Annotated in this window: 632 protein-coding genes, 5 tRNA genes and 4 pseudogenes; 351 read left to right on the forward strand and 290 right to left on the reverse strand. The window is 63.2% G+C overall.

The genetic code is table 11. The annotated features are described in order from the left end of the window. From JAO73_RS00005 to JAO73_RS00035, 7 genes are all read right to left on the reverse strand, one after another. The coding region (locus tag JAO73_RS00005) for a murein hydrolase activator EnvC family protein (protein ID WP_410504744.1) at positions 1 to 961 on the reverse strand (961 nt) is incomplete at its 3' end. Positions 962 to 997: 36 nt separating this feature from the next. After that, positions 998 to 1,777, reverse strand: coding sequence for a lipoprotein insertase outer membrane protein LolB1 (gene lolB1 / locus JAO73_RS00010; protein ID WP_198975158.1), 780 nt, complete (start codon positions 1,775 to 1,777; stop codon positions 998 to 1,000). Then, on the reverse strand, positions 1,770 to 3,590 hold the full coding sequence (locus JAO73_RS00015) for a tetratricopeptide repeat protein (protein WP_198975159.1): 1,821 nt from the start codon (positions 3,588 to 3,590) through the stop codon (positions 1,770 to 1,772). Before JAO73_RS00015 ends, lolB1 begins: the two co-directional genes overlap by 8 nt. Positions 3,591 to 3,704: 114 nt before the next feature. Continuing rightward, positions 3,705 to 4,715: a sugar phosphate nucleotidyltransferase gene (locus JAO73_RS00020; protein WP_198975160.1), complete on the reverse strand. Its 1,011-nt coding sequence runs from the start codon at positions 4,713 to 4,715 to the stop codon at positions 3,705 to 3,707. A gap of 60 nt (positions 4,716 to 4,775) precedes the next feature. Beyond that, on the reverse strand, positions 4,776 to 5,213 hold the full coding sequence (gene dut, locus JAO73_RS00025) for a dUTP diphosphatase (protein ID WP_190925998.1): 438 nt from the start codon (positions 5,211 to 5,213) through the stop codon (positions 4,776 to 4,778). A gap of 66 nt (positions 5,214 to 5,279) precedes the next feature. Beyond that, entirely contained in the window at positions 5,280 to 6,791 is a 1,512-nt protein-coding gene (locus tag JAO73_RS00030) for an oligosaccharide flippase family protein (protein ID WP_198975161.1), read from the reverse strand. Positions 6,792 to 6,907: 116 nt separating this feature from the next. Further along, positions 6,908 to 7,699 (reverse strand): enoyl-CoA hydratase/isomerase family protein, encoded by a 792-nt coding sequence (locus JAO73_RS00035; RefSeq protein WP_198975162.1) that lies wholly within the window; start codon positions 7,697 to 7,699, stop codon positions 6,908 to 6,910. A 232-nt stretch (positions 7,700 to 7,931) separates the two neighbouring features. Between JAO73_RS00035 and mscL the strand changes: the two genes are divergently transcribed. Together mscL and JAO73_RS00045 are read left to right on the forward strand one after the other, a co-directional pair. Further along, positions 7,932 to 8,369: a large conductance mechanosensitive channel protein MscL gene (gene mscL / locus JAO73_RS00040; protein ID WP_198975163.1), complete on the forward strand. Its 438-nt coding sequence runs from the start codon at positions 7,932 to 7,934 to the stop codon at positions 8,367 to 8,369. A gap of 238 nt (positions 8,370 to 8,607) precedes the next feature. Next, the gene (locus JAO73_RS00045) at positions 8,608 to 9,054 is read left to right on the forward strand and encodes a hypothetical protein (protein WP_198975164.1); all 447 of its coding nucleotides are present in this window, start codon (positions 8,608 to 8,610) and stop codon (positions 9,052 to 9,054) included. 74 nt (positions 9,055 to 9,128) lie between these two features. Here JAO73_RS00045 and infB read toward each other — a convergent pair whose 3' ends face one another. From infB to rimP, 3 genes and pseudogenes are all read right to left on the reverse strand, one after another. Beyond that, on the reverse strand, positions 9,129 to 12,161 hold the full coding sequence (infB, locus tag JAO73_RS00050) for a translation initiation factor IF-2 (RefSeq protein ID WP_198975165.1): 3,033 nt from the start codon (positions 12,159 to 12,161) through the stop codon (positions 9,129 to 9,131). A gap of 335 nt (positions 12,162 to 12,496) precedes the next feature. After that, positions 12,497 to 13,729 (reverse strand): annotated as a pseudogene (nusA, locus tag JAO73_RS00055) (transcription termination factor NusA); the annotation flags it as partial. A gap of 16 nt (positions 13,730 to 13,745) precedes the next feature. Continuing rightward, positions 13,746 to 14,216 (reverse strand): ribosome maturation factor RimP, encoded by a 471-nt coding sequence (gene rimP, locus JAO73_RS00060; RefSeq protein WP_223827706.1) that lies wholly within the window; start codon positions 14,214 to 14,216, stop codon positions 13,746 to 13,748. 322 nt (positions 14,217 to 14,538) lie between these two features. On the opposite strand from rimP, the gene JAO73_RS00065 reads away from it, so the two are divergent. From JAO73_RS00065 to JAO73_RS00075, 3 genes are all read left to right on the forward strand, one after another. Further along, positions 14,539 to 15,048 carry a DUF2911 domain-containing protein gene (locus JAO73_RS00065; protein ID WP_317191176.1) on the forward strand — a complete coding sequence of 170 codons (510 nt, stop codon included), beginning with the start codon at positions 14,539 to 14,541 and terminating at the stop codon, positions 15,046 to 15,048. Positions 15,049 to 15,227: 179 nt separating this feature from the next. After that, positions 15,228 to 16,265 (forward strand): selenide, water dikinase SelD, encoded by a 1,038-nt coding sequence (gene selD / locus JAO73_RS00070; RefSeq protein ID WP_198975167.1) that lies wholly within the window; start codon positions 15,228 to 15,230, stop codon positions 16,263 to 16,265. An 18-nt stretch (positions 16,266 to 16,283) separates the two neighbouring features. Then, the gene (locus JAO73_RS00075; protein WP_198975168.1) at positions 16,284 to 16,877 is read left to right on the forward strand and encodes a PH domain-containing protein; all 594 of its coding nucleotides are present in this window, start codon (positions 16,284 to 16,286) and stop codon (positions 16,875 to 16,877) included. A gap of 6 nt (positions 16,878 to 16,883) precedes the next feature. Here the strand turns inward: JAO73_RS00075 and JAO73_RS00080 are convergent, their stop codons facing one another. Beyond that, on the reverse strand, positions 16,884 to 18,302 hold the full coding sequence (locus tag JAO73_RS00080; protein ID WP_198975169.1) for a hypothetical protein: 1,419 nt from the start codon (positions 18,300 to 18,302) through the stop codon (positions 16,884 to 16,886). Positions 18,303 to 18,402: 100 nt separating this feature from the next. On the opposite strand from JAO73_RS00080, the gene JAO73_RS00085 reads away from it, so the two are divergent. The 13 genes from JAO73_RS00085 to JAO73_RS00145 all read left to right on the forward strand — a co-directional run bounded on the left by JAO73_RS00085 (position 18,403) and on the right by JAO73_RS00145 (position 33,823). Then, positions 18,403 to 18,825, forward strand: a complete 423-nt coding sequence (locus tag JAO73_RS00085; protein WP_198975170.1) for a ribosome-binding factor A — start codon at positions 18,403 to 18,405, stop codon at positions 18,823 to 18,825. Between the two features lie 90 nt (positions 18,826 to 18,915). Beyond that, positions 18,916 to 19,725 (forward strand): class I SAM-dependent methyltransferase, encoded by an 810-nt coding sequence (locus JAO73_RS00090; protein WP_190926019.1) that lies wholly within the window; start codon positions 18,916 to 18,918, stop codon positions 19,723 to 19,725. A 104-nt stretch (positions 19,726 to 19,829) separates the two neighbouring features. Further along, the gene (locus JAO73_RS00095) at positions 19,830 to 21,062 is read left to right on the forward strand and encodes an ABC transporter permease (RefSeq protein ID WP_198975171.1); all 1,233 of its coding nucleotides are present in this window, start codon (positions 19,830 to 19,832) and stop codon (positions 21,060 to 21,062) included. 119 nt (positions 21,063 to 21,181) lie between these two features. After that, positions 21,182 to 24,160: a DEAD/DEAH box helicase gene (locus tag JAO73_RS00100; RefSeq protein ID WP_198975172.1), complete on the forward strand. Its 2,979-nt coding sequence runs from the start codon at positions 21,182 to 21,184 to the stop codon at positions 24,158 to 24,160. A 288-nt stretch (positions 24,161 to 24,448) separates the two neighbouring features. Then, positions 24,449 to 25,021 (forward strand): CsgE family curli-type amyloid fiber assembly protein, encoded by a 573-nt coding sequence (locus JAO73_RS00105; RefSeq protein ID WP_198975173.1) that lies wholly within the window; start codon positions 24,449 to 24,451, stop codon positions 25,019 to 25,021. Between the two features lie 32 nt (positions 25,022 to 25,053). After that, complete coding sequence (locus tag JAO73_RS00110; RefSeq protein ID WP_198975174.1) at positions 25,054 to 25,476, forward strand: curli production assembly/transport component CsgF; 423 nt, start codon at positions 25,054 to 25,056, stop codon at positions 25,474 to 25,476. Positions 25,477 to 25,624: 148 nt separating this feature from the next. Next, complete coding sequence (locus JAO73_RS00115) at positions 25,625 to 26,944, forward strand: CsgG/HfaB family protein (protein WP_233168609.1); 1,320 nt, start codon at positions 25,625 to 25,627, stop codon at positions 26,942 to 26,944. Positions 26,945 to 27,197: 253 nt separating this feature from the next. Beyond that, positions 27,198 to 28,202, forward strand: coding sequence for a hypothetical protein (locus tag JAO73_RS00120; protein ID WP_198975176.1), 1,005 nt, complete (start codon positions 27,198 to 27,200; stop codon positions 28,200 to 28,202). Positions 28,203 to 28,331: 129 nt separating this feature from the next. Then, the gene (locus JAO73_RS00125) at positions 28,332 to 28,985 is read left to right on the forward strand and encodes a hypothetical protein (protein WP_198975177.1); all 654 of its coding nucleotides are present in this window, start codon (positions 28,332 to 28,334) and stop codon (positions 28,983 to 28,985) included. 129 nt (positions 28,986 to 29,114) lie between these two features. Further along, entirely contained in the window at positions 29,115 to 29,477 is a 363-nt protein-coding gene (gene csgH / locus JAO73_RS00130) for a curli-like amyloid fiber formation chaperone CsgH (protein WP_198975178.1), read from the forward strand. Between the two features lie 21 nt (positions 29,478 to 29,498). Continuing rightward, positions 29,499 to 31,028, forward strand: coding sequence for a carboxypeptidase regulatory-like domain-containing protein (locus JAO73_RS00135; RefSeq protein WP_262896038.1), 1,530 nt, complete (start codon positions 29,499 to 29,501; stop codon positions 31,026 to 31,028). 209 nt (positions 31,029 to 31,237) lie between these two features. After that, positions 31,238 to 33,238 carry an OmpA family protein gene (locus JAO73_RS00140; RefSeq protein ID WP_198975180.1) on the forward strand — a complete coding sequence of 667 codons (2,001 nt, stop codon included), beginning with the start codon at positions 31,238 to 31,240 and terminating at the stop codon, positions 33,236 to 33,238. 144 nt (positions 33,239 to 33,382) lie between these two features. Beyond that, positions 33,383 to 33,823, forward strand: a complete 441-nt coding sequence (locus JAO73_RS00145) for an SRPBCC family protein (protein WP_198975181.1) — start codon at positions 33,383 to 33,385, stop codon at positions 33,821 to 33,823. Positions 33,824 to 33,831: 8 nt separating this feature from the next. Here JAO73_RS00145 and JAO73_RS00150 read toward each other — a convergent pair whose 3' ends face one another. Then, entirely contained in the window at positions 33,832 to 34,302 is a 471-nt protein-coding gene (locus tag JAO73_RS00150; protein ID WP_198975182.1) for a GNAT family N-acetyltransferase, read from the reverse strand. Positions 34,303 to 34,380: 78 nt separating this feature from the next. Here JAO73_RS00150 and JAO73_RS00155 point away from each other — a divergent pair, with 78 nt between their 5' ends. Then, complete coding sequence (locus JAO73_RS00155; protein ID WP_198975183.1) at positions 34,381 to 35,580, forward strand: class I SAM-dependent rRNA methyltransferase; 1,200 nt, start codon at positions 34,381 to 34,383, stop codon at positions 35,578 to 35,580. A 123-nt stretch (positions 35,581 to 35,703) separates the two neighbouring features. Here JAO73_RS00155 and JAO73_RS00160 read toward each other — a convergent pair whose 3' ends face one another. Both JAO73_RS00160 and JAO73_RS00165 read right to left on the reverse strand, forming a co-directional pair. After that, the gene (locus JAO73_RS00160; RefSeq protein WP_190926033.1) at positions 35,704 to 36,597 is read right to left on the reverse strand and encodes a prohibitin family protein; all 894 of its coding nucleotides are present in this window, start codon (positions 36,595 to 36,597) and stop codon (positions 35,704 to 35,706) included. Between the two features lie 39 nt (positions 36,598 to 36,636). After that, positions 36,637 to 36,846, reverse strand: a complete 210-nt coding sequence (locus JAO73_RS00165) for a hypothetical protein (RefSeq protein WP_190926035.1) — start codon at positions 36,844 to 36,846, stop codon at positions 36,637 to 36,639. A gap of 129 nt (positions 36,847 to 36,975) precedes the next feature. Here JAO73_RS00165 and crtD point away from each other — a divergent pair, with 129 nt between their 5' ends. From crtD to JAO73_RS00185, 4 genes are all read left to right on the forward strand, one after another. Beyond that, complete coding sequence (gene crtD / locus JAO73_RS00170) at positions 36,976 to 38,475, forward strand: 1-hydroxycarotenoid 3,4-desaturase CrtD (protein WP_317191177.1); 1,500 nt, start codon at positions 36,976 to 36,978, stop codon at positions 38,473 to 38,475. Positions 38,476 to 38,557: 82 nt separating this feature from the next. Beyond that, a complete protein-coding gene (locus JAO73_RS00175) occupies positions 38,558 to 39,238 on the forward strand; it encodes a carotenoid biosynthesis protein (protein WP_190926039.1) in 681 nt (226 codons plus the stop codon). A gap of 93 nt (positions 39,239 to 39,331) precedes the next feature. After that, positions 39,332 to 39,946 carry a TetR/AcrR family transcriptional regulator gene (locus JAO73_RS00180; RefSeq protein ID WP_198975185.1) on the forward strand — a complete coding sequence of 205 codons (615 nt, stop codon included), beginning with the start codon at positions 39,332 to 39,334 and terminating at the stop codon, positions 39,944 to 39,946. 36 nt (positions 39,947 to 39,982) lie between these two features. After that, the gene (locus tag JAO73_RS00185) at positions 39,983 to 41,701 is read left to right on the forward strand and encodes a M28 family metallopeptidase (RefSeq protein WP_198975186.1); all 1,719 of its coding nucleotides are present in this window, start codon (positions 39,983 to 39,985) and stop codon (positions 41,699 to 41,701) included. Positions 41,702 to 41,783: 82 nt separating this feature from the next. On the opposite strand, the gene JAO73_RS00190 is transcribed toward JAO73_RS00185, so the two are convergent. Further along, entirely contained in the window at positions 41,784 to 43,256 is a 1,473-nt protein-coding gene (locus JAO73_RS00190) for a hypothetical protein (protein ID WP_198975187.1), read from the reverse strand. 24 nt (positions 43,257 to 43,280) lie between these two features. Then, complete coding sequence (locus JAO73_RS00195; RefSeq protein ID WP_198975188.1) at positions 43,281 to 43,718, reverse strand: hypothetical protein; 438 nt, start codon at positions 43,716 to 43,718, stop codon at positions 43,281 to 43,283. A gap of 163 nt (positions 43,719 to 43,881) precedes the next feature. Between JAO73_RS00195 and JAO73_RS00200 the strand changes: the two genes are divergently transcribed. Together JAO73_RS00200 and JAO73_RS00205 are read left to right on the forward strand one after the other, a co-directional pair. Further along, positions 43,882 to 45,516: an NADP-dependent glyceraldehyde-3-phosphate dehydrogenase gene (locus tag JAO73_RS00200; RefSeq protein WP_198975189.1), complete on the forward strand. Its 1,635-nt coding sequence runs from the start codon at positions 43,882 to 43,884 to the stop codon at positions 45,514 to 45,516. 161 nt (positions 45,517 to 45,677) lie between these two features. Continuing rightward, positions 45,678 to 47,726 carry a M13 family metallopeptidase gene (locus JAO73_RS00205; protein WP_198975190.1) on the forward strand — a complete coding sequence of 683 codons (2,049 nt, stop codon included), beginning with the start codon at positions 45,678 to 45,680 and terminating at the stop codon, positions 47,724 to 47,726. 185 nt (positions 47,727 to 47,911) lie between these two features. Here the strand turns inward: JAO73_RS00205 and JAO73_RS00210 are convergent, their stop codons facing one another. From JAO73_RS00210 to glyA, 4 genes are all read right to left on the reverse strand, one after another. Next, on the reverse strand, positions 47,912 to 49,852 hold the full coding sequence (locus JAO73_RS00210; RefSeq protein ID WP_198975191.1) for a tetratricopeptide repeat-containing sensor histidine kinase: 1,941 nt from the start codon (positions 49,850 to 49,852) through the stop codon (positions 47,912 to 47,914). Between the two features lie 129 nt (positions 49,853 to 49,981). Continuing rightward, complete coding sequence (gene rpiB / locus JAO73_RS00215; RefSeq protein WP_198975192.1) at positions 49,982 to 50,410, reverse strand: ribose 5-phosphate isomerase B; 429 nt, start codon at positions 50,408 to 50,410, stop codon at positions 49,982 to 49,984. Positions 50,411 to 50,468: 58 nt separating this feature from the next. After that, positions 50,469 to 51,338 carry a twin-arginine translocase subunit TatC gene (gene tatC, locus JAO73_RS00220; protein WP_317191178.1) on the reverse strand — a complete coding sequence of 290 codons (870 nt, stop codon included), beginning with the start codon at positions 51,336 to 51,338 and terminating at the stop codon, positions 50,469 to 50,471. 146 nt (positions 51,339 to 51,484) lie between these two features. Next, positions 51,485 to 52,777, reverse strand: coding sequence for a serine hydroxymethyltransferase (gene glyA, locus JAO73_RS00225; protein WP_198975193.1), 1,293 nt, complete (start codon positions 52,775 to 52,777; stop codon positions 51,485 to 51,487). A gap of 267 nt (positions 52,778 to 53,044) precedes the next feature. On the opposite strand from glyA, the gene JAO73_RS00230 reads away from it, so the two are divergent. After that, positions 53,045 to 53,533 carry an RNA polymerase sigma factor gene (locus tag JAO73_RS00230; protein ID WP_198975194.1) on the forward strand — a complete coding sequence of 163 codons (489 nt, stop codon included), beginning with the start codon at positions 53,045 to 53,047 and terminating at the stop codon, positions 53,531 to 53,533. Beyond that, positions 53,530 to 54,348, forward strand: coding sequence for an anti-sigma factor (locus tag JAO73_RS00235; RefSeq protein ID WP_198975195.1), 819 nt, complete (start codon positions 53,530 to 53,532; stop codon positions 54,346 to 54,348). The genes JAO73_RS00230 and JAO73_RS00235 overlap by 4 nt, the downstream gene beginning before the upstream one ends. A 387-nt stretch (positions 54,349 to 54,735) precedes the next feature. Here JAO73_RS00235 and JAO73_RS00240 read toward each other — a convergent pair whose 3' ends face one another. The 4 genes from JAO73_RS00240 to JAO73_RS00255 all read right to left on the reverse strand — a co-directional run bounded on the left by JAO73_RS00240 (position 54,736) and on the right by JAO73_RS00255 (position 59,497). Beyond that, entirely contained in the window at positions 54,736 to 57,291 is a 2,556-nt protein-coding gene (locus JAO73_RS00240) for an autotransporter outer membrane beta-barrel domain-containing protein (protein WP_198975196.1), read from the reverse strand. Positions 57,292 to 57,835: 544 nt separating this feature from the next. Continuing rightward, positions 57,836 to 58,534, reverse strand: coding sequence for a metallophosphoesterase family protein (locus JAO73_RS00245; RefSeq protein ID WP_198975197.1), 699 nt, complete (start codon positions 58,532 to 58,534; stop codon positions 57,836 to 57,838). Between the two features lie 166 nt (positions 58,535 to 58,700). Continuing rightward, positions 58,701 to 58,925, reverse strand: coding sequence for a hypothetical protein (locus JAO73_RS00250; protein WP_198975198.1), 225 nt, complete (start codon positions 58,923 to 58,925; stop codon positions 58,701 to 58,703). 71 nt (positions 58,926 to 58,996) lie between these two features. Then, positions 58,997 to 59,497, reverse strand: coding sequence for a hypothetical protein (locus JAO73_RS00255; RefSeq protein WP_198975199.1), 501 nt, complete (start codon positions 59,495 to 59,497; stop codon positions 58,997 to 58,999). 126 nt (positions 59,498 to 59,623) lie between these two features. Here JAO73_RS00255 and JAO73_RS00260 point away from each other — a divergent pair, with 126 nt between their 5' ends. From JAO73_RS00260 to JAO73_RS00295, 8 genes are all read left to right on the forward strand, one after another. Continuing rightward, positions 59,624 to 59,872 carry a 4a-hydroxytetrahydrobiopterin dehydratase gene (locus JAO73_RS00260; protein WP_198975200.1) on the forward strand — a complete coding sequence of 83 codons (249 nt, stop codon included), beginning with the start codon at positions 59,624 to 59,626 and terminating at the stop codon, positions 59,870 to 59,872. Positions 59,873 to 59,919: 47 nt separating this feature from the next. Beyond that, entirely contained in the window at positions 59,920 to 60,072 is a 153-nt protein-coding gene (locus tag JAO73_RS00265) for a hypothetical protein (protein ID WP_198975201.1), read from the forward strand. Continuing rightward, positions 60,062 to 60,547, forward strand: a complete 486-nt coding sequence (locus tag JAO73_RS00270) for a TlpA family protein disulfide reductase (RefSeq protein ID WP_198975202.1) — start codon at positions 60,062 to 60,064, stop codon at positions 60,545 to 60,547. Before JAO73_RS00265 ends, JAO73_RS00270 begins: the two co-directional genes overlap by 11 nt. Before the next feature lie 24 nt (positions 60,548 to 60,571). Beyond that, entirely contained in the window at positions 60,572 to 61,342 is a 771-nt protein-coding gene (rsmI, locus tag JAO73_RS00275; RefSeq protein WP_198975203.1) for a 16S rRNA (cytidine(1402)-2'-O)-methyltransferase, read from the forward strand. Further along, on the forward strand, positions 61,311 to 63,023 hold the full coding sequence (gene lnt / locus JAO73_RS00280) for an apolipoprotein N-acyltransferase (protein ID WP_198975204.1): 1,713 nt from the start codon (positions 61,311 to 61,313) through the stop codon (positions 63,021 to 63,023). The genes rsmI and lnt overlap by 32 nt, the downstream gene beginning before the upstream one ends. A 133-nt stretch (positions 63,024 to 63,156) precedes the next feature. After that, positions 63,157 to 63,963, forward strand: coding sequence for an inositol monophosphatase family protein (locus tag JAO73_RS00285; protein ID WP_198975205.1), 807 nt, complete (start codon positions 63,157 to 63,159; stop codon positions 63,961 to 63,963). A gap of 53 nt (positions 63,964 to 64,016) precedes the next feature. Then, entirely contained in the window at positions 64,017 to 64,235 is a 219-nt protein-coding gene (locus tag JAO73_RS00290; protein ID WP_190926092.1) for a FeoB-associated Cys-rich membrane protein, read from the forward strand. 135 nt (positions 64,236 to 64,370) lie between these two features. Then, entirely contained in the window at positions 64,371 to 64,712 is a 342-nt protein-coding gene (locus JAO73_RS00295) for a hypothetical protein (RefSeq protein ID WP_190926094.1), read from the forward strand. An 85-nt stretch (positions 64,713 to 64,797) separates the two neighbouring features. Here JAO73_RS00295 and JAO73_RS00300 read toward each other — a convergent pair whose 3' ends face one another. From JAO73_RS00300 to radA, 3 genes are all read right to left on the reverse strand, one after another. Next, positions 64,798 to 65,817, reverse strand: a complete 1,020-nt coding sequence (locus tag JAO73_RS00300; protein ID WP_198975206.1) for an SPASM domain-containing protein — start codon at positions 65,815 to 65,817, stop codon at positions 64,798 to 64,800. A gap of 149 nt (positions 65,818 to 65,966) precedes the next feature. Then, positions 65,967 to 67,586 carry a TlpA family protein disulfide reductase gene (locus tag JAO73_RS00305; protein ID WP_198975207.1) on the reverse strand — a complete coding sequence of 540 codons (1,620 nt, stop codon included), beginning with the start codon at positions 67,584 to 67,586 and terminating at the stop codon, positions 65,967 to 65,969. Positions 67,587 to 67,830: 244 nt separating this feature from the next. Beyond that, on the reverse strand, positions 67,831 to 69,228 hold the full coding sequence (gene radA / locus JAO73_RS00310; RefSeq protein ID WP_198975208.1) for a DNA repair protein RadA: 1,398 nt from the start codon (positions 69,226 to 69,228) through the stop codon (positions 67,831 to 67,833). Positions 69,229 to 69,402: 174 nt separating this feature from the next. Here radA and JAO73_RS00315 point away from each other — a divergent pair, with 174 nt between their 5' ends. Beyond that, on the forward strand, positions 69,403 to 70,809 hold the full coding sequence (locus JAO73_RS00315) for a sensor histidine kinase (protein ID WP_198975209.1): 1,407 nt from the start codon (positions 69,403 to 69,405) through the stop codon (positions 70,807 to 70,809). A gap of 155 nt (positions 70,810 to 70,964) precedes the next feature. Continuing rightward, a complete protein-coding gene (locus JAO73_RS00320) occupies positions 70,965 to 72,623 on the forward strand; it encodes an NAD(P)/FAD-dependent oxidoreductase (protein ID WP_198975210.1) in 1,659 nt (552 codons plus the stop codon). Between the two features lie 174 nt (positions 72,624 to 72,797). Here the strand turns inward: JAO73_RS00320 and rfbA are convergent, their stop codons facing one another. From rfbA to JAO73_RS00365, 9 genes are all read right to left on the reverse strand, one after another. After that, on the reverse strand, positions 72,798 to 73,676 hold the full coding sequence (gene rfbA / locus JAO73_RS00325; RefSeq protein ID WP_198975211.1) for a glucose-1-phosphate thymidylyltransferase RfbA: 879 nt from the start codon (positions 73,674 to 73,676) through the stop codon (positions 72,798 to 72,800). Positions 73,677 to 73,762: 86 nt separating this feature from the next. Next, a complete protein-coding gene (locus JAO73_RS00330; RefSeq protein ID WP_190926110.1) occupies positions 73,763 to 74,770 on the reverse strand; it encodes an SDR family oxidoreductase in 1,008 nt (335 codons plus the stop codon). A gap of 101 nt (positions 74,771 to 74,871) precedes the next feature. Beyond that, positions 74,872 to 75,927, reverse strand: coding sequence for a dTDP-glucose 4,6-dehydratase (rfbB, locus tag JAO73_RS00335; protein WP_198975212.1), 1,056 nt, complete (start codon positions 75,925 to 75,927; stop codon positions 74,872 to 74,874). A 117-nt stretch (positions 75,928 to 76,044) separates the two neighbouring features. Further along, on the reverse strand, positions 76,045 to 77,064 hold the full coding sequence (gene galE / locus JAO73_RS00340; protein WP_198975213.1) for a UDP-glucose 4-epimerase GalE: 1,020 nt from the start codon (positions 77,062 to 77,064) through the stop codon (positions 76,045 to 76,047). A gap of 81 nt (positions 77,065 to 77,145) precedes the next feature. Beyond that, entirely contained in the window at positions 77,146 to 78,441 is a 1,296-nt protein-coding gene (locus JAO73_RS00345) for a nucleotide sugar dehydrogenase (RefSeq protein ID WP_190926116.1), read from the reverse strand. 4 nt (positions 78,442 to 78,445) lie between these two features. After that, entirely contained in the window at positions 78,446 to 79,072 is a 627-nt protein-coding gene (locus tag JAO73_RS00350; protein ID WP_198975214.1) for an acyltransferase, read from the reverse strand. A gap of 135 nt (positions 79,073 to 79,207) precedes the next feature. After that, positions 79,208 to 80,650, reverse strand: coding sequence for an aldehyde dehydrogenase (locus JAO73_RS00355; RefSeq protein ID WP_198975215.1), 1,443 nt, complete (start codon positions 80,648 to 80,650; stop codon positions 79,208 to 79,210). 55 nt (positions 80,651 to 80,705) lie between these two features. Then, a complete protein-coding gene (locus tag JAO73_RS00360; RefSeq protein ID WP_198975216.1) occupies positions 80,706 to 81,656 on the reverse strand; it encodes a glycosyltransferase family 2 protein in 951 nt (316 codons plus the stop codon). A 28-nt stretch (positions 81,657 to 81,684) separates the two neighbouring features. Then, complete coding sequence (locus JAO73_RS00365; protein WP_198975217.1) at positions 81,685 to 82,443, reverse strand: class I SAM-dependent methyltransferase; 759 nt, start codon at positions 82,441 to 82,443, stop codon at positions 81,685 to 81,687. A 323-nt stretch (positions 82,444 to 82,766) separates the two neighbouring features. On the opposite strand from JAO73_RS00365, the gene JAO73_RS23460 reads away from it, so the two are divergent. Then, positions 82,767 to 83,297, forward strand: a complete 531-nt coding sequence (locus tag JAO73_RS23460) for a carbohydrate binding domain-containing protein (RefSeq protein ID WP_198975218.1) — start codon at positions 82,767 to 82,769, stop codon at positions 83,295 to 83,297. Between the two features lie 1,101 nt (positions 83,298 to 84,398). On the opposite strand, the pseudogene JAO73_RS23525 reads toward JAO73_RS23460, so the two are convergent. Both JAO73_RS23525 and JAO73_RS00375 read right to left on the reverse strand, forming a co-directional pair. Next, a pseudogene (locus JAO73_RS23525) lies at positions 84,399 to 85,670 on the reverse strand (DUF6311 domain-containing protein); the annotation flags it as partial. A gap of 33 nt (positions 85,671 to 85,703) precedes the next feature. Next, positions 85,704 to 86,654: a glycosyltransferase family 2 protein gene (locus tag JAO73_RS00375; RefSeq protein WP_198975219.1), complete on the reverse strand. Its 951-nt coding sequence runs from the start codon at positions 86,652 to 86,654 to the stop codon at positions 85,704 to 85,706. Between the two features lie 157 nt (positions 86,655 to 86,811). Here JAO73_RS00375 and JAO73_RS00380 point away from each other — a divergent pair, with 157 nt between their 5' ends. From JAO73_RS00380 to JAO73_RS00390, 3 genes are all read left to right on the forward strand, one after another. After that, entirely contained in the window at positions 86,812 to 87,333 is a 522-nt protein-coding gene (locus JAO73_RS00380; protein WP_198975220.1) for a carbohydrate binding domain-containing protein, read from the forward strand. A 60-nt stretch (positions 87,334 to 87,393) separates the two neighbouring features. Beyond that, complete coding sequence (locus tag JAO73_RS00385) at positions 87,394 to 87,942, forward strand: hypothetical protein (protein ID WP_198975221.1); 549 nt, start codon at positions 87,394 to 87,396, stop codon at positions 87,940 to 87,942. A 77-nt stretch (positions 87,943 to 88,019) separates the two neighbouring features. Then, positions 88,020 to 89,873, forward strand: a complete 1,854-nt coding sequence (locus JAO73_RS00390; RefSeq protein ID WP_198975222.1) for a hypothetical protein — start codon at positions 88,020 to 88,022, stop codon at positions 89,871 to 89,873. 46 nt (positions 89,874 to 89,919) lie between these two features. On the opposite strand, the gene JAO73_RS00395 is transcribed toward JAO73_RS00390, so the two are convergent. From JAO73_RS00395 to JAO73_RS00405, 3 genes are all read right to left on the reverse strand, one after another. Beyond that, positions 89,920 to 90,645: a glycosyltransferase family 2 protein gene (locus JAO73_RS00395; protein WP_198975223.1), complete on the reverse strand. Its 726-nt coding sequence runs from the start codon at positions 90,643 to 90,645 to the stop codon at positions 89,920 to 89,922. Between the two features lie 131 nt (positions 90,646 to 90,776). Next, the gene (locus JAO73_RS00400; protein WP_198975224.1) at positions 90,777 to 91,568 is read right to left on the reverse strand and encodes an SDR family oxidoreductase; all 792 of its coding nucleotides are present in this window, start codon (positions 91,566 to 91,568) and stop codon (positions 90,777 to 90,779) included. Between the two features lie 35 nt (positions 91,569 to 91,603). Continuing rightward, positions 91,604 to 93,361 (reverse strand): DUF6311 domain-containing protein, encoded by a 1,758-nt coding sequence (locus tag JAO73_RS00405; RefSeq protein ID WP_198975225.1) that lies wholly within the window; start codon positions 93,359 to 93,361, stop codon positions 91,604 to 91,606. A 167-nt stretch (positions 93,362 to 93,528) separates the two neighbouring features. On the opposite strand from JAO73_RS00405, the gene JAO73_RS00410 reads away from it, so the two are divergent. The 8 genes from JAO73_RS00410 (at position 93,529) to JAO73_RS00445 (ending at position 101,837) form a co-directional block, all read left to right on the forward strand. Then, positions 93,529 to 94,059 carry a 3-hydroxyanthranilate 3,4-dioxygenase gene (locus JAO73_RS00410; RefSeq protein ID WP_198975226.1) on the forward strand — a complete coding sequence of 177 codons (531 nt, stop codon included), beginning with the start codon at positions 93,529 to 93,531 and terminating at the stop codon, positions 94,057 to 94,059. Between the two features lie 8 nt (positions 94,060 to 94,067). Next, a complete protein-coding gene (locus JAO73_RS00415) occupies positions 94,068 to 95,090 on the forward strand; it encodes an amidohydrolase family protein (RefSeq protein ID WP_198975227.1) in 1,023 nt (340 codons plus the stop codon). 63 nt (positions 95,091 to 95,153) lie between these two features. After that, complete coding sequence (locus tag JAO73_RS00420) at positions 95,154 to 95,705, forward strand: hypothetical protein (protein ID WP_198975228.1); 552 nt, start codon at positions 95,154 to 95,156, stop codon at positions 95,703 to 95,705. Positions 95,706 to 95,713: 8 nt separating this feature from the next. Further along, positions 95,714 to 97,045 carry a hypothetical protein gene (locus JAO73_RS00425; RefSeq protein ID WP_198975229.1) on the forward strand — a complete coding sequence of 444 codons (1,332 nt, stop codon included), beginning with the start codon at positions 95,714 to 95,716 and terminating at the stop codon, positions 97,043 to 97,045. Between the two features lie 36 nt (positions 97,046 to 97,081). After that, positions 97,082 to 98,356, forward strand: coding sequence for a kynureninase (gene kynU, locus JAO73_RS00430; protein ID WP_198975230.1), 1,275 nt, complete (start codon positions 97,082 to 97,084; stop codon positions 98,354 to 98,356). A 78-nt stretch (positions 98,357 to 98,434) separates the two neighbouring features. Further along, a complete protein-coding gene (locus JAO73_RS00435; protein WP_198975231.1) occupies positions 98,435 to 99,106 on the forward strand; it encodes a hypothetical protein in 672 nt (223 codons plus the stop codon). A 35-nt stretch (positions 99,107 to 99,141) separates the two neighbouring features. Further along, positions 99,142 to 99,735 (forward strand): alpha-ketoglutarate-dependent dioxygenase AlkB family protein, encoded by a 594-nt coding sequence (locus JAO73_RS00440; protein WP_198975232.1) that lies wholly within the window; start codon positions 99,142 to 99,144, stop codon positions 99,733 to 99,735. Positions 99,736 to 100,460: 725 nt separating this feature from the next. Beyond that, entirely contained in the window at positions 100,461 to 101,837 is a 1,377-nt protein-coding gene (locus JAO73_RS00445) for an FAD-dependent oxidoreductase (protein WP_198975233.1), read from the forward strand. 7 nt (positions 101,838 to 101,844) lie between these two features. On the opposite strand, the gene JAO73_RS00450 is transcribed toward JAO73_RS00445, so the two are convergent. Further along, positions 101,845 to 102,171, reverse strand: a complete 327-nt coding sequence (locus JAO73_RS00450) for a hypothetical protein (protein ID WP_190926171.1) — start codon at positions 102,169 to 102,171, stop codon at positions 101,845 to 101,847. Positions 102,172 to 102,469: 298 nt separating this feature from the next. Here JAO73_RS00450 and JAO73_RS00455 point away from each other — a divergent pair, with 298 nt between their 5' ends. Beyond that, positions 102,470 to 103,183, forward strand: coding sequence for a LytR/AlgR family response regulator transcription factor (locus JAO73_RS00455; protein WP_190926173.1), 714 nt, complete (start codon positions 102,470 to 102,472; stop codon positions 103,181 to 103,183). On the opposite strand, the gene JAO73_RS00460 is transcribed toward JAO73_RS00455, so the two are convergent. Next, positions 103,180 to 103,800, reverse strand: coding sequence for a 3'-5' exonuclease family protein (locus JAO73_RS00460; RefSeq protein WP_198975234.1), 621 nt, complete (start codon positions 103,798 to 103,800; stop codon positions 103,180 to 103,182). The two genes, JAO73_RS00455 and JAO73_RS00460, sit on opposite strands and share 4 nt — an antisense overlap. A gap of 208 nt (positions 103,801 to 104,008) precedes the next feature. Between JAO73_RS00460 and JAO73_RS00465 the strand changes: the two genes are divergently transcribed. The 6 genes from JAO73_RS00465 to polA all read left to right on the forward strand — a co-directional run bounded on the left by JAO73_RS00465 (position 104,009) and on the right by polA (position 115,415). Further along, positions 104,009 to 104,761 carry a hypothetical protein gene (locus JAO73_RS00465; protein ID WP_198975235.1) on the forward strand — a complete coding sequence of 251 codons (753 nt, stop codon included), beginning with the start codon at positions 104,009 to 104,011 and terminating at the stop codon, positions 104,759 to 104,761. 54 nt (positions 104,762 to 104,815) lie between these two features. After that, positions 104,816 to 107,584 carry a TonB-dependent receptor gene (locus JAO73_RS00470; protein WP_198975236.1) on the forward strand — a complete coding sequence of 923 codons (2,769 nt, stop codon included), beginning with the start codon at positions 104,816 to 104,818 and terminating at the stop codon, positions 107,582 to 107,584. Position 107,585: 1 nt separating this feature from the next. Continuing rightward, positions 107,586 to 108,734 (forward strand): DUF4249 domain-containing protein, encoded by a 1,149-nt coding sequence (locus JAO73_RS00475; RefSeq protein ID WP_198975237.1) that lies wholly within the window; start codon positions 107,586 to 107,588, stop codon positions 108,732 to 108,734. Between the two features lie 63 nt (positions 108,735 to 108,797). Continuing rightward, on the forward strand, positions 108,798 to 109,949 hold the full coding sequence (locus JAO73_RS00480; protein ID WP_198975238.1) for a DUF4249 domain-containing protein: 1,152 nt from the start codon (positions 108,798 to 108,800) through the stop codon (positions 109,947 to 109,949). Between the two features lie 58 nt (positions 109,950 to 110,007). Beyond that, positions 110,008 to 112,428 carry an MG2 domain-containing protein gene (locus JAO73_RS00485; protein WP_198975239.1) on the forward strand — a complete coding sequence of 807 codons (2,421 nt, stop codon included), beginning with the start codon at positions 110,008 to 110,010 and terminating at the stop codon, positions 112,426 to 112,428. A gap of 92 nt (positions 112,429 to 112,520) precedes the next feature. Further along, positions 112,521 to 115,415 carry a DNA polymerase I gene (gene polA, locus JAO73_RS00490; protein ID WP_198975240.1) on the forward strand — a complete coding sequence of 965 codons (2,895 nt, stop codon included), beginning with the start codon at positions 112,521 to 112,523 and terminating at the stop codon, positions 115,413 to 115,415. Between the two features lie 84 nt (positions 115,416 to 115,499). Here polA and JAO73_RS00495 read toward each other — a convergent pair whose 3' ends face one another. Beyond that, positions 115,500 to 116,030 (reverse strand): hypothetical protein, encoded by a 531-nt coding sequence (locus JAO73_RS00495; RefSeq protein ID WP_198975241.1) that lies wholly within the window; start codon positions 116,028 to 116,030, stop codon positions 115,500 to 115,502. Between the two features lie 219 nt (positions 116,031 to 116,249). Between JAO73_RS00495 and JAO73_RS00500 the strand changes: the two genes are divergently transcribed. After that, complete coding sequence (locus tag JAO73_RS00500) at positions 116,250 to 116,714, forward strand: DoxX family protein (RefSeq protein WP_198975242.1); 465 nt, start codon at positions 116,250 to 116,252, stop codon at positions 116,712 to 116,714. Positions 116,715 to 116,727: 13 nt separating this feature from the next. Next, positions 116,728 to 117,234: a DinB family protein gene (locus tag JAO73_RS00505; RefSeq protein ID WP_198975243.1), complete on the forward strand. Its 507-nt coding sequence runs from the start codon at positions 116,728 to 116,730 to the stop codon at positions 117,232 to 117,234. 14 nt (positions 117,235 to 117,248) lie between these two features. On the opposite strand, the gene JAO73_RS00510 is transcribed toward JAO73_RS00505, so the two are convergent. Beyond that, positions 117,249 to 117,563, reverse strand: a complete 315-nt coding sequence (locus JAO73_RS00510; protein ID WP_198975244.1) for a DUF3060 domain-containing protein — start codon at positions 117,561 to 117,563, stop codon at positions 117,249 to 117,251. A 189-nt stretch (positions 117,564 to 117,752) separates the two neighbouring features. After that, entirely contained in the window at positions 117,753 to 119,882 is a 2,130-nt protein-coding gene (locus JAO73_RS00515) for a sigma-54-dependent Fis family transcriptional regulator (protein WP_198975245.1), read from the reverse strand. A 310-nt stretch (positions 119,883 to 120,192) separates the two neighbouring features. Between JAO73_RS00515 and JAO73_RS00520 the strand changes: the two genes are divergently transcribed. The 6 genes from JAO73_RS00520 (at position 120,193) to JAO73_RS00545 (ending at position 128,814) form a co-directional block, all read left to right on the forward strand. Then, positions 120,193 to 121,554, forward strand: coding sequence for a TolC family protein (locus JAO73_RS00520; protein ID WP_198975246.1), 1,362 nt, complete (start codon positions 120,193 to 120,195; stop codon positions 121,552 to 121,554). Between the two features lie 120 nt (positions 121,555 to 121,674). Beyond that, positions 121,675 to 122,124: a universal stress protein gene (locus tag JAO73_RS00525; protein ID WP_190926204.1), complete on the forward strand. Its 450-nt coding sequence runs from the start codon at positions 121,675 to 121,677 to the stop codon at positions 122,122 to 122,124. Positions 122,125 to 122,189: 65 nt separating this feature from the next. Next, a complete protein-coding gene (locus JAO73_RS00530; RefSeq protein WP_198975247.1) occupies positions 122,190 to 123,302 on the forward strand; it encodes an HlyD family secretion protein in 1,113 nt (370 codons plus the stop codon). Positions 123,303 to 123,447: 145 nt separating this feature from the next. Then, positions 123,448 to 125,016: a DHA2 family efflux MFS transporter permease subunit gene (locus tag JAO73_RS00535; RefSeq protein ID WP_198975248.1), complete on the forward strand. Its 1,569-nt coding sequence runs from the start codon at positions 123,448 to 123,450 to the stop codon at positions 125,014 to 125,016. A gap of 193 nt (positions 125,017 to 125,209) precedes the next feature. Next, entirely contained in the window at positions 125,210 to 126,493 is a 1,284-nt protein-coding gene (locus tag JAO73_RS00540; protein WP_198975249.1) for a sugar MFS transporter, read from the forward strand. Positions 126,494 to 126,528: 35 nt separating this feature from the next. Continuing rightward, positions 126,529 to 128,814, forward strand: a complete 2,286-nt coding sequence (locus JAO73_RS00545) for a GH92 family glycosyl hydrolase (RefSeq protein ID WP_198975250.1) — start codon at positions 126,529 to 126,531, stop codon at positions 128,812 to 128,814. A gap of 193 nt (positions 128,815 to 129,007) precedes the next feature. Here the strand turns inward: JAO73_RS00545 and JAO73_RS00550 are convergent, their stop codons facing one another. From JAO73_RS00550 to JAO73_RS00560, 3 genes are all read right to left on the reverse strand, one after another. Continuing rightward, entirely contained in the window at positions 129,008 to 130,048 is a 1,041-nt protein-coding gene (locus tag JAO73_RS00550) for a hypothetical protein (RefSeq protein WP_317191179.1), read from the reverse strand. A gap of 153 nt (positions 130,049 to 130,201) precedes the next feature. After that, positions 130,202 to 131,602, reverse strand: a complete 1,401-nt coding sequence (locus tag JAO73_RS00555; protein WP_198975251.1) for a M56 family metallopeptidase — start codon at positions 131,600 to 131,602, stop codon at positions 130,202 to 130,204. Then, the gene (locus JAO73_RS00560) at positions 131,580 to 131,987 is read right to left on the reverse strand and encodes a BlaI/MecI/CopY family transcriptional regulator (RefSeq protein ID WP_198975252.1); all 408 of its coding nucleotides are present in this window, start codon (positions 131,985 to 131,987) and stop codon (positions 131,580 to 131,582) included. The genes JAO73_RS00555 and JAO73_RS00560 overlap by 23 nt, the downstream gene beginning before the upstream one ends. A gap of 199 nt (positions 131,988 to 132,186) precedes the next feature. On the opposite strand from JAO73_RS00560, the gene treF reads away from it, so the two are divergent. The 5 genes from treF to JAO73_RS00585 all read left to right on the forward strand — a co-directional run bounded on the left by treF (position 132,187) and on the right by JAO73_RS00585 (position 140,431). Next, positions 132,187 to 133,824 carry an alpha,alpha-trehalase TreF gene (treF, locus tag JAO73_RS00565; RefSeq protein WP_233168611.1) on the forward strand — a complete coding sequence of 546 codons (1,638 nt, stop codon included), beginning with the start codon at positions 132,187 to 132,189 and terminating at the stop codon, positions 133,822 to 133,824. Between the two features lie 139 nt (positions 133,825 to 133,963). After that, a complete protein-coding gene (locus JAO73_RS00570; RefSeq protein WP_190926216.1) occupies positions 133,964 to 134,521 on the forward strand; it encodes an RNA polymerase sigma factor in 558 nt (185 codons plus the stop codon). Beyond that, positions 134,518 to 136,323, forward strand: coding sequence for a hypothetical protein (locus tag JAO73_RS00575; RefSeq protein ID WP_198975253.1), 1,806 nt, complete (start codon positions 134,518 to 134,520; stop codon positions 136,321 to 136,323). Before JAO73_RS00570 ends, JAO73_RS00575 begins: the two co-directional genes overlap by 4 nt. Positions 136,324 to 136,463: 140 nt before the next feature. Then, a complete protein-coding gene (locus JAO73_RS00580; RefSeq protein ID WP_198975254.1) occupies positions 136,464 to 139,325 on the forward strand; it encodes a T9SS type A sorting domain-containing protein in 2,862 nt (953 codons plus the stop codon). Positions 139,326 to 139,603: 278 nt separating this feature from the next. Then, complete coding sequence (locus tag JAO73_RS00585; RefSeq protein WP_233168612.1) at positions 139,604 to 140,431, forward strand: porin family protein; 828 nt, start codon at positions 139,604 to 139,606, stop codon at positions 140,429 to 140,431. A gap of 235 nt (positions 140,432 to 140,666) precedes the next feature. On the opposite strand, the gene JAO73_RS00590 is transcribed toward JAO73_RS00585, so the two are convergent. Next, positions 140,667 to 142,679, reverse strand: a complete 2,013-nt coding sequence (locus tag JAO73_RS00590) for a vWA domain-containing protein (RefSeq protein WP_198975255.1) — start codon at positions 142,677 to 142,679, stop codon at positions 140,667 to 140,669. A gap of 207 nt (positions 142,680 to 142,886) precedes the next feature. Between JAO73_RS00590 and JAO73_RS00595 the strand changes: the two genes are divergently transcribed. Both JAO73_RS00595 and JAO73_RS00600 read left to right on the forward strand, forming a co-directional pair. Next, positions 142,887 to 143,576 (forward strand): RNA polymerase sigma factor, encoded by a 690-nt coding sequence (locus JAO73_RS00595; protein ID WP_198975256.1) that lies wholly within the window; start codon positions 142,887 to 142,889, stop codon positions 143,574 to 143,576. Further along, the gene (locus tag JAO73_RS00600) at positions 143,563 to 144,720 is read left to right on the forward strand and encodes a zf-HC2 domain-containing protein (protein WP_198975257.1); all 1,158 of its coding nucleotides are present in this window, start codon (positions 143,563 to 143,565) and stop codon (positions 144,718 to 144,720) included. The genes JAO73_RS00595 and JAO73_RS00600 overlap by 14 nt, the downstream gene beginning before the upstream one ends. Before the next feature lie 26 nt (positions 144,721 to 144,746). Here JAO73_RS00600 and JAO73_RS00605 read toward each other — a convergent pair whose 3' ends face one another. Together JAO73_RS00605 and JAO73_RS00610 are read right to left on the reverse strand one after the other, a co-directional pair. Next, positions 144,747 to 145,811, reverse strand: coding sequence for a proline iminopeptidase-family hydrolase (locus tag JAO73_RS00605; RefSeq protein WP_233168613.1), 1,065 nt, complete (start codon positions 145,809 to 145,811; stop codon positions 144,747 to 144,749). 235 nt (positions 145,812 to 146,046) lie between these two features. Beyond that, positions 146,047 to 146,421 carry a dodecin family protein gene (locus tag JAO73_RS00610; RefSeq protein ID WP_190926230.1) on the reverse strand — a complete coding sequence of 125 codons (375 nt, stop codon included), beginning with the start codon at positions 146,419 to 146,421 and terminating at the stop codon, positions 146,047 to 146,049. Positions 146,422 to 146,635: 214 nt separating this feature from the next. Here JAO73_RS00610 and fumC point away from each other — a divergent pair, with 214 nt between their 5' ends. The 6 genes from fumC (at position 146,636) to JAO73_RS00640 (ending at position 150,982) form a co-directional block, all read left to right on the forward strand. After that, the gene (gene fumC, locus JAO73_RS00615; protein WP_198975259.1) at positions 146,636 to 148,030 is read left to right on the forward strand and encodes a class II fumarate hydratase; all 1,395 of its coding nucleotides are present in this window, start codon (positions 146,636 to 146,638) and stop codon (positions 148,028 to 148,030) included. 110 nt (positions 148,031 to 148,140) lie between these two features. Continuing rightward, entirely contained in the window at positions 148,141 to 148,734 is a 594-nt protein-coding gene (locus JAO73_RS00620) for a GNAT family N-acetyltransferase (RefSeq protein ID WP_190926235.1), read from the forward strand. Continuing rightward, entirely contained in the window at positions 148,727 to 149,134 is a 408-nt protein-coding gene (locus JAO73_RS00625; RefSeq protein WP_317191192.1) for a diacylglycerol kinase family protein, read from the forward strand. Before JAO73_RS00620 ends, JAO73_RS00625 begins: the two co-directional genes overlap by 8 nt. Before the next feature lie 88 nt (positions 149,135 to 149,222). Next, complete coding sequence (locus JAO73_RS22870; RefSeq protein WP_233168615.1) at positions 149,223 to 149,681, forward strand: DUF6970 domain-containing protein; 459 nt, start codon at positions 149,223 to 149,225, stop codon at positions 149,679 to 149,681. Positions 149,682 to 149,766: 85 nt separating this feature from the next. Continuing rightward, on the forward strand, positions 149,767 to 150,264 hold the full coding sequence (locus JAO73_RS00635) for a DinB family protein (RefSeq protein ID WP_198975260.1): 498 nt from the start codon (positions 149,767 to 149,769) through the stop codon (positions 150,262 to 150,264). 94 nt (positions 150,265 to 150,358) lie between these two features. Then, on the forward strand, positions 150,359 to 150,982 hold the full coding sequence (locus JAO73_RS00640; RefSeq protein ID WP_190926239.1) for a thioredoxin family protein: 624 nt from the start codon (positions 150,359 to 150,361) through the stop codon (positions 150,980 to 150,982). Between the two features lie 77 nt (positions 150,983 to 151,059). On the opposite strand, the gene JAO73_RS00645 is transcribed toward JAO73_RS00640, so the two are convergent. Continuing rightward, a complete protein-coding gene (locus JAO73_RS00645; RefSeq protein ID WP_190926241.1) occupies positions 151,060 to 151,896 on the reverse strand; it encodes a DUF4382 domain-containing protein in 837 nt (278 codons plus the stop codon). A 216-nt stretch (positions 151,897 to 152,112) separates the two neighbouring features. Further along, on the reverse strand, positions 152,113 to 155,151 hold the full coding sequence (locus JAO73_RS00650; protein WP_198975261.1) for an AsmA family protein: 3,039 nt from the start codon (positions 155,149 to 155,151) through the stop codon (positions 152,113 to 152,115). Positions 155,152 to 155,602: 451 nt separating this feature from the next. Here JAO73_RS00650 and JAO73_RS00655 point away from each other — a divergent pair, with 451 nt between their 5' ends. The 3 genes from JAO73_RS00655 to JAO73_RS00665 all read left to right on the forward strand — a co-directional run bounded on the left by JAO73_RS00655 (position 155,603) and on the right by JAO73_RS00665 (position 159,184). Further along, positions 155,603 to 156,697 (forward strand): OmpA family protein, encoded by a 1,095-nt coding sequence (locus JAO73_RS00655; protein WP_233168653.1) that lies wholly within the window; start codon positions 155,603 to 155,605, stop codon positions 156,695 to 156,697. 91 nt (positions 156,698 to 156,788) lie between these two features. After that, positions 156,789 to 157,832 carry a PorP/SprF family type IX secretion system membrane protein gene (locus tag JAO73_RS00660; protein WP_198975263.1) on the forward strand — a complete coding sequence of 348 codons (1,044 nt, stop codon included), beginning with the start codon at positions 156,789 to 156,791 and terminating at the stop codon, positions 157,830 to 157,832. Between the two features lie 68 nt (positions 157,833 to 157,900). Continuing rightward, a complete protein-coding gene (locus JAO73_RS00665) occupies positions 157,901 to 159,184 on the forward strand; it encodes an SUMF1/EgtB/PvdO family nonheme iron enzyme (RefSeq protein WP_198975264.1) in 1,284 nt (427 codons plus the stop codon). Positions 159,185 to 159,264: 80 nt separating this feature from the next. Here JAO73_RS00665 and JAO73_RS00670 read toward each other — a convergent pair whose 3' ends face one another. Further along, a complete protein-coding gene (locus tag JAO73_RS00670) occupies positions 159,265 to 159,966 on the reverse strand; it encodes a ComF family protein (protein ID WP_198975265.1) in 702 nt (233 codons plus the stop codon). A 222-nt stretch (positions 159,967 to 160,188) separates the two neighbouring features. On the opposite strand from JAO73_RS00670, the gene JAO73_RS00675 reads away from it, so the two are divergent. The 13 genes from JAO73_RS00675 to JAO73_RS00735 all read left to right on the forward strand — a co-directional run bounded on the left by JAO73_RS00675 (position 160,189) and on the right by JAO73_RS00735 (position 174,617). Then, entirely contained in the window at positions 160,189 to 160,608 is a 420-nt protein-coding gene (locus JAO73_RS00675; protein WP_198975266.1) for a carboxymuconolactone decarboxylase family protein, read from the forward strand. Then, a complete protein-coding gene (locus JAO73_RS00680) occupies positions 160,605 to 160,988 on the forward strand; it encodes a hypothetical protein (protein ID WP_190926264.1) in 384 nt (127 codons plus the stop codon). Before JAO73_RS00675 ends, JAO73_RS00680 begins: the two co-directional genes overlap by 4 nt. Positions 160,989 to 161,086: 98 nt before the next feature. Next, entirely contained in the window at positions 161,087 to 161,890 is an 804-nt protein-coding gene (locus JAO73_RS00685; RefSeq protein ID WP_317191180.1) for an exodeoxyribonuclease III, read from the forward strand. Between the two features lie 80 nt (positions 161,891 to 161,970). Then, on the forward strand, positions 161,971 to 165,510 hold the full coding sequence (locus tag JAO73_RS00690; protein WP_233168616.1) for a DUF4175 family protein: 3,540 nt from the start codon (positions 161,971 to 161,973) through the stop codon (positions 165,508 to 165,510). A gap of 166 nt (positions 165,511 to 165,676) precedes the next feature. Further along, entirely contained in the window at positions 165,677 to 166,123 is a 447-nt protein-coding gene (locus tag JAO73_RS00695) for an ATP-binding protein (RefSeq protein ID WP_190926268.1), read from the forward strand. A 16-nt stretch (positions 166,124 to 166,139) separates the two neighbouring features. After that, positions 166,140 to 166,637 carry an rRNA maturation RNase YbeY gene (ybeY, locus tag JAO73_RS00700; RefSeq protein WP_317191181.1) on the forward strand — a complete coding sequence of 166 codons (498 nt, stop codon included), beginning with the start codon at positions 166,140 to 166,142 and terminating at the stop codon, positions 166,635 to 166,637. A gap of 115 nt (positions 166,638 to 166,752) precedes the next feature. After that, positions 166,753 to 167,478, forward strand: coding sequence for a GNAT family N-acetyltransferase (locus JAO73_RS00705; protein ID WP_233168617.1), 726 nt, complete (start codon positions 166,753 to 166,755; stop codon positions 167,476 to 167,478). Positions 167,479 to 167,675: 197 nt separating this feature from the next. Beyond that, positions 167,676 to 169,544, forward strand: a complete 1,869-nt coding sequence (gene mnmG / locus JAO73_RS00710; RefSeq protein ID WP_198975267.1) for a tRNA uridine-5-carboxymethylaminomethyl(34) synthesis enzyme MnmG — start codon at positions 167,676 to 167,678, stop codon at positions 169,542 to 169,544. Positions 169,545 to 169,703: 159 nt separating this feature from the next. Next, positions 169,704 to 170,609 carry a class I SAM-dependent methyltransferase gene (locus JAO73_RS00715; protein WP_198975268.1) on the forward strand — a complete coding sequence of 302 codons (906 nt, stop codon included), beginning with the start codon at positions 169,704 to 169,706 and terminating at the stop codon, positions 170,607 to 170,609. Between the two features lie 77 nt (positions 170,610 to 170,686). Next, a complete protein-coding gene (locus JAO73_RS00720; protein WP_198975269.1) occupies positions 170,687 to 170,890 on the forward strand; it encodes a hypothetical protein in 204 nt (67 codons plus the stop codon). Then, positions 170,874 to 172,508, forward strand: coding sequence for an Ig-like domain-containing protein (locus JAO73_RS00725; RefSeq protein WP_198975270.1), 1,635 nt, complete (start codon positions 170,874 to 170,876; stop codon positions 172,506 to 172,508). Before JAO73_RS00720 ends, JAO73_RS00725 begins: the two co-directional genes overlap by 17 nt. A 1,012-nt stretch (positions 172,509 to 173,520) precedes the next feature. After that, entirely contained in the window at positions 173,521 to 174,015 is a 495-nt protein-coding gene (locus tag JAO73_RS00730) for a DUF4385 domain-containing protein (RefSeq protein WP_198975271.1), read from the forward strand. 116 nt (positions 174,016 to 174,131) lie between these two features. After that, positions 174,132 to 174,617, forward strand: a complete 486-nt coding sequence (locus JAO73_RS00735; RefSeq protein ID WP_233168618.1) for a hypothetical protein — start codon at positions 174,132 to 174,134, stop codon at positions 174,615 to 174,617. Positions 174,618 to 174,803: 186 nt separating this feature from the next. Here the strand turns inward: JAO73_RS00735 and JAO73_RS00740 are convergent, their stop codons facing one another. Continuing rightward, positions 174,804 to 176,213, reverse strand: coding sequence for an inorganic phosphate transporter (locus tag JAO73_RS00740; RefSeq protein WP_198975272.1), 1,410 nt, complete (start codon positions 176,211 to 176,213; stop codon positions 174,804 to 174,806). A 291-nt stretch (positions 176,214 to 176,504) separates the two neighbouring features. Between JAO73_RS00740 and JAO73_RS00745 the strand changes: the two genes are divergently transcribed. From JAO73_RS00745 to rnr, 8 genes are all read left to right on the forward strand, one after another. Continuing rightward, a complete protein-coding gene (locus JAO73_RS00745; RefSeq protein WP_198975273.1) occupies positions 176,505 to 178,007 on the forward strand; it encodes a glycine--tRNA ligase in 1,503 nt (500 codons plus the stop codon). Between the two features lie 238 nt (positions 178,008 to 178,245). Continuing rightward, positions 178,246 to 180,693, forward strand: a complete 2,448-nt coding sequence (locus tag JAO73_RS00750) for an efflux RND transporter permease subunit (RefSeq protein WP_198975274.1) — start codon at positions 178,246 to 178,248, stop codon at positions 180,691 to 180,693. A gap of 134 nt (positions 180,694 to 180,827) precedes the next feature. Next, on the forward strand, positions 180,828 to 184,232 hold the full coding sequence (ileS, locus tag JAO73_RS00755; RefSeq protein WP_198975275.1) for an isoleucine--tRNA ligase: 3,405 nt from the start codon (positions 180,828 to 180,830) through the stop codon (positions 184,230 to 184,232). Positions 184,233 to 184,399: 167 nt separating this feature from the next. Continuing rightward, positions 184,400 to 185,071 carry a lipoprotein signal peptidase gene (locus JAO73_RS00760; protein ID WP_198975276.1) on the forward strand — a complete coding sequence of 224 codons (672 nt, stop codon included), beginning with the start codon at positions 184,400 to 184,402 and terminating at the stop codon, positions 185,069 to 185,071. A 175-nt stretch (positions 185,072 to 185,246) separates the two neighbouring features. Beyond that, positions 185,247 to 185,915: a lipoprotein signal peptidase gene (locus JAO73_RS00765; RefSeq protein WP_198975277.1), complete on the forward strand. Its 669-nt coding sequence runs from the start codon at positions 185,247 to 185,249 to the stop codon at positions 185,913 to 185,915. Between the two features lie 137 nt (positions 185,916 to 186,052). After that, positions 186,053 to 186,376 carry a hypothetical protein gene (locus JAO73_RS00770; protein ID WP_198975278.1) on the forward strand — a complete coding sequence of 108 codons (324 nt, stop codon included), beginning with the start codon at positions 186,053 to 186,055 and terminating at the stop codon, positions 186,374 to 186,376. Positions 186,377 to 186,493: 117 nt separating this feature from the next. After that, entirely contained in the window at positions 186,494 to 188,578 is a 2,085-nt protein-coding gene (locus JAO73_RS00775; protein WP_198975279.1) for an ABC transporter ATP-binding protein, read from the forward strand. A gap of 336 nt (positions 188,579 to 188,914) precedes the next feature. Continuing rightward, entirely contained in the window at positions 188,915 to 191,398 is a 2,484-nt protein-coding gene (gene rnr, locus JAO73_RS00780; protein WP_198975280.1) for a ribonuclease R, read from the forward strand. A gap of 231 nt (positions 191,399 to 191,629) precedes the next feature. Here rnr and JAO73_RS00785 read toward each other — a convergent pair whose 3' ends face one another. Then, the gene (locus tag JAO73_RS00785) at positions 191,630 to 191,866 is read right to left on the reverse strand and encodes a hypothetical protein (RefSeq protein ID WP_198975281.1); all 237 of its coding nucleotides are present in this window, start codon (positions 191,864 to 191,866) and stop codon (positions 191,630 to 191,632) included. 153 nt (positions 191,867 to 192,019) lie between these two features. Here JAO73_RS00785 and JAO73_RS00790 point away from each other — a divergent pair, with 153 nt between their 5' ends. The 3 genes from JAO73_RS00790 (at position 192,020) to JAO73_RS00800 (ending at position 194,019) form a co-directional block, all read left to right on the forward strand. After that, entirely contained in the window at positions 192,020 to 192,991 is a 972-nt protein-coding gene (locus JAO73_RS00790) for a polyprenyl synthetase family protein (RefSeq protein WP_198975282.1), read from the forward strand. 6 nt (positions 192,992 to 192,997) lie between these two features. Next, positions 192,998 to 193,648, forward strand: a complete 651-nt coding sequence (locus JAO73_RS00795) for a rhomboid family intramembrane serine protease (RefSeq protein WP_317191182.1) — start codon at positions 192,998 to 193,000, stop codon at positions 193,646 to 193,648. Positions 193,649 to 193,749: 101 nt separating this feature from the next. Continuing rightward, positions 193,750 to 194,019 carry a PLD nuclease N-terminal domain-containing protein gene (locus tag JAO73_RS00800; protein WP_190926304.1) on the forward strand — a complete coding sequence of 90 codons (270 nt, stop codon included), beginning with the start codon at positions 193,750 to 193,752 and terminating at the stop codon, positions 194,017 to 194,019. Positions 194,020 to 194,106: 87 nt separating this feature from the next. Here JAO73_RS00800 and JAO73_RS00805 read toward each other — a convergent pair whose 3' ends face one another. After that, the gene (locus JAO73_RS00805; RefSeq protein WP_190926306.1) at positions 194,107 to 194,730 is read right to left on the reverse strand and encodes a hypothetical protein; all 624 of its coding nucleotides are present in this window, start codon (positions 194,728 to 194,730) and stop codon (positions 194,107 to 194,109) included. Between the two features lie 139 nt (positions 194,731 to 194,869). Here JAO73_RS00805 and JAO73_RS00810 point away from each other — a divergent pair, with 139 nt between their 5' ends. Beyond that, complete coding sequence (locus JAO73_RS00810) at positions 194,870 to 195,724, forward strand: glycerophosphodiester phosphodiesterase family protein (RefSeq protein WP_198975283.1); 855 nt, start codon at positions 194,870 to 194,872, stop codon at positions 195,722 to 195,724. 205 nt (positions 195,725 to 195,929) lie between these two features. Next, positions 195,930 to 196,373, forward strand: coding sequence for a helix-turn-helix domain-containing protein (locus JAO73_RS00815; protein ID WP_198975284.1), 444 nt, complete (start codon positions 195,930 to 195,932; stop codon positions 196,371 to 196,373). Positions 196,374 to 196,656: 283 nt separating this feature from the next. Here the strand turns inward: JAO73_RS00815 and JAO73_RS00820 are convergent, their stop codons facing one another. After that, on the reverse strand, positions 196,657 to 196,965 hold the full coding sequence (locus JAO73_RS00820; RefSeq protein WP_198975285.1) for a DciA family protein: 309 nt from the start codon (positions 196,963 to 196,965) through the stop codon (positions 196,657 to 196,659). A 70-nt stretch (positions 196,966 to 197,035) separates the two neighbouring features. After that, complete coding sequence (gene recF / locus JAO73_RS00825) at positions 197,036 to 198,151, reverse strand: DNA replication/repair protein RecF (protein ID WP_198975286.1); 1,116 nt, start codon at positions 198,149 to 198,151, stop codon at positions 197,036 to 197,038. A 212-nt stretch (positions 198,152 to 198,363) separates the two neighbouring features. On the opposite strand from recF, the gene pdhA reads away from it, so the two are divergent. The 12 genes from pdhA (at position 198,364) to recJ (ending at position 212,916) form a co-directional block, all read left to right on the forward strand. Then, entirely contained in the window at positions 198,364 to 199,395 is a 1,032-nt protein-coding gene (gene pdhA / locus JAO73_RS00830; RefSeq protein WP_198975708.1) for a pyruvate dehydrogenase (acetyl-transferring) E1 component subunit alpha, read from the forward strand. Positions 199,396 to 199,510: 115 nt separating this feature from the next. Then, the gene (locus tag JAO73_RS00835) at positions 199,511 to 200,278 is read left to right on the forward strand and encodes a tetratricopeptide repeat protein (RefSeq protein ID WP_198975287.1); all 768 of its coding nucleotides are present in this window, start codon (positions 199,511 to 199,513) and stop codon (positions 200,276 to 200,278) included. 123 nt (positions 200,279 to 200,401) lie between these two features. Beyond that, positions 200,402 to 200,878 carry a 6,7-dimethyl-8-ribityllumazine synthase gene (ribH, locus tag JAO73_RS00840; protein WP_190926316.1) on the forward strand — a complete coding sequence of 159 codons (477 nt, stop codon included), beginning with the start codon at positions 200,402 to 200,404 and terminating at the stop codon, positions 200,876 to 200,878. A gap of 183 nt (positions 200,879 to 201,061) precedes the next feature. Then, positions 201,062 to 201,445: a TraR/DksA family transcriptional regulator gene (locus tag JAO73_RS00845; protein ID WP_190926318.1), complete on the forward strand. Its 384-nt coding sequence runs from the start codon at positions 201,062 to 201,064 to the stop codon at positions 201,443 to 201,445. Positions 201,446 to 201,599: 154 nt separating this feature from the next. Continuing rightward, a complete protein-coding gene (locus JAO73_RS00850; RefSeq protein ID WP_198975288.1) occupies positions 201,600 to 203,534 on the forward strand; it encodes a pseudouridine synthase in 1,935 nt (644 codons plus the stop codon). Between the two features lie 139 nt (positions 203,535 to 203,673). Further along, positions 203,674 to 204,414: a type III pantothenate kinase gene (locus JAO73_RS00855; RefSeq protein WP_198975289.1), complete on the forward strand. Its 741-nt coding sequence runs from the start codon at positions 203,674 to 203,676 to the stop codon at positions 204,412 to 204,414. Continuing rightward, positions 204,401 to 205,744, forward strand: coding sequence for a BamG family beta-barrel-assembly machinery protein (bamG, locus tag JAO73_RS00860; protein WP_198975290.1), 1,344 nt, complete (start codon positions 204,401 to 204,403; stop codon positions 205,742 to 205,744). Before JAO73_RS00855 ends, bamG begins: the two co-directional genes overlap by 14 nt. A 27-nt stretch (positions 205,745 to 205,771) precedes the next feature. Then, positions 205,772 to 206,341, forward strand: coding sequence for an LPS export ABC transporter periplasmic protein LptC (gene lptC / locus JAO73_RS00865; RefSeq protein WP_198975291.1), 570 nt, complete (start codon positions 205,772 to 205,774; stop codon positions 206,339 to 206,341). Between the two features lie 24 nt (positions 206,342 to 206,365). Further along, positions 206,366 to 206,629, forward strand: a complete 264-nt coding sequence (locus JAO73_RS00870; RefSeq protein ID WP_198975292.1) for a hypothetical protein — start codon at positions 206,366 to 206,368, stop codon at positions 206,627 to 206,629. Positions 206,630 to 206,805: 176 nt separating this feature from the next. Next, positions 206,806 to 208,929, forward strand: coding sequence for a peptidylprolyl isomerase (locus JAO73_RS00875; protein ID WP_198975293.1), 2,124 nt, complete (start codon positions 206,806 to 206,808; stop codon positions 208,927 to 208,929). Between the two features lie 189 nt (positions 208,930 to 209,118). Continuing rightward, on the forward strand, positions 209,119 to 210,942 hold the full coding sequence (locus JAO73_RS00880; protein ID WP_198975294.1) for a tetratricopeptide repeat protein: 1,824 nt from the start codon (positions 209,119 to 209,121) through the stop codon (positions 210,940 to 210,942). A 234-nt stretch (positions 210,943 to 211,176) separates the two neighbouring features. Then, positions 211,177 to 212,916 carry a single-stranded-DNA-specific exonuclease RecJ gene (gene recJ / locus JAO73_RS00885; protein WP_198975295.1) on the forward strand — a complete coding sequence of 580 codons (1,740 nt, stop codon included), beginning with the start codon at positions 211,177 to 211,179 and terminating at the stop codon, positions 212,914 to 212,916. Between the two features lie 14 nt (positions 212,917 to 212,930). Here recJ and JAO73_RS00890 read toward each other — a convergent pair whose 3' ends face one another. After that, positions 212,931 to 213,509, reverse strand: coding sequence for a hypothetical protein (locus tag JAO73_RS00890; RefSeq protein ID WP_198975296.1), 579 nt, complete (start codon positions 213,507 to 213,509; stop codon positions 212,931 to 212,933). 45 nt (positions 213,510 to 213,554) lie between these two features. Next, positions 213,555 to 213,911: a DoxX family protein gene (locus tag JAO73_RS00895; RefSeq protein WP_198975297.1), complete on the reverse strand. Its 357-nt coding sequence runs from the start codon at positions 213,909 to 213,911 to the stop codon at positions 213,555 to 213,557. Positions 213,912 to 214,104: 193 nt separating this feature from the next. On the opposite strand from JAO73_RS00895, the gene JAO73_RS00900 reads away from it, so the two are divergent. Then, complete coding sequence (locus JAO73_RS00900; protein ID WP_190926338.1) at positions 214,105 to 215,265, forward strand: acyl-CoA dehydrogenase; 1,161 nt, start codon at positions 214,105 to 214,107, stop codon at positions 215,263 to 215,265. 158 nt (positions 215,266 to 215,423) lie between these two features. Beyond that, the gene (locus tag JAO73_RS00905) at positions 215,424 to 216,350 is read left to right on the forward strand and encodes a helix-turn-helix domain-containing protein (protein WP_190926340.1); all 927 of its coding nucleotides are present in this window, start codon (positions 215,424 to 215,426) and stop codon (positions 216,348 to 216,350) included. An 88-nt stretch (positions 216,351 to 216,438) separates the two neighbouring features. On the opposite strand, the gene JAO73_RS00910 is transcribed toward JAO73_RS00905, so the two are convergent. Then, the gene (locus JAO73_RS00910) at positions 216,439 to 217,299 is read right to left on the reverse strand and encodes a hypothetical protein (protein WP_198975298.1); all 861 of its coding nucleotides are present in this window, start codon (positions 217,297 to 217,299) and stop codon (positions 216,439 to 216,441) included. A gap of 167 nt (positions 217,300 to 217,466) precedes the next feature. Continuing rightward, entirely contained in the window at positions 217,467 to 217,817 is a 351-nt protein-coding gene (locus tag JAO73_RS00915) for a DUF4157 domain-containing protein (RefSeq protein WP_198975299.1), read from the reverse strand. A 335-nt stretch (positions 217,818 to 218,152) separates the two neighbouring features. On the opposite strand from JAO73_RS00915, the gene JAO73_RS00920 reads away from it, so the two are divergent. The 4 genes from JAO73_RS00920 to JAO73_RS00935 all read left to right on the forward strand — a co-directional run bounded on the left by JAO73_RS00920 (position 218,153) and on the right by JAO73_RS00935 (position 222,917). Then, the gene (locus JAO73_RS00920) at positions 218,153 to 218,836 is read left to right on the forward strand and encodes a C40 family peptidase (RefSeq protein ID WP_198975300.1); all 684 of its coding nucleotides are present in this window, start codon (positions 218,153 to 218,155) and stop codon (positions 218,834 to 218,836) included. Positions 218,837 to 219,155: 319 nt separating this feature from the next. Next, positions 219,156 to 220,811: a DUF1800 domain-containing protein gene (locus JAO73_RS00925; protein ID WP_198975301.1), complete on the forward strand. Its 1,656-nt coding sequence runs from the start codon at positions 219,156 to 219,158 to the stop codon at positions 220,809 to 220,811. Between the two features lie 18 nt (positions 220,812 to 220,829). Continuing rightward, the gene (locus tag JAO73_RS00930; RefSeq protein WP_198975302.1) at positions 220,830 to 222,407 is read left to right on the forward strand and encodes a DUF1501 domain-containing protein; all 1,578 of its coding nucleotides are present in this window, start codon (positions 220,830 to 220,832) and stop codon (positions 222,405 to 222,407) included. 189 nt (positions 222,408 to 222,596) lie between these two features. Then, positions 222,597 to 222,917 carry a hypothetical protein gene (locus JAO73_RS00935; protein WP_190926352.1) on the forward strand — a complete coding sequence of 107 codons (321 nt, stop codon included), beginning with the start codon at positions 222,597 to 222,599 and terminating at the stop codon, positions 222,915 to 222,917. Positions 222,918 to 222,988: 71 nt separating this feature from the next. Here JAO73_RS00935 and JAO73_RS00940 read toward each other — a convergent pair whose 3' ends face one another. The 4 genes from JAO73_RS00940 to JAO73_RS00955 all read right to left on the reverse strand — a co-directional run bounded on the left by JAO73_RS00940 (position 222,989) and on the right by JAO73_RS00955 (position 228,235). Continuing rightward, positions 222,989 to 224,056 (reverse strand): TonB family protein, encoded by a 1,068-nt coding sequence (locus tag JAO73_RS00940; protein ID WP_198975303.1) that lies wholly within the window; start codon positions 224,054 to 224,056, stop codon positions 222,989 to 222,991. Between the two features lie 122 nt (positions 224,057 to 224,178). Beyond that, positions 224,179 to 224,673, reverse strand: coding sequence for an energy transducer TonB (locus JAO73_RS00945; protein ID WP_198975304.1), 495 nt, complete (start codon positions 224,671 to 224,673; stop codon positions 224,179 to 224,181). A 46-nt stretch (positions 224,674 to 224,719) separates the two neighbouring features. Beyond that, on the reverse strand, positions 224,720 to 227,185 hold the full coding sequence (locus JAO73_RS00950; protein WP_198975305.1) for a penicillin acylase family protein: 2,466 nt from the start codon (positions 227,183 to 227,185) through the stop codon (positions 224,720 to 224,722). Between the two features lie 168 nt (positions 227,186 to 227,353). After that, complete coding sequence (locus JAO73_RS00955; protein WP_198975306.1) at positions 227,354 to 228,235, reverse strand: septal ring lytic transglycosylase RlpA family protein; 882 nt, start codon at positions 228,233 to 228,235, stop codon at positions 227,354 to 227,356. A 347-nt stretch (positions 228,236 to 228,582) separates the two neighbouring features. Here JAO73_RS00955 and JAO73_RS00960 point away from each other — a divergent pair, with 347 nt between their 5' ends. Further along, positions 228,583 to 229,503: a DUF72 domain-containing protein gene (locus JAO73_RS00960; RefSeq protein WP_190926363.1), complete on the forward strand. Its 921-nt coding sequence runs from the start codon at positions 228,583 to 228,585 to the stop codon at positions 229,501 to 229,503. 118 nt (positions 229,504 to 229,621) lie between these two features. Here JAO73_RS00960 and JAO73_RS00965 read toward each other — a convergent pair whose 3' ends face one another. From JAO73_RS00965 to JAO73_RS01015, 11 genes are all read right to left on the reverse strand, one after another. After that, positions 229,622 to 230,209 carry an arylesterase gene (locus JAO73_RS00965; RefSeq protein ID WP_190926365.1) on the reverse strand — a complete coding sequence of 196 codons (588 nt, stop codon included), beginning with the start codon at positions 230,207 to 230,209 and terminating at the stop codon, positions 229,622 to 229,624. Between the two features lie 63 nt (positions 230,210 to 230,272). Further along, complete coding sequence (locus JAO73_RS00970) at positions 230,273 to 230,575, reverse strand: DUF4286 family protein (protein WP_190926367.1); 303 nt, start codon at positions 230,573 to 230,575, stop codon at positions 230,273 to 230,275. Between the two features lie 113 nt (positions 230,576 to 230,688). After that, on the reverse strand, positions 230,689 to 231,135 hold the full coding sequence (locus JAO73_RS00975; protein ID WP_198975307.1) for a DUF6526 family protein: 447 nt from the start codon (positions 231,133 to 231,135) through the stop codon (positions 230,689 to 230,691). 115 nt (positions 231,136 to 231,250) lie between these two features. Continuing rightward, the gene (locus JAO73_RS00980; protein WP_190926372.1) at positions 231,251 to 231,655 is read right to left on the reverse strand and encodes a hypothetical protein; all 405 of its coding nucleotides are present in this window, start codon (positions 231,653 to 231,655) and stop codon (positions 231,251 to 231,253) included. Positions 231,656 to 231,744: 89 nt separating this feature from the next. Then, positions 231,745 to 232,986, reverse strand: coding sequence for an MFS transporter (locus tag JAO73_RS00985; RefSeq protein WP_190926374.1), 1,242 nt, complete (start codon positions 232,984 to 232,986; stop codon positions 231,745 to 231,747). Between the two features lie 59 nt (positions 232,987 to 233,045). Beyond that, positions 233,046 to 233,999 (reverse strand): cation diffusion facilitator family transporter, encoded by a 954-nt coding sequence (locus JAO73_RS00990; protein ID WP_198975308.1) that lies wholly within the window; start codon positions 233,997 to 233,999, stop codon positions 233,046 to 233,048. A gap of 75 nt (positions 234,000 to 234,074) precedes the next feature. Next, complete coding sequence (locus JAO73_RS00995) at positions 234,075 to 234,767, reverse strand: ClpP family protease (protein WP_198975309.1); 693 nt, start codon at positions 234,765 to 234,767, stop codon at positions 234,075 to 234,077. Between the two features lie 180 nt (positions 234,768 to 234,947). Then, entirely contained in the window at positions 234,948 to 235,202 is a 255-nt protein-coding gene (locus tag JAO73_RS01000) for a hypothetical protein (RefSeq protein WP_190926381.1), read from the reverse strand. A gap of 3 nt (positions 235,203 to 235,205) precedes the next feature. Continuing rightward, complete coding sequence (locus tag JAO73_RS01005) at positions 235,206 to 235,781, reverse strand: RNA polymerase sigma factor (RefSeq protein ID WP_198975310.1); 576 nt, start codon at positions 235,779 to 235,781, stop codon at positions 235,206 to 235,208. A 152-nt stretch (positions 235,782 to 235,933) separates the two neighbouring features. Beyond that, on the reverse strand, positions 235,934 to 238,414 hold the full coding sequence (locus JAO73_RS01010; RefSeq protein WP_198975311.1) for a TonB-dependent receptor: 2,481 nt from the start codon (positions 238,412 to 238,414) through the stop codon (positions 235,934 to 235,936). Between the two features lie 91 nt (positions 238,415 to 238,505). Continuing rightward, a complete protein-coding gene (locus JAO73_RS01015) occupies positions 238,506 to 238,856 on the reverse strand; it encodes a hypothetical protein (RefSeq protein ID WP_198975312.1) in 351 nt (116 codons plus the stop codon). Between the two features lie 135 nt (positions 238,857 to 238,991). Here JAO73_RS01015 and JAO73_RS01020 point away from each other — a divergent pair, with 135 nt between their 5' ends. Both JAO73_RS01020 and htpG read left to right on the forward strand, forming a co-directional pair. Further along, on the forward strand, positions 238,992 to 239,501 hold the full coding sequence (locus JAO73_RS01020; RefSeq protein ID WP_198975313.1) for a hypothetical protein: 510 nt from the start codon (positions 238,992 to 238,994) through the stop codon (positions 239,499 to 239,501). A gap of 135 nt (positions 239,502 to 239,636) precedes the next feature. After that, positions 239,637 to 241,466, forward strand: a complete 1,830-nt coding sequence (htpG, locus tag JAO73_RS01025; RefSeq protein WP_198975314.1) for a molecular chaperone HtpG — start codon at positions 239,637 to 239,639, stop codon at positions 241,464 to 241,466. A 136-nt stretch (positions 241,467 to 241,602) separates the two neighbouring features. On the opposite strand, the gene JAO73_RS01030 is transcribed toward htpG, so the two are convergent. Then, positions 241,603 to 242,517 carry a class I SAM-dependent methyltransferase gene (locus tag JAO73_RS01030; protein WP_198975315.1) on the reverse strand — a complete coding sequence of 305 codons (915 nt, stop codon included), beginning with the start codon at positions 242,515 to 242,517 and terminating at the stop codon, positions 241,603 to 241,605. A gap of 114 nt (positions 242,518 to 242,631) precedes the next feature. On the opposite strand from JAO73_RS01030, the gene JAO73_RS01035 reads away from it, so the two are divergent. Further along, positions 242,632 to 243,603 carry a YpdA family putative bacillithiol disulfide reductase gene (locus tag JAO73_RS01035; protein ID WP_198975316.1) on the forward strand — a complete coding sequence of 324 codons (972 nt, stop codon included), beginning with the start codon at positions 242,632 to 242,634 and terminating at the stop codon, positions 243,601 to 243,603. A gap of 70 nt (positions 243,604 to 243,673) precedes the next feature. On the opposite strand, the gene JAO73_RS01040 is transcribed toward JAO73_RS01035, so the two are convergent. From JAO73_RS01040 to JAO73_RS01050, 3 genes are all read right to left on the reverse strand, one after another. Further along, on the reverse strand, positions 243,674 to 244,186 hold the full coding sequence (locus JAO73_RS01040; protein WP_198975317.1) for a hypothetical protein: 513 nt from the start codon (positions 244,184 to 244,186) through the stop codon (positions 243,674 to 243,676). Positions 244,187 to 244,375: 189 nt separating this feature from the next. Further along, positions 244,376 to 245,806: an SGNH/GDSL hydrolase family protein gene (locus tag JAO73_RS01045; protein ID WP_198975318.1), complete on the reverse strand. Its 1,431-nt coding sequence runs from the start codon at positions 245,804 to 245,806 to the stop codon at positions 244,376 to 244,378. A gap of 30 nt (positions 245,807 to 245,836) precedes the next feature. Continuing rightward, entirely contained in the window at positions 245,837 to 247,123 is a 1,287-nt protein-coding gene (locus JAO73_RS01050) for an OmpP1/FadL family transporter (protein ID WP_198975319.1), read from the reverse strand. 149 nt (positions 247,124 to 247,272) lie between these two features. Between JAO73_RS01050 and lptB the strand changes: the two genes are divergently transcribed. From lptB to JAO73_RS01065, 3 genes are all read left to right on the forward strand, one after another. Continuing rightward, entirely contained in the window at positions 247,273 to 248,004 is a 732-nt protein-coding gene (gene lptB, locus JAO73_RS01055; RefSeq protein ID WP_198975320.1) for an LPS export ABC transporter ATP-binding protein, read from the forward strand. A gap of 62 nt (positions 248,005 to 248,066) precedes the next feature. Beyond that, a complete protein-coding gene (locus JAO73_RS01060) occupies positions 248,067 to 249,620 on the forward strand; it encodes a GH3 auxin-responsive promoter family protein (RefSeq protein WP_198975321.1) in 1,554 nt (517 codons plus the stop codon). A 145-nt stretch (positions 249,621 to 249,765) separates the two neighbouring features. Continuing rightward, the gene (locus JAO73_RS01065) at positions 249,766 to 250,023 is read left to right on the forward strand and encodes a hypothetical protein (protein WP_198975322.1); all 258 of its coding nucleotides are present in this window, start codon (positions 249,766 to 249,768) and stop codon (positions 250,021 to 250,023) included. Between the two features lie 17 nt (positions 250,024 to 250,040). Here the strand turns inward: JAO73_RS01065 and JAO73_RS01070 are convergent, their stop codons facing one another. Then, the gene (locus JAO73_RS01070; RefSeq protein ID WP_198975323.1) at positions 250,041 to 250,823 is read right to left on the reverse strand and encodes a TIGR00266 family protein; all 783 of its coding nucleotides are present in this window, start codon (positions 250,821 to 250,823) and stop codon (positions 250,041 to 250,043) included. A 153-nt stretch (positions 250,824 to 250,976) separates the two neighbouring features. On the opposite strand from JAO73_RS01070, the gene JAO73_RS01075 reads away from it, so the two are divergent. Then, positions 250,977 to 251,561 (forward strand): toxin-antitoxin system YwqK family antitoxin, encoded by a 585-nt coding sequence (locus tag JAO73_RS01075; RefSeq protein ID WP_198975324.1) that lies wholly within the window; start codon positions 250,977 to 250,979, stop codon positions 251,559 to 251,561. Between the two features lie 9 nt (positions 251,562 to 251,570). Here JAO73_RS01075 and JAO73_RS01080 read toward each other — a convergent pair whose 3' ends face one another. The 7 genes from JAO73_RS01080 to JAO73_RS01110 form a co-directional block, all read right to left on the reverse strand. Beyond that, complete coding sequence (locus JAO73_RS01080; protein WP_190926419.1) at positions 251,571 to 251,963, reverse strand: hypothetical protein; 393 nt, start codon at positions 251,961 to 251,963, stop codon at positions 251,571 to 251,573. 120 nt (positions 251,964 to 252,083) lie between these two features. After that, complete coding sequence (gene gltX / locus JAO73_RS01085; RefSeq protein ID WP_198975325.1) at positions 252,084 to 253,640, reverse strand: glutamate--tRNA ligase; 1,557 nt, start codon at positions 253,638 to 253,640, stop codon at positions 252,084 to 252,086. A 142-nt stretch (positions 253,641 to 253,782) separates the two neighbouring features. Further along, complete coding sequence (locus tag JAO73_RS01090) at positions 253,783 to 253,974, reverse strand: hypothetical protein (RefSeq protein ID WP_198975326.1); 192 nt, start codon at positions 253,972 to 253,974, stop codon at positions 253,783 to 253,785. Positions 253,975 to 254,031: 57 nt separating this feature from the next. Then, positions 254,032 to 254,415, reverse strand: a complete 384-nt coding sequence (locus JAO73_RS01095) for a Rid family detoxifying hydrolase (RefSeq protein WP_198975327.1) — start codon at positions 254,413 to 254,415, stop codon at positions 254,032 to 254,034. 126 nt (positions 254,416 to 254,541) lie between these two features. Beyond that, the gene (glmS, locus tag JAO73_RS01100) at positions 254,542 to 256,377 is read right to left on the reverse strand and encodes a glutamine--fructose-6-phosphate transaminase (isomerizing) (protein WP_198975328.1); all 1,836 of its coding nucleotides are present in this window, start codon (positions 256,375 to 256,377) and stop codon (positions 254,542 to 254,544) included. Positions 256,378 to 256,440: 63 nt separating this feature from the next. Beyond that, a complete protein-coding gene (locus tag JAO73_RS01105) occupies positions 256,441 to 257,988 on the reverse strand; it encodes a DUF4270 family protein (RefSeq protein ID WP_198975329.1) in 1,548 nt (515 codons plus the stop codon). Further along, on the reverse strand, positions 257,972 to 258,784 hold the full coding sequence (locus JAO73_RS01110) for a glycogen/starch synthase (protein WP_198975330.1): 813 nt from the start codon (positions 258,782 to 258,784) through the stop codon (positions 257,972 to 257,974). The genes JAO73_RS01105 and JAO73_RS01110 overlap by 17 nt, the downstream gene beginning before the upstream one ends. A 118-nt stretch (positions 258,785 to 258,902) precedes the next feature. Between JAO73_RS01110 and panC the strand changes: the two genes are divergently transcribed. The 9 genes from panC to JAO73_RS01155 all read left to right on the forward strand — a co-directional run bounded on the left by panC (position 258,903) and on the right by JAO73_RS01155 (position 268,070). Beyond that, entirely contained in the window at positions 258,903 to 259,748 is an 846-nt protein-coding gene (gene panC / locus JAO73_RS01115; protein ID WP_198975331.1) for a pantoate--beta-alanine ligase, read from the forward strand. 85 nt (positions 259,749 to 259,833) lie between these two features. Further along, entirely contained in the window at positions 259,834 to 260,880 is a 1,047-nt protein-coding gene (locus JAO73_RS01120; protein ID WP_198975332.1) for a lysylphosphatidylglycerol synthase transmembrane domain-containing protein, read from the forward strand. Positions 260,881 to 260,966: 86 nt separating this feature from the next. Further along, entirely contained in the window at positions 260,967 to 261,446 is a 480-nt protein-coding gene (rfaE2, locus tag JAO73_RS01125; protein ID WP_190926438.1) for a D-glycero-beta-D-manno-heptose 1-phosphate adenylyltransferase, read from the forward strand. 27 nt (positions 261,447 to 261,473) lie between these two features. After that, a complete protein-coding gene (locus JAO73_RS01130) occupies positions 261,474 to 262,151 on the forward strand; it encodes a zinc metallopeptidase (RefSeq protein ID WP_198975333.1) in 678 nt (225 codons plus the stop codon). A 251-nt stretch (positions 262,152 to 262,402) separates the two neighbouring features. Continuing rightward, positions 262,403 to 263,026: a helix-turn-helix transcriptional regulator gene (locus JAO73_RS01135; protein WP_198975334.1), complete on the forward strand. Its 624-nt coding sequence runs from the start codon at positions 262,403 to 262,405 to the stop codon at positions 263,024 to 263,026. A gap of 225 nt (positions 263,027 to 263,251) precedes the next feature. Next, positions 263,252 to 264,631, forward strand: coding sequence for a hypothetical protein (locus JAO73_RS01140; RefSeq protein WP_198975335.1), 1,380 nt, complete (start codon positions 263,252 to 263,254; stop codon positions 264,629 to 264,631). Between the two features lie 32 nt (positions 264,632 to 264,663). Continuing rightward, positions 264,664 to 265,476, forward strand: coding sequence for a peptidoglycan recognition protein family protein (locus JAO73_RS01145; RefSeq protein WP_198975336.1), 813 nt, complete (start codon positions 264,664 to 264,666; stop codon positions 265,474 to 265,476). Positions 265,477 to 265,566: 90 nt separating this feature from the next. Then, positions 265,567 to 266,664 (forward strand): chymotrypsin family serine protease, encoded by a 1,098-nt coding sequence (locus tag JAO73_RS01150; protein WP_198975337.1) that lies wholly within the window; start codon positions 265,567 to 265,569, stop codon positions 266,662 to 266,664. A gap of 14 nt (positions 266,665 to 266,678) precedes the next feature. Continuing rightward, complete coding sequence (locus tag JAO73_RS01155) at positions 266,679 to 268,070, forward strand: hypothetical protein (RefSeq protein ID WP_198975338.1); 1,392 nt, start codon at positions 266,679 to 266,681, stop codon at positions 268,068 to 268,070. Positions 268,071 to 268,178: 108 nt separating this feature from the next. On the opposite strand, the gene ettA is transcribed toward JAO73_RS01155, so the two are convergent. After that, the gene (gene ettA, locus JAO73_RS01160; RefSeq protein ID WP_198975339.1) at positions 268,179 to 269,843 is read right to left on the reverse strand and encodes an energy-dependent translational throttle protein EttA; all 1,665 of its coding nucleotides are present in this window, start codon (positions 269,841 to 269,843) and stop codon (positions 268,179 to 268,181) included. A 276-nt stretch (positions 269,844 to 270,119) separates the two neighbouring features. On the opposite strand from ettA, the gene JAO73_RS01165 reads away from it, so the two are divergent. From JAO73_RS01165 to JAO73_RS01175, 3 genes are all read left to right on the forward strand, one after another. Next, entirely contained in the window at positions 270,120 to 271,436 is a 1,317-nt protein-coding gene (locus JAO73_RS01165) for a DUF349 domain-containing protein (protein ID WP_198975340.1), read from the forward strand. A gap of 113 nt (positions 271,437 to 271,549) precedes the next feature. Continuing rightward, positions 271,550 to 271,771: a DUF2795 domain-containing protein gene (locus JAO73_RS01170; protein ID WP_035561220.1), complete on the forward strand. Its 222-nt coding sequence runs from the start codon at positions 271,550 to 271,552 to the stop codon at positions 271,769 to 271,771. Between the two features lie 100 nt (positions 271,772 to 271,871). Next, positions 271,872 to 272,579, forward strand: a complete 708-nt coding sequence (locus JAO73_RS01175; RefSeq protein ID WP_233168619.1) for an ABC transporter ATP-binding protein — start codon at positions 271,872 to 271,874, stop codon at positions 272,577 to 272,579. Between the two features lie 7 nt (positions 272,580 to 272,586). Here JAO73_RS01175 and JAO73_RS01180 read toward each other — a convergent pair whose 3' ends face one another. From JAO73_RS01180 to JAO73_RS01190, 3 genes are all read right to left on the reverse strand, one after another. Further along, positions 272,587 to 273,777 carry a lycopene cyclase family protein gene (locus JAO73_RS01180; RefSeq protein WP_198975342.1) on the reverse strand — a complete coding sequence of 397 codons (1,191 nt, stop codon included), beginning with the start codon at positions 273,775 to 273,777 and terminating at the stop codon, positions 272,587 to 272,589. Between the two features lie 90 nt (positions 273,778 to 273,867). Then, positions 273,868 to 274,611 (reverse strand): LOG family protein, encoded by a 744-nt coding sequence (locus JAO73_RS01185; protein ID WP_233168659.1) that lies wholly within the window; start codon positions 274,609 to 274,611, stop codon positions 273,868 to 273,870. A 366-nt stretch (positions 274,612 to 274,977) separates the two neighbouring features. Continuing rightward, a complete protein-coding gene (locus tag JAO73_RS01190; protein ID WP_198975344.1) occupies positions 274,978 to 276,207 on the reverse strand; it encodes a Glu/Leu/Phe/Val dehydrogenase dimerization domain-containing protein in 1,230 nt (409 codons plus the stop codon). Positions 276,208 to 276,501: 294 nt separating this feature from the next. Here JAO73_RS01190 and JAO73_RS01195 point away from each other — a divergent pair, with 294 nt between their 5' ends. Then, complete coding sequence (locus tag JAO73_RS01195; protein WP_223827754.1) at positions 276,502 to 276,768, forward strand: ArsR/SmtB family transcription factor; 267 nt, start codon at positions 276,502 to 276,504, stop codon at positions 276,766 to 276,768. A gap of 50 nt (positions 276,769 to 276,818) precedes the next feature. Here the strand turns inward: JAO73_RS01195 and coaE are convergent, their stop codons facing one another. From coaE to JAO73_RS01235, 8 genes are all read right to left on the reverse strand, one after another. Beyond that, complete coding sequence (coaE, locus tag JAO73_RS01200; protein WP_198975345.1) at positions 276,819 to 277,424, reverse strand: dephospho-CoA kinase; 606 nt, start codon at positions 277,422 to 277,424, stop codon at positions 276,819 to 276,821. Positions 277,425 to 277,426: 2 nt separating this feature from the next. Further along, a complete protein-coding gene (locus tag JAO73_RS01205; RefSeq protein ID WP_198975346.1) occupies positions 277,427 to 278,158 on the reverse strand; it encodes a YbbR-like domain-containing protein in 732 nt (243 codons plus the stop codon). Between the two features lie 2 nt (positions 278,159 to 278,160). Then, on the reverse strand, positions 278,161 to 278,454 hold the full coding sequence (gene yajC / locus JAO73_RS01210; protein WP_223827717.1) for a preprotein translocase subunit YajC: 294 nt from the start codon (positions 278,452 to 278,454) through the stop codon (positions 278,161 to 278,163). 60 nt (positions 278,455 to 278,514) lie between these two features. After that, positions 278,515 to 279,024, reverse strand: a complete 510-nt coding sequence (locus JAO73_RS01215) for a DUF1573 domain-containing protein (RefSeq protein WP_198975347.1) — start codon at positions 279,022 to 279,024, stop codon at positions 278,515 to 278,517. Positions 279,025 to 279,154: 130 nt separating this feature from the next. Next, positions 279,155 to 280,153: an isocitrate/isopropylmalate dehydrogenase family protein gene (locus JAO73_RS01220; protein ID WP_198975348.1), complete on the reverse strand. Its 999-nt coding sequence runs from the start codon at positions 280,151 to 280,153 to the stop codon at positions 279,155 to 279,157. Between the two features lie 109 nt (positions 280,154 to 280,262). Next, entirely contained in the window at positions 280,263 to 280,574 is a 312-nt protein-coding gene (locus tag JAO73_RS01225) for a YtxH domain-containing protein (protein WP_190926480.1), read from the reverse strand. Between the two features lie 106 nt (positions 280,575 to 280,680). Next, positions 280,681 to 281,877, reverse strand: coding sequence for a transcription antitermination factor NusB (nusB, locus tag JAO73_RS01230; RefSeq protein WP_198975349.1), 1,197 nt, complete (start codon positions 281,875 to 281,877; stop codon positions 280,681 to 280,683). Positions 281,878 to 281,968: 91 nt separating this feature from the next. After that, positions 281,969 to 283,060 carry a Glu/Leu/Phe/Val dehydrogenase dimerization domain-containing protein gene (locus JAO73_RS01235; RefSeq protein ID WP_198975350.1) on the reverse strand — a complete coding sequence of 364 codons (1,092 nt, stop codon included), beginning with the start codon at positions 283,058 to 283,060 and terminating at the stop codon, positions 281,969 to 281,971. Positions 283,061 to 283,325: 265 nt separating this feature from the next. Between JAO73_RS01235 and JAO73_RS01240 the strand changes: the two genes are divergently transcribed. Next, positions 283,326 to 285,110 (forward strand): ABC transporter ATP-binding protein, encoded by a 1,785-nt coding sequence (locus JAO73_RS01240; protein ID WP_198975351.1) that lies wholly within the window; start codon positions 283,326 to 283,328, stop codon positions 285,108 to 285,110. 93 nt (positions 285,111 to 285,203) lie between these two features. Continuing rightward, positions 285,204 to 285,629 carry a VOC family protein gene (locus JAO73_RS01245; RefSeq protein ID WP_198975352.1) on the forward strand — a complete coding sequence of 142 codons (426 nt, stop codon included), beginning with the start codon at positions 285,204 to 285,206 and terminating at the stop codon, positions 285,627 to 285,629. On the opposite strand, the gene JAO73_RS01250 is transcribed toward JAO73_RS01245, so the two are convergent. Further along, the gene (locus tag JAO73_RS01250; protein ID WP_198975353.1) at positions 285,613 to 286,065 is read right to left on the reverse strand and encodes a T9SS type A sorting domain-containing protein; all 453 of its coding nucleotides are present in this window, start codon (positions 286,063 to 286,065) and stop codon (positions 285,613 to 285,615) included. The two genes, JAO73_RS01245 and JAO73_RS01250, sit on opposite strands and share 17 nt — an antisense overlap. Before the next feature lie 190 nt (positions 286,066 to 286,255). Here JAO73_RS01250 and JAO73_RS01255 point away from each other — a divergent pair. Both JAO73_RS01255 and JAO73_RS01260 read left to right on the forward strand, forming a co-directional pair. Then, positions 286,256 to 286,329 (forward strand) — tRNA-Pro (locus tag JAO73_RS01255). A 103-nt stretch (positions 286,330 to 286,432) separates the two neighbouring features. Beyond that, a tRNA-Pro gene (locus tag JAO73_RS01260) sits at positions 286,433 to 286,506 on the forward strand. A 200-nt stretch (positions 286,507 to 286,706) separates the two neighbouring features. Here the strand turns inward: JAO73_RS01260 and JAO73_RS01265 are convergent. Both JAO73_RS01265 and JAO73_RS01270 read right to left on the reverse strand, forming a co-directional pair. After that, positions 286,707 to 287,240, reverse strand: coding sequence for a hypothetical protein (locus JAO73_RS01265; protein ID WP_198975354.1), 534 nt, complete (start codon positions 287,238 to 287,240; stop codon positions 286,707 to 286,709). Between the two features lie 11 nt (positions 287,241 to 287,251). Further along, on the reverse strand, positions 287,252 to 288,409 hold the full coding sequence (locus JAO73_RS01270; RefSeq protein WP_198975355.1) for a zinc-dependent alcohol dehydrogenase: 1,158 nt from the start codon (positions 288,407 to 288,409) through the stop codon (positions 287,252 to 287,254). Positions 288,410 to 288,677: 268 nt separating this feature from the next. Between JAO73_RS01270 and JAO73_RS01275 the strand changes: the two genes are divergently transcribed. Next, positions 288,678 to 289,481: a hypothetical protein gene (locus tag JAO73_RS01275; protein ID WP_198975356.1), complete on the forward strand. Its 804-nt coding sequence runs from the start codon at positions 288,678 to 288,680 to the stop codon at positions 289,479 to 289,481. A gap of 6 nt (positions 289,482 to 289,487) precedes the next feature. Here the strand turns inward: JAO73_RS01275 and JAO73_RS01280 are convergent, their stop codons facing one another. The 7 genes and pseudogenes from JAO73_RS01280 to JAO73_RS01305 form a co-directional block, all read right to left on the reverse strand. Continuing rightward, positions 289,488 to 290,009: a GyrI-like domain-containing protein gene (locus JAO73_RS01280; RefSeq protein ID WP_198975357.1), complete on the reverse strand. Its 522-nt coding sequence runs from the start codon at positions 290,007 to 290,009 to the stop codon at positions 289,488 to 289,490. A 16-nt stretch (positions 290,010 to 290,025) separates the two neighbouring features. Beyond that, complete coding sequence (locus JAO73_RS01285; RefSeq protein WP_198975358.1) at positions 290,026 to 291,798, reverse strand: ABC transporter ATP-binding protein; 1,773 nt, start codon at positions 291,796 to 291,798, stop codon at positions 290,026 to 290,028. A gap of 90 nt (positions 291,799 to 291,888) precedes the next feature. After that, positions 291,889 to 296,346, reverse strand: a complete 4,458-nt coding sequence (locus JAO73_RS01290) for a T9SS type B sorting domain-containing protein (RefSeq protein ID WP_198975359.1) — start codon at positions 296,344 to 296,346, stop codon at positions 291,889 to 291,891. A 108-nt stretch (positions 296,347 to 296,454) separates the two neighbouring features. Then, a complete protein-coding gene (gene truA, locus JAO73_RS01295) occupies positions 296,455 to 297,213 on the reverse strand; it encodes a tRNA pseudouridine(38-40) synthase TruA (protein ID WP_198975360.1) in 759 nt (252 codons plus the stop codon). 35 nt (positions 297,214 to 297,248) lie between these two features. Then, positions 297,249 to 297,533 carry a T9SS type A sorting domain-containing protein gene (locus JAO73_RS22875; RefSeq protein ID WP_233168621.1) on the reverse strand — a complete coding sequence of 95 codons (285 nt, stop codon included), beginning with the start codon at positions 297,531 to 297,533 and terminating at the stop codon, positions 297,249 to 297,251. A gap of 45 nt (positions 297,534 to 297,578) precedes the next feature. Next, positions 297,579 to 298,724, reverse strand: a pseudogene (locus tag JAO73_RS23465) (FG-GAP repeat domain-containing protein); the annotation flags it as partial. A 128-nt stretch (positions 298,725 to 298,852) separates the two neighbouring features. Then, positions 298,853 to 300,058, reverse strand: coding sequence for a thiolase family protein (locus JAO73_RS01305; protein WP_198975362.1), 1,206 nt, complete (start codon positions 300,056 to 300,058; stop codon positions 298,853 to 298,855). Between the two features lie 89 nt (positions 300,059 to 300,147). On the opposite strand from JAO73_RS01305, the gene JAO73_RS01310 reads away from it, so the two are divergent. After that, entirely contained in the window at positions 300,148 to 300,621 is a 474-nt protein-coding gene (locus tag JAO73_RS01310) for a DUF4293 family protein (protein ID WP_198975363.1), read from the forward strand. A gap of 72 nt (positions 300,622 to 300,693) precedes the next feature. Here JAO73_RS01310 and JAO73_RS01315 read toward each other — a convergent pair whose 3' ends face one another. The 5 genes from JAO73_RS01315 to JAO73_RS01335 form a co-directional block, all read right to left on the reverse strand. After that, on the reverse strand, positions 300,694 to 301,599 hold the full coding sequence (locus tag JAO73_RS01315; RefSeq protein ID WP_198975364.1) for a proline and serine-rich protein 1 family protein: 906 nt from the start codon (positions 301,597 to 301,599) through the stop codon (positions 300,694 to 300,696). 206 nt (positions 301,600 to 301,805) lie between these two features. Then, positions 301,806 to 303,728, reverse strand: coding sequence for a CHU_0125 family OmpA-like outer membrane integrity protein (locus tag JAO73_RS01320; protein WP_502213693.1), 1,923 nt, complete (start codon positions 303,726 to 303,728; stop codon positions 301,806 to 301,808). 124 nt (positions 303,729 to 303,852) lie between these two features. Beyond that, a complete protein-coding gene (locus tag JAO73_RS01325) occupies positions 303,853 to 304,338 on the reverse strand; it encodes a hypothetical protein (protein ID WP_198975365.1) in 486 nt (161 codons plus the stop codon). Between the two features lie 125 nt (positions 304,339 to 304,463). Continuing rightward, entirely contained in the window at positions 304,464 to 305,315 is an 852-nt protein-coding gene (locus JAO73_RS01330; protein WP_190927139.1) for a (Fe-S)-binding protein, read from the reverse strand. Between the two features lie 209 nt (positions 305,316 to 305,524). After that, complete coding sequence (locus JAO73_RS01335) at positions 305,525 to 306,928, reverse strand: 4Fe-4S dicluster domain-containing protein (RefSeq protein ID WP_198975366.1); 1,404 nt, start codon at positions 306,926 to 306,928, stop codon at positions 305,525 to 305,527. A 173-nt stretch (positions 306,929 to 307,101) separates the two neighbouring features. Between JAO73_RS01335 and JAO73_RS01340 the strand changes: the two genes are divergently transcribed. Beyond that, positions 307,102 to 307,174, forward strand: a tRNA-Phe gene (locus JAO73_RS01340). A gap of 301 nt (positions 307,175 to 307,475) precedes the next feature. On the opposite strand, the gene JAO73_RS01345 is transcribed toward JAO73_RS01340, so the two are convergent. Next, complete coding sequence (locus JAO73_RS01345; protein ID WP_198975367.1) at positions 307,476 to 307,679, reverse strand: hypothetical protein; 204 nt, start codon at positions 307,677 to 307,679, stop codon at positions 307,476 to 307,478. Positions 307,680 to 307,776: 97 nt separating this feature from the next. On the opposite strand from JAO73_RS01345, the gene JAO73_RS01350 reads away from it, so the two are divergent. The 3 genes from JAO73_RS01350 (at position 307,777) to JAO73_RS01360 (ending at position 309,644) form a co-directional block, all read left to right on the forward strand. Next, positions 307,777 to 308,355: a thermonuclease family protein gene (locus JAO73_RS01350; RefSeq protein ID WP_317191183.1), complete on the forward strand. Its 579-nt coding sequence runs from the start codon at positions 307,777 to 307,779 to the stop codon at positions 308,353 to 308,355. A gap of 59 nt (positions 308,356 to 308,414) precedes the next feature. Beyond that, positions 308,415 to 309,161 (forward strand): hypothetical protein, encoded by a 747-nt coding sequence (locus tag JAO73_RS01355; protein ID WP_198975368.1) that lies wholly within the window; start codon positions 308,415 to 308,417, stop codon positions 309,159 to 309,161. An 81-nt stretch (positions 309,162 to 309,242) separates the two neighbouring features. Then, positions 309,243 to 309,644: a hypothetical protein gene (locus JAO73_RS01360; RefSeq protein ID WP_198975369.1), complete on the forward strand. Its 402-nt coding sequence runs from the start codon at positions 309,243 to 309,245 to the stop codon at positions 309,642 to 309,644. Between the two features lie 73 nt (positions 309,645 to 309,717). Here JAO73_RS01360 and JAO73_RS01365 read toward each other — a convergent pair whose 3' ends face one another. The 8 genes from JAO73_RS01365 to JAO73_RS01400 all read right to left on the reverse strand — a co-directional run bounded on the left by JAO73_RS01365 (position 309,718) and on the right by JAO73_RS01400 (position 313,845). Next, positions 309,718 to 310,581 (reverse strand): hypothetical protein, encoded by an 864-nt coding sequence (locus JAO73_RS01365; RefSeq protein WP_198975370.1) that lies wholly within the window; start codon positions 310,579 to 310,581, stop codon positions 309,718 to 309,720. 113 nt (positions 310,582 to 310,694) lie between these two features. After that, positions 310,695 to 311,342: a PD-(D/E)XK nuclease-like domain-containing protein gene (locus JAO73_RS01370; RefSeq protein ID WP_198975371.1), complete on the reverse strand. Its 648-nt coding sequence runs from the start codon at positions 311,340 to 311,342 to the stop codon at positions 310,695 to 310,697. Between the two features lie 15 nt (positions 311,343 to 311,357). Next, positions 311,358 to 311,606 (reverse strand): hypothetical protein, encoded by a 249-nt coding sequence (locus tag JAO73_RS01375; protein ID WP_198975372.1) that lies wholly within the window; start codon positions 311,604 to 311,606, stop codon positions 311,358 to 311,360. A 64-nt stretch (positions 311,607 to 311,670) separates the two neighbouring features. Further along, complete coding sequence (locus JAO73_RS01380; RefSeq protein ID WP_198975373.1) at positions 311,671 to 312,381, reverse strand: hypothetical protein; 711 nt, start codon at positions 312,379 to 312,381, stop codon at positions 311,671 to 311,673. A 96-nt stretch (positions 312,382 to 312,477) separates the two neighbouring features. Further along, positions 312,478 to 312,795, reverse strand: a complete 318-nt coding sequence (locus JAO73_RS01385; protein ID WP_198975374.1) for a DUF3846 domain-containing protein — start codon at positions 312,793 to 312,795, stop codon at positions 312,478 to 312,480. 17 nt (positions 312,796 to 312,812) lie between these two features. Continuing rightward, positions 312,813 to 313,058 (reverse strand): hypothetical protein, encoded by a 246-nt coding sequence (locus tag JAO73_RS01390; RefSeq protein WP_198975375.1) that lies wholly within the window; start codon positions 313,056 to 313,058, stop codon positions 312,813 to 312,815. A gap of 15 nt (positions 313,059 to 313,073) precedes the next feature. Beyond that, the gene (locus JAO73_RS01395; RefSeq protein WP_198975376.1) at positions 313,074 to 313,397 is read right to left on the reverse strand and encodes a hypothetical protein; all 324 of its coding nucleotides are present in this window, start codon (positions 313,395 to 313,397) and stop codon (positions 313,074 to 313,076) included. Next, entirely contained in the window at positions 313,387 to 313,845 is a 459-nt protein-coding gene (locus tag JAO73_RS01400) for a hypothetical protein (protein WP_198975377.1), read from the reverse strand. The genes JAO73_RS01395 and JAO73_RS01400 overlap by 11 nt, the downstream gene beginning before the upstream one ends. Positions 313,846 to 313,997: 152 nt before the next feature. Between JAO73_RS01400 and JAO73_RS01405 the strand changes: the two genes are divergently transcribed. The 3 genes from JAO73_RS01405 to JAO73_RS01415 all read left to right on the forward strand — a co-directional run bounded on the left by JAO73_RS01405 (position 313,998) and on the right by JAO73_RS01415 (position 316,065). Then, positions 313,998 to 314,390 (forward strand): SLOG family protein, encoded by a 393-nt coding sequence (locus JAO73_RS01405; RefSeq protein ID WP_198975378.1) that lies wholly within the window; start codon positions 313,998 to 314,000, stop codon positions 314,388 to 314,390. Positions 314,391 to 315,437: 1,047 nt separating this feature from the next. Continuing rightward, positions 315,438 to 315,614, forward strand: a complete 177-nt coding sequence (locus JAO73_RS01410; RefSeq protein WP_198975379.1) for a hypothetical protein — start codon at positions 315,438 to 315,440, stop codon at positions 315,612 to 315,614. Next, positions 315,601 to 316,065, forward strand: coding sequence for a M15 family metallopeptidase (locus JAO73_RS01415; protein ID WP_198975380.1), 465 nt, complete (start codon positions 315,601 to 315,603; stop codon positions 316,063 to 316,065). Before JAO73_RS01410 ends, JAO73_RS01415 begins: the two co-directional genes overlap by 14 nt. 84 nt (positions 316,066 to 316,149) lie before the next feature. Here JAO73_RS01415 and JAO73_RS01420 read toward each other — a convergent pair whose 3' ends face one another. From JAO73_RS01420 to JAO73_RS01445, 6 genes are all read right to left on the reverse strand, one after another. Further along, positions 316,150 to 318,540 (reverse strand): S8 family peptidase, encoded by a 2,391-nt coding sequence (locus JAO73_RS01420; protein WP_198975381.1) that lies wholly within the window; start codon positions 318,538 to 318,540, stop codon positions 316,150 to 316,152. A gap of 116 nt (positions 318,541 to 318,656) precedes the next feature. Continuing rightward, the gene (locus tag JAO73_RS01425; protein WP_198975382.1) at positions 318,657 to 319,673 is read right to left on the reverse strand and encodes an AAA family ATPase; all 1,017 of its coding nucleotides are present in this window, start codon (positions 319,671 to 319,673) and stop codon (positions 318,657 to 318,659) included. Positions 319,674 to 319,793: 120 nt separating this feature from the next. Continuing rightward, positions 319,794 to 320,174, reverse strand: a complete 381-nt coding sequence (locus JAO73_RS01430; RefSeq protein ID WP_198975383.1) for a VRR-NUC domain-containing protein — start codon at positions 320,172 to 320,174, stop codon at positions 319,794 to 319,796. A 5-nt stretch (positions 320,175 to 320,179) separates the two neighbouring features. Beyond that, the gene (locus JAO73_RS01435) at positions 320,180 to 321,031 is read right to left on the reverse strand and encodes a hypothetical protein (RefSeq protein WP_233168623.1); all 852 of its coding nucleotides are present in this window, start codon (positions 321,029 to 321,031) and stop codon (positions 320,180 to 320,182) included. Next, the gene (locus tag JAO73_RS01440; RefSeq protein ID WP_198975384.1) at positions 320,916 to 321,845 is read right to left on the reverse strand and encodes a hypothetical protein; all 930 of its coding nucleotides are present in this window, start codon (positions 321,843 to 321,845) and stop codon (positions 320,916 to 320,918) included. The genes JAO73_RS01435 and JAO73_RS01440 overlap by 116 nt, the downstream gene beginning before the upstream one ends. 25 nt (positions 321,846 to 321,870) lie before the next feature. After that, positions 321,871 to 322,158 carry a hypothetical protein gene (locus JAO73_RS01445; protein ID WP_198975385.1) on the reverse strand — a complete coding sequence of 96 codons (288 nt, stop codon included), beginning with the start codon at positions 322,156 to 322,158 and terminating at the stop codon, positions 321,871 to 321,873. Between the two features lie 99 nt (positions 322,159 to 322,257). Here JAO73_RS01445 and JAO73_RS01450 point away from each other — a divergent pair, with 99 nt between their 5' ends. Next, positions 322,258 to 323,157, forward strand: coding sequence for a S24 family peptidase (locus tag JAO73_RS01450; protein WP_198975386.1), 900 nt, complete (start codon positions 322,258 to 322,260; stop codon positions 323,155 to 323,157). Between the two features lie 21 nt (positions 323,158 to 323,178). Here JAO73_RS01450 and JAO73_RS01455 read toward each other — a convergent pair whose 3' ends face one another. Further along, positions 323,179 to 323,493 (reverse strand): helix-turn-helix domain-containing protein, encoded by a 315-nt coding sequence (locus JAO73_RS01455; RefSeq protein ID WP_198975387.1) that lies wholly within the window; start codon positions 323,491 to 323,493, stop codon positions 323,179 to 323,181. A gap of 340 nt (positions 323,494 to 323,833) precedes the next feature. On the opposite strand from JAO73_RS01455, the gene JAO73_RS01460 reads away from it, so the two are divergent. The 4 genes from JAO73_RS01460 to JAO73_RS01475 are packed head-to-tail and all read left to right on the forward strand — an operon-like array spanning position 323,834 to position 327,891. Next, positions 323,834 to 325,069: a cation:proton antiporter gene (locus JAO73_RS01460; RefSeq protein ID WP_198975388.1), complete on the forward strand. Its 1,236-nt coding sequence runs from the start codon at positions 323,834 to 323,836 to the stop codon at positions 325,067 to 325,069. Between the two features lie 45 nt (positions 325,070 to 325,114). Further along, the gene (locus tag JAO73_RS01465; RefSeq protein ID WP_198975389.1) at positions 325,115 to 325,558 is read left to right on the forward strand and encodes a hypothetical protein; all 444 of its coding nucleotides are present in this window, start codon (positions 325,115 to 325,117) and stop codon (positions 325,556 to 325,558) included. A gap of 11 nt (positions 325,559 to 325,569) precedes the next feature. After that, entirely contained in the window at positions 325,570 to 326,493 is a 924-nt protein-coding gene (locus JAO73_RS01470; protein WP_198975390.1) for a mechanosensitive ion channel family protein, read from the forward strand. A gap of 9 nt (positions 326,494 to 326,502) precedes the next feature. Next, complete coding sequence (locus tag JAO73_RS01475; RefSeq protein ID WP_198975391.1) at positions 326,503 to 327,891, forward strand: DUF389 domain-containing protein; 1,389 nt, start codon at positions 326,503 to 326,505, stop codon at positions 327,889 to 327,891. A 1-nt stretch (position 327,892) separates the two neighbouring features. Here the strand turns inward: JAO73_RS01475 and JAO73_RS01480 are convergent, their stop codons facing one another. The 6 genes from JAO73_RS01480 to JAO73_RS01505 form a co-directional block, all read right to left on the reverse strand. Beyond that, on the reverse strand, positions 327,893 to 328,423 hold the full coding sequence (locus JAO73_RS01480) for an RNA polymerase sigma factor (RefSeq protein ID WP_198975392.1): 531 nt from the start codon (positions 328,421 to 328,423) through the stop codon (positions 327,893 to 327,895). Positions 328,424 to 328,659: 236 nt separating this feature from the next. Next, positions 328,660 to 329,073: a response regulator gene (locus JAO73_RS01485; protein WP_198975393.1), complete on the reverse strand. Its 414-nt coding sequence runs from the start codon at positions 329,071 to 329,073 to the stop codon at positions 328,660 to 328,662. After that, complete coding sequence (locus tag JAO73_RS01490) at positions 329,070 to 332,036, reverse strand: PAS domain-containing sensor histidine kinase (RefSeq protein ID WP_198975394.1); 2,967 nt, start codon at positions 332,034 to 332,036, stop codon at positions 329,070 to 329,072. The genes JAO73_RS01485 and JAO73_RS01490 overlap by 4 nt, the downstream gene beginning before the upstream one ends. 144 nt (positions 332,037 to 332,180) lie before the next feature. Beyond that, entirely contained in the window at positions 332,181 to 332,900 is a 720-nt protein-coding gene (locus tag JAO73_RS01495; RefSeq protein ID WP_198975395.1) for a GAF domain-containing protein, read from the reverse strand. 201 nt (positions 332,901 to 333,101) lie between these two features. After that, positions 333,102 to 333,845, reverse strand: coding sequence for a hypothetical protein (locus tag JAO73_RS01500; RefSeq protein WP_198975396.1), 744 nt, complete (start codon positions 333,843 to 333,845; stop codon positions 333,102 to 333,104). Between the two features lie 8 nt (positions 333,846 to 333,853). Further along, complete coding sequence (locus tag JAO73_RS01505; RefSeq protein WP_233168624.1) at positions 333,854 to 335,569, reverse strand: mechanosensitive ion channel family protein; 1,716 nt, start codon at positions 335,567 to 335,569, stop codon at positions 333,854 to 333,856. 159 nt (positions 335,570 to 335,728) lie between these two features. Between JAO73_RS01505 and JAO73_RS01510 the strand changes: the two genes are divergently transcribed. Beyond that, the gene (locus JAO73_RS01510; protein ID WP_198975398.1) at positions 335,729 to 337,150 is read left to right on the forward strand and encodes a chloride channel protein; all 1,422 of its coding nucleotides are present in this window, start codon (positions 335,729 to 335,731) and stop codon (positions 337,148 to 337,150) included. 431 nt (positions 337,151 to 337,581) lie between these two features. Here the strand turns inward: JAO73_RS01510 and JAO73_RS01515 are convergent, their stop codons facing one another. Beyond that, on the reverse strand, positions 337,582 to 338,580 hold the full coding sequence (locus JAO73_RS01515; RefSeq protein ID WP_198975399.1) for a hypothetical protein: 999 nt from the start codon (positions 338,578 to 338,580) through the stop codon (positions 337,582 to 337,584). Positions 338,581 to 338,601: 21 nt separating this feature from the next. Continuing rightward, positions 338,602 to 339,834: a site-specific integrase gene (locus tag JAO73_RS01520; RefSeq protein WP_198975400.1), complete on the reverse strand. Its 1,233-nt coding sequence runs from the start codon at positions 339,832 to 339,834 to the stop codon at positions 338,602 to 338,604. 473 nt (positions 339,835 to 340,307) lie between these two features. Here JAO73_RS01520 and JAO73_RS01525 point away from each other — a divergent pair, with 473 nt between their 5' ends. From JAO73_RS01525 to JAO73_RS01535, 3 genes are read left to right on the forward strand one after another with little or no spacing between them, the layout of a single operon-like run. Continuing rightward, positions 340,308 to 341,660 (forward strand): glycoside hydrolase family 88/105 protein, encoded by a 1,353-nt coding sequence (locus JAO73_RS01525; protein ID WP_198975401.1) that lies wholly within the window; start codon positions 340,308 to 340,310, stop codon positions 341,658 to 341,660. Between the two features lie 34 nt (positions 341,661 to 341,694). Continuing rightward, positions 341,695 to 342,135, forward strand: coding sequence for a hypothetical protein (locus JAO73_RS01530; RefSeq protein ID WP_198975402.1), 441 nt, complete (start codon positions 341,695 to 341,697; stop codon positions 342,133 to 342,135). Between the two features lie 35 nt (positions 342,136 to 342,170). Further along, on the forward strand, positions 342,171 to 342,854 hold the full coding sequence (locus JAO73_RS01535) for an SGNH/GDSL hydrolase family protein (protein WP_198975403.1): 684 nt from the start codon (positions 342,171 to 342,173) through the stop codon (positions 342,852 to 342,854). Positions 342,855 to 342,952: 98 nt separating this feature from the next. Here JAO73_RS01535 and JAO73_RS01540 read toward each other — a convergent pair whose 3' ends face one another. From JAO73_RS01540 to JAO73_RS01560, 5 genes are all read right to left on the reverse strand, one after another. Beyond that, positions 342,953 to 344,014: a PKD domain-containing protein gene (locus tag JAO73_RS01540; RefSeq protein ID WP_198975404.1), complete on the reverse strand. Its 1,062-nt coding sequence runs from the start codon at positions 344,012 to 344,014 to the stop codon at positions 342,953 to 342,955. Between the two features lie 131 nt (positions 344,015 to 344,145). Beyond that, positions 344,146 to 346,242, reverse strand: coding sequence for a beta-galactosidase (locus JAO73_RS01545; RefSeq protein WP_198975405.1), 2,097 nt, complete (start codon positions 346,240 to 346,242; stop codon positions 344,146 to 344,148). Positions 346,243 to 346,415: 173 nt separating this feature from the next. Then, positions 346,416 to 347,759, reverse strand: coding sequence for a TolB-like translocation protein (locus JAO73_RS01550; protein WP_198975406.1), 1,344 nt, complete (start codon positions 347,757 to 347,759; stop codon positions 346,416 to 346,418). Positions 347,760 to 347,903: 144 nt separating this feature from the next. After that, positions 347,904 to 349,382 (reverse strand): rhamnogalacturonidase, encoded by a 1,479-nt coding sequence (locus JAO73_RS01555; protein WP_233168625.1) that lies wholly within the window; start codon positions 349,380 to 349,382, stop codon positions 347,904 to 347,906. Positions 349,383 to 349,568: 186 nt separating this feature from the next. Then, the gene (locus JAO73_RS01560) at positions 349,569 to 352,010 is read right to left on the reverse strand and encodes a TonB-dependent receptor (protein WP_198975408.1); all 2,442 of its coding nucleotides are present in this window, start codon (positions 352,008 to 352,010) and stop codon (positions 349,569 to 349,571) included. 250 nt (positions 352,011 to 352,260) lie between these two features. On the opposite strand from JAO73_RS01560, the gene JAO73_RS01565 reads away from it, so the two are divergent. Then, the gene (locus JAO73_RS01565) at positions 352,261 to 352,824 is read left to right on the forward strand and encodes a fasciclin domain-containing protein (RefSeq protein WP_198975409.1); all 564 of its coding nucleotides are present in this window, start codon (positions 352,261 to 352,263) and stop codon (positions 352,822 to 352,824) included. Between the two features lie 360 nt (positions 352,825 to 353,184). Here JAO73_RS01565 and JAO73_RS01570 read toward each other — a convergent pair whose 3' ends face one another. Next, on the reverse strand, positions 353,185 to 354,324 hold the full coding sequence (locus JAO73_RS01570) for a J domain-containing protein (protein WP_198975410.1): 1,140 nt from the start codon (positions 354,322 to 354,324) through the stop codon (positions 353,185 to 353,187). Positions 354,325 to 354,472: 148 nt separating this feature from the next. On the opposite strand from JAO73_RS01570, the gene JAO73_RS01575 reads away from it, so the two are divergent. Genes JAO73_RS01575 through JAO73_RS01585 form a run of 3 tightly spaced genes read left to right on the forward strand, consistent with a single transcriptional unit; the run spans position 354,473 to position 356,516 of the window. After that, the gene (locus JAO73_RS01575) at positions 354,473 to 354,850 is read left to right on the forward strand and encodes a phage holin family protein (protein ID WP_190926545.1); all 378 of its coding nucleotides are present in this window, start codon (positions 354,473 to 354,475) and stop codon (positions 354,848 to 354,850) included. Positions 354,851 to 354,856: 6 nt separating this feature from the next. Beyond that, on the forward strand, positions 354,857 to 355,771 hold the full coding sequence (locus JAO73_RS01580) for a hypothetical protein (protein WP_198975411.1): 915 nt from the start codon (positions 354,857 to 354,859) through the stop codon (positions 355,769 to 355,771). Beyond that, positions 355,743 to 356,516: a geranylgeranylglyceryl/heptaprenylglyceryl phosphate synthase gene (locus tag JAO73_RS01585; protein WP_198975412.1), complete on the forward strand. Its 774-nt coding sequence runs from the start codon at positions 355,743 to 355,745 to the stop codon at positions 356,514 to 356,516. The genes JAO73_RS01580 and JAO73_RS01585 overlap by 29 nt, the downstream gene beginning before the upstream one ends. Before the next feature lie 26 nt (positions 356,517 to 356,542). Here JAO73_RS01585 and JAO73_RS01590 read toward each other — a convergent pair whose 3' ends face one another. Further along, entirely contained in the window at positions 356,543 to 357,115 is a 573-nt protein-coding gene (locus JAO73_RS01590; protein ID WP_198975413.1) for an RNA polymerase sigma factor, read from the reverse strand. A gap of 301 nt (positions 357,116 to 357,416) precedes the next feature. On the opposite strand from JAO73_RS01590, the gene JAO73_RS01595 reads away from it, so the two are divergent. Further along, positions 357,417 to 358,118: a GAF domain-containing protein gene (locus JAO73_RS01595; RefSeq protein WP_198975414.1), complete on the forward strand. Its 702-nt coding sequence runs from the start codon at positions 357,417 to 357,419 to the stop codon at positions 358,116 to 358,118. Here JAO73_RS01595 and JAO73_RS01600 read toward each other — a convergent pair whose 3' ends face one another. The 6 genes from JAO73_RS01600 to JAO73_RS01625 form a co-directional block, all read right to left on the reverse strand. Next, positions 358,119 to 358,487: a hypothetical protein gene (locus JAO73_RS01600; protein ID WP_198975415.1), complete on the reverse strand. Its 369-nt coding sequence runs from the start codon at positions 358,485 to 358,487 to the stop codon at positions 358,119 to 358,121. A gap of 111 nt (positions 358,488 to 358,598) precedes the next feature. Then, positions 358,599 to 360,002 (reverse strand): outer membrane beta-barrel protein, encoded by a 1,404-nt coding sequence (locus JAO73_RS01605; RefSeq protein WP_198975416.1) that lies wholly within the window; start codon positions 360,000 to 360,002, stop codon positions 358,599 to 358,601. Positions 360,003 to 360,053: 51 nt separating this feature from the next. Further along, a complete protein-coding gene (locus JAO73_RS01610) occupies positions 360,054 to 362,087 on the reverse strand; it encodes a KUP/HAK/KT family potassium transporter (protein ID WP_198975417.1) in 2,034 nt (677 codons plus the stop codon). Positions 362,088 to 362,111: 24 nt separating this feature from the next. Next, positions 362,112 to 363,884, reverse strand: a complete 1,773-nt coding sequence (locus JAO73_RS01615; protein WP_198975418.1) for a HAMP domain-containing sensor histidine kinase — start codon at positions 363,882 to 363,884, stop codon at positions 362,112 to 362,114. 197 nt (positions 363,885 to 364,081) lie between these two features. Beyond that, on the reverse strand, positions 364,082 to 365,428 hold the full coding sequence (locus tag JAO73_RS01620) for a sigma-54-dependent transcriptional regulator (RefSeq protein WP_198975419.1): 1,347 nt from the start codon (positions 365,426 to 365,428) through the stop codon (positions 364,082 to 364,084). Positions 365,429 to 365,702: 274 nt separating this feature from the next. Continuing rightward, positions 365,703 to 366,584, reverse strand: coding sequence for a S24 family peptidase (locus JAO73_RS01625; protein ID WP_198975420.1), 882 nt, complete (start codon positions 366,582 to 366,584; stop codon positions 365,703 to 365,705). A 99-nt stretch (positions 366,585 to 366,683) separates the two neighbouring features. Between JAO73_RS01625 and JAO73_RS01630 the strand changes: the two genes are divergently transcribed. The 9 genes from JAO73_RS01630 (at position 366,684) to JAO73_RS23305 (ending at position 375,435) form a co-directional block, all read left to right on the forward strand. Next, positions 366,684 to 366,965, forward strand: a complete 282-nt coding sequence (locus JAO73_RS01630; RefSeq protein ID WP_198975421.1) for a hypothetical protein — start codon at positions 366,684 to 366,686, stop codon at positions 366,963 to 366,965. A 3-nt stretch (positions 366,966 to 366,968) separates the two neighbouring features. Then, the gene (locus JAO73_RS01635) at positions 366,969 to 367,262 is read left to right on the forward strand and encodes a DNA-binding protein (RefSeq protein WP_198975422.1); all 294 of its coding nucleotides are present in this window, start codon (positions 366,969 to 366,971) and stop codon (positions 367,260 to 367,262) included. 11 nt (positions 367,263 to 367,273) lie between these two features. Beyond that, a complete protein-coding gene (locus tag JAO73_RS01640) occupies positions 367,274 to 368,290 on the forward strand; it encodes a hypothetical protein (RefSeq protein ID WP_198975423.1) in 1,017 nt (338 codons plus the stop codon). After that, complete coding sequence (locus JAO73_RS01645; RefSeq protein WP_198975424.1) at positions 368,283 to 369,023, forward strand: hypothetical protein; 741 nt, start codon at positions 368,283 to 368,285, stop codon at positions 369,021 to 369,023. The genes JAO73_RS01640 and JAO73_RS01645 overlap by 8 nt, the downstream gene beginning before the upstream one ends. A 6-nt stretch (positions 369,024 to 369,029) precedes the next feature. Further along, positions 369,030 to 369,425: a VRR-NUC domain-containing protein gene (locus tag JAO73_RS01650; protein ID WP_198975425.1), complete on the forward strand. Its 396-nt coding sequence runs from the start codon at positions 369,030 to 369,032 to the stop codon at positions 369,423 to 369,425. Next, positions 369,418 to 370,146 carry a DNA adenine methylase gene (locus tag JAO73_RS01655; protein WP_198975426.1) on the forward strand — a complete coding sequence of 243 codons (729 nt, stop codon included), beginning with the start codon at positions 369,418 to 369,420 and terminating at the stop codon, positions 370,144 to 370,146. The genes JAO73_RS01650 and JAO73_RS01655 overlap by 8 nt, the downstream gene beginning before the upstream one ends. A 160-nt stretch (positions 370,147 to 370,306) precedes the next feature. After that, positions 370,307 to 372,289 (forward strand): site-specific DNA-methyltransferase, encoded by a 1,983-nt coding sequence (locus tag JAO73_RS01660; protein WP_198975427.1) that lies wholly within the window; start codon positions 370,307 to 370,309, stop codon positions 372,287 to 372,289. A gap of 9 nt (positions 372,290 to 372,298) precedes the next feature. After that, positions 372,299 to 374,653: a DEAD/DEAH box helicase family protein gene (locus JAO73_RS01665; RefSeq protein ID WP_198975428.1), complete on the forward strand. Its 2,355-nt coding sequence runs from the start codon at positions 372,299 to 372,301 to the stop codon at positions 374,651 to 374,653. A 425-nt stretch (positions 374,654 to 375,078) separates the two neighbouring features. Continuing rightward, complete coding sequence (locus tag JAO73_RS23305; RefSeq protein ID WP_317191193.1) at positions 375,079 to 375,435, forward strand: type IIL restriction-modification enzyme MmeI; 357 nt, start codon at positions 375,079 to 375,081, stop codon at positions 375,433 to 375,435. 419 nt (positions 375,436 to 375,854) lie between these two features. On the opposite strand, the gene JAO73_RS01680 is transcribed toward JAO73_RS23305, so the two are convergent. Then, positions 375,855 to 376,274 carry a hypothetical protein gene (locus JAO73_RS01680; protein WP_198975430.1) on the reverse strand — a complete coding sequence of 140 codons (420 nt, stop codon included), beginning with the start codon at positions 376,272 to 376,274 and terminating at the stop codon, positions 375,855 to 375,857. Positions 376,275 to 376,433: 159 nt separating this feature from the next. Between JAO73_RS01680 and JAO73_RS01685 the strand changes: the two genes are divergently transcribed. From JAO73_RS01685 to JAO73_RS01700, 4 genes are all read left to right on the forward strand, one after another. Continuing rightward, complete coding sequence (locus tag JAO73_RS01685) at positions 376,434 to 377,729, forward strand: PAS domain-containing protein (protein ID WP_198975431.1); 1,296 nt, start codon at positions 376,434 to 376,436, stop codon at positions 377,727 to 377,729. A gap of 60 nt (positions 377,730 to 377,789) precedes the next feature. Then, positions 377,790 to 378,146 carry a hypothetical protein gene (locus JAO73_RS01690; protein ID WP_198975432.1) on the forward strand — a complete coding sequence of 119 codons (357 nt, stop codon included), beginning with the start codon at positions 377,790 to 377,792 and terminating at the stop codon, positions 378,144 to 378,146. Positions 378,147 to 378,278: 132 nt separating this feature from the next. Then, positions 378,279 to 380,765, forward strand: a complete 2,487-nt coding sequence (locus JAO73_RS01695) for a PAS domain-containing sensor histidine kinase (protein ID WP_198975434.1) — start codon at positions 378,279 to 378,281, stop codon at positions 380,763 to 380,765. Positions 380,766 to 380,796: 31 nt separating this feature from the next. After that, positions 380,797 to 381,201 carry a response regulator gene (locus JAO73_RS01700; protein WP_198975436.1) on the forward strand — a complete coding sequence of 135 codons (405 nt, stop codon included), beginning with the start codon at positions 380,797 to 380,799 and terminating at the stop codon, positions 381,199 to 381,201. A gap of 89 nt (positions 381,202 to 381,290) precedes the next feature. Here the strand turns inward: JAO73_RS01700 and JAO73_RS01705 are convergent, their stop codons facing one another. The 3 genes from JAO73_RS01705 to JAO73_RS01715 form a co-directional block, all read right to left on the reverse strand. Then, entirely contained in the window at positions 381,291 to 381,767 is a 477-nt protein-coding gene (locus JAO73_RS01705) for a M15 family metallopeptidase (RefSeq protein ID WP_198975438.1), read from the reverse strand. After that, positions 381,754 to 382,056, reverse strand: a complete 303-nt coding sequence (locus tag JAO73_RS01710; RefSeq protein WP_198975439.1) for a hypothetical protein — start codon at positions 382,054 to 382,056, stop codon at positions 381,754 to 381,756. Before JAO73_RS01710 ends, JAO73_RS01705 begins: the two co-directional genes overlap by 14 nt. Before the next feature lie 1,256 nt (positions 382,057 to 383,312). Then, positions 383,313 to 383,729 carry an SLOG family protein gene (locus tag JAO73_RS01715; RefSeq protein WP_233168628.1) on the reverse strand — a complete coding sequence of 139 codons (417 nt, stop codon included), beginning with the start codon at positions 383,727 to 383,729 and terminating at the stop codon, positions 383,313 to 383,315. A 197-nt stretch (positions 383,730 to 383,926) separates the two neighbouring features. Between JAO73_RS01715 and JAO73_RS01720 the strand changes: the two genes are divergently transcribed. From JAO73_RS01720 to JAO73_RS01755, 8 genes are all read left to right on the forward strand, one after another. Then, positions 383,927 to 384,379, forward strand: a complete 453-nt coding sequence (locus JAO73_RS01720) for a hypothetical protein (RefSeq protein WP_198975440.1) — start codon at positions 383,927 to 383,929, stop codon at positions 384,377 to 384,379. Further along, entirely contained in the window at positions 384,369 to 384,689 is a 321-nt protein-coding gene (locus JAO73_RS01725) for a hypothetical protein (RefSeq protein ID WP_198975441.1), read from the forward strand. Before JAO73_RS01720 ends, JAO73_RS01725 begins: the two co-directional genes overlap by 11 nt. Before the next feature lie 44 nt (positions 384,690 to 384,733). Next, positions 384,734 to 384,991, forward strand: coding sequence for a hypothetical protein (locus tag JAO73_RS01730; RefSeq protein ID WP_198975442.1), 258 nt, complete (start codon positions 384,734 to 384,736; stop codon positions 384,989 to 384,991). A gap of 31 nt (positions 384,992 to 385,022) precedes the next feature. Next, complete coding sequence (locus JAO73_RS01735; protein WP_198975443.1) at positions 385,023 to 385,337, forward strand: DUF3846 domain-containing protein; 315 nt, start codon at positions 385,023 to 385,025, stop codon at positions 385,335 to 385,337. Between the two features lie 65 nt (positions 385,338 to 385,402). Next, entirely contained in the window at positions 385,403 to 386,110 is a 708-nt protein-coding gene (locus JAO73_RS01740; RefSeq protein ID WP_233168629.1) for a hypothetical protein, read from the forward strand. 124 nt (positions 386,111 to 386,234) lie between these two features. Then, the gene (locus JAO73_RS01745; RefSeq protein WP_198975444.1) at positions 386,235 to 386,483 is read left to right on the forward strand and encodes a hypothetical protein; all 249 of its coding nucleotides are present in this window, start codon (positions 386,235 to 386,237) and stop codon (positions 386,481 to 386,483) included. A 34-nt stretch (positions 386,484 to 386,517) separates the two neighbouring features. Next, positions 386,518 to 387,159 carry a PD-(D/E)XK nuclease-like domain-containing protein gene (locus JAO73_RS01750; protein ID WP_198975445.1) on the forward strand — a complete coding sequence of 214 codons (642 nt, stop codon included), beginning with the start codon at positions 386,518 to 386,520 and terminating at the stop codon, positions 387,157 to 387,159. Between the two features lie 67 nt (positions 387,160 to 387,226). Continuing rightward, positions 387,227 to 387,685, forward strand: a complete 459-nt coding sequence (locus JAO73_RS01755; protein ID WP_198975446.1) for an NUDIX domain-containing protein — start codon at positions 387,227 to 387,229, stop codon at positions 387,683 to 387,685. An 18-nt stretch (positions 387,686 to 387,703) separates the two neighbouring features. Here JAO73_RS01755 and JAO73_RS01760 read toward each other — a convergent pair whose 3' ends face one another. The 3 genes from JAO73_RS01760 to JAO73_RS01770 are packed head-to-tail and all read right to left on the reverse strand — an operon-like array spanning position 387,704 to position 389,817. Further along, positions 387,704 to 387,964, reverse strand: coding sequence for a hypothetical protein (locus JAO73_RS01760; RefSeq protein WP_198975447.1), 261 nt, complete (start codon positions 387,962 to 387,964; stop codon positions 387,704 to 387,706). A gap of 57 nt (positions 387,965 to 388,021) precedes the next feature. After that, positions 388,022 to 389,347, reverse strand: coding sequence for a Y-family DNA polymerase (locus JAO73_RS01765; protein ID WP_198975449.1), 1,326 nt, complete (start codon positions 389,345 to 389,347; stop codon positions 388,022 to 388,024). A gap of 2 nt (positions 389,348 to 389,349) precedes the next feature. Beyond that, positions 389,350 to 389,817, reverse strand: a complete 468-nt coding sequence (locus tag JAO73_RS01770; RefSeq protein WP_198975451.1) for a LexA family protein — start codon at positions 389,815 to 389,817, stop codon at positions 389,350 to 389,352. A 269-nt stretch (positions 389,818 to 390,086) separates the two neighbouring features. Here JAO73_RS01770 and JAO73_RS01775 point away from each other — a divergent pair, with 269 nt between their 5' ends. After that, positions 390,087 to 390,512 (forward strand): hypothetical protein, encoded by a 426-nt coding sequence (locus tag JAO73_RS01775; RefSeq protein ID WP_198975452.1) that lies wholly within the window; start codon positions 390,087 to 390,089, stop codon positions 390,510 to 390,512. 38 nt (positions 390,513 to 390,550) lie between these two features. On the opposite strand, the gene JAO73_RS01780 is transcribed toward JAO73_RS01775, so the two are convergent. Next, complete coding sequence (locus JAO73_RS01780; protein WP_198975454.1) at positions 390,551 to 390,787, reverse strand: hypothetical protein; 237 nt, start codon at positions 390,785 to 390,787, stop codon at positions 390,551 to 390,553. A gap of 289 nt (positions 390,788 to 391,076) precedes the next feature. Between JAO73_RS01780 and JAO73_RS01785 the strand changes: the two genes are divergently transcribed. Beyond that, positions 391,077 to 391,559: a hypothetical protein gene (locus tag JAO73_RS01785; protein WP_198975455.1), complete on the forward strand. Its 483-nt coding sequence runs from the start codon at positions 391,077 to 391,079 to the stop codon at positions 391,557 to 391,559. 105 nt (positions 391,560 to 391,664) lie between these two features. Here JAO73_RS01785 and JAO73_RS01790 read toward each other — a convergent pair whose 3' ends face one another. From JAO73_RS01790 to JAO73_RS01800, 3 genes are all read right to left on the reverse strand, one after another. Beyond that, the gene (locus JAO73_RS01790; RefSeq protein ID WP_198975456.1) at positions 391,665 to 392,087 is read right to left on the reverse strand and encodes a hypothetical protein; all 423 of its coding nucleotides are present in this window, start codon (positions 392,085 to 392,087) and stop codon (positions 391,665 to 391,667) included. A 79-nt stretch (positions 392,088 to 392,166) separates the two neighbouring features. After that, on the reverse strand, positions 392,167 to 392,913 hold the full coding sequence (locus JAO73_RS01795) for a hypothetical protein (RefSeq protein WP_198975459.1): 747 nt from the start codon (positions 392,911 to 392,913) through the stop codon (positions 392,167 to 392,169). A gap of 59 nt (positions 392,914 to 392,972) precedes the next feature. Continuing rightward, a complete protein-coding gene (locus JAO73_RS01800; RefSeq protein ID WP_317191184.1) occupies positions 392,973 to 393,551 on the reverse strand; it encodes a thermonuclease family protein in 579 nt (192 codons plus the stop codon). Between the two features lie 97 nt (positions 393,552 to 393,648). On the opposite strand from JAO73_RS01800, the gene JAO73_RS01805 reads away from it, so the two are divergent. Further along, complete coding sequence (locus tag JAO73_RS01805; protein WP_198975462.1) at positions 393,649 to 393,843, forward strand: hypothetical protein; 195 nt, start codon at positions 393,649 to 393,651, stop codon at positions 393,841 to 393,843. 359 nt (positions 393,844 to 394,202) lie between these two features. Here the strand turns inward: JAO73_RS01805 and JAO73_RS01810 are convergent, their stop codons facing one another. Next, a complete protein-coding gene (locus JAO73_RS01810; RefSeq protein WP_198975468.1) occupies positions 394,203 to 395,513 on the reverse strand; it encodes a site-specific integrase in 1,311 nt (436 codons plus the stop codon). Positions 395,514 to 395,664: 151 nt separating this feature from the next. Next, positions 395,665 to 395,737, reverse strand: a tRNA-Thr gene (locus JAO73_RS01815). Positions 395,738 to 395,875: 138 nt separating this feature from the next. Here JAO73_RS01815 and JAO73_RS01820 point away from each other — a divergent pair. From JAO73_RS01820 to JAO73_RS01840, 5 genes are all read left to right on the forward strand, one after another. Next, positions 395,876 to 396,313, forward strand: a complete 438-nt coding sequence (locus tag JAO73_RS01820; RefSeq protein WP_198975470.1) for a hypothetical protein — start codon at positions 395,876 to 395,878, stop codon at positions 396,311 to 396,313. Positions 396,314 to 396,407: 94 nt separating this feature from the next. Continuing rightward, a complete protein-coding gene (locus JAO73_RS01825) occupies positions 396,408 to 396,665 on the forward strand; it encodes a DUF4834 family protein (protein WP_198975471.1) in 258 nt (85 codons plus the stop codon). Between the two features lie 197 nt (positions 396,666 to 396,862). Then, positions 396,863 to 399,397: a YfhO family protein gene (locus tag JAO73_RS01830; RefSeq protein ID WP_198975472.1), complete on the forward strand. Its 2,535-nt coding sequence runs from the start codon at positions 396,863 to 396,865 to the stop codon at positions 399,395 to 399,397. A 79-nt stretch (positions 399,398 to 399,476) separates the two neighbouring features. Further along, on the forward strand, positions 399,477 to 400,397 hold the full coding sequence (locus tag JAO73_RS01835) for a 1-aminocyclopropane-1-carboxylate deaminase/D-cysteine desulfhydrase (RefSeq protein WP_198975473.1): 921 nt from the start codon (positions 399,477 to 399,479) through the stop codon (positions 400,395 to 400,397). Between the two features lie 1,237 nt (positions 400,398 to 401,634). Beyond that, complete coding sequence (locus JAO73_RS01840; RefSeq protein ID WP_198975474.1) at positions 401,635 to 402,270, forward strand: DUF4230 domain-containing protein; 636 nt, start codon at positions 401,635 to 401,637, stop codon at positions 402,268 to 402,270. Between the two features lie 97 nt (positions 402,271 to 402,367). Here the strand turns inward: JAO73_RS01840 and JAO73_RS01845 are convergent, their stop codons facing one another. Beyond that, on the reverse strand, positions 402,368 to 402,874 hold the full coding sequence (locus tag JAO73_RS01845; protein ID WP_198975475.1) for a regulatory protein RecX: 507 nt from the start codon (positions 402,872 to 402,874) through the stop codon (positions 402,368 to 402,370). 152 nt (positions 402,875 to 403,026) lie between these two features. Here JAO73_RS01845 and JAO73_RS01850 point away from each other — a divergent pair, with 152 nt between their 5' ends. From JAO73_RS01850 to JAO73_RS01870, 5 genes are all read left to right on the forward strand, one after another. Then, complete coding sequence (locus JAO73_RS01850) at positions 403,027 to 403,914, forward strand: DMT family transporter (RefSeq protein WP_198975476.1); 888 nt, start codon at positions 403,027 to 403,029, stop codon at positions 403,912 to 403,914. Between the two features lie 162 nt (positions 403,915 to 404,076). Further along, complete coding sequence (locus JAO73_RS01855) at positions 404,077 to 404,871, forward strand: ferritin-like domain-containing protein (RefSeq protein ID WP_198975477.1); 795 nt, start codon at positions 404,077 to 404,079, stop codon at positions 404,869 to 404,871. A 41-nt stretch (positions 404,872 to 404,912) separates the two neighbouring features. Continuing rightward, positions 404,913 to 405,884 (forward strand): ferritin-like domain-containing protein, encoded by a 972-nt coding sequence (locus tag JAO73_RS01860; RefSeq protein WP_198975478.1) that lies wholly within the window; start codon positions 404,913 to 404,915, stop codon positions 405,882 to 405,884. A gap of 150 nt (positions 405,885 to 406,034) precedes the next feature. Then, on the forward strand, positions 406,035 to 408,680 hold the full coding sequence (locus JAO73_RS01865) for a DUF5686 and carboxypeptidase regulatory-like domain-containing protein (protein ID WP_198975479.1): 2,646 nt from the start codon (positions 406,035 to 406,037) through the stop codon (positions 408,678 to 408,680). An 88-nt stretch (positions 408,681 to 408,768) separates the two neighbouring features. Then, on the forward strand, positions 408,769 to 409,482 hold the full coding sequence (locus JAO73_RS01870) for a GAF domain-containing protein (RefSeq protein WP_198975480.1): 714 nt from the start codon (positions 408,769 to 408,771) through the stop codon (positions 409,480 to 409,482). Positions 409,483 to 409,576: 94 nt separating this feature from the next. On the opposite strand, the gene JAO73_RS01875 is transcribed toward JAO73_RS01870, so the two are convergent. From JAO73_RS01875 to JAO73_RS01910, 8 genes are all read right to left on the reverse strand, one after another. Continuing rightward, a complete protein-coding gene (locus tag JAO73_RS01875) occupies positions 409,577 to 409,807 on the reverse strand; it encodes a PID-CTERM protein-sorting domain-containing protein (protein WP_233168630.1) in 231 nt (76 codons plus the stop codon). A gap of 96 nt (positions 409,808 to 409,903) precedes the next feature. Continuing rightward, positions 409,904 to 413,539 carry a DUF4394 domain-containing protein gene (locus tag JAO73_RS01880; RefSeq protein WP_198975481.1) on the reverse strand — a complete coding sequence of 1,212 codons (3,636 nt, stop codon included), beginning with the start codon at positions 413,537 to 413,539 and terminating at the stop codon, positions 409,904 to 409,906. 153 nt (positions 413,540 to 413,692) lie between these two features. Continuing rightward, positions 413,693 to 415,132 (reverse strand): amidohydrolase family protein, encoded by a 1,440-nt coding sequence (locus tag JAO73_RS01885; RefSeq protein ID WP_198975482.1) that lies wholly within the window; start codon positions 415,130 to 415,132, stop codon positions 413,693 to 413,695. A gap of 30 nt (positions 415,133 to 415,162) precedes the next feature. Then, entirely contained in the window at positions 415,163 to 417,160 is a 1,998-nt protein-coding gene (locus JAO73_RS01890) for an ATP-binding protein (RefSeq protein WP_198975483.1), read from the reverse strand. A 135-nt stretch (positions 417,161 to 417,295) separates the two neighbouring features. Then, positions 417,296 to 418,222, reverse strand: coding sequence for a hydrogen peroxide-inducible genes activator (locus JAO73_RS01895; protein WP_198975484.1), 927 nt, complete (start codon positions 418,220 to 418,222; stop codon positions 417,296 to 417,298). Between the two features lie 181 nt (positions 418,223 to 418,403). After that, positions 418,404 to 419,000, reverse strand: coding sequence for a hypothetical protein (locus tag JAO73_RS01900; protein ID WP_198975485.1), 597 nt, complete (start codon positions 418,998 to 419,000; stop codon positions 418,404 to 418,406). Between the two features lie 147 nt (positions 419,001 to 419,147). Beyond that, a complete protein-coding gene (locus JAO73_RS01905) occupies positions 419,148 to 420,641 on the reverse strand; it encodes a M16 family metallopeptidase (protein WP_233168631.1) in 1,494 nt (497 codons plus the stop codon). Positions 420,642 to 420,659: 18 nt separating this feature from the next. After that, positions 420,660 to 422,111 (reverse strand): M16 family metallopeptidase, encoded by a 1,452-nt coding sequence (locus JAO73_RS01910; protein ID WP_198975486.1) that lies wholly within the window; start codon positions 422,109 to 422,111, stop codon positions 420,660 to 420,662. 176 nt (positions 422,112 to 422,287) lie between these two features. Here JAO73_RS01910 and JAO73_RS01915 point away from each other — a divergent pair, with 176 nt between their 5' ends. From JAO73_RS01915 to JAO73_RS01930, 4 genes are all read left to right on the forward strand, one after another. Continuing rightward, the gene (locus tag JAO73_RS01915) at positions 422,288 to 424,843 is read left to right on the forward strand and encodes a bifunctional UDP-N-acetylmuramoyl-tripeptide:D-alanyl-D-alanine ligase/alanine racemase (protein ID WP_198975487.1); all 2,556 of its coding nucleotides are present in this window, start codon (positions 422,288 to 422,290) and stop codon (positions 424,841 to 424,843) included. A gap of 254 nt (positions 424,844 to 425,097) precedes the next feature. After that, complete coding sequence (locus JAO73_RS01920) at positions 425,098 to 427,866, forward strand: TonB-dependent receptor (RefSeq protein ID WP_198975488.1); 2,769 nt, start codon at positions 425,098 to 425,100, stop codon at positions 427,864 to 427,866. 60 nt (positions 427,867 to 427,926) lie between these two features. Beyond that, positions 427,927 to 429,624, forward strand: a complete 1,698-nt coding sequence (locus JAO73_RS01925; protein WP_198975489.1) for an NAD(P)/FAD-dependent oxidoreductase — start codon at positions 427,927 to 427,929, stop codon at positions 429,622 to 429,624. 182 nt (positions 429,625 to 429,806) lie between these two features. Then, entirely contained in the window at positions 429,807 to 431,222 is a 1,416-nt protein-coding gene (locus JAO73_RS01930; RefSeq protein ID WP_198975490.1) for an alpha/beta hydrolase family protein, read from the forward strand. 172 nt (positions 431,223 to 431,394) lie between these two features. Here the strand turns inward: JAO73_RS01930 and JAO73_RS01935 are convergent, their stop codons facing one another. After that, positions 431,395 to 432,294 (reverse strand): carboxypeptidase-like regulatory domain-containing protein, encoded by a 900-nt coding sequence (locus JAO73_RS01935; RefSeq protein WP_190926616.1) that lies wholly within the window; start codon positions 432,292 to 432,294, stop codon positions 431,395 to 431,397. Positions 432,295 to 432,684: 390 nt separating this feature from the next. Between JAO73_RS01935 and JAO73_RS01940 the strand changes: the two genes are divergently transcribed. Then, positions 432,685 to 433,176, forward strand: a complete 492-nt coding sequence (locus JAO73_RS01940; RefSeq protein WP_233168665.1) for an OmpA family protein — start codon at positions 432,685 to 432,687, stop codon at positions 433,174 to 433,176. Positions 433,177 to 433,445: 269 nt separating this feature from the next. Then, positions 433,446 to 434,840 (forward strand): alpha/beta hydrolase family protein, encoded by a 1,395-nt coding sequence (locus tag JAO73_RS01945; RefSeq protein ID WP_198975492.1) that lies wholly within the window; start codon positions 433,446 to 433,448, stop codon positions 434,838 to 434,840. Between the two features lie 131 nt (positions 434,841 to 434,971). Here the strand turns inward: JAO73_RS01945 and JAO73_RS01950 are convergent, their stop codons facing one another. After that, positions 434,972 to 435,871 (reverse strand): carboxypeptidase-like regulatory domain-containing protein, encoded by a 900-nt coding sequence (locus tag JAO73_RS01950; RefSeq protein WP_198975493.1) that lies wholly within the window; start codon positions 435,869 to 435,871, stop codon positions 434,972 to 434,974. 225 nt (positions 435,872 to 436,096) lie between these two features. Here JAO73_RS01950 and JAO73_RS01955 point away from each other — a divergent pair, with 225 nt between their 5' ends. From JAO73_RS01955 to JAO73_RS02005, 11 genes are all read left to right on the forward strand, one after another. Then, positions 436,097 to 436,375, forward strand: coding sequence for a FeoA family protein (locus tag JAO73_RS01955; RefSeq protein WP_190926625.1), 279 nt, complete (start codon positions 436,097 to 436,099; stop codon positions 436,373 to 436,375). 22 nt (positions 436,376 to 436,397) lie between these two features. After that, positions 436,398 to 438,554, forward strand: a complete 2,157-nt coding sequence (gene feoB / locus JAO73_RS01960) for a ferrous iron transport protein B (RefSeq protein WP_410504796.1) — start codon at positions 436,398 to 436,400, stop codon at positions 438,552 to 438,554. Between the two features lie 176 nt (positions 438,555 to 438,730). Beyond that, on the forward strand, positions 438,731 to 439,978 hold the full coding sequence (locus tag JAO73_RS01965; RefSeq protein WP_198975494.1) for an efflux RND transporter periplasmic adaptor subunit: 1,248 nt from the start codon (positions 438,731 to 438,733) through the stop codon (positions 439,976 to 439,978). A 34-nt stretch (positions 439,979 to 440,012) separates the two neighbouring features. After that, complete coding sequence (locus JAO73_RS01970) at positions 440,013 to 441,455, forward strand: TolC family protein (RefSeq protein WP_233168632.1); 1,443 nt, start codon at positions 440,013 to 440,015, stop codon at positions 441,453 to 441,455. Between the two features lie 114 nt (positions 441,456 to 441,569). Next, positions 441,570 to 442,238, forward strand: coding sequence for an ABC transporter ATP-binding protein (locus tag JAO73_RS01975; RefSeq protein WP_198975718.1), 669 nt, complete (start codon positions 441,570 to 441,572; stop codon positions 442,236 to 442,238). A gap of 93 nt (positions 442,239 to 442,331) precedes the next feature. Then, on the forward strand, positions 442,332 to 443,594 hold the full coding sequence (locus JAO73_RS01980; protein ID WP_198975495.1) for an ABC transporter permease: 1,263 nt from the start codon (positions 442,332 to 442,334) through the stop codon (positions 443,592 to 443,594). A gap of 153 nt (positions 443,595 to 443,747) precedes the next feature. After that, positions 443,748 to 444,947, forward strand: coding sequence for an ABC transporter permease (locus JAO73_RS01985; protein ID WP_198975496.1), 1,200 nt, complete (start codon positions 443,748 to 443,750; stop codon positions 444,945 to 444,947). A 143-nt stretch (positions 444,948 to 445,090) separates the two neighbouring features. Beyond that, positions 445,091 to 445,798: a head GIN domain-containing protein gene (locus JAO73_RS01990; protein WP_198975497.1), complete on the forward strand. Its 708-nt coding sequence runs from the start codon at positions 445,091 to 445,093 to the stop codon at positions 445,796 to 445,798. Between the two features lie 43 nt (positions 445,799 to 445,841). Beyond that, complete coding sequence (locus tag JAO73_RS01995; protein ID WP_198975498.1) at positions 445,842 to 447,224, forward strand: sigma-54-dependent transcriptional regulator; 1,383 nt, start codon at positions 445,842 to 445,844, stop codon at positions 447,222 to 447,224. 21 nt (positions 447,225 to 447,245) lie between these two features. Further along, positions 447,246 to 448,550, forward strand: a complete 1,305-nt coding sequence (locus JAO73_RS02000) for a sensor histidine kinase (RefSeq protein WP_198975499.1) — start codon at positions 447,246 to 447,248, stop codon at positions 448,548 to 448,550. A 118-nt stretch (positions 448,551 to 448,668) separates the two neighbouring features. Next, on the forward strand, positions 448,669 to 450,036 hold the full coding sequence (locus JAO73_RS02005) for an ammonium transporter (RefSeq protein WP_198975500.1): 1,368 nt from the start codon (positions 448,669 to 448,671) through the stop codon (positions 450,034 to 450,036). 53 nt (positions 450,037 to 450,089) lie between these two features. On the opposite strand, the gene JAO73_RS02010 is transcribed toward JAO73_RS02005, so the two are convergent. The 3 genes from JAO73_RS02010 to JAO73_RS02020 all read right to left on the reverse strand — a co-directional run bounded on the left by JAO73_RS02010 (position 450,090) and on the right by JAO73_RS02020 (position 452,647). Further along, positions 450,090 to 450,800 (reverse strand): SAM-dependent methyltransferase, encoded by a 711-nt coding sequence (locus JAO73_RS02010; RefSeq protein WP_198975501.1) that lies wholly within the window; start codon positions 450,798 to 450,800, stop codon positions 450,090 to 450,092. Positions 450,801 to 450,872: 72 nt separating this feature from the next. Continuing rightward, positions 450,873 to 451,655: an alpha/beta fold hydrolase gene (locus tag JAO73_RS02015; RefSeq protein ID WP_198975502.1), complete on the reverse strand. Its 783-nt coding sequence runs from the start codon at positions 451,653 to 451,655 to the stop codon at positions 450,873 to 450,875. 68 nt (positions 451,656 to 451,723) lie between these two features. Beyond that, positions 451,724 to 452,647, reverse strand: coding sequence for an NmrA family NAD(P)-binding protein (locus JAO73_RS02020; protein ID WP_198975503.1), 924 nt, complete (start codon positions 452,645 to 452,647; stop codon positions 451,724 to 451,726). Positions 452,648 to 452,790: 143 nt separating this feature from the next. Here JAO73_RS02020 and JAO73_RS02025 point away from each other — a divergent pair, with 143 nt between their 5' ends. From JAO73_RS02025 to arfB, 4 genes are all read left to right on the forward strand, one after another. Next, a complete protein-coding gene (locus JAO73_RS02025; RefSeq protein WP_198975504.1) occupies positions 452,791 to 453,195 on the forward strand; it encodes a winged helix-turn-helix transcriptional regulator in 405 nt (134 codons plus the stop codon). 61 nt (positions 453,196 to 453,256) lie between these two features. Continuing rightward, positions 453,257 to 454,711, forward strand: coding sequence for a carbohydrate porin (locus tag JAO73_RS02030; protein WP_233168666.1), 1,455 nt, complete (start codon positions 453,257 to 453,259; stop codon positions 454,709 to 454,711). 128 nt (positions 454,712 to 454,839) lie between these two features. Further along, positions 454,840 to 455,787, forward strand: coding sequence for a 3-oxoacyl-ACP synthase III family protein (locus JAO73_RS02035; protein WP_198975506.1), 948 nt, complete (start codon positions 454,840 to 454,842; stop codon positions 455,785 to 455,787). 5 nt (positions 455,788 to 455,792) lie between these two features. Continuing rightward, complete coding sequence (gene arfB / locus JAO73_RS02040; protein WP_198975507.1) at positions 455,793 to 456,197, forward strand: alternative ribosome rescue aminoacyl-tRNA hydrolase ArfB; 405 nt, start codon at positions 455,793 to 455,795, stop codon at positions 456,195 to 456,197. Positions 456,198 to 456,284: 87 nt separating this feature from the next. Here the strand turns inward: arfB and JAO73_RS02045 are convergent, their stop codons facing one another. Both JAO73_RS02045 and mgtE read right to left on the reverse strand, forming a co-directional pair. Then, positions 456,285 to 456,614 carry a hypothetical protein gene (locus tag JAO73_RS02045; protein ID WP_190926660.1) on the reverse strand — a complete coding sequence of 110 codons (330 nt, stop codon included), beginning with the start codon at positions 456,612 to 456,614 and terminating at the stop codon, positions 456,285 to 456,287. Positions 456,615 to 456,901: 287 nt separating this feature from the next. Continuing rightward, complete coding sequence (gene mgtE, locus JAO73_RS02050; protein WP_198975508.1) at positions 456,902 to 458,278, reverse strand: magnesium transporter; 1,377 nt, start codon at positions 458,276 to 458,278, stop codon at positions 456,902 to 456,904. 261 nt (positions 458,279 to 458,539) lie between these two features. Here mgtE and JAO73_RS02055 point away from each other — a divergent pair, with 261 nt between their 5' ends. Next, positions 458,540 to 459,364: a cyanophycinase gene (locus JAO73_RS02055; RefSeq protein ID WP_198975509.1), complete on the forward strand. Its 825-nt coding sequence runs from the start codon at positions 458,540 to 458,542 to the stop codon at positions 459,362 to 459,364. A 224-nt stretch (positions 459,365 to 459,588) separates the two neighbouring features. After that, positions 459,589 to 460,641: a toxin-antitoxin system YwqK family antitoxin gene (locus JAO73_RS02060; RefSeq protein WP_198975510.1), complete on the forward strand. Its 1,053-nt coding sequence runs from the start codon at positions 459,589 to 459,591 to the stop codon at positions 460,639 to 460,641. 9 nt (positions 460,642 to 460,650) lie between these two features. Here JAO73_RS02060 and JAO73_RS02065 read toward each other — a convergent pair whose 3' ends face one another. After that, positions 460,651 to 461,010, reverse strand: coding sequence for a YraN family protein (locus JAO73_RS02065; RefSeq protein ID WP_198975511.1), 360 nt, complete (start codon positions 461,008 to 461,010; stop codon positions 460,651 to 460,653). A 131-nt stretch (positions 461,011 to 461,141) separates the two neighbouring features. On the opposite strand from JAO73_RS02065, the gene lipB reads away from it, so the two are divergent. From lipB to porN, 10 genes are all read left to right on the forward strand, one after another. After that, the gene (gene lipB / locus JAO73_RS02070) at positions 461,142 to 461,972 is read left to right on the forward strand and encodes a lipoyl(octanoyl) transferase LipB (RefSeq protein WP_198975512.1); all 831 of its coding nucleotides are present in this window, start codon (positions 461,142 to 461,144) and stop codon (positions 461,970 to 461,972) included. Next, complete coding sequence (locus tag JAO73_RS02075; protein ID WP_198975513.1) at positions 461,969 to 462,385, forward strand: hypothetical protein; 417 nt, start codon at positions 461,969 to 461,971, stop codon at positions 462,383 to 462,385. Before lipB ends, JAO73_RS02075 begins: the two co-directional genes overlap by 4 nt. Before the next feature lie 47 nt (positions 462,386 to 462,432). Continuing rightward, positions 462,433 to 463,515, forward strand: coding sequence for an MraY family glycosyltransferase (locus tag JAO73_RS02080; RefSeq protein ID WP_233168635.1), 1,083 nt, complete (start codon positions 462,433 to 462,435; stop codon positions 463,513 to 463,515). 10 nt (positions 463,516 to 463,525) lie between these two features. Next, a complete protein-coding gene (locus tag JAO73_RS02085; RefSeq protein WP_198975514.1) occupies positions 463,526 to 464,710 on the forward strand; it encodes a DUF4271 domain-containing protein in 1,185 nt (394 codons plus the stop codon). 76 nt (positions 464,711 to 464,786) lie between these two features. Beyond that, positions 464,787 to 465,617: a uroporphyrinogen-III synthase gene (locus JAO73_RS02090; RefSeq protein ID WP_190926677.1), complete on the forward strand. Its 831-nt coding sequence runs from the start codon at positions 464,787 to 464,789 to the stop codon at positions 465,615 to 465,617. 165 nt (positions 465,618 to 465,782) lie between these two features. Beyond that, complete coding sequence (locus JAO73_RS02095; RefSeq protein WP_198975515.1) at positions 465,783 to 466,778, forward strand: PorP/SprF family type IX secretion system membrane protein; 996 nt, start codon at positions 465,783 to 465,785, stop codon at positions 466,776 to 466,778. A gap of 248 nt (positions 466,779 to 467,026) precedes the next feature. Next, a complete protein-coding gene (gene porK, locus JAO73_RS02100) occupies positions 467,027 to 468,043 on the forward strand; it encodes a T9SS ring complex lipoprotein PorK/GldK (protein WP_190926681.1) in 1,017 nt (338 codons plus the stop codon). A gap of 107 nt (positions 468,044 to 468,150) precedes the next feature. After that, positions 468,151 to 468,924 carry a type IX secretion system motor protein PorL/GldL gene (gene porL / locus JAO73_RS02105; protein ID WP_198975516.1) on the forward strand — a complete coding sequence of 258 codons (774 nt, stop codon included), beginning with the start codon at positions 468,151 to 468,153 and terminating at the stop codon, positions 468,922 to 468,924. Between the two features lie 44 nt (positions 468,925 to 468,968). Further along, positions 468,969 to 470,555: a type IX secretion system motor protein PorM/GldM gene (porM, locus tag JAO73_RS02110; RefSeq protein ID WP_198975517.1), complete on the forward strand. Its 1,587-nt coding sequence runs from the start codon at positions 468,969 to 468,971 to the stop codon at positions 470,553 to 470,555. 58 nt (positions 470,556 to 470,613) lie between these two features. Continuing rightward, positions 470,614 to 471,597 carry a type IX secretion system ring subunit PorN/GldN gene (gene porN, locus JAO73_RS02115; protein ID WP_190926689.1) on the forward strand — a complete coding sequence of 328 codons (984 nt, stop codon included), beginning with the start codon at positions 470,614 to 470,616 and terminating at the stop codon, positions 471,595 to 471,597. A gap of 72 nt (positions 471,598 to 471,669) precedes the next feature. Here porN and uvrC read toward each other — a convergent pair whose 3' ends face one another. The 3 genes from uvrC to porW all read right to left on the reverse strand — a co-directional run bounded on the left by uvrC (position 471,670) and on the right by porW (position 479,263). Then, on the reverse strand, positions 471,670 to 473,505 hold the full coding sequence (gene uvrC, locus JAO73_RS02120; protein ID WP_198975518.1) for an excinuclease ABC subunit UvrC: 1,836 nt from the start codon (positions 473,503 to 473,505) through the stop codon (positions 471,670 to 471,672). 124 nt (positions 473,506 to 473,629) lie between these two features. Next, positions 473,630 to 475,972, reverse strand: a complete 2,343-nt coding sequence (locus JAO73_RS02125; protein ID WP_317191185.1) for a penicillin-binding protein 1A — start codon at positions 475,970 to 475,972, stop codon at positions 473,630 to 473,632. Between the two features lie 189 nt (positions 475,973 to 476,161). After that, positions 476,162 to 479,263 carry a type IX secretion system periplasmic lipoprotein PorW/SprE gene (porW, locus tag JAO73_RS02130; RefSeq protein WP_198975519.1) on the reverse strand — a complete coding sequence of 1,034 codons (3,102 nt, stop codon included), beginning with the start codon at positions 479,261 to 479,263 and terminating at the stop codon, positions 476,162 to 476,164. 172 nt (positions 479,264 to 479,435) lie between these two features. On the opposite strand from porW, the gene JAO73_RS02135 reads away from it, so the two are divergent. The 10 genes from JAO73_RS02135 to JAO73_RS02180 all read left to right on the forward strand — a co-directional run bounded on the left by JAO73_RS02135 (position 479,436) and on the right by JAO73_RS02180 (position 492,093). Beyond that, positions 479,436 to 479,672, forward strand: a complete 237-nt coding sequence (locus tag JAO73_RS02135; RefSeq protein ID WP_190926695.1) for an AtpZ/AtpI family protein — start codon at positions 479,436 to 479,438, stop codon at positions 479,670 to 479,672. A 40-nt stretch (positions 479,673 to 479,712) separates the two neighbouring features. Next, the gene (locus JAO73_RS02140; RefSeq protein WP_198975520.1) at positions 479,713 to 480,117 is read left to right on the forward strand and encodes a hypothetical protein; all 405 of its coding nucleotides are present in this window, start codon (positions 479,713 to 479,715) and stop codon (positions 480,115 to 480,117) included. 36 nt (positions 480,118 to 480,153) lie between these two features. After that, on the forward strand, positions 480,154 to 481,218 hold the full coding sequence (gene atpB / locus JAO73_RS02145; protein ID WP_198975521.1) for a F0F1 ATP synthase subunit A: 1,065 nt from the start codon (positions 480,154 to 480,156) through the stop codon (positions 481,216 to 481,218). 121 nt (positions 481,219 to 481,339) lie between these two features. Beyond that, on the forward strand, positions 481,340 to 481,615 hold the full coding sequence (gene atpE, locus JAO73_RS02150; RefSeq protein WP_046243983.1) for an ATP synthase F0 subunit C: 276 nt from the start codon (positions 481,340 to 481,342) through the stop codon (positions 481,613 to 481,615). Positions 481,616 to 481,765: 150 nt separating this feature from the next. Next, positions 481,766 to 482,263, forward strand: a complete 498-nt coding sequence (locus JAO73_RS02155) for a F0F1 ATP synthase subunit B (RefSeq protein WP_198975522.1) — start codon at positions 481,766 to 481,768, stop codon at positions 482,261 to 482,263. A 99-nt stretch (positions 482,264 to 482,362) separates the two neighbouring features. Continuing rightward, positions 482,363 to 482,923, forward strand: a complete 561-nt coding sequence (gene atpH / locus JAO73_RS02160; protein ID WP_190926704.1) for an ATP synthase F1 subunit delta — start codon at positions 482,363 to 482,365, stop codon at positions 482,921 to 482,923. A gap of 9 nt (positions 482,924 to 482,932) precedes the next feature. Further along, on the forward strand, positions 482,933 to 484,513 hold the full coding sequence (gene atpA, locus JAO73_RS02165; protein ID WP_190926706.1) for a F0F1 ATP synthase subunit alpha: 1,581 nt from the start codon (positions 482,933 to 482,935) through the stop codon (positions 484,511 to 484,513). Between the two features lie 129 nt (positions 484,514 to 484,642). After that, the gene (gene atpG, locus JAO73_RS02170; RefSeq protein WP_198975523.1) at positions 484,643 to 485,527 is read left to right on the forward strand and encodes an ATP synthase F1 subunit gamma; all 885 of its coding nucleotides are present in this window, start codon (positions 484,643 to 484,645) and stop codon (positions 485,525 to 485,527) included. Positions 485,528 to 485,756: 229 nt separating this feature from the next. After that, positions 485,757 to 486,128 carry a T9SS type A sorting domain-containing protein gene (locus JAO73_RS02175; RefSeq protein WP_198975524.1) on the forward strand — a complete coding sequence of 124 codons (372 nt, stop codon included), beginning with the start codon at positions 485,757 to 485,759 and terminating at the stop codon, positions 486,126 to 486,128. A gap of 556 nt (positions 486,129 to 486,684) precedes the next feature. Then, positions 486,685 to 492,093, forward strand: coding sequence for a M36 family metallopeptidase (locus JAO73_RS02180; protein WP_198975525.1), 5,409 nt, complete (start codon positions 486,685 to 486,687; stop codon positions 492,091 to 492,093). 65 nt (positions 492,094 to 492,158) lie between these two features. Here JAO73_RS02180 and JAO73_RS02185 read toward each other — a convergent pair whose 3' ends face one another. Further along, positions 492,159 to 492,875, reverse strand: a complete 717-nt coding sequence (locus JAO73_RS02185; RefSeq protein ID WP_198975526.1) for an HAD family hydrolase — start codon at positions 492,873 to 492,875, stop codon at positions 492,159 to 492,161. Positions 492,876 to 492,991: 116 nt separating this feature from the next. On the opposite strand from JAO73_RS02185, the gene pafA reads away from it, so the two are divergent. After that, positions 492,992 to 494,707, forward strand: a complete 1,716-nt coding sequence (pafA, locus tag JAO73_RS02190; protein WP_233168636.1) for an alkaline phosphatase PafA — start codon at positions 492,992 to 492,994, stop codon at positions 494,705 to 494,707. Between the two features lie 43 nt (positions 494,708 to 494,750). Here the strand turns inward: pafA and JAO73_RS02195 are convergent, their stop codons facing one another. Beyond that, positions 494,751 to 495,116: a four helix bundle protein gene (locus tag JAO73_RS02195; protein WP_317191186.1), complete on the reverse strand. Its 366-nt coding sequence runs from the start codon at positions 495,114 to 495,116 to the stop codon at positions 494,751 to 494,753. 126 nt (positions 495,117 to 495,242) lie between these two features. On the opposite strand from JAO73_RS02195, the gene JAO73_RS02200 reads away from it, so the two are divergent. Genes JAO73_RS02200 through JAO73_RS02210 form a run of 3 tightly spaced genes read left to right on the forward strand, consistent with a single transcriptional unit; the run spans position 495,243 to position 497,443 of the window. Next, a complete protein-coding gene (locus JAO73_RS02200; RefSeq protein ID WP_190926720.1) occupies positions 495,243 to 495,809 on the forward strand; it encodes an inorganic diphosphatase in 567 nt (188 codons plus the stop codon). A gap of 42 nt (positions 495,810 to 495,851) precedes the next feature. After that, positions 495,852 to 496,535, forward strand: coding sequence for a DUF6766 family protein (locus tag JAO73_RS02205; protein WP_198975527.1), 684 nt, complete (start codon positions 495,852 to 495,854; stop codon positions 496,533 to 496,535). A gap of 20 nt (positions 496,536 to 496,555) precedes the next feature. Beyond that, positions 496,556 to 497,443, forward strand: coding sequence for a UbiA prenyltransferase family protein (locus tag JAO73_RS02210; RefSeq protein ID WP_198975528.1), 888 nt, complete (start codon positions 496,556 to 496,558; stop codon positions 497,441 to 497,443). A 7-nt stretch (positions 497,444 to 497,450) separates the two neighbouring features. Here JAO73_RS02210 and JAO73_RS02215 read toward each other — a convergent pair whose 3' ends face one another. After that, entirely contained in the window at positions 497,451 to 498,986 is a 1,536-nt protein-coding gene (locus JAO73_RS02215) for an NAD(P)H-hydrate dehydratase (RefSeq protein WP_198975529.1), read from the reverse strand. 35 nt (positions 498,987 to 499,021) lie between these two features. Here JAO73_RS02215 and JAO73_RS02220 point away from each other — a divergent pair, with 35 nt between their 5' ends. The 4 genes from JAO73_RS02220 (at position 499,022) to sdaAA (ending at position 502,615) form a co-directional block, all read left to right on the forward strand. Further along, on the forward strand, positions 499,022 to 499,561 hold the full coding sequence (locus JAO73_RS02220; RefSeq protein WP_198975530.1) for an RBBP9/YdeN family alpha/beta hydrolase: 540 nt from the start codon (positions 499,022 to 499,024) through the stop codon (positions 499,559 to 499,561). A gap of 102 nt (positions 499,562 to 499,663) precedes the next feature. Continuing rightward, a complete protein-coding gene (msrB, locus tag JAO73_RS02225) occupies positions 499,664 to 500,125 on the forward strand; it encodes a peptide-methionine (R)-S-oxide reductase MsrB (protein WP_198975531.1) in 462 nt (153 codons plus the stop codon). Between the two features lie 96 nt (positions 500,126 to 500,221). Continuing rightward, positions 500,222 to 501,487 (forward strand): T9SS type A sorting domain-containing protein, encoded by a 1,266-nt coding sequence (locus tag JAO73_RS02230; RefSeq protein WP_198975532.1) that lies wholly within the window; start codon positions 500,222 to 500,224, stop codon positions 501,485 to 501,487. 222 nt (positions 501,488 to 501,709) lie between these two features. After that, complete coding sequence (sdaAA, locus tag JAO73_RS02235; protein ID WP_198975533.1) at positions 501,710 to 502,615, forward strand: L-serine ammonia-lyase, iron-sulfur-dependent, subunit alpha; 906 nt, start codon at positions 501,710 to 501,712, stop codon at positions 502,613 to 502,615. Between the two features lie 94 nt (positions 502,616 to 502,709). On the opposite strand, the gene JAO73_RS02240 is transcribed toward sdaAA, so the two are convergent. From JAO73_RS02240 to ispF, 7 genes are all read right to left on the reverse strand, one after another. Beyond that, positions 502,710 to 510,878, reverse strand: a complete 8,169-nt coding sequence (locus JAO73_RS02240) for a DUF8696 domain-containing protein (RefSeq protein WP_198975534.1) — start codon at positions 510,876 to 510,878, stop codon at positions 502,710 to 502,712. A 222-nt stretch (positions 510,879 to 511,100) separates the two neighbouring features. Next, positions 511,101 to 514,856, reverse strand: coding sequence for a beta strand repeat-containing protein (locus JAO73_RS02245; RefSeq protein WP_198975535.1), 3,756 nt, complete (start codon positions 514,854 to 514,856; stop codon positions 511,101 to 511,103). A 332-nt stretch (positions 514,857 to 515,188) separates the two neighbouring features. Next, positions 515,189 to 516,247 carry a hypothetical protein gene (locus JAO73_RS02250; protein WP_198975536.1) on the reverse strand — a complete coding sequence of 353 codons (1,059 nt, stop codon included), beginning with the start codon at positions 516,245 to 516,247 and terminating at the stop codon, positions 515,189 to 515,191. 67 nt (positions 516,248 to 516,314) lie between these two features. Further along, positions 516,315 to 517,712, reverse strand: coding sequence for a LutB/LldF family L-lactate oxidation iron-sulfur protein (locus JAO73_RS02255; RefSeq protein ID WP_198975537.1), 1,398 nt, complete (start codon positions 517,710 to 517,712; stop codon positions 516,315 to 516,317). Further along, the gene (locus JAO73_RS02260; RefSeq protein WP_198975538.1) at positions 517,709 to 519,397 is read right to left on the reverse strand and encodes a M28 family peptidase; all 1,689 of its coding nucleotides are present in this window, start codon (positions 519,395 to 519,397) and stop codon (positions 517,709 to 517,711) included. The genes JAO73_RS02255 and JAO73_RS02260 overlap by 4 nt, the downstream gene beginning before the upstream one ends. Positions 519,398 to 519,493: 96 nt before the next feature. Beyond that, positions 519,494 to 521,158, reverse strand: a complete 1,665-nt coding sequence (locus tag JAO73_RS02265; RefSeq protein ID WP_198975539.1) for a M28 family peptidase — start codon at positions 521,156 to 521,158, stop codon at positions 519,494 to 519,496. A gap of 75 nt (positions 521,159 to 521,233) precedes the next feature. Continuing rightward, on the reverse strand, positions 521,234 to 521,713 hold the full coding sequence (gene ispF, locus JAO73_RS02270) for a 2-C-methyl-D-erythritol 2,4-cyclodiphosphate synthase (protein WP_190926754.1): 480 nt from the start codon (positions 521,711 to 521,713) through the stop codon (positions 521,234 to 521,236). A gap of 332 nt (positions 521,714 to 522,045) precedes the next feature. Here ispF and JAO73_RS02275 point away from each other — a divergent pair, with 332 nt between their 5' ends. The 5 genes from JAO73_RS02275 to JAO73_RS02295 all read left to right on the forward strand — a co-directional run bounded on the left by JAO73_RS02275 (position 522,046) and on the right by JAO73_RS02295 (position 529,523). Continuing rightward, a complete protein-coding gene (locus tag JAO73_RS02275; protein WP_190926756.1) occupies positions 522,046 to 522,660 on the forward strand; it encodes a TetR/AcrR family transcriptional regulator in 615 nt (204 codons plus the stop codon). 52 nt (positions 522,661 to 522,712) lie between these two features. After that, on the forward strand, positions 522,713 to 524,386 hold the full coding sequence (locus JAO73_RS02280; RefSeq protein WP_198975540.1) for a TolC family protein: 1,674 nt from the start codon (positions 522,713 to 522,715) through the stop codon (positions 524,384 to 524,386). Positions 524,387 to 524,440: 54 nt separating this feature from the next. Continuing rightward, positions 524,441 to 525,583 (forward strand): efflux RND transporter periplasmic adaptor subunit, encoded by a 1,143-nt coding sequence (locus JAO73_RS02285; protein ID WP_198975541.1) that lies wholly within the window; start codon positions 524,441 to 524,443, stop codon positions 525,581 to 525,583. 56 nt (positions 525,584 to 525,639) lie between these two features. Further along, positions 525,640 to 529,128, forward strand: a complete 3,489-nt coding sequence (locus JAO73_RS02290; protein ID WP_198975542.1) for an efflux RND transporter permease subunit — start codon at positions 525,640 to 525,642, stop codon at positions 529,126 to 529,128. A gap of 128 nt (positions 529,129 to 529,256) precedes the next feature. Further along, positions 529,257 to 529,523, forward strand: coding sequence for an acyl carrier protein (locus JAO73_RS02295; RefSeq protein WP_190926765.1), 267 nt, complete (start codon positions 529,257 to 529,259; stop codon positions 529,521 to 529,523). Positions 529,524 to 530,030: 507 nt separating this feature from the next. On the opposite strand, the pseudogene JAO73_RS23470 reads toward JAO73_RS02295, so the two are convergent. The 3 genes and pseudogenes from JAO73_RS23470 to JAO73_RS02310 all read right to left on the reverse strand — a co-directional run. Then, positions 530,031 to 530,285 (reverse strand): annotated as a pseudogene (locus JAO73_RS23470) (YkvA family protein); the annotation flags it as partial. A 354-nt stretch (positions 530,286 to 530,639) separates the two neighbouring features. Continuing rightward, positions 530,640 to 531,815 (reverse strand): S1 family peptidase, encoded by a 1,176-nt coding sequence (locus JAO73_RS02305; RefSeq protein ID WP_198975543.1) that lies wholly within the window; start codon positions 531,813 to 531,815, stop codon positions 530,640 to 530,642. 78 nt (positions 531,816 to 531,893) lie between these two features. Next, entirely contained in the window at positions 531,894 to 532,502 is a 609-nt protein-coding gene (locus JAO73_RS02310; protein ID WP_198975544.1) for an RNA polymerase sigma factor, read from the reverse strand. 134 nt (positions 532,503 to 532,636) lie between these two features. Between JAO73_RS02310 and JAO73_RS02315 the strand changes: the two genes are divergently transcribed. Then, positions 532,637 to 532,921 (forward strand): hypothetical protein, encoded by a 285-nt coding sequence (locus tag JAO73_RS02315; RefSeq protein ID WP_198975545.1) that lies wholly within the window; start codon positions 532,637 to 532,639, stop codon positions 532,919 to 532,921. 132 nt (positions 532,922 to 533,053) lie between these two features. Here the strand turns inward: JAO73_RS02315 and JAO73_RS02320 are convergent, their stop codons facing one another. Next, on the reverse strand, positions 533,054 to 534,094 hold the full coding sequence (locus JAO73_RS02320) for a 5-methylcytosine restriction system specificity protein McrC (protein ID WP_198975546.1): 1,041 nt from the start codon (positions 534,092 to 534,094) through the stop codon (positions 533,054 to 533,056). A gap of 285 nt (positions 534,095 to 534,379) precedes the next feature. On the opposite strand from JAO73_RS02320, the gene JAO73_RS02325 reads away from it, so the two are divergent. Then, positions 534,380 to 534,817, forward strand: coding sequence for a carboxypeptidase-like regulatory domain-containing protein (locus JAO73_RS02325; protein ID WP_198975547.1), 438 nt, complete (start codon positions 534,380 to 534,382; stop codon positions 534,815 to 534,817). 72 nt (positions 534,818 to 534,889) lie between these two features. Here the strand turns inward: JAO73_RS02325 and JAO73_RS02330 are convergent, their stop codons facing one another. Next, the gene (locus JAO73_RS02330) at positions 534,890 to 536,203 is read right to left on the reverse strand and encodes an AAA family ATPase (RefSeq protein WP_198975548.1); all 1,314 of its coding nucleotides are present in this window, start codon (positions 536,201 to 536,203) and stop codon (positions 534,890 to 534,892) included. Positions 536,204 to 536,322: 119 nt separating this feature from the next. Continuing rightward, positions 536,323 to 537,165: a hypothetical protein gene (locus JAO73_RS02335; protein ID WP_190926781.1), complete on the reverse strand. Its 843-nt coding sequence runs from the start codon at positions 537,163 to 537,165 to the stop codon at positions 536,323 to 536,325. Between the two features lie 161 nt (positions 537,166 to 537,326). Here JAO73_RS02335 and JAO73_RS02340 point away from each other — a divergent pair, with 161 nt between their 5' ends. The 4 genes from JAO73_RS02340 (at position 537,327) to JAO73_RS02355 (ending at position 543,201) form a co-directional block, all read left to right on the forward strand. Next, the gene (locus tag JAO73_RS02340) at positions 537,327 to 538,301 is read left to right on the forward strand and encodes an isopenicillin N synthase family dioxygenase (protein WP_198975549.1); all 975 of its coding nucleotides are present in this window, start codon (positions 537,327 to 537,329) and stop codon (positions 538,299 to 538,301) included. 64 nt (positions 538,302 to 538,365) lie between these two features. Beyond that, positions 538,366 to 539,661, forward strand: coding sequence for a chromate transporter (locus JAO73_RS02345; protein ID WP_198975550.1), 1,296 nt, complete (start codon positions 538,366 to 538,368; stop codon positions 539,659 to 539,661). A 109-nt stretch (positions 539,662 to 539,770) separates the two neighbouring features. Further along, the gene (locus JAO73_RS02350) at positions 539,771 to 541,213 is read left to right on the forward strand and encodes a T9SS type A sorting domain-containing protein (protein WP_198975551.1); all 1,443 of its coding nucleotides are present in this window, start codon (positions 539,771 to 539,773) and stop codon (positions 541,211 to 541,213) included. Positions 541,214 to 541,440: 227 nt separating this feature from the next. Continuing rightward, positions 541,441 to 543,201: a hypothetical protein gene (locus JAO73_RS02355; RefSeq protein ID WP_198975552.1), complete on the forward strand. Its 1,761-nt coding sequence runs from the start codon at positions 541,441 to 541,443 to the stop codon at positions 543,199 to 543,201. Between the two features lie 91 nt (positions 543,202 to 543,292). Here the strand turns inward: JAO73_RS02355 and JAO73_RS02360 are convergent, their stop codons facing one another. From JAO73_RS02360 to JAO73_RS02375, 4 genes are all read right to left on the reverse strand, one after another. Then, positions 543,293 to 544,660, reverse strand: coding sequence for a lysophospholipid acyltransferase family protein (locus JAO73_RS02360; protein WP_198975553.1), 1,368 nt, complete (start codon positions 544,658 to 544,660; stop codon positions 543,293 to 543,295). Between the two features lie 68 nt (positions 544,661 to 544,728). Then, the gene (locus JAO73_RS02365) at positions 544,729 to 545,649 is read right to left on the reverse strand and encodes a helix-turn-helix domain-containing protein (protein WP_198975554.1); all 921 of its coding nucleotides are present in this window, start codon (positions 545,647 to 545,649) and stop codon (positions 544,729 to 544,731) included. Between the two features lie 178 nt (positions 545,650 to 545,827). Beyond that, positions 545,828 to 546,823 (reverse strand): aldo/keto reductase, encoded by a 996-nt coding sequence (locus tag JAO73_RS02370; RefSeq protein WP_198975724.1) that lies wholly within the window; start codon positions 546,821 to 546,823, stop codon positions 545,828 to 545,830. Between the two features lie 180 nt (positions 546,824 to 547,003). Further along, entirely contained in the window at positions 547,004 to 547,516 is a 513-nt protein-coding gene (locus JAO73_RS02375; RefSeq protein WP_190926794.1) for a DUF6799 domain-containing protein, read from the reverse strand. Positions 547,517 to 547,826: 310 nt separating this feature from the next. Here JAO73_RS02375 and JAO73_RS02380 point away from each other — a divergent pair, with 310 nt between their 5' ends. From JAO73_RS02380 to JAO73_RS02390, 3 genes are all read left to right on the forward strand, one after another. Then, positions 547,827 to 548,756 (forward strand): DnaJ C-terminal domain-containing protein, encoded by a 930-nt coding sequence (locus tag JAO73_RS02380; protein WP_198975555.1) that lies wholly within the window; start codon positions 547,827 to 547,829, stop codon positions 548,754 to 548,756. 12 nt (positions 548,757 to 548,768) lie between these two features. Next, a complete protein-coding gene (locus JAO73_RS02385; protein WP_198975556.1) occupies positions 548,769 to 549,092 on the forward strand; it encodes a chaperone modulator CbpM in 324 nt (107 codons plus the stop codon). A 340-nt stretch (positions 549,093 to 549,432) separates the two neighbouring features. After that, on the forward strand, positions 549,433 to 549,990 hold the full coding sequence (locus tag JAO73_RS02390) for a hypothetical protein (protein WP_198975557.1): 558 nt from the start codon (positions 549,433 to 549,435) through the stop codon (positions 549,988 to 549,990). A 57-nt stretch (positions 549,991 to 550,047) separates the two neighbouring features. Here JAO73_RS02390 and JAO73_RS02395 read toward each other — a convergent pair whose 3' ends face one another. Further along, positions 550,048 to 550,188 (reverse strand): hypothetical protein, encoded by a 141-nt coding sequence (locus tag JAO73_RS02395; protein ID WP_198975558.1) that lies wholly within the window; start codon positions 550,186 to 550,188, stop codon positions 550,048 to 550,050. A 319-nt stretch (positions 550,189 to 550,507) separates the two neighbouring features. Here JAO73_RS02395 and JAO73_RS02400 point away from each other — a divergent pair, with 319 nt between their 5' ends. After that, positions 550,508 to 551,116, forward strand: a complete 609-nt coding sequence (locus JAO73_RS02400) for a LuxR C-terminal-related transcriptional regulator (RefSeq protein WP_198975559.1) — start codon at positions 550,508 to 550,510, stop codon at positions 551,114 to 551,116. 11 nt (positions 551,117 to 551,127) lie between these two features. Here the strand turns inward: JAO73_RS02400 and JAO73_RS02405 are convergent, their stop codons facing one another. Beyond that, complete coding sequence (locus JAO73_RS02405) at positions 551,128 to 551,979, reverse strand: alpha/beta fold hydrolase (RefSeq protein ID WP_198975560.1); 852 nt, start codon at positions 551,977 to 551,979, stop codon at positions 551,128 to 551,130. Between the two features lie 599 nt (positions 551,980 to 552,578). Between JAO73_RS02405 and JAO73_RS02410 the strand changes: the two genes are divergently transcribed. Next, on the forward strand, positions 552,579 to 560,813 hold the full coding sequence (locus JAO73_RS02410; RefSeq protein ID WP_198975561.1) for an FG-GAP-like repeat-containing protein: 8,235 nt from the start codon (positions 552,579 to 552,581) through the stop codon (positions 560,811 to 560,813). Positions 560,814 to 561,024: 211 nt separating this feature from the next. Here the strand turns inward: JAO73_RS02410 and JAO73_RS02415 are convergent, their stop codons facing one another. The 5 genes from JAO73_RS02415 to JAO73_RS02435 all read right to left on the reverse strand — a co-directional run bounded on the left by JAO73_RS02415 (position 561,025) and on the right by JAO73_RS02435 (position 564,434). After that, the gene (locus tag JAO73_RS02415) at positions 561,025 to 561,774 is read right to left on the reverse strand and encodes a ZIP family metal transporter (RefSeq protein WP_198975562.1); all 750 of its coding nucleotides are present in this window, start codon (positions 561,772 to 561,774) and stop codon (positions 561,025 to 561,027) included. Between the two features lie 167 nt (positions 561,775 to 561,941). Continuing rightward, positions 561,942 to 562,307: a hypothetical protein gene (locus tag JAO73_RS02420; RefSeq protein WP_198975563.1), complete on the reverse strand. Its 366-nt coding sequence runs from the start codon at positions 562,305 to 562,307 to the stop codon at positions 561,942 to 561,944. A gap of 82 nt (positions 562,308 to 562,389) precedes the next feature. Further along, complete coding sequence (locus JAO73_RS02425) at positions 562,390 to 563,022, reverse strand: hypothetical protein (protein ID WP_190926817.1); 633 nt, start codon at positions 563,020 to 563,022, stop codon at positions 562,390 to 562,392. 65 nt (positions 563,023 to 563,087) lie between these two features. After that, the gene (nadC, locus tag JAO73_RS02430; RefSeq protein WP_198975564.1) at positions 563,088 to 563,954 is read right to left on the reverse strand and encodes a carboxylating nicotinate-nucleotide diphosphorylase; all 867 of its coding nucleotides are present in this window, start codon (positions 563,952 to 563,954) and stop codon (positions 563,088 to 563,090) included. Positions 563,955 to 564,032: 78 nt separating this feature from the next. After that, complete coding sequence (locus tag JAO73_RS02435; RefSeq protein ID WP_190926821.1) at positions 564,033 to 564,434, reverse strand: DUF4783 domain-containing protein; 402 nt, start codon at positions 564,432 to 564,434, stop codon at positions 564,033 to 564,035. Positions 564,435 to 564,619: 185 nt separating this feature from the next. On the opposite strand from JAO73_RS02435, the gene gpmI reads away from it, so the two are divergent. Together gpmI and JAO73_RS02445 are read left to right on the forward strand one after the other, a co-directional pair. Then, positions 564,620 to 566,161, forward strand: a complete 1,542-nt coding sequence (gene gpmI / locus JAO73_RS02440) for a 2,3-bisphosphoglycerate-independent phosphoglycerate mutase (RefSeq protein WP_198975565.1) — start codon at positions 564,620 to 564,622, stop codon at positions 566,159 to 566,161. After that, positions 566,154 to 566,744 carry a hypothetical protein gene (locus JAO73_RS02445; protein ID WP_198975566.1) on the forward strand — a complete coding sequence of 197 codons (591 nt, stop codon included), beginning with the start codon at positions 566,154 to 566,156 and terminating at the stop codon, positions 566,742 to 566,744. The genes gpmI and JAO73_RS02445 overlap by 8 nt, the downstream gene beginning before the upstream one ends. Positions 566,745 to 566,768: 24 nt before the next feature. Here JAO73_RS02445 and JAO73_RS02450 read toward each other — a convergent pair whose 3' ends face one another. Together JAO73_RS02450 and prfA are read right to left on the reverse strand one after the other, a co-directional pair. Beyond that, the gene (locus tag JAO73_RS02450; protein ID WP_198975567.1) at positions 566,769 to 568,313 is read right to left on the reverse strand and encodes a hypothetical protein; all 1,545 of its coding nucleotides are present in this window, start codon (positions 568,311 to 568,313) and stop codon (positions 566,769 to 566,771) included. 105 nt (positions 568,314 to 568,418) lie between these two features. After that, entirely contained in the window at positions 568,419 to 569,492 is a 1,074-nt protein-coding gene (prfA, locus tag JAO73_RS02455; RefSeq protein ID WP_198975568.1) for a peptide chain release factor 1, read from the reverse strand. A gap of 114 nt (positions 569,493 to 569,606) precedes the next feature. On the opposite strand from prfA, the gene thrA reads away from it, so the two are divergent. The 6 genes from thrA (at position 569,607) to JAO73_RS02485 (ending at position 577,774) form a co-directional block, all read left to right on the forward strand. Beyond that, positions 569,607 to 572,051 carry a bifunctional aspartate kinase/homoserine dehydrogenase I gene (gene thrA / locus JAO73_RS02460; protein WP_198975569.1) on the forward strand — a complete coding sequence of 815 codons (2,445 nt, stop codon included), beginning with the start codon at positions 569,607 to 569,609 and terminating at the stop codon, positions 572,049 to 572,051. Between the two features lie 82 nt (positions 572,052 to 572,133). Then, on the forward strand, positions 572,134 to 573,063 hold the full coding sequence (locus tag JAO73_RS02465; RefSeq protein WP_198975570.1) for a homoserine kinase: 930 nt from the start codon (positions 572,134 to 572,136) through the stop codon (positions 573,061 to 573,063). Positions 573,064 to 573,073: 10 nt separating this feature from the next. Further along, positions 573,074 to 574,369 carry a threonine synthase gene (thrC, locus tag JAO73_RS02470; protein ID WP_198975571.1) on the forward strand — a complete coding sequence of 432 codons (1,296 nt, stop codon included), beginning with the start codon at positions 573,074 to 573,076 and terminating at the stop codon, positions 574,367 to 574,369. 68 nt (positions 574,370 to 574,437) lie between these two features. After that, the gene (locus JAO73_RS02475) at positions 574,438 to 575,121 is read left to right on the forward strand and encodes a c-type heme family protein (protein WP_198975572.1); all 684 of its coding nucleotides are present in this window, start codon (positions 574,438 to 574,440) and stop codon (positions 575,119 to 575,121) included. 79 nt (positions 575,122 to 575,200) lie between these two features. Continuing rightward, entirely contained in the window at positions 575,201 to 576,433 is a 1,233-nt protein-coding gene (locus JAO73_RS02480) for a toxin-antitoxin system YwqK family antitoxin (RefSeq protein WP_198975573.1), read from the forward strand. A 39-nt stretch (positions 576,434 to 576,472) separates the two neighbouring features. Continuing rightward, the gene (locus tag JAO73_RS02485; RefSeq protein ID WP_198975574.1) at positions 576,473 to 577,774 is read left to right on the forward strand and encodes a protoporphyrinogen/coproporphyrinogen oxidase; all 1,302 of its coding nucleotides are present in this window, start codon (positions 576,473 to 576,475) and stop codon (positions 577,772 to 577,774) included. Positions 577,775 to 577,845: 71 nt separating this feature from the next. Here JAO73_RS02485 and JAO73_RS02490 read toward each other — a convergent pair whose 3' ends face one another. From JAO73_RS02490 to JAO73_RS02505, 4 genes are all read right to left on the reverse strand, one after another. Then, the gene (locus tag JAO73_RS02490; protein ID WP_198975575.1) at positions 577,846 to 579,258 is read right to left on the reverse strand and encodes an MFS transporter; all 1,413 of its coding nucleotides are present in this window, start codon (positions 579,256 to 579,258) and stop codon (positions 577,846 to 577,848) included. Positions 579,259 to 579,364: 106 nt separating this feature from the next. Then, complete coding sequence (locus JAO73_RS02495; protein ID WP_198975576.1) at positions 579,365 to 581,185, reverse strand: alpha-amylase family glycosyl hydrolase; 1,821 nt, start codon at positions 581,183 to 581,185, stop codon at positions 579,365 to 579,367. Positions 581,186 to 581,282: 97 nt separating this feature from the next. Continuing rightward, positions 581,283 to 581,990 (reverse strand): SDR family oxidoreductase, encoded by a 708-nt coding sequence (locus JAO73_RS02500; protein ID WP_198975577.1) that lies wholly within the window; start codon positions 581,988 to 581,990, stop codon positions 581,283 to 581,285. Between the two features lie 112 nt (positions 581,991 to 582,102). Further along, positions 582,103 to 583,980, reverse strand: a complete 1,878-nt coding sequence (locus JAO73_RS02505) for an alpha-amylase family glycosyl hydrolase (RefSeq protein ID WP_198975578.1) — start codon at positions 583,978 to 583,980, stop codon at positions 582,103 to 582,105. Between the two features lie 307 nt (positions 583,981 to 584,287). On the opposite strand from JAO73_RS02505, the gene JAO73_RS02510 reads away from it, so the two are divergent. The 4 genes from JAO73_RS02510 to JAO73_RS02525 all read left to right on the forward strand — a co-directional run bounded on the left by JAO73_RS02510 (position 584,288) and on the right by JAO73_RS02525 (position 587,898). Further along, positions 584,288 to 584,743: a PA2169 family four-helix-bundle protein gene (locus tag JAO73_RS02510; RefSeq protein ID WP_198975579.1), complete on the forward strand. Its 456-nt coding sequence runs from the start codon at positions 584,288 to 584,290 to the stop codon at positions 584,741 to 584,743. Positions 584,744 to 584,974: 231 nt separating this feature from the next. Then, on the forward strand, positions 584,975 to 586,627 hold the full coding sequence (glgP, locus tag JAO73_RS02515; RefSeq protein WP_198975580.1) for an alpha-glucan family phosphorylase: 1,653 nt from the start codon (positions 584,975 to 584,977) through the stop codon (positions 586,625 to 586,627). A 169-nt stretch (positions 586,628 to 586,796) separates the two neighbouring features. Continuing rightward, on the forward strand, positions 586,797 to 587,459 hold the full coding sequence (locus tag JAO73_RS02520) for an SOS response-associated peptidase (protein ID WP_198975581.1): 663 nt from the start codon (positions 586,797 to 586,799) through the stop codon (positions 587,457 to 587,459). 64 nt (positions 587,460 to 587,523) lie between these two features. Further along, on the forward strand, positions 587,524 to 587,898 hold the full coding sequence (locus tag JAO73_RS02525; RefSeq protein WP_198975582.1) for a hypothetical protein: 375 nt from the start codon (positions 587,524 to 587,526) through the stop codon (positions 587,896 to 587,898). Positions 587,899 to 587,918: 20 nt separating this feature from the next. On the opposite strand, the gene JAO73_RS02530 is transcribed toward JAO73_RS02525, so the two are convergent. The 3 genes from JAO73_RS02530 to JAO73_RS02540 form a co-directional block, all read right to left on the reverse strand. After that, positions 587,919 to 588,113 carry a hypothetical protein gene (locus JAO73_RS02530; protein WP_190926858.1) on the reverse strand — a complete coding sequence of 65 codons (195 nt, stop codon included), beginning with the start codon at positions 588,111 to 588,113 and terminating at the stop codon, positions 587,919 to 587,921. A 46-nt stretch (positions 588,114 to 588,159) separates the two neighbouring features. Beyond that, entirely contained in the window at positions 588,160 to 588,597 is a 438-nt protein-coding gene (locus JAO73_RS02535) for a septal ring lytic transglycosylase RlpA family protein (RefSeq protein ID WP_198975583.1), read from the reverse strand. 96 nt (positions 588,598 to 588,693) lie between these two features. Next, positions 588,694 to 589,581, reverse strand: coding sequence for a glycoside hydrolase family 25 protein (locus tag JAO73_RS02540; RefSeq protein WP_198975584.1), 888 nt, complete (start codon positions 589,579 to 589,581; stop codon positions 588,694 to 588,696). Between the two features lie 97 nt (positions 589,582 to 589,678). On the opposite strand from JAO73_RS02540, the gene JAO73_RS02545 reads away from it, so the two are divergent. Beyond that, positions 589,679 to 589,954 (forward strand): VF530 family protein, encoded by a 276-nt coding sequence (locus JAO73_RS02545; RefSeq protein WP_190926863.1) that lies wholly within the window; start codon positions 589,679 to 589,681, stop codon positions 589,952 to 589,954. Between the two features lie 5 nt (positions 589,955 to 589,959). Continuing rightward, positions 589,960 to 590,283, forward strand: a complete 324-nt coding sequence (locus JAO73_RS02550) for a hypothetical protein (RefSeq protein ID WP_190926865.1) — start codon at positions 589,960 to 589,962, stop codon at positions 590,281 to 590,283. A gap of 176 nt (positions 590,284 to 590,459) precedes the next feature. On the opposite strand, the gene JAO73_RS02555 is transcribed toward JAO73_RS02550, so the two are convergent. The 3 genes from JAO73_RS02555 to JAO73_RS23310 all read right to left on the reverse strand — a co-directional run bounded on the left by JAO73_RS02555 (position 590,460) and on the right by JAO73_RS23310 (position 594,324). After that, positions 590,460 to 590,843, reverse strand: coding sequence for an Hsp20/alpha crystallin family protein (locus JAO73_RS02555; RefSeq protein ID WP_190926867.1), 384 nt, complete (start codon positions 590,841 to 590,843; stop codon positions 590,460 to 590,462). Positions 590,844 to 591,048: 205 nt separating this feature from the next. Then, on the reverse strand, positions 591,049 to 592,914 hold the full coding sequence (locus tag JAO73_RS02560) for a BamA/TamA family outer membrane protein (RefSeq protein WP_198975585.1): 1,866 nt from the start codon (positions 592,912 to 592,914) through the stop codon (positions 591,049 to 591,051). Between the two features lie 90 nt (positions 592,915 to 593,004). Then, positions 593,005 to 594,324, reverse strand: a complete 1,320-nt coding sequence (locus JAO73_RS23310) for an O-antigen ligase family protein (RefSeq protein ID WP_198975586.1) — start codon at positions 594,322 to 594,324, stop codon at positions 593,005 to 593,007. Positions 594,325 to 594,529: 205 nt separating this feature from the next. On the opposite strand from JAO73_RS23310, the gene hemW reads away from it, so the two are divergent. From hemW to JAO73_RS02590, 5 genes are all read left to right on the forward strand, one after another. Then, positions 594,530 to 595,678 carry a radical SAM family heme chaperone HemW gene (gene hemW, locus JAO73_RS02570; RefSeq protein ID WP_198975587.1) on the forward strand — a complete coding sequence of 383 codons (1,149 nt, stop codon included), beginning with the start codon at positions 594,530 to 594,532 and terminating at the stop codon, positions 595,676 to 595,678. Beyond that, positions 595,675 to 596,109, forward strand: a complete 435-nt coding sequence (locus tag JAO73_RS02575) for a hypothetical protein (RefSeq protein ID WP_198975588.1) — start codon at positions 595,675 to 595,677, stop codon at positions 596,107 to 596,109. Before hemW ends, JAO73_RS02575 begins: the two co-directional genes overlap by 4 nt. Before the next feature lie 7 nt (positions 596,110 to 596,116). Then, on the forward strand, positions 596,117 to 596,764 hold the full coding sequence (locus tag JAO73_RS02580; protein ID WP_198975589.1) for an alpha/beta hydrolase: 648 nt from the start codon (positions 596,117 to 596,119) through the stop codon (positions 596,762 to 596,764). Between the two features lie 165 nt (positions 596,765 to 596,929). Then, positions 596,930 to 597,721: a cyclase family protein gene (locus tag JAO73_RS02585; protein WP_233168639.1), complete on the forward strand. Its 792-nt coding sequence runs from the start codon at positions 596,930 to 596,932 to the stop codon at positions 597,719 to 597,721. Between the two features lie 70 nt (positions 597,722 to 597,791). Then, on the forward strand, positions 597,792 to 598,487 hold the full coding sequence (locus JAO73_RS02590) for a hypothetical protein (RefSeq protein ID WP_198975591.1): 696 nt from the start codon (positions 597,792 to 597,794) through the stop codon (positions 598,485 to 598,487). Between the two features lie 66 nt (positions 598,488 to 598,553). On the opposite strand, the gene rpmA is transcribed toward JAO73_RS02590, so the two are convergent. Both rpmA and rplU read right to left on the reverse strand, forming a co-directional pair. Then, entirely contained in the window at positions 598,554 to 598,829 is a 276-nt protein-coding gene (rpmA, locus tag JAO73_RS02595) for a 50S ribosomal protein L27 (protein WP_190926883.1), read from the reverse strand. Between the two features lie 81 nt (positions 598,830 to 598,910). Then, positions 598,911 to 599,216 (reverse strand): 50S ribosomal protein L21, encoded by a 306-nt coding sequence (gene rplU, locus JAO73_RS02600; protein WP_198975592.1) that lies wholly within the window; start codon positions 599,214 to 599,216, stop codon positions 598,911 to 598,913. 511 nt (positions 599,217 to 599,727) lie between these two features. On the opposite strand from rplU, the gene JAO73_RS02605 reads away from it, so the two are divergent. The 9 genes from JAO73_RS02605 (at position 599,728) to JAO73_RS02645 (ending at position 610,029) form a co-directional block, all read left to right on the forward strand. After that, complete coding sequence (locus tag JAO73_RS02605; protein ID WP_190926887.1) at positions 599,728 to 600,687, forward strand: ribonucleoside-diphosphate reductase small subunit; 960 nt, start codon at positions 599,728 to 599,730, stop codon at positions 600,685 to 600,687. Between the two features lie 586 nt (positions 600,688 to 601,273). Further along, complete coding sequence (locus JAO73_RS02610; protein ID WP_198975593.1) at positions 601,274 to 601,891, forward strand: YceI family protein; 618 nt, start codon at positions 601,274 to 601,276, stop codon at positions 601,889 to 601,891. Positions 601,892 to 602,171: 280 nt separating this feature from the next. Beyond that, positions 602,172 to 604,553, forward strand: coding sequence for a ribonucleoside-diphosphate reductase subunit alpha (locus tag JAO73_RS02615; protein WP_198975594.1), 2,382 nt, complete (start codon positions 602,172 to 602,174; stop codon positions 604,551 to 604,553). A 64-nt stretch (positions 604,554 to 604,617) separates the two neighbouring features. Continuing rightward, positions 604,618 to 605,367 carry a DUF3800 domain-containing protein gene (locus JAO73_RS02620; RefSeq protein ID WP_198975595.1) on the forward strand — a complete coding sequence of 250 codons (750 nt, stop codon included), beginning with the start codon at positions 604,618 to 604,620 and terminating at the stop codon, positions 605,365 to 605,367. Beyond that, positions 605,349 to 605,888, forward strand: coding sequence for a hypothetical protein (locus JAO73_RS02625; RefSeq protein ID WP_198975596.1), 540 nt, complete (start codon positions 605,349 to 605,351; stop codon positions 605,886 to 605,888). The genes JAO73_RS02620 and JAO73_RS02625 overlap by 19 nt, the downstream gene beginning before the upstream one ends. A 358-nt stretch (positions 605,889 to 606,246) precedes the next feature. After that, a complete protein-coding gene (locus JAO73_RS02630) occupies positions 606,247 to 606,666 on the forward strand; it encodes a hypothetical protein (RefSeq protein WP_198975597.1) in 420 nt (139 codons plus the stop codon). Positions 606,667 to 607,075: 409 nt separating this feature from the next. Further along, on the forward strand, positions 607,076 to 607,978 hold the full coding sequence (locus tag JAO73_RS02635; protein WP_198975598.1) for a helix-turn-helix domain-containing protein: 903 nt from the start codon (positions 607,076 to 607,078) through the stop codon (positions 607,976 to 607,978). Between the two features lie 91 nt (positions 607,979 to 608,069). Next, positions 608,070 to 608,927: an oxidoreductase gene (locus JAO73_RS02640; protein ID WP_198975599.1), complete on the forward strand. Its 858-nt coding sequence runs from the start codon at positions 608,070 to 608,072 to the stop codon at positions 608,925 to 608,927. A 277-nt stretch (positions 608,928 to 609,204) separates the two neighbouring features. Further along, on the forward strand, positions 609,205 to 610,029 hold the full coding sequence (locus JAO73_RS02645) for a gluzincin family metallopeptidase (protein WP_198975600.1): 825 nt from the start codon (positions 609,205 to 609,207) through the stop codon (positions 610,027 to 610,029). A gap of 157 nt (positions 610,030 to 610,186) precedes the next feature. Here JAO73_RS02645 and JAO73_RS02650 read toward each other — a convergent pair whose 3' ends face one another. After that, on the reverse strand, positions 610,187 to 610,549 hold the full coding sequence (locus JAO73_RS02650; RefSeq protein WP_198975601.1) for a winged helix-turn-helix transcriptional regulator: 363 nt from the start codon (positions 610,547 to 610,549) through the stop codon (positions 610,187 to 610,189). Between the two features lie 233 nt (positions 610,550 to 610,782). Here JAO73_RS02650 and JAO73_RS02655 point away from each other — a divergent pair, with 233 nt between their 5' ends. Then, positions 610,783 to 611,379 carry an FMN-dependent NADH-azoreductase gene (locus tag JAO73_RS02655; protein WP_198975602.1) on the forward strand — a complete coding sequence of 199 codons (597 nt, stop codon included), beginning with the start codon at positions 610,783 to 610,785 and terminating at the stop codon, positions 611,377 to 611,379. Positions 611,380 to 611,720: 341 nt separating this feature from the next. On the opposite strand, the gene JAO73_RS02660 is transcribed toward JAO73_RS02655, so the two are convergent. Then, positions 611,721 to 612,629, reverse strand: coding sequence for a helix-turn-helix domain-containing protein (locus JAO73_RS02660; protein WP_198975603.1), 909 nt, complete (start codon positions 612,627 to 612,629; stop codon positions 611,721 to 611,723). 9 nt (positions 612,630 to 612,638) lie between these two features. After that, positions 612,639 to 613,607, reverse strand: coding sequence for an NADP-dependent oxidoreductase (locus JAO73_RS02665; RefSeq protein WP_198975604.1), 969 nt, complete (start codon positions 613,605 to 613,607; stop codon positions 612,639 to 612,641). Between the two features lie 67 nt (positions 613,608 to 613,674). Between JAO73_RS02665 and JAO73_RS02670 the strand changes: the two genes are divergently transcribed. The 3 genes from JAO73_RS02670 (at position 613,675) to JAO73_RS02680 (ending at position 614,879) form a co-directional block, all read left to right on the forward strand. Continuing rightward, the gene (locus JAO73_RS02670; protein ID WP_198975605.1) at positions 613,675 to 613,980 is read left to right on the forward strand and encodes a glycosyl-4,4'-diaponeurosporenoate acyltransferase CrtO family protein; all 306 of its coding nucleotides are present in this window, start codon (positions 613,675 to 613,677) and stop codon (positions 613,978 to 613,980) included. 31 nt (positions 613,981 to 614,011) lie between these two features. Next, a complete protein-coding gene (locus JAO73_RS02675; protein ID WP_198975606.1) occupies positions 614,012 to 614,236 on the forward strand; it encodes a hypothetical protein in 225 nt (74 codons plus the stop codon). A gap of 331 nt (positions 614,237 to 614,567) precedes the next feature. Further along, positions 614,568 to 614,879, forward strand: a complete 312-nt coding sequence (locus JAO73_RS02680; RefSeq protein WP_198975607.1) for a hypothetical protein — start codon at positions 614,568 to 614,570, stop codon at positions 614,877 to 614,879. Positions 614,880 to 615,098: 219 nt separating this feature from the next. Here the strand turns inward: JAO73_RS02680 and JAO73_RS02685 are convergent, their stop codons facing one another. Both JAO73_RS02685 and JAO73_RS02690 read right to left on the reverse strand, forming a co-directional pair. Further along, on the reverse strand, positions 615,099 to 615,980 hold the full coding sequence (locus JAO73_RS02685) for an SDR family oxidoreductase (RefSeq protein ID WP_198975608.1): 882 nt from the start codon (positions 615,978 to 615,980) through the stop codon (positions 615,099 to 615,101). A 97-nt stretch (positions 615,981 to 616,077) separates the two neighbouring features. Next, positions 616,078 to 616,989 carry a helix-turn-helix domain-containing protein gene (locus JAO73_RS02690; protein WP_198975609.1) on the reverse strand — a complete coding sequence of 304 codons (912 nt, stop codon included), beginning with the start codon at positions 616,987 to 616,989 and terminating at the stop codon, positions 616,078 to 616,080. A gap of 81 nt (positions 616,990 to 617,070) precedes the next feature. On the opposite strand from JAO73_RS02690, the gene JAO73_RS23190 reads away from it, so the two are divergent. Together JAO73_RS23190 and JAO73_RS02700 are read left to right on the forward strand one after the other, a co-directional pair. Next, positions 617,071 to 617,283 carry a DUF3826 domain-containing protein gene (locus JAO73_RS23190; RefSeq protein WP_198975610.1) on the forward strand — a complete coding sequence of 71 codons (213 nt, stop codon included), beginning with the start codon at positions 617,071 to 617,073 and terminating at the stop codon, positions 617,281 to 617,283. 105 nt (positions 617,284 to 617,388) lie between these two features. After that, positions 617,389 to 618,669 (forward strand): cation:proton antiporter, encoded by a 1,281-nt coding sequence (locus JAO73_RS02700; protein WP_198975611.1) that lies wholly within the window; start codon positions 617,389 to 617,391, stop codon positions 618,667 to 618,669. Between the two features lie 9 nt (positions 618,670 to 618,678). Here the strand turns inward: JAO73_RS02700 and JAO73_RS02705 are convergent, their stop codons facing one another. Continuing rightward, complete coding sequence (locus tag JAO73_RS02705; RefSeq protein ID WP_198975612.1) at positions 618,679 to 620,703, reverse strand: ExeM/NucH family extracellular endonuclease; 2,025 nt, start codon at positions 620,701 to 620,703, stop codon at positions 618,679 to 618,681. 222 nt (positions 620,704 to 620,925) lie between these two features. Between JAO73_RS02705 and JAO73_RS02710 the strand changes: the two genes are divergently transcribed. Further along, complete coding sequence (locus JAO73_RS02710; RefSeq protein ID WP_198975613.1) at positions 620,926 to 621,840, forward strand: DUF5694 domain-containing protein; 915 nt, start codon at positions 620,926 to 620,928, stop codon at positions 621,838 to 621,840. Positions 621,841 to 621,843: 3 nt separating this feature from the next. Here the strand turns inward: JAO73_RS02710 and JAO73_RS02715 are convergent, their stop codons facing one another. The 4 genes from JAO73_RS02715 to JAO73_RS02730 form a co-directional block, all read right to left on the reverse strand. Further along, the gene (locus JAO73_RS02715) at positions 621,844 to 622,821 is read right to left on the reverse strand and encodes a hypothetical protein (RefSeq protein WP_198975614.1); all 978 of its coding nucleotides are present in this window, start codon (positions 622,819 to 622,821) and stop codon (positions 621,844 to 621,846) included. 139 nt (positions 622,822 to 622,960) lie between these two features. Next, entirely contained in the window at positions 622,961 to 623,611 is a 651-nt protein-coding gene (locus tag JAO73_RS02720) for a helix-turn-helix domain-containing protein (protein ID WP_198975615.1), read from the reverse strand. A 234-nt stretch (positions 623,612 to 623,845) separates the two neighbouring features. Continuing rightward, complete coding sequence (locus JAO73_RS02725; RefSeq protein WP_190926923.1) at positions 623,846 to 624,265, reverse strand: hypothetical protein; 420 nt, start codon at positions 624,263 to 624,265, stop codon at positions 623,846 to 623,848. A gap of 47 nt (positions 624,266 to 624,312) precedes the next feature. Further along, on the reverse strand, positions 624,313 to 624,744 hold the full coding sequence (locus tag JAO73_RS02730) for a hypothetical protein (protein ID WP_198975616.1): 432 nt from the start codon (positions 624,742 to 624,744) through the stop codon (positions 624,313 to 624,315). Positions 624,745 to 624,866: 122 nt separating this feature from the next. Between JAO73_RS02730 and JAO73_RS02735 the strand changes: the two genes are divergently transcribed. The 10 genes from JAO73_RS02735 (at position 624,867) to JAO73_RS02780 (ending at position 632,766) form a co-directional block, all read left to right on the forward strand. Next, the gene (locus tag JAO73_RS02735; protein ID WP_198975617.1) at positions 624,867 to 625,442 is read left to right on the forward strand and encodes a GNAT family N-acetyltransferase; all 576 of its coding nucleotides are present in this window, start codon (positions 624,867 to 624,869) and stop codon (positions 625,440 to 625,442) included. A 52-nt stretch (positions 625,443 to 625,494) separates the two neighbouring features. Beyond that, a complete protein-coding gene (locus JAO73_RS02740) occupies positions 625,495 to 626,124 on the forward strand; it encodes a NanQ anomerase/TabA/YiaL family protein (protein ID WP_198975618.1) in 630 nt (209 codons plus the stop codon). 83 nt (positions 626,125 to 626,207) lie between these two features. Then, positions 626,208 to 627,506, forward strand: a complete 1,299-nt coding sequence (locus tag JAO73_RS02745; protein ID WP_198975619.1) for a TPM domain-containing protein — start codon at positions 626,208 to 626,210, stop codon at positions 627,504 to 627,506. 166 nt (positions 627,507 to 627,672) lie between these two features. Then, the gene (locus tag JAO73_RS02750) at positions 627,673 to 628,035 is read left to right on the forward strand and encodes a VOC family protein (RefSeq protein ID WP_198975620.1); all 363 of its coding nucleotides are present in this window, start codon (positions 627,673 to 627,675) and stop codon (positions 628,033 to 628,035) included. Between the two features lie 202 nt (positions 628,036 to 628,237). Further along, positions 628,238 to 628,789, forward strand: coding sequence for a GNAT family N-acetyltransferase (locus JAO73_RS02755; RefSeq protein WP_198975621.1), 552 nt, complete (start codon positions 628,238 to 628,240; stop codon positions 628,787 to 628,789). A 216-nt stretch (positions 628,790 to 629,005) separates the two neighbouring features. Further along, a complete protein-coding gene (locus JAO73_RS02760; RefSeq protein ID WP_198975622.1) occupies positions 629,006 to 630,286 on the forward strand; it encodes a M48 family metallopeptidase in 1,281 nt (426 codons plus the stop codon). A gap of 72 nt (positions 630,287 to 630,358) precedes the next feature. Further along, positions 630,359 to 631,126 (forward strand): creatininase family protein, encoded by a 768-nt coding sequence (locus JAO73_RS02765; protein WP_198975623.1) that lies wholly within the window; start codon positions 630,359 to 630,361, stop codon positions 631,124 to 631,126. Between the two features lie 91 nt (positions 631,127 to 631,217). Continuing rightward, positions 631,218 to 631,856 carry an HAD family hydrolase gene (locus tag JAO73_RS02770; RefSeq protein WP_198975624.1) on the forward strand — a complete coding sequence of 213 codons (639 nt, stop codon included), beginning with the start codon at positions 631,218 to 631,220 and terminating at the stop codon, positions 631,854 to 631,856. Positions 631,857 to 631,894: 38 nt separating this feature from the next. Next, positions 631,895 to 632,269 carry a DUF433 domain-containing protein gene (locus JAO73_RS23315; protein WP_198975625.1) on the forward strand — a complete coding sequence of 125 codons (375 nt, stop codon included), beginning with the start codon at positions 631,895 to 631,897 and terminating at the stop codon, positions 632,267 to 632,269. A gap of 68 nt (positions 632,270 to 632,337) precedes the next feature. Then, entirely contained in the window at positions 632,338 to 632,766 is a 429-nt protein-coding gene (locus JAO73_RS02780; RefSeq protein ID WP_198975626.1) for a hypothetical protein, read from the forward strand. A gap of 35 nt (positions 632,767 to 632,801) precedes the next feature. Here the strand turns inward: JAO73_RS02780 and JAO73_RS02785 are convergent, their stop codons facing one another. From JAO73_RS02785 to JAO73_RS02800, 4 genes are all read right to left on the reverse strand, one after another. After that, entirely contained in the window at positions 632,802 to 634,454 is a 1,653-nt protein-coding gene (locus JAO73_RS02785; RefSeq protein ID WP_198975627.1) for an MFS transporter, read from the reverse strand. 169 nt (positions 634,455 to 634,623) lie between these two features. Next, complete coding sequence (locus tag JAO73_RS02790) at positions 634,624 to 635,658, reverse strand: LacI family DNA-binding transcriptional regulator (protein ID WP_198975628.1); 1,035 nt, start codon at positions 635,656 to 635,658, stop codon at positions 634,624 to 634,626. A gap of 305 nt (positions 635,659 to 635,963) precedes the next feature. Next, on the reverse strand, positions 635,964 to 636,569 hold the full coding sequence (locus JAO73_RS02795; protein ID WP_198975629.1) for a pentapeptide repeat-containing protein: 606 nt from the start codon (positions 636,567 to 636,569) through the stop codon (positions 635,964 to 635,966). A 13-nt stretch (positions 636,570 to 636,582) separates the two neighbouring features. Continuing rightward, the gene (locus JAO73_RS02800; RefSeq protein ID WP_198975630.1) at positions 636,583 to 638,658 is read right to left on the reverse strand and encodes an ExeM/NucH family extracellular endonuclease; all 2,076 of its coding nucleotides are present in this window, start codon (positions 638,656 to 638,658) and stop codon (positions 636,583 to 636,585) included. Between the two features lie 184 nt (positions 638,659 to 638,842). Between JAO73_RS02800 and JAO73_RS02805 the strand changes: the two genes are divergently transcribed. The 3 genes from JAO73_RS02805 (at position 638,843) to JAO73_RS02815 (ending at position 641,736) form a co-directional block, all read left to right on the forward strand. Further along, entirely contained in the window at positions 638,843 to 640,180 is a 1,338-nt protein-coding gene (locus JAO73_RS02805) for a Gfo/Idh/MocA family protein (RefSeq protein WP_198975631.1), read from the forward strand. A gap of 165 nt (positions 640,181 to 640,345) precedes the next feature. Beyond that, entirely contained in the window at positions 640,346 to 641,197 is an 852-nt protein-coding gene (locus tag JAO73_RS02810; RefSeq protein ID WP_198975632.1) for a pirin family protein, read from the forward strand. A gap of 116 nt (positions 641,198 to 641,313) precedes the next feature. Further along, the gene (locus JAO73_RS02815; RefSeq protein ID WP_198975633.1) at positions 641,314 to 641,736 is read left to right on the forward strand and encodes a SpoIIAA family protein; all 423 of its coding nucleotides are present in this window, start codon (positions 641,314 to 641,316) and stop codon (positions 641,734 to 641,736) included. Positions 641,737 to 641,837: 101 nt separating this feature from the next. On the opposite strand, the gene lysA is transcribed toward JAO73_RS02815, so the two are convergent. Continuing rightward, a complete protein-coding gene (gene lysA / locus JAO73_RS02820) occupies positions 641,838 to 643,070 on the reverse strand; it encodes a diaminopimelate decarboxylase (protein ID WP_198975634.1) in 1,233 nt (410 codons plus the stop codon). A gap of 142 nt (positions 643,071 to 643,212) precedes the next feature. Here lysA and JAO73_RS02825 point away from each other — a divergent pair, with 142 nt between their 5' ends. Further along, the gene (locus JAO73_RS02825; RefSeq protein ID WP_198975635.1) at positions 643,213 to 643,728 is read left to right on the forward strand and encodes a DinB family protein; all 516 of its coding nucleotides are present in this window, start codon (positions 643,213 to 643,215) and stop codon (positions 643,726 to 643,728) included. A 57-nt stretch (positions 643,729 to 643,785) separates the two neighbouring features. Here the strand turns inward: JAO73_RS02825 and JAO73_RS02830 are convergent, their stop codons facing one another. The 6 genes from JAO73_RS02830 to JAO73_RS02855 form a co-directional block, all read right to left on the reverse strand. Continuing rightward, positions 643,786 to 644,877, reverse strand: a complete 1,092-nt coding sequence (locus JAO73_RS02830) for an NADH:flavin oxidoreductase/NADH oxidase (RefSeq protein ID WP_198975636.1) — start codon at positions 644,875 to 644,877, stop codon at positions 643,786 to 643,788. Positions 644,878 to 645,083: 206 nt separating this feature from the next. After that, on the reverse strand, positions 645,084 to 646,202 hold the full coding sequence (gene leuB, locus JAO73_RS02835) for a 3-isopropylmalate dehydrogenase (RefSeq protein WP_198975637.1): 1,119 nt from the start codon (positions 646,200 to 646,202) through the stop codon (positions 645,084 to 645,086). Beyond that, positions 646,196 to 646,792 (reverse strand): 3-isopropylmalate dehydratase small subunit, encoded by a 597-nt coding sequence (gene leuD / locus JAO73_RS02840; protein ID WP_198975638.1) that lies wholly within the window; start codon positions 646,790 to 646,792, stop codon positions 646,196 to 646,198. Before leuD ends, leuB begins: the two co-directional genes overlap by 7 nt. A gap of 131 nt (positions 646,793 to 646,923) precedes the next feature. After that, positions 646,924 to 648,318 (reverse strand): 3-isopropylmalate dehydratase large subunit, encoded by a 1,395-nt coding sequence (leuC, locus tag JAO73_RS02845; RefSeq protein WP_198975639.1) that lies wholly within the window; start codon positions 648,316 to 648,318, stop codon positions 646,924 to 646,926. Between the two features lie 111 nt (positions 648,319 to 648,429). Further along, positions 648,430 to 648,606: a hypothetical protein gene (locus JAO73_RS02850; RefSeq protein WP_198975640.1), complete on the reverse strand. Its 177-nt coding sequence runs from the start codon at positions 648,604 to 648,606 to the stop codon at positions 648,430 to 648,432. A gap of 3 nt (positions 648,607 to 648,609) precedes the next feature. After that, positions 648,610 to 649,776: a 2-isopropylmalate synthase gene (locus JAO73_RS02855; protein ID WP_198975641.1), complete on the reverse strand. Its 1,167-nt coding sequence runs from the start codon at positions 649,774 to 649,776 to the stop codon at positions 648,610 to 648,612. A 212-nt stretch (positions 649,777 to 649,988) separates the two neighbouring features. On the opposite strand from JAO73_RS02855, the gene JAO73_RS02860 reads away from it, so the two are divergent. The 7 genes from JAO73_RS02860 (at position 649,989) to JAO73_RS02890 (ending at position 657,555) form a co-directional block, all read left to right on the forward strand. Next, positions 649,989 to 651,488, forward strand: coding sequence for a hypothetical protein (locus JAO73_RS02860; protein ID WP_198975642.1), 1,500 nt, complete (start codon positions 649,989 to 649,991; stop codon positions 651,486 to 651,488). Positions 651,489 to 651,596: 108 nt separating this feature from the next. Continuing rightward, complete coding sequence (locus JAO73_RS02865) at positions 651,597 to 652,133, forward strand: DUF4833 domain-containing protein (protein WP_198975643.1); 537 nt, start codon at positions 651,597 to 651,599, stop codon at positions 652,131 to 652,133. Between the two features lie 458 nt (positions 652,134 to 652,591). After that, on the forward strand, positions 652,592 to 653,482 hold the full coding sequence (locus tag JAO73_RS02870) for a prephenate dehydratase (protein WP_198975644.1): 891 nt from the start codon (positions 652,592 to 652,594) through the stop codon (positions 653,480 to 653,482). Next, positions 653,479 to 654,681: a pyridoxal phosphate-dependent aminotransferase gene (locus JAO73_RS02875; protein WP_198975645.1), complete on the forward strand. Its 1,203-nt coding sequence runs from the start codon at positions 653,479 to 653,481 to the stop codon at positions 654,679 to 654,681. The genes JAO73_RS02870 and JAO73_RS02875 overlap by 4 nt, the downstream gene beginning before the upstream one ends. Next, the gene (locus JAO73_RS02880; protein ID WP_198975646.1) at positions 654,678 to 655,523 is read left to right on the forward strand and encodes a prephenate dehydrogenase; all 846 of its coding nucleotides are present in this window, start codon (positions 654,678 to 654,680) and stop codon (positions 655,521 to 655,523) included. Before JAO73_RS02875 ends, JAO73_RS02880 begins: the two co-directional genes overlap by 4 nt. An 81-nt stretch (positions 655,524 to 655,604) precedes the next feature. Then, positions 655,605 to 656,699: a chorismate mutase gene (locus JAO73_RS02885; RefSeq protein ID WP_233168640.1), complete on the forward strand. Its 1,095-nt coding sequence runs from the start codon at positions 655,605 to 655,607 to the stop codon at positions 656,697 to 656,699. Between the two features lie 259 nt (positions 656,700 to 656,958). Then, on the forward strand, positions 656,959 to 657,555 hold the full coding sequence (locus JAO73_RS02890; RefSeq protein WP_198975647.1) for an Hsp20/alpha crystallin family protein: 597 nt from the start codon (positions 656,959 to 656,961) through the stop codon (positions 657,553 to 657,555). Positions 657,556 to 657,654: 99 nt separating this feature from the next. Here the strand turns inward: JAO73_RS02890 and JAO73_RS02895 are convergent, their stop codons facing one another. The 8 genes from JAO73_RS02895 to JAO73_RS02930 form a co-directional block, all read right to left on the reverse strand. Beyond that, positions 657,655 to 657,873: a PID-CTERM protein-sorting domain-containing protein gene (locus JAO73_RS02895; protein WP_233168641.1), complete on the reverse strand. Its 219-nt coding sequence runs from the start codon at positions 657,871 to 657,873 to the stop codon at positions 657,655 to 657,657. 103 nt (positions 657,874 to 657,976) lie between these two features. Further along, positions 657,977 to 661,558 (reverse strand): endo-1,4-beta-xylanase, encoded by a 3,582-nt coding sequence (locus tag JAO73_RS02900; protein WP_198975648.1) that lies wholly within the window; start codon positions 661,556 to 661,558, stop codon positions 657,977 to 657,979. 300 nt (positions 661,559 to 661,858) lie between these two features. Next, positions 661,859 to 663,535: a T9SS type A sorting domain-containing protein gene (locus JAO73_RS02905; RefSeq protein WP_198975649.1), complete on the reverse strand. Its 1,677-nt coding sequence runs from the start codon at positions 663,533 to 663,535 to the stop codon at positions 661,859 to 661,861. A gap of 141 nt (positions 663,536 to 663,676) precedes the next feature. Continuing rightward, on the reverse strand, positions 663,677 to 665,773 hold the full coding sequence (locus tag JAO73_RS02910; RefSeq protein WP_198975650.1) for a M13 family metallopeptidase: 2,097 nt from the start codon (positions 665,771 to 665,773) through the stop codon (positions 663,677 to 663,679). Between the two features lie 153 nt (positions 665,774 to 665,926). Continuing rightward, on the reverse strand, positions 665,927 to 667,687 hold the full coding sequence (locus JAO73_RS02915; RefSeq protein ID WP_198975651.1) for a M56 family metallopeptidase: 1,761 nt from the start codon (positions 667,685 to 667,687) through the stop codon (positions 665,927 to 665,929). A 2-nt stretch (positions 667,688 to 667,689) separates the two neighbouring features. Then, positions 667,690 to 668,058 (reverse strand): BlaI/MecI/CopY family transcriptional regulator, encoded by a 369-nt coding sequence (locus tag JAO73_RS02920; RefSeq protein ID WP_190927005.1) that lies wholly within the window; start codon positions 668,056 to 668,058, stop codon positions 667,690 to 667,692. A gap of 175 nt (positions 668,059 to 668,233) precedes the next feature. Further along, positions 668,234 to 668,665: a hypothetical protein gene (locus tag JAO73_RS02925; RefSeq protein ID WP_198975652.1), complete on the reverse strand. Its 432-nt coding sequence runs from the start codon at positions 668,663 to 668,665 to the stop codon at positions 668,234 to 668,236. 66 nt (positions 668,666 to 668,731) lie between these two features. Beyond that, the gene (locus tag JAO73_RS02930; RefSeq protein WP_198975653.1) at positions 668,732 to 669,988 is read right to left on the reverse strand and encodes a TCR/Tet family MFS transporter; all 1,257 of its coding nucleotides are present in this window, start codon (positions 669,986 to 669,988) and stop codon (positions 668,732 to 668,734) included. A 204-nt stretch (positions 669,989 to 670,192) separates the two neighbouring features. On the opposite strand from JAO73_RS02930, the gene JAO73_RS02935 reads away from it, so the two are divergent. Both JAO73_RS02935 and JAO73_RS02940 read left to right on the forward strand, forming a co-directional pair. Next, a complete protein-coding gene (locus tag JAO73_RS02935; protein ID WP_190927011.1) occupies positions 670,193 to 670,387 on the forward strand; it encodes a hypothetical protein in 195 nt (64 codons plus the stop codon). 121 nt (positions 670,388 to 670,508) lie between these two features. Next, a tRNA-Met gene (locus JAO73_RS02940) sits at positions 670,509 to 670,581 on the forward strand. 467 nt (positions 670,582 to 671,048) lie between these two features. Here the strand turns inward: JAO73_RS02940 and JAO73_RS02945 are convergent. From JAO73_RS02945 to uvrA, 6 genes are all read right to left on the reverse strand, one after another. Next, positions 671,049 to 671,519: a hypothetical protein gene (locus tag JAO73_RS02945; RefSeq protein WP_198975654.1), complete on the reverse strand. Its 471-nt coding sequence runs from the start codon at positions 671,517 to 671,519 to the stop codon at positions 671,049 to 671,051. After that, positions 671,516 to 672,970 (reverse strand): phytoene desaturase family protein, encoded by a 1,455-nt coding sequence (locus JAO73_RS02950; RefSeq protein WP_198975655.1) that lies wholly within the window; start codon positions 672,968 to 672,970, stop codon positions 671,516 to 671,518. The genes JAO73_RS02945 and JAO73_RS02950 overlap by 4 nt, the downstream gene beginning before the upstream one ends. A 174-nt stretch (positions 672,971 to 673,144) precedes the next feature. After that, a complete protein-coding gene (locus JAO73_RS02955; RefSeq protein WP_198975656.1) occupies positions 673,145 to 674,731 on the reverse strand; it encodes a DUF6770 family protein in 1,587 nt (528 codons plus the stop codon). Between the two features lie 35 nt (positions 674,732 to 674,766). Next, complete coding sequence (locus JAO73_RS02960) at positions 674,767 to 676,245, reverse strand: M48 family metallopeptidase (RefSeq protein ID WP_198975657.1); 1,479 nt, start codon at positions 676,243 to 676,245, stop codon at positions 674,767 to 674,769. 165 nt (positions 676,246 to 676,410) lie between these two features. Beyond that, entirely contained in the window at positions 676,411 to 677,049 is a 639-nt protein-coding gene (locus tag JAO73_RS02965) for a methyltransferase domain-containing protein (protein ID WP_198975658.1), read from the reverse strand. A gap of 125 nt (positions 677,050 to 677,174) precedes the next feature. Beyond that, entirely contained in the window at positions 677,175 to 679,691 is a 2,517-nt protein-coding gene (gene uvrA / locus JAO73_RS02970) for an excinuclease ABC subunit UvrA (protein WP_198975659.1), read from the reverse strand. Between the two features lie 198 nt (positions 679,692 to 679,889). Here uvrA and JAO73_RS02975 point away from each other — a divergent pair, with 198 nt between their 5' ends. After that, a complete protein-coding gene (locus JAO73_RS02975; RefSeq protein WP_198975660.1) occupies positions 679,890 to 681,302 on the forward strand; it encodes a hypothetical protein in 1,413 nt (470 codons plus the stop codon). Between the two features lie 7 nt (positions 681,303 to 681,309). Here the strand turns inward: JAO73_RS02975 and msrB (JAO73_RS02980) are convergent, their stop codons facing one another. The 8 genes from msrB (JAO73_RS02980) to pxpB all read right to left on the reverse strand — a co-directional run bounded on the left by msrB (JAO73_RS02980) (position 681,310) and on the right by pxpB (position 688,109). After that, positions 681,310 to 681,756, reverse strand: coding sequence for a peptide-methionine (R)-S-oxide reductase MsrB (gene msrB / locus JAO73_RS02980; RefSeq protein WP_198975661.1), 447 nt, complete (start codon positions 681,754 to 681,756; stop codon positions 681,310 to 681,312). Between the two features lie 28 nt (positions 681,757 to 681,784). Continuing rightward, a complete protein-coding gene (locus JAO73_RS02985; protein WP_198975662.1) occupies positions 681,785 to 682,144 on the reverse strand; it encodes a hypothetical protein in 360 nt (119 codons plus the stop codon). An 8-nt stretch (positions 682,145 to 682,152) separates the two neighbouring features. Then, complete coding sequence (locus tag JAO73_RS02990) at positions 682,153 to 683,673, reverse strand: NCS1 family nucleobase:cation symporter-1 (protein ID WP_198975663.1); 1,521 nt, start codon at positions 683,671 to 683,673, stop codon at positions 682,153 to 682,155. Positions 683,674 to 683,713: 40 nt separating this feature from the next. After that, a complete protein-coding gene (locus JAO73_RS02995; protein WP_198975664.1) occupies positions 683,714 to 684,175 on the reverse strand; it encodes a hypothetical protein in 462 nt (153 codons plus the stop codon). 81 nt (positions 684,176 to 684,256) lie between these two features. Continuing rightward, complete coding sequence (locus tag JAO73_RS03000) at positions 684,257 to 685,399, reverse strand: NRAMP family divalent metal transporter (protein ID WP_233168642.1); 1,143 nt, start codon at positions 685,397 to 685,399, stop codon at positions 684,257 to 684,259. A 56-nt stretch (positions 685,400 to 685,455) separates the two neighbouring features. Then, complete coding sequence (locus tag JAO73_RS03005) at positions 685,456 to 686,238, reverse strand: LamB/YcsF family protein (protein WP_198975666.1); 783 nt, start codon at positions 686,236 to 686,238, stop codon at positions 685,456 to 685,458. A gap of 130 nt (positions 686,239 to 686,368) precedes the next feature. Then, complete coding sequence (locus JAO73_RS03010; protein WP_198975667.1) at positions 686,369 to 687,373, reverse strand: 5-oxoprolinase subunit C family protein; 1,005 nt, start codon at positions 687,371 to 687,373, stop codon at positions 686,369 to 686,371. After that, positions 687,363 to 688,109: a 5-oxoprolinase subunit PxpB gene (pxpB, locus tag JAO73_RS03015; RefSeq protein WP_198975668.1), complete on the reverse strand. Its 747-nt coding sequence runs from the start codon at positions 688,107 to 688,109 to the stop codon at positions 687,363 to 687,365. Before pxpB ends, JAO73_RS03010 begins: the two co-directional genes overlap by 11 nt. A 16-nt stretch (positions 688,110 to 688,125) precedes the next feature. On the opposite strand from pxpB, the gene JAO73_RS03020 reads away from it, so the two are divergent. The 3 genes from JAO73_RS03020 to JAO73_RS03030 all read left to right on the forward strand — a co-directional run bounded on the left by JAO73_RS03020 (position 688,126) and on the right by JAO73_RS03030 (position 693,438). Beyond that, positions 688,126 to 690,771, forward strand: coding sequence for a M1 family metallopeptidase (locus JAO73_RS03020; protein WP_317191189.1), 2,646 nt, complete (start codon positions 688,126 to 688,128; stop codon positions 690,769 to 690,771). A 153-nt stretch (positions 690,772 to 690,924) separates the two neighbouring features. Next, positions 690,925 to 691,974, forward strand: coding sequence for a hypothetical protein (locus tag JAO73_RS03025; protein ID WP_198975669.1), 1,050 nt, complete (start codon positions 690,925 to 690,927; stop codon positions 691,972 to 691,974). 24 nt (positions 691,975 to 691,998) lie between these two features. After that, a complete protein-coding gene (locus JAO73_RS03030) occupies positions 691,999 to 693,438 on the forward strand; it encodes an amidohydrolase (RefSeq protein WP_198975670.1) in 1,440 nt (479 codons plus the stop codon). 9 nt (positions 693,439 to 693,447) lie between these two features. Here the strand turns inward: JAO73_RS03030 and JAO73_RS03035 are convergent, their stop codons facing one another. From JAO73_RS03035 to JAO73_RS03060, 6 genes are all read right to left on the reverse strand, one after another. Then, a complete protein-coding gene (locus JAO73_RS03035) occupies positions 693,448 to 693,933 on the reverse strand; it encodes a peptide deformylase (RefSeq protein WP_190927044.1) in 486 nt (161 codons plus the stop codon). A gap of 26 nt (positions 693,934 to 693,959) precedes the next feature. Further along, the gene (locus JAO73_RS03040) at positions 693,960 to 694,472 is read right to left on the reverse strand and encodes a GNAT family N-acetyltransferase (protein WP_198975671.1); all 513 of its coding nucleotides are present in this window, start codon (positions 694,470 to 694,472) and stop codon (positions 693,960 to 693,962) included. Positions 694,473 to 694,509: 37 nt separating this feature from the next. Then, positions 694,510 to 696,081, reverse strand: coding sequence for an ABC transporter permease/substrate-binding protein (locus tag JAO73_RS03045; RefSeq protein WP_198975672.1), 1,572 nt, complete (start codon positions 696,079 to 696,081; stop codon positions 694,510 to 694,512). Continuing rightward, positions 696,069 to 697,025 (reverse strand): ABC transporter ATP-binding protein, encoded by a 957-nt coding sequence (locus JAO73_RS03050; RefSeq protein WP_198975673.1) that lies wholly within the window; start codon positions 697,023 to 697,025, stop codon positions 696,069 to 696,071. Before JAO73_RS03050 ends, JAO73_RS03045 begins: the two co-directional genes overlap by 13 nt. 69 nt (positions 697,026 to 697,094) lie before the next feature. Beyond that, entirely contained in the window at positions 697,095 to 697,448 is a 354-nt protein-coding gene (locus JAO73_RS03055) for an ASCH/PUA domain-containing protein (protein ID WP_198975674.1), read from the reverse strand. Between the two features lie 395 nt (positions 697,449 to 697,843). Beyond that, positions 697,844 to 699,280 carry an amidohydrolase family protein gene (locus tag JAO73_RS03060; protein ID WP_198975675.1) on the reverse strand — a complete coding sequence of 479 codons (1,437 nt, stop codon included), beginning with the start codon at positions 699,278 to 699,280 and terminating at the stop codon, positions 697,844 to 697,846. Between the two features lie 144 nt (positions 699,281 to 699,424). Between JAO73_RS03060 and JAO73_RS03065 the strand changes: the two genes are divergently transcribed. Beyond that, positions 699,425 to 700,417 (forward strand): DUF1028 domain-containing protein, encoded by a 993-nt coding sequence (locus JAO73_RS03065; protein WP_198975676.1) that lies wholly within the window; start codon positions 699,425 to 699,427, stop codon positions 700,415 to 700,417. Positions 700,418 to 700,578: 161 nt separating this feature from the next. Continuing rightward, positions 700,579 to 702,231 carry a M28 family peptidase gene (locus JAO73_RS03070; RefSeq protein ID WP_198975677.1) on the forward strand — a complete coding sequence of 551 codons (1,653 nt, stop codon included), beginning with the start codon at positions 700,579 to 700,581 and terminating at the stop codon, positions 702,229 to 702,231. Between the two features lie 144 nt (positions 702,232 to 702,375). Here JAO73_RS03070 and JAO73_RS03075 read toward each other — a convergent pair whose 3' ends face one another. Further along, positions 702,376 to 703,266, reverse strand: coding sequence for a pirin family protein (locus JAO73_RS03075; protein ID WP_198975678.1), 891 nt, complete (start codon positions 703,264 to 703,266; stop codon positions 702,376 to 702,378). 301 nt (positions 703,267 to 703,567) lie between these two features. On the opposite strand from JAO73_RS03075, the gene JAO73_RS03080 reads away from it, so the two are divergent. Then, entirely contained in the window at positions 703,568 to 704,686 is a 1,119-nt protein-coding gene (locus JAO73_RS03080) for a glycoside hydrolase family 43 protein (protein ID WP_198975679.1), read from the forward strand. A gap of 242 nt (positions 704,687 to 704,928) precedes the next feature. Continuing rightward, on the forward strand, positions 704,929 to 705,351 hold the full coding sequence (locus JAO73_RS03085; protein ID WP_190927064.1) for a BrxA/BrxB family bacilliredoxin: 423 nt from the start codon (positions 704,929 to 704,931) through the stop codon (positions 705,349 to 705,351). A gap of 8 nt (positions 705,352 to 705,359) precedes the next feature. Here the strand turns inward: JAO73_RS03085 and JAO73_RS03090 are convergent, their stop codons facing one another. The 3 genes from JAO73_RS03090 to recQ form a co-directional block, all read right to left on the reverse strand. Beyond that, positions 705,360 to 705,863, reverse strand: a complete 504-nt coding sequence (locus tag JAO73_RS03090) for an EamA family transporter (protein ID WP_198975680.1) — start codon at positions 705,861 to 705,863, stop codon at positions 705,360 to 705,362. 153 nt (positions 705,864 to 706,016) lie between these two features. Further along, a complete protein-coding gene (locus JAO73_RS03095) occupies positions 706,017 to 708,113 on the reverse strand; it encodes a M3 family metallopeptidase (RefSeq protein WP_198975681.1) in 2,097 nt (698 codons plus the stop codon). Positions 708,114 to 708,376: 263 nt separating this feature from the next. Next, positions 708,377 to 710,581: a DNA helicase RecQ gene (gene recQ, locus JAO73_RS03100; protein ID WP_198975682.1), complete on the reverse strand. Its 2,205-nt coding sequence runs from the start codon at positions 710,579 to 710,581 to the stop codon at positions 708,377 to 708,379. A 374-nt stretch (positions 710,582 to 710,955) separates the two neighbouring features. Between recQ and JAO73_RS03105 the strand changes: the two genes are divergently transcribed. Beyond that, positions 710,956 to 711,912 carry a KpsF/GutQ family sugar-phosphate isomerase gene (locus JAO73_RS03105; protein WP_198975728.1) on the forward strand — a complete coding sequence of 319 codons (957 nt, stop codon included), beginning with the start codon at positions 710,956 to 710,958 and terminating at the stop codon, positions 711,910 to 711,912. Between the two features lie 54 nt (positions 711,913 to 711,966). After that, positions 711,967 to 713,049 carry a mannose-1-phosphate guanylyltransferase gene (locus JAO73_RS03110; protein WP_198975683.1) on the forward strand — a complete coding sequence of 361 codons (1,083 nt, stop codon included), beginning with the start codon at positions 711,967 to 711,969 and terminating at the stop codon, positions 713,047 to 713,049. A gap of 149 nt (positions 713,050 to 713,198) precedes the next feature. Here JAO73_RS03110 and rlmB read toward each other — a convergent pair whose 3' ends face one another. The 5 genes from rlmB to JAO73_RS03135 all read right to left on the reverse strand — a co-directional run bounded on the left by rlmB (position 713,199) and on the right by JAO73_RS03135 (position 720,513). Further along, the gene (gene rlmB, locus JAO73_RS03115) at positions 713,199 to 714,269 is read right to left on the reverse strand and encodes a 23S rRNA (guanosine(2251)-2'-O)-methyltransferase RlmB (protein ID WP_233168643.1); all 1,071 of its coding nucleotides are present in this window, start codon (positions 714,267 to 714,269) and stop codon (positions 713,199 to 713,201) included. Further along, complete coding sequence (locus JAO73_RS03120; protein WP_198975684.1) at positions 714,206 to 715,495, reverse strand: GWxTD domain-containing protein; 1,290 nt, start codon at positions 715,493 to 715,495, stop codon at positions 714,206 to 714,208. The genes rlmB and JAO73_RS03120 overlap by 64 nt, the downstream gene beginning before the upstream one ends. Before the next feature lie 169 nt (positions 715,496 to 715,664). Then, entirely contained in the window at positions 715,665 to 718,673 is a 3,009-nt protein-coding gene (locus JAO73_RS03125) for a glycosyltransferase family 117 protein (RefSeq protein WP_198975685.1), read from the reverse strand. Between the two features lie 193 nt (positions 718,674 to 718,866). Then, positions 718,867 to 719,499: a T9SS type A sorting domain-containing protein gene (locus JAO73_RS03130; protein WP_198975686.1), complete on the reverse strand. Its 633-nt coding sequence runs from the start codon at positions 719,497 to 719,499 to the stop codon at positions 718,867 to 718,869. A 255-nt stretch (positions 719,500 to 719,754) separates the two neighbouring features. Further along, positions 719,755 to 720,513, reverse strand: coding sequence for a biotin--[acetyl-CoA-carboxylase] ligase (locus JAO73_RS03135; RefSeq protein WP_317191190.1), 759 nt, complete (start codon positions 720,511 to 720,513; stop codon positions 719,755 to 719,757). A gap of 67 nt (positions 720,514 to 720,580) precedes the next feature. Here JAO73_RS03135 and rsfS point away from each other — a divergent pair, with 67 nt between their 5' ends. Together rsfS and ftsH are read left to right on the forward strand one after the other, a co-directional pair. Beyond that, positions 720,581 to 720,961, forward strand: coding sequence for a ribosome silencing factor (rsfS, locus tag JAO73_RS03140; RefSeq protein WP_190927081.1), 381 nt, complete (start codon positions 720,581 to 720,583; stop codon positions 720,959 to 720,961). Positions 720,962 to 721,196: 235 nt separating this feature from the next. Beyond that, positions 721,197 to 723,323: an ATP-dependent zinc metalloprotease FtsH gene (gene ftsH / locus JAO73_RS03145; protein ID WP_198975687.1), complete on the forward strand. Its 2,127-nt coding sequence runs from the start codon at positions 721,197 to 721,199 to the stop codon at positions 723,321 to 723,323. 75 nt (positions 723,324 to 723,398) lie between these two features. On the opposite strand, the gene JAO73_RS03150 is transcribed toward ftsH, so the two are convergent. Then, positions 723,399 to 724,283: a carboxypeptidase-like regulatory domain-containing protein gene (locus JAO73_RS03150; protein ID WP_198975688.1), complete on the reverse strand. Its 885-nt coding sequence runs from the start codon at positions 724,281 to 724,283 to the stop codon at positions 723,399 to 723,401. Between the two features lie 164 nt (positions 724,284 to 724,447). Here JAO73_RS03150 and JAO73_RS03155 point away from each other — a divergent pair, with 164 nt between their 5' ends. From JAO73_RS03155 to JAO73_RS03185, 7 genes are all read left to right on the forward strand, one after another. Then, positions 724,448 to 725,125 carry a LutC/YkgG family protein gene (locus JAO73_RS03155; protein WP_198975689.1) on the forward strand — a complete coding sequence of 226 codons (678 nt, stop codon included), beginning with the start codon at positions 724,448 to 724,450 and terminating at the stop codon, positions 725,123 to 725,125. Further along, on the forward strand, positions 725,122 to 725,904 hold the full coding sequence (locus JAO73_RS03160; protein ID WP_198975690.1) for a UDP-2,3-diacylglucosamine diphosphatase: 783 nt from the start codon (positions 725,122 to 725,124) through the stop codon (positions 725,902 to 725,904). Before JAO73_RS03155 ends, JAO73_RS03160 begins: the two co-directional genes overlap by 4 nt. A 148-nt stretch (positions 725,905 to 726,052) precedes the next feature. Next, the gene (locus JAO73_RS03165; protein ID WP_198975691.1) at positions 726,053 to 726,943 is read left to right on the forward strand and encodes a hypothetical protein; all 891 of its coding nucleotides are present in this window, start codon (positions 726,053 to 726,055) and stop codon (positions 726,941 to 726,943) included. Positions 726,944 to 727,053: 110 nt separating this feature from the next. Then, a complete protein-coding gene (locus JAO73_RS03170; protein WP_198975692.1) occupies positions 727,054 to 728,220 on the forward strand; it encodes a zinc-dependent alcohol dehydrogenase in 1,167 nt (388 codons plus the stop codon). Between the two features lie 167 nt (positions 728,221 to 728,387). Further along, positions 728,388 to 729,623 carry an NHL repeat-containing protein gene (locus JAO73_RS03175; protein WP_198975693.1) on the forward strand — a complete coding sequence of 412 codons (1,236 nt, stop codon included), beginning with the start codon at positions 728,388 to 728,390 and terminating at the stop codon, positions 729,621 to 729,623. A 137-nt stretch (positions 729,624 to 729,760) separates the two neighbouring features. After that, positions 729,761 to 729,919: a hypothetical protein gene (locus JAO73_RS03180; RefSeq protein ID WP_198975694.1), complete on the forward strand. Its 159-nt coding sequence runs from the start codon at positions 729,761 to 729,763 to the stop codon at positions 729,917 to 729,919. Positions 729,920 to 730,033: 114 nt separating this feature from the next. Beyond that, positions 730,034 to 732,736: a S8 family serine peptidase gene (locus JAO73_RS03185; protein WP_198975695.1), complete on the forward strand. Its 2,703-nt coding sequence runs from the start codon at positions 730,034 to 730,036 to the stop codon at positions 732,734 to 732,736. Between the two features lie 90 nt (positions 732,737 to 732,826). Here the strand turns inward: JAO73_RS03185 and JAO73_RS03190 are convergent, their stop codons facing one another. Together JAO73_RS03190 and JAO73_RS03195 are read right to left on the reverse strand one after the other, a co-directional pair. Continuing rightward, entirely contained in the window at positions 732,827 to 733,591 is a 765-nt protein-coding gene (locus JAO73_RS03190; protein ID WP_233168645.1) for a M57 family metalloprotease, read from the reverse strand. Positions 733,592 to 733,811: 220 nt separating this feature from the next. Continuing rightward, positions 733,812 to 734,573 carry a M57 family metalloprotease gene (locus JAO73_RS03195; protein ID WP_233168646.1) on the reverse strand — a complete coding sequence of 254 codons (762 nt, stop codon included), beginning with the start codon at positions 734,571 to 734,573 and terminating at the stop codon, positions 733,812 to 733,814. Between the two features lie 426 nt (positions 734,574 to 734,999). Between JAO73_RS03195 and ricT the strand changes: the two genes are divergently transcribed. Next, positions 735,000 to 736,531: regulatory iron-sulfur-containing complex subunit RicT (gene ricT, locus JAO73_RS03200; RefSeq protein ID WP_317191191.1), on the forward strand; the 1,532-nt coding region annotated here is incomplete at its 3' end.

The following is a 736,531-nucleotide window of genomic DNA, read 5'->3' on the forward strand; positions in this document are numbered from 1 at the left end:
CCGCGGCCCGGCGCGCCTCGCGGGCGGCGGCCAGCGCGGCTTCGCGGCGGGCGGCTAAGCGGGCGGCGCGGGCGGCGCGGGCTATTTCCTCACGCACCCGCTCGGCAATGAGGTTGTCGAGGCGGTTCACGGCCTGGCGGCGCTCTTCCAGCTCCTGGCGCAGGCCCTGCTCCTGCTGGCTGAGCTGCTGCACCATCTCGTCTTCCTTCGACTTCAGGCTGAGCAGGTTGCGGTTTTCGTTCAGCTGGCTGTTCAGCAGGCTGCTCTTGCGTTTCTGCTGCTGCGTGAGGCCCGAGAGCTGCTGGTGCAACCGGTACTGCGTGCCCATGATGCGGGCCGCCTGGCGCTGGCGCTCCTCGGTGTATTGGCGGATGTAGCGCAGCCGCAACGTGAACTGGTTGAACGACTCCGACGCAAACAAAAACATAAGCCGGTTGAAGCCGTTGGCCGTTTTCGAGGCCGTATAGAGCAGGCGAGCGTATTCGGCCTTGAGCTCACGCAGGGTTTGCTGGGTTTTGAGCACCTCCGTAGCCGTTTGGTGCACGTTGGTTTCGATGCCGTGCAGCTGGGTCGAAATGCCCTGGATAACCTGCTTCTTCACCGTCAGCTTCTCCTTGATGACGTTGAGTTGGCCGAGGCTTACTTTCTTCTTTTCCTGGGTTTGGTTCAGGGCCTGGCTGGTGGCCTGAATCTGGCGCAGATTGGCCTGGCGCTCGCGCTCCAGCTGGGCCTTGGTCTTGAGGCGGGCCGGGCGGGCGGCCGCAGCTTTGCGTGGCGCCGGGCGCGCGGTGGCCGCCCGGGAGGATTTTGCCGTTCTGGTGGTTTTGGGCGCCTGCTTCTTTTTGCGCTGTTGGGCCGCGGCGGGCGCCGCCAGCCACAAGCTCAGCAGGCACAGCCACAGCCACCGCCCGCCCCCAAGACGGGCGCCGGCGCAAGCAATTCGCTTAAGGGGATGTAACAAGACGTTATTCACCAGATTCCAGTCCAAAGCCACTGCCTACTTCTGCCGCTTGTAGCCTTTGGGCACGGCGAACGGAAAGGCCAGCCGTTCGCGCCCCACGTTCACCTTGCTGTAGTTGATGGCCGCCGTCACCGCTCCCGCCGAAGGTTGCTGGGCCTGAATGAACGTGGCGTGCGCAAAGGGCAGGTTGCCCTGGTCTTCCAGCGGTTTAAAGTCGGTGTAGTCCACGGTCAGGTTGCGCTGGGTGGCGTCGTCCTTCACTTTCAACTGCTGCACGCGGCCGGTTTCGGCCTGCAGCAGCCGCTCGATGAGCACGCCGGCCAAGGGGTAGCTCACGCGCTGGCGGCCGGCTTCTTCGACGGCAATGGTGGGCGTGGTGCCGGCCGGCGCGGGCAGGTAGTCGCCCAGCAGCAGGGCCTGCATCTGAGCAAAGCTGATGGGCACGTTCAGCAGCTTGCTGAGGTAGTCGTAGCCGCCCGAGAAGTACGTTTTTTCCAAGCGGTTCAGCACATGCACCGAGTCGCGCGTGAGCACCGCCCGCACGCCCTCAATGCCGACCAGCGAAGCCGATACCCAGATGATGCTGTCGCGGCGCATGCGCAGGGCAATGTTGGCGCCCTGTTTCTCGCCCTTCAAGTTGATTTGGGCCTTGCCCTTGGCGTTCAGAAACACAAACGTGGTGTTGGTGGCGCGCACCGATGGCTCGGCGGCCGATACCGACGTGCCGGGGCCCGTGGTGGAGGCCGTGGGCACGGCCTTGCGGGCGCAGCCGCCCGCCAACAAGCCCAGCGCCAACAGCAAAGAAATTTTATTCATACAGTTTTCGGTCTTTCAATTTGCGTTCCAGCAGGTTGGAAGCCACACCGGCTTTGCGGGCGCGCTGCCATTCGGCCACGGCTTTGTCTTTGTCGCCGAGTTGGAACAGGACGTCGCCGTAGTGTTCAATCACGGAAGCGTCTTTGGTGGTTTGCATGGCTTTTTCCAGCGCCGCTTTCGCGCCGGCGTAGTCCTTCATCTTGTAGAGCACCCAGGCGTAGGTGTCGAGGTAGGTGTCGTTGTCGGGAAACTGCTTCACCACTTTGCCCGACATCTGCTTGGCCTTGTCCAGCTTTTCGCCCCTGAGCGACAGGAAATAGCTGTAATTGTTGAGCACCTGTACGTTGTTGGGGTCGCTGGCCAGGGCGGCCTCGTAGGCCTCGTCCGACTTTTCGTAGAGGTGCATCTCGTGATAGGCGTCGCCCAGTTGGGCATCAAACTGCCCCAGCAGTTCGGGGTTGTTCACCACCAGTTTGCGGCCGTGCTCCAAGGCTTTCACGCCCTTTTGCGGCTGCTTTTTCAGCAAATGCGCCACGCCGTTGTAGAACCACAGCGACGACTGGTTCGGAAACAGCTCCAATGCCCGGTCGGTGTGCGCCAGCAGCGAATCGGTCTGGTTCAGCTCGGCATCGATGAGCACCACCTGCTGCCAGATTTGAAACTTGGAGTTGTCGTAGCGCAGCGCCTTCAGGTAGGTGTCGCGGGCGTCCTTTTTGTGGTCGGTCAGGGTCTGGATGTCGCCGGCCACGGCGTACGATTTCGCGTCCTTCGGGTAAGCTTTAATAGTGGCCGTGGCCAGGTCGCGCGCCAGCTGGTTCACCGATTCGGTGGGGCTGGGCAACTGCTTGATGTAGCCCACCAGCACCCGCACCCGGTCGTCGATGTCCAGGGCCGGGCTGGCAAAAGCCAGCTTCAGCTGCTGGGCCGACTCTTCGGGCTGTTTTTGCTGGCGGTACACCTCGGCCAGAACCATGTGGGCCTGCGGGTTGTCGGGGTCGAGGCGCAGGGCCTGCTGGGCCACGCGCAGGGCGTCGGGCAGGCGGTTGTTGCTGGCGTACATCTCGGCCTGGGCCAGCACGTAGCGGCTTTCGGTGGGGTTGGCCTTGATGAGCTTTTCGCCTTCGGCCAGGGCTAGGTCCAGCTTGTTCTGCTTGAGGTAAATCTGCTGCTTCTTGAACGAAATCTCGTCTACCTGCCCAAACTCCTTCTCGGCCTGGTCCAAGGTCGTCAGCGCCTCGGGCAGCTTGTTTTGGGCGAGGTACAGGTCGGCCAGATTGAAGAGGTAGTTGCCCGAGTTCGGCACCTGCTTGATGAGCGCCGCGTAGGTTTTGGTCGCGTTGTCGTACTGCTTCTGGCTGGCCTGAATTTGGGCCAGCAGCAAGTAGTAATAGGCGTTTTTCGGGTCGAGGCGAATGGACGCTTCGGCGTAGTTGTTGGCGTCGCGCAGGTTGCCGCTCAGCAGGTTGGCCTCCGCTATTTTGTAGTTGAGGGCGGCGTTGTCGGGGCTCAGGGTGTAGGCTTTCAGCAGCTGTTCGAGGCCTTTGGTGTAGTCCTCCAGCATCACGTACTTCACCCCGTCCACAAACAGCGCCTCGCTCATCTCGCGCTCGCGCTCCGACAGCGGCGGCGCGGCGGCGCGCTTGGTTTTGGCTTCGGCCAGCTTCTTGTCGATTTCGCGCTGCTCTTTTTCAAGGGCGCGCTGCTCCTTACGGCTCAGTTTGGCCGGCGGCTTGGGGGCGCCCTCCGTGGGCTGGGCGGAGCCAACGGCCACCATCCCCAACCAAAGCAACAGACTTAGAGCAACTTGACGCATATACAACAAAACCGGACCTCGGGCCCGGCTCACGAATTTACGGGGATTACGAACGAACGACGCGGCCCTCCGCAGAAGGCCGCGTCGCTACTAACGCAAATCCGAGTTAAAATGTCACACGCGCAGCTGGTTATAATCGCCCAGGCTCAAGTCGTCGGGCGTGCCGGTCACGCCGGCGTGGTTGCCAATCATCGAATTAGTGATAACCGCGTTCAGCACCGAAGCCGACTGCTGCACAATGGAGTTTGACAGGCGCGAGTCGCGCACGTTGGCGTGGTCGCCCAGGCTCACGTGCGGGCCCACCACCGAGTCGGTCACGATGGCGTTTTCGCCGATGTACACCGGCTCAATCAGCACCGAATTGGTGATTTTGGCCGACTGCGCCACCAGCGACTCGCCGCGCTCCTTGAGGTATTCCAGGTAACGCTGGTTCGTGTATACCGTGGCGTCCTTGTTGCCGCAGTCGAGCCACTCGGTCACGCGGCCGGGCACGAAGACGGTGCCCTTGTTTTTCATGTTTTCGAGGGCGTTGGTGAGCTGGTACTCGCCCTTGTCCTTGATGTCGTTGTCGAGCAGGTACTGCAGCTCATCGCGCAGGTACTCGCCGTCCTGGAAATAGTAAATGCCGATGATGGCCAAATCCGACACGAACTCCTGCGGCTTCTCCACAAACTCCGTAATCTGGCCCTGCTCGTTCAGCTTCACCACGCCGAAGGGGCGCGGGTCGTCCACTTTCTGCACCCAGATGGTGCCGGGCACGCTGGAATCAAGCGTGAAGTCGGCCTTAAACAGGGTGTCGGCAAAAGCCACTACCACGGGGCCGGTCAGGGCCTCTTTGGCGCAGAGAATGGCGTGGGCCGTGCCCAGCGGCTCGTCCTGGTACACGATGGTGCCCTTGGCGCCCACCGACTCGGCAATTTTCACGAGGTTTTTCTCCACCTCGGCGCCGAAGCGGCCGATGATGAAGGCGACTTCGTCCACCGGCTCGCCGCACACTTTGGCAATGTCCTCCACGAGGCGCTGCACAATGGGCTTGCCCGCAATCGGAATCAGGGGTTTGGGAACGGTGAGGGTGTGGGGGCGCATGCGCTTGCCCATGCCGGCCATCGGGACGATGATTTTCACAGGGTAAAGGTTGATTGTGGGGAATGAAAAAGAGAAGTTGCGGGAGCCGCTGCGAAGATGCTACCCAACGCCCGTACTCCCATACCCGCCCGCGCCGCGTTGGGTTGCGCTCAGCTCCTGCACGGGCTGCCAGCTGATGGTTTCGTGCTTGGCAACCACCAGCTGGGCAATGCGTTCGCCGTCGTTCACCACAAACGGCTCGTTAGACAAATTCACCAGCAGCACCCGGATTTCGCCCCGGTAGTCGGCGTCAATCGTGCCCGGGCTGTTCACGATGCCGATGCCGTGCTTCACGGCCAGCCCGCTGCGGGGCCGCACCTGGGCCTCGTAGCCCACCGGTATTTCCAGGCTCAGGCCCGTCGGAATCAGCTGCCGCTCCAACGGGCCCAGCGTGACGGGGCCTTCGGGCAGGTGGGCCCGCAAATCGAGGCCGGCGGCGTGGGGGGTCTGGTATTCGGGCAGCGGATGGCCGGAGTGGTTGATGACGGGGATACGCATGAAGAAATAACCGTTGAGAAGAAGCAGGCGGCGCTGCAAAGATAGCCGCAAGGCTATATTGACCGTCTAAGTCGCTTTGGTGGCAAACGCCGCCTGCGGCCGTTCCACCACCCACAGCGCCACCAAGAACAATACCGTGAGCCCCGCGTGCCAGGCGTGGCGCACCCACCAATCGGCCGGCTGCACCCACCAGCCCAGCGCCACCAGCGCCGAGGCAAACAGCAGCCACAGCCCCAGCCGCAGCGCGGGGTAGGGCACCGGGAAATGCCGCTCGCCCAGCCGCCAGCACAGCACCGCCATCATAAAATAGCAGGCCAGCGTGGCCAGGGCCGAGCCCAGGTAGCCCAGCAGCGGAATCAGCAGAAAGTTAAGCGCAATGGTGAGCACGGCCCCGCCCGCGCCGATGTAGGTGCCGAAATACGTCTTGTCGGTCAGCTTAAACCACACCGACAGGTTGTAGTACACGCCCAGGAACAGGTTGGCCAGCAGCAGAATGGGCACCACCACCAGCCCCTGCAGGTACTCCGGCCGCTTAAGGAAAAGCCGCCCGAAATCCTCCACGTTCAGGCTGACGCCCACGAATATCACGGCGCAGCACAGCGTAAACCACTTCATCACCAGGGCAAACGTGGCGGGCGAGTTCTTCTCCGTAGCCTGCGAGAAAAAGAAGGGGTCGGCGGCGTAGCGAAACGCCTGGTTCACGAGCTGCATGAAGATGCTCAGCTTGTAGCAGGCCCCGTAGATGCCCACCGCCGTCAGGCTGCTTTGGCCGGGGTAGAAGTTCTTGGGCAGCCACATGGGCAGCATGATGCGGTCCAAAGTCTCGTTCACCATGCCGGCCAGGCCCATCAGCATCAGCGGATACGTGTAGCCCAGCAGCGGCCGCAGAAAAGCCAGGTTCAGGCGGAAGCGGAAATCCAGCACCTCGCGCCACAGCAGCAGCAGCGTGAGCCCGCTGGCAAACAGGTTCGACAGAAACACATAGCTCACCCCAATGGTGGGGTCGAACACCCGCGCCACCAGCGGCTGCAGGCCCGGCAGCCACTTGCCGCTGGCCACGGCCGGGCAAAACACCAGAAAAAACAGGTTCAGGCCCACGTTCACCACAATGTTGACCAGCCGGATGGTGGCAAATTTGCGGGCCTTGTTCTCCAGCCGCAGCCGGGCAAAGGGAATGGCAGCCAGCGCGTCCAGGCCCAGAATCAGGGCCATCCACACGCCGTACTGCTCGTGGCCCGGCGGAATGCCCAGCATGCCCAGCAGCGGCTTGGCCAGCAGTATCAGCACCGTAGTCAGCACCACGGTGCTCACCAGCAGCAGGCTCAGCACCCGGTCGTACAGGTCGCGGCGGTCGGTGCCCGGCCGGTTGGCAAAGCGGAAGTAAGTCGTTTCCATGCCGTAGGTAAACAGCACGTTCAGAAACGACACGTAGGCGTACACCCCCGTCACCACCCCAAACTCGGCCGCCGCAAACGCGGCCGTGTACACCGGCGTGAGCAGATACGAGAGCACCCGGCCCACGATGCTGCTCACGCCATACACGGCCGTCTGCGAGGCCAGTCTTTTCGCTACATTCATTCGTCGTTGGTGAAATCCAGCTGTCATCCTGAGCGCAGCGAAGGACCTTCTCACGTCAGCAACTGTTGCAAGCGTGAGAAGGTCCTTCGCTGCGCTCAGGATGACAGATTATAGTTCTATTTACCGGTGAATACCGCCGGACGCTTTTCCACGAATGCCGTGGTGCCCTCCTTGAAGTCCTCACTATCGAAGGCCCGACCAAAGGCTTCCACCTCGGCCTTATAGCCGTCGGTGCCCTTGGCGTAATGCGCGTTCACGCATTCCAGCACCATGCCCACGGCCAGCGGCGCCTTGCCCAGAATCTTGCCCAGCAGCTGCTGGCAAAAGGGCAGCAGCTCGGCCTGCGGCACCACGTGGTTCACCAGGCCCAGGCGCAGGGCCTCGTCGGCCTTCACCATGTCGGCCGTTAGCAGTAATTCAATGGCCTTGCCCTTGCCGATGAGTTGGGGCAGGCGCTGCGTGCCGCCGTAGCCGGGCAGCAGGCCCAAGTTCACCTCGGGCTGGCCGAAGCGGGCGTTGTCGGAAGCCACGCGCATGTGGCAGGCCATGGCCAGTTCGCAGCCGCCGCCCAGCGCAAAGCCGTTCACGGCCGCCACCACGGGCTTGGTGCTTTCCTCGATGCGGCAGAAGGCTTCCTGGCCGCGCTCGGCGGCGCGGGCGGCCTGCGCGGGCGTGAGGGCGGCCAGTTCGGCAATGTCGGCCCCGGCCACAAAGGCCTTTTCGCCGCTGCCCGTGACGATGATGCCGCGCACGGCCGGCTCGTTGAGCGCCTGCTGCACGGCCGCGTCGATGTCGGCAATGGTGGCCGCGTTCAGGGCGTTGAGCTTGCTGGGGCGGTTGATGGTGAGGGTGAGGATGCCGCTGGCGGCGTCCAGGTCGTAGAGCAGGTTTTCGAACGAAGCAGACATAACGAAAAGAAGGCGGAAATGACTTAGCCCCGCCAAAGATAGCGCCCCAAGCTACTGGGCTTGGTCGGGCCCACACCTGAGTTGGACGCCATATCACTCCGCTCCACCGAAAGCACCACTCCGCACGCCTCCACAACCCCCACCTTTACTACTATATAAGACGCTTTGCATTTGTTTTTAAATAAGTAGCTTTAGCGCAAATTCTTTTTTCACCCTTCAATACTGTTTGCTTATGGGCTTCGTCTCCGAATTCAAAGAATTTATTGCCAAAGGCAATGTGCTCGACCTTGCCGTGGGTGTCATCATCGGTGCGGCCTTTGGCAAAATCGTCACCTCGCTCACCGACGACATCATCATGCCCATCGTGGGCCTCGCCCTTGGCAAAGTCGATTTTGCCAACCTGTTCGTGGCCATGAACGGCCAGCACTACGCCACTATTGAAGAAGCTAAAAAGGCCGGCGTGGGCACGCTCAACTACGGCCTGTTCATCAACGCCATCATCGATTTTCTCATCATTGCCTTCATCGTCTTCCTGATTGTGAAAGGCGCCAACAGCATCCGGAAGAAGCCGGTGGAGGTAGTGGCCGTGCCCGCTACCCCGCCGCCGCCCACCACCGACCAGCAGCTGCTCATGGAAATCCGCGACGCGCTGCGCACCGGCCGGGCCTAGCCAGTCGGTTTCCGTTCAGCCAGCAAAAACCGCTGTCCGCCGAGGCGTGGGCAGCGGTTTTGTGGTTTTTGGCTCAAGTGTCGGTTGTAGATGAACGCACTAATTGGCCGAATCAAAATAAGTTGCGAACTTAGGGGCGACCTAATGCCCGGCGGCCCCGAATTGGGACCTCCGGTGAACCACCCGCTTCGCACATCCGTTAGGTTGCATCCTCCCCTTTCCACCCTTTTTGCCAGACATGAAATTTCTTTGCGCTGCCGTTCTGCTGAGCGGCCTGAGTTTCGGCCTTGCTTCGGCCGCCCACGCCCAAACCGGGCCTGCTTTCCCCACCCCTGGCCAAGGCAGCAGCGAGGCCAACGCCCGCAGTACGTCCGGCAACAACGCCATGGAACTGGCCCGCAACCAGCGCCGCGCTGCCATGACGCCCGAGGAAGTGAAGCGCGACCAGCAGCTCGAGCTCCTCGAGGCCCGCACCGGCAACACCAGCTTTGGTGGCCGCAACGGCAGCCCCGAGCGGCAGTTCGACCGCAGCGGTGGCGGCTTTATGGTAAGGAAGTTCAAATCGAAGTCCGGCACCATGGAGCAGAAGCGCGGCCAAAGCCACCCCATCGGCGGCGCCAACCCCGCCGGCAAGCCGCTGGTGCACAAGCACAAGAACGCCAGGAAGCGCTTCTTGCTGTTTTAATCCCGTTCACTTAATAATGAAAAAGCCCCCGCTGCATCGGCAGCGGGGGCTTTTTGGTTGAACCAGCTTCGGCCTTACAGCGTCCGCTTGATTTCCTTTTCTTCGAAGCCTTCGATGTTATCGCCTTCCTGCAGCTCGTTGAAGCCTTTGATGGAAATACCGCACTCGTAGCCTTGGCGCACCTCGCTCACGTCGTCTTTGAAACGCTTGAGGTCCTGAATGTCGCCGGTGTGCAGCACAATGCCGTCGCGCACCACGCGCACCTTGGTTTTGCGGGTCATGGTGCCTTCCGTCATCATACAGCCGGCAATAGTGCCCACTTTGGTGATGTTGAACACTTGGCGTACTTCGGCGTTGGCCACCACCACTTCCTGCACCGTCGGGGCCAGCATGCCTTCCATGGCATCCTTCACCTCGTTGATGGCGTTGTAAATGATGGAGTACAGGCGGATGTCAATCTGCTCGTTCTCGGCCAGCTTGCGGGCACTCTGCGAGGGCCGCACCTGGAAGCCGATGATGATGGCGTCGGAAGCCGATGCCAGCAGCACGTCGCTTTCCGAGATGGCACCCACCCCTTTCGAGAGGATGTTCACCTTCACTTCCGGCGTGCTCAGTTTAAGCAACGAGTCGGAGAGGGCTTCCACCGAGCCGTCCACGTCGCCCTTCACCAAGATGTTGAGCTCCTTAAACGAACCAATAGCCAGGCGGCGACCAATTTCGTCGAGCGTGATGTGCTTCTTGGTCCGGATGGTTTGCTCGCGGGCCAATTGCAGGCGTTGGGTGGCGATTTCGCGGGCTTCGCGCTCCGTCTCCATCACCTGGAGGCGGTCGCCGGCCTGCGGGGCACCCGTGAGGCCGAGCACCTGCACCGGGGTAGCAGGAGGCGCAGTCTTCATCTTCTTGCCGCGGTGGTCGGTCATGGCCTTCACGCGACCGAAGTGCGGGCCGGCCAGAATCACGTCGCCCACGTTCAGCGTGCCGGTTTGCACCAGCACAGTGGTTACGTAGCCACGGCCTTTGTCCAGCGAGGCTTCAATAACGGTACCGATGGCGTTGCGGTCGGGGTTGGCTTTCAGGTCGAGTAGCTCGGCCTCCAGCAGCACCTTTTCCAGCAGGTCGTCAATACCGATGCCCGACTTGGCCGAAACCTCCTGGCTTTGGTACTTGCCGCCCCATTCTTCCACCAGAATGTTAATCTGGGAAAGCTCTTCGCGGATTTTCTCGGGGTTGGCCGCCGGCTTATCAATTTTGTTGAGGGCGATGATAATCGGCACGCCCGCCGCTTGCGCGTGGTTGATGGCTTCCTTCGTTTGCGGCATCACCGAGTCGTCGGCAGCTACCACGATGATGGCGATGTCCGTCACCTTGGCACCACGGGCACGCATGGCTGTGAAGGCTTCGTGACCAGGCGTATCAAGGAAGGTAATGGGCTGACCCGATTTGGTGCGCACCTCGTAGGCACCGATGTGCTGCGTGATGCCGCCGGCTTCGCCCTTGGCCACACTCGCGTCGCGGATGTAGTCAAGCAGCGAGGTTTTGCCGTGGTCGACGTGGCCCATGATGGTCACGATGGGGGCGCGAGGACGCAAATCCTCTTCGGCATCACCGGCATCCACATCGATTTCCTCCTCTTCGGCCGACAGGAATTCCACGTCAAAGCCGAACTCATCGGCAATCACGGTAATGGCTTCGGCGTCGAGGCGCTGGTTGATGGACACGAACATACCCATGCCCAAGCACACCTTGATAACCTCGTTCACGTTCACGTCCATCAGCGAAGCCAGGTCATTGGCCGAGATGAATTCGGTGAGCTTGAGGGTCTTGGCGTCGAGCTCGTTCTGCGCGCGCAGGGCCTCGCGGTCTTCCGCCAGCATGCTGCGCTTGTCGCGGCGATACTTGGCGCGGTTGGCCTGGCCGGTGGCTTTGTTGCCGCCGAGCTTGGCCAGCGTGGCCTTAATCTGCTCCTGAATCTGCTTTTCAGCCTGCTCAGGAGTAAGTGCGGGAGCATTCGGCTTCGGGCCGGGCTGGCCGGGCCGTTGGCCGGGGCCGCCGGGACGGTTGCCACCCTGGCCACCGCCGGGGCGGTTGCCCTGGTAGCCGCCACCCTGGCCGGGGCCGCCCGCCGGGCGGTTGCCCTGGTAGCCGGGGCTGGGCGGCGAGGTAGTGCTGCCGGGAGGGCCGGGCAGGCGCGTACGCTTCTTCTGGCCGGGGCCAGCAGGCAAGCCGCGCTTGCTCACATCCGACGAGGCAATGGGACGGGGGCCACGGCCACCCGGCCCACGCCGGTCGTTGTTGATAGAGGACAGGTCGATTTTGCCGAGCACCGTGAGGCCCTTCAGCGTGTCCGACTTGGCCACAATGGTGCTGGTATCTTCGGGGGCTGCGCCTTCAGCAGGTGCAGCCGGAGCCACAGCGGCCGGAGCCGGAGCAGCGGGCGCCGCGGCTACAGGAGCAGGAGCGGGTGCTGCCGGGGGCGTAGCGGCCGGGGCCGGCGTAGGCTCGGCTTTTGCCACGGGCTGCGGCGCGGCGGGCGCAACTGGAGCAGGAGCCGGTGCCTCCGCCTTGGGCGGGGCGGGGGCTTCTACTTTCGGGGCGGCCGGGGTCGGCGCGGGAGCCGCGGCGGGAGCCGGAGCAGCGGGCTTGGGAGCCACCACGCGGCCTTTGCTGTCCAGTTCGATTTTGCCCAACACCTTAAGCCCAGGCGCGGCTGGCGCTTGGGGAGCGGGCGTAGGAGCAGGGGCCGCAGCGGCCGGAGCCGCAGGCGCGGGCGCCGGGGCTGCCGCTACCGGAGCCACGGGCGCTGCCGGCTTGGGAGTCGGCGCGGGAGCAGCCACGGGAGCCGGACGCGGGGGAGCCGGAGCGGGCTTGGGGGCCGCTTCAAGGTCGCTCTGACGCTTCGCCTGGATGACCTTTTGGGCTTCCTGACGGTCGTGAGCGGAGGCTGCAAATTCCTTTTCAAGCGAGGCCACTTGCTCGGCTGTGAGCTTCGTGGTCGGCTTGTTTTCTACTTGTATGCCTTTTTTGGCCAGGGCCTCGACCACCCTGTCCATTCCAATGTTCAGGTCTTTGGCCGCCTGTTGTAGCCGTTTCGGGGTTGCTTCCGCCATTCTATCTGTTACTCGCGTACGATACGCTTCTAAGTGCAAAGGTATTACATTAAATCTTGCCAGCAGGGCGTAAACCGCGCCTGCTGGCCCGATTTATTACCTCTGCCGTACCGGCCGCGCGGCCGTCATTGGGCTGGCTCGGCGGGAGAGCTGGCGCCCGCTTCCTCAGTCGTGGCCTCGTTTTCCGTGTCCAGCACGGCGTGTTCGGCGGCTACGGCGGTGGCCGAAGCGTGCGTTACGGCGGCTTCTTCGGCGGCGCCATCGTCGGTTTTAGCGGCGGCTACGCGGTTTTTAGCGGCTTCTAGGGTGCTGTCGTCCAGGTCCTCGTCGTCGGCAAATTCCTGGCGGATAATGCGGTACACATCGTCCACCATTTCTTCTTCGAGCTCCGTGCGGCGCACGATGTCGTCTTTCTTCACCGCCAATACGGCGCGGCCGGTGTCGAGGCCAATTTTCTTGAGCTCGGCCAGTACCCAGGGCTCGATTTCGTCCTGGAACTCGTCCAGCGAGATGTCTTCCTCGTAGTCGGTGGCTTCGCGGAATACGTCGATTTCCATGCCCACCAAGCGGCTGGCCAGCTTGATGTTGGCGCCGCCGCGGCCGATGGCTAGGCTCACCTGGTCGGGCTTCATGAACACGGAAACCCGGCCGTTTTCCTGGTTTATCTTCATAGAACCCACCTTGGCCGGCGATAGTGCCCGCGCAATATAGAGTTCGAGGTTGTCGGTGTAGTTGATGATGTCGATGTTCTCGTTTTCGAGCTCGCGCACCACCGGATGAATGCGGCTGCCCTTCATGCCCACGCAAGCGCCCACGGGGTCAATTCGCTCGTCGTAGCTCTCTACGGCCACTTTGGCGCGCTCGCCGGGCTCACGCACCACATTCTTGATGGTGATGAGGCCGTCGTAAATCTCGGGCACTTCCAGCTCAAACAAACGCTCCAAAAAAGCCGGCGCGGCACGGGAAAGGATGATTTTTGGCGTGCCGTTGATGACTTCCACGCGGTGCACCACGGCGCGCACGGTGTCGCCCTTGCGGAAACGGTCCTTGGGGATTTGCTCGCCCTTGGGCATCACCAGCTCGTTGTCGTCTTTGTCCATGATGAGGGCTTCGCGGCTCCACACCTGGTAGACTTCGCCGGTCACGATTTCGCCGACCTGGTCTTTGTATTTCTGGTACAGGTTGTCGCGCTCCAGGTCTTTTACGCGCTGAATCAGCGTTTGGCGGGCCATGAGCACGGCGCGGCGGCCGAAGTCCTCGAGCTTCACGGCTTCGGCCACGGACTCGCCGATTTCGAAGTCGGGCTCAATTTTCTGGGCCTCGGCCAACGGAATTTTATCGAAGTCCCAGATATCCTCGGAGTTGTCGTCCACAATTTCGCGGTTGCGCCAAATTTCCAAGTCGCCGTTGTCGGGGTTGATGATAACGTCGAAATTTTCGTCCTGGTCGTACTTCTTGCGAATCATCGTGCGAAACACGTCGTCCAGGATGCTCATCATCGTGGGACGGTCGATGTTTTTGCTCCGGGCAAATTCGCTGAAGGACTCAATTAGTTCGTGGCTGTTCATAGAGGCAGAACTGTATTTATTTGAATGAGATAACAACCTTGGCCTCCTTTATGTCCCCGAAGGAATAAAAAGCGGCGGGCAGGGTGGTTTTCTTGGTTTTTTGCTTGATGACTTCTTCGATTTCCACGCCCTCGGGGGTGGCCGCGGTGAGGACGCCGGTTTTCTCGGTGCCGTCGGCGAGCTTCAGGGCCAGCGAGCGGCCGATGTGGCGCGTGTACTGGCGCGGGTCGGTGAGGGGCTGGTCGGCGCCGGGGCTGGTGACTTCAAGCGAGTACACCGAGTCCTCGCCGTAGCGCTCTTCGATGCGGCGGTTGAGGCGGCGGCTAATCATGGCGCACTCGTTGATGCCCAGACCGGTGGGACCGTCAAGGATGACGGTAATCTTGGGCATCACCGAATCGGACACGGTGAGGCCCACGATGAACAGCTCCAGGTCGCCGATGGCGTCGCGGAGCATTTCCAGCAGCAGGGTACGGTCGTAAGACATGGGAGGAATCTGGGCAAAAAAAGAGGGGACTCTGCGTCCCCTCTTTGCGAAAGCGAATACCAACTTCGGGGGCAAAGGTACGACAATGGGAGGCGGAAAGCAAGACGGGGCCCAAGCGGAGGCGCCAGGGCCTGATTCGTGGTGTCGACGTGCCGGGAGCGCATTCGTGGGCAACCACGGCGGCGTTCTGTTGCCTTTTGCAAACATGCTGCGGCACGCGGAGGTTTCGCCCGCAGCATGCACATTTGTGCGCACAGTCTCACCTTTTTACTTTACACTCATGCAAACCAGTCAACTGCTTCGCCACGTTGTTTTTGGTGTTGTGACGGTCTTTGCCGCCAGCGCCGCCTCGGCCCAAACCACGCCCGCAACGCCCGCTGCCCCCGCTCAAGCGGCGAAGCCAAGCCCGGCCGCCACGGCCACCGGCAAAATCGGCGCGACGGACGTGACCGTGAACTACAGCAGCCCGGGCGTGAAGGGCCGCAAGATTTTCGGCGGCCTGGAGCCCTACGGCAAGGTGTGGCGCGCCGGTGCCAACGAGGCCACCACCGTAGAGTTCAGCAAAGATGTGACGGTGGAAGGCAAGCCCCTGCCCGCCGGCAAGTATGGCTTCTTCGTGATTCCGGCCGAAAAAGACAAGTGGACGGTGATTTTTAACAAAGTGCCCAACCAATGGGGCGCCTTCAAATACGACGACAAGCAGGATGCCCTGCGCGTGATGGTAACGCCCCGCAAAAGCGCCAGCGTGACCGAGCGACTGGTGTATGAGGTGAAAGCTCCGGGCCTGGTGCTGCGCTGGGAAAACGTGGAAGTGCCGGTGGCTATTAAGTAACGTTGTGAAACACCGTCATGCAGAGCGCAGCGAAGCATCTCGCTTGTGATACTAATTAATTGAAGCACGCGAGATGCTTCGCTGCGCTCTGCATGACGTTCTGTTTTGCCTTTGCAATGGCGGGCGGCCTAAGGTGGGCCGCCCGCTTACTTTTGTGGCCCTCCGACTGTTGAACCCTCATGGAATATAAACTCACCCAATACAGCCACGGCGCGGGCTGCGGCTGCAAAATCGCGCCGGCCGTGCTCGACCAGATGCTACACACCAGCATTGCCCAGCCGCACCACGATAAGCTGCTGGTGGGCAATGCCAGCCGCGACGACGCGGCCGTGTACGACATCGGCGGGGGCCAGGCCGTGATTTCGACCACCGACTTCTTTATGCCCATCGTCGACGACGCCTATGATTTCGGGCGCATCGCCTCGGCCAATGCCATTTCGGACGTGTACGCCATGGGCGGGCGGCCGCTGCTGGCCATTGCCGTGCTGGGCTGGCCCGTGGATAAGCTGCCGCCCGAAGTAGCCCGCCGCGTGCTGGAAGGCGCCCGCAGCATCTGCGCCGAGGCGGGCATTCCGCTGGCCGGCGGCCACAGCATCGACTCGCCGGAGCCGATTTTCGGCCTGGCCGTGACGGGCATGGTCGACATCGTGGACCTGAAGCAGAACGACACGGCCACGGCCGGCTCGGAGCTTTTCCTGACCAAGCCGCTGGGCGTGGGCATCCTGACCACGGCGCAGAAAAAAGGCATATTGCGGGATGAGGACGCCGCCCTGGCGCCGGCCCAGATGATGCAGCTGAATAAGATTGGCGCGGAGTTGAGCAAGCTGCCGGCGGTGACGGCCCTGACCGACGTCACCGGCTTCGGCCTGCTGGGCCACTTGGCCGAAGTGTGCGAAGGCAGCGGACTGACGGCCGAAATCGACTTCAACAAAGTGCCCCGCATTGCGGCGGCCGAGTCGTACCTCAAGCAGGGCAGCGTGCCCGGCGGCACCAACCGCAACTGGGCCAGCTACGGCCACAAAGTCGGCACCATCTCCGATGAGCAGCGCGCCTGGCTCTGCGACCCGCAGACTTCCGGCGGCCTGCTGGTGTGCGTGGAGCCGGCGGGCCGCGCGGCCGTGGAGACGGTGTTTGAAAAGCACGGGCTGGCGCTGGAAAGCTTCGGGCACTTGCGCCAGCACGCCGAGGGCGAGGCCTGGGTGCAGGTGAGCGCCTAGGGTGGCCGCACGGCTTTTATGAAATCATCTTTTATTCGTCCGCTGCTGGAAGTGGCGGTGGTGCTGCTGGTGGTGCTGGGCGCGGCGCGTTGGGTGACCGGGCTATTCTCAAAACGCACGCAGGTGTACCAGGCCACGGCCGCCCGCCAGATGCGCCTGCTGTTTTGGCCGCTGCTGGCCCTGGGGGCCGGCCTGAGCGTGCTGCCCGCGGTGGCCATGGGCGAAACGCCAGCCAGTACGTTTGAGTGGGCGTTGACGGGCGGCTTTCTGCTGTTTACGCTGCTGCTGAGTGGCCCGGCGCTGCTGCTGCACCTGCGCTACTGGATGCTCAACCACGAAACCACGCTGGTTTTTCAGCCGAACGATAACCGGTTTGAGTTGTATGAGGCCGGGCTGCGGCTGCCGTTTGCGCGGCGCGATTTGGCGCAGGTCGAGCGGGTGACTTGCCGGGCTCGTCGCACCTTTTGGGCGCGCTACGACTACTTGCGCCTGCACCTGGCCGATGGCCGCGTCATCGTGCTCACGTCGTTGCTCACTGAGCTGGAGCCCGTGACGGCATTCCTGCGGAGTGTGCCCACCGAGCGCCGCAGCACGTACTGGTGCTGGGCATAAGGGTGCTTACGGGCGGGCCTTGCGCTGGTACAGGCCGGGCGTGCCGGCCGGCTCGTAAGGACCGAAAATATTGGGGAGCAGCTTTTTCAGCCGTGGCACGTGGTTGCCCTGGTCGAGCAGGTAAGCGGGCGGGTTGCTGCCCATTTTCTCGGCTACGCGCACCACTGCGGCGTACTCGTTGAGGTGGCCGAAATCGGCCTGCGAGAGGGCCCAGTCCAGGTAAGGCGTGGCGGGGTGGTTGTGGAAGTAGGCGCGGTCGTCGGGGCCAAGGATAAGCAAGCTTTGGCCGCGCAGGGCGGCGAAGCGCGGGTCGGGCTCGAGGCCGAAACGGCTTTCGGCGGGCATGTGCAGCAGCCCTTCGAGGCGGGGCACGTGGGCCCGGTAGCGCAGCACCACCGCCGCGTTGATGATGAGCAGCAACAGCAGCTCCAGCAGCAACGGCTGCCGGTAGCGCTGCCACAAAAACAGGCTGAAATACGCCAGCGGCGCCAGCAGCAGCACCAGCACGCCCGGCGCTGCGCCGCGCTCCACGGCTGCCGTGGCAATGGCCACCACCAGCCACACCAGCATCAGCTGCCGAAACTTGGCCTGGAACACCAAGCCCAGCGAGGTTCCCAACGAGCGTAGTAGCGCCAACGCCAGCACCACGCCCGGCACGATGAGCAGCCGCAATTGCAGGCCCGCCGGCAGGCCGCTGGCAATCAGGTCCGTTAAGCCGGGCTGCAGGTGGAACTGCACGAACCCCGGCAGCGCCCCGGTGTAGAAGAAAAACGTGGCCACCAACGCATACGGGAAGAAAAACCCGCACAGCAGCAGCAGCGAGCTACGGAAGGAATTGGCCGCAAAAATGACCACCGCAAACAGGCCCACGATGAGAAACAGCGCCAGCGGCAAGTAGCACAGCGCCCCCAGGCCAATGAGGAAACCGGCCCGGAACAGGCGGCGGTTGTCGTAGCCTTCGCGGGAGGTAGGCAGCAGCGCGCTCAGCGAAAAGACAATGAACGTGTTGCCCAGCAGCAGCGGCGACAGCGCGTCCAAATCGGTGCTGATGCTGCCCACCAGCAGGTAGGTCAGGGCCGCCACATAGCCGCGCTCGGGGTGCACGTCGTAGCGGTTGAACACCACGTTGAGCCGCAGCGCCTGCACAAACAGCAGGAATAGCGCCACGATGCGGTAGAGCCACACCGGCCGCGCCAGCACGGCATCGAGCGCGCCAAAAAAGGCCGCGGCCAGCGGGGCGGTGCCGTCGTAGAGGTCGCGGTAGGGCAAGGCGCCGCCGTGCAGCCGCTCGCCCACCAGCAAGGCGCGCAGCTCGGCGGCCGTCACGGGCAGGCCTGCCCACAGCAGCGGCAGGCGCAGGGCCAGCACCAGCACCAACAGGGCCAGCAGCTGCGCCGGCAATGAGCTTTTGAAAAAGCGAAGCACCTCTTAGGGAATAAGGAAGCAGCAAAGGTATTGGCTGCGGGAACTCCCTTTTTGCCGGCGGTATTCCCTTGCCGAGGGAATTGTACCTTTGCCCTTTAGTATGGAAAGCAAACGACAACAAAAAATGGCCAGCCTGCTGCAGCAGGAATTGGCCGCCGTGCTGCAGCGCGACCTGCCGCACCTCTTCGGGGGCGGCCTGGCACCGGCCATCAGCGCCGTGAAGGTGACGCCCGACCTGGGCCAGGCCCGCGTGTACCTGAGCCTGCTGCTGGGCAATAACGCCGCCGACCGCCTCGACATCATCAAGGACAACGCCAAGGAAATCCGGCACGCCCTGGCCAAGCGCATCCGCCAGACGGCCCGCGTGGTGCCGGAGCTGATTTTCTTTCACGACGACAGCGCCGCCTACGCCGCCCACATGGACCAGGTGCTCGGCACCCTCGACATTCCGCCCGCGCCGAAAGACGACGAAGGCGACGCCGACGACAAACCCAGCCGGCCGCGCCTCTTTAAAGGTGAGTAATTTTTTAGGGTATGAGGGTAAGAGTTAATAGAACTCTGCTCTTGCCCTAGCCCTTCTCACCCTCCTACCCTCATACCCTCCTGCCCTCCCTTGTACTACGACCCGATTAAGAAGACGCTCGGCCAGGTGTTCAACCGTACGCCGTGGCTGCGCCGGCTGTTTTACCACCTGCTCGACCTGTTGCTGCTGCGCACCTGGCACGTGCACCGCGAGCTGCGCCGCTGGGCCAAAGGCCGCACCCAGGAGCCGCTGAATATCCTCGACGCTGGTTCGGGCTACGGCCAGTACACGTACTGGATGAGCGGGCTGAGCGACAAATGGCACATTCTGGCCGTGGACGTGAAGGAGGAGCAAGTGGCCGATTCCAACGCCTTTTTCCGCCAGATTGGGCGCCGCAACGTGCAATTTGCGGTGCAGGATTTAGTGCTCTACCAAGAGCCCAACTCGTTTGATTTGGCCCTGTCGGTGGACGTGATGGAGCACATTCTGGAGGACGTGGAGGTGTTTCGCAACATCCACGCTTCGCTGAAAGACGGCGGCATGCTGCTGATTTCCACACCCAGCGACCAAGGCGGCTCCGACGTGCACGACGACGGCGAAACCAGTTTCATCGAGGAGCACGTGCGCGACGGCTACAACATCCGCGAAATCCAGCAGAAGCTCACCACGGCCGGTTTCGAGCGCGTGGAAGCCCGCTACGCCTACGGGGAGCCCGGCCAGATTTCCTGGCGCCTGAGCATGAAATACCCCATATTGATGCTCGGCAAGTCGCGCCTGTTTTTCATCCTGCTGCCCTTCTACTATCTCATCACGTTCCCTTTTTGCCTGTTGCTCAACTGGCTCGATGCCCGCACGGTGCACGACTCGGGCACTGGCCTCATTGTGAAAGCCTGGAAGTAGGGCACAACGCACAGCCGCGGGCACGCGTTGATGCGCATTCGGTAGCTTTACCCGAAATTGCTTCCTTCTAACCTGCCCGCACTTCTGCCCGCTAACTCGTATTTGTGAGAGTCCCCCTCCTCATTGCCCGGCGCTACTTCCGCTCGAAGAACAAGCGCAACATCATCACCATCATTTCCAACATTTCGATGATTGGGGTGGCGGTGGGCACCATGGCGCTGATTATTGTGCTGTCGGTGTTCAACGGGCTGGAGGATTTGGTGCGCACGCTCTACGGCAAGTCGGACCCCAACCTGGTGATTTCGGCCACCAAAGGCAAGGCCTTCGACGTGGACCGCACCTTTTTGATGAAGCTGGAAAACACGCCGGGCGTGGCCCTGCTCACCGAAGTCATTGAGGACAACGCCCTGTTGCAATACCACGACCGCCAGATGGTGGTGAAAATGCGCGGCCTTTCGGACAACTATTTCGGCCAGAGCCAGATTGACGCCAACATCCGCGAGGGCGACCACCGCCTGCGCCGCGACAGCCTGGAGCTGGCCCTGGTGGGCGCCGGCGTGCAGCACGAGCTTAGCATTACCCTGAACAACCGCTTGGCGCCCATGCGCCTGCTCTACCCGCGCAACACGCCCGGCAAAAAAACCTTGCAGATTGACCCCGACAAGGCCTTCAACGAGCAGGACCTGATAGCCGGCGGCGTGTTCCTCATCGAGCAGCACATCGACGACAGCTACATTTTCGTGCCCCTCGAATTTGCCCAGCGCTTGCTCAACTACGGCACGCGCCGCACCGCGCTCTACGTGAAGGTGGGCCAGAGCTTCGAGATTGAACAGGTGAAGGAGCAGCTGCGCAAGCAGCTCGGGCCCGATTTCAAAGTGCAGGATTCCGACGAGCAGCACGTGAGCTTGTTCAAGGCCATTAAGGTGGAGAAGCTGTTCGTGTTCATCACCTTCACGCTCATTCTGCTCATTGCCTCGCTCAACATCTTTTTCTCGCTCTCGATGCTGGTCATCGACAAGAAAAAAGACATTGCGGTGCTGCTGGCCATGGGCGCCAACCAGAAAACGGTGCGCCGCACGTTCCTCTATGTGGGCGCCATTGTGGCGCTGGTGGGCGCGGCCACGGGCCTCGTGCTGGGCGTGACGCTGTGCTGGCTGCAGCAGCGCTTCGGCTTCGTGAGTATGGGCATGGCCACGAGCGTGGTGGATGCTTACCCGGTAAAAATGCAGGCCTCCGACATCATTTTTACCTGCATGTCCATCATTCTCATCACGCTGGCCGTGAGCATCCGGCCCGCGCTGAATGCCAGCCGCCTGGACGTGCGCGAGAATTTGTAAGCCCGGCGGCATCCTGCCGCGCTGCCAGCCGTAAGGGCTAAGCCCGCTCCTGGGCCGCCAAGCTCCGCCGTGCATATTTCCGCTTTCGGCCCTACCTTGCGCCTTCCGCGTGCCCGGCTATGAAAGTATCTACCGCAGAACCGTTTCAAATCGTTTACTCGCTCTTCGAGCACGAGTTCCTCGGCCACTTGTTTGCGGCTTATGTGGTACAGCTCGGCCCGCGGGGCCAGCTCACGCTGCAGCACCAGACCGTATCGGGCAAAAATGCCCACGAGTTTGCCGCCGGCCTCGACGCCACCGATTTCGAGTTGGTGGAGCTGTGTGACCAGATTCAGCAGGAGGCGGTGGTGAAAGAATTCTGGCCCCGCAAAATCGCGACGGCCGAGTTTTTCCTCAAAACCTACAACGCCGAAAAGGGCGACAAGCCGCTACAGGAAGCCATTTCCAAGCACGTGCAGGCGCGCATGGCGGGCATTCTGGCCCGGCTGGCGGGCAAGCAGGTGTTCATCATGGGCCGCGACGGCGAGCCGACTTGGAAGGAAATCGGCATGGCGCCCGCCAAGGCGTCCATCCTCTTCCACTTCCGTCGCAATGAGGAAGGCACGCACTATTTCCCCACCATCCAGTACCAGGGCCAGAAGCTCGATTTCCAGTACAAGGACGCCGTGCTGGTGTGCCTACAGCCTGCCTGGTTGCTGCTGAACGACCTGCTCTACACCTTCCGCACCGAAGTGGACGGCAAGAAGCTGCTGCCGTTTCTGAAAAAGAAATTCATTGTGGTGCCCCGCAACGTGGAGGAAAGCTACTTCCAGAAGTTTGTGGCGCCGCTCATGGAGTCGTTTGAGGTGCACGCCCGTGGCTTCGACATTCGCTCGGAGCGCTACGTGGCGCGGCCGCGGCTCACGTTCAGCGACACCATTCCGGCACCGCCCGCGCCCGAAGCGCCCGTGCGCCCGCCGGGCCCGCCGCGCCGGGGCCGCATTCCACTGCCCAAGCCGGTGGCGCCCCTGCTCACCGGCGCCGAAACCGAGCAGATTCATTTCGAGCTCAGCTTCCGCTACGGCCCGCACCTGATGCCCTTGGGCACCAACAAGCCCGTGAGCGTGCACCTGGAAAAAACAGCCGACAGCTACGTGTTCCACCGTCTGCTGCGCAACCCCGAGCAGGAACAGGCCACCGTGGAAGAACTGCGCGCCCGCCAGCTCACCGTGGAAAATGGCCACGCCACCCTGCCCAAGGCCGATGCCTTCAAGTGGCTGCACGACAATACTCCAGCCCTGGCCGAGCTGGGCTACACCGTAGAAGCCGCCGACTCGGCCACCAAAAGCTACTTCATCGGGCCCACCAGCGTGCACGTGGGCATTCAGGAGGCCGGCGACTGGTTTGACGTGCGCGGCACGGTGCGTTTTGGCGACATTGAGGTGCCGTTTATTCGGCTACGCGGGCACATTCTGCAGCGCCGCCGCGAGTTCAAGCTGCCCAACGGCCAGATTGCCATCATTCCCGAGGAATGGTTTACCGATTACCTGGAGCTGTTTGCCTTCGGCGAAGAAACCGAAGACGGCCTGAACCTGCGCCGCCACCACTTGGCGCTGGTAGCCGACCTGCAGAGCAACGAGCTGGCCACCGTGCGCATGGGCCGCAAGCTGGAAAAGCTGCGCGACTTTGCCGAGGTGGAAGACCACCCGCTGCCGCTGGGCTTCCAGGGCGAACTGCGCCCTTATCAGAAGGCCGGCTACAACTGGCTGCGCTTCGTGCAGGACTTCCATTTCGGCGGCTGCCTGGCCGACGACATGGGCCTAGGCAAGACCATTCAGACGCTGGCCATGCTGCAGCACCGCCACGAAAGCGGTGAAAACCAAGGCGCGGCCTCGCTGCTGGTGCTGCCCACGTCACTGGTGTTTAACTGGCTGACCGAGGCGGAGAAGTTTACGCCCGACCTGCGCATTCTGGCCTACACCGGCACCTACCGCGACAAAAACCCCGACCGGTTTGCTGACTACGACGTGGTGCTCACCAGCTACGGCATCGTGCGCCTCGATACAGAGCTGCTGGCCAGCTACAAGTTTGATTACGTGATTCTGGACGAGTCGCAGGCCATCAAGAATCCATCGAGCACCACCTCGCAGGCGGTGCGGCAGCTGCGCTCCAAGCACCGGCTCATTCTTACCGGCACGCCGGTAGAAAACAGCACCATGGATTTGTGGTCGCAGATGTCGTTCATCAACCCGGGCTTGCTGGGCACGCAGGCGTTTTTCCGCAAGGAATTCCTCAAGCCCATCGAGAAGCACCAGGACGAAGGGCGCACCCGGCGCCTGCACGCGCTTATCAAGCCATTCATTCTCCGTCGGCACAAGGCCCAGGTAGCCAAAGAATTGCCTGAGAAAACCGAGCAGCTCAGCTACTGCCCCATGACGGAGGAGCAGGCCCACGCCTACGAGGAAACCAAGAGCTTCTACCGCAACAAGATTCTGCAGAACCTAGACGAGCACGGCCCGGCCAGCACGCAGTTTCTGCTGCTGCAGGGCCTCACGCGCCTGCGCCAGATTGCCAACCACCCGCGACTCGCTGACGAAAACTACACCGGTGAATCGGGCAAGCTGCGCGAAGTGCTGCGCATGATTCGCAACGTAGTGGCAGAGGGACACAAAGTACTGGTGTTTAGCCAGTTTGTGCAGCACTTGGCGCTGGTGCGCGCGGCGCTCGATGAGCGGCAGCTGGAGTACGCTTACCTCGACGGCGCCACCCGCGACCGGCCGGCCGAGGTAGCCCGTTTCCAGGAAACCGAAGACCTGCGCATCTTCCTCATCAGCCTCAAAGCCGGCGGCGTGGGCCTCAACCTCACCGCCGCCGACTACGTCTTCATCCTCGACCCCTGGTGGAACCCCGCCGTGGAAGCCCAGGCCGTGGACCGCGCCCACCGCATTGGCCAGCAGCGGCCGGTGTTCACCTATAAGTTCATCTCGCAGGGCACGGTGGAAGAAAAAATCTTGGCCTTGCAGCGGCGCAAGCTGGCGCTGGTGAGTGAGCTCATTGCCACCGACGAGGCTGTCATCAAGCACCTCACGCGCGCCGATATCGAGGAATTGCTGGGATAAAACCAACCTGCTAGCGTATCGACCATGCTGTGCGATTTCGTGTCGCCACTGCTCGCTTATGGGCTTAGCCAATGCGCTACCCTATGCCAGCAGGGTAAAGTCTGTTGACCTAGCCCTGTGGTGAAGCATGACCTTTTCTTATTGACCCATTGAAGCAGCTATAGATAGCGGTAAACTATTCGGGCAACATCGTGCCATCGTGTTTGCTTTTGCCATAATTTACCTTACGTTTGTACACCTTTTTCTTCTTATAAGCCGATTTTTCTCTCACATCATTAGCCTTTGGTCATGCGCTACCCCAGCTGTCAAGTTTTCCAGTCCTTCTGGGGATGGGCAGTGGCTGGAGTGCTGATGGCAACGCCATGGGAGGTGGCTAAAGCGCAAACGGTGGGCCGGCCGGTGCGGGAGAAATCGCAGGCACCGCTGCCCAGTCAGGCCGCGCCGCTGGCGCCACAAAAAATGGAAGAAGCCTTGCGCCTACTGCTCAGGGCCGACTCCATTCAATCGTTGCGGCAACGAGCAACCGCGGGGCCAGAGTCCAGCGGGCTTGTGGTAGACCAAACCATTAGCAAAATTGGCCACGATTTTTATGACCAGTTTTTTGCGCGTTGGGAAGCCCCACCGGGCAACGATGACTTCACCATCATCATCAGCGAACGGCTTGGCCGCGGCAATAACGTCTTGGTTGCGTTGTCGGTAAACGAAAACGAACTGCTCGAATTTCCGCTGCAAGCGAAGTACGACCTCATCGAAGAAGCCGCTCAACAAGCTATTGAAATTGCTTCGGGCTTTTTGCAGCAATCCTACAACATTAGTCGGCAGCTTGAGAAAGGCAACAAGCAGCCGTTGGATACCTACTAACACCTGTTTTCCACGCTCACCTGTTTTCTCATATGAAGCTAACTTTTACGCTGGCCCTGCTATTCCTGTTGTTTGCGTCGGGCCAATCGGCGCGGGCGCAAGACTTTGTATATGAGCCCAAAAATCCCTCGTTTGGCGGGGGCAACACGTTCAACTACGCGTGGCTGCTTAGTTCGGCTCAGGCACAAAACACCATTCCTGACCCGGCCGCGAACAGCGCCGCGGCGCAAGACCCCTTAGCCAGCTTTGCCAGCAACCTCAACCAGCAGGTGCTGGCCCAGCTCAGCAACCGACTTATTGCCTCGCAGTTTGGGCAAGGCGCCATTCGGCCGGGCAGCTACACGGTGGGCAATTATCAGATTCAGGTCACGCCCGGCGCCAACGGCATTTCGGTGCAGGTAACCGATAATTCCACCGGCAACCAGACCACCATCACCATTCCCAACACGCCCTGACGCCCCCCGCCACCGGCTGCGTCTTCTGTTGGTTTATTGGAAATCCCTCATTCTCTTTCTCATGCTTCTGCGTCGCACGTTGGCTGCCGTGGTGCTCTTGCTCATGGCAGGGCTCGCTGGCTGCGCCCCCTATCTCCACCAAACGTTCATGAATACCGAGCCCGCGCGGCTCGGAGCCGAGGTTAGCGGCAACGACATGTGGCGCACCCTTCCCGCAGCGCGGCAGCGCGTGGTGGTAGCGGTGTATAAGTTCCGGGACCAAACGGGCCAGTATAAGCCTCAGCAAAACGGCTCCAGCTTTTCGACGGCCGTTACACAGGGCGCCACCAGCGTCCTGTTGCGTGCGTTGGAAGAGTCGAAATGGTTCGACCCCATTGAGCGCGAGAACTTGGGCAACCTACTGAACGAGCGCAAGATTATACGTTCTACCCGTTCGGAATATTCCGAGCAAACGGGACAGCCACAGCCCGTGCTGCCGCCCCTTCTCTTTGCGGGCATTATTCTAGAAGGCGGCATCATTTCCTATGATTCCAACATCATCACCGGGGGGGCGGGCGTGCGCTACTTCGGCGCCGGCTCGTCGGGCCAATACCGCCAGGACCGGGTTACGGTTTATTTGCGCGCCATTAGCACCAACTCGGGTAAAATCTTAAAAACGGTTTACACCTCCAAAACCATTCTTTCGCAGCAGGTCGACGCGAGCCTGTTTCAGTTTGTGTCCTTCAAGCGGCTGTTGGAGACCGAAACTGGCTTCACTTACAACGAGCCCAGCGAAATGGCAGTGAAAGAAGCCATCGAGAAATCGGTCCAGGCGCTCATTTACGAGGGCATGATGCAGCGCATTTGGGTGCCGGCCGACACGGCCGCCAATCACGGCCTGAGCATGCAGCAGTACCTGCGCGAAAAACAGGAAAACCTTGCCATCGACGTTTTGGGTCGCAAAACTGGCTACCAGCGCCGCCCGGTAGGCTTGGGAGCATCAGGGGGCGTGCAACTGTACCAAGGCGATTACGCGCTGCCTCAATACAGCCCCGTGGGCGAACTCAATGTGCGCTACCGCTTTGGCGACGGCTACTTTATGGGCTTGCTTAACGCGGGCCAAGGCGCCCTTGCTGCCGGGCCCCGGGGTCAGTTTTTTAACCGCCGGTTTACGTACGCCGAAGCCGGCATACAAGCCAATTTGTTCCCGTATGACCGATTTACGCCCTACTTGCTGGCTGGCGTGGGCGCTACACGAGCAACCACATCTGATGCCCAAGGCCGCAACACGGTGCTGCCGCACCTTGTGTTTGGAGTAGGGGGCGAGTACTTGGTCAAACCCAAAATCGGCATTACCCTGGGGGTAGACAACCACTTCTTCCTGAGTGACAGGCTTGACCAAGTGACCCAGGGCCGCTACAACGACTTCTATTGGGGCGGAAGAGCCGGGGTCATTTTCTACTTAGGCAGAAACAAAAATCCCCAGTAATCTAAATTTTTTTAGATTTAATATAATTTTTTAACTGCCTGATTTTCATTAACTGAAGTTTTGGCTACTTCAGGATGAATATAGGATATATCCTACATTTATGCAAATAGTATAATTTTGCTTACATTTATTTAAATTATTTTTATTAACAGATTTTGAAATCTGTTTTTTCTAATAATATATTTGTCACGTTCTCCAGAGAACACAAACAAATCATCAATTATTAACCTTTTTTCAAAAAACCCACACCACCATGAAAGCACTTTTGCTACTTGCCGCCGCCATGGGTGTTGCCGCCGTCGCCAACGCCCAAGCTCCCACCAACACCTTCAGCCGTTCTACCCGCTCGCTCTTTACTCCGCTGACGCCCGCTGGCCCCAATACGCTGGGTCCCGGCGCTGCCCAAGGAAGCTTCAATACTTCTTACGGCGCTTACAGCCAAGATTCGTACATCGAGCAAACGGGCTCTAATAACTACAGCAATGTAGACCAGACCGATAATCGCTCAGGGTCGCTCGCCGCTAACAGCGGTAGCACGGCGAATTTGGTGCAGTCGGGCAACAGCAACAATGCTTCCCAAACCCAGTCGCTGAACGCCAGCAGCAACGTGGCCGGCGGCCGTAATTATATGGGTGCCACCCAGGCCGGCTCTTTTAGCACTTCTACCCAGACGCAAAACAACGGCTACAACAACGCCGCCTTGGTTGAACAAGGTGCTGCCACCAGCGGCAACGTTGCCTCGCAAACCCAATCGGGCGACAACAACGGCCTGCGCATCACGCAAACTCGCTTCACGGGCTACCCCACGAGCAGCACTGGCAACCGCGCTACCCAGACCCAAACCGGTAGCATGAACTTGGGCATCATTGAACAGCAAGGCCGCGACAGCCACGCCGCGCAGTCGCAAGCCGGCTACTTCAACGACGCTTACATTGGCCAGGGTTCGGACGGCGTTGGCAACACTGCCCTGCAAACCCAAACTGCTGGCTCGCAGCAGAACAATGCCCGCATCCGCCAGTCGGTAGCCACGGCTTCGGGTGCTTCTAACAACAACTTCGCTCGCCAGACTCAGTCGGGCTACGGCGACCAGGCTGACATCGAGCAGCGCAGCTCCAACAACTACGCCGAGCAAATGCAGTCGGGCCCCGGCTCGTTCTACCAGAACAACAACTCGGACATCCTGCAAGAGCGCGTGTCGTCGGCTGCCTACACCACGCAGAGCGGCAACCGCAACACGGCCATCGTGCACCAGCACTAAGCCGGCCCGGAGGCTTGGCACGCCAAGCTCGCCCATATGCGCCAAGTTCTGAGTTTCTTTTCGAAGAAATTCGGGGCTTGGCCCATTTGGCTCCTGCCCTTTTCTATATTTGAACGTACGCTCTTGACTATGAAACCGCTTCCTTTCCTTTTGCTTACCAGCGCTCTGGCACTGGCCGCCGCCAAGGGGCACGCCCAACGCACGCCCAGCGAAGCCGCCACGGCCGAGCAACGACTGGTGGAAGACCTCGGGACGGACCAAGTACCCGCTACAGCGGTGCCAGCTGCGGGCGATTTTCGCAACGTGTCGACGCTGACCCAGAATGGCAATGGCAACAATGCCACCATTGACCAACGAAGCCTGTCGACGCTGGGCAACCAAGCGTACATTACGCAAGCCGGTGCCCTAAACGTGCTGGGCTTGGCCCAGAACGGGGGCGGCAATCAGGTTTATATGACGCAGCAGGGCAACGGGAACCGGGCCGACTTTTCGCAGGAAGGTCAGAACAACTCGTCGACGCTGAACCAACGCGGCGCTAATAATCAGCTTCAGGGCGTGGTAAGTGGCAACGAAAACGAATTGAACATTCGCCAAGACGGCTCTTACAACCGAGTGCAGAGCGAAATCCGACAAAACGACCGCACCTACAACATCAGCCAAATTGGCTACGGGAATACCCTCACGCAGCGCGAAACCACGGCACAATCGCCGCAGGGCTACAGCGTTGAGATGCGGGGTGCTGGCATCAACATCACCATCGAGCAAGGCCGAGTTGTCCGTTGAGGCGCCGGGCCGCCCGCGGGCACGCTGTATCATGTGCATAGAGGCCGGTTGTGCTTACGCCTTCCGGCCTCTTTCTGCGCCTGCCCCCACCCGACACTTGTGGTTTCACTTACTTCATGTTTAAACACCATGCTGTTCTTCCTCCTTTTGCAGGCCTTCTGGCAAGGCCCTAACGGCACAGTTCCTTGTCAGGCCCGCCTCGAACTGCACCAAGCAGACGGCTTGCTCACGGTGACCGGTCATTGCCGCAACCTCCAGCCCACGGCCGCACGCTACCGCTACGAGATGGCCCTGCGCCGGGAGGGGGCCGGCGGCCGCTCGCAAAACACGCAACGCGGCGAGGTCAGCGTGGCGCCGCAGCAGGAGGTTTCCCTGTCGCAAACCCGAGTAAACGTCGGCGGCCAAGACACTTACCGCATTCTCTTGCGGGTATTTGACGCCGACGGCCATACCTTAGCACAAGATTCCGTCGTTCAACATCCCACCCGTTAGCTAACGGTTTTCACTTACTGCATGCTCCTTTCACTACCCAGTTTTTGGCTCCGGCAAGCGGGTCTTTTTGTTATTATCTGTTGCTTGGGGCTACTCGGTGCCTGCCAGGAAGAGCTAGTGGAGCCGGTCTACTTTGGTTCGGTAACGGGCACTGTGCTTGATGCTCGCACGAACTTGCCCATCGCCAACGCCTCGGTTACGACCAACCCGGCCACGAGTTCGTTTGTGACTTCGGCCACGGGCAAATTTCAGATAGACAACGTACCCACGGGGCGGCTGGCCATCACGGTGACTAAAACCGACTACCAACAGGTGGTGGCAAACGTGACGGTCTCGGAGGGCCAAACCGCCGACGTGACGGTCGTGCTCAGCAAGTCGACCGCCGCCGCGCCGTCGCCACCCAATCGGCCTACGCCGGCGAACCAAGCCACGGGCCAGCCCACAGACGTCACGCTTAAATGGCGGCCGGTGAACGCCACCGCGAGCGACTCGTTGCGCTACGACGTGGTGCTCTACGAGAGTAATTCCACTTCTCAACGCGCGCTACTGACAAACTCCCGCGATACCACGGTGGTCGCAACTGGGCTGAAATTCAACACCACTTACTTTTGGCAAGTGACCGTGCGCAACCCGGCCGGGGCCTCTGCCAAAACCGATATCTGGAGCTTTCAGACCCGGGCCCTGCCTAATAACCGCTTCTTGTATGCGCGCACCGTGGCGGGCAACACGGACATTTACTCGTCCGACAACCTTGGCGGCGATTTAATTCGGCTCACCACGGCAACGACCGTTGAAACGGCGCCCCAGCTAAGCCCCAATCGGGACGTAATAGCATACGCTTCCAACGCCAGCGGCCAGTACCAACTCTATACCATGAACCGCGACGGCTCGAACCAGCGTCAGATTACCACGCTGGCAGCGGAGGGCTACAACAATGCCGGCATCGGGTATCGGTGGTCGCCGGATGGCGCCCAACTCATTTACGCTCATTACGACCAGCTATACCGCATCAACCGCGACGGCACGGGCCTGACCTTGCTGGCCACTGCGCCGGCGGGCCGGCATTTTCGCGAATGCGACTGGACGGCAGAAAACGGTGGCCGATTGGTGGTGCAAACCGTGGGCGCGAATGTATACGACGCCGAATTGTACCTCTACAACGTTGACGGCACCAACCCCGTGTTGTTCGTCAGTAATTTACCCGGCCGGCTCGACTCGCCAAGTTTCAGCGTGAATGGGCTCTCGGTGCTGTACTCGCGCGACGTGGCCGGATTCAACTCTCCCACTGGTCGGCAACTCGACGGCCACCTGTTTCTGCAAAGAATTGACGGGTCTGCCACCGTGGACGTGACCGCCGGCACCACCGGAACTTCGGGCAAACCAATTGGAACCAACGACATACAAGGCCGAATTTCGCCTGATGGTTTTCGAGTGATTTTTGTAAATCGACTGAATGATGACCTGAGTGCCCCCGAAGTGTGGACGATGGACCTCGATGGTCGCAACCGCGGCAAGCTCTTTTCCAACGCCTTCCTACCCGACTGGAAATAGCCCCGACCCCGTTTTCGCCCCACGCCGGGGCGCCGTGACAACCGGACAACGGCGGGCCACCCGCCACCAGATACTCCACGCACGGCTCCTACCCCAGCAGGCCGGGAGCCTAGGCGAGCGCACAAAACCAGAAGCCAGAAACGCAGCGTGTTTCGTGCAAAAGGCCTTACTTTACAGGAAATGGGATTTTTGCTTCCTTTTTTCCTGAGGTGTTGACGACCGAGCTGCTGCGTATGAAGGCCTTTTGGGCACTGGTGCTGGTCATCTTTCCACTTGTGCTGCGCGCGCAGCCTTCAGCAGCCGTGCCCACGGCCACTTACACCGACGCGGACGGCCGCTTCACGCTCACGTATCCGCGCAGCTGGCAACTGCGGCCCAATGCTTCGGGGGCGGAAGCGGCGTTTTACGCCCCCGCCGCGGGCCAGCCCGTGCCGGCCGTGGTGACGGTGACGGCCCGCCCCCTGCCCGATGACCTGAAAGACCGGCCCCTGACCGGTCCCGGCAGCCAGGATTCGCTCTGGCGCACGCTGCTGCGCCTGCCCAACGTATATGTGGTGCGCCTAGAGCAGAAAAACTACGGCCGCTACGAAGAGGTGCGCTACGACTATACCTACGCGCCCGTGGCGGGGCTGCCCGGACGCCTGCACGTGGCCGGCCGGCGCTTCTGGCGCGTGGGCTACGAGTTTCAGGTAGAATACCGGGCGGCCACCACCGAGGACGGCCGCTGCCTGGCCGAAGGCCTGCAGCTACTTGATTCCTTTGGCTTTACCAGCAAGTCCATCACCAGCCGGCGCTACGTGGACCAGGTGTGCGACGGCAAAATGTACGGCATCGCGGCCATGACCCACCGCACGGGCCAGTGGGAAGACGATTGCCGCTCCATCCACGAATTCTCGACCGAAGATGTGTCCGACCCCGCTGTGGTGCACCGCAATGTGCTGCCTTTCCAGTCGTATGCGCTGGCCAAGGGCTTCGACAATTGCCTGTATTCGGTCACGAAATCGCCCACCGACCGGCCCGAGCTGGTGTACCGCTACGACCCCACCACCCGGCGCGGCGCCTTCACTACCTGGCAGCTGCCCGCGCAGGGCGCCACCAACGTTTGGATTTCGGCCGCCACCGACGAACGCGGCGACCTGTACTTTCTCACCTCCGACGCCAACCAACTGGTGAAGGTGAGCCCCGCCGAGGGCGGCACCGTGACCGTGCTCTGGAAAAAAGACCCCACCCAGCAAGCCGACTACTACCCCAGCATTGCCTTCGACGGCGCGGGCACGCACGGCAACTTCTGCCTCGACGACGCCAACACCGTGTACATGGTGTATAGCACCGACGGCTCATTGGTGCGCGTGGACGTGAACACCCAGCGCCCCGCGCCCGAGCTGCTGGCCCTCACGGGCTTGCCCAAGCGCGGCGGCTACAGCGATGTGCTGCTGCAAAACGACGAGTCGGGCCGGCGGCGCATGTACCTGGCCGGCCCGCACGCCCTCTACAAGGTGGACCTGGCGCGACGCAAGGCCAGCCCGGCGCGGCGCGGCACCTATACCGACCTAGCGGGCTGCAACCTGTTTCGGGTAGCCTACCGGGCGGCCCCGCCGCTGCCCAGCGCCACCGTGCCCTGGCGCGGGCGCGTGCTGAACGCCGCCACCTACCAGCCCCTGACCGCGGCCGAGCTGCACATTGGCCGCGAAAGCGCGTCGGCGGTGGTGTCGCTTTCCACCGATGGCCGCTTTTCGTACGGCGCGGCCCCGGGCAAGCCGTATTTCTACAAAGCGCAGCTGGCCGGTTTCGTCGACGCCGACAGCAGCTGGACGGTGGGCGCCGGCCCCACCGTGCACGACATTCTGCTGCAGCCCCTGGCCGTGGGCACCACCCTGCCGCTGGCCAACGTGCAGTTTGAGCAGGGCCAGGCCGTGCTGCTGCCGGGCTCGGCCCGCGCCCTCGACCAGCTGGTGGCGATGATGACCGACAACCCGCGCCTGACCATTGAGCTGCGCGGCCACACCGACAACGTGGGCGAGCCTGCCAAAAACGTGGTGCTCAGCGAAGAGCGGGTGGCGGCGGTGAAGGCCTACCTGGTGGCCCACGGCGTGGCCGAAGGCCGCATCGCCGGCATTGGCTTCGGCGGGGCCAAACCCGCCGCCAGCAACGCCCAGGAAGCCACCCGCAAGCTGAACCGGCGGGTCGAATTTCGGGTGACGGGGATATAAGCCAGCAGTCGACTACATACTGTCATGCAGAGCGCCGCGAAGCATCTCGCGGGTTCGCACAAATCAATACCGCGGCAAATTGGGTTACCACCGAGCGAGATGCTTCGCGGCGCTCTGCATGACGTTATTTCTTCTCGTTGCTCTATGCTGATAACTCTTCGAACTGCCGTGCCCCAATCGCCGGCCCGGGTGATGGCGGGCTTCACGCGGGCGCTGTTTGAGGCGCTGGCGCCGCCGTTTCCCAAGCTGCGGGTGCTGCGCTTCGACGGCTGCCGCACCGGCGCCCAGGTTGAAATCGAGCTGAATACCGGCGTAAAAAAGCTGCGCTGGACGTCGCTGATTGTGGACGACGGCGTGCAGCCCGACGGCACGCATTTCTTCGTCGACGAAGGCCAGATACTGCCGCCGCCGCTGCGCTACTGGCGCCACCGCCACCTCATCCAGCCCGGCCCCCACGGCGGCAGCGTGATTGTGGATGCGCTGGAATACCGCACGGCTTCGCCTTGGCTCGACCGCCTGCTCTACCCCGCCATGTGGGCGCAGTTTGCGTGGCGGCGGCCCATCTACCGGCGTTGGTTTACATAGCGCCCGCGCTACAGGTCCAGCACCATGCGTACGTCGCCGGGATGGCCCGGGATGAGGGAAGCTGGCCGGAAGCCCAGCTTGTCGTACAGCTTCAGGGCCGGCAGCAGCGTCGAGATGGAAAGAACTTCCACGCGGCGCGCACCCAGCTGCCGGGCTTTGCCCAACATGCCCTGCCCCAGCGCCCAGCCAATGCCGCGGCGCTGCGCGGCCGGGGCCACGGCCAGCCGGGCCAGCTCGTACACGCCGTCGTGCTCTTTCACCAGGGCGCAGGTGCCCACGATTTCGCCTTCGCACACGGCCATGAGGATGTGGCCGCCGCGTTCCACAATGTACTGCTGGGGGTTTTCTACCGGCTGGCGGTCGGGCCCTTCAATGTAGAAATAGCGCGTAATCCACTCATAATCGAGCTCGTGGTTGAGGGCTTCGAAAGCCGGGCGGTGCGCGGGCTCAAAATCGATGATGGAAACGCCGGTGGGCATGGGTGGGAGCGGGAAGGGAAGGACGAAGGAACCGAAGCTGCAAAGTTCGCACACAGCGGGCCGTACCTTTGCAGGCCTATGCTGAATCCTGCCACCATCGTCCTCAAAAACGGAAAAGACCACTCCTTGCGCCGCCGCCACCCGTGGGTGTTTTCCGGCGCCATTGCCCGCGTGAAGGGCGACACCGAAGAAGGCGCGCCCGTGCGCGTCGAGGCCGCCGACGGCGAGCTACTGGGCGTGGGCCATTTTTCGGGCGGGGGCTCCATTGCCGTGCGCATGCTGGACTTTGGCCAAAATGCCCAGTTGCCGACGGCCGCGTTCTGGGAAGAGCGGCTGGGCAACGCCTACCGCCTGCGCCAGCGCCTGGGCCTGACCGGCACCGCCGACACCAACGTCTTCCGGCTGGTGCACGCCGAGGGCGACGGCCTGCCCGGCCTCATCATCGACGTGTACGGCGACGTGGCCGTGGTGCAGGCCCACAGCATTGGCATGTACCGCGCCCGGCCCGCAATAGCCGCCGCCCTGCGCGCGGTGTTTGGCGACAAGCTGCGCGCCATCTACGACAAGAGCGCCGAAACCATTCCCGGCAACGCCGTGCCCGACGCCAAAAACGGCTACCTCTTCGGCCAGAGCAGCGGCACCGAGCACGTGGTGCAGGAAAACGGCCACCGCTTTGCCGTGGATTGGGAAACCGGTCAGAAAACCGGCTTCTTCATCGACCAGCGCGACAACCGCGACCTGCTGGCCCGCTACTCGCCCGGCCGCCGCGTGCTCAACACGTTTTGCTACACCGGCGGCTTCTCGGTGTATGCCCTGGAGGCCGGCGCCGAGCTGGTGCACTCCGTGGATAGCAGCAAAAAAGCCATTGCCCTCACCGAGCGCAACGCCGAGCTATCGAACCACGCCGACCGCCACGCCGCCTACCCCGACGACGTGCTGGGCTTCCTCAAAAACCACTCGGCCGAGTACGACCTGCTGGTGCTCGACCCGCCCGCGTTTGCCAAACACATGGGCGCCCGCCACGCCGCCCTCATGGGCTACAAGCGCCTGAACGCGGCCGGCATTGCCCACCTGGCGCCGGGCGGGCTGCTGTTCACGTTCTCTTGCAGCCAAGTGGTTAGCCCCGAGCTGTTCGAGGGCGCGGTGCTGGCCGCCGCCATCGAGGCCGGCCGGCCGGCGCGCATTCTGCACCGCCTTACCCAGCCCGCCGACCACCCGGTGAGCCTGTTCCACCCCGAGGGCGCCTACCTGAAAGGGCTGGTGCTGGCGGTGGAGTAAGGGGCCGTTGCGCCTCACCCCCAGCCCCTCTCCGCAAAGGAGAGGGAAGCCTGACATCTTCACGAGCCGGTGCCCCCTCTCCCTTCGGAGAGGGGTTCAGGGGGTGAGGCGCCCCGTTCAGAACTACTTATTCCCCGCTGCGCCCGGCGCGGGCATCTGCATCAGAAACTGGCCACCGGCCCCGCCGCTGTAAGTGGGCACGTTGCTGCCGCCTTTTTCCCAAGCCTCAATCCAGCGCATCTGCACCAGAAGCGGCGTGAGCGACTGCTGCTGCTTTTCGTTGGCGTAGGCCTGGGCGTCGGCGGCGATGCGGATGGCCTTGGCGCGGCCCTCGGCTTCGGCGATGTTGATGCGGGCCTGGGCTTCGGCCTGGCGGATGCGGTTTTCGGTTTGCAGGCCGGTTTGCACGGCCGTGTTTTTGGCGTCGATGGCGGCTTTGAGGCTGGCGGGCGGCTCCAGCTTGGTGGTGATTTGCTGCACGATGAAGCCCAGCGTCTGCAGCTGGCTCACGAGGTTGGCCTTCACCTGGGCCTCGTAGGTGCCGCGGTTGCTGATGAGGCTGTCGGCGGTGTAGCGGTTGGTGGCCACGCGGTAGGCCTCGTACACGGCGGTTTTCAGGAAACCGTCTTCGATGGCGGGCAGTGGCCGGCGGTACTGCCGGAAAATGTCGTCCACCTTATCGGACTGGATGTAGTAGTTGAGGCTGGGCGCCACGCCGAAGCTGGAGCCGTCCTTGCTCTGCACCTCAAACTCTTCGTATTCCTTGTGCTGGGTGTAGATGGGAAATTCGTGCACGGCCGTGCTCAGGGGGCTGTAGAACACCCAACCCGTGGTGTAGGTAATGTCGTCGACGCCCCGGCTGGCCCCGGCCAGGTTGACCTTGATGCCCACGTTGCCGGCGTCGATGCGCTCGACTTTAATTAGGCTGCAGCCGCCGACAAGGACGAGCAGGAACAGGCCCAGGAAAAGAAGGGGTTTCAGCCAGCTTCGCCCGGGGTTGAATTGGTATTCGGCCATTTAGGTAGTGCAGGTAAAAAGGTGAAAGCAAGCGAAAAATCAGTAGCGTCCCAGCGTGCGGCCCGCTTGGCACAGCGAAAGAACAACACCGGCGGCTAATAGCAACAGCCCCAGCAAGCCGCAGCCCAGCAGCCAGTCGGAAGGCCGGCTCATCCAGTCCAGGCACCGGGTGCCGGCCCAGGGCAGCAGGCCAAGGTAAAACAGCAGCCAGAACACGGGCCGCAAGGCAGAGGCAGGTTTGGCGGACATGGTGCGGACGGTTGACGTGGCGGAAGCGGTTTCGGAGAGATGTATCGCTCGTTGCCGGCGCTCATTACAGGCCGCGCTATTTTGCGGGGCTTCAAAACATCTGCCCACCCGTTGCGCGTTATGCCCCCAGTGTTTCGTAAAAAAACTTTCTCTGCGCCCCGCCAGCCCGTGGCCGTCATCGGGGCGGGCATTGCCGGCATTGCGGCGGCGGCGCGGCTGGCCGTGGCGGGCCACGCCGTCACGGTGTTTGAGGCGGCGCCCACGTTTGGGGGCAAAATGCACCAGTTTGCCCTGCCCGGCGGCTACCGTTTCGACGCCGGCCCGTCGCTCTTCACGCTGCCTCAGTTGGTAGACGACATCTTCCGGCTGGCCGGCCGCACGCCGGCCGATTATTTCCGTTACGAGCGGCTCGACCCCATCACCCACTACTTCTTCGCCGACGGCACCCGCCTGCGCGCCTGGGCCGATGCCGACCAATTCGCGAAGGAAGTGGAAGCCAAGCTGGGCACGCCCGCGGCGGCCGTGGCCACGTTTCTGAAGCGCGCCGGCCGGACGTACGACGCCACGGCCGGCACCTTTCTGCACAAGTCATTGCACAAGGCCGGCACCTACCTCAGCCCCGAAACCCTGAAAGCCGTGGCGGCGCTGCCGCAGCTGGGCCTGCTGGGCACCATGCACCAGCGCCACGCCAGCGCCTTCGGCGCCGACCCGCGCCTGGTGCAGCTCTTCGACCGCTACGCCACCTACAACGGCTCCGACCCCTACCAGGCGCCGGCCACGCTGAGCATGATTCCGCACCTGGAGCACGGCATCGGCGCTTTTTACCCCGAGGGCGGCATCTACGCCATTGCCGAAAGCCTGATGAAGCTGGCCCTGGAGTTCGGCGTGAAATTCCGCTACAACGAGCCCGTGGAGGAAATCATCGTGGCCGAAAACCGGGTAACCGGGCTGCGCACCTCGCAGGACGTGTACGACTTCGCCCAGGTGGTGAGCAACATGGACGTGGTGCCCACCTACCGGCGCCTGCTGCCGCGCCAGCCCGCGCCCGAGCGCACGCTGGCCCAGCCCCGCTCCTCGTCGGCGCTCATCTTTTATTGGGGCATTGCCCGCGAGTTTCCGGAGCTCGACCTGCACAACATCTTTTTCTCGGCCGACTACCAGCGCGAGTTCCAGGCCATTTTTCAGGAGAAAACCGTGGCCGACGACGTGACCGTCTACGTCAACATCACCTCCAAAAAGACGCCCACCGATGCCCCGGCCGGCCACGAAAACTGGTTTGTGATGGTGAACGTGCCCCACGACCAGGGCCAGGACTGGGACGCCCTCACGCGCCAAACCCGCGCCGTCGTGCTCCGTAAGCTGCACCAGGCGCTGGGCACCGACGTGGAGCCGCTCATCGCCGCCGAAAAAGTGTGGACGCCCCCGGGCATTGCCGCCGACACGTCCTCATTTGGGGGCGCGCTCTACGGCAGCTCCAGCAACAACGCGCTGGCCGCCTTCCTGCGCCACCCCAATTTTTCGGGGCGGCTCGAAGGGCTGTACTTTTGCGGCGGGTCGGTGCACCCGGGGGGCGGCATTCCGCTGTGCCTGCTGTCGGCCAAAATCGTTGCTTCTCTTATTGATAGTTAATAGTTGAGAGTTAAAACCAGTGCGTAAAACGAGAGGGCCCTTGCCCCTCAACTTTTAACTTTTAACTGCTTGACTCCACCGAATGGAGTATTCTGAATCCCTCAATCCGACCACCAACACCCGCCGCTTGCGCATCGCCCAGGGCTTGGTGCTGCTGTTTCACGTCACGGGTTTTGTGGGCCTGGCCTTCTCCAAAGACCCCGATTTTTACCTGCGCTTCACGCCGCTCACGCTGCTGCTCACGGCGGGGCTGCTGCTGGCGTTTCAGCCGCAGCGCGGGTTCGGCTTCTGGGGGTTTTGCGTTTCGGTGATGGTGCTGGGGTTTGCCGTCGAGTTTATTGGCGTGAACACGGGCAAGATATTTGGGCACTACACCTACGGCGACACGCTGGGCTTCAAGCTGTTCAACGCGCCGCCGTTTGTGGGCGTGCCGCCGATGATTGGCCTCAACTGGCTGGTGCTCACGTACGTGTGCGGCGTGCTGGCGCGCTACCTGCCGCTGGGCGAGCTGCCGCGCATTCTGCTGGCGGCCTTGCTCATGGTGGGGCTCGACGTGTGCCTGGAGCCCGTGGCGGGCCGTTACGATTTCTGGCACTGGTCGGCCGAAATCATTCCGCTGCAAAATTTCCGCGACTGGTTCATCGTGGCCTGCGTGCTGCAGATGCTGTTCAACCGCGCCAACTTTCCCAAGGTCAACGCCCTGGCCCCGATGGTGTACCTCACGCAGCTGCTGTTTTTCTTTTTCCTCGGGGCCTTGCAGTAAGAACGGGCGGCTTCCGTAACCTCAACCATAAGGAATTGCGGGCTAACCGGCGCTAGTTTTGAGCCGTAGTTGTCTTTCCTCCCCCGCTTCCTCATGCCCGACTTTACCCTGCCGGCGGCTTCATTGGAAGCTGCCATGCCCGTGTTTCACCGCTACGGCCTGCACACCGCCACCGACGAGGTGCTGGCCGCCGCCCTGCACACCAGCGCGGCCGAGCTCACGGCACAGTTTCCGAGCCGGGAGCTGCTGGTGCACCACGCCATCCTGGCCGACATGGAGCGCCAGAAACGGGAGCACCAAGAGCTATATGCCCAGTTCCCGACGGCCGTGGAGCGGCTCTACGGCCTGCTGCAGCTGGGCTTGCGCGACCTGGCCACCGTGCCGGGCCAATTCTACGTCGACCTGCAAACCGGCTTTCCCCAAACCTGGGAGGCCGTGATGGACCACCTCAACAGCTACTCGGCGCCGCAGCTACAACAGCTGCTCAACGACGGCATTCGCAGCCGCCTGTTTCGCTCCGACATTAACATTCAGCTCGTTACTAAAATCCTGATTGAGCAGCTCAACCTGCTGCTCAACCCGCAGGTGTTTCCGCCCGACCGCTACAACATGCGCGAGGTGTTCCGCAGCATCTTCCTGTACTACATTCGCGGCATCTGCACCGATGAAGGGGCGCGGATTGCGGCCGAGCATTTTGCCCGGCTGTAGGCAGCCCGGCCCGGCCGGGCCTAACTACTTGTACGGATGCGCTTATCATCGTTGCGCGGTTGGCTGCTGCCGGCCGCGGCGGGCCTGCTGTTAGCCGGCTGCCAGTCCAATACCTCTACGTCGGAAACGGCCTCAACCGAAGCAAAAACCGAAGCCGCGCCTACCGACACCGCCAGCGTGCCCGCGCCGAAAGACGGCATCACGGCGGCGCTCATCGGGCAGCACATCAAGGTGCTGGCCTCGGATGAGTTTCAGGGGCGGCGGCCGTTTACGCCGGGCGAGGAAAAGGCCACGAACTACCTGGCGGCGGAGTTCAAGAAGCTGGGGCTGCAGCCCGGGGCCAATGGCAGCTATTTCCAGGCGGTGCCGCTGGTGGAGATTGCGGGCAAGCCCGATTCCATTGCCACCGTAGCGGGCAACGGCAAGAGCCTCCGCCTGAAGTACCGGCAGGACTTCATGTTCCTCACGGAGCGCGAGGTGCCCACGGTCGACATCAAGAATTCGCCGCTGGTGTTTGCCGGCTACGGCGTGACGGCGCCCGAGTACGGCTGGGACGACTACGCCGGCCTCGACGTGAAGGGCAAAACCGTGGTGGTGCTCATCAACGACCCCGGCAACGCGGGCAACGACACCACCCTGTTCAAGGGCAAGGCCATGACGTACTACGGCCGCTGGGGCTACAAGTACGAAGAAGCCGCCCGCCACGGCGCCACCGGCCTGCTCATCATTCACGACACCAAGCCCGCCTCCTACCCCTGGACGGTGGTGCAAAGCAGCAACGGCGGCGCCAAGCTGCACCCCCAAACGCCCGACCACGGCGCCAGCAAAGTGGCCCTGGAGGGCTGGATGACCCTCGATGCGGCCAAGCGCCTCTTCGCCATGGCCGGCCAGAGCTACGACGAGGCTTACGCGGCCGCCAACAAGAAAGGCTTCCGCGGCAAAGCCTTCGGCCTGAACCTGACCACGACGCTGCGCAACACCATCACGCGCAAAACCTCGAAAAACGTGGTGGCCGTGCTGCCTGGCACCACCCGGCCCAAGGAGTACATCATCTATTCGGCGCACTGGGACCACCTTGGCATCGGCCCGGCCATTGCCGGCGATTCGATTTACAACGGCGCGCTGGACAACGCCAGCGGCTGCGCCGGCCTGCTGGCCATTGCCAACGGCTTTGTGCAAGCCAAGGAGAAACCCGCCCGCAGCATCGTGTTTCTGGCCGTGACCGGCGAGGAGCAGGGCCTGCTGGGCTCCGACTACTACGCCCAGCACCCCATTTTCCCGGTGGCCAGCACCGTGGCCGACATCAACATGGACGAGCTGCTGGCCTTTGGCCCGATGCGCGACCTGACCATCACGGGCTACGGCCAATCGGAGCTGGACGACTACGCCCGCGCCGCCGCCAAGGAACAGAACCGCTACGTCATCCCCTACCAGCACCCCGAAACGGGCAGCTTCTACCGCTCCGACCATTTCAGCTTTGCCAAAGTGGGCATTCCGGCGCTCTACGCCAGCGGCTCCTTCGACAGCCGCCTGCACGGCAAGGACTTCGCCGAAAAGCAGCGCAAGGACTTTGAAGAAATTGCCTACCACCAGCCCGCCGACCAATACGACCCCAAATGGGACCTGCGCGGCGCCGAGCAGGATGCCCGCCTGCTGTTCCGCGTGGGCCAGAAGCTGGACAGTGAAACCACCTTCCCGAAGTGGAAAGACGGCTCCGAGTTCAAGGCCACGCGGGAGAAAAGCCGCCCGATGTAGAGACGCATACTTGCGTCTCGTCGTCCATATCGTTTGGGTATTTTGTTCAACGCCGAGACGCAAGTATGCGTCTCTACATCGTTCATTTTAGCAGCACCAGCGGCTTTTTCACGTCGATGTGCCCCTGCTGCTCCAGCAGCTTGGCGGCGGCGGCAAACTGCGCCGGGTCGTGGGCATTCACCAGAATAATGGGGCCGTTGGGACCCATGATGCTTAGGAGAAAGCTCTTTTCGGGACGCAGCCGCTGCCCACGGAGCGCCGGCAGGTTTTTGCGCAGATAGTCAAGCGTGGCCTTGTGGTCCTGCGCGACGAGGATGACCGGAAAGTACTCGCTGCTCTGGGCCTGGGCCAGGGGTTTGGCTTCGTTCAGAATGGGCGTCGACGTGTAGGTAAACGAGCTGCGGAACCGGTCCTGAAACGGCAGAATGGCCGCCCGAAAATCCTCGGCATTGGACCAATACAGGACTTTGCGAAACAGGTTCACGTAGTCGGTGGCGGCCTGTGGGAAAGTGCGGTCGAAAAGGCCAATGGCCTGGCTCACGAAGAGGCTGTCGATGGTCTGGCTGCGCTCCACGTAGCCGGTCATGAGCGGGTAGAGGGCTTTGGCGTAGCGGTTGATGTAGTCGTCGTTGTACCATTCGCCGGGCTCGGGCTGGCCCTTTTGCTGCGCGTAAATCCATTCGCCGGCCACGGTGGCCAGGGCCTCTTCCATGAGGTTGTAGGCCGAGCGGCGATTGGGCGAAGGGTGGCGCAGGTACCAGCCTTCCAGCTGCTGCTGCAGGCGCAGGCGCTGCTGCGCCGAGAGCGAATGGCTCATCTCGTGAAAGACGACGCCCGTGCCGTCCGCAAAACTGCGCGATTTGGGGTGGCAATCCAGCAGCACCACGTTGCCGCTCACCCAGGCGTGGTTGGTGAAGGTCAGGTTGCCGACGCTTTGATTGCCGTCGAGCTGCGGATTGAGCTCGATGCGGTACGGCAGGTCGTCGGGCCACACGCTGCCGTAGAACGTGCGCAGCTGGCCAAACTTCTGCATGAGGCGGCTTTGGGCCAGAAACTCCGCGTAGGCCGGACGCAGGCGGGCCAGCTCATCGGCGTGCGGCAGCCAGGCCAGGGTATCGAAAGCCGGCGTGAAAAAGCGGTACACGCTGTCGAGGCTGGCCAGCACTTCGTTGGTGAGCAGGCCCACGGTGCGGCGCTGCAGGTCGGCCAGGTCGCGGGCGTCGGCGCTGGCAGCCATGTAGGCCGGGTTGGTGTTGCCCTGGCTGCCCAGGCGGCCCACGGGGTAGCCTTCGCGGTCGAAGCCCGGCTCGCGGTCCAGGTTTTGGTAGCGGCGCAGCCAGCGGCGGGCGGCGGGCGTGTTGAAACGGCTTTGCTCGAAGGCCCGGCGGCTGCCGCGGTACCCGCCGCTGCTGCCCGCCAGCGTTTCCACAAACCGCACCAAACAGTGTACCCGGCTGACTTCGACCGTCACGGCCGGGCCCGGGCTGGCGACCGGCGTTTGTGCCCAAACGGGGGAGCTACTCAGCAGAATGAACAGGAACAGTAGTCGCTTCATGCGGCTAAAAATAGCGCGGGCACGTCAGGCCGGGCGTGCCAGCAGCCCGCCCAGTAGCAGGGCCCGCGCCGTCCAGGCTAGGGTGCGCAGCCAGTTGGTGCGGGTGAGGCCGTCGATGGCAATGTAATCGAAGCTGCCTTCGAGCCGATTGTGGAAGGGCACGGAGATAAAGAATGTAACGGCCCAAATCAGCAGCACCAGGGCCAGGCTCCACCAACCGGCGCCGCCGGGTAGGGCCGCGCGTCCGGCCCAGGCCAGCCACACGGCCAGGGCCAGCTCCAGCACCATGGGGGCCAGCACCACGTAGCCCATGCGGCGGGTGTGGGCCGCGTGGAAGGCCACCCAGGCATCTTTGGGCACCAGCCCGAAGCTGGGGTAGTGCACCACCTGAATGGTCCAGATGAGGCCGGTGAGGTAGGCGGCCGCGGCAAAATTGAGCAGAAGCAGAATGCGAAGCGGCATGTGTAGTAAAAATAATTTTGGCCTGAACATACGGCTTTCCGGCTTGCCCGCGGCACGCAAACGTTCCCGTAAATCGGGCCCGGCGGTCCCGCCAGGGCCGAATATTTCCGTGGGCCTGCGCTGGTGCGTAGGTTCGCACCGCAACTTTTCTGCACCCCCAACCATGCCCGTAACCACCGAAAGCCTGACCCATCTGTTCCCGCTCGACGAGCGGGCCATTCCCGAAGCCTGGCGCCGGCCCGAGCCCCTGCACCAGCGCCAGTACCTGCTCGACGGCGAGCTGCGCGAGTGGCACGGCCCCACCCAGGAGGTGCGCACGCCCATCCAAACGCGCCTCACCGACGGCACGCTGGCGCCGCGCGTCATCGGCTCCTACCCGCTGCTCGACGAGGCCGAGAGCCTCAAAGCCCTCGATGCCGCCGTGCGCGCCTACGACCACGGCCGCGGCGAGTGGCCCACCATGAGCGTGGCCGACCGCATTGCGGCCGTCGAGAAATTCACCCGCCTCATCGTGGCCCGCAAGGCCGAAATCGTGCAGCTGCTGCTGTGGGAAATCGGCAAGTCGGCCGCCGACTCGGAAAAGGAGTTCGACCGCACCATCGACTACATCCGCAACACCATCGACGCCCTCAAGGACATGGACCGCGACTCGTCGCGCTTCACCATCGAGGAAGGCATCATCGGCCAGATTCGGCGCTCGCCGCTGGGCGTGGTGCTTTGCATGGGACCCTTCAACTACCCGCTGAACGAGACGTTCTGCATGCTCATTCCGGCCCTCATCATGGGCAACACCGTGCTGTTTAAGCCGCCGAAACACGGCGCGCTGCTGCACTACCCGCTGCTGCAGGCCTTCACCGAAGCTTTCCCCAAAGGCGTGGTGAACACCGTGTACGGCCGCGGCAACGCGGTGGTCCCGGCCCTCATGGCATCGGGTAAAATCGACGTGCTGGCCCTCATCGGCAGCAGCCGGGTGGCCGACTCGCTCAAGAAGCTGCACCCCAAGTCGAACCGCCTGCGGGCCGTGTTCGGGCTCGACGCCAAGAACGTGGCCATCGTGATGCCCGACGCCGACCTGGACGTGGCCATCAAGGAATCGGTGCTGGGCGCGCTGAGCTTCAACGGGCAGCGCTGCACGGCGCTCAAGCTGTTTATGGTGCACGAGAGCATTGCCGAGGACTTCGTGCAGCGCCTGGCCGCCGAAATCAACAAGCTGAAGCCCGGCATGCCCTGGGACGCCGGCGTGAACATCACGCCGCTCCCCGAGCCGCAAAAGCCGGACTACCTGGCCGAAGTCATTGCCGACGCCCAGGCCAAGGGCGCCCGCATCGTGAACGAAGGCGGCGGCACGGCGGCCGGCCCGTTGGTGTTTCCGGCGCTGCTGTTTCCGGTGCAGGAAGGCATGAAGGTGTGGCGCGAAGAGCAGTTTGGGCCGGTGGTGCCGGTGGCGTCTTTCAGCAAAGTCGACGAAGCCATTCAGTACATCATCGACTCCGACCACGGCCAGCAGGTGAGCATCTTCGGCAGTGAATCGAAGGAAGTGGCCGACCTAATCGACCAGCTCGTGAACCAGGTGAGCCGCGTCAACATCAACGCCCAGTGCCAGCGCGGGCCCGATACCTTCCCCTTCACCGGCCGCAAAGACTCGGCCGAGGGCACGCTGTCGGTGTACGACGCGCTGCGCTCGTTCAGCATCCGCACGGTGGTGGCCACCAAAATGACCGACGCCAACAAGCACATCCTGAACGAAATCGTAGACGGCCAGGAAAGCAGCTTCCTGAGCACGCGGTTTATTCTGTAGGCATCTTCGAACGAGGCTGGGAACGTCATGCTGAGCGAAGTCGAAGCATCTCTACCGCGCAACTAATCCATTGTTTGGGTTACTATCGCAGTAGAGATGCTTCGGCTGCGCTCAGCATGACGTTCTTTCGTTTCCAAAAGACTCCCATCCCTTAATCTTTCATGAAAAGACCCTTGTTCTTGCTGCCGCTGCTGGCCGCGGCCGTGACCGGCTGCCCACCGAACTCCCTGAAAACGGCCAGCTCCAGCGACAAGCCCGACCTGCTTTACGCCGCCCTGGACACGACCGTGGCGCCCGGCGACGACTTCTTTAGCTACGCCAACGGCACCTGGATTAAGAACAACCCCATTCCGGCGTCGGAAAGCAACATGGGCATCGGCAAGAAGGTGCAGGACGAGGTGTATGCGCGGCTGCGCGAAACCAGCGTGGAAGCGGCCAAAGCCAACGCCGCCGCGGGCAGCAACCAGCAAAAAATCGGCGACTTCTGGGCCGTGGGCATGGATTCGGTGAAGGCCGATAAGCTGGGCGCGGCCCCGCTCAAGCCGGAGCTCGACCGCATCGCGGCCATGAGAACCGTGGCCGAAGTGCCCGGCGTCATCGCCCACGAGATTCCGCTGGGCGTGCGGGCCCTCATCGGCCCCAACGTGGGCCAGGACGACAAAAACAGCGACAAGATGGCGCTGTACCTGCGCCAGTCGGGCCTGGGCCTGCCCAACCGCGACTACTACTTCAACACCGACTCGCGCACCAAGAACATTCGGGCCGAATACCTGAAGCACCTGGCCAATACCTTCCGGCTGCTGGGCCAGGACCAGGCCACCGCTCAGGCCAACGCCGACCGCGTGATGGCGCTGGAAACGGCCCTGGCCAAGTCCTCGCGCAAGCTCGAAGCCCTGCGCGACCCCTACGCCAATTACCACAAAATGAGCATCGCGCAGCTCAACCAGCTCACGCCCGGCCTCGACTGGAAAACCTGGCTGGCACAGATGGAATTCACGAACGTGGACACGGTGATTGTGGGCCAGCCCGAGTTTTACCAGACGGCGGGCCAGCTGCTGAAAAGCAAACCGCTGGACGACTGGAAAGCCTACCTCTCCTGGCAGCTGGCCCGCACGTATGCGCCCACGCTCAGCAGCCGGTTTGTGAACGAGAACTTCCATTTTTACGGCACGGTGCTGCGCGGCGCCAAGGAAATCCGGCCCCGCTGGAAGCGCGTGCTCGACATGCAGGAAGACGCCCTCGGCGACGCCCTGGGCCAGCTGTTCGTGAAGGAATACTTCAAGCCCGAAGCCAAAGCCCGCTACGACACGCTGGTTCAACACGTGACCACCGCCTTTGCCGAGCACATTCAAAAGCTGGATTGGATGAGCGCGCCCACCAAAGTGGTGGCCCTCGACAAGCTGCACAAAATCACGCCCAAGGTGGGCTACCCCGATAAATGGAAAGACTATTCGAGCCTGAAAATTGACCGCAGCTCGCTGGCCGAAAACGTGATGCGCGCCAACTTTTGGCAGCACCGCTACGAACTTAACAAGCTGGGCAAGCCCGTGGACCGCACCGAATGGGGCATGACGCCTCAGACCTACAATGCTTACTATAACAGCTCGAACAACGAGATTGTGCTGCCGGCTGCGGCCTTCGCCATTCCCGGTCTGCTCGATGCCGACGCCGACGACGCCCTGGTGTACGGCTACGCCGGCGCCAGCACCATCGGCCACGAGCTCACCCACGGCTTCGATGACGAGGGCAGCCAGTACGACGCCCACGGCAACCTGCACGAATGGTGGAGCAAGGAAGACCGCAAGCGCTTCAACCAGCGCGTGGCCGGCATCGTGAAGCAGTTCAACGGCTACACCCTGCTCGACTCGCTGCACATCAACGGCAAGGCCACGGCCGGCGAGAACATCGCCGACCTCGGTGGCATCGTCATCGGCCTCGACGCCTTCAAAAAAACCAAGCAGTACAAGGAAGGCAAGAAAATCAACGGCCTCACGCCCGTGCAGCGCTATTTCCTGGGCTACGCGCTGGGCTGGCAAATGCACGTGCTCGACGAAAGCCTGGCCTCGCAGCTGCTCACCGACGTGCACTCGCCCGCCCAATACCGCGTGAACGGCCCCATGGCCGACGTGCCCGCCTTCTACGACGCCTTCGGCATCAAGCCCGGCCAAAAGCTCTACCGCCCCGATTCGACCCGGGTGGTGATTTGGTAAACCGACGCCTGTCATTGCGAGGCTGTAGGCCGTGGCAATCCTTCCTCTCTAAGCGACTAGCATACTACTGTGAAAAGCCCCGGCTCTACTACAGAGCCGGGGCTTTTTATGAGGTTGTCACGCCCCCGAGTTGGTCGCTGCGAACAGGACGGATTGCCGCGTTGCGCCCGCAATGACAGACGAAGCTACTTCGCCACCGGCAGGCTCACGGTCACATTGGTACCAGCGCCGGGGCGGCTCTGAATCACGAGCGTGCCGCCGTGCCGGTGCACGAAGGCCCGGCACAGCGCTAGGCCCAGCCCCAGGCCGGTGGCGCGCGGCTTGGGCGTGGGCGTGGGCTCGGGCAGAGCGGGGCCGCTCATGAGTGAGGCCACGGTGGCCGCGCTCATGCCCGGCCCGGTGTCGGTGCAGCTGATGAGCACCATCTGCGGGTCGTCGGGGTCGGGGGCGGCTTCGAGGTGCACGTGGCCGCCGGCGGGCATGAACTTGAGGGCGTTGCCCACCAGGTTGCGCAGGATGGTGCGGGCCATGTTGCGGTCAGCCATCAGCTTCAGGCCATCGGGGGCGGCCATGGTGATGTGCTGCCAGCTGGCCGCCGCCGTGGTCTGGTACAGGGCCTGGCACTCGGCAAACAGCTCCGACACGAGCACCGGCGCCGGGCGGCACTCCAGCTCGCCGGTCTGGCTCACGGCCCAGTTCAGCACGTTGTCGAGCAGGTGGTTGAGGCTGTCGGCGGCTTGGCGCACCAGAGCAGGTAGGCGGGCCAGGCCGTCCTGGTCGTTCTGGGCAATGTAGGAGTCAATTAAACTCGTGACGCCGGCAAAGGCCGTGACCGGCCCGCGCAGGTCGTGGGCCACAATGGCGTAGAGCTTGTCCTTGAACGACGCCACGCTGCGCAGCTCTACCGATACTTTTTCCAGCGCCCGGTTGTTGGCGGCCAGCTCGGAGCGGCTGCGGCGCAAGTTGCGGTAGAAATAGACGGCCACCAGCAGGGCCAGCGTGAGCACGGCCACGGCGCCTATCAGCACGCGGCTGTGCCAGGCCTGCTCGTCGCGCTGCTGCGTGAGCAGACGCAGGCGGCGGGCGCGCTCCTGGGCCTCGCTGCTCACCTGGGCGGCGGCCAGGGTTTGTATGGTTTGGCGGTTGTTCAGCGTGTCGTTGAGCTCCACGTAGCGCTGGTTCCACTCGTAGGCCTGGCGGTAGTTTTCGCGCTCGGCGGCTTCGGCCGACAGGATGCTGTAGGCGTCGAGCACGCATTCAAGGTAGTCGCTCTGGCGGGCCAGCTTCAGGGCTTCGCGGGTGGCGGCGTCAGCGCGCGCGGGCTCGTCGGTCTGGATGTAATACATCGCAAACATGATGAGCTGCCGGGCCTGGCTGCGCACGGCGCGCTGCCGTCGGCTAATGGCCAGCGCCTGGGTGAGCAGGCGCTTCACCCGGCCCAGGTTGCCGGCCTGCATCTGGTAGTTGGCCAGGCTGGAGAGGTAGTTGGCTTCGGCCGTGGAGTCGCTCTGGCGGCGGGCCAGCGCCAGGGCCAGCGAGTCGTAGTGCAGGGCCTGGGGCAATTGATGCCGGAAGAAAAACAGCCCGCCCACGTTGCCCAGCAGCTTCATGCGGGCGGTGGGCGTCACGCCAGGCTGGTTCATCAGGCGCAGGGCGCGGCGGTAGTGGCGCCAGGCCGAGGTGGAGTCGCGCCGCTCGTGGTAGATGCTGCCCTGCGAAGTGTAGGCGCGCACCAGCCCGTCCACGTTTTTCAGCTTCAGGGCCAGCGTCTGGGCTTCGTTGAGGAGCTGCAGGGCCTCCGGGCCGTTGGAAAGGTTACCGTAGCAACTGGCCAGGTACAGCAGGCTGCGGAGCAGGCCGGGGCCCTGCTCGTCGGCGGGCAGGGTGCGGGCCAGGGCCAGGGCGGCCTCGCCGTAGGGCAGGGCGCGGGCGGGCTGCTCGTTGTGCAAGGCGTAGCACATGGCGTTCAGCAGCCGCAGGCGGGTGGTATCGGGCAGGGGCGTGGCCAGCTTCTGCCGAATGGCCTCGGTGCTGTTTGGCAATGCCCCGCCGGCCACGGCCCGCCCAGGAGCCAGTAGCGCGCCGAAAGCGAGCAGCCAAATAAGCAAAATTCCGGGCCGGGTCATAAGTGGCTGCGTAATGCTAGCCAAAGATACGCACAGTCCGGGCAAACTTCACGCTTTAATGCTATTTCAAAATATTCAAGGGTGCAATTTTTTCAGCAGGCCAATTTTCAAAAGCGGGGCAGCATTGCCTCAGCCCTTTATTTTCGCCACTCGGAGCTGATGACGACCACCTTCGAAATTTGTTTTTAGAAAAGTTGATACAATTTCTTGGGTTTGCTCCTCGCTCACGTAGCGGGCCGGCACGCACAGCACGTTGGCGTCGTTGTGCTGCCGGGCCAGGGCGGCCAGTTCGGGCAGCCAGGCAATGGCGGCGCGCACGCCGGCGTGCTTGTTGGCCGTAATGCACACCCCGTTGGCCGAGCCACACAGCAGCAGCCCGAGCGCAAACTCGCCGCTTTCCACCGCTGCCGAAAGCGGGTGCGCCACATCGGGGTAGTCCATCGAATCGGCCGAGTACGTGCCAAAATCACGCACGTCGTGGCCTTCGGCCGCCAGCCAAGTGCGCAGCATTTCTTTATGAGTGAAACCGGCGTGGTCGGAGCCGAGAGCAATTTTCATGGGACGTGGAAGAGGTTGCGTTGGTAGTGCGAGCGTTACATGCCGGAGCCGGGCGGCACTAGCTGCCCATGGCTTGCTCCCGGGCCAGCTTGGCGTTGAGGCGGGCGGCATCGCCGCGCCGCACCACGCGGGCAATGTGAATGCTCAGCTCGTAGAGCAGCAAAATGGGGATGGTGACGATGATTTGGGCCGAGATGTCGGGCGGAGTGATGATGGCCGCGATGATGAGGATGACCACAATGGCGTGCTTGCGGTACACCTGCATGATTTCGGGCGACACAATGCCGGCCTTGGCCAGGAAAAACACTATCATGGGCAGCTCAAACACGAAGGCGCACGAGAGGCTCATGGTGCTCAGCGTGCTCAGGTAGCTCTGCATGTCAATCTGGTTTTCGATGGTGGGGTCCACCACGTAGCCGGCCAGGAAGTTGATGCTCAGCGGCGCGGCGATGTAGTAGCCAAACAGCAGCCCCAGCGCAAACAGCACCGACACAAAAAACACGGCTCCCTGCGAGTTGGCCCGCTCGTGCGGGTAGAGGCCGGGCTTCACGAAACGCCAGATTTCCCAGAACAGGTACGGAAACGTGAGGCAGATGCCCGCCATAAACGAAGTGCTGATGTGCATGGTGAGCTGCCCGCTCATCTGCCGGTTCTGAATCACGAACCCGATTTTGTCGATGCACAAGTCCGGCGCGTGCACCCAGTTGCCGAACTTGCAGAACATGCGGTAGGTCCAGAAATCGGGCCGCGACGGGCCCAAAATCACGTCGTGAAACAGGAAATCCTTCGCGAAAAACGCGCCGGTGGTGAACACCACCACCGCAATGGCCGACCGGATGATGTGCCAGCGCAACGCCTCCAGGTGGTCGATGAAGGACATTTCGTGCGTTTCGCCCGAGGGGTTAGGTTGTTGCGGTTGAGGTTGCACGGAGAAAATAGAGAAATAGGAAGAGGAATAAACCGTCTGTCATCCTGAGCGCAGCGAAGGACCTTATCACGTCAGGATGCGCTAACGTGATAAGGTCCTTCGCTGCGCTCAGGATGACAGACGAACGTCACCCCACACGTAAAACGCTACGCAAACAGCGGGTAGTCCTGCAGCCAGGCATTCACGCGCTGGCGGACCTGCCCGATGCGGGTATCGTTGTCGTGGTGGGTCAGGGTTTCGTCTATGAGCTCCACGATGCGGGCCATGTCTGACTCGCCCAAACCGCGGGTAGTTACGGCGGCCGAGCCAATGCGGATGCCGCTGGTCACGAAAGGCGACTTGTCGTCGAAGGGCACCATGTTTTTGTTGATGGTGATGTCGGCGCGCACCAGCGTGTTTTCGGCCAGCTTGCCGCTCAGGCCTTTCGAGCGCAGGTCAATCAGCATGAGGTGGTTGTCGGTGCCGCCCGAGATGAGGTCGTAGCCCAGCGCGGTGAATCCGCTGGCCAACGCCTGGGCGTTGCGGGCCACTTGCTGGGTGTAGGTTTTGAAGTCGTCGGTCAGCGCCTCGCCGAAGGCCACGGCTTTGGCCGCAATGACGTGCTCTAGCGGCCCGCCCTGGGTGCCGGGAAACACGGCGCCGTCGAGCACGGCCGACATGGGCCGGATTTCGCCCTTGGGCGTGGTCAGGCCGAAGGGGTTTTCGAAGTCCTTGCCCAGCATGATGAGGCCGCCGCGGGGGCCGCGCAGGGTTTTGTGCGTGGTGGTGGTCACGATGTGGCAGTGCTCGAAGGGCGAGTTCAGCAGGCCTTTGGCGATGAGGGCCGAAGGGTGCGAGATGTCGGCTAGCAGCAGGGCGCCCACTTCGTCGGCGGCTTCGCGCAGGGCTTTGTAGTCCCAGTCGCGCGAGTAGGCCGAGGCGCCGCAGATAATCATCTTGGGGCGCTCGCGGCGGGCGGTTTCCTTCACCTTGGCCCAGTCGATGAGGCCGGTTTCGCGCTCCACGCCGTAGAAGCTGGGCACGAAGTACTTGCCCGAGAAGTTCACCGGCGAGCCGTGGGTGAGGTGGCCGCCGTGGCTGAGGTCGAACCCTAGGATTTTATCGCCGGGCTTGAGGCAGGCCAGGAACACGGCCGCGTTGGCCTGGGCGCCGGAGTGCGGCTGCACGTTGGCCCACTGCACGCCGAAGAGCTCCTTCACGCGGTCGATGGCCAGCTGCTCCACCTGGTCCACGATTTCGCAACCGCCGTAGTAGCGCTTGCCGGGCAGGCCCTCGGCGTACTTGTTGGTGAGCACGGAGCCCTGGGCGGCCATCACCTGTTCCGAAACGTAGTTTTCGGAGGCAATGAGCTCAATGCCGTGGGTTTGGCGGGCTTTTTCCTGGGCGATGAGGTCGAACACGGCGGTGTCGAGCAGGCGAGCGGGGGCGACGGTTTGCATGGGCGTAAAGGTAAGTATCAGTTATCAGTGAGTAGTTATCAGTGAACAGTTGGGGTGGCCCTTCTCGCGAGCGGGCTTTTTGAAAAAAAGAGCATTCAACCCGTTTTCTTTCAGAAACTCGGCGGCTTCAAGCACTTATCCGGCCAGTTAAGCGCCTCATGCGAGGTCGCTTCGCCGCCCTTCGCCCCTCAACTGCTAACTGCACACTGATAACTGTTCACTGATAAGCGTTTCCGTTGTTACTTGCTACTGCCTTTGCTCCCTGCCATGTCCGCGCCCCTTGCCGAAACCCTTACCCAGCTGCGCGTCGGCAATCAGAAGTTTCTGATTGACTTTTACCAACGCAGCCGGCACCTGTTTTCCCGCTGGGCCCAGCGCCAGCACCGCCTGGCCCCGGCCCAGGCCCACGGCCTGCTGCAAGACACCCTGCTCGACTTCTACGACCAGGTGGCCGACGGCCGCATCACCAAAATGCCCGACGACCTGCGGGCCTTCATCTACGGCATGGCCCAGCAGCGCCTGGCCGCCCAGGTGCCCGCCCACGTGCCCCTGCCCGCCGCCGAAGCCAGCCGCCGGCAGCGCCTGCTGGCCCAGTTCAACCAGCTCGGGGCCGACTGCCAGCAGGTGCTGACCTACTTTTACTTTCGCGGCTATCATTTTGAGAAGATGGGCGGCAAGATGGGCTTCCCCAACGCCACCGTGGCCCGCCTCCAGAAAAGCGCCTGCCTGCGCAAACTTTACGAGCTGCTGAAATGAGTCCTCAGACTCCGCCCCGCCCCGACCTCCGCCCCTACTTCGACGAACTCGAACGCTTTGCCGACGGCCAGATGACTCCGGCCGAGCAGGAAGCCTTCGAGCTGCGCCTGGAGCAGGAGGAAGACTTGGCCGACGCCCACGCCGCCTACGAGCAGCTCACCGCCGACCTGCGCTGGGCCGCCGGCCACGACACCCTGCGCCAGCGCCTGCAAGCCCTCGACGAGCGCATGAACGAGCGCGGCACCGCCCTGGCCCGCGTGGAGCAGCTGAACCAGCGCCGCCAGCGCCGCTGGGCCGTGCTGGGCACCCTGGGCGCCTTCCTGCTGCTGGCCACCGGCGTGGCCGCCTGGTACCTCAGCCGCCCCGACCCCGCCCGCCCGGCCCGCAGCTGGGAAGCCTACTACCAGCCCGACCCCGGCCCCGTGGTGACGCCCGCCCTGCTGCACGCCCGCCCCCTGCTCTCCGAAGCCCTCGACCAGTATCAGTCGGGCCACTACCCGGCGGCGCTGCACTCGCTGGGCCGGGTGAGCCCCACCAGCGTGGGCAATGACACCCTGCTCTACCTGCGCGGCCTCATCCTGCTGCGCCAGGGCCAGGGCAACGCCGCCCAGCTGTACCTGCGCCGCGTGAGCGACGAAAACGCCGCCAGCGAGCTAACCCGCCGCGCCCGCTACCACCTCGGCATGGCCTACTGGCAAGCCAAGGAGCTGGCCCCCGCCCTGACCGAGCTGCGCGCCGTGGCCGCCGACTCGCTCAACCCCTACCGCGCCTCGGCCCGGCGGGCGGTGGCGGCGGGTGTGCTGGAAGGGAAGTAGCCTAAGCTGGCGAGACACATGTTTAACGCGTGCTGAATGGTGTCGCGGCTGCAGTTTGGGCCGGCAACCGGCTGACTGGTACAGTCACAGGCTCGATGACAATCAGCACACGCTGAACACGCGCGTCAGCAGGTGAAGAGAATTAGGAAAGTGGTTTGTCATGCGGAGCACAGCGGCAGCATGTATGCCGCAGGAGTACACATCAATTCGAAATTACGATTGCGGGAGAGAGACTTCGGCAGCGCTCCGCATGGCGGAATGTGTTGGAACCATCGCCTTCCTACGTGGCGCTATCGCCGGCTCGCCTGCCATAACGAAAAGCCCCAGCCACTATCGTAGCTGGGGCTTCGGAAAAGGCGGAACGGCGCTGGAGCGCGGCTCTCAGCCTCAGTCTTTCACCACGCGCTGGCGCAGCACCTGGCCGGCCACCGTGGCGGTGAGTACGTAGGCCCCGGCGGCCCCGGCGGGCTGCACGTGCAGCGGTGCCGAGCCGGGCGTCACGTCCTGGTGCCACACCTCGCGGCCCAGGCCGTCGAATAGGCGCAGGGTGGCGGTGGTGGCGCCGGGGTGGCGCAGCTCAACGGTCAGGTCCTGGCTGAATTGCGTGGGGTAGGCGGCAAACACGGGGGCCTCGGCCTCGAAGGTCAGCTCGCGGGGGCCGTAGTAGGTGGCCTCGCCAGCGGTGCGGTCTTGCTGGCGCAGGCGGTAGTAGCGGCGGCCGGCTTTGCCCTCGCTGGCGTCCACGAAGCGGTAGCTGCGGGCGCTGCTGCTGGTGCCGCTGCCCTCGGCCGCCACGAAACCAATTTCTTTAAACGTCTTGCCATCGAGCGAGACTTCGATGCCGAAGCCGCGGTTGTTCTGCTCGGTGGCCGTGGCCCAGGTCAGGACGGCGTTGCGGCCATGGCGCTCGGCCACGAACTCGGTGAGGCTAACGGGAAGCGGGTTGATGAGGTCGCCGAGGGTCCAGCGCGAGAAGCCGTCCACGTTGTTGAGGGTGGCGTAGCCGCTGCTGGCCACGGGGCCGGTGCCGGCACTGCTCACGCCTTTGTTGGCCCAGGTGGCACCGGCGTTGGTCGACTTAAAGAAGCGCAGGTTGGCGCGGCTGATGCCGTTGAGCTCGTGGTCGAGGTAGCGCAGGGTCAGGCTCAGGTTGAGGCCGGTGAGCACGTCGGCGTCGATGTCGTAATAGCGCAGGATGCCCTGGCGGCCGCCCACGCCCACCGGGGCCGTGCCCGTGATGCGCGTCACGAAAGTGGCGCCGGGCAGCGTCGAGCCGGTGGCGGGCGTCATTTCCAGGCCCACGCCGCCGAAGTCTTCCAGCACGCCCTCGGTGGGGGTGCGGTTCACCTCCACGCGGCCCAGCACGTAGCTGGCGTCGGTTTCCACGAGGTTGGCCAGGCGGTCGAGGGTGAGGGCGTAGCGGCTGCCGGTGGCCAGCACGCCGGTCAGCATCTGCACGCCGTTGTACACGGTGGCGTTGCCGGTGAGGGTTTTGGTGCCGGTGCCGTTCACTTCCAGGTTGAAGTAGAGGCCGCCGCTCACGGTTTGGGGGCCGGTACCGGTCAGCTTCACCTTGCCGGTGGAGCAGGTGAACTGGCCCGTGTTGGTCATGTTGCCCTTGATTTCAATGTCGCCCAGCGTCTGGGCAAAAGTGCCGGAGTTGACGAAATTGCCGGTGACGAGCATGTCGCCGCCGGTGTGGTTCAGGATGCCCGCGTTGGTGAGGTTGCCCTGCACCACGGTCAGGCCGTTTTCCACCACCATCAGCTGGCCGCTGGCCACCGAGAAAGAGCCCAGCACCGTGATGGCGCGGCTCACGAGGCTGTTCACGCCGCTGGTGCCGGTGTTGCTCACGCTGGCCACTGTGTTGCTCGAAAGCTCGTTGCGGCCGCCGTCGATGCCGATGGCCGTGAGCGCGGCCGAGCCCGTGCCCGTGAGGCTCACGTTGCTCACCAGGTTGCCGGTCACTTCGTTGGTGAGGGCGGTGCTGCCGCCGCAGCTCATCACAATGCCGCGGAAGCTCTGCCCGCCGGTGTTTACCCAGGCGCCGCCGGTGGCGCCGGCCGCCTGTCCGCCAATGGAGTTGTTGGCCACGGTGGCGTCGTTGGCCCCGGTGCCGGGGGCAAAATCAATACCCGTCTGGGCCGTGGTGGGCGTCGACGACGCGTTGTAGAAGATGCTGTTGCTGCTGATGTTCCAGGCGTCGCCGTTGCCGCTGCCTACCTGCACACCGGTGCGGGTGAAGTTGTAGAGCTGATTGCCCGTGAGGGCGAAGCCGTCGTTGGTGCCGGTGCCGGAGTTCACGGCGTACACCAGGTTGGCCGGCAGTTGCGAGGGGTTGGCGTTGAAGATGTAGCTTTGGGTCAGGGCATTGTAGTCGTTGCCGGTGGCGCTGCTGTTGCCTATTACCACTACGCCGCTGGTCCAGGAGGTGGCGGCGCCGCGCACCTGCACTTCGCTCACGGTGTTGTGCGAGGCGTCGTTGCTGAACACCAGCGTGGGCGCCAGCTGGTCGGTTTGGCGCAGGGTGAGGGCGCGGGCGCTGCCGTTGTTGCCGCTCAAAATGGTGTAGGCGCTGCCGGCCCCAAACGTGAACGTGCCCGTGATGATGGGCGAAACCCCGGCTGCTGGCTTGATGGTGAGCGTGTTGGTGGCAGTGCCGGTTTTGGTGAGTAGCACGTTTTCGGAGTAGCTGTTGGCGGTCAGCTGCAGCTCATACGGCTCGGTCAGCGTAGAAGGCACCGACGCCAGCGCCTGCGTAATGGTGGGGTAGTTGGCTTGACCGTTGCCCACGGTGATGATGACCGTGGCGTGGACGCGGCTGCCGAGCAGCAGCAACACCGCCAGCAGCACGGCCACTAGCTGCCCACGCCAGCGCTCCCACCACGGGAGTGTGGGCAAGGGGCCAAAAGAATGCGAGGCCGAGGGTAGGGAATGTTTCATATACAGGGTAAAAAAGTTTGAAATGGTAAGCCGCCCCGGTAGAAGCCTTCGGGCCGTTACTACTTTCTAGATGGCGCAAAAATCCATAACCAGGCAAAATTCAATTCGCACGCTCAGGCGCTGGCTTGACTTTTTCCGATTTTCGGACTCAACTCACCATGCAGAAATAGTATTTATCAAACGTATAGCCCCGCACACTCCTTCGCAACAGGCCAGTCAAGACCCCGCCGGTATAATACAATTTGCAACTTATTTTATTGCAAGCATCCTATGCTTTTCAAATAATACTTCAATTATTTTTTCAAATTGGCAGCCAATAACCCAAATTATTATTCCATTATTAAAGCTCCATCCATTCGGAATAATGCACGTTTGTGTGTAAGCCCACGCCACAATCCGCTCAACAGCCGCTGCTCGCAACTGGCCAGCAATCGATGGCGGCACGCGCTACCTTTCCCCAAGAAACCGAACGGATATAATACAAAAGCACCTAGCGCCCACAGCGAAATTATCGCACCAAGAAAGCGGCATTCTGAAAAGCATTTTACCGCTTTCCTATTGGGTAAGGCGGTTCGCAGTTGGGCACCAGCAGCAACTCCCAGCTGTCCAAATTCAGGGCCGCCAAATGAGCCAGCTCAGGGTTGTGGCGATACACGCAGCCCGTGTCGAGGCCCAGGGCACCGGGGTGGCCAGCGGCTTTGGCGCGCACGTGCGCGGTGGGCGTGGGCACGTGGCCGTGTAGCAAGCGCCGCCCGCCCAGCCGCGTGGGGTCGTACACGAACTTTTTGGTGTTGAGCATGGTGTCGTGGTCCTGGCGCATGGCCACGGGCGGCAGGGCAAAGTTGTAGCCCGCGTGCACCAGCACGAAATCGGGCAGTTCTATCTCGTAGGGCAGCGTGGCCAGCCAGTTGAGGTAATGCGCCGGAATGTCGGACAGCCGCCTCACGCCGAAGCTGCGCAGGGTAGGCTGGCGGCCGCGCGGCCCCAGCCAGTCCCAGCGCCAGCGGTGGCGCGCGGCGTCGAGCAGGGCCTGGTCGTGGTTGCCGCGCAGGCAGTGCACGCGGTAGCCGCCAGCCTGCAGCTGCATCAGGTAGTCGAGTACGCCGCGGCTGTCGGGGCCCTTGTTCACGTAGTCGCCCAGCAGGTACAGCTCGTCGCGAGAGGTCAGGCGCAGCTCTTCTTCCACCAAGCGGCGAAACGTGTGCAGGCAGCCGTGCAGGTCGGTGGTGGCAAAGCGGCGCATGGAATATGTTGATGGGTAAAGACACAAAAAAGAACGTCATGCTGAGCGCAGCCGAAGCATCTCTCCCGCGTAACCCATCCAATCAACTGGAATGGTAGTGCGGGAGAAATGCTTCGGCTGCGCTCAGCATGACGTCAGGACCCAAATCTTAGATTAGGTCCGGCCTTTAGTGGCCGCCGCCATACGCGGGCTTGTCCAGCCCGGGCTTGTCGAGATTACGATTGGGGTGGCGCTGGCCAGCGTCGAGGGCTTCTTGCGCGAGGCGGGCTTCGGTGGCCTCGTCGAGGTCGTTTACGGGCAGGTCGCCGGTGCCTTGGGGCAGGCCTTCGCCGGCGGGTGCACCGTGGTTTTCACCGGATTGCTGGTTGGTGTTATTGCTTTTGTACGGCATGATGAAGGAAGTTAGAAAGTGGAAATGGGAAGGTTTCTTACTGTCGCTCCGGGCTGCCGACGGGCGCGGCCTTACTGGTCGATGGCCGTGTCGGTGGCGTTGGGGTCGTTTAGCTCGGCGTTGGTGTCGGTGCCGGTGATGGGCTGGATGGGACGGGGCTCCATCTGGCCCATGCCCACGCGGGAGTTGGGGTTCAGCATTTCGTCTACGCCGGGGCGGCGGTCGTGCACGTCCAGCTCATCGACGGGGCGGCCCGAGGGGGCGATGGAGTCGAGGCCGTCGTCATCGGGCAGGTCCTGGTTTTCGCGGCCGGCGCGGCCCTCGTCGTTCGAGCGCATGTTGTCGGGCGGCGGTGCCATGGCGTCGGCGGTTTCGTTCACGCCCAGGGCGGTTTCGCCGCCGGCCGTGTCGGAGCCGTAGCCTTCTTTGCCTTCGCGGTTGCCAAAGCCGCCGCGGGCCGCTTCGTTCTTGGGCGGGTCGGCGTTGGGGATGTGGTGGCCGGCCTCCATTTCTTCGTTGGTGGTGTCGTCGTTGATGACGCGGATGGGGCGGTTGTTGGGGTCGATGGCCATGTGGTTAAAGGGCTGGGGTACGAGGAAAGAAATAGCTCGGAAAAGGTGTACTTTGGATTTCCCGTTTGGGTTTTGCCTGCGCGCCCTCGGTACACCTGAACCGTGCTGTTAAATATAGCAAAAACTATGTGGACCAAAATCGATAACAGCCTGTGCCGCAGCTTCCGTTTTGCCGACTTCCGCACGGCCTTCGCCTTCCTCACCGAAGTGGCCGCTGAGGCCGAGCGCCTCGACCATCACCCGTGGTTCAGCAACGAGTACAACGCGGTCGAGTTCCGCCTGCGCACCCACGACGCCGGCAACACCGTGACCCGGCGCGACCACCGGCTGGCCGCGGCCATCGATGCCGTAGCGGCGCGGTATGAAGCGGCCTAGCGCTTCGCCGTGTATATTGTTGATTCATTGGCTACAGCAAAACCAAAATGAGTAAATTCTGGAGTTTCTTCCTCGGCTTGCTGGCCGGCTTGCTGACGGGCCTGCTCCTGGCCGTTCTGGTCTTTGTGCTTTCCAACCGCTGGACGGTTACCCAGGAAGCGGCTTTTCATTCTGCTCCCGCCACCGTTTATGAAGCATAAGAAGACTTTCTGGTGGGGCTATGCGGCCGGGCTGGTGCCGGTTCTGGCACTGGGCGGCACGTTCTATGTGATGTTCCTGCACCAGCCCAATATCAGCCTGGCGGAAATGCAGCTGCTTGACTTGAACGGGGCGCCGGTGCCCACCGCGCAACTCGCCAACCGGGCCGTGGTGGTGAACTACTGGGCCACGTGGTGCGCGCCCTGCGTGGCTGAGTTTCCGATGTTTGAGCAGGTGCGGCAGCAAGCCGGGCCGGGCGTGACGTTCCTGATGGTTTCGGACGAGCCGGCCGCCAAAATCCGGGCTTTCATGCGCAAGCACCCCTATGGATTCACATTTCTGCGGGTGCGGCAGCCGCTGCCGGGCGTCAACGTGCGGCCCATGACGTACACCTTCGACAAAGCGGGCGCACTGGTGGCCAAAGAATCGGGCAGTCTGAGCGCGGCGGAATTGAAGGCGCTCATTCCCGCTCCCTAGCGCAGTCGGGCTACCTTTGTACCTATGCCCAACACGGTTCTGTACCTCGTGCCCACGCCCATCGGCAATTTGGAAGACATTACCCTGCGCGCCATCCGCGTGCTGGGCGAGGTGGGCACCGTGCTCTGCGAAGACACCCGCACCAGCGGCCGCCTCATGCAGCACCTGGGCCTGAAAAAGCCGCTCCTCTCCTACCACTTGCACAACGAGCACCAACAGGTGCCGCGCCTGCTGGCACGCCTGGAGCAGGGCGAAACCATGGCCCTGGTTTCGGACGCCGGCACGCCCGGAATTTCCGACCCTGGCTTCTTGTTGGTGCGCGAGTGCCTGGCCAAAGGCCTGGGAGTGGAGTGCCTGCCCGGCCCCACGGCGTTTGTGCCGGCCCTGCTGAAGTCGGGCTTTGGGGCCGAGCGGTTTACGTTCGAAGGCTTTTTGCCGGTGAAGAAAGGCCGGCAGACGCGCCTGCAGCAGCTCGCCGCCGAAACCCGCACCATGATTTTTTACGAGTCGCCGCACCGCATCGTCAAAACCCTGGGCCAACTGGCCGAGGTGCTGGGCCCCGAGCGGCCGGCGTCGGTTAGCCGCGAATTGACCAAATTGTTTGAAGAAACCGTGACCGGCACGCTGGCCAGCCTGGAGGCTGACTTCGCGGCCCGGCCCAGCATTAAAGGAGAAATTGTCGTTGTCGTCGAAGGAAATCTTGCCCCGCCCGCCCGCGAGCCCCGCCCCGGCCGCGAAGACCGAACCCGCCGCCCCGACGACGATGCCGACGACGACATCGACGGCCAGGACTAGCGGCCTGTTCCGCCTGCGCACGCCGGTGCTCGCCGTGTTGGGCGCCCTGCTGCTGAGCGGCGGCTGGGCGCCGTGGCCCACCGCCTGGCTGGTGCCGCTGCTGTTCGTTGGCTGGCTGCCTTACCTCGTCATGGAGCGCAAGCTCACGCTGGAAGGCGCCCGCAAAGGCCGCGTGTTTGCCAGCACCTACCTGATGCTGGTGCTCTGGAACGCCCTTACCACCTGGTGGGTAAGCTACGCGCAACTGGCCGCCGGCATCGCGGCCGTGGTGCTGAATGCGATGCTCATGTGCCTGCCCCTCATGGCCTTCCGCCAAACCAAGAAGCGTTTGGGTAACCGCTGGGGCTACCTTTCGCTGCCCGTTTACTGGATTGCCTTTGAGCAGCTGCACCTGCACTGGGACATCACCTGGCCCTGGCTCACGCTGGGCAACGGCTTTGCCGCCGCGCCCGGCTGGGTGCAGTGGTACGAGTACACGGGCTTCCTGGGCGGCTCGGTGTGGGTGTGGGCGGTGAATCTGCTGTTCTTTACCTGGCTATTATCGGGCAGGTCGAAATCCAACAACGATGCGTTAGCAGCGGGCATAACGACTGCGCATGTTTCCGGCGCCAGAATCTCAACTATTAGCGCTTCGCTTTTCACGCCTCTGCTTGCCATCGTCCTACCCATCGGGTTGTCTTACCTCATCGGTGCTACCTATCAGGAAAAAGGCCCCACGGCCGAAGTTATCGTGGTGCAGCCCAACCTCGACCCCTACGTGGAGAAGTTCGAAGGCGGCCCTGAGTTCGTGCCCTACGACGAGCAGCTGACGCGCCTGCTGAACCTCTCGGAACAGAAGCTGACGTCCGAAACCAAGCTCATTCTCTGGCCCGAAACGGCGCTGGAGGAAGCATACTGGGAAAACACCATAGAAAGCCACCCCAAAATCCGGCGCGTGCGTGCTTGGCTGGCGCGGCACCCCGGCGTAGCATTGCTCACGGGCATCACCACCGTCACCTCCTACCCTAGCCAGGCCGCGGCCAGCGAAACCGCTCGCTACCGCGACGACTTGGGCTACTACGACTACAACAACGCCGCCGCTTACTTCGCCGACGCCGCCGCGCCGGTTGCCCTCTACCATAAGTCGCGGCTGGTACCCGGCGTAGAAAAGATTCCGCCCATCCTCAGCAGCGTGCTCAAGAACATTGATTTGGGCGGTTTTGTGGGTTCTTATGGCAGCCAGACCGAGCGCACCGTGTTTGCGGCGCCGGCCAACGCGCCGGCGCTGCGGGTGGCGCCGGTCATTTGCTACGAGTCCATCTACGGCGACTTTCTGGGTGAATACGCCCGCAACGGCGCCACGCTGCTGGGCCTCGTTACCAACGATGCCTGGTGGCACGACTCGCCCGGCTACCGCCAGCTGCTGAGCTACGGCCAGCTGCGCTGCATCGAAACGCGGCGCGACTTGGCCCGCTCGGCCAACACGGGCTTCACCGGCTTCATCAACCAGAAAGGCGAAATCACGCAGCGCGAGCCGGCCTGGATTCCCACGGCCAGCCGCGCCGCCGTGCACCTGAATACCGAAACCACCTTTTATGTGCGCTTCGGCGAGCTGATTGGGCGCGGGGCGCAAATTGCGGCGGTGCTGCTACTGGTGGTGGCCATTGTGATGGGCTGGCGGCGGAAACGGCTGGCGGTGTAGAGACGCGACACTTCGCGTCTCCGCGTTGAACGGCTGGCAACTTTGCCCTGTCACCAACAAAGGCGCTTTTTAACAACATCAGCAACGACGAGACGCGCAGTGCCGCGTCTCTACATCGTTCTAAACTTTACTCATGACGTCTCCCGAGCTCACCCAGCTTTCCCACGACGTGGCGGCCCTGTGCCGCCGCACCGCCGAGTTCATCCGCCAGGAAGCGGCCACCTTCGACCGCGCCAAAATTGAGCACAAAGGCCTGCACGACCTCGTGAGCTACGTGGACCAGGAAACCGAGCGCCGCCTCGTGGCCGGCCTGCGCGAGCTGCTGCCCACGGCCGGCTTCATCACCGAAGAAGGCACGGCCGGCCCCGACTCGCAGGCCGAAGAGTTTACCTGGATAATCGACCCGCTCGACGGCACCACCAACTTTGTGCACGGCCTGCCGGTGTACTCCATCAGCGTGGGGCTGCTGCACGGCACGGAGCTGGCCGTGGGCGTGGTGCACGAGGTGAGCCGCGACGAAAGCTTCCGGGCCGTGCGCGGCGGCGGGGCTTTTTGCAACGACCAGCCCATTCGCGTCACCGACATTTCCGATTTGCACAGCTCGCTCATTGCCACGGGCTTTCCTTACAAGGACTTTGGCAAGATGGAGCCCTTCCTGCAGATACTCGGCGCCTTCATGAACCGCAGCCACGGCGTGCGCCGCCTGGGCTCGGCCGCCGTCGACCTGGCCTACGTGGCCGCCGGGCGCTGCGAAGCGTTTTTTGAGTTCAACCTGAATTCGTACGACGTGGCGGCGGGCATCCTGCTGGTGCGCGAGGCCGGCGGCCACGTCACGCAGTTTCTCACCGACGGCGACCCGCTGTTTGGGCGCGAGGTGGTGGCCAGCAACGGTCCCCTGCACGCGCAGGTGCAGGCCGTCATTGGCGAATTCTGGCGCTAGCCGCCGGGCTTAGCGCCCGCAAACTTTTTCTTTTCCGTCGCAGTTTATCCGGCATGCTTCTCGCCCTCACCTCCGTCGAAATCCAGTATTTCCTGATTGGCGCGCTCTTCGTGGCGGCGGCGTTCTACGTGGGCCGCATTTTTTGGCGGGCGTTTTTCAGCAAATCGGCCGCCGGCTGCGCCAAGGGCTGCGGCGGCGCCTGCGGGCAGCTCGACGTCGACCGCCTGCAGGCCACCATCGAGGCCCGGGCCAGCGCCCACAACGGCCGCTGACGGCTCAGCCCAGCGCTTTAATTTCTTTCTAACGTTCGAATAACCCGTCCCTGCCCCGGCTCCGTATAGCCGAAGCGGGGACGCCTGTTTTAGCACCCTTCACACATTCTTTCATTACCCAAACACCCCCCAGCCATGCAGGACAAAGAAGAAGAACGGTCGCTTGTAAATGTTGAGAACAAGCTGACCAAGGACGGCTTCACCCAGGATTTCAACGTCGTGGATGGCCGCCTGCAAACCATCGGCAGCGACTCAAACAAGAGCTACGCTCCCGACGAAGTAACCATCGTGGATTTCTACCGCTTCGAAGGCGAAAGCAACCCCGACGACATGTCCATCCTCTACGCCATCGAAGCCAACGACGGCGTGCGCGGCACCATTTCCTCGGCCTATGGCGTGTACGCCGACAGCGACACCGACGAGTTCCTCAAGCAAGTAGAGGACTTGGGCAAAAACCTGATGAAAGGCCACAAATAGGCCGGTTAGCCCTTTGCCATCACCACAACAGCCGTTCTATTGGCCCCATCGCGGGCCGGCAGAACGGCTGTTGCGGTATCGGGCCTTAGCCCCACACCTTGGTGCCTTCCGAGCAGTTGCGGCACATCTCAATCTGGTCGCGGCCCTTGAGCAAGCTGCTGCGGAAGCGCTGGTACTTGGGGCCGCGCCAGAGCTGGGCGAAGGTTTCGGTTTTGAGGTCGCCCTGGCGGTATTCGGCGTCCTTGTCGAAACAGCAGGGAACTACCAGCCCGTCCCAGGTGATGACGCAGCTGTGCCACATTTTCCAGCAATGGTCCACCAGCTTGTTTTTCAGGCTCCAGGTGCCGTTGCCGTTATTCTGGTAGCGCGAGTAGTAGTCGATGGTGGGAATGAGCGGCGAGCCCTGCGCGTGGTCGTAAATCTGGGCGGTTTTGAACCACACATCGTCCACGCCCAAGGCATGCGCGAGCTCCTTGGCATCGTCTATCTGGTGCTCGTTGGGCCGCACCACCAGAAACTGAAAGATGATGCGCGGCGTGCTCGACTTCAGCTCCTTGCGCCACTTCACGATGTTGCGCGTGCCTTCCAATACCTTTTCCAGTTTGCCGCCCACCCGATACTGCTGGTACACGTCCTGCGTGGTGCCGTCGAGGGAGATGATGAGGCGGTCCAGCCCGCTTTCCACCGTTTTGCGGGCGTTCTGGTCGTTGAGGTAGTGGGCGTTGGTGCTGGTGGCGGTATAGATGCCTTTGTCCGCCGCGTACTTCACCAGCTCCAGAAACTGCGGGTGCAGGTAGGGCTCGCCCTGAAAGTAAAAAATCAGGTACCACAGCCGGCTGGCCACCTCGTCGATGGTGCGCTTGAACAGGTCGCCCTGCAGCATGCCCGTGGGCCGCGTGAAGGAGCGCAGGCCGCTGGGGCACTCTGGGCAGCGCAGGTTGCAGCTCGTGGTGGGCTCGAAGCTGAGTGCCATGGGCAGGCCGCGCAGCCGGGCCTTGCCCGTGAATTTGCTCACGATGTAGGAGCCCACCACCTGCGCGGTATTCCACACGCGCAACGGCGTGGCTTTGGAAAGGAGGTTGAGGCTGTCGGTGAGCGTGGACATGGGAAAAGGAAAGGCTAAAAATACGTCATCCTGAGCGCCGCGAAGGACCTTCTCATGTCTGAACAACTGGCGCCAGGAATGTTCTAGCGGCTGTTCTTGCGTGAGAAGGTCCTTCGCGGCGCTCAGGATGACAGAAGCTTTCCGAAGTTCTACTTCTTTGTGGCCGGGAAGTCGATGGCGCTGGTGTAGGTGCTGGCTTTGCCAAACGACTGGTTGATTTCGTCGATGGCGGCGCGGCTGCTCAAGCGCTTGGGCTTGGTATTGAGGAAGGTGCCGTCTTCGCCCACCAGCATGTAGGTGGGCACTTCCTGCAGGGCATATTCCTTGGCAATCTGGGAGCGCAGGCCGCCGCCGGGCACGCGCACCTGCACGCCGGGCAGCTTTTTGGCCATCACGAGGGAGCGCCAGGCCTGCTCGTTCTCGTCGAGGGCAATGTTGATGAACGTGATGTTTTTGCCTTCAAACTTGCGCATTAGCTCTTGGGCGTAGGCCAGGTCGCGCAGGCACAGGCCGTTGGTCGATTTCCAGAAGTTCAGGTACACTAGCTTGCCGGCAAAGTCGTGCAGGTGCACCGTGTCGCCGGCGGCGGTGGCCAGCTTGAAATCCGGGGCCGGCGCGCCGATGGCAAATTCCTTGTGCCGGTCAAAATCGGCCTGCAGCGTGGGGAAGTACTGGTTTTTGGCGTCGTAGGCGCGGAAGTCGGCCAACATGGCGGCCGACTGCTTCACGTGGCCGAAGCGGAAGGACTCCTGCAGGATGCGGCCCAGAATGATGGCGCGCGTGGGCCCGGTGAGCTTCTTGCTGGCCAGGGCGTAGGACGCCGGGTAGAAGTCCGGGTCGGTGCGCTGGTGCTTGTCCTGGGCCACGGCGAAGTGCACGTAGTTGAGCAGGAATTCGTGGTACAGCTCGCTCTGGGCGGCGTTGGGGTCGTTCAGCAGGCCGGGCTCGCGCAGGAAGTTGTAGTAGTCGGGCGCCATTTTCAGGCGGCCTTCGGTATTTACCACCTGCTCGCGCAGGTCTTGGAAGGTGAGGCGGTCGTTGGCATAGGCATACACCACCTCGGCGTGGGCGTAGTTGTAAAAATCCTGCGTGAACGACTGCTTGGCCGCGTGGTCCTCCAGAAACTCGAACTGGTGCTTGCGGCGGTACTCAAGGAAGGACAGAAACGGGGCTTCGTAGAGCTGAATGTTGTCGGGCAGCACTTGGAACCCGTCGTTTTCCACGAATTGGGCGTCGGCTTCCACCAGGTAGTTGTTGGCGTTGGCGCCTTGCTGGCGGTGGCGCTGCTCGTCGGTCAGGTTCGAGCCGTTGCGCAGCTTGGTGGCCAAGCCGGTGGGCACGTCATTGGCCTTGAATTTCAGCGTACCCGACATGTCGCTGCCTTTAAAGCGCACTTCGATGTCGGTGCCGGGGTCCAGAAACAAAGGGGCCACGTCGTCGCCATACACCAGGTCGGCCTTGGTGGGGCCGCTCACGGGCACGGTGAGCCGGAACTCGCCCTTGTCGCCGATTTTGGCCCGAAACAGCTTTTCCTTGGGGTCGAGCGGGTTTTCGCGCAGGGAGATGGCCACCGAGTCGGTGGTGGGGCCGCTGATGCGGCCGGTGAGCGTGGCCTTGCCGCCCAAAGCGGCTTCGGTAGCCGGGGCCTTGCGGGCCGCGGCGCCCACCACGGTGGTCGTGGTGCGCCCCTGCCCGTGACTCAGCAGCGGCGCCAGCACCAGCGCCGCGCCCACCAACCGGCGCGCATACGTAATGAAAGACGACATCATATCACCAAATAACTAGCGGCCAGCAGGCGCCGGCAGCTGCCAAAAATCGACTAAACGGGCAAGCGCTTTCAACGGTCCTACCTATGAATTCGCGGTAAAAGCCTATCAGCACTCCGAAGATACGGCTTTTTGATTTATAAAATCCAAATCGCGCGGCAGAATTTTTAAGGCCTTCCCGCAGGCAGGACTCGACAAAAGCCGCAGGGCTCCGTGGGCACTGGCTGATTATCAGCGCCGTTTTTGGCTAACCGAACAGGCCGTTCAATACTTCGTCGAGCCGGCTCACGGCTTGCACCTTCAGGCCAAACCGGGCTAAGTCCAACCCTTTGCCGTTGAACTGCGACACGTACATCTCCCGGAATCCTAATTTCTCGGCCTCGGCCAGGCGCTGGTCGAGGCGGCTCACGGCGCGGATTTCGCCGCTCAGCCCGACTTCGGCGGCCAGGCACACATTGCCGGGAATGGGCAGGTCGTTGAGCGACGACACCACGGCGGCGCACACGGCCATGTCGAGGGCGGGGTCGTCGAGGCGCAGGCCGCCGGCGATGTTCAGGAACACGTCGTGCTGACCCAGGCGCAGGCCGGCGCGCTTTTCGAGCACGGCCAGCAGCATTTGCAGGCGCTTGGCGTCGAAGCCGGTGCTGCTGCGCTGCGGCGTGCCGTAGGCCGTGGGCGACACCAGGGCCTGCACCTCCACCAGCAGCGGGCGGTTGCCCTCCAGCGTGGCCCCGATGGCCATGCCGCTCAGGCTTTCGCCGCGCTGCGAGAGCAGGATTTCGGAGGGGTTGCTCACCTGGCGCAGGCCGTCGCCCTGCATCTCGTAGATGCCCAGCTCGGAGGTGCTGCCGAAGCGGTTTTTGGTGGTGCGCAGGATGCGGTAGCTCAGGTGCCGGTCGCCCTCGAACTGCAGCACCGTGTCCACCATGTGCTCCAGGATTTTGGGGCCGGCAATGCTGCCGTCTTTGGTGATGTGGCCGATGAGCAGCACGGGCGTGCTGGTTTCCTTGGCAAATTTCAGGAACTCGGCGGTGCACTCGCGCACCTGGCTCACGCTGCCGGCGCCGCTTTCCACCAGCGTGGAGTGCATGGTCTGGATGGAGTCGATGACGAGGATGTTGGGCTGCACCTGGTCAATCTGCCGGAAGATGTTCTGGGTGTTGGTTTCAGTGAGGATGTAGCAGCCCGACTGCTGGCCGGCGGCCATGCGCTCGGCGCGCATCTTTATCTGGGCTTCGCTTTCCTCGCCGCTCACATACAGCACTTTCATCTTTTTTAGGCTGAGGGCAATTTGCAGCATGAGCGTGCTTTTGCCAATGCCCGGCTCGCCGCCGATGAGCACCATGGAGCCCGGCACGATGCCGCCGCCCAGCACGCGGTTCAGCTCGCCGTCGGGGGTGATGATGCGGGGCTCGTCCTCCACCAGGATGTCGCCGAGCTGGACGGATTTGGGCGCTTTGGCCAAGTTGCCGCCGGGCACCGTGCTGGCGGGCTTCCATTGGCCCGTGGTGGTGGCCGCGGTTTCTTTCTGGACCACTTCTTCAACGTAGGTGTTCCACTCGCCGCAGGCCGGGCAGCGGCCTATCCACTTAGCGCTCTGCGCGCCGCAGTTCTGGCAAAAAAATACGGTTCTGGCTTTGGCCATGAAAAAGCTACTTTTCGGGAAATTAGATGATAAATTACAAGGCTGCCCGGGCGGAAAAAGTTGCCTCAAAACTGAAGCATTTTGCCGGTTCATTCGTCGGCAGCAAGGCGCAAGGTACAACGCCCTGTCCCCGGCAACCGGTCAACATTACGCCCTTCGCAGGGCTGCTCCCTTATGGTTGAAACCTCCCTCATCACCGCCGCCGACCTGGCCACCGTCACGGCCTTCGCCGGCCTGCCCGACGCCACGCTGGAGTGGCTGCTGGCCCACGGCGCAAGCCGCACCGCTGCCCACAATGAAGTACTCTTCGAGCCCGGCTCCCCGGCCGAGCTGATGACGGCCATCATTCGCGGCGGCATTCAGTTCTACGCCGTGAAAGGCGCCCAGCGCGAGCCCATTTTTCGCATCGAGGCCGGACAGGTAACGGGCGTGCTGCCCTACTCCCGGCTGCGCGTCATCAACGGCCAGGGCACGGCCGTGGGCGACACGCTGCTGTACACGCTGCACCGCGACCATTTCCCGGCCCTGGAGCAAGTTAGCCCCGAGCTCACCCAGCGCCTGGTGGCGGTGATGAACGACCGCAGCCGCGACCAGGTGCGCAACCAGGAGCGCGACGACAAGCTGCGCGCCCTGGGCAAGCTCTCGGCCGGCCTGGCCCACGAGCTCAACAACCCCGCCGCCGCCATTGCCCGCGCCGCCCAGGCCCTGGCCCAGCGCGCCGCCGCCAAGCCCGCGCTGTTTGTGGAATTGGTGGGCCACTGCCCGTCGCCGGAGGCCATGCGCGCGCTCACGGGGCTGGCCGTGCCGGCTGCGTCGGCCGCGCCGCTGTCGGCCCTGGCCCGGGCCAATGCCGAGGACGAGCTGGCCGACTGGCTCGACAGCCAGGGCGTGGCCGATGGCTACGGCCTGGCTTCAACGTTCATCGAAGCCGGCCTAGCCCCCGAGGCGCTGGCCACCACGGCTGCCCTGCTGCCCCCGGCGGCGCGCCCGGCGGCCTTTGCCTGGCTCGAAGGCCAGCTCACCACCATGCAGCTGGTGCGCGACGTGCAGGAGGCCGGCGGCCGCATCAGCAAGCTGGTGGCCGACGTGAAAACCTACTCGCACATGGACCGCGACGGCGGCTTTGAATCCCTCGACGTGACGGCCGGCCTGGAGAGCACGCTCAACATGCTGGGCTTCCAGCTGCGCCAAAAAAACGTATCCGTGGTGCGGGAGTATGCCCCCGGCTTGCCCCCGATACGGGGCCGGGTGAGCAGCCTGAACCAAGTGTGGACCAACCTGCTCGACAACGCCATTGATGCCCTGCCGGCGCAGGGTGGCGAGCTCACGCTGCGCACCATGCGGGAGGGCGACTTTGTGCGCGTGTTCCTGCGCGACAACGGCTCGGGCATTTCCGCCGACGTGCTGCCGCATATCTTCGAGCCCTTCTTCACCACCAAGCAGGCCGGCGACGGGTCGGGCCTGGGGCTTGACATTGCGCAGCAGATTATCCGGCAGCACGACGGCCGACTGGAAGTAAATTCAGAGCCCGGCCGCACCGAATTTTGCGTTTGGCTACCGGTGGCGGGGGCGCAGGCGTAGCATGGCTGCACAGTCGGAGCGCCTCCCCCCCGGCCCCTCTCCCAAAGGAGAGAGGAGCCTGACGCCCACGCAAGACCGGTGCCCCCGCTCCTTTGGGAGAGAGAGTCAGGGGTGAGGCGCCCCGTCAGAACATTATAAAAACACCACCCCCAACCATGGCCACCCCCAAACCCATTATTCTCGCTGTTGACGACGACCTGCAGGTGCTGGGCGCCATCGCCCGCGACCTGCGCCAGGAATTCAGCAAAGACTACCGCATCCTGCGCGTCAACTCCGGCCCCGAGGCGCTGGCCACCATTCAGGAACTGCACGAAAAAGAAGAACCCCTGGCCCTGATAGTGGCCGACCAGCGCATGCCCGAGCTCGAAGGCGTGGAGCTGCTCACGGCCTCGCGCGAGTATTTCCCCGACGCTAAGCGCGTGCTGCTCACGGCTTACGCCGACACCGAAGCCGCTGTGCGTGCCATCAACTCGGCCCGGCTCGACCACTACCTGATGAAACCCTGGGACCCGCCCGAAAACCTGCTCTACCCTACCCTGCACGACCTACTGGCGGCCTGGCAGGCCGCACACAAGCCGCGCTTCGACGGCGTGCGGCTGATTGGGTTCCAATGGTCGCCGCTCTCGCACGAACTCAAGGACTTCCTCAGCGGCTACATGGTGGGCTACCAGTGGCTCGACTACGAAACGAGCCCCGAGGCCCAAGCCTTGGTGAAAGCCCGCGGCTTCGACGCCACCGACCTGCCCCTCATCATCTGCGCCGACGGCAAGGCAGTGGCCAACCCCAGCAAAACCGACCTCGCCAACTACCTCGGCATTGCCAACCAGCCGCTGCAGGAGATGTACGACGTGGTGGTGGTGGGGGCAGGCCCCAGCGGCCTGGCCGCCGCCGTATACGGCGCCAGCGAAGGCCTCAAAACGCTCATCATCGAGCGGCAAACGCCCGGCGGGCAGGCCGGCACCAGCTCGCGCATCGAAAACTACCTGGGCTTTCCCACGGGCCTGAGCGGGGCCGAGCTGGCCTTTCGCTCCTGGACCCAGGCCGTGCGCCTCGGCGCCGAGTTTCTGGCCCCGCAGGAGGTCACCAAGCTCTGCATTCAGGACGGCTACAAGGTGCTGACCCTGAGCGACGGCCGCGAGGTGAGCACCAAGGCCGTGGTGCTGAGCACGGGCGTGAGCTACCGCACCCTCGACGTGCCGGGCATGGACCGCCTCAGCGGCGCGGGCGTGTACTACGGCGCGGCCCGCACCGAGGCCCGCAGCTGCGACCAGCAGGACGTGTACATCGTGGGCGGCGGCAACTCGGCCGGGCAGGCGGCGATGTACCTGGCCACCTACGCCCGCAAGGTCTACATCGTCATTCGCGGGGCCAGCCTGGCCGCCAGCATGTCGGCCTACCTCATCGAGCAGATTCGCAACACGCCCAACATCGAGCTGCTGCCCTTTTCCCAAATCCGGGAAGTGTGCGGCCAAGACCACCTAGAGGCCGTGATGCTGGACCAGAACGGCACGGTCGAAAAGCGCCCTGCCCGGGCCCTCTTCGTGTTCATCGGCGCCAAGCCCAGCACCGAATGGGTGTGCGACCAGGTGCTGTGCGACGGCAAAGGCTTCGTGCTCACCGGCCGCGACCTGGTGGCCGACCCGCGCTACGCCCAAACGTGGAAAAAGACGCGCGAACCTTACCTGCTCGAAACCTGCGTGCCCGGCATCTTCTCGGCCGGCGACAGCCGCGCCGGCGCCATGGCCCGCGTGGCCTCGGCCGTGGGCGAGGGCAGCATGGCCATCAAGTTCGTGCATCAGTACTTGGACGAGTAGGCGCCTGTCGTTGCGAGCGCAGCGATGCCATCCGTCCAGTTGAAGCCAGAAACCTTGAAATGTAAAAAGCCCCGGCTCTGGGTAGAGCCGGGGCTTTTTTAGTGAGTTTATCACACTTCAGGGCCGGTTGCACAGACCGGAAGGACTGCTTCGCTGCGCTCGCAACGGAGGCGATTATTCTCGCACCACCAGCTGCTCGGGCAGGTTCATGAGGTAGTCGCCGTAGCCGCTTTTGCGTAGCGGCGCGGCGAGAGCCCGCAGTTGGTCGGCATTGATAAACCCTTGGCGGTAAGCAATTTCTTCGATGGCTCCCACCTTCAGGCCCTGGCGCTGCTCAATCACGCGCACAAACTCGCCGGCCTGCATGAGGCTTTCGAAAGTACCCGTATCGAGCCAGGCCGTGCCCCGGCCCAGAATGCCCACTTTGAGGGTGCCGCGCCGCAGGTACTCGCGGTTTACGTCCGTGATTTCGTACTCGCCGCGGGCGCTGGGCTGCAGGTTTCGGGCAATTTCGATGACGTCGTTGTCGTAGAAATACAGGCCCGGCACGGCGTAGTTGCTCTTGGGTTTAGCCGGTTTTTCCTCGATGCTGAGGGCCTTTTTGTTCTCGTCGAACTCCACCACGCCGTAGCGCTCGGGGTCGAGCACGTGGTAGGCGAAGACCACGCCGCCGGTGGGGTTGCTGTTGGCTTTGAGCAGGGTTTCCAGGCCGGCGCCGTAAAAAATGTTATCGCCGAGCACCAGCGCCACCTTGTCGTTGCCGATAAAATCGGCCCCAATCACAAACGCTTGGGCCAAGCCATTGGGCACCTCCTGCACCGCGTACTGAAAGTCGCAGCCCAGGTTTGTGCCGTCGCCCAGCAGTTTCTGGAACTGCGCTTGGTCATGCGGGGTGGTGATAATCAGCACCTCCCGAATGCCGGCCATCAGCAAAATCGACAGCGGATAATAAATCATCGGCTTGTCGTACACGGGCATAAGCTGCTTCGAGACGGCCAGCGTGAGCGGGTGCAAGCGGGTGCCGGAGCCGCCGGCGAGGATAATGCCTTTCATGGGGTTGTGATTGTAGCCTGGACTCTGCGAGTCCGGGCGCTAAGGACGCGGACTACTGCCCGGACTCGCAGAGTCCAGGCTACAATTTAATTCCTTTCCTGAATGAAGTTCTGGTTGGCCTTGAACCACTCCAGCGTCTGGCGCAGGCCTTCGCGGATGCGCACCTGCGGGTTGTAGCCCAGCAGTCGGTTGGCTTTGGAAATGTCAGCCAGCGAATCGCGAATGTCGCCGGGGCGGTCAGGGCCAAACTTGGGCGCCAGGTCGGAGCCCGCTTCCTCGCGCAGGATGTCGTACATCTGCACCAGCGAGGTGCGGTCGCCCACGGCGATGTTGTACACCTGGCCCAAGGCTTCGGGGTTCTGCACCAAAGCGGCGCGGATGTTGGCTTCCACGCAGTTTTCCACGAAAGTGAAGTCGCGGGTCTGGCCGCCGTCGCCGTTCAGCGTGGGCGGCTCGTTGCGCAGAATGGCGTCGATGAACAGCGGAATCACCGCCGCATAAGCTCCGCCCGGGTCCTGGCGCGGGCCGAAGATGTTGAAGTAGCGCAGGCCGATGATTTCCATGCCGTAGGTGCGGGCAAACACGTCGGCGTACAGCTCGTTGGCGTACTTGGTGACGGCGTAGGGCGAGAGCGGCTTACCGATGCGGTCCTCCACTTTGGGCAGGCCGGGGTGGTCGCCGTAGGTCGAGCTCGAAGCGGCGTACACGAAGCGCTTCACGCCGGCGTCTTTGGCGGCGGTCAGCATCTGCACGAAGCCGCCCACGTTCACGTCGTTGGTCAGCACGGGGTCTTTGATGGAGCGCGGCACCGAGCCCAGCGCGGCCTCGTGCAGCACCACGTCGACGCCCTGGCAGGCGTTGGCGCACACGGCCGCGTCGCGAATGTCGCCGTCCAGAATTTCGAGGCGGGCATCGCCGGCAAACAGCGCCAGGTTTTTGCGGAAACCGTTGGAGTAGTTGTCCAGGGTCCGGACTTTTTTCACGCCGTACTTCAGCAGGTACTCCACAATGTTGGAGCCGATGAAGCCGGCGCCACCGGTCACGAGAAACGTCAGGTTGTCGAGCGGCCGCTCGTGGAAGGGATTTTCGTACATAAGGTCAGTTAACAGTTATCAGTAAGCAGTTAACAGTTCATCAAAGGCTGCTGAACGACACTGTTCACCGCTCACTGATAACCGTTAACTGAAGCCTAGCGCTAGCGCCCGGCGTACTGCTTTTGGTTGTAGTCCTGGTAGGCGCCGCTGGTCACGCGGTTTAGCCATTCCTCGTTTTCGAGGTACCAGTCCACGGTTTGGGCCAGGCCCTGCTCGAAGGTGACGGAGGGTTTCCAGCCCAGCTCGTTCATGATTTTCGAGGAATCGATGGCGTAGCGCATGTCGTGGCCGGCGCGGTCGGTCACAAACTTGATGAGCTTACGGGAAGTGCCCACCTCCTGACCAGTTTTCCGGTCCACCACGTCGCAGAGCAGCTCGATGAGCTTGAGGTTCTGCCATTCGTTCACGCCGCCGATGTTGTAGGTATCGCCGTTTTTGCCCTTGTGAAACACCGCGTCAATGGCCGTGGCGTGGTCTTTCACAAACAGCCAGTCGCGCACGTTCTCGCCCTTGCCGTACACCGGCACCGGCTGGCCGGTGCGCAGGCGGTGGATGGCCAGCGGAATGAGCTTCTCGGGGAAGTGGTTGGGGCCGTAGTTGTTCGAGCAGTTGCTGAGCTTGATGGGCAAGCCGTAGGTGTGGTGCCAAGCGCGCACGAAATGGTCGGAGCTGGCCTTGGAGGCCGAGTAGGGCGAGCGAGGGTCGTAGGCCGTTTCTTCGGTAAACATTTCGGGGCCGAAATCCAGCGAGCCGTACACTTCGTCGGTGCTCACGTGGTAGAACACGTGGCCCTCGTAGCCTTTGGGCTGCCACAGGTGGCGCGCCGCGTTCAGCAGGTTCACGGTGCCGATGACGTTGGTTTTCACAAACGCCATGGGGTCGGTGATGCTGCGGTCGACGTGCGACTCGGCCGCGAGGTGAATCACCGCGTCGGGCTCTTCGGTGGCAAACAGCTGGTCGATGAAGCTCTGGTCGGCAATGTCGCCTTTGATGAACCGGTAGTTCGGCGCCTGCTCGATGTCGCGCAGGTTCTCCAGGTTGCCGGCGTACGTCAGCGCGTCAAGGTTGAGAATCTGATAGTCGGGGTACTTCGTAACAAACAGACGCACCACGTGCGACCCAATAAAGCCAGCTCCGCCGGTGATGAGGATTTTCATGATGGAATATTTGTCATCCTGAGCGCAACGAAGGACCTATTCATGTCCCGTGCTGCAGTGAATGATAGACCTGACGCAAGCAGCCCCAATAAGAGGCTTCCTGCGTCAGCATGACCGTTACTTGCCCAGCGTCTGCTGCCATTTCCAGGCACTGGCCAGGGCCTCGGCCAGCGAACCTTCGGTTTTGAAGCCGAGCACACTTTCGGCTTTGGTGGCATCGGCATAAATGGCGGGCACGTCGCCGGCGCGGCGCGGGCCCAGTTCCACGTTCAGTTTCTGGCCGCTCACTTCTTCAAAGGTGCGCACCACTTCGAGCACGGTGTTGCCGCGGCCGGTGCCCACGTTGAAGGTTTCCACTTTGTCGGCGGCTTTTTTCTCGAGCAAGCGGTGCACGGCCACCACGTGGGCCTTGGCCAGGTCGACCACGTAGATGTAGTCGCGCACACAAGAGCCGTCGGGCGTGTCGTAGTCGGTGCCGTACACGGTCAGCTTCTCGCGGATGCCGGCCGCCGTTTGCGTGATGAAAGGCACCAGGTTCTGGGGCACGCCCAGGGGCAGTTCGCCGATTTTGGCCGACGGATGCGCCCCAATGGGATTGAAGTAGCGCAGCAAAATAGTGCGCGGGCCGCCGGCGGCGGCCACGTCGGTGAGGATGTCCTCGGCCATCTGCTTGGTGGCGCCGTAGGGCGAGGTGGCTTTTTTGGTGGGCGTGGCCTCGGTCACGGGCAGCTTGTCGGGCACGCCGTACACGGTGCACGACGAGGAGAACACGATGCTTTCCACCCCGAACTCCGGCATCACCGCCAGCAGGACCAGCAGCGAGTCGAGGTTGTTGCGGTAATACGCCAGCGGCTTCTGCACCGACTCGTTCACCGCCTTAAAGGCGGCAAAGTGAATCACGCCGGCAATGCCGGGCTCGGCTTGGAACACGCCGCGCAGCGCCTCTTCGTTGGCGCAATCGATGGTATACAGCGGCACGCGCGTGTCCAGGATGGCCTCGATGCCCGCCACCGCCGACTCCTGCGAATTGCTGAAGTCATCGACGATAATGGGCTGGTAGCCGGCCTGATGCAGCTCCACCACCGCGTGCGAACCGATGTAGCCCGCGCCACCCGTAACTAGAATTTTGGTACGCATAGTTTTCAATGAGTGAATGGGCAACTGAGCGAAAAAGCAGGAAAATGTATTACCTCACCCATTCACGCATTCGCCCATGGGTTACAGGCTCCAGTACTGCAGGTCCTTCATCTTGCCCCGGTACAGGCCTTTGATGTCGACCAGCACGGCATTTTCGGAGGTGATGGACTGGAAATATGCCTCGTCTTTGGCGGCGTAGGGCTGGTGGCCCACGGCCACAATCACGGCGTCGTAGTCTTTGCGCACGTCATCGGCGGGCGTGAGGCGGAAGCCGTATTCGTGGTGCAACTCATTTGAGTCGGCGTGCGGGTCCACGATGTCGACGTTTACCGAGAAGTTTTTCAGTTCCTGAATCACGTCGGCCACCTTCGAGTTGCGAATATCCTCCACGTTTTCCTTGAAGGTGGCGCCCATCACCAGCACGCGGCTTTTGGCCACGTCCTTGCCCTTCTTAATCATCATCTGCACCGTTTTGCGGGCGATGTAGGCGCCCATGTTGTCGTTGGTGGTGCGGCCGGAGAGGATGACTTTGGCGTCGTAGCCCAGCTCTTTGGCCTTGTAGGTGAGGTAATACGGGTCCACGCCGATGCAGTGGCCGCCCACCAGGCCGGGGCTGAATTTGAGGAAGTTCCACTTCGTGCCGGCGGCTTCCAGCACCTCGTAGGTGTTGATGCTCATGCGGTCGAAAATCATCGACAGCTCGTTCATCAAGGCGATATTGACGTCGCGCTGGGTGTTTTCGATGATTTTGGCGGCCTCGGCCACCCGAATGCTGCTGGCGCGGTGCACGCCGGCATCTACCACCAGCTCGTACACCTTGGCAATGGTGTCGAGGGCTTCCTGGTCGTTGCCGCTCACTACCTTCACGATGCGGCGCAGGGTGTGCTCCTTGTCGCCGGGGTTGATGCGCTCGGGCGAGTAGCCCACCTTGAAATCGTTCGGGAACTTCAGGCCCGACAGGCGCTCAATCACCGGAATGCAGTCTTCTTCGGTGCAGCCGGGGTACACGGTGCTCTCAAACACCACATAATCACCCTTTTTCAGCACCTTGCCCACCGACGACGACGCGCCGAGCAAGGGCTTGAGGTCGGGCATGGCGTGCTCGTCGATGGGCGTGGGCACGGCCACGATGTAGAACTGCGCCTGGCGCAGCACTTCCAGCGAGTCGGTGAAGGTGATGTCGCAGCCATCAAACGCCTCTTTTTCCAGCTCGCCGCTGGGGTCGATGCCCTGCTTCATCTGGGCCACGCGGCCGGCGTTGATGTCGAAGCCGATGACCTTCAGCTGCTTCGCGAATTCGAGGGCAATGGGCAAGCCCACGTAGCCGAGGCCGATGACGGCCAGGGTGGCCTCTTTGCGCAATAATTGGTCGTACACGTGGTTAGTTTTTCGGGGTTCGTTTTTCGTTTTTAGGAAGCGGGCGCACCGATTGTTCGTCGGTACTTAGCTCGTACTGCTCGCCGCTTTCGGGGCAAATAGCCCGGCGGTTGGCGTCGAAGGCAAGGCGATGGCCATAGGCGCTCATCCAGCCCTGCGGCCGGGCAGGCGCGCCGTATACGAGGGCATAGGCCGGAACGTCGTGCGTGACCACGCTGCCCGCGCCCACAAAGGCGTAGCGGCCGAGTCTTACGCCGCACACGATGGTGGCGTTGGCGCCCACCGTCACGCCCTGCTCCAGGTAGGTGCTCTGGTACTGGCCGGCGCCCTTGCGGGGCACGGCGCTGCGCGGGTTTTTCACGTTGGTAAACACCACCGAAGGGCCCAGGAACACGTCGTCTTCGCACACCACGCCGCCGTACAGGCTCACGTTGTTTTGCACCTTCACGTTGCGGCCCAGCACCACGCCGTCGGCCACAAAGACGTTCTGGCCCAGGTTGCACTGCTCGCCGATGTCGGCACCGGCGCTGATGTGACAAAAGTGCCACACGCGGCTGCCCCGGCCTATCTGGCAGCCTTCGTCGAGGACGGCCGTGGGATGGGCATAGTAATCGGAGGCGGGGTGGGGCATGCGGGCAAGCGGGTGGTTCGGCCGGCAAAGGTAAGACGGCGACGGGGGTTAGGGTCCTTCTTTGGGGGAATTCCCGTAAACCATTAGCATCATGCCGCCAACCCGGACCGATGAACGGTGGCCCGCTCCTGCGGCCTATAGCTTCACGCACACGTTCTGGGCTTCCGTGAAAAACCGCAGCGCTTCCAGGCCGCCCTCGCGGCCCACGCCGGAGTTTTTCATGCCGCCAAAGGGCGTGCGCAGGTCGCGGTGCAGCCAGGTGTTCACCCACACAATGCCGCTGTGCAGCTGGTGCGCCACGCGGTGGGCGCGCTGCAAGTCGCGGGTCCAGAGGGTAGCGGATAGGCCGTAATCGGTGCTGTTGGCCATCATCAGGGCCTCCTCGTCGGTATCGAAGGGCGTGAGGGTGACGACGGGGCCAAAGATTTCCTCCTGGTTGGTGCGGCAGTCGAAGGGCAGGTTTTCGAATACTGTGGGCTCTAGGAAGTAGCCGGTTGAGCAGCGGCCGGGCACGGTGGCGCGGTGGCCGCCTGCCAGCAAGGTGCCGCCCTCCTCGTGGGCCAGCTTGATATAGGTCAGCACTTTATGTAAGTGCGCTTCGCTCACCAGCGCGCCCTGCCTGGTGTCGGCTTCGAGCGGGTCGCCGATTTTTTGGTCCTTGAGCTGCTTCAAAAATTCCGCTTTGAAAGCCTCGTAGATGGGTCGCTCCACGAAAATGCGGGAACCGCAGAGGCAAATCTGGCCCTGGTTGGCGAAGCTGCTGCGGATGCTGGTGGCCACGGCCGCGGCCAGGTCGCAGTCGGCGAAAATGATGTTCGGGTTCTTGCCGCCCAGCTCCAGACTGAGCTTTTTGAACATGGGCGCGGCCGTGCGGGCCAAGTGCCGCCCGGTGGCCGTGCCGCCCGTGAAGCTGATTGCCTTGATGCCCGGATGTTCCACAATGGCTTGCCCGCAATTCGGCCCGTTGCCGTGCACAATGTTGAGCACGCCCGCCGGCAAGCCGGCTTCTATGCACAACTCGCTCAACAAAAAGGCCGTGGCCGGGGTGATTTCCGAAGGCTTGGCCACCACGCAGCAGCCCACGGCCAGGGCCGGCGCAATTTTCCAGGTGAAGAGGTAGAGCGGCAGGTTCCAGGGCGAGATGCAGCCCACCACGCCCACCGGATGGCGCACGGTGTAATTCACGGCCACGCCTTCCTGCACGTGGGCCTCGGTGGCAAAGTGCTGCGCGGAGGTGCCAAAGAAGTGGAAATTGGAGGCGGCGCGCGGAATGTCCATCACCCGAGCCAGGCTGAGAGGCTTGCCGTTGTCCTGGCTTTCGGCGCGGGCCAGGCGCTCCAGGTTGGCGTCGATGAGGTCGGCGATGTTGACCAGCAGGCGGCCCCGGTCCTCGGCCGGCAGCGCACGCCAAGCGGGCAGGGCGGCCTCGGCGGCCGCCACGGCGGCGGCCACGTCTTCGGGCCCAGAGTCGGGAATCTGGCCGTAAACCTGACCGGTGGCAGGCTCGATATTGTCGAGGTAGCGGCCGGCCTGGGGCGGTACCAGTTGGCCGTTGATGTAGTTGAGCAGGTTGAGCATACGGGCGGGACTAGGCCGGCAAAGCTAACAAACCTGCCCGCCGCAACGCCGCTGGTTACTTCGCCGGCGCCGAAGCCGGCGGCAGGTTGGTATCCGAAATCAAATACAGTGGGCGCTGCCGCACGTTGGCCAACAAGCGGGTCATGTACTCGCCAATGATGCCCACCGAAATGAGTTGCACTCCACCTAAGAACAGGATGCTCACCATCAGCGAAGGCCAACCCGGCTGGTAGTCATGGCTGAAAAAACGCGCGTACAGCGTATACAGTCCCACCAAGAAAGCCACGCCCGAAACCAAAAACCCGGTGATGGTGACCGCTTTCAGCGGCACATCGGAGAAGGCTGTGATGCCGTCCAGGGCCAGGCGTATCATCTTGCGATAGGTGTAGCTAGTTACGCCCCCGGCGCGCTCAGCACGGTCGTATTCGATGTAGGTTTGGCGGTAGCCAATCCAGGAAATTTGACCGCGAATGAACTTGTTCTGCTCCGGCATCAGACGTAGACCTTCCACCACCTTGCGCGAGATGATGCGAAAATCGCCCGTATCGACCGGAATGGAAATGTGCGTGATGCGGGCCAGAATGCGATAAAACAGGCGGGCCGTGAGTTTCTTGCCCACGCTGTCGCCCTGCCGCGAGCGGCGCTTGGCGTACACCACTTCGTAGCCTTCCAGCATTTTCTGCCGCAGTTGCGGAATGAGTTCGGGGGGGTCCTGCAGGTCGGCGTCGATAATGACAACAGCTTCGCCCGCAGCCCGGTCCAGGCCTGCCGTCACGGCAATTTGGTGGCCGAAGTTGCGGCTCAGGTCGATGTAGCGCACCCGCGGGTCGCGGACGGCCAAGTTCATGAGCAGCGTCAGGGACCGGTCGCGCGAGCCATCGTTAATGAAAATCAGCTCGAAACCGCCGGGCAGCACCATAGGCTCCAGCACGCTTAGCAAGCGCCGGTACAGCTCGTCAATATTGGGTTCCTCGTTGTAGATGGGAATGATGACGGACAGTTCCACGCAGGCAGGGAATTGGCGAAAAGAGGGGCTAAGCAGGTTTTTGGGCCAGCGCAAACACGCTCACGCCCAAAGGCAAATTACAGAACCGTAAAAGACGGTTTTCGGCTTTCACCCACCAGAACAGCATACGGTTAACCGGGGCAGAAAAATGACGCAGGTAGCCGGTCGAGCCTGCTTTTACGGCGGGCGACACCTGGCCCGCAACCAGCCGGTGCCCCAGCCGCAACGCCGCAGTGGGAAAATACAGTGCCGTGTTCCAAAACGAACTGCGCCGGGTGCGCAGGCCGGCGCGCTGCAGAGCACCTACCAAATCCTGGCGCGAGTAGCGGCGGTAGTGATGGTTCACCACGTCGTGCTCGCTCCAAAGATGAGCGTAGGCAGGTACAAATACTAGTAGCTGCCCGCCGGGCTTTAGCACACGGGTCCACTCGTGCAGGGCGCGGGCTTCGTCTTCGATGTGTTCGAGCACGTCGGAAGCCACCACCACGTCGAAGCGAGCATCGGCAAACTCCAATGCGGCGCCGTCCATCAGCGAGGCGTTGGCCACGCCGCGGGCGCGAGCCAGTTCAATGGCGGGTTCGCTCACGTCAATACCCGTCACGTCGGCGTAGCCGGCGGCGCGCAGGCGTTGCATGAGGGGGCCGCCCGAGCAGCCAATTTCCAGAATGGCGGCCGTGCGCGGCAGCCGCAAGGCAGCCAGCAGGTCATACACCGCGTCGCGGCGGCTGGCAAACCACCAGTGGGCTTCTTCTAGTTGGTGATACTTGGCTTCGTATGTGAGGTCCATGCTACACAAAAGTACGGGTTGAACAGTCGCGATGGCAGAGACCAAGGCGGCGGGGCGGGAAGAGGTGCCCGACCCGACCCGCGTGATGCCGGAGCAGCAATCGGCCTTGTCGCGCAGGGCCCTGTGGCCCCAATCGGCAGGACGCCGGCGCGGCTATTCCGTACGAGCGCCGTCGGACCCGGGCCCGCCGCCAGCGCTGGTTTACGGCCGTGACAAACTTGGGGTCGCGGCCATTTTTCCTGTGTTGTTCGGGCTGGCGCGGTTTCCAGAACGGCTGTCCTCCACTTACCTTTGCCGACTCATGTACGCTCATACTTAATTAAATGCGCCTTTTTACTTACGCAGCTCTTGCACTACTAGCGGCTGCCAGCAGTTGTTCTTCAAAAAACGATAGCAAACCCGATAACCTGTTAACGAGTAATGACTTCGAGTCCCTCGAAGGCTGGGGCGTGGAAAGCCCCTCGCTGACCCGGGAGAAAGCGCACTCGGGCCAGTATTCTATCAAGGTTCAGAAAGGCATCGACTTCAGCCTCACCTACAAAAACCTATTGGGCAAGCTGTCGCCCACCAAAATCAACCGGATAAAAGTGAAGGCCTACGTGCTTATGACCAAGCCCGCGGGACCCTCGCTTACGGTGCAGCTCATGAAAACTGCCGACGACGGTGCCGAATTCAACCAAGGCATTAACCTGGCTGAGGTGGTGAAGAAGCCCAATGAATGGGTGGAAGTAGAAAAAACTTTCACCTTGCCCCCTAACGTGGCGCCCAGCAACCAGTTGCGCATTTACATGTGGGGCAACGTAGGTGACAGCGTGGTGTACCTCGACGACCTGGAAGTAACCATCGCGGAGTAAGCGCCCAGCGCCCAGTGGGAAGCCATTGAACACCAACTGGCCGCGCTGGTCCAGCCAATACACGTTGGTGCTGCGCGGCCGAATCAGCAGGTCGTCCACCACCAGGTCGGTGCCGCCCGATTCGACGGTGATGCGGTTGGCCGGGTTTTTCAGGTGGATGATGGTGGAGTAGCGCACCCAGTCGCCGCTGATTTCGGTGGAGCGTTTGAGCTGGTCGTCCACCATTTCGGTTTCTTTGCCCTCGGCGTCGCGCTGGCGGTAGAGCAGGCCGGGCAGCCAGTCGCTGGTTTTGGCGTAGGCCCAGATGCTGAGCTCGTACGTGGCCGTGTCGGTGGGCAAGGCGCCGGGCAGCGGGCCGTCGAACAGCAGCAGGCTGCCCTTGCGCAGGTGCCCGGCGCCGGGCCGCGTAAAGCTCACGCCGGTGGGTGCTTGGTCCGCCCCAAACGTGTTCCAGACAATGCCCGCCCCCGGGGCCGAGCGCCAGAGCTCGCCTTCGCGCAGCAGCGTGGCTTGACGCGTCGCAAAATCGGCCCGTAGCTGCGCCGGGCGGGTAGTTTCGAAAGCGCTCAGGGGCAGTTCGTAGAGAATCACCTGGCCGGTGGCCATCAGGCGGCGGGCGCCGCGGCGAAGCAAGGCATTCTCAGCCGGCCGCAGCGAATCTTGGCGCGAGGCCACCACCAGCAGCGGCTTGCGCGAGGGCAGCGCGGCCGGCAGGTGCTTGGCGGTAAGGTCGGACGAAAACATTTCCAGCAGGCGCAAGGTGGTTTCGCTGCGCGAGCGGGCCATCATGGCGGCCGCCAGCGGCAGGTGCAGGTTCAGCGAGGCCCGAAAGCCCTCGAACGCGCTGATGTTGCTGGGGCTCACGTCAAATTTCTCGGAGCCCACGGAATAGTAGGGCAAGGGCAGGATGGCTTGGTAACTTTCGGGGTTGACGCCGGCCTGGGCCAGCAGCTCGTAGTAGTTTTCCTGCGGGGCAATGAACGAACTGGCCACGCTGTTGCGGGCCAGGGGCCGGGTCACGGCCTCGAGGTAGAACTTGATTTCGATGCCCCACACAAACGCCAGCAGCACCAGCAGCGCCTGGCCAACCCGCGCGGCACCGCGCTGCCGCAGCATGCGGTACAGCTGCCAGAACTGCACCGCCGCCAGCACCGCCGCCACGTAATAGAAAATCCAGGCGAAGCGCCCCAGCGCCCGAAACTGCTTGAGCGGGGCCATGTAATCGAGCAAGCCCTCAAACGTCGGAAACACAAAGGGCCAGCCCATGGCAAACAGCAGAATGAGCACCGCCGCCCACACCGTGGGCCGGAGGGTATCGGGCAGCACCGGCCGCAGCAGCCGTCCCGGCTGGCGCCGCACCAGGTTGGCCACTCCGCGCGCAGCCCACAGAACCAGCCCGAGCACCACGGTTAGTCCCACGTAGGCATAGCCTTCGAAGATGGGGTCTTCGGTTCGGAAAATCAGTTGAAACACGGCCGCAAAGGGCTCGACGATGGGGCCGAAAACGCTGGCCACGTTGGCGTGGTAGGTCAGGAAGCCGTAGGGGCTCACGGGCCGGTCGGTGGCGTGGTCGAGCACCAGCAGCCAGCCCCGAAACAACACCAGCGGCAGCACACCGGCCGCCAGCAGCCACATCGGCCGGGCCCACCACCGGGGCTGCCGGCCCGCGCTTTGGGCGAGCTGCACCAAGGCCGTCACAACCGGCAGCAGCAAGGCGTGCAGCAGGTAATACGGGTGAATGAGACCCATCAGGAAGCTAGTGGCGACGTACACCACCAGCCATAGCCCCCGGGTCGCCCGCGTCAGGCCCGCCTCGGTCAGGCGGATTTGCAGGTACCACAGCAGCGGGATGACGAACGGCAGCGCCAGGGTGAGGTGGCCCTCCAGGCGGTAAAACTGCGGCGAGAGCAGCGCAATGAGTAAGGCCGCCGCCGCCGCAAACCAGCGGCCCACGCCGCTGCGCCGCAACACCCCAAACAACAGCGGCGACGCCGGCAACGACGACAGCAAAATGGTGCAGTTCAGCGCTGCCACCGCGCCACCCAGGCTCAGGCCAAACACGCTTTTCCAGGCCTTGAGCACCCAGGCCAGCAGTACAAACCCGTCGGTGTAGAGAAACAGGTCGCCGTGCGGGTAGTTCATGCCCGTGAACTGCACGCCGTGGTCGAACTGCAGGTAGTAGAGGAAGGCGTAGTAGGTTTTGATGCCGTCGCCCGCGGGCGTGAGCAGGAACTCGGACGGGTGCTTCAGGATGGGGCCCACCCGGGCCAGCAGCACTAACAGATGCGCCAGCACCAGTACAATTAGTACCCAGGCATCGGTGCGGCGGGCGGCGGGCTGTTCGGAGCGGGAGCGGAGGAAAGGGAAATTCATCGAAAACGAAGCGCAGGCGCGCGCGGGAAATGCTTAGCGTTGAACCGGGGTAGCGGGGCGCGACAGGCCGTCGTCGCTTTCGCGCACCAGGTAGGGCGGACGCTGCTTCGACTGCACAAACAGCCGCCCCAGGTACTCGCCGATGATGCCGAGCACCAGCAGTTGAATGCCGCCGATGAAGAGCACGCTCACCAGCACCGAGCTCCAGCCCGCCACGGCCCGCGACGTGAAAAACGTGATGTAGAGCGCATACAGGGCGTACAGGAACGCCAGCCCCGACACCACCGCCCCGGCCAGAGTAGCAAAATGCAGCGGCCGCACGCTAAACGACGTGATGCCGCTCAGGGCCAGCTGCACCATTTTGCGCACCGTGTACTTGGTGGTGCCGCGGAAGCGGGGCTCGGGCGTGTACTCGACGCGCTTTTGCCGGAAGCCCACCCAGTGGATGAAGCCGCGCAGGAACAGCTCCACGTCGGGGCTGGCGCGCACCACCTCGGCCACGCGTCGGTCGATGAGGCGGTAGTCAGCAGTGCCGGGCTCAAAATTGACGCTCGACAGCTTGTTCATCAGCCCGTAGAAGGCCGATGACGTGCGGCGCTTGAACCAGGGCAGCTTCTCGTCGTCGCGGCGCTGCGTGTACACGATGTCGTAGCCCTCCAGCCAGTGGCCCAGCAGTACCGGGATGAGCCGGGGCGGGTGCTGCAGGTCGGCGTCGAGCGAAATCACGCAGTCGCCGGTGGCGTAGTCGATGCCCGCGCGCAAGGCGCTCTGGTGGCCGAAGTTGCGGGCCAGCAGCACGTAGTGAATGTCGGGGTCTTGGGCGCGCAGCTCGCGCAGCACCTGCTGGGTGCCGTCGCGCGAGCCGTCGTCCACGAAAATCAGCTCTCGCTCGTAGCGGCCGCTCAAGTGCTCCTTGATGCGGGCCGCCACTTCCGGCAGGTTTTCTTCCTCGTTGTAGGCTGGAATGACGACCGAGATTTTCAAGCGGGGCGAACGTTGGCCACAGGCCAGAAAAGGTGGAAATAATTGAAGGCAGCCCCGCGCGCGGCAGAGGCCAGCCAAAACTACGCCACAGCGCGGCTTTTCCGGATTAGCCGACGGGCTCTTACCTTTACCCCATCACCCGTTTTGCCCTTTGCTGATGCGCTTTTCTATCTGCCTGGCCCTTGGCCTGCTGGCCGCCGCCAGCGGATGCGCTTCTCCCTCGACGCCCGAAAATCAGTTGCTGGGCAATGATTTTGAATCCCTGGACGGCTGGGGCACGGAGAGCCCGTCGCTGACCCGGGAGAAAGCGCATTCGGGCCAGTATTCCATCAAAATCCAGAAAGGCATCGAATACAGCCTGACCTATAAAAACCTGCTGGCCAAGCTGTCGCCAGAGAAAATCACCAAAATTCGCGTCAGCGGCTACGTGTACATCACCAAGCCCACCGACGCCAAGCTGGCCGTGCAGCTGATGAAAACTGCCGCTGACGGCACCGAATTTAACGAAGGCATCAACTTGGGCGAAGCCGTTAAAAAAGTGGGCGAGTGGACGAAGGTGGAGAAGGAGTTTACCCTGCCGGCCGACGCCGCGCCGTCCAATCAACTGCGGGTGTACATGTGGGGCGCTGGCAACGACGACACCGTGTACCTCGACGATTTGCAGGTCACGAAAGCCTAGCGCCTTCCCGGCCCTGCTCGTGGCCCACTTCTTTTTCCCACCGCTTACCCTTCTTGTTTTATGCGTTTTTCGGCTGCTTTGGTTTCCGCGGCATTGCTTTCGGCCTGCCACTCCAACAACGAACCGAACGGTCGTAACCCGGCCGACGCCGCGGTGCTGGCCACGGCCGATTTTGAACAAAGCATCGGCTGGGGCGACGCCGACCCGGCTTCGCTGACCACCGAGAAGGCCCACAGCGGCCAATGGAGCGTGCGCGTAAAGCCCGAAGCTGCGTTTGGCTACACCTACGCCCGCCAGCTGAAAGACCTGAGCCCCACGCCCCTCACCCGCCTCCTGCTGGAAGGCCAGGTGCTGCGCGCGGCCCCCGGCAGCACGGCCAAGCTGGTGGTGCAGGTAGACGCCAGCCCCACCGACGAAACCAAGGTGTTTTACGCCGCGCTGCCGCTGGAGCAGAGCGTGCCCAAGATTGGCGAATGGACGGCCGTGAGCCTGCCCATTACCCTGCCCACCAGCGCCACGGGCACCAACCGAATCAAGATTTACCTCTGGAACGACCAGGGCACGGCGCCCACCTACCTCGACGACCTGACGCTGCGCAAAGCAAATTAGGCGGCGGCACCCAGGCGCGGGCTACTGAATGAAACGGCACCGTAGTTTTGCCGCCCAACCCGTGCGCCCCGCCTTTTATGAAATTCCGCATTGCCCATCCCTATTCGCTGCTGGCCATTCTGCTGCTGTTTGTGCTGATGGTGCAGGCCCGGCTGTGGGCGCCGTACTGGGACACGCACAACGTGCAGGCCATCCTGACCTGGGATGCCATGGGGTATTACATCTACCTGCCGGCGCACTTCATTTACCACGACCTGGGGCACATGGCCTTTGCGCAGGACATCATGCGCGAGTACCAGCCCAGCAGTTCGTTCTACCAGGCGTTTCAGGTACCGGGCGGCCCGGAGGGCATGCTCGTGACCAAATACACCTGCGGCCTAGCCGTTCTGTGGACGCCGTTTTTCTTTCTGGGCCACTGGGCAGCGGGCTGGCTCAATTATCCGCAGGACGGGTTTTCGCCGCCCTACCAGATTGCCATCGCCTTCGGCGGGCTGCTGTTTGCGCTGCTGGGGCTGGGGCTGCTGCGCCGGGTGCTGCTGCGCTACTTTTCCGACGTGGTGACCACCCTGGTGCTGGTGTTGCTGGTGCTGGGTTCCAATTACTTCCAATACGCCGTGTTCGACGCGGCCATGGCGCACAACTACCTCTTTACGGGCTACGCGCTGCTGCTGTGGCTCACCATCAGGTGGCACGAGCGGCCCACGCGGCTGGGGGCTTTTTTTATCGGCCTCACGCTGGGCCTGCTGGTGCTCATCCGGCCATCGGAGGCCGTGGCGGCCGTCATTCCGCTGCTCTGGAACGTGGGCTCCTGGGCAGCCGTGCGCGCTAAGCTGGAGTTGCTGAAAGAGCGGCAGGTTGATGTGCTGCTGCTGGTGCTGGGCGGCGTGCTGGGCGTGCTGCCGCAGGCCCTATACTGGCACTGGGCCACCGGGCACTTCCTGTTTTACAGCTACGGCGACCAGCATTTCAGCTTCCTTAAGCCGCACCTGTGGGAGGTGCTGTTCAGTTTCCGCAAGGGCTGGCTGCTGTATTCGCCGCTGCTGCTGCTGCCGCTGGCGGGGCTGGCGGCGCTGTGGCGCACGCACCGGGCCATTGCCGTGCCGGTGCTGGTTTTCACCGTGCTGAACCTGTGGGTGGTGTCGGCCTGGGACATCTGGTGGTACGGCGGCAGCATTGGGCAGCGCGCCTTGGTGCAGAGCTACGCCGTGCTGGCCCTGCCCTATGCTGCCGCGGTGGCCTGGCTGCTGGTGCCCGAGCGCCGGCCGGCCCTGCGCGTGGCGGCCGTGGTGGCGGCCGTGCTGCTGGTCGATTTGAACCTGTTTCAGCACTGGCAGTACATGCGCTCCATCATTCACCCCGAAGAGATGAACCGGCGCTACTATTTCGCGGTGTTCAACAAAACGATGCCCACGCAGTCGGATTTTGCCCTGCTGGACGTGAAGTCGCGCCTGCCCGAATCGGAGCGGCACTACACGGCGCAGGTGTTGGGCAAGCTTGATTTTGAAAACCAGCCCGTGGACGCCGCCAGCGGCATTTCGGCCGACCAAGGCTACTTCAGCCGCCAGTCGTTTCACGCCGACCCGGCCCACGCCTACGGCCCTGCCCTCACCCTCAAACTCATGGACAAGGGGCTGCAGCCGGGCCAGTACATCCGCGCCTCCTGCCGGGTGTTTTCGGACTACGGCGCCTGGGGCAACAAGCTGGTGATGACCGTGGAGCGCAACGGCAAAAACCTGGTCTGGAACGCCGTGCGCCTGCAAAACAACCTCAGCGTGAACCGTGCCTGGAACCTGGTGCACTTCGACACGCCCCTGCCCGATGATGCCCTGCCCGACGACGTACTCAAAGTATACGTGCTGAGCGACAGCGGCTCGAGCTGCTACATCGACGACGTGCAAGCCGAACTCATGAAGCCCAAGAGCGGCTGGTAATCCGTTGCCAGCGCTTCGTTGCGCCTCCGCGCCGGGACAGCCAGCGCTACAGGCCCAGCAGGCCGTATTTCAGGATGCAGTAGATGGCCCGGAAGCCGTCGCGCCAGCCGATTTTCTTGCCCTCGGCGTAGGTGCGGCCGTAGTAGCTGATGCCCACTTCGTAGATGCGGGCGTCTTGCACGCGGGCCACTTTGGCGGTGACTTCGGGCTCGAAGCCGAAGCGGTTTTCTTCGAGTTTGAGGCTTTGTACGATGTCGCGCCGGAACATCTTGTAGCACGTTTCCATGTCCGTCAGGTTCAGGTCGGTGCACATGTTGGAGAGCAGCGTCAGCCAGTAATTGCCGATGCTGTGCCAGAAAAACAGCACCCGGTGCGGGTTGCCGCCCATAAAGCGCGAGCCGAACACGACGTCGGCAAAGCCCTTCAGCACGGGCTTGATGAGCAGGTTGTACTCTTCGGGGTCGTATTCGAGGTCGGCGTCCTGGATGATGACGTAGTCGCCGGTGGCCTCGCGAATGCCGGTGTGCAGGGCGGCGCCCTTGCCTTTGTTCACGGGGTGTTCGAGCAGGCGCAGGCCCATCTCGGGGTAGCGCGCGGCGTAGGCCCGAATGGTGTCGGCCGAGGCGTCGGTGGAGCAGTCGTTGACGAGGATGATTTCCTTGCCGATGTTATTCACCAGCTGCAGCTCGCGCAGCAAATCCAGAATCCGATGGATGGTGCGCGCCTCGTTGTAAACCGGAATGACGATGGAAAGCGTGTCGAATTTTACCACAAGAAGAAAGCTGGGCCGGGCAAAGGAATGGCAAAGGTAAACGCCGGGTGCCTCGCTCCATGAAGAATGAGGAAGGAAGAATTATCCCAACGACAACTCTTCCTTGCTCATTCTTCATCAAGCCGCCGGCGTTAGAGGCTGCCCGTGCGGCCGCCGTCCACCGGCACGCTGGTGCCGTTGATGTAGGCCGCCGCGGGCGAGGCCAGAAACGCCACGGCCGCCGCCACTTCGTCGGCCTGGCCGAAGCGGCGGGCCGGGATGGTTTTTAGCATGTCGGCTTCGATGGCATCGGCCGACTGGCCGGTTTGGGCCACTTTCTTTTCGATGAGCGAGTGGTGGCGCTGCGTGAGCGTGGCGCCGGGCAGCACGTTGTTGACCGTGATGCCGTGCGGGCCCAACTCGTTGGCCAGGGTTTTGGCCCAGCTGGCCACGGCCCCGCGAATGGTGTTGCTCACGCCCAGGCCCGCCAGCGGAATCTTCACCGAGGTGCTGATGACGTTGATGATGCGCCCGAAACCGGCCGCCCGCATGCCCGGCACCAGGGCCTGCGCCAGCAAGTGGTTGCAGATAACGTGCTGGTTGAAGGCCACCCGCAAGGCCTCCACCGGCGCCTCGAGCAGCGGGCCGCCGGCGGGGCCGCCGGTGTTATTTACCAGAATGTGGAAGCCGGCCGGGTGCTGCGCCAGGTAGTCCTGCACCACCTCGGCCACGTGGCTGGGGTCGTCGAAATCGGCCACGAGGTAGTCGTGCGCTTGGCCGGCGGGCGTGGGTAGCTCGGCGGCTACCTCGCGCAGCCGTTCCTCGTTGCGGGCCAGCAGCGTGATGGCGCAGCCGTTTTCGGCCAGGGCTTGGGCCACGGCGCGACCGATGCCTTGGGTGCTGCCGCCCACCAGGGCGCGGCGGTTTTCGAGAGAAAGGTTCATATAGGTTGTAGGGCTCAGAAAAAACGACAAAAGGTTTAGCGTGCTGGCGGCGTGAGCAGCACGTAGCCGTCCACGAGTTGCTCGCGGTAGCCATAGGGCCGCAGCAGCTGGCGCAGAAACAAGTGGGCCGGCTGCTCGCGAAAGGCCGGGTTGATGACAAAAGCAGCGGGGTCGTACTGGCGCAGAAAGGCCTGCACCTGCGGGGCCGTGGGCGGGGCGGGCGCGATGGTGTCGGGCTTGGTTTGGCGGAAGAGCACGGCGCCCAGCACGGGGTCATTTTGCAGGCCGGCAAATACCTCGACCGGCACCCGCGCCATGAAGCCGATGGGCACTTTCTTTTCGTGCACGGTTTGGTAAAACAGCTGCTCGCGCTGGAACTGACCCACTTCGCGGTAGCCGCTGGCAATGCCCAGCGGTACGGGAATCAAGGTTTTGCCCGGCAGGTTGGCCACTTGGTGGAACACCCGCGGCACGGCGGCGCGCGAGGTGCGCTCGTAGGGCCGGGGCCAGTACTCAAACAGCACCAGCCCCACCAGTAGCAGGCTCAGGGCGGTGCGCGACGTGGCGTGCAAACGCGGCTTCCAGGCCGCCTCCAGCGCGCTGAAGGTGAGAATGGGCAGCAGCAGGCCCACCATCATCACCCAGCGGGTGGGGCAGCGAATGTTGTTGAAAAACGGCACGAAGTGAAGCAGGGCCGTGGGCAGGTGTAAGGTGTCGTGGCCGTAGACGCGGGTGGCGGGCAGGGTCAGCATCACAAAGAACAGCAGCACCCAGGCCAGCGGCCGGCCTTGCTGCTCCTGCGCCACGGCCGACAAGGGCCGGCGGTGGGCCTTGCGCAACACCCACAACCCCAGCGCCAGCAGCGGCAAGGCATAGCCCATAAACAGGGTGTTTTCCAGCGAGCCCGGCATGGTGAACACCTTGGGGTTGTGGTAGAGCCGCGCGGCCCAGTCCCAATACACGAAGCGGCTGGTGGGCGGCGGCATAATGAAGTCGACCAGGTCGCCACCCCACCAGAAGCCGCCGTTGTCTTCTACGCCCCAGCGGCGCAGCAGCCAGATGAGGGCGTGGCTCAGCACCAGCCCGCCGCCCAGCCAGGCCCAGGTGCGCCACTCCCGCCACCGGATGCGGCCCAGCCCAAACCAGTACCACGCCGCGTAGGCCAGCGAAAAATACAGCAGCCCAAACAGCACGTAGTAGTCGCTGAGTAGCGTGACCAGGCCCAGCGCCGCGCACCCGGCCGCCGCCTTCCAGCTCCGCACTTCGGGCAAAAACTGCTTCTCCCGAAACCGAAACGCGTCCAAAAAGGCCAGCACGTAGAACGGCACCGTGGCCGTCAGCACCAAGTTGTAGTGCTCGGGCAGGCGCTGCAGCTTGTAGGGCGAATAGGCAAAAATGAACCCGGCCAGCAAGGCCAGCAGCGGGCTTTGCACCCAGCGCCGGGCCAGCAGGCAGGCCCCGGCGGCCGACAGCGAGTAGCTCAGCAGCAGGCCTATGTTGAGGGCCAGCACGTCGTTGCCCACCAGCAGGCTGATGAGGCCGATGATGGGCGTGTAGGTGTGCAGTATCAGCCAAGAGCCCAGCGGGTAAAACAGCCAGTCGGTGTGAAATACCGGTTGCCCGGTTTGCACCGCCGTGCGGAAGTGCCAGGCATTCCAGGGGTACATGTAGGTGTCGTGCCCGGGCACCACCAGAAATTCCGACGTGAAATGCGCCGCCAGCGGCCAGGTAATCACGGCAAACAGCGCGCCGTAGAAGGCCGTCAGCAAGCTCAGTCGCAGCCAGTAGTTCATAAATGACGCGGTTGGGCACCCCAGAAGATGCCGAAAAAAGCACGGGCCGCTCGGCTCCGGTGGCAAAAGTAGCGCCCGCATGCAGCCGAACGCGCGGCAGGTAGCCGAAAGGGCAAAACGCCGCCCCGGCCGTAGCTTAGCAGTCCCAACCACCCACCTTCTTCGCCATGATAACCCGCCCCTTCAACTTCCAAAAGTGGATAGACGAGCACCGCCATTTGCTGAAGCCCCCGGTGGGCAACCAGCAGGTGTTCAAAGACAACAAGGACTTCATCGTGATGGTGGTGGGCGGCCCCAACGCCCGCAAAGACTACCACGTGGACGCCGGCGAGGAGCTGTTCTGGCAGATTGAGGGCACGATGACCGTCAAAATCATCGAAGACGGTCAGCCCGTCGACATCACCATCGGCCCGGGTGAGATGTTTCTGCTGCCGCCCAACGTGCCGCACTCGCCCCGCCGCCCGGCCGGCACCGTGGGCCTGGTGCTGGAGCGCTACCGCGAAGGCGGCGAGCTCGACGGCTTCCAGTGGTACTGCGAAAACTGCGGGCACAAGCTCTACGAGGAGTTTGCCGAGATTACCGACATCGTGGCCCAGCTGCCGCCCATCATGAACGCCTTCTGGCAGGACGACGCCAAGCGCACCTGCACCAACTGCGGCACCTACATGGAGGCACCCGCCCCGGTGACCCCCGCCTAGTTCCGGCCGTGCTTTCCATCGACATCCACACCCACATTCTGCCCGAGCGCTGGCCCGACCTCAAGGAGCGGTACGGCTACGGCGGCTTCATCCGGTTGGAGCACCACAAGCCCTGCTGCGCCCGCATGATGCAGGACGACAAGTTCTTCCGCGAGGTGCAGGACAACTGCTGGGACCCCGCCGTGCGCCTGCGCGAGTACGACCAGTTTGGCGTGCAGGTGCAGGTGCTGAGCACGGTGCCCGTCATGTTCAGCTACTGGGCGCAGCCCCTCGACTGCCTCGACCTGAGCCAGCTGCTCAACGACCACATTGCCGACGTGGTGCACCGCTACCCCACCCGCTTCGTGGGCCTGGGCACCATCCCGATGCAGGCGCCCAAGCTGGCCATCCGGGAGCTGGAGCGCTGCATGAAAATCGGGTTGGCCGGCGTGCAAATCGGCTCGCACGTGAACGACTGGAACCTCGACGCGCCGGAGCTTTTTGAGGTATTCGCGGCCGCCGAAGAGCTGGGTGCCTGCGTGTTTGTGCATCCCTGGGACATGATGGCCCAAGCCAAAATGCCCAAGTACTGGCTACCCTGGCTGGTGGGCATGCCCGCCGAAAGCACGCTGGCGCTCTGCTCGCTCATCTTCGGCGGGGTGCTGGAGCGGCTGCCGCGCCTGCGCGTGGCGGTGGCCCACGGCGGAGGCTCGTTTGCCAGCACCATTGGGCGCATCGAGCACGGCTGGCAGGTGCGGCCCGACCTCTGCGCCGTCGACAACCCGCACAACCCGCGCAACTACCTGGGCAAGTTCTGGGTCGACTCCCTAGTGCACGACCCGCTGATGCTCGACTACCTGGTGAAAACCCTGGGCGCCGATAAAATCACGCTCGGCACCGATTACCCCTTCCCGCTGGGCGAGCTGGAACCGGGCCAGCTCATCAAGTCCATGCCGTTTTCGGACGACATCAAGGCCCAAATGCTGGGGCAGAACGCGCTGGACTGGCTGGGGCTCGGCGTGCAGCAGTTTGCCGCCGCCCTCCGGCCCTGAGTGGCTTGGGGCTCCGTACTTTTGAGCTCCTTTTATTTCATCATCCCTATACTGTTTGCTGCTTTGCTGAAACGTCTACTAGCCCGCGGCTGGGCCGCGCTGCGGGTAACGCTGGTGGCAGGCCTTGCCCTTGCGCTCGCGGGCTGCGGCCCCAAGCCGGAAGTGCTGCTCGCCACCACCTTCGACGACCTGGAGGAATGGGGCGTCGCCCTGCCGGCCGGTTTCACGCACGAAACCGCGCACTCCGGCAACGCCGCCATCAAAACCGAGCCGGGCATGGAGTTCGCCGCTACGTACGTCACGCCGTTGTCGCGGCTCAGCTTTGTGCCCCGCCGCTTCGATGTGGACATGTGGGTGAACCTGACCAACGGCCGCACCCGCGAAATCGTGTTTGTGGTGCAGGTGCTCCGCGACGGCCGGGGCGATGACGTGTGGGAAAACCTGCCCCTGCAGCAGGTGGTGAAGCGCTACGGCCAGTGGGAGCATGTGCAGCACAGCGTGCACCTGCCCCGCGGCCTCACCCCTGAAGACCGCCTGAAGGTGTACCTCTGGCACCAAGACCTCAACGGCGAACCCACTTATATGGACGACTTACGCATCGTGGCGCACCCATGAGAAATTCCATGCTTTTTGCTTCTTCTCTGTCGGTGCTGACGCAGCTGGGCCGGTTAAGCCGGCGCGCCGTTTTGAGCGCCTGGAACAGCCCCGTGGGCCCGGTGCTGCTTCACCTGCTGCTGGTGGCCGCGCTGGTTTCCACATTGTATTGCTTCGGCATCATCCATATCCTGCCCTCGGATGAAAACCTCATCGTGTGGGATGCCATGTGGTATCAGCAAATTGCGCGGGAGGGCTACTCGTATTCGGAGGTGCGCACCAGCTCGGCGGCGTTCTTTCCGCTGTTTCCCTATTTCTGGCGGCTCACGCACCTGGGTCCGCTGGGCATGGCCCTGCTCAACGTCGGCATCTTCAACGCCGCCTTTGCCTGGCTGGGGCACCAGCTGCGGCTATCGCGCCGGTGGCAGCTGCTGGCGCTGTCCACGCCCATGCTCATGTTCATGTGGCTGCCCTACACCGAGGCCTTGTTTTTTCTGTTCAGCAGCATCATGCTGGCCGGCTTGCACCGCAACCGGCTGGACTGGACGCTGGTGGGCATGTTCGGGGCCGGGCTCACGCGCTCGGCCAGCTCGTTGTTTACGCCCGCGCTGGTGCTCACGGTGTTTGTGCTGGCCGTGGCGGGCGAAACCCGGCGGGCCCGCCGGCTGGGCATTGGGGGCGTGCTCACGCTCGTGGCCTCCGTGGCCATTGTGGCCGTCATGCAACAGGTCCAAACCGGCGAGCCCTTCGGCTTCATCAAAGCCCACAAGCACTGGAGCCATGTGCTGAGCTGGCCGCTGTGGCCGTTGCACGCCACCACGGGCATCAACATGCTCTGGCTGGAAGCCCTGGCCATGGCGGTCGGCATCGCGGCCGCGGGCCTGTGCCTGGGGATGGTCATCCGGGCCAAACGCCGATGGGCGCAGCGCCTCAGCCTTGCCTATCCTTCGGCGGCCGTGGTGTTTTCGCTGGCTTATGCAGTGTGCGCGCTGCTGTTCGTGGTTTTCTTTCAGAAGGGCAACGTGGCCAACCTGGCGCGCTACATACTGGCCACGCCTTTCCTGGTGGTCTTGTTTTGGCAGGTGAGCCAATTGCCCGCCTGGCCGGCGCGGTACTACGCGGCCGTGGCGGCGGGCTTGGGCTTGGTGTGGCCCATTTTTGGCGCCTACACGCGCTTTCCGGCGTTCAGCCTGGCACAAACGCTGTGGTACTTCGGCCTGACTACCGCCTACGCCCTAGCATATCTGGGGTGGCGCCAGTGGCGCTACGGCCGCGAAATGGTGATGCTGCTCTACTTCTTCAACCTGATTGTGCAGCTGCACCTGCTCGAAAGCATTTTGCAGTATTACCTGGTTGAATAATTTATACCTGACGCTTTGGCCCCAAACGGCTACCCCATGACTGATTTCCGCACCCTCGACGCCGCCGACCCGCTGGCGTCTTTCCGTCAGGAGTTCCACATCCCGCCCGGGCCCGACGGCCGGCCCTGCGCCTACTTCTGCGGCAACTCGCTGGGCCTGCAGCCCAAAGCGGCCCGCGCCGCCGTAGAGCAGGAGTTCGACGCCTGGGAGCGGCTGGGCGTGGAAGGCCATTTCCACGGCGTGTCGCCCTGGATGCACTACCACGAAACCCTTACCGACGCCTCGGCCCGGCTGGTGGGCGCCCGGCCCATTGAGGTGGTGGTAATGAACAACCTCACCGTGAACCTGCACCTGCTGCTGGTGACGTTTTACCGCCCCACGGCCACGCGCTACAAGATTCTGATGGAAGGCGGCGCCTTTCCTTCCGACCAGTACGCCATCGAGAGCCAGGCGCGTCTGCACGGCCTCGACCCCGCCGACGCCATTGTGGAGCTGGTGCCGCGCCCCGGCGAGCACACCCTGCGCACCGAGGACATCGAAGCCACCATCGCCGAGCTGGGCGACTCGCTGGCCACCGTCCTCATCGGCGGCGTCAATTACTACACCGGGCAGGCCTTCGACATGGCCGCCATCACGCAGGCGGGCCACGCCGTGGGCGCCTACGTGGGCTTCGACCTGGCCCACGCCGCCGGCAACCTCGACCTGCGCCTGCACGACTGGGACGTGGATTTTGCCTGCTGGTGCTCCTACAAGTACCTCAACTCGGGCCCCGGCGGCACGTCGGGCGTGTTTGTGCACGAGCGGTTTGCCCAGCGCCCCGACCTCGTGCGCCTGGCCGGCTGGTGGGGCCACGACCCCTCCGACCGGTTTCAGATGAAAAAGGGCTTCCGGCCCATGGCCGGCGCGGCCGGCTGGCAGCTGTCTAACGCCCAAATATTCCCGATGGCCATTCATCGCGCCAGCCTCGACCTCGTGGACCGCGCCGGGGGCATGCCCGCCCTGCGCCGCAAGAGCGAGCAGCTCACGGCCCGCCTCGAGGGGCTGATTCGCGGCCTCAACCTGCCGGCTTCCGCGCTGGAAATCATTACCCCGGCCGACCCGGCGCAGCGCGGCTGCCAGCTTTCGGTGCTGGTGCACCGGCGCGGACGCGAGCTGTTCGATTACCTCGCCAGCCAGGGCATCATCGCCGACTGGCGCGAGCCCAATGTCATTCGCCTGGCACCCGTGCCGCTCTATAATTCGTTTGAGGACGTAGACCGGGTGGGCGAAGCGCTGGCGCGCTTCTTCAGTGAACAGTTAGCAGTGCGTTAGGAATAACGGCTGCCTTCGCACGCCCACCGGCCATTTGCTCACTGCCAACTGTTCACTGCTAACTGCTAACCGAAAAAAATGGAAGATTACGCCGCCAAGATGCTGCTCAAAACCGATGCGGCCCTGCGCGAATACGTGACCGGCCATGTCCAGTACCGCGAGGCCGCCGTGCTCGCCGCCCTCGACGAGCTGCGCCGCCGCGGCCAGCCCGCCCCCGAAGAAGCCGAGCTGCGCCCCGGCCTGGAACTGGCCGCGGCCGAGCAGCGCCGGGCCGAAGCCGCCGCCGAGGCCGAACGCCGCGCTACCACTCCCCCCGATGCCGCAGCAGCCGCGGCTGGCCCGGCGCTGTACTCGCCGATATCCATTGTGCTGTTTTCGCTGCTTTTCACCATGATAATGGGCGGCGTGCTCATGTGCATGAACCTGGTTCGGCTGGGCAAGAAAGGGGTGGCCCTGGGGCTGGCCCTGTTTGTGGTGGCCTACCTCTACGTGGGCAGCCTGCTGCTGGGCCCGCTGATGATGTCGTTGGGCATCAGCCCCATACTAGGCGGGTTATTGTTCAACGTGCCGGCGGCGCTGCTCTACGGGCTGTGGGTGTGGCCGCGCTACGTGGGCGCCATCAGGTACCGCAGCCGCAGCATACTGGTGCCCGTGCTCATCTATTTCCTCTTTGCCTGGGGCGTGCTGAAGGTGATTCCCTACCTGCCCAAAGCCGAGCGCCAGAAACTGGAGCGCATGATGCAGAAATAGCTCCTGCCGCTGGCCGCCGCGTTAGTTCTTTTGCCATGCCCCTGCAGCCGCTCACTCTGCCCCAAGCCGACCTGCTTTTTGACCCGGCTTTTCTGCCGGCTGCCGAGGCCGATGCGCTCTTGGCCCAGCTCACCGCCGAAGTGGCCTGGGAGCAGCGCAGCATCCGGCTGTTTGGGCAGGAGTTTCCGCAGCCGCGCCTCACCGCTTGGTACGGCGACCCGGAAGCCCGCTACACGTATTCTGGCTTGGCCTGGGAGCCCCGCCCCTGGACGCCCGTCCTGCAGGCCCTACGCCAGCGGGTGGCGGCGGCCTGCGCCGCCCCCTTCAACAGCGTGCTGCTGAACCTGTACCGCGACGGCCGCGACAGCATGGGCTGGCACGCCGACGACGAGCCCGAGCTGGGCCCCGAACCCGTCATCGCCTCGCTCAGCCTGGGTGCCACGCGCCGGTTTCGGCTGCGGCCGCGGCCGGGATTGGTTCTCCCTCCTTTATCGCTCGATTTGGCCTCCGGCAGCCTGCTGCTCATGCGCGGCCCCACGCAGCAGCACTGGCAGCACGCGCTGCCCAAAACCACCCGGCCGCTGGGCCCGCGCCTCAATCTGACCTTCAGGTGGGTGGCGGGTGCGTGAACGGTTAGTATAAGATATCGGGGTGGCCGCACAGTTCCTCGCAGGTTCCGAGGCCAACTTCGTATTCGCCCACCCGAAAAGTGGGCAGCGTGCCGGTTGGGGATGCTTCAGTTGGTGCAGCCTCCGGGGTAGCATCGGGGGCGGCCGGTAAATCGGTGAGCGGTGTATCGGCGGACTTGGCTGCGGCCGAACGGCGTGGAAAAGTATTATGTGGCATTCGTTTGTTTCATCAAAAAATCAGCAGATAGCAATAGCAATTGAATTAGTAGCGGATATTGGGATGGCCCTGTAGCTGCGGGTCCCCGTCTTCGCCCACCAGGTAGTGGCCTATCCGCAGCGACGCCTGGGCGACCACAGGCAATTCCGGCATGGCCCGGCGACGCCAAGCAGCACCGCTGGCGCGACGCCCGAGGGCGCTAGCCGAAAAGGGCCATGCCAAAGCCGTAGAGCGGCGAGTGGCCCGAAGGCGCCAACGCAAATACCGAGAACCTTTGTAACGGAAACGCAGAGCAGTCATAGCCAATGGTGTTTTTGTTATACTTCGTCAAAGGTCTGGCTGGGGTTGCCTCTTGCGTAAATTTTACGACCAGTCATATAAAATAGCCGATGAGTGCAACAAGCTTACCGGTGGATATTTCGCACTTCTGAAGCGAAGCCCCGCGCGGGTAGTAGCTTCGCTGCCCACCCGCCCGCTTGGGCATTCTCACTTCCTCTTTCCTGTTTTTATGGCCGCTGATTCCTCTGTTTTGCCGCATTCAGAGCCGCTCACCGTGATGGGAGCCGGCTTGGTGGGCTCGTTGCTGTCGTTGTACCTGGCCCGGCGGGGCCATCCCGTGCAGGTGTTTGAGCGCCGGGCCGACCCTCGCCGGGCTGGCTTTCAGGAAGGCCGCTCCATCAACCTGGCCCTTTCCGACCGGGGCTGGCGCGCGCTGGAGGGCGTGGGCGTGGCCGACGACATCCGGCAGGTGGGCATTCCGATGACCGGGCGCGTGATGCACGACGTGCAGGGCCACCTCACCCGACAGCCCTACGGCCAAGATGGCCAGGCCATCTATTCCGTCAACCGCGGCCACCTCAACCGCCGTCTGCTCGACCTGGCCGAGGCCCAGCCCGCCGTGCGCCTGCAATTTGGCCAGCAGTGCCTGGGCATCGACCTCAAAAAGCAGGAGCTGCACCTGCTCGACACGGCCACGCAGCAGGAGCACACCGAGAAGTACACCCGGCTTTTTGGCACCGACGGTGCATTTTCGGCCGTGCGCGGGGCCTTGCAGAAAACCGACCGCTACGACTACTCGCAGGACTATCTGGAGTACGGCTACAAGGAACTGACCATCGAGGCCGGCCCCGGTGGCACGTGGCAATTGGAGAAAAACGCCCTGCACATCTGGCCGCGCGGGCAGTACCTCATGATTGCGCTGCCCAACCTCGACGGCTCGTTCAACGGCACGCTGTTTTTCCCTTACGAAGGAGCCGAAAGCTTTGCGGCGCTGCAAACCCCGGCCGACGTGACGACCTTTTTCGGCCGCGTGTTTCCCGACGCCGTGCCCCTGATGCCGAACCTGACCGAGGAGTTTTTCACGCACCCCACGGGGTCGTTGGTCACCATCCGCTGCTTTCCGTGGAAGTACGACGACGACGTGCTGCTGCTCGGCGACGCCTCACACGCCATTGTGCCGTTTTATGGCCAAGGCATGAACGCCGGTTTCGAGGATTGCAGCGTGCTCAACGAGTTGCTCGACCAGCACGGCGATGCCGCCTGGCCCACCATTTTTGCCGAATTTCAGCAGCAGCGCAAGCCCAACACCGACGCCATGGCCGACCTGGCCGTGTACAACTTCGTGGAAATGCGCGACCGGGTGGCCGACCCGCGCTTTCTGCTGCAGAAGAAGATTGAGGCCAAAATCTCGGCCCAGTTCCCCGGCCGCTGGACGCCGCTCTACTCGCAGGTCACGTTTTCGCACACGCCCTACGCCGAGGCTTGGGCTGCCGGCCAGCGCCAGGACGCCATCATGGCCCGGCTGATGCCGCACATCCAGGCCGAAGCCGATTTTGACCGGCCCGAAGTGCAAGCGCTGGTGGCGCAGGAAATGGCCGCCCACTAGCCTGCGGCTACCGCCGGGCCAGTTCGGTGCCGTCGAGCGCCAGCGGGGTGCCGGCCAGTTGTTGGCACAGGGCCACGTAGGCCTGCAGCTGCTGGGCGTCGAGCAGGAGGCGCAGGGCCTGGTGGTACTCCTGCCGGGTCCGGGCCACGTCGTCGCAGGTGAGGGCCAGCAGCAGGGCCTCGCGCTGGGTTTGGGTGCACAGTGCCAAGGCGTGCCGCTGGGTAGGGCTCAGCGCCAGGGTGTCGGCCAGGAAAGCGGTGATGCGGCTGGTTTCGCGGGCCTGGGGCGCCAGGCCGGGCGCGGCGGTTTCGTTGCGGGCCTCGCATTGGGCCATGGTTAGCGGTTTGGGGCGCCGGGCGGCCTGGACAGTTAATGCACTTGCAATCAGCAACAAAGTCGGCAGCGCACGGTGGGTCAGTAGCATCATTCGGTAAAAAGGCAGCAGGAGCATGCTAACCAGCGGGCTCATTCTGTGTTATTTGCAGTCATCAAAGCTATGATTGGCCCTTTCGTGGCGTTTTAACCGATGGGCGACCGTCGGCTTTCCCTCTGCGAGTGGTTACTTTATATCGGCGAATGTCCATGCTTCGGACGCTTCGCTTTTGCCCGCTACCCTCTCCCTTTTCCCGCCTATGTTAACATGCGCCATCATCGATGACGACGAGATTAACCGTCTGACTCTGGAACACTACGTCGAGCTTACGCCCGACCTTAAGCTTGTCGCTTCACTCGCCGATGGCATTGCCGGGCTCACGTTTTTCCGCGAAGGCGGCAAGGTCGATGTGCTCTTTCTTGACATCGAGATGCCTCACCTCAGCGGCCTCGAATTGCTACGCGTGCTCACCGACCCGCCCGAAGTCATCATCACCACGGCCCGCCAGGATTTCGCCGTCGATGCCTTCGAGCTGCGCGTGACCGACTACCTGGTGAAGCCCTTTGAGTTTGCCCGCTTCACGCAGGCCGTGCAGCGGGTGCAGGCCCGGCGCAGCGGCCCGGCCGCCCCCGCCGCCGCGCCCGAGGCCCCTTCCAACACCGACCTGTTTGTGAAGGTGAACAGCCGCATGGTGCGCATCAACTTCGACGAGGTGCTGTACGTGGAGGCGCTGTCGGACTACGTCAACATCGTGACGGCCAAGCACAAGTACATTGTGTACACCACGCTTAAGGCCTTAGAAACGCGGCTTAGCTCCTTCCCCAATTTCATTCGGGTGCACCGGAGCTATTTGCTGAACACGCAGCAGATTGAGTCCATCGAAGACAACACGGCCAACCTGCGCGGCGGCCACTTCGTGCCCATCGGCAAGTCGTACCAGGAAGCCTTTTACAAGGGCCTGCAGCGCATTTAGGCATCCGCTTCGTCTTCGGCGCGGGGCACTTGCTGGTACACGGGCAGTGCGTAGAACGGCCGTAGCAGCCGCACCACGTCGAGGGCGTCGGCCAGGGCCTCGTGGGCCACTTCCCGGTCGGGGAAGCGGGCGCGGGCTTTGCAGATGCTCATGCTGGGCAGGCGGCTGTCTTTGTGCCAGTTGAGGTAAAACACGGCGGGGTCGAGCATGGCGGGGTCGGCACGCACGAGCTGGCCGTAGCCGGGCAGCATCTTGAGAAAGCCCAGGTCGAACACGCCGATGTTTTTGCCGGCCATGGTCACCGTGACGCAGCCGTGGGCATCGGACCGAAAGCCGTGGGCCAGCAGAAACTCGCGCAGCTGCGGCATTAGCTCGTCGGGCGGGCAAAGCTCGGGGTTGGGCTCCTTGCGGGCCAGCTCCTGCAGCAGGCGGGCGTTGAGGGCGAGGGCGCCGGCGGTGCCCACGTATTCGGGGTGGCGCACCACCCGCCGAAACGCGGGCAGCTCGGCCAGGGGCAGCGGCCGGCGGCTGTCTTCGATGACGGCGGCCAGCTCCAGCACTTGGTGGCGCTGGGGGTTGGAACCGGAAGTTTCGAGGTCGAGGGAAACGTAGCGCATGAACGGTGTGTACGGGCCGGCGGCCAAAGCTGCTAATCTGCGGCGCGGCGCCGTATCTTTCGACACGTTGGCTATCACCCTGGCCGGCTTGGCGTTCCCGCTTCTACCGTTGCTGTTGGGCTGCAGTTGCAACTCCCACCGGTTTTCAGCGTCGGGTTTGGCAGGCGGGCTCGGCCAGAACGCCACGTCCGGCCTCCTTCCTTTCCCCATGAAAACATTCCATACCGTGTGGTTGCTGCTGGCAGCCTGCTGGCTGGCCCGGCCCGCCTGCGGCCAGACCGCCGCCGCGCCCGACCCGGCGGCGGGAGCCGCAGCCCTGGCCCAGCAGCAATACAATGCCTCGTTTGGGCGCCACCCGCAGCTGTACAACGGGCCTGAATACGTGGACTACGCCAAGCGCTACAACAGCCGCATCGGGCACCAGTATTTTTTGGCGCCGGAAAAACAGCCCGGCGGCGTGCACTACAACGGCCATTACTTCGCCAACCTGCAGCTGGCCTACGACGTGGTGCGCGACCAAGTGGTGCTGCAGCTGCCCACCAACCCGCTCACGCTGCGCCTGGCCAGCGAGCAGGTGCGCTACTTCTACCTCAACGACCACCGCTTTGTGCGGCTGCTGGCCGACAGCAGTGCCGGCGGCGTCATTCAAACCGGCTTTTATGAGGTGCTGGCCGACAACAAGGTGCAGCTGCTGGCCAAGCGCGCCAAGCGCCTGAGCGAGCAGCTGAGCCAGCGGACCATCAACGCAGAATTTGTGCCCATTGACCGGTATTTTCTGCGGAAATCGGGCACCTACTATGCCGTAACCGGTAAGTCGGGCGTTGTGCGCCTGCTGGCCGACCACGGCAAGGAAGTGCAGCAGTTCATCCGGGACAAAGATTTGAAATTCAACAAAGAGCAGCTGGGCCCGTCGCTGACGCAGGTGGCGCAGTACTACGGCACCCTGCCCGCGCCGCAGTAGCGGCGGCCGCCGCCGCAGCAGGTTGTCGGGCATTCGTTCTTCTATCGCCTTCTCATGAAGCAAACGTATTCTATTGTGTTGTTGCTGCTGGCGTTGCTGGGGCTGCCGGTGGCGGCCAGCCACGCCCAGCAGGCCGAAAAAACCATCAGCGGAAATTTTGAGCGGGTGCCGTTTGCGCAGTTCGTCAGCCAGGTGGAGGCCCAGACCGATTTCCGGTTTTACTTCAATCCCCGGTCGGTGGACAGCCTGTTTGTGACGGCGCGCGTGCAGAACCAGCCGCTGCGCGCCGTGCTCTACCAAGTGCTGCAGGCCACCGACTTCCGTTTTGCCGTCGATGGGCAAAACCGCGTGTTCATCTCGTCGCGGTTGGGCATAAACCCGGACCTGCCGGCCGACTTTTTCAAGCCTCAGGGCTCATCGGTGGCGGTGGCGGAGGAGGAAGACGACGAGCCCGTGGTGGCCGGCCGCTCGCACCTGGTGAGCGCGGCCGAGTTTAAGGTGTACGAAATCGGGCTGGGCGGCGCCAGCGGGCAGGCCACGCTGGCCGGCCACATCCGCGACAGCAAGACCGGCGAACCGGTGGTGGGCGCCTCCATCTACTCCGAGCAGCCCAACATCGGGGCCAGCACCGACCAGTTCGGTTTCTACTCGCTCACGCTGCCCGTGGGGCGCTACAACCTGAAAATCCGGGGCGTGGGCATCAAGAACACCCGGCGCCAGGTGGTGCTACGCGGCAACGGCAAGCTGGAGATTGAGGTGGAAGAAGACATTGTGGCCCTGAAAGAAGTGGTGGTGGAAGCCGAGAAAGACAAAAACGTGTCGAGCCTGCAGATGGGGGTTGAGAAGCTCGACATCAAGACCATGCGGCAGGTGCCCACGGCCTTCGGCGAAACCGACATCCTGCGCGTGCTCATGACGCTGCCGGGCGTGAAAACGGTGGGCGAAGGCAGCACCGGCCTCAACGTGCGCGGCGGCGCCACGGACCAGAACCTGATTCTGTTCAACGATGCGCCCATCTACAACCCCTCGCACTTGTTCGGCTTTTTCTCGGCCTTCAACCCCGATGTGCTGCAGAGCGTGGAGCTGTACAAAAGCGCCATTCCGGCCAAGTACGGCGGGCGGCTGTCGTCGGTACTGGAAATCACCACCCGCGAGGGCAACAAGAAAAAACTGTCGGGCTCGGGCGGCATCGGGCCGCTCACCAGCCGCGTGACGCTGGAAGGGCCGCTGCTGAAAGACCGAAGCTCGTTCATCGTGAGCGGGCGGGCCAGCTATTCTGACTGGCTGCTGAAGCAGTTGCCGAGCAAGCAGTTTTCGCAGAGCGCGGCTTCGTTCTACGACGTCACGGCCCACCTCAGCCACGAGTTTAACGAGAAGAACTCGCTGTACGCCACCGGCTATTTCAGCACCGACCGGTTTCGGCTGGCCAACGACACCACCTACCACTACGTGAACCAGACGGCCACCCTGAAGTGGCGCCACAACTTCACCAATCAGTTCTACGGCGTGCTCACGGGCACCTACAGCCACTACGCCTACGACGTGACGAGCACCAACGACATCTTCACGGCCTCGCAGCTGAAGTACGCCATCAACCAGACCAACGTGCGGGCCGATTTCAGCTACTACCCCAGTGCCCGGCACACCGTCGACTTCGGCGCCAGCTCGCAGCTCTACGACGTGGACCCCGGCAGCTTGCTGCCCCAGGGCGACTCGTCGCGGGTGAAGCCGGTGGTGTTGGCCAAGGAAAAGGGCCTGGAAAGCGCCCTGTACGTGTCGGACCGGTGGGACGTAACGGCCCGCCTGTCGGTGTCGGTGGGGCTGCGCTACTCGCTGTTTCAGGCGCTGGGGCCGCGCGACGTGTACCAGTACGCGCCGGGTGAGTCGCGCTCCGAAGCGTCCATTACCGACACCACGCGCTACGCCAATAACAAGGTGCTGGCCACCTACCACGGCCCGGAATATCGGCTGTCGGCGCGCTATTCGCTCAGCGACAACTCTTCGGTGAAGGCCAGCTACACCCGCACCCGCCAGTACATTCACCAGCTCACCAACACGGCGTCGGTGTCGCCGACCGACATCTGGAAGCTGAGCGACGCCAACGTCCGCCCGCAGCTGGGCGACCAGGTGTCGGTGGGCTACTACCGGAACTTCAAAGCCAACACGATTGAGGCGTCGGTGGAGACGTACTACAAGTCGCTGCGCGATTTCGTGGACTACAAGAGCGGCGCCACGCTGGTGCTCAACCCCCACATCGAAACCGACATCATCAACGCCCAGGGCAAGGCCTACGGCGTGGAAGTGTTTGTGAAGAAGCTCACCGGCAAGCTCAACGGCTGGGTGAGCTACACCTACTCGCGCTCCCTGGTGCAGGTGAATACGGCCGTGACTTCCGACATGATAAACGGCGGCAACTACTACCCCAGCAACTTCGACAAGCCCCACGACGTGACGCTGGTGGGCAACTACCGCCTGAGCCGCCGCTTCAGCACCTCGCTGAACTTCAATTACAGCACGGGCCGGCCCATCACGCTGCCGCTGGCCAAATACTACATCAACAACGCCCTGCGCGTGTACTATTCCGACCGCAACGCCTACCGCGTGCCCGACTACTACCGCGTGGACCTGGCCCTGAACATCGAGGGCAGCCACAAGGTGAAGAAGCTGGCCCACAGCTCTTGGACGGTGGGCGTGTACAACCTGACCGGCCGGCGCAACCCGTATTCCATCTACTTCCGGTCGTCGGGCGGGCAAATCAAGGGCTACCAACTGTCGATTTTCGGCTCGCCCATCCCGACTATCACCTACAACTTCAAGTTCTGACATGAAGACTTTCCTTTTCATCGGCCTGGCCCTGCTGTGGTGCGCGTGGCTGGGCGGGTGCACCGACCCGTACCTGCCGGAGGCCATTCAGAACCCGCCGAGCTACCTGGTGGTCGACGGCTTCGTCAACAGCCGGGGCGCGAGCACCGTGCGCCTCTCGCGCACCTACGCCATCGGCGCCAGCACGGCCCCGCCGGCCGAGACCAAGGCCACGGTGTATGTCGAGGAAGAGGGCGGCGCGCGCTACCCGCTCGCCGAAAGCCCGGCCGGCACCTACACCTCGGCCACCCGCACCCTCAACCCGGCCCGCCGGTACCGGCTCACCGTCCGCACCCAAAGCGGCCAGGAATACGCCTCGGAGTTCGAAGCCGTGCGCAACACCCCACGCATCGACGATTTTTCCTGGCGGGCCACCGCGGATGGCCTCCAAGTCATCATCAGCACCCACGACGCGGCCAACGCCACGCGCTTCTACCGCTGGGACTACGAGGAAACCTGGGAAACCGTCCCCGTGCTCATCCCCACGCTCGAATACCGCAACCTCGACCCCATTCCGCCGGGCGGCCTCTACCCTATTTCAGCCAACGCGCGGTTTCCGCGCATCTGCTGGGGCAATGAGAAGTCAACCGACATCAAGCTACTGAGCACCACCCGCCTTACTCAGGATATTGTTTCCAACTACGTGGTGCGCGCCTTGCCCACCACCAGCAGCCGTTTGCGCCACCTCTACAGCATTTTGGTCACGCAGGCGGCCCAGTCCGAGGCCGAGTACCGCTACTGGGAATTGCTGAAGAAAAACACCGAGAACATCGGCACCCTGTTCGACCCGCAGCCCGTGCAGCTGCTGGGCAACGTGCGCTGCCTCACCGACGAGAAGGCCCTGGCCCTGGGCTTCGTCGGCGTGCACTCCGTGGAGCAGCAACGCCTGTTCATTCGGTATGCCGACCTGCCCAACGACTGGCGCATTTCCAGCGGCTACGACAACTGCATCCCCGACACGATAAAAAAACCGGAACAATTCCAAGCTGTTTTCGGCGGCCCCCAGAACGTGCCGCTGGCCTACGGCGGCGGCGGCGTGCTCAGCATCGACCGCGGCTGCGTGGACTGCCGCCTCTACGGCACCACCGTGAAACCCTCGTTCTGGCCATAACGGCGAATAGCTCTTCCCGCTACCCCAACTCTTTCGGCCACCGCCTGCAACTTGCCCTCTTACATGCGCGCCTCCTTCCTTTCTATCCCGTTTGCCGTGCTATTAGGCCTGGTTCTGCTGGGCGGGTGCACCGACCCGTATTTGCCGGAGGCCATCCAGAACCCGCCGAGCTACCTGGTGGTCGACGGCTTCGTCAACAGCAAGGGCGCCACCGCCGTGCGGCTCTCGCGCACCTACGCCATCGGGGCCAAAACGGCCCCGCCGGCCGAGACCAAGGCCACGGTCTTCGTCGAGGAAGAGGGCGGCGCGCGCTACCCGCTCGCCGAAAGCCCTGCCGGCACCTATACATCGCCCATTCGCACCCTCAACCCGGCCCGCAAGTACCGCCTGCGCATCAACACGGCGGATGGCCAGCAGTACGCGTCCGGCTTTGAGGCCGTCAACACCACCCCGCGCATCGACGATTTTTCGTGGCGGGCCACGCCCGAAGGCCTTAAGCTCCTCATCAGCACCCACAACAACGACCCCGCCGCCACGCGCTTCTACCGCTGGGACTACGAGGAAACCTGGGAAAGCATCCCCCTGCTCATTCCTTCCTTGGAATACCGCAACCTCGACCCCATGCCCCCGGGCGGCATGTTCCCCATCACGACGCGGTTTCCGCGCATTTGCTGGGGCAATGAGAAGTCGACCGACATCAAGCTCGTTAACACCACGCGCCTGAGTCAGAACGCCGTGCGCGACTACGTGGTGCGTGAGCTGCCGACGACCAGCAGCCGGCTGCGCCACCTCTACAGCATTCTGGTCACGCAGGCGGCCCAGTCCGAGGCCGAGTACCGCTACTGGGAGCTGCTGAAGAAAAACACCGAGAACATCGGCACCCTGTTCGACCCGCAGCCCGTGCAGCTGCTGGGCAACGTGCGCTGCCTCACCGACGAGAAAGCCCTGGCCCTGGGCTTCGTCGGCGTGCACTCCATGGAGCAGCAGCGCCTCTTCATCCGCTACCTCGACTTACCCAACGACTGGCGCATTTCCAGCGGCTACGACAACTGCGAGCCCGACACCATCAGAGACCCTAGGCTGTATATCGCCTATTTCGGGGGCCCCTACAACGTGCCGCTGGCCTATGGCGGCGGCGGCGTGCTGGGCGTGGACCGCCGGTGCGTGGACTGCCGCCTCTACGGCAGCACCGTGAAGCCATCGTTCTGGCCCTAGGCGCTGGCCTGAAGTGTATTACAACCTGTTTCCCCTTTTTCTCTATATGCGGTTGATTATGTGGGCTTCAACATCTATCCGGCGCGCCGCGGCGGGCCTGCTGCTGGCGCCGGTGCTGGGGCTGCTGGCCACCGCGCCCGCCCGCGCCCAGGCCGACTCGCTGGGCGGCCTCACCCGGCAGCTGAGCCGGTTTGTGCAGTGCGACCCGCACGAAAAGCTCTACCTCCACCTCGACCGGCCCGTGTACCTGAGCGGCGAAACCATGTGGTTTAAGGTGTACGCCGCCGAGGGCACCCACGCCCGGCCGCTCACGCTGAGCAGCGTGGCCTACGTGGAAGTGCTCGACGCCAGCCACCGCCCCGTGCTACAGGCCAAGGTGGGCCTGAAAAACGCCGTGGGGCAAGGGGCCTTCCCGCTTCCGACTGCGCTGCCGGCGGGCACCTACCAGGTGCGCGCCTACACCAGCTGGATGCAGAACTTCGGCCCCGACACCTACTTCCAAACGGCCGTGACGGTCATCAACACCTCCACGGCGTCGGGTGCCGCGGGCAAGGACTCGGCCGCCTATGAAGCTCGTTTTTTTCCGGAGGGCGGCAATTTGGTGCGCGGCCTGCGCAGCCAGGTGGCGGTTAAGGTGACCGACCGAACGGGCCGGGGCGTGGCGGCCGAGGGCCGCGTGCTCGACAACAAGGGCCGTGTGGTGGCCACTTTTGCCACGCAGCACCGGGGCATGGGCCGCTTCGCCTTCACCCCCGCCGAAGGGCTGCAGCCCTACACGGCCGTGCTCACGCTTGGCAACGGCCGCGCCACCCCCCTCACCCGCCCGCTGCCCCGCCCCTACGACGCCGGCTACGTGCTGCGCCTGGAAGAAACCAGCCCCACCCAGCTCACCCTGACGGTGAGCGCCAGCAACCGCCAGCCCGAAACCCTCTACCTGCTGGGCCATTCGCGGCAGCAAGTGGCCCTCACCCAGCGCCTGGCCCTCGTGGACGGCCAAGTCACCTACACCTTCGACAAAAGCCAACTGCTGGAAGGCATTTCGCACCTCACGCTGTTCACGGCCAACCGCCAGCCGGTGTGCGAGCGGCTGTATTTCCGGGCGCCGGCGCAGCGCCTGGCCCTGGCGGCGCGGGCCGACAAGGCGCAGTACGGCCCGCGCGAGAAAGTGCAGATGCAGCTGGCCGCGCCCGGCCTGGCTGCCCCCGAAGCCGCCAGCCTGTCGATGGCCGTGTACCAGCTCGACTCGCTCAACACCGTCCGCCCGGCCTCCATCGAAGCGTACCTGTGGCTGGCCGCCGACCTGAAGGGCGACGTGGAAGACGCAGCTTATTACTTCAACGAAACCGACCCCGCCGCCCGCACCGCCGCCGACAACCTGATGCTGACGCAAGGCTGGAGCCGCTGGCGCTGGGAAGACGTGCTGGCGCCTGCGCCGCCGGCCTTCGCGTTTCTGCCCGAGCCCTACGGCCCCGTGGTGACGGGCCAGCTCACGCAGGGCGGGCGGCCCGTGGCGCGCGCCGGCGTCACGGCCTACCTGGCGTCGCCGAGCCGCCTGCTGCGCCTCACCAACGCCGAGAGCACCGCCGACGGCCGCCTGCGCTTTGAGCTGCCCGCGCCGGTGGGCCCGCACGACATTGTGGTGCAAACCGACCCGCAGCAGGACAGCACCAGCCGCGTTGCGCTGCTCGACCCATTTTCGACGCGCTACGCCACGGCGCCGCTGCCCGCCTTTGGCCTGGTGCCCGCGTTCGAGAAGGACTACGCCCGGCGGCACCTGCAGGCCCAGGTGCAGCGCGTGTTCACTGACCGCACGCGCCGGTATGCGCCCGCGCCTGCCGTGGACAGCACCGCCTTCTACGGGCGGGCCGACGAGACCTATTTGCTGGACAAGTACACCCGCTTCAAGGTGATGGAGGAAGTGCTGCGCGAGTACGTGCCGGGCGTGGTGGTGCGCATCCGCAAAGACGGTTTCCACCTGCTGGTGACCGACCGGGCCAACAAGGTGCTGCTGGAAAAGAACCCCATGGTGCTGCTCGACGGCGTGCCGGTGTTCGACATGAACAAAGTCATGGCCATCAACCCGCTCAAGGTGCAGAAGCTGGAGGTGATTGACAGCCGCTACCTGCACGGCGCGGCCATCTACAACGGCCTGATGAGCCTGACCACCTACAAAGGCGACCTGGAAGGCTACCAGCCCGACGCCCGCGCCCTGGTGCAGCAGTACGAGGGCGTGCAGCGCCAGCGCGAGTTCTACGCCCCGCGCTACGAAACCGCCGCCGAGAAAGCCAGCCGCCTGCCCGACCTGCGCAACCTCCTCTACTGGAACCCCAACCTCGCCCTGACCGGGGCCGGGGCCCAGACCGTGGAGTTCTACACCGGCGACCAAGCCGGGCGCTACCTCGTGGTGCTGCAGGGCCTGAGCGGCAGCGGCCGCGCGGGCACCACCACCGCCGTGCTGGAAGTGAAACCGGCGCTGTAGGCCCGCGCCGGCCAGAGCGGGCGCCATTTCTTTTGGCAAAAGTGGCGCGCGGGTTAGCCACGGCCTTGGGCTGCTCCGTACTTTCGCCTACCATGACCGATACCGCTGCTCCCGCCCCCACCGCTCCCAAAAAGCTTTTCCTGCTCGACGCCTTTGCCCTGATTTACCGCTCGCATTTCGCGTTCAGCAAAAACCCGCGCATCAACTCCAAGGGCATGAACACCGGGGCCGTGCTCGGCTTCACCAACACGCTGGTGGAGGTGCTGCAGAAGGAAAAGCCCACGCACATCGGCGTGTGCTTTGATGCGGCCAAGAAGACGTTTCGCCACGACCAGTTTGCCGAGTACAAGGCCCAGCGCCAGGCCATGCCCGAGGACATCGGCATTGCCATTCCGTACATCAAAAAAATCATTCAGGGCTTTCACATCCCCATCCTGATGATGGATGGCTTTGAGGCCGATGACGTGATTGGCACGCTGGCGCAGAAGGCCGAAAAGGAGGGCTTCGAGGTGTTTATGATGACGCCCGACAAGGACTACTGCCAGCTGGTGACGGACCACATCAAGATTTACCGCCCCGCCTTCATGGGCAACGCGGCCGAAATCCTGGACGTGGACCACGTGCTGGCCCGCTTCGAGATTGAGCGCGTGGAGCAAGTCATTGACATTCTGGGCCTGCAAGGCGACGCCTCCGACAACATTCCCGGCATTCCGGGCATTGGCGAGAAAACGGCCAAGGCCTTGATTAAGCAGTTTGGCTCGGTGGAAAACCTGATTGCCAATTCCGACCAGCTCAAGGGCAAGCAGCAGGAAAACGTGCGCAACTTCGCCGAGCAGGGCCTGATGAGCAAGGAACTGGCCACCATCCACGTGAACGTGCCGCTCGACTTCGAGCCCGACAAGCTGGTGCTGGATGCGCCCGACGAAACCACCCTGCGCGAGCTGTTTGATGAGTTGGAATTCCGCCAGTTGGCCGCCCGCATCCTGGGCGGCGGCCCTGAGCGCACGCCGGCCCGCGTGGCCGCGCCCGGCTCCAAGCCCACGCGCCAGCCGCGCGTGGCCGCCGGCCAGGCTTCCCTCTTCGGCAACCCCGGCGACGAAGCCGTGGCCATCGGGGCCGAGGAGGGCGAAACCGGCGGCTACGGCGCCCCCAGCGGCCCCCGCAAGCGCCTGGAGGACGTGCCCTACCAGTACCACCTGATTGACACGCCGGAGCTGCGCAAGTCGCTGCTGAGCTTCCTGTTGCAGCAAACCGAAGTGAGCTTCGACACCGAAACCACCGGGCTGGATATCATGACGGCGCGGCTGGTGGGCCTGAGCTTCTGCTGGCTGCCGGGCGAGGCTTACTACGTGCCCGTGCCCACCGAGGACCAGGCAGCAGTGCAGGCCATTGTGGAAGAATTCTGCCCGTTTTTTGAGGCCGAGCACATCCTCAAAATCGGTCAGAACATCAAGTACGACCTCACCATTCTGCGGCACTACGGCGTGGAAGTAAGCGGGCCGCTGTTCGACACCATGCTGGCCCACTACCTCATCGAGCCCGACATGCGCCACAACATGGACGTGTTGGCCGAAACTTACCTGCACTACACGCCGGTGAGCATCATCGAGCTCATCGGCCCCAAGGGCAAGAAGCAGATTACCATGGCCGACGTGCCGCCCGCCCAGGTAAAGGACTACGCCTGCGAAGACGCCGACGTGACCCTGCAGCTCAAGCACGTGTTCGAGCCCATGCTCAAGGACCTGGGCCTGCTGGGTTTGCTCAACGACGTGGAAAACCCGCTGGTGCCGGTGCTCAGCAGCATCGAGTACGAGGGCGTGCGCATCGATTCCAACGCCATGAACGAGTACTCGGCCGAGCTGCAGGGCTACATCACGGAGCTCGAAGGGCAGATTTTTGCCGAAGCCGGCGGGCCGTTTAACATCGGCTCGCCTAAGCAGTTGGGCGAGGTGCTGTTCGACAAAATGGGCCTGGGCGGCGGCAAAATCAAGAAAACCAAAACCGGCCAGTACGCCACCGGCGAGGAAATCCTGAGTCAGATGGCGGCCGACAATCCCATTGCGGCCCTCATTCTGGAGCACCGCCAGCTCACCAAGCTGCGCAGCACCTACGTGGAGGCCCTGCCCCAGCTGGTGAACAAGGACGACGGCCGCGTGCACACCAACTTCAACCAGGCCGTGACGGCCACCGGCCGCCTCAGCAGCACCAACCCCAACCTCCAGAACATTCCCATCCGCACGGAAAAGGGCCGCGAAATCCGCAAAGCCTTCGTGCCGCGCGACGACCAGCACGTGCTGCTGGCGGCCGACTATTCGCAGGTGGAGCTGCGCATCATGGCCGACTTTTCGGGCGACAAGACCATGATTGAAGCCTTCCGCCTGGGCCAGGACGTGCACACCAGCACGGCCAGCAAGGTGTTTAAAGTGCCGCTCGACCAAGTGGACTCGGAGATGCGCCGCAAGGCCAAAACCGTCAACTTCGGCATCATCTACGGCATTTCAGCCTTCGGGCTGGCCCAGCGTATCGGCATCAGCCGCAAGGAAGCCACCGACATCATCGAGACCTACTTCCAGGAATTCCCGTCGGTGAAGCAGTTCATGGACGAGAGCATCAACCGCGCCCGCGAGCTGGAATACGCCGAAACGCTGCTCAAGCGGCGCCGCTACCTGCGCGACATCAACTCGCGCAACGCCACGCTGCGCGGCTACACCGAGCGCAACGCCATTAACGCCCCCATCCAGGGCACGGCCGCCGACATCATCAAGATGGCCATGATTAACATTTATCACTGGCTGCGCGAGGAGAAGCTCAAAACCCGCATGATTCTGCAGGTGCACGACGAATTGGTGTTCGATGCTGTTAAATCAGAAGTGGAATACATCACGCCCAAAATCAAGGAGCTGATGACCACGGCCCTGCTCCTGCCCCACGGCGTGCCGCTGGAAGTGGAAGTGGGCACCGGCAACAACTGGCTACAGGCACACTAACCAGATAGCCTTCGCCCCAGAAAAAGGCCCTGCACAATGCCCATAAGCATTGCGCAGGGCCTTCCCTTTTTAGAGCAACACGAACTATTGCCGGGTGAAGACGGCCTTGTCGACTCTCAGGGAATCCTGATTACGCCCGTAGATGTACCTGGCCTTGAGAGTAAGGGTAGTGTTGGTAAGCAGGCATTCGTAAGCTCCTGGCACGGCTTCCATCACAGGCATCACGCTTCGGCCGGCTCCTCCCCAAGGGCTGTTGACGGTGAGCTCGGTTTGTGCGCCGTTTATGCTCCACGTGCCCCAGTCGGAATTCACAAAGTTGCTTCTGACCGAACAGGCGCGGGGTTCCTGCTGCCACACAACTTTGCCCGCCGAGGTGAAAGTGAAGGTATTGAGCCCCAGGCAGGGCGTGGTGGGGCTGTTGGAAAACGTCCTGAAAAAGTTATTCGTCCCGGTGACGGTTCCGTTCAGCGGACCAAAATCGATGGTGTAGTCCGTCATGCGCCAAGTGGTGTCGTCTAATGACGCTGTTTTTAAAGCCGGTGCAGGTTCTTTTTTTGAACAGGCGGCTAGCACAGCCCCAACGAGAGCCATGCCAATAATGAATGTTCGTTTCATAAGATTCTGAAAGTAGAATGTTGGCAAAACGGTGACAGGACCAGTTGCCATAAGGTTGCTCTACGGCCCGGCTGCCCAAGCTTGCTTTTGGTGCCAATGGCACCCAGAATGTAGCAGAATGCCGTTCATTTTTGCATGCGGCGATGAAATGGTCCTTCGCCTCCTCCTTTTGCAGGCATGCCGCCGTATAGGCAGCATTCACCTACGCCTCTACTTACCATGCCCCAGCAAGCTCACACCACCACCCTGCAAAACGTGGCCCGCGGCCTGTTGGGCAGCTTTATGATTGTAGCCGGCACCGGCCACCTCACCTTTGCCCGGCGCGAATTCCAGGCCCAGGTGCCCGATTTCGTGCCCGGCGACAAGGACACGACCGTGCTGGCCTCGGGCGTGGTGGAAATTGGGCTGGGGCTGGCGCTGCTGTTGCTGAAAGGCAACGACCGGCGGCGCATGGGCATTGGGCTGGCGGCCTTCTACGCGGCGGTTTTCCCCGGCAATGTGCACCAATACACCGAGCGCATTTCCGCCTTCGGGCTCGATACCGATGCCAAGCGGCTGGCCCGGCTGTTTTTCCAACCCGTGCTGATGGGAGCGGCCTTGTACTCGACCGGCGCCCTAAATTCCCGACGGCTACAAAAGCCGGCCGTGCATCGTGCCCTGCCCCGCACGAACACTGCCTCTTGATTGGCTTCGCCTTATGATTCCCAATAACATCCCCCCCATGGACCGGCCCAACCAGAAGGGCCTCGTGGCCGAGCTGACTAGCCTGCTCACCAAGGGCAACGCCCACGCCACATTCGAGGAAGCCTGCGCCGACCTGACGCCGAAAATCTGGAACCAGCACGTGCCGGAGGTGCCCTACACCATCTGGCAGCTGGTCGAGCACGTGCGCATTGCGCAGTGGGACATCGTGGAATTCTGCCTCGAACCCGAGCACGAATCGCCCACGTGGCCAGAAGGCTACTGGCCCGCCCCCGATGCCACCGCCGATGAGGAGCAGTGGCAGGAAACCCTGGATGGCATCCGGCAGGACCGGCAGCGCTTTCTGCACCTGTTGCACGCACCGGGCACCAACCTGCTGGCGCCCCTGACCCACGGCACCGGCCAAACCATTCTGCGCGAGGCCATGCTCATTGCCGACCACAACGCCTACCACACCGGCGAAATCATTCTGGTGCGCCGCCTGCTGAAGGCCTGGAAATAGGGCTAGGCCCTGGCTTATTCGGCTTTTGCCACCGTGTTGCCTTTGCCGATGGTGGTAATTTCGGGCTTGGTGCCCCGCCAGTGCACGGTGTTGTCGTTGCCGGTCACCTCAATGGTGGCCACGTTTTCCAGCGTGACGCGGTTGCGGTTGCCCACGAGGGCGAGGCCCTGGCAAGTGCCGGTGAGAGTGGCCTGATTGTCGTCGCCCTGCAGCTGCACGTCCTGACCCGAGCAGTCACGCGTTTGCACCGACTTATTCCCAATAATGGTCAGCTCGGTGTCGTCGCTCGTCACCACGGCCGACGCATCGCCGTTTCGCTCGATGCGCATGCCGGGCACCTCCACCCGGTGGCCTCCGGAGCTGCTGCGCACCTCCGCCTCTTCGGACGGCTACGAACACCCGCACAGGACCGCGGCCAGAGCGACGCCCAGCCGCATAAGTTGTCTTTGGCTCATGTAAAAACGACGTTAGAACGGCGAAACTTACGCCCAAAAACCTACTCTTATTTCACTGCCGGGCTACGCCTCCACCCCCACCGTGCGCCGAATGCCCAGCTTCTTCATGCGCGCTTCCAGCGTTTTGGGGTTGATGTCCAGCAGCAGCGCGGCCCCGTTGGCGCCGCTCACGCGCCCGCCGGTGCGCTGCAGCGCGGCCAGAATGTGGTCGCGTTCCTGCTCCTTCAGCTTTTTGAGCGGAGCGAAGCCGGACGCGGCCGGCGCGGCCCCCAGCACCACGGGCGCCGCCGCAAAGCCCGCAAATTCCAGAAACGGCCCTTGGCTCACGATGATGGCCTGCTCGAGCACGTGCTCCAGCTCGCGGATGTTGCCGGGCCAGGAATAGGCCTGCAGAGCGGCCAAATCGGCGGGGCGGACCTGCCGCACGGGCTTGCCCAGGCGCTTGCTCAGGCGCTGAATGAAGTGGCGCATCAGCGGCTCGATGTCTTCGCGGCGCTCGCGCAGGGGCGCCAGCTCGATGGGAAACACGTTGAGGCGGTAGTACAAATCGGCCCGGAAGCGGCCGGCGGCCACTTCGTCGGCCAGCACGCGGTTGGTGGCGGCTATCACGCGGGCGTCGGAGTGCAGCACCTTGGTGCCGCCCAGCCGCTCAAACTCCCGCTCCTGCAGCACCCGCAGCAGCTTGGCCTGCAGGTCGAGGGGCAGCTCGCCGATTTCGTCCAGGAAAATGGAGCCGCCGTTGGCCAGCTCAAACTTGCCGATGCGCCGCTCCACCGCTCCGGTGAAGGCGCCTTTCTCGTGCCCGAACAGTTCGCTCTCGATGAGCTGGGCGGGCAGGGCGGCGCAGTTGAGCTTGATGAGGGCGCGGCCGTGGCGGGGCGAGGCGTTGTGCAGCTCGCGCGCCACCAGCTCTTTGCCGGTGCCGGTTTCGCCCGATATCAGCACCGTGGTGTCGGTGGGGGCCACCAGGCCAATGCGGCGCTGCACCAGCTGTAAGGCCGGCCCGTTGCCCACGAAGGCGCCCGAGTCGGCCCCGAACCGGGCCGAGGTGTTGATTTCGTCGACCAGGTAGGTGCGCTCCTGCTCGACCCGGGCTTTCAGTTCCTCTATTTGCTCGAAGGCGAACAGGTTGTCGAGGGCCAGCGCAATCTGGGGGGCCAGCGCAAGCACGGTGGCGAGGTCTTCGGGCCGAAAGGCATCCGGGTTGGGCGAGGCCAGAATGAGCACGGCCACGCCATCGGCCCGCTGCCAGATGGGCACGATGAGCATGGCCCGTGTGCCGTACTCCTCATACACCCGGCGCAGCAGCGGGAAGCGTTGGGCCTGCGCCCGGAAATCATCGGCCGCGTACAGCCCGGGCGTTTGCAGCAGGCTGTTGAGCTGATGATACATGGTGGACGTATCGAGCTGGTTGAGGCCGTACTGCCGGTTGGGGTCGAGGGCCTGCAGCTGGGCGTCGGGGCCTTCGCCGGTGCGCGCAAATTCGGCAAAGCCTTCAAATGGCTCCTCGCGCCCCGCCCGCTGCACCCGAATGCCGAAATAGTCGAAGCGCACCACCCGGCTCAGCGCCTCGGCCACCGCCCGAAAAAGCGGCTCGCGCTGCTTGATGCTGAGCAGCGCGTTGGTGATGTTGAGCTGCAGGGTGCGCTCCTGCTCGCGGCGCGCCACTTCCTCGAAGGCCAGCGTGTTGGCCACGGCCACGGCGATGAGCGAGCCGATTTTTTCCAGCAGCTTCACGTCGGCCGGCGTGAGGTGGGGCGTGCGGCGCGAGGCCAGGGTCATCATGCCCGTGAGGCGGCCGCTGATGTGCAGCGGCACCGCCGTAAGGTGGCTGATGCCCAGCTTCTGGAATTTATTAAACGGAGCGTAGTTGGGGTAATCGGCTAAGTATTCGGCGGGCGTGAACTGCTGTACGCGCGGGTCGGCCACCAGCTTTTCGAGCGGCGAGCCGGCTATGGGTGTGAACTGGTCCATGCCGGGCTGCGGCGGCGGCGCTTCGTCCACGCCGTAGTAGTCGCGCAAAAACAGCCGCTTCATCTTCAGGTCTGCATCGAACACGTTGATGCCGATGAGGTCGAATGGGAAGATGAGCCGCAACTTGGTGGTCACCACTTTAAACAGCGAGTCCTTGTCGCGCATCGTGGCGATGGCCTCGTTAAGGTGGAGCAGCAGGGTCTCGTCTTGGTCGGGCATGGAGCGGGCGTGAAGGCTGGCGTAAGAGCAACCAGCCACTGGCTGTGTTCAACAAATGCATAGACGCGTTGGCGGGCCAGTTGTTTTGGCATGTGCCATATTTTTCCTGAAATAACAGGAGCAAAAAGGGAGTAATTCCTGATATGTAAGAAATATGTTTTTTGAACTTGGCTGCTGCCACGCGTCATATCATTCACTTAAATGACTAATTACTTGTGCGTTACATCCGCAGCATAGAACAAATAGTAGTTAGCTTAACCCCTTGGCACAGCATTAGGTAAGCACAGGCAGATTCAACTTGCATCCGCTTATGTCTTTTCGTTTTTTCACTCCGGCAGCCTTTCTCCTCACGCTGGGCCTGCTGGGCACTGCTGGTTCGGCACTGGCCCAGAACCAGCCGGGGGTGCCCGCCGCTTCCCAGCCCATTGGTTTGGCCAGCGACTCCCTGACCTTGGGCGCCACCGTGCAGGCCGTGCTCGACGCCAACCCCGGCATCACCAACCTCACGGAGTTGTCGAACGCGGCTACCAGCCGCTTGTCGCAATCGCAGTCGGGCTTCCTGCCCCAGATTACCGGCACGGCCACCTACACCCGCATCGACCCGGTGGTGAAGCTGCCCTTCAACGGCGAAACGCTGCAGTTTGCGCCTAATAACAACTACGATTTTCACCTCACGGCGCAGTACCTGCTGCTCGACTTCGGCAAGAACGCAGCGACCGTGAAAGTGGCCGAGTCGCAGGTGCAAACGGCGCAGGACAACATCACGGTGGCCCGGCGCGACCTGGCTTTCAACGCGGCGCAGGTGTACTACAACATTTTGTTCATGCGCGAGAGCATTCGGGTGCAAAACCAGCAGATTGCCTCGCTGCAGGCCCACCGCAACGAGATGGAAAAGCGCGTGCAGGGCGGCGTGAGTACGCGTTTCGACGTGACGACCACCGACGTGCGCATCACGCAGGCCCAGAACACCAAGCTGGACCTGGAAAACCAACTCCGCAACCAGCAGGTGCAGCTGGCGCGCCTGTTGCACAAGCCCGCGCAGGCCGACATTCCGGTGAAAGGCCGCCTGACGTATGAGCCCCAGGCCGTGGACATGGCCACCGAGCTGGCCAAAGCCACCGAAAACCGCCCCGAAGTAAAATTGGCCCGCGACGCCGAAAAGACGGCCGAGCTGCAAGCCAAGCTCATCGAAAAAAGCGACCTGCCCAGCCTGGGCGTGGGCGCGCAGGTGGGGGGCAAAAACGGCTACATCCTGCCCGACATCAACCGCATTCGGTTCAACACGGTGGGCGTGGTGCAGCTGTCGGTGCCCATCTACGACGGCGGCCGCAACAAGAAGCAGCGCGTGGAAGCCGCGGCCAACAGCCGCGCCGCCCTGGCCCGCACCCAGGACACGCAGGAGCAGATTCGGGCCGACGTGCGCCAGGCCGTGAACAACATGGAGTTCAGCCAGGCCCGCCTGGCCAACGCCGAGCAGCAGGTGGCGCAGGCCTCCGACGCCCTCACGCGGGCCCAGGGCCGCTACCGCTACGGCGTGGGCCAGAACCTCGACGTGCTCGACGCCGAAACCCAGCTGGCCCAGGCCCGCCTGGCCCGCGCCCAGGCCATGTACAACTACACGCTGGGCCAGTACCAGCTGCGCCGCGCCACCGGCGAGCAGATTTGGCAATAGGCTTTCATTAGTGGTTAATGATTACCGGTTAGTGATTAACGACCAATCTGTAGGGCCATTATGGCCACGTGTTCTAATCCTAGCAATCAATCGTTACCCGCTAATCATTAATCACTTAAGATGAACCTCTCCACCATCCTTTGTCCGCTCGATTTCTCGGCCGCGTCGGCTGGGCTGGTGGCGTACGCGGCCGCGCTGGCCGTGGCCACCGGGGCCCAGCTGCGGCTGCTGCATGTGTGCGAGCCGCAGGAAGACCCCACCGGCCAGCGGCCCGACGACACCGTGTTTGCGCCCTGCAAAGACCGGATGCAGGCCCTGCGCACCGCCGCCGAGCAGGCCGGCGTGGCCCACGTGCACACCGGCATGGTGCGCGGCGAGGCCGCCTCCGAGATAGTGGCCGAAGCCAGCCGCCAGCAGGCCGACCTGATTGTTATCGGCGCGCACGGCCAGACGGGGCTTACCCGCTTCCTGATGGGCACCACCGCCGAAATTGTATTGCGCACCGCCCGGTGCGCCACGCTCCTGGTGCGTGCTCCCCTCCAACCAGAAACCAGCGAACCCGCGAACTGACCTTCCTCCGCCACGCGTTTCTGCCTTTCCTTCTCTTCAAAATCGACACCTGAATACCTACTAAGATGGCCCAGACCGAAGTTTCCCCCAACGTACAAAACGCCCCCGCGCCCTACCCCAACGCGGCTTCTGCCGAAGCCGAGCCGCTGGAGGCCCCCAAGAAGCGCAACCCGCTTGTATTCCTCATTCTGGCCGTCATTCTGCTGGCCGGGGGCTTTTATGGCTGGACGCGCTACCAGTTTGCCAAAGCCCACGAAAGCACCGACGACGCCCAGGTGGAAGGCGACGTGTACCCCGTGCTGCCCCGCGTGGGCGGCCCCGTGCTGAGCGTGAAAGTGGACGACAACCAGCCCGTGAAAAAAGGCGACGTCCTCGTGACCCTCGACCAGGCCGACTACCAGCAGCGCGTGAATGCCGCCGAGGCCGCCCTCGCCGCCGCCCAAGCCCAGGTGGCCGCCGCCCGCGCCGGCGTGGCCACGGCCAGCGCCAACGTGCGCAGCGCCCAAACCGGCATCGGCGTGAGCCAGGCCAACCAGGAGCGCCTGCAGAAAGACCTCAAGCGCAGCACCTTCCTGCGCCAGCAAGACATCATTCCGCAGAGTGAGTACGACGCCGTGCAGGCCAACCTAAAAGCCACCGCCGCCCAGCGCGCCACCGCCACCGACCAGGTGAGCGTGGCCCGCCAGCAGGTGGCCGCCGCCCAGCAGCAGATTGCTGTGGCCCAGGCCGTGGTGAAACAGCGCCAAGCCGACCTCGACAACGCCCGTTTGCAACTGAGCTACACCACCATCACGGCGCCCGAAAACGGCATTGTGAGCAAGAAAAACGTGCAGCCCGGCCAGGTGGTGCAGCCCGGCCAGCAGCTGTTCGGCATTGTGGGCAGCGCCCGCACCTGGGTGGTGGCCAACTTCAAGGAAACCCAGCTGGAAGACATGAAAGTGGGCCAGCCGGTGAAGATTGAGGTGGACGCCTACCCCAACGAGGAGTTCCAGGGCCACATCGAGTCGCTCTCGGCGGCCACCGGCGCCCGCTTTGCCCTGCTGCCCCCCGACAACGCCAGCGGCAACTTCGTGAAAGTGACCCAGCGCATCCCCGTCCGCATCGCCCTCGATAAGGTGGACCCCGAGCACCCTTTGCGCGCCGGCATGAGCGTGAATGCCGTGGTGCAGGTGAAGTAAGCACAGGTTGTTTTATTCTGTCATCCTGAGCGCAGCGAAGGACCTTATCACGCTAGCGCCGCTAGAATTGAGCCTACCTAATCAAACGTGATAAGGTCCTTCGCTGCGCTCAGGATGACAGTAACATTCATAATACAGATATAGAATGGAAACCGGATTTACCAAGTGGATTATCGTCATCACGGTGGTCCTCTGCTGTTTGCTCGAGCTCATTGACACCAGCATCGTGAACGTGGCCCTGACCCAGATGATGGGCAACCTCTCGGCCACGCAGCAGGAAGTGACCTGGGTGATTGCCTCCTACGGCATCGCCAACGTGATTGTGATTCCGATGACCGGCTTCTTGGCCGAGCAGTTCGGGCGTCGCAACTACTACTTTGCCTCGGTGGTGATTTTTACCATCGCCTCCATGGCCTGCGGCCAGAGCACCAACATCTGGGAGCTGGTGGCGTTTCGCTTCATTCAGGGCATTGGCGGCGGCGCGCTCATGGCCACGTCGCAGGCCATCCTGGTCGACACGTTTCCGCCGAAGCAGCTGCCGCTGGGCCAGGCCCTGTTTGGCATGGGCGTGATTATCGGGCCCACCATCGGCCCCACGCTGGGCGGCTACATCGTGGACAACTACGACTGGCCCTGGATTTTTTACGTGAACGTGCCGGTGGGCATCCTGGCCGCCATCTTCACCATGCTGTTCATCCGCGACCCTGAGCGCATCAAAAATGCCATTCCGCGGCCCCTGCGCGAGATTGACTGGGCCGGCATCGGCCTGCTGATTCTGGGGGTGGGCTCGCTGCAGCTGGTGCTGGAGCAGGGCGAAAGCGAAGACTGGTTCGAAAGCTCCTACATCAACACGTTTGCGTTCCTGGCGGCGGTGGGCATCATCGGGTTCATTTGGCGCGAGCTCACGGCCCGGCAGCCCATCGTGGACCTGCGGGTGCTGGGCAAGAGCCGCAACCTGGCCGTGGGCGCGGTGCTCTCGTTTGTGTTGGGCTTCGGCATGTTCGCCTCGGTGTTCATTTTCCCCATTTTCACGCAGCGCATCCTCGGCTTTAGCGCCGCCCAAACGGGCTACATCTTGCTGCCCGGCGCCCTGGCTTCGGGCATGATGATGCCGGTGATTGGGCGCATGCTGCAAGCCGGCGTGCCCCAGAAGTTTATGATTCCGGTGGGTTTCGCCATCTTCTTCATCTTCACTTTCTGGATGGGCCGAATCATTTCGCCCACCGCCGGCGAAGACGACTTCTTCTGGCCCCTGATGGTGCGCGGCCTGGGCATGGGCCTCATCTTCTTGCCCATCACCACCATGAGCTTGGCCGGCCTGAAAGGCAAAGACGCGGGCCAGGCCGCTGGCCTCACCGGCATGATTCGCCAACTCGGCGGCTCGTTTGGGGTGGCCATCGTGGGCACCTACCTGGAGCGCAGCATTGCCCAGAACCGCATCAGCCCGCTGGCGCACATCTCGCTCTACGACACCAACACCGTGCAGCGCATTCAGGCCTTCACCCAAAATTTTCTCTCGCACGGCTTCCCGCTGGAGCAAGCCCAAAAGCAGGCCTACGCCGCGCTGGAAGGCATTTTGATGAAGCAGGTGTCCATCATCACCTATACACAGGTGTTCACGATGATTGGCCTTTTCTTCATCGTCTGCCTCCCACTGGTGCTGCTGATTAAACGGGTGAAAATCACCGGCAAAATCAGCATGGACGCGCACTGATTCCGTGTCGGCCATAGCACGCAAAAAGCCCCGACTCATGCCGAGTCGGGGCTTTTTGCATTACAGACGTTCGTCCGCTTTCGCAGGCGCCGGAAAAAGGAGAGACTGCACTCTGGGTAAACATTCTAGCTTTGGGCTTGGCAGGCAAATTTTTGCCGCAGCATTCCTCCTCTCCTTACAGAATTCCCACCGCATGGCTACACTTCCTTCCGTCACAGCGCCAGCTCACTCTACCACCGCCGAAACCACTACCCCGCGCTACACCACGGCCCTGAGTGCGGTCACCACGCTTTTCTTTCTGTGGGGCTTCATCACCTGCCTCAACGACATCCTGATTCCCTATCTCAAGGCCATTTTCCAGCTCAACTACGCGCAGGCCAACCTGATTAATCTGTGCTTTTTCGGGGCGTATTTTTTGATGAGCATTCCGGCGGGCAAGCTGGTGGCGCGCCTGGGCTACAAGCGCGGCATGCTGCTGGGCTTTGGCGTGGCGGCGGTGGGGGCCTTTCTGTTTTACCCCGCGGCGGCGCAGCGGGTGTACGGCTTGTTTCTGGGGGCGCTGTTTGTGCTGGCCTCGGGCATCACGCTGCTGCAGGTAGCGGCCAATCCCTACGTGGCCATTCTGGGCCCGGCCCGGTCGGCGTCAGCCCGCCTCACGCTCACGCAGGCGTTCAACTCGCTGGGCACCACGCTGGCCCCGCTACTGGGCAGCGCCTTGATTTTGAGCCGCCTGCCGAAGCTGAGCAACGCTACCAGCGCGGCGGCCATCGATGTGACGGCCGTGCAGATTCCTTACTTAGTCATCGGGGCGGCGCTGCTGCTCATCAGCCTGATGCTGAGCCAGGTCAACCTGCCGCAAATTGAACTCGCCACCGAGCAAGTGGCCGACGTGGAAGCGGGTTCGGTGCGGGCCTGGCACTACCGCCACTTGGTGCTCGGCGTGGTGGCCATTTTCACCTATGTGGGCGCTGAAGTAGCCATTGGCTCGCACCTGGTCAACTACCTGGCGTTGCCCGATGTGTTGGGACTCAATCCTGAAGCCGCTGGCAACCGGGTGGCCTACTACTGGGGCGGGGCCATGGTGGGCCGCTTTGTGGGTGCCTACCTGCTCAATAAGATTTCGCCCGCCAAGCTGCTTGCCTTTAATGCCGTGGCGGCGGTAGTGCTGGTGCTTATTTCTATCAGTACCTCGGGCGAGGTGGCCATGTGGAGCCTGCTGGCGGTGGGCCTGATGAATTCCATCATGTGGCCCGTGATATTTCCGCTGGCATTGGCCGGCCTGGGCCGGCACACCGAAGAGGGCTCGGGCTTGCTGTGCACCGCCGTGGTGGGCGGGGCCCTGGTGCCCATGCTGTTTGGCGTCATTGCCGACCACAGCGGCCTGCGCCTGGCGCTGTTGCTGCCCGTGGCGTGCTACGCCTACATCATGTGGTACGGCCTGCGCGGCAGCCGCCGCGCAGTGGTAGCGGCAGCTTAGGAAAACACCAGCATGACGGTCTATTTTATTCTCAAATGCTAAGAACCCTTACCGCACTGGCAACGCTCGGGCTAGCCGTCCCCGCCTTCGCCCAAACGCCGGCCACCACGCCCGACCTGGCCCAATGGGTGAACCCGCTGATGGGCACCGATTCCAAACCGGACCTCTCGAATGGCAACACCTACCCCGCCATTGCCCTGCCCTGGGGCATGAACTTCTGGATGCCCCAAACCGGCAAGATGGGCAACGGCTGGGCCTACCAATACTCGGCCGACAAGCTGCGCGGCTTCAAGCAGACGCACCAGCCCTCGCCGTGGATGAACGACTACGGCCAGTTTGCCCTCATGCCCATCACCGGCCGGCGCGTGTTCGATGAAGACGCCCGCGCCAGCTGGTTTTCGCACAAGGCCGAGGTGGCCGAGCCCAACTACTACCGCGTGTACCTGGCCGACCACGACGTGACCACCGAAATAGCGCCCACCGAGCGCGCCGCCCGCTTCCGCTTCACCTTCCCCAAAACCGACAGCGCCTACGTGGTGATTGACGCGCTGGACCGCGGCTCCTACGTGAAGGTGCTGCCCGGGCAGCGCCGCGTCGTCGGCTACACCACGCGCAACAGCGGCGGCGTACCCAAGAACTTTAAGAACTACTTTATTCTAGAATTCGACCACGATTTCACCAGCACGGCCCTCTACCAGGATAAAGCCCTGGCCGCCGGGGTGCTGGAAGTAACGGCTAAGCACGCCGGCGCGGTGGTGGGCTTCAAAACCAGGAAAGGGGAGCAGGTAAATGCGCGAGTGGCCTCGTCCTTCATCAGCCCCGAGCAGGCGGAATTGAACCTGCGGGAAATTGGCGAGCAGAACTTTGACGCCGTGCGCCAGCAAGGCCGCGCCGCCTGGAACAAGGCGCTGGGCCGCATCGAGATTGCAGGCGGGACCGAGGCCCAGCGGCGCACGTTTTACTCGTGCCTGTACCGCTCGTTGCTGTTTCCGCGCAAGCTGTATGAGCTTGATGCCGGCGGCAACGTGATGCACTACAGCCCCTTCAACGGGCAAGTTTTGCCGGGCTACATGTACACGGACACCGGCTTTTGGGACACCTTTCGGGCACTGTTTCCCTTCCTGAACCTGCTGTACCCGGACGTGAATGCCGAGATTCAACAAGGCCTGGCCAACGACTACCGGGAAAGCGGCTGGCTGCCGGAATGGGGCAGCCCCGGCCTGCGCAACGTGATGGTGGGCAACAACTCGGCCTCCGTAGTGGCCGATGCTTACCTGAAAGGCATCCGGGGGCAGGACATGAACGTGCTCTACGAAGCCCTGACGCACGGCGCCAACAACACCGGGCCGCTCGACGCCGTGGGCCGAAAGGGCGTGGAATACTACAACAAGCTCGGCTACGTGCCCTACGACGTCAAAATCAACGAGAGCGCCGCACGCACGCTGGAGTATGCCTACGACGATTTCACCATATATCAGCTGGCCAAGGCGCTGAACAAGCCAAAAAAGGAAGTTGACCTTTACGCCCGGCGCAGCCAGAACTATCGCAAGCTGTTCGACAAGCACACCGGCCTCATGCGCGGCCGCAACCAGGACGGCACCTTCCAAAAACCCTTCAATCCCTTCAAGTGGGGCGATGCCTTCACCGAGGGCAACAGCTGGCACTACACCTGGTCGGTGTTTCACGACGTGCAGGGCTTGATAGACCTGATGGGCGGGCGGCAAAAGTTTGTGGCCACGCTGGATACCGTTTTCACGCTGCCGCCGGTGTTCGACGCGTCGTACTACGGCGAGGTCATCCACGAAATCCGGGAAATGCAGATTGTCAACATGGGCAACTACGCCCACGGCAATCAGCCCATTCAGCACATGGTGTACCTCTACAACTACGCCGGCCAGCCCTGGAAAGCGCAGTACTGGGCGCGCGAAACCCTCAACCGCCTATACCTGCCCACCCCCGACGGCTACTGCGGCGACGAAGACAACGGCCAAACCTCGGCTTGGTACGTGTTTTCGGCCCTGGGCTTCTACCCCGTGTGCCCCGGCACCGACCAGTACGTGCTGGGCGCCCCCCTCTTCCCCAAAGCCACCCTGCACCTGCCTTCCGGCAAAGACATCGTGTTAAATGCACCCAACAACTCAGCCGAAAACCGCTACGTGAATGGGTTGACTTTCAACGGCCAGCCTTACGACAAGAACTGGCTCAGCCACACCGAGCTCATGCAGGGTGCGACGCTGAATTTTGACATGAGCGCCGTGCCGAACAAGAGCCGGGGCACGCAGCCGGCCGCGGCGCCGTATTCGTTTTCGAAGGCGAAGTGAGGCGCCTGTCATTGCGAGCGAAGTGCGGCAATCCGTCCTCTCTTTGCGACTAGCCCTGAGGTGTGATGGAGCCCAATAAAAAGCCCCAACACTGCGCAGTGCCGGGGCTTTATAACATTAGAAAGTGTCTGGGTTTGACAGGACGGATTGCCACGGGCTGTGCCCTCGCAATGACAGACGACCTACTCTCAACCTACTGGTACTGAATGTACAGTGGTTTGGGCGTGAGCTGCGTCAGCACTTCCACCGGGGTCATCATGTGGTGGGGCTTGGGCTTGGGGTCGTACTCGTAGAACAGCTTGAAGCCGGTGTATTGCACGGGCTCGGTCTGGATGTAGTCGTGGTACGAGTCCTTTTTCAGGGTGGGCTCGCCGTGGCCGTCCATGTGCATCACCACCTGCACGCGGGGGTCGAGCTTGATGTTTTTGTAGTTGGTCAGCATTTTCCGGGTGAAGCGGTGCACCGTCAGCACTTTGGGCGGCAGCTTGTTTTCGCTCACGAGGCGGGCCAGGTAGTTGATGGTCCAGTTCACGTCCTTGGCGTCGAGGGTGCCGATGCGCTGGTTGGGGCGCACGCCGGGCATGGTGGCCAGCGAAAACTCGGGGTCGATGCCGAGGTGAATGTCGGGCTGCTTGAGGTAGGGCTCCAGCTTGGGCACTTCCACTTGCAGAGTGCTGTGGCCGGGCTGCACGTCCAGAAACAGGATGCACTTGTGCTCGCGGGCCCAGGAAATCACTTCTTCGATGGTGGCTTTGGAGTTCATCAGGCGCCACTTGCCGTCTTTGCCGGCGGTGCCTTGGGCGGTGATGGTCACGTTGTGCAGGGCCGGCTGCACCGGAATGCTGGTGTCGGCGGCCTGCCACTCCTTCAGCACGCCGGCAAACTTGCGGAACATCTGCTCCTTGGGCTCGCGGCCCAGAATGCCCATGCCCTTCGACCGGATGTTGCCATAGAACGCCACGATGCGGTGGCCCGGCAGGATGGCGCCCGGCAGCTGCCCGTTTTTGCGGGCAATGCTGTCGGCCTTCAGCGAGTCGCGCCGCATGGCCATCGCCTTGATTTTGATGGTGTCAATGGGGGCCGGCTTGCCTTCGGCGTCGCCCTCGGCGGCCGCGCCCGAAGCGGCGGTTTCGCCCTCGGCGGGCTTGTTTTTGCAGGCGGGGCAGCTGGCGGCGGCCAGCAAGCCAAAGGTGGCGGCCACGAGCGCAGCACGCGGCGTTAGGGAAAACAACACTGAATAAAAACGAATTAGAGGGCCAGTACGACCCGCAAGTTAGCCCATTTTGCCCGGTTGTGGCCGGGCTTAACGCAGAAAGGCCCCGGCCGGGGCCGTGGCTTTTCGAGCGGTTTCTCGACTATTTTTTACCTGGAAAGTGCTGTGGCCCTGTTAGCAGCCGGCATTGGCGGGCTTGGGGTCCCAGCCGCCGTACCAGTTGAATAATTGCAAACCGACCGATTTGGCCGGAGTTTTCGCCACAAACCGCACGGGCACCGTGAAGCTCACGGCCACGGCTTTGCCGTCGTGCTTGCCCGGGGTGAAGCGCGGCAGGGTGTGGATGGCGGCCAGCACGGCCGCGTCGTGGGCCGGCGTGAGGCTTTTCACAATGGCGCCATCCTGCACTTCGCCGGTGGCCCGCACGGTGAACGTCGCGAAAACGACGCCGTCTTTGGGATTGGCGGCCAGCTCTTTCGAGTAGGTGATGTGGCTCTGTATGTGTTGCACAATGGCCTGGGCATCGCCGCCGCCGGGCAGCTGCGGCATTTGCTCCACGTAGGTATACACGTTGCCGGGCGGCGGCGCAATCGCAACTTTTCCGATGTGAATCGGGGCTTTCATCTCTAGGTTGAGCGGCGCGGCAGTTGTCGGGGTGGCTTGATTTGTCGCTTTTTCGCAGGCGACGGCCACCACGAGCACGCCGAGCAGCGGCAGGGCAAGCCACTGCTTCCAGCGGCGAATGGGAGAGGTTTTCTGAATCATGGCAATGCGACGGAGGGTTTGGGAATGGGAGAAGGTGTGCGCAAGCGGGACGGAGAAACCGAGGCGGGTGGCCACTTGCCGGGCCAACAGGTGAGCGTAGGATTGAGCAGGAGAAAACGCCGGCACCGAAGCCGCCGCATGGCGCAGCGCTTCTTCATCGGCCAGAAATTCGTGGGTGAGCGCCAGCGCCTTGCCACACCAATGCACGAAAGGATTGAACCACAGCCCGGCGCGCAGCAGCTCCAGCAGCAGGCGGTCGTAGGTGTGGCCCTGGCGCACGTGGGCCAGCTCGTGGCGCAGCACCTGGCTGGCCTCACCCGCGCTCAGGGCCAGGGTATCGTCCCAGAACACCGTGCGGCCAAACGAGCTGGTAGGCACCTGCCCGTGGGTGGGCACCAGCGTGTAGCCGTCGCGCTTTTCGCGGGCCAGCCGCCGCGTGCTTCGCCACAGGCGGCCCAGGCCCAGCCCCAGCCGGGCCAGGGCCACGAGCACGCCCACGGCATATAACCCTACCAGCCCGGCCAGCAGCGGCGTTCCGGCGCTCACGGCCGGGCCTTCGGCGCTTATGGCCACGGCGGGCAGCAGCACCGAGGCCACGCCCGGCAGCCCGGCCGGGCCGGCGCCCCAGCTGCCGAACCACGCCGCAGGCAACAGCGGCAGTCCCGCCGCCAGCACCGGGCCCAGCACCAGAAACCAACGGTTGTAGGCAAAGCTGCGCTCCTGGCGCAGGGCCACACGGTAGCAGAGCCACCACACGCCCAGCAGCACCGTGCTGAGCAGCATCCACTTAAGCAGGCTGATTGGGTTCATCGTGGTCGGGGGTTTGGGGTTGGGACGCGTGGCGGAGGAGTTCGTCGAGCTGAGCGGCGTCGAGGTTTTCCTCTTTGGCGAAAAAGGAAACCAGCCGGCTGAAGGAGTTGCCGAAGTGCCCGCCCAGCAGCTTGCGCAGCGAAAAGCGGCGGTAGTCGTCCTGCTGCACCCGCACGAAGTAGCGGTGGGTGCGCCCAAAGGCTTCGTGGTCTACAAAGCCCTTGGTTTCGAGGATGCGGATGATGGTCGACACCGTATTATAGGCCGGCTGGGGAGCGGGCAGCTCGGCCAGCACGTCCTTCACGAAAGAGGGGCCGCGGCGCCACAGCACGTGCATGACTTGTTCTTCGGCGCGGGTGAGTTCGGGGAAAGCAGCGGGGTCCATGGGGCGGTTTGGGTAATGATATCTAAGCAAAGCAAACGTACAACTAATTTTTTAGTTTAAAAACTATTTTATTAGTTGATGACTGTTTGAGTTGGCCTCGTTGCTCTGGCGGACAGGGCCGGCATTCAGCAAAAAGTCTTTAAGTCACGTAAGCCCTGAGCCCCCTCTGCCTCCTGGGCTGCCAAATCGGGCTTTCTCCATGCAAAACCGCTACACCCTTTGCTTGCTGCTGATGCTCAGCGCCGGACCCGGCCGGGCCCAGACACCAGACCCCGCCCTCGCCGCCAGTGCGACGCCAATACCGACCCCGGCGAAACGGCCGCAGTCGCCCCGGCAGCTCTTTCCGGGCTTGTTTGAGGCCGTACAGCTGGGTCGCGTGTTCGCCGACGGCAAAACCTTTGTAGACGCCGCACCCCGGCAGCGCCCCGCCACCATTCTGGCGGCGTGGCGCCGCGAAAAAAGCCAGCCCGGCTTCAACCTGAAAGCCTTCGTAACGGCGCACTTCGACCTGCCGGCCGATGGCGGCGTGCCGTTTCGGAGCAACGTGCAGGCGGGCCTGCGCCACCACCTCGACACGCTGTGGACGGTGCTGGCCCGCCCTGCCGCCCCGGCGGTAGACGCGGCCGACTCGCTGGCGCCCTTTCGGTCGCTGCTGCCGCTGCCCAAGCCCTACCTGGTGCCGGGCGGTCGGTTTCGGGAAGTGTACTACTGGGATTCGTACTTCACCATGCTGGGGCTGGCCGAAGCCGGCAAAGGCCAGCTGCTGAAGGACATCACCGACAACTTCGCGTTCCTCATTGCGCGCTACGGCTTCATCCCGAACGGCAACCGCAGCTATTACCTCACCCGCTCGCAGCCGCCGTTTTTTGCCAGCATGGTGCAGCTGCTGGCCCGGGAGCGCGGCAACGGCGAACTGCTGCGCTACCGCCCGGCCCTCGAAGCGGAGTATCGCTACTGGATGCAGGGCGCCGAGGCCCTGAAGCCCGGCACAGCCGCCCGCCGCGTGGTGCGCCTGCCCAGTGGCGCCCTGCTCAACCGCTACTGGGACGACAGCGACCAGCCCCGCGAAGAATCGTACGCCGAAGACGTGGCCGCGGCCAAGGGCAGCAAGCAACCGGCGGCGCAGTTCTACCGCCACGTGCGGGCCGCGGCGGCCTCGGGCTGGGATTTCAGCAGCCGTTGGTTTGGGCCGGCGGGCGGGCTGGGCAGCATCCAGACCACCGATGTGGTACCCGTCGACCTCAATTGCCTGCTTTACAACCTGGAAACAACGCTGGCCGAAGCCGCCCGCGTGGCCGGCCAGCCGGCCCAAGCCCGCTCGTATACCGCCAAGGCCACCGCCCGCAAAACCGCCCTGCTGGCCCTGAGCTGGGACCCCAAGGCCGGCTGGTTTCAAGACTACAACTGGCGGAAGCGGCAGCGCTCCGGAGTGCGCACGCTGGCCGGCGTGTTTCCACTGGCGTTTGGGCTGGCTTCGGCAGAGCAGGCGAAACGGGTAGGAGCGGGGCTGAAAACCAGCTTCCTGAAAACGGGCGGCCTCGTGACTTCCCTCAGCGAAACCAAACAGCAGTGGGACGCGCCCAATGGCTGGGCTCCGCTGCAATACTTGGCCATTGAGGGCCTCACGCGCTACCAGCAGCGGCCGCTGGCCGACACCATTGCCCGGCGCTGGGTGCGCCTCAACACCCGCGTGTTTGGCCAAACCGGCCAGCTGCTGGAGAAGTACGACGTGCTGCACCCCAACCGTCCGGCCGGCGGCGGCGAATACCCCCTGCAGGACGGTTTCGGGTGGACCAACGGGGTGCTCCTGCGGCTGCTGAACCGGGAAAGCAGGTAGCTCAGCTCCCGGGGCATATCCTAAAGCGGTAGAGGAAATGGAAACCGGACGAAAATAATTTTCGCACCCCGGCAGCCTTTTCGGCAGCCACCCTGTCTGCCCCAAGCCAGCGCGCTACGCGCGGGCTTACCTTGTGTGCATGCCAGCTCCACCCGCTGACTTACCTGAACTGCTGGCCCGCTGCGGCCGCCACGAGCCGGCGGCCCAGCGCCAACTCTACGCCCGCTACGCCGGCCGCATGCTGGGCGTGGCGCGCCGCTATGTGACCTCGGTGGCCGAGGCCGAGGACATTCTGCAGGACGCCTTCGTGAAGGTGTTCACGCGCCTGAGCGACTTCCGGGCCGACGGCTCTTTTGAGGGCTGGGTGCGGCGCATTGTCGTCACCACGGCCATCAACCACTGGCAGAGCGGGCAGCACCGCCGCCAGCAATTGCTGCTCGACGACGTGCCCGAGCCCTTCGCGGCCGACGCCGACGCCTTCGACCGCCTGGGCGTGGCCGAGGTGCTGGCCCTGATGGAGCGCCTGCCCGACGGCTGCCGCCTCGTCCTCAACCTCTACGCCGTGGACGGCTACAGCCACGGCGAAATCGCCGAGCTGCTGGGCATCCAGGAAAGCACCTCAAAAGCTCAGCTCAGCAAGGCGCGCAAACAACTCACCCGGCTGCACCAGCAGCAGGCCAGCTACTTGAAACTATGATGGAAGAACCGGAAGAAAACCGCCTCGACCAATCCCTGCGCGACAAATTCGAAGACTTTAGCCTGGAGCCTTCGGCCCCGGTGTGGGCCGGTATTGAACAGCGGATTGGTGCGCCCGCCCCGGCGCCGAAACGGCCGCAGCGCCCGCTGCCGTTGCCGCTGCTGTTTGGGCTGGTGGCCCTGCTGAGCGGGCTGGCCGGCTGGCTGCTGCCGCACGGGCCGGGCCGGGAAGAGCGGGTAGCCACTACGGCTCCGGCGCTGTCGCGAGTAGGCGTAGCCGCGGCGCCGGCCACGCAGCAGCTACCGCGACGGATTCACGAAGCAAACGCAACAGCGGCAACCGCCTCCAAACACGTGCGCCCTGTGCAGCCGGCTTTGGGAGCGGCGCCTAGCTTGCTGGCTGGCACCGTTACCGCTGTGGCCACAACCCGCTTTGGAGCGGCACGAGGCCGCGGGTATTCTACTTCTTCGACTCTCGCCGCGCAGCCTCACACTCGTCGTTCTGTTCTGACGGCCGCAATTCCGGGTGCTCTCGCCACCGCCCGGCAACTCATGACGCAGCCCGTTGCCATTGCCCGACGCGACTCCGCTGCGTCACGCGAAACCACTGTTGCTCGTGCAACTGCCGCGGCAGCTGCTTCGGTTGCCACAGCCGATTCTATGCCCGCCACGTTGCGCCCCCTCGCCGCGCTGGAACGGCAGGTGCTGGTGCAATTGCCCAGCACCGCCACGCTGCAGCCGGGCACGCCGCCCGCCGGCAGCCGCGCCGCCCTGCTGCTGAGCCTGCGCGCCGAACGGGCCGAGCTCCTGCGCCTGCAGCGCCGCACCGACAGCACCCTGTTGGCGCTGGGCGACCTGCCCGGCGCGCCCAAAGCCGACGTGGCCGCCGCCAGCCCCGCTCCCGCCGACACGGCCCGCCCGCGCCCCCTGACCCACCGCTGGAGCCTGCTGCTCACGGCCACGCCCGAGCAGAACACCCTCGGCCTGCAAGGCCCCGAAGGCGACAGCCTCACCGCCCTGCGCCGCAACCACGAAACCGGCCGCGCCGGCCTCAGCGCGGCCCTGCTGGCCGAATACCGCCTTACGCCGCGCCTGAGCGTGGGCGGCGGCGTGGGCTTCAGCACCTTCGGCGCCGACCTGCGCATCACCACCAAAAACACCGAAGTGCTGGTGAAATACGACACGACCACCACGCGCACCACCACGTTCTTCACCTCCACCAACCGGACGTACTCGGTGCGCATCATTCAGATTCCGCAGCTGAATCCGGTATTTAACCCCAGCGGCCAAGTCATCAGCTACGACACGGTGTACGTACCGCGGCAGGACACGGTGTTCACCACCACGGTGCAGCGCGACAGCACGCATGCCGTGCGCCGCACCATCACGCCGCTCATTAGCAAAAAGGAGACCCTCAGCTCCAAGCTGCTGCAGCCTAACTACCGCTTTTTCACGGTGCCGGTGCTGCTGCGCTACCGCCTCACGCCGGGCACGGGCCGCTGGTGGGCCGACGTATCGGCCGGCGCCCAGCTGCAGTTCTTCCTAGGCGGCACGCAGGTGGTGACCGACGACGGCGAGACCTTCCGCTCCGAAACCATCAGGGCAGGCGAAGGTCCTTTTCGGCGGCTGAACGTGGCGCTGTCGGGCTCGCTGGCGCTGAACTATGCCCTCACCAATCGCCTCAGCGTGAGCGTGGCGCCCAGCCTGCGCTGGCAGGCGCTGTCGCTCTACAAGCCCGAAACCGGCTTACGGCAGCAGCCTACCGCCACGGGGCTGATGTTTGGGGTGCGTTTCGGTCTATAAATAAATATTTTTAGTTAGCCGGCAGCCTTTTGTCAGCGGCGCTGGTCTGGCATTCAGAAACGGTAGCCCTGCAGCCCGGCCGGGCGGCGGCTACGGTTTTGGCTGCTTTTCCTTCATTCCTTTTCCCATTTCTGATGAAAATGTACCGTCTACTCTTCTTGGTGGGGATGTTGGTGCTGGGCGTGCTGCGCGCCGGCCATGCCCAATACGCCACGTGGTCGCGGCCGCTGGCGCCGGTGGCCCAGTCCTCGCGCTCCGTCACCGATGCCGCTGGCAACACGTATGTGGCGGGCTCTTACCGAGCCACCTTCACCATTGGGGCCGCCACGTTGGCCGGCCCCGCCGCCGCGGGCGACTTCAGCAACGTCTACCTGGCCAAGATTGACGCGCAGGGCGTGGTGCAATGGGCCATTGGCGGCGCCAGCATCCGCTCCGATGAGGTGCAGGGCTTGGCCCTGGCGCCCAACGGCACCGTGCACGTGGCCTTCCGCGGAGGGCTCGACTCGCTGGGCCAGACCCAGGGCACCAATTACCCTTTCATGTTTGGCAACCAGACGCTGCCCACCGGCGGCACCGTACTGGCCACGGTGAGCCCCACGGGTACGCTGGGCACCCTCACGTATCTCAATCAGGGCGGCGGCAAAGCCGAAATAACCGGCATGGCCGCCGACGCGGCCGGCAACACGCTGCTGAGCGTAGCGGGCTACTTCGGCTCCCAATTTGCCAGTTATACCTTCCCCAGGGTCGCAACCGGCTTCACTTACAGCTCGGCTATCTTCCGGGCAAACGCCAACGGGGCAGTGGCCCTGGTGCGCGGCGTGGTACCCACCACGGCCATTCAAGGCAGCAATTACCTTCGGCTGGAAGACCTGGCCGTCGACGCCGCTGGCGACATCTACTGCGTGGGCTCGCTGCAAGGTGAGGCGGCGCTTGGCGGCACCCCTGGCGTGACCCTGGCCGCCTCCGGGAACGGGACGGCCGCCTTTGCGGTGAAATTTTCATCGACCGGCGTGGCGCTGTGGGGCATGGCGAATACGTATACGAACGGCGCCACCGGCAACGCCACGGGTGTAAGCGTGGCCCTGGCCCCTACCGGCGAGGTATACCTGGCCGGCAATGCGGGCTCGAACAACGTATTGTTTGGCGGCTTGGCCGCAGGTACCGCCGGGGGCTTCGTGGTGAAGCTTTCGACGTCCGGTATTCCGCTGTGGGTGCGGGCGGCACTGGCCAGCAATTTCGACGGCACCAAAACGGCGGTGCACCTGGCCGTGGATGCGGCCGGCAACGTGTACAAGAGCGGTATTCTCAACCGGGCCAGCGCAGCCTTCGGCAACAACGTCACCATCAACTACCCGATGACTTCCACCTCGCAAAGCTCACCGAACACGTTTTACGTGGTGAGCTACGACCCCGCCGGCACCACGCGCTGGGCTCGGACCATCGACGGCATCCTGCGGACCACGGCGGCAGACTCTTCTTTCTCCAACCACACCGCCACCGGCTTGGGTGCCGATGCCAGCGGCAACGTGTACGTACTGAATTACAAGACACCCGGCTTTGGCAGGCAGCGCGCCCAGCTAGTTATCAATGGCCACATTCTGGGCGACGGCAACACCCTGCTGCGCCTGAGTCCGGCCAGCCGCCTGAGCGGCACGCTTTATATCGACCAGAACAACAACGGCGTGCGCGACGCGGGCGAAATCCCGTTCCCCTACCCGCAAATCATTACCGACCTGACCCAGGCCACCAGCTTTTCCAGTGAGCCCGGCACGGGCCAGTACAGCTTCTACGGCCTGCCCGGCACGGCCTACGCCGTTACGGTGCCCGCGCCGCACCCCTACTACACGCTGCACGCGCCCACGCTGCTGGCGGGCACTTTTCCGGCGCTGAGCCAGGCCGTGACCGGCCAGGATTTTGGGTTGGTGCCGAATGACAACCAGACTGATGTGCGCGTGACGCTCACGCCCTACGGCCCTGTGCGGCCGGGCTTCACCACGCGCTACCGCCTCACGCTCGAAAACATCGGGACCACCGTGGCCAGCGGCACCGCCAGCGTAACACTCGACAGCCGCATCACCTACGTGGGCAGCGCGCCCCTCGGCGCTCGTAGCGGCCAGGTGGTGACCTGGACTTATGCGAATCTGGCCCCGTTTGCCCACCTCGATTACGACGTGACGCTGAGTCTGGCCGTGAACACCGTGCTGGGCACGCAGTTGAGCTCGGTGGCCAACGCCCCACTGCCCGGCGACGTGGACCCGAGCAACAACACCGCCACCGCCGCCCAAACGGTCACGGGCTCGCTCGACCCGAACGACATCACGGTGAACTACTCTCGCCTGACGCCCGCCCAGGTGGCCGCCGGCCTGCCGCTCGACTACACCATTCGCTTCCAGAACATGGGCACCGACACGGCCTTCACCGTCGTCATTTCGGATGCGCTCGACGCCGCGCGCCTCAACCTGGGCACCATGGAGCTGGTGGCGCAGTCGCACAACTGCCTCTGGAGCCTCACCAACCGCGGCCTGCTCACGGTGCGCTTCCTCAACATCAAGCTGCCCTACCGCAACCAGGACGTCATTCGCTCGCAGGGCTTCGTGCGCTTCCGGGTGCGGCCCCGCAGCACCCTGGCCGTGGGCGACGTAGTGCCTAACGAAGCCGACATTTTCTTTGACTTCAACGCGCCGGTGCGCACCAACACGGCCACCACTACCGTGATGCTGGCCTCGGCCGCCGTGGCGCGCCACGACGCGCCGGCCTGGAACGCCTACCCCAACCCCGCCACCGACGCCGTGACCATTTCGGCCGACCTGACCACCGGCGGCCGCGTGCGCCTCGATTTGCTCGACGCCCTGGGCCGCACCGTGCGCCAGCAAACCCTGACGGCCCCCGCGGGCGCCCTTCGCCAGGCCCTCGACCTGCGCGGGCTGGCTCCGGGCCTCTACGTGCTGCGCCTCTCGCCGCCCAGCGGCCCGGCCAGCACCCAGCAACTGGTGCGCGAGTAAGCGTTGTAGCTTTTTTCTGGCCACGAAGCCGGGTTGCCCACTGGGCGGCCCGGCTTTTTTGCGTGGCCGCCACGGCCGGGTTGGTCGACTTTGGCAGGCTGCTGGTCTGGCTACGGTGGCTGCTCGTCGGCGAAGAGAATATTCGGCCGTGCTGAGCCGAAAAAGCACGCGTGGGTTTGGCACGGTTTTGTAATACGTCCTGTCATCGGCCACCTCGCCGGGCCAGCGCCCGGGCTTGCAGCGAGGCCGGTTTCTTTCACCCACTCAACCTTCTGGTTATGAAATTTTCACGCCTTTCGGGCGGCCTGGCCGCGGCTTGCCTTTTCGTTTTTGCTGCGGCCAATTCGGCTTCTGCCCAGCAAGTGTACCGCGACGCCTACGGCAACCCCAAAGCCGCTCCTTCGACGCGGCCCATGGGCAGCAGCGGCGCACGCAAAGCCACGGCGCCCAGCTATTCGCGCCAGCCGTCGTATTCGGCCCCGGCCAGCAGCAATTCCGCCGTGCGTTTCGGTTTCCGGGGCGGCCTGAACGTGGCTGATATTCAAGGCGACGCCGTGAAGACGTTCACCGACCTGGCCGGCTACGCTCCCGACGGCGCCATCACCAAGCAGATGCGGCCCGGCTTCTACGCCGGCATCTACGCCACGCTGCCGCTGGGCACTAGCTTCGCCATCGAGCCCGGCATCAACTATTCCGAAAAAGGCGCCGTGCTGCGCGGCACCCTGCCCTTCCCCGCCCTCGATTTCCTGAACGCCAACGTGACCGGCACCGCCCGCCTGGCTTACATCGACGTGCCGGTGCTGGCCAAGGTGTTCGTGACGCCGGGCTTCTACCTCTACGCCGGCCCTCAGGCCTCGTTCCTGGTGAATGGCAAAGCCCGCGTGGAAGCTGGCGCCCTGGGCTTCACGGCCTACAAGCAGGATTTCGACGTGTCGAACCAGCTGCGCAAAGTCGATTTCTCGGCCGCCGCGGGCCTGGGCTACCAGTTTGAAAACGGCCTGGGCCTGAGCGCCGGCTACGACTACGGCTTCACCTCCCTCGATGCCAACAACCGCTTCGACGCCCAGAACCGCGTCATCAAAGCCGGCCTGAACTACTCCTTCTAACGCGGACTAGCCGCCATCCTATTCCGCTTATATAGTTTCATTTATTGCTCGGGTAAGCATCCGAAATAGGTTATAAAAAAGGCCCCGTCGAATATCGGCGGGGCCTTTCTGGTGTTGTAGCGTCATGCAGAGCGCAGCGAAGCATCTTGCGTGCTTCGACTAACCCAATCGCAAAGAAAGAAAGAGTGGCGCCACGCGCTATGCTTCGCTGCGCTCTGCATGACGGCTTGGCTCTCTACCGTTTTCCCACCGCGCCGTTGCCGCTCAGGCCTTCGGCTAGGCGCACGAGGCGCACGAGCTCGGCCCGGTAGCCGTCGGCGTCGGTGCCGCGGGCGTTGTTGGCCAGCTGCTCGGTGGCGGCCCAGGTGGCGGTGCCGCGCTGCTCGCTCTGGCGCAGTAGCATGCCAAACTGCGCCACAGCGGCGGCAAAGCGGAAATCGGGCGAGGCTTTCTCCATGCCGGCCGCGGTGCCGGCCAGCGCCTGCGTCAGCAGCTTGCTGGTGCTGCCCTGCGGCTCTTTGTAGCGCAGCTTCACGGTGAGCACCTCGGCGGTGGCGGGCGCCGGGATTTTGGCGGTTTGCTGGTATTTCAGGTCGTCGATGAGGGGCTGGGCGCTGCCCACGGGCACCAGTTCGTAGAGCGCGGTCACGGTGTGGCCCGCGCCCAGTTCGCCGGCGTCTTTGCGGTCGTTGTTGAAGTCCTCGGCTTCCAGCAGGCGGTTTTCGTAACCCACCAGGCGGTAATTGGCCACACGGGCGGGGTTGAACTCGATTTGCAGCTTCACGTCCTTGGCCACCGTGAAGAGCGTGCCGCCGAACTGGGCCACCAGCACGCGGCCAGCTTCGTCGAGGTTGTCGAGGTAGGCGTAGTTGCCGTTGCCTTTGTCGGCCAGGGTTTCCATGCGGCTGTCGCGCAGGTTGCCGCGGCCGCAGCCCAGCACCGTCAGAAAAACGCCGCTTTCGCGCTGGTCCACAATGAGCTGCTCCATGGCTTTGTCGGAGCTTTCGCCCACGTTAAAGTCACCGTCGGTAGCCAGTATCACGCGGTTGTTGCCTTCCTTGTTGAAGCTCTGCCGGGCCGTGGAATAGGCCAGGCGCAGGCCCGCGCCGCCCGCCGTGGAGCCGCCGGCCTGCAGCCGGTCGATGGCGTCGAGGATGACCTGGGGCTGCGAGCCGGGCGTGGGCGGCAGCACCAGGCCGGCCGCGCCGGCGTACACCACCAGGGCCACGTGGTCCTGGGGCCGCAGCTGCTTCACCAGCAGCTTCAGGCCGGCCTGCACCAGGGGCAGGCGGTCGGGGCCATCCATCGAGCCCGACACATCCACCAGAAACACCAGGTTGGCGGGCGGCAGCTGGGCCGTTTCCACTTTCTTGGCCTGAATGCCGATGCGGGCCAGCTGGTGGGCATTGTTCCAGGGGCACACGGCCAGCTCGGTGCTGATGCGCACGGGGTCGGGCGAGGTGGCGGCCGGCGCGGGGTACTCGTAGCGGAAGTAGTTCAGCATTTCTTCCACCCGCACGGCGTCGCGCGGGGGCAGCTGGCCTTCGTTGAGGAAGCGGCGCACGTTGGAGTACGAGGCGTTGTCTACGTCCAGGGAGAAGGTGCTGAGCGGGTCTTTCTTGGCCGAGAAGAAGGTGTTTTCCTTCACCTCAGCGTAGGTGTCGCCGGCGCCGGCTTCCTTGCGGGCGGGCAGGGGGCCGGGGTAGGGGGTATTGATGGCCACCCCGGCCACGCGCCCGCCCAGCCCGCTGGCCGGCGCGGCGTAGAGGGCGTCGGCGGCGGCCTGGGCGGCTTTCACTTTGCGCTTGGAGGGCATGGGGTTCGAGGTAGGCGCGCTGTACTCGTCGTAGTAGCCGTAGCCGGTCACCACCACTTCGCTCAGCTGCTTCGTGTCGGCGAAGAGCGCCACGTTCAGCACGCTGCTGCCCTCGATGCGCCGCTCCTGCGTTGCGTATCCGATGCTGGTAAACACCAGCGTGGCCGTGCCGGCGTTGGGCACCCGCAGCGAGTAGCGTCCGGCGGCATCGGTGCTGGCGCCGAGCTGCGTGCCCTTCACCAGCACCGTGGCGCCCGGCAGGGGCTGCTTCGACTGCGCGTCCATCACCACGCCGGTAATGGTGCGGGTGCGGGCCGTGTCGGCGGCCAGGGCCGGCGCAGGGGAGGCCACCTTTGTTTTCTTTTGGGCGCAAGCCTGGTCCAGCGGAGCCAGCAACAGCGCGAACAGGGGCAGCAGCAATAGATTTCTCATAACAGCAAGCGGGGGTTAGGTGAAACTTGCTGGTTTGATGCAGGGCCGCGGAGGATTGCACACAGGCCAATCACCGTTCAGCTTCAGGGCCCCGCCCGCAGCCACGCCTGTGAGTCGATTTCGGGCCACGGGAACCGGGCCGCGGGCAACGGTGTCGAAACAGCACCGTTGGCGCACTCGGCAAAACGGTCCTAACTTCCCAGCGCCATGTTCTTCCGCCGCGCCACACCGTCTGCTGCCGCTGCCCCGCTCTCCGACCAGGAGCTGCTGGCCCGCTACCGCGCGCACGGCAACGTGGCCGACCTCGGCCTGCTCTACGACCGGTACCTGCCCGAGGCGTTTGCCGTGTGCCGCCGCTACCTGGCCCCGCCCGACGAAGACGCCCAGGACGCCGCCATGCAGCTGTTTGAGCACTTGGTGAAGGTGCTGCGCACCCACGCGCCCGACAACTTCCCGGCCTGGCTGCACACCACCGCCCGCAACCACTGCCTGATGCAGCTGCGCGCCCGCAAGCGCGGCGGCCCCAGCGCCGGCCCGCTCATTGTGAGCTTTCCCGATGCCACCGATGTGGAAACGGCCGGCGCCCGGCATCTGCTGGACGAGGAAGCCGCCGCCGAGGACGCCGAGGAAACCGAAATCCGCCTGCAAAGCGTGGAAGCGGCCTTGGCCCAGCTCCCACCGGCCCAACGCCTCTGCCTCGAATTATTTTACCTGCAAAAGAAGTGCTACCGCGACATCGCCACCGAAACCGGACTCGAACTCAACCTGGTGCGCAGCCACCTGCAAAATGGCAAGCGCATGCTGCGCCGCCAGCTGGAGCCGCCCGTGCCCCCCAAGCCTGCCGCCGCGCCCACGCTTCCTACCTCCGATAACAACCCGCTCCATGTCGCCCGCTGATTCGCCTTTTGCCCAGCTGCCCGCCCCCGGCCCGCACCCGGCCACGGCGGAGCTGCGCGCCTACGCGGCCGGCACGCTGTCGCCCGCCGAGGAGCACCGCCTCGAAGCCCACCTGCTGGACTGCAAGCGCTGCGCCGAGCTGGTGGAAGGCTTCGCGATGACCGACGCGCCCACCACCGACCGCGCCGTGGCCGAGCTGCGCACCCGCCTGCAGGCCCGCCTCGGCACCACCGCGCCAGAACCCGTGGCTACGCAGTGGGCTTGGCCTCGCATTGCCGCTGCTGCCGCCATGCTGGCCGTGGTAGGAGGGGGCATCTGGGGCTGGCAGCACCAGACGGTAGTGCCGCCGGCCGGCACCGCCCGCCACGATGCCCCGGTTTCTGCACCCGCCGCCACGGCGCCTCCTGTAGCCGTGGCGCCTCAGCCCAAGAAGCCGGAGCCGGCGGTAGCTCCTGCCCCCGCGGCCTCTGCCGCAGCCGCGGCCGACTATGCGGCGGTAGTCCCCGCAGCACCGCGCCGCCCGGCCCGGCTTCGCCCGGAGCCGAAGCCGACTGCTCCCGCGCTGGGGGCCGATGGCTGGCTTGCCAATTCGGCCGCCCGGCCGGCCGCGATGGAAAGCCGTACGCAGTCGGCCAGTGCGCCAGTTGTGGCCGCCGAAGTTGCAGCCGAAGAGCAGGCGGCCCCGCCCGCGGCCAGCGCCGGGTGGGCCGCAGCCGAAGAAAAGGCTGCAACCCCTGACACCGCCGCAGCCAGCAAAGCGGAAAACATGGAGTTGGGAGCGCCCGCTAAAAAAGCGAAAAGCGCTGTCGCCGACGTGGCCGCGGCGCGGGTTCGAAACACGCCCATGGCCACTGTGGCCATTAACCCGGCGCCGGTGGGCGGCACGCCGGCGTTTGGGTCTTACCTACGCCGTGAAGCCGCCGAATTTGAACCCGAAAAGGGGCCCAGCATGAATGGCAGCGTGTATGTAAAATTCACCGTGGGCGCCGATGGCAAAGTGAGCGACCTGAAAGTGACCCGCGGCCTCCGCGACGACTACGATGCCGAGGCCCTGCGCATAGTGTGCGACGGCCCGGCCTGGCAGCCCGGCATTGCCGGCGGCCGCCGGGCCGCCCTGCCCATGGAAGTAATCGTGCCGTTTTAGTCGTGGCGCGGCCGGCAGCGGCGGCGCTATAGCTCGGCGCCTGGCTTCACGGTGCCGGCGTCGACTGATTTCAGGAAGGTGAGCAGGCCTTTGAAGTAGGTTTGCTGGTCGTCGTACATGCTCATGTGGCTGCCTTCGGGGCAAATGAGGGAATTGCCGCGCTGCACCTTGGTGGCAATCATGCGCATGTGGGCCGGGTCCATGGTGTCGTGCTTGCCGCCGATGCTGAGCACCGGCACGCTGAGCTTGGGCAGGTCGGGCACCCGGTTCCAGTTCACCAGCTTGCCCGAAATACCGAACTCGCTAGGGCCCTGCATGGTCACGTACAGCGACTGGTTAATCTTGCTCATGGCGCGGGTCACGGGCTCGGGGTTGGGCACGATGCGGCACAGGTGCTCGGCGTAGAAGTTGGGTTCGAGCAGGCCCATGTAGCGCGGGTTGCTGAAATCTTTTTTGGCCTCAATCTGCCGGATTTCGGCCAGCACTTCGGGCTTCATCTGCTTGGCCAGCACCTCATCGGCATACTTGCCGTAGTCGGGGCAGCTCATCATCATGTTCGAGATGATGAGGCCTTTGAGGTTCTGTTGGTATTTGAAGGCGTACTCGGCAGCCAGGATGCCGCCCCAGCTGTGGCCCAGCAGGTAAAAATTGTCTTTGGTCAGGTTCAGGGCCTGGCGCACTTGCTCCACTTCTTCCACGTAGCGCGGCAGGCTCCACATGGCGGTATCCTTCGGGTTGTCGGAGTTGCCGCAGCCCAGCTGGTCGTAGTAAATGAACTCAATGCCCTCCTGGGGCAGAAAGTTTTCGAAGCACTCGAAATACTCGTGCGTGGCGCCGGGCCCGCCGTTGAGCAGCAGCACTTTGATTTTGGGGCTGTTGCCGAAGGTCTTGGTCCAGACGTTGAACTTGCCCTTGGGCGTCGTTATCGGAATGACCCGCACGCCGCCGTCCTGCACGCCGGTTTCGGTGGGCGCGAAGTAAGAGGCCACCGCAGGGGCGGCCGGCGTGGCCGTGTCGATTTCGCCCGGGCTTTTGGACTGGTTGCAGCCGGCGAAAAGCAGGGCGCTGAGCAGCGCGGCGGAGGTACGCAAGGAGCGGAAAGCAGGCATATGCACAAGCGAAGGGTTAGCAGGATTCGCTGCCGGAACCGTGCCCGGCAATCTCGGCGAAAGGTAGCCCGAACCAGCTACTTGCGCTATCCCAGCCCCACGCTTTTTGCATACGCCCTCTACGACGACGGCCGCGCCGCCCCCAGAGAAGCAGCACGGCCGTCAGGCAATCATTCGCAGGCCGTTGAGCCGGGTGGCCGCTCAACGAAAAGGGCTATTAGCCTGAGTAGCCGCCGCCGCTTTCGGGCTCGGTGGCGCTGCCGCCGGGCTCCACGTCGAGCGTGGGCTTGGCCAGGAAATCGACGTGGCTGTAGTCGGGCGCGCCGTTGCCGGCGGGCTCGGGGGCTTCGTCGAAGGTGCGCTCAATTTCGCTCAGGTCAAAGCCCTCTACTGGCGTGCCGAAGCTCACTTTGGCCGTAATGCGGTACTCCACAATGCGGTTGTCGCGCACTTTGCAGCTCTGGTCTTTGATGTAGATGGACGAAATGTTGGGCACCGACGTGCTCAGGCTCTGCACGGCGCGCTGCAGGGCATCTTCGAAGCTTTTGTCGGACGAGGCGAGGATTTCGATGACTTGTTTGATGGAAGACATGCGGAAGAAGTGGTTCTGTGATGGGTGGATGTGCCGAGCGCCTGCACGAGCCGCCAGCGTTTGTTGATTTCTGGTAATTCCCTGTACGCGGGAAGTCATTTGGCAGCTATTTCGGTTGAGAATAAAAGCGGCCGTTACGCGGCGGTGTACTTTTGCGCACCGTTCCGGCCCGAGCCCGCACGTTCGCACATCCACTAACCAGCACATTCAACGAATGGATTTCCGCACCGAAAAGGACACCATGGGCACCGTGCAGGTGCCTGCTACCGCGTATTGGGGCGCCCAGACCCAGCGCTCCATCGAGAACTTCCCCATTGCCCAGGACATCAACCGGATGCCCAAGGAAATCATCGCCGCCTTCGCGTACCTCAAGAAAGCCGCGGCCTTCACCAACCGCGACGCGGGCGTGCTGCCCGCCGAAAAAGCCGAGCTGATTGGCAAAGTGTGCGACGAAATTCTGGCCGGCCAGCTCGCCGACTCGTTCCCGCTGGTGGTGTGGCAAACGGGCTCGGGCACGCAGAGCAACATGAACGTGAACGAGGTGATTGCCTACCGCGGCCACGTGCTGCAGGGCGGCCAGCTCACCGACGAGAAGAAGGTGCTGGCCCCCAACGACGACGTGAACAAGAGCCAAAGCTCAAACGACACGTTCCCGACGGCCATGCACATCGCGGCCTACAAAATCCTGGTCGAAACCACCATTCCGGGCATCGAAAAGCTACGGGACGCCTTGAAAAAGAAGTCCGAAGACTTCATGCACATCGTCAAAATCGGCCGCACCCACTTCATGGACGCCACGCCGCTCACGCTGGGCCAGGAGTTTTCGGGCTACGTGTCGCAGCTCGACCACGGCCTGCGCGCCATCAAAAACACGCTGGCCCACCTGAGCGAGCTGGCCTTGGGCGGCACCGCCGTGGGCACGGGCATCAACACCCCCAAGGGCTACGCCGTGAACGTGGCCAAGCACATTGCCGACCTCACGAAGCTGCCCTTTATCACGGCCGAAAACAAGTTTGAGGCCCTAGCCGCCCACGACGCCATCGTGGAAGCCCACGGCGCCCTCAAAACCGTGGCCGTGAGCTTGATGAAAATCGCCAACGACATCCGCATGCTCAGCTCGGGCCCGCGCGCCGGCATCGGCGAAATTGACATTCCCGACAACGAGCCCGGCTCCAGCATCATGCCCGGCAAGGTGAACCCCACCCAATGCGAGGCCATGACGATGGTGGCGGCCCAGGTGATGGGCAACGACGTGGCCATCACCGTGGGCGGCTCCATGGGCCACTTCGAGCTGAACGTGTTCAAGCCGGTGATGATTTACAACTTCCTGCACTCGGCCCGCCTCATCGGCGACGTGTGCGTGAGCTTCACCGACAAGTGCGCCGTGGGCATCGAGCCCATCAAGGCCAACATCAAGAAGCACGTCGACAGCAGCCTGATGCTCGTGACGGCCCTCAACCCGCACATTGGCTACTACAAAGCCGCCGAAATTGCCCAGACGGCCCACAAAAACGGCTCGACGCTGAAGGAAACCGCCCTCAAGCTGGGCTACGTGACCGAGGCCGAGTTCGATGAGTGGCTGAAGCCCGAGGAGATGGTGGGCATGTAATCCCATCAAATTGTCACCCTGCGCGCAGCGAAGGATGACAGCCGAATTGAAAGCCGCCCTTCCGTTCCGGAAGGGCGGCTTTTCTTTTTTCCCAGCATCTTTGCCATCCAATGGATTTCTCTGCCAACCTCGTTCTCGAAAACAACCGGGCCCGCCTGCGCCCCTTGGAAGTCGGCGATTTTGAGGCCCTCAAAGCCGTGGCCTTCGACGCCGACCTGTGGAAGTACACCCTCACGCGCGGCGACGACGCCGTGAGCCTGGCCGCCTACATCCGCCAGGCGCTGGAAGCCCGCGAGCAGGGCCTGCGCTACCCCTTTGTCATCATCGACCGCGAAACCGGGGAACTGGCCGGCAGCACCAGCTACTACAACGACGTGGCCGCCGACCGGCGCCTGAGCATCGGCTACACCTGGGTGGGCACCAAATTCCAGCGCTCGGGCCTGAACCGGGCCTGCAAGCACCTGCTGCTGTGCCACGCTTTCGGGCAGCTGGGCTACGAGCGGGTGGAGCTCGAAACCGACGCGCGCAACCACAAGTCGCGCACGGCCATGGCCCGCATGGGCGCCACCGAGGAAGGCACCCTGCGCAGCCACCGGCCCACGCAGGGCGGCATCCGGCGCGACACGGTCATTTTCAGCGTCATCAAGCCGGACTGGTCGGAGCTGCGGCAGTCGGTTTTTCAGCCGTTTGAAGCCCGTGGCTGAGCCGGCCCAACCCGGCTCCGGCCGCCTGCGCCCGCCCGAGGGGCTGTGGCGCCGCCGCGTGGCCAGCTTCGGCCACGCCTTTCGGGGCGTGTGGGCGGCGCTGGGCTCGGAGGTGCACCTGCGGTTTCACGCCGTGGCCACGGCGGTGGTGACGGGGCTGGGGTTCTACTGCGGCATTTCGCGCCTCGAATGGGCCCTGGTGGCCATTTCAGTGGCTTGCGTGTGGGCCACCGAGCTGATGAACACGGCCATCGAAGCCCTCACCGACTTGGCCTCGCCCGACTACCACCCGCTGGCGGGCAAGGCCAAGGACGTGGCCGCCGGCGCCGTGCTGCTGGCCGCGCTGGGCGCCGTGGTGGTGGGCGCGCTGGTGTTTGGGCCCTACGTGTTTGGGCGCTAGCCCCCGGCCGCACCTGAACCATTGCGGGCAGCGGGCGTACCCATAAGCGGCTTGCCCATTCCGGGCCCCTCATCTTTTCTCTTCTCCTATGCGCCTGCTTTTTCTCGCCGCTTCTTTGTTGCTGACCTCGGCCTGTGCCCACAACCAAGTGAGCGTGACCAACCCCACCACGCCGCCCGCCACCGGCCAGGTGAACGGCCCGGCCACCCCCGCGCCCACCAGCGCCAACACCGTGGACCCCGTGCCCGCCCGCGTGGCCGAATCGGACACCACTTCCCGCCCACTCTGGCTGAAAGACCGCATTGCGGCCGTGCTGGCCGAGCGCAAGCGCAACCCCATTACCCGCATTCTGCGTTACCGCTACGGCGGCCAAACGGTGTATTACATCTCGGCCCCGTGCTGCGACCAATACTCCAACGTATTCGACACCAAAGGCAAGCTGATTTGCCAGCCCGACGGCGGCATCACCGGCAAGGGCGACGGCAAGTGCCCCGACTTCGACAAAAACAAAACCGACGAAAAATTGGTCTGGCAAGACCCGAGATAGAGGTAAGGGTTACGAGTTAGGAGTTGGCTTGCATGCCCCTCGGACTTCTAACTCGTAATTCCTAGCTCGCAATTCTTAACTCATTATGAATACTTTAGAAAAACTCGGCGCTTTCAACGTGTGGGCCAACGACACGGTGCTCAGCCGCCTCGACGAGATTGCCGCTTCGGGCCAGGAAATTCCGGCCGTGGTGCTGCGCCTGTTTAGCCACGTACTCAATGCCCAGGCCATTTGGATTTCGCGCATCAACGGCGTGCCCAGCCCCGTGAAGGTGTGGCAGGAGCACGACCTGCCCACCCTGCACCGCCTACACGAGCAAGCCTCGGAGCCCCTGCACCAGCTGATGGTGCACGCCGACGAGACCGAACTGCAGCGCCTGATATCGTACACCAACTCGCTGGGCAACAGCTACGACAGCCTGGTGCACGACATCCTGACCCACGCCGTGGTGCACGCCAGCTACCACCGCGCCCAAGTGGCCACCCGCCTGCGCGACCACGGCTTCGAGCCCGTCAATTCCGACTTCATCACCTACTGCCGCGAACTGAGCGCGGCCGCCCAAACGGCCGTGCCCAGCCTGTAGCCGCCGGCCACACGCCCACGCTTTCGAAACCCTTCCGGCCCCGGAGGGGTTTTTTAGTGCACTACCTCACCAAACCCACCCCACGTTTCCGCTTATGTCTGAGCTCATTGCTTCTGCCCCGGTCCTCACCGCCGAGCGCCTGAACGGCGCTTATTCCTACGCCAGCTACCGCCAGCTCCTCGACGAGTTGATGGCCGAGAACCGCACCACCGGCACCACCCAAACCGAGCAGATTGTGCAGTACGCCCGCCTCAACATCCAGCGCATGCAGCGCCTGGACAAGACCATTCAGCTGCTGCCCGAAGTGCAGCGCGCCCTCGACAACCTCACCGAAGGCTACGAGTGGCTGGTGATAACCGAAGGCTGGTGCGGCGATGCTGCCCAGATTGTGCCCGTGCTCGAAGCCATGGCCCACGCCAGCCAGGGCAAAATTGCCACCCGCTACGTGCTGCGCGACGAAAACCTCGACCTCATGGACCGCTACCTCACCAACGGCAGCCGCTCCATACCCAAGCTCGTCGTGCTGCACACCGACACCCTCACCGAAGCCGCCACCTGGGGCCCGCGCCCGGCGCCCGCCCAGGAGCTGTTTGTGCGCCTCAAGCAGGAGGGCGTTTCCTATGAAGACTTTGCCACGCAGCTGCACGGCTGGTACGCCAAAGACCGCACCCGCAGCACCCAGCGCGAACTGCTGGAACTGCTCAAGCGCCTGCGCTAGCCAGCCTGCGGCCCCAACCAAAGAGCCCCGACCTTGGTTAAGGTCGGGGCTCTTTGGTTGTCAGGAAAGTGAATGCGCTATTGCACGCTCACCGCGCCGAGGTCGGTAATCTGGTCGTTGGTAACCACCACGCCGGTGCGCACGGCCGTGCGGTAAGCCGGCTGGCCCACCGGAGCCGTGGTGCTCGGGAAAAACTCCACGCGGTAAGTACCGGCGGCTAAATCGGTAAGCAGGTACGCACCCGAGGCGTCGGCCGAGGTGCTCACCGTGTCGGGGCCGAGGATGGTGGACCGAATGGCCAGCACTTGGGGCCGCGCGGCGGCCGGCGTCACGGTGCCGCGGATGCCAGCGCGCAAGTCCTGGGCCACCACGCGAATGACGGGCTTGAGCAGGTAGCGCTCCTTCTTGTCGTTGCCGGGCCGCCAGTTGCCGCGCTCCACGATGGACTTGGCCACGTCAAAATCGAGCAGCAGCTGATAGGTTTGGCGCTCGCGCAGGGTGGCCTTGTCGAGCTTCAGCTTCACGCCCGAAGTTTGGCCGCTGGGCGTTTTGAGGTCGTAGCGCTGGCCATCGGTGCCGATGACGTAGCTGTCGGGGCCCAGAATGAGGCGAATCTCCTTGAGGTCGCCGGGGGCAAAGTCTTCGCTCACGAGCAAGGCCGAACGGCCGTTTACGTACTCAAGCACGTTGATGGCCTGCGGCGTGAAGCCGAGGTTTTTCCAGCCGTCCGGGTCTTTCTCTTCCTTCAGGTGCACTTCAATCTGGCGTACGTCCAGCACCACGCTGCGGAAATCGCCGGGCGCATCCATGAGCCGTACTTCCAGTTTCGAGGAATTGCCGTCGGAATCTTTGGAGCAGCTGGCCAGGCCCAGCAGGGCGGCGCAGGCCAAAGGAAATAGGCGAGTGATTTTCATATAAAATTGAATTAGGTACTAGCGGTGGAACCTGAAACGGCCCGGCTGCCCAAGTGGTTGCCGGCTCGCTGCTGCCAACAATACTGCCAAAATTCCATTCCCAGCTCCCTTTTAGCCCAACGTCTACTATTTTATCAGCAGCGTCCCGCCCCTAGTTGAAATAGTACAATACGCAGAAGGCCGGCGTTGCTGCGCCGGCCTTCTCGTTGGGGTACTTTATTTCTTGGTGGTATCGGCCGGTTCGGGGTCGGCGGGTTTCGGCTTGGGCTTGGGTTTGCCAAAAAGGCCATTCAGTCCCTGGCCAATCTGGTTCCGGAGACGGGCCTGGGCTTCCAGCTTCGCCTTTTCCGCGGCGATGCGGGCTTTTTCTTCCGCGGTTTGCTCGGCGGCTTCGTTGGTGGCTTTGGTGCTGTCCTGGGCGGCTTTCTTTTTGGTGGCCAGGCCCAGCAGGGCGTCGGTGAGCTTGGTTTTCACCACGTTGGTCACAATGGCTTTGCCCTGGTCTTTCACGCTGCCGCTGGTCAGCTTCACGCTGGGCGCCTTCACGGTGCCGCCAATGTTCAGGCCCAGGGTCACGCGGTCGGTGCCCTGAATGTCCTTCACACCGGTGAGCTGGGTGAGCTTGCTGTTCAGGGCGTTGCCCAGCTTGCCAGTGGGCACGTTCAGGGCCGTGACGTAGGCCAGCGCGCCGGTGAGGCTGTTCGAGCCGCCCAGGGTCATTTTCACGTCGCCGATGGTGAGGTCGAAGGGCTGCACCACGAGGTTGCCGTTCACGATGTTGGCCTGAATTTTCTTGTCGACCACCAAGATGGTTTTCAGCTCAGGCAGCGTGGTCAGGCTCGCAATTTTGGTCATCACCTCCGACTGGTTCACGGCCGCCCGCACGATGTCGAACAAGCCCTTGCCGCTCAGCGTGGCCAGGTTGGGCATCATGTCCGGCCCCATCTCGCCGCTCACGCTGAAGTTGGTGCCGAACACGCCCTCCACCTGGCTGGCCAGCGGCACCAGCGTCTTGATGGTGTTGAAGGCCGAAAACGCCTTCTGAAAGTTCAGGTCCTTGATGTTCAGCCCAAAGTCGAACTTGGGGTGCGCCAGGTTCTTGCTGCTATAGCTGCCCGTGGTGCCAAAGCTGGCCCCGAGCGTGTTAAAGGTCATGTTTTTGAGCACGGCCGTCTGGTCGCGCACCGTCACGGCGCCCTGGGCGTTGGTCAGCTTCAGGTTGTCGTAGGTCACGTTGTCGACGTGGCTGTTCAGCACCAGGTCGAAGTATTTCGGAATCTGCAGCACGCCGTCGGCCTTGGCCGGGGCCGCCGCGCCCTTCACCGTGGGCTTGGCCGATACCTCGTCGACCATCCACTCGTTCACGTTGAAGTTGCGCGAGTTCACCGTCAGGTTGCCCTTCAGCGACTGCCCCGGCGTGAACAGGTAGCCCAAGTAGTTGCTGATGGTGCCCGACGCCGCGAAGTCGGAGCTGCCGGCCGTGCCGTTCAGGCTCTGCACCGCAATCTGGTTGTTGTTGAACGTGGCCGTGCCGGAGCTGATTTTCACGCCCTGCGGCAGGTCTTTGCTCTTGTAGGTCACGTTGTTGGCGCGCACCGTGCCGCTGGCCACCACGTTCTGGTAGCGGCCGGCTTCCACGTCAGCCATGTTGCCCTTGGCGGCAATGTCGCCGGCCACGCGGCCGGTCACCGTCATCCCCTGCAAGGGGAAAATCTTGGTGATTTTCGTGAGGTCCACCGTGCCGCGCACGTTGGTATCGAACACCGGCTTGTCGATGTTGTGAGCCGTGAGGCGGCCTTCCAGCGGCTCGCCCTCCAGCACCATGCGGAACTGCGGCAGGTTTATCTGGGTGTCGTTCACCTTGCCCGTGGTATTCACCACCGTGCCGTTGAGGTTGATGTTCTCAATCGGGGCCGGGAATTTGGCCGATTTCACAAAGCCGTTGGTTAGCCGGATGGCGGCGTTCACCACCGGCATCTGGGTTTTGGAATACACGCCTTTGGCCGTGCCGTCCACAAACAATTGGCCGCGCATGGCCAGGTCCTTCACCGGGTACACCTTCAGGGCTTCGGCCAGGTTCACGTTGGCTTTCACGCGGCCGTTCACGTTCATCGGCTCCAGGCCGTCGATGGCAATGTTGCCGTCCACGGGGTTCGGGCCCAGGTCGAGGTGAAACTGCGGGATGTTCACCTTCACGTTGTTGGTGTAACCCGACGGGTTATCCACCTGCATTTTCAGGTTGATGTTCTTAGCGGCCTGGGGCAGGTCGGGGTACTTAAACTGACCGTTGCTCACCACCAGGTTCACGCCGTAGCCGGGCATATGCAGGGCGTTCTGCGTGCCTTTGTAGTAGCCATCAAACGCCACCTTGCCGCTGGTCTCAATGTTTTTAAACTTCTCCGTAAACACGCCCGGCACCAGGCTCAGCAGGGTTTTGAAGTCCGTTTCCAAGGCCTTGAAGGTGATGTCGTAGGTGATGTCCGTGGCGTTGGGCAGGCCAATAGCGCCCGCGAAGCTGAACGGAAATTCGTTGAGCTTAATCTTATTGTCCTTGAACGTGTACAGGTTCTTGTTCAGGTCCATGTTCATCGTCACGTCGGCGTCGAGCTGCTTGTCCGTCACGTAGGCCACGTTGTTGTAGCTCATATCGAGGTCGGCCGCCGTGGTTTGCGAGGTCATGTCGAACACGTTGCTGGCAAAGTCGCCGCTGCCCGAGTGGTTCACGCCGCGGGCTTCCATGCGGAAGGGGAGGGTCAGGTCTTCGTAACGCAGGTGGGCGTCGTTCAGCTTCCAGCCTTTGATGGCCAGGTTCACTTGGCTGGTGTCCTGGCCCTTGGCCGCAGCGGCCGAGTCCGAAATCACCACATCCCAGTTGGCCCTGCCGCTTTTGAGGCGGCGCAGGCTTAGGTCGGGGCGCTCTAGCTCCACGCTGTTAATCTTAATTTCCTGGCCTTTGATTACCGTCATCACGTCCAGCCCCACGCGCAGGTTCGGCAGGAAAGCCAGCGTGTCGCGGCTGAACGAGTCGAGCCCAATCACGCGCAGGTTCTTGATGTCCAGCGTCAGGTCCGGGAAAGAGTGCAGCACGCTCACGTCGATGTTGGCGGGGTCGTACTGCACCTGGGCGCGCACGCGCTGAGCAATCTGCTTATCGGCCAAGGCCCGCAGCTTGTCTTTGAACAGGAACGGCGCAGCCACCAGGGCTACCGCCAGCACCACCAAAAACACGGCGACACCTATCAGAATTTTTCGCATAGCAAAAACGAATAAAGTAGTGTGAACAAAGGTAGAACGGACGAGTTACTGAGTTTTTTACAATCGGACCCGAATCAAAAGCATAAGGGAATATTATGCAAAAATGTGCCCTTAAGCTCGGCCTTAGCCTTTCTTCTTAGCTCCTGAAACCAATTTTGGATAGCTGCATATGGCATATGGGCGCCTAGCACTCTCCCTCATTGCCCTGCACTACCTCGACGGAAACGGCAATCTGCACTTGGAGTCTAATGGAAGTTTCCTTGGTATAAATCAATTTAGGCAATTAGATAAGTTACAAATTTTTATCAAATTATTATAAGGTGTATTTGAAAGCTATATTTGCTCTCCTGAAATCATCATTTCACTTATGAAATTATTCTTTATCTCGTTCTTTCTCGTTCTGGTTGCTTTCTCACCCGCTTCCCACGCCCAGGTTAACACCCTGAGCCTGATGGGAAACGTGCAGTCTGACGACCAACGAGCCATACCCGGGGCTGCCGTAACGGTTATTCACATGCCGTCCGGCGTGCGCCACGCTACCGCATCCGACCAAGCCGGCCGGTTCATGGTGCCCAACCTAATGGTTGGCGGCCCCTACCTGATACGAGTAGGCGAGGGCGGCTACCGCCCCCAGACCGTGGAAAACATTTTTCTAGAAGCCGGCAAAACCGCCAATTTCACTCTGGTGCTCAATCGGCTGACTGCCGAAGCCCCGCCCATCCCTGCTCCTCGGTCCAAGAGCCCCGTGGCCGAGCCCCAAGGCACCACCATGACCTTGGCCAAGGAAGCCGTGGTGGGGGGTCCCGTGCTTGTGACCCTCACCCCCAATCAGCCGCGTGGGGGCAACAGCGCAGCGCGCCCGGTAGCTGCGGCGCCGGCCGTCACGCCCGCCGTAAGCGCCGCTCCGCCAACCTCAACGACCGTGCAACCAAGTGCTTCGCCAGCTGGTCCCGCCGCGCGCTATCGCCGCCGCCCTTACACCCCTGGCAAGCCCTACGTACCCAAAAAAGTGACCGACCCCATCGTGCCGGGCCACTTCGACGCCAAAACCGGCAACTACATCTACCACACCGGCGCCCCCACCACGCTCAAACTGCCCAACGGCATCAGCATTGCCGAAGTCGGCGCCAGCTCCACCGAAAGCTACCTCTACCGCTTCCTCTCCGACCCCACAGCCCAAGTCGACACTACCGACCTCACCCAGGGCTGGTACAACTTCGACCGCGTGTTTTTCATGCCGGGCAAGGCCACGCTCGCGCCCGAGTCGGTGGGGCAGTTGCGCAACATTGCGGCCCTGCTCAAGGCTTTTCCCACGGCCCGCATCAAGCTGGGCGGCTACACCGATAGCACCGGCACCTATAAGGTAAACAAGCAGCTGAGCGAAGCCCGCGCCCGCACCGCCTGGGCCAGCCTCGTCGAAATGGGCATTAGCCCCGGCCGCATCGACGCCCGCGGCTACGGCCCGCGCTACGCCATTGCGCCCAACACCTCCGAAGAAGGACGCGCCATGAACCGCCGCCTGAGCGTGAAAGTGCTGCAAAAGTGACGCGGCCGGGCGTGGGCCGGTGTTGCCCGCGGCCGTACCTTCGCTTTTGCGGCCACACTAAGCGGTGAGCCGGCGGCGTTACCCGGTTCTCATGCCCCAGCGTACCCCCTCTTTTTTCCAGCTGCTGCGACCGGCCCTGATGGTCAGCTTATTGGGCTTGGCGTTGGGTGCCCGCGGGCAGGACGTGTATTTCTCTCAACCCTTTGCCACGCGCCTGCACACCAACCCGGCTTTCACGGGCTTGGTCGACGACTACAGCGTCACGCTGAGCTACCGCAACCAGCTGCCCACCCTGGCCGGCTCCTTCGTGAGCACGCAGGCGGCCGGCGACCTGCGCCTCAACCAAACCGGCCAGCATCACGCCCTCGGCCTGCTCATCAACCAGGACCGAGCCGGCTCGGTGGGCTACACCCGGTTCGAAATCGGGGGGCTCTACGCCTACCACACCCGCATCAACGAGAAGCTGGCCCTTAGCGGCGGGCTGCGCGCCAGCTACGGCCGCCAGCGCGTCGGATATGACAATTTCGTGTTTGGCGACCAAATTCAGGAAGACGGCAGCGTGACCGGCCCCACCGCCGAGGCCCTCGATTTTGCCCCCGCCAACTACCTCAGCCTGGGCACGGGCGCCGTGCTCTACACCGAGCAATTCTGGCTCAGCGTGGCCGGCCAGCACCTCAACCAGCCCGACCTGGGCTTTCGCCAGCAGAGCGAGTTGCCCTTGCTGCTGAGCGTTTCGGGCGGCTACAAGTTCTTCGCCGTGAAGCCCGGGCCGGGCATTGCCACCCGCGAGGTGAGCTACACGCCCGTGGCGGCCTACACCCGCCAGGGCGGCTCGCAGCGCTTGGAGACAGGTGTTTACGTCACGGCCTCGCCTGTCACGCTGGGGGCGGTGTACCGCAATATTTCGCCGCTCGGCAACGTTGACGTGCAGCACGTGCTGGCCGTGGTGGCGGGTGTGCAGGCCGGCGGCCTGCGCCTGGGCTACAGCTACGACGTGGGACTTAGCCGCCTAAGCGCCGATTTGGGTGGCGCTCATGAACTAACCTTAGCCCTCCGCGCATTTGACCGATTGGAAAACGCCCATCGTCGCCTAAAAAGAAGAGTTTACCCGGCAGCACCTTGTCCGGCATTCTAATATTTTGTATTATTGCGTCCTAATTGCCTTAGATAACTCCTCAGCCCCATACTCATTTTAACTTTGTTATGAAATTAACCAATTATCTACGCCTATCCGTGCTTGGCCTGGTAGTCTTGGCGAGCTGCGGCAAGAAAGGCCCGCCCACGGCCCAAAAGCCGGGCAAATATTCTTCTACGACGGGTATTGAATATAATACGGAGAAAGGCATGGCCGTCGCCAACTTCAAGAAAATCCCTGAAGGCCCCGGCCTAGTGTTCATTGAAGGCGGCCGCACGGTGCTGGGCTCGCAGGAAGAGGACGTAACCCAGACCCACGATAACATCGAGCGCACGGTAACCATCGCCTCGTTCTACATGGACGAAGCCGAAGTGGCCAACATTCACTGGCTCGAATACCTGCACTTCATCCGTGCCGACTCAGCGGAGGAGTTTTACCGCTCGGCCCTGCCTGATACCACGGTGTGGGCCCGCGACCTGTCGTTTAACGACCCCTACGTAACCTATTACCTGCGCTACCCCGGTTTCCGCTACTTCCCCGTGGTGGGCGTGAGCTGGCTGCAGGCCGATGACTATTGCACCTGGCGTACCTCCAAGGTGAACGAGCGCCTCGCGGCTGGCGGCGAAAGCAAGCCCGGCGGTGGCAAAGGCCTCTTCGGCAAGAAGAAAGACAAAGCCACCGGCGAAGGCGCCGCGGCCGGTGCCGAAGGTACCGCTGGCGCAGCAGGGGCCCTGGCCACCGGCAAAAACAGCACCTCAATCGAGAACGGCAACACGCTGCCCAACTACCGCCTCCCCACCGAGGCCGAGTGGGAATACGCCGCGCAGGCTCTCGTGGGTACCCAGGAAGTGGGCAACGAAAACCAGGAAGAGAAGCGCATTTATCCTTGGGATGGCAAATCGACCCGCAATGCTTACGGCAAGAAGCAGGGTCAGTTCCTGGCCAACTTCAAGCGCGGCCGCGGCGACTACGCCGGTATTGCCGGGAGCCTGAACGACGGCGCCATGATTACGGAATACATCTACTCCTACCCGCCGAACGACTACGGCCTGTATAACATGGCCGGCAACGTGAACGAGTGGGTGCAGGACGTGTACCGCCCCCTGTCGTTCCAGGACGTAGAGGACCTGAACCCCTTCCGCCGCAACGGCGTGGGTGACCCCGCCGAGAAGTACGACAAGAAAGGCTACCAGTCCTTGATTGACGACCACGTGCGCGTGTACAAAGGCGGTTCGTGGCGCGATGTGGCCTACTGGCTCTCGCCCGGCACCCGCCGCTTCATGGCCGAAGACTCGTCGACGGCAACCATCGGTTTCCGTTGCGCCATGATTAACGCTGGCTCGAACAAGTAAGCTTTCGCTCGACAAGCAAAAAGGCCGCTCCTGATTCAGGAGCGGCCTTTTTTTGTTGACACGGTTTCGCTGGGTTTCATTTACCGGTCGGCGCAAGCAATGGTGGCAATGCTGACCTCAGCCGCGCCGGCTGCCAGCAGCACGGCGCCGCAGGCTTCGAGGGTGGCGCCGGTGGTCAGCACGTCGTCGACAACCAAGATGCGGCGGCCAATGATGGCGGCCGGGTCGTCCACTTCAAACACCGTGGCCACGTTTTCCCAGCGCTGGGCGCGGTTCTTTTTGGTTTGGGTTTTGGTGTTGGTATTGCGGCGGAGGGTGGTGATACCTGCGGGCACTTTCAGGCCGTTGGACAAGCCCGTGGCGAAGGCGGCGGCCTGGTTGTAGCCGCGCTTCGCCAGCTTCTTGGGGTGCAGGGGCACGGGTATGATGAGGTCGAAATCGGCTGCCAGGCCGGCGGCGTGCAGCTCGGCGCCGTAGAGCTGGCCGAGGGCCGTGCCCACGTCGCGCTGGCCTTGGTACTTGAGCTCGTGGAGCAGGTGCTGCACCCGGCCGTGGCGCACGAAACGCAGGTAGCTCAGGGCGTGGCGGATGGGCAGCTTGCCCCAAAAGCGCCGGCCGATGGGGTTTTGGTCGGGCGGCAGCAGGTGGAAATCGGTGTAGGGCAGTTCGGCCCGGCAGCCGGTGCAGAGGTGGTTTTCACCGCTCACCAGCGGCTCCTGGCAGGCCAAGCACAGGCGCGGGTAGATGAGGCCGACGAAATCATTCCACAGGGCGCGCAGCATACATTGATTTGCTGATTGGTAGATGTGCTGATGTGCTTTTGGCTGAATAGGGAAAGGCCGCCATTCTACGGGGATTGGCACGAAAGGCCGTTCTTTGTACGTTCTGGTCACTCATGCCAGTACCGGGCGCTTTGGCTGTTTCGTGCCACGGCTCCCAAGCTACGCTGAATGGCTCACAATAGCCAGCAACTCAGCCAATCAAAAAATTAGCACATCACTCGAATGTCCCAAGTCACCGAATTCAACGAGTACCGCCAGCGGATGAACGCCACCATCCTGGCGGCCGACAACAAGGTCATCAAGCGGTTTTTCAACCTCGACACCAACACCTACGCGGCCGGCGCGCTCGACGTCAAAACCAAGGAAATGCTGGGCCTGGCCTGCTCCATGGTGCTGCGCTGCGACGACTGCATTAAGTACCACGTGGGCAAATGCTTCGAGGAAAAGCTCACCGACGAGGAGATTTACGAAGTCTTTGCCATTGCCAACATCATCGGCGGCAGCATCGTGATTCCGCACTTCCGCCGCGCGGTGGAGTACTGGGAAATTTTGAAATCGGAAGCCGGCAGCGGGGCGCGAGCCGACGAGCAGGCCGACTTGGCCGCCCACAAAGCCGCGCACGGCAGCGAGCCCGCCGCATGAGCGAGGACCTGAACCCCGCCCCAACCCACGAAGCCGAAGAAGACTTCGAGGCCCGCTGGGAAACCCTGATGCTGGAGATGCAGGAGCGTTTCGGCAAGCGGCCTGATTTGAACGCGCTGCTGCTGCTCATCGGCATTCAGGAGTTGAACCAGGGCATCACCACCTTCACCAAAGAGCAGAAGCAGGACCTGATGCACATTGCCACCTGCCGGCTCTTCAGCCTGAGCGGGCACTACGAGCTGGAGCGCGTGGACGAGGACGGCTGGCCGCACTACAAGCTGCTGCGCCCCGTGCCATTTGCCAACCTCAAGGAGCAGGAGCGCATGCTGAAATGGCACGTGCTGGAGTATTTCGCGCTGGACCCGGGCGACGACCTATAACCCAATAGACCGTCATGCTGAGCGCAGTCAAAGCATCTCTACCGCAATACTATTTCTGATGATTAGTTGTGCGGAAGAGATGCTTCGGCCAGCTCAGCATGACGTTCATCATTCTCGCTAGCAACCAACTAATGAAAATCGTCTCGTATAACGTCAACGGCCTGCGTTCGGCGGTGAGCAAAGGCCTGCTGGAATGGGTGGCCGAAGCTGCGCCCGACGTGCTGTGCTTGCAGGAAATAAAAGCCAGCCGCGAGCCCATGGACGTTTCGGGCTTTGAGGCGCTGGGCTACACGGCCTACCTGCACCCGGCCCAAAAGCCGGGCTACAGTGGCGTGGCCACGTTCACGAAAGTGGCGCCGAAAGCCGTCATCCACGGCTGCGGCCAAAGCTGCTACGACGACGAAGGCCGGGTGCTGCGGCTGGATTTTGCGGACGTGTCGGTGCTGAACACCTACATGCCTTCGGGCACGAGCGGGCCGGAGCGACAGGCCTTCAAAGTGGAATGGCTGCACTTTTTCCGCGACTACGTGGCCCGGCTGCGAGCCGACGGCAGCACCCCGCCGCTGCTCATCGGCGGCGACTTCAACTGCTGCCAAACGCCCATCGACCTGCACAACCCCAAGGCCAACCAGAACAGCCCCGGCTACACCCCCGAGGAGCGGCAGTGGTTCCGGGATTTTCTGGCCGATGGACTGGTGGACACCTTCCGGCACCACCACGGCGAGGCCGTGGGGCACTATTCGTGGTGGAGCTACCGGGCCGGCTCACGGAAGCGGAACGTGGGCTGGCGACTCGACCACTGGCTGGCCGATGCGGCCCTGCAACCCCGTTTGGCCGGCGCGGGTCTGTTGCCCGACGTGGTGCATTCCGACCATTGCCCGGCCTGGGTGGAGGTAATGTAGCGCGGACTCTGCGAGTCCGCGCTACATTCTCGAACCAAGCGCCGCGTCCTGATGTATCTTTCCTGAATTAGAACTGATTTATGGCGATGCTGATGGAGCGCGGCGCTGCAGCGGCCGAGTACCCCGCGTTGGCGCGGGTGCGGACGGAGCTGGAAGCCTTCAAGCGCAAGTTTTACCTGAACCTGCTGGTGCGCGGGCTGCTGGTGGCCGGCGGGCTGCTGCTCACGTTTTTCGTGGCGTTCAACGGGCTCGAATACTTCCTGTACCTGCCCACGGCGGTGCGGGCAGGGCTGCTGTTTGGGTTCATCGGCCTCACGATTTACAGCTTCGCGCGCTGGATTTGGACGCCATTGGCCGCCCTCACCAACCTGCGCCGGCTGCTGAGCGACGAGCAAGCGGCCCGCAGGGTAGGGGAGTTGTTTCCCGACGTGCAGGACCGCCTGCTGAATGCCCTGCAGCTGCAAGGCCAAGCCCGCGACAACGCCCTCATCGCCGCCAGCCTGGAGCAGCGCGCCGCCCAGATGGGCGACATTTCCTTTGCCAAAGGCATCGACATCAAGCAACAGAGCCGGCCGCTGTGGAAATACACCGCTGTGCCCGTGGCGGTGTTGCTGCTGCTGCTGGCGTTTTACCCCAGTTTTCTGGTGCAGGGCACCGAGCGCATCTGGCACTACAAGCGGGCATATTCGCCGCCGGCGCCGTTTCAGTTTTTGATTAAAAACCCCAAGCTGACGGCGTTTCGGGGCGAGGATTTTACGCTGAACGTGGCGGTGGCCGGTTCGGCGTTGCCGGCCGATGTGAGCATTGCCTACAACAACGGCGAGCGGCGCCTGAGCAAGGTGGCCGGGCACGGCGACCAGTTCCGCTACACATTTGAGCAGCCACAGGGCGACGTGACTTTTCAGCTCAAAGGCGCCGGCTTTGCCTCCCAGGAGTACGAGTTGACGGTGCTGGAACGGCCTAATCTGCGCGATTTCAAAGTCAACATCACCTACCCGACTTACACCGGCAAAGCGGCCGAAACCATCGAAAACGGCGGCAATCTGACGGTGCCGGAAGGCAGCACAGTGCGCTGGGAATTTGCCACGGCCGCTACTGATGAGCTGGCGCTGGTATTCCAAAACCCGGACGAGACGCTGGCCGCCACCGGCGACGACGGCACCTTCGTGGCCGAGCGGCGGGTGCTGCGCTCGCAGCCCTACCTACTGCGCCTGAAGAACCCGGCCAGCCTGAACCGCGACCCCATTTCCTACCAGCTTACGGCGGTGCCGGACTTGGCGCCCACGCTCACGCTGGAAGCATTTGCCGATACGGTGACGCGGCGCTACCTGGCGCTGGGCGGCACCGTGCGCGACGACTACGGCCTGACGCGGCTAGCGCTGCACTACGCGCTGCGCCGGGAGGGCCAAGGACCCAATGCGGCGCCCAGCCGCCAAGGAACCGTAGCGCTGGCGCTGCCGCGCGAAAGCTCAGGTACCTACGCCCACACCTGGAACCTGAACCCGCTGAACCTGCGCCCCGGCGACCGGCTGGAATACTACGTGGAAGCCTGGGACAACGACGGCGTGCACGGCCCCAAGGCCACGCGCACCCGTCCGGCGGAATTCCGCCTGCCCGGCCGGCGCGAGATGCGCCAGGAGCTGAACGCCCAGGCCGAATCGGTGGCCAGCCAAATGAGCCAGGCCGCCAAGCAAAGTGAAAAGCTGGAGCGCGAGCTGGCCAAAACCCAAGACAAGCTCAAAACCAAGCGCGACCTGAGCTTCCAGGACCGGAAGCAGCTGGAAAACATGCTGGAACAAAAGAACCAGATGAACCAGCAGATGGAGCAGATGCAGAAGATGTTTGAACAGCTGCAGCAGAAGCAGGACCAGCTCAACCCCAAAAGCGAGGAATTGGCCAAGAAGGCCGAGGAGCTGAAAAAGCTGATGGCCGACCTGCTCGACCCCGAAACCAAAAAGCTCTACGACAAGCTGAAAAAGCTGCTGGAAGAGCAAAAGCAGCCCGACGCCGAGATGCAGAAGCTGCTGCAGCAGCTCGAAAACAAGGAAGACACCTTGCAGAAGGAGCTCGACCGCGCGCTCGAAATGTTCAAGCAGATGCAGCTGGAGCAGAAGGTGGAGGAAACCGCCAACAAGCTCGACGAGCTGGCCAAGGACGAGGAAAAGCTGGCCGAGAAAACCCAGCAGAACGACAAGGAAAACCCCGACAACAAACTTTCGAACCAAGAGCAAAAGGCTCAGCAGGAGCAGCTGAAGCAGCAGCAGGCCGAGAACCAAAAGGAGTTTGAGGACCTGAAAAAGGAGCTGCAGGAGCTGAAGCAGATGGACAAGGAACTGGGCGACCAGAACGGCATGGACGAGCAGAAGCCCGACCAGGAGCAGACTGACCAGGACATGCAGGAAAGCCAGCAACAGCTTGGCAAAAACCAGAACTCGAAAGCCGCCGCTAAGCAGAAAAGCGCCGCCCAGCGCATGAAGAAAATGGCGCAGAAAATGCGCGACCAGATGAGCGAGGAAGAAAGTGACCAGGCCCAGCAGAACATCGACGACCTGCGCGACATCCTCGAAAACCTGCTCACCCTCAGCTTCGACCAGGAAAACCTGATGAAGGATTTCCGCAAAGTCGACCAATCCGACCCGCGCTTCGTGCAGCTGGGCCAGACCCAGCGCAAGCTGCGCGACGACGCCAAGATTATTCAGGATTCGCTGTACGCGCTGGCCAAGAAGGAGCCTAAAATTCAGAGCTTTGTGACCCGCGAGGTGGGCGAGATGAACGGCCGCATGGACGAGTCGCTCACCCACATCCAGCAGCGCGACCCCGGCCGCGCCACCGCCACCCAGCAGCAGGCCATGACCAGCATGAACAACCTGGCCCTGATGCTGCAAGGCTCTCTCGACCAGATGCAGCAGGAGCAGCAGGCTGGCAAAGGCCAGCCCCAGGACGGCCAGGGCAAGCCCGGCAAGAAAAAGGGCAAGGGCAAAGGACAGGGCCAGGGCAGCAAGCCCGGTCCCGGCAACATGGGCAAGATGCAACAGCAGCTCAACGAGCAGATTCAGAAGCTCTCGCAGAGCGGCAAGCAGGGCCGGCAGATGTCGGAAGAGTTGGCCAAGCTGGCCGCCCAGCAGCAGATGCTGCGCCAGGCCATGCAGCAGCTCGACAAGCTGCAACAGGGCCAGGGCAAGCCCGGCGGCAAAGCCGGCCAGGGCCAGGCCGGCGACGGCAAAGACGGCAAGGAAGGCACCAAAGAAGGGAAGGAAGGCGGCGCCAACGGCAAGGACGGCAAAGGCGAAGAGGGCGGGGGCGGCACCGGCGACATCAAGAAAATGATGGAGCAAACCGAAACCGACCTCGTGAACAAGCGCCTTTCCGAGGAAACCATCATGCGCCAGCAGCAAATCCTGACCCGCCTGCTGGAAGTAGAAAAATCGGCGCGCGAGCGCGACCAGGACACCAAGCGCGAAGCCCAGGCGGCTCAGTATAAACCCCCGGTTTTTCCGGCAGCTTTTGACAAATACAAGGTTAGCAAGGAACGCCAGACCGAAATCCTACGTAGTACTCCCCCGAACCTCACCCCGTACTACCAGCGCGAAGTGGGGGAGTATTTTCAAAAAATCAAGTAGGCGGCCGACGGCCTCCATCCAAACCGGCTGTCGTTTCGTTAAGTGTTTAGTGTTCTGCTTAAACCGCCCCCCCGGACAGCGGCAGAAATTGTTGTGGCGCTTTGCCGTTTAAAAGACTATTTTTGCCGCCCCTAACCCGCTGCCGCCCTACCTATCAAACCGCCTTATGAAGCAGGTAAAAATTCAGATTCCGTCGCTCGTTGAAAATATCCGCGTGGTCGAGAGTTTCATTGACAACTCCAAGGATACCTTTCAGATTGAGGACGATATCTACGGCAACATCATGGTGGCCGTGACCGAAGCGGTGAACAACGCCATTCGCCACGGCAACAAGTTCGACAAGGACAAAAACGTTTACCTGTCGCTCTACGTGGAGCCTCAGCAGCTCAAATTTGAGATTGAGGACGAGGGCGCGGGCTTCAATTACGACAACCTCGACGACCCGACGGCACCGGAAAACCTCGAAAACCCGGGGGGCCGCGGCATCTTCCTCATCCGCCACCTGGCCGACGAGGTAGAGTTCAGCAAGGAGGGCCGCCGCGTGCAGCTCACCTTCCAGCTCACGCCCGCCCCCGCCGACGAAACCCCGACCGCCGACCACGTCGCCGCCTAAAGCCGCCGTTTGCCGCATGATGAGTCACCCGCCGGTGGGGCCGCCCCACCACGACAACTTTCCCCCCGGCGAGCTGCACCACGAAGCCCCGGGCATCGAATTCATGGTGGAGGACGTGCCCGAATTCGAGCTCGCCGACGCCGAAGAACTCATTGGCTGGATTGAGCGCGTGGCCGCCGTGCACGAGCACCGCATCGTACAGTTGACGTACATTTTCTGTTCCGATGACTACCTGCACCAGCTCAACGTCGAATACCTCGACCACGACACGCTGACCGACGTCATCACCTTCGATAACTCGGACAACGCCGACATTCTGGAAGGCGACATCTTCATCAGCGTGGAGCGCGTGCGCGACAACGCCCACGACCTGGGTGTAAGCTTCCGCGACGAGCTGCACCGCGTCATGATTCACGGCGTGCTGCACCTGCTCGGCTACCACGACAAAGACCTGCTGAGCCAGACGGCCATGCGCAAAAAAGAGGACGACTGCCTCTCGCTGCGCACTTTTTAGCGCTTTCGCTGTTTGCAGACTATTACCACCCGACGCCCGCCTCAAGCGGGCGTTTGGCATGTATGCGTCCTTGCCCGTCTCCGTTCTTTTTGCGTTTCTGCTGCCTGCCCCTTCTATGTCCGCCTCCTCATCTGCGCAACCCATCATCCGCGGCGATGCCCTGGATTTTTACCTTGCCCAAGGTTACTACCGGATGCAGCAGGAGCTTTTTACCTGCCACTTCGTGCCCTTTAGCGGCAAGCTCTACACGGCCCACTGGCTGCGCCTGGCACTGGGCCGCATAGCCTGGGGCCCGGAGCAGCGGGCCCTGCTGCGCCGCAATTCCCGCTTCGCCGCCACCATTCGCCCTTTTCGCATCACCGAGGAGTACGAGGAGCTGTACGCCCGCTACCGCGCCTCCATCACCTTCGACGCCGCGCCCACCATTGAGGCCGTGCTGATGGGCGGAGAGGCCCACAACGTGTTCAACACCCAGGTCATCGAGCTACGCGACGGCGAGCGCCTGATAGCCGCCGGCGTGTTCGACCGGGGCGAGCGTACCCTGGCCGGCATCCTCAATTTTTACGACCCCGCTTACCGCAAGTTCAGCCTCGGCAAGTATTTGCTGCTGCTTAAAACCGACCACGCCCGCCGCCAGCACCTCGACTATTACTACCCGGGCTATCTGGTGCACGGTTACCCGAAGTTCGACTATAAACTATTCGCCTGCCCGGCGGCTACCGAAGTGTTCGACAGCGTGCGGGGCCTCTGGGTGCCGTTTTCTTGGGACGTAGTAGCCGAGCATTCCGCTGAGCTGCTGGCCGACTGGCTGCCCGAAGAACTGGGCGGCCTCACGGTGTAGAGTCGGGGCCGCCCTACATCCGAATTCCGAAATTCACAAGCCGTTTCACGTGAAACTGGCGGTGGGTGGTTGATTGCGTAATTTTGTAATTCTCAACGCCGGAACGCCGGACGGGCCGTTTGGCGTTGCACGTTACTTATCGCCGGTTGGCGTGGTGCCTTATTCTGAACCTGCGCAAGGAGGTTCTACTCCCGATTATGTTTCAAACTTCCGAATACGACGTCATTGTAGTGGGCGCGGGCCACGCCGGCTGCGAGGCCGCGGCCGCCGCCGCCAACCTTGGCTCGAAAGTGCTGCTGGTGACGATGAACATGAACACCATCGCCCAGATGTCGTGCAACCCGGCCATGGGCGGCGTGGCCAAGGGCCAGATTGTGCGTGAAATCGACGCGCTGGGCGGCCAGTCGGGCATCATCACCGACCAGACCATGATTCAGTTTCGGATGCTGAACCGCTCGAAAGGCCCCGCCATGTGGAGCCCGCGCGCGCAGAGCGACCGCATGCGCTTCGCCGAAGCCTGGCGCCTGACCCTGGAAGGCATCGCCAACGTGGACTTCTGGCAGGAAGCCGTGACCGGCATCGTGGTGGAAAACGACACGGTGGTGGGCGTGAAAACCCAGCTCGGCATCGAGTTCCGGGGCAAGTCGGTGGTACTGACCAACGGCACTTTCCTGAACGGCCTCATCCACATCGGCGAGAAGAATTTTGGGGGTGGCCGGGCAGCCGAGAAAGGCAGTCGCGGCATCACCGAGCAGTTGCTGGAGCTGGGGTTTGAAGCCGGGCGTATGAAAACCGGCACCCCGCCCCGTGTGGATGGCCGCAGCCTCGACTACTCCAAAATGGAAGCGCAGGGCGGCGACGAGGTGCCCAGCAAATTCTCCTACCTCGACACGCCGCGCCTCACGCAGCAGCGCCCCTGCTACATCACCTACACCAACGAGCGGGTGCACGACATCCTGCGCGAGGGTTTCGAGAAGTCGCCCATGTTCCAGGGCCGCATCAAGGGCCTGGGGCCGCGCTACTGCCCCAGCGTGGAAGACAAAATCAACCGCTTCGCCGACAAGGACCGCCACCAGATTTTCGTGGAGCCCGAGGGGTGGAGCACCGTGGAGTGCTACATCAACGGCTTCAGCAGCTCGCTGCCCGAGGACGTGCAGTACCGCGCCCTGCGCGAAATTGCGGGCTTCGAGAACGCCAAGATGTTCCGGCCCGGCTACGCCATTGAGTACGACTTTTTCCCGCCCACGCAGTTGGCGCTGACGCTCGAAACCAAGTTGATTGCCGGCCTGTATTTCGCGGGTCAGATTAATGGTACCACGGGCTACGAGGAAGCCGCTTGCCAGGGCCTGATGGCGGGTATCAATGCCCACAACAAGGTGCACGGCAAGGCGCCGTTCGTTCTCAAAAGGAGCGAGGCTTACATCGGCGTGCTCATTGATGACTTGGTGAACAAAGGCACCGACGAGCCCTACCGTATGTTCACGAGCCGGGCTGAGCACCGCATTCTGCTGCGCCAGGACAACGCCGACCTGCGCCTCACGCCGCTGGGCCACGAGTTGGGCCTGGCTTCGGATGAGCGCCTGGAGCGCGTGCGAATGAAGGAGGCGCAAACCGCCGAAATCGGTACGCTGTTCCAGAAGTTTTCCATCGAGCCAGCCGATATCAACCCGCTGCTGGTGGAGTTGGGCTCGGCCGAAATCCACGAGAAAACCCGCGCCGTGAACCTGCTGCGCCGCCCCAACGTGGAGCTGGCCGACCTGCGCCGCGCCCTGCCCGCACTCGATGAAGCCTTGGCTGCTTTCGACGCCGAGGCGCTGGAGCAGGCCATCATCAACATCAAGTACGAGACTTACTTGGTGAAAGAGCAGCAGCAGGCCGAACGCATGCAAGAGCTCGAAAACTTCGTGATTCAGGGCAAGCTGGACTACCGCGCCATGCCTGCCCTCTCGCACGAAGCCCGCGAAAAGCTGCTCCGCATTCAGCCCGAAACCATCGGGCAGGCCTCGCGCATCAGCGGCATCTCGCCGGCCGACGTGTCGGTGCTGATGGTGTACCTGGGACGTTAGTGGGTAGTGCGGGCTTTCAGTCCGCGAGTCGGATTGGTTTCGCTCGCGGACTGAAAGTCCGCGCTACACGGCGCTACCTAAAATCTTGCGAACTTTGCCGGGCTATGAAAGTTGCCGCGCCGCCCTACCCGCGGCCGGCTTTGCCATTTAGAAGTATCCGTGTCCTACGAACGTTTAGACAGCTGCCCGGTGTGCGGCAAATCCGAGTTTCGCAACAAGCTGGTGGTGGAAGACCGCACGGTGAGCCACGAAAGCTTTGCCATTGTGCAGTGCGCGGGCTGTGGCTTTCAGTTCACCAATCCCCGGCCGCAGGAGGCCGACATCGGCCGCTATTATGAATCTGACGACTACGTGTCGCACAACAGCGGCGCCGGGGGCCTCGTGAACCAAGCGTACAAAGTGGCCCGTTTTTTCACCATGCGCCGCAAGGTGGGGCTGCTGAACAAGTTTGCGCCCCGCCGCGGCCGGCTGCTGGATTACGGCTGCGGCACGGGTCACTTCCTGGGGGCGGCCAAGGCCGCCCGCTGGCAGGTGGCCGGCCTAGAGCCCAACGCCCGGGCCCGCGAAGAAGCCAGCCAGCGCCTCGGCCAGCCCATCGGGCAGGAGAGCCTGGCCCAGTTTCAGCCCGGCACGTTCGATGCGATTACGTTGTGGCACGTGCTCGAGCACATTCATACCCTCAACGAAACGCTGGCCCAGCTGGTGGCCCTGCTGAAGCCCGACGGCGTGCTGCTCATTGCCGTGCCCAACGTGGAGAGCCTCGACGCCCAGCACTACCGCGAGCTGTGGGCGGCCTACGACGTGCCGCGCCACCTTTACCACTTTGCGCCCAAAACCATGGCCCAGCTGCTCAAAAAGCACAAGCTGGCCATCCGTCACACCTTGCCCATGCCCCTCGATGCCTACTACGTGAGCATGCTGAGCGAAAAGCACAAGGCCGAGCGCGCCGGCGGCTTGCTCACGGTGCTGAAGGCGGGCTACAAATCGAACCAATACGCCGAGCAGCACGACGGCCAGTATTCGAGCTTGCTCTACGTGGCCGGGCGGCGCACCCCGGCGGCCTGATGCGGCGGGCGGCGCGCCGGTGGGGGAGGGGGCTGGTGCTGGCCGCGTGGTTGCTGCCAACGGCCCATGCCCAAACCGTGCCCGCCACGCCGGCGCGGTCCGACTCGCTCAAAACGCCAGCGCCGACCTTTGTGGTGGATACCGCCCGGCAGGTCACGGTCGTTAGCGCCCCGGCCGAGCCGTCGGATGTGGTCACGCGTCCGTTGGCGTGGCGCATTGGGGCGGCCATTGTTGTTCTCACGCTTTCCACGCTGCTTCTGTATAATGTCCGTTCGCGCTGAACTGCTGGCTTTGCTGGCGCTGGTTGCCCTGCTTGATGGCTGCGCCGCCGTGGCCCCACCCCTGGGCGGCCCGCGCGACCGCACGCCCCCGCGCCGCATCAGCAGCTCGCCCGACAGCGCGGCCCGCAACGTGAGCCAGCAGTTCATCCGACTCAACTTTTCGGAGCCCGTCGTGACCAAGGACCTGAGCAAAAACCTGCTCATCACGCCCCAGCTGCCCGAAGACAACCCCTACAAGCTGCGCGAAGACCGCAACTCCATCACGCTGCTCTTCGACAAGCCCCTGGACCCGAACACCACCTACAGCTTCAACTTCCGCGACGGCGTGGTGGACATCACCGAAGGCCTGCCCGCCAAAAACGCCGTGCTGAACTTCAGCACCGGCGCCGTGCTGGATTCGGGCAAGGTGAGCGGCCTGCTCACCGACGTGCTCACCCTGCGGCCCGTGGCCGAGGCCAGCATCGGCCTCTACCGGGAGGCCGACACGGCCGGCGTGCGCCGCGGCCGGCCCTACTACACCACCCTCACCGACAAGGAAGGCAAATTCAGCCTCGGCTTTCTGAAGGCCGGGACGTATAAAGTTTACGCCGTTGGCGACAAGAACAACAACGGGCGCTACGACGACGGCGAGAAAATAGCCTACCTGCCGGCGCCCATTACCATCGCCGGCAGCACGGGCCAGCCCCTTTCCCTCGCCTTCACCCGCCCCGACCGGCGCCCGCCGCTCCTCACCACCCGCACGCCCAGCCCCACGCAGGTGCGCCTGAGCTTCAACGAAGGTTTGCGCTCGGCTGTACTGGCCCCCTTGGGCGGGACGGCTTCAGCCGAAGCCGTGACCGAAGCGGCCCAGCTCACCGACCGCGGCCGCGGCCTCGTGCTCTACAAAACGCCCGCCGTGGGCGACGGCCGCTACCTACTCACCATGACCGACAGCACCGGCAACGTGGGCCGCGACACGCTGGCCGTGAAATTTCCGGTGCCACCCGCTTCGGCCCGCAAAATGGCCAACCCGCCGCTGTACTCCGTGGAAGGCTCGCCGCGCAACGTGTTTCCCGAAGGCATGGTGCGCTTCCAGTTTGCCGTGCCCGTGCGCGTGGCCGCCGGCAAGCCCTTCGGCACGCTGGTGGAAGACTCCATCCGGCGCCGCCCCCTGCGCCTGCCCGCCGACGGCACCCTCAGCGCCGACCGCAGCCAGCTCATCGTACGCTTCAACAGCCGGGCCAAAAACCGCTTCGACATCCTGCTCGACAGCACGGCCATTACCGCCATCACCGGCCAGAGCCTGCGCCTCAAACCCCTGCGCCTTGGCATCAGCCAGCAGGACGTGTCCACCAGCCTTGCGGGCACCATCACCACCAAGGCGAAAAATTTTGAGCTGCAGCTGCTCGACGACAAATTCCAGGTAGTGGCCAGCCTGGTGTCGCCCAAAGGCCGCTATGTGTTTTCCGACATTGCGCCCGGCACCTACCGCCTGCGCGTGCTCATCGACGCCGACGGCGACGGCCGCTGGCGCGACGGCGACCCCAACCTGCTGCTCCCCGCCGAGCCCGTGTATATTGACCCACGCCCTCAACAAGTGCGCGCTGGCTTCGATATCGAGGAGCCGCTGAGCTTCTAATTCTACGTTCTGGTTTCCCAACTGAGGTCACCGGGCCCGGTCAGACGGCACATGCCTTTCGACTGGGCCCTGTGGCTGTTTGCCGTTGCTCAACGGCTGGGAAAGGTCCTGGGATTGCCCTTGTGCGTGGATGGTATGCCTGCACGGCGTAGGGGAGGAGCGTGGCTCACCGGGCCGTTCACACCCTCAGCAACGATTCTGTTTCAATTACTGGCCGCTCAGCCCGGCCCTGGCGCTACGCAGGCGTTCGGAGGCAGCTTCATGCCCCTCCAAGGCCTGCGTCCCCCGTTTCGTGGAAAACTTATGTCCGATTCCAGTTACTGAGGGCCATTTCGGGCACTAATCCACCGTTTTTCCACGGGCTTTTCCACACGGTTTTGGCGCTGTGGGAAATTTCGGGGATAACCTAGTGGAAACATTGGGCTAGCCGGGGGATAAAGCGGGCACAAGTTTTTTTGGTCGTTTCCCGGCCCGCACAGGGGTTTTTCCACGGGGATAACCGGGGATAACTTCTCCGTGCCAGCGGCCCTTCCCACATGCCCATTGAGGCGGGGATAATAAAAATGTGGAAACCCAGGACAGATGTTGAAAAATCAATCAAGTGTTTGTTAAACAGTAATTTATTATCCACAATGCCGGTGGATAGTGGGTGGAAAAGGCTTACGTTACCCCCACGTTTTCCCCGCTGGGGATAACCCTTTCGGCTTATCCACTTATCAACGTCCCTAATGAGTGGAAACAAAAAGAGTTTTTTAGAAAAAAATTTAATAAAAAGTTAAGGTTGGGGAAAACGCGACTCAAGCGTTTTGTCCTGATTCAAAAGTTTAGGACGCGCTTCAAGTGCTTGGTCCCAGCTCCAGGGTAGGCCCGCGCCACAAGCGCTTGGGTCGGGTCAGAAAGAAGTAGTCCGGCTCAGGGTTTTCCGGCGGCTCGCCGGGGAAGGGTTTTCCACCTGCCCCCACCGGTTTTCCACTGCTTGCGTACAAACCGGGCACACCTCCCCTACTCTGGAATGCCGTTCGACTATACCCTCGATTTCCACACCGTCGACTTCCGCCAGCACCCCGAACTATATCGCGTGGGCCGGGGCGAGCAGGGCGTGCTGCTGGTGCAGCCCTACAAGGGCGAAATTTTGCCGCACTGGCGCTTCAAAGACGCCGCGGCGGCCCGGGAGTCGTCGGCGACGATTTACGGCTTGTTTGAGGCCTATTTGAAGGCCCACGATTTTGTGGGCGCCGACATGGCCCGCAAATTCATTCAAATGGGCTTTACGCGGGCCCGGCGCTACGCCAACCACAAAGGCGGCAAGAAATACGCCGGCCCCGTGCCCGACGACAAAAAGGGCCAGAGCGGCGCCCACGGCCGCGCCGAGCTGCCCCGCACCACGCACCCCGACCCGGACAAGGTGGAAGCCGCTGCCATTTTCAAGCGCAAATGGGACGAGGCCAAGACCAACCCGGAATACATCCGGCAGAAGGAGGCGTTTGTGGAAAAGTATGGCAAATAATGATTAGTGGTTAACGGCTAATGATTAATGGCTCAGATGCACAATCATTAACCACTAACCGTTAACCACTAATCATTACAACCCTACCTTTGCCTACTACCCTTCACCCCAACGCCATGAGCACTCCCCAATCCTCCAGCATCGAGGAAAACGAAATTATTCTGGGCACCGGCATGGGCCCGTTGCGCTTCGGCGCCACCATGGACGAGGTGCGCACCCTGGTGGGCGAGCCCGAGGAAATTGAAGAGTCCGACGACGACGACGACTTCGAGCACCAAGCCTGGAACTACCACGAGGAAGACTACCTCCTCTCCCTCTACTTCGACCGCGAAGACGACTTCCGCCTGAGCTGCATCGAAACCGATAACCCCAACATGCGCCTCTTCGGCGAGGCCATCTACGGCCGGAGCATCGACCAGGTGAAGGCCCTCATGCAGCGCCACAACCAGCCCACGCCCGAAATCGAAACCATGGAAGAAGGCGCCGTGCGCCTCTCCTACGAGAAGTCAATGATTGACCTGTACTTCGAAGAAGGCGAGCTGCAATTCGTCAATTTCGGCGTCTTCATCAACGACGACATGGAGGTGCAGTGGCCCAAGTAATTGCTTGGTTATCCACATTTAGCCTTGTTTTTGCTGTGGATAAGTGGATAAGTAACTAAAAACAGTGGGGTTATCCCCCAGATTTTGCGTTTCGCTAGCACGCACCCGGTTTGCTAACGAAGCGGGCAAACAAAAAGGCTGCCCCGTTGAGGAGCAGCCTTTTTCATGTTAATGGCTTATTGCGAGCTAGCCCAGCACGGCGCGGAACAGCAGGAACAGCAGGCCCGAGAGCACCATGGTGACGGGCAGGGTGAGCACCCAAGCCAGCGCAATGCTGCGCACCATGCCGGGGTTGATGTTCTTGACGCCGCGGCTGGCCACCATGCTTCCCGCGATGCTGGAGGTGAGCACGTGCGTGGTGGACGAGGGCAAGTGCAGGAAGGTGCTGGCGCCAATCATGGCGGCGGCCACCAACTCGGAGCTGGCGCCCTGGGCGTAGCTCAGGTGCTCCTTGCCGATGCGCTCGCCGATGGTTTTCACGATGCGCTGCCAGCCTATCATGGTGCCCACGGCCAAGGAAAGGCTCACCATCAGCAGCACCCACCAGGGGGCGTAGTCGGTGAAGGTTTTCATCTCCTTGGTGGCGTCGTCGTAGGTTTTGCGGTCGGCCGAGCTCAGGCTCACTTTCTCGGAGCCGAGGAGCTTTTTGGCTTTGCTGGTGAGCAGCAGCACGTCGCGCCGAATCTCGAAGCGCGTTTGCTGGGGCAGTTGCTTGATGTCGGTTTTGCCGGCGAAGATGCGGTCGAGGTCGGCGGTTTCGGCCTGTATTTCGGCCAGGGTTTTCTGGTCGTTGGGGCTGAGGTCGGCTTGGTTGACGCGGCTCATCACGTACTCCACCTTGGTGAGGGACCCGCGCAGGTCGAGCGGGTTCTTGGTTTCGTCGAGAGCAAAGCGGAAGGGCACGATGCCAATCAGAATCAGCATCACCAAGCCCACGCCCTTCTGGCCATCGTTGGAGCCGTGAAAGAAGCTCACCAGCGTGCAAGTCGTAATCAGGGTGAGGCGAATCCAGAGGGGCGGGGGCTTGCGCTTGTGCGGCTCCTTAAAAATGGCCTTGCTGCGCACGAAGCGCTTGAACAGGAACATCAGGCCGATGGTGAGCGCGAAACCCAGCAGCGGGCCCACGAGCAAGGCAATGCCGGTTTCGCCGGCCTTGCTCCAGTTCACGGCCGCGCCCTTGGACTCGGGCAGCAGCGAAAACGCGATGCCCACCCCCAAAATGGACCCGATGAGGGCGTGCGAGCTCGAAGCCGGAATGCCGTAGTACCAGGTGCCGACGTTCCAGATGATGGCGGCCAGGATGAGCGCGCCCACCATGGAAATGCCGTGGTAAACGTTCTGGTCGACCAATGTTTCGACGGGCAGCAAGTAAATGATGCCCATGGCCACCCCGATGCCGCCGGCAAACACGCCGATGAAATTCCAGAAGGCAGACCAGACCACGGCCACCCACGGCCGGAGGGCGTTGGTGTAAATCACGGTGGCCACGGCGTTGGCCGTGTCGTGGAAGCCGTTCACGAACTCGAACGCGCAGGCCGCAAGCAGGCACAGGACGAGCAGAATAAGCACGTGAGGCTCTAAACCTAAACCAAACATAAAAGGCGGTTTTGTGGGAAATTGAGTGTAATCATGGGTCAAAGGTAGGGAGGTGGCTCACAGACGGCATGTTACCGAATTGTGAACAGGGGCCGGGGAGAATGCCGCAGAACGTGCTGCGAAAGGTAGCCGAAGCTTCTTTGCCGCGAGAGTGGGTAGGGCCTGCCCCGGGGAAATGTGCTGGCTGGGTTCGGCTGGGTGTTCTTTTAATGGGGTTCTAATCACGTTCCGGATTTCGCGCCTTCTACGCAGAAGTTTCAGCTTGCGCCACATCGGGCTACTTTTGCACGCATGAACCCAGCAGCAGAACCCGCGCAACTAAAAGATATCGTGGCCCACGCCAAGGAATACGGTTTCGTGTTCCAGTCCTCGGAAATCTACGACGGCCTGGCCGCCGTGTACGACTACGGCCCCAACGGCGTGGAGCTCAAAAACAACCTCAAGCGCCTGTGGTGGGACGCCATGACCCAGCTGCACGGCAACGTGGTGGGCATCGACGCCGCCATTTTCATGGACCCGCGCACCTGGGAAGCCAGCGGCCACATCGCCGGCTTCAACGACCCGCTCATTGACAACCTCGACAGCAAAAAGCGCTACCGCGCCGACGTGTTGCTCGAAGAAAAAGCCGCTGAGTACGAAAACGCCGGCGACCCCGCCCGCGGCGCCGCCCTCACCGCCGAGATGGGCCGCCTGCTCACGGCCAACGACCTGGCCGGCGTGCGCCAGCTCATCCTCGACGAGAAAATTAAGTGCCCCGTATCCGGCACCGGCAACTGGACCGAAGTGCGTCAGTTCAACCTGATGTTCTCCACCCAAGGCTCGGCCGTGGACTCGGAGGCGCCGCCCGTGTACCTGCGCCCCGAAACCGCCCAGGGCATTTTCGTGAACTTCCTGAACGTGCAGAAGTCGGCCCGCATGAAAATTCCGTTCGGCATTGCCCAAATCGGCAAGGCGTTCCGGAACGAGATTGTGGCCCGGCAGTTCATCTTCCGCATGCGGGAGTTTGAGCAGATGGAGATGCAATTCTTCGTGCGCCCTGGCACCGAAGGCGAGTGGTACGACACCTGGAAAGCTGCCCGCCGTAAGTTCCACGAGGCCATTGGCCTGCCGGCCGAGAAGCTGCGCTTCCACGACCACGACAAGCTGGCCCACTACGCCAAGGCGGCCGTCGACATCGAGTTTGAGTTTCCCTTCGGCTTCAAGGAAATCGAGGGCATTCACTCCCGCTCCGACTTCGACCTGACCCAGCACCAGAACCTGAGCCGCAAGAAGCAGCAGTACTTCGACGCCGACATCGACCCCGCCACCGGCAAGGCCTACGGCAACTACGTGCCCTTCGTGGTCGAAACCTCGGTGGGCGCCGACCGCCTGTTCCTGGCCACGCTCTGCAACGCCTACCAGGAAGAAACCATTACCGAAGGGGAGGGCGAGGCCCAGCAAACCAAAACCCGCACCTTCCTGAAGCTGCACCCGGCCCTGGCCCCGGTGAAAGCCGCCATCTTCCCGCTGGTGCGCAAAGACGGCATGCCCGAGAGAGCCCAGGAAATCTTCGACGCGCTGAAGTATGACTTCCGCCTGGTGCTGGAGGAGCGCGACGCCATCGGCAAGCGCTACACTCGCCAGGACCTCATCGGCACGCCCTTCTGCATCGTGGTCGATGGCCAGACGCTGGAGGACAACACCGTGACCGTGCGCCACCGCGACTCGCGCGAGCAGACCCGCATGGCCATCTCGGAACTGCGCGCCTACATCGGCGAGGCCGTGAGCCCCCGCCGCATCTTCGAGCAGCTATAGGAACGGACCTCTGTCGTTGCGAGGCCGCAGGCCGTGGCAATCCGTCCTGTTCTCAGCGAGCAGCCTTCTAGTGTGAAAAGCCCCGGTTCTGCCATGAACCGGGGCTTTTTGTTTGCGTTTTGTCGCCTCTCGAAGCTAGTCGCAGGGAGAGGACGGATTGCCGCGCCGCACTGTGTTCCGCTTGCGATGACAAAGGCGCGCCCGCCCTTGGCGTAACTTTGCGTTTTTGCAGGGTTTTATGTGGGAACAGCTCGCCGTCTTCATCATCCGGTTTCGCCTGTCGCTGATTGCGGTGCTGGCCGCCATCACCGTGTTCATGGCCTGGAAGGCCAAGGACGTGGAAATGACCTACGACTTCGCTCAGGTGGTGAGCGAGCAGGACCCGGACATGATTTACTTCAAGCAGTTCAAGCAGCGGTTTGGGGAAGACGGCAACGTGCTGGTTATCGGCATGCAGGACAGTTCGGTGTACAAGCTGGGCAACTTCAATGAGTTCCGCATCCTCACCGATACCCTGGCCAAAGTAGAAGGCGTGAACGGGGTGCTTAGCGTGAGCAAGCTGCTCAACATCAGCAAGGACACCGCGAATAACAGCTTCAAAGCCGCGCCCATTTTCCGGACGCCGCCCCGCAGCCAGAAGCAGCTCGACAGCCTGATGCGCGTGGTGAACAGCGTAGAGTTTTACAAGGGCCAGCTCATCAGCCCCACCACGGGCGCCACGCTGCTGGCCCTCACCATGGACCCGAAATACCTGAACTCCTCGAAGCGCCAGGCGGTGATGAACAACATCTTAGGCTTCTCGGAGAAGTTTGAGAAGAAAACCGGCATCAAGCTGCACTACGCCGGCCTGCCCTACGTGCGCTCCACGATGACGAGCAAAGTGGCTGGGGAAATGAAATTTTTCACCATTCTGGCCATGATTGTGACCGGCATCACGCTGCTGGTGTTCTTCCGCACGTGGTCGGCGGTGCTGTTTCCGCTCATTGTGGTGGGCGTCACCGTCGTCTGGTGCATCGGCTCCATTGTGCTGCTGGGCTTTAAAATCAACCTATTAACGGGGTTGATTCCGAGTATCATCATCGTTATCGGCATCCCGAACTGCACTTACCTGCTCTCGCGCTACCACTACGACTACCGCAAATCGGGCAACCAGATGCTGGCCATGACGCGGGTAATCCGCAAAATCGGCCTCGTCACCCTCATGAACAACACGACCACGGCCGTGGGCTTCATCGTGTTTGCCTTCACCGACATTGCCATTCTCTACCAGTTTGGCCTGGTGGCCACCATCAACATTTTCGCGGCCTTCGTCATCAGCTTCATCCTGATTCCGGCCGTGTTTACCTACCTGCCGCCGCCCACGCCCAAGCAACTGGAGCACCTCGACGCCAAGCCGCTCACCAAGCTCCTGGAGTTTTTCGACTACCTCGTGCTCGACCGCCGGCCCACGGTCTACATTGCGGCCCTGGTGATGGTGGGCATTGCCGCCATCGGCATCTCGCGCATCGACGCCGTGTCGTACATGGTCGACGACTTGCCCAAGAAAAGCTCCGTGAACGCCGATTTGGCCTTCTTTGAAAGCCACTTCAACGGCGTGATGCCGCTGGAATTTGAGGTGGACACCCACAAGAAGCGCGGCCTGCTGAAGCTGAAGAACCTGGAGAAAATCGACCAGTTCGAGAAGTTTCTGCGGACCCAGCCGGAGCTGTCGCCGCCCGTCAGCCTAGTCACCTTCCTCAAGGCCAGCACCCAGGCCTTCTACAACGGCGACCCCAGCTTCTTCCGCCTCCCGGATAACTCGGAGAAGAATTTCATCCTCAGCGCCCTGGCCAACTCCAAAGGCAACGCCGCCGGCGCGGGCATGAACAGCAAGCTCCTGCGCTCCTTCGCCGACAGCACCGGCCAGAAAGCCCGCATCAGCCTAAAAATCGCCGACATCGGTTCCCAGAACCTGGACACGCTGATGAACACGAAAATCATCCCGGAGATGAATCGCATCTTCAAAGGGACGGGCATGGACATCCGCCCGACGGGTACGACCATCATCTTCACCAAGGGCAATGAGTACGTCATTCACACCCTTAAAGAGAGCCTGTTCATGGCCTTCGGGCTGGTGGGGCTCGTGGTGCTCATCCTGTTCCGCTCGTTCAAAACGGTGCTGTTTGCGCTTATCCCCAATGCCGTCACGCTCATTCTCACGGCCGGCATCATGGGCTATTTCAACATTGCGCTCAAGCCCAGTACGGCCCTGATTTTCGTGATTGCGCTGGGGATAGATGGGGATAACTCCATTCACCTATTAGCAAAATTCCGCCAGGAAATGGCCCTGAACGGCCAGCGCGTGCGCGAAGCCGTATCGGTAACGCTGAGCGAGGCGGGCACCAGCATGATTTACACGAGCATTGTGTTGTTTGTAGGGTTCAGCATCTTCGCTTTCAGCGAGTTTGGCGGCACCAAGGCCTTGGGATTGTTAATGGCGGCGTCGTTGTTGATAACGAACTTCTCCAACCTGATTCTGTTGCCCGCTTTGCTCGTGACGTTCGAGCACGGCAAGAGCAGCGACATCGACAACAACGCCCTCATCCGGCACTACGATGAGTCGTACCACGAAGAGGACGATGATGCCGACCTGAACCTGAAAGAAATGCACAAAGCCTCCGACTACGAAGGCGATTACTCGATTTAAATGAACGATGTAGAGACGCATATTTGCGTCTCGTCGTCCGCGTCGTGCGGGCCTCGTTTGCCCTGAAATTCTATCGATTACCGTTCAACGACGAGACGCAAGTATGCGTCTCTACATCGTTCTAAAACTGAACAATGAAATACCCCGAATACAAGCAGCCGCTCAACTACGGCCAGCTCGGCGAGGACATCCTCGCCTGGTGGAAGGAGCACGGCATCTTTGAAAAGAGCGTGAGCAGCCGCGAAGGCCAGCCCACGTTCGTGTTTTACGAAGGTCCCCCGTCGGCCAACGGCGCGCCCGGCATCCACCACGTCATGGCGCGCACGGTGAAGGACATTTTCGGCCGCTACCAGACGCTGCTGGGCAAGCAAGTGCCCCGCAAAGGCGGCTGGGACACCCACGGCCTGCCCATCGAGCTGCAGGTGGAGAAGGAGCTGGGCATCACGAAGGAGGACATCGGCAAGAAAATCAGCGTGGAGGACTACAACCAGCGCTGCAAGGAAACCGTCATGCGCTTCAAGGCGCAGTGGGACGACCTGACCGAGAAAATGGGCTACTGGGTCGACCTCAACGACCCCTACGTGACCTTCGAGCCGGAATACATCGAGAGCTGCTGGGCGCTGCTCAAGAAGCTCTACGACAAAGGCTTGCTCTACAAGGGCTACACCATCCAGCCGTATTCGCCGGCTGCCGGCACCGGCCTTTCGTCGCACGAACTGAACCAGCCCGGCACCTACAAAGACGTGAAGGACACGACCGTGGTGGCGCAGTTCAAGGTGAAGCACACGGAGGTTTCGGAGAAGCTTTTCGCCGCTGCCGGGGCTGATGCCAACGTGTACATCCTGGCCTGGACGACTACGCCCTGGACCCTGCCCGCCAACACCGGTTTGGCGGTGGGCAAGAACATCCCGTACCAACTCATCCGCACCTTCAACCCCTACACCTACGCGCCCATCCACGTGGTGCTGGCGAAGGCGTTGGTGAACCGTTATTTCAACGAAAAAGGGGCTGCGGCACCGCTGGAAGGCTATGCCGAAGGCGACCACAAGGTGCTGCCCTGGCGCGTGGAAGGCGAGTTTACGGGCGCTGATTTGGTGGATATCAAGTACGAGCGGCTGTTCGATTTCACGCCGTTTGAAGGGCAGGAGCGGGCTTTCCGCGTCATCAACGGCGACTTCGTGACCACGGAGGACGGCACGGGCATCGTGCACATCTCGCCCACGTTTGGCGCCGATGACTTCCGCGCCGCGCAGTTGGCCGACATCCCGGCGCTGATGGTGCCGGATGCCGAAGGCACGCTCGGCCCCATCGTGGACCGGACGGGCCGCTACGTGCCCCAAATGGGCGAGTTTGCTGGCCGCTGGGTGAAGAACTACGACGGCCACGACGAAACCGGCGCCGACTATAAAACGCTGGACGAGAGCATCGTCATCAAGATGAAGGGCGACGGCACGGCCTTCAAAGTGGAGAAGTACGAGCACACCTACCCGCACTGCTGGCGCACCGACAAACCCGTACTCTACTACCCGCTCGATTCCTGGTTCATCAAGACCACGGCGGTGAAAGACCGGCTCATCGAGCTCAACAAAACCATCAACTGGAAGCCCGAAAGCACCGGCACCGGCCGCTTCGGCAACTGGCTGGAAAACCTGGTAGACTGGAACTTAAGCCGCTCGCGCTACTGGGGCACGCCGCTGCCCATCTGGCGCACCCAGGACCGCACGGAGGAAATCTGCATCGGCAGCATCGCCGAGCTGAAGGCGGAGATTGACAAGGCCGTGGCGGCCGAAATCATGACCTACAACCCCTACGCCAAGGGCGAAAAAGTGGACCTGCACCGGCCCTACGTCGACGATATTTTCCTCGTTTCGCCCACCGGCCAGCCCATGTACCGCGAGCCCGACCTCATCGACGTGTGGTTCGACAGCGGCGCCATGCCCTACGCGCAGTGGCACTATCCGATTGAAAACGAGAGTCAGTTCCAGAAGAATTTCCCCGCCGATTTCATCGCCGAAGGCGTGGACCAGACGCGCGGCTGGTTCTTCACGCTGCACGCCCTGGCCGTGATGCTGGAAGACTCGGTGGCGTTTAAGAACGTGATTGCCAATGGTTTGGTGCTAGACAAAAACGGCAACAAGATGAGCAAGCGCCTCGGCAACGCCGTCGACCCGTTTGCCACCATCAAGCAGTTCGGCCCCGATGCCACCCGCTGGTACATGATTGCCAACGCGCCACCGTGGGACAACCTTAAGTTCGACCCCGCCGGCGTGACCGAAGTGCAGCGCCGTTTCTTCGGCACGTTGTTCAATACGTACTCGTTCTATGCGCTTTACGCGAACCTGGACGAGTTTCAGACCAGTGAATTCGACCGCGTGCCGCACGCCGAATTGAGCGAGCTGGACCGCTGGGTGCTCAGCAAATTGCAGTCGCTGATTGTGGAAGCGCGCGGCCACCTCGACAACTACGACCCCACGAAGGCCGCCCGTGCCATCCAGGATTTCGTGACCGACCAGCTCTCGAACTGGTACGTGCGCCTCTCGCGCCGCCGTTTCTGGAAAGGTGAACTCACGCAGGATAAGCGCGCTGCCTTCGAAACCCTGCAGGAATGCCTGGTGGTGGTGGCGCAGCTGATGTCGCCCATCGCGCCCTTCTTCGGCGAGTGGCTGTATAAGAACATGACCGACGGTATGCGCGCCGAGGCCGTAGCCAAAAACACGCCCCTGGCCCCAGAATCGGTGCACCTCACGCTGCTGGTGGAGGCCGACACGGCCCGCATCGACCCGAAGCTGGAGGAGCGCATGGAGCTGGCCCAGCGCATCAGCTCGCTGGCCCACTCGCTGCGCAAAAAGTCGGTGCTGAAGGTGCGGCAGCCCCTGCAGCGCATCCTGGTGCCGGTGCTGAACGACTCGACCAAGGAGCAAGTCGGCCTCGTGGAGGACCTGATTTGCGCCGAAGTCAACGTGAAGCACATCGAATTCCTCGACGACGAGAGCGAAAGCGGCGTGCTGGTGAAGTCGGTGAAGCCCAATTTCAAGCGCCTCGGCCAGCAATACGGCCCGCGCCTGAAGGCCGTGGGCGCCCGCATTCAGGCTATGACGGCGGCCGAAATCTCGAAGCTGGAGAAGGAGGGAAGCCTTGCGGTGGAAGTGGATGGCCAACCCATCACCCTGGCCCCCGACGATGTGGAAATCCGCACCGACGACCTGCCCGGCTGGCTCGTGGCCACCGACGGCCCCCTCACCGTGGCCCTTGACGTGACCCTGACCGACGAGCTGCGCCAGGAAGGCCTCGCCCGCGAGCTGGTGAACCGCCTGCAGAACCTGCGCAAAGACTCGGGCCTGGAAGTGCAGGACAAAATCCGCGTCACTTTGGCAGACCAGCAGCCCGAGCTCACGGCCGCCGTGGCCGCGTTCGGCGACTACATCCGCACCGAAACGCAGGCCCTCGCCCTCACCTTCGCGGCCGATGTGAACGGCGGCTCGGTGCTCGAATTTGATGACTACTCCGTGCCGGTTCGGCTGGAGGTCGCAACTGCCTGATGCTGAACGACTCGCCGGGGCTCTGAAACCCCGGCGAGTCCTCGGCCGCACAAACACTCAATAAGCTCGTCTTTGGTCGCACAAAACCTCAGACAATCAGTTGTAAAAGGTATAAAAGGACGGTAATAAATCAGGCCGTCGTTTTCGCCGCTTTTGGCACCGTCTGAATGCACCCAACCCTCACCACTCGCCAGCAAAACGCGGCTAAATTCTTCCTGCTGGCGCTGTTCGTCATTGCCATCGACCAGCTCTCGAAGTGGGCCGTGCACACCTACATGCAGCCCGGCATGGCGGGCGAAATCCCCCTCATCGGCCACTGGGCCAAGCTGCACTACACGCTAAACCCCGGCATGGCGTTCGGCGCCGAGTTGCCCGCACCCTATGGCAAGCTGGTTCTCAGTGGGTTCCGCCTGCTGGCGGTGTTTGGCCTGAGCTACTACATTATCCGCCTCTGCAAGCAGCGCGCCGCCGGCGGCTACATCGCCTGCATGGCCCTCATCCTCGGCGGCGCCGTGGGGAACCTGATTGACTCGGTTTTCTACGGCGTCATCTACGACAACGCGCCGTTTGGCTCGCCCACGCGCTGGTTCTACGGCCAAGTCATCGACATGCTCTACGTCGACATTTACGAAGGCTTCCTGCCCCAAAACTGGCCGCTGATAGGAGGGAAGTACGTCTCGCTCTGGCCCATCTTCAACATCGCCGATTCTTCCATTTTTATCGGTGTAGCCTTGATTCTGCTCAATCAGAGCCGTTTTTTCAAGCAAGAGGAGGCTGTGGTTGCAACTGAGAAACAGCGCGAGTCGCTGGTAGCTCCTGACTCGGAGAATCTGGCGTAGTGGCGCATCCTTGAACGAAAAGGAACGTCATGCAGAGCGCAGCGAAGCATCTCGCGTGTGGTAGTAACTCAATCGAATGGATTACTTCGGCACGCGAGATGCTTCGCTACGCTCTGCATGACGTTCTTTTGTGTTCTCTTTTGCCCGCTAATCCTGCCCCCGGGCACCCTCATAAATGCACCCAACGCTCACCACCCGCCAGCATTCCGCGGCTAAATTCTTCCTGCTGGCCCTGTTCATTATTGCCATCGACCAGTTCTCGAAGTATTTGGTGCACACCTACATGCAGCTCGGTTCGGCCGGCGAAATCCCGATTTTCGGCCAGTGGGCCAAGCTCACCTACACGCTGAACCCTGGCATGGCCTTTGGGGCCGAACTGCCCGCGCCCTACGGCAAGCTGGTGCTCACCGGCTTCCGCATGTTGGCCGTGGGCGGGCTGATTTACTACATTATCCGCCTCTGCCGCCAGCGCGTGGCGGCTGGCTACATCGCCTGCATGGCCCTCATCCTCGGCGGCGCGGTCGGCAACCTGATTGATTCGATTTTCTACGGAATACTCTACAATAACGCCCCGCTAGGCTCGCCCACGCGCTGGTTCTACGGCCAGGTCATCGATATGATTTTCGTGCCGCTGTACGTGGGTTATTTCCCCAAATCCTGGCCCCTCATCGGCGGCTCGTACAGCAACGGCTTCCCCATCTTCAACATCGCCGACTCGTCCATCTTCATCGGCGTCGCCTTGATTCTACTCAACCAGAGCCGCTTTTTTAACGAATCGCAGCCCGCAGCCGCTCCCAACGAGCCCCAGCCCCTAATCGCTGCCGATGCTGAGAAGCTGGCGTAGTAGGGGAGAGGCTGGGCCGTTGAACGGTAATCGTAGAACGTCACACTTCAGAACGGTCATGCTGAGCGCAGTCGAAGTATCTCTACCGCGCAAGTAATTCCTGTTAAATGCTATAAGTCTCGATTTTACTGCTTTCTATGAGAGAATTGACCGAGGACGAGGCATACCAAGTGACAGCGCTTTTAGAAAAGCTCGTTGTGGGTTTGGGAAGCCTTGGGCGACACTACCCTGACGATGACGAAGACTTGGCTTGGGGGCTATTGTACATGTTTACGCCCAAGCTGGTGAATGAAGCTGCGCAGGTGCGCAGGATGCTTTTCAGCAAGTACAACACAGAATTGGCGGAGGGTGAGGACATGGACGAACTCGAAAAACTGTTTGTGAACCTAGCTTACCGGAAGGCTCCAACGCCCAAACAATTAGCTCGATTCAAGCAGAATCGACTGAATAAGCAGAAGTAAAAGTGCCCTTTGTTATTGTCAGTAGAGATGCTTCGCATTCGCTCAGCATGACGTTCCTGCGTACTTGACGTTCTTGCGTACAGAAACCACCCCAACCTGCCACCCATAATTCCCTCCGTGCCCAACCCGCTGCTCACCGTTTCCAACCTCACCATTGACTTCTCCAGCCACCGCGGCGACGTGCGGGCCGTGGACAACGTGTCGTTTGAGCTGAACCGGGGCGAAACGCTGGCCATTGTGGGCGAATCCGGCTCGGGCAAATCCGTGACGTCGCTGGCGCTGCTGGGGCTGATTCCGATGCCGCCCGGCCGCATTGCCAGCGGCGAGGCCATTTTCCAGTCCGAAAAGCTGGGCCAGACCGACCTGCTGAAACTCTCCGAAACCGACCTGCGCCAGGTGCGAGGCAACGACATCGGCATGATTTTCCAGGAGCCGATGACCTCGCTGAACCCCGTGTATACCTGCGGCAGCCAGGTGGTGGAAGCCCTGCGCCTCCACACCGACCTCAGCGAGGCCGGGGCCAAGGCCCGCACCATCGAGCTATTCACCGAGGCGCAGCTGCCGCGCCCCGAAGCCATTTTCGGCAGCTACCCGCACGAAATTTCGGGCGGCCAGAAGCAGCGCGTCATGATTGCCATGGCCATGGCCTGCCGTCCGGTCCTGCTCATCGCCGACGAGCCCACCACCGCCCTCGACGTGACCGTGCAGGCCCGCATGTTGCGCCTGATTGACGACCTGCGCCGCCAGCACAACACGGCCGTCCTCTTCATCACCCACGACCTCGGCGTGGTGGCCGAAATCGCCGACCGCATTCTGGTGATGTACCGGGGCAAGGTCGTGGAACAGGGGAGGGTGCTGGATATTTTTTCAAATCCGCAACATCCGTACACAAAAGGCCTGTTGGCGTGCCGTCCGCGCCTCTCGGTGGGCAAAAAACGCCTCCCTGTGGTGGCCGATTTCATGCGGGAAGACGCCAGCGGGCAGCTTTTGGCCCAGCCCGCGCCCGTGCTTCCGCTGCCAGATGAGGCACTTGCGGAATCTTCGCCCGAAGTGGAGGCCCAGCAGTTACACGATAAAATCGAAACCGCCAAAACGTTCCCCGTGGAACATGGCGTTTTGGGGGATGTTCCACGGGCGGAAACGGGCGTGGCTCCGGTCACCTCACCCCCTGACCCCCTCTCCCGCGGAGAGGGGGCACCGGCTCTGCGCGGTGACGAATTCAATGTTTCAAAAGAAGCGCTAGCCACTTCTGATTCTTCAGTTTCATCGTCTGCTCTGAACTCGTCTTCCGCTCCGAGTTCATCCAATGCTTCAATCCAACCGTCAGGCTCCCCCTCTCCGCGGGAGAGGGGGCCGGGGGGTGAGGTGAACAGAGCCGCGCCATTGCTAGAAGTAAAAAACCTCCAGGTCTACTTCCCGCTCCGCAAGGGCTTCTTCCGCCGCGCCACCGATTACGTGCGGGCCGTCGACAACGTCAGCTTCACGCTCTACCCCGGCGAAACCATCGGCCTCGTGGGCGAGTCGGGCTGCGGCAAGACCACGCTGGGCCGGGCGTTGCTCCGTCTCACGGAACCAACGGCGGGCAGCATCCTGTTTGAAGGAACCGATTTGGCGAAGCTGTCGAGCGGGGAGTTGCGCCGCCGTCGGCGCGATTTGCAGCTGGTGTTTCAGGACCCCTACGCGGCCCTCAACCCGATGCTGACCGTGGGCGAGGCCATCTGGGAGCCGATGCGCGTGCACAACGTGGGCGGCACCCGCCAGCAGCAGAAGGCCCGGGTGCTGGAGCTGCTGCGCACCGTGGGGCTGCGCGACGAGCATTTCCAGCGCTACCCGCACGAGTTCAGCGGCGGGCAGCGGCAGCGCATCTGCATTGCCCGGGCGCTGGCCTTGCAGCCCAAATTGATTGTCTGCGACGAGTCGGTTTCGGCCCTCGACGTCTCGGTGCAGGCGCAGGTCCTGAACCTGCTCAACGACCTCAAACGCGAGTTCGGCATCACCTATCTTTTCATCACGCACGACCTGTCCGTGGCCCGGTTTATGAGCGACCGGCTGCTGGTCATGCACCAGGGGCGCATCGTGGAAAGCGGCCCGGCGGCGGCCATCTACGCCGCTCCCCAACACGAATACACCCAAGGCCTGCTAGCCGCCATCCCGAAGGACAGCCTGGCGGATATCGAAGCCGCCGTAGCCAGCCGGGCGTAGCTAGGCTGTAGCGTGGACTCTGCGAGTCCGCGCATCGTTGGGCGGTATACCGTTCGTCCAGGCGCGGACTCGCAGAGTCCACGCTACAGGGTTCGCGCTACTCCGCGCTTGCCTCAATACCTTGCGCCGCCAGACGCTACTTAAGCAGCGTTGGCGAAGCTCCAGATTCTGGCTGCTACCGCGTCAATCTCAACCCCGCGTGGACTCGCAGAGGCCGCGCTACAACCTCCCGGCCCGGCCCGCGTTTCACTAAGCGGCGCGGCCCAGCCAGCCACTCATTTTTCCGCTCTCGCCGCCTGCGACCAAACCACTTTTCGGCGGCCACTTTTTACCCAAATGAATACCCCCGAAAACTCCCGGGCTCCCCGCGCCAAGCGCGAAAAGCCCGAACCCGCGGCCATCACCCAAGACCAAGTCCTGCGCGTCTTCGCCGACAATCCCACCAAAGTCCTCGCCTACCGCCAGCTCTCGCGCCGCCTCGGCGTCACGACCAAGGGCCAGCGCGAGGAGATTTTTGCCCACATCAAGGTGCTGCGCAAAAACGGCCTCATTACGCTGCTCCAAAACGACGAATATCGCCTCGCCGATACCGACGCCGTGGCGGCGGCTCTGATGCCGTCCAGCGCCAAAAAATCAACCAAAAAAGGCGACTCGCCCATTGCCCCGCCCCGCAACCGTTCGGTGCAGGCCGAGTTCGGCCAGGACCCCATTGTGCACCGCCGCCGCTCGGCCGGCTTCGACTACGTGGACGGCGACGACCGCCCCGAGCGCGCCCCGTCGAACACCGTCATCGGCACCGTCGATTTGGCCACGCCCAACTTCGCCTTCGTGGTGCCGGAGGGTACGGGCGAGCACGACGACATCCGCGTGTTCACCGACCAGCTCAAGTTTGCCCTGCAGGGCGACGTGGTGCGGGTGCGCCTGCGCAGCGGCTCGCGCGACGGCCGGCCGATGGGCGACGTGGTGGAAGTGCTCAAGCGGGTGCGCCCCGAAATCGTGGGCCGCATCCAGATTCAGGGCACGCTCGGCTTCGTGAAGCCCGACAACCGGAAGGTGTATTTCGACGTGTTCGTGCCGCCGCATTTGCTGCACGAGTCGCGCAACGGCGACAAGGTGCTGGTCCGCATCAACGAGTTTCCGGAGGACAGCAGCCGGCAGCCGGTGGGCGAGGTCATCCGCAACTTCGGCGCGGCCGGCGGCAACGAGGCCGAGATAAACGCCATCATGGCCGAGTTCGGCTTGCCCTTCGAATTCCCCTCCGAAGTGGAGGAGGAATCGGAAGGCATCAGCGAGGTAATTGCGGAGGATGAAATTGCCCGCCGCCGCGACTTCCGCCACATCACCACCTTCACCATCGACCCCGCCGACGCCAAAGATTTCGACGATGCCCTGAGCATTCAGAAGCTGGAAAACGGCCACTGGGAAATCGGCGTGCACATCGCCGACGTTACCCACTACGTGCGCCCCGGCACCGAGCTCGAGCGCGAGGGCAAGCACCGCGCCACCTCGGTTTACCTGGTCGACCGCGTGATTCCGATGCTGCCCGAGCGCCTCTCGAACGGACTCTGTTCGCTGCGCCCGCACGAGGACAAGCTGACCTTCTCGGCCGTGTTCGAGCTCGACGAAAACGGCAAGCTGTACGAGTCATGGTTCGGCAAAACCATCATTCACTCCGACCGCCGCTTCAGCTACGAGGAGGCGCAGGAGCGCATCGAAAGCAAGGAGGGCGATTACGCCGAGGAGATAAATCTGATGAACGGCATCGCGCATAAGCTGTGTGCGCTGCGCTTCAAGCAGGGTGCCATCACCTTCGAAACCCAGGAGGTGAAGTTCCGGCTAGACGAGAACGGCAAGCCCCTTGGCGTGTATGTGAAGGAGCGCAAGGACGCGCACAAGATGATTGAGGAGTTCATGCTGCTGGCCAACCGCAAGGTGGCCGAGTTCGTGTTCAACCTCAAAAAGACCAAGCCGCGCTTCACCATGGTGTACCGCACCCACGACGCGCCCGAGCCCGAACGCCTCCAGACCTTCGCCCTCTTCGCCCAGAAATTCGGCTACAAGCTCAAGCTCGAAAACCCGAAAAAAATCAGCACCGAGCTCAACAACCTCAGCTCCGAGGTGATGGGCAAGCCCGAGCAAAACGTACTCCAGGGCCTGGCCATTCGCACCATGAGCAAGGCCATCTACACCACCGAGCCGCTCGGCCACTTCGGTCTGGCCTTCGACCACTACTCGCACTTCACCTCGCCCATCCGCCGCTACCCGGACATGATGGCCCACCGCCTGCTCGAGCACTACCTGCTCGGCGGCAAGAACGTGGCCGTCGAGCCTGTGGAAGAGGAGTGCAAGCACTCCTCGGCTCGCGAGAAGCTGGCCGCTAATGCCGAGCGCGCCAGCATCAAATTCAAGCAGGTCGAGTTCATGGCCGATGAAATCGGCAACACCTTCAAGGGCGTGGTATCGGGCCTGACGGAGCGCGGCATGTACATCGAAATCGAGGAGAACAAGTGCGAGGGCATGGTCCGCATCAGCGACATTCCCGGCGACGAGTACGAGCTCGATAAGGACAACTACCGCATCGTGGGCCGCCGCAACAAGCGCATCATCCAGTTCGGCGACGAGATGATGGTAGTCGTAAAATCCGCCAACCTGCTCGACCGCACCATCGACTTCGAGCTAGTCGACGACCGCCCCGACCACATTAAAAAGCGCGAAGCCGACGAGCGCAAGCAGCGCAGCAGCGAGCCCCGCGGCTACCGCGACCACAGCGGCGGCAAGGGTCATAGCAAGGGTGGCCACAAGGGCAACAAGCGGCGGTAAGCTGTTTGTCATTGCGAGGGGAGCGCAGCGGACCGCGGCAATCCTTCCTCTCGAAGCGACAAACCTTGAGATGCGATAAGCTCTCTTTCCAGCCAAACGTAAGCCCCGGCTCTACCTAGAGTCGGGGCTTTTTCGTCTAGCTTTACCAGTACCCCGCAGCCCTCACTGATGCTCCGATTTATCAAGTACACCTTCTCCTCAATTGGCTTATTGTATCTGACGTTTCTCAACTCAGCATACAAGTTGCATTACGGTGAACATGGGCGGGAGTACTTCAATGATGATTCCATCTTCTTCGGGATGATGCTGTCCGGCTTCTTGCTGCTTGTGCACCTTTTCAGCATCTTCTTGGCGACCGTAGTTATCCGAAAAGGCAGGCCTGAAAAAGCCGATATTTTCTTCGCGCTTGCCTTTCTCTTGCACCTTGGCTACTGGATTTATTGTGCCAATAGCGGAGCAGCGATGCATGAACAATGAGAAGCTCTAAAGCTCGGTAAGCCCCAACTACAACCAGAGTCGGGGCTTGTCGCTTTATCAGGCGCTTGGCTTCGAGAGGACGGATTGCCGCGTTCCGTTGCGCTTCACTCGCAATGACAGATGCCCCCGTTCTTTGCACCACTTATGACCCCAGCCGACTTCCCCGCTAACATCACCGCTGCCCTGGCTCAACTCGACTACGGCCAAGCCCCCGATACCCTCTACGCCCCCATCCGCTACATCATGGGCCTGGGCGGCAAACGCATCCGCCCGCTGCTCACGCTGCTCGGGGCCCACCTCTTCACCGACGACCTCAGCGGCATCCTCAAGCCCGCCCTGGCCACCGAAGTCTTCCACAACTTCACCCTGCTCCACGACGACCTGATGGACCAGGCGCCTCTGCGCCGCGGCCAGGCCACCGTGCACGAGAAGTGGAACTCCAATGTCGCCATCCTCTCCGGCGACGTGATGCTGGTGCGCGCCTACGAGCTGTTCCTAGAAGTGCGGCCCGAACTGCTCCCGCGCATCCTCGCCCGCTTCAGCCAGACGGCCGCCGAGGTCTGCGAAGGCCAGCAGTGGGACATGAATTTTGAAACCGAGCCCCAGGTTAGCATCGCCCAATACCTAGACATGATTCGCCTGAAAACGGCCGTCCTCCTCGGCTTCTGCCTGGAGCTGGGCGCCCGCTTGGCCGGCGCTTCGGGGGAAGACGCCGAGCACCTTCGCCAGTTCGGCACCGACATCGGCCTGGCCTTCCAGCTACGCGACGACCTGCTCGACGTGTACGGCGACGCCGCCACCTTCGGCAAGCGCGTGGGCGGCGACATCATTTCCGATAAGAAAACCTTCCTCCTGCTCTCCGCCCAAGCCCAGGCCAGCACCGCCCAGCAAGCCATCCTGGCCCAGCACATCGGCCAGCCTGTAGCTGATGCCGATACCAAGGTGCAGGCCGTGCGCGCCATCTACGACGAGCTCGAAATTCGCCCGCAGACGGAGGCACTCATCAACACTTACTTCCAGGACGCGCTGCAGCATTTGGAGCGCGTAGCGGCGCCAAACGAGCGCAAGCAACCCCTGCATCACCTCGCGCTCCAGCTCATGGACCGCGAAAACTAATCTTCTGTGCTCAGTCCCGTTCTCATTCTCATCGGCCTCACGGTCGCCATTTCCATCTATGCTTGGTCGAAAGACGAGTTGATGAACTCCTGGATAATGGACCCCTACCGCATGGCCCGCTCCGGCGGCCAGTGGTACCGCCTGCTTACTTCCGGCTTCCTGCACGCCGACTGGGCCCACCTCCTGTTCAACATGTTTGCCTTCTACTCCTTCGCGCCGGTCGTGTTGGGGTCGCTTTATGGTGGCTACGGCCAGGGCGTAGGCCTTGGGTTGTTTCTGGTGCTGTACCTCGGGGGCATCATCCTTTCCGATTTGCCCACCTACTTCCGGCACCGGCACGACCCCGGCTACCGCAGCCTTGGGGCTTCGGGCGGGGTGTCGTCGGTGTTGTTTGCCAGCATTCTGCTTATGCCGGTTGCTCCCGCCGGGCAAGGCATCATCATTTTCCCCATTCCGGTTCCCATTCAGCCGTTCCTGTTCGGCTTCCTCTACCTCGCTTATTCCTACTACATGGCCCGCCGCCGCGCCGACAACGTGAACCACGACGCTCACTTCTACGGGGCGCTCTTCGGCGTAGTGCTGCTACTTGCCTTCATTCCGGCAGCCGGCCCTTCCTTCCTGCAGCAAATAAGCTTGTTTATTCAGTCAAAGTTTTGATTTACAACTATTTATAATAGTAATATTGTTTTTAGATAATCTATTTTTAAAGCGTTGCGTAATGAGGGGCAAGTTCATTCTTTCACCTTGCCCTCTTACTCATGAACACCCTTCGTCACTTCGCTTCCCGCTTGCCCCTCACGGCCCTTTTGCTTCCCCTGATGCTGCTGGCCACTTCCTGCAGCCGTTACAACGACAACGGTAGCCTGTCCATTGCCGGCGTCATCTACCTTATTCTCGCCATCGCAGCTGTTATCAGCCTGCTGAAACAAGACTGGAGCTTGGGCAAGAAACTTATCTGGGGCGTCATTATCTGGTTCTTCCCCATTGGCGGTTCCATTATCTACTTCCTCTTCTCGGGCCGTAAGTAGTCAATTCACCCGGCTTCCAACAAAAAGCCCCGACCATATACGGTCGGGGCTTTTTGTTTGGGTATGAGGAACAGTTGGTAGTCCGTTTTACCGGTTCAACAGTCGCTTCTTTTCAAGGCGGGCCACGCCGCGCAGCAGTTCGCCGCTGTTCGTGATTTGAGTCAGCTGCCAATGGTCGCCCTGCCGGCGCATCTTCACTTCCACTACCATCGTGGTGTCGTATTTCGGCTGCGTCACTTCCAAACCTACAAAGGCATTGTCGCCCTCCTCCCGGGTGTATTTGATTCCTTTAAACTCGCTTTCCGGACTCACCACGCGCCCAGCCAGGCCCGTCAGCGAGATGTTCACCAGTCGCTTCGGTGCGGCCGCCGCAGCTGCTTCCAACGAGCCTGTCTCGACGTAGCGCTGCACTTCCTGCCGCGCAGCCTTGGCCAGCGTGGGCTTGAGCATGCGCAGGGCGCCACCCATCATCAGGCTGCCCCCCGGCAGCAAAGAAGTCAGCGCCGAGCCCTGCTGCGCCACGTCATCTACCAGATGCGAAGTGACGCTGTTTACGTCCACGTACTTTTCAAAGGAAGCCATGTCGTGAGCCTGCACCGCCGCCGCGGCCGACACCAGAGCACCCTTGGGGCCATTTTTCAGACTCCGATAGTAGTAATAGCCTCCGGCACCCAGCGCCAGTAACAACACAAGTAGAAGCAGTTTTTTCATGAAAGCGTATGCCTGATAAGTGAGCTGCAAAAGTACCCTACACAGCGGGTAAAAAGCGGCTATGGCTTCCTGCCATCAGCTGTTCCCTCCGGCACGTTCGGGCCGCCCACAACCAATTTGTTTCCCTTGCCTAATCAATATGAATTCTACCGTTCGTCGTCGTCCCGAAGTACACGGCCACCGCGGCTGCCGCGGCCTTCGTCCCGAGAACACTCTCTCCGCCTTTCTCCACGCGTTAGAGTTAGGCGTCGACGTGTTGGAAATGGATGTTGTCATTTCGGCCGATAAACAAGTTCTCGTCTCGCACGAGCCTTGGCTCAATCCGCTGTTTTGTCTCAGCCCCCAGGGGCATCCCATCGCCGTAGATGCGCCTTCGCAGCAACACAACCTGTACCGCATGCCCTATGCCTCCATTCGCCAATGCGACTGTGGACAATCGCACCCGGGCTTCCCGGAGCAAGTAGCTGTCCCCTCCTACAAACCGCTGTTGAGAGAAGTTCTGGCCGCGGTTGAAAGCGCGGCCTTTCGGCTTGGGCGTCGCCCGGTAGGTTATTCCATTGAAATAAAAAGCGACCCCGAATACGATAATATCTTTTCCCCAGCACCCTCCGATTTTCTGCCTTTGGTGCTGGCTGAACTCACTTCCATGGGCGTGCTTTCGCGTACCACGCTTCTTTGCTTTGATGCGCGCATACTTCAGCTGGCCCACCGCGCCTTGCCTTCACTTGCCACTTGCTTGCTGCTCGAAGCTCATCAGCCTTGGATAGAGAGTGTGCAGCAACTAGGCTTCGTTCCAACTACCCTGGGTCCCGATTTTCATTCTGTTTCCGTTACGGCTGTTACAGCCCTTCGCACCGCATTCCCCGGTCTTCGCATTGTCCCTTGGACTGTAAACGAGCCAGACGACCTGCGTCGATTTATACGGCTTGGTGTAGATGGTATAACCACCGACTACCCCGACCGACTTCTGCCGCTGCTTGGCCATCTATTTTAAGCTCTTTGCCTTCTACCAAGCTATTGTGAGCTAGTACAAACCGATTCGAGCAGATTGGTGTAATCACACTTCAAGTGTAACACAATTTATTGTTTATACGGTGTTACATTATTTGTAACAAACATATTTTGTAAATGTAACGTTCTGTATAAGTGTAATGCTTGTAATTTATGTACATTTCTGTTCGATATTTATTCGAACATTTTTGTTTAATCTAATTACAAGTAACATATTTGCATCAGCGTTACGCAACACACTCAATATGCCACATCAAGGCGAAATCCTGCAAGAAGCCATCAAAAACAGCGGTATTTCCATTACGCGTATCGTAGAGGAAATGGGAATTACACGTCCTACCATTTATCGTAAATTCAAAGAAGAAACGATTGATTACACCTTTGTAAAAAGAATTGGTGACATTATCAATCATGATTTTTCCAATGACTTTACATCGTTACAACAATCGACGTTGCCATTTGTAACTAATATACAAAAGCCCGCTGTTGCACATACTGTAACGCAACGTGTAGCACAGTCTCAGCAATCAGATTCTGACCCCGCTAAGCAGCTTTTAATACTACAGGCGAAGTATATTTCCCTTCTAGAAGCCTACAATGAACTTCTGTTGAAGGTGTATGGCCCTAAGTGACAAAAATGTTCCACGTGAAACATTTTTGTTCGTGTCTGAGCAGAGCGATGAACACGCAATTATTGTTGGACGTGAAAAGCGTAAGCCGAAAGGATTGCTGAGCCAACCGAGTTCCTGTTCCTATACACTATACACCCCGAATTTTGCCGGACCAGATTACGCTGGATTGCTGCTGATGGCACGCAAGCCGAGACTGTCGGACTGTGAGGAAGTGGGCCCGAAAAGCAGTCCTGACCCAAGGCTATGGATAGGGCGGTGGTGCAGGAAAGAGGAGGCCGGACGCCTAAAGGAAAATAACCTCGGTAACCACCGTTTCGCCTACTTCGGCATTGATGAGTTCGGCTACCCGAGTCTTCGCCATGAGCAACTCGTGCTTAAGGGGAGCTGAAGTAAGGCGCACAAAGAGGCGGCCTTTGTTGACATATACTTCCTGGGTTTTCAAAGCCACAGCCTTACCCATAACCCGTTCCCAACTCGACACCACCGTCACCTCATTGAGCTTGCCTTGCAGGCGGTAGGTGCGGACCAATGCTTCGAGCCCTTCCTTAAGAGAGATGTCGCCGGAGCGGGAAGAGGAGGGATGCTTTTTCACAGAACAGTCGACCTAAATCACGGGCAAAGAAGGCCCGGTTTTGCAGCGCAAAGGTAGCGCAAGGGTAGCGCTAAACGGGCGCCACACTGCCATCTTGCACCCGAAAACGGAGGATAGGAATGGTGACGCGGGAAAGGGCCCGGTCGGTTCGCTCTAAATTAGTATCGGTCAAAAATACCTGCCCGAAAGTTTCATCGGCCACCAATTCAAGGAGGCGGGCAATGCGTTTATCGTCCAGCCGGTCAAAGATGTCGTCGAGCAGTAAAAGGGGTTTGTGCTGCTGCTTGGCTGCCAGCATTTCAAACTGCGCCAGTTTGAGCGCAATGGCGAAAGACTTCTGTTGACCCTGCGAGGCGTGGGTTTTCACCGGCAGCTCATCCATAAGGAAAACAAAGTCGTCGCGGTGCGAGCCGGTAGTACTGCGCTGCAGGGCAAAGTCGCGCCGCTCATTCATGCGCAGCAGCTGCGCAAAATCGGCGCCAATGAGTTGGCTCTTGTACGTGAGCGTGACGACTTCCCGGCCATCGGCCAGCTGCTGGTAGTGCCGCTGAAATATAGGCACGTACTCATCCAGGAATGCTTGGCGCAGGAGGGTAAGCTGCTGGCCGATGGGGGCCAACTGTTCATCCAAGGCCAGGAGGTATTCACGGTCGAAGCCATGCGCGGGCCGGTCACTGCCTTGCTTGAGTACCGCGTTGCGCTGGCGGAGCAAAGCATTGTAGGCAATGAGTAGTTCAAGAAACTCGTGGTCTAACTGAGCCATGAGGCTATCAAAATACTTGCGGCGCTCCTCGCTGCCTTGGCGGATGAGGTCGGTGTCGTAAGGCGAAATCAGCACAGCAGGGTAGCGGCCGATGTGGTCGGCCATGCGCTCATACGCCTGCTTGTTGTGGGTAAGGGTCTTTTTTTGCCCAGCGCGCAGGCTAACCTGAATGGTTTCGGGGCTAGTGGGCAATTCGGAGCTAAAAACACCCTTAACTACAAAGAAATCAGCGCCTTGCTTGATGCAAAGGGCGTCAGAAGAGCTGATGGCGCTTTTGGTGAGCGACAGGTAGTGAATGGCGTCAAGCAGATTGGTTTTTCCGCTGCCATTGTCGCCGATGAAGCAATTGAGGCCCGGGGAAAGGCGAAGCGCCGCGTCGTCGTAGTTTTTAAAAAAAAGCAGCTGGAGGGAGTCAAGGGTCATAAGGTTCGGTATTGCCAGCACTTTTACGTAATTTCGCCCTCCCAACGCGAAATATTCTTTTCCTCGAACTTGCTATGGCGGATACGAAAGTAAAAGCTGCTTCCAAAAAAACGACGGCATCTAATGGCGCAGCTGCAGCCAAAGCAAACGGCAAAGCCGCCCTCACCGGCGGCCAGCCCGACCCGGTGATGCCCGGCACCGATGCGCCCGAAATGGGGGCTTCCGGCACCGACCTCTCCCAGGAGGCGAAGGCGGGAACAAACTTCCCGAAGGAAACCTACCTGCGCTGGTACGAGCAGATGCAGCTCATGCGCAAGTTTGAGGACAAAGCCGGCCAGCTGTATGGCCAGCAAAAAATCAAAGGCTTCTGCCACCTCTATATCGGCCAAGAGGCCTGCGTGGCCGGTCAAGTGTCGGCGTTAGAAAAGGGCGACAAATACATCACCGCTTACCGCGACCACGCGCACCCATTGGCGCTGGGCACCTCGCCCAATGCCGTGATGGCCGAGCTGTTTGCCAAAGCCACCGGATGCTCGAAGGGCAAAGGCGGCTCGATGCATATGTTCGACAAAGAGGTTGGGTTCATGGGCGGCCACGGCATCGTGGGCGGCCAAGTGCCGATGGGTGCCGGCATTGCCTTTGCCGAGAAGTACAACAAGACCGGCAAGCTCTGCATCTGCTCGATGGGCGACGGCGCCGTGCGCCAGGGCGCCCTGCACGAGGCCTTCAACATGGCCATGCTGTGGAAGCTGCCCGTCATCTTCGTGATTGAGAACAACGGCTACGCCATGGGCACCTCGGTGGCCCGTACTTCGAACGTGACCGACCTCTACAAGATTGGCCTGAGCTACGACATGCCTTCGGAACCGGTGAACGGCATGCGCGTGGAAGACGTGCACGAGGCCGTGGCCCGCGCCGCCGAGCGCGCCCGCGCCGGCGAAGGTCCCACGCTACTCGAGTTCAAGACCTACCGCTACAAGGGCCACTCCATGAGCGACCCCGCCAAGTACCGCACCAAGGAAGAACTGGAAGACTACCGCCACCGCGACCCCATCGAAGCGGTGCGCCACACCATCCTCACCAACAACATGGCGACGGAGGCCGACCTCGAAGCCATTGATGAGCGCGTGAAAGGGCAGGTGGCCGAGTCGGTAGAGTTTGCCGAGAGCTCCCCTTACCCCACGCCCGACGAGCTCTACAAGGACGTGTACGTGCAGGAAGATTATCCCTATATCCACGACTAAACCAGGAAGGGCTGTGAGCGAATAGATGGCAGCCATTAGCTTTACAGATTCTAACCACCCCGATTGTTAACTAAAAGCTAGCAGCTGACGGCTAATAGCTAGCAGCTTCTCTGATATGTCGAAGATTCCGTACACTGGCAAAAGCCAGCAGGCCCGCCAGGGGCAAGTAACCCAGAACGTGCCGGCCGACCCGCTGGCGCCGGCCGAGAACCTGCCGGCCGAAAACCCGTTGCTGGAAGACCCGGATGCCCTGGCTGCCCGCTTGGCCGAGTCGGAAGATTTCGTGCGCAACAACCGCAACGTGCTACTGACCATTCTGGCCGTGGTGGTACTGGCGGTGGTGGGTGGCTTCGGCTACTACACCTGGCGCAACCAGCAGGACCAGAAAGCGCAGGCCAGCATGTTCCGCGCCGTGAACAATTGGGAAGCCGACTCGTTGAACAAGGCCATCAAGGGCGACGGCAAAGCGCCGGGTCTGGTGACGGTGGCCAACGAATACGGCAACACCAAAGCCGGCAACCTGGCCAACTTCTACGCCGGTGTGGCATCGTTGAAGCAGGGCAAGTTCAAAGAAGCCCTCGACTACCTCGAAGACTTTAGCTCCGACGACTACTTGGTGCAGAGCCGCGCCTATGCCTTGATGGGCGACGCGCAGCTGGAGCTCAACAAGCCCAAGGAAGCCGCCGACCTGTACGCCAAAGCCGCCGACCACAACGCCAACGAGTACTTCTCGCCCGGCTACCTGATGAAGGAAGCCACAGCCCGCGAAGTAGCCGGCGACACCGAAGGCGCTGTGAAGGCGTACGACCGCATCATCAACGAGTACCCCACGGCCCAGGAAGTAGCCGAAGCCCGCCAGTACAAGGCCAAACTGGCCAAATAAAGATTTAGCTTACCGGTCATCCTGAGCACAGCGAAGGACCTTGTCGCATCCGAACGAAGCTCGTTCAACCGTGATGAGGTCCTTCGCCGCGTTCAGGATGACGCTTTTTTACGCATCATTCCCATGGCAACTGCCCTCCAGAATCTGAGCGACTACGACGCTTCCTCCTTCATCGACATCAGCGAAAAGCGGTTTGGGCTGGTGGTGGCCGACTGGAACCGCGAGATAACCGACGTGCTGAGCGCCGGTGCCTACGAGACCCTGCTCAAGCACGGCGCCAACCCCGACAACATCTTCCGCAACACCGTGCCGGGCAGCTTCGAGTTGACGCTGGGAGCTCAGTTCTTGGCGCAGCACGACGAGATGGACGCGGTAATATGCCTGGGCGTCGTGATTCAGGGCGAAACCAAGCACGACGATTACATCTGCCACGCCGTGGCGCAGGGCATCACCAACGTGGCGCTGAAATTTAACAAACCGGTCATTTTCGGCCTTGTGACTACTAATACCCTGGAGCAGGCCTGGGACCGGGCCGGCGGCAAGCACGGTAACAAGGGCGTAGAAGCCGCGGTAGCCGCCATCCAAATGCTTGGCTTTTAGCCTCGCAAGGAAAAGCGCATGAAAAGCCGTAGCTTTGCGGCCGCAAATGAAGCACGCAATTGCTTTAGGCAAAGGCGATAGGCCTTTTTAAGGCCCGCTAAACCTTTTATCGCCCCATGGCGTTGCCGATGCGGCGCAGAAGCAATTTCATACCATACTTCGCAGTCTTTTTTTACCCATTCGATGAACGACGACAACATTCGCTATTCCCGGGAGGACCTCAACGAGTTCGACCAGATTATTCAGGAGAAGCTGACGGCGGCTCGCAAGGAGTTGTCCTTCATCAAGGAGACCCTGAACCGTAGCAACGACTCCGGCACCGACACCACGGCCTCGTCGGCCAAGGTGCTGGAAGATGGCGCCGACACCGCCGAGAAGGAAAGCATGAACCAGCTGGCTTCGCGTCAGATGAAGTTCATCCAGCAACTCGAGAACGCCCAGGTCCGCATCAAAAACGGCACCTACGGCGTGTGCATCGGCACGGGCAAGCTCATTCCCAAAGAGCGCCTGCGTGCGGTGCCCCACACCCAGCATTCGATTGAAGCCAAAATGGCGCGCCGCGACTAAACGGCAACAACTTCTTAGTGGTCGGTACTGCGCCGGCAGTAGTCAGAATGTTTTTTGCGTTGACGCTGTTCAACCGCTCTGACTACTGCCGGCGCAGTACCGGCCGCTCTTTTTAACCTGTACCGTAGCGATACGGCACGCAACCTTTCTCTCCATGGGCAAGAAGCATTTTTCTGACAACAAGGCGGACCGTCGCGGCGGCCGCAACACGGGCGGCCCCGGCGGCTTTGGCAACAACGAGCGGACGGGCCAGGGCGGCCCGGCCGGCCGCAGTGCCGACCGCGGCGAGCGGGGTGGCTACTCCAGCGCCCGCCCCGGCAACGGCCGTCCGCCCACGAACGGCGCCTTTGGTCGCCCGGCGGGTGGGGCCTTCGGTGGCCGCAGCTTTGGCGATGGCGAGAAGCGGCCGTACGGCGCGGGCAACCGCGAAGGCGGCAGCGGTTTTAACAAAGGCTTTGGCGGCAATAAGTTTGCGCCCCGGGAAGTTGGCCAGCGCGAGCCGGGCGGTTTCCGCCCCGGTGCCGACCGTGACCGGCCGCGCGTAGGCAAAGAGCAGCGCAGCGGCACCGGCTACGGCCGCACCGCCGAGCGAAGCAGCTTCGGCGACGAGCGCCGCGGCCCGGCTTCGGCCGACAGTCGTCCCATCCGCGAGTACCAACCCAAGGAGAACTGGCAGGGCCAGCCCTACCGCCGCGAGGGCGAGAAGGCCGTGCCGCGCGGCCTGCCCGGCGAGCGCAACCGCAAGTTCCAGAAGCAGAATCCCAACGCACCGCAGGACGAAACCACCTATTCACGTCCCGGCAGCAGCTTCGGTCGCAGCACCCCGCGCGAGCCCGAAGATTTCCAGCGCAGCGAAGAGCGCGGCCCAAACCGGCCCATCCGCGCGGCGCGGCCGTTTGAGGCCAACCCGCCGCAGCCGCGCGAAGAACGGGGCGAGCGACGCGGCTTCGGTGCCGACCGTGACGAGCAGGGCGCCGCCGACTACCGCGCCGACCAGGCCGCTTTCGGCCGGAAGTTTACGCCCGGCGCCTTTGGCCGGCGCGATGGGGCCCCGGCGGGCCGCAGCACCGGCGAGCGCCCCGGCAGCTACGAAAAGCGCGGCCCGAAGGAAAAGTGGGCGCCCGCACCCGGCAGCTTTGCCGAGCGCCGCGAAGCCCTGAAAGCCCAGGAGCGCAGCGTGCGCCGCTCGGGCACCGGCTACGGCGCCAGCGTGGATAAGCCCCGCCCGGCCCGCCCCGTGGGGCTGGACAACCGCGCCGACAAGCCCCGCTACGGCGAAAAGCCCGGCGAGGCGCCCGACTACAAAAACCTGAAGCACTACGAGCAGGACAAGAACCGCGGCAATAAGCGTCGGCGCGAAGAAGCCGATGACTTCGGCACCGACGAGACGCGCCTGAACCGCTACATCGCCAACGCGGGCATTTGCTCGCGCCGTGAGGCCGACGCGCTGATTGCCGCCGGCGAAATTCGGGTGAACGGCGAAGTGGTGACGGAAATGGGCTACAAAGTGCAGCCCACCGACACGGTGCAGTACGGGAAAACCAACTTGAACCGCGAGAAATCGGTGTACGTGCTGCTGAACAAACCCAAGGACTTCATCACCACCACCGAAGACCCCGAAGGCCGCCGCACGGTGATGGACCTGGTGGCTGGCGCTTCGAAGGAACGCATCTTCCCGGTGGGCCGCCTCGACCGGAACACCACGGGCCTGCTGCTGTTCACCAACGACGGCGAGGTGGCTCAGAAGCTCTCGCACCCCTCGCACAAGAACAAGAAAATCTACCAGGTAGAGCTTAGCCGCCCGCTCACGGAAGAAGACCTTGGCAAAATCGCCGCCGGCCTGGAGTTGGAAGACGGCAAAGCCGTGGTGGACGACGTAGCCGTGGTGGCCGGTAATGCGCACTTCGTGGGCATTGAAATTCACATTGGCCGCAACCGCATCGTGCGCCGCATTTTCGAGCACCTCGGCTACGAAGTGGTGGCCCTAGACCGGGTGCAGTACGCCGGCCTCACGAAGAAGGACCTACCCCGCGGGAAATGGCGTTTCCTGAGCGAGCAAGAGGTAATTCGTTTGAAGTATTTCCTGTAGGGTCTGGATGACGCAAAAGAAAATGGGAACGTCATGCTGCGCGTGTCGAAGCATCTTAACCTCACGCAAGGAGTAGTTGCGCGGTAGAAATGCTTCGACACGCGCAGCATGACGTTTTTCTTTTAACAGCTGCAAAAACATGCACACCCTTGCCCTCGACATTGGCAACACGGCGGTGAAAGCCGGCTGTTTCGATGGCCCGGCGCTGCGCGAAATGGCGGCGGGCCTCACGGCGGCCGAGGTGCGCGCGCTGGTGAAGCGCTGGGCGCCCCAGCGCCTCATCGTGGCCTCGGTGGCCGAGGCCGCTGTGCTGGCCGTGGAAGAACTGCAGGACTTGGTGCCGGGCGAAATCCTGGCGTTTAGCCCGGGCATTACGCCCATGCCCCTGCGCAATGCCTACGCCACGCCGCATACCCTGGGCGCCGACCGGCTGGCAGGCGCCGTGGGCGCGGCCGGCTTGCGGCCGGGACAGGACACGCTCATCATCGACGCAGGCACGGCCTTGAAGCTCGACCTCGTGACGGCCGACGGCACCTATCACGGCGGCAGCATTGCGCCGGGGCTGGGCATGCGGCTGCGGGCGCTGCACAGCTTCACCGGGAGGTTGCCGCTGCTGGAACTGCCGGTCCTCGATGCAACGATTCCGCTGGTGGGCGACTCCACTAGCGGGAGCCTGCTGAGCGGCGTGGTAAACGGGGCCGTGGCCGAAATCACGGGCCTGCTGGCGCAGTACCAGCAGCGCTACCCGCGCCTCGGCGTGCTGCTTACGGGGGGCGACGCCGCTTTTCTGTCGGCCCGCCTCCCGGCTCGTATCTTTGTGGTGCCTGAGCTGGTGCTGCTCGGCCTAAATCGGATTTTAGCTTATCATGTTGTCAAATAAAGAGATGGGGCGCACGGGGTTGGGCCTGGTGCTGGTGGGGTCGATGGTGTTGCTGGCCGGTGGCGCGCAAGCGCAGGGCCTCGGCAACTCGCCGTATTCGCGCATTGGCTTGGGCGAGTTCAACGCCAATACCGGCGGCGTGCGCCAGATGGGCATGGGCGGTGTGGGCCTGGCTGCGCCCAACGCAGTGAATGTGAATGAGCTGAACCCGGCGTTGCTGTATTACACCAACCGCACCACGTTTGAAGCGGGCTTCAACGGGCAGTACAAAACGGTGAAAAACGCCACGGCTTCCAACCGCAGCGGCAGCGGCACGCTGGGCTACCTGGCCTTGTCGGTGCCGCTGAGCTCGAAGTGGGCCGCCGCCGTGGGCCTCAAGCCCCTGAGCGCCGTCGACTACGAATCGAACATCCTGCAGGCGGTGGTGAACACCCCCACCAGCCAGCCCGCGCAGTCGCTGAAGCAATACAGGGGCGAAGGCGGTATTTCGGAGGCCTACCTGGGCCAGGGGTTCCGCGTGGCCAAGGGCCTGACGCTGGGCTTCACGGCGTCGTACGTGTTCGGGGTGATTGACGAAACCACCGCTACCACCGTGTCGACGACTGACAACAGCATCAGCTCGGTGAAGGTGGTGGAACGGCAGCACACGCGGTACTCGGACTTCGCCTTCCGGGCTGGCGGGCACTACCGCAAAAGCATCGCCAAAGACCTGAGCGTGAACCTAGCCGGGGTGTACAGCTTCGCGCACAACCTCAACGGCCAGCAAACCAACACCCAGGAGCGCGAAAACGCCGATGGCACCCTCAATAGCGCGCCTACCACCATCAGCGACGGCCGTGGTAGTTCCTATGTGCCGGCTCTGGCGCAGGTGGGCGTCAGCTTCGACAACGAGAAAAACTGGAGCCTCAACCTCGACGCCGCGCAGCAGCAGTGGTCGAAGTTCAGCAACTTCAACGGCACGGGCCCGGCCCTGAGCAACACGCTGCGCGTGGGCCTGGGCGGGGAAATTACCCCGGACCCCGGCTCGGTAGAGCATTACTTCCAGCGCGTGTCGTACCGCGCCGGCATCAGCCTGGGCCAGATGCCGTACCAAGTAAATGGCAAGACGCTCTACGACCGGTCGGTGAGTTGGGGTTTTGGCTTCCCGCTGCCCACGGCCTCGGCCCTGGAGTCGACCACCATCAGCCTGGGCTTCACCTACGGCGTGCGCGGCAACACCGACGTGCTGAACGCGTCGCTGGGCACCAGCAACGTGCAGGAAAACTACATCCGCGGGCAGCTGGGCATTACGCTGAACAACCGCTGGTTCATCAAGCGCCGTCTGCAATAAATTTCGCCCTCACCACAGCCAAACGACGTGCGCACAAACAAGCAGCAAGGGTGGAGGAGTGCGGCGGGCCTAGTGCTGACGGTGCTGGCCCTGACCAGCTGCGACAAGCAGAAGGTGACCGGCCCCACGCTGGTGTACACCGGCCCGCTGATGGAAACCACCAACGTGGTGGAACTCATCAGCGACTCGGCCAAGCTGAAGTTTCAACTCACGGCGCCGCTGCAGCAGCAGTTTGAAAACAGCGACTTCGTGTGGCCCAAGGGGGTGAAGGTAACCTTCTACTCACCCGACGGGAAGAAGACCGTCGTGAACACCCTGACGGCCAAGTACGGCAAGTACGACAAGGCCAAAAACCTCTACACCATGCGCGGCGCGGTGCAGGTGGTGAACGTGCCCAAGGCCCAGCGCATGGACACCGAAGAGCTGTTTTTCGACAAGAACAAACAAATTATCTACACCGACTCGGCCATGGCTGTGCGGGTAGAAACGCCCACGGAAATCTTGTCTGGACACGGCCTTTGGGCCAAGCAGGACCTGAACCCCTACCGCATCTACAACCCCACGGGCATCATCGACAAGGTGGGCGCGGGCCTCTAACGCGCCCGGCCGGCATTGCTGCTTATGAAATTCGATAAATCCCTGCTGCGCACCGTCCTATTCGCCGTGGGCGTGGTGGCGCTGGTCATTGGCATTTACCAGACCATTTACTACAACGACCTGGGCCGCAACTATTGGATTTTCATGGTCTCGATGCTGTGCTGGATGCCCTTGTTGTACTGGCGGCAGCAGGAGCGGGTGGCCGCCAAAATAGCCGAGCAGGAAGCCAAGCTGGCCCGGCAAAACCGCGCCAAAACCCCAGCGAAATCAATCAAAAAGCGCCGCTAAGCCGGCGCCGCCGGGTTCGCCACAACGCGCATGCCCCGGCTAACCACGGCTAACGAGGTGGGTTTTAGCGGGCTAGTTTGGGACTTTAAATCCGGCAAAACTTTGATTCCCGGCCAAATTCTGGTTATTTTGCGCCTCTTTTGACCAATACAGACGCTGAATTTTTTGACAAGTAAATGGCTTTAATTAACACGATTCGGGAAAAATCAGGCGTAGCGGTGGGCCTTGTGGCCATCGGCATGCTGCTCTTCATTGTGGGCGGCGACCTGGTGGGCGGTAAAAACCGCCTGTTTAACCGCAACGACACCGTGGTAGGCGAAGTGGCCGGCCAAAAGGTGGAGCTGGAAGAATACAATGCCTCTCTGGAGCAAGCCAAGCAAGCCTTTGCGGCCCAGCAGCAGCGCCAGCCCGACGAGCAGGCCCTCGGCTACCTGCGCGACCAAGCCTGGAACCAGACCATCTACCGCCTGGCCTTTCAGCCGGAGTGGGAAAAGCTGGGCCTGACCGTGAGCGACGACGAACTGTGGGACATGGTGCAGGGCGACAACGTGAACCCCGGCATCAAGCAGGCTTTCACCGACCAGAAAACCGGTCAGTTCGACAAAGCCCGCCTCATCCAGTACCTGCAGAACCTCGACAAGCTGCCCCCCGAAAACCAGGCCGCCTGGCGCAACTTCGAAGCCAACCTGCCCGCTGAGCGCCTGGCCAACAAGTACAATGCCCTGCTGAAAAACTCGGTGTACGTGACCTCGGCCGAAGCCAAGCGCTTCGGGATGAACCAGAACACCAAGGCGGTGGTGAAGTACCTGTTTGTGCCCTACGCCACCATCTCGGACTCGGCCGTGAAGGTGACCGACGAGCAGCTGCAGGCCTACCTCGACAAGAACAAGAGCAAGTACAAAGTAGAAGAAGGCCGCTCGGTGGAATACATCACCATTCCGGTGGTGGCCTCGAAGGAAGACAGCGCAACCGTGAAGAGCCAAATTGCGGAGCTGACCACGCAGTTTGCCTCGGCCCCGGTCGACTCGCTGTTTGTGATGCAGAACTCGGAGCAGCCCTACAACAAGGCCTTCCGTAGCCCCGCCGACCTGCCCGAGCAGCTGCGCAAGCAATTGCCCCTCTCCACTGGCAAAGTGTATGGCCCTTATGCCGAAGCCGGCACGTACTCGCTGTACAAAGTGACGGGCGTGAGCACCGGCAAAGACGCTGCCGCCCGTGCCAGCCACATCCTCATCAAGCCCGAAGGCACCACGCCCGAAGCCAAAGCCGCCGCGAAGGCCAAGGCCCAGGACATCCTGAACAAAATCAAAGGCGGCGCCGACTTTGCGGCCATGGCCCGTCAGTTCGGCACCGACGGCACCAAAGACCAGGGCGGCGACCTCGGCTGGTTCGGCCAGGGCCGCATGGTGCCCGAGTTCGAGAAAGCCATTTTCGGCGCCACCAGCCCCGGCCTGTTGCCCAACGTGGTGGAAACCTCGTTTGGCTACCACGTCATCAAAATCACGGCCGTGCCCACCAAGCAAACCTATCAGGTGGCCGAAGTGAAGAAGACCATTGCCCCAAGCGATGCCACCCGCGACGCTGCCTACGCCCGCGCCCAGGCCCTGAAAGGCCAGGCCACGGACCTGGCCAGCTTCCGCGCCCTGACCACCAAAGACAAGACCTTGGTGAAGCAGGAAGCCAAAAACATCGACGCTTCGGCCCGCACCGTGAACAGCCTGCAGAACGCCCGCGAGATGGTGCGCTGGGCCTTCGGCTTCAACCCGAACGGTGCCAAAACCAACGTAGGCGACGTGTCGGAAGTGTACGAAATGGGCGACCAGTACGTCATTGCGGTCCTCACCGATGAGCGCGCCAAAGGCACCGCCACCGTGGAGAGCCTGCGTCCCGAGCTCACCGCCCTGGTGCGCAACGAAGAGAAGGCCAAGCAAATCATGGCCAAGCTGCCCACCGCCGGCACGCTGGAGGAAATGGCCGCCAAATACGGCCCCACCGCACAAGTAGGCACCGCCGACAACGTGGTGCTCGGCCAGGGCAGCCTCACCAACGTGGGCTTCGAGCCCCTGGCCGTGGGCAAGGCCTTCGGCCTAAAAACCGGCCAGAAGTCGGCCCCCATCCAAGGCGAGCAGGGCGTGCTGGTGGTAGAGCCCCAGACCGTGACCACCGCCCCGGCGCCCGCCGACCTGAAAGCCGTGCAGCAGCAGCTGGCCCAGCAACGCGCCCAGCAGCAGGACGGCAAGATTTACGAGGCCATCAAGGCCCACGCCAACGTGAAAGACAACCGCGCCAAGTTTTTCTAAGGCGCCCAACCGCTGGCTTAAAAAGGGCCGTACCTTCGGGTGCGGCCCTTTTTCGTTTTTCGGCGTCATTGCCCGCGGCGCCGCAAATCGCCGGGTCACGCCTGGGTAGGCATTGAACGAACGCGCTGGCGCCCAACGTTTGCGTTCAGCGCCAAGCCCTCGGCCACCGAATCCTTCGTAATACATTTTATGCGTTCGCATTCCTTCCTCCTTGCTGCTTCCCTGCTGTTGGCGCTGCCGGCGCAGGCGCAGCCCACCAAAACTTGGGGCCCGGTGAGCAGCACCGCGCTGGCGCAGGACTACGCCCGCCGCGGCGAGCACGAGAAGGCGGTGTTTCTGTTTGAGAAGCTTTCGGCCGAAGAGCAGGCCAGCCTGGCCGTGTTTCCGGTGTATCTGAATTCGCTGCAGGCCCTGAAACGTTATAAAGACGCCGAAAAAGTGGCCAAGAAAGCCGCGAAGCTGCACCCAGAGGACGCCACGTATGGCGTGGCCCTGGGGGGCGTATACGCGGCTGCCAGCGATAAATCCGCGGCCGACAAGCAGTGGCAAAAGGTGCTGGCCCAGCTCAGCACCGCGCAGGTAGTGCCCGTAGCCACCGAGTTTGCCCGGCGCGAACTGCCCGAATGGACCGAGCGCACCTACCTGCGCGGCCGCGCCCTGGCCAAAAACGACACGGAGTACGCTCCGCAGCTCATCCAGCTCTACACCCAAACCCAGAACCAGCCCCAGGTGCTGGCCGAAACCCTGCACTTGGTGGCACAGGATGAGAAGCAGTTGCCCTTTGTGCGCAACATGCTGCAGAATGCCCTGCGCGAAGACAAGGACTTTGATGCCCTCGAAAAGCTCCTACTGACCGCCACGCAGGAGCACCCCGACCAGGCGGCCTACAGCGAGCTGCTGCTTTGGCTGCAGGTGCAGCGCAAAGATTTTAGCGGGGCGCTGGTGCAGGCCCGGGCCCTCGACCGGCGCAGCAAAGGCGAAGGTCGCCGCGTGATTGAACTGGCCGCCATTGCGCAGCAAAACAAGGACTACGAAAGCGCCATCGACGGCTACGCTTACGTGGCGAAGGAATACCGCAACGGCCCTTACGGCAATTTTGCCCGCCAGCGCCTGCTGCAAGCGCGCGAAGCGCAGGTAAGCACCACTTACCCCGTCGACGTGGCCAAAGTGCGCGCCCTGGTCACGGAATACGAGCAGCTACTGACCGAGCTGGGCCGCACCCCCGACACGGCCCCCGTGCTGCGCAACCTGGCCAACCTGTATGCCTTCCAGCTCAACGACCGGCCCAAGGCCATGACCTTGCTGCAGGAAGTCATCGACATGCCGCGGGCCAGCGACGACGTGGTGGACGAGGCCAAAATCACGCAGGGCGACCTGTACCTGCTGAAAGGGGAGCCCTGGGAGGCCACGCTGCTGTACTCGCAGGTGGAAAAGTCGCACAAAGACTCGCCCTTGGGCTACGAAGCCAAGCTGCGCAACGCCCGCCTGAGCTACTACGCCGGCGATTTCAAGCTGGCGCAAAGCCACCTCGACATCCTCAAAGAAGCCACGACCCGCGAGATTGCCAACGACGCCATGCAACTCTCGCTGCTGATTCAGGACAACACCGTGGAAGACACGCTGGGCCTGGGCCTCAAGGCCTACGCGGCCGTGGAGCAGCTGGTGTTTCAGAACAAGATAAAAGAAGCCATTGCCGGGCTTGACGCCCTGCTGGAGAAGTTCCCCGGCCATTCGCTGTCCGACGACACGTACTACCTCAAGGCCCAGCTGCAGCGCCGCACCGGCGACTTCCCCGGCGCCATCGCCACGCTCGAGCGCATCACCAACAACGTGAAATATGACGTGCTGAGCGACGACGCCCTCTTTCTCATGGCCCGCATTCAGGAAGAAGACCTCAAGGACAAAGGCAAAGCCCAGGAGCTGTACAACCAGGTGATAGTGAAATACCCCGGCAGCATTTACGTGGCCGAAGCCCGCAAGCGCTTCCGCAAGCTGCGCGGCGACGGGGTGTAACGCCCCAAGCACCGCTTGAGCTACTACCCAAAAAACACGAACATCAGCGCAAGCACCAAAATAAACGTGCCATACATCAGCACATCGGTGCCGATGTACTGGCGGTATTTGCGGTAAAATTCTGGTAGTTTGCTCATGGTCTGCGGCAATGGGGGAGGCGCCGGGCAAAGGTACGCCGCGCCGCTGCGGGCCCGGTTTGGTCGTACTTTTGCAGTCATTTTGACGAAGTATCCGATGCCCATATCCGCTGGTAAGCGCTGGAATTATATCCCCGAAACCGACCCTGCATTGGCGCATAAGCTGACGCAGGCCCTCTTCATTGCCCCTGAGATAGCCGCCCTGCTGGTGCAGCGCGGCATCGCCACGCCCGCCGCCGCCGCGGCCTTCTTCCACCCCGACCTGCGCCAGCTGCCCAACCCGCTGCTGATGCGCGACATGGACCGCGCCGTGGACCGCCTTGCCCGCGCTCACCGCGAAGGCGAGAAAGTGCTGGTGCTGGGCGACTACGACGTGGACGGCATTACCTCCGTGGCCACGGTGATGAGCTACCTCACGCCCTTGTTCGGCGCCGAGCGCCTGCGCGACTACATCCCTGACCGCTACACCGAAGGCTACGGCATCTCGCAGAAAGCCGTCGATTTTGCGGCCGATAACGGCTTTGCCCTCATTGTGGCGCTCGACTGTGGCATCAAGGCCGTGGAGCAGGTGGCCTACGCCAGCAGCCGCGGCGTCGATTTCATTATCTGCGACCACCACCTGCCCGGCGAGGAACTACCCGCCGCCGTGGCCGTGCTCGACCCCAAGCGTGCCGACTGCGAGTATCCGTACAAAGAGCTTTCCGGTTGCGGCGTGGGCTTCAAACTGATGCAGGCTTTCGGGGAGCACCTCGGGCTGTCGCAGGAGCCGTTGCACGACCTGCTTGACCTTGTGACGGTGAGCATTGCGGCCGACATCGTGCCCATCACCGGCGAAAACCGCATTCTGGCCGCCCACGGGCTGCGCCGGTTTAATGAAGACGCCCACTTGCTGCGGCCCGGCTTGGCGGCCCTGCGCGAGCTGGCCACCCTGCGCGAGGGCCCGCTGGGCATCAGCAGCCTGATTTTCGGCTTCGCGCCGCGCATCAACGCCGCCGGCCGCATGGGCGACGCCCGCCGCGCCGTGGCCATGCTCCTGGCCCCCGACCAGCAGGAAGCCCGTTACACCGCCGAAGTGGTGGACCAAATGAACCAGCAGCGCCGCGGCTCCGACCAGCACACCACCCAGGAGGCGCTGGACATGATTGCGGGCAGCCCTACGCTGCAAAATGCTCACGCCACCGTGCTTTACAAGGCCGACTGGCACCAGGGCGTGCTTGGCATCGTGGCCTCGCGCTGCCTGGACCAGTATTACCGCCCCACCGTCATCCTGACGCAGCGCGACGGCAAAGCCACCGGCTCGGCCCGTTCCGTGGCCGGGTTCGACGTGCACGAGGCCTTGGAAGCCTGCGCGCCGCTGCTCGACCAGTTTGGCGGGCACCGCGCCGCCGCCGGTCTTACGCTAAAGGTCGAAAACGTGCCTGCCTTCCAGCGCCGCTTCGAGGAAGTGGTGGCCGGCACCCTCACCACCGAGCACTTGGTGCGGCCGGTGGAAGTGGCGGCCGTGTTGCCCATTGGCCGCATCAACGAAGAATTCTTCGCCGAGCTGCGGCGCATGGAGCCCTTCGGTCCCGGCAATCCCAACCCGGTGTTCGCCTCGCAGCGCCTCGTGGCCGTGCCGCACAGCGCCCGCGTGGTGGGCCAGGGCCACCTCAAGCTGCGCCTGGCTTCGGCCGATGCCCAGGGCCCGGCCGTCGACGCCATCGGATTTGGCCTGGCCGACTACCTGCCCCAAATTGAGCAGGGCCAGCCCTTCAGCGCCTGCTACACGGTGGAGCTGAACGAGTACCGCGGCCAGCGCAGCGTGCAACTGCGCCTGCTCGACGTGCGCTGGGAGTAGCCCGGGGCCGGCGGCTAGTCGGCCGTAGGCAGGGCCCGGAAATAGTAGAACGTCTTCTTGGTGGCCAGGGCCAGCGTGGGCTGGGCCATGTGCATCAAATAGTCGCCGCGCACGAACAGCCACCGCGAGTTGGGCAGGCCGAGGTCCTGCGGGTATTCGCGCAGCTCCAGGCGCGTGAGTACGTGGTTTTCGCGGCGTTCAATCAGGGTTTGGCGGCCCTTTGTGTCGTAGAATACCACCTTTTCCAGCTCCACGCCGAAGCGCCGCTTGATGGTTTGAATTTTAACGATGCCGGCCCCGGATGGGGTGTTCACGCCGGAATAAAACGACGACACTCCCTTGGCCTTGGCGTAGGCCTGCACGCGGCGGTGGGCACTGCCGAGCGAACCCTGCGAAGACTTAAAAAAGCCCATGCGGCTTTCGGCGTCTCTGCGAACGTTGGTCACCCGGCGCATCAGCGAGTCGTGAGCGGCGGTGTAGCGGGCGGCCTGGTCGGGGGTGAGGTCTGACGCGGCCGGTTGAGAGGTGGTTTGGGCGCAGGCCCAGGCCGAACTGCCCAGCAGCAGGCCTGTCAGCAAAAGTTTGCTTGTCATAAAAATTGGTTGGTAGAAAACGGGCGCAAGCTACTGCGCGCTTGCTTATCGCATGGTCCGCCACACCCACCACAGCAGCGGCAGCTGCAACGGCAGCCGGCCCCAGGCCACCCAGCCGGGAATGCCGAGCTTCTCGTGAATGAGGGCCATGTACATATTGGCCGGATACACCGCTACGAGCAGCGCCAACAGCCCCCAGCCGGCCAGCTTTCTTGTGGGCCTCAACAGCAACCCTAGCCCACCCAGCACCTCAAAAATGCCGCTGGCGTACACCAGCGCCAAGGGCTGCGGCAGTTGCGGCGGCATAATAGCTAAATACGTGGCCGGATGCGCAAAATGCCAGACGCCGGCTGCTACAAAAAGCAGGGCCAGGGCAACGCGACTGAGCAGGCGGAGGGACATGAAACGGCAAAAGTGCGGCAGAAAAGTTGCTCCCGAGCCTTAGTGGTTTATACTGAAAATGCCGCGTTGCGGGAGAATCTTTTGGCCTGCGGCGGTTGTCATAGGCAAGGCGGTCCGACGGGACGGCCTGCCTTGCCTAACGCCCGTTAGGGTCGTACTTTTGTGTCAATAAATAATCATTCCCACCACGCCCATGCAAACCGCCACGTCCTCTAACATTTACCAACTATCCGAAGAGCAGCTCGCCGTGCGCGACGCCGCCCGGGACTTTGCCCAGAGCGAGCTGTGGGCCGGCGTTATCGAACGCGACGAGCACCAGAAATTCCCCGCCGAGCAGGTGAAGAAGATGGGTGAGCTGGGCTTTATGGGCATGATGGTGAGCCCCGAATACGGCGGCTCCGGCCTCGACACCGTGAGCTACGTGCTGGCCATGGAAGAAATCTCGAAGGTCGACGCCTCCTGCTCGGTCATCATGAGCGTAAACAACTCGCTGGTGTGCTGGGGCCTGGAGAAATACGGCACCGAAGAGCAGAAGCGCAAGTACCTGCCCCGCCTGTGCTCGGGCGAAATCATCGGCGCCTTTGCCCTCTCGGAACCCGAAGCCGGTTCCGACGCCACCAGCCAGCGCACCACCGCCGAAGACAAAGGCGACCACTACCTGCTGAACGGCACCAAAAACTGGATTACCAACGGCACCACCGCCTCGGTCTACCTCGTCATCGCCCAAACCAACCCCGAGCTGAAGTCGCGCGGCATCAACGTCCTCATCGTCGATAAGGACATGCCCGGCTTCGTGCAGGGCCCGAAAGAGAACAAGCTCGGCATCCGCGGCTCCGACACCTGCTCGCTGATGTTCACCGACGTGAAAGTGCCCAAGGAAAACCGCATCGGCGACGACGGCTTTGGCTTCAAGTTCGCCATGCAGGTGCTGGCCGGCGGCCGCATCGGCATTGCGGCGCAGGCCCTGGGCATTGCCTCGGGCTCGCTGGAACTGAGCCTGAAGTACGCCAAGGAGCGCAAAGCTTTCGGCGTGCCCATTTCGCAGCACCAGGCCATCCAGTTCAAGCTCGCCGACATGGCCACCAACGTGGACGCCGCCCGCCTGCTCTGCCTGCAAGCCGCCGCCGACAAAGACGCCGGCCAGGACTACGGCAAGTCGGGCGCCATGGCCAAGCTCTTCGCCTCGAAAGTGGCGATGGACGCGGCCGTGGAAGCCGTCCAGATTCACGGCGGCTACGGGTTTGTGAAGGAGTACCACGTGGAGCGCCTCATGCGCGACGCCAAGATTACCCAGATTTACGAGGGCACTTCTGAAATTCAGAAAATTGTGATTTCGCGGGATATCCTCAAGTAAACCGCGAATTGCCTAAAATTCAGATTCATTGCACAAAACCCAGCCACTTTTTGGCTGGGTTTTTAGTTTTTGTGAATTTCAAGGTGTTATCTTGCACTGCGGTAGCCGCATATCCGGCCCAGCCGCTCCCTAAATCCGCCGCTTTGGCACCTTGAATTATGGAAGATTACAATAAAGTCATCGAATCGTTGGGCGTGCGCTATATCAAAGCGAAGAACCTGGTGTTGCACCAGCCCTTCACCGTGCGCAATTCCTACGACGTCGGCAATAACCTCATCCTGCTGCACAAAGGCCACATCACGTTTGGCGAAGAAGAGATGGTAGTGGAGGAGGGTGAAATGCTGTTCATTCCCGGCGGCCGTCCCACCCGCGTAAGCTACGGCCAAGACCCCAAAGGCCGCGTCATCACCAACGACGACCTCATCACTAATAAGGACAAGTTCTTTCATTCTAACGACAACCTCGACCTCATCGGCGAAGCCGACGAAAGCCACAGCTTCGTGAGCTTCGAGGCCAAGGTGTTTGATTCGGTTAACTTCTTCGCCTCGCTCGACGTGCCGGCCTTCCTCATCTCGGGGCAGCCCAAGCTGGCCAACCTCGTGATTAAGGTGGTCGAGGAGAGCATTCAGGACCTGCCCGGCCGCGAACGCCTCATCAACATCTACACCGAGAACATTGTGGTGGAAGTGGTGCGCTACGTGCTGCGCAACAACATGTTTGTGGAGCAACTGGCCACCAACAGCACCTACTTCAAGGACCCGCGTCTGATTGACCTGTTCAACTACATCAAGGAGAACCTGGGCGGCGACCTCTCGAACAAAGTGCTGAGCGGCGTGGCCAACGTGAGCGAGGACTACGTGGGCCAGTACTTCAAAATGCTGACCAACATCAATCCGCAGGACTACATCGAGTACCAGCGCATGGAGCGCGCCGTGTTTCTGCTGCGCACCACCAAGAAAAGCATCCGCGACATCGGCAAGGAAGTGGGCTACAAAGACACGGCCTATTTCTGCCGCCGCTTCAAGATGATGTTCGGTATCCCGGCCGGCAAGATGCGCCGCCGCGAGTCGGCCATGAACATCTAAGCCGAGTGGCCGACGTGCATTCGGTACAATGAAAAAGCCCCGCTTCGTATCGAAGCGGGGCTTTTTGGTTACTCAGCAAACGAGCAGCTTACTCGATGCTGCGGAAGTTGTCGTCGGTGCGGCTGCTTTCCGAGGTGCGGGAGCCGTAGTCGCCGCCAGAAGCGGAAGACGACGAGCCGAAGTTCGAGCCGCTGTCCGAACGGCTACCACCTAAGATGCCGGTGTTGCCGCTGGCGCTGCTGCGGCCGGAACCGGCCGACGAACTGTTGTCATAGCGGCTGCCGCTGGCGTAGCCAGAGCCGCTGCCACCGTAGCGGCTGCCGCTGTTGCCGTAGGGCGAGCCGCTGTCCTGGCGGCTGCTGGTACCCGAGGCCGAGCGGCGGCTCGTGGACGCGTCGGGGGCCTGGTAGCCGTAGCTGCGGCGGCCGTAGCTGCCGCTGCTTTGGCGGCCGTAGTTGTAAGAAGACGAAGAGGAGTCAGACGACTTGCCTTTGCGCAGGGCCAGCCAGCCCAGGCCCGCGGCCAGAATGGCGCCGCCCACTACTTTTTGGGTGGTGCTGAGCTCGCCCACGCGCGACAGTGCCCGCGAGCCCCAGTCTTTCACGCCCTGGGGCAGCTGGTTCACGCTGTCGAGCACGCCCGAATCCTGAATCCATTTTTTGCCGCTTTCCATGGCCGTGTCGAGCAGGTTGTTTTGCTCGCCGTTGGTCTGCTGGCCCTCGCCCTGGCGCTCGGCGCCGGCGTTGGCCGAGGTTTGGCCCGATGCGTTGGGAGTAGCCGAACTGTTCTGGGCGCTGGGGTTGCTGCGGCTAGTGGTCGTTTTGCGGCTATTGGCGCCCGCGGTGGCGTCGTTGCCGAGGCCGGTGCTGCCGGTGCTGTTGCCGGCGTTCTGGTTGCGCACGTCGTCGCCCGCCATCGGCGAGCCCGGTTGATTGGGTTGGTTATCCATGGTGAAAGGAAGGAAATGTGGAGGTGGAAATGGAAAGGAAAAGCTAACCGCACCCGGAGGGCTACGGGGGCTTTTATTCGTAAGTCCTCCGGGATAAGTTGCGTTAGCACTCAATCTTTTGGCCAGCCAAGCCCGCGTCTACGGGCCCGCGCGGTGCCCACCGACGGCTAGGGCCGGGTGGCGTGCCGGGGCAATGGCCGCAGCACGTGGGCGGGGTCGGCCAGCACCACGCGGCGGGCTTCTTCGCGGGCTTCTACCTCGTACTTGTTGTGGAAGTAGCCCACCCGCGCCGATTCCACGAGGTATTTCCAGAGGAAGCGCACCAAGCCGTGTTCCCGGTATTGGCGCAGGTGCACGGCTTCGTGGGCCACCCATTCGGCGTCGGCCAGAAACTCCTCGCGGGTGGCGCCGCTCAGGTGCACCGTTTGGCCCACCACCATGGCCACGCGAGGGGCGCGCAACACCAGACGGGCAATGCGGGCGAGGGGAGAGCGGGGCCAGGTCCGAAGATTTTGCATAAAGCAAGATAGCGAAATAGTGAAGCCGCGCTATTACGGTAAAGGAAAGGGCATGGTTGCAGAGGTAAAGAATATTATTCGGCTAATAAATTTGATTTAATAAAGAAAAATTGAATTTTATTCACAAAAAGTGCTGAGCTTATCAAAAGTTTAGGTTAGCTTTACCCAACGACCATTTCCAAAGGGAATATAATTTTCCCGTTCCGACTGCCTTTTCACTTCTTTTCATCCGGCCCAACACGGCTTCGCCTATCGCCTAAGAAAACTACTAGCCCGGCTCTTTTTGCGCCTTTGCAGAAACCCGGATTTGTGCTCCCAACCCCTAACGACGGACAATGAAACATAGCATTCTGTATTGCCTCGCCGCTGGCTCCCTGGCCCTCTCTTTCTTCTTCGAACGTGCTCCCGATGCTTCGGCCACGGCTCGTGCCACCGCGGCACCGGTCGTAGCCGAAGCATCGCTGCTTCCGGCCCTGACGATGAGTGAGCCCATTAAACCCGCCGGCACGCCCGCCAATACGCCCGTAGAAAAGCCCGCCGCGCCCACCGCCGCCGAACTGGCCGCCTCGCGCGACTCGCTGGCCTACCACTACTATGCCCAAACCCTGGGCCTGCGCCTGGCGTTCGACGAGAACAAGGACCTGCTCCGCACCGTGACCGACTGGATTGGGACGCCCTATTCGTATGGCAGCAACTCGCGCAAAGGCACCGACTGCTCCGGCTTCGTGACGCGCGTGTTCCGGGAGGTGTACGGCATTAACTTGGTGCACTCGTCGCGCGCCATGTTCAGCACCACCAAGCGGGTGGCCAAGGCCGAGATGGAAACCGGCGACTTGGTGTTTTTCCGCCGGGGCAAAGGCCCGATTTACCACGTAGGCATCTACCTGAAAGACGGCAAATTTGCCCACTCAGCCACCAACGGCGGCGTGATGGTGAGTTCGCTGAACCAGCCGTATTACCACCGCAATTTTTACGCTGCCGGCCGCGTGCGCGCCGCTGCCGAAGCCACCGACAACTAACCTTTGCTAACCGAATTGCAAGGCAATGCGCCCGGCCCCCACGGCCGGGCGCTTTTTTTGTCCGTTGGCCGAGTGATTGGCACCGTTGGCGGAGCAGGCGTTGCAGCTTAATCAAAGAAAGTAGATATTGTAGTTAAACCCGCGCCACGCTCGCAGGTCTATGCTAAACCATTGGGTGATAAGAAAAAGCTGTTGAATCACCACGGGACCCGACGAGTTTTTGGGCTTCACACTCACGCGCCTGCTTATGAATCGTAGACTTTTCCTCCAACGAAACGCCGCCGTTCTCAAGTCTCCAACTGCCGCGGCAGCGATGCCTATGGCCGCCACGGCCGCGCAAGACCCGCCCGAAAAGGTGAGCCGCTACGCCAACAAGGTGCTGCCCACGGGCCTGTCGCGGGCCACGAGCACGCTGGCGCCCTACGCCGGCCCGTGGGGCTACGAGCAGGCCGCGCACCTGCTACGGCGCACCCTGTTCGGCCCGACGCGCCCCGAAATTCAGGCAGCGGCGGCTTCCAGCTTGTCGGCCGTGCTCAACGGCCTGCTCGCGGCGCCCGCCGCGCCGGCCCCTCCCGTGAACGTGTCGACCACCGACACGAGCGTGCCCATTGGCCAGACGTGGACGGCACAGGCTTTTGACCAGAATTTTGAGGGCGTGCGCCGCACCTCGCTGCGCGACTGGTGGCTGGGCCAGCTGCTGGGCCAGGGCACCTCGCTGGCCGAGAAGATGACGCTCTTTTGGCATAACCACTTTGTGGTGGAGCTGGGCGACATCAACGACGCCCGCATGGGCTACGAGTATTGCCGGCTGCTGCGCCAGCACGCCCTCGGCAACGTGAAGCAGCTGGCCAAGGACGTGACCGTCACGCCGGCCATGCTGCGCTACCTCAACGGCAACCAGAGCACCGCCGGCGCGCCCAACGAAAACTACGGCCGCGAGTTGCTGGAGCTGTTCACCGTGGGCAAGGGCCCGCTGATAGCGCCCGGCAACTACACCAACTACACCGAGGCCGACGTGCAGGCCGCCGCCAAAGTCCTCACCGGCTGGCGCGACCAGGCCGCGCCGGTGGGCAGCTACTTCACCGCCAGCCGGCACGACGGCACCACCAAGGTGTTCTCGTCCTGTTTTGGCAACGCCCGCATCGCGCCTAACGGCGCCAACGAATACCTCGACTTGGTGAACCTGATATTTCAGCAGGCCGAGACGGCGCGGTTTCTGGTGCGCAAGCTCTACCGTTGGTTTGTGTACTATGTGATTGATGCGCAGGTGGAAACCGACATCATTCAGCCCCTGGCCACGCTGCTGATTCAGAACAACTACGAGGTGGCGCCGGTGCTGCGCGCCCTGCTCAGCTCCGAGCATTTCTTCGACGTGCTGAACATGGGCTGCCTCATCAAAAGCCCGCTCGATTTCACGGTGGGGCTGTGCCGGCAGATGCAGATAGCGTTTCCGGCGGCCAGCGCCGGCGTGGTGGCCCAGTACGGCATGTGGAACTACCTCAACGGCGTGGTGGCCCTGCAGCAGCAAACCCTCGGCGACCCGCCCAACGTGGCCGGCTGGGCCGCCTACTACCAAACCCCGCAGTTCCACGAGCTGTGGATAAACGCCGTGACGCTGCCGCGCCGCAACCAGATTACGGACCTGCTCATCGGCAACGGCTACACGCGCAACGGCGTCAAGATTGTGATTGACCCGCTGGCGCTCACGCTGGCCATGCCCGCGGCCACGGCTTCGGACTGCAACCTGCTCATTGCCGAGTTTGTGCGGCTGATGGTGCCCATTCCGCTGACGGCCAACCAGCTCACGTTCCTGAAAAACGCCTTGCTGCCCGGCCTGCCCGACTTCGAGTGGACCGTGGAGTGGCAGCAGTACCTGGCCGCGCCCACCAACACCGCCAAAAAAGCCGCCGTGACCACCAAGCTGCAAGCCATGCTGCGCGCGCTGATGGGCTTGGCCGAATACCATTTGTCTTAACGCCACCGGCCTATCTCTATGAAGCGTCGCGACTTTTTACAGACCACGGCCGCTGCTGCGGCCGGCACCGCCCTGCTGAGCGGCATGCCCATTGGCGCCTACGGGTATTCGCCGCAGCTGGCGGCCCTCACCAACGCCACCACGCAGTCGGACAAGGTGTTGGTTATCATTCAGCTGCAGGGCGGCAATGATGGCCTGAACATGATAATTCCGCTGGACCAGTACCCGGCCCTGATGGCGGCGCGCGGCAACATTGCCCTGCCCCAGACGTCGGTGCTGCCGCTCACCACGGCCACGGGCATTCACCCGGCCATGGCGGCGCTGCACAACCTCTACCAGAACGGGCAGGTGGGCGTGGTGCAAAGCGTGGGCTACCCCAACCCCAACTTCTCGCACTTCCGGGCCACCGACATCTGGACGTCGGGCTCCGACTCGAACGTGACGCTGACCACGGGCTGGGCCGGTCGCTACCTCGACGGCGAATACCCCGGCTTCCCCACGGGCTTCCCCAACGCGCAGAACCCCGACCCGCTGGCCATCAGCATCGGTTCGGTGGTGAGCAACTGCGTGCAGGGCCCGAGCGTGAACATGGGCATGGCCATCGCGAGCACCACGTCGTTTCTGCAATTGCTGAGCGGTGGCGTCGACGCCGCCCCCAACACGCCGGCCGGGCACGAGCTCACGTTCATCCGGCAGGTGGTGAGCCAGACGCAGGTGTATACCTCGGCCATTCAGGCCGCAGCGGCGCGCGCCCAGACGCTCTCGCCACTCTACCCCGCCGCTGGCCAGAACTCCTTGGCCGACCAGCTCAAAATTGTGGCTCAGCTCGTATCGGGCGGCCTGCAAACGCGCATTTACGTGTGCACCCTGGGCGGCTTCGATACCCACACGCTGCAGGTGCCCGCCACGGGCAGCACCACCACCGGCACCCACGCCACGCTGCTGGGCAAGATTGCCGAGGCCGTGAACGCCTTTCAGGACGACCTGCGGCGGCATTCGGTGCAGGACCGGGTGGTGGGCCTCACGTTCTCGGAGTTTGGGCGGCGCATCAAGTCCAACTCGGGCAATGGCACCGACCACGGCGCGGCGGCCCCGCTGCTGGTGTTCGGCACCAAGGTGAACCCCATGGTGCACGGCCCCAACCCCACGCTGCCGGCCAACGCCGGCGTGAACGACAACGTGGCCATGCAGTTCGACTTCCGCAGCGTGTACACCAGCATCCTGCAAGACTGGTTCCAGGTGACGCCGGCCACGCTCACGCAGCTGTTTGGGCGCAGCTTCCCCTACGTGCCGGTGCTGCGGCCCGGCGCCCTGCTGGCCACCGCCGGCCCGGCCGAAGTGGCCGACTTCACGGTGTATCCAAACCCGGCCCCGCGCGACGGCCGCACGACCGTGGCCTACGACAGCGCCGGCGGCCACGTGCAGGTGGTGCTGCTCGACACGCTGGGCCGCGAAGTGCGCCGCGCCGTGGACCGCGAGCTGCCCCGCGGCGCCCAGCAACTGCCCCTCGACCTGAGCGGGCTGGCCGCTGGCGCCTACTACTGCCAGGTGCGCGAAGCCCGTCGCACCGGCTCGCGCATCGTGGTGGTGGAGTAAGCAGGGTAACTGTCAGAATATAACCGACCATAGCGCCGGCCTTGCCTTTAGGGGGTGGCCGGCGCTATGGTCGGTTTTTTGTGGGAAAGTGCACGAAAAGGTAGCCCCGCCAGGCCCTTTTGCGTAGAGGATTTTTCGGGGCCTGCCTGGGCCCCGATTCCTTTCACCTCCTCCTTCATTCCCTTCTTTATGGAAGCGCAAATCGAACAACAACTCGAAAAAATTCTGCCCGAAGACCTCGCCCGGACGTTTGAGAGTGCCTACCACGTGTTTCAGGGCAACCACGAGCACATGGACGACCTGCTGAAAAATGGCGGCGTGCTGCTGCGCAAAGCCGCGCAACGCTTCACGCCCACCCAAATGGTGGTTGGCATTGCGGCGCTGGCCGCGGTGGCCGTGGTGCTCATCAACCGCGCCACCAGCGACGACGACCACGAAGGCGAAGCCCGCGACGTGAGCAACCGCGACAGCAAGCGTCAGCTGGGCGGCAAAGACCAAGACAAGAAATAGGTTCGGAAACGAACCCCGAAAAGCGGCGCCCGAGAAGGCGTCGCTTTTTTTGTGCCCGGAGGCTGGCCCGCTTAGCGAATGTCGACCACTACGGGCACCACCAGCCGCACCGCCACATCCTGCCCGCGGTGCCGGCCGGGGTTGAAGCGCGGCAGGCGCAGTGCGGCGGCTACCACGGCGTCGTCTACGGGACCGGAGATGCTTTTGAGCATCACGGGGCGGGTCACGCGGCCGTCGGGCTCCACCACGAAGCTCACCTGGCCTTCGCCGTTGGCCGCCCGCTCGGGGTAGCGGATGAGCTCTTGCAAAGCCGATTGCAGGGCACCGGGGCCGTTGCGCTCGGGCAGCTCGGGCATTTGCTCTACCTGGCTATATACTTGGCTTTCGGGCACGGGCGGCGCCACGCCCGCTGCCGGGGCCGGGGGCCGAAACCAGATGTTCAGCGTCTGGTACACGGCCACGGGCAGGTCGTCGTAGCCCAGGGCGGGCTGCCAGCGCGGCTGGCTGCGCACCAGGCGCAGGGCTTCTTCGTCGCAGGTGGTGCAGAGCGGGCTCATCACTTCGGCGGCGCCCACGCGGCCGTCGGCCTTCAGCACGAAGCGCACCGTGACGCGGCCCTGCAAGTCGCGCTGGCGCACTTCGTCGGGCGTGCTCAGGTTCTTTTGCACATATTGCTCCAGCGCGGCCTCCCCGCCCGGAAAGCGGGCCGCCTGCGCCACTTCGTTGGCGGCGAATACGTGGCGCGGCGAGAGGAACATAACCGGCACGGTGAGCATCGTGGCCACGGGCAGGCCGTTGTAGCGGCCGGGCAGCAGGCGCGGCATGCGCCGCACGGCGGCCAGCGCCGCGGCGTCGCAGGCAGAGCTCAGCGACTGCACCACGGCGGCTTGCCGGGCCACGCCGCTCACCCCAATCACCACGCGCACAAACACGCGGCCCTCCACGCGGCCTTCGCGCACTTCGGCGGGCAGTTGCAGCTGTTTCTGCACGGCTTTTACCAGGGCTAGGTTGCCGCCACCGCTGGGTAGCGCAGGCATCTGTTCCACGTAGCTGAATACCTGGGCCGTATCGGGCTCATAGCGGCCGTAGTACTGCGCCGCCGCAGGGCGCGGGCGCCCGGTAAGCAGCAGGCAGAGCATCCCGGCCGTCCACGAGATACACCCGGAATGAAACCAAAATGGAAGCAAAACAGCGCGGTTATCCATGCCGCAAATGTATAACCAGGGCAAAACCCGTTCGAATGGTTTTGTCCCTGCACGTTCTACTTTCTGGCGGGGGGCGGCATGGTTATTTGAAACGTGACGGGCACCGTGAAGCTTACCGACACGGGGCGGCCCTGTTGGGTGCCGGGCGTGAATTGAGGCAGCTGCTTCACCGCCTCCAGCACGGCTTCGTCGCAGCCCCAGCCGATGCCTTTCACGATTTTGCTGTCGCGCACCAGGCCGTCTTCGCCTATTGTGAAAGACACGAACACGCGGCCTTGCGCCGCATGCTTCAATGCCTCCGCAGGGTATTTTACGTTGGCTTGAATGGCGTTGACGATGGCCCGATTGCCGCCGCCGCCGGGCAGTTGGGGCATTTGCTCCACGTAGGTATACACTTTGCCGTCGATAACGACTTCTTGGCCGTTGCCTGGTTTAGCCGGCTCGGGCACGGGCGCCGCCGTTTGGGCAGTGGCAAAGCCGATTCCAACAAAGAAAAAAGCCGTCGCGAGGCTGAGAATGCGGGGCAGAAACACGGGTGAGCAGGGCATCATGAGGCGAGGAAAGAGGGCAAATTCAAAGGTAGCCACAGCCCCGTCGCTACTGGGCGCTGGCGGAGGTGCTTAGGGTCCAGGCGGCTTTCACGCGTGGGTTGGTTTCCTGGGCCGAGCGCAGAAACACCAGCTCATCGAGTTGGCCCACGCGCCAGGTTTCCAGCATGCTATTGTAATAGGGCGAGCCCGGGTTGCCGCTTTGGCCGCCGGGGTACACGCCGTAAGCTTTCACCTGCGGGCCCAGCGCCACCACCATGCGCCACGAGGGCCCGTTGCGCTCCGAGGTGGCGTTCACAATGCCCGCGCCGCCGCCGCAGTCCACGTCCATCTGCCCGAAGCCGGGGAGCTGGAGCAGATGCAGGATGTCGGTGCTTTTCTGGCTGGCCCAGCGCCATTTGGCCGACAGCGGCCCAAACTTGCGAGTGAGCGAGTCGGTGGCGAAGTGCAGGCTTTGCAGTGCCAGCTGCGGCAGCGTCTCTTTGGCCGCGGTGTTGCGGTTGTCTATCCAGGGCGAATTGGGCTCGCGCAGAATCAGGTTGTTGGTGCGGTCGCGGGCCGGGTAGCGGTAGGCCGGGCCCTTGGGGTCGTTGGGAAAATCGTCTTCCCACAGCCGCTTCACCAGGTCGTTGTACCACAGGTTGAACACGCTGGGCCCGATGGCATCGGCGGCGTATTGGTAGCGCCAGCGGCGCATTTCGGCCAGCACCCGGCCTTCGGGTGAGGTGGCGGCGGGTGGCGTGGCGCCACTATTGGGCTCGCTCACCAAGGCCAGCAGGCGCGGCAGCATGAGTTGGGCATTGAGGTCGAGCACGTCGTTTTGCAGCGCGCGCAGGCTGTCGGGCGTGATGCGGCTCATGGCCGCCAGGCGCTCGTTGATGCGGTGGCCGCGCTCGTAGCTGCCAAAGGTCCAGTTCAGGTAATAAGGGTAGTCGGGGCCGGCCGAAAACTGGTTGGCCGAGCTCACGAAGCCGCGGGCTGGGTTCTTCACGTGGGGGTTCTGGGCGGCCGGAATCCAGCCCTGCCAGTCGTGGGCCGGGTCGGTGCCGTCGAGGATGAACTTGCCCTGGTCGCGCCACTTCAGCGGAAAGCGGCCGTTGGGCCAGATGGCAATGTCCTTCTCGTTATCGGCAAAAATGAAGTTCTGCGCCGGCGAGCCCCACGAAGCCAGCGCGGCGGTGTAGTCGGCGTAGGAGCGGGCGCGGTTGAGCCGGTACAGGGTCATTATTTCGTCGGCCCCGTCGTGGGCAGTCCAGCGCATGGCGTGGGCAGTGGGCGTCTGGTTCAGGAAGGGCTTTTCGGGCTTGTCGTACACCACCGGGCCGTGGTGGGTATACAGCACCGTATCGAGCCGGTCGGGCTGCCCGCGCACCTTAATATGTTCCACCACGCGGCGCACCGGCTTCCAGCGCCCGTTGTGCCAGTACTCGCGCATGGCGTTGTCCTTGAATTTCAATTGATAGAAGTCGAGCACGTCGGCCGCCACGTTGGTTACGCCCCAGGCCGCCTGCTCGTTAAACCCGATGATGACCGTGGGCGCCCCCGGAATGGTGACGCCGTACACGTTCACGCCTGGCGCGCTCAGCTGCACCTGGTACCAGATGCTGGGCAAGTTGAGCTGCAGGTGGGGGTCGTTGGCCAGCAGCGGGTAGCCGGAGGCCGCCTTTTCGCCGCTCACCGCAAAGTTGTTGGAGCCCAGCTCCGGGTCCGGCTCGTCGCGCAGCTGCTGAGCCGCGTAAGCCGCCTCAAACGACTGCGGCACCGGCGGCGCAGCCAACGGCTTAAAATCCAGCGGCGTGCCCACCGGCACGATGGGGTCTTCGCGCGTGGGGTAGTCCGGAAACAGGTCCTTGGTCACGGCCGGGCCGTACTTGCGCAGGATGTTGCTCATGCGCAGGTCGTCGGTGCGGCCGCTCAGGTCCCAGGCCATGTACTTGAGCAGCAAGGCGCATTTCAGCGGCTCCCAGGGCTCGGGCTGGTAATCCAACAGCTTGTACTCAAACGGCAGCGTGCTGGGTGTGAGTTGGTCGACGTAAGCATTGACGCCCGCCGAGTAGGAGTCCAGCACCACCTTGGTCGTGGGGTTGGCCTGCATGGCCTTCAGCGAGTTGGCCGCGCCAAAGGGCAGGCCCATGCGCCGGAAAAACCGGTCGGTTTCGAGCCGGGCCGGGCCCACGATTTCGGCCAGCCGGCCGGCGGCCACGTGCGTCACGAAATCCATCTGCCAGAGCCGGTCGCGGGCCGTGAGGTAGCCCTGGGCGAAGTAGAGGTCGTGGTCGTTTTGGGCAAAAATGTGCGGCACGCGGTGGTCGTCGTAGCGCACCGTCACGGGCGCCTGCAGGCCGGGTAGCGCCAGCGTTTGCTGCGCCGGAAAGTCGTCGGCGGCCTCGCCGTTTTGCCAGAAGCCGCGGTACGGGCTTAGCAGCTTGCCAAACGGCGGCAAATCGCCGTGCTTGGTGTTCAGCACCCACACCAGGGTCAGGCTGGCGGCCAGCGCCAACAGGGCTTTAATCATATTAGTTGTCAGTTGCTTGTTGTCAGTTGTCCGGTCATTGAGCAAAAGCAAAGGCCAATTAACGACAATGTCGCCAATTGGCCTTTACGAAACCTGTCGCCATCAACCGAACCCAGCTTCTCAAACAAGCAGGCCTAACAACTGACAACTAAAAACCAGCAACTAAAATCACCGCAGCGCCACCTCGCGCACCAGCCCGCCAATGCCCCACACCAGCAGTTGCTGGCGCACGGCTTCGGCCTCGGGCTTTTCGCCGAAGTTGCCCACCAGCACCCGGCTGCGCTGGCGGCCGTCGAGCAGCTCTTGCGAAATGCTCACGCTCACTTCGGGCAGCAGGGATTTAATCTTGGCCTGCACCGCTTGGGCGTTGGCCGCGTCCACAAACGAGCCGGCCTGGATGAGGAAACCCACCGGGCAATTCACGGCTTCGGTCGGAGCGGTGGCCTTGCCCTTGGGCGCTGCCGAAGCGGCCACCAGGGCCGGCTTCACGGTCGAAGCGGCCGAGTCGACCGCGGCGGGCACCAAGTAAGTGGTAAAGGCCGCGTCGGGGTTGGGGTCGGCGGCGTAGAGGGCGGCCAGGTTTTCGGGCGTGGTGGCGGGGCCCAGGGGGGTGGTTTCGGCCACTATTTCGGCCACTACGGTGGCGGCGCCGCATTCGGTGATGCCCAGCGGGCGGGCGGCAATCTCGGAAAGGTCCAGAATGCGCTGGTGGCGGAAGGGGCCGCGGTCGGACACGCGCACCACCACCGACTTGCCGTTCTTCACGTTGGTGACCCGCAGGCGGGTACCGAAGGGCAGGGTTTTGTGGGCGCAGGTGTATTTGTAGCGGTTATAGCGCTCCCCGCTGGTGGTGCGTCGTCCCTGAAAGCTACTCGCGTACCAAGAGGCCCGGCCGCGCAACACCGTGGTGCCGGCAGCGCTGGGGGCAGAACTTGCTGCTTTGCGGGTGCCACGGGCAGTGGTGGCGTGCGCCGGAGCGCCCAGGAAAGTCAGCAGAAAGAAGAAGCAACTGGAAAGGACGAGTACTACCGAGGGACGAAATAAAATCATGCGTTTTGCAGATGGTGAGCAAAACAAACATAGGCCAACCCCGCCAAGCGAATGCTAAATTCCAAATCCGACTTCTAACCGCGTTGGGATGAAAATTGTCCTTTTGCTAGAAAACTTGCATTTAATTAATCTTCATGTTGGTAAGAAAAGTAGCCGTGAGGTTGCCTCAAACTATATTTTGCCGAAAACGGGCCAACCCATTGCGCAAGTGCAAAAATTAGATTATGCGGCGTGTATAAAATTCGGGCATCGGCGGGGTTGCCTTCTTCGAAACCCGGTTGCATAAGTCCAGCTTTTTTCGTAAGAGCAGTACCCGCTCGCCGGCTCGCCAACCCTACCTTTGCCCCATGGATTTCGGCCGTTTGCCCGACTTACGCTACGTTGATTTTCGGCTGCCGCCCGACCACCCCGAAACCGCCCGCGTGCTGGCCCGGGCCCGTCCTGCGCAGCCCGCGCCCGCTCGTTTGCACGTGGGCTGCCCCATCTGGACCAACAAGGAGTGGCTGGGCAGCTACTTTCCGGCCGGCATCAAGGAGCCCGATTACCTGCACTACTACGCCCAGCAGTTCAACAGCATCGAGCTGAATACCACGCACTACCGCATTCCCGACGCCGGCACGGTGCGGCGCTGGCGCGAGGCCGTGGGCCCCGGTTTCAAGTTTTGCCCCAAGCTGCCGCGCAGCATCAGCCACGAGCGGGAACTGTTTCAGGCCGATGACTTGGTGGTGCCCATGGAGCGGGCGTTTGCGGCGCTGGAGGAGAACCTGGGCTGGGCGTTTCTGCAGCTGCCGCCGCACTTCGGCCCCGAGCACCTGCCGCGGCTGGAGCGGTTTCTGCTCGACTTTCCGGAGTCGGTGCCGCTGGCCGTGGAGCTGCGCCACCCGCGCTGGTACTCGGACCCCGTGCTGGCCGACGCGGTGTTTGCCACCTTCGAGGCCCTCAACAAAACGCTGGTGATAACCGACGTGGCCGGCCGGCGCGACGTGCTGCCCATGCGCCTCACCACGCCGGTGGCCTTCATCCGCTTCAACGGCCACGGCCTGCACAGCACCGACTACCAGCGCGCCGACGCCTGGGCCGAACGCCTGGCCGCCTGGGTGGCCCAGGGCGTGCACGACATCTACTTCTTCATTCACCAGAAAGACGTGCGCCACGCCCCGGTGTTTGCCCAGTATTTCCTGGAGAAAATGCGCCTGCTCACGGGCATAGTGGTGCCGCCGCCGTTCATCATCCCGCAGCCGGTGCAGGGAAATCTGTTTGGGTTTTGAGGAACAATAACATCCGTAAATCACCTGTCATCCTGAGCGCAGCGAAGGACCTTATTACGCCAGAACTTTCTAACGTGATAAGGTCCTTCGCTGCGCTCAGGATGACGAACGAGTAGGGTTACAAAACCGGCTGCTTGAGCAGCGGCCCCAGCACCTGCCACACGTTTTCGGCCAGGATTTTCTGGCCGGCGGGGTTGGGGTGCACGCCGTCGGGCAGGTTGAGCTCGCGGCGGCCCAGCACGCCCTGCAGCAGGAAGGGCACAAAAGGCAGGCTGTTTTTCTCCGCTAACGTGCGAAACAGTGCCTTGAACTCGGTGGCGTAGTGAGCCAGGCGGTGGCCGCCCAGCGGGCCGAGGTCGAACGGAAATTCGAGGCCGGCGAGGACAAGCTGGGCCTGCGGGTACTGCCGCCGCACGGCGTCGATGATGAACTGCAGGTTCTGGGTGGTTTCGCGCACCGGAATGCCGCGGATGCCGTCGTTGGCGCCGAGGGCCAGCACGAAGACGTCGACGGGGTGGCGGGCCAGTACCGAGGCCAGCCGCTGGCGGCCGCCGGCGCTGGTTTCGCCGCTCACGCCGTAGTTATAGGCTTTGTACGGAAGGTGTTGCTCGTCGAGGCGCTGCTGCAGCAGGGCGGGGAAACTTTCGCTGGCGCGCAGGCCGTGGCCCGCGGTAAGGCTGTCGCCGAAGAAGATGATGTTTTTCATACAGTGCCATTTCAACAGCCCAAGCGGCGTTTTCGTGCCCGCTGGCCGCTGCGTCACCGCAGTCTATTCCACCACTTCGAGCACGGTGCGAAACGACACGTACCGGCCCGCAAAATGCTTTTCCATGTCGGCGCGCAAGGCGGGGGCGCACAGCTCCTGGTACTGCTCCAGCTGCTCCACGCTGAGGCAGTAGTACTGGGCAGCGTAGGTGATACCGTCGTTTTCCTCGTTCAGCAGGCGGCAGAGCTGGCTCTTGATGAAAAAGCCGGTTTCCATCACCTCGGGCATGTGGGTGGAGCGCATGTAGTCCAGCCACTCCTCGGCCACGGAGGGTTCAATGCTGCTGGTGACGTTGTAGAGAATCATGGAACAGGTTTTAGTTGTCAGTTGCTCGTTGTCAGTTGTCAGGGTTCTGTTGTGGGGTTTGCCAGAACATTCTGACAACTGACAACGAGCAACTGACAACTAAACTACACGGCTCAGACGCGCATGGTGTCGAACTGAAAATCAGTAATACGGGCCTGAATGTCTTTGGGCGAAAGCCGTTCGGTGGCGGCGGCCTGGGCCAGGGCGGGCAGCTCAGCGTCGCCGGCCAGGCGCAGGCTCAGGATTTGCTTGAGGCTGAGCTGCTTTTCGAGGGTGGCGAAGCGCTGGCCGCTTACTTCAAAATACCGCTGGCGCACTTCGAGCCGGCAAATGCGGTCCTGCAGCTGCAAGGCATAGTGCTGGCGCAACATCACGAGCACGCCCAGGCCGATGACGGCCAGCGCGGCCACCGTGAACCACAGCCGGGCCACTTGGTCGTCGTTGCCGGCCACTTTGGTGTAGCGCAGCACCGCGTAGCCGGCCATGAGCAGGGCCAGCGGTAGCAGCACGAAATGGTGCCACGGGTAGTACATGGGGGTGTTTTTGGTGGGCGTGGCCATAAGCAGAAGCAAAGTAGATGAAACGAAAGGTAGGGGGCGAAAACCGGAATAGGCCAAAAGAAAAACTCCGGCCGGGGCCGGAGTTTTCCACGAATACGACGTAGTGACTGCGCGTTTACTTCATTTCCTTGGCGCGCTGCTTTTCGGCTTTGGCCATGGCACGGGCGGCGCGCTCCTGCTTCTTGGCTTCGGAAGCAGCGAGGCGCTGCTCTTTGAGCTGGGCTTTTTGGGCCTTCTCTTGGCTGCGCTGTTCGCGGAGCTGCTGTTTGAGGTCCGACTGCTGGCTGGCGTTGGCTTTGAGCTGGCTGCGGCTGTCGCGCACGGCCTGGTCGCTGCTGTTGCTTTGCTGCTTCTGGGCGTCGTAGGTGGCTTTGGCGTCGGTGGCGCGCTGGGCCTGCTGCTCGGGGGTGAGGGGCAGGGCGGCCGGGTCGGGCGTGGGAGCGGGCGCGGTTTGGGCGTTGGCGAGGGAGGTGGCGGTGAGGGCCGCCAAAAGGACTGCGCCGAAAAGTAGGTTTTTCATGGGAAGGGATTACGGCCAGCCAACGGCTGACTGCACCTTCAAACGCAGGCCCTGAGTGGAAGTTAGTTATTTATTGATTTTCAAGACTTTTATTCTTCTACGTAGTCCAGGTCTTTGCCGTAGCTCTCGGGCAGGGTGCTCACGGCCCAGAAGGCCACCAGCAGCGTGAGGCCGCCCAGCACCGCGGCGCCAGGGATGAAGCCAAGCGCCCCGCTCAAGGCCTTGAAGGCGGGCACCAGGCCCACCACCGCGCCGCGGGCAAAGTTGGGGGCGGTGGTGGCCACGGTGGCCCGCAGGTTGGTGCCAAACTGCTCGGCGGCCACCGTCACAAACAGCGCCCAGAAGCCCACCGACACGCCCAGCACGAAGCACACGCCGTAGAACACGGTGGGCGTGGCGCCCTTCACGCCGTACAAATACACGCCCACCAGCGCGGCGCAAAAGCCCAGAAACACCTTCAGCGCCTTGTTGCGGGAATGCCACAGCTGGCTGAGCGCCCCGCTGGCGAAATCGCCAAACACCAGCCCGAAGTAGCACCAGAACACCGCCAGGCCGGCCTCCACGTTGCCGCTGATGCCCAGGGCCTTGCCAAATTCCGGCGCCAGTGTCACCAGGATGCCCACCACAAACCACAGCGGCACCCCAATCAGCAGCACGCGCAGGTACTTGCCCAGGCGCACGGGGTTGGTGAACAAACTCAGGAAGTTGCCGCGCACCACCGCGGTCTGGGCCTGCACCTGCTGAAACATGCCCGACTCGAACACGCTCACGCGTAGCACTAGCAGGGCCAGGCCCAGCCCGCCGCCCACAAAGTAGGCCGGGCGCCAGCCAAACTTGGCCACCCAGTAGCCCAGCATGGCGCCGCTCACGCCCACGGTGGCCACTATCATGGTGCCGTAGCCGCGCTGCTCCTTCGAGAGGCTTTCGCTCACCAGCGTGATGCCCGCGCCCAGCTCGCCGGCCAGGCCGATGCCGGCAATGAGCCGCAGCCACGCGTACTGGTCGATGGTGGTGACGAAGCCGTTGGCGATGTTGGCCAGCGAATACAGCAGAATCGAGCCGAAGAGCACCGACAGCCGCCCCCGCTTGTCGCCCAGAATGCCCCACAAAATGCCGCCGAGCAGCATGCCGCCCATCTGCATGTTGATGAGAAACAGGCCCTGGTTGGTCATTTCGGGCGTGCCGGGCACCACACCCAACTCGGTGAGGCTCTGGACGCGGACGATGCTGAACAGAATAAGGTCGTAGATATCAACGAAATAGCCAAGGGCGGCCACGATGACGGCGGCGCTGAAAAGTGAGGCTTTTGCAGCGGATTGAGGGACTTGCATGGCGAAATGTAGCACCGGCCACAGAAACGACCGGTGCCGTCGGCACGCCCGCAATGCGGTTAGGCGTGGCCGTGGGCCGCGGCTTCGGGCAACTGGCAGCCACTGTGGCAGCCGCCGGGCGTGGGGCCGTCTTCCACCTGTACCGTGCTGTGGTGAATGTGGAATTCGGCTTCCAGGCCTTTGGAAAGGGCGGCCAGCCACTGGGCATCGGCGCCGCCGGGGCGCACGAGGTGGGCCATCAGGGCCGCGTCGTGGCCCGAGCTGCTGAGGCTCCAGATGTGCAGGTCGTGCACAGACTGCACTTCGGGCTGCTGCAGCAGGTAATTGCGCACGGCCTCGGGGTCGATGCCGTCGGGCACGGCCTGCAGGCCTAAGCGCAGGCTGTCGCGCAGCAGGCCCCAGGAGCTGTAGGCAATGATACCGAGGATGATAAAGCCAAGGACGGGGTCGAGCCAGGCCCAGCCGGTGAGCAGCACCAGGCCGCCGCCCGCCACCACGCCCACGCTCACCAGCGCATCGGTGAGCATGTGCAGGTAGGCACCGCGCACGTTCACATCGCCCTTCTGTCCGCTGCGGAAGAGCAAGGCTGTGATGCCATTGATGAGGATGCCGACGCCGGCAAGAATCATTACCCAGCGGCCGTTCACGGGCTCGGGGTGGCGCAGGTGGTCGATGGTTTCCCAGAGGATGAAACCCAACGCGGCATACAGCAGGGCCGTGTTCAGCAAAGCGGCTTGAATGGTGGCCCCGCGGTAGCCAAACGTGTAGCGCCGGGTGGCCGGCCGGCCCGCCAGCCAGGCGGCGCCCCAGGCCAGGGCCAGGCTCAGCACGTCGCTCAGGTTGTGGCCGGCGTCGGAAAGCAGGGCGGCGGAGTTAGCCCAAAGGCCGCCCGCGGTTTCGGCTGCCACAAAAGCCAAGTTGAGGGCAATGCCGATGGCGAAGGCGGCGTTGAAACCACCACCGGGCGGCGGGGCAGCGTGCTGGTGGCCAGCGTGGGAGTGGTCGTGGGGCATAACGAAAGCGCGGGGGACTGCACGAAGAACGTATGCGGCGCGCATTGGGTGCAGTCAGCGGCCCGATGCATCGGCCTACGGCCGCGTCAGCACCTCGTCAATCAGGCCGTATTCTTTGGCCTCGTCGGCGCGCATCCAGTAGTCGCGGTCCGAGTCGTCGTGGATTTGCTGGTAGGTTTTGCCGGTGCGCTCGGCGTAGATGCCGTAGAGCTCCTGGCGCAGCTTCACCACCTCGCGGGCCGTGATTTCGATGTCGGCCGATGGGCCCTGCACCCCGCCGCTGGGCTGGTGAATCATCACGCGGGCGTGGGGCAGGGCCGAGCGTTTGCCCAGGGCGCCGCCACAGAGCAGGAACGCGCCCATGCTGGCCGCCAGCCCGGTGCAGATGGTGGCCACATCGGGCCGCACGTACTGCATGGTGTCGTACATGCCCAGGCCCGCATACACCGAGCCGCCCGGCGAGTTGATGTAGAGCAGAATGTCTTTCTTGGCATCGGCCGATTCTAGGAAGAGCAGCTGGGCGTTGATGATGTTGGCAATGTTATCGTCGACGGCCTGGCCCAGGAAGATGATGCGGTCCATGATGAGGCGCGAAAACACGTCAATTTCGGCGAAGCGCGTGGGCCGCTCCTCAATCACCGAGCGGGTCATGCCCTGCACGTAGGGCCGCGCCAGCCCCTCGGCGTGGCTGAGGTACTGGTCTACGGCAAGGCCATTGAGGCCCTGGCCGTGCACGGCAAACTTGCGGAATTCTAGTTTATTCAGCATGAGGAGATGATGGAATGAAAAAGACAAAGCGAGGTCTGCCCGCCGGAAAAGACAGGGATAAAAGCCCGTGATTCAAGGGAGAAATAAGGGGATGTAGAGACGCGTACTCGCGTCTCGGCGCGTGAACGACGCCCCGGCACCATCCCAACGGTGCGGGCGCCGAGACGCGAATACGCGTCTCTACATCGACCAGAGGCGGCGCAGCCAGGCCCAGCGGCCGCGATACAGCCGGGCGTGAATGCTCCGCAGCTCCTGCCGTAGCTGCTGGCGGCCGGCCCGGCGCAGGCCCTGGTAAAGCCGCTGTTGCGTTGCCGTGTCGGCCGCCAGCTCGCCATCCAGCAGCAGGCGCAGGTTCCAGTCGCCGGCTGGGAGGGCGGCGGGGCCATTCAGCAAATGCTGCTCAATCAGTTGTAGGCGTTCGAGCTCGGGGCGCATGGCTTAGGAGTCAATGGTTTCGGCATGGAAGGCCCGGCGCACCGAGTTGCGCAGCCGCTCCAGGCACTTGAATTTCTGCACCGTGGCCGAACGCACGGAGCGGTAGTCGTGGTCGGCCGCAATCTGCGTCAGGGGCTGCTGGAAGTAATAAAACGCCAGCAAAATGCTCTTGCATTTGGCGCCCAGCCGCTCCACGTAGTCGAGCACGGCCGGGCCGGCTTCTTCCGAGGCATCCGGCGTTTCGGCGTCCAGTTGCTCGGGGTCGTCGGGCAGGGCATCCTGCGGCAGGCGGGCGCGGCGGCGCAGCTCGTGCTGCCACCGGTTGCGGCAAATGCTTACCAAATACGTGCTGGCCGAGGCCGTCAGGACGAGGCTGCCGCCGGTGGCCTGCTCGTAGAGAATGACCAGCGCATCCTGAAACACGTCCTGCGCGTCTTCCGCCGTGCCGCCGTGGCCGCGCACGTAGCGCCGCACCGCCGGGAAGGCGCGGCGGTACAGGCGGGTCAGGGCCTGCTCGCGGTTGGCAAGCAAGGCATCGCGCAAGGCGGTGACGGGCAAGAGGTGGGGCGAAGCAGTCATGGCGGGCGGGGCTGTACTAATTAATCCATTTCCGGCCCAACTATCACCCAGCCGGGTAAAAAATTGAGGCGCCTTGCTTTCCGGCAGAAAGCAAGGCGCCTCATAATTAGTGGATTATGCTGGCCTGCGCTATTGGCGCGGGCCAGCCGCTGCTACTTAAAGCTCAACGGCACCACCAGCCGCACGCCCACGTTGCGGCCCTGGTTGAACACGCCGTAGCGGCCGTTAGCCGCGTTGTAGTCGGCGTATTTCAGGCGGCTGAGGTGGCTTTGATAGCCCACGTCGAACAGGTTGTTGGCCGTGAGGTAGAGCGAGAACAGGGTGCGGCCCTGCGCGTTGGCCACGTCGGTGCCCAGGCCGGCGTTGAACAGCGTGTAACCGGGCGTGGCCGTTTCGGTGTCGAAGGCCGAGAAGAAGCGGTTTTGGGCGAAGGTGTGCTCCATCTGCAGGCGCGCGTAGGGGTTGGCGAGGCGCTTGCCCTGGCGGCGGAAGTTGGCCCGCAGCTCCGACTGCAGCCGGTCGGCCGGAATGAAGGGCAGGTACTGCTGGTCGGCGGGCACGTCGAGCTGGCGGGCGCGCACCATCGAAAACGAGTTTTCGAAGTGCAGCCAGTCCAGCGGGTGGGGGTGGAAGTCGAGGCTGACCTCGCCGCCGTACAGCCGGGCCCGGCCCTGCGAATACTTAAACGCGCCCGTGTCGTCGCGCAGCGAGTCGGCGCCGCCGGCCGTGAGCAGGCGCTGCGTGAAAATGTAGTTGCTGATGCTGTTGGTGAACGCATCAACGCTGAAGCGGACGTGGTCGGTGACGTAGCTCACGCCGGCGTCCGCCTGCAGGCTGGTTTCGGCGGCCAGGTTCTCGTTGCCGATTTCGTAGCGCAGCGTGCCCTCGTGCCTGCCGTTCGAGGCCAACTCGGCAATGTTGGGCGCCCGGAAGCCGCGGGCCAGGTTGGCCTTCACCGTGAGGCGTTCGCTCAGGCTGTACGCCGCGCCCAGGCTGCCGCTGTAGTTGCGGTAGCTGCTCACGAAGCCCGCAAACTTGGTTTCGGCGCCGGCGCGCGGGCCGGGCACGGGGCGTTCCTCCGCGTTCAGGTACAGGGCATCGGCCGCAATCTGGCGCACGTCGTAGCGCAGCCCGCCGCTGAGGTCGAGCCCGCCAAACGTCTTCTTCACCACGCCAAACACGCCGCCCTCATTGGCGCGGTAGGCCGGAATCAGGAATTCCACGCCCAGGTTGCGGTTTTGCTGGTGCAGGCCGCTGGTGCCCAGGGTCAGGTTCCAGCCGTTGCGTTCGGGCAAGAAGTAGCGCAGGGCGTAGTCCACGGTGCGCAGCTGGAAGTAGAGCGAGGTTTCCGACGGGTCGAACACGTTGCCGAACTCGCGCCGCAGGTTTTGCTGGTAGCTCACCTGCAGGGTGAGACGGGCCCCGTTCTCGCCCAGAATGAAGTTGTTGTCGGTGCCCAGGCGCAGGTGGTTGATTTGCTGCCGCGGCACGGCCAGGCCGTAGCCGCGCAAGTCGGCGTCGGTCACGGGCACGCTCGCCGTGCTGTCGGCGCCGGCCTGGTCGAGCCCGGCGGGCACGTCTTTGGTGAAGCGGCCGGTTTCGTCGCGGGTGCCCTCGGTCAGGCCAATCTGCTGGTTGAACGTGCTGAAGGTGAGGTGCGAATAGCCCCAGCTCTTGTTCACGCCCACGTAGCCGTTGGCGTCCCACTCATTAAAGCCGGAGTTGTACACGCGGCCGTCGTAGCGGTTTTGGTAATTGCCGGCCACCTTGCGGGTGCCGCGCACCAGCCAGTTCAGGCCGTTGAGGTTGCCAGCGTTCAGCAGGGAGTAGCCCTGCTGGTGGTTGTTGGCCTGGTAGCTGCCCGTGGCCGTGCCGATGATGCGCCCTTCGGCCACCGGGTCGGGCGCCACGAAGTTGATGACGCCGGCCATGGCGTCGGACCCGTACAGCAGCGAACCCGGCCCTTTGATAACCTCGGCCCGGTCGATGCTGAACTCGTCAATCTCGATGCCGTGCTCGTCGCCCCACTGCTGGCCTTCCTGCCGGGCGCCGTTGCTGAGGGTCACCACGCGGTTGTAGCCCAGCCCGCGCACCACCGGCTTGCTGATGGCCGCCCCGGTCGTGACCTGGGCCACGCCCGGCGTGTGCGCAATGGCGTCGATGAGGTTGGTGCCCGAAGTCTGATTCAGGCGCGTGCGGTCGACCACCGAGGTGGGCACCGGCGAACGGCGCAGCTGCGTGGCCTGCGACACGCCCGTGACCACCACCTGGCCAATTTCGGTGGCCGCCGCCGTCAGCCGGATTTCCAGCGGCTGGCCGCTGCCCGTGTCCACGGTCTGCGTCACGGTGTTGTAGCCCAAAGAGCGCACCTGCAGGGTGAAGCGCCCACGGGGCAGGTTGTTGAAGTTGAAACTGCCATCGGGCCCCGTGGCGGCGCCCTGCTTCAGGTCGTCAAATAACACGGTGGAGCCCGGTAGGGCTTCGCCGCTGGCCGCATCGACGACGCGGCCGGTGAGGGGAGGGGCGGCTACGCGGCCGCGGGGCGCAGGAGGCGCGGGCTGCTGGGCCCACAGCCCGGCAGGAGCCGCCGCCAAAGCCGCCAGCAAAGGCAATCGATAAAGAAAAAAACGCATGGAAATAAGCCAAAGCCGCCAGCCCCGGCCGGGCACAAGGGCGCGGCGCGGGGCGGTCAGCGTGAAACCAGGAAGAAAGGAAACGCCGGAATCAGGCTCGGCAGGGCGGCCCGCGCAGGGGCAGCAGGCGCGGCCGCGCGGCCGCTACTACCCGCACGGCCAGCGGTAAAGCCGCGGCGGGGTAGCTAGGCACCAGGCGGGGCTGCGGCGCCGCGGTGGGGGCCGCTGGCTGGTACGCCACGTCGTAGAACTGCTCTACCTCGCAGTGCTGGTGCTTGGCGCTGAGGTGCGCTTTGCCGGGCTGGCGCGTGCCGGGGCGGGCCACCGGCTCGTCGGTGGTGTGGGCGTGCGGGTGCAACGCCAGTATCCACGCCTCGGGCAGCAAGGTCCGCGTGAGGCAGAGCAGCAGCAGCAGGGCTAAATGGGAACGCAGGGCTTGCACGGTGCAAAGATGAGCGAAAGCCGCAAAAGCTGCTCGAAAAAAAAAGTTGTCAAAAAGCCAGCAACCGGCAATCCGAAGGCGCCGCATTTACGTAAGCCCCGCGCCCGGCTTCGGGTCGATGCATTCCTGAATTTTGTGATACTCAATACCATTGCCAGCCTCTCTCTGCAGTACGACGAAGCCTTAAGCTTGTTGCGCGTGGAATGGGCCGCCGGCGAAGACATGCGCGCCTTTCGCAGCGCCGCCGAGCAGCTGCTGGAAGTTGTAAACCAGCATAGCATACGAAATATTTTGCTGGAAATGAATACGTTTCCAGAGATTGCCGTGTACGACCAAGTGTGGCTGGGCGTGGGTTGGATGCCCGCCCTCGTCAAGCTGCCCATTGAGCGCATGGTGCTGGCCATCAACCGCCGGCACGTGCACAACCAGCTGGCCATCGACTCGCTGATTGCGCTGTTTCGCCCGTTCATCAAGTTCGACATTCAGTTTTTTTCGACGGCCGTGCCCGGCCTGCACTGGCTCAGCGACTACTCCAACCGCGTGCCCGGCCTGCTGGCCGAATGGGACGCGGCCCACGGCCGGGGCCCCGCGCATGGCGGGGTGAACGAACCGCGCGCCTTCTATCAAACCGGGCTGGAGTACTAACGGTTGCCGCCGCTCCGCTGTCAATCTGACAGCGCCCCCCTGCTTGGAACGGGCTTTGAATGCCGTGCAGCACGCGGCCCGGCACCTCGTGCCCGGTCGTTTCGTCTGCAATCAACCGTTCTTATTCATACCATCATGCAAGAAACCGGCTCCATCTCCATCCACACCGAGAACATCTTCCCCATCATCAAGAAGTTCTTGTATTCCGACCACGAAATCTTCCTGCGGGAATTGGTGTCGAACGCCGTCGACGCCACCCAGAAGCTGAAAAGCCTGGCCCAACTGGGCGAGTACCAGGGCGACCTGGGCGAACTGAAGGTGCGCGTGACCGTGGACAAAGAAGCCCGAAAAATCACGATTTCCGACCACGGCCTGGGCATGACGGCCGAGGAAATCAAGAAGTACATCAACCAGATTGCCTTCTCCGGCGCCACCGAGTTTGTGGAGCAGTACAAGGAGAAGGACGCCAACACCAAAGACCAGATTATCGGGCAGTTCGGCTTGGGCTTCTACTCGGCCTTTATGGTGGCCAAAGAGGTGGAAATCTGGTCGAAGTCGCACAAAGACGACACCCTGACGGCCCACTGGACCTGCGACGGCAGCACCGAATTCACGCTGGAAGAAACCGAGGGCGAGCACGCCAAGGCCGAGCGCGGCACCGACGTGGTGCTGCACGTAGCCGAGGATTCCGACGAGTTTCTGGAGGAGGCCCGCCTGCGCACCATCCTTACCAAGTACTGCAAGTTCCTGCCCATTCCGATTGAGTTCGAGGGCGAGGTCATCAACCAGACCACGCCCATTTGGACCAAGCAACCCTCGGAGCTGACCGACGAGGATTACAAGAAATTCTACCAGGAGCTGTATCCCATGAGCATGGACGAGCCCCTGTTCTGGATTCACCTGAACGTGGACTATCCGTTCAACCTGACGGGTATTCTGTACTTCCCAAAGGTGAAGGACGAGCTGCAGTTCTCGCGCAACAAGATTCAGCTTTACTCGCGTCAGGTGTTCATCACCGACGAAGTGAAGGACGTGGTGCCCGAGTTCCTGATGCTGCTGCACGGCGTGATTGACTCGCCCGACATCCCGCTGAACGTGTCGCGCAGCTTCCTGCAGGCCGACGCGGCGGTGAAGAAAATCAACACCTACATCACCAAGAAGGTGGCCGACAAGTTGAGTAGCCTGTTCAAGCAGGACCGTGCCGGCTACGAGGAAAAATGGGGTGACATTGGCCTGTTCGTGAAGTACGGCATGCTGTCGGACGACAAGTTCTACGACAAAGCCAAGGACTTCGTGCTGCTCAAGAACGTGGACGGCAAGCTGTTCACCCTCAACGAGTACAGCGAGCACATCCAGGCCAACCAGAAGGACAAGAACGACAACACGGTGGTGCTTTACACCAACGATGCCGAGCACCAGCACAGCTTCGTGGCCGCCGCGCAGGAGCGGGGCTACGACGTGTTGAACTTCGACCAGGTGCTCGACCCGCACTTCGTGGGCCTGCTGGAGCAGAAGCTGGAGAAAACCAGCTTCAAGCGCGTCGACGCCGACACCGTGAGCAAGCTCATCGAGAAAGACGACGCCACCGAAAGCGTGCTGAGCGAAGACGACACCAAGAAGCTGGAGGAAACCTTCACCACGGCCATCGCCAACCCGGCCATGCACGTGAAAGTGGCCGCCTTGAGCCCCCAGGACGCCCCGGTGGTCATCACCCAAAACGAGTTCATGCGCCGCATGAAGGACATGCAGCGCACCGGCGGCGGCGGCGGCATGCAGATGTTCGGCGCCTTCCCCGAGTCGTACGACGTGACCGTGAACGCCAACCACCCGCTGGTGAGCAAGGTGCTGGCCGATGGCGGTGACCAACTGGCCAAGCAGGCGTTTGACCTGGCCCTGCTCTCGCAAGGGCTTTTGAAAGGCGAGGCGCTGACGGCGTTTGTGAAGCGCAGCACGGAGCTGCTGTAAGAACGAGTACCGCGAAGTTTCGCTTCGCGTCGAATGAAAAACGCCTGAAACCGCGAAGGTTTCAGGCGTTTTTATTTGGAATGACTACTCCAGATGCGAAGGCGCAAGGCGAAGCAGGAGCTTCGCGGTACTCGTTCTACTTCACGTTCCGCGCCACCACAAACATCCGGTCGCCAAACCGGCCGGTTAGCTTGTTCAAATAATAGGTCGGGTATTGCCCCGCGAGCTTACTCACTTTCTCCACCATGCTGCCGCCCAGCCGAATGTTCTTCGGCGGCTTCACCGGGTTCAGCAGTTCCACCACTTCAAAGCCCTGCTTCTTGAGCATTTTGGTGATGGTAGCGGGGGTGAACTCGAACAAGTGGTAGGGCGGAATGTCCATCTTGCGTTCCTTGCCGAGCACGCCATAAGCGGCAAAGCCCAGGCGCACGGTGGGCAGGTTGAGCGTGGCGGGCAGGGCCAGCACCAGCAGCCCGCCCGGCTCCAGAATGCGGTGAAACTTGGCCAGCGTAGCGGCGGGCGAGAGCAAGTGCTCCAGCACGTCGCCCATGTAGGCGAGGTCGAACTGGTTTTCGTGGAAGTCCTCGGTGGTTTCGATGTTGCCCGTCACCACGGGCAGGTGCAGCTCGCGGCGGGCGAAGTCGGCCGCGTGCTCCGATATTTCGAGGCCGTGGCTTTCCCAGCCCATGGCTTCCAGGCTTTTGAGGGTGTAGCCGGGGCCGCAGCCCACTTCTAGGTAGCGGAACTTGCGGCCGGGGTACTTGGCCAGGATGTAATTGGTGAACTTGTCGGGCCGGAGCTGGTTTAGTACTTCCTGCTTCTGGCCTTCCTCAATGAACACCACGTCCTGCTGGGTGCGGTCGTAGTTGGGGCGCTCCGTGAAGTAGTCCTTGCCGTAGAGCCGTTCCAGCTGCGCCGGCGTGGGCTGCGGGTCCAGAAACATCAGGTCGCAGGCGCGGCATTGGGTGCCTTGCAGCCGTTGGCCTTCGAATTCGTAATAGAAAGGCAGCTTCTTAAAATCGGTGCTGCCGCACAAGTCACAGGTACGCATGACGCAAAGGTAGAGACGCATATTTGCGTCTCGGCGTCTGGGACAGTCGATGTCCAGGGGAGCAGGCCTGTTTATTGTTCAAATACAAGACGCGCGCACGCGTCGCCACATTATATGCTCGACGTTCTCATCATCGGGGCCGGCCCCGTGGGCCTGGCCTGCGCCCTCGAAGCCCAGCGCAAAGGCCTTCGCGTAACCATCGTGGAGAAGGGCGCGCTGGTCAATTCCATCATTGGCTACCCCACCAACATGGAGTTTTTCTCCACGCCTGAATTGCTCGAAATCGGCGGCTACCCCTTCCCGGTGTCGCACTACAAGCCCCTGCGCGAAGACGCCCTCGACTACTACCAGCGCGTGGCCCGCAGCGAAAACATCCCCCTGCGTCTCTACGAACGGGTGCTGAGCCTGCGCGGCGAGCAGGGCAATTTCACGGTGACCACCGACAAGGGCGAAATCCAGACCCGCAACGTCATCGTGGCCACGGGTTTCTACGACCTGCCCAACCCGCTCGACGTGCCCGGCGAAGACCTGCCCCACGTGAAGCATTACTACAAAGAGCCTTATGAGCACGTGGGCCAGCACGTCGTCGTCATCGGGGCCAAAAATTCCTCGGCCAAAGCCGCCCTGCAGCTCACGCGCGCCGGGGCCCAGGTCACGCTCGTGGTGCGCGGCCCGGAGGTTAGTCCGTCGGTGAAGTATTGGATTCGGCCCGACCTCGTCAACCGCATTGCCGAAGGCCGCATCACGGCGCATTTCAACACCTGCGTCACCGCCATCACGCCCGAGGCCGTGGAAGTGCGCACGCCCGATGGCCCGCTCACCATCCCCGCGCAGTTCGTGTACGCCCTCACCGGCTACCACCCCGACGAGGCCCTGCTCGGCCGCCTCGGCGTGGAGCCCGACCCCCAGGACGAGGCCCGCGCCCCGCTCTTCGACCCCGCCACCCACGAAACCACGCGGCCGGGCGTGTTCGTGGCCGGCACCGTGTGCGGCGGCCGCGCCACCAGCCGCTGGTTCATCGAGAATGGCCGGCATCACGCTCAGCTCATTGCCGCGCATCTGGCGGCGCATGCGGTGGCCTGGTAAGCGCAAAAAGAAAGCTTCCCGAGCTCGGGAAGCTTTCTTTTGTTATAGAAGCTACTGGGCTTGCCGGTGCTTAGAAGGCCGTATAGGTGGTGCTAACCGACGAGGTGACGGTAATGCCCGAAGAGGTCTGGGTGGTCGTGGTTTTCACCTGCAGGGTGGTGGCGGTGAGCTGCTGAATTTCGGCAACGGTGGTATTGCCGGGGCTGCCCGCGGGCACCGACGGGTCGATGGTGGTCAGCTCGGTTTCGGCGGTGTTGAACGACCACGTGCCCTGCTTGGTCTGGGGCCCCGAAGCGCTGCACTTGGTGGCACCCTCATCGGATACAGCCGTGTGGTCGAGGTTGAACTTGGCGAAGTTGTCTTTCTGACAGCTCTGGAGCGAGGCGTACACGTCGGTGGTTACGGTTTGCCCCATGAAGGTGGTCGTGCCGACGCTGGACGTAATGCGCCATTTAGGAGTGGTCAGCAGGTTGGTTTTGGCCGAAACCGGGTCGGGCGTGGGAGTGGGGTCACTTTTCTTGCCGCACGCCGCAACCGTCAGGGCCAATGCCAGGCCCAGCAAATAAGTAGAGGGTTTTCTCATGAATAAAGGAAAAAGTAAAAACAGTGAGCAGTAAAGCTACTGGCTCGGGTCGAGCTCAGCACTATCGGGCCGTAATCAGCATCCGTCCATTATCAGCGGTTGGCGCCCGGTACTGGATGCAGGCTGAAAAACAAAAAGCGCCTCCCCATGTGGGAAGGCGCTTTTTGCTGCAACAAAGCAAGCGAAACGCTATAGCGGGAACAGCACGCCGCGGTAGTCGTTCGGGTTCACCGTGGGCACCGAAGCGCCGTAGGTGCTGTTGATGACACGAATGAACTCGTTGGCCACCACCGCGTAGCCGCGGGGCGTGGGATGCACGCCATCGAGGCTGAAGAGGTTGCCGGAAGCAAAAGTGGCCGAGTTGTTCACGGCGTTGGTCACCACGCCGCGGGCCACGATGTCGTTGAAGAACGTGTTCATGTCGGCCAGGCCAGCCTTGTACTGGCGGGCCGTCTTGGCGATGATGGCGTTCAGCTGCGTGGTGCGGTTCAGCACTTCAGTTTGCTCGATGGGGTCGAGCACGTACTGGCTGGGGATGGGGTTGGTGGGCGAGGCGCCTACGCCGGGGTTGGCAGCAATGTATGTCTGGGCCGTCAGCGTCAGCAGGTCGGTGGCGGTGGCCACGCGGGCGGTCGTAGCCGTCGTGTTGGCGGCCGTGCGGGCCGTCACGTAGATGTTGGCAATGGCCGGGTTCACGGCCTTGTACGAAGCCAGCACCGCGCCCACCGTCACGGTGGTGAAGTAGGGGATGTTGGCCACGTTCGGAATGTTGGCGCACACGCCCTTCACCGTGCCACCCTTCGAGATGGTGTTCACGATGTTGCGGTAGCCCCGGCCGAAGCTGGTGGTGTCCGTCAGGCCGCTGAAGGGGTTGGTGGCCAGGTTGCTGACGCCGCCGCCAGTGGCGTAGGTCAGCACGTCGTTGTTGCCCATCCAGCAGGTGTAGAACGTGGCGTTCTTCTGCCCGATGTAGGTCACGTAGTCCTTCGTGCCGCGGTCGGCGGCCGGCAGAATGCGCTGGAAGAAGGGGTTCACGTTGCCGTAAGCGCCGGCCGTGGCACGGGTGGGCACGTCAATCGCCGGCACGCCCGTGGAGGCCGCCGTGCGGTCGGCACTCAGCACCGAGATGCCGGGCACCCCTAGGTTGTCGGGCTGGCCGCCGGTATAGGCTTCCAGTTCGGGCTGGCCCGAGCCCAAGGGCGGGGCGGGCAGGGTGTTGTTGGTGTAGGCCACTTGCTCGCCCAGGAAGTTATTGCCGCCGGGGGGCGGGCCGGGCGAGGGCGCCACCGGAGCCAGCGCGCCGTTCACTGCCAGCAGCTTCACGTAGCCGGAGCCATCCTTACGCGCCGCCGAGAAGCTGGGCTGCACAAAGTTGGCCGGGCCCTTGCCCGTTTTGGCAAACTGCTGGGCCAGAATGGCGGGGTACGACGTGGCTTGGGCCTCGTTGTAGAGGCCGCCGTCGGAGTAGCCCGACGTGAGGGAGTTGCCCACGGCCACGTAGCTGCTAAAATCGGCGGAGCCCGCCGACATGTCCGGGGCCGCGATGTCGGGCTGGCAGCCCGCCAGTCCGAGTCCCAGCAAGCCAAGCACCGGTGCCGAACGTTTGATATACAATTTCATAAGAGCAAAGACTGAGGTTCGGGTGGGAAATTAAAACTTGTAGTGCAGGCCGATGCCGGGGATATACGCATTGGTGCGGAAGGTGCCGGCCACGCGGTCGGTGGTGCCCAGGTTCTGCAGGTCTTGCTGGGTCTGGGTGCGCTTCACCAAGGCTTCGAACAGGAAGGAGGCGTCCACGCCCAGCTTCTCGGTCACTTGGTAGGAGAGGCCCAGCGTGCCAATGGCGCGGTCGGCGTCGGGGGTTTCGGGGGTCACGAAGCCGTCGCGCACGGCCGAGAAGTCGTAGGAAGCGCCGGCGCGCACGGCCAGCTTGTCGCTCACCATGTACTGGCCGCCCACGCGGAAGGCCAGGGCGTCTTGGTAGTTGCGCACGGAGGTGCTGGTGCCGCGGCCGCCCACCAAGCCGGTGCCGCCGTTGTCGCTGCTGAAAGCGAAGTCGAGGGTGCGGTACTTGCTCCAGAACGTGAGCGAGGCGTCCACGCCCAGGGTCAGCTTGTCGGTGGGGTTGATGCCGATGCCGATGCTGGCCACGGCCGGCAGGGGCAGCGTGGCGGCAAACTTGTTGGCCGTGAACGACGGGTTCACGGTGCTGGCGCTGGCGCCCGTGGGCAGGCCGGTGTAGGTGATGCTGCCGTTTTCGACCTTGGCGTCAATCTGCGAGCGGTAGCTTACGCCCACGCCCAGCTTGTCGGAAGGCTTGAAGAAGACGCCGGCGTTGTAGCCAAACTGCGTCTTGGCCTTGCCGTCGAGTTCGATGTGGCCCGTGCCGGTGGGCAGGGGCAGGTCCTTCTGCAGGTTCACCGAGCCATACGCCAGAATCATCAGGCCGGCGCCCACGCTCAGCTGCGGCGTGATGGCGTAGGAGAAGGTGGGCTGCACGTACACCGCCTTCAGGTCGATTTCGGTGAGGGCGTAGCGGCCTTCCCAGCCGTCGGCGTACTTCACTTTGTTGCCGTAGGGCGTGTACACGGCCACGCCGAACTTGTACTTGGCGTCTTTCGGGCCGAAGCCGGCGTAGAAGTTGAAGGGCGTCACCACGCTGTTTTGCAGGGTGCGCTGGCCGCCGTCGTTTTCGCTGCGGAAGCTGATGCGGGCCAGGGCGGCGTTCACGCCCACTTGCACACCGTTTTCGCGCACCATGGCCAAGGCGCCGGGGTTGTAGAACATGGCCGCTTGGTCGAGCGACAAGCCCACGCCGACGCCGCCCATGCCGATATTTTTCTGTCCGCCCAGGTTCACCTGAAAGCCGCTGGCCGACGCCGCCGACGCACTGGCAAGCAGCGCACCTCCTGCGAGGAGTAGTGTTTTTACCGTCATATAAATTAAAATTTGGGGTGGGGTTATTTGAGAGGCTAAAAGTAGCGGAAAAATTCAAGTCAATTGTTAGGCAAGCCGACTGATTTTGGCGTTGCATTCGTTTATTTCCCGGGCTCGGCTGCCGTGCCGCAAGCCCCTACCTTTGCTGTATGATTCTTCGCGCCGACCACCTCATCAAAAAATACAAAGCCCGTACCGTCGTCAACGACATGTCGGTGACCGTGGAGCAGGGCGAAATCGTGGGCCTGCTCGGGCCCAACGGCGCCGGCAAAACCACCTGCTTCTACATGATGGTGGGCATGGTGAAGCCCAACGCCGGCCGCATCTTTCTCGACGACACCGAAATCACGACCATGCCCATCTACCAGCGGGCCCGGCTGGGCGTGGGCTACTTGGCCCAGGAAGCCAGCGTGTTCCGCGACCTGAGCGTGGAGGAAAACATCATGGCCGTGCTCGAAATGACCAAGCTCAAAAAAGACGCCCGCCAGGCCAAGGTGGAAGAGCTGCTCGAAGAGTTCAGCCTCACGCACGTGCGCAAGAACCTGGGTAAGGTGCTGAGCGGCGGCGAGCGGCGGCGCACCGAAATCGCCCGGGCGCTGGCCGTCGACCCCAAGTTCGTGTTGCTCGACGAGCCTTTTGCGGGCGTTGACCCCATTGCCACCGAAGAAATCCAGGGCATCGTGGCCAAGCTCAAGCACCGCGGCATCGGCGTGCTCATCACCGACCACGACGTGAACGCCACCCTCAACATTGTGGACCGCGCCTACCTCCTCTTCGAAGGCAAGCTGCTGAAAGCCGGCACCGCCGAAGAACTGGCCGGCGACGAAACCGTGCGCCGCGTGTACTTGGGCAAGAATTTCGAGCTCAAGCGCACGTTCTAGAAGGCCACCGAAGCAGACGCGAAAGAACGTAAGGACACCCCCTAATTTCCGCCCATTTGCCTATGCTCGACCAGCTACTCGCCAGTGCCGTTCAATGGAGCAGCCTGCCCCGGCTGGCCCGCGTGCGCGAGCAGCCCGACGCCCTGCAGGCCCGGCTGCTCACGCACCTGCTGAGCCGGGCCAACGCCACCGAATGGGGCCGGCGCTATGGTTTCCGCGAGCACCTGTCGGCCGCGGAGTTTGGCCGGCGCGTGCCCGTGAGCACCTACGAGCAGCTGTACCCCGAGCTGGAAAAAGTGTTGCGCGGCGCTCCCGATGTGCTGTGGCCCGGCCGGCCGCGCTGGTTTGCCAAAAGCAGCGGCACCACCAACGCCCGCAGCAAGTTCATCCCCGTCACGGCGGAGGCCCTGCACGAGTGCCACTACCGCGCCGGCCGCGACATGCTGGCCCTGAGTACGCACTTTTACCCTCAGGAACGGTTACTGGCCGGCAAAACGCTCTCGCTGGGCGGGGCCCACGCCGCCAACCCCTTCCGGCCCCAAGAGCCCGCCTCGCGCGCTGGCGACGTGTCGGCCGTCATCATGCAGCAACTGCCGTGGTGGGCCGAGCAACTGCGCACGCCGCCGCTGCGCCTGGCCCTGCTAGACGAGTGGGAAGAGAAAATTGAGCGCATAGCCCGGCACGTGCTCCGGCAGGACGTGCGCACCCTGGCCGGCGTGCCCACCTGGATGGTGGTGCTGCTGCGCCGCGTGGTGGCCCTGGCCGGCGCCGACAACATCACGGAGGTGTGGCCGCGGCTGCGGCTGTTCCTGCACGGCGCCGTGGCGTTTGGGCCCTACCGCGAGCTATTTCGGCAGCTCATCCCCGGTGCGCGCATGCGCTACCTCGAAATCTACAACGCCTCCGAAGGCTACTTTGCCCTGCAGGACCAGCCCGACAGCGAGGACCTGCTGCTGCTGCTCGACCACGGCGTGTACTACGAGTTTCTGCCCGCCGACCAATGGGATGCGCCCAACCCGCGCCCCGTGCCGCTGGCCGAAGTAGAACTGAACCGGGCTTATGCATTGGTTATCAGCACCAACGCCGGCTTGTGGCGCTACCTCGTGGGCGACACGGTGCGCTTCACCTCGCTGGCGCCCTACCGGGTGCGCATCACCGGGCGCACCAAGCATTTTCTCAATGCGTTTGGCGAGGAAGTGGTCATCGAGAACGCCGAGGCCGCGGTGGCCGCTGCCTGCCGGGCCACCGGCGCCGCCGTGCGCGATTTCACCGTGGCCCCGGTCTGGTTCGCGGCCGACAACGCCGCTTCGCGCGGCGGGCACGAATGGGCCGTGGAGTTCGCCCCCGGCCCCAACCGGCCCGACCTTGTCCGCTTCGGGGCCGTGCTCGACGCCACCCTCTGCGAGCTGAATTCCGACTATGCCGCCAAGCGCCACCGCAGCCTGGCCCTGGCCCCGCCGCAGCTGCGAGCAGTGCCCGCTGGCACCTTCGAGGCGTGGCTGGGCAGCCAAGGCAAGCTGGGCGGGCAGCACAAGGTGCCGCGCCTGCTCAACACCCGCGACGTGCTTGATGCCGTGCTGCAAACAGCCGTGGCCACGGCCGAAGCGGGGCGTTAACCGCTTGCTGGTGAAGTTGGCAGCGCCAACTGGCAGAGAAAAAATAGACGTTTAGCGAGGATAAATCAACATTCAGTCGACTAAATGCGGCGCGTTGAACGATAATAATGCAAAAAGCGGTAATATTACCGTAACGTTCATGCCTATGTCCTATACTACTCAAGCATCTGCAGCCAAGAAATCGGCTTATCAGCGCCCGTATAAAACGCGCAGCCAGCGCCGCATGGCCGACCGCCGCAAGCACGACGAAACCGCCGACTTCAAGTTCCTAGTAAGGGTAGCCGTGGGCATTGGCCTGCTACTGCTGCTGGCGGTAGGCTTTGCCATCAAGGGCATGGCCGACAGCAGTGACGTGGCCGCGCCCGTGGCGCTGACGACGCTTGGCCTCCCGGCCGCCGCATAGGCGCTTGCGCGCCTGCGCTACTCGTCCAGCATGTTGCCCAGCAGGCCGCCCAGCACGCTGCCGCTTTCCTTCTGGGCGTTGCCACCGCCAGGCGCAAGGGCACGGATGAGCTTTTTGACGGGCATGGACTGCAGCCACACGCGGCCCGTGCCTTGCAGCGTGGCCAGCAGCAGGCCTTCGCCCCCAAAAATCATGGACTTGAGGCCACCGGCCCGGGCCACGCTGAAATCGATGCTGGGCTCGAAGGCCACCACACAGCCCGTGTCCACGCGCAGCAGTTCGTTGTTCAGCTTTTTCTCGATGATGGTGCCCCCGGCGTGCACGAAGGCCTTGCCGTCGCCGGTCAGCTTTTGCAGGATAAAGCCCTCGCCGCCAAACAGGCCGGCCCCAAATTTCTGGTTGAAGTGCAGGCTGATTTTGGTGCCCCGCGCCGCGGCCAGAAAGCCGTCTTTCTGCACAATGAGGCCGGCAGGCATGTCGCGCAGGTTGATGGGGACGATGGTGCCGGGGTAGGGCGCCGAAAACGCCACCCGGCTTTTGCCGTAGCCGCCCCGGTGCGTGAAGTGCGTGAGGAACAGCGACTCGCCGGTAATCAGGCGGGTGCCGGCCGAGAACAGTTTGCCCATAAAGCCTTGGTCGGGCTCGGAGCCGTCGCCCATTTTGGTTTCGAAGGCGATGCCTTCTTCCATGTACACCATGGCCCCGGCCTCGGCAATAACGGTTTCGTTGGGGTCGAGCTCTACTTCGAGCACTTGAATGTCGGAGCCGAGAATGCGGTAATCAACGTCGTGGGAGGTCATGGCGCAAAAGCAGAAAGGGTGATGCGGCCAAAGATAGGCGACGGCTCAAATTCAGGCTTTTCAAAAAAACGGCGGGGGAACAATATTTTGAATTTGCTGCGTTGAGAAAGCAACGTCAACTAACTTTATAGTTGTTGCTAACCCTTTCGCCACATGCACCTTTCTCGCTTGCTGCTGCTGTTCGGTCTCGCTGCCCTTCTGAATGCCTGCGCCGGGGCACGCGGCTTCTGGAACCCCAACCGCTCGGACCGCAATGGCTTGGCCAGGGGCCGCTGGCGCATCTACCACGACGGTGCCAAAAAGCACCTGTTCACCAGCGGCCAGTACCGCCACGGGCGGCCGGTGCGCACGTTCCGCTATTTCTCGCCCACGGGTGCGCTCGAGCGCTCGGAGGTATACGGGCGCGACGGGCTGTGCGAGGTCACCTATTGGCACCCCGATGGCAAGGTGGCGCGGCGCGGCACCGCGCAGTGGGTCACGGGCAAAGGCAAGGCGCCGCGCTTCTACTGGTACGGACCTTGGACGAGCTACGACCCCACCGGCCAGGTTACCGACGTGCAAACCTATACCGATGGCACCATCACGCGCGCCGAGAAGTACGAAGACGGCAAGCTCACGCAGGTCGAAACCTACGAAGGCAATAAAACCACCCGTACGGAATCGTACCAGGACGGCCAACTCATCCGGGTCGAGACCTTTGAGAAAGGCCTGCGCACGGGCAACACCAACACCTTGTAGCGCGGCCGTTTATTCGTCCAGCGGCAGCTCGCCGCGCGTTTCGGCGGCTTCCTTGTCGGGGTCGCCCACGGCTTTTTTGCGTTTGGCCTCGCGGCTGGTGCGCCGCATAAATTCTTCGTCCGTCTCTTCGGGCTCGGGCGCGTGCTCGGCGTCGGCAATGGGGAAAGCTTCGTCCTCGGTTTCGTCGGGACCCGGCTTCTCGCCAAACTGGCCGGCGCGGTCCACCAGCTTCTTGTCGCGCACGTGGCGGCCCAGAAACTGGTTGATTTGCTCGATGCTGTAGTTGGAGGTGATTTCCCCGAGCGGGTTCACCCCGATTTCGAAGCCTTCAAGCTCCTTGTGAACGCGGGCCTTTTTGTCAGGGTCGGCGGCTTTCTTCGGTTTGACGGGTTTTTTGGCCATAACGGAAAAGTTGGGCAGATGTGAACCACTTTACGCGAATTCAGGCCCGCGGGTGAACCGGGCGGGCATAAAAAAGGCCGGCCCGAAGGCCAGCCTTTTCGTTTTCCTTGCAAAAGCGGTCTACGCGCGCGCCGCCAGGCGCTCCACGGCGGCCCGCAGGCGGGTGGCCACTTCGCCGCTGCCCAGAATGGCCAGCGCTTCAAACAAGTCGGGGCCGGCGGCGGCGCCGGTCACGGCCACGCGCAGGGACTGCAGCACCTGGCCGGGCTTCATGCCCTGAGCTTCGACGGTCTGGTTGAAGATGCTTTTCAGGACCTCGGCGTTGGCGCTGGGCTCCGAGTTGGCGGGCAGGGCGTCGGCGTAGGCGGCCAGGGCGGCGCTCACCTGCGCGTTCCACTTCTTGCCGATGACGGCCTCGTCGTATTCAGCCGGGGCCTCGAAGAAGTACTTGGCTTCCTGCCAGAAGTCGTGCGGGAAGCTCACCCGCTCCTTCATCACGCCCACAATCTGCTCGGCTTTCTCTTGCGAGCAGGCAATGCCGTGCTCCTGCAGGGCCGTGAGCAGGTAGGGGGCCAGTTCGGCGTCGGACTTGGCGCGCAGGTAGTGCTCGTTGTACCACTTCACCTTGTTCTGGTCGAACTTGGCCGGCGACTTGCTCACCCGCTCAATGGAAAAGGCCTGAATCAGCTCGTCCATTGAGAAAATTTCCTGCTGCGTGCCGGGGTTCCAGCCCAGGAAGGCCAGGAAGTTCACCAGGGCTTCGGGCAGGTAGCCGTCCTCGCGGTAGCCCCGGCTCACGGTGGGCTCACCGGTTTCGCCGTCGATGCCGTGCCATTCCAGTGGGAACACCGGGAAGCCCAGGCGGTCGCCGTCGCGCTTGCTCAGCTTGCCGGTGCCGTCGGGCTTGAGCAGCAGGGGCAGGTGGGCAAACTGCGGCATGGTCTTCTCCCAGCCCAGGTAGCGGTAAAGCAGCACGTGCAGCGGCGCCGAGGGCAGCCATTCCTCGCCCCGGATGACGTGCGAAATCTCCATCAGGTGGTCGTCCACGATGTTGGCGAGGTGATAAGTCGGCATGCCGTCCGACTTCATCAGCACCTTGTCGTCGATGGCGCTCGAATGCACCACCACCCAGCCGCGAATCAAGTCCTGAAAACGAACTTCCTCTTTGCGAGGCACTTTAAGGCGAATGACGTAGGGCGCGCCGCTGTCCAGCAGCTGCTTCACCTCGTCCTCGGGCAGGGTGAGGGAGTTGCGCATCTGGGCGCGGGTGATGCTGTTGTACTGCGGGTTGGGCACCTTAGCAGCCTGCAGGCGGGCGCGCATGGCGTCCAGTTCCTCGGGCGTATCGAAGGCGTAGTAAGCGTGGCCGTCGGCGATGAGCTGGTCAGCGTACTGCTTGTACATGGGCTTGCGCTCGCTCTGCTTGTAGGGCGCGTGGGGGCCGCCCACGCCCTGGCCCTCGTCGATGACGATGCCGCACCAGGCCAGGGCTTCGAGGATGTACTCCTCGGCGCCGGGCACGAAGCGGTTCTGGTCGGTGTCTTCGATGCGCAGGAGCATCTTGCCGCCCAGCTTGCGGGCCAGCAGGTAGTTATATAGCGCGGTGCGCACGCCGCCGATGTGCAGCGGCCCGGTGGGCGAGGGCGCAAAGCGCACCCGAACTTCTCTTTCAGTCATGGGAATGCAAAAGCGCGTTCCGGTTCTCGGAACGCGCTGCAAAGGTAAGGCGAAGGGCAGTAGCGCGAACTTTGTAGTTCGCGCTACTGCGCCATCTCAACGATTATCGCACTGCCACGCGAACTACAACGCTCGCGCTACGCTAGTCTCGGTTCTTGAAGCCCAGCCAGAGCACCAGCCCCAGCAGCGTGATGCCGCCTCGAATGCCCCACGCTACGGCCGGGCCCCACTGGTCAATCCACGTTAGAAACACGTAGTGAATGTTGGGATTGATGAGTGGCAACACCAAGGAAATGAGCCCAATGATGAGCAAGCCGAGTCCAAGTTCTTTCATAAAGAGAAGGGGGTTTGAGGTGAAACAGGCCCCTCAAACGCCCTTCGCGCCAGCTTATTATGCCCCAACGGCGATGCAGGAAATTTCCACTTCCACGTCGCGCGGCAGGCGGCTTACTTCCACTGTTTCGCGGGCCGGCGCCGTGGCGTCGTCGAAGTAGGAGCCGTACACTTGGTTGATGGTGGCGAAGTTGCCGAGGTCTTTCACGAAGATGCTGCACTTCACCACGTCGGTGAGGGCCAAGCCGGCGGCGGCCAGCACGGCCGTGAGGTTTTGCAGCACCTGATGGGTTTGGGCGGCTACGTCGCCGGGCACTAATTGCCCGCTGGCATCCAGCGGAATCTGGCCCGAAACGTAAACCGTGTTGCCCGCTTTCACGGCTTGGGAGTAAGGGCCAATGGGCGCCGGAGCCTGGTCGGTAAGAATAATTTGGTGGGCCATCTGGTGGGTTGGTCTATTTGTGGGTTGGTAAATTGAGGAGCGCAAATAACACAAAAGCCGCTCCTGTTTCCAGAAGCGGCTTCTTAGCAGCAAGTCCAAAAACCTGCTTTTTTCACAAGTTGTTCGCTACTCTACCGTCACCGATTTGGCGAGGTTGCGGGGCTGGTCCACGTTGCAGCCGCGCAGCACGGCAATGTGGTAGCTCAGCAGCTGCAGCGGCACCACCGATACCAAGGGCATCAGCACTTCGCTGGTGTGGGGCACTTCAATCACGAATTCGGCCATGGCCGGAATCACTTTGTCGCCCTCGCTCACCACCGCAATGATGCGGCCTTTGCGGGCTTTTACTTCCTGAATGTTGCTCACCACCTTCTCGTACGAGCTGTCGCGGGTGGCAATTACCACCATCGGCATGTTCTCGTCAATCAGGGCGATGGGGCCGTGCTTCATCTCGGCGGCGGGGTAGCCCTCGGCGTGGATGTAGCTGATTTCCTTAAGCTTCAGCGCGCCTTCGAGAGCAACGGGGAAGTTGTAGCCGCGGCCCAGGTACAGGAAGTTGGTGGCGTCTTTAAACTCCTCGGCAATCTCGCGGATTTGGGCATCCAGCTCCAGGGCCTTGGTTACTTTGGCCGGAATGGTGTCCAGTTCCACCATCAGCTCGCGCAGCTTGGTGTCGGTGATGGTGCCGCGCTTCTGGCCCATAATCATGGCCAGCAGCGTGAGCACCGTCACCTGCGCCGTGAAGGCTTTGGTCGAGGCCACCCCAATTTCGGGGCCGGCGTGGGTGTAAGCGCCGGCGTCGGTGGCGCGGGCAATGCTGCTGCCCACCACGTTGCACACGCCGAAGATGGTAGCGCCCTTGCTCTTGGCCAGCTCGATGGCGGCCAGTGTATCCGCCGTTTCGCCGCTTTGCGAGATGGCAATCACGATGTCGCGCTCCGTGATAATCGGATTGCGGTAGCGGAATTCCGAGGCGTATTCCACTTCCACCGGAATGCGGGCCAGGTCCTCAATCAGGTATTCGGCTACGAGGCCGGCGTGCCAGCTCGTGCCGCAGGCCACAATGATGATGCGCTGGGCGTTGATAAACTTCTGCTCGTAGGCCCGGATGCCGCCCATGTTCAGGTGGCTGGCTTCTATTTCCAAACGGCCGCGCATGGAGTCGAGAATCGAGCGGGGCTGCTCAAAAATCTCCTTCAGCATGAAGTGCTCGTAGCCGCCTTTCTCGATGCTGTCCAGTTCCATCTCCAGCTTCTGGATATAGGGCGTCTGGCTCACGTCTTCTTTCGAACGGATTTCCAGCTGGCCATCGCGAATGACCACGATTTCGTAGTCGTTCACATACACTACTTCGTTGGTGTACTCGATGATGGGCGTGGCGTCGGAAGCAATGAAGAACTCGCCTTCGCCAATGCCAATCACCATCGGCGAGCCTTTGCGGGCGGCGATGAGTTGGTTGGGCGCATCCTTGCTGAGCACCACAATGGCGTAGGCGCCCACTACTTCGTGCAGGGCCAGACGCACAGCTTCTTCGAGCGAGCAGGTGTTCTGCTTCTGAATTTCCTCAATCAGATTGACAAACACTTCCGTGTCGGTGTCCGAATGAAATACGTGGCCTTGCTGCTGCAAGTGCGTCTTCAGCGCCGCGTAGTTTTCGATGATGCCATTGTGAATGATGGCAATGCGCTCCGACGTGGAGTAGTGCGGGTGGGCATTCTCGTCGTTGGGTTCGCCGTGGGTGGCCCAGCGGGTGTGGCCCATGCCCACGTGGGCATGCGTGTCTTTCTCGTGAATGAAGGCTTCCAGGTCGCTGACCTTGCCTTTTTTCTTGTACACGTTGAGCTCACCGTTGAGCAGCGCAACACCGGCCGAATCGTAGCCCCGGTATTCGAGACGGTGCAAGCCTTTGAGAATAATGGGGCAGGCCTCGCGATGGCCCAGGTAAGCAACAATGCCGCACATGGCAAATTAAATTAGGTTGTAATGGAGGGAAAGGCCGAAGTGGCCGCTAGCTTGGTCGAGAGCCTAGCGCTTCTGCGAGTAGTAGACACGCAGCCGGATGTTGGTTGCGTCGAGCGCGGCCCGGTTGAGCGTCAGCGCGGCAGAAGAACGAATGTTGGGTGCCAACACCAGGGCATCAGGCGTGCCACCCAGGTTGTTGTAAAAGTAGGCTTGCAGATAGGCCGTGACCGGAATGGCGTAATACGATTGCGAGCCGGTTGCGTTGAGCACACCCGCAGTCGGGCTGCCCGAACTCTGCTGATTGGTGCCATCGGCCTGCACAATGCGGTCGGTGGGCAGGAAGTTGATGATGCGCTGCAACACTTGGTTGGCGGCGTCCACTTCCACCGCGTACAACTGCGCGGGGTTGCCATACAAGGCGTTGGTGAAGGGCTTGATGGGCGCAATTATCTCGGCCCGGTTGATGACCACCCCCACCGTGTCGTTAGAGCCGATGAGTCGTTTCAGGGTCACCCGTCCCTTCATCAGCACGCGCGTGGCCAAGCCGGTGCCTTCTTGCACGTAGCTGGTGCCGCCCAGCAGTGCCGGCGGCACCGAACCCGACCGCGTGACCAAAGCCGACAATGCCGTGGGCAATACGTTGTCGATGGTGGTGAAATAACGCGGGTCACGCGCCGATGAGTACGTAGCGCTTATGCCGCTGTAAGCGGGACCAAAATAAATGGAGTAAATGCTGGAATACGCAGGAGGCGACTTGCTGTGGTGGTAATACACCAAAATGCGCGACTTGTAGCTTTTGCTGAAGCTAACAATGCTGCTGGTGTGGTCTATATTGGGCAACACGGCCAGGCCCTTAAGGTAGTCGTCTAGCTGAGCTTGGTTGAAACCTGCGGTTTTCAGCTTGGCAAACAGCCCCGTGGCAAAGGTCGAGTTCACGCCGGGCACACCGGGCTGGCCCGGGCCTTGAGGCACGGCCGTGCGCTGCAGCAACAGGCGCACCGTGGGGTCGGGCGTTACGGTGGTGCCGGCCGGAATAGCCGGGCTGGTGGAAGTGGCGGCCACGGCCGCGGTGGCCACCGTGATGGTGCGGTCGAGGCGGCTGGTGAGGCCCCGGGCAATGGGGGCACCCAGCGCAACGGGCGTGCCCGCGTCGTACACCTGCCGCTCGTCGAGCGAAGCCGCCAGGTTGAACACGTCAAACTTGACGGGCGTCGTCGAGCTGCCGTACACCCGGTCAAAACCCATCACCAACACCACCGAATCCAGTACCGGCGAAGTGACAGTGGAAGGCAACGAGTCGGCCGGAGCGCCGCCGCCAGCCGAAATTATGGCGTTGACGCCGCTGGCATCCACCACGTTGAAGTACGCAGCGGCCGTGGTTTTGCCGGCCACGTTATCGGCCAGGCTACCCACCAAAAACTGATTGGTCTTGGCCGTCTGGACCGGCGCAATGCGCACGGTGCTTGCTTCCAATGGGATGTCTTTGTACTCGGTGCTGACGGCCGTGGTTTCGGGCAGGTCAACGTTCAGGTCCGTGCCTTTGTCGCAGCTGGCCAGCGCCAAGGCGGCCAAGGCCACGAGGGGAGCACTACGGCTAGTTAGCCAATTCATTGTAAAGCGCTAGGTAGGAAGTGTGCAGGTTTTCGTCGGTGGCTACCTGGCTGAGCTTGTTGTTGAGGGCGTATTCGTGGAACATGCCGTTCATGTTTTCGCTGAAGTCCTCATCGGACCGCACCACGGTGTCGGCATACTCCATGCCCATTTTGATGAAGCCGCTGAAATCAGCCGACTTCAACGAGGCCAGCATCTGGTCGTCGATGTCGAGCATCTTCGCTTTCTCCAGGATGTTGCCCTCAAATTTGTCGTTGAACTCGTTGTTGTAAATCGAGAACACCGACTTGGCGTCTTTGAACACCGGGTCTTTCTTGTAGGTCGTCTTCAGGTACAGCGGAATCAAACCGGTCATCCAGTCCGAGCAGTGCACAATGTTGGGCGACCAGCCTAGTTTCTTCACCGTCTCGAGCACACCTTTGCAGAAGAAAATGGCGCGTTCGTCGTTGTCGGCGTAGAACTTGTCGTTCTTATCGACCAGGGCCGACTTGCGGTGGAAATAGTCCTCGTTGTCGATGAAATACACCTGCAGCTTGGCCGTCGGGATGGAGGCTACCTTGATAACCAGCGGCTTCTCGTCGTCGCCCACGGCGATGTTGATGCCCGAGAGGCGCACTACTTCGTGCAGCCGGTTTTTGCGCTCGTTGATAATGCCGAAACGGGGCACAAAAATCCGAATTTCGCAGCCCATCTCTTGCATGCTGGCGGGTAGGCGCCGGAGCATTTCAGCCACTTTCGTGGTCTGCAGGAAGGGGTCAATTTCGGTGGCCGCGTAGAGGATTCGTAGCTTCGACATAATGGATTATTGAAGAGAATGGGACAAGGCCATGCTATGGGTGCACAAAATTAAACAATTTTGGGCGGAAAATCAACATAAATCATACCGAGGGCCTGTCCAATAGCCTTCCTTCTCTATGCAGATACTTACGACCGCCGCCGGGTTGCACGCCTACACCGAACACGCCCGCCAAACCGGCCAACGGGTTGGCTTGGTTCCCACCATGGGCGCTCTGCACGACGGCCACCTGCAACTCGTACAAGCCGCCCGGACCGACTGCGACGTGGTGGTCGTCAGCTTGTTTGTCAACCCCACGCAGTTCAACAATGCCGAAGACTTCCGCCTGTACCCCCGCGTGCCCGAGGCCGACGCGGCCCTGCTGGAACCCGCCGGCTGCACCGCCCTCTTTGTGCCCACAGTGGAAGAAATGTACCCCCAGCCGACCGTGCTGCGCTTCGATTTTGGCGACTTGGAGCGGGTGATGGAAGGTGCCCACCGCCCCGGCCATTTCAACGGCGTGGCCACGGTGGTGAGCAAATTATTTCACATGGCCCGCCCGCACCGCGCTTACTTCGGCCAAAAGGATTGGCAGCAGGTGGCCGTCATCAAGCAACTGGCGGCCGACCTGTCGTTCGACCTGGAAATTGTGACCTGCCCGACCATTCGCGAAGCCGACGGGCTGGCCATGTCCTCGCGCAACCGCCGGCTCGATGCGCCGGCCCGCGCCGCCGCACCGCTGCTGCACCAGGTGCTGGAAGCCGCCGCGGCCCAGGTGCGCCAGGGGGTGCCGCCCGCCCAGGTGCGCGCCACGGCCGAGGCCACCCTGGCCCGGGAGCCGCTGCTCACGCCCGAATACGTGGAAGTGGCCGACGCCCAAACCCTGCAGCCGCTGGCCGAATACACTGCCGGCCGGGCCGTGGTGCTGTGCCTGGCCGCGCACTTGGGCGGCGTGCGCCTGATTGACAACGTGGTGGTGGAGTAGGGGCGGCCGCGCCGCGCACAAGGGCGTTTTACCTTTGCGGCGGTTTTTGTTCCTCGTTTGCGCCCGCAGCTATTCTGGTCTTCTATTGAAAAGGCTCTTAAACATTCTTAAATACGTCCTGCTGCTGAGCATTTCGGGCGCGCTGATGTGGTACGCCGTGCGGGGGCAGGACTTGTCGCGCATCGGGCATTACATCGCCACGGCCAATTATTTCTGGCTGGCCATTACGCTCACGCTTTCTACATTGGGCTACTTCAGCCGGGCCTACCGTTGGCAGATGCAGCTCAAGGCCTCGCAGACGCCGGCGGGCTACTGGCCCGTGTACCACGCCATGATGGTGGGCTACCTTGCCAACTTGGTGCTGCCGCGCATGGGCGAGGTCATTCGCTGCTCGGTGCTGCGGCGCACGAGCGGCGTGCCGGTGCAAGTGGCCATCGGCACGGTGGTGACCGAGCGGGTGATTGACGTGCTGGTGCTGCTGGGCCTGCTCAGCTTCTTGTTGCTGCTTGATTTTCAAACGTTCTGGAGGTTCGTGACGGTGGAAATTCTGGGCGGGCGTTACGAAACGCTGGCCCGCAACCCGCTGCCGCTCGTCATTGCGGCCGTGGTGGGGGGTATTTTGCTGCTGGTAACCGGCTTCGCGCTGTTTCGCAACCTCGAACGGCTGCGCCAAAACGCGTTTTTCAACAAGGCGGTGCTGTTTGTGAAAGGGCTGCTGGCCGGCGTATTCAGCGTGCTGAAGCTGGAAAACAAGTGGTTGTTCATCTTCCACACGCTCTTTACTTGGAGCGTGTACTACCTCATGGACTACCTGGCGTTTTTCTGCTTTCCGGAAACCTACAGCCTCGACATGCGCGCCGGCCTGGCCGTGCTCACGTTTGGGGCGTTTGGTATGGCGGCGCCGGTGGCCGGCGGCATTGGGCCCTTCCACGTAATGGTGCAGGGCGTGCTGATTGTATACGGCATCAGCAAGGAGGCCGGCATTGCCTACGCGCTGGTGGTGCACGGCGCCCAAACCCTGCTGGTGGTGCTCATGGGCGGCATCAGCTTCGTGGCCGTGGCCGCCGCCGACAAGGGCCGCCTGCTGACCGAAGCCGAAGCCATTGCCGACGAGCCGCTTACGAGCGAGTGAATGGGCGAATAAGTGAGTGCGTACATCATTATACGCCGCCTTGACATTCGCCCAGTTACTCATTTACCAACTTACTCATTGACGGCATGTGGACCAAAGACAAAATTCAGACGCGTGAGCAGCTGCCCGCCACCGTAGCGGCCTGGCGGGCCGAGGGGCGTAAAGTGGTGTTCACCAACGGTTGCTTCGACCTGCTGCACCTGGGCCACGTGGACTACCTGGAGCAGGCCCGGCACCTGGGCGACGCCTTGGTGGTGGGCCTGAACACCGATGCGTCGGTGGGTGCCCTCAAGCCCGGCCGGCCCATTCAGGACGAGCACGCGCGGGCCCGTATTCTGGCTTCGCTGGCGTTTGTGGATGCGGTGGTGCTGTTTGGCGAGCCCACGCCGCTGGCCCTCATCGAACTGGTGCAGCCCGACGTGCTGGTGAAGGGCGACGACTACGCCATCGACGGAATTGTGGGGCATGAGTTGGTGTTGAACCGGGGCGGGCAGGTGCTGACCGTGCCATTAGTGCAGGGCTACAGCACGTCCCGCATCGTGGAGCGCATTTTGCATTCCTCGTAGCGGTTTCACCCTTTTTTTCTTATTGCCATGTATTTCCTGTTGATTCTGCTGATGCTAGTTAGTTGGGGCATTCAATGGCGCCTCCGCAGCAAGTTCAAGCAATACGCCCAAGTGGGCCTGCGTGCCAATTTGACCGGCGCCCAAGTTGCCGAACTCATGCTGGCCGACCACGGCATCACCGACGTGCGCATCATCAGCACCGAAGGCCGCCTCACCGACCACTACAACCCGACCGACAAAACCGTGAACCTGAGCGAGGGCGTGTACGCCGAGCGCAGCGCCGCCGCGGCCGCCATTGCGGCCCACGAGTGCGGCCACGCCGTGCAGCACGCCACCGCGTATTCGATGCTGCAATTCCGCTCGGCCATGGTGCCGGCCCTGAGCGCGGTGTCGACTTGGATGCCGTGGATTTTGCTCGCCGGCGTGTTCCTGATTAATCGCTCGGTCATTCCGCTGGGCATCGGCATTGCGCTGTTCTCGCTCACCACCCTGTTTTCGTTCGTGACCCTGCCCGTGGAATTCGACGCGTCGCGTCGGGCCCTGGCCTGGATGGACAAGCGCGGCGTGGTGACGGTGCAAGAGCACGCCATGGCCAAGGACGCTTTGTGGTGGGCCGCCATGACTTATGTGGTGGCCGCCATCAGTTCGCTGGCCACGCTGCTGTATTACGTCAGCATTTTCATGAGCGGCAGCCGGCGCAACTAAGCCCCGGGCTGGCCCTGATTACAAAGCCGCTGTTCCTTATCCGGGGCAGCGGTTTTTTTGCGCCTATCCGTTAGCTGTCAGCAAGCTTGCTTACGGAGGAGCTTGTATGCAATGAGTAGAAGATATATAATTTTAATTATTGATAATTCAATTATGGTTTATACTTTGCGGTGCCCTTTCTGTTGTCGCCCGGGCCCTCGGCTGCCTTGCGCAGCGATGCTGGGGCGAAAACCTTCTTTTCTGCCAGTACCATGCCCACTTCTACCCCCACGGCCTTGGTTGCGGCCGCACCCACACTGTTTCGGCAAGGCTTGCTAGCCGTGTTGCGCGAGCAATGCCCCGAGTTGGCCATCACGCTCACAGCAGATGCTTCTGAAGTGGAGGAATTAGCCACGCATCAGTTCTATGGCTTGCTGGTGCTTGAAGGTGCATTGCCGGGCTTAAACCTGCCCCGCGTCCTGAGCCGCCTGCGCCAGACCCGTCCTTCTCAGCGCCTGCTGGTGCTGGCCGATGCGCGCACCTTGGCCCATGAAGCCGCCCTGCACACAGGCCCAGGGGCTTGTTTGTTTGTGCCCAGCCACGTGCCTCCCCATGCGTTGGCGGCAGCTGTTGCGCCGTGGCTTGCGGCCCGGCCCGTGGGCAGCCCACCGCCGCGCGTGGTGCCGCCCTACGTCATTACCGGGCGGTTCAGCCGCCGCGAAATGGAAGTGTTGCGCTTGGTGGTGGCCGATTGCTGCAACGAAGAAATTGCCAACCGACTGTTCATTAACGTGCGCACTGTGGAAAGCCACCGCCGCAACCTGCTGCAGAAGGCCGGCACCCGCACGCTGGTGGGGCTAGCCGCCCGGGCCGTGCGCGAGGGCTGGGTAGCGTAAAGTTTCAGTGATGGCACTGATGTAGCCGGGAGAGCAAAAAGCGAGTTTTACGGGCTGCTTGGCAAATGGGCCTTGCGCACAAAGAGCAGTTGGTCTTACACACGGCACAACTGCTTTTTCATTGCTTGGAACAGCACCGGACTCTGCTACTCAATGCCCCTTATTATGCGCGCTCGACAGTTACTCGGCCTTTTTGTTCTGTTGATGTTGGCAATAAGGCCGGCTGTGGCCCAAGTGCCAGAGGCCGGTGGTGCCCCGCCAGCGGCTGCCCCGCCAGTGGCCCCCAAGCCCGTAGCTGCTGCGGAGGCCGCTCCGCCACTGGTGCAGATAACAGACGTCTACAACCTATCCAGCAAGCGCCGCGACAGCCTGCAACTGGGTGACCACGTGGTGCTGCGCGTGCGCGGCCTGGCCAAAGCCTTAGAGGCCTATAAACGCAAGCCCACGGAGCTGCGGCTGTTCATCGACGGGGTAAGCTTTCCGATGGCACCGGAAAGCGTGGACCTGCTCAACCGCGCCGATACGGCCACGGTGCGGTTCTTATTGCTGCGCAATCCTACTACTGAGCCCATCTGGCAGCTTTTTTACCGGGTGCGGAGCAAGCTGGACCACAAGGCGCACATTGGCATTGGGTTCGAGAACGGGCAATTGGGCGATGCCTTTCCGCAGGACCATAACATCTACCTGGAGCTGGTGCGCCGCAACGAACTCAACCTGGGCCTCTTTTTGGTGGGTGCGCTGCTGGCCGTGTTGCTGTATCTGTGCTGGCACAGCAATCTAGTGCGGAGCGACATCCTCCGCGGCAACCTGAACGGCCTGGATGTGGACCATACCGACATGATTGGCAAGCACTACGAGTCGGTGCCGTTCAGCCTCAGCAAGGTGCAGCTTGTATTCTGGACGTTCCTCATTCTCAGTGCCTACCTGCTGTGCTACCTCGTGACCGGCGAACTGGCGGCCATTCCCGTGAGCCTGTTGGGGCTGCTTGGCATTAGCTTGGGCGGAAACCTGTTCAGCCGCGGCATCACCAGCGACCAAGTGAACGCCAGCGCCGAAGGACCCAGCGTGAACGATGTGAGCAAGGGCTTCTGGCGCGACATCCTGGCCGAGCAAAACCGCTTTAGCATCGCGCGCATCCAATTCCTGCTGTTCAACCTGCTGGTGGGGCTATACTTCGTGCGGCACGTGTGGCGGCTGTGGAACCTGCCGCCGCTGGACGAAGGCCTGCTGGGCCTTATTTCCATCAGTACAACCGGGTTTTTGTTTGGCAAATACCAGGAAAGCAAATCCGCTTCGTCGGACGTGGCAACGACCAAAGACGCCGCTGCCGGAATTCCAGGGGCACCCCTGGGCCAAGGGTCGGTAGTGCAGCGCACCCTGCCTGGCGGAGCCACCACCATCGTGAACGTAACCCCTGCCAACGCCGGCGCTTCCGGTATGTCAACCGATAGCGGCCCGGCGGGCACCGCCCCGCCGCCTACCACGCCGGCAGTGCTGCCCGATGGTACCCCCACCCGCCGCGACGACGAGGGCGACGACAACGAAGCCCAGCCCCCCGCTGGCACGCTGAGCGGCGCCCCTGATGCCAGCTTGGCCATGGGCTAAGCCGGCCCCTGCTCACTTTTTCACGCCGAGTCATGAAACAGTACCCAGACCGCGAATTCGATATTTTGCCCGCCTACCTGCCATTAGGCACCCGCCGCCGGGGCTACGCACTCACAGCTCCTGGCCCCAACCCGTTGCGCGCGCGCTTTCTGGTGGCCCACGACACTGGGAATCCCGGCTCGACGGCCGCTGGCAATGTGCGCTACTACCGCGATACCTACCTCATCAAACCGCCTACTTCAGCCCATTTGTTCGTCGACGACCACCAGATTCTGGAGTGCGTGCCGGCCCTGACGGCTCCACCCGAAAAAGCCTGGCACGTGCTATACGACCGGCGCGAAGACAACATCCTCTACGGTTGCAACGCCAACGACGCGGCCATCGGAGTGGAGTATTGCTACGGCGGGGCCATCAACGCCGACGAAGCCTACCGGCGCTACGTGTGGCTTCTGGCCTACCTCTGCGTCCATTTTCAGCTCGACCCGCGCCGCGACATCACCGGCCATTGCTTTCTCGACCCCGGCCGGAAGTTCGACCCGGTGGCGGGCTTGTCGCACAGCCGGCGCACGTTTCCGCAGCTATTGGCCGACGTCACGGCCATCTTTCAGAGCATCGGAGGGACGCTGCCTGGCCTGCCGCCGCTGCCCAGCAGCGTAGCCGCGCAAGGCTTGGTCAACATCCGACAGGGCGAGCCGTTTCGGCGCGCGCCAGTGGCCCGGCAAGTGCCGGCCGGGGCGGTGCTGCCCGTGCAAGGCCGCGTGGTGGGCGAAGCCGTGAGCGGCAACGACGACTGGTACGAGCTCAGCCCCGGCGGGCTCTTTTGCTGGAGCGGAGCCGTGCGCTAATTGCCGCTGCGGGCCGGATTCGTGGCAGTGCTTTACTCAGTGCTTTACTCAGTGCTTTACTAAATCTGCAAACTGAAAACCAACTGGTTAATGATGGAAACTCCTTCAATAGAGCGCATGATTGAACGGTTGGCGAAAAGCTTGCGTAAAAAACTGGCGCCAACAGAGTTGACGGCATTAGCTCAAACCTTTATTGAAGCAGGCACCCAAGCAGTGCGTGCACAAATCGGTTCGGCACTTGAAGCAGCACAAGCCGTGGACTATGCGCGGCAATTGAGTGAAGCCGGGCGGATGCAACTGGCCCGGCGCACTACAGGCCATCCGAAAAAAAGGCTGCAGAACCGAGAATGGGCGCGTCTGGACCGTGTTCTGGGCGAGCATCAGGAAACGTTGACGAACTGGCCGGGCGTGATAGGTATTGGCTTGGGACACCGGGTAAAGTCCGGTATTTGGCAGGCGGAAAAAACAATCACGGTATATGTGGAACGCAAACTCATGGATGCGGAGCTGGGCAGCCGGCTGGCGATACCCACCACATTGCGCGCTGCAAATGGTGATGCGGTGGGCGTTGACGTGGTAGAGTTTGGCAAGTTTCGACGCAACACCAGTGGCGGCAGCAGCCTAGGGCAAGGCAATAGCCGAGGCACATTGGGCGTATTGGCCCAAGACAACGCCTCGGCCAGCATGGTTGCCCTAACGGCTCAACATGTGGTGGGGGATGATACTCCTCCGGGACTAGAGCTGTTTGCGCCGTGGCCCCAAACCAGTACTTCGGTACTGGTGGGCCGGTTTCTGCGCGGAACCATGCACGAAACCGATGCTGCCGCCATCGAAGTGGCCGACCCGGATACCATGATTGACTACATCCCGGAAATCGGCCGGGTTAATGGTTGGCGGCCCGTAGTAGACAGTGACCGGGGCATGCCCGTGTGGATGTACGGGGCTGTGTCAGGGTACCAGCTCGGAATGATACAGTCGCTGCACAACTACCTGCCCCAAGAAGACCTGATTGATGCAATTGTGGTGCGCATTCAGGCCAGCCCAGGCGATTCGGGGGCAGTCATACTTGACCGGCAAAACTTGGTTCTGGGGCTTTTAGTGGGGGGCAGCGACGGTTCCGATTTGCAGGTTTTTACGCCCATCAGCTTAGTTCTCGACCGGCTTGCGTGTCAGATACCAACTCATTAATCCTGGCTTTTGCGATGAAAAACAACTACTTATTTTCCCTGTGCGTGGCCCTCCTGTTAGGCGGAACGAACTCAGCGAGAGCACAGGCGGTATGGAAAACAACCATTAAGAAAACCGGGAATAGCTACCAGTTCCTGAACAACGCAGGCTTTGACCCGGCGCGTAGCAAAATAGGTAACACCGATAAGCAGGTGTTGGAAGTAACCTGCGATGGGCTGAATTGCGATAAACTCACGGCGCAATTAAAAGGCAGTGCACCGGCAGGAGGGGGCTCCCCCGTGGTGGTTCAGTTGGCTCCAGCGAGCGGTGCCACTGGCGCTACGGCGCGGTTTGAGTTGAGCGGAGCCACCATAGACCCAATGCCTGCCCGTCAGGCCACTTTACTATTTTTCGATAACGGAACACCAACGGATGCAAAAGCATCCATAGAAATAAACGTTGCTCCTCCCGAAACAGGAGGAGCGGACTGCGATGTGGCCGCCGACGACCCGGCTACCGATGCGGAGAAAGTGGCTTTCGCAAAAGCGCTGTACGATGACGCGAACAACACGGCTACCTTCATTGTGTCACACACCGGCAATGTGTTGTATCGCCCGGGCGACGTGATAGACGAGGATGATAAAATTGTGATAGTAGTGCGCGGGCCGCGGACCGAATTAGATAAGTTATTGGTACAACGCAAATCCGCTTTCCGGGATGTGGGCGTGTACCGGGTGGTCGGCGAAGGCACGAACACCGATGCCTTTATCAGGAAGGCGGCCAAAGTGTCTGACTGCGGGTTGGCTAGGGTTGAATTGGCTGATTTCGCGCCGGGCAGGGGGCAGGTGCAATTGTCACGGTTGGGCACCAACGGCGTCAGCACTCCGCTCAGCGACTTTGATTTCGGCGTTCACCCGCTCTACCAGGGCGCGCTTTCTTTTGGTCCGGTTTGCTCTTGGCTAACGGACCGCTCGTTTGGCACTGTAGCCAAAGGCGCCGACAACGTCATCACAGTGACCGAACAAGCCCCCCAATTGCACTACGTTTTCTCTTATACTCATTACATCTGGGGGCGCCGCGACGTCGAAAAGCGGAGAACGGGCGTTCCGTTGTACCAGCGTCTCTACCCCACTTTTGGGTTGTCGGTCGAAAATACCCTAAAAAATGCCTACGTAGGGGCTACCTACGACGTCTTCGGCAGCTTATTCTACCTAACAGCCGGTTGTCATGTTGGCCGCGTTACGGTGGTAGACCCCAGTTCGGGACTAGGTATTGGGTCCGTGTTGCCCACCGGCGTAAGTACAGTTCCTACGCGTACCGAAACCCAGTCTGATTGGTATGTAGGGGTTAGTCTCGACTTAAGGGCTGCCGCCAAGTTGTTCGCTGCCTTAGGTTCCGGCGCCGCCAGCGGTGCTGCGTCGCGCTAAAACATAGTTGGCCAAACTGTTAAGCCTGTATTCAACTAATCGGAACGGCCCGCCGGAATTGCTTCTGGCGGGCCGTCTTGACAAGACTGTTGCTAATAAGAATACAGACTACCCCAGCTTTTTATACCGCACGCGCTTCGGTTCCACGTCGCCCAGGCGCTTGCGCTTGGCTTCCTCATAATCCGAGAAGTTGCCCTCAAACCACACCACTTCCGATTCGCCCTCGAAGGCCAGGATGTGCGTGGCCAGCCGGTCCAGAAACCACCGGTCGTGGCTGATGATGACGGCGCAGCCGGCGAAGTTCTCCAAGGCGTCTTCCAGGGCCCGGATGGCGTTCACGTCCAGGTCGTTGGTGGGCTCGTCGAGCAGCAGCAGGTTGGCGCCCTGCTTGAGCGTCATGGCCAGGTGCACGCGGTTTTTCTCGCCGCCGGAGAGCATGGCCACCTTCTTCTCTTGGTCGCCGCCGCCGAAGTTGAACTTGCTCACGTAGGCGCGCGAGTTCACCGGCCGGCCGGCCAGCAGCATGGTTTCGGTGCCGCCCGTGATGGCGTCGAACACCGATTTGTTGGGGTCCAGCGTGTCGTGCTGCTGGTCGATGTATGCCGTCTGCACCGTGGGGCCTACTTCGAAGGTGCCCGCGTCGGGCTGCAGTTGGTCGGTGATGAGGCGGAAGAGCGTGGTTTTGCCCGCGCCGTTCGGCCCGATGATGCCCACAATGCCGCCCTGCGGCAACGAAAAGCTCAGGTTCTCAAACAATAGCTTGTCGCCAAAGGCTTTGGTGATGCCTTCGGCCTCAATGACCTGCGCGCCCAGGCGCGGGCCGTCGGGGATGAACAACTCCAGCTTTTGCTCCTTGTCTTTGGCTTCTTCGCTGGCCAGCTTGTCGTAGTTGGCCAGGCGGGCCTTGCCCTTGCTCTGGCGGGCTTTGGGCGACATGCGCACCCATTCCAGCTCGCGCTGCAGGGTTTTGGCGCGCTTGCTTTCCTGGTTTTCCTCCTGAGCCAAGCGGGCGGTTTTCTGCTCCAGCCACGAGGAGTAGTTGCCTTTCCACGGAATGCCCGAGCCGCGGTCCAGCTCCAGAATCCAGCCGGCCACGTTGTCGAGGAAGTACCGGTCGTGGGTCACGGCAATCACGGTGCCTTTGTACTGCTGCAGGTGCTGCTCCAGCCAGAACACGCTTTCGGCGTCGAGGTGGTTGGTGGGTTCGTCCAGCAGCAGCACGTCGGGCTCCTGCAGCAGCAGGCGGCATAGTGCCACGCGGCGCTTCTCCCCGCCCGAGAGGTTGCCGATAACGGCCTCCTCGGGCGGGGTGCGCAGGGCATCCATGGCCCGCTCCAGCTTCGAGTCCAGGTTCCAGGCGTCGAGCTGGTCCAGCCGCTCCTGCACCTTGCCCTGGCGGTCGAGCAGCTTGTCGAAGTCGGCGTCTTCGGCCCCGAAGGCCTCGTTGATTTCGTCGAACTCCTTGAGCAGGGCCACGGTTTCGGCCACGCCTTCTTCCACCACCTCGCGCACGGTTTTGGTGGGGTCGAGCTGGGGCTCCTGCTCGAGGTAGCCCACCGAGTAGCCCGGCGAAAACACCACCTCGCCCTGAAACTGCTTGTCGACGCCGGCAATGATTTTCAACAGGCTCGACTTGCCCGAGCCGTTTAAACCCAGCACGCCAATTTTGGCGCCGTAGAAAAACGAGAGGTAAATGTTCTTGAGAACTTGCTTCTGGGGCGGGTAAATCTTACTCACGCCGGCCATGCTGAAGATGATGGTCTGGTCGCTCATGGGGAGTTGGGAAGGGCTGATGGACGAATTGCAAGCGCAAAGAACGGCAACCACGGCTTGTGGGCCATGCGCCGGCCGTCGGGTTTTCGGGGCCGTGCGTCGGTGGTTCCCGGGCGTCAAACCCGGTTTCGGGCACGTTTCCCCGCGGCTACATCATTACATCACCTTTTTACCGTAAACTTGTATTCCCTTCCCAATCCATTTTTCAGCCACTTCACCCCTTTTCACCGCTCTGCCCCGTATTCCGCACTCCTACCCACGAGCTTACACATTAGTATGGAACCAACCGACCACTTGCTGGCCGAAGCCCAGCGCTACGGCTACGTGGAAGCCGGCGGCGTGTGGCTGCGCCCCGTGCTTGCCCAGCCCGCCCGCCAGATAGGCCTGGTCAAAGAAACCGACGAAGCCGCCCTCCTGTATTTTGCCCAACGCTTTGAAGCCCTGCGGGCAAAAGTAGATTCGCTGCTCGTGAAAATGGAGGCCAGCGACAACAAAGGTTCCTTTCTGATGAAGGCGCTGCACCTGAAAGAGCAGCTGCTGACCTACGATGGCCTGGGCGACTTTGCCGCCTTGCACCGCCGCCTCACCGAAGCCGAAGAGGCCATCGCGGTGACGGTGGCCCAAAACCGCGAGAAAAACCTGGCCACCAAGCTCGGCTTCATCCAGGAGGCCGAGGCCCTGCGCGACAGCGTGGAGTGGGTGTCGGCCAGCGAAAAAGTGAAGGACCTGCGCCAGGGCTGGCTCAAAACCGGCCCCGTCGACAAAGCCATGACCGACGAGCTGGAAACGCGGTTTCAGGCCGCCATTCAGGAGTTTTTTGACCGGCGCAAAGCCTTTCAGTCGGATAAAAAGGCCATGGTGGCGCGCGTGCAAAACCGCTACCGCGAACTCATTCAGCAGGCCGAAAACCTCAAGAACTCCGACCAGTTCGAGGCCACCTCGCGGCAGCTCAAACAGCTGCAGCAGGCCTGGCGCGAAGTAAACGGCACCCTCCCCAAGAAGCAGGCGTCCGAACTCTGGACGCGCTTCCGGGCGGCCAACAACCATTTCTTTGAACGCCTCAAAGCGCACATTGCGGCGCAGCAGGCCGCCGGCACCGGCGCCGCCGCCACGCCCGAGCAGCTGCTGGCCCGCAAGCGCGCCCTCGCCGAGCGCGCCGAGGCCCTCATGGCCGTGCCGCCCCAAGAAGCCATTCATCAGGCCAAAGCCCTGCAAGCCGAGTGGAAACAGGTAGGCACCGTGCGCGGCGAAGAGTCGGACCGTATCTGGCAGCGCTTCATGGTGGCTTGCGACAAGATATTCGAGCTCAGCGCGTTGGAGTACCACTTGCGCAAGCGTGCCGCCACCGAGGCCGTGCCCACGGCTCCGGCCGAGCGCGCCCGCTACCGGGCCAGTACCCTGCGCGAGCTGCTCAAGGACGACCAAGCTGAGCTGGCCACCCTGCGCGACAATCTTGACAAGCTGAGCCCCAGCGCCGCCAACGACTCGTTCCGGCAGATGCTGCAAACCAAAATCCGGTCGTTTGAACGCAAAATCCGCACGAAAGACGACCTGATTGCCTTGTTTAACCAGCAAGCCCAGGCCGCCGGCTAAAACTTTGGGCCGCATTTTGCGTTGCCGAGAAGGCCGCCGGAATGCCGCCGTTTCGGGCTTGTATCTTGCCCGGAAATAGTTACCTTCGCCAACCTTTTTTTATCCGCCTCCCTATGTATTGGACACTCGAACTGGCATCTTATCTGGAAGATGCTCCCTGGCCCGCCACCAAAGACGAACTGATTGACTTCTCCATCCGCTCGGGCGCGCCCATGGAAGTGGTGGAAAACCTCCAAGCCCTGGAAGACGACGGCCAGCCCTACGAGAACATCGAGGAAGTGTGGCCCGACTACCCCACCAAAGAGGACTTCATGTTTAACGAGGACGAGTACTAGAACTACTGACTGCTAGGAGTTACTGTTGGACGATTGACGCGACGCGAGCCTGTTGATGCACAACAATCCGTCACTCAACACGCAACACTCACCCCTCAACATGCAACAACTGGTTGCGGGCTACCCCGGCAGGGTGCTGGTCCGCAACCTTTTTTTGTGCCTGCCCGAGCCGGCTTTCGTGGCCGTGGTGGGCCACAACGGCAGCGGCAAAACCACTCTTTTCCGGGTGTTGACAGGGCAGCTGGCCTACCAAGGCAGCGTGCAGCTGCACGGGCACGAGGTGCGCGCCCTGCGCCGCGCCGCAGCCGCCGGCCTGCTGGGCTACCTGCCCCAGCGCGGCAGCATCGACTTTGCCATTGCCGTGCGCGAGCTGGTGGTGATGGGCCGCTACCGCCACCACGGCCTGCTAAGCGCCTATTCGCCGGCCGACTACGCGCTGGCCGATGCCGCGCTGGCCCGGGTGGGCATGGCGCACCTGGGCCAGCGCGACTTCACCCAGCTTTCGGGCGGCGAGCAGCAGCTGGTGTGGCTGGCCCAGCTCAGCCTGCAGGATGCGCAGGTGTATCTGCTGGATGAGCCCACGCAGCAGCTCGACGTGTACTACCGCCGCCAAGTATTCAGCTTGGTGCACCAGTGGGCCACAGCGCAGGGCAAAACCGTGCTCTGCAGCACCCACGACCTCGACAACCTGCCCGAGTTGTCCGGCTATCTGCTCAATCTGTCAGAAGCAGAGCCGCAGCTGCGCCCCATTTCGGCGGCTACTGTGCAAGCGGCCCGCGCTTGCCTGGAGCAAGCCCCACAACGATAAGCAAAGCTTACTCCCGCTGGCCCGGCCGCCCCAGCAGCACCTGCCCGATAGACCGCATGAATGGCCCCGGCGACACCGAGTTCATGATGCGGAAATTGTCGGCCCATGAGGTCGTTTCGTCCAGAAAGCGAAAGATGCGTTCCACGGGGTTGCGCTCGAACAGCTGGCGGAAAATGTCCCGCGTCGTTTCGCCCCGCCGGCGCATGATGTCCAGCAGCAGCGTGTCGAAGAGCCGGAATTGCCATTGGTCGCCGGTGGGGTCAGGGGGCGGGTGGCCGGTGCTGGCCAGGGCTGTCACCAGCCGCGCCGAATGCTGTTGAATGCGTTTGAAGGCGTAGCCGGTGCTGGGCTTGGCCCGCCCGCCGCGGGTGCCCAGGTTGATGATGTGCGGGCCGTTGCGAGCCGGCAGCGGGTGGTCGGTCATCGGAATGGCGCCCACTTCTTCGGCCGCAATGCGGTAATCGGCCAGCCCCAACGTCGTGCTTAGATACTGGCGGAGGGCGGCTTCGTATTCTACTTTGGGCAGCGGGTTTTCCGAGAACAACGTGTACTCTACCAGCGCTTTGCGAGCCGAAAACGGCAGCACATACATGAACCGCGCCTCGTGGTGCTGCTCGCCGCGAAAGTCCATAAACTCCACCGTGGCGGGGTCGAACGCGTCGTGGTCGGTTTCGATTTCCCAGCCCACGAAGTGCTGCAGCAGGTAGCGGTGCTTCTCCGGTCGCCTCAACGCAGCCAAGTCCGGCGGGCGACTATCGAACGCGTAGCGCGCCCGGAAATCGCCGCAACTGCTGCGCACCCGTACGCCGTCAGCGACGTCTTCCAAGTCAATCACCGTGCCCCGCACGATGGTAAACTGGGGGTTGTCGGCCAGCGCCCGTTGCACGAAGCGGTAGTAATCCAGCCCGTTGATGGTTTTGTAGCGGTAGCGGCCCAGGTCGATGACGCGCTCAAAGCCGGGGCTGCGGAAGGCAATCTGCCGCCATTCGTGCGCCACAATGCCGTCGAACAGACCCGGCGCATCGGCCCAGAAGGACCACGTGCGGTCGTTCTGGGCCTTGGCTTCCGGCTCAATAATCAACACTTTCTTACGGGCCAGCCGAGGCTCCTGCGCAATGTGATAGGCCAGGCTGAGGCCGGCCGCCCCGCCGCCCACAATGAGGTAATCATAATCGAAAGAGGCGGCAAGAACAGGCATAGAAAAATGGCAACGGCGGGCGAAAGCTACCCACAAAAAAGCCGCTTCCGAAGAAGCGGCTTTGCATAACCACGGGCTTGCCAGACCGGTTTAGAAGTTCGGCGACAGCAGGTACTTGTGGTAGAAGTCGTCGATGATTTTCACGGCTTCGCTGGCGTCGTCCACAATCTGCACCAGGTTCAGGTCTTCGGGCGAGATGTTGTGCTCTTCGTGCAGCATCACGTCTTTCACCCACTGAAACAGGCCGTTCCAGTACGCCGAGCCCACCAGCACGATGGGGAAGCGGCTGATTTTCTTGGTCTGAATCAGCGTCATGGCTTCAAACAGCTCATCCAGCGTGCCGAAGCCGCCGGGCATGCCCACGAAGGCCTGCGCGTATTTCACAAACATCACCTTGCGCACGAAGAAGTAGTCGAAGTCGATGCACTTGTCTTGGTCGATGTAGATGTTGTGGGTTTGCTCGAAGGGCAGCTCAATGTTGAGGCCCACCGACTTGCCGCCCTCGGAGCGGGCGCCCTTGTTGCCGGCTTCCATGATGCCAGGGCCGCCGCCCGTGATGACGCCGTAGCCGTGGCGCACCAGCTTGGCCGCAATTTCCTCGGCCTGCTTGTAGTAAGGATTGTCGGGCTTGGTGCGCGCCGAGCCGAAGATGCTCACGCAGGGGCCGATTTTGGACATCTTCTCGAAGCCCTCCACGAACTCGGCCATCACCTTGAAAATCTGCCAGCTGTCGGCGATTTTGATTTCGTTCCAGTCCTTGTCCACGAAGGCTTTGCGCAAGCGCTGCTCGTCTTCCAGGGCCATGGCGGTTTCGCCGTGGGCGCTCTGGCGCATCTCCGTGATGGAGGTCAGCTTGTCGTCGTTGACGTTGGGCTGCTTGATGGTTTTGCCGCTGCCGGCGTTCAGCATTTCGTCGGCCGCTTTGGTTTTGCTGGTCTTGGGTTTTTTCAGTGTAGACATAATTGCAAGTGGAAATACCTACCAAAAACAAAATCGCCCCGAACCGGGGCGACTCAAAAGTAGGGCGTCAAAGATATTGATTTGTTAGCAAACAATCACGCTTGCCCGCGTTTTAGGGCTTGAAGAAGAGCAGTATGCCGAGCTTGCCACGGCCGCTGGCGCGCTACAATCGATTGCAGCGCTCGCGCCAGGGCCCCAGCAAGCTCAGCTTAACCCGTTGTCGCTCTTCTGGCTATCGCCTCACACCAGCTGCCGCAGCGCCATCTCGAACGAGCGCTGCGCGATGCCCGTGGCCTGCGAATTTTCCTGATGCGTGCGCTCCAGTGCGGCCCCGATGATGCGCGAAGTATCGGCAAAAATGGCCTGGTCGGTGATTTCGGCGCCGGTTTCCATGAGGTAGGCAAACACGCGGGCCATGCCGCAGTTGGCAATGAAATCGGGGATGACGGCCGCGCGCTCGTCGGCAAACACGCCGGTGGGCCCGAAGAAAATTTCCGGGTCGGCGAAGGGCACGTTGGCGCCGCAGCTTATCACTTTGAGGCCACCGGCCAGCAGCTGCTCCACCTGGTCCTGCGTGACAAGGCGCGATGACGCGGCCGGAATGAAAATATCGGCCCCCACCGACCACACCCGCTCGTTGATTTCGGCAAACGAGAGCAGGTGCTCGGCCGTCAGGGCATTGCCTTTGCGGGACAGCAGCAGGGCGCGGATTTCTTCCAGGCCCAGGCCGTCGGTGCTCAGCAGGCCGCCGGCCCGGTCGATGATGCCCACAATGCGCACGCCCTGGCCGGCCAGGTAGTAGGCCGCCGCCGCGCCCACGTTGCCCCAGCCCTGGATGATGGCGCGCTGCCCGCGCAGCTCCGTGCCGGGCCAGAGGCGGTAGTAATGGCGCACGGCCTCGGCCACGCCGTAGCCGGTGATGAGGTCGGCCACGGTGTATTTGCGGGCCAGGTCGGGCGAAAACGTGGCGTCTTCCACCACTTTCACCACGCCCTGGCGCAGCTGGCCCAGCTTCTGAATTTTTTGGGGTTCGGTGGCGCGGTAGTGGCCGTTCACCACACCTTCCTGCGGGTGCCACAGGCCGTATTCTTCAGTTATCGGTATAACCTCATGTATCTCATCTACGTTAAGGTCACCACCGGTGCCGTAGTAGTTTTTCAATAGCGGAATGACGGCGCGGTACCACCTTTCCAACACCCCGCGCTTGCGCGGGTCCTGCGGGTCGAAGTTGATGCCCGATTTCGCCCCGCCGATTGCCGGCCCCGACACCGTGAACTTGACCTCCATCGTTTTTGCCAGGCTTTCTACCTCGCGCTTGTCGAGGCCTTTGCGCATGCGCGTGCCGCCTCCGGCCGCGCCCCCGCGCAGGGAGTTGATGACCACCCAGCCTTCGGCTTCGGTTTCAGCGTCTTGCCACTCGAATACGATTTCGGGGCGCTTGTTTTCAAATTTTGTGAGTAGGTCAAGCATCGGTTGAATACAAAAAAGCGTCTTTACAAACAGGGCCGTAAAGGTACGCGGCGGCCCGGGGCCGGGCTTTTAAATAAGACGGTGTGCATTTGAAAACAAAATCTTCAAATACTGCATTATAGGAAGGAAGAATAAATCTATTTCTTCCTATTTTGCATAGTCTTTAGGAACTACCTGAGTAGTACCGCTGTATTGCACTTATTCTACGCTTCCATTTTCCTTTCACTTTTTATCGACTTCATGAAACCATTGCATTCGCGTGTTGAAGCGCAACAGTTGGACCGTGCCGCGGCTATGCTCAAGGTTCTCTCGCATCCCAAACGTTTGGCCATTGTTGACCTGCTGGGCAAAACCAAAGGCAAGGACAGCCAAATGTCCGTTACCGATATCTACCAGGCCCTCGACCTTCCCCAGGCCATTGCTTCGCAACACCTCATCACCCTCAAAGACCGGGGCGTACTGAAGTCGAGCAAAGTGGGCACCAAGATTTATTACTCGCTGGCAGTGCCGCAGCTGCTGAAAGTAATTGATACCCTGGAAGATTATTCGGGCCGGTTGTAGCCTGAGCTAGCTATAGTTGAAGGAGGCTGTTTCGCAAGAGGCAGCCTTTTTTATGCGCCCTGCGGCGCGCTGAACGCAGCGTGCAAGGCCAGCACCTGCGGCAGCAGCGGCTGCGCGTCGTCGTTGGTCAGCACGTAGTCGGCGCGTTGCATCTTTTCTTCCTCGCTGAGCTGTTTGGCCATGATGGCCCGCACGTCGGCCAGGGAGCGGTGCGGGTCGCGGCGTAGCACCCGCGCCTCGCGCACCGGCAGCGGCGCATACACCGTGATGATGCGGTCGAGCTGCTGGTACGAGCCTGCTTCGAAGAGCAGGGCAGCCTCCTTGAGCACGTAGGGGTGGCCCGCGGCCTCCTGCGCCCGAGCCCAGGCTTCAAAGTCGAGGCCTACCTGCGGGTGCACCAGCGCGTTGAGCTGCGCCAGCAGCGCGGGATTGTTGAACACCGTGCTGGCCAGCAGCGGCCGGTTGAGCCGGCCGGCGGCGTCGTAGGTACCAGGGCCAAAGGCCGCGGTGAGCTGACGGCGCAGCTCGGCCCCGTTTTCCATTAGCCAGCGGGCGCGGGAGTCGGCGTCGTAGGTGGGCACGCCCAGGGCCTGAAACAAGCGGCTGGCAATGCTCTTGCCCGAGCCAATGCCGCCGGTGATGCCAATGCGCAGCATGGTTAACGACTAAAGTGGTTGATGGCGCGACGCCGCCCGGGCGCGGCCGGCGCTGTGCTGGCAAGGCGGCTCACGCGCACCGTAGAAACGGACGGCCGCACCTGCGACGGGGCACGCAGCTCTACTTCGACATTGTCGGACGCGCCGGCGCCGTTGGGCAATGCCACGGGATAGGGGCTGGGCAACGAGTTAACCAGCGAGGCTGGCCCGCGAAAGCTGACGGTGGCGGGCGCGAAGCGCGCCCCCCGAGTCTGCCCCGAATCGGGCGCCAGTGCCAGGGGCAGGCGCCGCGTGGCGTAGCGGTCGAAGGTCAGCCGGAGGGTGTCGCCGGCCCACTCGTTTATCTGCACGCCCTCAAGCGCATTTTGGAGACCGCGGCGCCAGGCGGCGGGGGGCAGGTAGCGGGTGCCCGGCAGGGGCACGGGGCGCAGGTCGGCGGGATGGGTGCCCCAGCCCATGTTGGCGCGCAATAGCCGCCAGCCCTGGCCCGTGACGGTGACCGGCAACGCCGTGGGCAGCGGCCGCAGGGGCACGTAGCGGGCCGAGTCGTAGTGCCAGGCCAGGGGGCAGCTCACGCGCGTGGTGTAGGTCTTGTTCAGGGCGTTCATCTGCCAAAACAGGCCGGCGGCCAGCAGGCACGCCGTCACGGCCCGGTAAAAACTGGGCTCCTGGCCCGCAAAGGGCCGCACGAACCAGCGCACCAGCCGGCCCGCCCGGTTCAGCGGCCCGTCCATGGCTAGCTGGCGGCGGGGGCGTCGGCGCTGGGGCTCGTTTTGCTGCCCACTTCACGGGCAATGGCCGAGCGGTCGAAGCGCAGCTTGGTGCCGCGGTCCACTTCCACCACCACGGTGTCTTCGGTCAGGTCGACCACCAGCCCGTGCAGGCCGCCGATGGTCACGATGCGCGTGCCCTTGGTGAGCGCCTGCCGGAAGGATTTGGCTTCGGCTGCGCGCTTTTGCTGGGGCCGAATCAGGAAGAAAAACACCACCAGGCCAATGGCAACGGGGAAAATCAATTGGGTCAAATCCATTCCTCCGGCGGCCTGTAAAAATAACGTCAACAACATGGCGGTAAGCGTGAAAGAGGTGATTTAGAGGGGCTTCTTGGCATCGGCCGTCAGCACGTTGCCTTTGATGAGGATGGTGGTGATGGTGGGCTGGGTATTGGCCCGCACCGCCACCTGCTTGCTGATGATGCCTTGCTTGCCGCGGCTGTCAAACTGCACTTCCAGGGTGCCCTGGGCGCCGGGGGCCACGGGCTCCTTGGTCCAGCTGGGCGTGGTGCAGCCGCACGAAGCGGTGGCGTCCTCAATCAGCAGCGGCGACTTGCCGGTGTTGGTGAAGGTGAAGGTGTGGTGCACTTTCGTGTCGGGCTTGATGTCGCCGAAGTCAAATTCGGACTCGGTGAATTTCATCACCGGGGCGTTGGGGTTGGGCGCTTCGTTTTCGCTCACCACGTTGGGGTTGTCCACGGTGGGGTTGGCGGCCGCGTCGGAAGCTTCGGTGGCGGCGGCGTTCATGCCTTCGGTGCCCACCTCGTTCTTGTCGCGGTTGCAGGCGCCGAGCAGCAGCGCAGCAGCCAGGAAAATCTGGTATTTCATGAATGAGGTATGTATCTGGTTGTCAGCCCGAGCCCGCAGGGCTTTCTCTCCGCCGAACAAACGCTTCAGCGTGAGAAGGGCCTTCGCAGGCTCAGGATGCCAAACGATTGGTAGGCAGCAACGAGACGAGCTACAGCTTCTCGATGATGTGCTGGGCAAACTCGCTGGTGCTGGCCCGGCCGCCGAGGTCGCCGGTGCATTGCTCCGGGTGCAGCAGGGTGGCTTCGAGGGCCTTTTCAATCTGGTCGGCTTTGGCGTGCTCGCCGAGGTGGTGCAGCATCATCAGGGCCGAGCGGAGCAGGGCGCTGGGGTTGGCCTTGCCCTGGCCAGCAATGTCGGGGGCCGAGCCGTGCACGGCCTCAAAAATGGCCATGTTGTCGCCGATGTTGGCCCCGGCCACCACGCCCAGACCGCCCACCAGGCCGGCGCAGAGGTCCGACAGCAGGTCGCCAAACAGGTTGGTGGTCACAATCACGTCGAACTGTTCGGGCTTGCCCACCAGCTGCATGCACATGTTGTCGATGATTTTGTCTTCGAACACGATGCCCGGAAATTCCAGGCTGGCTTCTTTGCACGCGTTGAGCATCAGCGTGCCGGCCATCTTGATGATGTTGGCCTTGTGGGCCAGCGTCACCTTTTTGCGGCCGTGCTTGGCGGCGTAGGCAAAGGCGGCGCGGCAGATTTTGCGCGAGCCTTCCACCGTGACGCGGGCCACCGCGTCGGCAATGCCGAGGCGCTCGTCCCACATCTCCAGCCCCGAGTACAGGCCTTCGGTGTTTTCGCGGAACAGCACCAGGTCGATGCCTTCGTAGCGGGTGTGGATGCCGGGCGTGGTTTTGCTGGGGCGCACGTTCTGGTAGAGGTCGTACTTCTGGCGCAGCGTCACGTTGATGCTGCGGAAGCCTTTGCCCACCGGCGTGGTGATGGGGCCTTTGAGGGCCACCTTATTCTTTTCGAGCGACTTGAGCAGCGCGTTGGGAATCAGCTCGCCCGACTGGTCGAAGGTGGTTTGGCCGGCGTTTTGCTCTTCCCACTGCACGGGCACCTGCGCCGCGGCAAAAATATCGGTTACGGCTTTCGTGATTTCGGGGCCTATGCCGTCGCCGGGAATAAGGGTTACTACGTGCATTTTCTTTTTGTAATGGGTGAACGGGTAAACGAGTGAATGGGTGAATGGGCGTGATGGCTTGGTTTCGCATCATTCACCCATTCACCCATTCGCTCATTCACCCATTGAATTAGGCGCCCTTGCGGGAGTTGATTTGGTTGATGAGCTGGTCGACGTCGCCCAGCAACTGTTCGGCTTTGGATTTGGCGTCGGAAATCACGCGCTGGCCTTCGCTTTTGGCCGAAGACTGGCCCACGCCTTCGCGGCTGGTCACCAGGCTGTCGGTGAGGTCGGCGAGCACGGAGCGGTATTTTTCGAGCTGGTAGCTGAGCCAGGAGCGGGTTTCGCTGCCGGGTTCGGGGGCGTAGAGCAAGCCAAGGGCCGCGCCGGTGAGGGCGCCGCCCGCGAAGCACAAGATGCCGGTGGTGGTTTTGCTGGCCATGGTCGTCGGGATGATTGGGAGGTGGGAAAAGAGTTCGGGCTGAGTACGCAGAAACCCGGCCGTGGGTACAAATGTAGAACAAGGGGCCGGGCTTCGGCGCCCGGTGTTACTGGTTGTCGAGCAGGCCGCGGCCCGATTTGCGAATGTCGCCGCTGGCGGCCAAATCCGTCGCCAACTTGTCCAGAATGCCGTTCACAAACTGCTTGCTCTTGGGCGTGCTGTAGAGCTTGCTGATTTCGATGTACTCGTTGATGGTGACTTTCACCGGAATGCCGCGGAAGAGCTGCATCTCGGTGAGGGCCATTTTCAGGATGATTTTGTCGAGCAGGGCCACGCGCTCCACGTCCCAGTTCTGCACCGAGCCGGCAATGAGCTTCTCCATCTTGTCGTCCTCGATGAGCGTCTGCTTGTAGAGCGTTTCGGCAAACTCGCGGTCGTCGGCCCAGTTGGCCGAGAGGTTCATCAGCTCCTGCTTCTCGTCGGCGCCGTAGGGCAGCATTTTGAGCGTCTTCAGCACCAGGTTGCGCACAATGGGACGGTTTTCTTCCCAGTTCAAGTCGGCCGCTTCGAGCTGGCGCGGCAGGGCTTCGCCCTTGAATACAAAGTCTTTGTAGAGATGCCGCAGGATTTCCATGTCCGTGTCGTAGTCCATCTCGGGCTGGTCCACGTCCTTGCCGGCCAGGTAGGTCCGCACGGTTTCATCGGCTTTCATCTCCTCCCAGGCGGCACGCAGGGCCTCCGTTTCTTCGGCGCCGTCCCACTGCAGCTTGCGCCGGATGGTGGTGGCCTGCAGCTGCTCGTTGGCCATGAGCTTGGCAATGGCCTTGTTCTGGTGCAGGCGGTTGGCGTCCAAGGCGTCTTCGCGCGGGCCGAGGCGGCGGCGCTCCTCGCGGCTTTGCTCTTCCTCAATCACGCCAAGCAGGGCAGCGGGCAGGTTGAGCAGGTGCAGGTACTGGTCGTGAATGCTTTCGGCGCCCACCAGCAGCTGGCCGGCATAGAACTCGGCGTCCTTCTTCACCTGGTTCTGGAAAGAGTTGATGGCGTCGGTCACGGCCTTGTCCACGGCTTTGTCGTCCGTCTTTTCGGGCGTCACGCCGGTGCGGTACCACTCGCGCAGCTGGGCTTCGCCCAGCTTACGCTGGCCTTCCAGCTTGCGGCGGTCGGGGGCCTCTTTGGCCGTCAGGTCGGGCTCGAAAGCAGCCGCAATGCGGTCCTGAGCCAGCATTAAGTCCGCTCCCACCGCCTGGTGGTAGGAGTAGAGCGACTGCATGACTTTGATACGGAGGAGGCGGCGGTTGAGCATTTTGTTAGTTGTTAGTTGCTGGTTGTCAGTTGTTAGTTGCTGGTTGTCAACGGTTGTGCTTAACTAACAACTGACAACCAGCAACTAACAACTAGTAGGTAGACTTCACCTTGCCCACGCTGGCAATGCGCTCCTTAGCCTGCTTGATGGCGGCAGCCTGCGGGTGCGAATGCTCTTCTTCGGCTTTCGCCAAAACCTGGAGGGTGAAGTCGTAAATTTTTTCGGTTTGGGTGAGGGCGCCCTGGCGGCTGGTGCCCACCACTTCGGAGTACACGTTGATGAGGCCGCCGGCGTTGATGAGGAAATCGGGGGCATACACAATGCCGCGGCGCACGAGGTCGGGGCCGTGCTGGTTTTCCACTTTCAGCTGGTTGTTGGCGCAGCCGGCCACCACCTGGCACTTCAGGCGCGGAATGGTCTCGTCGTTGAGCGTAGCGCCCAGCGCGCAGGGCGAGTAGATGTCCAGGTCCTGGTCGTAGATGTCGTCCAGGCCCACGGCGGTGGCGCCGAAGCGAGCGGCGGCTTCCAGGGCGCGGTCTTCGTAGTAGTCGGTCACGATGAGCTTGGCGCCCTCCTTCTGCAGGTGCTCCAGCAGGTAGGTGCCCACGTGGCCCACGCCCTGCACGCCGATGCGCTTGCCGGCCAGGCTCTCGGAGCCAAACGCCTTTTTGGCGGCGGCTTTCATGCCCATATAGGTGCCGAAGGCCGTCACGGGCGAGGGGTCGCCGGAACCGCCCATGCTCTCCGGCAGGCCCGCTACGTGGGTGGTTTCCATGCGGATGTACTCCATGTCCTTGGTGGTCATGTTCACGTCCTCGGCCGTGATGTATTTGCCGTTCAGGTTCTTCACGAAGCGGCCAAACTTGCGCAGGAGCGCCTCGGTCTTCAGCGTCTTGGCGTCGCCGATGATGACGGCCTTGCCGCCGCCCAGGTTCAGGCCCGAGATGGCGGCCTTGTAGGTCATGCCCCGCGAAAGGCGTAGCACGTCGTTCAGGGCTTCCATGTCGGAGGCGTAGTGCCACATGCGGGTGCCGCCCAGGGCCGGGCCCAGCACGGTGTTGTGGATGCCGATAATGGCCTTGAGGCCCGTCTCGTGGTCGTGGCAAAACACAACCTGCTCGTGTTGGTGCTCGGCAATCTGGCCGAAAATGGCCTCGGGGGCCAGGGTTTGGGCTTCAATCATGGGGATGAATGAAATGGGTTGGTGGGAATTGTGGGATGGGTTGGGAACAGTGCGGCGTAACTTTGTTGGGTCTTATACGGAAAAACCAGAACGTCATGCAGAGCGCCGCGAAGCATCTCGCTCGGAATAGTAATTCCATCGTACTCCGGATGGCTTACTGCGGCAAGCAAGGTGCTTCGCGGCGCTCTGCATGACGTTCTGATTTCTCTTTCAGGCCGCAAAAGTACCCCTATTTTCCCAAACCGGCCGCTTTCCCACCCAGCCCGTGCGCGCATTATCCGCCGTTAACCCCTTCATTTACCGCTACAAATGGCATTTCCTCGCCGGGGTGTTATTCGTGGCGCTGAGCACGCTGCTGGCCATTTTTCCGGCCCAGCTGGTGCGCTACGCTTTCGATTTGGTGAACGAGGGCATCGACCTCTACCACCTCTACGCCGGCACGCAGGCCCAGAGCGGCGTGTACCAGCTGTTCGGGCGCAACGTGCTGTTTTATGGCATGCTCATCATTGCGCTGGCGCTGGGGCGCGGCATCTTTCTGTTCTTCATGCGCCAGACGCTCATCGTGATGTCGCGCCACATCGAAAACGACCAGAAGAACCAGATTTACCAGCACTACCAGTCGCTGCCGCTCAGCTTCTACCGCCGCCACAGCACCGGCGACTTGATGTCGCGCATTTCGGAAGACGTGAGCCGCGTGCGCATGTACCTCGGGCCGGCCATCATGTACTTCCTGCAGCTGGTGCTGCTGTTCCTGCTCATCGTGCCGCTCATGCTCATGGTGAACGTGAAACTGACGCTTTACACGCTGCTGCCACTGCCCATTCTGTCGGTCAGCATTTTCTACGTTAATAATCTGATTGAGCGCAAGTCCGACGAGATTCAGAAAGCCCTGTCCGGCATGACCACCTTCGTGCAGGAAGCCTTCTCCGGCATCCGGGTGTTGAAGTCCTTCGTGCGCGAAGCCGACTCGCACGAGCAGTTCGTCAACGCCAGCAACGAATACAAGGAAAAGTCGCTGAGCCTGAACTTCGTGAACTCGCTGTTTTTCCCGCTCATTCTGTTCCTCATCGGCCTGAGTACGCTCATCACCGTGTGGGTGGGCGGGCAGGAGGTCATCCGCGGCACCATCACCACGGGCACCATTGCGGAGTTTCTGATTTACGTGAACCTGCTGACCTGGCCGGTGACGGCCCTGGGCTGGACGTCGTCGCTGGTGCAGCGCGCCGAGGCCTCGCAGGCCCGCATCAACGAGTTTCTGGACCAGAAAACCGACATCGTGTCGCGCCAGAACGTGGAGCGCGAGCTGGCCGGCGACATTGTGTTCGAGAACGTGTCGTTCACTTACCCCGACACCGGCATTCAGGCCCTGAAAAACGTGAGCTTCCGCGTGAAGCCGGGCCAGACGCTGGCCGTCATCGGCAACACGGGCTCGGGCAAAAGCACGGTGGCCGCCCTGCTCTGCCGCCTGTACGACGTGTCGGCCGGCGACATTAAGGTGGACGGCGTGGACGTGCGCGACTACTCGCTGCGCGCGCTGCGCGGCCAGATTGGCTACGTGCCGCAGGACGTGTTCCTGTTCTCGGACACCATTCGCAACAACATCAACTTCGGCCTCGACGAACCCGACGAGGCCCGCATGCTACAAGCGGCCAAGGACGCGGACGTGTATGAAAACATCTTGGCCTTCCCCGAAGGATTCGATACCAAAGTAGGCGAGCGGGGCATCACGCTTTCGGGCGGGCAGAAGCAGCGCGTGAGCATGGCCCGGGCCCTCGTGAAAGAGCCCAGAATCCTGATTCTGGACGACTCGCTGTCGGCCGTGGACACTAAAACGGAAAATGCCATCTTGGGCAGCCTGCAGCGCATCATGGCGGCGCGCACCAGCCTTATCATCTCGCACCGCGTGAGCTCGGTGAAGCTGGCCGACGAAATTCTGGTGCTCGATGACGGTCTTATCGTGCAGCACGGTACCCACGACGCCCTGATGGCCGAAACCGACGGCCTCTACCGCGCCCTCTACGAGCGCCAGCTGCAAACCGAGGAAGCGTAAGGTAGCGCGGACTCTGATGAATCAGCGCCCACCCGCGCAGCCCAATGAATTCCCATCAATGCCCGGACTCGCAAAGTCCAGGCTACCATCTGGATGAACCAACGCCTCGCTCACGTCACCCTCCTCGTCCGCAACTACGACGAAGCCATTGCCTTCTACACGCAGGTGCTGGGGTTCAGGCTAGAATCCGACCTGGACATGGGCGAGGGCAAGCGCTGGGTGGTGGTGGCTCCACCCGGTACGGGCGGTTGTGGCCTGCTGCTGGCCGAGGCCAAAACCGAAGCCGAAAAGAGGGCCTTGGGCCAGCAGGGCGCCGGCCGGGTGTGGCTCTTTCTGCACACCGACGACTTCTGGCGCGACTACCCCATCATGCAAGCGCGGGGCCTCCATTTCCTGGAAACCCCGCGCAGCGAAGTGTACGGGCACGTGGCCGTGTTTGAAGACCTGTATGGCAACAAGTGGGACCTGCTGCAGCCATTAGGCAAAGCGCCAAGCACAGCCGCTACTGGCCTATCATGACGCGGCGCATGCCGGTTTTTTCGTAGGCCGTGCAGTGCACGATGTAGGCGCCGGCCGGTAACTGGCTCACGTTGAGCACGGCCGGAATCTGGCCGTTTAGCATGGTGTGGGTGATGACGGGGCGGCCGCCGGCGTCGGTCACTTCCACGCGGGTAGGGCCGGGGTTGTCGGTTTTGACGGTGAGCTTGCCGGCCGCCGACTCTGCCTTCACCTTGATGGCGTTGGGGTTGGCGGCGGGGGTTTCGGGGGCGGGGGCAATGAGGCCCGGCGCGGGCGTGGCCGCCGGAGCAGCCGCGGCAACGGGCGCCGCCACGGCGCCGTTGGGTAAAATGGCTTCTTCTTTGGCGGCGGGAGCGGGGGCCGTGGCCGGCGCTTGCGCGCGGGCAGCCCCGAAACCCAACGTGCTGGCGAGCACAAATAGTAATAACTTTTTCATAAGTAGGATAAGAGCAGGATGTGGTAAAATGGCTACGGTAAAGCTAAGCAATTCTGGGGCCGCTTTAGCAGGAAGCCGTTTTTGCCGGGGCGTGGCCGCGGCGCCTGACGCAGGATTTACGAAACTTTATTTGCGTTCGGCTTGCACCACTCTCAAAAATTGCCTTACCTTTGTCGCTCCAATTACCAATCGGGGTGTAGCGTAGCCTGGTATCGCGCCAGCATGGGGTGCTGGAGGTCGTAGGTTCGAATCCTGCCACTCCGACGGAAGAGCAGCCGCTCAAACAGCCTCCGAACTTTCGGGTTCGGGGGCTTTTTTCGGCCGCAAATTGGAAAACAGAAAACAGGCCGCCCCATCGGCCTGCTTTCGGGGTGTAGCGCAGCCCGGTAGCGCGCGTCGTTCGGGACGACGAGGCCGTAGGTTCGAATCCTGCCACCCCGACTCGAAAACAAACTGAAAAGGCCCGCTGAACAGACGTTCAGCGGGCCTTTTGGCTTCTAGGGTTCTAATTCCGCTCGTCATGCAGCGCGTAGCGAAGCATCTTTACCGCGCAACGCAATCCCATCAACAAGATTGGTGGTGGCGGGCAAGATGCTTATGCTTCGCTACACGCTGCATGACGAGCTTCTAAAAATACTTCTCTACCGGCTGGCCGAGCCGTAGCGGCGGCCTACCTCGCGCCGGTGCGGCTTGTCGCCGTTGCGGGTGAGCAGGAAGATGCCCCCGCCTACCACGGCGGCCAAGGCGGCAATTTTCACCAGCATGCCGCTTCGGTCATGTTTCCACTGGGCGTTGTAGCCTTTTTCGGCCCAGATATTGGGCACCGTGCCGTGGGCGATGTCGTCGATGATGCCTTCCACCACGTTCACCTTGTCGGCCATGAGCAGGGGCAGCCAGTGCAGGTACTCGTTTTCGCTGTACTTGAAGGCGAAGCGCCGAATCATGCCGCTCAGGCCGGAGGGCGGTACCGAGTTGCCGACCACGGCCGTGTAATCGGGCCGCTCAATGGAGTGCAGCACCTCACGGTCGAGCACCTGCTGGGTGGGCCGCACCCAGGAGCGGCCGTCGTGCTCCTCGCCGGTCCGGTGCCGGTTCGGGTAGGTGGGTTCGTTTTTAGGGTCGGCGTCGATGCCCCAGCCGGGGATGTGGGCGAAGTCTTCTGCGGTCTTTTTCATGGTGGGCGGCATTAAGCGTTAGCAGTGGGGGGGATGAGGACCGGCTTGATGCAGTTGTCGAGCTTGGCCGAGAAAATGCGGTAGCCGTCGGCCACGTCTTCCAGCGGGATGCGGTGCGTTATCAGTTCGCTGGGCTTGAGGATGCCGTTCATGACGTGGTCAATCAGGCGGGGCAGGTGGCGCTTCACCGAGGCCTGGTTGCCGCGCATGGTGATGCCTTTGTTTATCAGGTTGCCAATGGGCACCAGGTTGTCGGTGGGGCCGTACACGCCCACGATGGACACCACGCCGCCTTTGCGCACCGAGTTGATGGCCCAGTGCAGCGCCGTGGCCGAACCGGCCTGTAGCAGCAATTTGCGCCCGGTGATGGTTTGCATGGCGTTGCCGGCGGCCTCGGCGCCTACGGCGTCGATGCAGGCGTCGGCCCCAATCCAGTCGGTTTGCTTTTTGATGAACATCACCGGGTCGTCCATGTCGCTTTCGAAGTTGTAGGCTTCGCACTTGGCGAAATTCTGGGCGAATTCCAGCCGGTAATCTTCTTTGTCGATGATGATGACGCGGCCTGCGCCAAACAGCCAGCAGCAGCGCGCCGCCATGATGCCCACCGGGCCCGCGCCAAACACGACCACCGTGTCGCCGGGCTGAATGCCGGCCATTTCGGCGGCCTGGTAGCCGGTCGGGGTGATGTCGGTGAGCAGCACGGCATCGTCGAGGCTCATGCCCGCCGGAATGACCGTGGGGCCGAAGTTGGCGTAGGGCACCCGCGCGTACTCGGCCTGGCCGCCGTTGTGGCCGCCCCCGGTGTGCGCATAGCCCAGGAAGCCGCCCACGGCCGTAGCCTCGGAGTTGGATTCGTGGCAGTTGCCGAACATGCCCTGCTTGCAGAAAATGCAGCGGCCGCAGGCAATGTTGAAGGGCACCAGCACCCGGTCGCCCACTTTCACGTTGGTTACTTCGGAACCAATTTCCACAATTTCCCCCACGAATTCGTGCCCAAACGTCATGCCGACGCGGGTATCAGGCACGTTCCCGTTGTAAAGGTGCAGGTCGGAGCCGCAGATGCACGTGCGCAGAACCTTCACAATGGCATCCTCGGGATGCAAGATGGTGGGCATGGGCTTTTGAACGGCGCGGACCCTCTTGGGGCCCCTAAAATCCATTGCTAACATAGCTAGAAAGGTTAAGTGTGGAAAGGATGTGGATTGCTGGCTTTGCCTGAAGAACAATCTCTTATTCAAAGCGTGGCAGGACCTACTGGCTGTACTGCCTGGGGAGGGCAGGGTTTCTGTTTGGCGGAATAAGGCCATGGATTTCAGTACTAGTTCGAGCGATACGTACGGGCGTCTCCGTCTTAATACGGAGGGAGCGCAACGGCCCGGCTGCTGAGAAAAAAGCACCGCTACCTTTACGGCTTTACCAGTTTTCTACCTTTTTCACATGAAAAAAATTGGACTTCTCGCATTGGCGCTCGCCGGTGTGCAAGCAGCACAGGGACAGAGTATTGCGGCCGGAACTGTGTCTTTGGGCGGCAACATTGGCTATAGCCGCACCACCAACAAGCAGAGCAGCACCTACAACCGGTCGGGCAGTGGCGGTACCTACAGCTACTCCAGCGAAAGCTCGACCAGCCAATTCAGCATTGCGCTTTCGGGCGGCTACTTCGTGGCCGATAACCTGGCCCTGGGGCTGAGCGTGATGCACGGTTCGGCCAGCAGCACCTACAAAAACACGTCCTCGTTGTCGCCGCAGCCGGTCACGCTGCCCGACCTCGCCCCGAACACTACCACCCGCGTAGGCGGCTTTGCCCAATACTACAAGATGCTGAGCGAGCAGTTCGGCGTGGTAGGAACGCTGGGAGCCGGCTATCTGCACAATAAGGCGAATTCCTATGACAACAACGGCAGCGGTGGCTCCGTTGCCGTCAGCTTGCAGGGCAATGGCTATTATGCCGACCTCACGCCTGGCATCGTCTTCTTCCCCATTCCGAAGCTGGGGTTGAGCGCCTCCATTGGCTCGCTGGCCCTGGCGCACATTAGCAACGACCCGCCGGAATACGCCGGCAACAGCACGGTGCGCCCGGCGGAATACGAGAATACCGTCACCACCTTCGGCGCCAACTTCGGGCTGGACCGGCTGCAGTTTGGCGGCACGTACTACTTCGGTCGTCAGGCCCTGCCGCTTTTGAAAGCAAAAGCCCCGGGCCAATATGGCCCGGGGCTTTTTTGTGCGCATCAAGCGTAGGTGCGCCTACTTCACGCCCACCCACACCTCAGAGGCCTCATCGGCCCCGAAGCGTTCTAGGTAAAAGTTGCCGCGCTGGGTGAGCTTCTGGGTTTTCACGGCTTCGAGGGCCGCGGGGTAAAGCTTGTTGGGGGCCAGCAGGTAGCTCACGCCCTGCAGGCGCGCGGCCACCACGCGCTGCCCGGCGGGCACCACGCGGTAGCGAAAGCCGGCGGGCAACGGCTGGGTGGTGTCGGCCAGGGCCAGCCCAATGAAGGCCCGGATGGTGTCGCGGGCCGTCTCGGGGTCGTTGAGGTACAGGTTGGCCAAGTCGCCGTGCAGGCGCGTCTGGGCGTCTTTTGCCCGGCGGAAAAGGCGGCCAAAGGCGTCGCCCGTCACCACGCCGTGGTAGGGCTGGCCGGCCAGGTACAGCGGCGCGGTCGTGGTTTCGAGGGCAACTTTGGGCGAGCGGGCGCCGCCCAGGTACACGTACACGCCGGCCGCGCCAACGGTGAGCAGGATGATGGCCAAAAAGAGGTAGCGGGTCATTTCTGGGGAGTAAGCATTAGCCGTTGACCACGTATTGCATGCGGTAGAGTTGGGCGTAGTAGCCGCCCTCCAGGCGCAGCAATTCCTCGTGGGTGCCGGTTTCCTTGATTTCGCCCTTGTCGAGCACGATGATTTTGTCGGCTTTCTGGATGGTGCTCAGGCGGTGGGCAATGACGAGCGAAGTGCGGCCCTGCATCAGCTTTTCGATGGCCTGCTGAATGAGCTCTTCGGTCTCGGAATCGACCGACGACGTGGCTTCGTCGAGCACGATGATGTGCGGCTGGTACACCATGGCCCGCACAAAGCTGATGAGCTGGCGCTGGCCCACCGAGAGCGTGGCGCCGCGCTCCATCACGGGGTAGCCGAGCCCTTCGGGCAGGCGCTCGATGAAGCGGCGGGCGCCCACGAGGTCGGCCGCTTCCCAGATTTGCGCATCGGTGATGGTTTTGTTGCCCAGCGTGATGTTGTCGCGGATGCTGCCGGCGAACAAGAACACATCTTGCAGCACCACGCCGATTTGGCGGCGCAACAGGCTGAGGTCGTACTCGCGCAGGTCGCGGCCGTCGATGCAGATGCTGCCTTCCTGAATGTCATAGAAACGGCTCAGCAGGTTGATGATGCTGGTTTTGCCCGCGCCGGTGGCGCCCACGAAGGCAATGGTCTGGCCGGGCTTCACGTGGAAGCTGATGTCCTTGAGCACCCAGTCGGGCTCGTTGTAGGCAAATTTGACGTGCTTGAATTCCACGTCGCCCCGCAGCTCGGCGGGGGCGAAGGTGCCGCTGGGGGCCACCAGCTCCTGATTGTCGAGCAATTTGAGCAGGCGCTCGGTGCTCACCAGGCCCAGCTGCAGGGTATTGAACCGGTCGGCAATCTGACGGATGGGGCGGAAAAACAGCGCGTTGTACATGATGAAGGCGATGAGCGCGCCCTTCGAGATGGAGCCCTCAATCTGGCCTTGCGCCGCGTACCACACCAGCAGGCCCACGCCGATGGCGCCCAGTACCTCGGCCACCGGGAAGTAGATGCTGTAGTAGAGCACCGAGCGAATGTTGGCCTCGGTGTGCTCCTTGTTGATGGCGGCAAACTTGCGGTACTCGCGCTCCTCGTTGTTGAAAATCTGCACCACGTTCATGCCCGTGAGGTGTTCCTGCACGAAGCTGTTGAGCTTGGCCACGGCCGTGCGCACGTCCTGAAACGAGCCCTTGATTTTTTCCTTGAACACGTAGGTGCTGAACAGCAGCGGCGGAATGACGGACAAGCTCACCAGCGTGAGCCGCCAGTCTATCCAAAACATGAAGGCCATGATGAAGAGCAGCTGCAGAATGTCGCCCACCATGGCCGCGAGCCCTTCGCTGAACACGTCGGACAGGGTTTCCACGTCGGAGATGTTGCGCGTCACGAGCACGCCGATGGGCGTCTGGTCGAAGAACTTGAGCTTGAGGCTGAGCAGGTGCCGGTAGAGGTCGGTGCGGATGTCGCGCACGATGTACTGGCCCAGCCAGCCGCCGTAGTAGGTCTGCAAATAGCTCACGCCGGCGTGGGCCACCAGCAGCACCAGCAGCAGCAGAAACATAAAGTTCAGCCCCTTCATGTCGCCTTGCTCGATGCTGACATCGACCATGCGCTGAATGAGAAAGGGCCGCAGCGTGCCCAGCACCGCCGTGGCGATGGTAAGCACGATGAGGCCAACGAACACGCGCCGGTAGGGACGCACGTAGCCGAGCAAACGGCGCAGCACGGCCCAGTCGAAGACCTGGCCGGTTTTGGTGGCGGAAGTGGTGGGGTCCATAAGTGAGGCAAAGGTCGGGAGTAAACCGCGGCCAACCCGAAAGAGTTACCCCCGGTTTCGCCGTGCTCCCGAACGCCGCCCCGCCCCGGCCTACCGCACGATTTCGACCCAGCCCTTCAGCTGGCTGCTGCCATCGGCAGTACCGAGCAGGTAATAATAGATGCCGGCCGGCAGCCCGGCGCCGTCCCACTCGTTGTGGTAAGTGGGACTGTTGAACACGGGCTGGCCCCAGCGGGAAAAGATTTGCAGCCGCCCCAAGCAGCCGCCGATGCGGGGCGCAAACACGTCGTTCTGCCCGTCGCCATTGGGCGTGATGACGTTGGGCAGCACAGCCGGCTGCACTTCCAGAAGCGACAGGGCCACCTGGCGAGGGCAGGGACCCGGCCCCGTGCCGCCCGCCAACGACGCCTGCGGCTGGTAGCGGCCGGCCGCATAAATGTGCTCCACCACCGCGCCGCGGCCCGGGGCACTGCCGTCGCCAAAGTCCCACTGCACCTGCGCCGCCGCTGGTCCCGTGGCTTCAAAGCGCACCAGGCGGGGCGCCAGGGCATTGCCCGAGCAGTCGATTGCCGACCACCGCGCCGCAAACGTGGGCTGTGCCGGCACCGTGACGCGGTAGGGAGCCGTGCCGCAGCCGTCGGGCAGCGAGTAGGTGAGCACGCTGGTACCCGGTGTGAGCGGCGGGGTGAAGACGCCGGCTGCCGTCACGTTCGGGCCCGCCCAGGTGCCGCCCGCGGGCGTGGCGCGCAGCCGAAACGGCGCGGGGTCGAGGCACAGCACCGTGTCGGCGGGCAGGCGGATGGGGGCCAGCAGCGTCACCTCGGCCACGGTGGTGACTACTTGGGTGCAGGTCAGAAACGGCAGCGTGTAGGTAAGCACGTGGCGCCCCGGCCCGGCCAGCGTCGGGTTGAAGCGGTTGCCCACCACGCCGGGGCCGCCAAACGTGCCGCCGGGCGGTTGGGCCGTAAGCACCACGCCATGGGGTGGCGACGCGGCGCAAAAACTTATCGGCGCCAGCGAATCAAGCGCGGCCGCGGGGAAAGCCAGCACCTGCACCTGCAGCCGCCCGGAGGCCGGGCACTGCGAGGGGGTGGTAGAGGCAGAGGTGGCATAAACCAGCGTTTGGAGGCCCACCAGGGCCACGCTGGGTGTGAAGCTGTAGCCGCTGGTCGGCGAGCCCGTCACGCCCGGCCCGCTCCAAATGCCACCGGCTGGAAAGGCGCTCAGCACCTGTGGCCCGGCCGTGGGGCACACGGTGGTGTTGGGAATGCTCAGCTGCACGACGCCCGCTTGCAGGGTCACGGTGCGGGTGGCCCGGGCCGGGCAGCTGGCCGTATCGAGCACCGCGCCCGTGTACACCAGCGCGCGGCTACCGGTCAGGGTGGGGCTGGGCGTGAAAAAGAAACCCGTGGCCAGCGAGCCCGTCACGCCGGGCCCGCTCCAGGTGCCGCCCGCGGGCGTGCCGCCGCGCAGTCGAAAGGCGGCTGAGGTGGTGCACAGCACCGTGTCGGCCGGCACCTGCACCGCGCCGCTCACCGGCTTCACCCGCACGTACAGCGTGTCGCGGATGGGCGCGCAGAACTGCGTGCCGCTGAACACATACACCAGCCGGTGCGTGCCAATCAGGGCCGGGCTGGGGGTGAATACGTAGACGCCGAGGTTATTCACGCTCACGCCATCGCCCATCCAGCTGCCGCCAGGCGGCAGCCCGCCCAGGGCGTAAGGTGGGTCGTTGGCGCATAGCACCACCGGCGGGCCCAGGTCGACGTAGCGCAGCCCAAATACGGTGAACGTGACCGACGCCACCGACGGGCAGCGCCCGCCCGAGGCCGTGCCCGGCAACACGTAGCGTACCTGGTGCTGGCCAGGCCCCGCCGCCACGGGGTCGAAAGCAAAGGGAGCAGTGCTCGTCACGCCCACGCCCACAAAAGTGCCGCCCGCGGGCGTGGCCGCCAGCCGAATCAGGGGCGGGGGCGGGCCCTGCGGCTGCAGGCATACCGTGGTGTCGCGCGTTGCCATGCGGGCCAGGGCTTGCGGCAGCACGGTGATGCGCCGGGTGTTGGTGACCGTGCCCGTGCCCGCGCAGGTGCCTGCAAGCGGACTCGTGTACGTCAGCACGAACGTGCCGAGGCGGGCCGTGTCGGGCGTAAACCGATAGCCCGTTGCCACCGAGCCCGTCACGCCCGTTCCTGTCCAGACGCCGCCCGCCGGCGAACCGCCCAGCATCACGGCCCCGGACCGGGCACACACCGTGAGGGAGTCGGTTCCGGCCGGATTAGTGCCGGCCGTCAGGTCAAATCGGAAGGCCGCGTTGTTGCAATGGGCCGAGCCGTTGGTGGGCGAGTAGGTGTGCGCGCCGGCCGGAATGGGCAGGCCGGCGCCGGTGCCCTGATTGCAGGCGCACACGGCCTGGTAGAGCGAGCCCTGCGCATCGAAGCGCGACAGTCCCCCGTCGACGTGGTCATCGGCCGAGGTGCCGAAAAAGGTGGCGTATTCCAACACCCGCGCCTCGTCGGAAAGCTGCATCAGGTAGAAATCCATACCGTCGGTGGTGGCTTGCAGGGCGTTGGGCGTCACTTCGAGGCCCGCGGTGGAACCGTTGTTGGGGTCGAGCCCGCCGCCCCAGCCCGCCACAAACAGGCGGCCGTAGCAGTCCACCTCAAACGCCGTGGGCGAAATGTCGGGCATGGCCCGGCCGCTGCCAAACACCGTGGCAAACCCCGCCGTGCGCAGGTCGGGCGCCAGCTGCTGAATGAACTGATGGCCCCGTGGGTTGCCATACACTCCGTTGCTCAGGCCCGGCCAGTTGTTGGTGAGCGTTTGCCCCAGCACGTACACCTGCCCGCCCGCCGTGCGCCGCACGAAGTAGGCTTGGTCCTGAGCCGTGCTGCCCAGGTAAGTGCTCTGGATGAGGCTTCCGGTGCCCGACAGGCGCGCCACAAAGCCATCCACCACGCCCCCGAAAGCAGGCCGGTAGCCATTCGCCGTGCCCCCGAAGTTGGCGCTGGTGGTGCCGCCGGCCACCAGCAGGCCGCCGCTGTCTTCGCGCTGCAAAGAGTAGGCCGCTTCGGCGCCCGAGCCGCCCAGCAGCGTGGTCCAGCGCACCTGGCTCAGGCTGGAATCGAGGCTGGTGACGAGGCCATCGGTGAGGCCCCCGCGAAACGTGGCGCCGGCGGCCAACCCCGGAAAATCGGCCGAGGCCGTGGTGCTGGCTACGAACACGTTGCCCAGCGCATCCACGGCCAAGTCGCCCCGGAAAGCGTCGCCGTAGTTGTAGCGCAGGTTGGGCGCCGGCGTTTGCGGGTCGAGCAGGCCGTCATTGGCCGTGCCGCCCAGGTACGTGCTGGCCCGCAGCCGGCCACCGTCGGCGCTCAGCCGGCTGATAATCAAGTCGGAACCGTTGGGTAGCACAAAGGCCGAGCTGCTGCCGTAGGGTGCAATGCGGGTGCCGCCCCGAAACGCCGTGCCCGCGGCCTTGCCGGTGGTGGGGTAATTGGTGGAAGACGTAGTGCCCAGCATCAGCAGCTCGCCTCGCCCGTTCACCACCAGGCTGTGCGGAAACTCCAGGTTGTTGCCGCCCAGGTGCGTCGCCCAGGCCCGGGCCCCCGGCCCCGAGGTGGCGGTGTTGAATTTCATGATGGCAATGTCGACGCTGCCGCCAAAACTCGTCTGGTAGGCGCCGGTGGTCACCGGGTAGCCGGGCTCGAACACCACGCCGGCCGTGTAGAGGCTGCCCGCCGCGTCGTGAGTGGCCGCAAAGCCCCAGTTCTCTACCGTCGAGCCCGTGTAGCTGGCAAACTGCACCACCGGGTCGATGACCAAGGGCCGCCGCCGGTCGTAGGCCCCCAACTTGAAGCCGACCTCGGTACCGCGCAGCTCAAAAGCGCACGCCACGGGCTGGCGCTGGCCGGCGGCATTGGTTTGCCAGGCCCGGGGGCACAACTCAGTGAGCGGGCCGGCAGAGGTTTGCACCAGCAAGTTGCCGGTAATTGCGTCGAGGCGCATTGCCTCGGCGCCGCGGTAGCGCAGGCGGGCCCTTGCGGGCGCGGCGCCGGGTGCCAGCAGCAGGTCGTATTCCAGCTGATGAGCGGCGCTTTCGTGCAGCACCAGGTCGGTACCGGGCCACAGTTCGCGGTAGCGGAGCTGGTGGAAGGTGCGCACGTCGGCGGCCCAGCGTTTGGGGTCGTTGCCGCGCAGGTAGTGCTGGCGGCCAGCCGCCGGGTTTTCGGCCAGCAGCTTGGCGCCTGCCAGCGGCTGCACAAATTCTACCCGCAAGCCATGGTTGCGGAGCAATGCGCTGGGCGAAGAAGCCTGCTCGGGGCCAGACTTGGCCGGGGCGTGGTCGGGCAGCCCGCTCGTGAGGGCGTAAGTAAGACCGCCCGGCTCCACAAAGAGCCAGGCGCCCGTGGCCACGTGCGCCGCGTAGGCCGCCCGGGCATCCCACTGGCCTTTGTTCTCTGTAAATTCCACGGTGGGCGCTGCTTCCTGGGCCCAAGCCGACCGGAAGAAAAGCACCAGAAGCAACAACAGGGTAGATGTTGAACGCATAGGCAAACGGAAGTAAAGGAGCAGTGCACCTGCGAGCCGCGCGAAAATGGCGCCCGCATTCTTGGCAGTCTCTTGCAAATTACTCCTAAAGTATTGCCTTTTACCGAATTATTCAGCCTCCGGCACAATCCCGTCCTCGTACTCCACCCGGCTCAGGAACAGGCCCCGCGCCGGCGCCGCCCCACTGGCATCCACGCGCCGCTGGGCCCAGAGCAATTGCTGAAACTCGCACGGCGTCATCTTGCCCCGGCCCACGTCGAGCAGGGTGCCCACCACCAGCCGCACCATGCCCCGCACAAAGCGGTTGGCCCGAATGCGGAACACCCAGCCCCCCGGCGCCGGGTGCCAGCCGGCGGCCGTGCAGTAGCACACGTAATGGTTTTCGCCGCCCTTCACCTTCGAGAAAGACGTGAAATCGAACTGGCCCAGCATGTAGCCGGCAGCCTCGTTCATGGCTACAATGTCCAGGGGCCGGTCCACGTACAGGGCGTGGTCGCGGCGGAACGGGTCGGGGCGCGTTACCACGAAGTACTCGTAGTTGCGCTCCTCGGCCGAGAAGCGGGCATGCGCCTCATCGGGCACGGGGTGCAGGCGCAGGGCGCCGATGTCGGGCGGCAGGGCGCGGCGCAGGCGGTAGAGCAGCACGTCGAGCGGCATGGTGTCCGGCAGCTCGGCGTCGAAATGGGCTACTTGGTGGCTGGCGTGCACGCCGGTATCGGTGCGGCCGCTGCCCACGCAGTAGGTAGGGCGGCGCAGTATCTGGGTCAGGCAGCGGTCGAGCTCGGCCTGCACGGTGGGCTGGCCGGGCTGAATCTGCCAGCCGCGGTAGTAGGTGCCGTCATAGGCAAGGTGCAGGAAGTAGCGCATGGGCCGCAAAAGTATAGGTGCGGTCTTTGGCGTTTCTACTCCACCACCACGCGCTTGGCCACGGTGCCCGCGTCCGTGCGCAGCCGCAGGGTGTACACGCCCGGGGCCAGCCCGGCGGTTTCGACGCGGAAGCTGGGGCCGGCCACGGCGGGGCAGCGCACTACTTGGCCTAGGGCGTTGAGCAACTCGGCCTGCGTGCTGCCGAAGCCAACTGGCAGCTGCACGGTGAAGACGCCGCGGGCCGGGTTGGGGAATAGCGAAACGTCGGCCGCTGCGGGATGGGCCGTGGCCAGCGGCGTGAAAGTGCCGGTGTTGAGCATGACGCCAACGGCGTTGGTATGGCTAGAAGTGAAAACGATGTCAAGCCGACTGTCCCCGTTTACGTCGCCCAACGACAGACTGACATTTTGGGCGACAAACCCTGCAGAGAAGGTGCTGACTGGCCCAAAGCTGCCTCCAACTTGGCCTAATAACACCAAAATTGTCCCTGAATACGAAGTTAAAGCCACTAAGTCGAGCCGGCCGTCCCCATTGACGTCACCCAATTCGACATCAATATAAGGACGAACTAATGTCGGGAGAAAAGAAGACAGGAGATATGGAGTCAAAGGAGCAAAACTGCCTCCAGCTTGCCCTAGTACCACATCCAGGTAGCATACTCCCGGAAACCTAGGTGAACTGGCACCGGACGAGACGATGTCGAGCATACCGTCTCCGTTCACATCGCCTACTTCTACGTCACCCCGCTCGGTGTCTTGGTTAAGATAATACCGCATTCCTGGCGTAAAGCCTCCGCTCTGGTTTAGTAGGACGGAACTTCTTGGAATAGTCTTATCGCCGATAACGATGTCAAGCCACCCATCGCTGTTGACATCACCCAGCGCGACATTATTCGGCCAATAGCCCGTTGGGTAGGTGATGATTGGGCCAACGCCGCCCCCAACTTGGCCGAACTGTACTCCAGCCTTCGAAGTCAGAATGCTTGAAACGACATCGAGTCGGCCGTCATTGTTAAGGTCACCTAACGCAATGCCAGCGAGGTTGCTTGAATTAACTGGGTAAGTAGCGCCTGCCGTAAAGCCGCCGCTAGCTAGTCCTGACAGAATCCATAATTCTCTGTCGCTATTATTGGACCTGTTTGTGGCGTACACAACAATGTCTAACCATCCATCACCGGTCATATCCCCTAAGGCGACATAGCCAGGATTAGTGCCTACTGGATAGTTAATGGGCGAGGTAAATCCGCCAGGCTGTCCTAATAACACTGCTATGCTACCCCTACCTTCTACGTTGCTCACGATGATATCAAGGCGGCCATCCCGGTTCACGTCCCCAAGCACCGCATTGGTTGTGTAGGGTGATGATGAAGCCGTTCCCAGCGGATACATGCTCGCCGGGCCAAAGCTCTGCCCCCACGCCGTCTGCCCGGCCGCGCCCAGCGCCAGCAGCAGCGCCCCGCGCCGGGCGTAGGAAGAGAAACGATTCGCGGTAGAAGTAAAAAGGTGTTTCATGCGGGGAAGTGGAAAGAGGGTTATTCAAGTAAGCGAAAGATAAGCAGACTTCCTAACGACAGAAGCCCGTCCCATACAAGCGTAATACTTGTTTGGGACGGGCTTCCATTCTTTTTATATTCTGCTGCCTACAGCTTCTCGTAAATGACAGCCGCGCCCTGGCCCACGCCCACGCACATGGTGGCCAGGCCGTAGCGCATGCCCTCGCCGCGGCGGTGCATCTCGTGCAGCAGCGTGGCCGTGATGCGGGCGCCCGAGCTGCCCAGCGGGTGGCCCAGGGCAATGCTGCCGCCGTTCACGTTCACCTTGGCGGGGTCCAGGCCCAGCTCGCGGATGCAGGCAATGCTCTGGGCCGCGAAGGCTTCGTTGAGCTCAATCAGGTCGATGTCGGCCAGGGTGAGGCCGGCGCGCTGCAGCACTTTTTGGGTGGCCGGAATGGGCCCCAGGCCCATCACCGCGGGGTCGACGCCGGCCACGGCCGAGGCCACCACCCGCGCCAGGGGCTTCAGGTTGTAGCGCTGCAGGGCCTCTTCGCTCACCAGCAGCACGGCCGCCGCGCCGTCGTTGATGCCGGCCGAGTTGCCGGCCGTCACGGTGCCGCCCTCGGGCTGGAAGGCGGGCTTGAGGGTGGCCAGCTTCTCCAGCGAGGAAAAGCGCGGCTGCTCGTCGACATCAAACAGTGCCGTGTCGCCCTTGGGCTGCGGAATGAACACCGGCACAATCTCCTTGCGGAAGCGGCCTTTTTCCAGGGCCCGGGCGTACTTGCGCTGGCTCTCGAAAGCAAACGCGTCCTGCTCTTCGCGGGTGATGCCGTACTGCTTGGCCACGTTTTCGGCCGTCTGGCCCATGGCAAAGGGGTAGTGCATCTTGCTCAGCTTGGGGTTCACGAAGCGCCAGCCCAGCGTGGTGTCGTGGGCCGTGAGCTCGCGCCCGAAGGCCGACTCCGACTTGGCCATCACAAACGGGGCGCGGGTCATGCTCTCGGCGCCACCGGCCAGGTACACGTCGCCCTCGCCGCACTTAATGGCGCGGGCCGCGTCCATGATGCTTTGCAGGCCCGAGGCGCAGAGGCGGTTCACGGTGTTGCCGGGCACCGTGATGGGCAGGCCAGCCAGCAGCGCAGCCATGCGGGCCACGTTGCGGTTGTCTTCGCCGGCTTGGTTGGCGGCGCCAATGATGACGTCCTCCACGGCATTCTTATCAACGGAAGGGTTGCGGCGCATGAGCTCGCGGAGCACGTGGGCGGCCAAATCGTCGGGGCGGACGCTGCTCAGAGCGCCGGCAAATTTTCCAATCGGGGTACGCACCGCGTCCACGACATAAGCAGTTGGCATTACAGGTAACAATAGCGGCGCAAGCGCCGGATGGGACTAAATTTGCGGCCCCGGCACTCGCCCGGACCTTGTTCAACACTACAACAAAGATGATACAAAGAATCCAAAGCGTGTTTTTACTGTTGCTGGCCCTGGCCATGCTCAGCGTATTGGCGTTGCCGCTGTGGCACAAAGTCGACGGCCTCACCCACCAGGAGCTCACGCTCACGGCCTTCGGCTTCCAGGCGCAGGGCCTGCAGCTGCCCGCCAGCACCGGCGCCGTGTGGCTGATTGGCGCTCTGGCCGCCGCTTCGGCTGCCCTGGCCGGCTACGAGATTTTCCAGTTTAAAAACCGCGCCAAGCAATTGCTGCTGGGCTCGCTCAACCTGCTGCTCATCGTGGCCACGCTGGGCGCCATGTTCTACTTCTCCAACAAAGGCGAGCAGCTGCTCAACCTCAAGCTAGAAGGCCAATTCCTGGCCGGCTTCTACCTGCCCACGCTGGCCCTGCTGCTCAACCTGCTGGCCAACCGCTTCATCCGCCGCGACGAGCAACTCGTGCGCAGCATGGACCGCCTGCGCTAGTCTGCTGCACCGCACTAACAAAAAGGCCGCTGTGAATCTCACAGCGGCCTTTTTGTTTGCATTGGAAAACGCTTAGCGTTGCGGCACCGTGCCAATGGCCTGCTGCACATCCTGCACGCTGGCGTCGAAATCGAAGGCGTCGTACACGCGGTAGAAGTTCTGCTGGTCGGCCACGTGCGGGTAGGCATACTTGGCAAATTCGACACGCGAAGCCTCGAACTCGAAGCTGCGCAGCAGGCGCTTCAAATCATCGGCCTGAATGCTGCTTTGGGCCAGTGCCTCTTTGGCCGTGCTCAGCTTGCTGGCTTCAAACGGCCGCTGCTTCACTGACTGCATGATGGCATCCACGTCCTGCGAGGGGAGCACCCGGTAGCTGCTGCTGGCGCTGCCGGGGTAGTAGCCCCCGCCGCCGTTGTTGGGACCGTTCGGGCCGTTGTTGTAGCCGCCGGGTCCGTTGGGGTCGTAGCCGTTGGGGTAGCCATTGCCGCCGCTGGGGTAGTTGTTGCCGCTGCCATTGCCGTTGGGGTCGTAGGGCGTAGGGCTGTTGTAGGCGCCATTGCCGCCATAGCCGGGGCCGTAGTAGCCGCCGCTGTTGTAGCCGCGCCCGCCGCCGTAACCGCCGGGGCCATACAGTGCCACCGCGCCCACTTGCCGCAGGTCGAGGGGCCGGCCGGGCCGCGCTATCAGCACAAACGAGGTTTCGAGGCCCGGTTGCAGCCACACGCGGCTGCGGAAGCGCACCACCCGGCCGTAGCCGGCGGGCAGCGTAAAGTCGGCCCAGTGCTGGCCGGGGGCCAGCCGGTCGACGTGCACCTGCCGGGCGCCGCCGCGCGTCACCAGGCGGCCATCCAGCACCAAGTCAAACGGTACGCCGCGCTCCGAGGCAAAGTTCACGTTGGCCGGCGCAGGCGGATAAGCCAGCGCCGGAGCCACCGCCGAAAAGAAGCTGGCAATGGCGAGGAGTAAGAGCTTTTTCATGGCTTTTGCAGAAAAGAGTCCGCCGTGTAATCGGCGGATGATTCTCTATTTTCAAAAGGTGTGCCATGTTGGACCAGCATTGTGAAGCGAGTAGTGAGAAGCAAGACTACGACACAGTTTCTTGCTTCTCACTGCTCAATTCTCAATAAAAAAAGCCCCCGCAACTGATGCTGCGGGGGCTTTTTTGAAGAAGCAAAACGTTGAGGTTACTTCGCTATTCGCGTCACCTTGAACTCGGTGCGGCGGTTGCGCTGGTACTCGGCTTCGGTCTTGGCATTCGGCACTACCGGGCGGGTTTCGCCGTAGCCTTTGGCCGTGATGCGCGACTTGGCGATGCCTTTGCTCACGATGTACGCCACGGCGGCGTCGGCGCGCTGCTGCGAGAGCTTCATGTTGTAAGCGTCCTTGCCGCGCGAGTCGGTGTGCGAGCTCAGCTCGATGCTGATTTTGGGGTTGTCCACCAGCGTCTGCACCAAGGTGTCGAGGCGGATGGCGGCATCCGGACGGATGTTGTACTTGTTGTAATCGTAGAAAATGTCCTTAACCTCAATGGCTTTGGCCAGAATGATTTTGTTCAGCGTCAGGGTTACGGGCAGCTGAACGTCGTTCGTGAGGTTGGGCAGGGCGTCCTGGCTGGGCTTGCGGCCCACGGTGCTCAGCGAAGTGCGGGCGGTGAAGTCACCGGCGCGCTCGGCGCGGAAGGTGTAGTTGCTCACCGAGTCCAGCTTCACGCTGAACTTGCCGGCGGCGTCGCTGGTCACGGTCTGCGGCTGGCCGTTGGGGCCGGTCACGGTCACGGTAGCGCCGGCCACGGGCAAGGTGGTGTTGGCTTTGTCGTCGCGCTCCAGCACGGTGCCGTCGGCGTAGAAGGTCACCAGCTTGAGCGGCTTCTTCTTGAACATGTACTCGTCGTCCGAGCCCTTGCCACCGGCGCGGTTCGAGCTGAACAGGCCAATGTCGTTGGCCATCGGCACCGGGGCGAAGTCGTCAGCGGTGCTGTTCACGTCGGCGCCGAGGTTCACGGCCTGGCCGCCTTTCACCATGAACAAGTCGAGCTTGCCCAGGCCGGGGCGTCCGTCCGACGCGAAGTACAGCGTGCCGTCGGGGGCCACGCCGGGGAAGTTGTCGTTGCCGGCGGTGTTGATGCTTTCGCCCAGGTTTTCGGCCGGCGAGAAGCGGCCGTTCGGGCCGAGGGTGGCTTTATAGAGGTCGTTGCCGCCCTGGCCGCCTTTGCGGCTCGACGCGAAGTACAGCGTGGTGCCATCCGGCGCGAAAGCCGGCGAGAAGTCGTCGGCCGTGCGGTCGTTGATGTTGGCAAGCACGGGCTCGCTCCAGGTGCCGGCTTTGTTGTAGGAAATCCAGAGGTCGACGCTCAGGTAGCCTTTCTTGCTGCCGTCGTTCGAGCGCGCAAACACCACCGTTTTGCCGTCGGGGGTGAAGGTGGCGCTGGCCTCGTGCTTGTTCTCGGAGTTGAAAGGGCCTTCCAGTTTGCGCACGCTGCCGCCGGTCATGGTGGCGGCGTTGTCGAACTTGATGGCGTAGAGGTCATTGAAGTTTTCGCCGTTGCCGAGGTACTTCTTGCCGTCGCGGCCCGACGTGAATACGAAGTCACCGCCCGAGCCCATCATCGTGCCGCCAAAGTCCGAACCCGCCGAGTTGAGCGCGTCCACCGGCATCACATCGTACTTGTTTTTCACCCCGGCCACGGCTTTGCTGGCGGCGGCGTTTTTGGCTTCGGTTTCGGCGCGGGCGGCCAGGGTGCGGTTGCCGCCGCTGCTGGCGTAGCTGCTGAACTGGGCCGCGGCCTCGTCGTATTTGCCGTTGGCGCGCAGGGCTTCGGCGTAGCGGAAGCCGGCGTCGGCGTTTTTCACCCCACCGTCGAGGGCCGCTTTGTAGAAGGGCTCGGCCAGCTCCACCCGGTTCGACAGGCGGTAGGCTTCGCCGATGCGGAAATTCGAGATGGCCGCATTCTTGCCTTTGGCCACATCGGCCTGGTACAGCGGAATCGCCAGCTCGTACTGACCGCGGGCAAACTGCTTGTCGCCCTTACTCATGGCGCCGCTGCTGGCACAGCCGTTTAGCAATGCCGTAGAACCAGCCGCAGCGCAGATTAATACTAGTTTCCTCATAGGTGGTGTGGTGGAGGGGTGGTGAGGGAGAAGGAGCCGGAAAATTTTCCCGACTAGGCATTTTTGGGTTAGCAATAATACTACGTTTAGGTAGGATTCGCGCAAGACGCTGATTTTTTTCTTCCTAACCAAAGTAGCGGGCCAGCCAGGTTTGGCATGCCGGGCGGGGCCAGCTAGTGCCCAGTTCTCCCTTTGTGGCCACCGTGTTGTCGAAGTAAAAGGTGTCGGGGCCCACCGTGCCGGCGGCCACCGCCGCCTTTATCTCGTTGTGCTTTAATAAGTAAATTTCACCATCCTGCATGAATGCCATTCGGGATTTGTCGAGCAGCTCAATGCCGAGTTCTTGTTCGAGCTGCGCCACGAAGCGCACCGAGGCATCGATGGAGCAGCCGCTGGCGCCGGCCACGCCTTCGTCGAGGCCGATGACCAAAAACTGTTGGTGCAGCACTTCCGCCGACGCCAATAGGCTACGGCCGTGGCTGGTCCATTCTTCCGAAAAGCGGGCCAGGTGAGGCAATAAGGCTACCGTTTCGGGCCCCGAAAGCGGCCGACTGGCTTGGTAAATCCATACTCGTGCCGAAGGAGGCAACTGGTCGAAGGAGACGTACATAGGGGGCGCGGAGTGAGCGGGCAGCAAGAGGGCCGCCCCGCGTTGCCAAAGGTATCAGGCAAACGAACGAGCGGCCCACTTTTGTGCCCACTGCCCAGCGCAAAAACGACGGCAGCCGCGAAAACCTACGCGTTGATGCCTTCGGCCGAAGCCACCAGCTCGGCCAGGTCGAACACCTGCACGGCGTTTTCCTGCTCCTTGTTCTTCACGCCGTCGCTCATCATGGTCATGCAGAAGGGGCAGCTCACGGCAATGATGCTGCCCTGCAGGCTGTGCTGGCTGGGCGCGTCGGTTTCGGTTTCGACGCCGCCTAGGTTTTGCAGGGCCGCAGCCGCGCCGCTTAGCGTGGCCAGGGCTTCCTCGGTGCGCTCGATGTTGATGTCTTTTTTGCCGGGCTCGGGCTCTTTCCACATCTGGGCGCCGCCGGCGCCGCAGCACAGGCCGTTGGCGCGGCTGCGCTTCATCTCCACCAGGTCGGCGTCGAGGGCGGCCAGCACTTCGCGCGGGGCTTCGTAGATGTTGTTGGCGCGGCCCAGGTAGCAGCTGTCGTGGAAAGTGATGCGGCGGCCTTTGAAGCTTTCGCCGCCCGTCACGCCCACCTTGCCCTCGTTGATGAGCTGCTGCAGGTAGGTGCTGTGGTGAATGACCTCGTAATCACCGCCCAAGGCGGGGTATTCGTTCTTGATGGTGTTGAAGCAGTGCGGGCAAGCCGTCACGATTTTCTTGATGCCGTAGCCGTTCATCGTCGTGATGTTCTGCATGGCTTGCATCTGAAACAGGAACTCGTTGCCGGCGCGCTTGGCGGGGTCGCCGGTGCAGCTTTCTTCCAGGCCCAGCACGGCGTATTTCACGCCCACGTGGTCCAGGATGCGTACGAAGGCGCGGGTCACGCGCTTGTACCGGTCATCAAACGCGCCGGCGCAGCCCACCCAGAACAAGATTTCGGGCGACTCGTTGCGGGCCGCCAAATCGGCCATGACGGGAACGGTGATTTGGCGCTTTTCGCCGGCAGCGGGAGTGGTTGGGGACATGGGGAAGGAATTGAAACGTTCGGAGGAACGTCATGCAGAGCGCCGCGAAGCATCTCGCGTGCAAGAGTAATTCAATCGTGAAAACGTCGATAAGTTAGTGGCGGCACGCGAGATGCTTCGCGGCGCTCTGCATGACGTTCTATGCTTGCTACTGACTAAGCTACCGCAGCCTTCGCCGGCTTCTCAGCCGCAAACAAGTCATCGGCCCAGTTGAACCGGTCGGAAGGCGAGAAGGCCCACGGCGCGCCGTTGTTTTCGATGTTAGAGAACATGACGTTGAGCGAGTTCGGCGCGGCCGACTCTTCCAGCACCAGGAAGCGGCGCATCTCAATAATGCTTTCCAGGGGGTTGATGTTCACGGGGCAGCTTTCCACGCAGGCGTTGCAGGTGGTGCAGGCCCACAGTTCCTCGGGCGTCACTTTGCCGCGCAGCAGGGTGGCCTCCATCAGGTCGGTCACGGGCTCGTGCTTAGCCTCGGGGCCGTACTGGTTGGGCCGGAAAATGAGGGGCGACTCGTACTTCTCCTCCATGCGGTCGCGCGTGTCCATGATGATTTTGCGCGGCGAGAGCAGCTTGCCCGTCAGGTTGGCGGGGCACACGGAGGTGCAGCGGCCGCATTCCGTGCAGGAGTAGGCGTTCAGCAGGTTGGTCCAGGGCAGGTCTTCCACGTCCTTGGCGCCGAAGGAGGTGGGGGCCAGGGCCGAGCCGTCGGGTGCGGTGGGGGCGGGCGGCACCACGTAGCTGGGGTCCATCATGGCCTTCACCTCGTGGGTGATGCTTTCCACGTTCGAAAACTGGCCCTGCGGCACCAGCCGCGAGTACCACACGTTCGGAAACGAGATGATGATGTGGAAGTGCTTGGAGCTGGGCAGGTAGTTGAGGAAGAGGAAGATGCCCGTGATGTGGGCCCACCAGCCAATGCGCTCCAGCACGTGCAGCGTGCCGGCATCGGAGGGGAACAAGCCCACGAGCAGGCTGCTGATGGGGAAAGTGCCCGGCATTTCTTCGCCGCGCACCTGGTGCAGCTTCAGGTCGGCGGTGTTCATGAAGAACAGGGCCACCATCAGGATGACTTCGATGTAGAGAATGACGTTGGCGTCGAGCTTGGGCCAGGCGCGCAGCTCCACGCCCGTGAAGCGCTTCACCGGCTGGCTGCGGTTGCGGCGCCACCAGAAGGCGGCCACGGCGAGTATCACCAGCGCGGCCAGGATTTCGTTGGTGGCCATCAGCACGTCGTACACCGGGCCGAGGAACTTGAGGGAGCGGTGGAAACCGAAAATGTTGCCGAACAGGCCGTCGATGACGATTTCAATCACCTCGATGTTAATCACCAGAAAACCCACGTACACCACCAGGTGGAGCAGGGCGGGGGTGAGGCGCTTGAACATTTTCTGCTGCCCGAAGGCCACCAGCATCATTTTGCGGAACCGCTCGGCCGGGTGGCCGCTCATGTCGCGCTCGCGCCCGACATGGATATTGGCCCAGATTTTTCGCACTTGCCAGGCAAACAGGCCGAATGCTGCCACCAGCAGCAGCAGGAAGAGGATGGATTGCAACATGCGGGTAAAGGTAAGGAGACGGGAACGTTTGCGGCCGCAAGATAGTCGGCATGCCGACTACTTTTTAATGGGCGGGCGGGGAGCCAATACTTTTTTTACTCATTTTCTTGCGCCATTGTTTTGGATTCGTACCTTTGCGGTCCCCAAAGCGCCTTCCGGAGCAGCGGGGAAACGGCAACATAGCTCAGTTGGTAGAGCACAGCACTGAAAATGCTGGTGTCGTTGGTTCGATTCCAACTGTTGCCACGAAAAAGGCCCTTAGCGCACTGCTAAGGGCCTTTTTTATTGTGCCTGGGACGGAATCTGGGACAGAACAGGCTGACCGACTCGGAAGCTTGGTTAAAAAGGCTGAAAAAGCCGTTGGTCCTACAGTAGAACCGATACATTTGCCTTGTCGGAGAGAATTAGTTGCCAAACTCCTCTTTTCGGCATTTAGGGTCGTCCTCGTTTCGGGGGCGGCCCTTTTTTGTGGCGGCGAGTTGCCGACTTAGAGGTAGAGTGGAGCCAAGGTGGCTCCAGCTATACTCGAGCTACGCTCCGAGGCCGGCTAGCTGCGCTGGCCTTGGTTGAGGGCGCGGGAAACTTCCTCCTCGGGGAGGTGGGTATAGTGACAGAACTCGGCGACCGACACGTAGGCCCGGGCGGGCTTGTTGAGCTCGGCGCGGATGCGCTGCAGCAGGACCTTGGCCGTGCCGTATTTGGTGCCGGTGAGCTGGGCCACTTCCTTGGGGTGGATGCAAACCTGGGGCATAATGGGGTACAGTTGGGTAAAAGTGGCAGGCTAAGATACAACGGCTAAAACCGGGCGGTAGGTTCGGGAAATGAAGGCCAACTGGTTTGTTTCGAGGGTGGCAGGACTAGGGCTGGCGGGGGCGCTGGCCGTGGGCTGTTTGTCGAGCCAGCAGGAGACGGGCGCGCCGCTGTCGCTGACGGCCCGCGCTGCGCTGGCGGCTGAGGCGGCCCGGGTGGTGCGCGTCATTGATGCCGATACCTACATCATGCTGTCGGGCTCTACGACGTACCGGCTTAGGCTGCTGGGCGTGGATGCGCCGGAGCAGGACCAGGCGTTCGGGCCGCAGGCTGCCGATTCGGTGGCGCGGCTACTGGCGCCGGGGCGGGTGGTGCTGGTGGCGCGGGCCGGGCTGGACCTGTATGGTCGGACGCTGGGCGCGGTGCTGATTCCGACGGCTACCGTGGCTGCTGCAGGCCGCGCGGTGCCGCTGGATTCACTGCTGGTGGTGCGCGGGTGGGCCTGGGCCTTCGACCCTAACCGAACGGTGGCTCAGCGGGCGCAGCAGCAGGTGGCCGCGCAGCGGGCCGGGCGCGGGCTGTGGAAATGCGGCGCGCCCGGGGCAGTACCGCCGAAGCTGTGGCGGTCTTTTAATTCAGAAATCAAGCGGCGCTACCGGGTTGGCTGCACCTGGTAACAAGGCCGCGCAAGTGAAAGCAGCCGGTTTTTTATCTCACTTTTTATTCCCCTTTTCTCATGGCCTCTCAAACTGGCATCCTGGGACTGCAAGGCACCGTGGGTGGCCTTGTGTTCGCCAAAGACGGCTCAGTACGTCAAAAACCTGCTTCCAACAAAGCGGCCTTTGCTAGCTCGGCTAGTCTGGCCCGCACCCGTGAAAATGCGGCTGAATTTGGCTTGTCGGCTAAGTACAGCAAACTGCTGCGCGACTCGCTGCGCGTGGCTATTGCCTCGGCCAGCGACAGCCGTTTGGCCTCGCGCCTAACCAAGGCCATGCGCGCTATCATCGGGCTCGACGACACGAATGACCGGGGCCAGCGCGTGTTCGACTCCTCGAACTCGGCTCCCCTTCTGGGCTTCAACTTCAACATTGGCGCTGGCATTGGTCAGACGATGTACTTCCCTTACGAGGTAACGGGCGCCGGTGCGGATGTGACGATGCACATTCCGGCCTTGAACCCGGCCAGCGACATTGCGGCTCCGCAGGGCGCTACCCACTTCGAGGTGGTGTTTGCGGTTTCGGACCTGGACATGGAGATGCTGACCTACACCAACGGTGTGGTGGCGGCTCCGCTGGGCATCCTGCCGCTGAATGGTGCGCCGCTGGTGAACCAGTCGCTGGTGGCCACCTTCCCGGCCGCCCCGGCCGACGCCAACCTGGTGGTGGGCGTGGTGGGCATCAACTTCTACCAGCAGATTAATGGCAAGTTCTACCCGCTGAACAACAACAGCACGAACCCCTTGGCCATTGAGTACGTGGCCTAAGCTGCGGCAGTGACGCACGAAACGGCCGGCCTAACGGCTGGCCGTTTCCTTTTTCTTCTAAGCTTTTAACCCTCAATAATCATGGCACTTACGGCCTATCAAACCCAATTCAAACGGCGCATGAAGCGCGCTATTAAGCTCCGCGCCAAAGCTGACGCGAAGGCTCGGCGATACACGCAATTGCTGTCGGATGCCATCGGGGCAGCAGAGGACGCGGCCACGCAGATGAATGCGCTGAACCAGATTTATAATGTGGACGTGAGCACCTATACGCTGCTTACGCAGGCGCTGCACGCCAATAGCGGGCAGGAAGTGCTGGAGGACCATCTGGCGCAGAGTGCGCCCGGTGAGGAAGCGGTAATCTTCAACCAAGTGCCGGATGGCAACGGTGGACAAGAACTGCCCGCCAACCCGCTGTTTGGCGAGGTGGGGGCGAGTACTCCGATTCTGTCGCCTCCGCAGGTTGACGTGCTGCAGGCGTAACGGTAAACTGCTCTGAAATGAAAAGCCCCGCTTGCAATGCGCAGGCGGGGCTTTTCATTAGGCTACTGCCGATTTAATCAAATAGGCATCGAGTGGTGTCTCCTCCACCTATCGGCATTCCGCCTAACGAGAAGATGTATTTGTAATATGACTTCGAATAGTTGAAATCATGACGTACATGTAACTGATGCCAAGGGGACTTCAATTCACCCATAATGCCAAAAAAATAGGCCGTTGTCTTTTCTATAAAGTCAAGAATGGATTCGTAAAAATGAGTTAAAGCCTCGCTCAAGTCTACCCCATTAAGCTTTGGCTCAACAATAGTTGGGCTAGCTGCGCCGGCTAAAAGAGTGAACTTGTCTAAGCGGAATAACTCGTGCTCAATGGCGCCTCTTATTTTGTTGAAATCACCCAAAAAGGCGCCATTCGCTCGGCCCATAAGGTTAATTATTGGCAAGTAGCGGCTGTCCGTAAGGTTGCCATATTCAGCGGTGATGGTTGTAAATTTCTTCTCATTACAGAAATAGAATCGTTTAAATGAAAACCCATTTGCTTCGTCCTCCAATAAACCAGAGTTAGCAAAAGACATTAAGGTTACCTTACCCCTGATAAAGAAGTCCTTCACCAGATTTCGAATCCGTATTTCAAGGCTCCTGTCGAATCGTGAGCTTCCGCGTGCGTCCACTGTGTAGAAGGTACCATTATTTACTCCGATGCGGAATGCTTCTATCAAAGCAATCAACTCCTCATGGATATCGTAAAAGTTGATTATTTCAGGCATCACAGCTGAAAAGAATTCCCCCGCACGCCTATCGAATTCAGCACCGCAAAAAGATGAGCTGGCTAAATCTTTAGGCTGTAAAAAGAACCTCATCCAAGTGCCTTTCTCAGAACCATGATGACTCAGTGTTTCTGAGTGTAAGACGAGGTCGCTCATTTAGATAGAATTAATACAGGTCGTTTTCAGCCCACAGCATTACACGAAGTGGACAAATGTAGGCGTAGGGTTTATCGAAGTTTATAATCTTTTCACAGGCATTCAATTGATTCCTATACAAATTTTGGGACACGAATAGCATAATGGCGCAGCAGGGTGCTGTACTTCTTGCGGCCCTGTTCGAAGAGGCCGGGAATGTCGAACAGCTCGACCTGCCAGACGGCGTAGGGTGCCTTCTTCTGAACGCCGATGATGGTGAAGCGGGTGGCTCCGAGCACGTCGGCGTAGAAGGCGGCCTGGCGGTCGTAGTCGTACTGCTCGATGGTGGCGCAGAAGCCGGCGTAGTCGCGGGCGCTGGTGGTTTTGAAGTCGACCAGGCCCACCTTGCCGATGCGGGGGCTGACGTGGAGCAGGTCGGGGCGGATTTTGACGGGCACGCCGGTGGCCGCGTGGGTGGCGGTGTGCGTTTGCTCGGCCTGGCCGCGAAACAGCAGGTCGCGGCAGTAGCGCTGGCGGCGCACGGCGGCGGCCAGGGTTTCGACCAGGGGCCAGTCGCAGCGCTCGGCGGTGCGGGCGTAGTGCTGGGGCTCGAGGGTGGCGGTGTGGAAGTGGCTGCCGAAAGTAAGGGCCACGGGGTTGGGCGTGTTGGGCTTGCCCAATAGCTCGGCTTTGAGGTTGGAGAGGTCGGTGTTGGAGGCATGAGGGAGGGCGCGGTGCTGGGCCTGGGTGAGCTCGGGGTGGGGCTGGACGTTGGTAAACATGGGATTGGGAGGGATTTATTGGTGGCGGTCGAGGACGCAGGCCAGGCGCTGGGACTCGTCGGCGCGGTGCAGCCAGATGTGGGAGCCGCCGCAGCCTACTTCGTAGGCCGGCTCGGGGAAGAGCTGGCGCACGGCGGGGGCCAGGTCGCGCAGGTCGGGAAGCGGGGCGGTGGTGGCGAGCAGCTGGGCCAGCTCGGTGAAGCGGGCGGTTTCTTCGGGCGTACTGGTGGGCAGCTCTTGGCGGAGTTCGGGGAGTTGGAGCATGAGGGAGGAAGGTTTGGCTGGCCCACCCATCGCAGAGCGCAACGGGCGGGCTGCCGGTGAATGATTAGGCGGCTTGGTTGAGGCCTTCCTTTGGGTCAGATTCCTGTTCCAGGCGGGGCTGCTCTTCGGCCTGGGGCACGGTGTAGCCGTGCTGCTGGCGGATGTCAGCGAGGCCGGTGTAGGTTTCGGCGCGCCAGATGGGGAAGTCGCGGGCGAAGTCGCGGCGCGCAGCTACCTCGGCGGGGTCGGCGGCTTCGTAGCTGAACTGGGCGATGTAGTAGGTGGCCTTCTTGCCTTCCTTTGTCGTCTCCTTCTTCTCGGCCTGCACCTTCACTACCACGTCGGCCAGGGTAAGGTCGTCGTAGAACAGCGGCTCGATGAGGCGGTAGAGGTTTTCGACGCTGTAGCCGTGGAAGAGCACGGCGCAGACGGCGCCCTTGTCGTCGGTGAAGTAGAGCTCGGCCCACGTCTTGCGGCCCATGTTCAGAATGTCGTCGCTGAAAATGCGCCAGGCCAGCGGGATGAAACGCAGCGACTGGCCGAGGGGCGTGGTGCCGTTGATGTTGAACTGGCCGGCCTTGGCGTCGAAGCGGATTTGGCGGGGATGGCCGGGCAGGTAGCGGAACGGGTTGCTCCAGGTTTCTTCGCCGGTGCTTTCATCCACGCCGGCGACGAGGTAGGCCGGGCGGGTGGTGGGGGTGAGCGTCAGGTCAGAAACCTGAGCGGCGGGTGCAGCCTTTGCGGCGGCGGTTTTGGGGGTTGTGGCGGTTGCCATAATGTGGAAGGGGTTGGGAAGTGAAAAAAGCGGGGCCAGTTAACTGCGTTGACCTGCGGTTGGCGGCCGGCCCCTGCGCCGTATTTGGGGTTGTGGTTAGCGGAATTGCTTGTCGTGGCAGACGATGGCGCGGCCTACGATGGAGTCCTGACCCCGCGCTTCGGGCTGGTGGTGATACCAGAGGTAGGTGGCCAGCAGGTTGAGGTAGGCCGGGTGGCGGAACTTCCCCTCGTCGTCGATGATGAGAATCAGCTCGGGCGAGAGGCGCACCACGTCGACGGTGCGGCAATCGAGCATGGCGTATAGCTCGGCCAGCTTGAAGCTCTTGCCGTTGGCGGGGCTGACCGGCTGCGGCGTGGCGCTGTGTGGGTCGAGCAAGTGGGGTTGATAAGGGGGAGTAGCGGTTTTGGGCATGTTGTGGGCTGGCTAGGTTAGAAGATTGGGAAGGCGTGGGCGCTGTCGTGGAAGAGCTGGACGGCGGCAGCTATGGCCTCGAATGGCGTGGCGCCGGTGCCGCGGAAGTGGGCCACCACGGCCCCGGTGTGGGGGCTGGGCACGTCGAACTGGCAATTGAAGCGGCGGCCCTGGGCGAAGGCGTAGCCGGTGAAATGGGCACCGGGCACGGGAAAGCAGGCGGCGGCAACCTGGGCAAGGCTGGGGGCGATGGTGGCGGGCATGGCGGGGGCTGATGGCTACTGAATGGGGGTGCCGTACTTGGCGGCGTAGGCGGCGCGGGCGGCTCTTTCGGCAGCGGCCCGGGGCGTGGCATGGTAGGCAGCAGCAGCGGCGGCATAAGCGGCGCGGGCGGCCTGACGGTGACGAGCAGCAGCCAGCAAGCGGCGGAAGCGGTTGGGACTAAAGTCATTGTCCCGCACTTCCCACAAAGCCCGGTCGGCGTAGTATTTCACTGACTGTGCGCGGGCCAGCACCTCGTAGGGGGTGAGCTGGGCCGTGGCCAGTGGTGCCGCCCCCACGGCGGGGGCGGCAATGGCGGGGGCGCACGGACTAAGCAGCATGAGCGACTAGCTGGGCAGCGGGAACGTAGCAGCAGCGGCACTGGCCTAGCGCGTCGCGCCCCTCCTGGCAAACCACGCATACTATCTCGGGCGCCGGCAGCTGCAGCTGAGCCGGTGCGCCGCTAAGGGCCTGCTCTGCGGCCGACACCATGCGGGCGGCGTGGCCCTGGGCCCCCTCGGCCAGCAGGGCCAGCCCGGCGGCTTGCTCCTGGGCGGCCTGCGCGTAGTGCGCCACGGCGGCGGTGATGGCCGCAAACGGGCAGGAAAGGCCACAAGAAAAATAAGTAACCCACCCGTGCTCCGTGCCAGCTTGCGCGACGAAATAGTGAACCCCGTACTGCGTGTGGGTGATGCTGCCCGTGATGCTGACGTGGACGCCAGCGGAATGGAGGGCGGGGCCGCACCAAGCGGCGGCGGCTAACTCTGCAAACTGAAAGTGGGTGAACATGGCCTGTAGGTGTGAGGCGTGAGACAGCAGGCAGGGCCTTTCCCTTGTGCTTGTACAAATATACGCACAAAAGAGTAAAAAGATACACACAATGGTAAGAAAAAAGCGAGAAATATGTAGAAAAATACACAAATAGTGCGTACCTTTAAAACATGGAAAAAGACAAAAAGACAGTGGCAGTGGTAGGCAGCCGGGGCGTGGCCAGCTGCCCCGCGCTGCTGGCCCGACTGGCAGAATTGGCCCCGGCACAGCTGGTGAGCGGCGGCGCTACCGGCGTGGACAGCCTGGCGGCCGACTGGGCCCGGGCCAACGGGGTGCCGGTGCGCGAGCTGCGGCCGGACTATGCCACCCACGGGGCGAGTGCGCCGCACGTGCGCAATGCCGAAGTGGTGGCAGCGGCTGACCTGGTGCTGGTGGTGTGGGACGGGGCCAGCCGGGGCACGCTAAGCGCCGCCCGGGCAGCGGCCCGACTGGGGCGACCCTGCGAGTGGCTGCTGGCGCCCGCACCTGGGGCGGGGCCAGTGCTGGGCGGCCTGGGCCTGTAGCCTGCCCGCTGCGGCGGCCCTGCCAGCCCCGACCCTACCAAACAGCTAGATGCTTTTCTCGGCGGCGCGGAGCCCGCCAATGGGCGCGTAGCGGGCCTTGTGAGGGTGGAACCCGAGGCCATGCAGAGCGGAGCGGCGCATATCACAGGGGTTTGGGGGCCGCCCCAATGAAACGCGCCCGGAGGGCACCGCATTTAGGCAGCTGTTGCTGTTGAGCCTATGGCCGCTGATGCCGCTTTTAGCCGCGGGCTGCCGTTTTTCGGTGGGTGGGGAGAGGCTGGCTGACTTTAGGGAAGCGGGCCGGGGCGGCGGGTTTCGGTAGCGGCGACTGGCCGACTGTTGGGAGGCTGGGCGGCGCGTGGGGCGAGGTTGCGCCAGGCTCAGGAGAAACCGTTGGAGGCGGGGAGGAAGAGGCCGGCACGGCGTGGCGACGACCGGAAGCCGGCGGAATGGAGCGCAGGCGCAGCAACGTGGAGCCGGAGCGTAATGCAGCCGGTCTAGAGGGAGGAGAGGCGACGGGCGGGCCGGGGTGTGGGTTGCGGTAGCGACGGCTGGCCGACCGGAGTGAGTGGAGCCCTGCGAAGCATAGTGAGCGAGGAGCGCAGGCACTAAGCGACGAGCGAACGTAGCGAAGCGTGGGCGGAACGAATGGAGGGCGGCGAGGCGGCGCGTGGGCCGGTGTTTCGGCAGCCTCAGGGAGTCGCGGGAGGGTTGCGTGAGGGATGGGAGCCAAGCGAGCGAAGGGAGCTGACCGCAGGGCCGCAGCGAAGCGGAGTGGCGCATGGCCCGACCCCGGAACGACCAGCGGGAGTGCAGGGGGTACGCCCTGAATAGTGCAATATGCTGGGGATTGGTTAGGCTGTATCGGAAGGCCTTGCTTGTGCGTATATTTGTACAAACAGCATTCAAATTCTACAAAGCCCTTGCCTTATGTTATTCAGCAGCTCAAAACTTGGTCATATTGGCCAGATACTCAGTACCGGCGCGGTCTGGGAGATTGGAACGTCGGCCTTTACGCCACCCACGGCGAATGAAATTGAGACGTTTGTGCACGTCGTTATTCAGGTGGTGGTGGGCATTGTGACGGTGGTGGCCACGGTGCGCAAGATGCTGCAAAAGCCGGAGTCGGTGGTGAAGCTGCCGGCGGTGGGCGTGGTTGCTTCTCCTGCTCCTGTTGAGCAGCCGGCGCCTGCTGCTACTCCTTCGACCGATGCAGCCGAATAAGTTGAAAGCTGCGCCCGTGGTTCGGGTGGTGCCGGTGCTGGGCTCGGTAGGGGCCAAGGTGCAGGCGGCGCGGCTGGCGCAGGCGGTACCGAGCTTGCGGGCGGCGTATGAGCAGGCGTTGGCCCGCTGGGTGGGCGACCCGGTGCTGCGGCTGGCTGGGCTGCCCATCGTGACGGAATGCTACCGGAGCCCGGAGCGTCAGGATGAGCTTTATAAGCAGGGGCGCAGCAAACCGGGGCCTATCGTGACTTACAAGCGTGGGGGCGAATCGAACCACAATAAGCTGCCGGCGCCAGCGCTGGACGTGGCGTTTCTGCTGGCCGATGGGGAGGTGTCGTGGTCGGGGTTGCTGCTGAGCAAGTTTGCACGGCTGATGAAGGCGGCCGATGCGCGGGTGCATTGGGGCGGCGACTGGCCGGGGTTTAAGGACCGGCCGCATTTTGAGGTGTAGGGCTAGACTAAATTGGAATAGTTAAGAAGTTAAAAAAAACAGGCCTGCTTGTACAGGCCTGTTTTTTTGCAGTGAACTGGAGAATTAAACTTCAACTTCCAAATTGGCTACGCTCAATCGTTCGTAGATAGGAACGCCAGCCAAAGAAGTTATTGAGACTACGAAGGCATAAGGCACATCTTCTCCGCTCTTCTTATCCCAACCCTCATGACCTGTAACAGCAAATAGCAGGCGTTCCCGATACAATTTGAATCCTTCAACAACCGTCCAATCTTTCTGAAGGGTACTGCCCAATCTGCTCACAGTATGAGAGATGACACCGCGGTTAACGGCAGCACCAATCTCCCATTGAACAGTATCTGGGGTCGAACCATCATTCACTTCAGAATCCCTTAAATCTGAGTCTGGAGCAAGCGTAACGTCTACCGTGGCTAAGAAACTTGATAAAGACTGACCTAAGTCTGCCATTTGCCATTTCAACCTAGTAGAAACGTATTTGGACATTGTCTGCCGTGTACGTCGCGGCCGAGCAGCATAAGCTAAAGTGACTTCTATACGGTAAAGAGTGTCATCTGCTAACCCATTCAGCCGGTCAAGTTGAACTTCGTAAATGTGAGCATTGCTCTTAGCCAAACGCCCTTCCTTTATAAATGTGATTCGGGAATCTGTGTTTTCAAGGCATTTCGACTTGTCGGGAACACCATAACCAAGGGTTCTTAAATGAAACAGCTTGGTTTCGTAAGGGTCTGAGTCAAGTGCCGCAGGCCATTGCGCTGATTGCACTATAAGGGCCCTGTAAAGCTGAGTTGAATAAGATGGAAAAGCAGCAGCTAGTGCTGCTGCAATGTGTGCAACTTTCGGAGCAGCGAAGGAGGTCCCAACAGCCTTACGAGTAACAATGGGCAGCCCGTACATGGTAGAAGTGACCAGCTCAGGGCTTACATCATCGTGCGGTGTTAAATCGCCAGATATACTTAGGGCAAAATCCCCCCCGTACTCGACAACATCTGGTTTTATCATGTTCCACATACCTAAACCCGTGCGGGAGAATGCCGAAGGCATATTCCGCTCACCAAATGAGGTATGCGTTGAGGAGGAAAGTCTATCAGTGCACACTGACCCAACGGTCAGTGCCTGACAGCTTTGAGCAGGGTTGCCTATTCGACAAGACGCCTCCGCAAGATAAATGGGGTATGGACGCCCTGCATCCATATGCTGTTTGATACCGAGCCGGAAAGAAAGTGGGTCATTTGAACTCACGTTACCAGCACTCGTTATAAAAAGCACGTCATTTTCGAAACTCAATTTGTCGATTTCGGCAGCCCACGCTGACATATGTGTTGTCAAACATGGTTTTTGGCTTTGAACGGACAAATTGAACAGTCTAGTCCCCGAGTAATCCGACACAATTTTCCTCATAAGAGCAGGAGGAAAAAGTCGCTGATTCATCACATTGCCCCTATTAAGAATGCGAGCGTTCTGCAACCAAGCAATTGGCTGGACGGTAGTGCCATCTGCGGGAATATCGGAGGAGTAGAGCACCGCGCCTGCAACTCTTGTTCCATGCCCACCGGTGCGCACCAAATCGGCCACCGCGGTTGCTGATTCTCCTGGGACGTAATTTCTAGATGCGGAATGCTCTACTGCAGCTCCTAAAAGTGGGTGCCTTGTCTGCATACCACTGTCTATCACACAAACCCTAGGTGCGTTAGGCGAAGGAGGCACAACAGTGACAGATACTTCTCCAAAAGATGCATCTTCCCTTTCTATCAATTCAGCACCAAGGTCATACTCGACAATGGCGAAAACGTGAGGCACAAAGACTAATTGTTTCAGGCAAACACCAGAAACCTTGAGTTTATAAGTTACAGTATCATTTTGGTCTATTTGGCTAATTTCCTCGCCCTCATATTTTTTGACTAACCTTTCTAGTTCAGCTACGCAAGCGTCTTTATGCTTAAACCAAGCTTCCGCTTCCTTTTGCCAAGCATTTTCTTGCCTTTTAGTAGCCTCTTCGGGTTTCCGAGGAAAAGGCTTGTCTAAGGAAACGTCTACTTCAATCCAAATTTCACGTTCATCTTCAATCGTGCCCCAGCGCCCTAATAATTGTTCATCTTTTACAATACTGTCTATACTAGCGCCACGGGATGAAATGTCCCACACGTAGGCCATCTGCTTTACCCCGGCCATACTGCCGCTAATCATGGTGTTTAGCTTGGCCCGTAGTTTAGGGTAGTCTGCGGACGTAGCTACCCCAAGTATGTATCCTCCCGGTTCAACCGCCACTACATCAATCCCCCACCCTCGAAGTGTATCCTCTTCGAGCATATTAGGGTCAATTTGCAGGTACAACGGCACATAGCTTAGTGCAGCTGAACCAGTAGCATCGCCGTCATTGTACTCTTCGAGATATGTAATCCAGTCTCTGCTAACTTGTTCGATTTTTGCCTTGAGGTCCCGGCCATGGTCGGGCATTCGCTGCAGGTTAATCTTAGAGAGTTCTTGGGGCTTTCGTCCCCCGCCCCCCGAATATTTATAAGTTCCAGGATAAGCCTGTACAAATTGCAGATGCGGGAATTCGGGCATAAGAACTACTGGTTCTCAATGGTAGACAACTCAAGCAAGGCTTGCTCTAGATGCTTTATAGTTACTTCTTTATGCAAAGACATCACACATAGTTTTGCGGCATCTTGTGCAATTTTAACAGTTTGGGCAGCAGAGAAACCTATTAATTGTTGGGAGAAGCTGGGAATATTGAGCGTTTTACTAACAGGCAAAGCACCTAGGGTATTTCGCAGTAGCTGGGCAATTTCCATCACACCCGGGCGCGGTATTTCTAGAACTTCATCAAAACGGCGAAAAACCGCTTTGTCAAGTGAGTTTTCTAGATTGGTCGTTGCCACTAACAGACCTGGTGCTTGGTACTCCTCTAAAAGGAAAAGTAGCATATTGACCAAACGAAACATTTCGCCTACATCTTGACCATAGGTGCGGGACTTGGCAATAAAGTCACACTCATCAAGTAGCAATACACAAGGTTGCTGCTGAGTAGCATCGAAAATGGAACGCAGGTTGCTCGCAGACTCTCCTAAATAGGAAGAAACGAGGGTGTCAAATTGCACCTTGAAAAATGGCAACCCAATATTCCAAGCCAACCGCTCTGCTCCCATGCTCTTGCCGCAACCCGGAGGCCCATACAACAAAACTTTGCGACGAGGTACAAGTCCATATTCAGCAAGCCGGTCTCGGCTTACATATTCTCGCTCTACCCTATTAAATCTTTTTTCTACCTGCTCCGGCAAAATCATATGGTGCCTCAACTCATCGCGAGGTACCTCCTTCAGCAATGGCTGTTGATGCCGCCGGCTAACAGGAAGTTCCGCAAGTTGCCCTATCGCGGTGGAACGACGAGCGGAAATGGTATTATCTCTGGGCGAAGCAGCTTGGTTCTGCTCTGCAGCGTGGAGTAAGCCCTCCAGCTCCATTACAAGAAGTAAATGCCCTTTTTTCCTTTCCTCATCCACGATTCCTCTAGCCACGCTAACTAGCTCAGGACTAGGGCGCAGCTGAATAGAACGAAAGAGACGTTTCAGTGTATCTGATTTCACGATGTATACAGCTTATTAGCTATTCGGAAACAGAAAAGCTTGCTAATTAGTCGCAAGCTAGCACAGATAGATTTGTAAATTTAGAATCTCAAATCACTTCGCAAATCTTAGTTGGTCTACTCAGTAGTGAAGGCCACGGCTTTCGAATGACTGTTGGAACTGGGCGAAATCGTAGGCAACGAAGGCCAGGCCGTGGGCGGCTCTCAGCTCATTGAGGAAAGTGCGCTGCTCGTCGCGGAGGGTGTCACGACCGGCCTTCACTTCTACGCCGATGAATACTCCGTCGCGGTTGCGGAAGCCGATGATGTCGGGGACGCCACGGCGGCTTTGAGGGTTGACGCGCCAGCGGGCTTTGGCGGCGTCGTAGATGCCGGTGGTGTTTTGGCGCCAGACGGTGTAGCCGTGGTGGGTGAGGAAGGCCAGGATGGCGCCGGTGATGTCGGCGGCGTAGAGATGGCCGAGGTCGAAGGGCAGCTGGTCGTGCTTTTTGGCGAGGGCCATGGCGGTTACGGGTTGGGGGTGCGGTAGCGTTGGAGCAGGGCCTGGTTCTCGTGGTGGTGGCGCTGGGCCATTTGCTGCTGGGCTTCGGGCGTGGGCTGCCAGTCGGGGCGGGGGTTGCGCTGGGTTGCCTGGCGGGCTTCGGCGCGCTGCGCGGCGGCTTGCGCGGGGGTGATGAGGCCGCGGGCTTCGCGGGCCTTGGTGATGGTGAGCTTGTGGCGGAGGGCGTCGGCGTTGGGGTGGTCGGCGGGAATCTGCTGGGCCACGTGCTCGAGCAGGCGGGGCGCGGAATCGCCGAGCAGCTGCACGTCCTGGGCCTGCTTGCTCGCGCCGGTGGCTTTCTGGTCGAGGTGGCGGTGTTCGAGGTATTGGGCTTTGCGGTCGAAGTATTCGGCGACGAGGCGGTAGAGGGTGCTCATGTCGAGAGCCTGGAAGAAGTTGGTGCCGGCGGTGCGGGCTTCTTTGAGGGCCAGGATGATGTCTTTGAGGCTGTCGTGGGTGTAGGTGGTGGCCAGGGTGCTGGCCAGCTCGATGAGGTCGGCGGCGTCGGGCTTCTCTTTGACGCGGAGGGAGTCGACGAAGGCGCGCAGGACGACCACCAGCAGCTTGACGACTTCGCGCTCGCCGAGGCGGTGGGTGAGCTGGAAGATTTTGGGGGCGCTGAAGGCCTGGGCTTTGGTGAGGCCGATGCTGATGTCGGCCAGCATCTCGCGCAGCTCGGGGGTGCTGCTGCGGGCCAGGGCGCTAATCCCAACGGCTTGAACGGTAGCCAGTAGTTGGGATTCCGGTGTCGGCGTAGGTGGCGCCAGGCTGGTGGGGCTGGACGCCAGGGGCGAGCTTAAGGCGGTTTTCGGCAACATCGTTGAGGAAGAATTGCTTGGAGGTGGCGAGCCAATCGCGCCGGCGGGGCACTTCGCCCTTTTGTCGCCAGTTCAGGATTTTCTCGTGGTAGAAGCGCAGGTCGGCCAGCGCGTAGTCGGTGCCGTCGAAGGCGGCCATGAACGCCGGGAGGTCGGCCAGCTCGGATTCCGTGAAAGGGATTTCGGGGCGCTGGGGCCGGCGGGGCGTGGGGGCCTTTCCTTTTCGCGCAACTTTTCCTTTGGAGGCTGGCTCTGTGGCTGTCAGCTCGGAATCGTCTGGCTCTAAAAGCTGACTCGGTGGGGAAGAAGCGAAGCCCTCTTTTTTTTGTGCTGCCGCCTCATCTGGTTTGATTGATAGAACGGGTTTGTTCTTGTTTCCTTTAGTTTCTACCTGTTTATCAAAAGAGACTACGGCTTGACCACGGCTTGCACCAGTGCTTGCACCACTTCTGGTGCGAGCTGCGGGTGGTTTTGAGTACAGTGCTTGGTCCACTTCTGGTGCAAGCTGTGGTGCAAGCTGGACGGGCTGCAGCTCGTGCATGAGGCAGCGGCTGGCGCGGTATTCGGAGCGGGAGGGCTGGTAGGTGATGAGGCCGTAGGCCGTGAGCTCACGCAGGCACTTGAGGTAGGTGCTGGCGCTGCCGATATGGGCGGCCTGCATGACTTCGGCCCGCACCAGCATCACCGATTCCGGAAACCGCTCGTCGTTCCACTGGCTGAACAGGGCCATGTAGAGGCTGACGTGGTGCGGGGTGGCATCGGCGCGGTTCGCCAGCAGCTCGAGGGCCAGGCGGATGTGGCGGATGAAGTTCATGGCGGGGGTGGGGAGGCCGGGACTATCATTCAGCGGAGGCCAGGGCGGCGGTGCGGGCCTGCAAGTCTTTGGAGTGGGCGAGCATCTCGGCGGCCACGTTGAGGAACTGCTCGGTGATGTCGGCGCGGCTGGAGCGGCCGTAGATGACGTTGTAAACCGTGCTAATGGCTACTACGGTGCCTTTTTCGGCTAAGCGTTCCACTACTTTCTTGGCGGCGCGGTTGCGTTCGCCGAGTCTTTTGTAGACCTGAAACAGGGTCGGTGTTTGCTCGTTAGTATCTTTTGTTTGCCGGTTATTAGTAATCTGTTCCATTTTGTTTGTAATTTAGTACATTTGTCTCGTAAAGCGGTGCGAACTGTGTACAAACATACGCGAATGGCCGCGCATCCGGTGTATTAAATGACGAAGACTATGGAACCCACAGCCCACGTAAGCCAGCGTTTGCAGCAAGTGCTCGACCATTATCAATTGACTGCCAGGCAGGCAGCGGTGAAAATGGGTGATGAGAAAAGTGGAAAAATATACAAGCTGCTGAGCGGCGACGCGAAACCGGGTTTCGACACGCTGACGCAGATGCTGGAGGTGTGGCCGGAGCTATCAGCCGACTGGCTGGTGATGGGCCGCGGGCCGATGGTGCGCGGTGGGGAGGCAGAGCCAGCGAAGGCGAGCGGCAAGGCTCAGGCGGCGGAAAGCAAGCAGCAATCGGAGCCATGGAAGAACCTGGGCAACTTCAAGGTGCTGACCGTGACGGTGGACCGGGATGGCAAGGAAAACACGCTGCTGGTTCCACTGACGGCACAGGCGGGCTACCCATCTTTATGCAACGAGGCGGTTTACCTCCAAGACATGAAGCCCTATCACCTGCCGGGCTTTGAATGGGGCACGTACCGGGCCTTTGAGGTATCGGGCACGAGTATGAGCCCAACGTTTGGCCACAAGGACATTGTGGTGTGCAGCGTGGTGGACCGCAAGGACCTGCTGAAGCCGTGGGAGTGCTACGTGATAGTGACGTCGGAAAACCTGCTGCTCAAGCGCATCAGCGCGGTGATTACCGAGGCGGACGACACATTTGAGCTGCACTCCGACAACCCGGGCTACGAGCCGTACCGGTTGCCAGTGGCCGACATTCAGCAGCTGTGGATGGTGCGGGGCTACCTCTCGACGAGCATTCCGGCCCGGCCGATGGACAAGACGGTGCAAACCATGGAGCGCCTGCAGGAAGTGATTGAACTGCTGGGCCACGACTACCACGAGGTACGGCGCTTCCTAGAAGAGAACGTGCAGCAGCCGGCGCAGCTGCGCGGGCAGTAAGCGAACGAAAGGGGCGCATGGCTACCGGCTTTTGGCGCTGGGCTTCACCGTGCGCTTTTCGCTCTGCAGGGCGGCTAGTACCTCGGCCTGCTTGAGGTAGGTGCGGCGGCCCATCTTGTGGTAGGTGAGCAGGCCGCGCCGCTTCCACTCGTGAATGGTTTGGGGGCAGACGTCGAGCAGTTCGGCGGCCTCCTGCACGGTGAGCAGGTCGGAGGGGCTGTTAGCGTCGGCGGGGGCTGGGGCGGCGGGGCGCTGAGTGGTTTCGTGCCGGATGATGGCGCGCATGTCCTCCAGCAACTGGGCGTAGGGGACGGGGCTAAGGATGAAAGGCTCCATGTGGGGCGGCGCTGGGGGTGTGGGCCAGCGACGGCACAAAGGGAGTTCGGCTTTCATGCGGGTTCAATCGGCGGCATGAAACGCGCACGAAGTCCGCATGAAAGGGCGGTGGGCCCGCATGAAACGGCGGGCATTAGCTAGTTGGTGTGGGTATTGGTAGGGTGTTGTATTGTGGGGAGGGGCTTCAGCGAAACTGCCAGCAGATGGCAGCGCTATGTGCTTGGTGCAGGGGATAAGCCTGCGGTGCTAATAGATGTGGAGGGACAAAAAGCCAACGCTGGCCGGGTTTCGCGCCAGAATGAAACGATAACCTCTTCGTCAACCACGGCGTTAGGCAAGGATGAGTTTATTTTCCTTTCTGGCCGCGCTGCTCACCCTGGCGGGCCTGTTTTCGTACCTGAATGCCCGGTTTTTGCGGCAGCCGGCGGGCATCATGTTTTTGCTGCTGGGGGTGGTGGCCGCGGTGGGAGTGCTGGCCGTGGGCCAGGTGGTGCCGGGCTTCGCGGCCCAGGTGAAAACCACGCTGGTGCAGTTCGATTTCACCGAGTTTCTGATGGGCTCGGTGCTGAGCTTTTTGCTGTTTGCCGGCTCGCTGCACGTGCGGGTGGAAGCGCTGAAAGCCGTGTGGCGCAGCATCGCAGCCTATTCCACGCTGGGTGTGCTGCTGGCCACAGGCCTGGTGGGGCTGGGCACCTATGAGCTGCTGCAGCTGGCGGGTGCGCCGCTGCCGTTGCTGCCGTGCCTGCTGTTCGGGGCCCTCATCGCGCCCACCGACCCCATTGCGGTGCTCGGCATTCTCAAGACCACCGACCTTGACCCCAAGATTGAAACCAACCTGGCGGGCGAGTCGCTGTTCAACGACGGCTTCGGGGTGGTGGTGTTCGTGACCCTGCTCGAAATTGCCACGCCCGGCAGCGCGCCCACGGCGGGTTCGGTGGGCCTGCTGCTGCTGCAGGAGGCCGGGGGCGGGCTGCTGGCCGGCGCCGCGCTGGGCTACTTGGGCTATCAGCTGATTAAAACCATCGACCATTTTCAAACCGAAGTGATTCTCACGCTGGCCCTGGTGATGGGGGGCTACGCGCTGTGCCACCACCTGCACGTGTCGGGGCCGCTGGCCATGGTGGTGGCGGGCCTCATCATCGGCAACGTGAGCCGCTCCGAGGCCGTGTCGGACACCACGCGCGACTACCTGGAGAAGTTCTGGGAGGCGCTGGATGAGGTGCTCAACGCCGTGCTCTTCGTGCTGATGGGGCTGGAGCTGGTGGTGGTCGGGTTCAGCCCCTTCTACCTCGGGCTGGGGCTGGCGGCAGCGGTGCTGGCGCTGCTGGTGCGCTACGTGGCGCTGGCCGTGCCCACGCGCTTGCTGGGGCTCTCCAAGCAGCTGCCGGCGCGCACGCTGGCCATTTTGAGCTGGGGCGGGCTGCGGGGCGGCATTTCGCTGGCCCTGGCGCTGGGCCTGCCGCCGGCGCTGCACCCCGAGGTATTTGTGCCCATGACCTTTGCCGTGGTGCTGTTTTCGGCCGTGGTGCAAGGCCTTACGTTAAAGCGACTGCTGAGCTGGCTGAACCGGGCCTAAATGCTCCCGGCGCGGGCTCCTCTTAGCTGTACTAACCCATTCCTTGTGCTTTCCACCCAACTCTATTTTTCCAACGCCGTGGGCTCGGTCCTATTCGTGCCCGGCTCCTTTGTCTACCTGCACTTCTCCGGCGAGCCGATGAGTGGCCCCGAGCTGCGGGCCCTCTACGTGCACGCCGCCAACCTGCTGGCCCGCCACGGCCTCACCGGCATCCTGGCCGACCACCGCGCCATGCCCGCTGCTTTCGACGCCCCCGACCAGCAATGGCTGCTAACCGAGTGGCTGCCCAACACGGTGCCCCCGCCGCCACCATCCATCCGCTACGCCGTGCTGCCCAGCCTCCATCCCACCCGCCGCCTGCACACCGAAGATGTGCTCCGCGACCTGGGCCACTACGTGAAAGTGGCGGTGTTCGACAAGTTGGAAGAAGCGGCTAACTGGCTGAAAGATTCGCCCACCGCTGCAGCGACCACCACACCAACGGCTTAACACTGTTCGCTATGCTCCAGGATTTCACGGCCGTCGCGCACACGTATTGGACCCAGTTTTTGTACGTGCTGCCCCGGCTGCTGGTGGCCGCCGCCGTGATGGCCGGCGTGTGGCTGGCCTCGGGCCGGCTGCGCGGCTACCTGGCCGGCCGGCTGGCGGCCCACTCGGCCGACCCGCTGCTCACCAACTTCCTCACCCAGGTGGGGCGCTGGCTGCTGGTGCTGGGCGGCCTGTTGGTGGCCCTGCAAATTGTAGGCTTTTCGGGCGTGGTGGGTGGCCTGCTGGGCGGGCTGGGCTTGTCGGCCTTTTTGGTGGGTTTTGCCTTTAAGGACATTGCCGAAAACTTCCTGGCGGGTGTGATTCTGGCTTTCAACCGGCCGTTTTACATCAACGACAGCATTCAGGTGAAGGACATGCTGGGCCGGGTGGTAGAACTGAACCTGCGCACCACCCGCATCAAAACCTTCGACGGCAAGGACATTTACGTGCCCAACGCGCTGGTGCTGAAGGAGCCCGTGACCAACTTCACCCGCGACGGCCACATCCGGCAGGACTTTGTGGTGGGCATCGACTACGACGCCGACCCGGCCCACATTATCGAAATCATCCTGGACCAGGTGCGGCAGGAACCCAAGGTGCTCAGCGACGACGGCCACCAGCCCTTTGCCGTGGTGGAGGAGCTGGCCACCAGCACCGTCAACCTGCGCGTGTTCTTCTGGGCCGCCTCTGAGCAGTACCGGCGCGGCGTGCTGGAGCTGCGCAGCCGGGTGATGACGCGGGTGAAAAACACCCTCATGGCCGCCGCCGAAGTGAGCCTGCCGGCCGACATCACCGAAATTCAGTTTCCCAAAGAGCTGCCCGTGCTGCGCGTGGAGCTGCAAGGCGCCGCCCCGGCGCCGGCTGCTGCGCCGGCCACCGAAGCGCCCCAACCCTAGTTTTTGCCGATGAATTTTCCGCTGCTCCGCTGGCTGCACGCCCACTTCGACCTGAGCGCCGACATGGCCGAGCCGGCCGAAATCATGACCGACGTGGAGGAGGGCCTGGCTTTCCGGGGCACCAACCTGTGGGTGCTCATCTTTGCCATTCTGGTGGCTTCGGTGGGGCTGAATGTCAATTCCACGGCCGTTATCATCGGGGCCATGCTCATCTCGCCGCTCATGGGGCCCATTGTGGGCATTGGCTTCGGGGCGGCCACCGTGGAAGTCGATTTGATTCGGCGGGGCGTGAAAAATCTGCTGGTGGCGACCGGTATCAGTCTGCTGGTGTCGGCGGCGTATTTTAAGCTCACCCCCCTCACCGATGCCGGCTCCGAGCTGCTGGCCCGCACCACGCCCACCACCTGGGACGTGGCCATTGCCCTGTTTGGCGGGGCGGCCGGGGCCATCGGCTTCACGCGCCGCGAGCGGGGCAACGTGGTGCCGGGCGTGGCCATCGCCACGGCCCTGATGCCGCCGCTGTGCACGGCCGGCTACGGCTTGGCCACGGCGCACTGGGCCTACTTTGGCGGGGCGCTGTACCTGTTTTCCATCAACTGCGTGTTCATCAGCCTGGCCACGTTTCTGGTGGCGCGGCTGCTGCCGCTGCCGCACCACACGTTCGCCCACGGCCCCAAGGGGCGGCGGGTGCAATGGGCCATCTGGGCGGTGGCGCTGCTCACGGCCGGCCCCAGCGTGTACTTGGCCGCCGGCATCGTGCGCAACACGGTGTTTGCCCACAACGCGGAGCGGTTTGTGGAAGAGCAGCTGAACCGGCCCGGGACCTACGTGGTAACGCACCGGGTGGCGGCCGGCCCGCGCACCATCAACGTGCTGCTGGCGGGCCAGCTGCTCACGCCCGCGCAGCTGGCCACGGCCCGCGCCAGCCTGGGCAAATACCGCCTGGCGCGGACGCAGCTCACGGTGCGACAGGGCCTGTCCCACATCGACTCGGCCGATGCGCAGACCCTACGCAGCAGCCTGTTTGAGGACCTGCGCAGCCACAACGAGCAAGCCATGGCCGGCTACGATGCCCGCCTGGCCCAGCTGCAGCAGGTGCTGGGCCAGCGCGATTCCGTGGCGGCCGGTCCGCGCCTGCCTTCGGCGGCCGCCCTGCTGCGCGAAGTGCAGGTGGAGCACCCGGCCGTGCGCCAGCTCGGCCTGAGCCGCCTGGCCACGCCCGCCGCCGACTCGCTGCGGGCCGACACCACGCTGGTGGTGCAGGTGCGCACGCGCGGCCCGCTGCCGGCCGCAGAGCAGACCCGCCTGCGCCAGTGGCTGCGGCTGCGGACCGGCGGGCAACAGCCGGTGCAGGTCCTGGTCGAGGCCGCCCAACCGGGTAGCAAAGGAGTGCGCTAAGCTACAGGGGTTGAACCGCCAGCAGGCAGCGGGCGCGACCAACCCAGGTTTTGACCGTGCCCACCGGGACAGACAGCTCCTCGGCCGCCTCTACCTGGGTGTAGCCGCGCAGGTAGAGCAGTTCCATCACCTGGCGGTATTCGGGCCGCAGGCCATGCAGCAGTTCGGCCACGCCGATGTGTTCGGGCTGAAAGCCGGCCGCGGCGGCATGTTGCGCCGCCGCGCTGTCCTCCAGCGAGGCCGTGCGGGCCGTCAGCCGGAAGCGGCCGGTGCGCACGTGGTCGATGGCCGTGTTGCAGCAGATTTTGGCGGCCCAAGTAAACAAGCGGCTCTGGGTTTCGTCGTAGGAGGCAATGGCGAACCAGACCTTCACCAGGCTTTCCTGCAGCACGTCTTCGGCGCTCTGCCGGTTGCGAACGATGCGCAGGATGGCGCTGTAGAGCGCCGGGCGGTACTGGTGATAGAACAGGGTCATGGCCCGGCTTTCGTGGGCCAGTAGTCCCTGCACCAGGGCGGCATCGGTGGTGGGCATTGGCAACGGCAGCGAAGAAGTGTAGCGTCCCGCTTGTACGCCGCCGATACCGTTAAAGTTAGTCCCCGGGGGCCGGAAATAGGAAAGCCCAAAAGGGGGGCCAGGACTGCTGCGCTACACGGCGGACGCAGTTCACCTGGTGGCGTTAAAAAACCGCATGGCCCTATCGCACCCTCGGGCGGCGGTGTGAGGCCGAGCCGCGAGCCGCCGACCCGTGGCGGCAGTGGCGGCAAGCCCTACTCGCCCGGCGGCAGCTGCAGCTGAAAGTGGAGCTGGAGCAGGGTTTCGATTTTCTCCCGGTTGAGCGGCTTGCTAATCAGGCCGGCAATGGGCAGGTCGTTCATCCGCGACAAATCCCGGGCATCCATGGAAGTGGTGAGCATGACGATGACCGTGGCGTCCTGCTGGCCCTTGGGCAGGCGCTGGTAGGCCCCCAGAAACTCGATGCCGCCCATGCCGGGCATGTTCACGTCGAGCAGCAGCAGGGTTGGCTCGTAGGGCGGGTCCTGGGTGAGCAGCCGCAGCGCCTCCTCGCCGGTGTAGGCGGTGCGGACGTGGTCGGTCACGTTGAGCCGTTTGAAGAGCAGCTCGTTGAGGAAATTGGTGGTGTCGTCGTCATCGACGAGCAGTATTTGGGGGAGTTTGGTCATGATACGGGGCTATGCGCGGCCAGGGGCAGGGTCACGGTGAACGTGGACCCCACGCCGGGCGCGCTCCGGACGGCAATGGTGCCGCCGGCATTTTCAATCAGGCGCTTAATCAGGTAAAGGCCCACGCCCGAGCCCTCGACGTGGTAGTGCAGGCGCTTGAACATCTGGAAGAGCTTGCCCTGCTGGGGAGCGTCTAGGCCCAGGCCGTTGTCCTGCACTTCCAGCACCAGCTGCTGGGGGGCGCAGCGGGTGCGGATGTGCACCACGGGCGCACGGTCGGGGGCGCGGTACTTCACGGCGTTGCTGAGCAGGTTGTAGACGATGCTGCGCAGGTCCTTGAGGGCAAAGCGCACGGGCGGGCAGTGCGCCACGTCCAGCAGCAGTTGGGCCTGGGTGCCTTCCAGCAGGGGCAGCAGGTCCAGGCGCACATCCTCGACGACGCGGGCCACGTCCACTTCTTCCTGCGACTGGCCGGTGTGGTACTGCAGGTGCGACACATCGGTGAGGTGGCCCACCGTCTGCTGGAAGCGGGCGATAGCGCCGCGCATCCGGTGCATCAGCTGGGGCACCAGCGGCTCCTGGTCGGCGGGGGGCAGGTACTCGCTCAGCACGTCGAGCAGGCCCTCGATGTTGGCAATGGGGGCCTTCAAGTCGTGCGAGGCGGTGTACACGAAGGTGTCGAGGTCGGCATTGGTGCGCAGCAGGCGGCGGTTGCTCTCGTTCAGCTCCTCGTTGGTGGCGTTCAGCTCTTCGTTGATAGTGGCCAGCTCCTCATTAAGCGACTGCACCTGCTGCCGGGCGTGCACCTGCTCGGTCACTTCCGTGCCCATGGCCAGCAGGCCGGTGGTGTGCCCCTGCTCGTCGAAGAGGGGCTGAAACACAAAGTTGACGAAGCCCTGCACGGGCCGGCCGGTATGGGCCCGGGGCAGCAGCACGGGCGCCTCGGTCACGATAAAGGGTTGGCCGGTTTGCAGCACCTGCGCCAGAATCTGCTCAAACCCCTGGCCGGCCGTTTCCGGCAGGGCCTCAAAATAGGGTCGGCCCAGCACCTGCGCCGCCGCCCGTCCCCAAATGGTTTCCACGGCCCCGTTGGCCAGCTCTATCACCAGCTCGGGCCCGCGCAGGAGGGCAATGGCCACCGGCGCCTGGGCAAAAAGGCGCTGCAGCTCGGCCCGCTGGGCCTCCACGGCCTGGCTCGCCCGCACGCGCTCCGTGACGTCGAAGCCGAAGAGCGAAACGCCTACGATGCGCCCCTCTTCCCGGTAGGCCTGGTAGGTAAAATCGAAGTAGCGCCGCAGCGGGGGCTGCCCGGGGCCTTGCGGCACAGACACGGGCACCTCGCGCTGAAATTGCGTCTCGCCGTGCTGGTACACGCCATCGAAAAGCGTCACCAGGGCCGCGTTGTCGGGCTGCACCTGGGCCAGGGTCTGGCCCCGCAGCTCCTGGCCGGCAAACAGCGCCTGGTAGGCCGGGTTGAGGTACTCGATGCGGTGGTCGGGCTCGCGCAGCAGGCACACGGCGGCCGGGGCCTGCTCGAAGAGCTGGTAGGCGTTTTCGCGCTCCTGGGCCTGACGCCTGGTCACGGCCAGGATGGCGGTTTGCAGGGTTTCAGCCTGCTTGCGGGTCCGCACACGTTCGGTCACGTCCAGCGCAAACACCAGCACGCCTTCGGGCTGCTGCTGCCCGTCGAGCAGGGGCTGGTAGGTGAAATCCAGGTAACGCGGCTCGGGCTGGCCGGTGGCGGCGTCCTGAATCATGAGCATGATTTCGGTGCCGACGAAGAGCTCGCCGCTGGTGTACACCTGGTCGAGCAGGCCAATGATGCCTTGCTCTACCAGCTCCGGAAAGACCTCGGCCACCGTCTGGCCCAGCACGGCGCGGTCGGCCGAGATGGCGCCGTACGCCGCGTTGAAGTAGGCGAAGCGGTGCATCGGGCCGCTCAGCGTGGCAATGGCGGCGGGCATCTGGCCCAGAATCTGCCCCAGCCGCGCCTGCTGCTGGTGGGCTTGCTCGCGCTGCTTCTCGGCCTCGAAGAGGGCCGCTTTGGCTTCGGCCGAGCGGGCCGTGACCCGCATTTCCAGCTCCTGGTTGAGCTGCTCCATTTGCTGGCGGGCCAGCACCTGCTCGGTCACGTCGATGGCAATATCCACTACGCCCAGCACGCTGCCGTCCGGAGCGTACAGCGGCTGGTACACGAAGTTGAAATAGTGGGTTTGTACGCTGCCGTCGGGTTGGCGGAGCTGCGCCGGGGCTTCCGTGCCCACAAAGGGCACCCGGGTGCGGGCCACCTGCTGCATCAGCTCGGTGAAGCCCTGGCCCCGCAGCTCGGGTACCCCATCCAGCAGGGGCCGGCCCAGCACCTGGGCGGGCGCGTGGCCCCACATGGCGCACAGCAGGTCGTTGGCGGCGCTCACCACGCAGTCCTCGCCCTGAAACAAGCCAATGGCCACGGGCGCCTGCGTGAGTAGCGCCTGCAGCAGGTTGCGCTCGCGCTCGGCCTGCTGGCGGGCCGTTTGCTCGCGGGCCTGGCTTTCGCGCAGGGCTTCCTCAGCGGCCGCGCGGGGTCCCGCGTGGGTGTCGAGGAAATTGACGACCAGCACGTTTTCGCAGCGCTGGGCCGCGAGCACAAAGTAGCCGTCCAGCCCATCGGCCTGGTAATGCGTTTGGTTGCGCTGCGGCTCGCCGGTCAGAAACGCCTGACAGCACTTGTTGAACATGCCATCGGCCTTGGCCGTGGGAAACAGCTTGAGCAGCGAGGCGGTGGGGCACTCGGGCTGCCGCAGCAGCTGCTGGCCAGCGGGGTTGAGGTGCACCCAGGCAAAATCGTGGATGACGGCGGATTCGGCCTCGTAGAGCGGCCGCAGGACGGCAATAGCCGTCAGCGACACGGTGAGCAGCGTGTGCAGCAACCCGGTAGGGGAGGCCACATCGGCCAGAGACGCCGGCGCAGAAGAAATGAGCATAAGGAAGTTGGCTTCGTGCCGGAACACCCGCCGCCGCTACTGCAGCTGGCTAAATTTTAATGAGCAGGGAAGTACGCTCACAACCGGACGAAATTACTAATCAGCCAGCTACCCACGGTAGCCTCCATCAGGCGCCCTCCGTAATCAGGAGCTTGGTGCCAAGCGCACCGGGCTTATGGCCAATGGCAACAGCGCCGATGGTCCGGTGACGGTTTCCCGCAAGTTCGCCAGGCGCCGCTGCACGACGTGGAGGACGGCGTCGGCAGACTGGTCCTGCAGGCGGTGAATCAGGCCCCGCAAAAGGTGGATGTCCTGGATGGCCAGTTGTTGCACGGCCGGCCAGTGGGGCGCTCCTTCTGCCTCGGTCACGTATTGCCACCGGGTGGTGATGGCCTGGCTGGCGACGGCGGCCAGCTCATTCAGTACGGCTTCTTCCTGGCTGGTGAAGGCCCGCGACTGATTATCGCTCAGGCACAGGGCCCCGACGGCATACTGCTGCTCGATGAGCAGGGGCGCGCCCGCGTAAAACTCCATCCGAAACCGTTGCGCCGTTTGCCAGTGCGGCGAATCGCTGCCCTGGCTGATGTCGTTGAGGACCACCGTGGTGTGTTGGTGCACCGCCATGGAGCAGAGTGCCGCCTCGCGGGGCAGCACCCGCAGGTCTGGCACGCCGTGCGTGGCTGGAAAATCTACCTGCGCGCCGTCTACGAGCGACAGAAAGGCCACCGGCAACCCAAAAATGTGGGCGGCCAGCGTGGTTAATTCCTGAAAGATGGGCTCTTGAAAGGCGGTTGGAACGTGGTACTTCTGAATAATCAGGAGCCGGGCCTGTTCATTGGGCGGCTCCAGATGGGAATAAGACATTTAGAATAGGCGTAATAGCGATAACCGGGTTCATACGAAAGCCCGACAGTAAAGGTTATGCTGGTACTCAGGCGCCCCGGTGGCTCTGGTCTTGTAAATAGCAAACGGGCCCACTTTTTTTCTCAAGAACGGTGCCCGACTGCATTTGCTAATTCGCCCCATTCACCGCGCAGCAAACCTAATCTTAGTAGCCATTATTCGTTAAGCCAAAGATTGTATGTCTGCTTTGTATTTACTATAGTCTATCCAGTCTAGAATCTTTATTACCTCAAAAGCCAGGTTTTGTAAGTTATAATTATCAAAGACTGGGTCAAATTCAGATGACAATTTTGCGAACACCGCTACAATCGGAGGACGACAATTTCCTTCTTCATAATGCATTGTTTGATTACGAGCTTGCCAAACAACATCTTTTAAGTTTTGTGTCCCAACTGTTCTTCCGTTAGGACACGTATCCGTTCCATTGTAAACTATTGATATTCCTTGTTTAACAATTTGTAAAAGGCCAGAACATAAAGTCTGAATCGAGTAAGTATGTGTCTGTATTTGTTCTTCTAGTTTCTGATAAGCTTCGCTTTTATGAAATAATTGTTTGTCCTCTTCAAAATATGTCTGCCAGTGCACACCAGCACCTAACATTACATCATCAGGGTCATCACTGTCCATTAAAGACTGAGCTTGTCCATACTGATGCTGTACAACAGCTTGAAGTTTCTTTATTTCATTTTCTAGTGACTTTTGCTGATTGTGTTCGTGCCAAATGTCATCAATTAGTCTTGATGCAGCATATTCTGTATCCTGTATGTAGCCTGATATTGTCATTTTACTGTATTTTTTTATAATGGCCACCAACATTTTATTTGCCGCTGCTCCGCCATATTGCAAGTAGCAGCAATCCGAAAATAGTATGCCACTGGGTAGCGTACTCCAAGCCAAAATAGGCATGATTTCCCTTACTCCGTCCCCTCCACCCGGAACTTCGGGGCCACGTAGTCCTTGGGCAGGTAATCGGCAGGAATGGTGGTCTGGTTGCCATCTCGGGCGGCGCGGTAGTGGGGCGACATGATTTCGACGCCAGCCGCGTTGAACTGGTCCTGGATGTGCTGGTGGATGCGCGAGTAAATGGCGGCTTGGCGGCTGGCCTCGCGGGTGTAGGCGTTGAGCTGGTAGCTCACGTAGAAATCGTCGAGGCTGGTTTGGAGCACGAAGGGCGCGGGCTCGGCCAGCACGCCCTCGGCCTGCGTGGCCGCGGCGACGAGCAGCTGGTGCACCTGCGCCCAGGGCACGTCGTAGCCGATGGTGACGGTGGTGTGCAGCACAAGGCCCAGCGTGGGCGCGGCGCTGCTGAAGTTGGTGGTGTAGGAGCTCATGATGGAGGAATTCGGGATGGTGATTTCCTCGTTTTTGATGGTGCGAATGCGCGTCACGAGCAGGTTTTTCTCGATGATGTCGCCCGTCACGTCCCCGATTTTTACCCGGTCGCCCAGCTTGTAGGCGCGCATGTAGGTGAGCACCAGCCCGGCCACGATATTGGACAGCGACCCCGCCGAGCCAAACGTGAACAGAAACCCCAGGAACACCGACACGCCCTTGAACACCGGCGACTCGGAGCCCGGCAGGTAGGGAAAAATCACGACCAGCAGGAAGGCAAACACCAGCACCCGCACAATCTGGTAGGTGGGGTTGGCCCAGTCGGGGTAGAAGCCGTCGATGGTGAGCCGGCCCAGCCGGATTTCCTCCTTGAGGAAATGCACGCCCCGCAGCACGTAGCGAAACACCGTGACGATGACCACAATGGTGACCAGGTTGGGCAGGAAATCCCACAGCGCCAGCCCGATTTTGCGCAGCGGCGTCAGGACGTAGCCCAGCAGCGTATCGGCCACGCCCTGCGTGCCGGGGAAGATGCTGAACAGCAGCGGCAGCACCAGCGAGATGACGAGAAAGATAAACACCCAGCGCAGCACCGTGAGCAGCAGCAGCGCGGCATCAAGCCCCCGGCGCGGGGTGAATAGCTCGTAGTTGTTCACGCGCACGGCCCGGAACCAGGTGGTTTCCTTGGTCAATAGCTTACGGCGCACCCACCCAAAGAGCCGGTTCACGAGCCGCACCACGAAGTAGAAGGCCACCAGCACCAGCAGCACCAGCCCGATTTCCTTCAGGATGTTCACGAAGCGGTGCGCCTCGCGGTAACGGGCCACGGCCTGCACGATGCGCGCCCGGTACTGCCGGGCCAGGGCGTCGCGCGGCTGGCCGGCCCACAGCGCATCGGTTTCCGACACGCTCTGCACCACCAGCTCGCCGTACATCAAATCAATGGTTTGCTCGGCCGGGTAGAGGCGCAGCGAGTCGGGCCGGAAGTCAGGGTTGGCTTCCAAGCGCTGCACTTTCTCGGCGATGAGGGCGGCGCGCTCGCGGGGCGAAAACGGCCCCAGCTTGGTGTACACGCGGAACAGCGTGTCGGCGCGCAGCACCACGGGGTAGCCCGGGGTCGTGGCCCGCAGCGCGCCGATGCGCTGCCGGGCCTGGGCGAGCCGCAACGAATCGGCCCGTTGGAGCAGGGCGGTGGCCCGAATGGAATCGGTAGGCGGGGCGGTTAGGGTTTGGGCATTGGCCGGGCCGCCGGCCAGCACGGCCAGCAGCACCAGCCAATAAGAGAAAAAGCGACGCATTGGGGGAAGCAATAGCAGCATCAGGTACCATACCCGGCGCAGGCATACGCTCAACAAGGTACCGGCTTTTCACCCAACCCCCACCTAAAAGTGCCGACCTTGCAGGAAATACGGCTTCGCCGCCGGGCCCGAGTGCTCATCCACCCGAAATTCCTCTGAATGCCTGATTCCCCGTCCCGCTACACCCGCCTCCTCGCCTGGCTCGACCGCCGGCTGCTCCGCCGACTCTATACCGACCGGGTGCGCCGGCTGATTCTGCAGAGCTTCCCGTTCTGGTTTGCGTCGGTGGTGGTGGGCGGGGTGGCCGTGGGCTACGAGCGGCTGTTTGCCTGGGCCGAGCAACTGAGCTTTGCTTGGCTGCGCCACGAGCCGCTACTGGCGTTCGGGCTCACGCCGCTGGCCTTTCTGGTGTCGTGGGTGCTGGTGCAGCAGCTGGCCCCGGCGGCGCGGGGCAGCGGCATCCCGCAGGTGATGGCGGGCATCGAACTCTCCACTCCCAGCCGGCACCCGCGCGTGGGCTACCTGCTGAGCTTGCGCGTGGCCTTTGTGAAGGTATTAAGCAGCGTGGCCCTGCTGCTGGGCGGCGGCGTGATTGGCCGCGAGGGGCCGACCATCCAGATTTCGGCGGCCATTTTCCGGGCCATCAACCGCCTGCAGCCGGCGGGCTGGCCGCAGCTCTCGCGGCAGATTGCGCTGGTGACGGGCGGCGCGGCCGGGCTGGCCGCGGCGTTCAACACCCCGCTGGGCGGCATCGTGTTTGTGGTGGAAGAGCTGACCCAACTACACATGGCCCGGTTTCGGATGGCGGTGTTTTCGGCCGTCATCATTGCCGGGCTCACGGCGCAGACTTTTCTGGGGCCGTACCTCTACCTGGACTTTCCAAAGGTGACGGCCCACGTGGGCTGGATTCTGGCCACGGTGGCGCTGGTGGCCGTGGTGTGCGGCCTGGCCGGGGCGCTGTTTGCCAAAACGCTGCTGTGGCTGGGCAGCTTCCGCAAGCGCTTCGCCAGTTTCGGCCAGCAGGCGGGCTGGGTGCTGGGCTGCGGCCTGCTGATGGCCGGGCTGGCCTACCTGGTGGGCCAGGAAGGCGTGGGCACCGGCAAGCCCATCATCAACCGCCTGCTGTTTGCCAACGACGGCCAGACGCCTTGGTACCTGTTTCCGGCGCGTTTCGCGGGCATGGCCCTGAGCTACAGCGGCGGCGGGGCGGGCGGCGTGTTTGCCACCTCGCTCAGCGCCGGGGCCATTCTGGGCGATGGCCTGTGCCGGCTGGGCGCGGTGCCCCTCGAAGACCGCAACCTGCTGATTCTGGTGAGCATGGTGAGCTTTCTGACGGGCGTGGTGCGCTCACCCTTCACGGCCGCCATCCTGGTGCTGGAAATGACGGACCGCCACTCGGCCATTTTTCAGTTGTTGCTTAGCGGCCTGATGGCGCAGGCCGTGGCCTCGCTCATCGACCCACACTCGCTTTATGAGCACCTGAAAGTGAGTTTCATGCGCGAAACCCTGGACCAGCCGGCCCCCAAGTCGGCTGCGCGCCCGGAGCGCCCGGAGCTCATCGACAGCGCTGAACAGCATTAATTGGTCGCAGCGGCCGCCAGCGGCAGGCTGGCCACGCCCACCACGTGGTGCGAGCCGATTTCCTGCACCAGCAGCACCGTCCGCAGGTTCGCGATTATCCAGGCAGCGGCCGGTTGGAGCGGGGCGGTGGCCGTGAACGTGCCAGTGGTGCCGACGCGCCCTGCGTGCGCCAGGCGCAGACCATCGCCGTGTGGTGCAGCCGCTGGCAGGGGTTTTCAACCCGCCTCAATTGGCTGAACGGGCTGGTTTCGGCACCACTTTGACGCGGCAACCCGTCAGTCAGTGCAACTCGGTTGAAAAAAGGCCACGCCGCCGACGTATTGCTGCATCATCTTGGTTACTCCAGCGCGGGAAGGATAGTAAAAGGGAGGATAAAAGATAAGTTGGCGATAAACGGCAGTCAATTATTTACCAAGGTTTGATGCAGCAGTTCACGGGGCGCTACTGTGCGTAATATGGGAGTCGGAAGCTTTCCACACTGTAATCCAGCGGCGGGCTTCGACTAGGTAGTCCTGGAAGCGGGCGCTGCCGCTGCCGTCTTTGAAGGTGGCCAGGCGGTCGCTGAATTTGACGTGGAATTCTTCCTCGAAGGCCTTGCGGTAGACGGGGGCGTCGGCGAAGAGCATGAGCTTGGCTTCGAACAGGGCTCGGTAAGCGGCAGGGAAGGCGCTGAGGGGTGCGGCGGCTTTTCCCTTGAGCTCGCCGAGGTGCCATTGGCCGGTGGTAGCGTCGAGCACGCCGAGGGAGGTGAGCAGGGCGCGCAGGTCGGTGGGTTTGAAGTTGCCGGAGCAAAGCGTGGCCACGTTGGAGGAGAGGGGCACGGGCGCGGGGCGCTGCGGCTTGTTGGCGGCCCGGGCTCCCTGCACCACTTCTTCGGTTACGCTCCGGACGCTGCGGGTGCGGCTGTTTTGGGCAAAGGGTATCAGTACCACGAACAGGAAGCGCAGCAGCTGGACGGTGTTGGCGTCGGTGGGGCGGTACTGCAGGCGGGTGAGGGGCAGGGCTTCCCACTCGGCGCGCAGGCTGGCGCGGGCGCCGCGCAGGCGGGCCCGGCCGGTGTATTCGCACAGGGCCTCGGTGAGCCGGACGGCCAGCCAGGAAAAGTAGTACTCGTCGAAATACAGGTCCAGGTCGGTATCGGTGTAACCCGGAAAGGCGCGGAATTCGGCCTGCAGTTCCACCAAGTCCATGGCGGCTTCGGGGTAGGCTTCGCCGTTGACGCCGCCGTGCAGGGTGAGCCGGCACAGGTAACGGATGCGGGTTTCGGGGGTATCGCAACCAGCCAGGTGTTCCTCGAAGTAGTCGGCTAGGTTGGTGGATGTGAATGGGCTGGGCGCGCTGAGCCAGTCGCTCAGCGCGTGCAGGAGGCTTTCGTAGGCATCGCCGACTTCGGCGGGCAGTGCGTCGGAGGGAAGGGAATATTGGCGCATAGCTGCCTGAAACCGGCTGGGTTAGGCGAATGCGCGGGAAAACTCATCGAGCATAGTGTCCTCAGTGACGTTGACGTAGCGTCGGAAGGCTGAGAGGCTTTTGTGGCCGGTGATGCGCATGACGACTTCGGGGCGCACGCCGGCTTCGAGGGCCAGCGTGACGAAGGTGCGGCGGGCGGTGTGCGTGGTGACAAACTCATACTTGGGGGCCGTGGTGGCGCGGCGCTGGCCGCCGGCGTAGCGCACCCGCTCGGTGGGCGCGTCGATTTCGGCCAGCCTCGCCAGTTCCTTGAGGTGTCCGTTGAGCTTTTGATTGGCCAGTGGGCGTAGCGTGCCTTCGGTGACGCGGGCCAGCAGCGGGCGGGCCTCGGCGCGTACCGGCACGGTGACAGTGAGGCGGGTTTTCTGGGTGGTGACGCGGAGGCGGTCGGCCTGGATGTGCTCGGGGCGCAGGGCGGCTACATCAGAAAAGCGCAGGCCGGTGTAGACGCCTACCAGAAACAGGGCGCGGGCGTTATCGAGGGCCGGGCGGGCGCTCAGGTCGAGGTCGACCAAGCGTTGCACCTCCTGGCGGGTGAGGGTGAGAATGTCGGGCTCGCGGTGCTGCCAGCTGAACTTCTTGGGGTCGGCAATGATGGGGTAGCCGTTGTCGAGGGCCCAATTGAGGAAATGCTTGAGCCGGAACAGGTTCTTGTGTACGGCGCTGTCGACGAGGTTGCGCTTAGTGAGCAGGTAGCGGGCGAAGCGTTCGGCGAAGCCGTTGCCCACGGTGGCGAAGTCGACGGCGTAGCCTTCGAGCTTCTGTAGGTCGCGCAGGTGCCGCAGCGACGTGCGGTAGGTGCGGAGGGTGTTGGGGCTTTGGGTAAGGCTGCGGCCTTCTATCCACTCGGAAAAAACGGTGAGCAGATTGGGGCCGGCGGGGGTAGCAAGCTCTGGTTCGGCAGCGGCGGGCGTGGCCTCTTCGGGGATGGCCAGCATGCGCAGCTCCTCGGCGGAGGGAACGGTGCCGGCGGCCACATGTTTGTCGCGGCAGGTTTCGATTCGCTCGGTGAGAACCTTGAGCCAGTCGTTCAGGGCGCCGTTGCGCGGGTAGCCGCGGGTCAGGGCTTTTTGCTCGCCAGCGTCCCATTGCTTGGGGTGAATGGAGTGGCCGGAGTAAACTTTTATCCGGCGGCCCGCGAAGCTCAGAAACGTGAATAGCGGGGTCGGTTTTTCGGCGCTGGGTTCTACCAGCAGGAAGCGTATTTTTGCCATTGAAGTGAGAATTAGTTGCCACTTCAAAGCTAATGAATTTAGTGGGACATGGGACGGAATCTGGGACAAAAGGGCCGATTCTAGCTTATGTATTTAGTCAAATAAGCGGGTTTTGGATGGTTTGAGCATGGATTAATGTGGTTGAAATGGTGTTCTAAAGCAGTTAGTATCGGGGTGGGGTATTTTGCTTTAGTACAACTGTTGCCACGAAAACGCCTCCTGCATTGCGCGGGAGGCGTTTTTGTTTGGGCTTGGGCCGATGATTAGCGTGGTGGATGAGCTTCTCCTTGCCAGCCGCCCAGCCTGAATGATGGAGTGGCTTAAACGCCGGGCGGCCCCCAGACTTGGCCCTGTCAGGTATCGGCTGAGCCGGCCGCCGCCGAGCAGGACAGCACAGGAGAATTGGCGTTTAAGCGGCTTCTACCTTGGCCTGCCACGCCGGTGACTCCGCCGGGCGGCCATTCCCACCCACCATGCTTCTCCGCTCTTTGTTGGTCAGTGCCTGCGCGTCGACCCTGTTGCTGCTTGCTGCGCCTGCTCACGCGCAGGTAAAAACCAACGACACCACCACGCCCCTGCACCTGCTCAAGCCCGATTACCCCGTGCCCTACGGCCAGACCAAAGCCGAAGACGTGAAGCAGGTGCTCGACCGTGTGTACGCCTACCTCAACGCCGCCACGCCGGCCCAATTGGTTGATAGAAAGACCAACGCGCCCATTGCGGACCGCAAGAAATTCAACCCCGACGCCATCATCAAGCCCGGCGACTTCCGCCTCACCAGCTACGAGTGGGGCGTGACCTACGCCGGCATGCTGCGCGCCTCCGAAACCACCGGTGACCCTAAATTCGCCGCCTACACCCGCAGCCGCCTCACGTTTCTGGGCGAGCTGGTGCCCTACTTCCAAGCCTACCAAACCCAGCACCCCGAGGCGGCCACGCCGGTGCGCTCGGTGCTGCAGCCGCACGCGCTGGACGATGCCGGCGCCATCTGCGCGGCCATGATAAAAACCCAGCGCCTCGACCCCAAAGCCAACCTGCGGCCGATGATTGACAACTTCGTCAAGTACATCATGACCAAGGAATTCCGCCTGCCCGATGGCACGCTGGCCCGCAACCGCCCCCAGCCCAACACCCTCTGGCTCGACGACCTGTTTATGAGCATCCCGGCCCTGGCCCAAATGGGCAAGCTCACCGGCGAGGCCCGCTACTACGACGAGGCCGTGAAGCAAATCACGCAGTTTGCTCCGCGCATGTTCGACCGGCAAAAGGGCCTCTACATGCACGGCTGGGTGCAGGGCATGGCCGAGCACCCCGAATTCCACTGGGCCCGCGCCAACGGCTGGGCCATCCTCACCAAAGTGGAGTTGCTCGACGTGCTGCCCGCCGACCACCCCGGCCGCCCGGCCGTGTTGGAACTGCTGCGCGCCCACGCCCGCGGCCTGGCCGCCCAGCAAAGCGGAACCGGCTTCTGGCACCAGCTCCTCGACCGCCCCGACAGCTACCTCGAAACCTCGGCCACGGCCATCTACGCCTACGCCATCGCCCACGCCGTGAACCAGGGCTGGCTCGATGCCCAGGCCTACGGTCCCATGGCCCTGCTGGCCTGGAATGCCGTGAGCACCAAAGTCAACGCCCAGGGCCAGGTCGAAGGCACCTGCGTGGGCACCGGCATGGGCTTCGACCCGGCCTTTTACTACTACCGCCCCGTGAACGTGTACGCCGCCCACGGCTACGGCCCCGTGCTGCTGGCCGGCGCCGAAATCACCCAGCTGCTCAAGCAGCACCCGTATGGCATCAACGACAGCTCGGTGCAGATTTTGAAGTAGCTTGGGCAGAGTTTACAAGCAATTCTCCATCAGCATGAGTTACGATTTAATGGTCTTTAGCGCGGAAGCAGCACCGAAAACACGCGCTGAATTTATGACTTGGTTTGACGTACAAACGAACTGGTCTGAGTCTGCCTATGATGACCCTTCCGTGACTACTCCCGAACTCAGGGCTTGGCTTTTAGACATAACCAAAATTTTTCCTGACATGAATGGTCCTGATGCGAGTGAGGACCATGAGAGTGATTACGAAACGGATTATTCAATAGGCAAGTCTATTATATACATTGCCTTTAGTTGGTCATTATATACCGAGGCCAACCAAGCTGTTATCAGACTCGCCGCAAAACATCAGGTCGGCTTATTCGATGCAAGCGGCACTAGTATACTTTTTCCTCATAACGGCGAGTTGAAGCCGATGGAAGAACTTTACGGGCAACCTCAGGAAATCAAGAAGCCTTGGTGGAAATGGTGAAGCTGCTTGAGTAAGGTGTTAAAAAACCAATTGCCATGAAAAAGCTTCTCCTGTTTCTGTTGCTCCTGCCGGCCCTGCTGCCCGCGCAAACCCCGGTGGCGGCGGACAAGCCCCTCAACATCTTTACCCTGGGCGACAGCAACGGCACGTTTCCCCACAGCTGGCCCAAGCAGCTGGAACTGGCCCTGCCCCGGGCGCAGGTCTTCAATATCAGCAAATCGGGCCGCACCATCGGCTTCGTGAACAACGGCGACAGCACCTTGAATTCGCTGCTGGTCATCGACGAAAACCTGCGCAAAGCGGCCGAGTTTACCAAGGACCGGCCGTTCGATTTCGTGGTGCTGGAGCTGGGCACCAACGACGCCAAAGCCGTTTTTGCCGACCGCCAAAAAGAAGTCCCGGCCAACCTGGAAACCCTCATCAAGAAGATTAAAAACTGCCCATATCCAGCCATCAGCAAAGCTCGGATTATCATCATCTCCCCGCCACCCTACGGCACCAAAGCGGAAGCCCTGCCCAAGTACCAGGGCGGCGACGCACGGGTGCGCGCCATGAGCATTGCCTTTCAAAAGGTGGCGCACCGCACCCATTCTCAGTTCGTGAATGGCTACAACACGCCGGGTCTCGATATCAACGCCATGACTGCCGACGGCCTGCATCTGGACGCCGCTGCTTCTCGGGTGCTGGTGGCACCTGTGCTGGTCATTATGGGGCGGTAGGGTTAATCGTCTTAGAACGGAGTAAGGGAAACCTGAAGCGGTAGAGATGCTTCGACTGCGCTCAGCATGACGGTCTAATGACGTTCTAAAATTTTGCCTCACTTCAGGGCCACGTCCCAGAGCTTGGCCATGCGGGCTTTGCCGGCGGGGCCTTCCACGTCGAGCACTACGAGGTACTTGCCGGCGTCTTTGTAGCGGTGCACCGGGCTGGGCTCGGTGGAGGTGGTGCCGTCGCCGAAATCCCAGTGCCAGCGCTTGATGGGGCCGCGGCTTTCGTCGCGGAACGTGACCTGGCGGCGGGCCATGTCCGTCACCTGGAACGACCATTGGGCCGCCAGTTTCGGCAGGTATTGCGCGGCCAGCGGCAGCAGCGTGAACACGGTGCCCAGGCTGGAATTGCCGTACATCTTGTGGTTTTTCGACAGGTTCCAGAAGCCTTTTTTGCTTTCGTCCTGCACGTCGTCGTAGTCAATCACGGCCCAGGTGAGGCCGATTTTCTTGCCCTCCGTCAGCACCGACTCCACGGCGCGGGCCGGCCCTTCGGCCCCGGCGTAGTCGAAGGGCGTAATCCAGAACTCGGCCGTGAGTTTGCCACGCTGGCCGGGCCGGAAGTCGTAGCTGTAGGCGATATTCGAGTACGGCAGCTTTTTAATCCAAGGCTGCGCGCCCCAGGCCAGGGCCCAGTCTTTGCCCTCGGCGGGCATGAAAATGTGGTAGTTCTGGGCGTGCACGCCGTGGAAGGCGAAGTAGCGCTCCATCAGCGGCAACTCCTGGTTGGGGTGCTGCTCGGCGATGAGCGGGCCGCCGGAGAGGTCGCCGTCCACGATGATTTCGAAGGTGTCGTTGTGCAGGCCGGGCTGGCTGAAGTCCCAGTAGTCGTCGGTGGCTTCGTAGAGGAAGTAGAGACGGTTGAGGCCCGCCACCCAGGCCACGCGCACCTTCACATCGAGATTGGTGGAATCGGCTTTGGGATAGTGCTTAGAGTCGTCCCAGAGCTGGTCGGTGCCCACGATGTATTCCTTCGGGAACGTGGCCCAGTCGTCGGCCTTGCCGTCGATGCGCGGAATCATGTTGGCCGGAAACTGGTAGATTTTGAAGCCCCGGTCTTCCTGGGCGCGGGCGGCGAATGGCAGCAGAAAGAGAAAGTGCAGGAGTTTCATAGCTGACGTTGCACGAGGTAGAGACGCAATATTTTGCGTCTCGTCGTTGCTGATGTTGTTTGTTCTGTGCGGTTATGCACAGTTTGGCGCCGTCCCGGTCGTTCAACGACAAGACGCAAAATATTGCGTCTCTACTGCCACACCACCACGCCCGCCGGCTGCAGCACCCTCTCGCCAACCAGCACCTTGGCCCCGGCCGGCACGGCCACGGTATACGGCTTTTCGCCGTAGTTCACGCCCACCCAAAACCCGTCGCGCCAGTCCAGCATCACGCCGTCGGGCAGGTTTTCGATGGCGATGCCCGCCCGCTCATACACCCGGCGGATGACCTCTTTTTCCAAGGCGCCGTCGTCGGTGTCGGGGCCCACGTAGGTGACAGTGCCCTTGCCCAGCCGGCGCGACACCACGGCCGCCTTGCCGCTGTAGAACTGGTTCGAGTAGGTGGCCCAGACCTCGGTGCCGGGCTGGGGCTCCAGCACGTCGGCCCAGTTGTTCCATTTGTAGGTTTTGCCACCGGCCTCCACGGTGCCCGCCACCCAGCTCGGCAGCAGGTCGTACATCGAAATGCTGGCCCCGATGAGGTCGTGAATCGGCTCGGCCCACTTGGCTTCCCAAAGCTTGCCGGTGCGCTCTTTCTGGCCGGTGCGGGCGCTCAGGATGAGGTGGCCGCCCTGCTCAAGGTACTGCTTCCAGCGCGCCACCAGGGGCCGGTCGAGCAGCTCGTAGGCGGGCGCCACCAGCACGGGGTAGCGCGCGAAATCTTTGGCTTCGGTGATGACGTCGACCGGGGCGCCGGCCTGCTTCAGGGCGCCGTAATAGTGCTTGAGGTGCAGCATGAAGCTCCACTGGTCGGTTTGGGGCTGGTTGTCCATCTCCCAGCGGTTGTCGGCGTTGTAGAGCACGGCGGCTTGGCGGCGGCGGTAGGCCGCGGGCACGGGGGCCTTGGGGGTGTACTGCTGCTGCACCTGCTTCAGCTCCTTGATGACCCGGATGTATTCCTGCCCGCTGGTGCTCGGCGTCACGCCGTCGGTGCCGATGATGCCGTAGTGGTACTGCTCGCCGCCGGTCAGCGGCTGGCGGAAGCGGTAGTTGCACACGAAACGGTTGCCGCCCGCGAAGGCGTGCCAAATCCACATGCGCACCGCGCCGGGCAGCGGCTGGGGGTTGAATTTGCCCCAGTTCACCTGGCCCGGCTGCAGCTCCATCACGCCGGTGGTGCCGTTGAAGGACCGAAACAGGTCGTTGGCGAAGGCAATGCTGGTGGCCGAGCCCAGCCGGAAGCCCTGCGGCCCCGTGCCGTTGTCGTAGCCCGCCACCAGGTACTTGGTGTAGGTCAGGAAGTCGAGGCCCGTGATGCGGGTGGGGTCCACGTCCACGTGCTCGGGCATGAGGTTGGTAGTAATCCACTGGCTGGGCGCCAGGTATTTGCGCAGGATGGTGTACTGCGCGCTCAGAAAGTCGTTGGCCTCGTCGGCCGAAAACCGCTTGAAATCCAGCACGGCGTGCGGGCTGGGCTGGGCAATCAATTCCTTCTGGTTCGGAATGAGCACCTGGGCGAAATCGTTGTAGCGAATGCTCCAGAAGGCCGTGCCCCATGCTTTGTTCAGGGCGTCGAGGGTTTGGTATTTGGCTTGCAGCCAGCGCCGGAAGCTGGCCTGCGCGGCCGGGCTGTAGTCGTACTGCCCGTAGTGCGAAGGCTCGTTATCCAACTGCCAGCCCCAGATGCGCTTGTCCTGGCCGTAGTGCTTGCCAATGGCCTCCACCATGCGCGCCACGTACTGCCGGTACACGGGGCTCGACCACGAAATCTGCTGGCGCGAGCCGTGCTGCATGGTGCGGCCCTCGGCGTTCACCATCAGGATTTCGGGGTGCTTCTGGGCCAGCCAGGCCGGCGGCGTGGGCGTGGAAGTGCACATGATGACTTTGATGCCGTTCTGGTGGGCCAGCCCCACCGCCTCGTCGAGCCAGGCAAAGTCGAACTTGCCTTCCTCGGGCTCAATAAACGACCAGGCAAACTCGCCAAAGTGCGTAAACTGAAACCCCACCTCGGCCATCTTCTTGATGTCGCGCGCCCAGTTGTCGTGCGGCCACTGCTCGGGGTAGTAGTAGCTGCCGATGCTCATCAGCTCCGCGTTGTTGAAGAACCGCGGCTTGGGCTGGGCTTGCGCAGCGGCGGAGGTTGCCGTGGCCAGGCAGAGCGCTAGGGCCCAGAGAGTGGACTTTTTCATATGAAGTATGTTGGTTGGCCTCTGCATTGACATGGTGGTTCTGACGGGCGCCTCACCCCCTGACCCCCTCTCCCGAGGGAGAGGGGGCACCAGTATTGCGCTTTTGCCGAAATCGGCTGGCTCCCTTCTCCAATGGGCTTCGCGCTTCAAGCGAACCGGGGCCGGGGCGCTCGTTAATATTTTCGCTTCAGCCACTCCTGCGGCACGGGGATGATGCAAATGTTCATGCTCCGCCCATCGGCCGAGAGCATGGCCGATTGAATCTCAATCTTGGTGCCGTCGGGGCTCATGGTGGGGTGGGGGTGGTCGGCGGCAGTTTCCTTGTGGCCGGTGCTGAGCAAGCGCATTTCGCGGGTGTGCCGGTCGATGAGGTAGATGCTGCGCGAGAAGTCGTCGCCCACGGCCCAGCGGCCGTCCGGCGAGCCGCTTACGTGCCAGAGGCCGCTGCCGCTGGGCGTCTGGCCCACGATGGTCATTTCGCGGGTGCGGTGGTTCACGATGCCCAGGCCGGTGGGCTTCTCGCGGGTGCCGGAGGGACCCCAGGCGGCTTCCTGGCCGGGGTTGGCGCCGCTCACGGCCGTGCCGGCGGCCACTTCCTTGGTCGAGCCCGGAATCTTGCGGTGGCCCATGATGGCAAAGGCGGTTTCATCCTTCGATATCACGGCCTCGTGGGTCACCCACTCGGTTTCGGCTTCGGGGTAGAGGGGGCGCAGGCCGGTGCCGTCGGCTTGCACCGTCCAGGTGCGTTGGGGCGACTTCCCGCCGGTTTCCCAGCAAAACACGATTTCGCCCGGCACCCAAGGGTTGGTCTGGATGTGCCCCACCTGAAACGGCACCGACACTACATATTTGATGGCACCCGTCTGCACGTTCATGGCCGCGATGCCGGCCGGCCCGGCGCCCATGTGGCGCGGCCCAAATTCGGCTTCCAGCTTGGTGCCGGGCGCGAGGTGGCGGGCGGCTTCGTCGCGGCCCACGCGGAAATAGGCCCAGGTTTCGTCGCCATCGAGGGCCATGTCGCCGCCGGCCTGCAGCTCCGGCGGCGTGGTGCCGCAGATGCGCTGGTAGGCGCTGGCGGGCTGCATCTTGCCAGCCTTGCTGTCGGCAAAAACTTTGGCCAAATCCACTTCCACAATCTGCACGCCGGCGGGCCGCTCCTTGCCTGCGCCCGGCAGGTTGCGCATGAAATACAGCTTCATGGCCTTGCGCGCCACGTTGAGCATGCCGGTGTAGCTGCCCTCGCTTACCTGCACGATGTCGCCGGTTTTCTCGTTCACGGCCAACGCTTCGTCCTTGGCCCGGTTCGAGCGGAAGATGAGCCACTGGCCGTCGGCGGTCCACTGGTTGTGGGTTTGGTAGATTTTGCTGTCGCCGGCCGACGTGCTGGTCAGGAAGGTGAGCAGGGTGCCCGTCACGGGGTCTTTCACCACCTTCTTCTCCGAGGGGAAACGTCGGCCGATTTGGGCCCGGGAGGTGCCGGCGAGGAGGAGGGCGACGAGAAGTAAAGCAGTTTTCATGGGCGGGTTTTAGAAGGGCGAATTGAACGAGGTAGAGACGCAATATTTTGCATCTTGTCGTTGCTGATGGTGTTTGTTCTGAGCCATTTTAAGCAGGTGGCGCGGTCCCGGTCGTTCAACGACGAGGCGCAAAATATTGCGTTTCTACCTCGTTCTGGTGGACTTCTTCAGGGGTTCACTCTCGGTTATTTCCAGCCCGCGCACCCCCTTCAGCACCAGCAGCGGCGCCGCCCCGGCTTTATCGGCCGATACGTGCCGCAGGCCCGCGCCTTGCACATCCACGAGCATCAGGGCCGGCCGCGTTTCGGCGCCCAGCAAGTGCAGGCTCACGTCGTGCAGCTCAACGTTGCGGGCGTGGCGGATGTAGCAGCCGTAGGCCGGGCCCACGCCCAGCTTCTGGGGTTCGGGGTAGCCTTTTTCGTCCTCCGGCAAGTCCTGCTGAATGGCTGCTGCCGATGCCGCGTCCAGCGGCTTGTACCAGATGTTGATGTTGCTTAGGCGCACCTCCTCAATGGGATGGTCCGGTACGCCGTTGATGAGCACGGCAAACCGCGAGTCGGCGTTGTACACGTTCACGTTGCTGATGCTGATGCGGCGCAGGGCTCCCACGGCCGTGCCCGCCGGCGCCCGCAGCCGGGCCCCCAGCCGCAGGAAAAACGGCGCGTTGATGACGTCGCGCATCGTGATGTTGTCGATGACGACGTCTTCCAGCAGGCCGCCGTCCACGGTTTCCAAGGCCAGGCCGCGGCAGTACTCGAACACGCAGTTGCTGATGGCGATGTTGCGAAACCCGCCGTTCGACTCGGTGCCGAACTTGATGCGGCCGGTGGGGCCTTCGTGGTCGGGCACGAGGGCGGCCTCGTTGCGCCGGTAGGTGCCATCCAGCAAGCTGCCGCGGTCGAAGCCGCTCACCTGGCAGTTGGTGATGGTGACGTTCTCGGTGGGCCGGGCGTAGCCGAGGGCGAAGGAGCTTTTCAGGCAAATGCCGTCGTCCCAGGGCGAATTCACGGTGCAGTTGCTCACCCGCACGTTCTGGCAGCAGTCGATGTCGAGGCCGTCGCGGTTGGTGTCCAGCTTCAGGTTGTCAATGGCGAGGTTGTCGACGCCCGTGGCCAGCAGGGCAAAATGCCCGCCCTGGCGCACCGTGAAATCCTTGAGCGTCACGTTGCGGCACAGCTTCAGGGCAATGGCCTTGTTGCCGACGGGAGCTTGGTGCGGCCCCTCGCGCGTGAGGCCCTGCCCGTAAATGGTGCCCGGCCCGAGGATGGAAATGTCTACCAGCCGCTCACCCCAAATCAGGCTGTTGTGCCAGTGGCTGTGGCCGAAATCCTGGAATTTGTCGTTGTCGGCCGGCTCCGGCGCGTCGTAGCCGGTGGCGCCCACGGGCGCGGCGGCCAGCAGCACCGCGCCCTGGTCGAGGTAGAGCGAAATGTGGCTTTGCAGCCGGATAGAGTAGCTGCGGTAGGTGCCCGCCGGAAAATACACCGTGCCGCCGCCCGCCTTCGCGGCCGCCGCAATGGCCCGGTTAATGGCGTCGCCGTCCAGCGTCGCGCTGTCGCCTTTGGCCCCGAAGTCGCGGATGTTGAAGCCGCCCGCCGGTGGGGCCGCGCTGGCAGCACCCAAGCCGAAGAAGAGAAGAGCAAGCAGCCAGGCTCGCCGAAGCAGCAGTTTTCCGAAAAGCATCGCGCACGGGTCAGGTAATCGGTGGGAAGCCCACTTTACTCCTGCGCAAGAACCATTGCGTTGCGTCCGAAACCTACCTGCACTCTTCTGGCACTGCTACTTATGCCGGCGAGGACCGCAACAAGGCTAAAACTCCACAATGAACCCAATCGTGGGCACCACCAGCGCGTCGCTGTCGCCCAGCAGGATGGGCACCGCGTTGCTGCCGTCCGGGCGCAGGGGCTGGCCGTCGGTGGTGACGTAGCCGGAATTGTCGGGCAGGCGGTCGAAGGTGTAAGAAGGTACTGAAACTGGCTTGGCAAGCAGCGCATTCTGCACGTCGACGTAGAAATCGAAGCTCAGGCGGCGCAGGTTCACCTTTTTATCCAGGCGCAGGTCCAGTTGCTGGAAGCCGCCCAGTCGGCGGGTGTTGAGCTGGCTGTAATCGAGAATGCCCGTGCCCACTGCCTGGTAGCTGGCGCGGCTGGCGGCTTCGTCGTAGGGCGTGTAGGGGGCACCGCCGCCCACGCGGTACTTGGCGCCCAGCTCCCAGCCGCGGCCCAGCTGGTAGCCCAGCAGCGCCGACCCCAGGAAGCGCGTGTCCCAAGCCGTGGGCTTGTATATGCCATTCACTCCCGAAAACTCCGACCGGAAACCCGTCAGCGACACAATGGCGAAGAGCTTGCCGCTGAGCTTCTGCTGAAAAAACGCCTCGGCGCCGTAGGCGCGGCCCTGGCCGGTGCTGGTCACGGCCTCGTTGCCGATGGCGTTGAAATCGCCGCCCAGGTTGGCCAGGCTGATGCTGTTGCGCACCGACACCGGGTAATAGGCGTATTTCTTGTAAAAGCCTTCCAGCGTGAAACGGGTGGCCTTGCCGGGCAGCCATTCCAGGCCCGCCACGGCGTGGTCGGAGCGGATGTAGCGGCTGTCGGAGTTCACGCGGGCGCCGTTGGGGGCGCGGTAGCCGAGGATGGTGCTGGGCGGAATCTTGAAGTAGCGGCCCAGCGAGGCGTTCAGGTTCAGCGTCGGCAGCAGGGCGTAGCTCAGCGAAGCCCGCGGCGACAGCGTCCGGTCGAGCCGGTAGCCTTCGGTGAGGGCGGTGGTGCCATCGGTGCGGATGCCGGCCGACACCGTGAGGCGGCTGGTGGCGCCGTAGGTGCGCGTGGCCTGCACGAAGGCCCCGTAGCGCAGGAAATCGAGGTCGGTTTTGAAGCGCACCGTCACGGCCGGGCTCACGAGCTGGCCGCTGGCGTCGCGCACCTCGGAGCGCAGGCGCTGGGTGAGGTCGTTGTCGTAGTGCTGCAGCTGGATTACCGTGCCGTAGCTGTACTGCCAGCGGCCCACGCGCTTGTTCACGTCGGCGCGCAGCTTGTTTTCGGTTTCGCCGCTGCGGGCGCCCAGCTTGCGGCGGCTTTCGTCGCCGGTGTAGCCGTACTCAAAAGCGTCGGCGGCGCTGTGTTGCTGGGTGCGGCTCAGGGCCACGTTCACGAAGCCGTTTTCCACCAGGTGGCGCAGGTTCAGGCCCACGGTGTAGTTCCACTGGTCGATGGTGGGGTTGGAGCGTAGCACGTATTCTTTCGAGGGCGAGCTTTTCTTGGGCGGCACAATCTCGAAGTGGTCGATGGCGCCCAGGCCCAGGCTGGTGAGCGTGGTTTTCTCCGACAGCTTGGTGGTGGTCTTGAACTGGAAATCGTAGAAATCGGGCCGAATGGGCAAGTCAATCAGCTTAAACAGCACCTGCAAATAGCTGCGCCGGGCCGAGGCCAGAAACGTGGTGTTGCCCGTCAGCGGGCCTTCCAGCGTGGCCGCCACCTCCGTGCCCGAGGTGCGCAGGTTGCCCTGGATGCGCTCGGAGTTGCCGTCGCGCTGCCGGAACTGCAGCACCGAGCTCAGCGCGTTGTCGTAGCGTGCCTGGAAGGCCGAGCTGCTCAGCGTCACGTCCTCGATAAAGCTCACGTTGAGGATGCCGGCCGGGCCGCCGGCGCTGCCCTGGGTGGGAAAGTGGTTGATAACTGGCACCTCAATGCCGTCGAGGTAGTACACGTTTTCGTTCGGCGCCCCGCCCCGGATGATGATGTCGTTGCGGAAACCGGCCGTGCCGCCGCTGCCCCCGCCGCCCACGCCGGGCAGGCTCTGCACCACCCGCGAAATGTCGAAGTTGCCGCCCGGGTTGCTCTTGATTTCTTCGGTGGTGAGGCGCTGCACGCTCAGCGGCGTTTCGGCCGTGGCCACCCGAATGGCGCGGTTGGCCGTCACGGTCACTTCGCCCAGGGCCTGGGGCACGGTGTTCAGCTCCAGGTTGAGGGTGTTCACGTTGCCGCTGCTCAGGGCAATGTTGGAGCGCACCAGCGGGTCGTATCCCACGAAGGTGGCGCGCAGGTTGTAGGCGCCGGCCGGCACGCCCGTGAGGCGGTAGCGGCCCTCGGCGTCGGTGGCGGTGCCGAAGTCGGTGCCCTCCAGGGTGATGCTCACGCCGGGCAGGGCTTCTTGGGTGGCGCGGTCGCGCACGGTGCCGGCCACGGTGGCCGTGTTTTGGGCCAGGGCGCGCAGCGAAAACAGCAGTAGCAGCAGCAGGGTAGCGATTCTCATGCAGCAGGAAGTAGCCAGCAGAACAAATGTTTTATCCGGGGGCCTCCCGGTCCGACGGTTAAGCCGGCAGACCGGTTGCCGTCAGCACGATACGGCCTCCCAACGGCCGATGAAAACCGCTCGAAAGGCGTTACGGACTGACCGGAGCAAAGGGCACATTCCAGAAAAAATACTGTCGAGGCAATCCGCTGGCGCAGCCAGTGGCGTAGGTGGGTCATAATCTTCAATAACTAATCATTTCTTTATTCAGATGAAAAAGACGTTGTTTTCGCTCGCCCTGGTTGCCATGTTCAGCGTTGGTGCTGCCACCACGGTTTCGGCCCAAGCTACCAAAACCGTGATGGTGGGCGGCGCGCCCATGTACCCCACGAAAAACATCGTGGAAAACGCCGTTAACTCGAAAGACCACACCACGCTGGTGGCCGCCGTGAAAGCCGCGGGCCTGGTAGAAACCCTGCAAAGCGCCGGCCCCTTTACCGTATTTGCCCCCACCAACGCAGCCTTCAACAAGCTGCCCGCCGGCACCGTGGAAACCCTGGTGAAGCCCGAGAACAAGGCGACCCTCACCAAAATCCTGACCTACCACGTGGTGGCCGGCCGCATGACCGCCGCCGACCTGATGAAAGCCATCAAAGCCGGCAAAGGCACCGCTACCCTCAAAACCGTGAGCGGCGGCACCCTGACCGCCATGGCCAAGGGCAAAACCATTGAACTGAAGGACGAAAAAGGCGGCGTGTCGACCGTGACCATCGCCGACGTGCTGCAAAGCAACGGCGTGATTCACGTGGTGAACACTGTGCTGATGCCTAACTAATTAGCGGAAGCTAGCAAAGTTAAAAACCGTCGTGGGCGAAGGCCTGCGACGGTTTTTTTGTGTGCCACGCCGCTCGGCCCGTTCGCGCCCCGGCCCCGGCGCTCTGAAATTCCGGCCGCCCGCCCCTACAAAAGCCGTGAGTTGTAGTATCTTGCTCTCACGATGAGCGGCGCGCGTTCGCGAGTCGGGCACGATGGCCAGCACCGCGGCGCCTGACGGGGTGTGGGGGCAGCCCGCCCCCGGGCCCCAAGCGTTGCTGCCCAAGCAGTCTCCGTTGTCTTTCTGAGCTTTTAACAAACGCAAAAACCGCCGCCGGCCTCAGCCAGCAGCGGTTTTTTGTTTGGTGTGCGGCCGGGGCCGCTAGCGGCATTCGGCCTCGGCGGCGCGGGCGTATTCGTAGCCTAGGCGCAAGGCGCGGCGATAAAACTCGCACGCTGCCGTGGTATCGCCGGTGTGGGCCGCCAGGCGACCCAGCAGGAAGTGCGTGCGGCCATCGGCGGGCCGGGCTTGCAGCACGTGGAAATAGTCGGCGCGGGCGGCGTCGTAGCGGCCCAGGGCCGCAAGCGCCACGCCGCGTACCTGCACAAACTCCCACGGCGGGCCGGCCCCCGTGCGCTGGCGCTGGGCCAGGCCCTGGGTGAGGTCGGCCACGGCTTTCTCCGGTTGGTTGAGGTCGAGCAGGCGGGCCTTGCCCCGGGCCAGGTAGGCAGCGCTCAGGGTCGAGTCCAGCGTGAGGGCGCGGTTGAAGCTGAGCTCGGCGGCGGCGGGACGGCCCAGGGCCGTTTCGCAGCGCCCCAGGCGGTAGAGCAGGTCGGCGGCCACGCGGCGCGGCGGGCGCTGCAGCAGGGCCGCCTGAAAATCGGCCCGGGCGGCCTGGGGGTTGTGGTTGAGCAGCAGCTCCAGCTCGCCGCGGCGGCGCAGGGCGGGGGCGTAGTCGGGGCGGAAGTGCAGCGTTTCTTCTAAGAAAGCGTGCGCGGCGGCAAAGTTGCCGTTGGCGTAGGCGCGCAAGCCGTCGTCGTAGTTGCGGTTGGCCGAAATGCGGTCCATGGTCACCTTCACGGCCAGCGAAAACACCACCAAACCCAGAATGAAGAGCAGGGTGAGGCCCCAATCGCGGGCGTTGAAGCGCGGCTGCTGGCGCGGAATGCGCTGGTAGTGCCGCTCGCGGCTGCCGGCGGGCGGGCGCGTGCGCAGCGGGGCGGGCGGCGGCATGGGCACGCCGTACACGTGCTGCGTGGCGGGGCGGTGCTGCTGCTGGCGGCGGGCTTCCTCGGCGCGGCGGGCGGCTTGCTGCAGCTGGAAATCGTAGGTGGCCCGGCGGCCGGGGTCGCTCAGCACGCCGTAGGCCACGGCCACGGCCTTGAACTGGTCTTCGTACCGGACGTCGCCGCCGTGCTTATCGGGGTGGTAGCGCACCACCAGCTGCCGGTAGGCCCGCTTGATGTCGGCGGCCGCGGCGGTGGGGGCTACTCCAAGAACTTGGTAATGATTCTGACTCACGCTACGGCAGCAAACACAAACGACGGCACAAAAGTCAGCCACGCGCCGAAATTTTCCGTAGAACCGACGCAATCTGCCGGTCTGTTTATATAGAATGGCTGAGCTTTTTCGCCCTTTTTCCTTTCTTGCCACTCCATTTTCGCGCCGTATGGTCACCGACGACGACACCTCCAAAACCCCTCGCAACGACAGCCTGATTGGCAACCTGACCGGCTACCTCGACACGCGCATCGACCTGGTGCGCCTCGAAATCCAGCAGAAAGTTTCCACGGCCCTGGTGGGCACCATTCACGGCGTGATGCTGGCCGTGCTGGGCATTTTCTTTTTGATTTTTCTGAGCGTGTTTGCCGGACTGGCCCTCAACTCGGCCCTCGACAGCGAGTTCTGGGGCTTCGGCATCGTGGCCGGCTTCTACCTGGTGCTGCTGGTGCTGGTGCTGGTGGGCGTCGACAAAGCCGCCTTCCAGGGCCTTGCCAACAAGGTGATGAAAGACACCATTTACAAATCCGACAAACGCCAAGCCTAGCCTGCTATGAGTGACCTGCAAAATCCCCTGTTTGACGAAGAAAAAGAATTTCTCGAACGCAAAAAGCTGGAGTACGAGCGCGCCCTGCGCGGCGACGTGGACCACATCAAGGACCAGTCGGTGAAAGTGGGCAAAATTGCGGCCGTGGGCGCGGGCCTGGCCGGCGGCATCTGGCTCATCACCAAAGCCTTTGGCGGCAAAAAGAAAAAGAAGCACAACCCTTACGTGGAGGAAGAAGGCGACTACGACTACCGCGGCGCCGAAAGCCACGGCTACCACAACGGCTTCGACACCCACGAGTTTGACCGGGACGGCGACGCGTACGACCCCGAGGACGAAACCGGCCGCGGCTACTACACCGCCGGCAACGGCAAGCGCTACAAGAGCAAGGTTTACCGCAAGTCGGCCGCCGATTCGGCCCGCGCATTTGTGGAGCAGGACGAGCCCGAGCAAAGCCACGAGGCCGACGACCTCGGCTTTGGCGGCAAGCCGTCGGCTACCGATGCCAACGCCAGCGGCCAGCAGGGCTCGTTCCGCGACACCGAAGAATTTGAGGACGACCCTTTCCAGGACCTGCCCTATGACGACAGCCGCCGCCTGCCCGCCTCGCACGCCTTCGACGACGCGGCCGCCCTGGCGCCCAACCGCGCCAATGGCCGCACGCGCTTCGTGGCCGACGTGCTCCAGTCGTTTCTGAAGTCCGACACGGGCAAGGTGCTGGTGGGCCAAGTGGCCGCCGTGGCCCTGGCCCTGGTGTCGAAAAAGGTGAGCGAGTTTCTGCCGTCCACCAAAAATTCGGACGCTACTTCCGACCTTGCGACTTCCGCGGGCTACGCGCCCGCCGAAACGGGGTTTGCCCCCGCCGCCTCGTCTGTCCCCCTAGATTCCCCGGATGCGTCCACCCACTCCCAGTCTTTATGATGCGTTGCGGACCCGTCAGCAGCACGGCCGCAAGGCGCTGGCCGTGCTGCTCGACCCCGATAACTTAGACGAAAACAGCATGTTGCACCTGCTGCGCTTGAGCGCGGTGCACCCGGTCGATTACTTTTTCGTGGGGGGCAGTCTGGTGCTGAGCGAGCACCAGGCTGCCCTCATTGCGTTGATTAAGCAGCACTCCACCGTGCCGGTGCTGCTCTTTCCCAGCCACAGCCTGCACCTCGACGGCCCCGCCGACGGCGTGCTGCTGCTCTCGCTGATTTCGGGCCGCAACCCCGATTTTCTCATCGGCCAGCACGTGGTGGCCGCGCCGCGCCTGCGGGCCAGCGGCCTGCAGCTGCTGCCCACCGGCTACATGCTGGTCGACTCGGGCCGGCAAACCACGGCTTCGTACATGAGCGGCACCACGCCGCTGCCGCACGACAAGCCCGGCATTGCGGCCTGCACGGCCCTGGCCGGCGAGCAGCTGGGCCTGAAGCTGATGTACCTCGACGGGGGCAGCGGCGCCCAGCACCCCGTCTCGGCCGCCATGATTGCGGCCGTGCGCGAAGCCGTGAGCACGCCCATCATCGTGGGCGGCGGGCTGAACACGGGCGAGAAAGTGTACGCCGCGCTGGCCGCCGGGGCCGACGTGGTGGTGGTGGGCAACCACATCGAAGCCAACCCCGATTTTTTGGGCGAAGTGGCGGGCGTGGTGGCTTCTTTCAACCGCGTGGTGGCCACGGCCTAGCCCGCGTTTAAGAGGCCAACCCTTGCCTAACGCCGGTAATGAGCACTGCGGGCCAACACCGTGAGCGCCACCAGCGCAGCGCGGGCGCGCGTTTTCACGGTGGCCACCGGAATGCCTAGTTGCTGAGCGGCTTCCGATTGGGTGCAGCCGCCAAAATACAGCAAATCAATGACCTCGCGCTGGCGGGGCTTGAGCTCCAGTGTGAGCTCACGCAAACCAATATGCTCAGGGTTGAAGGTAGCCGTGGCCTCCACGTGGCAGACAGCGCTGGCTTCCAAGGGCCGGTTGCGGTTGTTGAACCGATGGCGGGGATTGCGGAGGGAGTCGATGGCATGGTTGCAGCACACGCGCACCATCCAGGTAAAAAAGCGGCCTCGCTCCGGCTGGTAGCTGGCAATGCCCTGCCAAATCTTGAGCATTCCCTCTTGCAGAATGTCCTGGGCCAGGGCTTCGTCGCGCACCAGCCGCACTATCACCGTGAGCAGCTGCTTGCCGTAGGCCCGTTGCACGCAGCCCAGCGCCTGCTCGTCGCGGGCCTGCAGGCGGCGCACCAACTCCGTTTCGTTCAGCAACGCAAGCGGTGCCACTGAGATAGCCATTCAGAAATAGTAGAGAAAGCAATAGGCAAAAGGAACGGGGCCACAGCACCGCAACTAAGTACGCGCACTGCCGTCCCGAGGTTGGGCCGCAGCGACTCTGCGTCAAGCTTTAGCATTTGAAAACCAGTGGCATGGATGTATTGTTGTGAATATTTTGGCTTTGGACAGGAATCCCCGTGTAGCGGGCCCGGTCAGTTGAGCGACGCAGGCAATGCGCGGGAGCCCGCACTTGTTGTGTAACTTTCGAATGCCCGGGCTTACGCCTTTTTCTTAATGTATTGGCTTGCCCGCTTTTGTGTTCATGTCTGCTCCATCTTCTTTGGTGCCTCCCTACGAGGCCGAGCGCCTGCAGTCCCTGCGTCATTACAATTTTCTGTCGACGCCGCCCGATGACGTTTTTTACGCGCTGGTAGCATTGGCTGCGCAGGTATTTGGCCAGCCTACTTCTTTCGTGGCCCTCGTCGATGCCAACGAGGTGCTTTTTCCGGTGCGCCACGGCGCGAATTGCATGCCGTCGGTGCCTCGCGACCAAGCATTGTGCTCGTCGGCCATCCTGGCGCCGGGGGTGGTGGCCTATGAAAACCTGGCTGCCGCGGCCCTTACCGGGGCCGATGCGCCCGCCATTGGAGCCGCGGTAGCTCGGGGTAATGGGTTTTACGCCGCGGCGCCCCTGCGCATGCCCGACGGCTACCACATTGGCGTGCTGTGCCTGATGGGCCCGCAGCCGCGCACTTTCAGCCAGACCGAGGCCGAAGCCCTCGAAGCCCTGGCCAACGTGTTCAGCGTGGCGCTGAGCGTGCGACATCTTTGTCTTGAAACGCCAGAATTAGGTCCCGAAGAATGGGCCGTGATTTGCGGCCGTCTCCGCACGGGCTTGGCGGCGCTCAGCCGCCACGTCTTGGAACTGCTGCCGCCCCATGGTGCCGTGGTGCCCACACCGGCCGCCGTGCTCGAGCTTCTGCAGCAGGGCTTGCGGAAGCTGCACTTGGGGTTGCAAGAGTAATTATTTGGGTTTTTGGGGCTTGCCGCCGTCGTTTTGAGGCGATGACGCTTGACAAACGGCAGGGCAAATTTTCACGTTGCCTGCCAGCTGGTTTTTCAGGCGGGCAAGGGCCGCCGGGGGCAGGCCACAGCAGGGCAGGCGAATGCAGCGGCGCTCGTCCAGATAGAAAAGCAGCGCGGTGGGAACGCCACGCTCCACCCGCCACGAGCGTATTTCCTCGGCCAGGAGCAAATAGGTTTTGCGAGGCAGCCGGTAGGGGTAGCAAATAGCCACCAGCCCGTTGGAAACGCTGATTCGAACGGCAAAGCGCAGCGTCAGCCCGGCCACCGCTACGGCGGAAAGGCCGCCCAGCCCAGCGGCTCCCGGCACGGCGCGGAGCCAGGGAAAGCAGCCTAGCAGCGCGCCCAGCGCCCCGAGCCAGCCCAGGCTGAGAAGGCCCAGCCGTAGCCAGGAGCTTTGTATTTGCGCGGGAATAGGCACTTACAGGCGCACGTTGAGCGAGAAAATGGCGCGGTTCTCGTACGTGCGCAGGTCGGGCTGCCAGCCGGCGGGCAGGGGCTGGTCGGCGTAGCCCGACGGCGAGGTGGTGCCGCCGGGCCCGGCGAAGTAGGGCACGTTGGCGGAGCGGTGCAGGTACTCCGCGCGAAACGTGACAAAGTCGGAAGGCATAAAATCGAGCGTAAGGGTGGCTTCTTTGGCCGTGAGCCGGCTCGCGTCGGCGTCCGTGAAGCCCACCGCCGACGGGCTGAAGCTGAGGTAGCGCGAAGGGTTCTTCACGAAACCCACGCGGGTGGTGAAGGCGAGCGTGTTTTGGGCAAACCACAGCCGGTGCGCCAGCGAGGAGCCCAGCATGAAATTGTCGCGGGCCCGCAGCCCGTCGCCGCTCTGGAAGCCGAAGTGGTTGTTCAGGCTGAAAGCGGCCTGCGTGATGCCCCGCAAGGAGCCGGTGCGGGGCTTGTGGTAGTAGCGGGCCACCACGGAATGGTCGTGGTGAAAGCGCACCACGTTGGGGTAGGCCCGGGCGCCAATGGCGGCGGAATCGGGCGCGGGCCGCGAGTCGTTGCCGTAGTAGAAGTTGGCCGCCACTTGCAGGTTCTCGCTGGGGCGGAAGTAAGTGGACTGGCCCACCGCCGGCCGGCGGTTGAAGCTGTTGTAGGTCTGCCAGCCGTTCATCAGCCAGAGCTCGGTTTTGAGGCGGCGACTGGGATAAAACTGCACCCGGGCGCCCTGGAAGTAAAAAGGCGTGAAGTCGCACACCAGGCTGCGCTGGTAGCTCCAGTTTTCCTGCAGCACGTAGCTCTCCAGGCCGATGTAGCTCATGAAAATGCCCAGCTCCACGTTCAGCCCATAGGCTTTGTTGAAATGATATCCGGCCGCAGCTTCGCGGATGAACTTGAGGTTGCCGGTGCCGGTGTTACGGCCGCGCAGCACCGAGCCATCGGTTTCCTGCACCACGTGGAGCATCGAGCCGGTCTGGACCCAGAGCCGGCCGATGACGTTCTTGTAGGTGGTCTCGATGCCCGCCGAGGCCAGGTTCAGGGAGAACTCCTGGGCCCGGCCGGTGGTGGCCGAAATGGTTTGGGTGTGGTCGAGGGGCCGGGCGAAATTGTAGTTGAAGTAGCTGTCGAGCAGCACGGTACCGGTCAGCACCGTTTCGCCGGCGGCGTCTTTGAACTGGAGCGGAAAATCGCGCTGGCGGTTCTGGCCATTCACCCACGTGAGGTCCAGGCCCGCAAAAGGTACTTTGGCCGTGCCAGAATCAGCGGCCGGAGCCGACTTCTGGGCCGCCGGTTCGGTCGATTGGGCGCCGGCCGGCAGGCTGAGGGCAAGCAGCAGGGCGACGGGCAGCCCGCTTTGCCGCGGGCGCAGAAACAGAATGTTCATGAAAAAAGTGGGGTGGGTGAGCCTGCAGCAGGAACCGGTGAACCCGGTGGGCTACACGTTGAATACCAATTGCTCGGCGGCCAAGGCGCTGGCCGGCACCGGGTCGGCGGCGCTTTCGGCGGGCACGCGCCGCAGTTCCAACTGGCGGTAGGGCTGAATGGTCAGGGGCACGTTTTCGACCACCACGTCGCTGGTGTCGAGGCCGAAAGCTTGCTGGTCGCTGATGGCGAGCTTGTTGAAAAAGAAGTAGCCGTTGAGCACGAAGCGTTCGAAGAAAGACAGCTGGTTGTCGTAGCTCAGGATTTTGTCGAGTACCACGAAGCGGAAATCGCCGGGCAAATGGTGCTTTTGCAAAGTGGCGTAGCGCGAGGTGATGTCGATTTCGCCCTGGGCGCCCATGTCTTCCAGCACCCGGCGAAACAGCAAATTGATGCGCGGCTGCACGCGGAAGCCCAGCCGGAAATTGATTTTGTAGGCCACGTCGGGCACCAGCGTTTCGAGGGTGTAGTGCATGCCGAAGGGCTCGTTGAGCAGCGAGATGTTCAGAAACCAGTACCGGTCGGCACGCTTGGGCTTTTTGCGCAGGATGGAGTAGAGAATGCGCGACTCAATCTGCCGGGCATTTTTACTGCGCGTGAGGTACACCAGGTTGGAGGCGTACTTGCTCACGGTGGCGTCTTGGCTGAGCTCCTGCAGAATGGGCAGGTGCTCGGCCCACTCGGTCATGTCGAGGTAGCGGTTCTTGATTTGGCGGCCCTTGTAGCCCACCCACATGCCCAGAATCAGGGCCCACTCGAAGACGAGGATGCCGAGTCGGTTGAGGAGCTTGGTGATGTTGGCGATGAGGAACGACAGCTCCACTGTCAGAAACACCAGCATGATGCCGCCCACCACCGGCAGGGCCCAGTGCCGCACGCCGCGCAGGTACTGCGAGAGCAGCAGGCTCGTCATGAGCATGGCCACCGTGATGCTGAAGCCGTAGGCCGCTTCCATGTTGCTGCTGGTCTGGAACCAGAGCTGCACGGCCACGCAGCCGGCCCACAGCATCCAGTTGATGCTGGGCACGTAAATCTGCCCGCGCTGGTCCGTCGGAAACAGGATGCGCACCTTGGGCCAGAAATTCAAACTCACCGCCTCCGAAATCAGCGTGTAAGAGCCCGAGATGAGGGCCTGCGAGGCAATGATGGTGGCCGCCGTGGCCAGCAGGATGAGCGGCAGCAGCGCCCACTGCGGCGCAATGAGAAAGAACGGGTTTTGGTCGCCATCCAGGGCCTTGCCCGCAAACTGCATGGCCCACGCCGCCTGGCCGAAGTAGTTCAGCACCAGGGCCGTCTTGACGAATAGCCACGATACCCGAATGTTCTGGCGGCCGCAGTGGCCCAGGTCCGAATACAGCGCCTCGGCCCCCGTGGTGCACAGAAACACGGCCCCGAGCAGCCAGAAACCCTTAGGGTATACGGTCAGCAGCTTGATGGCGTACAGGGGGTTCAGGGCCCGGAGCACCTCCGGGTGGTGCAGCACCTGCACAAAGCCCAGCGTGCCAATGGTGCTGAACCACAGCAGCATGATGGGCCCAAACGAGGCCCCCACTACCTTGGTGCCAAACTGCTGAAAACCAAACAGCAACGTGATGATGGCCAGCACAATCACAATGATGGTACTTTGCGAGAGGCCTGGGTCGAGGATTTTCAGGCCTTCGATGGCCGACGACACCGAAATGGGCGGCGTGATGATGCCGTCGGCCAGCAGCGTGCCCGCCCCGATGATGGCCGGCCACAGCAGCCACTTGCCGCGGCGGCGCACCAGCGAATACAGCGAGAAGATGCCGCCTTCGCCGTGGTTGTCGGCTTCAAGGGTGAGCAGGATGTATTTGATGCTGGTTTGCAGCGTCAGCGTCCAGAACACGGCCGACACGCCGCCGTACACCAGCAGCTCGCCAATGGGCCGGTCGCCGAGGATGGACTTGAACACGTAGAGCGGCGAGGTACCGATGTCGCCGAAAATGATGCCGAGGGTGACCAGCAGCCCGGCCGCCGTGACGCGGCGGGCGTGAATGTTGGGAGTGGAAAGTGCGGGAGAAGCCATGAAAATGAAGATGGTGGCGGGCCGTCAGGCCGCGCCGGTGGCAAGGGGCAACGTGAAAAAGAAGGTGCTGCCAGCGCCGGGCGCGCTACTCACGCCCAGCTGGCCGCCCTGGCTGGCGATGAAGTCGCGGGAGATGCTCAGCCCCAGGCCGCTGCCGTCGCGCGGGGCCGCGCCGCTGGCGTCGGGCACTTGCACAAAGCGCTGGAAGATGCGCTCCTGGTGCTCGGGGGCGATGCCGGGGCCGTGGTCCTGCACGCTCACCTGCACGGCGCGGCCGTCGGGTGTGGGGGCCGCGCGCAGGGCAATGCGGCCGCCTTCGGGTGAGTAGCGCACGGCGTTGGCCAGCAGGTTGAGCAGCACCCAGGCGGTTTTTTCCAGGTCGGCGCGCACCGGGGGCAGGTCGGCGGGCACGTGCACGTCGAGGGTTAGGCGCTTGGGGGCCAGCTGCAGCTGCAGCGGGGCGGTGGCGGCCGCCACCAGGTCGGCCGGGGCGGTGGGCTGCAGGTGCAGCGGCACGGCGCCCGATTCGAGCCGGGACACGTCGAGTAGGGTGCCCGTGAGCTTGAGCAGGCGCTGGCTTTCCTGCTTGAGGGCCAGCACCAGCTCCTGCTGCTCGGGCGAGAGGGTCCCCACGCGCTGGTCCTGCAGCAGCTTGAGGTGGAAATTGATGGTGGAAAGCGGCGTCTTGAGCTCGTGCGAAACGGTGGCCAGAAAGTGGGACTTGGCCTGGTCGAGCCGCTTAAATTCCGACACGTTGTGCAGGGCCACGATGGTGCCCACAAACTCCACTTGGTCGCGCACCGGGTTGAAGGACACGGCCTGGTGCACCAACAAGCGGTAGTGGCGCTCCTCGCCGCCCAGGGTGAGCGTGAGCGGCTGCGCCTCGGCCGGGCGGGCGCCCGAAGACGGCAGCAGCGGCAGCAGGGTGGCCATCACGGGGGCAAGAGCAGCCAGCCGCTCGGCGGACTGGCCCACTACCCGCGCCTGGGGCAGGCCCAGCAGGGTGCAGGCCGGCGGGTTGGCCACCAGCACCACGCCGGCTTCGTTGAGCAGCAGCAGCGCCTCGTCGAGCGTTTCGACGATGCTGGCCACGCGGTGGCGCTCGGTCAGCACCTCCGCCAGGTTGGTGTTGCGAAACTCGTTGAGGTGCACCAGCAGGCGGTTGAAAGCTTCGGCCACCTGCCCAAACTCGTCGCGGCTTTCGACGGGAATGGTGGCCGCGAAATTGCCCTGCGCCGCGTGCTCGATGCTGGCCGAGAGCTTGCGCAGGCCGCCCACGGCCGCTTCGGGCACGCCCAGGGCCAGGCCCAGCGCCAGGAGCAAGTTGAGGGTGATGAACACCAGCAGGTAGCGCCCGGCCCAGACGGCGGTGTGGTTGGCCTGCTCATTTTTGCGGGTGAGGGCCTGCATGTTGAGCTGCACCACGCCGTGGGTGAGGCGGCGCAGGCCGGCCAGGGCGGCGGGCCGGGCGGCCGCCGGCAGTGCCGCAAAGCGGGCCACGCCGGCCGTCAGGCTGTCGACCAGAAGCTGTTCGCCGGGCTCGGTCACGTTGGCGGCCTCGCGGCGGAGCTGCTCCCGGAAACGCGGCAAGCCCTGCGGCGCATTCGGGTCCGCTTCGGCGGCGTCCAGCGCCAGCAGCATGCCCTGGCCAAGCTGCACCGAATAGAAGTTGTCCTGCAGAATGGTGCGCGAGCTACGGTCGAGGCGCTGCACGGTGTAGTGGGCGTAGGTGCCCATGGCTAGCAGCAGCGCCAGCACGGCCAGGAATCCGAGGGTGATTTTGGTTTTGATGTTCATGACCAGAAGATGAAAGGGGCTTTGCCAACCACAAGCCAAGGTGCCAATATAACTCGTGTTGAGGCGACAAAACCCTGTAAATCAGTAAGTTATTTTGATTGGATTAAAAAATACCAAGGCCCCGAAACAGAGGCACCCTATCATTTTGACACGGTGGAAGGTCAAAACGATAGGGTGAAGGGCGCCCGCCGGCCCGGTTACAGGCCGTATTCCTGCAGCTTGCGGTAGAGGGTCTTCAGGCCGATGCCCAGCACGCGGGCGGCTTCGGTCTTGTTGCCGGCGGTTTCGTGCAGCACCTGCCGAATCTGGCGTTTTTCTAGGGCACGCAGGGAGCGGCTATCGGGCGCCTCGTCGGCCGCCGGCGCCTGCTGAAACTCGGCGGGCAGGGTGTCGGGGGTGAGCAGCTCCTCGTCGGCGAGGATGACGGCGCGCTCCAGCACGTTTTTCAGCTCCCGCACATTGCCGCGCCAATCGTAGTGGCGCAGCAGGGCCAGGAAGTCGGCGTCCATGCCGCGCAGGCGCTTGCGCAGCTTGGCGGCGTAGAGCTGCAGGAAGTGGCGGGCCAAGGGCTCAATGTCGTCGCGGCGGGCATTGAGCGGCGGCACGGGCACCACAAACACCGACAAGCGGTAATACAAATCGGCCCGGAAGTGGCCCTGGTCGGCCTCGTGGCGCAGGTTGCGGTTGGTCGCCGCCACCAGGCGCACGTTGCCTTTGGTGGGCGTGGTGGCCCCGAGCTTGGTGTACTCTTGGCTTTCGAGCACGCGCAGCAGCTTGGCTTGCAGGTTGATGTCGAGCTCGCCGATTTCGTCCAGAAACAACGTGCCACCGTGCGCCTCTTCAAACAGGCCCTTCTTGTCGGCCAGCGCCCCCGTAAAAGCGCCTTTCTTGTACCCAAACAGCTCCGATTCGAGCAGGTCCTTGGGAAAGGCGCTGCAGTTCACGGCCACAAAGGGCTTGGCGCGCCGCGGGCTGGCGTGGTGAATGGCTTGGGCAAACAGCTCTTTGCCGCTGCCGGTGGGCCCTTCCAGCAGCACCGCGGCCTCGGTGGGGGCCACGCGCTCGGCCAGGGCCTTGGCCTGCGCAAGGGCGGCCGACGGGCCAATCATGGAGGCGAAGCTGTACTGGGCGCCCACCTGCTTTTCGAGGTCGGCCACGCGGCGCTGCAGCCGGGCTTTGTCGGCCGCGCGCGCCACCACCACCAGCAGCTGGTCGTCGGAGTCGCCTTTGGTGAGGTAGTCGAAGGCCCCGCTCTTCATGGCCTGCACGCCGTCGGCAATGGTGCCGTAGGCAGTGAGCAGGATGAATTCGGCACTGGGGGCCAGGGCTTTGAGGCGGGGCAACAGCTCCACGCCGTGAGCGTCGGGCAGCTTCACGTCGCAAAGAACCACCAGGATGTCGGCGGCGTGCTGCTGCAAGGCGTCGAGGCCGCGCCGGGCATCGGGAGCCTGCAGCACGGTGTACCCTTCAAAGCCCAACACCCGCGAGATGACCTGCCGCAGGTTGGCTTCGTCGTCGATGAGCAGGATGGTGCCGTCGGGCATGGGGGAGGGGCAGCGCCGGGAAAGGCCGGCAAAATACGCGCAACGGAGGGCACCGAGCGGCCCACAAAAGCCTCCCGTGCCCAAAGCCTTGGTTTTGCGGCGTAACTCCCAGCGTTTTAAACGCAAAAACCCGGAAAACTGCTTTCACAACATGAGAAGCGGTTTTCCGGGTGTGAATGTGTGAGCCGATTATTGGACTCACACCAACACCAAGAAGCACTCGGTAAAACGCATATAATCAACCGCTTGCATGGTGGTAAGCGGGTGCTGTTCTTTAAGAGGTAGCGTCAGGGGTGCTACTTTCAATCAAGTGCCTCCGAACCTCGCCCCGGTCGAAGCCCAGTTGCTCGATTACTTCCCACAGCCGTTCCACGGTGATATCGGGCGCGCTGGGGATATAGCTGGAGACGTAACCCCGCACGCGCCACAGCTCGATGATGTCGCGCGTTTCCAATCCGTAGGGTGACCGGTGCGCGTTGTCGGAATGCAGCATCACTTCCTTGTCATTCGCCCGCAACCGGTTTTTGATGCGCTTCAGCATCACCGATTCGGGCGTGACCACCACGTACACCTCGCCCGGCTCCAACAGCCGCAGCTCATCCACCCGCGTAGCCACCACCACGTCGCGGTGATTGATGGTCGGGGCCATGCTGTCGCCTGCCACCTCGAAGGCCCGGAACTCGCCCCGCTCAAAGCCGGGAATTTTATAGGTGCCAAACTGCTGCAGGTACACCGCCTCGTTGTGGGCCAGCGAGTACCCGGCTTGCGCCGGAATCGGCACGAGCACCGTGTTTTCGTTGCCCTTGTCGTCCACCGTCACCACGACCACCTTGTCCCCGCGCACCACCTGATGCAGCGAGGCAGCCGGCCTGGCCTCGTCCGTTGCGCCACGCAGCATCGGCCCCGTACCCATCAGCAGCCAGTCGGCCGACAGCTCCGGAAAGGCGACCAAAAAGTTTACAATGGTGTCATAGCTAGGCCGCACCTCGTTTTTCAGCACCTTGTACAGCTTCGATGCACGGCCATATCCGAGGCGGACATTGGCCTCGTAGGTGCTCAGCTTGTAATGGTCAAGCACTTGCTTGATGCGCCCGCCTGTATCGGTGTCTACGCCTGCAGGGGCAACTTTTTCACGTTGCTGCTCAATTTGTTCCATAATAATGCGCTAAAAAGCGTACACTTTATGCCAAATTCGCGCACTTATGTGCGTTAATTGCAGAAGTATTACGCACAAATATACTAAGCGCATAACAAAATGCAACTAACCGCAACCAAAATTGACGCACAAGAAGATAAAAGCGTCACCCTGCGCGCCCTCATTGCCAGCTTAGGCAAGCGCACCAACGTGGTAGCCGCCGCCCGCAAGCGGCTCCTGGACGCCGGCCACGAGTACACCACCTCGGCCATCTACAGCACCATCCAGCGCAACGGCAGCAACAACCCCACCATCGCCGCCGCCCTGCTCGATGCCATTGAGGCTGCCCAGGCCGAACGCCGTAGCATTGATGACCGCCGCGCCAAACTAGCCTCCGCGTAGCCCATGCAAACCGTTGTCATCATTCCCGAACCGGAGTGGCGGCAGGTTCTGAGCCGCCTGGAGAAGCTGGAAGAAGCCGAGCAGGCCCGCGCCGTGGCCACCACCGCCAAGCCCGACGAAGTGCTGAGCACCAGAGCCGCGGCCGAGTACATCGGCCTGTGCGCGGAGGCCCTGCTGCGCGCCCGCCGCGCCGGCCGCATTGCCGGCGTCCGGCTCAACGAAAAAGATTGGGGGTTCCGCCGGTCCGTCCTCGACGCCTACCCCCGTCGCTACCACCGCGCCGCCCTGGCGGCTTAGTCACCGAGCCGGTGAATTACATCCAACACACCCGCGCCGCTCACCAGCAGCTCAGCAGCAACGCCGCGGCCACGCCGCACCACGTCAGCCTGTATTGGGCCCTGTTTTTCGCGTGGAACGCCGGCTTCTTTGAACACGGCCTCGACCTCGACCACGCCGCCGCCATGCAGGCCGCGCACATCGGCAACGAACGCACCTACCGCGCCACCCTGCGCGACCTCGAAGCGTGGGCCCTGCTCCGCTACCAGCCCAGCCAGTCACGCCACCAGCCCAGCCGCTGCTACCTCACCGATTTATCGGGGGCAAAAGTGCCCGAAGTAAAAACCGCTACCAGGGGCAAAAGTGCCCCCGGTAAAAACGGGCTACCAGGGGCAGAAATGCCCGAACCGCTTGGGGCAGAAGTGCCCCCGGTAGGCAGTTTATCGGGGGCAGAAGTGCCCGAACACTCCTTATATGATAAAACAGGAAGTGTTAAAACAGTACAGCAAAACAGCGCCGCCGCTCCGCAAAAAAAAATAGGGGAGAGGTTCCAGGGCGAAGGACATTCAGAAGCGCAGGTGCTCGATGCCGACCAGCCGCCCCCAGGCGCAGCCCCAAAAAAGACGCCGCGAATCAAGCGGGGCGTTGCGCAAAAGAAAAAAGGGGTACAGGCCGACACCATCCGCGCAGCTGCCACCGCCGCCCGCGACGAGCCCCGCCGGCGCGGCCCGCTGCCCGAGCTGCCGTTCCGCCAGGCGGCCATCTACGACTTCGAGGCCTTTACCGCCGCCTTCGCCGGCACTGATTACGCCCTGGCCGACCTGCGCCACTATCACCAGCTCATCGACAACTGGCGCGACAAGAAAACCGGCCTGCCGCCCCTGCGCCGCGATTGGGTAGCCACCTCCAAAAAATTCATGCTCAACGATGCAGCTGACAACCGCCTCAAACTCGCCCCCGGAACCCAGCCCCACCACCCCGGCCAGCCTGCCCCCGACGCCGGAACACGGCCTGCTGCAACTGGCTACCGCTCCAAGTACGATGCGTGAGCTGGCCAGCACCTCCAGCCCCGAGGCCCGCGCCCTGCTGGCCGAGGTGTCGGTGGGCCTCACCGTGGCCCAGGCCGTGGCCGCGCCCAAGCTGTTCCAGCTGCGCCACCGCTTAGGCGAAACCGTGCTTATCAAGCTGCTGGTGGTCGTGCTGCGCGCCTTCGTGGATTCGCTGCGCGTGCCCGACAAGCCCGACGCGGCCGACATTCTGGAGCTGGCCGACACGCTGGCCTGCACCTACACCCACGACAGCCTGAAAGACATAATTCTGGCGCTGAAGGAGGCCCGCACCAAAGGCACCAAGTTCTACCAGTCGCTCGACGTGAGCACCCTCTACCGGCTTATCCAGGAGTATTTCGACCGCAAGGCCGCCTTCCTCGAACACCGCCACCTCGACCAGAAAGCCACCGGCGTCAGCCAGCAGGCCGCCGACGTGAAGCTGTTGGGCGACGCCGCCCCTCGGATGCTCGAACACGTGGCCCAGCAGATTCCCGACGACCACCCCAACGCCGAAGGCTTGCGCCAAAAGCTCACCATCACCAAGGCCCGCGAGTCCCGCGGCCTCATCACCCCCGAGCAGGCCGCCCAGCAGCGCGCCGAGGCTCGCGCCGCCACCCAGCGCAAAGACCGCCCCGACTGGAAAGCCAGCCCCGAGGCCCAGCAGCAAATCGACAAGCGCCACCGCCAGGAAAACCGCAAAATCATGGAACGCTACCGTTCCCCCAACCCCTAAAGCACCATGGCCCTCGCCAAAAAGCACGACCAGCTGCCCCTCGACCTCGGCCAGCTCTACGCCGCCGACATCACCGGCGCCATCCTGGCCTACCTCACCCACCACGGCTACACCGTCTGGCGCCAAAACACCACCGGCATTTACGACGCCGCCAAAGCCCGCTGGCGCGTCAACCCCCAAAGCCGCCGCGGCGTCCCCGATATCATCGGCTTCCGCAACGCCGACGGCGTGTTCATCGGCGTTGAAGTGAAGGCTGGCCGCGACACCCTGCGCGACGACCAAAAGCAATTCCTCAACGAGCTGAAGCGGGCCCAGGGCCTGGCCTTCGTCGCCTACGATTTTGCCCAGTTCCAACAGTCATTCGAAAGCCGCGGCCTTCACCTGCAGCACCGCCATGATTAAGCTCCCTACCATCAGCACCTACTACGGCGGCAAGGGCAGTAGCGGCACCTACCAGAAGATTATCAACCACGTCCGGCCCCACGACACCCTGATAATTCCCTTCCTCGGCAACTGTGCCCTGACCCGTCGAATCCAGTGGCCCGCCCAGGTCATCGCCAACGACCTCGACCCCTACATCATCGACCAGTGGCGCAACGCCGAGTTGGGCCCGCGCCTCGACCTCTACAACCTGCCCGCCCTCGACTTCCTGGCCACCGTGCTAAAGCGCCCCAACCTCGGCCGGGTCGTCATCTATTGCGACCCGCCCTACCCACTCGGCAGCCGCAAAAGCCAGCAGCTGCGCTACCATTTCGAGATGACCGACCGCGACCACGAGGAACTGCTAACGGCCATCCGTTTTCTCCGCGTCGACTGCCTGGTGAGCACCTACCCCAACGAACGCTACGCCCAGCAGCTCAGCCACTGGAACCGCACCGAGTTCCAAAGCCAAACCCGCCACGGAGCGGCCACCGAGTGGCTTTTCTACAACTACCCCATACCTGAAGTTCTACATGACACCCGCTTTGCCGGCAATAACTACCGCGAACGTGAATACATCAAGCGCAAAGCCGCCCGGTGGGTGGCTAAATGGGCTTTATTGCCACCTCATGAGCAGCAGCACATCATGGAGCAGCTAATCATTGTCACGCCCAATGTTATTGTAAATCAGATTAATAATTGAATGGGTAATCAAATAAAATTGGCAAATGCTAATTAATATAGTTTTTCGAGGATTACTGCCGCTTGTTCTTGTTGCTTTTTTTGTTGTTTAGCTAATATATTTAGTTGCACATTGTGTGTACCTTTGAAACTCCTGAATCTGCTTTGTCAACACTTGTTGCATGAATAAATCTAAAAATCAATCTGCGTTGCCTATCCTGCAAACACTCGAAAAAGAGGAGCTTATCCGAATGGTGGAAGAGCTGCAAGAGGAAAAGCTAATGCGCGACACCTTCGGTCATATATCCGAAACGGGGGCAAATGATGCCATGTTGATGTGGCGTGGGCGCAATCGATTCTTGTCTGAAACGGTGCGCCCGGTAAATATTAGAGAACTCAAAGCGAAGAGCTACCCAGTAGGCGTAGGTGGCGACCACCGCATTATCGATGGTGATAACCTTTCAGTGATGCGTTCATTACTGAGTGAATTTCGCGGCGGTCCGAAGTCGGGTATTGATGTGGTGTATATGGACCCGCCATACAACACTGGCAAAGACACTTTCGCTTATAATGACAATTTTCGTTTTTCTAGAGCTGAGGTAGAGCAACTGCGCAACGCAATTGGTAGGGTTGAGAAAATTGTGTCCTTGGATGACCCCTCGCGCCACACTAAGTGGATAAATCACATGGCGCCGCGCCTGTATGCTGCTCGAAAATTGCTCAAGGATACAGGGGTAATTATCGTGAGCATCGATGAGCACGAGTTACCGCGCCTGTGGATGTTGATGGAAGAGATGTTCCAGGAGCGAAACCGTCTGGCTACTCTCATTTGGGAAAGGTCGCGCAAAAATGACGCTAACTACTTTTCTGAAGGCCATGAGTACATGCTTGTGTGGGCAAAAGACAAGTCTGCGCTTGACGAGAAGATGAAGGCCATGGCGCAAACAGATGCCTGGTCTGGTTCAAAAGGAAAATGGCGCAAGCCGAAGGATGGAGCAGAAGAAATACTAACTGCTTACGCGGAGGCAAAATTGAAACACCATGGGGACATTGGTAAAATTCAAGCTGAGATGGATGCCTATTTCAAAGGGCTTCCGGACGAGCATCCTGCCAAAAAAAGCAGATTTAAAAAAGTGGATGGCCGTGGGCTCTATCGTTCAGATGGTAATTTGAACAAGCCTGAACAAAACGGAGCTCGTTACGAAGTTCTGCATCCAGTTACCCAAAAACCATGTACCATACCTTCCGGTGGCTGGCGCTATCCGAATCCGGCAGATATGCAGGCGTTGATTGACGATAAACGAATTCACTTTGGGGAAGACGAGAAGAAAAAACCAAGCCTGATTACGTACCTACATGAACAAGACATGGAGGTCCGAACCAGTGTGATTCAGCGTGTTTCTCAGCCATCAGTACAATTGTTGGAAGCCGTCTTAGGAAAAGGTGAGTTTTCGAGTCCGAAGGATTCAGAGGTGCTAGCGGAACTGTTCAATCTGGTTACGTGGCGCGACCCCAATGCTAAATTTTTTGACCCCTACGGTGGTAGCGGTACCACAGGTCACGCTGTGCTAGCGATGAATGCTGAAGACGGCGGGAACCGCCGATTCATAATGGTAGAGAATGGCGACCCAACGAACCGCAAAATTCCGCGGGATGAGTACACAGACCGGTTAACGGCTGAGCGTATCCGGCGGCTAATGTCCGGTCATTGGGCAGACGGGAAGGAGCACCCGGCTTTGCCTGGAGGTTTCACATTTTATGAAGCACGACGCAGTGTTAGTCGGAAGTCTATCATGGCCTCGAATCGTGAAAATATGGCCGATATAATTCTGCAATTGGTGGAGGAAGACTCCAATCGCCAAGATTGCAGAGTAGATGGCTATGAGTATCTAATTGGCAAAACACGCTTGGGGTTCGGTATTGCTTTGGTATGGGAGGAAGGAAAGAGAAAAGGCGAAGTGGCTCACCTAACTAAGGACATTCGTTCTAAAATCATGGAGGAGGCACGCCGTGCTGGAGTGAGCCGGCCGGTGTATATATATGCAGTGGCCAACGTGTCGCCTATTAACGATACGCTATACCGTTTCCAGCAAATTCCTGATTCACTGTTGGCACGGTTGAACATGCTGGAAGATGAAGCCCGCGACAACGAAGACGAAGAATAAGCTTGTTATATGCTCTCCCTAACCCGTGAAACCCTAAAGCCTTTTCAGCTTCGCGCTGCTGACCAGCTGGCGCACATGCTGCAAACGTATCCAAATGCCCCTTTTACGCGTCGCTTTGATGGTGAAACCGGCCAGCCATACCCATTTATTTGCCGGTTAAAAGCAATTACCGGCAGTGGAAAAACCCCAATGCTGGCAGCTTTGGCCACCACACTTGGAGATGCGATTATCCTGTGGACTACCAATCGGGGCGCAGTAATCGAGCAAACCCAGGAGAAGCTAAGTGCTGGTGGAAGCTATGCCGGACTTCTACCAGAAGACACGCAGATAAAGGCCCTCAATAGTATGTCTGCTCTTGATTGGACAGACGTGCTTACTGCTACATCGGGTTTGACAATCTTACTTGGGACTGCCGCGCTTTTTAACCGTGACAAGGACAAGAACCCTGAAAGCCTAAATTTGCATAAAGACCGCAATGGCACTAGCTATTGGTCTATGTTAGGAGGGGATGGCCCAGATAGCCGCAATCGACCCTTGTATGTGGTGTACGATGAGGCGCACGGTACTACAGCAAAGCAATTTGACCGACTAACTGAGTTGCATCCTCGTGCTTTTGTTCTAGCATCAGCTTCGCCATTGCCCGAAGGCTTGGCTCCTCTACTTCCTGGTAATTCAGAGATAGAAAAAGGTGCTGCGTTGGCGCGTCAGACGGTTGTGGTTCCAACTCCCGAGGTGGTAGAGGCAGGCTTATTGAAAACACGGTTGTACTTGACCGACTGTGACACTACTCGGGCACAAGCCATTCATGAGTCGAATGATAAATGGCGGGAGTTGCGTGCTAAAGTCAAAGGGGAAGAGGGACCAATTTGGTGCGGTATCGTCAACAAGACACTTGATGGTCTAGAAGTGTGGGCTACACTTACCAGAGAATTGGGAGTGGACCCCCAGCGAATAGCAGTTCATTTGGCCAGCGTCGACGCCAACATCGCAGCTGCTGGCCCAATCGCTGATTGGTCACAATTGCGTGATACTAAAAAGATGAAGCTCACGCCTGAGCAGCTTCGCAGCAATGGCTACACGCATATTATCTGGAACTTGTCATTGCGTGAGGGTTGGGATGAGCCTTGGGCTTACGTGGCTTATCTTGATGCTTCTGGTAAGTCAGAAACTGATATTGCCCAAAAAATAGGTCGTTTTGTTCGGCAGCCTAATGCAACACCGTTCGAGGATGGTGACCTTAACTCGGCGTATTTCTACTTCAACGTTCCTGATGAAGAGTTCACAGCTTTAATCAAAGCCACTCAAAACGAGTTGCAAAACGAAGGATACGAAATTATCAGCTTGCGTAGTAGCAAGGCTAGTCCTGGCGGTTCACGCTCAGTGCCTGTTAAGAAACAAGTTGAGCTGCCACGAGTGGCAGAATCATTCGGAGAAGACCTTGAAGCACTTGACAATATTGTGCTGAACAGTATCCCGTCATTTGCACCTGATGCTTTAAAGGCTCCTGGCAGCATCAAAACGAAAGTGTATGATGTGAGCCGCAATAAAGAAGATGGCGAACTTGAGAGAGTGCAGAAGCGGGAGGAAAATGCTGAAGTACCTGTTTGGAAATATCTGTTTGAGCGGCTTGCTGGCATCGACGGGCGGCTTGTAAAAAAGGAAAACACCCGTTTTTCTCCTAATTTGAAGGAGCATGCTAAGATGAAGCAGCGCATGCAGTTCGGCTCAGAGGCCATGCGTCAACTGAATGATAGGCTGCCCCAGATGCAGCAGCTATTGAATGCCGAGTTCCGTTTAGAATCAGAGCCTGACGACCCTTACTTGGTCAAGGAGTTTATAATGTCTTCGCCCGATTTAAAAACGGATGACGCTGCTAAGCGTGCTAAGTATGCAGTGCGTCAGTATGACAATGCACTTCATGGTGAATACAACGGATTGAACCCATTTGAAGCCGAGGTAGCAGAGGCACTTGATAAATTAGCACTTACATGGTGCCGTAACCCAGTGAATGGGGGGTATGGTATTCCTATTCCGATTTTAGGAGAAGGAACAACAGCATTCTATCCTGACTTTTTACTATGGGCAGGTAAGAAAGGAATTTGGGCAATTGACCCAAAGGGGAAGCATATTCTAAATGATGCCATGACCACCAAGCTCTTTGGCGTGGCTGATATCCACGACCTGTCACAGCGAGTACGTGTTGCATTTGTCGTTGAGGGTCAGTATGCAGTTGAGGCCCCTAACTATCAACCAAAGCGAATGGGTAAAACTGGCTGCACCCTCATTTGGCGAGATGGAAGCCAGCCAAAAGGCAGGCACTTTGATAATCCTAGCCAGTTGGTAGCATATCTAGCTAAGTTGTAGCCATGCAATAACTAAGTCAGGCTAAACAACGGGGCCAGCCAGTCGGACATCACGCCCGGCCAGCCGGCCCCGTTGTTTATAGTGTTAGGCCTGAACTACTTACCGGCCCGGTCGCGCTTCTTATCCACGAGCTGCAAAATCACATTGACGGCCGCGTGTACGAGTATTTGCCAGAGTTTCATGAGTAAAGAGGGGTAAAGAGTGAAAAAACGTGAGGCCCGGACTTATCCCAGCACCTCGAAATGCGGCCTGTCCTTGAAGTCCCCCGGAAAGTCCCCGCCCCAATGCACCCGCGCATCGGCCGCCTTCATCAGCCGCGCAAACTTGCCCAGCAGCAGCCCCGACCACGACGCCGCCGAGGCCGTGCTGGCCGCCCGCGCCGCCTTCCCGGCGAACCCCTCGCCGCCCTCTACGACCCCACCACCATGCCCCCGGCCCTGGCCTGCGCCCACGCCGCCCTCGACCGCGCCGTCGACCGCTGCTGCCGCCCCCAGCCCTTCCCCTCCGAGCTGGCCTGCCTCGAATTCCTCTTCGGCCTCTACCAGCAACTCAGCGCCCCCGAGCTCGGGGCCGCGCCCAAGGCCCGGCCTGATGCGCGCCACCCGCGACGGGTAGCCCCTTGCCCCGCTATTCGGTTTCGCTTGCCCCCGCCGGGCGCAGCCGCTGGTAGAGCAGTTGCGCCGCCGCTGCTAGCAGGGGCTGGTCGGTGGTGCGCTCCTGGCACCGCTGCAAATCGTAGTGGCACAGTGTTCCGAACGCCTTGCCCTGCCCGTCGCGGATGAGCACGCCGCAGTAAGAAATCACCGGCGTCGCAATGCCCCGTGCCTGCGGGTCCGCGGCCGCGTCCAGAATCTGCACCAGCGCCTCCGTGCGGCCCACCAGCGAGCAGTACGTTTCGGCCAGGGGCGCGTCGGCGCCCTGCCGCACCTCGGGCAGTTTGCGGTCAAACAGGGCCTCGCTGCGCAGCGTGTCTCCGTCGAAGCGGTACACGCCCGTGTAGCGGTGCGGCGTGCGGCCGTTCAGGTAGCCCAGGGCCGCGTGCACCCCCTGCCGTTCCAGCACCGCGCCAAACGCGGCAATTTCCGCCTGCATGGCGGGTTCTTCGTTCAGGGTAGGAGTCGTCGTCATTGGTTGGAAAAAATAAGCGGGCGCACCGGCAGACAAGCATTCCCGGCCGCGGGTTGTTCAGCAATTCCAGCGCTCACTCGGCCCGCAGCCACGCGTCGGCCGCCGCCGCCTCGCCAAAATACGCCACGTCGAGCGTGCTCGTGCCCAACTCCAGCACCATGTGCCGCGTGCCCAGCCGGTTGAAGGCCTGCGCCGATTCCACAATGGCGCAGCGGGAGTAGCCGGCCTCGGCCACCGCCCGCGGCACCCAGGTGCGCGTCATCCACTCCCGGTCTTCGGCCCGAAACGGGGCCATCTGCCCGTGGTCGGTCAGGACTTTGGTCAGGCCCGTGCGCTTGAGCAGGTGCAGCGCGTGCTCGTACACGGCCCGCAGCGCCGCGCTGTCCATCGGCGCGGCCTGCCAGGCGATGCGCACGTAGGCGTCGTCGACCAGCTCGACCCGGCCCAGGGCGTTGTGAAAATACAGGGAAGCGGAAGCGGGGGCGTCGGCCACGAATAAACGGGAGGGAACAGGCGCAGAACAATAAAATAATTGGTTACCAAAACCCAAAACTTCCTCTTTCGTTTTCTACCCATCCAGGGTTTCGTTTTTGGTGCAGCAAGTGCCCCGGTTCCCGCCACAAGCCTTTTTTGTTCCCGCCCGCTTCTCCCCATGTCCCTCGCCGCTTTGCCCGTTCAGTACCAGCGCCTGTTCCGCGCCCTGCCCGACAACTACCTGCTGCTCGCCCCCGACGGCACCGTGCTCGACAACTCCGACGCCCACGTGCAGGTCTCGCTGCGCCCCCGAGCCGAGTCGGCGGGCCGCCACATCTTCGAGGCCTACCCCGTGCCCGACCCCCGCCAGCAGGCCGAGCTGCAGGCCTCCCAGGACCACGTGCGCCGCCACCTGGAGCCCCACACCCAGGCCCTGCGCTACGACCTCGAACGGCCCGCCGAGCAGGGCGGGGGCTTCGTGGTCCGCCATTGGGAGCTCACCCACTACCCCATCCTCGACGACGACGGCCGGCTGCTCTACATCCTGCAGCGCCCCCAGGACGTGACCGAGCAGAAGCAGGCCGCCGAGCGCGCGGCCACCCTGCAGCGCGAGCGCGACGAGGCCCAGCACTACGCCCAGTTCGTGCTCGACACCATGCCCGTGCTCGTGGCCACCACCCGCCCCGACGGCCAAGCCGAGTACTTCAACCCCCGCTGGCTCGAGTTCACCGGCCGCCCGCTGGAGGAGCTCACCAACGGGCGCTGGACCGAGCTGGTGCACCCCGACGACCTGCCCGTGCTGCTGCGCCAGCGCGACCTGAGCGTGGCCGAGCTGCGCGAGGTGCAGTACGACTTCCGCCTGCGCCGCCACGACGGCCACTACCGCTGGATGCTCGGCCGCACCACCCCGCGCCTCGGCCCCGACGGCCGGGTGCAGCTGCGCGTGGGCGTGAGCCTCGACATCCACGAGCAGAAAGAACTGGTCCGCGAATTGTTAGAGGCCGGCGAGCAGCAGGGCGTGCTCGCCGAGCAGGCCTACCAGGCCCACCAGCAGGTGCAGGCCCAGCGCGAAACCTTCTACTCCCTCTTCACCCAGGTGCCGGCCGTCATCGGCATCAGCAAAGGCCCCGACCACGTGCTCGAATTCGTCAACCCCCGCTTCGCCGAGTTCCTGCCCGGGCGCGCGCTCGTCGGCCACCGCCTCGCCGAGGCCGTGCCCGAGGCCGAGGCCCAGGGCTTCCTGGCCCTGCTCGACGGCGTGTACCGCACCGGCGAGCCCTTCCACGGCCGCGAGCTGCCCATTGCGCTGCAGCGCCCCGGGCAAGCGCCCGAGCCGCGCTACTTCGACGTCACCTACCAGCCCTTCCGCGAAAACGGCCAGACCGTGGGCCTCTCCATCTTCGCCTACGACGTCACCGCCCTCGTGCTCGCCCGCCAGGCCCTGGAGGCCCGCTCGTCGGCCGCGTCGGCGTAATTTCAGTCCCTTTCTTCACCGGCGCTGCCATGCTCCTTTCTATTCCGGTTCCCCCTGCGGATGCTTAATCCCTTCGAATTTCAACAAGCCCGCGTCAAGCAAGTCGTGTTCAAGTCCCGCCTGCGCTCGGTGCTCTACGGCGTGCGCCCCGCCGAGCCCGACCTGTGCGCCCTGCCCGCCAACCCCCTGCACCAGTGGGTCGAGCAGCACCTGCGCCCCAGCTACCCCGCCGCCGCCGAGCTGCCCCAGCTCGACGCGGCCCTGCGCCGCCAGCTGGCCCGCGGCCAGGCCCTGCTCGACCAGTACCGCCGCGGCCGCATCGAGGAGGCCCGCGCCGGCCTCTCCGCCATCGACACGGACGCCGCCGAAATCGACGGCCTGCTTCAGGCCCTGGAGCGGCGCGGCGCAGCGGCCTAGCCGCGCCCGGCGCTTAGCCACGCCTGGCGGCCTACCTTCGGGACCCGGCCCGCCGCCTCGGCCCGCCGGGTGGCGGCCCCGCCCGTGCGGGGCACCGCCCGCTTGTCCCCTCCGCTGCCCCCACCGCCGCCCATGACGCCCGCCGCTTCCCTCGCGCCCATCGCCCCGCCCGATGCCCTGCTCAACGACCTGCTGGCCGTCTCGCTCACCGGCGTCATTTTCTACACGCCCATCTACGACCCCGGCGGCTCGGGCGCGATAGTCGACTTCACCTTCGAGTACCTCAACCCCGCCGCCCAGCGCATGATGGCCATGCCCGAGCGGCCCACCGTGACCCACAACCAGCAGTGGCCCCACAGCATCGCCCACGGCACCTTCCAGTTCCACGTCGAGGCCTTTGAGACCGGCGAGCCGCGCGAATACAACGTCAACTACCAGGCCGACGGCTACGACAACTACTACCGCCTGGCCGCCCGCCGCTCCGGCGCGGGCCTGCTCGTCAGCTTCACCGACACCGCCGACCAGCCCCGCACGCCCGTCGAAGTAGCCCTGCGCGCGGCCCAGGCCGCCGAGCAAGCCGCCCGCGCCCACGCCGAGCAGCAGCGCCAGCACCTCTACGAGGTGCTCCTGCACCTGCCCGCGCAGGTGGCCGCCTACCGCGGCCCCGACCTAGTGTACGCCCTCGTCAACCAGCGCTACCAGGACTACTTCCCGGGCCGCGCCCTGCTCGGCCGCCCCGTGCGCGAAGCCATGCCCGAGGCCGGCGTGCAGGCCGTCATCGAACGGCTCGAAGACGTGTACCGCACCGGCGAGCCCTTCATCAGCCACGAGCTGGCCCTGACCCTGGACGCGGACCCCGCCGGCCAGGGGCCGCCGGTGTTCATCAACGCCATCTTCCACCCCCTGCGCAATGCCGCGGGCGAGGTCGACGGCGTGCTCGACTTTTCCTACGACGTCACCGAGCAGGTGCTGGCCCGCCGGCAGCTGCAGCAGCTCAACCAGGAGCTCGAAGTCCGCGTGCAGGCGCACATCCGGGCCGCCCTGGCCGCCCAGGCCGAAGCCCTGACGGCCGCCCAGCACCTGGCCCGCGAGCGCGAGGCCTTCTACCACGTCTTTGAGCAAACTCCGGCCCTCGTCGCGCTGCTGCGCTCCCCCGGCCACCGCTTCGAGTACGCCAACCCCGCCTTTCAGCAGCTCTTCCCCGGCCGCCCGCTGCTCGGGCTCGACTACGCCGCGGCCCTGCCCGAGGCTGAGGCCCAGGGCTTCCTGGCCCTGCTCGACGGCGTGTACCGCACCGGCGAAACGTATTTCGGGGCCGAAATGCCCTTTGTGGCCGCCCCACCTCCCGGCCAGGCGCCCCGCACGGCGTACTACAGCTTCACCTACCAGGCTTACCGCGAAGACGGCCGCATTGCCGGCGTCACCATCTTCGCCTACGACGTCACCGAACAGGTGCTCGCCCGCCAGCAGCGCGAAGCCGAGCGTCAGCAGCTGCACGGCCTGTTCATGGATGCGCCGGCCCCCATCGTCATCCTCAGCGGGCCCGCGCTGGTGTTTCAGCTCGTCAACCCCGCCTACCAACGCATCTTCCCCGGCCGCGACCTGCTCGGCAAGCCCCTGCTCGAAGCCCTGCCCGAGCTGGCCGATACGCCCATTCCCGCGCTGTTGCAGCAGGTGTACGGCACCGGCGACTCCTACGTGGCCCAGGAAGTGCCCCTGATGCTGGCCCGCCACGACGGCGCCCCCTTGGAGGAAATCTACTGGACCTTCACCTACCAGGCCCGGCGCAACGCCCAAGGCGCGGTGGACGGGGTGCTCGCCTTTGCCCACGAAGTCACCGACCAGGTGCAGGCCCGGCGCGTGGTGGAAGAAGGAGGGGCCCAGGCCCGGGCCCTGGCCGGGGAGTTGGCCGAAGCCAACCAGCAGCTCACGCGCACCAACGCCGACCTCGACAACTTCATCTACACCGCCTCGCACGACCTCAAGGCCCCCATCACCAACATCGAAGGCCTGCTCCAGGCCCTGCGCGACCAGCTGCCGACCCCCGCCGAGCCCACCGCCCTGGTGCCGCGCCTGCTGGCCATGATGGAGGCTTCCGTGGCCCGCTTCCAGCTCACCCTGGCGCAGCTCGCCGACATCAGCGCCCTGCAGCAGGCCCACCTGCAGCCCGCCGGCGTGGCCGACCTGGTCGCCGTGGTGGCCGCCGTGCGCCTCGACCTGGCCCCGCTCCTGGAAACCGCCCGGGCCGAGCTGCGCCTCGACGCCGCCCCCGGCGCCACCCTGCCGCTCGCGCCCAAAAACCTGCGCAGCCTCGTGTACAACTTGCTCAGCAACGCCGTCAAGTACCGCGCCCCCGACCGCGCCCCCGTGGTGCACCTGCGGGCCTACCACACGCCGGCCGGCGCCGCCGTCCTCGAAGTGCAGGACAACGGCCTCGGGCTCGACGCCGCCCAGCAGGCCAAGCTCTTCGGCATGTTTCAGCGCCTGCACACCCACGTCGAGGGCTCGGGCATCGGCCTCTACATCGTCAAAAAGATTGTCGAAAACGCCGGGGGCGCCGTCGCCGTGCACAGCCAGCCGGGCGTGGGCTCCACCTTCACGGCATCTTTTCCGGGCTAGGGCCGTACCCTGCGGGCACCCAGCCCTTCCCATGCCCCGCCTCCCCAGCGTGCTTCTCGTCGACGACGACACGACCAGCAACTTCCTCAACCAGCTGCTGCTCGACCGCATGGGCCTGGCCGAACACCTGCTGGTGGCCGAAAACGGCCGCGAGGCCCTCGACGCCCTGGCCCGGGCCTGCCCCGCGCCCGGCGCACCCGCCTGCCCCGTGCTCGTGCTGCTCGACGTGAACATGCCCGTCATGAACGGCCTCGAATTCATCGAGGCCTACCAGCGCCTGCCCCTGGCCCAGCACCACACTCCGGTCATCGTCGTGCTCACCACTTCCCTGCACCCCCGCGACCTGGCCCGCCTCCAGGAATTGCCAATCGCCGGCTTGGTCAGCAAGCCCCTCACCCAAGAAAAAGTCGAGGCCATCCTACAGCAGCACTTTTAGCGGCGGTTTCGGCGGCGTAGTCCACCCGGCCAGCTCCTGCTGCAACCCAACCCGAGCGGACCCGCCGGCCCGCTCGCATCGTTTCCCCCCTACACCTCAAAATGCGGCCGGTCCTTAAACCCCGGCCAGTCGCCGCCCCAATGCACCCGCGCATCGGCCGCCTTCATCAGCCGCGCAAACTTGCTCAGCAACAGCCCAGACCACGACACCGACCCATCAGCCAGCAGAAACGCCACGTCCAGCGCCGGCGTAGGCACCTTGTTGTGGTTGGATTCGCCCCCGCGCTTGTAGGTCACCACCGGCCCCGGCTTGCTGCGCCCTTGCTTGTAAAGCTCGTCCTGACGCTCCGGGCTCCGGTAGCACTCCGTGATGATGGGCAGCCCGGCCAGCCGCAGCACCGGGTCACCCACCCACCGACGCAGCGCCTCCGAGTATGCCGCCGCCAGGCTCGGCACCGCTTGCCGCAGCCGTACCGCCTGGCTTTGCACCTGCGCCGGCGTGAGCGAGGGCACCCAACGCCGAGGCGGCAGCGCGGCGCCAGCGGCTGCAGGCTTACTCGGCGACATGGCCAGCATCGGCAGGAGTGGGGTCAACGGCCGCAGGAGCCGGCACAACGGGCGGCGCCACCACCGCACCCACGGCCGGCAGCTTCACCACCGTTTCCGGCTTCTGGAACATCTTGCGCACGGTCGCATAAATCGTCACGATGCCCACCACCACTTGAATCACGACGTGCACGAAGGTTTCGATTTCGTTGGCAGTAGGAGGGGTGAAGGCCGAGGTACCGATTTCCCAGACCGCGCCGGTGCTAATTATCTGGCCAATGTGGCCAAGTTTCGAGCTGCTGAATAACATGGTATAAATAAGTGCGCGAATGTTTAGCGCACTTATATACAATAATACGGCATCTTTATCTTTTGCGTCGAGCTGATTTCAACTTCTGCGGGATATAACTATTTTGGGTGCATCCCCCTCCGCGCCCGTTGGTCGCTCCGGGGGTCGGGCTGTCCAGGGGTGCGCTTCGCTTCCGTGCTGCGCACCGCGCCCGCTGGGCGCGCCCTTCCCATCCCTTGCACATTTCGGCAGCGGCTCAGCGACTCGCCAGCTACGGCCCGGCAGCGGGGCAGGCCGCGCCCAAAAAAGCGCCGCCAGCCCCTACCACAACCCACCGCCCGCGCCGGCCGCGGCTTCGCATCGGGGCTGCGGAGCCCTCCGTTCGCTCCCTCTCTCCCGTTGGTCGCTCCATCGCTCACTATGGGCCCTCCGCCCCGACGCTCCGCCTCGTCCCGCGCTCTACCCACCCGCCTACTCCCGATTCTGTGAAGCTGCAGCACCACCGCCAACGGGGCGTCACGCTTCCCGCTGGTCAGCCAGCCGCCCCTACCAAAGCCACCGCCCCGGCCCGCCTCCCCATGGTCGGCCAGCCTCTCCCCACCCGCCACCAGAGACCAGGAAGCCCCAGAATCACCGTCAGCGGGGCAGCACGCCTCCCGACGGTCGGCCAGCAGCCCCTACCGCAAACCCGCGCCCCGGCCCACCTCATTCCGCGACGGGCGGCCGGACTGCGCTGCGTGCCTCCGCTTGCCGGCAGCCCGTCGCTCCATTCGGCCGGCCTCTGTCTACCCACCCCCAAAGCATCCATACGCCAGCCCACCGCGCCGGCCCAGGTTGCCGATGCGCAAGGTCAGCGCCTCCCGTTGGTCAGCACTTCTCATGCGCGGCCCCCTGGCCGTACCCCACGCACCCACAAAAGCCAGCTGGAGCAGCGTCTGATTCGACGGTATTAAGGCCAGGGCGCGGCCTGATGCGACACAGGCAGCTACAGCGGCACTAGCGGCCCCTGGCTGAATTAGGTGCCCTGCGGGCCGGTGCTCAGCGGGGAGTCCCCCGCACCCCCGTAATATGCTCCATTCCACTCTGCATTGCCTCGGGCTCCGCAGCCGGAAGCCGGCCGCTACGCCCTCATAAGGTGCCCTTCGGGCTGTGGTGCGGCTGCGCGCGCACCGGGGGCCTCAAGGCCGGCCCCCGCTCCCCCTGGCCAAGGGCATTTAGTGTTTGTTGGGTCGGGGGCTTGCTGGTGGCCACCGCCGCCAGTTCCAGCGGTGCGGGCCTCATAGGCCCAGCCCGCCCGGCACTGGCCCCGCGCCAGGTGCCGGGGCCGCCAGCCACTCGCAGCGCCGGCCCAGGGCAGCAGCGGCACGGACGGCGCTCAGCGTGCCTCGGCTTTGGCCGTCCCACACCACCAGCACCAGGTTGGCAGCGGCTACTATTGCCCGGTTCCGCACATGGGGCGCGGCCCCGCCGTGGGCGGTATAGTCTGGCCGCAGCACGCGCAGGCGCACCCCGTTGGCCAGTGCCCATGCAGCGGCCAGGGTATCGGGGCCGGCTGCGCCGCCGCTCACCACTTGGTCGGGGGCCAGCTCGCGCAGCCGGGCCAGCAGGGCGGGGCACGCTGCTATGCCACGGCTGCCCACCACCGCCACCGTCATTCCCTTGCCGGCGCCGCCTTCGCTTTGCACTTTTTCCATACTGCAAGTTACGAAATATTAGCGCACTTATGTGTAAAATGTGGATAACTATTATTATCAATAAGTGTATCATTAGCGCACATTTAGCGTATATTTGTATAGTAGTCGGGGGAGAGGCCCCCGGCGCTTTGCGCCAGCGGCGCGCGCAGGGCCCGGCCCGCGTCGCAGTGCATTTCACCACCTATCACCTACAGGTCATGTTTACTCATTTCCAATTCGCAGAGCTGGCCGCCGCCGCTTGGTGTGGTCCCGCACTTCATGCCGCCGGCGTTCACGTCAGCATCACCGGCAGCGCCGCCCGCCCGCAGTACGGAGTTCACTATTTCGTCGCGCAGGCCGGCACGGAGCACGGTTGGGTCTCGCACTTCGCTTGCGGTCTTTCGTGCCCATTCGCGGCCATTGCCGCCGCCGTGGCTCACTACACGCAGGCCGCCAAAGAGCAGGCCGCCGGGGTAGTCATGCTGGCCGAGGCCGCCGAGGGCCACGCCGCCCGCGTGTTGTCGGCGGCAGAGCAGGCATTTAGCGGCGCACCAGCACAGGAGCCAGCGCCCGAGGTGGTTTGCGTCGTGTGCGAGGAAGGGCGCGACGCGCTAGGCCAGTGCCGGTGCTGCTATTCCCCCGCTCCCCAGCTGGTGGCTCATGCTGCTTAGCCCGTGCGCCCCGGCCGCTCCCGCAGTGGGGGCGGCCCCCATGCCGGCCCCGGCCCAGCTCACGCCCTACGAGGTGCTGGCCCGCGCGCAGTCGGTCAAATACTACGCCGACCGGGCCCTGTGGGAAATTCGGGATAATGACTTTGGCCCCGGCCGTTTCCGCAAGCTCTTAGCCGCCGCCCGCCACCGTCAGGCCGCCCGCGCCGCTTATGCCGCTGCCGCCGCTGCCTACCACGCCACGCCCAGGGCCGCCGCCGAAAGAGCCGCCCGCGCTAGGTACGCCGCCAGGTACGGCACCCCCATTCAGTAGCCACCGGCCCGCGCCCCGTCGCGCGGGCCCCTTCTGCCCCCACCATGCCCGCTTGCCTCGCTCCCAGCTTTCAGCAGGTTGCCGCCGCCTGCTTTCCCTTGCCCGGCTGCTCGGTGAGCGGCTACGCTTTCGCCCAGGGCACCCGCTACAACATCACCATCTACACCCCGGCGGGCGCCGGCTGCCCCAGCCAATACCACGCCACCGGCGGCAGCTGCTACGAGGCGCTGGCCGCCGCCGTGCAGCTTTTCCATGCCAGCGCCCACGCCTACCCCGGCACCGTGGCCTACGCTCCCCTATAGCCAGCTTTTCAACTCTTAAAACCGCATTCTGATGCCTGCCACCGCTACTACTTACCAGCCCCATTTGCTCGACCCGCACAGCGCCCAGCCGCAGCCGGTCAGCCCGGCCAACGGCAAGAATTTCAAGCTACCCGAGCTATACGCCATGCTCGATTGCCAGACCGTCGACGTGGTGCGCCTCACGCCCGAGCTGATTCTGATAATCGACGACGAAGGCAAGTTCCGCCACCCGGCCTACCTCAATCTGCTGGCTACCTACCTCTGGCACCAGCACCAGCCCGCCGCCCGCGGCGTCGACTGCATTGTGGGCCGCGCCATCCTCTGCCACGACAAGCAATTCCGCTAACCAAAAACGGCGTAGGGGCCGGCCGACAACTGGCCCCGCTTTTTTACTTCCCACTCACCGCCCACATGGCAACTCCCAAAACCACCGCCGCAGGTGCCGCAGCCGCCGCCCCTGATGCATCCCTGACCATCACCCCGCCGCCCACCCGCGCCTACCTCACGCCCACCGTGGACGAGGCCAGCGGCGAAGTCACCGAAACGAGCCGCTTCCGCTACCTGGCTGGCCATCCACGCCAGATTCGTTTCGACGCGAAGGCCGGCCAGTTCAACATCGGCGGCATCACCCCGCTTGGCAACTCGCTGGAATTTGTGCCCCTGGCTTGGCGCATTTTCTCCGACAACATCCTAAACATGGGCCGCAAAACGTGGGCCGAGCTGTTTTTTGTCGACGCCAAAGGCGCCGTGTGCGCCGTGCTTTTCCACGGCTACAGCGTCGAGAACCTATACCGCCTCATCGAGCCACTGTTTTACGACGACCTGACCCTGGCCGACGTGAAGGTGAAAATCACGGCCGAGAAGAAGCAGACCATCAAGGACGAGAAAACGGCCACCTACTACATCGCCCAATTCAGCTACACGCCCGCCGACCCGGCCGAGGTGCAGGCCCTGTGCGAGTTTGCCGAGGACTTCCCCATCTGGCGCGAAGAAACCTACACCGGCCTGGCCGAAATCAAGACCAGCGCCGGCTACACCGTGCCCCAGGCCGAGGACCAAGTGACCCCTTTGGGGCAGCAGCTCGAAGCCGCCGAAGACGCGCCGGCCGCGGCTGCCTAACCACCGGGCGGGGCCAGCACCGCCACAGCTGGCCCCGTCCGAATCGGCGGCACCCTTCGACGATACCGCCAGAGCTAGCGGCCCACGGCCCGGCTCAATTCCTCACCGCTTCATTTCCATTCCCATGCTGCAACTCCCCGAACTCCGCCAGGAGCAAGCCCCCAATTCCCCCGAGGAAGCCGCCCGCCTCACCGAGCTGGCCCAACTGGTCACCACCACCGCCCCGTTGGCCGACGTGCGCGACCTCGCCCCCGACGTGCGCCGGCTGTTTCCCGAGCCGGCTTACGAAGTCGGCTGCGGCGGCTCCCACATCTGGCTGCACCGCGCCGACGAAGGCCAGCGCCTGGCCTGCATCATCGACCGCTACCAATAGCCCCATTCCAAACCGCAATTCCCTAAACGCCGCCATGTTCACCAACCACCGCCACCACGCCGGCCTGACGCAGGAAGCCCACCGCGCCCTGCCCTTCCTTTCCAACACGGACCTAACCGAAGCCAAAAACCGGGCCCTCGGCATCACCCGCCAGCCCAACCCGCAGGCCCTGGCTTTCGGCAGCCACTTCCACACGGCGGTACTGGAGCCCGACCAGTACCAGCGCACCACCCAGCGCGTACCGTGGGCACAGATAGAGGAACTGGCCGCCGCCGTGCGCCGCCAACGCTTTTGCCGGGACCTCCTTTACCGAGGCCAGGCCGAGCAGACCCACACCGCCACCCACGAGGCCACCGGCCTCACCGTGAAAGTGCGCCCCGACCTGCTAATCACCAGCCCCAAAACGGGCCGGCGTGTGCTAGTCGACTTCAAAACCACCAGCGCCCAGGATTATGCCCACTTTGTCGCCACCATCGAGCAGTACGACTACGACCGCCAAGCCGCCCTATACTCCGACCTGCTAAGCGCCGCCCGCTTCATTATCATTGGTGTTCAGAAAAAAAGCCCGTTCGAGGTCTGGCAGTTTGAAGTAACGCCGGCCCCTGGCCTCCTCGAACAGGGCCGCAAAAAGTACGAGCGGCTGCTGAAGGCCTGCGTCCGGCAAGGGGCTCGCTGAACCGTGCCGGCGGAAAAATGGTCGGCTGTCGTAGTTTATGCCCGGCTTACGTTCATTGCTTGACCCCATGTCCCCCTATCTCAAAAACCTCAGAAACAAAGTGGGTCCCGACCTCCTGCTGTTGCCTTCTGTAACCATACTGGCATTTGACGCGGATGGAAAAGTATTGCTGGTTCGTCACGCTAATCACAACGTGTGGGTGGCCCCGGGCGGCATGGTGGAAGTAGACGAGGACCCGAAGCAGGCCGCAATCCGTGAGATGGAAGAGGAAACCGGCTGCCAGGTAGAAGTAGACGAACTGTTGGGCGTTTATGGTGGGCCGAACTTCCGGGTGAACTACCAAAACGGGGACGAGGTGGCCTACGTCATGACCGTTTACGCTGCCCGCATTGTCGCCGGCACGCCAAGGCCAGACGGGGAAGAAACCTTTGAAGCCCGATTCTTTACTTATGCCGACACCTTGTCCTTGGCGACCGGTGAGTGGCTGCCCGAGGTGTTAAAAGATGTATTCGGACGCCGGGCTTAATTAACCAGCGCAGCGTGGTCATTGCCTCAGCAAGTACGAGAATTGGCTAAGCTGCTCGTCGCGCAGGTGCGCCATCCACCGCGCCGCCGCTTCCGGGCTGTCCATTTCCGAAGCCGGCAATGGGAATATGGGAGAAACGGAGCTGCCTTCCCCGAACTGCATGCGCAGCCCGTAGCCGCCCAAATGAGGCGACAGCACCACTTCAAATTTGAAACCGCGGGCCTCATAAGGTCCACAAAACTCCGTGATAGATTCCGCGTCTGGCAAGAACTGTTGCATAGCAGTTAAGAATAAAGGGTAGAAGAAAAAGCCAGCCGCCAGCCAGCCCGTAAAAAGTTAGTAGACCACCAACAGGTCCTCCAGTCGCGTGGTGTAGGCCGGCGTGCGCCACGCCGCCTGCCCCTTCCAGGGCGCCGGCTCGCCGGCTTTCGGCGCCATAGAGGCCGCCAGCTGCACCGTCCCTCGCCCGAAGCGCGAATTCAAGCCATCCAGCGCCGCCATCATTTTGGCGCTGCGCACGTCGGCCGCTCCGGTCACCAGCGGCGGGGCTTCTGCAAACAGGCCCAATTGCTGCGCCCCCGGAGGTTCCAGCCCCGACAGCACCACGCCCGCGTTCACGTACTGCCCGCCCGGTTCCCACAGCCGCCCCAGCAGCAGCCGGGCCCGGGCCGTCAGTTCGCGCGTGTCGCTGGTGGCCATCGGCAGCGTCAGCACCGCCGAGCGCGAGTGCCCGCCCGCATCGGGCCCAAACCGGCTTTTGCTGAGCGACACCGTGAGCACGTGGGCCAGGTCGCCCTGCTTGCGCACCTTCTCCGCCGCCCGGGCTACGAACGCCGACACCGCCCCCAGCACCGACGGCCATTCCCGCAACGGCCGCCCAAACGTGCGCGAGTGGCTGATGCTCTGCCGGCGCAGCGTCCCGTCCTCGCTCGGCGACAAGCCCGCGCAGGGGTAGCCCTGCAGCTCGCGCACCAGCCGCGCCCCCACCACGCCGCCCAGGTGCTTGCGCGCCCAGGCCTCCGACACCCGCGCCAGGTCGGCCGCCGAGTCCACGCCCGCCGCCGTCAGCTTCTGCGCGTACTGCCGGCCCACGCCCCACACGTCGCCCACCGCCACCTGCTTCAGCGCCCAGGCCCGCCGCTCGGCCGAGTCCAGGTACAGCACCCCACCCAGCGAAGCATCTTTCTTGGCCAGCCGGTTGGCCAGCTTGGCCAGCGTCTTGCTCGGCGCCACGCCCACGCACACCGGAATGCCGGTATGAGACTTCACGCCCGCCCGCAGCCGTTGGGCCAAGTCGGTCAGGTGCCCGAGATACGGCGTCAAATGCTGTTCCAGGCCGCCCAGGTCCAGGAAAGCCTCGTCAATCGAGTAGATTTCCACCCCCGGCACCGATGCGCCCAGGTACGTCATCACGCGCCGCGACATATCCCCGTACAGCGTGTAGTTTGAGCTGAACACCTGCACGTTGTGCTGCTTCAAAAAGTCTTTCACCTGAAAATAAGGGTCCCCCATTTTCAGCCCCAGCGCCTTCGCTTCGGCCGAGCGCGAGATAATGCACCCGTCGTTGTTCGACAGCACCACCACCGGCTTTCCTTCCAGCCGGGGCATGAATACCCGCTCACAACTCACGTAGAAGTTGTTGCAATCCACCAGCCCGAACATCCTTAGTCGCGGCTATGAAGCAGGGCAGCGAGCCGGCCCGGCAGCAGTTCGTGAACAACATGCGTCACCACGCCCCAGATAAACAGTTCTTCCCCGGTCCGAATCTGGTAGGGCTTAAAGGCCGGATTCGCCGGCACCAGCCACCACGATTCCCCTTTGCGCTCCAGGCGTTTCACCGTCACCTCGCCATCCAGCACGGCCACCACAATGTGCCCGTGGTCGGCCTCCAGGTGTTTGTCGACCGCCAGCAAGTCGCCGGCATGAATTTCGGCTCCGCTCATGCTCTCGCCCGCCACGCGAATCATGTACGTGGCCGAAGGGTGCCGAAACAGCAGCTGGTTTAGATTGAATTCACCCTCCAGCTCATCGGTGGCCGGCGAGGGGAATCCAGCGGGTACCCGGTAGCTGAACACCGGCAGGAAGGCAGGCATCGGCGCTTCAAGCACCGGGATAAGCAGGACGTCGTGCATAAGGCGAGTAGGATGGGTTGAACCCCCAAATAAACGCCTGCTAATTATATTAGTTTATGCGGTGGCTAACCGAATTGGCATTTGCGCCTGACACTCAGGCCAAAAACTTTTCCAACAAGCGCATAACACGTTGGTAATTATCTATAATATAGAGGTATCAAAGTTGATGAGCAGCATAATAAATTTGAAGCTGGAATTTGCCGAGCCATTCGGTGCTATCTAAATTGGCATTGGTTTCACTCCCTATTGCGCTATCCATCCCCACTAAAATGCCGAAATCAGCTACCCGCACCGTGACCTTAGACCCCGCCCAGGCGCCCGACCTGGACGGAACCACCGACTTCATAACCGACGACCCGCAAGCCGACTACCAAGCCGCCACCGACGCCGAGCTGTGCCCCATCTGCCACGACCTACTGGCCTGGCACGAGCAGGCCTGCGAGGCCCCTGCTGCCCGCGGAGCCGTTGCCGAACCCGAGGAAGAGGCGCCCGTTGCCTTGCCGACCGCCCAGGCCTTCGCGTTCGGCATCGGTCACCGCGTGCAGCCCACTTTCAGCGCCCCCGCCGCCATTACCTGGCGCGGCCAGACCAAAGAGCGCCACCCCGCCACGGGCCTTGTGCAGCGCATCAACGTCTACTACCTCGACAACGGCTATTGGGACTGCTACCGCGAAGAGGAGCTACAAGCCGCTTAGCTGCCATACCGCGCGGTTTCCACTGGGGAGCTGGCAAGTTACTTCTGCCCCGCTTCCATTTGCGCTTCACGCAGCCATGCCTTGGCCTCCTCCATGTTGCCAAACATGCGCATGTGCAGTTTCCCATCCAACCCCAGGCGCATCGATTCGGCCGACAGCGCCGCCATGGAGTCGGGGCTGACCACGTTGGCGAAGTAGGTCAAGCCGATGGCCAGGGCCCGCGGCGCCCAATCCGTCACAATCCACTCCACGGCGTGGTCCCAGGGCCCCACCACTTCCCGGTTGTCGTTGAGCAGGTACGCGCAGGCATTTTTTGCAGCGGAATCAAACAGGCGTCTGCGCCCACAATGATTCCTGGCTGCGTTTGATACCCCACCCAGTTGTTGTACACCCAACCGCTCGCCTCATCAAATTCCGTCGTGAGGTACACTTTGCCGAAGCCGTTTGTTAGTTCTGTCATCACCAGGAATCCAAGGTTGTCCGTTTGCTGCAAACCGCGACAGCCAAGGGAAGCGTAGTTGAAGGAGCTGCGAAGGTAGCCCCTGCTTGAAGTTGCCGCCACGCATGACTGCTACGGCCGACCTTACCTTTGAAGAAAACCAGCGCCACGCCATGCCCGACGAAGTTATACTTTCCGAATCCTATGGCTCCGTGCTGGTCGACGCCCTTGTTCCCTGTGTCATCGTCCAGTTTCACGGCTTCGCTAACCGAGCGGAATTTATAAACATCATGGAAACCGGGTTGGCGTACTACGAGGCCCACGCCACCGCTGAGCACCCGTGGGGCTGGATTGGCGACGTGCGCCGCATGGGTGCCATCCCCAAACCCGTACAAGACTGGCTTACCACCGATTGGAACATTCGGGCATTTAAGGCCGGTGTGCGTGAGGTCAGCATCGTAGTCGCCGAAAACGTGCTGGGCCAGTTGGCCACCCAGCAGTACGTGCAGAACACCACCGCGCGCAAAGACCAATACGAAATTGCCACGGCCACTTATCCCTCGCTGGAGGCAGCTAAACAGGGCGCCCGTGCGGCTTTCCTCCTATAAGGCTCCGCACGGCAGCACACGCAAAAAGGCCGGCTCCCAACGAAGGAAGCCGGCCTTTTCATTTGCTTGCAACAGCTGATTAGGCAGCGCGGCTCTAGCCTCTGCTTAGTCAGCTGCCACTTGTGCTTTGGCCGGAGCCGCATCAGCCGGCGCCGGGGGAGTGATGGGCGTACCCGCCACCAGCTCACCAAACAGCGGATTGTCCGGCAGCGGCTGCCCGCCGTTGCCGTCCGCCACTTGGTTGAAGAGCACCAGTTCTTCGCCGGGCGTGCTGTTTCCCAGCTCGTCCACCAGGGCACCCTTCACGCCATTGGCGTGCAGCGCCTGCGTAAGCAGCGTGTAGGTGCTCACGTCCACGTTGTAGAGCTGGTTCAGCGCATTCATCTGCGCGGCGGCGTCCTCGGCCGCTCCAATGGAGTCGGCCAACAGTTGAGCATAGCGCCGGGCCTTGGCATCGGCTTTGGCGCGGAGCTTAATGGCGCGCTTCATGCGCCGCTTGAATTGGGTTTGATAGGCTGTAAGTGCCATAACTAGCAAAAAGTAAGGAGTGGAAAAAAGAGCGGCCGGCCGTTAGTGGCCGGCCGCTCTGTACCAAAGTGCCCGAAGGCTAGGCCACGTACTCAATGGCCAGGGGGTTCGTGCTGTTGTTGTTCAGCGGGTAGAACTTGCCATTAATCTGCTGGTAGAAGTTGATGCCAACCACACCCACCACCAGCGAAGCATCAGCCGGGGCCGCGGGGAAGGTGGCCACCACCGCCTGATTCGCCAGCGGCGCGCCATTCAGCGGCAGAATGCCCAGCGGAGCCGCTACCACGCCGTTCGTGTAGGTCAGCGCCTCCATGTCCAGCTCCGAGGCGGCAAACACCACCTCGAAGTGCGTAGCACCCTGCGGTGCGGCAATGTCGCTGGCCGGATTCAGCGCCGGAATGCGCATCGTCACGTCCGCGCCGGCGCCCGATACTTCATAGGGGAAGTACATGGTCTGGCCGATGCCGGCCCCGGCGTTGAAGTTGAAGCCGAGCAACGGGGCCGAGTTCGAAGCGTCGAACACGCGCTGGCCCCGGTCGTTCGTGTCGTCGAGGCCGATAAGCTCGCGCATCTTCTGCGTGAGGCGCGAGGTCACGCGGCTGTCGCTGGCCGCCGAAATAGCCACGCGCAGCGAGTCGCGCAAGAGCTTGCTGTACTTGGCCGCCAAGCCAAATTCAGCCGCGTTTTCACGGGTACGGGCCATGCTGGCCGAGCCAGAGAAGGCCGCTTTGTTGGAGGCGGGTTTTTGACGGACAGTGCCGTTTTTGGAGAAGACAAGGCCGCCTACCGTGCCTTGCAGTCCCAGAATGCCAGTTTGAGAGGCCATGAGAAAAGGGGATAAAAAATGAGAGTAAGAACCCGGCTGCTTTCACTTGCGCGGCTTTGTTACCAGGTGCAGCCAACCCGGTAGCGCCGCTTGATTTCAGAATTGAAGGACCGCCACAGCTTGGGCAGCACGGCTTGGCTTACGCCGCACTTCCACAGCCCGCGCCTGTCCCGCTGCGCCGCCACTTGCTGTTGTGCCCGCCCCGCCACCGTCCGGCTCGGGTCGTAGGCCCAAGCCCAGCCCCGCACCACCAGCAGCGAATCCAGCGGCACCGCGCGGCCCGCCGCGGCCACCGTCGACACCGGCAGTAGCACCGCCCCCAGCGTCCGGCCGTAGAGGTCCAGGCCGGCCCGCGCCACCAGCACCACCCGCCCCGGCGCCAGCAGCCGCGCCACCGAGTCCGTAGCCTGCGGCCCAAACGCCTGGTCCTGCTCCGGCGCATCCACGCCCAGCAGCCGCAGCCGGTAGGTGCTGGAGCCCGAGAGCACGATGTAAGTGTCACCGTCGATGACGCGCACAACGCGGGCCGCCTCCGCGGCGGCAGCGGCGCGCACGGTCAGCGACGAGACCGAGAAGTCATCGGACCGGCTGCCAATGCAGCCCCCCGCCAACAGCCCCGCCAATGCGAGCCCGCTCACCCTCGAAATAATCCGTTTACACAACATGGGCCGAACCTACGGCCCGGTTTTAGCGGTTGTATCTTAGCCTGCCACTTTTACCCAAAACCCTCCCATTATGCCCCAGGTCTGCATCTGCCCGAAGGAGGCAGCCCAGCTAATCGGCACCAAATACAGCACCGCCAAGGTCCTGCTGCAGCGCATCCGCAAGCACTTCGATAAGCCTGCCCGTGCCTACGTGTCCGTGGCTGAGTTCTGCCAGTTCACCCACCTCCCCGAGGCCGAGGTTTCCCGTGCCCTGAACCGTAGCTAAAGCATGGCTAAAGTATGGATGAAGCATAGCTGCAGCTTCGCCGGCTCCGCTCACACGCGCCCATGGTTGAAGGTGCAGCGTTTTATGATGTTGGCAATAGCAGGTCTTGGACTTGCCGCCTCGACGACACCGCCAGAGTTGACAGCGGCCGAAGCAGCCAAGCGCCCCGGCCAGTATGTCCACGTCCGGGCTACGGTCGTCGGTTTCCGCACCGAGCGCGCCAACCTCTGCGTGCTCAGTCTTGACCGCACCGGGCCCAAGTGCCCCCTTTTGGTTGTCGTCAAGCCTGAGCTGGTGAGCAAGCTCCAGCTGCCACCCGCCAAGCTGAAGGGGCGGGTGGTGCTGGTGCAAGGCTATGTTCACGCCACCGCCGGCGCTACGTCGCAAATCTGGTTAGACCGGGCCCCGGCGCTGTCCATTTCCCCTAATTGACCGTCCCAAATGCGGCGCATGGTCTGGTGCTGGAAATCCTCGATAATCTTGGCGTAGATGAGGGTAGTTTGCACCTTCTTGTGTCCAAGCACTTTCTGCAGCACCTCCACCGGCATCCCGCGCAGCAGGCTTTGCGTGGCAAATGTGTGGCGGGCCGTGTGCATCGTCACCAGCTCGCACTTGGGCACCGCCGCCCGCACGATGCCGCCGCTCTCCGTGCTCACCAGGTCGGCCGCCCCCGTCAGCCCCGCCAGCTTGGCCACCCGCTTCAGGTACTTGTTCATTACTTGGTTCGGGTGCACCGGCAGCAGCTTCAGCCGTTCGGGGTCGTCGTACTTGTCCAGAATGGCCGAGGCCGCCGACGTTAGATAGATGCTTACCCCGGCCCGCGTCTTGCTCATCATCAGCTTCAGCAGCCGCCCGCCGTCCCATTCGTGCAGGTGCCCTCGGTGCAGACCCGATACATCCGAGTACCGCAGCCCGGTATAACAGCAGAACAGAAATATATCCCGCGTGGGCACCAGGTTGGCCGGCAGCATGGCCGAGGCAATGCGGTCCAGTTCCGCAGCTGTTAGATACAATTTCGGGGTGTCAAACGACTTTATCACCAGCTTGCTTATTTCAATCCCTACGGCAACGCCACGTTCATCCCGCAGCCACCGCAGAAACGTTTTCAGGTCCTTGATGGCCGTGGCCACCGAGTTAGGCGCCAGCTTTCTTTCTTCCCGCAGGTACACCATCAGCCGGTCGTGCAGGGCCATGTTGTAGGTCGTTGGGTCCAGCAGTACCCCGGCCCACTTCTCAAAGCAGGCCATCCAGTTGCGGGTAACCAAGTTGTGGCGCAGCGTTTCGAACGCATACCCCCGCGCCTTCATCGAGCGCCGGTACTCGTCGTACCACACCGTCACCGATTCTTGCTTGATTACCACTGCCTCAGGTGCGGGAGCTGGCCGCAACGCTGCCTTTAGTCCTTCCAGCGTGGCAGTTTCGCCTGCAGCCCGTAGCTTGCGCCACCACGCCAAGGCCTCCGCTGTTAGCCGAGTGAGCAGCATATTGGCTTCCTCCGCGAGTGGGTAGGAGGCCCGAAACTTTTGCCGGTCAGCGTTCCAGTCCGCCGGCTTACATTTTTCGCCCGTCGAATGAACGAGGCGGAGGCCATCAAAGTAGGCCATCAGATACACCGGGCATCGCCCGGCAGCGTCCATCTTCTGGACACGGAGCACGAATTTTGTGGTCATAAACCAGGTAGCGTAATGGGTATCGCTACTCGCGTAGGAAACCCCATGATTCGCGTCGTGGAGAACCGAGACCCCCAAACGCAAAAAACCCGGAAAACTGCTTTCACGACGTGAGAAGCGGTTTTCCGGGTGCTCCGGGTGTGAATGTGTGAGCCGATTATTGGACTCGAACCAACGACCTGCTCATTACGAATGAGCTGCTCTACCAACTGAGCTAAATCGGCTTGTTCCCGGCCAACGGTTTTGGAAGGGAGTGCAAAGATAGGCAGCGCGCCGGAAGCCGCGCAACCGCCGCCCCAGAAAAATTTAGAAACCCCGCCGCCGACGCCGCGTTTGAAACGCAGCCTCCTTTCCCGCACCGTATGAAACCCCTGCCTTCGCTCGCCGCTGGCTTTGCCGGCGCCCTCGCCCTCACCGCCCTGCACGAAACCGTGCGCCGCCTGCGCCCCGAAGACGCCCCGCGCATGGACGTGCTGGGCATGCGCGGCCTGCGCAAGCTGTTGCGCAAAGCCGACGCGCCCCAGCCCGACCGCGACACCCTCTTCGACCTCACCATGGCCGGCGATATCCTCAGCAATGGCCTATACTACACCTTGGTAGGCAGCGGCAAGCATGCCCTGCGCCGGGGCCTGCTGCTGGGCGTGGCGGCGGGCGTCGGCGGCGTGGTGCTGCCCGGCCCCATGGGCTTGGGCGAAGGCCCCAGCAACCGCACGCCCCAAACCCGGGCCATGACCGTGGCCTGGTACACCGTGGGTGGCCTGGTGGCCGGGGCCGTGGCCCGGGCACTGCGGAAACGTTAGCCACCGCCCGGGCGTTGGGATAAAGCAAAGCCGGAGCTAGCGCGTCAACTAGCGTTGCCCGTACTTTGCGGCGGCCTCACCATATCCAGCTTCTATGCGCTTCTGGCTCATTTTCATCATCATTTTTTTCGCAGTGCGCTACGTGTTGCCCATCGTGCTGCGCTGGGCGCTGAACAGTTTTGTGCGCAAGCAGATGCGTAATGGCGGCTTCGTGGTGCCCCCGCAGTCGGCGCCGCGCCAAGACCGGGAGCCCGGCCAGATTCACGTCGATTACGTGCCGCCCACGGCGGCCAAGCAGAAGCCAAACGAGTTCAAAGGCGGCGAATACGTTGATTTTGAAGAAGTGAAGTAGACTGGCTGAAGCCATTCCGGAACGGTTCTGCGGAGCGCCGCTGAAGCATCTCTATTGGGAAAGTAATCTGCTTTACTCCCGGGGTAGAGATGCTTCGGCGGCGCTCCGCAGAACCGTTCCTCGTTCAGCGGATAGCGGCTTCGCGGGGTTGTGCTGTACCTTCGGGCACGTTTTTGTGTTCCCTCAAATTTGCCCTGATGGCTGCTGTTGCTTCTGCTTCTTCTGTTTCGTCCGCGCCGTGGTGGCAGCGGGCCTTGCCGCACGTGCTGGCGGTGATGTTTTTCGCCCTGCTGGCCTGCGTGTACTTCTCGCCCATTGTGTTCGAGGGCAAGACCTTGGCCCAGCACGACATCACCCAGTTCCAGGGCGGCGCCCACGAGGCCCAGCAGTACGCCAAAACCATGGGCAGGGAAGCCCTGTGGACGAATTCCATGTTTTCGGGCATGCCCACCTACTTGGTCAGCCTGCACTTTCCGGGCGACTGGTCGGGCTACCTGCAAACGGCCCTGACGCTGGGCCTGCCCGCCGTGGTGGCCAACCTGTTTCTGGCGCTGCTGTGCGGCTATATTCTGCTGGTGGCGCTGGGCGTGCGGCCGCTGGTGGCCGTGGCGGGCGCCGTGGCGCTGGGCTTTTCGAGCTACAACCTGGCCATTCTGGCCGCTGGCCACAACACCAAGAGCCTGGCCCTGGCCTACGCGCCGCTGGTGTTGGGCGGCATTCTGGTCACGTACCGACGGAATAAGTGGCTAGGCGCCGCCCTGTTTGCCGTGGCCCTCACGCTGAACGTGCACGTCAACCACTTGCAAATCACCTACTACCTGCTGCTGCTGGTGGCCATTTTCGCGGTCATCGAAGCCGTGGCCGCTTTCCGCGAAGGCCGTTTGCCCGATTTCCTGAAGCGCACCGCGCTGCTGGCGCTGGGCGCGGCACTGGCCGTGGGCGTGAGCTTCGGCCGCCTCTACACCACCGCCGAGTACAGCAAGTACAGCAACCGCGGCCCGAGCGAGCTGAAAACACCCGCCCCCACGGCCCCCGGCCAGGCGCCGGCCGCTGCCGCCGAAGACGGCGGTACGGGCGTCGACCGCGACTACGCTTTCCAGTACAGCTACGGCGTGGGCGAAACCATTACCCTGCTGATTCCCAACTTCTACGGCGGGGCCAGCTCCATGCCGCTCGGCACCGATTCCAACCTCGGCCGCGCCGGGCTGCCGGCCGAATACCTGGGCGCGATGCCGACCTACTGGGGGCAGCAGAGCTACACGGCCGGCCCGGTGTACATGGGCGCGGTGGTGTGTTTCCTGTTCATTCTGGGCCTGTTCGTGGTGGAGAAGCGCACGCGCTACTGGCTGCTGGCCGGCACGGTGCTGTCCATTCTGCTGGCCTGGGGCAAGAACTTTGAGACGTTTAACTACCTAATTTTCGACATTCTGCCGGGCTACAACAAGTTCCGGGCCGTGAGCATGGCGCTGGTAATTGCGCAGCTGGCCATGCCCATTCTGGGCGCGCTGGCGCTGAGCCGGGTGTTGCGGCCGCGCGCCGTGGTGCCCGCGGCGACGCCCGGCGCGGCGGCCGCTGCAGCTCCGGAAACGGCGGCGCTGCTGCCGAAAGTGCTGTATGCCGGCGCCATCACGGCTGGCATCTGCGTGCTGGCTTACCTGGCCAGCTTCAGCTTCGATTTTGCCGCGCCCATCGACGGCGAGCTCACCAAGCAGGGCTTCACGCCGCAGCTGCTCACGGCCCTGCGCGCCGACCGCGCCGACCTGCTGCGCAACGACGTGTGGCGCGGCCTGCTCTTCATTGGGGCGGCGCTGGGCGTGCTGTATTTCTACCTGAAAGGCAAGCTGGCCATGATGCCGGCGGCCTTAGTGATGGTGGCCCTGGTGCTGCTCGACCTCTGGGGCGTGGACAAGCGCTACCTGGGCGAGAACAAGTTTCAGCGCGAAACCATCGCCGAAGAGTTTCAGCCCACGCCGGCCGACCAGCTCATCCTGCGCGACACCGACCTGAGCTACCGCGTGCTCAACGTGCAGAACCCCTTCAACGAGGCTCAAACGTCGTATTTCCACAAGAGCATCGGGGGCTACCACGGCGCCAAGCTGCGCCGCTACCAGGACCTGATTGAGCGCCAGATTTCCAACAACAACCAGCAGGTGCTCAACATGCTGAACACGCGCTACCTCATCACCGGCGACCCCAAGCAGCCGGTGCAGCGCAACCCCGGCGCGCTGGGCAATGCCTGGTTTGTGAGCAGCGTGAAAACCGTGAACAGCCCCGACGAGGAAATGGCCGCCCTGAGCACGCTCAGCCCCGCCACCGAAGCCGTGGTGGACGCCAGCAAGTTTCCGCAGCAAAAAGCCGCCACTTACGACATCACCGGCTCCACCATCGCCCTGGCCGGCTACAGTCCCGACGAGCTGAAGTACCGCGCCAACGCTACCCACGACGGCGTGGTGGTGTTCTCCGAAATCTATTACGCCGACGGCTGGCAGGCCTTCATCGACGGCAAGCCGGTGCCGCACTTCCGCGTCGACTACGTGCTGCGGGCCCTGCAGGTGCCGGCCGGCAACCACACCATCGAGTTCAAGTTTGAGCCGAAGTCTTACGCCGTGGGCAACACGGTGTCGCTGGTGTCGAGCATTGTGCTGCTGCTGGCCCTTATCGGGGCGGGCGTGTACGTGGCCCGCCGCAAGCCCGACGCGGCCGCCCCGGCCTACGCCGCCCCGCTGGCGTAGCCTCAGCAGCTGAAAACCGGAACGGCCATGCTGCGCACGCGGCGTGGCCGTTGCTATTCAAGCTAACCGAACACGAGCCATGAGCCAGCTGCTGCAGGAACTACCCGAACCCTTGGCCCAGGCCCGCGGCGTGCGCCTGCTGCTCTGGCGCGACGACCTGGCGCACCCGGACCTGCCCGGCAACAAGGCCCGCAAGCTCAAATACAACCTGCAGGCCGCCTGCGAGCAGGGCCACCACACGCTGCTGACGGTTAGCGGGGCCTATTCCAACCACCTGGCGGCCGTGGCCACGGCCGGGCGCCTCTATGGGCTGCGCACCATTGGCCTGGTGCGGGGCGATGCGCCGCTTCCTGGTGCCGGCTCAGCCGCGCTCAACCCCACGCTGGCCCGGGCAAGCGCCGACGGCATGGAACTGCATTACCTCGACCGCAGCACCTACCGCCGCCGCGCTGAACCGGATTTCACCACCGAACTGCTCGCCCGCTTCGGCCCCGCCTACGTGCTGCCCGAAGGCGGAACCAACGCGCTGGCCCTGCCCGGCTGCGCCGAGTTGGTGGCCGAAATTCGGGCCCAAACCGACTTCGACGCGCTGGCAGTGGCGGTGGGCACGGGCGGCACGCTGGCGGGGCTGCTCACGGGCCTGGCCGGGCAGCAGCAGGCCGTGGGCGTAGCGGCCCTGAAAAACGGCGGCTTTCTGCGGGCCGAGATTGATGCGCTAACCCGGCAGGCCAGCGGCCGCGCTTTCAGCAATTACTCGCTGGAAACCGGCTACCACTTCGGCGGCTACGCCAAATACTCGGCGGAGCTGCTCGGGTTCATTCGGGCGTTTGAGGAGCGGCACGGGGTGCTGCTCGACCCCATCTACACCGGCAAGCTGCTGTTTGGCGTGCTCGATATGATTGCGCGCGGAGATTTCGCGCCGGGCAGCACGGTGGTGGCCATTCACACGGGCGGCCAGCAGGCCTGGGCCGGGTGGAACGAGCGGTTTGCGGCGAGGTAGAGACGCAACATATTGCGTCTCTATGCGCTGCCAAACGCCTTGCAGCTCCAGGGCGGCCAGGACGAACACCACCGTCAGCACCGGCGCCAGAAAGCGCACGTCCCAGTCCTCGACGGTGAGCATGATAATGGCCGCCTGCAGCAGGAAAACAGCGGCCAGAAACACCCGCGCCGGGCGCCAGATGTGGGCCCGGCGGGTGGCGCGGGCGGCCAGCCAGTAGCCGGGCCACAGCACCAGCACCCCCAGCACCCGGTGCGCCAGCGAGTAGTGCGGCTTGAGGTAGCTCACGAACACAAACAGCTTGCCCAGCATCAAGCGCCCCAGGTACAAGGGGTTGTGCGCGGCGAAGTAGAGAACCCGCATGGCCGGGCCGGTGCCGGGCGGGGGCATTTGCAGGGGCGCGGCCTGGTGCACAGCCCAGAGCGGGGAACGGAAAATCAGCTCGCCGCGCTGGTAGGTGTCCATGAGGTAGTAGGTGGCCAGCTGGTGGTTGAGGGCGCGCCACAGCAGCGGCGACAGCAGCACCAGGCCCAACAGGGCAGCGCGCCAGGCCCGGTGGTCGGGGCGCCGGCGCAGGGCGTCGAGGCCGGCCAGCCCGGCGGCCAGCGCCACCAGGAAGCCGTTGGGCCGGGCCAGTGCCGTGAGCGTCAGCAGCAGAAAAAAGCCGAGCCAGTGGCGTGGGCCGCCGTGCTGCAGGCGCGTGAAAGCGCCAAACGACAGCGCCACCAGGCTAATGAACAGCGACTCGGTGAGCAGAAAAACGTTGAACTGCTGAATGTCGGGCCAGGCAATGAACAGAAACGCGGCCAGCGCGGCCGCGCCCCCGCGCCCTCCCGCCAAGCGGCGCGTGCCCCGGTACACGGCCCGCGTGGCCAGGGCCGAAATCAGCAACTGGCCCGCCACGATGCCCCACCAGCCCAGGCCCAGCCGCAGCCACAGGCTCTCAAATAAGGGGTAGAGCACGTAGCGCAGGTTGTGGCCGGGCTCGAAATAAAACCGCTCGGCGATGTTGGCGGCGTAGGAGAGGTAGCGGCCGCTGTCGTTGGCGAAGTGGGGGCCGCGGAACTGCAGCAGGAAGCGCACTTGCACCAGCACCCACAGCGCCGCCAGCAGCCCCCGGTGCTGCCGGCCGAGGCCTTTACCCAGCAAACGAAAAAACCAAAATGCGCGCATTGGCCGCAAAGCTAGCCCGCGCCTCCGCCCAACGCCGCCGAAGCCCAGCCGTACTTACCCGCATATGAACCTTATCCGACTGTTTCGCCGCCTGCTGCCGCTGCTATTTCTGGTGGCGCTGGGCTGGTTTCTCTGGAAAAAAGTGGGCCCCACCCTGGCCGGCCTCAACCCGCTGGCGGCCGACGAGCCGCGCATCACCGTGACGCACAACACCGTCCTCACGCAGGTGGAAGCCCTGGGCCGGCTGGAACTGGTGCGCTACCGCTTCAAAGACGTGGTGGAGTACCGGCGCAAGGCCTACCGGTTTTTGCCCGAGTCGAAAGTGGCCCTGGTGGTGGGCGGCGAGGCCGTGGGCTGCATCGACCTGCGCAAGCTCAAGCCCCAGGACGTGGTGCTCGAAGGCGACTCGGTGGTGCGCGTGGCCCTGCCCGCGCCGGAGCTGTGCACTTTCCAAATCAACCACAACCAAAGCCGTGTCTTCAGCACCGAAAATGGCCTTTTTCAGGATGCTGAGCTGGTAGACGAAGGCTACAAATACGCCGAAGCCCAGGTGCGCAACGCCGCCCTGCAGTCGGGCATTCTGGCCCAAACCCAGCGCAACGCCGAGCAGATTCTCGTGCCCATGCTGCGCACCCTCACCGGCCGCCGCGTGATACTGGGCCAGCAACTGGTGCTGCCCAAAGCGGGCCCGAAACAGTAAGTCGCCCTTCTGTCATGCTGAGCGCAGCGAAGCATCTTATCACCGCTGAGTGACTCATGCAGACGTGATGAGATGCTTCGCTGCGCTCAGCATGACATTACTCGTCGTCCTCCGGCGTTTTGCCCAAGTCATCGAGCGCGATTTTGATGAGGTCCTGCTCGTAACCTTTGCCCGTGAGGTACTGCGAGATTTTCATGCGACGCACGCGCGGGTTTTTTTCCTTTTCCTGGCGGTCTTTCTTCTCCAGCACCTCGACCAGGTTCTGGTAATACTCCTCGCCGTCAATCTCCTTCATGCCCGACTTGATGCAGTACTCGCTGATACCTTTCTGCTTGAGTTCCTGCACAATGCGCCGGCGGCCCCATTTCTTCTGGCGGTAGTGGCCGCGCACGAAAGCCTGGGCAAACCGCTCTTCGTCCAGCAGCTTTTCGCGGCCCAGGCGGATGATGATTTCGCCGGCTTCGTCCTCGTCGAGGCCGTAGGAGCGCAGCTTCTGCTCCACCTCTTTCTGGGTGCGCTCCTGGTAGGCGCAAAAGGCGGCAATCTTTTGCAGGGCTTCGCCGGGCGTGTATTGTTTGGGCGCTTTGTCGGGGTTTTTGAACATGAATACCGATGAACAGTTAGCAGGTAGCGGCGCGAGGCTTCTCGGCCGGGCCCGCAGGTTTTTACCTAACATCCTTCCGCAAAGTTCGTTTCCCACCCGTCGCGCTTCCCGTCGTTTCATTGGCTAGTAATCTTTCTCCCGGCGTGCGGCTCATGCTGCTGAGCACCGTGCTGTTTGCGGGCATGAACGCCTGCGTGAAGCAGCTGCACCACCTGCCGGCGCTCGAAATCATTTTCTTTCGCTCGCTCTTTTCCATCGTGGCCAGCTACGCGGCGCTGCGGCGGCTGGGCGTGGCCCCGTTTGGCCACAACCGGGCCTTGCTCATCAGCCGGGGCAGCACGGGCGCGCTGGCCCTGATGTGCTACTTCGCGTCGTTGCAGCACCTGCCGCTGGCCACGGCCGTCACGGTGCAGTACCTGGCCCCCATTTGCACGGCCGTGCTGGGCATCTGGCTGGTGCGCGAGCCCGTGCGGCCCTGGCAATGGCTGTTTTTCGGGCTGAGTTTTGGCGGGGTGCTGCTGGTGGGGCACGGCAGTCCGACCGCGGCGGGCCGCGCCGCGGTGGCCGCGGGCAGCAATTGGCTGTACCTGGCGGTGGGCGTGCTCAGCGCCGTGATATCGGGCCTGAGCTACAACGCCATCCGCACCTTGCGGGGGCGCGAGCATCCGGTGGTTATCGTGTTCTACCTGCCGCTGATTTCGCTACCGCTCACGGCGGTGGCCTGCCTGTTTCAGTGGCGCACGCCGCAGGGGCTCGACTGGCTCTGGCTGCTGGCCTGCGGGGCCTTCACCCAGGCCGCCCAGGTGGCCATGACGCGCGCCTACCAGCTGGAGCGCCTCGGCCGGGTGGCGCCGCTCAATTACCTGGGCATTCTGTACGCGTTGGCGCTGGGGTACTTGCTGTTTGGCGAGAGCTTCGGGTCCCTGGCGTATGCGGGCATTGGGCTGGTGCTGGCCGGGGTGGGGCTCAATGCCTGGTACACGGGCCGGCGCAGCGCGGCCGCCGCCGTGCCGGCGCCGGCCGCGGAAGTGGCGGCGTAGGAAGCAAGGGTCTTGTACATAGCGCTTTGCATATAAATGTCAGGGTTTCTACCGATTTGTCTAAGGGTTTCTACTCAAATATGGCGGTGAGGCAAAGCGGGGGCGCAGCGGGGGCGTAAGGGATTGAAGTTCTTCTCCATTCACCCTTTCTACATTCCTTTTATGCACAACCCCAACAACCTCCTGGCCGAGCCCGCCGATGCCCCCGGCCGTGGCCTGACCAGCCCGTTGGCCCGGCGCAGTTTCTTGCGCTACTCGGGCGCGGGCCTCGCTCTCGGCGGCCTGTGGCTGTCCGGCTGCTCCAAAGACGACGACACCGACCCCAACAGCGGGCTCATCGACGTGGGCAGCGGCGACACCGGCATCCTCAACTACGCCTACGCGCTGGAGCAGCTCGAAGCCGCCTTCTATACCCAGGTGGTGGCCTCGTACTTCACCGGCGCCACCGCCGCCGAGAAGGCCATCCTCTCGGATTTGAAAGACCACGAAATCAGCCACCGGGAGTTTTTCAAGCGCGCCATCACGTCGGGCCGCATCAGCGACAACCTGCAGCCCGATTTCAGCAACATCGACTTCACGCAGCGCACCACTACCTCGGGCAAGCTGGGCGTGCTGAACGCCGCCATGGCGTTTGAAGACCTGGGCGTGGCCGCCTACAACGGCGCCGGCCGCTTCATCACCGACCCTGCCTATCTGACCCTAGCTGGTAAAATCGTATCGGTGGAGGCGCGGCACGCCGCCCTGATTCGGGAGATGATTACCGCGAACACCTTCGTGGCCAACGACGTGGTGGACCTGACCACCAGCACCACCAACAACCTGAGCGGCACGGGCAACGTGTCGGGCAACGTGAGCGGCACGGGCCAGGAGCGCTCCAAGCGCCCGCCGGTGGTGCTGAGCACCGCTAACAACTACCTGGCCGCGGGCTCCAAACTCAGGGCCAACAGCTTCGCCTAGCCCGGTCGGCCCGTTTTTCATCTCCTAATCTCCGCTATACCATGGACTTATTTCAAATCATTGACGACATCGCCAAGGTCGACCCCGAGGTGTATGACCGGTTCGATTCGCGCCGGGCGGCTTTCCGCAATTTTCTGGGCTTCGGCAAAAAAGTGTCGGCCGCGGCCTTGCCGCTGGCCATGAGCACCCTGTTCAACAAGGCCTATGGGCAAACCGCCACCCCCGTGGTGACGGCCACCCTAAACTTGGCGCTGCAACTCGAATACCTTGAGTTTTTCTACTACGACCAGGCCCTGAACTCGCCCGGCCTGAACCTGACTTCGGAAGAGCGCCGCGCCATTGAAATCATTCGCAACGACGAATTGCTGCACATCAACACCTTGCGCGGGGCGTTGGGCACCGCCGCCATCGCGCCGCTCACCCGCCAGAACTTCGACTACACCACTTCGCAGAACAAGAGCCGCACGCCTGTGCTGGCCCCGCTGGTGGCCCTGGGCGGCACTACCGACCCCGTCAACGGCCAGTTTACCGACAAAGCGGTGTTCCTGCTTGCCGCCCAGCAGTTCGTCGACACGGGCGTGCGGGCTTACAAAGGCGGTGCCCCCAACCTGATGTCGAACAAAGACATTTTGGAAGCCGCCCTCAACATTCACTCCGTGGAGGCGCGCCACTCGTCGCGCATTCGCTCGTTGCGGCGCGGCGGCGCGCTGGCCACGGCCGCCCCCAAAAGCTGGATTACGCCGGACGAAACCACGGCCACGCCGCCGCTGCCCAACAGCAGCAACGTGGCCAACGCCCCCGCCAACGTAGGCCCGTACATAGCGGGCCTGCCCGTGGCCACTTACCCGGCCGAAAACAACACCACCCAAGCCACCTTCGACGTGCAAGGCGTGGGCAACTTGTCTTCGAGCACGGCAGGGGCCGAAGCGTTTGACGAGCCGCTGAACGCCGAAACGGTGCGCGCCATCGCCAAAAACTTCGCGGCCAACCCGGCCCAGTTGTTCAACCCGTAGCCAGCTGTGAGATTAGAAAAGCAGAAGGGCCGCCCGTGGGTGGCCCTTTTTGTTGGGAATGGCCCAAAGCAACCTCCGCCGCGCGGTTGGCATCAGTTACAGCGGGGCCGTACCTTGGGCGGGCCTACGCTTTCTGCTACTTGCCGCTGTATGTCCTCGCCTGTTCTGCGTTTTCTTCTCCTTGCCTTATTGTTGAGCGGGCTGCCTGCTTTTAGCCGTGCCGGCGTCATCAAAGGCACCGTGCGCGGGGCCAACCAGCAGGGACTAGCGTTTGCCAACGTGGCGGTGCGCGGCTCGGCCACCAGCACCGGCGCCAACGAGCAGGGCGAGTACCAACTGCGCCTCGCGGCGGGCCGCTACGAGTTGGTGTTTCAGTACGTGGGCTACCGGCCGCAGGTGCAGCCCGTGCGCGTGCCCGGCGGCGACTCGCTCCTGACCGTGAACGTGACCCTGCAGGCCGAAGCCTACAACCTGGGCGAAGTGCTGGTGAAGTCCTCGGACCGCGACCCGGCCTACGCCATCATCCAACAAGCCCAGCAGTGGCGGGCTTACCACCGGCGCGAGGTGGCCGCCTACCGGGCCCGCATCTACATCAAGGCCCTGGGTCGCATTGACGACACCCCAGCCAAAATCATGGGCCTGTTCAAGCTGGGCCCCGACATCAAAAAGGGCATCTTTTACCTGTCCGAGAGCTTGTCCGATTTCAGCTTCACGCAGCCCAACGTGGTGAAGGAACGCATGATATCGAGCCGGGTGAGCGGCGACTCGCGCGGCCTGAGTTTCAACCGGGCCAGTGCGGGGCGCAACCTGGGCTTCTATGAGAACCTGATAAAGCCGGCGTTTTCGGAGCGCGGGTTCGTGTCGCCCATTGCCGCCAACGCCATGCTGTTTTACAAGTACGAACTGGTGGGCAGCACGCCCCGCGGCGGCGAGGTGGTGCACAAAATCCGGGTCATTCCGCGCCGGCGCACCGACCCCGTTTTCTCGGGCTACATCTACATCGTGGACGGCTCCTGGCGCATTCACTCCGTCGATTTGAGCCTGGACCAGGACGCCCAGATTGACTACGTCGACAACCTGACCATTAACCAGCAATACGCGCCCGCGCCGGGCAACCCCAACGTGTGGCTCATCCAGTCGCAGCAGGTGCGCGCCAGCTTGTCGGGGCTGGGATTCAAAGGGTCGGGCTACATCACGGCCGTGCTTTCCAACTACGCCAACGTGGTGCCCACCTACCCGTCCCCGCCCGAGCCCAAGGCCGCCCCACCCGTGGTGGCCGAGAAGCCCGACGCGCCCATGGGCCAGGAAACTGCCGCCCAAATTCGCAAGCGCAAGCCCGACCTGCGCGGCCTCAACGCCCAGGTGCGCAAGAAGGTGAAGCAGGCCCAGCGCGACTCCCTCAAAAACGACCCCTTTGCCAGCATGGGCCGGGGCGAGGTGCAGCGCATCGAGAAAGGCGTGAACGAACGCGACTCGGCTTACTGGGACGCCATTCGCCCGGTGCCCCTCACGGCCGAGGAAATGAAGGACTACCGCGTGAAAGACAGCACGGAGGTCATCCGCAAGTCGCGCCCCTACCAGGACTCGCTGGACAAGAAGCGCAACGAGTTCGAGTTTACCAGCCTCATATTGGGCGGCTACACCCACCAGAACACCTTTAAAAAACAGTCGGTGTCGGTGCTGCCGGTGGCTCAGATTTTCCAATACAACACCGTGGAGGGCGTCGTGCTCAACGCCCAGGCCATCTTCAACCAGCGCACCGACGACCGGCGGTATTTCACCATCACGCCCACGCTGCGCTACGGCTTCAGCAGCGAGGCGCTGAATCCCAGCCTGAACGCCACCTGGCAGCTGCACCCGGCCAAGCTCAAGCAAATCAGCGTGGTGGCCGGCCGCACCATCGAGAACTTCGACAAGAACACGCAGCTCACGCCGGCCATCAATACCTTCTACACGCTCTACCTCAACCGCAACTACGCCAAGCTCTACCGCCGCGACGGCGCCGAGTTTACCTACCTCACCGAGCCGGTGAACGGCCTGAACCTGCGCGCCTCGGCCGGCTACTTCGACCGCCACGAGCTGGCCAACACCACCGACCGCCTCATCCACGACGTGCCGGGCCGGGCCTTCACGCCCAACGTGCCCCTGAGCGACGAACTGACCGACACTCAATTCGGCCGAAGCCGCATCCTCACCGTAGGGCTGTCGCTCGACTACAAGCCCGGCCAGCGCTACATCAACCGGCCCGATGGCAAGTTCAACTTGGGCTCGAAGTGGCCTACGTTCAACGTGCAGGGCCGCGCGGCCCTGCCCGGCCTGCTGGGCGCCGACGTGCGCTACCTGCTGCTGCAGGCCGGCGTGCGCGATGCCGTGCCGCTGGGCCTGCTGGGCACCAGCAACTTCCGCCTGAACGTGGGCGGCTTTGTGGGCAAGCGGGAGGGCATGACCTTCATCGACTACCGCCACTTCTCCGGCAACCAAACCCTGCTCACCGGCAATTTCAGCTACTTCCAACTGCTGGACTACTACCGCTTCAGCACCAACAACGCCTACCTCGAAGCTCACTACGACCACCACTTCAACGGCTTCTTCCTCAACTACGTGCCGCTGCTGCGCAAGCTGAAATGGCAGGAAGTGGCCTCGCTCAACTATCTCACCACGAAGCAGGCCGGCCACTACGTGGAAGTGGGCGTGGGCCTCGAGCACATCCTGAAGGTGTTCCGGGTCGATTTCTACACCGCCCTGCAAAGCGGCGAGCGGCTCGGCACGGGCTTCCGGGTAGGGTTTGGCTTTTAAATAAATGGCCCCAGAGGCTTCCGCCAAACGCCGGGAGTATTTGCTGGCTAAACGGTTATGTTTGTTCCTCACCCCGCACCGCTCGCCCATGTCTTCCACGCCTGCCGATTTGCTGCCCGCTGATGAGTCCGAACGGCTGCGCAACCTGCGCGCCAACGAGGTGCTGCCCACGCTCATTGAGCCTGTATTTGAGGAATTTGTGGCCCTCACGGCTCAGGTGTTCAGCCTCCCCATTTCGCTCATTGCCGTGGTGGAGGAAGACGACGTGTACTACCCCGCCAACCACGGCATGCCCGGCAACGACCGCCAGGCCCGCGTGGAGGCCTTGTGCTCCACGGCGGTGCAGCAGGCCCGCGCCGTGGTCTACCACGACTTGCTCCTGGAAACCGCCGCCCTCACGCCCGAGGCCGTGCGCGCCGCCGAGGAAAATGAGTTGCGCTTCTACGCCGGGGCGCTGCTGCACTTGCCCAACCAGCCGCCGCTGGGCACGCTCTGCATCATCGACCGCCAGCCCCGCACCCTGAGCGAGGCCGAGCAGCAATTGCTGGAACAGCTGGCGGCCCTGGTCAGCCAGGCCATTGCGGTGCGAGTGGCATGCCTGGGGCAGCCCGCGCTGGGAGTAGAGCAATGGGAAACCGTGCGGGCGCAATTGCAGGAAGAGCTGCGCGAGCTCACGGCGTTGGTGCGCTACCTCTTCACCCGCCACGGCGTGCAAGTGCCCGTGCCGGCCGAGCTACTCACGCAGGTGAGCCGGCGTCTCTCCGACATTAAGGCGCTACTGGACGAACACCGCTGCGCGTAAGCCTGCCCGCCAGTACTTCGCGCCAACAAAAACGCCTGCCCGGCCCCACGAGCGTGGGCCAGGCAGGCGTTTTGCTGCCGAACGCAGCCGAAAGTTAGTCGGCAGCGGTGCGCTTGCGGTCGCGCAGGCGCTTGAGGCCGTAGGCCGCGCCGCCGGCCAGCAGCAGCGAAGCACCGCCGTCGATGGGCACTTCGGCGGCGGGCGTGCCGGGCGTGGGGCCGCCCGAGCCGGGGCCCTGGGCCAGGGCGGGCGTAAAGGCACCGGCCAGCAGGCACACGCCCGCGGCAGAAAGAACGAGGCGAAGCGCCGGGGTCAGAATTTTCATGGGAAAGAAAGAATGAGTTGCAATGAGACGGAAACCCGGCCCAAGCCGGCCCCGGAGCTACAGCAGCACCCGGGGCCGGCGGTCAGGCCATTCAAGCTATTGTTCTACCACGAGGCGCTTCACCACGAGGCCGGCGGCCGTGCGGGCCTGCACCGAATACACACCGGCGGCCAGGCCGCTCAGGGGCAGTTCCAGCGCGTCGGCGGAGCCGGCGGCCAGGGTGCGCGTCAGCACGGTGCGGCCCAGGTTGTCCACCACCGCCACGGCCGTGGCCTGCTGGCCGCGCAACGCCACCGGCAGCACCAAAGTAGCCGCGCCGCGCGCGGGGTTGGGGTACACGCTGGCCAGTTGGGCCAGGGCGGCGGGCGCCGTGGCCAGCACGCGGTTTTGGGTGCTGAACACCACGGCGTAGCGGCCGCCGGCCGCGGCGTTGGCCGTCAGCGTCAGGCTCACCGAGGGGGTAGCGGCCAAGTCGGTGTAGGCCCCGGTGAGGGCATCGCGCAGGTACACGCGGTAATTGGCGGGCACGTTGGCTAGGTCGTCGACCGTGAGGGCGTACGTGCCAGCCGTAGCCGCCGATACCAGCAGCGGCACCACCACGTCGGCGCCCGTCAGCTCGGGCAGGCCGTTGATGGCCAAGGCCTCGGCACCGGCTTCGGTGGCCAGGGTAAGCCCGTTGGACCCGGGCAGGAAACTGGCATCAAAAGCGCGGTCGAAGCTGGCGGTGGCGCCCTGCTCCACATACACCGTGGCTTGAACGCGGGCCTTGGCATTGCTCAGGGCCAGCGTCAGTTGCGGGCGGATGTCGTTGGCGCCGCGCTGGAAGGGCGTATTGTCGAAAGTAGCCACTCGTTCTTGGTTCGTGAACGTCACAGAACCGCTGGTGCCGGCGGTGCTGGCGCGCACGAAGAAGCCCTGTCCCAGCGGAACGATGTTGGTGCCGCCGTTGGTGCCCACGCCGTTCACGTAGCTGGCATAGGAGCCGGTGTATTGGCCGCTGCTCTTGAACACGTACAGCGCGTTGTCCACGTTGCTCAGGCGCCCGTTGCTCACCATCGCCGTCCAGTTCAGGGGCGAGGGGAAGGGGTTGCCGCGCAAGTGGAACCCGCTCTGCGCCTGCGCACCCCGGGTGAGGCCGGCGGCGGTAAGAGGCGAGGTGCCGTTGTTGAGCGTGCCCACAAAATCGACCAGTTGATTGGCGTTGATGTTCACGGTGTAACCGCGCGTCACTTCCAGGGCATCGCCCGTCGAACCGGGCGAGAGAAAGCCTTTGTCGAAATCGATGGAGCCGGCGTTGCCGCTGGTGTTCACCCGGGTTTCATCATAGGCGAACACCGTGGGGAACGGCGTCACGGTGTTGCCCACCGTGTTGTAGTTCAGGTTCACCACCGGCGTGAAGCCGGCCGTGGCCAGGTCGGCCACCGTTGAGTTGGCCACCGGCGAAGAATAATGGCGGTAGCCCACCCCGCCATTCAGGCTCGGGTCGATGTAGCGCTGCACGGTGGCCGTGCCGCTCACGGTGCCACCGGTGTTCACCACGTAGGCCGTGCCGCTGGCACCCGACAACAACGTAAAGGCCTGGCCCGAGCCAATGGCCAGCGAGCCACTGACCGTGAGGCCGCGCTGGATGGCCACGGGGCCGGTGGTGGCGGCACCCGCCGTGCCCACGCTCAGGTTGGGGAAGGTGGAAAGCGCCGGCCCGGCAATGGTTTGGGCCGCGGCGCCGTTCAGCGTCACCAGGCCCGAGCCTGCGCCGGCCACGGTGCCCGCGGCGTTGGTGAAATTGCCCACCACGCTCAGGTTGCCGCCGTTGGCGGTGGTGAGGGTGGCGCCGGCGTTCAGCGTCACGGTGCGGGCCTGCTGGGCGTTGCTCACCACGGGCTGGTTGGCGGCGGCGCCAATCACCACGTCGTTGCTGGCCAGGGGCACTTGGTTGGGCGTCCAGTTGGTGGCCGTGCCCCAGTCGGTGCTGGTGGCGCCGGTCCAGGTGAGCAGCGAGCCCGTCGGGATAAAGGCGGCCAGGCCGCTCACGTCGCCGCCGTTGCCCACGGTGCCTTTCAGCGTGGCCGCGCCGGTGGCCAAGTCCAGCGTAAAGAGCTGGTCGTCGATGCTGGCGCCCGCGTTGGTCAACACGTAGGCCGCGTTGGTGGTGGTGTTGGGCGTGTTAAAAATGTCAAAATCGGCGCCGCGCTGCGTAGTGGGCGGGGTAATGCCCGATGAGCCCACCAGCAACAGCGTGCCGTTGTTGGGCGGGTTCTGAATGTAGAGGTTGCTGTTGGTGGCGTCGTAGTCGTACAGCGTGGTGGCGTTGGTGGGCGCCTGGTTGTTGATGTACGCGGCTGCGCTGACGACGGGGCCCGCCGTGAGGGCACCGTCGGTGGCAGCCACCGCGCCGGTGGTGGGCACCAGGCGGTAGTCGGCCCGGTTGGTGCTCACCACCCGAATGCGGTCCACGGTGGGGTTGAAGTCGAAGCCAATTCGGTCAGACGCCCCGCCCAGCGCCAGCGGCACGGGGCCGCTGCCAATGGGCGTGAGCGCGCCGGTGACCAGGTTCACGGTGTAGAGGCGGCCGGTAGCCGCAGCGGCGTTGTAGCCCAGGGCGTACAGCTCGCCGGTCAGGGGCCGGAAGTCCATGCCGGCCAGGGTTTCGCCCGCGTTCAGGGCCCCCAAGGCCACCGTGGAGCGCAGCAAGCTGGGCGAGTCGGAAAAGAAAGAAACCAGCTGCCCGCCGCTCACCGCATACAGTAGCTGGCCGGTGGTGGCCGGCGCCGTGGCCGAGGGCTGCGCGGCAATGTCGCGAATCTCAAATGCCGCCGCTGCGGGCACGGTGTTGCCCACCAGCGTGGCCTGGCCCGTGCCCAGGTTCAAGGTGTAAAGGTTGCTGCCACCCGTGCCGTTCACTTCTTCCAGGTAGCCCACGTTCTGGCCGGTGGTGGGGTTGAAGTAAATGTCGAGGTCGAAGCCGCGGGCCGTGCTAATGCCGAAGGAGCCCAGCCGCAACTCGCCCACGGTGTTCAGCGTGCCGTTGTTGGGCGGGCTTTGAATGGCCAGATAGCCAATTTGGTTGTTGTTGTTCTGCTCATCGATGTCGTAGAGCTGGGTATTGAGCGGGGGCGTGCCCGTCACGGAGTTGGTGTAGGCGGCGGCGCCCACGCGCGGCGTGGTGCCGGCGTTCGCATCACCCGCAGCGTAAGCCAAGTTGGTGTCGGTGGCCGCAACGCCGCCGGTGATGGGGTTGAGGCGGAAGTCGGCCCCCGTCGAGCTCACCACCCGAATGCGGTCCACCATGGGGTTAAAGTCGAACCCGATGCGCACCGGTGCCGCCCCCAGCGCCAGCGCAAACTTGGCTGCCACGGCCGTGGTAAGGCCCGTGGCCGGGTCGACGGTGTACAGCTGCGCTTGGTTCACGCCGTCGTAGCCCAGCGCGTACAGCCCGCCGGTAGCGGGCCGGAAGTCGAGGCCCACCAGCGGCAGGTTATCGGTTGGCGAGGCGTACACAATGGGCGTGGGCGACAAGGTATTGGTCATGCCCGTGGTCAGGTTGATGGTGATGAGGCCCTGCGAGCCCGCCGGTACTATCACGCTGTTGGTGGCCGTGCCCAGCCCGTAAACCGTTTGCGCCTGAGCGCCCGGCGTCGCTCCTAATAGCAGGCCCGCGCCCAACGCCGCGGCCCCTGTTAAACGACGAAACCGCTGGCGCGCTGCCAACGGTGAAAGTAGGTGTTTGAACATGGAGTAGGAGGTAAAAATGAAACGATAAGCAACGGGCGGCGCAGCGTTATTTCGCCGGGTCGCCCGTTACATACGTTGGCATTCAGCCGCAAGGATTACCCCGCTCCCTCTTTTAATCTCAAATTAATACGACCCCCGCGGGCCACCCCGCCCTCACGGGTTTTTAATGGCGCGCAGCAGGTTGGCCAGGGCCGCCGCCGGGTAGGCTTTGCCGCGCGATATCACCGCGTCGATGTGCCTGATGTTGGCAATGTTTTCCAGCGGATTGGCCGTCAGCAGCACCAAGTCGGCATCTTTGCCCACGGCAATGGCGGCCGTGCGCTCGGCCACGCCCATAAACTTCGCGCCGTTGACGGTGGCCGCCTGCAGGGCCTGCAGCGGCGTGAGGCCCGCCTGCACCAGCAGTATCACCTCGTCCTGCAACGACGCGCCGGGGTAAATGAACGAGTTGAAGGGCCCGCTGTCGGAGCCAGCCAGCAGGGGCACGCCCGCTGCCTGCATCTGCGGCACCAGGCTCATAAACTTGGTTTCGAGCTTCTTGCTAAACTGCTGGGCCGCCAGCGGCTGCTGCTTGGCGCTGTTGAGCCGGCGCGCGTAGGTGGCCTGAATCTTCGGGTCGATGTACGCGAGCAGGGTGTCGCGGGCGTGGTCGTTTTCGGGCAGCTCGGTCAGCGTTTTGCCAATGTGCAGCGTGGGCACGGCGGCGGTTTTGTGCTTGGCCATCAGCTTGAAGATGCGCGCGGCCGCCACGGGGCTGTAGGTGTCGTACACGGCCGGCAGCACCGCAAACAGGCCCAGCGGCTTGGGCGTGTTCAGGCTGGCGCGCACGGCCGCCGTCAGGCTGTCTTCCTTGCCGGAGCAGGCCTTGAACACGTAATACAGGTGCTCGGTAGCGTCGAGCCCGCGCTTCACGGCGTCGCCCAGCTTCACGGAATAGGGCATGTGGCCGGTGGTTTTCAGGCCGCGCCGCTGCGCCTGCGCAATGGTGTTGAGGTAGGCTGCGCCCGAAATCTTGCTGTCGTAAATCTTCACGAAGTCGACCCGCAGCCGCTGCAGCGAGTCGAGGGCCTTGCCAATCTGGGCCGGCGTTTCCACTTCCAGCGAGCCCGGCCAGTAGGCCTTAGGACCGTCAATCTTAGGGCCCGAGGTGAAGATGCGCGGCCCGGCGTAGCGGCCGGCGTCCATGTCGGCCCGCCACTGCATGACGTTGCGTGTCAGGTCGCCGCCGCAGTCGCGCACGGTGGTCACGCCGTGGGCCAGAAACAGGGCCAGGCTTTTCTTGTTGGCCGCCGCCAGGCTGTCGCCACCCCGGAAGTGCACGTGCATGTCCCACAGGCCCGGAATAAGGTAGCGGCCGTTGCCGTTCACGTACTGCTTGGCGGCGTAGCTGTCCTTGTCGGCCGTTTGCACCTCCACAATCTTGCCCCGCGAGATGGCCACCACCTGGTTGGGCGTGAGCTGGCCCGTGGCCACGTCCACGAGGGTGACGTGGTTGATGACCACATCGTAAATCGGCAGCTTGGTGGGCCGGCGGGCGCAGCCGGCCAGCGCCGCGGCCAGGCTCAGGCCCAGTAAGACTCGGGGGAAATTCATGCGGAAGAGCGGCAAACGGCCGCGGCAAAGTTAGGCCGGCAGCCGCACCGTAAATTCGGTGAACTCGCCTTCCTCGCTTTCCACCGTGAGCGTGCCGCCGTGGCCCTTCGTGATGATGTCGTAGCTCAGCGACAGCCCCAGGCCCGTGCCTTCGCCCATGGGCTTGGTGGTGAAGAAGGGCTGAAACACCTGCGCCGCCACCTCCGCCGACATGCCGATGCCGTTGTCGCGCACCCGAATTTCCACCGCGCCCTCGGCCCGGCGGGTTTGCACGCGCACCACGGGCTGGTAGGTGGGCTCGTCGGCCTGGCGGTGGCGCACGGCGTGCAAGGCGTTGGTAAACAGGTTCAGAAACGCCCGCCCCAGCTCCTGCGGCACGGCGGGCACCGGCTCCAGGTGGGGGGCCAGCTCCACGTCGAGCTGCACGGCCGCGGCCCCGGCCGGCCCCGGCGTGCTCAGGCCGGCCAGGCGCAGGCTTTCGGCCAGCAGGGCGTTGAGGTCGGTGGGCTCCGGCGCGCTGCTGCCGGTGCGGGCGTGGGCCAGCATGTTGGTGATGATGGACGAGGCCCGCTGCCCGTGCTGGCTGATTTCGCGCAGGTTCTGCTTCAGCCCGGCCATGATTTTCTGCTCCAGGCCGCTGGGCTGGTCGGTGCCGGGCAGGGCGGGGCCCTGGTCGAGCAGGGCCTCGCTCACGGCCGCAAAATTGCGCATGAAGGCCAGCGGGTTTTGCAGCTCGTGGGCAATGCCGGCCGAGAGCTCGCCCACAAACGACCATTTCTCGGCCGCCACCAGCTGGTCCTGCATGGTGCGCAGCTCCGTCAGGGCCTGGTCGAGGGCATTGCGCTGGGCTTCAATCTCGGCATTGCGCTCGTTTAGCAGGCGGTTGGCGCGGCGCTGGTGGTAGGTGGTGCGCCACAACGACGCGGCAATCAGCGCGCAAAAGCCCAGCGCCGCCAGCAGGGCCATGCGCTGGTAGCTAGCCGTTTGCAGCTTGTGCTCGGCCCGCTGCTGCAGTTGGCGCTGCTGCTCGTTGAACGCCAGCAGCTGCAGTTGCCGGAACTTGTCGGGCCCAAACAGGCTGTCGTGCGCCGCAATGGCCAGGCCTTGGTAGCGGTAGGCGCTGTCGAGGTTGTTGCGCGCCTGGTAGAGGCGGGCCAGCAGGTTGCCCGCATCGAGCACGGTGATGCGGTACGACACCCGCTGCGCGGTTTGCAGCGCCCGGCGGGCATACAGCAGGCTCGAATCGGGCTGGTGCAGCGTGTGGTAGAGGTCGGCCATGCGGTAGTACGCCATCGAGCGGTTGCGCAGGTCGTTGGTCAGGGCGGTTTCGCGCAGCGAGCGGCGGTAGTAGCTCAAGGCTTCGGGGTAGTGGCCCAGCCGGGCCTGCACGCGGCCCATGTTGCGCAGGGCCAGGGCCTCGGCCAGCTTGGGGCGCGGAAACCGCGCCAGCAGGTCCTGGGCTTGGCGCTGGCGCAGCAGAGCCGAGTCCACCACGTTCAGGCGCTCGTAGCAGCTGCCTTGGTTGGTGAGGGCGCCGGCCACCCAGGCCGACTGGTGCGTGCGCTGAAACAAGGCCTGCGACAGCTCATAATAGCGAATGGCCTGCCGGTACTGGCGCAGGTCGAAGCTGATGTTGCCCAAGGCATTTAGGCTCGCGGCCTCGCCTTCCAAGTCGTGGGTGTCGCGGCTCAGTTGCAGGGCAATGGTTTGGTTGGCAAAGGCTTTGGGCAGCTCGCCGCGCTCGCGCAGCACAATGCCCATCATGCTCTGGGCCCGGCCGCGGCCCTTGTCAAAATTGTAGCGCCGCGCCAGCTGCCAGGCCTGCTGGGCCAGGGCCATGGTCGAATCGGGCTTGGAGGCGCGGTACGTGTAGGCCAGCTTCAGCAGGGCCAGCACCCGGCTCGAGTCGGCGGGCGTGCGCTCGTACACGCGCCGCAGGCTGTCGGTGGCCGGCGTTTGGGCGGCGCGCAGCGGCTGGGCGGCTAGCAACAGGCCGCCGCTCAGCACAAGCCACCGGGCTACAAGCAAAGGGGCGTAAAAGAATCGGATAAAAAAGTGGGTAAAAGGACCCGACGGCCCAGGGTGAAAACGCATGGTGCATGCCGGGCACTGCCGGCGAATAATAACGCCTGATGGGCGCGGAAAGGCCAGCTTGGGGTGCATTCAGCGCCAACGCACTTTGGCGCCGGCCTGGCCCGCGTGCAGCCGGGCGGGCACGCTGGCCAGAATGAGGTCGCGCAGGGCCATGAGCAGCGGGGTGCGCACGAAGCCGTGGTGCACCACCAGGCTGACCTCGCGCACCGGCGCCGGCTCGGCAAAGCGCTTGAGTAACGGGTTGTGGCCCACTTCGTCCAGCACTGCCAGCTCCGGCACCAGTGTATAGCCATGATGCCGTCGAACTAGTTCCATCAGCGTTTCAATCGAGCCGCTCTCGTACGTGACGGCGCCCGTAGAAGAAGCCGGGCCGCACACGTTCAGCACCTGGTTGCGGAAGCAGTGGCCCTGCTGCATCAGCCACAGGCCGGGTTGGTGCAGGTCGGCGGGCTGCACGGTGGCGCGGGCGGCCAGCGGGTGGGTGTCGGAGGCCAGCAGCAGAAACGGCTCCTCCAGCAGCGGCAGCTCGCGCAGCTGCCGGTCGTCGAGCGGCGTCACCAGCAGGCCCACGTCGAGGCGGTGCTCCTTAAGCTGCTGCATGATTTCCTCGGAGCGCAGCTCCTCTACCCGCACCCGCAGCTCCGGGTAAGCCGCGGTGAGGCCCACCAAAAAACGCGGCACCAGGTACGGCGCCACCGTGGGGATGACGCCCAGGCGCAGCTCGCCCACCACTTCGCCCTTCTCGGCCTGCACCAGCTCGCGCAGCAGCTGGGCCTCGCGCAGCACCTGCCGGGCCTGGGCAATGACCTTCGCGCCCACCGCCGTGGGCTCGGCGCCGCGCTGGCTGCGGTCGAAGAGCAGCACGCCCAGCTCTTCTTCCAGCTTCTGTACCTGCACGCTCAGGGCGGGCTGGCTCACGCAGCTTTTGTCGGCGGCAAGGCCAAACTGGCGGTGCGTATCGAGGGCCACCAAGTACGTGAGTTGCTGCAAATTCATGCCGCAAAGATAACCAGGGGTTATAATAGCACGATTATAAATTGGTTTTGATTATGGAATTCGCTGCGTAAATACTTGGTGGGCTTGGGCATGCCAGTAGAAGATGTCCTAGTAGGCACTTAACAGAAAAGCGCCGCTTCGAACAAACGAAACGGCGCTTTAAGCAGTCGAAAGAGAGGCGCTAGATGGCCACTTTCACGTTGTCGAATTTGCCATATACCCTAATGGTAACCAATGGGAACATGGCGACGGAGCCGGGCAAAGGATTCAGCTGACTGGGGGCTCCCAATTCGTACCGGCCACTGATAAGGTGCCGTTTGGCATCGTAAGCCGTGATGGTCAGATTGCCGGTTAGTTGGGGCGTGGTTTCGCTGAAGGGGAAAACGGAAGTCGCCCCGTCCCACCGGAACTGGTAATGCACCACAGCCGGGTCGTTGGGTCGGTCGAAGCTCTTCCACGCATACGTACCCAACAAATCGCCGCCGCGCAAAGCGCTGTCCCGTCGCTTCAGTTGAGCAGCGTCTATGTCTATGTGCAGGACGGTTGTGGAAGACACGAGCTCAAGCTTCAGGGCCCCCGTGCCCAGCACTGCCGCGCTCCGGATGCTGGGCGGGTCGTTGGTAATGACATAGGCGCTTCCATCCGGCCGGACTATTCGATTAGCCAGTTCGCAGTAGGGGGCAGGGTCGGCCGATGGCGCCTCGTCTTTGCGGCAGGCGGCGAGGAACGAGGTGGCCGTGAGGGCGGCCAGGAGCCAGCCGCGGGTAGAGTTTAGCATAAGAAAGTGGGCAACAGCAGCGCTGCGTGAAAGGAAGGCAAAAGAAAGGTAGGCACGAATGCCCAATTGCACGCGCAACGAAATGAGCCATTCTCCCAGCCCTGCGGGCAAGTGCTGGGAAAATGGCTCATGTGGGAAATGCCAGCGCTACAGCGGCTTCTTGCGCTCGGCCTGGAATTTCTTCAGCTGCGGCTCCACCACCTTTTTATCGCCCACCACCACGATGGTCATGGCCTCGGGGCGGATGTACTTGCGGGCGATGTCGCTCACTTGCTGCGGCGTCACGGCGTTGATGTTTTTCACCTGCTCGGTGAGGTAGGTTTCGGGCAGGCCATGCAGGTCCAGCGCGTTGAGCTGGCCAATGATGCCGGCCGGCGTGGAGTTGCGCAGCACAAACATGCCCCCTTCAAAGTTCTGAATGCCCTTCAACTCCTCCGTCGAGGGCGCTTCCTTCTGCAGGCGCTCCACCTCGTTCATGATTTCCTTGAGCGAGTTGCCGGTCTCGGCAGTCGTCACGTCGGCCGTTTCGCTCCAGGTGCCGGCCCGGTAGTGGGTGGTGAGAGAGCTGTAGGGCGAATACGTGTAGCCTTTGTCCTCCCGGATGTTGCGCGTGATGCGCGAGCCAAACGAGCCGCCCAGCAGCGAGTTCATCACCCGCATGCGGATGTAGTCGGGGTGGCTGGGGTCTACCACGGGCAGGCCCACCACAATGGTCGACTGCGGGGCGTTGGGCCGGTCCTGGGTCAGTAAGTCGCCCTTGGTCAGCGGCTTGGCCACCTCAATCTTAGGCGCCGGGCCCTGCGGGAATCCGGCCCACGCTGTGGTGATGGCCTGGCGCAAGGCCGGCGCATCGAAGCGCCCGGCCGCGTACACGCTGGTGCGCTGGGCGCCGTACTGGGTCCTGTAGAAGTTCTGCACCTGCTCCAGGGTCAGGGCCTCAAGCTGGGCATCGGTGGGCAGGCCGCGGCCGTAGGGGTGGTCGCCGTAGATGGCCGTGTTGAACTTCATGCGGGCCTGCACACCGGGCTGGGCGCGGGCCAGCGCCATTTGCCGCTTCAGGTCGGTTTTGAGGCGGGCCACTTCGCTGGCCGGCAGGGCCGGGTGCAGCACCACGTCGGCCAGGAGGGTGGCCAGCTCGGGCGCGTACTCGCTCAGGCAGGAGGCCAGCAGCGTGGTTTGGTCGGCGCCCACCGAAATGTTGAGCGCGCCGCCCATGCGGGCCACCCGCTCGGCCAGCTGCGTGGCCGACATCGACGCGGTGCCTTCCTGCAGCAGCTTGCCCAGCAGGTCGGCCACCGACGCTTCGTTTGCCGCCTCGTGCACGTTGCCCGCCTGAATGGCCACCATCAGCGTCACCTTCGGCACCTGCCCGAACGGCACCAGGCGGGCCCGCAGGCCGTTGTCGAGCGTGAAATCTTCCTTGGCCGGCAGGGCAAAGTCGCGCGGCTGGCCGCCGGCGGGCGGGGCCTGCTTGGCCGCGGCGTTGGCTTTGGCCGCCGCCACGGCCCGGGCCGCACCTTTGGAGTGAACGACCGGCTTGGCGGTCGTTTTGGTTTTGACGGGGGCTTTCTGGGCCTGCGCACGTGGCGCCCCGGCGCCCACCAGGGCCGCGCTGAGCAGCCCCATAACTAGCTTTTTCATATCAAAACAGCAGGAAAACTAGCTTTTGGCCAGGGGGTTGACGGTGATGATGGTGCGGTTGGTGGGCCGCAGGTACTCGCGAATGGTCTTTTGCATGAGCTCGGGGGTCACCTTCCGGAACTCGCCTTCGAGCCGGTTGATGCGGCTGGGGTCGTTGTCGAACAAGGCAAACGCAGCCAGCAAATCGGCCCGCCCGAAGTTGTCGGACCCGCTCACCTGGTCATAGAACGCCGAGCGGATTTTCACCAAGGCCAGGTCCAGCGTGGGCTGGTCGATGCCGGTGCGGGCCAGCCGGTCAATTTCTCGGTCGAGCACGCGCACCACCGAGTCGGCCTGCACGGCGGGGTCAAACACGAGGTCGCCCATCCACAGCATGGGGCCGTTGTAGTTGAACTGATTGCCCAAATAGTTGATGCCGCCGCTCACGTTGTCGGTGTAGCCGCGCTTCTGCACCAGGGCCTGGTAGAGACGGCTGTCGTTGCCCTGCAGCAGAATCTGGTCGAGCATTATCATGGCGTAGTACTCGGGCGTGTTGCGCTCGGGCATGTGGTAGCCAAAGGCCAGGGCCGGCTTGGTGGCCAGCTTGTCGTCTTTGCTGAAGCGCTGCTCCTGCTCCTGGCGTGGCTCCGCAATGTCGGGCTTGGGCGGCTGCGGCGCGCTGGGAATGGCGGCGTAGTATTTCTGCACCCAGGCCTTGGCCTCGGCGGGGTCGAAGTCGCCCACCACGGCCAGCACGGCGTTGTTGGGGGCGTAGTAGGTTTTGAAAAACGACTTGGTATCGGCCAGGTTGGCCGCGTCGAGGTCGCTCATGTCGCCGTAGAAGTTGTGGGCGTTGTTCCAGTTCTTATTGGCTTTCATGGGCATGTCTATCCACGGAAAGCCGCCGTAGGGCTGGTTGAGCACGTTCACGCGCACTTCGTTTTTGACCACGCCCTGCTGGTTGGTCAGGTTGGTTTGGGTGATGGCCAGGCCGCGCATGCGGTCGGCCTCGGCCCACAAGATGGTTTCGAGCTTGTGGGCCGGCACCACCTCAAAATAGTTGGTGAAGTCGAAGCGCGTCGAGCCGTTCAGGGCCCCGCCGTTCTTCTGAATCAGCCCGATGAACTCGTTCTTGCCCAGGTTCTGCGAACCCTGAAACATCAGGTGCTCAAACAGGTGCGCAAAGCCCGTGCGGTTGCGCGGCTCGGTGCGGAAGCCCACGCCGTAATAAGCCGCCACCGTGGCCGTGGGCGCCGTGTGGTCGGGCGAGAGCACCACTTTCAGCCCGTTGGGCAGCGTGTAGTATTCCACCGGAATCTCAAACGCCGGCCCGGCGGGCGGCGGGGTGGGGGCTGCCGCCACCGCGGGGGCAGCGCTGCTGGGCGCAGGCGTCGTGACCACCGACGTGGCCTTGGGGCTGCACGCTCCGAGCGCCAGCGCGGCCACCGGCGCCCATCGCAGGCCCCGTGGCAGGGTAAACAACTGTCTCATAGGGAAAAGGTGTGAAGTAGAAGAGAGGTGTAAGAGGCTCTTAATGTAAGAAATGTCGGCTCCATGTCAACCCGCCCGACGGGCAACGCCGGAACAATGAAGAGGGATAATGCCCGGCCGTTGCATCACCGCCGGGCTTCACAACATTTTAGCACCCGCCGCGCGACCTTTGCGCCGTGTTCGCCTTTTCCACGCTGCCGGCGTTGCTTGCCGGCCACCTGCTGCAAGCCCCCGCCGACCCCGCCGCCGAGGTGCGCCACCTGCTGCTCGACAGCCGGCGCGTGGGCCTGCCCGCCGGTGCCTTGTTCTTCGCCCTGCGCGGCCCCAGCCACGACGCCCACCGCTACCTGCCGGCCCTCTACGCTCAGGGTGTGCGCCTTTTTGTGGTAGGGGTAGGCGCTGAAATCCCCGGCGGGCTGGCCACCTATCCCGGAGCCGGCATCCTGGCCGTGGCCAGCCCGTTGGCGGCGCTGCAGGCCCTGGCGGCGGCGCACCGCGCCACCTTCGCCGGCCCGGTGCTGGCCATCACCGGCTCCAACGGCAAAACCATTGTGAAAGAATGGCTGGCCCAACTGCTGAGTCCCGACGAAGACATCTGCCGCTCGCCGCGCTCCTACAACTCGCAGGTGGGCGTGCCGCTGAGCGTGTGGGAACTGAACCCCGCCCGCCACACCTTGGGCATCTTCGAAGCCGGCATTTCGGAAGTGGGCGAAATGGCCCGGCTGGCGGCCATCATTCGGCCCACCGAGGGCCTGTTCACCACCCTGGGCACGGCCCACGACGCCGGCTTTGCCTCGCACGAAGAAAAGCTGCTCGAAAAGCTGAAGCTGTTTCAGGCACCGGGCTTTCAGCGGCTGTTCTACTGCGCCGACCAGCCGTTGGTGCGCGCCGCCGTCTCTCGCCTGGGCTTGCCTGCCTTCAGCTGGACGCGCCACGTGGGCCAGCCGGCCGACGTGTTTTTTGAAGCCCAGCCCGGCCCTCCCGACCGCAGCCGCTGGCTGGCCCACGCTGCCGGCCCGGAGCCCGCCGCCGAATTCACCTTGCCCTTCGCCGACGAGCCGTCGGTGGAAAATGCCCTGCACTGCCTGGCCGTGCTGCTGCACCGCGGCCTGGAGCCCGCCGAAATCCAGCGCCGCCTTGCCCGCCTGCACCCCGTGGCCATGCGCCTGGAAATGAAGCTGGGCCGCCACGATTCCTACCTGCTCGACGATACCTATAATAACGACCTGGCCGGCCTGTCGCTGGCGCTGAACGCCCTGGCCCGCCAGCCCCGGCCGGGCCGCCGCACCCTCATCCTGAGCGACGTGCTGGAATCGGGCCTCAGCAGCGCGGAATTGTACGCGCGGGTGGCGGCCCTGCTGCCGGCCGCCGGCATCACGCGCCTCATCGGCATCGGGCCGGAGATTAGTCAGTTAACGGTGAGAAGTGAAAAGACGAAAGGCCCGGATGTGCCTTTGCCCGTTAACTCTCAACTTTTAACTGAATTTTACCCGACCACCGAAGCTTTTTTGGCCCAGCTGAATCCGGCCGATTTTGCTCGCGAAGTGGTGCTCGTAAAAGGCGCCCGCCGCTTTGGGTTCGAGCGTATCGTGGCGGCCCTGCAGGCCCAGCAGCACGGCACCGTGCTGGAAGTCAACCTCGACGCCTTGGCCCACAACCTGCAGCACTACCGCCGCCAGCTGCGCCCGGGCACCAAGCTCATGGTGATGGTGAAGGCCTTCGCCTACGGCGCCGGCTCCTACGAAGTGGCCAGCCTGCTCGAATTCCAGCGCGCCGACTACCTGGCCGTGGCCTACGCCGACGAGGGCATTGCCCTGCGCGAAGCCGGCATCAGCCTGCCCATCATGGTGATGAACCCGGCGCCCGATTCCTTTGCCACGCTGCGCCAGTACCGTCTCGAACCGGAAATCTATTCGTTCGAGATGCTGAATGAGTACCTGGCCGCCTTCGATGCCGCAGCGTCTGGCGGTTCGCTGCCAGTGCCAAGAATTCACCTCAAGCTCGACACGGGCATGCGCCGCCTCGGCTTCGACGAAGCCGACCTGCCGGCGCTGACTGCCCGCCTGCGCGAGCACGCCGCGCACCTGTCCGTGGCCAGCGTGATGACGCACCTGGCCGCCGCCGACGAGGCGGTGCACGACGATTTCACGCAACAGCAGTTGGCGGCCTTCCGCCGCATGGCCGCGGCCGTGGAGGAAGCGCTGGGCTATTCGGTGCTCAAGCACGCGCTGAACTCGGCCGGTATTCTGCGCTTTCCCGAAGCCCACTTCGACATGGTGCGTCTGGGTATCGGCCTCTACGGCGTGGACGCCAGCGGCCGCGACACCGATGCCCTGCGCTCCGTGAGCCAGCTACGCACCACCGTTTCTCAAATCAAAACGTTGCCCGCGGGCCACACCGTGGGCTACGGCCGTCGGGGTGCCGCGGCCGATGCCGACCGACGCATTGCCACGCTGGCCATTGGCTACGCCGATGGCTACGACCGGCGCTTCGGCAATGGGGCAGGCATGGTGCTCATTCGGGGCCAGCGGGCGCCCCTGGTGGGCTCCGTGTGCATGGACATGTGCATGGTCGACGTGACGCACATTGCCGAAGCCCGGGCCGGCGATGTGGCCGTGGTGTTTGGCGAAGGCCTCCTGCTGCCCGAGCTGGCGGGCCGCATCGGCACCATTCCGTACGAGTTGCTCACCAACGTGAGCGAACGGGTAAAGCGGGTATTTGTGAGTGAGTAGCATCCAGCATAGCCCTGCTTTTATTTCCAAAAGCTGAAAAAGCAGGTTGAGGATGTGGGGAAGAATTCTTGAAGTCTTAATCGACTGTAGAGAAGGCTTTGTGTCTTAAAATCAACTGTTGGCCGAAAAAGAAGGAAGAGCTACTGTGCGTTTGGGAAGTTTGTGTCCAAAAAATAGAGCAGAGTCTATTTTTTGGACACAAACTTTTCCACACGTTATTTATGCATCTACTTCGACTCTCTTGTTTTCTAGCTTTGGCAGTTGGCGCTGGCGTCCCAGCCCGCAGTTGGGCCCAAAGCGAAATCACCAGCGCGGCCACCATTACCGGAACCATCCAAACCGAAAGGGGCGGGGCCCTCACGGGCGTATCAGTTACGGTGCTACACCTGCCCACGGGCATCCGGCGCGTGGCCACCACCGACACCCAAGGAACATTTACCATCAATACCCTGCTTACGGGTGGCCCGTATGCGCTGCAAATCAGCCAGCCCGGCTTCCGCGCGCAAGTCATCAACAACGTGTTTCTGAAGGCCGATGCGCCGGCAAATTTCGCCCTCGTGCTGACCCCCGACGTGGTGGCCGTGGGCACGCGCCGTCTCGACCGCACGGCTCTGGAGTCGGTGGCGCCCGTGGACGTGATTGACATGCGCGAGTTGGCCCTGGCGGCCCCGCGCGTCGACAATACGCAACTGCTCAACTACGCAGTGCCGTCCTTCAACTCGGTGCGCGAAACCTCGGCCGACGGCGCCGACCACGTGGACGCCGCCACGCTGCGCGGCCTGGGCTCCGACCAAGTGCTGGTGCTGGTGAACGGCAAGCGCCGCCACACCTCGGCCCTCATCAACTTGCTGGGCAGCCGCCCCTACGGCAGCGCCACCACCGACCTGAACACGATTTCCTCGAACGCCCTGGACCGCGTGGAAATCCTGCGCGACGGCGCGGCGGCCCAGTACGGCTCCGACGCCATTGCCGGCGTTATCAACCTCAACTTGAAAAGCGACAACCACGGCGGCAGCGTTATGGTCAACAACGGCATTCACCAGTCGGGCTTTGGCTACAACACCACGCTGAGCCTCAACAAAGGCCTGAAACTGGGCAGCAAAGGCTTCCTGAACGTGACCGGCGAAGTGGACTACCGCGGCTACACCACCAGCCCCGACTACGCCCGCGACCTGAATTCCTGGCCCGTGTACTCCAGCATTCGGGCCCGCGAAGACTCCTTCCTGCTGGCCAACAAGAAAACGGCCAAGGACTACCGCCAGCGCAACGGCGACGCCATCATGACCAACTACCGGGCCGTGTACAATGCCGGCGTGGAGCTGTCGGAGAAGGCGCGGTTCTATTCCTTCGGCACCTATAATTACCGGCGCGGCCAAGCCGTGGCGCCCTGGGTGCTGCCCAGCGCCAACCCCGCCGACTTGGGCACGCAGCCGGGCTTCAGCTTGGGCTACCAGCCCAACATCAATACCCGCATTCAGGACGGGGCCGCCGTGGTAGGCCTCGACCTCAAGTTGGGTCGCTGGGACCTGGACCTGAGCCAGAGCATCGGCACCAACCGCATGCGCTACGACCTCGACAACACCCTCAACCCCTCGCTGGGCGCCAAGTCGCCCACCTCGTTTGAGGCCGGTGGGCTGCAGTTCACCCAGGCCGTGACCAACGCCACGGCCAGCCGCCTGTTCGACAACGTGCTGGCCGGCACCAACGTGGCCTTTGGCACCGAATTCCGCAACGACTACTTCGAGATTGTGGCCGGCGACGAAAACTCCTGGAAAGACTATCAGGCGGGCCAGCCCGGCGCCTCGGGCGGCTCGCAGGGCTTCATCGGCTTCGACCCCACCTCGGCCATCGCGGGCAGCCGCCAGAACGTGGCCGGATTTCTGGACGTGGAAGCCGACGTGCTGAAAAACTGGACCGTGGGCGCCGCCGCCCGCTACGAGCGGTATTCCGACTTCGGCTCGGCCCTCATCTACAAGGCCACTACCCGCGTGCAGGCCACCAAGTGGCTGGCCCTGCGCGCCGCCTACAACACCGGCTTCCGGGCGCCGTCGCAGCACCAGCAGCTGTACCGGCAGCTCACGCTGCTGCCCACGGCCAGCGGCACCACCTATTCGGGCATCTACAACAACCAGAGCGACATTGCGCAGGTGGCCGGCATCAGCAAGCTCACGGCCGAGAAGTCGCGCAACGCCAGCCTGGGCCTGGTGCTCACGCCCACCAAGGACCTGGTGTTCACGGCCGACGCGTACCAGATTGACATCGACGACCGCATTTCGCTCACCAACGAGTTTGGCGCCGGCATTTCGCCGCAGCTCGACGACGCCCTCGACAAGGCCGAAACCACGAGCGTGCAGTTCTTCGCCAATGCCTTGAACACCCGCACCCGCGGTCTCGACCTCGTGACCAGCTACAACCGCACCCTGGGCCGCGGCACGCTGCACGTCACCGCCGCCGCCAACTTCAACGAAACCACCCTGCGCAGCCTGAATGTGCCCACGCTGTTTCGGGGTATTCAGACCGATGAAATTGCGGGCAACAACTTCATCGGCCAACGCCAGCTGTCGCTCATCACCACGGGCAGCCCCAAAAGCAAGCTGCTGGCCAGCGTGGGCTACGAAAGCGTGAAGTGGGGTGCCACGGCCCGCTATACCCGCTTCGGTCAAGTGGCCTCCTACGATTTCAACTTCGACGGGCTGGAAGAGGGAAGCTACTATTTGGTCTTCAGCCCCAAATCCGTCACCGACCTCATCCTCACCTACAAGCCCACGAAAGGCCTGACCCTGGCCGCCGGTGCCCAGAACCTGTTCAACGTGCGGCCCGACAACCTGCTGCAGGCCGCCAAAAACGGCCACGCCCCCGACGGCTTCGCCTCGGCGGCCGACTATCAGGCCTACTACCTCAAAACCTACGGCTCGCCCTCGACCACGCCCTACGACCACGACATCCTGCCCCACCACATGGTGCAGATGGGCGCCAACGGGGCCTTTTTCTACCTGAAAGCGACTTACGCCTTTGGGCAATAAGTTTTTAGGTTGTTGCTTGCGGGTTGAATCATCATCCCATCCAACCTTAATTATTCTTGCATGAACGACACTGCTACTCCTGCTTCGTCGCGCTTGGCTCGCACCGACCTGCTGCGCTCCCTGCAAAAGGCCTTTGGGCTGGCTGTGGCCGCCGAGCAGCCCGGCGCGCCCTCCGTGCCCGAGCTCATTGCCCAGGCCGAAAACCAGGGCCGCCGCCGCTTCCTGGCCAACAGTGCCCGGTTTGGCGTGCTGGCCGGCGCCACCGGTCTGCTGGCCGCCTGCGAAACCGTGGCCCCCGAGCCCGCTCCAGACCTCACGGCCTTCCGGGGCAGCAACGCCCAAGGCGGCGCGGCGCGGGTGGTGATAGTGGGCGCCGGCATGGCGGGCCTCAACTGCGCCCTCAAGCTGCAGAAAGGCGGCGTTCAGGCCAGCCTCTACGACGCGAGCACCCGTGCGGGCGGGCGCATCTTCACGGCCAAAAACCTGATGGGCAACGGCCTCACCACGGAGCTGGGCGGCGAATTCATCGACAGCGGCCACGTCGACATGCTGAACCTGGTCACGGAATTTGGACTGCCGCTCTACGACGTGGAATCGCCCAGCGAAACGGCTCTGGAAAAAGACACTTACTTCTTCAACGGCCGTCGGTACTCGCTGCAGGAGGTTATTCAGGCCTTCCAACCCTATGTAGCCCGCATCACCGACGACGTGCGGGCCATGCCCAACACCATCGTGTTCGACAATTATGGCGCGGCCGGCCCCTACGACCAGCTGTCCATTGCCGGCTATTTCGATTCCATTGGCATGACGGGCATGATTCGCACGCTGCTGGAAGTGGCCTACGTGACCGAATACGGCCTTGAAGCCAACCAGCAGACGGCCATTAACTTCCTCTGGCTGTTTTCGCCCGACACCCGCAAGGGCACGTTCGACATTTTCGGCATCAGCGACGAGCGGTACAAGATTCAGGGCGGCAACCAGCGCCTGACCGACGCCATGGCCCAGCGCCTGGCCGGCCAGATTACGCTGCAGCACAAGCTCACGGCCATTGCCAAGCCCGCCGACGAGTACCTACTCACCTTCCAGCAGGCCAGCGGGGCCACCGTCACCGTGGCGGCCGACGTCGTGGTGCTCACCATTCCCTTCAGCGTGCTGCGCCAGGTAAGCCTCAACTTGCCCTTGCCCGCCTGGAAGGTCAACGCCATCAACAATTTGGGCTATGGCACCAACGCCAAGCTGTTTTTGGGCTTCAACAGCCGCCCCTGGCGCACCAACGGCTGCACCGGCTACATCTTCTCCGACCAAGCCACCCAAAGCGGCTGGGACGGCAGCCAGTTGCAGCCCGGCACCGCCGGCGCCTACACCGTATATGTAGGCGGCCAGGTAGGCGTCGACATGGGCACCGGCACGCCGCAGTCGCAGGTGAGCCGCTTCCTGCCCACGCTGGAGGCCGCCTGGCCCGGCACGCAAGCCCAGTACAACGGCAAGGTGGAGCGTTTCCACTGGCCCAGCCACCCGCTCACGCGCGGCAGCTACGCCTGCTACCGCCCCGGCCAGTACACCAGCATTGCCGGGGCCGAAGGCCGCCCGGTGGGCAATCTGTTTTTTGCCGGCGAGCACTGCAGCGCCTATTTCCAGGGCTACATGAACGGCGCCGCCGAAACCGGCCGCCTGGCGGCCCAGGCCGTGCTGCAGGCCGCCACCACCAAAAAGGTGGCCCTGCTCTCGCGCTTCCGCCGCGCGGCGGTGCCCGCGTAGGTTAGCGGCGCAGTAGTTGACAAAAGTCCCTCGTTTTCGTCCGGAAGCGAGGGACTTTTTGATATAATTGCTCCTTCGGATTAAGCTTGGCAAGGTATTTATTTTGCTTCTTTACCGTTGGCGCACCGTGGCTCTAATAACTTTGGGGGGCCATTGGCCTTTGTGACGCTTCTTTTTTAGCTATGACCATCAATACGTTTCGTGTGATGCGCCTGCTGGGCGCATTCTTTATCTGTTTCGCGCTGGCGGCTCCGGCATCGGCCCGCGTGGCGCCTCGGGCCGCAGTAGCCGACGTGCCTCCCCTCGACGGCCTCTGGAAAGGCCAGCTGAAAGTGCCCGGCGGGCAGCTCGAAGTTATTTTCCGCTTCGTGAAGCTTACCGGCGGCGAGTACTTCGCCACCCTCGACGTGCCCCTGCAGAAGGTGAGCCGCATGGCCGTGAAAACCGAGGTGAAAGCCGACACCGTGCGCCTGTTTGCCGAAGAAGCCAACAGCCGCTTCATTGGCAAAGTATCGGCCGATGGCAAGCAGATGGTGGGCACTTGGCAGCAGCCCGGCTTTAAGGTGCCCATGACGCTGACCTTTAGCGCCCTGCCCGCCATGAACGCCAAAAACGTGCGCCTCACCCCGCCTTACCGCGAAGAAGAGGCCACCTTCAGCAACCTGAGCGTGAACACCCGCCTCAGCGGCATGCTCACCATTCCGGCCGGCCCGGGGCCGTTTCCGGCCGTGGTGCTGCTCTCCGACGCCGGCCCGCAGGACCGCGACGGCACCGTGGGCGACTTTGCGCCCCTGGGCCTGCTGGCCGATTACCTCACCCGTCGCGGCGTGGCCGTGCTGCGCTTCGACGACCGCGGCGTGGGCAAGTCGGGCGGCACGCCCGCCGTCACCACCGCCGACCTGGTAAGCGACGCCCAAGCCGGCCTCAACTACCTGCGCACCCGCCCCGAAATCGATTTGGCTCATTTGGGCTTGGTGGGCCACGGCGAGGGCGGCAACGTGGCGCTGCTGGCCGCGGCGCAGCCCCTGCCGCCGGCCTTCGTGGTGGCGCTGGCGGCCTACGGCCTGCCCGGCCGCGACATCGTGGTGCAGCAGCAGGCCACCACCCTGCGCACCCTCGGCACGGAGACGGCCCAGATTGAGGCCGCCACCAAGCGCCAGCAGGCCATGCTGGAAATCATTCGCCAAACCACCGACAACGCCCAGGCCCAGGCCATTGTGGCCAACATGCTGAAGCAGAACAACGCGGCCATCGACAACGCCACCGCCCAGTCGAGCGCGGCCGAAATGACCTCGGCCCGCTACCGCTATTTCCTGGCCTTCAACCCCGTCGAGAAACTCAGCGCCGTGGCCTGCCCGGTCCTGCTGCTCAACGGCACCTCCGACCTTACCATCAACGCCGACGCCAACCTGAACGCGCTGAAAAATGGCCTGGGCAAGAACAAAGCCGTGACCGTGAAGAAGCTGCAAGGCGTGAACCACCTCTTCCAGCCCGATGCCACCAAGTGGCCCATCATCAACGGCCAGCCCCAGCCCAACTTCTCGCCCGAGGCCCAGGAAACCATCCGCGAGTGGATTGTGGCCCAGACGAAGAAATGATGCGGCCCCCGCTCGGTACCTGCTGAGGTGCAAGGCCGCACGGGCTACCCACGGCCGGCACCAGATGCCATAAGACACGAAAAGGGCCCTGCTGTGAAGCAGGGCCCTTTTCTATTGACACTTTAATGAGGTTGCTGAACGGCGGCAAAGCAGCACAGCACCCAATAATGCATTACTTAATCATGTCTACTTCGGCCTTAATCATGGCGTTGTAGCGGCGGCCCTGGCCGTTGGCCAGCGTGAGCAGGTTCCAGCCCTTGCCGATGGTGTAGCTCCAGGTGCGGCTTTCCTTGTACTCGAAGGTGGGGCGCATAATCTGGCCGTAGGGCGTGTAGTTGTCCATGAAGTTGGTGGTGTAGAACTTGTCGCCGCCCACAATCCACTCCATGGCCACGAAGAAGCCTTCTTCCGGCGCCGGGATGTTGTAGGTGCTCAGGTCGATGGTGTACCACTCGCCGCCGCGCGAGGCCGAGACGACGACGTTTTCGGTGAGCAGGTCGGTGTTGGGGGCGTTGTAGTTGCCGTCGGCCTTGTAGAGGCGCACGCGGAAGGGCTCGCGCGGGAAACCGTTTTCGCCGATGTAGAACGAGACCGTGCGCACGTTGCCCAGCTTTTTCTGCTTATCGTTCTTCACGAAGAAGGCGTACTGCGAGCCCGGCAGGCCCTGAATCATGCCCTCGCCCGGGTTGTTCGACTTCGAGCCCAGTTCCAGGTTTTTCACCTTGCCGCCCTTCACCGTCACGTTGCCCAGCTCAATCACGCGCTTCTTGAGCTCGATGATGAGGTCTTCGGTGGCGCCGCGCTTGATGAAAATGGCGCTGCGCTCGTAGCCCAGCGTCATCACGATGAGGGAGTCTTGGCTGGTTTTTTCCAGGCCGGCTAATTGGAAATATCCGTACTCGTTGGTGAGGGCACCGGTGCCCTCCTCACGCAGGCCAATGGAGGCAAACGGCACCGGGTCTTTGGTCTTGGCATCCACGACACGACCAGTAATGCGGTTTTCCTGCGCCCAGCTCAGCGCCGGCAATAGCAGCAGAACCCAGAATGCGAGAAAAGGTAAGCGTTTCATCATTGCCAAAAATAATATAGTTGGATGTCGACTGGCAAATTTACAAATTCCGAGCCATACTATTGCCATTGATAGTCAATGAAGGCAGTAATGAATTTGGGGAATGCAAATTGAAATCAGCGAGCTAAGCCCGCAAATTGGCCCGTATTGGCCTAAAAATACGTTCCAAATAGCTGGGTTGGATGTTGCATTTTTCCCGATAAAATTCCCAAACGAACATGGACTGGTTTGTTGCGTACCGGGGCCAACATTTATTCATTCACCTTTTTCTTTCTAACGTGAAAAAATGCCTCCTTTTCTCTGCTCGCGGCCGGCGCCCTGCTGGCCAGCTGTGAAACCAAACACGCCGAAACCAAAGACCAACTGACCGAAGCCGGCCAGGACACCGCCGTGATGGCCCGCGACGGCCAAACGGCCGCCGGCATGGTCAGTTCGGCCGACAACGCCTGGGACCTGACCAAAGCCAAGTTGGCCGACGTCAAGTTCAAGGAAATTAACGCGCCGGGCGTAACCGTGCGCGGCGACAGCACTTATAATGTGTATAGCGTGGACGAAACCGTGCTGTTCGACACCGACAAGGCCGACATCAAGCCCAACGCGGCCGAAACCCTGAAGCAGATTACAGGCTCCATTAGCCAGCGCTACGCCAGCAGCCAGGTGCGCGTGATGGGCTTTGCCGACTCGCGCGGCGACAAAAGCTACAGCCAGGACCTGAGCGAGAAGCGCGCCGAGGCCGTGAAAAGCTACCTCGTGAGCCAGGGCGGCATCGAGGCCGGCCGTGTGAGCGTGGAGCCCATGGGCGAAGCCATGCCCGCGGCCTCCAATGCCACGCCGGAAGGCCGCCAGGAAAACCGCCGCGTCGAAATCGCGGTACGCACCAAATAACCCAGCCGCGCCCTGCACCGCGGGGCTGCGAAAAGAAAAGCCCGGATGCCCCCGCATTCGGGCCTTTTTCGTGGCGGTTGGGAGGGCGGCGCGTTCCGTAGGGCCCCGGGCCAGAGTCAATACATCTTAAAATACCTTTTCTGAAAAGTGCTGCTCATTTTCGATGCTTGATAAACAGAATCTTGCGGAAGAATACGGCCGTTTTTTTCTGAATGCGCGGCCGGCCTGCGTACCTTTAGGGTGCCATAAATGGATTCGTATTATTTGAGATGAACAGGTACTTATTTTGGGCTTTGTTGTGGCTGGCCGGGCCGTGCGCCGCGCGCGCCCACGCGGTAGTTCCAACGGGCGACAACATCCCCCTTGCCGGATTGTGGAAAGGCAAGCTGCCCGTGCTGGGCGGGCAACTGGACCTCACCATCAGCGTGGTGCCGCTGGCGGGCGGCAAATATTTTGCGGCCCTCGACGTGCCGGCCCAGAAAATGACCCGCGTGCCTACCGAAGTCACCGTGCGCGGCGACTCGGTGCTGCTGGCCATGCCCGGCGCCGGCAGCCGCTACGCCGCCCGTTTCGACCGCGAGAAAAACGAGCTCAACGGCACCTGGACGCAGGGCACCGTGAAGTCGGCGGTGCTGCTGAAACACTCGCCCATGCCCACGCTCAACGGCCCCAGCACCCGCCTGGCCCCGCCCTACCGCGAAGAGGAAGTGATGTTCAGCAACCCGGTTTCGCGCCTCAGCCTGAGCGGCATGCTTACGGTGCCTGCCGGGCAGGGCCCCTTCCCGGCCGTGGTGCTGGTGAGCGACGTGGGCGCGCAGGACCGCGACGGCACGTTCGGCGACTACCACATGATGGGCTCGCTGGCCGACTACCTTACGCGCCGCGGCATTGCCGTGCTGCGCTACGACGACCGCGGCGTGGGCAAGTCGGGCGGCAGCACCGCCACGGCCACCACCGCCATGCTGGTGAGCGACGTGCAGGCCGCCATCAACTTCTTGCGCTCGCGCCTGGAAGTGAACATTAGCCGCATCGGCGCCATTGGGCACGGCGAAGGCGCCGACGTGGCCCTGATGGCTGCCGGCGCGCCGCTGCCTCCGGCGTTTGTGGTGTCGCTGGCTGGCTACGGCCTCACCGGCGAGCAGACGCTGCTGCAGCAGCAGGTGACCGAGCAGCGTGCGCAAAAGGTCGACCCCGCCAAGATTCAGGCGGCCTACGAGCGGCAGCGCACCATGTACGACATCATTCGGCAAACCAACGAGCCGCAGGCCAAGTCCATTGTGGCCAATATGCTGCGCCAGGACCACCCCGACCTCGACGCCAAGGAAGCCCAGGTGCAGGCCGTGAAGCTCCTCACGCCCTGGCGCCACTTTTTCCTGTCGTACGACCCCATTGCCGAGCTCGACCAGGTGGCCTGCCCGGTACTGCTGCTCAGCGGCACCGACGACCAGGAAGCCCCTGCCGAACTGCACCTCACCGCCCTGGAGAAAGAGCTGAAAAGCGTGAACCGCGCTACCGTGTCGAAACGCCTGCCCGGCGTGAACCACCTGTTCCAGCCCCCCAAAACGGAGTGGACCCTGATGAACGGCGAAATGAAACCCATGTTCTCCCCCGTGGCCCTCGACGTGATTCGGGAGTGGATTGTGGGACTAGGGGTTAAGAAGTAACCCGTTAATTTGCTGCTTGCCGGTACTGCTGGCTAAACAAAAAGGCCCTGCTGTGCAGCAGGGCCTTTTTGTTTGTGCAGAGCTGCCTTTGGCCGAACAGCCTTGCCGCAAAGAATGGGCGAATCAACGCGTTACTTAATCATGTCGACCTCGGCCTTAATCATGGCGTTGTAGCGCAGGCCCTGGCCGTTGGAGGCGGTGATAAGGCTCCAGCCCTTGCCGATGGAGTAGTTCCAGGTGCGGCTCTCCTTGAATTCGAAGGTGGGGCGCATAATCTGGCCGTAGGGCGTGTAGTCGTCCATGAAGTTGGTGGCGAAAAACTTGTCGCCGCTCACCACCCATTCCATGGCCACGAAGAAGCCTTCTTCCGGCGCAACAATATTATAAGGAGTGAGGTCGACGGTGTACCACTGCCCGCCCTGCGGCGCCGAGACGACGACGTTTTCGGTGAGCAGGTCGGTGTTGGGGGCGTTGTAGTTGCCGTCGGCCTTGTAGAGGCGCACGCGGAAAGGCTCGCGCGGGAAGCCGTTCTCGCCGATGTAGAACGAGACCGTGCGCACGTTGCCCAGCTTCTTTTTCTTGTCGTTCTTCACGAAGAAGGCGTACTGGCTGCCGGGCAGGCCCTGAATCATGCCTTCGCCCGGGTTGCTGGCTTTGGCGCCGAGGCCCAGGTTTTTCACCTTGCCGCCCTTCACCGTCACGTTGCCCAACTCCACGGCCCGCTTGGGAACTTCGATGGTGAGATTGGTGAGCGGCACGCCGCGCTTCACCAGCACAGCTCGGCGGGCGTAGCCCAAGGCCACCACCACCAGCGAGTCGGCGGTGTTTTGGGTGGGCGCTGGCACAATGAACACGCCGTGCTCGTTGCTAAGCGCGCCGATTTGCTCATTTTTGAGGCCAATAGAAGTAAAAGGCAGCGGCTCTTTGGTGTCTTTATCAACGATTACGCCCTTGATTTGAACCTGCTGCGCCCGGCCTACGGTTGCAGCGCCGGATAAAAATAGTGCTATAAAAAGTAGGCGTTTATACATAAGATGCTAGGTAGACCGAACAAAATTACAAATTAGAGAGCGGAAAGTTATTAGAAATTATTAGGACATACAACCATTGCGGAGAAGCAGGGCCCTAGCGCTCCTAAAATTGCATTATTGCCGAGGGCTAAATCAGTGGCCAAAAAATGATGGCGTCGGGAAAGCTTTTGCCTTCGTACCTTTGTTTGTATTCTTTCTAAATAAGCTTTCACGCATCTCCCACCCGTGGCATTATTCCGTCGTTCATCGCAACAGGTCGCCGTCAGCGCCGCCACCCGGCGCACCGCCAAAGACCTGCGCTTGGGCGAAAGCGGCACCATTTGCTGCTTGGAAGACCCCGAGATGGCACTGAAGCTGCTGGAAATGGGTTGCGTGCCCGGAGTGAAAGTGCGGCTCAGCGGCCGTGCCCCCCTGGGCGACCCGCTGATGCTGGTGCTGGGCGACCAGGAGTATACCTTATCGGTGCGGGCCAACGAGGCCGCCACCATTTTGCTGAAAGAATAGGGCGCAGCGTATGGCGGCGATTTTGAGCAACCCCTCGGCGGCGGAAGCCGTCGCCTTGCAAACCGGCCCGGCCGCCGGCGCGCGGCCCATGCGCATCGCCCTCATCGGCAACCCCAACAGCGGCAAAACTTCGCTGTTTAACCAGCTCACGGGCCTCAACCAAAAGGTGGGCAACTTTCCCGGCGTGACGGTGGACCGCAAGTCGGGCTTCGCGCAGCTGACCGCCACGCAGCGGGCCGAAATCGTGGACCTGCCCGGCACCTACTCGCTCTACCCCAAAAGCCTGGATGAAAAGGTCATTACCGACCTGCTGTACGACAAGACGTCGGCCAGCTACCCCGATTTTGTGGTGGTGACGGTGGACGCCAACAACCTGCGCCGGAGCCTGCTGCTGTTCACCCAACTGGGCGACCTGGGCCTGCCCGCGGTGCTGGCCCTCAACATGATGGACGTGGCCGAGCGCCACGGCGTCAACATCGACCTGCCGGCGTTGGAGCGGGAGCTGGGCGTGCCCATCATCCCGATGAACGCCCGCAAGGGCATTGGGGTGGCCGCGCTCAAGATTGTGATGGCCCAGCGGCTCGACGCGCCGCCCGTGCGCTGCTGGCAGCCCGACGAAAAGCTGCTGCCGCTCGTGCGCCAGATTCGCTACTACTTCGACCTGCACAACGACTACCTGGCGCTGCACTACGCGCAGCAATTCCGCCAAATTGGTTTCCTGAGCGCCGATGACAAGGCCTACCTGCAGGAGTTGACGCAGAAATACGGCTTCGACGCCACCGCCCAGCAGGCCAGCGAAACCATTGCCCGCTACGCCCGCATCAACGAAATTTTGCTGGAAACGGTGACGGTGACGCGCACCGAAACCCGCGAGCCGGTGAGCAACCGCATCGACCGGGTGCTGACCCACCGCGTGGGCGGCTACCTGATTTTTCTGGCCATCCTGTTCCTGTTGTTTCAGGCCATTTTTGCCTGGGCGCAGTACCCGATGGACTGGATTGACCAGGGCATTTCGGCCCTGAGCGCGACCATTCAGGAAAACTTCCACGGGCCGCTTATTCGGTTGCTGACCGAGGGCGTGCTGGCGGGCCTGGGCGGCGTGCTCATCTTCATTCCGCAGATTGCGCTGCTGTTTGGCTTCCTGGCCATACTAGAGGAAACGGGCTACATGGCCCGCGTCACGTTCCTGATGGACAAGCTGATGCGGCCGTTCGGCCTCAGCGGCAAAAGCGTGGTGCCGCTGATTTCGGGGCTGGCCTGCGCGGTGCCGGCCATCATGGGCGCGCGCACCATCGAGAGCTGGAAAGACCGGATGATAACCATCTTCGTGACGCCGCTCATGTCGTGCTCGGCCCGCATTCCGGTGTACACGGTGCTGGTGGCGCTGGTGGTGCCCGACGAGGCCGCCTGGGGCATCTTCAACCTGCGCGGCGTGGCCCTGATGTCGCTGTATTTGCTGGGCTTGTTCTCGGCGTTGGCCTCGGCCTGGGTGCTGAAAACGGTGCTGAAAGCCCGGGAGCGGAGCTACTTCATCATGGAATTTCCGGTGTACCAGTGGCCGCGCTGGAAAAACGTGGGCCTGACCATTTACCAGAAAGTGCAGGCGTTTGTGCTGCAGGCCGGCAAGGTGATTGTGGCCATTTCGGTGCTGCTGTGGGTGCTGGCGAGCTACGGCCCCGGCCAACGGCAGGAAACAGCCGAAGCCCAGGTGCGGCAAGAAGCACCCGCGCAGCAGTGGAACGACGCCGAAGTAAGCCGTCGCGTGGCCTCGGCCCGGCTGGAAAATTCCTATGCCGGCTCGTTTGGGCGGGCCCTGGAGCCGGCCATCCAGCCGCTGGGCTACGATTGGAAAATTGGCATTGCCCTGCTCACCTCGTTTGCGGCGCGGGAAGTGTTTGTGGGCACCATTTCCACCATCTACAGCGTGGGGCAGGACGCCGACATGGGCACGCTGCAGGAGAAGCTGAGTGCCGAGAAAGACGCCAACGGCCAGCCGTTTTTCACGCCGGCGCGGGCGTTTTCGCTGCTGGTGTTTTACGTGTTTGCCATGCAGTGCATGAGCACATTGGCCGTGACGTACCGCGAAACCAAGAGCTGGAAGTGGCCCCTGGCCCAACTGTTGTACATGACCGGGCTGGCGTACGTGGCCGCATTTGCGGTGTACCAGGTGCTGAGCTGATTCTGGTATTTCCGAACACACAACTGTCCATTTCAAAACGAGGTGTCCAAAATCGGACACCTTTTTTGGTTGACCTTAACTTAGATTGTGACTTAAATATTTGAAAATCATTTGATTATATAAATGGCACGGGGCTTGGCAAGGTTGAAGGGAAACCTCTCTACTGCTGCACGAAAATGGACAGAGCCATTGCTCCTTCAATCCAAAACCAACGCCGCCGCCGCCACTGGCTGCTGGGCGCCGGGGTGGCCGTGGTTGTCTTGCTGGCGGTGCTGGCCTTCCGTTCGGTGCTGAAACCGAGCCTGCGCCGGGCCGACCTACTGACGGCCACGGTGGAAACCGGCGATGTGGAAGCATCCCTGGCTGCCGCCGGCACCGTCATTCCGGGCCGGGAAGCCGTGCTCACCAGTCCCATTCAGAGCACCATCCGGCGGGTGGTGGTGGCCGTGGGTGCCAAGGTGAAGCCCGGCGAAACCATTCTGGAGCTCGACAAAGAGCTGGCTAACTCTTCGCTGGCCAAGCTCGACGACGAGCAGCTGCGCAACCAAAACAAGAACTCGCAGCTGCAGCTCACCCTGGAGCGCAGCCTGAACGACCTGCGCACCCAAGCCGAGGTGCAGGCGGTGAAGGTGCGCAGCCTGCAATCGGCGCTGCGCGACGAACAGCAGCTGTTGAAAATTGGCGGCGGCACCGCCGAAAATGTGCGCCAGGCCGAACTGAACCTGACCGTGGCCCAGCTGGAAGCCCAGCGCCTGGCCCGCCAGATACAGACCCAGCAACGCTCCAACGCCGCCGACGTGCGCGAGCTGGGCTACACGGTGTCGATGCAGCAGCGCAGCATTGCGGAGCTGGCCACCAAGCTGCGGCAGGCCGACATCAGCAGCCAGCAGCCCGGCGTGCTGACCTGGGTGAACGAGAGCATCGGCACCACGGTGCAGGCCGGCGACCCGCTGGCCCGCGTGGCCGATTTGAGCAGCTTCCGCGTCCGGGCCACCATTTCGGACAGCTACGCGGAAGACCTGCACCCGGGCGACCCTGTGGTGGTGCGGGCCAACAACACCGACCTGCGCGGCACCGTGACGACCATCAGCCCGAGCGTGGAAAAGGGCGTGGTGACCTTCTACGCCCAGCTCGACAACCCGCACCACCCGGCCCTGCGCGCCAACCTGCGCGCCGACGTGTTTGTGGTGACGCGCGCCCACCACGGCGTGCTGCGCGTGAAAAACGGCCCGTTTTACACGGGCGGCAAAGAGCAGCCGGTGTTTGTGCTGAAGGACGGCCGGGCGGTGCGGCGCACGGTGCGCTTCGGCGACAGCAATTTTGACTATGTGCAGATAGTGAGCGGCGTGCAGGCCGGCGAAGAAGTGGTGGTGTCGGACATGAAAGACCACCTCGACACGCCCGAGCTGACACTCAAAGACTAAGGCGATGAAGCGAATTTTCCTCTTCTTGCTTGGGTTGCTGGCACTCCTGATGCCGCCAGCCCGCGCCCAGGAGCCCGTGGCGTTGCCGGTGGGCCGCGGCCTTACGCTCGACCAGATTATTGCCCTGGCCCTCGATAAATCGGCGGTGGGCCAGCAGGCGTTCACCACCCGCGAAACCAGCTACTGGGCCTGGCGCGGCTACCAGGCCAACTACCGGCCGCAGTTGGGGCTGCAGGGCACGCTGCCCAATTTCAGCCGGGCCATTGCGCCGGTGGTGCAGCCCGACGGCACCACCAGCTTTCAGTCGGTGCGCATCAATAATTCGGATTTGGGCCTGACGCTGAGCCAGAACATTGGCCTCACCGGCGGGCAGGTGTTTGTGGGCTCGCAGGTGCAGCGGTTCGATGATTTCAATGGCTCGCTGCGCCGCTACAACAACCAGCCTTTCACGCTGGGCCTCACGCAGCCGCTGGGCCAGTTCAACGCCTTGCGCTGGGCCCGGCGCATCGAGCCGCTGCGCTACCAGGAAAGCCAGCGCCAGTACGTAGAGGAGCGCGAAACCATTGCCCAGCGCGTCACGGAGCTGTATTTCGACGTGCTGTTGCAGCAGGTGAACGCCGAAGTGGCCCGCCAGAATGCCACGGCCACGGCCGAGCTGCTGCGCATCGGGCAGGAGCGGTACCGGCTGGGCCGCCTCTCGCAAAGCGACCTGCTGCAGCTGGAACTGAACCTGCTGAATGCCCAACAGGCCCAAACCCAGGCCCAGCTGAGCGCCGAAAATGCCACCGTCGAATTGCAGGGCTACACCGGGCTGGCCGAGGCGCCCGCGCTGGCGGTGCCCGCCCCCGCACCCCAGCCCGCCGTGGCGCCCGCCCTGGCCCTGGAGCAGGCCCGCCAAAACCGCAGCGCCACGCTAGCCTTCCGCCGCCGGCTGCTGCAGGCCGAGCGCGACGTAGCCCAGGCCCGCGGCACCACCGGCTTCCGGGCCACGCTCACGGCCAATACCGGCTACGTGAACCAGGCAGCCTCTTTCGGCGCTACCTACCTCAACCTGCAAAACCAGCAGCAAGTGGCTTTGGCCTTTTCGATGCCGCTGGTGGACTGGGGCCGCCAACGCTCCCTCATCAAAACCGCCGAATTGGCCCGCGACCAGGTGACGCACACCGTGGCCCAGGAAGAGCGCACCTTCGAGCAAACGGTGCTCACCCAGGCCCGGCAGTTTGCCGCGCTGGCCCAGCAACTGCGCCTGGCCGGCCGGGCCGACTCCATTGCCCAGCGGCGCTACGACATTGCCCGCGCCACCTACCTGCTGGGCCGCATCAGTCTCACCGATTTGAGCCTGGCCTCGAACGCCAAAGACGGCGCCAAGCGCGACTACATTTTTGCTCTGCGCTCGTGCTGGGTGGCGCACTTCCGGCTGCGGGCCCTCACGCTGTATGACTTTGAGCGGCAGGCACCCATTGTGGCCACCCGCTGATGATTTGACCCTGTTTCACGCGCTTTTCTCATCTTTTTTCTCATGGAAAATCTGCTCGCCACCTCTTCCCACACCCGCTCGCAGCCGCTGAACGGCGCTGCGGGCGCCCCGCCCGTGCTTCGGCTCACCAACATCGAGAAGGTGTACCAAACCAAGACCATCGAAACGGTGGCGCTGAACCAGGTCAACCTCACCATCAACCGCGGCGAGTTTGTGTCGGTGATGGGGCCGAGCGGCTGCGGCAAGTCGACGCTGCTCAGCCTGATGGGCCTGCTCGACGAGCCTACCCGCGGCACGATTGAGGTAGACGGCCGCACCGTGCAGTCGTACTCCGACCGCGAGCTAGCGGGGCTGCGCAACCTGAAAATCGGCTTCGTGTTCCAGAGCTACCACCTGATAAACGACCTTTCGGTGGTCGACAACGTGGAGGTGCCGCTGCTGTACCGCAAGGGCATGGGCGGCAAGGAGCGCCGCCAGCGTGCCCTCGACGCCCTCGACAAAGTGGGCCTGAGCGCCCGCACAGGGCATTTTCCCAGCCAGCTGTCGGGCGGGCAGCGGCAGCGGGTGGCCATTGCCCGGGCCCTGGCCGGCGGGCCGGAAATCATTCTGGCCGACGAGCCCACCGGCAACCTCGACTCGGTGATGGGCGAGGAAATCATGGACCTGCTGCTGGGCCTGAACCGGCAAGACGGCGTGACCATCGTGATGGTGACCCACGACGAGCAGCAAGCCCTGAAAACGCAGCGCGTGGTGCGATTCTTTGACGGCAGCCAGGTAGGCTAAGCGGTGAACAGTTATCAGTTAACGGTGAGCATTAAAACAGCTCGCGCTGACTGCCAACTGTTCATTTCTCACTGTTAACTGATAACGGAAATCATGCTACTCTCTTACCTGAAAATTGCCTGGAAGGTGCTGATGCGCCGCAAGTTCTTCACGTTCATCAGCCTGTTTGGCGTGAGCTTTACGCTGATGATTTTGCTGGTGGTGATGGCCATGTTCGACCACTTGGTGGGGGCCAGCAAGCCCGCCACGCGCATCGACCGAATGTTGTTCATGAACACCATCCGGCACCAGATGGTGGACGGCCACGGCTGGATGAACATGCCGGCCAGCGTCCACTTCGTGGACGATTACGTGCGGAAAATGAAAACCCCCGAGAAGGTGGGCATCACCACGACCACCAGCAACGCCACGGCCTTCACCAAAAGCAAGCTGCTGGCGCTCGACCTGTCCTACACCGACGGCAACTTCTGGCAAATCATGGATTTTGATTTCGTGGGCGGACGGGCCTTCACCGCCGAAGAAGTGAAAAGCGGCCAGCACGTGTGCGTGCTGAACGAGGCCACCGCCCGCGGCTACTTTGGCAGCGCCGACGTGGTGGGCCGCACCATCGAAATTGACCTGAAGCGCTACCGCGTGGCCGGCGTGGTGCGCAACGTGTCGGCGGCGCACATCTACGCCTACGCCGACGTGTGGGTGCCCTACACCCTGAGCCCGCAGTACTACCGCGACAACCGCCTGAGCGGCGAGTTTCTGGTGGTGATGCTGGCGCCCTCGAAGCAGGCGGTGCCGGCCGTGCGCGAGGAGTACCGGCAGATGCTGAAGCGGGTGGAAATCCCCAATCCCAAAGAGGTGCAAGCCATTTTCTCCTACGCCGACCCCATTCTGGAGAGCTTCACCCGGGCCCTGCTCAACCACCAGGACCAAACCGTGGACGACGACAACCTCGGCGCGTTTTACCTGATAGTGGGTGGCCTGGCCCTGCTGTTTATGCTGCTGCCGGCCCTGAACCTGGTGAACCTGAACGTGACGCGCATCCTGGAACGCTCGGGCGAAATTGGCGTGCGCAAAGCTTTTGGCGCGGCCGGTTCTGATTTGGTGGGCCAGTTCCTGGTCGAGAACGTGGTGCTGGCCCTGGTGGGCGGGCTGCTGGGCCTGGGCCTGGCCGCCGGTGCCCTGGCCCTCGTGAACGAAGCGCATCCGGTGGCCTTTGCGCACTTCAGCCTGAGCTGGCGGGTGTTTGGCTGGGGCATGGTGCTCACGCTGCTGTTTGGGCTGATGAGCGGCGTATACCCGGCCTGGAAGATGTCGCGCCTGAACCCCGTGGCGGCCCTGCGCGGCAGCGGCGAACAGAAGTAACCTAATTGTGTAGCGCCTGTCATCCTGAGCGCAGCGAAGGACCTTCTCACCGTCGCTTCGCTTGAATACTGCCACCTGTTGCAGCGTGCGAAGGTCCTTCGCTGCGCTCAGGATGACAGGCGCTTTTCCTCACAACTTTCCTGTCCACAAAACATGCTACGCCACCTTTTCACCCTCATCTGGAACCGCAAGCGGGCCAACCTGCTGCTGATTTCCGAAATCTTCTTCTCGTTCGTGGTGCTGTTTGGGGTGGGGGCGGTGCTCATCACCGTGGGCAAAAACTACCTCACGCCCCACGGCTTCAACTACGAGCAGCTGTGGCGGCTGGAAGTGCGCGCCGGCCAGGGCCTGAAAATGCCCCGCGCCGAGCTCGACGACGTGATGCGCCAAGTAAAGACCTTGCCCGGCGTGCGCACCGTGGCACTCACCAGCGGCAACTTGCCGTTCATTTTCAGCAACAACACTTCCGATTTCAGCTACCAGGGCAAGGTGTCGGGCACCACCAACGTGTACGACGCCGACGACCACTACGCCGCGGCCACGCAGCTGCACCTGCGCGAAGGCCGCTGGTTTACGCAGGCCGACGATGGCAGCAACCACCGCCCCGTCGTCATCACGCAGGACCTGCGCGAAACCCTGTTCGGCAACGAGCCCGCGCTTGGAAAAATCTTTACCTGGGGCCATCCGGGCAAAGACATCAAGCCCGAAGACGAGTTCCTGGTGATGGGCGTGGTCGACAACGTGAACATGGAAAGCGACTTTTCGGCGCCCATTCCGGCGTTGTGGAAGCGCCTCATTCCCTTCGACACCACCCACTGGGAAACGGCCAACGTGCTGGTGCGGGTGGCCCCCGGCGAGGGCGGCGTGCTGCAGGAAAAAATAGCCCGCACCGTGGCCGGCGTCACGCGGCAGTGGACCACCGAAGTGCGCGTGGTGAACGACGACCGCCTGCACCGGCGCATGTACACGCTGGTGCCGGTGGTGGGGCTGTGCCTCATGGGCCTGTTTCTCATCATCAACGTGGCGCTGGGGCTGTTTGGGGTGCTGTGGTACAACATCAGCCAGCGGCGGGCCGAGATTGGGCTGCGCCGGGCCATGGGCGCTACGGGGGCGGGCATTGGCTGGCAGTTTTTGGGCGAGATGATGGTAATCACCACGTTTGGGGTGCTGCTGGGCGGGCTGCTGGCGGCGCAGTTTCCGCTGCTTCACGCGTTCGATTTGCCCGCCCAGCCTTACCTGCTGGCCATCGGGGCGGCGGCGGCGGCGGTCTATTTCATCACGGCGCTGTGCGCGTGGCAGCCCAGCCGGTTGGCGGCCGCCATTCAGCCGGCCGTGGCCCTGCGCGAGGAGTAGGCCGATGGCGGCTCCGGCGTTATTTTGCCGGTGGGCGGTAACGAACCGGCGCCGGCGCCGGTACCCGGGCAACCCCGGCCGCCCGGCATGCATCTGGGGTATCGAAAGCCATTCTTTTCACTCACTCATTTCCCTTTTTCCGCATGAAAGCTCTCTCCACCTTCGCCCTGCTGTGGCTGCTCGCCTTCGCGCCCGCCTTTGCCCAAACTGCGCCCGAAATTCGCGCCGTGGCTGATTTTCATGCCCTCGAAGTTTCCGACGGGGTGCAGGTGACCGTGGCCTCGGGCACCACGCAGCGCGTGGAAGCCAGCGCCGACAACGCCGAATTTCTGGACCGCCTCAAAACCGAAGTGCGCGACGGCGTGCTGAAAGTAAGCTTTGAACACAAGCTGAACGAGACGTGGAGCAAGGACAACCGCCCGCGCAACCTGCGCGTGAGCATCGTGGCCGGCCCCCTCACCGGCGTGGAGGCCAGCAGCGGCTCCCGGGTGACGGTGAAAAACGACTACGCCGTGAACAACTTCAAGCTGGACGTCTCGTCGGGTGCCGTTTTCACCGCGCCCACTCTGGCCGGCGTGGCCGTGCAGGCCCAGGTGAGCAGCGGCGGTGTGGCCACTCTCGGCGGCAAGGTGCAAAGCCTGAGCGTGCGCGCCTCCAGCGGCGGCGTGTTTAAGGGCCAAGACGTGCAGGCCGCCACCTGCGATGCCAAGGCCTCCAGCGGCGGCACCATCAGCGTGGCCGTGCAGGACAAGCTCATGGCCGATGCTTCCAGCGGCGGCGACGTGCGCTACGCCGGCTCGCCCCAGGTCACCAAGCACACCAGCAGCGGCGGCAGCGTGAAAGGGCGGTAGCATCCCGCCCGCCTGCCCGCCGCACTCACCTTTTTTCTGCATTATGTTTCTCATCGTCGACGACGACCTGGCCGTCCGCACGTCGCTCCGGCTGCTGCTGAAGCAGGCCGGCTACCCTGCTCAGGCCGTGGCCACGCCGGCCGAAGCCCTGGCCGTGGTGCGCGAAGCCCCGCCCACGCTGGTGCTCATGGACATGAACTTCTCGCTGGCCACCACCGGCGAAGACGGCCTGGCCCTGCTGCGCGATATGAAGCAGCTGGCCCCGCAGGTGCCCGTCATCCTCATCACCGGCTGGGGCTCCATCAGCCTGGCGGTGGAGGGCATGAAGGCCGGCGCGGCCGAGTTTGTGACCAAGCCATGGCACAACGACGCCCTGCTCCAAACCATTCGGACGGTGCTCAGCCTGCACGATGCCCACCCGGCCGACGCCGACAGCCCCAGCGCCAGCCGCCGCCAGCTCGACCGCCAGTATCGTTTCGCCGACATCATCGGGCAGGATGCGCAGCTGCTGCACGTGCTCCGCAACGTGGGCCAGGTAGCGCCCACCGATGCCTCGGTGCTGATTGAGGGCGAAAGCGGTACCGGCAAGGAACTCATTGCCGAAGCCATTCACCGCAACAGTCAGCGCAAAAACCAGCCGTTTGTGAAGGTGAACCTCGGGGGCATTTCCAGCAGCTTGTTTGAAAGCGAGATGTTCGGCCACCGCCGCGGCGCCTTCACCGACGCCAAGGCCGACCGGGTGGGCCGCTTCGAGCTGGCCAACGGCGGCACCATCTTCCTCGACGAGATAGGGGAGCTAGAGCTGGCCAGCCAGGTGAAGCTGCTGCGCGTGCTGCAAGACCGCACCTACGAGGTGCTGGGCGACTCCAAGCCGCGCCGCCTCGACATCCGCGTCATTGCCGCCACCAACCGCAACCTGGCCGAGATGGTGCAGCAGGGCCGCTTCCGCGAAGACCTGTTCTACCGCATCAACCTGATTACGGTGCGCCTGCCGGCCCTGCGCGAGCGGGCCGCCGACATTCCGCTGCTGGCCCAGCACTTCGTGGACCAATTGCGCGCTACCTACCACCGCCCGGCCCTGAAGGTGGGCGCCCGTGCCATGCACTGGCTGCGCGAGCAGCCCCTGCCCGGCAACATCCGCGAGCTGAAAAACCTGGTGGAGCGCGCCGTGCTCGTGAGCGGCAAAGACGAGCTGGGGCCCGAAGACTTCCAAGCCAACGCCCAGCGGCTGCCCGCCCGCGCGCCCGCGCCCGGCGAGCTGCCCACCCCCGGCACCATGACCCTGGACGAGTTGGAAGCCCAGATGATACGCCAGAGCCTGGCGCATTACGACGGCAACATCAGCCGCGTGGCCAAGGCATTGGGCCTGAGCCGGGGCGCGCTGTACCGGCGGTTTGAGAAGCACGGCATTCCGTTCGACGAGTAGGAGGTAGGCTTTCCGCAACCCATGACGCTCCGCACCCAATTCCTTCTTTTCGTCACCCTCATTCACGCCGTGCTCATTGCGCTGGCGGCCCAGCTGCGCACCACCAACCCGACGCTCTTCGTGGCTTCGGAGGCGCTGCTGCTGGCGAGCATCTACCTCACGGTGCGGCTCTATCGGGGATTTGTGCGGCCGTTTCAGCTCATCGCGGCGGGCACGGCGGCCATCCAGGCCAAGGACTTCTCGATGAAGTTTGTGCCGGTGGGCCAGCGCGAGATGGACCAGCTCATCGACGTGTACAACCACATGATTGACGAGTTGCGGCAGGAGCGCGTGAGCCAGCATGAAAAGAGCTTTTTGCTGGAGCGGCTCATTGAGGCCTCGCCGGCCGGCGTGCTCATTATGGATTTTGAAGGCCGCATCGACAGCGTGAACAGCGCTGCCGAACGCTTTCTCGGGCAGCCGGCCCAGGCGCTGCTGGGCCAGCTGCCCGCCGCGCTGCCGGGCGCCTGGGGCCCGGCCTTGGCCAACCTCACCGAAAAGCAGCCGCAAAGCCTGCGCCTCTCAGGCCTGCAAACCTACCGGGCCCACGCCGCACATTTCTTCGACCGGGGCTTCACGCGGCGCTTCATTCTGCTCGAAGAGCTGACTCAGGAGTTAATCCAGCAGGAAAAGCAGTCCTACGGCAAGCTGATTCGGATGATGTCGCACGAAATCAACAACTCCATCGGCGCCATCAACTCCATCCTGCACAGCTTCGAGCATTACCGGCCCCAGCTGCATCCCGCCGACCAGCCCGATTTCGCGCAGGCCCTCGACGTCAGCATCGCCCGCAACACCCAGCTGGCCAACTTCATTGCCAACTTTGCCCGACTGGTGCGGCTGCCCGCCCCCGTGCCCCAGCCCACCGACGTGCACGCCCTCCTGCGTGGCATTTGCCGGCTGCTGCAGCCCCAGAGCGAAGAGCGGCACATCCGGTGGCACCTCGACATTCCGGAAACACCGCTGCTGCTGCATTTCGACGCCCAGCAACTGGAGCAAGCCCTCCTGAACATCGCCAAAAATGCCCTCGAAGCCATTGGCCACGACGGCAACATCTGGGTGCGCACCACCGCACAGCCGCCCACCGTCACCATCGAAAACGACGGGCCGGGCCTGACGCCCGAAATCAGCCAGCGCCTGTTTACGCCTTTCTTCAGCACCAAGCGCGATGGCCAGGGCATTGGCCTGACCTTAGTGCGCGACATTCTGCAGGCGCACGGGTTTCGGTTTCAACTCACCACCCAAAAGGACCAACGCACAGCTTTTTTTATCGAAATGACCTCTTGATGGAAGGGTGTTTTTCTGCAAAACATCCATTTAGAGATAAAGTGACCTGAAAAATTAGGGTGTATCTGTAAATGATGTTGCATAACTTCGTGGAGTAGCCCATCATCTGCTCCCTGTTATGACTCGCAAGCAATACCTGGCCACTGCCTGCCTCGGCTTTATCCTTCTATTGGCCGGAGTTGCAGCCTTTCTGCCCCAAAGCCACCCCGAAGCCGCCGCCGACGCCTTCAATCCCGCCGACTTGGCGTGGATGCTTTCGGCCTCCGGCCTCGTGCTGCTGATGACGCCGGGGCTGGCATTTTTCTACGGTGGCATGGTGAGCAAGCGCAACGTCATCTCCACCATGCTGCAGAGCTTCATCGCGCTGGGCGTGATTTCGATACTGTGGTACGTAGTGGGCTTTTCGCTGGCGTTTGGCGACAGCATCGGGGGCGTGATTGGCAACCCGCTCACGTTCTTCCTGTTCAACAACGTGGGCACGGCCCCGCACCCGCGCCTGGCCTCCAACCTGCCGCTGGTGCTATTTGCGGCGTTTCAGCTCAAGTTTGCCATCATCACGCCGGCCCTCATCAGCGGTGCCTTCGCCGAGCGCATCCGCTTTTGGGGGTACCTGCTGTTCATGTGCCTGTTCAGCCTGTGCATCTACTGCCCGCTGGCCCACTGGACCTGGCACCCCGACGGCTTCCTGTTTAAGTGGGGCATACTGGACTTTGCCGGGGGCACGGTGGTACACATCTCGGCCGGGTTTGCGGCGCTGGCGGGCGCGCTGGCCCTGGGCCGCCGCCGCACCCACCTCGAAGGCCACACCCACGTGCCGCCCAACGTGCCGTTCATTCTCATCGGCACGGGTTTGCTGTGGTTTGGCTGGTTTGGCTTCAATGCCGGTTCGGCGCTGGCGGCCAACGCCACGGCGGTGCAGGCCTTTATGACCACACACCTGGCCTCGGCCGCCGCCATGCTCACTTGGATGATGATTGAGGCCGTGCGCGGGCAGCGGCCGTCGGCGGCGGGCGCGGCCATTGGCGCGGTGGTGGGCCTGGTGGCCATCACGCCGGCGGCGGGCTACATTAGCTACGGTCCGGCGCTGTTCATTGGCGTGGTGGCGGCGGCCATCAGCGCGGGCGCTGTCGATTTGAAGAACAAAACCACCCTGGACGATACCCTCGACGTGTTTCCCTGCCACGGCGTGGGCGGCATCGTGGGCATGATTCTCACGGCCGTGTTTGCCAAGAACGGCGGCCTAGCCACCACCGGCGAATGGACGCTGCTGCTGCGCCACCTCGGGGCCCTGGCCTTCATCTCCGTCTTCACTTTTGGCGGCTCTTACCTACTCTACAAGTTCACCAACCTGCTCATTCCCATTCGGGTAAATGCCCGCCACGAGGCCGACGGCCTCGACATGAGCCAGCATGGCGAGACGGTGTTGCCCATCGTGCCCGAAGCCGTGCCCGAAAGCGAACTGCGCTACGTGGTGCGCGCCTCGTAGCGACGTCGTAAATAATCAGCATGACGTGCTGATACGCTCATCAGCACGTCTTGTCATGTCCCTAGCACAAACACCGTCGGAATCTTGTGCAGCTCCGGCGCCGGCAGGCGCTTCCAATCCGAGACGGTCAACGTCTTGATGAACTCCCCGGCGCCTGTCACATCGGATGCCACGCACAGGCGGGTGCCTGGCTGCAGGTGCGCCAGCAAATCGGCGAACAAGGCCCCGTTCCGGTAGGGCGTTTCGATGAAGAGCTGCGACTGCTGTCGCTGCTGCGCCTCTTTCTCCAAGGCTTTGATGGCCGCCACGCGCGGCGCCTTCTCGATGGGTAAGTACCCGTGAAAGGCAAACTGCTGCCCGTTCAGCCCCGAGGCCATGAGCGCCAGCAGCAGCGACGACGGCCCCACCAGCGGCACCACCCGCAGGCCCAGCCGGTGGGCCTCGCGCACCAGCGCCGCGCCCGGGTCGGCAATGCCGGGGCAGCCGGCCTCGCTCAGAATGCCGCCGTCGAGGCCTTCTTTCACCAGCGGCACCAGCGCGGCGCGCACCTCGGCGTCAGTACTGTCTTTGTCGATGACGGTGAAGCGAATGTCCTCAATGACGCGGTGCGGTGCCACGCTTTTCACGAAGCGGCGCGCCGTGCGGGCGTTTTCGACTAAGAAATAGGGGAGGGCGGCCACGGCGGCCACTACCTGCGGCGGCAGCACCTGCGGGGCCGTGTCGTCGGCCAGGGGCGTGGGGAGGAGGTATAGCGTGGTGGGCATGGGCGCGGGAAATGAGCCACAAAGGAACGGCACAGCCACGGGTGGGGTCAGCGCTGGGCCACAAAGCCCCGGTTATTGCAGCGCAAACGCCCGCACCAGCCCAAACACTTCCTCCGGTTTTTCGGCGTGCACCCAGTGGCCGGCGTCCACCACGGTGGCCACTTCGGAGTTGGGGAACAGGGCCGGAATGCCGTGCAGCTTATCCTCAGTGGTGATGTAATCGGACTTGCCGCCCCGAATGAACAGGGCCGGCTTCAGAAACGGGGCCGCTGCCGTGGTGGCCTCGCCAATGGCCGCCAGCTGCGCCGCCAGCACCGGCAGGTTGATGCGCCAGGCAAAGGTGTTGTCTTCCTTGCGGTACAGGTTTTTGAGCAGAAACTGCCGGGTGCCCACGTTGGGCACGTGCTTGGCCAGAGCGGCGTCGGCTTCCTGACGGTTGGTGCAGGTAGTAAAATCCACGGATTGCAGGCCGGCCAGGATGTCGTCCTGGTGCTCCATGTCGGAAAAGCGTGGGGCAATGTCGACCACGATGAGGCGGGCCAGCCGCTCGGGGTGGTCCAGGGCCAGGCGCATGGCTACTTTGCCGCCCATGCTGTGGCCCATCAGCGTCACGTCGGGGCCAAGCTGCAGATGGTCGAACAGGGCCAGCACGTCTTCGGCCATCAGGGCGTAGCTGTGCTCGGGGCTGTGGAAGGAGCGGCCGTGGTTGCGCAAATCCACGCTCACCACGCGCAGGCCGGCTTCGGTGGCCCAGCGGCGGGCCAGGCTCTGCCAGTTGTCGAGGGTGCCAAACAGGCCGTGGAGGATGACCAGGGGCCGGCCCTGGCCTTGGTCGAGGTGATGAAGCAAAGGCATGGGGCAAAAATAGCGACAGGCTCCCCGGCCGAGCCGAAGAGCCTGTCGCATTCGACAAACGGCCCCGCTTATGCCGTGGCGGGTGCGCCTGCCGCGGCGCCCTCAAACGCCGGCGCAAACACCGTTTGGGCAAATTCCTCCAGCGTGGTGGGCGTGGTGGTTTCGGCCGTGCGCGGGCCCTTGGTCATCGATTTTTCTTCGTTGATGTGCTGGGTCATCTCAATGTAGAGGTCGGCCATGTTTTCGCTCAGGCCGGCGCCCACCATGCCCTGCCGGGCATCGGCATAAGGAAACGGCACGTAAGGCAGCTCCGGCCGGCCAATGGCCCGGCCCAGAATGGCCGTGGCCTCGGCCATGGAATAGTCGCGCGGGCCCAGCAGGTAATGCACGGTGTGGCCTTCCAGCGCCGAGCCGCTCAGCAGCTCGGCGGCTTTGGCGGCAATGTCGCGGGTGGCCACCATGGGGAAGGCTACGTCGGGCCGCGTGGCCGAGCCGATGATGCCCATGTGCTGCACCATGCCCACGTTGGCCAGCAGGTTTTCCATGAAATACGCCGGGCGCAGGTGCGCCACCGCCAAGCCGTCGATGGCATTGAGGCGGGCTTCCTGGTGGTGCAGGCCCACCACGGGGCCGGTGCCGGTGGGCTGCTCGGCCCCGATGCTGCTCAGGTGCACCACGTGGCGCACGCCGGCATCGCGCACGGCCTGGGCGGTGGCCTCGCCGATTTGCTGCATGTGGGCCAGCACGTCGGGCGCCGTGGGGCTGGGCGGAATCAGGAGGAAGGCGGCGTCGGCACCGCGCAGGGCATCGGTGAGGAAGGCCGCGTCGTGGGCGTCGCCGGCTTTGGTGGCGGCGCCTGCTTGTTGCAGGGCGTCGAGGCGGGCGCTGGGGCGGGCCACGGCCGTGACCTGGTGCCCATGGCCCAGCAGGTGATGCACGAGGGCGGTGCCAATGTTACCGGTGGCACCTAATACGGTGATTTTCTTAGCCATGAGTCTGGTACGTAATGCCGGGGCGTGGTTGCCCGCTGGCCATACAAAGGTGAATGCCTACCTTTACTTTTCGCAAGTACCTACTAAAAAGTAGGGTACTTACCTGGCAGAAAGAATCGTTGACAATCAGAAAAATAATTTTTATGAGCAAGCTCACCAAACAGCAACAGGCCGAGGCGTATTGGCTGGCTTCATCCACCCGGAATGACTTGGTGTGCCCGGTGCGCACCACGCTCAACGTGCTGGGCGGCAAGTGGAAGCTGCTCATTCTGTCGTACTTGCTCGACGAGCCGCGGCGCTACGGCGAGCTGCGCCGGCTGATGCCCGAAATCACGGAGAAGATGCTCATTCAGCAGTTGCGCGAGATGGAAACCGACGGCCTTGTGGCGCGCACCGTGCACCAAACCGTGCCGCCGCGCGTCGACTACAGCCTCACGGCGCAGGGCCAGCGCGTGCGGCCCATGTTTGCCGAGCTGCTGGGCTGGGGCCTGCAGTACCTAGACCGCAGCGCCGTCGCTGAGGCACCTGCCGGTGCCGGGCAAGGCTAGAGCCGTCCGGAAACCAGCAGGGTGGCTTCATGCTTCCTACAGACGTAACGGCCTAGGTTTGATGTTTTCATCCCGGGCGGCTTCGGTTGGCCCTTGTTGTTTTCGTCTTCTGAAACAGTTCCTGCCTCTGCTCGCGGGGGCGCTGCTCCTGGTGGGGCCGGCCCGCGCCCAGGTCACGCCGCCCGGCGGGGCCACGCCGGTCACCCCGCCCAACGCCGCCTCGGCCCAGGAGCCCGCCCACCAGCCCAACGACGCGCCCGGCCAGCCGCGCAACTGGAGCCTGCACTTCCAGCAAACGCTCATCGACCAGTGGCACAACGACCTGCGCACGCCGTATGCGGGCGACTACAGCCTGGCCGACCGCGAGTCGGCGAAGCTGTCGTTCACCTCCACGCTGTTCATCGGGCGGCGGCTGTGGAAAGGCGCGGCCGTGTATTTCAACCCCGAGGTGGCCGGTGGCAGCGGCCTGAGCAGCGCCCGCGGCATTGCGGGCTTCACCAACGGCGAAACTTTCCGCATTGGCGTGGCCGACCCCGTGCTGTACCTGGCCCGCCTCTACCTGCGCCAGACCATTGCCCTGGGCCCGGGGACCGATGCCGACGAAGACGACCTCAACCAGTTGGCCGGGCCCCAGCCCACGCGCTACCTCGCCTTTACTGTGGGCAAGTTCAGCGTGGCCGATTTCTTCGACCAGAACAGCTACTCGCACGACCCCCGCACGCAGTTTCTGAACTGGGGCCTGATGAGCGCCGGCGGCTGGGACTACGCCGCCAACACCCGCGGCTACACCGTGGGCGGCGTGCTGGAGTACGTGACGCCCGCCTTTGCCCTGCGCGTGGGCTCGACGCTGGAGCCTACTTATGCCAACGGCCCCACGCTGGACTTTCATTACCGCACCGCCCACGCCGAAACCGTGGAGCTCACCAAAAGCTACCGCCTGGGCGGCCGCCAGGGCACGCTGCGCCTGCTGGGCTTTCGCAACGTGGCGGCCATGGGCGACTACCGCGCCGCCACCGCGGCCAACCCGCGCCTGCACGCCGACACCTCGGCCGTGGCCCTGTTTCGGGCACCGGGCCGCACCAAAACCGGCTTTGCGCTCAACGCCGAGCAGGAACTGACCAAGAACGTGGGCCTGTTTGCCCGCGTGAGCTACAACGACGGCCGCTACGAAACCTGGGCCTTTACCGAAATAGACCACAGCGCCAGCCTGGGCTTGGTGAGCACCGGCGCCCGCTGGCAGCGGCCCGACGACCGCCTCGGGGCTGCCGTGGTGGTGAACGGCCTCAGCCCCGAACACCGTGCTTACCTAGCGGCCGGCGGCTACGGCTTCATCGTGGGCGACGGCGCCCTGAGCTACGGCCTCGAAAGCATTGCTGAAGTCTACTATAGCTTCAGCCTGCCGCGCTACCACGCCTCCATCAGCCCCGATTACCAACTCGTTATCAATCCCGGCTACAACCGCGACCGGGCCGGGCCGGTGCACGTGGCGGCGGTGCGGCTGCACGTCGAATTTTAGGGTCGGGAAGTGGCTCTGCGTGTAAAATTCGGGCATCTGGACGGTTGGGGCCGGCCGCCGCGGGCCGGGGGCCGTACCTTTGTGCCCGCCGCAAGGCGCGTTTGCGTTTCCCCATCCAACCCCAGTCCGTGTACCTTCATCATGTGGCGTCCTACCTTCCGGAGGCCGTCGTCACCAATGCTCACTTCACCCGCCTGAATGGCTTGGCCAGCGAGTGGATAATCGAGCGAACCGGCATTCAGGAGCGGCGCAAAGCGGCCCCCGGCGAAAATGCCAACACCATGGCCATTGCCGCCACCCGCGCAGCTTTCGCCGCCGCCCCTGCCTTTGCTGCCGCTAGCGTCGACCTTATTGTGGTGGGTACCTACACGCCGCACGACACCATTTTCACGGCCGCTCACGCCGTGCAGCGGGATTTGGACGTAAACGAAATTCCCACGGTGAGCATTTCTTCGGCCTGCTCGTCGCTGCTGAATGCGGTGGAAATCGTGGAGGGTTATTTTGCCATGGGCAAGGCCACCCGCGCCGTCGTGGTCGTCACGGAACACAACACGGCCTACAACAACGAGGAAGACACCATGGCCGGCCACCTCTGGGGCGATGGTGCGGCAGCGCTGCTCATCAGCAAGGAGCGCCTCGCGCCCGGCGACCTGCGCATTGCCGAGGTCATCACCGGCGGCGCGGCGCCCGTGAGCAAAGCCGACGAGTCGGTGACCCTGAAGCCCGTGGAGCGCGGCATCGTGATGCCGTTTGGCCGCGACGTGTTCCAGCAGGCCTGCATCTACATGGCCAAGGTGACCCAGCAGCTGCTCGACAAGCACGCCATTGCCATCGACCAGCTCACCTACCTCATTCCGCACCAGGCCAACCTGCGCATCTCCAAGAACGTGACCAAGCAGCTCGGCCTCGACCCCGCCCGCGCCGTGAGCAACATCGAGCGCCTCGGCAACACGGGCTGCGCCGGCGCCGCCATCGGCCTGGCCGAAGTGTGGGACTCGCTGAAAGGCGGCGACAAGGTGATTATCACCGTGTTCGGCGGCGGCTATTCCTACGGCGCTATGTTGCTGGAGAAATAGAACTCATGCTGCCTCCGCCCGACGCTTTTCTGCCCGAAATCACCTTTCAGACCAGCCGCAGCAGCGGGCCGGGCGGGCAGAACGTAAACAAGGTGGAGTCGCGCGTGGAACTGCGCTTTCCGTTGCGCGAGTCGCAGGTGCTAACCGAGGCGCAGAAAGAGCTGATTCTGGAAAAGATTGGCAACCAGCTCACCGCCGAGGGCCTGCTCCTCGTCACGGTTCAGGACGACCGCAGCCAGCTCCGCAACAAGGAAATTGCGCTGGCCCGCTTCCACGAGCTGCTGCTCAAGAGCCTGCGGCGGCCCAAGCCCCGCAAAGCCACCAAACCCAGCAAAGCCGCCGTGCGCAAGCGCCTGGAGGGCAAAAAGCTACACAGCGACAAGAAAGCCAACCGCCGCAAGCTGGACTAGCGGCCCGGGCCACTTCTAGGCTGCACAAAAGCCCCCGTGCCATGGGCACGGGGGCTTTTTTCTGGTTGCCAGTTGGTGGAGCGGCGGCTACTTCACCCCGTCGAGGGCAAGGTGGTTGCTGAGGGTGGTGCCGGAGCAGGTGTACTCGGCCGTCGGGGCGGCGCCTTTGGTGTAGGTAAAGGCTTGGGTGGCTTGGTTGTCGGTGCCCCACATCACCCAGATTTTCATCCAGGTGGTGGCGCCATCGGGCACGCCCAGGTCGCCGGGCGAGGTGGTGTAGGACTGGCCCAGCAGTTCGTTGCTGGTTTGGGCCGACGACTGCAGCTGGCCGTTGTCGTCGAGGTACACAAATTCGGTGCGGCAAACGTAGCCGCCTTGCTGGTTGAGCTTGAATTGCCCTACTTGTTGGAGTGCCATGGGGTTAGTAGAAAAAAGATGGGTGCGCCTACTCTGGGTCAAGGCTTTTCGGCAACCGCCTGGTGTCTCACTGAAGCTTCGTTTGACAGCACAAAGAGACAGCCCGGACGCCCGGCGTATAAGCGCACAACTACTTGATTTCCAAAACCCGATATTCTACGTGGTTCTGCCCCGTGTTTTTACGGGCACGGTTATTACCTGCCCGCGCCGCTTGGGTTCCAGCACGCGAAGCCCGTCGGTTTTTCGAGCCGCAGAAGCCGCTACCCATCCTTTTGCCTATTGCTGCCTTACAGCAGCGTGCCCCGCAGCAGCAGCAGGGCCACCGAGAAGTAGATAATCAAGCCCGTTACGTCGACCAGTGTGGCCACGAAGGGCGCCGACGACGTGGCCGGGTCCAGGCCCAGCCGCTTGAGCAGCAGCGGCAGCATGGAGCCCGCCAACGAGCCCCACAGCACAATGCCCACCAGCGCCACGCCCACCGTGAGGGCTACCAGCACCCAATGCTCGCCGTAAATTGGCGTGATGCTTTGCCAGATGGCAATGCGCCCGAAGCCCACCAGTCCGAGAATCAACCCCAGGGCTAAGCCTGTGACGATTTCGCGCCGCAGCACCCGCCACCACTCGCCCAGCGTGAACTCGCCCAGCGCCATGGCCCGGATGATGAGCGACGTAGCCTGCGAGCCCGAGTTGCCTCCCGAACTGATGATGAGCGGCACGAACTGCATGAGCACAATGGCCTTCTGTAATTCGCCTTCAAAGAATTGCATGGCCGAGGCCGTGAGCAGCTCGCCCAAAAACAGGATGACTAGCCAGCCGGCCCGCTTCTGCACCAGCCGCAGCAGCGGCATGGTGAGGTAGGGCTCGTCGAGGGCTTCGGAACCACCAAATTTTTGGATGTCTTCGGTGTCTTCTTCCTCCCGAATGCTCAGGATGTCGTCGATGGTCACGATGCCGAGCAGAATGCCCTGGTCCGACACCACGGGCAGGGCGTTGCGGTCGTTGCGCCGGAAAATGTCGATGGCCTCCTCCTGGTCCTGGTTGGCCACGAGGCTCACGTAGCGGCGGTCCATGAGGTCGCGCACCCGCGCCGTGGGCGCCGTGAGCAGAAACTCCCGAATGCGGATGTCGTCGATGAGCACGCCGTGGGCGTCGGTCACGTAGAGCATGCTCAGCGTTTCGGACTGCCCGCCGTGTTGGCGAATGTAGTCGAGCACCTGCTGCACCGTCCAGTTCTCGCGAATGGCAATGTAGTCGGGCGTCATCAGGCGGCCCACCGAGTATTCGGGGTAGCCCAGCAGCTGCAGCGTCACCTTGCGCTCTTCCTCCGAGAGGCTCTGCACCAGCTCGGCCACGAAGTTGGCGGGCAGGAATTCGAGCAGGGCCGTGCGGTCGTCCGGCGACATCTCGTTGAGGATGTCGGCCATCTTGTCCTGGGCCAGGTTTTCCAGAAAGTGCTTCTGCACCTCCAGGTCGAGGTATTCGAACACCTCGGTGGCCAGCTTCAGGGGCAGCAGCCGGAAAATGATGAGCTGTTCCCGTTCTTCCTCCTCCTCAATGAGGGATACCAGCTCCGACGGCTGAAAGTCGCGGAGTACTTGCTTAAGCTTAAAAAACTCGCCCTCCTGAATCAGGGACGTGATGGTTTCCACGGTCTGCGGCTGCATGAAAAGAGGGGCGGAGGTGCTTCGCTAGGCAAGCGGGGTTGGGGAACGGAAAATTGCGGTGCAAAAGTAGCGCGAAGCCGGCGGTAAATGGCCGACCGAATCAGAGTTGACGGCGATAAAAGCGGGCCCGGCTCCGCGGCATTACCTCGGCCGTAGCAGCTATCGGTTCGCTCAACAACTGCCAGCCGCGCCGCAGTGCCCGGCAAATGGTGCTGTTTCCCCGTATTCACCATTCTATCTTGCCTTTCCAAATCCGTGTTCATGTCCGCCGATTCCCCTTTGCCTTCCACCGCGCCGCTGGGCACCCTTGTGGTGCTGGGCGGCGGCGACGACGACCCCATGCTGGCCCTGCTGGCCCGGCTGCTGCCCGACCGCAACTCGCCCATTGAGGTGCTCACCACGGCCAGCCGCCGCCAGCCCGCCCGCACCGCCGCCGCCTACGCCCACGCCTGGAACCAGCTGGGCTGCCCCCACGTGCGCCACCTGCAGGTCGACGAAAACAACCCCGCCGACGACCCGGCCACCCTGGCGCGCCTGCGCCGCGCCGCCCTCGTCTTCATGAGCGGCGGCGACCAGGAGCGCATCACCGATTTCCTGCTCGGCACCGAGTTCCTGGCCATTCTCAAGCGCAAGTACCAGGCCGAAGCCGGCTTCATCGTGGCCGGCACCAGCGCCGGTGCCTCGGCCGTGGCCGATTTTATGCTCGTGAACGGCCACGGCTGGCGCAGCCTACTGGCGGGCCAGGTAGAGGTGAAGCCCGGTCTGGGCCTGCTGCCGGGCGTGCTGCTCGACCAGCACTTTGCCGAGCGCGGGCGCTACCCGCGGCTCATGCACGCCGTACTGGCGCAGCCCACGCTGCTGGGCATCGGCCTCAGCGAAGAAACGGGTCTGGTCATTCGCGCCGGGCACCCCGCCGAAGTGTTTGGCGAAGAAGCCGTGGTGATAGTGGACGCCGCCGCTGCCACCCACAACAACCTGCCCGACCTGCCCGATGACCAAGTCATCAGCGGCCACAACCTGTGCCTGCACCTCCTGGTGGCCGGCCAGCACCTCGACCTGGCCACGCGGGAAGTGAAGGCGGGGTAGGGGAGGCGGACGATGAGAAAAAGTGGATAGCGTCTGTCATCCTGAGCGCAGCGAAGGACCTTCTCACGCCTGCGTTGATTGAATTGCTGCAAATCGTTCTTCGGGGAGAAGGTCCTTCGCTGCGCTCAGGATGACAGATGCCCTCCTTTCCCTGCCTCCCTTCTCCACGGGCACCAAAGCGTCCTACATTTGCGTTGATGCGGCGAAATTATTTGGTGCTTTTCATGCGTAATCTTCGTTTGTGGCTGCGGCCGCTGCGTTTTCTGGGTGTTTTGGTGGTGGCACTCACGCTCCTGCCGTGGGCGTGCACACGCAAAACCGTGTCTTTCAAAAGCACACCCGACGAACCCGTGGCCCTCGTGGCCGACACGCTCACGCGCACGGCCGATTCGCTCAACGGCAAGCCTTCGCTCAGCACGGCTCGCAAGGTGGTGCTCACCAAAGAGCAGGAAAAAGCCGCCAAAGACGCGGACAAAGACACTCAGCGCAAAGCCAAGAAGAAGCCGAAAAACGTCTTTCTGGGCGAGAAGATGAAGAAGGCCTTCGTGAAAACCGGCCCCAAGGGCCGCAATCAGAAAATCGCCATCTTTTACTTCCTGAAGTATCCCAAGGTGCTGAGCGACTATGCTCCGGCGCATTATTACTACGACACCAAAAAGCACAAAATCCTGAAGCTGGCGGCTGTGGAAGAAGACGCTACCAACCTCAAGATTCTGCATGGGCCGTACAAGGTGCTGCAGAACAACAAGGTGCTCGAAACCGGCTTCTATGCCTTGGGCACCAAGCACCTGCGTTGGGAGACCTTCGATAAAAACGGCGTGCTGCTCACCAAAACCCACTACGAGATGGGTTTCCCGCGCGATGCCAACGTGAGCTACTACGGCGAAGACCGCAGCAAAATCAACGAAGTGGTGCCCTACGTAAACGGCAAATTGGAGGGCGACTACGCCAAGTTTCTCGTGAACGGCCAGCCCGACTGGCGCGGCCAGTTTGAGAACGGCAAGCGCGTGGGCATCTGGACCAAGTACTGGGGCTTTCGCGGCCGCCGCCACTACGAGTACCAATACGCCGAATCCGGCTACGACCCCGAAGTGACCGAGCCCGAGCTGGTGCGCGAGTACAACCGCAACGCCACCCTCATCTACGACAAAGAGAAGAACCTCGACAAGCGCGGCCAGCCCGAAGCCGAAGACCGGCCGGGCCAAACCCGCCGCCCCGGCTACACGCCCCGCACCGTGCCCAAGGCGGCTCCTAAAGTAACTCCCCGCAAGAAGTAAGCTTTAGGCTCAGTAAAAAGCATCCTCAAAGTGCTCAAGTCGGAAGCCCTGGCTCAGCAGGGTAAGGGCCACGATGTCGAAGCGGATGTCGCCGCGCCAGTCCAGTTCCTCCTGCAAATGCGTGGCGGCCAGCCGAAACAGCTCCTTCTTGCGGGTCGAAACAAAAGTTTCGGGGGCGCCGAATTGGCCCGACGACCGGGTTTTTACTTCCACAAACACCAGGAGGGCGTTGCCTTGGCGCAACACCAGGTCGACTTCGGCGCGGCCGTGGCGGTAGCCGCGGGCCAGCACCTCGTAGCCTTGGGCCAGAAAAAAGTCGGCGGCCGCGGCCTCGCCGGCCTGGCCTAATTCGTGAGGGGCGTGGGCCATGGGTAAGAAGGGTCGGAAGGGCTTGGCTGCACCAGCCCCGGCGCAAGCCGCCGCAAGCTAACCGAAGGCGCGCGCAAGCCAATGCCTACGGCGCTTAGTACCTTTGCGTCCCGTTACGTTTTCCCTTGCCCATGGCTTCTTCAGTAGAACAGGTTCCCGCGCCGCCGCACGACGCCCTCGGCCCCGACGACGCGCAGCCCACCACCAACCGGACGGTGGAGGTGCGCCGCCTGGGCCTCGTAGACTACGTGCCCACCTGGGAGTTGCAGGAAGCGCTGATGGCCGGCACACTGGCCATTAAAACCCAAAACCGCGAGGCCGAAACCACCGGTGCCCCGCACCAGGCCACGCCCAACTACCTGCTGCTCTGCGAGCACCCGCACACTTACACTTTGGGCAAAAGCGGCAAGCCCGAACACTTATTGCTCGACGATGACGCCCTCATGGCCCATCAGGCCAGCTTCCATCGCATCAACCGGGGCGGCGACATCACCTACCACGGCCCGGGCCAGCTGGTGGGCTACCCCATTCTCGACCTCGACAATTTCCGCACCGACATCCACTGGTATCTGCGCATGCTGGAGGAGGCCGTCATTCGCACCCTGGCCGAGTACGGCCTGAATGCCGGTCGCATTGCCGGCCTCACCGGCGTGTGGCTCGACTGGGAAGAAGGGGCTTCCAATCCTCGCAAAATCTGCGCCCTGGGCGTGAAGTGCAGCCGCTGGGTCACCCTGCACGGCTTCGCGCTCAACGTAACGCCCGACCTGTCGTATTTCGGCCACATTGTGCCCTGCGGCATCACCGACAAAGCCGTGACTTCGCTGGCCCAGGAGTTGGGCCCCGGCGCGGCCGTGGCGGTGCCCGAGGTGCAGGAGCGCCTCCTGCCGCACCTGCTGGCCTTGCTGGGAGCCACCGAGGTCGCCACATCTCCCAATTCGCCCTGCCCACTACCTAAGCCGTGAAACAAGATATTTCCTTCGACCCCGTAGAAGGCGTTTCGGTCGCCATCATCCCCGACAGCGGCGCGCTGACCCCCGACGGCCAGGCCCTGTGGCAGGTGTACTTGCTCAACCACAACGATTTCCCGCTGCAGAACGTCATCGTGAACGCCAACGGCTACGGCCAGCAGCCCGACGGCGAAAAAGTGCGCACCTCCACCTTGCGCTACGTATTTGAGGAAGTGGGGGCCCGCACGGCCGTGCCCGTCGAGCCCATCGACCCGGCCTTGTTTCACCTCAACAACCAATACTGGGTGAGCTATTACCACGGCACCCAGATTTTCGACAAAAAATTCATCTTCGTGCCCGATTCCATCGTGCCCGACAACTTCACCCGCATCGCCCTGCTCGACCAAACCGGGGTGCTGCACAGCTAATAAATCTGCCTCCGGGTAGCGTAAGTCATTAATTGTAACTATTGCATATGAGTCATTTCGATATTCCGCTGGGTTTGTCGTGGATGTGGGCTTTGCTGGTGTCGCTATTCGCCGTGCCGTCCATCATCTACATCGCCCACCTCAAAAACATGCTCGACACACCTAACGGGCGCACCGTGCACCAGTCGCTCACGCCGCGCCTGGGCGGGGTGGCCGTGTTCGCCGGGTTCATGTCGGCCCTCACCATCTTCGCGCCCTTGCAAAACGGGGTGAAAGAGCTGCTGGCCGGCTGCATCATCCTGTTTTTTGTGGGGCTGAAAGATGATTTGGTGGGCATGTCGGTGGCCAAGAAGTTTGTGGGCCAGCTCCTGGCCACGGGCATTGTGATGATAATGGCCGATGTCCGCATCACCAGCTTCCAGGGCATTTTCGGCATCGGTACGCTGCCGGTGGGCGTCAGTTACGCCTTCACCCTGGGCGTCATCGTGGGCATCACCAACGCCATCAACCTCATCGACGGCCTCGACGGGCTGGCCGGCACCATTGTGCTCATCATCTGCGGCACCTTCGGTTACTACTTCTACCAATACGGCGGCCCGTACTACAGCAACTATGCTTTCGTGGCACTTTGCCTCATCGGCGGCCTGCTGGGTTTTCTACGCTACAACTTTCACCGGGCCCCCATTTTTATGGGCGACACGGGCTCGCTGGTGTGCGGCTTCATTGTGTCGGTGCTGGCCATTCAGTTCATCGAGATGGGCTTGCACGTGGGGCAGCCTTTTGGGGCGGCGGCTCCTTCGGTGGCCGTGGGCATTCTGTTTGTGCCGCTGTTCGACACCCTGCGGGTGTTTTCGCTGCGTATGCTGGCGGGGCGTTCGCCCTTTTCGCCCGATAAAAACCACATTCACCACCGCATCCTGGCCATGGGCTTCCAGCAAATCAGCACCGTGCTGCTGCTGGGCCTGCTCAACGTGCTGGTGATATTGTTCGTTATCCGCTTCGCTCATTTGGGCAACACCATCCTCATTGCCGCCCTGGCCGGCTTCTCGGTGCTGCTGAGCGTTTTCTTCGGCGTGTACCAAAGCCGCATCTCCCGCCGGCAGCTGCTGGCCGCCGAAAGCGGCAACTAATGTCCTGACTATGTGGCGCGCGCGACGCATCTGCTGGCTGCTGGCGTGGGGCTTGTGCTTGGCCCTAGCCGGCACGGCACGCCCGGTGCGCGCCAGCGAGTACCGGCAGCTACCCCCGTCCACGCCAACTTCTTTGTCGGCCGACTGGCTGATTCACGACGCCGCGCGCAACCGGCTCATTTTCTATCTGCCGGGCTACCACCAGCCCGCCCACGCCTACTACCAGTGGGTGCGCATCAGCCGCAACCAGCCCTTCCCGCTGTCGTTTGCCGCCCAGCCAGGGCTGAGCTTGTTTCTTGACAACCAGCTCATTTTCAATGCCAAATCGGCGACCACCTACTCTCTCGATTTGGCGCGGCTACTGCCGGCGCAGTTGGCGCCGGGCACGCACCTGCTGGCCGTGTGGCAGCCCGACGGCTCGCCGGCGCTGGCGTCGTTCTCGGGCGTGAGCGCCAGCAGCGCTGCCCCCGGCCAGGCCGAGGCGCGCGCGGGGCTGGCCCAGCCCCGCGTGCCCGCGCCGCAGGGCCAAAACGTGTATCTGGGCTTTTTGCTGGTGTTGGGGCTGTCCTATGGGGCCGTGCGCGCCACCTACCAGCCCGGTCTGGCTCGCATCTTCCAGATTGACGAGCTATTCAGCAGCGGCGCCGACCAGCAGGCCTTTCTCGCCAAGCCCGCCTTCTCCCTCCTGAATCTGTTGCTGGTGGTGCTGTTCGCGTTTTCATTTGCCCTGCTTCTCACGGCCCTGCACACCGACCTGCAGAACCTGCCGCTGCTGCGCCGCTTCTTCGACGTGCCCGAAACCGCCATCGTGGCCCGCGTGCTGCTCTACGCGGGCGTCATCACCGTGTTTGTATTTGGCAAATACGTGTACGTCGCCTTGTTGGCTTACACATTCGGGTTGCAGGGGCTGGTCAACGTGCAATACCGGGAGTTTTTGCGCACTACGCTGCTGGCGGGCTTATTTCTGCCGGTGGTGCTGCTGCTCTACCTCAGCCTCAACAGCGGCTACCCGCAGGCCGTGGCCTGGGCCGCTAGCGCCGCCATTGCCGTGGTGCTGGTGGGCACAGTGCTGCGCGTGGCCCACACCCTGCACCAGTATGCTTCCCTGCTAAATCTCCATTTGTTTGCCTACCTTTGCGCCACTGAAGTACTGCCTTTATTGGTTTTACTCAAACTTATTGTCTTTACATACTGATTGGCCTTAGCTTCGCAATTTGCCTTCGTGCATACTACTCCTCTTATTGTCCTAGCATTACCCTTTTTCTTCCTGTATGGCCGAGAGTGCAGATAAGCCGGGCACAGGCCGGCATGCCAAGCGCATCAGTAGCATCCTAGTTACCCAGCCCAAGCCCGCCAACGACGTTTCTCCCTACTTCGCCATTGCCGAGAAATACGGCATCAAGGTCGATTTCCGGGAGTTCATCGAAGTGCAGCCGGTGTCTTACAAGGACTTCCGACGCGAAAAAATCAACATCCTGGATTTTACAGCCGTGATTTTCACGAGCCGTAACGCCGTGGACCACTTTTTCCGCATTTGCCAGGAAGCCAAGCTGGAGATGCCTGCCGAAATGAAGTATTTCTGCATTTCGGAGCAGACCGCCAACTACTTGCAGAAATACATTGTGCTGCGCAAGCGCAAGCTCTTCGTGGGCGAGCGCACGGCCGCCGACTTGTTCGATGTGATTAAAAAGCACAAGGGGGAGAAGTTCTTATACCCCTGCTCGGACATCCGCAAAGACGACCTGCCCGTGTTCATGCGGGCCAACAACCTGAAGTTCTCGGAAGCCGTCATTTACCGGACCGTGGCCAGCGACTTGTCTGACTTGGCAGAGGTGAAGTACGACTGTATCGCCTTTTTCAGCCCGTCCGGCATCAGTTCGCTTTTCATCAATTTCCCTGATTTTGTGCAGGACGGCACCCGCATTGCCGCGTTTGGCCCCACCACGGCCAAAGCCGTCCTCGACGCCGGCCTCATTCTCGACATCGAGGCGCCCCACCCCAATGCCCCGTCCATGACCGGGGCCATCGAGGCCTACATCCGGCGCCACGCGCAGCCCGATGTGGGCAAGCCCAATTCCAAAAACGCTAAACCCAACGCCTGATTCAGGTAAATGGTTGAAAACCGGAGCAACCCACCTTTGCCCCGGTTTTTTTTGTCCAAGTTTTTTGGCCGCGCTTTTTCCCTTACATTTGGAAGCGAGTCTTTCGCTCGTAACCACCCAACTTCCACCTCCCTCTTCTTTCACACCCCCGTTACCACCTGTCCTATGAAAGGAACGTTACTCGCGACCCTCTTTTTCGCGGCCGCAGCTGGCTCGGCGTATGCTCAGCAGCAGCCTCAGTTCACCCACTATGCTTTCAACGGCATGGCCCTGAACCCGGCCTACGCCGGCATCAAGGGTTACGGGGAATTCAACTTGATTGGGCGTTATCAGTACTTCAACTACGGTACCTACGGCGACGCCAACGGCTCGCCCCGCACGGGCCTCTTCTCGGCTTCCATGCCCGTTCTCGCCACCGGCGGGGGCGTGGGCGCCGTGGTGTACTACGACCAAGTGGGCCAGTCGAAAATGACCAACGCCGCGCTGTCGTACTCGCAGCACATCAAGCTGGGCGAAGGCAAGCTGGGCATCGGCATCCAGGGCATTTACACTTACCTAAGCAAAGGCACTTACATCGCCATCGACGAAAATGACGTGAACGTACCCAGCGGTGCTTCCGACAACAAATTCGACGCCGGCGTGGGCCTGTGGTACGAGTCGCCGAAGTTCTACGCAGGCTTGAGCATGAACAACCTGCTTCGCTCGCAATACACCTTCAAAAGCGCCGGCAACGTTGGCACGCCCAACAAGTATATCGCCGAGAATCACGCCTACTTTACGGCCGGCTACAATATCGACGCCTCGTCTTCCGTTGTAGTGACGCCGACGGTATTGGTGAAGTCTGTACTGCCGGGTGATTTTTCCAGCAGCAGCAAATTTAGCAACTCCAAGAACTACTCCTTTGAAGGCGGTGTTCGGGCCACTATCGACGATAAATATTGGATTGGTGCCAACTATCGTACCGAAGAATCCGTTTCTGGCCTGCTCGGCATCAGCTTTGCCAAAGACAACGCTGTACGCTTAGGTTACGCTTTCGATTTTATTGCCTTCAACCAGGATGCCCGCGCGTTCAGCTCGCACGAAATTATGCTCTCCTACCGCTTGCCTAAGGCCACGGTGAACACCCGCCCGGCCATTCGCACGCCCCGTTACAGCTTCTAATTTTCCTATTTCTCGTTCGGCTCTCAGAATGAGCATTATCCTATTCAGTTAGGATAAATTTTAGGCGGCTTCGCAAAATATAAAACGGATTAACCGAGTTATTTGCGCTATTCAGCGTGTTTGCCCCGAATTTGGTCGTGTGCAGCAAAACTTAGGTATTGCACAGTTTCCTAATTCAGTGTAGATTTGCCAGCCCATCTAAATGTACTTTAGCGGTATCGGTATCTAAAAACAGAATTTTAACACACATGAACAAGCTTCTAGCATTATCCCTTTTCGCTATCTCCGGGACGTTATTAGGTGGGTGTTTTGGAAAAGGACCCACGGGTGACCTGGTTGGTTCTGAAGACCGACCCTTCTTTATTCCCCAGGAAGTGCCTTATGGCATGGTGCCCTGCCCCGGTGGTACGTTCCACATGGGCCAAACCGACCAAGACATTTCGGCCTCCATGGTAAACATGAACAAGCAGGTGACCATCGCCGGCTTCTACATGGACGAAACGGAGATTACCAACAACGAGTACCGCCAATTCGTGGACGCCATCAAGCAGGACTCGCTCGACGTTCTGGGCGAGGAATACGTGATGACGGAGCTTTACCCTGATACCACGGTGTGGGTGCGCGACTTCACCTACCACATGGGCGACCCGTTGCTCGAGTACTACTACACGCACCCCGCATTCGATGACTACCCGGTAGTGGGCGTCGATTGGTTTGCCGCCAAATACTTCTGCAACTGGCGCACCAAATTCCGCAACGCCGCGCGTGAGGAATCGGGCTACGCCAACGACCCCAACTTCCGCCTGCCCTCCGAGGCTGAGTGGGAGTACGCCGCCCGCGGCGGCCGCGACCTAGCTACTTACCCTTGGGGTGGCCCGTACCTGCGCAACACCAAAGGCTGCATGCTGGCCAACTTCAAGCCCGGCCGCGGCGACTATGCTTCGGATGGCTTTGCTTACACTTCTGAAGTGGGTTCTTTCTTCCCCAACGACTTCGGCCTGTACGACATGGCCGGCAACGTGTCGGAATGGTGCGACGACGCCTACATGGAAGCCTCGGTGCCGGTGGTATGGGACTTGAACCCCACCAACCCGGACGACAACGAACCGCGCAAAGTGGTGCGGGGAGGTTCCTGGAAAGACATTGCTTATTTCCTCGAAACGGGCACTCGCAACTTTGAATACCAAGATTCGGCGCGCTCTTATATCGGCTTCCGCTGCTCAATGATTCAAATTGGCATGGGCACCAACAGTTCCCTCAACTAATCAGCAAGTCTTATCATAACCACCCTCCCCTTCTAACACCTTCTTCAACCCCTTTCAACAGTTAAATTCTCATGGCAGCTAAAGGAAGTTTTCTCTATGATACGCTGATGCCCAAGATTTATGGCATCGGTGCAGCCGTTGTTATCGTCGGTGCATTGTTTAAAATTGAGCACTGGGCCGGTGCTGATACCATGCTCATCGTAGGTCTGGGCACGGAGGCCGTTATCTTTTTCCTCAGCGCATTCCAGCCGCAAGCCAAAGAGCACGACTGGTCGCTGGTGTACCCCGAGCTGAGCGAAGGCTATGACCCCTCAACTGGTAGCAACAGCCTCTCGACTGATAGCTCGGCTAAAGGCCTGACGGTGAAGCTCGACGACATGCTGAAGAACGCCAACGTAACCCCCGAAGCCATTTCGAGCCTCGGTCAGGGCCTGAATCGTTTGAGCACCACCACCTCGCAGCTGTCGCAACTGGGCGAAGCCACCAACGTGACCGACGAATACACCAAAAAAGTACGCTCGGCTGCTGATTCGCTCGAAAAAATCAACGTGGCTTACTCCAACACCGTGGACGCCATTTCGGCTATGTCGAACGCCACTTCGGATGCCAAGGAGTACCACATGCAGGTGCAGAACGTGACCAAAAACCTGGGCGCGCTGAATGCTGTGTACGAAATGGAACTGCAGGATGCCAACACGCACCTCAAGTCCATGAACCAATTCTATGGTACGCTCAGCAAGGCCATGGACAACATGACCCAAGCCGGCAAAGACACCGAGCAGTTCCAGAAGCAGGTGGCCGACCTCACGGGCAACCTCACTTCGCTGAACCGTGTGTACGGCAACATGCTGAACGCCATGCGGGCCGGCGCCCAAGCCTAAGCGCTTTTTATCATCCTCTCCACAAATTTTAGCGGAACCAGATAATGGCAGGCGGAAAAGAAACACCGCGGCAGAAGATGATTGGCATGATGTACCTCGTGCTAACCGCTCTTCTGGCGCTCCAAGTGAACTCAGCAATTCTGCTGAAGTTCAAATTCATCGATGACAGCCTCTTGGGTGTCAACGATAAGACCTCGGTTGGCGCCGATGGTACCGTGAAAGGTATCCAAGCCGCTGTTCAGAAAAACAATAACCAGCCCCGTGACCTCGCGGTGTTGAAGCAAAGCGAGGAAATTCGGGCCAAGACCAAGGAACTGGTTTCTTACCTGCGCGACGTGCGGCAGAAACTGCTTGCTGCTACCGAAAACAAGGAGGGTCAGGAAATGACCAACCTGAGCGGTGAAGACAAAGTGGCCATCACCATGCTCGGCGGTCAAAAGCACAACGGCATCGCCTACACGGGCCTGAAGCCGAAGCTGAACGAATACTCGGAGTTCATCAAGCAGTATGTGCCCACGGCTACGCCGCTGGCCATCGACGCCAAAGACGACCCCCGCGTGACGGAAAAGGCGCAGAAGAACAAAAACTTCGCGGAGCTCAACTTCGAAAATACCCCGGTGGTAGCCGCTCTGGCCACCATCTCGCAAAAAGAGACCGAAGTACTGAAGTACGAAGCTGATGCTTTGTCGGCGCTTGCCCAAAAAGTGGGTGCCAAGACGATTGTGTTTGACAAGATTGGCGCTTTCGCCAGTGCTGAGTCAAACACCGTGGCCGCCGGCACCAAGTACAAAGCAGAACTGTTCCTGACGGCTTCGGCCTCGACCATCAGCCCCCGCATGACCCTGAACGGCAGCCCGCTGTCGGTAGGTCCGGATGGCAAAGGCAAGGTGGAGTTCACGGCTCGCCCCGGTGCATTCGATGCTTCGGGCAACGCCAAAGCTTCGTGGACGGGCACCATCCGTTTCAACCAGAATGGCCGCGATACCACCTTTACGGTGAAAGTGCCCTACACCATCACCAAGCCGGTGATGCAGATTCAGTCGGCTTCGGTACAGGCCCTGTACTTCAAGTGCGGCAACAAGCTAAACGTGTCGGTGCCCGCGCTGGGTGCCCAGTACAAGCCCAGCTTTTCGGCTTCTGGTGCTTCGGCCATCCCCGGTTCGAAGACCGGCGACGTGACGCTGATTCCGAATTCGAAGGAAGTGACCCTGAACGTAAGCAGCGGTGGCAACGCCATTGGTTCGCAGACTTTCCAGGTTCGTCCTATTCCTAAGCCCACCATTCAGTGCTTCGTAGGCGGCCGTGAGGCCAACGAGAAGCAGGGTACCCCAGGTACTGCCGTGCGCTCGATGACGCTGAAGGCTGTGCCAGATGCCGGCTTCGCCACCTTCCTGCCCGATGATGCTCGTTTCCGCGTGACCCGCTACGAAGTGACCCTCGTGCGTGGCCGTCGCCCGGCACTGGCTACCAAAACCGTAAACGGCCCCCAGGCGGACCTCAGCGATGTGGTGAACGCCTACCGTGACGGCGACCGTCTCTATGTAGAAGTAAAGGAAGTGCAGCGCATGAACTTCCAAGGCAGCACCGAGCCGGTGAGCGTTTCCAAGCAGTTCAATATCCCCCTGCTGTAATATTTGTGGCTTGTCCACGTTAGCGAACTATCCTACAATTAATTTGCTTTTGCCCGATATGAAATCCATTCACACCCTGGCCGCCATTGCGGCGGGCTTGTCGCTGTCGCTGACGGCTTCGGCCCAGGAGCAAGCCACGACGGCGAGCAGCACGGGCTCGCACCGCCCCATTCCGCCTTCTGACCAGATGTTCCGCAAGAGCATTTGGCGGCAAGTGGACCTGCGCGAGAAGCAGAATAAGCCCATGTTCTCCGAGGGCAAGGAAATCAGCCGCATCATTCTTGATGCGGTGAAGCGTGGCGAATTGACAGCTTATAAGAACGATTCGCTGACCTCTACCTACACTTCGCAGGAAGTGCAAGGCAATGCCTCCTACGTGGACGAGGCCGTGAAGCTGAGCGATGAGGAAAAGGCCGCTGGTTTCAGCGAGAAAGACCTCAACGGTGGTGGTGATGACGGCTGGGGTACCCCGGCGCCGAAGAAAAGCGGTGGCGCTACCGCCACCACCAAGCGCCAGCCTAAGCTGGGTGCCAACGGCAAGCCGCTGAAGGACAAGAAAGGTAAAATCATCTACGAAACCGTAGCTGTAGCTCCGCCGCCGCCCCCCGCGCCGTTGGGCAACGAGTACCGTCCCAAAGACTTGTATGAGATGGAAGTGAAAGAGGATATGATTTTCGACAAGAAACGGTCGAGAATGTATCACGACATCAAGTCCATCACGCTGCTGGTTCCCTCCACGCTGCCGACGAACGTGTCAGGCATTGAAAAGCCGATTGGTACGTTCAAGTACAGCGACTTGGTGAAGGTGTTCCGCGCTAACCCGCAAAACGCTATCTGGTTCAATGCCGAGAACGACGCTCAGCACAAGAACCTGGCCGATGCCTTCGAGTTGTGGCTGTTCAACTCCTACATCACCAAAGTGTCGAACGCCGGTGATAGCCGCCTCGACGACATCTACGGTGGTGCTCAGCAAGGAATCCTGGCTGCTCAGCAGACGGCTGCCGACCTGGTGGAGTATGAATACAACCTGTGGAGCTTCTAACGCTTGCAGTGTAGAAACAAAAAAGGCCCTCGCAGCAATGCGAGGGCCTTTTTCGTTTCTATATGAGGTGCATCAGCTTGGGAGCTGGCGGGCGGGCATGGGGTGGGAGGGAGCTTCGTTTGCCGCGAAGTAGTTCTGAAGCACTTTGGCTTTGGCCTTGCCAACTTCGGCGATGAGCTCGGCTTCGGAGAGTTCGCGAATTTTTTTGACAGACTTAAATTTGTTGAGCAGCTTGTCGGCGGTGATGGGGCCGAGGCCTTTCACGTCGGTGAGCTCCGTTTTGAGCGTGGCGGCATCGCGGCGCGAGCGGTGGAAGGTGATGCCGAAACGGTGGACTTCGTCGCGCATGCGCTGAAAAAGGCGCAAGGATTCGCTTTTTTTGTCGATGTACAACGGAAGCGGGTCGTTGGGAACGTAGATTTCTTCCAGGCGCTTGGCGATGCCGATGACGGGAATCTGGCCCCAGAGGTTGAGGTCTTTCAAGGCTTTTACGGCCATGCTGAGCTGGCCCTTGCCGCCATCCACGATGACCAACTGCGGAAGACTGGCGCCTTCATCCACGAGGCGGCGGTAGCGGCGAGTCACGACTTCGTACATGGAGTCGAAATCGTTGGGGCCGACGACGGTTTTGATGTGGTAGTGGCGGTAGTCCTTTTTGCTGGGTTTGGCGTTGCGGAAGCAGACCATGGCCGCCACGGGATTGTCGCCCTGAAAGTTAGAATTGTCGAAGCACTCGATGTGCTTGGGCAACTCGGTGAGGCGCAGGTCCTTCTTAATGGTTTCCATGATACGCACCTCGTTCACGTCCTTGCTGCGCTCGTTCATGCTTTCCTTCTCCTTGCGGGCGTAGAGCACGTTTTTGATGGCCAAATCTAGCAGCTTGCGTTTGTCGCCGATTTGCGGCACCGCGAGCGTAACACCGGGCAGGGGCAACTCAACGGCCACGTTGGTCAGGATTTCCTTCGATTCGCTTTCGAACTCCTGGCGCATCTGCATGATGAGGGGTGCGAGAATTTCAGCGTCTTCTTCGTCCAGCTTTTTGGTGACTTCGAGCGACTGCGTGAGGATAATGCTGCCATTCATTACCTTGAGGTAGGTGATGAAGCCCGACTTTTCATTGCTGGCAATGGCGAAAACGTCGATGTTGGTGAGCGCGGCGTTCACGATGGTTGATTTTGCCTGAAAGGCCTCAATCTTATCGAGCTTGACTTTGAACTGGTGCGCCAGTTCGTATTGCATTTCCTGAGCGGCGGCGGTCATTTTTTCCCGGAAGTACTGCTTGGGGATGCGCAGGTCGCCGTTGAGGATGTTGCGGATTTGCTGAATGTAGCCGTTGTAGGTTTCCTCATCCTCACGGGCCACGCAGGGGGCGTTGCAGTTGCCGAGCTGCAGTTCCAGGCAAGGCCGGAACTTACCGGCTTCGACGTTTTGCGGGCTCAGATTGAAGTTGCAGGTGCGCAGCGGGTACAAGGCCCGAATGAGTTCGAGCAGCACGTTGAGGGCCGTCCCGTTGGCGTAGGGGCCGTAGTAGCGCGAGCCGTCGTTAATCTTGTTGCGGGTGGGGATGAGGCGCGGGAACCGCTCATTCGTCAGGCAGAGGTAGGGGTACGTCTTGCCGTCCTTCAGCAGGATGTTGTACTTGGGCTGGTGCTGCTTGATGAGGTTGTTTTCGAGCAGAAAGGCATCGGATTCCGAATCCACGATGGTGAATTCAAGGCGCTTGATGTTGCGGACCAGCTGCTGGGTTTTCTTGTTGTGGTCGTTTTTGGTGAAGTAGCTGCTCACGCGCTTGCGCAGGTCGATGGCCTTGCCCACGTAGATGATGCCCTCGTCGTCGAAGTACTTGTACACGCCGGGGCGGTGCGGGAGGCCGTTGATTTGGGCTTGCAGTTCAGGATTGGCGGCCATGGCGGGTAGTTAGGCAGGTAAGGCGAAATCGACGGAAACCGCGTCGTGTAATTCGCCTCAAGGATAACGAAAAGTGGCCGACGAAAGGTCGCCGGCCACCAAGGAAAATGAAGATTTCAGGCAATTAAATGTCCTTGTCGTCAAGGTCGGACGCGTCGGGCACCTGCATCTTCTGGTCGTAGGGGATGGTGTCGCGCTGGCCGCCGTAGTACTTCGAGCAGTCGATTTCGATGCTGAGCGGCGCGGCTGGTTTGGGGAAAGGGCCGGTGTCAATGCCGATGCTCTTGTCCTTGTACACTTTCTGCATAAACAGGCCGTAGAGCGGCAGTGCCAGGCGGGCGCCCTGCCCGTAGGTCCCGCTGCGGAAGTGAATGCTGCGGTCTTCGCCGCCTATCCACATGCCGCACACCAGGTCGGGGGTGATGCCCATGAACCAAGCATCGGAGTAATTGCTGGTGGTGCCGGTTTTGCCGCCGATTTCGTACGGGAACTTGAAACCGGTGTGCAGGATGGTGCTGGTGCCGCCGGGCTCGGTGGTGCTGGCCTGCAGCATGTTGGTCATGATGTAGGCGGTTTCTTCGTTCAGCACTTCACGGGTCTGGGGCACGAATTCGCGCAGCACGTTGCCGTTCTTGTCCTCAATGCGCGTCACCATGATGGGCGAGGTCCACACGCCCTTGTTCACGAAGGTGGAGTACACGCCGCAGAGCTCGTAAATGCTGCAATCGGAAGTGCCGAAGCCCATGGAGGGCACCGCATCCACGGGCGAGGTGATGCCGAGGCGCTTGGCGTAGGTGGCAATGGTTTCGGGGCCCAGCTTCATCACCAGCCAGGCGGTGATGGAGTTCATCGACCGGGCCAGGGCCTGACGCAGCGTGAAAGTCCGGCCCGAAAAGCCGCCCTCAAAGTTCTTGGGCGTGTAGGGCGCGCGGCCGGCCACGGCCGGGAAGGTGGTGGCCACGTCGGGCCGTGGGTAGCACGGCGAGAAGCCGCCCGCCTCGATGGCCGCCGTGTACACAATGGGCTTGAATGTGGAGCCGGGCTGGCGCTTGCCTTGGCGCACGTGGTCGAACTTAAAGAACTTGTAGTTGGGGCCGCCCACCCAGGCCTTCACTTGGCCGTTCAGGGGGTTCATGGCCATGAAACCTCCTTGCAGGTAGCGCTTGTAGTAGGCCAGCGAGTCGAGTGGCGACATGAGCATTTCCTTCTCGCCCTGCCACGTGAACACCGGCATTTTGTACTTCTTGCGCAGGTAGTAGTTCACTGAGTCGCGGTTGCCGTCGAACTGGTTCATCAGCGACTTGTAGCGTTGGGTGCGGCGCATGGCCACGTTCAGGAAGTCGGGGATGACTTTGCCGGTTTCGTCGCGCCAAGGCAGCTGGCCCTTCCAGTGCTGGCTGAACCACTTCTGCTGCAGCGACAGGTGCTCGGCCAGGGATTTCTCGGCGTAAGCCTGCATCCGCGAGTCGATGGTGGTGTAGATTTTCAGGCCGTCGGCGTAGAGGTCGTGGTCGGTTTCCTTGGCCCAGGCCAGCAGCGACTTCACCACCTCGGCCCGGAAATACGGGGCCAGGCCCTTGCTGGGGTTCTCCACGGAGTAGTGCAGCACAATGGCCTTGGCCGTGTCCTGGGCCAGCTCGGCGTCGGTGATGTAGTGCGACTTGGCCATCTGGCGCAGCACCCAGTTGCGGCGCTTGCGCGAGCGGTCGGGGTGCACCACGGGGCTGAAGCGGCCCGGCGCGTTCACGATGCCCACCAGCGTGGCGGCTTCGGGCGTGCTCAGGTCCTTGGGGCGCTTGTTGAAGAAGGTTTTGGCGGCCGTGTTGATGCCGAACGAGTTCGAGCCGTACTCCACCGTGTTCAGGTACATGCGCATGATTTCGCGCTTGGTGTAGTTGCGCTCCAACCGGATGGCCAGAATCCACTCTTTGGTCTTGGTGATGAGCAGGCCCAGCTTGCCGTTGCCGTTCAGGGAGCCGTCGTTGAGGTCCTGGCGGGTTTTGAACAGCACCTTGGCCACCTGCTGGGTGAGGGTGGAGCCGCCGCCGTTGTGCGAGAAGGTGAGCACGCCGGTCACGGCCCGCAGCACGCTCTTGGCATCAATGCCGGAGTGTTGCTCGAAGCGCACGTCCTCGGTGGCAATGAGGGCGTCAATCAGGTTTTGGGGCAGGTCTTTGAACTCGACCGGGGTGCGGTTTTCGCGGAAGTACTTGCCCAGCAGCACGCCGTCGGCCGAATAGATTTCCGACGCCAGCTCCGAGCGCGGGTTTTCCAGCGTCTTGAGGTTGGGCATGCGCCCGAACAGGTTCAGGAAGTTGCCGCTCACGGCCAGCACAAACAGGCTCAGCCCCACCACGCCGGCGCCAAACAGCACCCACATGGTCCGAACAAAAGCCGTGAACCGGCCCCGGCGCGCAGGTTTCAGCGGCGTAGGCTTGGGGCGGCGGGCAGGGGAGGAAGTTGGCATAAAGGCAGCTGAATCGAAATAATACGCAAAAATAGAGGTTGGGAATCGGGCAAGCAGTTTACGTAGCAAGCAAGCGCAAACGTCCTGCCGAATGCAATGAAGCATCTCTGTCGCAAGCGTAAACTGGATTACAGCTGCGGTAGAGATGCTTCACTGCGTTCAGCATGACGGGGCTTTTGCTCCAGCGGCTTACTTGTACACCTTCTGGTAGAAACTCAAATACCCCGCCAAATCTCCGCTGGCCTGCAGCAGGGCCAGGTTTTCGAGGCTGATGACCAGCGTCTGGTAGCCGGCGCCGCGCAGGCGCGCCAGCGGCGACTGCGGCCCGCGCAGCTTGGTGGCGTAGCTCTGGGCCACCTTGGCGCCCGGCAGCGTCCGGACAACCACCAGCGACTGGTCGGCGCCCAGGGCCGGGGTGTCCAGCTGCAGGTTGTTGGCCCGGAAGAAGCGGTTGTTGTAAGTCGTGAGCTGCGTGGCCAGGTCGGCGGCCGGGGGCGTGGCTTTCGGAAACACCAGCACCACCGCGTGGGCGCCGCTGAGCTGCGTGGTATAGGCCGTGGCCGGGGCCGCGGGCGCTGCAGGAGCCGGGGCCACGCTGGGCGCGGGAGCTGCTCCGGCTGGGCTAGCGGGCGGGAGCGTAGTTGTGGACGTAGCCGGCGCGGGGGCCGGGGCAGTCACGGCCGGAGCCTCGGCTTTTTTGCCTTTCGCAGGCACCGTCGGCTTGGCAGGCGCCGGAGCCGGGCCCGCCGAACCCGCCGGGGCTATAGCTTCGGTGGTGGACCGCGGCGCCGTAATGCCTGAAGAAGTGGGCACCGGGGTTGGTGCTGGCGCATCGGCCGGCTTGGCATCCGGGGCCACCGGGTTCAGGGCTTTGTAGGGCGTCTCGTCTTCGCGGTAGAAGATGCGCATGCGGTTGTCCACCTCGCCGGGGCGGAAAAGCGACACCACCGGCTTCTCCGTCGAGGCCAAGGCTCCGGCAATCTGGCCGGTGCTCTGCTTCTTGTACGACTCGGCCAGGGCCTGCGCCTGGGGCACCAATGGGCTGTCGGGGTAGTCTTTGTAGAACTTCTCCACCGATGAGCGCGCCGTAAGCGGGGCCTGGGTGCGCACCACCAGCAGCGTCTTCATGTACGCCACCCGGTCGTTGAGGTCGCTCTTCGGAAACTGCTTCTCGGTGCGGGCCAGTACGGCCGAAGCCTTTTTGAACTCCTGGTTTTTGTAGAGCGTGAAGGCCGAGTCGACGCGGCTGGCCACGGCGTTGTGCAGCGCCAACTCGTGCTCGCGGTACAGCGGGTCGGCAATCAGCTTAGCGTAGATGGAGGTGGGGAATTCCTTCTGCAGCGCGGCCGCGTACTGGGCTGTTTTCGCCGCGTCGGGCTTGTCCTTATAGTAGAGGTAAAGCAGGTAGTAGGCATCGGGCGCGTGCGGGCCGCGGGCATAGCGCGCTACCTGCTTTTCGTACACCTCGAAGCCCTTTTCGCGCTCCTTCAGCTGCTCTTTGTAGATGCCGCCCAACTCGTACATCGCCGCCTCTACCAGCTTGTCGGACGCTTCCAGCTGAGCCGGCGTGAGGGGCAGCGTGCCGCGATACCGGGCCACCAGCGCATTCTTTTCGGCATTGGGGTCCACGGGCGCCGCGGTGCGGGCCGAGTCGAGGCCGCCGTTCACACCGGTGGTGCGGTTGCCGGTCACGGTCAGGGGCACGCCGCCGTTGGCCGTGGCATTGGGCGAATTGCCGGTCTGGCGCACCGTGCGCCAGTTATCCTGCAGCTTGCGGTCCTGCCACTTCCGGATAAAGTCGGCCCGCGCCGTGCCCAGCGTGGCCGGGTTGTCGAAATACCATTTGGCACCGCTGGCCGGGGCCGTGGGGTCGAAAGACATGGGGTCGGGGGCGGCGCTGCCACCCGGGAAAGGGCTGGCCGAGCCACCGCCATTTGCCACGCGGTTCCGGAACTCGGCGTCGCGGGCCTGCGCCTTTTGCTGCGCTTCCAGCTTGGCCGCTTCCTTTTGCTTGAGCTCGATTTCGGCATCAGCGTATTGGTTCAACTTCTCGTTCAGCGCCGCCTCGGGCAGCTTGGCCAGGGCCTGCAAGCTGTCCTGCGTCTCGATGATGGTGTACTGCTTGGCAAAGTCCCGCAGAATCTCGCTGCGCTCCTTGATGGCAGCATAGGTCTTAGCCTCCTTATTCAGCGTCTGCACCGTGCTGTCGTAGTAGGCGGCGGCCAGGCGGTACTTCTGCAGGTTTTCGTAGTAGATGCGGCCCGCCAGCAGGTAGGTGTAGCTTTTCTGGAGGCGGTTGGTGGTGGTGGCCGCAATGGACTGCCGCAGCAGCTTCAGTGCTTCCGGGTAGTTCTTCTCGCGGTAGTTCAGCCGCGCCATCTCGTAGTAAATCTTGTCGCGGTAGTCCTTGTTCTTCGGGTCTTTCAGCAGGCCCGCGAAGGTCTTATTCAGCCGCTCCCGGCTTTCCGGCGTTAGGTCCGATACCTGCGGCAGCATCAGCTTGGCCTGAAAGTCCAGCTCATACGGCGGGTTGCGGGCCAAAATCTGGTCGAGCTGCTCGTAGGCCTTCTTGTTTTCGCCCGCGTCCTGGTACAGCTGCGCCAAGATGTAGCGCGTCCGCGACCGTTCGTTCTTGAAGTCAATCAGCGGAATGGCCTTCTCCAGCTGCGGAATGGCCTTAGCCGGCTCCTCCGTGCGGATGTAGTAATCGGCCCGCGTCAGGAACAGCTGGCGAGCATCCTGGGGCAGGCCCACTTCCTTGTCGAGCAGGTCCGACACTGCCTTGGCGCTCTCCATCTCGCCCTGCGCCACGAAGGTGCGCATCAGCCCAATCAGCGCCTCGTGCTTGGCATTAGCGTCCTTGCTGGTTGAATTTACATATTTAAACGTCTGCGCCGCGTCATCGAACTGCATCTGGTAAAAGCGCGACCAGCCCACCAGAATGTAGGCGTCGTCGGTCCAGTCGGAGCCCGGCCGGTGCTGAATCGGCATCGACGCCTTTTTGATGATGTCGTTCAAATCGGCGCGGTTGGCGCGCACCGTGGTGCTGTCCAAGGTCGGGAACAGCGGCAGCGTCTGGTTGTAGTCGTTGATGCGGGCCGCGTAGAGCTTGTCTTCGGTGGCGTGCAGCTTCTCGCGGGCCAGGAAGTAGGCGTTGTCGCGCGCCGCCACGTTGTTGAAGGCGTGCGCCACCAGGTTTTTATCCGAAGCGCAGCCCGCGGCTCCCAGGCCCAGCAGGAAGAGAGCTAGCGCCGCCCAGCGGTATGTCAGCGAGTTGTGAGTCAAAGCCAAGAAGGAAGGAATAAAAGCAAGTCGTCGCCCACGCAACGCGCGCGGCAACCCGAAATGTTCGTCGGCGCCCGAAAGCTAACGTAGCCGAAGAAGTAAAATTACGTTTTTCCAGGGGCAAACGCGGCTCCGGCCCGCGGCGTACCTTTGTGGTTCTGTTGCTCAGCCCGTTCCCATGTCCTCGCCGTCTTCGCCTCCGCCCCCCGGCCCCAACCGTCTCCAGGCCGTGGCCAAGTACTCCGGGCTGGCGTTTCAGATGCTGGCCATCATCGGCGGGGCCACGTGGGTAGGCACCTGGCTCGACGGTCATTTTCACACCCAAAACCCCTGGTTTACCATTGGCCTCGCGCTGCTCGGAGTGTTTGTGGCCATGTTCCAGGTCATTCGCAGCCTCACCAAAGGGGCTGAGTAGGTTGAAGCACTCCTTGGGTTTACGGTTTAGCTAGTTCACGATGCGGTTTCTGCGCCAGTTCCTTGTTTTCGCCGGTGCGCTGGCCCTGCTCATTTTCGCCTTGCAGCGCGGGTTCGGCACCGCCATCATTCACCCGCGCACCTGGCTGCTGTTCGGCTTCATGGCCGGCCTCACGCTGCTCACCTATGGCCTCACCGCCCGGCTCGTGGCCGTGTCGCCTACCAATCTGGGCACCGGTTATCTGGTGGGCATGACCATCCGGCTGCTGGCCTCGCTGGCCCTCGTTACGGTGCATTTGGCCCGGGGCGGCGCCCACGAAGGACGGGGCGTTTGGACCTTCCTCGGGGCCTTCTTCCTCCTGTACTTTTCATGGGTCGGGTTTGAAATCTGGGCTACTTTGAGTAACTTGCGGCCGATTTCGGAAAAGCAAGTGTCGCAAACATAGCACTTTAGCCCGAAATTTGTCATTAATTAACTTTAGATGAAGCATTTACTTTCCGTTCTTCTCTGCTTCCTATCTCTGTCCGTTTTTGCTAACGAACCCGCCACCGAGGCTTCCAAAGAGGAGGGCTTCAATCCCGGCGAAATGATTTTGCACCACATCGGCGATTCGCACGAGTGGCACTGGCTGGCCACCGACAACGGCAGCTTCACCACCTACCTGCCCATCATCGCCTACCGTCCCGGCAAGGGCCTGTCGGTCTTCTCCTCCAAGCACATCTCCAACGGCGAAGCCGAAGGCCCCGCCAAAGAGTACGACGGCCTGAAGCTGGAGCACGAGCACCTCGTGAGCACCGATGGCAGCAAAGTCTACGACTTCTCCATCACCAAGAACATTGCCGCCCTCATCGGCAGCGCCGTGCTGATGCTCGTCATCTTCACCGCCGTGGCCCGCGGCTACGCCAAGAACCACGGCCGCGCCCCCAAAGGCATTCAGTCGTTCTTCGAGCCCATCATCGTGTTCATTCGCGACGAAGTAGCCAAGAAAAACATCGGACCAAAATACGAGCGCTACATGCCGTACCTGCTCACGGTGTTCTTCTTCATCTGGTTCAACAACCTGCTGGGCCTCACCCCCGGCGCGGCCAACCTCAGCGGCAACATTGCCGTGACCATGGTGCTGGCCCTCATGACGTTGATTATCACGCTGGCCTCGAGTAACAAGTACTACTGGGCGCACATTTTCGCCACCCCCGGCGTGCCCAAGCCCCTGCTGCCCATTATGATTATCGTGGAGGTGATTGGCATTTTCACCAAGCCCTTCTCGCTCATGATTCGTCTGTTCGCCAACATCACGGCGGGCCACATCGTGGTGCTCAGCTTCATCAGCTTGGTGTTCATCTTCAAATCGTGGGCCGTGGCCCCGGTGACGCTGGCTTTCGGCCTGTTCATCAACATTCTTGAGCTGCTGGTGGCCCTGCTGCAGGCCTTCATCTTCACGCTGCTCACCTCCATGTACATCGGCGGTGCCGTGGAAGAGCACCACGATGCCGACCTGCAAATCGGCTACAACGAGGACGAGCACGCTCCTCACGTCGCTCACTAATCACTGAATCTCCCGTCGGGCTGCTGGCCCGACTATCCGATTTTTTCAGTCGGACCGTGGCAATCCCCCCCCCCGCTGCGGGCTCGGCTAATTTTTCTCTTTTTCCATTTTTTCTTTTTTTATGCTTCTCTCTTTGTTGTTGCAGGCTGTTGCCCAAATGGCGACTAACTACGGTCCTGGTTTGGCTGTAATGGGTGCCGGTATCGGTGCTGGTTTGGTTGCTCTGGGCGTGGGCCTGGGTATTGGTCGCATCGGCGGCAGCGCCATGGACGCCATCGGCCGTCAGCCCGATGCTTCGGGTAAGATTCAAACGGCCATGATTATCGCCGCCGCTCTTATCGAAGGTCTCGGTCTGTTCGCCGTCGTGGTTTGCGTTCTTATCTGGACCAAGCTCTAAGAAGTTTTGCCGGGCCTAGTGCCCGGAAGTAGTTGGAAGCCCGCCGCCCGCTGCTGCTTGTGCAGCCCTGCGCGGCGGGCTTACCTGCTCCTACTGCCTGTAGCTGCCTTAGCCGATTGCATCCCAACGGTTTTACCTATTTAATTCATTATGCCAGCTTTCCTCACCCCCGAACTCGGCCTCATTTTCTGGCAACTGGTTATTTTCCTGCTGGTGCTGTTTCTGTTGGCCAAGTTTGCCTGGAAACCGATTTTGTCGTCGCTGAAAGAGCGCGAGGACAGCATCGAAAGCGCCCTGCGCATGGCCGACCAAGCCAAGATTGAAATGCAGCAGCTGAAAGCCGGCAACGAGAAGTTGCTCGCCGACGCCCGCCTCGAGCGCGACCGCATGATGCAGGAAGCCACCGTGATGGCCAACCAGCACCGCGAAACCGAGCGCGCCCGCGCCACCACCGAGGCCAACACCATCATCCAGCAAGCCCGCGAAGCCATCCAGCAGGAGAAAAACGCGGCCCTGGCCGAAGTGAAAAACACCGCCGCCAAGCTGTCGGTCGACATCGCCGAGCGCATCCTGCGCCGCGAGCTGAGCGACACCGCTGCCCAAACGCAGCTGGTGGATTCGTATTTGAAAGACGTTAAACTGAACTAGTTGCTGGTTTTTAGTTGTCAGTTGTTAGGCCATTCGAACGGCAAATCTTTAACAATCACTGACAACTGACAACAAACAACTGCCAACTAATACCAACCAATGGCTGACCAACGAGTAGCGGCCCGCTACGCCAAGTCGCTCCTCGACTTGGGCAAGGAGATGGGCACGCTGGATAGCGTGAAAGCGGATATGGACCTGCTGAGCAAGGCCATGGCCGAAAGCCGCGAGCTGCGGCTGTTGCTCCGCAACCCGATTGTGAAGCACGACAAGAAACTGGCCATCCTGAAAGCCATTTTCGGCGGCAAGGTGTCGGACATGACCATGCGCTTCTTCACCATCCTCACCGAGAAAAACCGGGAGGCGGCGCTGGAAAGCATGGGCACCGAATTCCAGGTGCAGTACAACGCCATGCAGGGCATTCAGATGGCCGAGGTGACGTCGGCCACGCCCCTCACGGCCGCTTCGCGCGCGGAGATGGAAAAGCTGGTGACCCAGCAAACCGGCCTCACCGAAGTGAAGCTGACCGAAAAGGTGGACCCCAGCCTCATTGGCGGATTCATCCTGCGCGTCGGCGACAACCAGATTGACGATTCCGTGCGCACCAGCCTCCGCAAGCTGCGCACCTCTTTGCAAGAAAATTCTTACCAACAACAACTATAATACAGCATCATGGCAGAAGTACGTCCGGACGAAGTATCCGCAATCCTGCGGCAGCAGCTGTCCAATTTCAAGTCCGAAGCCGAGCTGGAAGAAGTCGGCACCGTGTTGCAGGTCGGCGACGGCGTGGCCCGCATCTACGGACTGAGCAAAGCCCAAGCGGGCGAACTGATTGAGTTCGAAAACGGCCTGCAAGGCCTCGTGCTCAACCTCGAAGAAGACAACGTGGGTGCCGTGATGCTGGGCGACTACTCGGAAATCCGGGAAGGCGCCACGGTGAAGCGCACCAACAAGATTGCCTCCATCAAAGTGGGCGAGGGCATCGTGGGCCGCGTGGTGAACACGCTGGGTCAACCCATCGATGGCCGTGGCCCCATCTCGGGCGACCTGTACGAGATGCCCCTGGAGCGCAAGGCGCCCGGCGTAATCTACCGCCAGCCGGTGACCGAGCCCATGCAGACCGGCATCAAGTCGATTGACGCCATGATTCCGATTGGCCGTGGCCAGCGCGAGCTGATTATCGGCGACCGTCAGACCGGTAAGTCGGCCGTGGCCATCGATACCATTCTGAACCAGCGCGAGTTCTACGAAGCCGGCCAGCCGGTGTTCTGCATCTACGTGGCCATCGGCCAGAAGGCTTCCACCATTGCGCAGGTAGTGAACTCCCTGACCAAAGGCGGTGCCATGGACTATACCGTGGTGGTGGCCGCTCCGGCCGCCGACCCCGCGCCGCTGCAGTTTTACGCCCCCTTCACGGGTGCGGCCATCGGCGAATTCTTCCGCGACACGGGCCGTCCGGCGCTGGTGGTATACGATGACTTGTCGAAGCAGGCCGTGGCCTACCGCGAGGTGTCGCTGCTGCTCCGTCGTCCTCCCGGACGCGAGGCGTACCCCGGCGACGTATTTTACCTGCACAGCCGCTTGCTCGAGCGCGCCGCTAAAATCAACTCGTCGGACGAAATCGCCCGCGACATGAACGACCTGCCCGAGAGCATTAAGCACTTGGTGAAAGGCGGCGGCTCGCTGACGGCGCTGCCCCTGATTGAAACGCAGGCTGGCGACGTATCGGCCTACATCCCGACCAACGTGATTTCCATCACCGACGGCCAGATTTTCCTGGAGACGAACTTGTTCAACTCGGGTGTGCGTCCGGCCATCAACGTGGGTATCTCGGTGTCGCGCGTGGGTGGTAACGCCCAGATTAAGTCGATGAAGAAGGTGTCGGGTACCCTGAAGCTTGACCAGGCCCAGTTCCGCGAGCTGGAAGCCTTCGCCAAGTTTGGTTCCGACCTCGATGCCTCAACCAAGCTCACCATCGAGCGTGGCCGTCGCAACCTCGAAATCTTGAAGCAGCCCCAGTTCTCGCCCGTGAAGGTGGAAGACCAGGTGGCCATCATTTACGCCGCTACCAACGGCCTCCTCGACAGCGTGCCGGTGAACCGCGTGCGTGAGTTTGAGAAGGAGTTCGGCCAAGTGATGAACTCGCGCTACCCCGACGTGCTGAAGGCCCTGAAAGCCGGCAAGCTGGAGGACGCTGGCACCAAGGCCATCCGCGAGGTAGCCAAGGACGTGTCGGCGAGCTACGCTTCGTAGTAGTCAACTAGTAAAAATGGTCGACATGCTGAGCGAAATCGAAGCATCTCTACCTCGAGAGTAAACAATTACTACTGAGGTAAAGATGCTTCGACTTCGCTCAGCATAACGGTTAATTAACCAGATTAAATGGCAAGCTTAAAAGAAGTCCGCAACCGCATTCAGTCGGTGACGAGCACGCAGCAGATTACCAAAGCCATGAAAATGGTGGCGGCGGCCAAGCTGCGCCGTGCCCAGGACAACATCATCCGGATGCGGCCCTACGCCCAGCGCCTGAACACCATTCTGGCGAACATGACGCGCACGGCCGATGCCGACATCGTGAGCGACTACGGCGTGGCTCGCGAGGTACGCCGCGTGCTGGTCATTGCCGTGACTTCGGACCGGGGCTTGGCCGGTGCGTTCAATTCGAACGTGTTCAAGGGCGTGAACGCGGCCATTGCCGAGCGCTACGCCAACCTGCCGGCGTCCAACATCTCGTACATGGCCATCGGCAAGAAAGCCCACGACTACTACGGTCGTCGGGGCGCGCTGGTAGGCAACTTCACGCACGTCTTCGCCAAGCTGTCGTTTGAGACGGTGCGCGAGGCAGCCGAAGTGGCCATGGAAGGCTTCCGCAACGGGACCTACGACGAAGTGGTGGTGGTGTACAACGAATTCCGCAACGTGGCCACGCAGATTATCCGCACCGAGCAGCTTCTGCCGCTGGTGCCGGCTGCGGCGCCCGTCACGGTTTCGGCCACGGCCAACATCGATTACCTCTTCGAGCCCTCGAAAGAGGAAATCGTGCAGACGCTGATTCCGCAGTCCATCAAAATTCAGCTCTACAAAGCGGTGCTGGAAAGCAATGCTTCGGAGCACGGCGCCCGCATGACGGCCATGGACAAAGCCACCGACAACGCCGGTGAGCTGCTCAAGGCCCTCAAGCTGACCTACAACCGGACGCGTCAGGCGGCCATCACGACCGAGATTCTCGAAATCGTGGGCGGTGCCGAGGCACTGGCGGCTGGCTAAGCCCCGAACTGATTTGACCTATGCAAAAGGCCCGCTTCCGAAAGGATGCGGGCCTTTTGCATGATTGCAAACACTAAGAGGATTGAAAAATATACTTCATGAGCGCCTGCCACTTAGTTGAGAACGGGCACTAAATAGCAGTTGTGGGTATACCACGTTGCGGATTGGTCCGTTAGAAAGGCCTGTTCTGGTGCGTTGCTGCTATTCTATTCTTATCCACACCTAAGCTATGCTATCCTCTTTCGCTTCCTCGCGGACCTTATCCAGCGGCCGCCAATTGGCCTTGCCGCTGCCTTTGATGCTGCTGCTGACCGGCCCCATTGCCCACGCTCAGGCCCCGGAAGCTCTCTCAGAAGTCGGCCTCTATCCCAATCCTGCCCACATCCGCGCTACGGTGGAGGTGCCGGCGGTGCCTGGGGCCACCCGCGCCAGCGTACGGCTCCTGGATGCGCAAGGCACGGTGGTGTTTGAGCAGCCGGTGAGCTTGCTTGAAACGGGAGGCACCACTGAGTTGCCGTTGCTGGGCCGCGCGCCGGGGCTGTACCGGGTGCAAGTGCAGGTGGGAGAGCTGCGTGTGGCTAGGACGCTGAAAGTAGAGTAGGGGCAAGGCCCGAGCTGCGCAGTTAGCGCCGTAGGGAAGAGGCGCCATGTTTGCTTCTATGCTTTAATTTAGCAGGCTGTTAGGGGACGCTTTTGGGGCGGCACTGGCTAAATGAGTTGTGGGTACCGTGAGTACAACAACTCTGAAATGCTTCGGGCTAACGTCGCCAATACCCGCGCAACCGCTTCTACCTCGCCCTCAATTGGCGCCTTGTCACCCACGCTGGCGCCCAAGCCCTACAACAGAGCTGAAATAAGCTGAAGAGGCCGCCAACCAATAATTTGCAAAGCCGCTGCTCCGCCGGAGTAGCGGCTTTTTGTTGTGTGAGACGCGGGCTAAATACCTTTTATTCTAGGCCAGTGTAAAGCGTCCGCCGGCAGCCGGAATGGCCTCAGAGCAGGCGAACACAGGGCGGCAATGGACTGGCGTAAAGGGGCTGCCTGTGAGGTAATAAAGGACAGAGGGCAAAAGAGCCGCGGCGAGACTTGCGGTATCGCGCAATGCCAATATATTTGCATGAGGTCAATTTTTTCTTTCCCTAAAACAATTTTTGTTGATGAAAAAATTATACGCGCGTTACCTGGCGGCTTTGGGGCTGCTAACGGCCGTCTGGCAGCCCGCCGGCGCCCAAACCCAATCCGCTCAACAAGCCGCTGAGCTTGCTTTGCAAACCCGGCAGCAATGGGCCGGCGCCGACGTAGCCGCGTCGGACCTGCGCATTTCCAGCGCCCGCATCGAGGGGCCGGGCCTGCTCTATGCCTATCCACAGCAGCTGCAGGCCGGCATTCCGGTCTACAACCAAGTGGCTACGCTCGTCTTCAAGAACGGAAAGTTGACCCACCACGCGGGCAGCTTCGTGCCGGCCAAAGCCTTTGCGGGCCTCTCGGCAATGCCGCGGGTAACGGCGGCGGCGGCAGTAGCCGCGGCGCTGGCCACGCTGCCGGGCCACCCCGATGCAGCGCCCACTAGCCTGGGTGGCGCCAGCGGCCCCGACCAGCACCAGCGCCTTGCGGCGGCAGGCGTAGCGCGGCAGCCCATTGAGGCGCGCTTGGTGTGGGCCAAGGATAAGAACCAGCAGCTGCACCTGGCCTGGAACGTGAACGTGGACGTGCTGCACTCAGCCGACTGGCTCAACATCCGGGTGGATGCCACCACCGGACAGGTGCTGGGCCAGGACAACTGGACGGTGAGCGAGAAGGCTGCGCACCCGACTGCCGCTGCGCCTGCTCGCGCATCGGCGGCCAGCGCCAGCCCGGCAGGGGCTGCCACGGCTGCCCGGCGCGGCCCCAGCGGCGTGCGGGGGGCATTGGCCGTGACGCCGGCCAGCTACATTGTGGTGCCCTTCCCCGGCGAGCGGCCCGACGTGACCGCGCCCACCACCGACACCAACCCCTGGCTGCGCGCCGGGGCCGGCAACGCCGCCGCCACCCACGGCTGGCACTTCGACGGCACCACCAACTACACCGACACGCGCGGCAACAACGTGTGGGCCTACGACGACAGCCTGAAGCAGAACGGGCCGGGCCGCTTTGCCACCTCCACCGGCACGGCCGGCTCGCTGGTGTTCAACTACGTGCCCGACTTTACGGCCAAGCCCACGCTGGGCAAGAACCGCCGGGCCGCGACCGTGAACCTGTTTTATTGGAACAACTTGGTGCACGACGTGATGTATCAGTACGGCTTCAACGAAGCCAGCGCCAACTTCCAGGCCGACAACCTGGGCCGGGGCGGCGTGGGCGCCGACCACGTGCGCGCCGAAGCCCAGGACGGCCTCGGCGTGAACAACGCCAACTTCAGCACCCCGCCCGACGGCACCAACGCCCGCATGCAGATGTACCTGTGGAACCCCGTGACAAGCAACTCCTTGACGGTGACGGCTCCGGCCGCCATTGCGGGCACTTACACCATGGCCGAAGGTTCCTTCAGCACCCAAAACCTGCTGGCTAACAAGGGCGTCACTTCCGGCACCCTGGTGTACTATACCGACCCGGGCGCGGGCACCCACTTTGCCTGCACCTCGCCTTCGTCGACCAGCGTGAGCGGCAAGATTGCCCTTATCTACCGGGGCAGTTGCAACTACAGTGTGAAGGTGAAGGCCGCCCAGAACGAGGGCGCCATTGCTGTGGTGATGGTGAACAACGTGGCCGGCGGACCCGTGACGATGGGCGGCACCGACAACACCGTCACCATTCCGGCGGTGATGGTGTCGCAGGCCGACGGCGCAACGCTGGCCGGGCAGCTCAACCTGGGCGCCACCGTGCAGCTCACGCTGCGCCCGCCGCTACAGCTCGACGGCGACTTCGACAACGGCATTGTGGTGCACGAGTACGGCCACGGCATCAGCAACCGCCTTACCAGCGGCGGCCCCAACACCAGCTGCCTGGGCAATGCCGAGCAGGCCGGCGAAGGCTGGAGCGACTTCTTCGCCCTGATGATGACCACCGACTGGACTGCTACTCCCCTGACCGATGGCCCGCGCGCGCGCACCATGGGCACGTATGCCCAGGGCCAGGCAGCGACCGGTGCTGGCATCCGGCGCTACCCCTTCAGCACCAGCCTGACCGTGAACCCGCTCACTTACGCCAACGTGGCCACCAATACGGAAGTGCACGCCATTGGCGAAGTCTGGACGGCGACACTCTGGGACATGACCTGGAACATCATCCAGCAGCAGAACAGCATCGAGCCCAACCTCTACAACAGCGCCAGCACGGGCGGCAACGCCGTGGCCCTGAACCTGGTGATGCAGGGCCTGAAGCTGCAGCCCTGCGAGCCCGGCTTCCTCGACAGCCGCGACGCCATTCTGGCCGCCGACTCGCTGCTCTACGGCGGGCGTTACCACTGCGCCATCTGGGGAGCCTTTGCCCGCCGCGGCATGGGCTACAGCGCCCGCGAAGGCTCTTCCAACAGCGCCTCCGACCAAACCGTGGCCTACGACCTGCCCGGCGTGAGCCTGCGCAAAAACAGCGTGCCGCTGGTGGGCAACCAGTTTGCCATCAACCTGTCGGCCACCTGCGAGTGCCAAACCCAGGCGCCGGTTTCCATCACCGACCAGCTGCCGGCTGGCCTGCAATACGTGAGCAGCACGGGCGGCACGCTGAGCGGCAGCACTGTCACCTTCCCCAGCCTGAGCTTTACGACCGGCCAGCAGCGCACCTTCCAGATTGTGGCCCGCACGGCCACCGGAGCGGGCTGCGCCGTGACGCGGCCCGTGAACGATGACCGCGACGCCAATACCGTGGGCGGCTTTACGCCGGCCGTGGTGACCAGCGGGGGCGGCAACGCCTGGGCCCCGACCACGGCCCGCGCCCACAGCGGCGGCGCCTGGGCCACCGGCGACCCCAATGCCACTTCCGACATCACCCTGACGTCGGCCGCGTTCACGCCGGGAGCATTCTCGGTGCTGTCATTCTATCACTTCTTCAACACGGAAGCCCGCTACGACGGCGGCATGGTGGCCATTTCGGTAAACAACGGCCCCTGGCAGGACGCGAGTGCGCTGTTCCTGCAAAACGGCTACAACAACGTATTTGCCGCCGGCACGACGTCGGTCGGCAAACCTTGCTTCTCGGGCCGGTCGTCGGGCCTGGAAGGGGCGGCGGCTTTCCAGCAGTCCATCGTCAACCTGGCGTCGTTCAGCGGGCAGTCCATTCAAGTGCGCTTCCAGTTCCAGTCCGATTCGAACAACCCCTATGCGAATGCGCTGCCGGGTTGGTTCGTGGATGACATTCAGGTGCTGAGCGGCTGCGGCGGCTTGCAGCAAGTGCAGCTACTCAACAGCGGCGGCACGGTGGCGGGCAGCTACGCGCAGGCCACCTTCCTCACGCCGCTGCCGGCGCCCGTCCTCATCAGCCTCAATCCCACCAGCGGGCCGGTGGGCACCAGCGTCACCGTCACGGGTACCGACCTAACCAACGCCACGGGGCTGACCCTGAACGGCACGGCCATTCCCTTGGGCAACGTCACGGCTAATACGGCCACCAGCCTGACCTTCACGCTGCCCGCCGGCGCCACCAGCGGCCAGCTTACCGTGACCACCGTGGGCGGCACCAGCAACGGCCTGCCCTTCACGGTGACCGTGGTGCCAGTGGCCACCAGCTGGACGGGTACCGTGAGCACGGATTGGTTCACGGCCGGCAACTGGAGTGCCGGGGTGCCCACCACCGTGCTGGACGCCACCATTCCGGCGTCGGCACCGAACATGCCCGCCATTGCGTCGGGCACGGCCTCGGTGCGCTCGCTCACGGTCAATTCCGGTGCCACGCTCGTTCAAACGGGCGGCACACTCGACGTGTGGGGCAACCTGACCAACAACGGCACCTTCGCGCCCAGCGGGGGCACGGTGGCAATGGGCGCCACGGCCGTTACCAATGGCCCCAACCTGCTCGGGTCGGGCCGCGTGCGCTTCTGGAACCTTACTGTGCAGGCCAACGGTGTGCTGCTGAGTACTTCGGCCGGCGCCACGGTGCGCCGCGTGCTGACGCTAAACGGCGCTTTTGTGACGCAGGGCAACCCCTTCACGCTGGAGTCGGACGCCACCGCCACGGCCGTGGTGGTGAACAATACCGGCGGCCTCGTTTTCGGTACGGCCACCGTGCAGCGCTACATTGACCCCACCCTGAACGCGGGCCTGGGATACCGCCACTACTCGGCGCCGGTGGGCCTGGCTACCGTGGCGAGCCTGGCCACGGGCTCGTTTGCCCCGGTGGTTAATTCGGCTTACAACGGCGCGGCGGCGCCGGGCGGCGTGACGCCCTTCCCCACGGTGTACGGCTACGACCAGAGCCGCCTGACGCTGAGCAACAACCTCAGCGCCTTCGACAAAGGCTGGTTCTCGCCGGCCGCCCTGAACGACCCATTGACCGTGGGCCAGGGCTACGCCGTGAACTTGGCCGCCAACCAGACGCTGAGCGTGGCCGGGCCGCTGAACAACGGCAACCTGACGGTGTCGTTGGCCAGCAACCGCGCCACCACTGCCGACGGCGGCTGGCAGCTGCTGGGCAACCCGTACCCCGCGCCGCTGGATTACTCCCTGGTGGCCGCGGCCGACCGGGCCGGAATGGATGGCGCTATTTACGTGTATAGCAGCACCAGCCAGTACAATGGCCAGTACCGCAGCTACGTGAACGGCGTGGGCGGCAACCCCGTCATCCCGTCGGGCCAGGGCTTCTTCGCCCGCGTGGCCACCGGCCAGTCGGCGGGGGCGCTGACTTTCCGCAACAGCCAGCGCCTGACCGTGCCCAGCACCACGCCCTTCCAGCGCACGGCTGAAACCCGGCCGCTGGTGCAGCTCACGCTGCGCAGCGCCACGGGCACGGCTTCGGACGAGGCCTACGTGTATGCCGAGGCGGGCGCCACGGCCGCCTTTGACGGCGCATTCGATGCCGAGAAGCTGCCTAATACCACGGGCCTGAACCTGTCGTCGGGGGCCGCCGGGCGCGAGCTGGCCATCAACGGCCTGCCCGCCTTCACCACCAGCACGGTGGTGCCCTTGAGCGTGGGCGTGCCCACCGCCGGCACCTACACCCTGCAAGTGGCCCAGTTGCTGAACCTGCCCGCCGGCACCGCCGCCGTGCTCGTGGATGCCCAACTGGGCACCCGCACCGATTTGGCTGCGCTGCCGGCCGCCGGCTACGCTTTCACGGTGACTTCGGCCCAGGCCAGCGCCCTGCTCAGCGGCCGCTTCTTCCTGAACCTGGTGCCCGCCGCTCCGCTGGCCTCGGCCAATGGCCGCTCGGCCGCAGTGCTGAGCCTGTTCCCCAACCCAACCATGGCCCGCGCCACCACGCTCACCGGCGCCCAGGCCGGTGCCCCGGTAACCGTGTTTGACGCCGTGGGCCGCCTCGTGCTCACCACGGCGGCCACTGCGGCCGGCACGGCCCAGCTGGCGTTGCCCGCGGGCGCGGCCACGGGCGTGTACGTGGTGCGTACCGGCACCCAGGCCATCAGGCTGGTGGTGGAATAAGCAGGTTGCGTAAGCAGTAAAAAGCCCCGGCGCTATGCGTCGGGGCTTTTTTTACGGTCGGCTGGCTAGGTCAGCTGCATGTAGTTGCGCTGGGCGCGCTGCTTGTCGGGCTTGGGGGCTTTCGGCTGCGCGGCCAGCAGCTCCAGCAGGCGTTCGGGCGTGAGCTCGGTGAAATCCTTGATGACGGTGAGCGGGGCCTGAAACGCCTTGGCCGGCACGCCCGAGGCCACGGCCACGCAGCGCATGCCGGCTTTGTAAGCCGCCTGCTCGCCCAGCACGGCGTCTTCAAATACGATGCAGTCTTGGGGCCGGGCGCCCAGCTTGGCGGCGGCCACCGCGAAGGTGTCGCCGTGGGGTTTGCCGCGTGCCACGTCGTCTTTGCCCACCACCACGTCGAAGAAGCGGCGGAGGTCGAGGTGGTCGATGATGTAGGCAATGGTTTCGGGCGGCGAGCTGGTGCCCAGGGCAATGCGGAAGCCCGCGGCGCGGGCCGCTTCCAGAAAGCGGCTGAGGCCGGGCGTCTCGCGGCGCTTGCTCCAATACAGGGTGCGGTACAGAAACTCACGCTGCGAGGAGTACTCTTTTAGCTGCTTTTCGGGCACGGGGTTGCGAAAAACCGTCTTGAGGATGTTGGTGGCCGGCATGCCGTTGAGGCGCTGCAGCAGTTTGCGGGCGTTGGTGCTCAGGCCCAAGTCGCGGAAGAGCAGTTGGAAGGCGCGGGCCTGGTAGGGCGTGTTGTCGATGAGGACACCGTCCATGTCGAAGAGGAGAGCGGGTTTCATAAGAGGGGAGAAGGGCACGATTAAAAAACGGTCATGCTTCGGCTGCGCTCAGCATGACAGCCATGGCCCGGCGATGCGCGGTATCTTTGCTGTTGCATAGCCTTACCCGCTTTTACTTGAAAAAGATACTGCCGTTCACCGTGGCCGCTCTGCTGGCCGCCGCCCCGGCCTTCGCCCAGAAAGCCGAAAAGCCCCTCCCGCGCCCCAAGCTGGTCGTCGGCATCGTGGTCGACCAGATGCGCTACGACTACATCTACCGCTATTGGAACAAGTACCCGGCCGGGGGCTTCCGGCGTTTGCTGGGGCAGGGCTTCAGCTACGAGAGCTGCCACTACAACTACGTGCCCACCTACACTGGCCCCGGCCACGCCAGCGTGTACACCGGCACCACGCCGGCCGTGCACGGCATTGTGGGCAACAACTGGTTTGAGCGCGAAACCGGCAAGGGTACCTACGTGACCGAGGACAAAACCGTGCAGGCCGTGGGCGGCACCGAAGCGGCCGGCCAGATGTCGCCGCGCCATATGCTGGCCACCACCATCACCGACGAGCTACGGCTGGCCACAAATTTTCAGGCCAAAACCATCGGCCTCAGCATGAAGGACCGGGGCAGCATCCTGCCGGCCGGGCATTCGGCCACCGCCGCCTACTGGTACGACGGCACCAACGGCGCCTTCATCAGCAGCACCTTCTACCAGACCGCGCTGCCCGATTGGGTGCAGAAATTCAACGCCGCCGGCCACGCCGCCCGGTACCTGGCCCAGCCCTGGAACACGCTGCGGCCCATCGGCGACTACACCGAAAGCACCCCGGATGACGTGCCCTGGGAGGGCGCCTTCAAGGGCGAAAGCAAGCCCGTGTTTCCGCACGACCTGCCCGCGCTGGCGGCCGGCGCGCCCGCCTCGGTGCAGCCCGCCCTCAAAAACTCGGGCGAAACCCGCAACCCGCAGGCGCCCACCCAAAACCTCGACCTCATCCGCAGCACGCCCTTCGGCAACTCGCTCACCACCGACTTCGCCCTCGAAACCCTGCGCCAGGAGCAGATGGGCCAGCGCGGCGTGACCGATTTCCTGGCCATCAGCTACAGCAGCACCGACTACGTGGGCCACCAGTTTGGTCCCAACTCCATCGAAGCCGAAGACACCTACCTGCGCCTCGACCGCGAACTGGCCCGCCTGTTTGAGGCGCTCGATAAGCAAGTGGGCAAGGGCCAGACCCTGGTGTTCCTCACCGCCGACCACGCCGCGGCCCACGCCGTGGGCTTCAACCAGGCCCACCGGCTGCCCGGCGGCGGCGTGGGGCCCGCCGTGATGCGCGACTCGGTGCAGCGCGCCCTCACCCGCCAGTACGGCCCCGGCCAGTGGGTGCTCAGCTACGAAAACCAGCAGGTGTACCTCAACCGCCAGCTGCTCAAGAAGAAAAACATCGACTTGGGCAAGGCCCAGCAGGACGTGGCCGCCGCGTTGCTCACGCTGCCCGGCGTGACGCAGGCCCTCACCGCCCTCGACCTGCAGCGCGCCCACTGGAGCGAAGGCCTGGGCATGTACCAGGAAAACGGATTTTTTGCCCCGCGCTCCGGCGACGTGCTCACCGTGCTGGCCCCCGGCTGGCTGGAGGCCTACGCCTACCCCGTGGTAAAGGGCACCACCCACGGCTCCAGCGGGGCGTATGATACGCACGTACCGCTGCTGTTCTGGGGCTGGGGCGTGAAACACGGCGCTTCCGCGGCCGCCGTACGTATCACGGACATCGCGCCCACCATTGCGCGTTTTTTGCACATCCAGGAACCCAGCGGTTGTTCGGGGGTTCCTTTGGTGGAGGTGCTTCGTTGATTTGCTGATTTTTTGATGTGCTGATGTGCTTTTCCGCGCGGGTTCATGCACTCGGCTGGGTTGAGCGTGCGGAGGATATGATTTTGGATAAAATTTTCCGGATGCTCAGCAGGCGCGGCAGCAGCTCGCCGGGGCTTTCGTAGGAAGGGGCGTGGTAGCAGAGCAGCAGCCAATAATCGGTTTCTTCGGCTTCTTTGGCCGCAATTTTACATTTGTGTACAAAGTCGGCGCGGCTTTCGGAACTTTGCGCCTCCCGAACATTTGCGCCAATTGCCGTTCCGCTCCTCATCAACTGTTTCGCCATGACGTAGCGCCGCTGCGCTTCCAGCCGTTCGGTGTACTCGATGATGAGCAGCGAAAATTCAAAAGTCAGCCGAACAATCAGATTATCAGCTTCGGGAATTGCCACGGCAAAATAGTTAAAAGTCAACCGGATATACTACAAACATACGCTCTGCCTTGGCTCTCGGGTGGCTTGCCCACCAGCAACCAGTGGGAGCACATCAGCACATCAAAAAATCAGCAAATCTTAAGAATGGCCCATTTTAATCCCTGGCACGACGTGTCGCGCGGCGACGAAACGCCCACCATCGTGCAATCCATCATCGAAATTCCCAAAGGCAGCAAGGGCAAATACGAGCTCGACAAAGAGAGCGGCCTGCTCAAGCTCGACCGCGTGCTGTTCTCGGCCGTGCACTACCCCGCCGCCTACGGCTTCATTCCGCAAACGTATTGCGACGACAAAGACCCGCTCGACATCCTGGTGCTGTGTTCGGTCGACATCGTGCCCATGTGCCTCGTGGAGGCCAAAGTCATCGGCGTGATGCAAATGGTGGACCAGGACGAGGAAGACGACAAAATCATCGCCGTGGCCGCCCACGACATCTCGGTGAACCACTACAACGACATCTCGGACCTACCCCCGCACACGCTGCTCGAAATGCAGCGCTTCTTCGAAGACTACAAGGCCCTCGAGCACAACAAGCACGTGGTGGTGGAGCGCTTCATGGGCAAGGAAGACGCCTACCGCATCATCAACGACAGCATCAAGCTCTACCAGGAAACCTTCGGCGAGCGCAAGGCGGTGCTGGAAGAAAAATAACCCGGACACGACCTAACGGCCGTTTTCTCGTAAAGGCGAAGCATGACCATTCAGCGTCCTGCTTCGCCTTTTTGGCGTTTTTTATACGAAAACAGTCTGTTGTTGGTGATTGTCACCATGACACTGTTGACCTTGGGCGGCCAGTTCCTCACCGGCTGGCACGACTACAACGACGAGCTGCAGGATATGGGCCTGGCCCAGCTGTCGGCCGGCCAGTACTTCACGTCAGGTCATTTTCTGGAGGCCACCTTCGAAAACTGGGAAAGCGAATTCCTGCAAATGGGCCTCTACGTGCTGCTCACCGTGTGGCTGCGCCAGAAAGGCTCTTCCGAGTCGAAGAAACTGTACGAAGAAGAGGAGGTAGACGCCGAGCCCGACCCGAGCAAGGAGGATGCCCCCGGCCCCGTGAAGCGCGGCGGCTGGGTGCTGAAGCTGTACAAAAACTCGCTCAGCCTTGCCTTTTTCGCCTTGTTTTTTCTCTCGTTCTGGCTGCACGCCAAGGGCGGCGCCGAAGTATATAGCATTGAGCAGGTGCACGATGGCAAGCCCGCCGTGGATACGCTGGCCTACATGGCCACCTCCCGGTTTTGGTTCGAGTCGTTGCAGAACTGGCAGAGCGAGTTCCTCAGCATCCTGAGCATCGTGGGCCTCAGCATCTTCCTGCGCCAGCACGGCTCGCCCGAAAGCAAGCCCGTGGACGCCGCCTACGCCGAAACCGGCAAGTAGCGACACCGCTCTGTGGCGCCGTGGCGCTAATTTCGGCCGTGCTCACGCCGCCTGCTCCTTCCCTGCGCTTTTCCTGGCCCCGCCGGCTGCTCGACGCCGTGCTGTACAGCAGCGTGTGGCTGTCGGGCGCGGCGGCGGCCCAGACGGCCTACACCCTGCACCTGTGGCCGCCCCTCGACGGGGCCGGCTACCGGCTGGTGCTGCTGGTGTTTGCCGCCACGCTGCTGGTTTATAACCTCGACGCCGCCTTGCCTTTCAAGCACCGGCAGCCGGCGGGCACTTCCGGGCGCAAGGCCTGGCAGCAGCGCCACCGCCGCGGGCTGGCCCTGCTGGCGGCCGGCGCCGCGCTGGTGACGGGCGGGCTTTTTCTGGCCGATGGCTGGTGGCGCTACCTGCCCAAGCTGCTGCCGCTGGCGGCGCTGGCGCTGCTGTATTCGTGGCCGCTGCTGCGCTGGCGCGGCCGGCGGCGGGCCCTGCGCGAAGTGCCGCTGCTGAAAGTGTTTCTCATCGCCGGGGTGTGGTCGCTGGTCACGGTGGGGCTGCCGGCCCTGCTGCTGCACCACCCGCTGACGGCCGTGGCGGGGCTGCTGGCGCTGCGCTTCTGCCTGGTGCTGGCCCTGGCCATTGTGTTCGACATTCGGGACGTGAGCCGCGACCGGGCGGCGGGCACGCACACCTTCCCGGTGCTGCTGGGGCTGCGCGGGGCCAAGCTGGTGGCGTTGGCGTTTTTGGCCGCTACTTTGGTGCTGGGTTTGGGCTGGGGCATGCCGCGGCTGGGCCTGCTGTTTACCGTGCTGTTGGCCGCCACCGTCATTGTGCTGGCGCACGAGCGCCGCGACGATTATTTTTTTGCCTTGCTAGCCGACGGCGTGCTGCTGGTGCCCCCCATTCTCTATTTCCTGAGCTAGCCGAGTTCTAGCCCCGTACTAACTCCTGCAGCGCCGGGCCGACAAACCGCACAATGTCGCCGGCCACCAGGCCCGCTTGCCCGGTTTCGGCGGCGGCCAGGTCGCCGGCCCGGCCGTGGGCGTACACGGCCAGCCGCGCCGCGCCAAACGGCGACAGCTGGGCGTGGGCGCGCAAGGCGAGCATCAGGCCCGTGAGCACGTCGCCGCTGCCGCCCGTGGCCATGCCCGCATTGCCGGTGCTGTTGAAGTGCAGCTCGCCGGTGGGCGTGGCCAGGCAGGAGTAGGCGCCCTTCAGCAGCACCAGGCAGCGGTGCCGCTGGGTAAAATCGCGCAGTAGGTCCAGGCGGTGGTAGTCGTCACGGGCTGGCCCGGTGAGGCGCTCGAACTCTTTGGGGTGGGGGGTGAGCACGGCGTTTTCGGGCAGCAGCGCCAGCAGCTCGCGGTGCTGGCCCAACATGTTCAGTGCATCGGCATCGAGGACGAGCGGGAGCGTACCGGGGCGCTTTTCGGCGGGCCGAGTGGCTTGCTCGAGCAGCTGCCGGAGCACGGCCACGCCCGCCTCGGCCTGGCCCAGGCCCGGGCCGATGCCCACGGCCTGGTAGGGTTTTAGCTCCGGCAATTCGCTGATGAAATCGGCCTGCGCATCGGTCAGGCACATGGCTTCGGGCTGACTGATTTGGAAAATGTCGTAGCCGCAGCCGGGGATGTGCGCCGTGAGCAGGCCCACGCCGCCGCGCAGGCAGGCCCCCGCCGCCAGCACGGCCGCGCCCATCTTGCCCCGGCTGCCCGCCAGCAGCAGGGCGTGGCCGAAGGTGCCTTTGTGGCTGAATTTTGGGCGGGCGGGCAAGGCGCCGGCCATGGTAGCGGCGTCGGTGTAATGCCAGCGGCCGGCCGCGTTGGCAACGAATGCTGGGCTCAGGCCAATGTCCAGCACCTTCCACTCGCCCACGAACGCCGCGTTTTGCGGCAGCAGGAAAGCCAGCTTGGGCAGGCCGAAGCTGACGGTGTGCCGGGCGTGCACCACGGCGCTATCGGCCGCCTGGGGCGCGTCGGCAAAAAGCCCGCTGGGGAGGTCGATGGCCACGACGCGGGCGTTGGCCTGATTGAGCTGCTGCACCACCGCGGCGGCCGAGCTCGCCAGCGGCCGCGACAGGCCGGTGCCAAACAGCGCGTCGATGACCACGCCTTTTTCCGGAATGTGCAGCGCGTGGTTGGTTTTGATGGTGCTCACGGGCACAGCAGCGGGCAGGCGCTGGCGGTTGTGCTGCCAGTCGGCCGACTGTTTATCGGCCGGAAGCAGAGCCACGCGCACCGCGTAGTGGGCCGCATGCAGCAGCCGGGCCACGGCCAGTCCGTCGCCGCCGTTGTTGCCGGGGCCGCACAGCACCAGCACTTCGCGGGCAGCGGCGGCAGCAAATTGCCCGAGGAACCACTCCGTGAACGCCTGCGCCGCGCGCTCCATGAGCTCGACGGAAGTAATGCCTTGTTCCTGCAGGGTGGCGTGGTCGAGGGCGCGGGTTTGGGCGGCGGAAAGAATTTTCATGGCGAATCGGGCGGGTGGAAAAGCTACTTTTGCGCATGCAAGAAACAGCCCGCGTCTTCATCGTGCCCGGCCTCGGCAACTCCGGCCCCGACCATTGGCAAACCCATTTTCAGCGCCTCCACCCCGAGTTTACCCGCATCGAGCAGCGCGAGTGGGATGCGCCCGACTGCCGCGAGTGGGTTGACACCCTGGAGCAGGTCCTGGCCGGCGAAAACCTGCGCCGCGTGGTGCTGGTGGCCCACAGCCTGGGCTGCGTCACGGTGGCGCACTGGGCCGGGCGCTACGGCCACCGCATAAAGGGCGCGCTGCTGGTGGCGCCCAGCGACGTGGACACGGCCCACTACGCCGCCTTTCCCACCACCGGCTTCGGGCCCATGCCGCTGGCCCGGCTGCCCTTCCCGAGCAGGGTGGTGATGAGCCAGAACGACGAATGGGTGACGCCCGTCCGCGCCCGGCAATTTGCCGAAGCCTGGGGCAGCGAATTGGTCGACATCGGCCCCGCCGGCCACATCAACGCCGCCAGCGGGCACGGCGCCTGGCCCGCCGGGCTGGCGCTGCTGCGCGAGTGGCTGTAAGGGAAATGCCGCCGCGGCGTCTAACCCCGCAGCGCCGCAAACCTCCCGGCCACGGCTGCGTTTATCTTTTCTGAGCCTGCCATTTTCCCTCAACCTCCCCTCATGCAAACCTGGAACGACGTCATCCGCCTTGCCAATCATCCCATTCCTTCGCCTCGCCGCGTAGAGAAAACGCCCGCCGAATGGCGCGCCCAGCTCACGCCCGAGCAATTCCACGTCACCCGCGAGCACGGCACCGAGCGCGCCTTCACCGGCGAGTACTGCGAGGCCCACGAAGCCGGCCTCTACGCCTGCGTGTGCTGCGGCACCCCGCTCTACGACTCGCGCACCAAGTTCGAGTCGGGCACGGGCTGGCCGTCGTTCACGCAGCCGGTCGACGAAAGCGCCATCCGCTACAAAAAAGACACCAGCTACGGCATGGTGCGCGTGGAAGTGCTCTGCAACGTGTGCGACGCCCACCAGGGCCACGTGTTTCCCGACGGGCCCGCGCCCAGCGGCCTGCGTTTGTGCATCAATTCGGCCAGCATCAAGCTGGTGCAGGAGGCACCGGCTTCGGTGCAGTAGGGCGGAGTTAAATCTGCCACTACAAACAAGTTGTAAATTTGAGCCGGCTCGGCTGCGTACGCAGCGGGGCCGGCTCATTTTCACTAAACGGTGTGCATGAAACAACAACTACATTTTATACTGGCCCTGTCTGCTTTGGCTTTTGCGACTGCCCCGGCCCAAGCCCAAAATCCGGCGGCCAAACGTGGCGCAACCGGGGCGGCGCCCGTAGCGGCCCAGCGTCTGGTTTCCAATTCTGCCTTTCGGCTGGTGCAGACGGTGAAGCAGCAGTACCGCAGCAACGCCTGGCTTGATACGCTGCGCTTCACGTATTCCCGCTTCACGGCCCTGAATTCGCCTCAGCGCGAATTGCGCGAAAACGCGCCCACCCGCGGGGCGGCCCTGCGCGCGTTGCGGCAAGAAAATTACCAGTACAACGCGGCTGGCAAGATGACGTCGGACTCCACGTTCGCCTTCACCAACGGCGTGGTGAACACCACCGCCCTGTTGGCCCTGAACTACACCTACGACGCGCAGGGCCGGCTGCTGCAGGAATTGCAAAGCATTCGGTCGAACGGCGTGTGGCGCCCGTATGGCCGCAGCACCTACACCTACAACGCACTGGGGCAGAATACGCGCATTCTGGACGAGTCGTATTTCGGGTCGGCGTATTTTGCCGACGACCAGGAGCTATTTACCTACAACGCCGCCGGGCAAGTGGCGACGGACGAGTTTCAGCTGGCCGACCTTTCCGGCACGGTTTTCAGCCCGTTTCAGCGCAACGTGTACACCTACAACGCCTCGGGCCTGCGCCAAACCGATGTGCAGCAGCGCTACACCAACGGGGCCTACGTGGATGACTTCCGCGTGACGAATACCTACACTGCCACGCCCATTGGCACCCCAGCCGCTTACCAACTGGCCAGTTACCTGGTGGAGCGCGTCGGGAGCACGCCGGGCGTGTGGCAGCCCTACTCGCGCGGCACGGAAACCTACGACGCCGACGGCAACCTCACCGTCGACCTGTACCAGCCGTACGTGAGCGGCGCCTACGTCAACGATTTCCGCTACCTCTACACCTACCAGCGCGTGCTGGCCACAGCGGCCTCGCGCGCCCTGCAGGCCCACTTGGCCGTGGTGCCCAACCCTGCCGCAAGCGGGACGACGGCAGCAGCCCTTCACTACGTGCTGCCCACGGCCGCCCCGGTGGCTGTGACGGTGCTTGACGCCCTGGGCCGGGCCGTGCTCACGTTGCCCGCGCGTGCGCAGGCCGTTGGCGAACACACGCTGGCGTTGCCCGCCCTGCCGCGCGGCGCCGGGGTCTACGCGGTACGCCTCAGCACTGGCACCCAAAGCCAGACGGTGAAACTCGTGCTGGAATAAACCGGTGCTGCCCGCAAACACAAAAGCCGCTTCCACATCAGGAAGCGGCTTTTGTGTTTGCGGGGAAAGCCCAATGGCCAGCCAACCAACGGAAAACGTACACCTTTGCGCCCCGGTATGGCCCGCCGGCGAACGAAGCAGGTTCCGGCGCTTGTTTTGCTGGTGCTCTTTGCCGCCGCTTCGGTCCGTTGCCCCGTTTTTATCCATCTTCCAATTCCCACCATGTCGTTGCTCTTCACCGATTTTGCCTCCTGGCAAGCCCATTGTGCCCGCACTGGCCAGCCGCTTTACCAACCCGTGCTCGACTACGAAATCGAACAAAAGGGCCGCAGCGAAGACGAAATCTGGGCCGGCCTGCAGCGCGCCTACGACGTGATGCGCGACGCCGTGCACGAGGGCCTGACCGGCGACATGACCTCGCGCTCGGGCATGATTAACAACGGCGCCAAGAAAATTGCCGCCTCGCCCGTCACGGTCCTCTCGCCCGAATTCAAACAGCTCATCACCCGTGCCTTGGGCGCCAAGGAGGTGAACTCGTGCATGGGGCGCGTGGTGGCCGCGCCCACCGCCGGCGCCTCGGGCATCTTGCCGGGCGTGCTGGTTACGCTGCAGGACCTGCACAAGCTCTCCGACCGCCAGATACTGGAGGGCCTACTGGTGGCCGCCGGCATTGCCCTCATCATCGAGCAGAACGCCTCGCTGGCCGGGGCCGTGGGCGGCTGCCAGGCCGAAACCGGCTCGGCCGCGGCCATGGGCAGCGGCGCCATCGTGTACTGCCTGGGCGGGCCCGTGGAGCAGGTGTTTGCCGCCGTGGCCGTCACCATTCAGTGCATGCTGGGGCTGGTGTGCGACCCCGTGGCCGGCCTGGTGGAAGTGCCCTGCGTGGTGCGCAACGCCTCGGCCGCCGCCATTGCCTTTTCCTCGGCCCAGATTGCCATTGCCGGCATCGACCCGGTTATTCCCGTCGACCAGTGCGTGGCCGCCCTTGGCGAAGTGGGCCAGGCCATGGAAACCCGCTACAAGGAAACCGCCCTTGGCGGCTTGGCCGCCACCACCCGCGGCAAGGAAATCGAGAAGATGGTGCTGGTGCAAGACGTCAACATCCTGCCCGACGACCCCGACCAATAAGCGTCGCTCACCGCGACGGCGCTTCACCATTGCCCACAAAAAAGCCCCGCTGGCAAGCTGCCAGCGGGGCTTTTCAATGCGCCTAATCCGAAGATTATTCCTTCACCAGGCGGCGGGTTTCCACGCCGTCGGTGTTGCTGAGGCGGAGCAGGTACACGCCGGAAGCCATGCCCTTCAGGTTGAGGGGATGGGTGGCGGTGCCGGCGTTGGCGGGCAGCACTTCGGTCAGAATCACGCGGCCCAGCGGGTCAAGCACCGTCAGCTGGGTAGCCGAGCGGAAGCCCGTCAGCTCCAGCGTCACCTCGCCGTTGGGCGTGGGGTTGGGGTAGAGCTTCAGGCTGGCGCCGGCGATGCTGTTCTTGGTGCCGGTAACCACCAGGGCGGCGGAGGGCAGCGAGACGCAGCCGTTGGCGTTGGTGGTGGTCACGGTGTAGGCGCCGAGCTGGGCCGGCAGGCCGGTGAGCACCAGGGTCTGGCCCGTGGCGCCGGCGACGGCCGTGGTGGTCGTGCCGACGGTCAGGTACCACTGGTTGCCCGTGGCCGCGCTCGAGGTGAGCGTGGTCGTCGTGCCGTTGTAAGTGGCCGTGATGGTCGGCGTGGCCGGCCGCGGGTTCACCGTGAACGTCGTGGTGGCCGTGGCCGCGGCGCAGGAAGCCGTGGCCGCCACCGTATTGGTCACGGTGTAGGTACCGGCCGTGGACGTGGCCAGGGTGATGGCACCCGTCGTGGCGTTAATCGTCAGGCCGGCCGTGGACGAGAACGTGCCAGCCGTGGCACCGGTGCCCAGCGTGGGCGTCACGGTGCTGGCCGAACCCACGCAACCCGTGGCCGTGGCGTAGCTAAACGTGGCCACCTGTGCCGGGCTGATGGCCAGCGTGAGCGTAGCCGTGCCCGGCGAGCAAGTGCCCACTGCGTTCGAGGTGAGCGTGATGGTCACGGTACCAGCCGCGATGTCGGCGGCCGAGGGCGTGTAGGTAGCGCCCAGCGTGGTGGCGTTGGGCGAGAACGTGCCCGTGCCGCTGCTGGTGTAGGTGCCCGTGGTAGCCGAGCCGCCCACCGTGCCAGCCAGCGTGTAAGCCGAAGCGCCGCAGGTAGTGGCCGTGGCGGCCGGGAAGCTGGCCGTAGCCGGAGCCGTTACGTTCACCTGAATGGGCGTGCGCGTGGCAGCCACGCACTCGCTGCTCACCACCCAGTCGTAGAACCAGTAGTAGTAAGCCGGGTCGAAAGAGTTACCCGTGATGCTCACGCCACCGCCGTTGTAGGGGTAGGTAGCGCCCGAGTCGTTGCGGTAAGCCGTCACGGTGCCGGTACCGAGGCCGAGGCGTTGGGCCGTGCCCACCACCAGGTTAAAGCCCAGCGGAATGTAGGTCTTCGTGCCCACCTGGGCCGCGGTTACGGCTACGGTGGCGGTCTGAAGCACGGTGCCCGTGCTGCTGCGGTATTCTACCACGAGGTTACCGGCGGCGCCGGGGTACATGTACACGCCGGTGAGGACGGTGGGTTGCGTCACGCTGAACACCATGTACTGCGCCGCGGAGCTTTGCGAACCCGTGCCAATGGCGTTGGTGAGCGCGCCCACCGAAGCCGTGCCGCCCGTGTAGGCTTCGGCATAATACGTAGTCGAAGCGGTGAGGGCCGGCGTGGTGTAGCTGCCCGCCGTGCTGGTGGTCAGGGCCGTGCCGCCCGTGGCGGTGCTGAAGAAGCGCACCGAGTTGCCGGTCGTGGCCGTGGCCGTCAGGGTGGCGGTAGCGCCCGAGCAGATGGTCAGCGGCGTGTTGGTGGTGGCAATCACCGGGTTGGTTACCGTGATGGTGGCCACGTTCGAGGTGGCGGCGGGTTGGGCCGCGCAGCGCACCTGGGCACGGTAGTAGGTCGTCTGGGTCAGCACCGGCGAGGTGAAGGTGGCCGCCGTAGCGCCGCTCACGTCGGTGAAGGTCGTGTTGTCGGTCGACTGCTGCCACTGAATGGTGCCGTTGGCGGCGCCGGTCAGGGTGAGGGCAGTAGTGCCGCTCACGCAGAGGTTGCTCGAAGCTGGCGACACCGTGCCCGCCACCGGGGCGGCCACCGTGCGCGTCACGGCCGCCAGCGCGTCGTTGGCAGTGTTCTGGTCGCCGGTCACCGTGGCGGTGATGGCGAACGAATAGCTGCCCACGGCCGACATGTTCAGGGCAGGAGCGAGGGTCACCGTTTGCGCCGCGCCGGCGGCCAGCGTGCCCGTCGAAAGGGTGCCCGTCAGGGTTTGAGGACCGCCGGGGGTGGTCACCACGGCCGTCACGGTGGCCGGGTTGGCGGCGAAGTCCAGCGCCGTAGTGCCTTGGTTGCTTACCTGCACGGTCACGGTTTCGGCCGTGCCGTAGCAGCCTTGGGTGGCGGTCGGCGTCACGAGCGCAACGGGTGCCAAGTCGATGGGCGACAGGCTGCGCACACTGATGTTGTCGATGTCGACGTAGTAGTCGCCGTTGCCGCGCAGGGCCACAAACTGCAGTTGCACGGACTGGCCCACGCCCACGCCCGTCAGGGGCACGGTGTAGGTGTAGAAGTTGTTGTTGGCGGTGCCGTTGCCGTTGTAGTTGCTTGCGTTGATGGCAAACACTTTCTGGTAAGTCAGGCCGCAGTCCGTCGAGAGCAGCACTTTCAGCGTGTCGCCGGCCGCCAGCGTGGTGCCGGTGGCGGGGTAGCCGCTGAAGTCCACGAAGCGGGCATCAAACGACAGCTGGTTGGTGGCCGTCGTGGTGTTGCCCAGCTTGGGCAGAATGGCAAACGAGCTGGGGTTGGTGCCGTACACGTCGGCCGACAGGGCATTGCTGCCGCTCGTGCCGTGGCTGGCCAGCACTTTGAAATCGTAGGTCGCGTTGCCGGTGTCAACGGTATAGCCCGCGGGCAGGTTGGTGCTGGCGTTGAAGTTCTCGGCGTAGGGCAGCGGCAGCGGCGCCACCGTAGTGCGGGTGGCCGTGAGGCTGTTGTTGGCCGGGTTGCCGTCGCCAGTGGTCGTCGTCGTGATGGCGAACGAATAAACGCCGGCCGCCGTCATGTTCAGCGTGCCCGGCAGGGTCACGTTCTGCGTGGCACCAGCCGCCAGCGTCCCGGTGTTCAGGGTCGTGGTAAAGGTCTGGGCAGTGCCGCTCGGCGGGGTCACCACCACCGTCACGGTCACGGGGTTCAGGGCCAGGTTGAGCACAGCCGTGGCGCTGTTCGTGATGGTCACCGTCACGGACTGGCCGGCACCGTAGCAGCCCGTAGCCGCCGGAGCCAGCAGGGCCGTGGCCGCGATGTCGATGGGCGCCGGGGTGAATTCGTCGGCGCCGATGTCGGGGGTGGTGGTGCTGCGGGTGTCGTTGTCGATATCAACCGTGATGCCGCTCACCGGCACGCCGGCGTTGTTCAGCGCCGCGGAGAACGTGTGCAGGTCGGTAGCCGAGCTGAACTGCGGGTCCACGTTCAGCGAGTGCGTGTCCTGGCCGGTAGCCGTGCGCAGGTCGGCCAGCGTGGTTTTGTCGGAGCTCAGGTAGCCCAACACACCCTGCGAACCGCTCACGAAGTAGTCGTTGTAGTCGATGCTCGTGTAAGCCGTGTTGGCAGCGGCGCTGTAGAAACCGTAGTTCTTGGTGGTAGTACTGGTGGGCAGCACCAAGCTGTTCACCAAAATGTTGTCCACCACGGTCATGGCCGTGGAAGTAGAGGCCACGTAGAGCGCGGCCGACACGTAAGCCGACGTGCTGGACGTGTTGTTGTAGTTGCCGGTCAGGTTCACCGAGTTGTAGGCCAACGTCACGCCGCCCGTAGTAGAGCTGGCACCGATGCGAATGCCCACGATGGCGTCGCTGCTGAAGCTGCTCCAGCCGGCGCCGTTGATGCCCGCCACGAAGTTGTTGCTCAAACGCACGTTGCTGGTGGCCGAGCCGGTGTTCAGGTCGATGCCGCGGCCGCCGTAGGTGCTCGTGTTTGAGGCCACGTTCAGCACGCGGTTGCGGTCCACCACCCCGTTGAGGAAGTTGGTGCCCAGGTTCAGGCCCACCGCGTCGTAGGAGCCGGCGTTCACCGTCACCCCGTTGATGGTGTTGCCCGTCACCGTAGCGCCCGAGACGCCCGTGCTGAAGGTCATGCCGATGGTCAGGGCCGAAGCCGTGGCCGCCACCACGTTCTGCACCGTGTTGCCGCTCACCACCGGCGACACCGCGTTGGCGATGAATACGCCGGCGTTGCCGATGTTGGCGGTGCCGGCCGTAGCCGGGCCCACCACGTTGTTGCTCACCACCAGGCCGTCGGTGCCGCCGGCCGAAGTGGCGGCCGAGCCACCCACGTAGATGCCCACGTAGGCCTGCGTGATGCGGTTGTTTTGAATCACGAGGTTGTCGTTGTCAGCCCCCGAAGCGCCAGCCGTGGCGCCCCCGGCGGCAATGCCGATGCCGCTGGTGGTCGACGAAGCCGTCAGGTTCAGGTTTTTCAGCGTCACGTTGGTGGCGCCCAGGGCCGTGCCTAGGCTGCGCACCTGCACCACGGCGCCGCCCGCACCGGCGTTGGCCAGCGTCAGGTCTTGCGTGGTACCCGTGCCGATGGCCCCGTCCAGGGTCACGTAGTTGGCGCCGTTCAGCACCACCAGTGCGGTGGTGTTGGTGCCCGATACCGTGCTGGCCACTAATGGCTTAATCGTCAGCGTATTGGTGGCGCTGGCGTCCGGGTTGGCGTTCAGGGTAATGGGGAAGGTCTCGGCCGTCGAGTAAGCCGCGTCGAGCAGGGCAAACGTCACGGCGCCGCCCAGCGTGTTGGCGTTGTAGGCGGCCACCGCGGCCGTCAGCGTGGCGTAGGTGCGGCTGGGGTCGGGCGAAGTGCCGGTGCCCACGTAGTAGGTGCCGGCCAGGGCGCCCTGCACCAGGAACTGGTTGGGTGCCGTGGGAGCCGTGGTGCCGGGAGGCGTAGCGCCCGAGCCGCCCAGCGGGCTGGTCGACGCGTTGCCGGGCACGTCCTGCGCGGCCACGTAGTACTGCACCACGTCGAAGCCGGCCACGCCGCCAATCAGGGCGTAGTCGAACGTGAAGGTGTAGCTGCTGCCGCTCACGCTGGTGGCGTTCACGAACACGTAGGCGCCCGTGGTGCCTTTGCGGTAGTACAGGCGCGGAGCGTTGGTGCCCGTGGCAATGCCGCTGGGGTCGCTGATGGTCACCACCAGCGTGCGGTTGGCCGTGCTAGGCGTGCTGCCCAGGGCGGTGTACGTAATGGTCGGGCCGCTCAGGTCCTGCGGCGTGAAGGTGCCTTCGTCGGCGCCCAAGTCGGGCGTGGTCGTGCTGCGGGTCTCGCCGTCGAAGTCGGTGGTGATGCCCGCGATGGGGGCACCGCCGCCTTCCACCTGCGTGGGCGTGGTGGTGCTGATGTGCAGAAAGTTAGCCGCCGTGCCCGTGGTGCTAGCAAACGGCACGTCTTCCGTCACCGAATTGCTTTCGCGCGAGGCCACCAGGGCTTTGTAGGCCACCAGGGTTTGCGAGGCATTGGTGGCCGTGGTGGTGCCTTCCACGTAAATCAGGTTCGTGGCCGAAGGCGTGCCCGCGTAGTACAGGTTGTTGTTGGCGGTGCTGGCCAGGTTGGCCGGGGCCGTGCCCGTCGTGCCGCTGATGCGGCGCAGCGCGGCGGTGTAGCCGCCCGTGCCCACGGCCGTGCTCTTGTTCACCACAATGTTGTTGCGGGCGTCAAGCACGGCGCTGGTTGAGTTCAGGTAGATGCCCGACGTGCCGAAAGTGGTGCCGGTGCTGGTGGCGTTCAGGTAGATGGTGTTGTAGTACAGGTTGTGGGTGGTGCCGCCGCCGATGAGCACGCCGGTCACGCCCACCAGGCTGGTGGAGGTGGCGGCGCGCAAGTCGCCAATCAGGTTGTTGGTCACCGAGGTGGTGGTGCCGCCCGTCAGCCAGATGCCCGTGCTCAGCACCGCCGCCGTGCCGCTGGCGGCGCTGCCGCCGGCCAGGTTGTAGATTTTGTTGCGGCTGATGGTCGGCGAGCCCGTCGAGGCCAGAATGCCGGCCACGTTCGAGGCCACCGCCACGGCACCCACGCCCGTGAGGTTGCTGATGGTGTTGCCCGAGATGTTGACAGCGCCCGACGAAGCCGTCGAGATGCCGAACGAGTAGCCGCCGGTGGTGGTGGTGCTCACCGAAATCGGGGCCGTGGGCCCGCCAACGGTGTTGCCCGTGGTGGTGCCGATGTTCACGTCGCCGCTGCTCACGTAGATGCCCGACAGGATGCCGTTGGCGGTGGCGGCGCCGCTGCTGCTCACCCAGGTGATGTTGCCGATGGCGTTGCCCTGCACGTTGGTGGCCGTGCCGGTGGTGGTGGCCAGGCCGATGCCGATGAAGCGGTAAGCCGCGGCGGCGTTGGCGCTGGTCAGCGTAACGGTGAGCGGCGTGCCGCCCAGGGCCGGAGCCGAGCCGCCGATGAAGTTGCCCGACACCGTATGGCCGTTGTTGGCGTTGATAAAGATGCCGTACATCGTGCCGGCCACGTTCACGCGGCTGGCCGTTTGGTAGAAGCTGTTGCCGCTGATGTTCCAGCCGGCGCCCGACTGGTTCAGGTAGATGCCGTAGGTGCTGCCCGTGCCGTAGTTGTTGAACAGGTTGTTGTTCAGGATGCTGTTGCGGGCGTTCAGGGCGTTGCCGCCGTAAATCAGCGTCACGGGCGTGGTAGCGCCGTCGCCGATGTTGCAGTACTGCACCGTGTTGTCGCTGTTGCCGGTGGTGGTCACCGTGCCGGTGAAGTTCACGTCGGGCGAGCCCGAGTCGCTGGTGCCCACGCCTTTAATCTGCACGTGCTGCACCGTGTTGAACGTGGCATCGCTGGTGAACTGCAGCGGAATGCCGCTCGTGCTGGTGCTGCTGATGGTCAGGTCAGTAGCTTGTGCGGCCCCGCTCACCGTGGTGCCCGAGCCGCCGGGGCGGCCGTCGATAATCAGGTACTTGCCGCCCACGATGTTGAACACGGCCGCAGCCGTGGTACCCGTGATGCTGAGGTTGTTGGCGCCCGCAGCCGGCCGCACCGTGATGGTGTTGGTGGCCGTGGTGCCGGTGTAGCTATACACCAGCGGAAAGGTTTCGGCGGTGCTCACGTATGCCGCTTGCAGTTCCAGTACCAGCGGGCCGCACAGGCCGTTGTTGGTGATGGCCGTGAAAGCGGCGGTCAGCGAAGCGTAGTCGCCGCCGGGGCCCACGGTCTTGGTGCCGCAAACGGGCACCGCGACCAGCGTGGTGGCGGTAGCAGTGGGCGCAAAGGACTGGATGCCCTCCGCATTAGCGGCCACTTTGTAGTAGTATGTGGTGTTGGCCGCGAGGCCCGACTGAGCCAGCGTCACCGTGCTGCCGGTGCCCGACGACGACGACGACGTGACCGAGCCCACCGACGTGAACGTGATGTTGTCAGTGGAGCGCAGTACCGAGAAGCTGTATTCGTTGGTCGAATTGTCGGTGATGCTGACGGTGAGGGTGGTTTGCGTCACAGCCGTCAAGGCCACGGTGGGCGCGGCCGGGGTGGCGGTGGGCGTGAACGTAAACACCGTGCGGGCGCCATCGGCCGTCGAGCTGAGCACCCCAACGGGGGCGTTGTCGGCCAGCGAGGTGGTGGTGGCCGTCGTCACGGTCGCGTCGTAGGTCGGCGTCGCGTTGTAGGTTTTCACCACGCCAATCTGCCCGGCGCTGGTGCCCGCCGAAATGAAGAGCGAGCGAGTTACGCTCGTGCTGTTGTTGTAAACCGAGCCGTAGCGGTATTCAATTTTGCCGGTGTTCTCTTCCAGCAAGACCTGCATCACGCTGCCTGTGCCCGTGGACCCAAATGGAATGCGCAAGCCGTTGAATTCAATCACCAAGGTCTGGTTGGCGCCCGGGAGCACCTTGTAGTGCACTTTGCCCGCGGCCAGCACGGCGTTGTCGCCGCCTATTGGCGCCAAGATGGCGGCGCCGGAAGCGGGCGAGGCCGTGGTGCCCGAAATAGCCGTCGCGCCCAGTCGCACCTGCCCGTTGGAGTTCGTGCTGAACTGCGTATAGGGCGTGCCCATGAAGACGAACGTGAAGCCAATGGGCTGCACCGTCGACGCGTCGCTGTCGCGATAAGTGCCGGTTGCCAGGGCGTCGGTGGTGCCCGCCGACATGTCCACCAGCGAGCCATTGCTGCTGGTGGTGAAGGCGTAATTGGCTGTGCTTTGGGCCCAGGCCGCCGAACTGCTGAACAAGGCCAGCAGCGCCACGACCAGCCACCGGCTCAGCCGGTTAGCAAGTAAGGGTGTGTGCATAAAGGTTTGAAAATAGGTGGAGGAAAAGGGGGGGGGAAAAGGAAAAAAACGAAATGAAAAAATGTGAATATGCGTCTTTCTGAGAAGAAATGCGGCGTAAATTAGTCATTATTTCAAGGTATTTATGCGTCGAAATAAAGGTTTGTCCGATTCCCCTAAAAAAAGCCTCCGATTCTGAGTCGGAGGCTTTTCAAAAGAGCGCACTCAACGTGCAGAACCGTGCTAGCGCTTGATGACTTTTAGGCGCAGCGGTTGCCCGGCCAGCGTTGTCTGGAGCAGGTACAGGCCCACCGGCACGGCGCTCAGGTCGCGCAGGGGGAGTTGGCTGGTGCCAGCCGGCACGTCCAGTCGCTGCGTCAGCGCCCGGCGCCCGGTGGCATCGGTGAGGGTGAACAACACCCCAGCCTCGGCCTGAAGCGAGTGCACGGTCAGGAAAAGTTCGTTGTTGAAGGGCTGAGGCGCGGCTTGCAGCGCGTCCAGGGAAGCAACCGAGCCAAAATCGAGCGTCCGCACCGGCGAGAAGCTGGCGGCGCCGTCGAAGTCGAGCTGGCGCAGGCGGTAGTAGCGCCGGCCGGCTTTGCCGGCTTCGCGGTCGAGGTAATCGTAGCGGCGGGGGGCCGTGCTGCTGCCCGCCCCGGCCACGAAAGCCAGCGGACGAAACGTGTGGCCGTTGGTGCTCACTTGCACCTCAAAGCCGCGGTTGTTTTTTTCGCTGGCCGTGGCCCAAGCCAGGGTCGCGTCATCGCCTTGGCGGCGGGCTTCGAAGGCGCTAAGTTCCACGGGCAGGGGCGGCCCCAAGCGGAAAGCGCCCTCGTCGGCGCCCAAGTCGGGCTTGGTGGCGTTGCGGGCGTCGCCGTCGAAGTCATCGGTGAAGCCGGCAATGGGCTGGCCGCCGCTTTCAATCTGGGTGCCGTAGTTGAGCTTGATGTGCAAGAAGTTGGCCGTCGTGCCATCGGTGCTGACAAAGGGCGGGTTCTCGGTGAAAGAGTCGGCCTCTTTGGGGGCCAGCAGCAGCTTGTAGGCCGGCAGGTCCTGGGCCGTCACGGTGCCGTCGGTGAACAGCACGCTGGTGGGCGACGGCGTGCCGGCCCAGTACAGGTTGTTGTTGGTGGTGCTGGCAAAGTTGCTGTTGGTGGCGTTCACGTCGTCGCGGCGCAGGGCGGCGGTCACGAAGGTGCCGTTCGGAGTCGAGAGGTTGGCCACCACGTTGTTGCGCAGGTTCACGAGCGGCGCGGTGGCGCCCAGCACGATGCCCGACGTGCCGAAGTTGGGCCCGGTGCTGCTGGCATTCAGGTACACGGTGGTGAAGTACACGTTGGCGGCCGCGCCGCCCGTCAGATTCAGGCCGGTGACGGCGCTTCGGCCGGCGCCGGCCGGGGTGCGGAAGTCGCCGAGCAGGTTGTTGGCATACGTGACGGTGCCCCCAAAAAGCTGGTAGATGCCGGTGACCTTGCCGGCCGCGCCCGTCGCGCTCAGGTCGTAAAGTTTGTTGCGGGCAACGCTGCTGCTGCCGGAGGTGGTGTTCACGGCCGACAGGTAGATGCCCACCACGTTGCCACTCCCGCTGCCCCCGATGCTGAGGCCGCCCACCACGTTGCGCAGGATGCTTTGCGCCGTGCCCGCCGAGCCGCCGCCAATGTAGATGCCCCACACGTTGTGTTCCGCCGTCGTGCCGGTGCCCCCGATGCTCAGGCCCGTAATCACGTTGTCAGTCAGCGTTTCGGACGGTACCGCGCCGCTGGCCTCCTGGCTGTAGCCGGCCACCAGGGAGCCGGAGGAGCCGGTGCCGGTGGCGTTGGGAACGGCGTTGTTTATGATGGTATTGGAGCTGAACGTGAGGGTGCCGGTGTTCACCGCCGCGCCCACCAGCCGGCCGATGGCGCCGGTGGCTTGGTTGCCGCTCACGGTGTTGCTGCTCAGCGTAATGGGCGTAGCGCCGGCGGCCGCATTGGCCACGTAAATGCCATAAAATGCCCCGTTGCCGCTTTTGGTGTTGTTGGCGACCTGGTTCGACGAAATGGACGTGGACGCAGAGGCGGCGGTTGCCCCAACGCTTGCCCGACTGATGCCGATAACGTTGCCAAACGAAGCCGCGCTGTTGTTCGACACCTGGTTGCCGCTGATGACGACCGTCGTTGCCGTGTTGTTGGTGCGGTCCGCAATGTAGTTGACCGCACTCGCGTCGCCGCTGACGTTGTTCGCAACCTGGTTTGCCGAAATGGTGGTGGCCGCGGAGTTGACGCCACTGCGCAAAATGTGGTTCACCTCATCGGTGGTGACCGAGCTGTTGCCGGTAATGAAGTTGCCGGTGATGGTCACCGTTTGCGGGGTGGTGCCGTTGGAGCTGGCGTCCACAAGCCAGCTGACGGCGCCCGTAGCACCGGTCAGCACGGAGTTTTGCACGCGGTTGTTGGTGATGCTGACGTTGCCAACGGCGCCGCCCGCATTCTGCAAAATGCCGACGACGCTGCCCGTCGAGGCCGAAGTGATGGACACGGTATTGCCGGATATCAGCAACGTGCCCAGCATGCCCGCGGACGATGTGAAGCCCGTGGCAATGCCCCGGATGGGGGCCGAGCTGTTGCCGTTGGGAATGCTGATGACGTTGTTTTCAATGCGCAAGCCGCTCTGGTAATCGGCCTTGATGCCGAACACGGTTGCCGTGGTGGTGCCGCTGATGTCAGATAAGGCATTGCCCAGCGTCGAGCCCACTTTGTTGTTCAGGTCCGGAAAAGCCCCGGCCGTAGCCCGGCCCAGGAGCGAGATGCCCAAACAGGCATTGGTGATGGTGTTGCCATCAAATTCATTGCCCGAGTTGGCGCCCGCCACGTCGCTGGTCACTTGGGCCACGCCGCTGATGTTGGCGTTGGCACTGTAGATGCCGATGGTGCCGCTGTTGGTCTTGTTCAGCGTCACGGCGCAGTTGCGGATGACGTTGTTTTGGCAGCCGTCGGTGGCCGAGGGCCGAAACAAGGCGTAGCCGTACTCCATTTTTTGGGTGTTGGTGCCGGCCGTGCTATTGGCGTCGCTCACGTCGATGCCGTCGAAGGTGATGAAGTCGGCCCCGCTGAGCTTGATGATGGCATCCTGGGCGCCGCCGCCCGCGTTAGCGGCCGGCTTCACCACGGGGCGCACGTTGGCGCCGCTGGCCGTCGAGTTGTCGCGCTGAAACGTGACGCGGGCGGTGGCGCCCGCGCCGGCCACGGCGTTCAGCTGCACGTTGCTTTCGGGGTAGGTGAGGTTGTCGCGCACGTTGAACGTGGTGGCGCAGCTCACGCCGGCCGTGTTCAAGGAATTGAACGCCGTGGCAAACGAGGTGAAGTTGTCGGCGCTGGCCGCCAAGCTGTTGTTCAGCGTGTAGGTGCCGCAGAGCGGGCTGCCGGCAAAGCCGAACGTGGCCACGAAGTTGCTGCCGCCGTTGCTGTCGAACCGGTCGCCCAGGTTCGTGGAGGCCCGCCAGTACACTTCCACCACGTAGGTGCCGCGCGTGGTGAGGCCCGCCGTCAGGTTGATGTTGGCCCCGGTGAGGGTCCAGCGCTGGTCGCAGCCGTTGTTGTCGCACGAGCCCAGGTTAGCGCCAAACGGCAGGTTCACGGCGGTGTACGCCGGGCTGGCGCTGCCGCGGGTGGTGCTGCCCAGCAAATACACGCGGTAAAACAGCGTGGCGGCGGTCACGTTGCCGCCGTTGTTTTTAAAAGTGCGAACCTCCGCCCCATCGAGAACGAGCGACGCGTTGCCGGGGGAGTAGCCGCCCGCGCCCAGCGTGGCGCCTTCGTAGGGCGTGGTGTTGCCCGCGTTGAGGTTGCCGGCGCGGTCAAAGCCGTCGATGCGCACGGTGGTCTGGAAAATACCTGTTTGCTGCGCCCATGCGGTTTGGCTGCCGGTGGCCCCGGCCAGCACGGCCCAGGCCAGCACGGGCATTCGTTGCGCAATGCGCCGCACAACTGTCCGCGAGAGGGAGAGTAAAGAATGTAGCATGCCGTAAGGAGTGGGTGGGAAAAAAAGGAGTGGCCAAGCTGCCTGAAAGGAGCTTGTAATCTGGTTTTTGCAGCAGGCAAGGCTAGGCAAAGTCCAAAGGTCTTACATTGAGGCCTGTAATGCAACAGCGTGTGCAAACCTTTGCCCACGCTCGCGGGCTTGGCTCGTTGTGGCCGCAAAGCATTCTTGGCCGCAACGCACGGCCTGCCGGGCCGTGGCCAGCCCTTTTCGGTGGGTCGCGCTGCTCCGCGGCAGTTGCGTTTCCCTTGCCTGACAGCGCTACTTAGCCGGCCAAGGGCTGCAAAAAATGTTGGCGAAGCCGGCCGAGTGGGCTAAGCCTTCCCCTGCCGGGTGGGCGCCATGGTGAGGCGCGTCAGGAAATCCACGGCCGGGGCGTAGCGGCTGCGCAGTTCGCGGTAGTGTTTCCAGGCCGCGTCCCGGTCGTGGCAAAGCTGCAGGCCGTGGGTGGCCAGCTCTTCGCAGGCCTCGTTGAACACGGCGCGGCCGGGCGTTTCGCCGCCGTCATCGGGCAGCAGGGCGCTGGGCTCGGCCCCGGCTTTGGCGTCGAAAAAGCGGTACACGCGGTTCATGGCCAGGCAGCCGGCTTTGAACGTAAGCTCGGCCTGCCGGGGCCGTTGGCCGTCGACGGCGGCAAAGAGCAGGGCGGCGGCGTCCAGAATCAGCCCGCCGGCCATCACCCAGGAGCGGCCCGGTTGCGGCGAGCGAAAAAACGACAAAATGGGCAGCGAGGTGTGGCTTTCCTCAATCTCAACAAACCATTGCTCCCAGGCGACCCACTGCGCGTCGTCGTTTTGCACCGAGCCGTCGTGGTTGAGCCAGCCTAGCAGGCAGGCGGCGGTGGGCGGCGTGCCGGCCCGCAGCTCCAGCAGCGCCACCGTCACCTCGCGCCGGGAAAACGCTTGGTAGATGGTGGGCAGGTAGGAAAGCAGCAGCGTGAGCAGCAGCAGCCCCAGCGTGGCCTCCGAATAGGTGAGGATGCCGCCCCCGACGCTGCAGTCATCAATTGTGCCCAGGGTGAGTAAAGAGCTGCCGCTCAGCTGGTAGCAGTGCAGCCAAGTGCCCTCGCCCACGGCCCAATACAGGCCGGTGTAGCCCACGCTCACCAGGGCCTCCCACGCCACCGGCAGGGCCACCAGCGCCACCGGCGCATAGTGCGCCATGATGCGGTCGCGCCGCTCATAAGAGTTGGCAAACCGGGCGGCCAGGTCAAATAGCACCCGCACGCCCATGAACACCCACACGTTCAGCCGCACCACCTCGTTGCGGGGCAGCACAAACGAGCGGATGGCCGCCGATAAGGTGGTGATGACGAGCATCGCGCCGCCCAGGCCGGTGATGACGCGCAAAGCCAGGAACAGATACGGATGCATGCACAGCGAAAAAGCCTGATACGCACAACCGCGGCAAACCGCTGAACAACCAACGGTTTGGCTGGCGCTAGCGCGGGGCCTGGCGCGCCTTCATCAGCTCCCGGAACGACTGCGGCGCAATGGCCAGCGCCGCCCGGCGCTTGCTCCAGCCCACCTGGCCCAGCAGGCGGCCCAGGCTCCAGTCCTTTATTTTGGCCGGCAGCACATCCAGCGCCCAGCGGTGCTGCATGCTCCACTTCCAGAGGCCGATGGCCAGCTTCTCTTCAGTAGGCGCGTAGCCTTCTTCCACGCTCTGTTTGCGGTTGAGCAAGAGCAAGTTGTGCAGCGGGATGCGCACCGGGCACACCGTGGTGCAGGCGCCGCACAGGCTGCTGGCGTAGCTCAGGTGCTTGTGCTCGGGCAGGCCGCTCAGGTGCGGGCTGATGACCGAGCCGATGGGCCCGGAATACGTGGTTTCGTAGGTGTGGCCGCCGATGTTTTTGTACACGGGGCACACGTTGAGGCAGGCGCCGCAGCGAATGCAGCGCAGGGCGGCGCGCTTGTCGGGCTGGGCCAGCAGGTTGGTGCGGCCGTTGTCGAGCAGGATGACCACCATTTCCTCGGGTCCGTCCACCTCATCGGGCTGGCGCGGGCCAAAGTACACCGTGTTATACACCGTCACCTGCTGCCCGGTGCCGCTGGTGCTGAGCAAGGGCCAGAACAAGTCCAAATCCGTGAGCTGCGGAATGACCTTTTCGATGCCCACCACCGCAATGTGCAGCTTCGGAAAAGTGGCCGACAGGCGGGCATTGCCTTCGTTCTCGGTTACGGCAATGGCGCCCTCTTTGGCAATGAGGAAGTTGCCGCCGGTCACGCCCACTTCGGCGCTGGTGTACTTGTGGCGCAGCAGGTGCCGGGCCGTAAGCACCAGCTGCTGGGCGTCGTCGGTGTGGGCGATGCCCAGGTGCTTCACGAAAATGTCGGCGATGTCGGCCTTGCTCAGGTGCATGGCCGGCGTCACAATGTGGTAGGGCCGCTCGCCGTTGAGCTGCACGATGTACTCGCCGAGGTCCGTCTCTACCGACTCAATGCCCCGGCTGGCCAGGTACTTGTTCAGGTGGATTTCCTCGGTGGTCATGCTCTTGGCTTTCACCACCGTTTGGGTGTGGCGCGCCGCCGTCAGCTTGCCGATTTCGGCCAGGGCTTCGGCCGCGTCGCGCGCCCAAATCACGCGGCCGCCGCGGGCCGTGAAGGCGGCTTCGAACTGCAGCAGGTACTCGTCCAGCTTCTCCAGCACTGTCGCTTTGAGGTAGGCGCCGCGGTCGCGGGCCAGCTCGTGCTGGTCGTAAAGCTTGAGGCCGGCGCTCACGGCCGCGTCGTATTTGCCGATGTTGAAGCGGATTTTGCGGCGGTGCTCGCGGTCGAAGGCTTTGGCCTCGGCGTCGAGCTGGAACTGGTCGGCTTTGGCGTTGGTGGCGTTGGTCATGGCTTGTTGGAATCAACCACAATGCGCTGCTCGCGGTTCGCCAGCTCCCAGGCCGTGTAGAACACCAGCTGGGCGCGCTCGGCTAATTTATCGAATTCAATTTTGTCCACGTCGTCGGTGGCCTTGTGGTAGTCGGCGTGCTCGCCGGTGGTGTAAAAAATGACCGGGATGCCGCGCCGCGCAAAATTGTAGTGGTCGGAGCGGTAGTAGATGTGCTCCGGCTCGTTGGGCACGTTGAAGCGGTAGTCCAGCTCCAGGTGCGTGTAGTCGCGGTTGGCCGCTTCGTTGATGCGGTGCAGGTCCGACGACAGCTTGTCGGACCCCACCACGCACACAAAATGCCGTTTCGGGCCGTGCTTGCGGTCGGAGCGGCCCACCATGTCGATGTTCAAATCGGCAATGGTCTGGGCCAGCGGCAGCACCGGGTGCGCCGTGTAGTATTCGGAGCCAAAAAGTCCTTCTTCCTCGGCCGTCATCGCCACAAACAGAATGCTGCGCCGCGGCCCGTGGCCTTCGCGCTGGGCCTGGGCGAAGGCTTTGGCCAGCTGCAGCACCGCCACCGTGCCCGAGCCGTCGTCGTCGGCGCCGTTGTAAATGGTGTCGTGCTTCACCCCCAGGTGGTCGTAGTGGGCCGAAATCACCAGCACTTCTTCCTTTTTATCCGTGCCTTCCAGAAAGCCCAGCACGTTCTCGGTGGTGAGCTGCTGCTGGGCCTGCGGCAGATAAAACGTGGCCGTTGGCGGCTGGAAAGCGGCCCGCACCGGCCCGCCGGCCTGGCCCAGGGCCCGCACGTAGCCCAGCACCTCGGGCATGGTGGTGCCGGCCAGCCGCAGGCCCAGCTCCTGCGAGGTCAGGAACACGCCAATGCCCGGCGGAATGCTCTCGCTCACCGTGTCGATGATGGCCGGCCCCGGGTCGGGCAGCGAAAACGCGGGTTCGCGCAACGCCGAACCATATTGCTGGCCTTCCTTCCGAAACGCAGCCGAGGGCGCAAACGTGACCAGAAAAATGCTGCGCGCCCCGTGGGCCTTGGCCAGCGCCGCCTTGCGCAGGCCCGAGTCCCAGTAATCGGCCGCGCGGCCGCGCGGCTTCAGCAGCTTGCGGCCCCGGTCGTCCTGCGGCTCGCCCATCAGGGCCACCACGTCCTTGCCCTGCACGTCGAGGCCGGCGTAGTCGTTGTAAGTGCCCTGCTCCACTCCAAACCCCACAAACACCGGCTGCCCCACCGTGGGCGCCAGGAACGGCGAAGGCATGGGCCCGTAGCTGAAAAAATCGTTCAGCCACTCGTAGCGCTGGCCGCCCACCTGCACGTAGCCGCCCGGGGCCGGTGTGCCGCGCAGCAGCGGGAAGTGCTGCAGATACGGGCTGTCTCCGCCCTGCACGGGACCTTGCAAGCCCAGCGCGGCAAATTGCTTCACCAGAAACTCGGCGGCCATTTTCTGCCCGGGCTGCCCCGCCTCGCGCCCCTGAAAGGCGTCCGACGCCACCACCGTCAGGTTTTCGCGCAGCTCCTCGGGCCGGATGGTGGCGGCGTAGGTGCGGGCCCAGTCCGGGGCGGCGGGCGCGGCCGGCGGGGGAGGGGCTCCGCCTTTGGTTTTGATTTTAATCTTGGCGGGCGCCTGCTGCGCGGTGGCGGGCAAGCAGGAAATCAGGGCCACAAGGCCGCACAGTAGCAGTTGTTTCATACGGGGGAACACGCGCCCTAAAAGTAGCAGAACGTCCTGCTCCAACTGCGTACAGTCGAAGCAGGACGTTCTACAGTCAGTGGTTCAGAAACCGAATTACGGCTTGTTCGAGTCCACGACGATGCGGCCGTCGCGGTTGGCCAGTTCCCAGGCCAGGTGGAACACTAGCTTGGCGCGCTTCTCCATTTTCGGAAACTCAATTTTACTGATTTCGTCGGTTTCCTTGTGGTAGTCGGCGTGCACGCCGTTGAAAAAGAAGGCCACCGGGACCTTGTTCACGGCGAAGTTGTAGTGGTCGGAGCGGTAGTAGAAGCGGTTCGGGTCGGCGGGGTCGTCGAAGCGGTAGTCCAGGTCGAGCTGGGTGTACTTCTTGTTCTGCTCCTCCTGAATCACCTTCAGCTCCGAGGCCAGCTTGTCGGAGCCGATGACGTACACGTAGTCCGGCTTGCCTTCGTGCTCCACGTCGGTGCGGCCTATCATGTCCACGTTCAGGTCGGCCTCCGTCTGGGCCAGCGGGAAAATGGGGTGCTTCGAGTAGTATTCCGAGCCAAACAGCCCCTTTTCTTCGCCCGTTACGCTCAGGAACAGCAGGCTGCGGCGCGGGCCGTGGCCTTCGGCCTTGGCCTTGGCGAAGGCCTCGGCAATGGTCACGATGCCCGACGTGCCCGAGCCGTCGTCGTCGGCGCCGTTGAACACCTTGCCATCCTGAATGCCCAGGTGGTCGTGGTGCGCCGAAATCACGATGATGTCCTCCTTCTTGTCGGTGCCCTCAATGAAGCCGAGCACGTTTTCCGTTTCCACCGGCGTGCGCTTGCGCTCGGCCTTAATCTGCATCGGTACGAGCTTGAAGGCCGATTTTACCGGCTGCTTCGTGCTATTGATTTTGGCCAGGTAAGCTTGCACGGCGGCATCCTTGGCGCCGAGGGCGGCCAGGCCCACGGCCGGCGAAATGAAGAACGACGGCACGCGGCTCGACTTTTCCGTGCTGGGCATCACCGTCGACGGGCGGGAGATGTAGGGTGCCAGGCGAGCGACCTGCTTGGCAAAGTTGTCGTTGGGGTTGAAGCTCACGAAAAACGCCGTGCGGGCGCCTTTCTGGGCGGCCAGCTGGGCCTTGGCGCGGTAGTCGTTGCCCCATTTAGTGGGGGCGCCGTCGGCGCTCAGCAGGGCTTTGCCGCCGTCGCCGGTGGGCTCGCCCAGCAGAATGAGCACGTCCTTGCCCGCCACGTCCACGCCGGCGTAGTCGGAGTAGCCGGGCTGCTCGATGCCGTAGCCCACAAACACGGGCTTCACCGTGGTTTCGGTGGCAAAGGGCGAGTCGCCCATGCCGTAGAAATCGGTCAGCCACTTGTAGCTGGTTTTGCCCACTTTCAGGGTGGCGCCGTCGGCCCAGGTCACCTGCTCCACGTTGAAGTGCTGCTGGTAAGGGTCGTTGCTGGCGGCCACGGGGCCGGTCAGGCCGGCGTTTTTGAATTGCGTAGCCACGTAGGCCGCGGCCATGTGCTGGCCCTTGGTGCCGGTTTCGCGGCCTTCGTACTCGTCCGAGGCCAGCACCGAGAGGTGGGCGCGCAGGCGCTCGGCGTTCACCAAGTCGGCATATTTCACGCTCCATTCTTCCGCGGCGGGGGCCACGGGCTGCGTGGCCGGTGCGGCCGTGGGGGCGTTTTTGCCCGGCTTTGTCTTGATTTTTACCTTCTGCGCCTGCACAGAAGTGGCGCTGGCCAGGGCCAGCAGGGCAATCAGCAACTTTTTATTCGTCATCAGAAAGGAAAATGGTGGGAGTAGCGTTGAATGGATTGGGCAGAGGCGCGTCTCCACGCAGACGGGCCGGGCGGCTTAGCTGCGCGTGATGAGGACGGTGGCGTAGGCCGCCACGCCTTCCTGCCGACCCACAAAACCCAGTTTTTCGGTGGTGGTTGCTTTGATGGAGATATCATCCTCGGCAATGCCCATCACGGCCGCCAGCACGCGCTGCATCTCGGCGATGTGCGGGTTCACCTTGGGCCGCTCCAGGCAAATGGTGGAGTCGATGTTGCCCACCTCGTAGCCTTTCGAGCGCAGCAGGCGCATCACCTCGCTCAGCAGGCGCTTCGAGTCGATGCCTTTGTACTGCGGGTCGGTGTCGGGGAAGTGAAAGCCGATGTCGCGCAGGTTGGCAGCGCCCAGCAGCGCGTCGCAGATGACGTGGATGAGCACGTCGGCGTCGGAATGGCCCAGGGCGCCGTGGGTGTGCGGCACCTGAATGCCGCCGAGCCAGAAGGGCAGGCCCTCCTGCAGTTGGTGAACGTCGTAGCCGAAGCCGGTGCGAATTTTCATAAGGGTGGGGAAAGGTGGCGGGCCCAGCGGGGCCGGCGCAAAAGTACCGGCCGGCCGCTGCCCGAGCCACGCCGGCCCACGGCCCGGGTTAACAAAAAAATAATCGGATGATGCGATGCTATTAAGCTAAATTTATTAGCTTTGCATTGCTACTGTGTTTAGTCGAGTGCGTGAGGGTTCCACGAAAATTTTCGCTCATGGCCAAAATAAATCGTCCGCTCATCCGTCCATCACCGAGCGAAAAGCCTTGCTGGCCATGGCTGAGCCGCAAAAAAAACAGTCGGAAACTTTGGGCACAATAAAAGTTTCCGGTGTACCTTTGCGGCGTAGTTATGGAAATCAAAGACCGAATCCTCAATCACGCGCAGGCGCTTTTCATGCGTAACGGCATCAAAAGCGTGAGCATGGACGACATCGCCGCCGACATGGCCATGTCGAAAAAGACCCTGTACAAGTGGTTCGAAAACAAGGACCAGATTGTGATGGCGACCATGAACCGGCACCTGAACCAGGTGCAGGGCGAATGCACCGCCGTGGCCGGCCCCGCCGCCAACGCCATCGAGGAGATGCTGACCATCTCCCGGTGGGCCGACGAACAGTTCAGCAACGTGCACCCCAGCATTTTCAACGACCTGAAGAAGTACCACCCCACGGCCTGGGAGCTGTTTGGGCAGCACAAAAACACGTTTATCCTGGAGCAGATTACCCGGAACCTGCGCCGGGGCATGGCCGAAGGCCTGTTCCGCCCCGACCTCGACGTGGACGTGCTGGCCCGGCTCAACCTGGCCCAGATTGAGTTGGCCTTCGACCCCGCGCTGTACCCGCCGGCGCAATTCAGCCCGATGCGCGTCAACCGCGTGTTCGACGAGCATTTCCTGCTGGGCGTGGCCACCCTCAAGGGCCACAAACTCATCAACGCCTACCGGCAGGTGACCGAAAACGAATAGCCGCCGGCGCCCTTTCCCCGCATCCCCCGTTTCCCTTTTTGCTGTTATGAAGATGTTTCAACCCAGACTCCTGCTGCTGGCGGCGCTGAGCGCGGCCGCGCCGCAAGGGCTGCTTGCCCAAACCAAGCCCAACACCGCGCTGGTGACCGCCCCCACGGCCGGCACCATGCCCCTGAGCCTGCAGCAGGCCGTGAGCTATGCCATCCAGAACAAGCCCACGCTGCTGGCCACCCGCCTGGGCGAAGCTACGGCCGCCGCGCGGGTGGGCGAAATCAAGAGCGCCGGCCTGCCGCAGGTGAACGTGGGCGCCACCGCCACCGACAACCTCAAGCTGCAAAAGTCGCTGGTCGATTTCGGCGCGCTGGGGGGCGGCTCGTCGGCCACGCCGCTCACGGCCGCCGACATCGCGGCCGCGCAAGCCGGCCAGACGGTGAACATCAAGCCCATCACGCTGCCCTCCGAGCCGGTGCCGCCGCAAGCCTTTGCCTTCGGCCTGCAATACGCCGGCAACGCCAGCGCTTCGGTTTCGCAGCTGTTGTTTGACGGCTCGTATCTGATTGGGTTGAAGGCGGCTAAGGTGTATACCGAATTGGCCAAGAAGCAAACCCAGCAGGCCGAAATCGACGTGGTGGAGCAGGTGAGCAAAGCCTACTACAGCACGCTGGTGGCCCGCTCGCGCCTGGCCCTGCTGGCCCGCAACGTGCAGCGCCTCGACACGGTGCTCTACCAAACCACCCAAACGTTTAAGGCCGGCTTCGCTGAAAAGCTCGACGTGGACCGCCTGCGGGTGCAGCGCAACAACTTGGTGGTGGAGCAGCAGAAAGCCCAGCGCCTCACCGAGCTGAGCGTGGCCTTGCTGAAGTTTCAGATGGGCCTGCCGCAGCAGCAAAACATCCAGCTCACCGACTCGCTCGGCGCGGCCGTGGTGGATGCCGGGGCCCTGCGCCAGCGCCTCGGCGTGGCCAGCCTGAACACGGGCGGCGCCGGCGAAGGCAACGTGCCCGCGGCTCCCGCGCCCGTGACGGGCACCGACCCCGCCACCCAAAGCCGCCTCGACCAGCAAACGGCCCTGGCAGGCGGCCTGGCCCCGGCCGCGCTGGGCGCCCTGAACTACAACAACCGCATCGAGTTTTCGACGCTGGAAACCCAGCAAGCCCTTGCGGGCCTCGACCTGCGCAACCGCCAGGCCGGCGCCTACCCGCGCCTGCTCCTGACCGGGGCCTACGGCTTCACCGGCTCGGCCAAAACCATGGGCGACCTGTTTGCCTTCCGCGGGCCCGACTCGCGGGCCAGCAACGGCTTTCCGAACCAGAACTGGTTTGGTTTCGGCAACGTGGGCCTGACCCTGCAGGTGCCGGTGTTCGACGGGTTCCGCCGCAAGTACTTGGTGCAGCAGAGCCGCATCCAGCAGCAAACCATTGAAAAAGGGTTTGAAACGCTGAAGCAGAGCATTGACTTGCAAGACGCCCAGAGCCGCACCACGCTGGTGAACGCCCTGGACGTGCTGGATAACCAGAAGGCCAACCTCGACCTGGCCACCGACGTGGCCCGCGTGACGCGCATCAAGTTCAACGCCGGCGTGGGCTCCAACCTAGAGGTGATTACGGCCGAAACCGACCTGCGCTCGGCCCAAACGAACTACTACGGCGCCGTGTACGATGTATTGGTGGCCAAAGTAGACCGCGACAAGGCCACCGGCGAGCTGTACAACCAAGTGAAAAAATAACGCTGGGCCCGGCCCACTACCCCCATTCATTACCCCCGAAATACCCGTTTCCCCATGCGTTTCAACTCAACCCAACCCGCTGTTCTCTTCCTGGCTGGCTCGCTGCTGCTGGCCTCCTGCGGCGGCTCCAAAGACCCCAAGGCCGAACTGGCCAAGCTGAAAAAGGAGCAGGCCGCCAACCAAGCCAAAATTGCCGAGCTGGAAGCCAAAACCGGCGCCGGTGCCGACGCCGCAGCCGCCAACATCACGCCCGTGTCGGTGCTGAGTGTGCAGCCCGAGAGCTTCAAGAGCTACCTCGAAGTGCAGGGCCGCGTCGATTTTGACCAGAACGCCACCGTGGGCGCCCGCGCCGCCGGCTCCCTCACCAGCATTCGCGTGCAGCGCGGCGACCGGGTGGGCAAGGGCCAGGTGCTGGCCACCATCGACGCGAGTATTCTCGACGCCAACATCGCCGAGCTGCGCACCCGCCTGGACCTGGCCCGTACCGTGTACGAGAAGCAGGCTGGCCTCTGGAAGCAGCAGATTGGCACCGAAATTCAGTACCTGCAAGCCAAGAACAACTACGAGGCCTTGCAGCGCAACCTGGCCACGCTCAACCAGCAGCGCTCCTTGTATAATGTAGTGGCGCCCTTCTCGGGCACGGTGGATGAGGTGCTGCCCAAGCTGGGCGAAATCGCCGCCCCCGGCTCGCCGGTGGTGCGCCTGACCAGCGGCTCGGGCGGTAAAATCCTGGCCGATGTGTCGGAAGCCTACGGCAACAGCATCAAGGCCGGCGACAACGCCGTGGTGACCATTCCGGACCTGGGCGGCGAGGAAATCCCCGCCACGGTGCGCGTGGTGAGCCGCGGCATCAACGCCACCAGCCGCACCTTCACCGTGGAACTGCGCCTGAAGGGCAGCAAAGCCGCCGACCTGCGCCCCAACATGGTGGCCACGGTGCGCATTCAGAACTACGACCGCCAGAACGCCACCGTCATCCCCGTGGACTTGGTGCAAAAGGACGAGCAGAACAGCTACGTGTACGTGGTGGGCCAGGAGGGCGGCAAGGCCGTGGCCAAGAAGCGCATCATCCAGACGGGCAATGCTTACAACGGCAAGATTGAAGTGACCAGCGGCCTGCAAAACGGCGACCAGGTGATTTCGGCCGGCTACCAGAATTTGAACGAGGGCCAGGCGGTGAGCGTCGCCAAAGCCTAACGCTGCCTTTCCCGGCGGCTTTTCCTCCCGCTTTTACCTAGCACCCTAGAAAAGCTATGCAAGATTTAGAAAAAGAGTTTGGGCCGACCAGTTGGTCCATCAACAACAAAACCAGCATCTACATCATCACGGTGCTGCTGTGCGTGGCGGGGATTTTTGCCTACATCAAGCTGGGCAAGGAGAAATTCCCCGACATCGTGATTCCGCGCATCATCGTGGCCACGGTGTACCCCGGCACCTCGCCGGCCGACATCGAGAACCTGGTGACCCGCCAGCTCGAAAAGGAGATTAAGAGCGTGAACGGGGTAAAGAAAATCAACTCCACCTCGAACCAGGACTATTGCATCGTGGACGTGGAGTTCAACTCCGGCGTGGACGTGCAGTACGCCAAGCAGCTCATCAAGGACGCCGTGGACAAGGCCGCTACCGAGCTGCCCAACGACCTGCCCACGGCCCCGACGGTGAAGGAAATCAACATCTCGGAGCAGCCCATTATGTACGTCAACCTGAGCGGCAACCTGCCCGCCGCCCAGCTCAAAAAGTACGCCGACGACTTCCAGGACAAGATTGAGGCCCTGCCCGAAATCACCCGCGTCGATATCATCGGCGCCCTCGACCAGCAGGTGAACGTGGACGTGGACCTGAACAAGCTGCGCGCCTCCCGCCTGGGCTTCTCGGACATCACCCGCGCCATTGGGGGCGAAAACCTCACCGTGTCGGGCGGCTCCATTGATGTGGGCCAGCAGAAGCGCGCCGTGCGCGTGGCCGGCCAGTACGTGCGGGCCGAAGACATTGCCGACATCCAGGTGAAAAACCTCAACGGCGCGGCCGTGCGCCTCGGCGACATCGCCACCGTGGTAGACGGCTTCAAGGACCGCGAAAGCTACGCCCGCCTCGACGGCAAGCCCGCCATCACCCTGAACGTGGTGAAGCGCCAGGGCGAAAACCTGATTGACGCCTCCGACAAAATCAAGGCGCTGGTGAAGGAAACCGAGAAGACCCTGCCCAAGGAGCTGAAAATTACCATCACCGGCGACACGTCGAACGACACCCGCGTGACGCTGCACGACCTCATCAACACCATCATCATCGGCTTCCTGCTGGTGACGTTCATCCTCATGTTCTTCATGGGCACCACCAACGCCATGTTCGTGGGCTTGTCCGTGCCGATTTCGATGTTCCTGGCCTTTCTCATCATCCCAGGCTTCGATTTCTCGCTGAACATGATTGTGCTCTTTGCCTTCCTGCTGGCGCTGGGCATCGTGGTCGATGATGCCATTGTGGTGATTGAAAATACCCACCGCCTGCTGCACGAGCACCCCGACCTGAGCACCAAGAAAGCGGCCAAATTCGCCGCTGGCGAAGTATTCGTGCCCGTATTGGCCGGCACGCTGACGACGGTGGCGCCGTTTGTGCCGCTCATGTTCTGGCCCGGCATCGTGGGCTCGTTCATGTACTACCTGCCCGTCACGCTGATTATCACGCTGATGTCGTCGCTGGTGGTGGCCTTCATCATGAACCCGGTGTTCGCCGTGAGCTTTATGAGCCGCGAAGAGCATTTTGAAGAAGACTTGCACAGCAAGCCCAAAGCCACCCGCGGTTTCCTCATCACCATGGCCGTGCTGGTGGGCCTGGGCATCTTGTTCAACCTCACGGCCATGGGCAAAACGCCCGAGGTTGGTCCCGACGGGGAAGCCACCGGCCTGCTGGGCCATTTCCTCGGCAACCTGTGCCTGGCCCTGGCCGCCTTCATTGCCCTCGACCGCTTCGTGCTGGTGAAAATGATTGCCTGGTTCCAGACCCGCGCCTTGCCGCGCTTCCAGAACGGCTACGCCGACCTGGTGCGTTGGGCCATTAGCCACCCGGCCCTCGTGATGGTGGGCGTGCTGGTGCTGTTCATCGGCTCGTTTGTGGCCGTGGGCATCCGCGGCCCCAAGGTAGACTTCTTTCCCAAAGGCGACCCCAAGTTCATCTACACTTACCTGCGCATGCCCGTGGGCACCCGCGTGGAAGTGACCGACTCGGTGACGCAGATACTGGAAAACCGCATCTACGGCGTCATCGGCCGCCAGAACCCCGACGTGGAATCGGTCATTACCAACGTGGCCATCGGCGCCGGCGACCCCAGCGAGGCCACGGCTTCGGGCGTGTCGCAGTCGCACATGGGCAAGGTGGGCGTGGCCTTCAAGGAGCTGAGCGACCGCAAAGGCCCCGCCACCAGCACCTACATGGACAAAATCCGTGAGGTGGTAAAAGGCATCCCCGGCGCCGAAGTGTCGGTGGACCAGGAAGCCAGCGGCCCGCCCCAGCAGAAGCCCATCGCCATCGAGGTGAGCGGCGACGACTACCCGGCCTTGGCCAAGCTCTCCAAGAAAGTGGAGCGCTACGTCGACTCGCTGCGCATCGGCGGCATCGAAGACCTGCGCTCCAACCTCGAAGACCGCAACCCCGAAATTGCCGTCAACATCGACCGCACCCGCGCCAACCGCGAAGGCATCAGCACCGGCCAGATTGGCCTGGAAGTCCGCACCGCCATCTACGGCTCGGAAGCCAGCAAATTCAAAACCGCTGACGACGAGTACCCCATCCAGGTGCGCTACGCCAAGCCCTACCGCAACGACGTGGACGCCGTGGTGAACGCCCCGCTTACGTTCCGCGACGCCACCGGCCAGGTGCGCCAAGTGCCCATCTCGGCCATTGCCGACGTGAGCTACGGCAGCACTTACGGCGGCATCAAGCGCAAAGACACCAAGCGCATCATCACCATCAGCTCGAACGTGCTCAACGGCTTCACCGGCCCCGACGTGGCCGCCCAGGTGAAGCAAGCCCTCAAGTCCTTCCCTGTGCCCGCCGGCTACAACGTGAAGATGGGAGGCGCCGAAGAAGACCAGAAGGAAACCACCGACTTCCTGCCCATGGCCGGCCTGGGTGCTCTGGCCCTCATCTTCCTCATCCTCGTCACGCAGTTCAACTCGTTCAGCAAGCCGGTCATCATCCTCTCCGAAGTGCTGTTCTCGATTGCCGGCGTGTTCTGGGGCCTGGCCATCACCGGCATGAACGTCAGCATTGTGATGACGGGCGTGGGCATCATCGCCCTGGCCGGCATCGTGGTGAAAAACGGCATTCTGCTGGTTGAATTCACCGACATCCTGCGCTCGCAGGGCATGCCGCTGCGCGAGGCCATCGTGCTTGCCGGCCGCACCCGCCTCAACCCCGTGATTCTGACGGCCACGGCCGCCACGCTGGGCCTCATCCCGCTGGCCATCGGCCTGAACATCGACTTCTACGAGCTGTTCGCTTCGGGCAACCCGCACTTCTTCATCGGCGGCGAGTCGGTGACGTTCTGGGGCCCGCTGGCCTGGACCATCATTTTCGGTCTGGTGTTCGCCACGGGCATCACGCTGCTGGTGGTGCCGGTGATGTATCTGCTGAGCGAAACGCTCAAAGGAAAAATTTCCGGAAAAAATCCCGACCAGCTTGCAACCAATTCCGAAGAGGTGGACTCTGAAGAAGTACAGGCGGCCCGGCCGCCTGTACTAGCCTAACCATTTCTGCGTTGTCGGTGCCCGTCGGTAGGTTTTTGTTGCAGCACTAACCACTCCATCCCACCCCGACGGGCACCTCGCGCCGCCGCGCTAGTCGCCCCCGCCTCACCGTTTTTTTCGCAACTATTATGTACGTATCCACCACTAGCCCCGCCCATACCGCCACCATCGAGCAGCAGGTATTCCGCATCATCAGCAAGCGCAAAGCCATTCGGGCCAGCCGCGTGCGCAAAACCGCGAGCCTCGCCCGCGACCTGCGCTTCGACACCGTCGACGTCGTCGACATCATCTTGGAACTGGAGCGCAACTTCAGCATCACCATCCCCGACGAGGTGCCCCTCTTCACCGTGGGCGACTTTGTGCGCTACGTGCGCGAGCACGCCGCCGCTGCGTAGTGGTGGTCCGCCAGATATTCTTGCTATAGTTGCTATGAACTAAAAAGGCCCCGGAACCATGGTTCCGGGGCCTTTTTTTATAGGCTTGTGGGACTAACGCACGTTGCCGCCGCTGTCGAGAGCGCCGGCATCGGTGGCGTTGCGGCTGCCTTCCCAGGTGCGCACCGTGGCACCGCTGGTGGGGCCGGTGGGCTGGGCGTCGTCGCCGGCCTCGTGCACGGGGCGCGGGCTGCTGCTCTCGGGCGAGCCCAGGCCGGAATCGGTGTTGGACTCGCGGCGGGGCGAAGTGGGGGAGTGCTCGGAGTGCGTGCCGTGCTGCTTGGCCGACTCGGCAGCGGGCTGGGCGCGGTCCGTGGCGGTGGCGGCATAGGGCGAGCCCATGGCATTGGCTTTTTCTTCGGCAGCGGTTTTGTCGCTGTTGCCGCCGGCGGCAGCCAGCGCCGGCCGCGTCAGCTCCCATTCGTGAAATTTGTCCATCTCGTGCTTGAGCGTGGTCGAGAACCAAGCCACCAGGGCCACGTCGTCGAGCAGGCCCAGCACCGGAATGAAGTCCGGAATCAGGTCAATGGGGCTCAGGAAATAGATAAGCACGGCCACGGCCGCCGCCACGGTGGTGCCGGGCACGCCCGTGTACTCACCCGAAATCGACGCTTTGATGAGCCGGAACATGGTTTGGAGCGTTTCCCAAGCTTCGTGGGCCAACGTGCCTACTTCGTTCTTTTGGCTGGCTTTCTGGTACGCGTCCGTTAGCAGCTTTTTCATGCGCGTGGGCTGTTTGATGTAGCCCTCGGCGGTGCTGAGAAATTTCTTGAAAACGGCCGAGCCGGCCACGTCATTACCGGTAGGCGGGGTTTGTTGATTTTGAGCCACGGAGTGCGGAGTTAAGAAAGACAAAGGAGAATGGACAAACGCCGTTTATCCTGGCCTGAATACTGCATTTGCCCACTCAAGGTTATCGAAAACAAGCCCAGCGGTGGAGCCGGGCTGCCAAAGGTCTCAGGTTTATATCAATAAATATAAATAATTAAATCAAAGTCTGCAACAAGAAGGCGGCCCTGCTTCTCGTAAGAAACAGGGCCGTTGTAAGTTGTGGTCAGGCGGTGTTGGCGGACGGTGTTAGTCCTTCTCGTATACCTTCACCACAAACACGTAGTCCTGCAGCTTTTTCAACTGCTGCGGACGGCCCGAGCCGGCCAACTGCCCGTAGCGGGGCAGGTGGTAAGGTGCCGTGGCCTTGGCCGTGGCGGCCAGCGAATCGACCAGCCGCACCAAGTACGACGACTTGGTGGCGAAGGCGGCGCTCTGGGCGTCGTTTTGGCGGCCGCTCACCACGCCAATCAGGTTGCCGCGCTCGTCCAGCAGCGGGCCGCCCGAGTTGCCGGGGTTCACCGGGATGCTCACCTGGTAGAAGGCCGTGTCGCCCTCGAAACCCGAGCGGGCGCTCAGCGAGCCTTCGCCGTACACCACATCCTCGCGTGGGTAGCCCAGCGTGAACACCCGTTCGCCGAGGTCGGCCTGGCCCGACTTCACCGCGTAGGGCAGCCGGCCAAAGCCCGTAAACTTTTTGTCGGTGATACGCAGGATGGCCAGGTCGTGCTTCACGTCCGAATACACCGGCTCGGCGCGGTAGCGCTGATGATTACGGCCTTCAATTAGCACAGAATCAGCGCCCTGAATTACGTGAAAGCTGGTCACCAGGTAACCTTCCGACGTCAGGGCGAAGCCCGTGCCGCTAAACTTGCTGGCCACGACGGGTGCAGTTTCTTTGCCCAATTGCGTGTTCAAGGTCAGTTTCAGGTCCTTCTGGCTCTTCTTGATGCGCTCGACTTCGCGGCGCAGTGCCTGATAGCCGCTCGGCGTGGGCAGGTGCGAGTTGCGCCAGATGTCCAAGCCCAGCAGCGTGGCAAACACGGCCATCACGGCCACCGAGGCGGCCACGCCCACCGTGGCGCGGTGCCCGCTCCAAAACTCGCGCAGCTTGCGCTCGGTGCGCGAAATGCGCAGCATCGGGTTCACGGTGGGCGTCAGCTTGGCGGGTTGCTCGGCGGCCGGGGCGGCTTCGGGCGCTTCGGCGGCCAGCATGGCGGCGTGAATGCCGCGCAGTTGCTCCCGCGCTTGCTGGCGCTGGCGGTAGGCCCGCAGCGTGCCGGTCAGCTCGGTGAAGTCGGCGTAGCGGAGGGCAAAATCCGGGTCGGCCGCCATGCGCGCTTCGAGGTTGGCGCGGGCGGGCCCGGCCAGCTCGCCGTCGGCGTAGGCTTCAAATAAGGCGTAATAGTCTGCTTCAGTCATCATGGGGTAAGCCTGCCGGTGGGAGCGGCAGCGGTAAGCAAATTGAATTTCTGCACGCCGTTTGCGCGCAGCTAGTGGTAGTTAAATCGGCTCTTCTTTATAATGGGCAAAGAATAATTTCTTGAGGCGCACGAGGCATTTATACTTCTGGTTTTTAGCATTATCGGCGTTGGTGTAGCCGAATTCTGCCGTCAGGTCCTGCATCGATTTGTCGAGCAGGTAGAAGCCTTCCAAGAGCGAACGACAGGGCTCCCCCAGGTGGTTCAGGGCCTCGCTCATGGTATTGAAGCGGCGGTCCTGTTCCTCGGCGGCCAGCACATCTTCTTCGGCCCCCGTGTTGAGGTAGGGGCCGTGCTCCTCGTCGTCGAGCAGGCGCACGCCGAAGCGGCTTTTGCTCGTGAGGCGTTTCAGCCACAGGCGGCGGCACACGGCGTAGAGGTAGGTTTTAATCTGGCAGCTGAGCTCCAGAGAGCCGTCGCGTACTTTTTCATAAAACACCATCACGCCTTCCTGGTACACGTCCTGGGCATCGTCTTCGGAGCCGCTGTTTTGCAGCACGAAGTGCGACACCATGGGCCAGTGCAGCCGGTAGAGGTGGGCCAGCGCCCGCTCATCGCCGGAGCGAATGGCGGCAATGAGCGCGTCGTCAGTAGGAGTCAAAGAAGAGGAAGTTGGATTGCCCCTGCTCATTCACTTTGGTTGTTAATACGGCTGCGGGCAGCAAGTAACCCGACGAAAAAATATTTTTCTGGCCCGGGTTACCTTTTCAGGAAGGCGGGATAAAGGGCGTTTTTAAGTTAACCCACTTTCAAAATTACCCTAAAATGAACAACCTGTTTAAAGTTGCTGCTCTGGGCCTCGCCCTCACCGCTGGTCTGACCTCTTGCGAGTCGAAGTCGACCGAGTCGACCACCGTTGAGACTCCTGCCGCTGGCACCGAGACCTCGACCACCACTACCACCACCGACACCACCGCAGTAGCTCCCGCTGCTGACGCTACGGCTCCCGCCACCACGGATGCTGCTGCTCCCGCTGCTGGCACCGACGCTGCTGCTGCTCCCGCTGCCGGCGCTACCACCACCACCACGACCACCGAAGAGAAGAAGTAATTGGCCGCTGGCCAACAGCCAGCCCCCAATCTTCTCTAGTCATAAAACGGCCCAGACGCAAGTTTGGGCCGTTTTTTTGTGCCTAGCTGCTGCTCAATGTGCCTTCCCGGCAACCAGCCAGCGGTCGGCCGTTTACTCAACCAGCCGCAGCAAATCGGCGGCAATGCCGGGCCAGGGCTGGTGCAGGTTGAGGGTGACCACCCGCACGGGGTGCCCGCCCAGGGTGTAGCGCACGTCCACGGCCTGGGCAGCGGCCGGGTACAGCAGAATGCCTTCCAGCGTTTGGCCGGGAGCCGGCTGCTGGTTTTGCAGGTAGGCGTAGAGCTGGTAGAGGTGCGGCGCAATGAGGCGCTGCCGGTCGTAGCGCGGGCGCAGGGCCGCGGCGTAGTACTTGGTATCGAGGATGATTTTGCGGTCGGGCGCGTCGAGCGTGGTATCCGTGAGCATGGTGGGCAGCAGGGCCAGGTCGTCGGGCTGGGCGGCTTCGGCTTGCCAGGCAATGGTTTCGGCGAAGACGCGGTAGCGACGCTGCTCGCGCCGGAAGAAGTTGCGCGTGAATTGCTCAAACACGCGCGCCATCAACGCCTCGTCGCGCCGGAAATCGGCGAAGCGGCTGCGGCCGCCGGCGCTGGGTTGGGGCAGGGCCGTGAGCCACACCAGCTCGCACACGTGCAGCAGAAACGCCTGCTGGCCATCGGGGCGCTGCCGGCGCAATTCACGGAAAGTAGCCGCGGTGGGCGCGGGTTCGGGCAGGGTGGTGGGCAGGGCCGGTAAGCGTTGCCGGAGGTGGCTTAGCTCGCGGCGCAGGGCCAGCGGCAGGTCCGAGGCGGTGACCAGCTGGACCAGCGTTTGCGCCAGCAGCCGCAGCAGCGGCGACGAAGCCTCCAACTCGTCGAACGTGCAAAGGGCGCGGCCCCGGGCCAGCAGCCCCCGGCCCAGGCTGGGCGCCAGCTCGATGCGGCCGCGCAGGCTGGTCAGCTCGGCGTGGTGAGCTTCGAAGGTGGGGGGAATCCCTTGCTTGAGCAGGCGGCGGGTGCCGTGCAGCAACACCTGGGCCAGGAGCCCCCAGGGCCGCTGAAACGCCGCCGCCTCGGTGGCCTGCAGCACGGCTGGCTCGGGCAGGCGGTTCCAGGCATAGCACAGGAAGTAGTAGAGGGTGGGCAGCGGTATCACAGGCGGTAGCAGCGCAACAAGCGGAATGGGCGGCTTACGAGAAGCACCGCACAAAGGTGGACCAATACTACGCCTGACGCGCCCGCCAATCAGGAGCAGCCTGTTTACCTATAGCAGCCTGGTCTGTGTAAGCTGAGCAGCATCGCAACGCTGGTGGGCTGTTGCGATTCGGTGGCTGGGCAAACCAAGGTGTTTGTCGCCCGAATGCCCGGATTGAACGAAGCTAAAAAGGCTGGCCTCGGTGCCACGGTACCTTTGTATTGTTCAAATAAACGCCCCGTTACCATGCGCCTGTTGCTCTCGTCCCTCGCCGCTTTCTTCTTCCTCGCTTTGTCGGCACCGGCCGTGCAGGCACGAGAACTGGCACCCGATAGCAGCAAGCTGGCCCCGGCGCCCGTTAAGGCGCGAACTGTGGCTTCTGCGGCGACTACGGCTGCGCCGGCTGCCACGGTGACGTTGATTGGCAAAATTATGGACGGCGCCCGCGCCCTGCCTGGGGCCGTGGTGGTGCTCACCGGAACCAGCCAAATGACCGTCACCAACGCCGCCGGCGAATTCACCTTCAACGTGCCGGCCCACGCCGGGCCCATGCAGGCCACCGTCACCTACGCCGGCTACGCCGATGCCGCCGTGACGCTGAGCCCGGCCTTCAACGGGGCTACCATTGGCGTGTGCAAAGCCCGGCCTGCAACCGCCGTCCCCGCCAAAAACCATCTGCGCTAGCGTGCAGTGCAACAAAAGTTTATTGAGTAAGACACCAACTATGTGACCAGCGGCCTGCCCCGCAGGTCGCGTCTAGGCCAGCAGCTTGCGCAACTGGCCCGCGGCTATGGCGGGTTGCTCGCGCCAGTAGTCGCCCAGCAGGGGGCCTATTTCCTGTTCCAGAACCAGCCGGAGCCACGCTTCGGCTGGTTCGTTTTTGGGCGGCTGGCAGAAGTAGCTGTGGCCAATCTCAAAGTCGGGGCCCAGCTCGGGGTCGTCGGCAATGGTCTGGTTGAGGGCCTTCATGCGCGTGCACAGGCGCTCGATGAGCGGGGCGGGCACGCCTTGGGCCGCGAGGTGGGCCCGCAACGGCTCCCCAAACTGCGGCTGGAGCTGCACGAAGGCAAAACGGCGGCGCAACGCATAGTCCAGCGGGGCCAGCGAGCGGTCGGCCAAGTTGAGCGTGCCGATGACGTACAGGTTGTCGGGCACGAAGAAGCGCGGCATTTCGGGTGGCGCGTAGGGCAGGCGCAGGGCGTGGGCCGGGCCGCGCTTATCAGCTTCGAGCAACAGCAGCAGCTCGCCGAAAATGCGCGGCACGTTGCCGCGGTTCACTTCGTCAATCAGCAAGAAGTACGGCCGTTCGGGGTCGGCCGCGGCGCGCTGGCACAGCAGCGGCAGCACGCCGGGCACGAGGTGAAAGCGGCCTTCGGCATCGGGGCGGAAGCCCAGCATAAAATCTTCGTAGCCGTAGCTGGGGTGGAACTGCACCAACTCCACGCGGCGCTCGTCTTGGGCGCCCAGCAGCAGCCAGGCCAGCCGCCGCGCCAGAAAAGTTTTGCCGGTGCCGGGCGGCCCTTGCAGCAGCAGGTTGCGCCGGCGGGTTAGCCCGGCCAGCGCCGCGTCCAGCGAAGGTGCGTCAATGAATAGCTCGGCCAACGCATCGGCACGCGAGTAGGCCGGCGGGGCGTAGGGCGCCGTTGGCTCTGCCGCCTGAGTGGCCGAGGCCGGCCGGCCAGTAACGGGAGCCTCCGGGTCTTCCTTGGGCAAGCCGGTGTACAAATCCTCGGCCTGCTGACGAGCGGTTTCCTCGCCGTCGGGCCCGGAGCCAGAGGTGAGCACCGGCCGCTTGGTGCTGATGGTAAAATCGAGGCTTTCGAGCAGGGCATTGGTGGGGGCACCAGCGGCACGGGGCCAGTGGGCGGCGGGGTTGCCGGTGGCCAGGCGGTAGGCCAATTCGGCCACGGCACGCGGCGGGTAGCGGCGGCCCCGGTACACCAGCTCGTACACGGTGCCGGGCGGCAGCGGCCGGCCCTCGCGGGCCACCTGACGCAGGGCGCGCAGCACCTGCTCGCGGGTGAGCAAGGGCGCAGCGGCGGCAGCAGAATCGGGAGGGACAGCGGGCATGGCGGGCAAGGTAGAACCAGAACAACAAACGGCCAGAATCAAAAAAGTCCCTTGGGCGAGCCAAGAGACTTTTTGAAAAGCATTACGAAGCAACCACGGCGACAGCGCCGCGGGGCGCCTTAAGGGGCCACCGTGAACTTGCGCGTCACGGAGTTGTAAGGGCCGGGGATGAGGGTGCCGCTGCTGTCGACCAGCTCCAGCTTCACGGTGTTTTCGCCGGCGGGCAGGCCTTCCATCATGTAGGGCATCCACTTGTCGAGCATGAACTCGGTGCCGTTGATGGTGGCGCGCACGCGGTTGCCGCCGGGCTCCAGGGTGGTGTTCACGAGGTAGAAGTCCAGCATGATGCGCTTGGCATCGGCGCCGGAATAGGTGTCTTTCGGGCGGCTGTAGAACAGGTTGGGGCCGTTCACGTTGATGATGGGCGTGGCGGGCGCCGCGCCGTTGCCCACGTTGATGACGCGCAGGTCGTAGGCGCCGCGGTGCTTAAGGCTTTCGTGGTAGGAGCGCGACAGGAACGAGAGCACCACGTGCTGGCCGTCGGGAATGGCTTTGCTGAAGCTCGTCTCGTAATGGGCGGTGTAGGGCTCGTTGTCCACGATGTTGTGGATGTGCTGGCCCTTCATCGAGTTGGCCATCTCGGCCATGTGCGGGCCGCCGCTCATTTTGGTGAGCTGGAAGTTGGTAATCTGATAGTTGAACGGCACTTCGCCGCTGGGTACCGTCGAGTTGGCGATGGGCGCGCGCAGCTGCATTTGCGCTTCGGGGAACTTGGGCGAGTCGCCGAAGGGCGTCAGGCGGATGCCGTTCGACTCCATGCTTTCGCCGCTGGTGCGCGCGCCAGTGGCTGCGGTGTTGCTGCCAGCCGAGGCGCTCACGTCGGTTGCCGGCTTGCTCGTTTCGCAGCTGGCGAGGACGGCCAGGGTGAGGGTGCTGCTCAGCAGCCAGAATGGAGTTTTCATGTTGTAAAAAAAGTAAGCAAAAGAGTTGGTAGTAATTGTTGATTGGAAAGGGATGCGCAACGTCCTTCGGCAGGGAACAAGCGCCCGGTGCAAGGTTTTGATTAACTTGCGGCGTTGCCCACCAGGGGTTTTACACGCCCCAAAGTAAACCTAATTTTCCCATGCAAGACCAACTTCTTGACCAAATTCCCTCGCTCGACCTCGCCGACTTTCGTTCCGGCGACCCCGAGCGCAAGGCCCGCTTCGTGCAGCAGCTCGGCGAGGCCTACCAAAATATTGGCTTTGTGGCCCTGAAAAACCACGGCCTCAACGACGAACAGACCAAACAATTGTACGCCGACGTGCAGGCGTTCTTCCAACTGCCCGACGAAGCCAAGCAGCGTTACGAAAACCCCGCGCTGGCCGGCCAGCGCGGCTACATCAGCAAAGGCAAGGAGCACGCCAAGGGCCGCAACACCGGCGACCTGAAAGAATTTTTCCACGTGGGCCAGGAGGTGGAAGAAGAGGACCCCATCAAGAACGAGTACCCCGCCAACATCTGGCCCGAGGAAGTGCCCACCTTCAAGGAAAGCACCTTCCGTGCCTACCGCACGCTGGAAAGCGCCGGCCAGGACGTGCTGCGGGCCATCGCGCTGTACCTGCACCTGCCCGAAAATTACTTCGACGACAAGGTGAAGCACGGCAACAGCATCCTGCGCCCCATTCACTACTTCCCCATCGAAGACCCCGAGGCGGTGCCCGCCGACGCCGTGCGCGCCGCCGAGCACGGCGACATCAACCTCATCACCCTGCTGATGGGCGCCAGCGCCGACGGCCTGCAGGTGAAGCGCCGCGACGGCAAGTGGATTCCCATCACGGCCCTGCCCGACCAGATTGTGGTGAACGTGGGCGACATGCTGCAGCGCCTCACCAACGGCGTGCTCAAGAGCACCATCCACCGCGTGGTGAACCCGCCCCGCGAGAAAATGAACACCTCGCGCTTCAGCATTCCCTTCTTCATGCACCCGCGCTCGGAAATGAGCCTGGCCGCCCTGGAGCACTGCGTGACCCCCGACAACCCCAAGAAGGAAGCCGACATCACGGCCGGCGAGTTCCTGAACGAGCGCCTGATTGAGCTGGGGTTGAAGAAGAAGTAAAGAAGCAAATCAGAACCGTTTGTCATCCTGAGCGCAGCGAAGGATGACAGATTTTCTGCTCGGAATGACAACGAATCCCGCCCCGCCGCCCGGCGCGCCCGTGTCGCTCACGCCGCCCCCGCGGCGCTCGGGCAGGCGCACGCGCCGGGTGCGGGGCATTATTTTTTTGAAAGACGTGGCCCTGCTGGCCTGCACGGCCTTTGGGGGGCCGCAGGCGCACCTGGCCATGTTTTTTCGGCTGCTGGTGGAGAAGCGCCGCTACATCAGCGCGGCCGAGCTGCTGGAACTGCAGGCCCTGTGCGCGTTGCTGCCGGGCCCCACGTCTACCCAAACCATCACCGTCATCGGCTTCCGGCTGGGCGGGCCCAACCTGGCCTACCTCACCCTGCTGGTCTGGATGACGCCGGCCGTCACGCTCATGACGTTGGCCGGCCTCACCCTCAGCCACCTCGACCCGGCGCGGGTGGCGGCGCTGGTGCAGTTTGTGCAGCCGGTGGCCGTGGGCTTCGTGGCCTTCTCGGCCTACAAGATTTCCGAGAAAGTCATTCACACCAAAACCGCCGTGGCCCTGATGGTGGCGGCGGCCATGCTGGCCTATTTCTTTCAGCTGCCCTGGATGCTGCCGCTGCTGCTGCTGGCCGGTGGCGCCGTGACGACGGTGCGTTACCGCAAGCACGCCATCATTCAGGAGAAAAAGCCCCTGCGCGTGGAGTGGGCCAATTTTTTCCTGTGGTTTGGCACGCTGGTGGGGGCGGCCGTGCTGGGCCACTACACTCGCCTGCTGCCGGTGCGGCTGTTCGAGAATTTCTACCGCAACGGCTCCCTGGTGTTTGGGGGCGGGCAGGTGCTGGCTCCGCTGCTCTACGCCGAGTTTGTGGAATTCAAGCACTACCTCACGGGGCCGGAGTTTTTGTCGGGGCTGGGGCTGGTGCAGGCCATGCCAGGGCCCAACTTTTCGGTGGCGGCCTACATCGGGGCGCTGGCCATGCGGCCCATGGGCGGGGCCAGCGTGCAAATACTGGGCGCGCTGGTGGGCGTGGCGGGCATTTTTTTGCCGGGCACGTTCCTCATCTTCTTCGTCATTCGCTTCTGGGACCGGCTGCGGCAGTACCGCGTGGTGCAGGCCTCGCTGGAAGGCATCAACGCCGTGAGCGCGGGGCTGGTGTGCGCGGCCACGTTCCTGCTCTACCACCCGCTGCCCTACCGACTGCTAGACTTGCCGTTCCACCTCGGGCCGATAGATTCGCTGCCGCTGAACCCGCTGCTGGTGGGCACCACGTTCTTGCTGCTGCTGTGGGAGAAAGTGCCAAGCGTGGCCATCATTGCGGTGGCGCTGTTGGCCGGGGCGGTGCTGGGGTAACTCGCCCTCAGTTCTTTCTGCCGCTTGCTAAGACAGGAGCAGAAAGGACATAAATAGTCGTTGAAACATCATCTTTCTCAAAATGAACAAATTTCTACCATTACTTGCCTTGCTCGCTTCTGTTGATGCGGCCGTTGCTCAAATTGGCCCACCTGCCGTACGGCTGCAGGCCGGCGCCGTCATCCCACTTCCAGCCGGTGCTTCCCCCAGCGCGCTGGCCGTGGGCCAGTTCAACCAGGACTTCCGCCCCGACATCGCCGTGTGCCAGCGCGGGCTGAACTCCGTGGGGGTGTATTTGCAAGGGGCCGGTGGCAGCTTTCCCAGCACGCCCGCGGGCACATACGCCACGGGCACCGCGCCCTCGGGCCTGGTGGCCGTGCCGCTGGGCCCCATGTCCTCGCGCCTCCCCATCGACCTGGTGGCCGTGAGCGCGCCCAGCAACGCGTACACGCTGCTCACCAACAACAACGACGGCACCGGCACCTTTACGCCCGTCGTCAACAGCAATAACGCCAACTTTTTCGGCCCGCAACAGGATTTGGTAACCGCGCAGCTGCTGGCCCGCGACCTCGACGGCGACGGCTACATTGATTTTGCCTACACCCACGACCCGCAAGTCTTCGTCGTGGCCGCGGGGCCGCGCTGGCAGCGGCTGGTCTCGGCCACGCGCGTGGCCACCACGACCAACTTCCACCAGACCAACTACCGCCCCTCCAGCCTGGCCCTCGACGACTTCAACCGCGACGGGTTGATGGACGTGGTGACGACCAACCCCACCGGCAACGAGTTCACGGCGGTGGTGGCCGGCAGCATCGGCGCCGGCCTCGGACCCGATTGGCGCACTTCCGCCACCCCCCAGCGCCTGCCCAGCGCCGGCCAGCGGCCCGTGTTCGTGGCCACCGGCGACGTGACCGGCGACCTGCTGCCCGACATTGCCATTGCCCACGAAGGCAGTTCGGAAATCACCTTTTTCCTGAATTCCCGCACGGCCGGGTTCGGCACCCCGGCCGCGTACCCCCTCTCGGCCGCCCCGCGACAGGTGTTGTTGCAGGACCTCAACGACGACCAGCGGCCCGAAATGCTGGTCATCACGGCCGACAACCAGCTCCAGGTGTTTCAACACACGGGAGGCCTTGGCCTGGCCCGCTACGGCGCCCCCACCGTTTACCCCACCGGGACCGACCCGGTGGCCCTGCACTTGGCCGACGTGGACGGGGACCTGAAGGCCGACGTGGTGGTCGGCTGCGCCGGCGACAACACCGTGCGCGTGTTCCTGAACCGCTCCGGGGTGCTGAGCGCCCGCGCCCCGCAGCTTGCGGGCGTGGACGTGTACCCCAACCCGGCCCGCGAGCAAGTGACCGTGCGGCGCACTGTAGCATTGCAGAGCACTATTTTCGCTACCTTATTTGACGCACTCGGTCGTCAGGTGCGCCAGGCTGAAATTGCCGCTCCCGAGGCTGTTATTTCAGTGGCGGACTTGCCTCGTGGCGTGTACGTGATGCGCCTGAATACCAGTACAGGTGTGATGACCCAGCGTGTAGTAGTGGAATAAAGTCGGTTGCTTCTCTTAAAGGGTTGGAGCAAGGTGGTCTGTTTTGACCGGATTAGCTTCAGCATACATGCAATGCCAATGCTATGGCCTCACATTGGTGGTGCGTTCTCCGTACCAGCACGGACGTAAATATGCCCGCCAGTACGGATTGCCGAGGGTAAAACAGAAGGGTTCCTTTGTGAAGGCCAATGCGTTGGCTCTTCACGCCACCTTCTTCTGTTCACTTCATGAAACCCCTCGCCTTTGGGCGCTGGCTGCCGGCTGCTGCCGTGGCGGCTGCGCTGCTTCCCGCCCCGCTGCTGGCCCAGAAGCTGGCCATCGAGAAAACCCACGACGTATCGGGCAAGGCCAAGCGCGGCTTTCTCGACGACGTGAAGATTGACGAGCCGGCCAACAAAGTCGACCTCGTGTTCTGCACCAAGGCCAACAACCGCAAGGTGAAGTTTGAAACCTATCATTTCGATAAGCAATTCAACTTCAAGGGCATGGACGAAAGCGAAGAGCCCGTGGAAAAGGTGAAGCGCTACAAGGGCGACCTCTACGACGTGCTGGGCGTGACCGTGGAGCCCAACATGATGGGCACGTTGGTGCTGCGCCGCAAGCAGGTGCACTACAAATGGGACTGGGTGTGGGGGGGCTACAACAAGAAGGTCGAAATACTGGAAAAGGTGAAGCCCCGCGGCGACAACGGCGCCTACTACCAATACCTCACCCACGCCGACTACGACCAGACCGGTACCGTGGTCGTCCTCACCTCCGTGAAGGACAAGCTGGGCAAGGGCATGGACCCGATGAAAATGTACAAGGAGTTTCACGTCCTCAAATTCAACAAAGACCTGGAGCTGGTGAGCGACACGCCGCTGAACTTCGAGAAGCCCATGAGCGTGGTGGAGGCCAAAAAACTGGACCCGCAGGGCGACCGCGACGAGGACGCCGATGACAGCGCCGACCCCGAATACGACTTGGGCTTCGTGTTTGCGCCCTCGCCGGCCGGGGGCAAAAAGAACGCCGACGCGCCCACCAACTACGCTTTCGTGCGGGTGGGGGCCGACACCAAGGAGCGCGAGCGGGTGGCCCTGGCCTCGCCCAACGGCGCCTGGCTGGTGAACGGCATGGCCCAGAGCGCCGACGGCACGCTCTCCCTCTTCGGCCCGGCCAACGACAAGGCCGACGAGTACTTCGCCCAATACATTCCGTCGCTGGTGGCCAACGGCGGCACCCGCGAGCCGGAGGAAGAAAACTTCAAGGCCAAAAACTTCCAGCTGGCCCAAATAAAAGGCGGCGCGGTGCGCTACCTCACCAGCACGCCGATTGACGACTTTGAGAAGAAGCTGCAAACCCCGCCCACTCAAAAGCGCACGCCCGAATACACCGGCAAGCGCTTCAAGGTGACGGGCGGCACGGTGCTGCCCAACGGTGACCTGCTCATTCAGGGCCAAGCGTTTAAGTTCGAGCGCAAGGGCCTGATTGGCACGGGTGCCCCCAAAACGGCGGCGTTTGGCGGCGGGTTGGTGGGCGGCCTGACCAGCCTGGCCGGCAAGGGCGGCACCAGCATGAGCAGCTCCGAAACCCTGAAAGACTACCGCGACGTGATGATGTTTCACTTCGACCCGCAGGGCCAGCTGCGCGCCCAGTACGGCGTGCGCCGCCAGGAAAACAACAAGTTCAGCGAGCAAAACCCCAACGAGCAGCATACCTACCTCGGCCAGGACGGCCGCAGCGTGTACTGGATGATAGGCGAAATCACGGGCGTGCGCGAAATGGGCGGCATGGAGGCGGGCACGGCCAAGGTGCTGTATTACCCCGCCGTGGCCAAAATCGACCTGGCTTCGGCCAAGCTCAGCAACTTTGCCAAATTCGGCAACGAGCAGTATTTCCTCAACAACTCGATGCCGCAGCTGCCCATGGGCGGCAGAAACAGCATCGTGTACTTCGGCGAAAACCGCAGCGGCAAAACCATGTGGTTCGGCCAGATGCCCTTGGAGTAGGGGAGGGAACGGGCGTCGTCGGGTGTAAAAGGACGTCATGCTGGCGCTGCGCTCAGCATGACGTCCTTTTTTATTGATTGTTGACCAATTCTCAGGCCTTCACCCGTTTGGCCAGATACTCTTCCCGCGCTTCTTCCAGCTGGCGCAGCAGTTCGGCGCGCCGGGCCAGCAGGTCCTGGCCCACCGCGGGCATGCTGCGGAACAGGCGCAGGGCGCGCAGCCGGTCCAGGCGCGGGGCCAGCGTGTTCCAATAGCTCAGGGCGTAGAAGCCGGTGAGGGGCAGGCTGAGCACGTAGAGGGCCGTGAGGCGCCAGTCGTGCGTGAGCCAATGCTGCACGGCCGCGGCCTGCAGCGCGTAGGCCAGCGGAAACGTGAGCATGCCCACCACCAGCATGATGGGCGCCACAAACGCAATGTCGTCGGTGGCGCGCTTGGCTATCATCGACGGCAGGATGTAGGGCAGGTAGTTGTTGAGGAGCCCATACAGCCACACCGGCGCGCCCAGCACCAGGTTGAGCAGGCCGGCCACGGTGCCGCGGCGCTGGCCTTCCACGGCCTCGTCGGTGAGGCGGTGGCGGCGCAGCTCGGCCAGGTAGGCCTGAAACTGGAGGCGCATGGCCACCAGGCGCGTGGGCGCGTGCTGCTCAAACCAGGCCAGCGCCTGCAGCAGCGTCTGGCTAAGCTGAAAGTTGTCGTAGAGCGTGTCGGGGTTGTCGTCGGGGTTGAGGTGGTCGCCGAAGGTGCGCTCCACCTGCTGCACAAATTCGTCCTCGGCCGCGTCGCGCGTGATGACCAAGCGCCGCTCCAGCGCCTCCCGAATGGCGTCGGTGAGCTGGTCGGCGGCGGCTTCGGGGTCTTGGGCGTAGGCGGCGGCGTAGTCGGCCACCACGATGGGCGGGGCCACGTTCAGCAACACGTCGGAGCGGAAGCGCGCCGGGTCGAAGTAGTTAGTGGCAATGGGTATCACTTTCAGGCCCAGCGCGAAACCGTGGCGGGCTTCGGCGCCCAGCGCAATGCGGGCGGCCCCGGTTTTGAGGGGGCGCAGGCGGCGCTCGGTGACGCTGGTGCCCTCCGGGAAAATCATGATGGTGCCGCGCCGGTCCAGGTAGTCGTAGCAACGGCCGAAGCTGGCCTCGTTCTGGGCGGCCAGCTGCTCGGGCGTGGCGGGCGCGGCACCGCTGTCGACGTCCTGCCGCCGGTAGATGGGAATGGAGTTGCCCGACTCCATGATGGCCCGAATGACGGGGTTCTTGAAAAACGTGCTCTTGGCCAGAAACGCCACCGGCTGCCGCGTGTGAATGGCCGTGAGCAGCGGGTCCATGAGCGTGTTGGGGTGGTTGCCGGCGAAGAGCAGCGGGCCGGGCAGGTTGAGGCGTTCGCGGTGCCGTACCTCCATGCGCCGGAAAAACACCCGCAGCGCCACCTGCACCAGCGGTTTCATCACAGTATAAAAGAGCATGGGCCGAAAGCAGTTAGGCCCGCGAAGGTAGGCGGTGGCCCACGAATGCGCCAGGCCCGCCCACGCGCCTACTGCGCCGAAAACCGGAAAGCCGCCGGCGTCAGCCCCGTCTTGCTTTTGAACAGCCGCGTGAAGTACTGCGGGTACTCAAACCCCAGCTGAAAAGCCGCCTCGTTCACGGTAAGCGAAGTGCTCAGCAGCAGGTGTTTGGCCTTCTCGATGAGGGCGTGGTGCAGGTGCTGCTGGGTGCTCTGGCCGGTGAGGGTGCGCAGCATGTCGCCGAGGTAGGCCGGCGACACGTGCAGGGCATCGGCGAAGTGCTGCACGGTGGGCAGCGGCCGTTCTCCCGCCCGCGCAAAATACTCCGTCACCAAGGCCTCGAAGCGGCTGAGCAGGTCGTGCTCGGGCGTGCGCCGCGTCAGAAACTGCCGGTGGTAGAAGCGGTTGGCGTAGCTCAGCAGCAGGTCGAGCTGCGAAATGAGCACGTCCTGGCTGAAAGCATCGATGGGCTGCTCGTATTCGGCTTTGATGTTGCGCAGCAGGCCATCCAGCACCGCTTCTTCTTTGGCCGAAAGGTGGAGGGCCTCGTGCACGTCGTACGAGAAGAAGCCATAGCTCAAAATCTTCTTAGCCAGTGGGTATTTCGTCAATAAATCGGGGTGAAACACCAGCATCCAGCCGCTGATTTCCGACAAATCCAGCGTTTCGTCGATGGCAAACACCTGGCCCGGGGCCTGAAACCCCAGCACGCCCTCGCCAAAATCGTAGGACTGCCGGCCATAGTAAATGGTGCCTTTTAGTCCCTTTTTCAGCCAGATGCTGTAGAGTTGCGGCACTACCGGTGTGATGCCCTTGGGCGGGGCCTGCCCGCGCGACTCGCTCAGGTCCAGGATGGTGAGCAAGGGGTGCGCCGGCGCCGGTTTCCCGCAAAAGCGGGTATAGTCCGTGACGGTGTGCAGCACCTGAAATTCTTTGCTGGGCGGTTTCATCGGGTGTCGGGAAGCTGGTTAAACTGTTCGGCTCGGAAAAGCCAGGATTTTTGGGCACAGCGCGGCGTGAAATTGCACCCGGTTGAATCCGGGCGGGGCCTGCGCCGCCGGAAACGAACTCGGGAAGGAGGAATGACCAGCGTTGGCTGCCACGTGGTGCGTGCCGCCGCCCAACGGCCTAGAAGCCTTCCGGATACGCTGCGCCCGCTTGGCTGCCCACCGGCATGATGGCTTCCAGCTCTGCCAACTCGGTCGGGCTGAGCGGCATAGTAGCCGCCGTTACGTTGGCTTCCAGGTACTTGCGGCGCTTGGTGCCCGGAATGGCTACTACGTCCTGCGCCAGCACCCAGGCCAGCGCCAGCTGCGCGGCCGTCACGCCTTTGGCCTCGGCCAAAGCCCGCAGCTTCTCCACCAGGGCCAGGTTTTTGTAGAAATTCTCGCCCTGGTAGCGCGGAAAGAAGCGGCGCGAGTCATTCGGCTCGAAGTCATCGGGCGTTTTGATGTCGCCCGACAGAAAGCCCCGGCCCAGCGGCGAATAGCCCACGAAGCCGATGCCCATGGCGCGCGTGGCCTGCAGCACGCCGCTTTCTTCCACGCCGCGGTCGAAGAGCGAATACTCGGTTTGCAGGGCCGTGATGGGGTGCACGGCGTGTGCCCGGCGCAGGATGTCGGCCGACACTTCGCTCAGGCCCAGGTAGCGCACTTTGCCTTCTTCCACCAGCCGGCTCATGGCGCCCACGGTGTCTTCGATGGGCGTGGCGGGGTCCACGCGGTGCAGGTAGTACAGGTCCACGTAGTCGGTGCCGAGGTTGCGCAGCGAGCGTTCGATGCTTTTGCGCACGTACTCGGGCCGGCCGTTGTAGCCGCCCGTCCAGGTTTCGTGGTCGTCGACTTCGAAGCCGAACTTGGTGGCCAGAATCACGTCGGCGCGGCGGCCGGCAATGGCGCGGCCCACCAGCCGCTCGTTCAGGGCGGGGCCGTAGAGGTCGGCCGTGTCGAGCAGGTTCACGCCCAGCTCCAGGGCCCGGTGGATGGTGGCCACGCTTTCCGCTTCGTTGGCCTCGCCGTACACGCTCATGCCGTTCACGCCGGCCGTCATGCCCATGCAGCCGAGTCCTTCGATGGGGACGTGCAAGCCCTGGCTGCCCAGGGGAACTGTTTTAATGGTGCTCATCATGAATAAATTAGGCGGGTTGGTTGATAAGGCAAAGGTCCGGCCCCGTCCCGGGCCCTGCCTTATACAAACCCCCGCTTCTGCAACACAAAACGCCGCCCCCGCCCGCTTGCCAACGCAAACGCGCCGCCCCGCCCGAAGGCGAAGCGGCGCGCGGCCGGCTGTAGCAGGCTGAAATCCTTATTTCTTGCGTTTGGCGGCCTTCTCTTTGGCTTTGATTTTTTCTTCTTCGCGCTTCAGCTTGGCCTTTTCCTTTTTTTCGCGCTCTTCTTCCATCTTCTTGCGCTTGCCGGGGTGCAGCGCATCAAAAGACTTGATTTTGGCGAGGCTGTCGGCCACCACCATTTCCCGGCGGGAGGTGACGCGGCCGCTCAGCGACACGTGGTCGCCTTCGTTGATTTGGGTAGTGGTGCCGTCTTTGGACGTCACGAGCCCCGTGGTGCTGATGGTGGTGCCGTTGAGGAGCTGCTTGTCGGCGGTGAGCGGGTTGGTCACCCCAAACTCGGTCAGGATGATGCGGCCCTTTTGCATGGTCAGTCCGTCTTTCACGCCCTCGCCGGTGGCGGCCAGTTTTACCCGGGCGGGCACGGCGCCACCCGGTCGGCGCGGCGGCAGTTTTGTTTGAGCCTGGGCCACGGTGCCCTGCATAACCAATAGAAGAAGGGCGGCCCAAATGAGTTGCGGGTATTTCATGGAAAAATTAAAAATGAAATAATTTAAACAGCAGTATGAATCCCTATTAGAACGCAAGTTACACATTTTATTGTGTCGGTCTTCATCTTGTCTTAATGTACGAGTGCAAAACTGCTTAAGGTTTTAGTTGGCGCGAAATGTCAACTTTTGACGGGATAATTCCGTTCAGAAACAGCCTGTTCAATTTTGATGCCTGTTTGTGATGCGCCCCCGCGGGTGGCGTGTTTGCGCAGGTAGCCGAATGCAGAGCGCGCCGCCGATAACTTGCCGGCGCACTCTGCATTCGGCTACTCCCAACGACCTTTCGGCAATGGATTACAAAGACTATTACAAAACGCTGGGCCTCGACAAAAACGCCACGCCCGACCAAATCAAAAAAGCTTACCGCAAGCTGGCCCGCCAGCACCACCCCGACGTCAACCCCAACGACAAAACGGCGGAGCAGAAATTCAAGGAAATCAACGAGGCCAACGAAGTCCTCAGCGACCCCGAGAAACGGAAGAAGTACGACCAGTTTGGGGCCGACTGGCAGCGTTACCAACAGCAGCCCGGCGGCGGCCCGCCCGGTGGGGGCTTCGACTGGAGCCAGTACACCCAAGGCGGCGGGGGCGGCTTCGGGGGCGGCCAGGGCAGCCCCTTTGGCGAGGGCGAGGACTTTTCCGACTTCTTCAGTTCGCTCTTTGGCGGCATGGGCGGTGGGGGAGGGCGCAGCACCCGCCCCGGCGCCGGCCAAGACTACCAGGCCGAGCTGGAGCTGAGCCTGGAAGAAGCCTACCGCGGCGGCCCGCGCACCATCACTGTCAACGGCAAAAACCTGCGCCTGACCATTCAGCCCGGCGTGGCCGATGGCCAGACCATCCGGCTGCGCGACCAGGGCGGCCCCGGCCGCAACGGCGGTCCCAACGGCTCGTTGCTCATCACCTTCCGCATTCGGCCCGACGCCCGCTACGCCCGCACCGGCGACGACCTGACCCAAGACGTGCCCGTGAGCATCTACAAAGCGCTGCTGGGCGGCGAGCAAACCGTGGACACGCTCAGCGGCCCCGTCAAAATCAAGCTCAAGCCCGAAACCCCCAACGGCACCCGCCTGCGCCTGCGCGGCAAAGGCTTTCCGGTGTACCGGAGAGAAGGCCAGTTCGGCGACCTCTACCTGCGCCTGAACCTGACGCTGCCCCAGCACCTCACCGACCAAGAAAAAGACCTCATCAAGCAGCTGGCGGCCCTGCGGCCCGATGCCTAACCCCTTGTTGTTATGGAAACGCACCTCATCACCCTCACTTTCCAGGAGTGCAACGTCCGCTACGGCCTGGCGCCCGCCGAACTGCACGAGTTTTTGCAGGCCGGCCTGCTGCGGGCCGCGCCCGCGCCCGAAACCGTCATCGTGGACGAGCCCGACGAGCTGCCCCGCCTGGCCCGTCTCTACCACGAGCTCAGCCTACCCCCCGAAGCGCTGGATGTGATACTGGCCATGCGCCAGCGGTTGGTGCGCCTGCAGGCCCTGCTGGCCCATGAAACCGCCCGCGCCCGGCAGCTGGAAAACTTCCTACGCGGAAATGGTGCCGTGGAAGAACTGTAGGTCCCCACGTTTCGGCTTCATGCAATTCAAGGTAGGCACAAGCCTTTAAAATTGCGTCTGCGCCAAGTTGAGTTTTGGTGTATTTGTGGGCTCCTGGGGTTACTAAACTCATTCCCTGACCTGGTTTCGTAAAATTTGATAGGTAGACGGGTTTCGTAAACTCAACATATGCAGTAGAATGCGGCTACAAGTGCACATGGAGCTAGCGGGCGGGGTAGTTTAGTAGTTCATTCAACGGAGCCTATCTTGCCGTCGTGCCGGGCCTTGTTAGCTAGGCCCTTTTCTCCATGCGCTTGCAAACACTGGTTCCACACGTGGCGGGGCGCCCCCTGCTTAAGCCTTGTTCCGGCGCTGCCTGCTAGGGGCCGTGCTCCTGGGGGCGGGGCTGTGCTTCGCCCTGGGCTACCGCCTGCCCTGGCGGGACCGCCACCCCGACTGGCCCGCGTTTCCGCGCACCACCAACCCGCGCCTGGTGGTGGAGAAAATTCCCGACTTCGCCGCCCGCTACGGCCGTCGCTTTCCCGCGGTGCTGGCCCGGCCGTGGGCCCGACAGGACGACTTTGCCGACGTGTACCGCCTCAACCTGCGCCACGTGCGCGCGCTGGGATACCAGGTAACGGAGAACCACTTTGAGCCGCGCTTCTCGCTGGGCTTGCACTGGACCAGCCCCAACGACCCGGGACGGAGCGAGGGCTTGCCCACGCGGGTCGGGTTCTATACCGAAGGCTACGTGTACGTGCAACTGCGCCTGGGGGAGGAGACCGCCTGCTTCAAACTCCCGTCGTTCGGCCCGGAGGGGGAAATGGTTCGGTTCTATCAATACAACGTTCCCCGGTCTTGTGGGGATACCTTGTATTTGCGCTATTGGGACTCGGATTATCGGGTGGTGTGCCGCTGAGTACGGGCCTTGCCTTTGTGAGCGCCCCCGTCCTTTCCCCAGTGTTCGGGCCGCCAGCTAGGTGCGGGCGTTGGCGGTCAGCAGTTGGAAGCATGCGTGCAGCAGCACGGCGTTTTTGTCCCGCCACCCCGCGTCGAGGGTCGTGATGTGCAAGACATTGGCGGAGCGCGAAAACAGGGAGGGCGCATCAGGTTCCATCGGGCAAAGACCAGGGGCAAAGTGCGGCTAAGGTAAGCCCACCTCAGCGCAAAGACTTGCTGTAGGTTGGTGCGTTCATCCCAAGGCCGTTAGCCCATCATAGAGCGTACAAACTGACAGGTGATACGTATATTGACATCTTTCTTTCAGCTCTTGCGACTCTGCCACACGCTTACAACTGGTGGTTATGTTTTCAGGTACGTCCCTCATCCCCGAATTAGCTGGGGTGCGTCGCACATGGCGCACTGTGTATCCCCACGGCGATGGCGCCGTGCCCGTTCAATTGGCTAGCAGCGCCATACGGGAGTTGTCGCGACAGATGCTGCTCAACCAATTTGTTTTTATTCACGACGTGCGCGCGCAGCAGCCGGTGTTCGTCAGCGCCGGGATAGAGCGGGTGCTGGGCTACCCCGCCACCGAATTCAGCGTCACACGGCTTTACCAAAGCATTCACCCCGACGATGTGGCGGCTGTGGGCCGGGCCACGGTGCTGTCGGCTGAATACGCGGCCCGCTACCGGGCCGACACACTGGGCCAAGTGTTCAGCACGGCCTACCGGTTGCGCCACCACCAAGGGCATTACGTGCGCGTGCTGCGCCAGAACTACGGGCTCTCGGCTGATGAGGAAGGCAACGTGCTGCTCATTGCGAGCATTTACACCGACATCAGCGCCCACAAGTTCGGCGATGAAGTCACCTGTCACTGCACCGACGAACGCCTGCAGCGACGTCTGGAGCAGGAAATGGGCTCGCTGCGCCCCCGGTTGAGCCACCGCGAGCAGGCCGTGCTGGGCTTGGTGCTGGCCGGCTGCAGCAGCCGCGAAATTGCCACGGAGTTGCATCTGAGCGTGCACACCGTTAATACCCACCGGCGCAATATTGCCCGCAAAACCCGTCGCCGTTACCGACTGGGGCCGTCAACTGACTAGCCGTTCGTTCGCTAACGCCCAATGCTGACGCCCGCGGGGCGGGGTCCAACTACGCTGGCCAAGAAATCCAGCAGCAAGGCGTTGAAGGCCGCAGGATTTTCCAGGAAAGGCGTGTGGCCCGCACCGGGCACCACGTGTAGGGGGGCGCCCCAGCGGGCAGGCGCCGCCACCTGCTCAAAATAGCGGAAGTGCAGCAGGGGGTCAGCCTCGCCCGCCGCAAAGGCGAGGGGCACCCGCGTAGCGCGCGCAATGGCCGTTTCGTCCGGAATCTCCCCCGCTGCCAGGGCGCTGCCTATCGCCGCCCGCAGGCGCCCGTCGGCCCGGCGCAGGGCGCTGTCAACCACCTGCTGCACTTCAGCCGAGGCCCCCGGGCCCAGGCACAGGGCCACCAAATCGGCACGTTGCTCGTTGCTTACCGCGGCCTGATAGAACGATTGGCCGCGCTCGTCAAGCGCGAAGGCGGCGGCCACGTCGTCGGGCACGTTGACCGGGGGAGTGCCCACGGCAAGCAGGCCGCGCAGCGAAGGCACAGCGGGCAAGGCGTGTAGGCCCAGATGGCCGCCGTAGGAATGCCCCACCAGCAACGCCGATTGGATTCCTAGCGCCCCAATGGCTTCGCACAGCACTTCCTGGAACTGGCGAGGATGGTAGCACGCCGGCGCATCGGGCGAGGCACCGCACCCGGGCCAATCCAGCGCCACCAGATGCAAGTGCTGCAGCTCTGGCGCATCGAATTGATGCTGGAACGTGCTGGCAGCAAGTGAGTTGCCGTGCAAGAACAGGACGGGTTGGCCGGTGGGGTCGCCGGCCTGATAAGTGGCAATTGTAACGCCGGAAGCCAGCGGCCGAAGAGTGAATTGCATCAGGAAAACGTCTGAAAGCTTATTCGCAATAGTACATGCAAGAATCAGAATGATATAGCAATTTCTGCCTCTTGCTGCCAGTGCTCAACGCAGAAGCGGGCCTCCTCGCCGAGCCGCAGCGCGGCCCACCTTCAGCCCTTCAAGCGGCAATTCAGCGGTGCGGAGACTGAGCGGCGGGCCAACTAATGCCGGTGCTACAGAGGGCCATGCGGCCGCAGCGGTATTGTGGGTGGGCACCGGGAATTTTACCTAAAATAGGTATTGTGCGATTGTACCTTTTGTACAAATATTTGTGATGGCGTTTGCGGTAAACAATGGGTTTCTAAATAACAGGCTCTGCTACTGTTGAGCTTGTTGGCTGTGGGGGCCTGCGGGTTTTCATGGCATGTGGTTGCGGCATTGCTGGCATTAGAGGCTGGCCATACTCGGCAATTCCCGGGCCGCGCGTCATTCCATTTCACTCAGCTCAGTCCTGCTTCAACGCCCATCGGCCCCTGTTTAACCTCTTAAGATTTGCCTATATGAGAAACTTCTTACCTCATTGGTCTTGCAAAACCTCACCGTGGCGGCCCAGCGCAGCTTATTGGGTCTGGCTGTTTGTGGCCACGCTCTTGGCTGGTCGGGCACTGGGCCATGGCGCCCCCGGGCCGGCCGGTGCGCCGCCCGCGCTGGCGTCCATCCTGAACCCTGACGGGACGGTGAAGGCCGGCGCGCGCGGCTCATTTCGGGCAGAGGGCCTTCGCCTGAGCACAACGGCCGATGGCCGGCCCGCTTTCCGGCCCATGGCGCCCCGCGGGGCTCTGGGCCCCGGCGATAACAATTGGTCGGATGCTTTTGGGGTGAACGGCGTCACGGGGCAGGTGCTGGCGCTGGCGGCCGATGGCAGCGGCAACCTGTATGTAGGCGGCAACTTCCGGGGAGCCGGCAACGTGGTGGCCAACGGCATTGCCAAGTGGAACGGCACGGCGTGGTCGGCCGTGGGCGGCAGCCTGGCCGGCACTAGCGGGCAGGTTAGTGCATTGGCATTCGACGGCAGCGGCAACCTGTACGCCGGGGGCACATTTACCTCAATTGGTGGGGTCAGCGTGCACGGCATAGCCTACTGGAACGGCAGCAACTGGGCCGACGTGGGCGGCGGGATGCGCTTCAATACCGGAGAGGGGAGCGTGGCGGCGCTCGCATTCGACACAAACGGCAATTTGTACGCCGGCGGAAGGTTCACTTCGGCGGGGGGCGTGACCACCAACGGCGGCATCGCCCGCTGGGACGGCAGCGCCTGGACCGCGCTGGGCACGGGCATTGGCGGCGGCACGGTATCGGCCCTGGCCGCGGGCAGCGCCGGCACCCTGTACGTGGGCGGCTCGTTCACCACCGCCGGCGGCGTAGCCGTGCAGAACGTGGCCCGGTGGAGCGGCACGGCGTGGTCGGCCTTGGTAATTAGTACCATCAGAGGCGTGGGCGGCACGGTGCGGGCCATTGCGGTGCTGGGCTCTAACGTAATCGTGGGCGGCAGCCTGTTAGATTCCAGCGGTAGCTTCTGCACCCTGATACGCTGGACGGGCACCACCTGGTCCACCATGCAATCGACGACTTCCACCTCCGAGGGCGTGTATTCGCTGCGCAACGACGGCTCCGGCAACTTGTACGTGGGCGGTGATTACGCTGCCTACGGTGGCACTTCCGGGAGCACCGTCGCCAAACTAAATTCATCGTTGGCGTGGTCGTCGATAACCACCGGCAGCAAAGGCACGGTGTCGGCCTTGGCCGTGAACAGCAGCGTGCTGTACGCCGGCGGGCAATTGCAGGTGATAGGGAATGCGGCCGTATCCAACGTGGCCAAGTACACCTTTAGCCTGAGCAGCTGGGCGCAGCTAGGGACGCTGGCGCCGGCCGGTGGCATGGGCAGCTCCGTGTCAGCGGTGGCCGTGAACGCCAGCGGCACGGTATACGCGGGCGGCACCTTTCTGCGGGCGGGCGACACCCCTGCCAACTACATAGCCAGCTGGAACGGAAGCACTTGGTCGGCCTTGGGCACCGGCTTGAATGGCAATGTGAATGCCGTGGCCGTGGACGGCAGCGGCAACGTGTACGCCGGGGGCGATTTCACCACCGCCGGCGGCGCCGCGGCCAGCCGCATTGCCAAATGGAACGGCACGGCGTGGAGTGCCCTGGGCAGCGGCCTGAACGGCAACGTACAGGCCTTGGCCGTGAGCTCGACGGGCATCCTGTACGTGGGAGGGACTTTCAGCGACGCCGGAGGAGTGGCCGTTACCAACGTTGCCCGCTGGGACGGCACAGCGTGGTCGGCCATGGGCACCGGCTTGGGCTTTAGCGGAGTGTTTTCCCTGGCCGTGGATGGTACCGGCAATGTGTACGCCGGGGGCGCTTTCACCTCAGCGGGCAGCACCACCGTGAACGGAATAGCCCGGTGGGATGGCAGCGCCTGGACGGCCCTGGGCGGCGGCGGGCTGGGGTCGTTTGGCCAAGCCCAGGCCCTGGCGGTAGACCCGAGCGGTGCCTTGTACGTAGGGGGCAACTTTGGCAGCGCCGGCGGCGTTACGGCCGCCAACATCGCCAAATGGAACGGCACAACTTGGTCGGCCCTGACCAGCGGAACCGACCAACCGGTCAGAATGCTGGCCGTGGACGGCAGCGGCAACGTGTACGCCGGGGGCGATTTCACCACCGCCGGCGGCGCCGCGGCCAGCCGCATTGCCAAATGGGACGGCACGGCGTGGAGTGCCCTGGGCAGCGGCCTGTCCGGCTCGGTAACGGCCGCGGCGCTGGACGGCAGCACCGCGCTGTACGCAGGGGGCAATTTTATTGCCGTGGGCGACGGCAGCAAAATCACCATGAACCTGGGGCGCTATACCTTGGCGGCCCCGCAGCCTGTTCTCACCGGCATCAGCCCGAGCAGCGGCCCGGTGGGCACCTTGCTCACCCTGACGGGCACCAACCTGTCGGCCACCGTCATCACCTTTGCCGGCACTTCGAATAATACCGTTACCACGGGCTTCACCATCAACCCGGCTCGGACGCAAATTACCAACGTGGCGGTGCCGGCGGGCGCCACCACCGGCTCCGTGACGGTGACCACTGCGGCCGGCACCAGCAACGGGGTGCTCTTTACCCTTACGGCCCCGTTGGCCCTCACCAGCACTACCCCGGCCGCCAACGCCCGCGCCGCGACGGCTACCGGCCCGGTGTCGGCCAGCTTCGACCGGCCAATGGATGCGGCCTCGACGGCCGCGCTGAAGGTGTTCAGCGCCCAGCGCGGCGGGCAGCGGGCGGGCCGCAGCGGCAGCAGCACGGTGAGCACGAACACCGTCAGCTTTGCTCCTTCGTTCAGCTTCCGGCCCGGTGAGGCGGTGCAGGCCACCGTCACCAGAGGGGCCACCGCGGCGGCCGGAGGTACATTGCCCACGCCCCGGGTGTGGCAGTTCACGGCCGCCGTGAGCGGCGGGGTGGGCTTGTTTAACGGCGGGCTCGACCCCAACCTGGGCAATCAGCCCTCGGGGGTGGCGATGGGCGATATGGACGGCGACGGCGACCTCGACCTGGTAGTGGCCAGCAATTACGCCGCGGGCAGCTCTAACCCCGCCTTTGCCACGCTGGGAGTGCGCCGAAACGACGGCAACGGCGTGTTTAGCAACGGGTCCGACAACAGCGCAGGGCTCAGCCCCCAGAGTGTGGTGCTGGCCGACGTGGACGGCGACGGCGACCTCGACGTGCTGGCGGCCAGCAGCACCAGCACCGGCACGGTGACCGTGCTGCTCAACGACGGCAGCGGCACCCTGACCAACGCGCCCAGTGTGAACGTGGGCAGCAGCCCGCAGGGGGTGGCGTTGGGCGACGTGGACGGCGACGGCGACCTCGACCTGCTGGCGGCCAACTCTGGTAGCAACACCGTGAGCGTGCGGTTCAACAACGGCAGCGGCACTTTCGGCGGCGGCTCCAACGTGGCCGTTGCCAACGCGCCCACCTGCGTGGCCCTAAACGACGTGGACGGCGACGGCGACCTGGACCTGCTCACGGCCGGAAACGGCACCAGCGGCACCATCAGCGTGCGGCTGAATGCCGGGGACGGCACTTTTGGCGGCAGCACGCAGGCGGCCGTAGGCAATTCGCCGCTGGGCCTGGCCCTGGGCGACGTAGATGGCGACGGCGACGCCGATGTGCTGACCGCCAACTACACCGCCAACACGGTGAGCGTGCGGCTTAACAGCGGTGGCGTGCTGGGAGGTACTCAGGAAGTGAACGTGGGCGACCATCCGCGGAGCGTGGCCCTGAGCGACGTGGACGGCGACGGCGACTTGGACCTGCTCACGGCCAACGAATTTGCTTCTACCGTGAGTGTGCGCCTCAACAATGGCAGCGGCGTATTCGCCGGGGGGACTGACTACGGCGTTGGCAATTTTTCCAACACCGTGGCCCTGGGCGATGTGGACGGCGACGGCGACGTGGACGTGGTGACGTCGAATGGCACAAATACCAGCACCACCACGGTGAGCGTGCGCTTCAACCAGGCCCCACCCGTGCTCACGGCGCTTACCCCCGCCTCGGGCCCGATAGGTTCCACCATCACCATTGCGGGCACCAACCTCAACAACGCGCTCAGCGTGAGCTTCAACGGCACGGTGGTGGCGCCGGCCGCCTTCGTCAGCAGCTCGGCTACCCAACTCGTGGTGAACGTGCCAACCGGCACCACCACCGGCAACGTGACCGTGACCACCCGCGGCGGCGTAAGCAACGGCCTGCTCTTCACGGTGACCGTGGCACAGCTGCTCGTGAGCCAGGGCAGCACCAACTACCCCAGCGCCGGCACCGCCTACGGCTTTGCCGGCCAGGTGGTGGGCACCACCAGCCCGGCCGTGACGTTCACCCTCAACAACCCCGGCGGTGCGCCTCTGCTGATTTCCAACATAACGGGCACGGGAGATTTTGCCCTGAGCGGGGCTTATCCGACCAGCGTAGCGGCGGGCGCCACGGGCACGTTCGATGCCACTTTCACCCCGGCCGGCCTGGGGGCGCGCACCGGCACCATGGTTATCAGCTCCAACATTGGCACATACACCCTGAACCTGACCGGCGCGGGGCTGCAGCCGGTGCCCACGCTGAGTAGCATCAACCCCGCCAGCGGGTATGCGGGCTCGGTTGTCAGCCTGGCCGGCGTGGCTCTGGATAATGCGTCGGCCATCACCTTCACCGGGCCAGGCGGTAGCCTCGCCACCACCAGCGGCTACGTGGTGAATGCCGCCGGCACGCAAATCAGCGGGGTGCGGGTGCCGGCGGGCGTTGCCGTCGGTTCCGCCACGGTCACCGTGACCACGCCGGGCGGCACCAGCGCCGGCGTGCCCCTCACCGTGACGCTGCCGCCACCGGTGGTGAGCGGCTTCGGCCCGAGCACTGGCCCCGTGGGAACGTCTGTTACCCTTGTCGGGCAGTACTTCAACGCCGCCTCGGTCATCACCTTCACCGGGAGCAGTGGCAACACGGTTAGCAGCGGTTTCGTCGTGAATAGCGCCGGCACCCAGATAACCGGCGTGGTGGTGCCGGCCGGGGCGCTTAGCGGCCCCATCAGCGTCACCACACCCATTGGCACGGGCAAAAGCGCTGCGGTATTCACGCTTATTGGCTCGACGTCCAATTTTGTTTACACCGGCGGCCCGCAAACGTATACGGTCCCGGCCGGCGTGACGCGGCTGAAGGTAGATGCTTATGGTGCGTCCTCCGCTGGTTCCAGTTATGGCTTGGGCGGGTGGGTTAAAGCTACCATTAAAGTTGTGCCGGGCGAAGTACTTACGCTAGTGGTTGGGGGCAAAGGCACGGCTGGCACCGACAATGTTATGGGCTCGGTGGGTCAGGGCGGCTATAACGGTGGTGGCAACAGTGGGGCGGTTATATCGGGCTCTTGCCGGGCTGGCGTGGGTGGCAGCGGAGCTTCTGACATACGCCGCGTGCCCAATGCCAGCGTCAGCAATCCTTTCGGAGGCAGCACGCTCGCCAATACGCTGGACAGACGCCTGCTGGTAGCCGGAGGTGCCGGAGGAAGCGACAACCTCGGTGGCGGTTCGGCCGGCCTTCCAGGCGGCGCCATCTACTACAACCCCGGCGTGGGCGGTGGGGCCGGCACCAGCGGCGGGGGCGGCGCAGCCGGCCGCGGCACCCGCTACACGGGCACGGTGTCGGCTACGGCCGGAAGCCTGGGCCAGGGCGGCACCGGTGCCAACGGGGTGAGCACATTCACTGGCTGCGGACGCTATACGGGCCACGGCGGCGGCGGCGGCTATTATGGCGGCGGCGGCGGCGATGGCGGTGTTATCACCAAATGCGGATTGAGTGGCGGAGATTATTACTATGCCGGCGGCGGCGGCGGCGGCGCCAGCTATGTGGAGCCTACGGCCTTGGCCGCCGGCACTGCCCCCGACTACAACTACAATACCTCTGGGGTGGACGGCAGCCTGACCTTAACCCCGGTCTACGCCGCCCCCATCCTGACCAGCTTCAACCCGAGCAGCGGCAACGTGGGCAGCACCGTGGCCCTCAGCGGCTCCGACCTGACGGGAGTCACGGCCATCACCTTCGCGGGCTCCGGCAACAACGTGGTTACGTCGGGCTTTGTCGTGAACGCGGCCGGCACCGGCATCACGGGCATCGTGGTGCCCGCGGGCGCCGTCACGGGGCCGGTCACGGTCACGACGGGTAGTGGCGCCAGCAATTCGCTCAACTTCTCGGTGGGGGCCTTCACCCCGCCCGCCATCGGCAATTTCCAGCCGGGCAACGGCACCACGGGCACATCGGTCGTCATCAGCGGCAATCAGTTCAGCCGCCCGGCGGCCGGCGGGGCCGGGGCCAACAAGTCGGCCACTGTTTCGGAAGTCACCTTCAACGGCATTCCGGCCACGTTCACGGTCCTGTCGCCATCGCAGGTGAGCGCCGTGGTGCCCCCGGGCGCCACTTCGGGCCCCATCGTCGTTTCCAACGCCGACGGCACCGCCGCCAGCGAAAAGCCCTTCGTGGTGAACCTGAACGTGACCACCGGCTCGGCGCTCAGCCCCATCAGCGTGCCGGCCGGCTCCTACGGCACCATCACCGTGTCCGGGGCGGGCACGGCCGAACTTAGCGGCGCCACCACCATCACCAACGGGTTGGTGGTGCAAAGCGGGGGCACGCTGCTCACCAACTGCCAGCCCCTGACGGGTCCGGGCGACTTCACGCTGGCCGACGGCGCCACGCTGCGCATTTGCGACGTCGACGGGCTGAGCCTGAATGCGAGCGCCGGAGCCGTGCAGGTGTACGGTACCCGCACGTTCGGCCCCAACGCCCGCTATGAGTACGGCGGCAGCGCGGCCCAGGTAACGGGAACGGGCCTGCCGGCCACCGTGGCCGACGTCACCATCGCCAACGCCGCCGGCGTAACCCTGACCAATCCCACGACCACTATTTCGGGAACGCTGACCCTGGCCAGCGGAGGCCTGACGGTGCCGGAAGGCAATGCCCTGACCATTGGCAGCGGAGCCACGGCCATCACCGAAACTCGCGTGATTGACGGGGTCGGCTCGTTTGTGCTCGGCGACGGTGCAGTGCTCAAAACGGCAAACCTAGCGGGCATCAGTGCGCTTGGCAACGCGACGGGCGCCGTGCAAACCACAACGGCGCGCACCTTCGACCCGGGGGCCAGCTACGAATACAACGGCACGGCTGCACAAGTCACGGGTTCCGGTTTGCGGGACGACGTCCGCAACCTGACCATCAACAACGCCGCCGGCGTAGCGCTGACCCACGACGTGACCGTCAACGGCGCCTTGTCCATGACCAGCGGCGTGCTGACCACCGGCGCCCGCACCATTGCGCTGGGCACCGCGGGCACGCTCTCGGAACAGGAAGCCAGCTACGTGCTGGGCAAGGTGACGGCAAACCGTACGTTGGACCCCGGCGTTTCGGAATCTTTTGGCGGGCTCGGGCTGACGCTGGCCGCCGCGGCGGGCTCGGCGGCCCCCGGTGCGACGTTGGTTGCGCGCACGACCGGAACCGCCCTGCTCGGAGCGGGCACGAGCCAGAGCATCCTGCGCTACTTCGACATCCAGTCCGCCGTCAACACGGGCCTGAACGTGGCCATGGACTTTAAGTACTTCGACCACGAGCTCAACGGCATTCCAACCACCAATCTGGCCCTGTTCCGCTCGGTGAGCGGAGCCAAGCCTTGGATGCCCCAGCGCGGCACCCTGGCCGGCCCAAATCTGGTCACCCAAACGGGCATCACCGACTTCGGGGTCTGGACGCTGGGAAATTCGGCCAATCCGCTGCCCGTCGAATTGACCAGCTTCACCGCCACTGCCGAGAGCCCGGCCGCGGTGCGTCTGGCCTGGGCCACGGCCTCGGAGAAAAACAGCGCCGCGTTCGAGGTGGAGCGCAGCACCGACGGCTTCCACTTTGCCGCGGTCGGCACGGTGGCCGCGGCCGGCACCAGTACATCCGCTCGGCACTACGCTTGGCTCGATGCCCACCTGCCCGCCGGCGTTGCCACGCTTTACTACCGTTTGCGCCAGGTTGACGCCGACGGCAGCGCGAGCCATTCGGCGGTACGAACCGTGGCCTTGAAAGGTGCCGCGGCCGGCCTGGCCGTCTTCCCCAACCCGGCCCACGCCGGGGCCACGCTCACGGGCGCCCGGCCCGGCGCAGTGGTGACGGTGTTCGATGCCCTGGGCCGTGCGGTGAGCGCAGGCACAACCGATGCCAACGGCACGGCAGTGCTCACCCTCCCCGAGGGGCTACCCAGTGGCGTGTACGTGGTGCGCAGCGGCCCCCAAGCTGTGCGGCTGACGGTAGAATAACTGGGCACCAAGCCGCAACAACCAAGAAGCCCCGGCGCCTGGCGCCGGGGCTTCTTGGTTGTTGCGCCAATGACGGCAGGGGCATAGCGTATAACAAACGCAGTAGCGCTAGGTGCGAACCTAGATTCGCGAAACCAAGAAGCAGGTAGTCCGGTCGAATTCGCTCCCTGCGGCGATAACACGAGTCTGCATTATTAGCCCGAAGCGTCCGTTACGCTACCGCCAGCGCCAGTACCAGCCCCGCCAACGTAGCACCCAGCTTAGGCCAGTTGAGCCGGTGCTCCGGGCTGGTTTCGAAGAGGATGGTGGTGGAGACGTGCAGAAAATTGCCGGCCACCAGGCCCAGCAGCGACGCGTACAGCCCACTGCTGAGCAGCTTGCTGAGCACCACGTAGTTGCTGAACACGATGCCCACGGGCGATGCCAGCGCAAAAATGAGCAGCCCGGGCCACACCCGCCGAAAGCTGCCCAGCCGCAGCCGCAGCAGCGTGGCCAGCGCAAACGCGGCCGGCACGTGGTGCAGGGCCACGCCCACCACAATGGCGTAAAAATTCTGGCTTATCTGGCCCACCTCGGGCGTGTGCACCAGAATGCTGCCTTCCAGAAACGAATGCACCACCAGCGCCGCCAGCAGCAGAAACGGCACCCGGCTCACGCCCGCGTGCGCCCCGTGGGCCGGCTCGTGGTGCACGTGCCCGTGCTCCACGCCCTGCGATAGCACTTCGAGCAGCAACTGCCCAAAAAATCCCGCCAGCACCCAGTAGCCCACCCGCGTAGGCTGTTCGGGCAGCAGTTGCAACGCCTCCGGCAAAATGTGCGTGACCGTGAGCGTAAACAAGTAAGCCCCGCTAAACGCCAGCAGCGGCTTCAGCCAGCGGCTGCCCTGCGCCACCGGCACCCTGGCCGCCGCGGCGCCCGCGCCCAGCACCGTCAGCAGGAGCAAAAAAATAGCAAACCCCATGGCGAAAAATGAGGAATGAAGCACGCAGCATGCGGAACAAGCAGCCGGCCGCAACCAAGCACTCGTTCCGCATGCTGCGGGCCTCATTCAAAAGCAGCGGCAGCCCAGCCGTCAACCGACGGGCCAGGCTGCCACCCAACTAGTTACTCTGAAATCGATGTAGCGCCTTAGCGCTGAATCTCGTGCCCGTTCTCGGCAGTATCGGCTTGGCTCGATTTGCCGGCGTCGTTCAGCTTGCCGCGCTTGCGCAGGCCCTCCTCGGCGTTGGCCGAAATGGTGGATTCCACCTTGGGCTGCGGGCGCACGTCGAGGTCGGCCGACGAACTCACGGGCTTGGTGATGGCGGCGCCCTTGGCTTGGTTGGGAGCGTAGGCCGTGTTCTGGTCAAAGTTGTCGCTGGGGCGGGTGCCCGGCGCAATCATGTCGAGGGATACTTTGTCGTCGGGGCGCCAGTCAGACGGCTCGCTGCTGCAGGACGTCAGGGCCAGGGAAGCGGCGGCCACGGCCAGCAGCAAGGTGGGGGTCAGTTTCATCGGGGTAAAATTAGCGGGAGATTGATTGCGAAAACAAGCGGGGCCGGGGCACGCGCCTCGTTCCCAGATACTGGCGTCGGAATTAAACGGTTGTCGCACCGGCTTCGGCGGGCAGCAGGTTTTTGCGGCGCAGCAGGGCCTCAAACAACTTGCGGTCGTTGTCGGCGTTGAAAATCTTGTAGGGCAAATGTAAAAACACCGGCACGTCGAAGGTGCGCGCCAGCCACAGGCGCCAGGCCGCGAGGCCTTCGGGCGGGGTGCCGGGCTTCAGGTACAGCAGGTAGGCATCGGCGTCGCGGCGGGCGCGGTCTATCATGTCCCAGCTCAGCTGCATGGCCTTGCCTTCCTTGTCGGGGCCCACGCGCAGCAGCAACTGCTTGTTGTCCATCTCGAACGCCATGCGCTCAAACAAGGGCTTGCTTTGCTCCATCTGCGTAATGCCCGTCACCTGGGCCGAGCGGAACAGCACAAACAGGATGGTGAGCACCACGGCCAGGGCAATCCACCACCACGAAGGCAGGAAAATGGCCGGCAGCAAGCCGAGCACAAACGGAATGAGGGCGTATACCCAGTCTTTTTTCCACACCTCGCCCATCACCATCTTGGTGTAGGCGTCGGTGGTGAGCTGCGATTTTTTGGTGCGAATGGCCAGCGGCGATGCCTGCTGGGCCTGGCGGAAGCCGCCGCCTCCGCCCCGTTGGTTGGGTTGGTTCATTTCTTATTAATGAAAAGGTAGCCCGTCATGCCGAGCGCAGCGCAGCACGACGGGCTTATATTTTTTTAATACGCTTTCAAGCTCAAATCCAAGCTCTTAACCGAATGGGTCAGGGCGCCCACGGAGATGTAGTCGACGCCGGTGCGGGCCACGTCGGCAATGGTTTGCTCGGTGATGCCGCCGCTGGCCTCGGTGGGGTAGCGCCCGGCCACCAGGGCCACGGCCTCGCGCAGCAGCTCCGGCCGCATGTTGTCGAGCATGATGCGCGTGATGCCACCGGCATCCAGCGCCTGCTGCACTTCCTCTAAGGAGCGGGTTTCGATTTCGATGGGCAGTTGCCGGCCCGTTTTCTCCAGGTAGGCGTGGGTGGCGGCAATGGCCTGCGCAATGCCGCCGGCGTAGTCCACGTGGTTGTCCTTCAGAATAATCATGTCGAACAGCCCGTAGCGGTGGTTCACGCCGCCGCCGATGAGCACGGCCCACTTCTCGCACAGCCGGAAGTTGGGCGTGGTTTTGCGCGTGTCGAGCAGCTTGGCGTGGGTTCCCGCAATCAAATTGTTCAGGTGGGCCGTGTAGGTGGCAATGCCGCTCATGCGCTGCATGCAGTTCAGCACCAGCCGCTCGGCAGTGAGGATGCTGCGGGCCGGGCCCTCCACCGTGAAGGCGATGTCGCCGTGCTTCACGGGCGTGCCGTCGGCCAGCAGTGGCGTCATGGTCAGGGCAGGGTCAACTTCGGCAAAAATCAGCGGGGCCAGCGCCATGCCGGCCAGCAGGCCTTCGCCCTTCACCAGCAAGTGGGCGCGGTTGCGCGCCTCGGCCGGAATGGACGCCAAGGCGGAGTGGTCGCCGTCGCCCACGTCCTCGGCCAGCGCCGTGCGAATGAAAGTGGTCAGGGCCTCGGGCGTGAGGTAGGAAGCGGGTGGGGTTTGCACGGCGCAAAGGTACGGCCCTTGCGGCGGTGGCGAAAGCCAAACAAAAAGCCCCGGCCTAATCAGGTCGGGGCTTCGGGCTTATTCTTTGGTAAAGTCCAGCGTATCAATCAGCGGGGCCCCGCGCGAAGGCTTTAGCTTCACAAACAGGCGGTAGGTGCCGCTCTTGCCGGTGTAGCGCCCGATGGCGTATTGAATGCCCTCTTGGCTCTGGCCCTGGTGGATAAACTCAAACGTGCTGGGCGCGTTCTTGGCGAAGATGTCCTTCATCACAATCTCGGCCTGCGTGGAGTTGTAGCTCTGCTTGTCGCCGTCGAACCCAATCTCCACGGTGGGGGCAAAGTACTGCGACAGCTCGCGGGAAGAGCCGTTGCGCAAGGCGGCGCGCACGGCCCCGAGGTTATCAGACTGCGCGTGGGCTGCACCCAGGCCCAGCAGGAATAGCCAGCTTAAAAATAACGTTCTAAACAAATAGCGTTTCATTATCGGGGTAATAAGTGCGTCATACGCGGCAGAATTGAAGCGAAAATGGTGCCAGGATAAAAAAGCAGGCGCGTGTTGCAGCCTGTAAAGTTCGCAGGTAAACTTAACAGAAAGAAAAACAAGGCCAAGCGGCCGCGAAGATAGATAATTCCAACCCATGGGCGGGCCGGCCGTATCTTCGCGCCATGAATAAGCAGGTTTTGTTGGTGATTTTGGACGGGTGGGGCATTGCCCCGAACACGGCCGCATCGGCGGTGGATGCCGCTAATACGCCGTTCTATCACGCGCTGTTGCAGCGGTATCCGCACAGCACGTTGCAGGCATCGGGCGAGGCCGTGGGCCTGCCCGAGGGCCAGATGGGCAATTCCGAGGTGGGCCACATGAACATCGGGGCCGGCCGGGTGGTCGACCAGGAGCTGGTGCGCATCGGCAAGAGCATTCGGGAGCGCAAGCTAGGCCAGATGCCCGCGCTGGTGAAAGCCTTTGAGTACGCCACGGCCAATGACAAGCCCTTGCACCTCATCGGTTTGCTGAGCGACGGCGGCGTGCACTCGCACATCGACCACGTGAAGGCCCTGTGCACCATTGCCCACGAAGCCGGCGTGCGCCGCGTTTTCGTGCACGCCTTCACCGACGGCCGCGACACCGACCCCAAGAGCGGCGTGCGCTTCATCAACGACCTGGAGCAGCACAACGAGCGCAACGGCGCCAAAATCGCGTCGGTGGTGGGCCGCTACTACGCCATGGACCGCGACCGCCGCTGGGAGCGGGTGAAAGTGGCCTACGACCTGCTGGTGAACGGCGTGGGCACGCCCTCGCAAAACCTGATTCAGAGCGTGCAGGAGCAATACAAGGACGGCGTGACCGACGAGTTCCTGAAGCCCATCGTGAAAACCGGCGCCGACGGCCAGCCGCTGGCCACCATTCAGGAGGGCGACGTGGTGCTGTGCTTCAATTTCCGCACCGACCGGGGCCGCGAAATCACGGAAGTGCTGACGCAGCAGGACATGAATGCGTTTCAAATGCACCGGCTGAACCTGCACTACCTCACGCTCACCAACTACGACGACACCTTCCTGGGCGTCACGCCTATTTTCGAGAAGGACAACCTCAACAACACGCTGGGCGAGGTGCTGGCCGCCTACGGCAAAACCCAGATTCGCATTGCCGAGACGGAGAAGTACCCGCACGTGACGTTCTTCTTCTCCGGCGGCCGCGAGAACGAGTTTGTGGGCGAAAAGCGCATCCTGCGGCCCTCGCCCAAGGTGGCCACCTACGACCTGCAGCCCGAAATGAGCGCCGCCGACCTGCGCGACGCGCTAATACCGGAGCTGCAGGCCAAAGCTGCCGATTTTGTGGTGCTCAACTTTGCCAACCCCGACATGGTGGGCCACACCGGTGTGTTTGAAGCTGTAGTTAAAGCAGTGGAAACCACCGACCAGTGTGCGCAGGCCGTGGTAGAAACCGCCCTGGCCAATGGCTACGCCAGCATCATCATCGCCGACCACGGCAATGCCGAGTACATGCGCAACGCTGACGGCTCGCCCAACACCGCGCACACCACCAACCTGGTGCCCTGCATTCTGGTCGACAACGACTACCGCGGCACCCTGGCCGATGGCAAGCTCGGCGACCTGGCGCCCACCATCCTAGAGCTGATGGGCGTGCCCAAGCCGCTGGAAATGACGGGCCAAAGCATCCTTCGTCCTGCCGCGCCGAATGCATAAGCGGGGCAAGGAATGGATTGGGGCGTTGCTATGGAGTAGCGCGGGCTTGCTCGTGGCGGCCTGCGGCGACGCCGGCCCGGCGGCGCCCGCGCCGCGGCGGCCCCTGTATTTCGACGTGAAAGGCCTGCTGACCCGGCAAGTAGAGCAGCTCGACCAGCGCCACGCCGCCGTGACCAAGCGCGTGAGCCTGCGCGGCGGCGCCGTCGAAACCGTGCGCGTGCCCGCCGTGAAATGGGCCGATGAGCTCCAGATTCTGTTTCAGGCCGACATCAACAAAGCCGCCCTGCGCGGGGCCTACTCCCTGGATTCGGTGGCGCTGCCCGGCGGCGCCCTGCGCCGCACCTACACCCGCCGCCCCGGTCAGCCCAATGCGCCGGTGGCTCTGCTCTCGGTGGTGCAGCAAGGAGCGGTGCCGCAGGAAGTTTCGGCCACCATCGAGCAGGACAACCCGCTTTTCTCGGCACAAAAGCAGCTGCGGTTCCAGCTACAAAACGGGCAGCTCAGTAGCTATGAAGTGCAGGGCACCCAGAAGTTGGTGCTGTTCGATACGCTGCGGTATTCGGCGGCCGGGCAGGTGCAGTAGCCTCGCGGGCCGCATGTGCGGGGGCTAGTCGTAGGCGCCCAAGCTGGTGGCTGGCTGGGAGCGGCGCAGGTTCAGAATATCGGTGGCGGGAGTGCTGACAGGAACTCGTTTTTTGGCCGGGGAAGTATCCTGCAGTCGGTAGTCGGGCTTGCTGCTGGTCAGGGACGTGCGCTTGAAAAGCGGGTCTTGTACGTTGACCAAATTGGCCAGGCCGGGAGCGCCCAGGCCCGGTTTATCGGGGGCATTCGTTGCGGCTTGGTAGTCGGTGGTTCGCAACAAGGTGTTGCGCACGTTGACGGTGTAGTTGGGGTCAGCATTGTTCTCCAGAAGCAATTCGTTGTCGTACGAACCCCACACTATGCTATTGGTCAGGTTGAGGACCAGCGGAAACTTCTGGATGTTGCCCTTGGCATCTTCTAAGGCGTTGGAAAAGCTAAGCGAAGCGGTTTCGCGTCGGAAGGCGGGGGTGTAGTTGGCGACGGTGCAGAAATTGAGATTGAATGTGCCGCCGTAGCCCAGCACGGCATACTCGCCGCAGTTGGTAAGCAGGCAATTGGTGGCCGTGATAGTGCTGAGCACGCCAATGATGCCGCCCGGCGGCAGGCCCGTGCCCACGTAGTTGGGGTTCGAGCCGGAGATGTTGCGCAGCACCACGTTTTCCAGCTGCAGGTCGGGCTGTGGGGTACGGTTTTCCACGTTTAGCAGCGACACGCCAAAGTTTGCGTTCTTGATTTCGGCAAACTTGATGACGTTGCCGCGGCTGGTCGAGGTAAAGAAAATGCCCCCCCATTGGCCGGGAACGTCATTGTAGAATGGCTCCAACCGGTCGCCCTGAAAGCGTACCGTGGCTTGTTTGGCGGCCGTGGTGTCGCCCGGCGCAAGAGCCGCCAACGCATTGATTTTCAGCGTGCCGTTTACCTGAATGGTCGCGCCCGCATGGCAATAGACTTTGGTGCCCGGCTCAATCTGGAGCGTAGAGCCCGCTTCCACGTACACGCCGATGACCACATCCGGATTCGGGGCCGTTTGCCGGTAAAGGGAGTTGATGATAACATGGGGCTTGTCGCTGCGCCAGATTTCCGTACGATTGCCCGTGATGGCAAGGGCCCGGTGGAAATACGCATTTTGCCCGTACGCCACCAGCTTCACTTTCTGGTCGTTGCCGTTGGTGCGGAAGCGCACCTCGTCTTCCACCAGAAACTTCTTGGCCACCGTGGCCTGCCCGTTGTCGCCCAGGGTGGCGCGCACTAACACCAGCAGGCTGTCGTTGCCCCGCACGGTGACGTTGTTCACCATCGGGCCCGCGTCGCCGTTGATAATCAGCGAGTAGGTGTTGCCCGCCAGGCCGGCCAGGCTCACATCGGTTTTCACCGCGCCGCCGTTGCGGTTGTACACCCACACGCGCTTGGTCACGGTTTTGATGGTGGTGAACACCGTGTCGAACAGCACCGTGTCGGCCCCCATTTCCAGGCTGCCCGAGGTCTGAATCAGGTCTTCCTTGGGCTCGCAGCCGGGCAGGAAGGTGAGCAGGCAACTCAGGATGAGAAACAGCGGGAAGAGGTAGCGCATAGAGGATAACAGGCTCGCGGGCCGGGGCGCCGAACAAACGATGAAACCAGAAAAAATTGCAAAAGCGCCGGCAAGTGCCGGCGCTTTTGTCTGGGGTGGACCTTCTTACTTGGTCACGCCTTCCTGCAGGCGCTCGGCGCTTTCGGCCAAGCGGAGCTGCTCCACGAAGTCGTCCACGTTGCCTTCCATCACGCTGGCCAGGTTGTACACCGTGTAGCCGATGCGGTGGTCCGTCACGCGGCCCTGCGGGTAGTTGTAGGTCCGGATTTTGTCCGAGCGGTCGCCGCCGCCAATCATGCTTTTGCGCACGGCGCCGTCGGCTTCGTTTTTCTTGGCCAGCTCCATCTCGTACACGCGGGAGCGCAGCACGGCCAGAGCTTTGTCGAAGTTCTTGAGCTGAGATTTCTGGTCCTGGCACTGGGCCACGAGGCCGGTGGGCAAGTGGGTGAGGCGCACGGCCGAGTAGGTCGTGTTTACCGACTGGCCGCCGGGGCCACTGGAGCAGAAGTAGTCCTTGCGGATGTCGCTCATGTTGAGCTCGATGTCGAATTCCTCGGCTTCCGGAATCACCACTACCGAGGCCACGCTGGTGTGAATGCGGCCCTGGGTTTCGGTGGCCGGCACGCGCTGCACGCGGTGCACGCCGCTCTCAAACTTGAGCTTGCCGTACACGTCTTCGCCGCGCACGCCCACGATGATTTCCTTGTAGCCGCCGGCGGTGCCTTCCATGGCGTCAATGAGTTCCATTTTCCAGCCCTGCTTTTCGGCGAAGCGCATGTACATGCGCTGCAGGTCGCCGGCAAAAATGGCGGCTTCGTCGCCGCCCGCGCCGGCCCGGATTTCCATGATGACGTCCTTGGAGTCGTTGGGGTCTTTGGGCAGCAGCAGGTCCTTGATGACTTCTTCGAGGCGCTCCTGCTCGGGCTGCAGCTCGTCGAGCTCGGCCTTGGCCATCTCGCGGAAGTCCTGGTCCTTCTCGGTGGCGATGACTTCGCGGGCGTTTTCGATGTTGCTGAGCACCTGCTGGTAATTGCGGTATTCGGCCACAATCTTGCCCAGTTCCTTGTATTCCTTGTTCAGGGCCTTATAGCGCTTCAGGTCCGACATCACGTCGGGCTGCATCAATTCCTCGTTGACGTTTTCGTATCGTTGATTGATGGCTTCTAATTTATCCAGCATCGGGCGTTCGGTATTTAGTCAGTAGTTTGCAAAGATACTGAATCTAAACACCGCTATGTAGGCCGGACGTTCATTCAGCATCATAACCCAACCGCCGCCCGTCGGCCTGAGTGTATGCACGTGTTGAAATTCGGAGGCACGTCGGTGGCCTCCGCCGAGAATATCCGCAAGTCGCTGGCCATCGTGGCCAAAGCGGCCGAACAAGGTCCGGTGGTGATGGTGGTGTCGGCCCTGGGCGGCACGACTGATGGCGTAATTGGGGCCGGGCGGGCCGCCGAACAAGCCAACGAGGGCTTTCGCGAGGCCCTGCAGCAGCTAGAGGAGCGGCACGTAACTGCGGCCCACGACCTGCTGGGGGCCGATGCCCAGCACTCCGCCATTGCCCACATCCAGGCCCAGTTCGACGAGCTGAAGCAGCTGTGCGACGGCATTTACGCCCTCGGCGAACTGTCGAACCGCACCCTCGACCGGCTCATGAGCTACGGCGAGCTGCTGTCGTCGCAGCTCATCGCCACTGCCGCCCAAGCGTACGGCCTCGACGTGGTGTGGGCCGATGCCCGGCAGCTGATTCGGACCAATTCGCGCTTCGGCATGGCCGAGGTGGACATGGGCACGACCGAAAAGCAGGTGGCCGAATTTCGCGGTAATCATTCGGCCAACGTGTGGGTCGTGCCCGGCTTCATCGCCGCCGACGCCCACGGCGCCGCCACCACGCTCGGCCGCGGCGGCTCCGACTACACCGCCGCCCTGCTGGCCGCGGCCCTCGACGCCGAAAAGCTGGAAATCTGGACCGATGTGAGCGGCATGATGACCGCCGACCCGCGCCTCGTGCGCGGCGCCCGGCCCATTGCCCGCATCAGCTACCAGGAAGCCATGGAGCTGTCGCACTTCGGCGCCAAGGTGCTCTACCCGCCCACCATTCAGCCGGTGATGCAGCGCGGCATTCCGCTCTGGATAAAAAACACCTTCGCGCCCGACGACTACGGTACCCTGGTGGAAGTGGAGCCGCCGCGCACGCCGGCCGTGGTGCAGGGCATCTCCAGCATCGGCAACCTCACGCTGCTGAACCTGGAGGGCAGCGGCATGGTGGGCATTCCAGGCTTTTCGATGCGGCTGTTTGCGGCCCTAGCCCGCGAGCGCATCAACGTGGTGCTCATCACGCAAAGCTCGTCGGAGCATTCTATTTGCGTGGGGGTAAATGCGCAGGATGCAGGTTTGGCCAAAATAGCTGTGGACGAAGAGTTTGCCACGGAAATTGCGGCCGGCCGCATCGAGCCCCTGCGGCCCGAAACCGACTTGGCCATTGTGGCGCTGGTAGGGGAAAACATGAAGGACCACCCCGGCATCAGCGGCAAGCTGTTTGGCGCGCTGGGGCAGAACGGGGTGAATATTCGGGCCATTGCGCAGGGTGCTTCGGAGAAGAATATTTCGACGGTGATTCGGGCGCAGGACGTGCGCAAGGCCATCAACGTACTGCACGAAGCCTTTTTTGAAGCCACCAAGAAGCAGGTGAACCTCTTCATTCTCGGCCCCGGCAATGTGGGCAGCAAGCTACTGGAGCAGCTGGCCCGCCAGCAGCCTCATTTGCTCGAAAAAATGGGCCTGCAGGTGCGCGTGGTGGCCATTGCCAACAGCCGCCATTGCCTGGTGGACGAGAATGGCCTCGACCTGACCGCCTGGCCCGCCGAGCTGGCCCAGGCGCCGGCCCAGACGCTTAACGAGTTCAAGGAGCTCATCATCGGCCGCAACCTGCGCAACTCCATCTTCGTGGACGTGACGGCCAACCCCGCAGCGGCCGGCATCTACGCGGCTTTGCTGGAGAAGAGCGTGGCCATTGTGGCGTGCAACAAGGTGGCCGCGTCGTCGGAGTACGCCCATTATGCCCGCCTGAAGAGCTTGTCGAAGGAGTTCAACGCCAGCTATTTGTTTGAAACCAACGTGGGCGCCGCCCTGCCCGTCATCGGCACGCTCAACGACCTCACGCGCAGTGGCGACGTGGTGCGGCGCATGGAAGCGGTGCTCTCGGGCACGCTCAACTTCGTGTTCAACCACTACGACGGCACGCGGCCCTTTGCCGAAGTGGTGCGCCAGGCCCAGGCCGAAGGCTACACCGAGCCCGACCCGCGCCTCGACCTGAGCGGCACCGACGTGGCCCGCAAAATCCTGATTCTGGCCCGCGAAGCCGGCCAGGAAATGGAAATGAGCGACATCGAAATCAACGGTTTCCTGCCGCCGGCCTGCCTCGAAGGCGACGTGGAAGCCTTCTATGCCCAGATGGCCGCGCACGAAGCCCATTTCCGCGCCCTCTATGACGAAGCCGCGGCCGCCGGCAAGCGCCTGAAATTTGTGGCGCGCTACGCCGATGGCCGCGCCAGCGTGGGCCTGCAAACCGTGGCGCCCGGCCACGACCTCTACGACCTGCGCGGCAAAGACAACGTGGTGCTGTTCTACACCGACCGCTACGTGGACCAGCCGCTGGTGGTGAAGGGCGCCGGGGCCGGGGCGGAAGTCACGGCATCCGGCGTGTTTGCCGACATTATCCGGGCCGCGCGGCTTTAAAATCAGTGAACAGTTAACCGTGAGCAGTGAACAAGCAATGGCTCATGGTTAACTGCTCACGGTTAACTGTTCACTAAAACTCATGCCTGATTCCGTTCTCGTTCATTCCCCCGCCACCCTTTCCAACCTCGGCTGCGGCTTCGATGTACTCGGCCTCGCCCTCGAAGCGCCCTACGATGCGGTGCGCGTCACGCGCAGCGCCACGCCCGGGGTGCGCCTTCGGCACCTCGACCCCTACCTCCTGCCCACCAACCCGGCGCACAACGTGGCCGGCGTGGCCCTGCTGGCCCTGCTGAAAGCCGCGCCCGACGCCGTGGGCTTCGACGTGGAAATCACCAAGGGCATCAAGCCGGGCAGTGGCGTGGGCAGCAGCGCGGCCAGTGCGGTGGGCGCCGTGGTGGGGGCCAATGCCTTGCTCGGCAATCGTTTCAGTAAAATGGAGCTGGTCGATTTTGCCATGGAAGGGGAGGCCGTGGCCTCCGGCGCGCGCCACGCCGACAACATCGCGCCGGCCGTGTTCGGTGGCTTCACGGTGGTGCGGGCCGTGACGCCGGCCATCGACATCGTGGCCCTGGCCGCGCCGCCGCTGTGGGTGGCCGTGGTGCACCCCCAGATTGAAGTGAAAACCAGCGACTCGCGCAAGGTGCTGCCCGCCGATGTGCCCCTGAAGCTGGCCACGCGGCAGTGGGCCAACGTGGCGGGGTTGGTGGCCGGCTTTCTGACGGCGGATTATGCCCTGATAGGCCGCTCGCTCGACGACTACATTGTGGAGCCGGCGCGGCTGCCGCTCATTCCCGGCCTGGCCGAGGCGCGGCGGCGCGCCCTGGCCGCCGGGGCCATTGGCGGGGGCATATCGGGCTCGGGGCCGTCCATTTTCATGCTGAACAAAACCGAAGCAACGGCGCAAGCGGTGGGTACGGCCATGGGTGAGGTATTCACCGAACTTGGGATTGAATTCCACGTCTATGTAGGGCCGGTGGCCACTGAGGGCGCGCGGGTGGTTTCAGCATAAGCCTTGATTGATGAAGTACTACAGCCTCCGCCACCAGTCGCCGCGGGTTGACTTTCGCACGGCCACCGTGACCGGGCAGGCCCCCGACGGCGGCCTGTATTTCCCCGAAACCATTCCGAGGTTCCTGCCCGGCTTCCTGCGCGAGCTGCGCACCCTGAGCAAGGCCACGGTGGCCCTGAACGTGATGCAGCCCTACGTGGGCGACACCATTCCGGCGGCCGATTTACAGCGCATCTGCGCCGAAGCGGTGGATTTTGCGTTTCCGCTGGTGCCGGTGAGCGAGGGCGTGGCGGCTCTGGAGCTGTTTCATGGGCCCACGCTGGCGTTTAAGGACGTGGGGGCGCGGTTTATGAGCCGCTGCCTGGGCTACTTCGCGCAGCGCGGCGACACCCCGCCCGTGACGGTGCTGGTGGCCACGTCCGGCGACACCGGCGGGGCCGTGGCCAGCGGCTTTCTGGGCGTGCCGGGCGTGGAAGTCGTCATCCTCTACCCCTCGGGCAAGGTGAGCCCGGTGCAGGAGCAGCAGCTCACCACGCTGGGCCAGAACATCACGGCGCTGGAAGTGCAGGGCACCTTCGACGACTGCCAGTCGCTGGTGAAACAGGCGTTTCAGGACGCGGAGCTGGCCAAAAAGCGGTTTCTCACGTCGGCCAACAGCATCAACGTGGCGCGGTGGCTGCCGCAGCAGCTGTACTATTGCTTTGCCGCGCAGCAGTGGCCGGAGGGCGTCGCGCCGCCGGTGCTGGCGGTGCCGAGCGGCAACTTTGGCAATCTCTGCGCCGGGCTGCTGGCGCGGGCATCGGGGCTGCCGCTGGGGCATTTCATCGCGGCCTGCAACGCCAACGAGCCCGTGCCGGCCTACCTGCGCACGGGCACCTTTGCGCCGCGGGCGGCCATCCCCACGTTTTCCAACGCCATGGACGTGGGCAACCCCAGCAACTTTGCCCGCATTCTGGAGCTGTTCGACAACGACTTGGGCAAGATGCGGGCCGCCCTAGGCGCCGACACGGTGAGCGACGACGAGACCGTGGCCGCCATTCGGCAGGTGTGGAACGAAAAAGGGTATTTGCTCGACCCGCACGGCGCCGTGGCCTACGTGGCGCTGCGCCGCTACCAAGCCGAGCATGCCGGAGCCGCGGGCATGATTCTGGCCACGGCGCACCCCGTGAAGTTTCCCGCCGTGGTAGAGCCTATTCTGGGCCACGCCATCCGGCTGCCCGACGTGGTGCAGGCCCTGCAGGGCCGCGCCAAACGAAGCGTGCCCCTGGCGGTTGACTACGAAGAACTGAAAGCTTTTTTGTCTTAGGAATGAGCCGTTGGGCTTGGCCCTCACCGAACATGCTACACTCAACTCGAAATAGCGTACTCACTTTTTTGTCAAGGGCTCGCCTCGGAGCCGTGCTCATGCTGGCCGCCCTCGGGGCCTGCCGCCCCGACCAGGTCGAACACCTCAAGGAAAGCAAGCGCATCGGCATCGAAACCGCGAATTGGGAGGTGAAGCGCATCATGCCCAAGGAGTTGCTGAAGTCGGCGCGCTGGGCCGGCGATTCCCTCACCGCCACCGCCGACACGCTGCTGCGCCAAACGCTGGCCCGCGAGCTGGCGGCGGGCGGCGTGGCCCGCGCTGCCGCCTTCTGCCGGCCCGAAACGTACCGTTTCGTCGACTCGCTGGCCAAAGTGCTCAAAGCCACCACCCGGCGCGTGAGTTCGCGCCCCCGCAACCCTGCCAACCTGGGCCAGCTGCGCCCCGAGGAACTGAGCCCCGACACTGCGCGCACGGTCCGGCGCGAGTCGCAGGAAGTATTCTTCTACCAGCGGCCCGTTGTGCTGAACAATTCGTTGTGCCTGCGCTGCCACGGCGAAGTAGGCAAGGACATGTCTAAAGCCGATTACGCCCTCATCCAGAAGCAGTTTCCGCAGGACCAGGCCACGGGCTACCGCCTGGGCCAGCCCATGGGCGCCTGGCAGCTCAGCCTGCGCCGCGACGGCGTGGCCGAGTTCTGGACCATGAAAACCCGCAAAAAATGGAAGGAGCACAAAATGCCCAAGTTGTTCTGAGCCCGGCTTAAGCGTCGGGGGCAGAGGCGGTATCTTAGCGGCTGTTACCTTGCTCCACAACCGTAGCTACCGCGTTTTTATGTTCGTTTTTCGTTTTGGCCTGCTTTGCGTAGCAGGCCAGCTGGCGGCTAGCCTGGCCCAGGCGCAGTCGTCCCCGGCGCGCTCGGCCGCCGATTTGGCCCAGCTAACCCAAGCCCCTGCCCCCACCGCGCCGCTGAGCACCTACGTGCGGGTGGTGCAAGGCGACAGCGTAAACCTGTTTTACACTCCCGACTACCGCATGGCGCAGCCCGCCTGCGCCGTGCTGCGCCGCCAAACCCGGCTCGACGGCAGTGGCTCATTCAATGGGCATTTCCGCGACGCGCGCTGGCCCAGCGACTCGGTGCAAATGACGGGACGCTACGTGCACGGCGAAAAGGACGGCTTATTCACGCTTTACCACGCCAATGGCCAGGCGCAGATGCAGGGCCAGTACCGCGCCAACCGTCGCGTGGGCGAATGGAAAGTATGGTATCCGTCCGGACGGCTAGCCGAAGTGTTGAGCTACGAGCCCAACAACCCGGCGCCTACTGTGCACCAAGCCTGGGACGTGGCCGGCCAGCAGCAGGTAATTAACGGCGCGGGCATCTGGCACCGCGACCTGGGCGAGGGCAATGAGTTTAGCGGGCCCGTTGCCGGCGGCCGCCCGTTGGGCGTCTGGAAGCTAAGCCCCAACAAGAACGGCCGTATGGCCAACTGGATGATTACGGAAACCTACGGCCCCGATGGCACGGTGAAAGCCGGCATGGAGCGCACCGCCGCCGGGCAGACGGACCGCTACCACGGCGCCTCGCGGGTACAATTCTGGGCGATGGCGGCATTTGAGGCCGCCGAACGATTTCAACTACAGCCTCCCTGCCAGCCCCGGGTGGTGGCCGTGAACACCTTGTTCAAGCCGGCTTTTTACCGCGGCGGTGCCTCGGCGTACTGGGAACTGTTGTGGTCGCGCCTGCGGCCCCTCATCGAAGACACACGGCGCAACGGCGTGAGCCCGCTGACCGAGTACCGGGGCGTGCTGTCGTTCCGGGTACGTCTTGATGCCCACGGCAACTGGCAGAACGAACCCAGCCAGCCGGAGGGCACCAACCTGGAAGCGGCGCGGCAGCTACTCAACCTCATGCGCAACCTGCCGCGCTGGGAACCGGCTCACCTCGACGGCGTGCCCGTAGAAAGCACGGCCACCGTAGAATACACGGCCGGGCTTGACCGATATTCCCTGATGATACGGCCGGGGCAGGGGGCCGGGCAGGCCCCGCCGCCGGTGCGCCCGTAGGTTTTCAACTTTATTTTGCTGTTGGAGGTTGAAGGAAAAATGGCTGATTCTGCTAAACCAGTTGTGATAATAGGCGCCGGCATGGCCGGCCTCTCGTGCGCCACCTGGCTGCACCGCGCCGGCCGCCCGGCGCTGGTGCTCGAGGCCAGCGACGCCGTGGGCGGCCGCGTCCGCACCGACCTCACGCCCGAGGGCTTCCGGCTCGACCGCGGCTTTCAGGTGCTGCAAACCAACTACCCCGAAGCCCGGCGCCTGTTCGACTACGGTGCGCTGAAGCTGCGGGCGTTTCGGTCGGGCGCCGTCATCCGAATGCCCGATGGCCAGGAAACTACCCTCGAGAACCCGTTGCAGCGGCCCTTGGCGGCGTTTTCGGCGCTGGCCTCGCCCATCGGCACGCTGCCCGACAAGCTGCGCATTCTCAGCCTGGTGCGGCACGTGCTGAAGCACACGCCGGAGGAGCTGTTGGCCCGCCCGGCCACCGACACGCTCACGTTTCTGCAGCGCTACGGCTGGAGCGAGCAGATGATAAACTCGTTCTTCAAGCCGTTTTTCGGCGGTGTTTTTTTGGACCGAGAACTCACCACGGCCAGCAATTTCTTTGAGTTCGTGTTTCAGCAGTTCGCGACGGGCGAAGCCGCCGTGCCGGCCCTCGGCATGCAGCAGCTCCCCGAGCAGCTGGCGGCCCGCCTGCCCGCCGGCACGGTGCAGCTCAACGCACCCGTGGCGGCCATTGTCGACGGCTCACAGGTGCGGCTAAGTTCAGGCAAGGTCGTGGAAGCTAGCGCAGTCGTGCTGGCCACCGACGGCCTAACGACCCTGCGTTTGCTGGCGGGCCGCAGCGGTAACCCTGCCGATGCCGTCAGCACCGAAGCGGCCAGCTTCCCCACGGCAGCGCGCATCACCACCTGCACGTATTTTGCCACTCTCGGCGGCCACTCGCCGGGCCGCAACGACAAGCTGCTGCGCCTCAATGCTTCCTCCCACGCCCTCGCGCACAACGTGGCCTTTCCGGCCGACGTGAGCGGCGACTACGCCCCGGCTGGCCGCTCGCTGATATCGGTGAGCACCCACGGCGAGCGCAGCCTGAGCGAGGCCGAGCTCACGGCCGGCGTGCGCGAGGAATTGGCCGCGTGGTTTGGCCCGGCGGCCCGGCAGTGGCAGCACCTGCGCAGCTACCGCATCGCGGCGGCGCTGCCGGTGTACCTGGCGGGCCAGCCCGTGCGCCAGCCCCTCAAGCTGGCCGAGCGCCTGTACCGGTGCGGCGACTGGGCCGCTTATCCGTCGCTCAACGCGGCCCTGGCCACGGGCCGGGAAGTGGCCGAGGCTATCATCAAATGGTAGAAACCACCTAACAAAAAAGGCGGCCCGTTTCGGGCCGCCTTTGGGAACGGTTTTAGGCATCAGCCCGTAGGCTATACGGCGGGGTTAGGCGTGGCCGGGCTTTCGTAGGCCGGAGCCAAGCCCTGTTCGCCTTCAATGGGAATACGGATTTTCTCATCGTCGGAAACGCGCAGGGTGAGCAGGCCGCCGATAATCATCAGCACACCACCTAGCACCACCACGTTCAGCGGGTCGAGCGAGGGAAATTGCTTCATGATGAAGGGCAAGCCCAATGAAGCACATACCTGCGGCGTCACGATAAAGGCATTGAACACGCCCATGTAGTGCCCCATCTTGTTGGCCGGAATGGCGCCCGCCAGCATGGCGTAGGGCACCGACAGAATGCTGGTCCAGGCGATGCCCACGCCAATCATTGAAACGTAAAGCATCCACGGCTCGGTGATGAAGGCAATCGACAACAGGCCCAGGCCACCGGCCGTGAGGCAAAGCATGTGGGTGAGCTTGCGGCTGAACTTACGGGCAATGACGGGCAGCAGCAGGCTGAAAGCGGCCGAAACGCCGTTGTACACCGCGAAAGCTTCGCCCACAAAGTTGGCGCCCTCGTTGAAGGCCGCCGATTTATTGTCGGTGGTGTGGTACAGGTGCTTGGTAACGGCCAGCGTGGTAAAAATCCACATGCAAAACAGTCCGAACCAAGTGAAAAACTGTACCGAGGCCAACTGCTTCATCACCTTAGGCATATGCGCGATGCCGGTGAAGGTTTCCTTGATGCCCTGCGCCAGCGTGACGCGGTTTTTCTCGCGCTCGAAGGCTGCCATGTCCTCCGGCGGGTACTCCGTGGTGGTGAAGATGGTGTAGAGCACGCACAAGAAAAATGCCGCCGCCCCGATGTAATAGGAGAACTTTACCGAATTGGGCACAATGCCGGCCGCTGCCTCATTGGCCACGCCAAAGTGGGTGAGGATGGTGGGCAGCAGCGAAGCCACCACGGCCCCCACACCAATAAAAAACGACTGCGTGGCGAACCCGGTGGTGTGTTGCTCGGCGGGCAGCATGTCGCCCACGAAGGCTCGGAATGGCTCCATCGAGATGTTGATGCTGGCGTCCATTATCCAAAGCATGCCGCCTGCAATCCAGAGCGTGGGCGAATTGGGCATGATGAGCATGGCGATAGAAGCCAGAATAGCCCCAATCAGGAAAAACGGCCGCCGCCGGCCCCAGCGTGGGCTCCAGGTGCGGTCGGAGAGGTAGCCGATGATGGGCTGTACGATGAGGCCGGTGAGCGGCGCGGCCACCCACAGAATTGGAATGTCGTCGGCGTTGGCGCCTAGGTTGGAGAAAATGCGGCTGGTGTTGGCATTCTGCAGCGCGAAGCCGAACTGAATGCCCATGAAGCCGAAGCTCATGTTCCAGATTTGCCAGAAGCTCAGGCGTGGCTTCTTACGGGTGCTTGTGGAGGCCGAGGGTGCAGCAGCTGATGCCATAAAACGGGGTGGGATGCGTCGAGAGAGAAGAAGGGCGGTCGCTAGGGGCCGGCACGGAGCCCAAACGTTATTCAGGTGCAATGATTCGCGTTACGAGAAGAATACCTTACCGCGGCTTTATCTCGAAAATGTACGCCGACAGCGGGGCCAGCGTCAGGTTCAGGCCGTTGCGGGGCTCGTCGGTGTCGAGCAGGTCGGTGTAGGTGTAGAATTTTTTGGTGCTCAGGCCCATGGTCGCCATGGCCTCGGCCGGGATGGTGATGGTGGGCCGGTAGGTTTTGTCGGCCGAGAAATTGACCACCACCAGCACCTGCTGGGTGGAGGTGTAGCGCAGGTAAGAATAGATGCGGCGCTGGTCGTACTCTTTGCCCAAGTTATTGGCGTCCTGCAGTTCGTAAAAGCGGCCTTTGCGCAAGGCCTCGCTCTGGCTGGTGACGGTGAGCAGGCGGGCGTAGAACTGGCGCAGGTCTTTCTGCTCGGGGCTGAGCTTGGCGCCGTCGAATTTGCCCTGGTTCATCCATTTCTGGTGCTCGGGCACGCCCCAGTAATCGAAGATGCTGGTGCGCCCGTCTTCGCTGCTGAAGCCTTCGGCGCCGTGGGCGGGCTCGCCCACCTCCTGGCCAAAGTAGAGCATCACCGGCCCGCTGGCCAGGGTGGCCGTCACGGTCATGGCCGGCACGGCGCGCTTGGGGTCGGTGGCAAAGTCCTTGGAGGCGATGCGCTGCTCGTCGTGGTTTTCCAAAAAGCGCAGCATTTTGGACGAGAAGCCGTTGCTTTCTTCTTTCCACACTTTGGTGATGTCCTCGGTGGTGCCGGTGCCGGTCATCAGCTTGCGCAGGCCGTCGTATAGCCCCACCTTGTCGTAGAGAAAGTCGAATTTGCCTTTGTCGAGGTAGGTTTTGTACTCCTTGGCGTTGTAGGCTTCGGCGATGAAGACGATGCCGGGCTTCGCCTTTTTCACTTCCGGAATTACCCAGGCCCAGAACTCCACGGGCACCATTTCGGCCATGTCGCAGCGGAAACCGTCCACGTTTTTGCCCGCCCAAAATACCAGGATGTCGCGCATCTTCTTCCAGGTGTCGGGCACGGGCGCGAAGTAGCCCTTGCGGCCGTTCTGGTAGTCCACGCCGTAGTTCAGCTTGATGGTCTCGAACCAGTCGTTCACGCTGGGCGTTGCCGAAAACACGTCGTTGCCGGTGGCGCGGGCGGGCGTTTCGGTGTATTTGCCGTCTTCACGCGGGCCTTTGCCGGGGCCCAGCGGGTTGTAGTCGGGCGGCACCACGAAGCTCTTGCCGGGCAGGTAATAAAAGTTGTTGTTCGGCGCGAAGGCCTTGGTTTTATCGTCCATCGCGCCCAGGTCCACCACGCCCTGGGGCTTGGCGTCCGACTTGTAGGAGCGGGCCACGTGGTTCGGGATGAAGTCCATGAGCACCTTCAGCCCGTGGTCGTGGGTGCGCTTGATGAGGGCTTCGTACTCGGGCATGCGGTTTTTCACCGTCACGGCCAGGTCGGGGGCCACGTCGTAGTAGTCCTTGATGGCGTAGGGCGAGCCCGCGCGGCCCTTCACCACGTCGGCGTCGTCGGCCGGAATGCCCTGCGAGGTGTAGTCCGTCATGGTGGCGTGCTCCAGCACGCCGGTGTACCACACGTGGCTCACGCCCAGCTTCTTGATTTCGTCGAGGGCCTTGTCGGTGATGTCGTTGAACTTGCCGCAGCCGTTCTCCGTGATGGTGCCGTAGGGCTTGTTCAGGGCCACTTTGTTGCCGAACAGCCGCGTCATCACCTGGTAGATGACGAGCTTGTTGTCCTGGGGGACTTCCGCGGTGGTGTTGGGGTCCTGGGCGGTGGGTTTTTTGGCCACGGGCGGGTTGGGCAAAGCGAATGCAGCCAGGGTGAGGAGGCTGCCAGCCAGCAACAGTTGTTTCATGATGCGGCAAGATAATAGGTCAGTGAACAGTTATCAGTGAGCAGTTATTAATCCGAGCGCGTTATTAACTGCTCACTGATAACTGTTCACTGCCAGGCTACCATTCCTGCGTCAGCGGATGCAGCATCAGCTCGTCGACCACCACGTGGGCGGGGGCCTCCAGCACGTAGCGCACGGCCTGGGCCACGTCGGCGGGGCGCAGGTGGGTTTTCTCGGCTTCTGGGCTGCCCGGTTTGGTGTCGTTGAAATAAGTGTCGACTAGGCCGGGGTAGATGGTGCTCACCTTCACGCCGTGGGGCCGCACCTCTTTGCGCAGGCTGGCCAGCACGGCATCTTGGGCAAACTTGCTGGCGCCGTAGGCCGTGCCGTGCGCGAAGCTGCGCCGGGCCACGTCGGAGGTGATGCCCACGATGTGGCCGCGCTTCTGCTGCTTGAAATGAGGCACGGCGGCTTTGCAGAGCAAAAACGTGCCCTTCACGTTGGTGTCAAAAATCCGGTCCCACTCGGCGGCTTCAAAGTGCTCTAATTCGTTGAAAGAACCCACCCCGGCGTTGCAGACGAGGATGTCGAGGCGGCCGTAGTGGCGCAGGGTTTCGGCCACCACGTGCTGGGCGTCTTCCTCGTCGGCAATGTCGGCCACGATGCACAGGCCCCGGGTTTTGTGGGTCAGGTCTTCGAGCTCCTGCTCGCTGCGGGCCACGGCCACCACTTTGGCACCCTGCAGGGCCAGGAGCAGCGCAATGGCTTTGCCGATGCCGCGGCTGGCGCCGGACACGATGGCTACTTGGTCGGTGAGGTCGGTCATGGGCGCAAGGGTTCGCGGGGGTAAGAAAAGGTTCGCCAGGTTTTCGTGCGGGCCAATTGAAGTTACAACGTCAGACTTTGCGAAACTTCTTTAGCCCTCACCGGGCCGTGCACTATTTCCGCAGTTCCAGCACCCAGGCCGTGTGCGCCGGCACGTTCAGCGTCTTCAGGTCGCTGATAGTCGCCCCGCTCACCACCTCCACCCCGGAAGAGAAACCATCCGTCCGCTCGGCGAAGCGTGTGCCGTCCACCTTCTTCGCGTCCTTGGTGTTGTTGGCGATAATCATCACGCACTCGCCGGCGTCGTTGTAGCGGAAATACGTGTACACGCCGTCCTGCGGGATGAATTGCATCAGCTTGCCGCTGCTCAGCACGGGGTGCGTTTTGCGGTAGTTGGCCAGCTTGCTCACGTAGTCGAAGGCCTCGCCCGCCTGCCCGGGCCGCGTCACAAAGTAGTTCAGCTTGTCGCCGGCCCAGCCGCCGGGGAAGTCTTCGCGCACCTTGCCGTCGGGGTTCGAGAAATTCTTCATCAGCACCTCGGTGCCGTAGTACAGCTGCGGGGTGCCGCGCAGCGTGAGCAGCCAGGCAATGCCCGTCTTGAACTTGTTGAAATCTTCGCCAATCACCGAATAGAAGCGGCTCATGTCGTGGTTGTCGAGGAAGGGCACGTTGCGGGTGGCGTCCACGTACAGCCAGTCGGCCTGCAGGGCGTGGTAGAGCTTGCTCAAGTCGCCGTTTTCAGTCTTGAGTGCGTCCGAAATCGCGAAGCTGATTTGAAAATCGAGCACGCCGGGCAAGTTGGACTTAAAGCCATTCACCGGCGGCAGGATGTTCTGGGCGTAGAACGCCTGCTCGGCCTCGGTGCCTTCCCAGGCTTCGCCAAACTGCGCCAGCTTGGGGTATTCGTCGCCAATGGCTTGGCCAAAGGCCATGAGGAACTGCGGGTCGGAATAGGGATAGGTGTCGATGCGGTAGCCGTCGATGCCCGTCGACTCCACCCACCACAGGAAGTTCTGAATCACATAGGTGGAAACCAGCGGGTTGCTCTGGTTCACGTCCGGCATCGTGGTATCGAACCAGCCGTCGTTGAACAGTTGGTAGTCGCGCTTGGAGCCGTGCGGGTCGTTGAGGGCGAAGGCATTGTAGTTGCTGCGCGTGAAGGTGGGAAACTGGTGGAACCAGTCGGCCGCCGGCTTGTTCAGAAACAAGTGGTGGTAGCTGCCCCAGTGGTTCAGCACAATGTCCTGCACCACTTTCAGCCCCTGCGCGTGCGCGTCCTTCACAAACTGCTGATACTCGGCGTTGGAGCCGTAGCGCGGGTCAATCTTGTAGCAGTCCGTCACGGCGTAGCCGTGGTAGCTGGCCTTGGGCATGTCGTTTTCGACGATGGGCGTGGGCCAGATGGCCGTGGCCCCCAGCTGCTTGAAATAGGCGAAGTGGTTGGCAATGCCCTTCAGGTCGCCGCCGTGGCGGGCGTACATCGAGTCGCGGGCCACGCGGGGGGCGCGGGTGCCCTTCACCACGTCGTTCTTCAGGTCGCCGTTGGCAAACCGGTCCGGCATCAGCATGTAGATGAAGTCGGCCTGCGTGAGGCCCTGCGTGCGTTGCGGGTCGGTGTTGCGGGCGCGCAGCTCGTAGCTGTAGTTCAGCGTTTTGGTCCCTTTGAAGGTGAGCTTGAGCTGGCCCGGCCGGGCTTCAGAGCTTACGTTTAGGTTGACCATCAGGTAGTTGGGGTTCTCCAGCTTTTGGGTGCCTTCCAGCGTCACGCCAGCATACGAAGCCAGGCTGGCGGCGCTGGCGCCCACGCCCGGCGCGTGCACCAGCAACTGTAGCTTGGGGTTTTTCATGCCCACCCACCAGTAGGTAGGGTCGATGCGAACGCCAGTCGGCGCTTTGGTGGCAGCGGCGGGCGGCGCCATCGTTTTGGCCAAAAGCGGGGAAGCGGCGGCCAGCGCGAATGCCGCAACCAGTAACAAATGAGGGACTTTCATGGGAGGCAGTGCGACCAGTGGAAACGTTTGCGCACCAAAAGTACGATTTTGGCGATATGAACCTCGCAGAAGAAGGGCGGTGGGCCAGGCAACGGCGCCCCCCAAACCGGCAGCGGGTGGGAGAGGTGGCTGGTTTGGCGGGCAGAAGAGGTGTCCGGCTTCCGGCCCCGATTTGGTATTTATCGAATGATTAGCAGATTGTTCCCAACTCGGCTTTGCCTGCCCTCGTTAGGAAATGTTGCCGGAGCCCGCCCGCCGGCTCGCTCCCGCGCAACTATTACCCCTTCCAAACCACCCCCGCACGCCCATGGCCGAAAACTCCAAACTAGCTGATGCCCTCAACGAGTTGACCCTGTTCGTCAACGACCGCATCGAAGGCTACAAAACCGCCGCCCACGAAACCAAAGACGCCCAGAACCAAGCCTACTACCAGCAGCTGGTGCAGCAAAGCGAACAGTTTGTGAGCGAGCTGAACGGGTTTGCCAAAGCCGCCGGCGGCGACGCCGAAAGCAGCACCACGCTCAAAGGCAAGTTCTACCGCGGCTTCATGGATGCCAAAGCCATTGTCACCAACCGCAGCGAGGCCAGCATTCTGGACTCTAACATCTACGGCGAAGAATGGGCCATTAAGGCCTACACCGAGGCGCTGGAATCGTCGGAGCTGGCCGGGGCCGCCCGCCAGGCCGTGGAGCGCCAGCACCAGACCTCGCAGGAAACCCTGCGCAAGCTGCAGCAGCTCAAAGGCGTGGCCAGCGTGGGCTAGGCGTTGGCCAGCAGCCAGGGCATTTGCGCTAAGTCAGTTGTGGCTTAAGAACGAGCTTCTTAAGCTCAGACAGCGTGCGTTTGCAGAGCAAGCTTAATATTGAGCTTCCACGTTATTTGTCGAAACGTTTGCACATTGCGGCTTCGTTTCGCTACGGCTTGGCTGGTAGCATTTTTACTTTTCACCCCGCATTTCTTCTAATGCCAGCCCCGGCTGGCACTGCGTTTTTCTATGGCTTTTACGTTCAAACCTTACGCGCCCGCCGCCAAATACAAGACGGCTGCGGCGTATTTCTCGATGGAGTTCGCCGTCGACCAGGCCCTGAAAACCTACTCCGGCGGCCTGGGCTTTCTGGCCGGCTCGCACATGCGCTCGGGCTTCGAGCTGAAGCAAAACCTGGTGGGTATCAGCATCTTGTGGAGCTTCGGTTACTACGACCAGGGCCGCGCCGAAGACCAGACCATGCGCGCCGAGTTCCGCCAGAAGCACTACTCGTTTCTGCAAGACACGGGCATCGTGTTTCCCCTCACCATTCACGGCGCCGACGTGCAGGTGAAGGCCCTGTACCTGGCCCCCGAGGTGTTCGGCACCGTGCCGATGTTCTTCCTCACCACCGACATTCCGGAGAACGACTACATCTCGCGCACCATCTCGCACCACCTCTACGACCCGGACGCCGCGGCCCGCGTGGCCCAGAGCATCCTGCTGGGCGTGGGCGGCGGCAAGCTGCTCGATGAGCTCGGCCGCAAAACCGACGTGTACCACCTCAACGAGGGCCACGGCCTGCCGCTGGCGTTCTACCTCTACGAAAAGCACGGCCGCGACCTGGCCGAAGTGCAGAAGCGCCTGGTGTTCACCACGCACACGCCCGAGCTGGCCGGCAACGAGGAGCGCCCCATGAAGCTGCTGACGGACATGACCTTCTTCGGCACCATGCCCGAGGAGGAAGTGCGCCGCGTGGCCCGCATCGGCGAGGGCGACGCCCTGAACTACACGCTCACGGCCCTGCGCTTTGCGCGCAAGGCCAACGCCGTGAGCAAGGTGCACGGCCGCGTGGCCAACGAAATGTGGGGCCATTACGAAGGCATTTGCCCCATCATCCCCATCACCAACAGCCAGAACGGCACCTACTGGCGCGACCCGCAACTGGCTGCCGCTCTCAAGGGCAAGAGCGACGCCGACTTGCTGGCCCGCAAGCAGGAGCTGAAAAAGGAGCTCTTCAAGATTGTGGCCGACCAGACCGGCAACGTGTTCGACCCCAGCGTCATCACCATCGTGTGGGCCCGCCGCTTTGCCGGCTACAAGCGCGCCGACCTCATTCTGCGCCATTTCGAGCGCTTCGTGGAGCTGGCCCGCAACACCCAGCGCCCCATCCAGATGATTTGGGCCGGCAAGCCCTACCCGAAGGATTTCGGTGCGGTGGCCTTGTTCAACGACATCATCAAGCGCACCGCCAGCCTGCCGAATTGCGCCGTGCTCACGGGCTACGAGCTGGGCCTGTCGGCGGCCCTCAAGAAGGGCTCCGACATCTGGCTGAACACGCCCCGCTTTCCGCGCGAGGCCAGCGGCACCAGCGGCATGACCGCCGCCATGAACGGCAGCGTGAACCTGAGCATTGCCGACGGCTGGATTCCGGAGTTCTGCCGCGACGGCGAAAACGGTTTCCTCATCGCCCACGCCGATGAAAACCTGCCCGAAAACGTGAAGGACGACCAGGAAGCCACCACCTTGCTCGACGTGCTCGAAAACACCGTGCTGCCGCTGTATTACGACCAGCCCAAAAACTTCCTGAAAGTGGTGAAAACCGCCATGAAGGACGTGGAGCCCGAGTTTGAGAGCGGCCGCATGGCCAAGGAGTACTACGAGCTGCTGTATAAAGCGTAAGCAAGCGGGACGGTTGGCCCACTAGAGGTCAGCTGTCATCCTGAACGCAGTGAAGGACCTTATCACGTCGGAACGATTGTCGTATAAACGACTCGTCCGGGCGTGGTAAGGTCCTTCACTGCGTTCAGGATGACAGCTATTTTCCTTTCCACTATTTCCCTTCCTCCCCATGTGTGGTCGCTACACCTTCATCGCCCCCGCCCCAACCGTTGAGCAGCGCTTCGACGCCACGTTCGCGGAGCCGGCGCCCACTACTTACAACGCCGCGCCCTCGCAGCGCCTGCCCGTCATCACCAACACCGCCCCCGGCCAGATTCAGCTGCTGAGCTGGGGCCTGGTGCCCGGCTGGAGCAAGGACCCCGCCGCCGGCCCCAAGCCCATCAACGCTCGCGCCGAAACGCTGGCCGAGAAGCCCTCGTTTCGGCAGCTGTTGGGCCGCAAGCGCTGCCTTGTGCTGGCCGACAGCTTCTTTGAGTGGCAGGCCACGCCGGCCGGTAAGGTGCCGCACCGCATCCTGCTGCGCGACGAGCAGCCCTTTGCCTTTGCCGGGCTCTGGGACGAGTGGGTGGACCGCGGCACCGGTGAGGTGCACCCCACGTTCACCATCATCACCACCGAGCCCAACGAGCTGATGGCCAATATTCACAACCGCATGCCGGTCATTCTGCCCACCCGCGCCGCCGAGCAGGCCTGGCTCGACGACGGCCTGGGCCTGGCCGCCCACCAGCAGCAGCTGCTGCCCTACGATGCATCGGCCATGCAGGAATACGTCATCAGCAAGCGCGTGAACTCGCCGGCCAACAACGACCCGGAGGTGCTGGCGGCCGCTTGAGCGACGGCTGCATGCGCCGTCTGTCGATGCGAGGCCTTAATTAGCAAAGCACTATCTTGGCCGCATGAACTGGCGCAACCCCTGGCTTTTACCGATTCTCATTCTCGTGCTGGCTTCGGCCCTGCAACTGGACCTGCCGTGGTGGAGCCTGGCCGTGGTGGCTTTTGTCGTCGGTCTGGCCATTGCGCCCAGTGGCAAGGCGGCGTTTTGGGCGGGCTTTGCGGGCTCAGCGCTCAGCTGGGTATTGCCCGCCGCTTGGCTGGCTTACCAGAACAACGGCCTGCTGGCTCACCGCGTGGCGCAGCTGCTGCCGCTGGGCGGCTCGGTGCCAGCTTTGGTGGCCGTGGCGGGCCTTGTTGCGGGCCTGGCGGGAGGGCTGGCCGCGCTGAGCGGCGCGTGGCTGCGGGAGGCATTCCGGCCGCGCTACTCAGTGCGGTAGATAGGTTTTTTGAACAGCGGCTACCGGGCGGTGTACCAAGCCAGTACTTCCAGCCCGGCAGCGTCGTTGTCGGCCTCCACTACTTCGTTGATGACGTACTGGATTTCATCTTCCGACCAGCCTTCGTCTTCGGCGGCGGGCACCCAGAGGTCGAGGGCGGCGTAGCGGTTGGTGTCGGGGGGCAGCGTCCAGCGGACTTTTTTGCGAATGTTCATCGTGAGCAATGTTTCGGAATAGGGGAGGATGGATGGCGCGGCCAGCTCAAGGGGCGCTGGCCGCCCGCACCACGGTCACGCGCACGGGCACCACGCCGGCCTCGATAATGTCGAGCTGCGCCGCCGCGCGCCGCGACACATCCACGATGTAGCCCTTGGTATGCGGCCCGCGGTCGGTCACCGTCACGTCGACGGAGCGGCCGTTGCGCGTGTTCGTAACCCGAATGACCGTGCCGAAGGGCAGCGTGTTGTGGGCCGCCGTCATCTGGCCCGGCCGGTAAATGGAGCCGCTGGCCGTGGCCCGGCCGTTGAACTTGTCGGCGTAGTAAGACCCAAGGCCCGATTGGGAAAACTTGCTGTAGTTGCCTTTGCTGTCGTTGCCGGCGTTGCGGCTGCTGCCGCACGACGACAGCAGGCCCAGCGCCAGGAGTAGCAGCAGCAATAGGCGGGTAGGCAGCGGGTTGGCTCTGGAGTGGAAGGTCATCAAAGCGGTGAAATGGCTGGCTGTTTGGGGCAAGATACCGGCCAACGACGAAATGGGCGGTCAAAGCCGCCTCCGTGCGCCCGGCCGCGGCCCGGTTTAGGGCCGGCGCGCCGGCCGGTTTTTGGAGGCCGGGGGCGGGGCCGTGGCGGTGGGGCGCGGAGCCGGCACCCGCAAGGCCTGCAGCTGCTCGAAGCTGCCCTGAAACACGTTGAAATCGACCACGCCGCGGATGCCGGGCACATAGGCCTCGTCGGAGTGCTGCCAGATTATCCACTTATTGCGGGGCATGGCGGGCTTTTCCACCTCGTAGTGCGCCAGCCAGAGCGGGTAGTTGTCGAAGTGCCCGGCCAGGTGGCGGCGGTAGAAGCTGTGGTTGGAGTAGAGAATGGGCCGCACGCCGTAGTGGGCCTCGATGAGGCGCAGCCAGCGGGCCACCTCGCGGCGCAGCACGGCCACGTCGTGAAAGTTAGACGCTTCCACGTCGAGCACGGGCGGCAGGTCGCCGGGGGCCAGGGGCACGGTGCGGGCAAACAGGTCGGCCTGCACCTGCCCGTCGCGGTTGGGCTGGAAGTAGTGGTAGGCGCCGCAGAGCACGCCGGCCTTGCGGGCTTCTTTCCAATTGCGGGCAAAGCGCTGGTCGCGCATTGTGGCGCCCTCGCTGGCTTTGATGAACGCAAACCGCACCTTGTTGCGCGCCACTTCGGGCCAGTCGATGCGGCCCTGGTAGGCCGACACGTCGATGCCGTGCACCGAATAGCCGGCCAGCAGCGGGGTTTTCTCGCGGCCCGTTAGGCCGTTTTGGGTGAAGGTGGCCCAGGCCCGGCGGGCGTAGCGGTTCACCTGCACTTGGTGGCGGCGGTAGTATATCGCGCTCAGCACCAAGGCCACCAGCAGGCCGGCCAGCAGTGGGCGGCGCCAGGCCCGGCGGGGGGCACGGGACGGGGCGGAAGGGGCGGCGCGACGGGTGGCGGACGAATGGGGCATGGGCGGTGCGGGTCAAAAATAACGCCCCGCCCGGCGGCATCGTGCCTTGGCCGCCGGCTTTTCGCCAACTTTGCGGTTCCAGCTTTCTGTCTTTGCTATGTCTTTCCTCCGCGCCGCCGACGCCCGCGACGAATCGGGCCACCTCATCAGCGAGCTGCACGGCGTCACGCTCGCCGCCATTCTGGAATACCTGGTGGCCGCCTACGGCTGGCCCGAGCTCGACGCGCGCCTGCGCATGAACTGCTTCGCCGACAACCCCAGCATCAAGTCCAGCCTCACGTTTCTGCGGCGCACGCCCTGGGCCCGCGCCAAGGTAGAAGCCCTGTACATCAAAGCCCGTTCGGCCGAAGTGCAGGGCCGCCCGCGCCCCTAACCGCCATGGCCGACGTAGCCCCCAAATCCTCGAAAGAGTCGTTGTTTATTGGCCTGCTGCTGTTCGTGGCCTTCGAAACGGCGGCCTTCTATGGCCTGCAGTACCTCACCTCGGGCCTGGGCGAATCGAACCAGATGCAGCCCGAAAACACCATTGTGAGCAACTGGCTGAAGACGATGGTGTTTTTTGTGCTGCACCTCGTGCTGGTCATCGCGGCCATGCTCGTGCTCAGCAACCGGCTGCCGCGGCACTACCGCGGGCAGGTGATGGGCTGGTTCTACCTGGCCCTGCTCATGAGCTTCGTGCTGCTGGTGCCGCTGTTTGGGTAGGCCCCAAAAAACAAAACCACCGCTGTGGGCGGTGGCTCAATGTGAAACCCAAGAGACTCAATACGTGGCCGGTCGGTCCCGGCGTTATCGATGGACTGCGGTGCCGGTCGGTCCCGGCGTTATAGGTAGTTAATCAACAGCAGTTCAGTGAATTTAATTCGGGCAAAGGCCCGGTATTAATTGTGGCGAATGTCGATTTCGCGCTGCTGGTCGGAAGGGTTGAGGAAGGGAATGCGGACCTGTAGCTCGTTGCCTTCGTGCACGGCGTCGATGCGCGCCAGGTCGAGGTTGTTGGGCAGGTCGAGGGTCTGCACGAAGAGGGGAGCGGCCAGCTGGTCATCGGGCTCGTGGCGGTACTCGCCGAACACGGTGAGGCGCTGCTGGTTGAGCACCACGCGGAAGCTCTCGGCCGGCACGGTGGGCATGGCCACGCGCAGAATCACGCCTTTGGGGCGCTGGTCGACGCGCAACTGGGGCTGGGCCACGCCGCCGCCAATGGTGTTGAACAGGTCAAGCTGCGGGGCGATGGAGCGGATGAATTTCGGGCTGATAAGTTTCATGGCAAGGAGCCGGTTTTAAGAGCGGCTTCGGGCTTGCTATGACAAATGATGTACCAATCTTAATTGAGGGTTACTGGCACTGAATATCAGTCGTATTGGCGGGATTTTCGCGCTGTTTTTTAGCGTTCCGGCCACGCTGGCAGAAATTGCGGTTTTGCCCCTGAAAAATGCCGACGAAATGGCGCAGCCAGGGCCCCCGTCGTCCTCAAAACCGGCTGGTCAGGCCGAAGTGAATTTTTGAGTTGCTCAGGCCAAACTGCTGGCCGATGGAGCGGGCCTGGCCCGCCGAGTACACAAACTGGAACAGGCCGGCCGGCGTGCGGAAGCTCAGGCCCGCCCCCAGGCCGGTGGGCTGGTCCGAAAACCGGTCGTTGGTCACGTCGTGCCGCAGGTAGGCCTGGTCGGCAAACAGAAACACGTAGGAATCGGCCCCGATGAACTGCCGGAATTCGGCCGTGGCCACGGCGAAGGAGCTGGTGTAGAACTGGTTTTCGTTGAAGCCGCGCAAGGAGTTCAGCCCGCCCAGCCGCAGCAGGTCGTTGGTGTAGAGGCGCGGGTTGAGCAGGCCCTCGCTGCGCAGGCGCAGCAGCAGCACGCCGGCGCGCTTCACCGGAATGTACCGCTCGGTGCGCAGCGCGAAGGTGTACTGGGTGCTGCGCATCGGCAGGCCCGCGTAGAGTTCGGGCCGCAGCTGGATGTTCTGGCTGATGGTTTTGGTGCCCACCGCCGATTGCAGCTGCAAAAGGGCGCCGCGGTGCGGAAAAAACAGGTCGTCGAGGTTGGCCCAGGCATAGGCCAGGCCGTAGGAATTGTACTGCGAGTCGAGGTTGGCGGGCAGCACGGTGGTGTCCTTCAGAAAATCGAGGGAAGAGGTGCGCTGCTCGGCAAAGAAGCTGATACGGCCGGCCCGGGCCGTGGGGTACGTCACCTGCAGGCGCGGCTGAATGGTGGTGAAGTCGTTGGTTTGCTTGTAGAGGTTGAAGGTGCCCGCCACTTCCAGCGGCGAGCCGAAGAAGTTGGGGTGCACGTACTGGGCGTCGAGCAGCTGCGAAAAGGCATCGGTCTTGCGCCATTGCAGGCCCACCTGCTTGCCGCCGCCCTTGATGTTGCGCAGGTTGATGGTGACGTCGCCGGTGAACTGCACGCCGGTCTGGTCGGCGTTGGCGTTGGGCAAAATGCCCACAATGGCGTCGAACTGGTTGCTGGGCCGGTCGTCGAGCAGCAGGTACACGCGGGCCTTGCCGCCCGCAAACCGGATTTCGGGCTCGGCGCGCAGCCGCAGGTAAGGTAGCTGGCGCAGCAGCTGGGCCGCGCTGGCCACGCGCTGCTGGCTAAAGGGCTGCCCCGGGAAAATTTGCAGGTACTTGGTCAGAAAGCGCTTTTTAGTCTTGGTGTTGCCCACCACCTGCAGCGAGTCGAACATCACCACCGGGCCGCGCTTGAGCACCACGCGCCCGGCAATGTCGCGCCCGCTGAGCTGCACCGAATCGAGGCCCACGGTGGCGAAGGGAAAGCCCTGGTTTTCGGCCTCGGTGAGGATGCGCTCCTGCAGCCGGGCCCAATCGTCGGGCAAGAACGGCGTTTGCCGGAACAGCTTTTCGCGGTAGCCCGCCCGCGTCATCAAGCCGTCGCCGAGGTTGCCGTTGCGCAGGTAGGCCCAGCGGAACTGCTCGCCCACGTACAAGCGCACGCGCACCGTGTCGCGGCCCCAGCGCAGCTCGTCGGCCGAGGCCGTGAGGTAGGCGTCGCCCTGCAGGGCTACCACCACGTCGCGCACCTCGCGCAGCGTGCTCAAGGAATCGGGCACGGTGGCGCGCACCTTGTAGCGGCGCACAATGGGGCGGTCGGCGGCTTCGGTTTGCAACAGCAGCACCCGCGGGTGGGCCAGGGTGCGGCGCGGCGCAGCGGCTAGCGACGGCGCGTCGCGCGGCGGCAGGGGCGGGGTGGCCAGGCCGGGCTGGTTGGGGGCCGCAGGGTTCAGGCTGGGCGTTTGGGACCGGGCCGCCGGGCTGCCGAGCAGGCCGCTCACCGCCAATATTCCCACGCAGCGCAGTAGTAGCCGGATAACCATTCGGGGCATTAACGCAAAAGCCGCCTTTTAATTTCCCGAAGATAAACCCCTCCGGCACGCGGGCCCCCAGGCGATGCTTCGGCCGTCGGGCTAACGGTGCTCAGGGACCGAAACGAGGCGTGGCGTAGCGGTTTCGGGCGAGGGCGCCGCGGCTGCATCGGCTAATGCCCGCTTGCTGGCTTCTTCGTCGGCCACCACCAGGAAGCCGTAGCCGAACACGTAGAGGTTCAGGCCGATTTGCAGGCTCAGCATGTCGGCCACGGTCATTACCACGGCCTGAGTCAGGATGAAAAAGCAGAGGACCGGGTTGCGCCGCGCCCAGGCGCGGGTGAGGGGCCACAGCAGCACCGCCAGCCACAGCGCCAGGCCCATGAGGCCGCCGCCCATCATGGCCTCCAGGTACTGGTTGTGCACCTCCACCCGGTTTTTGAGGCGCAGGCCGTAGTCGTGCCAGGCATACTGGCGCAGCATGGCGGCGTGGGTGTCGGCGGGCCCCACGCCCACCAGCCAGTTTTCGCTGATGACGTAAGCCGCCGTTTCGGCCGCGGCCAGGCGCCGGGCCAGGGAGTAGTTGTTGATGTCGTGCCGGAGCTGAAACTGTTGCACGTCCCACACGCTGGCGCCCACCCGCTCCCGCACCGAAGGCAGCGCCCGGTAGGCCAGCCAGGGCGCCGCGCCCAGCACCAGCACCAGCGCCAGGCCCAGCGCCACGTGTCGGCGCGTGAGCAGCCAGCCCGCATACGCCAGCAAACCGGCATACAGCACCAGCAGCCCCGTGCGGTAGGCCAGCACGTGCAGCACCATCACCGCCACCACGGCCGCGGCCAGCAATGCCCACCGCAGCCAAGGCGCGGCCAGTGGGTGGCGCCGCAGCAGCAGCCCCCAGAAGAACGTCTGCGCCAGCATCAGCCCGAACGGGATGTGGAAAATGCGCGTGACGGCCTGCATGTTTTGCCCGATTTTGATGGCGGCGTTGGCGGCTTCGGGGTGCAGCAGGTACTGGCCCAGGGTGGCCAGGCCCACGGCCGCCGTGCCCAGCACAAACAGCGCCCCCACCGCCAGCCGCTGCCCGCGGGCCAGCGGCACGGCCGCCGTAAACGCCAGCGGCACGCCCAGCCACGTCAGGCTGCGGAACAGCTCGTGCCGCCACACCGGCCACTCGCTGGTGTAGAGGCTGCTCAGCAGCAGAAACACCACGATGGCCGCTGCGCGCATGGCCGCCCCGTTGTGCCAGTAGCGGGGCAGGTCGCGGCGCAGGTGGGGGTTGGCCAGCACGGCCAGCACGCCCACCACCGGCGCCAGCGCCACCAGAAAACGGGCCGACAGCAGCCCCACCACGCCCGCCACGCAGGCCAGCCCCAGCAGGTATTGCGAAAGACGCCCGGACTGGTAATGCTGCACAATGTTCACGAAAGAAGGCTCTGGTGGTGGGCGGGGCTTTTCGCCACAAAGTAACCACGCAGTGGCAGTTGCTTGGCTGAATCGGGCCAGGAGAATGTCCTGGCTTCGGCCGGCCCGTTCGGGCTTTTTTACCTTTGTCGGGTCGCCGGCCTCCGGCGGCGGAATTATTGCGGGGCCGCTGCCCGTTTACTTCTACGCTTTTCACCGCGTTTCCATGGCTGGCCTGTACCTCCACATTCCGTTTTGCAAGCAGGCTTGCCACTACTGCGACTTTCACTTCAGCACTTCCTTGGGGCTGAAAAGCCGGCTGGTGGAGGCCATCGTGCGGGAACTGGAACTGCGCCGTGACTATCTGCCGGCCGGCACTGCCCTGGAAACCATTTACTTCGGCGGCGGCACGCCTTCGCTGCTCACGGCCGCGGAGCTGGACCAGATTTTCAGCGCCATTCATCGGCAATTTGCCGTGGCGCCGGGCGCCGAAATCACCCTCGAAGCCAACCCCGACGACCTGAGCGCCGCCAAGCTGCACGAGTTGCGCCAGGCCGGCGTCAACCGCCTCAGCATCGGCCTGCAGAGCTTCTACGAGCCCCACCTGCGCCTGATGAACCGCGCCCACACCGCCGAAGAATCGACCACGGCGGTGCGCCGGGCGCAGGAGGCCGGCTTCGAGAACATTTCCATCGACCTGATTTACGGCGTGCCCGCGCCGGGCCACCACATCTGGGAAGCCGACCTGGCCAACGCCTTTGCCTTGGGCGTGCCGCACGTGTCGGCCTATGCGCTGACCATCGAGCCGGGCACGGCCTTCGGGCATCGGCTGCAAAAGGGTACGTTCACGTCGGCGCCCGACGAGTTTGTGGCCACGCAGTTCGAGCTGCTGCTGCGTGCCATGCGCGCCCACGGCTACGAGCAGTACGAAATCAGCAACTTCTGCCAGCCCGGCCGTGAGAGCCGTCACAACGGCAACTACTGGCGCGGCGTGCCCTACCTCGGCCTCGGCCCCAGCGCCCACAGCTATGATGGCGTGAACCGCCAGTTCACTCTGGCCAACAACCCGCAGTACGTGGCGGCGGTGCTGGAGCGGGGCGAAGTGCCCGTGACGCTGGACGTGCTCACCGCCACCGACCGCGCCAACGAGTACCTGCTCACCACCCTGCGCACGGCCCGCGGCTGCGACCTGGCCCACTTGCGCACCCAGTTGGGCTTCGACGTGCGGGCCACCCACGCCGCCTACCTCGCCGAGCTGCAGGCCAACGGGTGGGCCCGCATCCAGGGCGAAGTGCTTACTTTGACCGACGCGGGCAAGCTCCTGGCCGACCACATCACGCTGGAACTGTTTCAACCCCCTGCCGTAGCCGCATGAGACTCCTGAGCGACAGCATTGCCGACGACGCCGACTTCTTTGTGGAGCAAATTCACGTCGTGGCCATCGTCTTCGACAACACCGACGACGTGACCGTGTGGGCCACCACGCTGTTCGACAACGACACGCATTTCTTCCACCTCGCGCTGCCTTTCAAAGCCCTCGACACGCTGCTGAGCCTGGCCCACACCCGCGCCGACGCCCTGCAGGAAGAAGTGGCCGATGCGCTGGCCGCGCAGGAGTGGCCGGCGCTGCTCGAGTATAATTCCGACGAGAAGCCGCCCGTGCCATTGCCCAGCGTGGCCCTCAAGCTCTCCGTCACCTATCCCGCCGTGGAAGACGACGAAGCCGAGGACGGCGAGGAGCCCGACGACCCCCAGCCGCACAACATCTTCTACCTCGAAGGCGTGTACGTGCGCCTCGATACCTAGCCCGGCCGTGGCCACGCCGCCCGTCTTCTACCTCATTCCCGGGCTGGGCGCCGATGAGCGGGTGTTCCAATTTCTGCGCCTGCACGGCGAGGTGCACGTGCTGCAATGGCTGCCTCCGCAAACCCCTCGGGAACCGCTGCCGCACTATGCGGCCCGGCTCGCGGCGGCCGTGCCCGAGGAGCAGCCCTGCTGGCTGGTCGGCGTCTCGTTTGGCGGCGTGCTGGCGCAGGAGGTTGGGGCATTGCGTCCGCAGGCGCGGGTGGTGCTCATTTCCAGCTTCACCAGCCCGCAGGAACTGCCGTGGCTGGGCCGCCTGGCCCGGGCTACGGGGCTGCACCACTTGGTACCGCCGCAGTTGCTGCCGCACCTGCCCCGCGTGGCGCAGTGGCTATTCGGCGCGCGCAACGGCGGCGAGTACCGTCTGCTCCGCCAAATTCTGCTCGATACCGACGTGGCGTTCACCCGCTGGGCCATTGCGCAGCTGGTGCAGTGGCCGGGCCGGCCGGGGCAGCCGGTCGTTCGCATCCACGGCACCGCCGACCGGCTCCTGCCCGCCGGCGCCGCGCACAGCCAATACCGCTTGCCCGGCGGCCACCTCATCATCATTAGCCAGGCCCGCGAAATTAGCCGGATTTTGAATGAGCTGGCAGCTTGAGTTGAACGTCATGCAGAGCGCAGCGAAGCATCTCGCTTATATTAAGTAATTAGTTATTGCACGCGTAATTAGTTATTGCACGCGAGATGCTTCGCTGCGCTCTGCATGACGTTCTTTTGCTCACTGCTCACTGCTCACTGCTCACTGCTCACTGCTCACTGCCAATTGAATACGCCCACCTACCCCTACGCCGGCCGCACCTACGCCTTCGACCCCGCCGCGCCCATCGATATTTCCCTGCCGCTGGCCCCCGGCGAAAACCAGGTGAATTGCTTTTGGGCCGAGCCGGTGCAGTTTGATACCATTCGGGTGGGCAGCTTTGTGGGCAGCGTGGCCCTGGGCGGCAGTACCAACTACCAGCGCGTGCACCTCACGCCCCACGGCAACGGCACGCACACCGAATGCTACGGCCACATCTCGCCCGACCCCGCTGTGACGCTCAACCGGTGCCTGCGCCGCTTTCTCTTCGTGGCCCGGCTGGTGAGCGTGGCCCCGCGCCCCCAGCCCAACGGCGACCTGGTGGTGCTGCTGGCCGACGTGCAGGCCGCCCTGGCCCAGCAGCCCGACCGGTCCATGCCGGAAGCCCTCATCCTGCGCACCCTGCCCAACGACCCCGCCAAGCGTCACCGCCAGTATTCGGGCACCAACCCCACCTACATCGAGCCTGCCCTGGCCGAGTGGCTGGTAGAGTACGGCGTGCAACATTTCCTGCTCGACCTGCCCAGCGTCGACCGCGAGGAAGACGGCGGGCAGCTCCTGGCCCACCACGCCTTCTGGCACTACCCGGCGCAGCCCCGCTATGCCGCCACCATCACCGAGTTGATTTTCGTGCCCGATGAAGTAGCCGATGGCCTCTACCTGCTCAACCTCCAAATCACCAGCCTTGAGCTCGACGCTAGTCCTAGCAAGCCCGTGCTGTATGCCCTGCACTCGGCGCCCACAGGTGGCATGGCTTGACGCCAATGCAACCGAAACCAGGCCCAGCAGAATCTATGGGATGAACTACCCGCTTCATTCCTTTCTGCTTATGCGATATTTTACTTCCTCTTTAGCTAGCCTGCTGTGGCTGGCCGCCTCGGTGGCTTCCGGCCAAACGGTAGCTCCCGCTGCCACCGCCCCAGCAGCCCCCGAGGCACCCGCCGACGATGCGGCGCGGCCCGTGTTGGTGAAAGTGGGCCTGAACGTGGCCCGCTCCTTCCGTTGGGGCGGGTACAATGGCATCCCGTTTCGGGTACCCGTCACGGTAGGGGTTGAATACCGGCTCCATTCGAAGTTTACCCTCTACGGGCAGCTCGACGCCGATTTTGCCACCTCACGCTACGGCGGCTATGCCGACCAGCGCACCCCGCTCTTGCCCACCGGCGCCCTTAGCCTGGGCGGCCGCTATTACTATAACCAAGCCGGCCGCGCCCGCAGCAACCGAGCCCACGGCGCTTTCGTCGGCAATTACCTGGCGGCCGAGGCTCACACCGAAATGTGGCACCACTTTGAAAGCCCCGGCCTGGCTATTCCAGCGGGCGATATTGAACTGCGGCGCAGCTATGTGCCCACCCTCAACCTGCTATGGGGCATGCAGCGGCGCCTGGGCCGCCGCTTCCTGTTTGATGGCAGCGCCGGCATTGGGGTGGGGGCCACCCGCAGCGACCTGAATTTTGGCGGCTTCTCCTCAGGGCCGGTCAACCTGTCCGGGCAGCTCAATCTGGGCGTCTACTTTGGGCGGTAGGGCTGGGCCAACGCGAAAAAGGCTGCCTCTTGCGGGGCAGCCTTTTTCTGTAAAACTGGTTGGCAATTAAGCCGGCATCGACACCACTTCGCGGGGCACCACCGTCACGAACGAACGGTCTTTGCGGCCTTTCTTGAACTGCACTTCGCCGTCGACGAGGGCAAACAGCGTGTGGTCCTTGCCCATGCCCACGTTCTCGCCGGGGTGGTGCTTGGTGCCGCGCTGACGCACGATGATGTTGCCGGCCACGAGGGCCTGCCCCCCGAAAATCTTGATGCCGAGACGTTTGGAATGCGATTCGCGGCCGTTGTTGGACGAGCCGACACCTTTCTTGTGAGCCATGGTATTGAAGCTAAAGCTACCGGCAAATGGCCGGTAGCGGCTGGTTTAATAGAGAATTAGATAGCGAGCAGGCAGCTAGAACTAGCCGATGCTGTTAATCATTACTTTGGTGAACTGCTGGCGGTGGCCGTTCATCTTCTGGTAGCCCTTGCGGCGCTTCTTCTTGAAGACGAGAACTTTGTCACCCTTCACGTGAGCGAGGATGGTGCCGGTTACGGCTACGTTCAGTTCGGGAGCGCCTATGGTGATGGTGCCGTTGTCGTCGGTCAGCAGGGCGTTGCCCAGCGTCACGGTGTCGCCAACATTGCCGGCCAGTTTGTGAGCGTAAACGAATTTGTTGGCCTCAACCTTGGTCTGCTGGCCAGCTATGTTAACAATTGCGTACATCAGCTTTCGCGGGTTTTTCTGAAATGGGAAGGCAAAAGTACGGCTTTGGTTTGGGATTTCCAAGCCTAAGTTCTTAATCGTCATTGGCTGCCCGTCGGGCGGGCTCGCAAAATGGCGCTGGAGCCTGCTTACGGCCAACCGGCGGCTCGATGAAAAAAGCACGCGAGTACGTACGTACAGTACGCCATTTTGGGGACAAGTTGGCTTATCCACAGGGAAAATGTGGACAACTCCGGTAAAAGCGGCTGATTTTGAGGCGGGTTTGGGTAGCGGCCACTCCGTTGGCCTGTGGAAAACCACGGGTGCACCCGCCAAAAATGCCGCTGTTCTTAACCAAAAAATAACGAATAAAAAAGCTGAAAAGCGGGGCCGACCGCCTCTCCACCGGGCCTATATTTGAACCTGGAAGGTCGACCGCATTTGCCGGCGCTAGGCCAAACATCTGCCGGATAACTGCGGTTGAGTTGCCGCTTACCTCGACGAAACCCGCCACCAAAGACCCCGAGAAATTATGGAGCCGCTCCTCGCCGAAAACCCCAACCGCTTTGTGCTCTTCCCCATCCAGAACGATGAGGTGTGGCAGTACTACAAGAAGTCGCAGGCCTCGTTCTGGACGGCCGAAGAAATCGACCTCTCGCAGGACCAGAAGGATTGGAACAGCCTCAACGACAACGAGAAGCACTTCATCAAGCACGTGCTGGCTTTCTTCGCCGCCTCCGACGGCATCGTGAACGAAAACCTGGCCGTGAACTTCATGCAGGAGGTGCAGATGCCCGAGGCGCGCTGCTTCTACGGCTTCCAGATTATGATGGAAAACATTCACAGCGAGACTTATTCGCTGCTGATTGACACCTACATCAAAGACCCCAAGGAGAAGGATTACCTCTTCAACGCCCTCGAAACGGTGCCCGCCGTGCAGAAGAAAGGCGAGTGGGCCCTGAAATGGATTAACTCGGAGAATTTTGCCGAGCGCCTCATCGCCTTCGCGGCCGTGGAGGGTATATTCTTCTCGGGCTCGTTCTGCTCCATATTCTGGCTGAAAAAGCGCGGCCTGATGCCCGGCCTGACGTTCTCCAACGAGTTGATTTCGCGCGACGAAGGCCTGCACTGCGACTTCGCCTGCCTGCTGTATAGCTACCTGCAACACAAGCTCGACCCGGCCCGGGTGCAAAGCATCATCCGCGACGCGGTGACCATTGAGCAGGAGTTTGTGACCGACGCGCTGCCGGTGAGCCTCATCGGCATGAATGCCAAGGCCATGTCGCAGTACATCGAGTTCGTAGCCGACCGCCTGCTGGTGGCCCTGGGCTGCGGCAAGATTTACAACGCCACCAACCCCTTCGATTTCATGGAGATGATTTCGGTGCAGGGCAAGACCAACTTCTTCGAGAAGCGCGTGGCCGAGTACCAGAAAGCCGGCGTGATGAGCGAGCGCAACGACAACGTGTTTTCGCTGGACGAGGATTTCTAAACCGGCGACGCAACTCCGGTAAGGACATGACGGTCAGGGTGAAAGGAGGTGTTTTTGCCTTTCAGCCTGACCGTCATGCGTATTTTCTAACCTCTTATTTCGCTGCTGCTGGGCAGCCTGGCGGCCTGTTGCAAAGACAATGGGCCCGTGGTAGAGCCGGCCGCAACCTGCGACGACGGCAGCCAACCCGCCACCGTTGCGCACGGCCCATACAGGTGCGACCCCAACGGCTGGGTGCTGAAATTGGACGGCGGGGAGGCGTACCCGGTGGATGCCTTGCCGGCCAGCCTTCAGCAAGACGGGCTGCGCGTATGCGTGGCGTATGCCCTCTACCAGGATATGGGCGCGTGCCCCTGCTGTGGCGGCACGCGCCTGCGCATTCAGCGGATTCAGCCGCAGTAGGGGAGGCGTGTGCCGGGAGCCCTCGCGACCGAACGACCATGGGCTGTGGCGGTAAGAAATAATGCCGGCGCAAAGTCGAGCCCGGGGCAACCACGGCGCAAAATGGAACGAGTAGATAGGCAATCGGGCCTTGGACCCGGTGGTATCTTCGCGTCTTTATTTACGTCTTCCCAATTTTATTTCAATGACATACCGTTTACTCGCTCTCTTTGCTCTACTCGTTGCTGCGCCCTTGGCGCGGGCCCAAACGGCGCCTGCTCCGGCCGCGGCGGCCGGAACTGCCACCAAGCTGCCGCGCTACTCCACGTCCACGGGCCTCATCACCTTCTTTTCCACGGCTCCGCTGGAGGACATTGAGGCGCTGAACCCCAAGGTGGCGGCGGTGTTTGAGATGGCCACCGGGCAGCTGGCTTTCTCCATGCTGATGCGCGACTTCCAGTTCAAGAACACGCTGATGCAGGAGCACTTCAACGAGAATTACGCCGAGAGCGAGAAGTACCCGCGGGCGCGCTTCACCGGCACGCTGGTGACCATGCCCGACGAGGCCACGCTGCGCAGCGGGCCGCAGCCGGTGTACGTGCAGGGCGTGCTCACCATTCATGGCGTGAAGCGCAAGGTGCGGGTGCCCGGCACGCTGCACCTGCGCGACAATGACCTAGTGGTGACATCCAAGTTTGCCGTGGCGCCGGCCGACTACAAGATTAAGATTCCGGCCCTGGTGCGGAATAACATCGCCAAGAGCATCGACGTGAGCGTGATAATGACCTGCCAGCCGGCAACGACGGCCACGGCCAGCCGCTGAGTCTGACTAGATAGCGAAGTTGCTATTGACGCTTTTGCCGCCCGGCACGCCCTAAAAAGCGGCCGGGCGGCTTGCGTTGGGGGTATGTGGAAAACTTCTATATTTTTTGTTTGCCCCTCGCAAACACAGGAGGTAATTTCCGGGATTCAATGAAACCAGGCCCGCAGTTCACCGCGGCCTTGGCACTGCGCTTTCACATCGAACTGAACAAGTTGCGGCTGCGCCCCTCCCGGACCGGCCGCTTTTTATAAGAAAAATTCCCCAACCAAACACCACTGGTATGCTCGTAATTAAACGCGACGGACGCCGCGAATCCGTCAAGTTCGACAAAGTCACGGCCCGCATTGAGAAGCTGTGCTACGGTTTGAATCAGGACTACATCTCGCCCATCGAGGTGGCCAAGAAGGTGATTGACGGCATCTACGATGGCGTGAGCACCATTGAGCTCGACAACCTGGCCGCCGAGACGGCCGCCTCGCTCACCACCCGCCACCCCGATTATGCCATTCTGGCGGCCCGCATTGCGGTGAGCAACCTGCACAAGGTGACTTCCAAGTCATTCAGCAGCACCATGAAGCGCCTCTATACTTATGAGGACCCCAAGAACGGCGACAACGCGTCGCTGCTGGCCACTGACGTGTGGGAGGTGATTCATAAGAATGCTGCTACGCTGGACTCGGCCATTATTTATGACCGGGACTACAACTACGACTTCTTCGGCTTTAAGACGCTGGAGCGGAGCTACCTGCTGCGCCTGGAGGGCAAGGTGGTGGAGCGGCCCCAGCACATGCTGATGCGCGTGTCGGTGGGCATCCACAAGGACGACATCGACTCGGTTATCAAAACCTACAACCTGCTGAGCGAGCGGTGGTTTACGCACGCCACGCCCACGCTGTTCAACGCGGGCACGCCGAAGCCGCAGATGTCGAGCTGCTTCCTGCTGACGATGAAGGACGACTCCATCGATGGCATTTACGACACGCTGAAGAACTGCGCCCTGATTTCGCAGAGCGCCGGCGGCATCGGGCTGTCGGTGAGCAATGTGCGGGCTACGGGCTCCTACATCAAGGGCACCAATGGCAACTCGAACGGGCTGGTGCCCATGCTGAAGGTGTTCAACGACACGGCCCGCTACGTGGACCAGGGCGGCGGGAAGCGCAAGGGTGCTTTTGCCATTTACCTGGAGCCCTGGCACGCCGACGTGTTCGAGTTCCTCGACCTGAAGAAGAACCACGGCAAGGAGGAGATGCGCGCCCGCGACCTGTTTTACGCGCTGTGGACGCCCGACTTGTTCATGAAGCGCGTGGAGGAAAACGGCGACTGGACGCTGATGTGCCCCCACGAGTGCCCCGGCCTGGAAAACTCTTGGGGCCCGGAGTTCGAGAAGCTGTACATGAAGTACGAGCGTGAGGGCCGCGGCCGCCGCACCATCAAGGCGCAGGAGCTGTGGTTTGCCATCCTGGAAAGCCAGACGGAGACGGGCACGCCCTACATGCTGTTTAAGGACGCGGCCAACGGCAAGTCGAACCAGCAGAACCTGGGCACGATTAAGTCCTCGAACCTGTGCACCGAGATTATCGAGTACACCGACGCCGACGAAATTGCGGTCTGCAACCTGGCCTCGCTGGCGCTGCCTCGCTACCTCGTGACCGACGCAGCCGGCAATACCACCTTCGACCACCAGAAGCTGTACGAGGTGACCTACCAGGCCACGGTGAACCTGAACAAGGTGATTGACGTGAACTACTACCCGGTGCCCGAAACGCAGAAGTCGAACTTCCGCCACCGGCCCATCGGGCTGGGCGTGCAGGGCCTGGCCGATACGTTCATTGCCCTGCGCATGCCCTTCGAGAGCGACGAGGCTTCGGGCCTGAACAAGGACATTTTCGAAACCATCTACTTCGCGGCCATGACGGCCTCGAAGGACCTCGCCATCAAGGACGGGCACTACGAAACCTTCCCCGGCTCGCCCCTGAGCCAGGGCAAGTTCCAGTTCGACCTGTGGGGCGTGACGCCCGACTCGGGCCGCTGGGACTGGGAAAGCCTGCGCGCCGAGGTGGTGAAGCACGGCGCCCGCAACTCGCTGCTGGTGGCGCCCATGCCCACGGCCAGCACCGCCCAGATTCTGGGCAACAACGAGTCGTTTGAGCCCTACACGAGCAACATTTACGTGCGGCGCGTGCTCAGCGGCGAGTTTATGGTGGTGAACAAGCACCTGCTGAAGGACCTGGTGGCCCTGGGCCTGTGGAACGACGCCATGAAGCAGGAAATCATCGCCGCTAACGGCTCGGTGCAGGGCATTGCCCGCATTCCGCAGCACATCAAGGACCTGTACAAGACGGTGTGGGAGATTTCGCAGCGCCGCATCATCGACCAGGCCGCCGACCGCGGGGCCTACATCTGCCAGAGCCAGAGCCTGAACCTGCACGTGCAAAACGTGAACTTCGGCAAGCTCACCAGCATGCACTTCCACGCCTGGAAGCGCGGCCTGAAAACGGGCATGTACTACCTGCGCACCAAAGCCGCCGCCGACGCCATCAAGTTCACGGTGGAAAAGCAAGCCGCCGAAACCCTGGAGCCCCTGGCCCTGGTGGAGCAAAACCAGTCCGACATGGCCTGCTCCCTGGATAACCCCGACGCCTGCGAGGCGTGTGGGTCGTAAGGAGAATACAGTATTAATGATTTAACGCATAAAAAAGAGCCAGTCCACAGGCTGGCTCTTTTTTATGCGTTACACCAATGGACAAACCGTCGAAATGAGCCACGAACTACTTACGCGACAACTCTATAATATATACTGCGACGAGAGCTGTCATTTAGAAAATGACGGTTATAAAGCAATGGTACTTGGTGGAGTGTGGTGCATCCAATATAAAATCCCAGACGTTTCGAAGAGAATCCGTGAGATAAAAGCTAAACATGGTTTAGCCCCAGGATTTGAGGTCAAATGGCATAAGGTATCTGCATCCAAAGCCGGATTTTACCTAGAGCTAATAGATTTCTTTTTCGATGACGATGACCTGCACTTTCGAGGGCTTATCATACCCGATAAGGGGCTTTTAGACCACGAGAAATTCAATCAGAGTCATGACGACTTCTACTACAAAATGTACTTTGATTTACTTAAAGTCATTTTGGACCCGCAGTCATCTTACAATATCTACTTAGATATTAAAGATACCCGTAGTCAGCGTAAAGTGGAGCTACTTCAGAGCGTTCTAAGAAACAGCCAGTACGATTACGATAAGCAGATTGTAAGAAAAGTTCAACAGATTAGGTCACATGAAGTAGAACTCTTACAAGTTACCGACTTGTTAATTGGTGCGCTTTCGTATGTGCATCGAGGACTGACAGGGAATGCTGGTAAGCTAAGCTTAGTTAACCGTATCCGTGAGCGTTCAAAATATTCACTCAAAAATTCGACTCTGGTAAAAGAGTCTAAAATGAACTTGTTTGTATGGGAGCCGAAGCAATAGCGCAAAACGGAAAAGAAATTGCTTTGCCCGCATGCTTGTTTCTAGATTCTTACGGAGGGAATTTTGCGGAATACATCGAAGCCGTTTATCAGGCTTTTCGCAAAGACTTCGTTCTTACACGACCGGTTTTTCGTGGAAAGGCATTGCGATTGAAAAGGTTTCCAATCACATCAGGATGGGAGGCGACTTTTTATCACCTCACCCATGAGGGAAGCGACGAGCAGAATCGAACGCCTTGCTTTCGTCGTTGCGAAAGAATTTCTTGGTTGAAGCCGCTTATCGAACAATGCGATGCTCTAAATCTTAAAGTTTGGCCTCAAATCAGAAAAGGTAAAAAGCGGATTTGTATTTGGCTAGAGCTTGCCAATGAACCAGACCATCTCATCATCTTAGATGACAGAGAAGAATATCTCCTGCCTTGGACTGCTTACCCGATTACTTACGCTAACCAGAAACGTAAAAAGCAGAAAGAATACGAAGAGTACCTTCAGGAAGTAAAAAAACAAGGGCCGCCCAACTAGTGGACGGCCCCGTAACTCCTTCGACGCTTGGTCGATGAGATGTTGCAAAAGTAATACTAATATCAGCCCCCCGCAAGAGGTAACGCAAAAAAAATTTACGAGTCGTTTGTTCGCGGAATACGACAAACGTAGAAAAAAAGTTTGATTAGCAAATGATATCGCGAAAAAATAACCTAAGCTTCCCCAGCCGCTTCCGCCCCGGGAGCGGCTGGTTTGGTTTTGGGGAAGCTCGCGCGGCATTGCGAGAAACACGAAGCATCGTTCAGCCGCTGGCGCGCCGGGGGCGGGTGGGGGCGTGGGGTGGCTTGTATATTGTGACGCTCAGACGCTTTTGTTTCAAGGGCTACCGGATAATCAAATGAAAACGCTTTTGCTAGGTGTCAGCTTCCTAATGGCATTCTCAATGGTTGGGAGCATTGCCCATCGCCGCCCTGCCAAAGTCGTGGAGGTCGGCTTTGACTACTTGGAAGCCTGTGAAACCGGAGTGGGTGAGTGCCACCCGATTGTTATCAACCGGCAAAATGGGGAAACGGTGAAACTGGTGATGCCCAATGCGCCATTAGCGGCGGTTTCCGTTTGGGACGAAGAAAACTTCCGCAAGCTGAGCAAGCGCTTGGGGACTTATAAGCCCATCATCAAGCTGCCAGAAAACGGTATGTCGCCGGATAGGAAGGCTCCAGTACTTGACCTGAGCGCCTTGAGAGATGGCACCTACCACGTTTGGATGACCTCCTGTGCAATAGGAGGAGTTGTTGAACTGCACTTGCGCACGCAGTAACCCCAATAGTATCACTAAGCAGCTTCGCCCCGGGAGCGGCTGGGTTGGTTTGGGAAAACCCACGCGGCATTGCGAGAAACACGAAGCATCGTTCAGCCGCTGGGGCGCCGGGGGCGGCTGGGGTGGGGTTGGGGAAGCTCACGCGGCATTGCGAGAAACGCTAAGCATCGTCCAGCCGCTTCGCCCCGGGGGCGGCTGGGTTGGTTTTGGGGTAGCCACGCGCCGTTAGGTAGAAACACGAAGCATCGTTCAGCCGCTGCGCGCCGGGGGCGGTTGGGGTGGGGTTGGGGTAGCTCGCGCGGAATGGCAAGAAGCTCCAAGCTTCCCCAGCAGCTACGCGCCGGGGGCAGGTGGGGTGGGACCGTGCAACTAGCTTCCCGTGTCGGCTTGAATTTGGTAACTTCGCGGTATGTCGAAAGCCGAAAGCATTCCCGAGTTCTACCAGTATTACTTCAAGGAGCTGCCCGCCAGCCTGCAGCCCGAGGTGGGCCAGGCCAACGTGTTTCGGCTCGAAGACTCGCTGGCACCCGGCGCCCAGCCCAAGCAGTACAGCCGCCGCGACTACTACAAGATTACCCTCATCCGGGGCCACAATGCCTACCACTACGCCGACAAAAGCCTGCAGATTGAGGGGCCCACGCTCATGTTTTTCAACCCCCAGGTGCCCTACACCTGGCAGCCGCTGGCGGACGACACCACCGGGTTTTTCTGCATCTTCCGCGAAGAGTTTCTGAACGCGCCCGGCGGCCAGGGCCTGCTCGACCTGCCGCTGTTCCGGCCCGGCGGCGACCCGGCCTACGCCCTCACCGCCGCCCAGGACCAGGAGGTGAGCGCGCTGTTTGAGAAGATGCTGGCCGAAATAGGGTCCGATTATGCGCTGAAATACGACCTGCTGCGCAACTACGCGGCCGAGCTGGTGCACTACGCCCTGAAGCTGCGGCCCTCCGATACCCGCTACCAGCACCCCGACGCCAAGTCGCGCCTCGCGGCCGTGTTCACCGAGCTGCTGGAGCGGCAGTTTCCCATCGAGTCGCCGGCCCGGCGGCTGGGGCTGCGCTCGGCCCGCGACTTTGCCCGGCAGCTGGCCGTGCACGTCAACCACCTCAACCGCTGCGTGCGCGACACCACCGGCAAAACCACCACCGCCCACATCGCCGACCGCCTCGCCGCCGAGGCCCGCGCCCTGCTCCGCCACACCGACTGGAACATTGCCGAGGTGGGCTACAGCCTGGGCTTCGACGAGCCGGCCCACTTCAACTACTTTTTCAAGAAGCAAACCGGGCAAACGCCTTCGGCTTTCCGGTTGGTTTGAATTTGGTAAGCATCGGCTTGAATTTGGTAAGCCGACGCCCAGGGGGCTGCCGGACCTTTGCAGAGTCAATCAGCAACCCAACAACAATCCCATGGAAAAGCAACAAGTGTGGTTTATTACCGGCGCCTCCAAAGGCTTCGGGCTCGAACTGGTGAAGCAGCTGCGGCAGCAGGGCCACCGGGTAGCTGCCACCTCCCGCAACCTGGCCGAGCTGCGCCAGGCCGCCGGCCCCGAGGCCGCCGATTTTCTGCCCCTGGCCGTGGACCTGGCCAGCGAGGCCAGCGTGGGCGCGGCCATTGCGGCCACCGTGGCGCAGTTTGGCCGCCTCGACGTGGTGGCCAACAACGCGGGCTACGGCCAGCTCGGCAGCCTCGAAGAGCTGTCTGATGCCGAAGCCCGGGCCAATTTTGAGGTCAACGTGTTCGGCACGCTCAACGTGGTGCGGCAGGCCCTGCCGCAGCTGCGCCGGCAGCAGAGCGGGCACATCCTCAACTTCTCGTCCATTGCCGGCCTCTTCGGCAATTTCCCCGGCTGGGGCATCTACTGCGCCACCAAGTTTGCGGTGGAAGGGCTGTCGGAGTCGCTGGCGGCCGAGGTAGCGCCGTTCGGCGTGAAGGTGACGCTTGTGGAGCCCGGCTACTTCCGCACCAATTTCCTGGAATCCGGTTCGCTGCGCACGCCCGAAAACCAGCTCGATGAGTACACGCTGGTGCGGGAATCGGAAGCCGTGCACCTGCAGCAAATCAAAGGCAGCCAGCCCGGCGACCCGGTGAAGGCCGTGGCCGCCATCATCGCCGTGGCCGCGGCGCCCAACCCGCCCCTGCACCTGCTGCTGGGCCAGGACGCCTACGACATGGCGAATGTGAAAATCAAGGCCCTGCAGGATGACATGGCGCAGTGGAAGCACGTGACCGTGGCCACCGGCTTTGCCGAGACGGCCACCGCCTAGCCGCGTTGCGCGCCCGCATCGTACCCAGCCGCTTCTGTTTCGGGAGCGGCTGGTTCGTTTTTGGGGCAACTCACGCGGAATGAGGAGAAATGCTACGCATCGTTCAACCGCTGCGGCGCCGGGGGCGGGCAGGGGTGGGGAGCGAGACCAACGCTTTGCTAGCCACTGCGGTCCCGCGGGGACATTCCCCCAGTTCGATGCAGCGGTAGCCCGTTGAAAGTGTCCTTGTCCAACAGCTAATTTGGTCTGCGCTATGCGGGTTTGTGCACTCTGCTGCTTGTTGGGCTTAGCCGGGCTGCCCCGGCCGCAGAAACCAGCGGCGCCCGTCTCTTCAGCCGAAGAACGAGAGGCCCAGCGCCTCAGCACCGTGGCCCGGCAGGCTCCCCAGCACCCCGCCTTTACCTGGGTGCGGGCGCGTACTGCCCACTTCGAGGTGTATGCCGAAACCGCCTGCTACTCGGCTGCCGAAGTAGCGGCGCTGGGCACAAGGGCCGAAAACGCGGTGCGGGCCCACGCGGCGCTGTTGGGCACGCCGCCCATGCGCGACCGGGTGCCGCTGTTTTTTGTCTTGTCGCGGGCGCGGCTGAGGCAGCTCACCGGCTACCAGTGGGGCGGCTTTGTGACGCCGCACAACGACGCCGTGTTTTACGTGGCCACGCCCGAAGCCGGCCCGGCCCTCCGCCACGAGCTGATGCACCGGGTATCGCGGGCGGCCTGGGGGCTGGAGCCGGAGCCGTGGCTACGGGAAGGAGTGGCCACGTTTGGGGCGGGCCGCTGCGAGCGATACACGCTGCACGAAGCCGCCGCCAGCTTGCTGCGCGAGAAAAAGGCCGTGCCGTTGCGGCAGTTGGCGGCCCACTTCTACGACATCAACGACGTGGTGTCCTACTTGCAAAGCGGCAGCGTGGTGCAATTTGTGCGCGACACCTACGGCATCCAGGCCGTGCGTACGCTGTGGCGCGGTGGGCTGGCGCAGTCCCGGGCCGCCACGGGCTTGTCGGCCGAGGCGTTGGATGCCGCGTGGCGGGCATACATCCAACGGCCGGGATTCCACCCCCGCCCCGTGAATTGGGAGGCAATTCGCCGGAATGGGTGTGAGTAGTGGGGCCACCGAGCAGTAAACCCGGCAGAACAACGTGCTTAAAGCCTGTTCTTTTCGGTTTCTGGCAGCCGCGGCGGCCCCGGAGGTAGCAGGTTGGTTGTTGACACCTAAGCATCTTCAGTGGTGGCGGTGGCGTGGCGAGCGCAGGGGCCGGCCGCTACACCGATACCGCGTTGCCCGCTTCCAGGCGCTGTTGGTGCTGCGTGCCCCACGCTCTCAAGACCTCAATGACGGGGTCGAGCGTGCGCGCATAGGGCAAGACGTGGTATTCCACCACCACGGGCGGGCCGGGGTGCACCGTGCGGGCAATGAACTGATGGGCTTCCAAATCCTTCAACTCCTTGGCCAGCACCTTGGTGGAGATGCCCGGCACGGTGCGCTCCAGGCCGCGGAAATGCCGGGTGCCCGTGCTGAGTGCCACAATGATTTGGAGCTTCCACTTGCCGCTGATGACCAGCAGCGCGCTGCGCAGGGCCTGCATGGTGGGGGCGCATTGGGATAAGTTATGGGGCTGGGACATGGCAGCAGGAGCGGGATGAGAAGCGCGATAGGGCTGGTTACCTGTTGGTAATCAGGCTACCGCCGGGTAATCTGAAGTGGCGGCAAGGTACAAACAAAGGAACAGCTGATTACTTGAGGTAATCTGAATACCAAACAGCTTGCTTGGCTATTCAGTGGGCGGGCAGTCGTCCTGGGCCGGAGGGCCTGGGCTGCTGGCCCGCAGTTTATCACCTCCTTCATCCCCTTTTGTTTATGCAGATTCTGCAAATCATTTCCAGCGCCCGCGGGGCCGAGTCGTACAGCACGCGCCTCAGCCAGGGCATCATCGACAAGCTACTGGCCGCGCACCCCGGCAGCACCGTGGTGGTGCGCAACGTGGCCACCCACCCGTTTCCGCATCTTGAAGAAGCGCACCTGCAGGCCTACTTCACGCCTGCCGAAGGCCGCTCGCCCGAGCAGCAGGAAGCCGTGCGGCACTCCGACGAAGCCATTGCCCAGGTAATGGCCGCCGATGTCCTCGTGGTGGGCGTGCCGTTCTACAATTTCAGCATTCCCTCCTCGCTCAAGTCGTGGCTCGACCACCTCACGCGGGCCGGCGTCACGTTCCGCTACACGCCCAGCGGCCCCGAGGGCCTCATCAAGGGCAAGAAGGTATACCTGGCCGTGGCCAGCGGCGGCATCTACTCCGAAGGGCCCATGCAGGCCTACGATTTTGCCGCGCCCTACTTGCGCACGGTGTTTGGCTTCCTGGGCCTCACCGACGTAACCGTGGCCCGCGCCGAAGGCGTGAAGCTGCCAGATGTTGAACCCACGGCCTTGCAGAAAGGCCTCGATAGCATAGCGGCCTAAGACCGGCTGGGCCGCGCGGCATGCGCGGGGCATCCACAAATAGTCCCAGCAGGGGCCCCAGCCAAGGGGCCCCTGCTGGGACTATTTTGTGCCGGTAGCTACGCCTATTTCCCCATAGCCCGTGGGCAGAAGTGGCCATAGTGCGGGAGGCAGGTTTGGTGGCTGCTGATGCTTCATCGGCAACCGGAGAGCCGGAGCCATTGAAATTGTCTGCTCGAATCCACGGAAGCGGATGCCAGAGAAGTACCGCAGTACCAACATCAAGCCGCTAGCGCGCCGGGGCAGCTGAGGCAGGAGCCGTGGGGCGATGGTGGCGCGGGCCGCGGGCCTGCACCGTCTGCTCAATTAAACGAGGCCCGAAATTCCAGCGGCGAGAGGCTGGTTTTGGTCTTGAACAGCTTGCTGAACGACTGCAGGTGCTCAAACCCCAGCCCGTAGGCAATTTCGCTCACGGTGAGGGTGGTGGTGGAAAGCTTTTCCTTGGCCTTGGCAATGAGAGCGGCGTGGATGTGCTGCTGGGTGTTTTGCCCGGTGAGCACGCGCAGCAGGTTGCCGAGGTACTTGGGCGAGAGGCGCAGGCTATCGGCCACGTACTGCACGGTGGGCAGGCCTTGCTCCACCAAATCGGGGCTGTTGAAGTGCGCGTGGAGCAGGGTTTCGAGGCGTTCGAGTACTTCGTGGTTGGCCTTTTCGCGGGTCAGGAACTGGCGGTTGTAGAACCGGTCGGCGTAGTGCAGCAGGCTTTCGAGGTGCGACACGATAATCTGCTTGCTGAACCGGTCGATGGTGGAGGCATATTCCTGCGCAATGGCGAAGACGAGGTTCAGAATCGCCGCCTCTTCTTTGGCCGACAAGAACAGCGCCTCCTTGAGCGAATAGTCCCAAAAATCGTACTGCTGGATGGTTTTGGCCAGCGACGTGTTCCACAGAAAATCGGGGTGGAGGTACACCACCCACCCCGATTTTTCGACTTCTTCGGCATCATCGGCCACGGCCATGCTGAACACTTGGTTGGGCGCCATGAACGAGAGCACGCCTTCGTTGAAATCAAACGAATGCTGCCCGTATTTCATCTGCACATGGCGCATGCGCTTGATGGAAATGGAGTAGAAATCGAAGACCATGCTCGTGGGCTCCGGGCCGTAGCGGTGCGGCACGGTGCCCACGTCCACCACGCTCAGCAGCGGATGCTGGGGCTTGGGCAGCTGCACAAACTCGTGGAATTCGCTGATGGTGCGGAAGCGCTTCATGCCGATTTGCTATTCGTTGCCGGGGCCAATTTCCAGCACCAGCTTGCCTTGTACGTGCCAGGTCTGGCTTTCGCGGTGGGCGTCGGCCACCTGCGCCAGCGGGTACACCCGGCTGATGACCACCTGCACCCGGCCCGCGTCAATGAGCTCGGCGATTTCCTGCAGCCAATCCTGCCGGGGCTGGTTGGGGGCCAGCGCGCCGGTGGCCTGCTGCCGGGCCAGGGCTGCCTGCATGGCCTCGTCGAAGGGAAAGTCGACGTTGACGCTCACGAAAATGCCGCCGGGCTTCAACACGCGCACGATGTTGGCGCGGGCGGCATTGTCGCGCAGGGGCGAGGCTTCGAGCACCACGTCCACGTCGTGCACCAAGTCTTCCACTGCCTGGCTGCGGTAGTCAAGGGCCTCATCGGCGCCCAGCTGCCGCACGTAGCCCAGGTTGCCCGCCGAGGCCGTGCCGATGACGTAGGCCCCCTTGGCCTTGGCAAACTGCACCGCGAAACCGCCTACGCCCCCCGACGCCCCCTGAATGAGGACGCGCTGGCCGGCTTGCAGCTGCCCGTGCCCGAAGAGGCCGGTCCAGGCCGTGAGGCCCGCCAGCGGCACCCCGGCCGCTTCGATGAAGCGCAGGCTGTCCGGCTTGCGGGCAAACTGGCTGGCTTTGGCCGCGCAGTACTCGGCGTAGCTGCCGTTGCCGGGGAAGTTGGGCACGCCGTACACGGCATCGCCCACTTGGAAGCCGCTGACGTCGCGGCCCACTTCTTCCACCACGCCGGCCGCGTCCCAGCCCAGGGTGAGCGGCAGGGTGAGAAAGGCCCGCAGGGCGTCGTTGCCGCCTTCGCGCACCACCCAGTCCACCGGGTTGACGCCGCTGGCGTGCACTTTGACGAGGATTTCATCGGCCGCCGGCACGGGGCGCGCGGCTTCTTCCACTTGCAGCACCTCCGGGCCGCCAAATGCATGAATTCTTACTGCTTTCATCAGAAAACGGGTTCGATTAGTTGATGCAACAAAGGTCCCGGCTGGCGGGGCTGCGCGTTTAACCGAAATGCCTTTTGTTTCAATCGAAATGCCGGACGGCGGCCTCGTAAACCGGTTCATCCGGCGCCGGTACCCGGCCTACCGGCATGTGCGCTCGCGGGCCGGGCTGGCCGCGTTGGTGCGCGGTGCCTACCATCAGGAGCGGCTTCATTTGGTGTTGTTGCTGTTTTACGGGTTTGCCAGCGGGTATGCGGCGGTTCAGGGGCAGGCGGGCTGGTGCGGGCTTTTTATCTTCACCAACGTGGGGTATAATCTGTACCCGATGTGGCTGCAACAATACCTCCGGCTGCGCGTGGCGCCCAAGGCGCCGTAGCCGCGGGTTTGTTTTTGGGGTAGCTTGCGGCATGAATAAAGCCGTTGGGGTGCGCGATTTGCTTCGTGCTTATCTGCCGGCCCTGCTGCTCCCGGCTGCGGCAGCCGCGCAGGCACCCGCCATCAACCCCGACACGGCCGCGCAGCGGCTGGGCACCCGGTTCGTAACGGCTGGGGACCACGTGGGCTTGTCCATCGGACTAATTGACCACGGCCGAACCTGTTTCTACAACTGCAGTACCCGGAGTTGTTTTTGAGCGAAGACTACGTAAGCTCCTGGGGCTAGGGCTTGCTGCGGCAAGCGCAGCAGCGCGAAGCCATCGGGGTGTTTCAGCTGAACGCGGGCCTCTACTCGGCAGCGCCAACACCTACAACCGCCTGGCCGAAGCCTACGAGGCCATCGGCGAGCGGGAGCTGGCCATCCAGAACTACCGCCGCTCCCCGGCGTTGAATCCGGCCAACGACAACGCCGCGGAGCACCTGAAGAAGCTAGGCGCCGGCCGCAACCGAGGACAGTTGGCTCTGCCCGCACCCGGGGCGGCGCCGCCCGTATATTTGGTTTCCACTCCTCCTTCCCCGCCCCGCGCCATGCCCAAAATTCTGCTGAGTCTCATTTTCACCGTGCTGGTGTCGGTGGCCGCCTACGCCACCCCGCCGAGCGTGGTGGTGATACAAACCACCGGGCTGAACGACCACATCACCGTCACGCGCGGGGCCGGCAAAACCGAAGTCGTGAAGCCCACCTCGGCGCTCGACCCCAACAAACACGCCCGAATCGAACAGTTTCAGGCGCTGTTGGCCGGCCTCTACGCCGAGGGCTACACCATCCAGAGCACCACGGTGGCAAACATGGCCGCCCCCGGCAGCTACGTCACAACGTATGTGCTGGTGAAGCCCTGAAGCCGCCAGCGCTGCGCCCTATCGCCGGGCTGGGCGGCGCGCCTCAGTCCGGCGATAGGGGCGGGCCCACCAGCATCATGCCGTGCTGCTGCATGAGGATGGCCGTTGCTTTGGGAGGAGTGAGGATGCCAAAAGCAGGTTAATGCACGCGCCTTGCTCTTACAGCAAAACGCCCCGGAACGGTTGTTCCAGGGCGTTTCACATGCGCTTTGGCTACTGTTATGCATCGAAGTAGTGGCCCTGCTCGAGGTCGGGCAGGAGTCCGGGGTGTTCGGGGCGCCAATTGAGCCGCTGCTGGGTGAGGGCGTTGGAGGCCGACAGGTCCAGCCCGGCGAAGCGGGCCATCCAGCCGAAATGGTCGGCGGCTTCTTCCGCTGATTTCGATACCACGGGCACGTTCAAGTGGCGGCCGATGACGGCGGCCAGGTCGCGGAAGGCAATGCCTTCGTCGGCCACGCCGTGGTAGCGGGCACCGGCCGGCCCATTTTCCAGGGCCAGCCGGAACAGGCGGGCCGCGTCGAGGCGATGCACCGCCGGCCAGCGGTTCAGGCCTTCGCCGATGTAGGCGGCCGCGCCCTTCTGGCGCGCCACCTGAATGAGGTAGGGCACGAAGCCGTGGTCGCCGCGGTCGTGCACCGACGCGGCCAGCCGCACCACCATGGCCCGCACGCCCTGCGGCACCAGGGCCAACGCCGCCCGCTCCGACGCGCGCGCAAACTCGCCCGGCACGTCGTCCTCGGTGGCCAGGTGGTCGGCGGGGAAGCCGGCCAGGCCCGAGGTCACGACCAAGGGGCGGTTGGAACCCGCCAGCACGCCGCCCAGCGCCGCAATGGCGTGCTGGTCGGTGGCCGCGGCGGCCTGGTACTGCGAGAAGTCGTGGTTGAAGGCCAGGTGAATAACGCCGTCGGCCGCCGCCGCGCCGCGCTTGAGGCTGTCGAGGTCGTTGAGGTCGCCGCGCAGGGCGGCGGCCCCCGCGGCCGCTATGGCTTGCGCCGCGGCATCGGAGCGGGCCAGGCCGGTTACTTGGTGGCCGGCCTGCTGTAGCTCGCGCACCACGGCCGAACCCACGAAGCCCGACGCGCCCGTGACAAAAACTTTCATAGAATGGTCTGCTTTGCGGTGATGGAAAATTCCTGCGCAAAGGTCCGGCCGCCGGGAGAAGCCGGCGTTGCGCGCCGCAAACCATCTGCTGTATAAATCAAACCGCAGCGGCGGTGCGGAAGTCGCCGGGGGCCACGCCCGTTTGGCGCTTGAAAAAGTGGCAGAAGTGGGCCGTGTCGGTGAAGCCCAGGCTGTCGGCAATTTCGGCCACGGTCCAGCTCGACTGCTTGAGCAGCTGCCGGGCTTCCTGGGCCGTGCGGCTGGCCAGCAGGGCCGTGGTGGTGTAGCCGGTGGCCTCCTTCAGCACACGGTTGAGGTGGTTGACGTGCACGGCCAGGGCGTTGGCGTAGTCGCGGGCCGTGCGCAGGGCCAGCTGCTGCCGCGGGGCCGCCAGCGGAAACTGTCGCTCCAGCAGCTCGGCAAACTGAGCGGCCAGCCGGCCCGCGGCGGTGGGCGCGGGCAGGGGCACCAGGTCGGGCCGCAGCTTCTGGCCGTAGTAAATCAGTTCGAGCAGGTAGGCGCGCAGCAGCTCGGTACTGTAGGTGTAGCCGGAGCCGACTTCGCGGCGCATCTTCTCAAAAATGGCTTCGATGGCGGCGTACTCGTCTTCGCTCAGCTCCAGCACCGGGCAGGCCGCGGGCCCGAACACGGGCAGCTCCTCCAGGACAACACCGCCTTTCACGGGCAGCAGAAACTCGTCGGTGAACAGGCAGAGGTAGCCGGTTTGGTGGGCGTTGTGGGGGTGCCAGCGGTAGGGCACCCGCGAGGTGGCAAACCACAGGGCCGGCCCGTTCAGCTCCAGCTCCCGGTCGGCGTATTCCACGCGGCTTTGCCCGCGCACGAGGCTGATTTTGTAGAACGGCCGGCGGTCGAAGCCCATCGGTGGGCGGTTGCCGAAGTCCACCATGAGGTCGGCCACGTCAAACACCTTAAACTGGCCGGTGGCGCGCAAGCCCGAGGGCCCGGGCTTTGCGGCGGGGTAGAACTCCTGAAAAAGGGCGGTGGACATGGCGTGCGGATGTATAAATCAAAGATAAGCGCACGCCCGCAGCCGAAGACCGGACGAATCATTGCCTGCCCGGGCCGGAAGGTGAAACAGGCCCGCGAGCAAGCCACCGACTTTAAGAGCATGAAGGGAATATCGGCGGTGTTTAAAATCTATAAAACCCAAAACGAGGACTGCCTGAATACCTACGGCCGCAACTGGCGCGAGCTGTTCAAGGCCTACGTGGACGCGGCCAACGCCCGGAAAGCGGCTGGCAAAGCCAGAGCCGGGACGCCGGCCGCCGCGCCCCCGAAGTAGCTCGGGCCCGGCCTTGGGGGCGCTGGTGCCGTATGACGGAGGCACCATCCTTGCCGGTTGGCGTCGGCCCCCGTCCCTGCGGGGGCTGGCGGCCGGTTTTCGCTCATGCCCTACTACACCATTGCGCTGCTGCTGCTCGGGGTTGCCATTTTGGGGGTGGCCTGGCTGCCGTCGCTGCTGGAGAAATACCCGCTTTCGTACCCCATTCTCTACATTCTGCTGGGGCTGGGCGTGTGCAGCTTGCCCCTGCACCTGCCCGCGGCCGACCCGCAGCAGCACAAGGCCCTGGTGACGCACCTCTCCGAGCTGTGCGTGATTGTGGCCCTCACGGGCACGGGGCTGAAGATTGACCGGCCGTTTTCCTTTCGGGCTTGGCGCTCGCCGCTGCTGCTGGTGCTCGTGCTCATGGTGCTCACCATTGCCGGGCTGGCGGTGGCGGGCCACTGGCTGGTGGGGCTGGCGCCGGCCTCGGCGGTGCTGCTGGCGGCCGCGCTGGCGCCCACCGACCCCGTGCTAGCCGGCGACGTGCAGGTGGGCGACCCCGGCGAAGGCCGCGAAGACAACGTGCGCTTCGCCCTCACCGGCGAGGCCGGCCTGAACGACGGCCTGGCGTTTCCCTTCGTGTACCTGGCGCTGGCGCTGCTGCCCGCGGCCGCGCCGCTGGGCGCGCGGCTGCTGCACTGGCTGTGGCTGGACGTGGGCTACCGCATCGGGGCGGGCGTACTCATGGGCTGGCTCTCGGGCCGGGTGCTGGCCTACCTGATTTTCAACCTGCCCAAGCGCGTCAGCATCAAGACCGAAGGCTACGGGTTTGTGGCGCTGGCCGTCACGCTCACGTCCTACGCCGTCACGGAGCTGCTGCACGGCTACGGGTTTCTGGCCGTGTTCATTGCGGCCATCACGCTGCGCAGCCGGGAGCGCAAGCACGAGTACCACCGCCAGATGCACGCCTTCACCGACCAGATGGAGCGGCTGTTCATCGTGGTGATTCTGCTGCTGCTGGGCGCCGCCATTGCCGATGGCCTGCTGCGCGCCCTCACCTGGCAGGGCGCGGCGCTGGGCCTGCTGCTGGTGCTGGTGCTGCGGCCGCTGGGCGGCATGCTCACGCTCATTCGTTCCAAGCGCATCAACCTGGCCGAGCGGGCCGTGATTTCCTTTTTCGGTATTCGCGGCATCGGCTCGGTGTTTTACGTGGCCTATGCCCTGGGCGAGGCCGATTTTCCGCAGGCCCGCCAAATCTGGGCGGTGCTGGCCTTCACCATGCTGCTGTCCATCACGCTGCACGGCATCTTGGCCACGCCCGTCATGAACTGGCTGGACCGCCGCCACGGCCGCAAAACCCAAACCGAGCTGACCGAGGCCACCGCCGAAGCCACGGCGGAGTAGGGGCCGGGCCTATTCCTTCATCACCCGCCGGGTTTGCCGAAAGTTGGTGCCGCGCAGCGTCAGCACGTAGATGCCCGGCGCCAGGTGGGCCGTGTATTCGCGCAGCTGGCTTTGCAGCGCCTCCGGCGTGCCGGCCAGGGAAAGTAGCCGCGGGCCCTGCGGCAAGGAAAAATCGAGGGTGAGGCGGCCGGCGCGGGCCGGCACATCGGCCAGGGTGAAGGGCACTTCGCCCGCCGGCGGGTTGGGGTACACAAACAAGCGCGAGGTGGGCCGCGAGGTGGCCGCGTAGCTGATGCCCGAGAAATTAACCCCAATCAGCACCGGGTCGTGGTCCGACGACCGGAAGGGGGTGTTGATGTCGGTGGCCGCGCCGGCGTTGGCGTATTCCAGCACGCTGGGCTCGGCCGAATTGATATGCCACTTCTGCACGTCGACGAAGCCCACGAGGTTGCTGGTCACCACGGCGTGGTCGAGCGAGCCCGTGAGGCCCTTGAACACGTAGGACGCGCTGGTGGGTGGCGTGGCCGGCACCAGCCCGGCCGCGCGCATGATGTCGATGGGGTCTTCCTCGTAGTTGGCGTTGTAGTCGCCGGCGCTCACCACGCGGGCCGCCCCGGCCGGAATCATCTTCTGCTGAATGAACTGCACCAGCGCCGCCGCCTGGGCCTTGCGGCGGGCGTTGGAGCCGCCCTGGCCGTCGTTCTGGTCGGCGTCAGCGCCCTTGCCGCTGCCCTTGCTCTTGAAGTGGTTGATGACGAAGCCCAGCGTATCGGGCCGCTCCTTGCGCTTGGTGATGAAAATCTGGCCCAGCGGCGGGCGCTCGAACACGCCCGGCGCGGTGAAGAGCTGCGGCGGCCCCAGCGGCGCCAGCACCGCCGGCTTGTAGAGAATGGCGCAGTGAATGAGGTCGGTGTTGTTGGGCTGGTGGTTAGCGTCGCCGTCGTTCACAAAAATGTAGGTGCCCTTGCCCATCACCTGGTTCAGGCCGTCCACCAGGTCCTGAATGGCGGAGGTAGAGCCGTTGCCGTCATTCTCAATCTCGGTGAGGCCCACCACGTCGGCGTTCATCTGGCTGAGGGCCAGAATAATTTTGGCGCGCTGCCGGGCAAAGTCCGCGGCCGTTTTGGCCCCGCGCGGCGTGGGAAAGCCGCCACCTTCGCCGTCGCCGTTGAAGTAGTTGAGCACGTTGAAGCTGGCCAGCTTCAGGTCGAGCTTGCCAAACACCGGCGGGCCCTTGGGCCGCGAGGTGCGCACCACCGGCGCGGCCTCGTCCGGCAGCGGCTGCACGCGCCACTTGCCAAAGCCGTAGCCCAGAATGCCGCGCAGGCCCGTGAGGGTGCTGCCCACGCGCACGGTGCCGGTGTTGGGGTCGAGGTAGGGGGTGGGCGAGGGGTTGTTGGCCGAGCTGCCGTCGTCGAGCACGAGGCACTTGTTTTCGTTGGCGGTTTGGTAGGCGTTCACGGCGGCCACGTTGCTGCGGCCGCTGCTGTGGGTGCCGGTGGCGGGGTCGTCGTTGGGGTCGATGAACTGCGTGGGCTGGTAGGCCAGGCCCTGGGCCGAGAGCGTGAGCTCGCCGCGCTGCTTGAGGCTGTAGTTGTCGACCACCGTCATGGCGTCTGAAAACTGCACGCGCATGCCCTCGTAGCGCTCGGCGTCGGGGGCCGAAAAGTCGGCGTTGCGGATGGTGACGAACGCCGGCAGGGCCTGGCCCGAGGCCAGCACCGTGATGTTCGGCTCCGTCAGCACGGCTTGGTTGAAGGAGGGCGCGCCGGCATTCTCGCGCACCGTGCCGCTGATGCGCACCCGGTCGCCGAGGCGGACGGTGGGCGCGGCCGCCACCACAAACAGGGCGTCCGAAGTGGCGGGGTTGCCGTCGGCGGTGGCTTTGTCGTCCTGCACGTAGAAGCCGGCCGGGTTCAGGCCCGCGTACACGCCCGTCACCACGGCCTCGACGGTGTAGGTGCCGGCTTTGGCGCTGGCGCCGCTGCCCTGAATGGTGCCAATGGAAGTGGCGCTGGCCGCCCTGGCGCCCATTAGTAACCCTGCGAAAAGGACGAGCTTACCGCGCATGTAGAAGAATCAAAAGGAGGTGGAAAGGGCGCTAAAGATATTACCGCCGGCCCCGCCACGCTTGCGCGCCCGGAAACGCAGCGCTTGCGGCGGGGGCGCGAGGCGATAAATTCCGCCGCACTGCCAAGCAACCGGCGTTGGGCATTCGGCTACCTTTGGTCGCTTCTACCACCTTTCTCGCCTCGCATGAAATTCTTCGGCCGCCTCGACCGACACTTCTCATTCGGCTGCTGCAGCCTGCTCCTGGCCCTTGCGGCCTGCACCGCTTCCAAAGCCCCATCCGCGACTGCGGGCACTGACACTTCGGCCCCCGTATCCATCCTGCTGTTGGGCTCCAACCACCTGGCCCAGCTGTACAAAGCCAACAACCCCAATTCCGACGTGCTCACGCCCCGCCGCCAAGCCGAGCTTTCGGCCATGTGCGACCAGCTGCAGCGCTACCGGCCCGACGGCATCCTGGTGGAGGAAGTGCCCGAAAAACAGGGCCGCCTCGACAGCCTCTACCGCCTCTACCGGCAAGACAAGCTGGACCTGAACACCATGCCCGGCGGGCGCAACGAAATCTACCAGGTCGGCTTTGTGCTGGCCAAGCGCCTCGGCCTGCCCGGCGTGCACTGCGTGAACGCGCCCGGCGGCACGTCCCAAAGCATTCTGAGCGAAGGGCAAAACATCGGGCTCTACGAGCAGGCCACCACGGAATGGCGGGCGTTCGGCGCCCGCACCATCGACCAGCCGCTGCTGGCCGGCGCCACCACCATGAGCCAGTACTACCGGGCCATGAACGAGCCGGCCACCGTGCAGCGCCTGCACACGCTGGTGTACCGCACGCCGGCCCGCGTCACCAACGGCACCCTCAAGCCCGACCCCATGGTCGACGCCGCTTTCATCAACCCCAAGTACGTGGGCGCGGAGTTTATCTCGGTGTTTTTCAACCGCGACCTGAAGGTGTACTCCAACGTCGTGACCACCCAACTGGCCACCCGCCAGCACCGCCAGCTGCTCATCATGGGCCTGCGGCACGTGGGCTCGCTGCACGGCATTTTCAGCACCGACCCCGCCTACCAGGTGGTGGCCGCCAACGACTACCTCAGCCGCCGCTGAGGCTCAGGGCCGCACCAGCCCGAAACGGCCGCCCTGTACATCGAGCACCACGGCGCGCTGGCTGAAGGGCTCGTTGCCCAGCATGCCGCCCATGCCCGAAAAGCGCATCAGCAGATTTTGGGTGAAGCTGGTGCCCGTCATGTGGCTCACGGTGCCCAGCGGCAGCGTGGCGGCGCCCAACTGCACGGCGGCAGCCGTGGGGGCGGTATAGGACGTGAGCGGCCGGCCCCACGAGCTGGTCGCCTGGGTGCGCACGGGGGCGCCGGGCCGGGCCAGTTTCTGCCATTCGCCCTCGCTGGTGAGCAGGGCAAAAGCGCTGGTGCCCGTGTCGAAGAACAGCTTGCGCGGCTCGCCTTGCAGCCCGGCCGTGAACACCGGCCGGCGGCTGTCGAAGGCCAGCGGCACGAAGTCGGTGCGCTGGGCCAAGCTGTCGGGCACGGCGGGCAGCAGGCTGAAACGCTGGCGGGCGTAGTCGAGCACCAGCGCGCGGCCTTCCAACACGTCGCCTCCCAGCGTGCCGATGATGAAGGGCGCGAGGCTGTCGGCGGGCAGCGCGGCGGCGCCCAGGTCGCGCGTCTTCACCCAGTGCGCGCGCACCTGGCTTTGGCCGAGGCCGAAGCGGAAGTCGCGCAGGGTGTCGCCGTGCAGGGCCAGGGCCGGGCGCAGCGCCGGGTAGCGGGCCTGCAGCGCCGCCAGCGGCCGGGCGTAGAGCACCGAATAGGGCGCGCCCGTGTCGAACTGCAGGTAGCACGTGCGCGGGCAGTTGGGCAGGCGCACGGGCACCAGCACGGCGGCGTGCGGCATGGCCCGGCCGGCGGCGGTGTCGGCCAGCCAGGCGAAGGGCGTGGCGGCCGGCAGCCCCGACACCACCAGCTGGTTGGCCGGCGGCAGAAATTGCTGGCGAAAGTAGAAATAGCCGCCGATGCTGCTCAGCACGAACAGCGCTAGCACGGCCAGCAGGATTTTGAAAATGGGTTTCATGACGCAGAAAAAAGGAGTGGCTTAGCTGCGTCAAAAGTATCTGGAGCTACTGCTAAAGTCGGGCGTCATTACCCCGTCATTTTGCCGCCACTTGGGGCAAGGTGCTGGTAGTGAAGGCGAATTAATTGGCGCCCGCCGCCTACAGCCGGTAGCGGTACACGTCGAAATTGCCCCGCCGCAGCTGCGCGCTGTAGTACACGACGGTGGCCACGTTGGCCGCGTAGGTGCCAATCAGGGCCGTGAGCCAGAGCTCGGGCAGGGGCGTGTGGTAGCGCCGGTACAATATCAGCTGCGCAGCCAGCGCCAGCAGCACCAGAAAGAAAGTGGCCACCTGCCACAGCAGCTGAAAGCCCAGCACCCGGCGGCCCAGCTCGGCCACGTGGGCCGTGGTGTGGCGGCGGGCGCGCCACAGCAGCCAGGGCACCACCAGGTTCAGCAACGGCAGCACCAGGAAACTCAGGGCGCTCAGGTTGAGCAGCTGCAGGTAGTCGGGGTTGGAGGGCAGCGCGGTGGTAGTGCTCACGGGCTGGGCCAGGGTGGGCACCGGCCCCGGCAGGGTTTCAGCGGGCGTTGGGGCTGCGGGGGGTGGAGGCTCGGCGTGCAGGGCTTCGAGCGGCACGCTCAGGGCGGCGGCCAGGGCCTGCACGGTGTAGCCGCGCGGCACGGTGGCGCCCTGCTCCACCCGCTGAATGGTGCGCAGGCTCACGCCCGACTGCTCCGCCAGTACTTCTTGCGACAAGCCCTTGCTTTTGCGAAGGGCCAGAATGCGGGCACCGGAAAACTCGGACATGTAGGTAACAACAGGGTAGAATAGCAGCAGAAAATGCGCCCGGCGCACTCGGGGCTAAAGGTAAAGGGCCCGGCTGGTTTGTGCGCCGCGGGCTCGGGCTAGCTTTCCGCCGCTGCCGCCGGGCCCAGCCCACGCGGCCGCCACCTGGGCCAAGCGCGGCGGCAGGTCCAATGAGTGGCTGGCAGCAACCGGCAAAAAGCAGCGAGCAAGCAGGGCCGGCACGGGGCGGGTTGGCTAGGCCGGCTGCTGGGCCAGCCAGGCCGTGGCCGCCGCGTCGGTGTCGAAGGAGCGGTAGGTGAGGGGCAGGCCCTGCACGCTGGTCGTGACGAAGGCGGTGGCCAGGCGCACCAGCACGTCGGGCGACACCACCACGGCCCCGTAACGGTAGCCGCCTTCCGTGACGGCCCGTGGCAGCCAGTGCTGCGCTATCCACTGCTGCTCGGTGGGCGAGAAGGGCGGCATGGTGAGTTGGTTTATCAGGATGCGGCCCCAGCCGTGCTGCTGCAGGCAGCGCAGCATCTGGTTAAACAGGGCCTGCGTTTCGGCCAGGGTGCGCCGGCGCGGCCCCCAGGTAGCGCGCAGAAAACCAGCCGGGTCGGCCTGCAGCTGGCCAGCGGTATTCTCAAAAAGCAGGGGCAGGGCCGTTTGGTTCATCGGCGCAAAGGTACCGCCCGGCGGGCTAGGGCAGGCCGGCGCGGGCCTTACTGCTGCCCCACCGGCGCGGCGGGCAGGCGCACGCTCCGCAGCCAGGCGTAGGCGGCGGCCACGTCGTCGAACATGCTCAGCTGCGGGGGGCAGTTGTCGGCCACGGGCAGCAGCAGCTCCACGTCGCTGCGGCACTCCAGGGCCTGGCTGTGCACCCAGGCCACGCAAGCCATGCCCGCCCGGGCCGTGGCCGGCAGGTACACCTCGGCCACCCACTTCAGCAGCTCCCAGCTGATGTGGGTGATGTGCGAGTTGTCGTTGAGGGCTTTTAGGGTGCCAAGTTGGCTTATATAGGTCAGAATGCGCTGGCAGTCTTCCTGCACGTTGGCCAGTTCCAGGGCGCCCTTCCAATCCAGATACAGCCAGTTGTTTTCCTCATCGTGGTAGAGGTCAAGCGCTTCGGAGGTAGAAAGGAGAGTTATCGGCATCGGCACACACCCACGGGTCGAACAGTCCCGGCAAATATACTTTCGGGCACCCGCCGGCTTCGCATGCCCGGCCCGGTGCGGCGGGCTGGCCGCGTCCGCGCCGGGGGCCGTATACTCGGGCTATGATTCCGCTCATCACCCACACGCCGCGCCTGCTCATTCTGGCCGCCAGCCGCGCCCTGCTCACGGCCGAGCTGCACAAGCCGCACTATTTTCCCGTGTTGCTGGGCGCTGCCCTGCCCGAAGACTGGCCGCCCGGCGAGTACGACCGCCCGGCCATGGAGTTCTTTCTGGAGCAGCTCACGGCCGGCGGCCGCGACGCCGCCGGCTGGTACGGCTGGTATGCCCTGCGCAAAGCCGAAGGCGACACGCCCCGCACCCTCATCGGCAGCGGCGGCTTCATGGGCCCGCCCGACGCCGAGGGCACGGCCGAAATTGGCTATTCCATTTCCAGCGACTGGCGCCGGCAGGGCCTGGCCACCGAGCTGGTGGGCGGCCTGGTGGCGCAGGCCGCGGCCACGGGCCAGGTGCGCCGCCTGGTGGCCCACACCGAGCCCGGCAACGCGGGCTCGCAGGAAGTGCTGCTGCGCAACGGCTTCGTGGCCACGGGCCCGGCCCCCGACGGCCGCCTGCGCTACGAGCGCGCCGTGGAGCCGCAGCTGCCCGAAAACGCCGCCCCGCAGCCGCCCCAACCGTAGCGGCCGTGGGCTACATTTGCCGCGTCCCTGGTCCTTGTTGCCCCGCTCTTCCATGAAAAATGCTTTGCTGAAATACGGCTTCTTCGCGCTGGCGCTTGCCCCGCTGGGCTGCACCACCAGCGGCCCCGCCGCCTCCCAAACCAGCGCCGACAGCTGGACGCCCCAGAAGGCCGACAAGTGGTTTCGGAGCCGGGTGTGGGCCAATGGGCTGAAGCTGAACGTGCAGGAATCGGTGAACAAGGTGGAATTTGCCAGGCAGTACACCGCCAACAAGGCGGCCTGGGACAAAGCCTTTGCCTACTTCCGCGATACCAACCTGGAGGAGCTGCCCGTGGGCAAATACCCCATCGACGCCGACAACGTGTTTGCGGCCGTGACCGACAACCCCACCAAGGAGTACGCCAATACCAACTGGGAGTCGCACCGCAAGTACATCGACATGCAGTACGTGGTGCGCGGGGCCGAGAAAATAGGGCAGGTGCCCATGGACAAGGCCACGGTCATCAAGCCCTACGACGAGGCCCGCGACGTAGCCAACTACTCGGCCGAGGGCCCGCAGTACGAAGCGCGGCCGGGCACTATTTACTTGTTTTTCCCGCAAGACGTGCACCGGCCCAACATCAAGGTCGAGGGCATCGACAAAGACAAGAAGGTGGTGGTGAAGGTGCGCGTGGCGCAGTAGGGCCAGCCCGCCCAACAGCCAAACCGGCACCGGGGCCGTACAAGGCGGAAGATTCCCTTCTTCCACTCTTCTCCCCCAGTGCTATGGCTAAACTACTGTTTCTCGTATTCCTGTTTGTGTCGGCCGGGCTGGGCTTGCCCGCGGCCGCCCAAACCGGCACCGCCGACGTGCCCCCGCGGCCCCAGCCGTTTCATTTCGTCAACGACGAGGCCAGCCTCATGGCCCCGGCCGACGCTAAAAAGCTGGAAAGCGGCCTGCGCCGCTACGCCGACAACAACGGCACCCAGATAGTGGTGGTGACCGTGCCCGCCCTCGGCGGCCGCGACGTGGCCGACTACGCCCGGGCCATTGGCACGGCCTGGGGCGTGGGCCAACGCGACAAAAACAACGGCGTGGTGGTGCTGGTGAGCGCCAAAGACCGAAAAATCAGCATTCAGCCGGGCAGCGGCCTGCAAAGCAGCATCACCCCGGCCGTGACGCAGCAGGCCATCAGCCAAATGGGCCCCGGCTTTAAGCAGGGCAACTATTTCGCGGGCCTGCGCACCGGCCTGAACACCCTGATGGCCGCCGCCGACCCCAACGCCGTCACCCGCGGCCAAGCCGGCAGCACCGCCTCCAGCAACGCGGGCACCAGCACCGACATCAACACCCCGAGCAACCTCTCGCAGGACCCCGCCCCGGTGCCGCCCACCGACCCTGTGCTGGCCGCCCCGCCGGCCGAGCCCGCGCCGTCGGGCCCCGGCATGGGCACGCTCCTGATTGGGGCGCTGGTCATCGGGGGCATTCTGTGGTTTGTGGTGCGCATGTTCCGCAACCGCAGCGCCGCCGCCGCCAATAACCCGAACACGGGCCCCTCGGGCCCTACGCCCGACTTCCTGCCCAACCGGGGCGGCTCAAACCGCGGCCCGGCGGGCGGCAACTACAACCAGGGCTACAACCAAGGCGGCCCTGGCTACGGCAACGCCCCCAACCAGGGCGGGGGCGGCATGATGGGCGGCATGGGCGGCGTGCTGGCCACCGGCGCCGCTGCGGCCGCCGGTGCTTACCTCGGCAACCGCATGGCTTCGGGCCACGATACCTCGGGGCACAACTACACCAACGATAACGACAACACCAACTTCAACACCGGCGCGGCTGGGGCGGCGGGCGCAGGCCTCGGGGCCGCGGGCACCGGTGCCGCCAGCGACTACTTCTCGAACCGCGACGGCGGAGGCGCCGCCGACAGCCCCGGCCCTGATTATTTCTCCGACGACAACACGACCGCCGACAACTCGTCGGACTACTTCTCGTCGGACGACAATTCCTCCTACGACGACAGCTCCTCCGGCGACACGGGCGGCGGCGGCTTCGACAGCGGCGACGACAACAGCGGCTCCTGGTAAGGGGCGGCGATAATCAGACTGAAACAAAGAAGCCCCGGCGCGTTGTGCGCCGGGGCTTCTTGCATGAATACCGTGGCCTGCGCGCGCCTGTCCGAGCAGTGGCCGGAGCGTAAATCGGCAAAGCGCGATACCTTTCGGCCGTATTCTTCAACAAACTTTTTTGGCGATGTTTCAGGGCTTGCGCACAGTGGTGTATCCGGTGGGAAATCTGGCTGAGGCCGCGGCTTGGTACAGCCGGGCGCTGGAGCAGGAACCGTACTTCAACGAGCCCTTTTATGTGGGCTTCAACGTGGGCGGCTACGAGCTGGGCCTGGTGCCGGACGGCCAAGCTGCCGGGCCCACGGGCCCCACCGCCTACTGGGGCGTGCCCGACGCCGCCGCGGCCTATGACCGCCTCCTGAGCCTGGGCGCCCACCCCGGCGAGGCCGTGCAGGACGTGGGCAGCGGCATCCTGCTCGGCGCCGTGCTCGACCCCTTCGGCAACCTGCTGGGCGTCATTCAAAACCCACATTTCGCGCTGCCGGCCTGAACGGCCGCCGAGACGCGTATTCGCGTCTCGGCGGCCGCGCCGTCAGGGAAATCAGCCAGGAGCCAGAACGAGGTAGAGACGCAACATTTTGCGTCTCGTCGTCCGCGCCGTTCGGGCTTCGTTCGCACCAAACAGACGCGAGCCGTTCAGCGACGAGGCGCAGCATCTTGCGTCTCTACCTTCCAATAGCCTTCTCCAAATCATGATGCCTGAACATAACACCATAGCCTCGGCCGTGCCAGTGCTGGAAACCAGCCGCCTGCGCCTGCGCGGTTTTCGCGCCGATGACTTCGACGGCTGGTTTGCCATGAGCCGGCTGCCGGCCTACCACCGCTACTTCACGCCCGAGCCCATGCCCGCCGAGGAGGTGTGGAAGCTCCTGCTGCGCAGCGCCGGCCACTGGGCCATTATGGGCTACGGTTTCTGGGCGGTGGAGGAAAAGGCCAGCGGCCGTTTCGTGGGTGCCATTGGCTTCCTCAGCCTCAAGCGCGCCCTCGACCCGCCCCTGGGCGAGGCCCCGGAAATCGGCTGGGTGCTCGACCCCGCCGTGCACGGCCTGGGCTACGCCACCGAGGGCGTGGAAGCCGCTCTGGCCTGGGGCCAGCAGCATTTCGGGCCGGTGCGCACCGTGTGCATCATTCACCCCGAAAACGAGCCCTCGCTGCGCCTGGCGCATAAGTTTGGCTACCGCGAATACGCCCGCACCACCTACCACGAGCAGCCCATTGTGCTGCTGGAGCGGCCGGGGGAGTGAGTAGGGCTTTATTGGTGTAGAGACGCAATATCTTGCGTCTCGTCGTTCGCGCCGTTTGGGTGTCGTTGGCGCCACGCCGTTCAATGCAAGACGTTCAACGGCGAGACGCAAGGTATTGCGTCTCTACTATCCTCTGTTATTGGTTGGCCCGCCGGGTGGAATAGAGTAGCTTGCGCCACACCGCTGTGGTGCTCACCGCTTTCTGCTCCGTTTCGTATGTCCGCACTCCTTAAGTTTTTGTTGGTTTTCCTGCTGTTGGCCGCGGCCGGCGCTGCCCACGCTCAGCCCTCAGCTATGGCGCCAGCGCCGGCCACCGCCCAGCCCGCCTTCGACGTGGAAGCCGCCACCCAGGCCTACCTCAGCACCCTCACCCCGGCCCAGAAAGCCAGCTCCGATGCGTACTTCGAGGGGGGCTACTGGCTCTTGCTGATTGACGTGCTGTATGCCGTGGGCGTCGCGGCCGTGTTTCTGGGCTTGGGGTTGTCGCGGCGCCTCCGGGCGTGGACGGAACGGCTGCCGCGGCGGTTTCTGCGCACGCTGGCCTACGCCGCCGCTTACCTGCTGCTGGCCTGGCTGCTGAGCTTCCCGCTGGCGGTGTACGAGGGCTATTTCCGCGAGCACCAGTACGGACTTTCCAACCAACGCTTTGGCCAGTGGCTAAGTGAAGACCTAACCAGCCTGGCCCTAAACGTTGTATTCGGCAGCCTGCTGATTCTGGCTCTGTACGCGGCCATTCGGCGTGCCGGTAGCCGCTGGTGGGTGTGGGGCACGGGCATTGTGGGCGCGTTTTTGGTAATTGGCATATTCCTGGGCCCGGTCTTCATCAGGCCCCTGTTTAACAAATACACGCCGCTGCCCGCCAGCCCGGTGCGCGCCGCCATCCTGCGCATGGCCCGGGCCAACGGCGTGCCCGCCGACAACGTGTACCTCGTGGACGCTTCCCGCCAGAGCAAGCGCATCAGCGCCAACGTGAGCGGCATCGGCAGCACCATCCGGGTGTCGCTCAACGACAACCTGCTGCGCCGCAGCACGCCCCAGGAGGTGCAGGCCGTGATGGGCCACGAGCTGGGCCACTACGTGCTGAACCACATCCAGAAAATGCTGGTGTTCTTCATTGTGCTCATCGGGCTGGGGCTGTGGGCGCTCGACTGGGCCTTCACGCGGCTGGTGGCGCGCTACGGCCCGCGCTGGGGCGTGGCCGACCGCGCCGACGTGGGCGGCCTGCCGCTGGCGGTGGCCCTGCTAGCCGTGCTCAGCTTCCTAGCCACGCCGGTGTTCAACACCATCATTCGCACCCAGGAGCAGGAGGCCGACATGTTTGGCCTGAACGCCGCCCGCCAGCCCGATGGCTTCGCCACCATCGCCATGAAGCTGTCGGAATACCGCAAGATTGACCCCGCGCCGCTGGAAGAAGCGCTGTTTTTCGACCACCCCAGCGGCCACACCCGCGTGCACACCGCCATGCGCTGGAAGGCCGAGCATCTGGGCGAAAAGTAGTTTGGGGGCGAACTTGCGGGCGCCTTGCCGCCGGGGTAGGGCTGTGTACTGTCCACCACAAGCTTGAAAACCATGCCCGCTCGTCCCTACGTTCTCGCCGAAACCACCTGGAAAACCGTGCAGGAAAACGCCTACCAGGTGGTGGTACTGCCCTGGGGCGCCACCGAAGCGCACAACTACCACCTGCCCTACGCCACCGACAATTACCAATCGGACTACGTGGCCGCCGAGGCCGCCCGCAAAGCCTGGGAGCAGGGCGCCAAAGCAGTGGTGCTGCCCTGTGTGCCTTTCGGCGTGAACACCGGCCAGCTCGACATCACGCTCGACATCAACATGAGCCCCAGCACGCAGCTGGCGCTGCTGCGCGACGTGGTGCAGGTGCTGGCCCGCCAGGGCATCCCCAAACTGGTCATTCTGAACGGCCACGGCGGCAACGACTTCCGCCAAATCCTGCGCGAGCTGCAAGCCGAGTTTCCGACGGTGTTTCTGAGCACGCTCAACTGGTTTAAAGCCGCCGACCGCAACCAGTACTTCAGCGCGCCCGGCGACCACGCCGACGAGCTGGAAACCAGCGTGATGCAGCACATCGCCCCCGAGCTGGTGCGCCCCCTGGCCGAAGCCGGCGACGGCGCCGCCCGGCAGTTCCGCATCGCGGCCCTGCGCCAGGGCTGGGCCTGGGCCCAACGCGAGTGGAGCAAGGTGAGCGCCGACACCGGCGTGGGCAACCCCGCCGCCGCCACCGCCGAAAAAGGCCAGGCGTTCCTGGAAGCCGTGACCACCAACATTGCCCAGTTTCTGGTAGAGCTGGCTGCCGCCGACCCGCAGGATTTGTATGAATAAATGCAGTTATCAGTGAGCAGTTATCAGTGAACAGCATCGTTCACCAAGCTGCCAACTGCTCACTGATAACTGTTCACTGATAACTGATTTCATGCCCACCCAATTCGATAGCGTCATTTTCGACCTCGACGGCACCCTGTGGGATGCCTCAGAAGCCATTACGCGTGCGTTCCAGGCCGCCAAAAACAGCGTCGACTACATCGAAAATGACGTGACGCTGGCCCAGGTGCAGGCCGTGACCGGCCAGCCCTACACCGTGGTGTACGAGCGCCTCTTTCCCAAGCTGCCGGCCGATAAGCTGGACGAATACCGCGCCCTCTGTGCCCGCCACGAGCTGGCCGCGGCCACGGACCACGGCGGCACGCCCTACCCCGGCCTGGCCGAGGCCCTGCGCTACCTGCGCGGCCGGGGCTACCGGCTGTTCATCGTGAGCAACTGCCAGCTGGGCTACGTGGAGGCCTTTTTTAAGCACAGCGGGCTCGGCGAATTCTTCGAGGGGCACCAGTGCTACGGCACCAAACTGCTCTCCAAGGCCGAAAACATCCGGGAAGTGGTGGCCGAATACGGCCTGCAGGCGCCCGTGTACGTGGGCGACACCCCCGGCGACCTCGCCGCCAGCCAGGGCGCGGGCGTGCCGTTCATCTTCGCCACCTACGGCTTCGGGCAGCTCACCGAGGCCGAAGCGCCCACGCGCATCGACCGGCTGGCCGACTTGCAGGAGCTGCTCTGAATGGTGCTGAAAAAAGGCCGGGTTCGTACATTGGAGGCATGAAATTTCCGGTCTTTCCGCGCATCACCATTCATCCGTCCATTTGCAACGGGCAGCCCACCGTGCGCGGGCTGCGCTACCCCGTGTGGCAGGTGCTGGAGTGGCTGGCCAGCGGCGCCACCGAAGCCGAGCTGCTGGCCGCGCACCCGGCGCTCGAACCCGAGGACTTCCGCGCCTGCCTTGCCTTTGCCGCCGAGCGCCTCAAGCCCCACGACCGCACCCCGCCCACGGCCGAAGACCAGACGTCCGAAGAGTGGATACTGAGCCGCCAAAGCCGCTGGCTGGCCGAGCAGGAGTTTCTGAAGCAGCTGTGGGAGCGCAGCCCCGGGCCGTCTGCCAAAGGAAATGTTGAGGGGCCGCACTCGCCCAAATGACCAGCTGCAAGCCGGAATAGATGCGTAGCTTTGGCCGTCGCGCCGCCGCCAACTGAGCCGCTTTTTTCATGTATCAGGATCTTGCCTCGACTGCTTTTCTGCACGTTGCTTACCGGCCCGATTCGTGCCTGCTGATTGGCCGCTGGCTGTGCTCCATCAACGACGCGCAGCTGCGTGAGGGCTACGAAACCATGCGCCGCGCCGCGCAGGAGCACCAGTGCCGCCACTGGCTGATGGACGCGCGCCGCCGCACCGACCGCCGCCAAAACGGCCCCGAATGGGTGGTGACCACCTTCTTGCCCCAGGTGCAGCGGGAAATGGGCACCCCGCTCTACGTGGCCTTCCTGGTGCTGCCCAACCACCTGCGCGAAGTGGAAGCCGACCCGGAAATGGCCGAAAAAATTCCTTCCCCCAATGCCTCGTTCCAATACGCCCGCTTCATCGACGAAGGCGCCGCCAACGCTTGGCTCGACCAGAAGCGCCGGGAAGGCCAGTAGCCATCTGTCGTGACGAGCCTAACGCAGCAGGCACCTTACCGCTGGCTCTCCAGCGTCTGCATCGGCGTGGCCATTTCCACGTTCGACGTATTGGGGAAGGCGAGGAAGTGCGTCACGCGCGGCTCGGTAGGGCCGCTGTGCAACTGTAGCACCCGGGCTTCCACGGCCTGGTCTTCTTTGGTGAAGCGGTGGTGCTGGCGCTGGTGCTCGCCCCAAGTGGCCACGTAGTAAAACTCGGTGAGGCGCGTGGGGTGGGCCACGTCGGCAAACACGCCGGCGCGCAGGGCGCCGTCGCGCAGGCGCAGGCGGGTCAGCTGCTCGGTGGCGGCCCGGAAGGCGGGCCAGTCGGCAGGCTCCACGTGGTATTCAATCATGATGACTACCGGGCCGTCGTCGGGGTCGATGTGGCCGTCGGTTTCGGGGTCGGGCCAGTGCTCGGCGGGGTCCAGGTTCAGGCCTTCGGCCGAGCGCATGGGGAAGGGAAAGGCCAGCAGCGCGCTGGCCACCATCCAGCCGGCCGCGATGAGCAGCGAAGTTTGGAGCGTGAGGTGGTCGGCCAGCTCGCCCCACGCCAGGCTGCCCAACGACAAGCCCGCCTGGAACACCAGCATGTACACGCTAATGACGCGGGCCTGCACCCATTTGGGCACGTTCAGCTGCACGGTGGTGCTGAAGCTCGTCATCACCATCAGCCAGGCAATGCCGGACAGGAACATCACCGCGTAGAGCACATAAATCTGGGCCACCAGCGCCAGCGCCAGGTTGGTGACGCCGAACATGAGCACGCCCAGCAGCACCCGTTGGTTGAAGTTGAGCCGCGAGCCGGCCCGGCCCATCAGGAACGCCCCCGTGACGGCGCCCGCGCCCAGCCACGACAGCATCACGCCGTAGTGCCCCGAGCTCAGGTGCAGCTTGCGCGCAATGACCACCGACACCAGCGCCCACATGGCCGCCGCCCCAAACGAAAACGCAAACGTGCGCACCAGCACCCCGTAAATGGCCGGCGAATACTGCACGTAGCGCCACCCCGCCCGCAACGCCCCCAGAAAGTTCTCGGCCGGGCCGCTGGTCACGGTGCGTTCACGTTTCCAGAAGTACACCACCGCCCAGGTGCCCAGAAACGACACGCCGTTGAGCACAAACACCCAACCGGCCGAGTAGTAAGCAATGATGGCCCCGCCAATGGCCGGCCCAATGGCCCGCGCAATGTTGTTGCTCACGCCGTTCAGGGTGATGGCAAACGGCAGGATGGGCCGGGGCACCAGCTCCGTGGTCACGGCCTGCCAGATGGGCGCGTTCAGGGCCGCGCCCATGCCCAGCAAGAAGGTGAAGCCGAGCACGCCATAGGCCGAAATGCCGCCCGTGAGCGTGAGCACCCCCAGAATGGACGCCACCACGGCCATGAAGCCCTGCGTGAACAGCAGCAGCTTGCGACGGTCCACCATGTCGGCCATGGCGCCGGCGGGCATGCTCAGCAAAAAGGCCGGCAGGCTGGTGGCGGCCTGCATGAGGGCCACGAGCAGGGCCGAGGTGGTGAGGGTGGTGACCAGCCACACGCCGGCCACGTTCTGCATCCACGTGCCCACGTTGCTCACCATGCCCGCAATCCAGACGGCCCGGAAAATGGCAATGGTGAAGGGCGTGAGCAGCGTGGCCTTGGGCGGGGGTGGGGCAGTGGTCGGCGTCATCGAAAGCAGCAGAATTCTACCCCCTTCAACAATTGAAAGGGACGAATGGCTTCCTACGGCAAAAGGTCAGTTAGCAGTTGTCAGTTGGCAGTGAACAGTTCGCCGTGGATGATTGGTAACACTTCATTCAACTCCTAACTGTTCACGGCCAACTGCTAACCGCCCCTTATTACCGGCGCTGCGACGACTCCCGCACCAGCAGCTTGGGCTTGAGCACAATGGGCTTAGGCGGGCCTTGACGGTTGGGGCCGCTTTTCAGCATCTTTTGCAGCAGTTGCACCGCGGTTTTGCCCATTTGCTCGCAGCGCTGGTCCACGCTGCTCAGCATGGGCTCGGTGAGCATCGTGAACATCTCGTTGCTGAAGCCCACCACGGCAATGTCCTTGGGCACGCGCAGGCGGGCGCTTTTCACCGCCTGAATGGCGCCAATGGCGGCCAAGTCGTTGCTCGAAAACACGGCGTCGGGGCGCTGGGGCAGCTTCAGAAGCTGGCGCATGGCCTGGGTGCCGCCCTTCTGGCTCATCTCGCAAAACATGATGAGCTCGTCGTCGATGGGCAGGCCGTGGGCCTGCAGGGCGTCGCGGTAGCCTTGGTGGCGGTTTTTGTGGATGTTGAGGTGCAGCGGGCCGGTGAAGTGGGCAATACGGGTGCAGCCCTGCTCGATGAGGTGCGTCACCACCTGGTAGGCGCCCTGGTAGTCGTCAATCATGACGGCGCTCACGTTGCTGCCGCTGAAATCCTCCACCACGCGGTCGAAAAACACCAGCGGAATGTTCTGCTGGCGCACGGCTTCGAAGTGGCCGAAGCTGTGCGTGGTGTTGGCCAGCGACACCAGAATGCCTTCCACCTGCGAGTTCATCAGCAGGTCGATGTTTTTCTGCTCCTGGCGCGAGTCTTCGTTCGACTGGCAAATCATCACGTTGAAGCCCAGCTTGGCGGCTTCGGTGGCGATGCCGTGCACCACCTGTGGGAAAAAGTGCCCCGTGATGTGCGGCACCAGCACGCCCAGCGTGTTGCTGCGGCCGCGGCGCAGGGCGGCGGCCAGCTGGTTGGGCTGGTAGTGCAGCTCTTCGGCCAGCTGGCGCACGCGGGCCTTGGTGGCCTCGCTCACGTCGTCGTGGTCGCTCAGGGCCCGCGAAATGGTGGAGGGGGAAAGTCCCAGCGTCTTGGCCAGGTCAGTAATGGAGGCGCGGCGATTGGCCATCTCTGTAGGTTGTAGCGAAGTGATGAAATACCCGAGCCCCGGCGCAGTGGCCGGCGCCGCCAGCCCAGGACGTGGCCGGCCGCAGCTCGTGCTTTGGTCCCGCGCTGGACCGGCGCGGGGTGCTGACAATTTACCGAAAACAGGTGGGCGCCGTGCTTAGAAGCGTCCTTTTCGGGCATAGATGGGAATTCAGCCGCAATCTACTAGCCGCAAACGAATCCGGGCCGCTGCCGCCAAAAAATGTTGCTCAGGCAATGCGCCAGCTGCAGGGGCACATTCCGGGGCGAGCCGCCGCCTGGGCGCCTTTATTCTATCACCAGCCCGAATTTGGCCACCACGCCCACCAGGCCCTGCAGGGTGAACTTGGCGCCCTGCAGCGGGTTGGTTTCCGGGTCGATGACGAAGCCGGACGCGGTAGTGAAATCGGCCCCTGCCAACCGGGTATTCTGAAACACCGCGCCCGCCAGCGTGCAGTCCTGAAACACGGCGCCGGTCAGGTCGGCGTCGGCGAAGTCGGTTTCTTCCAGCCCGCAGCCCACGAAGCGGGTGCCGGGCAGGGTGCGCCCCGCAAAGGAAGCGTAGCGCAGCTGGCACTGGTCGAAATGCACGCCAAACAGCATGTCGCGGCAGGCCGTGAACTGCAGGCCCAGCAGCTTGCAGTCGGCGAAGGCCACGTTTTGCAGGGCCGTGCCCGCCAGCCGCACCGTGGCCAGGTTGCAATGCTCAAACAGGCACTCGCTGAAGCGCAGCCGGCTGAAGTCGGCCCCGCTAAAGTCGCAATTCACAAACCGGTACTCGTCGAATTCGGTGTGGCCCAGCAGGTGCCGGGCGTCCCAGCCCACGGCCACATTCTCCTCAGGAAATCGGTCGGGCTTGCGAAGGGCGGCGGGCTTGCGGCGGGCGGGTTTCATGCCGGCAAATCTACTACTTCACCACCCGCAGTGTCTGGCTAAAACCAGCGCCGCGCAGGTGTAGCAGGTAGGTGCCGGGCGCCAGGCCCGCCGTGCGCTGGGCGGTTTCGGCCGGCAGCCCGGCGGCTGAGCCGTGCAGCGCCAGCACCCGCTGGCCCAGCGCCGACACCACGTCCAGCGCCAGGGGTTCGGTGGCGGCCAGGCCCGTTATCCGGAGGGTGAAGCCGGCGGCGGCGGGGTTGGGAAACGCCTCCATCTGCACGCCCGCCGCGGGCCGGGCGGCCGCCGTTACCACGCCAGCAAAATTCAGCCCGATGAGCACGGGGTCGTGGTCGGAAGAGCGGAAGGGGCTGCTGACGTCGGTGGCCGCGCCGGCCACGTCGTATTCCAGAAATTCGGGCTCGGCGGCGTTGATGTGCCATTTTTCCACGGCGGCGTGGCCCAGCAGATTGGGCGTGAGCACGGCGTGGTCGAGGGAGCCGCTCAGGCCGCTGAACACGTAGGAGGCGCTGCTGGCCGGGCTGCCCAGCACGAAGCCGGCAGCGCGCAGAATGTCCATGGGGTCTTCTTCGTAGTTGGCGTTGTAGTCGCCCACGCTCACCACGTAGCGCGTGCCGGCGGGCAGCACCGTGCCGCTGATGAACTGCACCAGGGCTGTGGCCTGCTGCTTGCGGCGCAGGTTGCTGGCGCCCTGGCCGTCGCCCTGGTCGGCGTTGGCGCCGCTGCCGCTGGCTTTGGATTTGAGGTGGTTGACGACGAGGGCAAACGTGTCGCGCGCCGCCGTGCGCGTCGTGATGAAGAGCTGGGCCACCGGCGGGCGCTCGAACACGCCCGTGACGCTGGCCAGCAGCACGTTGCCGTAGGGCGTCACGGCCGCCGGCTTGTAGATGATGGCGCAGTGAATGAGGTCGGTGTTGTTGGGCTGGCGCAGCACGCCGTCGTTGACGATGGCGTAGGTGCCGGCGCCCAGCGCTTGGTTCAGGCCGTTCACCAAGTCCTGAATGGCCGAGTTGGGGCCGGTGCCGTCGTTTTCAATCTCAATCAGGCCCACCACGTCGGCGTTCATCTGGGCAATGGCCGTGATGATTTTGGCGCGTTGGCGGTTGAAGTCGGCCAGGGTGGTGGCCCCGCGCGAGGTGGGAAAGCCGCCGCCCGCGCCGTCGCCGTTGAAGTAGTTGAGCACGTTAAAGCTGGCCAGCTTCACCGACAGCGGGCTGAACGTGGGCACCGGCGGGCGCACCGTCGTCACCACCGGGGCGGCGCCCGGCAGGGGCTGCACGCGCCACTTGCTGGAGCCGTAGCCCAGAATGCCGCGCAAGCTGGCAATGGTGCTGCCCACGCGCACGGTGCCGGTGGCGGCGTCGAGGTAGGGCGTGGGGGAGGGGTTGACGGCGGCCAGGCCGTCGTCGAGCAGCAGCGACTTTTGCACGTTGGCGGCCTGGTAGGCGTTCACGGCGGGCACGTTGGTGATGCCGGTGCTGCTGGTGCCGGTGGCGGGGTCGTCGTTGGGGTCGACGTACTGCGTGGGCTGGTACACCAGGCCCTGGGTCGAGATGTTGAGCTCGCCGCGCGACTTCAGGGTGGCCACGTCGGACACCGTGACCGGCGCCGAAAACTGCACCAGCATGCCTTCAAAGGCTTCCGCATCCGCAATGGCGAAGGTGGCATTGTTCAGCAGCGTGAAGGGCGGCAGGTTCTGGCCCGTGGCCAATACCGTGACGGTGGGACTGGTGAGAACGGCCTGGTTGAACGAGGGCGTGGTGGGCATTTCCTGCACGGCGCCGGTGATGCGCACGCGCGTGCCGGCCGCCACGGTGGGGGCCGTCTGCACCACGTACAGGGCGTCGGAGGTGGTGGGGTCGCCGTCGGCGCCGGCCGTCTCGTTCTGCACATAAAAGCCGGCCGGACTCAGCCCGGGGTACACGGCCGTCACGATGCCCTCGACGGTGTAGGTGCCCGCCGTGGCCAGGGCGCCGCTGGTTTGAATAGTGCCGATGGGCGTGACGGTTTGGGCTTGGGCCTGGGTGCCAGCTGCGGCCAGCAAAACCGTGAGAACAGCCCCGCGCGAGGCCGTAGAAAGCTTTATCATGCAGTTCAACATCAACATAACCCAAATGCGGGGCTATAAATGTACTGCGCATTGGCCCAGCGGCTGGCGCGGCCCAAAAACCTGTGGCGTAATGCCATGCCCGAATGCTGTGGCAACAAAGCCCCGCCTTCGGCACGTACGTACAGCATCCATTAGGTTTTCCACATTTCCACGTTCCTGCCCCATGTTTCAAGACCACCCTACCGCGCCCGCCGCTACCGATTCGGAACCGCGCCACGACGAGTCGCGCCGCCAGTTCATCAACCATGCGGGGCGCGGCCTGCTGGCCGTGGGCGTGGCCAGCGCCCTGCCCGTGGCCGCCGCCGAAGCTGCGGCCGCCGAGGCCGGCGCCCCGCCCGTGACCGGCCCCCTCGACATCAAGCTGCCCCCGCTGGAAGCGCCCACCGACCCCAAGGGCTCGGAGCCCTTCAACCCCGACGCGCCCGAGCGGCGCGTGGGCTATGCGCTGGTGGGCCTGGGCCACCTCACGCTCAATGAAATCCTGCCCGCCTTCGGCCAGAGCAAGCACGCCAAGCCGGTGGCCCTGGTGAGCGGCGACCCCGAAAAAATGCGCAAAGTGGCCCAGCAATACGGCATCAAGCCCAGCAGCTGCTACTCCTACCAGACCTACGACAACCTCAAGGACAACCCCGAGGTGGAGGTAATTTACATCGTGCTGCCCAACTCCATGCACCACGAGTTCACGCTGCGGGGCGCCAAGGCCGGCAAGCACATCCTCTGCGAAAAACCCATGGCCAACTCGGCCAAAGAGTGCGAGGAAATGATTGAGGCGTGCAAAAAAGCCGGCAAAAAGCTCATGATTGCCTACCGCATTCAGTACGAGCCGCTGAACCGCATGGCCATGAAGATGGTGCGCGACAAAGCCTACGGCAAGGTGAAGCTGCTGCAAATGGTGAACAACCAAAACCAGGCCCACGACCAGCAGTGGCGCCACAAAAAGGCCCTGGCCGGCGGCGGCGCCCTGCCCGACATTGGCCTGTACTGCCTCAACACCACCCGCTTCCTGCTGGGCGAGGAGCCCACCGAAGTCTCGGCCCAGATATATACCACACCGGGCGATGCCCGCTTCAAAGAAGTGGAAGAAAACGTGACGTTTACCCTGCGCTTCCCCAGCGGGGTCATTTCGCAGTGCATGACGGGCTACGGCACCTTCAACAACAAGAGCTACATGGTGCACTGCGAGGAGGGCACCATCAAGATGGACCCGGCCTTCACCTACCAGGGCCTGCACCAGGAGCGGGTGCGCGCCCCCAAAGGCAAGCAGCTGAAGGAAACGCCCAACGACCCGCAGAAAGACCAGTTTGCCCTGGAGCTCGACCACATGGCCGAGTGCGTGCGCCAGAACAAAACCCCCTACACGCCCGGCGAAGAAGGCCTGCAAGACCAGCGCCTCATGGAGGCCATCTACCAGTCGGCCCGCGAAAACAAGCCCGTGAAGCTGCCCGCCGTGAGCAAGCTCGACGCCTTCCGGGGCTCGCCGCCGCAGGAGCAGGAGGCGTAGCGAGTCGGTCTACTCGTCTGACGTTGACGCCTCACCCCCTGCCCCCCTCTCCTCAGGGAGAGGGGCACCGGTTATTCTTCTGTATAAATCGGCTCGCTCTCCTCTCCCTGAGGAGAGGGGCAGGGGGTGAGGCGCCCGCAAGAACATTTAACTTCACCACCCACCATGCGCACCATCAAGCAGCAGCACCGGGCCATCAATGCCCCCATTGCCGACCTCGTCACGTACCGGGCGCTGCCCACGGCGTCGGTGGAGTACATCGACCCGTTTCTGTTTCTGAACCACCACGGCCCGCAGGTGTATCGGCCCAACAACAACGGCCTGCCCTTCGGCCCGCACCCGCACCGCGGGTTCGAGACGGTGACCTTTATTCTGGAGGGCGACATTCTGCACAAGGACACGGGCGGGCACGAGAGCGTGATAAACGCCGGCGGCATTCAGTGGATGACGGCCGGCAGCGGCCTAGTGCACGCCGAAGTGTCGTCGGAGCAGTTCAAGCAAGCGGGCGGGCCGCTCGAAATCCTGCAGCTGTGGGTGAACCTGCCGGCCAAGGACAAGATGGTGGCCCCGCGCTACATCGGCCTGCAACAGGAGGAAATTCCGACTGTGACGCTGAAAGGCGGCGTGGTCATTCACGCCGTGTCGGGCGAGTGGGCGGGCACGGCCGGGGCCGTGCAGCCGCTGGCCGACGTGGCCCTGGCCTGGCTGGAGCTGCCGGCCGGCAGCCGCGCCACGCTGCCGGTGGCCGCCGAGCGCAACATTTTCTTTTACGTGGTGCGCGGCACGGTGCAGGTGAACGGCGCCGAAGCCAAGGCCCGCCAACTCGTGGAGTTCAACCACGACGGCGACGAATTGGCCATCGAAGCAACGGAGACATCCGTGCTGCTGCTGGGCCACGCGCTGCCGTTTGATGAGCCGGTGGTGTCGTACGGCCCGTTTGTGATGAACACCGAAGCCGAGATACAGCAGGCCTACCGCGACTACCAGCGCGGGGCTTTTGGCGTCTGGGACGGGTAGTTGGTCGAAAAGCTGAACCAGAACGCAACCTCGGCCGCCCCTTCGCGGTTGAGCCGTGCGAGCCCGGCACCCCCCATTGGAATTTCCCCGGTTCGCCTTCCGTTTCTGACCCGTTGATGCGCACTTCTCCAATCCGTACCCTTTATTTCGAAAACAGCACCGGCCGCATTTGGGAAGAGCCCGATGGCTACGTGCGACTGGAATACCGGCCCGGCTCCCGGGAAACGGTGCAGTTTCGGGCCATGCTCACGCACCTGGCGCAGGCCCTGGCCCGGCACCGCTGGTCGAAGGCCCTCATCGACCAGCGCGAGATGACGCCCTTCACCCCCGCCGAACTCGACTGGATGACCAATGAATGGCTGCCCACCGCCGTGCGCGAGTGCGGCTACCGTTACGGCGCGGCCCTGGTGGCGCACGACGTATTTGCCCGCCTGGCCATGAACCAGTTGGTGATGGCCAGCCGCGGCCTGGCGCACACCTACCGCACCTTCGAAAGCGAAGCGGAAGCGACTGAGTGGCTGGAATCGGTGAAGGGATAGATAAGTGGCCGTCAGGCAGAGCGCCAGCGAAGCATCTTGTCTGTAAGTAATTAGCTATTACACGCGAGATGCTTCGCTGGCGCTCTGCCTGACGTTATTTTCTACCCTTTGACTCCTTCCGCTAGTTCCACGTCGACCTGCCCCGCCAGCAGGTCCTCAAACGTTTGGCGCTTGCGGATGAGGCGCAGCTCGCCGCTCTCGTCCAGCAGCACTTCGGCCGGGCGGGTGCGCGAGTTGAAGCTGCTGCTCATCTCGAAGCCGTAGGCGCCGGCGTTGTGGAAAGCCAGCAGGTCGTTTTCGCGGATGTCGGGCAGCAGCCGGTCCCAGGCAAAGGTGTCGGTTTCGCAGATGTTGCCCACCACGGTATACAGCCGCTCCGTGCCCTTGGGGTTGGTGAGGTTGCTGATGTGGTGGTAGCTGTCGTAGAACATGGGCCGAATCAGGTGGTTGAAGCCCGAATTCACGCCCGCGAACACGGTGGCGGTGGTTTGCTTCACCACGGCCACGTTCACCAGCAGGTAGCCGCTTTCGCTCACCAGGTATTTGCCCGGCTCGAACCAGCACTGCAGCTCGCGGCCGTATTCTTTCTCAAACGACTTGAACGCCGCGGCCACTTGCTGGCCTAGCGCGTTCACGTCGGTTTCGGGGTCGCCGGGCTTGTAGGGCACTTTGAAGCCCGAGCCCAGGTCCAGAAACTCCAGCTCCGGGAAGCGCGTGGCCGCGTCGAACAGGATTTCCAGGGCGCGCATGAACACGCCCACGTCCTTGATTTCGGAGCCCGTGTGCATGTGCAGGCCGCGCACGTGCAGGCCGGTGCCCTTCACCACGCGCTCAAGGTGGCGCATCTGGTGGATGCTGATGCCAAACTTGGAGTCGATGTGGCCGGTTTGAATCTTGTAGTTGCCGCCCGCCTCAATGTGCGGGTTCAGGCGCACGCACACCGGGTACGAGCCGCCAAACGTGGCCCCAAAGCGCTCCAGCAGCGAGATGTTGTCGATGTTGAGGTTCACGCCCAGCTCCTTGGCTTCCACCAGTTCCTCAAACGTGACGCTGTTGGGCGTAAACAGAATGTCGTCGGGCGCGAAACCCACGTGCAGCCCCAGCTTCACCTCGTTGATGCTCACGCAGTCGAGCCCCGAGCCCAGGCTGTGGATGTGGCGCAGAATGGACACGTTGCTCAACGCCTTGCACGCATAAAAGAAGCGCGTTTTATGCCCCGAAAAAGCCGTGGTTAGCTTTTTATACTGCCGCGTGATGGTCGCGGAATTATACACGTAGAGAGGGGTGCCGAATTGGTCGGCGGCGGCGCGCAGCGCATCGTTAATACCTGACATAATCACAAAAGTACGGCCCGTGAAGGTCGTTGACGGTTTCGACGTCCATACGAACGCCATGCAGAGCGCGTCAAAGCGTTTCGCGTGCTCCGGCGCGCTCTGCATGACGTTATTTTGAAGCACTTAATTCCCCATTCTCCCAATGTCTGCTCCCCTCGAAGTCTGGCTGCGCGGCCCCCTTGCGGGCGTGCCCCCGCTGCTCCAACCCGTGGCCCACGCCCTGCTGCAGGCCCGCGACGAGCTAAACGAAGCCTTGCACGATTTTTCGCCCGCGCTCCTGAACGAGCGGCCGGCGGGCGTGGCTTCCGTGGGCTTCCACCTGCAGCACCTGGCCGGCGTGTTGAATCGCCTGCTGACCTACGCTCGCGGCGAGGCGTTGTCGGAAAGCCAGTTTGCCGATTTTCACGCCGAAGTGCCGCCCCTCCCCATCGCGCCCGATACGGTACAACAGCTCGTGGCTCGCTTCAACCAGGAAGTAGACGCCGCCCTGCAGCAGCTAAAAGCCACCCCCGAAACCAGCCTGACCGAAGGGCGTGGCGTGGGCCGGGCGCAGGTGCCCTCCACCGTCATCGGCATCCTGACGCACGCCGCCGAGCACACCACGCGCCATCTGGGCCAGCTGCTGGTAACCGCGAAATGGGTGCGCAGTTTGGCATAAAGCCCAAAGGCCGTCATACCTCGCTGGCGCTCTGCCGGACGGACTTTTAAGGAAAACTTATCGCGGCCCGGCCACGGTCTGCACGCGCGGCTTGGCGCGCTCGTACTGCGGCGGCCAGGGCATTTCGGCGCCCAACTCGTGGGCCGCAAACAGCGGGAAATAGGGCTCGCGCAGGAACTCGCGCGCCAGCAGCACCAAGTCGGCCTGGCCGTTGGCCAGAATGGCTTCGGCTTCGGCCGGGTTGGTGATAAGCCCCACCGCGCCCGTGCGGATGCCGGCCTCTTCCTTGATTCGTTCGGCAAACTGCACCTGGTAGCCGGGGCCCACGGGGATGGGCGCCTTGGGCACGTTGCCGCCGGTGGAGCAGTCTATCAAATCCACGCCGCGGGTTTTGAGCGCGGCCGCCAGCTGCACGGCTTCGTCGGCGTTCCAGCCGCCTTCCACCCAGTCGGTGGCCGAAATGCGCACGATGAGCGGCCGTTCTTCGGGCCATACTTCGCGGGTGGCCGCTACCACGTCCAGCAGCAGGCGGATGCGGTTGTCGAATGAGCCGCCGTACTCGTCGGTGCGGTGGTTGCTCAGCGGCGACAGAAACTGGTGCAGCAGGTAGCCGTGCGCGGCGTGCAGCTCAATCACCTGGTAGCCCGCCGCCAGGCAGCGCTGCGCAGCCGTGCGGAAATCAACAATAACTTGCTGAATGCCTTGCGCATCGAGGGCCTTGGGCTGGGGGTAGCGGTCGGAAAAGGCCTCGTTGCCGGGGCCCACCACTTGCCAGCCGCCTTCGCTGGCGGGCACCGCGCCCTCGCCGCGCCAGGGGGCGTAGGTGCTGGCCTTGCGGCCGGCGTGGGCCAATTGAATGCCGGGCACGCTGCCCTGCGCCGTGATGAATTCGTTGATGCGCTGGAGCATGGGCACGTGCTCGTCTTTCCAGATGCCGAGGTCTTCGGGGCTGATGCGGCCTTCCGGCGACACGGCCGTGGCTTCTTGGATGATGAGGCCGGCGCCGCCCACGGCGCGGCTGCCCAGGTGCACGAGGTGCCAGTCGTTGGCGAAGCCGTCGGTGGCGCTGTACTGGCACATGGGCGACACCACAATGCGGTTTTTCAGCGTGACGCTGCGCAGGGCCAGGGGTTCAAATAATTTAATCATAAGGGGCAAAATTGAAATCAGAAACCAAGCCTTCTTAACCTGATTTCAGCCCTTGGGGTTATCGCATCGGCTACGGAAGCCATCAAAACGTCATGCAGAGCGCAGCGAAGCATCTCGCGTGTGGTAGTAAACCCGGCCGATGGATTTACTACTGCACGCGAGATGCTTCGCTGCGCTCTGCATGACCGGTTACTGCTGTTAACTAATCAAATAATCGTGCTCAGCCCGATTTCCACGTTATTCTTGTTCCACTGCTTCTCGTTCGAATCTGTAATCCAGAAGGCGATGTAATTGCCGACTTCCTCGGTGGTGTAGGGCGCGGTGGGGTTTAGCTCTTTGGTCAGGACGCCGTTGTTGAGAGCTTCGTCTACGGCTTCGCGCACCAGGGCGGCTTCGGTGTCCAGCTCCAGGTGCTCCAGCAGCATGGCGGCCGAAAGGATGGTGGCAATGGGGTTGGCGATGCCTTTGCCCCTGGCCTGCGGGTAGGAGCCGTGAATGGGCTCGAACAGCGCCACCCGCTCGCCCACCGACGCCGAGGGCAGCAGGCCCAGCGAGCCCGCAATCACCGAAGCCTCGTCTGAGATGATGTCGCCGAACATATTTTCGGTCAGAATCACGTCGAACTGCGTGGGGCTGAGGACGACCTGCATGGCCGCGTTGTCGACGAACAGGTAATCCACGGCCACTTCCGGGTACTCGGCGGCCATTTCGCGCACCACTTCGCGCCACAGGCGGGAGGTTTCTAGCACGTTGGCCTTGTCCACCAGCGTCAGTTTCTGCCGGCGGCCAGCCGCGGCGCGGAAGGCCAAGTGCGCAATGCGCTCAATCTCGGGGCGGCTGTAGGTGCAGTGGTCGTAGGCGGCATCGCCGTCGGCGGTGCGGCCCTTGTCGCCGAAGTAGATGCCGCCGGTTAGCTCCCGAAAAATGAGCAGGTCGGTGCCTTCGATGCGCTCGCGCTTCAGCGGGGAATGCTCCAGCAGCACGCTGTAAGCCGTCACGGGCCGGATGTTGGCAAACAAACCCAGCGACTTGCGCAGGCGCAGCAGGCCCTGCTCGGGGCGCACCTGGGCGGTGGGGTCGTGGTCGTACTTCGGGTCGCCGATGGCCCCGAGCAGCACGGCATCGGCGGCGCGACAGGCGTCGAGGGTTTCGTCGGGCAGCGGGTTGCCGGTGGCGTCGATGGCGCAGGCACCCATCAGGTAGCTCTGCATGTCGAAGCGGTGGCCGAAGCGGCCGGCCACGGCTTCCAGCACCTTCACGGCCTGCCGACAGACTTCGGGCCCGATGCCATCGCCGGGCAACACGGCTATTTTCTTGCTTACCATGACCAGGTTCGGTGTTGTTCGTAGGCTTCGATGGCGGGCTTCTGGCTCACCAGGTAGTCGATGTCGTCGTAGCCGTTAATCAGGCACTCCTTTTTGTATGGGTCGAGGTCGAAACGGATGACTTCGCCGGTGGCCGGCACGTGCAGGATTTGCTCCCGCAGGTTCACCACGAATTGCACGTGGGCATCTTCCTCCACCAGCGCAAACAGCTGGGCCAGTTCGGCATCGCTCACCTGCAGCGGCAGCAGGCCGGTGTTGAGCGCGTTGCCGCGGAAAATGTCGGCGAAGTAGCTCGAAATCACCACCCGGAAGCCGGCGTCGTACAGCGCCCAGGCGGCGTGCTCGCGGCTGGAGCCGCAGCCGAAGTTCTTGCCCGCCAGCAGAATCTGCCCGCCGAAACGCGGGTCGTTCAGCACGAAATCGGGCTTGGGGCTGCCGTCGGGGTTGCGCCGCCAGTCGCAAAACAAGTTCTCGCCGAAGCCCTCGCGCGTGGTCGCCTTCAGAAAACGGGCCGGAATAATCTGGTCCGTATCGATGTTTTCGAGCGGCAGCGGGACGGCGGTTGAGTACAGGGTTTGAAATTTTTCCATTGGGAATTCGACGAAATCAGTTGTCATCCTGAGCGCAGCGAAGGACCTTATCACGACTGCGCCGTTTCAGTTACTGCAAATCGTTCGAAGGTGAAAAGGTCCTTCGCTGCGCTCAGGATGACAGAAAAGACTCAATTCAAATACTGTGTGATGTCCACAATCCGGCCCTGCACGGCCGTGATGGCGGCCACCAGCGGCGAGGCCAGCAGCGTGCGCGAGCCCGGCCCCTGCCGCCCCTCGAAGTTGCGGTTGGAGGTGGCCACGCAGTAGGCGCCGGCGGGGATTTTGTCTTCGTTCATGGCCAGGCAGGCGCTGCAGCCGGGTTCGCGCAGCTCGAAGCCGGCGTCGGCCAGAATCTTGTCCAGGCCTTCGGCCCGGGCTTGCTGCTCCACCTGCTTCGAGCCGGGCACGATGATGGCCTCAACATGCCCAGCTTTTTGCTTGCCTTGCACGTAGGCCGCCACGGCCCGCAGGTCCTCAATGCGCGAATTGGTGCAGCTGCCGATGAAAACGTAGTTAATTTCTTTGCCCAGCAAGCTTTCGCCCCGTTGAAAGCCCATGTACTGCAGTGACTTATCAAAGCTTTCGGCTTCGCTGGCCGGCACTTCGCTGGGAATGTGGCCATTCAGCGCAATGCCCATGCCGGGGTTGGTGCCGTAGGTTATCATCGGCGCGATGGCGGCCGCGTCGAAGCGGTGCTCGGCGTCGAAAACGGTGTCCTCGTCGGAATACAGCGTTTGCCAGTAGGCCACGGCCTGCTCCCAGGCGGCCTCTTTCGGGACGTAGGGGCGGCCCTGCACGTAGGCGAACGTCGTTTCATCGGGCGCGATGAGGCCGCCGCGGGCACCCATTTCAATGCTCATGTTGCACACCGTCATGCGGCCTTCCATGCTCAGGTCGCGCACGGCGCTGCCCGCGTATTCCACGAAGTAGCCGGTGGCCCCGCCCGTGCCCAGCTGCGCAATGACGTAGAGAATCAGGTCCTTGGCCGTGACGCCGGGCCGCAGGGCGCCGTTCACGGTGATGCGCATGCGCTTGGGGCGGCTCAGGAGCAGGCACTGGGTGGCCATCACCTGCGCCACTTGGCTGGTGCCGATGCCGAAAGCCACCGCACCAAACGCGCCGTGGGTGGAGGTGTGGCTGTCGCCGCACACAATGGTGGTGCCGGGCAGCGTGAGGCCCAGCTCCGGCCCGATGACGTGCACGATGCCCTGGCGCTGGTGGCCCAGGCCATACAGTTCCACGCCGTACTTGGCGCAGTTGGCCGTGAGCGTGTCTACCTGCGAGCGGCTCAGCGGTTCCTCGATGGGTAGGTGCTGGTTACGGGTGGGCACGTTGTGGTCGGCCGTGGCTAGAATGCGCGCCGGGCGAAACAGCGGCAGCTCGCGGGCTTCGAGCTCGTCGAAGGCCTGCGGGCTGGTCACCTCGTGGATGAGGTGCCGGTCGATATACACGATATCCAGGCCGCCCGGCGCGGCTTTCACCACGTGCGCCTCCCAGATTTTATCGAATAAGGACTTGGCCATTGGGGTGGGGCGACGAGACGCATACTGGCGTCTCGTCGTTGGATGCTTTGGGAGAGGAAAACGAGGCGTTATTTATCGTTGTCGAGGCGCAAGTATGCGTCTCTGCATCGGTCAGGCTTCCGCTGGGGTGAAGCCGATGGCAGTGGGTGCTGCTTGCTGAATCACGGCGACTCCGTAGCTAATCCAGTCGGTGAAGCGCGGCGGTTGCGGGGGTTCCGGTTGGGGAGGCTGGCTGCTGGGCTGGGCGGGGCCGGCGGCGAGGGGGCGATATTCTTCGGGAGTCGTCATGGGTTAGTTGGCGGCTACTAGGTTTTCTTGTTCTACAAGGGCGCGCAGGTCGTCGTCCACCACCTCGCGCTTGCGGTCGGCGAGTTCGAGAAAGCACGCGTAGGCTTTGTTCAGGGCGGTTTTCTCGAAATCGTAGCCCAGCTTCTGCAGGCGGTAGGCCAGCGCGGCGCGGCCGGAGCGGGCCGTGAGCACGATGGACGAATCGGCCACGCCCACTTCCCGCGGGTCGATGATTTCGTAGGTTTCGCGGTGCTTGATGATGCCGTCCTGGTGAATGCCGCTGCTGTGCGAGAAGGCGTTGGCGCCCACAATGGCCTTGTTGGGCTGCACGGGCATGGTCATCAGGTGCGACACCATGGCCGAGGTTTCGGCCAGCAGGCGGGTGTTGATGCGGGTGTCGAGGTGGAGGTAAGGGTGCTGGCGCAGTATCATCACCACTTCTTCCAGGGCCGTGTTGCCGGCGCGCTCGCCCACGCCATTGATGGTGCACTCAATCTGGCGGGCACCGTTCATCACGCCGGCAATGGAGTTGGCGGTGGCCAGGCCCAGGTCGTTGTGGCAGTGCGTGGACAGGCGCACCGTGTGGATGCCGCGCACGTTTTCGTGCAGAAACTTGATTTTGGCGCCGTATTCCTGGGGCAGGCAGTAGCCGGTGGTGTCCGGAATGTTGAGCACCGTGGCGCCGGCCCGAATGGCGGCCTCGCACACGCGGGCCAGGAATTCGTTGTCGGTGCGGCCAGCGTCTTCGGCGTAAAACTCCACGTCGTACACGAAGCTTTTGGCCAGCTTCACGGCCGCGACGGCGCGGGCCAGCACGTCCTCCCGCGTGGTGCAGAGCTTGTGCTGAATGTGCACGTCCGATGTGCCGATGCCGGTGTGAATGCGCGGGTAGCGGGCCGGGCGCAGGGCCTCGGCGGCCACCCGAATGTCGTTTTCGACGGCCCGCGAGAGGCCGCACACGGTGGCTTCGCGGGTTTGGGCGGCAATGGCCTGCACGGCGGCAAAATCGCCGGGGCTCGACACCGGAAAGCCGGCCTCGATGACGTCGACGCCGAGCTGCTCGAGCTGGCGGGCAATGAGAAGCTTCTCGTCGCGGTTTAGCTTGCAGCCCGGCACCTGTTCGCCGTCGCGGAGCGTGGTATCGAAGATTTGGATTTGCTGCGGAGACATGCTACAATCGCCCGGAAACGCCGGGCGGGGCCGTTGAAATAGGCTGGCAAGTAGCGGCCGCGTTTGCGGCATGAAAACCGCCATTTTACCGTTCCTACTATTTCTAATCGGCGGGATTTGCAGAGTAATACATTGTGGGATAATAGGTTGCATCAGGACGTTATACAATGCCAAACAAGAGCCAGGAACCCGTTTTTCAGTTGGTAAAATCGTTGACGCGCTCCGAAAAGCGCCATTTCCGCCTGTTCACCAACCGGCAGAGCGCGAGCGAAGACCTCAAGTTTTTGCAGCTCTTCGACGCCCTCGACGCCCAGGAAACCTACGACGAGGCCCAGGTGCTGGCCCAGGTGCCCGCCCTCAAGCGCGTGCAGCTCGCCAACCTCAAGGCCAACCTTTACCGGCAGGTGCTCTCCAGCCTGCGGGTGTACCACGCCGGGCAAAACCCCGACATCCAGCTGCACGAGCAGCTCGACTACGCCCGCGTGCTCTACAACAAGGGCTTCTACCAGCAAGCCCTGCGCATGCTGGAAAAAGTGAAGCAGCAGGCCCGCCAGGCCGAAATGCCGCACATCGTGCTGCTGGCCCTCGACTTTGAGAAGCTCATCGAAAGCCAGTACATCACGCGCAGCCTGAAAGACCGCGCCGAAACCCTCACCACCGAAGCCACGGACACAGTCGCCCACCTGGCCAACCAGCACGCGCTGTCCAACGCCGCGCTGCGCCTCTACGGCCTCTACCTGAAGGCCGGCCACGCCCGCAACCGCGCCGACCACGCGCGCATCACGGCGTTTTTCCGCGAAAACCTGCCGGCTGCCGAAGACAGCCGCGGCGGCTTTTTCGAGAAGCTGTATTTCTACCAGGCGCAGGTGTGGTACCACACGCTGAGCCAGAATTTCCGGGCCAGCTACCGCTACGCCCAGAAGTGGGTCGACCTCTTTGAGCAGGCCCCGCCCATGAAGGAGCTGCAAACCATGCTCTACATCAAAGGCCTGCACAACTTGCTGGCGGCGCTCTATAACCTGCTTTACTACAGCAAGTTCATGCAGGTGCTGAAAAGGCTGGAAGACTTCGCGGCCAACCAGACCCGGCGCAGCAGCCCCAACACCGAAATCCTGCTGTTCCAGTACATCTACACCAACAAAATCAACGCCTACTTCCTGGAGGGCCGCTTCGCCGAGGGCCTGGCCATCATCCCGGAGCTGCTCGAGCAGCTGGACCACTTCAAACCCCAGCTCGACATCCACCGCACGCTGGTGTTTTACTACAAGATTGCCAGCCTCTACTTCGGCAGCGGCGAGTACGAGAAGGCCATCGAGTACCTCACCCTTATCATTCAGCACAAAGACCTGAGCCTGCGCGAGGACCTGCAGTGTTTTGCCCGCATCCTCAACCTCATTGCTCACTACGAAGCCGGCGACGACGCCAGCCTGGAATACCAGGTGCGCTCCGTGTACCATTTTCTGGGCAAGATGGACGAGCAGCAGCCCATGCAGGTCGAGATATTCCGGTTTCTGCGCCAGCTGGGCGGCATTGCGCCGCCGCAGGTGCGCGAGGCCTTCATCGACCTCAAGGAGAAGCTGACCGTAATAGCCGCCAATCCCTACGAAAGCCGCCCGTTCCTGTACCTGGACATCATTTCCTGGCTCGAAAGCAAGATTTCCAACGTGTCGGTGCAAGACGTGATGAAGCGCAAGTTCCGGCAGATGAAGTGATGTAGCGTGGACTCCGCGAGTCCGCGCCTGGCCGAACATCCTGCGCTGCGCGGACTCGCAGAAGCCACGCGACGGTACCTTTGCCACTCCGCTGCTATCCCATTCTCCATGTTGGCCCCGGCCTTTTTGCTGCTATTCAACCTGCTTTGCCGCCTGCCGCCGGGCGCGAAAGCGGGCATTGTGTTTCCGGTTCCCAGCGGGGTGCCCAACCAGCTTTTCTACCTGCAGCGCGACCCCAACACCAACACGGTGATATACCAGCTGAACGTGGACCGCGCCGGCCGCCTCAACGAGGAAGAGCCCGTGAATGCCTTTTGGATTCGCTACGACGAGCACGGCGAGCGCAAGGAGCTGAACTTCATTCAGCGCAAGTTTGCCTATGGCCTCACGGCCGAAAAACTCGCCGCCGACAAGTTTGAGCTGAAGTTTGCGGCCTATAGCAAGGTGCGGTTTTTCCTGCTGAAGTCGCCAGTGGATAAGGCGTTTCACGTCTACACCACCATTGCCGGCAAGCAGCTGCAGCTCGAGCGTGTGTATTTGCGCATCGAGGGCGGCACGTTTTGGGTGCCGAACGTAAGATACCTGGAGTTCAAGGGGCTGAACACGGCCACCCGCGAACCGGCGGTGGAGCGGGTGCTGCCGTAGCGTCGAAGTTGCATTTGTCGGCGCCGTGGCTATCTTGCGTCTGCAAACAGCAACCATGCTCCAGACGCGCTACTTTTTCGGCTATTACTACTTCTACGCCACCGCGTAGAACGAGCCGCCGCGTAGCTAACTTTCAGCCAACTCTAGCGCCGCTCGTTCATCGGGAAGGCGCTTTTTTATTGCCCAATTCACTCATGGTACCCACGCAGCAAGTGTTTTTTTATTACGGCTATACCTTCTTCTATTCGAAGAAGCCGGCCCGCTGTTGCCCGAGGTGACCACACCACACTCGCTGCCAACCACCCCAGGGCCCCGCATTCCGGAGGCCCTTTTTTATTGCCCAATTCTAGTTGTCAGTTGCTCGTTGTCAGTTGTTAGCCTCATATGGCACAGACTACTGAGTAAATAGCCGGACAACTGACAACGAGCAACTGACAACTAACAACTAACGCTACACCATGCCCAAGCACGTTTCCATTCAGGGTTTTCAGGGAAGTTTTCACCAAGTGGCGGCCCGGCAGTTTTTCGGCGCGGCGCCAGCGCTGCTGCCCTGCGCCACCTTCGCGGCCGTGGTGGCCCACGTGGTGCACGGTACCGCCGACGCCGGCCTCATGGCCATGGAAAACTCGCTGGCCGGCAGCATTCTGCCCAACTACCTGCTGCTGGAGCGCCACCCCGTACGGGTAACGGGCGAGGTGTACCTGCCCATTCATCAGCACCTGCTGGCCCTGCCCGGCACCACGCTGGCCGCCGTGCAGCAGGTGCACTCGCACCCCATGGCCCTGCGCCAGTGCGGCGAGTTTCTGGACCGCCACCCGCACTGGAAACTGGTCGAAACCGACGACACCGGCCACAGCGCCCAGCTGCTGGCCGAGCACCGCACGCCCGGCGTGGCCGTGGTGGCCGGTGCCCAGGCGGCCGAGCAGTTCGGCCTGCACATTCTGGCGCCCGCCATTCACGACGACCCGCACAACTACACCCGCTTCCTGGTGCTGGAGCACGCCGACAGCGCCCGCCCCGACCCATTGGCCGACAAAGCCTCGCTCTACTTCTGCGCGCCGCACGCGCCCGGCAGCTTGGCCGCCGTGCTCGCCCGCGTGGCTGCCCACGGCCTGAATTTGAGCAAGCTGCAGTCGTGCCCCCGCCCCGGCCAGCCCTGGCACTATGGCTTCCACGCCGATGTGGAATGTGAAAATCCGGCGCAGTTGGAGGCCCTGCTGGCCGAGTTGGCGCCCGTAACCGAAGAACTGCGCGTGCTGGGCGCCTACCGCCGTGGCCACTGGAATACCGCAGCTTCCCAAACCATCGACGCCCAAGTAGCGAGCGCCGCAATTGACTTGAAATCATGAAAACAGCTTCCGAAACCTGCCTGCAAGTGCCCGTTGCCAGCCGCCTGGCCCACACCGGCGAATACTACTTCTCGCGCAAGCTGCGCGAGCTGGCTGCCCTGAACGCCGCCGGCGCCAACATCATCAACCTGGGCATCGGCAGCCCCGATTTGCCGCCGCACCCCAGCGTGGTGGCGGCGCTCAGTGCCAGCGCCGCCCAGCCCACTGCCCACGGCTACCAGGGCTACCAGGGCACGCCGGCGCTGCGCGGGGCCATGGCCGCTTTCTACCAGCGCCACTACGGCGTGACGCTCGACCCGGCCAGCGAAATCCTGCCGCTTCTAGGCTCGAAAGAAGGCTTGATGCACATAGGCATGACGTTTTTGGAAGCGGGCGACGTCGTGCTCATTCCCAACCCCGGCTACCCGACTTACCGAGCCGTGGCCGAAATCTGCGGGGCCGAGGTGCGCGAATACGACCTTACCGCCGCCCGCGGCTGGCTGCCTGACTTGGACGCGCTGGCCCAAACCGACCTCTCGCGGGTGAAGCTCATGCTGGTAAACTACCCGCACATGCCCACCGGCGCTTCGGCCGACGCGGCTTTCCTGACGCAATTGGTGGCTTTTGCGAAGGCGCACGGCATTCTGCTCGTGCACGACAACCCCTACGGCTTCATCCTGAATGAAACGCCGCCGGTGAGTTTGCTCTCGGTGCCCGGCGCCCGCGAAGTGGCTCTGGAGCTGAACTCGCTCAGCAAATCGCACAACATGGCCGGCTGGCGCGTGGGCATGCTCTGCGGCCGCCCCGACCTGCTGGCCGACGTCCTCCGCTTCAAAAGCAACATGGACTCGGGGATGCTGCTGCCGGTGCAGCAAGCTGCTGTGGCCGCCCTGGCCCTGGGCGGCGACTGGTTCGCGGAGTTGAACGCCACCTACCGCGTCCGCCGCGAATTGGTGCTTGAGCTGCTGCGCGCCGTGGGCTGCGAACCCGCTCCGGGCCAGGTGGGCCTGTTCATCTGGGCCGCGGTGCCGGCTGAGTACGCCGATGGCTACGCCCTGAGCGACGCCGTGCTGGCCGAAGCCCGGGTGTTTCTGACGCCGGGCGGCATTTTCGGCAGCAACGGCCTAGGCTACGTGCGGGCCAGCCTCTGCCAGCCGGAACGTGTGCTGCGCGAGGCCCTGGAGCGAGTTCGTGTCACCATTCCTTCTGTCAACTCATGAACGTAACCATCATTGGTCTCGGCCTCATTGGCGGCTCGCTGGCGCTTAGCCTGCGCCAACACGGGCTGGCGCAGCATTTTATTGGGGTAGAAGCAAGCCCGGCTCACGCGCGCCGGGCGCTGGAGCTGGGCTTGGTCGATGCAATCGAAACCGACCTTGCCGCTGCCGTGCGCCGGGCCGATTTGGTGGTGGTGGCCGTGCCCATGGACGCCATGGTGGCCGTGCTGCCGCTCGTGCTCGATGCCACGGCGCCGCATCAGGTGGTAATTGATGTGGGCTCGACGAAAGGCACCTTGCTGGCGGCTGTGGCCGCACATCCGCGCCGGGGCCGTTTTGTGGCCGTGCACCCCATGGCCGGCACCGAGTACTCCGGCCCCGATGCGGCCACGCAGGGCCTGTTCGACGGCAAAACCGTGGTGCTCTGCGACGCCGAGCACAGCGACCCCGATGCCGTGCAGCTGGTCGAAAAGCTGTTTCACGCGCTGCCCATGCGCCTGCTGTACCTCGACGCGGCGGCTCACGACCTGCACACCGCCTACGTGTCGCACATCTCGCACATCACCTCGTTTGCGCTGGCGCTCACGGTGTTGGAGAAAGAGAAGGAAGAGCAACGCATCTTCGACCTGGCCAGCGGCGGCTTTGCCTCCACCGTGCGCCTGGCCAAAAGCTCGCCCGCCATGTGGGTGCCCATCTTCCGCCAAAACCGCCTCAACGTGCTCGACGTGCTCGACGAGCACCTGCACCAACTGCAGCACCTGCGCGACCTGCTGGCGCGGGAAGACTACGACGGCCTCACCCAGCAAATTCAGCAAGCCAATCACATTCGCAAAATCCTGCCTTAGCAGGCAGAACAACACAAAAAGCCCGTCATGCTTTGGCTCCGCTCAGCATGACGACCTAAAAACTAATAGCTAATCAATCCCATGAATCCATCCGCCATCCCCGCCATGAAATCCGCGCTGTTCAACCGCCAGCCCGACGACAAACCTTTCCTCATTTCCGGGCCGTGCTCGGCCGAAACCGAGGAGCAGGTGCTCGAAACCTGCCAGCGCCTGGCCGCCACGGGCAAGGTGCAGGCCCTGCGCGCCGGCATCTGGAAGCCCCGCACCAAGCCTGGCATGTTCGAGGGCGTGGGCACCAAAGGCCTGCCCTGGCTCAAGAAAGCCAGCGAGCTGACCGGGCTGCCCACGGCCGTGGAAGTGGCCACCGCCAAGCACGTCGAAGACTGCCTGGCCTTTGGCATCGACATTCTGTGGGTGGGCGCCCGCACCACCGGCAACCCGTTTTCGGTGCAGGAAATCGCCAATGCCCTGCGCGGCGTCGACGTGCCGGTGCTGGTGAAAAACCCCATTCACCCGGAGCTGGAGCTGTGGGTGGGCGCCGTGGAGCGCCTGCAAAAAGCTGGCCTCACGCACGTGGGCCTTATTCATCGGGGCTTTTCGAGCTACGGCAACACCGATTTCCGCAACGCGCCCATGTGGCACCTGCCCATCGAGATGAAGCGCCGGATGCCCAGCCTGCCGCTGCTCTGCGACCCCAGCCACATCTGCGGCCGGCGCGACACGCTGGCGGCCGTGGCCCAGCAGGCCCTCAACCTGGGCTTCGACGGCAACATGATTGAAAGCCACATCGACCCCGACGCAGCTTGGAGCGACGCCAAGCAGCAAATCACGCCGGAAGTGCTGCGCGACCTGATTGAAGACCTGGTGTGGCGCCACGAGAGCACTGACAAGCGCGACTACCTCACGGCGCTGGCCAGCTTCCGCGAGCAAATCAACCAGCTCGACGCCGAGATTATGCAGCTACTGGGCCGCCGCATGGCCGTGGCCGAGAAAATCGGGCAGTACAAAAAGGAAAACGACATCACCATTCTCCAAACCACCCGCTTCAACGAGGTGCTGGAGCGCGCCTTCCGCCAGGGCGCGTCGGTGGGCCTCACGCACGAGTTTGTGGAGCAATACTTCGCCGCCGTGCACCTAGAATCCATTAACCGCCAGAATAAAGTGATGGAAGGGTAGGGCAAGAAAGCGGTATTTGGAATTAACAGAACGGTCGTGCAGGGCGCAGCACAGCATCTCGCGTGGGGTGGTAATTAGTCGAAGCACGCGAGATGCTGCGCTGCGCCCTACATGACGGAGGATTTGACGTGAAAAAGTGGTTGTACAGTTTAGTATGGATGTTTTTTGTGAAACACGCCATTTTCTCGATTCGTAAAAAGCCTCGTGTCTGGCCAGACATTGTTCTTTTCTTTTGTTTCACCTTCACACGTTTTGTGTCATGGCTATTCAGAAGTATCAGGACTCTTTCGGCGACATGATGCCGCAGAGTTTTTCCAGCATGCTCGACCGGTTTTTTCAGGATTCGATGGCGGGACGGGGCCGGGTAAGTGCTTTCTCGCCCCAGGTCGATGCTTATGAAACCGAAAAGGGCTACGAAATCGAAGTTGCCCTGCCCGGTCTGAAGCGCGAAGACATCAAGGTGGACTTCCACCAGGGCCGGCTCACCGTTTCGGGCGAGCGGCAGTTCAAAAGCGAACAAAACGACCGCCGCTACCACATCGTGGAAAGCTCCTACGGCTCGTTCAACCGCTCGTTCCAACTACCCGACACCGTAGAGCCACGCCAGATTCAGGCTACCTTTGAAGACGGCGTGCTGCGTGTGACGGTGCCCAAAAACGAGGAGAAAACCATGCGCCACCAGATTCAGGTGCTGGGCGGGCAAAGCGGCACGCAAAGCCCGGCCAGCGGCCAAATGTCGGAGCGCCTCGGCCAGCAGGCCACCGACGTGCCCGTGCAGAACGCCGAGCATCCAGGCACTGGCCGCGGCGCTACCGGCAAGCAAGCCAAAAATCAACCGCAACCGTCCATGAACTAGCACTGAAACCGCGGTTTGTGCGCGTTTTGTACTGGTAGTATATAAAAAACCCGCCTTGCGTGATGCAGGGCGGGTTTTTTGTGCTGTTGGGGCGATGGCTTAGGTGCGGCGACGGTCACGCAAGCGCTTCAGCCCCAGGCCTACGCCAGCGGCCAGTAGCAACGAGGCGCCACCGTCGAGCGGCACTTCGGCGGCAGGAGTTCCGGGCGTGGGGCCGCCACTGCCCGGGCCCTGGGCCAGCGCCCGGGAGGCGGTGCCGGCCAGCAGCCAGCACGTGGCCGCCAGCATTGCGGCCCGCCAGATGGTATTGTTTTTCATGTCGAAAACGGGTGAAAAGGTAAGGAGAAATGCCATGACGGCCCGGGTAAGGCCGCCAGCCCTTCACGAAAAATGGTGGCTGGCGGCCGGTGGGCGGCAGGGTTTAGTCGATGGTCAGGCGCTTGCTGATGGTGCCGGCGGCTGTTTGCAGACGCACCGTGTAGATGCCCGGGGCCAGGCCGGGCAGCGCAAGCGGCCGCAGCAGCTCGGTGCTGGCGGCCAGCGTCTGGCGCAGCACGGTTTGGCCCAGCGTGTTCAGCAACGCCACTTCCACGGCCTGGGCGCTGAGCGCGGCGGGCAGGGCCAGCGAAACGCTGCCATGAGCCGGGTTGGGAAACAGCGCCACCTGCTGGCTGATGGCCGCCGGGGCAGTAGCCAGCACGCGGTTTTGGGTGATGACCAGCGTGAAGCGGCCGGCAGCGGCCGGGCCAGCCGTCAGGTTCACGGCGTAGCCTGTGGCCTGGCTCAGGTCGAAGGAGGCACCGGTCTGAGCGTCGCGCAGGTAGGCGTAGCGGCCGGCGGGCAGGTTTAGCAGCTCGGTGGCGCGCAGGGTGTAGGCCCCGGCTTGCGGTGCTTGCACACGCAGCGGCACGTTCACGTCGGCGGCGCCGAGGGCCGGCAGCGCGTTGATGGACAGCAGCTTGGTGGCGCTGAGCTCAGCGGCTAGCACGGGCACGCCGCCGGCCGTGAGCTTGTAGGCATCGGCCGTGGCATCGAAGCCGGCCGTGGCCCCGCTGCTGAAGGTGATGACCGCCTCATCGGCCGGGCCGGTAGTGCCGCGCAGGTCGAGGCGCACCAGTGGGTCGGTGGCCGCGCTGCCGCGCTGGAACACGGGGCTGGTGTAGGTGGTGGCGCGGGCCGAATTAGCGAAGTTGATGGCGCCCGGCGTGGCCACCGAAGTGGTGCGCACAAAGAAGCCCTGGGCCACGGGCAGCAGGTTGGTGCCGCCGTTGGTGCTGGCGCCGCCGCGCACGTAGCTGGCGTAAGTGCCGGCATAGGGCCCGCTGGAACGGAACACATACACGGCTGCATCGAGGCCGCTGGTGCTCACGGCTTCCCAATCGAGCGGGGCCGGGTAGGGGTTTCCCAGCAATTGCCAACCCGACTCCGGCTGCGCGCTGCGCGTAAGGCCCGTGCGGCTGATGCTGCCATTATTAAGCGGGCCCACAAAATCCACGAGCTGCGTGCCGCTCAGGTTCACGGAGTAGCCTTGGCCGGGAATCAGCGCATCGCCCAGCGTCGTGGGCGATTCCCAGCCGTAGTCGAACGCGCTGGTGGTGGGCGCGGCCGAAGCAAACAGGCGCGAGGAATTGTAGCCAAACACCGTCGGGAAGGGCGTTACCGTGTTGCCCACCGTGTTGTAGTTCGAGTTTACCACCGGCGTGAAGCTGGACGTAGCCAAATCGGCCACCGTGCTGCCGCTCACCGGCGGCGCGTAGTGCCGGTAGCCCAGGCCCGGGTTGGTGGGCGCGATGTAGCGCTGCACCGTGGCGTTGCCTACCACGGCGCCGCTGGTGTTCACCACCATTGCGGTGCCTGCGGCGTCCGAAAGCAACGTGAACGTGCGGCCGTTGGTGGTGAGGTTGCCCGTCAGCGTGAGTAGCTGGCGCACGCTGGCCGGAGCGGCTAGGTTGGCACCGGCCGCGCCAACGGCCAGGTTCTGGAAGTTGGACGGGCTGGTGCCGCCAATGGTTTGCGCCGCCGCGCCAGCCAGCGCGATGGTGCCGTTGCCGCTGCCGGCCAGGGCGCCGCCGTTGTTGGTGAAGTTGCCGGTCATGGTGAGCACACTGCCCGGTGGCGTGGTAAGGCTGGCGCCGCTGCCCGACAGCGTGACGCTGCGAATGGCCTGCGCCCCGCTGACCACGGGCTGGTTGGCGGCGTAGCTGGGGAAGAAGGCATCGTCGGTGGCCAGGGGCACGGCGTAGGCGGTGGCCGATGATACCAGCGCGTTGGCCGGGGCACCGTTGTTGGTTATCCAGTTGCTGGCGGTGCCCCAGGCGCCGCTGGTGTTGCCGGTCCACATGGGCCCGGTGTAGGCGCCGGCCACGTAGGTGCGCAGCCAGGCCAGGGCCGGGCGCTCGGTGTTGTCGGCGTTGGCCAGGTTGGCGCCCTGGGCGGTGCGCCAGTGGCCCACGCGGTAGCCCCACATGGTGATGCCGCGCACGGCCGGGTTTTCCCAAAACAGCGGAAAAATGCGCTGGTAAGCGGCCAACTGGTCGGCATCGGCCAGGCCGTCGAGGTCGAACTCCGTCACGTACAGCGGCAGGTTGGGCGCGGCCAGCGTGGCCATGTTGGCCTGAATGGATGCCGACGAAGTAGTGAGGAGCGAGAACGAGTGGCCCTGAATACCGATGGCATCAATCAGCCCGCGGGCCTTCAGCAGGTTGGCGATGGTGACGTAGGTAGCGGCCCGGGCGGGTTCGTTTTCCACGCTGTACTCGTTCAGCATCAGCTTCGCGTTGGGAAAGTACTGGCGGGCCAGCTGGAAAGAAGTAATTACCCAGTCCCAGCCGGTGGCACCGCTCCCGCCCAGCGCGTCGATGTAGCCGCCGCAGTCGGCCGCGCCGGCGCGCACCACGGGCGGTTGGTGGGTGGGCTCGTTCACCACGTCGATGAAGTCGATGCGCTTGCCCGCGAAATGGTCGCGCACGGCCGCAAACCACTGGTTGATGGCCGTCAGCTGGTCGGCCTGCGATAGGCCGACCAGCCAAGTGGGCTGCTGCGTGCCCCAAATGAGCGTGTGAAAGCGGAACGGCCCGCCCGTGGCCACGGCCTGGGCGTAGGCGGCGTCGGCCTCGGCCCAGTTGTAGTTACCGCGGGTGCCTTCGGCCACGCCCCACTTGCCGCCGTTTTCGGGCGTCACCGCGTCCCAATAATTGCCGAAAAAGGGTGCCTGCTGCGAGCTGTAAGCGCAGCCCAGATACTTGGGCTTGCCCGTGGCGAAGGGCGCGCCGGTGGGCGTGAACGTGACCGGCGGCGTGGTAGAACCCTGCGCGCCAGCGTCGAGGTTGGCCACCGTGAAATACAGTCCGCTCTGCCCAAACACGAACTTGTCAAAGTCCAGCCCGTCTTCGCGGGCCCCAATCTGGAAGGTTTGGGTGAGGCCGCCGGCCGGCACGGTGTACGTCACCAGCGCCGCGCCGCCAAAGCTGTACTTCGAAATGTTAATCCATTTCCAGACGCCGGTGCCGGCCCCGCCGCCCCCGTCCACCACCTGGGTGGCGCCGGTGTAGCCGATGTTGAAGATGTTGTTGGCGCTGGTCCAGTCGGCGGCAGTGGTCGGGTTTTTGGTGCCAAAGGTTTTGCCGTAGTAAAAGCTGTCGTCGTTGGCGCCGGCGCTGCCCACCCGCACGCGCACGTACAAGTCGTAGGTGCCCGGGCCGGGGAAGGTGACGGTGTAGCTCAGCACGCGGTTGTCGGTGGCCGGGGCCGAGCCGCCCACCCCGCCGCCGGGCGAAGTGGGCGCGGTGTAGGCGCTCACGTCCGTGAGCGAGGTGGCGTAGGTAACGGCCGGCGTGCCGGCGGTGCGGAAAGCCCAGTCGCCCTGCGCGGCGCCGCTGATGGCCGCCCCGGCCGAAACGCCGGTTTCGGCCTCAAACGGCACCGGCGCGTTCTGGGCCGAGAGGCTGAGGTGGCCGCTGAGAGCAGCCGCCACCGTAAGAAAAATGCGTTGAAGTTTCTTCATAGGAAAACAGGTTTGGGTGGGATAGTGGAAAGAAAAACCTGACGCTGAGGGCCCTGTTGGCACCAGCGTCGGATTAAAAGTATATCCCGACTTTCCGGATTAAATGCCTGTTTTTCTACTGAATAGACAAGATTTTTATCGGCAACGATTGTGATAGTTACACAACCGTTGCCGATAGATGAGCCAGCACAAAATTTTATAAGTAGTCTGGTAGCTCCGCAGTTTCCATGACAGCAAAAAGGGCTTCCGCGGCAGCGGGAGCCCTTCCCAAAACCATTAAAGCGGTGCCGGCTCGTTGGGTTATTCCACTACGAGGCGCTGGGTGCCAACGGTGCTGCCCGCGCACGCGCGCACGGCGTAGAGGCCGGAAGCAAGTCCAGTCAGGCCCAACTCAACGCGGGTGCCGGGGACGGCCTGCCAACTGCGCACGGTGCGCCCCATGGCGTCGAGCAGGGTGAGCGTGGCCGAAGCAGCGCCGGGCAGGGCCGGCAGTTGCACGGCAGCCGTGGCGCTGGCTGGGTTGGGTGCCAGGGCAAAGCGCAACGTGCCCTGTGCCCCGGTGGTGGCCGTGAGAGTGGGGTCGGTGAGGGAGGCCAGGAAGCCGGATATAATACCCGAACCCGTGATGGTATAGCTTCCAAAGGCCGCCGGCGGACCGAAATTGCCAGCTACGTACACCTGCGTACCACTTGCCGCCACTGCCGAGCCTTGGTCATTGAATATGCCGCCCGCTTGTTGGGCCCAGGCAAATGCGGCGTTGTTGCCGTTGTCCTGCAGCTTGGCAACATACATATCGGTGTCCCCAGCCGTAGTGAGCACCGTGCCGCCAAAGTCGGCCGTTGGACTATCAATAATGCCCGTCAGGTACATACTGTTCCCGGATGCCATCGACAGCGACATGGCGTAGTCGTCGTAGGGGCTGCCAGCCCGCTGCGCCCACACAAAGCTGCTGCCAGGGCCGCTATCCGTGAGCTTGGCGATGAAAATATCGGTGCCTCCTGCCGTCGTCAAGGATGCGCTGCCGAACGAAGCGGATGGAAACCCAAACCTTCCGGCCACATACACACCGGTGCCGCTTATGCTGATGGCCGTGACCTGGTCGTTTCCGGTTCCTCCGGCACGTTGCGCCCACACAAAGTTGCCAGCAGAAGCAGCATCCGTGAGTTTGGCCACAAAGGCATCCTGCCCGCCGGCGTTAGCGACGGTAAGGTTGCCAAAAACGGTTGAGGAGCCGAGAAAGAAGCCCGCCACATACACATCCGTGCCACTCACCGCAATGGCCGTTGCATAGTCGCTGCCTGCACCGCCGGCTTGCTTGGCCCATGCAAAACCGCTGGTAGTGCCAAAATCGGTCAGTTTCGCAACAAACACGTCGCTCCCCCCAGCACCGAAAAGGGTAACGCTGTCAAAGCGGGCGAATGATGAGAAGGTACCCGTGGTGTAAATAGCTGAGCCATTCACGGCGATGCTGGTCACAATTCCGTCTGTTCTCTGGGCCCACGCAAAAATCGTCGAATTGCCAGCGTCGATAAGCTTGGCAATGAATCCGTTCGCATTTCCGGAATTGGTTAACTGCGTGGCCCCGAAATTAACTGTCGGGCTGCTGGAGCTGCCCGCCAGGAAGATGCTTGTTCCGTTTACAGCTACTTTGCTGGCCGCGTCATCGGCGGTACCCCCCGCGCTCTGGGCCCACACAAAACCCCTTGTAGTGTTGTTCCACTTAGCGACAAAAACATCTTTTCCCCCGGCGCTGGTCAGCGTCGTGCTGCCAAAGGTCGCCGTCCCGGAAAAACTCCCTGCTACATAAACGTTGCCGCTCCCGTCAGCAGCCATTGTTTGCACGTAGGAGTTGGGGCCGCCCGCCGCCACAGCCATCTGCCAGGCCGGGGCCTGGGCCCGCGCCGCCGGCCCCGCCAGCCACAAAAGAACTAGCAGCGCCGCCGGCCAGCCGCGCCACAAAGAGAAGAAGTGCTTCATGGAAAAGAGGATAAGGCACGCCATGGGTAGAATGCCGACCTAAATATAGCGGCGTAAAAAAGCCCCGATGCACGAGCATCGGGGCTTCGCGTTCAAAGGGCAGTTAAGCAGAGCGAGGCCGCGGACTGTGGGTCCGCGCTACTACCAAATCACCGCCCGCTGGGCGGCTGGGCGTATCATCTTATCACCCTCCTTGCACCCGAAGGCGGCCTGAAACTGCGGCATGTTCATGAGCGGGCCAATGGTGCGGTACTGGCCGGGCGAGTGCGGGTCGGTGGCAATTTGCTGGCGCAGGGCTTCGGGGCGGATGTTCTGGCGGCGCAGCTGGGCCCAGCTCAGGAAATAGCGCTGCTCGGGCGTGAAGCCGTCGAACTTCGGGCGCGGGCCGTTGCCGTAGCGCTGCTGCAATTGCTTCTGCAGGGCGCCGTACACCACGGTCAGGCCGGCGAAGTCGGCCAGGTTTTCACCCATCGTCAGCTGGCCGTTCACGTGCACGGAGTCCAGCGGCGAGAAGGCGTCGTACTGCCGGCCCACCACGGCCGCGCGCTTCGTGAACTCGGCCGCGTCGGCCGGCGTCCACCAGTCGCGCAGAGTGCCCTCCGAGTCGTACTGGCGGCCCTGGTCGTCGAAGCCGTGGGTCATTTCGTGGCCCATCACCCCGCCAATGGCGCCGTAGTTGATGGCGTCGTCGGCTTTGGGGTCGAAGAAGGGCGGTTGGAGGTAGCCGGCCGGAAACACGATTTCGTTCATCGGCGGGTTGTAGTAGGCGTTGATGGTGGGCGGCGTCATGCCCCACTCGTTGCGGTCGATGGGCTGGCCCAGGTGGGCAGCCTCGCGGCGGCGTTCCCACTGGCGGGCGGCCAGCACGTTTTTGAGGTAGCTCTCGCGGGTGATTTTCAGCGTCGAATAGTCCTTCCACACGTCGGGGTAGCCGATTTTCACGCGCAGGGCGTTCAGCTTCTTCAAGGCTTCGGCCTTGGTGGGGGCGCTCATCCAGGTGTTGGTCTGGATGTGCTCGGCCATGCTGGCCTTGATGTTGTTCACCATTTCCAGGGCCTTGGCCTTGGCTTCGGGGCTGAAGGCCTGGTCGACGTACAACTGCCCGAAAGCCTCGCCCAGCGTCTGGTCGGTCACGGCCTGCATGCGCTTCCAGCGCGAAGCTTGCTGTTTGGCGCCGGTCAGGGCCTGGTTGTAGCGGAAAGAGGCGTCGGCAAATGGCGTGGGCAGGGCCGCCGCCGACCCACGCAGCAAGTGCCAGCGCAGGTAGGTCTTGAGGTCGGGCACGCTCTCGGTCTTCAGCACGGCGTTCACCTCGTCAAAAAACGCCGGCTGCCCGACGATGATTTCCTGCGCTTTGCCCAGCTGCAAGCCGGCCAGCAGGCCCTTGAGGTCGAGCGCCGGGTAGCGCTTCTGGGCAGCCGCCACGGTCATCTTGTTGTAGTTGGCTTGCGGGTCGCGCAGTTCCACCGGCGTGCGCGAGGCCTTGGCCAGGCGCGTTTCGATGCGCTCTACGGTGGCCGCGTCGAGCTGGGCCACCGTGGGCGCGGCCCCTTGCAGGCGGAACAGCTCCTGCATGTAGGTGCGGTAAGCCGTTTTCACCTTCTCGGTCCGGGCGTCGGTTTTGAAGTAAAACTCCCGGTTGGGCAGCGTGAGGCCGCCCTGGTTCATCTGCACGGCATATTGCGAGGTGTTTTTCTCATCCACGTCCACCCCGATGCGGAACAGCACGCCGAGGCCCAGGTCCTGCAAATGAATGATTTCGGCGCGTAGGGCGGCCGCGTCGCGCACGGCCGCCACGCGGTCCAGCTCGGGCTTGAGGGGCGCGATGCCGGCCCGGTCGATGGCGGCCGTGTCCATGGCGGCGGCGTAGAAGTCACCCACCTTCTGCAGGTTCGAGCCGGGCGTGGCGTTGCGGTTGGCCGCCGCGTCCTCCAGAATCTTGCGCAGCAGGTCCTGCGTTCGGTTGCCGAGCAGGTTACGCGGCCCCCAACTGCTGGCGTAGCTCGGCACGGGGTTGTTGCGCAGCCAGTTGCCGCCCGAAAATTGGAAGAAGTCGTCGCAGGGGTTCACCGTGCGGTCGAGGTCGGCCATGTCGAGCCCCACGCCCTTGGGGTAGGTTTCGGTGGTCGGGGCAGGTGCGGGCGGCGTGGCGGTGGCCACGGTAGCAGGCTTGGTGCCGGCGCAGCTGGCCAGGGCCAGTAGGGCGGCTGTGCTGGCCACAACGTATCGATTGTTCATAGACGCAAAAAGGAGTGTTACACTGATGCAAAAAGCTCCTAAAGAAAGCAAATTGCGGCCGGGGCTGCATCTCGGCAAACACTAAAAAGCCGCTTCCGGTAAAGGAAGCGGCTTTCGCAAAGAACAACCAATGCCCGTCGTCTGGTGGGGCTGTTATTTCAGGTAGCTGGTGTACGACTCCGAGATGAACTGGCCTTGCGCGTCGAAGAGCAGGTAGGCCGGCCGGCGACCCATCACAATATTGGCCTGGTAGTGCGAGGGGGTGGCGTCGGCTGCCTTCACTTCGCTCACGCCCAGCAGGCGGGCGGCCGGGTAGTGCTGCGTGATGTAGGCCAGCGCTGGCGCAGCCAGGTAGGGCACACTGGCGGCCGGAGCCGGCGGTGAGGCCGCAATGCCCAGCTTCTCGTTGAATGCGCGCACTTCGGGCGCGTCTTGGCGCTGCTTGGTGGTGATGACCACGACGCCTGCCGCGCCCGCGTTACCCGCCAGCTCCCGCGCTTTTTCGCCCTTGAACACGTTGACGGAGGCAATGGCGTCGGGGGCGACGTTCGCCAAGCCGTCGCGGGTGACCTTGCCGTCTACGTAATACACCGGCGGCGGTCCGCTGGGCTGCGAAGCCGCCGGCGCGGCGCTCGACGCAGGCGCCGACGCGAGGCGAACCCCTTGCACAGTCCGAACCGACGAGGGTTGCCCGGCCGGACGGCGGCGTGCGGCGGGCGCGGGCACCGGGCGTGTGGAGGCGGCCCGGGCTTCGGCCGCGGCCACTTTTTGGTTGAAGGCAAGCACATCGGGGCGGTTCTGGTTCTGCTTCGAGGTCATGACCATCACGTATTCGTCCTGCGGATTGCCGGAGATTTTGCGGGCGGCTCCGCCTTTCAATGCCACCATAGACGCCACATTTTCAGCGCCGAGTTTAAGCTCATCCGCGATGGAACTCACCTTGCCGTCGAGGTAGTGGGTAATGTGGTAGTCGGTGGTGTGCTCCCGGTCTGGTTGAGCCGATGCTTCGTGGGCCGCCACCGGCACCACCGGTCCGGCGCCCTGCGCCCGCGCGCCCGAAAAGCCCAGGGCAGCAGCCAGCACCAGCGGCCCGGCCACAAAATAGCGGGCCAACTGCCCGGTCGAAGAAAGCGGTGTGTTCATCATGGCAACACGGTTTTTGAGGGTTGGAAATGTGAAATGCGAAACGAGGGCCGGGCCCGGCTGTGCCTGGCTCAGGCGCAGCAGGCTGTATTGGTAGGCGCGCCGGTCGAGGCCCGACTGCAGGGCGGCGTGGTCGGCCAGAAATTCGAGGTTGTCGAGCAGGGCGCGGCGCAGCAGCCACGCCGCCGGGTTGCACCAGGCCGCGGCCTGGGCCAAGTGGGCCAGCAGCACGTCCAGCGTGTGCCAGTGGCGCACGTGCACCTGCTCGTGGCGCAGCACGGCCGCCAGCTCCGGGGCAGGGTGACGGGCCGGGTTCAGGTAAATGGTTGACCCAAACGAGAACGGGCTGACGTCGCCGGGCAGCACCCGCACGGCCGCACCGCTCACCACCGCCGGCCGCGAAAGGCGCAGCAGCCGCGCCAGCGACAGCAGCTGCACCAGCAACCGCAGCAGCCCCAGGGCCACGCCCGCAACGTACACGGCCAGTACCACGGCGTTCCAATCAACGGGCGCGGGGGCGGTAACTGGCGATAAGCCGGCTGCTGTGGTCACCTCCGGCAGCACCAGGACCACCGGCACCGCCGCCACCGGCGGCAGCAGCGCGGGCACCGGCAGAGCCGGGTACACCGCCGAAAACAACAGCGCAAACAGGAGGTAAAACCGATTCAGCGTGAAAAATGTGAGCCGGCGCAGCAGCCCGAAATAGGCCAGTGCGAAAAGCAGCAGCGCGCCGTTGGCCTTCAGCAGATACAGGAGCGTGGGCGACAGCATGGCTACTCCTCCTTCTTGCTTTCGATGAGCTTGATAATCTCCTGCAGCTCTTCGGCGCTGATTTTATTGTCTTGCGCGAAAAACGACACCAGCTCCTTGTAGGAATTCTGAAAATGCTGCTTCACCAGCGTGCCCAGGGAGCGGCGCTGGTAGTCGTCGGCCGACACCACGGGCACGAAGCGGTAGGAGTTGCCCAGCTTTTCGGCGCGCACGTAGCCTTTGCGCTCCAGGTTGCGCAGGGTGCTGGCCAGCGTGGTGTAGGGCGGGCGCGGCGCGGGCAGCTGGTCGAGCACGTCTTTCACAAAGCCGCCGGCGGGCAGCGGCCACAGTACACGCAGGGCGTCTTCTTCGGGTTGGGTGAGGCGTTCCATGAAGTCGGGGAGCTAGCTGATTACGATGATGTCGTAAAACTACGAAACTTTCGTAATTGTCCAATGACTTGGCTGGAAATAGGTTGCAATGAGAATGAAAAAAGGCCTTCCCACGGATTGGGAAAGCCTTTTTCGGTAAGAAAAATATTGCTGAAGCAGTGCGATGCTTGCCGGCCTAGGAACCCACTTTGTCGGTCTGCTGAATCTGCAGCCAACGAATGGCCGCGCCCTCATCACCAAAAAACGAAATGGCGTAGGGCTTGTCGTCGTAGGCTTCGGCCGACACGTAGCCCGGCTGGTTCACAATGGCGTCGTGCAGCGCCGGCCCCACCAGATAGGCCACATACAGCCGCCCGTCGAGCCGCCGCGCCATGTCCGGAAAGAACTTGGTCAGCAGCCACTCGGTCGTCGAGGGGTCGTTGAGGGTGCGGCGGCGAATGTCTTGCAGCCAGAAGCGTGCCCTGTTGTCCAAGGCCGCGTCGGTCATTTGCTGGTACACGGCCGGCAGCTCGCGCGGGTCCGGCTGGTAGCCCCAGCGGCCCACCAGTATGTCGAGGTCGTCGCGGTAGGTGAACTCAATGAGCGGCGCGGGAAGGTCGGAAGTCATGGGCAACAGTCGGTCTGGCGCAAGGTACACGGCCGGCGGCACATGGGGGTTGTCTTGCTCGGGGCCTTAGTGAGCCGGCATGGCATCGGCCGGCGCCGCGGCCACTTCCACGGGCGGGTGCCGCCGAAACGAGCGCAGGGCCAGCCCCGCGCTGGCCAGCGCCATCACCGCCCCCAGCACAAACGGCGCCCCCGGAAAATGCACCGGCGCATCCTCGCGGGTGAAGTAGCGGAACAGGCCCGTCATTAGCAGCGGGCCCACCACGCCGGTCACGCTCATCAGGCTGGTGAGGGCGCCCTGCAGCTCGCCTTGTTCGTTGGCCGGCACTTGGCCCGAAATGGTGCTTTGCAGCGCCGGCCCCGCGATGCCGCCCAGGCAATAGGGCGCCAGAAACGCCAGCATCAGCCAGCCCCGCCAGGCAAAGGCAAACAGCACAAAGCCCACCGTGTAGCACAGCAGCCCCACCACAATGGCCCGCGCCGCGCCCAGCTTCGGAATGGCCACGCGCACCAGCCCGCCCTGCACCAGGGCCGAAAACAACCCGATGACGCCCAGCGAAATGCCCACCATGCCTTCGCCCCAGCCAAATTTCAGCTCGGTGTAAAACGTCCAGACCGACTGCACCGACGAGCCCGCCAGGTAAATCAGCACCAGCGAGGCCACCAGCGCCAGCACCGCCGGGTAGCGCTTCAGCCGCAGCAGCGAGGCCACGGGGTTGGCCCGGGCCCACTCGAAGGCCCGGCGCTTGGCCGGCGCCAGCGACTCGGGCAGCACCAGCAGCCCGTACAGGAAGTTGCACAAGCTCAGGGCCGCGGCCACCATAAACGGCGTGCGGGCGCCAAACCCCGCCAGCAGCCCGCCCACTGTGGGCCCGATGATGAAGCCCAGGCCAAACGCCACGCCCACCATGCCAAAGTTCTGGGCCCGGTTTTCGGGCGTGCTGATGTCGGCGATGTAGGCCGTGGCCGTGGTGAAGCTGGCCCCCGTGATGCCCGCCACCACGCGCCCCACAAACAGCCAGGCCAGCGTGGGCGCAAAGCTCAGAAAAATGTAGTCGAGCCCCAGCCCAAGCAGCGCGGCCAACAGCACCGGCCGCCGCCCCAGCTTGTCGCTGAGCCCGCCCATCACCGGCGCAAAGCAGAACTGCGCCCCGGCGTAGGCAAACGTGAGCCAGCCCGAATACACGGCCGCCTGGCTCAGCCCCTCGCCCGTGAGCTGCCGAATGAGCGTGGGCACCACCGGAATGATGATGCCGAGCCCGCTGACGTCAATCAGTAACGTAACGAAAATGAACCCAAGGGCAGGCGAGCGCTGAGACGGCATAACACAAATGCTAAATACGATAGCAAAGATGGCTGAATAAACTGGTATTTCGGAGCCCTGCCAGTGCTAGCGGCAGTCCATAAGTAGCATGGGAGCAGGGGTATTTCGGCGCGGTGGCTATCCATTTGCAGGCCATTGGCGTATGAGGCGCAAGTCCCGGCCCGTCCGGGTTTCCCTCCGATTTTACCTCATCCCTCTTTTGCCATGAATCAGAAACGCACTTTTGGCAGCATTCTCACCGTGTTGGGCATCATTGGCATCATCATCGGCGCCCTCGCTTTCCTGGGCGTGGGCGGCATTGGCCTGAGCAAGATGAACTCCATCGTCCCGTTTGTGGTGGGCCTCATCTTCTTTTTTGCCGGCATCAACCTGGTGAAGACCACCGGCGACCGCGCCTAGCGCAGGCAGGCACCTAAAAAATTATTTCCTGTCCGCTAAGGCGTTATCAGCGCTGGGCAAGAAATATGAGCCAAATAATTGACATCCCAGAAAATCCCCGTACTTTTGCAGAACCAAACAGTGCGGGGTGGAGCAGTTGGTAGCTCGTTGGGCTCATAACCCAAAGGTCACTGGTTCGAGTCCAGTCCCCGCTACCTAAGAAAAGGCCGTTTCCAATCAGGAAACGGCCTTTTTCTTTTCCCAAGCATTAAGGGACACGGCCTCATTCAAACACACCGGATTCGAGGGAAAGATGGTCAATCAACGACCTTACTTGTCCTGCACCGCGACTGGAGGCGCCACCGCCGCCGTGGAAGAATTGGGGCGCACCCACCCGCTGATTTCTTGAAAATCGCCGCTTTCAGTTAGCCCTCCGCCCATTTGGGTGGTTTTCTGGTACCCAGTGTTGAAATAGTAGCGGCCCGACTGGGCGTAGTAAATTACCAATGCCTTGGCCCAATTGCCGATAAGCTACGGCCGAACGATGCGGTGCAAAAGCCAGGCGAAGCTGTTGCAACTGGTGAGGCCGAGGGTTTAGTGTAACGCGGAGCTGTATGGCCCCGTCTGTGTCGTCGAGCACGGGCAGGGTGGCTGCAAATGCAGCGGCCTCGCGATGAACGTCTTACAGCGGCACACTCCGCTGGCCGGGGGCCGGCCCCGGCGTACTCCCGGTCACCGGTTTTGTGGCCGTTGCTCCCACCGGTTCGGCCGCGCCTTTCTCCTCGGGTGGGCACACCCATTGCGTTACTTTGCTGCCGCGCTGCACAGTGAGCACACCGGAATGGGCCTTCTTGCGGAGGAGGTCGCCGTGCTTCAGGTACACGTTCAACTCCAAAGTATCAGGGTTATCGTTGGCTGCTTCGGCCGGGGCCGCGGCTGCCACAAAGGCACTTACATCGTACTGGTTTTTGGTATGGCCGTCAAAGAAAAAGCTGTGGTAGCTACGGCTCTGCATGTGCCCCGTCACGCGGGCATTTACCGCCGTATCGTAACCGATGACGATGCGCGGGAAGAACAAGCGGCTGCCATACGGGATGGCCAAGTAAAAAAGCAGGGCGATGGCCCCCAGCGCGAGGATGTAGGCGGGTCTCATGCCGCCAAGATACCGGGCAGGCGAACGTTAAACACGTCGGCCAGGGCGCGGCGCGCGGCGTGGTAGCCGCACATGCCGTGCACGCCCCCGCCGGGCGGCGTCGACGAAGAGCACAGGTAGAGCCCCTTGGCCGAAGTTTGGTAGGGCGACAAGCGCAGCACCGGCCGCGTGAACAGCTGCCCGATGTCGAGCACGCCGCCGTTGATGTCGCCGCCCACGTAGTTGGGGTTGTGGGCTTCCATCTGGGCGGGGCCCATGGTGTGACGGGCCAGAATGCGCTCCCGAAAGCCCGGCGCAAAACGTTCCACCTGTTGCTCAATGGCCTGGGTCATGTCGCGCGTGGAGCCGTGGGGCACGTGGCAGTAAGCCCAGGCCGTATGGCGGCCCGCCGGCGCCCGTGTGGCGTCAAACAGGCTTTGCTGGGCCAGCAGCACGAAGGGCCGCTCGGGGTGGTGGCCGTCCCAGGTGAGCTGTTCGGCGTGGGTGATTTCTTCCAGCGTGTTGCCGAGGTGCACCGTGCCCGCCCGGCTGCACTCGGGGGCCGTGAAGGGAATGGGCTCGGCCAGGGCCCAGTCAATTTTAAAGACGCCCATGCCGTAGCGGTAGCGCGCCAATTGCCACTTGTAGAGCGACGACAGCTGCTGCCCCGCAATGGCCAGCAGCTGCCGGGGCGTCACATCGAGCAGCACCGCGTGCGCCGACGGCAGCTGGCTCAGCGACTTGACATACACCCCCGTTTCGACCTGGCCGCCCAGCGATGTGAAATAGGACGTGAGCGCCGCCGCAATTTGCTGCGAGCCGCCCCGGGGCACCGGCCAGCCGCCCACGTGCCCCAACGCCAGCAGCACCAGCCCAATGGCCGACGTGGCCACGCTGCTCAGCGGCAGTTGCGCGTGCGCCGCCATGCCCGCCCACAGGCCCCGGGCTTCGGGGGTGGTGAAGTAACGGTTGGCCAGCAGCTGGGCCGGCAACAAGCCTTTCAGGCCGAAGCGGGCCATGGCGAGCGGGTGCGCTGGCAAGCGCAAAGGCCCCAGGATGGCCGGCGCCAGGGCCCGCCAGTCGTTCACCACGGGGGCTATCAGTTGGCGGTAGGCGTCGGCGTCGGCGCCGAGGGCGGCGGCGGTTTCGGCCAATGAAGAGTGCAGCGCGGCCGCCGTGCCGTTGGCGAAAGGATGGGCCGCGGCCACCGGTGGGTAAATAAATTCCAGGCCGTGGGCCGCCAGCGGCAGCGTGCGAAAAAACGGCGACTCGGCCGCCAGCGGGTGCACCGCCGAGCAGATGTCGTGCTTGAAGCCGGGCAGCGTCAGCTCGGCCGTGCGCAGGCCGCCGCCCACCGTGTCCTTGCCTTCGAGCAGCAGCACCGACAGCCCCTGCTGCTGCAGCGTGATGGCGGCGGCCAGCCCGTTGGGACCCGAGCCGACCACAACGGCGTCAAAATCGCGCTTGGTCAAGGGATGAGGGTAAAGGGTGATAACAGAGAATCAGGCGCTACAGCCTGGAATTAATGCCGTCCGTCATGCTTCGACAAGCTTAGCATGACGGACGGCATTAAATAACGCTGGCCATTAAACGAAAAAGGCCCGGCAACTGCCGGACCTTTTCTGCTGAACCGCAACCAAAGTTGCTTAGATGTTCAGTTTGACGAGCTTCATGCCCATTTTCTTTTCTTTCTTGAGGTAGTCCACCAGCATCACGTAGCCGGGCTTGGCCGGGTACAGGTACGAGGCGGTGGCGTTGCTGGTGCCGTCAATCTTGTCGACTTTGAATTGGCCGTTGTCGCCGAAGGCCACGTTGCCGATGACCTTCTTGGTGGCCTCGCCCTTTTCCTTGTCGTAGTTGATGTACACCACGTTGAACTGCGAGTTGGCGTCGTTTTTCTGGGTGAACTGGTAATCGAACTGGCCCGACTGGCGGAAGTACATGCCCAGGAAACCCGTGCCCATGAGGCCCGCTCCCGGCGGCACGTAGGCCACGGAAGGGTCTTTGGGGAAGAATTTCACTTGCGTGAGCTTGTACTCGGGGTCGAGGGCAAACACCAGCATGTTGGCGATTTTGCCCTTCGACACCGAGGCATTACCGCCCAGCATGGTCATGGCAATGCCCATGCCGTCGCCCACCACCTTGTACTGCTCGGCCACGATGTAGGTCATGCCGTTGGAGCCGCGCACGATGGAGTGCGTGTAGTTCACAAAGCCGTCTTCGAGGCTCTGGCGGGCTTCGGCGGGCATGGCGGCGGCCACCTGGTTGTGCCAGCCGTAGTTGGTCACGGCCACCTGCTTGCCGGCTTCGCTGAAGCGCTTGATGAAAAAGCCCTGGCTTTTGTTCACAAACGGCTTGTCGTTCAGCTTGTAGAACTCGCCCACGGCGATGAACTCGCGCTTCACCGGGTCGAAGGTGAACGAGCTGAGCGACAGCTGCTCGGTGGTGCTGGTTTCCACCGGCATCTCGAATACTTTCTTGCCCGTGGCCGCCTCAATGGCCACCATGTAGGGATTGATTTTCTTCGACATCACGCCGTCGCGCCGCAGGGCCGTGCCCAGGATGTACTTGTCCACGGCCTGGGTCAGGTTGATGGTTTCGTAGAACTTGGCCTTGGGGTCGGCGGCAATGCGCCAGCGCGGCGTCAGCTTGTCGTCGTACATCTGCAGGTTGTAGCCCTTCATCGTGCCTTCGTAGCTGTTGCGCACGAAGCCGTAATTAGGCACCGGAAACAGGCCCATCGAGCCGAACATGCCCCCGCCGCCGCTGTCGCCGTCGTTGCCCTGCGCCCCAAACGACTGCATGGTGGCGGCCATGTCGGCCCGGTTCAGCTCGCCAATGGCCTTGAACCCCAGTTTTTTGAGGCTGGTGTCGTAGGTTTCCAGCTCTAGGGTCTTATCCTTGGCGTTGTAGTAGTACATGGCGAAGGCCGAGCCGTTGAAAGCGTTGCGCAGCAGAAAGTACTTGCCGGCGGGCTTTTGCAGGGTGATGTTGGTCACCTTGTTGAGGTCCTGGTCGTAGAAATCGAGCAGGAAGTTGTCGTTTTTCTTGTCGGCCTTGTCGCCCTTGGTGTAGGTCACGTAGCCTTTCACCTCGTTGCCGGCATACACCGGCTCGATGGCCGTGCGCGACACGCGCGAAATGCCGTCAAGGGTTTGGGTTTGGGCGTGCAGAGCCGCCGGAGCTGCCAGGGCGGCCAGAGAGGCCGTCAGCAGCGTGCGTTTAACGAACATGGAAATGGGGGTAAGGGTGGTGAATAGCGGAAGTGTTAACGAATGGACTTTTTGGAAGAAACAGGCTTGGGAAACAGCAGCTTGCTGAACTTGCCGTCCTGGTAATGCGCCAGGTATTGCTGCTTGAGCGTGGCCGCGGTGGGCTCGCCGCTCAGGGCCGCGGCGGCGTAGCTGGCGGCCAGGGCGTACTCGTTGGCCGGCGGGGCGGGGGCGGTGCTGCCGTTTTGGGCAAAGCAGGCCAGCAGGCCCTTGTAGTCGTCGGCTTTCCAGGCGTAGAGCGTGGTTAGCAATTGGTTGAAGTTGTCGTGGTGGTGCTTCGATACGTTGCCCACCACCTCGTAGAAGTCGTGCTTCAGCAGGTGCTCGCGCAGCTCGTACAGGCTCAGCGTCACCACCGAGCGCAGGTAGGCGTTTTGCGGGTCTTGGCGCAGCAGCTGCAGGGCCTCGAACAGGGCGTGGTCGTAGCAGTCGTAGTCGAACCAGCTTTGCACGGCCTCCAGGCGGCTCTGGGCCACCACGCGGGCAAACTCGGGCGCGATGGCCGAGGGCCCGTCGGTGATTTGGCCCTGGGCCAGCTCGCTGAGGTAGCGCATGCGCTTGGCGCAGTCGGGGTGGGTTTTCAGGGTGTCGGAGGTTTCCATCACCGTTTTTACTGGCGCGGCCACCGTGAAAATGGACTTGGGCTTGGCCGGCGCTTCGGCCAGGGGATAGGGAAAATTGGCGCAGCCAAAAAACTGCCCCAGCGCCAGCGGCTCCGGCGTCAGGGGCTGGTCTATCTGGTCGAGGAGCTGCAGCACGCGGTAGGCCTGCTTGGTGTCGAAGCTCGTGCGCTTGAGCAGGGCGTAGCCCAGCGAGTCGGCCTGCTTTTCGTATTTGCGGTGGTGGTAGGTGCTGTTCAGTTTCAGCCCAAGGGCCAGCGCCTTCAGCTTCGAGCTGATGTTGTACTCGTCGGCCACGATGCGCTTCACTTCCTTGCGCACCTGCTTGCTGTGGATTTTGGTGAGCTGCTCGCGCAGGCCCGTGGCCATGTGCTGCTCCTGAATGTGGGCCAGTTCGTGGCACAGCACGTAGGCCAGCTGGCTTTCGTTTTCGAGGCGGCCCAGCAGGCCCACGTTCAGCATCACGGTGCTGTTGCCCACGGCGTGGGCGTTGGGCTCGGGGTTGCGGCTGAGCACCAGCTGCACGGGCGGCAGCTGCGGGTTGGCCTTCTGGATTTGGGCAAACACCCGCTGCACGTAGGGGTTCAGCACGGGGTCGAGCAGGGCCGAGTAGCGCACCGTGTTGTACACGTCGGTGCAGGCCTCCTGCGCAATTTTCTTGTAATGGTCTTTGTACTCGCCGCTCACCGACTTGGGCGTGACCAAATACTTCTGCACGGCCGTGCGGTGCGTCACGGCCAATTGGTGCACCTGCACGGTGTCGGGGGAGTAGTAGGGGAGGTAAGGCACCTGTTGCGCCAACGCCGGGGTAGCCAGCATGCTGCCCACTGCGGCCAGCAAAAACAAGAGACGCATAAAGCCGTCGGAGGAATAAGATTTTGGAAAGGCAGACAATCCGTCGAACCAAAGGTAGAACGACGAATTGCTATAATCCTAACCGGTTATCCTGACCAACAGCATAATTTTTTGGTGTTGGCTGCTAGCGCCTTATCTGCCGCGGCCCAAGCCACCGCAGCACCATCAGGCAGCCTTTTTCCGGGCCACCACGGCAAACAACGGGTCGGAACGGCCGGGGGGCAGCGGGCTGCGGTCGAGCAGCTCGATGGCGTGCCAGCCGCCCGCCGCAATTAGATATTGCTGCACCAGCGCCAGGTGGCCCCGGTCGTCGAGGGCGTGCCAGGCGGCAATGGCCTTGCTCGGAAAGCAGCGGTTGGAGAAGGTGATGACCAGCGGCGCCTCGGGCCGCAGCACCCGGGCCAGCTCGCTCAGCACCGCTACGGGCTGCGTGAGGTAGTCGATGGACACGCAGATGGCGGCGCCGTCGAATTCCGCATCGGCAAAGGGTAGGGCGGGCTGCTGGTTGAGGTCCTGCACCACGTAGCTTTCGAGGCGCGGGTTGGCCGCCAACTCGGCCTTGTTCATGCCCAGGCCCACCACGCGGCGGTAGGGCACCTCGGCCGGCAGGTGGCTCACCCAGCTGCTCATCAGGTCGAGCAGGTCCGCATTGGGCGGGAAGTACTCACGGTACAGCTGCGTAACGGCCGCAATGGCGCGGTCATCGATGTGCGTCACGAAGCGCGGGTGGTGGTAGAATTCCGCGTCGGGCGTTTCGTCTTGGCGGCGGAAGAGGTTGGCGGGGAGTGGGTTGTTGGGGTCCATAGCGGGATGTAGAGACGCAACACGTTGCGTCTCGTCGTTGAACGATTAGAACCACGCAGTTCGGGTATCGTTCGGTTGTCGTGCAAGCGTATTTGTTCAACGACGAGACGCAACATATTGCGTCTCTACCCCGCCAGAAACGCCTTTAAATACGGCGCTGTGCGGCTCTCACGCACCTTGGCCACCTCGCGTGGCGGGCCGGCGGCCACCACGCGGCCGCCCTCCTCACCAGCGCCGGGGCCGATGTCGATGACCCAATCGGCGCCGGCCACCACGCGCATGTCGTGCTCCACCACGATGACCGTGTTGCCGGCTTCCACCAAGCCTTCGAGCTGCGTCATCAGCTTTTCGATGTCCGACGGGTGCAGGCCGGTGGTGGGCTCGTCGAGCACGTAGAGCGTGTTGCCGCGACCGATGCGCTGCAGCTCCGTAGCGAGCTTGATGCGCTGGGCCTCGCCGCCGCTCAGCTCGGTGGCGGGCTGGCCGAGGCGCAGGTAGCCCAGGCCTACCTCGCGCAGCACCGTGAGGGCCCGGAAGACGGCCGGCTCGTCGGCGAAGAACTCCCAGGCGTCGTCCACGGTCAGGCCCAGCACTTCGGCAATGTTCTTGTCGCGGTACTGGATTTCGAGGGTTTTGGCGTTGTAGCGGGCGCCGTGGCACACGGGGCAGGGCGCGTACACGCTGGGCAGAAACAGCAGTTCCACCATCACGAAGCCCTCGCCGGCGCAGTTTTCGCAGCGGCCCTTGGCCACGTTGAAGGAAAAGCGGCCGGCGTCGTAGCGGCGCTTTTTCGCGGCGGGCGTGGCGGCGAAGAGCTTGCGCACGTGGTCGAACAGACCCGTGTAGGTGGCCATGTTGGAGCGCGGCGTGCGGCCGATGGGCTTTTGGTCGACGCGCACCAAGCGCTTGATTTTGTCTAGGCCGGCGGTGATGTGGCCGCCCAGCGTGGCCGGTACGGGCGCGGCCAGCGGGTCGGTTTCCTCTTCTTCGGCCTCGATGGCCTGGCCCAGGCTTTCGGCCACCAGCTCCACCAGCACCTGACTTACCAGACTGGACTTGCCCGAGCCCGACACGCCCGTAACCGTGGTGAACACGCCCAGCGGAAATTCCACGTCGAGGCGGTCGAGGTTGTTGCGGGTCACGCCGGCCAGCTTCAGCCAGCCGGCGGGCCGGCGCGGCGACTGTTCGGGCAGGGCCGCAATGTCGAACAGAAACTGGCGCGTCTGGGAGGCTTCAATGGCTTTCAGGCCTTCGGGCGGGCCGCTGTACAGAATTTCGCCGCCCTTCTCGCCGGCGGCCGGGCCCACGTCCACCAGCCAGTCGGCCTGGCGGATGACGTCCAAATCGTGCTCTACCACAAACAGCGAATTGCCCGCGCTTTTTAGGCCCGCGAGGGCTTTCAGCAGCGCTTCGGTATCGGCCGGGTGCAGGCCGGCGCTCGGCTCATCGAGCACGTACACCACCCCGAACAGGTTAGAATACAGCTGGGTAGCCAGCCGCAGGCGCTGCAATTCGCCCGGCGACAGCGTGGGCGTGCCGCGCTCCAGCGACAGGTACCCCAGGCCCAAATCGAGCAGCACCGTGAGCCGGGCGGCTAAATCTTCGGCGATGCGCCGGGCCACAATGGCCTGCTCCGGGTGGGCGAGGTGGCCGGCCGTTTTGCCCGCGGCGAAGGGCTGCAACAGCGCCGCCAGCCGCTTCAGCGGCAGGCGCGACATCTCCGCAATATCCAGCCCGGCAAACTTCACACTCAGCGATTCCCGGCGCAGGCGCTTGCCGTGGCAGGTGGGGCAGTCGGAGCCCAGCATGTACTGGGCCACGCGCTTCTTCATGAGCGCGCTCTGGGTGGTGGCGAAGGTGTGCAGCACGTATTTCTTCACCCCCATGAAAGTGCCCATGTAGTTCGGCGGCTCGCGGCGCTTGATGGCCCGCTGCGTCTGCTCGGGCGAGTAGCCGGGGTACACGGGCAGCACGGGCTGCTCTTCGGTGAAGAGTATCCAGTCCCGGTCCTTCTGCGGCAGGTCCTGCCAGGGCGTGTCCACGTTGTAACCCATGCTCACCAGAATGTCGCGCTGGTTCTGGCCGCCCCAGGCCTGGGGCCAGGCCGCAATGGCCCGCTCCCGGATGGTGAGCGTGGGGTCGGGCACCATGCTTTGCTCGGTCACTTCGTACACGCGGCCCAGGCCGTGGCAGGTGGGGCAGGCGCCCTCGGCGGTGTTGGGCGAAAAGGCTTCGGCGTAGATGATGCCTTGGCCGGCCGGGTAGTCGCCGGCCCGCGAGTACAGCATGCGCAGCAGGTTCGAGAGCGTCGTGACCGAGCCCACCGACGAGCGGGTGCTGGGCGCGCCGCGCTGCTGCTGCAGGGCCACGGCCGGCGGCAGCCCGTCGATGGCCGTCACCTCGGGCACTGCCATCTGGTGAAACAGGCGGCGGGCGTAGGGCGACACCGACTCCAGGTAGCGCCGCTGGGCTTCGGCGTAGAGCGTGCCGAAAGCGAGACTGCTTTTGCCCGAGCCCGACACGCCGGTGAACACCACCAGGGCATCGCGCGGAATGTCAACGTCGACGTTTTTGAGGTTGTGCTCACGGGCACCGCGCACGCGCACGAAACCGGTGAAATCGGAAGCAGAGGAATTGGCCATGGAAAGGACGCGTTGCGTTGGGCTAGGCTTCGCATACGTAGCCGCCGCGGGTTCATCCATGCCGCCGGCTGATAGCCGTGCCGGCCGCTGCTTGCTACGGTTGAGGCTATGAGCGGCATGGGCCTGGTCGCCACGGGCCAAGCGGTTGGCCGTCTGAGAAATACTGCTTAACCTTGACGCCACAACTTCCTTCCCTGCGTGAAAACAGTTCTACTGGCCGTGTTGCTGCTGGCCGGCGCCGGGCGTGCGGCCCGCGCCCAAACCTATTACCCCGACCTGACTTCCCAAACCCTGAACGTGCCCGGCCGGGCCGTGTGGGTGGAACAAGTGGTGGACGGGCGCGTCGGCAATCCGCCCATCGGCATTGCGTACCGGGCCGGCAAATCGGCCGCCATTGAGTTTCGGCAGGGCGTGGGGCCCGAGCTCACCGCGTTTCTGCAAAGCCAGCTGCCCCGTCAGCCGTTCGACCACCCCGTGGTGCTGTGCTTGCGCCGGCTGCAGCTCAGCGAAACCTTGGGCGGCACCCAGGAACAGGCCACCGCCGAGCTGGCCGCCGACGTGTACGAGCACCTGCCCGACGGCTACCATTTCGTGCAGGCCGTGGCCGCGCAAGCCAGCACCCTGGGCCGCGAGGTAACCCACCGGCACGCCGAGCACGTGACCCAGATGCTCGGCCACTGCCTGGGCCAGCTCACCGGCGCCTGGCCGGCAGTGACCGCCCGCCCGGCCCGCACCCTGACCGAGCTGCCCGCCGACCAGCCCGCGGCGCTGGTGGGCCGCCGCGCCGTGCCCGCCGTGCTGCGCGAACCCCTGCGCCGGGGCCTGTACCTGCGCTTCGACCAGTTTCTGGCCAACCGGCCCGATACGGCCTTGGCGTTTTCCCTCGACACGCTGCGGCGGCACTACCGCAGCCGCTTGGCCACGGTGCAGTGGCTGGGCGTGGCGCGGGTGCAGCCGAAAGGACGCCTCGGCATCGACCACAACGTGCCGCTGCCCGAGCTGTGGGGCTTCTGCGACGGCCAGCAAGCCTTCGTGAAGTATGGCAAGGAGTATTTCCCGCTGATGCGCCAGGGCAATTCCTTCACCTTCGTGGGCGAAACCCCGCTCGACCAGCTACACGAGGCCGCGCTGGCCCAGGCCCAAGGCCGAACGAGCATGATAGCGGGAGTGGCCGGCGCGGCCCTGGCCCGCACCAACGTGCCCGACCACACCGGCGAACCCTTGGCCTACGGCCTCGACATGAGCACCGGTGCCACCAGCCCGTACCCCAGCCTGCGCACCCCGCTGCGCTCCGACACGGCTTTCGTGTACATCTACCGCCCCGCTCATTCGGCAGGCGCCGAGGCCGTGAAAGTGCTGGTGAACAGCCAGGAAGTGGGCGCCCTGCGGGCCGGTCAGTACCTAGAAGTGCCCTGGGCCCGCTTCGGCAAGCCCATGCAGCTGTGCCTGTATGGCATGGCAGCGGCCAACCCCTGCCAGCAGGTAGTGCCCAACACGGTGCAGTTGAACTACTTGAAAATAAACTCTCCCAAGGACGCTCACCCCTGGCAGTGGATGCCCCCAGCCCAAGGCTCGGCCGACCTCGACGAGCTGGACAAGCGCGGCAAATAGGCGCCGCTTAGCCCGGCTGCAGCACGAGGCTGGCCGAGTTCATGCAGTAGCGCAGGCCGCCGGGCGCCGGCCCGTCCGGAAACACGTGGCCGAGGTGGCCGCCGCACGCGTTGCAGCGCGCCTCAATGCGCTGCATGCTAAAGCTCTCGTCGAAGAAATACGCAATGGCGCTGCGGGCCGCGGGCTGCCGAAAGCTGGGCCAGCCCGAAATGGCGTGGTATTTCTCCTGGGCGTCGAACAGCAGGTTGCCGCAGCCGGCACAGGCGTATGCGCCCGGCTCGTAGGCGCGGCAGTAGGCGTTGCGGTAGGGCGGCTCGGTAGCGTGCTGGCGCAGCACCCGAAACCGCTCCGGCGGCAGCAGTGCGGCCCACTCCGCTTCGGTGTGCGCCACGCGCCGGGTGGGTTCGGGGTTGCCGTATTTGGCGTAGGCGATGACGTCTTTCCAGCGCAGCATGTGATAGGAGCCAAGCGTCCCAACGCCGTTACCCGTTGGTAGCGAGCAACGCCTCTACGGCCACCGGGTCGTCGACTTCGATAATGAGCTGCTGGTATTCTTCGTCGCGCAGGTCGATGACCAGCAGGCATTTCGGGTTGCTGACGTCGATGAACGTGGGCTTGTGGCTGGCCTGGTGGTCGAGGTAAAAGGTGCCGGCTTTCAGCAGGCCCGGCAGGGACGTGCCGCCCGCCCGCAAGCCGTGCAGGCGCTGGGCCGCCGTGGGGTCGTGCCGCACGCCGATGATGTGCGAGCGTGGCACCGTGAGCTGACTTGTGAAAGCCAATACCTTGTGCAGCCCCTGCACGGTGAACACGACGGTGTCGTGATGAACGGTGACTTCGACCATGGGAAAGGTTATTGGGCGAGAGAAGGAGCGGCGGCGGGCACGGCGGCGGCCGTTCCATACGGGGCCGGCTGGCTGGCTGCCTGGGCCCGCATCAGCAGCAAGTATACGCCCCCAGACACCAGAAAGCCCACAAACCACGCGTAGTTGTACACGGCCACCAGGGCTGGCCACACCGTGCCCTTTTCGAGCACGCCAATGGCGGTGAGGAAGCCCGGCACATTGGGCAAAATGCCCACGACGAGCGCCAGCATGGCAGCGCGGTTCACGCCGTTGCGGTAGCCGTAGCGGCCGTGGTATTGGTAAAGGTCGGGCACGTCGAGCTGCTGCTGGCGGATGAGGTAGTAGTCGGCAATCATGATGCCGCCGATGGGCCCCAGCAGGCCCGAGTAGCCCACCAGCCAAGTGAAAATATAGCCCGATGGGTCGGCAATGAGCTTCCAGGGGAAGATGAGCAGGCCGATAACGCCGGTGAGGTAGCCGCCGGTTTTGAAGCTGATGCGCTCGGGCGAGAAGTTGGCGAAGTCGTTGGCCGGGCTCACGATGTTGGCCGCAATGTTGGTGGCCAGCGTGCTCAGGGCCACGGCCAGCATGGCGAAGCTCACCAGCAGCTTGCTGTCGAACTTGCCGGCCAGCACCACCGGGTCCCAGATGGTGTGGCCGTAGATGACGAACGTGGCCGACGTTACGACCACGCCCACAAACGAAAACAGCGTCATGGACGTGGGCAGGCCAATGGCCTGGCCCATCTGCTGGGCGCGCTGGCTGGTGGCGTAGCGCGTGAAATCCGGAATGTTGAGCGAGAGCGTGGCCCAGAAGCCCACCATGCCCGTGAGCGAGGGAAAGAAAAACGCCCAGAACTGTGCGCTGGACGTGAACTTGCTCGGCTGCGCCAAAATGGGCCCCAGCCCATGGCCCGCCGATATGGCCCACCACAGCAGCGCCAGCGCCGCCACCGGCAGGAAAAAGGCTTTGAATACCAGTAATTTCCGAATGCTGTCGACGCCGAGGTACACCACGTACATGTTCAGCAACCAAAACAGCAGAAACACGATGGCCGGCCCGGTAGCCAAGCCCCAACTGGTCGGAAAAATGGCCGGCAGCGTGGCCAGCGACGGCACCCACAGCACCGCCATCTGATACAGCGCGTAGCCGCCTATCCACGTCTGAATGCCGAACCAGCCGCAGGCAATGATGGCCCGTAGCAGCGCCGGCACGTTGGCCCCGCGCACGCCAAAGCTGGCCCGCGCAAACACCGGAAACGGGATGCCGTACTGCGCCCCGGCGCGGCCATTCAGGAGCATGGGCACCAGCACGATGGTGTTGCCCAGGAAAATGGTGAGCAGGGCCTGCCACCAGTTCATGCCGCCTTCGATGAGCGAGCTGGCCAGCATGTAGGTCGGAATACACAGGCTCATGCTAATCCAAAGGGCGGCGTAGTTGCCGGTGCCCCAGGTGCGCTCGGCGGGCGCCACGGGGGCCAGGTCGGGGCTGGTGAGGCCGGGGGCGGCGGTTTTGGAGGCAGGATTCATAGCGGTTGAGGATAGTAGTTTGCTACAAAAGGGCCGCGTGCTAGGGCCGCCCCTTGGCCGCGAGGCGCTGCCGACGGGCGGTTTCGGCCTGGTAGAAAGCGGCTTCTTCCACGTAAGCATCCACGTTCCAATCGGGACGGTCGCGGGCAATGAGCTCGAGCGAGCTGTGGAGCATGGCCCAGGTTTCGGCAGTGCCCAGCGCGCTGGTCGAATCGGCCAACAGGGCGACCTGGCACTGCTGCAGCACCGATTCCTGGTAAGCAATCTGGGGACCGCCGGGGCCCTTGAGCTTGCTGACGGGCGTGCGCTTTTGGTAGTAGGAGCTGCCGCGGTAGGTGGCCGTGGCCACGTAGCGGCCAGAGGCGGCATCCTGGCGTTTGCGGCTGCCTTCTACCCCGGCGTGCACGCCGAGCCGCACCCCGTTCGAAATCAGATTGACGAGCTGAGCCCGCGCCGCGCTGGCCGTGCCAAGAAGGGCTACAAGCAGTAGAAAACGTTTCATGTGAAGAAGTTGGGCCAAGCGAAAAGGCTTGGCCAGGGCCTGCCAAGATACACGGGTTGCTGCAAAAACGCTACCGCTGCATCAGCGCAGCAGCCCGCTCACCTGCTCCACCAGCACGGGCACGCTCAGGCCGCCCATTATCAGCACCACCACCCAGCCGGCGGCCAGCATCCAGCGCGGGTGCCGGTAGCCGCGCATCAGGCGGCGGTTGGTGGCGGCTATGAGGATAATGGCCAGCGCAATGGGCAGGATGAGCCCGTTCACGGCTCCTGCCAGCACCAGCAGCTGCGCGGGTTTGCCCACCAGCACAAACACGCTGGTGGAAAGCACGATGAACACCGAAATGCACATCCGCTCATACCGCGCAAAAACGGGGTGAAAGGTCTTGAAAAACGACACCGACGTGTAGCCCGCGCCCACCACCGAGGATATGGCCGCGCTCCACAAAATGACCCCAAACACCCGAAAGCCCACCTCACCGGCCGCCGAGCGAAACACGCCCGCCGCGGGGTTGTCCTTGTCGAGCACGGCGCCGTGGCTGAGCACGCCCACAATGGCCAGAAACAGCACAAACCGCATGACGGTGGAAATAACAATGCCGCTGAGGGCGCTGCGCGTCACTTCCGCCTGGTGGTCGGGCCCCTTGATGCCGGCGTCGAGCAGCCGGTGCGCCCCCGAAAACGTGATGTAGCCGCCCACGGTGCCGCCCACAATGGTCACGATGGACGCCGCGCTCACCTTCACCGGCAGCAGCGTGTGGTGCAGCGCCTGCAGCACCGGCGGGTGCGCGCTGATGGCAATGCCCAGCGTGAGCAGAATCTTGACCGTGCCGAGAATCTTGGTGAAGCCGTCGAGCATCTTCCCCACTTCCTGCACCCAGAACAACAGCAGCGCCACCGCGCAGCTTATTATGGCGCCCTGCTCGAAGCTGCGGCCCGTGAGCACGTTCAGGCCCAGGCCGCAGCCGGCGATGTTGCCGATGTTGAAGGCAAAGCCGCCCAGGATGACCATGGCCGCCAGAAAGTAGCCCAGCCCCGGCAGCAACTGGTTGGAAAGGTCCTGCGCCCGTAGCTCGCTCACCGTGAGAATGCGCCAGGTGTTGAGCTGGGCGCCGATGTCGAGCAGCACCGATACCAGAATGACGAACCCGAAGCTGGTGAGCAGCTGCTGAGTAAACACCGTGGTCTGGGTCAAGAAACCTGGTCCGATGGACGAGTTGGCCATCAAAAAAGCGGCGCCGAGCGTGGCCCCGCCCCACCAGCGGGCCTTGGGCGGCGGCCTCATGGCGCCACGGCCGGGCGGCCGGCCTGGAGCTGCACTCCCGCGGCCATCAGTTCGGCGTGCAGGCGCTGGGCAAATTCCAGGGCGTGGGCGCCGTCGCCGTGCAGGCACACGGTGTCGGCCCGAATGGCGACGTCCTGGCCCTGCTGCGCGCGCACCTGGCCGTGCTGCACCATGCGCAGAACCTGCGCAATGGCCGCCTCGGCGCTGCCGATGAGGGCGTCGGGCTGGCGGCGCGGGGTGAGGGTGCCGTTGGCCTGATAGGTGCGGTCGGCGAAGACTTCGTGGGCGGTGCGCAGGCCCAGTTTCTCGCCGGCGTTGGTCAGCTCCGAGCCGGCCAGGCCGTAGAGCACCAGCTCAGGCTGCACTTGGTACACGGCTTCGGCAATGGCTTCGGCCAGGGCGGCGTTGGTGGCGGCCATGTTGTAGAGGGCGCCGTGGGGCTTGAGGTGGTGCAGCTGGCCGCCCTCGGCCCGGGCCACGGCCGCTAGGGCCCCAAGCTGGTACACCGTCAGGTCGAACGCTTCTTCGGGCGAAATGTCCAAGTTGCGCCGCCCAAAACCGACCAAATCGGGCAGGCCGGGGTGGGCGCCCAGGGCCACGCTGTGCTGCAGGGCCGCGCGCACGGTGCGCTTCATCACGCTAGGGTCGCCGGCGTGAAAGCCACAGGCAATGTTGGCCGAGGTGATGAACGGCATGAGGGCCTCGTCGTGCCCCAGGGTCCAGGCCCCGAAGCTTTCGCCCATGTCGCAGTTAAGGTCAACGGTAAGAGGTGGCAGCATAAAAGAGAAGGTGTAGAGACGCAATATGTTGCGTCTCGTCATTGAACGATTGGTGCCGCGCCGTTTGGCAGTTCTTCGGGTAGCACCCAGGCGCGAGCCGTTCAACGACGAAACGCAATATGTTGCGTCTTTACCTCGTTCGGATTTCCACGGCCCGCTGCAGCGCCCGCAGGCGGCGCTCCTGCGCAAGGTACAGCGCCTGCGCCTCGACCAATGAAACTTCCCGAAAGCGGATGCTTTGCCCCGGCCGCACCTGCGCCAGGGCCGAAAAATCGGCAGTGATAACCTGCGCGATGCGCGGGTAACCGCCGGTAGTTTGGTGGTCGGCCATGAGCACAATGGGCTGGCCCCCGGCCGGCACCTGCACCGTCCCAAACGTGACGGCGCTGGACAGCAGCTCGGCATCGGTGTGCCGCGTCAGCACCGGGCCTTGCAGCCGGTAGCCCATGCGGTCGGCGGCGGCGCTCACGGCAAAGGGCTCGTGCCAGAAGGCCCGCTGGCTTTCCGGCGAAAATTGCTTGTACTCAGGCCCAACAACGGCGCGGATGACGGGGCTGGGCCGGAGCGCGGGGCACAGCGCCGGGCCGGGAGCCCAGCGGGCCTGCGCCCAGTCTGCTGAAGCTGCCGAAGCTGCCAGCGCGGCCATCAGCTGCTGGCCCGTCGGGGTTGGGCCGGCCACGAAAAGCTGGTCGCCCGCCCGCAGCGCCCGGCCGCGAAAGCCGCCAAAGCCTGCTCGCAGGTAAGTAGAACGGCTGCCCAGCACCGGCGGCACATCGAAACCACCCGAAACCGCCAGGTAGGCCCGGCTGCCCGCCACGGCCGCGCCAAAGGCTAGCTTCGTGCCCGCTGCCACCCACACTGGCCGGTGCATTCCGACCGGCCGGCCGTTGAGGGTGGGGGAGAGGTGCGCGCCGGTGAGGGCGATGAGGTGGTCGGTTTCAAAGCGCAGGCGAGGGCCCAGCAGCGTGATTTCGAGGCCGGCGGCGGGTTCGGGGTTGCCCACCAGCAGGTTGGCCACGCGCAGGGCGGTGGCGTCCATGGCCCCGCTCACCAGGATGCCGTCTTGCTGGTAGCCGTGCCGGCCGAGGTCTTGCACGGTGGTGAGTAAGCCGGGCCGCAAAACGCTAATGCTCATGCTGCTGGAGGTGGTAAAACGCGGCTTCGTCAATCGGCACGAAGCGCAGCCGCTGGCCGGCTTGCAGCAAGCTGGGCCGGGCCCATTCGGGACTGAACAGCCGCCGCGGGGTGCGCCCGATGAGCTGCCAGCCGCCCGGCGTGGGCAGGGAATAGATGCCGGTTTGGTGGCCGGCAATGCCCACGGCACCGGCCGGCACCAGGGCCCGCGGCTCGGCTTTGCGCGGAGTGGCCAGCCGCTCATCGAGCCCGCCCAAGTAGGGGAAGCCGGGCGCAAAGCCTATCATGTGCACCAGGTAGTCGGGGGCTGAGTGCCGGGCAATAACCTCGCCCGGAGGCAGGCCCGTGTGGGCCGCCACGAAAGCCAGGTCGGGCCCGAACTCGCCGCCGTAGCACACCGGAATTTCCACCAGGTCCGCGCCCGCTTCTCCTGCGGCGGCCTGAGCCGCGGGCAGCAGCTGGTGCAGGATTTCGGCCACTCGCTCGTAGGGCTGGTGGCGGCCATTTTCGCTCAATACCCACGGGTCGTAATACACGGTGAGCGTGGTGAAGGCGGGCACCAGCTCGCGCAGCCCCGGGAAGGGGTACTTCGTCAGGTAGCGGCTCACGGCCTGGATGGCGCGGTGAATGGCGGGGCTGATGCCGTGGCCGAATTCCAGTACCACGGCCGCATCACCCAGCGCAAACAGCCGCACGTCGGCGGCCCGGGGCGCAGGCGGTTGGGGGGCAGTGCTCACGGGCTGGCGGTTATTTTTGAAGCTCTTCCTACCGAGCTTTTCGTTGATGATTTTCAGCTTCCGTAAATATGGCAGGGCCGGTGGGCTTCTGCTGGCCTTGGCGGCCGGCGCCTGCCAGCGCCAACCGGTGTTGCAAACCGCCGTGCCTCCTGCCTCACCCGCGCCGGCCCGTGCCCTGCCGCCCGTCGAAAAAGGCGTTTCCGAAGCGCTGGCCACGGCGCGCAAATGGAATATCAGCCACGTAGCCTACGGCCTTCGCCTGAGTATTCCGGCCCAGAAAGCGGAGCCCATTGCCGCGGAAGAAACGGTGTCGTTCACGCTGCGCGACAACCTCGACCCCGTGCAGCTCGACTTCAAGGCGCCTACTGCCAACCTGCATGGCCTCACGGTGAACGGCCAGCCGGTTGCAATCGACCACCGCAACGAGCACCTGGTGTTGCCCGCCGCTGCGCTGAAAGTGGGGCGTAACGTGGCCGAAATCAGCTTCACGGCCGGCGAGCAGTCGCTCAATCGCAACGCCGACTACCTCTACACGTTGCTGGTGCCCGACCGCGCCCGCACCGTGTTTCCGGTCTTCGACCAACCCGATTTGAAGGCCACGTTTGCGCTGGCCCTCACCGTGCCCGCCGACTGGCAAGCCGTGGCCAACGCGCCGGTGCGCGACTCGGCCAGCAGCGGTGCCACCAAGCGCTACACCTTCGCGGCGTCCGACAGCATCAGCACCTATTTGTTCTCCTTCGCGGCCGGCAAATTCGCGCGGCTAAACCGCACGCTCAGCGGCCGCCCGATGAGCTTTCTGCACCGCGAAACCGACCCCGCCAGGCTGCGCCTGAGCCTCGGCCCCATCTTCCAGCTGCACGCCGATGCGCTGCAGTTTATGGAGCAGTACACGGGCATCGAGTACCCGTTTCAGAAGTTTGATTTCGTGGCCATTCCGGATTTCCAGTACGGCGGCATGGAGCATGTCGGGGCCATTGATTACAAGGCCTCGACGCTGTTTTTGGACGAGGGCGCCACGCAGGACCAGGTGCTGGCCCGCTCCAACTTCGTCTCGCACGAAACGGCCCACATGTGGTTCGGCGACCTCGTGACCATGCAGTGGTTCAACGACGTGTGGATGAAGGAGGTGTTTGCCAATTTCATGGCCGATAAAATCACGCAGGTGGCCGTCAAGAATTCGAACTGCGACCTCAAGTTCGTCATCGACCACTACCCCGCCGCCTACGGCATCGACCGCACGGCCGGCGCCAACCCCATCCGGCAGCCGCTGGCCAACCTGCAGGACGCGGGCTCGCTCTACGGCAACATCATCTACCACAAAGCGCCCATCATGATGCGCCAGCTGGAGCGCCTGATGGGGCCCGAAGCCTTCCGGGCCGGCCTGCAGGAGTACCTGCGCCAATACGCCCACGGCAACGCCACCTGGCCCGACCTCATCGCCATCCTCGACGCCCGCACGCCCGCCGACCTGCAGGCCTGGAACCAGGTGTGGGTGAACCAGCCCGGCCGGCCGGTGTTCAGCTACCGCATCAGCGGCGGCCACGACCAGCGCTACGGCCTGTACGTGACGCAAACGGCCGAGGACGGCTCCGACCGCCTGTGGCCGCAGGAGTTTGAGGTGCTGGTTGAATCGGCCAGCGGCGAGCAGCAGCAGCTGAGCGTGAAAATGGACGGCCCGGAAAAGGGCATCCGGATTCCGTTTCTGCCGAAGCGCATCGTGTTCAACTCCACGGGCGTGGGCTACGGCGTGTTTCCGGTGGCGCCGGCGCTGCTGCCGGGCCTCACCGAAATAAAAAGCCCCGTGGCTCGCGCCGCTACCTACGTCAACCTTTACGAGAACATGCTCCGCGGCGAGGGCGCCAAGCCGCTGGAACTACTGAAGACGTACCGCCAGGCCCTCACCCGCGAGCCCGAAGAGCTGAACCTGAAGCTGCTCACGGGCCAGGCCAGCGCCATTTTCTGGCAGTTTCTGAGCTCGGCTCAGCGGCTGGCCGTGGGGCCGGGGCTGGAAGCCAACCTGTGGGCGGCCATGCAGAAGAACCCCGCGCCCAACTCCAAGAAGCAGCTGTTCAAAACCTACCAGTCGGTGGCCCTGACCAAGGCGGCGCAAACTCGACTCTACGGCATCTGGCAAACCGAAAAAGCCCCCGCCGGCGTGAAGCTGACCGAGGACGACTACACCGAGCTGGCCCTGGCGCTGGCCGTGCGCGACTACCCGGCCGCCGCGCCCATTCTGCCCGCGCAGCTGGCCCGCATCAAAAACGAGGACCGCCGCCTGCGCCTGCAATACCTCATGCCCGCATTGGCGTCCGATGAGGCTACGCGCGATGCCTTCTTTGCCACCCTCAAAGACAAGAAAGGCCGCGAAAAAGAAGCCTGGGTGACTTCGGCGCTGGGCTACCTGCACCACCCGCTGCGGCAGGCTACGTCGGAAAAATACCTGCCGGCCAGCCTCGATTTGCTGGAAGAAATCCAGCTCACGGGCGACATTTTCTTTCCCTATTCCTGGCTGCAGGCCACATTAGGCAGCTACCAAACGGCGAGTGCCGCTGCCACGGTGCGCACTTTCCTGGCCGCCCACCCCGACTACAACCCCAAGCTGCGGGCCAAGCTCCTGCAAGCGACCGACGACCTGTTTCGGGCCGAGAAGCTGGTGCGGTAAAACGGGAATACCTTGCGTCATCCTATTTTCTCCTTGCACTTGAAAATTCAGCGTCGTAGCGCTCGGCTGTGGCCGAAAGTGGTGGCTGGCCCCGGCCGGCTTTTCGTGTTGGCCGGGCTGGGCTGGCTGTCCGCCTGCTCTAGCCCATCCAGCTTGGAGAAGGCCCCCGCGGCCGCCAGCCAGGGAGCGGCGCCCGCGGCCTCAGCCACTGCCGCCGCCCCAACGAGCAAAGATTCCCTGCAGACCTTTTACGCCGGCACCGTGGGCGGCACGCTGGCCGTGCGCCTGTGCCTGCTGCCCGTCGACACCACCGTGTACGGCGACTATTTCTACGGGGCGCGCGGCCGCGGCATCGCGCTGCTGGGCCAGCACCGGCCCAATGGCCCACTGCGGCTGCAGGAGTTCACCAACCCCAGGCACCCCGACCGGCCCACGGCCGAATTCCGGCTCACGGCCCAGCCCGACGGCTCGCTGGCCGGCACCTGGCGCACGCTGCCGCCCGCCTGCCCGCGCCAGTTGACCGTGCTGCTGCAGCCCTACACTCCGCCACCCGCGGCCGACTGCCGCGTGCGCGTGGCCAACGCCGACTCCGGCGAACTCGCCATCACGGTGCCCGACGCGGCCGTGACCCAGTTGCTGCGCGTGCAGCTGCGCCAGCTGGTGGCCGACGACACCGGCGACGCCGGTACCCAGATGCTGACCGCCGAATACACCGACAACTGCCTGCTGAGCGTGCTGCTGCACAGCGAGATGGTGGGCGCCAGCGTGACGCCGGGCGTGACCCACAGCGTGTACGACCTGCGCACCGGCGAGGGCATTCTGGTAGAAGGCGAAATCGACCCGCAGAAGGTGCCCGCCTTGGTGGCCGAGGCCAACCGCCGGCTGCAGGCCCAACTCCAGCACTTCATCAACGATTACACGGACAAGGAGGGCGAGGGCGGCGGGTGGCTGGAGGAAGACGTGGCCGGCCTGCGCGAGCAGCGTTACACGCGCGCCACTTTCGACGAGTACAATGGCAGCTATTTGCTCGACGATTCCGTGCGGTTTGCCTTCCCGGTGCGGTACGACGCCATGAACAGTTTCGTGGCCAAGATGTACACCGATGCGTTTGCACCAGCTTTTTCCTTTGCCGAAATTCAGCCTTACCTGCTGCCCAACAGCCCTCTGCGCCGCCTGGCGCCAGCGGCCCACCCCATCCGCTAGCGGCTTTTTCTTGCACGCCCTGATATGAAAAAATCTGCCAAGCTGTCCTTGCTGGCCACTGGCCTGCTGCTGGCCTTTCAGCCGGCCCTGCCGCCCGCCGATGCCCTCAAAACCGAAGCCCTGCAGGACTTGCAGGCGCATTACGCCGAGTATCAGCAGGTGGCGCAGCGCATCTGGGGCTTTGCCGAGGTGGGCTACAAGGAAACCAAAAGCTCGGCGCTGCTGCAGGAGCAACTGCGCAAAAACGGCTTCACGGTGCAGGCCGGCGTGGCCGACATGCCCACGGCCTTCGTGGCCACCTACGGCAGCGGCGAGCCCGTCATCGGCATTCTGGCCGAGTACGACGCGCTGCCGGGGCTGGCGCAGCAGGCGGTGGCCGAGAAAAGCGGCATCAGCGGCCAGGACGCCGGCCACGGCTGCGGGCACAACCTTTTCGGCACGGCCAGCGTGGCGGCGGGCATCGAGCTGAAAAAGCTGCTGAAGGAAGGCAAGCTGCGCGGCACCGTGAAGGTGTACGGCTGTCCGGCCGAGGAAGGCGGCAGCGGCAAGGTGTACCTGGTGCGCGCGGGTCTATTTAAGGGCGTGGACGCGGTGCTGCACTGGCACCCGAGCAACGGCAACGCCGCCATGACCGGCCAGTACATCGCCAACAAGTCGGCCAAATTCCGATTCCACGGTGTTGCCGCGCACGCGGCCGCCTCGCCCGAGCGGGGCCGCAGCGCCCTCGACGGCGTGGAGGCCCTGGACCACATGGTGAACCTGATGCGCGAGCACGTGCCCCAGGAAACGCGCATTCACTACGTCATCACCAGCGGCGGCAAGGCTCCCAACGTGGTGCCCGACTACGCCGAGGTGTATTACTACGTGCGCCACCCCAACCGCGCCGAGGTGCAGGCCGTGTTCGAGCGCGTGGTGAAAGCCGCCGAGGGCGCCGCCCTGGGCACCGGCACCACCATGGACTACGAAATCATCGGCGGCACGCACGAGCTGCTGGTCAACCAAACGCTGGCCCGGGCCCTGCAGGCCAACCTGGAGCAAGTGGGCGGCGTGCGCTACTCCCCGGAAGAAACGGCTTTTGGCCAGCGCATTCAGGCGTCGTTGGGCGTGCCCGCGCCGCCCGTGGCCCAGGCTGCCGAAGTGGCGCCTTACCAGCCGCGCGACGCCGGCGGCAGCTCCGACGTGGGCGACGTGAGCTACGTGGTGCCGACCGTGGGCCTCACGGCCGCCACCTGGGTGCCCGGCACGCCAGCGCACAGCTGGCAAGCCGTGGCCTGCAGCGGCAAGGAAATTGGCAGCAAAGGCATGATGGTGGCCGCCAAAACCATGGCCCTGACCGGCATCGACCTCTTCACTTCTCCCGACCTGCTGACTAAAGCCAAAGCCGAGCTCAAGCAGCAGGTGGGCGACTACGCGTACAAGCCCCTGCTCGGCGACCGCAAGCCCGCCCTCAACTACCGCGACTAGCCCGCCGGGCTAGGGCCGCCAGCGAAACGACTGCGCATCGATGGCGCGCATGGTGCACAGCACGCCGTCGAGGTGGTCGCACTCGTGCTGCAGCAGCTCCGAGAGCGCGCCCTGCACCGGCCACACCTGTGGCTGCCAGTGCTCGTCGCGGTAGCGCACCGTGAGGGACTGGTGCCGCCGCACGCGCACCAGCAGGTTGGGAAAGCTCATGCAGTCGTCCCAGAGCTCAAACAGGTCGTCGCTGGCGTCGGTCAGCTCGGGGTTGAGCAGCACCAGGGGCCGGTCGAGGTTGAGGTACACCAGCCGCTTCATGATGCCGAGCTGCGGCGCCGCAATGCCCCGCCCGAAGCCGTACTTGGCGCGCACTTCGTTCATCACGTGGTGCAGGTCGGCCACCCAGCCGGCTACCCGCGGCAAGTCGGCTTCCGTCACGGGCTCGCACACCTCGTAGAGGCGCGGGTCGCCGAGCAGGACCATGTCGGCCAGGGTTTTCATGGCGAAGGATTTGGGTTGAGTCAGGCTTAAGTCAGTGGCTTTTCCAGCACCAGCAGCGTGAGGGGCTGTTTGGGAATGCCGAAGCGCGGGTCGGTCGGGAAGGCTTCGGTGGCACCGGTTTGGCGGTAGCCCTGGCGCTCGTAGTAGGCAATGAGCTCCGCACGGACGGAGATGACGGTCATCTTGCTCACGGTGCCGCCGTGCTGGCGGCCGTAGTCTTCGGCGGCCCGAATGAGGAACTTGCCCACGCCCTTGGTTTGGCCCTGCGGCTCCACGGCCAGCATGCCCAGGTACACTTTCTCGCCCGTGGCGTGGGCGTAGAAGCTGCCCAGTAGCTCCTCGGTTTCGTCCAGGCACATCAGAATGGCGGCACCGGGCACGGCCAGCATTTCGCGCAGGCCTTCCTCGTCAATGCGCTGGCCATCGAGCAGATGCGCCTCCGTGGTCCAGCCCTGGCGCGATGAGTCGCCGCGGTAGGCACGGTTCACAAGGCGGGCGAGGCGGGGTACGTCGGAAAGGGTCGCGGTGGCAAGTTTCATGGCACAAAAATACGGCGACCCATTTTCGGTGAAGGGTCTATTGCCGCAGAAAATGACCCAAATCCGACACGCTGGCAATGCCCAGCTGCCGGGCCTGCCGCTGCCGCATCAGCAGGGCATAGGTGTTGTTGAAGCCCAGCGGCGCCAGCCACTCCAGCTGGTAGCGTCGGCGGAATTCCCGGCGGACGTAGCCCAGCACCGCCGCCGGCTGGCCGCCCAGGGAGTCGACCACGGCCGGCGTGGGCTGCAGCAGCACCAGCAGGCCGGTGCCGGTGTATTCGGGGTAGAGGTCGATGGCGCCGGTGCGCAGCGCCTCGAAGCAGATGGTGGTGCCGCCCAGGCCGGTTTTGGTTTGCACGGCCAGGTCGGTGTAGCCGCGAATCAGGGCCGCGTACATCTCAATCAGGATGTATTGCTCGGCAAAAATCTTGGAGCCCAGGCGCACCACCGGGGCGCCCGGCGCGGCGGCCCGCGGCGCCCGCCACAAGCCCCGGCGCCGCAGGAAAGCCTCGGCAATGGCCTTGGGGTCCTGGTGCAGGTAGTCGGCCCGGTAGTTCAGGTTGGTCATGGCCGAGTCGGATATCAGGCCATTGAGGCGCGCCAGCACGGGCGCCAGCTCGGGGTGCTGCTGCAGCAGGGCCGGGCGCACCACCGGCACGGCGTAGTAGGGCGGAAACACGCGGCGGTCGTCGCGCAGCACCCGCAGGTCGTAGGCCCGGATGCGGCCGTCGGTGGAATAGCCGTCGATGACGTCGACCTCGGCGTGGCGGGCGGCTTCGTACACCAGCGCGGGGGCCAGCACCACGCTGGGCAGGCGCCGCAGGCCGTAGGTTTTGGTGAGGCTGGGCAGGCCATCGGCCCGGCCCACAAACTCGGGGCTGAACCCGGCCAGCAGCTTGCCGGTGGCGCGTGGCAGCAGGTAGAGCGCGCCCAGCAGCGGCAGCGCCACCAGCAGCCCCGTGCCCACCTGGCTCAGGCGGCGGGTGCTCAGCCGCTGCACGCCGCCCAGCAGCGCATCGAAAACCAGCGCCAGCCCGGCCGCCGGCAGTGCCCCGGCCAGAATCATGACCGGATTATTAAGCGCGATGCCCCCAAAAATGAATTCGCCCAACCCGCCGGCCGCCACGTAGGCGGCCAGCGTGGCCACGCCCACGTTTATCACCGTGGCCGTGCGGATGCCGGCCATGAGCACCGGCAAGGCCAGCGGCAGCTCTACCTGGCGCAGCACCTGCGCATCGGTCAGGCCCAGGCCGCGGGCGGCTTCGACCACGGCCGGCGGCACGCCCTGAATGCCCGCCAGCGTGTTGCGAATGATGGGCAGCAGCGAGTACAGAAACAGCGCGAAGATGGCCGGCTTCGGCCCGATGCCCAGCAGCGGAATCAGAAAGCCGAGCAGGGCAATGCTGGGCACCGTTTGGAGCACGCCGGCCAGGCCCAGCACGGCCGGCGCCCAGCGCGGCCGGCGCGACAGCCACAGCCCCAGCGGCACGCCCAGCAACACCCCCAGCAGCAGCGAGCCCGCCGTGAGGCCAATGTGCTGCAGCGTTTGCTCGCCCAGCTTACCAGCCTGCTCGCGCCAGAAAACGAACAGGGCGCTTAGCGTTTCCATGCGTCCTCCTCTCGTTGCACGGCTTCGCCGAAGGCCGCTATGAGCTGGGCCATGGTAAAGGAAGCGGCCGCCTGGTCGCCGGTGGTCAGGGCTGCCAGGGCCTCGTTTACCGTGGTGCTTGTGGTGAAGAATGTGCCGCTGGCCTGGCGCGTGTGGTTGGGAAATACGTCGCCCAAAGTCAGGGTGCGCAACTGCAAAGCCAGGCGTTCGGCCGCGAAAAAGCGGCGCACGAAGTCATTGGCGGGCCGAAACAGCAGCTCGCGCGGTGTGCCCAGCTGCTGCACCTGGCCGGCATCGAGCAGCATAATCTGGTCGGCCAGCTCGAAGGCTTCCGTCACGTCGTGCGTCACGAGTACCACGGTTTTGCGGCGCAGCTCCTCCAGCTCCCGAAACTCGCGCCGGATGCTGGCCCGCGTGATGGGGTCGAGGGCGCCAAAGGGCTCGTCGAGCAGCACAATGGGTGGGTCGGCGGCCAGGGCGCGGGCCAGGCCCACGCGCTGCTGCTGCCCGCCCGAAAGCTGGTGCGGGTACTGCCCGGCGTAGCGCGCGGGCGGCAGGTGCAGCCGGGCCAGCAGCGCCGTGGTGCGCTCGGCAATGGCGGCTGGCGCCTGGCCCAGCAGGCGCGGCACCACGGCCACGTTTTCGGCCACGGTGTAGTGCGGCAGCAGCCCCACCTGCTGAATGACGTAGCCCATGCCGCGCCGCAAGGCTTCGGGGCGTTGGTGCCGCACGTCCTGGCCGTTGATTTCGACGGTGCCGGCGTCGGGCTCAATCAGGCGGTTGAGCATTTTGAGCAGCGTGGTTTTGCCGCAGCCGCTAGGGCCCAGCAGCACCAGCGTGTGGCCCGCCGCCAGCTCAAACGACACCTCCCGCACCACGGCGTGCGCGCCAAAGTGCTTGCTAAGACTGGAAACGCGGATAACCGGGGGTAAGGAATCGGGCATACGGCAGCAAGGTAAACCCAGCGGGCCACCCAAAGTTGGGGCTGCTGCCCAGCGCCTCAAGGCCGCCGGCTACCAGAGCCGGATGTCGGTGATGCCGGCCGGAATGGGCGCCTGCTCGCTGAAGCCCAGCACGCACCAGTTGGGCTGCACGCCGAAGGCGCCGCCCTCCAGCACGTAGCTCACCCAGCGCGTGACGGTGCGGCCGGTGAATTGCCCGCTGTCGGGGTCGAATTCGCGCAGGATGAGCATGTCGCCGACCTGAAAGTTTCGGTCGTTTTCGCGCACATCAAACGGTTTGTTGCCGGCCTTGGCGGCGGCGAAGCACGAGGGCCAGGTTTTGAGCTCGTGGGTTTGGCGTTGGCCGGGGTTCTGGATTTGGAACTGCGGCACGAACGGCTCGGGAAAGGAAGTATGCGAAGTCATGGGATGGGTCGTTGGGAGGAAGCTGCCGGCAGGGAGGCCGCCGCATGGGCAGGCGTCGGTGGGGGACTTAGGCTTCGAAGGTGAAGGCTTGGTTTTCCTCAAGATAAGCAAAAAACCAGGCCAAGATGATTCAACGCGAAGGAAATCAGGATGGTTCCGGTCGAAAATATGCGGCTGGGCCGGCGCGGGCCCTGCCGCAATCAACGGCTTTGCCCGGTTTCGCAATCGATTGAACGGCCTGCGTTGAAGGTTTTTGCCAGAGCGGTAAGCGCGGCGCTGGGTCGGCTAAGTCGCCGTTTCGAGCGCTTCCATAAATTGATAAAAAACTGAGGAATTGGCAAAGCCGAACCTCAAAGATGCGTCCAATTATTGGCTAGCGGCATCCGGGCCTGCCGCTAGTTCAGCCCCACCTTGCCTTTCATCGACTCAAACAGCTTGACGGAATCGAACCCTACGCCGTTTTTGAACACGATTTCCATCTGCCGCACCTGCTGAATGTCCTTTTCTGGGTCGCCGTTGATGAGCACCAGGTCGGCCTGTTTGCCGGCCTCGATGGTGCCGATTTCCTTGTCGCGGCCCAGGTAGATGGCTCCGTTCAGCGTGCCGATTTTGACGGCCTGCACCGGCGTAAACCCTTCTTCGACCAGCAGTTCCAGCTGGCGGCGGTTGGAATACCCGGCAATGGTGCGCCCCGCGCCGGTGGGGTCGGTGCCGGCCACCAGCAGGCCGCCGGCGTCGTGAAACTGCTTTTCCCAGGCCATGTTCTTCTTAAAGAGCCGCACGCTGGCGGTGTCCTTTTGCTGGTTTTGCTGCCAGGTGGCCCGCTCGCGCTCCTGCAGCTGCGGAATCAGCGACTCCAGCCCGCCGCCCAGCACCACTTCGCGGCCGGTGTAGGGCTCAAACACGGTGAGCGTGGAAGTGAGGGCTACGTGCTTGCTGACCAGAAACTTGATGAGGCTGGCCATGTCCGGGCTGTTCTGTGGCAGGCGCAGCAGGCTCTGGCGGGCGGCGGGGTAGTCGCAGGCATCGGCGGCTTTGTTGGGCACAAAGTCGGAGCTGGCCATGAAGCCGTGCTCCAGGTTGTCGATGCCGATTTCGGCGGCCTCGCGGTAGCTGAGGGCGCAGAGGTGGCCCGTGACTTTGAGCTGGCGGGCGTGGGCCTCGCGCACCACGGCGGCCAGGTCGGCGCGGGTGGCGTGCATGTACATTTTGAACGACGTGCAACCCTTGTCGGCCCAAAACCTGGTGGTGGCCGCCGCGTCCTCGGGGCCTTTGATGGTGTTCAGGGCCGGAATGTCCATGGCCGGCTCCTCCATGTAGGGCGCGGTCACGTCCATGTCGGGCCCAATGAGCTTGCCCTCCGATATCAGCCGCTTGATGGCCAGGTCGGTTTGCGGCTCGATGCTGCCGGCCGTGCGGATGGTGGTGGCGCCCCCGGCCAGGTACAGCCGCGGGAAGGAGTACGGCATCTGGGCGATGTTGAAGTACGGGCCCGCCGGCATGGTGTAGTACAGGTGCTCGTGCAGCATCACCAGGCCCGGAATCAGCGTCTTGCCCGCGCAATTGATGACCTGCGCCCCAGCCGGCACTTTCACCTTTTTCGCGGGGCCCACCTGCGCGATGCGGCCATTCTGAAGCAGCACGGTTTGGTGGAGTTGGGCGGGTCGGCCGGTGCCGTCAATCACCTTCGCGTCGGTAAGGGCCACGGTGGGCGCGCTCACCTTAATGAACTCCTGCACCTGCGGGGTAAACTGCTGGGCCTGAGCCGAGGCACCAAGGACGCAAAACAGAGAAGCGGCGAGCAGGCGGCGGGAGCGTGCGAAAGGAGTCATAAGCTGAGGGAAGAATGCCGGCCCGTAGAGACGCATCTTTGCGCCCCGTCGGCCGAGCCGCAAAGTCGAGTCGTTCAACGACGAGACGCAAAGATGCGTCTCTACGGGCCGGCCCGTGTCCATCGTCTTTCTCAACCTCTTCCCATGCGCAATTTTCTACTCTTCTGCCTGACGCTGCTGCTCCTCTTTCATCGGTCCGCCGCGGCCCAGATGTATTCCACCGCCGACCCCTTTGCGCACACCTTCAGCATTGTGGCGCGCGACCCGGCCACCGGCGAAATGGCCGTGGCCGTGCAAAGCCACTGGTTTTCGGTGGGCACTTCCGTGAGCTGGGGCGAGGCCGGCGTGGGCGTGGTGGCCACCCAGTCGTTCACCAACAAGTCCTTCGGCCTGCGCGGGCTAGCGTTGCTGAAAAGCGGAAAATCGGCCCAGCAGGCGTTGGATGAACTGCTATCGAACGACGAAGGCCGCGACGTGCGCCAGGTTGCCATCCTCGACAACCAGGGCCGCGTGGCCACCCACACCGGCAAGAAGTGCGTCGACATGGCCGGCCATCAGCAGGGCAACCAGTTTTCGGTGCAGGCCAACATGATGCTCAACGCCACCGTGTGGCCCGCCATGGCCAAGGCCTACGAGCAAAACGCCCGGCTGCCCCTGGCCGAGCGGGTGCTGGCCGCGCTGGATGCCGCCCAGGCCGCGGGCGGCGACATCCGCGGCCGGCAGTCGGCGGCGCTGCTGGTGGTGCGCGGCACCGCCACCGAAGGCCCCTGGGCCGACCGCCTCGTGGACCTGCGCGTGGAAGACCACGCCGCCCCGCTCGTGGAGCTGCGCCGCCTACTCCGCCTGCAGCGCGCCTACGACCACATGAACGCCGGCGACCTGGCCGTGGAGAAAAACGACATGCCCACGGCCATCAACGAGTATCAGGCGGCCGAAAAGATGTTCCCGCAAAACCTGGAAATGAAGTACTGGCACGCCATCACGCTGGCCAACAAGCAGCAGGTGCCCGCCGCGCTGACCTTGCTGCGCCCCATTTTCAAGCAGGAGCCCAATTGGCGCACCCTCACCCAGCGCCTGCCCAAAGTGGGCCTGCTCACGGTGACCGATGCGGAGCTGAAGCAGATTCTGGCGCTGTAGAGACGCATATTTGCGTCTCAATCCTGAACGAGGTAGAGACGCAATATTTTGCGTTTCGTCGTCCGCGCCGTCTCAAGGATTGTCGGGTTTCGTTCGCACCGCGCAGGCACAAGTCGTTCAACGACGAGACGCAAGATATTGCGTCTCTATACCATTTATCCATGAAAAACTTTCTCTTAGTAAGCGCCGCCGCGGCTTTACTGTTCAGCACCAGCGTCCAGGCCCAGGCGCCCCTCACGGTGCCTACCCCCGTCAAGCAAGCCCTCGACCAGGTGCAGCCGGCCGACATCAAAGCCCACATTGCCTACCTAGCCGACGACAAGCTGCAGGGCCGCAAAGCCGGCACCCCCGGCTACCAAATGGCCGTCGACTACGTGACCAAGCAACTCAAGGACCTGGGCGCGCAGCCCGCCGGCGAGGGCGGTACCTACATCCAGAAAGTGCGCCTGCGCCGGGCGTTCCTGAAGGGCGACGCCACGTTTGCGGCTCGCGACGCCAATGGCACCGCCATGCCGCTCACGGCGGGCCAGGACTACGTGGTGTACCCCAGCCCCGAGCTGCTGGCCACCAGCGTCACGAACGCGCCGCTGGCCTTTGCCGGCTACGGCATCAGCGCGCCCGAGCTGGGCTACGACGACTACAAAGGCCTCGACGTGAAGGGCAAGATTGTGGTGATTGTGCGCGGCGCGCCGCGCACGTTTGCCTCCACCGTGGCCTCGGCCAGCCAGGATTTGGCGGGGCTGCTGAAAGCGGCCGTGCAGCACGGCGCCGTGGGCCTGATGCTGGCTTCGACCCACGCCACACCGTTGGCCAGCATCAAAACCGGAACCTACAGCGTGCTGGGACCCAATGGCAAAGTGGCCGTGTCGCGCACCTTTGCGGCGGGCAGCCAGCAGCAGTTCTATGGCGCCGTGAGCGCCGCCACGCTGCAGCGCTTCCTGCAAACGGCCGCCCTGGATACCGCGCAGGTGTTTGCGTCCATCAAGAGCGGCAAGCCGGCGTCGGCTGCTTTGAAAACCACCGTGACGGCCAGCGCGCAGTCGACTTATCAGGACATTGAGAGCTACAACGTGGTGGGCAAGTTCACCGGTTCCGATGCCAAGCTGAAGGACGAATACGTGGTGCATTCGGCGCACCTCGACCACCTGGGCATCACGGCACCCGTGAAAGGCGACTCCATCAACAACGGCGCCCACGACAATGCCTCGGGCGTGTCCTGCGTGCTCGAAATCGCCAAAATCTACTCCAAGCTGAAGGAGAAGCCGAAGCGCACGATGCTCTTCGTGTTCATGACCGGCGAGGAGCTGGGCCTGCTGGGCTCAGCGGCTTTCGCCGCCAACCCCACCGTGCCCAAGGCCAACATCGTGGCCGACGTGAACATGGACATGCCCACCCTCATTGCCCCGCTGCTGAGCGTGGTGGCGCTGGGCGCCCCGCATTCCACGCTCATCGAGCCGGTGAAAAAAGCTGCGGCCTACATGAAAGTAACCCTGGAGCAGGACCCCGAGCCCGAGCAAAACCGCTTCATCCGCAGCGACCAGTACAGCTTCGTAACGGCCGGCATCCCGGCCCTGCACATCAAATACGGCAACAAAACCGCTGACGGCAAAAACAACCTCAGCGAGGAAGTGCAGAAGTGGCGCGCCGTGACCTACCACAAGCCGCAGGACGACATCAACGGCCAGTTCGACTTTGAAGCCGGCAAAAAGTACGTGCAGCTCTGCTTCCTCATCGGCTACCAGGTGGCCAACAACCCCGCACGCCCCACTTGGAACAAAGGCGACTTCTTCGGCCAGCGCTACGGCAGCCGGTAAAGACAAGTAGCAGAACAAAATCAGAAAGGCCGTCATCTGAGCGAAGTCGAAGCATCTCTCCCGCGCAACTAATTTGATTTAGTACTGCAGTAGAGATGCTTCGACTTCGCTCAGCATGACGGCCTTATTTTATGTAATTTGGCTCTACTCGTCGTCCTCAAACTTGCCCATCGCGCCGCTCTCATAGTCGGCAATGGCCTGCACCAGCTCTTTGTTGGTGTTCATCACGAATGGCCCGTAGGTCGCCAGCGGCTCTTCAATGGGCTCGCCGGCCAGCACCAGTACGATGCTGTCTTCGGTGGCGGTGAGGTGGGCTTCCTCGGAGTCCCAACCCAGCACCACCAGCTGCTTGGTGGCCGCCGGGCGGTTGCCGTGCAGCAGCACGTCGCCCTTCACAATGTAGAGGCCCACGTTGTAGTCCTGCGGCAGCTTGAGCGTGAACTCGCTGCCTTTGGGCAGGTGCACGTCGAGCATGGTCAGGGGCGAGAAGGTGCTGGCAGGGCCGGTCACGCCCTCGTAGCTGCCCGCGATGACGCGGATGGTGCCCTGCCCGTCGGGCGTGGGCAGGGTTTTGATGGCCGAGGACGGGATGTCCTGGTAGTTGGCGGGCGCCATCTTGTCCTTCTTGGGCATGTTCACCCAGAGCTGCACCACTTCCAGCGTACCGCCGCGGCGGGTGAATTCCTTCTCGTACAGCTCCTCGTGCATGAGGCCGGCGCCGGCCGTCATCCACTGCACGTCGCCGGGGCCAATGTTGCCCTGATGGCCGGCCGTGTCGCGGTGGGCCAGCACGCCCTGGTACATCACGGTCACGGTTTCGAAGCCGCGGTGGGGGTGGGGCGGCGAGCCGAGCGGCGTCTCGCTGGGCGCAATGGCCATGGGCCCGATGTGGTCGATGAGCAGGAAGGGGCTGAGCTGGCGGATGCGCGGCCCCGGCATGGGACTGGTCACTTGAAAGCCGTCGCCGACGGCCTTCCGGTTGCCGTCAATCACCTGAAAGATTCTTCGAAACGTGGTGGCTTGTGCGGTGTCCATAAAAAGCGAGAAAAAGGAGAGGGGAAATGCCTGCTCAGGGCGGCCGTTTGGTAAAAGCGTTGGGCGTCAAAATAGTTATGCGCCGGCTTCTGCTAAACGCGCCAAGACCCGTTAGGTTTTGCCCGCCTATCACAAACGGTTGCGGTAGTTTTGGGCTAAAAAGCGTTATCAATCAGCTGGTTGCGGGCGCGGGTTGCGCTTCTATATTTACGCGTCAGTCGCTGGTAACGCCGGCCTGGCCACGGCGACCAATTCGTTTTTGACAGCCTTCGAAAACCTGCTTACACTCCAAAATTCCCTCATGCGCACTTCCTCCAAATCGCCGCGCCTGGCGCCCGTGCTGGCTGCTTCGCTGGCCCTGCTCGGCGCCTGCCAAAGCAACAGCTCCACCCAGGAAACCACCACCGCCTCCGACGCGCCCAAGGCCGACACCACGGCCGCCCCGGCCACCAAGCAGCCGCTGTCGCAGCCCCTCATCAGCAACATCTACACCGCCGACCCGTCGGCCCACCTCTTCGACGGTAAGATTTATATCTACCCCTCGCACGACATCGAGGCCGGAATTCCGGAAAACGACAAAGGCGACCATTTCGCCATGCGCGACTACCACATCCTGTCGATGGACAGCATCGGTGGCAAGGTGACGGACCACGGCGTGGGGCTCGACATCAAGGATATTCCCTGGGCCGGCCGCCAACTCTGGGCGCCCGACGCCGCCTTCAAGGCCGGCACCTACTACCTCTACTTCCCGGTGAAAGACAAGCAGGACGTCTTCCGCATCGGCGTGGCCACCAGCAAAACCCCGGCCGGCCCCTTCAAGGCCGACCCCGCGCCCATTGCCGGCAGCTTCAGCATCGACCCGGCCGTGTTTCAGGACACCGACGGCAGCGCCTACATGTATTTCGGCGGCCTCTGGGGTGGCCAGCTGCAGCGCTGGCAAAAAGGCACCTACGACGCCAACGCGCCCGAAAAAGAGCCCAGCACCGACGTGCCCGCCCTCAGCGCCCGCGTGGCCAAGCTCTCGGCCGACATGAAGCACTTCGACGGCCCCGTGAAAGAACTGGTCATCGTGGATGAAGCCGGCAAGCCGCTATTGGCCAGCGACACCAAGCGGCGCTTCTTTGAGGGCGGCTGGATGCATAAGTACCAAGGCAAATACTACTTCTCCTACTCCACCGGCGATACCCACCTGCTGGTGTACGCCACCAGCTCTACGCCCACCGGCCCCTTCACCTACCAGGGCGTCATCATGGAGCCCGTGCAGGGCTGGACCACCCACCACTCCATCGTGCCCATTAAGGACAAGTGGTACATTTTCTACCACGATACCCAGCTTTCGGGCAAAACCTGGCTGCGCAACATCAAAGTCACCGAGCTGAAGCGCCGCGCCGATGGCGGCATCGAGACGATAATACCGTAGGGCTTGGTGTGAGCCTCTAAAGCGTAACCAAGCCCGTCATGCAGAGCGCCAGCGAAGCATCTCGCGTGCAGGAGTAATCCAATCAACTGGTTTACTCCTGCACGCGAGATGCTTCGCTGGCGCTCTGCATGACGTTTTTTCATAGAGTGCTACAGCCCGAAACTTTCCGCCGCCCCTAATGCTTTAAGCATGCGTATTTTTGCATCCTCACGCGGCCCCGCCGCTTTTTAATTATCCAGACAATGGCAGTTTATCCCGAATACATGGTGGCGCCCATCCGCCAGGACCTCACCGAGGTTGGTTTTGAGCAGTTGATGACCCCCGAAGCAGTGGAGTCGGCCCTGGCCGACAAAGAAGGCACCGTGCTGGTGGCCGTGAACTCGGTGTGCGGTTGCGCCGCCGCCAAGGCCCGCCCGGCCCTGAAAATGGCCCTGGCCAGCGCCGACAAGAAGCCCGGCAAACTCGTGACCGTGTTTGCCGGCATGGAAACCGACGCCGTGGCCAAGATGCGCGAGCACCTGCTGCCGTACCCTCCTTCGTCGCCCTGCATCGCCCTGTTCAAAGACGGCGAGTTGGTGCACATGATTGAGCGCTACCACATCGAAGGCTCCGACGCCATGCGCATCGTCAACAACCTGCAAGGCGCTTTCGAAGAGTACTGCTAGTTTGCAATCTAAGCCGCTGGCTTGGATTCGTAGATGGTCGTCCCGGTTTCGGGGCGACCATTTTTTTTGCTATTGTCTTCGGGTTTTTCGGCCGGCTTGGCGAAGGCGATGAGCAGCGCCCCGCTGGCCATGAGCCCGGCGCCGAGCATCACCTGCCACGTGAGTTTTTCCTTCAGGAAAATGGCGGCCAATGTTACCGAAAACACCAAGGCCACGTTGGTGAGCGGCGAGACGCGCGAGGCATCGCCGATGGACAGGGCCCGGAAGGAAAGCAGCGAGGACGCGGCCGTGAGAATGCCAGCTGCAATGAGGAACATCCAGCTTTTGCGCTCAATCTTGCCCAGGTCGGGCAGCAGGTTTTCCCACAGCACCGTGCCCCACGACACAATGATTATCAGCACGGCCTGAATGGCAAACGCCAGGCTGGGCGGTACGTTTTTGATGCCTGCTTTCGACAAGGTGACCACAGTAGCCGACACCAACGCCGCCAGCAACGCAAATACAACCCACATATATAGTTCGCTAAGTATTTGCCAGGCAGCACGCTAGGCATTTAGGCAATACGCGGCGATGGGGCCAGAGTTCGGCAGGCTTCGCAGCCGGAAACAAAAAAGGCCGCTTGGGGAAGCGGCCTTTTTTGTTTGGAAGCATGCCTTCGTCGGGCTTTACAGCCCCAGCGACTTGAAGAAAGCGTCTTGGTTGGGCTCGCGGCCCAGGAAGTTTTTCACCAGGGTGTATTCCTCGTCGGTGCCGCCTTTGGCCAGGATGTAGTCGCGGTAGCGCAGGCCGGTTTTGCTGTCCATGATGCCGTTTTTCTCAAACACCGAGAACATGTCCTCGGCATATACCTTCGACCACATGTAGCCGTAGTAGCCCGCGCCGTAGCCGGTGAGGTGGCCGAAAGACGCCTGCATGTTGGTGCCGTCGAGGTAGGCGAAGGGCGTAATCTGGTTTTGCAGCTTTTTCAGCACGTCGGTGGTCGTCTCGGTGCCGTTCGGGTCGAACCGGTCGTGCAGGGTCATGTCCAGGGTGCCGTACAAAATCTGGTTCGAGGCGGCCAGGCCCGAGCCCACGTTGCGGGCCGTCCACATCTTGTCGTACAGCGGCTTGGGCAGCACTTCGCCGGTTTGGTAGTGCTTGGCGAAGGTCTTGAGGGCGTCGTAGTTCCAGGCCCAGTTTTCCAGGATTTGGGAAGGGGCTTCCACGAAGTCGCGCTTCACGCTGGTGCCCGACTGCGCCGACAACTCGGCCGTGGTCAGCAGGTTGTGCATCACGTGGCCAAACTCGTGGAAGAAGGTCACCACCTGGCCGTGGCTCATCAGGGCCGGCTTGCCGGGCGTGGGCGCGTTGAAGTTGCAGAGCAGCACGGCCGTGGGCAGCTGGTAGCCTTTGGCCGTGGCGCGGCCCGACTGCACGCCAAAGCAGGCCGCGTGGGTGTACTTGTTGTCGCGCGGGTACAGGTCGATGTAGAACCGCCCGATGAGCTTGCCGTCGCGCTGCACCTCAAACATGCGCGCGTCTTTGTGCCACACCGAAGGGTTCTTTACCTCGTTGAACTTCAAGGCGAACAACTGCTGCGTGGTGTTGAAAAGGCCATCCACCACGTGGTTCACCTCGAAGTATTCCTTCACTTTCTCCGCGTCGACCTGGTACTTGTTCTGCATCAGTAAGTTGCTGTAGAAAGACGTTTCCCAGGGCGCTATCGTCTTCACGTTCACGTCCTTCAGGTAGGCGCGCTTCACGGCCAGCAGCTCGTCGAGGTCCTGCTGGCTTTTCACCTTCACCCGGTCCACCAGCTTGGTTTCGAAAGCCCACACGGTTTCGGGGTTTTTCACCATGCGGCTGCTGGTTTGGTAGGCCGCGTAGGTTTTGTAACCCAGCAGCTGGGCTTTTTTCTGGCGCTCAATGAGCAGCTGCTTCAGCACGGGCAGGTTGGCTTCGGCCGCGCGGTTGTTGTAGAGCGTGTAGAGCTGCTTGCGCATGGGCTCCGACTCCGCGTATTTCATGAACGTGCCGTAGGAGGGCCCGTCCACGTTGATGCGGTAGGCCGCGCCCTCGCGCGGACGGCTCTTGACGTAATCGTTGGGCAAGCCTTTCATGTCGGCCTCGCTCACCAGCAAAAAGCTCCGGTCTTTGGCAATGTTGGCCCCGAAGGCCAAGCTCAGGTCGGCAATTTTGTCGTTGAGCTTTTGCAGTTCCTGGCGCTTCTCGGGCGTCAGGGCGAAGCCGTTGCGCTCGTACTCGTCCACGGTTTCGGTCAGGAACTTCCTGCGCGGGCCGGTCAGGGCCAGGGCTTCCGGGGTTTTCGAGTAATCCTTCACGGCCCGGTAGAGCTTTTCGTCCAGCTCCAGCTCGTTGCCATACTTGCTGATGAGGGCCAGGCTACGCTCGGCCTGGTTGCGCACCGCCGAATCGGGGCTGGCGTTGAACAGGATGCTGATGGGGCCGGCCACGCTGCCAAAGTTGTCGCTCATGGCATCCAGCGGCAGCATGGTGTTGGCGAAGGTGCGTTTGCCGGCCGGCACGTTGTAGATGGCCGTCAGGGCCGTTTTGGTGTTGGCAATGGCCAGGGTGGTGGCCTGCTGCACATCGGCCTTGGTGGCCTTGCTGAAGGCAATGGGCTGGTTGAAAGCCGGCATCAGCGGGTTGGCGGGGGCTTCGGGGGCAGCGGGCGGGCCGCTGGCGTGGGCCTCGAGTGCGCTCATGGAGAGCAGCGCCAGCGTGCCGCGCAAAACCGCCCGGCAAGAAAAAGAAGTCGTCATACTTTAAAGCAGAAAAGTTGAAATGTCTGGCAAGTTAACAGGCGGTTGATTTCAGCAGGTTGTTTATGGGCGCCTGTCATCCTGAGCGCAGCGAAGGACCTTATCACGCTCGCACCGGCTGAACCGCAGTAAATCGTTCTTCGGTGATAAGGTCCTTCGCTGCGCTCAGGATGACAGACGTGCACCAAAAAGCCGCCCCAACGAAACAACCTCTTGTGTAAGGTTGCTTCGTTGGGGCGGCTTTCGTGGATGCCAGCTCCGAATTAGTTGGCCACTTCGCTGATGAACTTGATGCGTACCAGCCGCAGCTCTTCTTCGCTGAACTCGTCGCCCAGTTCCTTCATGGCCACGGCAATGTTGTCGGTCGTGGCCGACATGAAGTAGTCGTAAATCTCCTCCTGACGCTCTTCTTCCACCATTTCGTCGAGGTAGTAGCCCAGGTTCAGGCGGGTGCCGGAGTAGCAGATGTGCTCGATTTCCTCCATCAGCTCGGCCATCGAAATGCCTTTCGACGAGGCCACGTCTTCCAGCATCATCTTCTTGTCGATTTGCTGAATGATGTAGATTTTGATTTTCGAGCGGTTCACGGCCGACTTCACCACCACGTCTTCCGCGGTTTCGATGTCGTTGTCTTCCACGTACTTCTTGATGGCCGCCACGAACGGCGCGCCAAACTTCTGCGCTTTGCCCTGGCCCACGCCCGACACGTGCGTGAGGTCGTGCAGCGTGGTGGGGTAGGTGGTGGCCATCTCCTTCAGGCTCGGGTCCTGGAAGAGGACGTAGGGCGGCAGGTTCTTCTGCTTGGCCACCTGCTTGCGCAGCTCCTTGAGTTGCGTAAACAAGGCTTCGTCGTGCCCGGCGGCTTGCTGCACTTCCTCCTTTTCCTCGTCGGCCTTCTGCTCGGCGTCGAAATTGTGGTCGCGGGTGAGGGTAATGGAGTACGGATTCTCAATGAAATCCATGCCCTTGTCCGTGATGCGCACCAGGCCCAGGCTGTCGATGTCTTTTTCCAGGAAGCCGTTCAGCAGGCACTGGCGCAGCACCGAGTGCCAGAACTGCGCGTCGCCCAGCTCCTTGCCCTGGCCGTACACCGGCAGCGCATTGTGGGCGTAGCTCTCGATGTGCGGGTTGCTGAGCCCCAGCAGCACCTGGCCGATGTGCGTCAGGTTGAAGCGGGCTTCGGTCTGCACCACGGCGCGCAGGGCCAGGCCCACGGCCGCTTCGCCCTCAAACCGCTCCTTGGGGTGCTTGCAGTTGTCGCAGAAGCCGCAGTCTTTCTCCAGCACCTCGCCGAAGTAGTGGAGCAGCTGCCGCCGCCGGCACACCGACGACTCGGCGTAGTTCGTCATTTCCTGCAGCAGCTGGTGGGCGTTGTCGCGCTCGGTCACCGGCTTGTCTTTGCTGAATTTCTCCAGCTTCAGAATGTCGTCGTAGCTGTAGAACATCAGGCAGTTACCTTCCAGGCCGTCGCGGCCGCCGCGGCCGGTTTCCTGGTAGTAGCCCTCAATGGACTTGGGCGCGTCGTAGTGCACCACGAAGCGCACGTCGGGCTTGTCGATGCCCATGCCGAAGGCAATGGTGGCCACGATGACGTCGCATTCCTCGTTCAGGAAAGCGTCCTGGTTGTCGATGCGGGTCTGCTGGTCGAGGCCGGCGTGGTAGGGGCGGGCGCGCACGTCGTTCACGCGCAGCAACTCGGCTATTTCTTCCACTTTCTTGCGGCTCAGGCAATAAATGATGCCGGCCTTGCCCTTGTGCTGCTTCACGTACTGAATCAGCTGCTTTTTGGTGTTGTGCTTGGCGCGCACCTCGTAGTAGAGGTTGGTGCGGTTGAAGCTGGTTTTGAACACCGACGCGTCGTCCATCTGCAGGTTCTTCTGGATATCCAGCTGCACTTTGGGCGTGGCCGTGGCCGTGAGGGCGATGATGGGCACGTTGCCGCCCAGGTTGTCGATGATGCCGCGAATCTTGCGGTACTCGGGGCGGAAGTCGTGGCCCCATTCCGAGATGCAGTGGGCCTCGTCGATGGCCACAAAGCTGATGGTGCTTTTCAGCAGAAACTCAATGGTGTCGTCTTTGGTGAGGCTTTCCGGGGCCACGTAGAGCAGGCGCACGTCGCCGTTCATCACGTCTTTCTTGACGCGGTTCATCTCCGTCTTGGTCAGCGTCGAATTGTACACCTGGGCATTCACGCCAAAAGCACCGAGTTGGTCGACCTGGTTTTTCATCAGGGCGATGAGCGGTGAAATGACGATGGCCGTGCCCGGCAGCACCAAGGCCGGGAGCTGGTAGCACAGGCTCTTGCCCGCGCCGGTGGGCATGATGACGAAGGTGTTGCGGCCCGCCAGTATGTTCTGAATAACAGCTTCCTGTGTCCCTCGAAACTGGCCGTAGCCGAATACTTCTTTGAGCGTATGTTTCAAATCGGCCGTGAGGACCGGGGATTCTTGAAGGGCAACTGTTGACATAGTTCGTAAGCTCAGATGAGAGGCGTGCGGAAGCGCGGTTCTTAACGAAGATAAGCACGAGGATTGTTTTTTTACGTGAAAAATGGTGTTTTTCGTGAATTGTGGAAAACAATTTCGTAACGCCGAAAGCGCGGCTGCGCCCCCGGTAAAATGCAAACGCCAGACGAACAAGGCGTTTGCAAACGGCAGTTTGCTCAGGCCGTTTAATGGCTGAAAACGAATGGTTCGAAGGCCCTGTTTGGGGCCTTAGAGCCGAGCCGCTGGCTTAGCTTCTGTAGCCGAATTTTGCAGCGCCATTTCCTGCTTCGCTCATGCCCGCATCACCTGTCTCCGCCAATCTGGCCGCCGCTGGCGCCGCCCCTTCGCCCGCCGATATGCTCACCATTGCCCGGCAGGTGCTGCACGAAGAGGCCGCCGCCTTGCACGACGTGGCCGAGGCCATTGCCGCCACCCCCGACTTTGTGCGCTGCGTGCAAGCCATTCTGCAACTCAAGGGCCGCGTGGTGGTCACGGGCATCGGCAAAAGCGCGCACGTGGCCGGCAAAATCGTGGCCACGCTCAACAGCACCGGCACCCCGGCCCTGTTCATGCACGCGGCCGACGCCATCCACGGCGACCTGGGCATGATTCAGCCCGAAGACTTCGTCATCGCCATCAGCAAAAGCGGCGACACGCCCGAAATCAAGGTGCTGGTGCCCCTGCTGCGCCGCAAGGGCGTGCCGCTGGCCGCGCTGGTGAGCCGCGCCGACTCCTACCTCGGCCAGCAGGCTACCTATATCCTGCACGCCCCAGTGGCCAAGGAGGCCTGCCCCAACAACCTGGCGCCCACCACCAGCACCACCGCCGCCCTGGCCCTGGGCGACGCCCTGGCCGTGTGCCTGCTCGAAAGCCGGCAGTTCACGGCCGCCGACTTTGCCCGCCTGCACCCCGGTGGCACCCTCGGCAAGCGCCTCTACCTGAAAGTAGGCGACCTCAGCCGCCAGAACCAGCGCCCCCAGGTGCAGGAAGAGGCACCGTTGAAGGAAGTATTGCTCGAAATCTCCGGCAAGCGCCTCGGGGCCACGGCGGTGCTAAATGCCGCCGGCGAGCTGGCCGGCATCATCACCGATGGCGACCTGCGCCGCATGCTGGGCAGCTTCTCGGACCTGGAAAACCTGCGCGCCCGCGACATCCTCACGCCCCGCCCGGCCACGATTGACATCGAAGACTTTGCCGCTGAAGCCCTGGCCCGCATGCAGCAGCGCAACATCACGCAATTGGTGGTGACGGAGCAGGGCGCCTTCGCCGGCTTCATTCACCTGCACGATTTGCTGCGCGAGGGCCTGGTGTAGTGCCCGCTGCCAAGACTGCGCCATAGGTTCTGCGCCGGTCTTACCTTTGTGGTAATGAATTCCACTTACCTCGTTGTTATGGCGGGCGGCATTGGCAGCCGCTTCTGGCCTTTTAGCCGCACCCACCACCCCAAGCAGTTTCACGACGTGTTGGGCGTCGGGCGCTCCATGCTGCAGCTTACCGTGGACCGGTTTGCCGGCGTGTGCCCCCGCGAAAACGTTTTCGTGGTGACCAACCGCGACTACACCCAGCTGGTGCAGGAACACCTGCCCGACCTGCCCGCCGACCAGATTCTGGGCGAGCCCATCGGCCGCAACACGGCCCCGTGCATCGCCTACGCCAGCTACCGCATTGCCCAGCGCGACCCGCAGGCCACCATCATTGTGACGCCCGCCGACCACGCCGTGCTGCGCGAAGACGAATTCCGACGGCTCATTCGCAAAGCCGTCAACGCCGCCCGGGCTCACGACGTGCTCATCACGCTCGGCATTCAGCCCTCGCGCCCCGACACCGGCTACGGCTACATCCAGTACATGGACGAGCAGAGCCTGCCCGGCGGCGAGCTGCACAAGGTGAAAACCTTCACCGAGAAACCTAATCTGGAGCTGGCCCGCATGTTTGTGGAAAGCGGCGACTTTCTCTGGAATTCCGGCCTGTTTGTGTGGCGGGCCGATGTGATTATCAATGCCTTCCACCAGTACCTGAGCGACATCGCCGAAGTGTTTGATGAAGGCGTGGCGCAGCTCGGTACGCCCCAGGAAGAGGAGTTCATCGGCGAAGCTTACTCGCGCTGCCGCAACATCAGCATCGACTACGGCGTGATGGAAAAGGCTGATAATGTGTACGTGCTGCCCGCCGATTTCGGCTGGAGCGACGTGGGCACCTGGGACTCGCTGCACCGCATCGGCCAGCACGACGACAATGGCAACATGGTGAGCGGCGACGTGCTGCTCTACGACACCACCGGCTGCGTCATCAAAACGCCGGAAGAGCGCCTCGTGGTGGTGCAGGGCCTGGAAGACTACATCGTGGCCGAGTACGACAACGTGTTGCTCATCTGCAAGCGTAGCGAGGAGCAGCGCGTGAAGGAATTCGTGGCCGACGTGAAGGCCAAGAAGGGCGCGGGGTACAACTAGGCGCCGCCTGTCATTGCGAGCGCAGCGCAGCAATCCCTGCTGTTAGAACCAGACCGCCCATTTACCTAAAAGCCCCGGCACTGCGCAGTGCCGGGGCTTTTAGGTTGTCCGCCATCCTTCGCTGCGCTCAGGATGACAATAGTTGCTCTTTAAGATTGCGCCACCCGCTGCCGGGCCACCTCAAACAGCATGATGCCGGCGGCCACGCCCACGTTCAGGCTTTGAATCTGGCCGGTCATGGGCACTTTCAGCTTCACGTCGGCTAGGTTCAGCAGGTCGGGCGAGATGCCGTCTTCTTCGGAGCCCATGAGTACGGCCACGGGGCCGCTAAAATCCACTTCAGCGGCACCCACGGCTTCATCCGCTTTCTCGGTACAAGCCACTACGGTGATGCCCGACTGCTGCAGGAAGCGAATGGTTTCGTGCAAACTCACTTCGCGGCACACCGGCAGGATGTTGAGCGCACCGGCCGAGGTTTTGAGGGCGTCGCCGTTGATTTGGGCCGCGCCGCGGCTGGGCACCACCAGCGCGTGCACGCCCAGGCACTCGGCGGTGCGGGCAATGGCGCCGAAGTTGCGCACGTCGGTGATGCGGTCGAGCAGCAGCAGGAAGGGCACTTTGCCTTCCTCAAACAGCCCGGACACGATGTTGTCGAGCGGGGCGTAGTCGATGGGCGACACGAAGGCCACGGCGCCCTGGTGGTTTTTGCGCGTCAGGTTGTCGAGCTTCTCCACGGGCACCATCTGCACCTGAATGCCGGCCTCGCGAGCGGCGGTGGAAATGTCGGTAACCAAGCTGTTCTTGGTGCCGCGCAGCAGGAAGATTTTCTCCAGCGTGCGGCCGGCACTCAGCGCTTCCAAAATGGGGCGCAGGCCAAACAGCATGTCGATGCTCGACGCCTGGGCCGGTCGGTTTTCGTAGCGGGGCCGGTCCTGGCCGCCGCGTGGGCCGCCTTCGCTGCGCTCGCGGTAGGGCGGGCGGCTGTCGCCGCGCTCCGGGCGGGCGGGGCGGTCGGCGCCGAAGTCGTCGCGGTTGTCGGAGCCGCCGCGGCCGCGGGGGCGGGCGGGGCGGTCGTCAAACTCGCTGCCGCCGCGGTCGGGGCGGAACTGTTTGGGGGTGACGGGGCGGTTGGCGCCGTCGTAGAAGCGGCGGCCGGCTACCGGGCGGGCAGGTCGCTGGGGACGTTCGGGCCGGTCAGGGCGGTCGGTGGGGTTCTCCATTTTTCAACGGCGGCATACCAGAGCAGTTCGTACTCGGGCCGGCGCACCAATTCGTAGTAATCAGGCGCAAAGGTACTCGGCCGGGGCCGGAAGCTGAAGGTGACGCCCCCGCCGCCCAGGCCCGCCTCCGGGTAGAACCACCGTTCCTCGCCGTCGAACAGCCGCCGCACGCTGGGCGGCGGGCCCATCACCACGTACAGCAGGCCCCGGTCGGTGAGCCAGCCGGCCTTGTGGGCGGCAAATAATTCGTTGGCGGCCATCACGCGGCCGTAGTAGCGGCGGATGAGCTCTTTGCCCAGCTTCTGGTTGCCCTGGGCGATGTCGAGCCAGAACCGGTCCACGGCGCGCTTGGGCTCGGGGGCGTCGGTGAGCTTCTTGCGCTCCTGGCTGGTGGTGAGGTAGCGCAGCGGCTCGATGAGCTCGGCGGCCGTGGTGAGCTCGGGGTAGCGGTTGGGGGCCGCCAGCACGGCCAGCACCGGCGGGCGGGTGCTGCGCGAGCCCACGCGCAACGCGTACAGGCCGGGCTCCTCGAAGCGCAGGGGCTGGCCGGGGCGCGTTTCGGCCGAGTCGAGCACGGGCAGCGTGCGGGGGCCGGCGGGCATGGCGGCCGGGTTGGTCATGGGCGGCAGGGCCGGGGTTGGGTTCACGGCGTAGCGCTTCCAGCGCACGGGCTGGTAGAGGCCGTAGCTGTCGACGCCGAAAGACTCGCCGGCCTGTACGTAGCGCCGCAGCAAAGGCTGGCCCAACGAATCCACGAGCACAAACGGGCGCGCCAGCAGGGCCTCGGTCAGGCGCAGCCAGGCCGTGGTGGTGGGCTCCTGGTAGTCGTCTTTGGCGTCGGGCAGCGTGGTGTTGAACTGTAGCACGGTGCCGGTCGGCAGCCGGCTCGCGGCCACGCAGAAGCTCAGGCGCACCCCATCAGGGAAGGGGATGGCGTGCTGCTGGCGGCGGGGCACGCTGTCTTGCCACAGGGGCTGGCGGGCTTCGTAGCTGGGCCAGGCGGTGAGGCGCAAGGGGTGGCCGGGGCCCAGGCGGGCCGGTGGGGGCAGGCGCAGGTAAAAGCGCAGGCTGTCGCCCTCGCGGCGCGTGTCCACGTCCAGGCGGGCCACGTCGCGGTAGAGGCCGGCGTAGTCGGGGCGCGGGGCCAGGGGCTGGTGCGCGACGTTCGCCGCCAACGTCGTCAGCAGCAGGCAACCGATTAGGCTGAGGACAAAATTGCGTTTCATTGCCATGTTCATGCGGAGACGCCGGCTGGAATACGTCAAATTAGCCATTTCCTGCTGTAAACGCTCAAATACGGCCAATGGTATTGGAAAAGAATAGACTTCGGGCATGAAAAAGGCCGGCCCGCACTGCGCGAACCGGCCTTTACTTCATTGCTCCTATACCAAGTGCCTACCGCGGGTAGTACTGGTTCATCAGCCCGTAGGCCTTCTGGGCGCGTACGCTGTCGCCGCTGAGCTCGGCGGCGCGGTACACGCTTTGCAGGCCCAGCAGGTAGCCGCGCATGTCGTCCTCAAACAGGCTGGCGTCGGGCTTGGTGCTGTAGTAGGCCAGCATCTGCTCCGAGCGGCGCGTCATGGCGTCGAGGAGCTGGTCGGCTTTGGCTTTTTCGCCGCCGGCCACCAGGGCGGGCACCAGCTGCGGCGAGTAATAGTCATAGGGAATGGTGTTGTCGGGCATCAGCTCCAGGCACTTGTCGGCCACTTCCTTGGCTTTGGCCACGTTGCCGGCCGAGAGGTAGGCCTGCGAGAGGCGGGCAAACTTGTCGCGGTAGTTGGCCGGGAAGCGCAGGTTGTTCTCGTCGTAGAAGATGTGTGGGTTTTGCAGGCCGCGGTAGCTGAAGGTTTTCATCAGGCGCTCGTAGGTCAGGTCCTTTTCCACGAAGCCCTCGTCGCCGGAGCGGGGGTCGTAGTTCGGGTCTTTCAGCGGCAGCAGGCGGTAGGCCATGCCTTCGAGCTGGAAGTACGGCTGCAGGTTCATGTAGTCGGAGGGCGCCACGGTGCTGCTGAAGTAGATGGGGCGCTGCCAGTTGTTGCTGGCAATCATGTCCAGAATCACCAGGTTTTTCTTCTCAATGGCGCGTTTGCCCATGCTCCACTCCATCTTGCTCACCAGCTGGTTCTCCCGGTCTTTGGGGATGATGCCGAGCTTGCGCACCGCCACCGTGTCGATGGGCAGGTAGAAGTTGGGCGTCGGGAAGGAGTTCATGCTCGGGCCGCCCTCCTGGTACTGCACCTGCAGCAGCGGGTTATTGGAGGCGATGAGCTGGATGAATTCCTTGAGGTTCACGCTCTGCACGGCCGGGTTGGCGGCGTAGGGCAGCATGTCGTTGGTGCCCTGGGCGTAGGCCTCGGGGCCCATGCTGATGGGGAAGGGCTGCGACTTGTAGGCGCGGCGCTTCATCTGGGCAATGTACCAGTCGGTGTTCAGGTACGAGAGCACGGCCACGCGCACGTCGGTGCGCACGCCTTCCACCTCCTGGGCGTACCAGAGCGGGAAGGTGTCGTTGTCGCCGTTGGTGAACAGGATGGCGTTCGGGGCGCAGGAGTTCAGCAGGTTTTTGGCCGAGTCCACGGAGTTATAGCGGTTGCTCCGGTCGTGGTCATCCCAGCCTTGGGCTGCCATAATGCCCGGCACGAGCAGGCCCACCACCAGGGCCAGGCCGGCGCGCAGGCCGTCGGCCTTCACCACCTTCCCAAATAGTTCGGCCAGCCCCAGTACGCCCAGGCCTATCCAGATGGAGAAGGCAAACGTGGCGCCGGTGAAGGTGTAGTCCCGTTCGCGCGGCTCACGCGGCGGCTGGTTGAGGTAGAACACGATGGCCAGGCCCGTCATCAGGAACAGCAGGCCCGTCACCCAGGCGTCTTTGCTGTCGCGGCGGCTCTGGAAAAACAGGCCGATGAGGCCCAGAATGAGCGGCAGCGCCAGGAAGTTGTTGTGCGCCGGGCTCTCGCCGATGCGGGCCGGCAGCGTGCTTTTGCCGGGGCTGAAGGGCGTGACCACGCCCGCCTGCTGAATGTCGGACTCGCGGCCCACGAAGTTCCACATGAAGTAGCGCCAGAACATGTGGCCCATCTGGTAGCGGAACAGAAAGCCCAGGTTCTGGCCCATGGTCGGCTTCACGCCGTCCTGAATGTCGACCCACTTCTTGTAGTTGGCAATCTGGTCGGGCTCGTAGCTGTAGATGCGCGGAATCAGCATCTTGTCCTCGTCGGCGTACGTGTACTCGGGCTGCGGGGGCAGCTCTTTGTAGCGGCCGGTCTTGGGGTCGCGGGCGTAGCGGGGCGCACCGGGCTCCTGCCCGTTGGGCTGGGCGTTGAACTGCGGGCCGTAGAGCAACGGGCGCGAGCCGTACTGCTCCCGCTTGAGGTAGCTCACGAAGGAGAGCACATCCTCCGGGTCGTTTTCATTAATAGTGGGCTGAAACGAACTGCGGATGGGCACAATCAGATACGACGAGTACCCAATCAGAATGAACACAAAGCACAGCATGGCCGTGTTCAGCAACTGGCTGCGGCGCTGGTACGAAAGCCGGAAGCCAAACCAAATCAGCCCGATAAAGACCATCAGGAACACAAACAGGCCCGAGTTGAACGGCAGACCAATGGTATTCACGAAGAACACCTCGACGCTGCCCGCCAGCGTGGGCAGGCCGGGAATGATGCCCACCAGAATGGACCCCACGATAATCATGCTCACCACCATCACCAGGATGCCGCCCTTCATGCTGGGGTTGGCGGTGCGGCGGTAGTAATAGATGAAGCCCAGGGCCGGCAGGGTCAAGAGGTTCAGCAAGTGCACGCCGATGCTCAGGCCGATGACGTAGGCAATGAGCACAATCCACTTATCAGAATCGGGCTCGTCGGCGTGGGCTTCCCACTTGAGCATCAGCCACACCACGGCCGCCGTGCACAGCGCCGACATGGCGTACACTTCGCCCTCCACGGCATTAAACCAGAAGGAGTCGGAGAAGGTGAAAGCCAGCGCCCCCACCGCGCCCGCGCTCAGGATGAGCAGGCGCTGGTAGCCGTTGGGCTCGATGGCTTCGGCCCGCAGGTTGCTGTTGCCCACGGCCTCGCGCAGCACCAGCTTGCGGGCCATGCGGGTGATAATCCAGAACAAAAACAGGACGGTGAAGGCGCTGCTCAGGCCCGAAAGGGCGTTGATGAGCACGGCCACCTTGGTCACGTCGCCAAACGAAAACAGCGACATGATGCGGCCCAGCAGCAGGAAGGTGGGTGCTCCCGGAGGGTGCGGCACCAGCAGCTTGTAGGAGCAGGCAATGAACTCGCCGCAGTCCCAGAACGAGGCCGTGGGCTCCAGGGTGAGCAGGTAGGTGACGGCGGCAATGGCAAACACGAGCCAGCCGACCAGGTTGTTCAGGCTTTTAAAGGAACGCATACTATCGAATGAGGCACACAACGCCGCCCGTCGTTTGCAAAACGCGGCCGGAAAAAGAAGCTAGCAAATCAGTTAAAGGGCAAAAGTAGGCAATGCACGGTTGCACTGCGCACGAACCCGCCGCCGATACAGGCCAGAAACACAAAAAGCAGCCATGGGCTGCTTTTTGGTCAGTAGTTCGGGCAAAGAAACCTTAATTCTGCAGCACAATTCGTTTCGTGCTCACCACCTTGCCGTCCACCAGCAGGCTGTACATGTACAAGCCGGCGCGCAGGTCGCTCAGGTCGAGGGGCAGGCCGGCGGCCGTCAGCTCGGGCTTGAGAGCAATGGTGCGCACTTCCTGGCCGATGATGTTGCTCAGGCGCAGCTTGTAGTCCACGCCAGGCTTCTGGTCCAGCTTCACCGTCACTTGCCCGTGGCTGGGGTTGGGGTACACGCTCAGGGCAATGCCGGCGGCGTTGGCGTCCAGGGTGGTGGCGGTTACGGCCCGCACCGTGAGCACGCCGTATTGGCCGGCGCCCGGTGCACCGTGAGCTTCGCAGTGGTAAGCAAAGGTACCCACCGTGTTGAAAGTGATGGAGCGGTTGGTCGTGAAAGTGACCCAGGCGCCGTTGTCGGACGCGGTGGGGTGGCTGGCATTGCCCACGAAGTTCCAAGTCACCACGTCGCCGACGTTGATGGTACGGACATCAAAGTTTTGGGTGGTGTTGCCCGGGCCCCGGTAGTAATTGTCGCCCACCGTAATGGTGATGTTAGCGGCCAGGACCGGCGCCAGAGGCATGGCCAAAATGGCGGCCACAGCCATAATTCGAGTAAAAAGTTTCATACGGGCAAGCAGAAAAGAGTAAGGTGACAAGCAAGGTAAGTGCCGGCCACGGCAAAGACAAGCACCGTGCCGAGTTGCGCAACCAACGCCGGGCCAGTCGTTTCGGTTTGATAGACTGTCAAAACGGCCAAAAGTTGTACGGCGGCAACAAAATCAACTCGGCCAGATGAGCCAGCCGGTTGCCTATACCCGGAAATATTTTATTACTGCCATTTAATGGTTGAACCACAGAAGCCAAAACGGCGGCTCCGGTGGCTACAGGTGCCGGATTTCCTGCATGCCAAACCGTCGTAGCTCCGGGCCCACGGCCACGGCCAGCCGGCCGTCTTCTTCCACGCCCACAATCTGACCCTGCGTTTCCTGCCCGTCAATCAGAAAGGTGTGGGTTTCCTGGTAGCGATACAGGGCGCGGAGGTACGCCTGGCGCAGCGCGCCCACCTGCCCGGCGCGCAGCTGCAGGTAGCGGCGCTCCAGGCATTCGAGCAGGCGGGCGGCCAGCGCGGCCCGGTCGTAGGCGCGGCCCGTGAGCAGGCGCAGCGAAGTGGCCGTGGGCACGGCAAATCCTTGCTGGTTGATATTCATGCCGATACCAATGATGCTATATTGAATCTTTGGCCCGCTCAGGGTGTTTTCAATCAAGATGCCACCCAGCTTCTGGTCGCCGTAGTACAGGTCGTTGGGCCACTTCAGCTTCAGCTTGGGGTCGGGGCCCAGCAGGGCCGCGGCCCAGTCGTGCACCCCCAGGGCCACGGCCTGGCTGAGCTGGAACTGCTGCGCGGCTGCCAGAAACGTGGGCTGCCACACCACCGAAAGCATCAGGTTTTCGGCGGGGGCGGCTTCCCACTGGTTGCCGCGCTGGCCCCGGCCAGCCGACTGAAAGTCCGTAATGACGGTGCAGCCCTCGCTGGCCCGGTTTTGGACAATCAACGCCTGGGCCTCCGAATTGGTGGAGGCACAGGCCGACAACCAGACGAGTTGTTGGCCCGTGAACAGGGTTTGAGGGGTGACAACCACGGCCTTCTTTCGCGTATCGTTAACTTCGTAGACTTTCAGCTGCAAAGCTCACACCTAACACCACAATATGAAAAGCACGTTGGTCCGGCAGGATTCAGACACATTGGCAGATTTGGTCATCCGCGGGATGCAGGACAAAAAAGCGTCCGACATCGTGGTGCTGAATTTGAAGGAATTAAAAAACGCCGTGGCAGATTATTTCATTATCTGCTCGGCCAATTCCGATACCCAACTCGACGCCGTGGCCCGCTCGGTAGAAGAGGAGATTGAAAAAGTAACCGGCGAAAGCCCCTGGCAAACCGAAGGCCGCACCAACCGCGAGTGGGTGCTGCTCGACTACGTGGACGTAGTGGTGCACGTGTTTCTGCGCGACCGCCGCAAGTTCTACGCCCTCGAAGAGCTGTGGGGCGACGCCGACATCCGCTACGTGGAAGCGGAGCCGGCGTAAAGCTTTTCTGTCATCCTGAGCGCAGCGAAGGACCTTCTCACAGCTGAATAGCCTGCAGTAAAATCACGCGGATGCTAACGTGAGGAGGTCCTTTGCTGCGCTCAGGATGACAGGCGTTAAAAAAGGCTCTCGCCTAAAATAAAAACGCCTATTCTACGTCTTCTTGCATGGCCGAACATTTGCTTCTGAGGCGGTGTTAGGCTCGTAGGTATACCTGATTTTAATAGCTATTTTCATGTCGGATAAAAATCCCAATAACAGCAAGAAAAAGAAGCCCCTGACCCCGGCGCCGAACCCCCGCCCGGGTTTGCAGCTGTGGGTGTTGGCCGGCTTGCTCGTGTTCGTGTTCGGTGTGCTGGTGATGAACAGCATGAACGCGCCGGCCAAAATCGACCAGCAGAAGTTTGAGGCTATGGTGGCCGCCGGCGACGTGAAGGACATCACCATCGTCAGCAACCAGAAAGTAGTGGAAGTGCGCCTCAAGCCTGAGGCCCTGCAAAAAACGGAGTATCGCCAAGACCTGACGCGCCGCACGCCCTTTGGCACCGCCACCACGGGCTCGCAGTTTTACTTCCCGGTAGTGGACGCCAAGCTGTTCAAAGAAGACTTGGACAAACTGCAAAAAGACGTGCCCAGCGCCCAGCGCTTGCCCCTCAACATTGAGGAGCGCAACAGTCCCGGCGACTACATCTGGAACTATGGTTTCATCGTGTTGATGATTGTCGGGTTCTGGTTTCTGATGCGGCGCATGGGCAGCGCCGGAGGCCCCGGCGGCCAGATTTTCAGCATCGGCAAAAGCCGCGCGGCTCTGTTTGAAGGCGGCGACAAGGTGAAAATTACCTTCAAAGACGTGGCCGGCCTCGAAGAAGCCAAAGAGGAAGTGCAGGAGATTGTGGAGTTCTTGAAGAACCCCAGCAAGTTCACCATTCTCGGCGGCAAGATTCCGAAAGGCGCCTTGCTCGTAGGCCCTCCCGGTACCGGTAAAACATTGCTGGCCAAAGCCGTAGCCGGTGAGGCCGACGTGCCGTTCTTCTCGCTGTCGGGTTCCGACTTCGTGGAGATGTTTGTGGGTGTGGGCGCGGCCCGCGTGCGCGACTTGTTTAAGCAAGCCAAAGCCAAGGCGCCCTGCATCATCTTCATTGATGAGATTGATGCCGTGGGCCGGAGCCGTTCGCGCGGCTCGGTGCCCGGCGGCAACGACGAGCGCGAGAACACCCTGAACTCGCTGCTGGTGGAAATGGACGGTTTCGGCACCGACTCCGGGGTCATCATCCTGGCCGCTACCAACCGCCCCGATACCCTCGACTCGGCCCTGCTGCGTCCAGGCCGTTTCGACCGCCAAATCAGCATCGACAAGCCGGACATCAACGGCCGTACTGAGATTTTCAACGTGCACCTGAAGCCGCTGACGCTGGGCCCCGACGTGGACGCCCGCCGTCTGTCGGCTCAGACCCCGGGCTTTGCCGGCGCTGAGATTGCCAACGTCTGCAACGAGGCCGCCCTTATTGCCGCCCGCCGCGACAAGAAGTTTATCACCGACCAAGACTTCACCGACGCCATCGACCGCGTGATTGGGGGCCTGGAGAAGAAAAACAAAATCATTTCGCCCGGCGAAAAGCGCATCGTGGCCTACCACGAAGCCGGCCACGCCATCGCGGGCTGGTTCTTGGAGCACGTCGACCCGCTTGTGAAAGTGAGCATTGTGCCCCGCGGGGTGGCTGCCCTCGGCTACGCGCAGTACCTGCCCAAGGAGCAGTTTCTGTACAACACCGAGCAGTTGATTGACGAGATGTGCATGGCTCTGGGTGGCCGCGCCGCCGAGGAGCTGGTGTTTGGCAAAATCTCGACCGGCGCCCTGAGCGACCTGGAGCGCATCACCAAAATGGCCTATTCCATCGTGACGATGTACGGCATGAACGCCAAGCTCGGCAACGTGTCGTTCTACGACTCGAAGGGCCAGAACGAGTACGGTTTTTCGAAGCCCTATTCGGAAGCTACTTCGCAGATGATTGACGAGGAAGTGCGCAGCATCATCGACCAGGCGTACACCCGCACGAAGGAGCTGCTAACCGAGCGCCGCCACGAGCTGGAGGTGATTGCCAAGGAGTTGCTGGAGAAGGAAGTGCTGCAGCAGGAAGACCTGACCCGCCTCGTGGGCCCGCGTCCTTTCGCTACCCAAACCAACTACCAAGCCCACATGGCCGGCACCGACCGCAGCGAAACCGCCAGCGAGGTGAAAGGGGAGCAAGCCGCCGGCGGCAAGCTCGGCAACGACCTGCCCGACCTCAACCTGCCCGGCCTGAACGACGACCGCAACAACGAGGCATCGGCCCCCAGCGGCAATGCCGTGGCTGGCGCGTAGTTGTTCGCATTTTCAAAAAAGAAAGCCCGCTTCTGACTGCAGAAGCGGGCTTTTTTGTGGCCGTTTGTGAAGGAATTAGTCGCGCACGGTGGTGTAGAAAGCCACCTGGGGGCGCAGGCCCAGCAGCGGCATGTTGCTTTTGAAGGTGGGCTTCTTCCAGGCGGCTTGGCTGGTGCGGCGCATGAAAATATCGTAGCCGTAGCTGAGCGAACCACCGAAACCCAGTCGTTTGGTGAGGTCGACGGCAACTGCATCGGCGCCTTTCACCCATTCTACCGCCAGCAGAAAATCCTGGTCGACCACCAGGTGGTCGGCCGAGAGGTCGGCGGTGAGCACGCCGGGCGTTTCGGAGGCCGTCAGCAGCACGTCGCGGCTCAGCAGCTTGTCGTTGGTGGGCAGGCCTTTGGCATCGAGGCGGTAGAGGTTGAGGCGAAAGGTGAGGGGGCCGGCTTCGTTCTTGACCACGGCCACGTGCAGGGTTTGCACCAGCGTCGGCCGCCGGGCCAGGCGAATGATGGTGCCCAGCTCGGTGCCCAACTCATTGGAGGACATGTGCATGTCGAAGTGAGACGAGGGCTTGGCCAAGCCCAGCGTGTGCGTGCGCAACTTGGTATTGGTGGCCAGCACGCTCACTTCTGCCAGGGATACGGCAGCCGGAGTAAGGACCACATTCGGAGCGGCCAGCAAGGCCGCGAACGGCACCAGTCGCGGCTCGAAGCCCACGCTGGAAATCCGGACGGTATCGGCCGCATAAGCAGGGTTGTAGCGCAGCTGGTAGCGGCCTTGCTCGTCCGACACGGTGCCCAGGCCGCGCGCCGGCAAGCCGATGTTGACGAACGGCAGCGGCTGCTGCGAGGTGGCGCCAGAAACGGTGCCCGATAGCTGCTGGGCCATTGCGGGGCGGGGCAGCAGCGGCAGCCCCAGGCAAAGGCAGAGCACCGAGCGGAGAAGAGAAGTCATGGAAATAAGTCGGGAAAAAGGCGTTTGGATAAGCGTATAAAAGTAGGGCGGACGGGTGGCTTCGGTACCGGCCAGGAGATGCCGCAGGCCCGCCTCGGGTTGCCTGGCCCGTAACCCAGAGGGCGGCCCGGCTTTATCTTCGCCGTTTCAGCTTGCTTTGCGCTATGGATTCAGAAACTTCTGCTACCGGAGCCCGGGAGGCCGTGCTGGCCCGCATTCGGCAAGGGCTGGCGGCCGGCTCGGCCCAACTGCCGCCCCGGCCCGATTTTGCCGCGCCCGTGCATCCGCCGCTGGGCGCCGACGACCCCGTGGTGGCTTTTGCCGAAAGCTTCCAGCGGGTGGGAGGGGAGTTCTACTACTGCGAGTCGCTGCCGCACCTGGCGGCGCAGCTGGCGGGGTTCCGGCAGCGGCAGCAGGTGGGCATCCCGTTTGTGTGGGAGCCCGAGCTGCAGGCCCTGCTCTACAAGGCCGGCGTAGCCTTTCGGGCCGATGAAACCGAATTTATCGAACACGCCGATTTGAGCCTGACTTCCTGCGAGGCCCTGGTGGCGCGCACGGGCAGCGTGCTGGTGTCGGGCGCCACCGGCAGCGGACGGCGGCTGAGCATCTATCCCGACCAGCACCTGGTGCTGGCCCGGCCCAGCCAGGTAGTGGCCGAAATCGGCGATGCGCTGCGCCGCATGCAGGCCCGCTACGGCGCGCAGCTGCCCTCCATGGTGTCGCTCACCACCGGCCCCAGCCGCACGGCGGACATTGAAAAAACCTTGGTGCTCGGGGCCCACGGCCCGCGCCGCATTGCCTTGTTTTTGCTCGAAGACGACGCTGAACTTCTGTCTGCATGAAGCAAGCCCTCACCCTGCCCGACCTGGCCCTGCCGCCCGGCAAAAAGGTCTACTTCGCTTCCGACTTTCACCTGGGCGCGCCCAATGCGGCGGCGTCGCTGGAGCGGGAGAAGCGCATCGTGCGCTGGCTCGACGCCGCGGCCCGCGACGCGGCCGCCATCTACCTGCTGGGCGACTTGTTCGACTTCTGGTTTGAGTATCGGCACGCCGTGCCGCGCGGCTTCATCCGGCTGCAGGGCAAGCTGGCGGAACTGACCGATGCCGGCCTGCCCATCACCATTTTCACCGGCAACCACGACATGTGGATGTTCGGCTATTTCACGCAGGAAATGGGCATTCCGGTGCTGCGCCGGGAAGTGTCGCAGCGCATTGGCAACCAACTGTTTCACATTGGGCACGGCGATGGGCTGGGGCCGAAGGACTACAGCTACAAGGCCCTGAAGCGGGTGTTCACTTCCTCCTTGGCGCAGTGGCTGTTTGCGCGGCTGCACCCCAATTTTGGCATCGGCATGGCCAACCGCTGGAGCCGCCGCAGCCGCATGCAGGCGGGCAAGGACGACACCAAGTATTTCGGCGACGAAGAATGGCTGCTGCAATACTGCCGCGAGGTCGAAACCCGTTCTCACCACGACTACTATGTGTTCGGGCACCGGCACCTGCCGCTCGATGTGGAAGTGGCCGCGGGCAGCCGCTACATCAACCTGGGCGAATGGGTCAATTATTGCAGCTATGGCGTGTATGACGGTAATACATTGGCCCTGCGGCATTTTGAGCAATAGCAGCCCAGCCGTAGAACCTCACCCCCTGACCCCCTCTCCAAAAAAGAGGGGGCACCGGTTCGTGAAGTCGATTTCGCCTGAAGCAAAGCCGGTGCCCCCTCTTTTTTGGAGAGGGGGTCAGGGGGTGAGGTTGCGTCTCTGCGCCATCATGCTTCTCCTCGCTACTGCCGCCCGCGCCCAGGTCACCGTTCCTTCCGCCGCTTCCACGGCCCCGGCTTCCAAACAGGTGGTCTCGCCGGTGCAGCCGGCCCCCGCGCCGCTGGCTGCCGGCGCCGCCCTCACCGCCGCGCCGTGGAAACTCCTTCGCGACATCAAGCTGCCCAATCCCGGCGCGGCTTCACTCGACCGGCGCGGCGCCCTCTACGTGGCCGATGCGGACAACAACCTGCGCCAGTTCGGGCCCGAAGGCCTGCCGCTGAACACCTACGCCCCGGCCCAGCCTGGCCACGCCGCCCAGGTTGAGGCCTGGAACGTGACCACCACCCTCGTCTTCAACGACGACCGGCAGCAGCTCGTCTTGCTCGACCGTTTCCTGGCGCCTATTTCCGAAGTGCGGCTGGCCGATTACGTGGACGGCACCATCCGGGCGGCCACCCTGGCGCCCGACAACCGCATCTGGCTGCTCGACGAAAGCAACCTCGTGCTGCGCCAGTTCGACCCCAACACCCAGCGGTTGCTCCAAAACACCCCGCTCGATTTGCTGATTGGCCGCTCGCGGCCCGACTTCCGCTTCCTGCGCCAGTACCAGAACAACCTCTACCTCGTGGACCGCAGCACGGGCATCTACGTGTTCGATAATTTCGGGAGCTACAAGAAGAAGCTGCCCTTCACCGGGCTGAGCATGATAGGCTTTCGGGGCGATGAGCTGTATTACCTCGACGCCGGAGCCCTGCATTTTTTCAACCTCTACACCCTGGCCGAGCGGCGCGTGGCCCTGCCCGCCGGCCTCGACCCGGCCGCCGTGCGCCAGGTGCTGGTGGGCGAAACGTACGCCTATATTTTCACGGCGGCGGGAGTGGCAGTGTATCAGCTGAACTGACCGACTCTACGGTCGAGTTTGTTGATAAGGGAGGGCGGGCATCGGTAACCCGGCCGAAACAGGCCCGTTAGGAACAGGAGTTCTTCCTTTCCACTTCCAATTCCCTTTTCATGAAAGCTCTACGCATTCACGGGGCCCGCGACGTGCGGGTCGACAACGTTGACGACCCCGAAATTCAGGACTCGCGCGATGCCATCATCCGCGTCACCAGCACGGCCATTTGCGGGTCCGACCTGCACATCTACAACGGCAGCATTCCGCAGCCCCGGCCCATGACCTTGGGCCACGAGTTCATGGGCATTGTGGAGGAAGTGGGCAAAGGCGTCAAAAACCTCAAGCGCGGCGACCGAGTGGTGGTGCCGTTTCCCATTGCCTGCGGCCACTGCCTGTTTTGCGACCACGACCTGCCCGGCCACTGCGAAAACTCCAACCCCGAGCATTACGGCCCCGAAGGCGGCCTGATGACCGAAAAAGGCGGCGCGTTGTTTGGCTACACGGATTTGTACGGCGGCTACGACGGCGGCCAAGCCGAGTACGCCCGCGTGCCCTACGCCGACTACGGCCCCCGCAAAGTGCCCGACAACCTGACCGACGAGCAGGTGCTTTTCCTCACCGACATCTTTCCCACGGGCTATTCCGGCATCGACTGGGCCAACGTGAAGGGCGGCGAAACGGTGGCCATCTTCGGCGCCGGCCCGGTGGGCATCATGGCCGCCAAGTCAGCCTGGCTGCGCGGCGCCTCGCGCGTCATGATTGTAGACACCCAGCAGTACCGCCTCAACCTGGCCGCCAAAGCCGCCCGCGCCGAAGGCATCCTTTGGGAAAGCCACGACCAGGTGGTGGACGAAATCCGCAGCAAGACCCGCGGCTACGGCGCCGACGTGGTGGTGGAAGCCGTGGGCTTCGAGCCCGACCGCAGCCTCGGCGACCGCGCCAAAGCCGTCATCAACCTCGAAAAAGGCTCGGACAAGGTGATGCTGGCCTGCTTCAGCGCCGTGCGCCGGGGCGGGTTCGTGTCCATCCTGGGCGTGTATTCCTCGCCCTACGATAACTTTCCCATCCACCAGATTTTCGACAAGGGCATCATCATCCAGGCCGGCCAGGCTCCTGCCCACAAGCACATCGACAAGCTGCTGAAGCACGTGTCGGACGGCGACGTGCGGCTCGACGATATCATTTCGCACCGCCTGCCGCTTTCGCAAGCTCCCCACGGCTATGACATCTTCCGTCACAAGAAGGACAACTGCACCAAGGTGGTGCTCAAGCCGGGGATGTAGTAAACAGCGTTACTGAAAGTCCCGGACCTAACGGCTCAGCAAACGCCCCGACCTTGCCGGTCGGGGCGTTTTTGTTCAGTGATGGGCAGACTTAATGCTTGTTGCATATAATAAACTAGATATTTAACTTTATTCCGAAAATAGTTTTACTTGTCATGTTGCTTCCTATGAAAACCTTGCTCTGGGGCTTGTTGCTGGCCTTGCCTCTTGCAAGCCGGGCCCAAAGCGTGGGCATTGGCACCACCACGCCCGATGCCTCCGCCGTGCTCGACATGCGCAGCACCACGCAGGGCCTGCTGCCGCCCCGCATGACCGCGGCCCAACGCCAGGCCATTGCCAATCCGGCCCAGGGCCTGCTCGTGTACCAAACCGACGGTTCCATGGGCCTTTACGTGTACGCGGGCCTGACCTGGCGCAACCTGACCGACGGCCGCATCCCCGACGCCAACGGCTCGACGGCGCCGCCCAACGGGGGCGTGGTGAGCACGTTCAACTCCTCGACGCTCCCGCGCCCCACCGGAGTGGCCGTCGGCGAGACCGGCACCGTGTACGCGTCCGATGTGAACTACCACATCCTCGTGCAGTTTCCGGTTTCCGGGCCGGGCACGGTGCTGGCCGGTGCAGTCACGGCCGGCTACGCCGACGGCACGGGCGTGGCCGCTAAATTCAACACCCCCACCGGCGTGGCCGTTGACGCCAACGGCACCGTGTACGTGGCCGACCAAGCCAATAACTGCATCCGCAAGGTCACGGCCGCGGGCGTAACCACGACGCTGGCCGGCTCGACCACGGCCGGCTCGGCCGACGGCACGGGCCCGGCTGCCGGCTTCAACTTGCCGACGGGCATCGCCGTGGACCTCACCGGGGCCCTGTACGTGGCCGATAAGGGCAATAACCGCATCCGCAAAATCACCCCGGCGGGCGTGGTGACCACGCTGGCCGGCTCGGGCACGGCCGGCGCGGCCGACGGCGTGGGCGCGGCCGCCAGCTTTAACGCCCCGGCGGGCGTGGCCGTCGATGCCCTCGGCACGGTGTACGTGGCCGACCAGGGCAACCACCGCATCCGCCGCGTCACCGCGGCCGGCGTGGTCAGCACGTTGGCGGGCTCGGGCGCGGCGACGTTTGCCGACGGCACGGGCGCGGCCGCCAGCTTCAACTCGCCTTCGGGGGTGGCCGTCGATGCGGGGGGCACCGTGTATGTGGCCGACCAGCTCAACCACCGCATCCGCCGCGTCACCCCAGCGGGGGTAACGACGACGCTGGCCGGCTCCGGCACCGTCGGCAGCACCGACGGCACGGGGACGAATGCCTTGTTTAACACCCCCACCGGCATCGCCATAACGGCGGCGGGCACCCTCTACGTGGCCGAACCGCCCACCAACCGCATTCGGGCCATCAAATAGCGGCCCGCGGGCGCCGCCGACGGGCGTGGCCGGGTCGTTTGGGGGCCGCCATCCTTTTCCGGCAAGGGCGGTTTGGAATGGGAGCTTAATGATTGGTAAACCCGGGTCCAGGATTGCGAAACCCGGAGTCCAGGTTTGTGAAACCCGGGCTTCGGTTTGCCAATCCTGGACCCGGCTTTGCTGACGGCCCGGGCCCCACCGCTAAATTCTACGGCCCCGCCGGCGTGGCCGTGGACGCCAGCGGGGCGGTGTACGTGGGCGATTATACCAACAACCGCATCCGGGTGGTCAAATAAGGCCGGTGCGGTGCGGCAATGCCCCCGGGTTCGGCGTCCGGCGCCTTGTTGGATTTGGCTTTACCTTTGAAAAGAAGGCTACGGCCAGCCCCGCAACTCCTTTCTACCAAGCGCATGCTGCAACCCCCGAGCAATTTCACCACCGGCCGGAAGGCACTTTCCTTGTCTTGGCGCTGCCGTGGGTGGCTGTTGCTCGTGCTGCTGGCCGGGCCGCAGTTGCTCCGGGCACAGGCGCCGCGTGCTGCCGCGCAAGCCCGGCTGGCGCCCGGCCTGCAAGCCCGGCTGGCGCCCGGCCTGCAGGCCGCCTTGGGGGCCCGGGGGCCGCAAGCCGTGCGCGTGCGCGTGGCCGACCCCGCCGCTTTCCGCCGCTGGGTGCAGCAGCACCTGCCCGCCGCGCAAGTGTCGCAGCCCGGTGCTTCGCCCCGCACCCTGGAAGTGCGCGGCCTGAGCGCCGCGGCTGTTTCCCAATTGGCTACCGCCGCTCCGGTCGATTTTGTGGACGTAACCGACCGCCAGGCCCACGAGGAGCGCCAGCTCAATAACTCCGATTTGTCGGTGAATGCCGTTGCAGCTGTGCACGCCCGCTTTCCGCAGCTGGCCGGCCAGGGCCTGGCCGTGTCGGTGAAAGAATTGCCCTTCGACCCCAACGACATTGATTTTATTGGTCGAGTCATTAACCCGACTGCGTTTCCGGCCCCTTTTTCCGACCACGCTACGGCCATGGCCACGCTCATCGGCGGCGCCGGCAACTCCAGCCCATTGGGGCGCGGCGTGGCCCGGCAGGTGCGCCTGACCACTTCCGACTTTGCGCGTCTGTTGCCCGACGACGGCCCCCAGCTGGCGGCAGCCGGCGTGTCGGTGCAGAACCATTCCTACGGCGTGGCCATCGAAAACTACTACGGCATCGAGTCGCTGGAATACGACCGGCAGGTGCGGCAGTACCCCACGCTGCTGCACGTGTTTTCATCGGGCAACGTGGGCTCGGCCGCCAGCCCCAGCGGCCCCTACACCGGCCTGGCGGGCGTAGCCAACGTCACGGGCCAGTTCAAGATGTCGAAAAACACCCTAACCGTGGGCGCCACCGACCCCAGCGGGCAGGTGGCCAGCCTCAGCTCGCGCGGCCCGGCCTACGACGGCCGCCTCAAGCCCGAGCTGGTGGCCTACGGCGAAGGCGGCTCCTCCGAGGCCGCCGCGCTGGTGTCGGGCATCGGCGTACTGCTGCAGCAGGCCTACCGCGACCAGCACAGCGGCGCGCTGCCCCCCGCCGCCCTCGTGAAAGCCGTACTCCTGAACAGCGCCGACGACCTGGGCCGGCCCGAAGTCGATTTCGTGAGCGGCTACGGGCAGGCCGATGCGCTGGGCGCGCTGACCACCATGCGCAACGGCCAGTTTTTCAGTGGCAGCGTGGCCCAGGGCGCCGAGCAGGTGTTCACCGTGTCGGTGCCCGCCGGCCAGCAGTTCAAAGCCACCCTGGTGTGGAGCGACCCCGAAGCCGCTGCCAACGCCGCCAAAGCGTTGGTGAACGACCTCGACCTGGAGCTGGTCTCGACCTCAACCGGCCAGCGGTGGCAGCCCTGGGCCCTGAGCAGCACGCCTCGCCTCGACTCTCTGACCCTGCCCGCCCGCCGCCGCCCCGACCACCTCAACAACGTCGAGCAAATCACCCTCGCCGTGCCCACGGCCGGCACCTACGAGTTGCACGTGCGGGGCTTTGCCGTGCCGCAGGGCCCGCAGGCCTTCAGCCTGGCATATGAAACCAGCCCAACGGCGCTGGAATGGCGCAGCCCGCAACGCGCCGTCAATGTGCGGCCGGGCGCGGCTACCACCCTGCTCTGGTACTGGAACGGCCCGGCCACCGCCACCGGCCGCCTCGAATACCGCCCGGTGGGCCGCGCGCAGTGGCGGGCCGTGAGCGCCGCCGTGCCGCTCGCGCCCAACCGCTACGCCTGGACCGTGCCCGATACCACCGCGCTGGCGCAGCTGCGCTTCGTGGTTGGCAGCCAGAATTTTACTTCCGATACGTTTGCCATTGTGCAGGCCCCGGCGGTGCAAGTGGGCTACACCTGCCCCGAGGAAACCTTGCTGCAATGGCGCCGCGTGCCCGGGGCCACCGGCTACCAGGTATACCGGCTGGGCGCCTCCACGCTCGTGCCCCTGGCGCAGCTGAGTGCCGACACCGCGCTGGTGCTCAACCAGGCCCAGATGGCGCAAACGCGCTACTATGCCGTGGCGCCGCTGTTGCGCGGCGTCATCGTGCAGCCCGGCTCTACCATCGACTTTGCTACCCAGGGCACGGCGTGCTATTTCCGTTCGTTTCTGCCCCGGCAGCTGGTCGACGAGTCCATTCGTTTTGATGTGGAGCTGGGCACGGTGTTCCGGCTGCGCTCGGCCACGCTGGAGCGTATGGGCTCGGCTGGCTACGAGGCCGTGCAAACCATCACCCCGCTCACCGCTGCCCGTTTCTCCTTCACCGACCGGCCGCCTGCTGCCGGGCGCTACCTCTACCGCGTGCGCCTCGACAACGTCGCCGGCCAGCAATTTTACAGCGGCACCGAGGAAGCCTACCTGCTGGGCTCCGGCCAACTGCAGGCTTATCCCAACCCCGTACCGGCCGGCGCCCCGCTCACGGTGGTGGCCAACAGCACAACGCCTGTGGTCATTCGCCTCTACGACATGCTGGGCCGTTTCCAACGCACGGCCACAGCCGCTGGCCAGATTAACGTAATCGAAACCGAGGGGCTGAAACCTGGGCTTTACCTGCTACAGGTGCAGCAGGACGACGTGCCCAAGCAAACCCTGCGGGTTGTTATTCAATAAGTCCACCGTATGCGGCTCAGCGGGCTAACAACGAAAAGCCCCGACTCATTGCTGAGTCGGGGCTTTTTGCATGAGCTACCGGCCGGGGGGCTAGTAGATGTAGTTGAGGGCGGTGAGGTCGTTGGCGGTGAAGGGGCGGTTGACGCCGTTGCCCACGCAGGCCAGCATCCAGGAGTTGGGCTCGGCCGTGGAAGGCGTGCCCGGAATCAGGATGGCTCCCACCGTGCTGGCGCCTTCGTTGGCCTTGCGCCCGCCGCAGCTATACTGGCGGTTGTAGTAGTCGGTGTGGCGCATGCCGATGCAGTGGCCCATCTCGTGCGCCATGATGGTGGCGATGTAATTCACGTTTGAGCTGTTGATGACGTTGGGCACCAAGGTGAAGCCGGGGGCGGGGTTGCCGCCGCTGGGGAAGCCGCCCGACTGGCCCAACACGCCCGGGCCGAGGTCGGCCGAGTACTTCACGGGCAAATCGCCGCCGCTCGAAACGCGGGTGAAACGCAGCTGCAGGTTGGCGGCATTGTAGCGGGCAATAGCCTCATCGATGGCCGCGCTATATGCGGCCGGGAATCCGCTGGCCAAGCTTACGGTCAGGGTGCGGCCCCCGGTGGCATTCACTAGGTTGGTGGTGCGGTATTGCTCCTCGTCGCCTACGCGCAGCGTGCCGTAGCCGGGGGCGCTGGCCAGCAACTCCGGCGTCAGCAGCATGTCGCCTTCTACCACGTAGCCGTTGTCGACGGCGCGCACATCGTCGGTACTAAAGCCCAGGGCTTTGATTTGGCCGAGCACCTCAGTAGAGAGAGCTTCGGCTTTGGGGGTAGACTCTTTTTCCTTCGAGCAGGAGGAAAAGGCCAGCATCGAGGCAAGGCAAAGGCCGGCAGCAAATAAGTTTTGGGTCTTCATACGTTGGTTGGAAATGGTGGTGGGATGATGGAAAGACAAAAGCAATAAGCAACAATTATTTAATAATCTGCTATTTATTGCTTGATGATATGATGGCTCTTAATACAAGAGCCCCAACTCATAAGAGTCGAGGCTCTTGTATTAAATGGGTTGGATACAAGCTACCGGCCGGGGGCTAGTAGATGTAGTTGAGGGCGGTGAGGTCGTTGGCGGTGAAGGGGCGGTTGACGCCGTTGCCCACGCAGGCCAGCATCCAGGAGTTGGGCTCGGCAGCCGAAGGCGTGCCCGGAATCAGGATGGCCCCCACCGTGCTGGCGCCCTCGTTAGAGGCGCTACCGCCGCAGCTGTAAGCGCGGTTGTAGTAGTCGGTGTGGCGCATGCCGATGCAGTGGCCCATCTCGTGCGCCATGATGGTGGCGATGTAATTCACGTTTGAGCTGTTGATGACGTTGGGCACCAAGGTGAAGCCGGGGGCGGGGTTGCCGCCGCTGGGGAAGCCGCCCGACTGGCCCAGCACACCCGTGCCCAAGTTCGACGAGTACTTCACCGGCATCTGGGCGCCCGAGCTCACGCGGCGAAACTGCACCCGCAGGTTGGCGGCGTTGTAGCGGCGGATGGCTTCGTCGATGGCCTGCACATAGTAAGAGTTGAACGAGCTGCTGATGCTCACGGTCAGCACGCGGGGCAGGCCGGTCACCAAGTTGGTGGTGCGGTACTGCTCTTCGTCGCCCACGCGCAGCGTAGAATAGCCGGGGGCGCTGGCCAGCAGCTCCGGCGTCAGCAGCATGTCGCCTTCTACCACGTAGCCGCCCTCAACGGCGCGCACGTCCTGGGTGCCAAAGCCCAAGGCTTTTATTTGGCTCAGCGTCTCCTGCGAAACGGCGGCGGGGGTGGCAGCGGCCTGCTCTTTTTCTTTCGAGCAGGAGGAAAGTGCCAACGTCGAGGCGACGCAAATGGCAGCGGCAGAAAGTACGTTTTGTAGTTTCATAGGGTAAACGGGGTTGGTAGTTGTGAAAAATGGTTGAAGGATGGGCCAAATAAGAGCAGAATAATTGTAAATGTCAATGGGAATTAATTCTAAAAAATGGAATAATTGCAAAAAACCGCTTCTATTCATCAAATCATCACTTTGTGATTTTACCGCGCTGGCTCAGTTGCCAAAATCTTACACGTTTATGTGTAAAGTGCTAAAAGCAAGATTGAATTGAATCCTGCAAAGTCGAGGTGCGATTGCAGCGTTGCCAAGGCCGTTTTTACGGCCTGCCCTTACACTTTCGAGGTGCCCTTGCCGAAATACGTATCTTTGCTAGGAACCGAATTCTCGCGGAAAACCCGTTTCCGCTCAACTATATATTTCTGACCAGTGGCTTGTACTTCATGTTCTTCCGGCGGTGGCTGCGGCACCAAAGTCGGCGGCTGTGGCTCCAAAGGGGGCTGCAGCTCCGGCGGCTGCACCCGCCTCAATGTATTCGACTGGCTCCAAGACGTGGAAATGCCCGATTCGTTTGCGGGCTTTGATATCGTGGAAATCCGCTTCAAGGGCGGCCGCAAAGAGTTTATGCGCAACGAGCTGCGCCTGCCGCTCGTCACCGGCGACGCCGTGGTGGTGGAGGCGGCCGGCTCCGGCTGGCACCTGGGCCACGTGAGCCTGAAGGGCGAGCTGGTGCGCCTGCAGATGCGCAAAAAGAAAATTCCAACCGACTCCAAGGAAATCCGCAACGTGCTGCGCATCGCCACCCCCGACGACGTGGAGCGTTGGGAAGCCGTGCGCGACCTCGAAAACGGCACCATGTTTCGGGCCCGCGCCGTGGTGGGCGAACTGCGCCTCCGCATGAAGCTGAGCGACGTGGAATACCAGGCCGACCGCACCCGCGCCCTGTTCTACTACTCGGCCGAAGACCGGGTCGATTTCCGCGAGCTCATCCGCCGCCTGGCCGATGAGTTTCGCGTGCGCGTCGAGATGCGCCAGATTTCCCTGCGTCAGGAAGCTGGCCGCATCGGTGGCATCGGCGTGTGCGGCCGCGAGTTGTGCTGCTCGACCTGGCTGCAGGATTTCAAAACCGTGAGCACCACGGCCGCTCGCTACCAAAACCTGAGCCTGAACCCGCAGAAGCTGGCCGGCCAGTGCGGCCGCCTCAAGTGCTGCCTCAACTACGAGCTCGACGCCTACCTCGACGCCCTTAAGGACATTCCGCAGGTGCAGCGCCCGCTCAAAACCAGCAAGGGCGAGGCCTACTTGCAAAAAACCGACATTTTCCGCCGCCGCATGTGGTTTGCCTTCAAGGGCGACAACAACTGGGTGATGCTGGACACGGCCCGCGTGCGCGAGCTGCTGGACCTGAACAAGCGCGGCGAAATCATCGAAAGCCTGCTGCCGCCCCGCGAAGAAGCTCCCGAGCCCGAAGTGTCGGCCATCGTGGAAGGCTCCCTCGACCGTCTCGACGACAAAATCAAGTCGAGCAGCAAGCGCTCGAAGCGCAAAAAAGGCAAGCCCGAAGCCCGCGAAGGCGCCACCCAAAACGAAGCCGCCGAAGCCCGCCCCGCACGCGAGCCTCGCGAACCCAAGGAGCCCCGCGCCGGCCGCGAACCCGGCGCCGAGCCCCGCGAAGGCCGCGAGGCGCGTCCGCCGCGTGAGCCCCGCGAAGGCCGCGCGCCCCGCGACGGGCGCCGCCCGGCCGGTGCCGCCCCCGGTGGCCCCCGCCCGCCCGAGCAAATGACCAGCCCCGGCCCCGGCGACGCCGACAACCCCACACCGGCCCTGGGTGATGTGCCCGAGCAGCGCGGCCGGCGCGGCGCGGCCGCCCGCCCGCCTGTCCCTGATGCGCATCTCCGAGCCCACGGGGCCCGCCTGCAGCGCGCGGGCCGGCCTCGGCCGGGGGAGGGGGGGGGGGGGGG

Origin of the sequence: Hymenobacter miniatus, from assembly GCF_016427455.1 — a bacterium.
Classification (GTDB): domain Bacteria; phylum Bacteroidota; class Bacteroidia; order Cytophagales; family Hymenobacteraceae; genus Hymenobacter; species Hymenobacter armeniacus.

Bases quoted from the DNA above. Each gene is read 5' to 3' on its own strand.
- lolB1 (WP_198975158.1), bottom strand. From the start codon at position 1,777: ATGAATAAAATTTCTTTGCTGTTGGCGCTGGGCTTGTTGGCGGGCGGC.
- JAO73_RS00015 (WP_198975159.1), bottom strand. From the start codon at position 3,590: ATGCGTCAAGTTGCTCTAAGTCTGTTGCTTTGGTTGGGGATGGTGGCC.
- dut (WP_190925998.1), bottom strand. From the start codon at position 5,213: ATGCGTATCCCCGTCATCAACCACTCCGGCCATCCGCTGCCCGAATAC.
- JAO73_RS00030 (WP_198975161.1), bottom strand. From the start codon at position 6,791: ATGAATGTAGCGAAAAGACTGGCCTCGCAGACGGCCGTGTATGGCGTG.
- JAO73_RS00035 (WP_198975162.1), bottom strand. From the start codon at position 7,699: ATGTCTGCTTCGTTCGAAAACCTGCTCTACGACCTGGACGCCGCCAGC.
- mscL (WP_198975163.1), top strand. From the start codon at position 7,932: ATGGGCTTCGTCTCCGAATTCAAAGAATTTATTGCCAAAGGCAATGTG.
- JAO73_RS00045 (WP_198975164.1), top strand. From the start codon at position 8,608: ATGAAATTTCTTTGCGCTGCCGTTCTGCTGAGCGGCCTGAGTTTCGGC.
- infB (WP_198975165.1), bottom strand. From the start codon at position 12,161: ATGGCGGAAGCAACCCCGAAACGGCTACAACAGGCGGCCAAAGACCTG.
- rimP (WP_223827706.1), bottom strand. From the start codon at position 14,216: ATGTCTTACGACCGTACCCTGCTGCTGGAAATGCTCCGCGACGCCATC.
- selD (WP_198975167.1), top strand. From the start codon at position 15,228: ATGGAATATAAACTCACCCAATACAGCCACGGCGCGGGCTGCGGCTGC.
- JAO73_RS00075 (WP_198975168.1), top strand. From the start codon at position 16,284: ATGAAATCATCTTTTATTCGTCCGCTGCTGGAAGTGGCGGTGGTGCTG.
- JAO73_RS00085 (WP_198975170.1), top strand. From the start codon at position 18,403: ATGGAAAGCAAACGACAACAAAAAATGGCCAGCCTGCTGCAGCAGGAA.
- JAO73_RS00100 (WP_198975172.1), top strand. From the start codon at position 21,182: ATGAAAGTATCTACCGCAGAACCGTTTCAAATCGTTTACTCGCTCTTC.
- JAO73_RS00105 (WP_198975173.1), top strand. From the start codon at position 24,449: ATGCGCTACCCCAGCTGTCAAGTTTTCCAGTCCTTCTGGGGATGGGCA.
- JAO73_RS00110 (WP_198975174.1), top strand. From the start codon at position 25,054: ATGAAGCTAACTTTTACGCTGGCCCTGCTATTCCTGTTGTTTGCGTCG.
- JAO73_RS00115 (WP_233168609.1), top strand. From the start codon at position 25,625: ATGAATACCGAGCCCGCGCGGCTCGGAGCCGAGGTTAGCGGCAACGAC.
- JAO73_RS00120 (WP_198975176.1), top strand. From the start codon at position 27,198: ATGAAAGCACTTTTGCTACTTGCCGCCGCCATGGGTGTTGCCGCCGTC.
- JAO73_RS00125 (WP_198975177.1), top strand. From the start codon at position 28,332: ATGAAACCGCTTCCTTTCCTTTTGCTTACCAGCGCTCTGGCACTGGCC.
- csgH (WP_198975178.1), top strand. From the start codon at position 29,115: ATGCTGTTCTTCCTCCTTTTGCAGGCCTTCTGGCAAGGCCCTAACGGC.
- JAO73_RS00135 (WP_262896038.1), top strand. From the start codon at position 29,499: ATGCTCCTTTCACTACCCAGTTTTTGGCTCCGGCAAGCGGGTCTTTTT.
- JAO73_RS00145 (WP_198975181.1), top strand. From the start codon at position 33,383: ATGCTGATAACTCTTCGAACTGCCGTGCCCCAATCGCCGGCCCGGGTG.
- JAO73_RS00150 (WP_198975182.1), bottom strand. From the start codon at position 34,302: ATGCCCACCGGCGTTTCCATCATCGATTTTGAGCCCGCGCACCGCCCG.
- JAO73_RS00155 (WP_198975183.1), top strand. From the start codon at position 34,381: ATGCTGAATCCTGCCACCATCGTCCTCAAAAACGGAAAAGACCACTCC.
- JAO73_RS00160 (WP_190926033.1), bottom strand. From the start codon at position 36,597: ATGGCCGAATACCAATTCAACCCCGGGCGAAGCTGGCTGAAACCCCTT.
- JAO73_RS00165 (WP_190926035.1), bottom strand. From the start codon at position 36,846: ATGTCCGCCAAACCTGCCTCTGCCTTGCGGCCCGTGTTCTGGCTGCTG.
- JAO73_RS00175 (WP_190926039.1), top strand. From the start codon at position 38,558: ATGGAGTATTCTGAATCCCTCAATCCGACCACCAACACCCGCCGCTTG.
- JAO73_RS00180 (WP_198975185.1), top strand. From the start codon at position 39,332: ATGCCCGACTTTACCCTGCCGGCGGCTTCATTGGAAGCTGCCATGCCC.
- JAO73_RS00185 (WP_198975186.1), top strand. From the start codon at position 39,983: ATGCGCTTATCATCGTTGCGCGGTTGGCTGCTGCCGGCCGCGGCGGGC.
- JAO73_RS00190 (WP_198975187.1), bottom strand. From the start codon at position 43,256: ATGAAGCGACTACTGTTCCTGTTCATTCTGCTGAGTAGCTCCCCCGTT.
- JAO73_RS00195 (WP_198975188.1), bottom strand. From the start codon at position 43,718: ATGCCGCTTCGCATTCTGCTTCTGCTCAATTTTGCCGCGGCCGCCTAC.
- JAO73_RS00200 (WP_198975189.1), top strand. From the start codon at position 43,882: ATGCCCGTAACCACCGAAAGCCTGACCCATCTGTTCCCGCTCGACGAG.
- JAO73_RS00205 (WP_198975190.1), top strand. From the start codon at position 45,678: ATGAAAAGACCCTTGTTCTTGCTGCCGCTGCTGGCCGCGGCCGTGACC.
- JAO73_RS00210 (WP_198975191.1), bottom strand. From the start codon at position 49,852: ATGACCCGGCCCGGAATTTTGCTTATTTGGCTGCTCGCTTTCGGCGCG.
- rpiB (WP_198975192.1), bottom strand. From the start codon at position 50,410: ATGAAAATTGCTCTCGGCTCCGACCACGCCGGTTTCACTCATAAAGAA.
- glyA (WP_198975193.1), bottom strand. From the start codon at position 52,777: ATGCAAACCGTCGCCCCCGCTCGCCTGCTCGACACCGCCGTGTTCGAC.
- JAO73_RS00230 (WP_198975194.1), top strand. From the start codon at position 53,045: ATGTCCGCGCCCCTTGCCGAAACCCTTACCCAGCTGCGCGTCGGCAAT.
- JAO73_RS00235 (WP_198975195.1), top strand. From the start codon at position 53,530: ATGAGTCCTCAGACTCCGCCCCGCCCCGACCTCCGCCCCTACTTCGAC.
- JAO73_RS00240 (WP_198975196.1), bottom strand. From the start codon at position 57,291: ATGAAACATTCCCTACCCTCGGCCTCGCATTCTTTTGGCCCCTTGCCC.
- JAO73_RS00245 (WP_198975197.1), bottom strand. From the start codon at position 58,534: ATGCGCCGCTTTGCCACCACCGACCTGCACGGCTGCCTGCACACGTTT.
- JAO73_RS00250 (WP_198975198.1), bottom strand. From the start codon at position 58,925: ATGCCGTACAAAAGCAATAACACCAACCAGCAATCCGGTGAAAACCAC.
- JAO73_RS00255 (WP_198975199.1), bottom strand. From the start codon at position 59,497: ATGGCCATCGACCCCAACAACCGCCCCATCCGCGTCATCAACGACGAC.
- JAO73_RS00260 (WP_198975200.1), top strand. From the start codon at position 59,624: ATGTGGACCAAAATCGATAACAGCCTGTGCCGCAGCTTCCGTTTTGCC.
- JAO73_RS00265 (WP_198975201.1), top strand. From the start codon at position 59,920: ATGAGTAAATTCTGGAGTTTCTTCCTCGGCTTGCTGGCCGGCTTGCTG.
- JAO73_RS00270 (WP_198975202.1), top strand. From the start codon at position 60,062: ATGAAGCATAAGAAGACTTTCTGGTGGGGCTATGCGGCCGGGCTGGTG.
- rsmI (WP_198975203.1), top strand. From the start codon at position 60,572: ATGCCCAACACGGTTCTGTACCTCGTGCCCACGCCCATCGGCAATTTG.
- lnt (WP_198975204.1), top strand. From the start codon at position 61,311: ATGCCGACGACGACATCGACGGCCAGGACTAGCGGCCTGTTCCGCCTG.
- JAO73_RS00285 (WP_198975205.1), top strand. From the start codon at position 63,157: ATGACGTCTCCCGAGCTCACCCAGCTTTCCCACGACGTGGCGGCCCTG.
- JAO73_RS00290 (WP_190926092.1), top strand. From the start codon at position 64,017: ATGCTTCTCGCCCTCACCTCCGTCGAAATCCAGTATTTCCTGATTGGC.
- JAO73_RS00295 (WP_190926094.1), top strand. From the start codon at position 64,371: ATGCAGGACAAAGAAGAAGAACGGTCGCTTGTAAATGTTGAGAACAAG.
- JAO73_RS00300 (WP_198975206.1), bottom strand. From the start codon at position 65,817: ATGTCCACGCTCACCGACAGCCTCAACCTCCTTTCCAAAGCCACGCCG.
- JAO73_RS00305 (WP_198975207.1), bottom strand. From the start codon at position 67,586: ATGATGTCGTCTTTCATTACGTATGCGCGCCGGTTGGTGGGCGCGGCG.
- radA (WP_198975208.1), bottom strand. From the start codon at position 69,228: ATGGCCAAAGCCAGAACCGTATTTTTTTGCCAGAACTGCGGCGCGCAG.
- JAO73_RS00315 (WP_198975209.1), top strand. From the start codon at position 69,403: ATGGTTGAAACCTCCCTCATCACCGCCGCCGACCTGGCCACCGTCACG.
- JAO73_RS00320 (WP_198975210.1), top strand. From the start codon at position 70,965: ATGGCCACCCCCAAACCCATTATTCTCGCTGTTGACGACGACCTGCAG.
- rfbA (WP_198975211.1), bottom strand. From the start codon at position 73,676: ATGAAAGGCATTATCCTCGCCGGCGGCTCCGGCACCCGCTTGCACCCG.
- JAO73_RS00330 (WP_190926110.1), bottom strand. From the start codon at position 74,770: ATGTACGAAAATCCCTTCCACGAGCGGCCGCTCGACAACCTGACGTTT.
- rfbB (WP_198975212.1), bottom strand. From the start codon at position 75,927: ATGAAAATCCTCATCACCGGCGGAGCTGGCTTTATTGGGTCGCACGTG.
- galE (WP_198975213.1), bottom strand. From the start codon at position 77,064: ATGCGTACCAAAATTCTAGTTACGGGTGGCGCGGGCTACATCGGTTCG.
- JAO73_RS00350 (WP_198975214.1), bottom strand. From the start codon at position 79,072: ATGCCCCACCCCGCCTCCGATTACTATGCCCATCCCACGGCCGTCCTC.
- JAO73_RS00355 (WP_198975215.1), bottom strand. From the start codon at position 80,650: ATGCTCAACCTGCTCAACTACATCAACGGCCAACTGGTACCGCCCCAG.
- JAO73_RS00365 (WP_198975217.1), bottom strand. From the start codon at position 82,443: ATGGACCTCACATACGAAGCCAAGTATCACCAACTAGAAGAAGCCCAC.
- JAO73_RS23460 (WP_198975218.1), top strand. From the start codon at position 82,767: ATGCGCCTTTTTACTTACGCAGCTCTTGCACTACTAGCGGCTGCCAGC.
- JAO73_RS00380 (WP_198975220.1), top strand. From the start codon at position 86,812: ATGCGCTTTTCTATCTGCCTGGCCCTTGGCCTGCTGGCCGCCGCCAGC.
- JAO73_RS00385 (WP_198975221.1), top strand. From the start codon at position 87,394: ATGCGTTTTTCGGCTGCTTTGGTTTCCGCGGCATTGCTTTCGGCCTGC.
- JAO73_RS00390 (WP_198975222.1), top strand. From the start codon at position 88,020: ATGAAATTCCGCATTGCCCATCCCTATTCGCTGCTGGCCATTCTGCTG.
- JAO73_RS00400 (WP_198975224.1), bottom strand. From the start codon at position 91,568: ATGAACCTTTCTCTCGAAAACCGCCGCGCCCTGGTGGGCGGCAGCACC.
- JAO73_RS00405 (WP_198975225.1), bottom strand. From the start codon at position 93,361: ATGAACTACTGGCTGCGACTGAGCTTGCTGACGGCCTTCTACGGCGCG.
- JAO73_RS00410 (WP_198975226.1), top strand. From the start codon at position 93,529: ATGATAACCCGCCCCTTCAACTTCCAAAAGTGGATAGACGAGCACCGC.
- JAO73_RS00425 (WP_198975229.1), top strand. From the start codon at position 95,714: ATGCTTTTTGCTTCTTCTCTGTCGGTGCTGACGCAGCTGGGCCGGTTA.
- kynU (WP_198975230.1), top strand. From the start codon at position 97,082: ATGACTGATTTCCGCACCCTCGACGCCGCCGACCCGCTGGCGTCTTTC.
- JAO73_RS00435 (WP_198975231.1), top strand. From the start codon at position 98,435: ATGGAAGATTACGCCGCCAAGATGCTGCTCAAAACCGATGCGGCCCTG.
- JAO73_RS00440 (WP_198975232.1), top strand. From the start codon at position 99,142: ATGCCCCTGCAGCCGCTCACTCTGCCCCAAGCCGACCTGCTTTTTGAC.
- JAO73_RS00445 (WP_198975233.1), top strand. From the start codon at position 100,461: ATGGCCGCTGATTCCTCTGTTTTGCCGCATTCAGAGCCGCTCACCGTG.
- JAO73_RS00450 (WP_190926171.1), bottom strand. From the start codon at position 102,171: ATGGCCCAATGCGAGGCCCGCAACGAAACCGCCGCGCCCGGCCTGGCG.
- JAO73_RS00455 (WP_190926173.1), top strand. From the start codon at position 102,470: ATGTTAACATGCGCCATCATCGATGACGACGAGATTAACCGTCTGACT.
- JAO73_RS00460 (WP_198975234.1), bottom strand. From the start codon at position 103,800: ATGCGCTACGTTTCCCTCGACCTCGAAACTTCCGGTTCCAACCCCCAG.
- JAO73_RS00465 (WP_198975235.1), top strand. From the start codon at position 104,009: ATGAAAACATTCCATACCGTGTGGTTGCTGCTGGCAGCCTGCTGGCTG.
- JAO73_RS00470 (WP_198975236.1), top strand. From the start codon at position 104,816: ATGAAGCAAACGTATTCTATTGTGTTGTTGCTGCTGGCGTTGCTGGGG.
- JAO73_RS00475 (WP_198975237.1), top strand. From the start codon at position 107,586: ATGAAGACTTTCCTTTTCATCGGCCTGGCCCTGCTGTGGTGCGCGTGG.
- JAO73_RS00480 (WP_198975238.1), top strand. From the start codon at position 108,798: ATGCGCGCCTCCTTCCTTTCTATCCCGTTTGCCGTGCTATTAGGCCTG.
- JAO73_RS00485 (WP_198975239.1), top strand. From the start codon at position 110,008: ATGTGGGCTTCAACATCTATCCGGCGCGCCGCGGCGGGCCTGCTGCTG.
- polA (WP_198975240.1), top strand. From the start codon at position 112,521: ATGACCGATACCGCTGCTCCCGCCCCCACCGCTCCCAAAAAGCTTTTC.
- JAO73_RS00495 (WP_198975241.1), bottom strand. From the start codon at position 116,030: ATGAAACGAACATTCATTATTGGCATGGCTCTCGTTGGGGCTGTGCTA.
- JAO73_RS00500 (WP_198975242.1), top strand. From the start codon at position 116,250: ATGCCCCAGCAAGCTCACACCACCACCCTGCAAAACGTGGCCCGCGGC.
- JAO73_RS00505 (WP_198975243.1), top strand. From the start codon at position 116,728: ATGATTCCCAATAACATCCCCCCCATGGACCGGCCCAACCAGAAGGGC.
- JAO73_RS00510 (WP_198975244.1), bottom strand. From the start codon at position 117,563: ATGCGCATCGAGCGAAACGGCGATGCGTCGGCCGTGGTGACGAGCGAC.
- JAO73_RS00515 (WP_198975245.1), bottom strand. From the start codon at position 119,882: ATGCCCGACCAAGACGAGACCCTGCTGCTCCACCTTAACGAGGCCATC.
- JAO73_RS00520 (WP_198975246.1), top strand. From the start codon at position 120,193: ATGTCTTTTCGTTTTTTCACTCCGGCAGCCTTTCTCCTCACGCTGGGC.
- JAO73_RS00525 (WP_190926204.1), top strand. From the start codon at position 121,675: ATGAACCTCTCCACCATCCTTTGTCCGCTCGATTTCTCGGCCGCGTCG.
- JAO73_RS00530 (WP_198975247.1), top strand. From the start codon at position 122,190: ATGGCCCAGACCGAAGTTTCCCCCAACGTACAAAACGCCCCCGCGCCC.
- JAO73_RS00535 (WP_198975248.1), top strand. From the start codon at position 123,448: ATGGAAACCGGATTTACCAAGTGGATTATCGTCATCACGGTGGTCCTC.
- JAO73_RS00540 (WP_198975249.1), top strand. From the start codon at position 125,210: ATGGCTACACTTCCTTCCGTCACAGCGCCAGCTCACTCTACCACCGCC.
- JAO73_RS00545 (WP_198975250.1), top strand. From the start codon at position 126,529: ATGCTAAGAACCCTTACCGCACTGGCAACGCTCGGGCTAGCCGTCCCC.
- JAO73_RS00555 (WP_198975251.1), bottom strand. From the start codon at position 131,602: ATGAACCCAATCAGCCTGCTTAAGTGGATGCTGCTCAGCACGGTGCTG.
- JAO73_RS00560 (WP_198975252.1), bottom strand. From the start codon at position 131,987: ATGGACCCCGCTGCTTTCCCCGAACTCACCCGCGCCGAAGAACAAGTC.
- treF (WP_233168611.1), top strand. From the start codon at position 132,187: ATGCAAAACCGCTACACCCTTTGCTTGCTGCTGATGCTCAGCGCCGGA.
- JAO73_RS00570 (WP_190926216.1), top strand. From the start codon at position 133,964: ATGCCAGCTCCACCCGCTGACTTACCTGAACTGCTGGCCCGCTGCGGC.
- JAO73_RS00575 (WP_198975253.1), top strand. From the start codon at position 134,518: ATGATGGAAGAACCGGAAGAAAACCGCCTCGACCAATCCCTGCGCGAC.
- JAO73_RS00580 (WP_198975254.1), top strand. From the start codon at position 136,464: ATGTACCGTCTACTCTTCTTGGTGGGGATGTTGGTGCTGGGCGTGCTG.
- JAO73_RS00585 (WP_233168612.1), top strand. From the start codon at position 139,604: ATGAAATTTTCACGCCTTTCGGGCGGCCTGGCCGCGGCTTGCCTTTTC.
- JAO73_RS00590 (WP_198975255.1), bottom strand. From the start codon at position 142,679: ATGAGAAATCTATTGCTGCTGCCCCTGTTCGCGCTGTTGCTGGCTCCG.
- JAO73_RS00595 (WP_198975256.1), top strand. From the start codon at position 142,887: ATGTTCTTCCGCCGCGCCACACCGTCTGCTGCCGCTGCCCCGCTCTCC.
- JAO73_RS00600 (WP_198975257.1), top strand. From the start codon at position 143,563: ATGTCGCCCGCTGATTCGCCTTTTGCCCAGCTGCCCGCCCCCGGCCCG.
- JAO73_RS00610 (WP_190926230.1), bottom strand. From the start codon at position 146,421: ATGTCTTCCATCAAACAAGTCATCGAAATCCTCGCCTCGTCCGACAAA.
- fumC (WP_198975259.1), top strand. From the start codon at position 146,636: ATGGATTTCCGCACCGAAAAGGACACCATGGGCACCGTGCAGGTGCCT.
- JAO73_RS00620 (WP_190926235.1), top strand. From the start codon at position 148,141: ATGGATTTCTCTGCCAACCTCGTTCTCGAAAACAACCGGGCCCGCCTG.
- JAO73_RS22870 (WP_233168615.1), top strand. From the start codon at position 149,223: ATGCGCCTGCTTTTTCTCGCCGCTTCTTTGTTGCTGACCTCGGCCTGT.
- JAO73_RS00635 (WP_198975260.1), top strand. From the start codon at position 149,767: ATGAATACTTTAGAAAAACTCGGCGCTTTCAACGTGTGGGCCAACGAC.
- JAO73_RS00640 (WP_190926239.1), top strand. From the start codon at position 150,359: ATGTCTGAGCTCATTGCTTCTGCCCCGGTCCTCACCGCCGAGCGCCTG.
- JAO73_RS00645 (WP_190926241.1), bottom strand. From the start codon at position 151,896: ATGAAAATCACTCGCCTATTTCCTTTGGCCTGCGCCGCCCTGCTGGGC.
- JAO73_RS00650 (WP_198975261.1), bottom strand. From the start codon at position 155,151: ATGCGAAAAATTCTGATAGGTGTCGCCGTGTTTTTGGTGGTGCTGGCG.
- JAO73_RS00655 (WP_233168653.1), top strand. From the start codon at position 155,603: ATGGGAAACGTGCAGTCTGACGACCAACGAGCCATACCCGGGGCTGCC.
- JAO73_RS00660 (WP_198975263.1), top strand. From the start codon at position 156,789: ATGCCCCAGCGTACCCCCTCTTTTTTCCAGCTGCTGCGACCGGCCCTG.
- JAO73_RS00665 (WP_198975264.1), top strand. From the start codon at position 157,901: ATGAAATTAACCAATTATCTACGCCTATCCGTGCTTGGCCTGGTAGTC.
- JAO73_RS00670 (WP_198975265.1), bottom strand. From the start codon at position 159,966: ATGCTGCGCGCCCTGTGGAATGATTTCGTCGGCCTCATCTACCCGCGC.
- JAO73_RS00675 (WP_198975266.1), top strand. From the start codon at position 160,189: ATGTCCCAAGTCACCGAATTCAACGAGTACCGCCAGCGGATGAACGCC.
- JAO73_RS00680 (WP_190926264.1), top strand. From the start codon at position 160,605: ATGAGCGAGGACCTGAACCCCGCCCCAACCCACGAAGCCGAAGAAGAC.
- JAO73_RS00685 (WP_317191180.1), top strand. From the start codon at position 161,087: ATGACGTTCATCATTCTCGCTAGCAACCAACTAATGAAAATCGTCTCG.
- JAO73_RS00690 (WP_233168616.1), top strand. From the start codon at position 161,971: ATGGCGATGCTGATGGAGCGCGGCGCTGCAGCGGCCGAGTACCCCGCG.
- JAO73_RS00695 (WP_190926268.1), top strand. From the start codon at position 165,677: ATGAAGCAGGTAAAAATTCAGATTCCGTCGCTCGTTGAAAATATCCGC.
- ybeY (WP_317191181.1), top strand. From the start codon at position 166,140: ATGATGAGTCACCCGCCGGTGGGGCCGCCCCACCACGACAACTTTCCC.
- JAO73_RS00705 (WP_233168617.1), top strand. From the start codon at position 166,753: ATGTCCGCCTCCTCATCTGCGCAACCCATCATCCGCGGCGATGCCCTG.
- mnmG (WP_198975267.1), top strand. From the start codon at position 167,676: ATGTTTCAAACTTCCGAATACGACGTCATTGTAGTGGGCGCGGGCCAC.
- JAO73_RS00725 (WP_198975270.1), top strand. From the start codon at position 170,874: ATGTCCGTTCGCGCTGAACTGCTGGCTTTGCTGGCGCTGGTTGCCCTG.
- JAO73_RS00730 (WP_198975271.1), top strand. From the start codon at position 173,521: ATGCCGTTCGACTATACCCTCGATTTCCACACCGTCGACTTCCGCCAG.
- JAO73_RS00735 (WP_233168618.1), top strand. From the start codon at position 174,132: ATGAGCACTCCCCAATCCTCCAGCATCGAGGAAAACGAAATTATTCTG.
- JAO73_RS00740 (WP_198975272.1), bottom strand. From the start codon at position 176,213: ATGTTTGGTTTAGGTTTAGAGCCTCACGTGCTTATTCTGCTCGTCCTG.
- JAO73_RS00745 (WP_198975273.1), top strand. From the start codon at position 176,505: ATGAACCCAGCAGCAGAACCCGCGCAACTAAAAGATATCGTGGCCCAC.
- JAO73_RS00750 (WP_198975274.1), top strand. From the start codon at position 178,246: ATGTGGGAACAGCTCGCCGTCTTCATCATCCGGTTTCGCCTGTCGCTG.
- ileS (WP_198975275.1), top strand. From the start codon at position 180,828: ATGAAATACCCCGAATACAAGCAGCCGCTCAACTACGGCCAGCTCGGC.
- JAO73_RS00760 (WP_198975276.1), top strand. From the start codon at position 184,400: ATGCACCCAACCCTCACCACTCGCCAGCAAAACGCGGCTAAATTCTTC.
- JAO73_RS00765 (WP_198975277.1), top strand. From the start codon at position 185,247: ATGCACCCAACGCTCACCACCCGCCAGCATTCCGCGGCTAAATTCTTC.
- JAO73_RS00770 (WP_198975278.1), top strand. From the start codon at position 186,053: ATGAGAGAATTGACCGAGGACGAGGCATACCAAGTGACAGCGCTTTTA.
- rnr (WP_198975280.1), top strand. From the start codon at position 188,915: ATGAATACCCCCGAAAACTCCCGGGCTCCCCGCGCCAAGCGCGAAAAG.
- JAO73_RS00785 (WP_198975281.1), bottom strand. From the start codon at position 191,866: ATGCATCGCTGCTCCGCTATTGGCACAATAAATCCAGTAGCCAAGGTG.
- JAO73_RS00790 (WP_198975282.1), top strand. From the start codon at position 192,020: ATGACCCCAGCCGACTTCCCCGCTAACATCACCGCTGCCCTGGCTCAA.
- JAO73_RS00800 (WP_190926304.1), top strand. From the start codon at position 193,750: ATGAACACCCTTCGTCACTTCGCTTCCCGCTTGCCCCTCACGGCCCTT.
- JAO73_RS00805 (WP_190926306.1), bottom strand. From the start codon at position 194,730: ATGAAAAAACTGCTTCTACTTGTGTTGTTACTGGCGCTGGGTGCCGGA.
- JAO73_RS00810 (WP_198975283.1), top strand. From the start codon at position 194,870: ATGAATTCTACCGTTCGTCGTCGTCCCGAAGTACACGGCCACCGCGGC.
- recF (WP_198975286.1), bottom strand. From the start codon at position 198,151: ATGACCCTTGACTCCCTCCAGCTGCTTTTTTTTAAAAACTACGACGAC.
- pdhA (WP_198975708.1), top strand. From the start codon at position 198,364: ATGGGGGCTTCCGGCACCGACCTCTCCCAGGAGGCGAAGGCGGGAACA.
- JAO73_RS00835 (WP_198975287.1), top strand. From the start codon at position 199,511: ATGTCGAAGATTCCGTACACTGGCAAAAGCCAGCAGGCCCGCCAGGGG.
- ribH (WP_190926316.1), top strand. From the start codon at position 200,402: ATGGCAACTGCCCTCCAGAATCTGAGCGACTACGACGCTTCCTCCTTC.
- JAO73_RS00845 (WP_190926318.1), top strand. From the start codon at position 201,062: ATGAACGACGACAACATTCGCTATTCCCGGGAGGACCTCAACGAGTTC.
- JAO73_RS00850 (WP_198975288.1), top strand. From the start codon at position 201,600: ATGGGCAAGAAGCATTTTTCTGACAACAAGGCGGACCGTCGCGGCGGC.
- JAO73_RS00855 (WP_198975289.1), top strand. From the start codon at position 203,674: ATGCACACCCTTGCCCTCGACATTGGCAACACGGCGGTGAAAGCCGGC.
- bamG (WP_198975290.1), top strand. From the start codon at position 204,401: ATGTTGTCAAATAAAGAGATGGGGCGCACGGGGTTGGGCCTGGTGCTG.
- JAO73_RS00870 (WP_198975292.1), top strand. From the start codon at position 206,366: ATGAAATTCGATAAATCCCTGCTGCGCACCGTCCTATTCGCCGTGGGC.
- JAO73_RS00875 (WP_198975293.1), top strand. From the start codon at position 206,806: ATGGCTTTAATTAACACGATTCGGGAAAAATCAGGCGTAGCGGTGGGC.
- JAO73_RS00880 (WP_198975294.1), top strand. From the start codon at position 209,119: ATGCGTTCGCATTCCTTCCTCCTTGCTGCTTCCCTGCTGTTGGCGCTG.
- recJ (WP_198975295.1), top strand. From the start codon at position 211,177: ATGCCCATATCCGCTGGTAAGCGCTGGAATTATATCCCCGAAACCGAC.
- JAO73_RS00890 (WP_198975296.1), bottom strand. From the start codon at position 213,509: ATGACAAGCAAACTTTTGCTGACAGGCCTGCTGCTGGGCAGTTCGGCC.
- JAO73_RS00895 (WP_198975297.1), bottom strand. From the start codon at position 213,911: ATGTCCCTCCGCCTGCTCAGTCGCGTTGCCCTGGCCCTGCTTTTTGTA.
- JAO73_RS00900 (WP_190926338.1), top strand. From the start codon at position 214,105: ATGCAAACCGCCACGTCCTCTAACATTTACCAACTATCCGAAGAGCAG.
- JAO73_RS00905 (WP_190926340.1), top strand. From the start codon at position 215,424: ATGGAAGATTACAATAAAGTCATCGAATCGTTGGGCGTGCGCTATATC.
- JAO73_RS00910 (WP_198975298.1), bottom strand. From the start codon at position 217,299: ATGGATAACCAACCCAATCAACCGGGCTCGCCGATGGCGGGCGACGAC.
- JAO73_RS00915 (WP_198975299.1), bottom strand. From the start codon at position 217,817: ATGCAAAATCTTCGGACCTGGCCCCGCTCTCCCCTCGCCCGCATTGCC.
- JAO73_RS00920 (WP_198975300.1), top strand. From the start codon at position 218,153: ATGAAACATAGCATTCTGTATTGCCTCGCCGCTGGCTCCCTGGCCCTC.
- JAO73_RS00925 (WP_198975301.1), top strand. From the start codon at position 219,156: ATGGCCGCCACGGCCGCGCAAGACCCGCCCGAAAAGGTGAGCCGCTAC.
- JAO73_RS00930 (WP_198975302.1), top strand. From the start codon at position 220,830: ATGAAGCGTCGCGACTTTTTACAGACCACGGCCGCTGCTGCGGCCGGC.
- JAO73_RS00935 (WP_190926352.1), top strand. From the start codon at position 222,597: ATGGAAGCGCAAATCGAACAACAACTCGAAAAAATTCTGCCCGAAGAC.
- JAO73_RS00940 (WP_198975303.1), bottom strand. From the start codon at position 224,056: ATGCTCTGCCTGCTGCTTACCGGGCGCCCGCGCCCTGCGGCGGCGCAG.
- JAO73_RS00945 (WP_198975304.1), bottom strand. From the start codon at position 224,673: ATGATGCCCTGCTCACCCGTGTTTCTGCCCCGCATTCTCAGCCTCGCG.
- JAO73_RS00950 (WP_198975305.1), bottom strand. From the start codon at position 227,185: ATGATTAAAGCCCTGTTGGCGCTGGCCGCCAGCCTGACCCTGGTGTGG.
- JAO73_RS00955 (WP_198975306.1), bottom strand. From the start codon at position 228,235: ATGATTTTATTTCGTCCCTCGGTAGTACTCGTCCTTTCCAGTTGCTTC.
- JAO73_RS00960 (WP_190926363.1), top strand. From the start codon at position 228,583: ATGGATTTCGGCCGTTTGCCCGACTTACGCTACGTTGATTTTCGGCTG.
- JAO73_RS00965 (WP_190926365.1), bottom strand. From the start codon at position 230,209: ATGAAAAACATCATCTTCTTCGGCGACAGCCTTACCGCGGGCCACGGC.
- JAO73_RS00970 (WP_190926367.1), bottom strand. From the start codon at position 230,575: ATGATTCTCTACAACGTCACCAGCAGCATTGAACCCTCCGTGGCCGAG.
- JAO73_RS00975 (WP_198975307.1), bottom strand. From the start codon at position 231,135: ATGGCCACGCCCACCAAAAACACCCCCATGTACTACCCGTGGCACCAT.
- JAO73_RS00980 (WP_190926372.1), bottom strand. From the start codon at position 231,655: ATGAAAAACCTACTTTTCGGCGCAGTCCTTTTGGCGGCCCTCACCGCC.
- JAO73_RS00985 (WP_190926374.1), bottom strand. From the start codon at position 232,986: ATGCAAGTCCCTCAATCCGCTGCAAAAGCCTCACTTTTCAGCGCCGCC.
- JAO73_RS00990 (WP_198975308.1), bottom strand. From the start codon at position 233,999: ATGCCCCACGACCACTCCCACGCTGGCCACCAGCACGCTGCCCCGCCG.
- JAO73_RS00995 (WP_198975309.1), bottom strand. From the start codon at position 234,767: ATGCTGAATAAACTAGAATTCCGCAAGTTTGCCGTGCACGGCCAGGGC.
- JAO73_RS01000 (WP_190926381.1), bottom strand. From the start codon at position 235,202: ATGCGCCCCGAGCTCGAACGCCTACAACTGATTGAGCAGCATTTGCTG.
- JAO73_RS01005 (WP_198975310.1), bottom strand. From the start codon at position 235,781: ATGACTGCTTCGCCCCACCTCTTGCCCGTCACCGCCTTGCGCGATGCC.
- JAO73_RS01010 (WP_198975311.1), bottom strand. From the start codon at position 238,414: ATGCGTTTTTTTCTTTATCGATTGCCTTTGCTGGCGGCTTTGGCGGCG.
- htpG (WP_198975314.1), top strand. From the start codon at position 239,637: ATGCAAGAAACCGGCTCCATCTCCATCCACACCGAGAACATCTTCCCC.
- JAO73_RS01030 (WP_198975315.1), bottom strand. From the start codon at position 242,517: ATGCGTACCTGTGACTTGTGCGGCAGCACCGATTTTAAGAAGCTGCCT.
- JAO73_RS01035 (WP_198975316.1), top strand. From the start codon at position 242,632: ATGCTCGACGTTCTCATCATCGGGGCCGGCCCCGTGGGCCTGGCCTGC.
- JAO73_RS01040 (WP_198975317.1), bottom strand. From the start codon at position 244,186: ATGAGAAAACCCTCTACTTATTTGCTGGGCCTGGCATTGGCCCTGACG.
- JAO73_RS01045 (WP_198975318.1), bottom strand. From the start codon at position 245,806: ATGAAATTGTATATCAAACGTTCGGCACCGGTGCTTGGCTTGCTGGGA.
- JAO73_RS01050 (WP_198975319.1), bottom strand. From the start codon at position 247,123: ATGACGGTAAAAACACTACTCCTCGCAGGAGGTGCGCTGCTTGCCAGT.
- lptB (WP_198975320.1), top strand. From the start codon at position 247,273: ATGATTCTTCGCGCCGACCACCTCATCAAAAAATACAAAGCCCGTACC.
- JAO73_RS01060 (WP_198975321.1), top strand. From the start codon at position 248,067: ATGCTCGACCAGCTACTCGCCAGTGCCGTTCAATGGAGCAGCCTGCCC.
- JAO73_RS01065 (WP_198975322.1), top strand. From the start codon at position 249,766: ATGTCCTATACTACTCAAGCATCTGCAGCCAAGAAATCGGCTTATCAG.
- JAO73_RS01070 (WP_198975323.1), bottom strand. From the start codon at position 250,823: ATGACCTCCCACGACGTTGATTACCGCATTCTCGGCTCCGACATTCAA.
- JAO73_RS01075 (WP_198975324.1), top strand. From the start codon at position 250,977: ATGCACCTTTCTCGCTTGCTGCTGCTGTTCGGTCTCGCTGCCCTTCTG.
- JAO73_RS01080 (WP_190926419.1), bottom strand. From the start codon at position 251,963: ATGGCCAAAAAACCCGTCAAACCGAAGAAAGCCGCCGACCCTGACAAA.
- gltX (WP_198975325.1), bottom strand. From the start codon at position 253,640: ATGACTGAAAGAGAAGTTCGGGTGCGCTTTGCGCCCTCGCCCACCGGG.
- JAO73_RS01090 (WP_198975326.1), bottom strand. From the start codon at position 253,974: ATGAAAGAACTTGGACTCGGCTTGCTCATCATTGGGCTCATTTCCTTG.
- JAO73_RS01095 (WP_198975327.1), bottom strand. From the start codon at position 254,415: ATGGCCCACCAAATTATTCTTACCGACCAGGCTCCGGCGCCCATTGGC.
- glmS (WP_198975328.1), bottom strand. From the start codon at position 256,377: ATGTGCGGCATTGTTGCTTACCTGGGCCATCGCGAGGCCTGCCCCATT.
- JAO73_RS01105 (WP_198975329.1), bottom strand. From the start codon at position 257,988: ATGAATTGGCTAACTAGCCGTAGTGCTCCCCTCGTGGCCTTGGCCGCC.
- JAO73_RS01110 (WP_198975330.1), bottom strand. From the start codon at position 258,784: ATGTCGAAGCTACGAATCCTCTACGCGGCCACCGAAATTGACCCCTTC.
- panC (WP_198975331.1), top strand. From the start codon at position 258,903: ATGCAGATACTTACGACCGCCGCCGGGTTGCACGCCTACACCGAACAC.
- rfaE2 (WP_190926438.1), top strand. From the start codon at position 260,967: ATGTGGACCAAAGACAAAATTCAGACGCGTGAGCAGCTGCCCGCCACC.
- JAO73_RS01130 (WP_198975333.1), top strand. From the start codon at position 261,474: ATGTATTTCCTGTTGATTCTGCTGATGCTAGTTAGTTGGGGCATTCAA.
- JAO73_RS01135 (WP_198975334.1), top strand. From the start codon at position 262,403: ATGCCCACTTCTACCCCCACGGCCTTGGTTGCGGCCGCACCCACACTG.
- JAO73_RS01145 (WP_198975336.1), top strand. From the start codon at position 264,664: ATGAAACAGTACCCAGACCGCGAATTCGATATTTTGCCCGCCTACCTG.
- JAO73_RS01150 (WP_198975337.1), top strand. From the start codon at position 265,567: ATGATGGAAACTCCTTCAATAGAGCGCATGATTGAACGGTTGGCGAAA.
- JAO73_RS01155 (WP_198975338.1), top strand. From the start codon at position 266,679: ATGAAAAACAACTACTTATTTTCCCTGTGCGTGGCCCTCCTGTTAGGC.
- ettA (WP_198975339.1), bottom strand. From the start codon at position 269,843: ATGAGCGACCAGACCATCATCTTCAGCATGGCCGGCGTGAGTAAGATT.
- JAO73_RS01165 (WP_198975340.1), top strand. From the start codon at position 270,120: ATGGAACCAACCGACCACTTGCTGGCCGAAGCCCAGCGCTACGGCTAC.
- JAO73_RS01170 (WP_035561220.1), top strand. From the start codon at position 271,550: ATGTATTGGACACTCGAACTGGCATCTTATCTGGAAGATGCTCCCTGG.
- JAO73_RS01175 (WP_233168619.1), top strand. From the start codon at position 271,872: ATGCAACAACTGGTTGCGGGCTACCCCGGCAGGGTGCTGGTCCGCAAC.
- JAO73_RS01180 (WP_198975342.1), bottom strand. From the start codon at position 273,777: ATGCCTGTTCTTGCCGCCTCTTTCGATTATGATTACCTCATTGTGGGC.
- JAO73_RS01185 (WP_233168659.1), bottom strand. From the start codon at position 274,611: ATGCGCCAGAGCGCCCACGGCGAAACCGCCATGGCCCTGGAAGACGAG.
- JAO73_RS01190 (WP_198975344.1), bottom strand. From the start codon at position 276,207: ATGCTTGACCTACTCACAAAATTTGAAAACAAGCGCCCCGAAATCGTA.
- JAO73_RS01195 (WP_223827754.1), top strand. From the start codon at position 276,502: ATGCTCAAGGTTCTCTCGCATCCCAAACGTTTGGCCATTGTTGACCTG.
- coaE (WP_198975345.1), bottom strand. From the start codon at position 277,424: ATGCTGCGCATTGGCATCACCGGCGGCATTGGCTCGGGCAAGAGCATT.
- JAO73_RS01205 (WP_198975346.1), bottom strand. From the start codon at position 278,158: ATGGACGGGCCGCTGAACCGGGCGGGCCGGCTGGTGCGCTGGTTCGTG.
- yajC (WP_223827717.1), bottom strand. From the start codon at position 278,454: ATGGATTTGACCCAATTGATTTTCCCCGTTGCCATTGGCCTGGTGGTG.
- JAO73_RS01215 (WP_198975347.1), bottom strand. From the start codon at position 279,024: ATGAAATACCAGATTTTCCTGGCTGCTGCGCTGCTGCTCGGCGCCTGC.
- JAO73_RS01220 (WP_198975348.1), bottom strand. From the start codon at position 280,153: ATGCACGTAGTAACCCTTATTCCCGGCGACGGCATAGGCCCCGAAATC.
- JAO73_RS01225 (WP_190926480.1), bottom strand. From the start codon at position 280,574: ATGGCCAGCAAAACCACCACCGGCATCTTGTGCTTCGCGGGCGGCGCC.
- nusB (WP_198975349.1), bottom strand. From the start codon at position 281,877: ATGCTCAACCGCCGCCTCCTCCGTATCAAAGTCATGCAGTCGCTCTAC.
- JAO73_RS01235 (WP_198975350.1), bottom strand. From the start codon at position 283,060: ATGATTGAAGCCCAAACCCTGGCCCCCGAGGCCATTTTCGGCCAGATT.
- JAO73_RS01245 (WP_198975352.1), top strand. From the start codon at position 285,204: ATGAACCAACGCCTCGCTCACGTCACCCTCCTCGTCCGCAACTACGAC.
- JAO73_RS01250 (WP_198975353.1), bottom strand. From the start codon at position 286,065: ATGAAAAAGTTATTACTATTTGTGCTCGCCAGCACGTTGGGTTTCGGG.
- JAO73_RS01265 (WP_198975354.1), bottom strand. From the start codon at position 287,240: ATGAAAAAGACCGCAGAAGACTTCGCCCACATCCCCGGCTGGGGCATC.
- JAO73_RS01270 (WP_198975355.1), bottom strand. From the start codon at position 288,409: ATGTTAGCAATGGATTTTAGGGGCCCCAAGAGGGTCCGCGCCGTTCAA.
- JAO73_RS01275 (WP_198975356.1), top strand. From the start codon at position 288,678: ATGAAAAAAATTGGACTTCTCGCATTGGCGCTCGCCGGTGTGCAAGCA.
- JAO73_RS01280 (WP_198975357.1), bottom strand. From the start codon at position 290,009: ATGACCCGCTACCTCTTTTTGGCCATCATCCTGCTCACCGTTGGCGCG.
- JAO73_RS01285 (WP_198975358.1), bottom strand. From the start codon at position 291,798: ATGGACCCCACCACTTCCGCCACCAAAACCGGCCAGGTCTTCGACTGG.
- JAO73_RS01290 (WP_198975359.1), bottom strand. From the start codon at position 296,346: ATGCGTTCAACATCTACCCTGTTGTTGCTTCTGGTGCTTTTCTTCCGG.
- truA (WP_198975360.1), bottom strand. From the start codon at position 297,213: ATGCGCTACTTCCTGCACCTTGCCTATGACGGCACCTACTACCGCGGC.
- JAO73_RS22875 (WP_233168621.1), bottom strand. From the start codon at position 297,533: ATGCTCAACACCGGCACTTTCACGCCGCTGGCCACGGCCCATCCCGCA.
- JAO73_RS01305 (WP_198975362.1), bottom strand. From the start codon at position 300,058: ATGCCAACTGCTTATGTCGTGGACGCGGTGCGTACCCCGATTGGAAAA.
- JAO73_RS01310 (WP_198975363.1), top strand. From the start codon at position 300,148: ATGATACAAAGAATCCAAAGCGTGTTTTTACTGTTGCTGGCCCTGGCC.
- JAO73_RS01315 (WP_198975364.1), bottom strand. From the start codon at position 301,599: ATGAAAAAGCTCTTACTCCTCGCCATTGCCAGCTTCTTTTCGGCGGTG.
- JAO73_RS01320 (WP_502213693.1), bottom strand. From the start codon at position 303,728: ATGAGGAAACTAGTATTAATCTGCGCTGCGGCTGGTTCTACGGCATTG.
- JAO73_RS01325 (WP_198975365.1), bottom strand. From the start codon at position 304,338: ATGTACGTCTCCTTCGACCAGTTGCCTCCTTCGGCACGAGTATGGATT.
- JAO73_RS01330 (WP_190927139.1), bottom strand. From the start codon at position 305,315: ATGGCCGATTTGGCGGCCCGCAACGAGTCGCCCGAAATCTTGTTCTGG.
- JAO73_RS01335 (WP_198975366.1), bottom strand. From the start codon at position 306,928: ATGTTGCAATCCATCCTCTTCCTGCTGCTGCTGGTGGCAGCATTCGGC.
- JAO73_RS01345 (WP_198975367.1), bottom strand. From the start codon at position 307,679: ATGCCCCAGGTTTGCATCCACCCCAAGGAAGTGGCCCAGCTCACCGGC.
- JAO73_RS01355 (WP_198975368.1), top strand. From the start codon at position 308,415: ATGGCCTCTCAAACTGGCATCCTGGGACTGCAAGGCACCGTGGGTGGC.
- JAO73_RS01360 (WP_198975369.1), top strand. From the start codon at position 309,243: ATGGCACTTACGGCCTATCAAACCCAATTCAAACGGCGCATGAAGCGC.
- JAO73_RS01365 (WP_198975370.1), bottom strand. From the start codon at position 310,581: ATGAGCGACCTCGTCTTACACTCAGAAACACTGAGTCATCATGGTTCT.
- JAO73_RS01370 (WP_198975371.1), bottom strand. From the start codon at position 311,342: ATGTTTACCAACGTCCAGCCCCACCCCGAGCTCACCCAGGCCCAGCAC.
- JAO73_RS01375 (WP_198975372.1), bottom strand. From the start codon at position 311,606: ATGCTCCAACTCCCCGAACTCCGCCAAGAGCTGCCCACCAGTACGCCC.
- JAO73_RS01380 (WP_198975373.1), bottom strand. From the start codon at position 312,381: ATGGCAACCGCCACAACCCCCAAAACCGCCGCCGCAAAGGCTGCACCC.
- JAO73_RS01385 (WP_198975374.1), bottom strand. From the start codon at position 312,795: ATGCCCAAAACCGCTACTCCCCCTTATCAACCCCACTTGCTCGACCCA.
- JAO73_RS01390 (WP_198975375.1), bottom strand. From the start codon at position 313,058: ATGCCCGCCACCATCGCCCCCAGCCTTGCCCAGGTTGCCGCCGCCTGC.
- JAO73_RS01395 (WP_198975376.1), bottom strand. From the start codon at position 313,397: ATGCTGCTTAGTCCGTGCGCCCCCGCCATTGCCGCCCCCGCCGTGGGG.
- JAO73_RS01400 (WP_198975377.1), bottom strand. From the start codon at position 313,845: ATGTTCACCCACTTTCAGTTTGCAGAGTTAGCCGCCGCCGCTTGGTGC.
- JAO73_RS01405 (WP_198975378.1), top strand. From the start codon at position 313,998: ATGGAAAAAGACAAAAAGACAGTGGCAGTGGTAGGCAGCCGGGGCGTG.
- JAO73_RS01415 (WP_198975380.1), top strand. From the start codon at position 315,601: ATGCAGCCGAATAAGTTGAAAGCTGCGCCCGTGGTTCGGGTGGTGCCG.
- JAO73_RS01420 (WP_198975381.1), bottom strand. From the start codon at position 318,540: ATGCCCGACCATGGCCGGGACCTCAAGGCAAAAATCGAACAAGTTAGC.
- JAO73_RS01430 (WP_198975383.1), bottom strand. From the start codon at position 320,174: ATGGCCCTCGCCAAAAAGCACGACCAGCTGCCCTTCGACCTCGGCCAT.
- JAO73_RS01435 (WP_233168623.1), bottom strand. From the start codon at position 321,031: ATGTTGCCGAAAACCGCCTTAAGCTCGCCCCTGGCGTCCAGCCCCACC.
- JAO73_RS01440 (WP_198975384.1), bottom strand. From the start codon at position 321,845: ATGAACTTCATCCGCCACATCCGCCTGGCCCTCGAGCTGCTGGCGAAC.
- JAO73_RS01445 (WP_198975385.1), bottom strand. From the start codon at position 322,158: ATGGAACAGATTACTAATAACCGGCAAACAAAAGATACTAACGAGCAA.
- JAO73_RS01450 (WP_198975386.1), top strand. From the start codon at position 322,258: ATGGAACCCACAGCCCACGTAAGCCAGCGTTTGCAGCAAGTGCTCGAC.
- JAO73_RS01455 (WP_198975387.1), bottom strand. From the start codon at position 323,493: ATGGAGCCTTTCATCCTTAGCCCCGTCCCCTACGCCCAGTTGCTGGAG.
- JAO73_RS01460 (WP_198975388.1), top strand. From the start codon at position 323,834: ATGAGTTTATTTTCCTTTCTGGCCGCGCTGCTCACCCTGGCGGGCCTG.
- JAO73_RS01470 (WP_198975390.1), top strand. From the start codon at position 325,570: ATGCTCCAGGATTTCACGGCCGTCGCGCACACGTATTGGACCCAGTTT.
- JAO73_RS01475 (WP_198975391.1), top strand. From the start codon at position 326,503: ATGAATTTTCCGCTGCTCCGCTGGCTGCACGCCCACTTCGACCTGAGC.
- JAO73_RS01480 (WP_198975392.1), bottom strand. From the start codon at position 328,423: ATGCCCACCACCGATGCCGCCCTGGTGCAGGGACTACTGGCCCACGAA.
- JAO73_RS01485 (WP_198975393.1), bottom strand. From the start codon at position 329,073: ATGACCAAACTCCCCCAAATACTGCTCGTCGATGACGACGACACCACC.
- JAO73_RS01490 (WP_198975394.1), bottom strand. From the start codon at position 332,036: ATGCTCATTTCTTCTGCGCCGGCGTCTCTGGCCGATGTGGCCTCCCCT.
- JAO73_RS01495 (WP_198975395.1), bottom strand. From the start codon at position 332,900: ATGTCTTATTCCCATCTGGAGCCGCCCAATGAACAGGCCCGGCTCCTG.
- JAO73_RS01500 (WP_198975396.1), bottom strand. From the start codon at position 333,845: ATGCCTATTTTGGCTTGGAGTACGCTACCCAGTGGCATACTATTTTCG.
- JAO73_RS01505 (WP_233168624.1), bottom strand. From the start codon at position 335,569: ATGCGTCGCTTTTTCTCTTATTGGCTGGTGCTGCTGGCCGTGCTGGCC.
- JAO73_RS01510 (WP_198975398.1), top strand. From the start codon at position 335,729: ATGCCTGATTCCCCGTCCCGCTACACCCGCCTCCTCGCCTGGCTCGAC.
- JAO73_RS01515 (WP_198975399.1), bottom strand. From the start codon at position 338,580: ATGCGCCAATATTCCCTTCCCTCCGACGCACTGCCCGCCGAAGTCGGC.
- JAO73_RS01520 (WP_198975400.1), bottom strand. From the start codon at position 339,834: ATGGCAAAAATACGCTTCCTGCTGGTAGAACCCAGCGCCGAAAAACCG.
- JAO73_RS01525 (WP_198975401.1), top strand. From the start codon at position 340,308: ATGCTTCTCCGCTCTTTGTTGGTCAGTGCCTGCGCGTCGACCCTGTTG.
- JAO73_RS01530 (WP_198975402.1), top strand. From the start codon at position 341,695: ATGAGTTACGATTTAATGGTCTTTAGCGCGGAAGCAGCACCGAAAACA.
- JAO73_RS01535 (WP_198975403.1), top strand. From the start codon at position 342,171: ATGAAAAAGCTTCTCCTGTTTCTGTTGCTCCTGCCGGCCCTGCTGCCC.
- JAO73_RS01540 (WP_198975404.1), bottom strand. From the start codon at position 344,014: ATGAAACTCCTGCACTTTCTCTTTCTGCTGCCATTCGCCGCCCGCGCC.
- JAO73_RS01545 (WP_198975405.1), bottom strand. From the start codon at position 346,242: ATGAAAAAGTCCACTCTCTGGGCCCTAGCGCTCTGCCTGGCCACGGCA.
- JAO73_RS01550 (WP_198975406.1), bottom strand. From the start codon at position 347,759: ATGAAAACTGCTTTACTTCTCGTCGCCCTCCTCCTCGCCGGCACCTCC.
- JAO73_RS01560 (WP_198975408.1), bottom strand. From the start codon at position 352,010: ATGAGAATCGCTACCCTGCTGCTGCTACTGCTGTTTTCGCTGCGCGCC.
- JAO73_RS01565 (WP_198975409.1), top strand. From the start codon at position 352,261: ATGAAAAAGACGTTGTTTTCGCTCGCCCTGGTTGCCATGTTCAGCGTT.
- JAO73_RS01575 (WP_190926545.1), top strand. From the start codon at position 354,473: ATGGTCACCGACGACGACACCTCCAAAACCCCTCGCAACGACAGCCTG.
- JAO73_RS01580 (WP_198975411.1), top strand. From the start codon at position 354,857: ATGAGTGACCTGCAAAATCCCCTGTTTGACGAAGAAAAAGAATTTCTC.
- JAO73_RS01585 (WP_198975412.1), top strand. From the start codon at position 355,743: ATGCGTCCACCCACTCCCAGTCTTTATGATGCGTTGCGGACCCGTCAG.
- JAO73_RS01590 (WP_198975413.1), bottom strand. From the start codon at position 357,115: ATGGCTATCTCAGTGGCACCGCTTGCGTTGCTGAACGAAACGGAGTTG.
- JAO73_RS01595 (WP_198975414.1), top strand. From the start codon at position 357,417: ATGTCTGCTCCATCTTCTTTGGTGCCTCCCTACGAGGCCGAGCGCCTG.
- JAO73_RS01605 (WP_198975416.1), bottom strand. From the start codon at position 360,002: ATGAACATTCTGTTTCTGCGCCCGCGGCAAAGCGGGCTGCCCGTCGCC.
- JAO73_RS01610 (WP_198975417.1), bottom strand. From the start codon at position 362,087: ATGGCTTCTCCCGCACTTTCCACTCCCAACATTCACGCCCGCCGCGTC.
- JAO73_RS01615 (WP_198975418.1), bottom strand. From the start codon at position 363,884: ATGAACATCAAAACCAAAATCACCCTCGGATTCCTGGCCGTGCTGGCG.
- JAO73_RS01620 (WP_198975419.1), bottom strand. From the start codon at position 365,428: ATGCCCGACGGCACCATCCTGCTCATCGACGACGAAGCCAACCTGCGG.
- JAO73_RS01625 (WP_198975420.1), bottom strand. From the start codon at position 366,584: ATGGAACAAATTGAGCAGCAACGTGAAAAAGTTGCCCCTGCAGGCGTA.
- JAO73_RS01630 (WP_198975421.1), top strand. From the start codon at position 366,684: ATGCAACTAACCGCAACCAAAATTGACGCACAAGAAGATAAAAGCGTC.
- JAO73_RS01635 (WP_198975422.1), top strand. From the start codon at position 366,969: ATGCAAACCGTTGTCATCATTCCCGAACCGGAGTGGCGGCAGGTTCTG.
- JAO73_RS01645 (WP_198975424.1), top strand. From the start codon at position 368,283: ATGCGTGAGCTGGCCAGCACCTCCAGCCCCGAGGCCCGCGCCCTGCTG.
- JAO73_RS01650 (WP_198975425.1), top strand. From the start codon at position 369,030: ATGGCCCTCGCCAAAAAGCACGACCAGCTGCCCCTCGACCTCGGCCAG.
- JAO73_RS01655 (WP_198975426.1), top strand. From the start codon at position 369,418: ATGATTAAGCTCCCTACCATCAGCACCTACTACGGCGGCAAGGGCAGT.
- JAO73_RS01660 (WP_198975427.1), top strand. From the start codon at position 370,307: ATGAATAAATCTAAAAATCAATCTGCGTTGCCTATCCTGCAAACACTC.
- JAO73_RS01665 (WP_198975428.1), top strand. From the start codon at position 372,299: ATGCTCTCCCTAACCCGTGAAACCCTAAAGCCTTTTCAGCTTCGCGCT.
- JAO73_RS23305 (WP_317191193.1), top strand. From the start codon at position 375,079: ATGCCCCCGGCCCTGGCCTGCGCCCACGCCGCCCTCGACCGCGCCGTC.
- JAO73_RS01685 (WP_198975431.1), top strand. From the start codon at position 376,434: ATGTCCCTCGCCGCTTTGCCCGTTCAGTACCAGCGCCTGTTCCGCGCC.
- JAO73_RS01690 (WP_198975432.1), top strand. From the start codon at position 377,790: ATGCTTAATCCCTTCGAATTTCAACAAGCCCGCGTCAAGCAAGTCGTG.
- JAO73_RS01695 (WP_198975434.1), top strand. From the start codon at position 378,279: ATGACGCCCGCCGCTTCCCTCGCGCCCATCGCCCCGCCCGATGCCCTG.
- JAO73_RS01700 (WP_198975436.1), top strand. From the start codon at position 380,797: ATGCCCCGCCTCCCCAGCGTGCTTCTCGTCGACGACGACACGACCAGC.
- JAO73_RS01705 (WP_198975438.1), bottom strand. From the start codon at position 381,767: ATGTCGCCGAGTAAGCCTGCAGCCGCTGGCGCCGCGCTGCCGCCTCGG.
- JAO73_RS01710 (WP_198975439.1), bottom strand. From the start codon at position 382,056: ATGTTATTCAGCAGCTCGAAACTTGGCCACATTGGCCAGATAATTAGC.
- JAO73_RS01715 (WP_233168628.1), bottom strand. From the start codon at position 383,729: ATGGAAAAAGTGCAAAGCGAAGGCGGCGCCGGCAAGGGAATGACGGTG.
- JAO73_RS01720 (WP_198975440.1), top strand. From the start codon at position 383,927: ATGTTTACTCATTTCCAATTCGCAGAGCTGGCCGCCGCCGCTTGGTGT.
- JAO73_RS01725 (WP_198975441.1), top strand. From the start codon at position 384,369: ATGCTGCTTAGCCCGTGCGCCCCGGCCGCTCCCGCAGTGGGGGCGGCC.
- JAO73_RS01730 (WP_198975442.1), top strand. From the start codon at position 384,734: ATGCCCGCTTGCCTCGCTCCCAGCTTTCAGCAGGTTGCCGCCGCCTGC.
- JAO73_RS01735 (WP_198975443.1), top strand. From the start codon at position 385,023: ATGCCTGCCACCGCTACTACTTACCAGCCCCATTTGCTCGACCCGCAC.
- JAO73_RS01740 (WP_233168629.1), top strand. From the start codon at position 385,403: ATGGCAACTCCCAAAACCACCGCCGCAGGTGCCGCAGCCGCCGCCCCT.
- JAO73_RS01745 (WP_198975444.1), top strand. From the start codon at position 386,235: ATGCTGCAACTCCCCGAACTCCGCCAGGAGCAAGCCCCCAATTCCCCC.
- JAO73_RS01750 (WP_198975445.1), top strand. From the start codon at position 386,518: ATGTTCACCAACCACCGCCACCACGCCGGCCTGACGCAGGAAGCCCAC.
- JAO73_RS01755 (WP_198975446.1), top strand. From the start codon at position 387,227: ATGTCCCCCTATCTCAAAAACCTCAGAAACAAAGTGGGTCCCGACCTC.
- JAO73_RS01760 (WP_198975447.1), bottom strand. From the start codon at position 387,964: ATGCAACAGTTCTTGCCAGACGCGGAATCTATCACGGAGTTTTGTGGA.
- JAO73_RS01765 (WP_198975449.1), bottom strand. From the start codon at position 389,347: ATGTTCGGGCTGGTGGATTGCAACAACTTCTACGTGAGTTGTGAGCGG.
- JAO73_RS01770 (WP_198975451.1), bottom strand. From the start codon at position 389,817: ATGCACGACGTCCTGCTTATCCCGGTGCTTGAAGCGCCGATGCCTGCC.
- JAO73_RS01775 (WP_198975452.1), top strand. From the start codon at position 390,087: ATGCCGAAATCAGCTACCCGCACCGTGACCTTAGACCCCGCCCAGGCG.
- JAO73_RS01785 (WP_198975455.1), top strand. From the start codon at position 391,077: ATGACTGCTACGGCCGACCTTACCTTTGAAGAAAACCAGCGCCACGCC.
- JAO73_RS01790 (WP_198975456.1), bottom strand. From the start codon at position 392,087: ATGGCACTTACAGCCTATCAAACCCAATTCAAGCGGCGCATGAAGCGC.
- JAO73_RS01795 (WP_198975459.1), bottom strand. From the start codon at position 392,913: ATGGCCTCTCAAACTGGCATTCTGGGACTGCAAGGCACGGTAGGCGGC.
- JAO73_RS01805 (WP_198975462.1), top strand. From the start codon at position 393,649: ATGCCCCAGGTCTGCATCTGCCCGAAGGAGGCAGCCCAGCTAATCGGC.
- JAO73_RS01810 (WP_198975468.1), bottom strand. From the start codon at position 395,513: ATGACCACAAAATTCGTGCTCCGTGTCCAGAAGATGGACGCTGCCGGG.
- JAO73_RS01820 (WP_198975470.1), top strand. From the start codon at position 395,876: ATGAAACCCCTGCCTTCGCTCGCCGCTGGCTTTGCCGGCGCCCTCGCC.
- JAO73_RS01825 (WP_198975471.1), top strand. From the start codon at position 396,408: ATGCGCTTCTGGCTCATTTTCATCATCATTTTTTTCGCAGTGCGCTAC.
- JAO73_RS01830 (WP_198975472.1), top strand. From the start codon at position 396,863: ATGGCTGCTGTTGCTTCTGCTTCTTCTGTTTCGTCCGCGCCGTGGTGG.
- JAO73_RS01835 (WP_198975473.1), top strand. From the start codon at position 399,477: ATGAGCCAGCTGCTGCAGGAACTACCCGAACCCTTGGCCCAGGCCCGC.
- JAO73_RS01840 (WP_198975474.1), top strand. From the start codon at position 401,635: ATGAACCTTATCCGACTGTTTCGCCGCCTGCTGCCGCTGCTATTTCTG.
- JAO73_RS01845 (WP_198975475.1), bottom strand. From the start codon at position 402,874: ATGTTCAAAAACCCCGACAAAGCGCCCAAACAATACACGCCCGGCGAA.
- JAO73_RS01850 (WP_198975476.1), top strand. From the start codon at position 403,027: ATGCTGCTGAGCACCGTGCTGTTTGCGGGCATGAACGCCTGCGTGAAG.
- JAO73_RS01855 (WP_198975477.1), top strand. From the start codon at position 404,077: ATGCACAACCCCAACAACCTCCTGGCCGAGCCCGCCGATGCCCCCGGC.
- JAO73_RS01860 (WP_198975478.1), top strand. From the start codon at position 404,913: ATGGACTTATTTCAAATCATTGACGACATCGCCAAGGTCGACCCCGAG.
- JAO73_RS01865 (WP_198975479.1), top strand. From the start codon at position 406,035: ATGTCCTCGCCTGTTCTGCGTTTTCTTCTCCTTGCCTTATTGTTGAGC.
- JAO73_RS01870 (WP_198975480.1), top strand. From the start codon at position 408,769: ATGTCTTCCACGCCTGCCGATTTGCTGCCCGCTGATGAGTCCGAACGG.
- JAO73_RS01875 (WP_233168630.1), bottom strand. From the start codon at position 409,807: ATGAAAATTCTGACCCCGGCGCTTCGCCTCGTTCTTTCTGCCGCGGGC.
- JAO73_RS01880 (WP_198975481.1), bottom strand. From the start codon at position 413,539: ATGTTCAAACACCTACTTTCACCGTTGGCAGCGCGCCAGCGGTTTCGT.
- JAO73_RS01885 (WP_198975482.1), bottom strand. From the start codon at position 415,132: ATGAATTTCCCCCGAGTCTTACTGGGCCTGAGCCTGGCCGCGGCGCTG.
- JAO73_RS01895 (WP_198975484.1), bottom strand. From the start codon at position 418,222: ATGAATTTGCAGCAACTCACGTACTTGGTGGCCCTCGATACGCACCGC.
- JAO73_RS01900 (WP_198975485.1), bottom strand. From the start codon at position 419,000: ATGCTAAACTCTACCCGCGGCTGGCTCCTGGCCGCCCTCACGGCCACC.
- JAO73_RS01905 (WP_233168631.1), bottom strand. From the start codon at position 420,641: ATGAAAAAGCTAGTTATGGGGCTGCTCAGCGCGGCCCTGGTGGGCGCC.
- JAO73_RS01910 (WP_198975486.1), bottom strand. From the start codon at position 422,111: ATGAGACAGTTGTTTACCCTGCCACGGGGCCTGCGATGGGCGCCGGTG.
- JAO73_RS01925 (WP_198975489.1), top strand. From the start codon at position 427,927: ATGAACGACACTGCTACTCCTGCTTCGTCGCGCTTGGCTCGCACCGAC.
- JAO73_RS01930 (WP_198975490.1), top strand. From the start codon at position 429,807: ATGACCATCAATACGTTTCGTGTGATGCGCCTGCTGGGCGCATTCTTT.
- JAO73_RS01935 (WP_190926616.1), bottom strand. From the start codon at position 432,294: ATGATGAAACGCTTACCTTTTCTCGCATTCTGGGTTCTGCTGCTATTG.
- JAO73_RS01940 (WP_233168665.1), top strand. From the start codon at position 432,685: ATGGCCCGCGACGGCCAAACGGCCGCCGGCATGGTCAGTTCGGCCGAC.
- JAO73_RS01945 (WP_198975492.1), top strand. From the start codon at position 433,446: ATGAACAGGTACTTATTTTGGGCTTTGTTGTGGCTGGCCGGGCCGTGC.
- JAO73_RS01950 (WP_198975493.1), bottom strand. From the start codon at position 435,871: ATGTATAAACGCCTACTTTTTATAGCACTATTTTTATCCGGCGCTGCA.
- JAO73_RS01965 (WP_198975494.1), top strand. From the start codon at position 438,731: ATGGACAGAGCCATTGCTCCTTCAATCCAAAACCAACGCCGCCGCCGC.
- JAO73_RS01980 (WP_198975495.1), top strand. From the start codon at position 442,332: ATGCTACTCTCTTACCTGAAAATTGCCTGGAAGGTGCTGATGCGCCGC.
- JAO73_RS01985 (WP_198975496.1), top strand. From the start codon at position 443,748: ATGCTACGCCACCTTTTCACCCTCATCTGGAACCGCAAGCGGGCCAAC.
- JAO73_RS01990 (WP_198975497.1), top strand. From the start codon at position 445,091: ATGAAAGCTCTCTCCACCTTCGCCCTGCTGTGGCTGCTCGCCTTCGCG.
- JAO73_RS01995 (WP_198975498.1), top strand. From the start codon at position 445,842: ATGTTTCTCATCGTCGACGACGACCTGGCCGTCCGCACGTCGCTCCGG.
- JAO73_RS02000 (WP_198975499.1), top strand. From the start codon at position 447,246: ATGACGCTCCGCACCCAATTCCTTCTTTTCGTCACCCTCATTCACGCC.
- JAO73_RS02005 (WP_198975500.1), top strand. From the start codon at position 448,669: ATGACTCGCAAGCAATACCTGGCCACTGCCTGCCTCGGCTTTATCCTT.
- JAO73_RS02010 (WP_198975501.1), bottom strand. From the start codon at position 450,800: ATGCCCACCACGCTATACCTCCTCCCCACGCCCCTGGCCGACGACACG.
- JAO73_RS02015 (WP_198975502.1), bottom strand. From the start codon at position 451,655: ATGCCTTTGCTTCATCACCTCGACCAAGGCCAGGGCCGGCCCCTGGTC.
- JAO73_RS02020 (WP_198975503.1), bottom strand. From the start codon at position 452,647: ATGGCTAAGAAAATCACCGTATTAGGTGCCACCGGTAACATTGGCACC.
- JAO73_RS02025 (WP_198975504.1), top strand. From the start codon at position 452,791: ATGAGCAAGCTCACCAAACAGCAACAGGCCGAGGCGTATTGGCTGGCT.
- JAO73_RS02030 (WP_233168666.1), top strand. From the start codon at position 453,257: ATGTTTTCATCCCGGGCGGCTTCGGTTGGCCCTTGTTGTTTTCGTCTT.
- arfB (WP_198975507.1), top strand. From the start codon at position 455,793: ATGCTGCCTCCGCCCGACGCTTTTCTGCCCGAAATCACCTTTCAGACC.
- JAO73_RS02045 (WP_190926660.1), bottom strand. From the start codon at position 456,614: ATGGCACTCCAACAAGTAGGGCAATTCAAGCTCAACCAGCAAGGCGGC.
- mgtE (WP_198975508.1), bottom strand. From the start codon at position 458,278: ATGCAGCCGCAGACCGTGGAAACCATCACGTCCCTGATTCAGGAGGGC.
- JAO73_RS02055 (WP_198975509.1), top strand. From the start codon at position 458,540: ATGTCCGCCGATTCCCCTTTGCCTTCCACCGCGCCGCTGGGCACCCTT.
- JAO73_RS02060 (WP_198975510.1), top strand. From the start codon at position 459,589: ATGCGTAATCTTCGTTTGTGGCTGCGGCCGCTGCGTTTTCTGGGTGTT.
- JAO73_RS02065 (WP_198975511.1), bottom strand. From the start codon at position 461,010: ATGGCCCACGCCCCTCACGAATTAGGCCAGGCCGGCGAGGCCGCGGCC.
- lipB (WP_198975512.1), top strand. From the start codon at position 461,142: ATGGCTTCTTCAGTAGAACAGGTTCCCGCGCCGCCGCACGACGCCCTC.
- JAO73_RS02080 (WP_233168635.1), top strand. From the start codon at position 462,433: ATGAGTCATTTCGATATTCCGCTGGGTTTGTCGTGGATGTGGGCTTTG.
- JAO73_RS02085 (WP_198975514.1), top strand. From the start codon at position 463,526: ATGTGGCGCGCGCGACGCATCTGCTGGCTGCTGGCGTGGGGCTTGTGC.
- JAO73_RS02090 (WP_190926677.1), top strand. From the start codon at position 464,787: ATGGCCGAGAGTGCAGATAAGCCGGGCACAGGCCGGCATGCCAAGCGC.
- JAO73_RS02095 (WP_198975515.1), top strand. From the start codon at position 465,783: ATGAAAGGAACGTTACTCGCGACCCTCTTTTTCGCGGCCGCAGCTGGC.
- porK (WP_190926681.1), top strand. From the start codon at position 467,027: ATGAACAAGCTTCTAGCATTATCCCTTTTCGCTATCTCCGGGACGTTA.
- porL (WP_198975516.1), top strand. From the start codon at position 468,151: ATGCCCAAGATTTATGGCATCGGTGCAGCCGTTGTTATCGTCGGTGCA.
- porM (WP_198975517.1), top strand. From the start codon at position 468,969: ATGGCAGGCGGAAAAGAAACACCGCGGCAGAAGATGATTGGCATGATG.
- porN (WP_190926689.1), top strand. From the start codon at position 470,614: ATGAAATCCATTCACACCCTGGCCGCCATTGCGGCGGGCTTGTCGCTG.
- uvrC (WP_198975518.1), bottom strand. From the start codon at position 473,505: ATGGCCGCCAATCCTGAACTGCAAGCCCAAATCAACGGCCTCCCGCAC.
- JAO73_RS02125 (WP_317191185.1), bottom strand. From the start codon at position 475,972: ATGCCAACTTCCTCCCCTGCCCGCCGCCCCAAGCCTACGCCGCTGAAA.
- JAO73_RS02135 (WP_190926695.1), top strand. From the start codon at position 479,436: ATGTCCTCGCCGTCTTCGCCTCCGCCCCCCGGCCCCAACCGTCTCCAG.
- JAO73_RS02140 (WP_198975520.1), top strand. From the start codon at position 479,713: ATGCGGTTTCTGCGCCAGTTCCTTGTTTTCGCCGGTGCGCTGGCCCTG.
- atpB (WP_198975521.1), top strand. From the start codon at position 480,154: ATGAAGCATTTACTTTCCGTTCTTCTCTGCTTCCTATCTCTGTCCGTT.
- atpE (WP_046243983.1), top strand. From the start codon at position 481,340: ATGCTTCTCTCTTTGTTGTTGCAGGCTGTTGCCCAAATGGCGACTAAC.
- JAO73_RS02155 (WP_198975522.1), top strand. From the start codon at position 481,766: ATGCCAGCTTTCCTCACCCCCGAACTCGGCCTCATTTTCTGGCAACTG.
- atpH (WP_190926704.1), top strand. From the start codon at position 482,363: ATGGCTGACCAACGAGTAGCGGCCCGCTACGCCAAGTCGCTCCTCGAC.
- atpA (WP_190926706.1), top strand. From the start codon at position 482,933: ATGGCAGAAGTACGTCCGGACGAAGTATCCGCAATCCTGCGGCAGCAG.
- atpG (WP_198975523.1), top strand. From the start codon at position 484,643: ATGGCAAGCTTAAAAGAAGTCCGCAACCGCATTCAGTCGGTGACGAGC.
- JAO73_RS02175 (WP_198975524.1), top strand. From the start codon at position 485,757: ATGCTATCCTCTTTCGCTTCCTCGCGGACCTTATCCAGCGGCCGCCAA.
- JAO73_RS02180 (WP_198975525.1), top strand. From the start codon at position 486,685: ATGAAAAAATTATACGCGCGTTACCTGGCGGCTTTGGGGCTGCTAACG.
- JAO73_RS02185 (WP_198975526.1), bottom strand. From the start codon at position 492,875: ATGAAACCCGCTCTCCTCTTCGACATGGACGGTGTCCTCATCGACAAC.
- JAO73_RS02200 (WP_190926720.1), top strand. From the start codon at position 495,243: ATGGCCCATTTTAATCCCTGGCACGACGTGTCGCGCGGCGACGAAACG.
- JAO73_RS02205 (WP_198975527.1), top strand. From the start codon at position 495,852: ATGACCATTCAGCGTCCTGCTTCGCCTTTTTGGCGTTTTTTATACGAA.
- JAO73_RS02215 (WP_198975529.1), bottom strand. From the start codon at position 498,986: ATGAAAATTCTTTCCGCCGCCCAAACCCGCGCCCTCGACCACGCCACC.
- JAO73_RS02220 (WP_198975530.1), top strand. From the start codon at position 499,022: ATGCAAGAAACAGCCCGCGTCTTCATCGTGCCCGGCCTCGGCAACTCC.
- msrB (WP_198975531.1), top strand. From the start codon at position 499,664: ATGCAAACCTGGAACGACGTCATCCGCCTTGCCAATCATCCCATTCCT.
- JAO73_RS02230 (WP_198975532.1), top strand. From the start codon at position 500,222: ATGAAACAACAACTACATTTTATACTGGCCCTGTCTGCTTTGGCTTTT.
- sdaAA (WP_198975533.1), top strand. From the start codon at position 501,710: ATGTCGTTGCTCTTCACCGATTTTGCCTCCTGGCAAGCCCATTGTGCC.
- JAO73_RS02240 (WP_198975534.1), bottom strand. From the start codon at position 510,878: ATGCACACACCCTTACTTGCTAACCGGCTGAGCCGGTGGCTGGTCGTG.
- JAO73_RS02245 (WP_198975535.1), bottom strand. From the start codon at position 514,856: ATGCTACATTCTTTACTCTCCCTCTCGCGGACAGTTGTGCGGCGCATT.
- JAO73_RS02250 (WP_198975536.1), bottom strand. From the start codon at position 516,247: ATGCATCCGTATCTGTTCCTGGCTTTGCGCGTCATCACCGGCCTGGGC.
- JAO73_RS02255 (WP_198975537.1), bottom strand. From the start codon at position 517,712: ATGACCAACGCCACCAACGCCAAAGCCGACCAGTTCCAGCTCGACGCC.
- JAO73_RS02260 (WP_198975538.1), bottom strand. From the start codon at position 519,397: ATGAAACAACTGCTACTGTGCGGCCTTGTGGCCCTGATTTCCTGCTTG.
- JAO73_RS02265 (WP_198975539.1), bottom strand. From the start codon at position 521,158: ATGACGAATAAAAAGTTGCTGATTGCCCTGCTGGCCCTGGCCAGCGCC.
- ispF (WP_190926754.1), bottom strand. From the start codon at position 521,713: ATGAAAATTCGCACCGGCTTCGGCTACGACGTTCACCAACTGCAGGAG.
- JAO73_RS02275 (WP_190926756.1), top strand. From the start codon at position 522,046: ATGGAAATCAAAGACCGAATCCTCAATCACGCGCAGGCGCTTTTCATG.
- JAO73_RS02280 (WP_198975540.1), top strand. From the start codon at position 522,713: ATGTTTCAACCCAGACTCCTGCTGCTGGCGGCGCTGAGCGCGGCCGCG.
- JAO73_RS02285 (WP_198975541.1), top strand. From the start codon at position 524,441: ATGCGTTTCAACTCAACCCAACCCGCTGTTCTCTTCCTGGCTGGCTCG.
- JAO73_RS02290 (WP_198975542.1), top strand. From the start codon at position 525,640: ATGCAAGATTTAGAAAAAGAGTTTGGGCCGACCAGTTGGTCCATCAAC.
- JAO73_RS02295 (WP_190926765.1), top strand. From the start codon at position 529,257: ATGTACGTATCCACCACTAGCCCCGCCCATACCGCCACCATCGAGCAG.
- JAO73_RS02305 (WP_198975543.1), bottom strand. From the start codon at position 531,815: ATGATGACTGAAGCAGACTATTACGCCTTATTTGAAGCCTACGCCGAC.
- JAO73_RS02310 (WP_198975544.1), bottom strand. From the start codon at position 532,502: ATGAGCAGGGGCAATCCAACTTCCTCTTCTTTGACTCCTACTGACGAC.
- JAO73_RS02315 (WP_198975545.1), top strand. From the start codon at position 532,637: ATGAACAACCTGTTTAAAGTTGCTGCTCTGGGCCTCGCCCTCACCGCT.
- JAO73_RS02325 (WP_198975547.1), top strand. From the start codon at position 534,380: ATGCGCCTGTTGCTCTCGTCCCTCGCCGCTTTCTTCTTCCTCGCTTTG.
- JAO73_RS02330 (WP_198975548.1), bottom strand. From the start codon at position 536,203: ATGCCCGCTGTCCCTCCCGATTCTGCTGCCGCCGCTGCGCCCTTGCTC.
- JAO73_RS02335 (WP_190926781.1), bottom strand. From the start codon at position 537,165: ATGAAAACTCCATTCTGGCTGCTGAGCAGCACCCTCACCCTGGCCGTC.
- JAO73_RS02340 (WP_198975549.1), top strand. From the start codon at position 537,327: ATGCAAGACCAACTTCTTGACCAAATTCCCTCGCTCGACCTCGCCGAC.
- JAO73_RS02345 (WP_198975550.1), top strand. From the start codon at position 538,366: ATGACAACGAATCCCGCCCCGCCGCCCGGCGCGCCCGTGTCGCTCACG.
- JAO73_RS02355 (WP_198975552.1), top strand. From the start codon at position 541,441: ATGAAACCCCTCGCCTTTGGGCGCTGGCTGCCGGCTGCTGCCGTGGCG.
- JAO73_RS02360 (WP_198975553.1), bottom strand. From the start codon at position 544,660: ATGCTCTTTTATACTGTGATGAAACCGCTGGTGCAGGTGGCGCTGCGG.
- JAO73_RS02365 (WP_198975554.1), bottom strand. From the start codon at position 545,649: ATGAAACCGCCCAGCAAAGAATTTCAGGTGCTGCACACCGTCACGGAC.
- JAO73_RS02370 (WP_198975724.1), bottom strand. From the start codon at position 546,823: ATGAGCACCATTAAAACAGTTCCCCTGGGCAGCCAGGGCTTGCACGTC.
- JAO73_RS02375 (WP_190926794.1), bottom strand. From the start codon at position 547,516: ATGAAATACCCGCAACTCATTTGGGCCGCCCTTCTTCTATTGGTTATG.
- JAO73_RS02380 (WP_198975555.1), top strand. From the start codon at position 547,827: ATGGATTACAAAGACTATTACAAAACGCTGGGCCTCGACAAAAACGCC.
- JAO73_RS02385 (WP_198975556.1), top strand. From the start codon at position 548,769: ATGGAAACGCACCTCATCACCCTCACTTTCCAGGAGTGCAACGTCCGC.
- JAO73_RS02395 (WP_198975558.1), bottom strand. From the start codon at position 550,188: ATGGAACCTGATGCGCCCTCCCTGTTTTCGCGCTCCGCCAATGTCTTG.
- JAO73_RS02400 (WP_198975559.1), top strand. From the start codon at position 550,508: ATGCTGCTCAACCAATTTGTTTTTATTCACGACGTGCGCGCGCAGCAG.
- JAO73_RS02405 (WP_198975560.1), bottom strand. From the start codon at position 551,979: ATGCAATTCACTCTTCGGCCGCTGGCTTCCGGCGTTACAATTGCCACT.
- JAO73_RS02415 (WP_198975562.1), bottom strand. From the start codon at position 561,774: ATGGGGTTTGCTATTTTTTTGCTCCTGCTGACGGTGCTGGGCGCGGGC.
- JAO73_RS02420 (WP_198975563.1), bottom strand. From the start codon at position 562,307: ATGAAACTGACCCCCACCTTGCTGCTGGCCGTGGCCGCCGCTTCCCTG.
- JAO73_RS02425 (WP_190926817.1), bottom strand. From the start codon at position 563,022: ATGAACCAACCCAACCAACGGGGCGGAGGCGGCGGCTTCCGCCAGGCC.
- JAO73_RS02435 (WP_190926821.1), bottom strand. From the start codon at position 564,434: ATGAAACGCTATTTGTTTAGAACGTTATTTTTAAGCTGGCTATTCCTG.
- gpmI (WP_198975565.1), top strand. From the start codon at position 564,620: ATGAATAAGCAGGTTTTGTTGGTGATTTTGGACGGGTGGGGCATTGCC.
- JAO73_RS02445 (WP_198975566.1), top strand. From the start codon at position 566,154: ATGCATAAGCGGGGCAAGGAATGGATTGGGGCGTTGCTATGGAGTAGC.
- JAO73_RS02450 (WP_198975567.1), bottom strand. From the start codon at position 568,313: ATGCGCTACCTCTTCCCGCTGTTTCTCATCCTGAGTTGCCTGCTCACC.
- prfA (WP_198975568.1), bottom strand. From the start codon at position 569,492: ATGCTGGATAAATTAGAAGCCATCAATCAACGATACGAAAACGTCAAC.
- thrA (WP_198975569.1), top strand. From the start codon at position 569,607: ATGCACGTGTTGAAATTCGGAGGCACGTCGGTGGCCTCCGCCGAGAAT.
- JAO73_RS02465 (WP_198975570.1), top strand. From the start codon at position 572,134: ATGCCTGATTCCGTTCTCGTTCATTCCCCCGCCACCCTTTCCAACCTC.
- thrC (WP_198975571.1), top strand. From the start codon at position 573,074: ATGAAGTACTACAGCCTCCGCCACCAGTCGCCGCGGGTTGACTTTCGC.
- JAO73_RS02480 (WP_198975573.1), top strand. From the start codon at position 575,201: ATGTTCGTTTTTCGTTTTGGCCTGCTTTGCGTAGCAGGCCAGCTGGCG.
- JAO73_RS02485 (WP_198975574.1), top strand. From the start codon at position 576,473: ATGGCTGATTCTGCTAAACCAGTTGTGATAATAGGCGCCGGCATGGCC.
- JAO73_RS02490 (WP_198975575.1), bottom strand. From the start codon at position 579,258: ATGGCATCAGCTGCTGCACCCTCGGCCTCCACAAGCACCCGTAAGAAG.
- JAO73_RS02495 (WP_198975576.1), bottom strand. From the start codon at position 581,185: ATGAAACAACTGTTGCTGGCTGGCAGCCTCCTCACCCTGGCTGCATTC.
- JAO73_RS02500 (WP_198975577.1), bottom strand. From the start codon at position 581,990: ATGACCGACCTCACCGACCAAGTAGCCATCGTGTCCGGCGCCAGCCGC.
- JAO73_RS02505 (WP_198975578.1), bottom strand. From the start codon at position 583,980: ATGAAAGTCCCTCATTTGTTACTGGTTGCGGCATTCGCGCTGGCCGCC.
- JAO73_RS02510 (WP_198975579.1), top strand. From the start codon at position 584,288: ATGGCCGAAAACTCCAAACTAGCTGATGCCCTCAACGAGTTGACCCTG.
- glgP (WP_198975580.1), top strand. From the start codon at position 584,975: ATGGCTTTTACGTTCAAACCTTACGCGCCCGCCGCCAAATACAAGACG.
- JAO73_RS02520 (WP_198975581.1), top strand. From the start codon at position 586,797: ATGTGTGGTCGCTACACCTTCATCGCCCCCGCCCCAACCGTTGAGCAG.
- JAO73_RS02525 (WP_198975582.1), top strand. From the start codon at position 587,524: ATGAACTGGCGCAACCCCTGGCTTTTACCGATTCTCATTCTCGTGCTG.
- JAO73_RS02530 (WP_190926858.1), bottom strand. From the start codon at position 588,113: ATGAACATTCGCAAAAAAGTCCGCTGGACGCTGCCCCCCGACACCAAC.
- JAO73_RS02535 (WP_198975583.1), bottom strand. From the start codon at position 588,597: ATGACCTTCCACTCCAGAGCCAACCCGCTGCCTACCCGCCTATTGCTG.
- JAO73_RS02540 (WP_198975584.1), bottom strand. From the start codon at position 589,581: ATGCCCCATTCGTCCGCCACCCGTCGCGCCGCCCCTTCCGCCCCGTCC.
- JAO73_RS02545 (WP_190926863.1), top strand. From the start codon at position 589,679: ATGTCTTTCCTCCGCGCCGCCGACGCCCGCGACGAATCGGGCCACCTC.
- JAO73_RS02550 (WP_190926865.1), top strand. From the start codon at position 589,960: ATGGCCGACGTAGCCCCCAAATCCTCGAAAGAGTCGTTGTTTATTGGC.
- JAO73_RS02555 (WP_190926867.1), bottom strand. From the start codon at position 590,843: ATGAAACTTATCAGCCCGAAATTCATCCGCTCCATCGCCCCGCAGCTT.
- JAO73_RS02560 (WP_198975585.1), bottom strand. From the start codon at position 592,914: ATGGTTATCCGGCTACTACTGCGCTGCGTGGGAATATTGGCGGTGAGC.
- hemW (WP_198975587.1), top strand. From the start codon at position 594,530: ATGGCTGGCCTGTACCTCCACATTCCGTTTTGCAAGCAGGCTTGCCAC.
- JAO73_RS02575 (WP_198975588.1), top strand. From the start codon at position 595,675: ATGAGACTCCTGAGCGACAGCATTGCCGACGACGCCGACTTCTTTGTG.
- JAO73_RS02590 (WP_198975591.1), top strand. From the start codon at position 597,792: ATGCGATATTTTACTTCCTCTTTAGCTAGCCTGCTGTGGCTGGCCGCC.
- rpmA (WP_190926883.1), bottom strand. From the start codon at position 598,829: ATGGCTCACAAGAAAGGTGTCGGCTCGTCCAACAACGGCCGCGAATCG.
- rplU (WP_198975592.1), bottom strand. From the start codon at position 599,216: ATGTACGCAATTGTTAACATAGCTGGCCAGCAGACCAAGGTTGAGGCC.
- JAO73_RS02605 (WP_190926887.1), top strand. From the start codon at position 599,728: ATGGAGCCGCTCCTCGCCGAAAACCCCAACCGCTTTGTGCTCTTCCCC.
- JAO73_RS02610 (WP_198975593.1), top strand. From the start codon at position 601,274: ATGACATACCGTTTACTCGCTCTCTTTGCTCTACTCGTTGCTGCGCCC.
- JAO73_RS02615 (WP_198975594.1), top strand. From the start codon at position 602,172: ATGCTCGTAATTAAACGCGACGGACGCCGCGAATCCGTCAAGTTCGAC.
- JAO73_RS02620 (WP_198975595.1), top strand. From the start codon at position 604,618: ATGCGTTACACCAATGGACAAACCGTCGAAATGAGCCACGAACTACTT.
- JAO73_RS02625 (WP_198975596.1), top strand. From the start codon at position 605,349: ATGGGAGCCGAAGCAATAGCGCAAAACGGAAAAGAAATTGCTTTGCCC.
- JAO73_RS02630 (WP_198975597.1), top strand. From the start codon at position 606,247: ATGAAAACGCTTTTGCTAGGTGTCAGCTTCCTAATGGCATTCTCAATG.
- JAO73_RS02635 (WP_198975598.1), top strand. From the start codon at position 607,076: ATGTCGAAAGCCGAAAGCATTCCCGAGTTCTACCAGTATTACTTCAAG.
- JAO73_RS02640 (WP_198975599.1), top strand. From the start codon at position 608,070: ATGGAAAAGCAACAAGTGTGGTTTATTACCGGCGCCTCCAAAGGCTTC.
- JAO73_RS02650 (WP_198975601.1), bottom strand. From the start codon at position 610,549: ATGTCCCAGCCCCATAACTTATCCCAATGCGCCCCCACCATGCAGGCC.
- JAO73_RS02655 (WP_198975602.1), top strand. From the start codon at position 610,783: ATGCAGATTCTGCAAATCATTTCCAGCGCCCGCGGGGCCGAGTCGTAC.
- JAO73_RS02660 (WP_198975603.1), bottom strand. From the start codon at position 612,629: ATGAAGCGCTTCCGCACCATCAGCGAATTCCACGAGTTTGTGCAGCTG.
- JAO73_RS02665 (WP_198975604.1), bottom strand. From the start codon at position 613,607: ATGAAAGCAGTAAGAATTCATGCATTTGGCGGCCCGGAGGTGCTGCAA.
- JAO73_RS02670 (WP_198975605.1), top strand. From the start codon at position 613,675: ATGCCTTTTGTTTCAATCGAAATGCCGGACGGCGGCCTCGTAAACCGG.
- JAO73_RS02675 (WP_198975606.1), top strand. From the start codon at position 614,012: ATGAATAAAGCCGTTGGGGTGCGCGATTTGCTTCGTGCTTATCTGCCG.
- JAO73_RS02680 (WP_198975607.1), top strand. From the start codon at position 614,568: ATGCCCAAAATTCTGCTGAGTCTCATTTTCACCGTGCTGGTGTCGGTG.
- JAO73_RS02685 (WP_198975608.1), bottom strand. From the start codon at position 615,980: ATGAAAGTTTTTGTCACGGGCGCGTCGGGCTTCGTGGGTTCGGCCGTG.
- JAO73_RS02690 (WP_198975609.1), bottom strand. From the start codon at position 616,989: ATGTCCACCGCCCTTTTTCAGGAGTTCTACCCCGCCGCAAAGCCCGGG.
- JAO73_RS02700 (WP_198975611.1), top strand. From the start codon at position 617,389: ATGCCCTACTACACCATTGCGCTGCTGCTGCTCGGGGTTGCCATTTTG.
- JAO73_RS02705 (WP_198975612.1), bottom strand. From the start codon at position 620,703: ATGGGCGCCAGGGCGGCCAGCGCCACTTCCATTGGCACCATTCAGGGC.
- JAO73_RS02710 (WP_198975613.1), top strand. From the start codon at position 620,926: ATGAAATTCTTCGGCCGCCTCGACCGACACTTCTCATTCGGCTGCTGC.
- JAO73_RS02715 (WP_198975614.1), bottom strand. From the start codon at position 622,821: ATGAAACCCATTTTCAAAATCCTGCTGGCCGTGCTAGCGCTGTTCGTG.
- JAO73_RS02720 (WP_198975615.1), bottom strand. From the start codon at position 623,611: ATGTCCGAGTTTTCCGGTGCCCGCATTCTGGCCCTTCGCAAAAGCAAG.
- JAO73_RS02725 (WP_190926923.1), bottom strand. From the start codon at position 624,265: ATGAACCAAACGGCCCTGCCCCTGCTTTTTGAGAATACCGCTGGCCAG.
- JAO73_RS02730 (WP_198975616.1), bottom strand. From the start codon at position 624,744: ATGCCGATAACTCTCCTTTCTACCTCCGAAGCGCTTGACCTCTACCAC.
- JAO73_RS02735 (WP_198975617.1), top strand. From the start codon at position 624,867: ATGATTCCGCTCATCACCCACACGCCGCGCCTGCTCATTCTGGCCGCC.
- JAO73_RS02740 (WP_198975618.1), top strand. From the start codon at position 625,495: ATGAAAAATGCTTTGCTGAAATACGGCTTCTTCGCGCTGGCGCTTGCC.
- JAO73_RS02745 (WP_198975619.1), top strand. From the start codon at position 626,208: ATGGCTAAACTACTGTTTCTCGTATTCCTGTTTGTGTCGGCCGGGCTG.
- JAO73_RS02750 (WP_198975620.1), top strand. From the start codon at position 627,673: ATGTTTCAGGGCTTGCGCACAGTGGTGTATCCGGTGGGAAATCTGGCT.
- JAO73_RS02755 (WP_198975621.1), top strand. From the start codon at position 628,238: ATGATGCCTGAACATAACACCATAGCCTCGGCCGTGCCAGTGCTGGAA.
- JAO73_RS02760 (WP_198975622.1), top strand. From the start codon at position 629,006: ATGTCCGCACTCCTTAAGTTTTTGTTGGTTTTCCTGCTGTTGGCCGCG.
- JAO73_RS02765 (WP_198975623.1), top strand. From the start codon at position 630,359: ATGCCCGCTCGTCCCTACGTTCTCGCCGAAACCACCTGGAAAACCGTG.
- JAO73_RS02770 (WP_198975624.1), top strand. From the start codon at position 631,218: ATGCCCACCCAATTCGATAGCGTCATTTTCGACCTCGACGGCACCCTG.
- JAO73_RS23315 (WP_198975625.1), top strand. From the start codon at position 631,895: ATGAAATTTCCGGTCTTTCCGCGCATCACCATTCATCCGTCCATTTGC.
- JAO73_RS02780 (WP_198975626.1), top strand. From the start codon at position 632,338: ATGTATCAGGATCTTGCCTCGACTGCTTTTCTGCACGTTGCTTACCGG.
- JAO73_RS02785 (WP_198975627.1), bottom strand. From the start codon at position 634,454: ATGACGCCGACCACTGCCCCACCCCCGCCCAAGGCCACGCTGCTCACG.
- JAO73_RS02790 (WP_198975628.1), bottom strand. From the start codon at position 635,658: ATGGCCAATCGCCGCGCCTCCATTACTGACCTGGCCAAGACGCTGGGA.
- JAO73_RS02795 (WP_198975629.1), bottom strand. From the start codon at position 636,569: ATGAAACCCGCCCGCCGCAAGCCCGCCGCCCTTCGCAAGCCCGACCGA.
- JAO73_RS02800 (WP_198975630.1), bottom strand. From the start codon at position 638,658: ATGATAAAGCTTTCTACGGCCTCGCGCGGGGCTGTTCTCACGGTTTTG.
- JAO73_RS02805 (WP_198975631.1), top strand. From the start codon at position 638,843: ATGTTTCAAGACCACCCTACCGCGCCCGCCGCTACCGATTCGGAACCG.
- JAO73_RS02810 (WP_198975632.1), top strand. From the start codon at position 640,346: ATGCGCACCATCAAGCAGCAGCACCGGGCCATCAATGCCCCCATTGCC.
- JAO73_RS02815 (WP_198975633.1), top strand. From the start codon at position 641,314: ATGCGCACTTCTCCAATCCGTACCCTTTATTTCGAAAACAGCACCGGC.
- lysA (WP_198975634.1), bottom strand. From the start codon at position 643,070: ATGTCAGGTATTAACGATGCGCTGCGCGCCGCCGCCGACCAATTCGGC.
- JAO73_RS02825 (WP_198975635.1), top strand. From the start codon at position 643,213: ATGTCTGCTCCCCTCGAAGTCTGGCTGCGCGGCCCCCTTGCGGGCGTG.
- JAO73_RS02830 (WP_198975636.1), bottom strand. From the start codon at position 644,877: ATGATTAAATTATTTGAACCCCTGGCCCTGCGCAGCGTCACGCTGAAA.
- leuB (WP_198975637.1), bottom strand. From the start codon at position 646,202: ATGGTAAGCAAGAAAATAGCCGTGTTGCCCGGCGATGGCATCGGGCCC.
- leuD (WP_198975638.1), bottom strand. From the start codon at position 646,792: ATGGAAAAATTTCAAACCCTGTACTCAACCGCCGTCCCGCTGCCGCTC.
- leuC (WP_198975639.1), bottom strand. From the start codon at position 648,318: ATGGCCAAGTCCTTATTCGATAAAATCTGGGAGGCGCACGTGGTGAAA.
- JAO73_RS02850 (WP_198975640.1), bottom strand. From the start codon at position 648,606: ATGACGACTCCCGAAGAATATCGCCCCCTCGCCGCCGGCCCCGCCCAG.
- JAO73_RS02855 (WP_198975641.1), bottom strand. From the start codon at position 649,776: ATGTCTCCGCAGCAAATCCAAATCTTCGATACCACGCTCCGCGACGGC.
- JAO73_RS02865 (WP_198975643.1), top strand. From the start codon at position 651,597: ATGTTGGCCCCGGCCTTTTTGCTGCTATTCAACCTGCTTTGCCGCCTG.
- JAO73_RS02870 (WP_198975644.1), top strand. From the start codon at position 652,592: ATGCCCAAGCACGTTTCCATTCAGGGTTTTCAGGGAAGTTTTCACCAA.
- JAO73_RS02875 (WP_198975645.1), top strand. From the start codon at position 653,479: ATGAAAACAGCTTCCGAAACCTGCCTGCAAGTGCCCGTTGCCAGCCGC.
- JAO73_RS02880 (WP_198975646.1), top strand. From the start codon at position 654,678: ATGAACGTAACCATCATTGGTCTCGGCCTCATTGGCGGCTCGCTGGCG.
- JAO73_RS02885 (WP_233168640.1), top strand. From the start codon at position 655,605: ATGAATCCATCCGCCATCCCCGCCATGAAATCCGCGCTGTTCAACCGC.
- JAO73_RS02890 (WP_198975647.1), top strand. From the start codon at position 656,959: ATGGCTATTCAGAAGTATCAGGACTCTTTCGGCGACATGATGCCGCAG.
- JAO73_RS02895 (WP_233168641.1), bottom strand. From the start codon at position 657,873: ATGAAAAACAATACCATCTGGCGGGCCGCAATGCTGGCGGCCACGTGC.
- JAO73_RS02900 (WP_198975648.1), bottom strand. From the start codon at position 661,558: ATGAAGAAACTTCAACGCATTTTTCTTACGGTGGCGGCTGCTCTCAGC.
- JAO73_RS02905 (WP_198975649.1), bottom strand. From the start codon at position 663,535: ATGAAGCACTTCTTCTCTTTGTGGCGCGGCTGGCCGGCGGCGCTGCTA.
- JAO73_RS02910 (WP_198975650.1), bottom strand. From the start codon at position 665,773: ATGAACAATCGATACGTTGTGGCCAGCACAGCCGCCCTACTGGCCCTG.
- JAO73_RS02915 (WP_198975651.1), bottom strand. From the start codon at position 667,687: ATGCTGTCGCCCACGCTCCTGTATCTGCTGAAGGCCAACGGCGCGCTG.
- JAO73_RS02920 (WP_190927005.1), bottom strand. From the start codon at position 668,058: ATGGAACGCCTCACCCAACCCGAAGAAGACGCCCTGCGTGTACTGTGG.
- JAO73_RS02925 (WP_198975652.1), bottom strand. From the start codon at position 668,665: ATGACTTCCGACCTTCCCGCGCCGCTCATTGAGTTCACCTACCGCGAC.
- JAO73_RS02930 (WP_198975653.1), bottom strand. From the start codon at position 669,988: ATGCCGTCTCAGCGCTCGCCTGCCCTTGGGTTCATTTTCGTTACGTTA.
- JAO73_RS02935 (WP_190927011.1), top strand. From the start codon at position 670,193: ATGAATCAGAAACGCACTTTTGGCAGCATTCTCACCGTGTTGGGCATC.
- JAO73_RS02945 (WP_198975654.1), bottom strand. From the start codon at position 671,519: ATGAGACCCGCCTACATCCTCGCGCTGGGGGCCATCGCCCTGCTTTTT.
- JAO73_RS02955 (WP_198975656.1), bottom strand. From the start codon at position 674,731: ATGTTCGTTAAACGCACGCTGCTGACGGCCTCTCTGGCCGCCCTGGCA.
- JAO73_RS02960 (WP_198975657.1), bottom strand. From the start codon at position 676,245: ATGCGTCTCTTGTTTTTGCTGGCCGCAGTGGGCAGCATGCTGGCTACC.
- JAO73_RS02965 (WP_198975658.1), bottom strand. From the start codon at position 677,049: ATGGACCCCAACAACCCACTCCCCGCCAACCTCTTCCGCCGCCAAGAC.
- uvrA (WP_198975659.1), bottom strand. From the start codon at position 679,691: ATGGCCAATTCCTCTGCTTCCGATTTCACCGGTTTCGTGCGCGTGCGC.
- msrB (WP_198975661.1), bottom strand. From the start codon at position 681,756: ATGCTGCGCTGGAAAGACGTCATCGCCTACGCCAAATACGGCAACCCC.
- JAO73_RS02985 (WP_198975662.1), bottom strand. From the start codon at position 682,144: ATGGTCGAAGTCACCGTTCATCACGACACCGTCGTGTTCACCGTGCAG.
- JAO73_RS02990 (WP_198975663.1), bottom strand. From the start codon at position 683,673: ATGAATCCTGCCTCCAAAACCGCCGCCCCCGGCCTCACCAGCCCCGAC.
- JAO73_RS02995 (WP_198975664.1), bottom strand. From the start codon at position 684,175: ATGAAACGTTTTCTACTGCTTGTAGCCCTTCTTGGCACGGCCAGCGCG.
- JAO73_RS03000 (WP_233168642.1), bottom strand. From the start codon at position 685,399: ATGGCCAACTCGTCCATCGGACCAGGTTTCTTGACCCAGACCACGGTG.
- JAO73_RS03005 (WP_198975666.1), bottom strand. From the start codon at position 686,238: ATGCTGCCACCTCTTACCGTTGACCTTAACTGCGACATGGGCGAAAGC.
- JAO73_RS03010 (WP_198975667.1), bottom strand. From the start codon at position 687,373: ATGAGCATTAGCGTTTTGCGGCCCGGCTTACTCACCACCGTGCAAGAC.
- JAO73_RS03030 (WP_198975670.1), top strand. From the start codon at position 691,999: ATGAAAAAATCTGCCAAGCTGTCCTTGCTGGCCACTGGCCTGCTGCTG.
- JAO73_RS03035 (WP_190927044.1), bottom strand. From the start codon at position 693,933: ATGAAAACCCTGGCCGACATGGTCCTGCTCGGCGACCCGCGCCTCTAC.
- JAO73_RS03040 (WP_198975671.1), bottom strand. From the start codon at position 694,472: ATGAAACTTGCCACCGCGACCCTTTCCGACGTACCCCGCCTCGCCCGC.
- JAO73_RS03045 (WP_198975672.1), bottom strand. From the start codon at position 696,081: ATGGAAACGCTAAGCGCCCTGTTCGTTTTCTGGCGCGAGCAGGCTGGT.
- JAO73_RS03050 (WP_198975673.1), bottom strand. From the start codon at position 697,025: ATGCCCGATTCCTTACCCCCGGTTATCCGCGTTTCCAGTCTTAGCAAG.
- JAO73_RS03055 (WP_198975674.1), bottom strand. From the start codon at position 697,448: ATGACTTCGCATACTTCCTTTCCCGAGCCGTTCGTGCCGCAGTTCCAA.
- JAO73_RS03060 (WP_198975675.1), bottom strand. From the start codon at position 699,280: ATGACTCCTTTCGCACGCTCCCGCCGCCTGCTCGCCGCTTCTCTGTTT.
- JAO73_RS03065 (WP_198975676.1), top strand. From the start codon at position 699,425: ATGCGCAATTTTCTACTCTTCTGCCTGACGCTGCTGCTCCTCTTTCAT.
- JAO73_RS03070 (WP_198975677.1), top strand. From the start codon at position 700,579: ATGAAAAACTTTCTCTTAGTAAGCGCCGCCGCGGCTTTACTGTTCAGC.
- JAO73_RS03075 (WP_198975678.1), bottom strand. From the start codon at position 703,266: ATGGACACCGCACAAGCCACCACGTTTCGAAGAATCTTTCAGGTGATT.
- JAO73_RS03080 (WP_198975679.1), top strand. From the start codon at position 703,568: ATGCGCACTTCCTCCAAATCGCCGCGCCTGGCGCCCGTGCTGGCTGCT.
- JAO73_RS03085 (WP_190927064.1), top strand. From the start codon at position 704,929: ATGGCAGTTTATCCCGAATACATGGTGGCGCCCATCCGCCAGGACCTC.
- JAO73_RS03090 (WP_198975680.1), bottom strand. From the start codon at position 705,863: ATGTGGGTTGTATTTGCGTTGCTGGCGGCGTTGGTGTCGGCTACTGTG.
- JAO73_RS03095 (WP_198975681.1), bottom strand. From the start codon at position 708,113: ATGACGACTTCTTTTTCTTGCCGGGCGGTTTTGCGCGGCACGCTGGCG.
- recQ (WP_198975682.1), bottom strand. From the start codon at position 710,581: ATGTCAACAGTTGCCCTTCAAGAATCCCCGGTCCTCACGGCCGATTTG.
- JAO73_RS03105 (WP_198975728.1), top strand. From the start codon at position 710,956: ATGCTCACCATTGCCCGGCAGGTGCTGCACGAAGAGGCCGCCGCCTTG.
- JAO73_RS03110 (WP_198975683.1), top strand. From the start codon at position 711,967: ATGAATTCCACTTACCTCGTTGTTATGGCGGGCGGCATTGGCAGCCGC.
- rlmB (WP_233168643.1), bottom strand. From the start codon at position 714,269: ATGGAGAACCCCACCGACCGCCCTGACCGGCCCGAACGTCCCCAGCGA.
- JAO73_RS03120 (WP_198975684.1), bottom strand. From the start codon at position 715,495: ATGAAACGCAATTTTGTCCTCAGCCTAATCGGTTGCCTGCTGCTGACG.
- JAO73_RS03125 (WP_198975685.1), bottom strand. From the start codon at position 718,673: ATGCGTTCCTTTAAAAGCCTGAACAACCTGGTCGGCTGGCTCGTGTTT.
- JAO73_RS03130 (WP_198975686.1), bottom strand. From the start codon at position 719,499: ATGAAACTTTTTACTCGAATTATGGCTGTGGCCGCCATTTTGGCCATG.
- rsfS (WP_190927081.1), top strand. From the start codon at position 720,581: ATGAAAAGCACGTTGGTCCGGCAGGATTCAGACACATTGGCAGATTTG.
- ftsH (WP_198975687.1), top strand. From the start codon at position 721,197: ATGTCGGATAAAAATCCCAATAACAGCAAGAAAAAGAAGCCCCTGACC.
- JAO73_RS03150 (WP_198975688.1), bottom strand. From the start codon at position 724,283: ATGACTTCTCTTCTCCGCTCGGTGCTCTGCCTTTGCCTGGGGCTGCCG.
- JAO73_RS03155 (WP_198975689.1), top strand. From the start codon at position 724,448: ATGGATTCAGAAACTTCTGCTACCGGAGCCCGGGAGGCCGTGCTGGCC.
- JAO73_RS03160 (WP_198975690.1), top strand. From the start codon at position 725,122: ATGAAGCAAGCCCTCACCCTGCCCGACCTGGCCCTGCCGCCCGGCAAA.
- JAO73_RS03165 (WP_198975691.1), top strand. From the start codon at position 726,053: ATGCTTCTCCTCGCTACTGCCGCCCGCGCCCAGGTCACCGTTCCTTCC.
- JAO73_RS03170 (WP_198975692.1), top strand. From the start codon at position 727,054: ATGAAAGCTCTACGCATTCACGGGGCCCGCGACGTGCGGGTCGACAAC.
- JAO73_RS03175 (WP_198975693.1), top strand. From the start codon at position 728,388: ATGAAAACCTTGCTCTGGGGCTTGTTGCTGGCCTTGCCTCTTGCAAGC.
- JAO73_RS03185 (WP_198975695.1), top strand. From the start codon at position 730,034: ATGCTGCAACCCCCGAGCAATTTCACCACCGGCCGGAAGGCACTTTCC.
- JAO73_RS03190 (WP_233168645.1), bottom strand. From the start codon at position 733,591: ATGCTGGCCTTTTCCTCCTGCTCGAAGGAAAAAGAGTCTACCCCCAAA.